Annotated in this window: 812 protein-coding genes, 9 tRNA genes, 7 rRNA genes, 1 other RNA gene, 9 pseudogenes and 1 riboswitch (2 of these 839 cut by a window edge); of the genes and pseudogenes, 438 read left to right on the top strand and 400 right to left on the bottom strand. The window is 63.6% G+C overall.

The window, feature by feature from the left end; translation table 11 throughout:
• The 4 genes from tcyL to AC2CQI_RS21245 all read left to right on the top strand — a co-directional run.
• A protein-coding gene (gene tcyL / locus AC2CQI_RS21260; RefSeq protein ID WP_075805892.1) for a cystine ABC transporter permease crosses the window boundary here: on the top strand, nt 1-494 show its 3' portion. It extends 181 nt beyond the left edge of the window; the window shows 494 of its 675 coding nt (coding positions 182-675); its start codon lies off the left edge, out of view; the stop codon is at nt 492-494.
• Entirely contained in the window at nt 491-1,249 is a 759-nt protein-coding gene (gene tcyN, locus AC2CQI_RS21255; RefSeq protein WP_075805891.1) for an L-cystine ABC transporter ATP-binding protein TcyN, read from the top strand. Before tcyL ends, tcyN begins: the two co-directional genes overlap by 4 nt.
• 72 nt (nt 1,250-1,321) lie before the next feature.
• Nucleotides 1,322-3,181 (top strand): DUF3857 domain-containing transglutaminase family protein, encoded by a 1,860-nt coding sequence (locus tag AC2CQI_RS21250; protein WP_484577789.1) that lies wholly within the window; start codon nt 1,322-1,324, stop codon nt 3,179-3,181.
• A 143-nt stretch (nt 3,182-3,324) separates the two neighbouring features.
• Entirely contained in the window at nt 3,325-3,765 is a 441-nt protein-coding gene (locus tag AC2CQI_RS21245; protein ID WP_484577788.1) for a CBS domain-containing protein, read from the top strand.
• 2 nt (nt 3,766-3,767) lie between these two features.
• Here AC2CQI_RS21245 and AC2CQI_RS21240 read toward each other — a convergent pair whose 3' ends face one another.
• From AC2CQI_RS21240 to AC2CQI_RS21205, 8 genes are all read right to left on the bottom strand, one after another.
• Nucleotides 3,768-4,406: an NADH:ubiquinone oxidoreductase subunit N gene (locus AC2CQI_RS21240; protein ID WP_075805888.1), complete on the bottom strand. Its 639-nt coding sequence runs from the start codon at nt 4,404-4,406 to the stop codon at nt 3,768-3,770.
• A gap of 65 nt (nt 4,407-4,471) precedes the next feature.
• A complete protein-coding gene (locus AC2CQI_RS21235; protein WP_009396560.1) occupies nt 4,472-4,711 on the bottom strand; it encodes a DUF2789 domain-containing protein in 240 nt (79 codons plus the stop codon).
• A gap of 168 nt (nt 4,712-4,879) precedes the next feature.
• Nucleotides 4,880-6,280: an efflux transporter outer membrane subunit gene (locus AC2CQI_RS21230; RefSeq protein WP_484577787.1), complete on the bottom strand. Its 1,401-nt coding sequence runs from the start codon at nt 6,278-6,280 to the stop codon at nt 4,880-4,882.
• On the bottom strand, nt 6,277-7,152 hold the full coding sequence (locus AC2CQI_RS21225) for an efflux RND transporter periplasmic adaptor subunit (RefSeq protein WP_075805886.1): 876 nt from the start codon (nt 7,150-7,152) through the stop codon (nt 6,277-6,279). Before AC2CQI_RS21225 ends, AC2CQI_RS21230 begins: the two co-directional genes overlap by 4 nt.
• Entirely contained in the window at nt 7,149-7,361 is a 213-nt protein-coding gene (locus AC2CQI_RS21220) for a DUF1656 domain-containing protein (protein WP_009396566.1), read from the bottom strand. Before AC2CQI_RS21220 ends, AC2CQI_RS21225 begins: the two co-directional genes overlap by 4 nt.
• Nucleotides 7,358-9,445: an FUSC family protein gene (locus tag AC2CQI_RS21215; RefSeq protein WP_484577786.1), complete on the bottom strand. Its 2,088-nt coding sequence runs from the start codon at nt 9,443-9,445 to the stop codon at nt 7,358-7,360. Before AC2CQI_RS21215 ends, AC2CQI_RS21220 begins: the two co-directional genes overlap by 4 nt.
• Nucleotides 9,442-9,894 (bottom strand): MarR family winged helix-turn-helix transcriptional regulator, encoded by a 453-nt coding sequence (locus AC2CQI_RS21210; RefSeq protein ID WP_075805885.1) that lies wholly within the window; start codon nt 9,892-9,894, stop codon nt 9,442-9,444. The genes AC2CQI_RS21215 and AC2CQI_RS21210 overlap by 4 nt, the downstream gene beginning before the upstream one ends.
• A 221-nt stretch (nt 9,895-10,115) precedes the next feature.
• Complete coding sequence (locus AC2CQI_RS21205) at nt 10,116-10,937, bottom strand: tetratricopeptide repeat protein (RefSeq protein ID WP_484577785.1); 822 nt, start codon at nt 10,935-10,937, stop codon at nt 10,116-10,118.
• A 209-nt stretch (nt 10,938-11,146) separates the two neighbouring features.
• Between AC2CQI_RS21205 and AC2CQI_RS21200 the strand changes: the two genes are divergently transcribed.
• On the top strand, nt 11,147-12,157 hold the full coding sequence (locus tag AC2CQI_RS21200) for a helix-turn-helix transcriptional regulator (protein WP_484577784.1): 1,011 nt from the start codon (nt 11,147-11,149) through the stop codon (nt 12,155-12,157).
• On the opposite strand, the gene AC2CQI_RS21195 is transcribed toward AC2CQI_RS21200, so the two are convergent.
• The 10 genes from AC2CQI_RS21195 to dadA all read right to left on the bottom strand — a co-directional run bounded on the left by AC2CQI_RS21195 (nt 12,158) and on the right by dadA (nt 22,184).
• Nucleotides 12,158-13,024, bottom strand: a complete 867-nt coding sequence (locus AC2CQI_RS21195; protein ID WP_484577783.1) for an ABC transporter permease — start codon at nt 13,022-13,024, stop codon at nt 12,158-12,160.
• A 14-nt stretch (nt 13,025-13,038) separates the two neighbouring features.
• Complete coding sequence (locus AC2CQI_RS21190; protein WP_484577782.1) at nt 13,039-13,902, bottom strand: ABC transporter ATP-binding protein; 864 nt, start codon at nt 13,900-13,902, stop codon at nt 13,039-13,041.
• 4 nt (nt 13,903-13,906) lie between these two features.
• Nucleotides 13,907-14,926 (bottom strand): ABC transporter substrate-binding protein, encoded by a 1,020-nt coding sequence (locus AC2CQI_RS21185; protein WP_484577781.1) that lies wholly within the window; start codon nt 14,924-14,926, stop codon nt 13,907-13,909.
• A gap of 17 nt (nt 14,927-14,943) precedes the next feature.
• On the bottom strand, nt 14,944-15,843 hold the full coding sequence (locus AC2CQI_RS21180) for a TauD/TfdA dioxygenase family protein (protein ID WP_484577780.1): 900 nt from the start codon (nt 15,841-15,843) through the stop codon (nt 14,944-14,946).
• A gap of 290 nt (nt 15,844-16,133) precedes the next feature.
• Nucleotides 16,134-17,990 (bottom strand): acetyl-CoA hydrolase/transferase C-terminal domain-containing protein, encoded by a 1,857-nt coding sequence (locus AC2CQI_RS21175; protein WP_484580648.1) that lies wholly within the window; start codon nt 17,988-17,990, stop codon nt 16,134-16,136.
• A 190-nt stretch (nt 17,991-18,180) separates the two neighbouring features.
• Nucleotides 18,181-18,585, bottom strand: a complete 405-nt coding sequence (locus AC2CQI_RS21170) for a c-type cytochrome (protein ID WP_075806004.1) — start codon at nt 18,583-18,585, stop codon at nt 18,181-18,183.
• A gap of 160 nt (nt 18,586-18,745) precedes the next feature.
• Nucleotides 18,746-19,294 carry a cupin domain-containing protein gene (locus AC2CQI_RS21165; protein ID WP_075805878.1) on the bottom strand — a complete coding sequence of 183 codons (549 nt, stop codon included), beginning with the start codon at nt 19,292-19,294 and terminating at the stop codon, nt 18,746-18,748.
• Nucleotides 19,295-19,396: 102 nt separating this feature from the next.
• Nucleotides 19,397-20,470, bottom strand: a complete 1,074-nt coding sequence (alr, locus tag AC2CQI_RS21160; RefSeq protein WP_484577779.1) for an alanine racemase — start codon at nt 20,468-20,470, stop codon at nt 19,397-19,399.
• Nucleotides 20,471-20,557: 87 nt separating this feature from the next.
• Nucleotides 20,558-20,911, bottom strand: coding sequence for a RidA family protein (locus AC2CQI_RS21155; protein ID WP_484577778.1), 354 nt, complete (start codon nt 20,909-20,911; stop codon nt 20,558-20,560).
• Nucleotides 20,883-22,184 (bottom strand): D-amino acid dehydrogenase, encoded by a 1,302-nt coding sequence (gene dadA / locus AC2CQI_RS21150; RefSeq protein ID WP_484577777.1) that lies wholly within the window; start codon nt 22,182-22,184, stop codon nt 20,883-20,885. Before dadA ends, AC2CQI_RS21155 begins: the two co-directional genes overlap by 29 nt.
• Nucleotides 22,185-22,339: 155 nt before the next feature.
• On the opposite strand from dadA, the gene dadR reads away from it, so the two are divergent.
• Nucleotides 22,340-22,828: a transcriptional regulator DadR gene (gene dadR, locus AC2CQI_RS21145; protein WP_075805874.1), complete on the top strand. Its 489-nt coding sequence runs from the start codon at nt 22,340-22,342 to the stop codon at nt 22,826-22,828.
• Nucleotides 22,829-22,926: 98 nt separating this feature from the next.
• Here dadR and AC2CQI_RS21140 read toward each other — a convergent pair whose 3' ends face one another.
• Nucleotides 22,927-23,280 (bottom strand): YkgJ family cysteine cluster protein, encoded by a 354-nt coding sequence (locus AC2CQI_RS21140; RefSeq protein ID WP_484577776.1) that lies wholly within the window; start codon nt 23,278-23,280, stop codon nt 22,927-22,929.
• Nucleotides 23,281-23,351: 71 nt separating this feature from the next.
• On the opposite strand from AC2CQI_RS21140, the gene AC2CQI_RS21135 reads away from it, so the two are divergent.
• Nucleotides 23,352-24,671: an NAD(P)/FAD-dependent oxidoreductase gene (locus tag AC2CQI_RS21135; protein ID WP_484577775.1), complete on the top strand. Its 1,320-nt coding sequence runs from the start codon at nt 23,352-23,354 to the stop codon at nt 24,669-24,671.
• A 121-nt stretch (nt 24,672-24,792) separates the two neighbouring features.
• Here AC2CQI_RS21135 and AC2CQI_RS21130 read toward each other — a convergent pair whose 3' ends face one another.
• On the bottom strand, nt 24,793-25,023 hold the full coding sequence (locus AC2CQI_RS21130; protein WP_075805871.1) for a DUF1127 domain-containing protein: 231 nt from the start codon (nt 25,021-25,023) through the stop codon (nt 24,793-24,795).
• Nucleotides 25,024-25,203: 180 nt separating this feature from the next.
• Here AC2CQI_RS21130 and AC2CQI_RS21125 point away from each other — a divergent pair, with 180 nt between their 5' ends.
• The gene (locus tag AC2CQI_RS21125) at nt 25,204-26,634 is read left to right on the top strand and encodes an aminotransferase-like domain-containing protein (protein WP_086937271.1); all 1,431 of its coding nucleotides are present in this window, start codon (nt 25,204-25,206) and stop codon (nt 26,632-26,634) included.
• Between the two features lie 58 nt (nt 26,635-26,692).
• Nucleotides 26,693-28,246, top strand: coding sequence for a phospholipase D family protein (locus AC2CQI_RS21120; protein ID WP_484577774.1), 1,554 nt, complete (start codon nt 26,693-26,695; stop codon nt 28,244-28,246).
• Here the strand turns inward: AC2CQI_RS21120 and AC2CQI_RS21115 are convergent.
• Nucleotides 28,243-29,382 carry an MFS transporter gene (locus AC2CQI_RS21115; RefSeq protein WP_484577773.1) on the bottom strand — a complete coding sequence of 380 codons (1,140 nt, stop codon included), beginning with the start codon at nt 29,380-29,382 and terminating at the stop codon, nt 28,243-28,245. The two genes, AC2CQI_RS21120 and AC2CQI_RS21115, sit on opposite strands and share 4 nt — an antisense overlap.
• A 119-nt stretch (nt 29,383-29,501) precedes the next feature.
• The gene (locus tag AC2CQI_RS21110; RefSeq protein ID WP_484577772.1) at nt 29,502-30,995 is read right to left on the bottom strand and encodes an aldehyde dehydrogenase; all 1,494 of its coding nucleotides are present in this window, start codon (nt 30,993-30,995) and stop codon (nt 29,502-29,504) included.
• Nucleotides 30,996-31,191: 196 nt separating this feature from the next.
• On the opposite strand from AC2CQI_RS21110, the gene AC2CQI_RS21105 reads away from it, so the two are divergent.
• The 3 genes from AC2CQI_RS21105 (at nt 31,192) to AC2CQI_RS21095 (ending at nt 32,233) form a co-directional block, all read left to right on the top strand.
• Nucleotides 31,192-31,551, top strand: a complete 360-nt coding sequence (locus AC2CQI_RS21105) for a cupin domain-containing protein (RefSeq protein WP_075805866.1) — start codon at nt 31,192-31,194, stop codon at nt 31,549-31,551.
• 80 nt (nt 31,552-31,631) lie between these two features.
• Nucleotides 31,632-31,835, top strand: coding sequence for an I78 family peptidase inhibitor (locus AC2CQI_RS21100; RefSeq protein WP_075805865.1), 204 nt, complete (start codon nt 31,632-31,634; stop codon nt 31,833-31,835).
• A gap of 176 nt (nt 31,836-32,011) precedes the next feature.
• Complete coding sequence (locus AC2CQI_RS21095; RefSeq protein WP_144443622.1) at nt 32,012-32,233, top strand: hypothetical protein; 222 nt, start codon at nt 32,012-32,014, stop codon at nt 32,231-32,233.
• A 122-nt stretch (nt 32,234-32,355) separates the two neighbouring features.
• On the opposite strand, the gene rpmG is transcribed toward AC2CQI_RS21095, so the two are convergent.
• Nucleotides 32,356-32,511, bottom strand: a complete 156-nt coding sequence (rpmG, locus tag AC2CQI_RS21090) for a 50S ribosomal protein L33 (RefSeq protein WP_003242516.1) — start codon at nt 32,509-32,511, stop codon at nt 32,356-32,358.
• A gap of 11 nt (nt 32,512-32,522) precedes the next feature.
• The gene (gene rpmB, locus AC2CQI_RS21085; RefSeq protein WP_037058999.1) at nt 32,523-32,759 is read right to left on the bottom strand and encodes a 50S ribosomal protein L28; all 237 of its coding nucleotides are present in this window, start codon (nt 32,757-32,759) and stop codon (nt 32,523-32,525) included.
• A 363-nt stretch (nt 32,760-33,122) separates the two neighbouring features.
• On the opposite strand from rpmB, the gene AC2CQI_RS21080 reads away from it, so the two are divergent.
• The gene (locus AC2CQI_RS21080; protein ID WP_484577771.1) at nt 33,123-34,712 is read left to right on the top strand and encodes an ABC transporter substrate-binding protein; all 1,590 of its coding nucleotides are present in this window, start codon (nt 33,123-33,125) and stop codon (nt 34,710-34,712) included.
• A 119-nt stretch (nt 34,713-34,831) separates the two neighbouring features.
• Here the strand turns inward: AC2CQI_RS21080 and radC are convergent, their stop codons facing one another.
• A complete protein-coding gene (gene radC / locus AC2CQI_RS21075) occupies nt 34,832-35,521 on the bottom strand; it encodes a RadC family protein (protein ID WP_075805862.1) in 690 nt (229 codons plus the stop codon).
• Nucleotides 35,522-35,669: 148 nt separating this feature from the next.
• On the opposite strand from radC, the gene coaBC reads away from it, so the two are divergent.
• The 7 genes from coaBC to AC2CQI_RS21040 all read left to right on the top strand — a co-directional run bounded on the left by coaBC (nt 35,670) and on the right by AC2CQI_RS21040 (nt 41,679).
• Nucleotides 35,670-36,878, top strand: coding sequence for a bifunctional phosphopantothenoylcysteine decarboxylase/phosphopantothenate--cysteine ligase CoaBC (gene coaBC, locus AC2CQI_RS21070; protein WP_075805861.1), 1,209 nt, complete (start codon nt 35,670-35,672; stop codon nt 36,876-36,878).
• A 5-nt stretch (nt 36,879-36,883) separates the two neighbouring features.
• Nucleotides 36,884-37,339: a dUTP diphosphatase gene (gene dut, locus AC2CQI_RS21065; RefSeq protein WP_064305046.1), complete on the top strand. Its 456-nt coding sequence runs from the start codon at nt 36,884-36,886 to the stop codon at nt 37,337-37,339.
• A gap of 102 nt (nt 37,340-37,441) precedes the next feature.
• Nucleotides 37,442-38,839, top strand: a complete 1,398-nt coding sequence (locus tag AC2CQI_RS21060) for a phosphomannomutase/phosphoglucomutase (RefSeq protein WP_484577770.1) — start codon at nt 37,442-37,444, stop codon at nt 38,837-38,839.
• Nucleotides 38,840-38,869: 30 nt separating this feature from the next.
• A complete protein-coding gene (gene argB, locus AC2CQI_RS21055) occupies nt 38,870-39,778 on the top strand; it encodes an acetylglutamate kinase (protein ID WP_075805859.1) in 909 nt (302 codons plus the stop codon).
• A 158-nt stretch (nt 39,779-39,936) separates the two neighbouring features.
• Nucleotides 39,937-40,617: a CsgG/HfaB family protein gene (locus AC2CQI_RS21050; protein WP_075805858.1), complete on the top strand. Its 681-nt coding sequence runs from the start codon at nt 39,937-39,939 to the stop codon at nt 40,615-40,617.
• Nucleotides 40,618-40,645: 28 nt separating this feature from the next.
• Nucleotides 40,646-41,017, top strand: coding sequence for a DUF4810 domain-containing protein (locus tag AC2CQI_RS21045; RefSeq protein WP_075805857.1), 372 nt, complete (start codon nt 40,646-40,648; stop codon nt 41,015-41,017).
• Nucleotides 41,014-41,679: a DUF799 domain-containing protein gene (locus AC2CQI_RS21040; RefSeq protein ID WP_484577769.1), complete on the top strand. Its 666-nt coding sequence runs from the start codon at nt 41,014-41,016 to the stop codon at nt 41,677-41,679. Before AC2CQI_RS21045 ends, AC2CQI_RS21040 begins: the two co-directional genes overlap by 4 nt.
• Nucleotides 41,680-41,769: 90 nt before the next feature.
• Here AC2CQI_RS21040 and pyrE read toward each other — a convergent pair whose 3' ends face one another.
• A complete protein-coding gene (pyrE, locus tag AC2CQI_RS21035) occupies nt 41,770-42,411 on the bottom strand; it encodes an orotate phosphoribosyltransferase (RefSeq protein WP_075805855.1) in 642 nt (213 codons plus the stop codon).
• A gap of 80 nt (nt 42,412-42,491) precedes the next feature.
• On the opposite strand from pyrE, the gene AC2CQI_RS21030 reads away from it, so the two are divergent.
• A complete protein-coding gene (locus tag AC2CQI_RS21030) occupies nt 42,492-43,271 on the top strand; it encodes an exodeoxyribonuclease III (RefSeq protein WP_075805854.1) in 780 nt (259 codons plus the stop codon).
• A gap of 150 nt (nt 43,272-43,421) precedes the next feature.
• On the opposite strand, the gene rph is transcribed toward AC2CQI_RS21030, so the two are convergent.
• Nucleotides 43,422-44,144 carry a ribonuclease PH gene (gene rph, locus AC2CQI_RS21025; protein WP_075805853.1) on the bottom strand — a complete coding sequence of 241 codons (723 nt, stop codon included), beginning with the start codon at nt 44,142-44,144 and terminating at the stop codon, nt 43,422-43,424.
• A gap of 328 nt (nt 44,145-44,472) precedes the next feature.
• Between rph and AC2CQI_RS21020 the strand changes: the two genes are divergently transcribed.
• Both AC2CQI_RS21020 and gmk read left to right on the top strand, forming a co-directional pair.
• Complete coding sequence (locus tag AC2CQI_RS21020) at nt 44,473-45,336, top strand: YicC/YloC family endoribonuclease (protein WP_075805852.1); 864 nt, start codon at nt 44,473-44,475, stop codon at nt 45,334-45,336.
• A 13-nt stretch (nt 45,337-45,349) separates the two neighbouring features.
• Nucleotides 45,350-45,970 carry a guanylate kinase gene (gene gmk / locus AC2CQI_RS21015; RefSeq protein WP_075805851.1) on the top strand — a complete coding sequence of 207 codons (621 nt, stop codon included), beginning with the start codon at nt 45,350-45,352 and terminating at the stop codon, nt 45,968-45,970.
• A 21-nt stretch (nt 45,971-45,991) separates the two neighbouring features.
• Here gmk and AC2CQI_RS21010 read toward each other — a convergent pair whose 3' ends face one another.
• From AC2CQI_RS21010 to AC2CQI_RS20995, 4 genes are all read right to left on the bottom strand, one after another.
• Nucleotides 45,992-47,524: an APC family permease gene (locus AC2CQI_RS21010; RefSeq protein WP_484577768.1), complete on the bottom strand. Its 1,533-nt coding sequence runs from the start codon at nt 47,522-47,524 to the stop codon at nt 45,992-45,994.
• Between the two features lie 53 nt (nt 47,525-47,577).
• Nucleotides 47,578-48,342, bottom strand: a complete 765-nt coding sequence (locus AC2CQI_RS21005; RefSeq protein WP_484577767.1) for a gamma-glutamyl-gamma-aminobutyrate hydrolase family protein — start codon at nt 48,340-48,342, stop codon at nt 47,578-47,580.
• A gap of 136 nt (nt 48,343-48,478) precedes the next feature.
• On the bottom strand, nt 48,479-49,972 hold the full coding sequence (locus AC2CQI_RS21000) for an aldehyde dehydrogenase (RefSeq protein WP_484577766.1): 1,494 nt from the start codon (nt 49,970-49,972) through the stop codon (nt 48,479-48,481).
• 16 nt (nt 49,973-49,988) lie between these two features.
• Nucleotides 49,989-51,371 (bottom strand): glutamine synthetase family protein, encoded by a 1,383-nt coding sequence (locus AC2CQI_RS20995; RefSeq protein ID WP_075805847.1) that lies wholly within the window; start codon nt 51,369-51,371, stop codon nt 49,989-49,991.
• Between the two features lie 205 nt (nt 51,372-51,576).
• Between AC2CQI_RS20995 and AC2CQI_RS20990 the strand changes: the two genes are divergently transcribed.
• The 5 genes from AC2CQI_RS20990 (at nt 51,577) to AC2CQI_RS20970 (ending at nt 56,251) form a co-directional block, all read left to right on the top strand.
• The gene (locus tag AC2CQI_RS20990; protein ID WP_484577765.1) at nt 51,577-52,449 is read left to right on the top strand and encodes a LysR family transcriptional regulator; all 873 of its coding nucleotides are present in this window, start codon (nt 51,577-51,579) and stop codon (nt 52,447-52,449) included.
• Between the two features lie 168 nt (nt 52,450-52,617).
• Entirely contained in the window at nt 52,618-52,881 is a 264-nt protein-coding gene (gene rpoZ, locus AC2CQI_RS20985; RefSeq protein WP_075805845.1) for a DNA-directed RNA polymerase subunit omega, read from the top strand.
• A gap of 60 nt (nt 52,882-52,941) precedes the next feature.
• Nucleotides 52,942-55,053, top strand: coding sequence for a bifunctional GTP diphosphokinase/guanosine-3',5'-bis pyrophosphate 3'-pyrophosphohydrolase (spoT, locus tag AC2CQI_RS20980; protein WP_075805844.1), 2,112 nt, complete (start codon nt 52,942-52,944; stop codon nt 55,051-55,053).
• A gap of 23 nt (nt 55,054-55,076) precedes the next feature.
• Entirely contained in the window at nt 55,077-55,457 is a 381-nt protein-coding gene (locus tag AC2CQI_RS20975) for a RidA family protein (RefSeq protein WP_330072809.1), read from the top strand.
• 56 nt (nt 55,458-55,513) lie between these two features.
• Nucleotides 55,514-56,251, top strand: a complete 738-nt coding sequence (locus AC2CQI_RS20970) for a hypothetical protein (protein WP_075805843.1) — start codon at nt 55,514-55,516, stop codon at nt 56,249-56,251.
• Nucleotides 56,252-56,358: 107 nt separating this feature from the next.
• Here AC2CQI_RS20970 and AC2CQI_RS20965 read toward each other — a convergent pair whose 3' ends face one another.
• Complete coding sequence (locus AC2CQI_RS20965; RefSeq protein WP_484577764.1) at nt 56,359-57,219, bottom strand: NAD-dependent epimerase/dehydratase family protein; 861 nt, start codon at nt 57,217-57,219, stop codon at nt 56,359-56,361.
• Between the two features lie 197 nt (nt 57,220-57,416).
• On the opposite strand from AC2CQI_RS20965, the gene exbB reads away from it, so the two are divergent.
• The 6 genes from exbB to AC2CQI_RS20935 all read left to right on the top strand — a co-directional run bounded on the left by exbB (nt 57,417) and on the right by AC2CQI_RS20935 (nt 64,207).
• Complete coding sequence (gene exbB, locus AC2CQI_RS20960) at nt 57,417-58,415, top strand: tonB-system energizer ExbB (RefSeq protein ID WP_484577763.1); 999 nt, start codon at nt 57,417-57,419, stop codon at nt 58,413-58,415.
• Nucleotides 58,416-58,418: 3 nt separating this feature from the next.
• Complete coding sequence (exbD, locus tag AC2CQI_RS20955) at nt 58,419-58,847, top strand: TonB system transport protein ExbD (protein ID WP_075805840.1); 429 nt, start codon at nt 58,419-58,421, stop codon at nt 58,845-58,847.
• Nucleotides 58,844-59,584, top strand: a complete 741-nt coding sequence (locus tag AC2CQI_RS20950) for an energy transducer TonB (protein ID WP_075805839.1) — start codon at nt 58,844-58,846, stop codon at nt 59,582-59,584. The genes exbD and AC2CQI_RS20950 overlap by 4 nt, the downstream gene beginning before the upstream one ends.
• 134 nt (nt 59,585-59,718) lie before the next feature.
• Nucleotides 59,719-60,639 (top strand): hydrogen peroxide-inducible genes activator, encoded by a 921-nt coding sequence (locus AC2CQI_RS20945; RefSeq protein WP_075805838.1) that lies wholly within the window; start codon nt 59,719-59,721, stop codon nt 60,637-60,639.
• A 9-nt stretch (nt 60,640-60,648) separates the two neighbouring features.
• Entirely contained in the window at nt 60,649-62,727 is a 2,079-nt protein-coding gene (gene recG / locus AC2CQI_RS20940) for an ATP-dependent DNA helicase RecG (protein ID WP_484577762.1), read from the top strand.
• A gap of 79 nt (nt 62,728-62,806) precedes the next feature.
• Nucleotides 62,807-64,207 (top strand): HDOD domain-containing protein, encoded by a 1,401-nt coding sequence (locus AC2CQI_RS20935; RefSeq protein ID WP_484577761.1) that lies wholly within the window; start codon nt 62,807-62,809, stop codon nt 64,205-64,207.
• 127 nt (nt 64,208-64,334) lie between these two features.
• On the opposite strand, the gene AC2CQI_RS20930 is transcribed toward AC2CQI_RS20935, so the two are convergent.
• The 4 genes from AC2CQI_RS20930 to AC2CQI_RS20915 form a co-directional block, all read right to left on the bottom strand.
• Nucleotides 64,335-64,706 (bottom strand): helicase, encoded by a 372-nt coding sequence (locus AC2CQI_RS20930; RefSeq protein ID WP_075805835.1) that lies wholly within the window; start codon nt 64,704-64,706, stop codon nt 64,335-64,337.
• Nucleotides 64,707-64,838: 132 nt separating this feature from the next.
• Nucleotides 64,839-65,111, bottom strand: coding sequence for an HU family DNA-binding protein (locus AC2CQI_RS20925; RefSeq protein ID WP_075805834.1), 273 nt, complete (start codon nt 65,109-65,111; stop codon nt 64,839-64,841).
• 187 nt (nt 65,112-65,298) lie between these two features.
• Nucleotides 65,299-66,447, bottom strand: a complete 1,149-nt coding sequence (locus AC2CQI_RS20920) for an NAD(P)/FAD-dependent oxidoreductase (protein ID WP_484577760.1) — start codon at nt 66,445-66,447, stop codon at nt 65,299-65,301.
• A 34-nt stretch (nt 66,448-66,481) separates the two neighbouring features.
• Entirely contained in the window at nt 66,482-66,649 is a 168-nt protein-coding gene (locus AC2CQI_RS20915; protein WP_075805832.1) for a rubredoxin, read from the bottom strand.
• A 118-nt stretch (nt 66,650-66,767) separates the two neighbouring features.
• Here AC2CQI_RS20915 and AC2CQI_RS20910 point away from each other — a divergent pair, with 118 nt between their 5' ends.
• On the top strand, nt 66,768-67,379 hold the full coding sequence (locus AC2CQI_RS20910) for a chorismate--pyruvate lyase family protein (RefSeq protein ID WP_484577759.1): 612 nt from the start codon (nt 66,768-66,770) through the stop codon (nt 67,377-67,379).
• Entirely contained in the window at nt 67,379-68,269 is an 891-nt protein-coding gene (gene ubiA / locus AC2CQI_RS20905; protein WP_484577758.1) for a 4-hydroxybenzoate octaprenyltransferase, read from the top strand. The genes AC2CQI_RS20910 and ubiA overlap by 1 nt, the downstream gene beginning before the upstream one ends.
• Nucleotides 68,270-68,379: 110 nt before the next feature.
• Here ubiA and AC2CQI_RS20900 read toward each other — a convergent pair whose 3' ends face one another.
• Nucleotides 68,380-68,748: a COG4315 family predicted lipoprotein gene (locus AC2CQI_RS20900; RefSeq protein ID WP_484577757.1), complete on the bottom strand. Its 369-nt coding sequence runs from the start codon at nt 68,746-68,748 to the stop codon at nt 68,380-68,382.
• A gap of 151 nt (nt 68,749-68,899) precedes the next feature.
• On the opposite strand from AC2CQI_RS20900, the gene phoB reads away from it, so the two are divergent.
• The 3 genes from phoB to AC2CQI_RS20885 all read left to right on the top strand — a co-directional run bounded on the left by phoB (nt 68,900) and on the right by AC2CQI_RS20885 (nt 72,469).
• Nucleotides 68,900-69,589 carry a phosphate regulon transcriptional regulator PhoB gene (gene phoB, locus AC2CQI_RS20895; protein WP_075805828.1) on the top strand — a complete coding sequence of 230 codons (690 nt, stop codon included), beginning with the start codon at nt 68,900-68,902 and terminating at the stop codon, nt 69,587-69,589.
• 151 nt (nt 69,590-69,740) lie between these two features.
• A complete protein-coding gene (gene phoR, locus AC2CQI_RS20890) occupies nt 69,741-71,015 on the top strand; it encodes a phosphate regulon sensor histidine kinase PhoR (protein ID WP_484580647.1) in 1,275 nt (424 codons plus the stop codon).
• A gap of 113 nt (nt 71,016-71,128) precedes the next feature.
• Nucleotides 71,129-72,469: a hemolysin family protein gene (locus tag AC2CQI_RS20885; protein WP_075805826.1), complete on the top strand. Its 1,341-nt coding sequence runs from the start codon at nt 71,129-71,131 to the stop codon at nt 72,467-72,469.
• Nucleotides 72,470-72,475: 6 nt separating this feature from the next.
• Here AC2CQI_RS20885 and AC2CQI_RS20880 read toward each other — a convergent pair whose 3' ends face one another.
• The 11 genes from AC2CQI_RS20880 to AC2CQI_RS20830 form a co-directional block, all read right to left on the bottom strand.
• Entirely contained in the window at nt 72,476-73,372 is an 897-nt protein-coding gene (locus tag AC2CQI_RS20880; protein ID WP_484577756.1) for a peptidoglycan DD-metalloendopeptidase family protein, read from the bottom strand.
• A 248-nt stretch (nt 73,373-73,620) separates the two neighbouring features.
• Nucleotides 73,621-74,514 carry a response regulator gene (locus AC2CQI_RS20875; protein ID WP_484577755.1) on the bottom strand — a complete coding sequence of 298 codons (894 nt, stop codon included), beginning with the start codon at nt 74,512-74,514 and terminating at the stop codon, nt 73,621-73,623.
• 165 nt (nt 74,515-74,679) lie between these two features.
• A complete protein-coding gene (gene phoU / locus AC2CQI_RS20870) occupies nt 74,680-75,435 on the bottom strand; it encodes a phosphate signaling complex protein PhoU (RefSeq protein WP_009402408.1) in 756 nt (251 codons plus the stop codon).
• A gap of 89 nt (nt 75,436-75,524) precedes the next feature.
• A complete protein-coding gene (gene pstB, locus AC2CQI_RS20865) occupies nt 75,525-76,358 on the bottom strand; it encodes a phosphate ABC transporter ATP-binding protein PstB (RefSeq protein ID WP_075805823.1) in 834 nt (277 codons plus the stop codon).
• A 109-nt stretch (nt 76,359-76,467) separates the two neighbouring features.
• Nucleotides 76,468-78,138, bottom strand: coding sequence for a phosphate ABC transporter permease PstA (gene pstA, locus AC2CQI_RS20860; protein ID WP_075805822.1), 1,671 nt, complete (start codon nt 78,136-78,138; stop codon nt 76,468-76,470).
• An 18-nt stretch (nt 78,139-78,156) separates the two neighbouring features.
• Nucleotides 78,157-80,445: an ABC transporter permease subunit gene (locus AC2CQI_RS20855; protein ID WP_484577754.1), complete on the bottom strand. Its 2,289-nt coding sequence runs from the start codon at nt 80,443-80,445 to the stop codon at nt 78,157-78,159.
• Between the two features lie 141 nt (nt 80,446-80,586).
• The gene (locus tag AC2CQI_RS20850) at nt 80,587-81,585 is read right to left on the bottom strand and encodes a phosphate ABC transporter substrate-binding protein PstS (protein WP_075805820.1); all 999 of its coding nucleotides are present in this window, start codon (nt 81,583-81,585) and stop codon (nt 80,587-80,589) included.
• 136 nt (nt 81,586-81,721) lie between these two features.
• On the bottom strand, nt 81,722-83,227 hold the full coding sequence (locus tag AC2CQI_RS20845; protein ID WP_484577753.1) for an S-type pyocin domain-containing protein: 1,506 nt from the start codon (nt 83,225-83,227) through the stop codon (nt 81,722-81,724).
• A 58-nt stretch (nt 83,228-83,285) separates the two neighbouring features.
• The gene (locus AC2CQI_RS20840) at nt 83,286-83,750 is read right to left on the bottom strand and encodes a DUF6392 family protein (RefSeq protein WP_484577752.1); all 465 of its coding nucleotides are present in this window, start codon (nt 83,748-83,750) and stop codon (nt 83,286-83,288) included.
• A complete protein-coding gene (locus tag AC2CQI_RS20835) occupies nt 83,747-86,350 on the bottom strand; it encodes an S-type pyocin domain-containing protein (protein WP_484577751.1) in 2,604 nt (867 codons plus the stop codon). The genes AC2CQI_RS20840 and AC2CQI_RS20835 overlap by 4 nt, the downstream gene beginning before the upstream one ends.
• Nucleotides 86,351-86,497: 147 nt before the next feature.
• Complete coding sequence (locus AC2CQI_RS20830; RefSeq protein ID WP_484577750.1) at nt 86,498-87,787, bottom strand: MFS transporter; 1,290 nt, start codon at nt 87,785-87,787, stop codon at nt 86,498-86,500.
• A gap of 356 nt (nt 87,788-88,143) precedes the next feature.
• On the opposite strand from AC2CQI_RS20830, the gene AC2CQI_RS20825 reads away from it, so the two are divergent.
• Together AC2CQI_RS20825 and AC2CQI_RS20820 are read left to right on the top strand one after the other, a co-directional pair.
• Nucleotides 88,144-88,545, top strand: a complete 402-nt coding sequence (locus tag AC2CQI_RS20825; protein WP_009402429.1) for an acyl-CoA thioesterase — start codon at nt 88,144-88,146, stop codon at nt 88,543-88,545.
• 72 nt (nt 88,546-88,617) lie between these two features.
• Nucleotides 88,618-89,514, top strand: coding sequence for a D-hexose-6-phosphate mutarotase (locus AC2CQI_RS20820; protein ID WP_484577749.1), 897 nt, complete (start codon nt 88,618-88,620; stop codon nt 89,512-89,514).
• A 99-nt stretch (nt 89,515-89,613) separates the two neighbouring features.
• Here the strand turns inward: AC2CQI_RS20820 and AC2CQI_RS20815 are convergent, their stop codons facing one another.
• The 4 genes from AC2CQI_RS20815 to purE all read right to left on the bottom strand — a co-directional run bounded on the left by AC2CQI_RS20815 (nt 89,614) and on the right by purE (nt 92,112).
• On the bottom strand, nt 89,614-90,147 hold the full coding sequence (locus AC2CQI_RS20815; protein WP_075805817.1) for a DUF3299 domain-containing protein: 534 nt from the start codon (nt 90,145-90,147) through the stop codon (nt 89,614-89,616).
• Nucleotides 90,148-90,196: 49 nt separating this feature from the next.
• On the bottom strand, nt 90,197-90,442 hold the full coding sequence (locus AC2CQI_RS20810) for a GlsB/YeaQ/YmgE family stress response membrane protein (protein WP_075805816.1): 246 nt from the start codon (nt 90,440-90,442) through the stop codon (nt 90,197-90,199).
• 85 nt (nt 90,443-90,527) lie between these two features.
• Nucleotides 90,528-91,610 carry a 5-(carboxyamino)imidazole ribonucleotide synthase gene (locus tag AC2CQI_RS20805; RefSeq protein ID WP_075805815.1) on the bottom strand — a complete coding sequence of 361 codons (1,083 nt, stop codon included), beginning with the start codon at nt 91,608-91,610 and terminating at the stop codon, nt 90,528-90,530.
• Nucleotides 91,611-91,620: 10 nt separating this feature from the next.
• On the bottom strand, nt 91,621-92,112 hold the full coding sequence (gene purE / locus AC2CQI_RS20800) for a 5-(carboxyamino)imidazole ribonucleotide mutase (protein ID WP_009402441.1): 492 nt from the start codon (nt 92,110-92,112) through the stop codon (nt 91,621-91,623).
• Between the two features lie 258 nt (nt 92,113-92,370).
• Here purE and AC2CQI_RS20795 point away from each other — a divergent pair, with 258 nt between their 5' ends.
• Nucleotides 92,371-93,003, top strand: a complete 633-nt coding sequence (locus AC2CQI_RS20795; RefSeq protein WP_484577748.1) for a hypothetical protein — start codon at nt 92,371-92,373, stop codon at nt 93,001-93,003.
• Here the strand turns inward: AC2CQI_RS20795 and AC2CQI_RS20790 are convergent.
• Nucleotides 92,984-93,913: a LysR substrate-binding domain-containing protein gene (locus AC2CQI_RS20790; RefSeq protein ID WP_075805813.1), complete on the bottom strand. Its 930-nt coding sequence runs from the start codon at nt 93,911-93,913 to the stop codon at nt 92,984-92,986. The genes AC2CQI_RS20795 and AC2CQI_RS20790 overlap by 20 nt on opposite strands.
• A gap of 182 nt (nt 93,914-94,095) precedes the next feature.
• On the opposite strand from AC2CQI_RS20790, the gene aspA reads away from it, so the two are divergent.
• The 5 genes from aspA (at nt 94,096) to AC2CQI_RS20765 (ending at nt 100,068) form a co-directional block, all read left to right on the top strand.
• Nucleotides 94,096-95,520 carry an aspartate ammonia-lyase gene (gene aspA, locus AC2CQI_RS20785; protein ID WP_075805812.1) on the top strand — a complete coding sequence of 475 codons (1,425 nt, stop codon included), beginning with the start codon at nt 94,096-94,098 and terminating at the stop codon, nt 95,518-95,520.
• 160 nt (nt 95,521-95,680) lie between these two features.
• Nucleotides 95,681-96,664 carry an asparaginase gene (locus AC2CQI_RS20780; RefSeq protein ID WP_484577747.1) on the top strand — a complete coding sequence of 328 codons (984 nt, stop codon included), beginning with the start codon at nt 95,681-95,683 and terminating at the stop codon, nt 96,662-96,664.
• A 52-nt stretch (nt 96,665-96,716) separates the two neighbouring features.
• Nucleotides 96,717-97,694 carry an AraC family transcriptional regulator gene (locus AC2CQI_RS20775; protein WP_484577746.1) on the top strand — a complete coding sequence of 326 codons (978 nt, stop codon included), beginning with the start codon at nt 96,717-96,719 and terminating at the stop codon, nt 97,692-97,694.
• Nucleotides 97,695-97,921: 227 nt separating this feature from the next.
• The gene (locus AC2CQI_RS20770) at nt 97,922-98,968 is read left to right on the top strand and encodes a histone deacetylase family protein (RefSeq protein WP_484577745.1); all 1,047 of its coding nucleotides are present in this window, start codon (nt 97,922-97,924) and stop codon (nt 98,966-98,968) included.
• On the top strand, nt 98,965-100,068 hold the full coding sequence (locus AC2CQI_RS20765) for a polyamine ABC transporter substrate-binding protein (RefSeq protein WP_484577744.1): 1,104 nt from the start codon (nt 98,965-98,967) through the stop codon (nt 100,066-100,068). Before AC2CQI_RS20770 ends, AC2CQI_RS20765 begins: the two co-directional genes overlap by 4 nt.
• A 105-nt stretch (nt 100,069-100,173) precedes the next feature.
• On the opposite strand, the gene pdxR is transcribed toward AC2CQI_RS20765, so the two are convergent.
• Nucleotides 100,174-101,694, bottom strand: coding sequence for a MocR-like pyridoxine biosynthesis transcription factor PdxR (gene pdxR, locus AC2CQI_RS20760; RefSeq protein WP_484577743.1), 1,521 nt, complete (start codon nt 101,692-101,694; stop codon nt 100,174-100,176).
• A gap of 92 nt (nt 101,695-101,786) precedes the next feature.
• On the opposite strand from pdxR, the gene AC2CQI_RS20755 reads away from it, so the two are divergent.
• Genes AC2CQI_RS20755 through AC2CQI_RS20745 form a run of 3 tightly spaced genes read left to right on the top strand, consistent with a single transcriptional unit; the run spans nt 101,787 to nt 103,568 of the window.
• The gene (locus tag AC2CQI_RS20755) at nt 101,787-102,416 is read left to right on the top strand and encodes an FMN-binding negative transcriptional regulator (RefSeq protein ID WP_484577742.1); all 630 of its coding nucleotides are present in this window, start codon (nt 101,787-101,789) and stop codon (nt 102,414-102,416) included.
• Between the two features lie 13 nt (nt 102,417-102,429).
• On the top strand, nt 102,430-102,879 hold the full coding sequence (locus tag AC2CQI_RS20750) for a GNAT family N-acetyltransferase (protein WP_075805805.1): 450 nt from the start codon (nt 102,430-102,432) through the stop codon (nt 102,877-102,879).
• A 14-nt stretch (nt 102,880-102,893) separates the two neighbouring features.
• Nucleotides 102,894-103,568, top strand: a complete 675-nt coding sequence (locus AC2CQI_RS20745) for a GNAT family N-acetyltransferase (RefSeq protein WP_484577741.1) — start codon at nt 102,894-102,896, stop codon at nt 103,566-103,568.
• Nucleotides 103,569-103,572: 4 nt separating this feature from the next.
• Here AC2CQI_RS20745 and AC2CQI_RS20740 read toward each other — a convergent pair whose 3' ends face one another.
• Nucleotides 103,573-104,472 (bottom strand): homocysteine S-methyltransferase family protein, encoded by a 900-nt coding sequence (locus AC2CQI_RS20740; RefSeq protein WP_484577740.1) that lies wholly within the window; start codon nt 104,470-104,472, stop codon nt 103,573-103,575.
• Between the two features lie 106 nt (nt 104,473-104,578).
• Here AC2CQI_RS20740 and AC2CQI_RS20735 point away from each other — a divergent pair, with 106 nt between their 5' ends.
• Entirely contained in the window at nt 104,579-105,400 is an 822-nt protein-coding gene (locus AC2CQI_RS20735; RefSeq protein WP_484577739.1) for an ABC transporter substrate-binding protein, read from the top strand.
• Nucleotides 105,397-106,218, top strand: a complete 822-nt coding sequence (locus tag AC2CQI_RS20730; protein WP_075805801.1) for an amino acid ABC transporter permease — start codon at nt 105,397-105,399, stop codon at nt 106,216-106,218. The genes AC2CQI_RS20735 and AC2CQI_RS20730 overlap by 4 nt, the downstream gene beginning before the upstream one ends.
• Nucleotides 106,219-106,310: 92 nt before the next feature.
• On the opposite strand, the gene AC2CQI_RS20725 is transcribed toward AC2CQI_RS20730, so the two are convergent.
• The 4 genes from AC2CQI_RS20725 to AC2CQI_RS20710 form a co-directional block, all read right to left on the bottom strand.
• Complete coding sequence (locus AC2CQI_RS20725) at nt 106,311-106,589, bottom strand: helix-turn-helix domain-containing protein (protein ID WP_075805800.1); 279 nt, start codon at nt 106,587-106,589, stop codon at nt 106,311-106,313.
• Complete coding sequence (locus AC2CQI_RS20720) at nt 106,586-107,905, bottom strand: type II toxin-antitoxin system HipA family toxin (RefSeq protein ID WP_484577738.1); 1,320 nt, start codon at nt 107,903-107,905, stop codon at nt 106,586-106,588. The genes AC2CQI_RS20725 and AC2CQI_RS20720 overlap by 4 nt, the downstream gene beginning before the upstream one ends.
• Nucleotides 107,906-108,105: 200 nt before the next feature.
• Nucleotides 108,106-109,914 carry a sodium-extruding oxaloacetate decarboxylase subunit alpha gene (gene oadA, locus AC2CQI_RS20715; protein ID WP_484577737.1) on the bottom strand — a complete coding sequence of 603 codons (1,809 nt, stop codon included), beginning with the start codon at nt 109,912-109,914 and terminating at the stop codon, nt 108,106-108,108.
• Between the two features lie 10 nt (nt 109,915-109,924).
• Entirely contained in the window at nt 109,925-111,340 is a 1,416-nt protein-coding gene (locus AC2CQI_RS20710) for an acetyl-CoA carboxylase biotin carboxylase subunit (protein ID WP_484577736.1), read from the bottom strand.
• Nucleotides 111,341-111,544: 204 nt separating this feature from the next.
• On the opposite strand from AC2CQI_RS20710, the gene AC2CQI_RS20705 reads away from it, so the two are divergent.
• Nucleotides 111,545-112,492, top strand: a complete 948-nt coding sequence (locus AC2CQI_RS20705; RefSeq protein WP_178392063.1) for a LysR family transcriptional regulator — start codon at nt 111,545-111,547, stop codon at nt 112,490-112,492.
• On the opposite strand, the gene AC2CQI_RS20700 is transcribed toward AC2CQI_RS20705, so the two are convergent.
• The gene (locus tag AC2CQI_RS20700; protein ID WP_484577735.1) at nt 112,434-112,652 is read right to left on the bottom strand and encodes a PA3496 family putative envelope integrity protein; all 219 of its coding nucleotides are present in this window, start codon (nt 112,650-112,652) and stop codon (nt 112,434-112,436) included. The genes AC2CQI_RS20705 and AC2CQI_RS20700 overlap by 59 nt on opposite strands.
• 209 nt (nt 112,653-112,861) lie before the next feature.
• Nucleotides 112,862-113,728 carry a transcriptional regulator HexR gene (gene hexR / locus AC2CQI_RS20695; RefSeq protein ID WP_075805795.1) on the bottom strand — a complete coding sequence of 289 codons (867 nt, stop codon included), beginning with the start codon at nt 113,726-113,728 and terminating at the stop codon, nt 112,862-112,864.
• A gap of 103 nt (nt 113,729-113,831) precedes the next feature.
• Here hexR and zwf point away from each other — a divergent pair, with 103 nt between their 5' ends.
• A complete protein-coding gene (gene zwf / locus AC2CQI_RS20690; RefSeq protein ID WP_484577734.1) occupies nt 113,832-115,274 on the top strand; it encodes a glucose-6-phosphate dehydrogenase in 1,443 nt (480 codons plus the stop codon).
• 114 nt (nt 115,275-115,388) lie between these two features.
• On the opposite strand, the gene AC2CQI_RS20685 is transcribed toward zwf, so the two are convergent.
• Nucleotides 115,389-118,259 (bottom strand): putative bifunctional diguanylate cyclase/phosphodiesterase, encoded by a 2,871-nt coding sequence (locus tag AC2CQI_RS20685; RefSeq protein ID WP_484577733.1) that lies wholly within the window; start codon nt 118,257-118,259, stop codon nt 115,389-115,391.
• A 236-nt stretch (nt 118,260-118,495) separates the two neighbouring features.
• Between AC2CQI_RS20685 and uvrD the strand changes: the two genes are divergently transcribed.
• From uvrD to AC2CQI_RS20665, 4 genes are all read left to right on the top strand, one after another.
• Nucleotides 118,496-120,676 (top strand): DNA helicase II, encoded by a 2,181-nt coding sequence (uvrD, locus tag AC2CQI_RS20680; RefSeq protein ID WP_075805792.1) that lies wholly within the window; start codon nt 118,496-118,498, stop codon nt 120,674-120,676.
• A 180-nt stretch (nt 120,677-120,856) separates the two neighbouring features.
• Nucleotides 120,857-121,714, top strand: coding sequence for a Tim44 domain-containing protein (locus AC2CQI_RS20675; RefSeq protein ID WP_484577732.1), 858 nt, complete (start codon nt 120,857-120,859; stop codon nt 121,712-121,714).
• A gap of 119 nt (nt 121,715-121,833) precedes the next feature.
• Complete coding sequence (locus AC2CQI_RS20670; RefSeq protein WP_075805790.1) at nt 121,834-122,241, top strand: SMI1/KNR4 family protein; 408 nt, start codon at nt 121,834-121,836, stop codon at nt 122,239-122,241.
• Between the two features lie 249 nt (nt 122,242-122,490).
• Entirely contained in the window at nt 122,491-123,309 is an 819-nt protein-coding gene (locus AC2CQI_RS20665) for an alpha/beta hydrolase (protein ID WP_484577731.1), read from the top strand.
• Here AC2CQI_RS20665 and AC2CQI_RS20660 read toward each other — a convergent pair.
• Entirely contained in the window at nt 123,300-125,060 is a 1,761-nt protein-coding gene (locus AC2CQI_RS20660; RefSeq protein WP_484577730.1) for a cation:proton antiporter, read from the bottom strand. The two genes, AC2CQI_RS20665 and AC2CQI_RS20660, sit on opposite strands and share 10 nt — an antisense overlap.
• Before the next feature lie 318 nt (nt 125,061-125,378).
• Here AC2CQI_RS20660 and AC2CQI_RS20655 point away from each other — a divergent pair, with 318 nt between their 5' ends.
• Nucleotides 125,379-125,870, top strand: coding sequence for an acyl-CoA thioesterase (locus tag AC2CQI_RS20655; RefSeq protein WP_075805788.1), 492 nt, complete (start codon nt 125,379-125,381; stop codon nt 125,868-125,870).
• A 119-nt stretch (nt 125,871-125,989) separates the two neighbouring features.
• Here AC2CQI_RS20655 and pdxY read toward each other — a convergent pair whose 3' ends face one another.
• Nucleotides 125,990-126,856 (bottom strand): pyridoxal kinase PdxY, encoded by an 867-nt coding sequence (pdxY, locus tag AC2CQI_RS20650; protein WP_075805787.1) that lies wholly within the window; start codon nt 126,854-126,856, stop codon nt 125,990-125,992.
• 116 nt (nt 126,857-126,972) lie between these two features.
• On the opposite strand from pdxY, the gene AC2CQI_RS20645 reads away from it, so the two are divergent.
• Complete coding sequence (locus AC2CQI_RS20645; RefSeq protein WP_075805786.1) at nt 126,973-127,365, top strand: DUF3301 domain-containing protein; 393 nt, start codon at nt 126,973-126,975, stop codon at nt 127,363-127,365.
• On the opposite strand, the gene AC2CQI_RS20640 is transcribed toward AC2CQI_RS20645, so the two are convergent.
• The 3 genes from AC2CQI_RS20640 to zigA are packed head-to-tail and all read right to left on the bottom strand — an operon-like array spanning nt 127,359 to nt 130,227.
• Nucleotides 127,359-128,336 (bottom strand): CobW family GTP-binding protein, encoded by a 978-nt coding sequence (locus tag AC2CQI_RS20640; protein WP_075805785.1) that lies wholly within the window; start codon nt 128,334-128,336, stop codon nt 127,359-127,361. The genes AC2CQI_RS20645 and AC2CQI_RS20640 overlap by 7 nt on opposite strands.
• Nucleotides 128,337-128,380: 44 nt before the next feature.
• A complete protein-coding gene (locus tag AC2CQI_RS20635) occupies nt 128,381-129,016 on the bottom strand; it encodes a DUF1826 domain-containing protein (protein ID WP_484577729.1) in 636 nt (211 codons plus the stop codon).
• A complete protein-coding gene (gene zigA / locus AC2CQI_RS20630) occupies nt 129,016-130,227 on the bottom strand; it encodes a zinc metallochaperone GTPase ZigA (protein ID WP_484577728.1) in 1,212 nt (403 codons plus the stop codon). The genes AC2CQI_RS20635 and zigA overlap by 1 nt, the downstream gene beginning before the upstream one ends.
• A 127-nt stretch (nt 130,228-130,354) precedes the next feature.
• Between zigA and AC2CQI_RS20625 the strand changes: the two genes are divergently transcribed.
• The 3 genes from AC2CQI_RS20625 (at nt 130,355) to AC2CQI_RS20615 (ending at nt 132,279) form a co-directional block, all read left to right on the top strand.
• The gene (locus AC2CQI_RS20625) at nt 130,355-130,735 is read left to right on the top strand and encodes a glutamine synthetase (protein ID WP_075805782.1); all 381 of its coding nucleotides are present in this window, start codon (nt 130,355-130,357) and stop codon (nt 130,733-130,735) included.
• A gap of 76 nt (nt 130,736-130,811) precedes the next feature.
• On the top strand, nt 130,812-131,699 hold the full coding sequence (gene folE2 / locus AC2CQI_RS20620) for a GTP cyclohydrolase FolE2 (RefSeq protein ID WP_075805781.1): 888 nt from the start codon (nt 130,812-130,814) through the stop codon (nt 131,697-131,699).
• Between the two features lie 19 nt (nt 131,700-131,718).
• Nucleotides 131,719-132,279 carry a gamma carbonic anhydrase family protein gene (locus AC2CQI_RS20615; RefSeq protein WP_075805780.1) on the top strand — a complete coding sequence of 187 codons (561 nt, stop codon included), beginning with the start codon at nt 131,719-131,721 and terminating at the stop codon, nt 132,277-132,279.
• On the opposite strand, the gene AC2CQI_RS20610 is transcribed toward AC2CQI_RS20615, so the two are convergent.
• Complete coding sequence (locus AC2CQI_RS20610; RefSeq protein WP_484577727.1) at nt 132,276-132,803, bottom strand: DUF3617 domain-containing protein; 528 nt, start codon at nt 132,801-132,803, stop codon at nt 132,276-132,278. The two genes, AC2CQI_RS20615 and AC2CQI_RS20610, sit on opposite strands and share 4 nt — an antisense overlap.
• Before the next feature lie 130 nt (nt 132,804-132,933).
• Here AC2CQI_RS20610 and cls point away from each other — a divergent pair, with 130 nt between their 5' ends.
• On the top strand, nt 132,934-134,373 hold the full coding sequence (gene cls, locus AC2CQI_RS20605) for a cardiolipin synthase (protein WP_484577726.1): 1,440 nt from the start codon (nt 132,934-132,936) through the stop codon (nt 134,371-134,373).
• On the opposite strand, the gene cfaB is transcribed toward cls, so the two are convergent.
• Nucleotides 134,374-135,555, bottom strand: coding sequence for a C17 cyclopropane fatty acid synthase CfaB (gene cfaB / locus AC2CQI_RS20600; RefSeq protein ID WP_075805777.1), 1,182 nt, complete (start codon nt 135,553-135,555; stop codon nt 134,374-134,376).
• Between the two features lie 196 nt (nt 135,556-135,751).
• On the opposite strand from cfaB, the gene lpdA reads away from it, so the two are divergent.
• Nucleotides 135,752-137,152: a dihydrolipoyl dehydrogenase gene (gene lpdA, locus AC2CQI_RS20595; protein ID WP_484577725.1), complete on the top strand. Its 1,401-nt coding sequence runs from the start codon at nt 135,752-135,754 to the stop codon at nt 137,150-137,152.
• A 120-nt stretch (nt 137,153-137,272) separates the two neighbouring features.
• On the opposite strand, the gene AC2CQI_RS20590 is transcribed toward lpdA, so the two are convergent.
• Nucleotides 137,273-139,213 (bottom strand): methyl-accepting chemotaxis protein, encoded by a 1,941-nt coding sequence (locus tag AC2CQI_RS20590; protein WP_484577724.1) that lies wholly within the window; start codon nt 139,211-139,213, stop codon nt 137,273-137,275.
• 330 nt (nt 139,214-139,543) lie between these two features.
• Here AC2CQI_RS20590 and AC2CQI_RS20585 point away from each other — a divergent pair, with 330 nt between their 5' ends.
• On the top strand, nt 139,544-140,122 hold the full coding sequence (locus AC2CQI_RS20585) for a hypothetical protein (RefSeq protein WP_075805774.1): 579 nt from the start codon (nt 139,544-139,546) through the stop codon (nt 140,120-140,122).
• 61 nt (nt 140,123-140,183) lie between these two features.
• Here AC2CQI_RS20585 and AC2CQI_RS20580 read toward each other — a convergent pair whose 3' ends face one another.
• The 28 genes from AC2CQI_RS20580 to rpmH form a co-directional block, all read right to left on the bottom strand.
• Nucleotides 140,184-140,615, bottom strand: a complete 432-nt coding sequence (locus AC2CQI_RS20580) for a DoxX family protein (protein ID WP_484577723.1) — start codon at nt 140,613-140,615, stop codon at nt 140,184-140,186.
• A gap of 35 nt (nt 140,616-140,650) precedes the next feature.
• The gene (locus AC2CQI_RS20575; RefSeq protein ID WP_484577722.1) at nt 140,651-141,274 is read right to left on the bottom strand and encodes a DedA family protein; all 624 of its coding nucleotides are present in this window, start codon (nt 141,272-141,274) and stop codon (nt 140,651-140,653) included.
• 78 nt (nt 141,275-141,352) lie between these two features.
• Entirely contained in the window at nt 141,353-141,997 is a 645-nt protein-coding gene (locus AC2CQI_RS20570) for a hydrolase (protein ID WP_484577721.1), read from the bottom strand.
• Between the two features lie 263 nt (nt 141,998-142,260).
• Nucleotides 142,261-143,868, bottom strand: a complete 1,608-nt coding sequence (locus AC2CQI_RS20565; protein WP_484577720.1) for an MFS transporter — start codon at nt 143,866-143,868, stop codon at nt 142,261-142,263.
• Nucleotides 143,869-143,947: 79 nt separating this feature from the next.
• Nucleotides 143,948-144,670 carry a pirin family protein gene (locus AC2CQI_RS20560; protein ID WP_484577719.1) on the bottom strand — a complete coding sequence of 241 codons (723 nt, stop codon included), beginning with the start codon at nt 144,668-144,670 and terminating at the stop codon, nt 143,948-143,950.
• A 139-nt stretch (nt 144,671-144,809) separates the two neighbouring features.
• The gene (locus AC2CQI_RS20555) at nt 144,810-145,784 is read right to left on the bottom strand and encodes an alpha/beta hydrolase (RefSeq protein WP_484577718.1); all 975 of its coding nucleotides are present in this window, start codon (nt 145,782-145,784) and stop codon (nt 144,810-144,812) included.
• 141 nt (nt 145,785-145,925) lie between these two features.
• Entirely contained in the window at nt 145,926-147,761 is a 1,836-nt protein-coding gene (glmS, locus tag AC2CQI_RS20550; RefSeq protein ID WP_484577717.1) for a glutamine--fructose-6-phosphate transaminase (isomerizing), read from the bottom strand.
• 2 nt (nt 147,762-147,763) lie between these two features.
• Entirely contained in the window at nt 147,764-148,540 is a 777-nt protein-coding gene (locus tag AC2CQI_RS20545; RefSeq protein WP_484577716.1) for a DeoR/GlpR family DNA-binding transcription regulator, read from the bottom strand.
• A gap of 196 nt (nt 148,541-148,736) precedes the next feature.
• Nucleotides 148,737-150,104 (bottom strand): bifunctional UDP-N-acetylglucosamine diphosphorylase/glucosamine-1-phosphate N-acetyltransferase GlmU, encoded by a 1,368-nt coding sequence (glmU, locus tag AC2CQI_RS20540; protein ID WP_075804299.1) that lies wholly within the window; start codon nt 150,102-150,104, stop codon nt 148,737-148,739.
• Between the two features lie 123 nt (nt 150,105-150,227).
• Nucleotides 150,228-150,647, bottom strand: coding sequence for a F0F1 ATP synthase subunit epsilon (locus AC2CQI_RS20535; protein ID WP_075804300.1), 420 nt, complete (start codon nt 150,645-150,647; stop codon nt 150,228-150,230).
• Between the two features lie 44 nt (nt 150,648-150,691).
• On the bottom strand, nt 150,692-152,068 hold the full coding sequence (gene atpD / locus AC2CQI_RS20530; protein WP_075804301.1) for a F0F1 ATP synthase subunit beta: 1,377 nt from the start codon (nt 152,066-152,068) through the stop codon (nt 150,692-150,694).
• Nucleotides 152,069-152,095: 27 nt separating this feature from the next.
• Entirely contained in the window at nt 152,096-152,956 is an 861-nt protein-coding gene (gene atpG, locus AC2CQI_RS20525) for a F0F1 ATP synthase subunit gamma (protein ID WP_075804302.1), read from the bottom strand.
• Nucleotides 152,957-153,006: 50 nt separating this feature from the next.
• On the bottom strand, nt 153,007-154,551 hold the full coding sequence (gene atpA / locus AC2CQI_RS20520) for a F0F1 ATP synthase subunit alpha (protein WP_484577715.1): 1,545 nt from the start codon (nt 154,549-154,551) through the stop codon (nt 153,007-153,009).
• A 21-nt stretch (nt 154,552-154,572) separates the two neighbouring features.
• Nucleotides 154,573-155,109 (bottom strand): F0F1 ATP synthase subunit delta, encoded by a 537-nt coding sequence (locus AC2CQI_RS20515; RefSeq protein WP_075804304.1) that lies wholly within the window; start codon nt 155,107-155,109, stop codon nt 154,573-154,575.
• 12 nt (nt 155,110-155,121) lie between these two features.
• Nucleotides 155,122-155,592, bottom strand: coding sequence for a F0F1 ATP synthase subunit B (locus AC2CQI_RS20510; protein WP_075804305.1), 471 nt, complete (start codon nt 155,590-155,592; stop codon nt 155,122-155,124).
• Between the two features lie 57 nt (nt 155,593-155,649).
• Nucleotides 155,650-155,907, bottom strand: coding sequence for a F0F1 ATP synthase subunit C (gene atpE, locus AC2CQI_RS20505; RefSeq protein ID WP_003097235.1), 258 nt, complete (start codon nt 155,905-155,907; stop codon nt 155,650-155,652).
• A gap of 145 nt (nt 155,908-156,052) precedes the next feature.
• Nucleotides 156,053-156,922: a F0F1 ATP synthase subunit A gene (gene atpB / locus AC2CQI_RS20500; protein WP_075804306.1), complete on the bottom strand. Its 870-nt coding sequence runs from the start codon at nt 156,920-156,922 to the stop codon at nt 156,053-156,055.
• 16 nt (nt 156,923-156,938) lie between these two features.
• Nucleotides 156,939-157,346, bottom strand: coding sequence for a F0F1 ATP synthase subunit I (locus AC2CQI_RS20495; RefSeq protein WP_009402534.1), 408 nt, complete (start codon nt 157,344-157,346; stop codon nt 156,939-156,941).
• Nucleotides 157,347-157,495: 149 nt separating this feature from the next.
• Nucleotides 157,496-158,368, bottom strand: coding sequence for a ParB/RepB/Spo0J family partition protein (locus AC2CQI_RS20490; protein WP_075804307.1), 873 nt, complete (start codon nt 158,366-158,368; stop codon nt 157,496-157,498).
• Between the two features lie 9 nt (nt 158,369-158,377).
• Nucleotides 158,378-159,169, bottom strand: a complete 792-nt coding sequence (locus AC2CQI_RS20485; RefSeq protein ID WP_075804308.1) for a ParA family protein — start codon at nt 159,167-159,169, stop codon at nt 158,378-158,380.
• 18 nt (nt 159,170-159,187) lie between these two features.
• Entirely contained in the window at nt 159,188-159,832 is a 645-nt protein-coding gene (gene rsmG / locus AC2CQI_RS20480; protein ID WP_075804309.1) for a 16S rRNA (guanine(527)-N(7))-methyltransferase RsmG, read from the bottom strand.
• Entirely contained in the window at nt 159,829-161,721 is a 1,893-nt protein-coding gene (mnmG, locus tag AC2CQI_RS20475) for a tRNA uridine-5-carboxymethylaminomethyl(34) synthesis enzyme MnmG (RefSeq protein WP_075804326.1), read from the bottom strand. The genes rsmG and mnmG overlap by 4 nt, the downstream gene beginning before the upstream one ends.
• Before the next feature lie 566 nt (nt 161,722-162,287).
• Nucleotides 162,288-163,334 carry a virulence RhuM family protein gene (locus tag AC2CQI_RS20470; RefSeq protein ID WP_484577714.1) on the bottom strand — a complete coding sequence of 349 codons (1,047 nt, stop codon included), beginning with the start codon at nt 163,332-163,334 and terminating at the stop codon, nt 162,288-162,290.
• A 54-nt stretch (nt 163,335-163,388) separates the two neighbouring features.
• Nucleotides 163,389-164,759, bottom strand: a complete 1,371-nt coding sequence (mnmE, locus tag AC2CQI_RS20465) for a tRNA uridine-5-carboxymethylaminomethyl(34) synthesis GTPase MnmE (protein WP_484577713.1) — start codon at nt 164,757-164,759, stop codon at nt 163,389-163,391.
• An 82-nt stretch (nt 164,760-164,841) separates the two neighbouring features.
• Complete coding sequence (gene yidC / locus AC2CQI_RS20460; protein WP_075804312.1) at nt 164,842-166,515, bottom strand: membrane protein insertase YidC; 1,674 nt, start codon at nt 166,513-166,515, stop codon at nt 164,842-164,844.
• 2 nt (nt 166,516-166,517) lie between these two features.
• Nucleotides 166,518-166,763 carry a membrane protein insertion efficiency factor YidD gene (gene yidD, locus AC2CQI_RS20455; protein WP_075804313.1) on the bottom strand — a complete coding sequence of 82 codons (246 nt, stop codon included), beginning with the start codon at nt 166,761-166,763 and terminating at the stop codon, nt 166,518-166,520.
• Entirely contained in the window at nt 166,756-167,160 is a 405-nt protein-coding gene (gene rnpA, locus AC2CQI_RS20450) for a ribonuclease P protein component (RefSeq protein ID WP_075804314.1), read from the bottom strand. The genes yidD and rnpA overlap by 8 nt, the downstream gene beginning before the upstream one ends.
• A gap of 13 nt (nt 167,161-167,173) precedes the next feature.
• Nucleotides 167,174-167,308, bottom strand: coding sequence for a 50S ribosomal protein L34 (gene rpmH, locus AC2CQI_RS20445; RefSeq protein ID WP_002551315.1), 135 nt, complete (start codon nt 167,306-167,308; stop codon nt 167,174-167,176).
• 590 nt (nt 167,309-167,898) lie between these two features.
• On the opposite strand from rpmH, the gene dnaA reads away from it, so the two are divergent.
• The 4 genes from dnaA to gyrB are packed head-to-tail and all read left to right on the top strand — an operon-like array spanning nt 167,899 to nt 174,130.
• Nucleotides 167,899-169,446: a chromosomal replication initiator protein DnaA gene (gene dnaA / locus AC2CQI_RS20440; RefSeq protein ID WP_075804315.1), complete on the top strand. Its 1,548-nt coding sequence runs from the start codon at nt 167,899-167,901 to the stop codon at nt 169,444-169,446.
• Between the two features lie 35 nt (nt 169,447-169,481).
• Nucleotides 169,482-170,585 carry a DNA polymerase III subunit beta gene (dnaN, locus tag AC2CQI_RS20435; RefSeq protein ID WP_484577712.1) on the top strand — a complete coding sequence of 368 codons (1,104 nt, stop codon included), beginning with the start codon at nt 169,482-169,484 and terminating at the stop codon, nt 170,583-170,585.
• A gap of 19 nt (nt 170,586-170,604) precedes the next feature.
• On the top strand, nt 170,605-171,708 hold the full coding sequence (gene recF, locus AC2CQI_RS20430; RefSeq protein ID WP_075804317.1) for a DNA replication/repair protein RecF: 1,104 nt from the start codon (nt 170,605-170,607) through the stop codon (nt 171,706-171,708).
• 4 nt (nt 171,709-171,712) lie between these two features.
• Nucleotides 171,713-174,130: a DNA topoisomerase (ATP-hydrolyzing) subunit B gene (gene gyrB, locus AC2CQI_RS20425; protein ID WP_075804318.1), complete on the top strand. Its 2,418-nt coding sequence runs from the start codon at nt 171,713-171,715 to the stop codon at nt 174,128-174,130.
• Between the two features lie 171 nt (nt 174,131-174,301).
• Here gyrB and AC2CQI_RS20420 read toward each other — a convergent pair whose 3' ends face one another.
• Nucleotides 174,302-175,591, bottom strand: a complete 1,290-nt coding sequence (locus AC2CQI_RS20420; RefSeq protein ID WP_075804319.1) for a sigma-54 interaction domain-containing protein — start codon at nt 175,589-175,591, stop codon at nt 174,302-174,304.
• A 239-nt stretch (nt 175,592-175,830) separates the two neighbouring features.
• On the opposite strand from AC2CQI_RS20420, the gene AC2CQI_RS20415 reads away from it, so the two are divergent.
• Genes AC2CQI_RS20415 through AC2CQI_RS20405 form a run of 3 tightly spaced genes read left to right on the top strand, consistent with a single transcriptional unit; the run spans nt 175,831 to nt 178,823 of the window.
• The gene (locus AC2CQI_RS20415; protein ID WP_484577711.1) at nt 175,831-176,715 is read left to right on the top strand and encodes an MBL fold metallo-hydrolase; all 885 of its coding nucleotides are present in this window, start codon (nt 175,831-175,833) and stop codon (nt 176,713-176,715) included.
• Between the two features lie 36 nt (nt 176,716-176,751).
• Nucleotides 176,752-178,005: an NAD(P)/FAD-dependent oxidoreductase gene (locus tag AC2CQI_RS20410; RefSeq protein WP_484577710.1), complete on the top strand. Its 1,254-nt coding sequence runs from the start codon at nt 176,752-176,754 to the stop codon at nt 178,003-178,005.
• Nucleotides 178,002-178,823 carry a sulfite exporter TauE/SafE family protein gene (locus AC2CQI_RS20405; protein ID WP_484577709.1) on the top strand — a complete coding sequence of 274 codons (822 nt, stop codon included), beginning with the start codon at nt 178,002-178,004 and terminating at the stop codon, nt 178,821-178,823. Before AC2CQI_RS20410 ends, AC2CQI_RS20405 begins: the two co-directional genes overlap by 4 nt.
• Here the strand turns inward: AC2CQI_RS20405 and AC2CQI_RS20400 are convergent.
• On the bottom strand, nt 178,809-179,696 hold the full coding sequence (locus tag AC2CQI_RS20400; protein WP_484577708.1) for a LysR family transcriptional regulator: 888 nt from the start codon (nt 179,694-179,696) through the stop codon (nt 178,809-178,811). The two genes, AC2CQI_RS20405 and AC2CQI_RS20400, sit on opposite strands and share 15 nt — an antisense overlap.
• Nucleotides 179,697-179,834: 138 nt before the next feature.
• Here AC2CQI_RS20400 and AC2CQI_RS20395 point away from each other — a divergent pair.
• Nucleotides 179,835-181,483, top strand: a pseudogene (locus tag AC2CQI_RS20395) (GMC family oxidoreductase).
• A 111-nt stretch (nt 181,484-181,594) separates the two neighbouring features.
• Nucleotides 181,595-183,217, top strand: a complete 1,623-nt coding sequence (locus tag AC2CQI_RS20390; RefSeq protein ID WP_484577707.1) for an MFS transporter — start codon at nt 181,595-181,597, stop codon at nt 183,215-183,217.
• A 474-nt stretch (nt 183,218-183,691) separates the two neighbouring features.
• Here the strand turns inward: AC2CQI_RS20390 and AC2CQI_RS20385 are convergent, their stop codons facing one another.
• The 4 genes from AC2CQI_RS20385 to glyQ all read right to left on the bottom strand — a co-directional run bounded on the left by AC2CQI_RS20385 (nt 183,692) and on the right by glyQ (nt 188,065).
• Entirely contained in the window at nt 183,692-184,465 is a 774-nt protein-coding gene (locus tag AC2CQI_RS20385; protein WP_075802059.1) for a lysophospholipid acyltransferase family protein, read from the bottom strand.
• A 64-nt stretch (nt 184,466-184,529) separates the two neighbouring features.
• Nucleotides 184,530-185,063: a D-glycero-beta-D-manno-heptose 1,7-bisphosphate 7-phosphatase gene (gmhB, locus tag AC2CQI_RS20380; protein WP_484577706.1), complete on the bottom strand. Its 534-nt coding sequence runs from the start codon at nt 185,061-185,063 to the stop codon at nt 184,530-184,532.
• Between the two features lie 3 nt (nt 185,064-185,066).
• Nucleotides 185,067-187,121, bottom strand: coding sequence for a glycine--tRNA ligase subunit beta (gene glyS / locus AC2CQI_RS20375; RefSeq protein WP_484577705.1), 2,055 nt, complete (start codon nt 187,119-187,121; stop codon nt 185,067-185,069).
• On the bottom strand, nt 187,118-188,065 hold the full coding sequence (glyQ, locus tag AC2CQI_RS20370; RefSeq protein ID WP_075802064.1) for a glycine--tRNA ligase subunit alpha: 948 nt from the start codon (nt 188,063-188,065) through the stop codon (nt 187,118-187,120). The genes glyS and glyQ overlap by 4 nt, the downstream gene beginning before the upstream one ends.
• Before the next feature lie 82 nt (nt 188,066-188,147).
• Here glyQ and AC2CQI_RS20365 point away from each other — a divergent pair, with 82 nt between their 5' ends.
• Nucleotides 188,148-188,699, top strand: coding sequence for a DNA-3-methyladenine glycosylase I (locus tag AC2CQI_RS20365; protein WP_075802056.1), 552 nt, complete (start codon nt 188,148-188,150; stop codon nt 188,697-188,699).
• A gap of 39 nt (nt 188,700-188,738) precedes the next feature.
• Entirely contained in the window at nt 188,739-189,626 is an 888-nt protein-coding gene (locus AC2CQI_RS20360; protein WP_075802055.1) for a lysophospholipid acyltransferase, read from the top strand.
• A gap of 87 nt (nt 189,627-189,713) precedes the next feature.
• Here AC2CQI_RS20360 and AC2CQI_RS20355 read toward each other — a convergent pair whose 3' ends face one another.
• Genes AC2CQI_RS20355 through def form a run of 5 tightly spaced genes read right to left on the bottom strand, consistent with a single transcriptional unit; the run spans nt 189,714 to nt 194,242 of the window.
• Complete coding sequence (locus AC2CQI_RS20355) at nt 189,714-190,028, bottom strand: tetratricopeptide repeat protein (RefSeq protein WP_484577704.1); 315 nt, start codon at nt 190,026-190,028, stop codon at nt 189,714-189,716.
• A gap of 11 nt (nt 190,029-190,039) precedes the next feature.
• Nucleotides 190,040-191,413 carry a Trk system potassium transporter TrkA gene (gene trkA / locus AC2CQI_RS20350; protein WP_075802053.1) on the bottom strand — a complete coding sequence of 458 codons (1,374 nt, stop codon included), beginning with the start codon at nt 191,411-191,413 and terminating at the stop codon, nt 190,040-190,042.
• A 24-nt stretch (nt 191,414-191,437) separates the two neighbouring features.
• Nucleotides 191,438-192,748 (bottom strand): 16S rRNA (cytosine(967)-C(5))-methyltransferase RsmB, encoded by a 1,311-nt coding sequence (gene rsmB / locus AC2CQI_RS20345; RefSeq protein WP_484577703.1) that lies wholly within the window; start codon nt 192,746-192,748, stop codon nt 191,438-191,440.
• The gene (gene fmt / locus AC2CQI_RS20340; RefSeq protein ID WP_484577702.1) at nt 192,745-193,677 is read right to left on the bottom strand and encodes a methionyl-tRNA formyltransferase; all 933 of its coding nucleotides are present in this window, start codon (nt 193,675-193,677) and stop codon (nt 192,745-192,747) included. Before fmt ends, rsmB begins: the two co-directional genes overlap by 4 nt.
• A gap of 58 nt (nt 193,678-193,735) precedes the next feature.
• Complete coding sequence (gene def, locus AC2CQI_RS20335; RefSeq protein WP_075802050.1) at nt 193,736-194,242, bottom strand: peptide deformylase; 507 nt, start codon at nt 194,240-194,242, stop codon at nt 193,736-193,738.
• 197 nt (nt 194,243-194,439) lie between these two features.
• Here def and dprA point away from each other — a divergent pair, with 197 nt between their 5' ends.
• Nucleotides 194,440-195,537 (top strand): DNA-processing protein DprA, encoded by a 1,098-nt coding sequence (dprA, locus tag AC2CQI_RS20330; protein WP_484577701.1) that lies wholly within the window; start codon nt 194,440-194,442, stop codon nt 195,535-195,537.
• A 37-nt stretch (nt 195,538-195,574) separates the two neighbouring features.
• Entirely contained in the window at nt 195,575-196,132 is a 558-nt protein-coding gene (gene tsaC, locus AC2CQI_RS20325; RefSeq protein WP_075802048.1) for an L-threonylcarbamoyladenylate synthase type 1 TsaC, read from the top strand.
• A 120-nt stretch (nt 196,133-196,252) separates the two neighbouring features.
• On the opposite strand, the gene AC2CQI_RS20320 is transcribed toward tsaC, so the two are convergent.
• Nucleotides 196,253-197,230: an NADPH:quinone reductase gene (locus AC2CQI_RS20320; protein ID WP_484577700.1), complete on the bottom strand. Its 978-nt coding sequence runs from the start codon at nt 197,228-197,230 to the stop codon at nt 196,253-196,255.
• 155 nt (nt 197,231-197,385) lie between these two features.
• Between AC2CQI_RS20320 and hemF the strand changes: the two genes are divergently transcribed.
• Nucleotides 197,386-198,312 (top strand): oxygen-dependent coproporphyrinogen oxidase, encoded by a 927-nt coding sequence (hemF, locus tag AC2CQI_RS20315; protein ID WP_075802046.1) that lies wholly within the window; start codon nt 197,386-197,388, stop codon nt 198,310-198,312.
• A gap of 56 nt (nt 198,313-198,368) precedes the next feature.
• Nucleotides 198,369-199,190, top strand: a complete 822-nt coding sequence (gene aroE, locus AC2CQI_RS20310) for a shikimate dehydrogenase (protein WP_484577699.1) — start codon at nt 198,369-198,371, stop codon at nt 199,188-199,190.
• A gap of 136 nt (nt 199,191-199,326) precedes the next feature.
• Here aroE and AC2CQI_RS20305 read toward each other — a convergent pair whose 3' ends face one another.
• From AC2CQI_RS20305 to betC, 7 genes are all read right to left on the bottom strand, one after another.
• Nucleotides 199,327-199,812, bottom strand: coding sequence for a hypothetical protein (locus AC2CQI_RS20305; RefSeq protein ID WP_484577698.1), 486 nt, complete (start codon nt 199,810-199,812; stop codon nt 199,327-199,329).
• Between the two features lie 326 nt (nt 199,813-200,138).
• Nucleotides 200,139-200,639: a hypothetical protein gene (locus AC2CQI_RS20300; RefSeq protein ID WP_144443541.1), complete on the bottom strand. Its 501-nt coding sequence runs from the start codon at nt 200,637-200,639 to the stop codon at nt 200,139-200,141.
• A 52-nt stretch (nt 200,640-200,691) separates the two neighbouring features.
• Nucleotides 200,692-201,180, bottom strand: coding sequence for a hypothetical protein (locus AC2CQI_RS20295; protein WP_484577697.1), 489 nt, complete (start codon nt 201,178-201,180; stop codon nt 200,692-200,694).
• A 285-nt stretch (nt 201,181-201,465) separates the two neighbouring features.
• Nucleotides 201,466-201,708 carry a hypothetical protein gene (locus tag AC2CQI_RS20290; RefSeq protein ID WP_484577696.1) on the bottom strand — a complete coding sequence of 81 codons (243 nt, stop codon included), beginning with the start codon at nt 201,706-201,708 and terminating at the stop codon, nt 201,466-201,468.
• A gap of 365 nt (nt 201,709-202,073) precedes the next feature.
• The gene (locus AC2CQI_RS20285; protein ID WP_484577695.1) at nt 202,074-202,535 is read right to left on the bottom strand and encodes a hypothetical protein; all 462 of its coding nucleotides are present in this window, start codon (nt 202,533-202,535) and stop codon (nt 202,074-202,076) included.
• Between the two features lie 172 nt (nt 202,536-202,707).
• Nucleotides 202,708-203,631: a choline ABC transporter substrate-binding protein gene (gene choX, locus AC2CQI_RS20280; protein WP_484577694.1), complete on the bottom strand. Its 924-nt coding sequence runs from the start codon at nt 203,629-203,631 to the stop codon at nt 202,708-202,710.
• A gap of 17 nt (nt 203,632-203,648) precedes the next feature.
• Nucleotides 203,649-205,160, bottom strand: a complete 1,512-nt coding sequence (betC, locus tag AC2CQI_RS20275) for a choline-sulfatase (RefSeq protein ID WP_484577693.1) — start codon at nt 205,158-205,160, stop codon at nt 203,649-203,651.
• Nucleotides 205,161-205,274: 114 nt separating this feature from the next.
• Between betC and AC2CQI_RS20270 the strand changes: the two genes are divergently transcribed.
• Both AC2CQI_RS20270 and AC2CQI_RS20265 read left to right on the top strand, forming a co-directional pair.
• Entirely contained in the window at nt 205,275-206,189 is a 915-nt protein-coding gene (locus AC2CQI_RS20270) for a choline sulfate utilization transcriptional regulator (RefSeq protein ID WP_484577692.1), read from the top strand.
• A gap of 36 nt (nt 206,190-206,225) precedes the next feature.
• Nucleotides 206,226-206,555: a DOPA 4,5-dioxygenase family protein gene (locus AC2CQI_RS20265; protein WP_484577691.1), complete on the top strand. Its 330-nt coding sequence runs from the start codon at nt 206,226-206,228 to the stop codon at nt 206,553-206,555.
• A 118-nt stretch (nt 206,556-206,673) separates the two neighbouring features.
• Here the strand turns inward: AC2CQI_RS20265 and trpA are convergent, their stop codons facing one another.
• Complete coding sequence (gene trpA, locus AC2CQI_RS20260) at nt 206,674-207,486, bottom strand: tryptophan synthase subunit alpha (RefSeq protein ID WP_484577690.1); 813 nt, start codon at nt 207,484-207,486, stop codon at nt 206,674-206,676.
• Complete coding sequence (gene trpB, locus AC2CQI_RS20255; protein ID WP_075802037.1) at nt 207,483-208,700, bottom strand: tryptophan synthase subunit beta; 1,218 nt, start codon at nt 208,698-208,700, stop codon at nt 207,483-207,485. Before trpB ends, trpA begins: the two co-directional genes overlap by 4 nt.
• Nucleotides 208,701-208,810: 110 nt before the next feature.
• On the opposite strand from trpB, the gene AC2CQI_RS20250 reads away from it, so the two are divergent.
• Nucleotides 208,811-209,731: a LysR family transcriptional regulator gene (locus AC2CQI_RS20250; RefSeq protein WP_484577689.1), complete on the top strand. Its 921-nt coding sequence runs from the start codon at nt 208,811-208,813 to the stop codon at nt 209,729-209,731.
• Here the strand turns inward: AC2CQI_RS20250 and AC2CQI_RS20245 are convergent.
• Complete coding sequence (locus tag AC2CQI_RS20245) at nt 209,704-210,030, bottom strand: ElaB/YgaM/YqjD family protein (RefSeq protein WP_075802035.1); 327 nt, start codon at nt 210,028-210,030, stop codon at nt 209,704-209,706. The genes AC2CQI_RS20250 and AC2CQI_RS20245 overlap by 28 nt on opposite strands.
• A 155-nt stretch (nt 210,031-210,185) precedes the next feature.
• On the opposite strand from AC2CQI_RS20245, the gene AC2CQI_RS20240 reads away from it, so the two are divergent.
• The gene (locus AC2CQI_RS20240) at nt 210,186-210,401 is read left to right on the top strand and encodes a dodecin (RefSeq protein WP_042121737.1); all 216 of its coding nucleotides are present in this window, start codon (nt 210,186-210,188) and stop codon (nt 210,399-210,401) included.
• Between the two features lie 79 nt (nt 210,402-210,480).
• A complete protein-coding gene (locus AC2CQI_RS20235) occupies nt 210,481-210,702 on the top strand; it encodes a DUF1161 domain-containing protein (protein ID WP_075802034.1) in 222 nt (73 codons plus the stop codon).
• Nucleotides 210,703-210,791: 89 nt separating this feature from the next.
• On the opposite strand, the gene AC2CQI_RS20230 is transcribed toward AC2CQI_RS20235, so the two are convergent.
• Nucleotides 210,792-211,796, bottom strand: a complete 1,005-nt coding sequence (locus AC2CQI_RS20230; protein ID WP_484577688.1) for an LLM class flavin-dependent oxidoreductase — start codon at nt 211,794-211,796, stop codon at nt 210,792-210,794.
• Between the two features lie 171 nt (nt 211,797-211,967).
• Between AC2CQI_RS20230 and AC2CQI_RS20225 the strand changes: the two genes are divergently transcribed.
• Both AC2CQI_RS20225 and AC2CQI_RS20220 read left to right on the top strand, forming a co-directional pair.
• On the top strand, nt 211,968-212,393 hold the full coding sequence (locus AC2CQI_RS20225) for an OsmC family protein (RefSeq protein WP_484577687.1): 426 nt from the start codon (nt 211,968-211,970) through the stop codon (nt 212,391-212,393).
• A 72-nt stretch (nt 212,394-212,465) separates the two neighbouring features.
• A complete protein-coding gene (locus AC2CQI_RS20220; RefSeq protein ID WP_075802031.1) occupies nt 212,466-212,699 on the top strand; it encodes a DUF1161 domain-containing protein in 234 nt (77 codons plus the stop codon).
• A gap of 1 nt (nt 212,700) precedes the next feature.
• Here AC2CQI_RS20220 and AC2CQI_RS20215 read toward each other — a convergent pair whose 3' ends face one another.
• Nucleotides 212,701-213,111 (bottom strand): PA0061/PA0062 family lipoprotein, encoded by a 411-nt coding sequence (locus tag AC2CQI_RS20215; RefSeq protein ID WP_075802030.1) that lies wholly within the window; start codon nt 213,109-213,111, stop codon nt 212,701-212,703.
• Between the two features lie 45 nt (nt 213,112-213,156).
• Entirely contained in the window at nt 213,157-213,570 is a 414-nt protein-coding gene (locus AC2CQI_RS20210; protein ID WP_075802029.1) for a PA0061/PA0062 family lipoprotein, read from the bottom strand.
• Nucleotides 213,571-213,635: 65 nt separating this feature from the next.
• On the opposite strand from AC2CQI_RS20210, the gene AC2CQI_RS20205 reads away from it, so the two are divergent.
• On the top strand, nt 213,636-214,724 hold the full coding sequence (locus AC2CQI_RS20205; RefSeq protein ID WP_484577686.1) for an aminopeptidase: 1,089 nt from the start codon (nt 213,636-213,638) through the stop codon (nt 214,722-214,724).
• A gap of 111 nt (nt 214,725-214,835) precedes the next feature.
• On the opposite strand, the gene AC2CQI_RS20200 is transcribed toward AC2CQI_RS20205, so the two are convergent.
• Nucleotides 214,836-215,489 carry an HAD family hydrolase gene (locus AC2CQI_RS20200; RefSeq protein ID WP_484580646.1) on the bottom strand — a complete coding sequence of 218 codons (654 nt, stop codon included), beginning with the start codon at nt 215,487-215,489 and terminating at the stop codon, nt 214,836-214,838.
• Between the two features lie 26 nt (nt 215,490-215,515).
• Nucleotides 215,516-216,064, bottom strand: coding sequence for a gamma carbonic anhydrase family protein (locus AC2CQI_RS20195; protein ID WP_110969890.1), 549 nt, complete (start codon nt 216,062-216,064; stop codon nt 215,516-215,518).
• 91 nt (nt 216,065-216,155) lie between these two features.
• Between AC2CQI_RS20195 and prlC the strand changes: the two genes are divergently transcribed.
• The 8 genes from prlC (at nt 216,156) to AC2CQI_RS20155 (ending at nt 226,570) form a co-directional block, all read left to right on the top strand.
• Nucleotides 216,156-218,207: an oligopeptidase A gene (gene prlC / locus AC2CQI_RS20190; RefSeq protein ID WP_484577685.1), complete on the top strand. Its 2,052-nt coding sequence runs from the start codon at nt 216,156-216,158 to the stop codon at nt 218,205-218,207.
• Nucleotides 218,204-218,470: a YheV family putative zinc ribbon protein gene (locus AC2CQI_RS20185; protein WP_075802026.1), complete on the top strand. Its 267-nt coding sequence runs from the start codon at nt 218,204-218,206 to the stop codon at nt 218,468-218,470. The genes prlC and AC2CQI_RS20185 overlap by 4 nt, the downstream gene beginning before the upstream one ends.
• 210 nt (nt 218,471-218,680) lie before the next feature.
• Nucleotides 218,681-219,733 carry a PA0069 family radical SAM protein gene (locus AC2CQI_RS20180; RefSeq protein WP_484577684.1) on the top strand — a complete coding sequence of 351 codons (1,053 nt, stop codon included), beginning with the start codon at nt 218,681-218,683 and terminating at the stop codon, nt 219,731-219,733.
• A 247-nt stretch (nt 219,734-219,980) separates the two neighbouring features.
• On the top strand, nt 219,981-220,703 hold the full coding sequence (locus AC2CQI_RS20175; RefSeq protein WP_484577683.1) for a carbonic anhydrase: 723 nt from the start codon (nt 219,981-219,983) through the stop codon (nt 220,701-220,703).
• Nucleotides 220,704-220,907: 204 nt separating this feature from the next.
• Entirely contained in the window at nt 220,908-222,440 is a 1,533-nt protein-coding gene (locus AC2CQI_RS20170; RefSeq protein ID WP_484577682.1) for a SulP family inorganic anion transporter, read from the top strand.
• Between the two features lie 117 nt (nt 222,441-222,557).
• Complete coding sequence (locus tag AC2CQI_RS20165; protein ID WP_484577681.1) at nt 222,558-223,070, top strand: sigma-70 family RNA polymerase sigma factor; 513 nt, start codon at nt 222,558-222,560, stop codon at nt 223,068-223,070.
• Nucleotides 223,071-223,074: 4 nt separating this feature from the next.
• On the top strand, nt 223,075-224,043 hold the full coding sequence (locus AC2CQI_RS20160) for a FecR domain-containing protein (protein WP_484577680.1): 969 nt from the start codon (nt 223,075-223,077) through the stop codon (nt 224,041-224,043).
• A 94-nt stretch (nt 224,044-224,137) separates the two neighbouring features.
• The gene (locus tag AC2CQI_RS20155; RefSeq protein ID WP_075802018.1) at nt 224,138-226,570 is read left to right on the top strand and encodes a TonB-dependent siderophore receptor; all 2,433 of its coding nucleotides are present in this window, start codon (nt 224,138-224,140) and stop codon (nt 226,568-226,570) included.
• A 113-nt stretch (nt 226,571-226,683) separates the two neighbouring features.
• Here the strand turns inward: AC2CQI_RS20155 and AC2CQI_RS20150 are convergent, their stop codons facing one another.
• On the bottom strand, nt 226,684-227,337 hold the full coding sequence (locus tag AC2CQI_RS20150) for a hypothetical protein (protein WP_075802017.1): 654 nt from the start codon (nt 227,335-227,337) through the stop codon (nt 226,684-226,686).
• Between the two features lie 370 nt (nt 227,338-227,707).
• Between AC2CQI_RS20150 and coxB the strand changes: the two genes are divergently transcribed.
• The 4 genes from coxB to AC2CQI_RS20130 are packed head-to-tail and all read left to right on the top strand — an operon-like array spanning nt 227,708 to nt 231,926.
• Nucleotides 227,708-228,835: a cytochrome c oxidase subunit II gene (gene coxB, locus AC2CQI_RS20145; protein WP_075802016.1), complete on the top strand. Its 1,128-nt coding sequence runs from the start codon at nt 227,708-227,710 to the stop codon at nt 228,833-228,835.
• Nucleotides 228,836-228,851: 16 nt separating this feature from the next.
• Entirely contained in the window at nt 228,852-230,444 is a 1,593-nt protein-coding gene (gene ctaD, locus AC2CQI_RS20140) for a cytochrome c oxidase subunit I (protein WP_075802015.1), read from the top strand.
• A gap of 15 nt (nt 230,445-230,459) precedes the next feature.
• Complete coding sequence (locus tag AC2CQI_RS20135) at nt 230,460-231,029, top strand: cytochrome c oxidase assembly protein (RefSeq protein WP_484577679.1); 570 nt, start codon at nt 230,460-230,462, stop codon at nt 231,027-231,029.
• Nucleotides 231,030-231,041: 12 nt separating this feature from the next.
• On the top strand, nt 231,042-231,926 hold the full coding sequence (locus AC2CQI_RS20130; protein WP_075802013.1) for a cytochrome c oxidase subunit 3: 885 nt from the start codon (nt 231,042-231,044) through the stop codon (nt 231,924-231,926).
• 9 nt (nt 231,927-231,935) lie between these two features.
• Here the strand turns inward: AC2CQI_RS20130 and AC2CQI_RS20125 are convergent, their stop codons facing one another.
• Nucleotides 231,936-232,139: a twin transmembrane helix small protein gene (locus AC2CQI_RS20125; RefSeq protein WP_484577678.1), complete on the bottom strand. Its 204-nt coding sequence runs from the start codon at nt 232,137-232,139 to the stop codon at nt 231,936-231,938.
• 60 nt (nt 232,140-232,199) lie between these two features.
• Here AC2CQI_RS20125 and AC2CQI_RS20120 point away from each other — a divergent pair, with 60 nt between their 5' ends.
• The 5 genes from AC2CQI_RS20120 to AC2CQI_RS20100 are packed head-to-tail and all read left to right on the top strand — an operon-like array spanning nt 232,200 to nt 236,113.
• Nucleotides 232,200-232,949 carry an SURF1 family protein gene (locus tag AC2CQI_RS20120; protein WP_484577677.1) on the top strand — a complete coding sequence of 250 codons (750 nt, stop codon included), beginning with the start codon at nt 232,200-232,202 and terminating at the stop codon, nt 232,947-232,949.
• Nucleotides 232,915-233,508, top strand: a complete 594-nt coding sequence (locus AC2CQI_RS20115) for a hypothetical protein (protein ID WP_484577676.1) — start codon at nt 232,915-232,917, stop codon at nt 233,506-233,508. The genes AC2CQI_RS20120 and AC2CQI_RS20115 overlap by 35 nt, the downstream gene beginning before the upstream one ends.
• 9 nt (nt 233,509-233,517) lie before the next feature.
• On the top strand, nt 233,518-234,600 hold the full coding sequence (locus tag AC2CQI_RS20110; protein ID WP_484577675.1) for a COX15/CtaA family protein: 1,083 nt from the start codon (nt 233,518-233,520) through the stop codon (nt 234,598-234,600).
• Nucleotides 234,585-235,484: a heme o synthase gene (cyoE, locus tag AC2CQI_RS20105; protein ID WP_484577674.1), complete on the top strand. Its 900-nt coding sequence runs from the start codon at nt 234,585-234,587 to the stop codon at nt 235,482-235,484. The genes AC2CQI_RS20110 and cyoE overlap by 16 nt, the downstream gene beginning before the upstream one ends.
• The gene (locus tag AC2CQI_RS20100) at nt 235,481-236,113 is read left to right on the top strand and encodes an SCO family protein (protein ID WP_484577673.1); all 633 of its coding nucleotides are present in this window, start codon (nt 235,481-235,483) and stop codon (nt 236,111-236,113) included. Before cyoE ends, AC2CQI_RS20100 begins: the two co-directional genes overlap by 4 nt.
• A gap of 119 nt (nt 236,114-236,232) precedes the next feature.
• On the opposite strand, the gene AC2CQI_RS20095 is transcribed toward AC2CQI_RS20100, so the two are convergent.
• From AC2CQI_RS20095 to AC2CQI_RS20085, 3 genes are read right to left on the bottom strand one after another with little or no spacing between them, the layout of a single operon-like run.
• Complete coding sequence (locus AC2CQI_RS20095) at nt 236,233-237,012, bottom strand: MetQ/NlpA family ABC transporter substrate-binding protein (RefSeq protein ID WP_484577672.1); 780 nt, start codon at nt 237,010-237,012, stop codon at nt 236,233-236,235.
• Nucleotides 237,013-237,069: 57 nt separating this feature from the next.
• The gene (locus tag AC2CQI_RS20090) at nt 237,070-237,741 is read right to left on the bottom strand and encodes a methionine ABC transporter permease (protein ID WP_075802005.1); all 672 of its coding nucleotides are present in this window, start codon (nt 237,739-237,741) and stop codon (nt 237,070-237,072) included.
• Nucleotides 237,741-238,748, bottom strand: a complete 1,008-nt coding sequence (locus AC2CQI_RS20085; RefSeq protein ID WP_075802004.1) for a methionine ABC transporter ATP-binding protein — start codon at nt 238,746-238,748, stop codon at nt 237,741-237,743. Before AC2CQI_RS20085 ends, AC2CQI_RS20090 begins: the two co-directional genes overlap by 1 nt.
• Nucleotides 238,749-238,975: 227 nt before the next feature.
• Between AC2CQI_RS20085 and katE the strand changes: the two genes are divergently transcribed.
• The gene (gene katE / locus AC2CQI_RS20080; RefSeq protein WP_484577671.1) at nt 238,976-241,111 is read left to right on the top strand and encodes a catalase HPII; all 2,136 of its coding nucleotides are present in this window, start codon (nt 238,976-238,978) and stop codon (nt 241,109-241,111) included.
• A gap of 101 nt (nt 241,112-241,212) precedes the next feature.
• Here the strand turns inward: katE and AC2CQI_RS20075 are convergent, their stop codons facing one another.
• The 4 genes from AC2CQI_RS20075 to zur form a co-directional block, all read right to left on the bottom strand.
• Nucleotides 241,213-241,932 (bottom strand): PA5502 family lipoprotein, encoded by a 720-nt coding sequence (locus AC2CQI_RS20075; RefSeq protein WP_484577670.1) that lies wholly within the window; start codon nt 241,930-241,932, stop codon nt 241,213-241,215.
• 134 nt (nt 241,933-242,066) lie between these two features.
• Nucleotides 242,067-242,849 (bottom strand): zinc ABC transporter permease subunit ZnuB, encoded by a 783-nt coding sequence (gene znuB / locus AC2CQI_RS20070; RefSeq protein WP_075802001.1) that lies wholly within the window; start codon nt 242,847-242,849, stop codon nt 242,067-242,069.
• On the bottom strand, nt 242,842-243,609 hold the full coding sequence (gene znuC / locus AC2CQI_RS20065) for a zinc ABC transporter ATP-binding protein ZnuC (RefSeq protein ID WP_484577669.1): 768 nt from the start codon (nt 243,607-243,609) through the stop codon (nt 242,842-242,844). The genes znuB and znuC overlap by 8 nt, the downstream gene beginning before the upstream one ends.
• Nucleotides 243,609-244,091 carry a zinc uptake transcriptional repressor Zur gene (gene zur, locus AC2CQI_RS20060; RefSeq protein WP_075801999.1) on the bottom strand — a complete coding sequence of 161 codons (483 nt, stop codon included), beginning with the start codon at nt 244,089-244,091 and terminating at the stop codon, nt 243,609-243,611. Before zur ends, znuC begins: the two co-directional genes overlap by 1 nt.
• Nucleotides 244,092-244,157: 66 nt before the next feature.
• On the opposite strand from zur, the gene AC2CQI_RS20055 reads away from it, so the two are divergent.
• On the top strand, nt 244,158-245,087 hold the full coding sequence (locus AC2CQI_RS20055; protein ID WP_484577668.1) for a zinc ABC transporter substrate-binding protein: 930 nt from the start codon (nt 244,158-244,160) through the stop codon (nt 245,085-245,087).
• A gap of 82 nt (nt 245,088-245,169) precedes the next feature.
• Here the strand turns inward: AC2CQI_RS20055 and AC2CQI_RS20050 are convergent, their stop codons facing one another.
• Nucleotides 245,170-246,120 (bottom strand): homoserine kinase, encoded by a 951-nt coding sequence (locus AC2CQI_RS20050; protein ID WP_484577667.1) that lies wholly within the window; start codon nt 246,118-246,120, stop codon nt 245,170-245,172.
• Between the two features lie 63 nt (nt 246,121-246,183).
• Nucleotides 246,184-246,471 carry a DUF2782 domain-containing protein gene (locus tag AC2CQI_RS20045; RefSeq protein ID WP_075801996.1) on the bottom strand — a complete coding sequence of 96 codons (288 nt, stop codon included), beginning with the start codon at nt 246,469-246,471 and terminating at the stop codon, nt 246,184-246,186.
• Between the two features lie 74 nt (nt 246,472-246,545).
• Between AC2CQI_RS20045 and polA the strand changes: the two genes are divergently transcribed.
• Entirely contained in the window at nt 246,546-249,359 is a 2,814-nt protein-coding gene (gene polA, locus AC2CQI_RS20040) for a DNA polymerase I (protein ID WP_484577666.1), read from the top strand.
• A gap of 303 nt (nt 249,360-249,662) precedes the next feature.
• Here polA and yihA read toward each other — a convergent pair whose 3' ends face one another.
• On the bottom strand, nt 249,663-250,295 hold the full coding sequence (gene yihA, locus AC2CQI_RS20035) for a ribosome biogenesis GTP-binding protein YihA/YsxC (RefSeq protein ID WP_075801994.1): 633 nt from the start codon (nt 250,293-250,295) through the stop codon (nt 249,663-249,665).
• 192 nt (nt 250,296-250,487) lie between these two features.
• Here yihA and AC2CQI_RS20030 point away from each other — a divergent pair, with 192 nt between their 5' ends.
• From AC2CQI_RS20030 to AC2CQI_RS20000, 7 genes are all read left to right on the top strand, one after another.
• Nucleotides 250,488-250,778: a c-type cytochrome gene (locus tag AC2CQI_RS20030; protein ID WP_075801993.1), complete on the top strand. Its 291-nt coding sequence runs from the start codon at nt 250,488-250,490 to the stop codon at nt 250,776-250,778.
• Between the two features lie 46 nt (nt 250,779-250,824).
• A complete protein-coding gene (locus AC2CQI_RS20025) occupies nt 250,825-251,442 on the top strand; it encodes a c-type cytochrome (protein WP_075801992.1) in 618 nt (205 codons plus the stop codon).
• Nucleotides 251,443-251,617: 175 nt separating this feature from the next.
• A complete protein-coding gene (dsbA, locus tag AC2CQI_RS20020; RefSeq protein WP_075801991.1) occupies nt 251,618-252,247 on the top strand; it encodes a thiol:disulfide interchange protein DsbA in 630 nt (209 codons plus the stop codon).
• 12 nt (nt 252,248-252,259) lie between these two features.
• Nucleotides 252,260-253,114 carry an endonuclease/exonuclease/phosphatase family protein gene (locus AC2CQI_RS20015; RefSeq protein ID WP_075802060.1) on the top strand — a complete coding sequence of 285 codons (855 nt, stop codon included), beginning with the start codon at nt 252,260-252,262 and terminating at the stop codon, nt 253,112-253,114.
• A 24-nt stretch (nt 253,115-253,138) separates the two neighbouring features.
• The gene (locus AC2CQI_RS20010; RefSeq protein WP_484577665.1) at nt 253,139-255,085 is read left to right on the top strand and encodes a GGDEF domain-containing protein; all 1,947 of its coding nucleotides are present in this window, start codon (nt 253,139-253,141) and stop codon (nt 255,083-255,085) included.
• Between the two features lie 64 nt (nt 255,086-255,149).
• Entirely contained in the window at nt 255,150-255,935 is a 786-nt protein-coding gene (locus AC2CQI_RS20005; protein WP_484577664.1) for an N-acetylmuramoyl-L-alanine amidase, read from the top strand.
• Between the two features lie 215 nt (nt 255,936-256,150).
• A complete protein-coding gene (locus AC2CQI_RS20000; RefSeq protein ID WP_484577663.1) occupies nt 256,151-257,773 on the top strand; it encodes an EAL domain-containing protein in 1,623 nt (540 codons plus the stop codon).
• Here the strand turns inward: AC2CQI_RS20000 and AC2CQI_RS19995 are convergent, their stop codons facing one another.
• Together AC2CQI_RS19995 and algB are read right to left on the bottom strand one after the other, a co-directional pair.
• The gene (locus tag AC2CQI_RS19995; RefSeq protein WP_484577662.1) at nt 257,774-259,564 is read right to left on the bottom strand and encodes a KinB sensor domain-containing domain; all 1,791 of its coding nucleotides are present in this window, start codon (nt 259,562-259,564) and stop codon (nt 257,774-257,776) included.
• Nucleotides 259,561-260,907, bottom strand: a complete 1,347-nt coding sequence (gene algB / locus AC2CQI_RS19990) for a sigma-54-dependent response regulator transcription factor AlgB (RefSeq protein WP_075801986.1) — start codon at nt 260,905-260,907, stop codon at nt 259,561-259,563. Before algB ends, AC2CQI_RS19995 begins: the two co-directional genes overlap by 4 nt.
• Before the next feature lie 324 nt (nt 260,908-261,231).
• Between algB and AC2CQI_RS19985 the strand changes: the two genes are divergently transcribed.
• The 5 genes from AC2CQI_RS19985 to AC2CQI_RS19965 all read left to right on the top strand — a co-directional run bounded on the left by AC2CQI_RS19985 (nt 261,232) and on the right by AC2CQI_RS19965 (nt 265,730).
• A complete protein-coding gene (locus AC2CQI_RS19985) occupies nt 261,232-261,510 on the top strand; it encodes a hypothetical protein (protein ID WP_075801985.1) in 279 nt (92 codons plus the stop codon).
• A 45-nt stretch (nt 261,511-261,555) separates the two neighbouring features.
• Entirely contained in the window at nt 261,556-261,720 is a 165-nt protein-coding gene (locus AC2CQI_RS19980; RefSeq protein ID WP_009401691.1) for a DUF1328 domain-containing protein, read from the top strand.
• A 4-nt stretch (nt 261,721-261,724) separates the two neighbouring features.
• On the top strand, nt 261,725-262,195 hold the full coding sequence (locus AC2CQI_RS19975; protein ID WP_075801984.1) for an inhibitor of vertebrate lysozyme family protein: 471 nt from the start codon (nt 261,725-261,727) through the stop codon (nt 262,193-262,195).
• Nucleotides 262,196-262,920: 725 nt separating this feature from the next.
• Nucleotides 262,921-264,252 (top strand): glutamate/aspartate:proton symporter GltP, encoded by a 1,332-nt coding sequence (gene gltP, locus AC2CQI_RS19970; protein WP_484577661.1) that lies wholly within the window; start codon nt 262,921-262,923, stop codon nt 264,250-264,252.
• A 248-nt stretch (nt 264,253-264,500) separates the two neighbouring features.
• Nucleotides 264,501-265,730, top strand: a complete 1,230-nt coding sequence (locus AC2CQI_RS19965; protein WP_075801982.1) for a nucleoside recognition domain-containing protein — start codon at nt 264,501-264,503, stop codon at nt 265,728-265,730.
• Here the strand turns inward: AC2CQI_RS19965 and AC2CQI_RS19960 are convergent.
• The 9 genes from AC2CQI_RS19960 to AC2CQI_RS19920 form a co-directional block, all read right to left on the bottom strand.
• Nucleotides 265,712-266,329, bottom strand: coding sequence for an ABC-type transport auxiliary lipoprotein family protein (locus tag AC2CQI_RS19960; RefSeq protein WP_075801981.1), 618 nt, complete (start codon nt 266,327-266,329; stop codon nt 265,712-265,714). The genes AC2CQI_RS19965 and AC2CQI_RS19960 overlap by 19 nt on opposite strands.
• Nucleotides 266,326-267,264 carry an MlaD family protein gene (locus AC2CQI_RS19955; RefSeq protein ID WP_075801980.1) on the bottom strand — a complete coding sequence of 313 codons (939 nt, stop codon included), beginning with the start codon at nt 267,262-267,264 and terminating at the stop codon, nt 266,326-266,328. Before AC2CQI_RS19955 ends, AC2CQI_RS19960 begins: the two co-directional genes overlap by 4 nt.
• A 1-nt stretch (nt 267,265) precedes the next feature.
• A complete protein-coding gene (locus AC2CQI_RS19950; RefSeq protein ID WP_484580645.1) occupies nt 267,266-268,018 on the bottom strand; it encodes an ABC transporter ATP-binding protein in 753 nt (250 codons plus the stop codon).
• 41 nt (nt 268,019-268,059) lie between these two features.
• On the bottom strand, nt 268,060-269,202 hold the full coding sequence (locus AC2CQI_RS19945; protein WP_075801978.1) for an ABC transporter permease: 1,143 nt from the start codon (nt 269,200-269,202) through the stop codon (nt 268,060-268,062).
• Between the two features lie 43 nt (nt 269,203-269,245).
• A complete protein-coding gene (locus AC2CQI_RS19940) occupies nt 269,246-270,265 on the bottom strand; it encodes a DUF5924 family protein (RefSeq protein ID WP_484577660.1) in 1,020 nt (339 codons plus the stop codon).
• A gap of 148 nt (nt 270,266-270,413) precedes the next feature.
• Nucleotides 270,414-271,787: a M16 family metallopeptidase gene (locus tag AC2CQI_RS19935; RefSeq protein WP_075801976.1), complete on the bottom strand. Its 1,374-nt coding sequence runs from the start codon at nt 271,785-271,787 to the stop codon at nt 270,414-270,416.
• Nucleotides 271,788-271,824: 37 nt separating this feature from the next.
• Nucleotides 271,825-273,483 carry a Na/Pi cotransporter family protein gene (locus AC2CQI_RS19930; RefSeq protein ID WP_075801975.1) on the bottom strand — a complete coding sequence of 553 codons (1,659 nt, stop codon included), beginning with the start codon at nt 273,481-273,483 and terminating at the stop codon, nt 271,825-271,827.
• 195 nt (nt 273,484-273,678) lie between these two features.
• Entirely contained in the window at nt 273,679-274,455 is a 777-nt protein-coding gene (locus AC2CQI_RS19925; protein ID WP_075801974.1) for a TerC family protein, read from the bottom strand.
• Nucleotides 274,456-274,534: 79 nt separating this feature from the next.
• The gene (locus AC2CQI_RS19920; RefSeq protein WP_075801973.1) at nt 274,535-275,842 is read right to left on the bottom strand and encodes a CitMHS family transporter; all 1,308 of its coding nucleotides are present in this window, start codon (nt 275,840-275,842) and stop codon (nt 274,535-274,537) included.
• 371 nt (nt 275,843-276,213) lie between these two features.
• Here AC2CQI_RS19920 and AC2CQI_RS19915 point away from each other — a divergent pair, with 371 nt between their 5' ends.
• On the top strand, nt 276,214-276,615 hold the full coding sequence (locus AC2CQI_RS19915) for a GFA family protein (protein ID WP_075801972.1): 402 nt from the start codon (nt 276,214-276,216) through the stop codon (nt 276,613-276,615).
• A 1-nt stretch (nt 276,616) separates the two neighbouring features.
• Here the strand turns inward: AC2CQI_RS19915 and AC2CQI_RS19910 are convergent, their stop codons facing one another.
• The 10 genes from AC2CQI_RS19910 to AC2CQI_RS19865 all read right to left on the bottom strand — a co-directional run bounded on the left by AC2CQI_RS19910 (nt 276,617) and on the right by AC2CQI_RS19865 (nt 286,350).
• The gene (locus AC2CQI_RS19910) at nt 276,617-278,575 is read right to left on the bottom strand and encodes a DUF7844 domain-containing protein (protein WP_484577659.1); all 1,959 of its coding nucleotides are present in this window, start codon (nt 278,573-278,575) and stop codon (nt 276,617-276,619) included.
• Nucleotides 278,572-278,892, bottom strand: coding sequence for a DUF2388 domain-containing protein (locus AC2CQI_RS19905; RefSeq protein WP_075801970.1), 321 nt, complete (start codon nt 278,890-278,892; stop codon nt 278,572-278,574). Before AC2CQI_RS19905 ends, AC2CQI_RS19910 begins: the two co-directional genes overlap by 4 nt.
• Nucleotides 278,893-278,919: 27 nt before the next feature.
• Nucleotides 278,920-279,210 (bottom strand): DUF2388 domain-containing protein, encoded by a 291-nt coding sequence (locus tag AC2CQI_RS19900; protein ID WP_484577658.1) that lies wholly within the window; start codon nt 279,208-279,210, stop codon nt 278,920-278,922.
• Between the two features lie 113 nt (nt 279,211-279,323).
• Complete coding sequence (locus AC2CQI_RS19895; protein WP_075801968.1) at nt 279,324-279,641, bottom strand: DUF2388 domain-containing protein; 318 nt, start codon at nt 279,639-279,641, stop codon at nt 279,324-279,326.
• A 281-nt stretch (nt 279,642-279,922) separates the two neighbouring features.
• On the bottom strand, nt 279,923-280,138 hold the full coding sequence (locus tag AC2CQI_RS19890) for a DUF1127 domain-containing protein (RefSeq protein WP_009403437.1): 216 nt from the start codon (nt 280,136-280,138) through the stop codon (nt 279,923-279,925).
• Nucleotides 280,139-280,458: 320 nt separating this feature from the next.
• Nucleotides 280,459-281,952, bottom strand: a complete 1,494-nt coding sequence (scpC, locus tag AC2CQI_RS19885; RefSeq protein ID WP_075801967.1) for a succinyl-CoA:acetate CoA-transferase ScpC — start codon at nt 281,950-281,952, stop codon at nt 280,459-280,461.
• 177 nt (nt 281,953-282,129) lie between these two features.
• Nucleotides 282,130-283,566, bottom strand: coding sequence for an NAD(P)(+) transhydrogenase (Re/Si-specific) subunit beta (locus tag AC2CQI_RS19880; protein WP_075801966.1), 1,437 nt, complete (start codon nt 283,564-283,566; stop codon nt 282,130-282,132).
• Nucleotides 283,567-283,568: 2 nt separating this feature from the next.
• Nucleotides 283,569-283,886, bottom strand: coding sequence for an NAD(P) transhydrogenase subunit alpha part 2 (locus tag AC2CQI_RS19875; protein WP_009403440.1), 318 nt, complete (start codon nt 283,884-283,886; stop codon nt 283,569-283,571).
• Between the two features lie 11 nt (nt 283,887-283,897).
• Nucleotides 283,898-285,019 (bottom strand): Re/Si-specific NAD(P)(+) transhydrogenase subunit alpha, encoded by a 1,122-nt coding sequence (locus tag AC2CQI_RS19870; RefSeq protein ID WP_075801964.1) that lies wholly within the window; start codon nt 285,017-285,019, stop codon nt 283,898-283,900.
• 416 nt (nt 285,020-285,435) lie between these two features.
• On the bottom strand, nt 285,436-286,350 hold the full coding sequence (locus AC2CQI_RS19865) for a LysR family transcriptional regulator (protein ID WP_075801963.1): 915 nt from the start codon (nt 286,348-286,350) through the stop codon (nt 285,436-285,438).
• Between the two features lie 164 nt (nt 286,351-286,514).
• On the opposite strand from AC2CQI_RS19865, the gene AC2CQI_RS19860 reads away from it, so the two are divergent.
• The 8 genes from AC2CQI_RS19860 (at nt 286,515) to rrf (AC2CQI_RS19825) (ending at nt 294,870) form a co-directional block, all read left to right on the top strand.
• Nucleotides 286,515-287,696, top strand: a complete 1,182-nt coding sequence (locus AC2CQI_RS19860; RefSeq protein WP_075801962.1) for an acyl-CoA dehydrogenase — start codon at nt 286,515-286,517, stop codon at nt 287,694-287,696.
• Between the two features lie 14 nt (nt 287,697-287,710).
• Nucleotides 287,711-288,931 (top strand): CaiB/BaiF CoA transferase family protein, encoded by a 1,221-nt coding sequence (locus AC2CQI_RS19855; protein WP_484577657.1) that lies wholly within the window; start codon nt 287,711-287,713, stop codon nt 288,929-288,931.
• 548 nt (nt 288,932-289,479) lie between these two features.
• Nucleotides 289,480-291,016 (top strand): 16S ribosomal RNA (locus tag AC2CQI_RS19850).
• Nucleotides 291,017-291,092: 76 nt separating this feature from the next.
• Nucleotides 291,093-291,169 (top strand) — tRNA-Ile (locus tag AC2CQI_RS19845).
• Nucleotides 291,170-291,195: 26 nt separating this feature from the next.
• Nucleotides 291,196-291,271: transfer RNA gene (locus AC2CQI_RS19840), tRNA-Ala, on the top strand.
• Between the two features lie 232 nt (nt 291,272-291,503).
• Nucleotides 291,504-294,394: ribosomal RNA gene (locus AC2CQI_RS19835) — 23S ribosomal RNA — on the top strand.
• Between the two features lie 134 nt (nt 294,395-294,528).
• A 5S ribosomal RNA gene (gene rrf, locus AC2CQI_RS19830) occupies nt 294,529-294,644 on the top strand.
• Between the two features lie 110 nt (nt 294,645-294,754).
• A 5S ribosomal RNA gene (gene rrf / locus AC2CQI_RS19825) occupies nt 294,755-294,870 on the top strand.
• The 16S, 23S and 5S rRNA genes sit together here with 2 tRNA genes alongside, the layout of an rRNA operon.
• 97 nt (nt 294,871-294,967) lie before the next feature.
• On the opposite strand, the gene AC2CQI_RS19820 is transcribed toward rrf (AC2CQI_RS19825), so the two are convergent.
• Complete coding sequence (locus AC2CQI_RS19820) at nt 294,968-295,657, bottom strand: GntR family transcriptional regulator (protein ID WP_075805248.1); 690 nt, start codon at nt 295,655-295,657, stop codon at nt 294,968-294,970.
• 341 nt (nt 295,658-295,998) lie between these two features.
• On the opposite strand from AC2CQI_RS19820, the gene lapG reads away from it, so the two are divergent.
• The gene (lapG, locus tag AC2CQI_RS19815; RefSeq protein ID WP_086937255.1) at nt 295,999-296,661 is read left to right on the top strand and encodes a cysteine protease LapG; all 663 of its coding nucleotides are present in this window, start codon (nt 295,999-296,001) and stop codon (nt 296,659-296,661) included.
• Nucleotides 296,662-296,670: 9 nt separating this feature from the next.
• Complete coding sequence (gene lapD, locus AC2CQI_RS19810; RefSeq protein WP_484577656.1) at nt 296,671-298,602, top strand: cyclic di-GMP receptor LapD; 1,932 nt, start codon at nt 296,671-296,673, stop codon at nt 298,600-298,602.
• A gap of 129 nt (nt 298,603-298,731) precedes the next feature.
• On the opposite strand, the gene AC2CQI_RS19805 is transcribed toward lapD, so the two are convergent.
• The 3 genes and pseudogenes from AC2CQI_RS19805 to AC2CQI_RS19795 form a co-directional block, all read right to left on the bottom strand.
• Entirely contained in the window at nt 298,732-299,073 is a 342-nt protein-coding gene (locus AC2CQI_RS19805) for a tryptophan synthase subunit beta (protein WP_075805241.1), read from the bottom strand.
• A 146-nt stretch (nt 299,074-299,219) separates the two neighbouring features.
• On the bottom strand, nt 299,220-323,870 hold the full coding sequence (locus tag AC2CQI_RS19800; RefSeq protein WP_484580644.1) for an immunoglobulin-like domain-containing protein: 24,651 nt from the start codon (nt 323,868-323,870) through the stop codon (nt 299,220-299,222).
• Between the two features lie 15 nt (nt 323,871-323,885).
• A pseudogene (locus tag AC2CQI_RS19795) lies at nt 323,886-324,995 on the bottom strand (retention module-containing protein); the annotation flags it as partial.
• Between the two features lie 353 nt (nt 324,996-325,348).
• On the opposite strand from AC2CQI_RS19795, the gene AC2CQI_RS19790 reads away from it, so the two are divergent.
• Genes AC2CQI_RS19790 through AC2CQI_RS19780 form a run of 3 tightly spaced genes read left to right on the top strand, consistent with a single transcriptional unit; the run spans nt 325,349 to nt 330,249 of the window.
• On the top strand, nt 325,349-326,695 hold the full coding sequence (locus AC2CQI_RS19790) for a TolC family outer membrane protein (protein ID WP_075805243.1): 1,347 nt from the start codon (nt 325,349-325,351) through the stop codon (nt 326,693-326,695).
• 37 nt (nt 326,696-326,732) lie between these two features.
• The gene (locus AC2CQI_RS19785) at nt 326,733-328,886 is read left to right on the top strand and encodes a type I secretion system permease/ATPase (RefSeq protein ID WP_075805244.1); all 2,154 of its coding nucleotides are present in this window, start codon (nt 326,733-326,735) and stop codon (nt 328,884-328,886) included.
• Nucleotides 328,876-330,249, top strand: coding sequence for an HlyD family type I secretion periplasmic adaptor subunit (locus AC2CQI_RS19780; RefSeq protein ID WP_484577655.1), 1,374 nt, complete (start codon nt 328,876-328,878; stop codon nt 330,247-330,249). The genes AC2CQI_RS19785 and AC2CQI_RS19780 overlap by 11 nt, the downstream gene beginning before the upstream one ends.
• A 178-nt stretch (nt 330,250-330,427) precedes the next feature.
• Here AC2CQI_RS19780 and AC2CQI_RS19775 read toward each other — a convergent pair whose 3' ends face one another.
• Both AC2CQI_RS19775 and rep read right to left on the bottom strand, forming a co-directional pair.
• The gene (locus AC2CQI_RS19775; protein WP_009395836.1) at nt 330,428-330,997 is read right to left on the bottom strand and encodes a xanthine phosphoribosyltransferase; all 570 of its coding nucleotides are present in this window, start codon (nt 330,995-330,997) and stop codon (nt 330,428-330,430) included.
• 66 nt (nt 330,998-331,063) lie between these two features.
• Nucleotides 331,064-333,073 (bottom strand): DNA helicase Rep, encoded by a 2,010-nt coding sequence (rep, locus tag AC2CQI_RS19770; RefSeq protein ID WP_075805246.1) that lies wholly within the window; start codon nt 333,071-333,073, stop codon nt 331,064-331,066.
• A gap of 265 nt (nt 333,074-333,338) precedes the next feature.
• On the opposite strand from rep, the gene AC2CQI_RS19765 reads away from it, so the two are divergent.
• Nucleotides 333,339-335,003: a putative bifunctional diguanylate cyclase/phosphodiesterase gene (locus tag AC2CQI_RS19765; RefSeq protein ID WP_075805247.1), complete on the top strand. Its 1,665-nt coding sequence runs from the start codon at nt 333,339-333,341 to the stop codon at nt 335,001-335,003.
• Between the two features lie 110 nt (nt 335,004-335,113).
• On the opposite strand, the gene AC2CQI_RS19760 is transcribed toward AC2CQI_RS19765, so the two are convergent.
• Nucleotides 335,114-336,496 carry a NorM family multidrug efflux MATE transporter gene (locus AC2CQI_RS19760; protein ID WP_484577654.1) on the bottom strand — a complete coding sequence of 461 codons (1,383 nt, stop codon included), beginning with the start codon at nt 336,494-336,496 and terminating at the stop codon, nt 335,114-335,116.
• Entirely contained in the window at nt 336,474-336,599 is a 126-nt protein-coding gene (locus tag AC2CQI_RS19755) for a hypothetical protein (protein ID WP_256721066.1), read from the bottom strand. The genes AC2CQI_RS19760 and AC2CQI_RS19755 overlap by 23 nt, the downstream gene beginning before the upstream one ends.
• 29 nt (nt 336,600-336,628) lie before the next feature.
• Here AC2CQI_RS19755 and AC2CQI_RS19750 point away from each other — a divergent pair, with 29 nt between their 5' ends.
• From AC2CQI_RS19750 to AC2CQI_RS19740, 3 genes and pseudogenes are all read left to right on the top strand, one after another.
• Complete coding sequence (locus AC2CQI_RS19750) at nt 336,629-337,573, top strand: LysR substrate-binding domain-containing protein (protein ID WP_484577653.1); 945 nt, start codon at nt 336,629-336,631, stop codon at nt 337,571-337,573.
• Between the two features lie 151 nt (nt 337,574-337,724).
• Nucleotides 337,725-338,792: pseudogene (locus tag AC2CQI_RS19745) on the top strand (Cache 3/Cache 2 fusion domain-containing protein); the annotation flags it as partial.
• A 45-nt stretch (nt 338,793-338,837) separates the two neighbouring features.
• A complete protein-coding gene (locus AC2CQI_RS19740; protein ID WP_484580643.1) occupies nt 338,838-339,707 on the top strand; it encodes a methyl-accepting chemotaxis protein in 870 nt (289 codons plus the stop codon).
• Nucleotides 339,708-339,834: 127 nt separating this feature from the next.
• Here AC2CQI_RS19740 and hglS read toward each other — a convergent pair whose 3' ends face one another.
• The gene (gene hglS / locus AC2CQI_RS19735; RefSeq protein ID WP_484577652.1) at nt 339,835-341,208 is read right to left on the bottom strand and encodes a 2-oxoadipate dioxygenase/decarboxylase HglS; all 1,374 of its coding nucleotides are present in this window, start codon (nt 341,206-341,208) and stop codon (nt 339,835-339,837) included.
• A 97-nt stretch (nt 341,209-341,305) separates the two neighbouring features.
• A complete protein-coding gene (locus AC2CQI_RS19730) occupies nt 341,306-342,205 on the bottom strand; it encodes a LysR family transcriptional regulator (RefSeq protein ID WP_484577651.1) in 900 nt (299 codons plus the stop codon).
• A 131-nt stretch (nt 342,206-342,336) separates the two neighbouring features.
• Here AC2CQI_RS19730 and amaB point away from each other — a divergent pair, with 131 nt between their 5' ends.
• The gene (gene amaB, locus AC2CQI_RS19725; RefSeq protein WP_075802792.1) at nt 342,337-343,827 is read left to right on the top strand and encodes an L-piperidine-6-carboxylate dehydrogenase; all 1,491 of its coding nucleotides are present in this window, start codon (nt 342,337-342,339) and stop codon (nt 343,825-343,827) included.
• A 118-nt stretch (nt 343,828-343,945) separates the two neighbouring features.
• Nucleotides 343,946-345,235 carry an L-pipecolate oxidase gene (gene amaA, locus AC2CQI_RS19720; RefSeq protein ID WP_484577650.1) on the top strand — a complete coding sequence of 430 codons (1,290 nt, stop codon included), beginning with the start codon at nt 343,946-343,948 and terminating at the stop codon, nt 345,233-345,235.
• A gap of 157 nt (nt 345,236-345,392) precedes the next feature.
• Here the strand turns inward: amaA and AC2CQI_RS19715 are convergent, their stop codons facing one another.
• Nucleotides 345,393-346,811, bottom strand: coding sequence for a mechanosensitive ion channel domain-containing protein (locus AC2CQI_RS19715; RefSeq protein ID WP_484577649.1), 1,419 nt, complete (start codon nt 346,809-346,811; stop codon nt 345,393-345,395).
• Between the two features lie 455 nt (nt 346,812-347,266).
• On the opposite strand from AC2CQI_RS19715, the gene AC2CQI_RS19710 reads away from it, so the two are divergent.
• The 3 genes from AC2CQI_RS19710 (at nt 347,267) to vapC (ending at nt 348,306) form a co-directional block, all read left to right on the top strand.
• On the top strand, nt 347,267-347,584 hold the full coding sequence (locus tag AC2CQI_RS19710; RefSeq protein WP_075802795.1) for a DUF6124 family protein: 318 nt from the start codon (nt 347,267-347,269) through the stop codon (nt 347,582-347,584).
• Between the two features lie 78 nt (nt 347,585-347,662).
• Nucleotides 347,663-347,893, top strand: coding sequence for a type II toxin-antitoxin system VapB family antitoxin (vapB, locus tag AC2CQI_RS19705; protein ID WP_075802796.1), 231 nt, complete (start codon nt 347,663-347,665; stop codon nt 347,891-347,893).
• Nucleotides 347,893-348,306 carry a type II toxin-antitoxin system tRNA(fMet)-specific endonuclease VapC gene (vapC, locus tag AC2CQI_RS19700; protein WP_075802797.1) on the top strand — a complete coding sequence of 138 codons (414 nt, stop codon included), beginning with the start codon at nt 347,893-347,895 and terminating at the stop codon, nt 348,304-348,306. Before vapB (AC2CQI_RS19705) ends, vapC begins: the two co-directional genes overlap by 1 nt.
• A 9-nt stretch (nt 348,307-348,315) precedes the next feature.
• Here vapC and AC2CQI_RS19695 read toward each other — a convergent pair whose 3' ends face one another.
• A complete protein-coding gene (locus AC2CQI_RS19695) occupies nt 348,316-349,812 on the bottom strand; it encodes a YifB family Mg chelatase-like AAA ATPase (RefSeq protein WP_484577648.1) in 1,497 nt (498 codons plus the stop codon).
• A 224-nt stretch (nt 349,813-350,036) separates the two neighbouring features.
• Between AC2CQI_RS19695 and AC2CQI_RS19690 the strand changes: the two genes are divergently transcribed.
• Nucleotides 350,037-350,306, top strand: a complete 270-nt coding sequence (locus AC2CQI_RS19690; RefSeq protein WP_075802799.1) for a hypothetical protein — start codon at nt 350,037-350,039, stop codon at nt 350,304-350,306.
• Between the two features lie 295 nt (nt 350,307-350,601).
• Here AC2CQI_RS19690 and dmeF read toward each other — a convergent pair whose 3' ends face one another.
• The 3 genes from dmeF to AC2CQI_RS19675 all read right to left on the bottom strand — a co-directional run bounded on the left by dmeF (nt 350,602) and on the right by AC2CQI_RS19675 (nt 352,219).
• On the bottom strand, nt 350,602-351,513 hold the full coding sequence (dmeF, locus tag AC2CQI_RS19685) for a CDF family Co(II)/Ni(II) efflux transporter DmeF (protein ID WP_484577647.1): 912 nt from the start codon (nt 351,511-351,513) through the stop codon (nt 350,602-350,604).
• Nucleotides 351,514-351,522: 9 nt separating this feature from the next.
• Nucleotides 351,523-351,798 carry a metal/formaldehyde-sensitive transcriptional repressor gene (locus AC2CQI_RS19680; RefSeq protein WP_075802801.1) on the bottom strand — a complete coding sequence of 92 codons (276 nt, stop codon included), beginning with the start codon at nt 351,796-351,798 and terminating at the stop codon, nt 351,523-351,525.
• 157 nt (nt 351,799-351,955) lie between these two features.
• Nucleotides 351,956-352,219, bottom strand: a complete 264-nt coding sequence (locus tag AC2CQI_RS19675; RefSeq protein ID WP_484577646.1) for an accessory factor UbiK family protein — start codon at nt 352,217-352,219, stop codon at nt 351,956-351,958.
• 413 nt (nt 352,220-352,632) lie between these two features.
• Here AC2CQI_RS19675 and glnK point away from each other — a divergent pair, with 413 nt between their 5' ends.
• The 3 genes from glnK to sutA all read left to right on the top strand — a co-directional run bounded on the left by glnK (nt 352,633) and on the right by sutA (nt 355,118).
• Nucleotides 352,633-352,971, top strand: coding sequence for a P-II family nitrogen regulator (gene glnK, locus AC2CQI_RS19670; RefSeq protein ID WP_002555808.1), 339 nt, complete (start codon nt 352,633-352,635; stop codon nt 352,969-352,971).
• Nucleotides 352,972-353,011: 40 nt separating this feature from the next.
• Nucleotides 353,012-354,349 (top strand): ammonium transporter, encoded by a 1,338-nt coding sequence (locus tag AC2CQI_RS19665; protein WP_075802803.1) that lies wholly within the window; start codon nt 353,012-353,014, stop codon nt 354,347-354,349.
• A 445-nt stretch (nt 354,350-354,794) separates the two neighbouring features.
• On the top strand, nt 354,795-355,118 hold the full coding sequence (sutA, locus tag AC2CQI_RS19660) for a transcriptional regulator SutA (RefSeq protein WP_075802804.1): 324 nt from the start codon (nt 354,795-354,797) through the stop codon (nt 355,116-355,118).
• Between the two features lie 192 nt (nt 355,119-355,310).
• On the opposite strand, the gene AC2CQI_RS19655 is transcribed toward sutA, so the two are convergent.
• Genes AC2CQI_RS19655 through lptM form a run of 6 tightly spaced genes read right to left on the bottom strand, consistent with a single transcriptional unit; the run spans nt 355,311 to nt 359,883 of the window.
• Complete coding sequence (locus tag AC2CQI_RS19655) at nt 355,311-356,006, bottom strand: HAD family hydrolase (protein WP_484577645.1); 696 nt, start codon at nt 356,004-356,006, stop codon at nt 355,311-355,313.
• The gene (gene xerC, locus AC2CQI_RS19650; RefSeq protein WP_075802806.1) at nt 356,003-356,902 is read right to left on the bottom strand and encodes a tyrosine recombinase XerC; all 900 of its coding nucleotides are present in this window, start codon (nt 356,900-356,902) and stop codon (nt 356,003-356,005) included. The genes AC2CQI_RS19655 and xerC overlap by 4 nt, the downstream gene beginning before the upstream one ends.
• Complete coding sequence (locus AC2CQI_RS19645) at nt 356,903-357,640, bottom strand: DUF484 family protein (protein WP_075802807.1); 738 nt, start codon at nt 357,638-357,640, stop codon at nt 356,903-356,905.
• Between the two features lie 13 nt (nt 357,641-357,653).
• On the bottom strand, nt 357,654-358,484 hold the full coding sequence (gene dapF, locus AC2CQI_RS19640; RefSeq protein ID WP_484577644.1) for a diaminopimelate epimerase: 831 nt from the start codon (nt 358,482-358,484) through the stop codon (nt 357,654-357,656).
• 4 nt (nt 358,485-358,488) lie between these two features.
• Nucleotides 358,489-359,736: a diaminopimelate decarboxylase gene (lysA, locus tag AC2CQI_RS19635; RefSeq protein WP_484577643.1), complete on the bottom strand. Its 1,248-nt coding sequence runs from the start codon at nt 359,734-359,736 to the stop codon at nt 358,489-358,491.
• A gap of 9 nt (nt 359,737-359,745) precedes the next feature.
• Nucleotides 359,746-359,883, bottom strand: a complete 138-nt coding sequence (lptM, locus tag AC2CQI_RS19630) for an LPS translocon maturation chaperone LptM (RefSeq protein WP_009395706.1) — start codon at nt 359,881-359,883, stop codon at nt 359,746-359,748.
• Between the two features lie 185 nt (nt 359,884-360,068).
• On the opposite strand from lptM, the gene cyaY reads away from it, so the two are divergent.
• The 3 genes from cyaY (at nt 360,069) to rnk (ending at nt 361,258) form a co-directional block, all read left to right on the top strand.
• Complete coding sequence (gene cyaY, locus AC2CQI_RS19625; protein ID WP_075802810.1) at nt 360,069-360,401, top strand: iron donor protein CyaY; 333 nt, start codon at nt 360,069-360,071, stop codon at nt 360,399-360,401.
• 1 nt (nt 360,402) lies between these two features.
• A complete protein-coding gene (locus AC2CQI_RS19620; RefSeq protein ID WP_075802811.1) occupies nt 360,403-360,621 on the top strand; it encodes a DUF1289 domain-containing protein in 219 nt (72 codons plus the stop codon).
• 226 nt (nt 360,622-360,847) lie between these two features.
• Complete coding sequence (gene rnk / locus AC2CQI_RS19615) at nt 360,848-361,258, top strand: nucleoside diphosphate kinase regulator (protein WP_075802812.1); 411 nt, start codon at nt 360,848-360,850, stop codon at nt 361,256-361,258.
• Here the strand turns inward: rnk and AC2CQI_RS19610 are convergent, their stop codons facing one another.
• The 3 genes from AC2CQI_RS19610 to AC2CQI_RS19600 form a co-directional block, all read right to left on the bottom strand.
• The gene (locus tag AC2CQI_RS19610; RefSeq protein WP_484577642.1) at nt 361,259-364,111 is read right to left on the bottom strand and encodes a class I adenylate cyclase; all 2,853 of its coding nucleotides are present in this window, start codon (nt 364,109-364,111) and stop codon (nt 361,259-361,261) included.
• A gap of 176 nt (nt 364,112-364,287) precedes the next feature.
• Nucleotides 364,288-364,533, bottom strand: coding sequence for a TIGR02647 family protein (locus AC2CQI_RS19605; protein WP_075802814.1), 246 nt, complete (start codon nt 364,531-364,533; stop codon nt 364,288-364,290).
• Nucleotides 364,534-364,617: 84 nt separating this feature from the next.
• The gene (locus AC2CQI_RS19600; protein WP_075802815.1) at nt 364,618-364,902 is read right to left on the bottom strand and encodes a hypothetical protein; all 285 of its coding nucleotides are present in this window, start codon (nt 364,900-364,902) and stop codon (nt 364,618-364,620) included.
• Nucleotides 364,903-365,049: 147 nt separating this feature from the next.
• On the opposite strand from AC2CQI_RS19600, the gene AC2CQI_RS19595 reads away from it, so the two are divergent.
• Complete coding sequence (locus AC2CQI_RS19595; RefSeq protein ID WP_484577641.1) at nt 365,050-365,718, top strand: glutathione S-transferase family protein; 669 nt, start codon at nt 365,050-365,052, stop codon at nt 365,716-365,718.
• 112 nt (nt 365,719-365,830) lie between these two features.
• On the opposite strand, the gene argH is transcribed toward AC2CQI_RS19595, so the two are convergent.
• Complete coding sequence (gene argH / locus AC2CQI_RS19590; RefSeq protein ID WP_484577640.1) at nt 365,831-367,225, bottom strand: argininosuccinate lyase; 1,395 nt, start codon at nt 367,223-367,225, stop codon at nt 365,831-365,833.
• A gap of 304 nt (nt 367,226-367,529) precedes the next feature.
• Here argH and AC2CQI_RS19585 point away from each other — a divergent pair, with 304 nt between their 5' ends.
• From AC2CQI_RS19585 to rsd, 7 genes are all read left to right on the top strand, one after another.
• Nucleotides 367,530-368,276, top strand: coding sequence for a LytR/AlgR family response regulator transcription factor (locus AC2CQI_RS19585; protein WP_075802818.1), 747 nt, complete (start codon nt 367,530-367,532; stop codon nt 368,274-368,276).
• A gap of 117 nt (nt 368,277-368,393) precedes the next feature.
• Nucleotides 368,394-369,335: a hydroxymethylbilane synthase gene (gene hemC / locus AC2CQI_RS19580; RefSeq protein ID WP_484577639.1), complete on the top strand. Its 942-nt coding sequence runs from the start codon at nt 368,394-368,396 to the stop codon at nt 369,333-369,335.
• Nucleotides 369,332-370,099, top strand: a complete 768-nt coding sequence (locus tag AC2CQI_RS19575; RefSeq protein ID WP_484577638.1) for a uroporphyrinogen-III synthase — start codon at nt 369,332-369,334, stop codon at nt 370,097-370,099. Before hemC ends, AC2CQI_RS19575 begins: the two co-directional genes overlap by 4 nt.
• A 44-nt stretch (nt 370,100-370,143) precedes the next feature.
• Entirely contained in the window at nt 370,144-371,274 is a 1,131-nt protein-coding gene (locus AC2CQI_RS19570; RefSeq protein ID WP_484577637.1) for a uroporphyrinogen-III C-methyltransferase, read from the top strand.
• On the top strand, nt 371,271-372,509 hold the full coding sequence (locus AC2CQI_RS19565) for a heme biosynthesis HemY N-terminal domain-containing protein (RefSeq protein WP_075802822.1): 1,239 nt from the start codon (nt 371,271-371,273) through the stop codon (nt 372,507-372,509). The genes AC2CQI_RS19570 and AC2CQI_RS19565 overlap by 4 nt, the downstream gene beginning before the upstream one ends.
• Before the next feature lie 199 nt (nt 372,510-372,708).
• The gene (locus AC2CQI_RS19560; protein WP_075802823.1) at nt 372,709-373,230 is read left to right on the top strand and encodes a disulfide bond formation protein B; all 522 of its coding nucleotides are present in this window, start codon (nt 372,709-372,711) and stop codon (nt 373,228-373,230) included.
• A 228-nt stretch (nt 373,231-373,458) separates the two neighbouring features.
• Nucleotides 373,459-373,929, top strand: coding sequence for a sigma D regulator (rsd, locus tag AC2CQI_RS19555; protein WP_484577636.1), 471 nt, complete (start codon nt 373,459-373,461; stop codon nt 373,927-373,929).
• Between the two features lie 28 nt (nt 373,930-373,957).
• Here rsd and AC2CQI_RS19550 read toward each other — a convergent pair whose 3' ends face one another.
• Nucleotides 373,958-374,620 carry an FKBP-type peptidyl-prolyl cis-trans isomerase gene (locus AC2CQI_RS19550; RefSeq protein ID WP_075802825.1) on the bottom strand — a complete coding sequence of 221 codons (663 nt, stop codon included), beginning with the start codon at nt 374,618-374,620 and terminating at the stop codon, nt 373,958-373,960.
• A 240-nt stretch (nt 374,621-374,860) separates the two neighbouring features.
• Here AC2CQI_RS19550 and AC2CQI_RS19545 point away from each other — a divergent pair, with 240 nt between their 5' ends.
• Entirely contained in the window at nt 374,861-376,030 is a 1,170-nt protein-coding gene (locus AC2CQI_RS19545) for an AlgP family protein (protein WP_484577635.1), read from the top strand.
• Here AC2CQI_RS19545 and AC2CQI_RS19540 read toward each other — a convergent pair.
• Nucleotides 376,006-376,488 carry a TIGR02444 family protein gene (locus tag AC2CQI_RS19540; protein WP_075802827.1) on the bottom strand — a complete coding sequence of 161 codons (483 nt, stop codon included), beginning with the start codon at nt 376,486-376,488 and terminating at the stop codon, nt 376,006-376,008. The two genes, AC2CQI_RS19545 and AC2CQI_RS19540, sit on opposite strands and share 25 nt — an antisense overlap.
• A gap of 50 nt (nt 376,489-376,538) precedes the next feature.
• Between AC2CQI_RS19540 and AC2CQI_RS19535 the strand changes: the two genes are divergently transcribed.
• From AC2CQI_RS19535 to AC2CQI_RS19525, 3 genes are all read left to right on the top strand, one after another.
• Entirely contained in the window at nt 376,539-378,449 is a 1,911-nt protein-coding gene (locus AC2CQI_RS19535; RefSeq protein WP_484577634.1) for an ATP-binding cassette domain-containing protein, read from the top strand.
• On the top strand, nt 378,449-379,036 hold the full coding sequence (locus AC2CQI_RS19530; RefSeq protein ID WP_075802829.1) for a mechanosensitive ion channel family protein: 588 nt from the start codon (nt 378,449-378,451) through the stop codon (nt 379,034-379,036). The genes AC2CQI_RS19535 and AC2CQI_RS19530 overlap by 1 nt, the downstream gene beginning before the upstream one ends.
• A gap of 85 nt (nt 379,037-379,121) precedes the next feature.
• The gene (locus AC2CQI_RS19525; protein ID WP_075802830.1) at nt 379,122-379,754 is read left to right on the top strand and encodes a LysE family transporter; all 633 of its coding nucleotides are present in this window, start codon (nt 379,122-379,124) and stop codon (nt 379,752-379,754) included.
• A 48-nt stretch (nt 379,755-379,802) separates the two neighbouring features.
• On the opposite strand, the gene AC2CQI_RS19520 is transcribed toward AC2CQI_RS19525, so the two are convergent.
• From AC2CQI_RS19520 to AC2CQI_RS19505, 4 genes are read right to left on the bottom strand one after another with little or no spacing between them, the layout of a single operon-like run.
• On the bottom strand, nt 379,803-380,546 hold the full coding sequence (locus AC2CQI_RS19520) for a penicillin-binding protein activator LpoB (RefSeq protein ID WP_484577633.1): 744 nt from the start codon (nt 380,544-380,546) through the stop codon (nt 379,803-379,805).
• A 3-nt stretch (nt 380,547-380,549) separates the two neighbouring features.
• Nucleotides 380,550-381,140, bottom strand: a complete 591-nt coding sequence (gene lpoB, locus AC2CQI_RS19515; protein ID WP_075802832.1) for a penicillin-binding protein activator LpoB — start codon at nt 381,138-381,140, stop codon at nt 380,550-380,552.
• An 18-nt stretch (nt 381,141-381,158) separates the two neighbouring features.
• Nucleotides 381,159-381,530, bottom strand: coding sequence for a YcfL family putative periplasmic lipoprotein (locus tag AC2CQI_RS19510; RefSeq protein WP_484577632.1), 372 nt, complete (start codon nt 381,528-381,530; stop codon nt 381,159-381,161).
• 14 nt (nt 381,531-381,544) lie between these two features.
• Entirely contained in the window at nt 381,545-382,939 is a 1,395-nt protein-coding gene (locus tag AC2CQI_RS19505) for a COG3014 family protein (protein WP_075802834.1), read from the bottom strand.
• Nucleotides 382,940-383,267: 328 nt separating this feature from the next.
• On the opposite strand from AC2CQI_RS19505, the gene AC2CQI_RS19500 reads away from it, so the two are divergent.
• On the top strand, nt 383,268-385,163 hold the full coding sequence (locus tag AC2CQI_RS19500) for an FTR1 family protein (protein ID WP_484577631.1): 1,896 nt from the start codon (nt 383,268-383,270) through the stop codon (nt 385,161-385,163).
• 63 nt (nt 385,164-385,226) lie between these two features.
• Nucleotides 385,227-385,688 carry a YaiI/YqxD family protein gene (locus AC2CQI_RS19495; protein ID WP_484577630.1) on the top strand — a complete coding sequence of 154 codons (462 nt, stop codon included), beginning with the start codon at nt 385,227-385,229 and terminating at the stop codon, nt 385,686-385,688.
• A 106-nt stretch (nt 385,689-385,794) separates the two neighbouring features.
• Here AC2CQI_RS19495 and elbB read toward each other — a convergent pair whose 3' ends face one another.
• Nucleotides 385,795-386,460 (bottom strand): isoprenoid biosynthesis glyoxalase ElbB, encoded by a 666-nt coding sequence (gene elbB, locus AC2CQI_RS19490; RefSeq protein ID WP_484577629.1) that lies wholly within the window; start codon nt 386,458-386,460, stop codon nt 385,795-385,797.
• A 113-nt stretch (nt 386,461-386,573) separates the two neighbouring features.
• On the opposite strand from elbB, the pseudogene AC2CQI_RS19485 reads away from it, so the two are divergent.
• Nucleotides 386,574-387,152, top strand: a pseudogene (locus tag AC2CQI_RS19485) (sterol desaturase family protein); the annotation flags it as partial.
• A 549-nt stretch (nt 387,153-387,701) separates the two neighbouring features.
• On the opposite strand, the gene AC2CQI_RS19480 reads toward AC2CQI_RS19485, so the two are convergent.
• Complete coding sequence (locus AC2CQI_RS19480; RefSeq protein ID WP_075802839.1) at nt 387,702-388,337, bottom strand: DedA family protein; 636 nt, start codon at nt 388,335-388,337, stop codon at nt 387,702-387,704.
• Nucleotides 388,338-388,545: 208 nt separating this feature from the next.
• On the opposite strand from AC2CQI_RS19480, the gene hemB reads away from it, so the two are divergent.
• Both hemB and ppk1 read left to right on the top strand, forming a co-directional pair.
• Nucleotides 388,546-389,556: a porphobilinogen synthase gene (gene hemB, locus AC2CQI_RS19475; protein WP_484577628.1), complete on the top strand. Its 1,011-nt coding sequence runs from the start codon at nt 388,546-388,548 to the stop codon at nt 389,554-389,556.
• 97 nt (nt 389,557-389,653) lie between these two features.
• Nucleotides 389,654-391,819: a polyphosphate kinase 1 gene (ppk1, locus tag AC2CQI_RS19470; protein WP_372239108.1), complete on the top strand. Its 2,166-nt coding sequence runs from the start codon at nt 389,654-389,656 to the stop codon at nt 391,817-391,819.
• Here ppk1 and ppx read toward each other — a convergent pair.
• Nucleotides 391,806-393,308 carry an exopolyphosphatase gene (gene ppx, locus AC2CQI_RS19465; protein WP_075802842.1) on the bottom strand — a complete coding sequence of 501 codons (1,503 nt, stop codon included), beginning with the start codon at nt 393,306-393,308 and terminating at the stop codon, nt 391,806-391,808. The two genes, ppk1 and ppx, sit on opposite strands and share 14 nt — an antisense overlap.
• A gap of 240 nt (nt 393,309-393,548) precedes the next feature.
• On the opposite strand from ppx, the gene trxA (AC2CQI_RS19460) reads away from it, so the two are divergent.
• From trxA (AC2CQI_RS19460) to AC2CQI_RS19440, 5 genes are all read left to right on the top strand, one after another.
• Nucleotides 393,549-393,875, top strand: coding sequence for a thioredoxin TrxA (gene trxA / locus AC2CQI_RS19460; RefSeq protein WP_075802843.1), 327 nt, complete (start codon nt 393,549-393,551; stop codon nt 393,873-393,875).
• 226 nt (nt 393,876-394,101) lie between these two features.
• Nucleotides 394,102-395,361, top strand: a complete 1,260-nt coding sequence (gene rho, locus AC2CQI_RS19455) for a transcription termination factor Rho (RefSeq protein WP_075802844.1) — start codon at nt 394,102-394,104, stop codon at nt 395,359-395,361.
• Between the two features lie 127 nt (nt 395,362-395,488).
• Nucleotides 395,489-396,955, top strand: a complete 1,467-nt coding sequence (gene ubiD, locus AC2CQI_RS19450; RefSeq protein WP_075802845.1) for a 4-hydroxy-3-polyprenylbenzoate decarboxylase — start codon at nt 395,489-395,491, stop codon at nt 396,953-396,955.
• Nucleotides 396,955-397,923 carry a CDP-6-deoxy-delta-3,4-glucoseen reductase gene (locus AC2CQI_RS19445; protein ID WP_075802846.1) on the top strand — a complete coding sequence of 323 codons (969 nt, stop codon included), beginning with the start codon at nt 396,955-396,957 and terminating at the stop codon, nt 397,921-397,923. Before ubiD ends, AC2CQI_RS19445 begins: the two co-directional genes overlap by 1 nt.
• Before the next feature lie 285 nt (nt 397,924-398,208).
• Nucleotides 398,209-398,853 carry a gamma-glutamylcyclotransferase gene (locus AC2CQI_RS19440; RefSeq protein ID WP_178391982.1) on the top strand — a complete coding sequence of 215 codons (645 nt, stop codon included), beginning with the start codon at nt 398,209-398,211 and terminating at the stop codon, nt 398,851-398,853.
• A gap of 104 nt (nt 398,854-398,957) precedes the next feature.
• On the opposite strand, the gene AC2CQI_RS19435 is transcribed toward AC2CQI_RS19440, so the two are convergent.
• Nucleotides 398,958-399,935: an NADPH:quinone oxidoreductase family protein gene (locus tag AC2CQI_RS19435; protein WP_484577627.1), complete on the bottom strand. Its 978-nt coding sequence runs from the start codon at nt 399,933-399,935 to the stop codon at nt 398,958-398,960.
• A 163-nt stretch (nt 399,936-400,098) separates the two neighbouring features.
• Between AC2CQI_RS19435 and AC2CQI_RS19430 the strand changes: the two genes are divergently transcribed.
• The gene (locus AC2CQI_RS19430) at nt 400,099-400,506 is read left to right on the top strand and encodes a flagellar basal body-associated protein FliL (RefSeq protein WP_075802849.1); all 408 of its coding nucleotides are present in this window, start codon (nt 400,099-400,101) and stop codon (nt 400,504-400,506) included.
• A gap of 8 nt (nt 400,507-400,514) precedes the next feature.
• Here the strand turns inward: AC2CQI_RS19430 and AC2CQI_RS19425 are convergent, their stop codons facing one another.
• Complete coding sequence (locus AC2CQI_RS19425) at nt 400,515-400,964, bottom strand: EVE domain-containing protein (RefSeq protein WP_075802850.1); 450 nt, start codon at nt 400,962-400,964, stop codon at nt 400,515-400,517.
• A gap of 189 nt (nt 400,965-401,153) precedes the next feature.
• Here AC2CQI_RS19425 and AC2CQI_RS19420 point away from each other — a divergent pair, with 189 nt between their 5' ends.
• The gene (locus AC2CQI_RS19420; RefSeq protein WP_178391983.1) at nt 401,154-401,312 is read left to right on the top strand and encodes a hypothetical protein; all 159 of its coding nucleotides are present in this window, start codon (nt 401,154-401,156) and stop codon (nt 401,310-401,312) included.
• 1 nt (nt 401,313) lies between these two features.
• Here AC2CQI_RS19420 and AC2CQI_RS19415 read toward each other — a convergent pair whose 3' ends face one another.
• From AC2CQI_RS19415 to AC2CQI_RS19400, 4 genes are all read right to left on the bottom strand, one after another.
• On the bottom strand, nt 401,314-401,919 hold the full coding sequence (locus tag AC2CQI_RS19415) for a 5-formyltetrahydrofolate cyclo-ligase (RefSeq protein WP_075802851.1): 606 nt from the start codon (nt 401,917-401,919) through the stop codon (nt 401,314-401,316).
• Nucleotides 401,920-401,979: 60 nt separating this feature from the next.
• Nucleotides 401,980-402,157, bottom strand: a non-coding RNA gene (gene ssrS, locus AC2CQI_RS19410) — 6S RNA.
• An 18-nt stretch (nt 402,158-402,175) separates the two neighbouring features.
• On the bottom strand, nt 402,176-402,496 hold the full coding sequence (locus AC2CQI_RS19405) for a cell division protein ZapA (RefSeq protein ID WP_075802852.1): 321 nt from the start codon (nt 402,494-402,496) through the stop codon (nt 402,176-402,178).
• Nucleotides 402,493-402,702 (bottom strand): TIGR02449 family protein, encoded by a 210-nt coding sequence (locus tag AC2CQI_RS19400; protein ID WP_009395629.1) that lies wholly within the window; start codon nt 402,700-402,702, stop codon nt 402,493-402,495. Before AC2CQI_RS19400 ends, AC2CQI_RS19405 begins: the two co-directional genes overlap by 4 nt.
• A gap of 151 nt (nt 402,703-402,853) precedes the next feature.
• On the opposite strand from AC2CQI_RS19400, the gene AC2CQI_RS19395 reads away from it, so the two are divergent.
• The 9 genes from AC2CQI_RS19395 to gcvP all read left to right on the top strand — a co-directional run bounded on the left by AC2CQI_RS19395 (nt 402,854) and on the right by gcvP (nt 414,703).
• On the top strand, nt 402,854-403,408 hold the full coding sequence (locus AC2CQI_RS19395) for a YecA/YgfB family protein (protein ID WP_484577626.1): 555 nt from the start codon (nt 402,854-402,856) through the stop codon (nt 403,406-403,408).
• A 73-nt stretch (nt 403,409-403,481) separates the two neighbouring features.
• Nucleotides 403,482-404,768, top strand: coding sequence for a Xaa-Pro aminopeptidase (pepP, locus tag AC2CQI_RS19390; RefSeq protein WP_484580642.1), 1,287 nt, complete (start codon nt 403,482-403,484; stop codon nt 404,766-404,768).
• On the top strand, nt 404,765-405,964 hold the full coding sequence (ubiH, locus tag AC2CQI_RS19385; protein ID WP_484577625.1) for a 2-octaprenyl-6-methoxyphenyl hydroxylase: 1,200 nt from the start codon (nt 404,765-404,767) through the stop codon (nt 405,962-405,964). Before pepP ends, ubiH begins: the two co-directional genes overlap by 4 nt.
• 41 nt (nt 405,965-406,005) lie before the next feature.
• Nucleotides 406,006-407,223 carry a 2-octaprenyl-3-methyl-6-methoxy-1,4-benzoquinol hydroxylase gene (locus AC2CQI_RS19380; RefSeq protein WP_484580641.1) on the top strand — a complete coding sequence of 406 codons (1,218 nt, stop codon included), beginning with the start codon at nt 406,006-406,008 and terminating at the stop codon, nt 407,221-407,223.
• A 105-nt stretch (nt 407,224-407,328) separates the two neighbouring features.
• On the top strand, nt 407,329-408,330 hold the full coding sequence (locus AC2CQI_RS19375; RefSeq protein ID WP_075802857.1) for an extracellular solute-binding protein: 1,002 nt from the start codon (nt 407,329-407,331) through the stop codon (nt 408,328-408,330).
• 208 nt (nt 408,331-408,538) lie between these two features.
• Nucleotides 408,539-410,101 (top strand): ABC transporter permease, encoded by a 1,563-nt coding sequence (locus AC2CQI_RS19370; protein WP_372239109.1) that lies wholly within the window; start codon nt 408,539-408,541, stop codon nt 410,099-410,101.
• 120 nt (nt 410,102-410,221) lie between these two features.
• On the top strand, nt 410,222-411,304 hold the full coding sequence (gene gcvT, locus AC2CQI_RS19365; RefSeq protein ID WP_484577624.1) for a glycine cleavage system aminomethyltransferase GcvT: 1,083 nt from the start codon (nt 410,222-410,224) through the stop codon (nt 411,302-411,304).
• Nucleotides 411,305-411,349: 45 nt separating this feature from the next.
• Complete coding sequence (gene gcvH / locus AC2CQI_RS19360; protein ID WP_075802860.1) at nt 411,350-411,733, top strand: glycine cleavage system protein GcvH; 384 nt, start codon at nt 411,350-411,352, stop codon at nt 411,731-411,733.
• 96 nt (nt 411,734-411,829) lie between these two features.
• Nucleotides 411,830-414,703 carry an aminomethyl-transferring glycine dehydrogenase gene (gcvP, locus tag AC2CQI_RS19355; RefSeq protein WP_484577623.1) on the top strand — a complete coding sequence of 958 codons (2,874 nt, stop codon included), beginning with the start codon at nt 411,830-411,832 and terminating at the stop codon, nt 414,701-414,703.
• 15 nt (nt 414,704-414,718) lie between these two features.
• On the opposite strand, the gene AC2CQI_RS19350 is transcribed toward gcvP, so the two are convergent.
• Together AC2CQI_RS19350 and AC2CQI_RS19345 are read right to left on the bottom strand one after the other, a co-directional pair.
• Complete coding sequence (locus tag AC2CQI_RS19350) at nt 414,719-416,470, bottom strand: GspE/PulE family protein (RefSeq protein ID WP_484577622.1); 1,752 nt, start codon at nt 416,468-416,470, stop codon at nt 414,719-414,721.
• 60 nt (nt 416,471-416,530) lie between these two features.
• A complete protein-coding gene (locus AC2CQI_RS19345) occupies nt 416,531-416,887 on the bottom strand; it encodes a hypothetical protein (RefSeq protein ID WP_075802863.1) in 357 nt (118 codons plus the stop codon).
• Between the two features lie 125 nt (nt 416,888-417,012).
• Here AC2CQI_RS19345 and AC2CQI_RS19340 point away from each other — a divergent pair, with 125 nt between their 5' ends.
• Nucleotides 417,013-417,483: an Lrp/AsnC family transcriptional regulator gene (locus AC2CQI_RS19340; protein ID WP_484577621.1), complete on the top strand. Its 471-nt coding sequence runs from the start codon at nt 417,013-417,015 to the stop codon at nt 417,481-417,483.
• A 45-nt stretch (nt 417,484-417,528) separates the two neighbouring features.
• Here the strand turns inward: AC2CQI_RS19340 and AC2CQI_RS19335 are convergent, their stop codons facing one another.
• A complete protein-coding gene (locus AC2CQI_RS19335) occupies nt 417,529-418,899 on the bottom strand; it encodes a CYTH domain-containing protein (RefSeq protein WP_075802865.1) in 1,371 nt (456 codons plus the stop codon).
• Nucleotides 418,900-419,025: 126 nt separating this feature from the next.
• Between AC2CQI_RS19335 and argE the strand changes: the two genes are divergently transcribed.
• A complete protein-coding gene (gene argE / locus AC2CQI_RS19330) occupies nt 419,026-420,183 on the top strand; it encodes an acetylornithine deacetylase (protein WP_075802866.1) in 1,158 nt (385 codons plus the stop codon).
• 114 nt (nt 420,184-420,297) lie between these two features.
• A complete protein-coding gene (argA, locus tag AC2CQI_RS19325; protein WP_075802867.1) occupies nt 420,298-421,596 on the top strand; it encodes an amino-acid N-acetyltransferase in 1,299 nt (432 codons plus the stop codon).
• Between the two features lie 126 nt (nt 421,597-421,722).
• Here the strand turns inward: argA and AC2CQI_RS19320 are convergent, their stop codons facing one another.
• Nucleotides 421,723-423,099 carry a glutamine synthetase family protein gene (locus tag AC2CQI_RS19320; protein WP_484577620.1) on the bottom strand — a complete coding sequence of 459 codons (1,377 nt, stop codon included), beginning with the start codon at nt 423,097-423,099 and terminating at the stop codon, nt 421,723-421,725.
• Between the two features lie 602 nt (nt 423,100-423,701).
• Between AC2CQI_RS19320 and AC2CQI_RS19315 the strand changes: the two genes are divergently transcribed.
• The 7 genes from AC2CQI_RS19315 to AC2CQI_RS19285 all read left to right on the top strand — a co-directional run bounded on the left by AC2CQI_RS19315 (nt 423,702) and on the right by AC2CQI_RS19285 (nt 431,986).
• On the top strand, nt 423,702-425,063 hold the full coding sequence (locus AC2CQI_RS19315; protein ID WP_484577619.1) for a glutamine synthetase family protein: 1,362 nt from the start codon (nt 423,702-423,704) through the stop codon (nt 425,061-425,063).
• Between the two features lie 49 nt (nt 425,064-425,112).
• The gene (locus AC2CQI_RS19310) at nt 425,113-426,474 is read left to right on the top strand and encodes an aspartate aminotransferase family protein (protein ID WP_484577618.1); all 1,362 of its coding nucleotides are present in this window, start codon (nt 425,113-425,115) and stop codon (nt 426,472-426,474) included.
• A 158-nt stretch (nt 426,475-426,632) separates the two neighbouring features.
• Nucleotides 426,633-427,727, top strand: coding sequence for a polyamine ABC transporter substrate-binding protein (locus AC2CQI_RS19305; RefSeq protein WP_075802870.1), 1,095 nt, complete (start codon nt 426,633-426,635; stop codon nt 427,725-427,727).
• Nucleotides 427,728-427,893: 166 nt separating this feature from the next.
• The gene (locus AC2CQI_RS19300) at nt 427,894-428,988 is read left to right on the top strand and encodes a polyamine ABC transporter substrate-binding protein (RefSeq protein WP_075802871.1); all 1,095 of its coding nucleotides are present in this window, start codon (nt 427,894-427,896) and stop codon (nt 428,986-428,988) included.
• 60 nt (nt 428,989-429,048) lie between these two features.
• On the top strand, nt 429,049-430,191 hold the full coding sequence (gene potA / locus AC2CQI_RS19295) for a polyamine ABC transporter ATP-binding protein (protein ID WP_075802872.1): 1,143 nt from the start codon (nt 429,049-429,051) through the stop codon (nt 430,189-430,191).
• Nucleotides 430,188-431,108 (top strand): ABC transporter permease subunit, encoded by a 921-nt coding sequence (locus AC2CQI_RS19290; protein WP_330073684.1) that lies wholly within the window; start codon nt 430,188-430,190, stop codon nt 431,106-431,108. Before potA ends, AC2CQI_RS19290 begins: the two co-directional genes overlap by 4 nt.
• Nucleotides 431,105-431,986, top strand: coding sequence for an ABC transporter permease subunit (locus tag AC2CQI_RS19285; RefSeq protein ID WP_484577617.1), 882 nt, complete (start codon nt 431,105-431,107; stop codon nt 431,984-431,986). Before AC2CQI_RS19290 ends, AC2CQI_RS19285 begins: the two co-directional genes overlap by 4 nt.
• A gap of 115 nt (nt 431,987-432,101) precedes the next feature.
• Here the strand turns inward: AC2CQI_RS19285 and AC2CQI_RS19280 are convergent, their stop codons facing one another.
• Nucleotides 432,102-434,483: a penicillin acylase family protein gene (locus AC2CQI_RS19280; RefSeq protein ID WP_484577616.1), complete on the bottom strand. Its 2,382-nt coding sequence runs from the start codon at nt 434,481-434,483 to the stop codon at nt 432,102-432,104.
• A 95-nt stretch (nt 434,484-434,578) separates the two neighbouring features.
• Between AC2CQI_RS19280 and AC2CQI_RS19275 the strand changes: the two genes are divergently transcribed.
• Entirely contained in the window at nt 434,579-435,127 is a 549-nt protein-coding gene (locus tag AC2CQI_RS19275) for a sugar O-acetyltransferase (RefSeq protein ID WP_484577615.1), read from the top strand.
• 102 nt (nt 435,128-435,229) lie between these two features.
• Here the strand turns inward: AC2CQI_RS19275 and AC2CQI_RS19270 are convergent, their stop codons facing one another.
• Complete coding sequence (locus AC2CQI_RS19270; protein WP_484577614.1) at nt 435,230-435,790, bottom strand: DUF6436 domain-containing protein; 561 nt, start codon at nt 435,788-435,790, stop codon at nt 435,230-435,232.
• Between the two features lie 98 nt (nt 435,791-435,888).
• On the opposite strand from AC2CQI_RS19270, the gene bipL reads away from it, so the two are divergent.
• A complete protein-coding gene (bipL, locus tag AC2CQI_RS19265; RefSeq protein ID WP_075802878.1) occupies nt 435,889-436,821 on the top strand; it encodes a phospholipase BipL in 933 nt (310 codons plus the stop codon).
• Here the strand turns inward: bipL and AC2CQI_RS19260 are convergent, their stop codons facing one another.
• Nucleotides 436,822-437,571: a DUF2059 domain-containing protein gene (locus AC2CQI_RS19260; protein ID WP_075802879.1), complete on the bottom strand. Its 750-nt coding sequence runs from the start codon at nt 437,569-437,571 to the stop codon at nt 436,822-436,824. It lies immediately after the preceding gene.
• A gap of 114 nt (nt 437,572-437,685) precedes the next feature.
• On the opposite strand from AC2CQI_RS19260, the gene AC2CQI_RS19255 reads away from it, so the two are divergent.
• Together AC2CQI_RS19255 and AC2CQI_RS19250 are read left to right on the top strand one after the other, a co-directional pair.
• Nucleotides 437,686-438,318, top strand: a complete 633-nt coding sequence (locus AC2CQI_RS19255) for a 2OG-Fe(II) oxygenase (protein ID WP_484577613.1) — start codon at nt 437,686-437,688, stop codon at nt 438,316-438,318.
• Nucleotides 438,299-438,802: a 2-thiouracil desulfurase family protein gene (locus tag AC2CQI_RS19250; RefSeq protein ID WP_484577612.1), complete on the top strand. Its 504-nt coding sequence runs from the start codon at nt 438,299-438,301 to the stop codon at nt 438,800-438,802. The genes AC2CQI_RS19255 and AC2CQI_RS19250 overlap by 20 nt, the downstream gene beginning before the upstream one ends.
• 119 nt (nt 438,803-438,921) lie before the next feature.
• Here AC2CQI_RS19250 and AC2CQI_RS19245 read toward each other — a convergent pair whose 3' ends face one another.
• On the bottom strand, nt 438,922-439,698 hold the full coding sequence (locus tag AC2CQI_RS19245; protein WP_075802882.1) for a transporter substrate-binding domain-containing protein: 777 nt from the start codon (nt 439,696-439,698) through the stop codon (nt 438,922-438,924).
• A gap of 203 nt (nt 439,699-439,901) precedes the next feature.
• Nucleotides 439,902-441,131, bottom strand: a complete 1,230-nt coding sequence (serA, locus tag AC2CQI_RS19240) for a phosphoglycerate dehydrogenase (RefSeq protein ID WP_075802883.1) — start codon at nt 441,129-441,131, stop codon at nt 439,902-439,904.
• 172 nt (nt 441,132-441,303) lie between these two features.
• On the opposite strand from serA, the gene AC2CQI_RS19235 reads away from it, so the two are divergent.
• The 4 genes from AC2CQI_RS19235 to AC2CQI_RS19220 all read left to right on the top strand — a co-directional run bounded on the left by AC2CQI_RS19235 (nt 441,304) and on the right by AC2CQI_RS19220 (nt 445,475).
• Nucleotides 441,304-442,701, top strand: a complete 1,398-nt coding sequence (locus AC2CQI_RS19235) for an FAD-binding oxidoreductase (protein WP_484577611.1) — start codon at nt 441,304-441,306, stop codon at nt 442,699-442,701.
• A 40-nt stretch (nt 442,702-442,741) separates the two neighbouring features.
• Nucleotides 442,742-443,407, top strand: coding sequence for a fumarylacetoacetate hydrolase family protein (locus tag AC2CQI_RS19230; protein WP_075802885.1), 666 nt, complete (start codon nt 442,742-442,744; stop codon nt 443,405-443,407).
• Nucleotides 443,408-443,551: 144 nt separating this feature from the next.
• A complete protein-coding gene (locus AC2CQI_RS19225) occupies nt 443,552-444,481 on the top strand; it encodes an SdiA-regulated domain-containing protein (RefSeq protein WP_484577610.1) in 930 nt (309 codons plus the stop codon).
• 94 nt (nt 444,482-444,575) lie between these two features.
• Nucleotides 444,576-445,475 carry an SdiA-regulated domain-containing protein gene (locus AC2CQI_RS19220; RefSeq protein WP_484577609.1) on the top strand — a complete coding sequence of 300 codons (900 nt, stop codon included), beginning with the start codon at nt 444,576-444,578 and terminating at the stop codon, nt 445,473-445,475.
• A gap of 109 nt (nt 445,476-445,584) precedes the next feature.
• Here the strand turns inward: AC2CQI_RS19220 and rpiA are convergent, their stop codons facing one another.
• On the bottom strand, nt 445,585-446,256 hold the full coding sequence (gene rpiA / locus AC2CQI_RS19215) for a ribose-5-phosphate isomerase RpiA (RefSeq protein WP_075802888.1): 672 nt from the start codon (nt 446,254-446,256) through the stop codon (nt 445,585-445,587).
• 133 nt (nt 446,257-446,389) lie between these two features.
• Between rpiA and ilvA the strand changes: the two genes are divergently transcribed.
• Nucleotides 446,390-447,904 (top strand): threonine ammonia-lyase, biosynthetic, encoded by a 1,515-nt coding sequence (gene ilvA, locus AC2CQI_RS19210; protein WP_075802889.1) that lies wholly within the window; start codon nt 446,390-446,392, stop codon nt 447,902-447,904.
• 40 nt (nt 447,905-447,944) lie between these two features.
• A complete protein-coding gene (locus AC2CQI_RS19205) occupies nt 447,945-448,373 on the top strand; it encodes a DUF2269 family protein (protein ID WP_075802890.1) in 429 nt (142 codons plus the stop codon).
• 9 nt (nt 448,374-448,382) lie between these two features.
• On the opposite strand, the gene AC2CQI_RS19200 is transcribed toward AC2CQI_RS19205, so the two are convergent.
• On the bottom strand, nt 448,383-449,039 hold the full coding sequence (locus AC2CQI_RS19200; RefSeq protein ID WP_075802891.1) for a histidinol-phosphatase: 657 nt from the start codon (nt 449,037-449,039) through the stop codon (nt 448,383-448,385).
• A gap of 143 nt (nt 449,040-449,182) precedes the next feature.
• Between AC2CQI_RS19200 and AC2CQI_RS19195 the strand changes: the two genes are divergently transcribed.
• Nucleotides 449,183-449,662: an RNA pyrophosphohydrolase gene (locus AC2CQI_RS19195; protein ID WP_009396722.1), complete on the top strand. Its 480-nt coding sequence runs from the start codon at nt 449,183-449,185 to the stop codon at nt 449,660-449,662.
• Nucleotides 449,663-449,684: 22 nt separating this feature from the next.
• Nucleotides 449,685-451,949, top strand: a complete 2,265-nt coding sequence (ptsP, locus tag AC2CQI_RS19190; protein ID WP_075802892.1) for a phosphoenolpyruvate--protein phosphotransferase — start codon at nt 449,685-449,687, stop codon at nt 451,947-451,949.
• A 107-nt stretch (nt 451,950-452,056) separates the two neighbouring features.
• Here the strand turns inward: ptsP and AC2CQI_RS19185 are convergent, their stop codons facing one another.
• Nucleotides 452,057-452,800 (bottom strand): NRDE family protein, encoded by a 744-nt coding sequence (locus AC2CQI_RS19185; protein WP_484577608.1) that lies wholly within the window; start codon nt 452,798-452,800, stop codon nt 452,057-452,059.
• Between the two features lie 133 nt (nt 452,801-452,933).
• On the opposite strand from AC2CQI_RS19185, the gene AC2CQI_RS19180 reads away from it, so the two are divergent.
• From AC2CQI_RS19180 to AC2CQI_RS19170, 3 genes are read left to right on the top strand one after another with little or no spacing between them, the layout of a single operon-like run.
• A complete protein-coding gene (locus AC2CQI_RS19180) occupies nt 452,934-453,716 on the top strand; it encodes a sulfite exporter TauE/SafE family protein (protein WP_075802894.1) in 783 nt (260 codons plus the stop codon).
• Between the two features lie 14 nt (nt 453,717-453,730).
• Nucleotides 453,731-454,540, top strand: coding sequence for a prolipoprotein diacylglyceryl transferase (gene lgt, locus AC2CQI_RS19175; protein WP_075802895.1), 810 nt, complete (start codon nt 453,731-453,733; stop codon nt 454,538-454,540).
• 49 nt (nt 454,541-454,589) lie between these two features.
• Complete coding sequence (locus tag AC2CQI_RS19170; protein WP_484577607.1) at nt 454,590-455,561, top strand: thymidylate synthase; 972 nt, start codon at nt 454,590-454,592, stop codon at nt 455,559-455,561.
• Between the two features lie 130 nt (nt 455,562-455,691).
• Here the strand turns inward: AC2CQI_RS19170 and cadR are convergent, their stop codons facing one another.
• Nucleotides 455,692-456,135, bottom strand: coding sequence for a Cd(II)/Pb(II)-responsive transcriptional regulator (gene cadR, locus AC2CQI_RS19165; RefSeq protein WP_075802897.1), 444 nt, complete (start codon nt 456,133-456,135; stop codon nt 455,692-455,694).
• A gap of 83 nt (nt 456,136-456,218) precedes the next feature.
• Between cadR and AC2CQI_RS19160 the strand changes: the two genes are divergently transcribed.
• The 7 genes from AC2CQI_RS19160 to AC2CQI_RS19130 all read left to right on the top strand — a co-directional run bounded on the left by AC2CQI_RS19160 (nt 456,219) and on the right by AC2CQI_RS19130 (nt 465,179).
• On the top strand, nt 456,219-458,459 hold the full coding sequence (locus AC2CQI_RS19160) for a heavy metal translocating P-type ATPase (protein WP_484577606.1): 2,241 nt from the start codon (nt 456,219-456,221) through the stop codon (nt 458,457-458,459).
• An 8-nt stretch (nt 458,460-458,467) separates the two neighbouring features.
• Nucleotides 458,468-459,337 (top strand): LysR family transcriptional regulator, encoded by an 870-nt coding sequence (locus AC2CQI_RS19155; protein WP_075802898.1) that lies wholly within the window; start codon nt 458,468-458,470, stop codon nt 459,335-459,337.
• Between the two features lie 205 nt (nt 459,338-459,542).
• Nucleotides 459,543-460,607, top strand: a complete 1,065-nt coding sequence (locus AC2CQI_RS19150) for a putative 2-aminoethylphosphonate ABC transporter ATP-binding protein (protein ID WP_484577605.1) — start codon at nt 459,543-459,545, stop codon at nt 460,605-460,607.
• A 1-nt stretch (nt 460,608) separates the two neighbouring features.
• Nucleotides 460,609-462,333 carry a putative 2-aminoethylphosphonate ABC transporter permease subunit gene (locus tag AC2CQI_RS19145; protein WP_484577604.1) on the top strand — a complete coding sequence of 575 codons (1,725 nt, stop codon included), beginning with the start codon at nt 460,609-460,611 and terminating at the stop codon, nt 462,331-462,333.
• A gap of 45 nt (nt 462,334-462,378) precedes the next feature.
• Nucleotides 462,379-463,404 carry a putative 2-aminoethylphosphonate ABC transporter substrate-binding protein gene (locus AC2CQI_RS19140; protein WP_484577603.1) on the top strand — a complete coding sequence of 342 codons (1,026 nt, stop codon included), beginning with the start codon at nt 462,379-462,381 and terminating at the stop codon, nt 463,402-463,404.
• A 102-nt stretch (nt 463,405-463,506) separates the two neighbouring features.
• A complete protein-coding gene (locus tag AC2CQI_RS19135; protein ID WP_484577602.1) occupies nt 463,507-464,634 on the top strand; it encodes a TIGR03364 family FAD-dependent oxidoreductase in 1,128 nt (375 codons plus the stop codon).
• Nucleotides 464,631-465,179 carry a phosphonate degradation HD-domain oxygenase gene (locus AC2CQI_RS19130; RefSeq protein WP_484577601.1) on the top strand — a complete coding sequence of 183 codons (549 nt, stop codon included), beginning with the start codon at nt 464,631-464,633 and terminating at the stop codon, nt 465,177-465,179. Before AC2CQI_RS19135 ends, AC2CQI_RS19130 begins: the two co-directional genes overlap by 4 nt.
• Before the next feature lie 176 nt (nt 465,180-465,355).
• Here the strand turns inward: AC2CQI_RS19130 and AC2CQI_RS19125 are convergent, their stop codons facing one another.
• Nucleotides 465,356-466,720 carry a GTPase/DUF3482 domain-containing protein gene (locus tag AC2CQI_RS19125; protein WP_484577600.1) on the bottom strand — a complete coding sequence of 455 codons (1,365 nt, stop codon included), beginning with the start codon at nt 466,718-466,720 and terminating at the stop codon, nt 465,356-465,358.
• Complete coding sequence (locus AC2CQI_RS19120; RefSeq protein ID WP_484577599.1) at nt 466,713-468,092, bottom strand: DUF2868 domain-containing protein; 1,380 nt, start codon at nt 468,090-468,092, stop codon at nt 466,713-466,715. The genes AC2CQI_RS19125 and AC2CQI_RS19120 overlap by 8 nt, the downstream gene beginning before the upstream one ends.
• A 66-nt stretch (nt 468,093-468,158) precedes the next feature.
• On the opposite strand from AC2CQI_RS19120, the gene AC2CQI_RS19115 reads away from it, so the two are divergent.
• Entirely contained in the window at nt 468,159-468,677 is a 519-nt protein-coding gene (locus AC2CQI_RS19115) for a dihydrofolate reductase (RefSeq protein WP_484577598.1), read from the top strand.
• Nucleotides 468,678-468,752: 75 nt separating this feature from the next.
• Here the strand turns inward: AC2CQI_RS19115 and AC2CQI_RS19110 are convergent, their stop codons facing one another.
• Nucleotides 468,753-470,141, bottom strand: a complete 1,389-nt coding sequence (locus AC2CQI_RS19110) for an L-cystine transporter (RefSeq protein WP_484577597.1) — start codon at nt 470,139-470,141, stop codon at nt 468,753-468,755.
• A gap of 244 nt (nt 470,142-470,385) precedes the next feature.
• On the opposite strand from AC2CQI_RS19110, the gene AC2CQI_RS19105 reads away from it, so the two are divergent.
• From AC2CQI_RS19105 to AC2CQI_RS19090, 4 genes are all read left to right on the top strand, one after another.
• Complete coding sequence (locus AC2CQI_RS19105) at nt 470,386-471,441, top strand: haloacid dehalogenase-like hydrolase (protein WP_484577596.1); 1,056 nt, start codon at nt 470,386-470,388, stop codon at nt 471,439-471,441.
• 196 nt (nt 471,442-471,637) lie between these two features.
• Complete coding sequence (locus AC2CQI_RS19100; protein ID WP_075805227.1) at nt 471,638-472,168, top strand: RNA polymerase sigma factor; 531 nt, start codon at nt 471,638-471,640, stop codon at nt 472,166-472,168.
• Complete coding sequence (locus tag AC2CQI_RS19095) at nt 472,165-473,145, top strand: FecR family protein (RefSeq protein ID WP_484577595.1); 981 nt, start codon at nt 472,165-472,167, stop codon at nt 473,143-473,145. Before AC2CQI_RS19100 ends, AC2CQI_RS19095 begins: the two co-directional genes overlap by 4 nt.
• 187 nt (nt 473,146-473,332) lie before the next feature.
• The gene (locus tag AC2CQI_RS19090) at nt 473,333-475,675 is read left to right on the top strand and encodes a TonB-dependent siderophore receptor (RefSeq protein ID WP_484580640.1); all 2,343 of its coding nucleotides are present in this window, start codon (nt 473,333-473,335) and stop codon (nt 475,673-475,675) included.
• A gap of 167 nt (nt 475,676-475,842) precedes the next feature.
• On the opposite strand, the gene ilvD is transcribed toward AC2CQI_RS19090, so the two are convergent.
• A complete protein-coding gene (gene ilvD, locus AC2CQI_RS19085) occupies nt 475,843-477,684 on the bottom strand; it encodes a dihydroxy-acid dehydratase (RefSeq protein WP_484577594.1) in 1,842 nt (613 codons plus the stop codon).
• 321 nt (nt 477,685-478,005) lie between these two features.
• On the opposite strand from ilvD, the gene AC2CQI_RS19080 reads away from it, so the two are divergent.
• Nucleotides 478,006-478,488 (top strand): DUF2867 domain-containing protein, encoded by a 483-nt coding sequence (locus tag AC2CQI_RS19080; protein ID WP_075805224.1) that lies wholly within the window; start codon nt 478,006-478,008, stop codon nt 478,486-478,488.
• Between the two features lie 217 nt (nt 478,489-478,705).
• Nucleotides 478,706-479,107: a type II toxin-antitoxin system HicB family antitoxin gene (locus AC2CQI_RS19075; RefSeq protein ID WP_075805223.1), complete on the top strand. Its 402-nt coding sequence runs from the start codon at nt 478,706-478,708 to the stop codon at nt 479,105-479,107.
• Here AC2CQI_RS19075 and AC2CQI_RS19070 read toward each other — a convergent pair.
• Nucleotides 479,063-480,229, bottom strand: coding sequence for an MFS transporter (locus tag AC2CQI_RS19070; RefSeq protein WP_484577593.1), 1,167 nt, complete (start codon nt 480,227-480,229; stop codon nt 479,063-479,065). The genes AC2CQI_RS19075 and AC2CQI_RS19070 overlap by 45 nt on opposite strands.
• Before the next feature lie 180 nt (nt 480,230-480,409).
• Complete coding sequence (locus AC2CQI_RS19065) at nt 480,410-481,606, bottom strand: class I SAM-dependent rRNA methyltransferase (RefSeq protein WP_484577592.1); 1,197 nt, start codon at nt 481,604-481,606, stop codon at nt 480,410-480,412.
• A 196-nt stretch (nt 481,607-481,802) separates the two neighbouring features.
• On the opposite strand from AC2CQI_RS19065, the gene AC2CQI_RS19060 reads away from it, so the two are divergent.
• Together AC2CQI_RS19060 and mutM are read left to right on the top strand one after the other, a co-directional pair.
• On the top strand, nt 481,803-482,615 hold the full coding sequence (locus tag AC2CQI_RS19060; RefSeq protein ID WP_178392037.1) for an HDOD domain-containing protein: 813 nt from the start codon (nt 481,803-481,805) through the stop codon (nt 482,613-482,615).
• A gap of 3 nt (nt 482,616-482,618) precedes the next feature.
• Nucleotides 482,619-483,431 carry a bifunctional DNA-formamidopyrimidine glycosylase/DNA-(apurinic or apyrimidinic site) lyase gene (gene mutM, locus AC2CQI_RS19055; protein ID WP_484577591.1) on the top strand — a complete coding sequence of 271 codons (813 nt, stop codon included), beginning with the start codon at nt 482,619-482,621 and terminating at the stop codon, nt 483,429-483,431.
• 122 nt (nt 483,432-483,553) lie between these two features.
• Here the strand turns inward: mutM and ggt are convergent, their stop codons facing one another.
• The 6 genes from ggt to AC2CQI_RS19025 form a co-directional block, all read right to left on the bottom strand.
• On the bottom strand, nt 483,554-485,239 hold the full coding sequence (ggt, locus tag AC2CQI_RS19050; RefSeq protein WP_484577590.1) for a gamma-glutamyltransferase: 1,686 nt from the start codon (nt 485,237-485,239) through the stop codon (nt 483,554-483,556).
• Complete coding sequence (locus AC2CQI_RS19045; RefSeq protein WP_011531711.1) at nt 485,239-485,490, bottom strand: YfhL family 4Fe-4S dicluster ferredoxin; 252 nt, start codon at nt 485,488-485,490, stop codon at nt 485,239-485,241. The genes ggt and AC2CQI_RS19045 overlap by 1 nt, the downstream gene beginning before the upstream one ends.
• Before the next feature lie 111 nt (nt 485,491-485,601).
• Nucleotides 485,602-486,081 carry a pantetheine-phosphate adenylyltransferase gene (gene coaD, locus AC2CQI_RS19040; RefSeq protein WP_075805217.1) on the bottom strand — a complete coding sequence of 160 codons (480 nt, stop codon included), beginning with the start codon at nt 486,079-486,081 and terminating at the stop codon, nt 485,602-485,604.
• A gap of 72 nt (nt 486,082-486,153) precedes the next feature.
• Nucleotides 486,154-487,782, bottom strand: a complete 1,629-nt coding sequence (locus AC2CQI_RS19035; protein ID WP_484577589.1) for a GMC family oxidoreductase — start codon at nt 487,780-487,782, stop codon at nt 486,154-486,156.
• Nucleotides 487,783-487,796: 14 nt separating this feature from the next.
• Complete coding sequence (locus AC2CQI_RS19030) at nt 487,797-488,282, bottom strand: twin-arginine translocation pathway signal protein (protein WP_484580639.1); 486 nt, start codon at nt 488,280-488,282, stop codon at nt 487,797-487,799.
• 54 nt (nt 488,283-488,336) lie between these two features.
• Nucleotides 488,337-489,755, bottom strand: coding sequence for a coniferyl aldehyde dehydrogenase (locus tag AC2CQI_RS19025; RefSeq protein ID WP_484580638.1), 1,419 nt, complete (start codon nt 489,753-489,755; stop codon nt 488,337-488,339).
• Between the two features lie 185 nt (nt 489,756-489,940).
• On the opposite strand from AC2CQI_RS19025, the gene AC2CQI_RS19020 reads away from it, so the two are divergent.
• Together AC2CQI_RS19020 and AC2CQI_RS19015 are read left to right on the top strand one after the other, a co-directional pair.
• On the top strand, nt 489,941-490,606 hold the full coding sequence (locus AC2CQI_RS19020) for a TetR/AcrR family transcriptional regulator (RefSeq protein ID WP_484577588.1): 666 nt from the start codon (nt 489,941-489,943) through the stop codon (nt 490,604-490,606).
• 30 nt (nt 490,607-490,636) lie between these two features.
• A complete protein-coding gene (locus AC2CQI_RS19015; RefSeq protein WP_484577587.1) occupies nt 490,637-491,491 on the top strand; it encodes a sulfurtransferase in 855 nt (284 codons plus the stop codon).
• On the opposite strand, the gene AC2CQI_RS19010 is transcribed toward AC2CQI_RS19015, so the two are convergent.
• From AC2CQI_RS19010 to AC2CQI_RS18995, 4 genes are all read right to left on the bottom strand, one after another.
• Nucleotides 491,492-492,478 (bottom strand): hydrolase, encoded by a 987-nt coding sequence (locus AC2CQI_RS19010; protein WP_484577586.1) that lies wholly within the window; start codon nt 492,476-492,478, stop codon nt 491,492-491,494.
• A gap of 89 nt (nt 492,479-492,567) precedes the next feature.
• Complete coding sequence (rsmD, locus tag AC2CQI_RS19005; RefSeq protein ID WP_484577585.1) at nt 492,568-493,149, bottom strand: 16S rRNA (guanine(966)-N(2))-methyltransferase RsmD; 582 nt, start codon at nt 493,147-493,149, stop codon at nt 492,568-492,570.
• Complete coding sequence (locus AC2CQI_RS19000) at nt 493,149-494,597, bottom strand: M16 family metallopeptidase (protein ID WP_484577584.1); 1,449 nt, start codon at nt 494,595-494,597, stop codon at nt 493,149-493,151. The genes rsmD and AC2CQI_RS19000 overlap by 1 nt, the downstream gene beginning before the upstream one ends.
• Nucleotides 494,594-495,946 (bottom strand): M16 family metallopeptidase, encoded by a 1,353-nt coding sequence (locus AC2CQI_RS18995; protein WP_484577583.1) that lies wholly within the window; start codon nt 495,944-495,946, stop codon nt 494,594-494,596. Before AC2CQI_RS18995 ends, AC2CQI_RS19000 begins: the two co-directional genes overlap by 4 nt.
• A 237-nt stretch (nt 495,947-496,183) precedes the next feature.
• Between AC2CQI_RS18995 and ftsY the strand changes: the two genes are divergently transcribed.
• The 4 genes from ftsY to rpoH all read left to right on the top strand — a co-directional run bounded on the left by ftsY (nt 496,184) and on the right by rpoH (nt 500,260).
• The gene (gene ftsY / locus AC2CQI_RS18990; RefSeq protein ID WP_075805209.1) at nt 496,184-497,602 is read left to right on the top strand and encodes a signal recognition particle-docking protein FtsY; all 1,419 of its coding nucleotides are present in this window, start codon (nt 496,184-496,186) and stop codon (nt 497,600-497,602) included.
• Nucleotides 497,599-498,270 carry a cell division ATP-binding protein FtsE gene (gene ftsE / locus AC2CQI_RS18985; RefSeq protein WP_075805208.1) on the top strand — a complete coding sequence of 224 codons (672 nt, stop codon included), beginning with the start codon at nt 497,599-497,601 and terminating at the stop codon, nt 498,268-498,270. The genes ftsY and ftsE overlap by 4 nt, the downstream gene beginning before the upstream one ends.
• Nucleotides 498,267-499,292, top strand: a complete 1,026-nt coding sequence (ftsX, locus tag AC2CQI_RS18980) for a permease-like cell division protein FtsX (protein WP_075805207.1) — start codon at nt 498,267-498,269, stop codon at nt 499,290-499,292. Before ftsE ends, ftsX begins: the two co-directional genes overlap by 4 nt.
• Nucleotides 499,293-499,405: 113 nt before the next feature.
• On the top strand, nt 499,406-500,260 hold the full coding sequence (gene rpoH / locus AC2CQI_RS18975; protein ID WP_075805206.1) for an RNA polymerase sigma factor RpoH: 855 nt from the start codon (nt 499,406-499,408) through the stop codon (nt 500,258-500,260).
• Between the two features lie 196 nt (nt 500,261-500,456).
• Here rpoH and mtgA read toward each other — a convergent pair whose 3' ends face one another.
• Nucleotides 500,457-501,161 (bottom strand): monofunctional biosynthetic peptidoglycan transglycosylase, encoded by a 705-nt coding sequence (gene mtgA, locus AC2CQI_RS18970; RefSeq protein ID WP_484577582.1) that lies wholly within the window; start codon nt 501,159-501,161, stop codon nt 500,457-500,459.
• Between the two features lie 68 nt (nt 501,162-501,229).
• On the opposite strand from mtgA, the gene AC2CQI_RS18965 reads away from it, so the two are divergent.
• From AC2CQI_RS18965 to trmB, 4 genes are all read left to right on the top strand, one after another.
• A complete protein-coding gene (locus AC2CQI_RS18965) occupies nt 501,230-501,601 on the top strand; it encodes a DUF423 domain-containing protein (protein ID WP_484577581.1) in 372 nt (123 codons plus the stop codon).
• A gap of 102 nt (nt 501,602-501,703) precedes the next feature.
• On the top strand, nt 501,704-501,904 hold the full coding sequence (gene thiS, locus AC2CQI_RS18960; RefSeq protein ID WP_075805235.1) for a sulfur carrier protein ThiS: 201 nt from the start codon (nt 501,704-501,706) through the stop codon (nt 501,902-501,904).
• Nucleotides 501,905-501,955: 51 nt separating this feature from the next.
• Nucleotides 501,956-502,750: a thiazole synthase gene (locus AC2CQI_RS18955; RefSeq protein WP_075805203.1), complete on the top strand. Its 795-nt coding sequence runs from the start codon at nt 501,956-501,958 to the stop codon at nt 502,748-502,750.
• A gap of 9 nt (nt 502,751-502,759) precedes the next feature.
• Complete coding sequence (gene trmB, locus AC2CQI_RS18950; RefSeq protein WP_075805202.1) at nt 502,760-503,485, top strand: tRNA (guanosine(46)-N7)-methyltransferase TrmB; 726 nt, start codon at nt 502,760-502,762, stop codon at nt 503,483-503,485.
• Between the two features lie 103 nt (nt 503,486-503,588).
• Here the strand turns inward: trmB and AC2CQI_RS18945 are convergent, their stop codons facing one another.
• From AC2CQI_RS18945 to AC2CQI_RS18900, 10 genes are all read right to left on the bottom strand, one after another.
• A complete protein-coding gene (locus AC2CQI_RS18945) occupies nt 503,589-503,915 on the bottom strand; it encodes a DUF3392 family protein (protein WP_075802167.1) in 327 nt (108 codons plus the stop codon).
• Nucleotides 503,916-503,924: 9 nt separating this feature from the next.
• A complete protein-coding gene (gene hemW / locus AC2CQI_RS18940) occupies nt 503,925-505,139 on the bottom strand; it encodes a radical SAM family heme chaperone HemW (protein ID WP_484577580.1) in 1,215 nt (404 codons plus the stop codon).
• Entirely contained in the window at nt 505,136-505,732 is a 597-nt protein-coding gene (gene rdgB, locus AC2CQI_RS18935) for an RdgB/HAM1 family non-canonical purine NTP pyrophosphatase (protein WP_484577579.1), read from the bottom strand. The genes hemW and rdgB overlap by 4 nt, the downstream gene beginning before the upstream one ends.
• The gene (locus AC2CQI_RS18930) at nt 505,729-506,163 is read right to left on the bottom strand and encodes a DUF4426 domain-containing protein (protein ID WP_075802164.1); all 435 of its coding nucleotides are present in this window, start codon (nt 506,161-506,163) and stop codon (nt 505,729-505,731) included. The genes rdgB and AC2CQI_RS18930 overlap by 4 nt, the downstream gene beginning before the upstream one ends.
• 27 nt (nt 506,164-506,190) lie before the next feature.
• Nucleotides 506,191-506,811 (bottom strand): methionine biosynthesis protein MetW, encoded by a 621-nt coding sequence (metW, locus tag AC2CQI_RS18925; protein ID WP_075802163.1) that lies wholly within the window; start codon nt 506,809-506,811, stop codon nt 506,191-506,193.
• A gap of 7 nt (nt 506,812-506,818) precedes the next feature.
• Complete coding sequence (metX, locus tag AC2CQI_RS18920; RefSeq protein ID WP_075802162.1) at nt 506,819-507,958, bottom strand: homoserine O-succinyltransferase MetX; 1,140 nt, start codon at nt 507,956-507,958, stop codon at nt 506,819-506,821.
• A 197-nt stretch (nt 507,959-508,155) separates the two neighbouring features.
• The gene (locus AC2CQI_RS18915) at nt 508,156-508,746 is read right to left on the bottom strand and encodes a YggT family protein (RefSeq protein ID WP_075802161.1); all 591 of its coding nucleotides are present in this window, start codon (nt 508,744-508,746) and stop codon (nt 508,156-508,158) included.
• Between the two features lie 10 nt (nt 508,747-508,756).
• A complete protein-coding gene (gene proC, locus AC2CQI_RS18910; protein WP_484577578.1) occupies nt 508,757-509,575 on the bottom strand; it encodes a pyrroline-5-carboxylate reductase in 819 nt (272 codons plus the stop codon).
• A gap of 38 nt (nt 509,576-509,613) precedes the next feature.
• A complete protein-coding gene (locus tag AC2CQI_RS18905; protein WP_484577577.1) occupies nt 509,614-510,300 on the bottom strand; it encodes a YggS family pyridoxal phosphate-dependent enzyme in 687 nt (228 codons plus the stop codon).
• A 195-nt stretch (nt 510,301-510,495) separates the two neighbouring features.
• Entirely contained in the window at nt 510,496-511,128 is a 633-nt protein-coding gene (locus AC2CQI_RS18900) for a C40 family peptidase (RefSeq protein WP_484577576.1), read from the bottom strand.
• A gap of 156 nt (nt 511,129-511,284) precedes the next feature.
• Between AC2CQI_RS18900 and AC2CQI_RS18895 the strand changes: the two genes are divergently transcribed.
• Nucleotides 511,285-511,704 (top strand): NINE protein, encoded by a 420-nt coding sequence (locus tag AC2CQI_RS18895; RefSeq protein WP_075802157.1) that lies wholly within the window; start codon nt 511,285-511,287, stop codon nt 511,702-511,704.
• A 48-nt stretch (nt 511,705-511,752) separates the two neighbouring features.
• Here the strand turns inward: AC2CQI_RS18895 and AC2CQI_RS18890 are convergent, their stop codons facing one another.
• The 3 genes from AC2CQI_RS18890 to AC2CQI_RS18880 form a co-directional block, all read right to left on the bottom strand.
• Entirely contained in the window at nt 511,753-512,442 is a 690-nt protein-coding gene (locus AC2CQI_RS18890; protein WP_075802156.1) for an SPOR domain-containing protein, read from the bottom strand.
• 1 nt (nt 512,443) lies between these two features.
• Nucleotides 512,444-514,180 (bottom strand): arginine--tRNA ligase, encoded by a 1,737-nt coding sequence (argS, locus tag AC2CQI_RS18885; protein ID WP_484577575.1) that lies wholly within the window; start codon nt 514,178-514,180, stop codon nt 512,444-512,446.
• Nucleotides 514,181-514,285: 105 nt separating this feature from the next.
• Nucleotides 514,286-516,505 carry a primosomal protein N' gene (locus AC2CQI_RS18880; protein WP_075802154.1) on the bottom strand — a complete coding sequence of 740 codons (2,220 nt, stop codon included), beginning with the start codon at nt 516,503-516,505 and terminating at the stop codon, nt 514,286-514,288.
• Between the two features lie 169 nt (nt 516,506-516,674).
• On the opposite strand from AC2CQI_RS18880, the gene rpmE reads away from it, so the two are divergent.
• Both rpmE and AC2CQI_RS18870 read left to right on the top strand, forming a co-directional pair.
• On the top strand, nt 516,675-516,890 hold the full coding sequence (rpmE, locus tag AC2CQI_RS18875) for a 50S ribosomal protein L31 (RefSeq protein WP_075802153.1): 216 nt from the start codon (nt 516,675-516,677) through the stop codon (nt 516,888-516,890).
• Between the two features lie 391 nt (nt 516,891-517,281).
• Nucleotides 517,282-518,550: a malic enzyme-like NAD(P)-binding protein gene (locus tag AC2CQI_RS18870; RefSeq protein WP_484577574.1), complete on the top strand. Its 1,269-nt coding sequence runs from the start codon at nt 517,282-517,284 to the stop codon at nt 518,548-518,550.
• A gap of 148 nt (nt 518,551-518,698) precedes the next feature.
• Here AC2CQI_RS18870 and AC2CQI_RS18865 read toward each other — a convergent pair whose 3' ends face one another.
• A complete protein-coding gene (locus AC2CQI_RS18865; RefSeq protein WP_484580637.1) occupies nt 518,699-521,128 on the bottom strand; it encodes a penicillin-binding protein 1A in 2,430 nt (809 codons plus the stop codon).
• 189 nt (nt 521,129-521,317) lie between these two features.
• Between AC2CQI_RS18865 and pilM the strand changes: the two genes are divergently transcribed.
• From pilM to hemE, 10 genes are all read left to right on the top strand, one after another.
• Nucleotides 521,318-522,226: a type IV pilus biogenesis protein PilM gene (gene pilM / locus AC2CQI_RS18860; RefSeq protein ID WP_484577573.1), complete on the top strand. Its 909-nt coding sequence runs from the start codon at nt 521,318-521,320 to the stop codon at nt 522,224-522,226.
• Complete coding sequence (locus AC2CQI_RS18855; protein WP_075802149.1) at nt 522,226-522,756, top strand: PilN domain-containing protein; 531 nt, start codon at nt 522,226-522,228, stop codon at nt 522,754-522,756. Before pilM ends, AC2CQI_RS18855 begins: the two co-directional genes overlap by 1 nt.
• Nucleotides 522,753-523,619: a type IV pilus inner membrane component PilO gene (locus tag AC2CQI_RS18850; RefSeq protein ID WP_484577572.1), complete on the top strand. Its 867-nt coding sequence runs from the start codon at nt 522,753-522,755 to the stop codon at nt 523,617-523,619. The genes AC2CQI_RS18855 and AC2CQI_RS18850 overlap by 4 nt, the downstream gene beginning before the upstream one ends.
• A 160-nt stretch (nt 523,620-523,779) precedes the next feature.
• A complete protein-coding gene (locus AC2CQI_RS18845; protein WP_484577571.1) occupies nt 523,780-525,030 on the top strand; it encodes a type IV pilus secretin PilQ in 1,251 nt (416 codons plus the stop codon).
• A gap of 4 nt (nt 525,031-525,034) precedes the next feature.
• Entirely contained in the window at nt 525,035-525,553 is a 519-nt protein-coding gene (gene aroK / locus AC2CQI_RS18840; protein ID WP_075802147.1) for a shikimate kinase AroK, read from the top strand.
• A 100-nt stretch (nt 525,554-525,653) separates the two neighbouring features.
• A complete protein-coding gene (aroB, locus tag AC2CQI_RS18835) occupies nt 525,654-526,751 on the top strand; it encodes a 3-dehydroquinate synthase (RefSeq protein WP_484577570.1) in 1,098 nt (365 codons plus the stop codon).
• Between the two features lie 16 nt (nt 526,752-526,767).
• Nucleotides 526,768-528,408, top strand: a complete 1,641-nt coding sequence (locus AC2CQI_RS18830) for an AAA family ATPase (RefSeq protein ID WP_484577569.1) — start codon at nt 526,768-526,770, stop codon at nt 528,406-528,408.
• 369 nt (nt 528,409-528,777) lie between these two features.
• The gene (gene gltB / locus AC2CQI_RS18825; protein WP_484577568.1) at nt 528,778-533,223 is read left to right on the top strand and encodes a glutamate synthase large subunit; all 4,446 of its coding nucleotides are present in this window, start codon (nt 528,778-528,780) and stop codon (nt 533,221-533,223) included.
• Nucleotides 533,224-533,344: 121 nt separating this feature from the next.
• Nucleotides 533,345-534,763, top strand: coding sequence for an FAD-dependent oxidoreductase (locus AC2CQI_RS18820; protein WP_484577567.1), 1,419 nt, complete (start codon nt 533,345-533,347; stop codon nt 534,761-534,763).
• A gap of 118 nt (nt 534,764-534,881) precedes the next feature.
• On the top strand, nt 534,882-535,946 hold the full coding sequence (hemE, locus tag AC2CQI_RS18815) for a uroporphyrinogen decarboxylase (protein WP_484577566.1): 1,065 nt from the start codon (nt 534,882-534,884) through the stop codon (nt 535,944-535,946).
• Between the two features lie 107 nt (nt 535,947-536,053).
• On the opposite strand, the gene AC2CQI_RS18810 is transcribed toward hemE, so the two are convergent.
• On the bottom strand, nt 536,054-536,863 hold the full coding sequence (locus AC2CQI_RS18810) for a hypothetical protein (RefSeq protein ID WP_484577565.1): 810 nt from the start codon (nt 536,861-536,863) through the stop codon (nt 536,054-536,056).
• A gap of 139 nt (nt 536,864-537,002) precedes the next feature.
• Between AC2CQI_RS18810 and AC2CQI_RS18805 the strand changes: the two genes are divergently transcribed.
• Nucleotides 537,003-537,356 carry a NirD/YgiW/YdeI family stress tolerance protein gene (locus tag AC2CQI_RS18805; RefSeq protein ID WP_075802140.1) on the top strand — a complete coding sequence of 118 codons (354 nt, stop codon included), beginning with the start codon at nt 537,003-537,005 and terminating at the stop codon, nt 537,354-537,356.
• Nucleotides 537,357-537,482: 126 nt separating this feature from the next.
• Here the strand turns inward: AC2CQI_RS18805 and AC2CQI_RS18800 are convergent, their stop codons facing one another.
• On the bottom strand, nt 537,483-538,748 hold the full coding sequence (locus AC2CQI_RS18800; protein WP_484577564.1) for an MFS transporter: 1,266 nt from the start codon (nt 538,746-538,748) through the stop codon (nt 537,483-537,485).
• Nucleotides 538,749-538,869: 121 nt separating this feature from the next.
• Here AC2CQI_RS18800 and AC2CQI_RS18795 point away from each other — a divergent pair, with 121 nt between their 5' ends.
• On the top strand, nt 538,870-539,757 hold the full coding sequence (locus AC2CQI_RS18795; RefSeq protein ID WP_484577563.1) for a LysR family transcriptional regulator: 888 nt from the start codon (nt 538,870-538,872) through the stop codon (nt 539,755-539,757).
• Between the two features lie 6 nt (nt 539,758-539,763).
• Here the strand turns inward: AC2CQI_RS18795 and AC2CQI_RS18790 are convergent, their stop codons facing one another.
• Genes AC2CQI_RS18790 through AC2CQI_RS18685 form a run of 22 tightly spaced genes read right to left on the bottom strand, consistent with a single transcriptional unit; the run spans nt 539,764 to nt 558,593 of the window.
• Nucleotides 539,764-540,210 (bottom strand): excinuclease, encoded by a 447-nt coding sequence (locus AC2CQI_RS18790; protein ID WP_484577562.1) that lies wholly within the window; start codon nt 540,208-540,210, stop codon nt 539,764-539,766.
• Between the two features lie 15 nt (nt 540,211-540,225).
• Nucleotides 540,226-540,666 carry a hypothetical protein gene (locus AC2CQI_RS18785; RefSeq protein ID WP_484577561.1) on the bottom strand — a complete coding sequence of 147 codons (441 nt, stop codon included), beginning with the start codon at nt 540,664-540,666 and terminating at the stop codon, nt 540,226-540,228.
• 19 nt (nt 540,667-540,685) lie between these two features.
• Nucleotides 540,686-541,912, bottom strand: a complete 1,227-nt coding sequence (locus tag AC2CQI_RS18780; protein ID WP_484577560.1) for a beta-ketoacyl-ACP synthase — start codon at nt 541,910-541,912, stop codon at nt 540,686-540,688.
• Nucleotides 541,912-542,640 carry a 3-oxoacyl-ACP reductase FabG gene (gene fabG / locus AC2CQI_RS18775; protein ID WP_484577559.1) on the bottom strand — a complete coding sequence of 243 codons (729 nt, stop codon included), beginning with the start codon at nt 542,638-542,640 and terminating at the stop codon, nt 541,912-541,914. The genes AC2CQI_RS18780 and fabG overlap by 1 nt, the downstream gene beginning before the upstream one ends.
• Nucleotides 542,633-543,103: a hotdog family protein gene (locus AC2CQI_RS18770; RefSeq protein ID WP_484577558.1), complete on the bottom strand. Its 471-nt coding sequence runs from the start codon at nt 543,101-543,103 to the stop codon at nt 542,633-542,635. Before AC2CQI_RS18770 ends, fabG begins: the two co-directional genes overlap by 8 nt.
• Entirely contained in the window at nt 543,100-544,272 is a 1,173-nt protein-coding gene (locus tag AC2CQI_RS18765; RefSeq protein WP_484577557.1) for a beta-ketoacyl-[acyl-carrier-protein] synthase family protein, read from the bottom strand. The genes AC2CQI_RS18770 and AC2CQI_RS18765 overlap by 4 nt, the downstream gene beginning before the upstream one ends.
• Nucleotides 544,269-544,754 (bottom strand): hypothetical protein, encoded by a 486-nt coding sequence (locus AC2CQI_RS18760; RefSeq protein ID WP_075802131.1) that lies wholly within the window; start codon nt 544,752-544,754, stop codon nt 544,269-544,271. The genes AC2CQI_RS18765 and AC2CQI_RS18760 overlap by 4 nt, the downstream gene beginning before the upstream one ends.
• Nucleotides 544,751-545,482, bottom strand: a complete 732-nt coding sequence (locus AC2CQI_RS18755; protein ID WP_075802130.1) for a class I SAM-dependent methyltransferase — start codon at nt 545,480-545,482, stop codon at nt 544,751-544,753. The genes AC2CQI_RS18760 and AC2CQI_RS18755 overlap by 4 nt, the downstream gene beginning before the upstream one ends.
• Complete coding sequence (locus AC2CQI_RS18750; protein ID WP_484577556.1) at nt 545,479-546,726, bottom strand: NAD(P)/FAD-dependent oxidoreductase; 1,248 nt, start codon at nt 546,724-546,726, stop codon at nt 545,479-545,481. The genes AC2CQI_RS18755 and AC2CQI_RS18750 overlap by 4 nt, the downstream gene beginning before the upstream one ends.
• The gene (locus AC2CQI_RS18745; RefSeq protein WP_484577555.1) at nt 546,719-547,873 is read right to left on the bottom strand and encodes a cation:proton antiporter; all 1,155 of its coding nucleotides are present in this window, start codon (nt 547,871-547,873) and stop codon (nt 546,719-546,721) included. The genes AC2CQI_RS18750 and AC2CQI_RS18745 overlap by 8 nt, the downstream gene beginning before the upstream one ends.
• Nucleotides 547,870-550,188 (bottom strand): MMPL family transporter, encoded by a 2,319-nt coding sequence (locus AC2CQI_RS18740; protein WP_484577554.1) that lies wholly within the window; start codon nt 550,186-550,188, stop codon nt 547,870-547,872. The genes AC2CQI_RS18745 and AC2CQI_RS18740 overlap by 4 nt, the downstream gene beginning before the upstream one ends.
• Nucleotides 550,178-550,768, bottom strand: a complete 591-nt coding sequence (locus AC2CQI_RS18735) for an outer membrane lipoprotein carrier protein LolA (protein WP_484577553.1) — start codon at nt 550,766-550,768, stop codon at nt 550,178-550,180. Before AC2CQI_RS18735 ends, AC2CQI_RS18740 begins: the two co-directional genes overlap by 11 nt.
• Nucleotides 550,765-551,190, bottom strand: a complete 426-nt coding sequence (locus AC2CQI_RS18730; RefSeq protein WP_484577552.1) for an acyl-CoA thioesterase — start codon at nt 551,188-551,190, stop codon at nt 550,765-550,767. Before AC2CQI_RS18730 ends, AC2CQI_RS18735 begins: the two co-directional genes overlap by 4 nt.
• Complete coding sequence (locus AC2CQI_RS18725; protein ID WP_484577551.1) at nt 551,183-552,727, bottom strand: HAL/PAL/TAL family ammonia-lyase; 1,545 nt, start codon at nt 552,725-552,727, stop codon at nt 551,183-551,185. Before AC2CQI_RS18725 ends, AC2CQI_RS18730 begins: the two co-directional genes overlap by 8 nt.
• Nucleotides 552,708-553,646: a lysophospholipid acyltransferase family protein gene (locus AC2CQI_RS18720; protein WP_484577550.1), complete on the bottom strand. Its 939-nt coding sequence runs from the start codon at nt 553,644-553,646 to the stop codon at nt 552,708-552,710. Before AC2CQI_RS18720 ends, AC2CQI_RS18725 begins: the two co-directional genes overlap by 20 nt.
• Nucleotides 553,643-554,377, bottom strand: coding sequence for a glycosyltransferase family 2 protein (locus AC2CQI_RS18715; protein WP_484577549.1), 735 nt, complete (start codon nt 554,375-554,377; stop codon nt 553,643-553,645). The genes AC2CQI_RS18720 and AC2CQI_RS18715 overlap by 4 nt, the downstream gene beginning before the upstream one ends.
• Nucleotides 554,374-556,044, bottom strand: a complete 1,671-nt coding sequence (locus tag AC2CQI_RS18710; RefSeq protein ID WP_484577548.1) for an ApeI family dehydratase — start codon at nt 556,042-556,044, stop codon at nt 554,374-554,376. The genes AC2CQI_RS18715 and AC2CQI_RS18710 overlap by 4 nt, the downstream gene beginning before the upstream one ends.
• On the bottom strand, nt 556,041-556,586 hold the full coding sequence (locus AC2CQI_RS18705; RefSeq protein WP_484577547.1) for a COG4648 family protein: 546 nt from the start codon (nt 556,584-556,586) through the stop codon (nt 556,041-556,043). The genes AC2CQI_RS18710 and AC2CQI_RS18705 overlap by 4 nt, the downstream gene beginning before the upstream one ends.
• Nucleotides 556,583-556,837, bottom strand: coding sequence for an acyl carrier protein (locus AC2CQI_RS18700; RefSeq protein ID WP_075802119.1), 255 nt, complete (start codon nt 556,835-556,837; stop codon nt 556,583-556,585). The genes AC2CQI_RS18705 and AC2CQI_RS18700 overlap by 4 nt, the downstream gene beginning before the upstream one ends.
• A gap of 10 nt (nt 556,838-556,847) precedes the next feature.
• Nucleotides 556,848-557,114, bottom strand: coding sequence for a phosphopantetheine-binding protein (locus AC2CQI_RS18695; RefSeq protein ID WP_075802118.1), 267 nt, complete (start codon nt 557,112-557,114; stop codon nt 556,848-556,850).
• Nucleotides 557,089-557,904 carry a lysophospholipid acyltransferase family protein gene (locus AC2CQI_RS18690; protein ID WP_484577546.1) on the bottom strand — a complete coding sequence of 272 codons (816 nt, stop codon included), beginning with the start codon at nt 557,902-557,904 and terminating at the stop codon, nt 557,089-557,091. The genes AC2CQI_RS18695 and AC2CQI_RS18690 overlap by 26 nt, the downstream gene beginning before the upstream one ends.
• Nucleotides 557,880-558,593, bottom strand: a complete 714-nt coding sequence (locus tag AC2CQI_RS18685; RefSeq protein WP_075802116.1) for a beta-ketoacyl synthase chain length factor — start codon at nt 558,591-558,593, stop codon at nt 557,880-557,882. Before AC2CQI_RS18685 ends, AC2CQI_RS18690 begins: the two co-directional genes overlap by 25 nt.
• Nucleotides 558,594-558,905: 312 nt before the next feature.
• Here AC2CQI_RS18685 and AC2CQI_RS18680 point away from each other — a divergent pair, with 312 nt between their 5' ends.
• Entirely contained in the window at nt 558,906-559,679 is a 774-nt protein-coding gene (locus AC2CQI_RS18680) for a ParA family protein (protein WP_484577545.1), read from the top strand.
• Here AC2CQI_RS18680 and trxC read toward each other — a convergent pair.
• The gene (trxC, locus tag AC2CQI_RS18675) at nt 559,676-560,110 is read right to left on the bottom strand and encodes a thioredoxin TrxC (protein WP_484577544.1); all 435 of its coding nucleotides are present in this window, start codon (nt 560,108-560,110) and stop codon (nt 559,676-559,678) included. The genes AC2CQI_RS18680 and trxC overlap by 4 nt on opposite strands.
• 513 nt (nt 560,111-560,623) lie before the next feature.
• Between trxC and AC2CQI_RS18670 the strand changes: the two genes are divergently transcribed.
• A complete protein-coding gene (locus AC2CQI_RS18670; RefSeq protein WP_484577543.1) occupies nt 560,624-560,866 on the top strand; it encodes a hypothetical protein in 243 nt (80 codons plus the stop codon).
• A 202-nt stretch (nt 560,867-561,068) separates the two neighbouring features.
• On the opposite strand, the gene selO is transcribed toward AC2CQI_RS18670, so the two are convergent.
• The 6 genes from selO to betI all read right to left on the bottom strand — a co-directional run bounded on the left by selO (nt 561,069) and on the right by betI (nt 571,923).
• Nucleotides 561,069-562,529 carry a protein adenylyltransferase SelO gene (gene selO, locus AC2CQI_RS18665; protein WP_484577542.1) on the bottom strand — a complete coding sequence of 487 codons (1,461 nt, stop codon included), beginning with the start codon at nt 562,527-562,529 and terminating at the stop codon, nt 561,069-561,071.
• Between the two features lie 10 nt (nt 562,530-562,539).
• Complete coding sequence (gene mscK, locus AC2CQI_RS18660) at nt 562,540-565,854, bottom strand: mechanosensitive channel MscK (RefSeq protein WP_484577541.1); 3,315 nt, start codon at nt 565,852-565,854, stop codon at nt 562,540-562,542.
• 38 nt (nt 565,855-565,892) lie between these two features.
• Nucleotides 565,893-567,635: a potassium/proton antiporter gene (locus AC2CQI_RS18655; protein WP_484577540.1), complete on the bottom strand. Its 1,743-nt coding sequence runs from the start codon at nt 567,633-567,635 to the stop codon at nt 565,893-565,895.
• A gap of 273 nt (nt 567,636-567,908) precedes the next feature.
• The gene (betA, locus tag AC2CQI_RS18650) at nt 567,909-569,600 is read right to left on the bottom strand and encodes a choline dehydrogenase (protein WP_484577539.1); all 1,692 of its coding nucleotides are present in this window, start codon (nt 569,598-569,600) and stop codon (nt 567,909-567,911) included.
• 156 nt (nt 569,601-569,756) lie between these two features.
• Nucleotides 569,757-571,229: a betaine-aldehyde dehydrogenase gene (gene betB, locus AC2CQI_RS18645; RefSeq protein ID WP_484577538.1), complete on the bottom strand. Its 1,473-nt coding sequence runs from the start codon at nt 571,227-571,229 to the stop codon at nt 569,757-569,759.
• Nucleotides 571,230-571,257: 28 nt separating this feature from the next.
• The gene (gene betI / locus AC2CQI_RS18640; RefSeq protein ID WP_075802108.1) at nt 571,258-571,923 is read right to left on the bottom strand and encodes a transcriptional regulator BetI; all 666 of its coding nucleotides are present in this window, start codon (nt 571,921-571,923) and stop codon (nt 571,258-571,260) included.
• Between the two features lie 483 nt (nt 571,924-572,406).
• Here betI and AC2CQI_RS18635 point away from each other — a divergent pair, with 483 nt between their 5' ends.
• Complete coding sequence (locus tag AC2CQI_RS18635) at nt 572,407-574,353, top strand: BCCT family transporter (RefSeq protein WP_484580636.1); 1,947 nt, start codon at nt 572,407-572,409, stop codon at nt 574,351-574,353.
• Nucleotides 574,354-574,500: 147 nt separating this feature from the next.
• Here AC2CQI_RS18635 and AC2CQI_RS18630 read toward each other — a convergent pair whose 3' ends face one another.
• Nucleotides 574,501-575,823: a CapA family protein gene (locus tag AC2CQI_RS18630; RefSeq protein ID WP_484577537.1), complete on the bottom strand. Its 1,323-nt coding sequence runs from the start codon at nt 575,821-575,823 to the stop codon at nt 574,501-574,503.
• 247 nt (nt 575,824-576,070) lie between these two features.
• On the opposite strand from AC2CQI_RS18630, the gene AC2CQI_RS18625 reads away from it, so the two are divergent.
• The 5 genes from AC2CQI_RS18625 to AC2CQI_RS18605 all read left to right on the top strand — a co-directional run bounded on the left by AC2CQI_RS18625 (nt 576,071) and on the right by AC2CQI_RS18605 (nt 582,859).
• On the top strand, nt 576,071-577,933 hold the full coding sequence (locus AC2CQI_RS18625) for a DUF1302 domain-containing protein (RefSeq protein ID WP_484577536.1): 1,863 nt from the start codon (nt 576,071-576,073) through the stop codon (nt 577,931-577,933).
• Nucleotides 577,934-577,957: 24 nt separating this feature from the next.
• Nucleotides 577,958-579,319, top strand: a complete 1,362-nt coding sequence (locus tag AC2CQI_RS18620) for a DUF1329 domain-containing protein (RefSeq protein ID WP_075802104.1) — start codon at nt 577,958-577,960, stop codon at nt 579,317-579,319.
• A gap of 83 nt (nt 579,320-579,402) precedes the next feature.
• Nucleotides 579,403-580,323 carry a LysR substrate-binding domain-containing protein gene (locus AC2CQI_RS18615; RefSeq protein WP_484577535.1) on the top strand — a complete coding sequence of 307 codons (921 nt, stop codon included), beginning with the start codon at nt 579,403-579,405 and terminating at the stop codon, nt 580,321-580,323.
• A gap of 78 nt (nt 580,324-580,401) precedes the next feature.
• Nucleotides 580,402-581,679 (top strand): MFS transporter, encoded by a 1,278-nt coding sequence (locus tag AC2CQI_RS18610; protein ID WP_484577534.1) that lies wholly within the window; start codon nt 580,402-580,404, stop codon nt 581,677-581,679.
• 97 nt (nt 581,680-581,776) lie between these two features.
• Nucleotides 581,777-582,859, top strand: a complete 1,083-nt coding sequence (locus AC2CQI_RS18605) for a M14 family metallopeptidase (protein WP_484577533.1) — start codon at nt 581,777-581,779, stop codon at nt 582,857-582,859.
• Here AC2CQI_RS18605 and AC2CQI_RS18600 read toward each other — a convergent pair.
• The 4 genes from AC2CQI_RS18600 to AC2CQI_RS18585 all read right to left on the bottom strand — a co-directional run bounded on the left by AC2CQI_RS18600 (nt 582,852) and on the right by AC2CQI_RS18585 (nt 587,647).
• A complete protein-coding gene (locus AC2CQI_RS18600) occupies nt 582,852-584,411 on the bottom strand; it encodes a diguanylate cyclase (RefSeq protein ID WP_484577532.1) in 1,560 nt (519 codons plus the stop codon). The genes AC2CQI_RS18605 and AC2CQI_RS18600 overlap by 8 nt on opposite strands.
• 201 nt (nt 584,412-584,612) lie before the next feature.
• The gene (choV, locus tag AC2CQI_RS18595) at nt 584,613-585,788 is read right to left on the bottom strand and encodes a choline ABC transporter ATP-binding protein (protein WP_484577531.1); all 1,176 of its coding nucleotides are present in this window, start codon (nt 585,786-585,788) and stop codon (nt 584,613-584,615) included.
• Nucleotides 585,785-586,633 (bottom strand): choline ABC transporter permease subunit, encoded by an 849-nt coding sequence (gene choW, locus AC2CQI_RS18590; protein WP_484580635.1) that lies wholly within the window; start codon nt 586,631-586,633, stop codon nt 585,785-585,787. Before choW ends, choV begins: the two co-directional genes overlap by 4 nt.
• A gap of 66 nt (nt 586,634-586,699) precedes the next feature.
• Nucleotides 586,700-587,647: a choline ABC transporter substrate-binding protein gene (locus tag AC2CQI_RS18585; RefSeq protein WP_484577530.1), complete on the bottom strand. Its 948-nt coding sequence runs from the start codon at nt 587,645-587,647 to the stop codon at nt 586,700-586,702.
• Between the two features lie 445 nt (nt 587,648-588,092).
• On the opposite strand from AC2CQI_RS18585, the gene AC2CQI_RS18580 reads away from it, so the two are divergent.
• Together AC2CQI_RS18580 and gbdR are read left to right on the top strand one after the other, a co-directional pair.
• Nucleotides 588,093-589,469: an L-serine ammonia-lyase gene (locus AC2CQI_RS18580; protein ID WP_484577529.1), complete on the top strand. Its 1,377-nt coding sequence runs from the start codon at nt 588,093-588,095 to the stop codon at nt 589,467-589,469.
• Between the two features lie 400 nt (nt 589,470-589,869).
• A complete protein-coding gene (gene gbdR / locus AC2CQI_RS18575; RefSeq protein WP_484577528.1) occupies nt 589,870-590,973 on the top strand; it encodes a choline metabolism transcriptional regulator GbdR in 1,104 nt (367 codons plus the stop codon).
• Nucleotides 590,974-591,078: 105 nt separating this feature from the next.
• Here the strand turns inward: gbdR and AC2CQI_RS18570 are convergent, their stop codons facing one another.
• The 5 genes from AC2CQI_RS18570 to choX (AC2CQI_RS18550) form a co-directional block, all read right to left on the bottom strand.
• Nucleotides 591,079-591,339 carry a hypothetical protein gene (locus tag AC2CQI_RS18570; protein ID WP_075802095.1) on the bottom strand — a complete coding sequence of 87 codons (261 nt, stop codon included), beginning with the start codon at nt 591,337-591,339 and terminating at the stop codon, nt 591,079-591,081.
• A 318-nt stretch (nt 591,340-591,657) separates the two neighbouring features.
• Complete coding sequence (locus AC2CQI_RS18565; protein ID WP_484577527.1) at nt 591,658-592,128, bottom strand: thioesterase family protein; 471 nt, start codon at nt 592,126-592,128, stop codon at nt 591,658-591,660.
• A 13-nt stretch (nt 592,129-592,141) separates the two neighbouring features.
• A complete protein-coding gene (locus tag AC2CQI_RS18560; RefSeq protein ID WP_484577526.1) occupies nt 592,142-593,107 on the bottom strand; it encodes an L-carnitine dehydrogenase in 966 nt (321 codons plus the stop codon).
• Between the two features lie 19 nt (nt 593,108-593,126).
• Entirely contained in the window at nt 593,127-594,011 is an 885-nt protein-coding gene (gene cdhC, locus AC2CQI_RS18555; RefSeq protein WP_484577525.1) for a 3-dehydrocarnitine:acetyl-CoA trimethylamine transferase CdhC, read from the bottom strand.
• A gap of 169 nt (nt 594,012-594,180) precedes the next feature.
• Nucleotides 594,181-595,122: a choline ABC transporter substrate-binding protein gene (gene choX, locus AC2CQI_RS18550; protein ID WP_075802091.1), complete on the bottom strand. Its 942-nt coding sequence runs from the start codon at nt 595,120-595,122 to the stop codon at nt 594,181-594,183.
• A gap of 171 nt (nt 595,123-595,293) precedes the next feature.
• Here choX (AC2CQI_RS18550) and AC2CQI_RS18545 point away from each other — a divergent pair, with 171 nt between their 5' ends.
• Nucleotides 595,294-596,238: a GlxA family transcriptional regulator gene (locus AC2CQI_RS18545; protein WP_484577524.1), complete on the top strand. Its 945-nt coding sequence runs from the start codon at nt 595,294-595,296 to the stop codon at nt 596,236-596,238.
• Between the two features lie 2 nt (nt 596,239-596,240).
• Here the strand turns inward: AC2CQI_RS18545 and AC2CQI_RS18540 are convergent, their stop codons facing one another.
• Genes AC2CQI_RS18540 through AC2CQI_RS18530 form a run of 3 tightly spaced genes read right to left on the bottom strand, consistent with a single transcriptional unit; the run spans nt 596,241 to nt 598,353 of the window.
• Complete coding sequence (locus AC2CQI_RS18540; RefSeq protein ID WP_484577523.1) at nt 596,241-597,473, bottom strand: hypothetical protein; 1,233 nt, start codon at nt 597,471-597,473, stop codon at nt 596,241-596,243.
• 48 nt (nt 597,474-597,521) lie between these two features.
• Complete coding sequence (locus tag AC2CQI_RS18535; RefSeq protein WP_484577522.1) at nt 597,522-597,938, bottom strand: DUF3010 family protein; 417 nt, start codon at nt 597,936-597,938, stop codon at nt 597,522-597,524.
• Nucleotides 597,939-597,945: 7 nt separating this feature from the next.
• Nucleotides 597,946-598,353 (bottom strand): lysozyme inhibitor LprI family protein, encoded by a 408-nt coding sequence (locus AC2CQI_RS18530; protein ID WP_075802071.1) that lies wholly within the window; start codon nt 598,351-598,353, stop codon nt 597,946-597,948.
• A 182-nt stretch (nt 598,354-598,535) separates the two neighbouring features.
• On the opposite strand from AC2CQI_RS18530, the gene AC2CQI_RS18525 reads away from it, so the two are divergent.
• The 5 genes from AC2CQI_RS18525 to AC2CQI_RS18505 all read left to right on the top strand — a co-directional run bounded on the left by AC2CQI_RS18525 (nt 598,536) and on the right by AC2CQI_RS18505 (nt 607,693).
• A complete protein-coding gene (locus AC2CQI_RS18525) occupies nt 598,536-599,039 on the top strand; it encodes a sigma-70 family RNA polymerase sigma factor (protein ID WP_484577521.1) in 504 nt (167 codons plus the stop codon).
• Between the two features lie 109 nt (nt 599,040-599,148).
• Entirely contained in the window at nt 599,149-600,114 is a 966-nt protein-coding gene (locus tag AC2CQI_RS18520) for a FecR family protein (RefSeq protein ID WP_484577520.1), read from the top strand.
• Between the two features lie 256 nt (nt 600,115-600,370).
• Nucleotides 600,371-603,199 carry a TonB-dependent receptor plug domain-containing protein gene (locus AC2CQI_RS18515; protein ID WP_484577519.1) on the top strand — a complete coding sequence of 943 codons (2,829 nt, stop codon included), beginning with the start codon at nt 600,371-600,373 and terminating at the stop codon, nt 603,197-603,199.
• A gap of 25 nt (nt 603,200-603,224) precedes the next feature.
• Nucleotides 603,225-606,029 (top strand): M16 family metallopeptidase, encoded by a 2,805-nt coding sequence (locus tag AC2CQI_RS18510; RefSeq protein ID WP_484577518.1) that lies wholly within the window; start codon nt 603,225-603,227, stop codon nt 606,027-606,029.
• Entirely contained in the window at nt 606,026-607,693 is a 1,668-nt protein-coding gene (locus AC2CQI_RS18505) for an ABC transporter ATP-binding protein/permease (protein ID WP_484577517.1), read from the top strand. Before AC2CQI_RS18510 ends, AC2CQI_RS18505 begins: the two co-directional genes overlap by 4 nt.
• A 108-nt stretch (nt 607,694-607,801) precedes the next feature.
• Here the strand turns inward: AC2CQI_RS18505 and AC2CQI_RS18500 are convergent, their stop codons facing one another.
• The gene (locus AC2CQI_RS18500) at nt 607,802-608,557 is read right to left on the bottom strand and encodes a hypothetical protein (RefSeq protein WP_484577516.1); all 756 of its coding nucleotides are present in this window, start codon (nt 608,555-608,557) and stop codon (nt 607,802-607,804) included.
• Nucleotides 608,558-608,785: 228 nt separating this feature from the next.
• Here AC2CQI_RS18500 and AC2CQI_RS18495 point away from each other — a divergent pair, with 228 nt between their 5' ends.
• The 8 genes from AC2CQI_RS18495 to AC2CQI_RS18460 all read left to right on the top strand — a co-directional run bounded on the left by AC2CQI_RS18495 (nt 608,786) and on the right by AC2CQI_RS18460 (nt 618,930).
• A complete protein-coding gene (locus AC2CQI_RS18495; RefSeq protein ID WP_016497618.1) occupies nt 608,786-609,763 on the top strand; it encodes a dipeptidase in 978 nt (325 codons plus the stop codon).
• Nucleotides 609,764-609,838: 75 nt separating this feature from the next.
• Nucleotides 609,839-610,369: a 4-vinyl reductase gene (locus tag AC2CQI_RS18490; RefSeq protein ID WP_003177589.1), complete on the top strand. Its 531-nt coding sequence runs from the start codon at nt 609,839-609,841 to the stop codon at nt 610,367-610,369.
• Nucleotides 610,370-610,386: 17 nt separating this feature from the next.
• The gene (dgcA, locus tag AC2CQI_RS18485; protein WP_075802065.1) at nt 610,387-612,447 is read left to right on the top strand and encodes a dimethylglycine demethylation protein DgcA; all 2,061 of its coding nucleotides are present in this window, start codon (nt 610,387-610,389) and stop codon (nt 612,445-612,447) included.
• Between the two features lie 141 nt (nt 612,448-612,588).
• The gene (gene dgcB, locus AC2CQI_RS18480) at nt 612,589-614,535 is read left to right on the top strand and encodes a dimethylglycine demethylation protein DgcB (protein WP_484577515.1); all 1,947 of its coding nucleotides are present in this window, start codon (nt 612,589-612,591) and stop codon (nt 614,533-614,535) included.
• Complete coding sequence (gene etfA / locus AC2CQI_RS18475; RefSeq protein ID WP_484577514.1) at nt 614,535-615,758, top strand: electron transfer flavoprotein subunit alpha; 1,224 nt, start codon at nt 614,535-614,537, stop codon at nt 615,756-615,758. The genes dgcB and etfA overlap by 1 nt, the downstream gene beginning before the upstream one ends.
• Before the next feature lie 15 nt (nt 615,759-615,773).
• Complete coding sequence (etfB, locus tag AC2CQI_RS18470; protein ID WP_484577513.1) at nt 615,774-616,544, top strand: electron transfer flavoprotein subunit beta; 771 nt, start codon at nt 615,774-615,776, stop codon at nt 616,542-616,544.
• A 698-nt stretch (nt 616,545-617,242) separates the two neighbouring features.
• Nucleotides 617,243-618,127 carry an RHS repeat-associated core domain-containing protein gene (locus tag AC2CQI_RS18465; protein ID WP_075801695.1) on the top strand — a complete coding sequence of 295 codons (885 nt, stop codon included), beginning with the start codon at nt 617,243-617,245 and terminating at the stop codon, nt 618,125-618,127.
• The gene (locus AC2CQI_RS18460) at nt 618,127-618,930 is read left to right on the top strand and encodes an RHS repeat-associated core domain-containing protein (protein WP_075801694.1); all 804 of its coding nucleotides are present in this window, start codon (nt 618,127-618,129) and stop codon (nt 618,928-618,930) included. Before AC2CQI_RS18465 ends, AC2CQI_RS18460 begins: the two co-directional genes overlap by 1 nt.
• Before the next feature lie 215 nt (nt 618,931-619,145).
• On the opposite strand, the gene gbcA is transcribed toward AC2CQI_RS18460, so the two are convergent.
• Complete coding sequence (gene gbcA, locus AC2CQI_RS18455) at nt 619,146-620,432, bottom strand: glycine-betaine demethylase subunit GbcA (protein ID WP_075801693.1); 1,287 nt, start codon at nt 620,430-620,432, stop codon at nt 619,146-619,148.
• 283 nt (nt 620,433-620,715) lie between these two features.
• On the opposite strand from gbcA, the gene gbcB reads away from it, so the two are divergent.
• The gene (gbcB, locus tag AC2CQI_RS18450) at nt 620,716-621,819 is read left to right on the top strand and encodes a glycine-betaine demethylase subunit GbcB (protein WP_484577512.1); all 1,104 of its coding nucleotides are present in this window, start codon (nt 620,716-620,718) and stop codon (nt 621,817-621,819) included.
• A gap of 3 nt (nt 621,820-621,822) precedes the next feature.
• Here gbcB and AC2CQI_RS18445 read toward each other — a convergent pair whose 3' ends face one another.
• The gene (locus AC2CQI_RS18445) at nt 621,823-622,659 is read right to left on the bottom strand and encodes a hypothetical protein (RefSeq protein ID WP_484577511.1); all 837 of its coding nucleotides are present in this window, start codon (nt 622,657-622,659) and stop codon (nt 621,823-621,825) included.
• Nucleotides 622,660-622,990: 331 nt separating this feature from the next.
• On the bottom strand, nt 622,991-624,616 hold the full coding sequence (locus tag AC2CQI_RS18440) for a methyl-accepting chemotaxis protein (protein WP_075801690.1): 1,626 nt from the start codon (nt 624,614-624,616) through the stop codon (nt 622,991-622,993).
• Between the two features lie 271 nt (nt 624,617-624,887).
• Between AC2CQI_RS18440 and AC2CQI_RS18435 the strand changes: the two genes are divergently transcribed.
• From AC2CQI_RS18435 to AC2CQI_RS18420, 4 genes and pseudogenes are all read left to right on the top strand, one after another.
• Nucleotides 624,888-625,115: an MreC domain-containing protein gene (locus AC2CQI_RS18435; RefSeq protein ID WP_075801689.1), complete on the top strand. Its 228-nt coding sequence runs from the start codon at nt 624,888-624,890 to the stop codon at nt 625,113-625,115.
• Complete coding sequence (locus AC2CQI_RS18430) at nt 625,112-625,414, top strand: cell division protein ZapA (protein ID WP_075801688.1); 303 nt, start codon at nt 625,112-625,114, stop codon at nt 625,412-625,414. Before AC2CQI_RS18435 ends, AC2CQI_RS18430 begins: the two co-directional genes overlap by 4 nt.
• A gap of 204 nt (nt 625,415-625,618) precedes the next feature.
• Nucleotides 625,619-626,644: pseudogene (locus AC2CQI_RS18425) on the top strand (PDC sensor domain-containing protein); the annotation flags it as partial.
• A 174-nt stretch (nt 626,645-626,818) separates the two neighbouring features.
• Nucleotides 626,819-627,556, top strand: coding sequence for a methyl-accepting chemotaxis protein (locus tag AC2CQI_RS18420; protein ID WP_372239094.1), 738 nt, complete (start codon nt 626,819-626,821; stop codon nt 627,554-627,556).
• 96 nt (nt 627,557-627,652) lie between these two features.
• Here AC2CQI_RS18420 and AC2CQI_RS18415 read toward each other — a convergent pair whose 3' ends face one another.
• Nucleotides 627,653-628,693, bottom strand: coding sequence for a threonine aldolase family protein (locus tag AC2CQI_RS18415; RefSeq protein ID WP_075801686.1), 1,041 nt, complete (start codon nt 628,691-628,693; stop codon nt 627,653-627,655).
• Between the two features lie 362 nt (nt 628,694-629,055).
• Here AC2CQI_RS18415 and AC2CQI_RS18410 point away from each other — a divergent pair, with 362 nt between their 5' ends.
• From AC2CQI_RS18410 to fdhA, 7 genes are all read left to right on the top strand, one after another.
• A complete protein-coding gene (locus AC2CQI_RS18410) occupies nt 629,056-630,309 on the top strand; it encodes a serine hydroxymethyltransferase (protein ID WP_075801685.1) in 1,254 nt (417 codons plus the stop codon).
• Nucleotides 630,310-630,324: 15 nt separating this feature from the next.
• Entirely contained in the window at nt 630,325-631,575 is a 1,251-nt protein-coding gene (locus tag AC2CQI_RS18405) for a sarcosine oxidase subunit beta family protein (protein WP_484577510.1), read from the top strand.
• 14 nt (nt 631,576-631,589) lie between these two features.
• Entirely contained in the window at nt 631,590-631,919 is a 330-nt protein-coding gene (locus tag AC2CQI_RS18400; RefSeq protein WP_075801683.1) for a sarcosine oxidase subunit delta, read from the top strand.
• A complete protein-coding gene (locus AC2CQI_RS18395) occupies nt 631,916-634,933 on the top strand; it encodes a sarcosine oxidase subunit alpha (RefSeq protein ID WP_484577509.1) in 3,018 nt (1,005 codons plus the stop codon). The genes AC2CQI_RS18400 and AC2CQI_RS18395 overlap by 4 nt, the downstream gene beginning before the upstream one ends.
• Before the next feature lie 153 nt (nt 634,934-635,086).
• Nucleotides 635,087-635,719: a sarcosine oxidase subunit gamma gene (locus AC2CQI_RS18390; RefSeq protein ID WP_075801681.1), complete on the top strand. Its 633-nt coding sequence runs from the start codon at nt 635,087-635,089 to the stop codon at nt 635,717-635,719.
• Nucleotides 635,720-635,733: 14 nt separating this feature from the next.
• Entirely contained in the window at nt 635,734-636,591 is an 858-nt protein-coding gene (gene purU, locus AC2CQI_RS18385; RefSeq protein WP_484577508.1) for a formyltetrahydrofolate deformylase, read from the top strand.
• 266 nt (nt 636,592-636,857) lie between these two features.
• Nucleotides 636,858-638,057 carry a formaldehyde dehydrogenase, glutathione-independent gene (gene fdhA, locus AC2CQI_RS18380; RefSeq protein WP_484577507.1) on the top strand — a complete coding sequence of 400 codons (1,200 nt, stop codon included), beginning with the start codon at nt 636,858-636,860 and terminating at the stop codon, nt 638,055-638,057.
• A 94-nt stretch (nt 638,058-638,151) separates the two neighbouring features.
• Here the strand turns inward: fdhA and AC2CQI_RS18375 are convergent, their stop codons facing one another.
• The 8 genes from AC2CQI_RS18375 to glnE all read right to left on the bottom strand — a co-directional run bounded on the left by AC2CQI_RS18375 (nt 638,152) and on the right by glnE (nt 648,190).
• Nucleotides 638,152-639,591, bottom strand: a complete 1,440-nt coding sequence (locus AC2CQI_RS18375) for a lipopolysaccharide kinase InaA family protein (protein ID WP_484577506.1) — start codon at nt 639,589-639,591, stop codon at nt 638,152-638,154.
• Complete coding sequence (locus AC2CQI_RS18370) at nt 639,591-640,343, bottom strand: lipopolysaccharide kinase InaA family protein (protein WP_484577505.1); 753 nt, start codon at nt 640,341-640,343, stop codon at nt 639,591-639,593. Before AC2CQI_RS18370 ends, AC2CQI_RS18375 begins: the two co-directional genes overlap by 1 nt.
• Nucleotides 640,340-641,074 carry a lipopolysaccharide kinase InaA family protein gene (locus AC2CQI_RS18365; protein ID WP_075801676.1) on the bottom strand — a complete coding sequence of 245 codons (735 nt, stop codon included), beginning with the start codon at nt 641,072-641,074 and terminating at the stop codon, nt 640,340-640,342. The genes AC2CQI_RS18370 and AC2CQI_RS18365 overlap by 4 nt, the downstream gene beginning before the upstream one ends.
• Nucleotides 641,074-641,880 carry a lipopolysaccharide core heptose(I) kinase RfaP gene (rfaP, locus tag AC2CQI_RS18360; protein ID WP_484577504.1) on the bottom strand — a complete coding sequence of 269 codons (807 nt, stop codon included), beginning with the start codon at nt 641,878-641,880 and terminating at the stop codon, nt 641,074-641,076. The genes AC2CQI_RS18365 and rfaP overlap by 1 nt, the downstream gene beginning before the upstream one ends.
• On the bottom strand, nt 641,877-643,001 hold the full coding sequence (locus AC2CQI_RS18355) for a glycosyltransferase family 4 protein (RefSeq protein ID WP_484577503.1): 1,125 nt from the start codon (nt 642,999-643,001) through the stop codon (nt 641,877-641,879). Before AC2CQI_RS18355 ends, rfaP begins: the two co-directional genes overlap by 4 nt.
• Nucleotides 643,001-644,062 carry a lipopolysaccharide heptosyltransferase I gene (waaC, locus tag AC2CQI_RS18350; RefSeq protein WP_075801673.1) on the bottom strand — a complete coding sequence of 354 codons (1,062 nt, stop codon included), beginning with the start codon at nt 644,060-644,062 and terminating at the stop codon, nt 643,001-643,003. The genes AC2CQI_RS18355 and waaC overlap by 1 nt, the downstream gene beginning before the upstream one ends.
• The gene (gene waaF / locus AC2CQI_RS18345; protein ID WP_484577502.1) at nt 644,063-645,112 is read right to left on the bottom strand and encodes a lipopolysaccharide heptosyltransferase II; all 1,050 of its coding nucleotides are present in this window, start codon (nt 645,110-645,112) and stop codon (nt 644,063-644,065) included.
• Between the two features lie 144 nt (nt 645,113-645,256).
• Nucleotides 645,257-648,190, bottom strand: a complete 2,934-nt coding sequence (glnE, locus tag AC2CQI_RS18340) for a bifunctional [glutamate--ammonia ligase]-adenylyl-L-tyrosine phosphorylase/[glutamate--ammonia-ligase] adenylyltransferase (protein ID WP_484577501.1) — start codon at nt 648,188-648,190, stop codon at nt 645,257-645,259.
• Nucleotides 648,191-648,574: 384 nt separating this feature from the next.
• On the opposite strand from glnE, the gene aceE reads away from it, so the two are divergent.
• The 5 genes from aceE (at nt 648,575) to AC2CQI_RS18315 (ending at nt 657,330) form a co-directional block, all read left to right on the top strand.
• The gene (aceE, locus tag AC2CQI_RS18335) at nt 648,575-651,220 is read left to right on the top strand and encodes a pyruvate dehydrogenase (acetyl-transferring), homodimeric type (RefSeq protein WP_075801670.1); all 2,646 of its coding nucleotides are present in this window, start codon (nt 648,575-648,577) and stop codon (nt 651,218-651,220) included.
• Between the two features lie 13 nt (nt 651,221-651,233).
• Nucleotides 651,234-652,877 (top strand): dihydrolipoyllysine-residue acetyltransferase, encoded by a 1,644-nt coding sequence (aceF, locus tag AC2CQI_RS18330; RefSeq protein ID WP_484577500.1) that lies wholly within the window; start codon nt 651,234-651,236, stop codon nt 652,875-652,877.
• A gap of 372 nt (nt 652,878-653,249) precedes the next feature.
• A complete protein-coding gene (locus tag AC2CQI_RS18325) occupies nt 653,250-655,940 on the top strand; it encodes a putative bifunctional diguanylate cyclase/phosphodiesterase (RefSeq protein ID WP_484577499.1) in 2,691 nt (896 codons plus the stop codon).
• Between the two features lie 91 nt (nt 655,941-656,031).
• Entirely contained in the window at nt 656,032-656,700 is a 669-nt protein-coding gene (msrA, locus tag AC2CQI_RS18320) for a peptide-methionine (S)-S-oxide reductase MsrA (protein ID WP_075801667.1), read from the top strand.
• A 9-nt stretch (nt 656,701-656,709) separates the two neighbouring features.
• On the top strand, nt 656,710-657,330 hold the full coding sequence (locus AC2CQI_RS18315) for a glutathione S-transferase (protein ID WP_484577498.1): 621 nt from the start codon (nt 656,710-656,712) through the stop codon (nt 657,328-657,330).
• 181 nt (nt 657,331-657,511) lie between these two features.
• Here AC2CQI_RS18315 and creD read toward each other — a convergent pair whose 3' ends face one another.
• From creD to rloA2, 4 genes are all read right to left on the bottom strand, one after another.
• Nucleotides 657,512-658,843, bottom strand: coding sequence for a cell envelope integrity protein CreD (gene creD / locus AC2CQI_RS18310; protein ID WP_484577497.1), 1,332 nt, complete (start codon nt 658,841-658,843; stop codon nt 657,512-657,514).
• An 87-nt stretch (nt 658,844-658,930) separates the two neighbouring features.
• A complete protein-coding gene (creC, locus tag AC2CQI_RS18305; protein ID WP_484577496.1) occupies nt 658,931-660,364 on the bottom strand; it encodes a two-component system sensor histidine kinase CreC in 1,434 nt (477 codons plus the stop codon).
• Complete coding sequence (gene creB, locus AC2CQI_RS18300) at nt 660,364-661,047, bottom strand: two-component system response regulator CreB (protein ID WP_484577495.1); 684 nt, start codon at nt 661,045-661,047, stop codon at nt 660,364-660,366. Before creB ends, creC begins: the two co-directional genes overlap by 1 nt.
• A 91-nt stretch (nt 661,048-661,138) precedes the next feature.
• Nucleotides 661,139-661,636, bottom strand: a complete 498-nt coding sequence (rloA2, locus tag AC2CQI_RS18295; protein WP_484577494.1) for a retropepsin-like aspartic peptidase RloA2 — start codon at nt 661,634-661,636, stop codon at nt 661,139-661,141.
• A 178-nt stretch (nt 661,637-661,814) separates the two neighbouring features.
• On the opposite strand from rloA2, the gene AC2CQI_RS18290 reads away from it, so the two are divergent.
• Complete coding sequence (locus AC2CQI_RS18290) at nt 661,815-662,705, top strand: acyltransferase (RefSeq protein WP_484577493.1); 891 nt, start codon at nt 661,815-661,817, stop codon at nt 662,703-662,705.
• Here AC2CQI_RS18290 and AC2CQI_RS18285 read toward each other — a convergent pair.
• The 8 genes from AC2CQI_RS18285 to AC2CQI_RS18250 form a co-directional block, all read right to left on the bottom strand.
• Nucleotides 662,694-663,281 carry a DUF2780 domain-containing protein gene (locus AC2CQI_RS18285; RefSeq protein WP_075801660.1) on the bottom strand — a complete coding sequence of 196 codons (588 nt, stop codon included), beginning with the start codon at nt 663,279-663,281 and terminating at the stop codon, nt 662,694-662,696. The genes AC2CQI_RS18290 and AC2CQI_RS18285 overlap by 12 nt on opposite strands.
• Nucleotides 663,282-663,473: 192 nt before the next feature.
• Nucleotides 663,474-663,629, bottom strand: coding sequence for a hypothetical protein (locus tag AC2CQI_RS18280; protein ID WP_178391956.1), 156 nt, complete (start codon nt 663,627-663,629; stop codon nt 663,474-663,476).
• Nucleotides 663,626-664,732 (bottom strand): PepSY-associated TM helix domain-containing protein, encoded by a 1,107-nt coding sequence (locus AC2CQI_RS18275; RefSeq protein ID WP_484577492.1) that lies wholly within the window; start codon nt 664,730-664,732, stop codon nt 663,626-663,628. The genes AC2CQI_RS18280 and AC2CQI_RS18275 overlap by 4 nt, the downstream gene beginning before the upstream one ends.
• Nucleotides 664,733-664,855: 123 nt before the next feature.
• Complete coding sequence (locus tag AC2CQI_RS18270; protein WP_484577491.1) at nt 664,856-667,261, bottom strand: TonB-dependent siderophore receptor; 2,406 nt, start codon at nt 667,259-667,261, stop codon at nt 664,856-664,858.
• A 211-nt stretch (nt 667,262-667,472) separates the two neighbouring features.
• Nucleotides 667,473-668,450: a FecR domain-containing protein gene (locus AC2CQI_RS18265; protein WP_484577490.1), complete on the bottom strand. Its 978-nt coding sequence runs from the start codon at nt 668,448-668,450 to the stop codon at nt 667,473-667,475.
• On the bottom strand, nt 668,447-668,965 hold the full coding sequence (locus AC2CQI_RS18260) for an RNA polymerase sigma factor (RefSeq protein ID WP_075801656.1): 519 nt from the start codon (nt 668,963-668,965) through the stop codon (nt 668,447-668,449). Before AC2CQI_RS18260 ends, AC2CQI_RS18265 begins: the two co-directional genes overlap by 4 nt.
• Nucleotides 668,966-669,084: 119 nt before the next feature.
• A complete protein-coding gene (locus AC2CQI_RS18255; protein ID WP_484577489.1) occupies nt 669,085-669,795 on the bottom strand; it encodes a 3'-5' exonuclease in 711 nt (236 codons plus the stop codon).
• Complete coding sequence (locus tag AC2CQI_RS18250; RefSeq protein WP_075801654.1) at nt 669,792-671,729, bottom strand: DUF294 nucleotidyltransferase-like domain-containing protein; 1,938 nt, start codon at nt 671,727-671,729, stop codon at nt 669,792-669,794. Before AC2CQI_RS18250 ends, AC2CQI_RS18255 begins: the two co-directional genes overlap by 4 nt.
• A 190-nt stretch (nt 671,730-671,919) precedes the next feature.
• Between AC2CQI_RS18250 and AC2CQI_RS18245 the strand changes: the two genes are divergently transcribed.
• Nucleotides 671,920-672,363, top strand: a complete 444-nt coding sequence (locus AC2CQI_RS18245) for a response regulator (RefSeq protein WP_075801653.1) — start codon at nt 671,920-671,922, stop codon at nt 672,361-672,363.
• 140 nt (nt 672,364-672,503) lie between these two features.
• On the opposite strand, the gene AC2CQI_RS18240 is transcribed toward AC2CQI_RS18245, so the two are convergent.
• A complete protein-coding gene (locus AC2CQI_RS18240; RefSeq protein WP_484577488.1) occupies nt 672,504-674,681 on the bottom strand; it encodes a malate synthase G in 2,178 nt (725 codons plus the stop codon).
• A gap of 439 nt (nt 674,682-675,120) precedes the next feature.
• Between AC2CQI_RS18240 and AC2CQI_RS18235 the strand changes: the two genes are divergently transcribed.
• The gene (locus tag AC2CQI_RS18235; protein ID WP_075801651.1) at nt 675,121-675,639 is read left to right on the top strand and encodes a glycine cleavage system transcriptional repressor; all 519 of its coding nucleotides are present in this window, start codon (nt 675,121-675,123) and stop codon (nt 675,637-675,639) included.
• Nucleotides 675,640-675,865: 226 nt separating this feature from the next.
• Here AC2CQI_RS18235 and rarD read toward each other — a convergent pair whose 3' ends face one another.
• From rarD to AC2CQI_RS18210, 5 genes are all read right to left on the bottom strand, one after another.
• Nucleotides 675,866-676,753: an EamA family transporter RarD gene (gene rarD / locus AC2CQI_RS18230; RefSeq protein ID WP_075801650.1), complete on the bottom strand. Its 888-nt coding sequence runs from the start codon at nt 676,751-676,753 to the stop codon at nt 675,866-675,868.
• A gap of 59 nt (nt 676,754-676,812) precedes the next feature.
• On the bottom strand, nt 676,813-677,787 hold the full coding sequence (locus AC2CQI_RS18225; RefSeq protein ID WP_075801649.1) for a serine/threonine protein kinase: 975 nt from the start codon (nt 677,785-677,787) through the stop codon (nt 676,813-676,815).
• A 220-nt stretch (nt 677,788-678,007) separates the two neighbouring features.
• Nucleotides 678,008-679,912, bottom strand: a complete 1,905-nt coding sequence (locus tag AC2CQI_RS18220; RefSeq protein WP_484577487.1) for a PhoX family protein — start codon at nt 679,910-679,912, stop codon at nt 678,008-678,010.
• A gap of 65 nt (nt 679,913-679,977) precedes the next feature.
• On the bottom strand, nt 679,978-680,742 hold the full coding sequence (locus AC2CQI_RS18215; protein WP_484580634.1) for a TOBE-like domain-containing protein: 765 nt from the start codon (nt 680,740-680,742) through the stop codon (nt 679,978-679,980).
• A 59-nt stretch (nt 680,743-680,801) separates the two neighbouring features.
• Complete coding sequence (locus AC2CQI_RS18210) at nt 680,802-681,539, bottom strand: double zinc ribbon domain-containing protein (RefSeq protein WP_484577486.1); 738 nt, start codon at nt 681,537-681,539, stop codon at nt 680,802-680,804.
• 89 nt (nt 681,540-681,628) lie between these two features.
• Between AC2CQI_RS18210 and bioB the strand changes: the two genes are divergently transcribed.
• The 9 genes from bioB to AC2CQI_RS18165 all read left to right on the top strand — a co-directional run bounded on the left by bioB (nt 681,629) and on the right by AC2CQI_RS18165 (nt 692,139).
• Entirely contained in the window at nt 681,629-682,687 is a 1,059-nt protein-coding gene (gene bioB, locus AC2CQI_RS18205; protein WP_484577485.1) for a biotin synthase BioB, read from the top strand.
• Between the two features lie 7 nt (nt 682,688-682,694).
• Nucleotides 682,695-683,867: an 8-amino-7-oxononanoate synthase gene (gene bioF, locus AC2CQI_RS18200; protein WP_484577484.1), complete on the top strand. Its 1,173-nt coding sequence runs from the start codon at nt 682,695-682,697 to the stop codon at nt 683,865-683,867.
• Nucleotides 683,860-684,591, top strand: a complete 732-nt coding sequence (locus AC2CQI_RS18195) for an alpha/beta fold hydrolase (protein WP_484577483.1) — start codon at nt 683,860-683,862, stop codon at nt 684,589-684,591. Before bioF ends, AC2CQI_RS18195 begins: the two co-directional genes overlap by 8 nt.
• Nucleotides 684,584-685,408, top strand: a complete 825-nt coding sequence (gene bioC, locus AC2CQI_RS18190) for a malonyl-ACP O-methyltransferase BioC (RefSeq protein WP_484577482.1) — start codon at nt 684,584-684,586, stop codon at nt 685,406-685,408. The genes AC2CQI_RS18195 and bioC overlap by 8 nt, the downstream gene beginning before the upstream one ends.
• Nucleotide 685,409: 1 nt before the next feature.
• Entirely contained in the window at nt 685,410-686,090 is a 681-nt protein-coding gene (gene bioD / locus AC2CQI_RS18185) for a dethiobiotin synthase (RefSeq protein WP_484577481.1), read from the top strand.
• A 229-nt stretch (nt 686,091-686,319) separates the two neighbouring features.
• Complete coding sequence (locus tag AC2CQI_RS18180) at nt 686,320-686,616, top strand: pyrroloquinoline quinone biosynthesis protein PqqE (protein ID WP_075801641.1); 297 nt, start codon at nt 686,320-686,322, stop codon at nt 686,614-686,616.
• A gap of 264 nt (nt 686,617-686,880) precedes the next feature.
• The gene (locus tag AC2CQI_RS18175; RefSeq protein WP_075801640.1) at nt 686,881-688,686 is read left to right on the top strand and encodes a phenylacyl-CoA dehydrogenase; all 1,806 of its coding nucleotides are present in this window, start codon (nt 686,881-686,883) and stop codon (nt 688,684-688,686) included.
• A gap of 267 nt (nt 688,687-688,953) precedes the next feature.
• Nucleotides 688,954-690,237: a GGDEF domain-containing protein gene (locus tag AC2CQI_RS18170; RefSeq protein WP_075801639.1), complete on the top strand. Its 1,284-nt coding sequence runs from the start codon at nt 688,954-688,956 to the stop codon at nt 690,235-690,237.
• 123 nt (nt 690,238-690,360) lie between these two features.
• On the top strand, nt 690,361-692,139 hold the full coding sequence (locus AC2CQI_RS18165) for an acyl-CoA dehydrogenase C-terminal domain-containing protein (protein WP_484577480.1): 1,779 nt from the start codon (nt 690,361-690,363) through the stop codon (nt 692,137-692,139).
• 234 nt (nt 692,140-692,373) lie between these two features.
• On the opposite strand, the gene AC2CQI_RS18160 is transcribed toward AC2CQI_RS18165, so the two are convergent.
• Nucleotides 692,374-693,294: a LysR family transcriptional regulator gene (locus AC2CQI_RS18160; RefSeq protein ID WP_484577479.1), complete on the bottom strand. Its 921-nt coding sequence runs from the start codon at nt 693,292-693,294 to the stop codon at nt 692,374-692,376.
• 103 nt (nt 693,295-693,397) lie between these two features.
• Between AC2CQI_RS18160 and AC2CQI_RS18155 the strand changes: the two genes are divergently transcribed.
• From AC2CQI_RS18155 to AC2CQI_RS18145, 3 genes are all read left to right on the top strand, one after another.
• Complete coding sequence (locus tag AC2CQI_RS18155; RefSeq protein ID WP_484577478.1) at nt 693,398-694,096, top strand: MOSC domain-containing protein; 699 nt, start codon at nt 693,398-693,400, stop codon at nt 694,094-694,096.
• A complete protein-coding gene (locus AC2CQI_RS18150) occupies nt 694,093-695,355 on the top strand; it encodes an aspartate aminotransferase family protein (RefSeq protein WP_484577477.1) in 1,263 nt (420 codons plus the stop codon). The genes AC2CQI_RS18155 and AC2CQI_RS18150 overlap by 4 nt, the downstream gene beginning before the upstream one ends.
• A 147-nt stretch (nt 695,356-695,502) precedes the next feature.
• Nucleotides 695,503-695,661, top strand: a complete 159-nt coding sequence (locus AC2CQI_RS18145; RefSeq protein WP_042123980.1) for a YqaE/Pmp3 family membrane protein — start codon at nt 695,503-695,505, stop codon at nt 695,659-695,661.
• 75 nt (nt 695,662-695,736) lie between these two features.
• Here the strand turns inward: AC2CQI_RS18145 and AC2CQI_RS18140 are convergent, their stop codons facing one another.
• The 11 genes from AC2CQI_RS18140 to panB form a co-directional block, all read right to left on the bottom strand.
• A complete protein-coding gene (locus tag AC2CQI_RS18140; protein WP_484577476.1) occupies nt 695,737-697,545 on the bottom strand; it encodes a S9 family peptidase in 1,809 nt (602 codons plus the stop codon).
• Nucleotides 697,511-698,671 (bottom strand): pyrroloquinoline quinone biosynthesis protein PqqE, encoded by a 1,161-nt coding sequence (pqqE, locus tag AC2CQI_RS18135; protein ID WP_484577475.1) that lies wholly within the window; start codon nt 698,669-698,671, stop codon nt 697,511-697,513. Before pqqE ends, AC2CQI_RS18140 begins: the two co-directional genes overlap by 35 nt.
• Nucleotides 698,643-698,918 carry a pyrroloquinoline quinone biosynthesis peptide chaperone PqqD gene (gene pqqD / locus AC2CQI_RS18130; RefSeq protein WP_075801632.1) on the bottom strand — a complete coding sequence of 92 codons (276 nt, stop codon included), beginning with the start codon at nt 698,916-698,918 and terminating at the stop codon, nt 698,643-698,645. Before pqqD ends, pqqE begins: the two co-directional genes overlap by 29 nt.
• Entirely contained in the window at nt 698,915-699,664 is a 750-nt protein-coding gene (pqqC, locus tag AC2CQI_RS18125; protein WP_075801631.1) for a pyrroloquinoline-quinone synthase PqqC, read from the bottom strand. Before pqqC ends, pqqD begins: the two co-directional genes overlap by 4 nt.
• 11 nt (nt 699,665-699,675) lie before the next feature.
• Nucleotides 699,676-700,587, bottom strand: coding sequence for a pyrroloquinoline quinone biosynthesis protein PqqB (pqqB, locus tag AC2CQI_RS18120; protein ID WP_484577474.1), 912 nt, complete (start codon nt 700,585-700,587; stop codon nt 699,676-699,678).
• 68 nt (nt 700,588-700,655) lie between these two features.
• Complete coding sequence (gene pqqA, locus AC2CQI_RS18115) at nt 700,656-700,727, bottom strand: pyrroloquinoline quinone precursor peptide PqqA (protein ID WP_003243383.1); 72 nt, start codon at nt 700,725-700,727, stop codon at nt 700,656-700,658.
• 160 nt (nt 700,728-700,887) lie between these two features.
• Complete coding sequence (pqqF, locus tag AC2CQI_RS18110) at nt 700,888-702,999, bottom strand: pyrroloquinoline quinone biosynthesis protein PqqF (protein WP_484577473.1); 2,112 nt, start codon at nt 702,997-702,999, stop codon at nt 700,888-700,890.
• Between the two features lie 41 nt (nt 703,000-703,040).
• Nucleotides 703,041-703,838 carry a carbon-nitrogen hydrolase family protein gene (locus AC2CQI_RS18105; protein ID WP_484577472.1) on the bottom strand — a complete coding sequence of 266 codons (798 nt, stop codon included), beginning with the start codon at nt 703,836-703,838 and terminating at the stop codon, nt 703,041-703,043.
• Between the two features lie 13 nt (nt 703,839-703,851).
• A complete protein-coding gene (locus AC2CQI_RS18100) occupies nt 703,852-705,534 on the bottom strand; it encodes a flavin monoamine oxidase family protein (protein WP_484577471.1) in 1,683 nt (560 codons plus the stop codon).
• A 261-nt stretch (nt 705,535-705,795) separates the two neighbouring features.
• A complete protein-coding gene (locus AC2CQI_RS18095; protein ID WP_075801626.1) occupies nt 705,796-706,257 on the bottom strand; it encodes an Lrp/AsnC family transcriptional regulator in 462 nt (153 codons plus the stop codon).
• Nucleotides 706,258-706,296: 39 nt separating this feature from the next.
• Nucleotides 706,297-707,118, bottom strand: a complete 822-nt coding sequence (gene panB, locus AC2CQI_RS18090) for a 3-methyl-2-oxobutanoate hydroxymethyltransferase (RefSeq protein ID WP_484577470.1) — start codon at nt 707,116-707,118, stop codon at nt 706,297-706,299.
• Between the two features lie 82 nt (nt 707,119-707,200).
• On the opposite strand from panB, the gene AC2CQI_RS18085 reads away from it, so the two are divergent.
• The gene (locus tag AC2CQI_RS18085) at nt 707,201-707,983 is read left to right on the top strand and encodes an AraC family transcriptional regulator (protein ID WP_484577469.1); all 783 of its coding nucleotides are present in this window, start codon (nt 707,201-707,203) and stop codon (nt 707,981-707,983) included.
• Here the strand turns inward: AC2CQI_RS18085 and AC2CQI_RS18080 are convergent.
• The 4 genes and pseudogenes from AC2CQI_RS18080 to AC2CQI_RS18065 all read right to left on the bottom strand — a co-directional run.
• A complete protein-coding gene (locus AC2CQI_RS18080) occupies nt 707,980-708,957 on the bottom strand; it encodes a cyclase family protein (RefSeq protein WP_484577468.1) in 978 nt (325 codons plus the stop codon). The two genes, AC2CQI_RS18085 and AC2CQI_RS18080, sit on opposite strands and share 4 nt — an antisense overlap.
• Before the next feature lie 177 nt (nt 708,958-709,134).
• The gene (locus AC2CQI_RS18075) at nt 709,135-710,016 is read right to left on the bottom strand and encodes a LysR family transcriptional regulator (RefSeq protein WP_484577467.1); all 882 of its coding nucleotides are present in this window, start codon (nt 710,014-710,016) and stop codon (nt 709,135-709,137) included.
• A gap of 34 nt (nt 710,017-710,050) precedes the next feature.
• Nucleotides 710,051-710,647, bottom strand: a pseudogene (locus AC2CQI_RS18070) (methyl-accepting chemotaxis protein); the annotation flags it as partial.
• Nucleotides 710,648-710,956: 309 nt separating this feature from the next.
• Nucleotides 710,957-711,676: pseudogene (locus AC2CQI_RS18065) on the bottom strand (MCP four helix bundle domain-containing protein); the annotation flags it as partial.
• A gap of 264 nt (nt 711,677-711,940) precedes the next feature.
• Here AC2CQI_RS18065 and kdgD point away from each other — a divergent pair.
• The 4 genes from kdgD (at nt 711,941) to AC2CQI_RS18045 (ending at nt 717,649) form a co-directional block, all read left to right on the top strand.
• On the top strand, nt 711,941-712,852 hold the full coding sequence (kdgD, locus tag AC2CQI_RS18060; protein WP_075801620.1) for a 5-dehydro-4-deoxyglucarate dehydratase: 912 nt from the start codon (nt 711,941-711,943) through the stop codon (nt 712,850-712,852).
• 106 nt (nt 712,853-712,958) lie between these two features.
• Nucleotides 712,959-714,326, top strand: coding sequence for an MFS transporter (locus AC2CQI_RS18055; protein WP_484577466.1), 1,368 nt, complete (start codon nt 712,959-712,961; stop codon nt 714,324-714,326).
• An 80-nt stretch (nt 714,327-714,406) separates the two neighbouring features.
• A complete protein-coding gene (garD, locus tag AC2CQI_RS18050; protein ID WP_075801618.1) occupies nt 714,407-715,960 on the top strand; it encodes a galactarate dehydratase in 1,554 nt (517 codons plus the stop codon).
• Between the two features lie 105 nt (nt 715,961-716,065).
• On the top strand, nt 716,066-717,649 hold the full coding sequence (locus AC2CQI_RS18045) for an aldehyde dehydrogenase (NADP(+)) (protein ID WP_075801617.1): 1,584 nt from the start codon (nt 716,066-716,068) through the stop codon (nt 717,647-717,649).
• A 48-nt stretch (nt 717,650-717,697) separates the two neighbouring features.
• On the opposite strand, the gene AC2CQI_RS18040 is transcribed toward AC2CQI_RS18045, so the two are convergent.
• Nucleotides 717,698-718,456, bottom strand: a complete 759-nt coding sequence (locus AC2CQI_RS18040) for a FadR/GntR family transcriptional regulator (protein ID WP_075801616.1) — start codon at nt 718,454-718,456, stop codon at nt 717,698-717,700.
• A gap of 174 nt (nt 718,457-718,630) precedes the next feature.
• Between AC2CQI_RS18040 and vapB (AC2CQI_RS18035) the strand changes: the two genes are divergently transcribed.
• Nucleotides 718,631-718,861 carry a type II toxin-antitoxin system VapB family antitoxin gene (gene vapB, locus AC2CQI_RS18035; protein WP_075801699.1) on the top strand — a complete coding sequence of 77 codons (231 nt, stop codon included), beginning with the start codon at nt 718,631-718,633 and terminating at the stop codon, nt 718,859-718,861.
• The gene (locus tag AC2CQI_RS18030) at nt 718,858-719,268 is read left to right on the top strand and encodes a type II toxin-antitoxin system VapC family toxin (RefSeq protein ID WP_484577465.1); all 411 of its coding nucleotides are present in this window, start codon (nt 718,858-718,860) and stop codon (nt 719,266-719,268) included. Before vapB (AC2CQI_RS18035) ends, AC2CQI_RS18030 begins: the two co-directional genes overlap by 4 nt.
• A 267-nt stretch (nt 719,269-719,535) precedes the next feature.
• On the opposite strand, the gene AC2CQI_RS18025 is transcribed toward AC2CQI_RS18030, so the two are convergent.
• From AC2CQI_RS18025 to rpsU, 5 genes are all read right to left on the bottom strand, one after another.
• Nucleotides 719,536-719,612: transfer RNA gene (locus tag AC2CQI_RS18025), tRNA-Ile, on the bottom strand.
• A gap of 13 nt (nt 719,613-719,625) precedes the next feature.
• A complete protein-coding gene (locus tag AC2CQI_RS18020) occupies nt 719,626-723,369 on the bottom strand; it encodes a bifunctional diguanylate cyclase/phosphodiesterase (RefSeq protein ID WP_075801614.1) in 3,744 nt (1,247 codons plus the stop codon).
• 125 nt (nt 723,370-723,494) lie between these two features.
• Nucleotides 723,495-725,342, bottom strand: coding sequence for an RNA polymerase sigma factor RpoD (rpoD, locus tag AC2CQI_RS18015; RefSeq protein ID WP_075801613.1), 1,848 nt, complete (start codon nt 725,340-725,342; stop codon nt 723,495-723,497).
• A 67-nt stretch (nt 725,343-725,409) separates the two neighbouring features.
• Nucleotides 725,410-727,404: a DNA primase gene (gene dnaG / locus AC2CQI_RS18010; RefSeq protein ID WP_075801612.1), complete on the bottom strand. Its 1,995-nt coding sequence runs from the start codon at nt 727,402-727,404 to the stop codon at nt 725,410-725,412.
• 323 nt (nt 727,405-727,727) lie between these two features.
• Nucleotides 727,728-727,943 carry a 30S ribosomal protein S21 gene (gene rpsU / locus AC2CQI_RS18005; protein WP_002551877.1) on the bottom strand — a complete coding sequence of 72 codons (216 nt, stop codon included), beginning with the start codon at nt 727,941-727,943 and terminating at the stop codon, nt 727,728-727,730.
• A 202-nt stretch (nt 727,944-728,145) separates the two neighbouring features.
• On the opposite strand from rpsU, the gene tsaD reads away from it, so the two are divergent.
• A complete protein-coding gene (gene tsaD, locus AC2CQI_RS18000; protein ID WP_075801611.1) occupies nt 728,146-729,171 on the top strand; it encodes a tRNA (adenosine(37)-N6)-threonylcarbamoyltransferase complex transferase subunit TsaD in 1,026 nt (341 codons plus the stop codon).
• Here tsaD and plsY read toward each other — a convergent pair.
• Complete coding sequence (gene plsY, locus AC2CQI_RS17995; protein WP_075801610.1) at nt 729,168-729,737, bottom strand: glycerol-3-phosphate 1-O-acyltransferase PlsY; 570 nt, start codon at nt 729,735-729,737, stop codon at nt 729,168-729,170. The two genes, tsaD and plsY, sit on opposite strands and share 4 nt — an antisense overlap.
• A gap of 75 nt (nt 729,738-729,812) precedes the next feature.
• Between plsY and folB the strand changes: the two genes are divergently transcribed.
• Both folB and folK read left to right on the top strand, forming a co-directional pair.
• Nucleotides 729,813-730,169 (top strand): dihydroneopterin aldolase, encoded by a 357-nt coding sequence (folB, locus tag AC2CQI_RS17990; protein WP_075801609.1) that lies wholly within the window; start codon nt 729,813-729,815, stop codon nt 730,167-730,169.
• On the top strand, nt 730,160-730,675 hold the full coding sequence (gene folK / locus AC2CQI_RS17985; RefSeq protein ID WP_484577464.1) for a 2-amino-4-hydroxy-6-hydroxymethyldihydropteridine diphosphokinase: 516 nt from the start codon (nt 730,160-730,162) through the stop codon (nt 730,673-730,675). Before folB ends, folK begins: the two co-directional genes overlap by 10 nt.
• Nucleotides 730,676-730,748: 73 nt before the next feature.
• Here folK and AC2CQI_RS17980 read toward each other — a convergent pair whose 3' ends face one another.
• From AC2CQI_RS17980 to AC2CQI_RS17930, 11 genes are all read right to left on the bottom strand, one after another.
• Nucleotides 730,749-731,978: a multifunctional CCA addition/repair protein gene (locus AC2CQI_RS17980; protein ID WP_484577463.1), complete on the bottom strand. Its 1,230-nt coding sequence runs from the start codon at nt 731,976-731,978 to the stop codon at nt 730,749-730,751.
• A gap of 60 nt (nt 731,979-732,038) precedes the next feature.
• Nucleotides 732,039-733,601 (bottom strand): SpoVR family protein, encoded by a 1,563-nt coding sequence (locus tag AC2CQI_RS17975; RefSeq protein ID WP_075801606.1) that lies wholly within the window; start codon nt 733,599-733,601, stop codon nt 732,039-732,041.
• Nucleotides 733,598-734,872 (bottom strand): YeaH/YhbH family protein, encoded by a 1,275-nt coding sequence (locus tag AC2CQI_RS17970; RefSeq protein WP_075801605.1) that lies wholly within the window; start codon nt 734,870-734,872, stop codon nt 733,598-733,600. Before AC2CQI_RS17970 ends, AC2CQI_RS17975 begins: the two co-directional genes overlap by 4 nt.
• 141 nt (nt 734,873-735,013) lie before the next feature.
• The gene (locus AC2CQI_RS17965; RefSeq protein WP_075801604.1) at nt 735,014-736,936 is read right to left on the bottom strand and encodes a PrkA family serine protein kinase; all 1,923 of its coding nucleotides are present in this window, start codon (nt 736,934-736,936) and stop codon (nt 735,014-735,016) included.
• Between the two features lie 281 nt (nt 736,937-737,217).
• Complete coding sequence (gene glpE, locus AC2CQI_RS17960; protein ID WP_075801603.1) at nt 737,218-737,547, bottom strand: thiosulfate sulfurtransferase GlpE; 330 nt, start codon at nt 737,545-737,547, stop codon at nt 737,218-737,220.
• A 32-nt stretch (nt 737,548-737,579) separates the two neighbouring features.
• A complete protein-coding gene (locus AC2CQI_RS17955) occupies nt 737,580-738,440 on the bottom strand; it encodes a symmetrical bis(5'-nucleosyl)-tetraphosphatase (protein WP_484577462.1) in 861 nt (286 codons plus the stop codon).
• Nucleotides 738,440-738,820: a Co2+/Mg2+ efflux protein ApaG gene (gene apaG, locus AC2CQI_RS17950; RefSeq protein ID WP_075801601.1), complete on the bottom strand. Its 381-nt coding sequence runs from the start codon at nt 738,818-738,820 to the stop codon at nt 738,440-738,442. Before apaG ends, AC2CQI_RS17955 begins: the two co-directional genes overlap by 1 nt.
• A 102-nt stretch (nt 738,821-738,922) precedes the next feature.
• Nucleotides 738,923-739,729 carry a 16S rRNA (adenine(1518)-N(6)/adenine(1519)-N(6))-dimethyltransferase RsmA gene (gene rsmA / locus AC2CQI_RS17945; RefSeq protein ID WP_075801600.1) on the bottom strand — a complete coding sequence of 269 codons (807 nt, stop codon included), beginning with the start codon at nt 739,727-739,729 and terminating at the stop codon, nt 738,923-738,925.
• Nucleotides 739,726-740,715 (bottom strand): 4-hydroxythreonine-4-phosphate dehydrogenase PdxA, encoded by a 990-nt coding sequence (gene pdxA, locus AC2CQI_RS17940; RefSeq protein WP_075801599.1) that lies wholly within the window; start codon nt 740,713-740,715, stop codon nt 739,726-739,728. The genes rsmA and pdxA overlap by 4 nt, the downstream gene beginning before the upstream one ends.
• A complete protein-coding gene (surA, locus tag AC2CQI_RS17935) occupies nt 740,712-742,028 on the bottom strand; it encodes a peptidylprolyl isomerase SurA (RefSeq protein WP_075801598.1) in 1,317 nt (438 codons plus the stop codon). Before surA ends, pdxA begins: the two co-directional genes overlap by 4 nt.
• Nucleotides 742,009-744,831, bottom strand: coding sequence for an LPS-assembly protein LptD (locus AC2CQI_RS17930; protein WP_484577461.1), 2,823 nt, complete (start codon nt 744,829-744,831; stop codon nt 742,009-742,011). The genes surA and AC2CQI_RS17930 overlap by 20 nt, the downstream gene beginning before the upstream one ends.
• A 250-nt stretch (nt 744,832-745,081) precedes the next feature.
• Here AC2CQI_RS17930 and AC2CQI_RS17925 point away from each other — a divergent pair, with 250 nt between their 5' ends.
• From AC2CQI_RS17925 to AC2CQI_RS17915, 3 genes are read left to right on the top strand one after another with little or no spacing between them, the layout of a single operon-like run.
• Entirely contained in the window at nt 745,082-746,095 is a 1,014-nt protein-coding gene (locus tag AC2CQI_RS17925; RefSeq protein ID WP_484577460.1) for an aminoglycoside phosphotransferase family protein, read from the top strand.
• Entirely contained in the window at nt 746,092-746,763 is a 672-nt protein-coding gene (gene murU / locus AC2CQI_RS17920) for an N-acetylmuramate alpha-1-phosphate uridylyltransferase MurU (protein ID WP_075801595.1), read from the top strand. The genes AC2CQI_RS17925 and murU overlap by 4 nt, the downstream gene beginning before the upstream one ends.
• 1 nt (nt 746,764) lies before the next feature.
• Nucleotides 746,765-747,526 carry a TerB family tellurite resistance protein gene (locus AC2CQI_RS17915; protein ID WP_075801594.1) on the top strand — a complete coding sequence of 254 codons (762 nt, stop codon included), beginning with the start codon at nt 746,765-746,767 and terminating at the stop codon, nt 747,524-747,526.
• Here AC2CQI_RS17915 and AC2CQI_RS17910 read toward each other — a convergent pair.
• A complete protein-coding gene (locus AC2CQI_RS17910) occupies nt 747,523-748,515 on the bottom strand; it encodes an alpha/beta hydrolase family protein (RefSeq protein WP_484577459.1) in 993 nt (330 codons plus the stop codon). The genes AC2CQI_RS17915 and AC2CQI_RS17910 overlap by 4 nt on opposite strands.
• Nucleotides 748,516-748,610: 95 nt before the next feature.
• Here AC2CQI_RS17910 and AC2CQI_RS17905 point away from each other — a divergent pair, with 95 nt between their 5' ends.
• The 9 genes and pseudogenes from AC2CQI_RS17905 (at nt 748,611) to trpE (ending at nt 759,513) form a co-directional block, all read left to right on the top strand.
• The gene (locus AC2CQI_RS17905; protein ID WP_484577458.1) at nt 748,611-750,995 is read left to right on the top strand and encodes a PAS domain-containing sensor histidine kinase; all 2,385 of its coding nucleotides are present in this window, start codon (nt 748,611-748,613) and stop codon (nt 750,993-750,995) included.
• Nucleotides 750,996-751,010: 15 nt separating this feature from the next.
• On the top strand, nt 751,011-751,640 hold the full coding sequence (locus AC2CQI_RS17900) for a response regulator (RefSeq protein ID WP_075801591.1): 630 nt from the start codon (nt 751,011-751,013) through the stop codon (nt 751,638-751,640).
• Nucleotides 751,641-751,921: 281 nt separating this feature from the next.
• Nucleotides 751,922-753,046 carry an ABC transporter ATP-binding protein gene (locus AC2CQI_RS17895; protein WP_009404264.1) on the top strand — a complete coding sequence of 375 codons (1,125 nt, stop codon included), beginning with the start codon at nt 751,922-751,924 and terminating at the stop codon, nt 753,044-753,046.
• Nucleotides 753,047-753,086: 40 nt separating this feature from the next.
• Nucleotides 753,087-754,121, top strand: a complete 1,035-nt coding sequence (locus AC2CQI_RS17890; protein ID WP_484577457.1) for an ABC transporter substrate-binding protein — start codon at nt 753,087-753,089, stop codon at nt 754,119-754,121.
• Between the two features lie 66 nt (nt 754,122-754,187).
• A complete protein-coding gene (locus AC2CQI_RS17885; RefSeq protein ID WP_484577456.1) occupies nt 754,188-755,435 on the top strand; it encodes an ABC transporter permease in 1,248 nt (415 codons plus the stop codon).
• Between the two features lie 11 nt (nt 755,436-755,446).
• The gene (locus tag AC2CQI_RS17880; protein WP_484577455.1) at nt 755,447-756,274 is read left to right on the top strand and encodes an ABC transporter permease; all 828 of its coding nucleotides are present in this window, start codon (nt 755,447-755,449) and stop codon (nt 756,272-756,274) included.
• Nucleotides 756,275-756,471: 197 nt separating this feature from the next.
• Entirely contained in the window at nt 756,472-757,146 is a 675-nt protein-coding gene (rpe, locus tag AC2CQI_RS17875) for a ribulose-phosphate 3-epimerase (RefSeq protein WP_075801587.1), read from the top strand.
• Nucleotides 757,143-757,959 (top strand): annotated as a pseudogene (locus tag AC2CQI_RS17870) (phosphoglycolate phosphatase). The gene rpe and the pseudogene AC2CQI_RS17870 overlap by 4 nt, the downstream one beginning before the upstream one ends.
• 72 nt (nt 757,960-758,031) lie before the next feature.
• On the top strand, nt 758,032-759,513 hold the full coding sequence (trpE, locus tag AC2CQI_RS17865) for an anthranilate synthase component I (protein WP_484577454.1): 1,482 nt from the start codon (nt 758,032-758,034) through the stop codon (nt 759,511-759,513).
• Between the two features lie 115 nt (nt 759,514-759,628).
• Here trpE and estP read toward each other — a convergent pair whose 3' ends face one another.
• The gene (estP, locus tag AC2CQI_RS17860; protein ID WP_075801585.1) at nt 759,629-761,533 is read right to left on the bottom strand and encodes an esterase EstP; all 1,905 of its coding nucleotides are present in this window, start codon (nt 761,531-761,533) and stop codon (nt 759,629-759,631) included.
• Nucleotides 761,534-761,900: 367 nt separating this feature from the next.
• On the opposite strand from estP, the gene AC2CQI_RS17855 reads away from it, so the two are divergent.
• The 4 genes from AC2CQI_RS17855 (at nt 761,901) to AC2CQI_RS17840 (ending at nt 765,232) form a co-directional block, all read left to right on the top strand.
• Entirely contained in the window at nt 761,901-762,494 is a 594-nt protein-coding gene (locus AC2CQI_RS17855; RefSeq protein WP_484577453.1) for an aminodeoxychorismate/anthranilate synthase component II, read from the top strand.
• Between the two features lie 9 nt (nt 762,495-762,503).
• On the top strand, nt 762,504-763,553 hold the full coding sequence (trpD, locus tag AC2CQI_RS17850) for an anthranilate phosphoribosyltransferase (RefSeq protein ID WP_075801583.1): 1,050 nt from the start codon (nt 762,504-762,506) through the stop codon (nt 763,551-763,553).
• Nucleotides 763,550-764,365 carry an indole-3-glycerol phosphate synthase TrpC gene (trpC, locus tag AC2CQI_RS17845; protein WP_075801582.1) on the top strand — a complete coding sequence of 272 codons (816 nt, stop codon included), beginning with the start codon at nt 763,550-763,552 and terminating at the stop codon, nt 764,363-764,365. Before trpD ends, trpC begins: the two co-directional genes overlap by 4 nt.
• A gap of 162 nt (nt 764,366-764,527) precedes the next feature.
• Nucleotides 764,528-765,232 carry a lipoate--protein ligase family protein gene (locus tag AC2CQI_RS17840; RefSeq protein WP_075801581.1) on the top strand — a complete coding sequence of 235 codons (705 nt, stop codon included), beginning with the start codon at nt 764,528-764,530 and terminating at the stop codon, nt 765,230-765,232.
• On the opposite strand, the gene crp is transcribed toward AC2CQI_RS17840, so the two are convergent.
• Nucleotides 765,229-765,873 (bottom strand): cAMP-activated global transcriptional regulator CRP, encoded by a 645-nt coding sequence (crp, locus tag AC2CQI_RS17835; protein WP_075801580.1) that lies wholly within the window; start codon nt 765,871-765,873, stop codon nt 765,229-765,231. The genes AC2CQI_RS17840 and crp overlap by 4 nt on opposite strands.
• A 191-nt stretch (nt 765,874-766,064) precedes the next feature.
• On the opposite strand from crp, the gene AC2CQI_RS17830 reads away from it, so the two are divergent.
• On the top strand, nt 766,065-766,487 hold the full coding sequence (locus AC2CQI_RS17830) for an OsmC family protein (RefSeq protein WP_075801579.1): 423 nt from the start codon (nt 766,065-766,067) through the stop codon (nt 766,485-766,487).
• A 4-nt stretch (nt 766,488-766,491) separates the two neighbouring features.
• Here the strand turns inward: AC2CQI_RS17830 and AC2CQI_RS17825 are convergent, their stop codons facing one another.
• The 6 genes from AC2CQI_RS17825 to hemJ form a co-directional block, all read right to left on the bottom strand.
• The gene (locus AC2CQI_RS17825; RefSeq protein ID WP_075801578.1) at nt 766,492-767,532 is read right to left on the bottom strand and encodes a DUF2157 domain-containing protein; all 1,041 of its coding nucleotides are present in this window, start codon (nt 767,530-767,532) and stop codon (nt 766,492-766,494) included.
• 6 nt (nt 767,533-767,538) lie between these two features.
• Nucleotides 767,539-768,186 (bottom strand): 2-polyprenyl-3-methyl-6-methoxy-1,4-benzoquinone monooxygenase, encoded by a 648-nt coding sequence (gene coq7, locus AC2CQI_RS17820; protein WP_075801577.1) that lies wholly within the window; start codon nt 768,184-768,186, stop codon nt 767,539-767,541.
• Nucleotides 768,187-768,251: 65 nt separating this feature from the next.
• Nucleotides 768,252-768,590, bottom strand: coding sequence for a histidine triad nucleotide-binding protein (locus AC2CQI_RS17815; RefSeq protein ID WP_075801576.1), 339 nt, complete (start codon nt 768,588-768,590; stop codon nt 768,252-768,254).
• Between the two features lie 73 nt (nt 768,591-768,663).
• Nucleotides 768,664-769,437, bottom strand: a complete 774-nt coding sequence (locus AC2CQI_RS17810) for an SDR family NAD(P)-dependent oxidoreductase (RefSeq protein WP_075801575.1) — start codon at nt 769,435-769,437, stop codon at nt 768,664-768,666.
• 48 nt (nt 769,438-769,485) lie between these two features.
• Complete coding sequence (locus tag AC2CQI_RS17805; RefSeq protein WP_484577452.1) at nt 769,486-770,442, bottom strand: NAD(P)H-dependent flavin oxidoreductase; 957 nt, start codon at nt 770,440-770,442, stop codon at nt 769,486-769,488.
• A gap of 29 nt (nt 770,443-770,471) precedes the next feature.
• Entirely contained in the window at nt 770,472-770,894 is a 423-nt protein-coding gene (gene hemJ / locus AC2CQI_RS17800) for a protoporphyrinogen oxidase HemJ (RefSeq protein WP_484580633.1), read from the bottom strand.
• 141 nt (nt 770,895-771,035) lie between these two features.
• Here hemJ and argC point away from each other — a divergent pair, with 141 nt between their 5' ends.
• Both argC and erpA read left to right on the top strand, forming a co-directional pair.
• The gene (argC, locus tag AC2CQI_RS17795) at nt 771,036-772,070 is read left to right on the top strand and encodes an N-acetyl-gamma-glutamyl-phosphate reductase (RefSeq protein ID WP_075801572.1); all 1,035 of its coding nucleotides are present in this window, start codon (nt 771,036-771,038) and stop codon (nt 772,068-772,070) included.
• Nucleotides 772,071-772,214: 144 nt separating this feature from the next.
• Nucleotides 772,215-772,565: an iron-sulfur cluster insertion protein ErpA gene (gene erpA / locus AC2CQI_RS17790; RefSeq protein ID WP_075801571.1), complete on the top strand. Its 351-nt coding sequence runs from the start codon at nt 772,215-772,217 to the stop codon at nt 772,563-772,565.
• 74 nt (nt 772,566-772,639) lie between these two features.
• On the opposite strand, the gene AC2CQI_RS17785 is transcribed toward erpA, so the two are convergent.
• Together AC2CQI_RS17785 and AC2CQI_RS17780 are read right to left on the bottom strand one after the other, a co-directional pair.
• A complete protein-coding gene (locus AC2CQI_RS17785; RefSeq protein WP_484577451.1) occupies nt 772,640-773,731 on the bottom strand; it encodes an anhydro-N-acetylmuramic acid kinase in 1,092 nt (363 codons plus the stop codon).
• Nucleotides 773,732-773,734: 3 nt separating this feature from the next.
• Nucleotides 773,735-775,162, bottom strand: a complete 1,428-nt coding sequence (locus AC2CQI_RS17780) for a peptidoglycan DD-metalloendopeptidase family protein (RefSeq protein ID WP_075801569.1) — start codon at nt 775,160-775,162, stop codon at nt 773,735-773,737.
• A 210-nt stretch (nt 775,163-775,372) separates the two neighbouring features.
• Between AC2CQI_RS17780 and tyrS the strand changes: the two genes are divergently transcribed.
• The 55 genes from tyrS to bfr all read left to right on the top strand — a co-directional run bounded on the left by tyrS (nt 775,373) and on the right by bfr (nt 817,420).
• Nucleotides 775,373-776,572, top strand: a complete 1,200-nt coding sequence (gene tyrS, locus AC2CQI_RS17775) for a tyrosine--tRNA ligase (protein ID WP_075801568.1) — start codon at nt 775,373-775,375, stop codon at nt 776,570-776,572.
• A gap of 570 nt (nt 776,573-777,142) precedes the next feature.
• Nucleotides 777,143-778,679 (top strand): 16S ribosomal RNA (locus AC2CQI_RS17770).
• Nucleotides 778,680-778,756: 77 nt separating this feature from the next.
• Nucleotides 778,757-778,833: transfer RNA gene (locus tag AC2CQI_RS17765), tRNA-Ile, on the top strand.
• 26 nt (nt 778,834-778,859) lie between these two features.
• Nucleotides 778,860-778,935: transfer RNA gene (locus AC2CQI_RS17760), tRNA-Ala, on the top strand.
• A 232-nt stretch (nt 778,936-779,167) separates the two neighbouring features.
• Nucleotides 779,168-782,058 (top strand): 23S ribosomal RNA (locus tag AC2CQI_RS17755).
• A 134-nt stretch (nt 782,059-782,192) separates the two neighbouring features.
• A 5S ribosomal RNA gene (gene rrf / locus AC2CQI_RS17750) occupies nt 782,193-782,308 on the top strand.
• Between the two features lie 163 nt (nt 782,309-782,471).
• Nucleotides 782,472-783,428: a bifunctional biotin--[acetyl-CoA-carboxylase] ligase/biotin operon repressor BirA gene (birA, locus tag AC2CQI_RS17745; protein ID WP_075805201.1), complete on the top strand. Its 957-nt coding sequence runs from the start codon at nt 782,472-782,474 to the stop codon at nt 783,426-783,428.
• Complete coding sequence (locus AC2CQI_RS17740; protein ID WP_484577450.1) at nt 783,418-784,164, top strand: pantothenate kinase; 747 nt, start codon at nt 783,418-783,420, stop codon at nt 784,162-784,164. Before birA ends, AC2CQI_RS17740 begins: the two co-directional genes overlap by 11 nt.
• Nucleotides 784,165-784,171: 7 nt before the next feature.
• A complete protein-coding gene (locus AC2CQI_RS17735; RefSeq protein ID WP_484577449.1) occupies nt 784,172-784,579 on the top strand; it encodes a hypothetical protein in 408 nt (135 codons plus the stop codon).
• Between the two features lie 146 nt (nt 784,580-784,725).
• Nucleotides 784,726-784,810, top strand: a tRNA-Tyr gene (locus tag AC2CQI_RS17730).
• 23 nt (nt 784,811-784,833) lie between these two features.
• Nucleotides 784,834-784,907: transfer RNA gene (locus tag AC2CQI_RS17725), tRNA-Gly, on the top strand.
• Nucleotides 784,908-784,935: 28 nt separating this feature from the next.
• A tRNA-Thr gene (locus AC2CQI_RS17720) sits at nt 784,936-785,011 on the top strand.
• 84 nt (nt 785,012-785,095) lie between these two features.
• Entirely contained in the window at nt 785,096-786,289 is a 1,194-nt protein-coding gene (tuf, locus tag AC2CQI_RS17715; RefSeq protein ID WP_075805190.1) for an elongation factor Tu, read from the top strand.
• Nucleotides 786,290-786,343: 54 nt separating this feature from the next.
• Nucleotides 786,344-786,419: transfer RNA gene (locus tag AC2CQI_RS17710), tRNA-Trp, on the top strand.
• A 43-nt stretch (nt 786,420-786,462) separates the two neighbouring features.
• The gene (gene secE / locus AC2CQI_RS17705; RefSeq protein ID WP_075805198.1) at nt 786,463-786,831 is read left to right on the top strand and encodes a preprotein translocase subunit SecE; all 369 of its coding nucleotides are present in this window, start codon (nt 786,463-786,465) and stop codon (nt 786,829-786,831) included.
• A gap of 9 nt (nt 786,832-786,840) precedes the next feature.
• On the top strand, nt 786,841-787,374 hold the full coding sequence (gene nusG / locus AC2CQI_RS17700) for a transcription termination/antitermination protein NusG (RefSeq protein ID WP_075805197.1): 534 nt from the start codon (nt 786,841-786,843) through the stop codon (nt 787,372-787,374).
• Nucleotides 787,375-787,492: 118 nt separating this feature from the next.
• The gene (gene rplK / locus AC2CQI_RS17695) at nt 787,493-787,924 is read left to right on the top strand and encodes a 50S ribosomal protein L11 (protein WP_075805196.1); all 432 of its coding nucleotides are present in this window, start codon (nt 787,493-787,495) and stop codon (nt 787,922-787,924) included.
• Entirely contained in the window at nt 787,924-788,619 is a 696-nt protein-coding gene (gene rplA / locus AC2CQI_RS17690; RefSeq protein WP_484577448.1) for a 50S ribosomal protein L1, read from the top strand. The genes rplK and rplA overlap by 1 nt, the downstream gene beginning before the upstream one ends.
• A 199-nt stretch (nt 788,620-788,818) precedes the next feature.
• A complete protein-coding gene (gene rplJ, locus AC2CQI_RS17685; protein WP_023628748.1) occupies nt 788,819-789,319 on the top strand; it encodes a 50S ribosomal protein L10 in 501 nt (166 codons plus the stop codon).
• A 77-nt stretch (nt 789,320-789,396) separates the two neighbouring features.
• Nucleotides 789,397-789,762 (top strand): 50S ribosomal protein L7/L12, encoded by a 366-nt coding sequence (rplL, locus tag AC2CQI_RS17680; RefSeq protein ID WP_075805194.1) that lies wholly within the window; start codon nt 789,397-789,399, stop codon nt 789,760-789,762.
• 218 nt (nt 789,763-789,980) lie between these two features.
• Nucleotides 789,981-794,054: a DNA-directed RNA polymerase subunit beta gene (rpoB, locus tag AC2CQI_RS17675; RefSeq protein WP_075805193.1), complete on the top strand. Its 4,074-nt coding sequence runs from the start codon at nt 789,981-789,983 to the stop codon at nt 794,052-794,054.
• 64 nt (nt 794,055-794,118) lie between these two features.
• A complete protein-coding gene (gene rpoC, locus AC2CQI_RS17670) occupies nt 794,119-798,318 on the top strand; it encodes a DNA-directed RNA polymerase subunit beta' (RefSeq protein WP_484577447.1) in 4,200 nt (1,399 codons plus the stop codon).
• Nucleotides 798,319-798,528: 210 nt separating this feature from the next.
• On the top strand, nt 798,529-798,900 hold the full coding sequence (gene rpsL, locus AC2CQI_RS17665; RefSeq protein WP_003186084.1) for a 30S ribosomal protein S12: 372 nt from the start codon (nt 798,529-798,531) through the stop codon (nt 798,898-798,900).
• A gap of 114 nt (nt 798,901-799,014) precedes the next feature.
• A complete protein-coding gene (gene rpsG, locus AC2CQI_RS17660) occupies nt 799,015-799,485 on the top strand; it encodes a 30S ribosomal protein S7 (RefSeq protein WP_009397350.1) in 471 nt (156 codons plus the stop codon).
• A gap of 30 nt (nt 799,486-799,515) precedes the next feature.
• A complete protein-coding gene (gene fusA / locus AC2CQI_RS17655) occupies nt 799,516-801,648 on the top strand; it encodes an elongation factor G (RefSeq protein WP_075805191.1) in 2,133 nt (710 codons plus the stop codon).
• A 30-nt stretch (nt 801,649-801,678) separates the two neighbouring features.
• Nucleotides 801,679-802,872, top strand: a complete 1,194-nt coding sequence (tuf, locus tag AC2CQI_RS17650) for an elongation factor Tu (protein ID WP_075805190.1) — start codon at nt 801,679-801,681, stop codon at nt 802,870-802,872.
• A gap of 141 nt (nt 802,873-803,013) precedes the next feature.
• Nucleotides 803,014-803,325, top strand: coding sequence for a 30S ribosomal protein S10 (gene rpsJ, locus AC2CQI_RS17645; protein ID WP_003186070.1), 312 nt, complete (start codon nt 803,014-803,016; stop codon nt 803,323-803,325).
• An 81-nt stretch (nt 803,326-803,406) separates the two neighbouring features.
• Entirely contained in the window at nt 803,407-804,042 is a 636-nt protein-coding gene (gene rplC, locus AC2CQI_RS17640; protein ID WP_075805189.1) for a 50S ribosomal protein L3, read from the top strand.
• A 12-nt stretch (nt 804,043-804,054) separates the two neighbouring features.
• Nucleotides 804,055-804,657: a 50S ribosomal protein L4 gene (gene rplD, locus AC2CQI_RS17635; protein WP_009397517.1), complete on the top strand. Its 603-nt coding sequence runs from the start codon at nt 804,055-804,057 to the stop codon at nt 804,655-804,657.
• A complete protein-coding gene (gene rplW, locus AC2CQI_RS17630) occupies nt 804,654-804,953 on the top strand; it encodes a 50S ribosomal protein L23 (protein WP_009397515.1) in 300 nt (99 codons plus the stop codon). Before rplD ends, rplW begins: the two co-directional genes overlap by 4 nt.
• 14 nt (nt 804,954-804,967) lie before the next feature.
• Entirely contained in the window at nt 804,968-805,792 is an 825-nt protein-coding gene (rplB, locus tag AC2CQI_RS17625) for a 50S ribosomal protein L2 (protein ID WP_075805187.1), read from the top strand.
• A gap of 16 nt (nt 805,793-805,808) precedes the next feature.
• Nucleotides 805,809-806,084, top strand: coding sequence for a 30S ribosomal protein S19 (gene rpsS, locus AC2CQI_RS17620; RefSeq protein WP_002555486.1), 276 nt, complete (start codon nt 805,809-805,811; stop codon nt 806,082-806,084).
• Nucleotides 806,085-806,095: 11 nt separating this feature from the next.
• Nucleotides 806,096-806,428 carry a 50S ribosomal protein L22 gene (gene rplV / locus AC2CQI_RS17615; protein ID WP_003103908.1) on the top strand — a complete coding sequence of 111 codons (333 nt, stop codon included), beginning with the start codon at nt 806,096-806,098 and terminating at the stop codon, nt 806,426-806,428.
• Between the two features lie 13 nt (nt 806,429-806,441).
• Nucleotides 806,442-807,128: a 30S ribosomal protein S3 gene (rpsC, locus tag AC2CQI_RS17610; RefSeq protein ID WP_009397510.1), complete on the top strand. Its 687-nt coding sequence runs from the start codon at nt 806,442-806,444 to the stop codon at nt 807,126-807,128.
• Nucleotides 807,129-807,140: 12 nt separating this feature from the next.
• Nucleotides 807,141-807,554, top strand: coding sequence for a 50S ribosomal protein L16 (gene rplP / locus AC2CQI_RS17605; protein WP_009397508.1), 414 nt, complete (start codon nt 807,141-807,143; stop codon nt 807,552-807,554).
• Entirely contained in the window at nt 807,554-807,745 is a 192-nt protein-coding gene (gene rpmC, locus AC2CQI_RS17600) for a 50S ribosomal protein L29 (protein ID WP_042123524.1), read from the top strand. Before rplP ends, rpmC begins: the two co-directional genes overlap by 1 nt.
• Before the next feature lie 2 nt (nt 807,746-807,747).
• A complete protein-coding gene (gene rpsQ, locus AC2CQI_RS17595) occupies nt 807,748-808,014 on the top strand; it encodes a 30S ribosomal protein S17 (RefSeq protein ID WP_003255478.1) in 267 nt (88 codons plus the stop codon).
• A 23-nt stretch (nt 808,015-808,037) separates the two neighbouring features.
• Entirely contained in the window at nt 808,038-808,406 is a 369-nt protein-coding gene (gene rplN / locus AC2CQI_RS17590) for a 50S ribosomal protein L14 (protein ID WP_002555479.1), read from the top strand.
• Nucleotides 808,407-808,417: 11 nt separating this feature from the next.
• A complete protein-coding gene (gene rplX / locus AC2CQI_RS17585) occupies nt 808,418-808,732 on the top strand; it encodes a 50S ribosomal protein L24 (protein ID WP_009397501.1) in 315 nt (104 codons plus the stop codon).
• Between the two features lie 20 nt (nt 808,733-808,752).
• Nucleotides 808,753-809,292 carry a 50S ribosomal protein L5 gene (gene rplE, locus AC2CQI_RS17580; protein WP_009397500.1) on the top strand — a complete coding sequence of 180 codons (540 nt, stop codon included), beginning with the start codon at nt 808,753-808,755 and terminating at the stop codon, nt 809,290-809,292.
• A 13-nt stretch (nt 809,293-809,305) separates the two neighbouring features.
• Nucleotides 809,306-809,611 carry a 30S ribosomal protein S14 gene (rpsN, locus tag AC2CQI_RS17575; protein ID WP_075805186.1) on the top strand — a complete coding sequence of 102 codons (306 nt, stop codon included), beginning with the start codon at nt 809,306-809,308 and terminating at the stop codon, nt 809,609-809,611.
• 208 nt (nt 809,612-809,819) lie between these two features.
• Entirely contained in the window at nt 809,820-810,212 is a 393-nt protein-coding gene (rpsH, locus tag AC2CQI_RS17570; RefSeq protein WP_075805185.1) for a 30S ribosomal protein S8, read from the top strand.
• Between the two features lie 12 nt (nt 810,213-810,224).
• Nucleotides 810,225-810,758 (top strand): 50S ribosomal protein L6, encoded by a 534-nt coding sequence (rplF, locus tag AC2CQI_RS17565; protein ID WP_075805184.1) that lies wholly within the window; start codon nt 810,225-810,227, stop codon nt 810,756-810,758.
• Between the two features lie 10 nt (nt 810,759-810,768).
• The gene (gene rplR, locus AC2CQI_RS17560) at nt 810,769-811,119 is read left to right on the top strand and encodes a 50S ribosomal protein L18 (RefSeq protein ID WP_009397496.1); all 351 of its coding nucleotides are present in this window, start codon (nt 810,769-810,771) and stop codon (nt 811,117-811,119) included.
• A 3-nt stretch (nt 811,120-811,122) separates the two neighbouring features.
• Nucleotides 811,123-811,623 (top strand): 30S ribosomal protein S5, encoded by a 501-nt coding sequence (gene rpsE / locus AC2CQI_RS17555; RefSeq protein ID WP_075805183.1) that lies wholly within the window; start codon nt 811,123-811,125, stop codon nt 811,621-811,623.
• A gap of 2 nt (nt 811,624-811,625) precedes the next feature.
• Nucleotides 811,626-811,802: a 50S ribosomal protein L30 gene (gene rpmD / locus AC2CQI_RS17550; RefSeq protein WP_009397493.1), complete on the top strand. Its 177-nt coding sequence runs from the start codon at nt 811,626-811,628 to the stop codon at nt 811,800-811,802.
• A gap of 3 nt (nt 811,803-811,805) precedes the next feature.
• A complete protein-coding gene (gene rplO / locus AC2CQI_RS17545) occupies nt 811,806-812,240 on the top strand; it encodes a 50S ribosomal protein L15 (protein WP_009397491.1) in 435 nt (144 codons plus the stop codon).
• Entirely contained in the window at nt 812,241-813,572 is a 1,332-nt protein-coding gene (gene secY / locus AC2CQI_RS17540; protein ID WP_075805182.1) for a preprotein translocase subunit SecY, read from the top strand.
• A gap of 26 nt (nt 813,573-813,598) precedes the next feature.
• Nucleotides 813,599-813,715, top strand: a complete 117-nt coding sequence (gene rpmJ, locus AC2CQI_RS17535) for a 50S ribosomal protein L36 (protein ID WP_002555468.1) — start codon at nt 813,599-813,601, stop codon at nt 813,713-813,715.
• A gap of 131 nt (nt 813,716-813,846) precedes the next feature.
• Nucleotides 813,847-814,203: a 30S ribosomal protein S13 gene (rpsM, locus tag AC2CQI_RS17530; RefSeq protein WP_075805181.1), complete on the top strand. Its 357-nt coding sequence runs from the start codon at nt 813,847-813,849 to the stop codon at nt 814,201-814,203.
• A gap of 30 nt (nt 814,204-814,233) precedes the next feature.
• On the top strand, nt 814,234-814,623 hold the full coding sequence (gene rpsK / locus AC2CQI_RS17525) for a 30S ribosomal protein S11 (protein ID WP_002555466.1): 390 nt from the start codon (nt 814,234-814,236) through the stop codon (nt 814,621-814,623).
• A gap of 15 nt (nt 814,624-814,638) precedes the next feature.
• Nucleotides 814,639-815,259: a 30S ribosomal protein S4 gene (gene rpsD, locus AC2CQI_RS17520; protein WP_075805180.1), complete on the top strand. Its 621-nt coding sequence runs from the start codon at nt 814,639-814,641 to the stop codon at nt 815,257-815,259.
• A 22-nt stretch (nt 815,260-815,281) separates the two neighbouring features.
• Nucleotides 815,282-816,283 carry a DNA-directed RNA polymerase subunit alpha gene (locus tag AC2CQI_RS17515; protein ID WP_003186012.1) on the top strand — a complete coding sequence of 334 codons (1,002 nt, stop codon included), beginning with the start codon at nt 815,282-815,284 and terminating at the stop codon, nt 816,281-816,283.
• Nucleotides 816,284-816,325: 42 nt separating this feature from the next.
• Nucleotides 816,326-816,712 (top strand): 50S ribosomal protein L17, encoded by a 387-nt coding sequence (rplQ, locus tag AC2CQI_RS17510; protein WP_009397469.1) that lies wholly within the window; start codon nt 816,326-816,328, stop codon nt 816,710-816,712.
• Nucleotides 816,713-816,955: 243 nt separating this feature from the next.
• Nucleotides 816,956-817,420: a bacterioferritin gene (gene bfr / locus AC2CQI_RS17505; RefSeq protein ID WP_075805179.1), complete on the top strand. Its 465-nt coding sequence runs from the start codon at nt 816,956-816,958 to the stop codon at nt 817,418-817,420.
• A gap of 71 nt (nt 817,421-817,491) precedes the next feature.
• On the opposite strand, the gene uvrA is transcribed toward bfr, so the two are convergent.
• A complete protein-coding gene (uvrA, locus tag AC2CQI_RS17500; RefSeq protein ID WP_484577446.1) occupies nt 817,492-820,326 on the bottom strand; it encodes an excinuclease ABC subunit UvrA in 2,835 nt (944 codons plus the stop codon).
• Nucleotides 820,327-820,455: 129 nt separating this feature from the next.
• Here uvrA and AC2CQI_RS17495 point away from each other — a divergent pair, with 129 nt between their 5' ends.
• Both AC2CQI_RS17495 and AC2CQI_RS17490 read left to right on the top strand, forming a co-directional pair.
• Complete coding sequence (locus AC2CQI_RS17495; RefSeq protein WP_075805177.1) at nt 820,456-821,850, top strand: MFS transporter; 1,395 nt, start codon at nt 820,456-820,458, stop codon at nt 821,848-821,850.
• A 9-nt stretch (nt 821,851-821,859) separates the two neighbouring features.
• Complete coding sequence (locus AC2CQI_RS17490; RefSeq protein ID WP_009397464.1) at nt 821,860-822,375, top strand: single-stranded DNA-binding protein; 516 nt, start codon at nt 821,860-821,862, stop codon at nt 822,373-822,375.
• 189 nt (nt 822,376-822,564) lie between these two features.
• On the opposite strand, the gene AC2CQI_RS17485 is transcribed toward AC2CQI_RS17490, so the two are convergent.
• Nucleotides 822,565-823,554, bottom strand: coding sequence for an asparaginase (locus AC2CQI_RS17485; protein ID WP_075805084.1), 990 nt, complete (start codon nt 823,552-823,554; stop codon nt 822,565-822,567).
• Between the two features lie 93 nt (nt 823,555-823,647).
• Entirely contained in the window at nt 823,648-825,090 is a 1,443-nt protein-coding gene (locus AC2CQI_RS17480; protein ID WP_075805083.1) for an alanine/glycine:cation symporter family protein, read from the bottom strand.
• 178 nt (nt 825,091-825,268) lie between these two features.
• Here AC2CQI_RS17480 and AC2CQI_RS17475 point away from each other — a divergent pair, with 178 nt between their 5' ends.
• Complete coding sequence (locus AC2CQI_RS17475; protein WP_075805082.1) at nt 825,269-826,087, top strand: helix-turn-helix domain-containing protein; 819 nt, start codon at nt 825,269-825,271, stop codon at nt 826,085-826,087.
• 3 nt (nt 826,088-826,090) lie between these two features.
• Here the strand turns inward: AC2CQI_RS17475 and AC2CQI_RS17470 are convergent, their stop codons facing one another.
• Both AC2CQI_RS17470 and AC2CQI_RS17465 read right to left on the bottom strand, forming a co-directional pair.
• The gene (locus tag AC2CQI_RS17470) at nt 826,091-826,888 is read right to left on the bottom strand and encodes a TSUP family transporter (RefSeq protein WP_484577445.1); all 798 of its coding nucleotides are present in this window, start codon (nt 826,886-826,888) and stop codon (nt 826,091-826,093) included.
• A gap of 21 nt (nt 826,889-826,909) precedes the next feature.
• Entirely contained in the window at nt 826,910-827,953 is a 1,044-nt protein-coding gene (locus tag AC2CQI_RS17465; RefSeq protein ID WP_075805080.1) for a TauD/TfdA family dioxygenase, read from the bottom strand.
• Nucleotides 827,954-828,245: 292 nt separating this feature from the next.
• Here AC2CQI_RS17465 and AC2CQI_RS17460 point away from each other — a divergent pair, with 292 nt between their 5' ends.
• Nucleotides 828,246-829,130 (top strand): sugar nucleotide-binding protein, encoded by an 885-nt coding sequence (locus tag AC2CQI_RS17460; RefSeq protein ID WP_075805079.1) that lies wholly within the window; start codon nt 828,246-828,248, stop codon nt 829,128-829,130.
• Nucleotides 829,123-830,052, top strand: coding sequence for an NAD-dependent epimerase/dehydratase family protein (locus AC2CQI_RS17455; protein ID WP_484577444.1), 930 nt, complete (start codon nt 829,123-829,125; stop codon nt 830,050-830,052). The genes AC2CQI_RS17460 and AC2CQI_RS17455 overlap by 8 nt, the downstream gene beginning before the upstream one ends.
• 107 nt (nt 830,053-830,159) lie before the next feature.
• Here the strand turns inward: AC2CQI_RS17455 and AC2CQI_RS17450 are convergent, their stop codons facing one another.
• The 5 genes from AC2CQI_RS17450 to AC2CQI_RS17430 form a co-directional block, all read right to left on the bottom strand.
• Nucleotides 830,160-830,843: an OmpW/AlkL family protein gene (locus AC2CQI_RS17450; RefSeq protein WP_075805077.1), complete on the bottom strand. Its 684-nt coding sequence runs from the start codon at nt 830,841-830,843 to the stop codon at nt 830,160-830,162.
• 108 nt (nt 830,844-830,951) lie between these two features.
• On the bottom strand, nt 830,952-831,473 hold the full coding sequence (locus AC2CQI_RS17445) for a DUF3299 domain-containing protein (protein ID WP_075805076.1): 522 nt from the start codon (nt 831,471-831,473) through the stop codon (nt 830,952-830,954).
• 11 nt (nt 831,474-831,484) lie between these two features.
• Nucleotides 831,485-832,750: an ABC transporter permease gene (locus AC2CQI_RS17440; protein ID WP_075805075.1), complete on the bottom strand. Its 1,266-nt coding sequence runs from the start codon at nt 832,748-832,750 to the stop codon at nt 831,485-831,487.
• Nucleotides 832,750-833,469, bottom strand: a complete 720-nt coding sequence (locus AC2CQI_RS17435) for an ABC transporter ATP-binding protein (RefSeq protein WP_484577443.1) — start codon at nt 833,467-833,469, stop codon at nt 832,750-832,752. The genes AC2CQI_RS17440 and AC2CQI_RS17435 overlap by 1 nt, the downstream gene beginning before the upstream one ends.
• A 45-nt stretch (nt 833,470-833,514) precedes the next feature.
• Complete coding sequence (locus AC2CQI_RS17430) at nt 833,515-834,093, bottom strand: DUF2796 domain-containing protein (protein WP_075805073.1); 579 nt, start codon at nt 834,091-834,093, stop codon at nt 833,515-833,517.
• A gap of 131 nt (nt 834,094-834,224) precedes the next feature.
• Here AC2CQI_RS17430 and AC2CQI_RS17425 point away from each other — a divergent pair, with 131 nt between their 5' ends.
• Nucleotides 834,225-834,563, top strand: coding sequence for a hypothetical protein (locus AC2CQI_RS17425; RefSeq protein ID WP_484577442.1), 339 nt, complete (start codon nt 834,225-834,227; stop codon nt 834,561-834,563).
• A 103-nt stretch (nt 834,564-834,666) separates the two neighbouring features.
• Here the strand turns inward: AC2CQI_RS17425 and trxA (AC2CQI_RS17420) are convergent, their stop codons facing one another.
• From trxA (AC2CQI_RS17420) to AC2CQI_RS17410, 3 genes are read right to left on the bottom strand one after another with little or no spacing between them, the layout of a single operon-like run.
• On the bottom strand, nt 834,667-835,539 hold the full coding sequence (gene trxA, locus AC2CQI_RS17420; protein ID WP_484577441.1) for a thioredoxin: 873 nt from the start codon (nt 835,537-835,539) through the stop codon (nt 834,667-834,669).
• Nucleotides 835,540-835,570: 31 nt separating this feature from the next.
• Complete coding sequence (locus AC2CQI_RS17415; RefSeq protein WP_484577440.1) at nt 835,571-836,230, bottom strand: class I SAM-dependent methyltransferase; 660 nt, start codon at nt 836,228-836,230, stop codon at nt 835,571-835,573.
• Nucleotides 836,231-836,680: a YbaY family lipoprotein gene (locus AC2CQI_RS17410; RefSeq protein WP_484577439.1), complete on the bottom strand. Its 450-nt coding sequence runs from the start codon at nt 836,678-836,680 to the stop codon at nt 836,231-836,233.
• 109 nt (nt 836,681-836,789) lie between these two features.
• On the opposite strand from AC2CQI_RS17410, the gene nrdR reads away from it, so the two are divergent.
• The 12 genes from nrdR to AC2CQI_RS17350 all read left to right on the top strand — a co-directional run bounded on the left by nrdR (nt 836,790) and on the right by AC2CQI_RS17350 (nt 845,462).
• Nucleotides 836,790-837,254 carry a transcriptional regulator NrdR gene (gene nrdR, locus AC2CQI_RS17405; RefSeq protein ID WP_178392036.1) on the top strand — a complete coding sequence of 155 codons (465 nt, stop codon included), beginning with the start codon at nt 836,790-836,792 and terminating at the stop codon, nt 837,252-837,254.
• A gap of 2 nt (nt 837,255-837,256) precedes the next feature.
• Nucleotides 837,257-838,387: a bifunctional diaminohydroxyphosphoribosylaminopyrimidine deaminase/5-amino-6-(5-phosphoribosylamino)uracil reductase RibD gene (ribD, locus tag AC2CQI_RS17400; protein ID WP_484577438.1), complete on the top strand. Its 1,131-nt coding sequence runs from the start codon at nt 837,257-837,259 to the stop codon at nt 838,385-838,387.
• Nucleotides 838,388-838,434: 47 nt separating this feature from the next.
• Nucleotides 838,435-839,100, top strand: coding sequence for a riboflavin synthase (locus tag AC2CQI_RS17395; protein WP_075805066.1), 666 nt, complete (start codon nt 838,435-838,437; stop codon nt 839,098-839,100).
• 19 nt (nt 839,101-839,119) lie between these two features.
• Entirely contained in the window at nt 839,120-840,211 is a 1,092-nt protein-coding gene (ribBA, locus tag AC2CQI_RS17390) for a bifunctional 3,4-dihydroxy-2-butanone-4-phosphate synthase/GTP cyclohydrolase II (RefSeq protein WP_484577437.1), read from the top strand.
• 90 nt (nt 840,212-840,301) lie between these two features.
• The gene (gene ribH, locus AC2CQI_RS17385; protein ID WP_484577436.1) at nt 840,302-840,778 is read left to right on the top strand and encodes a 6,7-dimethyl-8-ribityllumazine synthase; all 477 of its coding nucleotides are present in this window, start codon (nt 840,302-840,304) and stop codon (nt 840,776-840,778) included.
• A complete protein-coding gene (gene nusB / locus AC2CQI_RS17380; RefSeq protein ID WP_075805063.1) occupies nt 840,775-841,275 on the top strand; it encodes a transcription antitermination factor NusB in 501 nt (166 codons plus the stop codon). Before ribH ends, nusB begins: the two co-directional genes overlap by 4 nt.
• Before the next feature lie 18 nt (nt 841,276-841,293).
• Nucleotides 841,294-842,259 (top strand): thiamine-phosphate kinase, encoded by a 966-nt coding sequence (gene thiL / locus AC2CQI_RS17375; RefSeq protein WP_484577435.1) that lies wholly within the window; start codon nt 841,294-841,296, stop codon nt 842,257-842,259.
• The gene (locus AC2CQI_RS17370; protein WP_484577434.1) at nt 842,256-842,759 is read left to right on the top strand and encodes a phosphatidylglycerophosphatase A family protein; all 504 of its coding nucleotides are present in this window, start codon (nt 842,256-842,258) and stop codon (nt 842,757-842,759) included. The genes thiL and AC2CQI_RS17370 overlap by 4 nt, the downstream gene beginning before the upstream one ends.
• A gap of 40 nt (nt 842,760-842,799) precedes the next feature.
• On the top strand, nt 842,800-843,507 hold the full coding sequence (locus tag AC2CQI_RS17365; protein ID WP_484580632.1) for a substrate-binding periplasmic protein: 708 nt from the start codon (nt 842,800-842,802) through the stop codon (nt 843,505-843,507).
• A gap of 115 nt (nt 843,508-843,622) precedes the next feature.
• Nucleotides 843,623-844,240 (top strand): GTP cyclohydrolase II, encoded by a 618-nt coding sequence (gene ribA / locus AC2CQI_RS17360; RefSeq protein ID WP_075805059.1) that lies wholly within the window; start codon nt 843,623-843,625, stop codon nt 844,238-844,240.
• Nucleotides 844,237-844,656 carry an MFS transporter gene (locus tag AC2CQI_RS17355; RefSeq protein ID WP_075805058.1) on the top strand — a complete coding sequence of 140 codons (420 nt, stop codon included), beginning with the start codon at nt 844,237-844,239 and terminating at the stop codon, nt 844,654-844,656. Before ribA ends, AC2CQI_RS17355 begins: the two co-directional genes overlap by 4 nt.
• Nucleotides 844,656-845,462 (top strand): cobalamin-binding protein, encoded by an 807-nt coding sequence (locus AC2CQI_RS17350; RefSeq protein ID WP_484577433.1) that lies wholly within the window; start codon nt 844,656-844,658, stop codon nt 845,460-845,462. Before AC2CQI_RS17355 ends, AC2CQI_RS17350 begins: the two co-directional genes overlap by 1 nt.
• Here the strand turns inward: AC2CQI_RS17350 and AC2CQI_RS17345 are convergent.
• From AC2CQI_RS17345 to AC2CQI_RS17330, 4 genes are all read right to left on the bottom strand, one after another.
• Nucleotides 845,440-847,317 (bottom strand): TonB-dependent receptor domain-containing protein, encoded by a 1,878-nt coding sequence (locus tag AC2CQI_RS17345; protein ID WP_484577432.1) that lies wholly within the window; start codon nt 847,315-847,317, stop codon nt 845,440-845,442. The genes AC2CQI_RS17350 and AC2CQI_RS17345 overlap by 23 nt on opposite strands.
• A gap of 105 nt (nt 847,318-847,422) precedes the next feature.
• Nucleotides 847,423-849,321, bottom strand: a complete 1,899-nt coding sequence (dxs, locus tag AC2CQI_RS17340) for a 1-deoxy-D-xylulose-5-phosphate synthase (protein ID WP_484577431.1) — start codon at nt 849,319-849,321, stop codon at nt 847,423-847,425.
• A gap of 215 nt (nt 849,322-849,536) precedes the next feature.
• Nucleotides 849,537-850,424 (bottom strand): (2E,6E)-farnesyl diphosphate synthase, encoded by an 888-nt coding sequence (gene ispA / locus AC2CQI_RS17335; RefSeq protein ID WP_075805055.1) that lies wholly within the window; start codon nt 850,422-850,424, stop codon nt 849,537-849,539.
• A complete protein-coding gene (locus AC2CQI_RS17330; RefSeq protein WP_064302083.1) occupies nt 850,421-850,663 on the bottom strand; it encodes an exodeoxyribonuclease VII small subunit in 243 nt (80 codons plus the stop codon). Before AC2CQI_RS17330 ends, ispA begins: the two co-directional genes overlap by 4 nt.
• Nucleotides 850,664-850,854: 191 nt before the next feature.
• Between AC2CQI_RS17330 and AC2CQI_RS17325 the strand changes: the two genes are divergently transcribed.
• From AC2CQI_RS17325 to AC2CQI_RS17315, 3 genes are read left to right on the top strand one after another with little or no spacing between them, the layout of a single operon-like run.
• The gene (locus AC2CQI_RS17325; RefSeq protein WP_484577430.1) at nt 850,855-852,234 is read left to right on the top strand and encodes an MBOAT family O-acyltransferase; all 1,380 of its coding nucleotides are present in this window, start codon (nt 850,855-850,857) and stop codon (nt 852,232-852,234) included.
• On the top strand, nt 852,221-853,330 hold the full coding sequence (locus AC2CQI_RS17320; protein ID WP_484577429.1) for an SGNH/GDSL hydrolase family protein: 1,110 nt from the start codon (nt 852,221-852,223) through the stop codon (nt 853,328-853,330). Before AC2CQI_RS17325 ends, AC2CQI_RS17320 begins: the two co-directional genes overlap by 14 nt.
• 1 nt (nt 853,331) lies before the next feature.
• Complete coding sequence (locus AC2CQI_RS17315; RefSeq protein WP_484577428.1) at nt 853,332-854,480, top strand: SGNH/GDSL hydrolase family protein; 1,149 nt, start codon at nt 853,332-853,334, stop codon at nt 854,478-854,480.
• A 124-nt stretch (nt 854,481-854,604) separates the two neighbouring features.
• Here the strand turns inward: AC2CQI_RS17315 and AC2CQI_RS17310 are convergent, their stop codons facing one another.
• The 6 genes from AC2CQI_RS17310 to AC2CQI_RS17285 are packed head-to-tail and all read right to left on the bottom strand — an operon-like array spanning nt 854,605 to nt 860,825.
• Nucleotides 854,605-856,146, bottom strand: a complete 1,542-nt coding sequence (locus AC2CQI_RS17310) for an ABC transporter substrate-binding protein (RefSeq protein ID WP_484577427.1) — start codon at nt 856,144-856,146, stop codon at nt 854,605-854,607.
• A gap of 32 nt (nt 856,147-856,178) precedes the next feature.
• Nucleotides 856,179-857,153 (bottom strand): ABC transporter ATP-binding protein, encoded by a 975-nt coding sequence (locus AC2CQI_RS17305; protein ID WP_484577426.1) that lies wholly within the window; start codon nt 857,151-857,153, stop codon nt 856,179-856,181.
• Entirely contained in the window at nt 857,150-858,136 is a 987-nt protein-coding gene (locus tag AC2CQI_RS17300) for an ABC transporter ATP-binding protein (RefSeq protein WP_484577425.1), read from the bottom strand. The genes AC2CQI_RS17305 and AC2CQI_RS17300 overlap by 4 nt, the downstream gene beginning before the upstream one ends.
• Nucleotides 858,133-858,990, bottom strand: coding sequence for an ABC transporter permease (locus AC2CQI_RS17295; protein WP_484577424.1), 858 nt, complete (start codon nt 858,988-858,990; stop codon nt 858,133-858,135). The genes AC2CQI_RS17300 and AC2CQI_RS17295 overlap by 4 nt, the downstream gene beginning before the upstream one ends.
• Complete coding sequence (locus tag AC2CQI_RS17290) at nt 858,987-859,934, bottom strand: ABC transporter permease (RefSeq protein ID WP_484577423.1); 948 nt, start codon at nt 859,932-859,934, stop codon at nt 858,987-858,989. The genes AC2CQI_RS17295 and AC2CQI_RS17290 overlap by 4 nt, the downstream gene beginning before the upstream one ends.
• A 3-nt stretch (nt 859,935-859,937) precedes the next feature.
• Nucleotides 859,938-860,825 carry a proline iminopeptidase-family hydrolase gene (locus AC2CQI_RS17285; protein ID WP_484577422.1) on the bottom strand — a complete coding sequence of 296 codons (888 nt, stop codon included), beginning with the start codon at nt 860,823-860,825 and terminating at the stop codon, nt 859,938-859,940.
• A gap of 176 nt (nt 860,826-861,001) precedes the next feature.
• On the opposite strand from AC2CQI_RS17285, the gene AC2CQI_RS17280 reads away from it, so the two are divergent.
• The 5 genes from AC2CQI_RS17280 to AC2CQI_RS17260 all read left to right on the top strand — a co-directional run bounded on the left by AC2CQI_RS17280 (nt 861,002) and on the right by AC2CQI_RS17260 (nt 865,655).
• On the top strand, nt 861,002-861,763 hold the full coding sequence (locus AC2CQI_RS17280) for a LuxR family transcriptional regulator (protein ID WP_484577421.1): 762 nt from the start codon (nt 861,002-861,004) through the stop codon (nt 861,761-861,763).
• Nucleotides 861,764-861,860: 97 nt separating this feature from the next.
• The gene (locus tag AC2CQI_RS17275) at nt 861,861-862,760 is read left to right on the top strand and encodes a proline iminopeptidase-family hydrolase (RefSeq protein ID WP_075805044.1); all 900 of its coding nucleotides are present in this window, start codon (nt 861,861-861,863) and stop codon (nt 862,758-862,760) included.
• Between the two features lie 217 nt (nt 862,761-862,977).
• The gene (locus AC2CQI_RS17270; RefSeq protein WP_484577420.1) at nt 862,978-863,994 is read left to right on the top strand and encodes an AbrB family transcriptional regulator; all 1,017 of its coding nucleotides are present in this window, start codon (nt 862,978-862,980) and stop codon (nt 863,992-863,994) included.
• Between the two features lie 55 nt (nt 863,995-864,049).
• A riboswitch (yybP-ykoY riboswitch) is annotated at nt 864,050-864,218 on the top strand.
• 3 nt (nt 864,219-864,221) lie between these two features.
• Nucleotides 864,222-864,788 carry a manganese efflux pump MntP gene (gene mntP, locus AC2CQI_RS17265; RefSeq protein ID WP_484577419.1) on the top strand — a complete coding sequence of 189 codons (567 nt, stop codon included), beginning with the start codon at nt 864,222-864,224 and terminating at the stop codon, nt 864,786-864,788.
• 3 nt (nt 864,789-864,791) lie between these two features.
• A complete protein-coding gene (locus AC2CQI_RS17260; RefSeq protein WP_484577418.1) occupies nt 864,792-865,655 on the top strand; it encodes an SMP-30/gluconolactonase/LRE family protein in 864 nt (287 codons plus the stop codon).
• Nucleotides 865,656-865,691: 36 nt separating this feature from the next.
• On the opposite strand, the pseudogene AC2CQI_RS17255 reads toward AC2CQI_RS17260, so the two are convergent.
• Nucleotides 865,692-865,859, bottom strand: a pseudogene (locus tag AC2CQI_RS17255) (TetR family transcriptional regulator); the annotation flags it as partial.
• Between the two features lie 123 nt (nt 865,860-865,982).
• Here AC2CQI_RS17255 and AC2CQI_RS17250 point away from each other — a divergent pair.
• From AC2CQI_RS17250 to AC2CQI_RS17240, 3 genes are all read left to right on the top strand, one after another.
• Nucleotides 865,983-866,456, top strand: a complete 474-nt coding sequence (locus AC2CQI_RS17250; protein WP_484577417.1) for a DUF6882 domain-containing protein — start codon at nt 865,983-865,985, stop codon at nt 866,454-866,456.
• Nucleotides 866,457-866,558: 102 nt separating this feature from the next.
• Complete coding sequence (locus AC2CQI_RS17245) at nt 866,559-866,837, top strand: type II toxin-antitoxin system RelE/ParE family toxin (protein WP_484577416.1); 279 nt, start codon at nt 866,559-866,561, stop codon at nt 866,835-866,837.
• Nucleotides 866,837-867,124 (top strand): HigA family addiction module antitoxin, encoded by a 288-nt coding sequence (locus AC2CQI_RS17240; RefSeq protein ID WP_075802288.1) that lies wholly within the window; start codon nt 866,837-866,839, stop codon nt 867,122-867,124. Before AC2CQI_RS17245 ends, AC2CQI_RS17240 begins: the two co-directional genes overlap by 1 nt.
• 267 nt (nt 867,125-867,391) lie before the next feature.
• Here the strand turns inward: AC2CQI_RS17240 and AC2CQI_RS17235 are convergent, their stop codons facing one another.
• From AC2CQI_RS17235 to exaC, 9 genes are all read right to left on the bottom strand, one after another.
• Nucleotides 867,392-868,105 (bottom strand): LexA family transcriptional regulator, encoded by a 714-nt coding sequence (locus tag AC2CQI_RS17235; RefSeq protein ID WP_075802270.1) that lies wholly within the window; start codon nt 868,103-868,105, stop codon nt 867,392-867,394.
• Nucleotides 868,106-868,316: 211 nt separating this feature from the next.
• Nucleotides 868,317-868,844, bottom strand: coding sequence for an inorganic diphosphatase (gene ppa / locus AC2CQI_RS17230; protein ID WP_009397414.1), 528 nt, complete (start codon nt 868,842-868,844; stop codon nt 868,317-868,319).
• Nucleotides 868,845-868,935: 91 nt separating this feature from the next.
• Nucleotides 868,936-869,751, bottom strand: coding sequence for a M90 family metallopeptidase (locus AC2CQI_RS17225; protein ID WP_075802269.1), 816 nt, complete (start codon nt 869,749-869,751; stop codon nt 868,936-868,938).
• A gap of 9 nt (nt 869,752-869,760) precedes the next feature.
• Nucleotides 869,761-870,411 (bottom strand): DedA family protein, encoded by a 651-nt coding sequence (locus tag AC2CQI_RS17220; RefSeq protein WP_075802268.1) that lies wholly within the window; start codon nt 870,409-870,411, stop codon nt 869,761-869,763.
• A gap of 304 nt (nt 870,412-870,715) precedes the next feature.
• Complete coding sequence (locus AC2CQI_RS17215; RefSeq protein ID WP_075802267.1) at nt 870,716-871,168, bottom strand: GNAT family N-acetyltransferase; 453 nt, start codon at nt 871,166-871,168, stop codon at nt 870,716-870,718.
• 109 nt (nt 871,169-871,277) lie between these two features.
• On the bottom strand, nt 871,278-872,096 hold the full coding sequence (gene eutC, locus AC2CQI_RS17210) for an ethanolamine ammonia-lyase subunit EutC (protein ID WP_484577415.1): 819 nt from the start codon (nt 872,094-872,096) through the stop codon (nt 871,278-871,280).
• A gap of 11 nt (nt 872,097-872,107) precedes the next feature.
• Nucleotides 872,108-873,502: an ethanolamine ammonia-lyase subunit EutB gene (locus tag AC2CQI_RS17205; RefSeq protein ID WP_075802265.1), complete on the bottom strand. Its 1,395-nt coding sequence runs from the start codon at nt 873,500-873,502 to the stop codon at nt 872,108-872,110.
• A gap of 48 nt (nt 873,503-873,550) precedes the next feature.
• Complete coding sequence (gene eat, locus AC2CQI_RS17200; RefSeq protein ID WP_484577414.1) at nt 873,551-874,999, bottom strand: ethanolamine permease; 1,449 nt, start codon at nt 874,997-874,999, stop codon at nt 873,551-873,553.
• A gap of 177 nt (nt 875,000-875,176) precedes the next feature.
• Nucleotides 875,177-876,697, bottom strand: coding sequence for an acetaldehyde dehydrogenase ExaC (gene exaC / locus AC2CQI_RS17195; RefSeq protein WP_484577413.1), 1,521 nt, complete (start codon nt 876,695-876,697; stop codon nt 875,177-875,179).
• A gap of 267 nt (nt 876,698-876,964) precedes the next feature.
• Between exaC and AC2CQI_RS17190 the strand changes: the two genes are divergently transcribed.
• The 4 genes from AC2CQI_RS17190 to AC2CQI_RS17175 all read left to right on the top strand — a co-directional run bounded on the left by AC2CQI_RS17190 (nt 876,965) and on the right by AC2CQI_RS17175 (nt 881,189).
• On the top strand, nt 876,965-878,860 hold the full coding sequence (locus AC2CQI_RS17190; RefSeq protein WP_484577412.1) for a sigma-54-dependent Fis family transcriptional regulator: 1,896 nt from the start codon (nt 876,965-876,967) through the stop codon (nt 878,858-878,860).
• Nucleotides 878,861-878,926: 66 nt separating this feature from the next.
• Nucleotides 878,927-880,279 (top strand): UDP-N-acetylmuramate:L-alanyl-gamma-D-glutamyl-meso-diaminopimelate ligase, encoded by a 1,353-nt coding sequence (mpl, locus tag AC2CQI_RS17185; protein ID WP_484577411.1) that lies wholly within the window; start codon nt 878,927-878,929, stop codon nt 880,277-880,279.
• A complete protein-coding gene (gene ubiX / locus AC2CQI_RS17180) occupies nt 880,276-880,905 on the top strand; it encodes a flavin prenyltransferase UbiX (RefSeq protein ID WP_075802260.1) in 630 nt (209 codons plus the stop codon). Before mpl ends, ubiX begins: the two co-directional genes overlap by 4 nt.
• Nucleotides 880,906-880,910: 5 nt before the next feature.
• The gene (locus tag AC2CQI_RS17175) at nt 880,911-881,189 is read left to right on the top strand and encodes a YceK/YidQ family lipoprotein (RefSeq protein WP_484580631.1); all 279 of its coding nucleotides are present in this window, start codon (nt 880,911-880,913) and stop codon (nt 881,187-881,189) included.
• An 83-nt stretch (nt 881,190-881,272) separates the two neighbouring features.
• Here the strand turns inward: AC2CQI_RS17175 and AC2CQI_RS17170 are convergent, their stop codons facing one another.
• From AC2CQI_RS17170 to AC2CQI_RS17160, 3 genes are all read right to left on the bottom strand, one after another.
• Nucleotides 881,273-881,914, bottom strand: a complete 642-nt coding sequence (locus AC2CQI_RS17170) for an oxidoreductase (protein WP_075802258.1) — start codon at nt 881,912-881,914, stop codon at nt 881,273-881,275.
• A gap of 28 nt (nt 881,915-881,942) precedes the next feature.
• Nucleotides 881,943-883,664 carry a C13 family peptidase gene (locus AC2CQI_RS17165; RefSeq protein ID WP_484577410.1) on the bottom strand — a complete coding sequence of 574 codons (1,722 nt, stop codon included), beginning with the start codon at nt 883,662-883,664 and terminating at the stop codon, nt 881,943-881,945.
• A gap of 88 nt (nt 883,665-883,752) precedes the next feature.
• Nucleotides 883,753-884,208: a MaoC family dehydratase gene (locus AC2CQI_RS17160; RefSeq protein WP_484577409.1), complete on the bottom strand. Its 456-nt coding sequence runs from the start codon at nt 884,206-884,208 to the stop codon at nt 883,753-883,755.
• Between the two features lie 170 nt (nt 884,209-884,378).
• On the opposite strand from AC2CQI_RS17160, the gene AC2CQI_RS17155 reads away from it, so the two are divergent.
• From AC2CQI_RS17155 to AC2CQI_RS17145, 3 genes are read left to right on the top strand one after another with little or no spacing between them, the layout of a single operon-like run.
• On the top strand, nt 884,379-884,741 hold the full coding sequence (locus tag AC2CQI_RS17155; protein ID WP_484577408.1) for a CidA/LrgA family protein: 363 nt from the start codon (nt 884,379-884,381) through the stop codon (nt 884,739-884,741).
• Complete coding sequence (locus AC2CQI_RS17150) at nt 884,741-885,454, top strand: LrgB family protein (RefSeq protein ID WP_178391968.1); 714 nt, start codon at nt 884,741-884,743, stop codon at nt 885,452-885,454. Before AC2CQI_RS17155 ends, AC2CQI_RS17150 begins: the two co-directional genes overlap by 1 nt.
• A 9-nt stretch (nt 885,455-885,463) precedes the next feature.
• Nucleotides 885,464-886,054 (top strand): LON peptidase substrate-binding domain-containing protein, encoded by a 591-nt coding sequence (locus AC2CQI_RS17145; RefSeq protein ID WP_484577407.1) that lies wholly within the window; start codon nt 885,464-885,466, stop codon nt 886,052-886,054.
• A gap of 3 nt (nt 886,055-886,057) precedes the next feature.
• On the opposite strand, the gene AC2CQI_RS17140 is transcribed toward AC2CQI_RS17145, so the two are convergent.
• Nucleotides 886,058-887,374 (bottom strand): bifunctional DedA family/phosphatase PAP2 family protein, encoded by a 1,317-nt coding sequence (locus tag AC2CQI_RS17140; RefSeq protein WP_484577406.1) that lies wholly within the window; start codon nt 887,372-887,374, stop codon nt 886,058-886,060.
• Nucleotides 887,375-887,378: 4 nt separating this feature from the next.
• A complete protein-coding gene (locus AC2CQI_RS17135) occupies nt 887,379-888,056 on the bottom strand; it encodes a DNA-3-methyladenine glycosylase (protein ID WP_484577405.1) in 678 nt (225 codons plus the stop codon).
• A gap of 309 nt (nt 888,057-888,365) precedes the next feature.
• Here AC2CQI_RS17135 and AC2CQI_RS17130 point away from each other — a divergent pair, with 309 nt between their 5' ends.
• The 12 genes from AC2CQI_RS17130 to lipA form a co-directional block, all read left to right on the top strand.
• Entirely contained in the window at nt 888,366-889,634 is a 1,269-nt protein-coding gene (locus tag AC2CQI_RS17130; RefSeq protein ID WP_075802250.1) for a glutamate-5-semialdehyde dehydrogenase, read from the top strand.
• 4 nt (nt 889,635-889,638) lie between these two features.
• A complete protein-coding gene (nadD, locus tag AC2CQI_RS17125; protein ID WP_075802249.1) occupies nt 889,639-890,292 on the top strand; it encodes a nicotinate-nucleotide adenylyltransferase in 654 nt (217 codons plus the stop codon).
• Between the two features lie 51 nt (nt 890,293-890,343).
• The gene (gene rsfS / locus AC2CQI_RS17120) at nt 890,344-890,766 is read left to right on the top strand and encodes a ribosome silencing factor (protein ID WP_075802248.1); all 423 of its coding nucleotides are present in this window, start codon (nt 890,344-890,346) and stop codon (nt 890,764-890,766) included.
• A gap of 9 nt (nt 890,767-890,775) precedes the next feature.
• On the top strand, nt 890,776-891,243 hold the full coding sequence (gene rlmH, locus AC2CQI_RS17115) for a 23S rRNA (pseudouridine(1915)-N(3))-methyltransferase RlmH (RefSeq protein WP_009397919.1): 468 nt from the start codon (nt 890,776-890,778) through the stop codon (nt 891,241-891,243).
• 16 nt (nt 891,244-891,259) lie between these two features.
• On the top strand, nt 891,260-893,152 hold the full coding sequence (gene mrdA / locus AC2CQI_RS17110) for a penicillin-binding protein 2 (protein ID WP_075802247.1): 1,893 nt from the start codon (nt 891,260-891,262) through the stop codon (nt 893,150-893,152).
• Between the two features lie 38 nt (nt 893,153-893,190).
• Entirely contained in the window at nt 893,191-894,294 is a 1,104-nt protein-coding gene (gene rodA, locus AC2CQI_RS17105) for a rod shape-determining protein RodA (RefSeq protein WP_178391971.1), read from the top strand.
• A gap of 17 nt (nt 894,295-894,311) precedes the next feature.
• The gene (mltB, locus tag AC2CQI_RS17100) at nt 894,312-895,322 is read left to right on the top strand and encodes a lytic murein transglycosylase B (protein ID WP_075802299.1); all 1,011 of its coding nucleotides are present in this window, start codon (nt 894,312-894,314) and stop codon (nt 895,320-895,322) included.
• The gene (locus AC2CQI_RS17095) at nt 895,322-896,320 is read left to right on the top strand and encodes a septal ring lytic transglycosylase RlpA family protein (protein WP_484577404.1); all 999 of its coding nucleotides are present in this window, start codon (nt 895,322-895,324) and stop codon (nt 896,318-896,320) included. Before mltB ends, AC2CQI_RS17095 begins: the two co-directional genes overlap by 1 nt.
• Nucleotides 896,321-896,467: 147 nt before the next feature.
• A complete protein-coding gene (locus AC2CQI_RS17090; protein WP_075802244.1) occupies nt 896,468-897,628 on the top strand; it encodes a D-alanyl-D-alanine carboxypeptidase family protein in 1,161 nt (386 codons plus the stop codon).
• A 74-nt stretch (nt 897,629-897,702) separates the two neighbouring features.
• Nucleotides 897,703-897,978 carry a DUF493 domain-containing protein gene (locus AC2CQI_RS17085; protein ID WP_075802243.1) on the top strand — a complete coding sequence of 92 codons (276 nt, stop codon included), beginning with the start codon at nt 897,703-897,705 and terminating at the stop codon, nt 897,976-897,978.
• Complete coding sequence (gene lipB, locus AC2CQI_RS17080) at nt 897,978-898,625, top strand: lipoyl(octanoyl) transferase LipB (protein ID WP_484577403.1); 648 nt, start codon at nt 897,978-897,980, stop codon at nt 898,623-898,625. Before AC2CQI_RS17085 ends, lipB begins: the two co-directional genes overlap by 1 nt.
• A 2-nt stretch (nt 898,626-898,627) precedes the next feature.
• Nucleotides 898,628-899,044: the 5' end (the start) of a lipoyl synthase gene (gene lipA, locus AC2CQI_RS17075; protein ID WP_075802241.1), read on the top strand. 582 nt of this gene lie beyond the right edge of the window; 417 of the gene's 999 nt are visible here — the first part of the coding sequence; it begins with the start codon at nt 898,628-898,630; its stop codon lies off the right edge, out of view.

The following is an 899,044-nucleotide window of genomic DNA, read 5'->3' as shown; positions in this document are numbered from 1 at the left end:
CGTTCTTCCGCGGTACGCCGCTGCTGGTGCAGCTGTTCGTCATCTACTTCGGCATGCCGCAGATCGGTATCGAGCTCGATCCGATCCCGGCGTCCCTGATCGGCCTGTCGTTGAACATGGCCGCCTATATCTGCGAAATCCTCCGCGCGGCGATCTCTTCCATCGACCGCGGCCAGTGGGAAGCCGCCGCCAGCATCGGCATGACCCGCACCCAGGCGATGCGCCGGGCGATCCTGCCGCAAGCCTTGCGCACGGCCCTGCCGCCACTGGGCAACAGCTTCATCTCGCTGGTCAAGGACACCGCCCTGGCCGCCACCATCCAGGTGCCCGAGCTGTTCCGCCAGGCGCAGCTGATCACGGCGCGGACCTTCGAGGTCTTCACCATGTACCTGGCCGTGGCGGTGATCTACTGGATCCTCTGCAGCATCCTCGCCCACTTCCAGCACCGCATGGAGGCCCGGGTCAACCGGCATGACCAGGAGCCGCAGCGATGATCCGCGTGCAAGGCCTGAACAAGCAGTTCAACGGCAATACCGTGCTCAAGGACATCGACCTGACCGTCGAGCCCGGCGAAGTGATCGCCATCATCGGCCCCAGCGGCTCGGGCAAGACCACCTTCCTGCGCTGCCTCAACCTGCTGGAAACCCCCGACGGCGGGACCATCCAGGTCGGCGACGTGGAGATCGACGCCAGCCGCCCGCTCAAGCAGCAGGGCGGGCTGATCCGCCGTCTGCGCCAGCAGGTCGGTTTCGTCTTCCAGAACTTCAATCTGTTCCCCCACCGCACCGCGCTGGAGAACGTGATCGAAGGCCCGCTGATCGTGAAGAAAACACCCCATGAGCAGGCGGCGGCCTTGGGCCGGGCACTGCTGGCCAAGGTCGGCCTCGCGGGCAAGGAAGACGCCTATCCCCGGCGTCTTTCCGGCGGCCAGCAACAGCGCGTGGCCATCGCCCGGGCACTGGCGATGGAGCCCCAGGTAATCCTCTTCGACGAACCCACCTCGGCCCTCGACCCGGAGCTGGTCGGCGAAGTGCTGGCGACCATCCGCGACCTCGCCAAAGAGCAGCGCACCATGATCATCGTCACCCACGAAATGAACTTCGCCCGCGACGTGGCCAACCGGGTGATCTTCTTCGACAAGGGGGTGATCGTCGAACAGGGCGAGGCCAAGGCATTGTTCGCCAACCCGCAGCAGGAGCGGACACGGCAGTTTCTCGGCAAGATCCTCGGCGCGAACAGCGTCGGCTGAGGCACAATGGGGCAGTATTGATTCGCATTATTGCCGAATCACTCCTGAAACCCGCCTGCAAGAAGGATCTCCATGAAGTGGCTCGTTTCACGCCCGGCACATTGGCTGGGCCTGCTGTTCTGCCTGTTCACCCTCAACCTGGCCCAGGCCGCGGAGGACGGGCGCGACCGCTCCGTCACCGTGGAACAGGACGCCCGCCAGTACCGCGTTGAAGCGGACGGCAGCTACGACCTGCGCCATGAGCTGGTGTTCAGGATCGAGGAAGAACGCGCGATCAAGACCACCGCCCAGCAATCGCTGCCCTACAACCGCACCCTGGAAACCCTCGAGGTAGTCGAGGCGTATACCGAGAAGCCCGACGGCCGCAAGGTCCAGGTCAGCGCCGAGCAGATCAAGGAACAGCAGCAACAGGCCTCGGCCGATGCGCCGATGTTCCTCGACAGCCTGGTCAAGGTGGTGATCTTCCCCGAGGTCGCCGTGGGCGACCGCCTGGTGCTGAGCTACAAGCGCCATCGCAATACCGCGCTGTTCCCCGGCCAGTTCGAGGACACGGTGTTCCCCTATATCTACCCGGTGAAGCAGATGAGCGTGGTCTACGACCTGCCCGCTGCCCTGGCACTGCATGCCGATGCCCATGATTTCAAGGCGTCCAGCCCGCAGGCCGGGACCGGGCGCAAGGTCTGGCGCTGGGACTACCAGCACGATGCGCAACCGCGCATGGAGCTGGGTTCGGTGTCGTACTCGGATTACGGCCAGTACCTGGCGGTCTCGACCTTCGCCAGCTATGAAAGCTTCGCCAAGGCCTACGCCGAGCGTTCGCAATTCGAAGTGACCCCGGCCATCGCCGAGCTGGCCAAATCCCTGACCGCCAAGGTCAGCGATCCTCGCGCCAAGGCCCTGGTGCTGAGCGACTGGGTGCGCAAGAACGTGCGCTTCGTCGCCGTCTATATCGGCGCGGGTGGCGTGGTGCCGCATGCCGCCGAGACCGTGCTGAACAACCGCTACGGCGACTGCAAGGACCATGTCGCGCTGCTCGGCGCCCTGCTTGCCGCCGTGGATATCCACAGCACCCCGGCACTGATCAACCTCGGCAACGCCTACCAGTTGCCCAAGGTGCCGACGCTCGGCGTGATCAACCACGCCATCACCTATATCGCGCAGCTCGATCTCTACCTCGACCCGACCATGAAGGGCATCGCCGCCGGCTTCCTGCCGCTGCCGGACATGGACAAGCCGGTGGTGCTGATCGATTCGGGCACCCTCGCCCGCACGCCGAAAACCCAGCCCAGCTCGGTGAAGAGCCGCACCACCTTCAGCATCGCCGAGAACGGCGAGGCGGACTTCAGCAGTGATTCGGTCATCGAAGGCTGGGGCGCCGAGCTGAACCGCTACGGCCTGCGCAACATGGCGCCGGGCGAGCGCGACATGCTGGTGCAGCGCATCCTCAGCAGCTACGGCCACTCCGGTATCGGCCGGGTCGAGGGCAAGAAGCTCGACAAGCAGGGCCATGGTTTCCAGATGCAGATCAGCGGCCACCTGCGCAACCTGGTCAATCTGCCCGGCCCCATCGGCGTGCCGACCCTGAGCAGCTTTGCCGGCGGTATCGCGCAGAACGCCCAGGGCTTCATCAGCGAAAAAGTGCGCAAGCAGCCGTTCCTGTGCATCTCCAGCGTGAGCGAGGAGCACGCGCGCTTCGACTTCCCGGCCGACGTGCAGATCATCGCCACCCCTAAACCGGTATCGCTGAAAACCGCCAGCCTCGACTACAGCGCCGACTACCGCCGCGAAGGCAACAGCGTGGTGGTGACCCGGCGCATGGACTTCCGCAACGACGGCTCGACCTGCACGCCGGAACAACTGCGCGACTTGATGCCGACGGTGGAGGTGCTGATCAAGGACCTGAACAGCCAGGTGATCGTGCAACAGGGCTGAAAACCCGGGGGCAGGACGGAAAACACGCGGCCATGACGTTTTTCAATAGCGTCGATGCCGCAAACCGCCTTGCCCCTTTGTCCGTCCTGCACGATTCTTGAGGGTATCTGCCTACCAACACCACCCCATGCAGAGGGCCCGCAATGAAAACCGTGGCACAGCTATTGAAGTTGAAGTCGCAGCACAACGACCAGGTCTACACCATCGCGCCGCACCAGACGGTGCTCGAGGCCCTGATGGTGATGGCCGAAAAGAATGTCGGGGCGCTGCCGGTGGTCCAGGATGGCGAGGTGGTGGGCATCGTCAGCGAGCGCGACTATGCGCGCAAGATGGTGCTCAAGGGGCGCTCGTCGGTGCGTACCGAGGTGCGCGATATCATGAGTTCGCCGGTGATCACCGTCGACTCGCACCAGAGCGTCGACACCTGCATGACCATGATGACCAACAGTCACCTGCGCCACCTGCCGGTGGTGGAGGACGGCAAACTGCTCGGCCTGCTGTCGATCGGCGACCTGGTCAAGGAAGCCATCGCCGAGCAGGCCGATCTGATTCGCCAACTGGAAGGTTATATCCGCGGCGAGTGACGCTAGCGGTATTCACCCTCGAGCTCATCGAGCTGATGATCGAAACTGCGCAACCGCGCCGACCAGGTGTACACCAGCACCTCGAGGTCGCGGTTGAGCACGGCTGCGCCGCGGCGTGAGCTCTGCTGCGAATCGCACAGGTCAAGCTGGTAGCGTTCGCGGGCCATGGCCGTGGCCACGCTGGACAGCTCGCGGGCGTTATTCAGCCAGTGGCGGTGACGGTCGTGGGTTTCCTGGTCGAGTTCCTGGCATTGCGTCTTCAGCGCTTCGAGGCTGCGTTCCAGCGGCGTGCCTTCAAGCTCGCCCATGACTTCCTGGAAGGTCCGACCCGGTTGCCAGTAACTGCCCCAGAAATAGCGGTCGAACACGGTTTCGACGCGGCGCAGGGCAACCTTGGTGTTCCAGATCGCCACCAGCGTTCGTCCTTGCTCCAGTTGCCGCCGGCGCGTCTTGAGCAACTGCCAGCGTATCCACGCCAGTGCACTCAACGCGAAGGCGGCGATCAGGCCGGCGGCTCCGTAAAGGAACTGGCGGGCCTGTTCGAGCTGGTGGATGTCCCTGACCCCGTAGAAATAACCGGTAGTCAGCAGGCCCAGGGCTGTCACGGCAGCCCAGAAGCCAACGGCATAGGGGTCTTTCATTGGCGCTGTCCCCTTGTTGTTTTTTTCTGAGCATAGCAACGCCAATGAAGCTCATAGGGTGCCGCTCAGCGTTTATTTCTGAGGGCCACGTTGAGTTGATCGATGGTCATGATCCAGTCGGAATCGGCGATGTATTCCGCCTTGAGGAACGCGCGCTGGGCATCGCTCCAGAATGGCGCGTCGACCAGCTTGATTTCGTTCTTCAGCGGGGAGTGGCTGGTGAGGAATTGCTGGATGCTGGTGGCATCGGAAGGCAGGCCGAGTTGCTCGAACAGGGCGGAGAATTCGTGGTGGGACAGGTCCATGGGGCACTCCTTTGGGCGGGTTGATAAGGGATTGATTGCCTGAAGGAGTGAAAGTTTAGGCCAGGTAATTTGTGGTGTTGTTTAGGGCCTCATCGCTGGCAAGCCAGCTCCCACAGGGTTCGGCAGCGCCGCGGACACTGTGGGAGCTGGCTTGCCAGCGATGGCGGCCTACCAGCCACCACCAAGGGCCAGGAACAACCCGATCTGCCCCATCGCCACCTGGGTATTCGCTGTAGCCAACTGAGCCCGCATATCGGTATAGGTCCGGGTCGCCTCCAGGTCCGCCAGGAACGACGCCCGCCCCGCCTGATAGAAGCGGTGCGTCTGGTCCGCCGCCAGCTTCGCCGAGCGCTCCGCCTCTTCCAGCGCATCGCGCCGGTCCAGCAGTGCGCTGTATTGCGACAGGCTGGTCTGGGTCTCGCGAATGGCGTTCAACACCACCCCGTCGAAGTTCGCCAGCGCCGCCTGGGTGCTGGCCTCGGCCTCACGAATCCGCGCCCGCGAGCCATTGGTCGGCACCGTCCAGGTCAGCAGCGGGCCGAAGCCCCAGCGATTGGTCGCCGGCTTGCCGAGGTTTTCCAGGATACCGATGGTCCCCACCTGCGCGCCGATGCTGATATCCGGATACAGCTGCCCGGTGGCCACGCCAATGGTCGCGGTGGACGCCGCGAGCAGGCGCTCGGCCCGGCGCACATCCGGCCGCCGCTTGAGCAGCGCGGCGCCGTCACCCACCGGCAACAGCTGGGCGATATGCGGCAGCTCGGCGCAGTCGGCGGTGCCGGCCGGCAGTTGATCAACCGGTTTGGCCAGCAGCATCGACAAGGTGTACAAACCCGCATCCCGCGCCGCCTGGTAACGCGGCAGCTCGGCCCGCAGCGATTTGAAACGGGTCTCGGTACGGGTCACCTGGGTCTCGTCGCCACGCCCGGCATCGCGCAGGCGCCGGGTCAGGCTGACGCTCTGGTCCTGCAGGTCCAGCGATTCCCGGGCGATGTGATACTCCTCGTTGGCCGCGCAAACCTGGGTGTAGGCCCGCACCACATCGGCCACCACGGTGATCCGCGCCGTGTCCGCCGCCGCCTGCACCGCGTCGGCATTGGCCTGGGCCGCCTCGACGCCGCGCTTCAGCGTGCCCCACAGGTCGAACTGGTAGGACGCGCTGATGATCGCCTCGCCGATATTCGCCACCGGCACCTTGTCCGCCAGCAGGAAGGCCTCGCCGGACTCCTGCAGGCGCTGCGCACCAAGCTTCACGCCACCATTGAAGCCGCCTTGCGCCTCGGCCTCCTCGACCTGGGCGCGGGCCCGGGCGATGTTCGCCGCCGCCACGCGTAGTTCGCTGTTGGCCGCCAGCGCCTGGTTGACCAGGGTGTCCAGGCGATCATCGCGGTACAGCCGCCACCAGTCCTTGGGCACCGGTGCCGAGACCACGCTGTCGGCATCGGCGCGCAGTTGCCCCTGCAGGTCGCTACGGTTGAACGCAGCCTTCTCCGGCAGGTGGTAATCCGGCCCGACCATCTGGCAGGCCGAGAGCATCAGGCTCAGGCCGAGCAACGACAGCCTTTTCATGGCCGGGCGTCCTCGATGATCGACACGGTGGCGGTGCGTCCGGCGATCAGGCGGAAGTCCGCCGGCACTTCGTCGAAGGCGATGCGCACCGGAATCCGCTGGGCCAGGCGCACCCAGCTGAACGCCGGGTTGACGTTGGGCAGCAGGTTGGCGCCGCTGCTGCGGTCACGGTCCTCGATGCCGGCGACGATGCTTTGCACATGGCCGCGCAGGCGGGTGTTGTCACCCATCACGCGGATATCCACGGCCTGGCCGACATGGATGCCGGACAGCTTGGTTTCCTCGAAATAGCCATCGACGTGGTACGACTCGCTGTCCACCACCGCCAGCACCGGGCGCCCGGCACTGACGAACTCGTGGGCCCGCGGCGCACGGTCGTTGAGGTAGCCGTTGACCGGGCTGCGGATCACCGAGCGGTCGAGGTTCAACTGCGCGGCATCCACCGCCACCTGGGCTTCGTCCAGCGCCGACTGGGCGCGGGCCTGGCGCGACTGGCTCTCTTCCAGTTGCTCGGCAGCGACCAGGTTGCCCAGGCCCTTGTTGCGCCTGGCCTCGCGCTGCGCCTGGGCCAGGGTTTCCTTACGTTCGGCCAGGGTTGCCTGGGCCTGGCGCAGGGCCAGGCGGAAGCGGTCCTGGTCGATGGTGAAGAGCACGTCGCCGCGCTTGATCGGCTGGTTGTCGCGGACCGCGACCTCCTGGATCAGGCCGGAGACGTCGGGGGCGATCTGGATCACGTCGGCGCGGATATGCCCGTCGCGGGTCCAGGGGGCGAACATGTAGTACAGGACCATCTGCCAGACCAGCACGGTCGCCAGGGTCACTACCAGCAGCGTCAGGACCACGCGGCCCAGGGTCAACAAAGGTTTTTTCATGGCAGCATCAGGCTTCGGCAAAAGTGGTCCAGCGTGCCAAGCAGCACGGCGTAGAGCGCAACGTTGAACAACGCCCGGTGCCAGACCAGGCGGTAGAAATGCAGGCGGTTGAGCACCGCGTGGATGCCGAGGAACAGCAGGTAGCTGACCAGCATCATCACCAGCAGCGTGGGCAGGAACACCCCGCTGATATCCAGTTCACCGATCACAGGGGTGCTCCGTCTAGGCCATAGGGCAGTTGCGATTGCGGATCGGGTTCCAGCACCACTTCGACCCCTGGCAGCAGCGCCAGGCGCAGGCCGCTGAGGGCGTGGAGCAGGTGCAGGCGCGCTTCGGCGCAGCCTTCCATGGCGTCGAGGTTGAGGGCGCGGCGGGCCTTTTCCATGCTGCCCAGCAGCGCGGGCGGGGCATGCTGGCGTTCACCGGCGTCGAGGCACGCCTGGAAGTGGCCGCCGACTTCCTCGATGACTTTCTCCAGCGCCGCACGGGGCTCCGGGGTCGCCCGTGGCAGGTAGGCGAGCAGGTCCAGCAGGTTCAGGCCCACGCGCAGGTCACGCAGGGCGGCGCCGCTGTCCTGGCCGGTCTGGCTCAGGCGTGGCAGGTGCTGCATCAGGCGGTCGAGCATCTGCACGCCGAGGCGGCGGTGTTCGGCCAGGGTCGCCGGCTGGGTCATGCCGACGATGTCGCGCCAGCTGAAGCGGGTCAGGCGCCGGGCCGCCAGCTCGACACCGAACGGGCGCATCACCAGGGTCCAGATAAAGGCGAACAGCAGGCCCACGGGGCCGGCGATATTGGCGTTGACGAAGGCGAGGAAGTCCGCGTCGTAGGCACCCTGGATACTGATGAAGGACGCCGTGTTGACGATGGTCAGCAAGGTGCCGAGGTAGAACTGCGGCTGCACGGTCAGGGTGCCGACGCAGATGAACGGCACGGCAAAGGCCAGCACCAGCATCGGGAAGTCGTGCAGGTTGGGCAGAACCAGGAACAGGTAGAGGCTGGCGAACACCACCGACAGGGTGGTCCAGAAGAAGAAGCGGTAGATCTGCGGCGCCGGGTCGTCCATGGCGGCGAAGAAGCTGCACGCCACCGCCGCGAGGATCACCGCGCTGGCACCGTCGGCCCAGCCGAGGGCGATCCACAGGCCGGTGGCCACGGCGATCGCCGAGAAGGTGGAGAACACCGAATAGAGCATCAGGCCGCGGTCGAGGAACGGCGTCAGGCGGCCCAGGCGCCAGTGCCGGTACACCGCACGCCACGGCGACAGGTCTTCGCTGGCGATGGCGTGCTTGAGGCTGCAGCAGTCCTGCCACAGGTCGATCCACTCGCCGAGGCGATAGAGGGCGTTGGACAGCAGCAGGCCGGGACGCTGGTCGAGGTCGGCGACGCTGGGCTGCAGGCGTTCGAGCTTTTCCCGCAGAGCTGCCCAGCGGGCTACCGGGGCCTCTGTCGCGGTGCCTTGCAGCCATTCGCGGGCTTCTTCCAGCAGGTCCTTGAGCTGCGCGGCCTGCTCCGGGGCTCGGCCTTCGAGGGCGAGCAAGGCGTCGTCGAGGGCGTCGATCACCGGCAGCAGGTGGATCATCCGGCCGCGCAGTTCGCGGGCGTTCTTCACCGTCTGCGGCCGTGCACCTTCGTGGGACAGCTGGCCGATCATCATTTCCAGGGTGTTGAAGGTCGCCACCATCGAGCCACGCAGGCTGGCCACGGTGTCGGCGGCGACATTGCGGGCGAGGAAGGTGTCGCAGTAGCTGATGGCGCCACTGAACCAGTTGCCGGTGGCGCCGACGAATACCGGGGTCAGCCGGCGTGGCCAGAACACTGCACCGACCACCGCCGCGCAGACGATGCCGAGGCAGATTTCCTGGGCCCGGGACGAGGCGATATCGAAGACCAGTTGCGGATTGTCCACCACCGGCAGGGCGATCATCGGCAGGGTGTAGCCGGCCAGCATCAGGGTGTAGCTGTTAGCGGTGCGCAGGTGCAGGGAGAGGAACAGCAGGGTCGCGGTCCACAGCGCTACGGCCAGGGTCAGCAGCACCGGCGCCTGTACCAGCAAGGGCACCAGGAACACCGCGCCGGCAGCCCCCAGCAAGGTGCCCACGGCGCGGTACAGGGCCTTGGAGCTGGTCGGGCCGACGAAGGGGCTGGAGACGATATACACGGTTGCCATCGCCCAGTACGGCCGCGGCAGTTGCAGCAGCAGGGCGATATACAGGGCGATCATCGACGCGGCGAAGGTGCGCACGCCGTAGAACCAGTCCCGGGCGGGCGGCATCGAGCTGAAGAAGTGTTTCACAGAGGCAGGCCCGGCGAGCGCTGCGCCGCCTCTTCGAAGGCTTTCACCACGCGCAGGGCGGCTTCGAGGTCGGCGGCGGGGATGTCCTTGAGCACGTCGCGGCGCAGGCGCACCAGTTCGCCTTCGATGGCTTCGGCCAGCTCGCGGCCCTGGTCGGTCAGGGACAGCGCCTTGGCCCGGCGGTCGCCCGGGTCTTCGCAGCGGCAGACGTAGCCGGCGTTGCACAGCTGGTCGAGCAGGCGCACCAGGGACGGGCTTTCCACCCCGACCGCCTGGGCCACCGCGACCTGATGCACACCATCGCCGAGGCGCAGGATCATCAGCAGCGGCACGGCACAGGCCTCGCTGATACCGAAGCGCGCCAGGGTGGTCTGGCAGATGCGCCGCCAACTGCGGCTGGCCATGACCATGCCGCTGCTGGTGTTCAGTTGCAGAGCTTCGAGCTTCATGGGGAATATTCATAGTTTGCTAACTATCAATATTGGTCGAAGGTGCGGGGAGCGTCAATAGCCGTCTGGGAGATGAAAACCCACCAGACAACGGAGAACCCTGTGGGAGCTGGCTTGCCAGCGATTTGGCCAGACCTGACAACATCTTTGTCATTGCCGGCCCTATCGCTGGCAAGCCAGCTCCCACAGGGTTTTGTGCAGGTTTTCAGAAGGGTGTTCCCTCAGGGGCGAAGCTGATCCTCGACCTTCATCGCCAACGCCAGCGGGCTACCCAGCCCGATCGCCTGATCGCGCCAGAACAGATAGCGCAGCTCATTGCCCCCCACCTGGAAATGCAAGGCCAGTTCTTCCGCCGCCTGCACCACCCCGGCCACCGCCGCCAGCTCCAGCCAGTACACCCCGGCGCGACTGTCGGCATTGACCTGAAACCCGTGCAGCAAGCGATACCCCGCCTCGAACCGGCAACGCGCATCACCCCGCTGAGCCCCGCGCAGAAACCACTCATAAGCCCGCCGCGCATCCGTCTGCCATGGATTGGACTCGCCGTCGCTGTCGCAGACCTCTTCCTCGAACAGATCCCCCAGCGCCGCCGCCGCTTCCGCCAGCCCCGCCTCGAAGGCATGCCGGTAATACTCGGCGGCACTGGCATAGGCGATCTCCACGCCCTTGCCGAAGTAATACTGCTGCCCGAGGTTGAACCAGGCCACCGCACTCCCCTGCAACGCTGCCATGCGCAGCAGATGCCCGGCCAGCACCGGATCGGCGCGCCAGTAACGCCCGTTCAGCCAGATCCAGCCGAGGTCGTTGAGCGCCGCCACGCTGCCGTCCAGCGCCTGCCCCCGCAGGTCGGCATAGACCGCCTGCAGGTCCGGCGCTTCATCCAGCAGGCTGACCAGGCTGAAGCTCTCCCCCAGCACCGCACGCTGCGCCGGCATGCCCACGCCGCTGTACAGCCGCCGCATATGCGCACGCCCCGGCGCAGGTACCACCCGCTCCGGCAACAGGCGCCCGAGCATCGAATAGATATTGCTGGCAGCTGACATGTTCATCCTCATGGAACCGCCCTCCTTCTTGGCTTCCTTCTGGGCGTCGAGGCGTGATTCTGCGCAGCGTCACGACAAAACCTGTCGCGAACGCGTTCGTCGGAGCGATTCAACGGATCATCCCTGAATTGGATAAATTAATGGCAAATTGCCATACACTGTGGCGATTACCCCGCTTTCGCCGCAAGCCTAGACAAGGACTCACCGTTTTGCCCTCCGCCACCACACGCGCCACCCTCAGTCGTCAATGGGAACTGCTGCGCCAGCTACCCAGCCGCTCGCCCGGCATTACCAGCGCGGAACTGGTGATGCGCCTCAAGGACGCCGGCTTCAACATCAGCAAGCGCAGTATCGAAAGGGATCTCAACGAGCTGTCGCTGATCTTTCCGCTGGAGCGCAACGACCGCAGCATTCCCTATGGTTGGTATTGGGCAGCGAATGCCTGTGTAGAGTTGCGTGGGCTGAGTGTCAGCGAGGCATTGAGCCTGGCGTTGGTCGAGGAAGCGGTGCGTCCGCTGCTGCCCGGGAGCATGCTCAAGGGCCTGGATGCGCGCTTCGCCCATGCCCGGCAGAAGCTGGAAACCCTGTCGTCGGAAAACAAGGCGGCGCGCTGGCTGGACAAGGTCGCCAGCGTGCGCCCGGAAATGAACATGCGCGCTCCGGAGGTCTCGGACAGCATCCTCGAAACCGTGCAGAAGGCCCTGCTCGACGAGCAGCAGTTGCAGGCCCTGTACTACTCGGCGCACCACGACCGTAGCGTCGAGCTGACCCTCAACCCGCTGGCCCTGATCCAGCGCGGCCAGGTGGCCTACCTGATCGCCACGGCGCAGCCCTACGAGGATATCCGCCAGTTCGCCGTGCACCGCTTCCGCCAGTTGAGCGTGCTCGATACGCCGGCCCTGGGCCTGGACGACTTCGACCTGCAAGCCTACCTGCGCAGCGACGCCCTGCAGTTCGGCAGCGCGGAGAAGATCGAGCTGCATGCCTGGATCAGCGACAACCTGGCCCGCCGGATGCGCGAAACGCCGTTGTCGCCGGACATGCAGTTGATCGACCTGGAAGACGGCCACCGCCTGCAGGCCACGGTCAGCAACAGCTGGAGCCTGCGCTGGTGGCTGCTGAGCCAGGGCGACGAGCTGGTGGTGGAACAGCCGCCGGCCTTGCGCCAGTTGATCTCGCAGACCCTGAGCAGTGCGGCGGCGGCGTATCAGGAAGAGTGACTAGCGTTGCATGCCCCAGCGGCGCACGGTCACCCGCTCCAATGCGTTGAACACCAGGCTCTCCACCAGCAAGCCGATCAGGATCACCACTGCGAGCCCGGCGAACACCTTGTCGGTGTACAGCTCGTTGCGGTTCTGGAAGATGTACCAGCCCAGCCCGCCCTTGCCGCTGGTGGCGCCGAACACCAGCTCGGCGGCGATCAGCGTGCGCCAGGCGAAGGCCCAGCCGATCTTCAGCCCGGAGAGGATCGACGGCAGCGCCGCCGGCACCAGGATATGCAGGACCAGGCGCAGCCCACGCAGGCCGTAGTTGCGCCCGGCCATGCGCAGCGTTTCGTTGACCCCGAGGAAGCCGGCGTAGGTATTCAGCGCCAGCGCCCACAGCACCGAGTGCACCAGCACGAAGATCAGGCTGTTCTCGCCCAGCCCGAACCACAGCAGTGCCAGCGGCAGCAGGGCGATGGCCGGCAACGGGTTGAACATCGAGGTCAGGGTGCCGAGCAGGTCGCGGCCGAACTGGGTCGAGACCGCCAGGCTGGTCAGGCCGAAGGCCAGGATGATGCCCAGCACATAGCCCTTGATCAGCACCACCAGCGACACGCCGACCTTGGCCGGCAGCTCGCCGCTGAGCATGCCGTCCCACAGGGCCTGGGCGGTTTGCAGGAAGGTCGGCAGCAGCAGGTCGTTGCCCTGGTAGCGCGCGGCGGCCTCCCAGAGCACGGCGATCAGCAACAGGATCACGCTCTTGCGCAGCCAGCCGTGCTGCCACAGGCGCTGGATCAGCGGCAGTTCGCGCTCCAGCGCAACACCGTCCCACGGCTGCAGGGCGATTTCATATTCCCGACGCGGGGAGGATTGGATAGTCATGGTGAAGCTCCCGGTCAGTAGGCGATACGGATATCGGTGAAGCCCAGCTCGGTATCGGCGGCCGGGGCCTGGCCGTCCTCGAACAGCAGGCTGTGGATGCGCCGGGCACTGGCCTGGAAATCGGCGCCGCCGAGGCTGTGCAGGTCGTATTGATGGCTGTGGATCTCGGCCCGCACACGCCCCGGATGAGGCGACAGCAGCAGGATGCGGTTACCCACCACCAGGGCTTCCTCGATGGAGTGGGTGACGAACAACAGGGTGAAACGCACCTCCTCCCAGAGCGCCAGCAGTTCTTCCTGCATCTTGCGGCGGGTCAGGGCGTCGAGGGCGGCGAAGGGCTCGTCCATCAGCAGGATCTTCGGCTGCATGGCCAGGGCGCGAGCGATGGACACCCGTGCCTTCATGCCGCCGGACAGGGTGTGCGGGTAGGCGTCGGCGAAAGCGGCCAGGCCGACTTTCTCCAGGTACTCCAGCGCCCGCTGTTCGGCCTCGGCCCGCTTCAGGGTACCGGACACCAGCAGCGGGAACATGACGTTCTGCTTCACCGTCTTCCACGGCGGCAACTGGTCGAACTCCTGGAACACCACGATGCGGTCCGGCCCCGGACCATGCACCGCCTGGCCTTGCAGGCGGATGCTGCCTTCGCTCGGCTCGATGAAGCCGCCGACCGCCTTGAGCAAGGTGGACTTGCCGCAGCCCGAGGGCCCGAGCAGGACGAAGCGATCGCCCTTGTCCACTTCGAAACTGACCTGGTGGGTGGCCCGCACCACGCGCTGGGCGGTGCGGTATTCCAGGCTGAGGTTGTCCACCTGCAACAGCGGTGGGGTGTCTATGCGGCTCAGCTTGCTGGCCGTGTGGCCTTGCAGTTGGGCGGTCATGAAATCAGCTCCCCTGAAGCGGCGTTTCATCCTGGAAGAAGTAGTCCTTCCACGACTCGGGTTTGTGCTTGATGGCGCCGACCCGGTAGAGGAACTCCGCCAGTGGGTAGGTGTTCTTCGGCGTGACGGTGAACTCGTATTTCGGGTTGTCGATGATCTTCAGCAACTCGTCGCGGCTGATCTTCGCCTTGGTCACGCGGATGTAGGTGTCGGCTGCGGCCGCCTTGTCCTTCTGGGCGAAGTCCGCCGCCTCGGCCAGGGCCTCGACGAAGGCCTTGTAGGTCTTCGGGTTGTCCTTGCGGAATTTCTCGGTGGTGAACAGCACGGTCGGCGAGTTGGGGCCGAGCAGTTCGTAGGTGTCGAGAACGACGTGGACGTCCTTGTTGGCCAGCGCCTGCTCCTGGAAGGGCGGGTTGGAGAAGTGCCCGTTGAGCTCGGTGCCGCCGGCGAGCAGCGCGGCGGTGGCGTCCGGGTGCGGAACGGCCAGGGTGTACTTGTCGAGGCGGTTGTATTCCTTGTCGCCCCACTGCTGGGCCGCGGCGTACTGGAGGAAGCGCGACTGCACCGAGACACCTACCGCCGGCAGGGCGATGCGGTCCTTCTCGCTGATGTCGGCAATGGTCTTCACGTTCGGGTTGCTGCTCAGCAGGTAGTACGGGAAGTTGCCGAGCGAGGCCACGGCCTTGACGTTCTGCCGGCCGTAGGTGCGGTCCCAGATGGTCAGCAGCGGGCCGACGCCGGCACCGACGATATCCACCGAGCCGGAAAGCAGCGCGTCGTTGGTCGCGGCGCCACCGGAAAGCTGGGTCCAGTCCACTTTGATATCGATGCCCTGTTCCTTGCCGTGCTTCTCGATCAGGTTTTGGTCACGGACCACGTTGAGCAACAGGTAAACGATGCCGAACTGTTCGGCGATACGGATTTCGCCTTCGGCCTGGGCAGTGGCCGGAGCGACGAGGCTGCCGGCGATCAAGCTGGCGCTCAGGCCGATGCCGGCCGCGAGGCGGCTGAGTGTTTTGCGCATGATGAGTCCTCGGCGGATCAGAACGGGGCGTCGCCCTGGATGGTGGTGCGATAGAGCTTGCGACGCAGGTGCGCCGGGCAGCCGGTGGCGAGGTGGATCAGCGAGCGGTTGTCCCAGAACACCAGGTCATGGGGCTGCCACTGATGGCGATAGATGTTCTGCTCCAGCACGCTGTGGGCGTACAGCTCGGCGAGGATCTGCCGGCTTTCGTCATCGGGCAGGCCGACGATGCGGGTGGTGAAGCCTTCGCTGACGAACAGCGCCTTGCGGCCGTTCTCCGGGTGGGTGCGCACGACGGGGTGGATGACTTCGGCGACCTGGGCCAGTTGCTCGGCGCTCAGGGTCGGGCGCCAGTTGCCTTCGAACTTGGTCTCGCTGTAGCGCGCGGTATAGGAATGCGCCGCCTGGCGGCCTTCGACGGCCTTGCGCAGGGCGTCCGGCAGGCCTTCCCAGGCCTTGTGCATATCGGCGAACAGGGTGTCGCCGCCTTCGCTGGGCAACTCCTGGGCGTGCAGCATCGAGCCCAGGCTCGGCAGTTCCTTGTACGACAGGTCCGAGTGCCAGAACTTGCCGGCATCACCGAGGCCGAGGTTCTGGCCGTTCTCGACGATGTTGGAGACGATGAGGATTTCCGGGTGGTTGGCCAGCAGGAACTGCTTGAGCACATGGATCTGCAGCACGCCGAAGCGGCGGCTGAAGGCGATCTGTTGTTCGGGGGTGATGCGCTGGTCGCGGAAGACCAGGACATGGTGGTCGAGGTGGGCCCGGTGGATTTTGGCGAAGTCTGCGCCGTTCACCGGTTGTGCCAGGTCCAGGCCGATGATCTCGGCGCCGACTGCGCCGTTGAAAGGCCGGATCTCGAAGGGTTGCTGCTGTGCGCTGTCGATGGACGACAAGGCGTTGGAGGCCGCTGACATGTTTAACTCCCGCGCAGAGCGCGCCCAATGGAGCGCGCATCGATCAGAAACTCACGGTTTCGCCGTGTTGGTTCGTGTTCGTGCGGCGCGCCGATTGGTCGGCAGGTACGCAGGGGATTGACTATAAAGGCATAAGAAAAATTATTTAAATACCTTTAAGAAATAAGAATATTCGGGTTTTTGGGGTGCTCTTCAGGGCCTCATCGCTGGCAAGCCAGCTCCCACAGGGACCGTATGCGCCGCCGAACCTGTGGGAGCTGGCTTGCCAGCGATAGGGCCCTGACAGTCACTCAAACAGCCAAGCCATGCGCCGTAGCCTGCAACCCCGCCAACACCAGCCGCTGATACAACTCCTCCTTCAGCCCATCCGGCTTCTCCAGCCCCATCCGTGCCAACTGAGCTGACCATTCTTCAGCCGGTGGCGCCTCCAGCGCTGCCTTGCCCAGCTCCAGCACCTCGCTCAGCTTGAACTTGCTCTTCAGCCAGTTCAGCGCCCGCAACAGGTCGCGCTCCTCGGCCGTGAAGTCACACCCCAGCGGATACTCCGGAAACAGCCGCCCATGCCGCTCACGCAAGGCTTCCAGACGCTCCGAGGTGTTGTTGCAGTAACGCTGGTCCAGCTCGAAATCCTCCGGCAGCTTGCCGGCCTTCTGCGCCTGCTCCTGCAACTGCGCCTGGAAGCGCGAATCACTGATCGCCAGCAACCGGGCAATCACCTCGGCATCGGTCTGCCCGCGCAGGTCGGCAATCCCGTACTCGGTCACCACCACATCGCGCAGGTGCCGGGGAATGGTGCAGTGCCCATATTCCCAGACGATATTCGAACTCACCTCGCCCCCCGCCTCGCGCCACGAACGCAGGAGCAGCACCGAACGCGCGCCCTCCAGCGCATGGCCCTGGACCACGAAGTTGTATTGTCCGCCAACCCCGCTGAGCACCCGCCCGTCCTCCAGTTGGTCAGCCACCCCGGCGCCCATCAGGGTCATGGTGAAGACCGTGTTCATGAAGCGCGCATCGCGGCGTTGCAGGCGCTTGAGCATTTCCTGGCCGTACAGCTCGTTGATGAAGCTGATCGCGCCCATGTCGATGCGCTTGCGACTGGCCAACGGCAGCTCGCGCAGGCGCTGGTAGAACGCCTGCGGCCCGAGGAAGAAGCCGCCATGCACCAGCACTCCGTCGTCGGTGTCCGCCGCACCGCTGTTGGCCGCATGCTGGCGCACCGCATCGGCATACACCGGACGGCGGATGATCCCGGCTTCGAGCAGCGCCAGCAGGCCGTTGACGAACATCTCGCTGCAGCCATAAAGCCCCTTGGCGAAGGGCATCACCCCGCCCTCGCGCTCGATCAGCCCGTGCCAGGGCGCCAGGTGCAGTTCGCCGAGCAGCGCCTGGTATCCCTCGTTATCCGCCTGCCGCGCCAGCAGCGCCGCAGTCAGGGCATCGCCCATGGCACCGATGCCGATCTGCAAGGTGCCGCCATCGCGCACCAGGGTGCTGGCATGCACGCCGATGAAATGGTCCTGGGTGCTGACCGGCATATTCGGCGTGGAAAACAGCCGGGTACGCTCGGGCTCGTCGATCAGCAGGTCGAAGTCCCCGCGCTTGAGCTCCGAGGCACCGGGCATGTAGGGCAACTCGGCATGCACCTGGCCAAGCAGAAGGATGGTTTCGCCGGCCGCGCGACGGCGTTCGATCATCGGCAGCAGGTCGAGGGTGATATCGGGGTTGCAGCTCAGGCTCAGGTAGTCCGGGCGTTCGCCATCCTCGGCGACGATCTGCGCGATCAGGTTCAGGCCCTTGGCATTGATGTCCCGCGCCGCGTGGCTGTAGTTGCTGCTGACGTAGTCCTGCTGCGCCTGCGCGCTGTGCAGCAGGCTGCCGGGCTGCATGAAGAACTGCTCGACGCGGATATTGGCCGGCAGGCGGCTGGCCCGCAGGTCGCGCAGGTAGTCGAGTTCCGGATAGTCGGCGAAGACCCGTTCGACGAAGGGCTCTAGAAAGCGTCGCTGCAGGCCGTCGCCCAGATCGGGGCGGCCCAGGGACAGCGCCGTATAGATCGTCAGGCGCCGCTCCGGCAGCTCGCGCACCCGGGCATACAGGGCGTTGACGAAGCGGTTGGGCTTGCCCAGGCCCAGGGGCAGGCCCATGTGGATATGGGCCGGTAATTGCGCCAGAACCTGGTCTACTGCGGCTTCGATCGAGTAGGTGCGCACGCTGTCGGCTCTCCGTTGGGTCCCTTGAGTACAGCTTGGACCGAAGCGATGTGCGAATTACTGCACGGCCCCCGGAAACGACGAAGCCCGCACAAGGCGGGCTTCGAGGCGTGCAGCGCGAGGCTTACAGGCCGGACATCTTCTTGATGGCGCCTTTCAGGTCGTCATCCGAGCAGTCGGCGCAGGTGCCTTTCGGCGGCATGGCGTTGATGCCGGTGATGGCCTTGGCAAGGATGCCGTCCAGACCACCCTGGTGGTCGGCGCGCTCTTTCCAGGCCGCGGTGTCGCCGATCTTCGGCGCGCCCAGCAAGCCGGTGCTATGGCAGGCGTTGCAATGCTTGGCGATGATTTCGTCCGGGGTCTTGGCACCGCCACCACCTGCGGTAGCAGCCACTTCCATGCCCTTGCATTCCTGCCCCTGGACGCAGACCTGGCCTACGGGTTCGAGACGCTTGGCGATGTCGTCATTGGTCGTAGCCTGGGCACTGACTGCCCAAAGGGCCACTACGGTAGCTGGTATAGCCAGCATTTTCTTGATTGGATTCACACGTACACCCTCATGGTGGCTAGTCACGCCTGCGGCCACGGTTTCGCAGGCGGCGCAAGTATAGCGGGAACCCTGACTCACCGGAACAACCACATTAAATAAAGGGGTTTATCCGCGACAATCAGCCGCGCCACCCTCGCTGTCAGAAGTTCGCCGGGGTGGCCGCGCTGATAAGCCGGGCCGGCTTATCGTAGGGGTTGCGAAAACGGTGTGGCTTGGTGCTTTCGAAATAGTAGCTGTCGCCCGCTTCGAGGATGAAGGTTTCGAAGCCGACCACCAGTTCCAGCTTGCCCTCGAGGAGGATGCCGGTCTCTTCGCCGTCGTGGGTGAGCATCTCTTCGCCGGTATCGGCGCCCGGCGGGTAGATCTCGTTGAGGAAGGCGATGGCCCGGCTCGGATGGCCGTTGCCGACCAGCTTCATGGTCACTTCGCCGTCCGAAATGTCGAGCAGTTCGTGGGCCTTGTAGACGATCTGCGTCGGGTTCTCCGGCAGCAGGTCTTCGGAAAAGAACTCCATCATCGACATCGGAATACCGCTCAGCACCTTGCGCAGCGAGCTGATCGAGGGGCTGACGCTGTTCTTCTCGATCATCGAAATGGTGCTGTTGGTCACGCCCGCACGCTTGGCCAGCTCTCGCTGGGAGAGGCCCTTGACCTTGCGAATGGCTTGTAGTCGTTCACCGACGTCCAATGCTGGAGCCTCCTGACGAATGTGGGGGTCGAAATGTGCGCCATCATCGCAACAGCGTTCAGTATTTACAACACTTCGACCCGCAGTTCGTCAGTGATGGCCTCACTCTCCGGTATAGACCAAAGGCACCCGGCGCAGGTTGCAAAAGATCTGGTAGGGGATGCTGCCGGCCTGGGTCGCGACGTCGCTGGCGAGGATGTTCTTGCCCCACAGCTCGACAGTGCTGCCGAGCCCGGCCTGCGGGACGTCGGTGAGGTCGATGCAGAGCATGTCCATGGAGACGCGACCGATCAGTTGCGCAGGTTTGCCGGCGACCAGGACCGGCGTGCCGGTGGGTGCATGGCGCGGGTAACCGTCGGCATAACCCATGGCGACCACACCGACCCGGGTCGGGCGCGGGCTGACGAAGCGTGCACCATATCCCACAGGCTCGCCGGCCGGCAGCTCGCGCACGCTGATGACTTTCGACTCCAGGGTCATCACCGGTTGCAGGCGGGCGGCCTCGGCCTGTTCGGTTTCGAAAGGCGTCGCACCGTACAGCATGATGCCCGGACGGACCCAGTCGCTCGGCACCTGCGGCCAGCCCAGCACCGCAGGCGAATTGCGCAGGCTGACCTCGGCCTTCAGGCCCTGGCGGGCGGCTTCGAACACCGCGACCTGCTCGTTGCTGGCATTGCTGTCCAGCTCGTCGGCGCGGGCGAAGTGGCTCATCAGGACGATCTTCGACACCTTGCCGCTGGCCTGCAGGCGCTGGTATGCCGTCTGATAGTCGCGCGGATGCAGGCCGACGCGGTGCATGCCGGTGTCCATCTTCAGCCAGACCTGGATCGGCCTGGCCAGAGTGGCCTTCTCGATCGCTTCCAGTTGCCAAAGGGAATGCACCACGCACCAGAAGTCGTGTTTGACGATCAGCTCCAGCTCGCTGGCCTCGAAGAAGCCTTCGAGCAGCAGCACCGGGGCCTTGATCCCCACTTCGCGCAGCGCCAGCGCCTCCTCGATGCAGGCCACGGCAAAGCCGTCGGCCTCGGCTTCAAGGGCCAGGGCGCAGCGCACCGCGCCGTGGCCGTAGGCATCGGCCTTGATCACCGCCAGGGCACGGGCCCCGGTCAGCTGGCGAGCGAAGCGGTAGTTGTGACGCAGGGCTTGGAGGTCGATCAGGGCACGGGCGGGACGCATGACGGCAGCCTTCTGGCAGTCTGGTTGTGAATAACTTGTTCTGAAAAAAGGCCCGGTACCGCAACGGCACCGGGTGAAGAGAGGGTGTTACGAAAGAGCGGCGACTACCGACATCTCAACCAGGATCTCCGGCTCGCAGAGCTTGCTCTGCACCGTGGCCCGGGCCGGGGCGACGCCCTTGGGCAGCCACTTGTCCCAGACCGCGTTCATGCCCTGGAAATCGGCATCGATGTCCTTCAGGTAGATGGTCACCGAGAGCAGGCGGGTCTTGTCGGTGCCGGCCAGGTCCAGCAAGCGCTCGATATTGCCCAGCGTTTCCCGGGTCTGCTGTTCGATCCCGGCGTTCATGTCGTCACCTACCTGGCCCGCGAGATACACGGTGCCGTTGTGGGCGACGATCTGGCTCATGCGGTCATTGGTGAGCTGGCGCTGGATTGCCATGCTTGGCGGTCTCCTGAGTGTGTCCGTAACGGGAAATGTCGAGCCCTTCGGCGCTGATCTGCGGCTTTTTGCGCGCCATCAGGTCGGCCAGCAGGCGGCCCGAGCCGCATGCCATGGTCCAGCCGAGGGTGCCATGACCAGTATTGAGGAACAGGTTGCGGAACGCGGTCGCGCCGACGATCGGCGTACCGTCCGGAGTGGTCGGGCGCAGGCCGGTCCAGAACTCGGCCTCGCGCAGATTGCCGCCCAGAGGATAAAGATCGTTGACGATCATCTCCAGCGTTTCGCGCCGACGCGGGTTCAGCGACAGGTCAAAACCGGCGATCTCGGCCATGCCGCCGACGCGGATGCGGTTGTCGAAGCGGGTGATGGCGACCTTGTAGGTCTCGTCGAGAATGGTCGAGGTCGGGGCCATGTCCGGGTTGGTGATCGGCACGGTCAGCGAGTAGCCCTTGAGCGGGTAGACCGGGGCCTTGATGCCCAGCGGCTTGAGCAGTTGCGGCGAGTAGCTGCCCAGGGCCAGCACGTAGCGGTCGGCAGTTTCCAGCTTGCCGTCGATCCACACGCCATTGATGCGGTCGCCGGCGAAGTCGAGGCGCTGGATGTTCTGGCCGAAGCGGAATTCGACGCCCAGGTTGCGCGCCATCTCCGCCAGGCGGGTGGTGAACAGCTGGCAGTCGCCGGTCTGGTCGTTGGGCAGGCGCAGGGCACCGGCGAGGATATCGGACACATTGGCCAGGGCCGGCTCGACCCGGGCGATGCCTTCGCGGTCCAGCAGCTCATAGGGCACGCCGGCCTGTTCGAGGACGGCGATGTCCTTGGCGGCGTTGTCGAGCTGGGCCTGGGTGCGGAACAGCTGGGTGGTGCCGAGGCTGCGGCCTTCGTAGGCGATGCCGGTTTCGGCGCGCAGTTCGTCGAGGCAGTCGCGGCTGTACTCGGACAGGCGGACCATGCGCTCCTTGTTCACCGCGTAGCGGTTGGCAGTGCAGTTGCGCAGCATCTGCGCCATCCACAGGTACTGGTCGACATCGCCGGTGGCCTTGATCGCCAGCGGAGCGTGGCGCTGCAGCAGCCACTTGATGGCTTTCAGCGGCACGCCCGGGGCGGCCCAGGGCGAGGCATAACCTGGCGACACCTGGCCGGCGTTGGCGAAACTGGTTTCCATGGCCACCGCCGGTTGACGGTCGACCACCACGACTTCGAAACCTTGCCGGGCCAGATAGTAGGCACTGGCGGTCCCGATCACACCGCTACCGAGTACCAGAACGCGCATGTTGTTATCCCTCGAGGCGGCGCACCGCCACAATTTTTGTGAATGGCATGAATGGGCGCAGTGTAAAAAACTCGAGGCAGTGCATTTCACTATATAAAAACCTATATTTGGCGAGAATTCTCGGCAAAGTCGGCTTTTACAAAGGGGCATCCACTATGAGAACCCAGCACCAGAGCAAGCGCGAGCTGGACAAGATCGACCGCAATATCCTCCGGATACTGCAGAGCGACGGGCGTATTTCCTTTACTGAACTGGGGGAGAAGGTCGGCCTGTCGACCACCCCGTGCACCGAGCGGGTCCGCCGCCTGGAGCGCGAAGGCATCATCATGGGCTACAACGCCCGGCTCAATCCGCAGCACCTCAAGGGCAGCTTGCTGGTGTTCGTCGAGATCAGCCTGGACTACAAGTCGGGGGATACCTTCGAGGAGTTCCGCCGGGCGGTGCTCAAGCTGCCGCATGTGCTGGAATGCCATTTGGTCTCGGGGGACTTCGACTATCTGGTGAAGGCACGGATTTCCGAGATGGCGTCGTATCGCAAGTTGCTGGGGGACATCCTGCTCAAGCTGCCGCATGTGCGGGAGTCGAAGAGCTATATCGTGATGGAAGAGGTGAAGGAGAGCCTGAACCTGCCGATTCCGGATTGATCTTGAGGGCCCTATCGCTGGCAAGCCAGCTCCCACAGGTTCGGCGGTGCACGCGATCACTGTGGGAGCTGGCTTGCCAGCGATGAGGCCCTAAGCCTTCACACAAGCACCTGCCGGGTAGTCGCAATAAACTGATGCACCAACCGCTCCGCCCCCGCATCGATCATCTCCTCCGGCCCCCGCCCCCGCGGACACGGCAGGCGCGGCGTAGTCCCGAACAACCGGCAGATCATCGGCCGCTCCTCATACACCGTGCAGCCCTGCGGCCCCAGGTGCACACAGTTCAACTCGGCCAGCGCCGCTTCCTGCTCCTCGGCACTCTTGCGCGGCAGCCGGGCCATTTCCTCGGTCGAGGTGGTCACCGGCCCGCAGCAGTCATGACAGCCCGGCACGCACTCGAAGGACGGAATCTGCTCACGCAGAAAACGGATTTTGTGACTGTTGCAGGCCATGAAACGGAACCGCCAAAGGGAAGAAAGCCGCTATTTTGCCCGACGGTTGCCTGCCCCCGGAAGCACCGCCTATGCTGCCCGCCTTCACCTCTCACTGCCGCAGGACGACGCCCATGCACACCGCCTCCTACTACGCCGCCAGCAGCGTCCCACAGCCGGACTACCCGCGGCTGGACGGCGAGCAGCGTTGCGACGTCTGTGTGATCGGCGGCGGTTACTCCGGCCTGAACACCGCCATCGAACTGGCCGAGCGCGGCTTCAGCGTGATCCTGCTGGAGGCGCGCAAGGTCGGCTGGGGCGCCAGCGGGCGCAATGGCGGGCAGTTGATTCGCGGGGTCGGCCACGGTCTCGAGCAGTTCGAGCCGGTGATCGGTGCCGAAGGCGTGAAACAGATGAAGCTGATGGGCCTGGAAGCGGTGGAAATCGTCCGCCAGCGGGTCGAGCGCTACAACATTGCCTGCGACCTGACCTGGGGCTATTGCGACCTGGCCAACAAACCCCGGGAATACGAAGGTTTCGCCGAAGACGCCGAAGCCCTGCGCGCCCTCGGCTACCGCCATGAACTGCGCCTGGTGCCGCCGGAGCAGATGCACAGCGTGATCGGCTCGGACCAGTACACCGGTGGCCTGATCGACATGGGCTCCGGTCACCTGCATCCACTCAACCTTGCGCTGGGTGAAGCGGCCATCGCCAGTGGCCTGGGCGTGCGGATTTTCGAACAGTCCGCCGTCACCCGCATCGACTACGGACCCGAGGTCAAGGTCCACACCGCCCAGGGCTCGGTCCGCGCCAACACCCTGGTGCTGTGCTGCAACGCCTACCTCAATGACCTGAACCCCGAGCTGGGCGGCAAGGTGCTCCCGGCCGGCAGCTACATCATCGCCACCGAACCGCTGGACGAAGCGCGGGCGCGGCAACTGCTGCCGCAGAACATGGCAGTGTGCGACCAGCGGGTGACCGTGGATTACTTCCGCCTCTCCGCCGACCGCCGTCTGCTGTTCGGCGGTGCCTGTCACTACTCGGGGCGAGACCCGCAGGATATCGGCGCCTACATGCGCCCGAAGATGCTCAAGGTGTTCCCGCAACTGGCGGATGTGCGCATCGACTTCCAGTGGGGCGGGATGATCGGCATCGGCGCCAACCGCCTGCCGCAGATCGGCCGCCTGCGCGAGCAGCCCAATGTGTATTACGCCCAGGCCTACGCCGGGCATGGCCTGAATGCCACGCACCTGGCGGGGCGCTTGCTGGGTGAAGCGATCAGCGGACGGGAGAGTGGGCGTTTCGATCTGTTTGCCCAGGTGCCGCATATCACCTTCCCGGGCGGGAAGCATTTGCGCTCGCCGTTGCTGGCGCTGGGGATGTTGTGGCATCGGCTCAAGGCGCTGGTCTGAGCCCTTCTGTGTTGCTGATGGCCTCATCGCTGGCAAGCCAGCTCCCACAGTGTCTGCGGCGCCGCTGAACCTGTGGGAGCTGGCTTGCCAGCGATGAGGCCATCAAAAACATCACAAGACGTCACTCCCGCCAGAACGGCTTCAACCCCTCCTCCACCGCATCCACCTTGCTCAACCCGATATCCTTCAACTGCGCAGGCGTCAGTTCCAGCAGTGCCTGCCGCGTTTCCCAGCGATGCCGCCACAAGCGCAGGGTGCCCAAAAACCATGGCCCGCGCAGCCGGGCGTCACGCTGCGCCCGCTCCACTTCGCTGCCATACAGTTTCAAGCGCACATCGCTCAGGCCGTTCATCGCGTCTTTCCTCCAGGGTTGGTAAACCGTGTAGAAAGAATGCGCGTGTAGGAAAATTCGTTACAGATTCAACCTGTCAGAATTTTCTTCATACAGATTTCTACGTTTCCTCTCTGAATGCTGTATTTTTCCGAAATCTGTACTGGTTATTTCCCACAGTCTGCCCCCGGAGTACGCAGCATGACCCTGTACGTCAACCTCGCCGAGCTGCTCGGTGCCCGTATCGAACAGGGCCTTTACCGTCCCGGGGACCGCCTGCCATCGGTCCGCGCCCTGAGCCTGGAGCACGGGGTCAGCCTGAGCACGGTGCAACAAGCCTACCGCCTGCTGGAAGACAACGGCCTGGTCGCGCCGCGCCCGAAATCCGGCTATTTCGTCCCGCAAAACCGCACCCTGCCCGCCCTGCCGGCAGTCGGCCGACCGGCACAGCGGCCTGTGGATATCTCCCAATGGGAACACGTGGTGGAGCTGATCCGCAGCGTCCCGCGCAAGGACATCGTCCAGCTCGGTCGGGGCATGCCCGACGTCAACAGCCCGACCCTGAAACCCTTGCTGCGCAGCCTCGCCCAGCTCAGCCGGCGGCAGGACATGCCCGGCCTGTATTACGACACCATCAGCGGTACCCAGGCCCTGCGCGAGCAGGTGGCGCGGCTGATGCTCGACTCCGGCTGCACCATCGACGCCGCCGACCTGGTCATCACCACCGGCTGCCATGAGGCGCTGTCGGCCAGCATTCGCGCGGTGTGCGAGCCGGGGGATATCGTCGCGGTGGACTCGCCAAGCTTCCACGGCGCCATGCAGACCCTCAAGGGCCTGGGCATGAAGGCCATGGAAATCCCCACCGACCCGCTCACCGGCATCAGCCTCGAAGCCCTGGAGCTGGCCCTGGAACAATGGCCGATCAAGCTGATCCAGGTGACGCCGAGCTGCAACAACCCGCTCGGCTACATCATGCCGGAAGCGCGCAAGCGCGCCCTGCTCAGCCTGGCCCAGCGCTTCGACGTGGCGATCCTCGAGGACGACGTGTATGGCGACCTGGCCTACACCTACCCACGCCCGCGCACGATCAAATCCTTCGACGATGACGGACGCGTCCTGCTCTGCAGTTCCTTCTCCAAGACCCTGGCCCCGGGCCTGCGCGTCGGCTGGGTAGCGCCCGGGCGCTACCTGGAGCGGGTGCTACACATGAAGTACATCAGCACCGGCAGCACCGCGACGCAGCCGCAACTGGCGATCGCCGACTTCATCGAGGCCGGCCACTACCAGCCGCACCTGCGGCGCATGCGCAGCCAGTACCAGCGCGGGCGCGACCAGATGATCGACTGGGTGACCCGCTACTTCCCCGAAGGCACCCGGGTCAGCCGGCCCCAGGGCAGCTTCCTGCTCTGGGTCGAGCTGCCGGAGGCCTGCGACACCCTGAAACTGAATCGTCTGTTGCTCGACCAGGGCGTACAGATCGCCATGGGCAGCATCTTTTCCGCCTCGGGCAAGCACCGCAACTGCCTGCGCATGAACTACGCGGCCCAGCCGACCCCGACCATCGAGGCGGCGGTGCGCAAGGTCGGGGAGAACGCCATTCGTCTGCTGGGAGAAGAAGCGAAGCACGGGTAACGTTTCGCTGTCGGACGCGGTCTACAGTTCAACTGCCCCGCGACCACGGAACTCCGACTTGACCAGCCAACGGCTCCTGCCCTTCCTGCTGACCCTGCTGCTGGCCCTGAGTGGCTGCGCCAGCGTCAGCGTGCCCCGTGACGTCAGCCAGGCAATCCCGGCCGAGCAGTCCGCCTTCGGCCGCTCGGTACAGCGCGAGGCCCAGGCCCATGACGGGCTCTCCGGCTTCCGCCTGCTGCCCAACAGCAACGAAGCCTTTCGCGCCCGCGCCGAGCTGATCCGCAATGCGCAAAGCAGCATCGACCTGCAGTACTACATCGTCGCCGACGGCCTCAGCACCCGGGCCCTGGTCCACGAACTGCTGGCTGCGGCCGACCGTGGCGTGCGCGTGCGCATCCTCCTCGATGACACCACCAGCGACGGCCAGGAAGACCTGATCGCCACCCTCGCTGCCCACCCGAACATCCAGATCCGCGTGTTCAACCCGCTGCAACTGGGGCGGGCCACGGGCGTCACCCGGGCCATGGGCCGCCTGTTCAACCTCTCGCGCCAGCACCGGCGCATGCACAACAAGCTGTGGCTGGTGGACAACAGCATGGCCATCGTCGGCGGGCGCAATATCGGCGACGCTTACTTCGATGCCGAGCCCAACCTCAACTTCACCGACATCGACCTGCTCGGCGTCGGCCCGGTTGCCGAACAGTTGGGGCACAGCTTCGACCAGTACTGGAACAGCGCCCTGAGCAAGCCCATCGGCGACTTCCTCTACAGCCTGCCGGACGCCGACGACCTGCGCGCCAGCCGCCAGCGCCTGGAGCGCTACCTCGCCGATGCCCGGACCCAGCGCAAGGCGCTGTATGACCGGCTGATGGCCTATCAGACCCAGCCGCACCTGGATATCTGGCGCAACGAACTGATCTGGGCCCACAGCCAGGCCCTGTGGGATGCGCCGAGCAAGGTCCTGGCCGACGACGAGCCCGACCCGCAACTCCTGATGACCCGGCAACTGGCGCCGGAGCTGAACGGCGTGCGCAAGGAGCTGATCCTGGTTTCTGCCTACTTCGTGCCCCGTGACGAAGGGCTGCTGTACCTGACCAGCCGCGCCGATGCCGGCGTGCGGGTCGATCTCCTGACCAATGCCCTGGAGGCCACCGACGTCCCGGTGGTCCACGGCGGCTATGCGCCCTATCGCCGGGCGCTGCTGGAGCACGGGGTGAAACTCTTCGAACTGCGCCGCCAGCCCGGCGACCCCGGCCAGCCGCGCTACGGCTTCAGCGGCGCCTCGGACTCCAGCCTGCACAGCAAGGCCATCGTCTTCGACCGGCAGAAGACCTTTATCGGCTCGTTCAATTTCGACCCGCGTTCGGTGTTGTGGAACACCGAGGTCGGGGTGCTGGTGGACAGTCCGGAGCTGGCGCAATACACCCGCGACCTGGCGATCCAGGGGATGGCGCCGGCGGTGGCGTATCAGGTGGAGTTGCGCGAAGGGAAGCTGGTGTGGGTGACCGAGGACGATGGCCAGCTGCATGTGCTGACCACCGAGCCTGGGGGGCTGTGGCGAAGGTTCAATGCGTGGATCGCCAAGGCGGTGGGGTTGGAGAAGATGCTTTAGGCTGTGGCCTCCTCGAAGGCTTGCGGACGTCGCGCCAGCAATACGAGTACGAATGCACCGATGGCCATGAACCACGGCAACGCATGCCCGCTGACCCATTGGCTCCCCGCCCCCGCCGCCAGCGGCCCGATCAGGCAACCGATACCCCACAGCTGCGCCACATGGGCATTGGCCCGCACCAGCGCATCATCCCGATAACGCTCGCCGATCAGGATCAGTGACAGGGTGAACAGCCCGCCCGCGCTGGCACCGAACAGCACCCACAGCGGCCAGATCAGTTGCGTCTGCAGGAGCAGCGGAATCATCAGGCTGGACACCGCCAGCGTCGCCGCGCAACCACTGAACAGCGTGCGCCGGGACATGCGGTCGGCCAGCGCGCCGATCGGCAACTGCAGCACCGCATCCCCGACCACCACGGTGCTGACCATGAACAGCGCCACCTCCGCGCTGAAACCCTGCTGCAGGCAGTAGACCGGCAGCAAAGTCAGGATCATCGCTTCAAACGCGGCGAACAGGGCGATGGCCCACGCGATCACCGGCAACCTCCGACAGAAGCCGAACAGGTCGAAGAAGGTCACGCTGGCCGCCTCGGTACTCGGCGCGCCGCCACGCCCAAACAGCAACAGCGGCGAGACGACCAGCAGGCCGACACCGATCCAGAAACCGAGGTCGTCACCCGAACCCACCACGCCCAGCAACAACGGCCCGGCCAGTTGGCTGAGGGCGTAGCTGCTGCCATACAGCGCCACCAGCCGCCCACGCCATTGCTCCACCACCAGCTGGTTGATCCAGCTTTCACCGAGAATGAAGACGATGGTCAGGACCACGCCGATCAGCAAACGCAGCACCAGCCACACCGGATAGCTCGGCAGCAGCGCCAGCGCCCCGATGGACAACGCACCGGCCCACAGGCATAGACGCATCAGCCCCGGTGTGCCAAAGCGCGCCGCGAGGCGGCTGGCCAGGCTGGCACCCAGCAATACGCCGATCGCCGGCATCGCCGCCATCACGCCAATGGCGAAACTGCCGTAGCCCCAGCCTTCCAGGCGCAAGGACACCAGCGGCATGCTGACCCCCAACGCCAGGCCGACACTGAGCACGGCCGCCAAGACGGCGAAATAAGTCCCCCAACGCATCTCACATCCCTCGAAGCATTTCCGTACAGCACAGACGACACAGCCGGACCCGCCTTTCGGCAAGGTCCGGCTGCATGACCGGATCGGGCTGCGGCGGCGTTGTCAGCCGCCCAACAGGCTTACAGCTTGATCCAGGTAGCTTTCAGCTCGGTGTACTTGTCCAGCGCGTGCAGCGACTTGTCGCGGCCGTTGCCCGACTGCTTGAAGCCACCGAACGGTGCGGTCATGTCGCCGCCGTCGTACTGGTTGACCCAGACGCTGCCGGCACGCAGGGCCTTGGCGGTCTGGTGGGCCTTGGTGATGTTCGAAGTCCACACGCCAGCGGCCAGGCCGTACGGGGTGTCGTTGGCGATGGCGATGGCTTCCTCGACGGTGTCGAAGGTGATCACCGACAGCACCGGGCCGAAGATCTCTTCCTTGGCGATGCGCATGGCGTTGGACACGCCGTCGAAGATGGTCGGCTCGACGTAGGTGCCGCCGGTCTCTTCGAGGATGCGCTTGCCGCCAACCAGCAGCTTGGCGCCGTCAGTGTGGGCGGACTCGATGTAGCCCAGCACGGTGTTCAGCTGTTGGGTGTCGACCAGGGCGCCGACAGTGGTCGCCGGGTCCAGCGGGTTGCCCGGTTTCCAGGCTTTCAGGGCTTCCAGAACCATTGGCAGGAACTGGTCCTTGATCGAACGCTCCACCAGCAGGCGCGAGCCGGCGGTGCAGACTTCGCCCTGGTTGAAGGCGATGGCGCTGGCAGCGGCTTCGGCGGCGGCCTTGAGGTCAGGGGCGTCGGCGAAAACGATGTTCGGGCTCTTGCCGCCGGCTTCCAGCCACACGCGTTTCATGTTCGATTCGCCGGCATAGACCATCAGTTGCTTGGCGATCTTGGTCGAACCGGTGAACACCAGGGTGTCGACGTCCATGTGCAGGGCCAGGGCCTTGCCCACGGTGTGGCCGTAGCCTGGCAGGACGTTGAGCACGCCCGCCGGGATGCCGGCCTCCACCGCCAGCTGGGCGATGCGGATGGCGGTCAGCGGAGATTTTTCCGACGGCTTCAGGACCACGGAGTTACCGGTGGCCAGCGCCGGGCCGAGTTTCCAGCAGGCCATCAGCAGCGGGAAGTTCCACGGCACGATCGCGCCGACAACGCCTACGGGTTCGCGGGTAACCAGGCCAAGCTGGTCATGCGGGGTGGCGGCGACTTCGTCGTACACCTTGTCGATGGCTTCGCCGTTCCAGGCCAGGGCGTTGGCCGCGCCCGGGATGTCGATGGTCGAGGAGTCGCCGATCGGCTTGCCCATGTCCAGGGTTTCCAGGAGCGCCAGCTCTTCGACGTTCTGCTTGAGCAGGCCGGCGAAGCGGATCAGGGTGGCCTTGCGCTTGGCCGGGGCCATGCGCGACCAGACACCGGACTCGAAGGTGGCGCGGGCGTTTTCCACGGCGCGCTGGGCGTCGGCCTCGTCACAGCTGGCGATATGCGCCAGCAGGCGACCGTCGACCGGGCTGATGCATTCGAAGGTCTGGCCGGAAACGGCCGCGGTGTATTCGCCATTGATGAAGGCGCGGCCTTCGATCTTCAGTTGCTGGGCACGCTGTTCCCAATCCGCACGCGTCAGGGTGGTCATAGCAAACTCCTCTTGTTGATGTGCAGCGTCGCGCGAGAGGTGGTCGACACTGTCAGGAAATTCCGCCGGAGCTGTCATCGCTCTACAGCATCCGACACCCTAAACTACTGGGGCCCGGATTATCAATATATTTGACATTAAGCTGCCAAAAGCCTAGTCATGTTCATTTTATTTAACAATCAGGTGAAGCCGCGCCATGAATATCCAGCAGATCGTTGATTTTGCTCAGGTCCTGACCGAAGCCGAACGCTACCGTCCCGCCGCCGAAAAGATCCTCAAGGGCGACCCCGAGCAGGCGGTGTACAACCACTATTCCAGCCCGTGCGGGCAGTTTGCGGCGGGGGTATGGGAAGGCGCGCTCGGGCAATGGACGGTCAACTACACCGAGCATGAATACTGCGAGATCGTTCAGGGCGTTTCGGTGCTGCGCGACGAACAGGGCCAGGCCAAGACCCTGCGCGCCGGTGACCGCTTCGTGATCCCGGCCGGGTTCAAGGGCACCTGGGAGGTGCTGGAGCCGTGCCGCAAGATCTACGTGATGTTCGAACAAAAATAGATATGTAGCGCATGGCGGGGCGGGTGCTTCGGGATCATGGCGTGGTCCATCCGGACAACCACCAACAAGGAAGAACAACCATGAACAATGAAGAAGCTAAAGCTGCCCTGGCCAAACTGATCGGCTGCGAATACACCGAAGCCACCAAGGCCGAGATCACCAAGCTGACCGGCCGCGCTCGCGTCGTCGGTCCGACCGATGCCTCCACCATGGAAATCGACGAATCGCGTATCCATGTACTGGCAGGCGGCAATGGCGTGATCACCGGCTTCCGCTTCGGCTGATTCCTCCTCGCCAAAAAACCCGGGGCCAGTGGCTCCGGTTTTTTTTATGTAGGGAAAAACACAGGCGCCGCAACGCAAGCCCACGCTATTCGATAGATATGTAATGCACGAGGTGAGGCGCCGTCGGGGACCATAGCGTCGTCCATCCGGACAACCTCAAACAAGGAAGAAAGATCATGAGCATCGCATTTTCAATGAGCAACGAAGAAGCCAAAGCCGCAGTCAGCAAGCTGATCGGTACCAAATATTCCGAAGCTGCCCGTGCCGAGATCGCCAAGCTGACCGGCCGCGCTTGTGTCGTTGGCCCGGACGAAGCACACAGCATGGTGATCGACGAAACGCGCATCCATGTGGAAGTTGATGACAATGGCGTGATCACCGGCGTCCGCTTCGGCTGATCCTCGCCCCGCAACGAAAAACGCCCGGAGCCCTATGGCACCGGGCGTTTTTGTTTGGATTCGCGCAGGCATAAAAAAAGCCCGTATCCAGGGATACGGGCCTTTCTCGAAAACCAGACCAATTACTTGATCTTGGCTTCCTTGTACATCACGTGCTTACGGACGACCGGATCGTATTTCTTGATCTCGATCTTGTCCGGAGTGGTGCGCTTGTTCTTGTCGGTGGTGTAGAAGTGGCCAGTACCGGCGCTCGACACCAAACGGATCAGTTCACGCATGACGTTCTCCCTTAGACCTTGATGCCGTTACGGCGAATGTCGACCAGAACGGCGTCGATGCCGCGCTTGTCGATGATACGCATGCCCTTGGCGGAAACGCGCAGACGCACGAAACGCTTCTCGGACTCGACCCAGAAGCGATGATGCTGCAGGTTCGGCAGGAAACGACGACGGGTTTTGTTGTTTGCGTGGGAAATGTTGTTCCCGGTTACTGGACCCTTACCAGTAACTTGACAGACTCTCGACATGCCTCAGCCCTCTAAAACCACATGCCCAACCCGGCATGGGTTGGCCGCTTAATCTCTCAGTTTCTGGCGCCAGGCGCCGTGATTCATCGGGGTCTTACCGGCTACACCCGAGGATGCTACACACCGGGCCCCTAGAAAAGAGCGCTGCTTTATACCAGAAAGACCAGAGCACAACAACACAAGATGTGATCCCGGTCATTCAGCGCCAGCCCCGTACGGCGCGGTAAACGGGCTGTGTGGCGATTTACCGCTCGTCGCGCAATTCGTTTAAAAAGGTGTTGGCCATTTGTAATCCGGGGCACTAGGGTAGGACTTTTCCAGACTGCACTGGCAGATGGGTCGTCGTTCAGCCTAGGAGTTCCCATGCGTCCCGCCGTTCTATCCCTGTTGTTCACCGCCCTGCTCGGCCCTGCCGTGGCCCAGGCCGCCGCCCTCGCCGTGTGCACCGAAGCCAGCCCCGAAGGCTTCGACGTGGTCCAGTACAACTCGCTGACCACCACCAACGCCTCGGCCGACGTGCTGATGAACCGCCTGGTGGAGTTCGACGCGACGGCCGGCAAGGTGGTCCCGAGCCTGGCCCAGAGCTGGACGGTGTCCGACGACGGCCTGACCTGGGAATTCAAGTTGCGCCCCGAGGTGAAGTTCCACACCACCCCGTACTTCAAGCCAAGCCGCACGCTGAACGCCGACGACGTGCTGTTCAGCTTCCAGCGCATGCTCTACCCGGCGCACTCCTGGCACAAGATCGCCCAGAGCGGCTTCCCGCACGCGCAGTCGTTGCAACTGCCCGAGCTGATCAAGCAGATCGACGCCCCGGATCCGCTGACGGTGCGCTTCACCCTGAGCCATCCGGATGCCACCTTCCTCGCCACCCTGAGCATGGGTTTCGCCTCGATCTACCCGGCGGAATACGCCGACCAGTTGCTCAAGGCCGGCACCCCGGAGAAGCTCAACAGCCAGCCGATCGGCACCGGCCCGTTCGTCTTCAACCGCTTCCAGAAGGACGCGGTGGTGCGCTACCGGGCCAACCCGGACTACTTCGACGGCAAGCCGGCGGTCGATCCGCTAATCTTCGCCATCACCCCGGACGCCAACGTGCGCCTGCAGAAATTGCGGCGCAACGAGTGCCAGATCGCCCTGTCGCCAAAGCCGCTGGATATCGCCGCAGCGAGCGAGGACGCCAACCTGAAGGTGGAAAAGACCGAGGCCTTCATGACCGCCTTCGTCGCCATCAACAGCCAGCATCCGCCGCTGGATAAACCGGAAGTACGCCAGGCGATCAACCTTGCCTTCGACAAGGACAGCTACCTCAAGGCCGTCTTCGAAGGGACTGCGGTGCCCGCCAACGGCCCGTTCCCGCCCAATACCTGGAGCTACGACAAATCGCTGCCGGGCTACCCGACCAATCAGGACAAGGCCCGCGACCTGCTGAAGAAGGCCGGCCTCGCCGATGGTTTCAGCACCACGATCTGGACCCGCCCGTCCGGCAGCCTGCTCAACCCCAACCCGAGCCTCGGCGCGCAGCTGTTGCAGGCGGACCTGGCCAAGGTCGGGATCAAGGCGGAGATCCGCGTGATCGAATGGGGCGAACTGATCCGCCGGGCCAAGGCGGGCGAGCATGACTTGCTGTTCATGGGCTGGGCCGGCGACAACGGCGACCCGGACAACTTCCTCAGCCCGCAGTTTTCCTGTGCGGCGGTCACATCCGGGACCAACTTCGCGCGCTACTGCGACCCGCGCCTGGACCAGCTGATCAGCGCCGGCAAGACCACCACCGACCAGAGCGTGCGCAGCCGTCTGTACCAGCAGGCGCAGGGGCAGATCCAGCAGCAAGCGCTGTGGTTGCCATTGGCCCATCCGACGGCGGCGGTGCTGCTGCGCAAGGATGTGGAGGGGTATCAGGTGAACCCGTTCGGGCGCCAGGACTTTGCCAGAGTGAAGGTCGAGAAGTAACGGGTGATTTCCTGTGCCTGGTCGGGCCCTATCGCTGGCAAGCCAGCTCCCACAGTGACCGCGTGCGCCGCAAAACCTGTGGGAGCTGGCTTGCCAGCGATGAGGCCCTCAGCAACACCTCAGGCCGGATTGCTGAAGAAACATCCCTGCTCCAGCATCGACAGCGGCTCCCCATCGCCAATGATGAAGTGATCGAGCACCCGCACCTCGATGCACTCCAGCGCATCCACCAGCCGGTGGGTCAGGCGAATGTCGGCCTTGCTCGGCTCGGGATTCCCGGACGGATGGTTGTGACACAGGATCAACGCCGCGGCGTTGTGCGCCAGCGATCGCTTGACCACCTGGCGCGGATACACCGTGGCGCTGTCGATGGAGCCACGAAACAGAATCTCGAACGCCAGCGGCCGGTGCTTGGTATCGAGAAACAGGCAGCCGAACACTTCATTGCGCTCATGCCGCATCTGCGCCTTCAGGTAGGTGCGCACCGCCTCTGGCCGCTCCAGCGCCGGGCCCCGCTGCAAGCTCTCACCCAGGTGCCGCCGGGCCATCTCCATCACCGCCTGCAACTGGGCGAACTTCGCCGGCCCCAGGCCCTGCCCTTGCGCGAAACTGCGCTGATCCGCCTCCAGCAGCCCGCGCAACCCGCCAAAGCGCTGCAGCAGGTCCCTGGCCAGGTCCACCGCACTTTTGCCGCGCACACCAATGCGCAGGAAGATCGCCAGCAATTCGGCGTCCGACAGGTTCGCCGCGCCCCGCTCCAACAGCTTCTCCCGCGGGCGTTCCGCCGCGGGCCAGTCCCTGATACTCATCGCAAATCCCTCTGTCCGTCCGTTACTGCGCCCGGCGCTCTTGCAGGCGGCAGCGCTGTGCTACATTAGCCGCCACTTTTTGCACAGCGATCCGGCCTGGGGAGGCGTCAGCGTTGTGCACAACTTTCCATCAGAAAAAGGCAGGCCTATGCAGCGGCTGTATCGGAAACGCATTGTTCTCGGCGTCGGCGGCGGTATTGCTGCCTACAAGAGCGCCGAGCTGGTTCGCCGACTTCTGGAACACGGCGCCCAGGTGCGCGTGGTCATGACCCGTGGCGGAGCCGAATTCATCACTCCGCTGACCATGCAAGCGCTCTCCGGGCACCCCGTGCACATGGACCTATTGGATCCCGCTGCCGAAGCGGCGATGGGCCATATCGAACTGGCCAAGTGGGCCGACCTGGTGCTGATCGCGCCAGCCACCGCCGACCTGATCGCGCGTCTCGCCCAGGGCGTGGCTGACGATCTGCTGACCACCCTGGTGCTCGCCACCGACGCCACCGTGGCGGTCGCCCCGGCGATGAACCAGGCCATGTGGCGCGATCCGGCCACCCAGGCCAACCTGAACACCCTGCAGCAACGCCAGATCCAGGTCTTCGGCCCGGCCTCGGGCAGCCAGGCCTGCGGCGACGTGGGCCTGGGGCGCATGCTCGAAGCCACCGACCTGGCCTGGTGCGCCGCCGAGTGTTTCAAGCGCGAGTCGCTGACCGGCAAGCACGTACTGATCACCGCCGGCCCGACCCAGGAAAACATCGACCCGGTGCGCTACATCACCAACCACAGCTCCGGAAAAATGGGCTTTGCCCTGGCCGAAGCCGCGGTAGAAGCCGGCGCCCGGGTGACCCTGGTCACCGGCCCGGTGCACTTGCCGACCCCGGACCGGGTCACGCGGATCGACGTGGTCAGCGCCCGCGACATGCTCGCGGCCTGCGAAGCGGCGATTCCCTGCGACCTGTTCATCGCTTCGGCGGCAGTCGCGGATTACCGCCCGGAAGTCGTCGCCCCGCAAAAACTCAAGAAAGACCCTACAACCGGCGACGGTCTGCTGCTGCAGATGGTGCGCAACCCGGACATCCTGGCCACCATCGCCACCCGTCCGGACCGTCCGTTCAGCGTCGGCTTCGCCGCCGAGACCGAACACCTGCTCGATTACGCCGCACGCAAGCTCAAGGACAAGAACCTCGACCTGATCGTCGCCAATGACGTGGCCAACCCCAGCATTGGCTTCAACAGCGAGGAAAACGCCTGCAGCGTGATCGACCGCCAGCTCCACGAAACCCTGTTCGCGCAGACCAGCAAGGGCAAGATCGCCCGCCAGCTGATCGCTTTCATTGCCGAACGCCTCAACCAGGTTTGATTCACATGCACGCTCTCCAAGCCAAGATCCTCGATCCACGCATCGGCGCCGAATTCCCGCTGCCGCAATACGCCACCCCGGGCTCGGCCGGCCTCGACCTGCGCGCCATGCTCAAGGAAGACACCGTCCTCGAGCCAGGCCAGACCCTGCTGATCCCCACCGGCCTGTCGATCTACATCGGCGATCCGGGCCTGGCGGCCATGATCCTGCCGCGCTCGGGCCTGGGTCACAAACACGGCATCGTCCTCGGCAACCTGGTCGGCCTGATCGACTCGGACTACCAGGGCGAGCTGATGGTCTCGTGCTGGAACCGCGGCCAGACCGCCTTCAACATCGCCGTCGGCGAGCGCATCGCGCAACTGGTCCTGGTGCCGGTGGTACAGGCGCATTTCGATATCGTCGAGACCTTCGACGAGACCCAACGCGGCGCCGGCGGCTTCGGTCACTCCGGTAGCCATTGATCCGCTGATCGCCCTCGACGTCCTGTCGAGGGCGAACTCTCCGCCGCAAAGGCCGTCCAAGCGTTCCATACGCCCGAAAGCCTTCGAGACTGGAGTCCCGTGATGAACGATATGGCCCAACTGATCCCTGCACTGCCTGACAGCATCTTCCGCGCCTACGATATCCGTGGTGTGGTCGGAAAGACCCTGCATGCCGAGACGGCTTACTGGATCGGCCGCGCCATCGGCGCCCAGAGCCTCGCCCAGGGCGAGCCGAACGTTTCCGTTGGCCGTGACGGCCGCCTGTCCGGCCCGATGCTGGTGGAACAGCTGATCAAGGGCCTGGCCGACGCCGGTTGCCAGGTCAGCGATGTCGGCCTGGTGCCGACCCCGGCCCTGTACTACGCGGCCAACGTGCTGGCCGGCAAGTCCGGCGTCATGCTCACCGGCAGCCACAACCCGTCGGACTACAACGGCTTCAAGATCGTCATCGCCGGCGACACTCTCGCCAACGAGCAGATCCAGGCCCTGCTGACCCGCATCAAGACCGAAGACCTGCCCCGTGGCACCGGCAAGGTGGAGAAGGTCGATATCCTCCCGCGCTACCACCAGCAGATCGTCGGCGACATCAAGCTCGCCCGCCGCCTCAAGGTGGTCGTGGACTGCGGCAACGGCGCCGCCGGGGTCAACGCCCCGCAACTGCTGGCCGCACTGGATTGCGAGGTCATCCCGCTGTTCTGCGAGGTGGACGGCAACTTCCCCAACCACCACCCGGATCCGGGAAAGCCAGAGAACCTCGTCGATCTGATCGCGAAAGTGAAGGAAACCGGCGCCGATATCGGCCTGGCCTTCGACGGCGACGGTGACCGTGTCGGCGTGGTGACCAACACCGGCAGCATCGTCTACCCCGACCGCCTGCTGATGCTCTTCGCCCAGGACGTGCTGGCCCGCAACCCGGGCGCCGAAATCATCTTCGACGTCAAATGCACCCGCCGCCTGACCCCGCTGATCACCGAACACGGCGGCCATGCGCGGATGTGGAAGACCGGCCACTCGCTGATCAAGAAGAAGATGAAGGAAACCGGCGCCCTGCTCGCCGGCGAGATGAGCGGGCACATCTTCATCAAGGAGCGCTGGTTCGGCTTCGACGACGGCATCTACAGCGCCGCGCGCCTGCTGGAGATCCTCAGCAAGACCGAAATCGACGCCGAAACCCTGTTCGCCGGCTTCCCCAATGATATTTCCACGCCGGAAATCAACATTGATGTGACCGACGAGAGTAAATTCGCCATCATTGATGCACTGCAACGCGACGCCGACTGGGGCCAAGCCGACCTGACCACCATCGACGGTGTGCGGGTCGATTATCCCCACGGCTGGGGCCTGGTCCGCGCGTCCAACACCACCCCGGTGCTGGTCCTGCGCTTCGAGGCCGACAATGACGCCGAACTGCAGCGAATCAAGGCTATATTCCACGCGCAGCTCAAGCGCGTAGCCCCCGACCTGCAACTACCGTTCTGACCGAACCACTTGTTCCAACTGGAGCCCTGCATGACCCTCGATCGCGATGCCGCTACCCATGTCGCCAAGGTACTGTCCGAAGCGCTGCCTTATATCCGACGCTTTGTCGGCAAGACCCTGGTGATCAAGTACGGCGGCAACGCGATGGAGAGCGAGGAGCTGAAAACCGGCTTCGCCCGCGACGTGGTGCTGATGAAGGCAGTCGGCATCAACCCGGTAGTCGTGCACGGCGGCGGCCCGCAGATCGGTGACCTGCTCAACCGCCTGTCGATCGAAAGCCGTTTTGTCGATGGCATGCGCGTCACCGACGCCGCGACCATGGACGTGGTGGAGATGGTCCTCGGCGGCCAGGTCAACAAGGACATCGTCAACCTGATCAACCGTCATGGCGGCAGCGCCATCGGCCTGACCGGTAAAGACGCCGAGCTGATCCGCGCGAAAAAGCTCACCGTCACCCGCCAGACCCCTGAGATGACCACCCCGGAAATCATCGACATCGGCCACGTCGGCGAAGTCGTGAGCGTCAACACCGACCTGCTGAACATGCTGGTGAAGGGCGACTTCATCCCGGTCATCGCGCCGATCGGCGTGGGCCCGAACGGTGAGTCGTACAACATCAACGCCGACCTGGTGGCCGGCAAGGTCGCCGAGGCGCTGAAAGCCGAGAAGCTGATGCTGCTGACCAACATCGCCGGCCTGATGGACAAGCAAGGCACCGTGCTGACCGGCCTGAGCACCGAGCAGGTCGACGGCCTGATCGCCGACGGCACCATCTACGGCGGCATGCTGCCGAAGATCCGCTGCGCGCTGGAAGCGGTCCAGGGTGGCGTGCACAGCTCGCACATCATCGACGGTCGCGTACCGAATGCCGTGCTGCTGGAAATCTTCACCGACAGCGGCGTTGGCACCCTGATTACCAACCGCAAGCCGCGTCAGTAAGCTTCAAACAAAGCGGACACGCCTCACCGGTGTGTCCGTTTTTTTGTGCCCGCATTTCAGATTTGTCCTACATCACTTCAGCAAATTGCTCACAGGCCGATACTACTGGCAGAATGCGAGCAAGTCGCAACTCGATGATTTATCCAGGAGAAACAAGCGTGAAATATGCTCCACAAGGACTCGTGCTGGCTGCCGCCATCGTCGTCGGGTCGCTGACAGGCTGTGCAACCGAAACCTCCAGGGCTGTCGCCGTACAGCAAGTCGAAAGCGTCAACCGCCCCTACAGCGGCGTGCGCGCACCGATCGCCGTGGGCAAGTTCGACAACCGCTCCAGCTACATGCGTGGCATCTTCTCCGACGGTGTCGACCGCCTCGGCGGCCAGGCCAAGACCATCCTCATCACCCACCTGCAGGAAACCAACCGCTTCAGCGTGCTGGATCGCGACAACATGAGCGAAATCCAGCGGGAAGCCGGCATCAAGGGCCAGGCCCAACGCCTGAAAGGTGCGGACTACGTAGTGACCGGCGACGTGACCGAGTTCGGTCGCAAGGAAGTCGGCGACCACCAGTTGTTCGGCATCCTCGGCCGCGGCAAGACCCAGATCGCCTACGCCAAGGTGGCGCTGAACATCGTCAATATCAGCACCTCCGAAGTGGTCTACTCCAGCCAGGGCGCGGGTGAATACGCCCTCTCCAACCGCGAGGTCATCGGCTTCGGCGGTACCGCCAGCTACGACTCGACGCTGAACGGCAAGGTCCTCGACCTGGCCATGCGCGAAGCGGTAAACAAGCTGGTCAACGCCGTGGAAAGCGGCGCCTGGAAACCTGTCACCCCTTAAAAGACCTTACGCACAAGGACGATCCGTAATGAGCACGGCAACCCTGAGCTGGCGCGCTGTCGCCGGCATTGCGCTGGGCAGCATCCTGCTGTCCGGCTGTACCGGCCCGAAAACCCTGTACCAGTGGGAGAGCTATCAGCCACAGGTCTATCAGTACTTCAAGGGCGAATCGAAAGAGGCGCAGGCCGAAGCGCTGGAGCGTGACCTGCAGAAGATCAAGGCGAAGAACGGCGCGGTACCGCCGGGCTATCACGCCCAGTTGGGGCTTCTGTATTCAAGCCTGGGCAAGGATGACCAGATGGCCCAGCAGTTCCAGACCGAGAAGGCCCTGTTTCCCGAGTCCGCCGCCTACATGGACTTCCTGCTGAAGAATGCCCGTCAGGGAGTGGCGACCAAATGATCAATCGTTTCCTCAAGCTGGTCGCCGGCGCCTGTGTCCTGGCCCTGTTCGGTGGCTGCGCCAACCAGCAGAAAACCGTCGACTACTCGGAATACAAGCAGGCCAATCCGCGTTCGATCCTGATCCTGCCGCCGCTGAACGAGTCGCCGGACGTCAAGGCCACCTACAGCATGCTGTCGCACGTGACCTACCCGCTGGCCGAAGCCGGTTACTACGTGCTGCCGGTAGCGCTGGTGGACGAGACCTTCAAGCAGAACGGCATGACCACGCCGGCCGATATCCATCAACTGCCGGCCAGCAAGCTGCATGACATCTTCGGTGCGGACGCGGCGCTCTACGTCACCGTCAGCGACTATGGCACCCGCTACATGGTGATCAGCAGCGCGACCGTGGTCACGGCCAAGGCCAGCCTGGTCGACCTGCGCAGCGGCAAAACCCTGTGGACCGGCGCAGCGACGGCGTCCAGCCAGGAAAACCAGAACAACAGCGGTGGAGGCCTGATCGGCCTGCTGATCACTGCGGCGGTGAACCAGATCATCAGCAGCGTCCAGGACGATGCCGGCTACCCGATCGCCGGGATCACCAGCGCACGCCTGCTGATGCCGTACAAGAACGGCGGGATCCTCTACGGACCGCGCTCGCCGAACTACGGGAAGGATTGAGCTGCAAGCTTCAAGCGGCAAGCCATAAGAAAAAAGCAGCGTCGATGCGAGCTGCTTTTTCTTGTAGCTTGAGGCTTGTCGCTTGGAACTTCAGATCCCGTACTGCGCGCGGTAGGCTTCCACCGCTGGCAGGTGCTGCTTGAGCTGCGGGTCGTCGGCGAGGAACTCGAGGACCTGGGTCAGGGAGACGATGCTGACCACCGGAATGCCGAAGTCGCGCTCCACTTCCTGGATCGCCGACAGCTCGCCATTGCCGCGCTCTTCGCGGTTCAGCGCGATCAGCACGCCAGCGGCGCGGGCTTCCTGGGCCTGGATGATCTGCATGACTTCGCGGATCGCGGTACCGGCGGTGATCACGTCGTCGATGATGAGCACGTCACCGGCCAGCGGGGCACCCACCAAGCTGCCGCCTTCGCCGTGGTCCTTGGCTTCCTTGCGGTTGAAGCACCATGGCACGTCGAGCTGGTGTTGCTCGGCCAGGGCCACCGCAGTGGCTGCCGCCAGGGGAATGCCTTTGTAGGCCGGGCCGAACAGCACGTCGAACGGAATCTTGCTGTCGACGATCGCCGCCGCGTAGCAACGACCCAGTTGTGCCAGGGCCGAGCCGCTGTTGAACAGGCCAGCATTGAAGAAATACGGGCTGGTGCGGCCCGATTTGAGGGTGAACTCACCGAAGCGCAGAACACCGCGATCGATGGCAAAACGAATGAAGTCGCGCTGATACGGCTGCATGAGAAGTCCCGGATACCACGGATTTAGCTAATTGAGTAGAGCTCGGGTATCATACACGCACGTGATTTTTGGGGCCATTTATGCGGATCATCAGTGTGAACGTGAATGGCATTCAGGCTGCGGTCGAGCGTGGGTTGCTCAGCTGGCTGCAAGCTCAGAATGCCGACGTCATCTGTCTTCAGGATACCCGCGCCTCGGCCTTTGAACTCGACGACCCGGCTTTTCAGCTAGATGGCTACTTCCTTTATGCCTGCGACGCAGAAGTACCCGCCCAAGGCGGCGTGGCGCTTTACTCGCGGTTGCAGCCCAAGGCAGTCATCAGCGGCCTGGGCTTCGAGACAGCCGACCGCTACGGGCGTTACCTGCAGGCCGATTTCGACAAACTCAGTATTGCCACCTTGCTCCTGCCATCCGGGCAGAACGGCGACGAAGACCTGAACCAGAAGTTCAAGTTGATGGACGACTTCGCCAAGTACCTGGACAAGCAGCGTCGCAAGCGCCGTGAATACATCTACTGCGGCTCGCTCTACGTGGCGCAGCAGAAGCTCGACATCAAGAACTGGCGCGACAGCCAGCAGTCTCCGGGCTTCCTCGCACCTGAGCGTGCGTGGATGGACGAGATTGTCGGCAACATGGGCTACGTCGATGCCCTGCGCGAAGTCAGCCGTGAAGGCGACCAGTACAGCTGGTGGCCAGACAACGAGCAGGCCGAGATGCTCAACCTGGGCTATCGCTTCGACTACCAGTTGCTGACCCCGGGCCTGCGCCGCTTCGTACGTAGCGCACGCCTGCCACGCCAGCCGCGCTTCTCGCAGCATGCGCCGCTGATCGTGGACTACGACTGGACGCTGACGATCTGATCGCCAGATGCAAAAAAGCCGACCTCATGGGGTCGGCTTTTTTGTGGGCCTTGACTCGGACCCTGTGGGAGCTGGCTTGCCAGCGATAGCGGTAGTGAATTCACCATAGCTATCGCTGGCAAGCCAGCTCCCACAGGGTTATCCGTTGAGTCAGTCGGCCAGTGCAGCCTTTTGCAGCTCGAACAGATCAGCCATGCCTTTCTGCGCGATCGCCAGCATGGCGTTCAGCTCTTCAGGCTGGAACGGCGCGCCTTCGGCGGTGCCCTGGACTTCGATGAAGCCGCCAGCACTGGTCATGACCACGTTCAGGTCGGTCTCGGCGGCGGAGTCTTCCAGGTAATCCAGGTCGAGGACCGCTTCGCCTTTGTACATGCCCACCGATACGGCAGCGATCATGTGCTTGAGCGGATCGCCGCCCTTCAGGCCGCCACGCTTCTTGACCACGCGCAGGGCGTCGACCAGGGCAACCATGGCGCCGGTGATCGATGCGGTACGGGTACCGCCGTCAGCCTGGATCACGTCGCAGTCGACGTACAGGGTGATGTCACCGAGCTTGCTCATGTCCAGCGCGGCGCGCAGCGAACGGCCGATCAGGCGCTGGATCTCAAGAGTACGACCGCCCTGCTTGCCACGGCTGGCTTCGCGCTGGTTACGCTCGCCGGTGGAGCGCGGCAGCATGCCGTATTCGGCGGTCAGCCAGCCCTGGCCCTGGCCTTTGAGGAAGCGTGGAACGCCGTTCTCGACGCTGACCGTGCAGACGACCTTGGTGTCGCCGAACTCGACCAGTACCGACCCTTCGGCGTGCTTGGTGTAGTTGCGGGTGATGCGGATCGAGCGAAGCTGATCGGCGGCGCGACCACTTGGACGTTTCATAAGGGATACCTGTACTGGGGGTTCGAACTGCCGAGCATTATAGAGCGCCAGGGCCGCAGTGGACATGCCTGAAGCTGTATTGGCTGTACCGGCCTCATCGCTGGCAAGCCAGCTCCCACAGGGTCCGGGTGGCTGCAGAACCTGTGGGAGCTGGCTTGCCAGCGATGAGGCCCGGGAGAACAGCCCAAAGCCCCCGGTCGGTATTCACCCTGTCCTTCCACACCGGTTTGTAACATCAGTAGATGGGACCGCGCGGCGCACTGCGTTACAATCCTGCGCCTTTGCAGCCTGTCGGCTTTCCCCTTCATCTATCTGCGAGGTACTTCCCATGGTGCACAGCATGACCGCCTTCGCTCGTGTCGAACGAGCCGGGACCCAGGGCACCCTCATATGGGAATTGCGCTCGGTCAACCATCGCTACCTCGAACCCCACCTGCGCCTGCCGGAAGCCTTCCGCGACCTCGAAGGCGCAGTGCGCGAGGCGCTGCGCCAGGGCATTTCCCGCGGCAAGGTGGAATGCACCCTGCGCTTCACCGAGGAAAACGCCAGCAAGTCCCTGCAGGTGGACCAGGAGCGCGCCCGCCAACTGGTGGAAGCCGCCGAGACCGTCGCCGGCCTGATCAAGAACCCCGCGCCGCTGAACCCGCTGGCCGTGCTGTCCTGGCCCGGCGTGCTGGTGGCTGACGCCGCCGACCCGCAAGCGCTGAACCAGGAGGCCCTGGGCCTGTTCGAGGACGCCCTGGCCGAACTGAAGAACGGCCGCAACCGCGAAGGCGCCGAACTGGCCCGGCTGATCAACGAGCGTCTCGACAGCATGAGCCAGGAAGTTGCCACCCTGCGCACCCAGGTTCCGCAGATGCTCGCCGCGCAGCGGCAGAAGATCCTCGACCGCTTCACCGACATGAAGGCCGAGCTGGATCCGCAGCGCCTGGAGCAGGAAATGGTCCTGCTGGCGCAGAAAAGCGATGTCGCCGAAGAACTCGACCGCCTCGCCACCCACGTCACCGAGGTGCGCCGGGTGCTCAAGTCCGGCGGCGCGGCCGGCCGGCGCCTGGACTTCCTGATGCAGGAACTCAACCGCGAAGCCAATACCCTCGGCTCCAAAGCCTTCGACCCACGCAGCACGCAGTCGGCAGTGAACCTTAAGGTCCTGATCGAACAGATGCGTGAACAAGTACAGAACATCGAGTAAGGCCACCCCCATCATGAAACACAGCAGCGGCACCCTGTTCATCATTTCCGCCCCGTCCGGCGCCGGCAAGACCAGCCTGGTCAAGGCCCTGACCGATGAGCTGAACCACATCCGCGTGTCGGTCTCGCACACCACCCGCGCCATGCGTCCGGGCGAGCACGACGGGGTGAACTACCACTTCGTCGACCGCGCCGAGTTCGATCGCCTGAATGCCCAGGGCGACTTCCTCGAGCAGGCCGAAGTCTTTGGCAACTGCTACGGTACCTCGCGCAGCGCCCTGCAGCAGACCCTGGACCAGGGCCATGACCTGATCCTGGAAATCGACTGGCAAGGTGCCCAGCAGGTGCGCAAGCTGATGCCGGAAACCCGCTCGATCTTCATCCTGCCGCCGAGCCAGCAGGCCCTGCGCCAGCGCCTGACCAACCGTGGCCAGGACAGTGACGAGATCATCGAAGGACGGATGCGCGAAGCGGTCAGCGAGATGGAGCACTACGACGAGTACGAGTACGTCATCATCAACGACGACTTCGCCACCGCCCTGGAAGACCTGAAAGCGGTGTTCCGCGCCAACCGCCTGCAACGGGACGGTCAGCAGCAGCGCCACGGCGAGCTGCTCAAGCAACTGCTGGCTTGAGCCCTCGCCTGCCCCGGCCGCTTAACGGCGGCTGGGGATGGTCGCGTGACGACGCAGCGTCATGCCCAGGAAGAACGCCGGCGCGCGCAGACGCGACAGCAGCATCAGGACGATGCCCAGCAGCAGGATGATCATCGCGATCACGAACACCAGCCCCAACCCGCCCACATGCGAGCCGCTGCCGAATTCCGGCGAAGCGCTGTCGATGGCCGTCTGCACGAAGATCACCGAGAGGATCGCCCCGCCCAGCAGCGGGCACAGGCCGCGCATGAAGAAGTGGCGCAGGCTGTCGAACAGGCTGTGGCGGAAGTACCAGACGCAGGCGAAGGCGGTCAGCGAGTAGTAGAAGCAGATCATCATGCCCAGGGCGGTGATGGTGTCGGCCAGCACGTTTTCGCTGAGGGTGCGCATGGTCACGTAGAACATCCCGGCGGCGACGCCGGCGCAGATGGTGGCGTAGCGCGGGGTCTGCGAACGCGGGCAGATACGCGCGAAACGCTCCGGCACGGCGCCGTAGTAACCCATGGCCAGCAAGGTGCGCGCCGGGGACACGAAGGTCGACTGCAACGAGGCGGCAGTACTCGCCAGCACGGCGATGGACATCAGGATCGCCATCGGCCCCATCACCGGGCCGGCCAGGTGGGCGAAGACGTTTTCCTGGATGCGCGGGTTGTTCAGGCCCAGGCCTTCCTCGCTGATCCCGGCGAATTGCAGGGTGGCGATGGCGGTGACCAGGTACAGGCCGAGGATCAGCAGCACGGTCAGGGTCGCGGCGCGGCCGGGGACTTCATCGCTGCCCACCGACTCCTCGCTCATGGTCAGGCATACGTCCCAGCCCCAGAAGATGAAGATCGACAGCGACAGGCCGGCAGCGAAGGCCGAGAACGATTCGACGCCGAAGGGGTTGAACCAGCTGATATCGAAGTCCATCGGCGGGGTTTCGCTCGACCCGCCGAACGCGGCCAGGGCGAAGCCCACCAGCACCACCAGTTGCAAGGCCACCAGGCCGTACTGCACGGCCATGGTCGTGCCGATCCCACGACAGCAGATCCACACCGCCATGGCGATGAACACGCAGCAGGTCACCACGTTGACCAGCAGGTTGTCGCTGAGCGCAGCCACCTCGTGGCTGCCGGTGAGTTGCCCGAGGAACAGGTAGAAGAAGTCCACCGCCACCCCGGCGAGGTTGGACAGCACGATGGTGGTCGCCGTGACCAGGCCCCAGCCGCCGATCCAGCCGATCATCGGGCCGAAGGCCCGCGCCGACCAGGTGAAGGACGTGCCGCTGTCCGGCTCCGCCGCGTTCAGCTCGCGGTAGCCCAGGGCCACCAGGAGCATCGGCAGGAAGCCGACGATGAACACCGCCGGCAGGTGCTGGCCGACTTCCCGCACCGTCGGCCCAAGGGCGCCGGTCAGGGTGTAGACCGGGGCGATGGTGGAAATGCCCAGCACGATGCTGGCGAGCAGGCCGAGGCGGCCCTTGGCCAACCCCTTGGAGGCCTTGCGAGCCTGTCCCGCCGTGCCCGCGGACAGGCTTGCTTCGAATTCGCTCATGAGTAGATGTCGCCGTTTTTGGAATTGTTTTTCAGGGCATCCGGGGATGCCCGCTACAAGTTGGCCCCACGGTAGCGCTGGCCACCGGCATAAGCCTCACAGGCTGCACGGAACGCCTGGAACAGACGCAACGAAACCGGATTCTCGGCATAACGCCATTCCGGATGCCATTGCACCCCGAGCACGAAGCCGGGTGCGTCCTCCATGGAAACCGCTTCGATCAACCCGTCCGGCGCCAGTGCTTCGACGCGCAGGCCATCGGCAAGGCGATCGATGCCCTGACTGTGCAGCGAGTTGACCATGAAGCTGTGCGGCAGACCCAGTCGCTGGAATTGCCCATCGGGCTCGACCGTGACCGGGTGACGCGGGCTGTATTGCACCTCCAGCGGGGCGTCCTGCGGCTCGCGGTGGTCCAGGTAGCCGGGCAGCTCCTGGACCCGCTGGTGCAGGCTGCCGCCCAGGGCCACGTTGAGCTCCTGGAAACCCCGGCAAACGCAGAACACCGGCACACCGGCGGCGATGGCCGCGCGCAGCAGCGGCAGGGTCAGGCGGTCACGGTAAACATCGTGCCGGGTGCCTTCCGCGCTGGGGGCGCCATTGTAATGATGCGGTTCGACATTAGAAGGCGAACCGGTGAAAAGAATGCCGTCGAGGCGCTCCAGCAGGCGCTGCGGGTCCAGCGCGTCGTTGAGCGCCGGCAGGATCAGCGGCACGCCGGCAAAGGCGGCGGCCTCGACGTACTTGTCGCCCACGGTGTGGGAGGCAGTGTGACCGAGCATCTGGCGGCATGAGGTGACGCCGATCAAAGGGGTTTTCATCGATTCAGCCTCTCTTTAAGAAGTCGGCGCCGCCGACCCTGTGGGAGCTGGCTTGCCAGCGATTGCGGTGGTGAATTCACTACAGCAATCGCTGGCAAGCCAGCTCCCACAGGGTCGGCGGCGTCTCAAAGATGTCCTACAGCTTGATCCAGGTCGCCTTCAGTTCGGTGTACTTGTCGAACGCATGCAGCGACTTGTCGCGGCCATTGCCCGATTGCTTGAAGCCACCGAACGGCGCGGTCATGTCGCCGCCGTCGTACTGGTTGATCCACACGCTGCCGGCACGCAGGGCTCGGGCGCTACGGTGGGCGCGGGAGATATCCGCCGTCCACACCGCCGCCGCCAGGCCGAACGGCGAGTCGTTGGCGATGGCGATGGCTTCCTCGGCCGTGTCGAAGGTGATCACCGACAGCACCGGCCCGAAGATTTCCTCACGGGCAATGCGCATGGCGTTGGTCACGCCATCGAAGATCGCCGGCTGTACATACACGCCACAGGTCTCCTCCAGCACACGCTCGCCACCGGTGACCAGGGTCGCGCCATCGGCCTTGCCGGCCTCGACGTAGCCGAGCACGGTGTCCAGCTGGGTACCGTCCACCAGGGCGCCGACACGGGTCTCGGGATCCAGCGCATGCCCGGGTTTCCAGGCCTTGAGCGCTTCCACCACCAGCGGCAGGAAACGCTCCTTGATCGAACGCTCCACCAGCAGGCGCGAGCCGGCGATGCACACCTCGCCCTGGTTGAAGGCAATGGCCGCCGCAGCGGCTTCAGCCGCGGCATTCAGGTCAGGCGCATCGGCAAAGACGATGTTCGGGCTCTTGCCCCCCGCCTCCAGCCACACGCGCTTCATGTTCGATTCGCCGGCATAGACCATCAACTGCTTGGCGATCCGGGTCGAACCGGTGAACACCAGGGTATCCACGTCCATATGCAGGGCCAGGGCCTTGCCGACGGTGTGGCCGTAGCCAGGCAGCACGTTGAACACCCCCGCCGGAATACCGGCTTGCAGCGCCAGCTGGGCGACACGGATGGCGGTCAGCGGTGATTTTTCCGACGGTTTGAGGATGATCGAGTTGCCGGTCGCCAGGGCCGGTCCGAGCTTCCAGCAGGCCATCATCAGCGGGAAGTTCCACGGCACGATGGCCGCGACCACGCCAATCGGCTCGCGGGTGACCAGGCCAAGCTGGTCGTGCGGGGTCGGCGCGACTTCGTCGTAGACCTTGTCGATGGCCTCGGCCGACCAGCGAATCGAGTTCGCCGCCGCCGGGATATCGATGCTCAGGGAATCGGCAATCGGCTTGCCCATATCCAGGGTTTCCAGCAGCGCCAGTTCCTGGGCATTGGCCAGCAGCAGATCGGCGAAGGCGATCAGCACGCGTTTGCGCTGGGCCGGGGCCTGATGGGCCCAGACGCCGCTGTCGAAGCTGCGACGGGCCGCCGCCACGGCCAGTTCGGCGTCGGCGGCATCGCAGCTGGCAACGGCGGCCAGCACGCGACCATCCACCGGGCTGACACACTCGAAGCGGTCACCGGAGACGCTATCGCGGTAGGCGCCGTCGACGAAGGCACGGCCCTCGATGCGCAGGCTCTGGTAAAGGGATTCCCACTGTTCGCGAGACGGGATTGTCATTGTTGTTCTCCGGGCATCAGACCGTGTGCAGGTACCAGTTGTATTCGAGGTCGGAAATCGACACCTCGAACTCCGCCAGTTCGCTTTCCTTGCAGGCGACGAAAATATCGATGTAGTCGGGGCTGATGTACTGGTTCAGGACTTCGCTGTCGTCCAGCTCGCGCAAGGCATCACGCAGGTTGTTCGGCAGGCTCTGTTCCAGTTGCTCGTAGGAATTGCCTTCGATCGGCGCGCCCGGCTCGATCTTGTTGGTCAGACCGTGGTGAATGCCGGCGAGGATCGCGGCCATCATCAGGTAAGGGTTGGCGTCGGCGCCGGCCACCCGATGCTCGATGCGTACCGCGTCGCTGCTGCCGGTCGGCACGCGGACCGCCACGGTGCGGTTGTCCAGGCCCCAGCTCGGCGCATTCGGCACGTAGAACTGGGCGCCGAAGCGGCGGTAGGAGTTGATGTTCGGGCAAAGGAAGGCCATGGACGCCGGCATGGTTTCCAGCACGCCGCCGATGGCGTGGCGCAGGGTTTCGCTCTGCTCGGGGTCTTCGCTGGTGAAGATGTTCTTGCCGGTGGCCTTGTCCAGCAGCGAGATGTGCACGTGCAGGCCATTGCCGGCCTGGCCCGGATAGGGCTTGGCCATGAAGGTGGAGTCCATTTCATGGTCGTAGGCGATGTTCTTGATCACCCGCTTGAGCAGCAGCGCGTAGTCGCAGGCCTTCATCGGATCGGCAACGTGGTGCAGGTTCACCTCGAACTGTGCCGGGGCGCTTTCCTTGACGATGGCGTCAGCCGGGATGCCCTGCTCCTTGGCGGCTTCGAGCATGTCCTGAAGGCAATCGACGTATTCGTCGAGGTCGTCGATCAGGTACACCTGGGTCGATTGCGGGCGCTTGCCGGAAATCGGCGAACGCGGCGGCTGCGGGCGTCCGTTGAGGTTGTCCTGGTCGATCAGGTAGAACTCCAGCTCGAACGCGGCGCAGATGGTCAGGCCCAGGGCGTCGAACTTCTCCACCACGCCGCGCAGCACTTCCCGCGGGTCGGCGAAGAACGGCGTGCCATCCAGCTCGTGCATGGTCATCAGCAATTGCGCGGTGGGGCGCTTCTGCCAGGGTTCGAAGCTCAGGGTGCCGGGAATCGGGTAGCAGATGCGGTCGGAGTCGCCGATATCCAGGCCCAGGCCGGTGCTTTCCACGGTGGAGCCGTTGATATCCAGGGCGAACAGCGAAGCGGGCAGGTTGATGCCCTTTTCATAGACCTTGACCAGGCTCGCCCGCTCGATGCGCTTGCCACGCACGACCCCGTTCATGTCGGCGATCAGCAGATCGACGAATTGCACCTCGGGGTGGGCCTTGAGGAATTCGCCCATTTCATCAACGGGGATGGCGCACGGGGAGACCGACGTCATGGCTAGGCATCCTTTGGAATTTTTATAGGGGCAGCAATGTAGGGAAGTAACGCGGGTATTCGGGGGCGATGGCTGGTCTTGTTCTCGGGTAGTCCATCGGAAGAAACGGCGGGCGCGACAAACCTTGCTTGACGGCCACGTCCGCACTATAGAATGGCCTCCACGCAAACAGACATTGGCGTTTTGGCAAGCGAAGAGTGCACCGATGCAATATCAGATCAGCCATGCCGACCTCTCCCTGGTTCTCGCCTTGGTCCGCGGTCGCTCCCTGGCAAAGGCGGCGGAACTGCTCAAGGTCGACGTTTCCACGGTGTTCCGCTCGATCCGGCGGATGGAGGCGGCGCTGGGTACGGCGTTGTTCGTGAAGAGCCGCAAGGGCTATATCCCCACCGGCACCGCCCAGGCCCTGGCCGAGCAGGCCGAGCGTGCCGAACAGGCGCTGGACGCGGCGCGGGTGGCCCTGGCCCATGGCGAGCAAGTGGTCAGCGGCACGGTGCGTCTGACCTGCACCGACGCCGTGCTGCACAGCCTGCTGCTGCCGGCCCTGGCCGAATTCATGCCGGCCTATCCGGCGCTGACCCTGGAACTGGCCACCTCCAACACCTTCGCCAACCTCAGCCGGCGGGATGCCGACCTGGCCCTGCGCCTGACCAACGCCCCGCCCGAGCATCTCGTAGGACGCTGCCTGGGCTCGGCGTCATACGTCATCTCCGGCCGTGAGGAGTTTCGCCCGCGCCTGGAGGAAAACCCGGCCAGCGTGCCGTGGATCGCCCCCGACGATTCCATGCAGGACCACCCCACCGTGGTCTGGCGTAGCGAGAAATTTCCAGGCGTACTGCCGCGCTACCGCTGCAGCGGGATCTCCTCGATCGCCCAGATGGTCGGCGCCGGCCTGGGCGTGGCGGCACTCCCGGACTACATGGCCCATACCCTGCCCGGCGTCTCGCAACTGAGCGATGCCCTGCCCGGCTGCGACACCCAGTTGTGGCTGCTGACCCGTCCGGATTGCCGGGCCCTGCGCTCGGTGCAGACCCTGTTCGACGAGCTCACGCCGCGCTTGCGCAATGCATTGATCTGAGCAATAGATGAAGACTATTGAAATAGACGCTTACAAGTAGGTATCGTCAGCCTATTCCGGGCTCGCGGCCGAAAACAGCGCTTCCCTAAAGGCTGGTTATTTTTTAAACTGCCGAGTCCACTCGCCCACCTTTGGGCAGAACACCGCATTCGCTATTCGAGGAACACCATGGCCCGCGTAACCGTTGAAGACTGCCTGGAACACGTTGATAACCGTTTTGAGCTGGTCATGCTGTCCACCAAGCGTGCCCGTCAACTGGCGACCGGCGGCAAAGAGCCACGTGTGGCGTGGGAAAACGACAAGCCTACCGTCGTAGCGCTGCGTGAAATCGCCGAAGGTATCGTCACCCCCGAGTTCATCGCCGCCGAAGATATCGTCACCGAAGACCCGGTCTTCCCGACCTTCGAGGACGAGGCCAACGAGGCCGTCTAAGTCCATGCCTGGTCGACGTTGTACGGCGCGGGTCCCCTATCCTCGGCAGGAGGTCGAATCTTGCCGAGCATAGACGCCCTCGCCGATCGCCTATCGACCTATCTGGGTCCAGACCAGGTCAACCTGGTCCGCCGGGCCTATTTCTACGCCGAGCAGGCCCACGACGGCCAGCGCCGCCGCAGCGGCGAGGCGTACGTCACGCATCCGCTGGCGGTCGCCAGCATCCTCGCCGACATGCACATGGACCATCAGAGCCTGATGGCGGCCATGCTGCACGACGTGATCGAAGACACCGGCATCGCCAAGGAAGCCCTCAGTTCGCAGTTTGGCGAGACCGTCGCCGAGCTCGTCGATGGCGTCAGCAAGCTGACCCAGATGAACTTCGAGACCAAGGCCGAGGCCCAGGCGGAAAACTTCCAGAAGATGGCCATGGCCATGGCCCGGGATATCCGCGTGATCCTGGTCAAGCTGGCCGACCGCCTGCACAACATGCGCACCCTGGAAGTGCTGTCCGGCGAAAAGCGCCGGCGCATCGCCAAGGAAACCCTCGAGATCTACGCCCCGATCGCCAACCGCCTCGGCATGCACAGCGTGCGCATCGAGTTCGAGGACCTGGGCTTCAAGGCGATGTACCCGATGCGCTCGGCGCGCATCTACCAGGCGGTCAAGCGCGCCCGTGGCAACCGCAAGGAAATCGTCAACAAGATCGAGGAGTCGCTGAGCCACTGCCTGGCCGTCGACGGTATCGAAGGCGAGGTCAGCGGCCGGCAGAAGCACATCTATGGCATCTACAAGAAGATGCGCGGCAAGCGCCGCGCCTTCAACGAGATCATGGATGTCTACGCGTTCCGCATCATCGTCGACAAGGTCGACACCTGCTACCGCGTGCTTGGCGCCGTGCACAACCTGTACAAGCCGCTGCCCGGGCGCTTCAAGGACTACATCGCGATCCCCAAGGCCAACGGCTACCAGTCGCTGCATACCACCCTGTTCGGCATGCATGGCGTGCCCATCGAGATCCAGATTCGCACCCGCGAGATGGAAGAGATGGCCAACAACGGCATCGCCGCGCACTGGCTGTACAAGTCCAGCGATGACGAGAAGCCGAAAGGCGGCACCCACGCCCGCGCACGGCAGTGGGTCAAGGGCGTGCTGGAACTGCAGCAACGTGCGGGCAACTCCCTCGAATTCATCGAGAGCGTGAAGATCGACCTGTTCCCGGACGAGGTCTACGTGTTCACGCCCAAGGGCCGCATCATGGAGCTACCCAAAGGTTCCACCGCGGTCGACTTCGCCTACGCGGTGCACACCGACGTCGGCAACAGCTGCATCGCCTGCCGCATCAACCGCCGCCTGGCGCCGCTGTCGGAACCGCTGCAAAGCGGCTCCACCGTCGAGATCGTCAGCGCCCCGGGCGCCCGGCCGAACCCGGCCTGGCTCAACTTCGTGGTCACCGGCAAGGCACGCACGCACATTCGCCACGCGCTCAAGCTGCAGCGCCGTTCCGAGTCGATCAACCTCGGCGAACGCCTGCTGAACAAGGTGCTCAACGGTTTCGACAGCGCCCTCGACAAGATTCCGCAGGAGCGCATCCAGGCGATGCTCGCCGAGTACCGTCTGGAACTGATCGAAGACCTGCTGGAAGACATCGGCCTGGGCAACCGCATGGCCTACGTGGTCGCCCGCCGCCTGCTGTCCACCGAGGGCGAGCAGTTGCCGAACCCGGAAGGTCCGCTGGCGATCCGCGGCACCGAAGGTCTGGTGCTGAGCTACGCCAAGTGCTGCACGCCGATCCCGGGGGACCCGATCGTCGGTCACCTGTCGGCGGGCAAGGGCATGGTGGTGCACCTGGAGAACTGCCGGAACATCAGCGAAATCCGCCACAACCCGGAAAAGTGCATCCAGTTGTCCTGGGCCAAGGACGTCACCGGCGAGTTCAACGTCGAACTGCGCGTCGAGCTGGAACACCAGCGCGGCCTGATTGCCCTGCTGGCCAGCAGCGTCAACGCCGCCGATGGCAACATCGAGAAAATCAGCATGGATGAGCGTGATGGCCGCATCAGCGTCGTCCAGTTGGTGGTCAGCGTGCACGACCGCGTGCACCTGGCCCGCGTGATCAAGAAACTGCGTGCGCTGACGGGGGTCATCCGAATCACCCGCATGCGCGCGTAGCCCTTCCCTTGCAAGGAGTCACCATGACCAAGACCGTCATCAACAGCGACAAGGCACCTGCCGCCATCGGCACCTACTCCCAGGCGATCAAGGCTGGCAACACCGTCTACATGTCGGGCCAGATCCCCCTCGATCCGAAGACCATGGAGCTGGTAGAGGGCTTCGAAGCCCAGACCGTCCAGGTGTTCGAGAACCTCAAGGCGGTGGCCGAAGCGGCTGGCGGTTCCTTCAAGGACATCGTCAAGCTGAACATCTTCCTGACCGACCTAGGCCACTTCGCCAAGGTCAACGAAGTCATGGGCCGCTACTTCGAGCAGCCATACCCTGCCCGTGCGGCCATCGGCGTTGCCGCCCTGCCACGCGGTTCGCAGGTCGAGATGGACGCTATCCTGGTACTCGAGTAATACCCCCTGCGGCGAGCCGTCCGGTTCGCCGCATCTTTATCCTGAAGGACCCCGTCATGCGCCACGCGCTTGCCCTTTCCCTGGTTGCCGCACTGCTGGGCGGCTGCGCCAGCCACAAACCCGAAGACTACAACGGCATCTGGATCAACCAGGCCGCGATCGATGCTGCCTCCAAGGGCACCGGCCTGCGCTACGCGCTGGAGCGCAACGGTCCGAACTTCGAGTGGAAGGTCAATATTGCCGCGGGCCAGGCCAGTTACAGCAACGGTTTCGAGCTGGTCGAGGGCCGTCTGAAGGCCATCGACGAGGACCACTGGCAAGTGCAGTTGGAAGGCGACCAGGTGGAGAACCTCGAGCTGGACGGCAAGGAACTGGTCCAGGCGAGCAGCGAATGGGCGCCGGAGCAGCGTTTCCAGCGCAATACCAACGAAATCGATCCTGATGTTCCGCCGGGCGCGATTTTCGAGAAGGCGCTGTACGGCGCCTACATGAAAGGCGACTGGCGCGTCCTCGACGGCCCGGGCCTGGGCGGCACCGTGCGCTTCCGGGATAACGGCAGCCTCGACGGCCTGCCCAACCTCGATCGCTATGCCCTGTGCCTGGCCGGCGATTGCGCGACCATGACCGGCAAGTACGACAGCATGTGGCTGGAGCGCAATCAGCAAGGCAACCCGTGGATCTTCAAGCGTGACGGCAAGCAGCTGGAGATCTTCCAGGCCGTCAACGAAGCGCGGCCGGATGAGATGCCGGAACTGCGCCCGGGGGCCCGGCGCTGGTTGCTCGAGCGCAAATAACACCCGCGACGCGGACCCTGTGGGAGCTGGCTTGCCAGCGATTACTGTAGTGAATTCACCATAGCTATCGCTGGCAAGCCAGCTCCCACAGGGGGCCGCGTCGTGCTTTAGGGCTTTTGGCTCTCGAGGATCGCGGCGTAGCCCTCGCGGTAGCTCGGATAGGTCGGGGCCCAGCCCAACGCCCGGGCACGGGCATTACTACAGCGTTTACTACCAGTCCGCCGCACCCGCTGCTGCTCCGACCACTCGGTAACCCCCATGTACTCACGCAGCCAGGCCACCACCTCGGCCAACGGCGCCGGCGCATCGTCCACGCCGATATAGCAGGCATCCAGCGCCCGCCCATCGTGATCGGCACGCAGCAGGAAGGCCAACAACCCGGCGGCATCCTCGGCATGGATGCGGTTGCCGTACAGCGGCGGCTCTTCCGTCACCCGATAACCCTGCCGAACCTGGCTCAGCAGCCACTCACGACCCGGTCCGTAGATCCCGGTCAACCGCACGACACTGGCCGGAATCCCGCTGTCCAGCGCCAGACGCTCGGCTTCCAGCATTACCCGCCCGGAATATTCTTGTGGCGTGGTCTCGGCGGTTTCGTCGATCCACTCCCCGTCCTTCTGCGCAAACACGCTGCTGCTGGAGACGAACAGCAGGCGCCGCGGCTTCTGTCCACGCTCGGCGAGCCAAGCCAGCACATTGCGCAGCCCCTCGACATAGGCCGAGCGATAACCCGGCTCGTCGTGTTGGCTCGCCGCAACGCAATAGACCAGGTAATCGGGGGCGATCGTCGGCCAATCTGCCGGAATTTCGCGCTGTTCAAGGTCAGCAGCAATGGCCGTGACGCCCGCCGGCACCGCGCTGGCGTTGCGCCGCAAACCACTCACCGCCCAGCCGCCCGCCAGCAATTGCGTGGCCAGTCGGCCCCCGACATCGCCGCAGCCGACTACCAGAACCGAAGGTGCTGACATGCTGAAACTCCCGTAATCAAAGGCTGAACTATCCCGGCAAAATCGATAGGCGGCTAGCGATCGAAGTAAAAAAAGCTACTTTATTACTTCTGCTAACAAGAATTACTTGCAATAATGGCCGCCCATTTTTCTGTTCTCGGCCTGTTTCGAGGCCCTGAAGAGCATCCACTCATTCTTCTTCATCAGGTCCGGCCAGCATGACACGCATCCAACCTTCCGCTTCGCCAACCACGTCGCGCGCCCTGCGCGCCATCGCAGCGCTGATGTTCAGCCTGCTGCTGGCACCCGCCGCGATGGCTGAAGAGCCAACGGCAGCTCCGGCAGCACCTGCCGCCGCCGCCGCTCCAGCGAACCCGAGCGCAGAAGCTGCCGCTCCAGGTGCAGAACAAGCCGCCGCCGCTCCGGTCGATCCGGCCGCAGCGCCAGTGGAAGGCGCAGCCGAGCCCCTGAATGCGGACGGCGAGCCTCTGGCTGAAGACACCACCCTCGGCATGGGCCACGACCTGTCGCCATGGGGCATGTACCAGAACGCCGACGTGGTGGTCAAAGCGGTGATGATCGGCCTGGCCATCGCCTCGATCATTACCTGGACCATCTGGATCGCCAAAGGCTTCGAGCTGCTGGGTGCCAAACGCCGTCTGCGTGGTGAAATCGCCGCACTGAAGAAGTCCGTTTCGCTCAAGGACGCCGCCGACAAGGCCGACAAGCCGGGCACCCTGGCCCATGTGCTGATCCACGATGCCCTCGAGGAAATGCACCTCTCGGCCAACGCCCGCGAGAAAGAAGGCATCAAGGAGCGCGTCAGCTTCCGCCTGGAGCGCCTGGTAGCCGCCAGCGGCCGCAACATGTCCAGCGGCACCGGCGTCCTCGCCACCATCGGTTCCACTGCACCGTTCGTCGGTCTGTTCGGCACCGTGTGGGGCATCATGAACAGCTTCATCGGCATCGCCAAGACCCAGACCACCAACCTCGCCGTGGTCGCCCCGGGTATCGCCGAAGCCCTGCTGGCCACCGCCCTGGGCCTGGTCGCAGCCATCCCGGCCGTGGTGATCTACAACGTCTTCGCCCGTTCCATCGCCGGCTACAAGGCCCAGGTTTCCGACGCCTCGGCGCAGGTCCTGCTGCTGGTCAGCCGCGATCTGGACCACCAGCCAGGCGAGCGTTCCGCTCAGCCGCACATGGTGAAAGTGGGGTAAGCCATGGGCCTGCATCTTAATGAAGGTGGCGACGATCTCGCCGAGAACCACGAAATCAACGTAACGCCGTTCATCGACGTGATGCTGGTGCTGCTGATCATCTTCATGGTCGCGGCACCGCTGGCGACGGTCGACATCAAGGTCGACCTGCCCGCCTCGACGGCGAAACCCGCGCCCCGGCCGGAAAAACCGGTGTTCCTCAGCGTCAAGGCCGACCAGAAGCTTTACCTCGGTGAAGAACTGGTCCAGCAGCACGACCAACTGGGTCCGATGCTGGATGCCAAGACCAAGGGCGACAAGGAAACCACGATCTTCTTCCAGGCCGACAAGGGCGTGGACTACGGCGATCTGATGGACGTCATGAACATTCTGCGCGCCGCCGGCTACCTCAAGGTCGGCCTGGTCGGGCTTGAGACGGCAGCGAAGAAATGATCGAGACCCGGTACAAGCTGGGGCGTTATGGCGGTAGCCTGTTTCTTGTGCTGGCGGTGCATGCCATCGCCATTGCGCTGACCCTGAACTGGTCCCGGCCAGAGGCTATCGAATTGCCGCCTGCGGCCATGATGATCGCAATGCCACCGATGCCGGAGCCGGCACCGCCACCACCGCCCCAGGTGGTGACGCCGCCACAGCCACCGGCACCGGTGGAAGAACCGCCGCTGCCGAAGCTGGTCGAGGCGCCGAAACCGAAGATCGCGATTCCCAAGCCTGCCAAGCCGAAGGCCAAGCCACAACCGCCCAAGCCTGAGCAGAAGGAAGAGCCGAAGGAGAAACCGGTCGAGCAGGAAGTTGCCGACGCCCCGCCAAGCCCGGCGCCAGCCACCAAATCGGCTGCTCCGGCGCCGAGCGTGCCGAGCAACAGCCAGGCCAAGGCAACCTGGCAGAGCGAGCTGCTGAACCACCTGGCCAAGTTCAAGCGCTATCCGGAAGATGCGCGTCGCCGCGGCCAGACCGGTATCACCCAGCTGCGCTTCGTGGTCGACTCCGAAGGCCGCGTGGTGTCCTACGAGCTGGTCGGCAAGTCCGGCAGTGCCTCGCTGGACCGCGCGACCCTGGAAATGATCCGCAGGGCGCAACCGCTGCCCGCGCCGCCGAAGGATATCCTGACCAACGGCGTCATCGACCTGAAGGCACCGTTCGTCTTCTCTCTCGAGAAGAACCGGCGCTAAGCCAAACTGGGGCCGCAACGCGGCCCCAAAGTTTTTGGCCAATCATCGTTTCTGTCGCACACGCACAAGTCTGATAACGTGCGTCTATCGGTTGCAGCCGCTATGCTGGGGCCGCTACTTCACGGACGCCAGTTATGACCCTCACAGAATTGCGCTACATCGTCACCCTTGCCCAGGAACAGCACTTCGGCCATGCCGCCGAGCGCTGCCATGTCAGCCAGCCGACGCTGTCGGTGGGCGTGAAAAAGCTGGAGGACGAGCTGGGCGTACTGATCTTCGAGCGCAGCAAGAGCGCGGTGCGCCTGACCCCGGTCGGCGAGAGCATCGTCGCCCAGGCGCAGAAGGTCCTCGAGCAGGCCCAGGGCATCCGCGAACTGGCCCAGGCCGGCAAGAACCAGCTGACCGCGCCGCTCAAGGTCGGGGCGATCTATACCGTCGGTCCCTACCTGTTCCCGCACCTGATTCCGCAACTGCACCGGGTCGCCCCGCAGATGCCGTTGTACATCGAGGAAAACTTCACCCACGTGCTGCGCGACAAGCTGCGCAACGGCGAGCTGGACGCAGTGATCATCGCCCTGCCGTTCAACGAAGCCGACGTGCTGACCCTGCCGCTCTACGACGAGCCGTTCTACGTGCTGATGCCCGCCGGGCACCCGTGGACCCAGCAGAAAACCATCGATGCCGGCCTGCTCAACGACAAGAGCCTGCTGCTGCTCGGTGAAGGCCACTGCTTCCGCGACCAGGTCCTGGAAGCCTGCCCGACCCTGGGCAAGGGCAACGACGGCGCCAAGCACACCACGGTGGAGTCCAGCTCGCTGGAAACCATCCGCCATATGGTCGCCTCGGGCCTGGGCGTGTCGATCCTGCCGCTGTCGGCGGTACACAGCCATCATTACGCCCCGGGGGTGATCGACGTGCGTCCGCTGAGCGCGCCCGCGCCGTTCCGCACCGTGGCCATCGCCTGGCGCGCCAGCTTCCCGCGGCCCAAGGCCATCGAGATCCTTGCCGACTCGATCCGCCTCTGCTCCGTGGCCAAGCCGCCCGCGAGCGAGTAGGTCGTTGTCATGACCGAGTTGTCCCATGTGTCGGTCACGGCACTGAAAGGCGTAGGCGAAGCCCTTGCCGAGAAACTGGCCAAGGTCGGCCTGGAAAACCTCCAGGACGTGCTGTTCCACCTGCCCCTGCGCTATCAGGACCGCACCCGCGTAGTGCCCATCGGCGCCTTGCGCCCGGGCCAGGACGCGGTGATCGAGGGTGTGGTCAGCGGCGCCGACGTGGTCATGGGCAAGCGCCGCAGCCTGGTGGTGCGCATGGGTGACGGCAGCGGCGTGCTCAGCCTGCGCTTTTACCACTTCAGCATGGCGCAGAAGGACGCGCTCAAGCGCGGCACCCACGTGCGCTGCTACGGCGAAGCGCGGCCCGGTGCCTCGGGCCTGGAGATCTACCACCCGGAATACCGTGTGCTCAACGGCAACGAACCACCGCCCCCGGTGGACCAGACCCTGACGCCGATCTACCCGACCACCGAGGGCCTGACCCAGCAGCGCCTGCGCCAGCTGAGCCTGCAGACCCTGACCATGCTCGGCCCGCGCAGCCTGCCGGACTGGCTACCGGAAGAGCTGGCCCGGGACTATCAGCTCGGCCCGCTGGACGAAGCCATCCGCTACCTGCACCAGCCACCGGCGGACGCCGATGTCGACGAACTCGCCGAAGGCCAGCACTGGGCCCAGCACCGCCTGGCCTTCGAAGAACTGCTGACCCATCAACTGTCGCAGCAGCGCCTGCGTGAAAGCATGCGTTCGCTGCGTGCACCGGTACTGCCGAAAGCCAGGCACCTGCCCCAGCAATTCCTCGCCAACCTGGGCTTCCCGCCCACTGGCGCGCAGCAGCGCGTCGGCAACGAGATCGCCTACGACCTGAGCCAGCAGGAACCCATGCTGCGCCTGGTGCAGGGCGATGTCGGCGCCGGCAAGACCGTGGTCGCCGCCCTCGCCGCCCTGCAGGCGCTGGAAGCCGGTTACCAGGTGGCGCTGATGGCGCCCACCGAGATTCTCGCCGAGCAGCACTTCATCACCTTCAAGCGCTGGCTGGAGCCGCTGGGCATTGAAGTCGCCTGGCTGGCCGGCAAGCTCAAGGGCAAGGCCCGCGTCGCCGCGCTGGAACAGATCGCCACCGGTACGCCGATGGTGGTCGGTACCCATGCCCTGTTCCAGGAAGAGGTGAAATTCCACAACCTCGCCCTGGCGATCATCGACGAACAGCACCGCTTCGGTGTGCAGCAGCGCCTGGCGCTGCGCCAGAAAGGCGTGGGCGGGCGCTTCTGCCCGCACCAGTTGATCATGACCGCTACGCCGATACCGCGGACCCTGGCGATGAGCGCCTACGCCGACCTCGACACCTCGATCCTCGACGAACTGCCCCCCGGCCGGACCCCGGTGAATACCGTGCTGGTCGCCGACAGCCGGCGCTTCGAAGTGGTCGAGCGGGTCCGCGCCGCCTGTGCCGAAGGGCGCCAGGCCTATTGGGTGTGTACCCTGATCGAAGAGTCCGAGGAACTGACCTGCCAGGCCGCCGAGACCACCTTCGAAGAGCTTTCCAGCGCCTTGGGCGAACTGCGCGTGGGGCTGATCCACGGCCGCATGAAAGCCGCGGAAAAAGCCGCGGTCATGGCTGAATTCAAGGAAGGCCGCCTGCAATTGCTGGTGGCCACGACGGTGATCGAGGTGGGCGTGGACGTGCCCAATTCCAGCCTGATGATCATCGAAAACCCCGAGCGCCTGGGCCTGGCCCAGCTGCACCAGTTGCGCGGCCGGGTCGGACGCGGCAGCGCAGTGAGCCACTGCGTGCTGCTCTACCACCCGCCGCTGTCGCAGATCGGCCGCGAACGCCTGGGGATCATGCGCGAAACCAATGATGGTTTCGTCATCGCCGAGAAGGACCTGGAGCTGCGCGGCCCCGGGGAAATGCTCGGCACCCGCCAGACCGGCCTGCTGCAATTCAAGGTCGCCGACCTGATGCGCGACGCCGACCTGCTGCCCGCCGTGCGCGACGCAGCCCAGGCCCTGCTGGCACGCTGGCCCGACCACGTCAGCCCGCTCCTGGAGCGCTGGCTGCGTCACGGCCAACAATACGGCCAGGTGTGACGAATTCGGCGGAATTGGATCCAGGCCGCCGGTCAAGCTGGTTATAATCTCGCCACTGTGAAGAATTTGGATACAGACCATGATTGAAGTTGCCCTCGATACTGCAACCCCACAGGTTCCGTCTGTTATCCGGCTGCTGCTCGAAAAGCTGGGTATCGCCTACCGCGAAGTCGCCGATCATCCGCAGTTGCCGCCAGAAACCCGCGTTCAGGCCGTCCTGCTCGACGACACGGTCGGCGCGCTGATGGTGCTGTTCCCGCAGAGCCAGCTGCTCGACCTCAGCCGCCTCACCGAGCTGACCGGGCGCAAGCTGGCCGCCGTGCCGCTGGAGCGCCTGCAGAGCATGCTCGACAAGCATGGCCTGAAGATCCTGCCCGGCATCCCGGCGCTGACCAGTTCACCCTGCCTCTACGAAGAAAGCCTGCTCAAGCCAGACGCCCTGCTGGTGCAGTCGGGTGAAGCCGGGTTGCTCCTGGAAATCGAGCGCGACGACTTCCGCAAGATGCTCAGCAAGGCCAGCGCCGGCCAGTTCGGCGAGCTGCTGAGCAAGATCCATCCGAACCTGGACCGTCCGCTGGATGACCGCGACGAGATCACCCAGGCGGTCCAGGCGTTCACCGCGCGGCGCATCCAGCAGCGCCTGGAATCGACCATCGAGATTCCACCGCTGGCCGAGACGGCGCAGAAGATCATCAAGCTGCGGGTCGACCCCAACGCCACCATCGACGACATCACCGGCGTGGTGGAAACCGACCCGGCGCTGGCGGCCCAGGTGGTCAGTTGGGCGGCTTCGCCGTACTACGCTTCGCCCGGCAAGATCCGCTCGGTGGAAGATGCCATCGTCCGCGTGCTCGGTTTCGACCTGGTGATCAACCTCGCACTGGGCCTGGCCCTGGGCAAGACCCTCAGCCTGCCCAAGGACCACCCGCAACACACCACGCCGTACTGGCAGCAATCGATCTACACCGCTGCGGTGATTGAGGGGCTGACTCGGGCCATGCCGCGGGCCGAACGTCCCGAAGCCGGCCTGACCTACCTGGCGGGCCTGCTGCACAACTTCGGCTACCTGCTGCTGGCCCACGTCTTCCCGCCGCACTTCTCGCTGATCTGCCGGCACCTGGAGGTCAACCCGCATGTCTGCCACAGCTATGTCGAGCAGCACCTGCTGGGTATCAGCCGCGAGCAGATCGGCGCCTGGCTGATGCGTTTCTGGGACATGCCGGATGAGCTGGCCACTGCGCTGCGCTTCCAGAACGACCCGCACTACGCCGGCGACCACTCGCCGTTCGCCAACCTGGTATGCCTGTCGGTGCGCCTGCTGCGCGCCCGGGGCATCGGCTCGGGGCCGGATGAGGCGATTCCGGATGAATTGCTCGAGCGCCTGAGCATCAGCCGTGAAAAGGCCGAGGACGTGGTGAACAAGGTGCTGGAAGCGGAAGTGATGCTGCGCGAGCTGGCTTCGCAGTTCAGCCAGCACTGATTGGCTGTGCCGCTGATGGCCTCATCGCTGGCAAGCCAGCTCCCACAGGTTCAGCGGTGCACGCGGTCCCTGTGGGAGCTGGCTTGCCAGCGATGAGGCCATCAGCCACACCCCATACCAGAAAGTCTTACTTCTTCTTCGGTTTCAGGTACTTCATCAACCCCTGGAACCAGATCACCAGCGCCGGATTGCCCTTGATCTGGATGGTCTTGTCCTGAATCCCCTGCATGAACGCCAGCTGCTTGTTCTTCGCCTGCAGCGTCTCGAAACCAAACGCCGCGTCCTTGAACGCAATGGCAAAGGCCGGTGCCGGGTGCGTACCGCCGCTGCTGCGGATACGGCTGTCCTTGACCACGAAGTGACGGGCGACCTTGCCGTCCAGGGTCTGCAACTGGAACACCAGGTCCTTGTCCTTGAGTTGCTGCTGGAACGCCGGGTTCTTGCGACTGGCCCGGGCCATCAACAGCCCCATGGCCCAAAGGAGAAAGCGGAACTTCATGAATGCGCCTCGGTGAAAAAGTGACTGCCGGCGCGCAGTTTATCCTTTTAGTGAACGAAAGCTACTGATCCCGCAAAACAAAACGGGCATCCCCAGGATGCCCGTCTTGACTGCATTCGATGGATCACGCTATCAGTTGACGCTTTCCTTGAGGGCCTTGCCTGGCTTGAACGCCACGGTATTGCTGGCCTTGATTTTCACCGGTTCGCCGGTTTGCGGGTTCTTGCCGGTGCGAGCGCCGCGGTGGCGTTTTTCGAAGGTACCAAAACCCACGAGCGTCACGCTGTCGCCTTTGCTCAGCGCATGGCTGATTTCATCCAGGACGACATTCAGTACGCGACCGGCCTGATCCTTGGTGAGATCGGCCTTCTCGGAAATGGTTGCGGCGATTTCGGATTTACGCATGGTGAAGCCTCTTTGACGGAATTTTTGTTGTTATGCCGTGCTGCCCTTCAAGGCAGCGCCCAAGGCACCGCAGGCTCTAGTCTGCGGCAGACGGAAGTGAGGATGGCACGCCGCCAAGGGCCGCGCCAGTCTCGACGCGGCCATTGGGCGGGCAATAGAAGGGTAAATCCGACAGAACGACCGGTATTTACGCCAGCAGGGCCGGAAGCTGGCGATTGAGCGCTAGTTTCTCCATGACCGCACTCCCGGTCAGGGCATAGCCGAGCAACTGGCCCTGAGCATCGTGGCAGAGCACTTTCAGGTCGCTGCCCTGGCCTTCCACGCTCCATGTGCCTTCGTTGCCAAGGGGCGGCGGCGACACCACCAGTGGACAGACCGGGGTCTTCACCGTGATCGGCATCGGGCCATAGGCGACTGCGGTAGGGTTGCCCGCCAGGGTCTGTGCCAACGCACGCGCACTGGTCATCAGCGGCATGACGTAAAGCAGATTAAGGCCATCGACCTCGGCACAGTCGCCCAAGGCGAAGATATTGGCGTGGGACGTGCGCAGTTGCCGGTCCACCACCACTCCACGGTTGATCCGCAGGCCGGCAGCGCCAGCCAGGTCGGTACGTGGCCGCAGGCCGACCGCCGAAACCACCAGATCGCAGGCAATCACCGAACCGTCCGACAGGTGCGCCTCAAGCCCTTCGCTCGCCCGCAGCAGGCGGGTCAGCACCGGCCCGAGATGGAAACGCACACCCAGGCCTTCGAGGCCGCCCTGGACGGCCGCTGCGGCCGCCGGGTGCAGCAAGGTCGGCATGACCTGCTCGCACGGCGCCACCACGTCCACCTCGAAGCCGCCCAGGCTCATGTCGTTGGCGAATTCGCAGCCGATCAGGCCGGCACCGAGAATCAATACCCGACGCTTGCCGGCAGCAGCGGCACGGAAGCGCGCGTAGTCTTCCAGATCGTTGATCGGGAACACCGCATCGACACCATCGCCTTCCATCGGCACACGCACGGTTTCCGCGCCCCAGGCCAGCACCAGGTCGCGGTAGCGCACCTGCTCCTCGCCGATCCACAGGCGCTTGTGTCCCGGATCGATGCCGCTGATACGCGTGTGGGTGCGGACCTCGGCCTTGAGCTGCTCGGCCATGGCCCCCGGCTCGGCCATGCTCAGGCCGTCGGCGTCCTTGTTCTTGGCGAAGCCGGTGGACAGCATCGGCTTGGAATAGGAGCGGCCGTCATCCGCAGTGATCAGCAGCAACGGCGTCTCGCCATCGAGCTTGCGAAATTCGCGGGCGAGGTTGTAGCCCGCCAGCCCGGTGCCGATTATCACGACGGGATCGGTCATGCCTTGAAAGTCCTTGTCTGGGTTGAAAACGGGATCAGCCGATGGCGATCATTTCGAAGTCGGTCTTGCCCACGCCGCAGTCCGGGCACAGCCAGTCTTCCGGGACATCTTCCCAGCGGGTGCCCGGCGCGATGCCGTCATCCGGCCAGCCTTCGGCTTCGTCATAGATCAGGCCGCACACGATGCATTGCCACTTTTTCATCACTGTTTCTCCTCGGGTTCAGGCCTGGCCCGATCCTGCTTTTATGGAAATGGCGATCGGGCCGTCAGCGGGCTTTGTACTGAGCCCGGCCTGGGGATGCAAGCCGCGTTGGGCAAACATGTTAAGCTTCGCCGCTTCACTGGCCTGTAACCCCTTGACTACCGTGCCAAACGAATCCTCGCAATATTCCGCCGTGCACTGGGCGCCGCATGATGCGCGGCTGGCAGCCCAGACCCCGGCGCTGATCCTCGACTGGCTGTTCGACCAGGGTTCCCTGACCCGCCGCCTGATCCGCCTGTCCACCGACCATTTTTCCGTGACCCCGCTGGCCGAAGGCTGGCAGACCCTGCGTGACGACGAGTGCCTGGCCCTGGGCCTGGCGCCCGGCAGCCAAGGCTGGGTGCGCGAGGTGTACCTGCGCGGCCACGGCGAGCCGTGGGTGTTCGCCCGCAGCGTCGCCGGGCGCCAGGCCCTGCTCGATGACGGGCTGGACCTGGAAGCGCTGGGCAGCCGCTCGCTGGGCGAACTGCTGTTCTGCGACCAGGGCTTCGTGCGCCAGGCCATAGAGGTCTGCCACTACCCGTCCGCCTGGCTGCCCGAGGGGCAGACGGACGAAGGTCTCTGGGGCCGCCGTTCGCGTTTCGACCGCGGCGCCCTGGGCCTGCTGGTGGCCGAAGTGTTCCTGCCCGGCCTGTGGCATGCCACCGAAGCGTTCAAGGAGGTCCGCTGATGTACCTGAACCTGCTCAAGTCGCTCAACCGCCTGCACCCCCGGGCCTGGGACTTCATCCAGCTGAGCCGCATGGACAAGCCGATCGGCATCTACCTGCTGCTCTGGCCGACCTTGTCGGCGGTGTGGATCGCCGGCAATGGCTCGCCGAGCGTGGCCAATGTGCTGATCTTCCTGTTCGGCGTGGTGCTGATGCGCGCGGCCGGTTGCGCGATCAACGACTTCGCCGACCGCAAGGTCGACGGTCATGTGAAACGCACTGCCGAGCGGCCGCTGGCCGCCGGTCGGATCAGCGCTCGCGAAGCCCTGGCGCTGTTCGCCTTGCTGGTGGGCATCAGCTTGCTGCTGGTGCTGTGCACCAACCAGAAGACCGTGCTGCTGTCGTTCGGCGCGGTGGCGCTGGCGGCCTGCTACCCGTTCATGAAGCGCTACACCTATTACCCGCAGGTGGTGCTGGGGGCGGCGTATTCGTGGGGTATTCCCATGGCGTTCACCGCGGCCAACGGCGAGTTGCCGGCGATCGCCTGGCTGCTGTACATCGCCAACCTGTTGTGGACGGTGGGCTATGACACCTACTACGCGATGGTCGACCGCGACGATGACCTGAAGATCGGCGTGAAATCCACCGCGATCCTGTTTGGCGAGGCCGACCGCACCATCATCCTGGCGCTGCAGGGTGCGTCGCTGCTGTGCCTGCTGCTGGCGGGCAACCAGTTCGGCCTGGGTGGCTGGTTCCATCTGGGGCTGCTGGGCGCGGCGCTGTGCTTCGCCTGGGAATACTGGTCGACCCGCGGGCTGGAGCGGGAGGCCTGCTTCAAGGCGTTCCTGCATAACCATTGGGCGGGGTTGATCATCTTTGTCAGCATTGTGGTCGATTACGCGACCCGCTGACTCTTCTGCTGTGGCTGAGGGCCTCATCGCTGGCAAGCCAGCTCCCACAGGGACCGCGTGCACCGCCGGACCTGTGGGAGCTGGCTTGCCAGCGATAGGGCCCTCAAGACTTACGGCTTGGCCGCGTGCCACACATCCTTCATGCCGTCACCAGTCTTGTCCCCGGCCGCCTTGTCCTTGACGAAGGTATACAGCGGCTTGCCGTCATAAGCCCACTGCATGCTGCCGTCGTCGCGCTTGATCTGCGTCCACTTGCCCTCGGCCTTGTCGCCGGCCGTGGCCATCAGCGGTGGCCAGTTCTTGGCACATTCACCCGAACACATCGACTTGCCACCACTGTCCTTGTCGAAGGTGTAAAGCGTCATTCCGGCGTGGTCCACCAGCATGCCGTCCTTCTCCATCGCCGGCGCTGCCAGCGCCAACCCGGGGAGGGCCAACGTTGCACAAAGAGCCATCCAGTTCAGCGTATGTCGTGTCATTGGATTCACCGTTCTCTTCTTGAAATGCGGGATTTAAAGCCTAGCCCAGTAACAGAATGTTGCTGCAAGGTCCCCGGACTTGTCACACAGCTGCAATAATTCCGTTATCTAATGCGGGCCAAGACACCTGAAGCTGGGAAGAGGTTTAAGCATGGTTGGCAGGAATATTCTCATCGTCGACGACGAAGCGCCCATTCGCGAAATGATCGCCGTTGCCTTGGAAATGGCCGGCTATGACTGCCTGGAGGCCGAGAACTCCCAGCAGGCGCACGCCATCATCGTCGACCGCAAGCCGGACCTCATCCTGCTCGACTGGATGCTCCCGGGCACCTCCGGCATCGAACTGGCCCGCCGCCTGAAGCGCGACGAGCTGACCAGCGACGTGCCGATCATCATGCTCACCGCCAAGGGTGAGGAAGACAACAAGATCCAGGGCCTGGAAGTCGGCGCCGACGACTACATCACCAAGCCGTTCTCGCCCCGCGAGCTGGTTGCCCGCCTCAAGGCCGTGCTGCGCCGTGCCGGCCCGACCGACGGCGAAGCGCCGATCGAAGTCGGCGGCCTGCTGCTCGACCCGATCAGCCACCGCGTGACCATCGACGGCAAACCCGCCGAGATGGGCCCGACCGAATACCGCCTGCTGCAATTCTTCATGACCCACCAGGAACGCGCCTACACCCGTGGCCAGTTGCTGGACCAGGTCTGGGGCGGCAACGTCTATGTCGAGGAGCGCACCGTCGACGTGCATATCCGTCGCCTGCGCAAGGCGCTGGGTGATGCCTACGAGAATCTGGTACAAACCGTTCGTGGTACCGGCTACCGCTTCTCGACCAAGAGCTGAAAACAGCCACAAGCCTCAAGCTATAAGCCTCAAGTAAGAGCAAAAGCAAAACGAGATCAGCTTCAACCTTGCCGCTTATGGCTTGCAGCTTGAGGCTGATCCGAAAGGATCCCAATTGAACCAGAACTGGCACGGTACCCTGATTCGCCACATGCTTTTGCTGATCAGCGTCTGCCTGATCGCCGGGCTTGTCAGCGGTTACTACGGCTGGGCCCTGGCCTTGGGCCTGGCGGTCTACCTGGGCTGGACCCTCAAGCAGATGCTGCGCCTGCACCATTGGCTGCAGGCGCACAAACCCGACGAGCCGCCACCGGATGGCTATGGCCTGTGGGGCGAGGTGTTCGACAGCATCTATCACCTGCAGCGCCGCGACCAGCGCGTGCGGGGGCGCCTGCAGGCGGTGATCGACCGCGTCCAGGAGTCCACCGCTGCCCTGAAGGACGCGGTGATCATGCTCGACAGCGAAGGCAACCTGGAGTGGTGGAACCGCGCCGCCGAGACCCTGCTGGGCCTCAAGACCCCACAGGACAGCGGCCAGCAGGTAACCAACCTGGTGCGCCATCCGCGCTTCAAGGAATACTTCGAGGCGGAAAACTACGTCGAGCCCCTGGAAATCCCCTCGCCCACCAGCGACCGCATGCGCATCCAGTTCCACATCACCCGCTACGGCAACAACGAGCACCTGATGCTGGTGCGCGACGTGACCCGCATCCACCAGCTGGAACAGATGCGCAAGGACTTCGTCGCCAACGTCTCCCACGAGCTGCGCACGCCACTGACCGTGATCGCCGGCTACCTGGAGACCCTGCTGGACAACGTCGAGGAGGTGAACCCGCGCTGGGTCCGCGCCCTGCAGCAGATGCACCAACAGGGTGGACGCATGCAGACCCTGCTCAACGACCTGCTGTTGCTGGCCAAGCTGGAAGCCACCGATTACCCCTCGGACAACCACCCGGTCGCCATCGACGGCCTGCTGAGCTCGATCAAGAGCGATGCCCAGGCCCTGTCCGGCCAGCGCAACCAGCGCATCAGCCTGGAAGCAGAACCCGGCCTGCGCCTCAAGGGCAGCGAGGCGGAATTGCGCAGCGCCTTCTCCAACCTGGTGTTCAACGCGGTGAAATACACCCAGGACGAAGGCAATATCCGCATCCGCTGGTGGGCCGACGAACAGGGCGCGCACCTGAGCGTGCAGGATTCCGGCATCGGCATCGACGCCAAGCACCTGCCACGCCTGACCGAACGCTTCTACCGGGTCGACTCCAGCCGCGCCTCCAATACCGGCGGCACCGGCCTGGGCCTGGCGATCGTCAAGCACGTGCTGTTGCGCCACCGCGGACGCCTGGAGATCAGCAGCGTGCCCGGCCATGGCAGCACCTTCACCTGCCACTTCGCTCCCGCCCAGCTGATCGCGCAAAAGGCTCACTGATCCAGCGGACTTTGCATTTGCGCCCCCAGCCGCTACATTGGCGGACCGTGCCAGCACAAGCTGGCACTTATTTCTTTCTATTTCTAGAACACGGAACCCCGTAAAACTCCATCATGGAACCTTCTTCCAGTATCAGCCTCGCCTCTCTTTTCGCCGATTTCGGCATGATTCTTTTCGCTTTGCTCCTGGTCCTGCTCAACGGCTTCTTCGTTGCGGCGGAGTTCGCCATGGTCAAGCTGCGCTCGACCCGGGTCGAGTCGATCGCCGAGCAGCACGGCTGGCGCGGCAGCATCCTGCGCACCGTGCACAGCCAGCTCGACGCCTACCTGTCCGCCTGCCAGCTGGGCATCACCCTGGCCTCGCTGGGCCTGGGCTGGGTCGGCGAGCCGGCCTTCGCCCACCTGCTGGAGCCGCTGCTGGCTGCGGTCGGCGTGGAGTCGCCGGAGATCATCAAGGCGGTTTCGTTCTTCAGCGCCTTCTTCGTGATTTCCTACCTGCACATCGTGGTCGGCGAGCTGGCGCCGAAATCCTGGGCGATCCGCAAGCCGGAACTGCTCTCGCTGTGGACCGCCGTGCCGCTGTACCTGTTCTACTGGCTGATGTACCCGGCCATCTACCTGCTCAACGCCAGCGCCAACGCCATTCTGCGCATCGCCGGCCAGGGTGAGCCGGGCCCGCATCACGAGCATCACTACAGCCGTGAAGAACTGAAGCTGATCCTGCACTCCAGCCGTGGCCAGGACCCGAGCGACCAGGGCATGCGCGTGCTGGCCTCGGCGGTGGAAATGGGCGAGCTGGAAGTGGTCGACTGGGCCAACTCCCGGGAAGACATGATCAGCCTCGACGCCAACGCGCCGCTGAAAGAGATCCTGGCGATGTTCCGCCGCCACAAGTTCAGCCGTTATCCGGTGTACGACGCCGAACGCGGCGAGTTCGTCGGCCTGCTGCACATCAAGGACCTGCTGCTGGAACTGGCGGCCCTGGACCATGTGCCGGAGTCCTTCAACCTGGTCGAGCTGGTGCGTCCGCTGGAGCGGGTGTCCCGGCACATGCCGCTGTCGCAGTTGCTGGAGCAGTTCCGCAAGGGTGGCGCGCACTTCGCCCTGGTCGAGGAAGCCGACGGCAAGGTGATCGGCTACCTGACCATGGAAGACGTGCTGGAAGTGCTGGTCGGCGATATCCAGGACGAACACCGCAAGACCGAGCGCGGCATCCTCGCCTACCAGCCGGGCAAGCTGCTGGTACGGGGCGACACGCCGCTGTTCAAGGTCGAGCGCCTGCTCGGCATCGACCTTGACCATATCGAGGCGGAAACCCTCGCCGGCCTGGTCTACGAGACCCTCAAGCGGGTCCCGGAAGAGGAAGAAGTGCTGGAAGTCGAAGGCCTGCGCATCATCATCAAGAAGATGAAAGGGCCGAAGATCGTCCTGGCCAAGGTGCTCAAGCTCGATTGAGCGGCCTCAGGGGTTGCCGGCGGTAAAGTTCGGCAACCCGCCGATGGGCTGGTTGAACTGGTAGGGAATCGACTCCACCGCCAGCCCGACATTGCGCTGCACCACGAAATGCAGGTGCGGCGCGGTGCTCCTCCCGGTATTCCCCGAACGCGCCAGCGGCGTGCCATAGGCCACCTGCTGGCCTTCGCGCACCAGCACCGAACCGCGCTGCAAATGCAGGTACACGCCCATGGTGCCGTCGTTGTGCAGGATCCTTACGAAGTTGCCGGACGGCTGGGTGCCCCGCCCGCTCTGCCGGTTCTCGATCTTCACCACCACGCCGGCCCGCGCGGCGATGATCGGCGTGCCCTCGGGCATGGCGATATCCATGGCATAGCGGCCTTTCGGGCCGAAGTGGCTGAAGCGGCCGTTGGGGCCCTGGGTCAGGCGGAACGGCCCGCCACGCCAGGGCAGCGGGTAACGATAGGCCTGGGGACGCTGGGCGGGGTCGCCAAGGGCGGTGCGCAGGGTTTCCTTGTAGCTGACCTTCTGCCCCGGCCGGATCGCCGTCAGCGCGGCCACGGCCACCGTGGCCCGTGCAGGGATCACCCGGCGCACCAGACGCGGTCCCGCTTCCCGGGCGTTGCCCAGGCGTTCCAGGCGCAGTTCGACCTCCACCGGGGCGTACAGCTCGTTGTACACGGAGAAATGCACGCCGCCGGGATGGGGCGTGGCTTGCAGATGGACCTGGCGCTCGAGTTTCTCTTCCATGCGGTCGCGGAAGATAAAGGGCTGCGCGCCGGGCATCGGGCGATCGGAATAGGTCACCACGCCAAAGGCATCGCGGTGTTGGTAGATGGTCATGGCCAGCGCCGGCCCGGCGGATAGCAGCAATGCACAGAACAGCAGCAGGCGAGCGGGCATGACGGGAGGCCCTCCGACGACGGGGCTTTCTTGGGGTTGTCGTCGAAGCCTAGCAGCGGGAAATCGGCCGGGAAGCCGTGGAAACGGCTTGAGAGGGTTGCAGGCGATCAGCGGTGGCAATTTGCCGCTAGACGGCCATATTCACCGGCCTCATCGCTGGCAAGCCAGCTCCCACAAGGACCGAGTGCACCGCAAACCCTGTGGGAGCTGGCTTGCCAGCGATGAGGCCATCAGTAGTAACCAAGCAGTCAGGCGCTTGGAATGTACTGCTTCTGCGCCGTCCCGCGGGCGATCAGCCGCGACAGGTAATCCAGCTTCTGCGCATCCTGGTCGACAAAACGGAAGATCAGCTGCAGCCAGTCACTGTCCGGCTTCGGCTCCATGGCCGCGACCGAGTGCAGGTAGCCATTGAGGCGGGCGACCTCCGAGGTCTCGCCCTGCTCCAGGTCGAGCACGGCGCCTTCCAGGACCTGCGGCAGCGCATCGCTGCGGCGTACCACCAGCGAGGCTTCCTTGAGGGTCAGGGCCTTGATGATGCACGGCTGGTTGCCGCTGGACAGACGCAACTGACCCTGGCCACGACCGGTCGGCGATGCCGGCTGGGCCGGGGGCGTCGGCGCATTGATCAGCGGCTTGGCCGCAGGTGCGGCAGCCGTCGGAGTGGCGGCCTTGGGTACATTGCCGGTCAGGGCCGACAGCGAATCGTTGGCAAAACCGGTGGAGGAGCGGGCCGGACCACCCGCCATGGCGGCGTCCAGCTTGCCAACCTTGGCCAGGGACTTCTTCACCTTGGTCAGCAACTGCTCGTTGGTGAACGGCTTGCCGACATAGTCCGAAACGCCGGCATGGATCGCCTGGACCACGTTTTCCTTGTCGCCCCGGCTGGTAACCATGATGAACGGCAACGCCTTGAGGGCATCCTGCTGGCGGCACCAGGTGAGCAACTCGAGGCCGGACATCTCCGGCATCTCCCAGTCGCACAGGACCATGTCGAAGACTTCCTTGGCCATCAGGGCCTGGGCCTTGCGCCCGTTGACCGCATCTTCCGTGATCATCCCCGGAAAATAGTTGCGCAGGCATTTCTTTACCAGGTCACGGATGAACGGCGCATCATCCACAACAAGAACTTTGACTTTACTCATCGCCACTCCTTCCAGATCCCGGCTAGCATAACGTTGACTGATGGCCATTTGCCAAAACTTCGGTCACGCCGGGACAACAACACACTCGTTCGCGGGTGCCTTCTCTTGCGCTGCCGCAAACGAAAACGCCCGGCCAAAAGCCGGGCGTCAGTTCTCGGGGCAGTCTTATTTATCGTCAGATTCAGCCGGAACATTAGCCTTTTCGACGCCCTGGACTTCTTCTTTCATGCGCTTGAGGCCCATGTGCCGCACGTCGGTACCGCGTACCAGGTAGATCACCAGCTCGGAGATATTGCGTGCATGGTCGCCGATCCGCTCCAGCGAGCGCAGGGCCCAGATCACGCTGAGCACCCGGGAGATCGAGCGCGGATCTTCCATCATGTAGGTGACCAGTTCGCGCAGGGCGGTCTTGTATTCGCGGTCGATGGTCTTGTCGTACTGGGCCACGGAGAGCGCCAGGTCGGCGTCGAAGCGGGCGAAGGCATCCAGGGCATCACGCACCATGTTGCGCACCTGGTCGCCGATGTGGCGGACCTCGACGTAGCCCCGCGGCGACTCGCCTTCCTCGCACAGCTGGATGGCGCGGCGGGCGATCTTGGTCGATTCGTCGCCGATGCGCTCCAGGTCGATCACCGACTTGGAGATGCTGATGATCAGGCGCAGGTCGGAAGCGGCCGGCTGGCGGCGGGCGAGGATGCGCACGCATTCCTCGTCGATGTTGCGCTCCATCTGGTTGATCTGCTCGTCGACCTCACGCACCTGCTGGGCCAGGCCGGAGTCGGCCTCGATCAGCGCGGTGACGGCGTCGTTGACCTGCTTCTCGACCAGGCCGCCCATGGCCAGGAGATGGCTGCGCACCTCTTCGAGTTCGGCGTTGAACTGCTGGGAGATGTGATGGGTGAGGCTGTCTTTATCGATCATGCTTTCGCTCCGCAAAGCTGCCGGCTCCAGGCCGCAAGCTTCAAGTCATTCGTGTCTGTCCCGGGCACCGCCTGCGCGCGCGTCCGGACCTAGCCGTAGCGACCGGTGATGTAGTCTTCGGTCTGCTTCTTGGCCGGGTTGGTGAACAGGGTATCGGTGTCGCCGAACTCCACCAGCTTGCCCATGTACATGAACGCGGTGTAGTCGGAGACCCGTGCCGCCTGCTGCATGTTGTGGGTCACGATGACGATGGTGTACTTGGACTTCAGCTCGTAGATCAGCTCTTCGACCTTCAGGGTCGAGATCGGGTCGAGGGCCGAGCAGGGTTCGTCGAGGAGCAGGACTTCCGGCTCGACGGCGATGGTGCGGGCGATGACCAGACGCTGCTGCTGACCACCGGACAGGCCGAGGGCCGAGTCGTGCAGGCGGTCCTTCACTTCGTCCCACAGGGCGGCGCCCTTGAGGGCCCACTCGACGGCTTCGTCGAGCACACGCTTCTTGTTGATGCCCTGGATGCGCAGGCCGTAGACCACGTTTTCATAGATGGTCTTGGGGAACGGGTTGGGCTTCTGGAACACCATGCCGACCCGGCGACGCAGCTCGGCGACGTCTTCGCCCTTGCGGTAGATGTTGTTGCCGTACAGGTTGATGGCGCCTTCCACACGGCAGCCGTCGACCAGGTCGTTCATGCGGTTGAAGGTCCGCAGCAGGGTCGACTTGCCGCAGCCGGACGGGCCGATGAAGGCGGTCACGCGCTGTTTCGGGATGTTCATGCTGACGTCGAACAGGGCTTGCTTGTCGCCGTAGAACAGGCTCAGGCCCGGCACTTCGATGGCCACGGTTTCTTCGGCCAGGCGCAGGCTCTGCTTGTCGCGACCCAGGGCGGACATGTCGATGCCGTGGGAGTGGGATTCATGCTGCATGGTGCTTACTCCATTTGAAGCTGCAAGATTCAAGCTGCAAGCTGCAAGAAAAGGGCAGAAGCGGCACTGCTCCAAGCTTGAGGCTTGCAGCTTGCCGCTTGTGGCTGATTTAGCTGTCCAGCGCCTTGTACTTCTCGCGCAGGTGGTTGCGGATCCATACGGCCGACAGGTTCAGGGTGGCGATCACTAGGACCAGCAGCAGCGCGGTGGCGTACACCAGCGGACGCGCCGCCTCGACGTTCGGGCTCTGGAAGCCGACATCGTAGATGTGGAAGCCCAGGTGCATGATCTTCTGGTCCAGGTGCAGGTACGGGTAGTTGCCATCCACCGGCAGCGACGGCGCCAGCTTCACCACACCCACTAGCATCAGCGGCGCCACTTCGCCGGCGGCACGGGCCACGGCGAGGATCATGCCGGTCATCATCGCCGGGCTGGCCATGGGCAGGACGATCTTCCACAGGGTCTCGGCCTTGGTCGCGCCCAGGGCCAGGGAGCCTTCGCGCACGGTCCGCGGGATCCGCGCCAGGCCTTCCTCGGTGGCCACGATCACCACCGGCACGGCCAGCAGCGCCAGGGTCAGCGAAGCCCAGAGCAGGCCCGGGGTACCCAGGGTCGGCGCCGGCAGCGCTTCGGGGAAGAATAGGCGGTCGAGCGAGCCACCCAGCACATAGACGAAGAAGCCCAGGCCGAACACGCCGTAGACGATCGCCGGTACGCCGGCCAGGTTGTTCACGGCGATGCGGATCAGCCGGGTGACCGGGCCCTGGCGTGCATATTCACGCAGGTAGACCGCCGCCAGCACGCCGAACGGGGTGACGATCACGGCCATGATCAGGGTCATCATCACGGTGCCGAAGATGGCCGGGAAGATACCGCCCTCGGTGTTGGCTTCACGCGGATCGTCGCTGAGGAATTCCCAGACCTTGGCGAAGTACACGCCAAGCTTGGTGAACAGGCCCATGCCGTTGGGCTGGTAGGCGTGGACGATCTTGCTCAGGTTGATCTCGACTTCGCGACCGTTGCCGTCACGGGCGACCATGGAATCACGGGCGAAGTCCTGGTGCAGGCTGCCCAGGCGGTCCTCGATGGCCTTGTAGCGGTTGTTCAGCTCGGCACGCTCGGATTCGATGTCGGCCTGGGCGGCGGCGTCCAGCTTGCCTTCCAGCTCCAGCTTGCGGCTGTGCAGGCGCAGGCGTTCGAGGCCGTGGTTGATGGCACCGATATCTTTCTTTTCCAGGGTCTGCAGGTCGCCGGACAGCTTGTCGGCGCGGGCCAGGCGGCTTTGCAGTTCGGCCCAGGCCGCCGGACCTTCAGCGACCACCTTGCCGTTTTCCTTGACGCTGACCAGGTAGCCGTAGAAGTTGCCCCACTCGCGGCGCTCCAGGGCGATCAGGTCGGCCGGGCGCTGCTCGTCCACCAGCCACTCGCCGACCACCCAGGTGAAGTCGCTGCCGTTGAGGTCGCGGTTACCCACCTTGATCAGTTCGCGGGTCATGAATTCCGGGCCGTCGTCCGGCACCGGCAGGCCGGCGCCCTTCAGACGGGCACGGGGTACTTCTTCCTTCTGTACCACCTCGCCGACCACTACATGCGCGGGCTGGCCCGGCACGTTGTAGCTGGCCTGGACCAGGTCAGCGGGCCAGAAGTGGCCCAGGCCGCGGACGGCGATCACGGCCAGCAGGCCGATGGTCATGATGACCGCGATGGCGACCGAGCCACCACTGATCCAGACACCGGGTGCGCCGCTCTTGAACCAGCTGTTGAGGGAATCCTTTTTCACGGATCTCTACCTTCTCTATCAAAGCGACGAGTATTTCTTGCGCAGACGCTGGCGAATCAGCTCGGCCAAGGTGTTCATGACGAAGGTGAACATCAGCAGCACCAGCGCCGCCAGGAACAGCACGCGGTAATGGCTGCCGCCGACTTCCGACTCCGGCATCTCCACCGCGACGTTGGCCGCCAGGGTGCGCATGCCCTCGAACAGGTTCAGCTCCATCACCGGCGTGTTGCCGGTGGCCATCAGCACGATCATGGTCTCGCCCACGGCGCGGCCCATGCCGATCATCAGTGCCGAGAAGATGCCCGGGCTGGCGGTCAGGATGACCACGCGGGTCAGGGTCTGCCACGGCGTGGCACCCAGCGCCAGCGAGCCCAGGGTCAGGCTGCGCGGCACGCTGAACACGGCGTCCTCGGCGATCGAGTAGATGTTCGGGATAACCGCGAAGCCCATGGCGATACCGACCACCAGGGCGTTGCGCTGGTCGTAGGTGATGCCCAGGTCGTTGGTGATCCACAGGCGCATGTCGCCGCCGAAGAACCAGGTTTCCAGGAACGGGCTCATGTACAGGGCGAACCAGCCGGTGAAGAGGATCACCGGGATCAGGATCGCCGCTTCCCATCCATCCGGAACGCGCAGGCGGATCGATTCCGGCAGGCGGCTCCAGCTGAAGCCGGCGACCAGGATGCCCAGTGGCAACAGCAACAGCAGGCTGAACACGCCCGGCAGGTGGCCTTCGAGGTACGGCGCAAGGAACAGGCCGGCGAAGAAGCCGAGGATCACCGTCGGCATCGCTTCCATCAGTTCGATCACCGGCTTGACCTTGCGGCGCATGCCCGGGGCCATGAAGTAGGCGGTGTAGATGGCGGCGGCGATGGCCAGCGGTGCGGCCAGGATCATCGCGTAGAAGGCCGCCTTGAGGGTACCGAAGGTCAGCGGCGACAGGCTCAGCTTGGGTTCGAAGTCGGTGTTCGAGGCGGTCGACTGCCAGACATATTTAGGCGCGTCGTAGTTCTCGTACCAGACCTTGCTCCACAGGGCACTGAAGGAGACTTCCGGGTGCGGGTTCTTCAGGCTCAGCGGCTGCAGTTTGTTGCCGTCTTCGATCAGCACGCGGTTGGCGCGCGGCGACAGGGCGAGGATGCCCGGGCCGTCAACGGCCTGTTCGATCAGCAGGGTACGGTGCGCGGTGCTGTGGAACACACCGAGCTTGCCGCTGGCGTCCAGGGCGATGAAGCCCTTGCGGCGCTCTTCGGCGTCGATCTGCACGATCGGCGAATCGCTCATCTTGAAGTCGCGGATGCGCTTGAGGTGCTGCTCGCCATCCGGGTCGCGGGCCATGAACCACTGGGTCAGGACGCCCTTGGAGTCACCGACGATCAGCGAAATGCCGCCGACCAGCTGGGCCACCGCGGTGATCTCGACATTGCCGTCCTCGGCCAGCTTGTAGCGACCGTTGAGGCTCTTCTCGCGCAGGTTGAACACGTCGGCCTGGGCGCGACCGTTGATCACGTACAGCCACTGCTGGCGCGGATCGACGAAGATCTGCTTCACCGGCTCGGTCATCTGCGGCAGTTCGATGCGGTTCTGCTCGTTGGTGACTTCGCCGGTCATCATGTTTTCCGAACGGCTCAGTTGCAGCACCTGCAGGTGTGCGCCGGCGGAACCGGTCAGCAGCAGGGTGTCGCCGTTGGCGTTCAGGCTCACGTGTTCCAGCGCGCGGCCCTGCTCGTCCAGGGCGATGGGCTCCTGGCCATAAGGGAAGTCGATGGCGGGGGTGATGGTCTTCTTGTTGTCCGGGTAGGTGATCTTGTAGGTGTGGTGGAACACCACCACCTGACCATTGGACAGGCCCAGCACGATCAGCGGGCTACCCGGCTGGTCGGCACCGATCGAGGTCACCTGGACACCCGGCGGCAGGGGCAGATCGACGCGCTTGAGCTCGGCGCCGGTCTTGGTATCGAAGAACAGGGCCTGGCCCTTGTCGGAAACGCGCATGCCGACCAGGTTCTGCTCTTCCAGGGCGATCATCAGCGGCTTGCCGGCGTCCTGTTGCAACCAGGCGGGCTGCAGGGCCGGCTTGCTGGTCAGGCTCGCGCCCTGGAACAGTGGCACCACCACATAGGCCAGGTAGAAGAAGATCAGGGTAATCGCCGCCAGCACGGCAAGCCCGCCGACCAGTACATACCAGCGGGTCAGGCGGTCCTTCAGCGCGCGGATGCGGCGTTTGCGTTGCAGCTCGGGCGTATTGAAGTCAATCCGCACCGGGGAGGAATTTGGGGTCATTGTGGAATTGGCCAGATCATTCATGCGCACACACCCTAGCGGTCCCGTATGACAGAAACATGACAATGCGGTGACGCAAAAAAGCCCGCCGCACAGGCATCCCTGGCAGCGGACTGGAAATTTGCAGGTGGGGCCTGGCGTCCTCCGGGCCCCACGAGGTCACGCTTAGTTCTTGGCTACACCGGCGGTGTGGCTCAGACCCAGGTCAGCCAGGGCTTTTTCGGCCACTTTGGCTGGCAGCGGAATATAACCGTCTTTCACTACGACCTGCTGACCGGCCTGCGACAGGACCAGCTTCACGAACTCGGCTTCCAGCGGGGCCAGAGGCTTGTTCGGGGCCTTGTTGACGTAGACGTACAGGAAGCGCGACAGCGGGTAGGTGCCGTTCAGGGCGTTGGCTTCGTTGTCTTCAACGAACTCGCCGCCTTCTTTCTTGGCCAGGGCTACGGTCTTGACGCTAGCGGTCTTGTAGCCGATGCCGGAGTAGCCGATGCCGTTCAGCGAGGAGCTGATCGACTGAACAACGGAAGCCGAACCTGGCTGCTCGTTGACGTTAGGCTTGAAGTCGCCTTTGCACAGGGCTTCTTCCTTGAAGTAGCCGTAGGTGCCGGATACCGAGTTGCGGCCGAACAGCTGGACTGGCTTGTTGGCCAGGTCGCCGGTCACGCCCAGGTCGCCCCAGGTTTTCACGTCGGCTTTGCCGCCGCACAGACGGGTCGACGAGAAGATCGCGTCAACCTGGGCCATGGTCAGGCCTTTGATCGGGTTGTCCTTGTGCACGAAGACGGCCAGGGCGTCGACGGCAACCGGGATGGCGGTAGGCTTGTAGCCGTACTTCTGCTCGAAGGCCTGCAGCTCGACGTCCTTCATCTTGCGGCTCATCGGGCCCAGGTTGGCGGTGCCTTCGGTCAGCGCGGGTGGCGCGGTGGAGGAGCCGGCGGCCTGAATCTGAATGTTTACGTTCGGGTACTCTTTCTTGTACGCCTCAGCCCACAGCGTCATCAGGTTGGCCAGGGTATCGGAACCAACGCTGGACAGGTTGCCCGACACACCGGTGGTCTTGGTGTAGGTCGGAATGGCTGGGTCAACAGCGGCGACCGCATTGGCGGTGGCAACGCCAGCGGCGACAAAGGTCAGGGCCGCCATCAAACGCTTCAGTTTCATGCCTTGCTCCTAGCAGGAATTCGGGGGTGAGATGGATCGGGCCCCAGTATCTGTAGGCCGGATGACTAATCTATGACTCGATTATGACAATTAGATGAAAGGCCATCACCTGCCAGCAGTCATCCGGCGCCCGGTGTTATGCCGGTGAACCACGGCCCCGCTTGAACATGAGATACAGCGGCGCCAGGTCGCTGTCTGCCGGGAAGACCAGGACACAATCGTCGAAGCTGACCGGGTCCACGGCTGCCAGCGGCTCCAGCAAAGGCGTCTCGGGCGTATCCACCACACCGCCCACCTGGCGCGGTACAGGCCGTGCCGGAGGGGTCGCGGTATTCCAGCTCAACGCCAGGGGCGGAAAGCCTGGAACAACATGCCTGAACGTCTGGTCCACGGCGACGACCTTGACCTTCGAGGACAACCGGGCACCGCTGGTGGGGGTCAGGGCTATCTGCTGCATCGTCGTGATCTCTTGCAGTCCGACGGAGATCTTCCTGCGCTCGAAAGGAGCGGTCCGGGAAAACAGCCGATAGGGCATTTCCACCTCGGCGCCGGCGCGGGCCAGCCCTTGCCAGTCATGCCCCTCAATGGGCATCAGCTCATCCAGCGGCACACTCACGGCGTACCAGTTGCGCGCTTTCCAGTGCTCGAAGAAAAAGCCGGCAATGCCGCAGAAGGTGCCAGGGTGTTCGTCGTTCAGAGAGGTTGCTTGCCAACTGAACTCGGCCACGGCGGAGCGGATGGCCTTTTTCATGGCCGCAAGGCTGCGAAGGTCGTCGATCGCTATGGCATCAGCGAAGATCAACGCCGGACGCAACTGGCAGGCTCGGGAAGAAAGCGCCACGGTTTTCGGTGTTCTGTCGATCTCGGCACCGGGCACGGACAGGCGACGAACCAGATGCTCCTCCGCTGCCACGAACAACGGAATGCAGCGTTCGTGCAGCTGTCGATGGCGTTGTTCGGCGTCGGCGAGGGAGGCCAGGTAGTGATTGCTGCCACGGGTGATGGTATCGAGCACTACGGCCTGGATACCCGGATCGCGGAAAGGACTGGTGAGGTTTCGTTCAGCCGCGGATTTGGCGAACTGGACCTTCAGCTTCAAGGATTCGAGCGCCTTTATGGACCGGACCATAGTGGTCTGGGCCATTTCGAGGACACTCATTTCCTCGATATGCCCGGCAATGGCGCGGGAGTCGAGGGATTGTGCCTGCCATTGGTCCAGTAGCCGGCCGAGGTGAAGCAGAGCGTCGTCGGCTGACTTCACGGCGATATCTATCTGGGCGACCTGCTGGTTGATCTTGTCCAGGTCCTTGTTCGCCTCGGCGACCTTGCGCTCCTGCGGACTCAGGCGCACAGGCGGTGTTGGCGGGGCCGGCACGGGTTCATCGCGGAAGGCAGCCTTGCCCTGGCGGTGATGCCACTGGCGGACATGAAACACGATGCTGTCGACCGAATGGGCGGTGCCGGTTTCGAGATAGGGCGGGTAGAACAGCAGGTCAGCGCCCAGGGGATCACCGATGATCGTGTCGAAGTGGTCGATCAGTCGGGCGTGGGTGTCGTTGTCCAGGTCGGCGTTCCAGAGGGTCGAGACCAGGGATTTGAATTCGTCGGGGGTGTAGTCGCCTAAAGCTTTCTTGGTTTCCATTTCAACTTTCCCTGTTGAGAGAGGGCGACATGTCCTGAGACGTGACGCCCTTTTCTATTCATATGGTCTTCTTGAAGACCAAGGTTTCAACTTTCATTTCGGCGGAATACTTGAATACCAGCGTAATGTCCGGGAACAAAGAACTGTCGTAGTCATAAGTATCCCAGCCACCGGTCCAGCCCGTTGGCTGAGGAAGCCTCACCGGTCCGTGGGTTTCCTTCGGCACCCCGAACACTTCACGAACCCAGTTCTGGTCCATGTTCTTTTGCAACTTCCCAGGAAGCTCACCTTCGTATTCCAGCGTCGAAGGCGTCGTTTCCTTGAGCAGGATGAACAATTTCATGAACACGTTTTCCTCCGAGGAGAATGTCATCTCGACACCCTCCTCCGGTTCGAAATAGACGTTCTCTGACCCAGGGAATATCTGCAGAAGCGGCTCATCGGGGATAACTCCGCCGGCCAACAGGTCAATGTGCGAGTGCCCAAGAAAACGTATGACTTTCTCGATTTCTTCAGTTTTCATTCGTACCATCCTTGCAGCCTGTGAAGCGCATGTATTTTTTCTCGCGCGGCTTCGATGTCAGATTCCAGGAAACCATGCTCCAGAAGACCCACCTTTATCGCATCAACGTTGCTATTCACTGCGGCTTCGGGATCAAGCGAGTCCTGTAGCTGCTTGGCTTTTGTATTTCTTCCACCATAGGTCTCACTGAACTTTTTGTGAACTTCAGCAGGAATGGCGATGCTTGGAGCATTCAGGATGTAATCCACAATCTGGCTTTGGGGCATATCGGGATCAATTCGCCTGATCAGCATCTCCAGGGCCTTTCTCGAAATGATGTGATCAACATCCAGACCGTCGTTTCTACTGTTCCGATGCACCTCATCAAAGGGCCCGACATCCATCGGCTCCGAAAACACCAACCCCGGCGACGGCAGATCACTCCCCTCTCCGTAACCAGGAAGCCTGGACCCGATCTCACCCTCGTCCAGTCCCGGAAGTGTTTCGATTTGCGGCCGATACGGATCGAGTTCGGCGCCAGGAATGGTCCCCGGCAGCGTCGGCCCTTGGGGAAGATCGGTCGAGCCCAGCAGATTGCTGCCCGGCGGTACCAGCGGCGTCCAGGTACGCCGCCCTCCCGAGGAGTGCGCCAGCGATTTCGCGGCCTCGAGTGAAATCGGTTCGCCCAGCTGCAGCCAGGGCGCAAATGGCTGGGCCTGCGCTCGCACACCGAAGGTGCTGGCCGGGCTGTGCAGGCTGAGACGGTCCAGGTCATACGGCGCGGTGCCCAGTGCCGCGCTCTGCGCGTACCGAACCTCGAACTCGCGACGCTCGCCAACCCAGGTGTTTTTCGGCGCATAGGGCGCGAGTCCATTGGCAATACGCCGCTGGTTGATCTCGCTGAACGCACCGCCGGGCGCGGCTTCTTCTCCAATAGACCGCCACAGCGCCTGCTCGAAACCGGCGAACGAAGCGAACTCCCTGCCGCGCAACGTGCTGGCGGCCTGCGCCGGAATCGCCGCCCCGCTCGCCTGGGCGCTGGCATCCCACCACCCCGGCGCAGCAACCTGGCCACCGCCACCGACAACCCCCGTCCCGGCGGGTGGTACATCGAACGAAAAATAGAGCGGCGCCCTGCCGGGGATACAGACGATGCAGTCGTTGATACGGGTGTCGGCACCAGCGGGAATCGCGAGCGCTTGCGGTTCGGAGGAGAGCAGGCCCGATGCCGCCGACAGCTCCGGTTTTGGCAAGTCCGCCGTGAACACCAGGTCACGGTCCGTCACCGCTTGCCCTTCGGCCCGGTAGGTGTTGGTCAGCGCATCGTAAACCGCGTTTCTCACCGGGACCCGGGACGAGATTTCATCACCGGTGCTGGCAACGATGATGGCAGTGCTGTTGCCGTGGGCTTCGAGCCTGAGCCGATAATCGACCTCCGCCATCCCGCCGCGCTCGGCCAGGGCTTGCAGGTCCTGCCCTGCACGCACGCCCATCCCGTCAGCGGGAATCCCGATGCCTTGGAGGAGGCGGCGTTGCGCTGGCGTTAGCTCACCATCGCCCAGGACCGAGGAATAGGTCGCCGCCGTCACGAACGTCCCCAGCGCCTGGCCGGTGCGAATGGCTGCGACCCGGGCGATCTCCCGGATCGAGTCGGAAACCGCCCGTTCGATCGCCGACACCACGCCTTCCGCTACCCGGACACCCTCCCAGGTGAGCATGCTGCCGCCCGCGGTGGCCGCCATCGGCATCGTCAGCGAATGGGCCTCGCGGATCCGCTTCAGCCGCAGGTTTTCATCTGCCAACTGCTTGAACTGGACCCGCGCCTCGCGCAGTTCCTTGTACTGCCGCTGCTTCTCCCACGCCTCCTCGCGGGCCTTCCACACGACTTTCTGCTCGGCGTGACGAGCCGCCAGTGCAGTGGATCGCTCGGTCAGTTGACGTATGGCTTCGGAGAGCAACTGCGCTTCCTGCGCCGCGATATAGGCGGCTTCCCAGGCCTGGTGGAGTTGCTGGAACGACTGGCTGGCGCTTTGCTGCGCGAGGCGCGCGGCGTAGTCCTGTGACGAACGCTTGAGCGGGTCATGGCCGTCGAACGCCAGGGCCTGCTGGTTCTTGCGCTGCAACTCGGCGGCCTTCGCCGCGATCATCTGCTCGACCACCTGTCTTTCCCGGGTGATCAGATGCAGTTGCCAGCGCTCGCTGCCGTCATTGGCCGGGTACTTGCGCACGGCCTCGAACTCGGCCTTCAGCGCTTGTCCGACGTTTCCGAGACTGGCGGCGTAATGCCGGTCAATGGTCGTGCGTGTGGTTTGCTGGGTTTGTGCGAAGTGCTGCACCCATTGCTGGTGCGCGGCGGCCTGGGCTGCCGCCTGCGCAGCACGTTGCTGCTGTTGCTCCGCTTCGGCTGCGGCTTGTTGCTCGGCGCGACGTTTGGCGATGGCCTCCGCCCTGGCCTTGGCGCGTTTCTTCGCCCGCTTGCGACTCGATCCGCCAAAGCCACCGGAAAATCCATTTCCGCCACCTATGTCGAAAAAACCCGCGTCCCTCGGTCCTTGCGTTTCAACGGTGCCGTCGCGAATGACCACCTCGCCCGTCGTTTTATCGGGAAATAACTTGTCCATACAGAATCTCCTTGTCTGTATGGCGCAGGGTGTCGAGAAGGCGGGAAACGGCTGCGGTAGATCTTTATGGCGCTGAAGAAGCCATATGAATCAGCATGTTGCGGATACGCCGCTGCAGGATTGCCCGGCAGCGGCGGGGAGGCAGTATCAGCGCTTGGTCGCCAGCAGATACAGGCCCACCAGGAAGCCGATGCCGCAGATCCCGGCCACATACAGCGCAGGGGCCATCGGGCTGAACTTGAGCAGCGCGGTGACCGCCATCGGGGTCAGGCCGCCGAAGATGGCGTAGGCCACGTTGTAGGAGAACGACAGGCCGCTGAAGCGCACCACCGGCGGGAACGCGCGGACCATGACGAAGGGCACCGCACCGACAATGCCGACGCACAGGCCGGTCAGTGCGTACATCGGGAACAGTAGATCCTTATGCTCGGCGAGGGTGTGATAGAAGGTCCAGGAGCTGACCAGCAGCGCCAGGCTGCCCGCCACGAACACCCGGCCGGCGCCGAAGCGGTCGACCAGCTTGCCGGCACCGACGCAGCCGAGGGTGAGCAGGACGATGGCCAGGCTGTTGGCCTGCAGGGCCACGCTGGCGCTGAAGCCGTAGACGGTCTGCAGCACGGTCGGGGTCATCAGGATGACCACGATGATGCCGGCCGAGAGCAGCCAGGTCAGCAGCATCGACAGGACGATGGCGCCACGGTGGTCACGCAGCACGGCGCGCAGCGGCACTTCCTCGGCCAGGGCCTTGCGCTGTTGCAGTTCGGCGAATACCGGGGTCTCGTGCAGCCAGCGGCGCAGGTACACCGAGAACAGGCCGAAAACGCCGCCCAGCAGGAAGGGGATCCGCCAGGCGTAATCAGCAACTTCTTCCGGGGTGTAAACGCTGTTGATCAGGGTAGCGACCAGCGAGCCGAGAAGGATGCCCGCCGTCAGCCCGGCGGTCAGGGTGCCGCAAGCGAAGCCGGTATTGCGCGCCGGCACGTGCTCGGAGACGAAGACCCAGGCCCCCGGCACCTCGCCACCGATCGCCGCGCCCTGGATCACCCGCATCAGCAGGAGCAGGATCGGCGCGGCCATGCCGATCTGCGCGTAGGTCGGCAGCAGGCCCATGATCAGGGTCGGCACGGCCATCATGAAGATGCTCAGGGTGAACATCTTCTTGCGGCCCAGCAGGTCGCCGAAGTGGGCCATGACGATGCCGCCCAGTGGCCGCGCCAGGTAGCCCGCGGCGAAGATGCCGAAGGTCTGCATCAGGCGCAGCCATTCCGGCATGTCGGCCGGGAAGAACAGCTTGCCGACCACCGTGGCGAAGAACACGAAGATGATGAAGTCATAGAACTCCAGCGCACCGCCGAGGGCGGACAGCGACAGGGTCTTGTAGTCGTTGCGGGTCAGCGGCCGGGCCGGCTGATCGAGGCTGGAGGGAACCGATGTCATTGAGACTTCTCTTATTGGAAGGTAGAAGCGGGCAGCAAGGCTGGTCGAAGGCCGGATAGACCCTCGAACGATAACAAATTGTCCGAAAGCGACACAGATCTACATAATCCCCGCAGATAATCGTGACTGCATGGTCGTCGCTGTCTGCGAGGCTCTATATACTGGCCCCTCGTCGAAACCGGTTGCGTCCAAGGTGGGATATTGTGCGAAAACGCTGCCAAGTACACTTGGTCGGTTTCGCAGAGTTTCCCTCCGCCGCCTTCGAAGCGAAAACAGTGCAGTGAGTGGGCTGGATCGTTTTTTGCGGCGTTATTGCGTCAACCAATGAAGCGTTACGGGTCAGAGGCACCCCCGGCATGATTGAACTCGAACAAGAAGATCCGATTCCGCAAGGCGACCTGGCCTTGCAGATCACCGCACTTCCCCGCGAAACCAACGGTTTCGGCGATATCTTCGGCGGCTGGCTGGTCGCCCAGATGGACCTCGCGGGCACCGCCATGGCCAGCCGCGTTGCCGGAGGCCGTGTCGCCACCGTGGCGATCGACCGCATGGCCTTCCTGGTCCCGGTCGCAGTCGGTGCGCAACTGTCGTTCTATACCCAGACCCTGGAAATCGGCCGCAGCTCGATCCAGATGATGGTCGAGGTGTGGAGCGACGATCCGCTGTCCAGCGAATGGCGCAAGGTCACCGAAGCGGTGTTCGTCTTCGTCGCCATCGACGGCAGTGGCCGCACCCGCTCCGTCCCGCCTCGTCGCTGACCAGGGCTCGCGCTAAACTCGCGGGTTCTGGCAGGGTCGAAGACCTTACGGCACATCCAACGAGAGCAGCGCATGTCCACACCCAAGGTCGAATCGGAACAACACGGCGAACTCAACTGCTGGCGCATCACCAGCGACCGCGCCGAGCTGCTGGTGGCCCAGCAGGGTGCGCAGGTGCTGAGTTACCAGCGCCTGGGCGAACCGCCGCTTCTCTGGCTGAGTGACCAGGCGCTGTTCAAGCACGGCAAGTCGGTGCGCGCCGGTGTTCCGGTGTGCTGGCCGTGGTTCGGCAACCTGCAGCGCAATCCCCCTTCCGTTCAACAGCAGTTCCAGGGCAGTGAAGCTCCGGCCCACGGGCTGGTGCGCGGGCGTGACTGGCAATTGCTGGGTATCGACAGCAGTGGCGATGAGCTGCAGTTGTCGTTCGGGTTGCCTGAAACCCAGGGCGAACTGCCGGGCTGGCCGCACAAGGTCGAGCTGCTCCTCGAGATCCGCATGGGTGAACACCTGAGCCTGAACCTCACCAGCCGCAACCTGGGCGACGCTTCGGTTACCCTGAGCCAGGCGCTGCACAGCTACTTCGCGGTCAGCGATGTGCGTTCGGTGCAGGTTGAAGGGGTGAAGGGCCGGGACTATATCGAGACCCTGGCGGACTGGGAGCAGCGTACCCAGCAGGCGGACCTGGCGTTCAGCGGCGAGACCGACCGGATTTACCTGGATACGCCTGCCGAATTGAGCATCGTCGATCCAGCGTGGGAGCGGCGTATCCGCATCAGCAGCAGCGGCTCGCGCTCGGCGGTGATCTGGAATCCCTGGATCGAACGCGCCGCGCAGTTGCCGGACATGGCCGACGATGGCTGGCAGCGCATGCTGTGCATCGAGACGGCGAATGTGTGGGATGACATCATCGAGCTGGCGCCGGGGGCGAGTCACACTTTGAGCCTGACCCTATCGAGCGAACACCTCTGAACCTGTGGGAGCTGGCTTGCCAGCGATAGCTATGGTGAATTCACTGCAGCAATCGCTGGCAAGCCAGCTCCCACAGGGGCCAATGTGCTCCCGAAAACACTACAGGTCTGCATCCTCCACGACCCGCACCTTCGCCGCATCCATGGCATAGGCCGCATCCGCCAGGTCATTGCTGACCTTCTCCACCTCCAGCTTGCCACTGACCCACAGCGGCGTGTAGATGTCCGCCAGCTTCACGCCTTTCGGATAGCGCACCAGCACCAGCTGGTTCGGCGGCGGTGGCGGCACGTGGATGCAGGCGCCCGGGTACGGGACGAGGAAGAACAAGGTGCTGTTGCCCTTGGCATCGGCCTCCAGCGGCACCGGGTAGCCACCGAGGCGGATCGACTTGCCGTTCATCGCCGCCACGGTCTTGGTCGAATACATCACCGCCGGCAAGCCCTTGCTCTGCTTCAGGCCGCCCTTGGCAGTGAAGGTGCCCTGGGCTTCCGGGGAGTTGTGGTCGATCTCGGGCATTTCTTCCAGGGCCTTCTGGTCCGACTTGGGCATCAGTTCCAGCCAGTCGGTTTCAGGCAGCTCGGCCCGGGCGAGGGTGCTGCACAGCAGCAGGGGAATAAGGAATAACGCACGCATGAAAAATGCTCGGCAACCGTAGGAAGTTGCCGAGCATTCTATAGTGCCGTCAGCTTTTTTTGATCAAGCCGTAGATCACCAGCAGGACGATCGCGCCCACCACCGCGCCGATGAAGCCGGCAGCCTGACCCGCCTGGTAGATGCCCAGGGCCTGGCCACCGTAGGTCGCCGCGAGCGAGCCGCCGATGCCGAGCAGAATGGTCATGATCCAGCCCATGCTGTCGTCGCCGGGCTTGAGGAAGCGCGCGACGAGTCCGACGATCAGGCCGATGAAGATGGTTCCGATGATTCCCATGGCAATCCCTCTGAGTGAGTGCACCACCAAAAGCCTAGCCAGCGCTTCGGTGTCCTGCCATCAGAGGGTTGCCATCAGCAGAGGTTCAACCCGCGATCAGGGCTTCGACCTGCTGGATCTTGCGCTCCAGCGTGGCCATGTCGGCGCAGCGCAGGGTGGCGTGGCCAACCTTGCGCCCGACCTTGAAGGCCTTGCCGTAGTGGTGCAGATGGCAGTCGTCGATGGCAACGACCTTATCCACAGCCGGCACTTCGCCGATGAAGTTGAGCATGGCGCTTTCGCCGACCTTGGCGGTCGAACCCAGCGGCAGGCCGGCCACGGCGCGCAGGTGGTTCTCGAACTGGCTGCACTCGGCACCTTCGATGGTCCAGTGCCCGGAGTTGTGCACCCGCGGGGCGATCTCGTTGGCCTTCAGGCCGCCATCGACTTCGAAGAACTCGAAGGCCAGCACGCCGACGTAGTCCAGCTTCTCCAGCACGCGACCGGCATAGTCCTCGGCCAGGGCCTGCAGCGGATGCTCGCTGCTGGCGATGGACAGGCGCAGGATGCCGCTCTCGTGGGTGTTGTGCACCAGCGGGTAGAAGCGGGTTTCGCCATCACGGGCACGCACGGCGACCAGCGACACTTCACCGGTGAACGGCACGAAGCCTTCCAGCAGGCAAGGCACGCTGCCCAGCTCGGCGAAGGTGTCGACCACGTCGGCAGCGCTGCGCAGGACCTTCTGGCCCTTGCCGTCGTAACCCAGGGTGCGGGTTTTCAGCACGGCCGGCAGGCCGATGCTGGCCACGGCGGCGTCCAGGTCGGCTTGCGACTGGATATCGGCGAAGGCCGGGGTCGGGATGCCCAGGTCCTTGAACATGCTCTTCTCGAACCAGCGGTCGCGAGCAATGCGCAGGGCTTCGGCACTCGGGTAGACCGGGACGAACTGCGACAGGAAGGCGACGGTCTCGGCCGGCACGCTTTCGAACTCGAAGGTCACCAGGTCGACTTCGTCGGCCAGTTGGCGCAGGTGGTCCTGGTCGCCGTAGTCGGCACGCAGGTGTTCGCCCAGCGGCGCGGCGCAGGCATCCGGCGCCGGGTCGAGGAAGGCGAAGTTCATGCCCAGCGGAGTGCCCGCCAGGGCCAGCATGCGGCCGAGCTGGCCGCCACCGATTACACCGATCTTCATGGCAGCGACCTCAGGCCTGGCGCGGGTCTGGATTGTCCAGAACGCTGTCTGTCTGCTCTGCGCGGAACTGCTTCAGCACAGTGTGGAACTGCGGGTGCTTGGCGCCGAGGATGCTCGCCGAGAGCAGCGCGGCGTTGATCGCACCGGCCTTGCCGATCGCCAGGGTGGCGACGGGAATACCCGCCGGCATCTGCACGATGGACAGCAGCGAGTCGACACCCGAGAGCATCGACGACTGCACCGGCACGCCCAGCACCGGCAGGTGGGTCTTGGCGGCGCACATGCCCGGCAGGTGGGCAGCGCCACCGGCTCCGGCGATGATCACCTCGATACCGCGGCCTTCCGCCTCTTCGGCGTACTGGAACAGCAAGTCCGGGGTGCGGTGGGCGGACACCACCTTCACTTCATAGGGAATGCCGAGTTTTTCCAGCATATCGGCGGTGTGGCTAAGGGTGGACCAATCGGACTTGGAGCCCATGATCACGCCAACCAGTGCACTCATCGTCGAGCCTCTCCTGCAAGCGTCTTGTGACGCGCCAAAAGCAACGAGCCACGCGGGAAGACCGGCGTGGCTCGTCATACGGATTCTGAATCGACCGGGTCGGCCGAAGGCGCGGGATTATAGCGCAGTCGGGGCAAAGGCGCCCAGCCCCGTTGGTAAGGTCGGAAGATGGCCCACTGAGAGGCTTCCAGATGCTTTGGCCCGGGGCTTGGGGACTACTGTCGAGGCGCATTCCAGCCCAACGTCAAGGACGACCTTATGCGCAAACGACTTCGCACCACCCTGCCCCTGGCTTTCGCCGCGCTGTACCACGCCGCCTTCGTCACGGCCGAGAGCAGCCTGACCGTGTGGGTCTTTCCCCACGACGACCTGGCCGACGTGCCCGACCGGCAACTGCAGGCGGATTATCTCGACCCCTGGTTGCAGGAAATGCGCGAGGTGATCGACATGCCCGTGCACCTGCGCTTCCAGCGCAATATCCCTGGCCTGACCGACCTCGATTACCGCAGCAACCTGCCTTCCGCGACCCTCGCCACCTGGTCCGATGCGGTCTGGGCCTGGCGTCGGCAACAGAACGCACCCGGCGGCATCATCGACAACAAGTACCTGCTGCTGACCGGCCGGCACCTGGATCACAGCGAGGACACCCTGGGCATGGCCCACCAGACCGGACACGCAGCGATCGCCTCGATCCAGTCCTACGCCACCGCCGGCCACGAGCTGGGCCACACCCTGAGCGCCACCCACGAGGCGGCGCGCGTCGGCTTCAATGGCTGGTTCTGCGAAACCTACATGTTCCCCGACCGTTTCGACCTGCGTTCGCACTGCTACCGCTATTCCGAGGAAAACCGCGCCAATATCGCCCGCTACCTCAGGCGCTCGGGGAACTGACCGGTGCCGACTCCTGCAGCCCCGACTCCAGCTTGCGCCAGAGCAAGCGCACATTGGCCTTGCGTACCAAGGCGCATCGATAAAGGCGGATCTCCAGTGGCACATGCCATTGGGGACCGCCGCAAATCACCAGTTCGCCCCGCTCCAGCTCGGCCCGCGCCGACAGCCGCGGCACCCAGGCGATCCCCAGGCCTTCCAGGGCCATGCTTTTCAGGCTGTCGGCCATGGCGGTCTCGTAGACCGTGGTGAAGCGCAGGTTGCGCTGGCGCAGCAACAGGTTCACCGAACGCCCGAGGAACGCACCGGCACTGTAGGCCAGCAACGGCACGCTGCCCTCGCCTTCCAGATCGAACAGGGGCTGGCCGTCGGGTCCGGCGGCACATACTGGCAGCATCTCGGTATGCCCCATGTGCAGGGACGGGAAGATCTCCGCATCCATCTGCAAGGCAGCATCCGGGTCATAGAACGCCAGCATCAGGTCGCAGCCACCTTCGCGCAGGGCATGCACGGCATCGCCGACGTTGGTCGCCACCAGGCGCGTGGCGATATTCAGGCCATCGTTACGCAACTGAGCGATCCAGCGCGGGAAGAAACCAAGCGCCAGGGAGTGCGCCGCCGCAACCTGAATAACCTCGCCTTGCCCGCCTTCAAGATGATGCAAATGGCGGAGAACTTCGCTCAACTGGTCGACAACCGTGCGGGCAGTGACCAGGAACAGTTGCCCCGCAGCCGTCAGCTCGATGGGTGTGCGCGAGCGGTTGACCAGGGTCAGGCCGAGTGCCGCCTCCAGGCTGCGAATGCGCCGGCTGAAAGCCGGCTGGGTCACAAAACGACGCTCGGCAGCCTGGGAAAAGCTGCGAGTGGCGGCCAGCGCACTGAAGTCTTCCAGCCATTTGCTCTCAAGGTTCATCGGAAACTCTCCAAAAGCATGCACCAAAATGGAACACGCTCGCTGTCGACAAAACGTCACATGAGACGTTATGCCGTTTGTGCATAGGTTAGCGTGCAACAGCATTGGCCGCCAAATGGGTTCCGCCCCTAGGATTGGCGCCATTCCGGCATGTGCCGGGTTAATTCGAGATGATACTCATCATGTCCGCTGCTGCATCGTTCCGCATTGAAAAAGACCTGCTTGGCACCCTGGAAGTCCCTGCTGACGCCTACTACGGCATCCAGACCCTGCGTGCTGCCAACAACTTCCATCTGTCCGGTGTTCCGCTGTCGCACTACCCGAAGCTGGTCGTGGCCCTGGCCATGGTCAAGCAGGCCGCTGCCGACGCCAACCGTGAGCTGGGTCACCTGAGCGATGCCAAGCATGCCGCCATCAGCGAGGCCTGTGCCCGCCTGATCCGTGGCGACTACCACGAGCAGTTCGTCGTGGACATGATTCAAGGCGGTGCTGGTACTTCTACCAACATGAACGCCAACGAAGTCATCGCCAACATCGCCCTGGAAGCCATGGGCCATGAGAAAGGCGAGTACAAGTACCTGCACCCGAACAACGACGTGAACATGGCGCAGTCGACCAACGACGCCTACCCGACCGCGATCCGCCTGGGTCTTCTGCTCGGTCACGACGCCCTGCTGGCCAGCCTCGACAGCCTGATCCAGGCCTTCGCGGCCAAGGGTGAAGAATTCAGCCACGTCCTGAAGATGGGCCGTACCCAGCTGCAGGACGCGGTCCCGATGACCCTGGGCCAGGAATTCCGCGCCTTCGCCACCACCCTGACCGAAGACCTGAACCGCCTGCGCACCCTGGCACCGGAAGTGCTGACCGAAGTGAACCTGGGTGGTACCGCCATCGGTACCGGCATCAACGCCGACCCGGGCTACCAGGCCCTGGCCGTCCAGCGCCTGGCCACCATCAGCGGCCAGCCGCTGGTGCCGGCTGCCGACCTGATCGAAGCCACCTCGGACATGGGCGCCTTCGTCCTGTTCTCCGGCATGCTCAAGCGTACCGCGGTCAAGCTGTCGAAGATCTGCAACGACCTGCGCCTGCTGTCCAGCGGCCCGCGTACCGGTATCAACGAGATCAACCTGCCAGCGCGTCAGCCAGGCAGCTCGATCATGCCAGGCAAGGTCAACCCGGTTATCCCGGAAGCCGTGAACCAGGTGGCCTTCGCCATCATGGGCAACGACCTGGCCCTGACCATCGCTGCCGAAGGCGGCCAGCTGCAACTGAACGTCATGGAACCGCTGATCGCCTACAAGATCTTCGACTCCATCCGCCTGCTGCAACGCGCCATGGACATGCTGCGCGAGCACTGCATCGTCGGCATCACCGCCAACGAACAGCGCTGCCGTGAACTGGTCGAGCACTCGATCGGCCTGGTCACCGCCCTGAACCCGTACATCGGCTACGAAAACGCCACCCGTATCGCCCGCGTCGCCCTGGAAACCGGCCGCGGCGTGCTGGAACTGGTGCGCGAAGAACAGCTGCTGGACGAAGCGATGCTCAACGACATCCTGCGTCCGGAAAACATGATCGCTCCGCGTCTGGTTCCGCTGAAGGCGTAACCCCACGCAACAACCGTCTCACCAGGTCGAGGGACTAGACACCTCTCACCTTTGAGGGCCCAGGGCTTACACCCCGGGCCCTTTTTTTATGCCTGACAGATCTGTCCCGGATGTCGTAACGTGGCCGGCTACGAACAAGACCGACCATGGAGAATGGCGCATGAACCCGGCGTCCCCCCGCCCCGCCCGCAGCATCATGGTGCTGTACACCGGCGGCACCATCGGCATGCAGGCCGGTGCCAACGGCCTGACCCCCGCTTCCGGCTTCGAGCAGCGCATGCGCGCGGAGTTATCCACAAGGACGGACCTGGCCCCCTGGCGTTTCCGGGAAATGGCGCCGCTGATCGACAGCGCCAACATGACGCCGCAGTACTGGCTGCGCCTGCGCACGGCGATCATCGAGGCGGTGGATGCCGGCTGTGATGCGGTATTGGTCCTGCACGGCACCGATACCCTGGCCTACAGCGCGGCGGCCATGAGCTTCCAGTTGCTCGGGCTGGACGCCCCCGTGCTGTTCACCGGCTCGATGCTGCCCGCCGGAGTGGACGACAGCGATGCCTGGGAAAACCTCACGGGGTCACTGCAAGCACTGACCAATGGCCAGCCGGCCGGCGTACAGCTGTTCTTCCATGGTGAGTTGTTGCCACCGTTGCGCACTGCCAAGGTGCGCAGCTACGGGCGCAATCCCTTCGTGGCGCTCAAGCGCAATGCCCTGTTGAGTAGAACCGCTTCCTTGCCCGCCGCGTTGGACTATCGCCAACCGCGTCAGCCTGCGGATATCGCCGTACTGCCCCTGGTCCCGGGGATTTCCGCAGATCTGCTGCGGGCAGTTATCCACAGCGGTGCCCAGGGCCTGATCCTCGAGTGCTTCGGCAGCGGCACCGGGCCGAGCGACGATCCGGACTTTATCCACGCCCTCGAACAGGCGCATTCCCGCGACCTGGTGGTGGTGGCGATCACCCAGTGCCATGAAGGCGGCGTCGAATTCGATATCTACGAGGCGGGCAGCCGCTTGCGCCAAGCGGGCGTGCTGTCCGGTGGCGGCATGACCCGTGAAGCGGCGTTCGGCAAATTGCAGTGGCTGCTGGGCAGCGGCCTGCCGGTCGAGGACGTGCGCCGCCTGGTGGAACTGGAGCTGGCGTGAAGGCATGCAAATTGCTCGTTTCCCGCACAGTCCATCAGCCCGGTAACCGAGCATGCTGCACTCCCACCTGACTACCCTGCACGCGGTCTCCCTGGTGTTGCAGACCTTCCGCGACGAAGCCCTGCTCCAGGGCAGCGGCATCAGCGCCGCCGACCTGGGCCGCGCCGACTCGCGCATCACCACCCGCCAGGAAATGCTGGTGTGTGCCAACGCCGTGGCCCGGCGCCGGGATATCGGCCTGGAGCTGGGGCGGCGCATGCATGTGTCGTCCTACGGGATGCTCGGCTATGCCCTGCTCTCCAGTGCCACTTTGGGTGACGCTTTGCGCCTGGCGTTGCACTACCCCGCGCTGCTGGGAACACTTTTCCGCCTGCGCCTGATCGAGGACGGCGAGCGGATCTGGTTCAGCGCCAGCGATTACCGGGAAGAGCCGGAGCTGGCGGCGTTCAATGCGGAGTTCTGCCTGGTGTCGCTGAAAGTGATCTGCGATGACCTGCTGGGGCGGCCGCTGCCGCTGCTTGGGGCGCGATTTATCCACAGCGAGCCGGACTACCGCGAGCAGTACGGGGAGACCTTCACCTGCCCGCTGCGCTTCGACGCCGAGGACAACGCCTTCGCCTTCGACCGCGCCTGGCTGGAGCAGCCGTTGCCACTGGCGGACCGGGTGACCCACGGGACCATGAGCGAGCGTTGCCGGCAGTTGAACCTGGAGTTCACCGGGCGCCAGGCCTGGCTGGGGCGGATTCGCCAGTTGCTCGCCGATCAGCTGGTCGCGCCGCCGGGGCTGGAAGGGCTGGCGCGGCAGATGAACTGCTCGTCGCGGACCTTGCGCCGGCACCTGGGCGAAATGGGCAGCAGCTACCAGCAATTGCTGGACGAGCTACGCTTCGAGCGGGCCAAGCAGTTGCTGGGTGAAGGGCAGATGCCGATCTACCGGATTGCGGAAGTGCTGGGGTTCAGTGAGACGGCGAGTTTCAGGCATGCGTTCATGCGTTGGAGTGGGGTAGCCCCCAGTCACTTCAGGGTCTGAACTGGCCTCATCGCTGGCAAGCCAGCTCCCACAGGTTCAGTGGTGTTCTTGAGGGCAGCGCGGTCCTTGTGGGAGCTGGCTTGCCAGCGATTGGGAGCACCACCGAATCAAGCCTGGCCACCAGCCTTGGCCATATCGATCCCCTTTTGGCCACTTCCACCGTTCAGCCGCACCGCTTTGCACCGCACCATCCGGGAAAAAAACGCCAGTGCTCCGGAGAACAACAAATGCTGACGATCTATTCCGATGACCACCGCCTGCACCACGGCCGCTGCGAGCTGATCGACGGGCAACTCAAGCCCTGCTTCGAGATGCCGTCCCGCGCCGACCACGTCCTTGACCGGGTCAAGGCGCGCAATATCGGCCCCATCAGCGGCCCCACCGATTTCGGCCGCGCCCCGCTGCAACGGGTGCACAGTGCCGATTACCTGAAGTTCTTCGAAGGCGCCTGGGCGCGCTGGGCGGAGCTGGAGCGCGACGGCGACCTGCTGCCGTTCACCTGGCCGGCCCGCACCCTGCGCTCGATCAAACCCACCAGCCTGCTGGGCGAACTGGGCTACTACAGCTTCGACGCCGGCGCGCCGATCACTGCCGGCACCTGGCAGGCCGCCTACAGCGCCGCGCAAGTCGCCCTCACCGGCCAGGCGGCGATCCAGGCTGGCGCCCACAGCGCCTTCGCCCTGTGTCGCCCACCGGGACACCATGCCGCCAGCGACGTGATGGGCGGCTACTGCTACCTGAACAACGCCGCCATCGCCGCCCAGGCCTTCCTCGACCAAGGCCATCAGCGCGTGGCCATCCTCGATGTCGACTACCACCACGGCAACGGCACCCAGGAAATCTTCTACGCCCGCAGCGATGTGTTCTTCGCCTCGATCCACGGCGATCCGCAGGCGGAATTCCCGTTCTTCCTCGGCTATGCCGACGAGCACGGCGAAGGCGACGGCGAGGGCTACAACGTCAACTACCCGCTGCCCGCCGGCAGCGACTGGGCCACCTGGAGCGCCGCCCTCGACCAGGCCTGCGCGCGGATCGACGCCTACGCCCCGGACGTGGTGATCGTGTCCCTCGGCGTCGACACCTTCAAGGACGACCCGATCTCCCAGTTCAAGCTCGACAGCCCCGACTACCTGGCCATGGGCGAGCGCATCGCGCGCCTGGGCAAGCCGACCCTGTTCGTGATGGAAGGCGGCTACGCGGTGGAAGAAATCGGCATCAATGCCGTGAACGTTCTCGAAGGTTTCGAACGCAGCCAACAGGAAGCCCAAGCATGACCCGACTCAAGCGCCTGCTCGCCCCCCTGCTGTGTACCACCCTGCTCGCCGGCAGCCTCCAGGCCGTCGCCGAGCAGCGTACCTTGCGGGTCTACAACTGGTTCGACTACATCACCCCGCAGACCCTGGTGGACTTCCAGAAGGATGGCCAGGTCAAGCTGGTCTACGACATCTTCGACACCAACGAGGCCCTGGAAGCCAAGCTGCTGACCGGCAACTCCGGCTATGACGTGGTGGTGCCGTCCAACGTGTTCCTGGCCAAGCAGATCGAGGCCGGGGTGTTCCAGCCGCTGGACCGCAGCAAGCTGCCGAACTGGCAGCACCTGGACCCGGCCCTGATGAAGCTGATCGAAGCCAATGACCCGGGCAACAAGTTCGCCGTGCCGTACATGTATGGCACCGTGCTGATCGGCTTCAACCCGGCCAAGGTCAAGGCCGCCCTGGGCGACAACGCCCCGGTGGACAGCTGGGACCTGATCTTCAAGGAAGAGAACATCGCCAAGCTCAAGCAATGCGGCGTGGCACTGCTCGATTCGCCGTCGGAAATCATGCCGCTGGCCTTGCAGTACCTGGGCCTGTCGCCGAACAGCAGCAAGCCCGAGGACTACAAGAAAGCCGAAGCGCTGATGCTGAAGATCCGTCCGTACATCACCTACTTCCACTCCTCGAAATACATGGCCGACATCGCCAATGGCGATATCTGCGTGGCGGTGGGCTACTCGGGCAGCTTCTCGCAGGCGGCCAACCGGGCGATCGAAGCGAAGAACGGCGTGGTGGTGGATATGCGTTTGCCGAAGGAAGGCGCGCCGATCTGGTTCGACATGCTGGCGATTCCGAAGGGCGCGGCGAACCCCGAGGATGCCCATGCGTTCATCAACTACCTGCTGCAGCCCAAGGTGATTGCGCCGATCAGTGATTTCGTCGGGTATCCGAACCCGAACAAGGATGCGACGGAATTGGTTGCACCGGCGATTCGCAACAACCCGAACCTGTATCCGACGGCGGAGGCGATGACCAAGCTGTATACCTTGCAGCCGTTGGGTCGCGATGCGGAAAGGGCACGGACCCGGGCCTGGACCAAGATCAAGGCCGGGACCTAGATCTCCTGTGTTGCTGATGGCCTCATCGCTGGCAAGCCAGCTCCCACACGGACACTGTGGGAGCTGGCTTGCCAGCGATAGGGCCCTGAAGAACACCACACATTCTTACCCCTTCCACACCTTCCTCAACTTGCCCAAAGCCTCGGCAATCCCGGCCTCCCCCACCGCCGCAAACCCCAGCACCAGCCCCGCCGTCTTATCCACAGTCCCCGGCAACCAGTAATCCCCCAACCCATTCAGCTCCACCCCGGCCTCCAGCGCCTTCTCCACCAGCCAGCTCTCCCGCTCCGGGTTATCCACATCCACCTTCACATGCAGCCCCGCCACCATCTCCGGCAAGCCACCGACCCCGGGAATATCCACAGGCCAGCCCGCCATCAGCGCATTCCTGCGACTCAACGCCGCCCGCCGCATGCGCCGGATATGCCGCTGGAAATGCCCCTGGGCCATGAACTGCGCCATCACCGTCTGCGTGCCCGCCTCCGAATGCCGCACCATCACCGCCCTCGCCCGGGAAAACGGCTGCACCAGCTGCCTGGGCAACACCAGGTACCCCAAACGCAACGCCGGGAACGCCACCTTGCTGAAGGTCCCGACGTACAACACCCGCCCGCTGCGGTCCAGCGCCGCCAAAGGCGCCAGGGGCGCGCCGCTGTAGCGGTACTCGCCGTCGTAGTCGTCCTCGACGATCCAGCCATCATTGCGCTCGGCCCAGGCCAGCAGTTCCAGGCGCCGCGCCAAGCTCATCACCACCCCGGTTGGATACTGGTGCGACGGTGTGACATAGGCCATCCGGCAGCCCTTCAACGCATCCAGCGCTGTGCAGTCCAGGCCCTCGCTGTCCACCGCCACCCCATGCACCTTGGCCCCCGTCACCCCGAAGGCACAACCCGCCGCGCGGTACCCCGGGTTTTCCACAGCCACCCCCACCCCCGGCTCCAACAGCAACTGTGCACAAAGGCTAATCGCCTGCTGCGCTCCGGTGGTGATCACAATTTGCTCAGGCGTACAGGACAGCCCCCGCGAACGACGCAAATAGGCGGCGATGAGTTCCCGCAGCAGCGGTTCCCCCGCCGGATCGCCATAGCCCAGCACCTGCGCAGGCGGATTTCGCCAGAAACCCGCCTGCAGCTTGGCCCAGACCTCGAACGGGAACAGGTCGAACGCCGGTACACCGACGCGAAATGCCCGGGGCGGACCACTGCGCGGTGTAGGCAAATGATGGTTTTCAAGACGAAAAATCGGAGCAGTGTGGATAACTTTACTGGATGAATTGCCAGTATTTTCCGCCGAAAATGTGGATAACCCTGTTGATAAACCCCGGGATAACCCTGTGGATACTTTTGTGGATAGTTTCGGCAGCTGGCTGACGTAAGTCCCGTCGCCGACCCGGCTTTCGATAAAGCCTTCGGCGTACAACTGGTCGTAGGCACGCACCACGCTGTTGCGCGACAGGCCGAGGATCGCCGCCATGTCGCGGCTCGCCGGCAAACGCGTGCCACTGCCGAGGCGCCCGTCCAGCACCCGGGCACGCAAGGCCTGGTAAAGCTGGCGGGTCAGGCCCAGGCGGCGGTCGAGGACGATGCCGGTGGGATCGAAAGGCAGGGAAACGGACGGCTCGATCATGGCGATTGGACCCAGAAAATTGGCCTGTAATGGCTCTTACACTGAACCAATAGCCTGCCTAGGATGAGGCCATTCGCCAAGGAAAATTCTCCATGTATACGCCCCGCGCCCTCAGAGACGACGACCTGCACAGCCTGCACGAACACATCGGCAACACCCGCCTGGCCGTACTGGTCACCCAGGGGGAACAAGGCCTGCAAGCCACCCACGTGCCGCTGCTGCTGGATCCGCAGGTAGGCGCCAAGGGCACGCTCTACGGCCATCTGGCCCGGGGCAACCCGCAATGGCGCGAGCTGGAAAGCGGTGCCGAGGTGCTGGTGGTGTTCCCCGGCGCCGATGCCTATGTCAGCCCCGGCTTCTACCCGAGCAAGGCCGAGGACCCACGCACCGTGCCGACCTGGAACTACGTCGCCGTGCATGCCTGGGGCATTCCGGAGGTGTTCCACAAAGCCGAGCCGCTGCTGGAGATCGTCCGTCGCCTCAGCGACCGCCACGAGCAGGGCCGCGAGCGTCCCTGGTCGGTGGACGACGCGCCCGCCGATTACCTCGACGGCATGCTCAAGGCCATCGTCGGCTTCGCCATCCCCATCGAGCGCCTGCAATGCAACCGCAAGCTGAGCCAGAACCGCTCGGCCATCGATCACGAGGGCGTACGCAGCGGCCTTGCCGCCAGCGCCGACCCGCTGGACAACAACCTCGCTGCCCTGATGCAGCAACCCTGAAGGAATGCGTCACATGCCCAACGTCCAGATTCTCCCGGTTACCGCCGCCAGCCACGACGCGTGGTACCCGCTATGGCAGGCGTACCTGCGCTTCTACCAGACGTCCCTGGCCGACACGGTCAGCGCCGTGACCTGGCAGCGCTTCCTCGATCCGGCGGAACCGACCAACGCCGCCCTGGCCTGGGTCGATGGCGAGGCGGTGGGCATGGTCCACTGGATCTACCATCGTTCCAATTGGTCTGTGGAAAACTCCTGCTACCTTCAGGATCTCTACGTCGACGGCAACCAGCGCGGCCTGGGCATCGGCCGCCAGCTGATCGAGCATGTCTATGCCAAGGCCGCCGAAGCCGGTTGCGTCAAGGTCCACTGGCTGACCCACGAGACCAACGCCACGGCAATTTCCCTGTACGAACAGGTCGCCGAGCGCCCTGGTTTCATCCAGTTCCGCAAACAGATTCCGTAAGCCGAGGTGCATCGATGAGCAACAATCTGAACTGGCATCCGGCCAGGGAGCCGCACGCCGAGCCGTTGACCGGCCGCTTTATCCGCCTGGAAAAGCTCGATCCGCGCCGGCATGGCGACGATCTCTGGGAAGTGCTGCAGGGCCGCGAGTCTGACGGCAAGCTGTGGGACTACCTGCCTTATGGGCCGTTCACCGAGCGCGCGCCGTTCGATCAATGGCTGGAGGGCAATGCCGCCGGGCGTGATCCGCTGTTCTACAGCGTGATCGACCTGGCCAGCGGGCAGGTCCAGGGCATTCTTAGCCTGATGTCCATCGTGCCGGCCCAAGGCCGTATCGAGGTCGGGCATATCGCTTTCGGCGCGGCGATGCAGCGCACGCCCAAGGGCACCGAGGCGGTGTACCTGCTGAGCAAGCTGTCGTTCGAGCTGGGCAATCGCCGGCTGGAGTGGAAGTGCAACAACGCCAACGCCCGCTCCAAGCGCGCGGCGGAGCGTTTCGGCTTCACCTACGAAGGGGTGTTCCGCAAGCATATGGTGGTCAAGGACCAGAACCGCGACACGGCCTGGTATTCGATCACCGACGACGAATGGCCGGCGATCGCCGCCGCCTACGAGCGCTGGTTGAGTGCCGACAACCAGCGTCCCGAGGGTCAGCTCAGGACGCTGGAAGCCTGTCGCACCGAAGCGTAAGGGCTTACTTCAGCTGCCTGGCCAGGAGCTCGATATGCTCCGGGCCGATACCGCAGCAACCACCCAGCAGACTGGCGCCGCGTTGGCGCCAGTTCTGCGTCCACTGCAGGTAGCCCGGCGGGTCGAGGTCTTCGCGCAGTTCATCGAGACCGTCGTTGGCAGTGGCGTCCTTCGGCTGTGGCGGGAAGGCGTTGGCGTAGGCGCCGACGGAGATATCCACAGCCAGGCGCTGGAAGGTCGCCAGGGCCGCATCGATGGCATCGCCGATCACTTCCGGCTGGCTGCAGTTGAACAGCAGGGTCTGCACCCCCAGCGCCGCCACGGCTTCGGCCGCTGCGCTGACCGGCTCGCCGGAACGCAGGCGCGGCACGTTATCCACATCCTCGTCCTGCAAAGTGAAGGAGACCCAGAACGGCTTGCCGTCCTGCGGCAGACCAGCGCGGATCGCCCGGACCTCGGCGATGGCGCTCTGGGTTTCCGCCAACCACAGGTCGACATGCTCGGACAGGCCCTCGACCAACGGGGTCAGCACTTCGGCAACCCGCTCGGGCTGGTACAGGTCCGGACGGTAGGAACCGAACAGCGGCGGCAGCGAACCTGCGACCCGGACTTTCTGCGGCCCGGCATCCGCCGCCGCCCGCGCCAGTTGCCCGGCGGTACTGGCCAGGGCGCGGCCTTCGTTTTTGAAGCGCTCCTCACCAATATGGAAAGGCACCACGGCGTAGCTGTTGCTGGTGATCACCTGCGCGCCGGCATCGATATACGCCCGATGCACCGCCACCACCGCCTCCGGCGCCTCGCTCAATGCGAGCGCCGACCACTCCGGCTGGCGGAACGGCGCCCCACGGCGCGCCAGTTCCCGGCCCATGCCGCCATCGAGAATGACCAACGACTTTTCGCCCATATAACACCTGCTTCTAAGAATAGAAATAAAACTTATTAGTTCTCGTTTACTTATAACTATTTAATACCTGTCACGTTTTTTCTTACAACTTTTTCCGGTGATTCCCATGCAACTTTCCTCCCTGTTGGGCGCGGGCCTGCTGGCCTTGACCGCTGCCACCCAAGCCTTCGCCGGCGCCACCCTGGACCGTGTGGAATCCCGCAAGGAACTGGTCAACGTGCTGATGGAAAGTTATCCACCGTTCTCCTTCCTCAATGAGCAGAACCAGCTGGATGGTTTCGATGTGGATGTGGCCAAGGCCGTGGCCGAGAAGCTCGGCGTCAAGCTGCGCCTGGAAACCCCGTCCTGGGACGTGATCGCCGCCGGCCGCTGGAGCGGGCGCTACGACATCTGCATCTGCTCCATGACCCCGAGCAAGGCGCGCGCCGAGGTCTTCGACTTCCCGGTGGAGTACTACGCCTCGCCGGCGGTGATCGTGGTCAACGCCAAGGACGAGCGCATCCACGCGGCCAAGGACCTGAACGGCCTGAAGGTCGGCCTGACCAGCGCTTCCAGCTACGAGAGCTACCTGAACAAGAACCTGGTGATCGAAGGTGCCGAGGAGCAGAAGATCGACTACCCGTTCGAGGCCGTGCAGATCGCCCCGTACGACACCGACAACGTCGCCTTCCAGGACCTGGGCCTCGGTGCCGGCGTGCGCCTGGATGCCATCCTCACCAACCTGGTCACCGCCCAGCCGCGCCTGAATGAAGACAAGCGCTTCAAGCTGGCCGGTGCGCCGCTGTATGAAGAGCCGAACTCGGTGGCCATCGAGAAAGGCGACGCCGAGTGGGACGCCAAGGTCCGCGAGGTCTTCGCCCAGCTCAAGGCTGACGGCACCCTGGCGAAGCTGTCGAACAAGTGGATCGGCGCCGATATCAGCAAATGAGTGCCCACGAACCCTCGCCCAAGCCCGTCGCCTCGCGCGCGGGCCTGCCGCTACCGGGCTTCCGGACGCGGCTGTACCTGACCTGGCTGGTCCTGCTGCTGGTTTTCGTCGGATTCTTCCTGAGTTTCGATCTGAAGTTTTCGATCATCCTCGAGAAATTTCCCAACCTGGCCGGCTTCAAGCTCGGCCCGAACGGCTTCCTCCAGGGTGCGGCGCTGACCCTGTTCCTCTGCCTGTGCTCGATGGTCTGCTCGGTGGCGCTGGGCTTCGCCGCAGCGCTGGCGCGGTTGTCCAGCAGCGCGGTGCTGCTGGGGGTGGCGAGCTTCTACACCTCGTTCTTCCGCGGTACGCCGCTGCTGATCCAGATCCTGCTGATCTACCTCGGCCTGCCGCAGATCGGCCTGGTGCCTGGGGCGATCAGTGCCGGGATCATCGCCCTGTCGCTTAACTATGGCGCCTACCTCAGCGAGATCTTCCGCGCCGGCATCCTCGGCGTCGCTCCCGGTCAACGCCAGGCGGCGCTGGCACTGGGCATGAAGCCGGCGACCATCTTCTGGCACATCACCCTGCCCCAGGCCATGCGCACCATCATCCCGCCGGGGGCCAACCAGTTCATCTCGATGCTCAAGGACTCGTCGCTGATCTCGGTGATGGGGGTGTGGGAAGTGATGTTCCTGGCCCAGTCGTATGGGCGCTCGAGCTATCGGTACCTGGAGATGCTGACCACGGCGGCGTTGATCTACTGGTTGCTGTCGGTGGCGCTGGAGTTGGTGCAGGCGCGGCTGGAGGGGCATTTCGGCAAAGGCTTCGAGCGGTAACCGCGGCGTCTGCATCGCTGGCAAGCCAGCTCCCACAAGGTCCTGCATGCACCGTACCTGTGGGAGCTGGCTTGCCAGCGATGATCTAAAGATCACCTCAATCTATCAGGCCGCCGCAGAACCCCCATCTGCAACCCGAACGGCCGGAACACTGAATTCAAAGAATTGAGCGTCGGATTTCCCTCCCCCTGCTCGATCTGGATCAGGGTCCGCACGGAAATCCTGCACATCCTTGCAAACTGGGTCTGCTGCAGCTTCGCCACTTCCACCCGCAACTTGCGCACCGCCGGGCCCAGTTCCAGCGAGCCATCGGCAATCCCCTGCAATACGCCTTCGATCAGCAAAGCGCGAATCTCGATCGAAACCGTCATAGCAATCCCCAGCCTTTCATACGTTGTTCAAGGTTCTTCAAAGCGATGGCCGGGTGGTTCATGACCACCTCCGGCAAGCCCACCAGCAAATCCGGCAAGGCCATCAACCCCCGGGCATCCTGGCGCAGACGTTCGAATGCCTGTTGCGGGTCCACAAGCGGCGCCAGCAACTGGCAGGCCGCGCGCCAATCGACCTCGCCGCCTCGCTCCACGGGCGAAGCCCATTTGGTCGTGCGGGTGATGCCTTCCGCATCCATCACCATGGGCGCCAGGTCGTAGATCGGCGCCAGCCGCAGTTGGGCATCGCTGCGGATGATCGCGGTGTTGCGGCCATGGTTGTCGGAATTGCCGAGGATCTTGTTGATCAGGTCGCGGCGCAGGTACTCCGCCACCAGGTCAGGCACCTGGTCCTTCTGCCCGGCTTTTATCCACAGGCCGGCGAGGGCCTGGATAACCTCCAGATGGTCCATCCGGCTACCCGGCTCGGTGACTCCAGCCAGCGAATACACCGACTCCACCGCCAGTCGCTCGACGCCTTCGACACCGATCCGGCGGTCGAAGCGCTTCATCCACAGGCTGGGCCTATGGCCCTCCTTCAGCGCCAGCTCGGGCGTCGCCACCGTGTCGATACCCAAGGCTTGCAGTGCCTTGTAGTACAGGTACTCGGCACGCAGGATGGTCTGGTCATTGTCCAGCGCCTGGTTGCGGGCGAACTTCACGAACCAGTGGCAGGCAGCCCGGTCATCCTTCAGCACCGCGTCCGGATAGAGCTGCCCGTCCCCCGCTTCGGTCAGCAACAGCTTTGGCGCCTCGCCACCCGCGCCCGTCGCACCGCCAATGGCCGCGCCTTGCTCGTAGGCGTATTCGAGAAAGCGCTGATCGCGGCTGACCACATCATCGAAGCTGAAACCCATGGGCGCCGTGGTATCCAGCCCTTCCATCGACTCCTTGATGCGCAGATTGCCGATCGGTGCCGGGGTGCTGCGCGCCAGCAGGAAAAGGTCGTCAGCCAGGCCCTCCGGCTTTTCCCGGCCCATATGCCTGAGTAGAAAACGCTTGGCGGCGCCGGACGGCGCGATGTCATGCAGGAAGGCCGGGGCCTTTTTGCCATGCTGAGGACCGAAATCCACCGGCAACCTGACACTGACCGCCTTGTCGAACGCACTTTCATAGGCATCCAGATTGGCGCCCACGTACGCCGAGGTGTAACCGTACTGGCAGGGGCTGAGAAAGCCTTTCTCAGGCTCGGCAAAATTCAAGGCCATGGCGTCCTGCCATTTACCCTGGGCGTAGAGCTGGAGGGTCAAGGTGTACATGCCGGCCTCTGTCAGCTTTGAATTGACTGATCTGCAATATAGTGCAATTCAACGAGGAAAACACGGTATATATCTGCATTAAAGTGCAGATAAATGAAAAATCTGGCGGTATAACTGCATTTAAATGCAGATCGCCAGAATAAAAAAAGGGGAGCAATTCGCTCCCCAATGAGGTTAACCGTTTACCGCCGAAGGCTGTCTCAGCCTTCGATCTCGATGAGGATTTCGCCCGGATTCACGCGGTCGCCCTTGGCGATGTGGATGGCGGCAACCTTGCCGGCGATCGGCGATTGCACTTCGGTTTCCATCTTCATCGCTTCGGTGATCAGCACAGCCTGACCGGCCTTGACCACATCACCTTCCTTGACCAGCACATCGACGATGTTGCCCGGCATGGAAGTGCTGATATGGCCCGGCTCGCTGGCCTGCTTGCGCTTGCTGCCGCCACCGCCGACGAATTCGTTGAGCGGTTCGAACACCACTTCTTCCGGCATGCCGTCGATGGACAGGTAGAAGTGACGCTTGCCTTCGGCCTTGACGCCAACACCGGTGATGTCGACGCGGTAGGTTTCGCCGTGGACGTCGATGACGAACTCGGTCGGTACGCCTTCGCCACCGGCCGAGGCCACTGCGCCGGCTTCCGGAATCGGCAGCAGCACTTCAGGGGTCAGGGTGCCGGCTTCGCGCTCTTCGAGGAACTTGCGCCCGATGTCCGGGAACATGGCGAAGGTCAGCACGTCTTCTTCCGACTTGGCCAGGCTGCCGATGTCGGCACGCAGCTTGGTCATTTCCGGCTTGAGCAGGTCGGCCGGGCGCACGTCGATGACCTCTTCGCTGCCGATGGCCTGGCGCCGCAGTTGCTCGTTGACCACGCCCGGGGCCTTGCCGTAACCGCCTTGCAGGTACAGCTTCACTTCGTTGGTGATGGTCTTGTAGCGCTCGCCGGCCAGCACGTTGAAGAAAGCCTGGGTGCCGACGATCTGCGAGGTCGGGGTGACCAGCGGCGGGAAGCCGAGGTCTTCACGCACCCGCGGGATTTCCGCCAGCACTTCGTTCATGCGGTTGAGGGCACCCTGCTCCTTGAGCTGGTTGGCCAGGTTGGAAATCATGCCGCCTGGCACCTGGTTGACCTGGACGCGGGTGTCCACAGAGGTGAATTCGCTTTCGAACTGGTGGTACTTCTTGCGCACGGCGTAGAAGTAGAGGCCGATTTCCTGCAGCAGTTCCAGGTCCAGGCCGGTGTCGAACTCGCTGCCCTTGAGCGCGGCGACCATCGATTCGGTACCCGGGTGGCTGGTGCCCCAGGCGAAGCTGGAGATGGCGGTGTCGATATGGTCGGCGCCGTTCTCGACCGCTTTCAGCTGGCACATCGCGGCCAGGCCGGCGGTGTCGTGGGAGTGGATGAACACCGGCAGCGATTGCTCGGCCTTCAGCGCCTTGACCAGCTCGCCGGTGGCGAACGGGGTCAGCAGGCCGGCCATGTCCTTGATCGCCACCGAGTCGCAACCCATGGCTTCCATCTGCTTGGCCTGGGCGACGAAGGCGTCGATGGTGTGCACCGGGCTGGTGGTGTAGGCGATGGTGCCCTGGGCGTGCTTGCCGGCAGCCTTCACCGCTTCGATGGCGACGCGCAGGTTACGCACGTCGTTCATGGCGTCGAAGATGCGGAATACGTCGATGCCGTTGACCGCCGCCTTGGCGACGAAGGCCTTGACCACGTCGTCGCTGTAGTGGCGGTAGCCCAGCAGGTTCTGGCCGCGCAGCAGCATCTGCAGGCGGGTGTTGGGCAGCGCAGAGCGCAGCTTGCGCAGGCGCTCCCACGGGTCTTCCTTGAGGAAGCGCACGCAGGCGTCGAAGGTCGCGCCGCCCCAGACTTCCAGCGACCAGTAGCCGACCTTGTCGAGCTTGTCGCAGATCGGAAGCATGTCTTCGGTGCGCATGCGGGTGGCCAGCAGGGACTGGTGGGCGTCGCGCAGGATCGTGTCGGTTACGAAAATTTTCTTGGACATTATGGGTTCCTCACAGGCCTGCATGCGCGGCGATGGCGGCGGCGATGGCGAGCGCCAGCTCTTCGGGTTTGCGCTTGATCGAGTAGTTGGTCAGTTCCGGATGGCTTTCCACGAAGCTGGTGTTGAACTGGCCACTGCGGAATTCCGGATTGCGCAGGATTTCCTGGTAATAGGCGGCGGTGGTCTTCACCCCTTGCACGCGCATGTCGTCCAGAGCGCGCAGGCCGCGGTCCATGGCTTCTTCCCAGGTCAGCGCCCAGACCACCAGTTTCAGGCACATGGAGTCATAGAACGGCGGAATGGTGTAGCCGGTGTAGATCGCCGTGTCGGTGCGCACGCCGGGGCCGCCGGGGGCGTAGTAACGGGTGATCTTGCCGAAGCTCGGGAGGAAGTTGTTCTTCGGGTCTTCGGCGTTGATGCGGAACTGCAGGGCGAAGCCGCGGTGCTGGATATCTTCCTGCTTGACCGACAGGGGCAGGCCGGAGGCGATGCGGATCTGCTCGCGAACGATGTCGATGCCGGTGATTTCCTCGGTGATGGTGTGTTCCACCTGCACCCGGGTGTTCATTTCCATGAAGTACACCTCGCCCTCGGCGAGCAGGAACTCCACGGTACCGGCGTTTTCATAGCCGACCGCCTTGGCCGCACGCACCGCCAGGTCGCCGATGTAGGCGCGCTGTTCCGGGGTGAGCTGCGGGCTCGGGGCGATCTCGATGAGCTTCTGGTTGCGGCGCTGGATCGAGCAGTCGCGCTCGAACAGGTGCACCACGTTGCCGAAGCTGTCACCAATGATCTGGGCTTCGATGTGCTTGGGGTTGACGATGCATTTTTCCAGGAAGACTTCCGCCGAACCAAAGGCCTTGGTGGCTTCGGAAATCACCCGCGGGAAGGCCTGTTCCAGCTCCTCGCGGCTGTTGCAGCGGCGGATACCGCGGCCGCCACCACCGGAGGTGGCCTTGAGCATCACCGGGTAACCGATGCGGTCGCCTTCCTGCAGGGCTTCGTGGATATCGGCGACGTTGCCTTCGGTACCCGGGGTGACCGGGACGCCGGCCTTGATCATGCTGCGGCGGGCTTCGGTCTTGTCGCCCATGCGACGAATGACTTCGGCGGCCGGGCCGACGAACTTGATCCCACGTTCAGCGCAGATATCCGCCAGTTCGGCGTTTTCCGAGAGGAAACCGTAGCCGGGGTGCAGGGCGTCGCAACCGGTTTCCACAGCCAGGTTCACCAGCTTGCGCGGGTTCAGGTAGCCGGCCAGGGGCTCGGCACCGATGCTGTGGGCCTCGTCGGCGCGTTTGACGTGCAGGGCGTGACGGTCGGCGTCGGAATAGATCGCCACCGAGCGAATCCCCATCTCGGCGCAGGCCCGCACGATCCGGACTGCGATTTCACCCCTGTTGGCGATCAGGATTTTTTTTATCACTGGAGTCTTCCCAAAGCCGCTGGACAATCGACCCGAATTGGCGGGTCGGCGCGTGACCAGAATCACCTGGCCAGTCGTGCAATCACCCTAGCGCCGTGTGTGAATAAACAAAAATCAATAATTATTAGGGGCTCCATTAGCAATTGCTTATAGTGCGGTAACAAGGTTTTTCACAGGGCTGGGGATAACGTGCGTAAGTCATTGATGCGTATGACATTGCGTCAATTGCAGATCTTCAATGAAGTGTGTGATTTGCGTTCGTACAGCCGGGCGGCAGAGGAGATGGCGCTGACGCAACCCGCCGTAAGTCTACAGATCCGTCAGTTGGAAGAACTGGTCGGCCAGCCGCTTTTCGAATACGTCGGCAAGAAGCTCTACCTGACCGAGGCCGCCGAAGCCTTGCAGCGCGCCAGCCGCGACATCTTTGGCCGCCTGGAAAGCCTCGACATGCAGCTGTCCGACATGCAGGGCTCGCTGCAGGGTCAGTTGAAGCTGGCGGTGGAGTCCAGCGCCAAGTACTTCGTGCCGCACCTGTTCGCGGCGTTCAAGAAGCTGCATCCGGAGGTCAACCTGACCCTGACCGTGGTCAACCGGGCCCAGGCGATCCGCCGTCTTTCCGACAACCGCGACGACCTGATCATCATGTCCATGGTCCCGCAGGACATGGGCCTGGAGTTCCTGCCGTTCCTCAACAACCCCATTGTCGCCGTCGCCCCGCCGGATCATCCGCTGTGCAGGCTGGACAGCCTGCGCCTGCAGGACCTGGAGCCGCATACCCTGCTGGTCCGCGAGCAGGGCTCAGGCACGCGCAAGGCCTGCGAGGAGTACTTCAAGGAGAAGCGCGTGCACTTCACCCAGACGCTGGAAGTGGCCTCGGCCGATGCCCAGCGCGAATGCGTCATTGCGGGTTTGGGCATTGCCCTGCTGACCCGTCATGCGCTGAACCTGGAACTGGCCACCGGGGTGTTGCGCGAGCTACCGGTGGAGGAACTGCCGCTGTATCGCAGCTGGTGCGTGGTGCAATCCAAGGCCAAGCGGCAATCGCCGGTGGCCTTGGCCTTTCTTGCGTTCATTCGTAGCGAACGTGCGCAGATCAGCGGGCTTGTTGAGCGCTTCTCCGGGGTTCTGCCGCCGACACCTGCCATACGTTGAAGCTTTGCAGATCGCCGAAATCGGTGATGTCCTGAAGCAGCCGGCGCTGTTCGGACCAGCTTTCGATCGCGCGGCGGTATTCCATGCGACGCTGGTCTTTTTCCTGCTGCTTGCGGGATTTGGCGCTGGGTTGATACGAGCCATCGAAGTCACGAGCCATTTCATATCTCCCTGATCGAGTGCTTACGCTTACGGGAGTTTCAGACTGAATCGCGAAGTTGACGGTTTGACGGCGGGAGGGTGACAGGGGTGTGAAACCGCAGCTTCAAGCCCCAAGCTTCAAGCCATAAGAAAGAGCCCGTCGGCGCTGAGGCCGCTTTTTCTTGCCGCTTATGGCTTGCAGCTTGAAGCTGAAAATTGAAGCTCCGTTTAGTCTTCCATGTTCTTCAAGGACTTCGGCGAAAGCCGCAAGCTGCGCAAACTGCGCTTCACACTCTTCAAGTGGTTGACCAGGCTCGGCCCGCGGGCCATGGCCACGCCCATCGCCAGCACGTCGATCACCACCAGGTGGGCGATCCGCGAGGTCAGCGGGGTGTAGATCTCGGTGTCTTCATGCACGTCGATGGCCAGGTTGACCGTCGACAGCTCGGCCAGCGGGGTCTGGCTCGGGCACAGGGTGATCAGGTTGGCGCCGCTTTCACGGACGATGTTCGCGGTGATCAGCAGGTCCTTGGAACGGCCGGACTGCGAGATGCATACCGCCACATCACCCGGCTTCAACGTCACCGCCGACATCGCCTGCATGTGCGGGTCGGAATAGGCCGCCGCGCTGAGCAGCAGGCGGAAGAACTTGTGCTGGGCATCCGCCGCCACCGCCCCCGACGCACCGAACCCATAGAACTCGACCCGCTGGGCCTGGGCCATGGCGGTCACGGCGCGCTGCAGGGCCTCCGGATCGAGGTGCTCGCGCACTTCCATCAGGGTATGCAGGGTGGTGTCGAAGATCTTCAGGCTGTAGTCGGCGACCGAGTCGTCTTCATGGATCGCGAACTGGCCGAAACTGGCGCCAGCGGCCAGGCTTTGCGCCAGCTTGAGTTTCAGGTCCTGGAAGCCCGAGCAGCCAATGGCCCGGCAGAAACGCACGATGGTCGGTTCGCTGATGCCGACGCTGTGAGCCAGGTCAGCCATGGAGCTATGCATGACCGCCGCAGGGTCAAGCAGGACGTGATCGGCAACCTTGAGTTCCGACTTGCGCAGCAGGTGGCGCGACTGGGCGATGTGTTGCAACAGATTCAATGGCTGGACTCGGTTATGATCGGCTGGCCGGTTGTAGCAATCTTGTAGTTATACTACATGACCGGCGAACCGCCCAGCTAAACGAGACAGGAGTGTGGTGGGTTTGACTATTCCTTGTGACATTCTGGTCTTCGGCGGCACCGGTGATCTGGCCCTGCATAAACTGCTTCCGGCGCTCTACCACCTGTTTCGCGAGGGTCGCCTGCACCCGGCGGTGCGCATTGTCGCCCTGGCCCGCAGCCCGATGCCGCGCAATAGTTTTCAAAAGCTTGCAGAGCGCCGCTGCCGCGCCCAGATCGCCCGCAACGATTTCGACGACGACACCTGGGACCGCTTCTCCACCCGCCTCGACTACTTCTCCATGGACGCCTCGCAGAGCGCCGATTTCGGCCGCCTGTCGCACTTTCTCGGCGAGCCTGGAGGGCTGGCGCGGATCTACTACCTGGCGACGGCGCCCAACCTGTTCGTGCCCATCGTCACCCACCTGAACATCGCCGGGCTGGTGGACGGCGAATCGCGCATCGTCCTGGAAAAACCCATCGGCCACTCCCTGGAGTCCGCCACCGCGATCAACAGCGCCATTGGCGCAGTGTTCGAGGAATCCCAGGTGTTCCGCATCGACCACTACCTGGGCAAGGAAACCGTGCAGAACCTCATGGCCCTGCGCTTCGCCAATGCCCTGCTGGAACCGGTGTGGCGCGCCAGCCAGATCGACCATGTGCAGATCAGCGTGTGCGAGACCCTCGGTGTCGAGAACCGCGGCGCCTACTACGACCGCGCCGGCGCCACCCGCGACATGCTGCAGAACCACCTGCTGCAACTGCTCTGCCTGGTGGCCATGGAGCCGCCGGCGCAGTTCGATGCCGAGGCTGTGCGTGACGAGAAGGTGAAGATCCTCCGCGCCCTCAAGCCGATCACCGACCAGGACGTGCAGGACAAGACCGTGCGCGGCCAGTACAGCGCCGGCAAGATCGGCGGCCAGGAAGTGCCGGCCTACTACTTCGAGAAGGATGTGGACAACGACAGCGACACCGAGACCTTCGTCGCCGTCGAAGCCCATATCAACAACTGGCGCTGGGCCGGCGTGCCGTTCTACCTGCGCACCGGCAAGCGCCTGGCCAAGCGTTCGTCGCAGATCGTCATCCAGTTCAAGCCGGTGCCGCACCGCCTGTTCGAGGGCGACCGGGCCAACCAGTTGCTGATCCAGCTACAGCCCGACGAACGCATCAGCCTGCAGATGATGACCAAGACCCCGGGCAAGGGCATGCGCCTGGAGCCGGTGGAGCTCAACCTCAACCTCGCCCAGGTCTTCGGCCAGACCCGCCGCTGGGACGCCTACGAACGCCTGCTGCTGGATGTGCTGGATGGCGACTCGACGCTGTTCATGCGCCGCGACGAGGTGGAAGCGGCCTGGGCCTGGATCGACCCGATCCTCAATGGCTGGCTGGAACACTTCCAGACCCCGCGGCCCTACCATGCCGGCACCAATGGGCCGGAACAGGCCCATAGCCTGTTGGCCCGGCATGGCAGGGAATGGCACGGTTAGGGTTCTGGGGCTGCTTCGCAGCCCTTCGCGAGCAAGCTCGCTCCCACAAGGGATTGCTCGAAACCTGTGGGAGCGAGCTTGCTCGCGAAGGGCCGCAAAGCGGCCCCAATGGGCCTACCAGACAGTCTGCTGACTTAACAGCCGTGCCAGTGCATCCGCCTGCACCGGCCGGCTGATCAGGTAACCCTGAACTTCATCGCAGTCCTGCTCGCGCAGGAAGCGCAACTGATCCTCGGTCTCCACCCCTTCGGCGACCACCATCAAATCCAGGCTGTGGGCCATGATGATGATCGCGCGGGTAATCGCGGCATCCTCGCTGCCTTCCTTCAGACCGCGGATAAAGGCCTGGTCGATCTTCACGTAGTCCACTGGCAGGCGTTTCAGATAACTGAGCGAGGAATAACCGGTGCCGAAGTCGTCGATCGCCAGCTTCACCCCCAGCTCATGCAGTTGCTTGAAGGTCGCGATGATGCGCTCGACGCTGTCCAGCAACTGGCTTTCGGTCAGTTCCAGCTCCAGCAGGTGCGGCGCCAGCCCGCTTTCCTCCAGGACCTGGCGCACCAGGCTGACCAGCTTGCCCTGGCGTAGCTGGTAGACCGACAGGTTCACCGACACGCGGATCGGCTCCAGCCCCTGGCGCTGCCATTCGCACGCTTGCCAGCAGGCCTGGCGCAGGACGAATTCGCCCATGGGTGCGATCAGCCCGGTCTCTTCCGCCAGCCCGATAAAGTCCCCCGGCGGCACCATGCCCATGGTCGGATGGTTCCAGCGCACCAGCGCCTCGGCAGCATCCATGCGCCCTGTGGCCAGGCACACCTTGGGTTGGTAGTAGACCTCCAGTTGCCCCTCGTCGATGGCCTTGCGTAGCTGGTTTTCCAGTTGCAGGCGATCAAGGGTGCTGGCCTGCAGGCTCTCGGTATAGAACTGGAAGTTGTCGCCGCCCAGGTGCTTGGCGTGCTGCATGGCCATGTTGGCCTGGTTGACCAGCACATTGAGGTCGACACTCAGGTCCGAGAGCAAGGCGATGCCCACCGAAGCGCTGATCACCAGTTCGTGGTTGTCGAAGCGCACCGGCACCCGCAGCTTCTCCAGCAGGCGCGTCGCCACCCGGACCAGGCTGGACAGGTTGCTGTAGCCATCGAAGAGCACCACGAACTCGTCGCCGGACAGCCGCGCCACGGTGTCCGCCTCGGGCATGGCATTGCCGACGCGCATGGCGATCTGCCTGAGCAACTGGTCGGCGACTTCATGGCCGAGGCTGTCGTTGAGCAGCTTGAAGCGGTCGAGGTCGATGTGCATCAGCGCCAGGCTGCGCCCGCTGGTGCGCAGGCGCTGGCCGGCCTCGAGCAGGCGCAGGCGGAACAGGGCGCGGTTGGCCAGGCCGGTCAGTTCGTCGTAATGGGCAAGGTAGCGCAGGCGCTCCTCGGATTCGCGACGCTCCGACAGATCGCTGAAGAAACCCACCACATTGCTGATCTTGCCGCGGGCGTCGAACACGCCGTTGAGCTGCAACCACTGTGGATAAAGTGTCCCGTCCTTGCGCGCCTCGACCAGCTCACCCTGCCAGCGACCGTTCTGCTCCAACGCCTGGTCGATGGCCCCGTAATGCCGCCGCGCATCCAGGCTGCACGGCAATTCAAGGGCATTACGGCCAAGCAACTCGTCGCGGCCGTAGCCGGTCATGCGGCAGAAGGCCTGGTTCAAGGCGAGCAGTTCATAGCCGGGACCGAGAATGGCGATGCCTTCGCTGGCCGCCTCGAACACCGTCGCCGCCAGGCGCTGCTGTTCCTCCTGGGCACGGCGCGCGCTGATATCGCGGCGGGTCCCGATCATCCGCACCACCCGGCCCTGCTCGTCGCGTTCCACGGCGCGGCCGCGGTCCTCGATCCAGCACCAGTGGCCGTTGTTGTGGCGGAAACGGTATTCGATGCGGTAGTCCTCGGTCCGGCCCTTGAGGTGCTCGACCAGGGTGCGCTTGAGCGCCGGGACATCGTCCGGGTGCAGGCGCGGCTTGAGGTGCACGAGCATGGCCTTGACCGCATCCGGGTTGAGGCCGAACAGCTCGCGCAACTGGGTATGGTGGACTTCGTCGGTTTGCAGGTTCCAGTCCCACAGGCCCAGCTCGCTGGCCTCCAGGGCCAGGGCCAGGCGCTGCTCGCTCTTGCTCAGGGCCTGGTTGGCGACATCCAGCTCGACGCTGCGCTGGGCAACCCGGGTTTCCAGCCCGGCCTGGGCTTCGCGCAGCTGTTCCTCGGCGCCACGACGCTGCTCGACCTCTGCGCCCAGCGCCTTGTTCAACTGTTCGCTGCGGGCATGGGCAGCCTGCAGGTGCTCGATCAGCGCCTGGTTCTGGAAGCGCCGCAGCAGGCTGTTCTCGATCAGCCGGTTGACCTGCCAGGCCACCACCAGCAAGGCGCCCAGCAATAGGAGGCCAAGCAGGCCCCAGCCCTGTTGCTGTTCATCACCGCTCCAGAACAGAAAGCCGATCGGCGGCAGCAGGCACGGCAGGACAAAGCTGAGGAAGGCCGGAAGACTCACGGCATAGGCCACGCTGGCAGAGAGCGCGGCGGCACCGAGCAGGCCAAAGACCCAGGCCTGCTGCACGAAGTTATCCACAGGGACCAGGGCAATCGCCGCACTGGCCAGAGTCAGCCCGCTGAACGCCGAGCCCAGCAGGAACATGCGCCGCCAGTGCGGCCTGGCCTGTCGATCGGGCATCGCCGCGTCGAAGGCCGCGACCTGGATCACCCGCAGCGAGACCAACGCCATCAGCCACACCACCCAGACGCTGACCAGCAGATAGCGCTGCGGGCTCCACAGCAGCCAGGCACAGACCAGGCCGTTCAACAGCATGAACAAGGTAGGCAGCAGCGAGCCTTGGTACAACAGGCGGGTACGCTCAACCGCCAGCTGTGTGGCAAATTGCTTGCGAATGCTGCGGCGTGCCTCGATTGGCACTCCGACGGGGCCGGATGCGAGTGTCATGGGCAGTGTTCTTGTAATGGTTAGCCACAAACGTGCACGGAGCATACACAAGCAACGCCCGGTGCCAAACTGCTCTGTGTCATAAATTCGCACCCCCGAATTCTCCTCCCTTGGTACAAGGCGACCGCTCAAGCACGCGGGCCAAGGGCTGCAGCCGATGACCGGGCGGTCGCGCCGGCCGGTCTTTTTTCCGAGCGGGTTTGCCCAGGCATCCGTTGCCCCCATAGAATGGGCGGATGCATGATGACCTCTCTCTCCTTTTGAATTCCCTCAACGATGCCCAGCGCCAGGCGGTAGCCGCGCCGGTCGGGCGTCAGTTGGTCCTGGCCGGTGCCGGCTCCGGCAAGACCCGCGTGCTGGTGCACCGCATCGCCTGGTTGATCCAGGTCGAGCAGGCGTCGCCGCACTCGATCCTGTCGGTGACCTTCACCAACAAGGCCGCCGCCGAGATGCGCCACCGCATCGAGCAACTGCTGGGCATCAGCCCGGCGGGCATGTGGGTGGGCACCTTCCACGGCCTGGCGCACCGCCTGCTGCGTGCGCATTGGCAGGAAGCCGGGCTGAACCAGAACTTCCAGATCCTCGACGGCGACGACCAGGCCCGCCTGGTCAAGCGGGTGATCCGCGACCTCGGGCTCGACGAGCAGCGCTGGCCGGTGCGCCAGGCGCAGTGGTTCATCAACGGGCAGAAGGACGAGGGCCTGCGCCCGCAGCACATCCAGGTCAACGGCGACCTGTTCCTCGGCACCATGCGCAGCATTTATGAAGCCTATGAAGCCGCCTGCCAGCGTGCCGGCGTCATCGACTTCTCCGAACTGCTGCTGCGCGCCCTGGACCTGTGGCGCGACCATCCGGGCCTGCTGCAGCATTATTCGCGGCGTTTCCGCCACCTGCTGGTGGACGAGTTCCAGGACACCAACGCCGTGCAGTACGCCTGGCTGCGCCTGCTGGCGCAGGGTGGCGACAGCCTGATGGTGGTGGGCGACGACGACCAGTCGATCTACGGCTGGCGCGGTGCGCGAATCGAGAACATCCAGCAGTTCTCCAGCGACTTCCCCGACGCCGAAGTGATCCGCCTGGAACAGAACTACCGCTCCACCGCCGGCATCCTCAAGGCCGCCAACGCCCTGATCGCCAACAACAGCGGGCGCCTGGGCAAGGAACTGTGGACCGAAGGCGGCGACGGCGAGCCGCTGAACCTCTACGCCGCCTTCAACGAACACGACGAAGCCCGCTACGTGGTGGAAACCATCGAAAGCGCGCTGAAGACCGGCCTGGCGCGCAGCGATATCGCCATCCTGTATCGCTCCAACGCCCAGTCGCGGGTGCTTGAAGAAGCCCTGCTGCGCGAGCGCATTCCGTACCGCATCTATGGCGGCCAGCGCTTCTTCGAACGCGCCGAGATCAAGAACGCCATGGCCTACCTGCGCCTGCTCGAAGGCCGCGGCAACGACGCGGCGCTGGAGCGGGTGATCAACGTACCGCCGCGTGGCATCGGCGAGAAGACCGTCGAGACCATCCGCGAGCATGCGCGGCATTCCCAGCTGTCGATGTGGGAAGCCCTGCTCCAGTTGCTGGCCAACAAGGCCCTCAAGGGCCGCGCCGCCAGCGCGCTGGGTGCGTTCATCGAGCTGCTCGACAACCTGTCGGCCAAGGTCCTCGACATGCCGCTGCACCTGATGACCCAGACCGTCATCGAGCAGTCCGGGCTGATCGCCTATCACCAGGAAGAGAAAGGCGAAAAGGGCCAGGCACGGGTAGAAAACCTTGAGGAACTGGTCAGCGCCGCACGCAACTTCGAGCCGAGCGAGGAAGACGGCGAGCTGTCCGCGCTGTCGGCCTTCCTCGGCCATGCCTCGCTGGAAGCCGGCGATGCCCAGGCTGACGAGCATGAGGACAGCATCCAGCTGATGACCCTGCACAGCGCCAAGGGCCTGGAATTCCCCTACGTGTTCCTCGTAGGCATGGAAGAGGGCCTGTTCCCGCACAAGATGAGCCTGGAAGAACCCGGCCGTCTCGAAGAGGAACGCCGCCTGGCCTACGTCGGCGTGACCCGGGCCATGCAGCAGTTGGTCATGACCTACGCGGAAACCCGCCGCCTGTACGGCAGCGAGACCTATAACAAGGTGTCGCGCTTCGTTCGCGAAATTCCGGCCGGGCTGGTGCATGAAGTGCGCCTGTCCAACAGCGTCAGCCGGCCCTTCGCCGGGGCCAAGCAGAGCGTCAACAGCCTGTTCGCCGATGCCAACATCCCGCAGACCGCCTTCAACCTGGGGCAGCGGGTCCAGCATGCGGTGTTCGGCGAGGGCGTGATCCTCAACTTCGAAGGCTCCGGCGCCCAGGCCCGGGTCCAGGTGAATTTCTCCGAGGGCAGCAAGTGGCTGATGCTCGGGTACGCCAAGCTCGAAGCCCTCTAAAAGGTCGATTCCGACCATCGGTGCAGGCCTTTCCTTCATCCCCTGAAGGAAAGGCCTACAGCCCGATACATAGGCCGTCAGAAACTTCAGGCAAAAGCTAGAAACATCTTGTCGCTGTCATGGGTTCCAGAACTTGTGCAACATGGCGCGCGTGTAATCCACAAATGGGAATACCCTTCTATGCAACGTTTTCTCAGCATCGCCCTGGCGCTGTGCATCGGTCTCACCATGAGCCTCGACGCCAACGCCAAGCGCTTCGGCGGCGGCAAGAGTTCGGGCGCCGCTCCGACGCACCAGACCCGTCAGGCTACGCCTGCCAACCCTGCCGCCACCCCGACTGCGCCGGGCCGTGCCCCAGCTGCAGCCAGCGGCGCCTCGAAGTGGCTCGGCCCACTGGCCGGCATCGCTGCCGGTGGCCTGCTGGCCTCGATGCTGATGGGTGATGGCTTCGAAGGCATGCAGATCTTCGACATCCTGATCATGGCGCTGATCGCCTTCCTGGCCTTCCGCTTCATCGCCGCCCGCCGTCGCAAGCAGCAGCAGCCGCAAATGGCTGCCGCTGGCCACCCGGCCTACCAGCGTGAAGTGCACGAGCAGCCTGCCCAGCCGTCGATCTTCGGTGGTTCCGCCGCGCCTGCAGCTGCTGCCCGCCCGGTGATCAACGCGCCGGCCTGGTTCAACGAGCAGAGCTTCCTGTCTGCCGCACGCAACCACTTCCAGACGCTGCAGCAGCACTGGGATGCCAACGAAATGGACAAGATCGCCGAGTTCGTGACCCCGCAACTGCTCGAGTTCCTCAAGCGTGAGCGCGCCGATCTGGGTGATGGCTTCCAGTCCACCTACATCGACAACCTCGATGTGCAACTGGAAGGTGTCGACGATCGCCACGACAAGACCATCGCCACCCTGACCTTCAGCGGTGTGTCGAAGACCTCCCGTTTCGACCAGGGCGAAGTGTTCAGCGAAAGCTGGAACATGGAACGCGCCCAGGGCGAGAACCAGCCTTGGCTGGTCGCGGGGATCCGCCAGAACGGCTGATCTTGAGGCGTTTGCAGAAAAAACCCCGGGCTTGCCCGGGGTTTTGCTTTTAGCGCAGCGTCCTACTAGGGTATAACGCGCAACGTTTGCACAAGGCCAGGACAGAGAGGACGCGTACCGTGGAAGAAGTCATTGAACAGCTGCGTGAAGCCAACGAGCCGGTACCGGTACCGCTCGAACTGCCGGACGAGGACACCCTGGTAGAGATCGAAGAGCAGTTGTTCATCAACATCCCGTTCGTCTTCAAGGAATTCCTCCTCACCGTCAGCGACGTGGTCTACGGCAGCCTCGAGCCGGTCACCGTCACCGACCCGCAATCCCACACCTACCTGCCGGAAGTGGCGGCCAATGCCTGGGACGCCGGTGTACCGCGCGACCTGATCCCGCTGTGCCAGGACGGCGATGACTATTACTGCGTCGAGGAAGATGGCACCGTGGTGCTGTGGTCCGGCGAAGAAGAGATCGTCACCGAGGAAAGCTGGGAGTCGGTCTGGCACTGGGCGCGGGATGTCTGGCTGGAAAGCTGAATCATTTCTGTTTGAAAATAATGGCCTAGAGCCATCAATATTCGTAGAATCGCCACGCCTTCCTGTGCGTGGCGGGTCGTAACCGCTCCATCCCCTCGGACATTCGTCCTGCACGCACATGAAGCCTATTTCTGGGACCGCTTCGCGCTCCTTCGCGGGCAAGCCACGCTCCTACACAGGAGTCTGGCGTACACCCGTAGGAGCGTGGCTTGCCCGCGAAGGGCCGCAAAGCGGCCCCAAGAGAGCTTGATGTCACACCGATATCTCCTGCCCCTCGCCCTGCTCCTGCTCTCTGGCTGCCAGTCCCCCATGACCCAGCTCGAGCAACTCAGCAGCCAGAACGCCCACCAGGTCAGCATCCAGCCCACCCGGCCTTTTCCTCTGGCGATAAGCGCACCGTCGGTCAAACCCACCAGCGCCCGCCTGCGCGTCTACCTGGAAGGCGACGGCCACGCCTGGGCCACCGCGTCGCAACCGAGCCTGGACCCAAGCCCGCGCACCCTGCTGATGGCCCGCCTGGCCGTGACCGACCCGCAGCCCAGTGTCTACCTCGCCCGCCCCTGCCAGTTCGTCAGTGCCCCGGCCTGCAACCCACAGGTCTGGACCGACCAGCGCTTCGGCCAGGCCGCACTCGACAGCCTCGACCAGGCGCTGAACCAGATCCGCAAGCAATACGGCAATCGGGATTTCGAACTGATCGGCTATTCCGGTGGCGCCGCCCTGGCCCTGCTGTTGGCCGCGCAGCGCAACGATGTCGCCGTGGTCCAGACCCTGGCCGGCAACCTCAGCCCCCGGCAATGGACGCAGTCGCTGAAACTCACGCCACTGAACGGCTCGCTGGAACCCCTGGACCGCGCCGAGCGCCTGCGCCATGTGGCCCAGCGGCATTTCATCGGTTACGAAGACCGCACCGTACCGCCCATCCTCTACCAGCACTACCGCCGCAGCCTCGGCCCGGCGGATTGCGTGGAGGTGGTCCGGCTACCGGGCGTCGACCACGCCGATGGCTGGATCGAGGCCTGGGCGCAGTGGCGCCACAAGCCCCTGAACTGCACCCCTCAGTGGTGATGTTCCTTCTGGTTCTCCAGGGTTTCCAGCAAGGCGATCTGCATCTTGGTGTGCACCCGGATAAACCAGCGCCATAGCAGCGCCACCACGCCCGCCGCCACCACCGCGATCAGCAACAGCAGCTCGCTGGTAGGCAGGATGCTCGCCGACAGCGCCGAGAGCAGCAGGAAGATCACCAGCAGCGAGATCAGCGGAATCACCTCGGCGATTACCCGGCGGACCCTCTGGGTATGCCGCCCGGCCATCTCCGGCTTGACCCCCATCTCCGCCAGCAGCATCGACAGCGCCTTGAGCTTGCGGTACGCGGCGATCAGGAACGGCAGCGAGAGCAGCAGCGCCACGCCCCAGATCAGCGCCTTCTGCTGGCCGACATCGGCGATCCAGTCACTCAGGTAGGCACCGATCTGCGTGGCGAAGTAACCACCGCTAAAGAAGATCGCCACCACCAGCGCCAGGTTGACCCCGACCTGCAGGAGGATGCGCCGGATCATCGACGCCAGCATCGCGCCCTCACCCTGGGGCTGGATGCTGCGCAGCCACTCACCGTACAGCGACAGCACCCGCGACAGGCGGCTCGGCACCACCTTCGCCAGCTTCAGCGACAGCGGGTCGGCAGCGCGGATCAGGTACGGGGTGAGCAAGGTGGTGATAGCGGAAACAGCCACGGCCACCGGATAGAGGAAGTCGCTGGTGACCTGCAGGGTCATGCCCAGGGCGGCGATGATGAAGGAGAATTCGCCGATCTGCGAAAGGCCCATCCCGACCCGCAGCGAGGTGCGTCCGTCGTTGCCGGCGATAAAGGCACCCATGCCGCAGGAGAGCATCTTGCCCAGCACCACGGCGATGGTGATCACCACGATCGGCCAGATGTACTCCACCAGCACGTTCGGGTCGATCATCAGGCCGATGGCGACGAAGAAGATCGCGCTGAACATGTCCCGCACCGGCTCGATCAACCGCTCGATCTTCATCAACTGGCGCGACTCGGCCATGATCGCACCGATCAGGAAGGCGCCCAGCACCATGCTGTATTCCAGCTTGACCACCAGCAGGCAGAAGCCGAAGCACAGGCCCAGCACGGTGATCAGCAGCATCTCGTTGCTTTCGAATTTGGCGACATAGGCCAGCAAGCGCGGTACCAGGAGGATGCCCACCACCAGCGCAACGATCATGAATAGCGACAGCTTGCCGACCGTTGAGAACACCTCGCCGGAGCTGACCGTGCCGCTGACGGCGATACCCGAGAGCAAGGCGATGATGCCGATACCGAGGATGTCCTCGACGATCAGCACGCCGAAGATCAGTTGGGCGAAGCGCTCGTTCTTCATCTTCAGGTCATTGAGCGCCTTGACGATGATGGTGGTCGAGGAAATCGCCAGGATCGCCCCGAGGAACAGCGAGTCCATGGTGCTCCAGCCGAACCAGCGGCCGATCTCGAAACCGATCCAGATCATCAGGACGATTTCCAGGAACGCCGCGATAAACGCCGTCGCTCCCACCTTGAACAGCTTGCCGAGGCTGAATTCCAGGCCCAGGCAGAACATCAGGAAGATCACCCCGAGTTCGGCGAGGGTCTTGATCGTGTCTTCGTCGTGGATCAGGCCGAATGGCGGGGTGTGCGGGCCGATGATGAAGCCGGCGACGATATAGCCGAGCACCACGGGCTGCTTGAGGCGGTGGAACAGAATGGTGACCACACCGGCAACCAGCATGATCACCGCCAGATCCTGGATAAAGCTGATGGCATGCACGGCGGGACGCTCCTTACTCCACGACGAAGACCAAGGCGCAGCCCGACCGTCAGGTCTGATGAGGCTGCGGAAATTTCTGAGTTAAATGTAGGAAACGGCCTCATTGCAGGGCCGCTTCCGCAGGTTAACATCGACACCCGGCGCAAAATGGCCGTGCAATATGCAGAAACAGATCGGCACTTTCCTTGCCGCGAATGGCATGAATGACGTGACCACCGCCAGGCTGTCAGCGTCCCGTTTCAAGATGGCAATTCCCATGGGGAAGAAGCGCGAGCACCGCGCCGCCCCGCCTCAGCGCAATCTCACCGTGAGCACACTATGGAACCCGGAAACGCCCAGCTGTCGATGACCGTCCTGATGACCCCGGACATGGCCAACTTCTCCGGCAATGTCCACGGCGGCACCTTGCTCAAGTACCTCGATGAAGTGGCTTATGCCTGCGCCAGCCGCTATGCCGGTCGCTATGTGGTGACCCTGTCGGTGGACCAGGTGGTATTCCGCGAGCCGGTGCATGTCGGCGAGCTGGTGACCTTCCTGGCGTCGGTCAACTACACCGGCAATACCTCGATGGAGGTGGGCATCAAGGTGGTGACCGAAAACATCCGCGAGCGCTCGGTGCGCCACAGCAACAGCTGCTTCTTCACCATGGTGGCGGTGGATGACGATCGCAAACCGGTGCCGGTACCGCCGCGCCAGCCGCTGACCAGCGAAGAGAAGCGCCGCTTCCTGCAGGGCAAGCAGCGCCGGTTGATCCGCCAGGAGCTGGAGAAGCGCTACCAGGAACTGAAGACCGAGACCGACACGATCTAACAGCTGAACACGATCCCTGTGGGAGCTGGCTTGCCAGCGATGAGGCCGGCCCTAGCAATGATGTTGTCAGGTCTGGCCAAATCGCTGGCAAGCCAGCTCCCACAAGGGTTGCGTGGGGCCTAGAGTTTGTGTGCTTCGAAGCGCAACCGCGGATGCACGATGCGGTCCTGCGACCGCACCACTTCCAGCTCATAGCTACCGCAGGCCTGGGTTTCCAGCAGCACTTCATGCACCGCCGCCGCGGTGAATTCAAAGGCCGCCACCGGCTCATCCCCGAGCAGCAAGCGCGCCAGGAACAGCCCGGCAGTCAGGTCACCTACGCCAACCGGCTGACGCGGAAACGCCAGCAGTGGCCGCTGCAGGTGCCAACTCCCTTCGGCAGTCACCAGCAGCATCTCGAAGTCCTCGGGATTCTTCCCGGCATAGGCCAGGTGCTTCACCAGCACCATCTTCGGCCCGCGTACCAGCAACTCCCGGGCCATGCCCACGCACTCTTCCAGTGACTGCGCGCGCCGCCCGGCAAAGCTGTCCAGCTCCAGCTGGTTCGGACACAGCAGATCCGCCGCCGCCACCGCTTCTTCCAGCAGGAACTCGCTGACCTCCGCCGGCACGATGCAGCCCTTCTCCGGGTGCCCCATCACCGGGTCGCACAGGTACAGCGCCCGCGGGTTGGCCTGCTTGATCCGCTGCACCACGCTGAGGATCGCCCGACCCTGCTCGGCACTGCCGAGATAGCCAGACAGAACTGCGTCGCAATTGCCCAACTCACCGATATTGCTAATCCCTTCCACCAACGCGGGAATTTGCGCCGGAGCAAGCACTTCGCCACTCCACTGGCCATACTGAGTGTGGTTGGAGAACTGCACGGTATTGAGTGGCCAGACATTCACCCCGACCCGCTGCATCGGGAACACTGCGGCGCTGTTGCCGGCGTGGCCAAACACGACGTGAGACTGGATCGCAAGCAGGTGCGGTGTGCGTTTCATGCGGGACGTCCAAACCAATGAATGACAAACAAGGCGCGCAGTATGGCGCCAAATGCCACCTGTACGACAGACCGGGGTGGCAGTTAAGCTGGCACACCTCGTTGGAGCACGTGTAGATGGTTACCCTCGAAAACATCCTGGTGTTGATGGTCCTGGCCACGGCGGGCGCCTGGCTGTGGCACAACCACGGATTGCGGGAAAAGGCCCTGGACCGGGTCAAGCAGCATTGCGCCAAGCTCGACCTCGAATTGCTCGACGGGGCCGTGGCGCTGAAGAAGATCGCCTTCGTGCGCGACGCCAACGGCCGCAAGCGCCTGGCGCGGATCTACAACTTCGAATTCACCGTGACCGGCGAGCAACGCCACCCGGGCACGGTCACCCAGTTCGGCGCCCACAGCGTGCAGATCGAGCTGGCGCCCTACCCGTTCGAGATCAAGACGCCGGTGCACGGCGACAACGTGATCGAGATGAAGCAATGGCGCCAGGAGCACAACCGCTGGCGTCAGTGATCCACAGGCATGCGGCAGGCCAGAATCCCCTGCTCCAGGGCCGCATGATCCTGGGCGTTGTCGAAAATCAGCTCGATGCGCGAATCCCGCCGCCAGGCACTGTCCTCCCAGGCCAGCGCCTGCCCCGTCACGGCATTGGCCGAGCGCCAGCCTTGTGCGCTGTGGATAACCATCTTGGCCCGGCGCCAGTCCAATCCTTCAAGGAATGCCTGCAACAGCGCGCCGTCGAGGCGTTGCTGTGGATGAAAGCGCCAGCCAATGCTCCAGCCTTCCACCGCCTGTTGATAACTGCACAAGGGCAGTTGCGGATCTGTCCACAGGGCCGAAAGGGGGGCTTTTCCGTCGGGAATCAGGTTATCCACAGGTGGTTTTCCGATGACCATGGGGTCGCCCGTTGGCAATTCAGACAGGGAAATCCGGCCCTGATCGACCCAGCACAGCGGCACGTTCGGCAGTTGCGAGGTTATCCACAGGCGCTTCTCATCATCCACAGTGGAAGCCTTGTTCATAACCAGCAAACCCGCGTCGGGTAGTGCCTGGCGCTGGGCCTCCGGTAGCTCGACGCCCGCCGCCATGGCTTGAGCATCCAGCACCAGCACCGCCGGCTGCACCGCCAACACGCCAATCCACGGTGCCGACTGCAATTGCGCCAGCAACCGGGCCGGATGCCCGAGACCGGAAGGTTCGATAAACAGCCGATCCGGCCGCGCCTTGCGCAGCAAGCGGCCCAGGCCAACCTGAAACGGCGCGCCATTCACACAGCACAGGCAGCCGCCCGCCACCTCGCCCATGCTCACCCCGTCGTCATCGGTACTGAGCAAGGCCGCGTCGAGGCCGATCTGGCCGAATTCATTGATCAGCACGGCCCAGCGCTCGTTGGCTGGACGCTGGGTAAGCAGATGGCGGATCAGGCTGGTCTTGCCGGCCCCGAGCGGGCCGGCAATCAGATGGGTCGGAATGTTCTGCAGCATAGGGCATCGTCTGGCCGGGGAATCGTTGCCACTATGCTCCGGACTCAGACCAGCCAGTCAAGGGTCAGGATCAGGCGACGCTCGCCATTGACCGGCGACGGCGAGCGATGCACCAGACCCGAGCCCTCGTTGCCCAGCCACTTCTCGCCCTTGAGCAAGGCCACGTCACCGCAGGCCAGACGCTGGATATGCTCAGGATCGACCTCCTCCTGCGCCAGCCGGCGGCGATTGATTACGCCTTCCTCCAGCCATTCGCTGGCCGGGCCGGCGTAGGTGGTGATCAAGCGCAGCGGCACATGGTCGACATGGAAGCGCGGGCACATCGCACCTTCCAATACCCGCAGGCGCAAGCCCACGCGGCGCGCATCGAGCAGGCAGGCGTAGGCGCCCACCAGCCAGCTGAGGTCGGCGATAAAGCCTTCGTAGCCGAGCAGATCAGCGTAGGCACTGGCGACCCCGTCCAGCGCGGGTACCTCGCCATCCTTGCCGATCTCCAGGGTGCGGGCGTCGGCCAGCGGTTCGTCGAGCGACAGCAGCAAGCGGGCGAAATCCTCGATATGCGCCGGCAAGCGGCGCTGCCAGACTGCCAGGTTGACCCCGTCCTGCAGGGCTTCGGTCAGCACCTCCGGCGTTTCGCCGAAGGCCTGGCGTACCGGTACCAGCAACTCGGCCAATTGCATCAGGCCACCTCCTCTTCTTCATGCCAGGCCCCGAACGGATCCGGCAAGCGCAGCCAGTTCGCCGCGCCCAGGGCCATTTCTTCATCGTTCAGCAGGCAGGCATCCAGCGCCGCGTGCAGGCGGGGTACATCGATGTGCTGGCCGATAAACACCAGTTCCTGTCGGCAGTCACCGCATTCCGGTTCCCACTGCTTGAGGATCGCCGCGGTGCTCTCGGGGTCCTGCGGCCAGTGCGCCTTGGGCACGAAGCGCCACCAGCGTCCGGCGAAGCCATGGCGCATCATGCCGCCGGCCTGGGACCAACTGCCGGCTTCCTGGTATTTGCTGGCCAGCCAGAAGAAGCCCTTGGAACGCAACAGCCGCCCGTTTTCCCAGGGCCTGTGGATAAAGTCGAAGAAGCGCTGCGGGTGCAGCGGACGGCGGGCCTGCCAGGTGCTGGCGGCGATGCCGTATTCCTCGGTCTCGGGCACATGCTCGCCACGCAGCTCCTGCAGCCAGCCAGGCGCACTGGCGGCGCGGTCGAAATCGAACAGGCCAGTATCGAGGATCTCCTTGAGGTCCACCTGGCCCATCACCATCGGCACGATGCGCGCGTGGGCGTTGAGGCGGCGGAGGATAGCCGAGAGCTCTTCGCGCTCATGGCTGCTGATCAGGTCGATCTTGCTCAGGAGAATGACGTCGGCGAACTCCACCTGGTCGATCAGCAGGTCGCTGATCGAGCGCTCGTCATCTTCGCCGAGGGTTTCACCACGGGAGGCGAGACTTTCCGCGGCTTGATAGTCGCGCAGGAAGTTCAGGCCATCGACCACCGTGACCATGGTGTCGAGGCGGGCCATCTCGGCGAGGCTGCGGCCCTGGTCATCCTGGAAGGTGAAGGTCTCGGCCACCGGCAACGGTTCGGCGATACCGGTGGATTCGATCAGCAGGTAATCGAAGCGACCTTCGGCGGCCAGGCGCCCGACCTCTTCCAGCAGGTCTTCGCGCAGGGTGCAGCAGATGCAGCCGTTGCTCATCTCCACCAGTTTTTCTTCGGTGCGGTTGAGGCTGACATTGCGCTGCACCTCGGTGGCGTCGATATTGATCACGCTCATATCGTTGACGATGACCGCCACCCGCAGGTTGTCGCGGTTGCGCAGCACATGATTGAGCACCGTGCTCTTGCCGGCACCAAGGAAGCCGGACAGCACGGTTACGGGAAGACGATCGGACATGGCGCGGTTCCTCATCAGGGCGGCAAAGTGCATTCGAACGATGCTTTGATCGAATGTTATATTATAACAATGCACTTTAGCCAACCGCCTGTCCGCCATCCATGGGTTCAAGGGTGATGAGATGTTCATGAAGTCATTCAAGCGCGGGCTGTGGATAACCCTGCTGTGCGCCGCTGGCAGCGTCCAGGCCATGCCCCGCGTCGAACTGGCCAACTGCACGCGCAGCGCCAACCTGCTGGCCTGCGCCGATCGACAGGGCAGCCACTACAGCGTACAGACCCAGGGCAGCACCATTTACCTGCGCGGCTACGACGCACCGAGCGACCGACGCTGGGCCCAGACCAACAGCCGCTACGGCCTGCTGAATTTCTATACCGGCATCGCCAGCGACGGCGAAATCTGGGTGGGTTACAGCCGCAAGGTGGGCTGGACCACCCTCAACCGCGTCTCCAGTTCCAGCGGTCAGCGCTTCAGCCTGCGCTGCAACCGCTTGAACGGCTGCCAGTGAGGTGATGGGAAAAAATGCTGGCATTCGAATTGTTATAATGTAACGTATTGCGACTTTCTTACCGATGGTTCGCAACATGACCGCCCTGACCCTCCCCGATATCGCCGCCCAGGCCAGCGGGCAATCCTTGCCGCTGGACTGGGTCGGCATGTGCGGGATCGCCCTGCCGATCCGTCTCGATCAACTCAATCTCCAGGCCATGGCGGATGCCGGTGTCGATCTGGCCGACGGCAGTTCACGTGGCATCCATATGTCGCGACTGTACCTGGCGCTGGCAGCCTTCAAGGACGAAGGGCTGTCGGTGCCATTGATCCGCCGGGTGTTGCGGCAGTTCCTCGACAGCCATGAAGGGCTGTCCACCTGCGCCTACCTGACCCTGCGCTTCGATGTGCAGCTTGAGCGGCCAGCCCTGGTCAGCTCCGAATCCGGGCACAAGCGTTATCCGCTGGTCATCGAAGCGAAGCTCTCCGACGAAATGTTCCACGTGGAACTATCCGCCGACGTGGTCTATTCCTCGACCTGCCCCTGCTCCGCCGCGCTCGCCAGGCAATTGATTCAGCAGCAGTTCCTCACTGACTTCGGCAACCGCAGCCTGAGCCATGAGGACGTGCTGAGCTGGCTCGGCAGCCCGCAAGGCATCGTCGCCACCCCGCACAGCCAGCGCAGCACGGCAAAACTGCGGATACGCTTGAAGAAGGACTGCAACGAGCTACCCGTTCGGGAATTGATCGATCAGGCCGAAGCCGCCTTGGGCACTGCCGTGCAAACGGCAGTAAAGCGCGCCGATGAACAGGCGTTCGCCCTGGCTAACGGGCAGAACCTGATGTTCTGCGAAGACGCCGCGCGGCGCCTGAACCTGGCATTGCGACAACTGCCTGCGGTGGCTGGCTTCCGCCTGCGTGTGGAACACGCCGAAAGCCTGCATGCCCACGACGCTGTCGCCCAAAGCCAGTGGAACTGGTAACCGAACGGAGAGACCTTCGATGATCCGCAAGAACCCGACCGGCGACCTGCCGGTGATTGCCGAGTCCGCCTACATCGATCACACCGCGATCATCTGTGGCAAGGTGGTGATTGGCGAGAACGTGTTCGTCGGCCCCTATGCGGTGATCCGCGCCGACGAGGTGGATGACACCGGCTCGATGCAGCCGATAACCATCGGCTGCAACTCGAATATCCAGGACGGCGTGGTGATCCATTCCAAGTCCGGTGCCGCGGTGACCATCGGCGAATTCAGCTCCATTGCCCACCGCTCCATCGTGCATGGTCCGTGCGTGGTGGGCGACCGGGTGTTCATCGGCTTCAACAGCGTGCTGTTCAACTGCGTGGTCGGCAATGGCAGCGTGGTCCGGCACAACTCGGTGGTGGATGGCCGCGACCTGCCGGAAAACTTCTACGTGCCCTCCACCACCCGTATCGGCCCGCTCACCGACCTGAGCCAGTTCCCGCCGGTGAGCATCAGCGCCTCGGAGTTCTCCGAGGACGTAGCCCATACCAACATCGATCTGGTGAAGGGCTACAAGGCGCTGCAGAACGAGTTTTAGGTGCGCGGCTTGACCGTGCCGCAGTTCGCGCCCAACCAGACCGCCCGGGTGTTCATGCTGCCCTGCTGCTGAACCCCCGAGGCGTTGAAGGTGCCCTGCACCTTGGTGACGAACTCGCGGTCACTGAGGAACTGCGCCTGACCAGTGCCCTGGGCCTTGGGGCAACTGAACTCGAAGTTCCAGGTCTTGCCGTTGCGGTCGGTGATGCGCTGGGTGCAGCCGGACTGGGGGTCCTGCAGTGGGATGTCATCGGTCTTCACCTGTTCCGGGGTCAGGCACGAGCGCACGCCCTTGCCGGCCACGGTGATGCCCTGCTTGGCCAGCACGCCTTCCATCATCGCCCGCTGCTCCGGCGGCAGGTTCTTCAACTGGCCGAGCATGAACTCCATGTCCGGCAGCGGTTTGCCATCGACCTGCATATTGCTGGTGGTCAGTTCCCACAGGCCCGGTTGCAGCATCTGCGCCTGAACCAGGGGACTCGACAGGCCAAGCAGCAGCGCCAGCGCCGATACACGAATGTTCATCCAATAACTCCTGAAAATTTCCGGCCCGATGCCGGACTGTGGATTAGACGTCGAAAAGCCGGTTGGGTTGCAAGACCAGCCCCGAACATGCTCTGTTAGGCGACTGATTGGCGGACGTCACAGGACGTGTATGGATTACCACAGCCCCCAGTTCTTCGCCTACCTGATTGGTGCGACCCACTTCATCGGCGCCATCGCCGCGCTGCATGCGGTGTTCACCGTGCGTACTGCCCAGGGCTCGATCGCCTGGGCGCTGTCGCTGCTGTTCATTCCCTACCTGACCCTGATCCCCTACCTGGTCTTCGGCAGCCGCACCTTCGACGCCTACATCCAGGCGCGGCGCCAGGCCAACCAGGAGATGCACGTGGCCATGGCCGACCTCAACTGGCGGCCCTGGGTCGAGGAGGCCCTGGCCGCCAGCAACTCGCCCGCCTACGCCGGCCTGCGCGCCCTGCCCAAGCTCGGGCGCATGCCCTGCCTGGCGAACAACAGGGTCAGCCTGCTCATCAATGGCAAGGCCACCTTCGACGCGATCTTCCAGGCCATCGAGCAGGCCCGCGATACGGTGCTGGTGCAGTTCTTCATCATCCATGACGACGACCTCGGTCGCCGGCTGCATGCGCTGCTGCTGAAGAAGGCGGCCGAAGGCGTGAAGGTCTATGTACTTTACGATAGCGTTGGCAGCCACGCCCTGCCCGCCCGCTACAGCCAGGGTCTGCGCGACGGCGGCGTGGAGATCCGTGCCTTCGCTACCAAGCGCGGCTGGTTCAACCGCTTCCAGGTCAACTTCCGCAACCATCGCAAGATCGTCGTGGTGGATGGGGTGCAGGGTTTTCTCGGCGGGCATAACGTCGGCGACGAGTACCTGGGCGCCAAGCCACCCCTTTCACCCTGGCGGGATACCCATGTGCAGGTGACCGGCCCGGTGCTGGCCTGTCTGCAGGAGTCCTTCGCGGAAGACTGGTACTGGGCCGCACGCAAACTGCCGCCACTGATCCTCCCGGAAACCTACCCGGATAACGGCGTACTCTGTCAGGCCCTGGCCAGTGGTCCGGCCGACCCGCAGGAAACCTGCTCGCTGTTTTTCGTCGATGCCATCCAGGCGGCACAGCACAGGGTGTGGATCACCAGCCCTTACTTCATCCCCGACGAGGCGGTGTTCGCCTCGCTGCGCCTGGCGGTGATGCGCGGGGTGGACGTCCGCATCCTGATCCCTTCGCGCCCGGACCACCGCATCGTCTATGCCGCCTCCAGCCTGTTCGCCTTCGAGGCCGTGCGCGCCGGGGTACGCATGTTTCGCTACCAGCCCGGCTTCCTGCACCAGAAGGTCATGCTGGTGGACGACGATGTCGCCGCCATCGGCAGCGCCAACCTGGACAACCGCTCGTTCCGCCTCAACTTCGAGATCACCCTGGTCACCATCGACCCAGGCTTCGCCAGCACCGTGGAAAGCATGCTGGTCAGCGACTTCGAGCAGTCCCGCGAAATTACCCCGGAAGACAGCCGCGATACGCATCGCCTGCAACAGCTGGGGATGCGTATCGCGCGGCTGATTTCGCCGATCCTCTGATCAGCGATAGAGGTCTTCGCGGGTCAGCGGCAGGTCATGGCTGCCATCGGCCTTGGGTTTGACGGCGAGGACCTGGTGCAGGTTGATCCAGCCACGGGAGAAGGCATAGGAACAACCGGCAAGGTACAGGCGCCAGATGCGCAGGGCCTTTTCCGGGACCATGGTGGCGGCCTTGTCGAGATTGCCCTCGAGGTTGTCGCTCCAGAATTTCAGGGTCCTGGCGTAGTGCAGGCGTAGGCTTTCCACATCCACCACTTCCAGCCCCGCCTCGCTGAGGAAGCCGCTGATCATCGACAGGTGGGGCAGCTCGCCGTGGGGGAAGACATATTGCTCGATGAAGTTGCCGGCACCACGGCCGACGGGGCGACCATCGGTGTGCTTGGCGGTGATCCCATGGTTCATCACCAGGCCACCCTCGCGCACCGCGCCGAACAGGCGCTGGCTATACAGCTCGAGGTTGGCGTGGCCGACATGCTCGAACATGCCGACGCTGACCACCTTGTCGAAACGACCGTCCTGGGGCAGGTCGCGGTAATCGAGAATCTGCAGATCCACCTGCTTCTCCAGCCCTTCCGCCGCCACCCGCTCCCGGCCCAGCGCCAGCTGTTCCTTGCTCAGGGTGATGCCGAATACCCGGGCGCCGTATTCCCGCGCGGCAAAGCGCGCCAGCCCGCCCCAGCCACAGCCGACATCCAGCAGGTAGTCACCCGGCTGCAGGCGCAGCTTGCGGCACAGGTGGTCGAACTTGTTCTGCTGGGCCTGATCGAGGCTGTCGTCGGGGGTCTTGAAGTAGGCGCAGGAGTACGCCATGTCGCGGTCCAGCCACAGCTGGTAGAACGCGTTGGACAGGTCGTAGTGGTAGGAAATCGCCGCCGCGTCGGTGGCCTTGTCATGCTTGCTGCGTACTGGCAGCACTTCCTCTTCATCCTTGAGCAATGCCTCGCTGAGCTCATCGCACAGGCGGATCACCTCGAGCATGGTGCCTTCCAGTTCCAGCTTTCCTTCGACAAAGGCCGCGCCCAACTCATCCAGGCCCGGGTGGGTCAGCTGAGAAATGAGACTCGGATCCTTGAGCATGATGGTCACCTGGGGTTGCGGGCCCAGATCGAACTCATGGCCGTCCCACAGGCGTAGACGGAGTGGAAGATGCAGGCTTTGCAGAACCGAGAGTTGCGCAAGCATGAAGTAAGCCTCCCCATTTATAAGATGGACGTCATCGGATGAGGGTAGTTCATACGTAGGATCTTTCCGGCTATCGCGACCATAGTCGGGGGCTATCAGGTAGAACCTGAAACAGAAAGGACCTTGAATTGTATACAACCGAAGACCAGAGCCATTAATCTTGGCGCCACTCGATTCACCATCCGGGAGCACAACAATGAAAAGCTACGACGTCATCATCATCGGCGGCGGCCCAGGCGGCTATAACGCTGCCATTCGCGCCGGCCAGCTGGGCCTGAGCGTGGCCTGCATCGAAGGCCGTTCGACCCTCGGCGGCACCTGCCTGAATGTCGGCTGCATGCCCTCAAAGGCGCTGCTGCATGCGTCGGAGCTGTATGAAGCCGCCGCCAGCGGCGAGTTGGGCCACCTCGGCATCGAGGTCAAGCCAAGCCTGAACCTGCAGCAGATGATGAAGCAGAAGGACGAGAGCGTCAGCGGCCTGACCAAGGGCATCGAGTTCCTCTTCCGCAAGAACAAGGTCGACTGGATCAAGGGCTGGGGCAAGCTGGACGGCGTCGGCAAGGTCAAGGTCAGCGACGAGCAGGGCAATGTCAGCGAGTACCAGGCCAAGGACATCGTCATCGCCACCGGCTCCGAGCCCACTCCCCTGCCCGGCGTGACCATCGACAACCAGCGCATCATCGACTCCACCGGCGCCCTGTCGCTGCCGGCAGTGCCCAAGCACCTGGTGGTGATCGGTGCGGGCGTGATCGGCCTGGAACTGGGTTCGGTGTGGCGTCGCCTGGGCGCCGAAGTGACGGTGATCGAGTACCTCGACCGTATCTGCCCGGGTATCGACGAAGAAACCGCCAAGACCCTGCAGCGCTCCCTGGCCAAGCAGGGCATGGCGTTCAAGCTGGGCAGCAAGGTGACCCAGGCCACGCCTTCGGCCGACGGTGTCAGCCTGACCCTGGAGCCTGCCGCCGGTGGTGAAGCGCAGACCCTGCAAGCGGACTACGTGCTGGTTGCCATCGGTCGCCGTCCGTACACCCAGGGCCTGGGTCTGGAAAGCGTCGGGCTGGCAACCGACAAGCGCGGCATGCTGGAAAACAAGGGGCATCGCACCAGCGTGCCGGGTATCTGGGTGATCGGCGACGTGACCTCCGGGCCAATGCTGGCGCACAAGGCCGAGGACGAAGGCATCGCCTGTATCGAGCTGATTCACGGCAAGCCGCACGAAGTGAACTATGGCCTGATTCCCGGGGTGATCTACACCAAGCCGGAGCTGGCCACCGTGGGCAAGACCGAAGAGCAGTTGAAGGCCGAAGGCCGCGCCTACAAGGTCGGCAAGTTCCCGTTCCTGGCCAACAGCCGGGCGAAGATCAACCACGAGACCGAAGGCTTCGCCAAGGTCATCGCCGATGCCAACACCGATGAAGTGCTGGGCGTGCATCTTGTCGGGCCGAGCGTCAGCGAGATGATCGGTGAATACTGCGTGGCGATGGAGTTTTCCGCGTCGGCGGAAGATATCGCGCTGATCTGCCACCCGCACCCGACCCGCTCCGAGGCGTTGCGTCAGGCGGCGATGAATGTGGATGGGATGGCGATGCAGATCTGATAGCTCGGTTGCCTGTACCGGCCTCATCGCTGGCAAGCCAGCTCACACAGTGTCCGCGGCGACACTGAACCTGTGGGAGCTGGCTTGCCAGCGATGAGGCCGGTACTGACAACCGAAAAGTCAGGTCCTGAACCGGGACACCAGGCTCTTGAACTCCTGCGACAACGCCTTCAACTGCCGCGAATCCGCCTGCGCCGACCCGGCCAGTTCCTCGATCAACTGCGCATCCGCCTGGATCTGGATGATGTGCTGGTTGATGTCCTCGGCCACTTGGTGCTGCTCTTCCGCGGCCGTGGCGATCTGATTGCTCTGATCACGGATCGCATCCACCGAGCTGCGGATATCGTCAAAGCTGTCCCGCGCCTCGCGGATCGAGCTGACACTCTGCTGCGACATTTCCAGGCTGCTGTGCATCTGCTGGGTGACATCCTGCGCGCGTCGCGCCAGCCCGCCGAGCAAGCCGTCGATCTCACCGGTGGAGTCGGCCGTGCGCTTGGCCAGCGCCCGTACTTCGTCCGCCACCACCGCGAACCCACGCCCCTGCTCCCCGGCGCGAGCCGCTTCGATGGCAGCGTTCAGCGCCAGCAGATTGGTCTGTTCGGCGATGGAGCGAATGGTGCCGAGGATGGTGTTGATGTCCTGGCTTTCCTTCTCCAGTTCCTGCATCGCCTCGGTGGCTTGCAGCAGGTTCTCGCTCAGGCGCGCCACGCTGGTGGTGGCTTGCTCGATCTGCTGCTGGCCGGCGCTGACATGACGCTGCCCGGCATCCGCGGACGTCGCCGCATGGCTGCAGGACTTGGCCACTTCGTTGGCGGTAGCGACCATCTCGTTGAATGCCGTGGACACCAGCTCGACCGCCTGGCGCTGGCGCCCGGTGGCATCACCCATGTTCGAGGCGACCTGGCTGTTGGTTTCCGACGCACTCTGCAAATCGGTGGACGCATTGCCGATACGCTGCACCAGCGAGCGAATGCGCTCGACGAACTGGTTGAACCAGCCGGCCAGCGCGGCGGTTTCGTCGTTGCCCTTCACTTGCAGCGAGCGGGTCAGGTCACCCTCGCCCTGGGCGATATCTTCCAGGCTGCCGGCAACGCCCTTGATCGGGTTGACGATCAGGTTGGAGAAGGCCGCACCGGCCACCGCGAACAGCAGCGCCAGGACCAGGGCGATGGCGACGATGGTCCAGGTCAGGCTGGTGACACCGGCCATCACTTCGCTCTTCTCGATCAGGCCGATAAAGCGCCAGCCCAGGGTCGGCGAGGTCCAGACGTTGGCCATGTAGCGCTTGCCGCCCAGTTCCACCTCGATCAGGCCCTTGCTGGTGCTGGCCAGTTGAGCGTAATCCCCGCCCAGGTCCTTGAGCTGCTTGAAGGCATTGGCTGGATTGCTCGGGTCTACCAGCACCGCGCCGGTGTCCTCGACCAGCATCAGGTAGCCGCTGTCGCCCAGCTTGGTCTTGCCGATGAAGCCGGCCAGTTGTTCCAGGGACACGTCGGTGCCCATCACCCCGATCACTTCGCCGTTGGCGCCGTGCACCGTGCGTACGGTACAGATCAGCGGTTCATTGCCCCAGAGGTAGGCGCTGGTGCGCATGGTCTTGCCAGGGTTGGCCATCCCCAACTGGTACCAGGGACGCTTGCGCGGTTCGTAGTTCTTCAGCCCTGGCTCATCGGGCCAGGCCACATAGCTGCCGTCGTCATTGCGTGCAAATGACACGAACGCGGTATTCGGATGCGCCTTGGCGTAGCGGGTAAAGTGTTCCAGTACCAGGCGGCTACCCTCGGGCAACGGCGTGTTCGGGGCGTTCTCGCTGCTGTAGACCTTCAGGTCCCTGGCATTGATGATCAGCGGATCGTCGGCCCATTGCGTCACGTTCTGGGCAATGGCGTCGAGGAACACATTGACCGTGTTGTCGATCTGCCGGATTTCCCGGCTCGAAGTATCCACAAAGCCTTCACGGGCCTGTTCATTGAGGTTGTACACGACCAGACAGGCAATCAACGCCACGGGAATCACGGCGATGACGCCGAATGCACACGTCAGCTTCTTTTTTATATTCATTCGATGGCTTCCGATACGACGTGCCATGAGCTCACCGGCTCACGGGGCTTTGGGATCTGCTTGCAACCGCTCTGCTGAGCGTTTCAGCAAGTCGCAGAATGGCAACTTGGGGTTGCCGGTGCAAGACACCGGAAAGGCGTCCGGGCCCCGAATTTACTGGGTTTCGCGGGAAGTTGATCGTATGGACAGGACACATTCTTGTCTGTTTCGACGCCATTTGTGCGGCAGATCGCGTCCCTGGCAGGCAGTTCGCCACGCAATGACTATGCTCATGCCCGGTGTGCAAATCGCACAAAATATTTCCATCAGCCATCACAAGGAAGGCAGGCGATGAAAACCATTCGTTCTCTTGCAAGTGCGGTAGCGTTGGGCTCGATTCTTTGCACTGCGGCGGTCAGCGTTCAGGCGGCCGATATTCCTCTGGGGGCCAAGGCCATTGAAGGCCACATCACGACCAAGGTCCTGGCGGTCGATGCTGCCAACTACCAGGTGACCATCGCTGACGCGGACAACCAGCCCGTTACCCTGCAACTGACGGACAAGGCCAAGGCCCTGCCCAACCTGAAGATTGGCGACACCGTGGATATTGAGGTCGCGCGTTCGGTCGCCTACGTCCTCGATACCGAGGTCGGTGGGGCTCCCAAGGTCACCGACGAAGCCATGAGCATCCGCGCGACCAAGGACAATCCCAACCCGGGTGGCGAGGCGGTGCGGCAGGTGAAGGTCACCTCGAAGATCGTCAAGATCGATCTGGACAAGCACGAAGTGACGCTGCTGCCGCCAGAAGGCAAAAGCACGGTGGTGAAGGTGGAAAACCCGGGTCTTCAGGCGCGGATGAAGAACCTGAAGGTGGGGCAGACGGTGAATGCGATTTATACCGAGGTGTTGAAGGTGTCGACTTCGCGGTAGGAGATAAATGGAACAACAGCGTTCCAAAGGGCTACTCACCTGAGAGGCCCTTTTTTGTTTCTCAGAAACGTTGGAAAAACGCAGGCACCTTGATAGCCCAGGCGCCTGGACCGGTCATCGCAAGTCCCGCATAAAGCACAGTGAACAGCCAGGCGAACTGGGCCTGTTCCAAGGACCATTCCGGATGGACCACCACCAGGGCAACCCCGAGCACTGCGAGCACCGGCAGGCAAGCCAGTCGGGCGAACACCCCCAGGATCAGTAACACCGGACAAATGACTTCAGCGAAAACCGCCATTGCCAGCGTCAAGTTCGCCCCCAGGCCAAATGGATCTTCGATCCGCTGAAGCTCCGTACTCCAGTTGAGCAGCTTAGGAAGGCCGTGGATCTGGAGCAGCAGCACAGCGGCCGACACCCTTAAAAACAGCAAGCCCAATGGCAGTGAAATATCAGCCAGGGTCTTCGGCCTGCCTTGAACCTCAGAAGTAGTCATGTCACGAATCCTTGTTTGCAGAGGGTAAAAAACCGTTACTTGGTGATCGGACGCCGCATCGCCTGCTTCAACGCCGAGAGCGCGGCTCTGAACGCCAGAAGCGTCAACACGGCGATACCGATGAATTCCAGTCCGAGTACCAGGTAATCCTGCAGGGTGTCGAAGGCGTGCAGGATCGGTCCGCCGAAGCCGGCCCCGAGCACGAGCGCACTACTGGACCAGAGCAGCGAGCCCAGAAGGCTGTAGGCCACGAAGTGCGCTTTGGGCATGGCCATTTGTCCGGCCAGCAGCGTGGAGACCGCTCCCGCTCCGGGGATGAACTTGGCGAACACCAGCACCACCGGCCCGTACCGCAGATAGGCCTTGCGGCCCTGCACAAAGGCCGTGCCCGTCCTCGGTGAGACTCGGCAAATCCAGCGTGTCAGGGCCTCACCGAAGCGGGCGCCCATGAGGTACCAAACGCTGTCAGCAAAGAGGCAAACCACCAGCGCCAGCAAGACCACAAGGCCGGGATCAGGTGAGCCATGCTTGCTGGCGAATGCGCCCGCAAGAACAAGCGAAGGGTAGGACGGTATTGGCAGGCCGATCTGATCGCCGAAAACGTTCAGGCCGAGCAGTACCAGCGGGTGATCGACGGCGAAGCTCTCGACCGGACTCATGGCGGCACCTCCTGTGGGCTCGATCGCTAATCAGCCTGAGCACTGACTCGGCTCAGGCTGGCGGTTCACGTCCGGCGGTCAGGACACCTTACGTTGAGGGGCCTTGTGCACCATGGTGTAGGCGTAATCGACGCCCATGCCGTAGGCACCGCTGTGTTCCAGGACCAGATCCATCACGGCCTGGTAGGTGTCCTTGTGAGCCCAGTCGCGCTGGTACTCGAGCAGGACCTGCTGCCAGGTCACCGGGATTGCGCCGGCCTGGATCATGCGCTGCACCGACATGTCATGGGCTTCCTGGGTCGTACCGCCCGAGGCGTCGGTGACGATGTACACCTCGTAGCCGGCTTCCATCGCTTCCAGCGCCGGGAAGGTCAGGCAGACCTCGGTCCACAGGGCCGCCATGATCAGTTTCTTGCGACCGGTGGCTTTCACCGCTTCCACCAACCTGGCGTCTTCCCAACTGTTCATCGAGGTGCGCTCGATCGGCTGGGCGCCCGGGTTGACGGCCAACAGCTCCGGCCAGATGTAGCCGCTGAAACTCTCGGTTTCGACCGAGGTGTAAATGGTCGGTACGTCGAAGATTTTCGCCGCCTTGGCCAGGCCAACGGTGTTGTTCTTCAGGGTCTGGCGGTCGATCGACTGGACGCCGAAAGCCATCTGCGGCTGGTGGTCGATCAGGATCAGGGCGGAGTTGGTCGGGTTCAGCAGTTCACGTTTGGACATGGTCTTGATCTCTTCAGAAGGGTTGAAAGCGTTGGGTTTCAAAGGTGTCCCGCGCTTGGCCGTTGGCGTTGTCTGCGGTATGGAGGCCATTCTGAAGCTGATGATTGATTGAGACAATTAGGCTGAAAGTGGAAAGATTGTCCCTATTTTGGTGACAGTGGAAAGTGCCGCTTCAAACCGTCAGCGACAGGGTCGTCCAGCAAAAAAAGAAGGGGCCGCAATGGCCCCTTCTGGTGTTCGACTGTATCGCGGACTGCCGCAGTTCAATGACTGCCGGGCCGCTGATGCTTGTGTGCTTCAGCCAACAGATGACGGATTTTCACCGGTACACCTTCGGTCTGGAATTTGCGCACCCGCGCTTCGATTTTCAACTCGCCACGGGTAACCCGATGGTGATGACGCAGGTGTTCCAGCCAGGACTCTTCGAAGAAAAACTCCTGCCACAACGTCGGCTCCGAGCTGTCCTGCATCAAGCCCCAGGACAAGGCACCGTTGCGCTTGCGCATGGCTTCCAGGTCGCGAGCAGCCTGGGTGAACGCCTCTGCTCGAGCAGGGTCGACGTGATACTCGACGGTGACCATCACAGGGCCGCGCTCCTGATCCAGCTCATCGCTGATCATCGGTGTTGGCCAGTGCAGCGAAGGAGCAAGCTCTTCGGCTTCGGTTTCAGGCAGCGTCACCTTGCAGGTCACGAGCGTCGCCAAGGCAAGACCGCCCGCCGCCAACAACAGGCTCAGGGTGATCGAGGCATGGCTGGCGACGGTACCCCACAGCAGGCCACCACCCGCCATGGAACCGAAGAAGACCAGGATGTACACCGACAGCGCCCGAGCGCGGACCCACGCCGGCACGGAGGTCTGGGCGGCCACCTGCATATTGGAGAGCACCGCGATCCAGGCGGCGCCGCTGATCAGCATCGCCGGCATCAGCACATGGAAATTGCGAACCGAGGCCAGCACCAGCAGGAACACGGCGTACACCAGGCTGGCGATCATGACCAGACGATCGCGACTGACCCGCTCACGCAGTTTCGGCAACAGCGTTGCGCCACCGACGGCGCCGATACCGATTGCGGCGAGCAGCAACCCGAAGTCGGCTGCGGTCCCCTGCATCTCGCCCTTCACGATCAGTGGCAGCAACGAGGTACCCGCGCTGGCAAACAGGAAGAAGGCCAGTGCACGAACCAGTACAGCCTGGAGCGGTTTGGAACTCCGGGCGAAGCGCATCCCGGTGCGCATGGCACCGATGAAGCGCTCGGCAGGGAGCAGTGGTTCCTTCACCTCCCGCTTCCACATGAACAGCACCACGATCACACCGGCAAACGAAACCGCGTTGAGTGCGAATGTCAGCCACGGGCCGACCAGGCTCACCACGACACCGGCCAAGGCAGGGCCGATCGCGCGGGAAACGTTGATCCCGACACTCGAGATGGCCACCGCATTCGACAGATCCTGCTTGCCAACAAGCTCAGGCGTAAGGGCACTCCAGGCCGGCATCATCAGGGCTGTACCGATGCCCAAGGCCAAGGTCAGCACCAGCAGCAGAGGGACGTTCATCAATCCCAGCAGTGTGAGGCCTGCCAACGTCACCGCAACAGCGGACATCCACAGTTGCACGAGCAGCAGGTAGCGCCGCTTGTCCACGATGTCAGCAGCGGCACCGGCCGGTAGCGCCAGGAAAAACATGGGAAGCGAACCCGCTACCTGAATCAAGGCAACGTGCAGGGGATTGGCGGAAAGCGTGGTCATCAACCAGCCGGCGCCGACCTCGTGCATCCAGGTGCCGATATTGGAAGCGATGGTTGCGATCCACAACATGCGGAAGGTGGTGTTGCGCAAGGGGCTCCAGGCGCCGGATGTTGGTGTGCTCATATGATTGCGGCCTTGAGGTTCAGGTCGATAGCCTTGCCCCTCTTCGAACAGGGGCAGGACAGTGGGCGAGTTGCAGCCATCAAGGCATGCGCGGCAGTTCGTTAGGTCGCAGGTCGAACACCAGCACCTCGGCATCACGGCCGTTGGAGAGCTCGATCACCTGCTCCTTTCTCATCCGCACACCGTCGCCTTCACGCAGCAGTTGGCCGTTCAGCTCGATGCTTCCACGCGCTACGTGTACGTAGGCATGGCGGTTGTCTGGCAGCGTCAGGGTCGCTTGCTCTTCGCCGTCGAAAAGGCCTGCATAAACCCGTGCGTCCTGACGAACCTTCAGCGAGCCCTGCTTGCCATCGGGAGAAATGATCAGCCGCAGCTTGCCGCGCTTTTCATCGTTGCTGAAATGCTGTTGCTGATAACGGGGAGTGGCGCCACGGACATTGGGCACGATCCAGATCTGCAGGAAGTGCACTGGCTGCGCCTTGCTGTGGTTGAACTCACTGTGAGCCACCCCGCTACCTGCGCTCATCAACTGCACATCGCCTGGCTTGATGACCGAACCGGTGCCCAGGGTGTCCTTGTGCTCGAGGGCGCCTTCGAGGACATAGGAGAAAATCTCCATGTCACGATGAGGATGCTGGCCGAAGCCTTTGCCGGCGATCACCCGGTCATCGTTGATGACCAGAAGGTCGGAAAAGCCGCGTTCTTCAGGGTCGTAGTAATCGGCGAATGAGAAGGTGTGAGCAGACTTCAACCAGCCATGATTGGCGCGGCCACGTTCTTCAGCGTTACGGACAGTGATCATGATTCTTCTCCTTGAGGTGTTGGTGCCTCGATGTGATGAATCAACTTTACTGTCAATTTTGAAAGGCAAAAATATGCCTTAAACTGACTTACTGTATCCCCAAAAGTGACAATCAGGATGGCGCAGATTCTGATTTTGCTCAGGCCTTGTAGTAACGACCAAGGAAGTCCTCAAGCAGCGCATTCACTTCCTCTGGTCGCTCGTTTTGAATCCAGTGACCACAGTTCTCCAACACATGCTGTTCCAACCTGGGAACCACTTGGTTCATTCGCTTGAGCGTGTGGCTTTCCAGCTTGCCAACCGGATCTTGATCGCCCAGCAGGAAAAGTGTCGGCGGGACGATTGACTGGCCGGCCAGTGCTTCCGTGCGCTGCCAAGTGCGAGTGAAGTTCCGATACCAGTTCAGCGGGCCGCGAAAACCTCGGGACAGCGTGTTCTGGTAGACACTGAGCTCTTCTTTTGTGCACCAGTCGGGCAAGCCGTGCGGCTCTGGCATTCCGTCGAACAGGCGGGCGTCGGCCGGTTTGTCCTGCAGGAACATTTCCCCTTTCCCGCCGAGCAATAGCTGAAGACTGCGGGCGATGTCTGCGTCCAGCTCCGATTCGGCAACACCGACTTCCTGGAAATAGACGATGTAGTTGAAGCGGTCCGCATACGCCTCGCGCATGATCTCGATAGCGGAGCGCTTGGGGCGCCCTCCGAAAGGCACCGACATGGTCACCAGCGCCTTGATCCGTTGCGGCTCCAGCAGTGCCAGGTACCAGGCCAGCCCCGCTCCCCAGTCATGACTGATCACACCGACCTCGGTGTGACCAAAAGCATCCATGGCCGCCTGGATATCACCGCACAAGGTAATCAGGTCATAGGCTTCAGGTTCGCTCGGGGCGCTGCTCTGGCCGTAACCGCGCATCTCAGGTACGAGCACACGGTAGCCACAGCGCGCCAACGGCTCAATCTGGTGTCGCCATGAATACCAGCATTCGGGAAATCCATGCAGCAGCCAGAGCGGGCGGCCGTCAGCAGGACCAGCGCTGTAGATGCTGAGGGTGATGTCGTTGACCGCGAGCAGTTGGTGTTCGACAGCCAACGCTGCGTCCTTGCCGGTGTGTGTCATGGTGACCTCGTAGTCCTGGAGAGCTGTCACAACGATCAGTAAGAGAGTTATGTACCTTATAAACAAGAAAGCCGCTGCCCTGACATCCTGTCATCGCAGCGGCTTGTGACAACCTAGATCGAACGCTTCAGTTCCTGCCCTTTACTCGACAGTCACCGACTTCGCCAGATTCCGCGGCTGATCCACATCAGTCCCCTTCAACACAGCCACGTAATACGACAGCAACTGCAGCGGAATGGTGTACAGAATCGGCGCCAGCGCATCTGCGATATGCGGCATGGCGATCACGTGAGTGCCTTCGCCATTGCTCATCCCCGCCTGCTCATCAGCGAACACCACCAACTGACCACCACGGGCACGCACTTCCTGTAGGTTGGACTTGAGCTTCTCCAGCAGTTCGTTGTTCGGCGCGACAGTGACCACCGGCATGTCGTCATCTACCAGTGCCAGCGGGCCGTGTTTCAGCTCGCCCGCCGGGTAGGCTTCGGCGTGGATATAGGAGATTTCCTTGAGTTTCAGGGCACCCTCCATCGCCACCGGGAACTGCGCGCCACGGCCGAGGAACAGGGTGTGGTGCTTGTCGGCGAACAGCTCGGAGATCTTCTCGACCGTGGAGTCCATCGCCAGGGCTTCGCCGAGGCGTACCGGCAGGCGACGCAGTTGCTCGACCAGCTCGGCTTCGACGCCGGCACCGAGGGTGCCACGCACTTGACCCAGGGCCAGGGTCAGCAGCATCAGCGAGACCAGCTGGGTGGTGAAGGCCTTGGTCGAGGCGACGCCGATTTCCGGACCGGCCAGGGTCAGCAGGGTCAGGTCGGATTCGCGCACCAGCGAGCTGATGCCGACGTTGCAGATCGCCAGGCTGCCGAGGAAGCCCAGCTCCTTGGCGTTGCGCAGGGCGGCCAGGGTGTCGGCGGTTTCGCCGGACTGGGAGATGGAGACGAACAGGGTGTCCGGCTGCACCACCACCTTGCGGTAGCGGAATTCGCTGGCGACTTCGACCTGGCAAGGAATGCCGGCCAGTTCTTCCAGCCAGTAACGGGCGACCATGCCGGCGTGGTAGCTGGTACCACAGGCGACGATCTGCACGTTGCGCACCTTGGCGAACAGCTCCGCTGCGTTCGGACCGAACGCCTGGACCATCACGTGATCGGCGCCCAGGCGACCTTCCAGGGTGCGCTGGACCACGGTGGGCTGCTCGTGGATTTCCTTGAGCATGAAGTGACGGTACGCGCCCTTGTCAGCCGCTTCCGCGCCTTCGTGGTATTGCACGGTTTCACGCTGGACCGCGACACCGTTGGCGTCCCAGATACGCACCTGCTCACGCTGGATCTCGGCGATATCGCCCTCCTCCAGGTACATGAAGCGGTCGGTGACCTGGCGCAGGGCCAGTTGGTCGGAAGCCAGGAAGTTCTCGCCCAGGCCCAGGCCGATCACCAGCGGGCTGCCGCTGCGGGCGGCGACCAGGCGGTCAGGCTGCTTGGCACTGATCACGGCCAGGCCGAAGGCACCATGCAGTTGCTTGACGACGGCCTTGAGGGCGTCGGCCAGGTCGGGAACGCTCTTCAGGGTGTGGTGCAGCAGGTGCACGATCACTTCGGTGTCGGTTTCCGAACTGAACACGTAGCCCAGGGACTTCAGGTTCTCGCGCAGGACTTCGTGGTTCTCGATGATGCCGTTGTGCACCACCGCCAGTTCGTTGCCGGAGAAGTGCGGGTGGGCGTTGTGCTCGGTCGGCGCGCCGTGAGTGGCCCAGCGGGTGTGGGCGATGCCCAGCTGGCCAGCCAGCGGATCGGCCGCCACGGCCGCCTGCAGTTCGCTGACCTTGCCGATACGGCGGCGGCGCTCGAGGGTCCCCTGCTGGGTGTAGACGGCCAGACCGGCGCTGTCATAGCCGCGGTACTCGAGACGCTTGAGGCCTTCGATCAGAATGGCGGTGATATTGCGCTCGGCGACGGCGCCAACGATTCCACACATAGTCAATGCTCCTGGCTGATAGCGGCACAAATCACGTTGATGCCGCGGGCTTCAATCTGTTCGCGTGCCTCACGGGGCAGGCGTTCATCGGTAATAAGGGTGCTCACGCTGCTCCACGGCAGCTCAAGGTTGGGGATCTTGCGCCCGACCTTGTCGGACTCGACCATCACGATCACTTCCCGCGCCACCTCCGCCATGACCCGGCTCAGGCCGAGCAGTTCGTTGAAGGTGGTGGTGCCGCGAACCAGATCGATGCCGTCGGCACCGATGAACAACTGGTCGAAGTCGTAGGACCGCAGCACCTGCTCGGCAACCTGGCCCTGGAAGGACTCGGAGTGCGGGTCCCAGGTGCCGCCGGTCATCAGCAGCACCGGTTCGTGTTCCAGTTCGCTGAGGGCGCGGGCAACATTCAGGGAATTGGTCATCACCACCAGGCCAGGCTGCAAGCCGAGCTCGGGGATCATCGCGGCAGTGGTACTGCCACTGTCGATAATGATCCGCGCATGTTCGCGAATCCGCGCAACGGCGGCGCGAGCGATGGCTTGCTTGTATAGGGAAACCGGCTGGGCCTGGTCGGCGATCAGTTCCTGGGGCATGGTGACCGCGCCGCCATAACGGCGCAGCAGCAGGCCATTGCTTTCCAGGGCAGCGAGATCCTTTCGAATGGTCACTTCGGAAGTTTCGAAACGCTTGGCCAGCTCATCCACGCTCACTTCGCCCTGTTCATTGAGCAGAGCAAGAATGTTGTGGCGTCTTTGAGGTGTGTTTCGTTTCGACATTTGCGCTTAAGTTTCGGTTCGAAAGTTAATGACGGCAATCAAAACCTGAATCTTTCGTTGGGTCAAGCGCCAATTGGACAAAAGGCGATGTGGATAACATTCTTTGCACGGGTTGGCTTATCCACAGCACCGACATAAATGCAAAAGGCCGACTTATGCACAATGCAGGTCGGCCTTTTGTCACGCTGTGGACAACTCAGCTTTTCTTGATCTTCTCCGGCCGTTTCCAGCCGTCGATATTGCGCTGACGGGCACGACCCACGGCCAGTTGGGCGGCGTCGACATTCTGCACGATGGTCGAACCTGCTGCGGTGGTGGCGCCGGAAGCGATATCCACAGGGGCAACCAGCGAGTTGTTCGAACCGATGAACACGTCCTCGCCCATAGTGGTCTTGAACTTGTTCGCACCGTCGTAGTTGCAGGTGATGGTGCCGGCACCGATGTTGGTGCGGGCGCCGATTTCGGCATCGCCCAGGTAGGTCAGGTGACCGGCCTTGGCGCCTTCGCCGAGGTGAGCGTTCTTCAGTTCGACGAAGTTACCCACATGGGCACGGGCGTCCAGCACGCTGCCCGGACGCAGGCGGGCGAACGGGCCGGCATCGCTGCCCTCTCCCATCACCGCACCTTCCAGGTGGCTGTTGGCCTTGACCACCGCGCCCTTGCGCAGGGTGGTATTCCTGATCACGCAGTTCGGACCAATCTGCACGTCATCCTCGATGATCACCCGGCCTTCGAGGATCACGTTGATGTCGATCAGCACGTCGCGGCCGACGGTGACTTCGCCACGCACATCAAAACGCGCCGGGTCACGCAGGGTCACGCCGAGGGCCATCAGGCGGCGGGCTTCACGGAACTGGTAATGACGCTCCAGCTCGGCCAGTTGCCGGCGGTCGTTGGCGCCCTGCACTTCCATCGGGTCCAGCGGTTGCTCGGTGGCGACCACCAGGCCGTCGGCCACGGCCATGGCGATAACGTCGGTCAGGTAGTACTCGCCCTGGGCGTTGTCGTTGGACAGGCGGCCCAGCCAATCGGCAAGACGCTTGCCCGGGACGGCGAGAATGCCGGTGTTGCCTTCGCGGATGGCTTTCTGCGCATCGCTGGCGTCCTTGTGCTCGACGATGGCGGTGACCTTGCCAGCGGCGTCGCGGACGATACGGCCATAGCCGGTCGGGTCGTCGAGGGTCACGGTGAGCAGGCCGAGTTGCTGGTCGTTGACCTTGGCCAGCAGGCGCTGCAGGGTCTCGACCTCGATCAGCGGCACATCGCCGTAGAGGATCAGCACAGTGTCGGCACTCAGCGCCGGCAGGGCCTGGGCGACAGCGTGGCCGGTACCCAGTTGTTTGTCCTGGAGTACGAAATTCAGATCATCCGCGGCCAGACGTTCACGCACGAGTTCGGCACCGTGGCCAATCACCACGTGAATACCTTGGGGCTGGAGCTGGCGGGCGCTGTGGATAACATGGCCGAGCATGGAATCACCGGCAACCGGGTGAAGCACCTTGGGCAAGGCGGAACGCATGCGCGTGCCCTGGCCCGCAGCGAGAATAACGATATCGAGAGACATTGACTGGCTACCAATCCTGGGTGGTCAGCGCTGTGACCGGGAGAAAAAACACGGAAAAAGAAAAAGGGTAGCCGAGGCTACCCTTTTACTCAATCGCTTCAGAAATGACCGGCTGAATGCCGATTACTTCTGACGACGCATTTGCTGGACGGTACGCAGCTGGGCTGCGGCCTCGGCCAGACGAGCAGCAGCGGCCGAATAATCGAAATCCGCGCCTTTGCTGTTCAGGGCATTTTCAGCAGCTTTCACTGCTTCCAGCGCCTGGGCTTCGTCCAGGTCACCTGCACGTTGCACGGTGTCGGCGAGAACCTTGACCATGCTCGGCTGGACCTCAAGGAAACCACCGGAGATGTAGTACACCTCCTGCGCGCCACCCTGCTTGGTCAGCGTGATCGGACCCGGCTTGAGGTTGGTGATCAGCGGCGCGTGGCCTGGAGCGATACCAAGATCACCCAGGTTGCCGTGAGCTACCAACATCTCGACCAGACCGGAGAAGATTTCCCCTTCCGCGCTGACGATGTCGCAATGGACTGTCATAGCCATTTGCTTGCCTCGACCTGATTAGCGCCCCTTTCGGGGCGCCGGGATTACAGTTTCTTGGCTTTCTCGATCGCTTCGTCGATGCTGCCGACCATGTAGAACGCTTGTTCTGGCAGGTGGTCGTAGTCACCTTTGAGGATGCCGCTGAAGCCAGCGATGGTGTCTTTCAGGGAAACGTATTTGCCTGGAGAACCGGTGAAGACTTCTGCCACGAAGAACGGCTGGGACAGGAAGCGCTGGATCTTACGAGCACGAGCAACGAGTTGCTTGTCGGTCTCGGACAGCTCGTCCATACCCAGGATCGCGATGATGTCCTTCAGCTCTTTGTAGCGCTGCAGAACATACTGAACGCCGCGAGCGGTCTCGTAGTGCTCGTTGCCGATCACCAGCGGGTCCAGCTGACGGGAAGTCGAGTCCAGTGGGTCTACCGCTGGGTAGATACCCAGGGAAGCGATGTCACGGGACAGAACGACGGTGGCGTCCAAGTGGGCGAAGGTGGTCGCTGGCGACGGGTCGGTCAGGTCGTCCGCAGGTACGTATACGGCCTGGATCGAGGTGATCGAACCTTCCTTGGTCGAAGTGATGCGCTCTTGCAGCACGCCCATCTCTTCAGCCAGGGTCGGCTGGTAACCTACTGCCGAAGGCATACGGCCCAGCAGTGCGGATACTTCGGTACCGGCCAGGGTGTAACGATAGATGTTGTCGACGAACAGCAGAACGTCGTTACCTTCGTCACGGAACTTCTCGGCCATGGTCAGGCCGGTCAGCGCTACGCGCAGACGGTTTCCTGGTGGCTCGTTCATCTGACCGTAGACCAGCGCTACCTTGTCGAGAACGTTGGAGTCCTTCATCTCGTGGTAGAAGTCGTTACCCTCACGGGTACGCTCGCCCACACCAGCGAACACGGAGTAACCGCTGTGTTCCATGGCGATGTTACGGATCAGTTCCATCATGTTTACGGTTTTGCCTACACCGGCACCACCGAACAGACCGACTTTACCACCCTTGGCGAACGGGCAAACCAGGTCGATAACCTTGATGCCGGTTTCCAGCAGGTCGTTGCCGCCTGCCTGGTCAGCGAACGAAGGCGCTGGCTGGTGGATACCGCGACGCTCTTCTTCGCCGATCGGGCCGGCTTCGTCGATCGGGTTGCCGAGGACGTCCATGATACGGCCCAGGGTCGCTTTACCGACCGGTACCGAGATGGCTGCGCCGCTGTCGACAACGTCCAGGCCGCGTTTCAGGCCTTCGGTCGAGCCCATCGCAATGGTACGAACCACGCCGTCGCCCAGCTGCTGCTGAACTTCGAGGGTGGTTGCCGCGCCTTGTACCTGCAGCGCGTTGTAAACGCTCGGAACCGCATCACGTGGGAATTCCACGTCAATTACGGCGCCGATGATTTGAACGATACGTCCGCTACTCATAGCAGTATCCTCTGAATATTTGAACCGTTAAACCGCGGCAGCGCCGCCGACGATTTCCGAGATCTCTTGGGTGATCGCAGCCTGACGCGCCTTGTTGTAGATCAATTGCAGCTCTTTGATCAGGTCGCCGGCGTTGTCGGTGGCGTTCTTCATGGCGATCATCCGGGCAGCTTGTTCAGCCGCGTTGTTCTCGACCACCGCCTGGTAGACCTGCGACTCCACGTAACGCACCATCAAGCCGTCCAGCAGCTCTTTGGCGTCAGGTTCGTAGAGGTAGTCCCAGTGGTGCTTGAGCTCTTGATCCGGGGTTGCAACCAACGGAACCAACTGCTCGACCGTTGGCGTTTGCGTCATGGTGTTGACGAACTTGTTCGATACCACGGACAGGCGGTCGATACGACCGTCCAGGTACGCGTCCAGCATGACCTTGACGGAACCGATCAGATCATTGATCGATGGTTCTTCGCCCAGGTGGCTGATCGCTGCAACGACGTTGCCGCCGAAGCTGCGGAAGAACGCCGCGCCCTTGCTGCCGATCACGCACAGGTCGATCTCGACGCCTTGCTCGCGGTTTGCCGCCATGTCCTTGACCAGGGCCTTGAACAGGTTGGTGTTCAAGCCACCGCACAGACCACGGTCACTGCTCACCACGACATAACCAGCGCGCTTCACAGGGCGCTCGATCATGAATGGGTGGCGGTATTCCGGGTTGGCGTTGGCCAGATGACCGATCACCTGGCGGATGCGCTCCGCGTAAGGACGGCTAGCAGCCATGCGCGTTTGAGCCTTGCGCATCTTGCTGACCGCCACTTTTTCCATGGCGCTGGTAATTTTTTGCGTGCTTTTGATGCTCGCAATCTTACTGCGAATCTCTTTTGCGCCTGCCATGTAACACCTATCAGGTTAGCAAGCGGGGGCTGCAAAGCCCCCGCTGCGGCTTACCAGGTTTGGGTGGCCTTGAACTTCTCGATACCGGCCTTGATGCCAGCGTCGATTTCGTCGTTGAAGTCACCCTTCACGTTGATCTTCGCCATCAGGTCGGCGTGATCACGGTTGAAGTAAGCGATCAGGGCTTGTTCGAAGCTGCCGATCTTGGCGATTTCAACGTCGGTCAGGAACCCACGCTCAGCGGCATACAGCGACAGCGCCATGTCAGCGATCGACATAGGAGCGTATTGCTTCTGCTTCATCAGCTCGGTAACACGTTGACCGTGCTCGAGTTGCTTGCGGGTAGCTTCGTCCAGGTCAGAAGCGAACTGGGCGAATGCCGCCAGTTCACGGTACTGAGCCAGAGCGGTACGGATGCCACCGGACAGCTTCTTGATGATCTTGGTCTGAGCGGCACCACCCACACGGGATACCGAAACACCGGCGTTCACTGCAGGGCGGATGCCCGAGTTGAACATGGCCGATTCCAGGAAGATCTGACCGTCGGTGATCGAGATCACGTTGGTCGGAACGAACGCGGAAACGTCGCCAGCCTGGGTTTCGATGATCGGCAGTGCGGTCAGGGAACCGGTCTTGCCAGTTACAGCGCCGTTGGTGAACTTCTCGACGTACTCTTCGGAAACGCGCGATGCACGCTCCAGCAGACGGGAGTGGAGATAGAACACGTCACCTGGGTACGCTTCGCGTCCTGGTGGACGGCGCAGCAGCAGGGAGATCTGACGGTAGGCAACGGCCTGCTTGGACAGGTCATCGTAAACGATCAGTGCGTCTTCACCGCGGTCACGGAAGAACTCGCCCATGGTGCAACCGGCGTATGGCGCCAGGAATTGCAGTGCGGCGGATTCCGAAGCACTGGCAACCACCACGATGGTGTTGGCCAGGGCGCCGTTTTCTTCCAGCTTGCGAACGATGTTGGCAACGGTGGAACGCTTTTGGCCGACAGCGACATAAACGCAGAAAATACCGGAGTCTTTCTGGTTGATGATGGCGTCGATGGCCATGGCGGTCTTGCCGATCTGACGGTCACCGATGATCAGCTCGCGCTGGCCACGGCCGACAGGGATCATGGCGTCAACGGACTTGTAGCCAGTCTGTACAGGCTGGTCTACCGACTTACGCCAGATCACGCCTGGAGCAACTTTCTCGACCGCGTCGGTCTCGGTGTTGCCCAGTGGGCCTTTGCCGTCGATCGGGTTGCCCAGTGCGTCGACAACGCGACCCAGCAGTTCCTTACCAACCGGAACTTCCAGGATGCGGCCAGTGCACTTGGCGCTCATGCCTTCGGCGAGGGTGTCGTAGGCGCCCAGTACTACCGCACCAACGGAGTCTTGCTCCAGGTTGAGGGCCATACCGTAGACGCCGCCTGGAAACTCGATCATTTCGCCGTACATAGCGTCGGCCAGACCGTGAATCCGCACGATGCCGTCAGAAACGCTGACGACAGTACCTTCGTTGCGGGCTTGGGAGGCTACATCGAGATTCTCGATGCGGCCCTTGATGATTTCACTAATTTCGGAAGGATTGAGTTGCTGCATTGCTCTGCTGCCCCTTCAAACTCAAGATTTCAATGCTTCGGCCAGTTTCGCGAGCTTGCCGCGAACCGAGCCATCGATAACCAGGTCGCCTGCGCGGATCACGACGCCACCGATGAGGGCGGAGTCTTCCGTCGCATGCAGGCGCACTTCCCGGTTGAGTCGTGCACTGAGAACCTTGGCGAGTTTGTCTTGCTGTTCTTGGTTCAACGCAAAAGCACTGGTGACTTCCACGTCTACGGATTTTTCCAGTTCGGCCTTGTACAGCTCGAACTGCGCCGAGATCTCCGGCAGAAGCAGGAGACGGTCGTTTTCCGCAGCAATGTGGATGAAATTACGTGCTTGCGCATCGAACTTGTCACCGCACACGTCGATAAACGTGGCGGCCTTTTGTGCGCTCGTCAGTCGCGGGGCCTTGAGCAGGCGCTGCATGGTGTCGTCTTGCGACACCGCAGCAGCCAGGCCGAGCATGGCTGACCAATTGGCCAGTTGCTGCTGGGCCTGGGCATGCTCAAAGGCAGCCTTAGCGTAAGGTCGGGCCAACGTGGTCAGTTCTGCCATGATCGCCCTCGCTTAAATTTCAGCGGCCAGTTTGTTAACCAGCTCCGCATGCGCGTTTTGATCGATTGTGGCGCCAAGGATCTTTTCAGCACCGCCAACGGCCAGGCTACCCACTTGGGCGCGCAGCGCGTCTTTGACGCTGTTAATTTCCTGTTCGATCTCGGCCTGAGCCTGAGCCTTCACACGGTCAGCTTCGACGCGGGCCTGATCACGGGCCTCTTCGACGATCTGCGCACCGCGCTTCTTGGCTTGCTCGATGATTTCAGCTGCCTGAGCCTTAGCTTCGCGCAGTTGCTGACCCACTTTATCTTGGGCCAGCTCCAGGTCGCGAGCTGCTCGGTTGGCAGCGTCCAGTCCGTCCGCGATCTTCTTCTGGCGCTCTTGCAAAGCCGCGATGACCGGAGGCCACACGAACTTCATGCAGAACAGCACAAAGATGAAGAAGGCAACGGACTGGCCAATCAGGGTTGCATTAATGTTCACGCCAACACCTCGCTCGGTCTTTGTCCATCACATCCAATCACTCGAGAAACCGAGTGATTAGCCAGCGATTTGACCAACGAAGGGGTTCGCGAAGGTGAAGAACAGAGCGATACCAACACCGATCATGGTTACGGCGTCGAGCAGACCGGCAACGATGAACATTTTAACTTGCAGCATTGGAACCATCTCTGGCTGGCGAGCAGCGCCTTCCAGGAACTTGCCGCCCAGCAGGCCGAAACCAATGGCGGTACCCAGAGCACCCAGGCCGATCAGCAGAGCAACAGCGATAGCGGTAAGACCAACTACAGTTTCCATCTTTCCTCCCGACTTTTACGTCGTATTGGTTAGGTTTTTTAGTTTGAAGCGGTAAAACAAAATCGTTTTGTACAACGATGCCCTTGCGGACGTTTTCGACCCTCTCTCACACCGACAAGAGGGTCATCAGACACGCCAGGCGGTCTTAATGGTTATCTTCGTGAGCCATCGACAGGTAGACGATGGTAAGCATCATGAAGATGAAAGCTTGCAGCGTGATGATCAGGATGTGGAACACAGCCCACGCCCACTGCAGGACGACACCCAGGCCGCTCAGCCACAGCAGGCCGGCGCCGAACATCACCGCGATCAGGATGAACACCAGCTCGCCGGCATACATGTTGCCGAACAGACGCAGTGCCAGCGAGATCGGCTTGGCGATCAGGGTGACGAACTCGAGCAGGAAGTTGACCGGGATCAGCAGGGCCTGAACGAAGATGTTCTTGCTGCCGAACGGATGCAGGGTCAGCTCGCCGATGAAACCGCCCAGACCCTTGACCTTGATGCTGTAGAAGATGATCAGGGCGAACACGCAGAAGGCCATGGCCAGGGTGGCGTTCGGGTCGGTGGTGGAAACGGCGCGGAACGGAATGTGCGGATCACCCGAGATCGCCATGGCCAGCTGAGGAATCCAGTCGACCGGTACCAGGTCGATGGCGTTCATCAGGAACACCCAGACGAAAATGGTCAGGGCCAGCGGGGCGATGACCGCGCTACGGCCGTGGAAGGAGTCCTTCACGCTGCCGTGGACGAACTCGACCAGCACTTCGACGAAGTTCTGCAGGCCGCCAGGCTGGCCGGCAGTTGCTTTCTTCGCCGCGGCGCGGAAGAGAAGGATGAAGATCAGGCCCAGCCCGAACGACCAACCCAGGGTGTCCACGTGGAACGCCCAGAAGCCCATTGCCTTGGCTTCTGCTGCGGTGTGGGCAAAGCCCCAGCCGCCGTCTGGAAGTTGACCGAAGGTCAGGTTCTGCAAGTGGTGCTGGATATAGCCCGAAGCCGTTGTTTCTGCCATGTTTGCCTCAAACGCCCTAAGGTCTCGAAAGTCTTGTTTTCATCAGCAGGGGCGCGAACCAGCTGACCAGTTGGGTCAGCAAGAAGACGCCGAATACTGCTAATGGCGCCAATGGCTTCACTCCTGCGAACGTCAGTGCGAACAGCACCGCCGTCAAAATCAATTTGCCCGCCTCGCCTGCGTAGAACGACTTGACGATGGCTTGCGCTGCCCTGGCCCCGGTGAACCTGAAGGCCTTCCAGGCGAAATACACGTTCGGTAGCCAGGCGATCAGCCCTCCGCAGAGGCCTGAATATCCGCTGACTGTCCCGCGCCACTGCCACAAAGCCAAAGCTGCCAACAGAAACACGACACATTGGGCCAGCAGTACCGGGAAAACCGCCCAGCGATGGAAAGGCAGGCGGTTTGGCGTGCGGGTTTCCATCAAAACTGCTCCCCCGAAGTCGGCCAACCAGTCAACTATGACTTGGCATAATTTGTGCCGACAAAATGCGCGCAGAGTATAGGGGCGGATTAACCCCTATTCAACTGCCGGGTAGTGATTTCCGACTGCGCGCTACAAAGGGAATTGTTTCAGCGGATGTGAGCAAGAACGCCCTGCAACTCATCTAGCGAGTTGTAGCGGATAACCAATTGGCCCTTGCCCTTATTACCGTGGCGGATCTGTACAGACGAGCCCAAACGCTCGGCCAGACGCTGTTCCAGGCGGGTGATATCCGGATCAGGTTTGGCCGTTTCGACCGGTTCAGGCTTGCCACTCAACCACTGGCGAACCAGGGCTTCGGTCTGACGAACGGTCAAACCGCGTGCGACAACGTGTCGCGCACCTTCGACCTGCTGTTCTTCAGGCAATCCGAGCAGAGCACGGGCATGGCCCATCTCCAGATCGCCATGGGACAGCATGGTCTTGATCACTTCCGGCAGGGAGATCAGGCGCAGCAGGTTGGCCACGGTCACCCGCGACTTGCCGACCGCATCGGCGACCTGTTGCTGGGTCAGGTGGAATTCGGTCTGCAGGCGCTGCAGGGCAATGGCTTCCTCGACCGGGTTGAGGTCCTCGCGCTGGATGTTCTCGATCAGCGCCATGGCGATCGCCGCTTCGTCCGGCACATCGCGGACCATGGCCGGGATGGTGTCCAGGCCGGCCAGCTGGGTGGCGCGCCAGCGGCGTTCACCGGCGATGATCTCGTAGCGGTCACCCGGGATCGGGCGCACCACGATCGGCTGCATGACGCCCTGGCCCTTGATCGACTGGGCCAGTTCTTCCAGTGCCTGCTGGTCCATGTCCCGACGCGGCTGGTATTTGCCGCGCTGGATCAGCTCCACGGGCAGGTGTTGCAGTTCTTTCTTGTCGACCTTTACAGCCTGCTCTTCGAGCGCGCTGACGGTCGGACCACTCAACAGTGCATCCAACCCACGTCCGAGACCCCGTTTCTTGACGGCCATGCGGATTCCTTAAGTTGTTTGTGCAGTGCGAGATTGACGGCGCTGGCGGCGATGAAGTTCGCCGGCCAGGGCCAGGTAAGCCAGGGCGCCACGGGATTGCTTGTCGTAGGCCAGTGCCGGCATGCCGAAGCTCGGCGCCTCGGCCAGGCGGATGTTGCGCGGGATCACGGTGTCGTAGAGCTGCTCGCCGAAGTGCTCCTTGAGCTGCACCGAGACATCGTTGTTCAGGCTCAGGCGCGGGTCGTACATGGTCCGCAGCAGGCCTTCGATCTTCAGCTCCGGGTTCAGCCGGGCGGCGATGCGCTTGATGTTATCCACAAGGTCGCTGAGACCTTCCAGTGCGTAGTACTCGCACTGCATGGGGATAATCACGCCATCGGAGGCGACCAGCGCGTTGAGCGTCAGCATCGACAGCGACGGCGGGCAGTCGATGAGGATGTAGTCGTAACTCTCGCGGATCGGCGCCAGCGCGTTGCGCAGACGGCTTTCCTTCATCTGCATTTCCAGCAGGACCACTTCGGCGGCGGTCAGGTCACGGTTGGCCGGCAGCAGTTGATAACCGCCGTGCTCGGAGATGTGCATGGCCTGGGCCAGGTCGCACTCGCCGATCAGCAGATCGTAGACCGAATGTTCCAGGACGTGTTTATCCACACCACTGCCCATGGTGGCGTTGCCCTGTGGATCGAGGTCGATCAACAGCACGCGGCGCTTGGTCGCTACCAGCGACGCCGCGAGATTGATACAGGTCGTGGTTTTACCCACACCCCCCTTCTGGTTCGCGATCGCGAATACCTTAGCCATTCTTGCTTGTGTTCCCAGTCATGCCGTGCGGCGCAGTATCAGCAGATGGCGCTGGCCTTGGCAACCGGGTACGGTCAAGGCCTGCTCGCTATCCACTTTGAAGTCTGCCGGCAATGCTACCAGCTCATCGGCCGGATGCAGTCCTTTCATTGCCAGCCACTGTGTCTGGGAATCCCCCAGGTGCCGCGTCCAGCTAGTGAAGTTTTCCATGCTGCTGAAAGCACGGGAAATGATCCCGGTGAAGGGCTGCGCGGGCTGGAACTCTTCGACCCGCTTGTGGATAACCGTCAGGTTGTCCAGTTTCAGCTCCAGTTTCACCTGGGTCAGGAAACGGGTCTTCTTGCCGTTGCTGTCGAGCACCGTGACCTGCTTGTCCGGATGCAGGATAGACAATGGAATGCCGGGCATGCCACCGCCGCTGCCGACGTCCAGCCAGTTCGCGCTGTGGATAAAACCCATCACGCTGAGGCTGTCCAGCAGATGGCGCGAGACCATCTCGTCCGGATCACGCACGGCGGTGAGGTTGTAGGCCTTGTTCCATTTGATCAACAGGGCCAGGTAGGCCAGCAGTTGCTGCTGCTGGAACTCGCTCAGTTCGAGACCGAGCTGGCGCGCGCCTGTGGACAACTCTTCGGCATGTTTTGCGGTGACCATAGAACTCAAGCGCTTTGCTCCAGACCGCGGCCAGCGCCGCGTTTCTTCAGGTGAATCAACAACAGGGAAATCGCCGCCGGGGTCACACCGGGAATACGCGACGCCTGGCCCAGGGTCTCGGGCCGGGTCTGGCCGAGCTTGCCCTGGATCTCCTTGGACAGACCGGAAATCGAGCTGTACTCGATGTCGTCTGGCAGGCGGGTATCTTCGCTGGCGCGCAGGCGAGCGATTTCTTCCTGTTGCCGGTCGATGTAACCGGCGTATTTGGTCTTGATCTCGACCTGCTCGGCGACCTGCTCGCTCGCGTCACTGCCGCCGGTCGCTGCCACCAGGCCGGCATAGTCGATTTCCGGCCTGCTCAGCAGGTTGAGCAGGTTGTATTCGTGGCTCAACGGCGTACCGAAACGCTCGACGATGGCCTGGCCCTGTTCGGTGTCCGGGCGTACCCAGGTGGATTTGAGCCGTTGCTCTTCACGCTCGATGCCTTCGCGCTTGGCGCAGAAGGCGGCCCAGCGGTCGTCATCCACCAGGCCCAGTTCGCGGCCCTTTTCGGTCAGGCGCAGGTCGGCGTTGTCTTCGCGCAGGATCAGCCGGTATTCGGCGCGCGAGGTGAACATGCGGTACGGCTCCTGGGTACCGAGGGTGATCAGGTCGTCGACCAGCACCCCGATGTACGCCTCGTCGCGACGCGGGCACCAGCTTTCGCGGCCCTGCGCGCGCAGCGCGGCGTTGGTCCCGGCCAGCAGGCCTTGCGCACCGGCTTCTTCGTAACCGGTGGTGCCGTTGATCTGGCCCGCGAAGAACAGACCGCCGATCACCTTGGTTTCCAGGCTGTACTTCAGGTCACGCGGATCGAAGTAGTCGTACTCGATGGCGTAGCCCGGGCGAACGATGTGGGCGTTCTCCATGCCGCGGATCGAACGTACGATTTGCAACTGCACATCGAACGGCAGGGAAGTCGAGATCCCGTTCGGGTACAGCTCGTGGGTGTTCAGGCCTTCCGGCTCGATGAAGACCTGGTGGCTTTCCTTGTCGGCAAAGCGATGGATCTTGTCTTCGATCGACGGGCAATAACGCGGGCCGATGCCCTCGATCACCCCGGAGTACATCGGCGAGCGGTCCAGGTTGGAGGCGATGATCTCGTGGGTCCGCGCGTTGGTGTGGGTAATCCAGCAGCTGACCTGACGCGGGTGCATCTCTTTCGAGCCCATGAACGACATCACCGGAATCGGCGTATCGCCCGGCTGTTCGGACATCACCGAGAAATCCACGGAACGGCCGTCGATACGCGGCGGGGTCCCGGTTTTCAGACGGCCGACGCGTAAAGGCAGCTCACGCAGACGATGGGCCAGGGCAATCGCGGGCGGATCGCCGGCACGGCCACCGGAATAGTTCTGCAGACCGATGTGGATAAGTCCGGCGAGGAAGGTGCCGGTGGTCAGCACCACGGAATCAGCAAAGAAACGCAGACCCATCTGGGTGACCACACCGCGCACCTGGTCCTGCTCGACGATCAGGTCATCGCAGGACTGCTGGAATATCCACAGGTTCGGCTGGTTTTCCAGGATCTCGCGCACCACCGCCTTGTAGATAGCGCGGTCGGCCTGGGCACGGGTTGCCCGTACGGCCGGGCCCTTGCGGTTGTTCAGCACGCGGAACTGGATGCCGCTCTTGTCGGTGGCCAGCGCCATCGCGCCGCCGAGAGCATCGATTTCCTTGACCAGGTGGCTCTTGCCGATGCCACCGATGGCCGGGTTGCAGCTCATGTGCCCGAGGGTTTCCACGTTATGGGTCAACAGCAGGGTTTTCACGCCCATGCGTGCTGATGCAAGCGCAGCCTCGGTACCGGCATGGCCGCCGCCGATGACGATCACTTCAAAACGGGAAGGGAAATCCACCACGCACCTCGTGCCTGTTTCGGGAATGTAAAAGGGATAGCTGCCAAGTATAGGGACTTACCCCCTCCTAAAGGAACCTTTTGCACAAAATTTAACCAGCCTGTGGATGAATGGCCGGCAATAGAAATAACGAAAGGAAGATTTATAAAAGCTTTGTTTTTATGTTTATTCTTAGGGGCGTACCTATCTGTGGATAAGGTTATACAGGCCTTTATTTACGTGCTGTACAGAGATTCATAACCCTGTGCTTCAGTGGTCATGAGGGGTATGGATAAGCGCCTTGAACCTGTGGATGAAATGGGTGTTTACCCACAGGTGGATTTATCTTCAGGCTAGAGGGGTAGTTATCAACGGAGCTGAAGGGGAGTTTTCCACAGGGCTTATTTGGGCATTGTGGATGAGCGGGCAGGCGAAAGCGCCGGAAGCGCGCCGGGGTTTTCGACTGTGGAAAAGGGGAGTTAGTACTGAAGGAGATTGACGGCCCATGCAGGTCGCGTCAGGACTGTGGATAAGAGCATCTGATTGAGGTCGCTACAGAAGGTCGTTCTGCTTGAGCGTGACCGGCCTCAATTTGCCTCGCCAGTGTTCCGCTTACCGGTCACCAGCTTCTTCAACGTTCTGTCGAAATCGCTCTCGAACAGACGGTCCTGAACGATTCTGTACTTCTCAAATTCACTCTCTGCATGCATCTGGGCAAGCTTCGCGGCGACCTTGCCACTGTCTTGAAGCACTTCGCGGTCATCAAACTCCAGGAATGCGTCCAATCGCTTGGACCAATCCTCCATGCTCATGGGTATTTGACGGCGAGCACGGTCTTCAGCCAGTTCCAGGTAGGCATTGACCACACGCCCCAACGATGCGAGCTCTTCCTGACTTAGGTAGTTCTTGGCCACAGCAACGTCGGTTTTAAGGACCTTTCCGTCAGGGGCACTCGCCCAAGACGTCAGACCCATTTGCGGCTTGCTGCTATCGGCCCGCTTGCAGATCAGTTCTGCTGCCGTGTGCCCATGGATCGCATAGTGGAGTTTGTTCTGTACCTTGGCGAAAAAGGTCTTGGTAGTCGGTGCGTCCTTGTTGTAGTCCACGCTGGTGGAGTAGATATCGGTGATTTTCTGGTAGAACCGTCTCTCGCTGAGGCGGATCTCACGGATCTCCGCCAACAGTCGCTCAAAGTAGTCCTCGCCCAGGAAACCACCGTTTTCCATGCGCTTACGATCGAGCACATAACCCGTCATCGCGAACTCGCGCAGTACACCCGTTGCCCACTGGCGGAACTGCGTGGCACGTATGGAGTTGACTCGGTAGCCAACGGAAATAATGGCGTCCAGGTTGTAGAACTCCACCATGCGGGACACGTCTCTCTGACCTTCTTGCTGAACTATCCGGAATTTCCGGATGGTTGCTTCCGGGGCAAGCTCATCACTGCCAAAGATATTCTTCAGGTGTTCACTGATGGTACGCACATCCACCCCGAACAATTCCGCCATGAGCTTTTGTGACAACCAGAGGGTTTCGTCCTCATAGCGAGCCTCAATGCTCTGTTCTGCCGTTTGACCGGTAAAGATCAGAAACTCGACGGTGCTGTTGCGAATGAAGGTGGGTTTACTACTCACAAGGCATTTCCTCTCGTGCTCATCATCCCCTGCTGGATGACAACGAACCCTATCTCACTTCCCAATGCAGAAGCTGGAGAAAATCCGCCCCAGCAGATCATCGGAGCTGAACGCCCCAGTGATCTCACCCAGCGCCTGCTGCGCCTGACGCAGATCCTCAGCCAACAATTCACCAGCGCCCGCAAACGTCAGCTGCTCACGCCCGTGTTCGAGGCTGGCGCTGGCCTGGCGCAAGGCATCCAGATGCCGCCGGCGAGCGCTAAAGCCACTTTCCGCCGTCTGTTCATAACCCATGCAGGCCTTCAGGTGATCGCGCAGCAGATCCAGCCCCATGTCCGGCGCCTTTGCGCTCAGGGTGATGGTGACGTGGCCATCCTCGCTTTCTTCCAGACCAATGGCCTCGCCACTCAGGTCGGCCTTGTTGCGGATCAGGGTGACCTTGTCCGGCCGCGGGCGCTGATCGAGGAACTCAGGCCACAGGGCGAATGGATCGCTGGCCTCAGGCGCACTGGCATCCACCACCAGAAGCACCCGGTCCGCCTCGCCAATCGCCTTCAGGGCGCGTTCCACGCCGATCTTTTCCACATGGTCCTCGGTATCGCGCAGACCAGCAGTATCCACAACGTGCAGCGGCATGCCGTCGATGTGGATATGTTCGCGAAGGATGTCCCGGGTGGTGCCGGCGATATCGGTGACGATGGCCGCCTCGCGACCCGCCAGCATATTCAGCAGGCTGGATTTGCCAGCGTTCGGACGACCGGCGATCACCACCGTCATACCGTCACGCAGCAAGGCGCCCTGCCCGGCTTCGCGCATGACCGAGGCAAGATCGCCACGCACCTGGTCAAGCATGCCCAGCACATGGCCATCGGCGAGGAAGTCGATTTCCTCTTCCGGGAAGTCGATCGCCGCTTCCACATAGATCCGCAGGCTGATCAAACGCTCGGTCAAGTTATCCACACGGCGGGAGAACTCGCCCTGCAGCGAGCGCAAGGCATTGCGCGCAGCCTGTGCAGAACTCGCCTCGATCAGGTCGGCGATGGCCTCAGCCTGGGCCAGGTCGAGTTTATCGTTGAGGAACGCGCGCTCGCTGAATTCCCCCGGCCGCGCCAGGCGGCAGCCAAGTTGTACACAGCGCTGCAGCAGCATATCCAGCACCACCGGGCCGCCATGGCCCTGCAGTTCCAGGACATCTTCGCCTGTGAATGAATTTGGCCCCGGGAAGAACAGCGCAATGCCCTCGTCGAGGACCAGGCCGTCGTCACTGCGGAACGGACCGTAGTGAGCGTGCCGCGGCGTCAGCTCGCGACCGGTGATCGCCTGCCCGGCCTGGCGCGCCAGCGGTCCGGAAATACGCACAATACCCACCCCGCCGCGGCCCTGGGCGGTAGCGATGGCGGTGATGGTTTCGCGACGGGAAGTCATGTCATGGCCTCGGAACAAAAACGTCAGATAGCAAAACGCCCCACGAGTGGGGCGTTTATCCACAGATTAGCTGGCTAATCCGTCAGGCTGCGGCCTTCTTGGTCGCTTTCTCGATGCTGTTGGTGATGTACCACTGCTGTGCGATGGACAGGCAGTTGTTCACAACCCAGTACAGAACCAGACCAGCAGGGAACCACAGGAAGAAGAAGGTGAAGATGATCGGCATCATTTTCATCACCTTGGCCTGCATCGGATCCGGTGGAGTCGGGTTCAGCTGCTGCTGGATGAACATGGTCGCGCCCATGATGATCGGCAGGATGAAGAACGGATCCTTGATCGACAGGTCGGTGATCCAGAACATCCATGGGGCCTGACGCATCTCGACGCTTTCCAGGAGTACCCAGTACAGCGACAGGAAGACCGGCATCTGCACCAGGATCGGCAAGCAGCCACCCAGCGGATTGATCTTCTCTTTCTTGTACAGCTCCATCATCGCCTGGGACATCTTCTGGCGATCGTCACCGAACTGCTCTTTCAGCTGGGCCAGGCGCGGCGCAACGGCACGCATGCGCGCCATCGAACGGTAGCTGGCGGCGGACAGCGGGAAGAACAGGCCCTTGATCAGCATGGTCAGGACGATGATCGACCAGCCCCAGTTGCCGAGCAGGCTGTGGATATGTTGCAGCAGCCAGAAGATCGGCTGGGCAATGAACCACAGGATGCCGTAGTCGACGGTCAGTTCCAGGCCTGGGGACAACTCTTTCAGCTTGCTCTGGATCTTCGGACCGGCATACAGGGTGCTGCTGGTTTCGGCCTTGGCACCCGCGGCGACGTTCAGCGCAGGGCCGTTGTAACCGATGATGTAGTTGCCTTGGCTGTCCTTGCGGGTCTGAACGAAGTTGTTATCCGAGCTTTCCGGGATCCAGGCCGTCACGAAGTAGTGCTGCAGCCAGGCGACCCAGCCGCCGTTCACATTTTCTTTCAAATTGCCCTTGTCCATGTCCTTCATGGACACTTTCTTGTAGGGCTCGGAACTTGTCCACAGGGCAGCACCCAGGTAGGTGGCGGTACCAGTGGCGGTCGACGACGAAGGATCGGAGCTGGCGTCACGCTTCAGCTGGCCGAACATGTTGCCGGTCCAGGCCTGGCCGCTCTGGTTGTCGATCAGGTAGCTGACCTTCAGGTCGTACTCGCCGCGGTTCAGGGTGAAGCGCTTGATGTAGTTGACACCGCCTTCGCTGAACTTCAGGTCGACGACCAGTTGGTCCTGGCCGTCAGCCAGTTGATAACTTTTCTGCTCGGCGGCGTACAGCGGGCGACCAGCGGCACGTGCGTCCGGGCCGTTGGCGCCGATCAGGCCGCTCTGGGCCAGATAAACGCGCTCACTACCGTTGTCGAACAGCTGGAATGGAATTTCCGGGTGATCCTGGCGACGCGGGTACTTCGGCAGGGTCAGCTGGACGATGTCACCACCGGTTGGGTCGATAGCCAGATCGAGGACATCGGTCTTGACCCGGATCAGGTCCTTGCTGACAGCGACCGGCGCCAGTTCGGCCGGGGTTTCGGCGTTGACGCTCGGAATATCGGCGTTGGAAGTGCCGGCATTCGGGCTGTCCGGCAGGGACGGCGCGATGGTGCTGGAGGCAGCAGTCTGATTCGGCAAGGCAGCCTGGCCGTAGTCCTGGTTCCACTTGAGGACCATGACATAGGACACGATTGCCAGGGCGGCGATCAGGATCGTGCGTTTAATATCCATGATTACTCGGCTATCGAAGAAGTACGGGAAGGAGGAATGGGCGGAACCGGATCAAAACCGCCTGCATTCCAGGGATGACAACGACCCAGCCGACGAACGGTCAGCCACCCGCCACGCAAGAGACCATGAGTTTCAATGGCTTCGTACGCATAGCAGGAGCAACTTGGGTAGAAACGGCAATGACTGGCCATCAACGGGCTGATGGCGTAACGGTAAAACTGGATCGGAACGAGGGCCAGTTTACGCATCTGGACGGTCCACCCCTACGGATTCGGTCTTGACCTCTGGAGAGGGCCGAGTACGAGCGAGGCGCTTCCAGATCTTGCCAAAATGCTGGTGCAATTCCGGGTTTTCTACGTCGCCAAGGCCTTTGCGCGCGACGATGACTATGTCCCAGCCGACCAGGATGTCCTGGTGCAGACGGAACGAATCGCGCATCAAACGCTTCAGGCGATTGCGCTGAACGGAAAGCTTCACGGCTTTTTTGCCGATCACCAGGCCCAGGCGGGGGTGATCCAGTCCGTTCTCGCGGGCAAGGAGCAAGAGACTCTTGCCGGGCACCTTGCCTGATGGAGAGTCAAAGACCGCTTTGAAGTGTCGGGGTGTCAGTAGACGTTTATCCCGACTGAAGTCCTGACTCACCACCTATGCCGAAAAATCAAACTGCCAGGCGCTTACGGCCTTTGGCACGACGGCGGGACAGAACAGCACGGCCGTTCTTGGTGGCCATACGTGCACGGAAACCGTGAGTGCGAGCGCGCTTGATGGTGCTTGGTTGGAAAGTACGTTTCATGGCGTGTTACCTGGTTCGTGACTACGGGCCGGAATGGCCCCCGTTTTAAGAGACCGGCGATTCTAGAGAAAGCAAGCCCGTAGGTCAATTTCCAACCAGCTTTTCCTTATAGGGAGATGAACCGGCCACGGATTCGATCCGGGCAGGTTCGTCAGGGTCATCGCGGTTAAACATAGAAAAAAAGAGGAGAGGTATTTAAAGCTTTTCTGAAGAACTTATGAATCTTAGCTCGAGAATTTCTGTGGATAGATCGCTACAGGCCACATTTTACGTACTGTACAGAGATTCATAACCCTGTCGGGAAACGGTGCTTTGCCTGTGCCGCACAGGCGCAAAAGCAGTGGATAAAAAAGGTAGTTATCAACAGGCGAGTTTTCCACAGGGTTGGACCCCGACTTGTGCATAGCCCTCGTGGACGGTTATCCACAGAGCTTATTCACACCACCTGGAGTGCATTTTGGTCGGCAAATGACTGATTTAGCATGGCTCTTGAGTCGCCTGCGTGTGGATAAGTACGCGGGTGCCCGGTACAATGGCGGCTTGTTTTTGCCTCACCGGCCTTTGCAGGCTTTCAAATTCAGGGGATATCCGTGTCAGTGGAACTTTGGCAGCAGTGCGTGGAGCTTCTGCGCGATGAGCTGCCTACCCAGCAATTCAATACCTGGATCCGTCCACTACAAGTCGAAGCCGAAGGCGACGAGTTGCGCGTCTACGCGCCTAACCGCTTTGTGCTCGACTGGGTGAATGAAAAGTATCTGGGTCGTTTGCTCGAACTGCTCGGCGAACACGGCAACGGTTCGGTGCCTGCGCTCTCCTTATTAATAGGCAGCCGTCGCAGCTCGGCACCGCGTGCCGCGCCGAATGCACCGCTGGCAGCTGCCGTGGCCGCTTCCCAGGCGCAAGCCGCTGCAGCCCAGGCCGCTCAGGTCCCGGCGCCAGCAGTCAGCGAGCCGGTCAACCACAAACCGGCGGCACCTGTTGCCGAGCCGGTGGTGGAAGACGCACCGTCCCGGGACAGCTTCGACGCCATGGGCGGCGATGCTCCGGCCGCAGCACCTGTCGCCGCCAACGGCCGTTCGGAACAACGCACCGTCCAGGTCGAAGGTGCGCTCAAGCACACCAGCTACCTGAACCGGACCTTCACCTTCGAGAACTTCGTCGAAGGTAAATCCAACCAGCTGGCCCGCGCTGCGGCCTGGCAGGTGGCAGACAACCCCAAGCACGGCTACAACCCGCTCTTCCTTTATGGGGGCGTGGGTCTGGGTAAGACCCACTTGATGCACGCTGTGGGTAACCACCTGCTCAAGAAGAATCCCAACGCCAAGGTTGTCTACCTGCACTCCGAACGCTTTGTCGCTGACATGGTCAAGGCACTGCAGCTGAATGCGATCAACGAGTTCAAGCGTTTCTACCGTTCGGTGGACGCCCTGCTCATCGACGACATCCAGTTCTTCGCCCGCAAGGAGCGTTCCCAGGAAGAGTTTTTCCACACCTTCAACGCCCTTCTTGAAGGCGGCCAGCAGGTGATCCTCACCAGCGACCGTTATCCGAAGGAAATCGAAGGCCTGGAAGAGCGTCTGAAATCCCGCTTTGGCTGGGGCCTGACCGTTGCGGTCGAGCCGCCTGAGCTGGAAACCCGGGTGGCGATCCTGATGAAGAAGGCCGACCAGGCCAAGGTCGATCTGCCGCACGACGCCGCGTTCTTCATTGCCCAGCGCATCCGTTCCAACGTTCGTGAACTGGAAGGCGCCCTGAAGCGAGTGATCGCTCACTCCCACTTCATGGGCCGCGACATCACCATCGAGCTGATTCGCGAATCGCTGAAGGATCTGCTGGCGCTGCAGGACAAACTGGTCAGTGTGGATAACATCCAGCGCACCGTCGCCGAGTACTACAAGATCAAGATCTCCGATCTGCTCTCCAAGCGTCGTTCGCGTTCGGTGGCCCGGCCTCGTCAGGTGGCCATGGCCCTGTCCAAGGAACTGACCAACCACAGTCTGCCGGAGATCGGCGACGTATTCGGCGGGCGCGACCACACCACCGTGTTGCACGCCTGCCGCAAGATCAACGAACTCAAGGAATCCGACGCGGATATCCGCGAGGATTACAAGAACCTGCTGCGGACCCTGACGACCTGATGTCAGCGCAGCTTTTCAAGGCAAGGGACTAGACCATGCATTTCACCATTCAACGCGAAGCCCTGTTGAAACCCCTGCAACTGGTCGCAGGCGTCGTCGAGCGCCGCCAGACCTTGCCGGTACTGTCCAACGTACTGCTGGTGGTCCAGGGTCAGCAGCTGTCGCTGACCGGTACCGACCTGGAAGTGGAACTGGTTGGCCGTGTTCAACTGGAAGAGCCAGCCGAGCCAGGCGAGATCACTGTACCTGCGCGCAAGCTGATGGATATCTGCAAAAGCCTGCCCAACGATGCGCTGATCGACATCAAGGTCGACGAGCAGAAGTTGCTGGTCAAGGCCGGTCGTAGCCGCTTCACCCTGTCGACCCTGCCTGCCAATGACTTCCCGACCGTGGAAGAAGGTCCGGGCTCGCTGACCTGCACCCTGGAGCAAAGCCGCCTGCGTCGCCTGATCGAACGCACCAGCTTCGCCATGGCCCAGCAGGACGTGCGCTACTACCTGAACGGCATGCTGCTGGAAGTATCCACAGGCACCCTGCGTGCAGTCGCCACTGACGGTCACCGTCTGGCCATGTGCTCGATGAGCGCCGACATCGGCCAGGCCGATCGTCACCAGGTCATCGTGCCACGCAAAGGTATCCTCGAGCTGGCGCGCCTGCTCACCGAGCCGGATGGCACGGTCGGCATCGTCCTGGGTCAGCACCATATCCGTGCTACCACCGGCGAATTCACCTTCACCTCGAAACTGGTGGACGGCAAGTTCCCTGACTACGAGCGCGTCCTGCCGAAAGGCGGCGACAAGCTGGTGCTGGGCGATCGTCAGGCACTGCGTGAAGCCTTCAGCCGTACCGCGATCCTGTCCAACGAGAAGTACCGTGGTATCCGTCTGCAACTGGCTGCCGGCCAGCTGAAGATCCAGGCGAACAACCCGGAGCAGGAAGAAGCGGAAGAAGAAATCAGCGTCGACTACAACGGTGCATCCCTGGAAATCGGCTTCAACGTCAGCTATCTGCTCGACGTGCTGGGCGTAATGACTACCGAGCAGGTTCGTCTGATTCTGTCCGACTCCAACAGCAGTGCCCTGCTGCAGGAAGCGGACAACGACGATTCCTCCTATGTCGTCATGCCGATGCGTCTGTAATCTTTCCAGACAATTCCAGATGTCCCTAAGTCGTGTCTCTGTCACCGCGGTGCGCAACCTGCACCCGGTGACCTTCTCCCCCTCCCCGCGTATCAATATCCTCTACGGCGCCAACGGCAGTGGCAAAACCAGCGTGCTGGAAGCCATTCATCTGTTGGGGCTGGCGCGATCTTTCCGCAGCACTCGCCTGAATCCGGTCATTCAATATGAAGAAGCCGTGTGTACGGTGTTTGGCCAAGTCGCGCTGGAGGATGGTGCATCGAGCAACCTGGGGGTTTCCCGGGAACGCCAGGGAGATTTCACCATTCGTATCGACGGGCAAAACGCCCGTGGTACCGCACAGCTGGCGGAAATCCTGCCGCTTCAGCTGATCAATCCGGACAGTTTCCGCCTGCTTGAAGGCGCGCCGAAGATCCGCCGACAGTTTCTCGATTGGGGAGTGTTCCACGTGGAACCCCGCTTTATGGGAACCTGGCAGCGCTTGCAGAAGGCGCTGCGGCAGCGAAACTCATGGCTTCGGCATGGTACACTTGACGCCGTTTCGCAAGCGGCCTGGGACCGTGAATTGTCCTTGGCCAGCGCTGAAATCGACGAATATCGCCGTAACTACATCAAAGCGTTGAAGCCTGTCTTCGAACAGATCCTTGGCGAACTGCTGGATCTCGAAGGCCTGACCCTCAGTTATTACCGTGGGTGGGACAAGGACCGGGAGCTGACTGATGTGCTCGCGGCCTCTCTTCAACGTGACCAGCAGATGGGGCATACCCAGGCTGGTCCGCAACGCGCAGATTTGCGCCTCCGACTGGGCGCCAACAATGCCGCGGATATCTTGTCCCGCGGTCAGCAGAAGCTGGTGGTCTGTGCGCTGCGTATCGCCCAAGGACACCTGGTCAGCCAGGCGCGCCGCGGTCAGTGTATTTACCTGGTGGATGACTTGCCGTCCGAACTGGACGAGCAACACCGTCGTGCACTGTGCCGCTTGCTGGAAGACTTACGCTGCCAGGTATTTATCACCTGTGTAGACCACGAATTACTGAGGGAAGGCTGGCAAACGGATACGCCGGTTGCTTTGTTCCACGTGGAACAGGGCCGTATCACCCAGACCCACGACCATCGGGAGTGAAGGCATGAGCGAAAATCAAACGTACGACTCCTCCAGCATCAAGGTGCTGAAAGGGCTTGATGCCGTACGCAAACGTCCCGGTATGTACATCGGCGACACCGATGATGGTAGCGGCCTGCACCACATGGTGTTCGAGGTGGTCGACAACTCGATCGACGAAGCCCTCGCCGGCCATTGCGACGACATCACCGTAATCATTCACCCTGACGAATCCATCACCGTACGCGACAACGGTCGCGGTATCCCGGTCGATGTGCATAAAGAGGAAGGGGTTTCCGCGGCTGAGGTCATCATGACCGTTCTCCACGCCGGCGGTAAATTCGACGACAACTCCTACAAGGTTTCCGGCGGTCTGCACGGTGTAGGTGTTTCGGTAGTGAACGCCCTCTCCGAAGAGCTGACCCTGACCGTTCGCCGTAGCGGCAAGATCTGGGAGCAGGTCTACGTTCACGGTGTTCCACAAGCGCCGATGAAAATCGTTGGCGAAAGTGAAACCACCGGTACCCAGATTCACTTCAAGCCTTCGGCTGAAACCTTCAAGAATATCCACTTCAGCTGGGACATCCTGGCCAAGCGGATTCGTGAACTCTCCTTCCTGAACTCCGGCGTCGGCATCCAGCTGAAGGACGAGCGTGCCGGCAAGGAAGAGTTCTTCCGTTACGAAGGTGGTCTGCGCGCATTCGTTGAATACCTGAACACCAACAAGACGGCGGTGAACCAGGTCTTCCACTTCAGCGTCCAGCGTGATGATGGCGTAGGCGTCGAGATCGCCCTGCAGTGGAACGACAGCTTCAACGAAAACCTGCTGTGCTTCACCAACAACATTCCACAGCGCGACGGTGGTACCCACCTGGTGGGCTTCCGCTCCGCGCTGACCCGTAACCTGAACAACTACATCGAGCAGGAAGGTCTGGCCAAGAAGAACAAGGTCGCGACTACCGGTGACGATGCCCGTGAAGGTCTGACCGCGATCATCTCGGTCAAGGTACCGGATCCGAAGTTTAGTTCGCAGACCAAGGACAAGCTGGTTTCCTCGGAAGTGAAAACTGCCGTGGAACAGGAGATGGGCAAGTACTTCTCCGATTTCCTCCTGGAAAACCCGAACGAAGCCAAGGCCGTTGTCGGCAAGATGATCGACGCTGCCCGTGCCCGTGAAGCGGCGCGTAAAGCCCGTGAAATGACTCGCCGCAAAGGTGCACTGGATATCGCAGGCCTGCCGGGCAAACTGGCGGACTGCCAGGAGAAGGACCCTGCCCTCTCCGAACTCTACCTGGTGGAGGGTGACTCCGCGGGTGGCTCGGCCAAGCAAGGTCGTAACCGCAAGACCCAGGCCATCCTGCCGTTGAAGGGCAAGATCCTCAACGTCGAGAAAGCCCGTTTCGACAAGATGATCTCCTCGCAGGAAGTCGGCACCCTGATCACCGCGCTGGGCTGCGGTATCGGTCGCGAAGAGTACAACATCGACAAACTGCGCTATCACAACATCATCATCATGACCGATGCTGACGTCGACGGTTCGCACATCCGTACCCTGCTGCTGACCTTCTTCTTCCGTCAGTTGCCAGAGCTGATCGAGCGTGGCTACATCTACATCGCCCAGCCGCCGCTGTACAAGGTCAAGAAGGGTAAGCAGGAGCAGTACATCAAGGACGACGAGGCCATGGAAGAGTACATGACCCAGTCGGCCCTGGAAGACGCTGCCCTGTACCTGAACGAGTCGGCCCCGGCAATTTCCGGCCCTGCGCTGGAAACCCTGGTCAACGAATTCCGCGGTGTGATGAAAACCCTCAAGCGTCTGTCGCGCCTGTATCCACAGGAGCTGACCGAGCACTTCCTGTACCTGCCTGCGGTTTCCGTTGAGCAACTGGCCGACCAGGCCAAGATGCAGGAATGGCTGGGCAAGTTCCAGGAGCGTCTGAACGGCGTCGAGAAGTCGGGCCTGCTGTACAAGGCCAGCCTGCGTGAAGACCGCGAGCGCAATATCTGGCTGCCGGAAGTGGAAATCACCTCCCACGGCCTGGCCAGCTATGTCACCTTCAACCGTGACTTCTTCGGCAGCAACGACTACCGCACTGTCACCGCGCTCGGTGCACAGCTCGCCTCGTTGCTGGAAGACGGCGCCTACGTTCAGCGTGGTGAGCGCAAGAAAGCCATCAACGAGTTCAAGGAAGGTCTGGACTGGCTGATGACTGAAAGCACCAAGCGCCACACCATCCAGCGATACAAAGGTCTTGGCGAGATGAACCCGGACCAGCTGTGGGAAACCACCATGGACCCGACCGTGCGTCGCATGCTCAAGGTCACCATCGAAGACGCGATCGCTGCCGATCAGATCTTCAACACCCTGATGGGGGATGCGGTGGAACCTCGTCGGGAGTTCATTGAAAGCAATGCGCTGTCGGTGGCTAACCTGGACTTCTGATTGGTCGCAGGTTGCTTGCTGAAAAGGCCAACCCTTCGGGGTTGGCCTTTTTTATAGGCGAAGGGAAAGTGGCGTTTTCGAGTGGCGCGGCTGGAGTTCTTCGTGTGTGGCGAAGTGGCGCGAATGGTCAATATGGGGATACGGTTTTGAAGTGTTCCACGTGAAACATTACTAGACCCCGAGTTCTTTCAAGCGCCGATAGAGGGTTCGCTCACTCACCCCCAGATGCTTCGCCAGCTCACTTCGCGGCCCATCGAAGCTCTCCAATGCATGTGCCAACCGCCTTCGCTCATCTGGAGCAATGCGACGTCCAGCAACACCCAACCCAGCTCCACTGATCTCCTCAGGCAAATGCTCCCCCCGAATCACCCCATCATCCGCAAACAACCTCGCCCGCTCCAGAACATTCCGTAGCTCCCGGATATTCCCGGGAAAGCTATAGGCCTGAAGCAAACGCAAAGCCTGCTTGTCGACCTGCGGCGCCGCAGCGCCAGCGATGCGCTGCAACAAGGTCTCGATCAACAGCGGCAGATCCTCTCCCCGCTCTCTCAACGACGGCAGGCGAATCGGGAAGCCGCTGATGCGGTAATAGAGGTCTTCACGGAAAGTCCCGGCGGCCGCCATTTCCCGCAGTGGCTTGTGAGTGGCGCAGACCAGACGAAAATCCGCGTGCACCGTACGCAGGCTCCCCACCGGCCGGAAACTGCCCGACTCGATCAGCCGCAGCAACTTGACCTGCATCGCCAACGGCACCTCGCCAATCTCATCGAGGAACAGCGTCCCGCCGTGGGCCGCTTCCGCCAACCCGGTCTTGCGTTGCAGCGCCCCGGTGAAGGCGCCTTTCTCGTAGCCGAACAGTTCGCTTTCGAACAGGGACTCGGTGAGCCCGGTGCAGTCCACCACCACCAACGGACCTTCAGCCCGCGAACTGCCCAGGTGCAACGCCCGGGCAAACAGCTCTTTCCCTGTCCCCGACTCACCCTGCAGCAACACCGGAATCTGTGCCGGCGCTGCCCTTTTCAGTCCTTCCAAAGCCGTCTTGAAAGCTGCCGAGCGTCCGACCAGTCCATGCTGCTGCGGCTGGGCCGACGCCAGGGTGATCCGGTTCATGCGCTCGACAAACGCGATAACCAGACCATGCTCATCAAGGATCGGTCGCAACTCCACATCCACATGCTCGGGGCCGCGAGGGGTGTGATGCACGTGCAGCATACGTTCGGCGACACGGCTCTCCCGCGCCTTGCGCATCGGGCAGACCTCTCCCGCCTGGTCACAGGGCACGGCGTAGTGATGCGAGACGCGATGACACTTGGCGCCCACCGCTCCCCCGCCGAACTGGCGCTGATACGCCGCGTTGGCGGCAAGGATGTTGTAGTCGGTATCGAGCACGATCGACGGCTGCGGATCGTGCTCGAGATAGGACACCAGCGCCTGGATGGCGGGGTGGGAGATAACGGTCATGGCGACACCTGGCAGAACTCGCAGCGAGCTTAACCGAAGACCCCGGCACTGCCAAAGACTGCCAAGGTCTGCCACTCACCTGCCATCTGCCGCGGCAGTCACTGTCAGCCGCCTGGTCCAGACTCAATGAATCCGGGGCCAAAAGGTCGTCGAAGCCATGGCACATATCTTGAAAATGCCCACGGCAACGATTGGCAAGCCTGCGTGCTGGCGTCAGCCAACCTGTCTGGAGAATGACAATGATCATCGGCGGCAATCTTTATGTGGAAGCACTGTTCGACCCTGCGACCTGGACCATCAGCTATCTGGTGATGGACAACCAGACCCGGCACTGCGCCCTGGTCGACAGCGTCCTCGACTACGACCCCAAGTCCGGGCGCACCGATACCCACAGCGCCGATCGCCTGATCGCCCGGGTTGGTGAACTGGGCGCCAGCGTGCAGTGGATCCTGGAAACCCACGTGCACGCGGACCACCTCTCCGCAGCGGCCTATTTGAAGCAGGCGCTGGGCGGACAGTTGGCGATCGGCAGCCATATCACCCAGGTGCAGAAGACCTTTGGCGCCCTGTTCAACGCCGGCTCCGGTTTCGCCCGGGATGGTAGCCAGTTCGATGTGCTGTTCGACGATGACAGCACATTCAGCATCGGCGGCCTGAAGGCGCGCGCGCTGCACACCCCGGGACATACGCCGGCCTGCATGACCTACCTGGTTGAAGCCGGGGAAGAGACCATCGCCTTCGTCGGCGACACCCTGTTCATGCCTGATTACGGTACCGCCCGTTGCGACTTCCCCGGTGCCGATGCGCGCATCCTGTTCCGCTCGATCCAGCGCATCCTCGCCCTGCCCGGCCAGACCCGGCTGTTCATGTGCCACGACTACCTGCCCGGTGGCCGCGAGCTGCGCTACATGACCACGGTGGCCGAGCAACGCGCCAGCAATATCCACATCCGCGAAGGCATCAGCGAGGACGACTTCGCCGCCATGCGCCAGGCCCGCGACGCCACCCTGGAGATGCCCGTGCTGATGCTGCCGTCGGTGCAGATCAACATGCGCAGCGGCCAGTTTCCCGAGCCCGAGGACAACGGCGTGAGCTACCTGAAGATCCCGCTCAACGCGCTGTAAACCCGCTTCGAACCCATTATTAGAAAGGATGTACCCATGCCTGCTGCCACCCAACACACGGTACTGATCGTCGGTGCCGGTGCCGCCGGGATCGCTGTCGCCTCCAGTTTGCTGGCGCGTGATCGTTCCCTGGATATCGCCCTGATCGATCCCGCCGACGTCCACTACTACCAACCCGGCTGGACCATGGTCGGTGGAGGAATCTTCAAGGCCGCCAGCACGGCGCGCACGATGACCTCGACCATTCCTTCCGGGGTGAGGTGGATCAAGGCGGCCGTCAGCCGCTTCGAGCCCGAAGCAAGAAAAGTGATCCTGAGTGATGGCCACGAAATCGGCTACCGCCAGCTGATCATCTGCCCCGGCCTCAAGCTCGACTGGCAAGCCATCGAAGGCCTGGAGGAAACCCTTGGCCGCAACGGCGTCACCTCCAACTACCGTTACGACCTCGCGCCCTACACCTGGGAGCTGGTGCAGAGCCTGCGTGAGGGCCGCGCCCTCTTCACCCAGCCACCGATGCCGATCAAGTGCGCCGGGGCGCCGCAGAAAGCCATGTACCTGTCCTGCGATCACTGGCTGCGCAAGCAGCGCCTCGGTCCTATCCGCGCGCAGTTCTTCAATGCCGGTGCCGTGCTGTTCGGTGTTGCCGACTATGTGCCGGCGCTGATGGAGTATGTCGAGCGCTATGGCATCGATCTCAACTACAGCCATCGGCTGGTCGCCGTGGACGGACCGAATCAGCGCGCCACGTTCATTCGCACGTTGCCCGATGGCAGCAGCGAAACCCTGACCGAGGCCTTCGACATGCTGCATGTGGTGCCGCCACAGGTCGCTCCCGAATTCATCCGCAACAGCTCGCTGGCTGATGCGGGAGGCTGGCTGGATGTCGATCCGGCGACCTTGCGTCATCGCACCTTCGGCGATATCCACGGCCTCGGCGACGTCCTCAACTCCACCAACGCCAAGACCGCAGCGGCCGCCCGCAAGCAGGCGCCGGTGGTGGCCAACAATGTGATGGTGGCCCTTGGTCGCCTGTCGAAGGTCATGGCCTACGACGGCTACGGTTCCTGCCCGTTGACCGTGGCTCGGGGCAAGATCGTCCTGGCCGAGTTCACCTATGGCGGCAAGCTGGCGCCGAGCTTCCCGCGCTGGTTGCTGGATGGTCGCAAGCCAACCCGGCTGGCCTGGTGGCTGAAGGAACGGGTGCTGCCGCCACTCTATTGGTGGGGCATGCTCAAGGGCCGCGAGTGGCTGGCCAAACCCACGCAGACGGCACAAGAGGCACGCTCGTGACGGAACACGATCTGCTTGGCGGTGGGCTGGGTGCCATCGTCGGCTTGATCCTCGCCCTGACCGGTGCGGGTGGCGGGATTCTCGCGGTCCCGCTGCTGGTCTTCGGTCTTGGTCTCACCATGGTCGAGGCTGGGCCTGTCGGTCTGCTGGCGGTAGGTCTGGCCGCGTCTGTAGGCGCGATCCTCGGCTGGCGTCAGGGGCTGGTGCGGTATCGGGCGGCGTTCTTTATTGCTGCCTTGGGATTGCTCACGGCTCCCCTTGGCCTGGGGCTCGCCCATCGGCTACCCAACGCGCCGCTGGCATTGGGATTTTCCGCAGTCCTGGTCTACGCCTGCTCGCGGATGTTCCTCAAGGCAAGGCGGGAACTGAGGGGGGAATCCCCCTGCGCCAATCGCCAGATGCAACCCTGCGTGCTCAATCCACTCCAGGGCCGTCTGCGCTGGACCCTGCCGTGCGCCAGGGCCCTGGCCTTCACCGGGATGCTCAGCGGCCTGCTGTCGGGCCTGCTCGGTGTCGGAGGAGGCTTCGTGATCATTCCTGCCCTCGGCCGCTACACCAACCTCGATATGAAGAGCATGGTGGCGACCTCACTGGCGGTCATCGCCCTGGTCTCCACCGGCAGCGTACTGACCGCCAGCCTCAGCGGGGTGATGCACTGGGCCGTGGGTGCGCCGTTCGCCGTGGGTGCCTTGCTCGGGTTGCTGGGGGGGCGCCAGGTGGCTCATCACCTGGCCGGCCCACGCCTGCAACAGGCCTTCGCCCTCGTCGGAATCGGCGCCGCCGTGCTGCTGGCGGGTAACACCCTACTCGGCCAGTAGCTCATCCTGCTCCTCGGCACACAGCGCCAGCAGGTAGTCCCAGACCACCCGCAGGCGCACCGACTTGTGCAGCTCGCGGCGGGTGCTGATCCAGTAGCTGCGCTGGATGGTTTCGCTGGGCAGGATACGCACCAGCCCGGGATCGCGACGGGCCATGTAGTTGGGTAGCACCGCAATCCCCAGCCCAGCGCGGGCAGCATGTTGTTGGGCAATCACGCTGGTGCTGCGGAACACCACGTTTGGCGCCCGGCAGAAGCTGTGCAGGAACAGCAGCTCCTGGCTGAACAGCAGGTCATCGACATAGCCGATCCAGCTGTGCCGGGCGAGGTCCTCGCGGCTGTTCAGGGCGGGCGCCCGGGCCAGGTACTCGCGGCTGGCGTAGAGCGCCAGGCGGTAGTCGGTGAGCTTGCGGGTGATCAGCAGGTCGGCGTTGGGCCGCTCCAGGTGAATGCTGATTTCCGCCTCGCGGTTGATGATGCTGACGAAGCGCGGTACCGCCACCAGCTCCACTTCCAGCCCCGGATAACGCTCGAACAGCCCGCTCATGCGCGGCGTGAAGAAGACGATGCCGATGCCTTCGGTGACCCCCAGGCGGATCTTGCCCAGCGGCGTGATGGCCTGGGTGATCTCCTCCTGCGCCAGCAGTGCGACATTCTCCATCGCCTCTGCGTGCTTGAGCAGCGCCTGCCCGGACGGGGTCAGTTCATAGCCCTGGGCATGCTGGACAAACAACGCGGTACCCAGGCTCTGCTCGATATTCTCGATATGCCGGGCCACCGTGCTGTGGGTGGTGTTGAGGCGCTTGGCGGCGGTGAGCAGGCGGCCGCTGCGCTGGAGTTCGAGAAAAAACCGCAGATCATTCCAGTCGAACATGCTGTTCCCGTTAATCCCTGGTCGCGCCGGCGTTGCGCTAAAACGCACAGCGGTTGAGTGAAATCTCTCGTTTTCATCTCGAAAGTAATCAACAACACTGACCAAAGACAAGAATAAAAATCAGGCGCGAGGTTTGAAATGCCATCAGCCGATCTGTCCTACGACTACGTCATCGTCGGTGCCGGCCCTGCCGGTTGCCTGCTGGCCAACCGGCTGTCTGCCGACCCTGGATGCCGCGTCGCCCTGCTCGAAGCCGGTGGCCGCGACAACTACCCCTGGATTCATATTCCGGTGGGCTACCTCTACTGCATTGGCAATCCGCGCACCGACTGGTGCTTCAAGACCGAGAACCAGCCCGGCCTGAATGGCCGCAGCCTGGGTTACCACGGGGCAAGGTGCTCGGTGGCTGCTCCTCCATCAACGGCATGATCTACATGCGCGGCCAGGCCGGTGACTACGATCGCTGGGCTGACGAAGGCAATGCCGGCTGGGCCTGGAAGGACGTACTGCCGCTGTTCAAGGCCAGCGAACGGCACTACGCCGGCAGTGCGGAACTGCACGGTGGCGACGGCGAATGGCGGGTGGAACAGCAGCGCTATTCCTGGGCGATCCTCGATGCCTTCCGTGAGGCGGCAGCACAGCAAGGCATCGTCAGCGTCGATGACTTCAACGGTGGTGACAACCAAGGCTGTGGATATTTTCAGGTCAACCAGAAAGCCGGGGTGCGCTGGAACGCTTCCAAGGCCTTCCTGCGGCCGATCGCCGACCGTCCCAACCTCGATGTGCTGACCCGTGTCGAAGTCGACCGGGTGATCCTCGAGAACGGCCGTGCCGCAGCAGTGCGGGGACGCCGGGAAGGCCAGTGGCAGCACTTCAAGGCCCGTCGCGAGATCCTCCTGTGCGCCGGCTCCGTGGGTTCGCCGGGCATCCTGCAGCGCTCCGGCATCGGCCCGCGGCCTTTGCTGGAGCGCCTGGGCATTGGCGTGCAGCACGAGCTGCCAGGTGTCGGTGGCAACCTCCAGGATCACCTGCAACTGCGCCTGATCTACCAGGTGGATAACGTCCGTACCCTCAACCAGGTCGCCAACAGCCTGTTCGGCAAGATGGGCATGGGCCTGCGCTATCTCTACGACCGCAGCGGCCCGCTGGCGATGGCGCCGAGCCAGCTGGGTGCCTTCGTGCGCAGTGGCCCGGAACAGAGCTCGGCCAATCTCCAGTACCATGTCCAGCCGCTGTCGCTGGACCGCTTCGGCGAGCCGCTGCACCGCTTCGCCGCGTTCACCGCCTCGGTGTGTAACCTGCGCCCGGTCAGCCGCGGGCGTGTGGATATCCGCTCCGCCGATCCGTCCGTGGCGCCGCTGATCGATCCCAACTACCTCAGCGAAGCCGAAGACCTCAAGGTCGCCGCCCAAGCCATCCGGCTGACCCGCGCCATCGTCGGCTCCCCTGCCCTCGCGCCCTTCTCGCCCCGGGAGTACCTGCCCGGCGCAGCGGCCCATACCGAGGAAGAACTGCAAAAGGCCGCCGGCCAGATCGGCACCACCATCTTCCACCCGGCCGGCACCTGTCGCATGGGCTCGGGTCCGCTGGATGTGGTGGACGCCCAGCTGCGTGTGCACGGTATCCCCGGCCTGCGGGTCGCCGATGCCTCGATCATGCCGAACATCGTGTCCGGCAACACCTGTTCCCCCACCCTGATGATCGCGGAGAAGGCCGCGCAACTCATCCGCCAGGGCCATGAGGCCAGCGGCAACCGCAGTGACCGAGCAACGATAACGACGCCCTGAGCCTTGCCCGGGCGGCGCGCAAGAGTGACACCGGCAGCAGTCGACCGGTGTCGACAGTGGACAACAACAATAATCACTGTGCCTCTCCACGGAGGGGCCGAGGACAGCACGATGTCGGACACCCTCCAGCAACAGGGCGCAACCGCGACGGCCAGCAGCCGTCGCGAAGAGCGCAAGATCATTTTCGCGTCATCCCTCGGGACGGTTTTCGAGTGGTATGACTTTTTTCTCTACGGGGCCCTGGCCGCGGTCATCAGCAAGCAGTTCTTCGCCGGGGTCAACGACACCACGGCGTTCATCTTCGCGCTGATGGCCTTTGCCGCGGGCTTCCTGGTCAGGCCCTTCGGCGCGCTGGTGTTCGGCCGCCTGGGCGACATGATCGGACGCAAGTACACCTTCCTGGTGACCATCATCCTCATGGGCCTGTCGACCTTCGCCGTCGGCCTGCTGCCCACCTACGCCAGCATCGGCATCGCCGCCCCGATCATCCTGGTGGTGCTGCGCATGCTCCAGGGTCTGGCACTGGGCGGTGAGTACGGTGGCGCGGCGACCTATGTGGCGGAACACGCGCCGCCTGGCAAGCGCGGCTTCCACACCGGCTTCATCCAGTCCACCGCGACCCTCGGCCTGCTGCTATCGCTGCTGGTGGTGCTGGGCAGCCGCTATATCAGCGGCGACCAGTTCGAGACCTGGGGCTGGCGCCTGCCGTTCCTGTTGTCCATCGTCCTGCTGGCGATCTCCACCTGGATCCGCATGAGCATGCACGAGTCGCCGGCCTTCGTGAAAATGAAGGCCCAGGGCAAGGTCAGCAAGTCGCCGATCCGTGAGTCGTTCACCTCCTGGCCCAACCTCAAGGTGGTGCTGACCGCGTTGTTCAGCATCAACGCCGGGCAGGCGGTGACCTTCTACACCGCGCAGTTCTATGTGCTGTTCTTCATGACCCAGATGCTCAAGATGGACCCGGCCCAGGCCAACACCCTGCTGATCATCAGCGTAGTGATCGGTGCGCCGTTCTTCGTGTTCTTCGGCTGGCTGTCCGATCGCATCGGGCGCAAGCCGATCCTGATGGTTGGCCTGCTGCTGGCGACCGTCCTGTACTTCCCGTTGTTCAAGGCGCTCAGCCATTACGCCAACCCGCAGATCGACGCTGCCAGCCGCCAGGCGCCCATCGTGGTGCTGGCTGACCCGGCCGGCTGTACCTTCCAGTTCGACCCTGTGGGTAAAGCGCGTTTCGACAGCCCGTGCGACAAGGTCAAGACCTTCCTGGTCAAGCAGGGCCTGCCGTACAGCTCGCAAGCGCTGCCTGCCGGCAGTCCGGTGGCTGTGACCGTGGGTGAGCAACGTATCGAAGGCTTCGACGAAGCGGCCATGCGCGCTGCCATCGACAAGGCTGGCTACCCGGCCAAGGCTGACGCTGCCAACGTCAACCAGCCGATGGTGGTCCTGCTGATCGTGGTGATGATCCTGATCGCCACCATGACCTACGGCCCGCTGGCGGCGGTGATGGTCGAGCTGTTCCCCACCCGCATCCGCTACACCTCGATGTCCCTGCCCTACCACATCGGCAACGGCTGGTTCGGCGGCTTCCTGCCAACCGTGTCCTTCGCCCTGGTGGTGTACACCGGGGATATCTTCTACGGGCTCTGGTATCCGGTGCTGATCACCGGGGTCAGCCTGGTGGTCGGGCTGTTCTGCCTGAAGGAAACCCGGGATGTGGATATCGACAAGGTCTGAGGCTATCGCAGCATAGGTATCTACACATCTCACGTTCGGGCTCAGATTCCGGGCTCGCGCTGGAATTGTAGGAGCGTGGCTTGCCCGCGAAGGGCCGCAAAGCGGCCCCAAAACCATCCAGCACGAGCTAGCCGGGGAGCGCCTTTCTGGATTCAGCGCCTGCTGGACTTCAATTCCCCAGATGCTCGGCGTGGCAGGTTTTGGGGCCGCTTTGCGGCCCTTCGCGGGCAAGCCACGCTCCTACCTGAACCGCGTCGGCCGAAGGTCTGCGCGTCGACGCGAGATGTGTAGATACTCATGGCAATCGCAGGCACAAAAAAACCGGCTTAAAAGCCGGTTTTTTAATTCCGCGAAAAAACTTATGCACGATTTACATGAAACGGTCATACACAGAAATATGTATGTGGATCAGCAAGTTGCAGTCGTTTTTCGCGGTTCATCCAAATATTGTCAACAAGTTATCCACAGAATGCCTCAGGCGACCGAGGCGGTCTCGCTGGCGGCCTGTTGCGGTGGCAGCGAACCCAGGTCGCGCTGGGTCTTTTCGTTCCAGGCGGCAGCGCGGTCGTTGAGCTCGGCGATGGCCCGTGGCCCGCTGCCTTCAGCCCACATCGGCTCGCCAATCACCACCTCGATGGTGCCGGCGCGCTTGCCCCAGCCTTCCTTCGGCCAGTACTTGCCGGCGTTGTGGGCAATCGGCAAAACCGGCAGGTTGGCGTTCACCGCCAGCGCCGCACCACTGCGGGAGAACTTGCCGATCTGGCCGAACGGCACGCGGGTGCCTTCCGGGAAGATCAGCACCCAGACCTTCTGCTTGAGCAGTTCATCGCCCTTGGCCGCCACCTGTTTCAGGGCGACTTTCGGGTTGTCGCGGTCGATGGCGATGGGCCGCAGCATGGCCATGGCCCAGCCGAAGAACGGCACGAACAGCAATTCGCGCTTGAGCACCTGGCTCAAGGGCTGGAAATAGGCGGAAAGGAAGAACGTCTCCCAGGTGCTCTGGTGATTGGACACGATCACGCAGGGCCGCTCGGGAATGTGCTCGGCGCCGGTCACCTTGACCTTGATGCCGAGGAATACGCGCACCAGCACCAGCGCGAAGCGGCACCAATAGACGTTGATAAAGCGGTAGCGCACCGGGAACGACAGGAAGGGCGCGACAAAGAAACTCAGCGAGCACCAGAGCAGTGAACTGGTCCCCAGCAGCACATAGAACAGGAAGATTCTGATCGCCTGCAGGATCGACATAGCAGCGTGTACCGTTGCGGGGCCTGCCCGCCTGAAGTAGAACGCGCCCGCCAGGGCGGACGCGTCAGGTGTGGATAAGTGCTCTGGCGACAGCAGCCAGGTCGTCGAAAACCAGTGTATCCGGTGGTACGCCTTTGGCGAGGGTCTTCTCGCCTTTGCCGGTACGCACCAGGACCGGTTGTGCATCGACGGCCAGCGCGGCCTCCAGGTCACCCTTGCTGTCGCCGACGAACCACACGCCAGCCAGCCCGACCCCGTAATGCCCGGCGATCTGCATCAGCATTCCAGGCTTGGGCTTACGGCAATCGCAGCCATCGTCCGGCCCGTGCGGGCAGTGGACGATCAGGCCGACCTCGCCACCCAGGCCGGCCACCAGCTCGCGCAGGCGGGCGTGCATGGCGTCGAGGGTCGACAGCGGGTAGTAGCCGCGAGCGATACCGGACTGGTTGGTGGCGACCGCCACCGTCCAGCCGGCCTGGCTCAACTGCGCGATGGCCTCGATCGAGCCGGGAATCGGAATCCACTCCTCCAGCGACTTGATGTAGGCGTCGGAGTCCTGGTTGATCACCCCGTCACGATCGAGAATCAGCAGTTTCAAGGCTTACCCCAGCAGCGAGATGTCGGCCACGCCCAGGAACAGACCGCGCAGGCGGCTGAGCAGGGCATAACGGTTGGCACGCACGCTGGCGTCCTCGGCATTGACCATCACCGCTTCGAAGAACGCGTCCACAGGCTCGCGCAGGGCGGCCAGGCGTGCCAGCGATTCGGTGTACTGGCGCGAGGCGGCCATCGGCTGCACGGCCTGGTCGGCCTGCTGGATCGCCGAGTACAGCGAGAACTCGTTGGCGTTGTCGAAGTACTTTGGCTCGACGCTGCTGGCGATGCTGCCTTCGAACTTGCTCAGCAGGTTCGACACGCGCTTGTTCACCGCGGCCAGGGCCTCGGCTTCCGGCAGCTTGCGGAACGCCTGCACGGCCTGCACGCGCTGGTCGAAGTCCAGGGCGGAGCCCGGCTTCAGGGCACGTACCGACAGGTAGGTGGCGACGTCGATGCCTTCGTCTTCGTAACGCGCACGCAGGCGGTCGAAGATGAACTCCAGCACCTGCTCGGCCAGGCCGGCAGCCTTGACCTTGGCACCGAACTGCTCGACGGCGAAGTTCACCGCGCCGGTCAGGTCCAGGTCCAGTTGCTTCTCGATCAGGATGCGCAGCACGCCCAGGGCCGCGCGACGCAGGGCGTAGGGGTCTTTGGAGCCGGTCGGCAGCATGCCGATACCGAAGATGCCGACCAGGGTGTCGAGCTTGTCGGCGATGGCCACGGCCGCACCGGTCAGGGTCGATGGCAGTTCGGCACCGGCACCGCGCGGCATGTACTGCTCGTTCAGGGCCAGGGCGACGTCTTCCGGCTCGCCGTCGTTCAGCGCGTAGTAGTAACCGGCAACGCCCTGCATTTCAGGGAATTCGCCGACCATCTCGGTGGCCAGGTCGCACTTCGACAGCAGGCCGGCACGGGCCGCACGCTGCGGGTCGCCGCCGATCTTGCCGGCGATGAAGGCGGCCAGCTTGCCAACGCGCTCGGCCTTGTCGTAGACGCTGCCCAGCTGGGCCTGGAAGACCACGTTCTGCAGGCGATCATTGAAGCTGGCCAGCGGCTGCTTCTTGTCCTGCTTGAAGAAGAACTCGGCGTCGGTCAGGCGCGGACGCACGACCTTCTCGTTGCCTTCGATGATCTGCTTCGGATCGCGGCTCTCGATGTTGGCCACGGTGATGAAGCGCGGCAGCAGCTTGCCGTCGACGTCCAGCAGGCAGAAATACTTCTGATTGTCCTGCATGGTGGTGATCAGGGCTTCCTGCGGCACTTCGAGGAAACGCTCCTCGAACGAGCACACCAGCGGCACTGGCCACTCGACCAGCGCGGTCACTTCGTCCAGCAGCGCCGGCGGCACGATGGCGGTGCCTTCCTGCTGCATGGCCAGCTCGGCGGTGCGCTTGCTGATCAGCTCGCGGCGCTCGTTGAAATCAGCCAGGACGTAGGCCTTGCGCAGGTCTTCCTGGTAGTTGGCCGGGGCCGAGATGCGCACGTTTTCCGGGTGGTGGAAGCGGTGGCCACGGGACTCGCGACCGGAGGTCTGGGCGAGGATGGTGCAGTCGATGACCTCGTCACCGAGCAGCATCACCAGCCACTGGGTCGGACGCACGAACTCTTCCTTGCGGGCACCCCAGCGCATGCGCTTGGGAATCGGCAGGTCGTTCAGCGAGTCTTCGACGATGGTCGGCAGCAGGCTGGCGGTGGCCTTGCCCGGGATGTGCTGGGAGAAGCGCAGCTTGGCGCCGCTCTGGTCGATCTCGGAGAGGTCGACACCGCACTTCTTGGCGAAGCCCAGGGCGGCCTGGGTCGGGTTGCCGTCGGCGTCGAAGGCGGCCTGGCGCGGCGGGCCGTCAACGTTGATGCTGCGGTCCGGCTGCTGGGTGTCCAGGTCGCGGATCAGCACGGCCAGGCGGCGTGGTGCGGCGTAGACGTGCTTGGCGCTGTAGTTCAGGCCGGCGGCCTGCAGGCCTTTCTCGATGCCGGCGAGGAACGCGTCGCCCAGGCTCGACAGGGCTTTCGGTGGCAGTTCTTCGGTGCCCAGTTCAACCAGGAAATCTTGAGCACTCATTCCGCAGCCTCCAGCTTGGCCAACACTTCGTCACGCAATTCGGGGGTCGCCATCGGGAAGCCGAGACGGGCACGGGCTTGCAGGTAGCTCTGGGCAACGGCCCGGGCCAGGGTGCGCACGCGCAGGATGTAGCGCTGGCGCTCGGTCACCGAGATGGCCCGGCGGGCGTCCAGCAGGTTGAAGGTGTGCGAGGCCTTGAGGACCATTTCGTAGGTCGGCAGCGGCAGTTCCAGCTCGATCAGGCGGTTCGCTTCGCTTTCGTAGAAGTCGAACAGTTCGAACAGCTTCTCGACGTTGGCGTGCTCGAAGTTGTAGGTCGACTGCTCCACTTCGTTCTGGTGGAACACGTCGCCGTAGGTGACCTTGCCGAACGGACCGTCGGTCCAGACCAGGTCATAGACCGAGTCGACGCCCTGCAGGTACATGGCCAGGCGCTCGAGACCGTAGGTGATCTCGCCGGTGACCGGCAGGCACTCGATGCCGCCGACCTGCTGGAAGTAGGTGAACTGGGTGACTTCCATGCCGTTGAGCCAGATTTCCCAACCCAGACCCCAGGCGCCGAGGGTCGGCGATTCCCAGTTGTCTTCGACGAAACGCACGTCGTGCACAAGCGGGTCGAGGCCGATGGCCTTCAGCGAGCCCAGGTACAGCTCCTGGAAGTTCGCCGGGTTCGGCTTCAGGACCACCTGGAACTGGTAGTAGTGCTGCAGGCGGTTGGGGTTTTCGCCGTAGCGACCATCGCCCGGGCGACGGCTTGGCTGGACATAGGCGGCGTTCCAGGTTTCAGGGCCTACGGCGCGCAGAAACGTGGCGGTATGAAAAGTGCCGGCGCCCACTTCCATATCGTAGGGCTGAAGCACCACACAACCTTGCTCGGCCCAGTACTGCTGGAGCGCGAGGATCAAGTCTTGGAAGGTACGCACGGCTGGCGTAGGCTGGCTCACGAAATTCACCTGTTTCTAGGGCTGCGAATATAAAGAGCGGGAGTATAACCCGATTCGCCCCGGCCTCTACCCATGGTGCTTTATGCCACGATGCTTTTGGTGTACCGACGATCCGCTGTACCAGGCTTATCACGACCACGAGTGGGGCACGCCGCAGCGCGACGCGGGGCAGCTATTCGAGATGCTTTTGCTCGAAGGGTTCCAGGCCGGCCTTTCGTGGATCACCGTCTTGAAGAAACGCCAGCGTTACCGGGAGGTGCTGTTCGGCTTCGATCCGCACCGGCTGGCCGAGATGACCGACGAGGAAATCGAGGAGCGCATGCTCGACCCGGGCATCATCCGCAACCGCCTCAAGCTCAATGCCGCCCGGCGCAATGCCCGGGCCTGGCTGGCGTTGGAAGACCCGGCGGCGCTGCTCTGGTCCTTCGTCGGCGGGCAGCCGAAGGTCAATCATTTCGCCGGTCGTGGCGAGGTGCCGGCGGTCACCGATGAGGCCAAGGCCATGAGCAAGGCCCTGCAGAAAGCCGGCTTCACTTTCGTTGGCCCGACCATCTGTTATGCCTTCATGCAGGCCACCGGCATGGTCATGGACCACACCACAGATTGCGATCGATACGCCGCCCTGCTGCGCTGACGGTTACAATGCCCGGCTTGTGTATGGAGGAACCTGCCTGTGGATAAATTCAAGGGCGCCTTGATGGTCGGGGCGTTGCGACTGTTTGCCAAGCTGCCGTGGGGCGCGGTGCAGCGCGTCGGCGCGGCCATCGGCTGGATCATGTGGAAAGTCCCGAACAGCTCCCGCGAGGTGGTACGCATCAACCTGGCCAAGTGCTTCCCGGAGATGGACCCGGTCGAGCGCGAGAAGCTGGTGGGCCGCGCGCTGATGGATATCGGCAAGTCCTTTACCGAAAGCGCCTGTGCCTGGATCTGGCCGGCGCAGAAGTCGATCGACCTGGTGCGTGAAGTCGAGGGCCTGGAAGTGCTGCACGAAGCCCTGGCCTCGGGCAAGGGCGTGGTGGGCATCACCAGCCACCTGGGCAACTGGGAAGTGCTCAACCATTTCTATTGCAGCCAGTGCAAACCGATCATTTTCTACCGGCCGCCGAAGTTGAAGGCTGTGGATGACTTGCTGCGCGAGCAGCGGGTGCAGTTGGGCAACCGCGTCGCGCCTTCGACCAAGGAAGGCATCCTGAGCATCATCAAGGAAGTGCGCAAAGGCGGTCAGGTGGGGATTCCGGCGGATCCGGAGCCGGCCGAGTCGGCGGGGATCTTCGTGCCGTTCCTCGGGACCAGGGCGCTGACCAGCAAATTCGTGCCGAACATGCTGGCCGGGGGCAAGGCGGTGGGGGTGTTCCTGCATGCCCTGCGGCTGCCGGATGGCAGTGGTTTCAAGGTGATTCTCGAAGCGGCGCCTGATGCGATGTACAGCACCGATACCGAGACCTCGGCAGCGGCGATGAGCCAGGTTGTGGAAAAGTATGTGCGGGCCTATCCAAGCCAGTACATGTGGAGCATGAAGCGCTTCAAGAAGCGGCCGGCGGGAGAGGCTCGCTGGTACTGAGGGCCTCATCGCTGGCAAGCCAGCTCCCACAGGTATTGCGTGCGCCGCAGACCCTGTGGGAGCTGGCTTGCCAGCGATGAATTCAACTCAATTGCCGGCTTTGTCCAGCTTCTTCAAAAACACCACCATCTCCTTCTCGGCCTGCTTGTCCCCATGAGCCTGCGCCGCCGCGATCCCCCGCTCCCAGGCCTCCCGCGCCGCCGAGTTATCCCCAGCCGCCACCCAGGCCTTGCCCAGCAGCTTCCACGCCGCCGAATACTTCGGGTCCAGCTCCACACACCGCGCCAGATGCACCGCCGCTTCCGCGCCATTGCCCTCATCCAGCCACGACTTGCCCAGGCCAAAGCGCAGCAGGGCGTTATCCACACCCTTGGCCAGCATCTTTTCCAGCGATTCGCGCACGGTGTCGCTCCTTAGAAGAACGTCAGGCCGACGTGGAACAGCTTTTCCACATCGCGGATGTACTTCTTGTCCACAACGAACAGGATCACATGGTCACCCGTGCGGATCACCGTATCGTCGTGGGCGATCAGCACTTCCTCGTCGCGGATGATCGCGCCGATGGTGGTGCCCGGCGGTAGGTTGATGTCTTCAATGGCCTTGCCCACCACCTTGCTCGACTTCGAATCGCCATGGGCAATCGCCTCGATCGCCTCCGCCGCACCCCGGCGCAGCGAGTGCACGCTGACGATATCGCCACGCCGGACGTGGGTCAGCAGGGTGCCGATGGTCGCCAACTGCGGGCTGATGGCGATATCGATCTCGCCGCCTTGCACCAGGTCGACATAGGCCGGGTTGTTGATGATGGTCATCACCTTGCGCGCACCCAGGCGCTTGGCCAGCAGCGAGGACATGATGTTGGCCTCGTCGTCGTTGGTCAGGGCCAGGAAGATGTCGGCGTCGGCGATGTTCTCTTCCAGCAGCAGGTCGCGGTCCGAGGCGCTGCCCTGGAGGACCACGGTGCTGTCGAGGGTGTCCGAGAGGTAGCGGCAACGCGCCGGGCTCATCTCGATGATCTTCACCTGGTAGCGGCTTTCGATGGCCTCGGCCAGGCGCTCGCCGATCTGCCCGCCACCGGCGATGACCACGCGCTTGTTGCCCTCGTCGATCCGTCGCAGCTCACCCATCACCGCGCGGATATCGGCCTTGGCGGCGATGAAGAACACTTCGTCGTCCGCCTCGATCACTGTATCGCCCTGCGGCAGGATCGGCCGGTCACGGCGGAAGATCGCCGCCACCCGGGTATCCACGTTGGGCATGTGCGCGCGGATCTGGCGCAGTTGCTGGCCCACCAGCGGCCCGCCGTAGTACGCCTTGACCGCCACCAACTGGGCCTTGCCCTCGGCGAAGTCGATCACCTGCAGGGCGCCGGGGTGTTCGATCAGGCGCTTGATGTAGTGGGTGACCACCTGTTCCGGGCTGATCAGCACGTCCACCGGAATGGCTTCGTTGTCGAACAGGCCGGCGCGGGTCAGGTAGGCCGACTCGCGCACCCGGGCGATCTTGGTCGGCGTATGGAACAACGTATAGGCGACCTGGCAGGCGACCATGTTGGTCTCGTCGCTGTTGGTCACCGCTACCAGCATGTCGGCGTCGTCGGCGCCCGCCTGGCGCAGGATGGTCGGGAACGAGCCGCGGCCCTGGACGGTGCGGATATCCAGGCGGTCGCCCAGGTCACGCAGGCGGTCGCCATCGGTATCGACCACGGTGATGTCGTTGGCTTCGCTGGCCAGGTGTTCGGCCAGCGTGCCGCCGACCTGCCCCGCGCCGAGGATGATGATCTTCATCCGCTGTCCCCTTCCCTATTCCTGTTAACCGCGCGCGGCGGCGATCTTGATCAGCTTGGCGTAGTAGAAACCGTCATGCCCGCCTTCCTGGGCGAGCAACTGGCGACCGTGGGGCTGGCGGATGCCGGCGTCGGTGGCCAGGTCCAGCTCGCGGGCGCCGGGGGTGCGGTCGAGGAAGGCCGCGATCACCTCGGTGTTTTCCGTGGGCAGGGTCGAGCAGGTGGCGTAGAGCAGCATGCCGCCGACTTCGAGGGTCGGCCACAGGGCGTCGAGCAATTCGCCCTGGAGGCTGGCGAGGGCGGCGATATCGTCGGCCTGGCGGGTCAGCTTGATGTCCGGGTGACGGCGGATCACGCCGGTGGCCGAGCACGGTGCATCCAGCAGGATGCGCTGGAAGCCCTTGCCGTCCCACCAGCTGGCAGTATCGCGCGCGTCGCAGGCGATCAGCTGGGCGTCGAGGCCGAGACGGTCGAGGTTCTCGCGCACACGGGTCAGGCGCTTGGCTTCGAGGTCGATGGCGACCACGCCGGCCAGCTTGTCTTCGGCTTCGAGCAGGTGGCAGGTCTTGCCGCCGGGAGCGCAGCAGGCGTCCAGCACCCGTTGGCCGGGGGCCAGTTCCAGCAGGTCGGCGGCCAGTTGCGCGGCTTCGTCCTGCACGCTGATCCAGCCCTGGTCGAAACCGGGCAGGTTGCGCACGTCGCAGGCTTCGGCAAGGACGATACCGTCGCGGCTGAACTGGCACGGCGCGGCGTCTATGCCGGCTTCACCCAGCAGGCCGAGGTAGGCGTCGCGGCTGTGGTGGCGGCGGTTGACCCGCAGGATCATCGGCGGGTGGGCGTTGTTGGCGGCGCAGATGGCTTCCCACTGTTCCGGCCAGAAGGCCTTGAGCGACTTCTGCAACCAGCGCGGGTGGGCGGTGCGCACCACCGGGTCACGTTCCAGCTCGGCGAAGAGCTCCTGCCCTTCCCGTTGCGCACGACGCAGCACGGCGTTGAGCAGACCCTTGGCCCACGGCTTCTTCAGCTTGTCGGCACAGCCCACGGTCTCGCCGATGGCGGCGTGCTCCGGGACGCGGGTGTAGAACAGTTGGTACAGGCCAACCAGCATCAGCGCATTCACATCGGCGTCGGCGCTCTTGAACGGCTTCTGCAACAGGCGCTCGGCCAGGGCCGACAGGCGTGGCTGCCAGCGAGCGGTACCGAAGGCGAGGTCCTGGGTCAGGCCGCGGTCACGGGCCTCGACCTTGTCCAGTTGCGCGGGCAGGGAACTGTTCAGCGAAGCCTTGCCGCTGAGCACGGCGGCAAGGGCGCGGGCGGCAGCCAGACGTGGGTTCATTGGCCGAGCACCGTGCCGCTGGCGAACTTCTCGCGACGGCTGTTGAACAGGTCGCTGAAGTTCAGGGCCTTGCCGCCGGGCAGTTGCAGGCGGGTCAGGCACAGGGCGCCTTCGCCGCAGGCGACGATCAGGCCGTCCTTGCTCGCGGAGAGGATTTCACCCGGCGTGCCCTTGCCGTCGGCAGGCTTGGCGGCTAGCACCTTGAGGGCTTCGCCGTCGAGGGTGCTGTGGCAGATCGGCCATGGGTTGAAGGCACGCACCAGGCGCTCCAGCTCGTCGGCCGGGCGGCTCCAGTCGATGCGCGCTTCGTCCTTGTTCAGCTTGTGTGCATAAGTCGCCAGGGCATCGTCCTGCACTTCGCCGGGCAGGGTGCCAGCGTCGAGGCCGGCGATGGCTTCCAGCACGGCGGGCGGGCCGAGTTCGGCAAGGCGGTCATGCAGGGTGCCGCCGGTGTCTTCGGCGCTGATCGGGGTGCTGACCTTGAGCAGCATCGGCCCGGTATCCAGCCCGGCTTCCATGCGCATCACGGTCACGCCGCTCTCGGCGTCGCCCGCCTGCACGGCGCGCTGGATCGGCGCCGCACCGCGCCAGCGTGGCAGCAGCGAGGCGTGGCTGTTGATGCAGCCGAGTTTCGGAATATCCAGCACCACTTGCGGGAGGATCAGGCCGTAGGCCACCACCACCATCAGGTCCGGCTGCAGCGCGGCCAGTTCGGCCTGGGCCTCGGCATTGCGCAGGGTCGGCGGTTGCAGCACCGGGATGCCGTTATCCACAGCCAGTTGCTTGACCGGGCTCGGCATCAGTTTCTGTCCGCGACCGGCCGGACGGTCCGGCTGGGTGTAGACGGCGATGATTTCGTGCTGGCTGGCCAGCAGGGCCTTGAGGTGTTCGGCGGCGAACTCGGGGGTGCCCGCGAAGACGATGCGCATGCAGTTCTCGCTTAAAAGAAAAAGGCTTGCCGGAGCAAGCCTTCAGGAGTGAGGAGGATCAAGCTTGCTGGCGGTGCTGCTTTTCCAGCTTCTTCTTGATGCGGTCGCGTTTGAGCGTGGACAGGTAGTCGACGAACAGCTTGCCGTTGAGGTGGTCGCACTCGTGCTGGATGCACACGGCCAGCAGGCCTTCGGCGATCAGCTCGTAGGGCTTGCCGTCGCGGTCCAGGGCCTTGACCCGGACTTGCAGCGGACGGTCGACGTTCTCGTAGAAGCCCGGCACCGACAGGCAGCCTTCCTGGTACTGGCCCATGTCGTGGGTCAGTTCTTCCAGCTCGGGGTTGATGAACACCCGCGGCTCGCTGCGATCTTCGCTGAGGTCCATGACCACCACGCGCTTGTGCACGTTGACCTGGGTGGCGGCGAGGCCGATGCCCGGCGCGTCGTACATGGTTTCAAACATGTCATCCACCAACTGGCGGATGGCGTCGTCCACTTCCGTCACCGGTTTGGCGAGGGTGCGAAGGCGCGGGTCCGGGAATTCGAGGATGTTCAGAATGGCCATAGGCGTATGAGCTGCACTGTGCGATGGGTGACAAACATGAACGCACATAATAAAGGGATTCCACGGATTCGGCACCTGTGAAAAGGTTGGCCGGGGTTGAAAACCCGGCTTTCGCCGCGAGTTGTCAAAGCATTATCAACAGAGTTATCCACAGGTTGTGAAGTGTGGATGGCCGCCGAAAGATCAAGGATGGTCTGATGTCTTGTGCTGAATTTCCCACCTGTCCGCCCGCCGAGCTGGAAGCGCGTTTGCGCTTGCAGCGCTTGCCTGGAGTCGGCGCGCAACGTTTTTTCAAATTGATACAGGCCTTCGGCAGTGCCTCGGCGGCGCTCAGTGCGCCGGCTTCTGCGTGGCTGGCGCTGGGCCTTCCACAAGAGGCCCATGAGGCGCGGCGCTGTGTCGAAGTACGAGACGGCGCTGGCGCTGCAATGCGCTGGCTAGAGCAGCCGGGCCAGCATTTGCTGATGTGGGACGATCCGGCCTACCCCGGCTTGCTTGCAGAAATCCCGGACCCGCCGCCCCTGCTGTTCGTCGCCGGCAATCCCGTGCTTGTGGATAAACCGCAACTGGCGATCATCGGCAGTCGCCGTGCTACGCCCCCGGCGTTGGGTACCGCCGCGGCCTTTTCGCGGAGCCTGGCCCAGGCCGGTTTCGTCATCACCAGCGGGCTGGCGCTGGGCATCGACGGCGCCGCGCACCAGGCTGCCGTGGATGCCGGTGGTGCGACCATCGGCGTGCTCGGCACCGGGTTGGAAAAACTTTATCCACAGCGTCATCGCACCTTGGCACGGCGCATGCTCGACAGCGGCAGTGCGCTGGTCTCGGAGTTTCCGCTGGATGCCGGTCCGCAGCCGGCCAACTTCCCCCGGCGCAATCGCATCATCAGCGGTTTGTCCCTGGGTGTGCTGGTGGTGGAGGCCAGCCTCGCCAGCGGCTCATTGATCACGGCGCGGCTGGCGGCGGAACAGGGGCGCGAGGTGTTCGCCATTCCCGGCTCGATCCACCATCCCGGCGCCAAGGGCTGTCACCAGCTGATCCGCGACGGCGCGTTGCTGGTGGAGAGCATCGAGCAGATCCTCGAAAGCCTGCGCGGCTGGCAGAACCTCTCGCCGGCGCCTGTGGATAAACCCGCCCATCCGTTGCTGGCGCTGTTGATCGCAGCGCCGCAGACCAGCGAAGCCCTGGCCCGAAGCAGCGGCCAGCCATTGGCCAAGGTGCTGGCTATGCTCACAGAACTGGAACTGGACGGCCGGGTGTGCAATGAAGCCGGACGTTGGTTTGCCCGTCCCGGCTAAGTACACTGCGCCCCAGCCTTGAAGCGGAGTGACAGAAATGGTGAACAGTTGGCGTGCGCTACAAGCCGCGCGGGAAATCCGGGCCGGAGCGGTGATTGCCTATCCGACCGAAGCGGTCTGGGGCCTGGGCTGTGACCCATGGAACGAAGAGGCGGTGGATCGCCTGCTGGCGCTGAAATCGCGCTCGGTGAACAAGGGGCTGATCCTGATCGCCGACAATATCCGTCAGTTCGACTTCCTGTTCGAAGACTTCCCGGATGTGTGGATCGACCGCATGAGTGCCACCTGGCCGGGGCCGAATACCTGGCTGGTGCCGCATCAGGGGTTGTTGCCGGAGTGGATCACCGGGGTGCATGACACGGTGGCCTTGCGGGTCAGTGATCACCCGCTGGTGCGCGACCTGTGCTCGTTGGTGGGGCCGCTGGTGTCCACCTCGGCCAACCCGGCCGGGCGTCCGGCGGCGAAGAGCCGGTTGCGGGTGGAGCAGTATTTCCATGGCCAACTGGACCTGGTGCTCGGTGGGGCGCTGGGGGGCAGGAAGAATCCGAGTGTGATTCGGGATCTGGCCAGTGGTGAGGTGGTTCGGGCCGGGTGATTTTTGGTGGGGCTGATGGCCCTATCGCTGGCAAGCCAGCTCCCACAGGGTAAGCGGTGTACGCAATACCTGTGGGAGCTGGCTTGCCAGCGATGAGGCCATCAGCCACACCACAAAAAATCAGGGAATCAGAACAGTCGACCCCACGGTCTTCCTCGCCGACAACTCGCTCTGCGCCTTCGCCGCCTCCGCCAGCGGATAGCGCTGCTGGATATCCACCTTCACCTTGCCACTGGCGATCATCCCGAACAGCTCGTTGGCCATCGCCTGGGTGTTCTCGGCGTTGTTGGCATAGCTCGCCAGGGTCGGCCGGGTCACGTACAGCGAGCCCTTCTGCGCCAGGATCCCCAGGTTCACCCCGCTCACCGCACCCGAGGCGTTGCCGAAGCTGACCATCAGGCCACGCGGCGCCAGGCAATCCAGCGAGGTCAGCCAGGTGTCCTGCCCGACGCCGTCGTACACCACCTTGCACTTCTTGCCGTCGGTCAGTTCCAGCACACGCTTGGCCACGTCTTCGTGGCTGTAGTCGATGGTCGCCCAGGCACCCAGGGCCTTGGCCCGCTCGGCCTTATCCGCCGAACTCACGGTACCGATCAGCTTCGCGCCAATCGCCTTCGCCCACTGGCAGGCCAGCGACCCGACGCCGCCCGCCGCGGCGTGGAACAGAATGATCTCGCCAGGTTGCACATCGTAGGTCTGGCGCAGCAGGTACTGCACGGTCAGGCCCTTGAGCATCACCGCCGCCGCGTCTTCGAAGCTGACGCTTTGCGGCAGCGACACCAGGTTGGCCGCCGGCAGTTCATGCAGCTCGCTGTACGCACCCAGCGGGCCGCCGGCGTAGGCCACGCGATCACCGACCTTGAAGCGGCTCACACCCTCGCCCACGGCCTCGACCACACCGGCCGCCTCGGTACCCAGGCCCGACGGCAGGCTCGGTGGCGCATACAGGCCGCTGCGGAAATAGGTATCGATGAAATTCAGACCGATGGCGTGGTTACGCACAAGGACATTGCCCGGCGCAGGCGCCTTGGGCTCGAAATCCACGAGGGTCAAAACCTCGGGGCCGCCATGCTCGTTGAACTGGATACGCTTGGCCATCTGCTCTCTCCTGAGACGTCGGGAAAGGGCCTATCGGACGCCTTTTGCTTGACCGCCGTCAACTACGGAGGGCACATGCACGGTGGTATGCTACGCGGCAAATTTTTCCGCCGGATCCCGCCCGGGCCGGCCCAAGCCCGCTTCAAGGTGACCTGATGACTAGCCGCACCGAGGCCGTGAAAGCCTACCTGCTCGACCTGCAAGACCGGATTTGCGCCGCCCTGGAAAACGAAGACGGCGGCGCCCGCTTCGTCGAGGACGCCTGGACCCGCGAGGCTGGCGGCGGCGGTCGGACCCGGGTGATCGGCGACGGCAAGGTCATCGAGAAAGGCGGCGTCAACTTCTCCCACGTCTTTGGCAGCGGCCTGCCGCCGTCGGCCAGCGCCCACCGCCCGGAACTGGCCGGCCGTGGCTTCGAAGCCCTCGGCGTGTCGCTGGTGATCCACCCGCACAACCCCCACGTGCCGACTTCCCACGCCAATGTGCGCTTCTTCATCGCCGAGAAGGAAGGCGAGGAAGCGGTCTGGTGGTTCGGCGGCGGCTTCGACCTGACCCCGTACTACGGCAACGAAGAAGACTGCGTGCACTGGCACCGCGTCGCCGAACAGGCCTGCGCGCCGTTCGGGGCCGACGTCTATCCGCGCTACAAGGCCTGGTGCGACCGCTACTTCCACCTCAAGCACCGTGGCGAGCCGCGGGGCATCGGCGGCCTGTTCTTCGATGACCTGAACGAGTGGGACTTCGACACCTGCTTCGCCTTTATCCGCGCCATCGGTGACGCCTATGTCGAGGCCTATCTGCCGATCATCCAGCGCCGCAAGAACGACGCCTGGACCGCTGAACAGCGGGAATTCCAGGAGTACCGTCGTGGTCGCTACGTCGAGTTCAACCTGGTCTACGACCGCGGCACCCTGTTCGGCCTGCAGTCCGGCGGGCGTACCGAGTCCATCCTCATGTCGCTGCCGCCGCAAGTGCGCTGGGGCTACGACTGGAAGGCGCAGCCGGGCAGTGCCGAAGCGCGCCTGACCGAGTATTTCCTCACCGATCGCGACTGGCTGGGTCTGGACAACACCGGGCACTGAGCCCATTGTGCACACCCGTTTGCCCGGTCGCCGGGCCTGATTCAGGAAGCGCGTGAATGGACCAGTACGTTGTATTCGGCAATCCCATCGGCCACAGCAAGTCGCCGCTGATTCATCGGCTGTTTGCCGCCCAGACCGGCGAGGAACTGGAATACGACACCCTGCTGGCGCCATTGGATGACTTCACCGCCTGCGCCCAGGGCTTCTTCAAGCAAGGCCTGGGCGCCAATGTCACCGTGCCGTTCAAGGAGGAAGCCTTCCGCATGGTTGACAGCCTGACTCCGCGGGCCAAGCGCGCTGGCGCGGTGAATACCCTGAGCCGTCTGGCTGACGGCAGCCTGCAGGGCGACAACACCGACGGTGCCGGGCTGGTGCGTGACCTGACGGTGAATGCCGGGGTCGAGCTGGCGGGCAAGCGCATCCTCTTGCTGGGTGCGGGTGGTGCTGTGCGGGGTGTGCTCGAACCGCTGCTGGCGCACAAGCCGGCGTCCCTGGTGATCGCCAACCGTACCGTGGAAAAGGCCGAGCAACTGGCCCGCGAATTCGCCGACCTCGGCCCCGTTGCGGCCAGTGGTTTCAGTTGGCTGAAAGAGCCGGTGGACCTGATCATCAACGCCACCTCGGCGAGCCTGGCCGGCGAACTGCCGCCGATTGACCCGGGGCTGATCCTGCCGGGCCAGACCGTCTGCTACGACATGATGTATGGCAAGGAGCCGACGCCGTTCTGCGTCTGGGCCAGCGAGCATGGCGCGGTGCAGGTGCTGGATGGGTTGGGAATGCTGGCCGAGCAGGCGGCGGAAGCGTTCTTTATCTGGCGCGGGGTGCGTCCGGAGACGGCGCCGGTGCTGGCGGAACTGCGGCGGCAACTGGCGCGTTGACTCGCAGGCGCCAGCCGACGTGATGGCCTGGGAAAATACGGCCAGGCTGAGGGTGTAGGGGGCTTCCAACTGTTCATTGTCCGGACCGTTAAAGTGATCTGAACAGAGCGCAGGTCAGACACCCTTGATCGCGGAATTATTGGCTTGTCATCCTTATCTGGGTCGAAGCAGAAAGATCACAAACGGTGTCGTACACCGCCAGCCGCACGTTACTGTAGGTTCCTGGGGAACCGGCAGGCGTGGAGAACTCACTGGCTGTTGAGCTCGGACTATATTGCGACCCCCAGGCGAATGCCATTTGCCCGCTGGGCGTTGTCGAGCCGCTGGCATCAGCATACAGCGTGTTGCCTGTCTGGCGCTGCTTGACGTTTATGCTGATGGCTTTCTTCTGGATGATTGCTCGTTCGGCACTTTCACGCAGGGCTAATATTTCTAACGGACTAAGCTTTCTAAACTCCTCTTCTGAGCGACCCAGTCTATCGTCGTCATAACCGTATTTTAGATAATTATCGTAATCCTGCTTTGATTGGAAGCAAGATTCCGGCATTGCGGCATGGGTATAAGCCGAGGTGCCGGAGAGGACGACGAGAAAGGCGAATTTGGTGAATTTCTGAATAGCCATTTTTAAACGCTCACTTAGTTTAATTGAAGCTAACGAAAACGAACCTGTTCGTGGTGCTTATGGTGAAATCGGACTGGATAGTTTACAACTGACATAAATATCGGTTGCAGAGGGCCGGGAGCTAAACTAACACCTTGTTCAGCTTCAGGCCGGGTTGAAGCGTGGGCTGATGACCTGAGCGCCATGCGGGTTTGTCCAATACCTTGAACCGGCCTGCTCATCGTCGGGCGGCTCACGGATACCAGTAGCAACCTTATTGCCATCGTATTTCCGTGAGCGTTAGTGTCTGGAGTGCTGTTGTGTCTCATGGCTACTAGTGGTATCGATCAATTATAGGTCGTGGTGACCTTTTTACTTTCGGTGTGTCCACATACCGGATCCTTGACGATCAACAGGATGCCAGCAGTGCCGCTCGATCCTGAAACCTCAGTGGAGACTTTGCTATCTCCGGCTCTGAAGTGAGTAGGGTCATTTCCCCAGGCGAACTCGATCTGGCCGCTTGGGGTCGTGGAACTGCTGGCATCGATGGTGACCAGGTTGTCCGTTCGGCTGCTTGTGGTTTTTATGACTATTTCCTTTCGCTTGGCGGGTCCATGTTCGTAATCTTTCAAGGCTTTCGCGTGGGCGGTAGGGCCCATGTAGATCATGCCGGTAGTTGCGGAAGGTACAGGCTTTGACGGCGCCTCGTCGCCATACTCTTGATATATCTCATAGTCTTTTTGGGTTTGGAAGCAACTCGCTGGCGCTGTGTTAGCGGCATAAGTTTCGGCGCAGTACGAAACAGTAAGTGCACACATCGAGGCGATTGGAATCATTCTGGATTTCATTTTTCAGACGCTCCTGAATACTCGTAAAAAAACGTAGCTGATCGACGGCTTTTTACTTGTTAGTCATCCTGACTTGCGTGGATGCTGATACCTCGCACACCGGGTCCGTGACAGTGAGTTGAATGTTGCTATACGTTCCAGAGGCTCCGCCTTTAATAGAGTATTCGGCAGTCGTGGAAACGATGTCAGAGCTGCCCCATGAAAATGCTTTCTTGCCACTGGGTGTAGTTGAGTTGCTGGCATTGGCGATTATCTTCTCACCGGGGGATGCTTGTGTCTGAGTGACGCGAATCGAGACGCTCGCCTTTTTTCCTCGCCCGTATTGATACTCGTCGATCTGAGCATCATGTTTGTCCCACTCTTCTTCGGTTGGGTCAGCGGAAAGACGATCAGGCTCTGGAGGGCCTTCTTCTCCGTACTTTAACCAGAGTTGATAATCTTTCTCAGATTGAAAGCACGCCTGTGGATAAGCGGCATGAGCACTCATTGACATAAACAGGCAGAAAAAAACTGACGGTATCAAGGCTTTGGTGATGTCCATGGCTAAACGCTCCCTCGTATCAAAAGGCGAACGAAAGCGAATCTGTCCGTGATACCCACGCTAATCTCGCGAGCCTCCGCACGCAACTGACAGAAGTATCAGTTGCAGAGGGTCGGAAACTGAACTAACGACTTGTTCTGCTTGAAGAGTGTCCAGATAACCTGAGCGACATGCGGGCTTGAATTGACCGCGTACCCTGTGGGAGCGGGTTTACCCGCGATGACGGCTGTGAATCCACCGCCGTCATCGCTGGCAAGCCAACTCCCACAGGGTTTTTGCGATGCCTTAAACCGGCACGCTCACCGTCGAGCGGCTCACGGCGACCACGAGCAACGCCTTGGCGATCCTCATGTCCAGCCGGGCGTTGGTCAGCATGGTTCGATGCCGCTCTTCAGGCGGCTCAGGCACGCCGGCGGCGGCTTCGATGGATTTCTTCAGGTGCTCAATGGCCTTGGTGACCGCTTCGTCGTGGGTCAGGCCGGGGTTGATGCAGAGGGAGAGCGGTGGATCGGGTACGCATTTCGTCATGACAATCTCCAAGGGTAAGGACGGGAGCTGCCATCACCGCTGTCAAACGGGAGGGTGGCAGCTGTGCATGGGTTGACAGACCAAGGACCCCTGGAGCCTCGGCGCACCCTGAGGTGCCCACACGCACAGCTGCCATAAGCAGCTGCGGCTACAGGGGGATTCAGGGCGGTCTGTCAAAACCGGTCGCTGAGTTGGCAGCGACCGGCCAAGACTAGGCACGGTTTCCCCCGTACGCAACAACTGAAAGGCCGCCGGAGTATGCTTGGGAAATTGCCTACAAGAAAGTCGGAAATCGGAGTGTTTTCGTGGCTTTTTGCGACAGCGTTGGAGCTGGGGTATTTGCTCAGCTCCAGCGATGAGAGGGACTACTTGCTGGTAACGGTGATTCGCGTCGAGTCCTGCATATCACAGCGTTTGTCTCTGACCGTTAAAACTATATTGCTGTAGCTACCAGGGGTTCCGCCTGGCATTGTCTTTGTCGCGCTATCTGAGAAAGCTTCATACGAGCCCCACTGGTACTCTGCTTCATTGCTCGGTACGGTGGAACCACTTGCATCAAAGGTTATCGGGCTACCAGAGGACTGCTGGGTCTGTTTTACATTAATTTTTATTGGTGGAATCATCAGCAGGGCCTCGCGAAGCTCAGCGCCTCGGGTGTCCGGACTTTCCAAGTAGCTGTCTCGGAGATATAAATAATTTTGATAATGATAGGAAGAAGGAAAGCAGTTAACCGGCATATTGGTGGGGTCGTAGGCATATGAGTCGGTATTGATGCCAAGTGACATTATGAAAAAAGCCGCAAAAGATGATCCTCTCATCATGTTCATTATGTCTCTCCTGAATCTTCTAGCTTATTGCCTCTGCCTGCTTGGGCACTCTGATAAAGAAGAGCGAACTCAAAATAACCGCCCTGTAACCTCAACGCTAATCTCATGCGCGACCATGCACAACTGACAGAAATATCAGTTGTGCACAGTTGATAACTGAACTAGCAAGCGTTCAAAGCTTCGCCTGCACCGCCGCCAGCGCATCCCCACCCTCACGGGTCTTCACCCCCTGCAACCATCCCTCAAGCACGGCAGGATTGGCCCGGATCCACGCCTTCGCCGCCTCTTCATTGCTGACCTTGTTATCCACGACATTGGCCATGATGGTGTTCTCCATCTCCAGGCTGAAGGTCAGGTTCGCCAGCAGCTTTGCCGGATTGGGGCAGGCCTGTGCATAACCTTTGCGGGTCAGGGTGTAGACGCTGCCGCTGCTGCCGAACCATTTCTCGCCGCCGGTGAGGTAGCGCATCTTCAACTGCACGTTCATCGGGTGCGGCGTCCAGCCGAGGAAGACGATCGGCTTCTCGCGCTTCACCGCCCGCTGCACCTGGGCCAGCATCGCCTGCTCGCTGGATTCCACCAGCTTCCAGCCGCCAAGGTTGAATTCGTTCTTGTCGATGATCGATTGCAGCGAGAGGTTGGCCGGGGCGCCGGAGCCGATGCCGTAGAGCTTTTTGTCGAACTCGCCGGCACGCTTCTGCAGGTCGGCGAAGTCCTTGACCCCGGATTGCCAGACGTACTCCGGTACGGCCAGGGTGAACTCGGTGCCTTCGAGGTTGCGCGCCAGCTGGGTGACCTCGCCGCTGGCGACGAACTTGTCGTGGAAGCCCTGCTGCGCCGGCATCCAGTTGCCGAGGAAGGCGTCCACCAGGCCGTCCTTGAGGCCGCCGTAGATGATCGGTACCGCCAGGGCGTCGACCTTGACCTGGTAGCCCGCGCCTTCCAGCAGCACGCGGGCCACCGCATTGGTGGCGGCGATATCGCTCCAGCCCGGGTCGGCCATCTTCACCGTGTCGCACTTGCTGTCGTCGGCCTGCACGGCACCGACAGTGAGGGTACAGACAACCGCGATAACGCTTGTGGATAACCCTTTCATGCTCCGTCCTCGCATAATTAATGGCCTGGTTGTGGATAACGTGCCTTGCGTTCGAGATCGTCGAGATCGATGTGGTTGCGCATGTACTGCTGGCTGGCATCGACCATGGGCTGGTGGTCCCAGCTCTTCAGGGTGCCGGTGGACAGCGCGCCGGCGACGAAGCGCCGCCGCCGCTGGCTGGCCAGGACTTGCTCGCGCAATTGCGGGATGTTCCAGCGCTGGCGGGCTTCCTTGAGGAAGTCCACGACCCGTTCGGCATGCTGCGGATGGGCGGCCAGGTTGTCGAGCTCGCGCGGGTCGCTGTCGAGGTTGTAGAGCAGGCAGGGGTCGTCCTCGCTGTAGATGAATTTCCACGGTCCGCGGCGGATCATCATCAGCGGGCTGATGGTGCCCTCGGCCATGTACTCGCCAATCACTTCGTCGTGACCGCCCTCGCCTTTCAGGTGACCGAGCAGCGAGCGGCCATCCAGCGGCAGGTCGCCTTCCACCCGGCCTCCGGCCAGCTCGACCAGCGTAGGCAACAGATCGCAGGTGGACACGCTGGCCTCGACCCGGCCCGGCGCGAACTGCCCCGGCGCATGCACCAGCAGCGGCACCCGGGCGGACATCTCGAACCAGTGCATTTTGTACCAGAGCCCGCGCTCGCCAAGCATGTCGCCGTGGTCGCCGGAGAAGACGATCAGGGTGTCTTGCGCCAGGCCGGTTTCCTCGAGGGTCGCCAGCAGCTTGCCGATATTGGCGTCGATGTAGCTGCAGGCACCGAAATAGGCGCGGCGGGCGTCGCGGATCTTGTCCACGGGCAGCGGCTTGTCCCACAGGTCGTAGACCTTGAGCAGACGCTGCGAGTGCGGGTCCAGCTCGTCCTGGCTGAACGGCACGTGGGGCATGGGGATGGCGTCATCGCTGTAGAGGTCCCAGAACGCCTTGGGAATGGTGTACGGGTCGTGCGGGTGGGTCATGGACACGGTGAGGCAGAACGGCCGCTCACCGCCCTCACGGACGTGGTCGTACAGGTACTGCTGCGCCTTGAACACCACCTCTTCGTCGAAATCCAGCTGGTTGGTGCGCACGCAGGGCCCGGCCTGCAGCACCGAGGACATGTTGTGGTACCAGCTCGGGCGCTCGTCCGGGGCGTCCCAGTTCACCGCCCAGCCGTAGTCCGCGGGGTAGATGTCGCTGGTCAGGCGCTCCTCGTAGCCGTGCAGCTGGTCCGGACCGCAGAAATGCATCTTGCCCGACAGCGCCGTGCGGTAGCCGAGGCGGCGCAGGTAGTGGGCGTAGGTAGGGATATCAGCGGGGAAATCGGCGGCGTTGTCGTAGGCGCCGATCTTGCTCGGCAACTGGCCACTGACCAGGGTGAAGCGCGACGGCGCGCACAGCGGGCTGTTGCAGTAGGCCGAGTCGAAGACCACGCCCTCGGCGGCCAGGCGGCTGAGGTTCGGCATCTTGATCGGCGATGGCGCGTAGATCGGCAGCAGTGGCGCGGCCATCTGGTCGGCCATGATGAAAAGAATGTTCTTGGCGTTCATAAGGTCACGGCATTCCATCGTCAGGCGTTATGGGAAGCAGCTGGAATCCAGAGTGAAGCTGTGCATAACTTGGGTAAAGCCCATGCCGGGCAATGACTAGGATTAGCTGAGCTTATGTTTGAAGGCCTGGGCGGGATGTCGCTGGATGTATTGCGGGTGTTCGAGGTGGCAGCGCGGTTGCGCAGCTTCACGGCGGCGGCCGTCGAACTGGGGACCACCCAGCCGGCGGTGAGCCAGCAGATCAAGCGCCTGGAAGAACAGTTGGGCGCCCGCCTGTTCGACCGGATCTACCGCGGAATAGAGCTGACCGAGGCCGGTGTACTGCTGTACGAGCAAGTACACATGGGCATGCTCACTATCGATGAAGGTGTGGCCCAGGTGGTGGGCCGTGACCAGCATGAAGTGCTGCGGGTGGCCACCGACTTCGCCTTTGCCGCGTACTGGCTGATGCCCCGTTTGCAGCGTTTCCACCAGGCCAACCCGCACGTTGACGTGAGCCTGGTCACCAGCGAGCGCAGCCACGCCATGCTGCGCCCGGATATCGATGTGGCGGTGCTGTTCGGTGACGGGCGCTTTCGCCAGGGCGAGAGCACCTGGCTGTTCGACGAGGAGGTTTTTCCGGTCTGCAGCCCGCGTTTGCTGGACGGAAAGGCCCTGCCGCTGGCGCCCGACGCGCTGCTGAAACTGCCTTTGCTGCACCTGCGCGGCGAGTCGGCGAGCCGCTGGTTCGACTGGAATGGGGTGTTCCGCGAGCTGGAATTGCCCGGCCCGCCCAACCCCGGGCACCTGCGTTTCGACAACTACACCCTGCTGATCCAGGCCGCGATCGGCGGCCAGGGCGTGGCGATCGGCTGGCGCTACCTGGTCGATGCCCTGCTCGATCAGGGTTTGCTGCGCCGTCCGCTGGATGCGTCGATTCGTTCTGAAAACGGATACTACGTAGTACGTCCTTTGCGTAAAAGGCGTAGTACGCTGGTCGAGCGATTCGTCGAATGGCTGGGTGAAGAACAATCGCGGCTACCGGTATAGTCCGGGTCGGTCGATTTGCGTGATTCAGGAGTGAGTGTGGAAAGGATCAAGGGCTATCACGCCCATGTTTATTACGACGCCAGCACCTTCGAGCAGGCGCGGGAACTGTGCGAGGAGACGGCGCAGCTGTTTCCGGTGACCATGGGCCGCATGCACCGGCAGCCGGTGGGGCCGCATCCGGACTGGAGCTGCCAGTTGGCGTTCGCGCCGGAGTTGATCGGGGTGGTGTTGCCGTGGCTGGCGCTGTATCGGAAGGGGTTGGTGGTGTTCCTGCATCCGCTGACCGGGGATGAGCTGGCGGACCACCGGGATCATGCGATCTGGATGGGGGGGATCAGGCCGCTGGATCTGTCGATCTTCGAGTGACCTTCATTCTTCGGGCCTGTGCATAACCCTGTGGGAGCTGGCTTGCCAGCGATTGCGATGGTGAATTCACCAACGTCATCGCTGGCAAGCCAGCTCCCACAGGTTCAGCGGAAAGGCCTTAAGATTTGCGCGCGCCGCGCACGCCTTCAGCCAGGGCCGAACACAGCGCCAGGACGTTATCCACAGCCTGCTCCGGGCTGGCAGCGGTAGCTATCTTGTCCACCAGCGCCGAACCCACTACCACACCATCTGCCAGCCGGGCGATCGCCGCAGCCTGCTCCGGGGTACGAATCCCGAAACCAACACTGATCGGCAGATCGGTATGCCGACGCAGCCGCGCCACCGCCTCGGTCACATGCTCGGTGGTCGCCGAACCGGCACCGGTCACGCCGGCAACCGACACGTAGTAGACGAACCCGGAACTGCGCTCCAGTACCCGCGGCAGACGCGCATCGTCAGTAGTCGGGGTGGTCAGGCGAATGAAGTCGATACCCGCGGCCTGGGCCGGAGTCGCCAGCTCGGCGTCGTGCTCCGGCGGCAGGTCGACGATGATCAGGCCATCGACACCGGCTTCATTGGCCTGGGCCACGAACTCGGCGACGCCAAAGCGGTGGATCGGGTTGTAGTAGCCCATCAGCACGATCGGCGTGGTCTGGTTGTCGACCCGGAATTCTCGAACCATCTGCAGGGTCTTGGCCAGGGTCTGGCCGGCGTCCAGGGCGCGCAGGGTCGCCAGCTGGATGGCCACGCCATCGGCCATCGGGTCGGTGAACGGCATGCCCAGTTCGATCACGTCGGCACCCGCCGCCGGCAGGCCCTTGAGGATCTTCAGCGAAGCGTCGTAACCCGGGTCGCCAGCGGTGACGAAGGTCACCAGGGCCGCACGGCCTTCCTGCTTCAGCTCGGAAAAACGTTGTTCGAGACGGCTCATGCCTGCTTCTCCTGCGCGGCCATATGGCTCATTACGGTTTGCATGTCTTTGTCGCCACGGCCGGACAGGCAGATCACCATCAGGTGGTCCTTGGGCAGGGTCGGCGCGCGCTTGATGGCTTCGGCCAGGGCGTGCGAGCTCTCCAGTGCGGGGATGATGCCTTCCAGGCGGCAGCAGGCGTGGAACGCGTCGAGGGCTTCGTCGTCGGTGATGCTGACGTAGTCAACGCGCTTGATCTCATGCAACCACGAGTGCTCTGGGCCGATGCCCGGGTAGTCGAGGCCGGCGGAAATCGAGTGGGCGTCGGTGATCTGGCCGTCGGCGTCCTGCAGCAGGTAGGTGCGGTTGCCGTGCAGCACGCCCGGTACGCCGCCGTTGAGGCTGGCCGCGTGCTTGTCGGTATCGACGCCGTGACCGCCGGCTTCGACGCCGATGATCTGCACGCTGGCATCATCGAGGAAGTCGTGGAACAGGCCCATGGCGTTGGAGCCGCCGCCGACGCAGGCGATCAGGCTGTCCGGCAGGCGACCTTCCTTCTCGTGCAGCTGGGCGCGGGTTTCCTTGCCGATGATCGACTGGAAGTCACGGACCATCGCCGGGTACGGGTGCGGACCGGCCACGGTGCCGATCAGGTAGAAGGTGTCGTCGACGTTGGTCACCCAGTCGCGCAGGGCTTCGTTCATCGCGTCCTTCAGGGTGCCGGTGCCGGCGGTGACCGGGACGATCTCGGCGCCCAGCAGCTTCATGCGGAACACGTTGGCCTGCTGGCGCTCGATGTCGGTGGCGCCCATGTAGATCACGCACGGCAGGCCGAAACGTGCGGCGACGGTGGCGGTGGCCACGCCGTGCATGCCGGCGCCGGTTTCGGCGATCAGGCGCTTCTTGCCCATGCGCTTGGCCAGCAGGACCTGGCCGATGCAGTTGTTCACCTTGTGCGCGCCGGTGTGGTTCAGCTCTTCACGCTTGAAGAAGATCTTCGCGCCGCCGAGGTGCTCGGTCAGGCGTTCGGCGAAGTACAGCGGGTTCGGGCGGCCGATGTAGTCGCGCTGGAAGTAGGCCAGTTGCTCGAGGAATTCCGGGTCGGCCTTGGCCGCTTCGTATTCGCGGGCCAGGTCGAGGACCAGCGGCATCAGGGTTTCCGCCACGTAGCGGCCGCCGAAGGCGCCGAACAGGCCGTTGGCGTCGGGGCCGCTGCGAAGGTTGGTCTGGGTCATGGGTCGCTCCGTAGGGAAGGATTTGGCTGACAATGGTCCTACTCTAACCACGACAGGCGCCGCTGAAAACCGATAAGATCGCCGCAACCTGTCAGGAAAACTCACACGTCATGTCCAGGGAACTGCCACCACTGAATGCCCTCAGGGCGTTCGAAGTCACCGCCCGTCTCGGCAGCGTCAGCCAGGCGGCGGAGCAACTGCATGTGACCCACGGGGCTGTCAGTCGTCAGTTGAAGGCGCTGGAGAGCCATCTCGGGGTGAGCCTGTTCGTCAAGGACGGGCGCGGCATCAAACTCACAGATGCCGGGTTACGGCTTCGCGAGGTCAGCGGCGAGGCATTCGAGCGGCTGCGGGTGGTCTGCGCCGAGCTGAGCCAGAGCGGGGCCGATGCGCCGTTCGTCCTGGGTTGTTCGGGGAGTCTGCTGGCGCGCTGGTTCATTCCCCGCCTCGGGCGTTTGAAGGCTGATCTGCCGGACCTGCGCTTGCACCTGTCGGCCGGCGAAGGCGATCTCGACCCGCGTCGGCCGGGCCTGGACGCGCTGCTGGTGTTCGCCGAACCGCCGTGGCCGGCGGATATGCAGGTCTACGAGCTGGCGCGAGAGTCCGTCGGTCCGGTGCTCAGCCCGCATTTCCCGGGCTTCGAACGCCTGCGCCAGGCGCCGGCCGACGCCCTGCGCGAAGAAACCCTGTTGCACACCACCTCACGTCCGCAGGCCTGGCCGGACTGGGCGCGCCAGCACGACCTGGACCCCGGCGCATTGCGCTACGGTCAGGGGTTCGAGCATCTGTATTACTTGCTGGAGGCGGCGATGGCGGGCTTGGGTGTGGCGATCGCGCCGCAACCGCTGGTCGCCGACGACCTGCGCGCCGGGCGCCTGGCTGCCCCGTGGGGGTTCAGCCAGACCCAGGCGTCACTGGTGCTGTGGGTGCCGCGACGCGCCGCGGACGGGCGCGCTGAGCAACTGGCAGGCTGGTTGCGCGCAGAACTGGCGCAACAGGGCGATCAATCGCCGCGCTTGCACAGCAGGTAGGCGGCCAGCAGGCCCAGGGCGCCGACGGCCACACCGGCGGTGGTCCAGGGGTGTTCCTGGGCGTAGTCGCGGGTGGCGATGCCGGTCTCGCGGGTCTTGGTCTTCACCTCTTCATAAGCGTCGCCAAGCAGGCTGCGGGAATGACGCAGGGCGTTCTCGGCGTTGCTGCGCAGGGCTTTGAGGGTCTTGCGCGACTCGTCCGACGCATCGTCTTTCAGGCTTTCCAGAGATTTGAGCAGGCTTTCGATTTCCGCTTCCATGCTTTGCAGCGCGGCTTTGCGTAGCGAGCTATTGGCCATGGTGTGTCTCCTTCAGGGTTGAGTGAGGTGTGTAGGTTCCGACTGCACCGGCTCTGGAAAGTGCGATCGAACGTTTCGCTGTGGCGTCGGCTCAGAGGTAAAACGGCCCGGCGCTGCTAGGCTCTATCCCCGCACCTTCCGAAGGAGAACAGCGAATGTCCGATCATCACACCTACAAGAAGATCGAGCTTGTCGGCTCGTCCCCCACCAGCATCGAGGATGCGATCAACAATGCCCTGGCCGAAGCCGGCAAGAGCATCAAGCATCTGGAATGGTTCGAAGTGGTGGACACCCGCGGGCATATCCGCGACAACAAGGCGGCGCATTTCCAGGTAACCCTGAAAGTCGGGTTCCGCATCGCCAACAGTTGAAATGAAGAGCAGGTTTGATAGGCAGGGCTCCGGGGGGACCGGGGCCTTTGTCGTTTTGGTCCAACAAGGAGAGCGATCAATGAAGAAGATGATGCTGGCAGTAGCGTTGATGGGGTTGGCCGGTACGGCGATGGCGGCGGGCAAGCCGTGTGAAGAGCTGAAGAGCGAGATCGCGGCGAAGCTGGATGCCAAGGGGGTTCAGCATTATTCGCTCGAGGTGGTGGCGAAGGGCGCCGGGGGCGGTCATGTGGTTGGGTCCTGTGAGGCCGGGACCAAGGAAATCGTCTACAAGCGCGGGTGATTTTCAGGGCCTAATCGCTGGCAAGCCAGCTCCCACAGTGTCCGCGGCGCCGCTGAACCTGTGGGAGCTGGCTTGCCAGCGATTGGTGCCTAACTGCCGAGCACAGTCTGGGCCATCAACTCATACGAGCGCACCCGGTCCGCATGTTCATACAGGTCCGAGGTAAAGATCAGCTCATCCGCCCCGGTCTGCTCCAGCAGCACCTCCAGCTTGGCCTTCACCTTCTGCGGACTGCCGATCATCGCCAGGCCGAGGAAATCCCCCACCGCATCCCGCTCATGAGGCAGCCACAGGCCGTTCATGGTCGGCACCGGCGGTTTCTGCATCAGGCTCTGGCCGCGCATCAGGGCGAGGATGCGCTGGTACACCGAGGTCGCCAGGTAGTCGGCCTGCTCGTCGGTATCCGCCACCACCATCGGCACACCGAGCATCACGTAAGGCTCATCGAGCACCGCCGACGGCTGGAAGTGATTGCGGTAGACGCGAATCGCTTCATGCATGTAGCGCGGCGCGAAGTGCGAGGCGAAGGCGTAGGGCAAGCCCAGCTGGCCGGCCAGTTGGGCACTGAACAGGCTGGAGCCGAGCAGCCAGATCGGCACGTTGGTGTCGTGCCCCGGCACGGCGATCACTTTTTGATCAGGGGTGCGCGGGCCGAGGTAGCGCATCAGTTCCAGCACATCGTCCGGAAAATCATCGGCGCTGCCGGAGCGCTCGCGGCGCAGGGCGCGGGCGGTCATCTGGTCGGAGCCGGGGGCGCGGCCCAGGCCCAGCTCGATCCGGCCCGGATACAGGCTGGCGAGGGTGCCGAACTGCTCGGCGATCACCAGCGGCGCATGGTTGGGCAGCATCACCCCGCCGGAGCCGAGGCGGATGCTCGAGGTACCGCCGGCCAGGTAGCCGAGCAGCACGGACGTCGCCGAACTGGCGATGCCATCCATGTTGTGGTGCTCGGCCACCCAGAAGCGGTGATAGCCAAAGCGTTCAACGTGTTGCGCCAGGTCCAGGGAGTTGCGCAGGGCCTGCGCCGGGCCGCCGTCCTGGCGCACCGGCACCAGGTCGAGGGTGGAAATCTTGATATCCGCGAGTCGCTTCATGGGGTCTCCAGGGCAAACGGAAGCCGCCGGAACAGACGGCCTTTGTTGCTTCTGTGGGGGCACTTGCCGGGGAATCAATCCCCGAGTGGCCAAACGGGCTGAACTTGCCCGGGGGCCAGGCCTCTGAATTCAGGAACGGCGCCGACCGCGCCGACAACCCCAGGAGGCATCATGAAAAAGACGGCATCGGCTCACTGGCAAGGTGGCCTGAAGGATGGCAAGGGCACCATTTCCACCGAAAGCGGCGCGCTCAAGCAGATCCCCTACGGTTTCAATACGCGGTTCGAAGGCACGCCGGGGAGCAACCCGGAAGAGCTGATCGGCGCCGCCCACGCCGGCTGCTTCTCCATGGCCCTGTCGATGATCCTCGGCGAGGCCGGCCTGAAGCCCGACAACATCGATACCACCGCCGAAGTGACCCTGGACAAGCAACCTGATGGCTTTGCCATCACTGCCGTGCACCTGATCCTCAAGGCCAAGGTCCCCGGCGCCAGCAATGAGCAGTTCCAGGAGCTGGCGAACAAGGCCAAGGCCGGTTGCCCGGTGTCCAAGGTGCTCAACGCGAAGATCAGCCTGGATGCGACCTTGCAGTCCTGATAGCAGAACCGTGGCATGCTGCGCCGGTCCAACAGGAGTTGGCTGACGTTTTTTGCCACGAGGAAACTGCTCATGATCCGTATTGCAATCGCTGTACTGGCGTCGCTGCTGGCCGCCAATGCTTCCGCCGCGGTCAAGCCGTGCGAGGAACTGAAAGCGGAAATCGAGGCCAAGATCCAGGCGCGGGGCGTGACCTCCTACACCCTGGAGATCGTGCCCAACAGCGAAGTCCACGACCAGAACATGGTCGTGGGCAGCTGCGAAAACGGCACCAGGAAGATCGTCTACCAGCGCAACGGCAACTGATTCACGGTACGCAGTGGATCAACCGTTCCTCTGCCAGCACCTGGCGCTCGGCGTTGTACAGCCGGGCGTTGGGCTGCATGGCCACGGCGCGGGCCTCCAGGCGATAGCGCTGGCCGGCCTGGAACCCGTCGTATTCGACGGTCAGGTAGCAGGTGCGTTCGGTCGGGTCGGTGGTGAAGACCCCGGTGTTGATCTCGTAGTCGAAGCGCACCACCAGCTCGTGCTTGCCCGGCGTGACCTGGAAGAAGCGGCCGTCGGTGAGCCGCTTGCCATCCAGGCGTTCAGCCATGACCAGCTTGCCGGGCGTGATGGTGTAGAAATCGACCCAGGCCTGGTTCTGGTCGACCGGCGGCATGGGCGTGGCGCAGGCGCCGAGGGTGCTGAAGGCGAGCAACATCGCTGGCTGTCGCATGATGGTCTCCGCAGGCGAGCGATATAAAGCACAAGCATAGCGCCCTCAGGTGCGCTGACAACCCGCCGGCAGGCCGCGTCCGACCACCTTGCTCTGTTCGTCATACAGCTTGGCCCAAGGCCGGAAGCCGATGGTGCCGGTCTCCAGGCGATAACGCTGGCCGGCGCTGAAGTCGTTGAATTTCAGGTTGAGCTGGCAATCGCGCCACAGCGGTTCGCTGACCGGGCCGATATTGGTCGGAGCCACGGCGAACAGATAACGCACAGTGAGCTGGTGATTGCCCGGGGAGACCTGGAAATAGCGTTTGTCATCCCAGGCACGGTCGTCCACTTCGACAGCGTGCAGGGTCTGGTCGTGACCGGGAGCAAGATCGACCCAGGCCTGGGACGGGTCCGGATCGGGCAGGCCGGCACAACCGGCGAGCGCCAGCAGGGTGCTGGCGGCGAGCATCGTACGCATGGCAAAACTCCGGGCGGGCAGGATAGTCTTGAAGCGATACGGACTTGAGCGAGACCACCCCACGCATGATTCGAATTCTTCTTCTGCTGCGCTCAAGCTCCGGGGCACTCGACCGCGTTTTTCGGGTATTTGTTCCCGTCCTGGCGCTTGGCCTGCTGAACGGTTGCAGCAGCCTCGGCTATTACAGCCAGCTCGCCAGCGGGCAATGGCAACTGTTGCGGGCCCGGGAGCCGGTGCCTGAAGTCATTGCCAATCCCGCCACCGATCCTGCGTTGCGCCAGCATTTGCAGCGTTCGCAGCAGGCCCGGGTGTTTGCCAGCGAGCACCTGAAATTGCCGGACAACCGCAGTTACCGGGTGTATGCCGATATCGGCCGGCCCTACGTGGTGTGGAATGTGTTCGCCACGCCGGAGTTTTCCCTCGAGCCTGTTACCCACTGCTTCCCCGTCGCCGGCTGCGTGGCCTATCGCGGCTATTACAGCCAGTCGGGCGCGCGCGGTGCGGCGGCGTTGCAGAAACTCGACGGGCAGGATGTGTATATCGGCGGGGTCGAGGCCTATTCGACCCTGGGCTGGTTCGATGACCCGATCCTCAATTCCATGGTCAGTTGGGGCGACGAGCGTCTGGCCACGGTGATTTTCCATGAGCTGGCGCACCAGCGTTTCTATGTGAAGGACGACACCGCGTTCAACGAATCCTTCGCCACCTTCGTCGAGCAGGAAGGCACCCGGCAATGGCGGGCGGCGCGGGGGCTGCCGGCGCCGGTGGTGGACGGCGGCAAGCAGCGCGACCAATTCGTGGCGCTGGTGCTGGCGTGTCGTGAGCGGCTCAGGAAACTGTATGCGCAGTCGCTGGAGGCGACGGCGATGCGCGCGGCGAAGCAGGCGGAGTTCGAGCGCTTGCGCGTGGAGTATCGGCAGTTGCGGGACGGCGAATGGGGCAGGGTCGGGCGTTTCGATGGGTGGATCAATGGGCCGATGAATAACGCCAAGCTGCTGCCGTTCGGGCTGTATGACCAGTGGGTGCCGGCGTTTGCCGGGTTGTTTGCCGAGGTGGGTGGGGATTGGGAGCAGTTTTATCGGCGGGTGGAGGAGGCGGGGTCGTTGCCGTTTGCTGACCGACAAAAAATCCTCAAATCAGCGCTATCCCGGTAGGAGCGTGGCTTGCCCGCGAAGGACCGCGGCAGCGGTCCCAGATTTGTGGCGACAACACAATTTTTGGGACCGCTGCGCGGTCCTTCGCGGGCAAGCCACGCTCCTACAGGTTCAGCGGCTGGCCGTGAATGCTGTGTGCATCTGCGCCAGCGTCTTGAAGTGATACGCCGGCTGCTCCGCCACCAACTCTTCCCGGCTACCAAACCCATACCCCACCGCAACTGCTTCCAGCCCGTTGCTGCGCGCGCCGATCAGGTCATGCTTGCGATCACCGATCATCAGGGTCTGCGCCGGATCCAGTCCCTCTTCCGCCAGCAGGTGCCCGATCAGCTCGACCTTGTTGGTCCGCGTCCCATCCAGCTCGCTGCCGTAGATCACCTTGAAGTGCTTGGCAAAGTCGAAATGCCGGGCGATCTCCCGGGCAAACACCCAGGGTTTGGAGGTGGCGATATACAGGGTGCGGCCCTGCCCTTGCAGTTCGCCCAGCAGTTCGCCAACGCCGTCGAACACGCGGTTCTCGTACAGCCCGGTGACCTTGAAACGTTCACGGTAGAAATTCACCGCCTCCCAGGCTTTCGCCTCGTCGAAGCTGTAGAACTGCATGAACGCCTGCAGCAGCGGCGGGCCGATGAAGTGCTCGAGGCGGGTCAGGTCGGGCTCGTCGATGCCGAGCTTGGCCAGGGCGAACTGGATGGAACGGGTGATGCCTTCGCGCGGGTCGGTCAGGGTGCCGTCGAGGTCGAAGAGGATGTTCTGCTGGTGCATGTCGGTCTCGCTGGAAATGGGGGACGTCACTCGGGCTGGTCGTAGCCTTCGGCGAGGTGCTGGTCCTTGAGGCGCACGTAGTTGGCGGCGCTGTAGGGGAAGAACGCGCGTTCCTTGTCGGTCAGCGGCCGCGCCTGCTTCACCGGGCTGCCGACGTAGAGGAAACCGCTTTCCAGGCGCTTGCCCGGCGGCACCAGGCTGCCGGCACCGATGATCACTTCGTCCTCGACGATGGCGCCATCCATGATGGTGCTGCCCATGCCCACCAGGATGCGGTTGCCGAGGGTGCAGCCGTGGAGCATGACCTTGTGGCCGATGGTCACGTCGTCGCCGATCAGCAGCGGGAAGCCGTCGGGGTTGAACGGCCCGGCGTGGGTGATGTGCAGCACGCTGGCGTCCTGCACGCTGGTGCGCGCGCCGATGCGGATGCGGTGCATGTCGCCGCGGATCACCGTCAGCGGCCAGACCGAGCTGTCGTCGCCGATCTCGACATCGCCGATGACCACCGCGCTGCGGTCGACGAAGGCGCGTTCACCGAGCCGGGGCGTGTGCTGCTGGTAGGTGCGAATAGCCATGAATAGGAAACCTCTCTAGCCCTAATTAGCTGCGGGCGACGGCGATTGTAATTAAGATGGCCCGGTGTTTCTTCTGCCAAGGTGTCTAACCGTGAGTGCGAACAACCCGCTTCTGCAGTCCTATGACCTGCCGCCCTTCTCGGCGATCCGTGCCGAGCACGTGCTGCCGGCGATTGAACAGATCCTGGCCGACAACCGCAATGCCATTGCCGAGATTCTCAAGACCCAGGCCAGCAACCCGACCTGGGCCGGCCTGGTGCTGGCGATGGACGAGCTCAACGACCGCCTCGGCGCGGCCTGGAGCCCCGTCAGCCACCTCAACGCCGTGTGCAACAGCGCCGAACTGCGCGAAGCCTACGAGGCCTGCCTGCCGGCCCTGAGCGCCTATTCCACCGAACTGGGGCAGAACCGCGAGCTGTTCCAGGCCTACGAGGCGCTGGCCGCCAGCCCTGAAGCCGCCGGCTTCGACGTAGCGCAGAAAACCATCCTCGAACACGCCCTGCGTGACTTCCGCCTGTCGGGTATCGACCTGCCGCCGGAGCAGCAGAAGCGCTACGCCGAGGTGCAGAGCAAGCTGTCCGAGCTGGGCAGCCGCTTCTCCAACCAGTTGCTCGACGCCACCCAGGCCTGGACCAAGCACGTCACCGATGAAGCCGCCCTCGCCGGCCTGACCGACTCGGCCAAGGCACAAATGGCCGCCGCCGCCCAGGCCAAGGGCCTCGACGGCTGGCTGATCAGCCTGGAATTCCCCAGCTACTACGCGGTGATGACCTACGCCACCGACCGCGCCCTGCGCGAAGAGGTCTACGCCGCGTACTGCACCCGTGCCTCCGACCAGGGCCCGAATGCCGGCCAGTTCGACAACGGCCCAGTGATGCACGACATCCTCGACCTGCGTCAGGAACTGGCCGGGCTGCTCGGCTTCGCCAACTTCGCCGAGCTGAGCCTGGCGACCAAGATGGCCGAATCCAGCGACCAGGTGCTGGGCTTCCTGCGCAACCTGGCGCAGCGCAGCAAACCCTACGCCGCCCAGGACCTGGCCCAGCTCAAGGCCTACGCCGCCGAGCAAGGCTGCGCCGACCTGCAAAGCTGGGACAGCGGTTTCTACGGCGAGAAGCTGCGCGAACAGCGCTACAGCGTCTCCCAGGAAATCCTCCGCGCCTACTTCCCGATCGACAAGGTGCTGTCCGGCCTGTTCGCCATCGTCCAGCGCCTGTACGGCATCGAGATCGCCGAGCAGAAGGGCTTCGACACCTGGCACCCGGACGTGCGTCTGTTCGAGATCAAGGAAAACGGCCAGCATGTCGGGCGCTTCTTCTTCGACCTCTATGCCCGCGCCAACAAGCGTGGCGGTGCCTGGATGGATGGCGCCCGCGACCGTCGCCGCACCGCCGAGGGCGAGCTGCAGAGCCCGGTGGCCAACCTGGTGTGCAACTTCACCCCGGCCGCACCCGGCAAGCCGGCGCTGCTGACCCACGATGAAGTGACCACCCTGTTCCACGAATTCGGTCATGGCCTGCACCACCTGCTGACCCGCATCGAGCATGCGGGCGTGTCCGGCATCAACGGCGTGGCCTGGGATGCGGTCGAGCTGCCGAGTCAGTTCATGGAGAACTGGTGCTGGGAGCCGGAAGGCCTGGCGCTGATCTCCGGTCACTACGAAAGCGGCGAACCGCTGCCCCAGGACCTGCTGGAGAAAATGCTGGCGGCGAAGAACTTCCAGTCCGGCCTGATGATGGTCCGCCAACTGGAGTTCTCGCTGTTCGACTTCGAACTGCATGCCCGCCACGGCGACGGCCGCAGCGTGCTGGAAGTGCTCGAAGGCGTGCGTGACGAGGTATCGGTCATGCGTCCGCCGGCGTACAACCGCTTCCCCAACAGCTTTGCGCATATCTTCGCCGGTGGTTACGCGGCCGGTTACTACAGCTACAAGTGGGCTGAAGTGCTGTCCGCCGACGCCTTCTCGCGCTTCGAGGAAGAAGGTGTACTCAACGCCGAGACCGGCCGGGCCTTCCGTGAAGCGATCCTGGCCCGTGGTGGTTCGCAGGAACCGATGCTGCTGTTCGTCGACTTCCGTGGTCGCGAGCCGTCCATCGACGCCCTGCTGCGCCACAGCGGCCTGAGCGAGGACTTGGCGGCATGACCACGACCAAGAAACGCTTTATCGCCGGGGCGGTCTGCCCGGCGTGTAGCGAGCCGGACAAGTTGAAGATGTGGAGCGTGGATGGCACGCCGCATCGCGAGTGCGTGGCCTGCGGCTTCACTGACACCCTCAACGAGCAGGGCTTGTCGGTGCCGAAGGAGCTGGGCACGCGGGTCAACCAGGATGCACTGAAAGCGCCGAAGCCTGCGGTGCAGACGGTGCAGTTCTTCCCGAATCCGAAGTTGAAGAAGCCTTCGGAGTAGTCGCACGGTCTTCCACAGGGCTGTGCCTTTGCACAAATCCTGTGGGAGCTGGCTTGCCAGCGATTTGGCCGGAACAGACAACATCCTTGTTCATGCCGGCCTCATCGCTGGCAAGCCAGCTCCCACAGGGTTCCGCGTCGCGATAGAAGGCGTGGACGCCAGACTAAAACCTCGATACTGTATAAAAACACAGTATCGAGGTTTTTCGTCATGGTCTCTCCGGTCCGCGGTCGCGGTACTGCCCACAACCCGCACAATCGCTTCGCCCCCAACCGCTCCGTGGTCGAGGACGACGGCTGGTACCAGGAAGTGCCCATGACTCAGGGCACCGAGATCCGCATCGAAACCGCGAAAACCATCATCACCCGCAACACCTCGCCGGACCTGCCCTTCGACCGCTCCATCAATCCCTACCGCGGCTGCGAGCACGGCTGCATCTACTGCTATGCGCGACCGAGCCACGCCTACTGGGACCTGTCTCCCGGCCTGGATTTCGAAACCCGGCTGATCGCCAAGACCAACGCTGCCGCCGTGCTGGAGCAGCAACTGTCCAAGCCCGGCTACGTGTGTGCGCCTATCAACCTGGGCTCCAACACCGATCCCTACCAGCCGATCGAACGCGAGCAGCAACTGACCCGGCGCCTGCTGGAGGTGCTGCTGCGCTACCGCCATCCAGTGACCATCGTCACCAAGGGCTCGCTGATCCTGCGCGACCTCGACCTGCTCAGCGAGCTGGCGAAGCAGCGCCTGGTGTCGGTGATGATCAGCCTGACCACCCTCGACGACGAACTGAAACGCACCCTCGAACCGCGCGCCGCCGCACCCAAGGCCCGCTTGCGGGCGATCCGGGTGATGCGCGAGGCGGGGATTCCGGTGGGGGTGCTGTGCTCGCCGATGATCCCGGCCATCAACGACAGCGAGATGGAACGCTTGCTCGAAGCGGCCAGCGAAGCCGGCGCCTTGAGCGCGGCCTATATGCTGCTGCGCCTGCCGCTGGAAGTGGCGCCGCTGTTCGAGCAGTGGCTGCAGGATCATTATCCGCAACGCGCCGCCCATGTGCTCAGCCTGGTCCGTCAGAGCCGCGGTGGTGAGCTCTACGACAGCCGTTTCGGCACGCGCATGCGCGGTGAAGGCGTATTTGCCGACTTGCTGGCGCAACGGTTCGACAAGGCCATTCGCCGCTTCGGACTGAACCGCAGGAGTGGTTATTCGCTGGATTGCTCGGCCTTCTGTCCGCCGGGCGGTCAGCTGTCTTTGTTGTAAAAACAATAATGGCCATTGGCGATTGATGTTTTTTTGATACTATGGAAAACCCGCCAAAAGCTTCTGGAACGCCCGTTCTAGAGCCTTCCGAATTCAGTTTGAGTTAAGTTTCGCCACGTAGCGTAAGAATTCAGACGGCCAGAAATGTGATTTGTTGACTACATCTGTAATCCAAGTGACGTAAGCCTGTCTGATCTTTAAACCGGTAAAATGGACTTACCTACGAACCCGTCAAAGAGGATGCATCATGTCGAACAAGGAACCCTCTCCGACCGGCCCGGCTACTCCTGAAGCCGAGACTGCCGATGGCGCCCTGAAACATATCGTCGATGGCTTTCTGCGTTTCCATCACGAAGTCTTCCCTGAACAGGAAGAGCTGTTCAAGAAGCTCGCTACCGCGCAGAAGCCGCGGGCCATGTTCATTACCTGCGCCGATTCGCGGATCGTTCCCGAACTGATTACCCAGAGCTCGCCCGGCGACCTTTTCGTGACCCGCAACGTGGGCAACGTGGTGCCGCCCTACGGGCAGATGAACGGTGGCGTGTCGACGGCGATCGAGTACGCGGTCATGGCCCTGGGCGTGCACCACATCATCATCTGCGGTCACTCCGATTGCGGCGCGATGCGTGCGGTACTCAACCCGCAGTCGCTGGAGAAGATGCCGACGGTCAAGGCCTGGTTGCGCCACGCCGAAGTGGCGCGCACCGTGGTCGAGGACAACTGCCAGTGCGGCACCGAGCACGAGAGCATGCAGGTCCTGACCCGCGAGAACGTGATCGCCCAGCTCCATCACCTGCGCACCCACCCGTCGGTGGCCTCGCGCCTGGCGGCTGGCCAGTTGTATATCCATGGCTGGATCTACAACATCGAAACCAGCGAAATCTCCGCCTACGACGCCGAAAGCGACGCCTTCCTGCCGCTGACCCGCGGCGAGCCGATTCCAAGCGCTACCCCGAAAGGCCGTTACTGAGCCTGTCCGCAACACCTGACAATCGCTGACGCAACCCACCACAGCCCGCTGCCCGCGGCGCTGTGGACGGGCGTCGGCTGCCTTTGAAAACGTTTTGATGCCTTGCCGCAGCGTCGGCGGTTTCCGGCTGCCCGCGATTCGGGCGGCGCCCCGACGCCTGCGTAAAAGAGTGGCCAGAGGAATGGCCTGAAAAAGGAGAACAGGATGAACATGACGCACTTCAAAGCGGCCCTGCCGCGGGACTTGCTGGCTTCGGTGGTGGTGTTCCTGGTGGCCCTGCCACTGTGCATGGGGATCGCCATCGCCTCCGGCATGCCGCCGGCCAAGGGCCTGATCACCGGGATCGTCGGCGGTCTGCTGGTGGGCTGGCTGGCCGGTTCGCCGTTGCAGGTCAGCGGCCCGGCGGCGGGCCTGGCGGTATTGGTCTTCGAACTGGTGCGCACCCATGGCATGGCCATGCTCGGGCCGATCCTGCTGCTGGCGGGCTTGCTGCAATTGCTCGCCGGACGCTTTCGCCTCGGCTGCTGGTTCCGGGTCACGGCGCCGGCGGTGGTATACGGGATGCTTGCCGGTATCGGCGTGCTGATCGTGCTGTCCCAGGTGCATGTGATGTTCGACAGCGCGCCGTTGCCCTCGGGGCTGGAGAACCTGATCGGCTTCCCGGCCGTGGTCGGCGAGGCACTGCCGATCGAGTCGGCCGGCAACGGTTGGCAGGCCGGTGCGCTCGGGCTTGGGACCATCGCGGTGATGTGGGGCTGGGAACGCGTCAAGCCGAAAACCCTGCGCTTCGTGCCCGGTGCCTTGCTCGGTGTCAGTGCGATGACCTTGCTGAGTATTGGCCTCGATCTGTCGGTAAACCGCGTCGAAGTACCGGCCAACCTGACGGAAGCCATCGACTGGCTGCGCCCCGCTGACCTGATGGCCCTGGCCGATCCGGCCCTGCTGGTTGCCGCTTTCGCCCTGGCCTTTATCGCCAGTGCCGAAACCTTGCTGTCGGCGGCCGCAGTGGACCGCATGCACAGCGGCCAGCGCTCGGACTTCGACCGCGAACTCTCGGCGCAGGGCGTGGGCAACATGATCTGCGGCGTGCTCGGCGCCTTGCCGATGACCGGAGTGATCGTGCGCAGTTCGGCCAACGTCCAGGCCGGTGCGATCACGCGGATGTCGGCGATCTTCCACGGTGCCTGGCTGCTGGCCTTCGTGGTCCTGCTGGGCAGCTTGCTGCAGCAGATTCCGGTGGCGAGCCTGGCGGGTGTGCTCGTGTTCACCGGGGTCAAGCTGGTGGACCTGAAGGCCTTCCGCGGGTTGGGTCGCTATGGCCGCATGCCGATGTTCGTCTACGCAGCGACGGCGCTGGCCATCGTCTTCACCGACCTGCTGACCGGTGTGTTGCTGGGCTTCGCCCTGACCCTGGTGAAGCTGGCGCTGAAGGCCGCACGGCTGAAGATCAGCGTCAGCAGCCTGGAGCGCAAGGGCCATATGGAACTGCGCCTGAGCGGCGCGGCGACCTTCCTCAAGGTTCCGGCCCTGACCCAGGCGCTGGACGGCATTCCAGCGGGCACCACCCTGCATGTGCCGCTGGCCAACCTGAGCTATATCGACCATGCCTGCCTTGAGCTGCTGGAAGACTGGGGCCGGGCCAATGCGGGTAATGGATCGCGGCTGGTGATCGAGTCGCGCCGCCTGAAACGCCGGGTCGAAGGCCGCGTGCGGACTACCGCAGGGCTGGGAACCTGACCCCGTTCTGACGACCAATGGCACCGCCCTGCTCTTCACGCGCATTGCAGGCGGTGCCATCACTCACCTATTATCAAGAATCAATACCATTTGCATCGTCTCCTGCGCGGACCTTTCATGCCTTCCCCTGCCCAGACTCTCTACGTTCGACACTCCCCGTGGCTGCTGACGTTCCTGCGTCGCCGCCTGGGCAATGGCTGGGATGCCGCGGACCTTCTGCATGACACCTTCCTGCGCGTGCTACGCCGGCCGGTGGCGTTCGACAGCCAGACCGGCGAGCGCTCGTACCTTGCGACCATCGCCAAGGGCCTGTGCATCGATCATTGGCGCCATACCCGGCTGGAAAAGGCCTGGCGCGAAAGCCTGGCGTTGCAGCCCGAGGCGTTGCAGCCATCGGCCGAGCACACCGCCCTGGTGATCGAAACCCTGGTCGAGGTGGACGCCATGCTCATGCGCCTGCCGGCCAAGGTCCGCGAGGCGTTTCTCCTGGCCCAGGTCGAGGGCATCACCTACGGGGTGATCGCCGAGCGGCTGGAAGTCAGCGAGCGCATGGTCAAGAAATACATGGCCCAGGCCTTCCTCCATTGCGCCGTGCTCGAAGCCGAGCTCGACGGCGTGCTGGTGGAGTAAGGCGATGCGCGCAGCCCAGGAAAAACTCAGCCACGCCAGCCTTGAACACGCCGCCCAGTGGTACGTGCGGTTGCTGGAAGAAGGCGACCAGAACGGCGTTCGCGAACAATGGCAGAGCTGGTTCGATCAGCACGCCGAACACCAGGCCGCCTGGCGCTACATGGAACGGGTCGGCGAGCGCTTCGCGCCGCTGCGCAGCGAAGGCGAGCGGGCGGGCCGGGTACTGCGCGAGCGCGGCCCGGCGCGCGTGGGCCGGCGGCAGACGGTGAAATCCATGCTGGTCCTGGCGCTGGGCTCGACGGCCGGTTTCGGCGGCTGGCAGGCCGCGTCGCGCAATGGCTGGACCGCCGACCTGCACACCGGCACCGGCGAGAACCGCAAGGTTGCCCTGGCCGACGGCAGCACCCTTTGGCTGGGGGCGCAGACGGCCCTGGATACCCGCTTCGATGCCCGCCAGCGCCTGCTCGACCTGCGCTTCGGCGAGGTGCTGCTGCACTCGACGGTGCAGGACCGCCGCCCCTTGCTCCTGGAAACCGGCGCCGGCCTGTTGCAGATGGCGGCGACGCCGGTGCGCGTGGCCCTGCGCTATGCCGAAGGCCATGCCTGGATGAACGTCTACCAGGGCCAGGTCGAGCTTTTCACCCGCACCGGCGCCCGCGCGTTGATCGAGGCGGGCCAGCGGATCGACTTCACGGCCTTGGCTGTTTCGCCTGCGGCGCCCGCCCAGGTGGCAGGCGAGTCGTGGATCCGCAACCGGCTGACTGCCGAAGCCATGCCCCTGGCCGACCTGATCGATGCACTGGGTCGCTACCGCCCGGGTCATCTCGGTGTACATCCGGAACTGGCCAGCCTCGCGGTGATGGGCACCTTCCCCCTCGATGACACCGACCACGCCCTGCGCTTGCTGGAGGCGGCGCTGCCGATCCGGGTCAAGCGTATGACCGACTGGTGGGTGACGGTCGAGCCCGCCTGAAACTATTTTTCGGTGGGCGGTTCCCCTTTTTGCGCGTCATCCGGTTCAACCGCAGAACCCTCTCATTGACCCCATGAACACAACAGGGACTGCCATGTCGTCGCCCCGCTCCTGCGTGTTGGCCCTCGTGCCGATGACCTTCCTCACCTTCGCTCCACTGGCCCTGCTGCCCGCCGCCGTCCAGGCTGCCCAGGCCAGCACCCGGGTGCAGACCTTCCATGTCGCGGCCGGCAGCCTGAGCGCCGTGCTCAACGATTTCAGCAGCCAGGCCGGGATCTATCTGGCCGGCAGCGACAGCCTGGCGGCCGGCAAGCGCAGCGCCGGGCTGGACGGTGACTACAGCGTCGAGCAGGCGCTGCTGCTGTTGCTCGGCGGCTCGGGGCTGGTGGCCGTGCCGCAGGGGGCCGGTGGCTACGTGCTGCAGCCGGCGCCGCAAGGTGGCTCGGTGCAACTGGACGCCACCTCGATCAACGCCCAGGGCCTGGCCGACAGCTACGGCCAGGACGACAAGGGCTACCGCGCCACCCACTCGGCGACGGCGAGCAAGACCAGCACTGCGCTGGCCGACACCCCGCGCTCGGTCTCGGTGGTCACCCGCCAGCGCATGGAGGACCAGCAATCCCAGAGCCTGACCGAAGTCCTCGGCTACGTGCCGGGCATCTTCGCGCCGCCGTTCGCGGCGGGTGACGGCGGTGCGGGCGACCTGTTCTTCATCCGTGGTTTCAACGCCACCGACTACGGCTACGGCCTGTTGCGCGACGGCCTGCGGGTGCAGGGCAACCGCTATGACACCACCAGCGAGCCCTACGGCCTGGAACGCATCGAAGTGTTCCGCGGCCCGACCTCGATCCTCTACGGCGAGAACGCCCCGGGTGGCGTGGTCAACATGGTCAGCAAGCGGCCGACGGCCGAGTCCCGTGGCGAGGTGCAGCTGAGCTACGGCTCCAACGAGCGGCGCCAGTTGGGCATCGACGTATCCGGGCCGCTGACGGACAACGGCAATGTGCTGGGCCGCCTGGTAATGCTCGGACGCAAGTCGGGGACCCAGGTCGATCATCAGCCGGATGACCGGATCTACATCGCACCGTCCCTGACCCTGAACTTCGACGAGCAGAACGACCTGACCCTGCTCGCCACCTACCAGCGTGACCGCACCTTGATGGAGCTGGGCTACCCGGCTGCCGGCACCCTGCTGCACAACCCCAACGGCAAGATCAGCAAGCACGCGCTGCTGGGCAATCCGGACTGGGACAACTTCGAGCGTGAGGTCTGGACCCTCGGCTATGAATTCCACCACCAGTTCAACGACGACTGGCAGTACCGGCAGAACTCGCGCTACATGCAGTCGCGCATCGACCGCCAGGAAATCTGGCCGGGCAGCCTGAACAACGGCGGCTTCGGCACCACGGTGAACAACACCGCCTATGACCGCTACAACAAGTCCATCGCCTACTCGCTGGACAACCAGGTCGAAGGGCACTTCAACGTTGGCGCGCTGGAAAACACCCTGCTGGTCGGCGCCAGCCTCGACCGCACCTCGTTCAACCAGGACTGGAATGCCGGCTTCGGCGGCACGGTGAACGTGTTCAACCCGGTGTACACCGGTGATCCGGTGACCTCGACGCGGGTTCAGGATGCGTTGCTGGAGCAGACCATGTATGGCGTCTACAGCCAGATCCAGACCCGTCTGGACAACTGGGTGATGCTGCTGGGCGGGCGCTATGACCGGGTCAACAGCTCGTTCCGCAACCGTCGCGGCACGCTCAATGCCGCAGCGGACCTGGACTACTGGGATGGCCAGTTCACCTGGCAGACCGGCCTGATGTACCAGTTCGACAACGGCGTTTCGCCTTACGTCAGCTACTCCACCGCGTACAACCCGACCCAACAGGTGTCGAGCGCATCCGGCCCTCTGGACCCGACCCTCAGCGAGCAGTACGAAGTCGGTGTGAAGTACGAGCCGAAGGGCTGGAACACCCTGATCAGCGCCTCGGTCTACGACCTGCGCAAGAAGGATGATTCGCTTTACGACAGCGCCACCGGCGACTACCGCAATATCGGGCGCAGCCGGGCCAAGGGTGTCGAGCTGGAGCTGAACAGCGATGTCACCGAGAACATCAACGTGACGGCGGCCTACACCTACACGGATTCGCGGGTGACCAAGGACGTGGCCGGGTCGTTGCTGGAAGACCATCAGGTGACCGGCGTGCCGCGCAACCAGGCGTCGGTGTGGGGCACCTATCGCTTCCTGGATGGACAGTTGAAAGGGCTGAAGCTGGGCGCAGGTGTGCGTCACTTCGACAGCACCTTCGCGTACACCAGCCCGTCGCTGTACGGCAAGCTGGATACCGGGGACGTGACCCTGGTGGATGCAACCGTTGGCTATCAACTGAACGCGCATTGGTCGGCGGAAGTGAACGCACGCAACCTGTTCGACCAGGAGTATGTGGCCGGTTGCAACAATGCCGGGCGTTGCTACTGGGGTGAAGAGCGGACGGTATTGGGAACGGTCAGTTACAACTGGTAAGGCCTTGCTGGCCCTATCGCTGGCAAGCCAGCTCCCACAGGTTCGGCGGTGCACGCGATCCCTGTGGGAGCTGGCTTGCCAGCGATGAGGCCATCAGCCTCGACAAAGAAATATCAGGCGGGTTGTTGTTGACCCAGCTCCAACCCCACCCCCAACTGCCGGGACAGGCAAGGCCAGCGTTTCCACGCCGCGCCTGTTTCAGGGCTGCTCAGTTTCTCGCGATAGGCTTCCACCGATTCCAGGGCGAAGCTCTCGTCGTCGAGCATGTTGTCCAGCGAGTGATGCACCACTTCATCCAGCTGGTTGGCGAATGCCTCGCCGATGAGTTGATGGGCAATCAGGTTGGCAACCGTGGTGTCCACGGGGATCAGCGGTTGCTGGAAATGCTTGATGTACAGGTCGTTGACTTCTTCCACCAGGCGATGCGCCAGGTAGGCTTCATCCAGCAGGCTGTCCAGGCCGACATGGCCAGTCATGATCTGCGGCGGGGCGATGAAATACGCTTCGGCGATTTTCAGCACCGGTTTGATCTGCGATTCGATTCCGGCTTCGCGGGCAACGGTATTGGCGGCTTCCAGCAGCTCGGGTACCTGGTCGATGTAAGCGTTGACGAAACGGTTCAACGCACCCTGGGCGTCCTGCTCGGGCAGTTGGATCAGCGGGTGAAGGTGGGGCAATTGCACTGCAAGTTGATTTTTGAGTTGGCCGGTTTGGGCCTCGTGTTCTTGTGCTTGGGTGATCTGCTCGCGCAATGCGGCAATGTTCATGACAACTCCAGGGACAGCCAGTGACAAAACGGAAACCACTAAATTAGTCCTATTTTGTTATCGGTTAAGACCTATTTCTCATAACGCTTATGCCGTTTTGCCTGCTTGCGTTATATCACTGTGCCATCACCCTTATAAGTCAATGTCTTACAGCGTTTCGCGCTGATCGCCCAAGGCTCAACAGCCCTTTTCCGCCGCGTCGTTGCGCGCTTTCGACCCCTGTCTATACTCCGGTTTGAGTGAAATCTGGCTGATGAGGCCCCGCCTGCAGTGCAGCGGGGGGCCGCCGTCGAAGTCCGCAGTCTTGACGCCGTGCCCCCTGCCGTAGGCCCCGCCTCCGGGATAACAAGAACGATAAGGGGAACCCGCAATGAAGCGACATCCACATGTCTGGATGGGGCTGCTGCTGTGGTCGTTGTTCGCTCCGGCGCACGCCGCCTGGACCGTGAACATGGCCCCGGGGGCAACCGAAGTCAGCAACGCCGTGTTCGACCTGCACATGACCATCTTCTGGATCTGCGTGGTGATCGGCCTCGTGGTATTCGGCGCGATGTTCTGGTCGATGATCATCCACCGTCGCTCCACCGGGCAGCAGCCCGCGCATTTCCACGAGCACACCTGGGTGGAAATCATGTGGACCGTGGTGCCCTTCCTGATCCTGGTGGCCATGGCCATTCCGGCGACCAAGACCCTGATCGACATCTACGACGCCAGCGAGTCGGACGTGGATATCCAGGTCACCGGCTACCAGTGGAAATGGCACTACAAGTACCTGGGCCAGGACGTCGAGTTCTTCAGCAACCTGGCAACGCCCGCCGAGCAGATCCACGGCAAGGCACCCAAGGACGAACACTATCTCCTCGAAGTCGACCAGCCGCTGGTGTTGCCGGTGGGCGCCAAGGTGCGCTTCCTGGTTACCGCCGCCGACGTCATCCACTCCTGGTGGGTGCCGGCCTTCGCGGTCAAGCGCGACGCCATTCCCGGCTTCGTCAACGAGGCCTGGACCCGGGTCGAGAAGCCCGGCATCTACCGCGGCCAGTGCACCGAGCTGTGCGGCAAGGACCACGGCTTCATGCCGGTGGTGGTCGAGGTCAAGTCCAAGGAGGACTACGAGGCCTGGCTCGGCGAGCGCAAGGCCGAGGCGGCCAAGCTGAAAGAGCTGACCAGCAAGGAATGGACCCTGCAGGAACTGGTCGAGCGCGGTGACAAGGTCTACCACACCACCTGCGTCGCCTGTCACCAGGCCGAAGGCCAGGGCCTGCCGCCGATGTTCCCGGCGCTCAAGGGCTCGAAGATCGCCACCGGCCCCAAGGAAGATCACTTGAACCTGGTGTTCCACGGCAAGCCCGGCACCGCCATGGCGGCGTTCGGCAAGCAACTCTCGGAAGTCGATCTGGCCGCCGTCGTCACCTACGAACGCAACGCCTGGGGCAACAACAAGGGCGACATGGTCACGCCGAAAGACGTGCTGGCGATCAAACAGGCGGAAAGCAAATGAGCCGAGGAGACAGGACATGAGCACAGTGATCGACGACCACGGTCATGCCGGGCATGACCACGCCCACGGCCCGGCCAAGGGCCTGATGCGCTGGGTGCTGACGACCAACCACAAGGACATCGGCTCGATGTACCTGTGGTTCGCCTTCTGCGCCTTCCTGCTGGGCGGCTCCTTCGCCATGGTGATCCGCGCCGAGCTGTTCCAGCCCGGCCTGCAGATCGTCGAGCCGGCATTCTTCAACCAGATGACCACCATGCACGGCCTGGTGATGGTCTTCGGCGCGGTGATGCCGGCCTTCGTCGGCCTGGCCAACTGGATGATCCCGCTGATGATCGGCGCGCCGGACATGGCCCTGCCGCGGATGAACAACTTCAGCTTCTGGCTGCTGCCGGCGGCCTTCGGCCTGCTGGTCTCGACCCTGTTCATGCCCGGCGGCGGGCCGAACTTCGGCTGGACCTTCTACGCGCCGCTCTCCACCACCTACGCGCCGGAAAGCGTGACCTTCTTCATCTTCGCCATCCACCTGATGGGTATCAGCTCGATCATGGGGGCGATCAACGTGATCGCCACCATCCTCAACCTGCGCGCCCCCGGCATGACCCTGATGAAGATGCCGCTGTTCGTCTGGACCTGGCTGATCACCGCGTTCCTGCTGATCGCGGTGATGCCGGTGCTGGCCGGGGTGGTGACCATGATGCTGATGGATATCCACTTCGGCACCAGTTTCTTCAGCGCCGCCGGTGGCGGTGACCCGGTGCTGTTCCAGCATGTGTTCTGGTTCTTCGGGCACCCCGAGGTGTACATCATGATCCTGCCGGCCTTCGGCGCGGTCAGCTCGATCATCCCGGCGTTCTCGCGCAAGCCGCTGTTCGGCTACACCTCGATGGTCTACGCCACCGGGGCGATCGCCTTCCTGTCGTTCATCGTCTGGGCCCACCACATGTTCGTGGTCGGCATCCCGGTGGTGGGCGAGCTGTTCTTCATGTACGCCACCATGCTGATCGCCGTGCCCACCGGGGTGAAGGTGTTCAACTGGGTGAGCACCATGTGGGAAGGCTCGCTGACCTTCGAGACACCGATGCTGTTCGCGATCGCCTTCGTCATCCTGTTCACCATCGGCGGCTTCTCCGGGCTGATGCTGGCCATCGCCCCGGCGGACTTCCAGTACCACGACACCTACTTCGTGGTCGCCCACTTCCACTACGTGCTGGTGCCCGGGGCGATCTTCGGTATCTTCGCCTCGGCCTACTACTGGCTGCCCAAGTGGACCGGGCACATGTACGACGAAACCCTCGGCAAGCTGCATTTCTGGCTGTCGTTCGTCGGCATGAACCTGGCCTTCTTCCCGATGCACTTCGTCGGCCTGGCCGGCATGCCGCGGCGGATTCCCGACTACAACCTGCAGTTCGCCGACTTCAACATGATCAGCTCGGTCGGCGCCTTCATGTTTGGCACCACCCAACTGCTGTTCCTGTTCATCGTCATCAAGTGCATCCGTGGCGGCGAGCCGGCGCCGGCCAAGCCGTGGGATGGCGCCGATGGCCTGGAGTGGACGATTCCGTCGCCGGCGCCCTACCACACCTTCCAGACACCACCGGAAGTGAAATAAAGGAGGGCCGCGGTCATGAGCGAGGGCATCTCGATCAAGCGCCTGGTCACCCGCCTGCTGATGCTGGCGGTGGTGATGTTCGCCTTCGGCTTCGCCCTGGTGCCGATCTACGACGTGATGTGCCGGGCGTTCGGCATCAACGGCAAGACCGGCGGCCAGTACGAGGGCAGCCAGGTGGTGGATCCGGGGCGTTCGGTGAAGGTGCAGTTCCTCTCCACCAATGCCATCGACATGGTCTGGGACTTCTACTCCACCGCCGACCAGATCGACGTCAACCCGGGGGCGGTGAACCAGATGATCTTCGTCGCCCACAACCCCACCGACAAACCCATGACCGCCCAGGCCATCCCGAGCATTTCCCCGGCCGAGGCGGCGGCGTATTTCCACAAGACCGAATGCTTCTGCTTCAGCCAGCAGGTGCTGCAGCCGGGTGAGCGCATCGAAATGCCGGTGCGTTTCATCGTCGACCGCGACCTGCCCAAGGATGTGAAACACCTGACCCTTGCCTACACGCTGTTCGATATCACCGCTCGCCAGCCGCCGGTCGCCCAGGTGACCCACCCGAACCCGCAGAGCGCCCGATAAGGAGAACAATTCATGGCCTCTCACGATCACTACTACGTCCCGGCGCAAAGCAAGTGGCCGATCATTGCCACCATCGGCATGTTCATCACGGTGTTCGGCCTCGCCACCTGGTTCAACGACATGAAAGCCGGGCGCGATACCCATGGGCCGCTGATCTTCTTCGTCGGCGCGCTGTTCCTCGCCTACATGCTGTTCGGCTGGTTCGGCGCGGTGATCAAGGAAAGCCATGCCGGCCTGTACAGCCCGCAGATGGACCGCTCGTTCCGCTGGGGCATGTCGTGGTTCATCTTCTCCGAGGTGATGTTCTTCATCGCCTTCTTCGGTGCGCTGTTCTATGTGCGCCACCTGGCCGGACCCTGGCTCGGTGGTGAAGGGGCGAAAGGCGTGGCCCACATGCTCTGGCCCAACTTCGAATTCACCTGGCCGCTGCTGCACACGCCGGATCCGAAGCTGTTCCCGCCGCCCAAGGAAGTGATCGATCCGTGGCACCTGCCGCTGATCAATACCATCCTCCTGGTCAGCTCCAGCGTGACCATCACCATCGCCCACCATGCGCTGCGCAAGGACCATCGTGGCCCGCTGAAATTCTGGCTGGCGCTGACCGTGGTCCTGGGCATCGCCTTCCTCATCCTGCAGGCCTACGAGTACCACGAGGCCTACACCCAGCTCGGCCTGACCCTCGGCTCGGGGATCTACGGCGCGACCTTCTTCATGCTCACGGGCTTCCACGGTGCCCACGTGACCATGGGCACCCTGATTCTCTTCGTGATGCTGATGCGGGTCCTGAAGGGCCACTTCAACTCGGAGAAACACTTCGGCTTCGAGGCGGCCAGCTGGTACTGGCACTTCGTCGATGTGGTCTGGGTGGGGCTGTTCATCTTCGTCTACGTGCTGTGACGGGAGGGCTTACCAGGGCGCGTGCGACACCAGCTGGCCGCTGACGAAACCCCAGGTGATCAGGCCCAGGGTCACGGCGGCCAGGCAGACACGAACGGTCAGGGCCTTGAGCAGGCGGGTGGAGTGCTCATCGTCCTTGACCAGGAACACCAGGCCGCTGAACAGACTGGCGACGGTAGCCAGCAACATCACAACGATCGCGGCTTTGAGCATGGCGACATCTCCGGGGGACGTGATGCATTCGAGTATAGCGACAGCCCTCGCGGGGGCCCGATGAGACCTTTCCGCCCCGGCCTGGTGCCGACCCTGGTGGTGCTGGCGCTGCTGCCGGTGCTGGTCGGCCTGGGCTTCTGGCAGCTCGGTCGCGCCGACCAGAAGCGCGCGCTGCTGAATGTGTATGCCGAGCGCGAGATCGAGGCGCCGCTGCCGGCCGGACAACTGCTGGATGACCCGGCTGATCCAGCCTACCGCCGCGTGCACCTGCACGGCCATTTCGACGACCAGCACAGCATCCTCCTCGACAGCCGCATGCGCGACGGCCAGGCCGGCGTCGAGCTGCTGCAACCCTTCCTCGACGAGGCCAGCGGGCACTGGTGGCTGGTCAATCGCGGCTGGCTGCCGTGGCCGGACCGGCGCGTGCCGGCGAGCTTCGACACCCCGGCCCAGCCCCTCGACCTGACGGCCTGGGTCTATATCGCCCCGGGGGCCAGCTTCCTGTTGCGCGCCGACGCGCCGTCCGGCGACTTCCCGCGCCTGCTCAACACCGCCGAGCCCGGGCACCTGTGGGAACAACTGGCCCGCGACGGCTACGCCCACGAACTGCGCCTGGAGCCGGGCCCGGCCAGCTACCGTGTGGACTGGCCGCTGGTGCCCCTGGGCCCGGAAAAACACCTGGGCTACGCCGTGCAGTGGTTTGCCCTGGCCACGGCCCTGATCGCGCTTTACCTCTACTTCGGTTGGCATCGACACAATAAAAAGGAGAAACCTCATGGGCGTCGCCACGGGTCCACTCGACATGTCTGAAGGCAAGCCACCCAGGAGTCGCGCCAAGGGCCGCCTGCAACTGATCCTGATCCTGCTGGTGGTGATCGGGCCGATGCTGCTGGCCACCGGCATGTACAAGTTGCAGTTCTGGGTGCCGGAGGGCCGCAGTTACCACGGCGAGATGCTCGGCAACGGCGTGGGCCTGGCCGACCTTGGCGTGCAGGCGCCGGCCGAGCGCTGGCAATTGCTGGTCAGTGCGCCGAAGGATTGCACTGTCGACTGCCAGCAACTGGTCTACCTGGCCCGGCAGATCAATATCGGCCTGGGTCGTGATGCCAGTCGCGCCAGTCACGCCCTGGCCAGTGTCGAGCCGGTGAGTGGTGACTACCTGGCGAAACTCGAAAGCGAATACCCGCAGCTCCAGCGCTACCCACTGGACGCCACCCGCTATGGCGCGGTGGCGCCGAACCGCAGCGAGGCGCAGCTGTGGATCGTCGACCCCCACGGCAATCTGGTGCTGCGCTATGACGCCAAGGTCAAGGGCAAGGATGTGCTCAACGACCTGCGCCATCTGCTCAAACTCTCCAATATCGGCTAGGAGCCCGCCATGACCCGTCCCGGATATCGCCTCGCCGTCTTCGCCACCGGCCTGGCGCTGCTGGTGGTGCTGCTCGGTGCCTATACCCGCCTGACCCACGCCGGCCTCGGCTGCCCCGACTGGCCCGGTTGCTACGGCTTTATCAGCGTGCCCAAGACGGAGGCGCAGCTGGCCCATGCCGAGCTGCATTTCCCCGATTCGCCGGTCGAAGCGCACAAGGGTCGCAACGAGATGGTCCACCGCTACTTCGCCGGGACCCTGGGCCTGGTGATCGCCATGCTCGCGGTGCAGGCGCTGCGTCGGCATGGACGGGAGGGCCAGCCGTATCGCTTGCCGTTGATCGTGCTCGGCGTGGTGTTCGTGCAGGCGGCCTTCGGCATGTGGACGGTGACCTTGCAGCTCTGGCCGCAGGTGGTCACGGCCCATCTGTTGGGCGGGTTCGCCACCTTGAGCCTGCTGTTCCTGCTCAGCCTGCGCTTATCCCGGGCCTATATGCCGCTGCCCGGCCTGCCGCGCAGGGTGCGTCGGCTGGCGGCGGTGGCGCTGATGCTGGTGATCGGGCAGATCGCCCTCGGCGGCTGGGTCAGCGCCAACTACGCGGCGGTGGCCTGCATCGACCTGCCCACCTGCCACGGTGAATGGTGGCCGCAGGCGGACTTCGCCAACGGCTTCCACCTGACCCAGCATATCGGCCCCAACTACCTCGGCGGCCAGCTCGACAGCGAGGCGCGCACCGCCATCCATATCACCCACCGCCTCGGCGCGCTGCTGGTGACCTGCGTGCTGCTGGCCCTGGCCTGGCAACTGCACCGGGTCGGGTTGCGGCGGCTGGCGAAACTGGTGGTTGCGGCGCTGCTGCTGCAAGTCGGGCTGGGCATCAGCAACGTGCTGTTCCATCTGCCGCTGGCCGTGGCCGTGGCACACAACGCCGGCGGTGCCGGGTTGCTGCTGACCATGGTCCTGGTCAACTACCGCACCCGCCTGGCCATGCAGCCGCGGGCGCGCCGGGTCAGCCCCGGCTGGCGCCTTACGCCGATGCGCCTGGCCGGTGACTTCCACTATCTCGGAGACAATCCATGGCAGCGCTTCTGAGCGAAAGCCAGGCCCGCGCCGGCTGGCGCGATTACCTGGAACTGACCAAGCCCAAGGTGGTGGTGCTGATGCTGATCACCTCGCTGGTCGGCATGTTCCTCGCTACCCGGGCGGGCGTGCCGTGGACGGTGCTGCTGTTCGGCAACCTCGGCATCGGCCTGTGTGCCGGGGCGGCGGCGGCGGTCAACCATGTGGTGGACCGGCGCATCGATGCATTGATGGCCCGCACCCACAAGCGGCCGCTGGCCGAGGGCCGGGTCGCACCGGTGCCGGCGCTGCTGTTCGCGCTGTTGCTGGCGGTGCTCGGCATGGTGCTGCTGCTGACCTTCACCAACCCCCTGACCGCCTGGCTGACCCTGGCCTCGCTGCTGGGCTATGCGGTGGTCTACACCGGTTTTCTCAAGCGGGCGACGCCGCAGAACATCGTGATCGGTGGTCTTGCCGGTGCAGCGCCGCCCCTGCTCGGCTGGGTGGCGGTCAGCGGGCACCTGAGCGCCGAACCACTGTTGCTGGTGCTGATCATCTTCGCCTGGACCCCGCCGCATTTCTGGGCCTTGGCCATCCACCGCAAGGCCGAGTACGCCAAGGCGGATATCCCCATGCTGCCGGTGACCCACGGCGAGCACTACACCAAGGTGCATATCCTGCTCTACACCTGCGTGCTGCTGGCGGTGAGCCTGCTGCCGTTCGCCATTCATATGAGTGGGCCGCTCTACCTCGCCTGTGCGCTGCTCCTGGGGCTGCGCTTCCTGCAGTGGGCCTGGGTGTTGTACCGTGGCGTTCGGCCGCACGCTGCGATCAAGACCTTCAAGTACTCTGTCTGGTACCTGTTCCTGCTCTTTATCGCGCTGCTTGTAGACCATTACCTGTTGTTGAATCTATGACTCGAACCCAGAAAACCGTCTTTATCCTCGTCGCCCTGGTCGCATTGATTCTCGGGCTTACCATCAACAAGGTGCTCCAGGGCCGCAGCCAGGGCAACCCGGCCGAGCTGATCGATGCCGGGATCATCCTCCTGCCGTCGAGCCGTACGGTGCCCGACCTGGAAATGAACGACGAGAACGGCCAGCCGGTGCGGGTCGATCAGTTGAAGGGCAAGTGGTCGCTGGTGTTCTTCGGCTACACCTTCTGCCCGGACATCTGCCCGACGACCCTGGCGCAGTTGCGCCAGGTGAAGAGCGAGCTGCCGAAAGAGGCGGTGGAGCGCCTGCAGGTGGTGCTGGTCAGCGTCGACCCGAACCGCGACACGCCGGCCCAGCTCAAGCAGTACCTGGGTTATTTCGACAAGGATTTCCGCGGCCTGACCGGCTCGCTGGAAGCGACGCAGAAGCTCGCCAATGCTTTGAGCATTCCGTTCATTCCGGCGGATACCAGCAAGCCGGGGTACACCGTGGATCACAGCGGCAACCTGGCCCTGATCGGACCGGACGGGGCTCAGCGGGGGTTCATTCGGGCGCCGTTCAACAACCAGAAGCTGGTGGCGCAATTGCCGGGGTTGGTGAAGCGGGATTGAGGCGGGGGATTTGAGGGCCCTATCGCTGGCAAGCCAGCTCCCACAGGTCCAGCGGTGCACGCGATACCTGTGGGAGCTGGCTTGCCAGCGATGAGGCCCTCAAGAGCGATAGAGAACTATCAGAACGCCGGAATCACCGCGCCCTTGTACTTCTCGAGGATGAACTGCTTTACCTCAGGCGAGTGCAGGGCACCGACCAGCTTCTTGATGGCCTCGGCGTCCTTGTTGTTCGGACGGGCCACCAGGATGTTCACGTAAGGCGAGTCGCTGCCTTCGATGACCAGGGCGTCTTTCTCCAGGTTCAGCTTGGCTTCCAGCGCGTAGTTGGTGTTGATCAGCGCCAGGTCGACCTGGGTCAGCACGCGCGGCAGGGTGGCGGCTTCCAGTTCGCGGATTTTCAGGTTTTTCGGGTTCTCGGCGATGTCCTTCGGCGTCGACAGGATGTTCGCGGCGTCCTTCAGCTTGATCAGGCCAGCCTTCTGCAGCAGCAGCAAGGCACGACCGCCGTTGGTGGCGTCGTTCGGGATCACCACGTTGGCGCCCGGCGGGATCTCGTCCAGCTTCTTGTACTTGCTGGAGTACGCACCCAGCGGCTCCAGGTGCACGCCGGCAACGCTGACCAGGTTGGTGCCCTTGCCCTTGTTGAACTCATCCAGGTACGGCTGGTGCTGGAAGAAGTTGGCGTCCAGGCGGCCTTCCGCGACCTGTACGTTCGGCTGGATGTAGTCGGTGAAGACCTTCACTTTCAGGTCCACGCCTTCCTTGGCCAGGGTCGGCTTGACGAATTCGAGGATCTCCGCGTGCGGCACCGCAGTGGCGGCGACGCTGAGGGTTTCCGACGCGTTGGCGGCGGTGGAGAGGGCCGCGAAGGCGGCGACGGCAGCGAACAGCTTTTTCATTGCATCACTCCTTGAGGGAGCCGGCTCGGCCCCCGGTGTGTCGGTCACGCCGACCCTTTATTTACGGGAAAAATGTACGACCAGTTTGTCGCCAACGCTCTGCAGAACTTGAACCAGGATCAGCAGCAGGACCACGGTGACGATCATCACGTCGGTCTGGAAACGCTGGTAGCCGAAGCGGATCGCCAGGTCGCCGAGCCCGCCCGCGCCGACCACGCCGGCCATGGCGGTGTAGGACACCAGGGTGATGGCGGTGACGGTGATGGCGGCGAAGATGCCCGGCCGCGCTTCCGGCAGCAGGGCGTTCATGATGATCTGGCGGGTGCTGGCGCCCATGGACTGGGTCGCTTCGATGATGCCGCGGTCCACTTCACGCAGGGCGGTTTCCACCAGGCGTGCGAAGAACGGCGTGGCCCCGACCACCAGCGGCGGGATGGCGCCTTCGACACCCAGCGAGGTGCCGGTGATCAGCACGGTGATCGGGATCATCACGATCAGCAGGATGATGAACGGCAGCGAGCGCAGGATGTTGACGATCAGCGACAGCAGGGCATAGACGCCCTTCTGCTCGAACATCTGCCGCGGGCCGAAGAGGAACAGGAACACACCCAGGGGCAGGCCCAGCAGCACGGTGAAGAACAGCGAGCCGAAGAGCATGATGAAGGTGTCGCCGGTGGCCAGCCAGATCTCGGACCAGTCCACGTTGGCGAAGAAATTCAGGGCGTCCATCAGCGCAATACCTCCATATGAACGTCAGCTGCGGTGAAGCGGGCGAAAGCCGCTTCCATGTCGCCGCCGGTGACGGCCAGGGTCAATTGCCCGTATGGGGTGTCCTTGATGCGGTCGATGCGGCCGGCCAGGATGCTGTAGTCCACGCCCGTCTCGCGGGCCACGGTGCCCAGCAGCGGTGCGTAGGTGGCGTCGCCCTGGAAGGTCAGGCGGATGATCCGGCCCGGCACATGGGCGAAGTCGTCGCGCTGTCCGGCTTCGTCGATCTGCTCGTCTTCCTGGACGAAGCGCTTGGTGGTCGGGTGCTGCGGGTGCAGGAACACCTCGGCCACCGGGCCCTGCTCGACGATCTGCCCGGCGTCCATCACCGCCACGCGGTCGCAGACCCGGCGGATCACGTCCATTTCATGGGTGATGAGCACGATGGTCAGCTTTAGCTCGCGGTTGATCTCCGCCAGCAGTTGCAGGACCGAGGCGGTGGTCTGCGGGTCGAGGGCGCTGGTGGCCTCGTCGCACAGCAGGATCTTCGGCCGGGTCGACAGGGCGCGGGCGATGCCGACGCGCTGCTTCTGGCCGCCGGAGAGCTGTGCCGGGTACTTCTTCGCATGCTCGGCCAGGCCGACGCGCTGCAGCAGCTCGGCGACGCGGGCGTCGATTTCCTTGCGCGACAACTGGCCGGCCAGGGTCAGCGGCAGGCCGACGTTGTCGGCGACGGTCTTGGAGGCGAGCAGGTTGAAGTGCTGGAAGATCATCCCGACCTGCTGGCGGAAGCCGCGCAGCTGGTTGGCATCGAAGGCGGTGACGTCTTCGCCGTCGACGATGATCTTGCCGCCGCTCGGGGCTTCCAGGCGGTTGATCAGGCGCAGCAGGGTGCTTTTGCCGGCACCGGAGTGGCCGATCAGGCCGAACACCTGGCCGTTTTCGATGCTCAGGCTCGTGGGGTGCAGCGCGGGAATGTCCCTACCGGCGACGCGGTAGGTCTTGTGGACTTGTTGGAACTCGATCACGTAGCGAACCTTGTGGGGCGCATGGGAAGGGGGTCAGCGGTTAGCCGGTCGCGCATTTTAGCCTGTTCGTTTAGAGGTTCTTAGCATTTATTTCGTAACCGTCCAGTCTTGCAGGCATAACGCGATCAGTGGTCAATCCGATGGAACGTCGGCCAAGCCCGTCCAGTCACTAGCAAAACAGCCCGCCAAGGGCGTCACTGCGATGCAACTGATGAGGACCGCCAGCCATGCCTAGCAAGAAAGAAGCGCCACGGGAAAGCCAGCTTGCCGGAACCGACACCCCGGATCGCGCCAACACCAATGCCAAGCTGCAAAGCCTGGAAACCGTGCGCAGCGACGCCACCGGGCAGGCGCTGCGAACCAATCAGGGCGTGAAGATCGCCGATAACCAGAACAGCCTGAAAGCCGGCCCGCGCGGCCCGTCGCTGCTGGAAGACTTCATCATGCGTGAGAAGATCACGCATTTTGACCATGAGCGGATCCCGGAGCGCATCGTGCATGCCCGGGGGACCGGGGCCCACGGCTACTTCCAGTCCTACGGCAAGCATGCCGAGCTGACCAAGGCCGGGTTCCTCCAGGACCCGGAGAAGATCACCCCGGTGTTCGTGCGTTTCTCCACCGTGCAGGGCCCCCGTGGTTCCGGCGATACGGTGCGCGACGTGCGCGGTTTTGCCGTGAAGTTCTTCACCGACGAGGGCAACTTCGACCTGGTCGGCAACAACATGCCGGTGTTCTTCATCCAGGATGCGATCAAGTTCCCCGACTTCGTGCATGCGGTGAAACCGGAGCCGCATAACGAAATACCCACCGGCGGCAGTGCCCACGATACCTTCTGGGACTTCGTCTCGCTGGTACCGGAGTCGGCGCACATGGTGATCTGGGCCATGTCGGACCGGGCCATCCCGAAAAGCCTGCGGACCATGGAAGGCTTCGGCGTGCACACCTTCCGCCTGATCAATGCCGAGGGCGTGGCCAGCTTCGTCAAGTTCCACTGGAAGCCGAAACAGGGCGTGCTTTCGCTGCTTTGGGACGAAGCGCAGAAGCTCGCCGGCAAGGACACCGACTATCACCGTCGTGATCTCTGGGAGGCCATCGAGACCGGCAACTACCCGGAATGGGAGCTGGGCGTGCAGATCGTCCCAGAGGCCGACGAGCACAAGTTCGACTTCGACCTGCTCGACCCGACCAAGATCATCCCCGAGGAACTGGTGCCGGTGACGCCGCTGGGCAAGATGGTGCTCAACCGCAACCCGGACAACTTCTTCGCCGAGACCGAGCAGGTGGCCTTCTGTCCGGGGCATATCGTGCCGGGTATCGACTTCACCAATGACCCGCTGTTGCAGGGGCGCTTGTTCTCGTACACCGATACGCAGATCAGCCGTCTTGGCGGGCCGAACTTCCACGAGATCCCGATCAACCGCCCGCTGGCGCCGAACCACAACGGTCAGCGTGACGCCATGCACCGGGTCACCATCGACAAGGGCCGCGCGGCCTATGAACCCAACTCCATCGATGGCGGCTGGCCGAAAGAGACGCCGCCGGCTGCGCAGGATGGCGGTTTCGAGTCGTACCAGGAGCGCATCGACGCGCACAAGATCCGCCAGCGCAGCGAGTCCTTCGGCGATCACTTCTCCCAGGCCCGGCTGTTCTTCCACAGCATGAGCCCGAGCGAGCAGGAGCATATCGTCAACGCCTACAGCTTCGAGCTGGGCAAGGTCGAGCGCGAGCACATCCGGGCGCGGCAGGTGAACGAGATCCTCGCCAATATCGACCTGGAACTGGCGGCGAAAGTGGCTGCGAAGCTGGGGCTGCCGGCGCCGAAGGCCGGGACGGTGGACGTGCCGAAGCTGTCGTTGAAGGCTTCGCCGGCGTTGAGCCAGATGAATCACCTCGGTGAGAGCATCAAGGGGCGCAAGGTGGCGCTGCTGGTGGCCGATGGTGTGGATGGGGCGCTGGCGGACAAGCTGGTCAAGGCGCTGGAAGCGGAGAGCGTGCAGATCAAGGTGCTGGGGCCGACGTCGGCGCCGGTGAAGACGGCGGATGGCAAGACCCTGGCGGTGGATGCGTCGATGGAGGGGCTGCCGTCGGTGGCGTTCGATGCGGTGTGGGTGGCGGGAGGCAAGGGTGTCGAGGCGCTGAAGGGCGATGGCGTAGCGGTGCACTTTATCCTGGAAGCCTACAAGCATCTCAAGCCGGTGGCCGGGCATGCCGAGGCGAAAGCCTGGTTCGACAGCCTGAACCTCAAGGCGGACAGCGGGTTGCTGGTGGGGAATGATGCCAAGGTGATCAAGGCGTTTACCCAGGCCATTGGCAAGCATCGGGTGTGGGAGCGGGAGGCTGCCGCTAAAGCTGTTCCAGCCTGATATGGCCTCATCGCTGGCAAGCCAGCTCCCACAGGGACCGCGTGCGCCGCGAAACCTGTGGGAGCTGGCTTGCGAGCGATAGGGCCATCAGCAACACCACATCAGCTATCAGTGCGCTTCGGTGTCAGTACCACCTGGGCCGGCTGGCTACGGTGAATCTCACTACGCTGCTGCAGGTCGAACGCCGGATCACGCTTGCCAACCCGCTTGCCCAGCAAGGTCGACAGCCACGGATAGTCGGCCTTGCGCGGCACCTGGAACACCACATCACACTGGTAATTGACGACATCGTCGGCGATATCGTCGAGCTGACGACGCAACTTGCCGATATCACCAATCTCCAGGGCAATCACCGTGCTCGGCGCCGTCGGGTCGATGACCTTGGCCTTCGGCTTGGCTTCTGCCGCTTTCAGCGCCGCTTCGGCACGGTCCAGCTCGGCCTTGCGGGCCTGGGCAATCGCACCATTCACACCGCCGGTCAACGCCGGTGCCTTGGGCATCAGCGCCCGGGCGCGGGCCAGGGCGGTGGCCGCAGCGTTCACATCACCCTTCTGCAGGACGATCTGGCTGCGTTGTAGATAGGCCTCGGCCAGTTGCCGCTGGTACTGCTCGAGGCGGCTGTCGTCCGGCGCTTGCGCCTGCAACGTGGCCAGCTGGTCCTCGGCGGTGGCCAGCTCATTGCTGGCGATGTTCTGCTGCAATTGCTGCCAGGCATCCGCTTCGGCGGGCACGGCAGTGCTCTCGACCGGCTTGCTGGCGCAGGCGGTCAGAATCAGGGAAAACGCGGCAAGGAGCAGATAACGGGAGGCGAACGGCTTCATTCCTACGACTCTCTATTTGCGCGAAAAACGAGCAAGTCTACACCCAGTCCGTGGGCGGGAACATCATTCCTTCGCTGGCGCTCGCGGGGTCTCGAGGGTGGACGCCGCCGCGCAGGCGGCGCCCGCTATGCCGGTCAGCGCCGGGGCAGGGCCAGACTCAACAAGAATAGCACCGCGGCACAGACCACGATCGAGGGGCCCGCAGGGGTGTCCTTGAACCAGGACATGGCCAGGCCGCCACAGACCGCGACGACCCCGATAAGACTGGCGCCGAGGGCCATTTGTTCCGGAGAGCGCGCATGTCTTTGCGCGGCCGCAGCGGGGATGATCAGCAGCGAGGTGATCAGCAGCACGCCGACGATCTTCATGGCCACGGCAATGACGATGGCGATCAGCAGCATCAGCGCCAGGCGCAGGCCAGCGACGGGCAGACCTTCGACCCGGGCCAGCTCCTCGTGCACGGTCACCGCCAGCAACGGCCGCCACAGCACGACCATCAGCACCAGCACCGCCGCGCTGCCGCCGAGGATCCAGGCCAGGTCGCCGGGGCTGATCGCCAGCAGGTCGCCGAACAGGTAGCTCATCAGGTCGATGCGCACGTCGTGCATGAAGCTCAGCGCCACCAGGCCGAGGGACAGGGTGCTGGGGGCGAGGATGCCGAGCAGGGTGTCCGAGGCCAGCGGCTGGCGCTGTTGCAGGGTGACCAGGAGCAGCGCCAGCAACAGGCAGCCGACGGTCACCGCCAGCGCCGGGCTGATATCGAGCATGAAGCCCATGGCCACGCCGAGCAGGGCGGCGTGGGACAGGGTGTCGCCGAAATAGGCCATGCGCCGCCAGACCACGAAGGAGCCGAGAGGGCCGGCGACCACGGCCAGGGCCAGGCCTGCGAGCAGGGCGTAAAGCAGGAAATCAGCCATGCTTGCAGTTTTCTCCGTGCACATGCGGGGCGACCACCGAGCCATGCAGGTCGTGGCTGTGGTCGTGATGGTGGTGGTAGATCGCCAGGCTCGGCGCGTTGTTGCCGAACAGCTCGACGAAGGCCGGGTCGCCGCTGACCTGCTCCGGGTGCCCGGAACAGCAGACGTGACGGTTGAGGCAGACCACCTGGTCGGTGGTGCTCATGACCAGGTGCAGGTCGTGGGAGACCATCAGCACGCCGCACTGGTGGCGGTCGCGCAGGCGGGTGATCAGGCTGTACAGCTCGGCCTGGCCGGCGACGTCGACGCCCTGCACCGGTTCATCCAGCACCAGCAGCTCGGGCTCGCGCAGCAGGGCGCGAGCCAGTAGCACGCGCTGCATTTCGCCGCCGGAGATGGTCTGGATCGGGCTGTCGATCACCTGTTCGGCGCCGACTTCTTCCAGGGCCGACAGGGCAGCGGCGCGGTCAACACCGGGGACCAGGCGCAGGAAGCGCAGCACCGACAGCGGCAGGGTCGCGTCCACCTGGAGCTTCTGCGGCATGTAGCCGATACGCAGCTTCGGCTTGCGCCAGACGCTGCCGCTGCCCGGCTTGAGCAGGCCGAGAACGGCGCGTACCAGGGTGGTCTTGCCGGCGCCGTTGGGGCCGATCAGGGTGACGATCTGGCCCGGTTCGACGGTCAGGTCGATGCTGTCGAGGATGCTCTGCCCGCCGATGGTCACTCCCACCTGTTGCAGGCGGATCAAGGCGTTGCTCATCAGGCGCTCCGGCAACTGGCGCAGATGCCGACCACTTCGACGGTCTGCGATTCGACGCTGAACCCGACATCCTTGGCGCTGGCGACGATGGCGTTGCTGATCGCCGGCTGTTCCAGCTCGATCGCCACATGACACTCGCGGCAGATCAGGAACTGGCCCTGGTGCGCGTGTTCCGGGTGGTTGCAGCCGATGAAGGCGTTGAGCGAGGCGATGCGGTGCACCAGGCTGTTTTCCAGGAGGAAATCCAGCGCCCGATAGACGGTTGGCGGCGCGGCACGACGGCCGTCCTGCTCGCTGAGCACGCCGAGGATGTCGTAGGCACCCAGCGGCTTGTGGCTCTGCCAGACCAGCTCCAGCACGCGTCGGCGCAGGGCGGTCAGACGCAGCCCCTGACGGGCACACAGGGCATCGGCCTCGGCCAGGGCGGTGTGGACGCAATGGGAGTGATCGTGTGGGCGGTTGGCCAGCGGAGTATTGGGCATGGGCGGCGACGGTTTTGGTGAGAGACGTTATTATGTTACCTGTCTTTGCATCAATGAGCGCTCATCGTGTCCCGATTATTTGCCCTTTTTGTCGCTTTTGCCTCAACGCTCGTCGTGCTGGCCCCAGCCCAGGCCGAGGTCCGCGTGCTGACCAGCATCCAGCCGCTGCAACTCATCGCCGCGGCCGTCCAGGACGGCGTCGGCAAGCCGGAAGTGCTGCTGCCGCCGGGCGCTTCGCCGCACCATTACGCGCTGCGTCCGTCGGATGTGCGGCGGGTGGCGGAGGTCGATCTGCTGTATTGGATCGGGCCGGACATGGAAGGCTTCCTGCCCCGCGTGCTGAATAGCCGCAGCAAACCGACCGTGGCGGTGCAAGGGCTGCCGGGCATGAGCCTGCGTCACTTCGGCGAGGACAGTCACTCCCACGAAGAACACGCGGATGACCCGGACGAGCACGATCATGATCACCGTCCCGGCACCCTCGATGCCCACCTGTGGCTGTCGACGGTCAATGCCCGGGTGATCGCCGCGCGCATGGCGGCGGACCTGAGTGCAGCGGACCCGGCCAATGCGGCGCGCTACCAGAGCAACCTGAAGGGCTTTGAGCAGCGCCTGGACGGGCTGGATCAACGCCTGAAGCAGCGCCTGGCGGGCGTGGGGGACAAGCCGTTCTTCGTGTTCCACGAGGCGTTCGACTACTTCGAGTCGGCTTATGGCGTGAAGCATACCGGCGTGTTCAGCGTCGCCCAGGAAGTGCAGCCGGGCGCGCAGCATGTGGCGGCGATGCGCAAGCGTCTGCAGGAAGTGGGCAAGACTTGTGTGTTCAGTGAGCCGCCGTTGCGGCCGCGTCTGGCGGAGACGTTGACGGCAGGGCTGCCGGTGAAGCTGGCGGAGCTGGATGCGCTCGGTGGGACGCTGGCGGTGGATGCCAAAGGGTATGAGACGTTGCTGACCAACCTGGGGAATGGGTTGGCGGGGTGTCTGGAAAGCCTGTAGCGCCTTCATCGCTGGCAAGCCAGCTCCCACAGGTTTCGCGGCGCACGCGGTCCCTGTGGGAGCTGGCTTGCCAGCGATGCTCTTAAAGGGCAAACGGCAATGCCAGGCTCACATCCTGCCGCGCCTTCAAGCGCACCTCGAACTCCGCCGGATCGTGAATCATCACATCCATCCCCGCGAACGACTCCGCCGCGATCAACCGCGACAGCCAGAACCGCACGCACGCCACCCGCAGCATCACCGGCCAGACCTCGGCCTCCGCCGCCGTGAACGGCCGCAGCGCCGCATAGGCGCCGAGGAATGCCCGCGCCCGCGGCAGGTCGATCGCCCCCGCCTCGTCACAGCACCAGTCGTTCAGGCTGATCGCCAGGTCATACAGCATCGGCCCCGAACAGGCGTTGTAGAAGTCGATCACGCCGGTCAGGTGCGTGCCTTCGAACATCGCGTTGTCGCGGAACAGGTCGGCATGCACGTTGGCCCGTGGCAGCGCCATGATCCGTGCATGATGGGCGCCGATCTCGTCCAGGCTGCCCTTGAGCAGTGCCTGCTGTCCGGCATTCAGGCGCGGCATCAGCTCGTTGCCCGCCTCCAGCATCCAGTCCAGGCCACGGTCGGTCTTGCGTTCCAGCGTGTGTTCGCGGGTCGCCAGGTGCAGGTGGGCCATGAACTCGGCGACCTGTACGCAATGCTGGGCATTCGGCGCCTTGATGTGCTTGCCGGCCAGGCGCGGCTGCAGCAGCGCCGGCTTGCCAGCCAGCTCGCGCAGGGCCACGCCGTCGGTGGCCGGCAGGGCGTAGGGCACCGGCAGGTCGGCCTGGTGCAGGACTTCGAGCAGTTCGACGAAGAACGGCAGGTCCTGGATCGGGCCGCGTTCCACCAGCGTCAGCACGAACTCCCCCTGTTCGAGGCTGATGAAGAAGTTGCTGTTCTCGGTACCGGCGGCGATGCCCTGGAAGTCCAGCAGGCGGCCCAGTCCATAGGGGGCCAGGAAGGTTTCCAGCTGCGGCCGGGTCAGGGGGGTGAAGACAGACATGGTCAAAAACTGCTCAGTCAGGCACGCCGTCGCGACGTGCCGGGTGGATGTTAAGGGTCCGCGTTACCACTCGAAGATTTTCCAGGAGGGAATCAGCATGTCGGGCTGGTCGGACCGGATGAAGTTGGCGTCGCTACCGTCGGCACGCACCAGGAAGTACGGCTTGCCGCCCTTCGGTGTGACCTTGATCGCGTACAGGAAGCCGTTCTGACGGTATTCCTGAATGGTTTTGTCACCTTCCGTGCGAATGGTTACTTCCGGCTCGGCCGAGGGCGCTTCGTCTGCGGCCAAGGCCGCGACCGGTGTGCCGACCAGAAGACCGAGCAACAACAGGCGATTGAATGTACCCATGATAACCTTGTCCCTTTGTCGTCAATGTTCCGGACATTCTAGCGCCGGGCCCGTCGAAAAGGTTGATTCCGCTCATGAGCCAAACCCCCCTCGTCCTGGTGGACGGTTCTTCGTACCTCTACCGTGCCTTCCACGCGCTGCCGCCGCTGACCACCTCCAAGGGCATGCCGTCCGGTGCGGTCAAGGGTGTGCTGAACATGCTCAGGAGCCTGCGCAAGCAGTACCCGGAAAGCCCCTTCGCGGTGGTCTTCGACGCCAAGGGCGGCACTTTCCGCGACGAAATGTTCGCCGACTACAAGGCCAACCGCCCGAGCATGCCCGACGACATGCGCGTGCAGATCGAGCCGCTGCACGCCGCCGTGCGCGCCCTGGGCTTCCCGCTGCTGTGCGTCGACGGGGTCGAGGCTGACGACGTGATCGGCACCCTGGCCCGCAGTAGCGCGGCAGCGGCCCGTCCCGTGGTGGTGTCCACCGGGGACAAGGACATGGCGCAACTGGTGGACGAGCACGTTACGCTGGTCAACACCATGACCGGAACCGTGCTGGATATCGAAGGCGTAAAAGGGAAATTCGGTGTCGCTCCGGAACAGATCATTGACCTGCTGGCGCTGATGGGCGATACCGCCGACAACATCCCCGGCGTCAAAGGCGTTGGTGAGAAAACCGCCGTCGGCCTGCTGATCGGCGTGAATGGCGGCCTCAAGGAGCTGTACGAGAACCTCGACCTGGTCCCGACCTTCCCCATCCGCGGCGCCAAGACCCTGCCGGCCAAGCTGCTGGAGAGCAAGGAAATGGCCTTCCTCTCCTACCAGTTGGCGACCATCAAGTGCGATGTCGAACTGGACGTGGGCCTGGACGACCTGCACCTGCGCGAGCCGGACCGCGACAAGCTGATGGAGATCTACACCCTGCTGGAGTTCAAGGGCTGGATCGACGAGCTGGAGCGCGAGGCCCGTCGTGCCACTCAGCCGGCCCCGGTCGCCAAGGTGGACGTGGCTGTAGCGGTGGTCAGCGAGGACGCCGTGGCGGTTGCCGAGGTGGAAGTAGAGGTCGAACCGCAGTACGAGACCATCCTCGAACAGGCCGACTTCGACCGCTGGCTGCAGAAGCTCAAGGATGCCCCGCTGTTCGCCTTCGATACCGAAACCACCGGCATCGACGCGCAGCAGGCGCAATTGGTGGGCGTGTCCTTCGCGGTGAAGGCCCATGAAGGCGCCTATGTCCCGCTGACCCACAGCTACCCGGACGCACCGGCTCAGCTCGACCGCAACGCGGTACTGCGGGCGCTCAAGCCGCTGCTGGAAGACCCGGCCAAGCTCAAGGTCGGCCAGCACGCCAAGTTCGACATGAACATCCTGGCCAACTGCGCCATCGACGGCGACCCGGCCAACGGCATCACCGTGCGCGGCATCGCCTTCGACACCATGCTCGAATCCTACGTGCTCAACTCCACGGCGACCCGCCACGACATGGACAGCCTGGCGAAGCTGTACCTGGACTACAGCACCGTGAAGTTCGAGGACATCGCCGGCAAGGGCGCCAAGCAGGTGACCTTCGACAAGATCCACCTGGACAAGGCCGGCCCCTATGCCGCCGAAGACGCCGACGTGACCCTGCGCCTGCACCAGGCGCTGTTCGCGCAACTCCAGGCGATCCCGACCCTGGCCAGCGTGCTGACCGATATCGAGATGCCGCTGGTCCCGGTGCTGGCGCGGATCGAGCGCCAGGGCGCGCTGGTCGACCCGGAGCTGCTCAAGCTGCAGAGCCAGGAACTGGGCGACAAGATGGCGAAGCTGGAGCAAGAGGCCATCGAGCTGGCGGGCGAGCCGTTCAACCTGGGTTCGCCGCGTCAGTTGGGCGCGATCCTCTACGACAAGTTCGGCCTGCCGGTCCTGAAAAAGACCGCCAAGGGCCAGCCGTCCACCGCCGAGGAAGTGCTGGATGAACTGGCCGAAGAAGGCTATCCGCTGCCGCGGGTATTGATGCAGTACCGCTCCCTGAGCAAGCTGAAGAGCACCTACACCGACCGTCTGCCGGAGCAGATCAATCCGCGCACCCAGCGTATCCATACCTCGTATGGCCAGGCGATCGCGGCCACCGGGCGCCTTTCCTCCAGTGACCCGAACCTGCAGAACATTCCGGCCCGTACCGCCGAAGGCCGGCGCATTCGCCAGGCGTTCATCGCACCGCCCGGCTACAAGCTGCTGGCGGCGGACTACTCGCAGATCGAACTGCGCATCATGGCCCACCTGTCCGGTGACGAAGGCCTGATGAATGCCTTCCGCAATGGCCTCGACGTGCACACCGCCACCGCCGCCGAAGTGTTCAACGTGGCCCTCGATCAGGTGACATCCGACCAGCGGCGCAGCGCCAAGGCGATCAACTTCGGTCTGATCTATGGCATGGGTGCGAAGAAACTCGGCAAGGATATCGGCGTCGAGACCAAGCAGGCCAAGGCCTATATCGATGCCTACTTCGCCCGCTACCCGGGTGTGCGCCAGTACATGGAAAGCACCCGCAAGCTGGCGGCCGAGCAAGGCTTCGTGGAAACCCTGTTCGGTCGCCGTCTGTACCTGCCGGCAATCAACTCCAGCCGCCCGATGGAACGTGCCGGTGCCGAGCGTACGGCGATCAACGCGCCGATGCAGGGCACTGCGGCCGACATCATCAAGCGCGCCATGGTGGCGGTGGACAACTGGCTGGAAAGCTCCGGGCTCGATGCCCGGGTGATTCTCCAGGTACACGACGAACTGGTGCTGGAGGTTCGCGAGGACCTGATCGACCAGGTCCGCGAAGAAATTCGCCCGCACATGAGCAACGCCGCGCAACTGGAGGTTCCCCTGGTGGTGGACGTGGGAGTTGGCGCGAACTGGGACGAAGCGCACTGAACATGAGGGGAACGTCCGCGACATAAGGTCGCGGACAATGCCCGACTGTTTAGGTCGGGTATTAAGACATTTCCTGTTTATCGCAAATAGTTTCTACACGCCCGGAACTAATCCGGTGAACCGACACTCAGAGTTACTGAATGGCTGGTGAAGCCCTTCAATGCTCCTATGTTGTGTTAAGTGTTGGCAGATATCCGGACCCCGCCCTAGCGGTTCGGAACTTGAACCCCGAACTTCCCCCTCCCCATACGAAGTCCGGGGTTTTTTTTGCCCGGAATTTGCCGGGCAGGCCCTCCCGGGGCCTTATTCCGCAGGCTTGTCAGCCAGTTCCAGCCAGCGCGCGAGCACCGCGTAGGCTTCTTCCAGGCCCTGGCGCTTGGGCGCCGAGAACAGCTGGATGGTGATGCTGTCGCCCCAACCCTTGCGGATCTCCGATTGCACCTTGAGCAGGGTGTTCTTCGCTGCGCCGAAGGTCAGCTTGTCGGCCTTGGTCAGCAAGATGTGCATCGGCATGCCGCTGGCCTTGGACCAGTCGAGCATCATCTTGTCGAAGTCGGTCATCGGATGGCGCACGTCCATCATCAGGATCAAACCCTTCAAGGCCTCGCGGCTGCCCAGGTAGGCCTCCAGGTGTCGCTGCCAGTGCTGCTTGAGCGGAATCGGCACCTTTGCATATCCGTAGCCCGGCAGGTCGACCAAACGCCGATCGTCATCCAGACTGAAGAAGTTCAACAACTGGGTGCGGCCCGGGGTTTTCGAGGTACGCGCCAGGCTGGCGTGGGTCAGGGTATTGAGGGCGCTGGACTTGCCGGCGTTGGAACGCCCGGCGAAGGCGACTTCGTAGCCCGCGTCAGGCGGACACTGTTCGACCTTGGCGGCGCTGATGGCGAATTTTGCCGTCTGGCAAAGTCCGAGGATGGGGTTTTTGACTTGCATGGGATGTCCGAAGTGAGCGTTGCCCGGGGTGGGTGCGGCAGGGTGTGTCGTTTCCGTTTCGGCAACGGGAGTATATAATGCCCTATATTTTGTGTGCGCATTATCCCAGCGTAGGAGGATGTGCACGGGGGCTCAGACTTTAAAGGTTGCGCACTAGAACGCAATGAGTCCCCAGCCCTGAAGGGTCGTTTAATGACGAAATGGCTGCTTGCAATCGGTGTATTGATACCGTTTACCAGCGCTCAGGCTACACAGGATCCCGAGGCGTTGTACAACCGCACGTGTGCGGCCTGTCACGCCGGGCAGCTGCCACAGGCCCCGAAAAAGGGTGACCGTGCAGCCTGGGAGCCAAGGCTGGCGCAGGGGATGGAGATATTGACCGGGCATGTAACCCAGGGTTTCAAGGCTATGCCACCGCGTGGATTGTGCATGGACTGCAGTGCCGAGGACTACCAGGCAATCATCGAGTGGATGAGCCAGTAGGCCCGATACATAACTCTTTCACCCTTAGCCGTAGTTGGATTAGCTGATGAACAAACTGATCGTGAGTCTGCTGTTGACCCTTGGCGTTACAGGCGGCGCCAATGCCGCTGGCCCTATCGTTGGCGATGCTGCTGCCGGTCAGGCAAAAGCCGCTGTTTGCGGGGCGTGTCACAGCCCGGATGGCAACAGCGTCGCACCGAACTTCCCGAAACTTGCCGGCCAGGGTGAGCGATACCTGACCAAGCAGCTCCACGACATCAAGGACGGCAAGCGCACGGTCCTGGAAATGACCGGCCTGCTGACCAATCTCGGCGACCAGGACCTGGCCGATATCGCCGCGTACTTCGCCAGCCAGAAAGGCAGCGTCGGCGCCGCCGATCCGAAACTGGTCGAACAGGGCCGCGCCCTGTTCAACGGCGGTAACCTGGAAAAAGGCCTGCCCGCCTGCACCGGTTGCCACTCGCCGAATGGCGCTGGCCTTGCCGCCGCCGGCTTCCCGCACCTGGGCGGCCAGCACGCCCAGTACATCACCAAGCAGCTGACCGACTTCCGCGAAGGCGACCGTACCAATGACGGCGACGCTACCACCATGCGTACCATCGCCTCCAAACTCAGCAACCACGAGATCCAGGCGCTGGCCAGCTACATCCAGGGCCTGCACTGATCCGCACGGCACAACGTTAACGCTGCGTTAATGGCGCGTGCCGAACATGAAAAGGGTGGCTTCGGCCACCCTTTTTTCATTCTTCTGCCGTTACACTTACGAACTCGGACCCGCCTTGGCCTGTCAGAAAGACACGTCGTTGCAAGGCGACTCAAAGACTGCACAGGAGCAAAGCATGCGTAATCTGATTCTCAGCGCCGCGCTGGTGGCTGCCAGCGTTTTCGGTATGACTGCCCAGGCCGCGGAGCCGGTCGCCGGCAAGGAATACATCGAGCTGAGCAACCCGGTACCGGTGTCCGTACCGGGCAAGGTCGAAGTCGTCGAGCTGTTCTGGTACGGCTGCCCGCACTGCTACCACTTCGAACCGACCATCAACCCGTGGATCGACAAGCTGCCGGCCGACGTCAACTTCAAGCGCGTCCCGGCCATGTTCGGCGGCCCATGGGATGCCCACGGCCAGATGTTCCTGACCCTCGAAGCCATGGGCGTCGAGCACAAGGTCCACGCCGCGGTCTTCGATGCCATCCAGAACCAGAAGAAGCGCCTGACCGACCCGCAGGACATGGCTGACTTCCTGGCCACCCAGGGCGTCGACAAGGACAAGTTCCTCGCCACCTTCAACTCCTTCGCGATCAAGGGCCAGGTCAACCAGGCCAAGGAACTGGCGAAGAAGTACGAGATCACCGGCGTACCGAGCATGGTGGTCAACGGCAAGTACCGCTTCGACCTGGGCAGCGCCGGTGGTCCGGAAGGCGTGCTGAACGTGGCCGACCAACTGATCGCCAAGGAGCGCGCCGCGAAGTAAGCGGCGATGATCATGGCGCGCTGGAGAAGCGAGCGGGTTGTCGGCCTCTGTGATCCTCGGGTCAACGAGGTGCATGTGGACGACAACAACCTCCCCCGGGACGGTCGTCTGCGCCTGCTCAGCTTCAACATCCAGGTCGGTATCAGCACCGAGCGCTACCGTCACTACGTGACCCGCAGCTGGCAGCACCTGCTGCCGCATGTGGGGCGTGCCGGCAACCTGCAGAAGATCGGCGCGCTGCTCAACGATTTCGACCTGGTCGCCCTGCAGGAGGCCGATGGCGGCAGCCTGCGCTCGGGCTACGTCAACCAGGTCGAGCATCTCGCCCACCTCGGTGCCTTTCCCTACTGGTACCAGCAGCTCAACCGCAACCTCGGGCGTTTCGCCCAGCACAGCAACGGTGTGCTCAGCCGGCTAAAGCCGCAACTGCTCGAAGATCATCCGCTGCCCGGTCCGGCCGGGCGCGGGGCGATCCTGGTGCGTTTCGGCGATGGCGAAGACGCCCTGGTGGTGGTGATGATGCACCTGGCCCTGGGTTCCAAGACCCGCGCCCGCCAGCTCGCCTATATCCGCGAGCTGATCGGCGGCTATCGCCATCAGGTGCTGATGGGTGACATGAACACCCATGCCACCGACCTCCTGCAACACTCCCCCCTGCGTGACCTCGGCCTGATCGCGCCGCAGGTCGAAGCCACCTTCCCCAGCTGGCGTCCGCAACGCTGCCTTGATCACATTCTGCTCAGCCCGAGCCTGACCCTGGAAAAGGTCGAAGTGCTTTCCCAGCCGATTTCCGATCATTTGCCCGTCGCGGTTGAGATTCGTTTGCCTGACGCCCTGACTGTGGATACGCTCCCCGCTTTGCGTTAGTCCCCCTGATCGTGGACCCCGGGCATGAGCGACGAAGCGGAACGCTGGAAAGAGAAGTACCTCAAGAGCATCGAGCAGCAGGAAAAGCTGGAGCGCCGCTGGGACGCCCGTCTCGACCTTCTGCGTCGCGGTCTCGTGCGCAGTACCCTGGCGGCCGAAGGCAGCGATCGGGTGGTGGACGAGTGCATGAAGGAAATGCGCGACGTCATCCGCAGCGACAACATGGACGCCGGGCTCGCCGGCCTGATCCCGCGCCTGGAAAAAGCCGTGCTCGACTCCGAGCAGCGCCGCGCCACGCGCGTGACCCAGGTGACCACGGCACTCACGTCGCTGGTCAACCAGTTGCAGGCGTTGTCCCTGCCGAGTGATGTCCGTCGCCCGCTGAAGAAGCTTGGCAAGCAGGTCGAGGCCCGCGCCGGGCAGTCGCGGGAAGTGCCATTGCTGCTGAGCGAGCTGAGCAAGCTGCAGGGCGAGGCGCTGGGCGCCTTGACCCATCCCGAGGAGCACAACAAGCCCGGCTTGCTGCAGCGCCTGTTCGGCGGTCGGGACGCGCCGGCCGAAACCAACGACGCCACGGTCCAGGCGGTCGAAGCGCCCACCGCAGCAAGGGTCGAAGTCGCGCCGATTGCCGATATCGACGAACTGCGGCCGTCTTCGCCCACGCCTGCAATCATCGCGGCCAAGTCAGAAGCGCCCGTGCAGGAGGTCGAAACTGCACCTGAGCCGCAAGTGTCGCTGCCGCCGGCAACCGAGTCGCAAGCCGTCGAGCCTGTGGAGACCGAAACTGCGGAGCCGGCCCTCGCGCCAGAGCCGGTCATGGTCGAACCCGAACCCGAACCCGAACCCGAACCTCAGGTAGAAGAGCCTGTGGTCGAACTGACCGCCGAACAGATGCTCTACGCCCTCCCCGACGGCACCGAGCCCACCTACAGTTCGGTGGCCACCCATATCGAGCACACCCTGCTTGGCCTGCTCAACGACCTGGCCCTGCCGGAGCGACACCGTCCCCAGGCCGAGTCGATGCGCGAACGCCTGGAACACGGGCTGAACTGGTACGAGCTGCTGCCCATACTCGATGATCTTGCCGTGCTGATGCTGGCGATCACCGACAGTGGGCAGCACGAGTTCGAAGCCTACCTGCAACAGCTCAACGAGCGCCTGGAATCGTTCCAGAGCCATCTGCATGAGGCCAGCGAAGGGCACGCCGACAATCAGTCTGCCGAGCGCGACCTGAACAGCCAGTTGCGCGAGCAGGTCGACGGCCTGCACAGCAGCGTGCAGGGCGCGGCCGACCTGGACAGCCTCAAGCATGTGCTGGAAGGCCGTCTCGAAGGCCTGCTCGGCACCATGGACGAGCACCAGCAGCAGCGCGACAAGCGTGAAGAGGAAATGGCCAGCCGCCTCAAGGGCCTGTCCGAGCGGGTCGCGCATATGGAGCAGGAAGCCCAGGGCTACCGCGAACACCTGGAGGTCCAGCGCCAGAAAGCCTTGGTCGATCCGCTCACCGGCCTGCCCAACCGTGCCGCCTGGTCCGAGCGTCTGGACCTGGAAGTCGCCGACTGGCAGGAAAAGGGCGGCCACCTGCTGATGGCGATTCTCGATCTCGATCACTTCAAGCGTATCAATGACAACTATGGCCACCTGGCCGGCGACAAGGTTCTGAAGATCGTCGCCAACGAACTGCGCAAGCGCCTGCGCGCCCGGGACTTCATCGCCCGCTTCGGTGGCGAGGAATTTGTGCTGCTGGTGCCGCAGACGCCGATGGCGGGTGGTCTACAGTTGGCGGAGAGCCTGCGCGCGGCGGTGGAAGCCTGTCCGTTCCACTTCAAGGGCGAGCGGGTCACCATCACCCTGTCGGTGGGCATCACCGCGTTTCGCGACGGCGAACGCAGCGATACCGTGCTCAAGCGCGCCGACGAAGCCCTGTACCGGGCCAAGCACCTCGGACGCAATTGCTTGCAAGTGGGGTGAGTGGCCCTTCCTGAGGTACGTTATGCTATTGCATTACAGACTTCCCAGGCGTCGCCCCTTTTTCATGAAAACGTTTTTCTCCGCCCTGCTGCTGGCTGTACTCGCCGGTTGTACCAGTGGTCCGCAACTGCGTATCGACCACAGTCATGTCTCGGCGAACCAGGACAGCCGCGTCCAGTTCGTCATCCTGCACTACACCAATGCTTCGCTGGAGCGCTCGCTGGCCTTGCTGACCCATGGCGAGGTCAGCAGCCATTACCTGATCGGCGATGACCGCGACGGCACCGTCTACCAATTGGTCGACGAGAGCCGCCGCGCCTGGCATGCCGGTGAAAGCCAGTGGGAAGGCCGGACCTGGCTCAACTCCACGTCGATCGGCATCGAAATCGTCAATCCGGGCTTCACCGATACCCCGACAGGACGAGTCTGGCACCCGTACAGCGAGGCGCAGGTGCAGTCGCTGATCCTGTTGCTCAAGGACATCGCCAAGCGCAACAACATCCAGCCGCGGCACATCATCGGGCACAGCGACATCGCGCCGCTGCGCAAGCTGGATCCGGGGCCGTTGTTCCCGTGGAAGCGCCTGGCCGACGAAGGCCTTGGAATCTGGCCGAATGCCCAGGCGGTGGCGCAGCAGCAGGCGCGCTTCGCGGTGAATCCGCCGAGCATCACCTGGTACCAGCAGCAGCTGGCGCGGTTTGGCTATGCGATCGAGCAGACGGGCGTGTATGACGTTGCCACCCGTCACGTCATCGCCGCCTTCCAGATGCGCTTCCGCCCGCAGCGCTTCGACGGCCAGCCGGATGCGCAGACGGCGGCGATGCTGCAGGTCCTCAATAACCAGCGCTAGCCCGATCACCACAACCCCCTGTGGGAGCTGGCTTGCCAGCGATGAGGCCGGCAATGACAGCGATGTTGCCCGGACTGACGCAATCGCTGGCAAGCCAGCTCCCACAGGGGGCGGTGTCGCCTACTGGGGTACGCGTCGCGTCAAAACCCCGCCAAACGGCCAGGCCGATCTCCCGTGGAATTGCTATACCTCTGGTATGCAACGGGATATTCCAGATGGCGCCTGCCCTCCAGCTGTTACGCGGCCTGTTATATCGACCCTGGCTCCTGGCCTCGCTGGCAGCCTCGGCAAGCGCCTTTTTGCTTTTATTGGGCAGCCTGGGCCTGGCCATGCACCAGGTGCAGGTCAACGAAAGCGAACAGATGAACGCCCGCGGTGAGCGCTTCCTGGAGCGCCTGGAGCAGATCTTCGGCCAGCTCCGACAAAGCGTCGACCAGCTCCAGTTGCAGCCCGTCCGTGGCTGCAGTTTCGAAATGTATTCCGCCCTGCAACAAGTCGCCTTCAACAACCGCTTCGTCTTCGAGGCGGCCTATATCGACGATCAGCAGATCTGCTCCAGCCGCCTCGGCGATCGTACCTTCGAGTCCCTGCCACCCCCGGATATCCGCGGCCCCACCTACAGCTACTGGCTGAACACCAGCACCGAGCCCGACGATAACCGCGCTGCCCTGATCCTCGGCCGCGGGCCTTTCCGGGTCTCTACCTCCCGTGGACACCTGACCGATGTGGTCGACCTGCCCGCCGGTGGCAGCCTGCTGGTGGTGCTCGACCAGGGCTCCCGTGCGGTCCCGGTGCTGGGGCCGGTGCAGCACTGGCCACCGGCCAGCCGCCATTGGCCACCCGAGTCGAAAAAGGCTCTGGTCGAACTGCCCGACCGCCTGATCTACCGCATGCCGACCAAATCCCCGGACTACCAGCTCGTCCTGATCGCCCCGCGTACCAGCCAGCAACTGAAGATGAGCGGCGCGTTGTGGCTGCTGTTCCCCGGCAGCCTGCTGCTGGCCTGGTGCATCGGTTGGGCGGTACTGCAACTGGTGCAGCAAAGCCGCTCGATGAGCTCGGAACTGCAGGGCGCGCTGCGCCGTAACGAATTGCAGGTGCTCTACCAGCCGATCTTCGAACTGGCCAGCCGTCGCTGTGTCGGCGCCGAAGCCCTGGTGCGCTGGCGCCGCCCGGACGGCACCCTGACCAGCCCGGAGCTGTTCATCCCGTTGGCGGAAAACACCGGGCAGATCCGCCAGATCACCGATTTCGTCCTGCAACGGGTGTTCGAGCAGCTCGGCCAGTTGTTGCGGGCCAATCCGCAGCTGTACATCTCGGTCAACCTGGCGGCTTGCGATGTGATGGTGCCGCGCATTGGCCGGGTCGCGGCGCGCCTGCTGGCGATCCACCATGTGGCGGCCAGCCAGATCGCCTTCGAGGTGACCGAGCGCGGACTGATCGACGTGGTAGTGGCCCGGGACAATCTCCAGGCGCTGCGGGCAGTGGGCCATCAGGTGCTGATCGACGATTTCGGCACCGGCTATTGCAGCCTCGCCTATCTGCAGACCCTGCCGGTGGACTGCCTGAAGATCGACAAGGCCTTTATCGATGCCCTTGGCCATGACGCCGCCAGCAGCGGCGTGGCCCCGCATATCATCCGCATGGCCCACGCCCTGCAACTGCGGGTGATCGCCGAGGGCATCGAATACGAGGACCAGGCCCAGTTGCTCAATAGCGAAGGGGTCAATTACGGCCAGGGCTGGCTGTTCGCCCACCCGCTGAATGCGCGGCAGTTCGCCGAGCTGATCACCCGTGGCCGGCGTCTCGGGCCACGGCGGATCGACGACGAAGCCTGATCAGACCGGCAACGCCATATAGAACTGGGTGCCGTGCTCCGGCCGTGAATACACGCCCATGCGCCCGCCGTGCAGTTGCACGATCTCCTTGCACAGGGCCAGGCCGAGGCCGGCGCCGCCCTTTTTGCGTCCGACCTGGACGAACGGCTCGAAGATCCTTCCCTGCTGGCTGTAGGCGATGCCCTCGCCGCTGTCTTCGACGCTGACGATCACCCGCTCACCGTGGCGACGGGCCTGAAGGCGGATGTTTCCGCCCTTGGGGGTATGGCGAATGGCGTTGTCCAGCAGGTTGTCCATGACCCGATCGAGCTGGCTGATATCCGCCTGAATCCGCGGCAAGGGCGAGTCCAGTTCCAGTTGCAGCTCGATCTGCTTGGCGCCGGCGGCCTGGGCATGGCGGTCACGGGCACGTTCCAGCAGGTCATCGAGGGCGCAGACACTGCGTTCAAGCTTCTGCTGGCCGCTCTGGTACCGGGAGAAGTTCAGCAGGTCGTTGATCAGTTGGGTGAGGCGCTGCATTTCCTCGCCGATGGTCTCGAACAGGTCACCTTCGCGGCTGTCCTCCGGGAACTTGAGCCGCTCCTTGAGCAGGCCGAAGGCCATGTGCATGCCGGTGACCGGCGTGCGCAGCTCGTGGGAGGCGCGCAGGACGAACTCGCTGCGGACCCGCTCGAAGGCCCGTTGCTCGGTGACGTCGTGGAGCACCATGACCGCGCCTAGGATCTGCCCGTCCGCGCGGACCACCGGGGTCAGGCTGTAGGTCAGGACGCGGTTTTCCTTGTCGATCTCCAGGTGCAGGTCTTCCGGCACCCGCTCCAGGCTGCCGCCGCGCAGGATCAGGTGCAGTTGCTGGTCCAGCTCGGGGCGCTGCAAGGCCTCGCCCAGGCGGCTGCCGACGCGGGAGTCGTCCCAGCCCAACTGGCGCTGGGCTACCGGGTTGAGGTGTTCCAGGTGGCCCTGGCGGTCGATGATCAGCAGGCCGTCGTCGATACTGTCGAGCACCGCCTGCAAGCGCTGCTGACCGGCCAGCAGTTCGTCGACGTTGGTTGCCTGGTGCTCGCGCAGGGCCTCGGCCATCAGGCCGAAGCGCTTGGTCAACTGGTTGATTTCCAGGGCCGAGGTCACCGGCAGGGTCACGTCGAAATTGCCCAGCCCGACCTGGTCGGCGGCACTGGCCAGCGCTTCGATGGGCTGGCCGAAGCGCCGGGCGATGCCATGGGCGGTGAGAAAGCCGAGGGCGAGTACCGCCAGGGCGACCAGGCCGAGCACGCCAGACATCAATACCGCGCGGTCCCGGGAGATCTTCTCGGCATCGCGGATCTGCTCCACCGCCTGCTTGTGGTACTCGATCAGGGTCGTGCGCAGCACGCTGAAGGCCTGGCCCAGCGGCTCGTCGACGCTCAGGCTGCGGGACGGCGAGGCGGCGGCCTTGAGTTGCTGGAGGAAGTTCTGGTACTCGGCATTGGCCTTGGCGAAGTCCTGTTCGGTTTCGTCGAATGCCTTCTCGTGCTGCATGCCGTCATCGAGCAACTGCTGAAACTGCGCCTGCAGCTCCTCCAGCACCCGCGGGTCGTTGCTGTCATCGAGGATCTGGGTCAACTGCTCGCTGAGGTTTTGCCGCAGGCGCAGGCCCATGTCGAGGACGAAGGTGTTGTTGCGGATCATCGCCTGCTGCGAGCTGGCCATCTGCTGAACGCTGACCAGGCTCAGCAGCAGGCCCAGCAGGGCCACGGTGATCAGCGCGGAGATGCTGAGAAACAGCCGTGTCCGCAGCTTCATCGCCCATCTCATAGGTTGTACTGCTTGCGCTTGCGGTACAGGGTCGAGGCATCGATGCCGAGGGTCTTGGCGGCCTGGTCGAGGGTGTCGCTGGTGGCCAGCACCGCGCCGATATGCGCCCGTTCCAGCTCGTCCAGGCTCAGCGCCGCGCCGATCCGCGGAGCGTTGCTGGCCGGTTGCTCGGCCATGCCCAGGTGGCTGATCTCGACCTTCTCCTGGGCGCAGATGATGCTGGCCCGTTCGATCACGTTGCGCAGCTCGCGGATGTTGCCCGGCCAGCGGTAGTTGAGCAGGGCCGCACGGGCCTCGTCGCTGAAGGCCCGGGCCGGGCGCGAGTATTCCTTGACGAAGCGTGCGAGGAAACGCTCGGCCAGGGTCAGGATGTCCTCGCTGCGTTCGCGCAGCGGCGGCAGGTGCAGGGTGATGACGTTGAGGCGATAGAGCAGGTCTTCACGGAAGCGGCCTTCGCGGACCATGTCCTCGAGGTTGAGGTTGGTGGCGGCGAGGATGCGCACGTCGGCGCGGCGCGTCACCGGGTCGCCGACCCGCTCGTATTCCTTGTCCTGGATAAAGCGCAGCAGCTTGGGTTGCAGGGTCAGCGGGAAGTCGCCGATCTCGTCGAGGAACAGCGTGCCGCCGTCGGCCTGGTTGACCCGGCCCAGGGTGCTTTCGCTGGCCCCGGTGAAGGCGCCGCGGCTGTGGCCGAAGAGCTCGCTTTCCATCAGTTCGGCGGTCAGCGACGGGCAGTTGATGGTCACGCAGGCCTTGCGTGCACGCTTGCTCCAGCCGTGGATGGCCCGGGCCAGTTCGCCTTTACCGGTACCGGACTCGCCGAGGATAAGAATGTTGGCGTCGGTGGTCGCCACCTGCCGTGCGGTTTCCAGCACCACCATCATGGCCGGGCTGTGGGAATCCAGACCGTCCTTGGGCTTGCGCACTTCGCCTTCGAGGGCTTCCAGGCGTGCCGAGAGCTGGCGCACTTCCAGCTGCTTGGCGGTGGCCAGGCGCAACTGGTCCGGGCTGCACGGCTTGACCAGGTAATCGGCGGCGCCGGCCTGGATCGCGTCCACCGCAGTATCGACGGCCGAGTGGGCGGTGACGATCACTACGCGCATCCACGGCGCGAGGATGCGCATCTGCGCGAGCACGTCGAGGCCGTTGTCCTCGCCCAGGCGCAGGTCGAGGAAGCACAGGTCGAAGACCTGGCGCTGCAACAGGGTCTCGGCCTGGGCCGCGCTATTGGCGGTGGCCACGGTATAGCCCTCGTCCTCCAGGCAATAACGGAAGGTACGCAAGATGGCGGACTCGTCGTCCACCAGCAGAATGCGGCCTTGAGGCTCGGGGGCTGACTCCATTTCCTACGCTCCTTGGGAATTATCTTGGTTAGTGTCGGAAAAATCGTGCAAGTTGCATGGATTATTCTGATTCATCCCTACCTCTGATGCTAGCTCGCGGTTTTCGACCGCCTGTCGGGCTTTTTGACGCTGAAAAACCGTCACTCGTTCATGCAAAACGCACGACTGTCGCAGGGGGCGTCGTGCAGGATGCTCTCCCGGTGCGTTTCAGGATAATCGTAAGCTATTGATTTAAAAGGAAAAATTCAATCTCAAAAAGCTGGCATGCAGGCTGCAATATCTCTCCCAGGTCATAACAACATTGCAGCAAGAGGAGCCCGGCACATGAAACGCACTTCCGCCGCCCTGGTGCTTATATCGCCACATCATTTGCGTCAGGCGCTGTTTCTTGTGCTGGCGTTGCTGCTGACCCTGGTTGCCGGTCAGGTCTATCACGCCTGGCAGGCCAGCAAGGTCGAACGCCAACTCGCTGTGCAGGTGGTGCGCATCCATGAAAGCCGCGCCGCCCCGTTGCAAACCGCTCCGATCATGCGCTCGCAAGTGCTGCCGGCCGCCAGTGTCGATGATTCGACCCAGGCGCCGACCCAGCGCTGGGTGTTCTGACCGCAGGCGTAGCGTGAACGTTTCCAAAACAGAAGGAGAATCACCATGTTGAGTTGGGCCATTACCTTCCTGATCATCGCCATTGTCGCTGCCGTGCTGGGCTTCGGTGGTATCGCCGGCGCCGCTACCGGTATCGCGAAGATTCTCTTCATAGTCTTCCTGGTGCTGTTCGTGGCTTCCTTCTTCTTTGGTCGTCGCGGTCGAGGCTGAGGCAATGAAAGGCGTGATACGCAACGCCCTGGTCGCCGGCCTGTTGTTGGCCGGCGGTTCGGCGGCAATGGCGGCCAATGACGGCCAGGTCCGGGTCACCGATGTACTCGGCTCGGACCCCGAGTATCGGGAAACCTGGCAGGACGTGGTCGAAAAGCAGGAGCGACTGCCCGAGTGGGTGCTCAACCTGAGCGGGGTGTCCGAGCAGCAGATGTCCGCCGTCGAGGAAGACGGTGACAAGTACCTGGTCGGTCCGCTCTGCGAGAGTGCTGGCAAGTGCCTGAACAAGCGGCTGATCGTGGCTTTCCGTTGGGACAAGGAAAAAGCCTACGCAATGCTGGTCGAGGTGCCCGAAGGACTGCCGGGCGACAAGTCACCGACCCGCCACGCCGATTACCGCTGGCTTGGTGACCCGGATGAAGGCATGCAGGCCATGCTCAAGGAACAGCTCAAGCGTGATCCGAATTGGTACTGAGGCGCCGCCGGGCGCATCGGTACTCTGACAGAAGCTGAACCTTTCTCCCGTTCAGGCTTCTATGTTGCGCCCACCCGAGGAGGGTAGGTGCATGACCAGGGGGCCGGGCAGCTCTGATCGATGCAGTATCGGAGCCGCCTAGGGGTACAAGGAGTACCTCCGCACAGGGCCGGGTCAGGAAAGCAATTGCCGGGAGCGGGTCTGTCGGGGTGTCCTGGAAACGGGGCACCCTGGCCGGACTGTCCCGGCAGCACCCTTCCCCCGTTTCTTTCCGATAGATGACAAATCTGCCACCCGCTCGTCTGTCCACCAAAATATTTTCGTCAATTTTCCTACACCATCCGGGTGCTTTTCTGCCCATTCGGATTGTCGAACACCGATAGCTTCTGTGGATTAAACATCCTGTGAATCTGCCGAAATATGGCGGATCGGTCGTATTCGGGATTCCGAACACCCTGCGCAAAAGCCCTTCCGACGCCCGTTTTTCGCGCAAAAACTCATGCCGATTCGGCATAGGGTACTCGTTTCCGGCATTAGACCTGGCCCCCTCCCGCCTGAATAGTTGCGCCTTTTTTCGCCAGCCAGAGACCGTTCGCGTTCACTGGCGACGACCTTCTGCGGTGCCCTTGACTGTTGCCGAAGAAGTTTCCTGGGAGGCTATCAGCCGCTCTGGAATGCCGGTTACAGCGCAATGCCCGTGTCCACTTGAAGAAAAAGGTAATGACATGAAGAAGGCAAAACTAAGCCTCGCCTGGCAGATCCTCATCGGTCTTGTCCTGGGTATCGCCATCGGCGCCTTGCTGAATCACTTCAGTGCAGAAAAGGCATGGTGGATCAGCAACGTGCTGCAGCCTGCCGGTGACATCTTCATTCGCCTGATCAAGATGATCGTCATCCCGATCGTGATTTCGTCGCTGATCGTGGGTATCGCCGGGGTTGGCGACGCGAAGAAACTTGGCAGTATCGGCCTCAAGACGATCATCTACTTCGAGGTGGTGACCACCATCGCCATCGTCGTCGGCCTGGTCCTGGCCAACCTGTTCCACCCGGGCGCCGGCATCGACATGAGCACCCTGGGCACCGTGGACATCTCCAAGTACCAGGCCACCGCGGCCGAGGTGCAGCATGAGCACGCGTTCATCGAGACCATCCTCAACCTGATCCCGTCGAACATCTTCGCGGCGCTGATGCGCGGTGAAATGCTGCCGATCATCTTCTTCTCGGTGCTGTTCGGCCTGGGCCTGTCGAGCCTCAACGCCGAGATTCGCGACCCGCTGGTGAAGACCTTCCAGGGCGTTTCCGAAGCCATGTTCAAGGTCACCCACATGATCATGAACTACGCCCCGATCGGCGTATTCGCCCTGATCGCCGTGACCGTCGCCAACTTCGGCTTCGCCTCGCTGCTGCCGCTGGCCAAGCTGGTGCTACTGGTGTACTTCGCCATCGCCTTCTTCGCCTTCATGGTCCTGGGCCTGGTGGCGCGCCTGTTCGGCTTCTCGATCATCAAGCTGATGCGCATCTTCAAGGACGAACTGGTCCTGGCCTACTCCACCGCCAGCTCCGAGACCGTGCTGCCGCGGGTGATCGAGAAGATGGAAGCCTATGGTGCGCCGAAGGCCATCTGCAGCTTCGTGGTCCCGACCGGCTACTCGTTCAACCTCGACGGTTCGACCCTGTACCAGAGCATCGCGGCGATCTTCATTGCCCAGCTGTACGGCATCGACCTGTCGATCAGCCAGCAACTGCTGCTGGTGCTGACCCTGATGGTTACTTCGAAAGGTATCGCCGGTGTGCCGGGCGTGTCGTTCGTGGTGCTGCTGGCGACCCTGGGCAGCGTGGGTATTCCGCTGGAAGGCCTGGCATTTATCGCCGGTGTCGACCGCATCATGGACATGGCGCGTACTGCCCTGAACGTGATCGGCAACGCCCTGGCGGTCCTGGTCATCGCCCGTTGGGAAGGCATGTACGACGCTGAGAAAGGCCAGAAATACTGGAACTCCCTGCCGCACTGGCGCAGCAAGGAAGCGGCGGTGGCGGGCAAGGCCCTCAATTCCTGAGGCCTGTACCGCGCTGAATGAAGAAGCCCCGCATCGTCGGGGCTTTTTCACATCCAGCCGCCGCAACGCCTGTAGGAGCGTGGCTTGCCCGCGAAGGAGCGCGCAAGCGGTCCCAAAATCTCACTGTCAGCACCACTTTTGGGAGCGCTTCGCACTCCTTCGCGGGCAAGCCACGCTCCTACCTTGTCGTGCCAGGGCCTTCCTGCTTCCGCTATCATTCAGCCCATCTTTGACGGGAGTTCGTTCGGATGCTCAACGGCCTTTGGCTTGGTTTCTTCGTGGTGGCGGCCATCTCGGCGCTGGGGCAATGGCTGATAGGCGGTAATGCCGGGATCTTCGCGGCAATGGTCGAAAGCATCTTTGCCATGGCCAAGCTTTCGGTAGAAGTGATGGTCCTGCTGTTCGGCACCCTGACCCTGTGGCTGGGCTTCCTGAAGATCGCCGAGCAGGCCGGGATCGTCGAATGGCTGGCCAAGGTCCTGGGCCCGCTGTTCCGTCGCCTGATGCCGGAAGTCCCGCCTGGCCACCCGGCCCTCGGCCTGATCACCCTGAACTTCGCCGCCAACGGCCTGGGCCTGGACAACGCTGCCACCCCGATCGGCCTCAAGGCCATGCGCGCCTTGCAGGAACTGAACCCGAGCCCGACAACGGCGAGCAACGCGCAGATCCTCTTCCTGGTGCTCAACGCCTCGTCCCTGACCCTGCTGCCAGTCACCATCTTCATGTATCGCGCCCAGCAAGGGGCGATGGACCCGACCCTGGTGTTCCTGCCGATCCTGCTGGCCACCAGTTGCTCGACCCTGGTCGGCCTGTTCTCGGTGGCCATCGTCCAGCGCCTGCGCCTGTGGGACCCGGTGGTACTTGCCTACCTGATTCCCGGTGCGCTGCTGCTCGGCGGTTTCATGGCGATTCTTGCCGGGCTGTCGGCCACCGCCCTGGCCAGCCTGTCGTCGATCCTCGGCAACCTGACCCTGTTCGGCCTGATCATCCTGTTCCTGCTGATCGGTGCGCTGAGGAAGGTAAAGGTGTACGAAACCTTCGTCGAGGGGGCGAAGGAAGGCTTCGATGTGGCGAAGAACCTGCTGCCGTACCTGGTCGCCATGCTCTGCGCGGTCGGCGTGCTGCGTGCCTCCGGAGCCCTGGAATTCGGCCTGGAAGGCATCCGCCATACAGTGGAGTGGCTGGGCTGGGACACCCGCTTCGTCGATGCCTTGCCCACCGCCATGGTCAAGCCGTTCTCCGGCAGCGCGGCGCGGGCCATGCTCATCGAGACCATGCAGACCCACGGCGTGGACAGCTTCCCGGCACTGGTCGCGGCCACCGTGCAGGGCAGCACGGAAACCACCTTCTACGTGCTGGCGGTGTACTTTGGCGCCGTCGGCATCCAGCGCACCCGGCATGCCGTGGGCTGCGCCCTGCTCGCCGAACTGGCCGGGGTGCTGGGCGCCATCGCGGTGTGCTACTGGTTCTTCGGCTGATGCTGGCTGGCCTGGGCCACGGTCCAGTCCAGCAGTTGCGCCATGGCCTTGTCCGTCACCTGGCCAAGGCCGGCGACCACCGTCGGCACGTTCTTGTCCCCTAGCACCTGACGCACCTCGAAGCGCCGGCTGACCAGGATGCGCTGGGTGCGCCCGTCCACCAGCCGCGCATCCAGGCGAATCAATGCCTCGACACCCTGCGCCGTGTATTCGCTCTGGAACGCCTGCAACTCGCCCACCAGCTCGAAATCCGATTGCAGGTTGCTGTCGTCGGCGCTCAGGCGCGGCACCCGGCCGTCGCGCTGGAAGGCGTCGAGGATGCGGTTGCGCAGCAGCGCCGGGGCCGGGTCGGTCCAGCGTGCACCCTTGTAGGTGCTGATCATGTCACCCTGGGGCACCACGGCGATGCGTGGCATGTCCAGGGCATCGCTGGTGATCGGCTTGTTCACCCGCAGCGACCAGCTCACCGGCGCCGCACTGGACGCGGCGGTATGCGCCGGCAGGCGATAGACCTCGGCGTTCTCCGCCTTGGGCAGGATCGAGCAGGCGCCGCTCAGGCTGATCAGCAGGGCCAGGGACAGACGGCTGGCGAGTCTCATGGCTCGAACTCCTTGCTTTGGTCACGGCCAAGCAGGTAGCCGCTGGGGTTGGCTTCAAGGCGGCGGGAAATGGCCTTGAGGGAATTGAGGGTGTCACGCAGCTCGCGGATCGCCGGGGACAGGTCACGGAAGCCCTGGGCACCGCTGTCGATGGCGTCGCGGTTGCTTTCCAGCAGGGCGTTGAGGGTCGCGGTGCTTTGCGCCAGGGACTGCATGGCCTGGTCGGCGCTTTTCGCGATGTCGGGGCCGCGGCTGCCAAGCAGCTGGTTGGCGTTGCGCATCAGTTCGCCGGTCTGTTCCAAAGCGGTACCGGCCTGCTGGCCGAGGCTGGACAGCTGCTTGATCGCCTGGCTGATGTCTTCGCGCTGGGCGGCCACGGCGCCGGTGGTCTGCTCCAGGTTCTGCAGGGTCGCGCCCAGGCGGTTGACGTTGTCTTCGGAGAACAGCCGGTTGGCGTTGTGCAGCAGCAGGTTGATGTTGGTCACCAGGTCGCTGCTGTTGTTCAGCAGACGGGCGATGGGCGATGGCGAGGCGATGATCACTGGCAGCTTGCCGCCCTTGCCCACCAGCGGCGGGCTGCCCGGGGTGCCGCCGCTGAGCTGGATCAGCGAGGTGCCGGTGACGCCGGTCAGGGTCAGCTTGGCCTGGGTGTCCTGCTTGATCGGCGTATCGGCGTTGAGGCGGATATGCGCCAGTACGCGGCGCGGGTCTTCGGGGTCGAGGCGCAGGCTCATCACATCGCCCACCTTGATCCCGCTGTACTGAACGGCGCTGCCCTTGGACAGGCCGGTGACCGCCTCGTTGAAGACCACCTCGTAGTCCTTGAAGGTCGCATCGACGCTGGCCTTGGCCAGCCACAGGCCGAACAGCATGGCGGCGACCACCACCAGCACGGTGACCATACCGATCATTACATGGTGCGCACGGGGCTCCATCTCACTTCTCCTTCAGCGCTGCAGCGGCATCGAGCGCCGCACGGCCACGCGGGCCATGGAAATATTCGTGAATCCACGGCTCGTCGTACTCGGCCACTTCATCGATGGGGGCGGCCACCAGGACCTTCTTCTGCGCCAGCACCGCAACCCGGTCGCTGATGGTGTAGAGGGTGTCGAGGTCGTGGGTGATCAGGAACACGCTCAGGCCCAGGGCGTCGCGCAGGGTCAGGATCAGCTGGTCGAAGGCGGCGGCGCCGATGGGGTCGAGGCCGGCGGTGGGTTCGTCGAGGAACAGGATGTCCGGGTCCAGGGCCAGGGCGCGGGCCAGGGCGGCGCGCTTGATCATGCCGCCGGACAGCGAGGCCGGGTACTTGTCGGCTGCGGTCTGCGGCAGGCCGGCCAGCGCCAGCTTGACGCCTGCCAGATGCTCGGCGTCGTCGCGGCTCAGGCCGGCATGCTCGATCAGCGGCAGGGCGACGTTCTCGGTCACGGTCAGCGAAGAAAACAGTGCGCCCTTCTGGAACAGTACGCCGAAGCGTCGTTCGATCAGCGAGCGTTCGGTGGGGTTGGCGTCGAGCAGGTCCTCGCCGAAGACCTTCACCGTGCCCTCGTTGGGCCGGCGCAGGCCGATGATGCTGCGCAGCAGCACCGACTTGCCGCTGCCCGAGCCGCCGACCACCGAAAGGATCTCGCCGCGGTACAGGTCGAGGTCGAGTTGTTCGTGCACGCTCTGCGGGCCGAAACGGTTGCACATCCCGCGCACCTGGATGACCGCCTCACGGTCGTCTGTCCGGCTCACCAGCCCATCTCCATGAAGAACAGTGCGGCCACGGCGTCGAGCATGATCACCACGAAGATCGACTGGACCACCGCCGAGGTAGTGTGGGCGCCCACCGATTCGGCGCTACCGCTGACCTTGAAGCCCTCCAGGCAGCCGATGGCGGCGATCAGGAAGGCGAAGAACGGGGCTTTTGCCAGGCCGACGAGGAAGTGCTGCACGCCGATATCGTCTTCCAGCAGGGACAGGAACATCGCCGGCGAGATATCCAGCGACAGCGCGCAGACCACGCCGCCGCCGAGGATGCCGCAGATCATCGCGAGGAAGGTCAGCAGCGGCAAGGAAATCAGCAGGGCCAGGACCCGCGGGATCACCAGCAGCTCCACCGGATCGAGGCCGAGGGTGCGGATCGCGTCTACCTCTTCATTGGCCTTCATCGAGCCGATCTGTGCGGTAAAGGCACTGGCGGTGCGGCCGGCCATGAGGATGGCGGTCAGCAGCACGCCGAATTCACGGAGGAAGGAGAAGGCCACCAGGTCGACGGTAAAGATGCTCGCGCCGAAGCTCGCCAGCACCGTGGCGCCGAGGAACGCCACCACCGCGCCGACCAGGAAGGTCAGCAGGGCGACGATGGGCGCGGCGTCGAGGCCGGTCTGTTCGATATGTGCGACCACCGAGGTCATGCGCCAGCGCCGGGGCTGGAAGGCGCGGCGGGCCAGGGTGGCAACGATCAGGCCGATAAAGCCGAGGAGCTGGCGCGAGTCCTGCCAGAGGGTGTCCACGGCGCAGCCGATGCGCGCCATCAACTGGGTCAGCACCGGGACTTGCGGAACCCGCGGCGGAATGCAGAACTCGGTCAGCGAGGCCTGCACGCTGCGCAGCAGATGGCGGCTGGCTTCGGGCAGGGCGTTGCACTGGTCCAGCTGGGCCACCCGGGCCGGGCCCAGCAGCTCCACCAGCAGCGAGGCACCGGCGGTATCGAGCTTGCCGAGCTGGTCCATCTCGATGCGGGTGGTCTGGTCGTACTGGCCGTTGAGCGCGGTGATGGCGTGCTTGAGAGTGGCGTAGTGGGCCAGGGTCCAATCGCCGCTCAGGCGCAGGCAGGCCGGACTCTGGCCGGTGTCGAGGATGGCGCTGGCGGGGCTTGGAAGGCTGGTCATGGGCTCCGGTCTATCCCTAGGTGCGCCGGACAGCATAGCGCCACTATGTGGCGGGTGCTTGACTGTCGTCCACAACCCGGAACCGCAGCACACCAATCACCTGGCCATCCTCGGTCAGCACCCTTACCTGCCAGCGCCCCACCGGATTGGCCGGGAACACCTGCTTGTGGGTCCAGGCGCGGTAGCCTTCCTTGCGCCCGCCATTGATATTCAGGGCGATGCGGTCGACCTCTTTGCCGTTGAGCTGCCAGACGTGATAGATCCGCTCGTTCAGCCCGCGCGGCGCCTTGATCGCGGTGTAGGCGTAGAGCCCGGTGCTGCGGATCTGGCTGGCCTTCACTTCCTTGAGGCTTTCGCTCGGGGTGCGGTCGCGCACGTCGGCGCTGATCGCCACTTCGGTCATCCACAGGGTCGCCGGCGGCACCCAGGAGCGCAGCATCCAGCCGGCGCCGCCGATGGCCAGGGTCACCAGCACCAGGGCGATGGCGCGGTTGGCGTTGTTGACCGGGAAGCTGCTGGCCAGGCTCGGGAACGACAGCAGCATGGCTACGCCCAGGGCCAGCTTGAAGCTCTCGGCGGTGGTCAGATGGAGGATGATCGGCAGCGCCGTGAGCATCGCCGCGAACAGGGTCAGGGTATGCAGGGCGAGGAACAGCCAGCGCCGCGGGGCGACCCACTTGTAGTAGAGCGGGTCGATGATCGAGACCAGGCCGGCGGCGCCGAGCAGGCCGGTGAAGATCAGTTGGCCGCTGTTCCAGGTGGTGGTGACGAAGAAGAATGGCAGGACGAAGAACAGGCTTTCCTGGTGGATCATCTGCGTCGCGTAGCGCAGCAGCGGCTGGGGGATCTCGCGCTTGAAGGTGCGGGCGAAGAGTTCGGTGAAGGTGTTTTCCAGCATCAGCCAGACCCAGCTCACCAGCATCAGGATGGCAACCCAGCTGGCCAGGCTTTCCTGGCGGTCGACCAGGATGAAACTGCCGATACCGGAAATGAAACCACCGAGTGCGATGACCCCGGGATAGCGCTTGATCAGCTCGATGAGGCGCTGGATGTAGATTGGCATTTTGGGGGTGTTCGCTGAGACTGAAAAATACGGTTACAAGGATACCTTGGTTTTCGTCTGTTCGGGCCTCATCGCTGGCAAGCCAGCTCCCACAGGGACCGCGTGCACCGCCGGACCTGTGGGAGCTGGCTTGCCAGCGATAGGGCCCTCAAGACCGCCGCCGATACCAGATCCCTGCCCCAACCACGACCAACACAACCCCCAACACCCCCATCCAGAACAATTCGTCATAGCCAAGCAACGGCTTCTCCACCCTCACCCACCCGGCTTCCTTGAACACCTCGCGCATCGCCTGGTTCGTCTCCTCCAGGCTCACCCCCCGCAAGCGCCCGGCCGGGTCGACGAACTTGCCATCGGCATAGCCGTTCAACGCTCCCCAGTAATAATCCGCCAGCGCGCTATTGCCCTGGGTCGTCCAGGCTTCCCGGGCAATCGCCGCCGCCTTGACCCGCTCGAAGGTCGCCGGGTCCAGCCCGTCCTTGCGCAGGCGCTTGAGCATGTCGGCGATCACTTCCTCGGCCTCTTCCACCTGATCCCGTTCCAGATCGGCATTCAGGCTGAGCAGGCCGCTGTCGCCGAAGCTCTCGCGCTGGCTCCACGGCCCGTAGGACAGCCCGTGCTTGAGCCGCAGCTCTTCGTACAGCGCCCAGTCCAGGTAGCGTTGCAGCAGTTCCAGGGTTTCGTCGTGCTCGTCGCCCAGCACCGGCTCGAGAAACAGCCAGCTCAGCCGCGCGCTGTTGCCCAGCAGCCCGTGGGTCAGAGTGCGGTTGGCCTCGGCCTGGCGGGTGACGCCGTCCAGTGCCCGGCGCTCCGCCGGCTCCACCGGCTCCAATTCGCCCCAGGCCCGTTCCAGGTAGGCCGGCAGCACCCGGTCGAGTCCGCCGACGATGATCAGGCTCATGTTGTTCGGCACGTACCAGCCTTTGCGGACCTCCTCCACCTGCTTCAGGGTCATGCTGTCGAGATCCGAACGCTCGGCGCATTTCAGCCCCAGCTCCACCGCCAGCTGGCTACTGGCGCGCTGGCCGATGTCCTGGCGGTCGAGGAAGCGTTGCAGGCGCGAATAATGCCCACCGTCCTCGCGTTCGATGATGCGCCTGGACTGGGCCAGGTCGTCCTCGTCGAGCTGGGTACGCTGGAGGATCGCCAGCAGCAGGTCGAGAACCTTGCGCTGGTTGCGCGCCGGGGCCTCGATGACGAAGGTGGTGTCGGTGTTGCTGGTGTAGGCGTTCCATTCGCCGCCAAGGGCCTGCATGCGCTTTTCCAGGCCGCCCTCGCCGCTGTCGTCGATGCCGCTGAACAGCAGGTGCTCGAGCAGGTGCGGCAGTTCTTTCTGCTCGCAGGGGAAGTCATCCAGGCCGATGCCCACCACCAGGCGGATCGACACATGATCCCGCTCGTAGCCGGACTTGAGCAGCACCTGCAGCCCGTTGGGCAGCAGGTAGCCCTCGACCTGGTTGCGATCGAGGGCAAAGCCGGGGGCACAGCCCAGCAACAGGCAGACGAGTATCAGGCAACGCATGCAGAACTTCCTTGAACCGGGTCAATGCGGTTTGGGGTCAGGACGATGGGCTTTCGTCCGTCACGCTGTCGATCATCAGACCGCCAGTATCGTTCCCCCCGAGTACCACATAGGCACTGCTACAGAACAATGAATTCAATCTTTTCATATCGGCGATCAGCTCCAGGTGCAGGGCGCTGGTCTCGATGCTTTGTACCACCTTGCGTTGCAGGCGGCTGACATGGGCATGGGCCAGGCGTCGCTCCTGGGCGCGGAAGCGGCGTTTCTCGCGCAGCAACTGGCGCGCGCTTTCCGGGTCGGCGCTGAGGAATACCGAAAGGCCCAGGCGCAGGTTGGCCAGGAGCTGGGCGTGCAGGCCGGTCAGTTCCTCCAGGCCGACCTCGGAGAACTCGCGGCGTTGCGAGGTCTTCTGCTGCTGGATCTTGCGCAGCATGCGTTCGATCAGGTCGCTGGCCATCTTCAGGTTCAGCGCCAGCTCGATGATCTCCGCCCAGCGCTGGCTGTCCTGCTCGCTGAGGTCTTCCCGGGGCATCTGCGCCAGGTACAGCTTGATCGCGTTGTACAGGGCATCGATATCGTCGCTGAGGCTGCGCATCTCCTGGGAGACCGTGGTCCTGGTGCCGCGCAGCACGCCGTTCATCGCTTCCAGCATGCTGTCGACCAGGTCGCCGAGCCGCAGGGTTTCGCGCACGGCGTTGGCCAGGGCCAGGCTCGGGGTGGCCAGGGCGGCCGGGTCGAGGTGGCGCTGGGTGACGTGGCCGTTGGCTTGCGGGCGGTCCGGCATCAGCCAGGTGCAGACCTTGGCCATCACGGTGACCGTAGGCAGCAGGGTCAGGCAGCGCAGGCTGTTGTAGAGCAGGTGGAAGCCGATCACCAGTTCCTGCGGGCGGAAGTTCAGGCTGTCCATCCAGTCGACCAGGGGATGCAGCAGCGGAATGGTGATCAGCAGGCCGATCAGCTTGTACAGCAGGCTGCCCAGGGCCACCTGGCGCCCGGCGGTGTTCTGCATGCTGGTGCTGATGAAGGCCAGCAGGCCGCTGCCGATGTTGGCACCGATCACCAGGCCGATCGCCACCGGCAGGCCGATCACCCCGGCGCCGGCCAGGGTTGCGGTGAGCAGTACGGCGGCCAGGCTGGAGTAGGAGACCATGGCGAACAGCGCGCCGATCAGCGCATCGAGGAGGATATCGCCGGTCAGCGAGGCGAACAGCACCTTCACGCCCTGGGCCGTGGTGATCGGCGTGGCGGCTTCGACGATCAGTTGCAGGGCGAGGATGATCAGGCCCAGGCCGATCCCCACGCGGCCGAGCTGGCCGGCGCGGGTCTGCTTGCGCGAGAGGAAGAAGATCACCCCGAGGAAGATCAGCAGCGGCGACAGCCACGACAGGTCGAAGGTCAGCACCCGGGCCATCAGCGCGGTACCGACGTCGGCGCCGAGCATGATCGCCAGAGCGGGGGTCAGGGCCATCAGGCCCTGGCCGACGAACGAGGTCACCAGCATCGCCGTGGCGTTGCTGCTCTGCACCATGGCCGTGACCAGGATCCCGGCGATGAACGCCAGCGGTCGTCGTGCCATGTTCTGGCTGATGACCCGGCGCAGGTTGGAGCCGTAGACCCGCAGGATCCCGGTCCGGACGATATGTGTGCCCCAGATCAGCAGGGCGACGGCTGACAACAGATTGAGCAGGGTCAGCATGCTGGGCCCCCTGTTTTGCGGTGCCCCATGGGGGCGAATGAATGACGCTCGGAGCCTGGCCGTGAAAGACGGCGGTTGTTTCCAGTGCTCCCTTTAAGCTTTAGCCCGCTGATAGCCATGGCGCCAGCGGTTTTTCCCACGGCCTTGAATGAAAAAAGGCCCCGAAAGGGGCCTTGATTCAGCGACTGGCCAGTATTACTGACCCGGGATGTCCTTGCGAAGTTTCACCGGCTCGCCCGGTTCCTCGTTGCGCTTCTTCGCCATGGCGGTGCGCATGCGGATGTTGATCGCTTCCACGGCCAGGGAGAAGGCCATGGCGAAGTACACGTAGCCCTTCGGCACATGCACGTCGAAGGCTTCGGCGATCAGCACGGTACCGACCACGATCAGGAACGACAGGGCGAGCATCTTCAGCGACGGGTGCTTGTCGATGAAGTCGCTGATGGCCTTGGCGCAGAGCATCATCACCAGCACGGCGACGATGATCGCGGCGATCATCACCGGTACATGGGAGACCATGCCGACCGCGGTGATCACCGAGTCCAGGGAGAACACGATGTCGATGATGGCGATCTGGATGATGGTGAAGAGGAACTTGCCGCCCTTGCCGGAAGCCGGCTCGTCGGCACTTTCGTCCTCGCCTTCGAGGCCGTGGTAGATCTCCTGGGAGCTTTTCCACAGCAGGAACAGGCCGCCGAAGAACAGGATCAGGTCGCGCCCGGAAATGTCCTGGCCGAACACCTCGAACAGGGTGTCGGTCAGGCGCATGACCCAGGTGATGGAGAGCAGCAGCAAGATCCGCGTGACCATGGCCAGGGCCAGGCCGAAGATCCGGGTACGTTGCTGCATGTGCTTGGGCATGCGGCTGACCAGGATCGAGATCATGATGATGTTGTCGATCCCGAGCACGATTTCGAGTGCGGTCAGGGTGAAAAAGGCAACCCAGATTTCCGGGCTGGTCAGCCATTCCATGTTTGTTCCTTCGAGCGTAAGACGCTGCGCGCCCCGTTTTGTCGTCGGGGCGCGCAGCGGGTTGGTTGAATCCGTTTACTTAGAGGCTACTGAACAGCGGGAAAATTCCCATCAGCAGCGCGGCGAACATTATGCACAGGCAGACTAGCACCGCCCACTTCAGCGTGAAGCGCTGGTGATCGCCGAATTCGATACCGGCCAGGGCCACCAGCAGGTAGGTGGACGGCACCAGCGGGCTGAGCAGGTGCACCGGCTGCCCGACGATCGAGGCGCGGGCCATTTCCACCGGCGAGATGCCGTAATGGCTGGCGGCTTCCGACAGCACGGGCAGTACGCCGTAGTAGAAGGCGTCGTTGGACATGAAGAAGGTGAACGGCATGCTCACGATCGCGGTGATCACCGCCAGGTACGGGCCCAGGGCATCCGGGATCACTGCCAGCAGGCTTTTCGACATGGCTTCGACCATGCCGGTGCCCGACAGGATGCCGGTGAAGATACCGGCGGCGAAGATCAGGCCGGTGACCGCCAGGACGCTGCCGGCGTGGGCGGCGATACGGTCCTTCTGCTGTTGCAGGCACGGGTAGTTGACGATCATCGCGATACTGAAGGCGATCATGAACAGCACCGGCAGCGGCAGCAGGCCGGCGATCAGCGCGACCATCAGGACGGCGGTCAGGGCGCCGTTGAACCACAGCAGTTTCGGACGACGGGCATCCGGGAACTGGGACACGGTGATTTCGCTGTGGTCGATTTCGTCACCCGGCAGGTGCAGTTCGCCGAGACGGGCGCGTTCGCGCTTGCCGTACATGTAGGCGATGGCGAGGATGGCCACAACGCCGGCGAGCATGGCCGGGATCATCGGCACGAAGATATCCGACGGGTCGACGTGCAGGGCACTGGCGGCGCGGGCGGTCGGGCCGCCCCAGGGCGTCATGTTCATCACCCCGCCGGCGAGGATGATCAGGCCGGCCATGATCCGCGGGCTCATGCCCAGGCGGCTGTACAGCGGCAGCATGGCGGCGCAGCAGATCATGTAGGTGGTGGCGCCGTCGCCGTCGAGGGAGACGACCAGGGCCAGCACGGCGGTGCCGACCGAGACTTTCAGCGGGTCGCCCTTGACCAGCTTGAGGATCTTGCGCACGGCCGGGTCGAACAGGCCGGAGTCGATCATCAGGGCGAAGTACAGGATGGCGAACATCAGCATCACGCCGGTTGGCGCCAGCTTGCTGATGCCTTCCAGCATCATTGGGCCGATCTTGCTGGAAAAACCGCCGAACAGGGCGAACAGGATCGGTACCAGGATCAGCGCGATCAAGGCCGACAGGCGCTTGGTCATGATCAGGTACATGAAGGTGATGACCATGGCGAAGCCGAGGAAGGTCAGCATGGGGAGTACTCCAGGCGTAGGTGCGTCGGGACGGGACGAGACGGACGGATCAGCGGGTTGGGCGCTGGGGCTGGAGTAGCGGGGGGAATTGCGGGCGCAGGACGGTACGGAAAGACATCGGAATCACCATTGTTCTTGTTGAGTAGGCCGGGCTCCTTTTCTAAATTCGGATGCCCTGGCGCGCCGGTCGCTTTGCCGGTGGTGAGGCGATGCTAAGGGCCTAAGCTTTCAGCCAGCTTTCGATGCTGAAAGCTTCATTTTCACCTCAGGGCCGCGTGCACCGCGAAACCTGTGGGAGCTGGCTTGCCAGCGATGAGGCCATCAGAGACACGACAAAAATCACTGAATCCCGCGAAGGAGTGCCCACCGAGATGAGCCAACACCAAGAAGGCGGCTGCCATTGCGGCGCCCTGCGCTACCGGGTCGACAGCCCGCTGACCGACATCGCCCACTGCCATTGCTCGATCTGCCGCAAGGTCTCGGGCGGGCTGCTGATCACCTGGGCCACGGTGCCCTGCTCCGCCTTCCAGTGGCTGACCGGCACCCCGCAGCGCTACGACTCATCCGCCAGTTGTGTGCGTTATTTCTGCAGTCGCTGTGGCGCCCATCTGGCGTTGACCACTGATCTGAGCCCGGAAACCATCGATATCACCATCACCACCCTCGATGACCCGGCTGCGGTGCGCCCCGACCGTCATATCTGGACGGTCAGCCGCCTGCCCTGGCTGCACCTGGACGAACAATTGCCCGGTGAAGAACACGAGTCGATCTGACTCAGGGCAGCTCAAGCCCCCCTGAGGCCTTGTGCAGGGCACGCAGGTGGTCGCCGATCAGCCGGGTGTTGGCTTCCACGGCGCGGATTTCCTTGTCGCGCTCGGGGCCGAGCAGCGCCCGGGCTTCCTTGTCGAGGTCGACGCTCAGGGTCTGCAGCTGCGCCTGGCGCTCGCGGCTGCTCTCCAGCAACTGCTCGCGCTCCTGCGCCTGGGGCAAGCCGTAGCCGCCCTGCCCCAGCAATTCCGCCGGTTTGCTGAGGAAGCCGCTGTTGGCGAGGATCTGCTGCAAGGTCTGGTTGGCCTTGTCGACCCGCTGGTCATTTGTCGAGCGCCCGCTCAGGTAACGCTGCTTGACCTCGTCCTGGGCCAGCAGCAACTGCCGGCGCAGGGCCGCCTGTTCGAGTAGGAGCATGGCGGCGCTGGTGCGCAGGTCGGCACGCTCGAACCAGGTACGGCGCTGTTCGGCGTCCTGCTCCAGCCAGGCTTCGACGGTGGTCTGGGGGATCGGCAACTGCTGCTTGAGGATCTTGAACATCGCATCGAAGCGGTCGCGGTAGGAGTCGAAGCGATAACCCAGGCGCAGCGCCTCGCGGGGATCATCGAGCACGCTGGTATCGGCCAGGCCACGGCCCTGCAGCACTTCCAGCAGGCCGTTGGGCATGATGTTGTCGAGGCTGGTCAGCTGCGGGTTGGCGGTACCGCTGCGCAGCACCTTGAGGGTCTCCACCGCGCAGTTGTTGGACAGGAAGTAGTAGTTGCCGTCATAGCTCCAGTGCATCTCCAGGGCTTGGCGCACCAGGTTTTCCAGCTCCTCGCGGGACAGCTTGAGCGGCACCGAGGACAGGCTGCGCAGCTCGGTCTTGGTGTACTCGTCGATGACCTGGCCCAGGGGCAGGACGAACAGCCGTGACGGATAGGAGCCGACCAGCCCGCCCCAACTGGACAGCTGCACATCGTTGACGAAGGCGCGATAGGACAGCACCAGGTGCTGGTCCAGGTCCAGCCGGCAATCCGGCCCACGCGGCCGGCCCGGGGCGCAGATCACCAGGCGCAGCATGCTGTGGCCCCAACGGCTGACCCAGTTCTGGTTGGCTTCGGCCAGCAGGTAATCCACCGAGTAGACGCGCTCCGGGTCGATATAGCCCAGGGGCTGCTTGGCGAAGTCGTTTCCGGCGTTGAGGTAGGGCAATTCCGGCGAGCAGGGCGGATGCGCCGGTGCCCAGCCGAAGTGCTTGCTCAGGTAGGCGTGCAGCGCCGGGCGGCGGCAGGCGTAGCTCGGGTCGAGGAGGAAGTACTCCATGTTGACCGCGATGAATTCCTTGGGGCTGCTCAGCTCGTAGCTGTCCGGGGAGCGTACGTCCTGATGGTTCTGCTGTTCGCGTTCGCCGCGCCGGCCGACGTACTGCGGCCAGCCGGCCAGGTCGAGCAGGCGTGGATCATCGCTGAGGGTGAAGCGCCTTTCCGGCTGGCCACGGCATTCGTCACGCAGGCCGACCTTGCCCTGGCTGTCGAGCTGGCGCCGACACTGGACGATCAGCCGACGCTGGTCCGCTGCCCACAGGCGGGCGCGGTCGTAGATATGGGTCAGTTCATGCAGGACGGTGGCCAGCAGCTCCTCGCGCACCGTGCCGTGGGGGCGACCGGTCTGCGTGGTGGCGGCGCTGCCGTCGGTGAGGCTCGGCAGCAGGTGCCGGTTCAGGGCCAGGGTCGAGACCAGCGAAGCCTGGCCGTAGGCATCTTCCGGCATGCGTGCGTCCCAACTGACGGTGACCGTGCGGTCCAGTCGGGTCTTGAAGCTGGGGGGAAGCTTTTGCAGGGCTCCGTCGAGCAGTGCCTGGGTCGCCTGGTGCTGGGCCGCGCTCAGGCCGTCGTCTTGCAACCGCAGTTGCAGGTCGGCCAGGGCGGGGCTGCCGAGCAGCGCCAGTGCGCCGCCCAACAGCCAGGCACGGAGGGATTTCACAGCGCGAGGATGGCTTCGGCCAGAACCTGGTCGCTGGCGTCACGCGCTTCGGGGACGCGCTGGCGCAGGGTGTCGAAGGCGGCTTCCAGTTGCGCGCCACGGATATCGCCGTTGCTGGCGACGAAGCTGGCGGCGTCGTCACGGGCTTCGCGTACCACCTTGGAGTCGCGGATCGAAGTGGTGGTGTCCGAGGTGAAATCGATCGAACGGCCAAAGGCGCGGACGATGATATTGCTGGTAGCCACCAGGGTGTGGGCCTGGGCCACATCGGCCAGCAGGAGGAAGCCGAGGGTGGCGGCGATCAGCGGGTTACGCATGGAACTTCTCCGGGGAAACAGGGGTGTTCATTGGACGAGAATTGCCTGCGCCAGTTCAAGGTCGCCGGCATGAAGTTCGGGGTGTTCCTGGCGCAGCCGGCGAATGACCGATTCCAGCTGCGCACCGCGAACCTGGCCATCGCTGGCGACATAGGCTGCGGCATCATCGCGGGCGACCTGCACCCATTTGCGATCGAAGGGTGCGCTGGTCACCTGGCTGGTGGCGTAGCCGCCGATGACGCTGGCGGCGGTGGTCATGTCGAAGGCCTGGGCGGTGACGGGCCCGAACAGTGCAATCAGCAAAAACAGATAACGCATGGGAAAGAAATGCCCCTTGGAAACACAAGGTGTCCAAGGCTATCCCATGCCAACAGCCCGGACCAGAGCGGTTGGCCCGGCTGTTTTGCAGGGTGTTGCCTGGTGTGTCCGGCTTACAGCGCGAGGATCGCCTGGGCCAGTTGCGCGTCGCTGGCCTGCAGGGTCGGCGCTTGCTGGCGGATATGGGCAAAGGCGCTTTCCAGTTTCACGCCACGGATATCACCGTTGCTGGCGACGAAGCTGGCGGCGTCGTCACGGGCGGCGCGCACCACCTTGTCGTCGCGGAACGACGAGGTCACGTCGGAGGTGGCGTCGGAAGTGGCCTTCAAGGCGCCGACCAGGGAATCGGTGGTCACGACAAAGCTGGTGGCGTGGGCAGTAGAAGCCAGGGCCAGGAACAGGGCGGCGCCCAGCAGACGGGTACGGATCATGGTCGATCTCCTGAAGTAGGACTTGGGTCTATCAAAGTGTCAGACGCGCGCTCGGTTGCCTGCGCTACGCCTTGCGTCGACGCGTGTGAAAAAAAGCGTAACACGTAACAGGCGAAACGGCGTTTAGTTCAACTGTTAAGGTCGATTTAGATTTTTCAGAAACTGTACCGGTGTGCACGGAAGCGCTCTATTCCGCGGATTTCAGAATGAAAAAAACCCGTCGCAGTCACCTGCGACGGGTTTTCGGAATTCGGTGCCGGCCATGGCCGGCGGGCCTTGCATCAACGCCAGAAAGGCTTGCTCAGCTCTTCGTAACGCTGTGCTTCGCTGATACCGGCGTCAGCCAGCAGGCGAGCGTCCAGGCGAGCCAGTTGATGGCGGCTGGAGATGCGACGTTGCCAGAGGACCAGGTTGGCCAGCAGGCGCAGTGGCAGGGCAGCTTTGGATTGTTGGGCGTTGCTTTCGAAAACCAGACCGGAACTGAGGGTACGTTCCATGATGTGCTTCCTTCCGCTTATGGCGGGATTAGATAGTGATTTAACTGATGCCAATGATCCTCCTCTGTCGTCCATAACAGTAGATACAGTTCGCCTGCATTGTGATGGTCCAGTTAACTGTTTATAGGCACTGTTGCACTCGAAATGCACGCAACTGTACCGGTGTGCGCACTAATGGTGCATTTTTACTGTTTTGGGGGAGTGGGTGGCGAGAAAACAGGGGATTTTGAGCGGTACAGTAGTACAGTTTTTGCAAGTCAGTTCAACGAACTGCTCAGTCGACAGGCATTGCACCTTGTCGACTGAACAGTTTTCGCGGGTTAAACGGCCAGCATGCGCCCGGTTTCTTCCAGGTTTTCATGCCAGACGAGGGCTTCTCGCAGGATATGCGGGGTGTGACCACCACGTTCGCAGGCGCGGGTGAAGTAGTCATTCAGCGCGTCGCGGTAGCTCGGGTGCACACAGTTGTCGATGATCGCCCGGGCCCGCTCGCGCGGTGCCAGGCCGCGCAGGTCGGCCAGGCCCTGCTCGGTGACGAGGATGTCCACATCGTGCTCGGTGTGGTCGACGTGGCTGACCATCGGCACCACGCTGGAAATCGCGCCGCCCTTGGCGATCGACTTGGTGACGAAGATGGCCAGGTGCGCGTTGCGAGCGAAGTCGCCCGAGCCGCCGATGCCGTTCATCATCCGCGTGCCGCAGACGTGGGTGGAGTTGACGTTGCCGTACAGGTCGAACTCCAGCGCGGTGTTGATGCCGATGATGCCCAGGCGGCGCACCACTTCAGGGTGGTTGGAGATTTCCTGCGGGCGCAGCACCAGCTTGTCCTTGTAGCGCTCGAGGTTGCCGAACACGTCGGCATTGCGCCGGCTCGACAGGGTGATCGAGCTGCCCGAGGCGAAGCTCAGCTTGCCGGCGTCGATCAGGTCGAAGGTCGAGTCCTGCAGCACTTCGGAGTACATGGTCAGCTCTTCGAACGGCGACTCGATCAGGCCGCACATCACTGCGTTGGCGATGTTGCCGATGCCGGCCTGCAGCGGGCCGAGCTTGTTGGTCATGCGCCCTGCCGCCACTTCCTCTTTAAGGAAGTTGATCAGGTGGTTGGCGATGCCCTGGGTTTCTTCGTCCGGCGGCGTCACGGTGGACGGCGAGTCGGCCTGCTCGGTGATGACGATGCCGACGATTTTCGCCGGGTCGATCGGGATTGCGGTGCTGCCGATGCGGTCGTCGACCTTCACCAGCGGGATCGGCGTACGGGTCGGACGGTAGGTCGGGATATAGATGTCGTGCAGGCCTTCGAGGTTGGCGTTGTGCGCCATGTTGATCTCGATGATCACCTGCTTGGCGAAGATGGCGAAGCTCGCCGAGTTGCCGACCGAGGTGGTCGGCACGATATGGCCTTGTTCAGTGATCGCCACCGCCTCGATGACCGCGATGTCCGGCAGCTTGAGCTGCTGGTTGCGCAGTTGCTCGACGGTTTCCGACAGGTGCTGGTCGATGAACATCACCTTGCCGTCGTTGATCGCCTTGCGCAGGGTGCTGTCCACCTGGAACGGCATGCGCCGCGCCAGGACGCCGGCTTCGGTCAGTTCCTTGTCGAGGTCGTTGCCCAGGCTGGCGCCGGTCATCAGGCTGATCTTCAGCGGCGACTGTTTGGCGCGCTCGGCCAGTGCGTGGGGAACGGCCTTGGCTTCACCGGCACGGGTGAAACCGCTCATGCCGACGGTCATGCCGTCCTCGATCAGGCCGGCGGCATCGGCGGCGCTCATGACTTTACTGTGCAGCGAGGACAAGCGAATACGATCACGGTACATGGATTGTTATCTCGGGTATTGAAACCAGGAGCGCAGTCTATTGCTTTCCCAAAGACTCGTCCCACGACCAAGGTCGTAGGTGAAGCCCTGAAATAGAGCCTTCCGTCGGCAGGCCGGGCATGAAAAAGCCCCGGTCGTTGCCGAACCGGGGCTTTTTGTCACAGCGGGAAAAGGTGGTTATTCGACGGCCTTGACCATGTCCTCGATGACCTTCTTGGCATCGCCGAAGACCATCATGGTCTTGTCGAGGTAGAACAGTTCGTTGTCCAGGCCGGCATAGCCGCTGGCCATCGAGCGCTTGTTGACGATGATGGTCTTGGCCTTGAAGGCCTCGAGGATCGGCATGCCGGCGATCGGCGACTTCGGATCGTTCTTCGCCGCCGGGTTGACCACGTCGTTGGCGCCCAGCACCAGGACCACGTCGGCCTGGCCGAACTCGGAGTTGATGTCCTCCATCTCGAACACCTGGTCATACGGCACTTCGGCTTCCGCCAGGAGTACGTTCATATGTCCGGGCATGCGACCGGCCACCGGGTGGATCGCGTACTTCACGGTCACGCCAGCGTGGGTCAGCTTCTCGGTCAGTTCCTTCAGCGCGTGCTGGGCACGGGCCACCGCCAGGCCGTAGCCGGGCACGATGATCACGGTGTCGGCGTTGCTCAGCAGGAAGGTGGCGTCGTCGGCGGAGCCGGACTTCACCGGGCGCGCTTCCTGTGCTCCCGCCGGGCCGCCGGCATCCGCCGCACCGCCGAATCCGCCGAGGATTACATTGAAGAAGGAACGGTTCATCGCCTTGCACATGATGTACGAGAGGATGGCACCGGACGAGCCCACCAGCGAGCCGGCGATGATCAGCATCGAGTTGTTCAGCGAGAAGCCGATACCGGCCGCCGCCCAGCCCGAGTAACTGTTGAGCATCGACACCACCACCGGCATGTCGGCGCCGCCGATCGGGATGATGATCAGCACGCCCATGACGAAGGCCAGGGCCAGCATCACGGCGAAGGCGGTGTAGTTGCCGGTGAAGGTGAACACCAGGCCGAGGCCGATGGTGGCCAGGCCCAGCACCAGGTTCAGCTTGTGCTGCCCGGCGAACTGTACCGGTGCGCCCTGGAACAGGCGGAACTTGTACTTGCCGGAGAGCTTGCCGAAGGCGATCACCGAACCGGAGAAGGTGACCGCACCGATGGCTGCGCCGAGGAACAGCTCCAGGCGGTTGCCGGTCGGGATCGGGTCGCTGATGGCGCTGACGATACCCAGGGACTGCGGTTCGACCACGGCGGCAATGGCGATGAACACCGCAGCCAGGCCGATCATGCTGTGCATGAACGCCACCAGCTCCGGCATCTTGGTCATTTCCACGCGCTTGGCCATGATCGCCCCGGCGCTACCACCGACCAGCAGGCCGACCAGCACATAGGCGATGCCATCAGTGGCCAGCTCGGCGCCCAGCTTGTAGATCAGGCCGACGGTGGTGAACACCGCCAGGGCCATGCCGAGCATGCCGAACAGGTTGCCGCGACGGGAGGTGGTCGGGTGCGACAGGCCTTTCAGGGCCTGGATGAAGCAGACCGACGCCACCAGGTAGAGAAGTGTTACCAGGTTCATGCTCATCTTTACTTCTGCCCCTCAGCCTTCGCGGCCTTCTTCTTGAACATCTCCAGCATGCGCCGGGTGACGAGGAATCCACCGAACACGTTGACCGCCGCCAGGGCCACCGCGAGGGTGCCCATGACCTTGCCCAGCGGGGTGACGGTCAGGGCGGCGGCGAGCATGGCGCCGACGATGACGATCGCGGAAATGGCGTTGGTCACCGCCATCAGCGGGGTGTGCAGCGCAGGCGTGACGTTCCAGACCACGTGGTAGCCGACATAGATCGCCAGCACGAAGATGATCAGGTTATAGACGCCGTGGGAAATCAGCATGTCTTCCATTGCCCTGCTCCTTATCCGTTCTTGCGGATGACCTGGCCGTCGCGGCACATCAGGCACGCGGCGACGATGTCGTCTTCGAGGTTGATCGTCAGCGCGCCGTCCTTGTCGAACAGCAGCTTCATGAAGTCCAGCAGGTTGCGGGCGTACAGCGCCGAGGCGTCCGCGCCGACCTGGGCCGGCAGGTTGGTCGGGCCGACGATGGTCACGCCGTTCTCGATGACGACCTGGTCGGCGACGGTCAGTGGGCAGTTGCCGCCCTGGGCCGCGGCGAGGTCGATGACCACCGAGCCGGGCTTCATCTGCGCCACGGTCTCCGCGCTGAGCAGGGTCGGTGCCTTGCGGCCCGGGATCAGCGCGGTGGTGATGACGATATCGGCCTGTTTGGCGCGCTCATGCACGGCCTGGGCCTGGCGTTGCATCCAGCTGGCCGGCATGGGCCGGGCATAACCGCCGACGCCCACGGCGCAGTCGCGCTCCTCGTCGGTCTCGTACGGCACATCGATGAACTTGGCACCGAGGGACTCGATCTGCTCCTTCACCGCCGGGCGCACGTCCGATGCCTCGATCACCGCACCCAGGCGCTTGGCCGTGGCGATGGCCTGCAGGCCGGCCACACCGGCACCGAGAATCAGCACGCGGGCGGCTTTCACCGTACCGGCGGCAGTCATCAGCATCGGCATGAAGCGTGGATAGTGGTGAGCAGCCAGCAACACCGCCTTGTAACCGGCAATGTTGGCCTGCGAGGACAGCACGTCCAGGCTCTGGGCCCGGGAAGTGCGCGGCGCGGCTTCGAGGGCGAAGGCGGTGATGCCGCGTTCGGCCATCTTGGCGATGAGCTCGTTGTTGAACGGATTGAGCATGCCGGCAAGCACCGCACCGCTCTTGATCTGGCCCAGTTCGCTGTCGTTGGGCGCTACGACCTTGAGGACCAGTTGCGCGCCAAACGCATCGGCGGCGCTTCCAAGTACGGCCCCGACTGCCTCGTAGGCACTGTCCGGAATGCTGGCATTGACGCCGGCTCCGCGCTCGACAGTGACCTGATGACCCTGGCCCACCAGTTTCTTGATGGTTTCGGGAGTGGCAGCGACCCGTGTTTCGCCCGTCTGCGTTTCGAGAGGAACACCAATGTGCACGTCATTTCTCCTGCGTGATCTTTGTTGTTGAACCAGCGCACTACGGATGGTGCGTCTGGGGCGGCCGATCAGCACGATCCCGCCTGAAAGAGGCGGGGCGCGGCATTTTGCAAGCGATCCCGGATCGCTTCAATGGGTTCTGAATGGAAACTTTATCGAAACTACAAGTCACCCTGTGACCACATGTCGCAACGGACAGGCTCAAGCCCGCCAAGCACGGGCTTTAGCGACATTAGGAGAATTTTTAAAAATTTTCTGACAATTTTCGTGGAGAGGACGAAATAGGTCGTTTTTGAGGGTTAAAGCCCCGTAAACACTGGGGTTGTAGGGCTTTTTTCGAGCGACCAAAACAGTTGTCGCAACTGCGACATTTCCTTATATCTGTAGGTGTTCAATTTAATTGACTACCGGGTCAGCTAGTCCCTTTGGTCCTTGTGCGCCGCGGCATAGCGCTGTGCCTCGGTCACCAGCCAATCGCGGAAAGCGCGCAGGGAGGCCGATTCGACCTTTCTTTCCGGGATCATCAGGTAATACGCCTTGATGCTGGACAGCCCGTGGGAGTTGGCGATTACCAGCCTGCCCTCCTCCAGTTCGCGCTGGATCAGGAACGGCGGGATCAGTGCGACGCCCATGTCGTGCATAGCCGCCTGGGCCAACATCGAGAATAGTTCATAGCGCGGGCCTGTCATGTCCCTGGCGACGTTCATCTCCAGGCTGTTGAACCACTGGCGCCAGGCATAGGGCCGAGTGGTCTGTTGCAGCAGGGGGAGCTGGGCAATGATCTGCGGGTCGAGCTTGCCGTGCTTGCCCAAAAGCGACGGACTGCACACCGGGACCGGATTTTCCCCCATCAACCTGTGGGATTGCGTGCCGGACCAGTCAGCGTCCCCGAAGTAGATGGCGGCATCGAAGCTGGTGTCGGCGAACAGGAAGGGACGGGTGCGGTTGGTCAGGTTGACCGTGACCTCCGGGTGGCGTTGCTGGAAATCCTTCAGGCGCGGCAGCAGCCACTGGGTGCCGAAGGTGGGCACCACCGCCAGTTCGATCACATTGGCGCCCTGCTGGCCCATGACCGACAGGGTGTCGCGTTCCACGGCATCGAGCTGGGTCGCCACCCGGCGGCTGTAGGACAGGCCGGCTTCGGTGAGCTTCACCCCGCGGCGCGAGCGGCGGAACAGCTCGACATTGAGAAACTCCTCCAGCCCGCCGATCTGCCGACAGACGGCGCCCTGGGTCAGCGACAGTTCCTGCGCCGCCTTGGTAAAGCTCTCGTGGCGCGCTGCGGCCTCGAAGCAGACCAGGGCCGTGGTGCTGGGGATCTTGCGCCGCATATACGTCAACCTCACTAATCAGGCTATGAAATGGCCTTCGACACCATTACGAAGTGAGAAATTAGCACAAGAGGTTGCGGAATCCTCGTTTGTCGCCCTGCCCGTTCGGGCCTAGGATCAATGCACGACAAAAATCATTCCTTTCCTACTTCGAGGACTCCCACATGGCCGGCAAAGCAAGCTTCAACTGGATCGACCCGCTGCTCCTGGATCAGCAGCTCACCGAAGAGGAGCGCATGGTGCGTGACAGCGCCTACAGCTTCGCCCAGGACAAGCTGGCACCCCGTGTGCTGGAAGCCTTCCGTCATGAACAGACCGATCCTGCGATCTTCCGCGAAATGGGTGAAGTCGGCCTGCTGGGCGCGACCATCCCCGAGCAGTACGGCGGCAGCGGTCTGAACTACGTGTGCTACGGCCTGATCGCCCGTGAAGTGGAGCGTATCGACTCCGGCTACCGCTCGATGATGAGCGTGCAGTCCTCGCTGGTGATGGTGCCGATCAATGAATTCGGTACCGAGGCACAGAAACAGAAGTACCTGCCGAAGCTGGCCAGCGGCGAGTGGATCGGCTGCTTCGGTCTGACCGAGCCTAACCATGGTTCCGACCCGGGCTCGATGATCACCCGTGCGAAGAAAGTGGATGGCGGCTACCGCCTGAGCGGCGCCAAGATGTGGATCACCAACAGCCCGATCGCCGATGTCTTCGTGGTCTGGGCCAAGGACGATGCCGGCGATATCCGCGGCTTCGTGCTGGAGAAAGGCTGGCAGGGCCTGAGCGCTCCGGCGATCCACGGCAAGGTCGGCCTGCGGGCGTCGATCACCGGCGAGATCGTCATGGACAACGTCTTCGTGCCGGAAGAGAACATCTTCCCGGATGTGCGTGGCCTGAAAGGTCCGTTCACCTGCCTGAACTCGGCGCGCTATGGCATCTCCTGGGGGGCCCTGGGCGCCGCCGAAGCCTGCTGGCACACCGCACGCCAATACACCCTGGACCGTCAGCAATTCGGTCGCCCGCTGGCGGCGAACCAGCTGATCCAGAAGAAGCTGGCCGACATGCAGACCGAGATCACCCTGGGCCTGCAGGGCTGCCTGCGCCTGGGGCGGATGAAGGACGAAGGCACGGCAGCGGTGGAGATCACTTCGATCATGAAACGCAACTCTTGCGGCAAGGCCCTGGACATCGCGCGCCTGGCCCGGGACATGCTGGGTGGCAACGGCATCTCCGACGAGTTCGGCGTAGCCCGTCACCTGGTCAACCTCGAGGTGGTCAACACCTACGAAGGCACCCACGACGTGCATGCGCTGATCCTCGGTCGTGCGCAGACCGGCATCCAGGCCTTCTATTAATAAGGAGACAGTCCATGGGCGCGCTTTCTCATCTGCGGGTCCTGGATCTGTCGCGGGTACTGGCCGGGCCCTGGTCCGGTCAGATCCTTGCGGATCTGGGGGCTGAGGTCATCAAGGTCGAGCGGCCAGGCAGCGGGGACGATACCCGCGCCTGGGGGCCGCCCTTCCTTAAAGACAGCAGCGGCGAGAACACCAGCGAGGCGGCTTACTACCTGTCGGCCAACCGCAACAAGCGGTCGGTGACCATCGACTTCACCCAGGCCGAGGGTCAGAAGCTGGTGCGTGAGCTGGCGGCGAAGTCCGATGTGGTCATCGAGAACTTCAAGGTGGGTGGCCTGGCTGCCTATGGGCTGGACTACGAAAGCCTCCGTCAGATCAATCCGAACCTGATCTATTGCTCCATTACCGGTTTCGGTCAGACCGGTCCTTATGCCAAGCGCGCCGGGTATGACTTCATGATCCAGGGGCTGGGCGGTCTGATGAGCCTGACCGGGCGCCCTGAAGGTGAGGACGGTGCCGGGCCGGTGAAGGTCGGGGTGGCGCTGACGGATATCCTGACCGGGCTGTATTCGACGGTGGCGATCCTCGCCGCCCTCGCCCATAGCGAGCAGCAGGGCGGCGGGCAGCATATCGACATGGCCTTGCTGGATGTGCAGGTGGCGTGCCTGGCCAACCAGGCGATGAACTACCTCACCACCGGTACACCGCCGCGTCGGCTGGGGAATGCGCATCCGAACATCGTGCCTTATCAGGACTTTCCTACTGCGGATGGAGATTTCATCCTGACCGTGGGTAACGATGGGCAATTCCGCAAGTTTGCCGAGGTGGCCGGTCAGCCGCAGTGGGCAGACGATCCGCGGTTCGCCACCAACAAGCTGCGGGTGGCCAACCGGGCCGAGCTGATTCCGCTGATTCGCCAGGCCACGGTGTTCAAGACCACGGCCGAGTGGGTCAGTCAGCTGGAGCTGGCGGGCGTGCCTTGTGGGCCGATCAATGATCTGGCGCAGATGTTTGCCGATCCGCAGGTGCAGGCCCGCGGGCTGGCTATCGATATACCCCATCCGCTGGCCGGGACCGTTCCGCAGGTGGCCAGTCCGATCCGGCTTTCGCAAACGCCGGTGGAGTACCGCAATGCGCCGCCGCTGCTGGGCGAGCATACCGAGCAGATCCTGGCTGGGGTCCTGGGCCTTGAGGCCGAGGCTATCCAGCAACTGCGTGAGGCTGGTGTGCTTTGAGCGCCGGCCTCTATATATAGAGGCAAAAGGGGGCGTCAGGACTGATTTGAATCAATTTCAAATTAATGCTTGACGCCCCATTTGGTTTCTCTATAATTCGCCCCACTTCCGGCGCAGTCGGAACGGAAAACTCCTTGAGATTCAACGAGTTAGATGTTCTGGAGAGTGTAGGAAGTGTTTCGGTCTTCTCCGAAAGCGGTTGAAAAAGGTGGTTGACAGCAGGTTGTAACGCTGTAGAATTCGCCTCCCGCTAACGAGAGATCGCAGCGAGTCAAGTGGTTGAAGTTCAAAGAGAAATTCTGAAAGACTTCAAAATAAACGCTTGACAGACTCTGAGGAAAGCGTAGAATGCGCGCCTCGGTTGAGGCGAAAGACTTCAACCACCGCTCTTTAACAACTGAATCAAGCAATTCGTGTGGGTGCTTGTGATAATGGACTGATAGTCAGAAAGATTATCAGCATCACAAGTGACTATACGAGAAATCGAAATAGTTCATTTTGAGATTGCTGAGCCAAGTTTAGGGTTTTCTCAAAACCCAAGCAGTATTGAACTGAAGAGTTTGATCATGGCTCAGATTGAACGCTGGCGGCAGGCCTAACACATGCAAGTCGAGCGGATGAGAAGAGCTTGCTCTTCGAGTTAGCGGCGGACGGGTGAGTAATGCCTAGGAATCTGCCTGGTAGTGGGGGACAACGTTTCGAAAGGAACGCTAATACCGCATACGTCCTACGGGAGAAAGCAGGGGACCTTCGGGCCTTGCGCTATCAGATGAGCCTAGGTCGGATTAGCTAGTTGGTGAGGTAATGGCTCACCAAGGCGACGATCCGTAACTGGTCTGAGAGGATGATCAGTCACACTGGAACTGAGACACGGTCCAGACTCCTACGGGAGGCAGCAGTGGGGAATATTGGACAATGGGCGAAAGCCTGATCCAGCCATGCCGCGTGTGTGAAGAAGGTCTTCGGATTGTAAAGCACTTTAAGTTGGGAGGAAGGGCAGTAAGCGAATACCTTGCTGTTTTGACGTTACCGACAGAATAAGCACCGGCTAACTCTGTGCCAGCAGCCGCGGTAATACAGAGGGTGCAAGCGTTAATCGGAATTACTGGGCGTAAAGCGCGCGTAGGTGGTTCGTTAAGTTGAATGTGAAAGCCCCGGGCTCAACCTGGGAACTGCATCCAAAACTGGCGAGCTAGAGTAGGGCAGAGGGTGGTGGAATTTCCTGTGTAGCGGTGAAATGCGTAGATATAGGAAGGAACACCAGTGGCGAAGGCGACCACCTGGGCTCATACTGACACTGAGGTGCGAAAGCGTGGGGAGCAAACAGGATTAGATACCCTGGTAGTCCACGCCGTAAACGATGTCAACTAGCCGTTGGAATCCTTGAGATTTTAGTGGCGCAGCTAACGCATTAAGTTGACCGCCTGGGGAGTACGGCCGCAAGGTTAAAACTCAAATGAATTGACGGGGGCCCGCACAAGCGGTGGAGCATGTGGTTTAATTCGAAGCAACGCGAAGAACCTTACCAGGCCTTGACATGCAGAGAACTTTCCAGAGATGGATTGGTGCCTTCGGGAACTCTGACACAGGTGCTGCATGGCTGTCGTCAGCTCGTGTCGTGAGATGTTGGGTTAAGTCCCGTAACGAGCGCAACCCTTGTCCTTAGTTACCAGCACGTTATGGTGGGCACTCTAAGGAGACTGCCGGTGACAAACCGGAGGAAGGTGGGGATGACGTCAAGTCATCATGGCCCTTACGGCCTGGGCTACACACGTGCTACAATGGTCGGTACAGAGGGTTGCCAAGCCGCGAGGTGGAGCTAATCTCACAAAACCGATCGTAGTCCGGATCGCAGTCTGCAACTCGACTGCGTGAAGTCGGAATCGCTAGTAATCGCGAATCAGAATGTCGCGGTGAATACGTTCCCGGGCCTTGTACACACCGCCCGTCACACCATGGGAGTGGGTTGCACCAGAAGTAGCTAGTCTAACCTTCGGGAGGACGGTTACCACGGTGTGATTCATGACTGGGGTGAAGTCGTAACAAGGTAGCCGTAGGGGAACCTGCGGCTGGATCACCTCCTTAATCGACGACATCAGCCGTATCATGAGCTCCCACACGAATTGCTTGATTCATTGAAGAAGACGGAAAGCAGCTTATTGGGTCTGTAGCTCAGTTGGTTAGAGCGCACCCCTGATAAGGGTGAGGTCGGCAGTTCGAATCTGCCCAGACCCACCAATTAAGTTACACGTTAGCCTCAGTCTGGGGCCATAGCTCAGCTGGGAGAGCGCCTGCCTTGCACGCAGGAGGTCAGCGGTTCGATCCCGCTTGGCTCCACCATAATCTGCTTGAAACTCCTGATTAAAGCTTAGAAATGAGCATTCGCATCGAATGTTGATTTCTAGTCTTTGTTGACTGGTCCGTTCTTTAAAAATTTGGGTATGTGATAGAAATAGACTGAACGACACTTTCACTGGTGTTGATTCAGGCTAAGGTAAAATTTGTGAGTTTTTGTCATGAATTTTCGGCGAATGTCGTCTTCACAGTATAACCAGATTGCTTGGGGTTATATGGTCAAGTGAAGAAGCGCATACGGTGGATGCCTTGGCAGTCAGAGGCGATGAAAGACGTGGTAGCCTGCGATAAGCTTTGGGGAGTCGGCAAACAGACTGTGATCCAGAGATCTCTGAATGGGGGAACCCACTCAGCACAAGCTGAGTATCTTGCACTGAATACATAGGTGCAAGAGGCGAACCAGGGGAACTGAAACATCTAAGTACCCTGAGGAAAAGAAATCAACCGAGATTCCCTTAGTAGTGGCGAGCGAACGGGGACTAGCCCTTAAGTTGATTTGAGATTAGTGGAAGGCTCTGGAAAGTGCCGCCATAGTGGGTGATAGCCCCGTACACGAAAATCTCTTGTCAATGAAATCGAGTAGGACGGAGCACGAGAAACTTTGTCTGAATATGGGGGGACCATCCTCCAAGGCTAAATACTACTGACTGACCGATAGTGAACCAGTACCGTGAGGGAAAGGCGAAAAGAACCCCGGAGAGGGGAGTGAAATAGAACCTGAAACCGTATGCGTACAAGCAGTGGGAGCCTACTTTGTTAGGTGACTGCGTACCTTTTGTATAATGGGTCAGCGACTTATATTCAGTGGCGAGCTTAACCGAATAGGGGAGGCGTAGCGAAAGCGAGTCTTAATAGGGCGTTTAGTCGCTGGGTATAGACCCGAAACCGGGCGATCTATCCATGGGCAGGTTGAAGGTTAGGTAACACTGACTGGAGGACCGAACCGACTACCGTTGAAAAGTTAGCGGATGACCTGTGGATCGGAGTGAAAGGCTAATCAAGCTCGGAGATAGCTGGTTCTCCTCGAAAGCTATTTAGGTAGCGCCTCATGTATCACTCCAGGGGGTAGAGCACTGTTTCGGCTAGGGGGTCATCCCGACTTACCAAACCGATGCAAACTCCGAATACCTGGAAGTGCCGAGCATGGGAGACACACGGCGGGTGCTAACGTCCGTCGTGAAAAGGGAAACAACCCAGACCGTCAGCTAAGGTCCCAAAGTCATGGTTAAGTGGGAAACGATGTGGGAAGGCTTAGACAGCTAGGAGGTTGGCTTAGAAGCAGCCACCCTTTAAAGAAAGCGTAATAGCTCACTAGTCGAGTCGGCCTGCGCGGAAGATGTAACGGGGCTCAAACCATGCACCGAAGCTACGGGTATCACTTAGGTGATGCGGTAGAGGAGCGTTCTGTAAGCCTGTGAAGGTGAGTTGAGAAGCTTGCTGGAGGTATCAGAAGTGCGAATGCTGACATGAGTAACGACAATGGGAGTGAAAAACTCCCACGCCGAAAGACCAAGGTTTCCTGCGCAACGTTAATCGACGCAGGGTTAGTCGGTCCCTAAGGCGAGGCTGAAAAGCGTAGTCGATGGAAAACAGGTTAATATTCCTGTACTTCCGGTTATTGCGATGGAGGGACGGAGAAGGCTAGGCCAGCTTGGCGTTGGTTGTCCAAGTTTAAGGTGGTAGGCTGGGATCTTAGGTAAATCCGGGATTTCAAGGCCGAGAGCTGATGACGAGTTGCCTTTAGGCGACGAAGTGGTTGATGCCATGCTTCCAAGAAAAGCTTCTAAGCTTCAGATAACCGGGAACCGTACCCCAAACCGACACAGGTGGTTGGGTAGAGAATACCAAGGCGCTTGAGAGAACTCGGGTGAAGGAACTAGGCAAAATGGCACCGTAACTTCGGGAGAAGGTGCGCCGGCGAGGGTGAAGGACTTGCTCCGTAAGCCCATGCCGGTCGAAGATACCAGGCCGCTGCGACTGTTTATTAAAAACACAGCACTCTGCAAACACGAAAGTGGACGTATAGGGTGTGACGCCTGCCCGGTGCCGGAAGGTTAATTGATGGGGTTAGCTAACGCGAAGCTCTTGATCGAAGCCCCGGTAAACGGCGGCCGTAACTATAACGGTCCTAAGGTAGCGAAATTCCTTGTCGGGTAAGTTCCGACCTGCACGAATGGCGTAACGATGGCGGCGCTGTCTCCACCCGAGACTCAGTGAAATTGAAATCGCTGTGAAGATGCAGTGTATCCGCGGCTAGACGGAAAGACCCCGTGAACCTTTACTATAGCTTTGCACTGGACTTTGAATTTGCTTGTGTAGGATAGGTGGGAGGCTTTGAAGCGTGGACGCCAGTTCGCGTGGAGCCATCCTTGAAATACCACCCTGGCAACTTTGAGGTTCTAACTCAGGTCCGTTATCCGGATCGAGGACAGTGTATGGTGGGTAGTTTGACTGGGGCGGTCTCCTCCTAAAGAGTAACGGAGGAGTACGAAGGTGCGCTCAGACCGGTCGGAAATCGGTCGTAGAGTATAAAGGCAAAAGCGCGCTTGACTGCGAGACAGACACGTCGAGCAGGTACGAAAGTAGGTCTTAGTGATCCGGTGGTTCTGTATGGAAGGGCCATCGCTCAACGGATAAAAGGTACTCCGGGGATAACAGGCTGATACCGCCCAAGAGTTCATATCGACGGCGGTGTTTGGCACCTCGATGTCGGCTCATCACATCCTGGGGCTGAAGCCGGTCCCAAGGGTATGGCTGTTCGCCATTTAAAGTGGTACGCGAGCTGGGTTTAGAACGTCGTGAGACAGTTCGGTCCCTATCTGCCGTGGACGTTTGAGATTTGAGAGGGGCTGCTCCTAGTACGAGAGGACCGGAGTGGACGAACCTCTGGTGTTCCGGTTGTCACGCCAGTGGCATTGCCGGGTAGCTATGTTCGGAAGAGATAACCGCTGAAAGCATCTAAGCGGGAAACTTGCCTCAAGATGAGATCTCACTGGAACCTTGAGTTCCCTGAAGGGCCGTCGAAGACTACGACGTTGATAGGTTGGGTGTGTAAGCGCTGTGAGGCGTTGAGCTAACCAATACTAATTGCCCGTGAGGCTTGACCATATAACACCCAAGCAATTTGCGCGTAAGCCGAATTGTGGTGGTGAAGACGCAATGAACCGAAAGTTCGTGCAAACCACAAATATCACATACCCGATTTGCTGAAGCGTCGAAAGACGATTTGGCACACAGAATTTCTTGACGACCATAGAGCATTGGAACCACCTGATCCCATCCCGAACTCAGCAGTGAAACGATGCATCGCCGATGGTAGTGTGGAGCTTCTCCATGTGAGAGTAGGTCATCGTCAAGATTCAATTCCGAAACCCCTATCTGCGAATGCAGGTAGGGGTTTTGTCTTTTAGTAGAAGTACCAAGATTTCGCTGAGCTGTCGCCTGACGACGGATCGGCACACAGAATTTCTTGACGAACATAGAGCGTTGGAACCACCTGATCCCATCCCGAACTCAGCAGTGAAACGATGCATCGCCGATGGTAGTGTGGAGCTTCTCCATGTGAGAGTAGGTCATCGTCAAGATTCATTCCGAAACCCCTGTCTGCCTTGCAGACAGGGGTTTTGTCTTTTCAGGGCCTGGGCAAAACCGGGCTCGGGAGGGGAAAGGAAGCGGGGGCAGTTACTTGCCGGTCTTGTCCAGGTAGTCACGGATGGTCCGCATGCCCTTGTCGAGATGACGATGCAGTACCGCCACTGCCTCGTCGATCGCCTTGTCACTGGCGGCATCGACCAGCCCGTTGTGATCGTCCTGGGTCAGCTTGCCCAGGCCCATGGACGACAGGTGGAAACGCAGGAAGCGTTCCTCCTGCAGCAACTCGTTGTCGATCAGGCGCAGCAGCTTCTTGTTGTGCGCCTTGCTGTACAGGCTCATGTGGAACAGCCGGTTCAGGCGGCCGATCTCGGCATGCCGGGTTTCGTTTTCCAGTTGCGCGATATAGCCGCGGGCCTGGGCGATGTCCTCGGCGTCGAGCAAGGGGATCGACTGGCGCAGGGCCTCGGTTTCCAGCAGCGTGCGCAGCTCGTAGGTATCCACCGCGTCCTCGCCGATCAATGGCGCAACTACAGCGCCCTTGTGCGCGACAACGCTCAGCAGCCCTTGCGCCTCCAACTGGCGCAGCGCCTCCCGGACCGGCATGCGGCTGACCCCGAACAGCGTTGCCAGCTCCTGTTGGCGGATGGCCATCCCGGGCGCCAGGCGACCATCGAGGATGGCGCTGCGCAAACGCTCTTCGATCACGCTGCGGGCCAGGTGCGCGGGCACCTGTTCGTCACCCAGGATGCTGCTCAGGAGTTTGGTTTTTCCGGCCACGCTGGTGTTGTCCTGCATTTGGAGCGAGATTGGATCCAATCACGCTAGTGAGGGGTACGTTTGTTGTCAAACCGGGAGGGCCCAAGGCGCTGGCAGAAGCGGTTCGCTTCACGTGGGCAAAGGCCTGCGGCTGAATCGGGGGCTAATCCTGAATGAACTTTAGAGTGATTGAAAGTGTCTCGCCGGTCCGGGCGTCAACCGATTGTCGGACGCCGGAAAGAGTGATGGCGCCATGATTGTCCTGCGCCATTGTTTTTTCCCTGATCTGGCGGCACCATCGCCGTTTCCAGGGATTTCGCGGACAGTCTGCCTTGGCGATACGTTGGGCCATTTATCTGACCATGCGCCGGGCGGGGCTCGCCCTGCTGCTTGGCCTGGCGCTGCTGGGCGGGCTTCGCGCGGACTGGGATTTCTCCCAGATCAGCCGCAAGGCCGCGGCCCTCTATGGCCCGCTCGGCGCCGGCCAGCAGCGTATCGACGCCTGGCAGCAACTGCTGGCGACGCAGAAGCAGCTCGGCGAGGCCGAGAAGCTGCAGGTGGTCAACCAGTTCTTCAACCGTCAGTTGCGCTATGAGGAAGACATCGACCTGTGGCACGAAGTCGATTACTGGGCGACGCCGATCCAGTCGCTGCTCAAGGGCGCCGGTGACTGCGAGGACTACGCCATCGCCAAGTACTTCAGCCTGCGTCGACTCGGCGTTCCTGCCGACAAATTGCGCATCACCTACGTCAAGGCCCTGCGCCAGAACCGCGCGCACATGGTCCTGACCTACTATTCCAGCCCTGACGCCATGCCTTTGGTCCTCGACAGCCTGATGGATGCCATCAAGCCGGCCAGCCAGCGTCCCGACCTGCTGCCGGTCTACGCCTTCAACGGCGAGGGCCTGTGGCTGACCGGCGCGGCGGGCAACAAGAAAGTCGGCGATACCAAGCGCCTGTCGCGTTGGCAGGATCTGTTGAAAAAGATGCAGGCGGAGGGATTCCCTGCCGAGCCGGTCTACTGAGGAGCTCCGATGTCACTGTTCAAACAATTGCTGCTCGCCATCTGCCTGTTCCTGGTGATCGCCTTCAGTGGCAGCTTCATGGTCAGCCTGGAAAGCTCGCGCAGTCAGTACGTCAACCAGCTGCGCTCCCACGCCCAGGACGCCGCCACGGCGCTGGCGCTGTCGCTGACGCCGAACCTGGATGACCCGGCGATGGTCGAGCTGATGGTCAGCTCGATCTTCGACAGTGGCTATTACGCGAGCATCCGCGTGGTCGACCTCGGCTCCAATGCGGTGCTGGTGGAGCGCCATGCCGACCCCGATCCGATGGGCGTGCCGCAGTGGTTCATCCAACTGATCGGCCTGGAGGCGGCGGGCGGTGACGCCATCGTCATGCGCGGCTGGCAGCAGGCGGCGCGGGTCGAGGTGGTCAGCCACCCGATGTTCGCCCTCGCCAAGCTGTGGCAGAGCGCCCTTGGCAGCCTCGGCTGGCTGCTGCTGTGCGGTGCCCTCAGTGCGATCGCCGGGGCGCTGTTGCTGCGCCGCCAGTTGCGGCCGCTGGACTACATGGTCGAGCAGTCCCACGCCATCGCTCGTCGTGAATTCCTTAGCCTGCCGGACCTGCCGCGCACTCCGGAGCTGCGCCGGGTGGTGCAGGCCATGAACCAGATGGTCGAGAAGCTCAAGGCGCTGTACCAGGAGCAGGCCGAGCGCAGCGAGAAGCTGCGGGTCGAGTCGTACCAGGACAGCCTCACCGGCCTGGCCAACCGGCGTTACTTCGAGATGCAGCTGAATGCCCGGGTCAGCAATCTGGAAGAAGCCCGTGACGGCTATCTGCTGCTGTTGCGAGTGCAGGACCTGGCTGGCCTCAACCAGCGCCTCGGCGGCCAGCGTACCGACCAGCTGTTGCAGGCGGTCGGCCAGCAGTTGAAGGGCATCTGTGCCGGCTTCCCGGAAACCAACAATCTGATCACCCGTAGCCGCGGTGGCGAATTCGCTGTGCTCGCGCCGGGGCTGAGCCACGACGATGCGATTCGCCTGGCAGAGACCCTGGACGCTGGTTTGCGCGGTATTTCCGATGTCACCCCGTCTGCCTGCATTGGCCTGGCGCCGTTCAGCCCGGGTGATGAGCCCAAGGCCCTGCTGCAACTGGCCGACGAGGCCCTGGCCCGGGCCCAGAGCCAGCCCGAGCCGTCCTGGGTGTGCCTGGAGCAGGGTTCTGCGACCCAGGCCAGCGACACCCACCGACAATGGCATACGCTGCTGGACGAAGCGCTTGCCCAGGGCCGTTTCGAGCTGTTCTTCCAGCCGGTGGTGGACAGCAACCACCTCGACCGCGTGCTGCACTACAAGGTGCTCTCGCGCCTGATCGACGAGCGTGGCGAAGCCATTGCCGCCGGGCGCTTCCTGCCGGCGCTGGAGCGTTTCGGCTGGGCCACCCGCCTTGACCTGGTGATGCTGGAGAAGGTGCTCAAGCAGATGCACGGGCATGACCAATCGCTGGCGCTGAACCTCTCGGCGACCACCGTGGCCAATCCGGCCAGCCTGCAGAAGGTCTTCGACCTGCTGGGCCAGCATGCCAGCCTCGGGCCGCGCCTGACGCTGGAAATCGCCGAAGAGCAGTTGCCGGAACAGGCGGTGCTGGAACAGCTGACCCGACGCCTGCGCGGCTTGGGGTTCAGCCTCAGCCTGCAGCACTTTGGTGGGCGCTTCAGCATGATCGGCAACCTGGCGCACCTGGGCCTGGCCTACCTGAAAATCGACGGCAGCTACATCCGTGCCATCGACGAGGAGCAGCACAAGCGCATCTTCATCGAGGCCGTGCAGCGTGCAGCCCACAGCATCGACCTGCCGCTGATCGCCGAGCGCGTGGAAACCGAAGGGGAATTGCAGGTACTGCGGGAGATGGAGATCCAGGGCGTGCAGGGCCGCCTGGTGGGCGAACCGGCGCCTTGGCGCTGAACACAAATCTTATGGTCGGCTCGGAACCTGTGGGAGCTGGCTTGCCAGCGATGAGGCCGGCAATGACAGCGATGTTGTCCGGACTGACGCAATCGCTGGCAAGCCAGCTCCCACAGGGATCGCGTTGAGTCAGATCAACCCGCCATGCTCGTCTTCGTCGATCAGGTTGTTCAACCCGCCAAGCGCCGCCCGTGCCGTATTGCGGTTGAGCAGCTTGGCCTGGGCGCCCGGCGGCAGGTCGGTGATGCTGATCACGCCCTTGGTGGTCAGCACATCGATCAGGTCCTCCAGCACCCGGATCATGTCCAGGTCGCTCTGCTTGAGCTGCTTGAGGCTGTTCTCCACCACATCGTCAGCGAACCACTCCTGGACCTCGGCGTGATCGGCCGGGAGCATTTCCGTGGCCTCGGCAAAGGCAGCCGCTTCGACCCGAAGTAACTGGCCAGCCGCATCGCGTTGCACGTAGAACATGGTTTTACCTCGTGTCTTTGAATCCATCGTCAGCAGCTTAGGTCAATAAGGAAGGAAAGCGACGCACGAGTATGCGGCGCCGTGACCGATCAGGCAAAAACAGCTGTTGGCACCAACCCCCGCAAGGGTTGGCACCGATCAGCGCATCAGCTGTTGTTGTGGTCGATCTTGATGGTCGGGTCCGCACCGCTGATCAACGAGTTGATCGAGGTATTGGACCAGTTCACCCCTTCCAGCTTGATCGTCACGTCGGCATTGGCGATACCGCCGGTAGCGTTGAGCTTGCCTTCGCTACTGACCTGCAGGGTCGACTCGCCGTTCACCGTGGTGATCTTCAGGTAGTTGTCGATGGTGGTGCCCTTCTCGCCCTGGAGCAGGTCGCTCAGGTCGAGACGGTCACCTTCGGCCGGCTTGAAGTCCTTGATGATGTCGTTGCCGGTATCGCCCGCACGCCAGATGAAGGTGTCGGCACCCGCGCCCCCGGTCATGGTGTCGTTGCCCTTGCCGCCGAACAGCAGGTCGTTGCCTTCGCCACCCAGCAGGGTGTCGTTGCCGGTACCGCCGAGCAGGATGTCATTGCCCTTGCCGCCATCGAGGTAATCGTTACCGCCCTGGCCGAAGAGAATGTCATTGCCGTCGCCACCATAGAGCTTGTCGTCACCGTCGCTGGTACGGGAGATGTCGAACTCGCTGATGTGCTCGGTGACGTACTGGTGCATGGCCTTGCTGTCGATCGCGCTGGCATCCAGGCCGGTCTGCTTGGCGACGTAGCTTTGCAGCGCCTCCACTCCGTTGCCCGCCACGGACGGGAACATGATCAGGTCGCCGAACACGATGTCATTGCCGTCGCCGGCGTTGACCGTGTCGTTGCCCGGCAGGGTCGCCTCGGTATGGCCGAGGATGGCATCGGCCAGGTTGCTGGCGTCGATGTTGGTCTGCGGCTTGCCGTCGGAGTCGTAGGGCTTCAGGTCGTTGGTATTGATATCACCACCGATGCCGATGGCCTCGATATTCGGGGACAGAGCCTTGAGCACCGCAAACGCGCTCTTGGAGTTACTGGTGGTGTCCGAATCGGCATAGCTTCCTTGGCCCGCCAGGCTAGACAGCTCATAAGTCCCGTCGCCTTGGGCATGCAGCGTACCGCTGAGCGACGAGTAATAGCTGCCGTACTTGTACAGGTTCAGGTTGCCGCTGCTGTCGATAGTCAGGCGGTTGCTGCTGTCCAGGTTGACGTTGACCACCTGGCCCAGTTTGTAATTGATCGACGTCAGATAGCTATCCATCGTCAGGTTCGGCTTGCTGCCCACGTAGGTGATCAGCGTCGGGTTGGTGCGTTCGCCAGTTTGGTAGTAGGTCGGTTGGCCGTCAGTGATGAAGAAGGTCTGGTTGTCACCGGTAACCCCGGCGTCCTTCAGGTTCTGGAACCAGTTGGCCGTGGTCTTGAACGCGTCCTCGTAGTTGGTACCGCCGTTGGCCGTCATCGCGGTCAGGGCGTTTTTCAGGGTCTGCAGGGCGCCGCTGTCGGCCAGGTTGACCGCCACGGTGGATTTCACCTGGGTGGCGAAGTCCACCAGGAGAATGTTCACCGTACCCGAGCTGGCGCCCTGGACGCTGTTGGACAGGGTGGTGAAGACCGATTGCAGGGCCTTCTGCGCCGCGTCCACCGAGTCTTTCATACTGCCCGAGGTGTCGACGATGAACGCCAGGTTGTAGTTCTGCCCGGCGACCACGTGCAGGCCGTTGATGTCGGCGGCGATGATGTCGTTGCCGTCGGTACCGGTCCAGGTGTCGCTGTCGGCAGTGGCGTTGGTCGCCACGGCATAGGTGTCGCCGTACACGGTGACCTTGATGCTGCCCGGGGTGGTGGCGGTGCTGCCGTTGATGCTCTCGGTGGAGATCGAGCTGACCGACACGTTGAAGGTCCCGGAGTAGTACGCCGGTGGCTTGATGGTCAGCGAGTTCAGGGTCCAGCCGGTGACGTCCACCAGGCCGGCGCCGACGGTGACGCTGTGACCGGCGCCATCGCTGATCACCGAGCCCGCCGGGATGCCGCCCAGCTTGACCGCCAGGGTTTCCGAGCCGTCGGTATCGGTCAGCGCGGTAGTGATCGCGGCCAGCTTGACCGTGCCGTTCTCGCCGCCTTCGTTGAGCTTGTAGCCGTCGTAGTAGCCCTTGCCGTTGGTGCCGTGCAGGTCGGACACGGTCACGCCGGCTGCCGCCAGGGCCGCCACGGTCGGGTACAGCGCGGTGCCGACCTGGCTGACGTCGATGGTGGCGCCGCCGTTGACCGAGACGTTGACGTCGTAGCTGCCCGGGCCCGCCTGGTTGTAGTGGTAGATCTCGACGGTGTAGTAGCCGCTCTTGACCGGGGTGAAGGTGCCGTTGAGCTGGCCACCGGCGCCCCAGGTGGTGCTGGCCACGTCCTTGCCGCCTACGACCACCGCCAGGCTGTCGTCGCCGACTCCGGTGAATTTGTAGGTGCTGCCGGCTTCCATGTACATCAGGCCGGAGGTCTTCGAGGCAGTGCCTGCGGCGACATCGCCGGTCGAGGCCACGTTGGTGGCGATGGCGGTGGAGTTCGCCCTGCCGGCCGCAGCGTCGATGACCGACTTGAGGGTCGCGGCATTGGCGCCGTTACCGTCGGTGCCCAGGCCCGACAGGCCGGTCCAGATTTCCTTGGTCAGGCCGATGGAAGCCACGGCGTTGCTGGCGATGCTCAGCGTCGGCTTGTCGGCGACCGGAGTGATATCGACCTTCAGCGTGGCTTCGTTGCCCATGTCCTTGCCGTCGTACGGCTTGAACTTGATCTGCGCGTAGTCCGCCTGCTGGTTGCCCACGCCGGTGCCGCCGTTGGCGCTGATGCCCGACTGGTTGGCCAGCGGCACGAACTTCAGGTTGCCCGCATCGATATCGGCCTTGCTGAAGACCTTGCCGACATCGGCGGCGGTCAGGGTCTTCCAGGTGCTGCCGTCCTTGTACTGCAGGCTGCCCAGGGTCGGTAGCTGGGTGATGGTGATACCCAGTGCGCTCGGCAGGTTGTCCAGGTCGCTGATGTTGAGGCTGGCCCAGGTCAGGGCCAGGTCGGTGTCCTCGGTCCCGGTGATCTCGCCACCGGCGGCGGTCGGCGCATCGTTCACCGGCACCACGTTGACCGTGGTGGTGGCGACGTTCGAGGTGTTGACCCCGTCGGTGACCGTCACGGTGATGATCCGCGGCGTGCTGCTCGGGTCATCGCTGGTGTTGATGAAGGTGATGTTCTTCAGGCGTGCGACGTAGTCGGCGATGGTGCCGGGGCCGGACAGGGTCAGGACGATCTTGTCGTTGGTGTTCACCGCATTGATGGTGATGCCGCCGACGCTGTTGCCCAGGTTCAGGGCGTCACCGGCCATGCGGTTGGTCAGGGTCACGGTGGCACCGGTCATCAGGGTGCTGTCGTAGTCGGTGATGCTCAGGTCCACGTCGCCGATGGACACGCCGGTGCCCGGCTGGCCTTCGGTGAAGGTCACCTGGTAGTCCGCGCCGGTCGCGCCGCTGGAGTTGTTGGCGTCCAGGTCCAGCACCGGTGCCGGCTCGAAGATCGAGGTGGTCACGCTGCCCAGGGTCGGGCTGACCACCACGCTCTCGAAGTTGCCACCGGTGGCCGAGTCGATCTTGACGGTGAACTGCTCGGTGCCCTCGGTGACCAGGTCCTTGATGGTCGGGATGGTGAAGTCGACCTTGCTCGCCCCGGACGGGATGGTCACGGTGGTCACGCCGGTGTAGTCCGAACCGTTGGTGGCGGTGCCGGAGTAGCTCAGCTTGACGGTGACCGCCGACTGCGACGGGTTGCTCAGGTTGAGGGTGTAGGTGCCGGTCGCGCCTTCGGCCACCAGGGTGCTGCCGGTGATGCTGATGGTGGTCGGCGTATTGGTGTCGGTGACCTGGGTAACCGCTGGGGTGGTGCTGTAGGCCAGGTTCTCGAAGCCGCCGCCAGTGGCACCGGTGATCTTCGCGCTGATGTTGGTGGCATCGATGTACGGGGTGTCCGCCGGCGCTGGCACGGTGATGCTGTTGGACAGCTGGTCCTTGCCGATGGTGATGGTCGCACCGTTGGACAGGGTCACGGTCACCGCCGATGCGGCCGGGTTGGTCAGGGTCGCGGTATAGGTGATCTGCCCGCCTTCCTGCACCGAGCTGGTGGCGCTCAGGCTGACGGTGGTGGTGTCGATCGGGCCGTCGGTAACCGTGGTGCTGGTGGTGCCGGAGGTTTCCAGTTTCTCGAAGTTGCCGCCGCTGACCCCGGTGATGCTGTTGGTCAGCGCCGGGTTGGCGGTGTAGACGTTGTTCGGCGCGGTGTAGTTGACCGAGCCGCTGGTGGCGTTGACGGCGATGGTGATCTGCTGGCCGTTGGCCAGGCTGATGACCAGCGGCGCCAGGGTCACTGGCGAGCTGACGGTCGCGGTGTAGGTCACCACGCCGCCTTCGACCACGCTTGGCGTGGCGGTCAGGGTCACGGTCGAAGTGTCGATGGTGTCGGTGACCGAGGTCACGGCCGCGGCCGAGCTGACGTTGACCTTCTCGAAATCGCCGCCGGTGGTGGCGGTGATGGTCGCGCTGACGTTGGTGGCATCGACGTACACGCTGTTTTTCGGCGCATCGATGGTCACCGAGCCTTCGCTCAGGCCCTTGGCGATATTGATGGTCGAACCGTTGCTCAGGGTCACGGTCATCGCGGTGCCGGCCGGGTTGGACAGCTTCGCGGTGTAGGTGATCTGGCCGCCTTCCTGCACGGTGTTGGTCGCGGTCAGGGTGACGTTGGTGGTGTCCAGGTTCGACGGGTTGTCGTTGACCACGGTGGTGGTGTTGCCGGTGCTCACCAGTTTCTCGTAGTTGCCGCCGGTCATGCCGGTGATGCTGTTGGTCAGCGGCGTGTTGGTGCTGTACACGTTGTTCGGCGCGACATAGGTCACGGTGCCGCTGGTGGCATTGACCGCGATGGTGATCTGTTGGCCGTTGGCCAGGCTGATGACCAGCGGGGCAACGGTGACCGGCGAGGTCACGGTGGCGGTGTAGGTCACCACGCCGCCTTCGATCACGCTTGGGGTCGCGGTCAGGGTCACGGTCGACGTATCGATGGTGTCGGTCACCGCCGTTACCGCAGGCGTTGAGCTGATCGCCAGCTTCTCGAAGTCACCGCCAGTGGTGCCGGTGATGGTCGCGCTGACGTTGGTGGCATCGACGTAGACGCTGTTCTTCGGCGCATCGACGGTCACCGAGCCTTCGCTCAGGCCCTTGGCGATGTTGATGGTCGAGCCGTTGGACAGGGTTACGGTCATCGCGCTGCCGGCCGGGTTGGTCAGCTTGGCGACGTAGGTGATCTGTCCGCCTTCCTGGACGGTGCCGGTCGCGGTGAGGCTGACGCCGGTGGTGTCGAGGTTGTTCGGGTTGTCGTTGACCACGGTGGTGGTCGTGCCCGCCGTCACCAGCTTCTCGTAGTTGCCGCCGGTCACGCCGGTGATGCTGTTGGTCAGAGCCGGGTTGCTGGCGTACACGTTGTTCGGTGCGGTGAAGTTCACCGAGCCGCTGGTGGCGTTGACCGCGATGGTGATCGACTGGCCGTTGGCCAGGCTGATGACCAGCGGTGCAACGGTGACCGGCGAAGTCACGGTGGCGGTGTAGGTGACCACGCCGCCTTCGGTCACGCTCGGGGTCGCGGTCAGGGTCACGGTCGAGGTGTCGATGGTGTCGGTGATCGAGGTGATCGCCGGGGTGGTGCTGATGTTGACCTTCTCGAAATCGCCGCCGGTGGTGCCGGTGATGCTGGCGCTGACGCTGGTGGCATCGACGTAGACGCTGTTCTTCGGCGCGTCGACGCTGACGGTGCCTTCGCTCAGGCCCTTGGCGATGGTGATGGTCGAGCCGTTGCTCAGGCTCACGGTCATGGTGCTGCCAGCCTGATTGCTGAGTTTCGCGGTGTAGACGATCTGGCCGCCTTCATCCACCGAGTTGGTGGCGGTGAGGGTGACGTTGGTGGTGTCCAGGCTCGACGGGTTGTCGTTGACCACGGTGGTCGTGGTGCCGGTGGACACCAGCTTCTCGTAGTTGCCGCCGCTCATGCCGGTGATGCTGTTGGTCAGCGGCGCGTTGGTGGCGTAGACGTTGTTCGGCGCGGTGAAGTCCACCGAACCGCTGGTGGCATTGACCGCGATGGTGATCTGCTGACCGTTGGCCAGGCTGATGACCAATGGCGCTACGGTGACCGGCGAGGTGACGGTCGCGGTGTAGGTCACCACGCCGCCTTCGATCACGCTTGGGGTCGCGGTCAGGGTGACGGTCGAGGTGTCGATGGTGTCGGTCACGGCGGTGATCGCCGGGGTCGAACTGATCGCCAGCTTCTCGAAGTCGCCGCCGGTGGTGCCGGTGATGCTGGCAGTGACGTTGGTGGCGTCGACGTAGACGCTGTTCTTCGGTGCGTCGACGGTGACGAAGCCTTCGCTCTGACCCTTGGCGATGGTGATGGTCGAACCGTTGCTCAGGCTCACGGTCATCGCGGTACCGGCCGGGTTGGTCAGTTTCGCGGTGTAGGTGATCTGGCCGCCTTCCTGGACGGTGCCGGTGGCGGTCAGGCTGACCCCGGTGGTGTCGAGGTTGTTCGGGTTGTCGTTGATGACCGTGGACGGATTGCCGGCGGTGACCAGCTTCTCGTAGTTGCCGCCCGTCACACCGGTGATGCTGTTGGTCAGCGCCGAGTTGGTGTTGTAGACGTTGTTCGGTGCGGTGAAGTTGACCGAACCGCTGGTGGCGTTCACCGCGATGGTGATCGACTGGCCGTTGGCCAGGCTGATGACCAGTGGCGCTACGGTAACCGGCGAGGTCACGGTCGCGGTGTAGGTCACCACACCCCCTTCCACGGCGCTTGGCGAAGCGGTCAGGGTCACGGTCGAGGTATCGACCGTGTCGGTGATCGCAGTCACGGCAGGCGTCGCATTGACGTTGACCTTCTCGAAGCCGCCGCCGGTAGTGCCGGTGATGCTGGCGCTGACGTTGGTCGCGTCTACGTACACGCTGTTTCTCGGCGCATCGACGGTGACGAAGCCTTCGCTCTGGCCCTTGGCGATGGTGATGCTCGAACCGTTGCTCAGGTTCACCGTCATCGCGGTATCGGTCGGGTTGCTGACCTTCGCGGTGTAGGTGATCTGACCGCCTTCGTCCACCGAGCTGGTCGCGGTGAGGGTGACGTTGGTGGTGTCGAGGTTCGACGGGTTGTCGTTGACGACCGTGGTGGTGTTGCCCACGGCAACGATCTTCTCGAAGTTGCCGCCGCTTACGTCGGTGATGCTGTTGGTCAGCGACGGGTTGCTGGAGTAGACGTTGTTCGGCGCGGTGTAGTTGACCGAGCCGCTGGTGGCATTCACAGCGATGGTGATCTGTTGGCCGTTGGCCAGGCTGATGACCAGTGGCGCAACAGTGACCGGCGAGCTGACGGTGGCGGTGTAGGTCACTACGCCGCCTTCGGTCACGCTCGGGGTCGCCGTCAGGGTTACGGTCGAAGTGTCGATGGTGTCGGTCACGGCGGTGATCGCCGGGGTCGAACTGATCGCCAGTTTCTCGAAGTCGCCGCCAGTGGTGCCAGTAATGGTCGCACTGACGTTGGTGGCATCGACGTAGACGCTGTTCTTCGGCGCATCGACGGTGACGAAGCCTTCGCTCTGGCCCTTGGCAATGGTGATGCTCGACCCGTTGCTCAGGTTGATGGTCATTGCGCTGCCAGCCGGGTTGGTCAGCTTGGCGGTGTAGGTGATCTGCCCGCCTTCCTGGACGGTGCCGGTCGCGGTGAGCGAAACGCCGGTGGTATCCAGGTTGTTCGGGTTGTCATTGACCACGGTGGTCGGAGCACCCGCAGTGACCAGCTTCTCGTAGTTGCCACCGGTCACACCGGTGATGCTGTTGGTCAGCGCCGAGTTGGTGTTGTAGACGTTGTTCGGTGCAGTGAAGTCCACCGAACCGCTGGTAGCGTTGACCGCGATGGTGATGCTCTGGCCGTTGGCCAGGCTGATCACCAGCGGCGCGACAGTCACTGGCGAAGTGACAGTCGCGGTGTAGGTCACCACACCACCTTCCACAGCGCTCGGAGTCGCGGTCAGGGTCACGGTCGAGGTATCGATCGTGTCGGTGATCGCGGTGACCGCCGGGGTCGCGTTGACATTCACCTTCTCGAAGCCGCCGCCGGTGGTGCCGGTGATGCTGGCGCTGATGTTGGTCGCGTCCACGTACACGCTGTTTTTCGGTGCGTCGACGGTGACGAAGCCTTCGCTCTGGCCCTTGGCGATGGTGATGCTCGAACCGTTGCTCAGGTTCACCGTCATCGCGGTATCGGTCGGGTTGCTGACCTTCGCGGTGTAGGTGATCTGACCGCCTTCGTCCACCGAGCTGGTCGCGGTGAGGGTGACGTTGGTGGTGTCCAGGTTCGACGGGTTGTCGTTGACGGCGGTGGTGGTATTACCCACGGCAACGATCTTCTCGAAGTTGCCGCCGCTCACGTCGGTGATGCTATTGGTCAGCGGCGCATTGCTGGAGTAGACGTTGTTCGGCGCGGTGTAGTCGACCGAGCCGCTGGTGGCGTTCACGGCGATGGTGATCTGCTGGCCGTTGGCCAGGCTGATGACCAGCGGCGCGACGGTCACTGGCGAGCTGACGGTAGCGGTGTAGGTCACCACGCCGCCTTCGGTCACGCTCGGGGTGGCGGTCAGGGTCACGGTCGAGGTGTCGACGGTGTCGGTGACTGCAGTCACCGCCGGGGTCGGGCTGACCGCCACTTTCTCGAAATCACCACCGGTAGTGCCGGTGATGGTCGCGCTGACGTTGGTCGCATCCACGTACACGCTGTTTTTCGGCGCGTCGACGGTGACGAAGCCTTCGCTCAGGCCCTTGGCAATGGTGATGCTCGACCCGTTGCTCAGGTTGATGGTCATTTCGCTGCCCGCCGGATTGGTCAGCTTGGCGGTGTAGGTGATCTGCCCGCCTTCCTGGACAGTGCCGGTCGCGGTGAGCGATACGCCGGTGGTGTCGAGGTTGTTCGGGTTGTCATTGACCACGGTGGTCGGAGCACCGGCGGTGACCAGCTTCTCGTAGTTGCCACCGGTGACGCCGGTGATGCTGTTGGTCAGCGCCGAGTTGGTGTTGTAGACGTTGTTCGGCGCGGTGAAGTCCACCGAACCGCTGGTTGCGTTGACCGCGATGGTGATCGATTGGCCGTTGGCCAGGCTGATGACCAGCGGAGCGACGGTCACTGGCGAGGTTACGGTGGCGGTGTAGGTGACGACGCCGCCTTCCACTGCACTCGGGGTCGCCGTCAGGGTCACGGTCGAGGTGTCGAGGGTATCGGTGATCGCCGTGACCGCCGGGGTCGCGTTGACATTCACCTTCTCGAAATCACCGCCGTTGACGCCGGTAATGCTGGCGCTGACGTTGGTCGCGTCGACGTACACGCTGTTCTTCGGCGCATCGACGGTGACGGTGCCTTCGCTCAGGCCTTTGGCGATGGTGATGGTCGAGCCGTTGCTCAGGCTGATCGTCATCTCGCTGCCGGTCGGGTTGCTGACCTTGGCGGTGTAGGTGATCTGGCCACCTTCGTCCACCGAGTTGGTGGCGGTCAGGGTGACGTTGGTGGTGTCCAGGTTCGACGGGTTGTCGTTGACCGCAGTGGTCGTGTTGCCGATAGCAACGATCTTCTCGAAGTTGCCGCCGCTCACGTCGGTGATGCTGTTGGTCAGCGGCACGTTGGTGGCATAGACGTTGTTCGGCGCGGTGTAGTTGACCGAGCCGCTGGTGGCGTTGACCTCGATGGTGATGCTCTGGCCGTTGGCCAGGGTCACGACCAGTGGAGCCACGGTGACCGGCGAGCTGACGGTGGCGGTGTAGGTCACTACGCCGCCTTCGGTCACGCTCGGGGTCGCGGTCAGGGTCACGGTCGAGGTGTCGACGGTGTCGGTGACTGCGGTGACCGCCGGAGTCGGACTGACCGCCAGCTTCTCGAAGTCACCACCGGTGGTGCCGGTGATGGTCGCGCTGACGTTGGTGGCATCCACGTAGACGCTGTTTTTCGGCGCGTCGACGGTGACGAAGCCTTCGCTCAAGCCCTTGCCGATGGTGATGCTCGACCCGTTGCTCAGGTTGATGGTCATCTCGCTGCCGGCCGGGTTGGTCAGCTTGGCGGTATAGGTGATCTGCCCGCCTTCCTGCACGGTGCCGGTGGCGATAAGGCTGACGCCGGTGGTGTCGAGGTTGGCCGGGTTGTCGTTGATGACGGTCGATGGCGTGCCATCGGTGACCAGCTTCTCGAAGTTGCCGCCGGTCACACCGGTGATGCTGTTGGTCAGCGCCGGGTTGGTGCCGTAGACGTTGTTTGGTGCGGTGAAGTCCACCGAACCGCTGGAAGCGTTGACCGGGATGGTGATCGACTGGCCGTTGGCCAGGGTGATGACCAGCGCAGTGCCGGTCACTGGCGAGGTGACGGACGCGGTGTAGGTCACCACGCCGCCTTCCAGGGCACTGCCGGATGCGGTCAGGGTCACGGTCGAGGTGTCGAGCGAGTCGGTGACGGCAGTCACGGCTGCAGTCGGGCTGACCTCGAGGTGCTCGAAGTCGCCGCCGGTGGTGCCGGTGATGGTCACGCTGACGTTACCGGCGTCGACATACACGGTGTTCGCCGGGGCCGGGAAGGTCACGCTGCCTTCGGACAGGCCCTTGCCGATTGTGATCACTTCCCCGTTGCTCAGGGTGATCTTCATCTCGGTGCCGGCCGGGTTGGTCAGGCGCGCGGTGTAGATGATGTCGCCGCCTTCCTGGACGGTGCCGGTGGCGCTGAGGGTCAGGCCGGTGGTGTCCAGGCGGGCTGGGTCGTCGGTGACCACGGTGGTCGGAGCACCCGCGGTATCCAGTTTTTCGTAGTTGCCGCCGGTTACGCCGGTGATGCTGTTGGTCAGCGGGGTGTTGGTGTTCAGCACGTTGTTAGGCGCGATGAAGTCCACGGAACCGCTGGAGCTGTTGACCGGGATGGTGATCGACTGGCCGTTGGCCAGGCTGATGACCAGCGCAGTGCCGGTGACCGGAGCGGTGACGGACGCGGTGTAGGTGACGATGCCACCTTCGACAGCGCTTGCGGTCGCCGTCAGGGTGACGGTCGAGGTATCGACGCTGTCGGTGATGGCGGTTACGGCTGCAGTCGGGCTGACTTCCAGGTGCTCGAAGTCGCCGCCGGTGGTGCCGGTGATGGTGACGCTGACGTTGCCAGCATCCACATAAACGGTGTTCGCCGGAGCTGCGAAGGTCACGCTGCCTTCACTCAGACCCTTACCGATAGTGATGACCTCGCCGTTGCTCAGCGTGATCTTCATCTCGGTGCCGGCCGGGTTGGTCAGGCGAGCGGTGTAGATGATGTCGCCGCCTTCCTGAACGGTGCCCGTCGCGGACAGGGTCAGGCCAGTGGTGTCCAGGCGAGCCGGGTCGTCGTTCACGACAGTGGTCGGCGTGCCGGCGGTGTCCAGTTTTTCGTAGTTGCCACCCGTGACGCCGGTGATGCTATTGGTCAGCGGCGTATTGGTATTCAGCACGTTGTTCGGGGCGATGAAGTCCACCGAACCACTGGAGCTGTTGACCGGGATGGTGATGCTTTGACCGTTGGCCAGGCTGATTACCAGCGGGGTGCCGGTGACCGGAGCGGTGACGGACGCGGTGTAGGTGACGATGCCACCTTCGACAGCGCTTGCGGTCGCCGTCAGGGTGACGGTCGAGGTATCGACGCTGTCGGTGATGGCGGTAACCGCAGCAGTCGGGCTGACTTCGAGGTGCTCGAAGTCGCCGCCAGTGGTGCCGGTGATGGTGACGCTGACATTGCCAGCATCTACATACACGGTGTTCGCTGGGGCGGCGAAGGTCACGGAGCCTTCAGACAGACCCTTACCGATGGTGATGACCTCGCCGTTGCTCAGCGTGATCTTCATTTCGGTGCCAGCCGGGTTGGTCAGGCGGGCGGTGTAGATGATGTCGCCGCCTTCCTGAACGGTGCCCGTCGCGGACAGGGTCAGGCCAGTGGTGTCCAGGCGAGCCGGGTCGTCGTTCACGACGGTGGTCGGGGTGCCAGCAGTGTCGAGTTTTTCGTAATTGCCGCCGGTTACGCCGGTGATGCTGTTGGTCAGCGGCGTGTTGGTGTTGAGCACGTTGTTCGGGGCAATGAAGTCCACCGAGCCGCTGGAGCTATTGACCGGAATGGTGATCGACTGGCCGTTGGCCAGGCTGATGACCAACGGAGTACCGGTAACCGGGGAGGTTACGGACGCGGTGTAGGTGACGATGCCACCTTCAACAGCACTGGCCGTCGCGGTCAGGGTCACGGTGCTGGTGTCGACCGAATCGGTGATCGCAGTCACAGCTGCAGTCGGGCTGACTTCGAGGTGTTCGAAGTCACCACCGGTGGTGCCGGTGATGGTGACGCTGACGTTGCCGGCATCGACGTAAACAGTGTTGGCCGGGGCCGCGAAGGTCACGGAGCCTTCGGAAAGGCCTTTGCCGATAGTGATGACCTCGCCGTTGCTCAGCGTGATCTTCATTTCGGTGCCAGCCGGGTTGGTCAGGCGTGCGGTGTAGACGATATCGCCGCCTTCCTGGACGGTGCCGGTCGCGGACAGGGTCAGGCCAGTGGTGTCCAGGCGAGCCGGGTCGTCGTTCACGACGGTGGTCGGGGTGCCGGCGGTGTCCAGTTTTTCGTAGTTGCCACCCGTGACGCCGGTGATGCTGTTGGTCAGCGGGGCGTTGGTGTTGAGGGCGTTGTTCGGAGCGATGAAGTCGACCGAGCCGCTCGAAGAGTTGACCGGAATGGTGATCGACTGACCGTTGGCCAGGCTGATGACCAATGGCGTACCGGTAACCGGAGAGGTCACGGAAGCGGTGTAGGTGACAACACCACCTTCAACGGCACTGGCGGTCGCCGTCAGCGTGACAGTCGAGGTGTCGATGCTGTCGGTGATTGCAGTCACTGCCGCAGTCGGGCTGACTTCAAGATGCTCGAAATCACCACCGGTATTGCCGGTGATGGTGACGCTGACATTACCGGCATCGACGTAGACGGTGTTGGCCGGTGCCGCAAAGGTCACGGAGCCTTCAGACAGACCTTTCCCGATAGTGATCACTTCCCCGTTGCTCAGGGTGATCTTCATTTCGGTGCCGGCCGGGTTGGTCAGGCGGGCGGTGTAGATAATGTCGCCGCCTTCCTGAACGGTGCCTGTCGCGGACAGGGTCAGGCCAGTAGTGTCCAAGCGAGCCGGATCATCGTTCACGACGGTGGTCGGAGTACCGGCGGTGTCCAGTTTTTCGTAGTTGCCGCCAGTCACACCGGTGATGCTGTTGGTCAGCGGTGTGTTGGTATTCAGCACGTTGTTCGGGGCGATGAAATCGACCGAGCCGCTCGAAGAATTGACCGGAATGGTGATCGACTGACCATTCGCCAGGCTGATGACCAGTGGGGTGCCGGTGACCGGAGCGGTGACGGACGCGGTGTAGGTCACCACGCCGCCTTCGACAGCGCTTGCGGTCGCCGTCAGCGTGACAGTCGAGGTATCGACACTGTCAGTGATGGCGGTTACGGCCGCAGTCGGGCTGACCTCCAGGTGTTCGAAGTCACCACCGGTAGTGCCGGTGATGGTCACGCTGATATTGCCGGCATCCACATAAACGGTGTCGGCAGGCGCCGCGAAGGTCACGGAACCTTCGGACAGACCTTTGCCGATGGTGATCACTTCCCCGTTACTGAGGGTGATCTTCATCTCGGTGCCGGCCGGATTGGTCAGGCGGGCGGTGTAGACGATGTCGCCGCCCTCCTGAACGGTACCGGTGGCCGACAGGGTGAGACCAGTGGTGTCCAGGCGGGCTGGATCATCGTTCACGACGGTGGTCGGAGTACCGGCGGTGTCCAGTTTTTCGTAGTTGCCGCCAGTCACACCGGTGATGCTGTTGGTCAGCGGTGTGTTGATATTCAGCATGTTGTTAGGGGCGATGAAGTCCACCGAACCGCTGGAGCTGTTGACCGGGATGGTGATCGACTGACCGTTGGCCAGGCTGATGACCAGCGGGGTGCCGGTTACAGGTGCAGTCACGGACGCGGTGTAGGTGACAATGCCACCTTCAACAGCACTGGCCGTAGCGGTCAGGGTCACGGTGCTGGTGTCGACCGAGTCGGTGATCGCAGTCACAGCTGCAGTCGGGCTGACTTCCAGGTGTTCGAAGTCACCACCGGTAGTACCGGTGATAGTGACGCTGACATTCCCCGCATCCACGTAAACGGTGTTGGCAGGCGCTGCGAAGGTCACGCTACCTTCGGACAGACCTTTGCCGATAGTGATCACTTCCCCGTTGCTCAGGGTGATCTTCATCTCGGTGCCGGCTGGATTGGTCAGGCGAGCGGTGTAGATGATGTCGCCGCCTTCCTGGACGGTGCCGGTGGCGCTGAGGGTCAGGCCAGTGGTGTCCAGACGTGCTGGATCATCGGTCACGACGGTAGTCGGAGCACCGGCGGTATCCAGTTTCTCGTAGTTGCCACCGGTAACCCCGGTAATGCTGTTGGTCAGCGGCGTGTTGGTGTTCAGCACGTTGTTAGGCGCGATGAAGTCCACCGAACCGCTGGAGCTGTTGACCGGGATGGTGATCGACTGACCATTGGCCAGACTGATGACCAGAGGAGTGCCAGTGACCGGCGAGGTCACGGACGCGGTGTAAGTCACCACGCCGCCTTCGACAGCGCTGGCGGTCGCAGTCAGGGTCACGGTCGAGGTATCGACACTGTCGGTGATGGCGGTAACCGCAGCAGTCGGGCTGACTTCGAGGTGCTCGAAGTCGCCGCCAGTGGTGCCGGTGATGGTCACGCTGACGTTGCCGGCATCCACATAGACGGTGTTCGCCGGGGCGGCGAAGGTCACGCTGCCTTCACTCAGGCCTTTACCGATAGTGATGACCTCGCCGTTGCTCAGCGTGATCTTCATTTCGGTGCCAGCCGGGTTGGTCAGGCGGGCGGTGTAGACGATATCGCCGCCTTCCTGGACGGTGCCAGTGGCGGACAGGGTCAGGCCAGTGGTGTCCAGGCGAGCCGGATCGTCGTTCACGACGGTGGTCGGGGTGCCAGCGGTGTCGAGTTTTTCGTAGTTGCCGCCGGTTACGCCGGTGATGCTGTTGGTCAGCGGCGTGTTGGTGTTCAACACGTTGTTCGGGGCAATGAAGTCCACCGAACCGCTGGAACTGTTGACCGGGATAGTGATGCTTTGGCCGTTGGCGAGGCTGATCACCAGCGGGGTACCGGTCACAGGCGAAGTGACGGACGCGGTGTAAGTGACGACGCCACCTTCTACAGCGCTGGCAGTCGCGGTCAGGGTCACGGTGCTGGTGTCGATCGAGTCGGTGATCGCAGTCACGGCGGCAGTCGGACTGACTTCGAGGTGCTCGAAATCACCACCGGTAGTGCCGGTGATGGTGACGCTGACATTACCGGCATCGACGTAGACGGTGTTGGCCGGTGCCGCAAAGGTCACGGAGCCTTCAGACAGACCTTTTCCGATAGTGATCACTTCCCCGTTGCTCAGGGTGATCTTCATTTCGGTGCCGGCCGGGTTGGTCAGGCGGGCGGTATAGATGATGTCGCCGCCTTCCTGGACGGTACCGGTCGCGGACAAGGTCAGGCCGGTGGTGTCCAGGCGAGCCGGGTCGTCGTTCACGACGGTAGTCGGAGCACCAGCGGTGTCGAGTTTTTCGTAGTTGCCACCCGTGACGCCGGTGATGCTGTTGGTCAGTGGCGTGTTGGTGTTCAACACGTTGTTCGGCGCGATGAAATCGACCGAGCCGCTCGAAGAATTGACCGGAATAGTGATCGACTGGCCGTTGGCCAAGCTGATGACCAGCGGGGTGCCCGTGACCGGCGAGGTGACCGAAGCGGTGTAAGTGACGATGCCACCTTCAACAGCACTGGCCGTCGCGGTCAGCGTGACAGTCGAGGTGTCGATGCTGTCGGTGATGGCGGTTACGGCTGCGGTCGGGCTGACTTCGAGGTGCTCGAAGTCGCCGCCAATGGTGCCAGTGATGGTCACGCTGACGTTGCCCGCGTCGACATACACAGTGTTCGCTGGGGCGGCAAAGGTCACGGAGCCTTCGGACAGACCTTTGCCGATAGTGATGACCTCGCCGTTGCTCAGCGTGATCTTCATCTCGGTGCCAGCCGGGTTGGTCAGGCGGGCGGTGTACACGATGTCGCCGCCTTCCTGGACGGTGCCAGTGGCGCTGAGGGTCAGGCCGGTAGTGTCCAGGCGCGCTGGATCATCGGTCACGACGGTAGTCGGAGCACCGGCGGTATCCAGTTTTTCGTAGTTGCCACCGGTTACACCCGTAATGCTGTTGGTCAACGGGGTGTTGGTATTCAGCACGTTGTTAGGCGCGATGAAGTCCACCGAACCGCTGGAGCTGTTGACCGGGATGGTGATCGACTGACCGTTGGCCAGGCTGATGACCAGCGGGGTGCCGGTTACAGGTGCAGTCACGGACGCCGTGTAAGTCACTACGCCGCCTTCGACAGCGCTGGCGGTCGCCGTCAGCGTGACGGTCGAGGTATCGACCGAATCGGTAATGGCGGTAACCGCCGCAGTCGGGCTGACTTCCAGGTGCTCGAAATCGCCACCAGTGGTGCCGGTGATGGTGACGCTGACGTTTCCAGCATCCACATACACGGTGTTGGCAGGCGCTGCGAAGGTCACGGAACCTTCAGACAGACCTTTCCCGATGGTGATGACTTCCCCGTTGCTCAGGGTGATCTTCATCTCGGTGCCGGCAGGGTTGGTCAGACGCGCGGTATAGACGATATCGCCGCCTTCCTGGACGGTGCCAGTGGCGGACAGGGTCAGGCCGGTGGTGTCCAGGCGAGCCGGATCATCGTTCACGACGGTGGTCGGCGTGCCCGCGGTATCCAGCTTCTCGTAGTTGCCACCGGTGACACCGGTAATGCTGTTAGTCAGCGGCGTGTTGGTGTTCAACACGTTGTTCGGGGCGATGAAGTCCACCGAACCGCTCGAAGAATTGACCGGAATGGTGATCGACTGGCCGTTGGCCAGGCTGATGACCAATGGAGTACCGGTAACCGGAGAGGTCACGGAGGCCGTGTAGGTGACCACACCGCCTTCGATAGCGCTGGCAGTCGCGGTCAGCGTTACGGTGCTGGTATCGATCGAATCGGTGATCGCAGTGACGGCCGCAGTCGGGCTGACCTCCAGGTGCTCGAAATCACCGCCGGTGGTGCCGGTGATGGTCACACTGACATTGCCCGCATCGACGTAGACGGTGTTGGCCGGTGCCGCGAAGGTCACAGAACCTTCAGACAGACCTTTCCCGATAGTGATCACTTCCCCATTGCTCAGGGTGATCTTCATCTCGGTGCCGGTCGGGTTGGTCAGGCGAGCGGTGTAGATGATGTCGCCGCCTTCCTGGACGGTGCCGGTGGCGCTGAGGGTCAGGCCGGTGGTGTCCAGGCGGGCTGGGTCATCGGTGACCACGGTGGTCGGAGCACCCGCGGTATCCAGCTTCTCGTAGTTGCCGCCGGTGACGCCGGTGATGCTGTTGGTCAGCGGCGTGTTGGTGTTCAACACGTTGTTAGGCGCGATGAAGTCCACCGAGCCGCTCGAGCTGTTGACCGGAATGGTGATGCTTTGGCCGTTGGCCAGGCTGATCACCAATGGGGTGCCGGTAACCGGGGAGGTCACGGACGCGGTGTACGTCACCACGCCACCTTCTACAGCGCTGGCAGTCGCGGTCAGCGTTACGGTGCTGGTATCGATCGAGTCGGTGATCGCCGTAACGGCCGCAGTCGGGCTGACTTCCAGGTGCTCGAAATCACCGCCAGTGGTACCGGTGATGGTCACACTGATATTGCCTGCATCGACGTAGACGGTGTTGGCCGGCGCCGCGAAAGTCACGCTGCCTTCCGAAAGACCTTTGCCGATGGTGATCACTTCGCCGTTGCTCAGCGTGATCTTCATCTCGGTGCCGGCCGGGTTGGTCAGGCGGGCGGTGTAGATGATGTCGCCGCCTTCCTGGACGGTGCCAGTGGCCGACAGGGTCAGACCGGTGGTGTCGAGGCGCGCTGGATCGTCGTTCACAACGGTAGTTGGCGTGCCGGCGGTATCCAGTTTTTCGTAGTTGCCGCCGGTGACCCCGGTGATGCTGTTGGTCAGCGGCGTGTTGGTGTTCAGCACGTTGTTCGGGGCGATGAAATCGACCGAACCGCTGGAGCTGTTGACCGGGATGGTGATGCTTTGGCCGTTGGCCAGGCTGATCACCAATGGAGTACCGGTAACCGGAGAGGTCACGGAAGCGGTGTAGGTCACCACGCCGCCTTCAACCGCGCTGGCCGTAGCGGTCAGGGTCACGGTACTGGTGTCGATCGAATCGGTGATCGCCGTCACGGCGGCAGTCGGGCTGACTTCGAGGTGTTCGAAATCACCACCGGTAGTACCAGTGATAGTGACGCTGACGTTGCCAGCATCCACATAGACAGTGTTCGCAGGCGCCGCGAAGGTCACGGATCCTTCGGACAGGCCTTTCCCGATAGTGATGACCTCACCGTTGCTGAGGGTGACCTTCATCTCGGTGCCAGCCGGGTTGGTCAGGCGAGCGGTGTAGATGATGTCGCCGCCTTCCTGAACGGTGCCCGTCGCGGACAGGGTCAGGCCAGTGGTGTCCAGGCGAGCCGGATCGTCGTTCACGACGGTGGTCGGCGTGCCCGCAGTATCCAGTTTCTCGTAGTTGCCGCCGGTGACGCCGGTAATGCTGTTGGTCAGCGGCGTGTTGGTGTTCAGCACGTTGTTAGGCGCGATGAAATCGACCGAACCGCTCGAGCTGTTGACCGGAATGGTGATCGACTGGCCGTTTGCAAGGCTGATAACCAGCGGAGTGCCGGTGACTGGCGAGGTGACCGAAGCGGTGTAGGTGACGATGCCACCTTCAACAGCGCTGGCGGTCGCGGTCAGCGTGACGGTCGACGTATCGACCGAGTCGGTTACCGCAGTCACGGCAGCCGTCGGGCTGACTTCGAGGTGTTCGAAGTCACCGCCAGTGGTGCCGGTAATGGTCACGCTGACATTGCCAGCATCGACATAGACGGTGTTTGCAGGTGCCGCGAAGGTAACCGAGCCTTCAGACAGACCTTTGCCGATAGTGATCACTTCCCCGTTGCTGAGGGTGATCTTCATCTCGGTGCCGGCCGGGTTGGTCAGGCGCGCGGTGTAGATGATGTCGCCGCCTTCCTGGACGGTGCCGGTCGCGCTCAACGTCAAGCCAGTCGTATCGAGGCGAGCCGGATCATCGGTCACGACGGTGGTCGGAGCACCAGCGGTGTCCAGTTTTTCGTAATTGCCGCCAGTCACGCCGGTGATGCTGTTGGTCAGCGGGGTATTGGTGTTCAACACGTTGTTCGGTGCGATGAAGTCCACCGAGCCGCTGGAGCTATTGACCGGAATGGTGATCGACTGGCCGTTGGCCAGGCTGATGACCAGAGGAGTGCCAGTCACAGGCGCAGTGACCGAAGCGGTGTAGGTGACGACGCCACCTTCAACAGCGCTGGCCGTAGCGGTCAGGGTCACGGTACTGGTGTCGAGCGAATCGGTTACAGCCGTGACGGCCGCAGTCGGGCTGACTTCGAGGTGTTCGAAGTCACCACCGGTCGTGCCGGTGATGGTCACGCTGACATTGCCCGCGTCGACATACACGGTGTTCGCTGGGGCTGCGAAGGTCACGGATCCTTCGGAAAGGCCCTTGCCGATAGTGATGACCTCGCCGTTGCTCAGCGTGATCTTCATCTCGGTGCCGGCCGGGTTGGTCAGGCGTGCGGTGTAGACGATATCGCCGCCTTCCTGGACGGTGCCGGTCGCCGACAGGGTCAGGCCGGTGGTGTCCAGGCGGGCTGGATCATCGTTCACGACGGTAGTTGGAGTGCCGGCGGTATCCAGCTTCTCGTAGTTGCCGCCAGTCACACCGGTGATGCTGTTGGTCAGCGGGGTGTTGGTGTTCAGTACGTTGTTCGGCGCGATGAAGTCGACCGAACCGCTCGAGCTGTTGACCGGAATGGTGATCGACTGGCCGTTTGCGAGGCTGATGACCAGCGGAGTGCCGGTGACCGGCGAGGTCACGGACGCGGTGTAGGTGACGACGCCACCTTCGACAGCGCTGGCCGTCGCGGTCAGTGTGACAGTCGAAGTATCGACGCTGTCAGTGATGAGGGTCACAGCCGCACTCGGGCTGACTTCAAGGTGCTCGAAGTCACCACCGGTAGTGCCGGTGACGGTAACGCTGACACTGCCAGCGTCTACATAGACGGTGTTGGCAGGCGCCGCGAAGGTCACGGAGCCTAAGGACAGACCTTTGCCGATGGTGATCACTTCCCCGTTGCTGAGGGTGATCTTCATCTCGGTACCAGCCGGATTGGTCAGTTGGGCGGTGTAGATGATGTTGCCGCCTTCCTGGACGGTACCGGTGGCGGACAGGGTCAGGCCGGTAGTGTCCAGACGTGCAGGATCGTCGGTCACAACGGTGGTTGGAGCACCCGCGGTGTCCAGTTTCTCGTAGTTACCGCCGGTCACACCGGTGATGCTGTTGGTCAACGGCGTGTTGGTGTTGAGCACGTTGTTCGGGGCAATGAAGTCCACCGAGCCGCTGGAGCTGTTGACCGGAATGGTGATCGACTGACCGTTGGCCAGGCTGATGACCAGCGGGGTGCCGGTTACAGGGGCAGTCACGGACGCGGTGTAGGTGACAATGCCACCTTCAACAGCACTGGCCGTAGCGGTCAGGGTCACGGTGCTGGTGTCGACCGAGTCGGTGATCGCAGTCACAGCTGCAGTCGGGCTGACTTCGAGGTGCTCGAAGTCGCCGCCAGTGGTGCCGGTGATGGTCACGCTGACGTTGCCGGCATCCACATAGACGGTGTTCGCCGGGGCGGCGAAGGTCACGCTGCCTTCACTCAGGCCTTTACCGATAGTGATGACCTCGCCGTTGCTCAGCGTGATCTTCATCTCGGTGCCGGCCGGGTTGGTCAGGCGGGCGGTGTAGACGATATCGCCGCCTTCCTGGACGGTGCCAGTGGCGGACAGGGTCAGGCCGGTAGTGTCCAGGCGAGCCGGATCATCGTTCACGACGGTGGTCGGCGTGCCCGCGGTATCCAGCTTCTCGTAGTTGCCACCGGTCACCCCGGTGATGCTGTTGGTCAGCGGGGTGTTGGTGTTCAGCACGTTGTTCGGCGCGATGAAATCGACCGAACCGCTCGAAGAATTGACCGGAATGGTGATCGACTGACCATTGGCCAGACTGATGACCAGAGGAGTGCCAGTGACAGGCGCAGTGACCGAAGCGGTGTAGGTAACGACGCCGCCTTCGACGGCACTGGCGGTGGCCGTCAGCGTGACAGTCGAAGTGTCGAGGCTGTCGGTCACAGCGGTAACTGCAGCAGTCGGGCTGACTTCGAGGTGTTCGAAATCACCACCGGTAGTACCGGTAATAGTGACGCTGACGTTGCCAGCGTCCACATAGACAGTGTTGGCAGGCGCTGCGAAGGTCACGCTGCCTTCGGACAGACCTTTCCCGATAGTGATCACTTCCCCGTTGCTCAGGGTGATCTTCATCTCGGTGCCGGCCGGGTTGGTCAGGCGGGCGGTGTAGATGATGTCGCCGCCTTCCTGGACGGTACCGGTCGCCGACAGGGTCAGGCCAGTGGTGTCCAGGCGAGCCGGATCATCGGTCACGACAGTGGTCGGAGCACCGGCGGTATCCAGTTTCTCGTAGTTGCCACCGGTCACCCCGGTGATGCTGTTGGTCAGCGGGGTGTTGGTGTTCAGCACGTTGTTCGGCGCGATGAAATCGACCGAACCGCTCGAAGAGTTGACCGGAATGGTGATTGACTGGCCGTTTGCCAGGCTGATGACCAACGGAGTGCCGGTGACCGGCGAGGTCACGGACGCGGTGTAAGTCACCACGCCGCCTTCGACAGCGCTGGCGGTCGCAGTCAGGGTCACGGTCGAGGTATCGACCGAATCAGTGACGGCAGTAACCGCAGCAGTCGGGCTGACTTCCAGATGCTCGAAATCACCACCGGTGGTGCCGGTGATGGTTACGCTGACGTTGCCGGCATCCACATACACGGTGTTGGCCGGGGCTGCGAAGGTCACGCTACCTTCGGACAGACCTTTCCCGATAGTGATCACTTCCCCGTTGCTCAGGGTGATCTTCATCTCGGTACCGGTCGGATTGCTCAGGCGCGCGGTATAGACGATGTTGCCGCCTTCCTGAACGGTGCCGGTGGCCGACAGGGTCAGGCCGGTGGTATCCAGGCGAGCCGGATCGTCATTGACCGCCGTGGTCGGCGCGCCGGCAGTGTCCAGCTTCTCGTAGTTGCCGCCCGTGACGCCGGTGATGCTGTTGGTCAACGGTGCGTTGGTATTCAGCACGTTGTTCGGCGCGATGAAGTCCACCGAACCGCTGGAGCTGTTGACCGGAATGGTGATCGACTGACCATTGGCCAGGCTGATGACCAGCGGAGTACCGGTAACCGGCGAAGTGACCGTCGCGGTGTAGGTCACCACGCCACCTTCGGTCACGCTCGGGGTGGCAGTCAGGGTGACAGTCGAGGTATCGATGCTGTCGGTGATCGCGGTCACCGCCGCGGCCGGATTGACCGCCAGCTTCTCGAAATCGCCGCCGGTGGTGCCGGTCACGGTGACGCTGACATTGCCCGCATCGACATAAACGGTGTTCGCCGGAGCGGCGAAGGTCACGGTGCCCTGGGTCTGGCCCTGGGCAATGGTGATGGTTTCACCATTGCTCAGGCTGATCTTCATCTCGGTGCCGGCCGGATTGCTCAGGGTGGCGGTGTAGACGATCTGCCCGCCTTCGGTGACGGAGCCGGTGGCGCTCAGGGTCAGGTTGGTGGTGTCCAGGCGCGCAGGGTCATCGGTGACCGTGGTGGTGGTCGTGCCGGTGCCGGCGACCAGACTTTCGTAGTTGCCGCCGCTGACGCTGGTGATGCTGTTGCTCAGTGGCGCGTTGGTGGCGAGCACGTTGTCCGGGGCGGTGAAGTTGACCGAGCCGGAGCTCTGGCCGACCGCAATGGTGATGCTCTGGCCGTTGGCCAGGTTGACGATCACCGGGGCGCCGGTCACCGGGGCACCGACGGAGGCGGTGTAGGTCACCACGCCGCCTTCGAGCACGCTCGGGGTGGCGCTCAGGGTCACGGTGGTGGTGTCGACGCTGTCAGTGACGGTGGTCACGGCCGCGGCCGGGTTGGCCACCAGGCTCTCGAAGTTGCCGCCGCTCACGTTGGTGATGGTGGTGCTGACCGGCGTGGCGCCGTTGTAGACATCGTTCGGCGCGGTGAACTGCACGCTGCCGCTGGTGCTGCCGACCGGGATGGTAATGGTCTGGCCAGTGGACAGGGTGACCACCACCGGGGTGCCGGTCACCGGCGAGGTGACGCTGGCGGTGTAGGTGATCACGCCGTTCTCGGCGACGCTCGCCGTCGCGCCGAGGCTGACGGTGGTGGTGTCGGTGGTGTCGGTGACGGTGGTCACGGCCGGTGCCGGGCTGGCCACCAGGTTCTCGAAGTTGCCGCCGCCCACGCCTGCGATGGTGGTGCTGATCGGCGCTGCGCCGTTGTACACGTCGTTCGGTGCAGTGAACTGCACGGTACCGCTGGTGCCGCCGACCGGGATGGTGATGGTCTGGCCATTGGACAGGCTGACGATGACCGGCGCGCCGGTGACCGGCGAGGTGACGCTGGCGGTGTAGGTAATTACACCGTTCTCGGCAACGCTTGGGCTGGCGCCGAGGGTGACGGTGGTGGTGTCGATGGAGTCGGTGACGGTGGTCACGGCCGGGGTCGGGTTGGCCACCAGGCTTTCGAAGTTGCCGCCGCTCACGTTGGTGATGGTGGTGCTGACCGGGTTGGCGCCGTTATAGACGTCGTTCGGCGCAGTGAACTGCACGGTGCCGCTGGTGCTGCCGACCGGAATGGTGATGCTCTGCCCGGTGGACAGAGTGACCACAACCGGCGCGCCGGTGACCGGCGAGGTGACGCTGGCGGTGTAGGTGATCACGCCACTCTCGGCCACGCTGGTGCTGGCGCCGAGGCTGACGGTGGTGGTGTCGACGGAGTCGGTGACCGTGGTCAGAACTGGCGATGGGGTGGGTAGAAGCTCTTCGAAGTTGCCGCCGGAAACAGCGGTGATCATTTCGACGATAGGCGTAGCACCCTTGTAGACGTCATTGGGTGCGGTGAATTGGACTGTTCCGCTGGTACTTCCGACCGGAATGATGATGGTCTGTCCGTTGGACAGTGTGACCACGACCGGAGCGACGGTGACCGGGGAGGAGACGCTTGCGGTGTATGTGATCACGCCGTTCTCGGCGACGCTGGCGTCTGCGGCAAGCTCGACGATAGTGGCATCTTGGGAAGTGTCGATGACGACTGTTGTGGCGACGGTTTTATCTGCCACAAGATTTTCGAAATTACCCCCTGTTGCGGAGGTAATAGCTACATTGATAGATGTGTTGCTATATACATCATTCGGGATGTTGAGCAGGATGGTATTGCTGGTGCTTCCAACAGGAATGGTAATGACTTCCCCGTTGGACAGCGTGACGATCACAGGTGTGCCGGTTACCGGTGAAGTGACGGTAGCAGTATAGCTAACAATACCGTTTTCAAATCCGCTTGGAGATGCCTGCAGAGTAACGGGAGTGGTGTCGATACTATCTACTACCGTTGTTTTTACTGTGTTGGTAGTAAACCCGAAGCGCTCAAAGTTGCCGCCGGTGAAGGACGTAACACTGACAGTGAGGCTCTGGGTACCTTTGTAAACATCATTCACGGTAGAGGTAATCGATGCGCTGCCAGTGGACTGTCCCGCCGCGATATTGATCACTAACCCATTGCTTAATGTGACACTCATCGGCGTTTGTGTCGGATTGGTTAGTGTTACGGTATAGGTGGCGGGAGTGCCCTCTATAATGGTACTGTCAGCGCTCAAAATACCCGATGTTTGATCAATTCGGTCGGCAATAGTTACTACATGGGGAGCGGTATTGAATGTGAGGTTTGTGAAGTTGCCACCACTCACGCCTATAATGGATGTGCTGATGCTTCCAATATAAAATGGACCATAAACATCCTTTATGAATTCTGCTGGGACGGGAACCTCTATTTCTGCATAGGAACTTCCGACTGGAATCGTGATACTTAAACCGTTGGAGAGCGAGACAACAAGCGGTGAACCTTGTACCGGATAGGTCACGTCGATCGAGTACTTGAACGTTTCACCTGCATAGGCAGCGCCGTCGCCACTGAGAGAAAAGTAGACTCGCTGGTTGTTGGTTTCAGCAAGAGCCGTAGTATTCGTCGCGCCCGTAAACTGACTATCCAGAGTCGCCCCGAAGTTCAGCCCTTCCGTCTGATACCCAATCACCGGCGCCACCACCCCGGCCACTTCCTCAAGCATCACCACGCTATGCCCGCCACCTGGCGCACCGCTGCCTTCGGACTGCGGGCCCGCAGCGGTCGCTTCGAGGTCCTTGGTCGGGTCGGCACCGGCGGCGATGGCTTGTTGCAGCTCTTCTACAGAAGGCGCGGCCTGAGCGGTGGCCTCTTCCAGGTCGGTACTGGACGCAGGAGCGTCGGCGCTCCACTGCGTCTCGCGACCCAGGTCGATGGTACGACCGTCGGTCAGTTCGAGGGTCACGGCACCCGCCTGCCCCGTCAAAACCTGGTCGCCAGCAAACAGGCGATCGCCTTCGATCAGGACACGTTGGACCCCTTCCTGGGAAACAGCGACCACTTGGCCAATAACACGCTTGACGATGGCGACAACACTGCTCATGAGACTCTCCGAACTAACCGTTCAATGTGGCTTCCATACGCGATCGGGCTGGTGTTTGCCGCTATCTGCTTGGAATGTTTCGCAAGACGCTGGTAAAAATGTTTATGTCAATTTAATGGCTTGTGCGAGAAGTTTTATTTCTTTGAGTCAAACTATTGACCCTCGCGTCGCCATCCTAAACAATCGGCCCATTAATGTCACATTGATATTTCACCAGGTGAAGAGCCCTTGATCTGTGACGGGGTTCTCACTCGGAAATTTCCGACACGCGGCATCCGTTATAGCCAGTTTTTGGCGCTTTGCCATGTTTTGCTCTGATGTGGGACACGCTGTCCCTAGGGAAGAAAAACGAAATGCGTCGCACCGTATTCACTGCCTTGCCCCTCGCTTTGTTCGCCTCCTTCAGCACTGCACAAACCTTGCCGCACGCCATGCAACAGGCGCTTGAAGCGCACCCGGAAGTCCAGGCGGGGATCAACGGTCGTCTGGCCGCCGACAAGCAGGTTCGGATCGCTCAAGGCGGCTACCTGCCCAAGGTCGATGTACTGGCCGGCTACGGCCGGGAAAACACCGACAGCCCGAGTACCCGCGTCGGCGGGGGCAACTCGCAAACCCTGAACCGTGGCGAATCCAGCCTGCGCTTGCGACAGATGGTGTTCGACGGTTTTGCGACGCCAAACGAAGTGGGGCGTCAACAAGCCACCGCCAATGCCCGGGCGTATGCCCTGCTTAACACGTCCGAGCGCACCGCCCTGGAAACCGCCAGGGTCTACATCGAAGTGTTGACGCGTCGCGACATGGTGCGCCTGGCCGAGGACAACCTGCGCAGCCACGAGCGCATCTTCGACCAGATCCAGCTACGCACCTCCCGCGGTGTCGGGCGCATGGCCGACATGGACCAGGCCGAAGCCCGTCTGGCCTCGGCGAAAAACAACCTGCTGACGGAACAAACCAACCTCGCCGACGCACAAACCAATTACCTGAGTGTCGTTGGTCAACTGCCCGATGAACTGAGCGCCCCCGCCCCTTTCATCGATCTGCTGCCCGCGACCCTGAATGAAGCCCGCCAGCAAATGGTCGAAAGCAACCCGGCCCTGCGCTCGGCGGAATCCGACATCGCCGCAGCGGACAAGCAGTACGACACGGCGAAATCACGGTTCTACCCGCGCTTCGACGCCGAGCTGGAACGCAGTGCGAACAACGACGTCGACGGCGTCAACGGGCACAACAACGAGTGGCAGGCCATGGTGCGCATGACCTTCAACCTGTACGACGGCGGCAGCGACAAGGCCGACCTGGAGTCCAAGGCCTATCAGGCCAGCCAGGCCCTGGATATTCGCAACAATGCCTTGCGTCAGCTCAACGAGGAGTTAGGCTTGGCGTGGAATGCTATGCAGAACGCCGATGCGCAGGTACCGATCGCCCAGCAATATGTCGATCACAGCACCAAGGTACGCTCGGCCTACCAGAGCCAGTTCAGCCTGGGCGAGCGCTCGCTGCTCGACCTGCTCGACAGCGAGAACGAACTGTTCACCGCGCAGCGGCGCCTGGCCGAAGTGAAGAGCGTGCAGCTGTTTACTCAGTACCGGATCAAGGCGACCATTGGTCAACTGCTCAAGAGCCAGGGTGTCGTGGCACCGATGGCCACGGTCGTACAGAACGAGCTCAAGCCGAGGGTGAACCTGCCCGGGCTGAACTGATAGCCAAATAGTCCTTCAAGCCAGCAAGGAAGTCCGCGTGGATTCATTTGTCAGCAGAAACCTCACCCATGACCCGCGAAGCCTGCACGATGACCCGCTGCTGGACAGCCTGCTGTCGCTTTGCGTGTTGCACCAGAAGCCGGCCAGCCGCGCCATGCTCACCACCGGCCTGCCACTGCCGGCCCAGCGCCTGAGCCCCGAGCTGCTGTCACGGGCGGCGGCGCGGGCCGGGCTGCAAGGGCGTCTCTTGCAGCGCAAGCTGGAGCACATCCCCTCGATCGCCATGCCCACCATGCTCCTGCTCAAGGGTGGGCGCAGCACGGTGCTGCTGGGTTGGGAGAATGACAACACTGCGCGCTTGCTGCTCAGCGAGAGCGATGGCGGCGAGGTGCATGTCAGCCGCGAGGCGCTGGAAGCGGACTACACCGGGCGGGTGTTCTTCGCCCAGCCGCAGCACAAGTTCGACGTCAACCACGGTAACCTGATCCCGCGTGCCCGTTCCTGGTTCCGCGATACCCTCAAGCGTTCGCGCTGGCTGTATGCCGACGCCATCGCCGCCAGCCTGATCATCAACGTTATCGCCATGGCCGCGCCGCTGTTCGTGATGAACGTCTACGACCGCGTGGTGCCGAACCAGGCCACTTCGACCCTGTGGGTGCTGGCCATTGGCATCACCGGGGCCTATGTCTTCGACCTGATCCTCAAGGGCTTGCGCAGCCTTTGCCTCGATCTGGCGGGGAAAAAGACCGACCTGATCATTTCCGCCACGCTGTTCGAGCGCATCGTCGGCATGTCGATGAAGTACCGCCCGGCGCGGGTCGGCAGCTTTGCCCAGAACATCCATGAGTTCCAGGGGCTGCGTGATTTCCTTGCCTCGCTGACCCTGGCCAGCCTGATCGACCTGCCGTTCACCCTGCTGATCCTGATGGTGATCGGTATCATCGGCGGGCACCTGGTGTGGATTCCGGTGGTGGCCTTCCCGCTGGCCCTGGGTATCGGCTATGCCTTGCAGAAACCGCTGACCGCGACCCTCGAACGGACCATGGCCCTGGCCTCCGAGCGCCAGTCGAGCCTGATCGAAACCCTCGCCGGCCTCGACGCGGTCAAGGTCAACAACGCCGAAAGCGAACGCCAGTACATGTGGGAGCAGACCATCGGCACCCTCAGCCGCCTGGAACTGCGGGTCAAGGTGCTTTCCGGCCTGGCGATGAACATCACCCTGCTGATCCAGCAGATGGCCGGCGTTACCCTGATCTGCTTCGGCGTGTACCAGATCATGGCCGGCAACCTCAGCATGGGCGGCCTGATCGCCTGCTACATGCTCAGCGGCCGCGCCCTCGCGCCACTGGGCCAGCTGGCCGGCCTGCTGACCCGCTACCAGCAGGCCAAGGTGACCATGGTCTCCACCGACCAGATGATGGAGCTGCCGCAGGAGCGCAACTTCGAGGAGCGTCCGCTGAGCCGCCGCGTGTTGCAGGGCGCCGTGGAATTCCGTGGTGTCGACTTCACCTACCCGAACCAGCAGAACCCGGCATTGAAGAACATCAGCCTGGCCATCCGTCCCGGCGAGAAGGTCGGCATCATCGGCCGCAGCGGCTCGGGCAAGAGCTCCCTGGCCAAGCTGATCGTGGGCCTGTACGAGGCCGACGCCGGTTCGCTGCTGATCGATGGCGTGGACATTCGCCAGATCGACGTCAGCGAACTGCGCCACAACCTCGGCTATGTGCCCCAGGATATCCAGCTGCTGGCCGGCACTCTGCGTGACAACCTGGTCAGCGGCGCCCGTTACGTCGAGGACGAAATGGTCCTGCAGGCCGCCGAGCTGGCGGGTGTCCACGAATTTGCCCGCCTGCACCCGCAAGGTTATGAACTGCAGGTCGGCGAACGTGGCCAGAACCTGTCCGGCGGCCAGCGGCAGAACGTCGCCCTGGCCCGCGCGCTGTTGCTCAACCCGCAGATTCTCCTGCTCGACGAGCCTACCGCGGCCATGGACAACACCGGTGAAGAGCGCCTCAAGCAGCGCTTGCAGGCGGTGATCGAGAACAAGACCGTGTTGCTGGTGACCCACCGTGCCTCGTTGCTGACCCTGGTCGACCGCCTGATAGTGGTCGATCGCGGCCAGATCGTTGCCGATGGCCCTAAAGCTGCTGTCATGGATGCACTGAAGAAGGGGCAGATCAGTGTTGCTTAAGTCTGGAGTGGGATGCTTCAAGGACACCCTGCGCGGCTATTTCAAGGGTTCGCAATCCTTCGGCGGCGAGCCGCTGCCGGAGGTCAACAAGGCGCTGGTGGAAGACGCCCCGCGCATCGTGCGGCTGACCATCTGGGGCATCATCTGCTTCTTCCTGTTCCTGGTGCTCTGGGCCAACTTCGCGGTACTCGACGAAGTTACCCGGGGCGACGGCAAGGCGATTCCGTCGTCCAAGCTGCAGAAGATCCAGAACCTGGAGGGCGGTATCGTCTCCGAGATCTTCGCCCGTGAAGGTGAAGTGGTCGAAGCCGGCGCGCCGCTGCTGCGCCTGGATGCCACCCGCTTCGTCTCCAACGTTGGCGAAACCGAGGCCGACCGCGTGGGCCTGGCCCTGCGGGTCGAACGCCTGAGTGCCGAGGTCGAGGACCGGCCGCTGAACATCGACGCCGAGTTGCGCAAGGCGGCACCGAGCCAGGCGGCCAACGAAGAATCCCTGTACAACAGCCGTCGTCAGCAGTTGCAGGATGAAATCGGCGGTCTCCAGGAGCAACTGGTACAGCGGCAGCAGGAACTGCGCGAGTTCGGCTCCAAGCAAGCCCAGTACCGCAACAGCCTGAACCTGCTGCGTCAGGAAATCGGCATGTCGGAGCCGCTGGTAGCACAGGGTGCGGTGTCCCCGGTGGAAGTGCTGCGCCTCAAGCGTGCCGAAGTGGAAAACCGTGGCCAGCTCGACGCCACCACCCTGGCGATCCCGCGGGCGGAGTCGGCGGTCAAGGAAGTCGAGCGCAAGATCGACGAGACTCGCGGCAAGTTCCGCAGCGATGCCCTGACCCAGCTCAACGAAGCCCGTACCGACCTGAACAAGACCGAAGCCACAGGCAAGGCCTTGGAAGACCGGGTCAGCCGGACCCTGGTCACCTCGCCGGTGCGGGGGATCGTCAAGCAGGTGCTGGTCAACACCATTGGTGGCGTGATCCAGCCGGGCAGCGACCTGGTGGAGATCGTCCCACTGGACGACACCTTGCTGGTGGAAGCGCGGATCCGGCCGCAGGACATTGCCTTCCTGCACCCGGGCCAGGAAGCCATGGTCAAGTTCACGGCGTATGACTTCACCATCTATGGCGGGCTCAAGGCCAAGCTGGAGCAGATCGGTGCGGACACCATCACCGATGAAGAGGGCAACACCTTCTACCTGATCAAGCTGCGTACCGAGCGCAGTCACCTGGGGACTGACGAGAAACCGCTGCTGATCATCCCGGGGATGGTGGCGTCGGTGGATATCATCACCGGCAAGAAGAGTGTGTTGAGCTACCTGCTCAAGCCGATCATCCGCGCCCGGGCCGAGGCCTTGCGCGAACGTTGAGGGCCTCATCGCTGGCAAGCCAGCTCCCACAGGTCCAGCGGCGCACCCGGTCCCTGTGGGAGCTGGCTTGCCTGCGATAGGGCCCTCACAGGCACCACAAAACTTGCAGACATGAAAAAGCCCGCCGCCACAGTGATGTGGCGGCGGGCTTTTCACATCCGGGCCGGAGCCGGCTCGGTCAGAGGAAGGTGACCTGGCCGCCTTCCAGCGATTTCACCCGGGCCAGCGATTCAACGCGATAACCCTGGCTGTCCAGCTCGGCACGGCCGCCCTGGAACGACTTCTCGATGACGATACCCAAACCGGCAACGGTGGCACCGGCCTGCTTGATGATCGAGATCAGCGCCTGGGACGCCTTGCCGTTGGCCAGGAAGTCGTCGATCACCAGCACGCGGTCGCTGCTGTTCAGGTGACGCGGCGAGATGGCCACGGTGTTCTCGGTCTGCTTGGTGAAGGAATACACCGACGCGGTCAGCAGGTTTTCCGTCAGGGTCAGGGACTGGTGCTTGCGCGCGAAAATCACCGGAACGCCCAGCTTCAGGCCGGTCATCACCGCCGGGGCGATGCCCGAGGCTTCGATGGTGACGATCTTGGTCACGCCGGAATCGGCGAACAGACGGGCGAATTCGTCGCCGATCAGGGCCATCAGCGCCGGGTCGATCTGGTGGTTGAGAAACGCATCGACTTTCAGGACCTGATCGGAAAGCACGATGCCTTCTTCGCGAATCTTCTGGTGCAGTGCTTCCACGGGTGTTTCCTCGGATGTAAGCAAAAGGCCCCGGCATGGGCCAGGGCGATTGAAGGGGTTGATTATCTACCGTTTGAGCATGGCGCGGATATCGGCAAGTGCCGTATTGCCGCGTGCCGCCTTGACCTCTACCGGTGCGTCGTCCAGGCCTTCCCAGGCCAGATCGTCGTCGGGCAGCTCATCCAGGAAGCGGCTCGGCGAACAATCGATGATCTCGCCGTACTGCTTGCGCTTGGCGGCGAAGGTGAAGGCCAGGGTCTGGCGCGCACGGGTAATGCCGACGTACGCCAGGCGGCGCTCTTCCTCGATGGTGTCGGCTTCGATGCTGGAGCGGTGCGGAAGGATCTCCTCCTCCATGCCCATGATGAACACGTAGGGGAATTCCAGGCCCTTGGAGGCATGCAGGGTCATCATCTGCACGCCCTCGGCGCCGTCTTCCTCTTCCTGCTGGCGCTCCAGCATATCGCGCAGCACCAGCTTGCCGATGGCGTCCTCGATGGTCATGTCGCCGTCCTCGTCCTTCTCCAGCGTGCTTTTCAGCGCGTCGATGAGGAACCAGACGTTGCCCATGCGGAAGTCCGCGGCCTTGTCGCTGGAGCTGTTGCTGCGAATCCAGTTTTCGTAATCGATGTCCATCACCATGCTGCGCAGCGCGGCGATCGGATCTTCCAGGGCCACCTGCTCGCGAACCTTGTCCATCCAGGTCTTGAAGCGGTGCAGGCGGTCGGTGAAGCGGCTGTCCAGATGCTCGCGCAGGCCCAGCTCCTCGCTGGCGGCGTACATCGAGATCTTGCGCTCGGTGGCGTAGTTGCCGAGCTTTTCCAGGGTGGTCGAGCCGATTTCCCGACGCGGTACGTTGATCACCCGCAGGTAGGCGTTGTCGTCGTCCGGGTTCACCAGCAGGCGGAAGTAGGCCATCAGGTCCTTCACTTCCTGGCGGCCGAAGAAGCTGTTGCCGCCGGACAGGCGATACGGCACCTGGTGGTGCTGCAATTTCAGCTCGATCAGCTTGGCCTGGTAGTTGCCGCGATAGAGGATGGCGAAATCGCTGTAGGGCCGGTCGGTGCGCAGGTGCAGGCTGAGGATCTCCATGGCCACCCGCTCGGCCTCGGCTTCCTCGTTCTTGCAGCGGATCACGCGGATCTCGTCGCCGTGGCCCATTTCGCTCCACAACTGCTTCTCGAAGGCGTGGGGGTTGTTCGAGATCAGCACGTTGGCGCAGCGCAGGATGCGGCTGGTGGAGCGGTAGTTCTGCTCCAGCATCACCACCTTCAACGACGGGTAGTCGTCTTTGAGCAGCATCAGGTTTTCCGGACGCGCGCCGCGCCAGGCGTAGATCGACTGGTCATCGTCGCCGACCACGGTGAACTGGTTGCGCGTGCCGATCAGCATCTTCACCAGCAGGTACTGGCTGGCGTTGGTGTCCTGGTATTCGTCCACCAGCAGGTAGCGCACGCGGTTCTGCCACTTTTCCAGGATGTCCGGGTTGTCCTCGAACAACTTCACCGGCAGCAGGATCAGGTCGTCGAAGTCCACCGCGTTGAACGCCTTGAGCGTGCGCTGGTAGTGGGAATAGACGATGGCCGCGGTCTGCTCCTTGGGGTTGCGCGCCTTTTCCAGGGCCTCGGGGGGCAGGATCAGGTCGTTCTTCCAGGCGCCGATCATGTTCTTGATCTCGTCTACGCCGTCGTCCCCGGAGTATTCCTTCTGCATGATGTCGGTCATCAGCGCCTTCACGTCGGTCTCGTCGAAGATCGAGAAGCCGGGCTTGTAGCCCAGGCGCACGTGTTCCTTGCGGATGATGTTGAGACCGAGGTTGTGGAAGGTGGACACCGTCAGGCCGCGCCCCTCGCCCTTGCGCAGCAGGGTGCCGACCCGCTCCTTCATCTCCCGCGCGGCCTTGTTGGTAAAGGTCATGGCCACGATGTACTGGGCGCGGATCCCGCAGTTCTGGATCAGGTGGGCGATCTTGCGGGTGATCACGCTGGTCTTGCCGGAGCCTGCGCCGGCGAGTACCAGGAGCGGGCCGCCGACGTAGTTCACGGCTTCTTGCTGCCGGGGATTGAGTCGGGACATGACGGAAACCGGGGGTGGCTGAAAAATAGCCGCGCAGTTTAACAGGGCTTCGCCGTCATGGCGCGACCGTCTGACAGTGTGACGCAGCACAATATCTAAATTTGCCGGCTCTGCTACTTTCCATCAGGATGCACCCCCGTCTGGATGGATTTCCCCGGGGCAGGGCGGTTGATAAAAGTGAAAATCATTTACATTGACGTCGTTGTCGCCAATGATTCGCCCGTTACCCTGTCTGCGTCCGCGTACTGCTAACTAAGGAGAGAGCTTGTCTACGCCTGCCGAACCGTTGCGTTTGCTCCTGCTGGCTGAAGAGTCCGAGTGGGCGGTTGCCCTCGGCGAGTCTCTGTTGCCGCTGGCGGGCACTGCGGTATTGCTGACGGCGCCGACCTGGGAGTCGGTGGACAGCCTGTTCGCCCGCGACCGTAACGCGGTGGTCCTGACCACACCGGGCCGCCAGCCGGCGCCGGGGCGTTGCGACCTGCCCATGGTGCTGCTGCTCGACGCCGAGCCGGCCAAGGCGCCGCCGGGGGTCAGTGACTGGCTGGTGCGTGGCCAACTGGGCAGCGACACCCTGCGCCGCTGCCTGCGCCACGTGCGCGAGCGCGGTGTGCTGGAAGCCACCCTGCAGCGCCTGGCCGAGGAAGATCCGCTCACCGGCATCGCCAACCGCCAGGGCTTCCAGACCCTGCTGACCGCGCGCCTGGCCGAGAACGAAGGCCGCGGCGTTGCCCTCGGCCACCTCGACCTCGACAACTTCCGCCATGCCAACGACGCCCTTGGTCACCAGGGTGGCGACCGCTTGATCCTGCAAGTGGTCGGCCGGCTCAAGAGCCAGCTGGAAGCCGGTGACCGCGTGGCCCGCCTGGGCAGCGACGAGTTCGCCCTGCTGATCGACACCCGCCGCGAACCGCAGCGCGCCGAGCGCGTGGCCGAGCGGATCGTCGAAGCCCTGGCCGAACCCTACTGGATCGACGGCGAAAGCCTGCTGGTCGGGTGCAGCCTGGGTGTCGCCCATGCCCGTGCCCAGGCCGGTGCCGACCCGCTGATGTGGCACGCGCATATCGCCATGCAGCAGGCCAAGGGCGTGCACGGCTGCACCTATCACATCTTCGATGAGCGGATTAACCGCAACGCCCGCAGCCTGGCCGACCTCGAAGGCGAGCTGCGCCGCGCCCTGCGCCGCGACGAACTGGAACTGCACTACCAGCCGCGCCTGGACCTGGAGGAGGGCCGTATCGTCGGCCTCGAAGCCCTGGTGCGCTGGCGCCATGCCGAACGCGGCCTGCTGCCGCCCAGCGAGTTCGTGCCGCTGGCCGAGCAGAGCGGGCTGATCGTGCCCCTGGGTTACTGGGTGATCTCCCGGGCCTTGCGCGACATGCAGATTCTCCGGGAGCGCGGCCTGGCGCCGTTGCACATGGCGGTAAACCTGTCGTTCCGCCAGTTCCAGGACAGCCAGTTACTGGCGACCCTCAGCCGCTTGATCGTCCAGCATGGTGTCGATGCCCGCTGGCTGGAGTTCGAACTGACCGAAACGGCGGTGATGCGCCGCAACGACCTGGTCAAGCAGACCATGGACGCCCTCGGGCGCCTGGGCGTGCGTTTCTCGCTGGATGACTTTGGTACCGGCTTCTCGTCCTTCGTCCACCTCAACAGCCTGCCGATCACCTTGCTCAAGGTCGACCGCAGCTTTGTCGGCGGCATGGAAACGCGGGAAGAGAACCGCAAGCTGGTGCACGCGATGATCAACCTGGCGCACAACCTTCATCTGGAAGTGGTGGCGGAAGGGGTGGAGACCGAGGAGCAACTGGACCTGTTGCGCAGCTTTGGCTGTGACCAGATCCAGGGCTTCCTTATCAGCAAGCCGCTGGCGATCGAGCCGCTGGTGGAGTTCCTGCTGCTGAATGCCTCGCAAAGGCCGGTTGCTTTGTAAACCTCCCGGGCCTCATCGCTGGCAAGCCAGCTCCCACAGGGACCGGGTGCACCGCTGGACCTGTGGGAGCTGGCTTGCCAGCGATAGGGCCCTAAAGAACAAAGCACATCTCAGGACCGAACCGGCACCCCCAGTCCAACCCCACCAATCATCCGCTTCATCCGCCACTCGAACGCCAGCGTCAGCCCCACCGCCGCAAACGCCAGCCCCAACGCCAGCCCCCACCACACGCCGACCGCCCCCATCCCCAGCGGAAACGCCATCACCCACGCCGCCGGCGCCCCGATCAGCCAGTAACAGCACAGCCCCACCAGGAAGGTGGTCTTGGCATCCTTCAGCCCGCGAATCGAGCCCATGGCCACCGTCTGGATTCCGTCGAACAGCTCGAACCACGCCGCCACCATCAACAGGCTCACCGCCAGCTTCACCACCCCGGCAAACGCCGGATCCTCCAGGTCGAGGAACAACCCCACCAGCGCCTCCGGCTTCAGCCAGAACAACACCGAGAACCCGAGCATCACCGCCGCGCCAAAGCCGATCCCGACCCGCCCGGCATGCCGCGCCGCCAGCAGCCGGTCGGCGCCGTAGTGCAGGCCGACGCGCATGGTCACCGCATAGGACAACCCCGCCGGGATCATGAACGCCGTCGAGACGATCTGCAGGGCGATCTGGTGCGCGCCCAGTTCGGTACTGCCCATGGTCCCCATGCACAGCGCGGCGAAGGCGAACAGGCCGACTTCCACGGTGTAGGTCCCGCCAATCGGCAGGCCCAGGCGCCACAACTCGCGCAGCGCCGGCATCGATGGCCGCGACAGGTTCCTGCGGATCGGGTAGGGCGCATAGGCCGGGTGCTGGCGGATATACAAGGCCAGGGCCACCGCCATGCAGTTGGCGACGACCGCCGTCACCAGGCCGATACCCACCAGCCCCAGCTTCGGCAGGCCGAACATGCCCTCGATCAGCGCGTAATTGAGCAGGAAGTTGACCACCGTCCCCACCAGGCTGATGACCATCACCGGCGACGAGCGCCCCAGCGCACTGGTAAAACCGCGCAGGGCCATGAAGGTCAGGTAGCCGGGCAGGGCGAAGGGCAGCAACAGCAGGAAGTGCCCGGCGTTCTCGACGTTGCCGGGTGTCTGCCCGAGCAGCAGCAATACCGGCCCGAGGTTCCACAGCACCAGCGCCGCCACCACCGCCATCACCCAGCCCAGCCACAGCCCGGCCTGGGTCAGGCGGGTGGCGCCTTCGGTGTCGCCGGCGCCATGACGGATGGCGACCAGGGTACCGACCGCGGCGATCACCCCGAGGCAGAAGATGGACACGAACGAATAGCTCGCCGCACCCAGGCCGCCGCCGGCCAGGGCCTCGGGGCTGATCCTGGCCATCATCAGGGTGTCGGTGAGCAGCATCAGCATATGCGCCAACTGCGAGGCAATCAGCGGCCCCGCCAGCCGCAACAGTGCCTTGAGTTCATGGGTTGGCGCCGCCTGCATGGTCGGATTCCTCGAAAAATGAAGTGACAAGCCGCCAATTCTCGACCTTTGCGCGGTTGCGCACAAAAGGATAAAAGCGATCATTGGCATGATTAAAACTCATGCGAAGATGCGTCCTTACGGAGGTCCTTCATGTCCAGTCGTCTTCCCCCGCTGTACGCCCTGCGCGCCTTCGAGGCTGCGGCGCGGCACAGCTCGTTCACCCGTGCCGCGGATGAGTTGAACATCACCCAGAGCGCGGTGAGCCGGCATATCCGCACCCTCGAGGAGCATTTCGCCTGCCGCCTGTTCATCCGCAACGGTCGCAGCCTGCAACTGAGCGAGGCGGCGCGCCTGCTGCTGCCCGGCGTACGCGAAGGCTTCGGCGCCCTGGAGCGGGCCTGCAGCACCCTGCGCAGCGAAGAGGGCGTGCTGCGCATGAAGGCGCCTTCGACCCTGACCATGCGCTGGCTGCTGGCCCGGCTCAGCCGCTTTCGCCATCTGCAGCCGGGCAACGAGGTGCAACTGACCAGCGCCTGGATGGACGTGGACCATGTCGACTTCAACCAGGAACCCTTCGACTGCGCCGTACTGCTGGGCGACGGGCACTTCCCGCCGGACTGGGAGGTGAGCTGCCTGTTCTCCGAATGGCTGGTGCCGGTGGGCGCGCCGGAGTTGCTCAAGGACGGTCCCTGGGATGTGGAAAAACTTGCCGCGTGCGAATTGCTCCACCCGACCCCGGACAAGCGCGACTGGCGCACCTGGCTGGCACGCATGGGCCTCACCGAAGCCGTTTCGCTCAAGGGCGGCCAGGTGTTCGACACCCTGGAGCTGGGCATGATCGCTGCCGCCCGCGGCTATGGCGTGTCCATGGGCGATTTGCTGATGGTCGCCGAGGATGTCGCCCAGGGCCGGCTGAGTCTGCCCTGGCCGGCGGCGGTGGCCAGCGGGCTGGACTACTATCTGGTCTGGCCACGCACCCGTCCCGGTGGCGAGCGCCTGCGTCGGCTCAGCGACTTCCTGCAAGGTGAGGCACGGGCGATGCAGCTGCCAGATGTGGAAATGCTGCGGGCAAATGCTACCAACAGCGGCGAATGAACGTTTGCGCGTGAAATAACCGCGCCCTGCGCTCAAGTAATCCCGCGCCAAGCCGAATTAGCAGGCAAGGGCCCGGAATGAGGCCCGTCCGACCCGCCCATCGTGCCCCCGCGATCAGGATGATCCCGGCCTTACTTCGCCAGGAGTTTTCATGTCTCGACCCCGCGCCCGGATTGCCTCGCAGCTTGGCCTTGCGCTTGCCGCCGTGCTGGCTGTTGTCATCACCGGCAGTACCCTGTTCGCCCTGCGCTCCCTCGACCACGCCAACCTGATCACCCGCCAGGAGCACCTGACCAGTGAAGCCCGGCTGCTGGCTGACCAGCTCGGGACTTTCCACGACTCCCTGAAGGACAGTACCCAGCGCCTCGCCGGGTTGTTCGAAAAGCGCTTCAGCGGTTTGACCGTGCAGGCGGGAACGTCCATTCCCGTGGCCGGCATCGCTGCTCCCGGGTTGTTCCTCGACGGCCAGGCGCTGAACAACGATTTCAGCGAAGTCGATGAATTCCGTCAGATGACCGCCGGCGTCGCCACGATCTTCGTGCGCAGCGGCGACGACTTCGTGCGCATCAGCACCTCGCTGACCAAGCAGGATGGCAGCCGCGCCATCGGCACCTTGCTCGACCGGCAGAGCCCGGCCTACGGGCGGATCATGAGCGGCCAGTCCTACGTCGGGCGCGCCTTGCTGTTCGACCGCTTCTACATGACCCAGTACACCCCGGTGCGTGATGCTGGCGGGCAGGTCATCGCCATTCTCTTCGTCGGCTTCGACTACACCGACGCGCAGAAGAACCAGTTCGACAACCTCAAGCGCTTCCGCATCGGCCAGACCGGCTCCCTGGCCCTGCTCGACGAGCAAGGCCGCTGGCTGGTGCCGCCGGCGGGCGTGACCGACCTGGCAAAGGCCGCCAGCGAGGCGGCCGGCTTCGTCGGCAAGCCGGGTGAAGGGCGCTTCTGGAATGACGGCGTGGAAGATCTCTACAGCGTCGCCATGCCGTTCGCCGGCGGCCCTTGGACCGTGCTGGCGAGCATGCCGGAAGCAGAAATCCGCGCGGTGACCTGGAGCGTCGGTACCCGCCTGGCGATTGGCAGCCTGCTGGCGATGCTGCTCGCGGTGGGCGCCACGCTCTGGCTGTTGCGGCGCAAGCTGCGGCCGCTGAGCGACCTGGTGCATCAGGCCGAAGCGCTGGGCGCGGGTGACCTGGATGTGCGTCTGCAGGTCACCAGCCAGGACGAGATCGGCCAGTTGGCCGCCAGCTTCAACCATATGGGCGAAGCGCTGGCGAACATGGTTGTGCGTATCCGCGAGGCGTCGCAGCAAGTCGGCCAGCGTGCCCATGCCCTGGCCGATCTCTCGGCGGGTGCCTGCGATGGCATGGACCGGCAATCCGGTGAGATCACCAGCATGGCCGGCGCGGTGGAAGAGTTCAGCGCCACCTCGGCGAATATCGCCGACAGCATGGGCAGCACCGAGCGCATGGCCCGGGACAATGCCCAGCAGACGCGGATCGGGCGGGCGTCGATGGACGAAGCCTCGACCTCGCTGCAGCAGATTGCCGAAGCCTTGGGCGACACCGCCAAGGTCATCGACATTCTGGGTGCCCGCTCCCAGGACATCGGCGGCATCGTCGGCACCATCACCTCGATTGCCGAGCAGACCAACCTGCTGGCGCTCAATGCCGCCATCGAAGCGGCGCGGGCCGGGGAGCAGGGGCGTGGGTTTGCCGTGGTCGCCGACGAGGTTCGGCACCTGGCGGCGCGTACCCGCCAGGCCACTGATGAAATCTCCTCGATGATCGACAGCGTGCAGCAGCAGACCGGGCATGCCATCAGCACCATGGAGCAAGGTAACCGCCTGATGCGCGAGGGGCTGGAGCGCAACGCCCGGGTCGCCGAGGCGCTGGCGCGCATCGACGAGCAGAGCCGCAGTGCCGGGGAGCAGTTCGCGGTGATCACCACCGCGACCCAGGAGCAGAGTGCGACGGCGACGGTGCTGAGCAGCAACCTGCAGAGCATTGCCACGACCAACCATGATCAGCGGGAAGTGGCGAACGATCTGGCGACCACGGCGCGTCAACTGGAAGGGTTGGCGGGGCAGTTGCGGCAGGAGGTGGACCGCTTCCGCGTTCGCCACTAAGTTTCTTTGTTCATGCTGGCCTCATCGCTGGCAAGCCAGCTCCCACAGGTTCTCTGCAAGGCTCAGGCCTGAGGTGATCCCTGTGGGAGCTGGCTTGCCAGCGATTAGGCCAGACCTGACAACCTCATTACTCAAGCCGTTTCAGGGCTTTGATGCAGGCCTCGATAGAGCGCTTTTCACTCTCGGCATACAACGCCAACTCATCCTGCACCACCATCCCCAACGCCTGCTCGAACGCCTCCCTATTGGCATTGCTGCCATACTCCGCCTGACCGTCATCCCCCAGGTTGGACTGGAAAATCCCCGCCGCACTGACCGGCAGAAAATCCTCGTACACCAGCGCCTCGAAGTGGACATGCCCCGCTTCGATCAGCCCTTCCAGCGTCTCGGGCTGCTCTTTCGCCGCCAGCCCCTTCTCCGTCGGGAAGTACCGGAAGTACGCCAGCCCCTGCTCGCGCATCTGCCGCAGATCATCCGGAAACGCCCGGAACGTCTCGGCCAGCAGGCTCATGTAGCGGTCGGCGTTACTCTCCGCAGGCACCCCGCCCAGCGCATCACGGGTGGCATCGAGCAGTTGGTCATAAAGCAGCCGCCCCTTCGGCGTCAGCGCCGCCCCACGCTGTTCGATCTCGCCAAAGCGCGCCGTATGGCTGCCCTGCGCATCACGGAAGGCAATCGACTCCTGCAACGCCTTGAAGCTGGTCTGGCGCAACAGGATCGGATGGCGCCGCGTCGGCGGCCCCTCGATCACTGCCTTTGGCGGAATCCCGTGGGCCGGCATCCCTAGCTGGATCGCATCGATATCCAGGGTGCGCGGGGTCAGGTGGTTGATATGCGGGCCCTTGAACGCCACCACATCGGCGATCAGACGATGCTGGTCGTGCAGTTGCTGGTACTCCTGCGCCGTCACCGTGGCTTCATGGTGCCAACGGAAGGTGTGCAGCGCTTCGTCGACGAACGCCTGGGCATCGGCGTCGTTCAGGCCGCCCTCCTGCTCGCTTTGTTCGATCAACTGCAAGGCACGCGGCGTGAAGATCTGACGCTTGTCCAGGATCGACCGGGCCAGCTCGCGCAGGTCCGGATCATCGATCAGCTCCAGGCGCAGCAACGAGGTGAAGACCCGGAACGGGCTGATATGCAGCGCCTGCTCATGCACCGGACGAAACGCCGTGGAATGCACCGGCACCCCGGCGGAGCTCAGGTCGTAGTAGCCCACCGGCTGCATGCCCATCACCGCGAACAGTCGACCGATGGTCGCCAGCTCCGCCGCCGTGCCGACGCGGATGGCGCCGTGGCGTTCCTGGTCCAGGCGTTCCACCTCACCGGTCCAGCGCAGCGCCTCGGCCACCTCCGGGCGCATCGCCATCACCTGCCGGTTGACCTCGCTCACCAGCGCCAGCAGCGTGCCGTAGAGCGGGACTTCCTGCTTGTACATCAACGACATGGCGGCGGAAAACCGCGCGCGGATAAGGTCCGGGCTGACGAAATCTTCTGCGGGCATCGCGGGCTTCCTGGTGAGTGGTCGGGCACGCATACATGAAAGCGAGGAATGCTGACTGACTTCAAGCGAAAAAAAGTCGAGCAGTCATTCCGTAAATTCAGGACTTTTCCGCGGCGACCTGTTCGGCGATCCAGTCCACCAGGCAGCGCACCTTGGGCACCTCGGCGGCATGTTCGGAGAACGCCAGGAAATGCGCGCCGTTGCTGCGCATGCGGTGCGCCCAGGGCACCACCAGCTTGCCCTCGGCAATATCGGCCTCGGCCAGGTAACCCGGCACCAGCGCCACGCCGCAACCGGCCTGGGCCGCACTCAGGCACATATGGAAGGTGTCGAAGCGCGGGCCGTGATAGCTGTTGGGCGAGTGCAGGCCCTGTTCGAGGAACCATTCGTGCCAGGCTTCCGGACGCGTCGTGCTTTGCAGCAGGACGAAGTCGGACAATTCGCTGGCGTCGGTCAGGCTGCGCCCTTGCAGCAGGTCAGGCGCACACACTGGCAATACCTCTTCGCCGAACAGCTCGATGCAGGTCGCCCCGGGCCATGTGCCCTGGCCATAGAAGAACACCACATCGGCCTTGGCCTGCAGCAGGGAGAACGGCTCCATCTCGTTGCGGATATCCAGGTGGATATTCGGATAACGCTTGCCGAAGCCCTTCAGGTGCGGGATCAGCCAGCGCACGCCGAAGCTGGGCTGGGTGGCGACCTTGAGCACTTCGGTCTGCTCGCCGTAGGACATGATGTAGCGGCTGGACATGTCCACCTGGGTGAGGATCTTGTTCACCTCGGCCAGGTACAGCGCGCCGGCGGGGGTGAGTTGCAGACGCCGGCGGATGCGCAGGAACAGGTGATGGCGGAGCATCTCCTCCAGTTGCGCCACCTGCTTGCTCACTGCGCTCTGGGTCAGGTGCAGTTCCTCGGCGGCGCGGGTGAAGCTCAGGTGCCGGGCGGCGGCTTCGAAACATTGCAGGGCGGCCATCGACGGCACCAGGCGTTTGGACATTGCGGAGCTCCAGGATCATTACCTGACGGAATGATGTGCGGAATAAAGGTCGTTTGTTGCGCCAGAGTGATCGGATTAATACTGATCCCCACCAACGATTACAACCTTTCACCGCCTTGCAGGAGAACAAAATGGTTGATGGACTGCTTGACCGCCTGGGTGTCCCGGCCAGTGCCTACACCAAGGGCAACCATCCCGTTCACACCCCAATCGACGGCAGCGTGATCGCTTCGGTGCAGCTGGAGCCGGCCGCAGCCGTGGGCGCGAAGATCGCCCAGGCGCAGCAGGCCTTCGAAGCCTGGCGCAACGTGCCGGCGCCGCGTCGCGGCGAGCTGGTGCGCCTGTTCGGTGAAGTGCTGCGTGAATACAAGGCGGAGCTGGGTGAGCTGGTCTCGGTGGAAGCCGGCAAGATCACCCAGGAAGGCCTGGGTGAAGTGCAGGAAATGATCGATATCTGCGACTTCGCCGTTGGCCTGTCGCGTCAACTCTACGGCCTGACCATCGCTTCCGAACGCCCTGGCCACCATATGCGCGAAAGCTGGCATCCGCTGGGCGTGGTCGGCGTGATCAGCGCTTTCAACTTCCCGGTCGCGGTGTGGGCGTGGAACACCACGCTGGCGCTGGTCTGCGGCAATGCCGTGGTGTGGAAACCTTCCGAAAAGACGCCGCTGACGGCCCTGGCCTGCCAGGCGCTGTTCGAAAAGGCCCTGGCGAAATTCGGCGAGGCGCCTGCGGGCTTGAGCCAGGTGATCATCGGCGATCGTGATGCCGGCCAGGCGCTGGTGGATGATCCGCGCGTGCCGCTGGTCAGCGCTACCGGCAGCACCCGCATGGGCCGTGAAGTCGGGCCGCGTGTGGCGGCGCGCTTCGGTCGCAGCATCCTCGAACTGGGCGGCAACAACGCCATGATCCTCGCCCCGAGTGCCGATCTCGACCTCGCCGTGCGTGCCGTGCTGTTCAGCGCCGTCGGTACGGCCGGGCAGCGTTGCACCACGTTGCGTCGGGTGATCGTGCATCGCTCGGTGAAGGATGAAGTAGTGGCGCGGGTCAAATCCGCCTACGGCAAGGTGCGCATTGGTGATCCGCGCGAGGGCAACCTGGTCGGTCCGCTGATCGACAAGGCGTCGTTCCTGTCAATGCAGGACGCGCTGGCCCGTGCCCGTGACGAGGGTGGCCAGGTGTTCGGTGGCGAGCGTCAGTTGGCTGACCAGTATCCGGATGCCTACTACGTTGCTCCGGCCATCGTCGAAATGCCTGGCCAGACCGAGGTGGTGCGCCACGAGACCTTCGCGCCGATCCTCTATGTGATGGCCTACGATGATTTCGACGAAGCGCTGCGCCTGAACAACGAAGTGCCGCAAGGCCTGTCCTCGTGCATCTTCACCACCGACCTGCGCGAGGCCGAGCGTTTCCAGAGTGCGGCGGGCAGTGACTGCGGGATCGCCAACGTCAATATCGGCACCAGTGGCGCGGAGATTGGCGGGGCCTTTGGGGGCGAGAAGGAAACGGGTGGCGGGCGTGAGTCCGGGTCGGATAGCTGGAAGGCGTATATGCGCCGGCAGACCAATACCGTGAACTACTCGCGGGAGTTGCCGCTGGCCCAGGGCATCGTGTTCGACTGATTCGCAAGCAAGCACACTCCTGCTGGGCCGCCACGGTCCCTGTGGGAGCTGGCTTGCCAGCGATGCTTTTTCAGGTTCAGAAATAACAAGATCAATACCTGCTCCGGGGAGCCCACCTATGGTCGACCTGCGTCAACAATGCTTGTGGGAACACATCACCCCGCCCCCGGCCCCCGCCTCGGCGCTCACCACTGACGCCGTCGCCGATGTCTGCATCATCGGCGGCGGCATCACCGGTCTTTCCGCCGCCCTGCACCTGCTCGAACAGGGCAAATCGGTGGTCCTCCTCGAAGCTCGTGACATCGGCCACGGCGGCTCCGGCCGCAACGTCGGGCTGGTCAATGCCGGCACCTGGATCCGCCCCGACGATGTCGAGGCCACCCTCGGCCAGCAGCAGGGCAGCCGCCTGAACAAGGTCCTGGGCGAGGCCCCGGCGGAAGTCTTCGCGCTGATCCAGCGCCTTGGCATCGACTGCCAGGCGCGCAACGAAGGCACCCTGCACATGGCGCACAACGCCACCGGGGTCGCTGACCTCGAGGCCCGCCACGAACAATGGACCCGCCGCGGCGCCGACGTCGAACTGCTCACCGGCGCCCGTTGCGAAGACTACTGCGGCACCCGCCAGATCTCCGCCGCGCTGCTCGACCGCCGCGCCGGCACCCTCAACCCCATGGCCTACACCCGTGGCCTGGCCGAGGCCGTCGAACGCCTTGGCGGACGCATCCACCCGCGCTCCCCGGTGCAGGGCCTGGAGCGCAACGGCAACAAGGGCTGGCAGGTGAAGACCGCGCAGGCCGTGGTCGAGGCCGAAAAGGTGGTCATCTCCACCGGCGCCTACACCGAAGGCGACTGGACCGACCTGCAAAAGCACTTCTTCCGCGGCTACTACTACCAGGTCGCCTCGGTACCGCTGCACGGCACCGCCGCCGACAATGTGCTCAAGCACGGCCAGGGTTCCTGGGACACCCGCACCGTTCTCAGCAGCATCCGCCGCGACGACCAGGGCCGCCTGTTGCTGGGCAGCCTCGGCCGGGTCGACAACAAGCCCTCATGGTTCATCCGCAGCTGGGCCGACCGCATCGCGGGGCACTACTTCCCGGCGCTGGGCAAGGTCGAATGGGAAATGCACTGGACCGGCTGCATCGACTTCACCCCGGACCACCTCATGCGCCTGTTCGAGCCGGCGCCGGGCATTGTCGCTGTCACCGGCTACAACGGCCGTGGCAACACCACCGGCACGGTGATCGGCAAGGCGTTTGCCCGGTTCCTGATGCAGGACGACCCGGCGACGCTGCCGATACCGTTCTCGCCGATGAAACCGGTGGCGGTGCCCGGGTTGCGCACCGGTTTCTATGAAACCGGGTTCTCGCTGTATCACGCCGGCCAGTGCCTGCGGGTGGTGCTTTAAAGGCTGGCGCGGTTCAGGTAGGAGCGTGGCTTGCCCGCGAAGGAGTGCGAAGCGCTCCCAGAAATGGTGGCAACAATGAGAATTTGGGACCGCTGCGCGGTCCTTCGCGGGCAAGCCACGCTCCTACGAGCACGGCGTCGTTCAGATATCGATGCCTTTAAGGTTTACGCTGCAGCCAGTGCAGGAAGCCGCCTTTCTTGATCGCGGCGGGTTTCTGCAGCAGCAGCGACTGGCTGTTCTGCTGGCGGACGCTCTGGAGCTTGCCCAGGGCATCCTTCACTTCATGGCGCTGTTCCAGGCACTGCTTCACCTCGGCCTTGTCGATGCGATAGAGCAGGCAACTGGTCAGGGTGCGGAATTCCGCGGCTGACATGGCGTCGTCCAGCAAACCCTCGACGCCGAGCACCTCACCCGGCCCCATGCGCCCGGCCTCCAGCAGTTTCTCGCCATCGTGGACCGCCGCCGACACCACGCCGGTGCCGATCACCAATACATGATCGGAGGCCTCGTCGACCCCGAGGATCACCTGGTCGGCCGGGTACTCCACGGCGATCATGCGCTGGCTCAGGCTGTCCTTCTCCTCGCTGCTCAGGGCGCGGAAGATGCGCACGTCCTCCAGCAGGCTGCGCTGGCGGCTCCAGGGGCGGGTATCGTTTTCCGGGTTCCAGATCACCCCGGCGGCGACCAGGTGACGGTGGGCCAGGTCGAACATCTGGTTGCGCACGCTGGTCTTCTGGTCCATCGCCGCGACGAAGCCGCTGGCCTCGTACTCCACCGACTCCAGGGTCGAGGTCTTGATCGTCGCCTTGGGCTTGGGCACGGCGAGCAGGGCGCTGCTGCCTTGCAGGGTCTTCTCCAGTGCATCGAGCACCTTGCGCGGGCGCACGCTGGCCGGCACCACCACGCTGATGGACACCCCATGCACATCGTTGGGCCGGCTGAAATTGAGCAGCTTGGCCTTGGCCGCCACCGAATTGGGGATCACCGCCATGCTGCCGTTGCCGGTCAGCAGGCGGGTGGCGCGCCAGTCGATATCGATCACCTTGCCCTCGGTGCCGTCGATGCTGATCCAGTCATCGATCTGGTAGGGGCGGGTGGTGTTCAGGACGATACCGGAGAACACATCGCTCAAGGTGCTCTGCAAGGCCAGGCCGATCACGATGGCCATCACCCCGGAGGTCGCCAGCAGACCTTTGACCGGAAGCTGCATCACGTAGGCGGCTGCGGCGACGATGGCGACCAGGAAGATCACGGCGCCCAGCACGTCCTGGAGCAAGCGGCCGGTGTGGCCGCTGCGGGCGATCAGGAGCAGGCCGATGACCACGGTCAGCGTGCGCGCGGCGAACAGCCACCAGGTGATTTCCAGCACCGTGGCGACCAGGTTGCGGGCCAGGTCCTCGGGCCAGGGCGGGGGTTGCAGCGGGCTGATGCCGGCGCTCAGGAGCACCCCGGTGAACAGCAGGAAGGCCACGACCCGGGCGGCGGTGCGCCAGTTGCGGCGTTCCACGGGGATTGAGCGCCAGAGGAGCAGGTCGAGAAGCAGGAGGAAGGCGCCGAGCAGGAGGGGGTAGGGCATGGGGTTCTCGGGAGTTGGGCCTTGGATGGGTATGGTGTGGCTGATGGCCTCATCGCTGGCAAGCCAGCTCCCACAGGTACGGTGCATGCAGTCCCTGTGGGAGCTGGCTTGCCAGCGATGCGATCTCAAATGTCATTCGAAACAACAGATTTCACAATGGTTTGTGGCCGTTTTCTGTCAGACGCTTCTGAATCATACTGCGCGGCCTGTTGCTCTGTTGCGAACCCAGGCTCAGACCTTCATGTTGCAGTGATCGGGTGTCGCAGCTCGAAGCAATAGACGCAGCTTGTCATCAGTTTCGCCCTCTTTTGAGAGGCGTCTCTTCAATGGCGGCTGTGCGTGGGGCACCTTCGGGTGCGCCGGTTCCTATTGCCCGGTCTGCGAACCCACGTACAGCTGCCACCCTCCGTTTCGCAGCGTATCGGTGTCAGCTCAACTGCAATAGGAGTTGCGCTATGAAGAAGCCCGTCCCCGATCCACCGCCCTTCGACTTTTCCCGTTTCAAAACCCGCGGCATATCTTTTGGCCCCCACGATTTCAATGGCAAGTGCATGTTCAACGTCAGTGAGGAACTCTGTGCTGAAGATGCGCTGGTCCACGCCTGTCTGTTGCTCAATTGCTTGCGCGCGTCTGCTTGCGATGCCGCTTCGCACCTCACTGCCAACGATCATGCCCTGGTGATTGGTATCGCCCAGCAAGCGGAAATGGCCAAGGCGTTGGTGGACTCGGTGTTGGCGGGGCTTGTTTGCAGTGGCAGAGGCGGTGGGGAGTAGTGGTGACATATCCCGTTGACATATCCCAAATGGCGTCTACTATGGGATATACGCTTTATATATCCCTTGAGGTGATCTATGGAACAAGGTGCAGTTTTTCAGAGTAATCGCAGCCAAGCCATAAGGCTGCCCAAGGCTGTCGCTCTTCCAGAGGATGTGAAGCGCGTCGATGTTGTAGCCCTCGGACGTACCAGGATCATCACGCCGGCTGGCGAATCCTGGGATAGTTGGTTTGAGAGCGAGGGCGTCACCGCAGATTTCATGGCAGAACGTGAGCAACCCGAAGACCAGGAGCGGGAGGCGTTTTGATGCTCAAGTTCATGCTCGATACCAACATCTGCATCTTCACTATCAAGAACCGTCCCTCTGAGGTTCGGGAAATCTTCAAGCGCCATCATGGACAGATGTGCATAAGCACCGTGACCTTGATGGAGTTGGTATATGGAGCCGAGAAGTCCGCGAATCCCGAGCGCAATCTTGCTGACGTCGAAGGATTTGCGGCTCGTCTGGAGGTGCTCAAATACGACCATGAAGCAGCTGCCCACACTGGGCAGTTGCGCGCAGAGCTTGCTCGGCTTGGCAATCCGATTGGCCCTTATGATCAGATGATTGCCGGACATGCCCGCTCCCAAGGTCTGATCGTCGTATCCAACAATCGCCGCGAATTCGACCGCGTGCCGGGCTTGAGGGTTGAGGACTGGGTTCCGCCTTCCACGGTCTGATTGCTCTGCTTACTCTTGCCCCGCCGGCCGATACTGCAACGCCTCCGCCAGATGCTCCCGCCGGATATCCTCGACCTCTTCCAGATCCGCCAACGTCCGCGCCACCTTGAGCAAGCGATGCGCCGCCCGCAGCGACAGGGTCAGGCGCTCGCAGGCATGTTCCAGCCATTTCTCGTCCTCTGTGGATAACCTGCAATGTCGGCGCAAACCGGGCAGGTCGAGGAAGGCATTGGCACAGCCTTGGCGCTGCTGCTGGCGCTCACGGGTGATGGCGACCTGGCGGGCGACGGTGGCGCTGTCGGGGCCGTCTTCGCTGGTGGGGGAGAGTGCCGTGGCTTCACGGGCGACGGTGAGATGCAGGTCGATCCGGTCCAGTAACGGGCCGGATAGCTTGTTGCGATAGCGCTGCACCAGTTCGCTGCTGCAGCGGCAGCGGCCGGTGGGGTCGCCGAGATATCCACAGGGGCAGGGGTTCATTGCTGCAACGAGCTGGAAGCGTGCTGGAAACCGCACTCGGTCCTTGGCCCGGGCGACCACAATTTCTCCTGATTCCAGTGGTTCGCGGAGCACCTCCAGCACGCGACGTTCGAACTCGGGTAGTTCATCGAGAAACAGGACGCCGTGGTGGGCCAAGGTGATTTCGCCGGGTGTCGGACGTGACCCGCCACCGACCAAGGCAGGTCCGGAGGCCGAATGATGGGGATGTCTGAACGGTCTTTGCGGCCAGCAATCCAGCGGCTTCGGGCTCGCTACCGACTGGATCGCCGCAACTTCCAGTGCCTCGCGTTCATCCAGCGGCGGCAACAAGCCGGGCAGGCGACTGGCGAGCAAAGTTTTTCCAGTCCCCGGCGGCCCGCTGAACAACAGGTTATGCGCCCCCGCCGCAGCCACCAGCAGCGCCCGCTTCGCCGCCAACTGCCCCTGCACCTCGCTCAGATCCGGATAAGGCCGGGGATTGAGCAACAACCCATTGGGCTGATACGGCATCAACGGCTGCTGCCCGCTGAAATGCCCGACCAGCTCCAGCAGATTGTCCGCCGCATACACCTCCAGCCCCGAGGCCATACAGGCCTCCTCGGCATTCGCCTTCGGCACCACCAACGCCCGCCCCGCATCCCTGGCGGCGAGCGCGGCGGGCAGCACACCTTGCACCGGCCGCACCGCCCCGGACAACGCCAGCTCGCCGAGACACTCCACCTTGTCCAGCGCTGCCTGGGTGAACTGCCCATTGGCTGCCAACAAACCCAGCGCAATCGCCAGATCGAAACGCCCGCCGTCCTTAGGCAGATCCGCAGGCGCGAGGTTGAGGGTGATCCGCCGCTGGGGAAACTCCAGCCGCGAATTGACGATCGCACTGCGCACCCGGTCCTTGCTTTCCTTGACCGTGGCCTCGGGCAACCCGACCAGGGTCAGGGTCGGCAGACCGTTGGCGAGATGGGCTTCGATAAGAACGGGCGGCGCCAGCACCCCCACCTGGGCGCGGCTGTGGACGATGGCGAGGGACATGAACACTCCATGATCGATGCGGGGCCGCGTCGTGCGGTTTTGCAAGGATAGTGGTGGGTTCGGAGGGTGAATTAAGGAGAGTGCTTCGGCTTGTTACGGGGGAAATAGAGACCAGCGAGAAGGGGCTTTCAGGAAATGGTTTGAAATCTTGATGAGTAGAACGCTGACTCGGTTTTACTAGGATCTCATCAGCCCTCCCTCATCTGTCGATCAAGGTGCTGTCCATGCCTGATGAAGAAAACCATTGCCTGCTGCTTCGTATGCCACAGCAAGATACGCCTTCAACATTGGATGTTGCGACTTTCGAGAGGTTGATGGCGATAACCGGGATGAGCCGCGATGAGCTGGTGCATCGGGCTTTACGGGAGCTTGCGAATCGTTGGCTGCCGAAGTACGAGCCAGACGACGGCCCGTTAACCAGGGCCCAGTACGAGGCTATTCGGAGGGCATCCTCAAGCACCTCCGGCGATGCTTTCAGTCTCAGGTTGTTCTGAGCACGGGGTCGAGACTTACTCAGGTCCTGTGGGGCCCCAGCCTTTCCGGCTGCGGTATCGCGTAAAGAACAGTTCTAAAGCACGACTTGAACCCTGTGGGAGCGGGTTCATCGGAGCGCCGAACCGCCGCGATTGCGGTAGTGAATTCACCATCGCAATCGCGGGTAAACCCGCTCCCACAGGGTTCGCGCTACATCAATGGATGTTGTGCAGCCTGAAAATGCATCGTATAGGAGTCATTTCCCGGCCTTTGCCGCAAAATGCCTTCTATACGATGCAATTCCCGACACCGCCCTCACCCCACCTGCACCTCAACCGTCAAATGCCGCACCTCATGCACCGGCACCAACCGCTGCCGAATACTCGCCAGATCCACCCCAGCCTTCCCCACCACACTGACAATCGCCGCATGCGCCTCCGGCCCCACCCGCCAGACATGCAGATCAGTAATCCGCGCATCCCCGGGCTTCTCCACCAGCTCGCGAATCTCCTCGGCGACATGCTCGTCCGTCTGATCCAGCAGCACCCCCGCCGTGACCTTCATCAAGCTCCACGACCAGCGCGCAATCACCAGCGCACCGACAATCCCCATCACCGGATCCAGCCACACCCAGCCCAGGAACCGCCCGGCCAGCAAGGCAGCAATCGCCAGCACTGAGGTCAGCGCATCGGCAATCACATGCAGGTACGCCGAACGCAGGTTGTTGTCGTGGTGATGATGATGCTCGTGCCCATGCTCATCATGATGATGGTGGTCATGACCGTGCCCATGCCCCAGCAGCAGCGCACTGACGATATTCACCACCAACCCGATCACGGCAATGAAGATCGCCATGTCGAACTGCACGTCACCCGGCTGGAACAGCCGAATCGTCGACTCGACACCCACACTCAAGGCAACGATGCCGAGGATCAGCGCCGAAGCGAACCCACCCAGGTCCCCCACCTTGCCCGTGCCGAAGCTGTACCGCGAACTCCCCGCATGCCGCCGCGCATAGGCATAGGCCGCCGCCGCGATACCCAGTGCACCGGCATGGGTCGCCATATGGAAACCATCGGCCAGCAAGGCCATGGATCCGGTGATATAACCGGCGGCGATCTCGGCCACCATCATCACCAGCGTGAGAATCACCACCCATAAGGTACGGCGGGCGTTCTGGTCATGGGCGGAGCCGAGGAACTGATGATCGTGCGCGTGCTGGTTCATGGTGATCCCTCACTTGGAGTAGCGCCGGATGGCTTCGAGTAGTTCTTCCATGCCCTGTGCCCGCTCTTCATCGCTCAACTCGGGATTGGCGACGTGCTCGCGGGCATGGTCCTCGATGATCTCTTCCAGTAACCCGTTCATGGCGCCGCGGGTGGCGGCCACCAGGTGCAGGGTCTTGCCGCAGTCGGCGCCTTCTTCCAGGGCCTTTTCCACCGCCTGCAATTGACCGGCGATGCGCTTCACGCGCTTGAGCAGCGCGTCCTTTTTCACATGGGTGTGCGACACGGGTATACCCCCCCTACCTATCGAATGGGCCGGAGAATGGCATACCCCTACCCCCTATGCAAGCGACAGGCGAGCGAAGGCCGGGGACGGGATCAGGAAGGGGAGAGGAGTTGGCCGCAGGACCAGCGCAGGCGCGCTGGTCGGCAACCGGGAGGCATCACTCGCTGGCGATGGGGTTCAGGCGGGTTTCGAGTTCTTCGACCTTGGCTTCCAGCGCTTCAAGACGAGCGCGGGTGCGGGCCAGGACGACCATCTGGCTGTCGAATTCTTCACGGCTGACCAGGTCGAGCTTGCTGAAGCCACTTTGCAGCAGCGCCTTGAACTGGCTTTCCAGCTCGCTGCGCGGTTGTCCGGGGTCGTTGCTGAACAGGCGCGAGGCCTGGTCGCTCAGGGCATCGAGAAAGGCTTTGGGCGCAAGCATGGGGGCGCTCCTGTTTCGGAAAGAGGGCCGGCAGTGTAGCACGGGCCTTTCACCGCCTTCCGTTGCACACTTTTTGAACATCCCGCGACACAGGTGCGCACCGTTCTAGTGCGCCGTTTTGCCTACTGGCGACTGGCCAAGACGGCGTATTGCGCGCAAGTCGTTGTAAATCGGCGCTTTCCCGGACATGGCATTGTTTCTGCTAAGACCATCGTGACCCATGCACTGATGCAGTCCCAGGACGAGGCAGTGCTCAGGCGGAGCGAAGACACGAAGTTTTGTCTGGTGCTGGTTTCGCCAGTCAGCCTCACGGATTAAAGGCTGAGGAAACGTTACAAAGCCCAGGCACTGCGCTTAGACTTGAGTCGGGTTTGTTTTCCTGGGGCAAGTCCACCTATTCGGGAGAGAGTTTCATGAAGCTAGTCACTGCCATCATCAAGCCGTTCAAACTGGACGATGTGCGCGAGTCGCTGTCCGAAATCGGCGTGCAGGGCATCACTGTCACTGAAGTCAAAGGCTTCGGTCGGCAGAAGGGTCACACCGAGCTGTATCGCGGCGCGGAGTACGTGGTCGACTTCCTGCCCAAGGTCAAGATCGACGTCGCCATCGACGACAAGGATCTGGATCGGGTCATCGAGGCCATCACCAAGGCCGCCAACACCGGCAAGATCGGTGACGGCAAGATTTTCGTGGTGAATCTGGAACAGGCTATCCGCATCCGTACCGGCGAAACCGATACCGACGCGATCTAACAAAAGCCGCCCCAAACCCAACGCCCCAGGAGAATACAACATGACTCTGCGTAAATTCGCAGGGCTAGGAGCCCTATTGTCCCTCGTAATGCCAGCCGTCGCGCTGGCCGAGGAATCCGCTGCGGCCACTGCGGCTCCCGCGCTCAATTCCGGCGACACCGCCTGGATGCTGACTGCCACTGCCCTTGTTCTGTTCATGACCATCCCCGGCCTTGCCCTGTTCTACGGCGGCATGGTGCGTTCGAAGAACGTGCTGTCGGTGATGATGCAGTGCTTTGCCATCACCGGCCTGATCAGCGTGCTGTGGGTCATCTTCGGTTACAGCCTGGCCTTCGATACCACCGGTATGGAGCAGGGCGTCACCAACTTCAATTCCTTCGTTGGCGGCCTGTCCAAGGCATTCCTCGCCGGCGTGACTCCGGAAAGCCTGACGGCGGCCTTCCCTGAAGCGGTCTTCGTGGTCTTCCAGATGACCTTCGCCATCATCACCCCGGCGCTGATCGTCGGTGCCTTCGCCGAGCGCATGAAGTTCTCCGCGATGCTGGTGTTCATGGCCATCTGGTTCACCCTGGTCTATGCACCGATCGCGCACATGGTCTGGTCCGGCAACGGCGGCCTGATGTGGGACTGGGGCGTGCTCGACTTCGCTGGCGGCACCGTGGTGCACATCAACGCCGGTATCGCCGGCCTGGTAGCCTGCATCGTGCTCGGCAAGCGTAAAGGCTTCCCGACCACTCCGATGGCGCCGCACAACCTTGGCTACACCCTGATGGGCGCCGCCATGCTGTGGATCGGCTGGTTCGGCTTCAACGCAGGCTCCGCCGCTGCCGCCAACGGCACCGCCGGCATGGCCATGCTGGTGACCCAGGTCGCCACTGCCGCCGCCGCGCTGGGCTGGATGTTCGCCGAGTGGATCACCCACGGCAAACCAAGCGCCCTGGGCATCGCTTCGGGTGTGGTTGCCGGTCTGGTTGCCATCACTCCGGCTGCCGGCACCGCTGGCCCTATGGGCGGCCTGGTGATCGGCCTGGTGTCCGGCGTGGTCTGCTTCTTCTGCGCCACCAGCCTGAAACGCAAACTGGGTTATGACGACTCCCTGGACGCCTTCGGCGTGCACGGTGTCGGCGGTATCGTCGGCGCGATCCTCACCGGTGTGTTCGCTGCACCGGCCCTGGGTGGCTTCGGCACCGTGACCGACATCGCCGCGCAAGTCTGGATCCAGGCCAAGGGCGTCGGCTTCACCGTGATCTACACCGGCATCGTCACCTACGTGATCCTGAAAGTGCTGGATGTGGTGATGGGCCTGCGTGTCAACGAAGAAGAAGAGTCGGTCGGCCTCGACCTGGCTCAACACAACGAGCGCGGCTACAACCTGTAACCCGCCGCGAAAAAAACTTGCCCGGCTTGCCGGGCATTTTTTCGCCTCGAATTTGCCTCGGTGGCGGCGCGCAAACGGTTTTTCGCGGCAGGTTCATTCCTGATGGAATGACGCTCGGATTGTCGGCGGAAAACTTACAGTCCCTGGCGCGTTTTAGGCACTTTGCTTTTTCATCCGGCACGCTAGAATGCGCGCCGTGGAGTGATGATGGCCTGTTCACACACTTCATGGCCCTTTGCTAGGCTTGCTGGTGAGCGAGCCGCTCGGCGGGGACGAAACCGGGGCTTTGAACCGGCAGCTCTTTATTTGGTCAGGCTCTGAAGGGCCTGCACGGCGTTCGCCAGCGAGAGCGGCGGGCGCTGTTCGTATCTTTCTCCAGCAGTCGTAAACCTCTACGGCAACTGGTCTATAACTAATCTGCTTTTCGCAAGTCATGAGGTAGAACATGAGCGACGATGATCTGGAAAATGACGACCTCGAAGTAGGCGACGAAGACGAGGGCGATGAAGGCCTCGAAGCGGCGGCGGACGACGGTGCCGAAGACGCTGGCGACGACAGCCCGGCCCCTGCGGCCAAGGGCAAATCCAAGGCAGCGGTCTCGGTAGACGAGATGCCGAGCATGGAAGCCAAGCAGAAGGAGCGCGATGCGCTCGCCAAGGCCATGGAAGATTTCCTGGCCCGTGGTGGCAAGGTGCAGGAAGTGGAAGCCAACGTGGTTGCCGATCCGCCCAAGAAGCCCGACAACAAATACGGCAGCCGTCCTATCTGAGGCCGTCGTAACGAAAAGCCCGCCATCAATCAGCGGGCTTTTTTGTGCCTGGCCTAATGGAGCGGACAACACCGTCCCTGTGGGAGCTGGCTTGTCGGACCGCCGAACCGCAGCGATTGCTGTAGTGAATTCACCATAGCTATCGCTGGCAAGCCAGCTCCCACAGGGTTTGTGCAAAGGCTGATGGAGAGGTCAGCGCCAGCGGGCGAGGACGTCTGGCAGTTGCGACAGCCGCTGGATCTCCGCATCCGGCCGGCCATCCGCCTCCCATGCCTTGCCCTGCGGGTTGAACCACACCGCGCGCAAGCCCGCACGCTGGGCGCCAGCGATATCGTCGCCCGGATGATCACCGATATGCACCGCAGCCCCCGCTTCGACCTCACCCTGGCGCAGAGCCTCGAGGAACGGCGCCGGGTCCGGCTTGCCAATCCCCAGGTCCTCGGCACAGAGCGCGAATCTGAAGTAATCCGCCAGCCCCAGCCGCCGCACATCGGCATTGCCATTGGTGACCACGCCCAGGGTGTAGTGCCGGCGCAGCAGCTCCAGCACTGGCTGCACCTCGGGGAAGATCTCGATCTGGTGGCGGGCATGCAGGAACACTTCAAACCCTTCGTTGGCCAGCTCACGGGCCTTCTGCTCGCTGTAACCCACCTCTTCCAGCGCATGGAACAGCACGCGGCGGCGCAGAGCGCTGATGCGGTGCTTGAGGCCAGGCTCGGCCTGCACCACACGCTCGCGAATGGCGTACAGGTGCTCCACCGGCACCCCGCCAAGGCTTGGCGCATTGGCCGCCAGCCAGTCGCGCAGGACGGCCTCGGCACTGACAATCACCGGGGCGGTGTCCCACAGGGTGTCGTCGAGGTCGAAGGTGATCAGCTGAATACTCATGAGTCGTCGCCTTTACTGCGTTTGGCCCGAGGATGCGCGCTGTCGTAGACCGCGGCAAGGTGCTGGAAATCGAGGTGGGTGTAGATCTGGGTGGTCTTGATATCGGCGTGGCCGAGCATCTCCTGCACGGCACGCAGGTCCTGCGACGACTCCAGCAGATGGCTGGCGAAAGAGTGCCGGAGCATGTGCGGGTGCAGGTTCTGGCCAAGCTCGCGCTCGCCAGCGGCCTTCACCCGCAGCTGAATGGCGCGCGGCCCCAGGCGCCGGCCCTGCTGGCTGACGAACACGGCGCCGTCCTGCGGGTTGCTCAGCGCGCGCAGGGCCAGCCACTGTTCCAGTGCCTCACGGGCCTTGCGTCCGACGGGCAGGACGCGGGTCTTGCTGCCCTTGCCATGGACCTGCACCAGCCCGGCGGGCAGGTCGAGCTGTTCCAGGTCGAGGCTGGTCAGCTCGGAGAGGCGCAGGCCTGAGGAATAGAACAGTTCGAGAATCGCCTGGTCGCGGTGGGCGAGAAAGTCGTCTTCGACGCCGCCTTCGAGCAGTTGCAGGGCGCGGTCGGTGTCCAGCGTTCGCGGCAGGCGTCGCTCGCCCTTGGGCGCGGCAAGGCCGTTGGCCGGATCGTGATCGCAAATGCCTTCGCGGTTGAGGTAGCGATAGAAGCCCCGCACCGCCGAGAGCAGGCGGGCCAGGCTGCGCGAGGATTGCCCCTGATGGTGGCGGCGGGCGATGAACTGGCGCAGATGCTGGATCTGCAGAGCTTTCCAGTCGGTGATCCCCACCGTCCCGCAAAAGGCCAGGACGCTGTCGAGATCGCGCCGGTAGGCCAACTGGGTGTGCTCCGACATCTGCCGCTCGCTGCGCAGATGGGTGCAGAACGCCTCCAGCTGGCGTTCCATTCAGCGCACCGGGCGCAGGGTCTGGGTCAGGCGCGGCACGACGCGGCCGAGTACTTCGGCGATATAGCCGAGGAACAGGGTGCCGACGGTGCTCTTGTAGTGATGCGGGTCGCGGCTGCCGATTGCCAGCACGCCATGCAGTCCCTGGTTTTCCAGGGCCGCCACGGCGCTGGAACCGACTTCCTTGCGCTGTGCCTCGCCGAACAGGAAGTCCAGCTCATGCTCGCGCAGGTTGCCGCTGACGGTCTTGCCGCCGCACAGCAGCCCGCCGATGGCCTGCTGCGCTTCGCTGGTGGGCACCCAGCGGCCGACCGGCGCGGCGTTCTCGCCAAACAGGATGAGGCTGACGAAGGGCACCTGGAAGTCCTGGCGCAGACGGTCTTCCACGGCCATGACCACGGTTTCCAGGTTGTCGGCGTCGAGCAGGTCGAGGATCAGGCGGCGGGTCTTCTCGAACAGCCGGTCGTTGTCGCGGGCGACATCCATCAGGTGGGAGAGGCGGTGGCGCATTTCGATGTTGCGGTCGCGCAGCAGCTTCAACTGGCGCTCCACCAGCGACACGCTGTCGCCACGCTGGTGGGGAATCAGTTGCTCGAGCAGGAGGTCATCATGCTCGGCAAAGAAGGTGGGATGGGCGCGCAGGTAAGCGGCCACGGCCTCGGCCCCGACGTCGGGCGTGGAGCCCTCCGCGAGGATTTCGCTGGGTTCCGCGGCTGGCGCCTGGGGCTGATCGGTCATGGCTGGCACTCACTCATAGACGAACCTGTCCTTCGTAGACCCGGACGGCCGGGCCGGTCATCATCACCGGCTTGCCCGGGCCGCCCCACTCGATGGACAGGCGTCCGCCGGGCAGGTCGATAAGCAGCGGCGAATCCATCCAGCCCTGGCTGATGGCGGCCACCGCAGCGGCGCAGGCACCGGTACCGCAGGCCTGGGTTTCCCCGGCGCCGCGTTCCCAGACGCGCAACTGGGCGCGATGACGGTCGATGACCTGGAGGAAACCGACGTTGACCCGCTGCGGGAAGCGCGGGTGGTGTTCGATCTGCGGGCCGAGGTCATGCACCGGGGCATTGTTGACGTCGTCCACCCGCAGCACGGCGTGGGGGTTGCCCATGGACACGGCGGCCAGCTCGACGGTCTGCCCGCCGACTTCCAGCGGATAGCTCAGGGCCTGGGCCGGTGCCTGGAACGGGATTTCCGCCGGGACCAGGCGTGGCGGGCCCATGTCGACGCTGATCTGCCCGTCGTTGCGCACGTCGAGCTCGATGATCCCGCCCTTGGTTTCCACGCGGATGCGCTTCTTCGCGGTCAGGCGTTTGTCGAGGACGAAGCGGGCGAAGCAGCGTGCACCGTTGCCGCACTGTTCCACTTCGGAGCCGTCGGCATTGAAGATGCGGTAGCGGAAGTCCACTTCCGGATTGCTCGGTGCCTCGACGATCAGCAGCTGGTCGAAGCCCACGCCGGTGTGGCGGTCGCCCCACTGCTTGGCGTGCTTGGGCAGGATGTGCGCGTGCTGGCTGACCAGGTCGAGGACCATGAAGTCGTTGCCCAGGCCGTGCATCTTGGTAAAGCGCAAAAGCATCGTGTCACTCCGGCAGCAGGCTTTCGCCGGCGAACAGCTCGGCTACGGTCTCGCGGCGGCGCACTTCGAAGGCCTGGTCGCCATCGACCAGCACTTCGGCGCAGCGGCCACGGGTGTTGTAGTTGGAGCTCATGACGAAACCATAGGCGCCCGCAGAGCGAACGGCCAGCAGGTCGCCTTCGGCCAGGTTCAGGGTGCGGTCCTTGGCGAGGAAGTCGCCGGTCTCGCAGATCGGCCCGACCACGTCGTAGTTGCGCAGCTCGCCTTCGCGTGGCTGTACCGCGCTGACGTCCATCCAGGCCTGGTACAGGGCCGGGCGGATCAGGTCGTTCATCGCCGCGTCGACGATGGCGAAATCCTTGTGCTCGGTGTGCTTGAGGTATTCCACGCGGGTCAGCAGCACGCCGGCGTTGGCCACGATGTGCCGGCCCGGTTCGAAGACCAGGGCCAGATCGCGGTCGCCCAGGCGCTCGCGCACGGCCTTGATGTAGTCGCCGGCCAGGGGCGGGACTTCATCGCGGTAGCGCACGCCGAGGCCGCCGCCCAGATCCAGGTGATTGAGCAGGATGCCGCAATCGCCGAGACGGTCGACCAGCATCAGGATGCGGTCGAGGGCGTCGAGGAAGGGCTCCAGCGAGGTCAGTTGCGAACCGATATGGCAGTCGACCCCGACGATCTCCAGGTTCGGTAGCTGTGCGGCGCGAACGTAGACCTCTTCGGCATCGGCGATGGCGATGCCGAACTTGTTCTCTTTCAGGCCGGTGGAGATGTACGGGTGGGTGCCGGCATCGACGTCCGGGTTGACCCGCAGCGACACCGGAGCGCGCACGCCCATTTCCGCGGCCACTTGCTGCAGGCGTTCCAGCTCTTCGCTGGACTCGACGTTGAAGCAGTGCACGCCGACTTCCAGGGCGCGGCGCATGTCGGCGCGGGTCTTGCCGACGCCGGAGAAGACCACGCGATCGGCACGGCCACCGGCGGCCAGCACGCGTTCCAGCTCGCCGCCGGAAACGATGTCGAAGCCCGCGCCGAGACGCGCCAGGACGTTGAGCACGCCCAGGTTGGAGTTGGCCTTGACCGCGAAGCAGACCAGGTGCGAGGTGCCTTGCAGGGCATCGGTGTAGCTACGGTACTGGGCCTCGATATGGGCGCGGGAGTACACGTAGGTCGGGGTGCCGAAACGTTCGGCGAGCGCCGACAGGCCTACACCTTCCGCGAACAGCTCACCGTCGCGGTAGTTGAAAGCGTCCATCGGAATCCCTTACTGGTGCTGGTGCGATTGCGACTTCTTGCCGTCCTTGCTGTCATCAGGAAGGTACAACGGGCCTTTCTGGCCGCAGGCGGAGACAAGGCAGGCAACCGCGACGAGCGCCGCGAGGGAGGAAATCAGGCGCTTCATGGCGAAATCCTTTGATTTAAGCAGTATTGCGCCGGAGTATACCGAGCGTCCGGCGCCTTGCCTATGTAGCCGGCCAGCCGTCGGGCGGCACGGGCGGGACGCGGCGTTTGTCTTTGCATTCGCGGCGCGGCGCTCGTATCTTGCCCGGCTTGCGTGTTGAGCAGACATTTTTCGAGGTTCCTGCAATGAGTTTGAGCGAAGCGCGTTTTCACGATCTGGTAGACGCGACCCAACAGGCACTGGAAGACCTGTTCGATGAGAGCGACCTGGACCTGGACATGGAAAACTCGGCCGGTGTGCTGACCATCAAGTTCGACAACGGCGCCCAGTTGATCTTCAGCCGCCAGGAGCCGCTGCGCCAGCTGTGGCTGGCCGACCGTTCCGGTGGTTTCCACTTCGACTACGACGAAGAAAGCGGCAAGTGGACCTGCGAGAAGACCGAGGAGCTGCTGGGCGAGATGCTCGAGCGCATCGTCTGGGAGCGGGCTGGCGAAAAGCTCGATTTCGAAGAGATCTGAGATGAGCGAGGTTCGACCGGCCAAGCCGCTGTACAGCAATGTCAGCCCGGCGGTGAAGTCGCCGTGCATCAGCACCTGTCGCCTGGATGAGGCGCGGGTATGCATCGGCTGTTTCCGTCATGTGGAGCATATTCGCGAGTGGCGCTCGGCGGATGACCAGCGGCGGCGGGAGATTTGTGCCGAGGCCGGTGTGCGGCGGCTGGCTGCGACCGGCTCCTGAGGTTTTTGCTGCTCCTGCTGGCCTCATCGCCGGCAACGCCGGCTCCCACAAGGACCGCGGTGCATGCAATCCCTGTGGGAGCTGGCTTGCCAGCGATGGGGCCTTGAGAAATTACCCGGCTGTGGTAGTGTCAGCCTCACAACGGCCATCTGCCGAACATTCGAAAACCCCGCCCTTGGGCGGGGTTTTGCTTTATGCGATCTGCCAAAAGGAGTCTGAACGGATCATGAGCACCAAACCTTCCCTGACCCTCACTCGCCTGGACGTACAGCGTCTGGAACGCCTGCTCGACAGCCTCGACGAGAGCACGCCGGGCGTGCTGGCCCTGCAGGGCGAGCTGGACCGTGCCGCGCAGGTGGTGGGGCACGAGGAAGTCCCTGCCGGGGTGGTGACCATGAATTCCCGCGTGCATTGCCGCGAGGAAGCCAGCGGCAAGGACTATCACCTGACCCTGGTCTACCCGCAGGACGCCGGCAAGGAAGGCAATGTGTCGATCCTCGCGCCGATCGGCTGCGCGCTGCTCGGCCTGTCGGTGGGCGAGCAGATCGACTGGCCGGCGCCCGGCGGCAAGACCCTGAAGCTCAAGCTGCTGGAAGTCGAATACCAGCCCGAAGCGGCAGGCGACTTCGACCTCTGATCAGACCGCCGCCAGGGCCTGGTTGAGCAGGCGCTCCAGCTCCTGCTTGTAGCGCAGGTAGAGAATGCTCGAGCCCTGGCCGTCGGCGAGCAGGTCGGACAGGTCCAGGTCGGTGATGTAGCAGCGATAGCGCTGGGCATCCCGGCGCTGCTCGATGATTTCGCGGGCGACCACGGCATACAGCTGGTCGCCGTGATCCAGCTCGGAAAACTCCTTCTGGTTGCAGTACAGCGTGACATGCATGGCGCTGTCCGCTGCCGCCTGGATGATCGCCTGGACCTCGTAGTAAGGCAGGTCGAAGGCCAGCTCCGGCGCCTGCCAGGGCTCGACCTGGCGGGCGCGACCGCTGCCCGATGGGAGAATCCGGTAATACAGGGTGTCCAGCGGATGGGCCTGCTGCTCGTCCATCGGCAGCCGCGCATTGCGGCGGAACACCACCGATTGCAGGAAACGCTGCAACGGCAGGAGCAGGCTGCTTTCGTCATGGTAGGGCAGGCGCTGTTGCCAGAGCGCGTTGTACTCATCGAGCACGTAGACATCCGCCCAGTTGTCCTGCACCCGGTAGAACACCTGCACGCACTGTGGCTGCCCCTGTGGCAGGACCAGCGCCAGGTCGTGGTCTTCCAGCACGTTGCCATCCAGCGCCAGCGGGCTGTAGCTGCTGCGCTCTTGGCCCAGGTACGCCAGCAGCGCCGCCTGGTTGTCCACCGACACCAGATTGACCCCGTCGCTGAACAGCTCCAGCACATGGGTGTGCTGCTGCACCTGGATCAAATAGCGGTAGTTCAGGCCCTGGTCGAACAGGGCCTGTGCGGTGATGAACACCTCCTCGACCCGTTGCGCGATGGCCAGGGCGCGGTTGTGGCAGAAGCTGCGCACGCGCAGTTTCGGCCGGTGCGGCGCGTCGCTGGCGTGGTCGAGGCTGTTGAGGAAGTCGCGCAGGCAACGCAGCAGGGCGTGTTCGCCGTCGTAGCGCAGCACCTGCACTTCGTTCCAGCTGTTGAGGGTGACCTGGTCGAGGGTCAGCACCAGATTTTCGCGGACCCCGGCATAACTCAGCGAGTCGGTGCGCTCGGTGGTCATCAGGATGTTCAGGTCGCGGTGATGGCGCAGCGGGTCAACGCCAACGTTGACCAGCAACAGCACCTCGTCGGCTACGCTCGGGCGCAGCAGGCGCGCGTCGCTGACGGTGTTCAGCGGCAGCATCACGCTCTGCTGCAGGCTGCCGATCAGGTTGAACAGCTCGTACTCGCTCAGGTCGCTGCCGCCCGGGTGCAGGGCCAGGCGCGTGGCGCTGTCGATCACCCCGTTGCGATGCGCCCAGGCCAGCAGGTCGAGCAGGTCGCGGCTGCGCTTGATCGGGGTGAAGTGCTCCCACTCGTGCACGCCCAGGTTGCCGTTGTACAAGCCCCAGTGGGTCTGGCCCGGCTCCTTGCGGTCCGGCGAGTTGACCAGGGTCAGGGTGTCTTCGGCGAGGTCCGGGGCCACCCCCGGGTTGACGAATTCGACCTTGCCGGCGCGGCGCTCGAAGGCGGCGTAGAGGCGGCGGCCAAGGATATTCAGGTCGCGCTGGTCGATCCGCGCGGTGGCGCCGAGATTGCGCGCGAACTGGTCGAGGAAGCGATAACTGTGGTTCAGCTCGGCCACCAGCACCCGGCGCTCGGCCGCCACCTGGCGGACCTTCCATTGGCTGCGGCTGTCGAGCAGGGCCAACTGGCGCTCGTCCCAGCCCCATTCGTGGGCCAGGCGCTCCAGCAATTCGCTTTGCCAGTTGGGTTTCTGCCGGGCCAACTGGCTGATCTTGCGGTTGACCTTGAGGTACAGGCTGCGTCGTACCAGCTCCAGGCGCTGGGTCTCGTTGCGCCGTTGCAGGTACTGCTCGATCCGCCGGTAGACCATCATGTACGGGTCCAGCTCGTCGATATCGAGGACGTTGGCGAACACCGCCTGCTTGAAGTGCAGGCTCAGGCAGCGCACGTCCGGGTGCTCGCTGGCGTAGACCTCGGTCAGCAGCAGCTTGAGCACCGACTTGTAGGGCGACTCGATGCCCTTGAACAGCTGCCAGAGCCCGGCGCCGACGAATTCCCCGGGCGGGATATGCGACAGGTTGCCCAGGTCCAGCACCTCGTCGGCACGCACGAAGCGCTTGGACACCAGGGTCTCGGCGTACCGCGTGTAGTTGCCTTCCTCGTACACCGGCACCAGCCACCACAGCGGGGTGCGCCCCGCCAGCCAGATCGCGGTGCGGTAGAACTCGTCGAGCAGCAGGTAGTGCTGGGTGGTGCCGCAGTCGTCGGAGCTGAGGCGGCTGTCGCGCTCGCCGCGGACGAACTGGCCCGGTTCGATCAGGAAGAAATGCGCTTCGGCGCCCTGGCTGGCGGCCCAGGCCTCCAGCAACTGGCATTTGCGGCGCAGCTCGGCCACCGCCGCTTCGCCCAGGTCGGCGGCATGACAGACCCAGATATCCATGTCGCTCTGTTCCGCCTGGGCCAGGGTGCCCAGGCTGCCCATCAGGAACAAACCGTGGATCGGCTGCACCTGCTCGCCGCGCTTGGCCTTGTAGGAGAACGACCGGGTCAGGCGCTGGGCTTCGGCCAGGGCCAGCGGGCTTGGCTCGTAGGCGGAGACGCCCGCCGGAGTAGTGCCGGAGACATAGCCGGGCAGCAGCGGATGATTGACGTGGAAAAACAGCGGCAACAGGGTCAGCACCTGTTGCTGGCGGCTGGACAGCCCTTCCATGGCCCGGGCCATGCGGCCATGGTTGAGATCCAGGAAGCGCTTGCGCAGCTGGCCGAGGACCTTGCGGTCGATGCCCTGGTCGAGATCAGGGCGGATTTCGTGAGGAAGATTCATCGCAAGCTCAAACCAGCCGTCGTAAGGGCACGGGCGAGTTTAGCCGCAGTCGCAGCGAAGCGATAAGCGCAATTTGATTTTTGACGCCAAATTTACAGCACCGCCTGTCGGCGCCGCCGAATCTGTCGTGGCAAGTCCGCAGCGCAGGGCTGCGAACTTGCAGGTTTGCAGCGGAATCAGGCGGGTTCGGCGACGTTCAGGATGGTCAGCAGTTGCTGGGCCGCTTCGGCGGCGTCATGGCCGAGCTGGGTCAGGTAGCCGCCATCGGGCTGGTCGATCAGTTTCTTTTCATAGAGGCGTTTTGCCGCGGCAATGGTCTGTGGTGCGGCGGTGGCATGGACTTTGAGTCCTTCCTGAGTGCTGTCCAGATTGAACAGCGCGAGAATTTCCAGTTCGGCAACCAACTCGGGGGTGAACGACATAGATACTCCGACTTCAAGAAAAGGAGAGGTGGCACCTCTGCGGATGCCTGGTCTTGCAGTGTAGTCGCCTCGCCTTGGTTTGCCTTATTCCTTCTCGGGGGGCAATTCGGGCAGGGCGCGCAACGCGGTTTCGTACCATTCGGTGTCGAAGGCACGGTCTTCGTCGAGCATGGCGTCGATCTCGACCGCCAGCACGTGGGCCATCAGGTTGAGGATATCTTCGCGCTCGTAGCCCACCAGGGTCAGCTTGTTGAAGGCCGCCTTGGCCGCTGGCGGCTCGCCGCTTTCGATCTGGTTCTCGATGGCCTGGGTCAGGGTCGATTCGGCGAAGGCTTCTTCGTCGTCGTGGTCGATATCGTGGTCGCTCATGGCGCGCTCCTTGGGACAATGCCGCCAGTGTGCCACGGCCTTGTCGGCAATGCCGGGCTATCTGTCGCCCGCATGATGCTGGTCAGTCGCCGGGCATTGCGGCTATAACAGCCCGGCCAACCCCTTTCGGCCTGGAGGCTGTTCCACATGCTCAAGCTTCATGGATTCGCGGTCAGCAACTACTACAACATGGTCAAACTGGCGCTGCTGGAAAAAGGCCTGCCGTTCGAGGAAGTGCTGTTCTTCGGTGGCCAGGTCCCGGATTCGCTGAAGATCAGCCCGCGGGGCAAGGTGCCGGTGCTGGAAACCGAGCACGGCTACCTCAGCGAGACCGACATCATCCTCGACTACATCGAGCAGACCCAGGGCGGCAAGCCGCTGCTGCCGGCCGATCCGTTCGCCCGGGCCAAGGTCTGGGAGCTGGTCAAGGAAATCGAGCTGTACATCGAGCTGACTGCCCGGGTGTTCTACCCGCAGTCGTTCTTTGGCGCGGAAGTGCCAGAACAGCTCAAGGCCAAGGCCTGGCCGGAGTTGCTGGCGGGTCTGGCGACCCTGAAGCGCAATGGCGTGTTCGCCCCTTACGTGGCGGGTGACAGCTTTACCGTGGCGGACCTGTATTTCTTCTTCAGCGTCGATCTGGCCCGGGCCGTGGGCAAGAAGGTGCAGGGCGTGGACGTGCTGGAAGACTTCCCGCAGGCCGTGGCGCTGCTGGAGCTGATCGGGCAGAACCCGCATGTGGTGGCGATCAATGAGGCGAAGGCCGCGCAGTTCCCGACCTTCCTGGAGAAAGTGGTGAAGGCGCGTAGTCAGCAGTAAGGAAAGTCGAAGGCCTGACACAGAACCTGTGGGAGCTGGCTTGCCAGCGATTGCTGTAGTGAATTCACCATTGCTATCGCTGGCAAGCCAGCTCCCACAGGGGCCAGTGTGCTTAGCGGCTGGCCAGCAGGGTCTTGCCGCGAGCTACCGCAGCACGCACCTGCGCCGGCGCGGTACCACCAATGTGGTTACGCGCATTCACCGAACCTTCCAGGGTCAGCACGGCAAACACGTCCTGCTCGATCTGGTCGCTGAACTGACGCAGTTCTTCCAGGCTCATCTCGGCCAGGTCCTTGCCGGTGTCCACGCCATATTTCACGGCATGGCCAACGATCTCGTGGCAATCACGGAACGGCAGGCCACGACGTACCAGGTAGTCGGCCAGGTCGGTCGCGGTGGAGAAACCGCGCAGCGCCGCTTCACGCATGATTGCATGACGTGGCTTGATCGCCGGGATCATGTCGGCAAAGGCACGCAGCGAGTCGCGCAGGGTGTCGGCGGCGTCGAACAGCGGTTCCTTGTCTTCCTGGTTGTCCTTGTTGTAGGCCAGCGGCTGGCCTTTCATCAGGGTCAGCAGGCCGGTCAGGGCGCCGAACACGCGGCCGGTCTTGCCACGCACCAGCTCCGGGACGTCCGGGTTCTTCTTCTGCGGCATGATCGAGCTGCCGGTGCAGAACCGGTCAGGCAGGTCGATGAACTGGAACTGCGCGCTGGTCCACAGCACCAGCTCTTCGGAGAAGCGCGACAGGTGCATCATCGCGACGCTGGCGGCAGCGCAGAATTCGATGGCGAAGTCACGGTCGGAAACGCCGTCCAGCGAGTTGCCGGCCACGGCTTCGAAGCCCAGCAGCTGGCAAGTCAGTTCGCGGTCGATCGGGTAGGTGGTGCCGGCCAGCGCCGCGCTGCCCAGTGGCATGCGATTGGTGCGCTTGCGGCAGTCGACCAGGCGCTCGTAGTCGCGGCTGAGCATTTCGAACCAGGCCAGCAGGTGGTGGCCGAAGGTTACTGGCTGGGCGGTCTGCAGGTGGGTGAAGCCGGGCATGACGGTTTCCGCCTCGCGCTCGGCCTGTTCCAGCAGGCCCTTCTGCAGGCGGGTGATCTCGGCGAGGATCAGGTCGATCTCGTCACGCAGCCACAGGCGGATGTCGGTGGCGACCTGGTCGTTGCGGCTGCGCCCGGTGTGCAGCTTCTTGCCGGTGATGCCGATGCGGTCGGTCAGGCGTGCCTCGATGTTCATGTGCACGTCTTCGAGGTCGACACGCCAGTCGAAGTTGCCGGCCTCGATCTCGCCCTGGATGGTCTTCAGGCCGTCGATGATGCTGTCGCGCTCGGCGTCGGTGAGCACGCCGACCTTCGCCAGCATGGTGGCGTGGGCGATCGAACCCATGATGTCGTGGCGGTACAGGCGCTGGTCGAAGGTGACGGAGGCGGTGAAGCGGGCGACGAAGGCGTCGACGGGCTCACTGAAGCGGCCGCCCCAGGACTGGTTGGTCTTGTCAGTGCTCATGGATTCGCTCGTTGAAGGCGTGAACGGGAAAAAAGTGTGCGGATGATAACAGGGTTGCCAGGCCCGACGGGGCTCGGCGGTCGGCACAAATGCGGGTTTATGTCGCGCTTGCAGGGGATATTTAGCGATTGAACGGCAGTGTTGCGGCAACCGTCTACAGTTGGACAGAGGATCGGCATTGTTTGCTGTCGACCAGTGAATCTTTAGCCATCGTGCGAGTCTGAGCGTGGGTCGCCGTGACGGCCTGTCACCGTGATTGTCCACGTTTGCCTTGTGCGAGACTCACGCAGGAATCCAGCGCAATATGAATGTCCTGATCGTTGATGACGAACCCCAAGCCCGCGAACGCCTGAGCCGCCTGCTCGGCGATCTGGAGGGCTATACCGTGCTGGAGCCCAGCGCCACCAACGGCGAAGAGGCTCTGGCGCTGATCGAAAGCCACAAACCCGACATTGTCCTGCTCGATATCCGCATGCCCGGCATGGACGGCCTGCAGGTCGCTGCCCGCCTGTGCGAGCGCGAAGCCCCGCCTGCGGTGGTGTTCTGCACCAGCGAAGACGAATTCACCCTCGATGCGTTCAAGGACAGCACCCTGGGCTACGTACTCAAGCCGGTGCAGGGCGAAGACCTGCACGCCGCCCTGCGCAAGGCCGAGCGCCCCAACCGCACGCAACTGGCGGCCCTGACCCGTCCGGGTGCGGAAAGCGGCAGCGCCCCGCGCAGCCATATCAGTGCGCGCACCCGCAAGGGCATCGAGCTGATCCCCCTGGACCAGGTGATCTACTTCATCGCCGACCACAAGTACGTGACCCTGCGCCACGAGCATGGCGAAGTCCTCCTGGACGAGCCGCTCAAGGCCCTGGAAGACGAGTTCGGCGAGCGTTTCGTGCGCATCCACCGCAATGCCCTGGTGGCCCGCGAGCGCATCGAGCGCCTGCAACGTACGCCCCTCGGGCACTTCCAGCTGTTCCTCAAGGGTTTGAACGGCGACGCGTTGATCGTCAGCCGCCGGCATGTGGCCGGCGTACGCAAAATGATGCAGCAGCTTTAGGGCGGGGATGGACGGGATCGCGACCAGGGATGGTCTTTTCTTTAGCTGACATGGATCTGCAAGAGACTTTGATCTAGCTGTTATCATCCGGCGAATCACTCTCGTACGGATCGTTCCATGTCCACTCGCGAAATCCGCATTGCCACCCGCAAAAGCGCCCTTGCCCTGTGGCAGGCCGAATATGTCAAAGCCCGTCTGGAACAGGCCCACCCGGGCCTGATCGTGACCCTGGTGCCGATGGTCAGCCGCGGCGACAAGCTGCTCGATTCGCCGCTGTCGAAGATCGGTGGCAAGGGTCTGTTCGTCAAGGAGCTGGAAACCGCGCTGCTCGAGCAGGAAGCCGATATCGCGGTGCACTCCATGAAGGACGTGCCGATGGACTTCCCCGAAGGCCTGGGCCTGTTCTGCATCTGCGAACGTGAAGACCCGCGCGACGCCTTCGTCTCCAATACCTATTCCAGCCTCGATGCCCTGCCGGCCGGCAGCATCGTCGGCACCTCCAGCCTGCGCCGCCAGGCCCAGTTGCTGGCCCGCCGTCCGGACCTGCAGATCCGCTTCCTGCGCGGCAACGTCAACACCCGCCTGGCCAAGCTGGATGCCGGCGAGTACGACGCCATCATCCTCGCCGCCGCCGGCCTGATCCGCCTCGGCTTCGAAGACCGCATCACCGACACCATCAGCGTCGACGACAGCCTGCCGGCTGGCGGCCAGGGTGCGGTGGGCATCGAATGCCGCAGTGCCGACAGCGAAATCCACGCGCTGCTGGCGCCTCTGCACCATGTCGATACCGCCGACCGCGTCAGCGCCGAACGTGCACTGAACAAACACCTCAACGGTGGCTGTCAGGTGCCGATTGCCTGCTACGCCGTGCTCGAAGGCGACCAGCTGTGGCTGCGTGGCCTGGTCGGTGAACCGGCCGGTGGCGCGTTGCTCAATGCCGAAGCCCGCGCTCCGCGTGGCGCTGCCGAAACCCTCGGTGTGCAGGTGGCCGAAGCGCTGCTGGCCCAGGGCGCCGGCGAAATCCTCAAGGCGGTCTATGGCGAGGCCGGTCACCCGTGACCGCCTGGCGGCTGCTGCTGACCCGGCCGGCCGAGGACTGCGCGGCCCTCGCCGCCGCCCTCGGTGACGCCGGTGTGTACGGCAGTTGCATGCCTTTGCTGGAGATCGAGCCACTGGCGGTTTCGGAGATGCAATGGGCGCTGGTGCGCAATCTCGATCGCTACCGGGCGGTTATCGTGGTCAGCAAGCCGGCGGCCCGGCTGGGCCTGGAGCTCTGTGCCGAACACTGGCCCGCGCTACCGTCGCTGGCCTGGTTCACCGTGGGCGCGGCGACCGCCGCCGTGCTCCAGGAGCAGGGCCTGACCGTGCATTTTCCGGAGAGCGGCGACGACAGCGAAGCACTGCTGCGCCTCCCTGAATTGCAGGCGGCCCTGACCTCGGAGGTACCGAGGGTGCTGATCATGCGCGGCGAGGAGGGGCGCGAGCTGCTGGCGGACCAGTTGACGGCACTCGGTGCGCGTGTCGACTATCTGCCGCTGTACCGTCGCAGCCTCCCCGACTACCCTGCCCAGGCCCTGGTGCAACGCATCGAAGCGGAACGCCTGAACGGCCTGGTGGTCAGCAGTGGGCAGGGCTTCGAACACTTGCGCACCCTGGCTGCGCAGGATTGGCCGCGCGTGGCGCGGCTGCCCTTGTTCGTGCCGAGCCCGCGGGTGGCGCAGATCGCCCGCGAGGCCGGCGCGCAGAATGTGGTGGATTGTCGTGGCGCGAGTGCCACGGCTTTGCTGGCGGCGTTGCAGGAAACCCCTGCGCCCGCTTCCTGAGGCGCTAAGCTGAGGCGACGCGCCTGAAAACAAAGGATGGATACGTGAGCGAAACAGCCTTGCCTAACGAAGAACAGCAAACGACGTCCGAGGCTCCGGCGACTCCCGCACCCGCGTCTTCCGGGCGTTCCGGTAACGGTCTGGCGATCCTCGCCCTGCTGCTTGGCGCCGCCGGTGTCGCGGCGGGTGGCTGGGGGCTGTGGCAGGTGCGGCACCTGCAGCAGGTCAACCAGGACCAGGTCGAGCAGGTCCGCCAACTCAACCAGCAGAGCGAAGCCTTGCAGGCCCGCGAGCAGCAGCTCTCGGCCCAGCTGGGCAGCCTGCCGCCGGCCAGCGAGCTGGAAGACCGCCGCCGTCTGGTAGCGCAGTTGCAGGGCGATCAGCAACGGCTGAGCCAGCGTCTGGAAACCGTCCTCGGCGCCAGCCGCAAGGACTGGCGCCTCGCCGAGGCCGAGCACCTGTTGCGTCTGGCCAGCCTGCGTCTCTCCGCGTTGCAGGACATCGCCAGCGCCCGCGCCCTGGTCGAAGGCGCCGACCAGATCCTGCGCGAGCAGAGCGATCCGGCGTCTTTCGCCGCCCGGGAGCAACTGGCCCGCAGCCTTGCCGCGCTGAACAGCGTGCAGCAGCCTGACCGCACCGGTCTGTTCCTCAAGCTCGCCGCGCTGCGCGAGCAGGTGGTGCAGCTCAATGTGCTGGCGCCGGAATTCAAGAACGATGGCGAGGTCCTGTTCGGCCTGACCTCGGACGGCGACGGTGCCAGTCGCTGGTCGCAGTGGTGGGCGGAGATCTCGCGCTACTTCCGCATCAACTTCAATGCCGATGAAAACATTCGTCCGCTGCTTGCCGGCCAGGCCCTGGCGCAGGTGCGCCTGGCTCTGAGCCTGGCGCTGGAGCAGGCGCAGTGGGCGGCGCTCAACGGTGAAGCCAAGGTCTACGGCCAGGCGCTGGACGAAGCCCGCAGCGTGCTACTGGGCAACTTCAACAAGGACAACGAGCAGAGCCGCCTGATGCTGGAGCAACTCAATGCCCTGGTGAAGGAGCCGGTGACCGTGGTCACTCCGGACCTGGCCGAAAGCCTGACCGCCGTGCAGGCCTATCTTGAGCGCCGGCACTTGCCTGCCGAGGAAGCCATCCTGCGCCAGCCAGGTGAGAAAGCCGGGGAGGCGACGCCATGAAACGCGCCTATATCCTCGCGGTCGTGGCGATCATCGTCGCCACCCTGCTGGGTATCGCCGTGGCCAAACACAGTGGCTACGTGCTGATCGCCTATGACAGCTTCCGCTACGAATCGAGCCTGTGGGCAACCCTGGCCTTGATCGTTGCAGTGGTTCTGGTCCTGTGGCTGCTCAAGCTGCTGATCGGCCTGGTGCTGACCTCCACCGGCGTGGTCAACCCCTGGTCGCGGCGCAACCGCAGCCGGCGCACCCGCCTGGCCATCGAGCAGGGCCAGCTGGACCTGGCCGAAGGGCGCTGGGCCAGTGCCCAGCGCCATCTGCATCGCGCCGCCGAGGCCGAGCGTCAGCCGCTGCTGTACTACCTCGGTGCTGCACGTGCGGCTAACGAGCTGGGCCGCACCGAAGACAGCGACAACCTGCTGGAGCGCGCCCTGGAGCGGCAGCCCCAGGCCGAGCTGGCGATCGCCCTGACCCACGCGCAGTTGCAGGTGGATCGCGGCGACACGGATGCCGCGCTGGAAACCCTGCAAGCCATGCACGAACGCCATCCGCACAATGCCCAGGTGCTGCGTCAACTGCAGCGCCTGTATCAGCAACGTGGCGACTGGTCGGCGCTGATCCGCCTGATGCCGGAGCTGCGCAAGGACAAGGTGCTCTCGGGCAAGGAGCTGGCCGAGCTGGAGCGTCGTGCCTGGGGGCAGAACCTGTCCCTGGCGGTGCAGCGCGAAGACGACGGCCAGGCCGCGCGCCAGTCGCTGGAGCGTGCCTGGCAGCAGTTGACCAACGCCCAGCGCCAGGAGCCGCAACTGGTCCTGGCCTATGCCGAGCAGCTGCGTCAACTGGGTGCGGAAAACGAAGCGGAGGAAATTCTTCGCACTGCCCTCAAGCGTGAATACGAGAGTCATCTCGCGCGCCTCTACGGACTGGTGCGCGGCAGCGATCCGGCGAAGCAGCTGCAGACCGCCGAAGGCTGGCTCAAGACCCACGCCGACGACCCGAGCCTGCTCCTGACCCTGGGCCGTCTGAGCCTGCAGAATCGGCTCTGGGGCAAGGCCCGCGATTATCTCGAAAGCAGCTTGCGCCTGCAGCGCAACCCCGAAGCCTGCGCCGAGCTGGCTCGCCTGCTGGCCGGCCTTGGCGAGAACGAGCGCAGCAACGCGCTGTTCCAGGAGGGCCTTGGCCTGCTCGACGAGCGCCTGCTGGCCCTGCCGTTGCCGGACCCGGTTCGCGCCTGACCCGGCATCAGGGGCTGACCGCAAGGGTCAGCCCCTGAAGGGCTCTAGTAGAGGGTTCCTGGTTGATTTGTGGATTTTTCCTACCAAGTTAGGCGAATTTTCCAATAAAAATCAGAGACTTGTCCGGTTGGTTGCTTCTTGAAACAACCAAGCGCTTTCCTCTACCGTTGCCAAATGTCTTTTCTGCCCTGGTCCTGCCATGCCTTTGGCCTGTCTGCGCTCCTTTTTCTTCCCGGCTTTCCTGGCGTCCTTCCTGGTGCTGTCCGGCTCGTTCTACCTCGAGTTCGGCCTGGGCCTGGCGGCGTGCCCGTTGTGCCAGGGGCAACGTTTCCTGCTGGCGGCATTCTCGCTGACCTGCCTGGGCGCGATGCTGCACATGCCCGGGCCCACTGCGGCACGGCGCTGGCTGTGCCTGTGCCTGGGGCTGTCGCTGCTCGGCAGCGCGCTGGCGGCGCGGCATGTCTGGCTCCAAGGGCTGTTTCCTGTTCCCGAGATACCCTGCGAGCAAAACCTGGCCTACCTGCTCGAGCACGGCACCGTGCTTGAATGGCTTCATGGGCTGGTGCTGGGCTCGGCCGAGTGCGTGCCGATCACCTGGAGCTTCTTCAGTCTCAGCGTCCCGGAATGGAGCCTGCTGGCCTTTGTCGCACTAGCACTGGCAGTGCTGCTGCGCCTGCTTCCCAAACACCGGCTGAACCTGGCCGACTCGCCGGGGTCATGAAAGGGCTGGTCGCCGTTTCAAACGACCGGCGGCGATGGGTCGCAGGATTAAACACTTGTATGAAACTAGTCGCCTGCGTACCTTGAAGCCAAGGGCGTGCGGGAATAATCTCCCCTGCACGCATACCGAAAACACTGCTGCTCAATGCCGTTCTGCCGTTGTTCCTTTTCTATCGCGACTTGCGATACCGGGGCGCAGGGGGCACGACCCTTAAGGGATGAGACCGCCATGTTAGATAGTTGTCAGAATGCTCAGGAACGCTGGGGTGGGGTTCACAAGCTCATTGACCGCTGGCTGCTGGAGCGAGAGGAGCTGGTTACTGCGTTCCGCGAATTGCGCGATGCCAAACCGGCATTTGCCGACAAGTCACTCAATGGCCGCTTCTGCGAAATTCTCGTCGATTACGTATCGGCCTGGCATTTCGAAATCTGCGAACAACTGATCAGCGAAGCCAAGGCGTTCGGTGACAACCGGGGCCTGGAACTGGCGGAGCAGATCAACCCGCGTATCGATGTCAGTACCGAGATTGCCCTGTCGTTCAACGACAAGTGCAGCGAGGGCAAGTGCAACGACAACGGCCACTTTGCCGAGTCATTGCAAAAGCTGGGTGGCCAGCTGCGCGAGCGTTTCGAGCTGGAAGACTGCCTTATCGAAGTGCTGCATACCGCCCATAAGGAAGAAGCGCCAGCGACCGTCTGACTTCCTGTGCTGAAACGTTGCCGATTGCTCAGTCGGCAACGTCGAGCAGTTCGATCTCGAATACCAGGGGCGTGTAGGGCGCGATCAGGTCACCCGCGCCATCGGCGCCATAGGCCTGCTCCGACGGGATCACCAGGCGGTACTTCGAACCCGCCGCCATCTCCGGCAGTGCTGCCTGCCAACCCGCGATCACGCTGTCCAGGTTGAACCACTGGGGCTGGTCGTTCTGGTCGAACACCGTGCCGTCCGGCAATCTTCCGACATATTTCACCTTCACCTTGCCGCCCGCTTTAGGCCTGGCGCCCGTGCCTTGCTGGAGGGCTGTCATCAGCACGCCATCGCTCAACTCACGCACGCCTGCGCGGCCTCGCTCGTTGGCGATGAAACGGCGCTCGGCGGCCAGGGCCTGTTCGACATGGGACTGCGCGGCAGCGTCATTGGCCTGCTGGTCATGCTGGGCGAGGACCGCGTCGATGCGCTCCTGGGACAGGGCGAGCGGCTTGTTCTGGTAGGCCTGTTGCAGCCCTTCGAGCAAGGCCTGGAGTTGCAGCCCCGGAACCTCTGCACGCAGGCGTTCGCCCAGGCTGGCACCGAGGCTGTAGGCGAGGTCGTGATCCGAGGGCGATGCGCTTTGTTCCGCATGGGCCGGGGGCAGCAGGAAGAATAATGACAGCAGCAAATAGCGCGGCACGGCCTGGCTCCGAAGATGACAAAGAAGAGTTGCAGCGGTGTTGATTATGCCCGTTCGCGGAGGCAAGTTAGTTAATTGTCTGCAATCTGTAACACAGCATCTACACTTGCCCGGAGCGGCAGCTTCAACAACTTTGCCCAGGCATGCAACGCGGCGACTTCTTTACTGTCAACATGCCCTAGCGGCGATAGCAGCACAGGTCTAGTATGAGCCGCAATTTCGTCAGCCAGGAGGAAAGCCATGTCGGCCAACAAGAAGCCAGTCAACACGCCGTTGCACCTGCTGCAACAACTCTCGGGCAGCCTGCTCGAGCATTTGGAAAATGCCTGCTCGCAAGCGCTGGCCGATGCGGAAAAACTGCTCGCCAAGTTGGAGAAACAACGTGGCAAGGCTCAGGAAAAACTGCACAAGTCCCGTCTGAAACTTCAGGACGTTGCGGCCACTGGTAAAGCCAAGGCACAGGACAAGGCAAAAGGCGCAGTTGGCGAACTGGAAGCACTGCTCGATTCGCTGAAAGAGCGTCAGACCCAGACCCGTACTTATATTGCGCAACTGAAAAAAGATGCCCAGGAAAGCCTGAAGATTGCCCAGGGTGTCGGCAAGGTTCGTGAAGCTGCAGCCAAGGCCCTGTCTTCTCGTACTCCGGCTAAACCTGCTGCTGCCAAGGCAGCCGCTAAACCGGCCGCCAAGCCTGCTGCCGCCAAGGCGCCGGCCAAGCCAGCTGCCAAGGTTGCTGCTGCCAAGGCGCCAGCCAAGGCCGCTGCGAAACCTGCTGCTGCCAAGCCAGCGGCCAAAGCCGCTGCCGCCAAACCGGCCGCAAAAACCGCGGCTGCCAAGGCTCCAGCCAAGCCAGCCGCCAAGCCGGTAGCTGCCAAGCCTGCTGCTAAAGCGGCTGCCGCCAAACCCGCCGCGAAAACCGCTGCTGCCAAGGCTCCAGCCAAACCCGCTGCCAAGCCAGTAGCTGCTAAACCCGCCGCCGCCAAACCAGCAGCCAAACCAGCTGCGGCCAAGCCGACCAGCGCCGCTGCCGCTGCGAAAGCGCCAGCCAAAGCTGCTGCGAAACCCGCTGCTGCCAAGCCCGTAGCTGCGAAACCGGCCGCCAAGCCTGCTGCTGCGAAACCAGCTGCCAAGCCTGCCGCCGCCAAACCAGCCGCCAAGCCAGTTGCCGCCAAACCAGCAGCCAAGCCTGCTGCGGCCAAGGCACCAGCCAAACCAGCCGCTGCGAAACCTGCCGCCAAACCTGCAGCAGCCAAGCCAGCGGCCAAACCAGCCGCCGCCAAGCCCGCTGCGGCCAAGCCAGCCACCCCGGCTGCGCCTGCTACAGCGGCACCGGCGCCTGCTGCTTCGCCAGCGCCAGCGGCAACCCCTGCCGCTACCCCAAACACTCAGACGCCGTCTTCGGCTTCCTGAGTCGTTCCCGTCGCGACGCGCAGCACCTGCAGCGCGTCGTGATCGCGGGAGGCTGCCGGCGCCAGCCGGGTCAGCCAGCTTTCCGGCGGGGCTTCGGCTCCGCTCGGCCAGCCAGCACAAGCGTCTTGCAAGCGTTGCAGTTGCACGCGTTCCGCATCCAGTTCAAGTGCTTTCAAGCGCTCACGCAAGGCCGCCAGTTGCGGATCCTTCAGCGCGTCCCCACGCCATTGCTGTCGTAGTGCGCGCAAGGGTTGAACCACATCGATTTGCCAAGGCCCGGCCAATTGCCGCAGCCGCTCGACACGCTCGTCGCTGATCTCCACGTGCCGCTGCTCCAGCCAGGCGCCGCACAACATCAGGCAGACGTCGGCACCCAGTGCCTGCAATTCCAGGCAGGCTGTTTCCACGCCGGGACGGGCATAGAGCCCGATGGCGAAATCCCACAGGTCGGTGTGCATATTCCTGCTCGCGCCAGTTGCCAGCGAAGCTGGTAGACTCCGCCGCCATTATGATCAGACTTTCGAACCTCACTTTACAGCGTGGTCCGCAACGCCTGCTAGACGGCGCGGAACTGACCCTGCACGCCGGCCAGAAAGCCGGCCTGATCGGTGCCAATGGCGCCGGCAAATCCAGCCTGTTCGCCTTGCTGCGCGGCGAGCTCACCCCGGATTCGGGTGACTGCCAGCTGCCTGGCGACTGGCGTATCGCCCATATGCGCCAGGAGGTCGACACCCTCGATCGCCTGGCGGTGGACTATGTGCTCGACGGTGATATCCGCCTGCGCAAGGTCCAGGACGAGCTTGCCGCCGCCGAAGCCGCCCACGACAACGCGGCGCTGGCGCGTCTGCATGTCGAGCTCGACAGCGCCGACGGCTACACCGCCGACGCCCGTGCGCGCAAATTGCTGGCCGGCCTTGGCTTCACCAATGAGCAGATGGACCGCCGTGTCGGCGACTTCTCCGGGGGCTGGCGGATGCGCCTGAACCTGGCCCAGGCCCTGATGTGCCCGTCCGACCTGCTGCTGCTCGACGAACCGACCAACCACCTCGATCTCGACGCGATCCTCTGGCTGGAAGACTGGCTCAAGGGCTACCCGGGCACGCTGCTGCTGATTTCCCACGACCGTGACTTCCTCGATGCCGTGGTCGATCACGTCGCCCATGTCGAACAGTGCAAGCTGACCCTCTACCGCGGCGGCTACACCGCCTTCGAGCGGGCCCGGGCCGAGCGCCTGGCGCAGCAGCAACAGGCCTACGAGAAGCAACAGGCCCAGCGCGCGCACATGGAAAAGTACATCGCCCGTTTCAAGGCCCAGGCCACCAAGGCCCGTCAGGCGCAGAGCCGGATCAAGGCCCTGGAACGCATGGAAGAGCTGACCGCCGCCCATGTCGATTCGCCGTTCGACTTCGTCTTCCGCGAATCGCAGAAGATCTCCAGCCCGTTGCTCGACCTGTCCGAAGCCCGCCTGGGCTATGGCGAGAAAACCGTGCTGGAGAAGGTCAAGCTGCAATTGGTGCCGGGTGCCCGGATCGGCCTGCTCGGCCCCAATGGCGCGGGTAAATCGACCCTGATCAAGAACCTCTCCGGCGAGCTGCAACCGCTGGCCGGGCGTCTGGTCCGTGGCGAGAACACCTCGGTCGGCTACTTTGCCCAGCACCAGCTCGATTCGCTGGACAGCAAGGCCAGCCCGCTCCTGCACCTGCAACGCCTGGCGCCGAGCGAGCGCGAGCAGACCTTGCGCGACTTCCTCGGCGGCTTCGACTTCCGTGGCGACCGTTGCGACGAGCCGGTGCTGAATTTCTCTGGCGGCGAGAAAGCCCGCCTGGCCCTGGCGCTGATCGCCTGGGAGCGGCCGAACCTGCTGCTGCTCGACGAACCGACCAACCACCTGGACCTGGAAATGCGCCTGGCGCTGACCATGGCCCTGCAGGAATTCAGCGGCGCCGTGGTGGTGGTGTCCCACGATCGTCACCTGCTCAAGAGCACCACCGACGAATTCCTCCTGGTCGCCGACGGCAAGGTCAGCGAGTTCGATGGCGACCTCGACGACTACGCCCGCTGGCTGGTCGACTATCGCCAGCGCAATGCGCCGGTGAGCAACGCCCCGGTCAACCCGGACAAGACCGACAAGAAGGCCCAGCGCCAGGCCGCCGCCGCGCTGCGTCAGCAACTGGCGCCACACAAGCGCCAGGCCGACAAGCTGGAAGCCGAGTTGAGCAAGCTGCACGGTGACCTCGCCAAGGTCGAGGCCAGCCTCGGCGACAGCGGTGTCTACGAAGCGGCGCGCAAGGATGAACTGCGCGACCTGCTGGCCCGTCAGGCCCAGCTGAAAACCCGCGAAGCCGAACTGGAAGAAGCCTGGATGGAAGCGCTGGAAGTGCTGGAGACCATGCAGGCGGAGCTGGAGGCACTGTCCTGATGGAAGCGTTGCGGCAGATGATTCCGGTGGAATGGCTCGGGCCGTTCTGGATGGGCCTGCAGATCCTGCTGATCCTGGTGGTGGCGTTCGTTCTGCAGCGTCTGGTGGCGCGCAGCCTCAAGACCCTGGGCGAGCGCTACCCGCTGCCGCCACAACTGATGATGCCGCTGCGCGGTGGCCTGCGCTGGCTGATCATGGGCAGCGCGCTGATCTTCGTGCTGGAGCGCCTGGGGGTTTCCGCTACCGTGCTGTGGACGGCCTTGTCAGGCTTCGTCGCCGTGGCTGCCGTGGCGTTCTTCGCCATCTGGAGCGTGCTGTCCAACCTGCTCTGTGCGGTGCTGATCTTCACCGTCGGCCCTTTCCGCATCGGTGATGTGGTGGAACTGGTCGATACCACCGACAAACCCGGTATCAAGGGCCGGGTCACGGCCATCAACCTGCTGTTCACCACCCTGGTGGAAATGCCCGAGACTGGCGGTGCGCTGGTGCAGGTGCCGAACAGCCAGTTCTTCCAGAAGTCCGTACGCCGCTGGCGGGGTAGCGATGGGCTGCCACTGGTGGGCGAGGACAAGTCCCTCGGCAAGTGATCGGCCACTGAAAACTTTTGTGGTGATTTTCTTGCAGGCGGATTAGCGTTGAGCCCTTGAACCGATTTTGTGGCCGAGGTGTGAGATGTCGCTGGAAACGTGGTTGGCCTTTTTTGCCGCCTGTTGGGTAATCAGTCTGTCGCCGGGCGCCGGGGCCATCGCCTCGATGTCCTGCGGTTTGCAATATGGCTTCTGGCGTGGCTACTGGAATGCCCTGGGCCTGCAACTGGGCCTGATCCTGCAGATCGCCATTATTGCGGCTGGTGTGGGTGCGGTGCTGGCGGCTTCGGCGACGGCGTTCCAGGTGATCAAGTGGTTTGGCGTGGCTTACCTGATCTACCTCGCGGTCAAGCAATGGCGGGCGCTGCCGGCGGACCTCTCAGACGAGTCGGCGGTACGGCCGATCGGCAAGCCGTTGAGCCTGGTGTTCCGCGGGTTCCTGGTCAACGTCAGCAACCCCAAGGCGCTGGTGTTCATGCTCGCGGTGCTGCCGCAGTTCATCAACCCGCATGAGGCGCTGTTGCCGCAGTACGTGATGATCACCGTGACCATGATCAGCGTGGACCTGCTGGTGATGGCGGGTTACACCGGGCTGGCGTCGAAGGTGCTGCGCCTGCTGCGTACGCCGAAACAGCAGCGGCGGATGAACCGGACCTTTGCCGGGTTGTTCCTGGGGGCGGCGACCTTGCTGGCCACCATTCGCCGGGCGCCGGTCTGAGGTAGTACCGGCCCTATCGCTGGCAAGCCAGCGATGAGGCCAGTGAATTCAACGCAGGATCTTCGCCGGCTCATCCGGCGGCAGATTATTGCGCTGCACCGGGCGACCTTCCATCCCCGGCACCCGCCCACCCAGCTGCTCCGCCATCTGCCGGGCCACATCCTCGCCCAGCGCCTTCGACACTTCCCGCACCACTCTCGGCCGGTTCAGGCTGACCTTGATATCCCGCGAACCCACCAGCTTGGTGTCCTGTCCTTCACCCAGGGCGGTGAACGCCGAGGTGATCTCGTAGGTGCGGGTGTTGATCAGGCTGAAGTCAGCCACCAGGCTCAGGCCCAGCACCGCCGAGTAGCTGTTGGTGTGGTCCAGGGCGTTGATGTCGCGCTGGAAGTCGACATCCGACAAGGTGCCGAACAGCACATAGTCGGCGCCCTTGAAGTCGCCGGCCTTGATGCGCTTGATGATGTCGTAGACGTCGGTCTTGCTGCCGGTGATGTACGGCGTGCCCTGGACCAGCTGGAACATCCCGGACTTGAGGATCTCGCCCTTGATGTCACCGCTGAACTTGCGCAGTTCGGTCTGCTCGATGTAGCTCTCGCTGCTCTCGAACTCGTTGTAGTTGGACGAGCTGTTGGCGTGATACAGGCTCGCCGACGAACTGTTCTGCGCCGAAACGATGTGGATGTACTGCTCCACCCGCTCCTGGTAGGCCAGATCGGTCACCGCCACCTTCGGCGCTGCCTGCACGCCGAAGGCGCAGGCCAGGCCGAGAATTCCCATCCATGCACGCATTGCTTATCGCTCCGTGGTCTTGCGGATTTCTTTTTCGTCCATCCATTCGGCCAGGCCGCTTTCGACGTCGACCAGTTGCAGGCTGAATTTGTAGAAGACGTCCTTGTAGTCGCTGCTGCGCTTGACGATGGAGCTGATCGAGCCTTCCAGGCGGTACTTGGCGGCAATCATGTTGCCGGTCCTGGCGATGGTGCTCTTCTTGTACAGGCCGCTCTGGTTCTGCAGCTTGAGCTGGTCGACCTGGCTGTCCATCTGGTTGTTGTCGCTGGCGAAGCGGGCGCTGCCGGACTTCATCAGCTGGGTCTTGATCGAGGTGGTGATCTCGCGGGTATCGATGTACTCGCTGGTCTTGTTCTTCACGTCATACACCTGCACCACCGGGCGGCCCTGCAGCACGCCGGACTGGGCCAGGGAGCGGGTCATGCTTTCGGCGATCATCTGCAGGTCGGTGGAACCGAACTCGTTGGTTACCAGTTCGACGGCCTTGGTATCGCCGTAGCTGATGTTCTTGCTGCCCAGCACCGGGGACGGTGTGGAGCAGCCGCTGGCGAGGGCAACGACGGCGGCGAGCAGGGAAACCTGGACGAACTTCATGGAAAACTCCTGGGAAAATTACTGGGACTGGACTTCGAGGCGGAAATCGGTGGCTTGCGGCACCGGGGCAATGGCCGGCAGTACGGTGGATTGCGCGCCGTACAGGGTCACGGTTTTCCAGCTCTCTTCATCCGCGACCGGGAAACCGTCGTTGCCCAGCCAGGCGAAGCGGTAGAACAGGGTCTTGTTGCTGCCGCTGGTGTTGTTCAGCGCCACCTTGACGGTGAGGAAGCCGTTCTCGCGGGCGACCCGCATCGGGCCGGTCTCGATGTTCTTCAGCTTGCCCATGACCGCGACCTTGCTGGCAGCGCTACCGGGTGCAGGTGGCGGTGGTGTGGCACAGCCGGCCAGCAAGGCGGCGGCGAGGGCGACGGAAAGCTTGAAACGCATGGCGAATCCTTCGGTTACTTGAGGCTGGCGACGGCCGCTGCCGACGCAGGAGGAATGACGGGGTGCACGGCCTGGCCGGCGCTGAACAGCTGGTTGCCGATCACGCGCAGGGCGACGACCTGATACGGCCGGTCGATGGTGACCGCGACTTTGCCGCTGCCCAGGCTCAGGCGGTGCTCGCCCTGGCTCAGGCGTACACGGGTGACCAGGGTTTCGTTGGGCAGGGTGCGCCAGGTGCGGGTGTCGGCGCCTTCGGTGATGGCGGCCGCAAGACCGAGCACCAGGCCGGCCATGGGGTTGGTCTCGTTGAGCTTTTTCTGCGCCACGACTCGGGTGGCTGCCCGTACCGTGCTGCGCAGGATGATGCCCGGCATGTCGTCGCGCAGGGCGCGGCGCGACATGGCGGAGGTGCTGTTGAGGGCGGTAAGGCCCAGGGGCTTGTCGTCCAGGCTGACCTGGCCGACCGGCGCGGTGGAGGTGTCTTCGCGAATCACCGGGAACGACAGCGGGGTCAGCACCAGGTTGCCCTGGACGATCAGCGGCAGGGCGAAGCTCATCGAGTCGCGGGCCGGCGCCAGGCCGCTTTGCACCACGATCAGGACGTCGCTGTCCTTGTGCTGGTCATCGCTCTTGCCGGGGGCCTTGTCGAGGTCGAGCAGCGCCTGTTCGAGCAGCGGCGTGTTCGGCAGCAGCTCGGCGGCCTTGCGATAGCCCGGCGCGGCCAGGCCCTGTTCGCCCAGGGCCTCGTAGACATAGCCGGAGAGGTAGTGGCTGAAGGCGCTCTGGTAGCTGTTCTTCAGGCTGATGACCTCGGGGGCGTCTAGGCTGGCGACCGGGTAGCCCTTGAGATCCTTGTACGCGGTCCTGATCCCTTGCTGTTCGGCCTGCTCTTCGCGCTTGAGGTATTCCTTGTCGCGCAGCTCGGCGATCAGCGCCTCGCGCTCGTGGGTCTTCTTGATCTCGGTGCGGGCGCCGTCGAAGTCATTCCGGGCCAGCAGGTTAAGGGCCATCTGCGTGGTCAGCATGACCTTTTCGTAGTCGTAGCCCTCGTAACGGCGGACCTTGTCGTTGACCAGGTAGCTGCCGAACTGGCTCAGGTACTTGTCGGTGTCGAGTTTGACCGACTCCTCCCACTTGAACACCATGCCGTCGGCTTCGTGCCAGGCGTTCTGGCTGCCGGCCAGGTCGCCCTTGGAGCGCAGCAGTTCGCCTTTCTCGAACCAGTAGAGCAGGTCCTTGTCCTCGCTCTTGTTGTTCTTTTCCAGCACGGCGAGGGCGGCGTCGACATTGCCGGCCGTCAGGTGCTGGTTGGTTTCCTTGAGTTCGCTGTCGTAGCTGCGAAACACGGCGCAGCCGGTCAACTGGGTGGCCACGAAGAGCGTGGCAAGCGTCAGAGCGCGGGACTTCATTACATTTTCCCTGAGTAATTGGCAGAGTCGTTTTTCGGATCATTAAGTCCGAAATGTTCTTATGTGCTTCGCGTTGATTTCGAATGGCTATATTGAAAGGCGCGGCGTATTAGGCGCCATTTCCCTGGGAGACAGGGGCGCTGTTTGTTACAGCGGGTAAGTGCCACTATCCGTGCCATTATCCCCCAAGTACCGGACGAACGGTAACTGCCGGGGGGATGAAAGTGGCAATTGATGAAATTGTTGCTAATTTTTACGATTCGCCTTGAGCCTGCCAGGACGCCGGTGAACAATATTCGCTCCGTCGTTGACCTCCGAGACTGGCCCCATGATTTCCCGCTCCCGCTTGATTGCCTGGCTGCTTTGGCCGGTGCTGGCCCTTGGCAGTGCCATGGCACTGGCCGAACCTGTCGAGGGGGCGGCGAAAGCCCTGCACCTGCTGGATTACATCGGCGCCGACTACCCGCCGACCGTCGAGGCTGGCAAGGTCATCGACGAATCCGAGTACCGTGAGCAACTGGAATTCGTCGGCACCCTGCAAGGGCTGCTGGCCGATCTGCCGGAGCGCCCGCAGCGCAAGGCGCTGGAAGAGGGCGTAACCGCGCTGCGCCAGGCCATCAGCGAGCGTCAGGACGGTCCGGGTGTTGCCCGTCAGGCCCGGCAACTGGGTGCCGAACTGGCGCTGGCCTATGAGGTGGCGCTGGCGCCGCTGATCACCCCCGACCCGAGCCGTGGTGCACCGCTGTATGCCCAGCATTGCTCGGTCTGCCACGGCGACACCGGTGCCGGCGACGGCCCGGCGGGTGTCGGTCTGGAGCCGGCCCCGGCGAACCTGCGCGATACCGCGCGGCTCGATCATCTGAGCCTTTACGACATCTACAACACCCTCGGCCTGGGCATCGAAGGCACCGATATGCCGTCCTTCGCCGACCAGTTGGACGAGCGCCAGCGTTGGGACCTGGCGACCTATATCGCCAGCTTCACCGCTGATCCGGCCAAGGCGGCCAGCGACAAGCCGTTCAGCCTCGGCGACCTGGCCCGCCAGACCCCGGCCGAAGTCCAGGCTGCCCAAGGCCCCGATGCCGTACAGACCTTCCGTGCCCAGCGCGCCCAGCCGCCGCAGGTCAAGCGCGGGCCGGGGCAACTGCTCGACTACACCGCCAACACCCTCGACCAGAGCCTTGCGGCCTACCAGAGCGGCGACCACGAACAGGCCTACGACCTGTCGGTAGCCGCCTACCTGGAAGGTTTCGAGCTGGTGGAAAGCTCGCTGGACAACGTCGACAGCAACCTGCGCAAGGACACCGAGAAAGCCCTGATGGCCTACCGGCAGTCGCTGCAGGACGGCCTGCCGCTGGAGCAGGTCAAGGCCAGGCTGGAGATCGCCAAGGCCAAGCTCAAGGACTGCGCAGGGCTGCTTGGTGGCGATGGCCTGAGCTGGTCGCTGAGCTTCATTTCCGGCCTGCTGATCCTGCTGCGCGAAGGCCTGGAGGCGATCCTGGTACTGGCGGCGATCCTCGCCTTCCTGCGCAACACCGGGCAACAGGCGGCGGTGCGTAGCGTCAATATCGGCTGGAGCCTGGCGCTGGTCGCCGGATTTGCTACCTGGGCGGTGGCGGCCTATGTGATCGATGTCGGCGGTGCCCAGCGCGAATTGCTGGAAGGCAGTACGGCGTTGTTCGCCAGCGTCATGGTGCTGTGGCTCGGGGTCTGGATGCACGACCGCCGGCATGCTGCCGCCTGGCAGGACTACATCAAGAGCAGCCTGGTGGGCGGTGGCGGTCGTTTCGGCTTTGCCGTGCTGGCGTTCTTCTCGGTGTATCGCGAGCTGTTCGAAGTGATCCTGTTCTACGAAACCCTGTGGCTCCAGGCTGGCCCGGCGGGTCACCAGGCGGTGCTGGCCGGTGGCGCCACGGCGCTGGTGCTGCTGGTGGGCCTGGCCTGGGTGATCCTGCGCGGTTCGGCCAAGCTGCCGCTGGCGCTGTTCTTCAGCATCAACGCCGCGCTGCTCTGCGCGCTGTCGGTGGTGTTCGCCGGTCACGGGGTCAAGGCGTTGCAGGAGGCCGGGGTCTTCGGTACCCATCCGGTACCGTTCTTCGATTTCGAATGGCTGGGCATCCATGCCGACCTGTATTCGCTGTCGGCCCAGGCCGTTGCCTTGCTCGCTGTCATTGTCCTGTACGGGCGCAGCTGGCTGGCCTCGCGTCGGGTGGCGGCGTCCTGATTTGAAGCGGGGCGGGCGAGCGGCGATACTGCCCGCCCGTTTCAAGTTGTGGATAACTTCCTCATGCGTGTCTGGATCGATGCCGATGCCTGTCCGAAGCTGGCCAGGGATCAGGTAGTCAAGTTCGCCCTCAAGCGTCAGTTCGAAGTGGTGATGGTGGCCGGCGGGCCCCAGGCCAAGCCGCCGTTCGCCCTGGTGAAGCTGATCGTGGTGCCCAGTGGGCCGGATGCTGCCGATGATTATCTGGTGGAGCATGCGGTGCCGGGTGAGCTGGTGATCTGCAGCGATGTGCCGTTGGCCGACCGCCTGGTGAAGAACGGCGTGGCGGCGCTGGATCCGCGCGGACGCGAGTTCGATGAGCGCAACATGGGCGAGCGGCTGGCGGTGCGCAACCTGTTTACCGATCTGCGCGAGCAGGGGCAGGTCGGGGGAGGACAGGCGCCTTATGGGGAGAAGGAGAAGCAGGCGTTCGCCAATTCGCTGGACCGGATTCTGACCCGGCTGGTGAGGCAGTTCCCCGGTTGATGGGTTGGTCTTGAGGGCCCTATCGCTGGCAAGCCAGCTCCCACAGGTTCAGCGGTGCACGCGGTCACTGTGGGAGCTGGCTTGCCAGCGATGAGGCCCTGGAGGCTTACTCGCCTTCGTGGGTCAACTCGAGCACCCGGTCAACCAGCTTGTAGATCCCGCTCGCCGCATCACTGATCGACTGCGCCAGCATGTACGCCGGGGTGCTGACCAGCTTGCGCTGGGTATCTTCGACGATGTCATGCACATCGCATTCTTCATGGGTGCCGCCCATCTTGACGATGGCCGCGCTGGTGTCGGCATCGTTGCCGATGGTGCAGACCACGCCCGGTCCGTAGATCTTCGCCGCCAGCGCCGGGGAAATGCATATCAGCCCGACCGGCTTGCCCGCCTCGGCAAAGGCTTCGGCCAACGCCAGCACGTCGGGCTGCACGCTGCAGCCCGGGCCGTCGACGGCGAAGCTGGAGAGGTTTTTCGCCGCGCCAAAGCCGCCAGGCACGATCAGCGCGTCGAAGTCGTCGACATCCGCTTCACCCAGGTCCTTGACATTGCCGCGGGCAATCCGCGCCGACTCGACCAGCACGTTGCGCGTCTCGGGCATTTCTTCGCTGGTCAGGTGGTTGATCACATGCATCTGCGCGATGTTCGGCGCGAAGCATTGCACCTGGGCGCCACGCTGGTCGAGGCGCAGCAGGGTGATCACGCTTTCGTGGATTTCCGCGCCGTCGTAGACGCCGCAGCCCGACAGAATCACAGCAACTTTTTTGGTCATGCTTCCTACTCCCGTTTCAAGGCGCTAAATGTCGTCTAATTTGGCAGTTGTCGCCATAGGGATTACTGGATCGTAGGCCTAATCTTGATCCATCGCCTGAAAATGGACCTGCCATGGACTTCATCCTGCTCGCCGTGCCGTTTTTCTTCGTATTGATCGCGGTGGAACTGCTGGCCGATCGCTGGCGCGGGCAGCGTAATTACCGACTGGCCGACACCGTGAACAGCCTGAGTGCGGGGGTGTTGTCCACCACCTTCGGTTTGCTCACCAAGGGCGTGGGGCTGGTGACCTATGCCGTAGCCATGGAACACCTGGCGCTGTTCCGCTTGCCGGCCGAGGCCTGGTGGGTGTGGGTGCTGGCCTTCGTCGCCTATGACTTTTGCTACTACTGGCTGCACCGCTTCGGGCACGAGCGCAACATCCTCTGGGCCGCCCATTCGGTGCATCACCAGAGCGAGGACTACAACCTGTCCACCGCCCTGCGCCAGACCAGCACCGGCTTCCTGCTGTCGTGGATCTTCTACCTGCCGCTGGCCGTGCTCGGTGTGCCGCTGCTGGTGTTCGTCAGCGTCGGCGCGCTGAACCTGCTGTACCAGTTCTGGGTGCACACCCGGCACATCCCGAAGCTGGGCTGGTACGAATGGATCTTCGTCACGCCATCCAATCATCGCGTCCACCATGCGCAGAATCCTTTGTATTTGGATCGCAACTATGGCGGTGTGTTCATTCTCTGGGACCGCCTGTTCGGCACCTTCCAGCCCGAAGACGACGCCGAGCCGGTGATCTTCGGGGTGACCACGCCGCTGGCGAGCTGGAATCCGCTGTGGGCCAACCTGCAGTTCTATGCCCAGCTGTGGAGCGATGCGCGGCGCGCTTCACGCTGGCAGGACAAGCTGCGGATCTGGTTCATGCCTACTGGCTGGCGCCCGGAGGATGTGGCGCAACGTTATCCACAGGCCAGGCAGGATCTGGCGAACTTCCAGAAATTCGAAGTGCCCCTCGCCATGCCACGGCAGGTGTATGTGCTGCTGCAGTTCACCGTGTACGTGGCGCTGGGCAGCTACCTGATGAACGCCGGGCCGCATTTGCCGCTGTCGGCCTTGCTGCTGGGCGCGCTGGTGATGGGGTTCGGGCTGTTCGTGCTGGGGGCGGCGCTGGAGAACCGGCCCTGGGCGCTGAAACTGGAACTGTGGCGGCTGGCGCTGAATGTGCCAGCCTTCGCCTTGGCGGGGTGGGCCGGCTTAGGGCCGGTCACTGTCCTGGGAGGTGTCGCTCTGCTTGGCTACAGCCTGCTCAGCCTGATGGGCCTGCGCTTCCTGTTTGGCGATGCGCGCGGCCTTGAAACGCCGGCGCAGCCACAGCAGGGCGCCGAGCACCAGCAGACCGCCGAGCACCCATAGCTCGTACTTCTTCACGTTGCCCAGCAGGCCTTCGAGGATGGCGCCGAAGTGGTAGGCGGCAGCGCCCAGGGCCAGGGCCCAGATCGCCGCGCCTATGCCGTTGAGCAGCAGATAACGGCGCGGTGGGTAGCCGGACAGGCCGATGGCCACCGGCATCACGGTGCGCAGGCCATAGACGAAGCGGAAACTCAGGACCCAGATGTCCGGATGGCGGCGCACATGCTCCAGTGCGCGGTCGCCCATCAGTTGCCAGCGCGGCTTGCGCGCGAGCAATTTGCGCCCGTGACGACGCCCCATGAAGTACCAGAGCTGGTCGCCGGCGTAGCTGCCGAAGAAGGCCACCAGCACCACCAGGTTGATATCCATGTATCCGCGGAACGCCAGGAATCCGGCAAGCACCAGGATGGTCTCGCCTTCAAAGAACGTACCTAGAAAAAGGGCAAAGTAGCCAAAATCTTGCAGGAATTGTTGGAGCATTTTCTGGATGCTGGCGAAATGAACGCGCAGCCTACCCCTTCATGGCCTTTCGGGAAAGTGTCCAAATGTGTCTCGACGTGAACAATTCCTACAGGGGACAATGACTGCGTCTGTAGGTCGCAGTCTTACACCAGCCTGTCACACAAGCGTCATAATGGCCGCTTATAACTGTCGCGCCCGCCTGTTCGTGCGGGCTCAGGAGTCTGCCGTGAGCTTTACCCCTGCCAATCGCCTGTTCCCTGGTACCCGCCTGCGTCGCAACCGCCGCGACGATTTTTCCCGTCGCCTGGTTCGCGAGAATGTCCTGACGGTCGACGACCTGATTCTTCCGGTATTCGTCCTCGAGGGTGAAAACCGTCGCGAGGAAGTCGCGTCCATGCCGGGCGTCGAGCGCCTGAGCATCGATCTGCTGCTGGAAGCGGCGGCAGGCTGGGTCGAGCTGGGTATTCCGGCCCTGGCCCTGTTCCCGGTCACCCCGACCGAGAAGAAATCCCTCGATGGCGCCGAAGCCTGGAACCCGGAAGGCATTGCCCAGCGCGCTACCCGCGCCCTGCGTGCGCGCTTCCCGGAGCTGGGGGTGATCACCGACGTCGCCCTCGACCCTTTCACCACCCACGGTCAGGACGGCATCCTCGATGAAGAGGGCTACGTCCAGAACGACATCACCGTCGACGCCCTGGTCCGCCAGGCCCTGTCCCACGCCGAGGCCGGCGCCCAGGTGGTCGCACCGTCCGACATGATGGACGGCCGTATCCAGGCGATCCGCGAGGCCCTGGAACTGGCCGGTCATGTGAATGTCCGCATCATGGCCTACTCGGCCAAGTACGCCAGCGCCTATTATGGTCCGTTCCGCGATGCGGTCGGTTCGGCGCTCAATCTGGGCAAGGCCAACAAGGCCTCCTACCAGATGGATCCGGCCAATACCAACGAGGCGCTGCATGAAGTGGCGGCCGACCTCTCCGAAGGCGCCGATATGGTCATGGTCAAGCCAGGCATGCCGTATCTGGATATCCTTCAGCGGGTCAAGGACGAGTTCAAGGTGCCGACCTTCGTTTACCAGGTCAGCGGCGAATACGCGATGCACATGGCGGCGATCCAGAATGGCTGGCTCTCCGAAGGTGTCATTCTCGAATCGCTCACCGCTTTCAAGCGGGCGGGTGCCGACGGCATTCTCACGTATTTCGCTGTGCGCGCCGCACAATTGATGAGAGGGCAGTAACGCCCTTCAGGAACGCAATATGAATAACGAAGCACTGATCGAAGCTGCGGTTAAGGACATCAAGGACGTGAACGAAGAGGCGGCCGTACCCGAGCCGATGCTGGAAACCCCGGCGGAGCCCGCTGCGGTTCCGGTGGTCACTGCGGAAACGCCGGCCGTCGCGCCGACGCCGGCCGTGGCGATCCCGGGCCTGGATGACACCAGCCTCTACATCCACCGCGAGCTGTCCCAGCTGCAATTCAACATCCGCGTACTGGAACAGGCGCTGGATGAGTCCTACCCCTTGCTGGAGCGGCTGAAATTCCTGCTGATCTTCTCCAGCAACCTGGACGAGTTCTTCGAAATTCGTGTTGCGGGCCTGAAAAAGCAAATCACCTTCGCCCGTGAACAGGCCGGCGCCGACGGCCTGCAGCCGCACCAGGCGCTGGCCCGCATCAGCGACCTGGTGCACGGCGAAGTGCAGCGCCAGTACGCGATCCTCAACGACGTGCTGCTGCCGGAGCTGGAAAAACACCAGATCCGCTTCATCCGCCGCCGTCACTGGACCACCAAGCTGAAGACCTGGGTGCGTCGCTTCTTCCGCGACGAGATCGCGCCGATCATCACCCCGATCGGTCTCGACCCGACCCACCCGTTCCCGCTGCTGGTGAACAAAAGCCTGAACTTCATCGTCGAGCTGGAGGGTATCGATGCCTTCGGTCGCGATTCCGGCCTGGCGATCATCCCGGCGCCACGCCTGCTGCCGCGGATCATCCGCGTGCCGGAAGAAGTCGGTGGCCCTGGCGACAACTATGTATTCCTCTCGTCGATGATCCATGCGCACGCCGACGACCTGTTCCAGGGCATGAAGGTCAAGGGCTGCTACCAGTTCCGCCTGACCCGCAACGCCGACCTGGCACTGGACTCCGAAGACGTGGAAGACCTGGCCCGCGCCCTGCGCGGCGAGCTGTTCTCCCGTCGCTACGGTGACGCGGTGCGCCTGGAAGTCGCCGACACCTGCCCGAAACACCTGTCCGACTACCTGCTCAAGCAGTTCAGCCTGAGCGAAAGCGAGCTGTACCAGGTCAATGGTCCGGTCAACCTGACCCGCCTGTTCAGCATCACCGGCCTGGACAGCCACCCGGAACTGCAATACACGCCGTTCACGCCAGCGATTCCCAAGCTGCTGCAGAACAGCGACAACATCTTCAGCGTGGTGGGCAAGCAGGACATCCTGCTGATGCACCCGTTCGAGTCCTTCACCCCGGTGGTGGACATGCTGCGCCAGGCCGCCAAGGACCCGCATGTCCTGGCCGTACGCCAGACCCTGTACCGCAGCGGCGCCAACTCGGAAATCGTCGATGCGCTGGTGGATGCCGCGCGTAACGGCAAGGAAGTGACTGCGGTCATCGAACTGCGGGCGCGTTTCGACGAAGAGTCCAACCTGCAGATGGCCAGCCGCCTGCAGGCTGCCGGCGCCGTGGTGATCTACGGTGTGGTCGGCTTCAAGACCCACGCCAAGATGATGCTGATCCTGCGGCGCGAAGCCGGCGAGATCGTGCGCTACGCGCACCTGGGTACCGGCAACTACCACGCCGGCAACGCCCGCCTGTACACCGACTACAGCCTGCTGACCTCCGACGACGCCCTGTGCGAGGACGTCGGCAAGCTGTTCAGCCAGTTGATCGGCATGGGCAAGACCCTGCGCATGAAGAAGCTGCTGCACGCGCCTTTCACCCTGAAGAAAGGCATGCTCGACATGATCGCCCGGGAAACCCAGTTCGCCGTGGAAGGCAAGCCGGCGCACATCATTGCCAAATTCAACTCGCTGACCGATCCGAAGATCATCCGCGCGCTGTACAAGGCCAGCCAGTCCGGCGTGCGCATCGATCTGGTGGTGCGTGGCATGTGCTGCCTGCGTCCGGGCATCGCCGGGGTCTCGCACAACATCCACGTGCGCTCGATCATCGGCCGCTTCCTCGAGCACACCCGGGTGTTCTACTTCCTCAATGGCGGTGACGAGCAGATCTTCCTGTCCAGTGCCGACTGGATGGAGCGCAACCTCGACAAGCGCGTCGAGACCTGCTTCCCGGTGGAAGGCAAGAAATTGCTGCTGCGGGTGAAGAAGGAGCTGGAAGGGTATCTGACCGACAATACCCATTCGTGGATCCTGCAATCGGACGGCCGCTACGTGCGCAGCTCGCCGACCGGCAACCAGAACCCGCGCAGTGCCCAGGCAACCCTGCTGGAGCGCCTGAGCAACCCGATCCTCAGCGTACGCTGAGGACGAAACCGACCCGGGCCAGCCACTCGGCTTCCTGGTCGAAGTCGGCCTGGGTCAGCTGGTTCTCCTGCAGCCAGCCATCGGGGAAGGCCACGTTCAAGCTGTCGTCACTGGCGTGCAGCTTGACCGTTGGCATCTGCTGGGTACCACGGATGTGGTGGAACAGGATGGCGAAGCGCAGCAGCACGCACAGGCGGATCAGCTTGGTGCCTTCGTCGCCGAACTCGGCGAACTTGTCCTTGGGAATGTTGCGGCGGTGGCCACGCACCAGCAGGGCCAGCATTTGCTGGTCTTCGCGGGAGAAGCCGGCCAGGTCGGAGTGTTCGATCAGGTAGGCGCCGTGCTTGTGGTAGTGATAGTGGGCGATGTCCAGCCCCACTTCATGCACCTTGGCCGCCCAGCCCAGCAGTTCGCGCCAGATTCCTTCTTCAAGATCCCATGCCTTGGCCACCTGGTCGAAGGCATGCAACGCCTTGCGCTCGACCCGCGCGGCCTGGCCCTGGTCGACGTGATAGCGCTCCATCAGCGAGGTGAGGGTGCGTTCGCGCACATCCTCGTGGTGATGGCGGCCGAGCAGGTCGTAGAGCACGCCTTCGCGCAGGGCGCCGTCGCAGTGGTCCATGCGTTGCAGTTCGAGGGCGTCGAAAATCGCTTCGAGAATCGCCAGGCCGGCCGGGAAGATCGTCCGGCGGTCCGGCTTGACCCCGTCGAAGTCGATCTTGTCGGTTTCGCCCAGCTTGAACAGCTTGCGCTTGAGCCAGGCCAGGCCCTCGGCGTTGACCTCGCCGCTGCCCAGGCCGGCGGCCTTGATCGCCGAGCCGATGGCGCGGATGGTGCCGGAGGAGCCGATGGCTTCGTCCCAGCCCAGGCGGTGCAGGGCGCTCTCGATGCTCATCAGTTCCAGGCGCGCGGCGGTGTAGGCCTGGGCATAGCGCGCCGGGGTGATCTTGCCGTCGCGGAAATAGCGCTGGGTGAAGCTCACACAGCCCATCTGCAGGCTTTCGCGCAGCAGCGGCTCGAAGCGCTGGCCGATGATGAATTCGGTACTGCCGCCGCCGATGTCGGCGACCAGGCGCTTGCCCGGGGTGTCGGCGAGGGTATGGGAAACCCCCAGGTAAATGAGGCGGGCTTCCTCACGGCCGGAGATCACTTCCACCGGGTGGCCGAGGATTTCTTCGGCGCGGCGGATGAATTCGCCGCGGTTGCGCGCTTCGCGCAGGGCGTTGGTGCCGACGATGCGCACCGAGCCCGGAGGCATGCCGTTGATCAGTTGGGAGAAACGCTTCAGGCAGTCGAGGCCGCGCTGCATGGACTCTTCGCTGAGCTGGCGTTCTTCGTTGATGCCGGCCGCCAGTTGGACCTTCTCTCCGTTGCGCTCGAGGATGCGGATCTCGCTGTGATGGGCCTTGGCTACAACCATATGGAAACTGTTGGAGCCCAGGTCGATGGCGGCGATCAGGGAAAGGTTCTTGGCGGAGGAATGGGGCATGGTAATGGCTTCTCGGTCGTTAACCTGGCAATCCTGCCACGATAGTCGTCTTACGCCAACGCGCGGCAAGCCAGGGCTTGATGTGGCGCAGTTTCGCGTAGGAAATGTGTCTTTTGTGTGACAGCTGATTCGGTAATTCATCAACTATCATAGTTAGACTCAATCGGTTTCGGCTTCCTGTGGACAGACCGTGCCGCTATGATGGGCGACGTTTTTTAGCTTCCGAACCTGGAGATTTCCATGAGCGACCTGATCAAATACGTCACCGACGCCACTTTCGAGGCCGAAGTGCTGCAGGCCCAAGGCCCTGTACTGGTGGACTACTGGGCTGAATGGTGTGGTCCTTGCAAAATGATCGCTCCAGTGCTGGACGACATCGCTTCGACCTACGAAGGCAAGCTGACCGTCGCCAAGCTGAACATCGACGAAAACCCCGACACCCCGTCCAAGCACGGCGTTCGTGGTATCCCGACCCTGATGCTGTTCAAGAACGGCAACGTCGAGGCGACCAAGGTCGGCGCACTGTCCAAGTCCCAGCTGGCAGCCTTCCTCGACGCTCATATCTGAGCCTCGAAAAAGCCCCGCATTTGTCGGGGCTTTTCTCTTTCTGGTGACTAGACGCCAGAAAAAGCAGGTGTTACATTCGGCCTCGCACTGATTCTCCAGTGCCCCCTGCACGCCCGTCGCCGCATTCCAATTCGAATCAGTACGCGATCATTCGCCTCCCGCGGCGCGGCTTCATTAAGCCAGATGCTTAATCTCTCCCTTCCTACATGATTACTCCATTCCCCTTATGAACCTGACTGAACTCAAGCAAAAGCCGATTACCGATCTGCTCGAAATGGCCGAACAGATGGGCATAGAAAATATGGCCCGTTCGCGCAAGCAGGATGTGATTTTCTCCCTGCTGAAGAAGCACGCGAAAAGCGGCGAGGAAATCTCCGGTGACGGCGTGCTGGAGATTCTCCAGGACGGTTTCGGCTTCCTGCGTTCGGCGGACTCCTCCTACCTGGCCGGCCCTGACGACATCTACGTCTCGCCCAGCCAGATCCGTCGTTTCAACCTGCGCACCGGCGACACCATCGTCGGCAAGATCCGGCCGCCGAAAGAGGGCGAGCGTTACTTCGCACTGCTGAAGGTCGACACCATCAACTTCGACCGTCCGGAAAACGCGAAGAACAAGATCCTGTTCGAAAACCTGACGCCGCTGTTCCCCAACGTGCGCCTGAAGATGGAAGCCGGCAACGGTTCCACCGAAGACCTCACCGGTCGCGTGATCGACCTGTGCGCTCCGATCGGCAAGGGCCAGCGCGGCCTGATCGTCGCCCCGCCGAAAGCGGGCAAGACCATCATGCTGCAGAACATCGCGGCGAACATCACCCGTAACAACCCCGAGTGCCACCTGATCGTCCTGCTGATCGACGAGCGCCCGGAAGAAGTGACCGAGATGCAGCGCACCGTGCGCGGCGAAGTGGTCGCCTCGACCTTCGACGAGCCGCCGACCCGTCACGTGCAAGTGGCCGAGATGGTCATCGAGAAGGCCAAGCGCCTGGTCGAGCACAAGAAGGACGTGGTCATCCTGCTCGACTCCATCACCCGCCTGGCCCGCGCCTACAACACCGTGATCCCGAGCTCCGGCAAGGTCCTGACCGGTGGTGTCGACGCCCACGCCCTGGAGAAGCCGAAGCGCTTCTTCGGTGCCGCGCGTAACATCGAGGAAGGCGGTTCGCTGACCATCATCGCCACCGCGCTGGTCGAAACCGGCTCGAAGATGGACGAAGTGATCTACGAAGAGTTCAAGGGTACCGGCAACATGGAACTGCCCCTGGACCGTCGCATCGCCGAGAAGCGTGTGTTCCCGGCCATCAACATCAACCGTTCGGGTACCCGTCGCGAAGAGCTGCTGACCGCCGACGACGAGCTGCAGCGCATGTGGATCCTGCGCAAGCTGCTGCACCCGATGGACGAGATCGCCGCCATCGAGTTCCTGGTCGACAAGCTCAAGCAGACCAAGACCAACGACGAGTTCTTCCTGTCGATGAAGCGCAAGTAAGCACTCGCTGTACGCAAGAGCCGGGGAAACCCGGCTTTTTGCTATCTGTCATAAACACTATTCTGACCGGCCCGGATCGACGTTACACTGCCCACCCCGACCGATACGGCCAATACGAGGCTCACGCATGCAGTATCGCGATTTGCGCGACTTTATCCGTGGCCTGGAGCAGCGCTCTGAACTCAAGCGCATCCAGGTCCCCATTTCGCCGGTCCTGGAAATGACTGAAGTCTGCGACCGCACGCTGCGGGCCAAGGGGCCGGCACTGTTGTTCGAGCGTCCCACCGGCTACGACATCCCGGTGCTGGGCAACCTGTTCGGCACCCCGGAGCGGGTGGCCATGGGCATGGGCGCCGAATCGGTCAGCGAATTGCGCGAGATCGGCAAGCTGCTGGCGTTCCTCAAGGAGCCGGAGCCGCCGAAGGGCCTGAAGGACGCCTGGTCGAAACTGCCGATCTTCAAGAAGGTCGTGTCCATGGCGCCGAAGGTGGTCAAGGACGCGCCTTGCCATGAAGTGGTCATCGAAGGCGACGACGTCGACCTGGGCATGCTGCCGATCCAGCACTGCTGGCCGGGCGACGTCGCGCCGCTGATCACCTGGGGCCTGACGGTTACCCGCGGGCCGAACAAGGAGCGCCAGAACCTCGGCATCTACCGCCAGCAGGTGATCGGCCGCAACAAGGTGATCATGCGCTGGCTGAGCCACCGCGGCGGCGCCCTCGACTACCGCGAATGGTGCGAGAAGAACCCGGGCAAGCCGTTCCCGGTGGCCGTGGCCCTGGGTGCCGACCCGGCTACCATCCTCGGTGCCGTGACCCCGGTCCCCGATACCCTTTCCGAATACGCCTTCGCCGGCCTGCTGCGGGGCAACCGCACCGAGCTGGTGAAGTGCCGCGGCAGCGACCTGCAGGTCCCGGCCACTGCCGAGATCATCCTCGAAGGCGTGATCCATCCGGGCGAAACCGCGCCGGAAGGCCCGTATGGCGACCACACCGGCTACTACAACGAAGTCGACAGCTTCCCGGTGTTCACCATCGAGCGCATCACCCATCGCACCAAGCCGATCTATCACAGCACCTACACCGGCCGGCCGCCGGATGAGCCGGCAATCCTCGGCGTGGCGCTGAACGAAGTGTTCGTGCCGATCCTGCAGAAGCAGTTCCCCGAGATCACCGACTTCTACCTGCCGCCGGAAGGCTGCTCGTACCGCATGGCGGTGGTGACCATGAAGAAGCAGTACCCGGGCCACGCCAAGCGCGTAATGCTGGGGGTCTGGTCGTTCCTGCGACAGTTCATGTACACCAAGTTCGTTATCGTCACCGACGACGATGTCAACGCGCGGGACTGGAACGACGTGATCTGGGCCATCACCACGCGCATGGACCCCAAGCGCGACACGGTGATGATCGAGAACACGCCGATCGACTACCTCGACTTCGCCTCGCCGGTCTCGGGCCTCGGCTCGAAGATGGGCCTGGACGCCACCAACAAGTGGCCGGGGGAAACCACCCGCGAGTGGGGCCGTGTCATCGTCAAGGACGAAGCCGTGACCAAGCGGATCGATGAGTTGTGGAACCAGTTGGGAATAGATTGATGCAGGTAACCTTGCAGCCGTCCGGGGCCGTGATGACCCTCAACCCCGGCGAGAGGATTCTGGAAGCGGCGCAACGCCTGGGTTATGACTGCCCGCAGAGCTGCCGCAACGGCAACTGCCACGTCTGCGCCGCCTTGCTGGTGGAAGGCAGCGTGCGCCAGAACGGTGAAGTGCGTGATCACGGTGAGCTGTTCACCTGTATCGCCGAGCCGCTGGAAGACTGCGTGCTGCTCTGGGACGGCGTCTTGGCCCTCGGCGAGCTGCCGGTGCGCAAGCTGGCCTGCCAGCTGAGCGATTGCAGCCCGGTGGGCGGCGATGTCTGGCGCGTGCGCCTGCGCGCCCCGGCCGGCAAGGCGCCGCGCTATCACGCCGGGCAATACGTGCTGATCGAGCGTGAGGGCGGCGACAAGGCTGCCTTCTCCCTGGCCTCGGCGCCCCATCGTGGCCGCGACCTGGAGCTGCATGTACTGGCTCGCGAGAAAAGCGCGCTGGACCTGATCGCCCAGTTGCAGCGCAATGGCATGGCCCGGCTCGAGATGCCGTTCGGCGATACCCACCTGGCCGAGCTGCCGGATGGCCCGCTGGTGCTGATCGCCGCCGGCACCGGCATGGCGCAGATGCACAGCCTGATCGAACACTGCCGGGTGCGTGGTTTCCAGCATCCGGTGCACCTGTACTGGGGTGTGCGTCGGCCCGAGGATTTCTACGAGATCGAGGAATGGGCGCAGTGGCAGCAGTTGCCCAACCTGTTCCTGCACCAGGTGGTCAGCGACCAGTGCGGCTGGGCCGGGCGCTGCGGCCTGCTGCACGAGGCGGTCTGCGAGGATATCGAGGACCTGTCGCCGGTCCACGTCTACGCCAGCGGTTCGCCGAACATGGTCTATGCCACCCTTGATGCCCTGGTCGAAGCGGGCATGGATGCGCACCAGATGCGTGCGGATGTATTCGCTTATGCCCCACGGGGGTAACTTCGGTAATAAGGCGCGTTGCAATGACGCGCCCGATTCAAATAACCAACTGTGCAAGTAAAGTTTATAAGGGGCGTCTGCCCTTGATTGTTGCACACGCCATGAAAAAGTATCGCTACACTTGCAGAAATACAGTCGAATATTCCGAAATGCCCGGATTCACGGGCTTTGAGCGCAACGGGGCTTGTTAACGCACCGCGATCTGCCGTACGGTAAGTGTTCAACGAGAGTGTTGGCTTTATAGTGAGGTACTTCGGTATTTCACGAGGATTTTTGGCGGCGGCTATGTCGGTACCTGCACCTTTTCCATTGGCTTATCCCCCGGTAGTTGATTTCGGACAGCAATTGTCTCGGGAGCAACTTGTTGAATCGGTCGAAAGAACCATGGCCCTGCATCATGGCGGGCCGGTCTGGCTGTTTGCCTACGGCTCGCTGATCTGGCGACCGGAGTGCCAGTCGACCGAGCGCCGGCGTGGCCGGGTGCATGGCTATCACCGTGGTTTGTATCTCTGGTCCCATGAGCATCGCGGCACGCCGGAATGTCCGGGGCTGGTGTTCGGGCTGGACCGGGGTGGTTCGTGCAGCGGCTTTGCCTACAAGCTGCCGGAAGAAAAGCTGCAGGACTCGTTGCTGGCGTTGTGGCAGCGGGAGATGCCGTATCCGGCCTACCGGCCGCACTGGCTGAATTGCCGGCTGGAGGATGGCAGCAAGGTCCAGGCCCTGGGTTTCGTGCTGGAGCGGCATCTGCCGTGCTATGCGGGGAACCTGCCGGACAACCTGCTGACCCATATCCTCGCCAGCGCCAAGGGGCGTTATGGCACCACCCGGGAGTATGTGGAGCAGACCTTGGAGGCGTTGCGCAGCCATGCGATGCCGGACCGGAACCTGGAGGCGCGGTATCGGCGCTGTCATTCCCAGCAGGGGAATTGATGGTGTTGTCGAGGGCCCTATCGCTGGCAAGCCAGCTCCCACAGGTTCCGCGGTGCACGCGGTCACTGTGGGAGCTGGCTTGCCAGCGATGAGGCCCTTGAGGCTTACCTCACTTTCACCACCAACTTGCCCACCGCCTTCCGGCTAGCCAACTGCTCGATCGCTTCCCCAGCCTCCGCCAGTGGATAAGTCCTCGACACCAACGGCTTCAGTTTCCCCTCGGCAAACCAGGCAAACAGCTGCTTGAAGTTCGCCGCATTGTCCGCCGGCTGGCGCTGGGCGAACGAACCCCAGAACACCCCTAGCACCGCGCCGCCCTTGAGCAGCACCAGGTTCACCGGCAGCTCGGGAATCCGCCCGCTGGCAAAGCCCACCACCAGCAACCGCCCGTTCCACGCCAGCCCGCGCACGGCCTGGTCGAACAGGTCGCCGCCCACCGGGTCGTAGATCACATCGACGCCCTTGCCGCCGGTCAGGCGCTTGATCTCGTCCTTCAAACTGGACTGGCTGTAGTCGATCAGCTCGTCCGCGCCGGCCGCCCTGGCCGTTTCCAGCTTCTGCGCACTGCTGGCCGCCGCGATCACCCGCGCGCCCATGGCCTTGCCGATCTCCACCGCCGCCAGCCCGACACCACCCGAGGCGCCCAGCACCAGCAAGGTTTCCCCCGGCTGCAACTGGCCACGCTGGCGCAGCGCATGCATCGAGGTGCCGTAGGTCATGCCGAAGGCCGAGGCGGTCTCGAAGTCCATGCCCTCGGGGATCGGCATCACGTTGTAGGCCGGCACCGCCACCTGTTCGGCAAAGCTGCCCCAGCCGGTCAGGGCCATCACCCGGTCGCCGGCCTTGAAGGCCCCGGCGCTCTCACCGGCTACGCTGACCACGCCCGCTGCCTCGCCACCCGGCGAAAACGGCAGCGGTGGCTGGAACTGGTACTTGCCTTCGATGATCAGGGTGTCGGGGAAGTTGACGCTGGCCGCATGCACGTCCAGGAGGATCTCGTTCTTCTTCGGCGCAGGACTTGCGACCTCTTCCAGCACCAGATCGCGGGCCGGACCATGGGCTTTGCACAACAAGGCTTTCATCGGGGCTATTCCTTTGCGAGGGGTGGCCGATAAGTGTAGGTAGGCGAGGGGCGGGGTCAACGAGCATGGCCCGGCCTGAATAGGCCGATATAAACGAGCACGGACTTGGGTTTGCACGGCGCGCTGGGTATGCTGGCGACCAATTGTTTCGAGGAGCGAATTCGTGAAAGCGTGGATCCTGGTGGTACTGGCACTGATGCTGCCGGCAGCGGCGATGGCCGAGGAAGAGAAGGAAGGCGCGGCACCCAAGGTGTCCTACATCAGCCTGACCCCGCCCTTCGTCGGCAACTACGCCCTCGACAGCGGCCCCCGCCTGCGGGTGTACAAGGCCGACGTGGCCCTGAAGGTCACCGGCGACGCCGATGCCGCCGCGGTCAAGCACCACGAGCCGCTGATCCGCAACCAGCTGGTGGCGCTGTTCACCCAGCAGACCCTGGAGGCCATGAGCAACGTCGACGCCAAGGAAAAGCTGCGCCAGGAAGCCCTCAAGCAGGTCCAGCAGGTGCTGGAAAACGAAGAAGGCCGCCCGGTCGTCGAAGACCTGCTGTTCAACAACCTGATCGTCCAGTGATCACGGCGTCAACGCAGTTGCAGGATCGCCGCCCACTGCTCGGCGGTGACCGGCATCACCGATAGCCGGCTGCCTTTTTGCACCAGCGGCATCTCGTCCAGCGCGGCCTGCTGCTTCAGGTAGCCAAGGCCGAGGACCTTGCGGAAGGTTTCCACATGGGCCACGTCCACCGCGCTCCAGGGGTTCTTCTCGGCGCTGGCCTTGGGGTCGTGGTAATGGCTTTGCGGGTCCAGGGCGGTGGGGTCCGGGTAGGCGGCGGCGCTGATCCGGGCGATGCCGGCGATCCCCGGTTCCGGGCAACTGGAGTGATAGAAGAAGAACTGGTCGCCGACCGCCATCGACCGCATGAAATTGCGTGCCTGGTAATTGCGCACGCCATCCCAGCGCGCCTCGCCGAGGCGGGCAAGATCCTCGATGGAAAGCTCGTCGGGTTCGGATTTCATCAGCCAGTAGGCCATGGGTTCAGCTCCTTGTTGCTCTGAAACAACCTGTTGCATCAAACCGACGACTGGTTGACGTCAAGGTTTGCTTGCAGACCAATGTTGTCGGAAAATGCGCCAAATTTTTTTCCAGCTTGACGCTGCTGCACGGCCTATAACAAGAACCGCTGCGGACATCGTGATGAGTTTGCCTGAGGGGGGCAATCGATGAATCGCAAACCGGATCTGTTCTGGGTACTTGTTTTCGTGTTCGGTCTTGGCGTGGTCACCACCGGTTATGCCCAGAGTCTCTGGGAGCGCAAGGCTGAAGCGGCGTACCAGATGCCGGTCGTTCCCGCGCAAGCCCAGGCCCAGTTGCAGCGCTGATTCAGCGCGCCAGATACCAGCTTTTGTCCGACACCGTTCCCTGCAGCGGAACGTCCCAACTGGCCTGTGCCAGGCGCTCCACCTTCTGGCATTCGTGCGCCAGCCCCAGCAGCAAGGGTTTTTTCCACGCCTTGCGCCGGCCCTGATAGGCCAGGCTGCGATCATAGAAGCCACCGCCCATCCCGAGGCGACCGCCCAATTCATCGAACCCCACCAGTGGCAGCAGGATCAGGTCCAGCGCCCAGATCTTCCGTTGCCGCGCCAGGCTGATGCTCGGCTCGGGAATGCGGAAGCGGTTGGGCCGCAGCTTTTCCCCGTGCTCGAAACGCTGGAAGGCCATCTTGGTCCGCGGCCAGGCATGCAGCACCGGCAGGTAGGTGAACTTGCCGCGACGCTGGGCTTCGCGCAGCAGCAGGCGCGGGTCGATCTCGCTGTCGTTGGGCAGGTACAGGGCGATATGCCGGGCCCGGCGGAACAGCGGATGCTGGGCCAGTTGCCGGTACAGGCCGCGCGCGGCACGACGTTGCTCGGCCGGCGTCAGGGCGCGGCGGGCATTGCGAAGCAGGCGGCGGAGTTGGGGGCGGGTCAGCGACGCGGTGTCGGTCATGGCACGGGCGATCCCAAGGTATGCCTGCGCGGGGGAAAAAGATGCGCAGGCAAAGAAAGCAGGCTCCCCGACGAACCGCTGTCGGTGTAGCCCTTGAACCCGAAAGTTCAAGGTGGAGATTGCAGGAGGCGTTAAGGCTTTCCGTCAAGCGGACATGCACACCGGCCCCACGTGCAACCCCCGTGGTTGTGCGTATCGGCTCAGGGACATGACCGACTGGCAAGCACTCCAGGGAGTGGGCGGAGTATACAGAAACTTAGTTGCTTTTTGTATCCGCGTCGTCGGCCAGGGCTTGATCCACGCGGTCCAGCAGGTCGCGCACCTGCTCGCGGGTGGCGCCGCCGTTCTGCGCGTCGGGGCGTTCGTCCTGTTTGTGCAGCAGGTCGTGAGTGATGTTCAAGGCGGCCATCACGGCGATGCGGTCGGCGCCGATGACCTTGCCGCTGCTGCGGATCTCGCGCATCTTGCCGTCGAGGTAGCGGGCGGCGCTGATCAGGTTGGTGCGCTCTTCCTGCGGGCAGATGATCGAATACTCTTTGTCGAGGATCTGCACGGTGACGTTGTTCGGTGAACTCATGAGTCTTGCTCCAGGGCCTTGAGCCGCGAAATCATCGATTCGACTTTCTGCCGCGCGATTTCGTTTTTTTCGATGAGGTGGGCGCGCTCCTCGCGCCAGGACTTCTCCTGCACGGATAGGAGTGCGTTTTGCCGTTTTAGTTGCTCGACCCGCTCAATCAGCAGTTCGAGGCGGCTCTTCAGCGTTTGCAGCTCGTCTTCTTGCATTGCTCGCCACTCGATTCGTCGTACCGTGACTGCTCCGTATCCCGCGTCCGCCACCGGCCGAATTGCCCGCCCAGATGGTCTTGGCGCGCCTGCCGGTGCTAGGATACAAGGCCTTCATTCTAGTCATTGCGCCGTCTGGCGCCTAGTTGCCATGTCCAATACCCAATCGCCGTACACCGCTTTCGCTACCCTGCTCAACAGCAATGGCCACCCTGTTTCCCCTGCTGAACTGCATGGCTTGCTGCTCGGGCGCAGCTGTGCCGGCGCCGGTTTCGATGCCGACAGCTGGCTGGCCGACGCGGCCCACCTGCTGGAAAGCGAACCGGTAGACAACGTTCGCAACGCTTTGATCGGTCTCCAGGAGATGGTCAAGGGCGAACTGACCGGCGAAGACATCACCATCGTCCTGCTCCTGCCCGGTGACGAGCAGCCGCTGAGCGAGCGCGCAGGCGCCCTGGGCCAGTGGTGCCAGGGCTTCCTCGCCGGTTTCGGCCTGAATGCCGGCGGCAAGGACCTGAGCGACGAAGCCAAGGAGGTTCTGCAGGACCTCACCGCTATTTCGCAAGTCCAGGACGCCCTGGAAGAATCCGAAGACGGCGAAAGCGACTATATGGAAGTGATGGAATATCTGCGCGTGGCGCCGCTGCTGCTCTACACGGAGCTGGCCAAGCCGGTCGCCGCCGCTGCCAAACCTTCCTTGCACTGAGGCCGAACAGGGGTTCCCCGTGGCAGTCACCCATATCCCGAAAGCGGAATACGCCCGGCGCCGCAAGGCGCTGATGGCGCAGATGGAACCCAACAGCATCGCCATCCTGCCGGCGGCCGCGGTTGCCATTCGCAACCGTGACGTCGAGTACCTCTATCGCCAGGACAGCGACTTCCAGTACCTCAGCGGCTTCCCCGAGCCCGAGGCGGTGATCGCCCTGATCCCCGGCCGCGAGCATGGCGAATACGTGCTGTTCTGCCGCGAGCGCAACCCCGAGCGCGAGCAATGGGACGGCCTGCGCGCCGGCCAGGAAGGCGCGATCCGCGACTTCGGTGCCGACGACGCCTTCCCCATCAGCGATATCGACGACATCCTCCCTGGCCTGATCGAAGGCCGCGACCGGGTCTACTCGGCCATGGGCAGCAATGCCGAGTTCGACCGCCGGCTGATGGAGTGGATCAACGTGATCCGTTCCAAGGCCCGCCTGGGCGCGCAACCGCCGAACGAATTCGTTGCCCTGGATCATCTGCTGCACGACATGCGCCTGTATAAATCGGCGGCGGAAGTGAAGGTGATGCGCGAGGCCGCGGCGATTTCCGCCCGGGCCCACGTGCGGGCCATGCAGGCCAGCCGCGCCGGCCTTTACGAATACAGCCTGGAAGCCGAGCTGGACTACGAGTTCCGCAAGGGCGGGGCGAAGATGCCGGCCTACGGCTCCATCGTCGCCGCCGGGCGCAATGGTTGCATCCTGCACTACCAGGAGAACGACGCGCCGCTGAAGGACGGCGACCTGGTGCTGATCGACGCTGGCTGCGAGATCGACTGCTACGCCAGCGACATCACCCGCACCTTCCCGGTCAACGGCGTGTTCTCGGCGGAGCAGAAGGCGATCTACGAGCTGGTGCTCGCCTCCCAGGAAGCGGCCTTCGCCGAGATCGCCCCCGGCAAGCACTGGAACCAGGCCCACGAGGCTACGGTCCGGGTGATCACCGAGGGCCTGGTGACGCTGGGCCTGCTCAAGGGCGCGGTCGATGAACTGATCGAAACCGAGGCCTACCGGGCCTTCTACATGCACCGCGCCGGACACTGGCTGGGCATGGATGTGCATGATGTCGGCGAGTACAAGGTCGGCGGTCAATGGCGCGTGCTCGAGCCGGGCATGGCCCTGACGGTTGAGCCGGGTATCTACATTGCCGCAGACAACCAGAACGTCGCGAAGAAATGGCGCGGCATTGGTGTACGGATCGAGGATGACGTAGTGGTAACCAAGAGCGGCTGTGAAATCCTGACCACTGGCGTACCGAAGACGGTCGCTGAAATCGAAGCCCTGATGGCTGCCGCAAGAAGCCAGGTCGCATGAGCCGGGTCAATCTCGCCATCATCGGCGGCGGTCTGGTTGGCGCCAGTCTTGCCCTGGCCCTGCAGGCCGGCGCCCGGGCCCGGGGCTGGAAGATCCTGCTGATCGAGCCCTTCGCTCCCGGCGACAGTTTCCAGCCCAGCTACGATGCACGATCCTCGGCGCTGTCCTTCGGTACCCGGCAGATCTACGAGCGCCTGGGCCTGTGGCAGGGCATCAGCCGGCGTGCCGAACCAATCCGGCAGATCCAGGTGTCCGATCGCGGGCGCTTCGGCGCGACCCGTCTCGATGCCATCGAGGAAGGCGTGCCGGCCCTGGGCTATGTGGTAGAGAACGCCTGGCTCGGGCAATGCCTGTGGCAAGGGCTCGACGCCGAAGTGGTGAGCTGGCGCTGCCCGGCGGAAGTCACCGCGATGCAGCCCCTCGGTGACGGTTATCGCCTGACCCTGAACGATGAAACCCAGGTCGAATGTGATCTGGCCGTACTGGCCGATGGCGGTCGCTCCGGCCTGCGTGAGCAATTGGGTATCCATGTCAATCAGCGCCCGTATCACCAGAGCGCGCTGATCGCCAATATCACCCCGGGCGAGGCCCATTGTGGCCAGGCTTTCGAACGCTTCACCGATGACGGCCCGATGGCCCTGCTGCCGCTGCCGGAAAACCGCTGCGCGCTGGTCTGGACCCGTGCCGGAATGGACGCGAAACGTCTGGCCGAGCTGGACGAGCGCAGCTTCCTCGACGAATTGCAGGGTGTCTTTGGCTACCGCCTCGGTGCCTTGCGCCAGGTCGGTGCGCGGCATCTGTATCCGCTGTCGCTGGTGGAAGCCCAGGAGCAGGTGCGCCCGCACCTGGTGGTGCTCGGCAACGCCGCCCACAGCCTGCACCCGATTGCCGGGCAGGGCTTCAACCTGTCGCTGCGCGATGTGCAGTCGCTGGCCGACGGCTTGCTCGCCGGCCCGGACACCCCGGGCGATTTCGCCACCCTGGATGCCTACCGCGAACGCCAGCGCCTGGACCAGGAACTGACCGTCGGCTTCTCCGACAAGGTCACCCGGCTGTTCGGCACTGCCCAGCCGCTGGTCGCCACCGGCCGCAACCTCGGCCTGCTCGGTCTCGACCTGCTGCCGCCGGCCAAGCGCTGGTTCGCCCGCCAGGCCATGGGCCTGGGCACCCGCCCTGATCTCCAGGGCAAGGCATGACCCCTTCTTTCTTCTACGTGGAACAGGCTTGAAGCATGGACATGCGCGCGGATCTGTTGATTGTCGGTGCCGGTATGGTCGGCAGCGCCCTGGCCCTGGCCTTGCAGCACAGTGGCCTGGAAATCCTCCTGATCGATGGCAGCCCGCTGTCGGTGCAGCGCTTCGATGACGAAGCACCGTTCGAGCCGCGGGTCAGCGCCCTGTCGGCGGCCAGCCAGCGGATTCTCGAGCGCCTCGGGGCCTGGCAGGGCATCGCCGAACGACGCCTGAGCCCGTATTCCGATATGCATGTGTGGGACGGCAGCGGCACCGGGCAGATCCACTTCTCGGCGGCCAGCGTGCATGCCGAGGTGCTCGGGCATATCGTCGAGAACCGGGTGGTCCAGGATGGTCTGCTGGAGCGCCTGCACGACAGCGAGATCGGCCTGCTGCCCAACGCCCGCCTGGAGCGCATGCGTCGTTCCGGCGACGAATGGCTGCTGACCCTTTCCGACGGCCGCAACCTGCGTGCGCCACTGGTGATCGCCGCCGATGGTGCCAACTCCGCCGTGCGCCGCCTGACCGGCTGCGAAACCCGCGAATGGGATTACCTGCACCACGCCATCGTCACCAGCGTGCAATGCGCCAAACCGCACCAGATGACGGCCTGGCAGCGCTTCACCGACGAGGGTCCGCTGGCCTTCCTGCCGCTGGCCCGTGACGGCAAGCAGGACTGGTGTTCGATCGTCTGGTCGACCACCCCGGAACAGTCCGAACGCCTGATGGCCCTGCCGGACGGCGAGTTCTGCTCCGAGCTGGAGCGCGCCTTCGAAGGCCGCCTGGGTTCGGTGCTGCATGCCGACCCACGCCTGTGCGTGCCGCTGCGCCAGCGTCATGCCAAGCGCTATGTCGCCGAAGGCCTGGCGCTGATCGGCGACGCTGCCCACACCATCCACCCGCTGGCCGGGCAGGGGGTCAACCTGGGCTTCCTCGATGCCGCGGTGCTGGCTGAAGTGTTGCAAAGCGCGTATGAGCGCGGCGAGCGCCTGGCCGATGTGCGCGTGCTGAGCCGTTTCGAGCGCCGGCGCATGCCGCACAACCTGGCGCTGATGGCGGCCATGGAAGGCTTCGAGCGCCTGTTCCAGGCTGATCCGCTGCCGCTGCGCTGGCTGCGCAACAGCGGCCTGAAATGGGTCGAGCAGATGCCTGAAGCCAAGGCCCTGTTCGTCCGTCAGGCCCTGGGTCTGAGCGGCGATCTGCCGGAGCTGGCGAAAGCCTGAGGTCGCCGCAACATCTGGTAACTCCTCGGTGTCGCGTTCGGTTTGTGATGGCAAATGACATTAACTACCATTTGCGCCTCATTCCGATACCGAGGAGCGTTACCGATGTCGTCACGCAAGCACCTGCTGGCCGCCCTGACCCTCACCCTGTTTGGCGGGGCTGCCCATGCGGCGGATGAAGTGGTGGTGTATTCCTCGCGTATCGACGAGCTGATCAAGCCGGTCTTCGACGCCTACACCGCCAAGACCGGGGTGAAGATCAAGTTCATCACCGACAAGGAGGCCCCGCTGATGCAGCGGATCAAGGCCGAAGGCGAGAACGGCGTGGCCGACCTGCTGCTCACCGTCGATGCCGGCAACCTCTGGCAGGCTGAACAGATGGGCATCCTGCAGCCGATCAAGTCGCCGGTGATCGATGCCAACATTCCGCAAAAATACCGTGCGTCCTCCCATGACTGGACCGGCCTGAGCCTGCGTGCGCGGACCATCGTCTACTCCACCGAGCGGGTCAAGCCGGGCGAACTGACCACCTACGAGGCGCTGGCCGACAAGCAATGGGAAGGCCGCCTGTGCCTGCGCACGGCGAAGAAGGTCTATAACCAGTCGCTGACCGCCACCATGATCGAGACCCATGGCGAGGCCAAGACCGAAGAGCTGGTCAAGGGCTGGGTCAACAACCTGTCCACCGATGTGTTCTCCGATGACAACGCGGTGATCAACGCCATCGCTGCCGGGCAGTGCGACGTCGGCATCGTGAATACCTACTACTACGGTCGCCTGCACCAGGCCGACCCGAAACTGCCGGTCAAGCTGTTCTGGCCCAACCAGGGTGACCGTGGCGTGCACGTCAACCTGTCCGGTATTGGCCTGACCAAGCATGCACCGCACCCGGAAGCGGCCAAGGCGCTGGTGGAGTGGATGACCGGCGAGGAAGCGCAGAAGATGTTCGCCGGCATCAACCAGGAATTCCCGGCCAACCCGAAAGTCGCTCCGTCCGAGGAAGTGGCGGCCTGGGGCAGCTTCAAGGCTGACGACCTGCCGGTGGAAGTGGCGGGCAAGCGCCAGGCTGAAGCGATTCGCTTGATGGACCGGGCTGGCTGGAACTGAGGTTCAGCCCTTATTCTTGCTGGGTCCTTGAGGGCCTCATCGCTGGCAAGCCAGCTCCCACAGGTTTCGCGGTGCACGCGGTCCCTGTGGGAGCTGGCTTGCCAGCGATGAGGCCCTGAAAAACACCACATCCCTGAGATCCCGCCCCTTGTCCCGCCCCACCCAACGCCGCTGGTACCCCCTGGTCTTCGCCATCGCTGCGCTGGTGATGCTGCCCCTGAGCGTGCTCGTGCTGTCCTGGCAGAGCATCGACCTGCAGATCTGGTCGCACCTGCTCGATACCCAGATGAGCCGCCTGCTGGGCAACACCCTGACCCTGGTGGTGGGCGTCGGCATTGGCGTCACCGTGCTGGGCGTCAGCCTCGCCTGGCTCACCAGCCTCTGCGAATTCCCCGGGCGCCGCTGGCTGGACTGGGCATTGATGCTGCCCTTCGCCATTCCCGCCTATGTGCTGGCCTTCGTCTTCGTCGGCCTGCTGGACTTCTCCGGCCCGGTACAGACCCTGCTGCGCGAATGGTTCGGGCCGATGCGCCTGCCGCGGGTGCGCTCCACCGGCGGGGTGATCATCGTCCTGGTGCTGGTGTTCTACCCCTACGTCTACCTGCTGGCGCGCAATGCCTTCCTGGCCCAGGGCAAGGGCCTGATGGAGGCGGCGCGGGTCCTCGGGCAATCGCCGTTGCAGGCGTTCTGGCGGGTCGGCCTGCCCATGGCGCGACCGGCGATCCTCGCCGGCCTGGCCCTGGCGCTGATGGAAACCCTGGCGGACTTCGGTGCCGTCTCGGTCTTTAACTTCGATACCTTCACTACCGCCATCTACAAAACCTGGTACGGCTTCTTCAGCCTTTCCAGCGCCGCGCAACTGGCCAGCCTGCTGCTGCTGGCGGTGATGCTGGTGCTCTACGGCGAGCGCCGGGCCCGGGGTGCGGTGCGCAGCAGCAACGAGCGGCCGCGGGGCAAGGCGCTGTACCACCTGCGCGGGATCAAGGCCGCCGCTGCCAGTGGCTGGTGCCTGCTGGTGTTCGCCTGCGCCTTTGTCGTACCGATGCTGCAACTGCTGGCGTGGTTCTGGCTGCGTGGCCGCTTCGATCTCGACGAGCGCTATACCGCGCTGATCCTGCACACCCTCTACCTCGGCGCCGCAGCGGCGCTGATCACCGTCTGCGTCGCCCTGGCGCTGGCCTTTGCCCGCCGTCAGTCCTCGGCCCCGGCGATCCGTGCCGGGGTCAGCCTGGCCAACCTTGGCTACGCGCTGCCCGGCTCGGTGCTGGCCGTGGCGATCATGCTCGCCTTCAGCTACCTCGACCGTGAACTGGTGATCCCGCTCTCCGGCTGGCTCGGCGGGGCTGGCAAGCCATTGCTGCTGGGCAGCCTCTCGGCCCTGCTGCTGGCCTACCTGGTGCGCTTCATCGCGGTGGCCTACGGGCCGCTGGAAAACAGCCTGGGGCGCATTCGTCCTTCGCTGCCGGAAGCGGCACGCAGTATGGGTGTCAGTGGGCCGGGATTGTTTTTCAAGGTGTATCTCCCCTTGCTGGTGCCCGGTGCCCTGAGCGCCGCGTTGCTGGTGTTCGTCGATGTGCTCAAGGAAATGCCGGCGACCCTGCTGATGCGTCCGTTCGGCTGGGACACGCTGGCGGTGCGGGTGTTCGAGATGACCAGTGAAGGCGAGTGGGCGCGGGCCTCGCTGCCGGCCCTGACCCTGGTGCTGGTCGGCCTGCTGCCGGTCATCGGTTTGATACGGCGCTCGGCTCGTCATCCGGGTCAGAGTCACTGACGGATGCCACCCGGCCTCCTTGCGGATACAATGCGCGGCATTCGCTGCGGCCGGTCCACGACCGGGTAGCCGGAACGCTGCCCTCAGCCGTAGCTTCGCCACGCCCGGAAGGAGAAACCCATGGGACAGCGTACGCCTCTGTATGACCTGCACCTGGCGCTTGGCGCCAAGATGGTCGATTTTGGCGGTTGGGATATGCCCCTGCATTACGGCTCGCAAGTCGAGGAGCACCATCAGGTGCGCCGCGACTGCGGAGTGTTCGACGTGTCGCACATGACCGTGATCGACATCGCCGGTACCGATGCCGGCGACTGGCTGCGCCATCTGCTGGCCAACGACGTCGCGCGCCTCGATGCGCCCGGCAAGGCCCTCTACAGCCCCCTGCTCAACGATGACGGTGGGGTGATCGACGACCTGATCGTCTATCGCCTCGATGACGGCTATCGCCTGGTGGTCAACGCCGCCACCCGCGACAAGGACCTGGCCTGGCTCGAAGCCCGCCGCAGCGGTTTCGAAGTGCAGTTCCGCGAGCGTCCGGAGCTGGCGATCCTCGCCATCCAGGGCCCGCAGGCGCGGGAGAAGGTCGCCGAGCTGCTCAGCGCCTCCCGTGCCGCGCTGATCCGTGATCTCAAGCCATTCGAAGGTCACTTCGAAGGCGACTGGTTCATCGCCCGCACCGGCTACACCGGTGAAGACGGCCTGGAAATCATCCTGCCTGCCTTGCAGGCCCCGGCGTTCTTCAACGATCTGGTCGGTGCCGGCATTGCCCCGAGTGGTCTCGGCGCCCGCGATACCCTGCGTCTCGAAGCCGGCATGAACCTGTACGGCAACGATATGGACGAAAGTCACTCGCCGCTGACCTCCAACCTGGCCTGGAGCGTTGCCTGGGAGCCCGCCGAACGCGACTTTATCGGGCGCGCCGCGCTGGAAGCCGAGAAAGCCCGGGGCGTTTCCCTGAAACTCGTCGGACTGGTCCTGGAGGAGCGTGGGGTACTACGCGCGCACCAGGTGGTTCGCGTTGCGGAAATTGGCGAAGGGGAGATCACCAGTGGTAGTTTCTCGCCTACGCTGAGCAAGGCAATCGCTCTGGCACGCCTCCCGATAGCGACCGCCGACCGGGCTGAAGTGGAAATCCGTGGCAAATGGTATCCGGTGAGGGTGGTCAAGCCGACCTTCGTTCGCCATGGCCGAATCCTGATCTAAATTAATTCCGGCGGGCCGACCGCTGAACCTGTTGAGGAACAACTTATGAGCCAAATCCCTGCCGACCTGCGTTACGCCGAAAGCCACGAGTGGGCCCGTCTGGAAGCCGATGGCACCGTGACCGTCGGTATCAGTGACCATGCCCAGCAAGCCCTGGGTGACGTGGTCTTCGTCGAACTGCCTGAAGTCGGCACCGTCTTCGGCGCAGGCGATGCGTCCGGCGTGGTCGAGTCGGTCAAGGCGGCCTCGGATATCTACTCGCCGGTCGGCGGCGAAGTCATTGCCGTCAATGACGACGTGCGCGACAGCCCCGAGCTGGTCAACGAAGAAGTCTACGAGTCCTGGTTCTTCAAGCTGAAGCCATCGAACACGGCCGACCTGGACAAGCTGATGAGCGCCGAGGAATACGCCAAGGCCATCGGCGAGTAAGCCACCCGCAGTTTTTCCCGCACGATCGGCAATCCCTTCCTAGACTCTAATGGCCCCGACACCCATCGGGGCTTGGTCTAGGAAGAGAGAGCTGCCATGTCCTTGTTGCCGTCCCTGAGCCAACTGCACGACCCCAATCCGTTCCTGCGCCGCCACCTCGGCCCCGATGCCGCCGAGCAGCAAGCCATGCTCGAGGTGCTTGGCGTCGCCAGCCGTACCGAGCTGATCGAACAGACCGTGCCGCCCGGCATCCGCTTCAACCGCCCTCTGGACCTGCCCTCAGCCCTGGATGAACAGGCTGCGCTGGAGCGCCTGCGGGGTTATGCCGAGCAGAACCAGCGCTGGACCAGCCTGATCGGCATGGGCTACCACGCGACCCTCACGCCGACGGTCATCCTGCGTAATGTCCTGGAAAATCCTGGCTGGTACACCGCCTACACGCCTTATCAGCCGGAAATCGCCCAAGGCCGGCTGGAGGCGCTGCTGAACTACCAGCAGATGATCATCGACCTGACGGGCCTGGACCTGGCCAACGCCTCGCTGCTCGACGAAGCCACCGCTGCCGGCGAAGCCATGGCCCTGGCCAAGCGGGTGAGCAAGTCGCGCAGCAACCGCTTCTTCGCCGACGAGCACTGCCATCCGCAGACCCTGTCGGTGCTGCAGACCCGTGCCGAAGGCTTCGGCTTCGAGCTGGTGATCGACGCGCTGACCAACCTCGACCAGCACGAGGTGTTCGGTGCGCTGCTGCACTACCCCAATACCCACGGCGGCGTGCATGACCTGCGCCCCGCCATCCAGCACCTGCACAGCCAGCAGGCCATCGCCTGTGTCGCCGCCGACCTCCTGAGCCTGGTGCTGCTGACCCCGCCGGGCGAGCAGGGCGCCGATGTGGTGCTGGGCTCGTCGCAGCGTTTTGGCGTACCCATGGGCTACGGCGGACCGCACGCGGCGTATTTCGCCTGCCGCGACGAGTTCAAGCGGGCCATGCCCGGACGCATCATCGGCGTATCCAAGGACGCCCGTGGCAGCCTGGCGCTGCGTATGGCCCTGCAGACCCGCGAGCAGCATATCCGCCGCGAGAAGGCCAACTCGAACATCTGCACCGCCCAGGTCCTGCTCGCCAATATCGCCGGCTTCTATGCGGTCTATCACGGCCCGGACGGGTTGCGCCGCATTGCCCAGCGGGTGCACCGGCTGACCACCATCCTTGCCGCCGGACTGGAGCGCAACGGCGTCAAACGCCTCAACCAGCACTTCTTCGACACCCTGACCCTGGAGGTCGGTGGCAGCCAGACGGCAATCATCCAGAGCGCCGAGGCCGCGCGGATCAACCTGCGCATCCTCGGTCGCGGCCATCTGGGCGTTGCGCTCGACGAAACCTGCGATGAAAGCACCGTGCTGCGCCTGTTCGATATCTTCCTCGGCGTCGATCATGGGCTGAAAATCGCCGAACTGGACGCCGAAGACCTGCCCGCCGGCATCCCCGATGAACTGCTGCGCCGCTCGGCGTACCTGACCCACCCGGTGTTCAACCTGCACCACAGCGAAACCGAGATGCTGCGCTACCTCAAGCAACTGGAAAACAAGGACCTGGCCCTCAACCAGTCGATGATCCCGCTGGGCTCCTGCACCATGAAGCTCAACGCCAGCAGCGAGATGATCCCCATCACCTGGCCCGGTTTCGCCGAACTGCACCCCTTCGTGCCGGTGGAGCAGGCGACCGGCTACAAGGCCATGATCGACGAGCTGGAACGCTGGCTGTGCGCGATCACCGGCTTCGATGCCATCTGCATGCAGCCCAACTCCGGCGCCCAGGGCGAATACGCCGGGCTGCTGGCGATCAGCAAGTACCACCGCAGCCGCAAGCAGGGGCAGCGGGATATCTGCCTGATCCCGGCTTCGGCCCACGGCACCAACCCGGCGTCGGCGCAGATGGCCGGGATGCAGGTGGTGATCGTGGCCTGCGACAACGCCGGCAACGTCGACCTGGAAGACCTCAAGCTCAAGGCGCAGGAGGCAGGTGAGCGGCTGTCGTGCCTGATGGCGACCTATCCGTCGACCCACGGCGTGTACGAGGAGGGCATCAGCGAGATCTGCGAGGTTATCCACAGGCATGGCGGCCAGGTCTACATGGATGGCGCCAACCTCAATGCCCAGGTCGGGCTGGCGCGGCCGGCGGATATCGGCGCCGATGTCTCGCACATGAACCTGCACAAGACCTTCTGCATTCCCCATGGCGGCGGCGGGCCGGGCATGGGGCCGATCGGTGTGCGTGCGCACCTGGCGCCATTCGTGGCCAGTCACCCGGTGATCTCGGTGCCGGGGCCGGATCCGCAGAACACTGCGGTCAGCGCCGCGCCCTGGGGCAGTGCGAGCATCCTGCCGATCAGCTGGATGTACATCGCCATGATGGGGCCGCAACTGGCAGATGCCAGCGAGGTGGCGATCCTGTCTGCCAACTACCTGGCCGAGCGCCTGGGCGGGGCGTTTCCGGTGCTGTATCGCGGACGTAACGAACGGGTGGCCCACGAATGCATCCTCGACCTGCGGCCGCTCAAGGCGCAGACCGGGATCAGCGAGGAGGACGTGGCCAAGCGCCTGATGGACTATGGCTTCCATGCCCCGACCATGTCGTTCCCGGTGCCGGGGACCTTGATGGTCGAGCCGACCGAAAGCGAGCCAAAGGCCGAGCTGGATCGCTTCGTCGAGGCGATGTTGAGCATTCGTGCGGAAATTGGCGAGGTGCAGAATGGCCACTGGCCGGCGGAGGACAACCCGCTCAAGCGCGCGCCGCATACCCTGGCGGATGTGCTCGGCGTCTGGGACAGGCCCTACAGCCTGGAGCAGGCGGTGGCGCCGAGCGCCCATGCCCGGGCGCACAAGTACTGGCCGGCGGTGAACCGGGTGGACAATGTGTATGGGGACAGGAATCTGTTCTGTGCCTGTGTGCCGGTCGAGGATTACCGCTGAGAGTGTTGTTGTTCTTCAGGGCCTCATCGCTGGCAAGCCAGCTCCCACGAGGACCGGGTGCACCTCAGGACCTGTGGGAGCTGGCTTGCCAGCGATGAGGCCATCAGCAGCACTACATGAGATCAGATTGATCTCCTCTTGAGTCGTCACCCCCGCCGCAATCTTCCTCAATCCATTCTCCCGCAGCCCGTCCATCCCCTCGCTGCGCGCCAGCTTCCTCAATGCCTGTACATCGCACTCCGGTCCGATCAACCTGCCAAGCCGCTCGTTCAGCTCCAGCACCTCGTACACCCCGGTCCGCCCGTGATAACCGGTCTGCCGGCATTCCCGGCAGCCGACGGCCCCTGCCGAGGTCTTGCAGGCCACGCATAAAGTTCGCACCAAGCGCTGCGCCAGCACCCCCACCAGCGTCGCCTTGATCAAATAATGCGCAACCCCCAATTCCAGCAAGCGTCCGATTGCCGAACAGGCATCGTTGGTATGCAGCGTGGACAGCACCAGATGCCCGGTCAGCGCCGCCTGGATCGCCACCTGCGCCGTCTCCAGGTCGCGGATCTCGCCGACCATGATGATGTCCGGGTCCTGGCGCAGCAGCGCACGCACGCCGCTGGCGAAGTCCAGGCCGATGCCCGGCTGCACCTGGGTCTGGTTGAACGCGGGCTCGACCATTTCGATCGGGTCCTCGAGGGTGCAGACGTTGACCTCGGAGGTCGCCAGTTGCTTCAGCGCGCTGTACAGGGTGCTGGTCTTGCCCGAGCCGGTCGGCCCGGTGACCAGAATGATGCCATTGGGCCGGCGCAGCAGGCGTTGCCAGCGTTCCTGTTCGGCGCCGTCGAAGCCCAGGGCCTGGCTGCCCTGACGCAGCAACTGCGGGTCGAAGATGCGCATGACGAGCTTTTCGCCAAAGGTGGTCGGCAGGGTCGACAGGCGCAGTTCGACTTCATCGCCGGCCGGTGAGCGGGTCTTGATCCGCCCGTCCTGCGGGCGACGTTTTTCCGCGACATTCATCCGCCCGAGGTTTTTCAGGCGGCTGGTGATGGCCAGGGTCACCGCCGGTGGAAACGGATAGGCATCGTGCAGCACGCCGTCGATGCGCAGGCGCAACCGGCCCTGCTCACGGCGCGGTTCCAGGTGGATATCGCTGGCGCGCTGCTCGAAGGCGTATTGCAGCAGCCAGTCGACGATGCTGACGATATGCGCGTCATCCGCATCCGGCTGGTCGTCGCCCAGCTCCAGTAGCTGCTCCAGGTTGCCACTGGCCGGGGCCGTGGCTTCAAGCTGGCTGGCATCACTGACCGAGCGGGCGAGGCGGAAGAAGTCCTGGCTGATCTGGCGAATCCGCAACGGGCTGGCGACAACGCGCACCACCCGGCGCTTGAGTGCCCGGGTCAGGTCGGCTTCCCAGGAACAGACCCACGGTTCGGCACTGGCGACGGTGACGCTGTCGGCGCTGTGCGCCACGGCCAGGATGCCGTGACGGCGGGCGAATGCGGCGGACATCAGCCCGGTCATGCCGGGCAGGTCGATGCCCAGCGGATCGAGGCGCAGGAAGGCTTGGCCGGCCTGCTGTGCCAGCCACTGGCACAGGCTGTCGAGGTCAAGGCGTCGACCGGGGTGGCGCAGGTCTTCAAGATGCTGGTTGGCGATGCTCTCGAGCGGGTGTTCGCCCGGCGTCTCATGTTTGAAGCGCTGGCGGCAGTCAGCAGGGACAAGGCGCTGGGCGATCAGGCGGTCCAGCAGCGGGATAAGCTCGAGAGGGCGGTCCATTGGCGACGTCCTTTGCAATGGAAATTGCCAAGGCTAGCCGCGCTCCGCCCGCCCGCAGGGTCAGAAGCGTTGCTGGATCTTTCCCCGGTCGTCGCCATTGAGCAGCGCGGTACGCAGCACCACCTCGCAGACACAGATCAGGTTGCGCATCTTTTCCGCGATCAGTTGGGCGCGATGCCAGCTCAAACCATCGATGGCGATGTCCACCCGCAGCAGGTCGGCTTGCTGCTGCATCTGCACGCCCTGAGGCAGCAGACATTGCAGGGCGAACAGGTTGAGGATGCGGCAGAGGCTGTCGGATTCCGGCTCGACCTGCAGTTCATAGTGATAGCGCACCTTGTTGCTTTCGCCGCCGATGAGGTCGGCATCGTGCAAGCGCACAGCGGCGAAGTGGTCAGGGCGTTCGAGAGCGGTCATGGGAATCCTCCAAAAGCAGTGAAGGAATCTTTGCACGGCGAAGCGGAGATTTTTTACCTATCATTGGCCGCTACAGCTTTTTTTCGAATTGTTTAAGTCGCGAATCGGCGATTGGAGAAATAATCATGCCTAGCGAGCTGGACGCCTATGATCGCCGCATTCTGGCCCTGCTGCAGGAGGATGCTTCGCTGTCCAGCGCGCAGATCGCCGAGAAGGTGGGACTGTCGCAATCGCCGTGCTGGCGCAGGATCCAGCGGCTGAAGGACGAAGGGGTGATTCGCGGCCAGGTGACCCTGCTGGACCGCAAGAAGATCGGCCTCAACACGCAGATCTTCGCCGAGGTGAAGCTCAACGCCCACGGGCGTTCCAACTTCGCCGAGTTCACCGAGGCGATCCGCGGTTTTCCGGAAGTGCTGGAGTGCTATGTGCTGATGGGGGCGGTGGACTTCCTGCTGCGCATCGTCACCCCGGATATCGAGGCCTACGAGCGCTTCTTCTTCGAGAAGCTGTCGATGGTGCCGGGGATCCAGGAGGTCAACTCGACCGTGGCGCTGTCGGAGATCAAGTCCACGACCAGCCTGCCGGTGTTGCGCTGAGGAGGGAGGCGGACGGGCCGTGACGCCCGTCCGCAGTGGCACGGCTTACTTGCGCGCCAGGTGTTTCCAGCCACGGCTCTGGGCCACGGCAAAGGCTTGCTGGACGCGGGCGTCGAGGACTTCGTCGCTGATCGGCTGGTTGGCCAGTTGTTGCAGCTTGATCAGTTCGCCGTACAGACGGTCCAGCTCCGGCGCTTCCAGCAGCACGCTGCGACCGTAGTGCAGCCAGCCCAGCAGGCGCTCGATACGCGGCAGCTGTTCAGCGAGGTCTTCCGGCTGCTGCTGGTACAGCGGCAGTTGCAGGGCCTTGGCTTCATCGCCCAGCTCCACGGTCAGCCAGTTGGCCAGTGCGGCCGCGCCCTGGCGTTCACCGCGCTTGTTGCGTTCGGCGGTCCAGCCACGGGCGAGCAACCAGCGCGAGGTGTCCAGGGAGAACTGGCCCCAGCGCGGGTCCAGCAGTTCTTCGGCGAACTGCTCGGGGGCGGCGCGGCGGATGTCTTCGTCGTCGTTGCCGGCCAGCACCAGGGTGCGCCAGTCTTCCAGCAGGGCGTCGAGGCGAGCGCGCAGCTCACGGGTGGTGGCCCGTGGTGCGGCCTGGCCGAGGCTGCTGGCCAGGGCACGCAGTTCGCCCAGGCATTGCACCCAGTCCTGCAGCAGGCGCCAGTGGCCGGTGTGCTGGTATTGCTCGGCCAGGCGCTGGCTGCTGGCCAGCAGGTGCCAGGCGATCGCCGAGAAGGCGTCGTCCAGCGACATTTCCGGGTCCAGCTCGGGGGCCGGCAGGTTGACGTGGTAGCTGCTCGGGTCGAGCAGGCGGTAGCCGCGCTCGGCCTTGCTGATGTCGCAAGGGAACAGCGGCAGGCTTGCGGCCAGCTCGGCGGCCAGTTCCAGCAGGGCTTCCGGCTCGCCTTCGCGCAGCTCAAGCTCCAGCTCGCAGATTTCTTCCTTCTGCTTGCCGGCGCTGACGGTGCCGAGGTCCAGGGCGGCTTCGATAACCACCTTGGACTTGCCGCGGCCCCAGGCGATATCGGCGAACTCGCGCACGAAATCGGTGGTGAACAGCGGCTTGATGGTCTTCTTGTCCAGCTCGGCCAGGGCCTCGGGCCAGCAGGTGTCGTCGAGCTTCTTCAGGTCCAGCTTGGCCTTGGGCAGCTCCCACTGGAACTCGTTGCGCTCGGACAGACCGGCGACGCTGTTGCCGCGGGTCTTCAGGGTCTGGATCACCACGTCGCCGTCACGGCGCAGGCGCAGGGCGACCTTGGCGGCGGACAGATCGCGTTCCGGGGTGTCGAAGTACTGGTTGAGCAGTTCGCGCTGCTGCCAGCCGGACTTGTTGCGCTTTTTCAGCAGCGGATGCTCGCGCAAGGCGGCGAGGGTCTCGCGGCTGATCCGCAGTTTGATTTCGGTTTCTTTATTCATTGCCGGGTAACCAGGCTGGAAGGGCGGGGTACGTCTTGGCCGTGCAGTGTACAGGACTCGGCAGTCCACGGTTTATTCATGCAGCCCGATGGCCCTATGATGGGGCTCGTTTCCAGGAGAACGCGCATGCCGTTGCCATCGCTCAAGGACCAGTTCGCCGCGTTGATCGCCGCGCCTTCGGTCAGTTGTACCCAGCCGGACCTGGACCAGTCCAACCGCGCGGTGATCGACCAGCTCGCCAGCTGGCTCGGCGACCTGGGTTTCTCCTGCGAGATCCAGGAAATCACCCCGGGCAAGTTCAACCTGCTCGCCAGCTTCGGCAGCGGCCCCGGCGGCCTGGTGCTGGCCGGGCACAGCGACACCGTGCCGTATGACCCGCAACTGTGGAAAACCGACCCGCTGAAGCTCAGCGAGGTCGGCGACCGTTGGGTCGGCCTGGGCGTGTGCGACATGAAGGGCTTCTTCCCGTTGATCATCGAGGCGGTGCGGCCGTTGCTCGACCAGCCGTTCAAGCAGCCGCTGCTGATCCTGGCGACCTGCGACGAGGAGAGCTCGATGTCCGGGGCTCGCGCCCTGGCCGAGGCCGGCAGGCCGCTGGGCCGCGCCGCGGTGATCGGCGAGCCTACCGGGCTGAAGCCGATCCGCATGCACAAGGGCGTGATGATGGAGCGCGTCGACATTCTCGGGCGCAGCGGCCATTCGTCGGACCCGTCCCTGGGACATAGCGCGATGGACGCCATGCACGAGGTGATGGGCGCGCTGATGGACCTGCGCAAGCAATGGCAGCGCGAGTACAACAATGCCCAGTTCAGCGTGCCGCAGCCGACCATGAACTTCGGCTGCATCCACGGTGGCGACAACCCCAACCGGATCTGCGGCCAGTGCGCCCTGGAGTTCGACCTGCGGCCGCTGCCGGGCATGGACCCGCAGGTGCTGCGCGCGGCGATCCGCAGCAAGCTGGCGCCGCTGGCCGAGCAGCACCAGGTGAAGATCGACTATGCACCGCTGTTCCCCGAGGTGCCGCCGTTCGAGCAACGCGCCGATGCGGAACTGGTGCAACTGGCCGAACGTCTTACCGGTCATGTGGCCGAAGCGGTAGCCTTCGGCACCGAAGCGCCTTATCTTCAGCGCCTGGGCTGCGAGACCCTGGTCCTTGGCCCCGGCGATATCGCCTGCGCCCACCAGCCCGGCGAGTACCTTGAACTGTCACGCCTGGAGCCTACAGTGCGTCTGTTGCGTGAACTGATCCAGCATTACTGCCTCGACTCGGCGATTGTCCGTTGAGTCCAACCCCTTCATTCCAGAGGAGAACGCGTGTGACGTCTTGCCTGCTGCGACGATAAAGCTCGAGCGCTGTGTGCCGTTCCGTTCTTGATTCACTTTCTACAGGCTCAGGTCATGCCCGAATACGTCAACTGGCTGCGTCATGCTTCTCCCTATATCAATGCCCACCGGGACTGCACCTTCGTGGTCATGCTCCCGGGAGACGGGGTCGAACACCCCAACTTCGGCAATATCGTCCACGATCTGGTGCTGCTGCACAGCCTCGGGGTGCGCCTCGTGCTGGTGCATGGTTCCCGTCCACAGATCGAAAGCCGCCTGACCGCTCGCGGTCTGAGCGCCCATTATCACCATGGCTTGCGCATCACCGATGCGGCGACCCTGGAGTGCGTGATCGATGCCGTCGGGCAATTGCGCATCGCCATCGAGGCGCGCTTGTCGATGGATATGGCCGCCTCGCCGATGCAGGGCGCTCGCCTGCGGGTGGCCTCGGGCAACCTCGTCACTGCACGGCCGATCGGCGTTGTTGAAGGCGTCGACTATCACCACACCGGTGAAGTGCGTCGGGTCGACCGCAAGGGTATCGGGCGCCTGCTGGACGAGCGTTCGATCGTCCTGCTGTCGCCGCTGGGTTATTCGCCGACCGGCGAGATCTTCAACCTTGCTTGCGAAGACGTCGCTACCCGCGCGGCCATTGAACTGGGCGCGGACAAGCTGCTGCTGTTCGGCGCCGAGCCGGGCTTGCTGGATGCTTCGGGCAAGCTGGTGAAGGAGATTCGTCCGCAACAGGTGGCGCCGCACCTGGAGCGCCTCGGTAGCGATTACCAGGGCGAGTTGCTGGATGCCGCGGCAGAGGCCTGCCGGGGCGGCGTGGCGCGTAGTCATATCGTCAGTTATGTGGAAAACGGCGCACTGCTCAACGAACTGTTCACCCGGGGCGGTGGCGGTACGCTGGTCGCCCAGGAGCAGTTCGAGGTGGTGCGCGAGGCGGCGATCGAGGATGTCGGTGGCTTGCTGGAGCTGATCAGCCCGCTGGAAGAGCAGGGCATCCTGGTACGTCGCTCCCGCGAGGTACTGGAGCGCGAGATCGAGCAGTTCAGCGTGGTGGAGCGCGAGAGCAATATCATCGCCTGTGCGGCGCTGTATCCGATTGCCGATTCCGATGCGGGTGAGCTGGCGTGTCTGGCGGTGAATCCGGAGTACCGCCATGGCGGGCGCGGGGATGATTTGCTGGAACGGATCGAGGAGCGGGCGCGGGCGTTGGGCTTGAAGACGCTGTTCGTGCTGACGACCCGGACGGCGCATTGGTTCAGGGAGCGGGGATTTGTGCCGAGCGGCGTAGAGAGGCTGCCGGCGGCAAGGGCTTCGCTGTACAACTACCAGCGTAACTCGAAGATCTTCGAAAAAGCGTTGTAAGGCTTTAGGGCCTCATCGCTGGCAAGCCAGCTCCCACAGGTTCAGCGGCGCCGCGGACACTGTGGGAGCTGGCTTGCCAGCGATGAGGCCATAAGAAACGCCGCCTATATCAGGCGGCGTTTTCAGTTACACGGTATGCAGATACCAGTTGTACTCAAGGTCCGAGATCGAGTGCTCGAACTCCTCCAGTTCACTCTCCTTGCACGCGACGAAGATGTCGATGTACTTCGGATCGATGTACTTGTTGAGGATCTCGCTGTCGTCCAGCTCGCGCAGGGCATCGCGCAGGTTGTTCGGCAGGCTTTGCTCGACCTGTTCGTAGGCGTTGCCTTCGACCGGGGTGCTCGGCTCGATCTTGTTGGTGAGGCCATGGTGCACGCCCGCCAGTACCGCAGCCATCAGCAGGTACGGGTTGGCGTCGGCACCGGCCACGCGGTGCTCGATGCGCACGGCATCGGCGCTGCCGGTCGGCACGCGCAGGGCCACGGTGCGGTTGTCCAGGCCCCAGCTCGGCGCATTCGGCACATAGAACTGCGCACCGAAACGACGGTACGAGTTGACGTTCGGGCAGAGGAACGCCATGGACGCGGGCAGGGTCTCGAGCACACCGCCGATCGCGTGACGCAGCGCGGCGTTCTGCTCGGGATCCTCACTGGTGAAGATGTTCTTGCCATCCTTGTCCAGCACCGAGATATGGACGTGCAGACCATTACCCGCCTGGCCTGGGTACGGCTTGGCCATGAAGGTGGTGTCCATCTCATGGTCGTAGGCGATGTTCTTGATCAGGCGTTTCAGGAGCACCGCGTAGTCACAGGCCTTCAGCGGGTCGGCGACATGGTGCAGGTTGACCTCGAACTGCGCCGGGGCGCTTTCCTTGACGATGGCGTCGGCCGGAATGCCTTGTTCCTTCGCACCCTCGAGGATGTCCTGGAGGCAGTCGACGTATTCGTCGAGGTCGTCGATCAGGTAGACCTGGGTCGATTGCGGGCGTTTGCCGGAGATCGGCGAGCGTGGAGGCTGCGGACGGCCGTTCACGTTCTCCTGGTCGATCAGGTAGAACTCCAGTTCGAATGCGGCGCAGATGGTCAGGCCGAGGTCGTCGAACTTGCTCACCACCTGGCGCAGGACTTCCCGCGGGTCGGCGAAGAAGGGCTCGCCTTCGAGTTCGTGCATGGTCATCAGCAGTTGCGCGGTCGGGCGCTTCTGCCAGGGTTCGTTGGACAGGGTGCCAGGGATTGGATAGCAGATCCGGTCGGCGTCGCCGATGTCCAGGCCCAGGCCGGTGCTCTCGACGGTGGAGCCGTTGATATCCAATGCGAAGAGGGAGGCAGGCAGGTTGATGCCCTTCTCGTAAACCTTGTGGAGGCTGGTGCGCTCGATGCGCTTGCCGCGCACCACACCATTCATATCTGCAATCAGAAGGTCAACGTAGAGAACCTCAGGATGTTCCTTAAGGAACGCGTTCGCTTCGTTAAGCTGAACGGCACGCGGGGGTACCGACATGATGCAACACCTTTGTTGTTAAAAATATCAATCAATTGGGGCTTGCAACCCCAGTCAATCGGAAAGCCGGAGTGAAGTCAAGCAAGCGCCATGATGCCCTAAAAGGGCGCCTTTGCGGCATTTTTGCTGCAATTGGGGGCGTCCACAAGGCCTGCTTTGGTCGCCCAATGACAGAAACGTGAAAGCCGTGTTTTATTTTTTACGGGGGTGTTGTGTAAAAAAATGAACAAGGCTAAGCTCGGTCGCAACCCATAACATCAATAATACCGGGGGTTACATGTTACGCCTGCCGATCATCGGCGATAGCGGCTGCCCAGCGTGGGCAGGCCTGTCCGCCCTTTCCGCGAGCTGCGAGCACTCCATGACGGAGGCGCTGGCGCCGGCCAAAATAGTTGACGGCCAAGGCGACGTGTTCCCGAAAGATTCACCCTCTCGTACTGCCATTCATGACTATAGTCGCCTCCCCCGCATCCCGATGGATGCCGGCGATGCATTCTCCCTGCGCGCCTTTTGCTTTGGGCCAGCGGGGCATCCAGAATGCTTGAAACGGCCTGCCAAAGGCGTTTCGACCACAGTCCAGGCATTTACCTCCCGAGGTATGTATGAGTAGCAGCAATCTCGACCAGCTCACCGATTGGCTGAAAGAGCACAAGATCACCGAAGTCGAATGTCTGATCAGCGACCTGACCGGTATCACCCGGGGCAAGATCTCGCCGACCAACAAGTTCATCGCGGAAAAGGGCATGCGCCTGCCCGAAAGCGTTTTGTTGCAGACCGTGACCGGCGACTACGTCGATGACGACATCTATTACCAGCTGCTCGACCCGGCCGACATCGACATGATCTGCCGCCCCGACGAGAACGCCGTGTTCCTCGTGCCATGGGCCATAGAGCCGACCGCCCAGGTCATCCACGACACCTACGACAAGAAGGGCAACCCGGTCGAGCTGTCGCCGCGCAACGTGCTGAAGAAAGTCCTGAAACTCTATGCCGACAAGGGCTGGCAGCCGATCGTGGCGCCGGAAATGGAGTTCTACCTGACCAAGCGTTGCGAAGACCCGGACTTCCCCCTGCAACCGCCGATCGGCCGCTCCGGCCGCCCGGAAACCGGCCGCCAGTCCTTCTCCATCGAAGCTGCCAACGAATTCGACCCGCTGTTCGAAGACGTCTACGACTGGTGCGAACTGCAGAACCTCGACCTCGACACGCTGATCCACGAGGACGGCACCGCCCAGATGGAGATCAACTTCCGTCACGGCAACGCCCTGTCCCTGGCCGACCAGATCCTGGTGTTCAAGCGCACCATGCGCGAGGCCGCGCTCAAGCACAACGTCGCCGCCACCTTCATGGCCAAGCCCATGACCGGTGAGCCGGGCAGCGCCATGCACCTGCACCAGAGCATCATCGACGTGAACACCGGGAAGAACATCTTCTCCAACGAAGACGGCAGCATGAGCGAGCTGTTCCTCTATCACATCGGTGGCCTGCAGAAATTCATCCCCGAAGTGCTGCCGCTGTTCGCCCCCAACGTCAACTCGTTCCGCCGCTTCCTGCCCGACACCTCGGCGCCGGTCAACGTGGAATGGGGCGAGGAAAACCGCACCGTCGGCCTGCGCGTCCCGGATGCCGGCCCGCAGAACCGTCGCGTGGAAAACCGCCTGCCCGGCGCCGATGCCAACCCTTACCTGGCCATCGCCGCCAGCCTGCTGTGCGGCTACATCGGCATGGTCGAAGGGGTGAACGCCAGTGCGCCGGTCCAGGGCCGTGGCTACGAGCGGCGCAACCTGCGCCTGCCGCTGACCATCGAGGACGCCCTGGAGCGCATGGAAAACTGCCGGGCGCTGGAAGCCTACCTGGGCAAGAAATTCATCGCCGGCTACGTCGCGACCAAACGCGCCGAGCATGAAAACTACAAGCGCGTGATCAGCTCCTGGGAACGCGAGTTCCTGCTGTTCGCGGTCTGATTAACCCCCGGGGCCGCAGGAGCGCGGCCGCCAGAAATCGGAGAAGCACATGAGCGTCAAGAACCCGCAAACCCGCGAGTGGCAGGACCTGAGTCGTGATCATCACCTGGCGCCGTTCAGCGACTATAAACAGTTGCAGGAAAAGGGCCCGCGGATCATCACCAAGGCCCAGGGCGTGCACCTGTGGGACAGCGAGGGCAACAAGATCCTCGATGGCATGGCCGGGCTGTGGTGCGTAGCGGTCGGCTACGGGCGCGAAGAACTGGCCGAGGCGGCCAGCAAGCAGATGCGCGAGCTGCCGTACTACAACCTGTTCTTCCAGACCGCTCACCCGCCGGCGCTGGAGCTGGCCAAGGCCATCTCCGAGGTGGCCCCGGCCGGCATGAGCCATGTGTTCTTCACCGGTTCCGGCTCCGAAGGCAACGACACCGTGCTGCGCCTGGTGCGTCATTACTGGGCGCTGAAAGGCAAGCCGCAGAAGAAGGTGATCATCGGTCGCGTCAACGGCTACCACGGCTCCACCGTGGCCGGTGCCAGCCTGGGCGGCATGTCCGGCATGCACGAGCAGGGCGACCTGCCGATCCCGGGCATCGTCCATATCCCGCAGCCGTACTGGTTCGGCGAGGGCGGTGACAAGTCTCCGGAAGAATTCGGCATCTGGGCCGCCGAGCAACTGGAGAAGAAGATTCTCGAGCTGGGCGTCGACAATGTCGCGGCTTTCATCGCCGAGCCGATCCAGGGCGCCGGCGGCGTGATCATCCCGCCGGACAGCTACTGGCCGAAGATCAAGGAAATCCTTGCCCGCTACGACATCCTCTTCGTCGCCGACGAAGTGATCTGTGGCTTCGGCCGTACCGGCGAGTGGTTCGGCTCCGACTACTACGACCTCAAGCCCGACCTGATGACCATCGCCAAGGGTCTGACCTCCGGCTACATCCCCATGGGCGGCGTGATCGTCCGTGACGAAGTGGCCAAGGTGGTCAGCGAAGGCGGCGACTTCAACCACGGCTTCACCTACTCCGGGCACCCGGTGGCCGCGGCGGTGGGCCTGGAAAACCTGCGGATCCTGCGCGACGAGAAGATCGTCGAGCGTGTTCACGGGGAAACGGCACCCTATTTGCAGAAACGTCTGCGCGAGCTGAACGACCACCCGCTGGTGGGCGAAGTGCGCGGCCTGGGCATGCTCGGCGCGATCGAGCTGGTCAAGGACAAGGCGACCCGCAGCCGTTACGAAGGCAAGGCCGTCGGCATGATCTGCCGGCAGTTCTGCTTCGACAACGGCCTGATCATGCGCGCCGTGGGCGACACCATGATCATTGCCCCGCCGCTGGTGATCAGCCGTGACGAGATCGACGAACTGATTGAAAAAGCCCGCAAATGTCTGGATTTGACCCTGGAAGCACTGGGCTGACGAGCTGCTAGGCTGGCATGGTGGCTTTGCGGCATGCCAAGGCGTTGAAAGGACGCCTTGGATCTTGCCAGACTAGCGCCTGTTTCCAGTCGCTCCCTGGCGCCGACAGGGCAGGCCGCGGAACAGATGGCTTTATAAAAATTCTGGAGCATTAACGCATGAATAAAATGGGCAAGACGCTGTTGGCCGTGTCCCTCGGGATGCTGGTCGGTACCGTGCAGGCGGATGACAAGGTCCTCCACGTCTACAACTGGTCCGACTACATCGCCCCGGATACCGTGGCCAAATTCGAAAAGCAGACCGGCATCAAGGTCGTCTACGACGTATTCGACAGCAACGAGACCCTCGAAGCCAAGCTGCTGGCCGGCAAATCCGGTTACGACGTGGTGGTCCCGTCGAACAACTTCCTGGCCAAGCAGATCAAGGCCGGCGTTTACCAGGAGCTGGACAAGTCCAAGCTGACCAACTGGAAAAACCTCGACGAAGACCTGCTCAAGGCCGTCGGCGACGCCAGCGACCCGGGCAACAAATACGCCTTCCCCTACATGTGGGGCAGCATCGGCATCGGCTACAACCCGGAGAAGGTCAAGGCCGCGCTGGGTATCGACAAGATCGATTCGTGGGACGTGGTGTTCAAGCCGGAAAACATCGCCAAGCTCAAGAGCTGCGGCGTGAGCTTCCTCGATGCGCCGACCGAAATGATCCCGGCCGCGCTGCACTACCTGGGCAAGCCGACCGCAAGCAAGGACAAGAAGGACCTGCAGGCCGCCGAACAGCTGTTCCTGAGCATTCGTCCGTCGGTCACCTACTTCCACTCCTCCAAGTACATCTCGGACCTGGCCAACGGCAACATCTGCGTGGCCGTGGGCTACTCGGGTGATCTGGAGCAGTCCAAGGCCCGCGCCCATGAAGCCGGCGACAAGGTCAAGCTGGACTACGTGATTCCGAAGGAAGGCGCCGGCACCTTCTACGACATGGTCGCCATTCCGAAGGATGCCGAGAACGTCGAAGCCGCCTACCAGTGGATGAACTTCCTGCAACAGCCGGAAATCATGGCCGAGATCACCAACGCCGTACGCTTCCCGAACGGCAACAAGGCGGCCACCCCGCTGGTGGACAAGGATATCACCAGTGACCCGAGCATCTACCCGTCGGACGCGGTGAAGAAGCAGCTGTACGCCATCAGCGACCAGGATCCTCAGACCCTGCGTCTGATCACCCGCAGCTGGACCAAGATCAAGTCGGGCAAATAAGCCGACCTGAGCCCGGGGGCGCGGCGCAAGCCGCGTCCTTGACGGCTGTAACAGAAATTTTTTTTGCTGGATGGGTGTATCGCAGGTAAGTTGCGCGCCGGTTCGGTGATCCGGCAATCACGTTTGCCGCTCGCCACACGGGCACTAAATGTAGAGGACCTCCCACTTGTCTATTTCCGTATTTCGCCAGGCCGTCATGGCCGGAGCGGGTCTGACGCTGGCATGCAGCGTCCAAGCGGCGCCCACGGTGCACATCTATAACTGGTCGGACTACATCGGCCAGACCACCCTCGCGGACTTCGAAGCGAAAACCGGCATCAAGCCGAAGTACGACGTCTTCGACTCCAACGAAACCCTGGAAGGCAAGCTCCTGGCCGGTCGCACCGGCTATGACGTGGTGGTGCCGTCCAACCATTTCCTCGGCAAGCAGATCAAGGCGGGCGCGTTCCAGAAGCTCGACCGTGCCCAGTTGCCGAACTGGAACAACCTCGACCCGGCCCTGCTCAAGCGCCTCGAGCGCAACGACCCGGGCAACCAGTACGCCGTGCCGTACCTCTGGGGCACCAACGGCATCGGCTACAACGTCGAGAAGGTCAAGGCCGCGCTCGGCACCGACAAGATCGATTCCTGGGCCACCCTGTTCGAGCCCGAGAACCTCAAGAAGCTGTCCAGCTGCGGGGTCGCCTTCCTCGACTCGGCGGACGAAATGCTCCCGGCGATGCTCAACTACCTGGGCCTCGATCCCAACAGCCAGGACCCCAAGGACTACAAGAAGGCCGAGGAAAAGCTCCTCGCCATTCGCCCCTACGTGACCTACTTCCACTCCTCCAAGTACATCTCCGACCTGGCCAACGGCGACATCTGCGTGGCCGCCGGCTTCTCCGGCGATGTCTTCCAGGCCAAGGCCCGTGCCGAAGAGGCGGGCAAGGGTGTGGACGTGGCGTATGTGATTCCCAAGGAAGGCGGCAACCTCTGGTTCGACATGCTGGCGATCCCCAAGGATTCCCAGAACGTCAAAGAGGCCCATGCCTTCATCAACTATCTGCTTGAACCCGAGGTGATCGCCCAGGTCAGCGATTACGTTGGTTACGCCAACCCGAACCCCAAGGCTGGCGAGCTGATGGACCAGGATGTCCGGAAAGATCCAGCGGTCTACCCACCGCAGGAAGTGGTCGACAAGCTTTACGTCAATTCCGAGTTGCCGCCCAAAGTGCAGCGTTTGATGACCCGTATCTGGACCAAGGTCAAGACGGGCAAATAATAAATCCGGACCCGCCACGGCAGGGGCGGGTGCAGAACATTCTGTTGGGAGTTTCACAAAATGGCAGTTGCCTCCGGCGCCTATAAGAAAGCCCTCGAAGGCGATCAGCAACCCAAGCAGGTGCTGGTCAAGATCGATCGGGTCACGAAGAAGTTCGACGAAACCGTCGCGGTGGACGATGTCTCCCTCGAAATCAAGAAGGGCGAGATCTTCGCCCTGCTCGGCGGCTCCGGCTCGGGTAAATCGACCCTGCTGCGCATGCTGGCCGGTTTCGAACGTCCCACCGAAGGACGCATTTTCCTCGATGGCGTCGACATCACCGACATGCCGCCCTACGAGCGGCCGATCAACATGATGTTCCAGTCCTACGCGCTGTTCCCGCACATGACCGTGGCGCAGAACATCGCCTTCGGCCTGCAGCAGGACAAGATGCCCAAGGCTGAGATCGACGCCCGCGTGGCCGAGATGCTCAAGCTGGTGCACATGACCCAGTACGCCAAGCGCAAGCCGCACCAGCTCTCCGGCGGTCAGCGCCAGCGCGTGGCCCTGGCCCGCTCGCTGGCCAAGCGGCCGAAGCTGCTGCTGCTCGACGAGCCGATGGGTGCGCTGGACAAGAAACTGCGTTCGCAGATGCAGCTGGAACTGGTGGAAATCATCGAGCGGGTCGGTGTGACCTGCGTGATGGTGACCCACGACCAGGAAGAGGCCATGACCATGGCCCAGCGCATCGCCATCATGCACCTCGGCTGGATCGCCCAGATCGGCAGCCCGATCGACATCTACGAGACCCCGACCAGCCGCCTGGTCTGCGAGTTCATCGGCAACGTCAACCTGTTCGACGGCCAGGTCGTCGATGACGCCGAAGGCCACGCGCTGATCGCAAGCCCGGAGCTTGAGCGCAACATCTACGTTGGCCACGGCGTGACCACCTCGGTGGAAGACAAGTCGATCACCTACGCGCTGCGTCCGGAAAAACTCCTGATCACCACCCAGCAGCCGGCCTTCGAGTACAACTGGTCGCGCGGCAAGGTCCACGACATCGCCTACCTGGGCGGCCATTCGGTGTTCTACGTCGAGCTGCCGAGCGGCAAGATCGTCCAGTCCTTCGTCGCCAACGCCGAACGCCAGGGCTCGCGTCCGACCTGGGGCGATGAAGTTTACGTCTGGTGGGAAGACGACAGCGGCGTGGTACTGCGCTCATGAACATGCGCAAGCTCAAGCGAGCGCTCAACCGCGTAACGCCCGAGGGACGCCACGTCGTCATCGGGATCCCGTTCCTGTGGCTGTTCCTGTTCTTCATGCTGCCGTTCTTCATCGTCCTGAAGATCAGCTTTGCTGAAGCGGACGTGGCGATCCCGCCGTACACCGAGATCTACAGCTACGTCGAGGACAAGATCCAGGTCGTGCTCAACCTGGCCAACTACGGCCTGTTGACCGAGGACGAGCTGTATATCTCGGCCTATCTGGGCTCGTTGAAGATGGCCTTCTTCAGCACCCTGCTGTGCCTGCTGATCGGCTACCCGATGGCCTATGCCATCGCCAACGCACGCAAGGACATCCAGACCGTCCTGCTGCTGCTGATCATGATGCCGACCTGGACCGCGATCCTGATCCGCGTCTATGCCTGGATGGGCATCCTCAGCAACAACGGCCTGCTCAACGCCTTCCTGCAATGGCTGGGCGTGATCGACCAGCCGCTGCAGATCCTCAACACCAACCTGGCGGTGTATATCGGCGTGGTCTATTCGTACCTGCCGTTCATGATCCTGCCGCTGTTCGCCAACCTGGTAAAACACGACCAGAGCCTGCTGGAAGCCGCGTCCGACCTGGGTTCGAGCCGCTTCAACAGCTTCTGGAAAATCACCGTGCCGCTGTCGAAGAACGGCATCATCGCCGGCTGCATGCTGGTGTTCATCCCGGTGGTGGGCGAGTTCGTGATTCCTGAGCTGCTGGGCGGTCCCGAGACCCTGATGATCGGCAAGGTCCTCTGGCAGGAATTCTTCAACAACCGTGACTGGCCGGTGGCCTCGGCCCTGGCGGTAGTGATGCTGGCGATCCTGATCGTGCCGATCCTGCTGTTCAACCGCAGCCAGGCGAAAGAGATGGAGGGCCGGGCATGAAGCGCGTCGGATTTTCCAATGTAATGCTGGTAGTCGGCCTGCTGTTCATCTACCTGCCGATGCTGATCCTGGTGATCTACTCGTTCAACGCCTCCAAGCTGGTGACGGTCTGGGGCGGCTGGTCGATCAAGTGGTACACGGGCCTGCTCGACAACACCCAGCTGATGGGTTCGGTGATGCGTTCGCTGGAGATCGCCTGCTACACCGCGATCGCCGCCGTGGCGCTGGGTACCCTGGCAGCGTTCGTGCTGACCCGGGTCACCCGCTTCAAGGGCCGTACCCTGTTCGGTGGCCTGGTCACCGCACCGCTGGTTATGCCCGAGGTGATCACCGGTCTGTCGCTGTTGCTGCTGTTCGTGGCCATGGCGCAGATGATCGGCTGGCCGCAGGAGCGTGGCATCGTCACCATCTGGATCGCCCACACCACCTTCTGTGCTGCGTATGTGGCGGTAGTGGTGTCGGCCCGTCTGCGCGAGCTGGACCTGTCCATCGAAGAGGCGGCCATGGACCTGGGTGCACGGCCGTGGAAGGTGTTCTTCCTGATCACCATCCCGATGATCGCGCCGTCGCTGGCAGCGGGCGGCATGATGTCCTTCGCCCTGTCGCTGGACGACCTGGTGCTGGCGAGCTTCGTGTCGGGTCCGGGTTCAACCACCTTGCCGATGGAAGTGTTCTCTGCGGTGCGTCTCGGCGTGAAGCCGGAGATCAACGCCGTGGCCAGCCTGATCCTGCTGGCGGTCTCGCTGGCGACCTTCTTCGTCTGGTACTTCAGCCGCCGTGCGGAAGAGCGCCGCAAGCGCGCTATCCAGCAGGCGATCGAGGAAGCGGCGGTGGATGGCTGGAAGCAGCCTGAAGCGCGGCGTCCGGCTCAGGCCTGATCTGAGGCCTTGAGGGCCTCATCGCTGGCAAGCCAGCTCCCACAAGGACCGCGTGCACCGCGAACCCTGTGGGAGCTGGCTTGCCAGCGATAGGGTCCTCAAACCCAAAGCAAATCTATTTGCCTGGCACCAGTCTCAAAGTCCCCTCGGTCTCCCCCGCCAACCCCAACCAGGCCCTCTGGTACTGCCCTTCAATGTAGGGCTTCGCCTGATCCCCATAATGCCGATCGAACAACACCCCGCTCTGCCCGACCGGGTTGATGCTCAGTGCCGTCCCGGCATCGGCGAAATCGATCAGGCGCCGGGTCGACGGCCCATAGGTCACCGGCCAGGGCGCCGGCCCGATCTTCGCCGACAGGTTGTTCGGCACCTCATGGGTCCCCGGCGCCGCGAACGGCCCGACATTGAACAGCCTGTCCAACGGCTTCTGCATGCCCAGCGGATGCCCGTGGGTCAGGGTATGCGCCTTGCCCCACTGCCAGCCTGCCGGATCCTTGCCGAAGGTTTCGCCCAGATGTGCGAGGGTCTTGTCCCATGCCTGCTTGACCACCGCCGTGCGGCTGCCGCGCTCGCTGCTGCCCTGGGTGTCCCACCAGGGTGAATCAGCATCGGCAGCCAGGCGCGGCAGGGCATCGTCGATCACCCGGGTCGAGATCATTGCCTGGAACCAGGCATCGCCCAGTTCGTCATGCATCGCTGCGTAGGCCAGTTCGTAGAGGAACTGGTTGAACAGGGTGGCACTGACCGAATCCAGCGGATAATCGCCGCGCCATGCGGCCAGTTGTTCCACCAACTCGCGGCCCTGGGCGTCCTGCACCACCTGGCGCAGCACCGGCAACAGCGGGCCAAGGGTCCGCGGGCCGTAGTCGGTGCTGGTGCCCAGTTGCAGCGCCTGGCTGTTCTGCAGGTCCCATTTGACCTGGTCGTTCGCCAGTTGCCGGTCCAGCTCGCGGCCGCGGTCCGGCAGGTTGTAGTAGCCGGGGATCGGCACGCCGGTGGGCGATAGCGGCTGGAAGTTGGCCGAGACGATGTAGCCGCTGGCCGGGTTCTCCGACTGCGGGTTGACGCTGAACGGGTAGAACCCGGACTTGTCCGCGTCGCCGCTGCTGCCGTCGAGGATAAAGGCCGGGTTGACCCCGTCCGGACGGATCGGCAAGGCCGCCGCCGCCCACCAGCCGATATCGCCACGGGCATTGGCCCAGACGAAGTTCAGCCCCGGTGCCTGGACCTTCTGCACGGCGCTGCGCATGGCCTCCAGGGTGCTGGCGCGGTTGATCTCGTAGAAACCGTCGAGGATCGGGTTGGCGCTTTCGAGGAAGGCCCACCACATGGCCACCGGTGTCGGCCCGGCGTCTTCGCCGAGGACCTTGTTGACGATCGGGCCATGGGGCGAGCGCAGCAGGGTGATGGTCTGGGTCGGCTCGCCCTTGACCTTGATCTGCTGCTCGCTGCGGACCAGGTCCTGCCACTGGCCGTGGACCATCACCTGCCCGGCGTTGTCTGGATTGACCTTCTCGGCGATCAGGTCGACATCGTCGTTCTGGAACATGGTCAGGCTCCAGCCGAACTCGCGGTTGTGCCCGAGGGAGGCGAAGGGGTTGAGCGCCTGGTGATAGCCATACAGATGGAAGCCCGGCGCCGACAGCTCGGCCTCGTACCACACGGCCGGGACCGAGAAACGGATATGCGGGTCGCCGGCCAGCAACGGCTTGCCGCTACGGGTGCGGCTGCCGCTGACCGCCCAGGCGTTGCTGCCCTCGAACTGCGGCAGGCCGGCCTCGGCGAAGGCTTGCTGGCTGACCTGGGCCAGTTGGCCGAGGGACTTCCAGTCGGCATCAGCCAGGGCGGTGGGGTGTTGCAGGACGCCGTCGGGGTGCCAGTCCAGGTCGAAGGCCTTCAGGTACTGGCTGCCGAGATGGTCGCGGACGAAGGTCAGCAGCGGTTCGGTGCGGAACGCGGCGGCAAAGCTGTAGGCCATGAAGCCGGCGATGCTCAGGGTGTCCTGGGCCGTGAACGGGCGCGGGGTGATGCCCAGCACGTCGAACTCCATGGGGCGCGGATGTGTGTCCTGCCAGGCATTCACGCCTTCGAGGTAGGCTTGCAGGGCTTTCCAGGCGGGTGATTGCTTGTCCTGCCGGTCGACCATCACCTGCGCCTGTTCGCCGATGCGCAGGCTGCGGAACAGGGTGTCGGTAGCGACCATCTTCGACCCCAGCACCTCGGCCAGTTCGCCCTTGGCCAGGCGCCGGGTGATCTCCATCTGGAACAGACGGTCCTGGGCCTGCACGTAGCCGAGGGCGCGGTACAGGTCGCTCTCGTTCTGCGCCTGGATATGCGGCACGCCGCGCTCGTCGTAGCGCACGCTGACCGGTGCCTGGAGCTTCGCCAGGGCGATCTCGCCGTCGCGTTGCGGCTGCTTGCCTTGCACATACAGATAGCCGGCACCGGCTGCCGCGACGGCAATGGCAACGGCGAGAAGGGTAAGGCGGCGTTTCATCGAAGCTCCTTGGGGATCTTTCAGCCAGCGAGTCGGTCATGATCGGACAGAGGATAGACTTTGCCAGCCGAGAGATCAGCCAGGAGTGAGGGCCAATGGACATCAGTGAAAAACACAAGATGCTGAGCGGACAGCTGTATCGCGCCACCTGCCCCGAGTTGCAGGCCGAACAGATCGCCAACAAGCACTGGATGCAGCGCTACAACGACTCGGCCGACCTGCTCAACGAGCAGCGGCATGGGATGTTGGTGGAGCATTTCGCCAGGGTCGGGGCCGGCACGGTCATCCGGCCGCCGTTCTATTGCGACTACGGCTACAACATCGAGATTGGCGCCAATGTGTTCATCAACTTCAACTGCGTGATTCTCGACATTTGCAGCGTGAGCATCGGCGACGACTGCCAGATCGGGCCGGCGGTGCAGATCTACGGGGCGGATCATCCGCGGGACCCGGTGGTCAGGCGCAGTGGGCTGGAGAGCGGGAAGCCGGTGAAGATCGGCAGGAATGTGTGGATTGGTGGTGGGGCGATCATCCTGCCGGGGGTAGCGGTGGGGGATGACGCGATCATTGGTGCCGGTAGCGTGGTGACCCGGGATGTGCCGGCGGGGGCGACGGTGATGGGCAATCCTGCTCGAGCGCAGTAGAAGGGGGGACGCGTACCCTGTGGGAGCTGGCTTGCCAGCGATTACGATAGTGAGTTCTCCACCGCAATCGCTGGCAAGCCAGCTCCCACAAGGTCCGCGTTGTTAATCAGTCCAGGGGCAGTAACAGCCCACCGCCATCGTCTGTGTCACTTTCACCGGCCGGCCCTCGGTCAGCGCCTGCAGGATCGGCTCGATAAAGCTGTTGCCGGCATTGCAGGTGGCCCCTTCGCTGTACGGCCCGAAGTACGCCAGGTTGCCGTCCTGGTCCCAGATCGCCACGGCCGGGCTGGCCGGCAGGTGCTCGGCGCCGGGCAGGTTGGTGATGGGCTTCAGTGCGCCCAGGTTGGCGGGAAGCTGCCCGTGGGTGCCCGGCTTCTGCACCACATGGAAGGCCACGCCCTGCGGCCCGTAGTGCTCGATCAGCTCGCCCAGGTGCTGCTGGTTGCCGACATTGCACGGGCAGGCCGGGTCCCAGAAATGCACCAGGCGGATCGGGCCGGGGCCTGCGAGTTCGGGCGGCAGGCGCAGATGGTCGCCGGCGAACAGCGCGGTCTGGTTGTCGAACGGGCGCAGGTAGCGGCTCTGGAAGTTGTCGTAGGCCAGCCACAGTCCGGCGGCACAAAGGACGAGGGCGAGGGCGGCGAGCAGTGTTTTCCCCGACATGGGCAATACCGGCAAATTAAAGGGGGCCAGCTTGCCATGCCCCCGCCGACAGATGAATATCGCAGATCAATCCTTTCTCGCCTTTCCGGAAGCCTTACATGTCCGCCTCGTTCCAAGCCGATTCCCTGCGTGCCAGCCTGCCTCCCCTGGCAGCGCGTCAGCCGTTGTCGGTCGAAGGCCAGGCCTACCAGCGTTTCTATGGCCTGGACCGGGTGCCTTGCGCGACGAGCTGGCTGGGACGCTTCTCCTGCGCCGGGTTCGAAGTGGTCAGCCAGGCCTGGCTACCCGAGCAGCCGGTGGCGACCCTGGTGCTGCTGCATGGCTTCTACGATCACATGGGCCTGTACCGCCATGTGATCGATTGGGCCCTGCAACAGCAGTTTGCGGTGATCTCCTGCGACCTGCCGGGCCATGGCCTGTCCAGCGGCGAGCGGGCCAGCATCGATGATTTCGCCGTGTACCAGCAGGTGCTGGATGAGTTGTTCCGTCAGGCCGCCGCTCTCCAGCTACCGCAGCCCTGGCATCTCTGTGGACAGAGCACCGGTGGCGCCATCGCCGTCGATCACCTGCTGCACAAGGGCGAAAACAGCCCGGTCAGCGGTGAGGTGATCCTGCTCTCGCCGCTGGTCCGGCCACGGGCCTGGGGCTGGTCGAAGCTCAGCTATTTCTTGCTGAAACCCTTCGTCAACGGCATCGCCCGGCGCTTCAGCGAGAACAGCAACGACCCGACGTTCCTGCCGTTCCTCCTCGCCGACCCCTTGCAGCCGCGTCGGCTGCCCACCGCCTGGGTCGGTGCATTGCTCGAATGGGTACGGCGCATCGAGGCGGCGCCGGGCAGTGCGCGCCGGCCGCTGATCGTGCAGGGGGAGGAGGACATGACGGTGGACTGGCGCTACAACCTCGAAGTGCTCAAGGACAAGTTCGATGCGCCGAGCATCCTGATGCTGCCCGAAGCCCGGCACCACCTGGCCAACGAACTGCCGGAGATTCGCCGGCGCTACTTCGAGTTCATCGAGCAGCGCCTGGGCTGATCACTTCAGGTCGGAGGTGTTCTGCCCGACGGCGAGGCCGGCGCGGATCGCGGCCACGGCGGCCTTGTAGTAGGCCTGCCCTTCGGTGGACTCGGCGAAGGTGGCGAACTCGTCCAGCTCGGCATCGGACAGGTCGCGGTAGACGTAGAGCAGGGTGTTGTTCAGGTCTTCGCCGATCTGCTGCATCAGGCGCTGGCGCTGCCCGTCCAGCATGCCCTGGGCCTGACCGCCGCCGAACAGGCCGGGAATCATCTGGCTGAGGCTGTCGGCGGCGACGCCGGCGATCGCCAGGCTGACTTCGGCACCGGCCTCGCGGGCCGGCAGGGCCTGGGCCAGGTGGCCGATGATCAGCAGGCGGCTGTCGCTGGCCTGCATCTTCGGCAGGCCCTTGGCGTTCTTGGCCAACTGGTCGCGGCGGGTGGCGAGCAGTTCGGCGGCCACCACCTTGCGCCCCAGCGGAGACTGGAAGAAGGTCAGTGCGGGATTGGGGTCTTTCAGGTTGGCGCGCAGCTGGGCTTCGGCGCGGCGGTCCACGGCCTTGGCCTCGAAACGCTGGTTGCTGTTGTCCACCAATGCCTGGAACACCGCGGGCGGCAGGCTTTTCTGGTAGCGCTGCTGGGCGGCGGCGATGGCATCGGAGAAGTGGGCGCGCTGATCAGGCCAGCCGGCGACCTTGTACAGCTGATCGAGGGAGTCTGCCCAGACAGGCGTGGTGCAGATCATCAACAGCAGAAAAAACAAACGGCGCATTCAGGACTCCTGTCGGCAGGCCGCTATTGTCCGTGGCCTTGCGGGGCTTTGTCGAGACGCCCGTGAATCGATGCGACCAAGTGGCGCTGTCGGTTTGCCCAACGGCCCGTTACCATGCGCGCCATGCACATATCCTCCGAACATCCGCAGATTCTCAGTATTGTCGACGACCTCGCCAGCCAGGGCTGGTCGCGCCAGGACATCTTCCTACCCGACACCCTGACCCGGGCCCTGGCGGCCGAGTGCCGGCAGCGCGCCGCACAAGGCGAGCTGGCGCCGGCGGCGGTGGGGCGGGGTCAGGGCCAGGAAGTCCGCGAAGGCATTCGTGGCGACCATATCCTCTGGCTCGAACCGGGTCAGTCCGAGGCCTGTGACCAGTACCTGGCGCTGATGGACGTCCTGCGTGAAGCGCTGAACCGCGACTTCTACCTCGGGCTGGAGGACTTCGAGTGCCATTTCGCCCAGTACCCGGCGGGCACTTTCTATCGCAAGCACCTCGACCGCTTCCGGGATGATGACCGGCGCACTGTGTCGGCGATCATCTATCTCAATGAGGAATGGGGCTCGCAGGATGGCGGCGAGCTGCGCATCTATCTGGCCGACGGCAGCGAGCGGGATATCCCGCCGGTGGGCGGCAGCCTGATCGTGTTCATGTCCGCCGACCTGCCCCATGAAGTGTTGATGGCGCATCGCGAGCGTCTTTCCGTCACTGGCTGGTTCCGCCGTCGTGGCAACGACCCCTTCTGACCTGCCGCGGGTGCTGGTGAGCGCCTGCCTGCTGGGCCAGCCGGTGCGTTACGACGGGCGTGCCAGCGGGCATCCCGATCTGCTGCAGACCTGGCAGAAGCAGGGGCGAGTGGTGCCGTTGTGTCCGGAGGTGGCGGGCGGGCTGCCGACGCCAAGGCCGCCGGCGGAGATCCCCGGTGGGCAGGGCGGGGCGGTGCTGGACGGCGAAGCGCAGGTGGTGACGGTACTCGGGGAGGATGTCAGCGCCGAGTTTCTCGCCGGGGCGCGGCTGGCGCTGGAATTGGTGCGGCGGAATGGGATCCGGGTGGCGGTGTTGAAGGCGGGGAGTCCGTCGTGTGGCAACCGGCTGGTGTATGACGGGACCTTCAGTGGCAACAAGATTGCCGGTGAGGGAGTGACCAGTGCCTTGCTGCGGCGGGAGGGGGTGCTGGTGTTCAGTGAGCTGGAGCTGGAAGAAGCCGCTCGGGCCTTGGATCTGCTGTGACTTTCAGGGCCTCATCGCTGGCAAGCCAGCTCCCACAGGTACTGCACAAGTCTCAAGGCCTGTGCTGACCCTGTGGGAGCTGGCTTGCCAGCGATGAGGCCATCAGCAGCGCTGAAGATCTACTGCTTGGGCGGCTCGCTGGCATCCACCCCGAACCACTTCTTCGACAACGCACTCAACCGGCCATCATCCTTGACCCGCTGCAGCGCATTGTCCAGCGCACTCTGGAACGCCGGGTTGCCCTTCTGGAACGGAATCGCCAGCTTCAGCACCGGCCCCACCGTCGCCCCCTCGGTCACCGGCAGGTTGCTCTCCTTGATCGCATAGGGAATCAGCAGCCGGTCACTCACCGCACCATCGATCTGCTCATCGGCCACTTCCTTGATCGGCTGGATCGCATCCTGGTAGCTGTGCAGGTCCACGCCCTCGACATTCTGCGCCTGGGCGGCGAACGAACTGCCCTGGACCACGCCAAGGCTGTGTCCCTTGAAGGATTCGAGGTTGTGCAGGGGGCGCTTTTCTTCCTGGCGCACGATCAACTGGGCGACGGTGTAACTGTAGGGATTGCTGAAATCCAGGTGTTCTTTCAACTCTGCGGTAGTGGCAATCTGATTAATCGCCACATCGTATTTGCCACTTTCCACGCCCGGCAGAAGTTCGCTGGAGTCCACCACGATAAAGTCGGCATTGACGTCCAGCTCTTTGGCGAGCAGTTGCCCCAATTCCACTTCGAATCCGCTCAGTTGCCCGGCAGTATCACGAAAGTTGAAAGGTGGCGTTTTGGCTTCAATGGCAATTCGCAATTCATTGCGGTCGACGATATCGTCGAAAATGTCCGCGTGTGCCCACGGGCTGAGCAGGCTGGTGGCTAATAGTGCCCCGGTAATGAAACGCATCTGAGCCCCTTTTCTTCTCATTGGCAATTAAACACGCCGTGGCTTCTGGCATGGCCCCGGTCAAGAGCCCCTTGTGACCGCATCCTTCCCCGGATGTTTAACCCTAGTTGAAATATTTCCGTGGGAATAATGCAACCTCATGTTTTCAACGGCAAATAAAAAGGGAGGCCACCAGGGCCTCCCTTTTCAACAGCAGGAAGAGATCAGAACAGGACGCGGGAACGGATGGTGCCCTTGACCTGTTGCAGTTTCTCTTGCGCCAGGTCCGAGTACTCGGCGTCGACGTCGATCACCACGTAACCGACTTTCTCGTTGGTCTGCAGGAACTGACCGGAGATGTTGATGCCGTTCTCGGCGAAGACCTTGTTGATCTCGCTGAGCACGCCCGGGATGTTTTCGTGGATGTGCAGCAGGCGGTGCTTGCCAGGGTGGGCCGGCAGGGCCACTTCCGGGAAGTTGACCGACGACACCGAAGTACCGTTGTCGCTGTACTTGACCAGCTTCTCGGCCACTTCCAGGCCGATGTTGGCCTGGGCTTCGGCGGTGGAACCACCGATGTGCGGGGTCAGGATCACGTTGTCCAGGCCACGCAGCGGGCTTTCGAACTCTTCGTCGTTGGACCGCGGCTCGACCGGGAACACGTCGATGGCCGCGCCGATCAGGTGCTTGTCACGGATCGCGGCAGCCAGGTGATCCAGCTCGACCACGGTACCGCGGGCGGCGTTGATCAGGATCGAGCCCTTCTTCATCGCGCGGATTTCCTTCTCGCCGATCATCCACTGGGTGGATGGCAGCTCAGGCACGTGCAGCGAGACGATGTCGGCCAGGCCCAGCAGTTCGTGCAGGCTGGTGACCTGGGTGGCGTTGCCCAGCGGCAGCTTGGTCAACGGGTCGAAGAAGAACACCTGCATGCCCAGGCTTTCGGCCAGGACCGACAGTTGGGTGCCGATCGAGCCGTAGCCAACGATGCCCAGCTTCTTGCCGCGGATCTCGAAGGAGTTGGCCGCGCTCTTGATCCAGCCACCACGGTGACAGGACGCATTTTTCTCCGGGATGCCGCGCAGCAGCAGGATGGCCTCGGCCAGCACCAGCTCGGCAACGGAGCGGGTGTTGGAGTACGGCGCGTTGAACACGGCGATGCCGCGCTCGCGGGCCGCGTCCAGGTCAACCTGGTTGGTACCGATGCAGAAGCAGCCGACAGCGACCAGTTTCTTGGCGCAATCGAAGATTTCTTCAGTCAGTTGGGTGCGGGAGCGAATACCGATGAAGTGGGCATCGGCGATCTTTTCCTTCAGCTCGGCTTCCGGCAGGGAACCGGTGAGGTACTCGATGTTGGTGTACCCGGCGGCCTTGAGGACGTCCACGGCGTTCTGGTGGACCCCTTCGAGAAGAAGGAACTTGATCTTGCTCTTATCGAGAGAAGTCTTGCTCATCTGCGTAAACCTGTGTCCCGGAGAAAAATGGCAGGGAAGTGAAGCCGTCGCAGAATCGGCGGGGAGCACGATCAGCGGGGGGCGTATGCTAGCATACCGGCGCCGCGCTCAGACCATCCCCGGCACGTGAAGTGTGCTCAGGGTGACCATGAATAGTTCGAGAGTTCCCCCGATGATCGATCCCGTTCTGCTTGCTGAACTGATGACCCTTGTCGAGCCCGGCAAGGTCCTGACCGATGCCCCTTCCCTTGAAGCGTATGGCAAGGACTGGACCAGGCACTTCCCGCCCGCGCCGTCGGCCATCGTCTTCCCCAAGAGCATCGAGCAGGTCCAGGCCATCGTCCTCTGGGCCAACCGGCACAAGGTCGCCCTGGTGCCCTCGGGCGGCCGCACCGGTCTGTCCGCCGCCGCCGTCGCGGCCCATGGCGAGGTGGTGGTGTCCTTCGACTATATGAACCGCATCCTCGATTTCAGCCCCTTCGACCGTACCGTGGTCTGCCAGCCGGGGGTGATTACCGCGCAACTGCAGGCGTTCGCCGAAGAGCAGGGCCTGTATTACCCGGTGGACTTCGCTTCGTCCGGTTCCAGCCAGATCGGCGGCAATATCGGCACCAATGCCGGCGGTATCAAGGTCATTCGCTACGGCATGACCCGCAACTGGGTGGCCGGCCTCAAGGTGGTCACCGGCAAGGGCGAGCTGCTTGAGCTGAACAAGGACCTGATCAAGAACGCCACTGGCTACGACCTGCGCCAGCTGTTCATCGGCGCCGAAGGCACCCTGGGCTTTGTCGTCGAAGCCACCATGCGCCTCGATCGTGCCCCGAAGAACCTCACCGCGATGGTGCTCGGCACCCCCGATTTCGACTCGATCATGCCGGTGCTGCACGCCTTCCAGAGCAAGCTGGACCTGACCGCCTTCGAGTTCTTCTCCGACAAGGGCTTGGCCAAGATCCTCGACCGCGGCGACGTGCCGGCGCCGTTCGCCACGGACTGCCCGTTCTACGCCCTGCTGGAATTCGAAGCCACCACCGAGGACGTCGCCAACGACGCGCTGGCGCTGTTCGAGCATTGCGTGGAGCAGGGCTGGGTGCTGGACGGGGTGATGAGCCAGAGCGAGCAGCAGTTGCGCAACCTGTGGAAATTGCGCGAATACCTGTCGGAAACCATTTCCCACTGGACCCCGTACAAGAACGATATCTCCGTGACCGTGGCCAGGGTCCCGGACTTCCTGCGCGATATCGACGTGATCGTCAGCAACAGCTACCCGGATTTCATCGTGGTCTGGTACGGCCACATCGGTGATGGCAACCTGCACCTGAACATCCTCAAGCCGGATGACATGGGCAAGGACGAGTTCTTCGCCAAGTGCGCCGTGGTCAACAAGCAGGTGTTCGAGGTGGTCGAGAAGTACAACGGTTCGATTTCCGCCGAACACGGGGTGGGCATGACCAAGCGCGATTACCTTGAATACAGCCGCTCCCCGGCGGAAATTCTCTATATGAAAGCAGTCAAGGCGGTGTTCGACCCCAACGGGATCATGAACCCGGGCAAGATCTTCGCCCCCGAGTGACCCACCGCCACGGATTCAACCAGTGCTCCAGGAGTCGGCCATGAGCTATCAGCACCAATACGTAGACGGAACGCGCATCCACTTCCCGCTGGGCAAAGTGGTGTGCATCGGGCGCAACTACGCCGAACACGCCAAGGAACTGGACAACCCGATCCCCACCGAGCCCCTGCTGTTCATCAAGCCGGGCAGTTGCGTGGTGCCACTGGAAGGCGGTTTCGCCATCCCCGCCGAGCGTGGCTCGGTGCACTACGAGGCGGAAATTGCCGTGCTGCTGGGCAAGTCCCTGTCGCCGAAGCCGTCCGAGGAAGAAGTACTGGACGCCATTTCCGGTTTCGCTCCGGCCCTGGACCTGACCCTGCGTGACCTGCAGTCCCAGCTCAAGGACAAGGGTCTGCCGTGGGAACGCGCCAAGTGCTTCGACGGCGCCTGCGTCCTGCCGCCGTTCGTGGTCGGCAGCACCTTCGAAGACCTGGCCGACATCGGCATTCGCCTGACCATCAATGGTGAAGTGCGCCAGGACGGCAGCAGTGCGCTGATGCTCAACCCGATCGTGCCGATGATCCAGCACATGGCCTCGCAGTTCTCCCTGCAGGCGGGCGATGTGATCCTGACCGGCACGCCGGTGGGTGTCGGCCCGCTGAACCCGGGCGATGAGCTGGTGCTGGAACTGCCGGGCGCGAGCCGCTTCGAGGGCAAGGTGCTCTGACCCAAAAAGGGGCAGCCGCAATGGCTGCCCCTTTGTCGACGCCCTTCGTCGACTTTTACCGTTTTTTTCACAAATCATCTGGATAATTCCCATCCGGTCTTGCTGCGGTGATCGTCAGCGGCACACAACAACAGGAATTCCCCGATGGCCACCCTGACTTCTGGCGACCCCTTGTCGCCTGCGCGCAAACGCCCCCTCGCCCTGCGCTGGTCCACCTGGTTGGTGACGGCCGCCGTGATCGGCTACGGCGTGGCCATCGCCATGCATTGGGATGACCGCGGCCTGCTGTGGCTGCAGGAGCGTTTCGAGAGCCAGGTGGCGCAGAAGGCCAGCGTCTGGTTGCCGGACTACCAGGTCGATATCGATGCCAAGGTGCTGCCTGGCATGGAGGACGATGAAGCCTCCGACCTGTCCTACGACCCGCAGCGTAAAACCCTGTTCGCGGTGATGGGCAAGAATCCCTTCCTGGTCGAGCTGAACCTCGACGGCGACGTGCTGCGCAAGATGCCGCTGCATGGCTGGGCCAACCCGGAGGGCGTCGCGGTGCTGGCGGATGGCCGCCTGGCGATTACCGACGAGCGTCAGCACAGCCTGACCCTGGTCAGCCTCGATGCCGCCACGACCGAGCTGAATATCAAGGACTTCCCGCAATACGACCTCGGTCCTTCGGATAACCAGAACAAGGGTTTCGAAGGGATTGCCTGGGACCCTGCGCAGCAGCGCCTGATCCTCGGTGAAGAGCGTCCGCCGAAGCTGTTCACCTGGCGTACCGACGGTCGTTCGGCGCTGACCGGGACCAAGCAGGAGCTGGCCAACGACGACCTCGACCTGCGCAACCTGTCCGGCCTTGGCGTCGACCCGCGTACCGGGCATCTGCTGGTGCTGTCGGCGGACTCCAACATGCTTCTGGAGCTGGACGGGAAGGGCGAGCAGGTCAGCTTCATGACCCTGCTCGGCGGCTTCAATGGCCTGGAGAAACGCATCCCTCGCGCCGAAGGCGTGGCCATGGATGAAGCGGGCACCCTGTACATGGTCAGCGAGCCGGACCTGTTCTATCGCTTTCGCAAGGAATGACCGGAAGATTTTTTTCCGATAGTGGCATTAAGCTTCATTTCAGCTGGCTATGGTGAGATTCAGGCCGTTCCGTTTCCTGCCTGAGTCCTTGCCGATGCGCCTGCGTTTCTTCCTGCTTTTCCTGCTTGCTGCCTTGCTGGCCGTCCTGGCCTATGCCGGGCAGCATTACCGCCTGTACGAGCGCGGCTGGTTCAACCTGAAAACCTGGATGCAACCGGCCGAGCAGAGCATCGGGCTGGATCGCTATCGCGTGGTGATCGAGGCCAGGGTCATCGATGGCCTGACCGACGACCTGTCGGCCCTGACCTACGACCCTGACCGCAACAGCCTGTTTACCGTGACCAACCAGAATCCGGAGCTGATCGAGCTGTCGCTGGACGGCCGCATCCTGCGTCGCGTGCCGCTGACCGGGTTCGGCGACCCTGAGGCGGTGGAGTATGTCGGGCGCGACAGTTATGTGATCACCGATGAGCGTCAGCAGCGTCTGATCCGGGTGCGGCTGACGGCGGACACGCCGTTTCTCGATGCCAAGGATGCCGAGCAACTGACCCTGGGTATCGGGCTCAACGGTAACAAGGGCTTCGAGGGGCTGGCCTGGGACCAGCAGGGCAAGCGCCTGTTCGTGGCCAAGGAACGTGATCCGATGCTGATCTACGAGGTGCATGGTTTCCCCCATGACAACCCGCAGCAGCCGTTCGCGGTGCATGTGGTGCAGGATCAGAAGCGTGATTCGCGGTTGTTCGTGCGGGATCTGTCGAGCTTGCAGTTCGACGAGCGCAGCGGGCATCTGCTGGCCTTGTCGGACGAGTCGAAGCTGGTGCTGGAGCTGGATGTGCAGGGGCGGCCGGTGGGTAGCCTGTCACTGCGCAAGGGGTTCCAGGGCTTGAAGCAGAGCGTGCCGCAGGCGGAGGGGATCGCCATGGACGGGGACGGGACACTGTATCTGGTGAGTGAGCCGAACCTGTTCTATGTATTCAGGAAGGTTGTTGATTAAGCCACGGGCCTCATCGCTGGCAAGCCAGCTCCCACAGGGTTCGCGGTGCATGCGGTCCCTGTGGGAGCTGACTTGCCAGCGATGAGGCCAGCAGCTACAGCGAAGATCTTCAGGCCTTGAGGGTCTTCACGCCTTCACTGGTCCCCAGCAGCAGCAAATCCGCCGGACGCGCCGCGAACAGGCCATTGGTGACCACGCCGACGATCGCATTGATCTGCGCTTCCAGCTCCACCGGGTTGGTGATCTGCAGGTTGTGCACGTCGATGATGATGTTGCCGTTATCGGTCACCACACCCTCGCGGTACACCGGATCGCCACCCAGCTTTACCAGTTGGCGTGCCACATGGCTGCGGGCCATCGGGATCACTTCCACCGGCAGCGGGAACGCGCCCAGTACCGGCACCAGCTTGCTGGCGTCGGCGATGCAGATGAAAGTCTTGGCTACTGCCGCGACGATCTTCTCGCGGGTCAGGGCCGCGCCGCCGCCCTTGATCAGGTTCAGGTGCTCGTCGCTCTCGTCGGCGCCGTCGACATAGAACTCCAGCTCGCTGACGGTGTTCAGCTCATAGACCGGGATGCCATGGCCCTTGAGGCGCGCGGCAGTGGCTTCGGAGCTGGCCACGGCGCCGTCGAAGGCGGTCTTGTGCTGGGCCAGGGCGTCGATGAAGCAGTTGGCGGTCGAGCCGGTGCCGACGCCGATGATGCTCTTGGCATCCAGGCTCGGCAGGATGAAATCGACAGCGGCCTGGGCGACGGCCTGTTTGAGTTGGTCCTGGGTCATGCGGGCTCCGAAGCGGGGGAGTATCGTGAAGCCGGGCATTATAGCGGCTAAAACCCCTGACTTGCTGTGGTCGCCCGACAAGGCGCTGCGGTAGACTCCGATCCCCCGTCCAGCCGCCCGTGATGCCCTCCCGATGCTCGAACAGTACGTCAAGAAGATCCTCACCTCGCGCGTTTATGACGTCGCCGTGGAAACCCCCCTGCAAGCCGCCAACCAGCTGAGCAAGCGCCTGGGCAACCAGATCCTGCTCAAGCGCGAGGACCTGCAGCCGGTGTTCTCCTTCAAGATCCGCGGCGCCTACAACAAGCTGGCGCAGTTGAGCGAGGAAGAACGTGCACGTGGCGTGGTCACCGCGTCGGCCGGCAACCATGCCCAGGGCCTGGCCCTGGCGGCGCGGGAAATGGGCGTGAAGGCAACCATCGTGATGCCGCGCACCACCCCGGAGATCAAGGTCGAGGGCGTGCGTTCCCGGGGCGGCAAGGTGGTCCTGCACGGTGACTCCTTCCCGGAAGCGCTGGCCTACTCGCTGAAACTGGTCGAGGAAAAGGGCTTCGTCTATGTCCACCCCTATGACGACCCGCACACCATCGCCGGCCAGGGCACCGTGGCCATGGAGATCCTGCGCCAGCACCCGGGCCGCCTGGACGCGATCTTCGTGCCGGTCGGCGGCGGCGGGCTGATCGCCGGCATCGCGGCCTACGTCAAATACCTGCGCCCCGAGATCAGGATCATCGGCGTCGAGCCTGACGACTCCAACTGCCTGCAGGCCGCCATGGCCGCCGGCGAGCGGGTGATCCTGCCGCAGGTCGGGCTGTTCGCCGACGGCGTGGCCGTGGCGCAGATCGGCCAGCACACCTTCGATATCTGCAAGGTCCACGTCGATGAGGTGATCACCGTCAGCACCGACGAGATCTGCGCGGCGATCAAGGACATCTACGACGATACCCGTTCGATCACCGAACCAGCCGGCGCCCTGGGCGTCGCCGGGATCAAGAAATACGTGGAACAGCACGGCCTGAGCGGGCAGACCCTGGTGGCCATCGACTCCGGCGCCAACGTCAACTTCGACCGCCTGCGCCATGTCGCCGAGCGCGCCGAGCTGGGCGAGGGCCGCGAAGCCATCATCGCGGTGACCATTCCCGAGCAGCCGGGCAGCTTCAAGGCGTTCTGCGAGGCCATCGGCAAGCGCCAGATCACCGAATTCAACTACCGCTACCACAGCGGCAGCGAAGCGCACATCTTCGTCGGCGTGCAGACCCACCCGGACAACGACCCGCGCAGTGCGCTGATCGAGCAACTGACGGAAAAGGGCTTCCCGGTCACCGACCTGACCGATAACGAACTGGCCAAGCTGCATATCCGCCATATGGTCGGCGGCCATGCGGCGGGGGTCAGCGACGAACTGGTCCTGCGCTTCGAGTTCCCGGAGCGGCCGGGGGCGCTGTTCAACTTCCTCAACAAGCTGGGCGGGCGCTGGAACATCTCGATGTTCCACTACCGCAACCATGGCGCGGCGGATGGTCGCGTGGTGGCCGGCCTGCAGGTGCCGGAAGACGAGCGCCACCTGGTGCCCGGGGCCTTGGCGAAGATCGGCTATCCATACTGGGACGAGACCGATAACCCGGCGTACCGGCTGTTCCTCGGCTGAGGGGCTACGCTTTGAGCAACGCCCCGAGGAAATCGCCGCCATGGAACCACTGACCGCCCTGAAAACCGCCCATGTGCTGGCCACCGTGCTGCTGCTCGGCAGTGCGCTGGGCCTGGCGGTCTGGACCTGGAGGGCCCGGCATGCGGGCGATGCGGCGGTCTACGGGCGACTGCTGGCGCGTCCGCAGGGCTTTCTCTGGCTATTGATGGGGATCTGCCTGGTGAGCATGCCGTTCACCGGCTGGTGGCTGGTCCACCTGGTGGGCTGGCCGCTGGGGCAGACCTGGGTGCTGGGCTCGAGCCTGCTGTATACCGTCGGCGCGCTGGCCTGGTTCTGGTTGCTGGCCCGGGTCAACCGCCTGCGAACCGCGCCGGGCGCGGGCAAACTGCAGTTCACCCTGGCCCTGGCGCTGTTCAGCGGCCTGTGTTTCATCGCCATCGCCGGCCTGATGGGCGCCAAGCCGGTCTGACGCTTCGTCTCAATCGCGCAGGCTGATCACCGGCCAGCCGCGCTTCTCGGCTTCGGCGCGCAGGTTCGGGTCGGGATCGACCGCCACCGGGTTGTCCACCTGCTCCAGCAGCGGCAGATCGTTCATCGAGTCGCTGTAGAAGTAGCTGCCTTCAAGATTCAGCTTGTTCTCTTCCAGCCAGCGGTTCAGGCGGGTCACCTTGCCTTCGCGGAAGCACGGCACGTCGATGCTGCGCCCGGTGTAGCGGCCGTCGACCAGCTCGCACTCGGTGGCCAGCAGGGTTTCAACCTCCAGGCGTTTGGCGATCGGCCCGGTGATGAAGCGGTTGGTGGCGGTGATGATCACCAGCTTGTCGCCAGCATCGCGGTGCTTCTTCAGCAGGGCCAGGGCCTTGGGCAGGATGATCGGTTCGACGCAGTCACGCATGAAGTCGCCATGCCATTCGTCGAGCTGGGCCATCTCGGTGGTGGCCAGGATCTCCAGGCTGAAGTTCAGGTAGGCCTGCAGGTCCAGCTTGCCGGCCAGGTAGTCCTGGTAGAAGGCGTCGTTGCGGTTCTGGTACTCCACCGGGTCGAGAATGCCGCGGGCGCACAGGTAATCGCCCCACGCGTGGTCGCTGTCGCCGCCGAGGAGGGTGTTGTCCAGATCGAATAAAGCCAGGCGCATTAAAGAGTCACTCGCATAACATCTGAAAAGTCCCACAGAATACGGACTTTTCACAACGCTGCACATAAGGTATGGCGGGCGCGTTGCTGGCCTTGCAGGCTTTGTGGAACAATGCGGCGACATGCGTTTGCGAGGTTGCTGCCGTGATCGACCCCGATGGTTTTCGCCCCAATGTCGGGATCATTCTGACGAATGATCTTGGGCAGGTGCTATGGGCCCGGCGAATCAACCAGGATGCCTGGCAGTTTCCACAAGGGGGAATCAACCCCGATGAAACACCGGAAGATGCTCTGTACCGCGAGTTGAATGAAGAAGTAGGCCTTGAGCGTCAGGACGTGGAAATACTTGCCTGCACCCGTGGCTGGTTGCGTTATCGTTTACCCCAACGTCTGGTCCGTACCCACAGCCAACCGCTGTGCATCGGCCAGAAACAGAAGTGGTTCCTGCTGCGGCTGGTTTCCAACGAGCAGCGGGTGCGGATGGATCTCACCGGCAAACCGGAGTTCGATGGCTGGCGCTGGGTCAGCTATTGGTATCCGCTGGGCCAGGTGGTGACATTCAAGCGCGAAGTGTACCGCCGCGCGCTCAAAGAGCTTGCCCCGCGCCTGCTGGCGCGCGACTGACGACGGAGTTCGACCCCGAGCCATGCTCAATACGCTGCGCAAGATCGTCCAGGAAGTTAACTCCGCCAAGGATCTCAAGACGGCGTTGGGGATCATTGTCTTGCGCGTCAAAGAGGCCATGGGCAGCCAGGTCTGCTCGGTCTACCTGCTCGACCCGGAAACCAACCGTTTCGTCCTGATGGCCACCGAAGGCCTGAACAAGCGCTCCATCGGCAAGGTCAGCATGGCGCCGAACGAGGGCCTGGTGGGCCTGGTCGGCACGCGGGAAGAACCGCTTAACCTGGAAAACGCCGCCGACCACCCGCGCTACCGCTACTTTGCCGAGACCGGCGAGGAGCGTTTCGCCTCCTTCCTCGGTGCGCCGATCATCCACCACCGTCGCGTGGTCGGGGTCCTGGTCATCCAGCAAAAGGAGCGGCGCCAGTTCGACGAGGGCGAGGAAGCCTTCCTGGTCACCATGAGCGCGCAGCTCGCCGGGGTTATCGCCCACGCCGAGGCCACCGGCTCGATCCGCGGCCTGGGCCGCCAGGGCAAGGGTATCCAGGAAGCCAAGTTCGTTGGTGTGCCGGGTTCGCCGGGCGCTGCCGTGGGTACCGCGGTGGTCATGCTGCCGCCGGCCGATCTCGATGTGGTGCCGGACAAGACCGTCACCGACATCGACGCTGAACTCAAACTCTTCAACAACGCCCTCGAGGGCGTGCGCAGCGACATGCGCACCCTGTCGGCCAAGCTGGCGACCCAGCTGCGGCCGGAGGAACGGGCGTTGTTCGACGTCTACCTGATGATGCTCGACGACGCGGCCCTGGGCGGCGAAGTGGTCGAGGTCATCAAGACCGGCCAGTGGGCCCAGGGTGCCCTGCGCCAGGTGGTCGGCGAGCACGTCAACCGCTTCGAGCTGATGGACGACGCCTACCTGCGCGAACGGGCTTCGGACGTGAAGGACCTCGGCCGGCGCCTGCTGGCCTACCTCCAGGAAGCCCGCCAGCTTTCGTTGGTCTACCCGGACAACACCATCCTCGTCAGTGAAGAACTGACCCCGGCGATGCTCGGCGAAGTGCCGGAAGGCAAGCTGGCGGGCCTGATCTCGGTACTGGGTTCGGGCAACTCCCACGTGGCGATCCTCGCCCGGGCCATGGGCATTCCCACGGTGATGGGCCTGGTCGACCTGCCGTATTCCAAGGTCGACGGCATCCAGATGATCGTCGACGGCTACAAGGGCGACGTCTACACCAACCCCAGCGAGGTGCTGCGCAAGCAATACGCCGATGTGGTCGAGGAGGAGCGCCAGCTGGCCCAGGGCCTCGATGCCCTGCGCGAACTGCCGTGCGAAACCACCGACGGCCACCGCATGCCGCTGTGGGTCAACACCGGCCTGCTCGCCGACGTGGCGCGGGCGCAGCAGCGTGGCGCCGAGGGCGTTGGCCTGTACCGCACCGAAGTGCCGTTCATGATCAACCAGCGCTTCCCCAGCGAGAAGGAACAGCTGGCGATCTACCGCGAACAGCTGGCGGCCTTCCATCCGCTGCCGGTGACCATGCGCAGCCTGGATATCGGTGGCGACAAGGCGCTCTCGTACTTCCCGATCAAGGAAGACAACCCGTTCCTCGGCTGGCGCGGCATCCGCGTCACCCTCGACCACCCGGAAATCTTCCTGGTACAGACCCGCGCCATGCTCAAGGCCAGCGAAGGCCTGAACAACCTGCGCATCCTGCTGCCGATGATCTCCGGGATTCACGAGCTGGAAGAGGCTTTGCACCTGATCCACCGTGCCTGGGGCGAAGTGCGTGACGAAGGCACCGACGTGCCGATGCCGCCGGTGGGGGTGATGGTGGAGATTCCTGCCGCCGTGTACCAGACCAAGGAATTGGCGCGCCAGGTGGACTTCCTCTCGGTCGGTTCCAACGACCTGACCCAGTACCTGCTGGCGGTGGACCGCAACAACCCGCGGGTCGCCGACCTCTACGACTACCTGCACCCGGCGGTGCTCCAGGCCTTGCAGCACGTCGTGACGGCGGCCCATGCCGAAGGCAAGCCGGTGAGTATCTGCGGCGAAATGGCCGGCGACCCGGCGGCGGCGGTGCTGTTGATGGCCATGGGCTTCGACAGCCTGTCGATGAACGCCACCAACCTGCCGAAGGTCAAGTGGATGCTGCGCCAGATCAGCATGGGCAAATCCAAGGAGATGCTGGCGCAGGTGATGGAGATCGATAACCCGCAGGTTATCCACAGCACCTTGCACCTGGCCCTGAAGAACCTGGGGCTGTCGCGGATGATCAATCCGCACTGATTTCTGTCGCTCTCCAGGGCCTCATCGCTGGCAAGCCAGCTCCCACAAGGACCGCGTGCACCGCTGAACCTGTGGGAGCTGGCTTGCCAGCGATGAGGCCCTCAGCTTCACAGCATCAATTCGACTTCGCCCAGATGCCCCCCAAACGGCCCAAAACTCCTTTCCACCAGCCTGCGCCGCCCATCTGCCTCAACCACCAGCACCGTACTCGCCCGAGTCCCATAATTCTGGCTGGCAATGAACACACTGGAGAGCAACCGCTCGGTCGCCAACCCGACCCCGGTACTGGGCAGCTCCCCATCCGCCGCCTGCCGGCCATCCCCCAGCAGTTCGAACAGGTCTTCCAGTTGCGGATCATCCAGCCGCTCCCGCAACCCTTCCCGCGCCTTCACCAGCTTCGGCCATGGCGTATCCAGCGCCGCATTCGATAGCCCATACACCCCGGCCTCCAGCATCCTCGGCGCACCACCCGCATGCAGATACCCCAACTGCGCGGCATCCCCGACCAGCAGGTTGAACCCCGAATAAAGCCCCGCCTCGCCAGCCACCTTCTGCAGATAGGCCTCGACCGACAGCTCCCCGCGCAGATACCCCGCCACCAGCTCGCCCCGCGACCTGGCGCCCAGCGCCTGCCCCGGATCGCGAATATTGGTCAGCGCCGCGAACCGCCCCTGCGGCCCCACGCCCAGCCAGGTACCGCCGGCTTCCAGGTCGCGCCCGGCATGCACACCAGGCACCTCGTCCCAAGCGGCCAGGGCCTGGGTCGGTCGGGCATAGAACTCGTCACGGTTGGCCGCGACGATCAGCGGCCGGGCATGCCCCGGCTGCCAGGCGAAAACGATCAGGCACATCGTGTGTCCCATTCTCTTGTCGGTGGTGCCTCACTCTACCTCAGACGGTCCTGACAAGGTCTTCATCCGCCTTTAGTGGAGGCAAGTGCCCGGCTTCCGTTACCATGCCGGACTGAATTTTCCGGGGGCGACAATGGAATTCGTGCTCTACCTGCTACTGGGCGCCTGCGCGGGCGTGCTGGCCGGGCTGTTCGGCGTCGGTGGCGGGATCATCATCGTGCCGGTGCTGGTGTTCAGCTTCACCCTGCAGGGCTTCGACGCTTCCGTGCTGACCCACCTGGCCGTCGGCACCTCGCTGGCGACCATCGTCTTCACCTCGATCAACGCCATCAGCGAGCACCATCGCAAGGGCGCGGTGCAGTGGCCGATCTTCGCCTGGATGACCCTGGGTATCCTGATCGGCGCCGTCATCGGCTCCAAGACCGCCTCGCTGATCCAGGGTCCGTTGCTGCAGAAGATCATCGGCGTGTTCGCCCTGCTGGTCGCCGTGCAGATGACCCTGGACCTCAAGCCCAAGGCCAGCCGCGGCGTGCCCGGCAAGGTCGGCCTGACCCTGGCGGGCAGCGTGGTAGGCTGGGCTTCGGCGATCTTCGGCATCGGTGGCGGCTCGCTGACCGTGCCGTTCCTGACCTGGCGCAGCCTGCCGATGCAGCAGGCGGTGGCGACCTCGTCGGCCTGCGGCCTGCCGATCGCTTTGGTCAGCGCCTTGAGTTTCATGCTGCTGGGCTGGCACGAAGAGCACCTGCCGCCCCATAGTCTCGGCTTCGTCTACCTGCCGGCACTGATCGGCATTGCTGTCACCAGCATGTTTTTTGCCCGTTTCGGCGCACGCCTGGCGCACAAATTGTCGCCGCGCCTGCTCAAACGCCTGTTCGCCGCGCTGCTGTTCTGTGTCGGCCTGAGCTTTTTGCTTTAACGAGAGGAGTCACCATGCTGCCTTACCCGCAGATCGATCCCGTGGCACTGGCCATCGGGCCGCTGAAAATCCATTGGTATGGCCTGATGTACCTGGTCGGTATCGGTGGCGCCTGGCTGCTGGCGTCGAGCCGGCTCAACCGCTTCGATCCGACATGGACCAAGGAAAAGCTCTCGGACCTGGTGTTCTGGCTGTCCATGGGTGTGATCGTCGGCGGACGGCTCGGCTACGTGCTGTTCTATGACCTCAGCGCCTACCTGGCCCAGCCGACCCTGATCTTCGAAGTGTGGAAGGGCGGCATGTCGTTCCATGGCGGCTTCATCGGCGTGATGCTCGCCGCGCTGTGGTTTGGCAAGCGCAACAACAAGACCTTCTTCGAGCTGATGGACTTCGTCGCGCCGATGGTACCGATCGGCCTGGGGGCCGGGCGGATCGGCAACTTCATCAACGCCGAACTGTGGGGCAAGGCAACCGACGTGCCATGGGCCATGGTCTTCCCGCCGTTCAGCGACCCGGCGCAACTGCCGCGTCACCCGTCGCAGCTGTACCAGTTCGCCCTGGAAGGCGTCGCGCTGTTCCTGATCCTCTGGCTGTACTCGCGCAAGCCGCGGCCGACCATGGCGGTGTCTGGCATGTTCGCGCTGTTCTACGGGATCTTCCGCTTCATCGTCGAATTCGTTCGCGTGCCGGACGCCCAGTTGGGCTACCTGGCCTGGGGCTGGCTGACCATGGGTCAGATTCTCTGCGTCCCGATGATCGTCGGCGGTCTCGCCTTGATCTGGTGGGCCTATAATCGCAAGCCGACGGTCAAACCCGCGGTCTGATTTTCCACGGCAGGGGCGATCCCCCTGCCGTCTTCGTTACAGGAACGCTATGAAACAGTATCTGGACCTGGTCCGCGACGTTATCGAGAACGGCACCCTTCAGGAAAACCGCACCGGCGTGCGCACCATCGCCCTGCCGGGCGCCATGCTGCGTTTCGACCTGCAGAAGGGCTTCCCGGCCATCACCACGCGCAAGCTGGCGTTCAAATCGGCCATCGGCGAGATGGTCGGCTTCCTCCGTGGCGTGAAGAACGCCGGCGAATTCCGCGAGCTGGGCTGCAAGGTCTGGGACCAGAACGCCAACGAAAACGCCCAATGGCTGGCCAACCCGTTCCGCCAGGGGCATGACGACCTCGGCGAGATCTATGGCGTGCAATGGCGCCAATGGCCTGCCTACAAGCGCATCCCGCTGAGCAACCCGGCGGCCATCGAGTTGGCGCAGAACAGTGGTTTCGTGAAGATCGCCGAGTCCGAAGAAGACGGTGAAGCCTTTGTCGTGCTGTACAAGGCCATCGACCAGATCCGCCAGTGTGTCGACACCATCATCAACGACCCCAACAGCCGGCGCATCCTGTTCCACGGCTGGAACTGCGCGCAGCTGGACGAAATGGCCCTGCCGCCGTGCCACCTGCTGTACCAGTTCCACCCGAACACCCAGACCAAAGAGATCTCCCTGACGCTCTACATCCGCTCCAACGACCTGGGCCTGGGCACACCGTTCAACCTCACCGAAGGCGCTGCGCTGCTGTCGCTGATCGGTCGCCTGACCGGCTACACGCCGCGCTGGTTCACCTACTTCATCGGCGATGCCCATGTGTATGAAAACCACCTGGACATGCTCAACGAGCAGCTCAAGCGCGAACCGCTGGAAGCGCCGAAGCTGGTGATTTCGGACCGGGTGCCGGAGTTTGCCAAGACCGGCAAGTACGAGCCGGAGTGGCTGGAGAAGATCGAGCCGAGTGACTTCAGCCTGGAAGGGTATGAGCACCATGCGCCGATGACGGCGCCGATGGCGGTTTAAACCGGCTCTAGCAGTACACACAATCCCTGTGGGAGCTGGCTTGCCAGCGATTTGGCCAGATCAGACAACATCATTGCTCATGATGGCCTCATCGCTGGCAAGCCAGCTCCCACAGGGTTAGCGGCGAGTCTTAATGGCCGTGACTTCTACCGACATGGGAGTGTTCTCCCTCCGGCACCGAAACCGCCCCATTCACTTCCAGTCTCTCCAGAATCGCGCAATGCTCGCCCTCGGCGCGGCATCTTCTGCGCAACTCCACCAATTGCTCCTGCAGCGCCACCAGCCCGTCGATCCGCGCCTGTACGTGCTCGATATGTTCGTCGACCAGCGCATTGACGCTTTCACACTGGTCCTGCGGGCTGTCCCTTAGCCGTAGCAGGCTGCGAATCTCCTCCAGCGTCATGTCCAGCGTTCGGCAGTTGCGGATGAAGGTCAGCCGCTCGACATGGGCCTGGGTGTAGACCCGGTAATTGCCCTCGCTGCGCGCCGGTTCCGGCAGCAGGTTTTCCCGCTCGTAGTAACGGATGGTCTCCACCGCGCAATCGGTGGCCTTGGCCAGTTCGCCGATCTTCATCTGCAAATACCTCGACAGGTTGCTTGACCCTATAGTGGCTACAGGGTGTTCACTTGGCAACAGGACATTTAGGGATGAACCCCATGAACCAGCCTGTCACCCACGATCACGAACATAAGCACCACGATCACGACCATAAGTCGCATGATCATGCGCATGCCCATAGTTGCTGTTCCGCCGCCGAAGCCCCGGCGCTGGTGCAACTGAGCGAAAAGGCCAGCGCCGACGCCCGCCTCAGCCGCTTCCGCATCGAGGCCATGGACTGCCCGACCGAGCAGACCCTGATCCAGAACAAACTGGGCAAGCTGGACGGCGTCGAGCAACTGGAATTCAACCTGATCAACCGCATCCTCGGCGTGCGCCACACCCATGGCGATACCCAGGGCATCGAGCAGGCCATCGCTTCGCTGGGCATGAAGGCCGAGCCGCTGACCGACGAGGCTGCCGAAGCCAAGCCGGCCCCGGTGAAGAAGTCCTGGTGGCCACTGGCGTTGTCCGGCGTGGCTGCACTGGCGGCGGAAATCGTACATTTCACCGCTGCTGCGCCGGAGTGGATGGTGGCGGCCCTGGCCCTGGCGGCGATCCTCGGCTGCGGCCTGGGCACCTACAAGAAGGGCTGGATCGCTCTGAAGAACCGCAACCTCAACATCAACGCGCTGATGAGCATCGCCGTGACCGGCGCCGTGCTGATCGGCCAGTGGCCGGAAGCGGCCATGGTGATGGTGCTGTTCACCCTCGCCGAGGTGATCGAGGCCCGGTCCCTGGACCGTGCGCGCAACGCCATCGGCGGGCTGATGCAGTTGAGCCCCGACATGGCCACGGTGCAGCAGGCCGACGGCCAGTGGCTGGAGATGGAAGTCGCCAAGGTGCCGCTTGGCTCTTTGGTGCGGCTGCGTCCCGGCGAGCGAGTCGGGCTGGATGGCGAGGTGGTCAGCGGCCAGTCGAGCATCGACCAGGCGCCCATCACCGGCGAAAGCCTGCCTGTGGAAAAAGGCCCGGGTGACAAGGTCTTCGCTGGCACCATCAACCAGTCCGGCGCCCTGGAGTTCCGGGTGACTGCCGCTGCCGGCGAGTCGACCCTGGCGCGTATCATCCGCGCCGTCGAAGAGGCCCAGGGTGCGAGGGCGCCGACCCAGCGCTTCGTCGATCAATTCTCGAAAATCTACACCCCGGCAGTCTTCGCCTTCGCCCTCGCCGTGGCCGTGATTCCGCCGCTGTTCATGGCCGGGGCCTGGTTCGACTGGATCTACCGCGCCCTGGTCCTGCTGGTAGTGGCCTGCCCCTGCGCCCTGGTGATTTCCACCCCGGTGACCATCGTCAGCGGCCTCGCCGCCGCCGCACGCAAGGGCATCCTGATCAAGGGCGGCGTGTACCTGGAAGGCGGGCGCAAGCTGGACTTCATCGCCCTCGACAAGACCGGCACCCTGACCCACGGCAAGCCGGTGCAGACCGACGTCCAGGTCCTCGACCCACTATTCGCCGAGCGTGCCCAGCGTATTGCCGCCAGCCTTGGTGGCCGCTCCGACCACCCGGTATCCATGGCCATTGCCCGTAAAGGTGAGGAAGACGGCCTGGCCCGAGAAGAGGTAGGCAACTTCCAGGCCCTGATGGGTCGTGGTGTCAGCGGTGAAGTGGACGGTGTGCTCTACCACCTCGGCAACCACCGCCTGGTGGAAGAACTGGGCCTGTGCTCGACGGAGCTGGAAGCCAGGCTGGACGTGCTGGAGCGCCAGGGCAAGACCGTGGTCCTGCTCCTCGACGGCTCCGGCCCGCTGGCCCTGTTCGCCGTGGCCGACACGGTCAAGCAGACCAGCCGCGAAGCCATTGCCGAGCTGCACCAACTGGGTATCCGTACCGTCATGCTCACCGGCGACAACCCGCACACCGCCGATGCCATCGCTGCCCAGGTGGGTATCGACGAAGCCCGCGGCAACCTGCTCCCAGCTGACAAGCTGGCGGCCATCGAGGACCTGTATGCCAAGGGCCACCGGGTCGGCATGGTCGGCGACGGCATCAACGACGCCCCGGCCCTGGCCCGCGCCGAGATCGGTTTCGCCATGGCCGCCGCCGGCACCGACACCGCCATCGAGACCGCCGACGTCGCCCTGATGGACGACGACTTGCGGAAAATCCCGGCCTTCGTCAGGCTCTCGCGGCAAAGCGCGGCGATACTGGTGCAGAACATCGTTCTTGCCCTGGGTATCAAGGCGATCTTCCTGGCGATCACTTTTGCCGGCATGGCGACCATGTGGATGGCGGTGTTCGCCGATATGGGCGTCAGCCTGCTGGTGGTCTTCAACGGCCTGCGCCTGCTGAGAAAGTAAGAGGATTTATGCTGAGTTCCGAGCTGAAGGCGTTCTACCGGGTGGCCCGCCTGGGCAGCATCACCCTTGCGGCAAAGAAGCTCGGGCTCAGCCAGCCCACCGTCACCACGCAGATCCGCAACCTGGAAAGCCATTACGGCGTCGAGCTGTTCTACCGCGGTGGCCGGCGTCTGGCCCTGAGCGAGGAGGGCGCACGGCTGCTGCCGATGGTGCGCGACCTGCTGCAGAAGGAAGCCGATATCGAGTTCTTCCTGCGCAACAGCGGCCAGCAACAGGGCACGCTGCGGGTGGCGGCGACTGCGCCGTACTACATCCTCGATCTGGTGAAGATCTTCCGTGAGCGCCTGCCGCAGGTGGAGGTCTCGGTGGAGATCGGCAACTCGCAGCAGGTCCTGGAGTTGCTGGAGGAATACCGGGTGGATGTGGCGGCGTCGTCGCAGTTGCTGGAAGACAATCGGCTGATACGGCGGATATTGGGTACCGATCCACTGGTGGTGGCGGTGCATCGCAGCCATCCATTGGCCTCGCGGGAGTCGGTGCCGCTGGCGGCGCTGGCCGGGCATTGCCTGCTGATGCGCGAGCAGGGCTCGACGACCCGCAAGCTGACCGAGCAGATGCTTGAAGAGGCCGGGGTGAAGGTCGGGGCGCTGCTGGAGATCGGCAGTCGCGAGTCGATTCGCGAGGCGGTGCTGAGGAATATCGGGATCAGCATCATTGCCCGGCATGAAGTGCCGCATAACCCGGAACTGCGGGTGCTCAGCCTGGAGGGGGCACCGGTGATGCATGAGTATCTGTATTGCCTGAAGGAAAGGCGTCAGGCGCGGTTGCCGGCTGCTTTTTTGGGGTTGGCCCAGGAAATGTCGGCCATTGATTCCTGACTCGAGGGCCCTATCGCTGGCAAGCCAGCTCCCACAGTGTCCGCGGCGCCGCTGAACCTGTGGGAGCTGGCTTGCCAGCGATGAGGCCCTCAAGAGCACCAACAAAAATCTGCCAATACCACTATCGGCAGCTTTTGCCCCAACGCCACGGAACCTTCGCAAAGCGTACCTAGCATGACCCTCATTCGTTCGGTGAGGTCCTGTCATGAACAACACGCTTGCACAACCCGGCGCCCAGTTGCGCGTTCGCGGCATCAACAAACGCTTCGGGGCCTTCACCGCCCTGCAGGATGTATCCCTCGACGTCGCCGCCGGCGAGCTGGTCTGCCTGCTCGGCCCGTCCGGCTGCGGCAAGACCACCTTGCTGCGCTGCATCGCCGGCCTCGAACGCCAGGACTGCGGCGAGCTGATGATCGGCGGCCGAGATATCTCCACCCTGCCGCCGCAAGCCCGTGACTACGGGATCCTGTTCCAGTCCTACGCGCTGTTCCCCAACCTCACCGTCGAAGCCAATATCGCCTACGGCCTGGCCGGCAGCGGCCGCAACGAGGTGCGCCAGCGCGTCGGGCAGATGCTGGAACTGGTCGGCCTGACCGGCAGCGAAAAGAAATACCCCGGCCAGCTCTCCGGCGGCCAGCAGCAACGCGTCGCCCTGGCCCGCGCCCTGGCCCCGGCGCCGTCCCTGCTGCTGCTCGACGAACCCATGTCGGCCCTCGACGCCCGGGTCCGTGACCATCTGTGCACCGAGCTGCGCCAGCTCCAGCGCCAACTGGGCATCACCACCCTGATGGTTACCCACAATCAGGACGAAGCCATGCTGATGGCCGACCGCATCGCCGTGATGAACAACGGCCAGGTCGAGCAGTACGCCACCGCCCAGGAAATCTACGACCGCCCGGCCACGCCGTTCGTCGCCGAGTTCATCGGCCAGGGCAACTGGCTGCCGTTCCAGCGTTGCAGCGACAGTCATGCCCAGGTCGGCGACCTCAACCTGCGCCTGGCCCCGGGCGCCAAGGCCAGCGGCAGTGGCCGGCTGTTCTGCCGTCCCGAGGCGATCACCATCAACCCGATCGTCCACGAGGAAAACCTGTTCCCGGCGCGTCTGCGGGAAATCACCTTCCTCGGCAACCGCTGCCGCATGAGCTTCGAACTGCATCAACTGCCGGGCCACGCCCTGCTCGCCGAAGTCGCCCCGGAAGCCATGCCGCGCCTGGGTTCGCAGGACATCTGGGTGGCCCTGCCGCCGCGCAGCCTGCAGGTCTTTGCCTGAAATGGGCGCTCCCCTCACCCTGCCGATCGCCCAGGCGAAGGCAAAACCGCGGTCCGGCGTTGCCCTGGGTGACCGCTTGTTCGTGGTCGGCGGCAAATGGCTGCTGCTGATGTTCCTTGTGGTCTCGGTACTGCTGCCGTTGCTGGCCATCTTCTGGCGCGGCTTCAGCAGCGAAGCCGGGCAGGGTGGTGGCCTGGTCGCGGCCCGTGAACTGTTCGCCAGCGCCAACTTCCACTGGCTGCTGGGCAACAGCCTCAAGGTCTCGCTCAGCGTCGCCGCCATCGTCGTGCCCTTGGCCTACCTGTTCGCCTACGCCCTACAGCGCACGCTGATCCCCGGCAAGCGCCTCTGGCGCGGGATTTCCCTGCTGCCGCTGCTGGCGCCGTCGATGCTGCCGGCCATTGCCCTGGTCTATCTGTTCGGCAACCAGGGGCTGCTGCGCGGGCTGCTCAGCGACAACATCTATGGCTTCTGGGGCATCGTCCTGGGCGAGGCGATCTACACCTTCCCCCATGCCCTGATGATCCTGCTGTCCGCCTTGTCCCTGGCCGATGCCCGGCTGTTCGACGCCGCGTCAAGCATGGGCGCGGGCCCCTGGCGCGCCTTCCACAGCATCACCTGGCCGGCCACCCGCCAGGCCGTGTTCGCCGCCTTCTGCCTGGTGTTCACCCTGACCATCACCGACTTCGGCGTGCCGGTGGTGGTGGGCGGCGACTACCAGGTGCTGGCGCTGGAAGCCTACAAGGCGGTGGTCGGCCAGCAGCAGTTCGGTCGCGGTGCGCTGATCGGCATGGTCCTGCTGCTCCCGGCGCTGCTCAGCTTCGGCGTCGATGCCTGGCTGCGCCGGCGCCAGGGCGAGGCCATGAGCGGGCGGGCCCAGGTCTTTGAACCGGCAGTTTCGCGGCAGCGTGATGCCTGGTTCCTCGCCGTGGTTGTGCTGGTCTGCGCCATCCTCCTGCTGGTGGTGGGCATGGCGGTGTACTCGTCGCTGGTGAAATTCTGGCCATACAACCTGTCGCTGTCGCTCAAGCACTACCAGTTCGACGAAACCGCCGGCGGCGGCTGGCTGGCCTACCGCAACAGCCTGACCATGGCCTTGGGCACCGCGCTGATCGGCAGCGTGGCGATCTTCAGCGGCGCCTACCTGATGGAAAAGACCCGCAGCCAGCGCAGCCTCAACCTGGTCCTGCGTCTGCTCAGCTTCGTGCCGATGGCGGTACCGGGGCTGGTGCTGGGCCTGGGCTACGTCTTCTTCTTCAACCTGCCGGGCAACCCGCTGCACGTGTTCTACGGGAGCATGGCGCTGCTGGTGATCTGCACCATCGCCCACTACCTGACCACCGCGCAGATGACCGCGACCACCGCCCTGCGCCAGCTCGACGGCGAGTTCGAGGCGGCCGCGCTGTCGCTCAAGGCGCCGCTGTACCGGCACTTCCTGCGGGTCACCGTGCCGATCTGCCTGCCGGCGCTGCTGGACATCATCCGCTACCTGTTCGTCTCGGCGATGACCACGGTGTCGGCGGCGATCTTCCTCTACAGCCCCGACACCATCCTCGCCGCCGTCGCCGTGCTGAACATGGACGACGCCGGCAATGTTGGCGGCGCCGCGGCCATGTCGACCCTGATCCTGTTCACCAGTGCCGGCGTCTCGCTGCTGCTGGCCTGGGCCTCCAACGGCCTGCTGAAACGCTCCCAGGCCTGGCGCCAACGCGCGCTTAGGCCTTGATCGCGCCACCCAACCTGACCAACGTCCCTTCAAAGGAACCGCATCATGTTCAAGCCACTCGCCCTTGCCGCTGCCGTCCTCTCTGCGTTCAGCCTGCAGGCCAGCGCCGCGCAGACCTCGCTGACGGTCTACACCGCACTGGAAGCCGAACAGCTCAAGAGCTACAAGCAGGCGTTCGAAAAGGCCAACCCGGACATCGAGATCAAGTGGGTGCGTGACTCCACCGGGATCATCACCGCCAAGCTGCTGGCCGAGAAGGACCGCCCGCAGGCCGACGCGGTCTGGGGCCTGGCGGCTTCCAGCCTGGCGATCCTCGACCAGCAGGGCATGCTGCAGACCTACGCGCCGAAGGACCTGGGCAAGATCGGCGCGAACTACCGCGACGCCGCCAACCCGCCTGCCTGGGTCGGCATGGACGTGTGGGCCGCGACCATCTGCTTCAACACTGTCGAAGCCGAGAAGCAGGGCCTGACCAAGCCGGTGAGCTGGCAGGACCTGACCAAGCCTGAATACAAGGGCAAGATCGTCATGCCGAACCCGGCCTCGTCCGGCACCGGCTTCCTCGATGTCAGCGCCTGGCTGCAGACCTTTGGCGAGCCGCAGGGCTGGGCCTACATGGATGCCCTGCACCAGAACATCGGCCAGTACGTCCACTCCGGTTCCAAGCCGTGCAAGCTGGCGGCGGCGGGGGAATTCCCGATTGGTATCTCCTTCGAATACCCGGCCGTGCAGCTCAAGCGCCAGGGCGCGCCGCTGGACATCGTCCTGCCGAAGGAAGGCCTGGGCTGGGAGATCGAGGCCACTGCGGTGATGAAGGGCACCCAGCATGAAGAGGCGGCCAAGCGCCTGGCCGACTTCTCCGCCAGCCCGGCGGCGATGGAGCTGTACAAGGAAAACTTCGCCGTGCTGGCCCAGCCGGGGATCGCCAAGCCGCAGACCGAGCTGCCGGCGGATTACGAGCAGCGCCTGATCAAGAACGACTTTGCCTGGGCCTCGAAGAATCGCGACGAGATCCTCAGCGAGTGGCGCAAGCGGTATGACGGCAAGTCCGAGAAAGTCGCGCAGCAGTAGATCTTCATTGGCTTCATCGCTGGCAAGCCAGCTCCCGCTCGGACCCTGTGGGAGCTGGCTTGCCAGCGATGCTCTTTGAACCTGCATACACCAGGACCAGAAATGACCGATTTCCTGATTGTCGGCGCCGGCATCCTCGGCCTCTCCCACGCCTATGCCGCTGCCCGCCGTGGCCTGCGGGTCAAGGTCTTCGAACGCAGTGCCACGCCGCTGGGCGCCTCGGTGCGCAACTTCGGCCAGGCCCTGATCAGCGGCCAGCCGCCGGGCATCATGCTCGACCTCGCCCGCGCCAGTCGCCCGCTATGGGCGCACTGGGCCGAAACCGCCGGCTTCTCCATCAAGCGCAACGGCTCGCTGCTGCTGGCCCGCAACGACCTGGAGCGCGACCTGCTGGAAGCCTTCTGCACTTCCCGCGCGGTGGAGCACGGCTACCCCGCGCGCCTGCTCGAAGGCGATGAACTGCGCGCCCTCTACAACGGCCGTTTCAGCCATCACCGCGCCGCCCTGCATGGCCTCGACGACCAGCAGGTGTTCTCCCGCGAAGCCCTGCCCAGCCTGATCACCTGGCTGCGCGAGCAAATGGGCGTGGAGTTCCACTTCTCCACCCTGGTGCGCGGCATCGAACCGGGTCGCCTCGACACCACGGCTGGCAGTTTCAGCGGCAAGCAGATCGTGGTCTGCTCCGGCCACGACTACCAGACCCTGCTCGCCGAGCCGATCGCCGCGTTGCAGCCCCAGGTCTGCCGCCTGCAAATGCTTCGCGCCCGTCCGCGCTTCGAACTGGGCCTGCAACACTCCCTGCTCACCGGCTTGAGTTGCCTGCACTACGGCGCCTACGCCGACCTGCCGGAAGCTGTGCCGCTGCGCGAACGGGTCGAAGCCAGCAGCCCGCATCTGCTGGAGCACGGCATTCACCTGCTGATCAGCCCGACGCCTCATGGCGAACTGATCATCGGCGACTCCCACAGCTATGGCAGCGATGCCTCGCCGTTCAATGCCGAGCAAGTGGACAATTGGATGATCGAACTGGCCGAGCACACCCTTGGCGGGCGTATCGAGGTGGTCGAGCGCTGGCAGGGCGTGTATGGCTCCGGTGGGCCGGGACCGTTCTCGTTGCTGCCGGTGACGGACGGGATCAGCGCTGCGCTGATGCACACCGGCGTCGGCATGAGCGTCGGGCCGGCACTGGCCGAGCGGCATGTGGCGCGATTGCTGGGTGAAGCCCTGTGAGCACGCCGGAGCAGGTGGTGGACGGGCTGTTCGCCCTCTATGAGCGGCATGGCGACGAGGATTACATCGGTGAGCCGGTGTCCCAGTTGGAGCACATGTCCCAGGCGGCCGGGCTGGCCTTGGCCGAGGGCTACGACGATGAAGTGGTGCTGGCGGCGTTCTTCCACGATATCGGGCACCTGTGCGAGGGGGCGGATATGGGCGGGTATGGCGTGGTCAGTCACGAGCGCGTCGGCGCCGAATGCCTGCGCCGCTGCGGATTTGGCGAGCGCATGGCGAAGCTGGTGGAGTACCACGTCGAGGCCAAGCGTTATCTGGTGCTGCGCCAGCCGGGGTATCTGCAGCGGTTGAGCGAGGCGAGCCGGCGGACCCTGGCGTATCAGGGCGGGATGATGAGCGAGGAGGAAGCCGATGCCTTTGAACGGGACCCGTTGTGTGCGGTGAGTTTGCGCATGCGGGTGTGGGATGAGGAAGCGAAGCTGGAGTGGGTGCCGGTGATGGATCTTGGGGTGCTCAGGGCCAAGGCTTTGGCGTTACTGACCTGAGCTGTTCGGTGAGCTTCCGGGCCTCATCGCTGGCAAGCCAGCTCCCACAGGTATCGCGTGCACCGCTGGATCTTGACAGTTGCATTTCTTGGGTGGACTTGAGTGCTACAGGTCTCGCGTGCACCGCTGGACCCTGTGGGAGCTGGCTTGCCAGCGATGAGGCCCGAAAGAACAACCTAGATCTCCAGCACCAGCCCCTCGATCTGCTCCAGCCTTTCGGCCTGGCTCAACCTGGCCCCCGGATTCAGCGAAGACCACTGCGGATGCGCCCGCGCCTTGCTCAAGGCCGCCGGCAGCTTGCCTTCCCGCCAGGCCTGATCCGGCGGCATGTCCAGCCTGATCCGGTTCACCGCCGCATGCCCCCGGCTATCCAGCGCCTGCAACAACTGCCGCTGCCGCATTGCCAGCAACCGCAGCACCGCATCATCCACCGTCAGTTCCTGCTGCCCCTTCAACTTGCCGAGCAAGCGCGAGCCATAGCTGCGCGCCGTCCCCAGCGCACCACCGGCAATCGCCCCGGCCAGTGCGGCGACACCGAGGGTCAGCCCGCCCACTGCCAGATCGATCCCGGCACCCGCCGCCGCCCCGGCCATGGCCCCGCCACCCAGGCGAATGCCCAGCAGCTTGAGGGTTTCCGGATTGAACAGGTCATCGCCCCAGCGCCCGTCGAGCAACGGCAGGTCCCCGGCATTGGCATCCTCACGGCGAAACGCATAGAGCTTGAGCAGCGCCTCGACACAACGCTGCTCCCGCTGGCGGATGGCATCGCGCAGTTCGGCGATGGCGGCCGCTTCTGCCTCCGGCTTCGCCACCACGCTGCGCCGTGCCGCCGCGCAATCCACCAGCAGTTCGGCGATCAGGCGCTTGCCGCTGTGCTGGCGAACCTGCCGCTGCGCCTGCTGGTCATCGATCAGCCGCTGCAACGCCGGGCGGGCGTTTTCCAGCATCAGGGCGAGGCTTTCATACAGCCGCCGCTCGCCATCTTCCGGCGGCGCCACGCTGTCGAAACGTACCAGCGCATGCAGGCCGAGGCGGGCCAGGGCTTCGCGCCAGTCCGGCTCGCGGTGGCCGCTGCTGGCGACGAAGTTGAGCACCGGCAACAGCGGCTTGCCGCAACCGGCAAGGACTTCCAGCTCGTCGCGGTACTTGGCCAGCACCGGCTCGCGGGCATCGATCACATACAGCCCGGCATCGCTGGCCATCAACTGGCGCAGCACTTTGGCTTCCTGTTCGAAGCGCTGGCGTGCCTCGGCACTCTGCAGAAAACGCTCCAGCCGTGCCGGTCCATCGAGCCGCTCGCCCGGCCGCTCCAGGCGTTCGAGGTAGTCGAGCAGGGCGATGGCATCTTCCAGTCCGGGAGTGTCGTACAGCTCCAGCAGCGGCTGACCGTCCACCGACAACCGCGCGCCCTCGACATGCCGGGTGGTGCTCGGACGATGGGACACCTCGCCGAAACCCACATCCCGGGTCAGGGTGCGCAGCAGCGAAGTCTTGCCGACATTGGTATGGCCGACCACGGCGAGTTTCAGGGCATCAGTCATGTCCATGCTCCAGCCAGTTCAGCGGTGAGGTGTCGGCGTGAGGCAGGCCCAGTTGGTCCAGCGCCTGGTGCCAGTCGCCAAGGCGTTCGGCGTCCAGGGCCTGGCCCTGAGGTGGTTGCATCAGCCAGATCCGCGTGGCAGCAGCGCTGCGGGCCAGTTCGGCGAGCAGCGCGAGGCTGCCACGATCCGGCGAGCGGCGCGGGTCGCAGGCAATCGCCAGGCGGGCTGGCGGGAAATGGCTGAGCTGGTCGAGCAGACGGCGGCGGGATTCGCGGCTGTCGAGCACACCGGCATCGGTGACCGAGGCCGGCAGGGCGGGCGGCCAGGGACGCTGATCGTCCAGCTCCAGGCCGACCAGCAGCGCGCCTTCGTGCTGCACATCGTCCTGGCTGCGCTGGATCTGCGGCAGGTGCTCGGGGGCGGCATCGTTGACGCCGAGGCGTTCGCTGCTCGGCATCAGCGCTTCGCGCAGGCTGCTGTAGCCGGGCAGCTTGAGGTCCAGCGCCAGCCGCGCACAGCCCTGGCGCCAGCGCCATTGGCACAGGGCGGCGAGGATCAGGCGCGGGAGGATGCCGTAGACCACCAGCACACCCAACAGCCAGCCGGCCCAGGCCTGGCGGCTGAGGTCCAGGGCCGGCAGGCTGTCGCCGCTGGCGCGGATCATCGCCACGTCCGGTGTGCTGAAACCGAGCAGTGCCGGCAGGGCGCCGAGGGCCTGGGTCAGGCTGACGAAGGTGTCGGGTTGAAGCAGGGTGGTTTCCCAGACGAAGCCGTAGCGCCTGGTTGAAAGCAGCATCAGCATCAGTACCAGCGCGCTGCCCAGCGCCAGCAACCACAAACCATGCACCAGCGCACCGAGCAGCCAGCGGGTCAGGCGCTGGCGTTGCAGCAGGACCAGCAAGGCAGGGGCGAGGTGGGCGGCCTTGGCATCGCGGGCAAGCTTTTCGCTGAGCCACAGCCATAGGCGTCCGAGGCTCGCACCTTGCTCGCCGGCCAGGAAAAACCCGGCAGCCCAGCCCAGCAGCAACAGCAGGTTGAGCCCGAGCAGGCTGCCCAGGGCCCAGAACACATTGACCGGGCGCTGCCCGTCGCCGAGGGCGGCGAAGGCCAGCCCGCTGCCGCTGACCACGGCCAGCACCAGCAGCGCCAGCAAGGCCAGGCGCGCGCCGCGCTTGTAGTGCTCCAGCGCCTGGCGCAGGCCATCGCGTTCAGCCAGCCACAGGGCGCGGGTCTCGATGCGCTGGGCCAGGTCGCCGCCTGCCTGGCGGGCGCGGCGGTTGGCTTCCTGGTCGTCGAGGGGGCCGGTATGTTCTTCGCGCAGGCGTACCGCTTCGGTCAGCCAGCGTTTGTCCAGATCGGTCAGTCCAGTCACGTACAGCTTCCTTGAACCATTCACCGGGGAAGCATAACCCAGGCGTCCTTTGCTATCCTCGCCGGCATGAATACATCACTCCCCCTCAGCCTGATCGTGGCTCTCGCCGAGAACCGCGTCATCGGCCTCGACAACCGCATGCCCTGGCACCTGCCGGGGGACTTCAAGTACTTCAAGGCCACCACCCTGGGCAAGCCGATCATCATGGGGCGCAAGACCTGGGATTCCCTGGGGCGGCCGCTGCCGGGGCGGTTGAACCTGGTGGTCAGTCGCCAGCCGGGGTTGCAACTGGAAGGCGCCGAGGTGTTTGCTTCGCTGGAAGAGGCGATTGTCCGCGCCGATGCGTGGGCGCGGGAGCAGGGCGTCGACGAGCTGATGCTGATCGGCGGCGCGCAGTTGTATGCGCAGGGGCTGGAGAAGGGGCTGGTGGATCGGTTGTATCTGACCCGGGTGGAGATGAGCCCGGAAGGGGATGCGTGGTTCCCCGAGGTGGACGAGGGCGTCTGGAAGAAGGTGTCGAGCCAGCAGGGGCCGGTGGAGGAAGGGAAGCCGGTTTACCACTTTGAGGTTTGGGAACCGGTCTAGGGCCCTATCGCTGGCAAGCCAGCTCCCACACGGACCCTGTGGGAGCTGGCTTGCCAGCGATGAGGCCCTCGAGGCCTACGAATGACTCAGCTGAACCTGCTCATCCCCAGCTAAAACAGCCTTGTCGGTCTGCCCCAGCATCTGGCTGGTAATGGTCCCCGCCGTCATCGCCCCACTGACATTCAGCGCCGTGCGGCCCATATCGATCAGCGGCTCCACCGAGATCAGCAGCGCCACCAGTTCCACCGGCAAGCCCATGGCCGGCAGCACGATCAGCGCCGCGAAGGTCGCTCCGCCACCCACTCCGGCCACCCCGGCCGAACTCAGGGTCACCACCGCCACCAGCGTGGCGATCCACAGCGGATCCAGCGGGTCGATCCCCACCGCCGGCGCAACCATCACCGCCAGCATCGCCGGATACAGCCCGGCACAGCCGTTCTGCCCGATGGTCGCACCGAACGACGCGGCAAAGCTGGCGATCGCCTGCGGTACACCCAGACGCCGGGTCTGCGCCTCGATGCTCAGCGGAATGCTCGCCGCACTGGAGCGGCTGGTGAAGGCGAAGGTCAGCACCGGCCAGACCTTGCGTGCGAAGCGCAGCGGGTTGACCCCGGCCAGCCCCAGCAGCACGCCATGCACGCCGAACATCAGCGCCAGGCCGATATAGGACACCACCACGAAACTGCCCAGCTTGATGATGTCGTCGAGGTTGGAACTGGCGACCACCTTGGTCATCAGCGCCAGTACGCCATACGGCGTGAGCTTCATCACCAGGCGCACCAGGCGGGTGACCCAGGCTTGCAGGGTGTCGATGGCCGCGAGGGCGCGGTTGCCCTTCTCGGCATCGTCCTTGAGCAGTTGCAGGGCGGCGACGCCAAGGAAGGCGGCGAAGATCACCACGCTGATGATCGAGGTCGGCTTGGCCCGGGCCAGGTCGCCCACCGGGTTGCTCGGCAGGAACGAGAGCAGCAGTTGCGGGATGTTCAGGTCGGCGACCTTGCCGGCGTAGTCGCTCTGGATCGTCGCCAGCCGCGCGGTTTCCTGGGTACCGGCGACCAGGCCTTCGGCGCTGAGGCCGAACAGGTTGGTCAGGACGATGCCGATCAGCGCGGCGATGGCCGTGGTGAACAGCAGGGTGCCGATGGTCAGCACGCTGATCCGCCCCAGCGACGAGGCATTGTGCAGGCGCGCCACGGCGGAAAGGATCGAGACGAAGATCAGCGGCATGACGATCATCTGCAACAGCTGCACATAGCCGATGCCGACCAGGTCCAGCCAGCCGATGGTGGCTTTCAGGATCGGGGTGCCGGCGCCGTAGATCGTGTGCAGGGCCAGGCCGAACAGCACGCCGAGGACCAGGCCGACCAGCACCTTCTTCGCCAGGCTCCAGCCCGAGTTGAGTTTGGCCAGGCCCAGCAGCAACGCCAGGAACACCAGCAGGTTAAGAAACAGCGGCAGGTTCATTGAAGCTCCAGAAGAAAACGACGCACACCGCCTCTGCGGGCGGTTGCTGAAACGAAAATGCTAACAGTCTGAAAACAAACGACTTTATATCGTTATGGAATTAGCCATGTCGTTTCTGGAATAAACGCGGGTCGCTTTCAGGTATGTGGTTGCCGTTTGCAGGGCTTGTCGGCGTCGCTGTCAGAGCCGAGCGGCCGGGGCCGAGTGCTTAGGGTGGGACGTTCATCTTCCAGGAGAACCGCCCATGACGTTCGCCCCGAAATGCCTCGCTGCCGGACTCGCCCTGCTGTTGAGCTGGCAAGCCCAGGCCGTGGAACTCAAGCACTGGCCCGCCGAGGCCGCGAAGCAGCTCGACACGATGATCGCCGCCAATGCCCACAAGGGTAACTACGCGGTATTCGACATGGACAACACCAGCTACCGCTTCGACCTCGAGGAATCCCTGCTGCCCTTCCTGGAGAACAAGGGCGTGCTGACCCGCGACAAGCTCGACCCGTCGCTCAAGCTGATGCCGTTCAAGGACACCGCCGAGCACAAGGAAAGCCTGTTCAGCTACTACTATCGCCTCTGCGAAGTCGACGACATGGTCTGCTACCCGTGGGTGGCGCAGGTGTTTTCCGGCTTCACCCTCAAGGAACTGAAGGGCTACGTCGACGAGTTGATGGCCTCGGGCAAACCGGTGCCGAGCACCTATTTCGAGGGGGACCAGGTCAAGACCATTGAGGTCAACCCGCCCAGGGTCTTCACCGGGCAGACCGAGCTGTACAACAAGCTGATGGAGAACGGCATCGAGGTCTATGTGATGACCGCCGCCTCGGAAGAGCTGGTGCGCATGGTCGCCTCCGATCCGAAGTACGGCTACAACGTCAAGCCGCAGAACGTCATTGGCGTCAGCCTGCTGCTCAAGGACCGCAGCAGCGGCGCCCTGACTACCGCGCGCAAGCAGATCAGCGCCGGGCATTATGACCCGGCGGCCAACCTGGGCCTGGAACTGACCCCGTACCTGTGGACCCCGGCGACCTGGATGGCCGGCAAGCAGGCGGCGATCCTCACTTATATCGATGAATGGAAGAAACCGGTGCTGGTGGGCGGGGATACGCCGGACAGTGATGGCTACATGCTGTTCCACGGTGTCGACGTGTCCAAGGGCGGGATCCACCTGTGGATAAACCGCAAGGCCAAGTACATGGACAAGCTCAACGGGATGATTGCCAAGAACGCGGCGGCCCAGGCCAAGGAAGGGTTGCCGGTGACGGCGGACAAGAATTGGGTGGTGGTGACGCCGGAAGAAATCCAGTAGTTCTCAGGGGCCTCATCGCTGGCAAGCCAGCTCCCACAGGGACCGGGTGCACCGCGAAACCTGTGGGAGCTGCGGTTCGGCGCCCCGACTTGCCAGCGATGAGGCCCTCAAGGGCAACAAAAAACAATACCAATTGCGAATAACTCTTATCTTCTGCTAGCGTGCGCACCTCTTGAGACCCCGCCAGGAAGTGCCCGTGTCTTCGTGGAATACGCAGATCGCCCGCTTGTTCGCCGAGCAGAAGAAAGCACTGGAAGCCTTTGTCGCGCGGCGCACCGGCAATAGCCAGGTGGCTGCGGACCTGACCCAGGAATCCTTCCTGCGTCTGGCGCGGCTGCCCGCCGACAAGAAGATCGACAACCTGCCGGCCTTTCTCTTCACCATCGCCAGCAACCTGGTCCGCGATCACCAGCGCCAGGTGATCCGCCGCGAACGCCTGGACGCCGGCGAGCCCAGCGAAGACCTGCCGTGCAGCGCCCCCGGCGCCGAGGAACAACTCGCCAACCAGCAGGAACAACGCTTGATGCAGGCCGCCATCGAAGCCCTGCCCGAGGCGACCCGGCACATCTTCCTGCTCTATCATGTCGACGAATTGTCCTACCGGGAGATCGGCGAACGCCTGCAGATCACTCCGCGCAGCGTCGAGTACCAACTGCGCCGCGCCCTGGTGGACTGCCGGGCCTACATCAAGGCCCGCCTGCTCAACGACACGCCGGAGGCCCGATGATCGAGCCTGCCGTCGCCATGGATACCCGCATGACCCACCCCGACATCCCCGATGCCGATACGCTGTTCGACGAGGCCAGTGGCTGGTACTACCGCCTGCAGGCCGAGGACGTGACGGCCCGGGAGCGCGAGGATTTCACCGCCTGGCTGGCGCTTGGCCCGGCCCAGGCGCAGGCCTGGGATGAAGTGCTGGCGCTGCTCGGCGCCCTGCGCGAGCCGGCCCGGCAAGTGCGTGAGGCCGATCGCGCGCGCTGGCGCAGGCCGAAGCTGCGGGTCTGGGCCAGTGCGGCGGCGGTGCTGCTGGCGGTGGGACTGTTCACCTTCGCTACACCCTGGCCGGATCGCTGGCGCGCCGATTACGCCACTGCGACCGGCGAGGCGCGTAGCCTGGACCTGGCCGATGGTTCGAAGGTCGAGCTGAATACCGATACCGCCATCAGTCTCGATCTCGGCCCGAACGAGCGCCGCGTGCAACTGCTGCGCGGCGAAGCCTGGTTCGAGGTCAGCGCCGATGCGGCGCGGCCCTTCGTGATCCGCTCCGGTGACGGCTGGGTCAAGGTGGTCGGCACCCGTTTCAGTGTCTCCCGCCAAGGCGACCTGACCCGGGTGCGGGTGGCCCAAGGCAGGGTCCAGGTCAGTGCTGGCGGTGACGCGAGCGTGCTGCTGGAGCCGGGGCGCGGCGTCGATTACCGCGACGACCGGCTGGGCGCGGTCAGCCCCTTCGACGGCGCCGCCGAGTTCGCCTGGCGCCAGCGCCAGCTGGTGTTCCGCCAGCAGCCGCTGGCCGAGGTGGTGGACGAACTGAACCGCTACTGGCCGGGCCAGACCCTGGTCCTCGGCGAAGCCCTGCGTCAGCGCAAGGTCTCCGGCGTGTTCGAAATCGACAAGCCCGACGCCGTGCTCAAGGCCCTCAAGCACACCCTCGGCCTCAGCGCCGAGCAGTACACCCCCTATCTGCGGGTGCTGCGCGAAGGCTGAAGAGAATTTTCAAAAAGTTTCAGGGTTTCCCCAAATCCCGTCGTCCTTGAACTCGTAGGCGCGAATAGCAAGCACTCTCAGATAGTGCGGCGCCGCTCAACGACTTCGACGATTTGGGGGAGCTTCACCGATGCCACACACCACCACCCGGCGCCACCTGCCGACCCTGCTCGGCCTGGCCATCGCCATGGGCTGCGGGACCTTCACCCTGCCGGCCCTGGCCGCCAGCGAAGCCCGGGCCGAGGTTTATCGCTTCGATATCCCGGCGCAATCCCTCGATGGTGCGCTGGCGGCCTTCAGCGCGGTGACCCGGGTGCAGGTGCTGGTCACCTCGGAAGTCACCCAGGGTCTGCGCTCGCCGGGCCTGAGTGGCAGTTATCCACAGGGCGAGGCACTCGGCCGGCTGCTGGCGGGCACCGGGCTGTCCGCCAGCTATATCGATGGCGACAGCGTGACCCTGGAAAAGCGCGTCAGCGGTGACGAAGCCCTGCAACTCGGTGCCACCCGGATCAACTCCGACCTGCTCGGCGCCACCACCGAGAACAGCCATTCCTACACCACCGGCGCGGTGACCATCGGCAAGGGCGAGCAGAAGCTCAAGGACATCCCGCAATCGGTCTCGGTGGTCACCCGCCAGCGCATGAACGACCAGAACATGAACAACCTGCAGGACGCCATGCGCCAGGTGACCGGGGTCACCATCAAGTCCTACAACTCCGGTTCCAGCCTGAACGACGTGTACATGCGCGGCTTCCTGGTCGATCAGGTGCAGGTCGACGGTGTTTCGCAAGCCACCGGCCAGGGCGACCTGGCCACCAGCTTCGACCTGGCGATCTACGACCGCGTCGAAGTGCTGCGCGGCCCGAGCGGCCTGTACCAGGGCTCCGGCGAACCCGGCGGGACCATCAACGTGGTGCGCAAGCGGGCCCTCGGCACCTTCGGCCTGAATGGCGAGTTCTCGGTGGGCTCGTGGGACAACTATCACTCCAGCATCGACGTCACCGGTCCGCTGAATGCCGACGGCAGCCTGCGCGGGCGTTTCGTCACCGCCTATGAAGACAACCAGTCCTGGGTCGATTACGCGCAGAACGAGCGGCCGACGATCTATGGCCGCCTGGAATACGACATCACCCCGTCCACCACCCTGTCCCTGGGCGGCACCTACCAGAAGAACCGTTCGACCCCGGCGTTCGGCCTGCCGGCCTATGCCGACGGCAAGCTGCTCGACGTCAGCCGCTCGACCTTCGTCGACGCCAAGTGGAACGAGCTGGACGAGCGTGTCTGGGAAGGTTTCGCCGAGGTTGACCATGCCCTGGACAACGGTGGCCAGTTCAAGACCTCGCTGACCTACCGCGATGCGGAGACGCCGACGCGCAACTTCACCTGGTCCGACGATGCGGTGGACCCGGCTACCGGCGACAGCTGGGCGGTGGCGTATTCCTACTACACCCATATCAAGAGCCTGGGCCTGGACAGCTTCGTCACCCTGCCGGTGGAAGCCTTCGGGCGCACCCACGAATTCACCGCGGGCGCCGAGTACCAGCACCTGAACAAGGACTTCACCTACGGCGGTGGCGAGTACTTCCCGATCAATGTGTTCGATCCGGGCAGCATCGACATTCCCAAGCGCGAGTTCGCCATGGACAACGGCACCTGGTCCACTTCCCGGCAGTACGGCATCTATGGGCGGGCGAAGATCGCCGCCACTGACGAACTGGACGTGATCCTCGGCAGCCGGGTGACCTGGTTCGAAAGCGAGGGCAAGAACGCCAACGCCTATTTCAACCAGTTCGGCGAAACCGAGACCGATATCAACCGCAAGTTCATCCCTTATGGCGCGCTGGTCTACAAGCTGACCCCGGAGCTGTCGGCCTATGCCAGCTACACCAAGGTGTTCAAGCCGCAGACCGATATCGACGCCAGCGGCAGCGTCATTGCCCCGCGTGAGGGCGAGCAGTACGAACTGGGCCTGAAGCGTGAATTCCTCGACGGGCGCCTGAACGGCAGCCTGGCGATGTTCCGCATCTACGATGAAAACCGTGCTGAACTGGTGTCTGGCGGGCAGTACTACCGGGCCCAGGGCAAGGTGCGCAGCCAGGGCTGGGAAACCGAGCTGAGCGGCAACCTGACCGACAACTGGAGCGTGGTGACCGGTTATGCCTACACCATGACCCGCTCGCTGAACGGCGCGGAGGATGGCAGCACCTACAGCACCATCACGCCGAAGCACAACTTCAACCTGTGGACCGACTACCAGTTCAGCGATGGACCACTGCAGGACTTCAGTGTTGGCGGCGGTGTGCGGGCGGTGAGTGCCACTTATTACCGTCGCAACGTCGACTTCGAGCAGGGCGGCTATGCGACGACGTCGGCGCAGATCGGCTACAAGGTGAACAAGAACGTCTCGCTGAAGCTGACCGGCAACAACCTGTTCGACCGCAAGTACTACGAGCGCGTGGATAGCCCGTGGGGCTCGAACTTCTATGGCGAGCCGCGCAATTTCACCTTCACCGTGCGGGCCAGTTACTGAGTGATTTTGGGCCTGCTGCGCAGGCCTTCGCGGGCAAGCCACGCTCCTACGGGGTACTCGGTCTTCTGTAGGAGCGTGGCTTGCCCGCGAAGGACCGCAAAGCGGTCCCAATGGCCCATAAAAAAACCGGCGCTCAAGGCGCCGGTTTTTCATTGCTCATCTACCACTCACAGCCCGTCAAGCAGCGCCTTGTTACGCACGGCACCCTTGTCGGCACTGGTCGCCAGCAGGGCATAGGCCTTCAGCGCGGTGGTCACCTTGCGCGGACGCTGTTCCACCGGTTTCCAGCCCTTCTGGTCCTGCACGATGCGACGTGCCGCCAGTTCTTCATCGCTGACCAGCAGGTTGATCGCCCGGTTCGGGATGTCGATCAGCACCTTGTCGCCGTCCTGCACCAGGCCGATGGCACCGCCGGCAGCGGCTTCCGGCGAAGCGTGGCCGATGGACAGGCCCGAGGTGCCGCCGGAGAAGCGGCCGTCGGTCAGCAGGGCACAGGCTTTACCCAGGCCCTTGGACTTCAGGTACGAGGTCGGGTACAGCATTTCCTGCATGCCCGGGCCGCCTTTCGGACCTTCGTAGCGAATGATGACGATATCGCCTTCCTTCACTTCGTCGGCGAGGATGCCGCGCACGGCGCTGTCCTGCGACTCGAAGATCTTCGCGTTGCCTTCGAACACATGGATCGACTCGTCGACACCGGCGGTCTTCACCACGCAGCCGTCGAGGGCGATGTTGCCGTACAGCACGGCCAGGCCGCCCTCTTGCGAGTAAGCGTGCTCGACACTGCGGATGCAGCCGTTTTCACGGTCGTCGTCCAGGGTGTCCCAGCGGGTCGACTGGCTGAAGGCGGTCTGGGTCGGGATACCGGCCGGGCCTGCCTTGAAGAAGTGGTGCACCGCTTCGTCGTCGGTCTGGGTGATGTCCCACTTGGCGATGGCTTCTTCCAGGCTCGCCGAGTGCACGGTCGGCACGTCGGTGTGCAGCAGGCCGCCACGGGCCAGCGAACCGAGGATGCTGATGATGCCGCCGGCACGGTGGACGTCTTCCATGTGGTACTTCTGGATGTTCGGCGCCACCTTGCACAGCTGCGGCACCTTGCGCGACAGGCGATCGATGTCGCGCAGGTCGAAGGCCAGCTCGGCTTCCTGGGCGGCGGCCAGCAGGTGCAGGATGGTGTTGGTCGAACCGCCCATGGCGATGTCCAGGGTCATGGCGTTCTCGAACGCCTTGAAGCTGGCGATGCTGCGCGGCAGCACGCTGTCGTCGTTCTCGCCGTAGTAGCGCTTGCACAGCTCGACGATGGTACGGCCGGCGGTGAGGAACAACTGCTCGCGGTCGGAGTGGGTCGCCAGGGTCGAACCGTTGCCCGGCAGGGAAAGGCCCAGGGCTTCGGTCAGGCAGTTCATCGAGTTGGCGGTGAACATGCCGGAGCAGGAACCGCAGGTCGGGCAGGCGCTGCGCTCGTACTCGGCGACTTTCTCGTCGCTGGCGGTGGAGTCGGCGGCGATGACCATGGCGTCGACCAGGTCCAGGCCGTGGCTGGCCAGCTTGGTCTTGCCGGCTTCCATCGGGCCGCCGGACACGAAGATCACCGGGATGTTCAGGCGCAGGGCGGCCATCAGCATGCCGGGGGTGATCTTGTCGCAGTTGGAGATGCAGACGATGGCGTCGGCGCAGTGGGCGTTGACCATGTACTCGACGGAGTCGGCGATGATCTCGCGGCTTGGCAGCGAATAGAGCATGCCGTCGTGACCCATGGCGATGCCGTCATCCACCGCGATGGTGTTGAACTCCTTGGCCACGCCGCCGGCGCGTTCGACTTCGCGGGCGACCAGCTGGCCCAGGTCCTTCAGGTGCACGTGGCCCGGGACGAACTGGGTGAAGGAGTTGGCGATGGCGATGATCGGCTTCTTGAAATCCTCGTCCTTCATACCGGTGGCGCGCCACAGCGCGCGGGCACCGGCCATGTTGCGGCCGTGGGTGGACGTTTTGGAACGATAATCAGGCATGAAGCACTCCTGGCGGCTCATCAGGTAACAGAAAGGGGAGTGAGCTTCTCTTGTCCTTGGTACCGGAAGGCAGGTGGCCGCTGGTACGGATGAGGCCAAAGACGTCGCGGGATCGCCGCACGCTTGGCCAGAGCTCATAAACCCGCCGGGGGATGACTGGCGATGAATAGGCCGATTCTACACCGCTGGCGAGCGGAAGGAACGGCGCAATGGACAGTTGGTTCGCGTGCTCACGATTTTGCCGACGGGCTCGCTTTCCGCGAGCTAGAGCGCTACCGTGGGCGCCTTCGTCATCCTGACGACCTTTTTCACGGAGGAAATATGGTCCACCCAGCCGATGTGCCCGCCAGCAGCGTGCTGCGCATGCTCTCTACCACGGCCTGGTTCTTCGACTGTTTCGCCCGCCGCGTCACCCCGGAACAGAGCCTCACCGCCCTCGATGCCTACCAGCGCATGAGTCGCGCGGTGCCGGGCTGGATCAACCGTGCCTTGCGGATTCGCGACCTGATGGTGCGCCCGTTCGGGCTCAAGCCGGTGGCTGGTTTCAACCTGCGCGAGCAGAAGACCCCGCGGGTGGGGGAGCAGCTGGATTTCTTCCAGATTGCCGCGGTGACGGACCGGGAGCTGGTGTTGTCGCTGAAGGACAGTCACCTGGATGTGCTGATCTCGGTGCATCTCGACCCGAACAACCAGCTCAGCCTGACCTCCATCGTCGAGCCGCATAATTTGCTGGGGCGGGTGTATATGCGCCTGATCCTGCCGCTGCATCGGCGGGTGGTGAAATCGATGCTGGGTGGTCTGTAACGCGTCTGTTCAGATGTACACCGACCCTGTGGGAGCTGGCTTGCCAGCGATGACTGTGGTGAATTCACTATCGCAATCGCTGGCAAGCCAGCTCCCACAGGGTCCGCGACGTCCTTTCGCTCGGTGTGTGGATAACTCCAGACACATCTTTCTCAAGGCTCTCCCGAGGAGCCGGGGATAAGGTCAACTCCCTCGCGCCAAAAGCCAGGAGCCGACCATGCACTACCCAATCTGCATCGAATGGGGCTACGACAACACCGCCACCGGAATCCAGATCCCCGACATCCCCGGAGCAGTCACCGCTGGCGACAACTTCGAGGAAGCCTACGCTGCCGCAATCGAAGTCGCTCACATCATGCTCGAAGAGATCGCTGGCAACGGTGAGCCCATCCCCATGCCCACCAGAACTGCCGTTCACCGGAGCAATCCTGACTTCGCCGGAATGGGTTGGGGAATGCTGGAAATCGATATCACTCCTTATCTGGGTAAGACCGAGAAGGTCAATGTCACCTTGCCGGGTTTTGTGATCCAACGGATTGACCGCTATGTCCGCGATCACAATGTGAAGAGCCGTTCATCCTTCCTTGCCGATGCGGCGATGGAGAAATTGGGGCGCTAGGAGGAGTGCTCCGGCAGCGGCGAGAATCAGGAAGCCAGCGCCCAGACTTCGGGGTAATTGCTCGCTGAACAAGGTAATTGCGGCACTGGCAAGCGCCCCCGCCGCAAACACCAGCGTACTGAGCAGCGCCGCTGCCGCCCCAGCCCGGTCTGGATGCAACGCCAGCGCACAGCTGGTCGCCGCCGGACGAACCAGCGTCGTACCTGTTGTTCCCACAATCACCGGAACCAGAAACCGCAAGGGCGTCAGTTCCTGCCATTGGAAAACCAGCATCGCTCCCGCCAGCGCTATCAACACAAGCCCCAGCCCAATCTGCTGCAACGGCCTCAGGTACTTGTCCAGCCTTTGCGCCAACAGCCCGGCGGCCAGGTAAGCCAGACCGAAAAGCAGAAAGAACTCCCCGAAACGCTCCGGCGACAACCCAAGCCGCTCCATGAACATCAGTGGCGAAATCACGATGAATGCGAAATGGCAGGAAAAGGCCACGGAGGCGAGTGCGCCCAGGCGGAGAAACGAACGGTCGCGGAGCAACGGACCGTAGGCCTCGATCAGACCTGTTCGAATGCCCATTGGTCGGTGGTCCTTGGGCAGCATCGACAGGCACATCACCCAGACCATCCCCGCCAGCACCCCGAAGGTGACAAAGCTGGCCTGCCAACCGAAGCTGCTCTGCAACCCGCTCCCCAGCAGCGGCGATATCGAGATGAACAGCCCGCTGGCTGTGGTGAGCAGAATCCTCAAGCCATTCCTCTGCCGGGCACTGAACAGGTCCTGAATCAGCGCTTGCGACAGCACGAAGCAGCCACATCCCAGTGCTTGCAGCATGCGGAACGCCAGGAAACTCGGGTAATCCGCGGTCAGCGTGCAGCCGATCGCGCCAGCGATGGACAGCGCCAATCCCGCCAACAACAGGCGACGGCGCCCCACCTGGTCTGAAAGTGGCCCGACGATCAGTTGCGCTATCGCGACCATGAGGGCGAACAGACTGACCGACAAGGCGACCTGGGCGGTATCCACGGCCATATGGGCACTGATCGCGGGAAAAGAAGGAAGGATGACATCCAGAGGAAAGGCGCCAAGGAGCGTCAGCAGAAGCAGGAATGCGATGACAGCATGATGCATGGAGACTCCGGAAACAGGTCATTGGGGCAACCTTTCCACGCTAGTCGGCAGTCTTCCCACGAATCGCTGGATATCGGACAGGACATTTCCGGCACAGTTGTCAGTCGATTACCGGCATCAAGGCCCAGCCCCAAACAAAAAATCCCGGCACCAGGCCGGGATTTTTCATTCAAGCGCTTATCAGCTGTTAGGCAACAACCGGCAAGTAATGCTCTTGATATAGCGAGTCTCCGGAATCGCCGGATGCACCGGATGGTCCGGCCCCTGACCGCCACGCTCGAGGAACTGGATATTCCGGTCCAGGTGACGGGCACTGGTCAGCAGGATGTTCTGCAGATCATCTTCCGGCAGGTGCATCGAGCACGACGCGCTGACCAGGATGCCATCCTTGCTGAGCATGCGCATGGCCTGCTCGTTCAGGCGGCGGTAGGCGGCCTCGCCGTTCTTCAGGTCCTTCTTGCGTTTGATGAACGCGGGCGGGTCGGCAATGATCACGTCGAAACGCTCTTCCGCAGCCTTGAGTTCACGCAGGGCGGCGAAGACGTCGCCTTCCACGCAGGTGACCTTTTCCGCGAAACCGTTCAGCGCAGCGTTGCGCTCGACGCCATCCAGGGCGAAGCCCGAGGCATCGACGCAGAACACTTCGCTGGCGCCAAAGGCACCGGCCTGCACGCCCCAGCCACCGATGTAGCTGAACAGGTCGAGCACACGCTTGCCCTTGACGTACGGCGCCAGGCGCGCGCGGTTCATGCGGTGGTCATAGAACCAGCCAGTCTTCTGGCCTTCCATCACCGGGGCTTCGAACCTGACGCCGTTCTCTTCCAGCGCAACCCACTCCGGCACTTCGCCGTAGACGGTCTCGACATAACGCTCCAGGCCTTCGGCATCACGGGCCGAGGAGTCGTTCTTGAACAGGATGCCGCTCGGCTTGAGCACCTGGATCAGCGCAGCCAGGACGTCGTCGCGCTGACGCTCCATGGTCGGCGAGGCCAGCTGGACCACAAGGATGTCGCCGAAACGGTCGACCACCAGGCCCGGCAGCAGGTCGGAATCACCGTAGACCAGGCGGTAGAACGGCTTGTCGAACAGACGCTCGCGCAGCGACAGGGCGACGTTGAGGCGGTGCACCAGCAGGGATTTGTCCAGCGACAGCTTGATGTCGCGGGACAGCAGGCGGGCGCAGATCAGGTTGTTCGGGCTCAGGCCGACGATGCCCAAGGGTTTGCCCCCCGCGGTTTCCAGCAGCGCCTGGTCGCCGGCCTTGAAGCCGTGCAGCGGGGTGGCGGCGACGTCGATCTCGTTGCTGTAGACCCACAGGTGGCCGGCGCGCAAACGGCGGTCGGCATTGGCTTTGAGACGAAGGCTGGGCAGGGACATGACGTCGCTCCGGAAAAAAGAGCGGGAGTATACCGCGCCGGCCCGGCCTGGCGCCCGTCGCCGCGACAAATTGCATGGCGAGTGGCCGTCACTTGGCCGAGTGATCAGGTTAGAATCGCCCCTCAGCCCCGAGTGCGAACTTATGATCCAGGAACTCACCGCCGAACAGATCCAGCACGCCCTGCAAGGCATCAGCGTGCCGCCCCAGCCGCAGATCATGGTGGATCTGCAGATGGAGCAGTACATGCCCGATCCAGACCTGGAGGTGATCGCCAAGCTGATCTCCCAGGACCCGGGGCTGTCCGGTGCGTTGCTGAAGATCGTCAATTCGCCGCATTACGGCCTGAGCAACAAGATCGCCTCGATCCAGCGCGCAGTGAACCTGCTGGGCAGCCGTTCGATCATCAACCTGATCAACGCGCAGTCGATCAAGGGCGAGATGAGCGACGAAACCATCGTCACCCTCAACCGCTTCTGGGACACCGCCCAGGACGTGGCCATGACCTGCCTGACCCTGGCCAAGCGCATCGGCTCCCAGGCGGTGGACGAGGCCTACGCCCTGGGGCTGTTCCACGATTGCGGCGTACCGCTGATGCTCAAGCGCTTCCCTGACTACATGAGCGTGCTGGAAGACGCCTACGCCAGTGCCGGCGACCGCCAGCGCGTGGTCGACACCGAGAACCAGGTGTTCAACACCAACCATGCGGTGGTCGGCTACTACACCGCCAGGTCATGGCGCCTGCCCGAGCATGTGAGCAACGCCATCGCCAACCACCACAACGCCCTGGCGGTGTTCAGCGATGAGTCGCCACGCAGCGTGCCGCTGAAGAACCTGCTGGCGATCCTGAAGATGGCCGAGCACATCTGCGCCTCGTACCGGGTGCTGGGCAACCAGAACGTCGACCACGAATGGAACAGCGTCGGGCACCTGGTGCTGGACTATATCGGCCTGTCGGAATACGACTTCGACAACCTCAAGCAAACCATCCAGGAATTGGGTAGCCACTGATCCATGCCGGAATTACCTGAAGTCGAAACCACCCGTCGCGGTATCGCGCCCTATCTCGAAGGCCAGCGCGTCAGCCGCGTGATCGTCCGCGACCGGCGCCTGCGCTGGCCGATCCCGGAGGATCTCGATGTGCGCCTGTCCGGGCAGCGCTTCGTCTCCGTGGAGCGGCGGGCCAAGTACCTGTTGCTGAATGCCGAGGTGGGGACGCTGATCAGCCACCTGGGCATGTCCGGCAACCTGCGCCTGGTGGAAGTCGGGTTGCCGGCGGCCAGGCACGAGCATGTGGATATCGAGCTGGAGTCCGGCCTGGCGCTGCGCTACACCGATCCGCGACGCTTCGGCGCGATGCTCTGGAGCCATGCGCCGCTGGAGCATGAGTTGCTGGTGAAACTCGGGCCGGAGCCGTTGACCGACCTGTTCGAAGGTGAGCGGCTGTTCCAGATGTCCCGCGGGCGGGCGATGGCGGTCAAGCCGTTCATCATGGATAACGCGGTGGTGGTGGGCGTGGGCAATATCTATGCGACCGAAGCGCTGTTCGCGGCGGGGATCGATCCGCGCCGGGAGGCGGGGAGCATTTCCAGGGCGCGGTATCTGCGGCTGACCATCGAGATCAAGCGGATCCTCGCGGCGGCGATCGAGCGTGGCGGGACCACCTTGCGCGACTTTATCGGCGGCGACGGGCAGCCGGGGTATTTCCAGCAGGAGTTGTTCGTTTATGGACGGGCGGGGGAGCCGTGCAAAGTCTGTGCTTCGACGTTGCGGGAAGTGAAGCTGGGGCAGCGGGCCAGTGTGTTTTGTCCGCGGTGCCAGAAATAGGGTTTTGTGCTGGATTTGATGGCCTCATCGCTGGCAAGCCAGCTCCCACAGGTCCAGCGGTGCACGCGATCCCTGTGGGAGCTGGCTTGCCAGCGATAGGGCCAGTAAGAACACCCCAAAAATCAGGGCTTCAGCACCTCTGAACTACCAACACCTCGGGGATCACTGGCCGACTCCAGCCGCCCACCCTGCTTGTCCCAGAACAGCACCTGCTGGTTCCCGTAACTGCGCCCCACATCTTTCAGGTTATACCCCCGGGCCCGCAGCGCTTCCATCTCGGCCGCACTGAACGCCCCCGGCTCATGCTCCACCACATCCGGCAGATACTGGTGGTGATACCGCGGCACCGCCGGCCAGCTACTCACCGGCCGCCCATCCAGATACTCCAGCATCGACAGCAGCACCATGCTCGGAATCCGGCTGCCCCCCGGCGTACCAAAGGCCGCGAACTCCGCCGGACTCTCGATAAAGCTCGGACTCATGCTCGACAACGGCCGCTTGCCCGCGGCCACCGCATTGGCCTGGCTGCCCGCCAGCCCATAGCTGTTGCTGCCCTGGGGATCGGCGGCGAAATCGTCCATCTCGTTGTTCAGCACCACCCCGGTCCCGACCGGGGTAAAGGCCGCGCCAAATGGCAGGTTGACCGACAAGGTCGCCGCCACCGCATTGCCCTCGGCATCGATCACCGCGAAATGGGTGGTGTGGTCGCCTTCGCGCCAGGGTGGCGAAGGCGGCAGGCTCGAACTGGGTGTGGCGTCATGCACATCGATGCTGTTCGCCAGGGCGGTCAGGTGCTGGCGCGAGAGCAGTTGCGGGATGGGGTTATCCACATGGTCCGGATCGCCCAGCAGCCCGCGATCACGGTAGGCCCGGCGCAGCACTTCCAGCACATAGTGGGCGCGCTGGACCTTGTCCGCGCTCTGCCACGGCAGGCGTTGCAGCATCGCCAGGCTCTGGGCGATGGCGACACCACCGGCGGACGGCGGCGGGGCGCTGATCAGCTCGCGCTGGCCGGCCAGGCGATAACGCAGTGGTTCGCGTTCGACGACGTGGTAATCGGCCAGATCCTTCTGGCTCCAGATCCCGCCCGAGGCATTCACTTCCTGGACCAGCTTCGCCGCCACCGGCCCTCGATAGAAGCCATCGCGGCCATGCTCGGCCAACTGTTGCAGGGTCACCGCCAGTTCCGGCTGACGAATCAGCGTTCCCGGCTCAGGCACTTTCCCGTTGTCGAGAAACAGTCGGGCGGTTTCCGCATCGTCGCGCATGGCGCCCTGGCGCATTTGCGCCCGGTCGCGATAGATACGGTCAACGGCAAAGCCCTGGTTGGCCAGGCGAATCGCCGGGGCCAGGGTGTTCTTCAGCGGCAGTTTGCCGTAGCGCGCCGCCAGCTCATCCAGCGCCGCCGGCAAGCCGGGAATGGCAGCCGCCAGCGGACTATTGATCGACAGGCCCGGCTGCTCCTTGCCGTCTTTCAGATACATGTCTGCCGTAGCCCTGCCGGGCGCACGTTCGCGGGCATCGATAAAGCGATAGGCGGTCGGGCTGCCGGGCTGGCGCAGCAGGAAGAAACCACCGCCGCCAAGCCCCGAACCATAAGGCTCGACCACGGCCAGCGCAGCGCTCACGGCAATCGCCGCGTCGAAGGCATTACCGCCTTGCTCGAGGATTTCCCGCGCCGCAGCGGTCGCTGCAGGATGAGGTGTCGCCAGCGCCGCACGCCCCGGGCCATCGGCCAGGGCCGTGAGGCTGCACAGCGCCAGGCCGGCGCCAAGGAGCAGGGAGCGAAGCGCGGCGACGCCGGTCATCAGGCCTTGCCGGTGATACGGCGGTACTTGGCCATCAGCTCGTCTTCGGTTTCCGGATGGGCTTCATCCAGGGGGATGCAGTCGACCGGGCAGACCTGCTGGCACTGCGGTTCGTCGTAGTGGCCGACGCACTGGGTGCACAGGTTCGGGTCGATCACGTAGATCTCTTCGCCTTGGGAGATGGCGGCGTTCGGGCACTCGGGTTCGCAGACGTCGCAGTTGATGCAATCGTCGGTGATGATCAGGGACATGGGGACTCCGGCCAGGGTTTCAGGCCCGGGCAATTGAAAACCAATGGGCGCAATTGTGCCGTATTAGCGCCCATGTTGCACGCGGGCGCCGGTTTTCCTGGCCAGATGAGATTACTTCTTGAAACGCTCGGTCAGCGCGTCGGCCACCGCCGGGTGGACGAACTTGGTGATATCGCCGCCCAGTGCCGCGATCTCGCGGACCAGGGTCGAGGAGATGAACGAATAACGTTCCGACGGGGTGAGGAACAGGCTCTCGACGTCGGGCGCCAGTTGCCGGTTCATGTTCGCCAGCTGGAACTCGTACTCGAAGTCCGACACCGCGCGCAGGCCGCGCAGGAACACATTGGCCTGCTGCTCCTTGGCGAAGTGCGCCAGCAACGAGGAGAAGCCGAGGACTTCGACGTTGGGCAGGTGCTTGGTCACTTCACGCGCCAGTTCGACCCGTTGTTCCAGGGGGAACAGCGGATTCTTCTTGGGGCTGGCGGCGACCGCGATGATCACGTGGTCGAACAGACGCGAGGCGCGTTCGACCAGATCGCCATGGCCCTTGGTAATAGGGTCGAAAGTACCCGGGTACAACACTCGGTTCATCGCGTCGTCCTGGCAGGAGTGCGTTAGGGACTCGGATGGTAGCGCAGCCGATACGCCCGGGCCAAGTCGCCATCACCGGCCAAAGGCACTATGGACAAGGCCGCCCGAGGCGTTTCCAAGGCGTTCGCCCAGCAACTGGCTGAGCCGCGCGGTGATGGCATAGACCGACAATTGCGGGTTGGCGCCGATGCTGGTGGGGAACAGCGAACCGTCGTGGATCGACAGGTTTTCCAGCTGGTGGTGCCGGCCCAGGCTGTCGCAGACGCTCTGCTCCGGGGCTTTGCCCATGGCGCAGCCGCCCATGACGTGGGCGCTGCCGAGGCGGGTGAGGAAGAGTTCCAGGTTCAAGCCGTCGATCATTGCCTTGGCTTCGGCGAGGTTGCCTGCGGGCCGACTGGCGGTATGCAGCGGCAGCACGGTTTGAGCACCTGCGGCGAACTGGATCTGCGCCATGCTGTGGAAGGCCCGGCGCACCCCGTCCCAGGCGTAAGGCGACACCGGGTAATCCAGCACCGGCGAGCCATCGCCGCGCAATTCCACGCTGCCGCCCACGCTCTGCGGGTGAAAACCGTCGCGCAGCAGGGCCAGCATCACATGGGTGTGCGGCAGGTCGGCCATGCGCAGGGCGTTGTCCTCACCGAAGCCGCCGAGCAGGGTGGAAGCCAGGGCCGGGTGCAGCGGCGGGACTTCCAGCTTGTAGCCCATGGGCCCGTCGACGCCGTTGCGCCACTGGAAATGGTCGCTGTAGATCGACTGCGGCGCACCGTAGAACGGGTTTACCGGCTCGGCGAAGCGCGCTGCGCTGAAGTTGACCAGATGCAGGAAGGTACGTTTGCCCAGATGGCGGTGCGGGTCCGGTGCCTTGGAACGCAGGAGCAGCGCCGGGCTGTTGATGCCGCCGCCAGCGAGCACGTAGTGCCTGGCGCGGACGCGTATGCGACGGCCGGTGGTCGCCACGCAGTGCTTGTCCATCGCCACGCATTCCAGCGCGGTGATTCGTTCTCCGTCATGTTCCAGGCGTTCGGCCCGGGTCAGGTAGAGCAGTTCCCCACCGTGCTCCAGCGCCGCCGGGATGCTGGTCACCAGCATCGACTGCTTGGCATTCACCGGGCAACCCATGCCGCAGTAGCCGAGGTTCCAGCAGCCGCGGACATTGCGCGGGATCACCTTCCAGTCCAGCCCCAGCGCCGAGCAGCCCCGGCGCAGCACGTCGTTGTTGGCGTTGGGCGGCATCTGCCAGGGCGTGATGCCGAGGCGCTGTTCCATGCGTTCGAACCAGGGCGCGAGATCATCCACGCCATGGCCTTCGACCCCGTGTTCACGGGCCCAGTGGCGCAGGGTCGGCTCCGGGGTGCGGAAGCTGGAGGTCCAGTTGATCAGGGTGGTGCCACCGACGGCGCGGCCCTGGAGGATGGTGATCGCGCCGTCCTTGCTCAGGCGGCCGATGCCTTCCTGGTAGAGGCTGGCGTAGGCTTCGTTCTCCAGCATCCTGAAGTCGCTGCTGGTCTTCAGCGGGCCTTCCTCGATCAGCAGCACGCGATAGCCGGCGGCGCTGAGGATTTCCGCGCTGGTGGCGCCGCCGGCGCCGCTGCCGATGATGGCGATATCGGTTTCCAGGTTCAGGTCCTGGTCCAGGGTCGAGGCGTCACGGGCTTTCCAGCCACGGGCGAGGCCGTCGCGAAACAGATCGGGTACAGGCATGGTCGGGCTCTTGTTCAGATCTTCGGTGGGCCGGGATAACCGCAGGCGCCCCAGGACTCGGGCAGGCTGTACCAGGCCATCAGCAACAGTTGCAGCAGCGAGCTGTAGCCCTGGCGCAGCAGGTTCAGCGAGCTGTCCTGCCAGCGCAGGAGGAAGGCTTCGATGCGCTGCGGCGACGCTTGCTGCCATGAGCCCCAGACCCCGGTCAGCGGACCGCGGGTAAAGGGCAGGGCGAGCACGTCGAACAGTTGCCGGGTCAGCTTGAGCATTTCCGGGGAGAGGCTGGCCAGGGCTTCGTCGAGACGGGCGAGGACCTTGTCGAGCGGCGCCTGGGTGCCTTGCAGCACCACAGGCGTCACCGCCCGCAGCATGGGCAGGTCGTCGTTGCGCAGGATGCGAAAGCCGTTGGCCGGGGTTTCGGCGGCGCAACCGACCAGGCTGGCGCCGCCGAGAAACAGCGTGGCGCCAAGACTGAACTTGAGCAGGCCGCGACGGTTCAGCGCGGCGACTTCGGGCAGGCGTATTGTCATTGTTCTTGGCCTGTTATGCAGCGATCAGCGGATGAAGAAGCGGTACACCAGTTGTTGCAGGCGCTTGCCGTAGGGCGGGTAGATCAGCCGCGCCAGGTTCAGACGCTGCTTGGCCAGCACGCCCTTGGCCTGGCTGAAGGTCTGGAAGCCCTCGAACCCGTGGTAATGCCCCATGCCGGACGGGCCGACGCCGCCGAAGGGCAGGTCGTCCTGGGCCACATGCAGCAGGGTGTCATTGAGGCAGGCGCCGCCGGAATGGGTGTGGTCCAGCACCAGGCGTTGCTCGCCGCGTTCGTAGCCGAAGTAGTACAGGGCCAGCGGACGCGGACGCTGGTTGACGTAGGCAATGGCCTCGTCGATCTGGTCGTAGGGCACTACCGGCAGCAGCGGGCCGAAGATCTCGTCCTGCATCACCTGCATGGCGTCGCTGACGTTTTCCAGGACCAGCGGCGGCAGGCGGCGGTCCGGCGGGGTTTCGTCCGGGTACAGGCTGGTGACCCGCGCGCCCTGGCGGCGGGCGTCCTCGAGGTAGCCGTTGAGCCGGGCCAGATGGCGCGGGCTGATGATCGCGGTGTAGTCCGGGTTGCCGGTGACCTGTGGATAAAAGCGCCGCACGGCGTCGCGGTAGGCGTCGATAAAGCCGGGGATGCGCTCGCGGGGGACCAGCACGTAGTCGGGGGCGACGCAGGTCTGCCCGGCATTGAGGGTCTTGCCGAAGGCGATGCGTTCGGCAGCGTCGGCCAGGGGCACGGTTTTCGAGACGATGGCCGGGGACTTGCCGCCCAGTTCCAGGGTGACCGGGGTGAGATTGTCGGCGGCGGCGCTCATCACCTTGCGCCCGATGCTGGTGGCACCGGTGAACAGCAGGTGGTCGAAGGGCAGGTGGGAGAAAGCCTCGCCCACGTCGGCCTCACCGAGGACCACGCAGACCATGTCCGTGGGGAACACCGATTCCAGCAGCGACTTGAGCACCAGGCCGGTGGCCGGGGTGGCTTCGCTGAGCTTGAGCATCACCCGGTTGCCGGCGGCGAGGGCACCGGTCAGCGGGCCGATGGCGAGGAACAGCGGGTAGTTCCACGGCACGATGACCCCGACCACGCCCAGCGGCTGGTACTGGACCCGGGCGCTGGCGGGCTGGAAGGCCAGGCCGACGGCGCGGCGCCTGGGTTTCATCCAGCGGGCGAGGTGTTTTTCCGCGTGGGCCAGGCCGAGGACGCTGGGCATCAGTTCGGCGAGGCGGGTTTCGTCGGCGCTGCGGCCGTTGAAATCCTGGTCGATGGCGGCGATCAGTTCGTCCTGGCGGGCGATCAGGGCCTGGCGCAGGGCCTTGAGCCATTGCCGGCGCTGGGCCAGGGGCGGCATGGGCAGGCGGGCGAAGGCGGTGCGTTGGTCGGCGAACAGGGTGTCGAGCCAGTCCAGTTGGGACATCGGGACCTCCGTGATTTGTTGTTTGGGCTAGAGCATATACTCTAATCCTGATTTTGTATGGGGCTTGAGGGCCTCATCGCTGGCAAGCCAGCTCCCACAGGGTTCGCGGTGAATTCCCCACAGATCCCATGGATGCAACCCACCGACCGACACCGTAAGATCAACCAATCATTTCAAGCTCATGAATCCGGAACCGACTCATGGCCCCGCGTATCAAGACCCGCGAGCGCATCGTGCAAAACAGCCTGGAGCTGTTCAACCAGCAGGGCGAGCGCAGCGTCAGCACCAACCATATCGCTGCGCACATGGAGATTTCGCCGGGCAACCTGTACTACCACTTCGCCAATAAGCAGGAAATCATCGCCGAGCTGTTCAGCCAGTACGAGGAACAGGTCGAAAGCTTCCTGCACCCGCCCAAGGGCCGCCTGGCCACGGTCGAGGACAAGCGCTTCTACCTGAAGGCGATCCTCGCGGCGATGTGGAACTACCGCTTCCTGCACCGCGACCTGGAACACCTGCTCGACAGCGACAAGGACCTCGCCGACCGCTACCGGCGCTTCTCCCAGCGCTGCCTGTTGCAGGGCCAAGCCATCTACGAGGGCTTCGTTGCCGCCGATATCCTCGAGATGAATGCCGTGCAGCTCGAGTCGCTGACCCTCAACACCTGGATCATCCTGACCTCCTGGGTGCGCTTTCTCTGCACCACCCGGGAAAATTCCGCCCACCTGAGTGAAGAAGCCATCAAGCGTGGTGTCTACCAGGTACTGGTGCTGGAACTCGGCTACGTCACCCCGGCGGCACGCGCCGCGGTGGACGCGCTCTGCAAAGAATTCTACGTACCGCTGCAGCAGGCGCTGGAGCAGTAACGTGCCCTTTCAATCGATATGGAGACTGTCATGCCCCTCGCGCAACTGATTGCACCCCGGCAACTGGCGGAACGCCTCGGCGATCCGAAGCTGGTGATTCTCGATTGTCGTTTCGCCCTGGAGGACGTTGACTACGGTCAGCGCAGCTACGCCGAGGGGCATATTGCCGGGGCGCACTTCGCCGATCTGGAGCGCGACCTCAGCGGGCCGGTGGTCAAGGGCGTGACCGGGCGCCATCCGCTGCCGCAGCCGGGGCGGCTGATCGAACGCTTCCAGCAGTGGGGCATCAACAATGACAGCGACGTGGTGCTGTACGACGACGGCCCCGGTGCCTTTGCCGCCCGTGCCTGGTGGTTGCTGGCCTGGCTCGGCAAGCGCAGCGGCGTGTCGATCCTCGATGGCGGCCTCAAGGCCTGGCATGCGGCGGGCCTGCCGCTGAGCCTGGACCCGGCGGAGCGCCGCGAAGGCAACTTCACGGGCAAGCCGGACCCGAAACTGCTGGTCAGCGCCCAGCAACTGCGCGAGCGCCTGGGCGACCCGGCCCTGACCCTGCTCGACGCCCGCGCCTTGCCGCGCTTCCGTGGCGAAGTGGAACCGATCGATCCGGTGGCCGGGCATATCCCCGGTGCGCAGTGCGCGGCTTTCACGGAAAACCTCGGGGCCGACGGGCATTTCCTTCCGGCGGACAAGCTCAAGGCACGTTTCGCCGCCCTGCTGGGTGAGCGCAAGCCGGAAGAACTGGTGGCCTACTGCGGCTCCGGCGTCACTGCCTGTCACAATCTGTTCGCCCTGAGCCTCGCCGGCTACCCGCTGGCGCCGCTGTACGCCGGCTCCTGGAGCGAATGGATCACCGACCCGCAGCGCCAGGTCGCCACCGGCGACTGATCACCCCTGCCGCGCCAGCCACTCGGGAATCCGCCGTTCCAGGTAGTACCCCGGCTGGCGCAGGCTGCCTTCGATGAACCCGACATGACCACCGTGGGCGTGCAGCTCCAGGGTGGTCGTGCTCGCCAGTTCGCCGGCTTCGGGCAGGCTGTGGCGGAACACGAAGGGGTCGTCGCTGGACTGGATGATCAGGGTCGGGGTGCGGTTCTCGCCCAGGTAATAGCGGCTGGACGAGCGCTTGTAATAGTCGTGGGCATCGTCGAAGCCGTTGAGCGGCGCGGTGATGCGGCCGTCGAAGTCCCAGAAGGTGCGCATATTGGTCAGCGGCCCGAGGCGGGCCAGGGTTTCCAGGCCTTCGTGATGGCCGCGATGGAGGAAGTCGCGCTCCTTGGTCTTCACGTAGCTGATCATTTCGCGGATGAAATGCCGCTGGTAGACCCGGGAAAAGCCGAGGCCGATACGGTCGGCGCACTGGTCCAGGCGAAACGGCACCGACACCGCCACGGCGCCCTGCAACTGGCTGGCCGAGCCGGCTTCGCCCAGGTGCTTGAGCAGTACGTTGCCGCCCAGCGAGTAACCCACGGCGTACAGCGGCGCGGACGGGCGCTGGGCGCGCAGATGGGCGATCACTTCCGCCAGATCCTCGCTGGCACCGGAGTGGTAGCTGCGCGGCAAAAGGTTCGGCTCGCCGGAGCAGCCGCGCCAGTTCACCGCCACACTGGCCCAGCCCCGGGCCTGCAGGGTGTGCTGCAAACCGAGGACGTAATGGGACGACGACGAGCCGGTCAGCCCGTGCAGCACCAGGACCAGCGGCGCATCAGCGCGATGCGGGCCGCCCCAGTCCAGGTCGAGAAAATCACCGTCAGACAGCCACAGGCGTTCGCGCTGGTGATCCAGCGGTACCGATTTGCGCCAAAGGGGGCCCCAGAGGGTTTGCAGGTGTGGATTGCGCAGGCCCGTTGCGGGCTTGAAGGCTGTGGACATCATGGCTTCACTCGGAAAAACGCGGCAGCTCTGTCAACCAGTGTACGTGCTGGTTGCAGCCGCTGCCGCGCCGTATGACGGACAGATGACGATCAGCCGCGTTCCCACAGTGCGTAATGCACCTGGCCGGCTTTCTTTTCCCGGTGCAGGCGCCAGCTACCCGGCAGGTTCAGCGACGACGGGGCCGTCTCGCTTTCGATGTAGATCCACGCGTGATCGGCCAGCCAGCCACCGTTTTCCAGGAGCTCGCAGGCTTGCGGAACCAGGTCCTGATGGAAGGGTGGGTCGAGAAAGACCACGTCGAATTGCTGCTTGGCTTCACCTTGCAGGTAACGCAGCACGTCACTCTGCACCACCTTGCCACGCGGGCAGCGCAGCACTTCGAGGTTGTTGCGCAGGCTGGAGATGGCCACGGCGTTGCTGTCCACGGCCACCGAATCGCCGGCCCCGCGGGACAGGGCTTCCAGGTACAGCGCGCCGCTGCCGGTGAAGGCATCCAGCACCTTGGCCCCTTCGATGTACGGGGCGATCCAGTTGAACAGGGTTTCCCGCACCCGGTCCGGCGTCGGGCGCAGGCCGGGGGCGTGGGGGAAGCTCAGGCGACGGCTGCGCCATTCGCCGGCGATGATGCGCAACTGGCCTTGGCCCGTTTGCGGCTTGGATGGACTGGCCATTAATGCTCCGGTACGCCGAGCGGCTGCTCGGCGGGTTTGGCGAGGGGCGGTGGCAGCGGCTGCTGCGGCACGTTCGGCCCTGCGGTAACGATCACCATCTTGTCCGCGGACAGGTGGCGATTCAGCGCATCCCGGACCTGCTCGACGGTCAGTTCCTGGGATTGGCGCATGTAGTCTTCAAGGTAGGTCAGCGGCAGATTATAGAAGCCGATGGCCCCCAGTTGCCCGACGATACTTGCGTTGCTGGCATTGGACAGCGGGAAGCTGCCGGCCAGCTCGCGCTTGGCGTCGTCCAGCTCTTGCTGGGTCGGACCGGTCTTCAGGTAGTCGCGCAGCAGGTCCTGGACCAGCTTCAGGGTGCCTTCGCTCAGCTCGGCACGGGTCTGCAGGTTGATCATGAACGGCCCGCGCGCCTGCATCGGCACGAAGGTGGAGTAGACACCGTAGGTCAGGCCGCGTTTCTCGCGGACTTCGCTCATCAGCCGGGTGCCAAACGCACCGCCGCCGAGGATCTGGTTGCCCAGGGACAGTGCGGCGTAGTCAGGATCGTTGCGGTCGATGCCCAGTTGCGCCAGCAGCAGGTGGGTCTGCTTGGACGGGAAGTCGATATGGCTTGGACCGGCCTTCGGCTCCACAGGCTGCTCGACCTTGGCCAGCGCCGGGCCTTTCGGCAGGGCGGCGGAGACCTGGGCGGCGATGGCTTCGGCGTCCTTGCGGCTGAGGTCGCCGACCAGGGCGATCACCGTGTTGCCGGCGGCGTAGGCCTTGGCGTGGAAGGCGCGCAACTGGTCGATGGTGATCGGCGGGATGCTCTCGGCAGTGCCGTCAGCCGGGTGACCGTACGGGTGCTTGCCGTACAGACGCTCGAACAGTTGCAGGCTGGCCAGCTTGCCGGGGTTCTGCTTCTGGTACTCGAAGCCGGCGAGAATCTGGTTCTTGATCCGCGCCAGGGCGTCGGCAGGGAAGGTCGGCTTGCCCACGACTTCGGCGAACAGCTTCAGGGCCGGCTCGCGCTTGTCGGCCACGCTCAGGCTGCGCAGCGAGGCCACCGCCATGTCGCGATAGGCACCGTTGCCGAAGTCCGCACCCAGGCCTTCGAAGCCCTGGGCGATGGCGTTGACGTCCTTGCCGGCCACGCCTTCGTTGAGCATGGCGTTGGTCAGTGCGGCCACGCCCGGCAGGTTGTCGTCATGGCTGCTGCCGGCGGCGAAGGTCAGGCGCAGGTCGAACATCGGCAGCTCGTGGGCCTCGACGAAGAGCACGCGGGCGCCTTCGGCGGTGTTCCAGGTCTGGATGTTCAGGGTGCGGTGGGTCGGCGGCGCCTTGCCTTCCAGCTCCGCCACGGATTGCAGGGTGTTGGCGGGCTTGGTGTCGGCGGCGTGCACCGGGCCGATCAAGGCGAAAGCCAGGGCGGTGGCGGCGAACAAGCGGGTGGTCGGCTGGATCATTTCGCCGGCTCCTCGGGCAGTACATGGGCAACGCTGAGGCGTTCACGGGTGAAGTAGGTGCGGGCGGCGGCCTGGATATCCGCCGGGGTCACGCTCTTCAGCTCGTCCAGTTCGTTGTCGATCAGCTTCCACGACAGGCCGACGGTCTCCAGCTGGCCGATGGTGGTGGCCTGGCTGCTGATGGAGTCGCGGTCGTAGACCAGGCCGGCGATGACCTGGGCGCGCACGCGTTCCAGTTCCTCGGCGCTTGGCGGGGTGGTCTTCAGTTCATCCAGAAGTTTCCAGATACCGGCTTCCACGTCGGCCAGGGTCTTTTTCTTCTGGGTGTTCGGCGTGGCCGAAAGAACGAACAGGCTGTCGCCGCGGGCGAACGGGTCGTAGCGGCTGGACGCACCGGCCACCAGTTCCTCGCCGCGCTCCAGGCGGCTGGCCATGCGGGCGCTGTAGCCACCGTCGAGCAGGGCCGAGATCAGGCGCAGGGCGTGCACTTCACGGGGGTTCCTGGCGGTGGCCAGGCCCGGCACGTTGAAGCCGAAGATCAGGCTCGGCAACTGGGTACGGACATGCACGGTGAGCTGGCGCAGGCCGGGCTCGGCCAGTTCCAGCGGCAGCTTGCTCGGCGGCAGGCTGCGTTTCGGGATCTTGGCGAACCAGCGCTCGGCCAGCTTGCGCACCTCATCCACGGTCACGTCGCCGACCACCACCAGGGTGGCGTTGTTCGGCGCGTACCAGGATTCGTACCAGTGGCGCAGTTCCTCGACCTTCATGCGCTGCAGGTCGGCCATCCAGCCGATGGTCGGGGTGTGGTAGCCGCTGGCCGGGTAGGCCATGGCCTTGAACAGCTCGAAGGCCTTGGCCCCGGGATTGTCGTCGGTGCGCAGGCGGCGTTCTTCCTTGATCACCTCGATCTCGCGGCTGAACTCGTCGGCCGGCAGGCGCAGGCTGGCCATGCGGTCGGCTTCCAGTTCCAGGGCGACGTTCAGGCGATCCCGGGCCAGCACCTGGTAATAGGCGGTGTAGTCATCGCTGGTGAAGGCGTTTTCCTCGGCGCCGAGGTCGCGCAGGATGCGCGAGGCTTCGCCGGGGCCAAGCTTCTCGCTGCCCTTGAACATCATGTGCTCGAGGGCGTGGGACAGGCCGGTCTGGCCCGGGGTTTCGTAGCTGGAGCCAACCTTGTACCAGACCTGGGAAACCACCACCGGGGCGCGATGGTCTTCGCGCACGACCACCTTGAGGCCGTTGTCGAGGATGAATTCATGGGTGGGTTGCGGGTCGGCGGCGAAGGCCGCGAGGGGCATGCAGATCGTGCCGAGCAGCAGGCCGGCGGCACGGCGGGCTAGAGCATTCATCAATGATTCAACCTGTTGGGCTGCCCGCTTGGCCTTAGCGTCGGCGGGCTAGGAGGTGCTAGGATACTGATCCGGTTGCCTGGCGACCATGCCTGTCGAGGATGTCGCCGCAAAGGCTCCCCCGACAAAATAGACGACGCGCACGAACAAGCCGGCTTGAAAGGAGTCTGTTCTGCGTTACAAAAGAATTCTGAGGCGCCGCACTGGCGCATCGCCACCCTGAGATAGCCGTCTTCCATGTTTGGTTCCAACGACGACAAAAAAACGCCGGGCGCCCCCGGTGAAAAGAAAGGCCTGTTCGGCTGGCTGCGCAAGAAGCCCCAGCAACCTGTTGTGGAACAGCCTGAAACCCCAGTCCCAGACGCTCCCGAAGCTGCTCCGGCAGTGATCGCGGAGGCGCCGGTGGTTGCTGCGCCGGTGGTCGCTCCCGAGCCTGTAGCGCCGGTGGTGGTCGAGACGCCCGTTGCACCGCCGCCTGTGCCGGAATCCAGCCTGGTCCTGCCGGTGCCGGAAGAGCCCGTGGCCCTGGTGCCGGACCTGGAGCCGACACCTCCGCCGCCGATTCCTGAACTGCCCGCTGCAGTTGCCCAGCCAGAGCCGGAACCGGCTCCTGTCGTGACTCCGCCACCTGCAGCCGTGGTTGCCCCGGTGGTCGTGGCCGAGCCCGAGCCGGTCATCGCGGCGCCTGTTCCAGCACCTGCCCCTGCGCCGGTTGAAGAAGCCAAGACCGGCTTCTTCGCCCGCCTCAAGCAAGGCCTGTCGAAGACCAGCGCGAGCATCGGCGAGGGCATGGCCAGCCTGTTCCTCGGCAAGAAGGCCATCGACGACGACCTGCTCGACGAAATCGAAACCCGCCTGCTGACCGCCGACGTCGGTGTCGAAGCCACCACCCTGATCGTGCAGAACCTGACCCAGAAGGTCGCGCGCAAGCAATTGGCCGATGCCGACGCCCTGTACAAATCGCTGCAGGCCGAGCTGGCTGCGGTGCTCAAGCCGGTCGAACAGCCGCTGCGCATCGAATCGCAGAACAAACCCTTCGTGATCCTCGTGGTCGGCGTCAACGGCGCGGGCAAGACCACCACCATCGGCAAGCTGGCCAAGAAGCTCCAGCTCGAAGGCAAGAAGGTCATGCTGGCGGCCGGCGACACCTTCCGCGCTGCGGCGGTGGAGCAGTTGCAGGTGTGGGGCGAGCGCAACCATATCCCGGTCATCGCCCAGCACACCGGTGCCGACTCGGCCTCGGTGATCTTCGACGCGGTGCAGGCTGCCAAGGCCCGTAACGTCGACGTGCTGATCGCCGACACCGCCGGTCGCCTGCACACCAAGGACAACCTGATGGAAGAGCTGAAGAAGGTCCGTCGGGTCATCGGCAAGCTCGATGCCGACGCGCCGCACGAGGTCCTGCTGGTCCTCGACGCCGGTACCGGCCAGAACGCCATCAACCAGGCCAAGCACTTCAACCAGAGCGTCGAGCTCACCGGCCTGGCCCTGACCAAGCTGGACGGCACCGCCAAGGGCGGGGTGATCTTCGCCCTGGCCAAGCAGTTCGGCCTGCCCATTCGCTATATTGGCGTAGGGGAAGGGATCGACGATCTGCGTCCGTTCGAGGCAGAACCCTTCGTTAAAGCGCTGTTTGCCGAGCAGGAGCATCCATGATTCGATTCGAACAGGTCGCCAAGCGCTATCCGAATGGTCACGTTGGCCTGCATGAGTTGAGTTTTCGGGTACGGCGGGGCGAGTTTCTGTTCGTGACCGGTCACTCCGGCGCCGGCAAGAGCACCCTGTTGCGCCTGCTGCTGGCGATGGAGCGTCCGACCAGCGGCAAGCTGCTGCTGGCCGGGCAGGACCTGGGCCAGATCAGCAATGCGCAGATTCCCTTCCTGCGCCGGCAGATCGGCGTGGTGTTCCAGAACCACCAGTTGCTGTTCGACCGCACCGTGTTCAACAACGTCGCCCTGCCGCTGCAGATCCTCGGCCTGTCCAAGGTCGAGATCGCCAAGCGGGTCGATTCGGCGCTGGAGCGCGTGGCCCTGTCGGACAAGGCCGAGCTGTTCCCCGGCGACCTGTCCACCGGCCAGCAGCAGCGCGTCGGCATCGCCCGCGCCATCGTTCACCGTCCGGCCCTGCTGCTGGCGGATGAACCCACCGGTAACCTCGACCCGCGCCTGGCCGCGGAGATCATGGGTGTTTTCGAAGATATCAACCGCCTGGGTACCAGCGTGCTGATCGCCAGCCACGACCTGGCCCTGATCGCGCGCATGCGTCACCGCATGCTGACGCTGCAGCGCGGCCGCCTGATCGGCGATGGGGAGGCCGGGCAATGAGTGCGACACGCAGTCCGAAAGTATCCGAACGGGTGGCGCCGAAGCCGGCCGATCCACAACCGAAGAAAAAGAAGGAACGGGACGAGGACGACGGTCCGGACTTCCGTACCCTGCTGCACGCCTGGCTGGAAAGCCATCGTTCCAGCCTGATGGACAGCCTGCGCCGCCTCGGCAAGCAGCCGATCGGCAGCTTCTTCACCTGCCTGGTGATGGCGGTGGCGTTGAGCCTGCCCATGGGGCTGTCGCTGATCCTGAGCAACGTCGAGCGTCTTGGCGGTTCGTGGCAGCGGGCGGCGCAGATTTCCCTGTACCTCAAGCTGGATTCCAGCGTGCGCGAGGGTGAAGCCCTGCGCGACCAGATCAAGGGTCTGCCGGGTGTGGCCGACGCCGAGTACGTCAGCCGTGAACAGGCCTTGACCGAGTTCCAGAAACAGTCCGGCCTCGGCGACGCCCTGCGCGAACTGCCGGAAAACCCGCTGCCGGGCGTGGTGGTGGTAACCCCGGACGAGGTCGACAAGCCGGCCCTGGACGCCCTGCGCCAGCGCCTGGCGGAACTGCCGCATGTCGAACTGGCCCAGCTCGACCTGGTCTGGGTCGAGCGCCTGGCGGCGATTCTCAAGCTGGGTGACCGGTTCGTCTTCGGCCTGACCGTGCTGCTGGTCTCGGCGCTGCTGCTGGTGATCGGCAATACCATCCGTTTGCATATCGAGAACCGGCGCACGGAAATCGAAGTGATCAAGCTGGTCGGTGGTACCGACAGCTATGTGCGCCGCCCCTTCCTTTATATGGGGGCGCTGTACGGTCTGGGGGCGGGGATCCTGTCCTGGGGCGTGCTGGCATTCGGGCTGAACTGGCTGAATGACGCGGTTGTCGACCTGTCGGGACTGTATGGCAGCGATTTCGCCCTGGCCGGGGTGCCCTCTGCCGATGGTCTGTCGCTCTTGCTTGGGGCAGTGTTGTTAGGGTATATCGGTGCATGGATCGCGGTGGCCCGTCACCTGAGTGAGCTGGCGCCACGATAGTGTCTTTTTGCTGGTATTGACTATTAGGGTATTTAGGGAACTTGTCTCGCGGTTCCCGGTCAATGTTGGCAGTGCCTACGGGCACGAGTTCAGTGAGTCGGAGGTTTTTTCGTATGACCACTTCGTTGCAACCTGCTTACGCCCTGGTCCCTGGTGCAAACCTCGAGGCCTACGTGCACACGGTGAACAGCATTCCATTGCTGACCGCCGAGCAGGAGCGTGAACTGGCCGAGAGTCTCTACTATGAGCAGAACCTTGAGTCCGCTCGGCAGATGGTGCTCGCGCACCTGCGTTTCGTCGTACATATCGCTCGTAGCTACGCCGGCTACGGGCTGGCCCAGGCCGACCTGATCCAGGAAGGCAACGTTGGCCTGATGAAGGCGGTCAAGCGCTTCAACCCGGAAATGGGCGTGCGCCTGGTGTCCTTCGCGGTGCACTGGATCAAGGCCGAGATCCACGAGTTCATCCTGCGCAACTGGCGCATCGTCAAGGTTGCGACCACCAAGGCCCAGCGCAAGCTGTTCTTCAACCTGCGCAGCCAGAAGAAACGTCTGGCCTGGCTGAACAACGACGAAGTGCATCGCGTCGCTGAAAGCCTGGGTGTGGAGCCGCGGGAAGTCCGCGAGATGGAAAGTCGCCTGACCGGCCAGGACATGGCCTTCGACCCGGCCTCCGAGGCGGACGACGACAGTGCCTTCCAGTCGCCGGCCAACTACCTGGAAGACCATCGCTACGACCCGGCTCGCCAACTGGAAGATGCCGATTGGAGCGACAGTTCGTCGAACAACCTGCACGTTGCCTTGCAGGGCCTGGACGAGCGCAGCCGCGACATCCTCTACCAGCGCTGGCTGGCCGAGGAAAAGGCCACCCTGCATGACCTGGCGGCCAAGTACAGCGTTTCGGCGGAGCGTATCCGCCAGCTGGAGAAGAATGCGATGAACAAGGTGAAGGCCCTGATCGCTGCTTGAGGCTCCGGTAGATAATAAAAACCCGACTCGCAAGGTCGGGTTTTTTGTTGCCTGCAATTTCCGCTATCCCTGTAGGAGCGTGGCTTGCCCGCGAAGGACTGCGCAGCAGTCCCAAATTCTCGGTGTCACCACTATTTTTGGGACCGCTGTGCGGTCCTTCGCGGGCAAGCCACGCTCCTACAGGGCACGAGTTGGTTCATCTTGAAGTGTTGAGCTGCTCCAGATAACTATCCCCACCCAACTGGCTCATCTGCTGCCGAATCCACCCGGCCCGCCGCGCTACATAGCTGCTCGGCCGACTGGCACTCCAGTTCCTCGGATTGGGCAACACCGCCGCCAGCAGACTCGCCTGCTGCCGGGTCAGCTGACTGGCATTCACCCCAAAGTGATGCCGCGCCGCCGCCTGTGCGCCAAACACCCCTTCATCCCACTCGGCACTGTTCAGATACACCTCGAGAATCCGCTCCTTCGACCAGAGCAGCTCGATCAGCCCGGTAAACCACACCTCCAGCCCCTTGCGCAGCCAACTGCGGCCGGACCAGAGAAACTGGTTCTTCGCCACCTGCTGGCTCAGGGTGCTGGCGCCACGGATGGTCCCGCCGCGCTCGTTATGCGCCAGCGCAGCCTGGATGGCGGTGAAGTCGAAACCATAGTGGCTGGCGAACTTCTGGTCCTCGCCGGCGATCACCGCCACCTTGAGATCATCGGAGATCTTCTCCCACGGCTCCCAGTCCCGTTGCAGGTCGATAGGCTCGCCATCGATCCACGACTCGATCTTGCGCTCGACCATCAACGCCGTGCCCGGCGGCGGCACGAAACGGAAGATCAGCACCAGCACGACGCTGCCAGCGGCGAACCAGAGCGCGGCACGATAAAGGCGGCGGAGAACGAGTGACAGCATGATGATGGCTTGGCCGCGGCGGATGAGCGGGCCATTATACAGACCCGTGTCTCCTTGGAGTTCTTCGCATGCTTCGCAGCTTCCTCTTGCTCGCGGCCTTCTTCGGCTTCACCGGTGTCGCCCTCGGTGCCTTCGCCGCGCATGGCCTGAAAGCCCGCCTCAGCGCCGAATACCTGGCGATCTTCCACACCGGCGTCACCTACCAGCTGATCCACGCCCTGGCCCTGTTCGGCGTGGCCATCCTCAGCGTGCACCTGCCGGGCCGCCTGACCACCTGGGCCGGGAGCCTGTTCATTCTCGGCATCCTGCTGTTCTCCGGCAGCCTGTACATCCTCACCCTGAGCGGCATCGGCAAGCTCGGCATCATCACCCCGATCGGCGGCCTGGCCTTCCTCGGCGGCTGGCTGTGCCTGGGCCTGACGGCCTGGCGGCTGAGCTGACTCGCGGGTCGAAAATCGTGACGAATGGTGTCGACCGCCCTTGGGTTCAAGCGCGGATCGGCGCTAGAATGCGGGCCCCTGAAAACAATGGCGGCCGTGCGCATGCGCATTCAACTGAACGGTGAACCTTACGAATTGCCCGACGGCGAAAGCGTCGCGGCCCTGCTCGGTCGGCTCGACCTGACCGGGCGCCGGGTGGCGGTCGAACTGAACCTGGACATCGTGCCGCGCAGCCAGCACGACAGCACCGCCCTCAACGAGGGCGACCAGGTCGAGGTGGTCCACGCCATCGGCGGCGGCTAGTCACCAGCCCGCGACCACCGGCAAGTCCCTCCCCCTACAAGAGGATCAACGATGAGCAACGTTCGTAGCGACAAGCCCTTCACCCTGGCCGGTCGTACCTTCCAGTCGCGCCTGCTGGTCGGTACCGGCAAGTACCGCGACATGGAAGAAACCCGCCTGGCCATCGAGGCCTCGGGCGCCGAGATCGTCACCGTCGCCGTGCGCCGGACCAATATCGGCCAGAACCCGGGCGAGCCGAACCTGCTCGACGTACTGCCGCCAGACCGCTACACCATCCTGCCGAACACCGCCGGCTGCTATGACGCCGTCGAAGCCGTGCGCACCTGCCGCCTGGCCCGCGAGCTGCTGGATGGCCACAACCTGGTCAAGCTGGAAGTGCTGGCCGACCAGAAGACCCTGTTCCCCAACGTGATCGAAACCCTCAAGGCCGCCGAAGTGCTGGTCAAGGACGGTTTCGACGTGATGGTCTACACCAGCGATGACCCGATCATCGCCCGCCAGCTGGCCGAAGCCGGCTGCATCGCGGTCATGCCGCTGGCCGGCCTGATCGGCACCGGCCTGGGGATCTGCAACCCGTACAACCTGCAGATCATCCTCGAGGAAGCCAAGGTCCCGGTGCTGGTGGATGCCGGTGTCGGTACCGCGTCCGACGCCACCATCGCCATGGAGCTGGGTTGCGAAGCGGTGCTGATGAACTCGGCCATCGCCCACGCCCAGCAGCCGATCATGATGGCTGAGGCCATGAAGCACGCGATCATCGCCGGTCGCATGGCCTACCTCGCCGGCCGCATGCCGAAAAAACTCTATGCCAGCGCCTCGTCGCCGCTGGATGGCCTGATCAAGTAAGAGTCCCAGATGACCGAATCGCAAGAAACGCCTGTCACCGAAGAAGGCGAAGAGCGCCAGCACCGCCGCATCAAGAGTTTCGTGATGCGCGCCGGGCGCATGACCGAAGGCCAGCAACGCGGCCTGGACCAGGGTGGCCCGCTGTTCATCCTGAAGCTGGCCGACAGCCCGGTGGACTACGACCAGGTGTTCGGTCGTTCGGCGCCGCGCACCCTGGAAATCGGCTTCGGCATGGGCCACTCCCTGCTGGAGATGGCGGCGGCTGCGCCGGAGCAGGACTTCATCGGTGTCGAAGTGCACCGTCCGGGTGTCGGTGCGCTGCTTAACGGCGTGCTGACCCAGGGCCTGAAGAACCTGCGGGTGTATGACTGCGATGCCATCGAAGTGCTGAACCGCTGTGTCGCGGACAACAGCCTCGATCGCCTGATGCTGTTCTTCCCGGATCCATGGCACAAGAGCCGTCACCACAAGCGCCGTATCGTCCAGCCGGAGTTCGCCGAGCTGGTGCGGCGCAAGCTGAAGGTTGGCGGTGTGTTCCATATGGCTACCGATTGGGAGCCTTATGCCGAGTACATGCTGGAAGTGATGGCGGTGGCGCCGGGTTATCGCAACCAGGCGGCGGACGGGGCCTATGTGCCGCGGCCGCAAGAGCGGCCGATCACCAAGTTCGAGCGCCGGGGTGAGCGCTTGGGGCATGGGGTGTGGGATTTGAAGTTCGAGAAGCTGGCTGATTGATGCAGCGCTTCTGAGGGCCTCATCGCTGGCAAGCCAGCTCCCACAGGTACGGTGTATGCAGTACCTGTGGGAGCTGGCTTGCCAGCGATGAGGCCCTCAACTATTACCCCCGCCGATCGGCCACTACACCGATCAACACCAGCACCACCAGCAACACCGGAGCCAGCGCATAGTTGTTGAACTGGCTCAATCCCTTCACCACCCACGGGGTGGCATAGATCAGCGCAGCGCCGCTGCCGATCAGCACCAGCAGTGCCATGAACGGCACGCGCAATGCGCCAGCCAAGTTGCCCAGGCGGCCTTCGACCCAGGCCTTGATGTCGGTGCCGAACAGCACCAGCAGGCAGCCCACCAATGCCAGGGAAATCTCCGACAGGTTGCTGCGGCTCCAGCGGGAGACGGTCGAGAGCAGGTCGAGTACCAGGTCCATGCGCTTTCCTTAGGTCAAGAAGTACTGCAACAGGTCATTGAGGAACAGCTGGCCACGTGGCGTGGCGACCAGCCGCGTCGGTTCGACTTGCAAAAGGCCCTTTTGTTCGGCCTCGCGACGGGCTTCCTTCAACTGTTCCATCGGCAGCCCGGTACGTTCGCTGAAGAGCGTAGCTTCCACGCCCTCGGTCAGGCGCAACGCATTCATCAGGAATTCGAACGGCAGCTCGTCCAGCGGCAGCAGCTTTTCCCCCGCCTTGAAGGCCTTCGCCGGGTTCAGGTAGTCCTTCGGCAGGCGAGTCTTCCAGGTGCGCAGGATGCGTCCGTCCGGGTGGCTGAGCTTGCCGTGGGCACCGGCGCCGATACCGATGAAATCGCCGAAACTCCAGTAATTCAAATTATGTCGCGCAGCCTTGCCCGGCTGAGCGTAGGCGGAAATCTCGTACTGGCGATAGCCGTGGCGGGCCATCAGTGCCTGGCCGGCTTCCTGGATATCCCAGAGGATGTCGTCCTCCGGCAGTTCCGGCGGCTGGTTCCAGAACACCGTGTTCGGTTCCAGGGTCAGCTGGTACCAGGACAGGTGCGTCGGCTTCAGGTCGATGGCCTGTTGCAGGTCGGCCAGAGCCTCTTCCAGGCTCTGGTCCGGCAGGCCATGCATCAGGTCTAGGTTGAAGTTGTCGAACCCGGCATTGCGCGCCATGTCCGCCGCGCGAATCGCTTCGTCACCGTTGTGGATACGACCGAGGGCCTCCAGCTTGCTCTGCTGGAAGCTCTGGATGCCGATGGACAGGCGGTTGATCCCCAGCTGGCGGTAGGCCTTGAACTTCTCCTGTTCGAAGGTCCCGGGGTTGGCTTCCAGGGTGATCTCGATATCGCTGGCGAACGGAATCCGCTGCTCGACCCCGGCCAGCAGCCGGCCCAGGGCCTTGGCGCTGAACAGGCTCGGCGTACCGCCACCGAAGAAGATGCTGCTGATCGGCCGGCCGTAGACGGCTGGCAGCTCCTGGTCCAGATCGGCCAGCAGCGCGTCGACGTAGTCCTCTTCAGGCAGGTTGGCGCTGGCGGTGTGGGAGTTGAAGTCGCAGTACGGGCATTTGCGCACGCACCACGGGATATGGATGTACAGCGCCAGGGGCGGTAGCTGCGGCAGTGCCGCCCGTGGTGCTTGAGTGGTGAAACCTGCCTCGTCCGCGTGCAGTGGCTGGGCTGGCGATTTTTCGGTCATGCCAGGCCCAGACGTTTACGCAGCAGGCTCATTGCACGGGCGCGGTGACTCAATTGGTTCTTGTCGGCAGGTGCCAGGTCGGCGCTGGAGCAGTTGGTTTCCGGCACCCAGAACAGCGGGTCGTAGCCAAAGCCGTGCTCGCCGCTGGCGGCGGTGAGGATGCGCCCGTGCCACAGGCCTTCGCAGAGGATCGGCAGCGGGTCATCGGCGTGCCGCACCAGGGCCAGGACGCAGACGAACTGCGCACCGCGCTCGGCTTCCGGCACGTCCTTCAGCGCGTCGAGCAGCTTGGCGTTGTTCGCCGCGTCGCCCTTGCCGTCGGCATAGCGCGCGGAATAGATGCCCGGCGCACCGCCGAGGAAATCCACGGCCAGGCCCGAGTCGTCGGCCAGTGCCGGCAGGCCGGAAATGCGCGCGGCATTGCGCGCCTTGAGGATGGCGTTCTCGACGAACGACAGGCCGGTCTCTTCCGGCTCGACGCTGCTGAATTCACCGATGGAACGCAGTTGCACGGTGTCACCGAGCATGGCCTGCAGTTCTTTGAGTTTGCCGGCGTTGTGGCTGGCCAATACGAGTTGCTGGATTTTCATCATTCGCCCGGGAATACGGTTTGAGTGAAGCTGAAGTCGTTGCTGGTGTCACCGGAGCCGACCTTGATCGCGAAGGTGCGGCTTTCTTCCTGTTCGATCGGGAACTGCGCCAGGTAGTAGATGGCGCCCTGGTCGGTGACCTGCTTGAAGGTCAGGGCGCTCTTGCGGCTGGTCAGGTCGCTGACGCTGCCGCTGACGTTGGCCACCGCAGGCTTGCCGCCCTTGAGCACGGTGACGTTGATCACGCCCTGGTTCTTGCTGCGGATCAGCCCGGCGGCCTGGGCCGTGGCGGGCTGCACAAAGGTGGAGTTGAACACGCTGTAATGCACGGTCACGTCACCGAAGACTTCCTTGCGCTCCGGTTTCGCGGCATCGGCCGCCAGTGCCGGCACGGCCAGGCACAGGCTGATCAACAACAGGGCTAGACGACGCATGATCCTATCCTCCGATTTCAACGACGGTTATACCGCGACCTTGTGCTCCTGCAGGCCGGGGCTGCTGACACGATAGATACCGATCTCACCTAGAAGATTAGGCCACAGGCGACCACCCCAGCCGTTGCGGTGACGATTGTCCACCGCCAGGCGGTTCAGCACCTGGGCGCGGCGTTCGCTGCACAGGGCCTCGAAGTCCTCGAAGGTGCAGAAGTGGATGTTCGGCGTGTTGTACCAGGTATACGGCATGAAGTCCGACACCGGCATGCGACCCTTGGTCGCCAGGTACCAGCGGCAGCGCCAGTGACCGAAGTTGGGGAAGGTGATGATGCACTGGCGACCGACCCGCAGCATCTCGTCGAGAATGCGGTCCGGGTACTCCACGGCCTGCAGGGCCTGGGTCATGACCACCACGTCGAAGCTGTTGCTGGCGAAGTTGCCCAGGCCCTTGTCGAGGTCCTGCTCGATGACGTTGACGCCCTTGGCCACGCACTCGGCGATGTTGTCGGCGTCGATCTCCAGGCCATAGCCGGTGACCTGCTTGGTATCGCGCAGCGACGCCAGCAGCTCGCCGTTACCGCACCCCAGGTCGAGGACGCGGCTGCCGGCGGGGATCCAGTCCTGGATGATTTCCAAATCGGCTCTCATGGGGTCCTCAGCAGGCAATGCGTTTCATGTAGTTGGTGAAGCCCTGGATGTAGCGCTGGGTCGGGATCAGGAAGGCGTCGTGGCCGTACGGCGAGTCGATCTCCAGGTAGCAGACGTTCTTGCGTGCGGCGATCAGCGCATCGACGATTTCCCGCGAGCGGGCCGGGGAGAAGCGCCAGTCGGTGGTGAAGGACATCACGCAGTAGTCGGCGGTCACGTGGGCCAGGCTCGCCGCCAGGTCGCCGCCGTGGCGGGCAGCCGGGTCGAAGTAGTCCAGCGCCTTGGTCATCAGAAGGTAGGTATTGGCGTCGAAACGCCCGGAAAACTCCTCGCCCTGGTAGCGCAGGTAGCTTTCCACCTGGAACTCGACGCTGTGGAAGTCGTAGTTGAGTTTGTCGCTCTTCAGCTCGCGGCCGAATTTCTCGCCCATGGAGTCGTCGGACAGGTAGGTGATGTGCCCGACCATGCGCGCCAGCATCAGCCCGCGCTTGGGGATCACGCCCTGGTCCTGGAACGAGCCGCCATGGAACTCCGGGTCGGTGAGGATGGCCTGGCGGGCGACTTCGTTGAAGGCGATGTTCTGCGCCGACAGGCGGGGTGCCGAGGCGATGTCCACGCAGTGGCGCACGCGATCCGGGTAGGTGATGGTCCATTGCAGGGCCTGCATGCCGCCGAGGCTGCCGCCGACGATGGCGGCCCATTGCTGGATGCCCAGGCGATCGGCCAGGCGCGCCTGGCTGTGCACCCAGTCTTCCACGGTCAGTACCGGGAAATCCGCGCCGTAGGGCTTGCCGGTGGCTGGGTTGACGCTGCTCGGGCCGGTGCTGCCGTTGCAGCCGCCGAGGTTGTTCAGGCTGACCACGAAGAAGCGGTTGGTATCGATCGGCTTGCCCGGGCCGATGCAGCTGTCCCACCAGCCCGGCTTGCGGTCTTCGGCCTTGTGGTAGCCGGCGGCGTGATGATGGCCGGACAGCGCGTGGCAGATGAGCACGGCGTTGCTGGCAGTGCTGTTGAGCGTGCCGTAGGTTTCGTAGATCAGCTCGTAGGTGGCCAGCGAACGGCCACAGGCGAGGGCCAGCGGTTCATCGAACCGGGCAATTTGCGGTGTAACCAGACCGACGGAATCTTCGGGAAGGACAGTGGACATCGACCCTGCTCACGCGTGAATGACGCGTCAGTCTAAAGACCACCGGGGGGAGCGGCAAGCAATGTGCCAAGGTGAATCGTGGTGAGCCCATCGCTGCGGTGCGGCGATCCGACAAGCCAGCTCCCACAGGTTCGGTGCATGCAGTACCTGTGGGAGCTGGCTTGCCAGCGATGAGGCCATCAGCAACAGCGATGAAATCAGATCAGACGACGCAGCACTTCCGGCATCCCGGTCATCAGCGCCAGGTTGTTGATCACCAGCATGTCGATCAGCTTCAGCGCCATGAACGCGAGGATCGGCGAGATATCCAGGCCGCCCAGGTTCGGCAGGATACGGCGGAACGGCGCGAGGAACGGGTCGCAGATCTGGTTGATCAGCTGGGCACCCGGGTTATGGCTGCCCGGCGCGACCCAGGAGAGGATCACGCTGATGATCAGCGCATAGAAGAAGATGTTTAGGAACAGCGCAGCCAGGCCGATCAGCGACCAGATCAGCAGGCTCAGCGGGTTGCCGGCGGTGCCGTAGAGCAGCACCAGGATCACGCCCATCAGCAGCATCTGCACGATGATTGCCAGCACCAGCGAAGACATGTCCAGGCCGAACACGCTGGGGATGATCCGGCGCATCGGCTTGAGCAGCGGCTGGGTGGCGCGCACGGCGAACTGGCTCAGCGGGTTGTAGAAGTCGGCACGGACCAGCTGCAGGATGAAGCGCAGCATGATCACCAGCAGGTACAGGCTGCCCAGGGTCTGCAGGATGAAGACGGCGGCAGAACTCAATCCGATCATGTAAGGCTCCTTATTTGCCCAGTTGTTCGGCCATTTCGGCCGAGCGGTGCGCGGCGGCGCCCAGTGCTTTTTCGACCAGGGCCTCGAAACCGTCAGCCTGGAAGGATTTGATCGCCGCCTCGGTGGTACCGTTCGGCGAGGTCACGCGGCGGCGCAGCTCGGCAGCGTCGACATCGCTGGATACGGCCATATGGGCGGCGCCGAGGGCGGTTTGCAGGGTCAGCTTCGAGGCGACCTCGCGGGACAGGCCCAGCTTCTCGCCGGCCGCAGTCATGGCCTCGATCAGCAGGAAGAAGTAGGCCGGACCGCTGCCGGAGACGGCGGTGACGGCGTCCAGCTGGGCTTCGCTGTCGAGCCACAGGGCGATGCCCACGGCCGACAGCAGTTGCTCGGCCTGCTGGCGCTGTTCGGCGCTGACTTCGGCGGTGGCGTACAGGCCGCTGACGCCCTGGCGCAACAGGGACGGGGTGTTGGGCATGCAGCGCACGATCGGCTGGGCGCCGAGCCAGGCGTTCATGCTGGCGCAGGTGATGCCGGCGGCGATGGACACCACCAGTTGCCCGGGCTTGAGGTTCGGCTTGAGGGCTTCGCATACGGCTTTCATCGCCTGCGGCTTGACCGACAGCACCACCACGTCGGCGCCTTCGATGGCCTCGGCGTTGCTTTCGAACAGGTCGATGCCGTGTTCGGCATGGATCTTCGCCCGTTGCTCGGCGCCCGGGTCGCTGGCGCGGATCTGCGCGGCTTCCAGGCCCTGGGCGCGCAGGCCGCCGATCAGGCTGGCGGCCATGTTGCCGGCGCCGATAAAGGCAATACGAGTCTTGCTCATGTCAGGTCCTTGAGAGGGTGTAAGGGAAAAAGCATGGGTCAGGCCTGGCCGTAGTCGCGGGCGCCGAACAGCGCGGTGCCGATGCGGACCCAGGTCGCGCCCTGGGCGATGGCGCTTTCCAGGTCGTGGCTCATGCCCATGGAGAGGGTGTCGAGGCCGAGGCCCAGGCTGTCCTGCAGCTCGCGAACGCGAGCGAAGGCGGCATCCTGGGCGGCGCGATCGTCGGTGGGCTCGGGGATCGCCATCAGGCCGCGCAGGCGCACCTTCGGCAGGGCGGCGATGGCCTGGGCCAGGGCTGGCAGCTCTTCCGGGGTGCAGCCGGACTTGCTGGCCTCGCCGCTGACGTTGACCTGCAGGCACAGGTTCAGCGGCGCCAGATGGTCCGGGCGCTGTTCGGAAAGGCGTTGTGCGATTTTCAGTCGATCCACCGAATGTACCCAGTCGAAGTGCTCGGCAATGGCGCGAGTCTTGTTCGACTGAATGGGGCCGATGAAGTGCCAGGTCAAGGGCAGGTCGGTCAATTCCGTCTGTTTGCCCAGGGCTTCCTGGAGATAGTTCTCGCCGACATCGCGCACGCCGGCGGCGAAGGCTTCGCGTACGGCGCTGGCGGGCTTGGTCTTGCTCACGGCCAGCAGCTGGATGTCCGCCGGATTGCGCCCGGCAGCCGTGGCGGCGGCCTGGATGCGGGCGGCGAGGGTGGAGAGGTTGTCTGCGAGGGTGGACATGGGTTCGATGCCGGCAGCTTCTGGGTCCGGGGCATTCTACCCGCTTGTCGCGGCTTTATGGCACTAGGCCGGGTGGCGGGGTGCTGCTGATGGCCCTATCGCCGGCAAGCCAGCTATCACAGGTACTGCATGCACCGAACCTGTGGGAGCTGGCTTGCCAGCGATAGGGCCATCAGCCTCAATAAAAATTCTGGATCAGCGCTTGGCCAGGCGAAGCTGCTGTTGCTGCTGCGGCAACACGCGCTTGGCGACCACGTAATGCTTCTTCCAGTACGGCTTGTTCAGCGTATCGATGGTCACATTCTTGCCGGTACGCGGGGCATGAATGAAGCGGTCGTTACCGAGGTAGATCGCCACATGGTTGACCCGGCGGCTACGGATATTGAAGAACAGCAGGTCGCCGGGCTTGAGGTCCTTGCGATCCACTTTCACCCCGTGGTCGCCACTGGCCATGGCACTGGAGGTGCGCGGCAGGTCGACTTCATCGATATCGTTGAAGGCGTATTTCACCAGCCCGCTGCAGTCAAAACCCTTGCCCGGCGTGCTGCCGCCCCAGCGATAGGGTGTGCCCAGCTGGTTGACGGCGCGGCTGAGCACATCGCTGCTCTGGCTGGCGGGCATCTGTGCGACCACCTGCTTGGCGGCGGCGTTGCTGATGCGATGGTTGGAACGGGACTTGTTGATACTGCTCTTGTTCGAGCGAACCGCCGTGGAACTCGCGGTGTAACCGACAAAGCCGTTGGGAAGACGTTGCTCACGGTTGGTGGCGTGGGCGGCCAGGGGCAATAATAGGCAAATAGTCAGCCATGTCTTGAAAAATAGACGCATTAGGCAAGGCTCTTGTGTGTGTTGGCGGGCAACTTTATAACAGCTTTTTGGTCAATTTCTGATCCGCTGGTCGTCTCGGAACTGTCACACGTCGGTAAGTTCCAAAAAAGTCACACGATTTTTAGATATTTTTTTCCTAACCCGCAGAGGCTATGAATGAACGGTTATCAAAACGCAGGACGCCCCGATACCCACAGCAAGGTCATCGGTTACCTGTTATGGATCTTCGGATTTCTGGGGGCGCATCGCTTTTATTACGGCAAGCCGGTCACCGGCACCATCTGGTTCTTCACCCTGGGCCTGCTGGGCATCGGCTGGATCATCGACCTGTTCCTGATCCCGGCGATGGACCGCGAAGCCGACCTGCGCTTCCACGCCGGCCCGGTCAACTACAGCGTCACCTGGCTGCTGCTGACCTTCCTCGGCGTGTTCGGGGTGCACCGGATGTTCATGGGCAAGTGGATCACCGGGGTGATCTACCTGTTCACTGGCGGTCTGTTCCTGATCGGCGTGCTGTACGACTTCTGGACGCTGAACACGCAGATCTCGATGAAGAACGCGCAAGAGCGCTACTAAGCAAAAAGGCCCTGATTCGCATCAGGGCCTTTTCGTTTGCGGCGGGAGTTACTGGCGGGTCTGGCGTTGCTGCAACAGCAGGTTGTTGAAGCCGCTGCCGGCCAGTTGCTTCTGTGCCACGGTCAGCTGTTCGCGGTTGCTGAACGGGCCGACCAGCACGCGGTACCAGGTTTCTTCCTTCACCGTGCCGGATTCCACCTGCACCGACTGCCCGAGCAGGATGATCTGCGCCCGGACCTTGTCCGCGTCCGCCTGTTTGCGGAACGAACCCGCCTGCAGATAGAACTGCGTGGTGGCTGCCGGTTTGATCACCGGCGGCGCGGGCGGCGGCACCTCGCCGTTGAGCGCGGCCTGGGCGCGGGCCGTGTCGATCTTCGCCGCTTCCGCCGGGGTCACCGGAGGCTGCGCGGGGACCGGCGGGGTTTTCTCCGGCACGGCTTCCGGTGGCACGATGACTTCCGATTCCGGCAGCAGGGTGTAGAAGTCGTACTTCGGCTTCACGGGGGCCTGCGGGCTGGGCGGGGTCTTGTTGGCTTCGGCGATCTTCTCGGCCTTCTGCTGCTCCGGCTTCTCGCGCTTCACATCATCCCGACCCGGTTCCAGCTTCATCAGGAAGACGATGAAGGCGCCGATGGTCAGGCCGGCGGCCAGCCACATCCAGCCTGGGATCGGCGCCTTGGCCGCAGGCTGGTTGCGGCTGGCGCCGCGCTTGGGAGCAGGTTTTTTCTTGGCAGCCAACTTACATGCGCTCCAGGGTTTCCAGGCCCAGCAGTTCCAGGCCCTGTTTCAGGGTGCGGCCGGTCAGGGCAGCCAGCCGCAGGCGGCTTTGCTGCTGTTCCGGGGTCTCCGCGGCGAGGATCGGGCAGTTCTCGTAGAAGCTGGAGAACAGGCCGGCAACGTCGTACAGGTAGCTGCACAGGATGTGCGGGGTGCCTTTCTCGGCGACGTTGTTGAGGATCTCGGCGAACTGCGCCAGGCGCGCGGCCAGGTCCTGTTCCTGCTGGGCCTGCAGCACGATGTGGCCGTCGACTTCGCTGAAGTCCTTGCCCAGCTTGCGGAACACGCCGGCGACGCGGGTGTAGGCGTAGAGCAGGTAAGGCGCGGTGTTGCCTTCGAAGTTCAGCATCAGGTCGAAATTGAAGCTGTAGTCGCTGGTGCGGTGCTTGGACAGGTCGGCGTATTTCACCGCGTCGATGCCGACCACTTTGGCGATGGCGCGCAGTTCATCTTCCGGCAGTTCCGGGTTCTTTTCCTTGACCAGGGTGTAGGCGCGTTCCTTGGCTTCGTTGAGCAGGTCGATCAGCTTCACGGTGCCGCCGTCACGGGTCTTGAACGGACGGCCGTCGGCGCCGTTCATGGTGCCGAAGCCCATGTGCTCGGTCTGCATCGGGTGGCTGATGAAGCCGGCGCGGCGGGCCACCTCGAACACCTGCTGGAAGTGCAGGGCCTGGCGCTGGTCGACGAAGTACAGGGCGCGGTCGGCGTGCAGCACGTTGCTGCGGTAGCGCACGGCGGCCAGGTCGGTGGTGGCGTACAGGTAGCCGCCGTCGGCCTTCTGCACGATCACCGGCAGCGGCTCGCCCTCGGCGTTCTTGAATTCCTCGAGGAACACACACTGGGCGCCGTTGCTCTCGACCAGCAGGCCCTTGGCCTTGAGGTCGCTGACCACGTTGGCCAGGTCGTCGTTGTAGGCGCTCTCGCCCATGACGTCGGCCATGGTCAGCTTGACGTTGAGCAGTTCGTAGGTCTTCTGGCAGTGGGACAGGGAGATGTCCTTGAAGCGGGTCCACAGCGCCAGGCACTCGGCGTCGCCGGCCTGCAGCTTGACCACCAGGCCACGGGCGCGGTCGGCGAACTCTTCGGACTCGTCGAAGCGCTTCTTCGCGGCACGGTAGAAGTTTTCCAGGTCCGACAGCTCGTCGCTGGTGATGGGGTTTTCCTGCAGGTAGGCCATCAGCATGCCGAACTGGGTGCCCCAGTCGCCGACGTGGTTCTGGCGGATCACGTCGTCGCCGAGGAATTCCAGGACTCGCGCCACGGCGTCACCGATGATGGTCGAGCGCAGGTGGCCGACGTGCATTTCCTTGGCCAGGTTCGGCGCGGACAGGTCGACCACTACCTTCTGCGCGGCGCCAGCCTTGTGCACGCCGAGCTTGGCGTCGGCCAGGGCGGCGTCCAGGCGCGAGGCCAGGGCCTGGGTGTTCTGGAAGAAGTTGAGGAAGCCGGGGCCGGCGATCTCGACCTTGCTCACCTGCGGGTCGGCCGGCAGCGCGGCAATGATCTTCTCGGCCAGGTCACGGGGCTTCAGGCCGGCCGGCTTGGCCAGCATCATGGCGATGTTGCTGGCGAAATCACCGTGGGTCTTGTCCCGGGCGTTCTCCACCTGGATCGCCGGCGCCAGCCCTTCAGGCAGCACACCGTCGGCGGTGAGTTGGGTCAGGGCTTGCTGGATGAGCTGGCGAATGGTGTCTTTCATGGGATTCTCTTTCGACCGCAAGCGCGGTGGCGCTTCGAGGCGCAGGTGGAAAAACTGGGCATTATCCGTTGCCGGACACGGGTTGCCAACCTTTTGGGGCCGGGGTCAGTACAGGTCCACGGGGTCCACGTCGATCGACCAGCGCACCTGGCGACCGCTCGGCAGGCTCTCCAACACTAGCAGCCAGGCGGCGATCAACCGGTGCAACGGCGCCCGGGCGTTGGCCTGCAAGAGTAGCTGGGCACGGAAGCGGCCGGCACGGCGTTCCATCGGCGCCGGCACCGGACCGAGCAATTCGATGCCATGCAGACCCTGCTCGGCGAGCAATCGTTCGGCGGCGGAACAGGCTTCGTCGAGAAAACTTTCCGCCTGCCCCGGCTTGTGCGCTTCGGCGCGCAGCAGGGCGAGGTGGGCGAAGGGCGGCAGGCCGGCGGCGCGGCGCTCGCTCAAGGCCTGTTCGGCGAAGGCGAAATAGCCCTGCTCGGTGAGCTGGACCAATAAAGGATGGTCGGCCAGGTGGGTCTGGATGATCACCTTGCCCGGCTCCTCGGCCCGTCCGGCGCGGCCGGCGACCTGGACGATCAACTGCGCCATGCGCTCGCTGGCGCGGAAGTCGCCGGAGAACAGCCCGCCATCGGCGTCGAGGATGGACACCAGGGTCACCCGCGGGAAGTGATGCCCCTTGGCGAGCATCTGCGTGCCCACCAGGATGCACGGCTGGCCGCGCTGGATGGTGGCGAACAGCTGGTTCATCGCGTCCTTGCGCGAGGTGCTGTCGCGATCGACCCGCAGCACCGGATAGTCCGGGAAGAGGATGCTCAGGCGTTCCTCGGCGCGCTCGGTACCGGCGCCGACCGGGCGCAGGTCGACATGGTTGCACTGCGGGCACTGGCGCGGCACGCGCTCGTCATAACCGCAATGGTGGCAGCGCAGCTCGCCGGAGCGCTGGTGCACGGTCATCCGCGCATCGCAGCGCGGGCACTCGGACAGCCAGCCGCAATCGTGGCACAGCAGGGTCGGGGCGAAGCCGCGGCGGTTGAGGAACACCAGCACCTGCTGGCCGGCGGCGAGGGTCTGGCCGATGGCCTGCTGCATCGGGCCGCTGATGCCGCTGTCCAGAGGCCGGCTCTTCACGTCCAGGCGCAGGAAGCGCGGGGCCTGGGCGCCGCCGGCGCGGTGGTTCAGGCGCAGCAGGCCGTAGCGGCCGGAATGGGCGTTGTGCAGGCTTTCCAGGGACGGCGTGGCCGAGCCCAGCAGGATCGGGATGTTCTCTTGCCGTGCCCGCACCAGGGCCAGGTCGCGGGCGTGGTAACGCAGGCCTTCCTGCTGTTTATAGGAGCCGTCGTGCTCCTCGTCGATGATGATCAGGCCCGGGTTTTTCATCGGCGTGAACAGCGCCGAGCGGGTGCCGATGATGATATCGGCCTCGCCATCACGGGCGGCGAGCCAGGCGTCGAGGCGTTCGCGATCATTGACGGCGGAGTGCAGCAGGGCGATGCGCGCGTTGAAGCGCTGTTCGAAGCGCGCCAGGGTCTGCGGGCCGAGGTTGATCTCGGGGATCAGGATCAGCGCCTGCTTGCCGGCTTCGAGGGTCTCGCGGATCAGTTGCAGGTAGACCTCGGTCTTGCCGCTGCCGGTCACGCCGGCCAGCAGGAAGGCGTGGAAGGCCCCGAAACCGGCGCGCACGGCATGGAAGGCGGCGCGCTGTTCGTCGTTCAGCGGCAGTTCCGGCTGGGCCAGCCAGTGTTCGTGGCGTGCCTGCGGGGCATGGCGGCGGACTTCCACCTGGACCAGCTCCTTGGCCAGCAGCAGGTCGAGGCTGTCCTTGCTCAGGCCGAGCTTGCTCAGCAGGCCATGGGCGACACCGTGGGGATGTTGCGCCAGGGTGTGCAGGGCTTCGCGCTGGCGTGGCGCGCGGGCGATGCGCGGATCGTCGGCGCGCGCGTTCGGCGCCACCTGCCAGAAGCGCTCCTGCCGCGCCTCGGCCGGCTCGCCCTGGCGCAGCAGCACCGGCAGCGCCCAGCTCAGGGTGTCGCCGAGGCTGTGCTGGTAATACTGGGCAGTCCACAGGCACAGCTTGAACAGCGCCGGGGGCAGCGGCGACACCGGGTCGAGCAGGGCGATCGCCGGTTTCAGCTTGTCGGCGGGCACCTCGCTGTGTTCGGCGACTTCCACGAGGATGCCGATCATCTCCCGGCGCCCGAACGGCACGCGCACGCGCATGCCCGGGGTCAGCGCCTGGCGGGCCATGCTCGCCGTGGCCCTGTAGTCGAACAGCCTGCGCAGGGGCGAAGGCAGGGCAAGGCGAAGGATGACGTCGGACACGCGCAGTTTTCTCTGTAGGGAAGGTTCCAGGTGCCGGCGAGCCTAGCAGACGACAGTCGGTGCGAGCGACATCTTGCACTGACGGCAGCCTCTGGTATTATTCGCCGCCTAATTACGTGCGGTATTCAACAATGGTGTTGGGTGGCGGCACGCAGTCGAGGAAAGCACCATGAAAGCAGATATTCATCCGACTTACGAAGTGGTTGCAGTGACTTGCAGCTGCGGCAACAAATTCGAAACCCGTTCGACTCTGGCCAAGCCACTGCCGATCGACGTTTGCTCTGAGTGCCACCCGTTCTACACCGGCAAGCAGAAAGTCCTGGACACCGGCGGCCGCGTACAGAAGTTCGCAGACCGCTTCGGCATGTTCGGCGCCAAGAAGTAAGACTGCGCGTGGGGTTACCCACGTTGCTGAAGAAAGCGCCCCTTCGTGGGCGCTTTTTTTATGGGCGCGATTTGCCGGCTACCGCTCGTCGGCGTCCGCCGGCCGTGGCCCGGTGCTGGATCGTTCCCGCAGATCCGCCCCAAAACCAGGCGACCAACGCTGGTTGCCGGTCCTGATCGACGCGAGCATGCTGGAGAAGGTCAATCGCTGAGAAATTGTGAACATTTTTTCATGCCGATTGTACACACTGAAAGCCTTGAACTACGCGGGTCTTGGCTGAAAGTCGTAGGTTAAAGGCCTTGACACAAGTGACCGGCCAGTCTTGTCGGCCCATTGCTCTTTGCGTATCCTCGGCGGTCCGTCAGAACAGTAAACAAGCGGAATGCCCACCATGTCAGATCTGAAAACTGCCGCTCTCGAATATCATGCTCAGCCTCGTCCGGGGAAACTGAGCGTCGAGCTCACCAAACCGACCGCAACCGCACGCGACCTGGCGCTGGCCTACAGCCCTGGCGTCGCCGAACCCGTGCGTGAAATCGGCCGCGATCCTGAGCTGGCATACCAATACACCGGCAAGGGCAACCTGGTCGCGGTGATCTCCGACGGTACCGCCATTCTTGGCCTGGGTAACCTCGGCCCACTGGCTTCGAAGCCGGTCATGGAAGGCAAGGGTGTTCTGTTCAAGCGTTTCGCCGGCATCGACGTGTTCGACATCGAAGTCGACTCGGAAAGCCCGCAAGCCTTCATCGACACCGTCAAGCGCATCTCCATCACCTTCGGTGGCATCAACCTGGAAGACATCAAGGCACCTGAGTGCTTCGAGATCGAGCGCGCCCTGATCGAACAGTGCGACATCCCGGTATTCCACGATGACCAGCACGGCACCGCGATCGTGACCGCTGCCGGCATGATCAACGCCCTGGAAATCGCTGGCAAAACCCTCGGCGACGCCAAGATCGTCTGCCTGGGCGCCGGCGCCGCCGCCATCTCCTGCATGAAACTGCTGGTGAGCATGGGTGCCAAGGTTGAAAACATCTTCATGATCGACCGTACCGGCGTGATCCACGCTGGCCGTGACGACCTGAACCAGTACAAGGCGGTCTTCGCCCACGCGACCGACAAGCGCACCCTGGCCGATGCCCTGGAAGGCGCTGACGTGTTCGTCGGTCTGTCCGGCCCGAACCTGCTGAGCCCTGAAGGCCTGAAGTCGATGGCGGCCAACCCGATCGTCTTCGCCTGCTCCAACCCGGATCCGGAAATCTCCCCGGAACTGGCGCACGCTACCCGCGACGACGTGATCATGGCTACCGGTCGTTCCGACTACCCGAACCAGGTCAACAACGTTCTGGGCTTCCCGTTCATCTTCCGTGGTGCCCTGGACGTTCGCGCCAAGCGCATCAACGAAGAGATGAAGATCGCTGCCGCCAACGCCCTGAAGGACCTGGCCAAGCTGCCAGTGCCGAAGGAAGTCTGCGACGCGTACAACGTCCAGGCCCTGGAATTCGGCCGTGGCTACATCATTCCGAAGCCACTGGACCCACGCCTGCTGAACGTCGTTTCCGATGCCGTGGCCAAGGCCGCCATCGAATCCGGCGTAGCGACCCTGCCGTATCCGAAGCACTACCCGCTGAACAGCGTGGACGAAGTGTTCAACGGTTGATCCGCTGAAGTAACAACAAAAAGCCCCGGCTCTTGCGAGCCGGGGCTTTTTTTTAGCTGCAAGCTTTAAGCTTCAAGCTGTAAGAGAAAGGCAGCGGACGCGTACTGCTTTTTCTTGCCGCTTGAGGCTTACAGCTTGTGGCTCAAGATCAGAAAAGATCCATCGGCGCCGCCTCATCCGCCGGCAGCGGACTGCCAGGCGCGGCACCATTGCCCATCTCGTTCACCGACGGCGGCGTGTCTTCGGCCTTGAACAGCTCGAAGTAGGCATTCGGCGTGCTCGGCGTCGCCGCGCGGCCACTGACCGGGTCGACGCGCAGGCTGAGGATGCCTTCCGGCTCGGGCAGGCGGTGCTCCGGCTTGTCCTTCAGGGCCTGGCCCATGAAGTTCATCCAGGTCGGCAGCGACACGGTACCGCCGTACTCACGGCGGCCCAGGGTCTCCGGCTGGTCGAAGCCGGTCCAGACGGTGGTCACGTAGTCGGCGTTGTAGCCGGAGAACCAGGCGTCCTTGGACTCGTTGGTGGTGCCGGTCTTGCCTGCCAGGTCGTTGCGGCCCAGGGCCATGGCCCGGCGCCCGGTACCGCGCTTGATCACGTCCTCCAGCATGCTGGTGAGGATGTAGCTGGTGCGGCCGTCGATGATCTGCTCGGCAATCACCGGCGCCTGTGGCATGGCCGGGGCCGTCTGCTGGGTATCGGTAGTGATCGGCTGCACCTGCGGCGCGGCGATCCCGCCCTGGTCCTCGTGACCCGACGGCGTACGCGCCGGGTTGGCGGTGAACAGGGTCTCGCCGTTACGGCTCTCGATACGCTCGATCAGGTACGGGCTGATCTTGTAGCCGCCGTTGGCAAAGGCGCTCCAGCCGGTGGCGATCTCCATCGGCGTCAGGGTCGCGGTGCCCAGGGCCAGGGACAGGTTGCGCGGCAGGTCCTGCTTGTTGAAGCCAAACCTGGCGATGTAGTCGATGGTGCTGTCCACGCCCATGCTCTGCAGCAGGCGGATCGACACCAGGTTGCGCGACTTGTACAGCGCCTCGCGCATGCGGATCGGGCCGAGGAAGGTGTTGGTGTCGTTCTTCGGCCGCCAGACCTTGTCCAGGTACTCGTCGACGAACACGATCGGTGCATCGTTGACCAGGCTGGCGGCGGTGTAGCCGTTATCCAGCGCCGCGCTGTAGACGAACGGCTTGAAGCTCGAGCCCGGCTGGCGCTTGGCCTGGGTGGCGCGGTTGTAGTTGCTCTGCTCGAAGGAGAAGCCACCGACCAGGGCCCGGATCGCGCCGTTGCTCGGGTCCAGGGTGACCAGTGCGCTTTGGGCGCCCGGTACCTGGCTGAAGGCCAGGCTGCCGTCATCCTTGCGACGAACGCGGATCAGGTCGCCGACCTGGGCCACATCACCGGCCTGTTGCGGCGCGCGGCCCTGGCTGTTGGTGTTGAGGAACGGACGCGCCCACTTCATGGTGTCCCAGGCCACGGTGGCCTCTTCACCGTTGCGGGTCAGCACGCGCAGGCCGGTTTTCTCGACCTGGGTGACGATCGCCGGCTCGAGGCCGCCGAGGGTGCGCTGCTTGGCCAGTTCCTGCACCCAGGCGGCGCGGGTCTTGCCCGGCAGGCGCGATTCAGGGCCGCGGTAGCCGTGGCGCTGGTCGTATTCGGTAAGGCCGTCGAGGACGGCCTTGTTGGCCATTTCCTGCAGGTTGCTCGGCACCGTCGTGGTCACGCGGAAGCCTTCGGTGTAGGCATCGCTGCCATAGCGGCCGACCATCTCGGCGCGGGCCATCTCGGCGATGTACGGCGCATTCACTTCCGGCGTCGGCACGTGGTAGCTGGCGTTCAGCGGCTCGGCGAGGGCGGCCTGGTAGCTGGTCTCGTCGATCTTGCCCAGCTTGTACATGCGCCCGAGGATCCAGTCGCGACGCTCCTTGGCCCGGGCCGGGTTGGCCAGCGGGTTGAAGCGCGACGGCGCCTTGGGCAGGCCGGCGATCATGGCCATCTGCGCCAGGCTGATGTCGCGGATCGACTTGCCGTAGTACACCTGCGCCGCCGCTTCGATGCCGTAGGCGCGGTTACCCAGGTAGATCTTGTTGACGTACAGCTCGAGGATCTCGTCCTTGGTCAGTTCGCGCTCGATCTGCAAGGCGAGGAGGATCTCGTTGGTCTTGCGCGAGAAGCTGCGCTCGCTGGTCAGGAAGAAGTTCTTCGCCACCTGCATGGTGATGGTGCTGCCGCCGGTCTGGATATGCCCGGACTTGAGCAGTTGCGTGGCCGCGCGCATCAGGCTGCTCGGGTCGACGCCGTAGTGATTGAGGAAATTGTCGTCCTCGGCTGACAGCAATGCCTGAATGAAGTGTGGGGGAATATCCGCAAAACGGATTGGAGACCGCCGCATTTCGCCGAACTCGGCGATCAGCTTGCCGTCACTGCTGTAGACCCTCAGGGGTATCTGCAACTGGATGCTTCGCAGCGACTCCACCGACGGGAGGCTGGGACTAAGATACAGAAACGCGCCGCTCAGACCGAGAACGGCTGCGCAGATGACCGCGACGAAAGACCACCAGAAGAACTTCAGCAGGCGTATCAAGGCTTTGGGGTGTCCAGTTGGAGTTTTGGGTTGAGCGCAGGGCCCGGCGGGCCGGAAAACGCTGCGCATTATAAGCAATTTTCACTTCCACGCGTGATTTGCACCGGGTGTCAAGGTGGCGCTGTTGCCGCCCTCGCCAGGACGGCGGCTTGCTGCCTTTTTTCAAGGCTGAACGAGGAAAACAGGATGTTTGGACGCACAGATCGGGATAGCGGTTCACTGCTGGGGCTGGAAATTGCCTCTGGCGCCGTCAGGTTGCTGCAACTGGAGCGCCGCCCACGCGGGCTGGCCTTGCGCGGCTGGGGGATCGAGCCGCTGCCGCCGGGTGCCCTGGCGGACGGCCGGGTGGTGGCCCACGAGGTGGTGGCCGAGGCGATCGGCCGGGCCCGGCAACGCAGCGGCACCAGCGTCCGCGAGGCGGTGCTGGCAGTGCCTTCTGCGGCGGTCATCCAGCATGCGGTGGCCATGCCATCGGGGCTGGACGACGAGGAAATCGACGAGCGGTTGCGCGACGAGGCCGAACAGTTCATTCCCTTCTCGGTGGAGGAGGCGGCGCTGGATTACCGGGTGGTGCCCGGCACGCCAGGGATGCTCAACGTGGCCTTCACCGCCTGTCGCCAGGAATGGCTGGACAGCCTGGAGCGGGTCATGGACCTGGCGGGGCTGCGGGCACGGATCGTCGATATCGACAGCCATGCCTGGCAGCGGGTGCTGGCTCGCCAGGCGCCGGGGGTGTCGGCGGTGCTGCTGCTGGAAGCGGATGCCTGGGTGTTTCATGGTTTCCGCGTGGATGGCGGGCTGCTGTTCAGTGAGCGTCGTGTGCCGATGGAGCCGCGCCTGGAAAGCCTGGTGGAGTTCGTCGACCTGTGCCTGTTGCGCGAGCCCGGCGCGATGCCGGACCGGCTCTGGCTGGCGGGTGCGCAAGCGGGTTGGGAAGGGCTTGCCGAACAGTTGCAGTGGCATCTGGGGATTACCACCCGGACCTTCGATCCATTGGCGGGGCTGCTGTTGCCGCAGCGTGATGACGATGTGCTGGAGCAGGCCGCACCGTTGCTGGGGGTCGCCTATGGCCTGGCCCTGCGGGGCTACAACTGATGGCCGGAATCAACCTGCTGCCGTGGCGGGAATGGCGTCGGCAGCGGGCGATCCGCCGCTGGCAGGGGCTGCTGCTCGCCAGTCTGCTGGCGGGGACACTGCTGTCGCTGCTGGGGGTTGCATTGGTCAGTCAGCGCCTGGAGCGCCAGCTGGAGGCCAATGCCCGGCTGAGTGAGCGCATTGCCGGGCTGAGCGAGGGGCTTGCGCAGGTTGCGCTGCTTCGTGAGCGGGGCGAGGTCCTGCAGGCGCAATGGACGGAGCTGCAGGGGATGGTGCGGCAGCAAGGCGTTGGTGGTGACCTGCTTTTTCGCTTAATGGACATCGTCCCGCCGGGCGCTCGCCTGAGCGAGCTGCAACTGAGCGAAGGAGAGTTGCGCTTGTCCGGTCTGGCTCGCAGCGGCAGTGATGTCGCACAGTTGCTGCGCAACCTCGGGCAGTCACCTGGCCTGGGGGCGGCGGATCTGCAGGAGCTGGTTTCTTCTCCGACGGGCGAGCGCTTTCGGCTTCTGGTCAGCCTGGAGTCGTCATGAGCCTTGCGCTGCTCGATCCGGCCCTGGACTGGCGTGCGCTGCTGCGCTGGCCCTGGTGGGCGAAGGTCATGCTGCTGGGCGCGTGCTTTTTGCTGGTGCCGGGGCTGGTCTTCGGCTTGCACTGTCGCGAGGTGCTTGGCTCGATCGCCGTGGAGGAGGGCCGGCATGACGAACTGCAACGGCAATGGCAGGAGCGTTCGGCCCAGGTGGATTCGCAGGCGGTTCACCAGGCGCATCTCGCACGGCTGGAGGCCGATCTGCTGCGCCGGCAGGGCGAGCTGTTCGACGAGGATGGACTGGCGAGCCTGTTGCAGAGTCTTGGTCAGTTGGGGGCGGGATTGTCGTTCGAGCAGGTCTCGGTGCTGGAGCCTGAATCGCGGCAGCATCATGTGGAGCTGCCGATCAAGGTGCAGGTGGCGGGTGAGTACCGGGCCTTGAAGCGCTTTCTCGCGGGGCTGGGTGGCTTGGAGAAGCTGGTGACGTTGCATGAGTTGCACCTGGTCGCGACGGACGAGGCCTCGCCCGGGGTATTGCGCCTGGGGTTGCGGCTGCAGGCTTACCGGGCGCTTCAGTCGGGTGCGGTTGCGGTAACGGCCGTGGCGCCCTCTTCGCAGGTGCACAACCCGTTCGAGCCGTTTGCCTCGACCGTGGCTGAAGTGTCCCTGGATCAGGCGCGGATGGTGGGTTATCTGCGGGACCCGAAGGGGCAGGCGGCGCTGGTTCGTCTTGGGGCGGAGGTGCATTTGCTGCGAGAAGGCGACCGCATCGGCTCGGGCCAGGTGGTAGCAATAGAGGAGGGGCGGGTGGAGCTTCAGGGCGTCGCGACAGGGATAGCGCGGGTGCTGATGCTCTCCAAAAGCTGATGGCGCTTGGCTCTGTAGGAGCGTGGCTTGCCCGCGAAGGAGTGCGAAGCGCTCCCAAAAATGGTGCTGACTGCGAGAATTTGGGACCGCTGTGCGGTCCTTCGCGGGCAAGCCACGCTCCTACAGGGGGGGCGTCAGGGTGTTTGATTGGAGGAAGAATATGAACAGGACGTTCAGATCATGGCTGTTGTACCTGATGCTGCTATCACCCGTGGCCCTGGCCGATCCCGGCAAGCCACTGTCGCTGAACTTCCAGGATGTCGAAGTCCGCGCCGTGCTGCAGGTGCTGGCGGACTTCGTCGGGGTCAACCTGGTGGTCAGCGACGAGGTGCGCGGCAATATCACCCTGCGCTTGCACGAGGTTCCTTGGGAGCAGGCGCTGGATACGGTATTGCGCAGCAAGGGGCTGGGCAAACGCCTGGAGGGTAATGTCCTGCTGGTGGCGCCGCTCGGGGAACTGGAGAACAGCGGGCGCCCGGCCTACGGGCCCAGGGAGCAGGCACTGCTGCAGGTCAGCCATGCCCGGGCTGCGGACCTTGCCAGCCTGCTCGTGCCCCTGCTCGACGCTGGTCCGGAGGAGGACCCCTGGGGCCCGATCAGCGTCGATGAACGCACCAATACCCTGATCACCAGCCAGCAACCACAGCGTCTCGACACCTTGCGCCGCTTGCTCGGGCAACTGGACGTGCCGGTACGCCAGGTGCTGATCGAGGCGCGGATCGTCGAGGCCAATGTCGATTACGAGCGCGGCCTGGGTGTGCGCTGGGGCGGTTCTGCGGGTGGCCGCGTCATTCCGGGGATTGGCGAGGCGGGCTCATCGACCTTCGTCGACCTGGGGATCGAGCGTGCAACGTCAGGAATCGGTTTCGGCCTGATCGGCGACAGCGGCCTGCTCGACCTGGAACTGAGTGCCATGGAGAAGTCCGGCAACGGCGAGATCATCTCCCAGCCCAAGGTGCTCACCGCCGACAAGGAAACCGCGCGGATCCTCAAGGGCTCCGAGGTGCCGTACCAGGAATCGGGGGCCAATGGCACGACATCCATCACCTTCCGCGAGGCCTCGCTGTCGCTGGAGGTCACTCCGCAGATCATGCCCGGTGGCGAGGTGAGCATGCAGGTCAAGGTGACCAAGGACGAACCGGACTACCTCAATCTCCAGGGCACCGTACCGCCGATCCGCAAGAACGAGGTCAACGCCCGGGTACGCGTGGGCGACGGCCAGACCATCGTGATTGGCGGCGTTTACTCCACCAGCAAAAACAATGTGGTGGATAAGGTGCCATTTTTCGGCGATGTGCCGTATGTTGGGCGGCTGTTTCGTCGCTCCACCGTCCAAGAAAGAAAATCCGAGCTGTTGGTCTTCCTGACTCCGCGTATCATGAATGACCAGGCGATTGCTGTGAGTCATTGATTCTGTGCGAAATTTGATACTTGTTGGGCCGATGGGTGCTGGCAAAAGCACCATCGGCCGCCTGCTTGCCAAAGAACTGCGCCTGCCTTTCAAGGATTCCGACAAGGAAATTGAATTGCGCACGGGCGCCAATATCCCGTGGATCTTCGACAAGGAAGGCGAGCCGGGCTTTCGCGATCGCGAGCAGGCCATGATCGCCGAGCTGTGCGCGGCCGACGGGGTGGTCCTGGCCACCGGTGGCGGCGCGGTAATGCGCGATGCCAACCGCAAGGCGCTGCATGATGGCGGCCGCGTCATCTACCTGCATGCTTCGGTGGAGCAGCAGGTCGGGCGTACCGCCCGTGACCGCAATCGCCCCTTGCTGCGTACCGCCAATCCCGAGGAAACCCTGCGCAACCTGCTGGCGCTGCGTGATCCGCTGTACCGGGAGATCGCCGACCTGGTGGTGGAAACCGACGAACGGCCACCGCGCATGGTGGTGCTGGATATTCTCGAGCGCTTGCAGAAGTTGCCGCCCCGCTGACGCATGATTATCCTCGGCGACCAGTCATGCTCTGACAGGGCACTTTGTTATCACGCGGACCGGGACTTCCAGTCCGCGTCTTCGTTCTTTGTGGGGATACATGCAGACACTTAAGGTCGACCTGGGCGAACGCAGCTACCCGATCTACATCGGTGAAGGGCTGCTGGACCAACCTGAACTGCTGGCGCCGCATATTGCCGGCCGGCAGGTCGCCATCGTTTCCAACGAGACCGTCGCGCCGCTGTATCTGGAGCGCCTCAGCCAGACCCTGGGTGCCTACAAGGTGCTGCCGGTGGTCCTGCCGGACGGCGAGTCCTACAAGAACTGGGAAACCCTGCAACTGATCTTCGATGCCCTGCTCACTGCACGGCATGATCGCCGCACCACGGTCGTCGCCCTCGGCGGCGGGGTGATCGGCGATATGGCCGGCTTCGCCGCCGCTTGCTACCAGCGCGGCGTCGACTTCATCCAGGTGCCGACCACCCTGTTGTCCCAGGTCGATTCCTCGGTGGGCGGCAAGACCGGCATCAACCACCCGCTGGGCAAGAACATGGTCGGCGCCTTCTATCAGCCCAACGCGGTGCTGATCGATACTGCCAGCCTGCGCACCCTGCCGCCGCGCGAGCTGTCTGCCGGCCTGGCCGAAGTGATCAAGTACGGCCTGATCTGCGACGAGCCGTTCCTCGGCTGGCTGGAAGACAACGTCGATGCCCTGCGCAACCTCGATGGCGCAGCGCTGACCGAAGCCATCCGTCGCTCCTGCGCGGCCAAGGCTGCCGTGGTCGGCGCTGACGAACGCGAGTCCGGGGTGCGCGCTACGCTGAACCTTGGCCACACCTTCGGCCACGCGATCGAAACCCAGATGGGCTATGGTGTGTGGCTTCACGGCGAAGCGGTGGCGGCCGGTACGGTCATGGCCCTGGAAATGTCCATGCGCCTGGGCTGGATCAGCCAGCAGGACCGCGACCGTGGCATTCGCCTGATGCAGCGTGCCGGCCTGCCGGTGGTGCCGCCACAGGACATGACCCCGGCGCAGTTCATGCAGCACATGTCGGTGGACAAGAAAGTACTCGATGGTCGTCTGCGCCTGGTCCTGCTGAGCAAGCTGGGCGAGGCCGTGGTCACGGATGACTACCCGCAAGAGATTCTTCAGGCCACGCTGGCAGCGGACTACCCTGCCATCGTGGCCCAGCTTTGAGGTCGATGAGAGCCCGATGACTAGTTTGCATGCCGACGAGGCCTTTCTCGGCCACTACCAGCTGAACCACGACCCCTTCGCCGCGCGCGTTCCGGGGTTCAAGTTCTTCCCCGCCCAGCGCAAGCCGGTCCTGGGGCAACTGCACCACCTCGCCCGCTACAGCCAGCTGTTGCTGGTGGTGACCGGCCCGCAAGGCAGCGGCAAGACCCTGCTGCGCCAGGCCCTGGTCGCCAGCACCAACAAGCAGTCGGTGCAGAGCGTGGTGATTTCCGCCCGTGGCGCCAGCGACGCGGCGAGCGTGCTGGCCCAGGTGGCGCAGTCGCTGAACGTGGCCAAGGCCGAGGTCCAGCCGATCCTGTCCCAGGTCGTGCAGCTCGGCCTGACCGGCCAGGAAGTCTACTTGCTGGTGGACGATGCGGAACAACTTGGCGAATCGGCGCTCCAAGCGTTGCTGGAACTGGCGGCGGGCACCGCTGAGGGTCGTCCCCATGTGTTCCTGTTCGGCGAGCCTTCGCTAATCACCAGCCTGGATGCGCTGGAGATCGAAGACGAGCGCTTCCATGTCATCGAGTTGCAGCCCTACAGCGAAGACGAGACCCGGGAATACCTGGAGCAGCGTCTGGAAGGCGCAGGTCGCGGTATCGAGGTGTTCACGGCCGAGCAGATCGCCGATATCCAGCAAAACTCCGAAGGCTGGCCTGGCAATATCAACCAGGTCGCCCGCGATACCTTGATCGAAGCCATGATCGCCAGCCGCTCGACGGCGAAGCGACCATCAGTGGGGTTCACTATGCCGAAGAAACATGTGCTGGCACTGTCTGCCGTGGTACTCGTCGCCGTCGGCGCTGCCGTGCTGATGCCGAAGAAAGGCGACCAGCCCAAGACCAGCGCACCTGCCGAGCAGGCGCAACTGCCGCTGGGCCAGGGTCAGCCAAGCAACGCCCAACCGAACAACAATGGCGGCCCGGCGATCGAATTCGCCGGCTCGTCGCAGCCGATGCCGCTGCCGCTGGTGGGTCAGTCCCAGCCGGTGATGCGCGGTCCGCTGGCGGAATCCACCGGCATGAACGAAGGTGAGGAAGGTGGTCCGGCCGGCAATACCGCGCTGCAACCGCCAACCGTGACCACCACCGCGCCGCCTGATGGCGCCGTGGCCGGCCCGGCACCGACGCCGGCGCAGCCGATCCAGCCGTCCCAGACCATCGCCTCGGCACAACCGGTTGCACCGGTTCACCAGCCTGCCGCCAGCAAGCCGGTTGCACCTGCACCGAAGCCCGCTGAAGTAGCCGTGGCCAAGCCTGCCGCGCCTGCTGCTCCTGCCGCCAAGCCAGCGGAAAAACCAGCAGCCAAACCGGCAGCCGGCGGCGCTGGCAGCGGCTGGTACGGCTCCCAGGCCCCGGGCAACTACGTAGTGCAGATCCTCGGCACCAGCTCGGAAGCCACCGCCCAGGCCTACGTGAAAGCCCAGGGTGGCGACTATCGCTACTTCAAGAAAAACCTGCAGGGCAAGCCGCTGTATGTCATCACCTACGGCAGCTTCTCCAGCCGTGATGCAGCACTGAATGCCATCAAAGCCTTGCCAGCCAAGGTCCAGGCTGGTAAACCTTGGCCTCGCACTGTCGCAAGCGTCCAACAAGAGCTCGCTGCGACGCGCTAATTAATAGCCTGATCCGGGCGGCACCTACCCCGCCGCCTGATCAACCTCTGATTCCACAGGCAGCCTGCTGTGCATATGCACGGCAGGCTTTTCTGTCCCAGACTGCCGGCCACAAGCCCTTCTTGCAGTCCAGGCTGAAACGCTTCAGACTCAAGCCAAGCCGTTACCACGGCGCTCGCTTAAAAACATTCAAAAATGCGACATGGATTTTCGATGATTCGTCATCAAATTTGTGGGATTCACTGTCGCCGTGCAACAATGGCACCCGTATTGCCCCCCGCAAAGCTGACGTCCGTTCGGCGTGGATGGTAAGTGGTTGAATTAAAAAGATTTGCCTTTGTGAGAGGCGAACCTGGTGAGAAAGTGTCTATGAAAACAGGTCTGTACCATCCCGAAGAATTCAAGGACAACTGTGGATTCGGTCTGATCGCCCACATGACGGGCGAACCCAGCCACCACCTTTTGCAAACGGCTATCGAAGCCCTGACCTGCATGACCCACCGTGGTGGGATCAACGCCGACGGCAAGACCGGTGACGGTTGCGGCCTGCTGATGCAGAAGCCCGACCAGTTCCTGCGCGCCATCGCCCAGGAGACCTTCGGCACTGAATTGCCCAAGCAGTACGCCGTGGGCATGGTGTTCTTCAACCAGAACGCCGCCAAGGCCGAAGCCGCTCGCGAAAACATGAATCGCGAAATCCTCGCCGCCGGCCTGCAACTGGTCGGCTGGCGCCAGGTGCCGATCGACACCAGCGTCCTCGGCCGCCTGGCCCTGGAGCGCCTGCCGCAGATCGAGCAGGTGTTCATCGGCGGTGAAGGCCTGAGCGATCAGGAATTCGCCATCAAGCTGTTCAGCGCCCGTCGTCGCTCCTCGGTGGCCAACGCCGAAGACAGCGACCACTACATCTGCAGCTTCTCGCACAAGACCATCATCTATAAGGGCCTGATGATGCCGGCGGACCTCGCCGCCTTCTATCCGGACCTCGGTGACGAGCGCCTGCAGACCGCGATCTGCGTGTTCCACCAGCGCTTCTCCACCAACACCCTGCCGAAATGGCCGCTGGCGCAGCCGTTCCGCTTCCTCGCCCACAACGGCGAGATCAACACCATCACCGGTAACCGCAACTGGGCCCAGGCCCGTCGCACCAAGTTCGCCAACGAACTGATTCCGGACCTGGAAGAGCTCGGCCCGCTGGTCAACCGCGTGGGTTCCGACTCGTCCTCGATGGATAACATGCTCGAACTCATGGTCACCGGTGGCATCGACCTGTTCCGCGGCGTGCGGATGATCATCCCGCCAGCGTGGCAGAACGTCGAGACCATGGACGCGGACCTGCGCGCCTTCTACGAATACAACTCCATGCACATGGAGCCGTGGGACGGCCCGGCCGGCGTGGTGATGACCGAAGGTCGCCACGCGGTCTGCCTGCTCGACCGCAACGGCCTGCGCCCGGCGCGCTGGGTCACCACCAAGAATGGCTACATCACCCTGGCCTCGGAAATCGGCGTGTGGAACTACAAGCCGGAAGACGTGATCGCCAAGGGCCGTGTCGGTCCTGGCCAGATCTTCGCGGTCGACACCGAGACCGGCCAGATCCTCGATACCAATGCCATCGACGATCGCCTGAAGTCGCGCCACCCGTACAAGCGCTGGCTGCGCCAGAATGCCCTGCGCATCCAGGCCGACCTTAGCGACGACCAGGGCGTGGCCAGCTACGACGCCGACCAGCTCAAGCAGTACATGAAGATGTTCCAGGTCACCTTCGAAGAGCGTGACCAAGTGCTGCGTCCGCTCGGCGAGCAGGGCCAGGAAGCGGTCGGCTCGATGGGCGACGACACGCCGATGGCGATCCTGTCGCAGCGCGTGCGTTCGACCTACGACTACTTCCGCCAGCAGTTCGCCCAGGTGACCAACCCGCCGATCGACCCGCTGCGCGAAGCCATCGTCATGTCGCTGGAGATCTGCCTCGGTGCCGAGCGCAACATCTTCCAGGAATCCCCGGAGCACGCTTCCCGGGTGATCCTCAGCTCGCCGGTGATCTCGCCAGCCAAGTGGCGTTCGCTGATGAACCTCGAGCGCGAAGGCTTCGAGCGTCACGTGATCGACCTCAACTACGACGAAAGCCTGGGCCTGGAAGCCGCGGTGCTGAGCATCGCCGACCAGGCCGAGGAAGCCGTGCGCGCGGGCAAGACCCAGCTGGTGCTGAGCGACCGTCATATCGCTCCGGGCAAGCTGCCGGCCCACGCCTCCCTGGCCGTCGGCGCGGTACACCACCGCCTGACCGAAAAGGGCCTGCGCTGCGACAGCAACATCCTCGTGGAAACCGCGACCGCCCGTGACCCGCATCACTTCGCCGTGCTGCTCGGTTTCGGTGCGTCCGCCGTCTACCCGTACCTGGCCTATGAAGTGCTGGCCGACCTGATCCGCACCGGCGAAGTGCTGGGCGACCTGGACGAAGTCTTCAAGTACTACCGCAAGGGCATCTCCAAGGGCCTGCTGAAGATCCTGTCGAAGATGGGCATCTCCACCATTGGCTCGTACCGCGGCGCGCAACTGTTCGAAGCGGTCGGCCTGTCCGAGGAAGTGGTCAACCTGAGCTTCCGTGGCGTTCCGAGCCGTCTGAAAGGTGCACGCTTCGTCGACATCGAGAACGAGCAGAAACTGCTCGCTGCCGAAGCCTGGAGCGCGCGCAAGCCGATCCAGCAGGGCGGCCTGCTGAAGTTCGTCCACGGTGGCGAATACCACGCTTACAACCCTGACGTGGTCAACACCCTGCAAGCTGCCGTGCAGCAGGGCGACTACGCCAAGTTCAAGGAATACACCGCGCTGGTGGACAACCGTCCGGTGTCGATGATCCGCGACCTGCTCAAGGTCAAGACCGCCGACCAGGCCCTGGACCTCAGCGAGATCGAACCGCTGGAAGCCATCCTGCAGCGCTTCGACTCCGCCGGTATCTCCCTCGGCGCACTGTCGCCGGAAGCCCACGAAGCCCTGGCCGAGGCGATGAACCGCCTGGGCGCGCGCTCCAACTCCGGTGAGGGCGGCGAAGATCCATCGCGCTACGGCACTATCCGCAGTTCGAAAATCAAGCAGGTCGCCACCGGTCGTTTCGGTGTCACCCCCGAGTACCTGGTCAACGCCGAAGTGCTGCAGATCAAGGTGGCCCAGGGTGCCAAGCCGGGCGAAGGCGGCCAGCTGCCAGGCGGCAAGGTCAACGGCCTGATCGCCAAGCTGCGCTATGCCGTGCCGGGCGTGACCCTGATCTCGCCTCCGCCGCACCACGACATCTACTCGATCGAAGACCTCTCGCAACTGATCTTCGACCTCAAGCAGGTCAACCCGCAGGCGCTGGTTTCGGTCAAGCTGGTGGCGGAAGCCGGTGTCGGCACCATCGCCGCCGGTGTGGCCAAGGCCTATGCCGACCTCATCACCATCTCCGGTTATGACGGCGGTACCGGTGCTTCGCCGCTGACCTCGATCAAGTACGCCGGCGCCCCGTGGGAACTGGGCCTGGCCGAGACCCACCAGACCCTGCGCGGCAACGACCTGCGCGGCAAGGTCCGGGTACAGACCGACGGCGGCCTGAAAACCGGCCTCGACGTGATCAAGGCGGCCATCCTCGGCGCCGAAAGCTTCGGCTTCGGCACCGCGCCGATGATCGCCCTGGGCTGCAAATACCTGCGCATCTGCCACCTGAACAACTGCGCCACCGGCGTAGCCACCCAGAACGACAAGCTGCGCAAGGACCACTACATCGGTACCGTCGACATGGTGGTGAACTTCTTCACCTACATCGCCGAGGAAACCCGTGAATGGCTGGCCAGGCTGGGCGTGCGCAGCCTCGGTGAGCTGATCGGGCGTACCGACCTGCTGGAAATGCTCCCGGGTGAAACCGAGAAGCAGAAACACCTCGACCTCAGCCCGCTGCTGGGCAGCGCCCACGTGCCGGCCGACAAACCGCAGTTCTGCGAGGTCGACCGCAACCCGCCCTTCGACAAGGGCACCCTGGCCGAGAAGATGGTCGAGATGGCGCTGCCAGCCATTCGCGACCAGAGCGGCGGCGAGTTCGAGCTGGATATCTGCAACTGCGACCGTTCCATCGGCGCACGGATCTCCGGGGAAATCGCCCGCCTGCACGGCAACCAGGGCATGGCCAAGGCGCCGATCACCTTCCGCTTCAAGGGCACTGCTGGCCAGAGCTTCGGCGTGTGGAACGCCGGTGGTCTGAACATGCACCTGGAAGGCGACGCCAACGACTACGTCGGCAAGGGCATGACCGGTGGCAAGCTGACCATCGTGCCGCCAGCCGGCAGCCCGTTTGCCACCCAGGACAGCGCCATTGTCGGTAACACCTGCCTGTACGGCGCCACTGGCGGCAAGCTGTTCGCCGCCGGTACCGCGGGCGAGCGTTTCGCGGTGCGCAACTCCGGTGCCCACGCCATCGTCGAAGGCACTGGCGATCACTGCTGCGAATACATGACCGGTGGTTTTGTCTGCGTCCTGGGCAAGACCGGCTACAACTTCGGCTCTGGCATGACCGGCGGTTTCGCCTACGTGCTGGACATGGACAACAGCTTTGTCGACAAGCTGAACCATGAACTGGTGGAAATCCAGCGGATCACCGGCGAGGCGATGGAGGCTTACCGCAGCCATCTGCACCGCGTGCTGACCGAGTACGTCGAAGAAACCGGTAGTGCATGGGGCCGCGAGCTCTGGGAAAACCTGGACGACTACGTCCGTCGTTTCTGGCTGGTCAAGCCGAAGGCGGCGAACCTGAAGAACCTGCTCTCCAGCACCCGGGCCAACCCGCAATAAAGCAGCTGCAAGTGGCAAGCCTCAAGCTGCAAGTGAAGCAGTACGAGGTTTGCCGGGCATTAGTGATCGACTTGCGGCTTGCAGCTTATAGCTTGCAGCTGCTGTATAGAGGTTTTGAAAAATGGCTGAACGTCTGAGTAATGACTTCCAGTTCATCGAAGTCGGGCGCAAGGATCCGAAGAAGAAGCTGCTGCGCCAGCGCAAGAAAGAGTTCGTGGAAATCTACGAGCCCTTCAAGCCCCAGCAGTCGGCCGAGCAGGCCCACCGTTGCCTGGGTTGCGGCAACCCGTACTGCGAATGGAAGTGCCCGGTCCACAACTTCATCCCCAACTGGCTGAAGCTGGTCTCCGAAGGCAACATCCTCGCGGCAGCAGAGCTGTCGCACCAGACCAACACCCTGCCGGAAGTCTGCGGCCGCGTGTGCCCGCAGGACCGCCTCTGCGAGGGCGCCTGCACCTTGAACGACGGCTTCGGCGCCGTGACCATCGGTTCGGTGGAGAAGTACATCACCGACACCGCCTTCGCCATGGGCTGGCGTCCGGACATGTCCAAGGTCAAGCCGACCGGCAAGCGCGTCGCCATCATCGGCGCCGGCCCTGCCGGCCTTGGCTGTGCCGACGTCCTGGTGCGCGGTGGCGTGACCCCGGTGGTGTTCGACAAGAACCCGGAAATCGGTGGCCTGCTGACCTTCGGCATCCCCGAGTTCAAGCTGGAAAAGACCGTGCTGAGCAATCGTCGCGAAGTCTTCAGCGGCATGGGCATCGAGTTCCGCCTCAACACCGAGGTGGGCAAGGACGTGACCATGGAACAACTGCTCGCCGAATACGATGCCGTATTCATGGGCATGGGCACCTACACCTACATGAAGGGCGGCTTCCCCGGTGAAGACCTGCCGGGCGTGCACGACGCCCTGGACTTCCTGATCGCCAACGTCAACCGCAACCTGGGCTTCGAAAAGTCGCCGGAAGACTTCGTCGACATGAAGGGCAAGAAGGTCGTGGTGCTCGGCGGTGGCGACACCGCGATGGACTGCAACCGCACCTCGATCCGCCAGGGCGCCAAGGCCGTGACCTGCGCCTACCGTCGTGACGAGGCGAACATGCCGGGCTCGCGCAAAGAGGTGAAGAACGCCAAGGAAGAGGGCGTGAAGTTCCTCTACAACCGCCAGCCGATCGCCATCATCGGTGAAGACAAGGTCGAAGGCGTGAAGGTGGTCGAGACCCGTCTCGGCGAACCGGATGCCCGTGGCCGTCGCAGCCCCGAGCCGATCCCGGGCTCCGAAGAGATCATCCCGGCCGATGCCGTGGTCATCGCCTTCGGTTTCCGTCCGAGCCCGGCGCCATGGTTCGAGCAGTTCGATATCCAGACGGACAGCCAGGGCCGCGTCGTCGCCCCGGAGCAAGGCACGTTCAAGCACCAGACCAGCAACCCGAAGATCTTCGCCGGTGGCGACATGGTCCGCGGTTCCGACCTGGTGGTGACCGCGATCTTCGAAGGCCGCAACGCGGCGGAAGGGATCCTGGACTACCTGGGCGTCTGATTTCTCAACAGAGAAAACTATTGACCCACGGCACCCGATAGAGAAAAGGCACGGTTAGTACCGTGCCTTTTCTTTGCCCGTCTGAGAAAATGCCCGCACTTTTTTTCCGGATGCCGACATGACTGCCTTGAAGAATGATCGTTTCCTCCGTGCGCTGCTCAAGCAACCTGTAGACGTCACCCCGGTGTGGATGATGCGCCAGGCCGGCCGTTATCTCCCTGAGTACCGCGCCAGCCGTGCCAAGGCCGGGGATTTCATGAGCCTGTGCATGAACCCGCAATTTGCCTGCGAAGTGACCCTGCAGCCGCTGGACCGCTACCCGCTGGACGCCGCGATCCTCTTCTCCGACATCCTCACCATCCCCGACGCCATGGGCCAGGGCCTGTACTTCGAGACCGGCGAAGGCCCGCGCTTCAAGAAAGTGGTCAGCACCCTGGCCGACATCGAGGCACTGCCGATCCCTGATCCGCAGAAGGACCTCGGTTACGTCATGGACGCGGTCAGCACCATCCGTCGCGAACTGAATGGCCGTGTACCGCTGATCGGCTTCTCCGGCAGCCCCTGGACCCTGGCCACCTACATGGTCGAAGGCGGCTCGTCGAAAGACTTCCGCAAGACCAAGGCCATGCTCTACGACAACCCGCAGGCCATGCACCTGTTGCTGGACAAGCTGGCGCAGTCGGTTACCAGCTACCTCAACGGGCAGATCCTCGCTGGCGCGCAAGCCGTGCAGATCTTCGACACCTGGGGCGGCAACCTCTCGGCGGCGGCGTACCAGGAGTTCTCCCTGGCCTACATGCGCAAGATCGTCAGCGGCCTGATCCGCGAGCACGAAGGGCGCAAGGTGCCGGTGATCCTCTTCACCAAGAACGGCGGCCTGTGGCTGGAAAGCATCGCCGAAGCCGGCGCCGATGCGCTGGGCCTGGACTGGACCTGCGAAATCAGCGACGCCCGCCGTCGTGTCGGTGACAAGGTCGCGCTGCAGGGCAACATGGACCCGACCGTGCTGTACGCCAAGCCGGAAGCCATCCGTGCCGAGGTGGCGCGCATTCTCGCCAGCTACGGCAAGGGCAGCGGCCATGTATTCAACCTGGGTCATGGCATCACCCCTGAGGTGGATCCGGAGCATGCAGGCGTGTTCATCAACGCGGTGCATGAGCTTTCAGCCCAGTATCACGGCTGACAGGGCAACCCGGTCCACTGTGGGAGCTGGCTTGCCAGCGATTGTGGTAGTGAGCCCACCATCGTAATCGCTGGCAAGCCAGCTCCCACAGGTTTAGGCGTCGCCAGTTAGTTTGGCTGCACCCTTTGATCCTTCGGCTCGTAATAGAACACCGGCGTCCTGGTCAGATCGATCCTGACGATGGGAATGAATTTCCCGGTCGCGGCCATGAAGCTGTCCTGCATCTGCCTTGCCCTTTCCAGGCCTTCGCCGCTGTAATACAGCGCCTCCAAAGGCAGTTTGTCGGGGATGTTCTCCGGCCACGGTGCAATCACCACCTCATTCCACAGGGTACGATGCACTGGATGCGGGAAGTGCTGGCGCACGTCGATACTGAACTGGAACCACCGCGCCGTGGGCTCGAAGTAGCAGGCTTTGGTTCCTGTGTACTCGGCAAAGTGCGCCTGCCAGCTCGGAATATCCACTACCCCACTGAGATGGCAAGGCAGCGGAAACTGCTCCGTGCCACAACTTTCGATACGACTGTCAGTCGCCGCATTCAGCGGAAATACGCACCTCACCGTGAGCGGCTGCCCGCTCGGTTCCCCCAGCGGGGCCATGATCAACCCGGCATCGCCCGCCAGTCGTTCATTGCCCACATCCTTACGGATATAGGAAAAGGACACGCCCTTGCGCTCGACATTCTCCGGACTGGGGTTCCAGAACGCCGGGTTGGACGAATCACGGATGGCGCGGATGATGACGCCGTTGCAGTTGATCGCCGCGCTGCCATCGGCGCACTCCGGCCGGGTATCGTCGAAGCGCTGCTGCAGGCGCAGGACCACGCTGCGCCCTGGGTCATCAGGGCTGATGGTGCAGGAGATAAGCAGGAACAGCGCGACCAGCACGCAGAAATAGCGCAGGGCGTGTGTGAGCATGTCGATGTCCTCGTGAAGGAGAAATCATCAAGCCATGCGCTTCGATTCAGGCACAACTGACAGAAATACCAGGTTTAAGCTTCAATTCAGCCTGCCCCGGTACTCTGATTCCATCAAAACCTGCCAAGGAATCAGCACCATGAAAACCCGCTATCTCGCCCTTATCCTCGCCCCTCTGTTCAGCACCGCCGCCCTGGCGGCCGGCACCGGCTACACCGGCCCGGGCGCGCAGAGCGTCACTACCGTGGCCGCAGCCAACGATGCCGCTGACGACACCCCGGTAGTGCTGACCGGCTACGTGATCAAGAAGGTCAACAACGACGACAAGTACGAGTTCAAGGACAACACCGGCACCATCACCGTCGAGATCGACAACGAAGACCTGCCGCCGGTGGCGTTCAACGACAAGACCAGGGTCAAACTGACCGGTGAGGTGGAGAAGCACCTGATGTCGCGGGAAGTGGATGTGGATATCGTCGAGATCGTGAACTGATCCCCACCCTCAAGGCTTGCACACCACCTGTGGGAGCTGGCTTGCCAGCGATGAGGTCGGCAATGACAAAGAGGTTGTCAGGCCGGGCCAAATCGCTGGCAAGCCAGCTCCCACAGGGTTCTGTGTCTACGCCACTTTTGGTGGCAGTTTGCTGAGGTACAACGCAACCCCCAACGCCACCACCAGCAAACTCCCGATAAACACCCCGATCCCGTTCCACCCCGCGTAATGCCACGCCACCCCGCCCGCGGTCCCCGCCACGCTCGATCCCGCGTAGTAACTGAACAGGTACAGCGAAGAAGCCTGCCCCTTGGCCTTCAACGCCCGGCGCCCGATCCAGCTGCTGGCCACCGAGTGCGCGCCGAAGAAGCCGAAGGTGAACACCAGCATGCCGACGATGATCAGCGGTACCGCACTGAACAACGTCAGCAACATGCCGCTGAACATCAGCAGGATGGTGCCCCAGAACACCTGGCGCCGGCCCAGCTTGTCGGCCAGCGCGCCGATTTGCGCCGAGCTGTAGATGCCCGACAGATAAACGATCGACAGCAGCCCGACCAGCGCCTGGCTCATGTGATACGGCTCGGCCAGCAAGCGGTAGCCGATGTAGTTGAACAGGGTGACGAACGCGCCCATCAGCAGGAAGGCTTCAAGGAACAGCCACGGCAGCCCGGCATCACGGAAGTGCAGGACAAAACCGTCCAGCAGGCTGCGCGGGTTCATCGAGCGCGCACGGAAGTTGCGCGACTCCGGCAGCACCTTCCAGAACAGCGCCGCGGCGAGCAGGGCCAGGCCACCGATCACCAGCATCGCCGTGTGCCAGCTGACGAAGTCGATCAACACCCCGGCAATCAGCCGCCCGCTCATCCCGCCAATGGCATTGCCACCGATATACAGCCCCATCGCCAGGCCGATGTGCTGTGGATGAATCTCTTCACTCAGATACGTCATGGCTACCGCGGCCAGCCCGCTAAGCGACAGGCCCACCAGCGCGCGCATCGCCAGCACGCCTTCCCAGGTCGGCATCAGGGCACTGGCGAGGGTGCTCAAGGCCGCGCAGAACAAGGCGAAAACCATCACCGGCTTGCGCCCGATGCGGTCGGAGATCGGTCCGGTGATCAGCAAGCCAAATGCCAACAGGCCAGTGGATACCGAAAGCACCAGGCTGCTCTGCGCCGCATTGATGGAAAAGTCCCGGGACAGCAGCGGCATCATCGGCTGCACGCAGTAGAGCAGGGCGAAAGTGGCGAAACCACCGCAGAACAGGGCCAGCACCGTGCGCATGAAGGCCGGGGTGCCTTTTTCGATCCAGGTTTCAGTCAGGGCGGCGGCGACGTCGGCCACCGGTTCAGGGGGAAGGTCGTGGGCGTGGGGCGCTACAGCAGTTTTCACGGGGAGCCTCGGCGGGGTGCGGCCTGTAGGGGCGACTGAAAAAAGCATATAGCTGGCTAATGATCATTTCCAATATATTGTTCGACCTGTTTAAGAGGTTTTGCGACCTATTGGAGCGTCCATGGAATTGCGCCACCTGCGGTACTTCATCGCTGTCGCCGAAGAGCTGCATTTCGGCCGGGCCGCGCAGGCCCTGGGCATCTCCCAGCCGCCGCTGAGCCAGCAGATCCAGGCCCTGGAGCAGGAGCTGGGCGCGCGCCTGTTCGAGCGGACCAACCGACGGGTGGCACTCAGCGAAGCGGGACGCCTGTTTCTCGAAGAGGCGCGCCAGGTCCTGGCCCAGGTCGACAAGGCCGCCGATGTCGCCCGCCGCGCACAACTGGGCGAACTGGGCGAGATGAAGATCGGCTTCACCTCCTCGGCGCCGTTCAACTCGAGCATTCCCAAGGCCATCTACAGTTTCCGCCAGCGCTTCCCGGCGGTGCACCTGAACCTCAAGGAAATGAGCAGCCGTGACGTGGCCGATGCATTGCTGGATGAAAGCATCGAGGTCGGCCTGATGCGGCCGCTGGCGTTACCGGAATCGCTGGTGGCCACCGAGCTGTTCCGCGAGCCGCTGGTGGCGGTGCTGAACGCCGATCACCCGCTGGTCGAGGGGTCGGAAAAGGGCCTGGAACTCAAGGCCCTGGCCAACGAGCCCTTCGTGTTTTTCCCGCGCAGCTACGGCAGCGGCCTGCATGCGCAGTTGCTGAGCCTGGCGCGGCAAGCCGGGTTCACCCCGCATTTCGCCCAGGAGGCGGCGGAGGTGATGACCATCATCGGCCTGGTGTCGGCGGGATTGGGGGTGTCGGTGCTGCCGGCGTCGTTCCAGCGCATGCGTATCGATGGCGTGGTCTACCGCACCCTGTTGGATGCCGATGCGGTCACCGCGGTGTGGCTGGTGCAGCGGCGCGAGCAACGCTCGGCGATGGCCAGGGCCTTCGTCGAGCTGCTCACGCGTACCCGCTGAACGGGATCAGTCGACCTTGGACAGGTCGCCCTTCAGCGCCACACCGGCAATCACGGCGCCGGCGTGGCACTCGTAGGTGCTGGCGTCCTTGCGCTCGTTCTTCTTGTAGTAGCTGGCGATATTGGTCACGGCGTTGGCGCCGACCTTCTTCGCCGCGTCCTGCATGGTCAGCAGGGCCGATTGCAGGGCCCATTCGCATGCCACTTCGTCGGTCTTGTTGAAGGCGTTGGTCTTCTTGTTGGTGGTCGCATTCGGGCTGATCACCTTGACCTTGCCGCGCGGCTGCACACCCGCCAGGTAGAACTTCACCGAGCCGTCGAGCTTCTTCTCCGCAGTCATCTGATCCACGACCTTGTTGAACGGCAGGTACAGCGCGGTATCCCGCGCCTGGCTGATGCCAGGCAGGGCGCACAGCAGCAGGGCGGTGGTGGCGGTCCAGGTTTTCAAGCGCATGGTGTCTTTCCTTGATTAGTAACTGTTGGAGCGATGTTCGTTGAGGGCACGCTGCACCATCCGATCGGATTCGGTGCGTTTGAGTTCCCGCATGATGCTTTTGTCGAGGTTGTAGACCCAGCGGTTGTAGTTGCGGTGGATCTTGCCGTCGTTGTAGTCGAGGTTGCGGCTGTCGCGGTAATCGATGCGGAAGTTGCTCAGGCTGTAGTGGATGTCCACTGCCGCGAAGAAGGTATTGCGCACCGTGATGTCGGCCTGGACCAGGCCCGGGGTGACGCGGCGCACGGTCCAGCCGCGCTGGGCGGCGGCCTTGACGATCGCCTCCTGGATCTCCACGTCGGAGTAGGAGTGGCCGACCACCAGCAACTCCTTGGGCACCATCACCGGCTTCGAGGTACAGCCGGCGACGAAGGCCAGCACCAGGCCCAGCAGGGCCGCGCGAATCATTGAAGACATTCCTTTCTCTCCAGTCTGTTCAGTTCCAGCGGCGGAAGATCAACGACGTGTTGACCCCGCCGAAGGCGAAGTTGTTGCTCATGACGTATTGGTTGCTGAGGCTGCGGAACTCACCGCAAAGGTAGTCCAGTTCGCCACAGCGCGGGTCGATGTTGTCCAGGTTGAGGGTGTGCACGTAGCGGTCGCTGTTCATCATTTCAATGCTGAACCACGCCTCCAGCGCGCCGCAAGCGCCCAGGGTATGACCGAGGAAGCTTTTCTGTGAGCTGATTGGCATCCGCGCGCCGAACAGGGCGCTGGTGGCCAGGGTCTCGGCGATGTCGCCCTGCTCGGTGGCGGTGCCGTGGCCGTTGACGTAGCCGATGGCGTCCGGCGCCAGGCTGGCGTCTTCCAGGGCCAGCTCCATCGCCCGGCGCATGGTCGCCTGCTCGGGACGGGTGGTGTGCTGGCCGTCGGCGTTGCTGCCGAAACCGACGATCTCGGCATGGATACGGGCGCCGCGGGCCAGGGCGTGTTCCAGTTCTTCGAGCACCAGCATGCCGGCGCCTTCGCCGATCACCAGGCCGTCGCGGCCGCTGTCATACGGGCTCGGGGTCTGCTGCGGGGTGTCGTTCTTCAGGCTGGTGGCGTACAGCGCGTCGAACACCATGGCCTCGGTCGGGCACAGTTCCTCGGCGCCACCGGCGAGCATCATCGGCAGGCGACCGAACTTGATCGCTTCGTAGGCGTAGCCGATGCCCTGGCTGCCGCTGGTGCAGGCGCTGGAGGTGGGGATCAGGCGCCCGGTCAGGCCGAAGAAGATGCTGATATTGGCGGCCGTGGTGTGCGGCATCATGCGCACGTAGGAGTTGGCGTTGAGCCCTTCGGCCACCGAGTTCAGCAGCATGTTGCCGAAGGCCTTGATCTCGTCGGTGCTGCCGGTGGACGAGCCGCAGGCCACGCCCATGCGCCCGTCGCGGATCGACGGGTCGTCGAGCAGCCCGGCATCGAGCAAGGCGTTCTGCGACGCGGCCACGGCCAGCCGCGACACCCGGCCCATGCTGCGCAACTGCTTGCGGGTCCAGCTCGACGGCACGGCGAAATCATCCACGGGGCCGGCCAGGCGGGTGTTCAGCTCCTCGAAGCGGTTCCACTCGTCCATGTAGCGGATCCCGCTGCGGTTGGCGGCGAAGTTGGCGGAGATGGTTGCCCAGTCGCTGCCCAGTGACGTGATACCGGCCATGCCGGTGACGACCACACGCTTCATCAGCACAGGCCTCCGTTGACGGCCAGGACCTGGCGGGTGATGTAGGAGGCCTCGGCGGACATCAGGAAGTTCACCGCGCCGGCGACTTCTTCCGGGGTGCCCATGCGCTGGGCCGGGATCATTTTCAGCAGTTCTTCCACCGGCACGTGCTCGTCGAGCATGGCGGTGTCGATCAGCCCGGGAGCCACGCAGTTGACCGTGATCTTGCGTTTGCCCAACTCGATGGCCAGGGCCTTGGCGGCGCCGATCACCCCGGCCTTGGAGGCGCTGTAGTTGACCTGGCCGCGATTGCCGATCAGCCCCGAGACCGAGGTGATGCAAACGATGCGCCCCGGCGCGCGGCGGCGGATCATCGGCATCATCACCGGGTGCAGGACATTGTAGAAGCCGTCGAGGTTGGTGCGCAGCACCTGGTCCCAGTCGTCCTCGGTCAGGGCCGGGAAGGCGCCGTCGCGGGTCAGACCGGCGTTGCACACCACGCCGTAGTAGGCGCCGTGGGTTTCCACGTCGTCAGTCAGGATCGCCGCGCAGGCGGCGCGGTCGGCCACGTCGAACTGCAGGACCCGAACCTGCCGGCCCAGGCCACGTACTTCCTCGGCGACCGCATCGGCTTCGGCGCGGCCGCTGCGGCAATGCAGCACCAGGTCGAAACCGGCGCGGGCCAGGCGCAGGGCGATGGCCCGGCCGATGCCACGGCTGGAACCGGTGACCAGGATGGTCTCACTCATGTCGGGACTCCTCGTCGCCCGCTTCGGCCAGGTACTGGGCGGCCTGCGGCGGACGGAAAACATTCAGGCGGGCCGTGGCGTACAGCCCCGGACCGTGCAGGTGGCACTCGAACACTCCCATGCCGTTCTCGTCTTCCAGCGAGCGCAGGGCATGGATGCGCAGTTGCGCGCCTGCGGGGAAATGCTCGACATCGCATTCGAACTTGCGGGTGCCGAGCAGGAAACCCAGCTCCACTGGCTTGCCCTGCTGGCGCGCACGGCAGCCGGCATAGGCGGCCACGGTCTGGGCCATCAGCTCGATGCCGACCCAGGCCGGCAGGCTGCCGTCCTCGCGGTTGAACAGGCCGCCGGGGCGCACGGTCAGGTGGGCGTGGATCTGCTCCTCGTCGAACGACTCGATCCCGTCGATCAGGATCATGTCGCCCGCGTGGGGCAGGAGTTCGGCCAGTGGCCAGGCAATCATGGGGTGTCTCCGAGAATCAGGCTGATGTTGTTGCCACCGAAGGCGAACGAATTGCTCATCAGATGGTGCGGGCCGTCGGCGCCCAGGCGCTGGCCGGGGCCGATCAGGTTCAAAGGGGCGAGTTCGGGGTCCTGCTGGCCGTCCCACAGGTGCGGGGGCAGTTGGCCGTGGGCCAGGCTCAGCCAGCAGAACGCTGCTTCCAGGGCTCCGGCGGCACCTAGCGTGTGGCCGGTCATTGCCTTGCTCGACGAACAGGCCAGGCCGGCGCCGAACAGGGCGTTGACCGCCAGGCTCTCCATGGCGTCGTTGTGCCGGGTGGCGGTGCCGTGGAGGTTCAGGTAATCGATCTGCGCAGGCTGCAGGCCGGCGCTGTCCAGGGCCTTCTGCATGGCCGCCAGGGCGCCCTTGCCGCCGGGCTCCGGGGCGGAAATATGGTGGGCGTCGGAACTGGCGCCGGCGCCGAGCAGGGCAATGCTGCGGCCCTCGGCATTGGCTTCGCGGGTCATCAGGAACAGTGCCGCGCCCTCGCCGATATTGATCCCGCTGCGGTTGACCGAGAACGGATTGCAGCGCTCGTCGCTCATGGCTTCGAGGGCGGTGAAGCCGTTGAGGGTCAGCTTGCACAGGCTGTCCACGCCGCCGCAGATCACCGCATCGCACAGGCCAAGGTCGAGCAGGCGCCGGGCGCTCAATAGTGCACGGGCGCCGGAGGTGCAGGCGGTGGAAATCACATAGGCCGGGCCACTGAGTTGCAGCCAGTTGGCCAGGTAGACCGCCGGGGCGCTGAGTTCCTGCTGGGCGTATTCGTAAGACGGCGGGAACCGGCCCTCGCGCAGGTATTCGGCGATGCCCTGGCTGGCTTCCTCGATGCCCGAGGTGCTGGTGCCGAGGACCACGCCGACCCGCTGCGGGCCAAAGCGCTCGATGGCAGCACGCAGCGGCGTCTCGATCTGCAGCGCGGCCTCATGCAGCAACTGGTTGTTGCGACTCTCGCCCGGCAGCGGGCTCAGTTCGCCGGCCACGGCTCCGACCACTACGCGCTTGGCCGGCACCCAGCCGTCGGCCTCGACCATGCCGGAGCAGTCGCCGGCAAACAGGCCGCGGGCGACTTCGGCCTGATCGCGTCCAAGGGCGCAGACCAGGCCCAGGGCGTTGAGATAAGCGGTCATGGAGCGTTCTCGCCGGGCAGGGGGGTGACTAGATAACGCAGGCCTTGCTGCAGATTCAAGGTGAAGTCGTCGGGCTGTCGGTAGCTGACATGCCAGCGCTCGCCCAGCCAGCGCTGATTATCCTGCTGCCGCGCCGCCGGATACAGCGCCGCAAGGCGCTCGGCCGGGGTCAGGGCGAAGAGCAGGGCGGCGAACAGTTCACGGGCCGCCGGGTTGGGCGGTAGCAGGCCGTCGGCCTGCCATTCGCCGTTATCCAGCAACTGGCGGGCCTGGGGAATGCCCAGCAGGTCCATCATCGACCAACGCAGGCGCTGGTCCTCGCGCTGGATCACCAGCAGCCAGTCCTGGCGCTGCTCGGCCTGTTCGCGCTGCACATGCAGGGTCATCGGCAGCTTTAGCGGCGGCAGTTGCTCCGGCAGCGGCGGACGCGCCGCGCAGGCAGCGAGGATCAGGCAGGTGACCAGCAACAACAGGCGTTTCATGCGGCGTCCAGGGGCTTGCGCGCCACCACGTTGACCAGGGTTTCCTCACGCTGGCCCGGCGGTGGCGGCTTGCGCAGGCCGAAGCGTTCGAGCAGGCCGAAGTCGCTGGAACGGCTCCACCACAGGTACGGGTAGGAGACGTTCTGCTCGCCGAACTCGAAGCCCTGCTCGCGGAGCATTTGCAGATAGCCTTCCGCACTCTTCTGCACATGCATCGGATGACGGAACAGCCAGCGGATCACCCAGGTGTCGATATAGGCTTCGGTGGACTCGGCGAACAGCAGGTAGCCGCCCGGCTTGAGCACCCGCCAGAACTCGGCCAGGGCCTGTTCCTGTTCTACCAGGTGGTGGAAGGTCTGGTGACAGAACAGCATATCGATGCTGGCGTCGGGGAATTGCAGGTTGGCGCAGTCGCTGCCCTTCAGTTCCACCTTCAGGCCCAGGTTCACCGCCTCGGCGCCGCTCAGCTCGAGGCTGTGCGGGTCGGCGTCGGTGCCGAGCAGCCTGCCCGGCTTGAACACCTGCTGCAGGTGCTTGAACGAACGCCCCTGGCCGCAACCGACATCCAGCACCACCGGCGCCTGCGGCGGCTCGCCGTCGAACAGGCGGCGCAGGTCGTTGATCGCCACACGCAATACGTGGTGCTGCCAGGTATGGCTGCGCAGGAACCAGAAGCCGAACTTCGTCTCCTCGACATAGGTGTCGCTGAAGAAGCGCTGTTCACTCATGCCTCTGCCCTCGCGCAGATCTCGGCGAGCATGCGCAGGCGCCGCTTGGGCTCGCTGACGAAAGGATTGCGCTCGTCCCAGGCGTAGCCGGCGAGGATCGAGCTGATCATGGCGCGGATCTCGTCGGAAGCATCGGGGTGATAGATCACGTCCTGGAAGCTGCCGTTGTACCAGCCCTCGACATAGGCGCGGAAGGTGTCGACGCCGCGTTTGAGCGGGGTGGCGAACTCGCTTTCCCAGTCCACGCTTTCACCCTTGAGCTGGCGGTCCAGCACGGCGGCGGCCATGCTCGACGAACGCATGGCGATGGTCACGCCCGAGGAGAACACCGGGTCGAGGAATTCCGCTGCGTTGCCCAGCAGGGCGAAGCCCGGGCCGTGCAGGGTTTTCACGTTGGCCGAGTAGCCGCCGATGGTCCGCGCCGGGGTATCCCAGAGCGCATTGGCCAGCACCTTGGACAGGCTCGGGGTCTGCTCGACGAAGCTTTTCAGGCAGGCATCCAGGTCCTGTGGAGCGTCGGCATAGTGTTCGGCAGCGGCGACCACGCCCAGGGAGCAACGGCCATCGCTGAACGGGATGGTCCAGAACCAGATATCCCGGTGCTCCGGGTGGGTGGTGATGAGGATCTTGTTGCGGTCGAAGTCCGGATGGTCGATGCGGTCCTCGATATGGGTGAACACCGCCTGGCGCACCGGGAAGCTCGAGGGCGCTTCCAGGTCCAGCAGGCGCGGCAGCACGCGACCGTAGCCGCTGGCATCGAGGACGAATTGCGCCTCCACCTGGTACTCGCTGCCGTCCTTGCGTCGTACGCTCAGCTGCGGGCGCTCGCGCTCGAAGTCGGCGGCGAAGATTTCTTCTTCATAGCGGATTTCCACGCCCTGGGCGGCGGCCTCATCGGCCAGCAGCTTGTCGAAGCGCGCACGCTGGACCTGGAAGGTGCTTGGGCGACCGTTGCTGAAGGTCTTGCCGAAGTCGAAGGCGCTGTATTCCTCGCCCCAGGCGAAGGCCGCGCCGTTCTTGTACTGGAAGCCCGTCGCTTCGAGGGCGGGCAGCATGCCGGCTTCCTCGACGAAGTCGATGCAGTGCGACAGCAGGCTCTCGCCGATGGAGAAGCGCGGGAAAAGCTGGCGCTCGATGATCAGCACATCGTGGCCCTTGCGCTTGAGCAGGGCGGCGGCGATGGCGCCGGACGGGCCGGCACCGATGATCAGGACCTGGCGGTGTTGCACTTCGGTATCAGGCATGGGGCCTCCTTGCCGTTGAAACGTTGAGAACTGGAAGACGGTGCAGCCCGGCGATGGCGGGCATCAGGGTGGCAATCAGGCTCATCAGCATCAGGGCGAAGTACAGCGCCGGGCTGATCAGGTGCTGTTGCAGCAGCAGGTTGAGGAAGACGATTTCGCTCAGGCCGCGAATGTTCAGCAGCAGGTTTTCCCGCCAGCGGCTGGCGCCGGGGAAGGACAGCGTGGCCCAGCGCAGGCCCAGCCAGTTGCCAGCCATCTTGCTAAGGATCGGCAGCACGATCAGCGCGCCCAGTTGCAGCCCATCGAGGTTCTGCAGCAGATGGCCGAAATCGATCTGGACGATGCCGAAGGTGATGATCAGCGGGATCGCCACGCCGTGTTGCAGGCGCTTGATCCAGGCGGCCGAGAGCGGCAGGCGCAGTGGCAGCTTGAGCCAGGCCAGGCAGGCCATGTAGCCGATGCCGAAGATCAGCGCATTGAGCTTGTAGTGCTCGGCGACGAACAGCAAGGCGAGGAAGGTCAGGCCGAATATCCACGGCCGGCGCAGGCCCAGCAGGTACATCGGCAGCGGCGCGCAGGCGGCCAGCAGCGGCCAGGCCAGGCTCATCGGCTCGAGGCTGCCCTTGCCCAGGCCGAACAGCAGCCAGCACAGCAGGTCGATGCCGATCGCCACCTGCATCAGCCGGCGGGTCGCGGCGGGCGGGTAGTTGATATTGCGCAGGTACAGGTAGAGCACCGGCACGGCGGTGATGGCGAACACCAGGCCCAGCGCCAGGGCCGTCAGACACGGCTGGTCCGGCAGCAACAGGAAACCGCAGGCCAGCCCGCAGGCGAAGGGCACGAGGAAGCTGGGCAGGGCAATCTTCAGGCTCTGGCGGTCGAGCTTGAGGTCCACCACATCGGAGAGGATATGCCCCAGCAACAGGGCGAAGCTCAGGCCGTACAGGGTCTTCAGCCAGGACGGCGCGATCAGCGCGGCGCCGCTGAGTTGCCAGTGCGGCTCGACCCAGAACAGCATCAGCAGCGGCAGGCCGAGGGTCGCCAGCAGCAGGTGGCTGACGATACTGATCAGGCCCAGGCGCCGGCCGATCTCGCCGGCAATCAGGAACAACGACAGGGCCAGGCCCCAGAACAGCACGACACTCATGCCGACTTCTCCGTGTGGCGGGGTGCGGCCCAGGGGGCCAGGGCAAAGCTGAAGGCCAGGCCGAGGCTGACGGCGAGGCCGAAGTTGCTGACGGCCGGGGTGCTCGAAGCGGCCAGCAGGCCGAACGACAGCCAGGTGGTGGTCGCCGCCAGCAAGGTGCCGAGCAGGCTCACCGCCGCGCCGCCGATCTGCTCGTGCATCAGGATCGCGTAGTCGACGCTGATCGCCGTCACCAGCAGCAGGCCGAACAGGCTGAACAGGGTCAGCGGTTGCCCCAGCCAGCCCAGGCTCGCCAGGCTGCACAGCGCTGCCAGCAGGGGCAGGGCGACGATGCGCGCGGCGGCGCCGAAACCGAAGGGGAGTACCAGCAGGACCACGATCAGCACGCAGGACAGCAGCTTCAATTCCGCCGCACTGACCTGGGTCGCGGCGAACAGCCGGTTCAGCTCACCGAGGCGGTCCACCAGTTGTACACCGTCCAGTCCTTCACTTTGTTGACGCAGCACAGCGGGATCGCTCGCGCCCTGCAGGCTGACCACGGCGGCCACGCCGTCGCCGTCCTTGCCCAGCCATAGCGCGCGCCAGGCTTCGCCCAGCGGACCGGCCAGGACCTGGTCGATATCGAGGGTCGGCAGGGCGCGCAGGCGGGTCAGTTCGGCTTGTAGCGTTTCTTCCGGTACGCCGGTCGCCAGCAGCGGCTGCCAGTGTTGCGGCAAGGCGTCCAGCGCTGCGCGCAGGCGGGCCTGATCGGCACTGCTGGCGAGCAACTGGTTCAGCGCCATATAGCCCTTGAGATGGCCGTTGGCGACCTGGGCATCAAGCCGTTGCCCGAGGCTGGCGAGACGCTCCAGCAGTTGGGTCTCATCAGTCGCCCGCACCAGGTAGAACTGGCTGGTGGGCTGGTAACCGGTGATCCGCGCGACTGCCTTCGCTTCATCCAGCAGCACCGGCGAGCTGCCGACCCACTGGCGGATATCGTTGCGGTTTTCCAGGTGCCACAGACCGCCGGCACAGAAGGCCAGGAGCAGCACGGTCAGCACCGGCGTCGGCACCCGGCGCAGCAAGCGCAGGCGCAGCTCGACCAGGGTTTCGGCGATGCGCAGCGGCCAGTGCGCCGGTTGCAGGTCGATGTTCTTCAGCAGCGCCGGCAGCAGGCACACCGAACTCAGGTAGGCACCGATCAGCCCGGCGGCGGAGAACGCGGCGATCTGGGTCAGGGCCGGGAATGGCGTGAAGCCCAGGGCCAGGTAGCCGATGCAACTGGTGGCCAGGCTCAGGCTCAGGCCGGGCAGGGTCTTGCGCACCGCCTGCCAGGTGTTCCACGGGCGCAGGCTCCAGCTTTTCGAGAGGAAGTGCAGCGGGTAGTCCACCGCCACGCCGATCAGGCTGGAGCCCAGCACCAGGGTCATCACATGCATCTGGCCGAACAGGGCGATGCAGGCGGTGGCGCCGAACAGCATGCCCACCAGCACCGGCACGAAAGCCAGCAGCACGCGGAACTTGCGGAAGGCGAGGAACAGCAGGAGCAGGATGCCGAGGGTCGCGCCGCCACCGATCCAGGTCATTTCCCGGGTCGCCTGGCGCTGGCCGTCGGCGGCGTAGAGCAGGCCGCTGGCGGCGAGCAGTTGCCCGCCCTGCGGCGCGGCTTCGGCACGGGACTGCTGCAACAGCTCGGCGACCCGCACCGGCAGCTTCATATCGAAGGCATTGCCCTCGGTGCGGGCGCGCAGCAGCACCCAGTATTGATCGTCGGCTTTGGCGAACAGCGCGCCGCTGGCGGTATCCAGCTCCACGGCGGCCGGGCGTGGCTGGCTGTTCTGGATGCGCCCGGTCAGGCCCAGCCAGTCGTCCTGGCTGGACACCAGGCTGAAGCCGGCGAACGGATCGAACAGGCTTTGCAGGCGCTGCTGGATAAAGGCGTCGGGGTGGTCGATCAGGCTGTCGCGGTCGGCTTTCGCCAACATCGCCAGGCGGCCTTGCAGCAATTGTTCGCGCACCGCCTGGAGGTCGGTTTGCAGGCTCCACTGGACCTTTTCGAACAGCCCGCTGGCCTGCCATTCCTTGCCCAGTTGCCCGGCCAGGGCGATGGCCTTATCGCGCTCGGCATGCCCGACCAGCACCAGCATTTCCCGGTTCAGCGGTTCCTGCATGCGCTGCTCGGCGCGCTTGACCAGCGGGTCCTCGGTGGCGCCGGGGACCAGGGTCATCAGGTCCGCCGACAGCGCCGAGCCGCGCGTCCACTGCCAGCCGGCCAGGGCCATGACCCCGACCAGCAACAGCAGGAACAGACGCGGCAGCAGGCGCTCAGTCGACAAGATCGTGGCGCTCCGCGTCGGTCATTTTCGTGCTCACGCTCGACGGCATGCGCAGCACGGTGCTGTCGCCCTGGGTCTCCAGCAGCTCGATGCGGTCGACGAACTGGCCGCCATGGATATTGATGCCGGTGAAGATCTGCTTGAGCACCAGCGAACGCGGGGTCAGGCGCAGTTGCCAGTCCTCGGCGTCGCCTTGCAGGGCCAGCTCGAAGTCACGCTCCAGGCCGCTGCTGTCGCCTTGCAGCACGGCGAAGAACAGCTTGTTCTGCTCGGTGCCGGCGGTGCGGGTCGGGATCACCTGCCAGCCGGAGGCGTCACGGCGGGCGATGCCCGTGGCATTGAGGCGGTAGTCCTGCTTCAGCGGGGTTTGCAGCAGCCACAGCAGGCCGTGGTCGCGAGCCAGGACGAACTGGCCGTTGCTGACCAGCGGCTGGGGCAGGGCGCGCAGGTGCTTTTCCTGGATGAACGGGCCCTTGATCACCTCCGGCTCGCTCAGTTGCTTGCGCAGGTCTTCGAGGCCGAAGGCATGGGCCAGGCCGCAGCACAGCAGCAGGCCGAGGGACAGCAGCAAGCGGCTCATGCCAGCACCTTCTGTACCGCGTCGAGCATCACCTGTGGCGAGGCCAGCTGCATCTCGCGGCTGGCGATATGCACCGCCACCTGCACCGAGCTGCCGCGGGTCATGCGCTCGCCGGTGACCGCGTCGCTGATCAGGTAGTTGATCTTCAGGCGGTTCTCCCACTCCACCAGGCTGGCCCGCACGATCAGGCGCTGGCCGAAGGTGGCGCCGCGCATGTAGCGCAGTTGCAGGTCGATCACCGGCCAGGCGTAGCCGGACTCCTGCATCTGCACGTAGTTGTGGCCGAGGTGGTCGAGCAGGGCGCAGCGCGCCACTTCAAGGTATTTCACGTAGTGCCCGTGCCAGACCACCAGCATGCTGTCGACGTCGAAGAACGGCACCAGCACTTCGGTATCGACGTGGAGAACGCCCTGACTACGCATGGAGCCTCCAGTGTTGCTGGGCGATGCGGTGCAGGCAGTGGCGCAGGTCGCTTTCCAGGGCGCGGTCTTCGATGACCGGGGCGAAGTCGTCGAGCAGGGCGCGGTGCATCTGGTCCAGTGCCGGTGGCAGCGGACGGGCATCGGCCTCGCGGCTGCGCAGCCAGACGCCCTGGTTGGCGGCCAGCAGGGTGGCGGCGGCGACCTGTTCGGTCAGTTCCAGCACGCGCAGGGCATCGCGGGCGGCGATGGTGCCCATGCTCACCTTGTCCTGGTTGTGGCACTCGGTGGAACGCGAGAACACGCTCGCTGGCATGGTGTTTTTCAGGGCCTCGGCGGTCCAGGCGCTGGCGCCGATCTGCACGGCCTTGAAGCCGTGGTTGATCATCGCGCGGTCGGCCGGGGCGCCGGACAGGTTGCTCGGCAGGCCGTGGTTGTAGCGCACGTCCACCAGCAGGGCGAGCTGGCGGTCGAGCAGGTCGGCGACGTTGGCCACCAGGTTCTTCAGGCTGTCCATGGCGAAGGCGATATGCCCGCCATAGAAGTGCCCGCCATGCAGGACGCGCTCGGCGTCGCCGTCGATGATCGGGTTGTCGTTGGCGCTGTTCAGCTCGGTCTCGATAAAGCCGCGCAGCCAGCCCAGGCTGTCGGCCAGCACGCCCAGCACATGCGGCGCGCAGCGCAGCGAGTAGCGGTCCTGCAGGCGGTGCAGGGGCGCGGTCGGGGCGTCGATCGCCAGGTCCTGGCGCAGCCACGCGGCGACCTGGGTCTGGCCCGGGTGCGGCTTGGCGGCGAACAGGCGTTCGTCGAAGTGTTCCGGGTTGCCTTGCAGGGCGACCACGTTGAGCGCGGTGATACGGGTGGCGAGCTTGAGCAGGTAGTCGGCGCGGGTCCAGGCCAGGCAGGCCAGGCCGGTCATCACCGCGGTGCCGTTCATCAGTGCCAGGGCTTCCTTCGGCCGCAGCACCAGCGGTTCCCAGCCCAGCTCGCGGTGCACGTCGGCGGACAGGCGGCGTTCGCCGCGATAGACCACTTCGCGCTCGCCGGACAGGGTTGCGGCTACGTAGGACAGCGGCGTCAGGTCACCGCTGGCGCCCACCGAGCCTTCTTCCGGGACCACCGGCAGGATGTCGTGGGTGATGAAGGCGTGCAGGCGCTCCAGCAGCTCGACCCGTACCCCGGACACCCCGTGGCACAGCGACTGCAAGCGCGCCGCCAGCAGGGCGCGGGTGGACGGCGCATCGAAGGTCCGGCCGAGGCCGCAGCCGTGGAAGGTGAACAGGTGCCTGGGCAGCGCTTCCACATGCTCCAGCGGTACCGCCACCACGCAGGAATCGCCGTAGCCGGTGGTCACCCCGTAGATCACCCCTTCCTTGTCCAGCAGGGTGTCGAGGAACTGCGCGCCGCGGGCGATGCGCGCGCGGTACCCGGCATCGTCCTGCAGACGGCTTTCAGCCTGGCCGTGGGCCAGGGCGTGGATGGCTTCGATCGAAAGCGGCGACTCGCCAAAGGTTACGGACTCACGCGGTTGCATCGTCATCGGTCTTCCAGAAAGGGTAGAAGTTGAACCATTGCTGCGGGGCTTGCAGGCAGTAATGGCCGAGGCGTTCGGCATAGCGCGCGGCATGCTCGGCGATCACCTGGTCGCGCTGGCTGCGGCGCCATTCCACGGCGGCGGCGAAGGGTTCGAGGGTGATGTGGTAGCGGCCCTGCTGCTTGAGGCAGAACAGCAGGTTGACCGGGCACTTGAGCAGGCCGGCCAGCAGCCACGGGCCCTGGGGAAACTTTGCCGGGTGGCCGAGGAAGTCCACGGTCACGGTGCGCCCGCCGTGCAGCGGCACGCGGTCGCCGGCGATCGCCAGCCACTCGCCGCGCTCCAGGCGCTGGCTGAGCTGGAGCATGGTCGCCGGGTCCAGCTCGCTGACCTGGATCAGGCGCAGATTCGTTGCACCGGCCTCGCCCAGCAGGCGGTTGAAACGCTCGGCGTGGCGGGTGTGGACCAGCACGTTCATGGTCACCTGCTGGCCCATCTCGGCCAGGGCCCGGCACACCTCGAGGTTGCCCAGGTGCGCGCCCACCAGCATCTGCCCGCGTTCGGCGCGCAGTTGGCTATGCAACTGGCCGGGGTCGTTGATCTCGATCTGCTCCAGGCCGAGCCGGCCGTTCCACACGTCGAGCTTGTCCAGCAGGGCATCGGCGAAGGCCATGAACTGGCCGAACACCCGGCCGGTGGTGGGGCGCAGCGCGGGCTGGCCGCTCCACTCGGCGAGGTTGTGCTGGTAGGTGCGAGCCGCTTCGCGGGCACGGCGGCCGAAGAGGAAGAAGTACAGGACGATGCCGTACAGCACCGGGCTCAGCAGCCGGCGCCCGAGCAGCCTGACGCCGAAGGCGGTGAGCTTCATCAGCAGGAAGCTGCCGCGCTCCTCGTGGGCGGCCCAGTGTTGTTCCCGGTCGCTCATGCCGTCAGCCGCCGCCAGAGGATCGCCGGGGCACGCAGCAACATGCCGAAGAACAGCTTGGTGTGCATCTTCGAGATCAGCGCGTTGTCGTGGAACAGGCGGAAATGCGAAAGGCCGTCCTGCGGGTAGTGCACCCTGGTCGGCAGCCAGCGCATCGGCTGGTTGCGCCACGACAGGCGCACCAGCACCTCGGGGTCGAAGTCCATGCGCTTGCCGAGGGCCACGCTGTTGATCAGGGCCAGCACCGGCGGCAGCGGATAGACGCGGAAGCCGCACATGGAATCGGGAATCTTCAGCGACAGGCTGTTGATCCACACCCACACGTGGGTCAGGTAGCGCGCATAGAGGCGGCCCTTGGGCACGCTGGCGTCGTACTGTGGATAACCGCAGATCAGCGCCTCGGGGTGGGCGCGGGACAGCTCGAGGAAGCGGCTGACATCGGCCAGGTCATGCTGGCCGTCGGCGTCCACCTGCAGGGCGTGACTGAAGCCCAATCGCGCGGCTTCGCGCAGGCCGGCCATGACCGCGCCGCCCTTGCCCTGGTTGACCGGGAGCTGCACCAGATAGGTATCCGGCTGCTCCGCCAACTGGCGCAGCACTGCCGCGCAGGCCGGGCTGCTGGCGTCGTCCACCAGCACGCAGGGCAGGCCGGCGGCGCGCAGGTCGGCGACCACCGCAGGCACCGCCAGTTCGTGGTTGTACACCGGGATCACCGCGCAAGGCCTGTTCATTGCGCGACCTCCAGGAGGATGCGGCCGCTGGAGCAGGGCACGCCGTCGCAGCTGTAGGCGAAGTACAGCTTGCCGCGCTCGACGTCGAAACGCAGGGTCAGCAGCAACGGGTCACCGGGGCGCACCAGTTGCTGGAACTTCAGCACTTCCATGCCGGCGAAGCGCCGTGGCTGGTCGAGCAGCGGCTGGCCAAGGGCGATGGCCCAGTCCACCTGGACCACGCCGGGCAATACCGGGGTCTTGGGGAAGTGGCCATTGAAGTAGGCGAGGTCGGCGGAAATGGCGATGTTCACCTTAAGCTCGCCGTCCACCTGTTCCTCGCCGAGCACGTCCGGGCCTTGCGGGCGTGGCGCCATCAGCAGGGTATCCACCAGCGATTGCGGCAGCTTGCCTTGCGCGGTGTACGGCAGTTGCCGCAGCAGGCGCCAGCGGCGGGGCAGGGCCAGGGCTTCGCAGTGTCCGGCAAGGTGGCTGCGCAGGGTTTCGGTCACGGCGCGGCGGCCCTGGTTGCGCAGGGCGTGCAGGCCCTTGCCGCTGAGTTGCAGCAGGGCACCGATGGAGGCGCGGTTGCCGTGGATCACCCCGAGGCGGGCGTCCTCGACCCAGGAGTGTTGCAGCAGCGCTTGCTCCAGCATCGGCAGGGCGATGCGCTTTTCTTCCAGCTTGACGATGCGGTCGAGGCGCCCGAGCAGGCGGAAGTGCCCGTTGGCATCGAAGCTCACCGCGTCGGCGCTTTCCTCGATATGCCCGGCAGGCAGGTACGGCGACTCGATGCACAGGGCACCGTCGTCGTTCTGGCTCAGGCGGATCCCGGCGAAGGGCTGCCACAGGTTTTCCCCTTGGCGCCAGGCGATGCCGCCGGTTTCCGAGCTGCCGAGGATCTCCGTCGGCCACTGGCCGAGGCGCTGGTGCAACTCGCGGGCAGCCTCGGCGGGCAGTTCGCCGCCGGAGGAAAACACCCGGCTGACCTGGCTCAGGGCCGGCCAGTCGAGGTTGTCGCCCATGCGCTTGAGCAGCGCCGGGCTGGCGACCCAGGCGAAGGCCGGATGCTCGCGGCTGGCGCGCTGCAGGTCCTCGGGGAACGGCAACTGGCGGCGGACGAAGCTGCGCCCGGCGCACAGCGGCCAGAGCACGCGGAACAGCAGGCCGTAGATATGCTGGGTGGCGACGCTGCCGATGATGCAGGCTTCGCCCAGCGCTTCACCCCACAGGGCTTCGAGGTTGCTGACCTCGTTGGCCAGCTGGCGCAGGCACTTGTCGATGCGCTTGGGCGCGCCGGTGGAGCCGGAGGTGCACAGGCTCAGGCGGCAGGCGTCGAGGTCCAGGTCGGCCGGGGCCAGGGCTGCGGCGAACAGCTCGGCGGGGCGCTGGTCCTGCTCGCTCAGCCACAGGTCGACTTCGGCGTCCCAGCGCTGGCGGGTCTGGGCTTGCAGGTCGGCGGGCAGCAGCACCTCGACCCCGGCACGCCAGGCGCCGAGCAGGGCCACGGCCAGTTCGGCGGCGTCTTCGAGGTAGATCGCCAGGCGCTGCACGCCCCGCGCCTGCAAGCCGGCTGCCAGTTGCAGGGCTTGCTCGCCAAGCTGCCGATGATCCAGCGCCGGGGCGTGGCTGACCCGGCGTGCGCCTTCGGTCGGCCACAGCATCTGCTCAAGGTTGATCCATTTCATGAGCGTCCTCGTACGCGTTGTCTAACCAGCCATTCGATGGCGAACAGCAGGCCCATCACGCCGTAGGCGATCAGGCCGTTGTAAAGGGTCCACCAGGCCAGTGGCGCCCACAGGGTCAGGGCGGCGGCGATCAGGCCGTTGACCAGGAAGAAGCCGCACCACACCTGGGTCACCCGCCGCGTATAGCGCACGGCTTTCTCTGGCAGATCCGGATCGCTCAGCCGCGCCAGGCGCTCGGCCACCGGCATGCCGAATTTCAGGCTGGCGCCGAACAGGGCCAGCATGAAGGCGCTGATCAGCACCGGGTACCAGCGCAGCAGGGCCGGGTCGTCGACCAGGGCCAGCAGGGCGCAGAAGGCGAGGGCCACCAGGGCCATCCAGCGTCCGCCGGGGTTGTGCGGTTGGGTCAGGGCACGGGCCAGCCACAGGCCGCCCAGCAGCAAGCCGAACTGCCAGGGGGCGAAGTGGGCCATGCCGAAGTGCACCGCGAACGGGTAACCCAGGCCGGCTACCACCAGCCCGAGCCCGATCAGGCGTTTCATGCCGCGGTGTTGACCAGGCGGAAGACCGCTTCGACCACATCATTGACGGTGCGCACGGCCTTGAATTCATCGGCAGCGATTTTCTTGCCGGTCTGGCGCTTGATGTGGTCGATCAGGTCGACGGCGTCGATGCTGTCGATTTCCAGGTCTTCATAGAGGTTGGCGTCGAGGGTGACGCGCTCGGCGTCCAGTTCGAACAGCTCGACCAGGGCATCGCGCAGGGTGTTGAAGATGTCTTCACGGGTTTGCATGGTACGTGTCTCAGGCGGCCTGTTTGGCAGTGACGAAGGCGGCGAGGCTCGCCACGTTGGAGAAGTGCGAGCGGGTGTCCTTGGCGTCGGCGTCGATCTTGATGCCGTAGCGCTTCTGGATCGCCAGGCCGAGTTCGAGGGCGTCCACCGAGTCGAGGCCCAGGCCTTCGCCGAACAGGGTCTGCTCGTCGCCGATATCGTCCGCGCTGATGTCTTCCAGGCCCAGGGCCTCGATGATCAGGTCCTTGATGTCATGGTTGAGTTGGGGATTGCTCATCTGCTGCGAGCTCCTTGATGAAGTACTGGTGCAAGTGATCGTTGAGTTTGCGCGAGGCCTGCGGGGCAGGGCCCTGGCTGGCGAACGCCTGGGGGTCGATGTCGTTGCCGACCCGCAAGGTGAAGTGCACGCGGCGGTCGGGGATGCGGTACCAGGGTTCGCATTTGGTCAGGGTGGTCGGGTTGACCGTGATGGTCACTGGGGTGATCACCCGTGCGCCGCGCAGGGCGATGGCCGCTGCGCCGCGGTGGAAAGAGGGGGCCTTGCCCGGGGCGGTGCGGGTGCCTTCGGGGAAGATCACCAGGGTCTGGCCGCTTCGCAGGCTGTCCACGGCGGCGTCGAGCATGTCCATGCTGCCGTCGTTGCTGATGTACTGCGCCGAACTCACCGGGCCGCGGGTGAAGGGGTTGGCGAACAGGCTCTGCTTGACCACGCAGTTGCTCTGGCGCACCAGGCCGATCAGGAACACCACGTCGATGAGCGACGGGTGGTTGGCGATGATCATCTGCCCCGGGCGGCCCAGGCGCTCGGCGCCTTCCACTTCATAGGTGAGCACGCCGCAGGCGGCCATGAAGCGGATGAAGCGCCAGAACAGCCAGCTGATGGTGTGCCGCGCCCGTTGCCGGTGGCGCAGGCTGTCGCCCGGCAGGCAGGCCAGCAGGGGGAAGAACAGCAGGCGCAGGAGCAGGCCACCGAGCCCGAACAGCAGGAAGCTCAGGGCGGTGGCCAGCAGACGCCAGGGCCAGGCGTCGCGGCGCGAGCGGCTCAGGCCTTGCGTTGCCAGTTCCATGTGCGGTCCTTCAGGGTGTGGGTACAGGTCGACCGTTCGTCGAGCAGGCTGCGCAGCCAGCTCAGGGCGTGGGGTTCGCCGGCGGGCGCTTGCCTGTCGCCATCCAGGGACAGGCTCCATTGATCGCCGGGGGTCAGCAGCAGGCCGAGGGCGTAGTCGCAGGGGACGTCGGTGATCCACGGGCTGTAGGCGGCGGGCGGGCGCTCCTCGGCAACGATGAGCAGCACCGCCGGGGCACCGTCGTGGAGCAGGCCGGCGGCTTCCACCACGGCCTGCTCGAAGCCGTCGCCTTCGCCGGCGATCGCCGTCATTTCCGCCGTTTCGCCACGCAGGATCGACCACAGGCCGATCACCGCGTTATGCACGGACAGGCTGAACTGGGTCGGGGACAGGGGCTGGGCAGCGGCGAGGTCGCTGAGAATTTCGAAGGTGCGCGGGGTTTCGCCATGCCGCGAGACGAACACCAGCGGCAGGTGCTCAAGACCTTCGGCCAGCGGCCAGCCCACGGCAAAGGCCATGCGCGCCAGGCGGCTGAGGCGGCGGCGTTGCATGGCGGGCAGGAACGAGACATCCGGCGAGTCTTCGCCTGCATCGATCGAGCGCTCGCCGAGACTCCACGCGCGCCATTGCGCAGCCGACTGGAGGCCGGGCGCCCAAGCGCGCCACTGACGGATATTGAATGTGATCAAGATGTATCTCGCCCTGAGGGACTTCCATTCCGAGGGGACTCGGAGCTACGGCCTGCGGGCGAAATCGCCGAGTAACGGGCATTATCCCGGTGCAGGGGGGGCGTCGTAAACAAAGTATTGCCATTGATTACGGAACCGAGCGCCAGTAACTGACCTCGAATGGCCCCGCGCATTTCGCCGGGCCGGGATTTCCCGACAAACGGCCTGCACCTGTTGTCGGTCGCCTTTGCCGGATCTTGAGCCTTTCAGTGCTGGTCAATCCGGCGGGCTGAACACATACTCGGTCATTCTTTGATACACGGAGGTCTTTCCATGCGGCGCGTGGTGTTCAATCAGAAAGGGGGCGTCGGCAAGTCCAGCATCGCCTGCAATCTCGCGGCGGTGAGTGCCAATGAAGGCTATCGGACCCTGTTGATCGACCTGGATGCCCAGGGCAACTCCACCCACTACCTCACCGGCCTGACCGGCGAGGAGATCCCCATGGGGATTGCCGACTTCTTCAAGCAGAGCCTGTCGTCGGGGCCGTTCGCCAAGAAGAACAAGGTGGATATCTACGAAACGCCGTTCGACAACCTGCATGTGGTCACCGCCACGGCGGAGCTGGCCGACCTGCAGCCGAAGCTGGAGGCCAAGCACAAGATCAACAAGTTGCGGAAGTTGCTCGATGAATTGAGCGAGGACTACGAGCGGATCTACCTGGATACGCCGCCTGCGCTGAACTTCTATGCGGTATCGGCGTTGATCGCGGCGGATCGCGTGTTGATTCCCTTCGACTGCGACAGCTTCTCGCGTCAGGCGCTGTATGGCCTGCTCACGGAAATCGAAGACCTCAAGGAAGACCACAACGAGGACCTGCAGGTCGAAGGCATCGTGGTCAACCAGTTCCAGCCCCGGGCCAGCCTGCCGCAGCAGATGCTCGACGAGCTGGTGGCCGAGGGCTTGCCGGTGTTGCCGGTATACCTCAACAGCTCGGTGAAGATGCGTGAATCACACCAGGCGTGCCTGCCGCTGATTCACCTGGAACCGAAGCACAAGCTGACCCAGCAGTTCGTCGATTTGCACTCGTTGCTCGAAGAGAACGCCTAGATCCCTTGGGTCCGCAGCCACTCCAGCAACTGCTGGAGTGGAAATGCGCCGCTCTGGCGTGCGACTTCCCGGCCGTTCCTGAACAGGATCAGGCTGGGGATGGAGCGGATATTCAATTGGCCAGCCAGTTCGCGGTTGGCTTCACTGTCCAGTTTCGCCAGCCGGCAGCGCCCGGCCAGTTGCCGTGCGGCCTGCTCGAAGGTCGGCGCGAAGGACTTGCACGGCCCGCACCAGTCGGCCCACACGTCGATCAGCAGGGGCAGGTCGCCCTTGATCTGGCTGGCGTAGTTGGCTTGCTTCAGCTCGAAGGGTTGGTCCAGCAGGACGGGTTGCTTGCAGCGGCCGCATTTCGGCGTGTCGCCGAGGCGCTCGGCGGGGAGGCGGTTGAGGCCGTTGCAGTGGGGGCAGGGGATCAGGAGTGGGTCGGTCATGGGGATTGGGTCCGGGGGCGGGTGTTGCTGGGTATGTGGCGGTGGGATCCGGCGTTTTCAATGGTCTTGCGGCCTCATCGCTGGCAAGCCAGCTCCCACAGGTACTGCGCCGCCCTTGAAGATTGTGCTGACCCTGTGGGAGCTGGCTTGCCAGCGATGGGGCCAGAAAGAGCACTGATTGACCCAAAGTCCTGCACAAAAATGTCAAATACAATCAGCTAACTTCCTCGATTTCCGACTTTCTTGTAGGCAACTTCCCAACCATACTTCCAGGCCCTTTGAGCTGTTGCACCGAAGGAAGCCGCTCCCCTAGTCTTCGGCAGTCGTTGACCTCAACGACCGGCTTTGACAGGCCGGACAGATACGGTGCACAGCTGGTTTTCGGCAGCTGTGCGCGTGGGCACCTATTGGTGCGCCGGGTTCTCCGTATCCCTGGTCTGTCAACCCGCGTACAGCTGCCACCCTTTTGTTTGACAGCAGAACCGTGGCGGCTCCACCTGATACGGAGTAACCATGAAAAAGCGCGTTCCTGATCCGCCGCCAGTCCTCTGCGTCGGCCCCGGCCTTTCCCATGAGGAATCGGTCCGCCGAGCCGCAGAACATCTGAGCAAGGCGATTACCGCCGCATCCTCCATACCTGATCCATTCGAAGCCCGATATCAGGCAAATCTCAGCCATGCTCTGCTGGAGATGAAAATCTCCAAAGCTTTGCTGACGGTTGCCATGTCGGAGTCACCGGTGACTGTGCCGGTCTAGAGTAGAGCCGCAGGGCCCAAGGCTGGCGAGGAACCCTGTGGGAGCTGGCTTGCCAGCGATGAGGCCCAGCAGGGCACTGCATCAGTCAGGTCAGAAAGAAGATCTCAAGCCCCACTGAGTACCAGTGATTGTGTGGTGTTCTTTCTGGCCTCATCGCTGGCAAGCCAGCTCCCACAGGGTCCGTGTGCACCGCCAAACCGTCTCAGGAAGAACAACTGATCTCCAGATGCTTCCCCCACTCCGGCGGCCGCTCGGCATAACCTTCCATCCCCGCCTGCTCTTCGAACGGCCGGGTCAGCACTTCATGCAGGCGCCGCACCTCGGAGAAGTCCCCGCCCTGCGCCGCTTCGATGGCCCGCTGCGCCAGGTAGTTGCGCAGCACGTACAGCGGGTTCACCCCGTGCATCCGCTCCCGCCGCCCGTCCGCATTGCCCGGCTCACGCCGGCCCCGCGCCAGATAGTCTTCCGACCATGTGTCGAACCCGGCCAGGTCGACGAAATCATCCCTTACCACCCGCAACGCCTGCTCCACCGCCTGGTCGCCCAGCCTGCGGAAGAACAGGTTGTAATCCACCGCCCCCGGCTGCATCAGGCTGAGCAGGCGCTGGATCAGCACCTTGTCGCCGCCCTCCGCCGTGGTCAGGCCCAGCCGGCGGCGCATCAGGTCGAGGTAGTGCGCCTCGTACAATGGCAGGAACAACCCCAGCGCTTCCTGCAACGCCTCGACACTGATGAACGGCGTCAACGCCTGGGCCAGCGCACTCAGGTTCCAGTGCGCGATCGGCACCTGGTTGCTGTAGCTGTAGCGCCCCTGGTCATCGGAGTGGTTGCAGATGAACCCGGCATCGAAGTCATCGAGGAAGGCAAACGGCCCGAAGTCGAAGGTGATGCCGAGGATCGACATGTTGTCGGTGTTCATCACCCCATGGCAGAAGCCATAGGCCTGCCATTTGCCAATCAGCTCGGCATTGCGCTCGACGATGGTGCGGAACATCGCCAGGTACGGCTCGTCCGCCGCCTTGCATTCCGGGTAGTGCAGGTCCAGCACATGCTCGGCCAGCGCGCGCTGCTGCTCCGGCTGGCGGGTGTAGTAGAAGTACTCGAAATGCCCGAAGCGGATATGGCTCGGCGCCAGGCGCAGGACCATGGCCGCGCTTTCCTTGGTTTCGCGCCAGACCGGCGTGCTCGAGCCGATCACGCACAGCGCCCGGCTACTGGGGATGCCCAGGGCATGCAGGGCTTCGGAAGCAAGGAACTCGCGGATCGACGAGCGTAGAACGGCACGACCATCACCCATCCGCGAGTAAGGCGTCTGGCCGGCACCCTTGAGGTGCAGGTCCCAATGCTCGCCGGCATCGTTCTGCACTTCGCCCAGCAGCAGCCCGCGACCATCGCCAAGCCGCGGGTTGTATGAACCGAACTGGTGTCCGGAATAGACCATCGCCCGTGGGTCGGCTTCCTCCCACAGCTTGTGCCCGCCAAACAGCTCGGCGAACACCGGCGATTGCGCTTCGGTCGGCTCCAGGTCGAGCAGGGCCATGGCTGCCTCGCTGACCACCACCAGCTGCGGATCATCGATCGGCTCCGGCAGCACCTGGGTGGAGAATGCATCGCCCAGGCGGGCGAAGCGGTTGTCGAAGGTCAGTTCGTCGAGGCCTTTCACGGGCGACTCCTTACGGCTTGGTCGTGTCGTCGGGTTTGGGCTGAACGGCGTCTTCCATCGGGATCAGCTGCTGCTTGGTGCCCGAAGTATCCATCAGGAACACCTCGACCTGACGCACGGAAATCTTGATGTTGTGCTTCTTGAACTCGCGGTTGATGAAGCGGTTCAACTCATCCAGCGTCGGGTTGCGGTCGCCGAGGTCGCGCACGTGCATGCGCAGCTCGTGGTCCAGCGAGCTTTCGCCGAAGTTGAGGAAGTACACGATCGGCTCCGGGTCCTTGAGCACCCGTGGATTTTCCCGGGCGCCCTGGAGCAGCAGGTCGCGTACCAGGTCCAGGTCCGAGCCGTAGTCGATGCCGAGCTTCAGGGTGACCCGGGTGACCGTGTCGGTCAGCGACCAGTTGATCAACTGGCCGGTGATGAAGGTCTTGTTCGGGACGATGATGTCCTTGCGGTCGAAGTCGGTGATGGTGGTGGCACGGATGCGGATCTTGCTCACCGTGCCCGACAGGTTGCCGATGGTGATGGTGTCGCCGATCCGTACCGGGCGCTCGAACAGGATCATGATCCCGGAGATGAAGTTGGCGAAGATCTCCTGCATGCCGAAACCGAGGCCGACCGACAGCGCTGCCACCAGCCATTGCAGCTTGTCCCAGCTGACCCCAAGGGTGGACAGGGTGGAGACGAAGCCGACGCCGACGATCACATAGGACAGCAACGTGGTGGTGGCATAGGCGCTGCCCTGGGCCAGGTCCAGCTTCGACAGCACCAGCACTTCCAGCAGGCCCGGCAGGTTGCGCGCCAGGGCCAGGGTGATGCCGACGATGACCAGCGCGCCGAGCAGGTCGCCGAGGCTGATCGGCACCATGCTCGCGGTGGCGCCGGTGCCGCTGGTGTACTCGTACAGGGTGAAGTTGTTCAGGTAGGAGAACACGCTGATCAGGTCCGACCAGACCCAGTACAGAGCGACCAGAAAACCGCCGAGCAAGGCCAGGCGGATCAGGCGCAGGGACTGCTGGTTGACCTGTTCGATGTCCAGGGTCGGCTCTTCCACCGGCACTTCGCCGTCCAGGCCTTCCTTGGTCGCCTGGCGCTTGGCCAGGGCGCGCTGGTAGGCCAGGCGCCGGGCGGCCACGGACAGGCCGCGGACGAAGGTGGCCTCGATCACCAGCCAGAACATCAGCAGGTACAGGGTGTCGATCAGCCGGTCGGTGAGTTTCAGCGCCGTGTAGTAGTAGCCGAAGCACACCGCGACGAACAGGGCGATGGGCAGGGCGGTGAAGGCCACGCCGACCACCTTGCGGAACAGCGAGGTATTGCGGTGGGTCGGGCTGCTCAATAGCAGGCGACTGAGCAGCCAGGCCATCAGGGCATAGCAGGTCAGGACCACGCCGATGCCGAGCACGTCATCGGCCAGCGCCGACGGCTGCAGTTCGGCCACCGCAACCACGCCGACCAGGGCCAGGACCACCGCGCCAAGACGGCGGATCCAGCGCCGGAGGAACTCGACCTGCGGTTTCTGCCAGCGGAAATGCAACTCGGCCACACCGCCGGGTGCCAGGACCCGATAAGCGGTGTAGAACACCAGCCAGGCCTGGGCAATCTGCCAGAGCGCGGCGCCGAGGTTGGCGTTCTGTCCGCGGGCGTCGATCTGCAGGGCGTAGCTGCACAGGGCCAGAAGCAAGGCCAGGGGCAGGGCAAGGAGGATATTGATCAGGATCGCCTGGGGCGTGTGCCACTGGCTGTCGCGCTTGAAGTGGCCGACATCGCCATGCACCTTGCGCAACTGTTCATACAGGGCGTTCCGCCGCCACAGCAGGCCGCCGATCATCAGCAGCAGCGGCAGGAACAGCAGCGGTCGCTCCAGCAGGCCGTCGGCCAGTTCGGCGATGCCCGAGCCCCAGGGCAGGCTGGTGACCTGCTTCTGGAAACGTTCGGGCAGGGTACGCAGCCATTCAACGTCCAGCGGCTTGTTGCTGGGGATCCAGAACATCTGCTCGTCGAGGGTTGCACGCAGGTTCAGGGCGGTGCTGACCAGTTGCTTCTGGTTCAGTTGCAGGGTGATGGATTCGTTGAGCACCGCGCTGAGCTCGCGGTTCAGGCGCTCCAGCAGGTCGACCCGGGTGATCGCCACTTCCAGCAGGGCCTTGCGCAGTTCCGGGGTGTTCTGGTCGGCGCTCTGGTTTTCCAGGAGCTTGTCGACGTACTGGCTCGGGCTGCTGATCTGCTCGCGCTGCTGATTGACCTCGAACTGGTACAGGCGGATATCGGCGATCTGGTCGGCCAGGTCGCGGTCCAGCTTCAGGTGCGGCAGGGCCTGTTTCTGCTTGTAGAGGATCTTCGACAGCAGCAGGCTGCCCTTGAGCACGTTGATCTGCTCGTCCAGGGCCTGGTCGGCCTGGGTCAGGCTGTCCAGTTGCTGCTTGGCCTTGAGGTTTTGCTGGGTGACTTCGTTGAGGCGGTCGGTGCTGCGCAGCAGGTAGTCGGAGAGCTTGAGGTTGGCCGCGCTTTCGGTGGCGAGCAGGGTGCTGCCGCCGGCCTTCTGGGCTTCGAGGGACTGTTCGGTAACGGTCTTTTGCGACTGGGCCAGGCGCTTTTCGTTGATCAGGGTCTGCAGGTCCTGGATTTCCTGTTCCAGGCGTGCGGCGCGCTCCATCAGCAGGTCGTGCTGGGCGTTGCCGAGGTCCTGCAGCAGGCTGTTGCCGGCCAGTTCCTGGCGGCGCAGCAGGGTCAGGGCGTTGAGCGAGGCCAGTTCGGCGTTGAGCTGGTTGCGCTGGTCGGCGGACAGGCTCTTGCTGCCGTCCTTGCCGAGCTTGAGGGTGGTGTTGATCTGCTGGCTGCGGGTCTGGTTGAGGCTGATCTCGGACTGGGCGCGCTCGGGCCGGGTCTGCGAGTTGATGATCAGGCTATTGGCTTCGGACAGGGATTTCTGCAACTCGCCCTGCTCGGTGGTGCGTTCGGAGAGCAAGGTTTCCAGCTGCGGCACTGTCTGGCTGGCATAGCGCTGGGCCACCGGCACCGGCTTGGTGGCGGACAGGCGGGCCAGTTCACGCTGGCTCTCGGCGGTCAGCCGGGGCGCGTCGGTGAGCTGCTGCTTGAGCGCGGCCAGGCGCTTGCTGTAGTCGTCGCGGCTGTCGAGGAACCCGAGGGTCTGCTCCAGCACCTGTTGCAGGGCCTTCTGGTCGGCTTCCGGCAATTTGCGGTCGGCGATCTTGTCCAGGCTTTGCTGGACGCTCTCGGTACTGGGCGGCTCCGCGGCGAAGGCGGAGGTGAACGACAGGCACAGCCCGAGCAGGGCCGCGCCGATAACAGTGCGCAGGGACATAGGCAGAAAATTCGTACAACCAGACTGGAAATTGGAGTTTAGAGGAACAGACCCGGGCCGGGGCGGCTTCCTTCGGGGAATTTGATCCCCACTTTCTGGATCTTGTTCCCGTCCATCAGCGCAACGGTCCAGGTGGTGTTGTTCCACTCGATCTGGTCGCCGACCACCGGCGCACCGCCCACCTTCTGCTGGATGAAGCGCGCCAGCGGCATATGCGGGTCCTGGCCGTCGAGCTGCAGGCCGTACAACGCGGCTACGGCCCCCAGTTCTGCGTCACCTTCGAGGACGAAGTCGCCGAAGAAGCGCAGGTCCAGGCCGCGTTGCGGGGCCTGGCTGAACAGCTTGCCGAGGGCCGAGAGGTTGTGTTCGTGGCCGATCACGCAGAGCAGATCGCCCACTTCCAGCACCGTACTACCCGACGGATGGAGCAGTTGCTGGCCACGGAACAGGGCGGCGATACGGGTGCCCTCGGGCATTTTCAGCTCGCGCAGGGCGGCGCCGATGCACCATTTCTCGGCGCCGAGGCGATAGACGAACAGCTCCCACTCGCTGGTGACATGCACTTCCAGGGCGGAACGGGAGATCGGCGCCGGGTCCGGCGGTACCGTCACTTTCAGCAGCCGGGCGACCCACGGCAGGCTGGTGCCCTGCACCAGCAGCGAGACCAGCACGATGAAGAACGCCAGGTTGAAGTACAGCTGGGCCTGGGGCAGGCCGGCCATCAGCGGGAACACGGCGAGAATGATCGGTACCGCACCGCGCAGGCCGACCCAGGAGATAAAGGCTTTTTCCCGGCCGTGGAAGGCCTTGAACGGCAGCAGACCGACCAGCACCGACAGCGGCCGGGCGAAGAGGATCATCCACAGCGCCAGGGCCAGGGCCGGCAGGGCGATCGGCAGCAGGTCGTGCGGGGTGACCAGCAGGCCGAGGACCAGGAACATGCCGATCTGCGCCAGCCAGGCCATGCCGTCGAGCATGTGCAGGATACCGTGGCGGCTGCGGATCGGGCGGTTGCCCAGGACCAGGCCGAACAGGTACACGGCGAGGAAGCCGCTGCCGTGCAGGGCGTTGGTCAGGGCGAAGGTGACCAGGCCGCCGGCGATCACCAGGATCGGGTACAGACCGCCGGCCAGGTTCATGCGGTTGACCAGTTGCAGCATCAGCCAGCCGCCACCCAGGCCAAGCAGGCCGCCGATGCCGAACTCGCGCACCAGGTGCAGGAGCAGGCTCCAGTGCAGGCCGGTCTGGCCGCTGGCGATCATGTCGATCAGGGTCACGGTGAGGAATACGGCCATCGGGTCGTTGCTGCCGGATTCGATTTCCAGGCTGGCGGTGACCCGCTCGTTCAGGCCTTTGCCGCCGAGCAGGGAGAAGACTGCGGCGGCGTCGGTGGAGCCGACGATGGCGCCGATCAGCAGGCCCTGCATCAGGTTCAGGTCGAACAGCCAGGCGGCGGCCATGCCGGTCAGGCCCGTGGTGATCAGTACGCCCACGGTTGCCAGCGACAGCGCCGGCCACAGCGCCACGCGGAAGCTCGCGACCCGCGTGCGCAGACCGCCGTCGAGGAGGATCACGGCGAGGGCGAGGTTGCCGACCAGGTAGGCGACGGGATAGTTGTTGAAGATGATGCCGCCCCCATCGACCCCGGCGACCATGCCGACGGCGAGGATGATGACGAGAATCGGGATGCCCAGACGCGAAGACAGCGAGCTGACCAGGATACTTGCCCCTACCAGCAATGCGCCGATGAGGAACAGGCTGTTGATGGTGCTCGCATCCAAAGGCAGTACTCCGGGGGACATCGCGGGAAAAAGAGGACCGTGCTTGCTCTTGCATAAGCAGGTCGCGTGCCAACCGATTCTAACCTGATGAATTGGCGGGCTGTAAAGCGTTTCCGCAGATGTAGAAAAGGCACCTGGGTCAGGTGCCTTTTCATGTGTTGCCTGTGCTGGCCCTATCGCTGGCAAGCCAGCTCCCACAGGGTCAGCGGTGCACGCAATACCTGTGGGAGCTGGCTTGCCAGCGATGAGGCCGGTGCAGACCCCATCAATGCATCAGGCCTGCTTCACTTCGCGCATGGCCTTGCCTTTGACCGGCGCCCCATCCGCCACATAGTACTTGGCAGTACTGCGCGGCAACGGCTGGCGATTACGGATCTTGTCCGCGATTTTCTCGGCGATCATGATCGTCGTGGCATTCAGGTTGCCGGTGATGATGATCGGCATGATCGAGGCATCGACCACCCGCAGGCCTTCCATCCCGTGCACACGGCCCTGGCCGTCGACCACCGCCATGTCGTCTTCACCCATCTTGCACGAGCAGGACGGGTGGAATGCGGTTTCGGCGTGCTCACGGATGAACTTGTCCAGCTCTTCGTCCGTCTGCACATGCTCGCCCGGGCTGATCTCGCGGCCGCGGTAGGCGTCCAGTGCCGGCTGGGCCATGATTTCGCGGGTCAGGCGAATGCCGTCGCGGAATTCCTGCCAGTCCTGCTCGGTGGCCATGTAGTTGAACAGGATGCTCGGGTGCTGGCGCGGGTCGCGGGATTTCGCGTGAACGCGACCGCGGCTCGGCGAACGCATCGAACCCATGTGCGCCTGGAAGCCATGCTCCTTCACGCCATTGGAGCCGTTGTAGTTAATCGCTACCGGCAGGAAGTGGTACTGGATGTTCGGCCATTCGAATTCCGGACGGGTGCGGATGAAACCACCGGCCTCGAACTGGTTGCTGGCGCCGATGCCGGTGCCGTTGAACAGCCATTCGGCACCGATCGCCGGCTGGTTCCACCACAGCAGCGACGGGTACAGCGACACTGGCTGGGTGCAGGCGTATTGCAGGTACAGCTCGAGGTGGTCCTGCAGGTTTTCGCCGACGCCCGGCAGTTCGTGCACCACCGGAATGTTCAGGCTGTCCAGCAACTCGCGGGAGCCGACGCCGGAACGTTGTAGCAGCTGCGGCGAGGCGATGGCGCCGCTGCAGACGATGACTTCCTTGCGCGCACGGGCTTCCACGCGCTCTTCGCCGGAGCCGACCAGGTAGGTCACGCCGACGGCGCGCTTGCCTTCGAACAGCACGCGGTCAGTCAGGGCGTGGGTGACGATGGTCAGGGTCGGGCGCTTCTTGGCGGTGTCCAGGTAGCCGCGGGCGGTGCTGGAGCGACGGCCGTTCTTGGTCACGCTGCGGTCCATCGGACCGAAGCCTTCCTGCTGGTAGCCGTTGAGGTCTTCGGTGCGCGGGTAACCGGCCTGCACGCCGGCTTCGACCATGGCGTGGAACAGTGGGTTGTTGCCGGCTTTGGGCGTGGCCACGCTGACCGGACCGTCGCCGCCGTGGTAGTCGTTGGGGCCGATGTCACGGGTTTCCGCCTTGCGGAAATACGGCAGGCAGTCGAGGTAGGTCCAGTCTTCCAGGCCGGGCAGCTTGGCCCAGCCGTCGAAGTCCAGGGCGTTGCCGCGGATGTAGCACATGCCGTTGATCAGCGAGGAGCCACCGAGGCCCTTGCCGCGACCGCATTCCATGCGGCGGCCGTCCATGTGCGGCTCCGGATCGGTCTCGTAGGCCCAGTTGTAGCGGCGACCCTGCAGCGGGAAGGCCAGGGCGGCGGGCATCTGGGTGCGGAAGTCGGCGCGGTAGTCCGGGCCGCCGGCTTCCAGCAGCAGGACGGTGACGCCTTCGTCTTCGGTCAGGCGGGTGGCCAGGGTGTTACCGGCCGAGCCGGCACCGACGATGATGTAATCGAATTCCATGGGGGATCTCCCATTGAGCGGCAAGCTTCAAGCTACAAGCTGCAAGAAAAGCAGTTGAGCGGCGCTTGCGTGATTGGAGGTGTCCTGCAAGGGCCGGTGGCGTTACGCCGACCGGCTCTTTCTTGCAGCTTGAAGCTTGATGCTTGGAGCTGTCGGTCAGAAGACCGACGTGTAGTTGCCCAGCTCGACCTGGACCGACTTGATGCGGGTGTACTGGGCCAGCGAGCTGACGCCGTTCTCGCGGCCGACGCCGGACTGCTTGTAGCCACCGACCGGCATTTCCGCCGGCGACTCGCCCCAGGCGTTGATCCAGCAGATGCCGGCTTCCAGCTGGTGGATGATGCGGTGCGCGCGGCTGATGTCGTTGGTGCAGACACCGGCGGCCAGGCCGTACTCGGTGTCGTTGGCGCGACGGATCACTTCTTCTTCGGTTTCGTAGCTGAGGATGCTCATCACCGGGCCGAAGATCTCTTCCTTGACGATGGTCATGTCGTCGCGGCAGTCGGTGAACACGGTCGGCGCAACGAAGGCGCCCTTGGCGAATTCACCCTCGGTCAGGCGCTCGCCGCCACACAGGACGCGGGCACCTTCTTCCTTGCCCTTGGCGATGTACGACAGGACGCTTTCCATGTGCGGGAAGCTGACCAGCGGGCCGAAGTTGGTGTTTTCGTCTTCCGGATTGCCGACGCGGATCCGCGCGACACGTTCGACGATCTTGGCTTCGAAAGCCGCCTTCATCGACGCAGGAACGAACACGCGGGTGCCGTTGGTGCAGACCTGGCCGGAGCTGTAGAAGTTGGCCATCATCGCGATGTCGGCGGCGCGATCGAGGTCGGCGTCTTCGCAGATGATCAGCGGCGACTTGCCGCCCAGTTCCATGGTCACTTCCTTCAGCGAGGAGCTGGAGGCGCTGGCCATGACCTTCTTGCCGGTGGTGGTGCCGCCGGTGAAGGAAACTTTCTCGATGCGCGGGTGCTCGGTCAGCCAGGTGCCGACTTCACGGCCGCTGCCGGTCAGGACGTTGAACACGCCGTCCGGCAGGCCGGCTTCGGTGTAGATCTCGGCCAGTTTCAGGGTGGTCAGCGAGGTGACTTCGCTCGGCTTGAAGATCATCGCGTTGCCGGCGGCCAGGGCCGGGGCGGATTTCCACAGGGCGATCTGGATCGGGTAGTTCCACGCGCCGATGCCGACGGTGACGCCCAGCGGCTCGCGGCGGGTGTAGACGAAGGAGGAATCGCGCAGGGGGATCTGCTCGCCTTCGATGGCCGGGACCAGGCCGGCATAGTATTCCAGCACGTCGGCGCCGGTGACGACGTCGACGTAGCGGGTTTCCGAGTAGGACTTGCCGGTGTCCAGGGTTTCCAGGGCGGCCAGCTCGTCGTTGCGCTCGCGCAGGATGTCGACGGCGCGACGCAGGATGCGCGAACGCTGCATGGCGGTCATCGCAGCCCAGACTTTCTGGCCGCGCTCGGCGCTTTCCACGGCGCGTTCGACGTCGGCCTGGGTAGCACGTTGCACGTGGGCGAGGACTTCGCCGTTGGCCGGGTTGATGGCTTCGAAGGTGGCATCGCTGCCAGCGTCGACATAACCACCATCAATGTAGAGTTTTTGCGTTTCGAAACGGGCCATAGTGTCCTCGCAAGTGCAATGTGATTGGCTAGCCGGCGGTTGCTCCCGAAGGTGTGCGGGAGGCTTTGCGCGGGGTTTCAGAGGCCTGGGTCTGGGTGTCCGGGCTCGTCTGTTTCGCCAGTTGTAGATCCATGTATTCGTAAGCGATCTGCTGCGCCTGTTGGGTGTCGAAGCTGTCTCCCGACAGCGCCCCGCGCAGCCACAAACCGTCGATCAACGCTGCCAGGCCACGGGCTGCGCTGCGTGCTTCAGGCAGCGGCAGCACCCGGCGGAACTGGCAGCACAGGTTGGAATACAGGCGGTGATCGTTGATCCGCTGCAACCTGTGCAAGGACGGCTGGTGCATGCTGGTGGCCCAGAAGGCCAGCCAGGTTTTCATTGCCGGGCCGTTGACCTGGCTGGCGTCGAAGTTGCCTTCGATGATCACCTGCAGGTGGGCGCGCGGGCTGTTGTCCGTGAGTGCCTGGCGACGGGCGGCGACGCCCTCGCTCAATACCGTCATCAAGTGCTGCATGGTCGCTGCGATCAGGCCGTTCTTGTCCCGAAAGTAGTGACTGATGATGCCATTCGACACACCGGCCAAACGGGCGATCAGCGCAATGCTGGCATCACCCATGCCGACCTGGTCGATAGCCGTCAACGTGGCTTCGATCAACTGCTGGCGGCGAATGGGTTGCATACCGACCTTGGGCATCTGGCAAATCTCCTCAGGCCTGCGAGCAGACGACAAGCGGCTGACTCGGCGAAGGCCAGTCTATTTTGTTTTGATTGAACGTTCAATCAACAAAGAATAAGCTCTGCGACAATTCGTACCATTGACAGGGTTTCGGGCCGGTCAGAAGTCACGAATTGGCACCCCCGAAAAGACGTGTACCCCCGCAAAACAAGGTGTTTCACGCGCACAGACGCACCGTTGGACCGCTGTGCCCCAGGCCGTGCAAGCCAGGAGGCGCAACCCTCGAGCCGGGGTTTTGCAGCAGGTTTTCAGCGCATTCGTATTGGGATCACGGTTTTTCAAGGTGCTTTTATATCACCTGAGGCGATGGGGCTATTGCACCAATTGCCCGGGTGACGGGTCGTTGTCCCTTTTTCCTACGCACCGCCTTGGAGCATCCGTGCAATGAGTTCTGCCTCCCTGATCAAGACCCCCGCCGAGAGGGTCCGGGTCAACAGCGTGGTGTTTTTCACCTCGACGCTGCTGATCCTCTGCTTGACCGCCTTGCTGATCGCTGCCCCTGAAACCGCTGGTCATGTGCTGAGCCAGGCCCAGGCCTGGTTATCGCGCAGCTTCGGCTGGTACTACATGCTGGTGATCGGCGGCTACCTGCTGTTCGTCATCGCCATCGCCTTCTCCCGCTACGGCAAGCTCAAGCTCGGCGGCAAGGACGACAAGCCGGACTTCAGCTACGGCGCCTGGGCCGGCATGCTGTTTTCCTCGGGCATCGGTATCTCGCTGCTGTACTTCGGCGCCTCCGAGCCGCTGGACCATTACTTCAACCCGCCTGAAGGCGCGCCGGCCAGCCTGCAATCGGCCCGCGAAGGCCTGCAACTGACCTTCCTCCACTGGGGCCTGCACGGCTGGGCGATCTACGCCCTGGTCGGGCTCGCCGTGGCCTACTTCGCCTACCGCCACAACCAGCCGCTGGCCCTGCGCTCGGCGCTGTACCCGCTGCTGGGCGAGCGCTGGGTCAAGGGTGCCGCCGGTCATACGGTGGACATCTTCGGCATGTTCGTGACCCTGCTGGGCCTGGTGACCAACCTCGGCATCGGCTCGATGCAGGTCTCGTCCGGCCTGGAATACCTGTTCGGCATGGAGCACAACAACACCAACCTGCTGATCGTGATCCTGGTGATGAGCACCGTGGCCACCATCGCGGCGGTATCGGGTGTGGAAAACGGCATCCGCCGCCTGTCCAACCTGAACATCATCCTGTTCAGCGGCCTGCTGCTGTTCGTCCTGCTCAACGGCCCGACCCTGCACCTGCTCAACGGCTTCGTGCAGAACATCGGTGATTACCTGAACGGCGCGGTACTGAAGACCTTCGACCTCTACGTCTACGAAGGCGACGGCGCCAAGTCCGAGCGCTGGCTGGGCCTGTGGACCCTGTTCTACTGGGCCTGGTGGATCTCCTGGGGCCCGTTCGTCGGCATGTTCATCGCACGGATCTCCCGTGGCCGCACCGTCAGCGAACTGGTTGCCGGCGTGCTGCTGATCCCGCTGGGCTTCACCCTGGCCTGGCTGTCGATCTTCGGCAACACCGCCCTGGACCTGGTGATGAACCACGGCGCCGTGGAACTGGGCCGCACCGCGCTGGAACAGCCGTCGATGTCGATCTACCAACTGCTGGAGCACTTCCCGGCGGCGAAGATCGTGGTCGGCGTGGCGATCTTCGTCGGCTTCGTGCTGTTCCTCACCCCGGCCGACTCCGGCGCGGTGATGATGGCCAACCTCTCGTGCAAGGGCGGCAGCGTCGATGAAGACGCGCCGCACTGGCTGCGTATCCTCTGGTCCGCGATCATCACCCTGGTCACCGTCGGCTTGCTCTTCGCCGGGAACTTCGAGGCGATGCAGACCATGGTGGTGCTGGCCGGCCTGCCGTTCTCGGTGGTGCTGGTGGTGTTCATGTTCGGGCTGTACAAGGCCATGAAGCAGGACAGCCAGGTCGAGCAGGAGCAGGCTGAACTGGCCGCCCGTGGCCGTCGTGGTTTCAGCGAGCGCCTGAGCCAGCTGGACCTGCAGCCGACCCAGTCGATCGTCCAGCGGTTCATGGACAAGCAGGTCAGCCCGGCGCTGAAGGAAGCGGCGGCGCAGTTGCAGGCCATGGGCCTGGAAGTGCAGACCCGTCTCGGCCAGTCGCGCTCGGCGATGGGCCTGCGCATCGAGATGGAAGAGGGTAATCCGTTCGTCTATGAAGTCAGCCTGGATGGCTACCTGGCTGCGCCGAGCGAGGCGCCGGTGGAGGGTGAAAGCGAGGTTCGCCAGCGCTTCTACCGTGCCGAGGTGTACCTGCACAACGGTAGCCAGGAGTACGACCTGATGGGCTTCACCCCGGACCAGATCACCCGGGATGTGCTGGATCAGTTCGAGAGCCACCGGCAGTTGTTGGGTCGGGTTTACAGCTGATGTGAAGAAAGGGCCTGTTCAGGCCCTTTCTTTTTGGGTTGTTGCTGCTGGCCCTATCGCTGGCAAGCCAGCTCCCACAGGGACCGCGTGCACCGCAAATCCTGTGGGAGCTTGCCAGCGATAGGGCCAGTGAATCCAGAAAATCTTTCAGAGCCGTACGCGTGCTATGCCTCCCTGAATCTCCAGGCGGGTTTCATAGCCACGGGACAACGCCGCAAACCGCTCCAGAATCCCCGTCGCCTGCTCCCCCTCCGCCAACCGCGGCCGCCCCCGGCGATGAATCGCTTCCCCCAGCCCCAGGCTCACCGGATGCAACTCGATCCCGGTCAGCGTCCGCCCCTCGAACGTACACACCGGCACCACCGTCTCCCAGAACCGCGCATCCGCCGGAAAACTCCGGCTGCCATTCCCCGTCCTCTGCAGGAACACCTTCGACGGCGTCTGCTGCCGATCCACCCGGAACTGGTCATAACTGTCCACCGGCAAGCGCTCCACCAGCTCGTTCTGCCCGATGAAATTGCCCAGGCTGTAGAAGATCGGCTTGCCCTGGTACAGCTCCATCCCGCGCAGCAGGTGCGGGCCATGCCCGACCACGATATCCACCCCGGCATCGATCAGCCGGCGCGCCACCGGCTGGATGAACTCGGCCGGCGCTTCCAGATCCCATTCGCCCTGCTCGTTGTAGCCCAGCTCGTGGGCATGCAGGCTGACCATGACGATATCCGAGGTCAGCCGCGCTTCCTCGACCCAGCGCAGGATCCCGTCCACATCCTTCTTCCGCGCCAGCGTCCGCAGGCGGGTGCGCGCGCCTTCGCGGAACAGCAGCGGGGTGAAGGGCCCGAATACCTGCAGCGACGGGTCGGGCAGGGGATGGGCAAAGCCCAGGTCCACGGCGCCCTGATACAGCTTGTCCAGGCCCAGGTCGGCGATCAGCCGGCGTACCTGCTCCATCTGCTCGGTGTTCACCTCGTGCAGGGTATCGTAGCCCAGCGGGTTGAGCCCCGGCCGCCCGGGCATGTCGCGGCTCTGGTCGCTGGCTTCCTGGCCCTTGCCGTAGGTGGAGCTGCAGGCCAGCAAGGCCACGGTCCCGGCAGGCTTGGTGCAGTACACCGGGCGCCGCGCCTCTTCCAGGTTGCGCCCGGTCCCGGCGAACAGCAGCTCGCGTTGGCGCAGCTGCTCATGGGCCGCCTGCAGACCGCTGATGCCGTAGTCGAGGCTGTGGTTGTTGGCGGTGGAAAACAGGTCGAAACCACCGTCCACCAGCTCGTCCAGCACCCAGGCCGGCGCGCCGAAATGCGAGCCGCCGCTTTCCAGCGCCGGGTCGCCGGCGAAGTCGTTGGGCAGCACTTCCAGGTTGGTGAAGCTGACATCTGCGGCGCGGATCAGGTCGAACAGCGGGCACAGGGTCTGGTCGGCGCGGCTGTGCAGGCGGCGCTGCAGGATGCTGTCGCCGGTCAGGGCAATCTTCATGGGCGGATCTCGGTGGTTTTTCGCCGACTCTAGGCCAAGCCCGGCCGCGTCCCGTACTGAATCCGCTGCATCCCCATAGCCGGTGGTTATCGGCCCGGCGTCACCTGCGCATTTGGCTATGGGCATCACTTTTTTTCAGAGGCCGGGGCTGTGACTCGCTGCTTACCATGCATCCCGCCCGGCGCCCGGCAACGCGGCGTTCGAGGGATGGCTTTCACATGAACAGCAGTTCAAGGCGCAGAGCACCATGAAAAGAACAACAAACACCATCGCCGTCTTGCGGCCTCGTGCAGTGCCCTTGGCCGTGAGCCTGGCACTCGGCGCCGCAAGCGCCCAGGCCGCCACGTTCAACCTCGGGGAAATCGAGGGTCGCTTCGATTCGACCCTGTCCATCGGCGCCAGCTGGGCCATGGCCAGCCCGGACCGCGCCTTCATCGGCAGTCGCAACGGCGGCACCGCCTCCACCCAGACCTCCGACGACGGCCGCCTGAACTTCAAGAAGGGCGAGACCTTCTCGAAGATCTTCAAGGGCATCCACGACCTGGAGCTGAAGTACGGCGACAGCGGCGTGTTCCTGCGCGGCAAGTACTGGTACGACTTCGAGCTCAAGGACGAACACCGCCCGCTCTACGATATCGACGACAGCCACACCGACAACGCCGCTAAATCCTCGGGTGTGCAACTGCTGGACGCCTTCGTCTACCACAACTACAGCATCAGCGACCTGCCCGGCACCGTGCGCGCCGGGCGCCAGGTGGTGAGCTGGGGGGAAAGCAGCTTTATCCAGAACGGCATCAACAGCATCAACCCGGTGGACGTCTCGGCCCTGCGCCGGCCCGGCTCCGAGGTCAAGGAAGCGCTGATCCCGGTGAGCATGCTGTATTTCAACCAGGGCCTGACCGACAACGTTTCAGTCGAGGCCTTCTACCAGCTGAAATGGGAGAAGAGCGTCGCCGACAACTGCGGCACCTTCTTCAGCAGCGATGTGGCGGCCAAGGGCTGCGATATCAACATGGCGATCAATGGCAGCGACTTCGACCGTGACATCGACGGCACCGGCAAGCTCGGCGGCTATGGCTACGTGCCGCGCCTGTCCGACAAGGACGCACGCAACAGCGGCCAGTTCGGCGTGGCCCTGCGCTGGATGGTGCCGGAGCTGAACGACACCGAGTTCGGCTTCTATGCCATGAACTACCACAGCCGGACCCCGACCAGCACCTGGACGGTGGGGCGCGGGGCGCTGGTCGATCCGGTCGGTGGCCTGGCCGGGCGTGGCGGGGTCAGCAGCGCCCGTTACTACCTGGAATACCCGGAAGATATTCGCCTCTACGGCCTGAGCTTCAGCACCACGATGGGCGCCACGGCGGTGGCCGGGGAAATCAGCTACCGGCCGAACATGCCGATGTCGCTCAATGCCAGCGACGTGTCGGCGGCTGCGACCCTCGGCGCCGCGGCGACCAACCCGCTGGTCAACGCCGGCCTGCCGATCTTCGACAGCGGCTTCGCCAGCTCGGTCTACGGCTCGCAGATCAACGGCTACGTGCGCAAGCCGTTCACCCAGGCCCAGGTCACCTTCACCCGCACCATCGACCAGTTGACCTTCATCGGCGCCGACCGCCTGACCCTGGTCGGCGAAGTCGGCTTCAGCCATATCGCCGACCTCGGCCCCACCGACGGCTCCGGCCTGCGCTTCGGTCGCAGCAGCGTCTATGGCAATGGCGAGCTGGCCAATGCCGGCACCGCGCCGCTGCTCGGCGGGATCTCCGGCAACGCCCTGTGCACCCGGACCGCCAACTCGGCCAACCCCGACCAATGCACCAGCAAGGGCTTCTACACCGCCAACTCCTGGGGCTACCGCCTGCGCGCCGGGCTGGAATATGCCGACCTGATCGGCGGCGTGGTACTGCGCCCGAACCTGTCCTTCGCCCATGACGTCGAGGGCTACGGCCCGACCTTCAACGAAGGCGACAAGTCGGTGAGCGTCGGTCTCGATGCCGAGTACCTGAGCCGCTACAACCTGAGCGTCAGCTACACCGACTACTTCGGCGGCGACTTCAACACCAACACCGACCGCGACTTCCTCGCCGTCAGCCTCGGCGTGAGCTTCTGACGCCCCCTGTTTCTGGAGCAGAGCATGATTCGCAACGCATTGATCCGCAGTAGCTGCCTGGCCCTGGGCCTGCTGGCCAGCCAGGTGATGGCGGCGGTGTCCGAGCAGGACGCCGCCCGCCTGGGCAAGGACCTGACCCCCATCGGTGCCGAGAAAGCCGGCAATGCCGACGGCAGCATCCCGGCCTGGAGCGGCGGCCTGCCCGCCAGCACCGGCGCGGTGGATGCCGGTGGTTTTATCCCCAACCCCTATGCCAATGAAAAACCGCTGTTCGTCATCACCGCGCAGAACGTCGCGCAGTACCAGGCGCGCCTGACCCCGGGGCAGTTGGCGATGTTCAAGCGCTTCCCCGAGACCTACCGCATCCCGGTGTACACCACGCACCGCAGCGTGACCCTGCCGCCGAAGGTGTTCGAGGCGGTGCGCGACAACGCTACTCGTACCACCTTGGCCGAGGGCGGCAACGGGTTGAAGGATTTCAACATGGCCATCCCGTTCCCGATCCCGCAGAGCGGCCTGGAGGTGATCTGGAACCACATAACCCGCTACCGCGGCGTGTCGATCCTGCGCAACACCGCGCAGATGAACCCGCAGGACAACGGCGCCTACACCGTCAGCATGATGAAGGAGCAGTTCGCCTTCCCCTTCGGCCTGAAGGACTACGATGCGCAGAAGATGCAGAACATCCTGTTCTACTTCCGCCAGGAGATCCTTTCGCCGCCGCGCCGGGCGGGCAGCGTGATGCTGGTCCTGGAAACCCTCGACCAGGTCGCCGAGCCGCGCATGGCCTGGATGTACAACGCCGGCCAGCGCCGCGTGCGGCGGGCGCCGCAGGTGGGCTACGACAGCCCCGGCGCCGAAGGCATGCGCACCTACGACGACTTCGACATGTTCAACGGCGCGCCGGACCGCTACGACTGGCAACTGGTGGGCAAGAAGGAGCTCTACATCCCCTACAACAGCTACGCCCTGGATTCGCCGACGCTCAAGTACGACGACATCATCCGCCCGGGCCACCTCAACCCCGACCACACCCGCTACGAACTGCACCGGGTCTGGCATGTGGTCGCCACCCTGAAGCCCGGCAGCCGGCATATCTACAGCAAGCGCGACCTGTATATCGACGAGGACAGCTGGCAGATCGCCGAGGCTGACGCCTATGACGGGCGCGGCAACCTGTGGCGGGTCTCCGAGGGCCATGCGCGGTTCTTCTACGACCAGCAGTTCCCCTGGCTGACCGCCGAGACCCACTACGACGTGCTCAGCGGGCGCTACACCGTGTCGGGGCTGCGTAACGAGGAGAAGAAGGACAGCTACGACTTCTCGCAGAACGCCTCGAGCAAGGACTTCACCCCGAACGCCTTGCGCGCGACCGGGATCCGCTAGGACGACCGGTGATCGCGGCGGGACTGGCTTTCCGCCGCGATCCTTGGTCTATTGCGGCCCTTTTCCGTTGTTGGTGAATGCCTATGAAGTTGCATCAACTGCGTGCCATCGTCGCCATTTGCGAAAGTGGCAGCATCCAGGAGGCCTCGCGCCTGCTGCATATTTCCCAGCCGGCCCTGTCGAAAAGCATCAAGGAACTGGAGTCGGAACTCGGGGTGCCACTGCTGGTGCGTTCCAACCGCGGCATCACCGCCACCTCCTACGGCGAGCACCTGGTACGCCGGGCCCGCCTGGTGGTGGAGGAAGTGCGCCGCGCCCGGGACGAGATCGAAACCCTCAAGGGCACCATGGATGGCCGGGTAACCATCGGCGTGTCGCCGGTCACCCCCAGCCAGCAGTTCGCCGCCTGCATCCTCAGTTACCGCAAGCGCTACCCCAAGGTGCAGTTGCAGATCCACGAACTGCGCCCGGCCAAGCTGCTCGAAGGCTTGCGCGAGGGCCTGCTGGACCTGGCCCTGACCTCGCACCCGCCGTCACGCAGTGTCGAAGGCTTCGAGTGGCACGAACTGTATGCCCAGCCCACCACCCTGGCTGTGCGCAAGGGCCATCCGCTGTCGAAAGCCAAATCCCTGGCCGAATTGCTCGACCTCGAATGGCTGCTGCCCGACACCCTGGAAAGCTCCCTGGCCGGGCGCATGTTCGAGGAATGCGGGGTGACGCCGCCCCGGCGCGTGCTGGTATGCGCCTCGGTGGTGCTCTACGCGGAACTGGCGGCCACCACCGATGCGGTGAGTTCCTGGTCGCGGCGGGTGTTCGACCTGCCGGTGGTCTCCGGCAACCTCGACATGCTGTCGATCGCCGAACGGGTGCCGGGCACCGATATCTCCCTGGTCTGCCGCCCGCCGGAGCTGATGACCCGGGAAACCCAGATCATGGTCGACGACATCCTCTACGCCTTCAAACACCCGAGCACCCTGCGCTCGCCCCTCGATAACCAACCCTGATAAGCATGCCGATAGATGATTATCCACCGCCCGGCGCCTGCGGCATCCTGCCCGCCTGACCAATGGAGGAACCCGTGCATGCTGTTCTCCCGACGTAACCTGGTGCTGGTGCTGCTGATGAGCGTGATGGTCATCAGCGTGCTGGACAAGAGCATCTTCGCCTTCGCCGGCGCGCAGATCATCGACGAGCTGAAACTGACCCCGGCCGAGTTCGGCTTTATCGGCAGTGCGTTCTTCTTTCTCTATTCGATTTCCGGGGTTGCCGTGGGCTTCCTCGCCAACCGCTTCCCGAGCCGCTGGATCCTGGTCGGCATGTCGCTGGTGTGGATGGTTTCGCAGCTGCTGGTCGCGGTCAGCAGCAGCTTCATGGCCCTGGTCGCCAGCCGCCTGATGCTCGGTGCCGGCACCGGGCCGGGCACGGCAGTGACCCAGCATGCCTGCTTCAAGTGGTTCGGCCCGACCGAGCGGGTGATGCCAGCCTCGCTGATCCAGGTGTCGATCATGCTTGGGGCGATCTTCGCGGCGGTCAGCCTGCCGTTCCTGATTGCCCAGGTCGGCTGGCGCCTGGCCTATGCCGGGCTGGCGGCGCTGGGCCTGGTGTGGATGCTGCTGTGGCTGGCGTTCGGGCGCGAGGGCAGCCATGTCGATGCGGCGCAGAACACCGTGAGCGGGCCGCTGCCGGGTTACCGGCGCCTGCTGCTGAACCGCACTTTCCTCGGTATTACCCTGATCGGCTTCGTCGGCTACCTGCCCAATGCGCTGATCTACAGTTGGGTGCCGCTGTACCTGCAAAAGGGCCTGGGCATGACGCCGATGCAGTCGGGCTACACGGTGATGTCGGTGACCCTGGCGGTGATCCTCTGCAACCTGCTGGTCTCGGCCCTGTCCCAGCGCGCGCTGGCCCGGGGCGCTTCGGTGCAGCGGGCGATGGTGGCCTTGCCGCTGGCCTGCTGCCTGGGTGCCGGGCTGGCCTTCGTCGCCTTGGCCCAGGCCCACGGTCATCTGCTCGCCACCCTGGCGCTGTACGCCAGCGGCGCGGTGTTGATCAATGTGCTGCCGACCTTCGCCAACACCATCGTCGCCTTTATCGCCCCGGATGCCAGGCGCGGCTCGATGCTGTCGATCCATATTGGCGGCCTGACCAGCGCCGGCATGCTCGCGCCCTGGCTGGTGGGGCAGATGGTGGCGGGGCAGGGCGATGACATCGCCCGCGGCTTCGAGCTGTCCCTGGCCTTGATCGGTGCGGCGATTCTCGTCTCCACCCTGCTGGCCTTCTGGCTGGTGAAGCCGCAGCGCACCCGCGAGCAATTGCAGGTGGTCGAACCCCAGGTGCAGACGCTGCTCCAGCCGAACTGATCCCGACCTTTCCCTGAACCCTTTCCCGCTTGCGGGCCGGCCTTCGTGCGCCGGCCTGCGGGCCAGACTCATCCCGCGAAAAGCCCCAGGAGCCGCGATGACCTCCGCTGACTGTTTCTCCCAGAGCTACGCCCAGGCCCGACAGAAATTCCTCGAGGCCTGCGCCGGTCTCGACCTTGCCGTCGAGTCCTACCTGCACCCGCTACCCGGTAGCGAGGGCGAGCAACTGGCCATCGACGTAGCCCGCAGCGGCCCGGCCGACGCCAGGCATGTGCTGCTGATCACCAGCGGCTGCCACGGCGTCGAGGGCTTTTGCGGGTCTGGCGTGCAGATCGACCTGCTGCAGGACCAGGACTTCCAGCGCCAGGCCCGTGAATCCGGTTGCGCCGTGGTCTACCTGCACGCGGCCAACCCGTACGGTTTCTCCTGGCTGCGCCGCTGGACCCACGAAAACGTCGACCTGAACCGCAACTTCCGCGATTTCGACCAGCCTCGCGAGCCCAACCCCGACTACGCCGACCTGCACCCGGTGATGATCCCCAAGCGCTGGCCGCCGTCGCTGGGCAACCGCCTGCGCCTGGTGTCCGGATTGGTCAGGCGCGGTCGCAAGCACCTGCAAAAGGCCATTTCCGGCGGGCAGTTCAGCCACCCGGACGGGCTGTTCTACACGGGCACCGCGCCGACCTGGAGCAACTGCACGGTGCGGGAAATCCTCCGCCGGCATGGCAGTGCCTGCGAGCATCTGGTGTGGCTGGATATTCACACCGGGCTGGGGCCCAAGGGCCACGGCGAGCGGATCTACTCGGGGCCTGGCGACTCGCCGATGCTGGCGCGGGCGCGGCGCTGGTGGGGCGAGGTGGTGCGTTCGTCGCAGGATGGCCAGTCGGTGTCGGTGCCGCTGACCGGGCTGATGGTCTACAGCGCCATCGAGGAATGTGCCCCGGCGGAATTCACCGGCCTGACCCTGGAATACGGCACCCTGCCCGGTGAGCAGGTGCTCGATGCCCTGCGCGCCGAGCAGTGGCTGCACAACAATCCCCAGGCCGGTGCGGCGCAGCGGCGCAAGATCAAGCAGCAACTGCGCGATGCGTTCTACGTCGATGAGCCGCAGTGGAAGGAGGATGTACTGCGCCAGGGCCGCGAGGTGGCACGGCAAGCCCTGGCGGGGCTGGCTAGCTGACCACCCGGTTACGCCCGCTTTCCTTGGCTCGGTAGAGGTTGTCGTCGGCGTGCTTGAGCACATCGGAGGCATTGTCCCGTTGCGCGCTGCGACAGGCGACGCCAATCGACAGGGTGATAGACCCGACACCAGGCACGACGCTGGCTTCCAGTTGCGCCCGAATACGCTCGGCGATGATCCCCGCCTCGGCAAGGCTGGTATCCGGCAGCAACAGCACGAACTCCTCACCGCCCGCACGACAGGCCAAATCGCCGGAACGCGACTGTCCTGCAATGATCGCCGCCACCTGCTTCAGCGCTACATCGCCGGCATCATGGCCGTAGGTGTCGTTGACCCGCTTGAAGAAATCGATATCCAGGGCCAGTGCCGAATACGGTCGCTGGGTCTGGTCGAGCAGTTCCAGGGCCGCGGTCATCGCCCGGCGGTTGGCCAGGCCGGTCATCGGGTCGCTCTGGGCTTCCTCGCTGAGCCGGCCGATCTTGCGGTGCAGCAACTGCACGCTGGCGATCAGCGCCTGGCGAATGGCCGCCGGCTCCTTGTACCAGGCCTTGATCCGCCCCAGCTCATCGATGGTCTGTGGTTGCGACAGATGGGTGGCGTTGTCCGCCAGTTGCTGCAGCGGCCGGGTGATCCAGCGCGCGCCGATCCACAGGAGCAGCAAGCCGACGATGCTGGCGGGCAGCAGGTCGAGGAACATCGACTGCATCAGCTTGCCCAGGGTGGCCAGGGCGATGGCCCGGGGCTGCTGGGCGACAACGGCCCAATCGGCGTTTTCCACCGGGGCATAGCCGGCCAGCATCGGTACGCCCTTGTAGTTGTCCACCGCCATGCTGCCGGTTTCGCCGCGCAGGGCGGCGTCCACCGTGGCGCTGGTCTTGAGCACTTCACCGATACGTGCGTTGTCGGGGTGGTGGAGCAGGCGGCGGTTCCTGTCGGCGACGAAGGCAAAGGTGCCGTCGTGGTGGAAGTGATTCGAGACCACCGTGCTCAGGGCGCTGTCCTTGCGGATATACACGGCGCCGCCGACCACCCCCAGAAAGCTGCCGTCGGCGGCGAATACCGGTTGCGAGACGAATACCATCAGGTTGCCGGTGGCGGAGGTGTAGGCGTGGCTGATCAGCGGGCGGCGCTGCTCCACGGCGCGCTGCATTTCTTCGGAGTCAAGGTTGCTGCCGAGGGTCAGCAGGTCGTCCGGATGGCTATGCAGGACCTTGCCGCCGGCATCGGTGATGACCACGGTGTTGAAGTCTTCGTCCTGGGCTTGCAGGCGCTTGGCCTCGGTGTGGAGCAGGCGCGGGTTGTCGAAGTCTTCGGCCAGTTGCAGGGCGCTGTAGCCGAGGTGAGCATGGGCCGACTTGATAAAGGCGCCGATGCTGGAGGCGACCTTGGCCGCGTAGGCGTGGTTGGCTTCCAGGGTGGCGTGGATCAGGGCATCCCGTTGCACGCCGTAGGCCACCGCCAGGCTGTTGGCCAGGGTGGCGAGCGCGGAGAAGATGGCGAAGGCCAGCATCAGGAAGCGCAGGTCGAGGCGCCGGGAGGTGGGTGTGTTCATCGCGTGCGGGTTGTCCTGGGTGGGGGCACGCGATTGAGGATAGATGGATTAATGAATCACACCGCCCGTCTGTAGGAGCGTGGCTTGCCCGCGAAGGAGTGCGAAGCGCTCCCAAAATAGGTGCAGCCATCGAGATTTTGGGACCGCTTGCGCGGTCCTTCGCGGGCAAGCCACGCTCCTACTAAGAGCGTGATCGCCTGTTTAGCCGTGATTTTTGCCCAGCAGCGCGTGGTACAGCTCGCTGTCCCCAAGAATCCCGACCACCTTGTTGTCATCCTGCAGCACCAGCTTGTTGCCGGTCTGGTAACGGATCTGCAACGCCTCGCGCATGCCGATATTGGCATGCACCAGGGTCGGCTTGCGTCCCAGGGCATCCACCGAATCCCCCGGCGCCCAGTTCTGCAGGTCGAGGCCATTGGCGCCCTGGCGCGCGCCCTTGATCACGCCGTCGTTCAGGTCGAGCCAGGAGTCGCCGCCCGGGTCGATGCACACCGAGCCGTTGACCCGCTTGCACTGGTCCAGGGTGCGCATCAGGCTGCGACCACAGAGGACATTGAGCGGGTTGGTGTGGGCCACGAAGGTCCGCACATAGTCGTCCGCCGGGTTGAGCACGATCTCTTCCGGCTTGCTGTACTGGATGATCTTGCCGTCCTTCATGATGGCGATGCGGCTACCCAGCTTCAGCGCTTCATCGAGGTCGTGGCTGACGAAGACGATGGTCTTGCTCAGCTTGCGTTGCAGTTCCAGCAACTCGTCCTGCAGGCCCTGGCGAATCAGCGGGTCGAGGGCCGAGAAAGGTTCGTCCATCAGCAGGATATCGGCGTCCATGGCCAGGGCGCGGGCCAGGCCGACGCGCTGCTGCATGCCGCCGGAGAGTTCGTCCGGCTTCTTGTTGCGCCACTGGGTCAGGCCCACCAGCTCCAGCTTCTCGTCGACCAGCTTGCGCCGTTCCTTTTCCGGACGACCTTGCATTTCCAGGCCGAAGCTGATGTTCTCGCGCACCGTCAGCCAGGGCATCAGGGCGAATTTCTGGAACACCATGGCGATGCGCTGGGTGCGCATCATCTTCAGTTCCGCCGGGGTGCAGTGGGCGATATCGATATGCGCGCCTTCATGCTCGACGAACAGCTTGCCGCGGCTCACGGTGTTGAGGCCGTTGATGCAGCGCAGCAGGCTCGACTTGCCCGAGCCGGACAGGCCCATCAGCACGCAGATCTCGCCCTTGTTGATATCCAGGTTGGCCTTTTCCACGCCGACCACCAGCCCGGTTTTCTTCAGGATCTGCTCCCGCGAAAGGCCCTGGTCAAGCAGGCTGAGGGCCTCACGCGGTCGATTGGAGAAGATGACGTCTACGTCTTCGAAGCGAATGATGCTCATGCCTCACCCCTTACCTTTACATCGGGTTGTTTGCAGATACGGTCGAGCATGATTGCCAGGAGGACGATCGCCAGCCCGGCTTCGAAGCCCAGGGCGATATCGGCAGTGTTCAGTGCGTTGACCACGGGTTTGCCCAGGCCATCGGCACCCACCAGTGCGGCGATCACCACCATCGACAACGACAGCATGATGCACTGGGTGACACCGGCCGCGATGCTTGGCATCGCATGGGGCAGTTCGATACGGGACAGCAGTTGCCGGCGCGAGCAGCCAAAGGCCTTGCCGGCGTCGAGCAGTTCCTGGGGTACGTCGCAGATGCCCAGGTAGGTGAGGCGGATCGGCGCGGCGATGGCGAACACCACCGTGGAGATCAGCCCGGGGACCACGCCCAGCCCGAACAGGGTCAGGGTCGGGATCAGGTAGACGAAGGTGGGGACCGTCTGCATCAGGTCGAGGACCGGGCGCATGGCGGTGTAGAACATCGGCTTGTGCGCGGCGACGATGCCCAGCGGCACGCCGATGGCCACGCAGACCAGGGTGGCGAACAGCACCTGGGCCAGGGTTTCCATGGTTTCCTGCCAGTACCCCAGGTTGAGGATCAGCAGGAACGAGGCCACGCAGAAGGCGGTCAGCGCCCACTTGCGCTGGATCAGGTGCGCGCCTACCGCGATCAGCCCGATGAGGACGAAGGGGTTGAACCAGGTCAGGGCCCCGGTCACACCGTGGATCATCCATTCCAGCGCTGCGGCAAAGGCATCGAAGTAATTGGCCCCGTGTTGCGTCAGCCATTCAACGAAGGCCGCGATGTGCTGGCCCAAGGGTATTTTTTGATCGATCAGCATGATAGCGAGCGTCCACCTGCAAGGATTCGGAAACTCCCCGCGACGGTCATGGCCGTCGCGGGGACGTGCTTACTGCGTGAGTTTGGCCTTGGCGGCTTCCAGGCCGGGCTTGCCGTCCACGGTGGTGACACCGGCCAGCCAGGTGTCGAGCACCTGCGGGTTGTTCTTCAGCCAGGCTTTCGCCGCGGCGTCGGGTTTCATCTTGTCGTCGAGCACGTTGCCCATCAGGCTGCTTTCCATGTCCAGGGTGAAGGACAGGTTTTTCAGCAGTTGGCCAACGTTGGCGCATTCCTGCACATACCCCTTGCGGGTATTGGTCAGTACGGTGGCCTTGCCGTAATCGGGGCCGAAGAAGTCGTCGCCGCCGCTCAGGTACTTCATCTTGAAGCGCTTGTTCATCGGATGCGGTTCCCAGCCCAGGAACACCACATCGGTGCCGCGCCGCGCCGCGCGGTCGACCTGCGACAGCATGCCGGCCTCGCTCGACTCGACCACCTTGAAGCCGGCGTCCTTCAGGCCGAAGGCGTTCTTGTCGATCATGCTCTGGATGGTGCGGTTGCCGTCGTTGCCGGGCTCGATACCGTAGATCTTGCCGTCAAGCTCCTTCTTGAATTTGGCGATATCGGCGAAGTCCTTCAGGCCCTTGTCATACAGGGCTTCGGGGACGGCGAGGGTGTACTTGGCGTTTTCCAGGTTGGCGCGCACGGTTTCCACGGTGCCGGCATCGCGGTACTGCTTGATGTCGTTCTCCATGGTCGGCATCCAGTTGCCGAGGAACACGTCCATGTTCTTGCCGTCGGCCAGCGACTTGTAGGTCACCGGGACGGAGATCATGGTGGTGCGGGTCTTGTAGCCGAGGGATTCGAGGACTGCGCTGGTCACCGCGGTGGTGACGGTGATGTCGGTCCAGCCGACATCGGAAAAGTTGACCGTGTGACATTGTTCAGGCTCTGCGGCCTGGGCCAGCGCCGGAATGCTCAGTAACGCGGCCAATAACAGCGAGGGTGAACCTTTCATTTACGGACTCCTGAGTGTTTTTGTCGGGTGTCCCACGGGACCGCCGTGCTTTATTAGTGCATCGGTCGGGCCGGCTGCCTGGCGACAGCGGACGAGTGCCGTGCAATCGAGTCGATAACGATCATCTACCAGCAAAAAACAAACGCCTACAGGGTGGGTCGTAACCAGTACAGGCAGGGTCGCATCCAGTGCGAGTGAGGTCGTTTATGGATTATTCGGCCCGGTGAAACCTCCGTTCAGCCCCGCCGCGACGTGAAAAACGGCGCTTTTCGGCCGCCGCCCAGGGGCGGCGTTGCTGGACAAGAGTGGGTCGGTTGCAGACGTCAGGGGCACAGCCAAAAGCCGGATGATGCGCGGAATCGGCGGATTGCCGCCCAGTCAGCGTAGCAGCTGTGGCTCCCGTAACCGGGGGGCGCGCACCTGCCCAACCAGGAGGTTCGTGGCCATGGCCATCAGTGTGTTCGACCTGTTCAAGATCGGCGTCGGCCCGTCCAGTTCCCATACCGTCGGGCCCATGCGCGCCGCGGCCTTGTTCGTCCAGGGCCTGCGTGATCGCGGCGAGCTGGAGCGGGTGAAACGCGTCGAAGTGCGCCTGTATGGCTCGCTGTCCGCCACCGGCGTTGGCCACGGTAGCGACAACGCCGTGATCATGGGCCTGATGGGCGAATGGCCGGATTCGATCGACCCGTCCACCATCGGCCAGCGCATCGCTGAACTGCGCGAAACAGACACCTTGAAGCTGGATAACAAGCTGCCCATCGAGTTCGTCTGGAGCCGCGACATGCGCCTGTTGGACGAGAACCTGCCCTACCATCCCAACGCCATGACCCTGGTCGCCGAGCATGCCGAAGGCGAGCTGCACAGCGACACCTATTACTCGGTCGGTGGCGGCTTTGTTGTCGATGCGGCCCAGGCCGCCAGCGGTGTGCTGGACAGCGACAAGACCGTGTTGCCCTACGATTTCAACAGCGCCGCCGAACTGCTGGAGCTGTGCAAACAAAACGACATGCGCGTGTCGCAATTGATGCTGGCGAACGAGAAGGTCTGGCGCAGTGAAGCCGAGATTCGCGCCGGCCTGATGAAGCTCTGGCGGGCCATGCAGGATTGCGTGGAGAACGGCCTGAAATACGAAGGCACGCTGCCCGGCGGGCTCAATGTGAAGCGCCGGGCGGCCAAGTTGCACCGCAGCCTGCAGGAGCTGGGCAAGCCCAATGTGATCGGCTCGACCCTGAGCGCCATGGAGTGGGTCAACCTCTACGCCCTGGCGGTCAACGAGGAAAACGCCGCCGGCGGGCGCATGGTTACTGCGCCCACCAACGGCGCGGCGGGGATCATCCCGGCGGTGCTGCACTACTACATGCGCTTCAGCGACGAGGTCAGCGAAGCCTGCGTGGTCGACTTCTTCCTCGGCGCGGCGGCGGTGGGCATCCTGTGCAAGAAGAACGCGTCCATCTCCGGCGCCGAGGTGGGCTGCCAGGGCGAGGTCGGATCGGCCTGCGCCATGGCGGCGGCAGGGCTGGCGGAAGTGCTCGGGGCCACGCCGGAACAACTGGAGAACGCCGCGGAAATCGGCCTGGAGCACAACCTCGGGCTGACTTGCGACCCCGTTGGCGGCCTGGTCCAGGTGCCGTGCATCGAGCGCAACGCCATCGCTGCGGTCAAGGCGATCAACGCCGCGCAGATGGCCCTGCGCGGTGACGGCGAGCACTTCATCTCCCTGGACCGGGTGATCCGCACCATGCGCGATACCGGGGCCGACATGCACGACAAGTACAAGGAAACCTCCCGCGGCGGCCTGGCCGTCAGCGCCATCGAGTGCTGACTGCGCTGCGCCTTTTTCGCTCATCTTCTCGAGCCCACGCCGCCTTTTGGCGCGTGGGTTCAGACGCTTCTTACGACCCCTGTCACCATTTCCCACACAACTAGGGGTGACACTCTGGGGTGTCGTTTCTGGGCATCCCGTAACCGGGTGCTACCGAACTGCCCACGAAACATTCCGACATGCTTTGGCCCGCGCCTTTGCGCGCAGATTTCATGTCAATAAAAGCCGCTTTTTAGACATGTCGCGAGGTCGCTTTCAGGATTTATTGAATAGCCATTCAATTTCAGGCACGGCATTTGCGAGAGGAACAGCCATGCCCTGCAATCGAGTCGACAGGGACCATAACAACAACGAGCCCACCGCCTGGGGCGCAACCTGCTTTGTGTGAGGAGAGATCGCGATGACGTCGTACAACTCCGGGACCCAGTCCCAGACCCGCACACCTCAAACCATCGGCTTCCTGCTGCTGGACAACTTTACCCTTATCTCCCTCGCCTCTGCGGTAGAACCCCTGCGCATGGCCAACCAGCTGTCCGGCCGCGAGCTGTACCGCTGGCACACCCTCAGCGTGGATGGCGGGCAGGTCTGGGCCAGTGACGGGTTGCAGATCACCCCGGATGCGGCGATGCACAAGGCGCCACCGATGGACACCGTGATCGTCTGCGGTGGCGTCGGTATCCAGCGCACCGTGACCCGTGAACATGTGACCTGGCTGCAGAGCCAGGCCCGTCAATCGCGCCGCCTTGGCGCGGTGTGCACCGGCAGTTGGGCGCTGGCTTGCGCCGGGCTGCTCGACGGCTTCGATTGCAGCGTCCACTGGGAATGCCTGGCGGCCATGCAGGAAGCCTTCCCGGGGGTGAGCATGAGCACCCGCCTGTTCACCCTCGACCGTAACCGCTTCACCAGCTCCGGTGGCACTGCGCCGCTGGACATGATGCTGCACCTGATCAGCCGTGATCATGGCCGCGAGCTGTCGGCGGCGATCTCGGAAATGTTCGTCTACGAGCGTATCCGCAACGAGCAGGATCACCAGCGCGTGCCGCTCAAGCACATGCTCGGCACCAACCAGCCGAAGCTGCAGGAAATCGTCGCGCTGATGGAAGCCAACCTGGAAGAGCCGATCGACCTGGACGAGCTGGCGGTGTATGTCTCGGTGTCGCGTCGACAGCTGGAGCGGCTGTTTCAGAAGTACCTGCATTGTTCGCCGTCGCGCTATTACCTGAAGCTGCGCCTGATCCGGGCGCGGCAGTTGCTCAAGCAGACGCCGATGTCGATCATCGAAGTGGCGTCGGTGTGTGGTTTCGTCTCCACGCCGCACTTCTCCAAGTGCTACCGCGAGTACTTCGGCATTCCGCCGCGGGATGAGCGTGTGGGTTCGAATACCGCGCAGCAGGTGGCGATGATGCCGATTCCGCAGGCGCTGGTGCTGTCGCCGATGGCGGGGCCGATGACGGCGTTGAGCCAGGCGCGGAACGAGTCGACGTTTGCCAGTGTGAGGCTGTGATCACAGCCTTGTAGTGAATGTGAGGGCCTCATCGCTGGCAAGCCAGCTCCCACAGGCACCGCGTAACCTGTGGGAGCTGGCTTGCCAGCGATAGGGCCCTTGAGGTCACTGATGAGTGGCTTTGAACTCGGCCAGTGCCGGCAACAACTGCTTCTCGATCGCCTGCCGCACCGCCGGCAGGATGGTCGCTCGCCCGGTATACATCTGCTCCACCATGCCCTTCAGCGCCTTCGCCTGCGGCGCGCTCAAGCCGCGTACCGCATGCTCGCAGGCCTGCTCCGCGCTGACCCCCGAGGGCGTCTCGAAGCCCAGGGCGCGCAGGTGGCCTACCAGGTCTTCCTGATCAATCAAGTCCGCATGCATCATGGCTGTAGTCCTTGTGGCATTTAGAAGTCGTGGTCCGATTCTGGAAGCGCCCGGCAGAGCGGGCAAGGACAGATTGTCGCGATGGCCGCTTTACCTATGAACAGGTCGTTTTCGGCAAAATCGAGCGGGACGGGAGTGTGCACACTGGGCCCATGCACAGGTCGAGGGCGGTTTGGTCACCACCCTTCTGGCGCAGGTAGGTTGCTCGCTCTTTGCCCCGGCTGCTTCACGGCTTGCCGGGGCAGTTTTTGTCCATCGAAAAAGCGACGCATAACCCTGTGGGAGCTGGCTTGCCAGCGATGAGGCCCGCAAAAGCAACTATTTCGGCAAGCCGATCACCCGTCCGACAAATTCCGGCATCGGTGAATCCTCCTGCTCCGCCACGATCCCCTGCAACCGCTCCAGCACCTGCCCCTCGAACGGCGCCGACTTCGGCCCCGCCAGGTCCACATGCAACAGCATTTGCTCACTCGCCGCCAGGGCCTCGCCGAATCCCTCCCGATACAGGCTGTGATACAGGTGCACGCGCTTGCGGTCATGCCCGATCACCTGGGTGTGTACCGTAACCTCGGTCCCCAGCTTCACCTCATGCAGGTAGTTCAGATGACACTCCAGGGTAAACAGCGAATGCCCGGTGGCCTCGCGGTTGTCGCCGTCCAGCCCGATGCATTCCATGAACGCGTCGGTGGCGTAGCTGAAGATCAGCAGGTAGAAGGCATCGCGCAGATGCCCGTTGTAGTCGACCCAGTCCGGCAGCACCGGGGTCCGGTAGGTGGTCAGCGCAGGCATCGCGATTCTCCGTTCAGTCGCTGAAGTTCAGGCCATGGCGGGCCTTGGTGGTTTTCACCGCGTCCAGCACCGCCAGCAGGCAGTCATCACGATAGCGCTCCAGCGAGGCGATGCTGCGTTCGCCACGCTGTTCGCTGGTGCCGTCGACCACCGCGTCGATCAGTTCCTCGGTCAGCTCCGGTGCCGGCAGGTAGGTCCAGGGCAGTTGCAGGGCCGGGCCGAACTGGGCCATGAAGTGGCGCATGCCGGCATCGCCACCGGCCAGGGTGTAGGTCAGGAAGGTGCCCATGAACGACCAGCGCAGACCAGCGCCAAAGCGGATCGCGTCGTCGATCTCGCCCGTGGTCGCCACGCCGTCATTGACCAGGTGCAGGGCCTCGCGCCACAGCGCTTCGAGCAGGCGGTCGGCGATGAATCCGGGGACTTCCTTGCGCACATGCAGCGGCTGCATGCCCAGGGACGAGTAGACCTGTTTCGCCGCCTCGATGGCCTCCGGCGCGGTGTTGCGCCCGCCGACGATTTCCACCAGCGGCAGCAGGTACACCGGGTTGAATGGGTGGCCGACGATGCAGCGCTCCGGATGCTTCGACGACTCGTAGAACTCGCTCGGCAACAGCCCCGAAGTACTCGAGCCGATCAGCGCATTCGGCTTGGCTGCCGCACTGATCTTGCCGTGCAGATCAAGCTTCAGCTCCAGCCGCTCCGGCGCGCTCTCCTGGATGAAATCGGCCTCCCGTACGCATTCCTCGATGGTGGCGACGAAGCGCAGGCGCGATTGCGACGCGCCGGGCTTGAGGCCCTGTTTCTCCAGGGCCGACCAGGCATTGGCGATGCGCTTGCGCAGGGCTTCCTCGGCGCCGGGCGCCGGGTCCCAGGCCACCACGTCGAGGCCGTTGGCCAGGGCGCGGGCGACCCAGCCGCTGCCGATCACGCCGCTGCCCAGGGCGGCGAAGGTCTTGATATCGGTAATGAAGCTCATGAAGGACTCCTGGAAAAGATCAGCGACGGGTCAGGTTCATTTTTGCGCGGCCTTCGGCAGGGCTCAGGACCCGGGCGCCAAGGCGATGGAGGATTTCGGCGGCGCGTTCCACCAGTTGGCCATTGCTCGCCAGCACGCCTTTCTCCAGCCACAGGTTGTCTTCCAGGCCGACCCGCACGTTGCCGCCGAGCAGCACCGCTTGCGCCGCCATCGGCATCTGCATGCGACCGATGCCGAAGCCGGCCCAGGTCACGTTGGCCGGCAGGTTGTCGACCATGGCCTTCATGGTCGCGGTGTCCGCCGGGGCGCCCCACGGGATGCCCAGGCACAGCTGGAACAGCGGGTCGTCGAGCAGGCCTTCCTTGATCATCTGCTTGGCGAACCACAGGTGGCCGGTGTCGAAGATCTCCAGCTCGGCCTTCACCCCCAGCTCGGTGATGCGCTTGGCGCCGGCGCGCAACTGGGTCGGGGTGGAGACGTAAATGCTGTTGCCGTCGCCGAAGTTGAGGGTGCCGCAGTCCAGGGTGCAGATTTCCGGGAGCAGGGCCTCGACATGGACCAGGCGTTCCAGCGGGCCGATCAGGTCGGTGCCGGCGCCGAATTCCATGGGCATCTCGCCCGGGCCGATCTCCAGGTCGCCGCCCATGCCGGCGGTGAGGTTGACGATCACGTCGGTGTCGGATTCGCGGATGCGCTCCATCACTTCGCGGTACAGGTTGACGTCGCGGCTGAAACGGCCGGTTTCCGGGTCACGGACATGGCAGTGGACCACGGTGGCGCCGGCCTTGGCCGCTTCCACGGCGGCGGCGGCGATCTGCTTGGGGGTGACCGGGACGAAGTGGCTCTTGCTGGCGGTGTCGCCGGCGCCGGTGAGGGCGCAGGTGATGATGACGTCGTGGTTCATTGCGGTTTCCTTCAGGCGTGTCGGGGCTGCGCGGCACGGGGTGTCCGCGAGTTCTTTGGTTGTCTGGGAGGGCCTCATCGCTGGCAAGCCAGCTCCCACAGGTCCGGTGCACACAGTCCCCTGTGGGAGCTGGCTTGTCGGATCGCCGCACCGCAGCGATAGCGGTGGATCAGTTGGCGGTGAGCTTGAGGTTGTCCGCTGCCGGCTTGCCATCGAAGGTGGTCACGCCTTCGAGCCAGCGCGCCTTGTCCTCGGGATGGTCCTTGAGCCACTGGCGCGCCGATTCCGCCGCGTCCTTGTGATCCAGCAGCGGTTGCATCATGCGGCTCTCGTCCTCGGCGCTGAAGGTCAGGTTGGTCAGCAGCCGGCTGACGTTCGGGCAACGGCTGGCGTAGTCCGGCGCGGTCACCGTCCATACCGTGGCACGGCCTTCGTCCGGGCCGAGGGCGTCCTCGCTGCCGCTGAGGTATTCCATATCGACATTGACGTTCATCGGGTGCGGCGCCCAGCCGAAGAACACCACCGCTTCCTTGCGCCGTACGGCGCGATCGACGGCGGCAAGCATGCCGGCCTCGCTGGACTCCACCAGCTGGAACTTGCCCAGGCCGAACTGGTTCTTGGCGATCATCGCCTTGATCTGGGTATTGGCCCCGGAGCCCGGCTCGATGCCGTAGATCTTGCCGCCCAGTTCCTTCTCGAACTTGTGGATATCGGCGAAGGTCTTCAGGCCCTTGTCAGCCAGGTACTTGGGCACGGCGAGGGTCGCACGGGCGTCGTTCAGGCTCGGGGCGTCGAGGACCTTGACCTGGCCGGCATCGACGAAGGGGGTGATGGTCTGGGTCATGATCGGGTTCCAGTAGCCGAGGAACATGTCCAGGCGCTGGTCACGGATGCCGGCGAAGATGATCTGCTGCGAGGCGCTGGTCTGTTTGGTCTGGTAGCCGAGGCCGTCGAGCAGGACCTGGGTCATGGCGCTGGTGGCCATCACATCGGTCCAGTTGACGACGCCCAGGCGCACGTTCTTGCAGGCGGCCGGTTCGGCGGCCATCACGTTGGTGCTGAGGATTGCGGTACCGACAAGCATCAAGAGCGAACGACTGATCGATTGCATGGTGGCTCCTCCAACGGCAGTTCTAATTGTTATAGGGGGGCGGCTTCTGCGAGCCGTGGTGCTCAAGTTACGCGGGGATGGTCCGGTGAAATCGCACTCTGGCGACCAGCTCTTGCACAGTGGCGACCTGCGGAGTATTAACCCTGATTCCCCGTTCAGCGAGACGGCGCCATGCCCCAGGAATTCCACTTTCTGCTGTTGCCCGGTTTCTCCGCCCTCGGCTTCATCTCGGCGCTGGAACCCCTGCGGGTGGCCAACCGCTTTCGCCCCGGGCTGTACCGCTGGCGGGTGCTGAGCCTGGATGGCGGGGCGGTGCTGGCGAGCAACGGCATGTCGGTCAACGCCGATGGCCCGCTGGAGCCGCTGGGCAAGGGCGCGACGTTGCTGGTGGTGGCAGGGTTCGAGCCGCTGCACAGTTACAGCCAAGGGCTGGCGCACTGGCTGCGCAAGCTGGATCACGAAGGGGTGGTATTGGGCGGGATCGATACCGGCACGCTGCTGCTGGCTGAAGCGGGATTGCTCGAGGGGCACCGGGTGACTTTGCACTGGGAGGCGCTGGAGGCATTCAAGGAGCGCTATCCGCGGCTGGATGCCACCCAGGAACTGTTCGAAGTGGACCGCCGCCGCATCACCTCGGCGGGCGGTACCGCATCCATCGACCTGATGCTCGACCTGATCGGCCAGGCCCATGGTCCCGAGCTGGCGATCCAGGTTTCCGAGCAGTTCGTGCTCGGCCGTATCCGCCCGCGCCAGGACCACCAGCGCATGCAGATCGCCTCGCGCTACGGCATCAGCAACGGCAAGCTGGTGCAGGTGATCGGCGCCATGGAGCGTAATACGGAAACGCCGCTGAACACCCTCGATCTGGCTGAGTCGGTGCAGGTCAGCCGGCGGCAGTTGGAGCGGCTGTTCCGGCTGTACCTTAACGACACTCCCAGCGGCTTCTACCTGCGCCTGCGCCTGGACAAGGCGCGGCAACTGCTGCGCCAGACCGAGATGAGTGTGCTGGAGGTGAGCATCGCCTGTGGCTTTGACTCACCTTCGTATTTCACCCGGAGTTATCGGGCGCGGTTTCAGCGGTGTCCGCGGGAGGATCGCAAAGTTAAGGTTGGTTAGGTCTAGTGGTTAAAGAGTTTGTAGTAAGGATTTTTCCACTTTTTCAGCTCTTCGATCATGTTGGATTCGTAAGTGATGCGTATGAAGTTATCAGGATTGAGATTTCTGTATGATGTAACTATTTCTTCTGGAGTGCGTGGCTGTGTGCCTGTCTCAAGTATGTGCCATCTCAATACTGAATCCTGAAAGCTTTTGGCCAGGTTGTGCGCTCTGTTTCTCCATTTTCGCGAGCTCACCGTCCGAGTAATAGCAGGTGGTTGCGTGGTCAGTCGCACAAGCTCATAGGGGTTCACTGACCTAGGGTCGGGTTGTAGGAAAAATTCGCCACCCAGACGACTCCAATCTGTAGAGGCCATATTCTTTTCTGGGTAGAGCCATTCAAGCCTCGTGGAAGCAATAAATTTTTTTGATTGTTTCTTTAGTATGTAATTTATAGCTATAACTTCATTTTCGCTGATTTGGCGGCCATATATTATGTTTCCGAGGTTGAACGTGGTGTTTTTGTAATAATTATTGTGGTCCTCCATTCGTAGTGGATCGCCTTTCGGTTTCATTATCATCTCTGCTGGCGTAATTATCAGGCACTTATCAAGCCCGAGAGGAAATAAGGTTCTAGTGCCAACTCTACCAATTACTGCCTGTCCCGCAACTGCGGACTCTTTGCTCGCCGGGTAAACTTTTCGATTGTAAGTTGTGACTGGTGCATCCGACAGAATGAACTTTGTATCGGTTCTTTCGCAGGAGATTATTTCCCAGATGCTGGAGGTCCAGTTGTAAAGAAATAGCTCTCGAGCCATAAGCATCGCGCTAAGATTAAAATTTCTATTGGATGTTTTTGAGAAGATTTCCAGCATTTTTGGTGTTCGAAAGAGCTGGGCGCATAAATATCTTGAGAAGTCTAGGAAGTGGTCTGCTGTTTTGCGGGAATGTGATAGGTTGCTGAATAATGGTAGTGCTATCTCGCCTTTTTTATCTATGTTTCCGAAGAACACTTTTTCTATTAGGTCAGATGCTTCGCTTCCTAAGTATGTGGTGTAAAGGTGGTCTTGTTTGAATGATCTGCCTGTGCCGTAGCTGTGTAATTCTTTTCGTGGGCTACTATAGTTTTTGTTGTGGATTATTATTCCGGGGTCAAGGTCCAAGTAATTGAATGTTGTCTGGTCTTTACTTTCGAAAAATCGCCTTTGATACCACTGAGGCACGTAGTGATTACGCGTAGTGAAGTTGTCTTTCATTTAGCATCCTTGCAAACGCTGATGTTTTTCAGTGTCACATTGCCATGGTTAGATTTTAAGCATCCCCGCACAAGCACTCTTCCAAGCCTCATGCTGATACTTGTTCAACCCCGCCGGCGGCGTGAAGTCATGCTTCTTCCCCTGCGCCGTAATCGTTTGCGGCGACACCAGCAGCACCTCACACCCTTGCAGCAACTGCAGCAGCCCTTCCAGCTTGAACGTCACCGGCCCACCGGCGAAGTCGCCTTTCTTGCTGCGCTTCTTGATCGCCACCTGCGTGACGCCTTGCTCGCTGACAAACGCCTGAACCCGAGCCAAAAACTCGCGGACCTGCCCGGCATCCTCATCATCCTCGATGCCGATCTTCTTGATCGCCGTCGCCACATGCACCGGTTGCCCGGCGTCCAGGCTGGCCAGGGCCAGCAGGGCTTCGCTGCCCTTGAGTTCGATACCGCACGTAATCATGAAAGTCTCAGTCGGAAGTCGGCAGGCCGAGGGATTGCAGGTATTCGGAGCGGTCGTCGTTGCGCTGGGCGATGCAGGTGTTCTGCGCGGCATCGAAGGCCTTGCCCGCCGGGATGTCGTAGGTCTCGACCTTGCAGTCGGCGTCACGCAGCTGTTTCCACACCGCTTCGGCTTCGTTGAGGCGCTTGCTCAGTTCGGCGATTTTCGCAGCCTTGCCGGCGTATTGCTCCTTGATGCGGTCCTGCAGGTCGGCGAAGGCGGCGTCCAGCTCGCGCTCGGACGCGGTGCGGCTGTAACGGGCGCATTCGTAGTTCTGCTGGTCGGTTTCCACGTTGTCGCACGGGGTGCTTTCTTCTTCGGCGGCATGGGCGCCAACCGCCAGGGTCGCCAGCATCAGCAAGACCATCGATTTCATCAAAGTCGTCTCCCAAGGAAACAGTGGACGGGGATATGGGCTGGGATTCTCGCTCTTTGCCAAGGCAAAGAACAGGGAGCATAGATGAAGGTTTTGATGGTTGTTATTGATAATGATTATCGACTGCCGGTAACATCGCCCGCCCATGCCTCCGGGCGACTTCTTCGACAGGCAGCCGAATCGTGGCGGACGACAAGCTGGAGCTCTACCTCGCTCATCGCGCGGCGCTGCTGGATTATGCGGCGCCCATCGTCGGCTGCCGGGCGCGGGCCGAGGATGTGGTGCAGGAGGCCTGGCTGCGCTTCAGCCGCCAGGATGAGGGCGCGGCGATCCGCCATCCGGCCAGCTACCTGTACCGCATCGTGCGCAACCTGGCCCTCGACCTGACCCGCCGCCACGCCACGGAAAAGGCCCAGCCCGGGGGCGACGAGATGCTCGCCGAGCTGCCGTCCAGCAGCGCTTCGCCGGAACGCGAGGTCAGTAGCCAGAACGAGTTGGCGGCAATCAGCCGGGCGCTTGAAGAACTGCCCGAACGCACGCGCCTGGCCTTCGAGATGCACCGGCTTGGCGGCTTTACCCTGCAGCAGGTGGCGAGCCACCTGGATATCTCCACCAGCCTGGTCCACCAACTGGTGCACGACGCCCTGCGTCATTGCCTGGAACGCCTGGAGCCGGACGATGACTGAGCGCCGTGACGATGAGCTGGAAAAATCGCTGTCTGCCGCGTCTTTTGCGGTAGACGGGACGCTTGTGCGACCCTTGCCGACCTTTTCTGCCTTTGGAGATATGCCGGACATGACGTCAGCGGACAGCGCCACCCGGCGCCGCGACCAGGCCCTGGACTGGTTCCTGCGCCTGCAGGCGGCCCCCGGCGATGCGCAACTGCGCGCCGGGATGGAGCAATGGTGCGCCGCCGACGAGGCCAATGCCAAGGCCTATCGCAAGGCCGAGCGGGTCTGGCAACTGAGTGCGCACCTGGCGCCGAGCACCCAGGCGCAATGGCCGGTGGAGCCGGTGCTGGCGCCTGTGGTGAGCCTGCCGGTACGGCCGAAGCGGCGGCGGTATTGGGTCGGCGGGGCAATTGCTGCCTGCCTGATGATCGCCCTGGCGCCGTCTCTCAGCCTGCGCATGCAGGCGGACTACCGCACCGGCAGCGGCGAAACCCGCGACGTCACCCTGGCCGATGGCAGCCTGGTGCAGATGGACAGCGATACGGCGATCGCCGTGGAGTACGCCGGGGATCGCCGCGATGTGAAGCTGCTGCGCGGGCAGGCGTTCTTCAAGGTCACGCCGGACAAGAGCAAGCCGTTCCATGTGCGGGCCGAGGCGCTGGAGGTCACGGTGACCGGGACGGCCTTCAACGTCGATGTCGGCGCGGGGCAGATGCGCGTGGCGGTGCAGGAAGGTTCGGTGAAGGTCGATGACTGGCGCGCGGCGAAGGCGCTGGCGGCGCGGTTGAAGCCTGGGGACCGGCTGGACTATCACGAGGGGCAGGCCCGGGTGGATACCTTCTCTCCGGAGCAGACCGCGGCCTGGCGCAAGGGCCAGGTGATCGCCGATGACATGCCGGTCAGCGAGGTGGTAGCCCAGTTGAGTCGCTACACGCCCGGGCTGGTGGTGCTGCGCAACGACGAACTGGGGCGCAAGCGGGTGACCGGCGTGTATGACCTGCGCAAGCCGCAGGCGGCGTTGCGTGCGGTGCTGCAGCCTCATGGCGGCAAGGTCGAGGCTTATGGGCCTTGGGTGATCGTGCTGCGCTGAAACTTCTTCATTCCCTCTTTCGGGCCTCATCGCTGGCAAGCCAGCTCCCACAGGTTTAGTGGTGCACGCGATCCCTGTGGGAGCTGGCTTGCCAGCGATGAGGCCATCAGCAACACCACAAAAACTCCCTCCCAAAAAACTTTTTCAACTTTTTTCTGAAAATCCCCCGCGCTACCCCGTCTTTTGCTCCGCGCGCAGCAATGAGATCGATTCGTATTAATTTTTTCCGGGGATTTCCCGGGTCGGGGAGCGGTGTATGTCTCAGGTGTTTTGCCCGGTGCCGCAAGGCCGGGGCGCTTGGTTGTCGTTGAAACGCGCTGCGTGCGGTGGCTTGTTGGGCCTGGCTTGCCTGGGGGCGCAGGTGCCCTTGGCGCAGGCCGATGAGGTGGCGACCAAGTTGCCGAACCAGGTCCACCGTTTCGATATCCCAGCCCAGCGCCTGTCCAGCGCACTGGTCGCCTTCGGCCAGCAGAGCGGCCTGCAGGTGACGGTGGATGCGCAGTGGCTGCGCGATCATCAGTCCAACCCGGTGCAGGGCCAGATGGACAGCCTCGGCGCGCTGTCGATGCTGCTGGCCGGCAGCGGCATCACCTGGGACTACAACGATGGGGTGCTGAGCTTCCGCCTGCTGGCCGAAGCCGCCAATGGCCAGCTGGAACTGCATGAAACCCTGGTCCTCGGCAACACCGAGGAAAACAGCTACCAGGGCGCCGCGGTGATCAACCACAAGGCCGTGCAGAACTTCCCCGGCGCCAACGGCGATATCACCAAGCTGTTGCAGATGCACCCCGCCGTGCAGTTCAGCGGTTCGCAGCAAAGCTCGAACAACCCGGGTGAAATCGACCCGGCGGATATCAGCATCAACGGCGCCAAGTTCTGGCAGAACAACTTCATGATCGACGGGATCTCGATCAACAACGACCTTGATCCCGGTGCTCACGGCTACGGCGAGGCGCGCCTGTTCGACGCGGCGCCGAGCCGCTCCTACGGCATCGCCCTGGACGCCGACCTGCTGGAAGAAGTGAAGGTCTACGACAGCAACGTGCCGGCCGAATATGGCGGCTTCAACGGTGGCGTGATCGACTCCATCACCCGCCGGCCGACCCAGGACTTCCACGGCAAGATTTCCTACGGCATCAGCCGCTCGGAGTGGACCAAATACCACATCACCAGCGGCGACCAGGACAGCTTCGACAACGCCAGCAACGAGCAGTACACCCCCGAGTTCGAGAAAACCACGCTGCGCGGCACCCTCGAAGGGCACCTGAACGAGGACTTCGGCGCGATCTTCAGTTTCTCCCAACGCCGCTCGACCATGCCCATGAACCTGTACAAGGACGGCTACGTCAGCCCGAACAACGACAGCCAGGAAGACCAGACCCGGCAGCTCGACAACTACATGCTCAAGACCTACTGGACGGTCAACGACCGTCTCAGCCTGGACTTCACCCTGCTCAGTGCCCCGCAGGAAAACCGCCTGTTCCGCGAGAACTACCTGAATTCCGGCTTCACCAATATCAACGGCGGCAAGCAGGGTGCGATCAAGGCGACCTGGGAGGGCGACAGCGCGCGCTGGACCCACACCCTGGCCTACAACGACCTGTACAGCTCGCGCACCGGCAATGCCAGCGACACCATCGCCTGGTATTACTCGGAGGCGAAGAACTGGGGCAAGCTGGAAAACGCCAACTCGCGCAGCGGCGAGGGCTCCTTCGGCAACCTCGACCAGACCCAGAAAACCATGGACTACGACCTCAAGGTCGACTGGCTGGCATTCCCCTTCGCCGGGGCCATGCACGCTGTAACCACCGGCCTCGAGCTGCGTCGTACCGATGCCACGTGGGAGCGTGAGAGCACCGGCCAGGGCGTGAGCGGCTTCAAGAGGGACACGGTCGCGACCTGCGCCAACAACGACCCCTGGTGCTCCGTCAGCCCGCTCTTCGACGGCAACACCCGGCAATGGGCGTACCAGCGCACCGAGTACGGTGCCGGCAAGCTCGAGGTCAACGAAACCGCCTGGGCCGTGTTCGCCCAGGATGCCATGCAGATCGACAAGCTCGGCCTGCGCCCCGGCGTGCGCTTCGAAGGCGACGACTACATGGACAAGAAAACCGTGTCGCCACGCTTCGCCGGCGACTACGACCTCTTCGGCGACCGCAGCACCGTGCTGGTCTTCGGCGCCAACCGCTACTACGGGCGCAACCTGTTCAAGTACCGCCTCAACGATGGCCGCCAGGCCTTCAACACCTTCTACAGCCGCACTACCCAGACCGGCGAATGGAAGGGCTCGACCAACAAGATCTCTACCCGCTTCGCCGGCCTCGATATCCCCTACGACGACGAATGGACAGTGGGGCTCGACCAACGCTGGCTGAACACCGATTTCAGCCTCAAGTACGTGCACCGTGACGGGCACGACAAGATCGTCAAGGCCAACCGCCGGGTCCTGGCGCAGGATCCGCTGGACGGCTACGAGTCGCTGTACACCCAATACACCAACGAGGGGTCGAGCAAGAGCGACAACGTCAGCCTGACCGTCACGCCGCTTGAGCCGATCCGCTTCCTCAACAGCTACACCAGCCTGCAACTGGTGCTGGACTGGTCCCACTCAGAGGACGCCTACGGCACCTACGAAAGTTCGATCAGCCTCGAAGAGCTGAACGACGCCGACGTGATCTACGACGGCAAGCGGGTGAACTTCACCGAGCTGCCACCCAACGATTACAACCGGCCCTGGACCGTGCGCCTGAGCACCATCACCGAGATTCCCGAGTGGAACCTCACGGTCAGCAACTTCTTCCGCCTGCGTGGCGCCTACGAGCAGATCATCGATACCGGCAGGACCGAGGAGGTCGATGGCGAGTCGCTGGATGTCTACGACACGGCCAGGGTCGATGGCGCGCCGACCTGGGACATGCGGGTGAAATGGGAGATTCCTACCGCGAAAGACCAGGCCCTGTTCGTCGCCGTGGACGTGACCAACCTCACCGACGAGGTCAACGAAATCGTCTCCAGCGGTTCCACCGCCAAGACCACCTACGAGATCGGCCGCCAGTACTGGCTCGAGGTCGGCTACCGCTTCTGACTTTCCTCACCGTGGAATGAACCTGATGAACAAGATCCTTGCGGGCCTGCTCGGTCCGTTGCTGCTCGGCGCCTGCGCCACGACCCAGGCGCCCGACACGGCGCTGCCCTGGGATGCCGCTGTGGTGCGTGGCACCTTGCCCAACGGCCTGGAATACCGCCTGGTGCGCGACGCCAGCCAGGCCAACCGCCTCGACCTGCGCCTGACGGTGCAGGCCGGGTCGGTGGACGAGGAGGCCGATCAGGTCGGCGTCGCCCACCTGGTGGAGCACCTGACCTTCTACAGCCACGGCGGCGATAGCGCCGACCTGCGCCAGCGCATGACCGGGCTGGGCTGGGTCCAGGGCCGGCATTTCAACGCGGTGACCAGCTACGACCGCACCCAGTACCTGCTCAGCCCGCCGTCCGGGGTGAAGCAGGCGCCGCAAGCGCTGGAGGCCTTGTCTGACCTGGTGTTCGCCATGGACTACGACGCTGCCGACCTGGAGCGCGAGCGCCCGGTGGTGATCGAGGAGTGGCGCGGCGGCCTCGGCGTGGCCCAGCGCATGAACGAGCAGCGCATCGCCTCCCAGCGTGCTGGTTCGAACTACCCGGCGCACCGCACCATCGGCAACGAAGGCGCGATCCGCAAGGCCAGTGTCGAGGCACTCAAGCGCTACCAGCAGCGCTGGTATGTGCCGAACAACATGGTCCTGTCGGTGGTGGGCGATTTCGAACCGGCCGCCCTGGCGAAGCAGATCGACCAGGCATTCTCGAAAGTGCCGGCAGCCACCGTGCCGAGCCGTGAACAGCGCGAGCTGCCGCTGGATGACAGGCTGAAAGTCTTCCGCCTGCAGGACGCCCAGTCCGGCAGCAACCAGGTGGCGCTGCTGTTCCGCCTGCACGAGCCGGACAGCCGCGGCACCACCCGCGCCGCCATGCGCGAGCGGCTGATCGACCGCATGGCCCTGTCCGCCCTGACCAGCAGCCTGCGTCGGCAACTGCCGGTGGAGGGCGTACGCAGCCTGACCGCGCAGAAAACCCTGATCGGCGAGCATTCCACGGTGCTTGGCATCGCCGCCGGGGTCGAGGGGCAGCAACATCGCAAGGCGCTGCAGCAGTTGCTCAGCGAGATCGAGCGTCTGCGCCAGCACGGCTTCACCGAGGCCGAACTGCTGCACGAGCGCGGAGTGATCCAGGACCTGGGCGAGAAGACCCTGGCCAAGGACGGTTCGCGGGACTTCCAGCAATGGGTCGAGCAACTGAACAACGCCGCCGTGCAGGACAAGCCGGTGGTGGCCAGGCATGCGGCGGCGCAGCGCTATCTGGAAGTGCTCGGCAGTATCGGGCGGGATGACCTGAACCAGCGGCTGTGGCGCTGGCTGGGCAGCGGCGACCGGGTGTTGCAGGTCAGCGCACCGGGTGTGACGCCGCTGGAGCTGCCGACGGTGGCCGAGGTGGAGCAGTTGCAGGGCTCCATCGCCCATTCGTCGCTGGCTGCACCGAAGCAGAAAGCCGAGGCAACCACGAGCAAGCCGGTGGCCGAGCTGGTCATGCCGGCACTGCCTGCTCCGGGCAGCATCGTCAGGCGCCAGACCTTCGCCAAGGAAAAGGTCGAGCACTGGATGCTGGGCAATGGCGACCGTCTGGTCTGGCTGCGCGCCAATGCCGAGGGCGGGCGCTGGTCGCTGCAGGCCGATTCGACGGCCGGCTATAACCTGGCCGATCGTCCGCTGTGGCGAACCCAGATGGCGACGCAACTGGCCACCCAGAGTCCGCCGGTGGGTGTTTCCGCCGAGGCGCTCGAAGCCTGGCGCAAGGCGCAGAAAGTCACGTTGGGCGTCGACCAGAAACCCCAGCGTCTGCAACTGAACCTGAGCGTCACGCCGGGGGAGGGCGCCCTCGCCGACCTGCTGCAAAGCTACCGCCTGAGCCAGACCGATACCCGTATCGACCCGGCCGCCTTCAGCGAAACGCAGGACGACCTGCTCAAGCGCCTGCAAAGCCGTCCGGATGATGTACGCGAGCGGGAAACCTCGACGATGCGCCGGCTGATGTACGGCAGCGACAGTTGGCAGACGCCGGATGCCAAGGCCTTGCAGGCGCTCGATGCGACGGCGCTGGATGCCGACTGGCAGCGTTTGTCTGCTGCGCCCGTGACCTATTACCTGATGGCCGACATCGAGCCGAAGGTCCTTGAGGAAGCGGTGCTCGCCCGGCTGGCGAACATCCCTCGGGGCGAGGCCCTGAAGAACAACGCTGCTTTGCAGCAACCGGGTCAACGCAGCGAATCCCTGGCCATCGCCCTGGAGCCCCGCGCGGTGTTCCAGGCCACCAGTTTCAGCGAACAACCCTGGAGCCCGCAGGCGGCAGCGCGGGTCGCGGCCTTGCGTGACCTCGCCAGCCTGCAGCTCAAGCAGCGCCTGCGTGGCGAAGCGGCGGGTGTCTATCGACTGAAGTTCGACAGCGAACTGAACCCCGACACCGGCCGTATCGAAAGCCGCCTGAGCTTCACCTGCGACCCGGCCCGGGTCGATGAACTCTGGGCGCTGGCCCAGGACACCTTGAGCCAGTTGCCGGGTGCGGTCAGTGCCGAGTGGGTCAAGGGCGAGCGGGCGGAGCTGGCGCGCCAGGAAAGCAAACGCCGGGAAGATCCGGCGACCCAGCAGCGCCGCCTGGTTCTGAGCGAGCGGCACTGGGGCGACCCGCGCTACCTGAGCAGCCAGGCGCAACTGCCTGAAGGCCTGAATGCCGGTGCATTGAAAGCCATGGCCGGGCAATTGTTCCCCCGCGCCAACCAGGTCCAGCTGCGCCTGCTGCCGACCCCGGCCGCCCGGGACCAGGCCCTGTGAACGCCCTGCGTGCCTTCTGGCGCCTGTCCCGGCCGTTCTGGGCCAGCCGCCGGCAGTGGCTGGCCTGGGTCATGCTCGGCGGGGTGATCGGCATGGGCTTGCTGGTGGTGCAGATCAACGTGTGGATCAACGCCTGGAGCAAGACCTTCTACGACACCCTCGGCGCCTTCGACACCGATGCGCTGTATGCGCTGATGGGCCAGTACTCGCTGTATATCGGCGCCTACGTGCTGATCTACGTCTACCTCGACTGGCTGCGCAAGGGCCTGGTGATGCGCTGGCGCCAGTCGATGACCGAGCGCCTGACTGCCGACTGGCTCGGCGACCAGGCCTTCTATCGCCTGGGCCTGGGCGACGAGCCGGACAACCCGGACCAGCGCATCGCCCAGGACGTGGACATGATGGTCGACCTGAGCATCGAACTGGTGGCGTCGTTCGTGATCAACCTGGCCCAGGTCGGCGCCTTCGTGGTGATCCTCTGGGAGCTGTCCGGGACCCAGACCTTCACTGTGTTCGGCACGACGTTCAGCATCGACGGTTACCTGGTCTGGCTGGTGCTGGTCTACACCTTGCTGGGTAGCCTGATTACCCACTGGGTCGGCAAGCCGCTGCACGACCTCAACTACGAGCGCGAGCACCGCGAGGCGGACTTCCGCGCCAGCCTGCTGCGCAAGCGCGACCATGCCGAGCAGATCGCCCTGTACCGCGGCGAGGCGGTGGAGCGGCGGCAGTTGTCCGAGCGTTTCCAGGCGATTGCCGACAACTGGCGGCAACTGATGGGCCGCGAGCGCAACCTGAGCCTGTTTACCGTGGCCTTCGAGCGGGTCAGCCTGATCATCCCGGTGTTCGCCGCCTTGCCGCTGTTCCTGGCGAAGACCATCACCCTCGGTGGGCTGATGCAGATCCGCAGTGCGTTCACGGCGGTACAGGGCTCGTTGAGCTGGTTTATCAAGCTGTATCCCAAGCTGGTGCGCTGGAGCGCGGCGTTGCAGCGCCTGGAGCAGTTCGAGCGGGCGATTGCCGCCAGTCGCCAGCAGGTCCGCGAGGCGCCGGCGGGGCCGTGCCTGTGCACCGAGGGTCTGGCGGTGTGCCGGCCGGATGGCAGCGTGCTGCTGGACGGGCTGGATGTGCGGGTGTTGCCGGGGCAGTGGGTGCGCCTCGACGGGCGCAGCGGGCTGGGCAAGTCGACCTTGCTGCGGACCTTGCAGGGCTTGTGGCCATACTGCAGCGGGCAGTGGCAGTTGCCGCCGGGGCGCAGCCTGTTGTTGCCGCAGCAGCCGTACCTGGCGCGGATGTCGTTGCGGGAATTGCTGGCGTATCCGGACACCGGGCTGCCGAACGATGCGCGGCTGGTAGGCGCGCTGGACAAGGTCGGGCTGGCCGCGCTGGCCGGGCGGCTGGACGAAAGCTGCGAATGGCAGCGGGCCCTGAGTGGCGGTGAACAGCAGCGCATCAGCCTGGCCCGGGCCTTGTTGTACCGGCCGCAGACGCTGTACCTGGACGAGGCGACCAATCAGCTGGATGACGAGAGTGCGCGGGGTTTGTTGAAGATGCTCAAGCGGGAGTTGCCGGGGTGCACGGTGGTGGCGGTGACGCACCAGGGGGTGTTGGCGGGGTTGTTCGAGCGGACGGTGATGCTGGAAGGGGAGGCAGTACCCGCATAGTGGTTGCTGCTCATGGCCTCATCGCTGGCAAGCCAGCTCCCACAGGGACCGCGTGCACCGCAGAACCTGTGGGAGCTGGCTTGCCAGCGATAGGGCCCTGGAGGACAGTCAGAGATTCAGGTTGGCCACGAACTGGCTGGCATTCCTCCCCAGCTTCTCGATCACCGCATTCCTCACCTGCCCATACGCCTGCACATTCAGCACTGCCGTCTGCGATGAGCGGAAGATGCGCACATCGTTGTTCTGGAAGTTGATGAACAGGAAGCTGTTGCTGCTGACATTGCGGATCAGTTGCACGCAATTCATCAGCATGGTCACGTCACCCGCGCCATTCTGCGAGCAGGGCAGGATCTGGAACGTGCCTACATTCCCGCTGTTGCTGTGGTTCATGAACAGCTCCAGGGCATGCGGCTGCTTGCGCAGCGATTCCAGGGTGCGCCGGGCGATCGGGCTGAACGTGCTGCCACCGGCCACCCCTTCGATGATGTCGATGATCACGTCGTTCATGCTGAAGGACTGCTGGCTGGGGTGAAAACGCAGCAGTTCGTTATGCGACAGGGTCCAGCCCAGCTTGCCCAGGCCGTCTCCGTAGAAGTTGAACCACTCCTCGCGCTGGATCGCCTTGTCGAAGCGCTTGTTCGCCGCCAGTTGCATCAGCAGCGTGCTGTTGAGCACATCCTCACGGGCCTGGCGGCTCAGGCCGGCGACGAAGGACAGCAGGCTGTCGCCGGCGACCACCGCGCTGTCGGCCGACGGGCCGGGATTATCAGGCTGGTCGGGCGGGTTTTGCCGCAGCAGGCGGGGCGCAGTGTCGGGGATTTCCAGGGCGGCAATGAATTCCAGCCGATCGGTCAGGTTGTTCATCGGGTGACTCCTTTCGTTGAGGAACCGCCGAAGCTAGCGAAATGCCCGATCCATGGCAGGCGGAGGGCCTTCCCCGACGGTTCCCGTCACCCTTTGTCGCCCTTTGACGCTTTCGGCAATTCCCCTGTCGTTTTTGCATCGGGACGACAATCACCCGAGGCATATGCTGACCCCCAATAGCGCCGGCAGACGATTCGGCGCGGGATTGCCAATAAAGGGGACAGCCTGATGAGCCCAGCCGAACTTCACGCCGACAGCATCGTTATCGACGGTCTGATCATCGCCAAGTGGAACCGCGAACTGTTCGAGGACATGCGCAAGGGCGGCCTGACCGCGGCCAACTGCACGGTGTCGGTCTGGGAGGGCTTCAAGGCCACGGTGGACCAGATCGCCGCCAGCCAGAAGCTGATCCGCGACAACAGCGACCTGGTCATGCCGGTACGCACCACCGCCGATATCCGCAAGGCCAAGGAACTGGGCAAGACCGGCATCCTCTTCGGCTTCCAGAACGCCCATGCCTTCGAAGACCAGATCGCCTATGTCGACGTGTTCAAGCAGCTCGGCGTGGGCATCGTGCAGATGTGCTACAACACCCAGAACCTGGTGGGTACCGGCTGCTACGAGCGTGATGGCGGGCTGTCGGGCTTCGGTCGCGAGATCGTCGCCGAGATGAACCGCGTCGGCATCATGTGCGACCTGTCCCACGTCGGCTCCAAGACCAGCGAGGAAGTCATCCTCGAATCGAAGAAGCCGGTCTGCTACTCCCACTGCCTGCCGTCCGGCCTCAAGGAACACCCGCGCAACAAGTCCGACGAGGAACTGAAGTTCATCGCCGACCACGGCGGTTTCGTCGGCGTGACCATGTTCGCGCCGTTCCTGGCCAAGGGCATCGACTCGACCATCGACGACTACGCCGAGGCCATCGAGTACACCATGAACATCGTCGGTGAAGACGCCATCGGCATCGGCACCGACTTCACCCAAGGCCACGGCCAGGACTTCTTCGAGTACCTGACCCACGACAAGGGTTACGCCCGTCGCCTGACCAACTTCGGCAAGATCATCAACCCGCTGGGCATCCGCACCGTGGGCGAGTTCCCCAACCTCACCGAAACCCTGCTCAAGCGCGGCCATTCCGAGCGCGTGGTCAGGAAGATCATGGGTGAGAACTGGGTCAACGTTCTCAAGGATGTCTGGGGCGAATAAGCCTCCGAAGCCTCTCTATCCAACCCCCGCATCAGGCGGGGGCAGCCAAACAAAAATTTCTGGAGTTGAGTTTCCATGGCCAAGATCGCCCCGCAATTGCCAATCGAAGTCGACAGCGAGACCGGTGTCTGGACCAGCGACGCCCTGCCGATGCTGTACGTACCGCGGCATTTCTTCGTCAACAACCACATGGGCATCGAGGAAGTGCTGGGCGCCGACGCCTATGCCGAGATCCTCTACAAGGCCGGCTACAAGTCCGCCTGGCACTGGTGCGAGAAGGAAGCCGAATGCCACGGCCTGGAAGGCGTGGCGGTGTTCGAGCACTACATGAAGCGTCTGTCCCAGCGCGGCTGGGGCCTGTTCAAGATCCAGGACATCGACCTGGATAAAGGCACCGCCAGCGTCAAGCTCGAGCATTCCGCGTTCGTCTACGTCTACGGCAAGGTCGGGCGCAAGGTCGACTACATGTTCACCGGCTGGTTCGCCGGGGCCATGGACCAGATCCTCGCCGCCCGCGGCAGCAAGATCCGTACGGTCGCCGAGCAGGTCTACGGCGGTTCCGAAGAAGGCCACGACGACGGCCTGTTCATCGTCAAGCCGCTGTAAGTCGAGGAGCCCGCGCCATGGCGTTCGAAGCTATGTTCCAGCCGATCCAGATCGGCAAACTGACCATCCGCAACCGCGTGCTGAGTACCGCGCACGCCGAGGTCTATGCCACCGACGGCGGCATGACCACCGAGCGCTATGTGAAGTACTACGAAGAGAAGGCCAAGGGCGGCATCGGCCTGGCCATCTGCGGTGGTTCTTCCGTGGTCGCCATCGACAGCCCGCAGGAGTGGTGGTCGTCGGTCAACCTGTCCACCGACCGCATCATTCCGCACTTCCAGAATCTGGCCGACGCCATGCACAAGCACGGCGCCAAGATCATGATCCAGATTACCCACATGGGCCGGCGTTCGCGCTGGGACGGCTTCAACTGGCCGACCCTGATGTCGCCGTCCGGCATCCGTGAACCGGTGCACCGCGCTACCTGCAAGACCATCGAGCCGGAAGAGATCTGGCGGGTGATCGGCAACTATGCCCAGGCGGCACGCCGGGCGAAGGAAGGCGGCCTGGACGGCGTCGAACTGTCGGCCGTGCACCAGCACATGATCGACCAGTTCTGGAGCCCGCGGGTCAACAAGCGTACCGACGAATGGGGCGGCAGCTTCGAAGGCCGCATGAAGTTCGGCCTGGAAGTGCTCAAGGCGGTGCGTGCCGAGGTCGGCCCGGACTTCTGCGTCGGCATGCGCATCTGCGGTGACGAATTCCACCCCGATGGCCTCAGCCACGAGGACATGAAGGAAATCGCCAAGTACTACGATGCCACCGGCATGGTCGACTTCTTCGGCGTGATCGGCTCGGGTTGCGACACCCACAACACCCTGGCCAACGTGATCCCCAACATGAGCTACCCGCCGGAGCCGTTCCTGCACCTGGCGGCGGGCATCAAGGAAGTGGTCAAGGCCCCGGTCCTGCACGCGCAGAACATCAAGGACCCGAACCAGGCCACGCGCATCCTCGAAGGCGGCTATGTCGACATGGTCGGCATGACCCGCGCGCACATCGCCGACCCGCACCTGATCGCCAAGATCAAGATGGGCCAGATCGACCAGATCAAGCAGTGCGTCGGTGCCAACTACTGCATCGACCGCCAGTACCAGGGCCTGGATGTGCTGTGCATCCAGAACGCCGCGACCTCCCGTGAATACATGGGCGTGCCGCACATCATCGAGAAGTCCACCGGGGCGAAACGCAAGGTGGTGATCGTCGGTGCCGGCCCGGCCGGCATGGAAGCGGCACGTGTCGCTGCCGAGCGCGGTCACGATGTCACCCTGTTCGAGAAGAAGGAGCAGATCGGCGGGCAGATCACCATCGCCGCCAAGGCCCCGCAACGCGACCAGATCGCCGGTATCACCCGCTGGTACCAACTGGAACTGGCGCGCCTGAAGGTCGACCTGCGCCTGGGCACTGCGGCGGATGCCGACACCATCATGGACCTGCGTCCGGACATCGTCGTGCTGGCGGTGGGCGGTCACCCGTTCATGGAGCAGAACGAACACTGGGGCGCTGCCGAAGGGCTGGTGGTCAGCAGTTGGGACGTGCTCGACGGCAAGGTTGCGCCGGGCAAGAACGTGCTGGTCTACGACACCATCTGCGAATTCACCGGCATGTCGGTGGCCGACTTCATCGCCGACAAGGGCAGCCAGGTGGAGATCGTCACCGACGACATCAAGCCGGGCGTCGCGATCGGCGGGACCTCGTTCCCCACCTACTACCGCAGCATGTACCCCAAGGAAGTGATCATGACCGGCGACCTGATGCTGGAAAAGGTCTACCGCGAGGGCGACAAGCTGGTGGCGGTGCTGGAGAACGAATACACCGGGGCCAAGGAAGAACGGGTGGTCGACCAGGTGGTGATCGAGAACGGCGTGCGGCCTGACGAGGCGCTGTACTACGCGCTCAAGGACGGCTCGCGCAACAAGGGCCAGATCGATGTGGAGGCGCTGTTCGCCATCCAGCCGCAGCCGATCCTCGGCCAGGCCGGCGACGGTTACCTGCTGTACCGCATCGGCGACTGCGTGGCGCAGCGCAATACCCATGCGGCGATCTACGACGCCTTGCGCCTGTGCAAGGACTTCTGATCGGACCTTGATCGAGAGAGCGGCACGGACCCTGTGGGAGCTGGCTTGCCAGCGATAGCGGTAGTGAATTCACCATTGCAATCGCTGGCAAGCCAGCTCCCACAGGGTCCGTGCCAACTCCAACCCGAGTGGGAGCTTCCCATGCTGAACGTTATCCTCCCCGTCCTGCTGTTCGCTGCCCTCGGCCTGGCCGTGCTCGGCGCCGTGCGGCGCGTGCGGATGTGGCGCCAGGGCCGGCCTTCGCCGGTCAACCTGCTGGCCGGCCTGCTGGCCATGCCGCGGCGCTACCTGGTCGATCTCCACCATGTGGTGGAACGCGACAAGTACATGTCGAAAACCCACGTGGCCACCGCCGGCGGCTTCGTGCTCTCCGCCGTCCTGGCCATCGTCGTCCACGGCTTCGGGCTGCACAGCAAGATCCTTGGCTACGCCCTGCTGGCCGCCACGGTCCTGATGTTCTGCGGCGCCCTGTTCGTCTTCAAGCGCCGCCTCGACCCGCCGTCGCGCCTGTCGAAAGGCCCGTGGATGCGCCTGCCGAAAAGCCTGCTGGTGTTCTCCACCACGTTCTTCATCGCCACCCTGCCAGTGGCCGGCATCCTCCCCGAAGGCTTCGGCGGCTGGTTGCTGGTCGGCCTGCTGGGGTTGGGCGTGCTGTGGGGCGTGTCCGAGCTGTTCCTCGGCATGACCTGGGGCGGCCCGATGAAACACGCCTTCGCCGGTGCCCTGCACCTGGCCTGGCACCGCCGCGCCGAACGCTTCGGCGGCGGCCGTTCCACCGGCCTCAAGCCGCTGGACCTGGAAGACCGCAGCGCGCCCCTGGGCGTGGAAAAACCCAAGGATTTCACCTGGAACCAGTTGCTCGGCTTCGATGCCTGCGTGCAGTGCGGCAAGTGCGAGGCCATGTGCCCGGCCTTCGCCGCCGGCCAGCCGCTGAACCCGAAGAAGCTGATCCAGGACATGGTCATCGGCCTGGCCGGTGGCACCGACGCGCAGTTTGCCGGTAGCCCGTACCCGGGGAAGCCGATCGGCGAGCACGGCGGCCATCCGCACCAGCCGATCGTCAACGGCCTGGTGGACGCCGAGACCCTGTGGTCCTGCACCACCTGCCGGGCTTGCGTCGAGGAGTGCCCGATGATGATCGAGCACGTCGATGCCATCGTCGACATGCGCCGCCACCTGACCCTGGAAAAGGGCGCCACGCCGAACAAGGGCGCGGAAGTCCTGGACAACCTGATCGCCACCGACAACCCGGGCGGCTTCAATCCCGGCGGGCGGATGAACTGGGCGGCAGACCTGAACCTCAGCCTGCTCTCGGAGGTGAAGTCCACCGAAGTGCTGTTCTGGGTCGGCGACGGTGCCTTCGACATGCGCAACCAGCGCACCCTGCGCGCCTTCGTCAAGGTGCTGAAGGCCTCGGGCGTGGACTTCGCCGTGCTCGGCCTGGAAGAACGCGACAGCGGCGACGTGGCCCGGCGCCTGGGTGACGAAGCCACCTTCCAGACCCTGGCCAGGCGCAATATCCAGACCCTCGCGAAGTACCGCTTCCAGCGCATCGTCACCTGCGACCCGCACAGCTTCCATGTGCTGAAGAACGAATACGGCGCCTTCGGCGGCGAGTACCTGGTGCAGCACCACAGCACCTACATCGCCGAACTGCTGGACGCCGGCAAGCTGAGCCTCGATGCCCACAAGGGCGGCAGCGTGACCTATCACGATCCCTGCTACCTGGGCCGCTACAACGGCGAATACGAGGCACCGCGCCAGGTGCTGCGTGCCCTCGGCATCGAGGTCAAGGAGATGGAACGCTCCGGCTTCCGCTCCCGTTGCTGCGGTGGTGGCGGCGGTGCGCCGATCACCGACATCCCGGGCAAGCAGCGGATTCCCGACATGCGCATGGAAGACATCCGCGAGACCGGCGCCGAGGTGGTGGCGGTAGGTTGTCCACAGTGCACGGCGATGCTCGAAGGCGTGGTCGAACCCCGTCCGCTGATCAAGGACCTTGCCGAACTGGTGGCCGACGCCTTGGTGGAAAGTGCCGCGCCGAGCAAACCGGCGGTGAGCAAACGTGAACCTGCGGAGGTGCACTGATGAGCGAAATTATCCGCCGCGACCCGCGTGCCGAATGGATCGCGCGCAACCGCCTGCACCCGCTGCACGCGGCCATGCAGGTCAAGCAGGACAGCTGGATGGGGCCCAATGGCGTCATCCGCAAGAATCCCCATGCGGTCGGCTTTATCGGCCCCAATGGCGTCAAGCGCATCGACCGCAGCGGCGCCCAGCAGGGCGGCGGCAGCGGCAAGCGCAGCGCGGCGGCCGAGGTGCAGCTGCCGCTGCATCAGGTCACGGCGCCGGCGTTCTATATCGCGGTGGCCCCGGACATGGTCGGCGGCCGCCTGAGCAGCCACGATCGTGACCTGCTCGGCCTGGCCCACAGCCTGGCCGGCAGCGACGGTGCGGTACTCGCCGTGGTGTTCGGCGAGCACAAGGAAAGCAACTTCACCGGCAACGGCGTCGACCGCTTGCTGGTCATCGACGGCGAGCAGTTCCAGGGTTATGCACCGGAGCAACGGGTACAGGGCCTGCGGGCTGTGGATAACCAGTTTTCTCCCCGGCATTGGTTGCTGCCGGACAGTCGCACCGGTGGTGGCGAACTGGGCCGGCGCTTTGCCGCAGCCCTGGGCGAACGCCCGGCGACGCGGGTCTGGCAGGTCAAGGACGGGCTCTCCAGCGGCCGTGCCGGCGCCGGCCAGCAGGACCTGGTACGCAATCTGCCACGGCTGATCCTGGCGGCTGCCGAATGCGCCGACCCGGTCAGCGAAACCCGTCACGAAGCCTTGCCGGTGGAGTTGTCCACAGGCGTGGCGCGCAGCCTGTCGCGCATCGAGGACCTTGGCCCGGTGGCCGTGGACCCGGCGGCCATTGCCATGGCCGAAGCCGAGTTCATTGTCTCCGGCGGCAACGGGGTCAAGGACTGGGCGCTGTTCCACCGCGCCACCGTGGCCCTCGGCGCTACCGAAGGCGCCTCGCGGGTGGCTGTGGACGACGGCTTCATGCCGCGCAACCGCCAGGTCGGTGCGACGGGTACCTGGGTTACCGCACGGGTCTACGTGGCCGTGGGTATCTCCGGGGCGATCCAGCACCTGCAAGGCATCGGCGCCTGCGACAAGGTGGTGGCGATCAACATGGATCCGGGCTGCGACATGATCAAGCGTGCCGATCTCTCGGTGATCGGCGACAGCGCGGCGATCCTCCAGGCCTTGATCGAGGCTGTGGACAACTTCCGCAACGGCGCCCGGCGCGACGCGGCATAAGGGCAGGGCAACCTCATGAACACGAAGATCATCAGCCTGGTATCGGTCGGCGCCCACCCCACCTCGGGACGCAGCCGCCGCGCCGAACAGGACGCCCGCGCCGTCGAGCTGGGCCTGCAACTGGCCGGCGACAGCCTGCAGGTGCTGCACGCCGGCGACCCTCACGAAGAAGCCCTGCGCGCCTACCTGGGCATGGGCCTGGCAAAGCTGGAGGTGCTGGAACAACCGACGGGGGCCGATGTGCTCGGCCCGCTGGGGGATTATCTGCGCGATGCCGGAGCGCAACTGGTGCTGACCGGCAGCCAGGCGGAAACCGGTGAAGGTTCGGGGATGCTCCCGTACCTGCTGGCCGAACGCTTGGGCTGGCCGTTGGTGGTAGGGCTGGCCGAGGTGGAATCCATCGACAATGGCACTGCGCAGGTGCTGCAAGCCTTGCCACGCGGGCAGCGCAGGCGGCTGAAGGTGCGCCTGCCGTTTCTCGCCTCTGTGGATAACGCCGCGCCGAAGCCTCGCCAGAGCGCTTTCGGTCCGGCCCGGCGTGGTGTGCTGGCGCCTCACGAGGTGGAAATCGTCGACGACGAACTGTTCGACAGCGCCGAGCTGCTACCGGCCAAGCCTCGGCCCAAGCGGCTCAAGGTGATCAAGGCGAAGAGCGGCGCCGACCGTATGAAGGCGGCTACGGCCAAGGCCAGTGGTGGCGGTGGCCAGGTGTTCAAGGATGTCAGTCCACAGGCGGGCGCAGAGGCGATTCTCAAACTGCTGGTGGAAGAAGGTGTGCTGCGCTGAGCGTTGTGCACAAAGTCTGTTGGCGGTTCTGTGGATAAAATGTTGGTCACCCTCTGGAAGCCTTGCTCTGCAAGGCTTTCGTGCTTCTGGTCATAAATCGTACAGCTCAATTCCGATTGTGCGCGCTGTAGATCGGGCTTGAGCGAAAGGAGTTGCTCACAATCCTTGTTGGCTGCTCTGTGGATAAACTGTTTGGTTTAAAAATAAACTCATTAAAATCAACTAGTTATCTTTTCTGATCAAAAAATATCCAATTTACCCGAAAACTACGATCGGTTGTCCTATAATCCAGAAAAATCGAAGGTTTGCGAGCTTATCCACAGCGCAAGCCGCAACCTGAAAAGTTTCACACAAAGTCTGTTGGCCCATTTGTGGATAAGGTGTTCGCTGACCGCTGGAGGTCAGGTTTTCAAAGGCCTATAGCGAAGTGACCAAAAAATGATCAGTTTATTTCTGTGCAGCCGGCGTGCAGCCATGGCGCGTTACTGCAGGGGTTGCCCACAATAGCTGTGGGTCGAGCTGTGGATAAAATGTTTGCCAAGCTGGTTTTGCTTCGCAACTGCGGGGGCTCGTCGGGTTTGTTCAAAAAACGCACAGCTGTAACGGGCGCCCCGGCTACCTGATAGAACTGCCAGTAGTGCTCGTGCCGGATCAAGGCGTAAGGTTGGCCCGAGGGGACTACCTGCTTGAGGTTCAGCATGCCGACTTTGCCCACCGTCCGGACTGATCGAACAGCGCCTGGTGTCACCCGCGTCGCCTTTAACGGCCAGGCTCTCGAGCCTTGGGGGTGCTATCTGCCAGGCAATGGTTATCGCGCCTACAACCCGGCCCTGTTGCGTTTCCACAGCCCGGACCGCTGGAGTCCCTTCGAGCGTGGCGGGCTCAATCCCTATGCCTACTGCTCCGGTGACCCGGTGAACGCCGTGGATCCGACCGGACGCTGGGAAGAAAAGATCACTCCCCTGCTGTCGCTGGGGCTGAACATGATGCTGTTCAGCCTAGCGGCCTTCGCACTGCGCAGCACGGCGCCAGCCATGCAAAAACGCGCACCGCTGACGGCTACCTATATCAGCTTCAGTGGTTCCCTGATCGGCATGTATGGTTCCGTCGAGCAACTGCTGGGCAATCCCGAGGGCAGGTACCTCAACTGGCTAGGCACCTCATTGTCGACCATCTCGGCCGCGACGCGCGTCTGGCTCGCGCGGAGGGTGGACCGGCAGGATCGCTTCAACGAACGCATTCAGGCGATGCGTGACAAGATGTACAGGGAGTCGAACGTCACGTATGTGCCGCCGGTTTCCCCACCCCCGACACCCGTTCCGCTCCGCTCGGTCACGCCGCCCGCGAGCACGCCTCCCGCCAACCCGGTTCAGCGGTCACCGACGCCGCCGCTGCGTGAGCAGTCGGCTTCTCCGATTTCCAGCATTCCTTCGCATGTGTCGGGTCCGCCACGCTCGGGATCGATAGTCAGCGTTGCGTCGACCAGCAGTCGAGGTTCGGTAATTGGAGAGTTACCGAACATCAACCGCAATATTCGTGGGCAGCGCAAGCATAGCTCGCGCTTCTTCGCGACCGAGTATTGATGAACAGGCCTTTCTCAAGACCTGGCTTCAACAGCCACCACCTGGAAGCCGAGGGGTGGTATCACCTGGGCAATGGCCACCGTGTCTATAGCCCGTTGCTGAAGCGCTTTCACTGCCCGGACCGGTTGAGCCCGTTCGGCGCGGGAGGCTTGAACCCCTACGCCTATTGCCGGGGCGACCCGGTCAACCAGCTGGATCCGACTGGGCAAAAAGCAGAGGCTATCCACAAGGCGAGCCTGTCGATCGTTGGTTTATCCATCGCCTATGGCCTCCTGGCCTTCATCCTTCCTCCGTTGGCCCGCCGGGCTCCCCTTGGCTCCCGGCTGGATCGGTGGGCGTCGATGGCGCCAGCGCTCAGCGGGCCCCTGGGCGGGCTGGATGGCGCTTCCGTCGTGGTCGGAATGCTGGGAACGGCCATCGGAGGCGCCGTCACCGTGCTGAGTATCAACGACCCGCAGGCATCCGCAGTGAAGGACCTTGCGGAAATCAGCATGTACACCACGATCGCTTCGCTGGTCGGGGGCAAACTGATGGTGGGCCTCGCGCCATCGAAAAACTTCACTTCCCCCCACTGGCGCACCCTGGGCCAGTTCGTCCATGGACGAAAAAAAATCCAGATGGCCGAACAGCGCAGGCCGAGCTGGCTGCCGATGACCGATCGGGAAATCCGCGCGCAGCAATTCCCGCGGCAAGCCCCTGATGCGCCGCGGGATATGCAGCTGGCGCGATACAGGAATAATCGCTTTGACGCGATTGCCCGGCAACCTTTGCCACGCCGGCGCAGATTGAGGCTTGATGCGTAGTCTGGATGCAGCGCACCGCTGACCTGGCATTTCTGTCAGTTTCGCTGTGCCGACGACTGGATTAGCGTGGTGGCTACACATTCACCTACAGGGACATCCAGCAATGCAACACCTCGGTATGGATGCTGAGCATGGACACGGCAGTCGCGGTCCTCGATTCGGCAGTAGCCGAGCCGGGCCCGCTTGGGCCCGGCGCTTGCCGCGGAGCGACCTGGTTACACCGAAACATCCTTCAGATAAGGCGCCGGCTCCGCCCCCAGGTTGTTCAGCACGCGCTGGCTGTACCAGTCGATGAAGTTGACCACGCCGAACTCGTAGGTTTTCGAGTACGGGCCTGGCTGGTACGCGGTGGAGTTGATGCCACGCTGGTTTTCCTCGGCCAGGCGACGGTCCTGGTCGTTGGTGGCGTCCCACACTTCGCGCATGCGCTGCGGGTCGTAGTCCACGCCTTCGACGGCATCCTTGTGCACCAGCCATTTGGTGGTGACCTTGGTTTCCTGGGCACTGATCGGCCACACGGTGAAGACGATCATGTGATCGCCCATGCAGTGGTTCCACGAGTGCGGCAGATGGAGGATGCGCATCGAGCCGAGGTCGGGGTTCTGGATCCGCCCCATCAGCTTGTTGCAGGCCTGCTTGCCGTCCATGGTCATGGACACGGTGCCCTTGAGCAGTGGCATGCGCACGATGCGGTTACGCAGGCCGTGGCTCTTGTGCAGGTACGGGATCTTCTCGGCTTCCCAGGCGGCGGCGGAGGCGGCGACGTGGTCCTTGAACGACTGGGTCGCGCGCGGGTCGTTGGTGTCGTCCCACTCCAGCAGGGTGTTGAGCAGCTCCGGGTGCGAACCGCTGCAGTGGTAGCACTCGCGGTTGTTTTCCAGGACCAGCTTCCAGTTGGCCTTCTCCATCAGGGTGGTCTGCACGGCCACCTTGGTGTTCTCCATGTCGTACGGTTCCATGTAGTGCGCCAGGGTGGCGAGGAACTCGTCGATGGCCGGCGGGTTCTGCGCCAGGCTGATGAAGATGTAGCCGCCGGCGACCTTGCAGTGCACCGGTTTCAGCCCGTATTGCTTCATGTCGAAGTCGGCACCCATCTCGGTGCCGGCGAACAGCAGGCGACCGTCCAGCTCGTAGGTCCACTGGTGGTACGGGCAGACCAGCTTGGCCACCTTGCCCTTGTCGCTGGTGCACAGGCGCGAGCCGCGGTGGCGGCAGACGTTGTGGAAGGCATGCACCTGGCCCTCGGCCCCGCGCACCACCATGATCGGGTTCTTGCCGATTTCCAGGGTGAGGAAGTTGCCCTTGGCCGGGATCTCGCAGGTCATGCCGGCGATCAGCCATTCCTTATGGAAGATCTCCTGCATGTCGATCTGGAACAGACGCTCGTCGGTGTAGAAGGGTTGCGGCAGCGAATAGGTGCGCTCGCGGGTCTGCAGCATTTCGGCGGTGGCCTTGCGTGCTGGTTCCAGCGGATCGTCCAGGCTCAGGGTGGTGACGTCCATCGTGCGTGTCCTCATGGCCTCAAGGGGCCGGCGAAAGTGGCTAATCGTTGTTATGCGTCGCAAGGCATTTGTGCAGGGATCATTTGCGACGGAGTGTGCGATTGCCGGCGACACGAACCGTATCCATGGGCGACATGATCGAATCCGTTTCCGACCTCCCAGCCCTTGCCGTCAGGGGCTGGTCGCGATAAGCACGCCGATGTCGTGAATGGGTAAGTGAGGCGGTCGTTCCCCGAGCATTATCGTGTCCATCAAGCCGCCGTTGGCCGTGGAGCGAATAACAATGTCCAATACCTTTCTGAATCCGGTAACCACCCAGACCTGGGCCAACGGTCGCCATGTCGTGCGCTGCGTGAAAGTCATCCAGGAAACCTGGGACGTGCGCACCTTCTGCTTCATGGCCGACCAGCCGATCATGTTCTTCTTCAAGCCGGGCCAGTTCGTCACCCTGGAGCTGGAAATCGAAGGCCAGCCGGTGATGCGCTCGTACACCATCTCCAGTTCGCCATCGGTGCCCTACAGCTTCTCCGTGACCATCAAGCGCGTGCCGGGCGGCAAGGTCTCCAACTACCTGCACGACACCCTGCACGAAGGCCAGGAACTGGCGGTGCACGGGCCGGTGGGGCTGTTCAACGCCATCGACTTCCCCAGCCCGAAGGCGCTGTACCTGAGCGGCGGCGTCGGCATCACCCCGGTGATGTCCATGGCCCGCTGGTTCTACGACACCAACGGCAATGTCGACATGGTCTTCGTGCACAGTGCGCGCTCGCCGAAGGACATCATCTACCACCGCGAGCTGGAGCACATGGCTTCGCGGATCCCCAATTTCAGCCTGCACATCATTTGCGAAAAGCATGGCCTCGGCGAGCCCTGGGCCGGCTATCGCGGCTACCTGAACCACAAGCTGCTGGAGCTGATGGCGCCGGACTTCATGGAGCGCGAGATCTTCTGCTGCGGCCCGACCCCGTACATGACCGCGGTCAAGCGCCTGCTCGAAGGCGCCGGCTACGACATGAGCCGCTACCACGAGGAATCCTTCGGCGCGACCCCGCCAGAGGCCAAGGCCGATGCGGTGGAGCACGCCGAGCAGGCAGCGGAAGCGGCGGAAGAGATCACCGTCGGCGACATGCACCTGGTGGAATTCACTGCTACCGGCAAGAGCAGCCGCATCGCACCCGGCGAGACGGTTCATGCCGCCGCCGCGAAAGTCGGCCTGATGATTCCCAAGGCCTGCGGCATGGGCATCTGCGGCACCTGCAAGGTGCTCAAGCTGGGCGGTGAGGTGGAGATGGAGCACAACGGCGGGATCACCGACGAGGATGTCGCCGAGGGTTACATCCTGTCCTGCTGCAGCGTGCCGAAAGGGGATGTGCGCATCGAATACTGAGGATCAGTACATCGGGACCCAGGTCACCAGCAGCGACATCACGAAGCCCGCGAGCAGCAGCACGCGGGCTTTGGTCTTTCTGGGCCGGGTGGCGAGGGCGGTGAACAGTGCACGGCCCTGGGTCGCCATCGAACCGAGCATGGCCAGCGCCAGCAATGCCAGGGTGAGGTTGCCCAGCCCCGGGATGAAGCGCTCGCCCAGCAGGCGCAGGCTGAGCACGGTGTCCACCGCCGGAATGGCCGAAGCCATCAGCGCGCCGAGGCTCATCAGGCCGAGGGCCGGCAGGCTCAGGCCCAGGTAGTGCGCCGGCCCCTGGCTGACCAGGGCGGGCAGGAGGCTTTGCCAGAGTGCGGCGAGCAGCGCCAGGGCGACGAAGGCCGACCAGGAGAAGTCCGCCTGACGCGGCGCGGTATCGGCCTCCAGCAACAGCGGCGCGGCGAAACCCAGCAGGCCCAGGACCAGCGCCAGCAGTGGTGCCAGCAGCACTTGGGCGCGATGCAGCAAGGGCGGGCCGAGCAGCGCCAGCACCGCGCTCAGCAGCAACGCCAGCGCCAGCCAGTGACCGGGCGACCCGGGCAGCAGGTGGAGGGCCATGCGCGTGAGGATTTGCAGATGCAGCGTGTGCAGGATCAGGGCCAGGGGCAGCAACAGGGCTGTGCCGAGGAACGCGGGCTGGCGCCGGGCGACCAGGCTGCCGAGCAAGACGCCGGGGATGATCGCCAGCAGTGATAGCCAGAAGCCTAGGCCTTGCAACGGACCGACGAAGCCGATGGCAAGCGGACCGGGCAGGAAATTGCTGGTGAACCAGAACGCGGCGCTCTGGCGGGGCGGGGCGGACATGGCGGCCTCAAGGGAGTTTCGAGGGCGCGAGGGTAGGGGAAGCCGGGGAGGTTTACCGGAGGGAAATGATTCAAAACGTGCAGGGGAAAAGGCGGGGGATTACCGGGGAATCAGGGGTTTCCTGGGGATTTTCCGAGGATTTGTAGGAATTGGTTTTGTGGGGGTGTAGGTGGGGCTTCAGGGATGCCGGATGGTGTGGTGAATTCCTGATATCACTGTCGATATTTATGGCCCTATCGCTGGCAAGCCAGCTCCCACAGTGACCGCGTGCACCGCTGGACCTGTGGGAGCTGGCTTGCCAGCGATAGGGCCCTGACAGACGAAGCAGGTCTCAGACCCTGAACCGCCCCACCAGGTTATTCAGGTCCACCGCCAGCCGCGACAGCTCGGCACTGGCCGCACTGGTCTGATGAGCACCGGTCGCCGACTGCACCGACAGGTCATTGATATTCACCAGGTTGCGGTCCACTTCCCGCGCGACCTGGGCCTGCTCTTCGGCGGCGCTGGCGATCACCAGGTTGCGTTCGTTGATCTGCGCCACCGCCCCGGTGATGGTATCCAGCGCACTGCCGGCACCCCGGGCGATATTCAGGGTCGATTCGGCGCGCTCGGTGCTATTGCGCATCGAACTGACCGCCTGTTCCGTGCCGCCCTGGATGCTGCTGACCATGCGCTCGATTTCCTGGGTGGACTGCTGGGTGCGGTGCGCCAGGGCCCGCACTTCATCCGCCACCACGGCGAAACCACGCCCGGCCTCGCCGGCCCGCGCCGCTTCGATCGCCGCGTTGAGGGCCAGCAGGTTGGTCTGGTCGGCCAGACCACGGATTACGTCCAGCACCTTGCCGATATCCCGCGACTGCTCGGCCAGGTTGCCGACCAGCACGGACGTGCTCTGCACATCGGTGCTCATGCGTTCGATGGCGCTGACGGTCTCCAGCACCAGGTCGCGGCCGTCAGTGGCCGAGCGGGTGGCTTCGGCGGAGGCTTCGGAGGTGCTGACCGCGTTGCGCGCGACTTCTTCCACCGCGCTGGTCATCTCGGTGACCGCCGTGGCCGCCTGCTGGATTTCGTTGTTCTGCTGCTGCAGGCCACGGGCACTTTCGTCAGTGACGCTGTTCAGTTCCTCGGCAGCCGAAGCCAGCTGGGTGGCGGAGCCGGAGATCTGCTGCAGGGTGTCGCGCAGTTGCTCCTGCATGGTGGCGATGGCCTGTTGCAGGCGGGTGGCTTCGTCGTTGCCTTCCGGGCGGATGCTGTGGGTCAGGTTGCCGCTGGCGATCTGCTCGGCCACACCGAGCACCTCGTTCATCGGCTTGACGATGCTGCGGGTCAGGACGATGGCGCAGAGGAAGGTCAGCACCGTGGCCGCCACCAGCAGGATGATGACCAGGGTAAAGGCGGTGGAGTACTGGTCGGCGGCGGCCAGGTTGATGTCGCGGGTCTGCTCGGTGTTGATCTTGACCAGTTTGTCCATGGCGCTGGTGATCTGGTCCATGGTCTGCAGCAGGTCACGGTTGATCATCTCGCGGATCGCCGGCAGGTCATTGGCCTGGGACAGCTGGACCAGGCGCGCCTCCTGCTGGCGGTACTGGCCGAGGACCTGGACGAACTGGTTGTACAGTGCCCGTTCTTCATCGGCGGCGATCAGCGGTTCGTAGACCTTGCGCGCCACATCGATCTGCGCGTTACGCTCGTTCAACTGGGTGTAGCTGTTCTGCACCACGTCCGGCTCGCGATTGATCATCAGGCGGTAGGACAGGGTACGCAGGCGCAGGGTCAGCAGGTTGATCTGGTCGAGGGCCTTGATGCTTGGCACCGTGACCTGCTCGATGGACTCGCCGGCATCACGGATCTTGCTCATCTGGGTCAGGGCGAAGACGCCCAGGGCCAGCATCAGCGCACCGATCAAGGCGAACCCCAGCAGTGCACGCGGGGCGATATTCATATTGCGTAGGGACATGGGTCGTATCCGGCTCAGAAAGGAACGCGATCCATGCGCAAGTTATTAGTGCTGCATTGCCTATCGGTCATAGGCAGGCGGACTTGAGTGTTTGTCGGACAAAATCCTGGGCCGTTGATCGACTTTTCTCCGACCGAAGGGCGGAACTGAGTGACCCATGTCAGGTCAATGTGCACCAGCGCGGGGCTCTGGCCCCGATATTTCTGGCGGGTCGGGCACGTTTTCTTTATCGTGTGCGCCCCCGATTTACCCCTCCCTGGAGATGGTCACCATGCTGGACAACACCCTGAGTCAACTGGAACAACTGGTCGGCGAACTGCTGCAGAAGAATCAGCAACTGGCCGAGCGCAATGCGCAACTGGACAACGAACTGGCCCAGGCCAAGGACGAGAACGAAAGCCTGCAACTGAGCCTGATGGAACAGGAAGAGAAATACGGTGCCACCAACGCCCGTATCCAGGCCCTGATCGAGCGTGCCAGCGGTACCGTTAGCGCATGAACGAGACCGGGCAGTCGATCAATGTCGTCTCGATCATGGGCAACGACTATTCGATCAAGGCCCCGGAGGGTCAGGAGAAGGTGCTGGCTGAAGCGGTGCGGATGCTCAAGGCGTCCCTGGCCGACACCAAGCGCAGCTACCCTTCGCTGATCGGCGACAAATTGCTGGTTCTCGCGGCCCTGAACCTGTGTTCGCAGCAGATCGCGCTGCAGCAGGCGCACCAGCAGACCCTCGACCGTTATCAAGAGCAAGTCAGCGCCACGGTCGAAGCAATTTCCCAGGCGATCGAAAACGCCTGATTTCCCACTGCTTGTGGGGGCTGTACCGGCCTCATCGCTGGCAAGCCAGCTCCCACAGGTTCTGAGTGATCCCCGACTTTTTCTCACCGACCCTACTTTTTGTCAGGGATATTGGGGTGCCCGTCTGGAAATATCGTATACCTATGTTGTATACAATTGGCCTGTCATTTGCAGTACAGGTTTTTATTTCCTCGAGGGACACCCATGCACTTCTGGCGGCGCAGTATCCAATGGCAATTGATTGCAAGCATGGGCGCAGCCCTGCTGGTGAGCATTCTGATCGTGGTCGGGGTCTATTCCGTGGCGGTCAATCGCCTGACCGAGCGTTACCTGGTGGACACGGCGCTGCCGGCCAGCATTGAGGCGATTCGTAACGACATCGACCGCATGCTCACGCGGCCGCTGGTGGCCGCTGCCGATATCGCCTACAACCCCATGCTGCGCGACTGGCTGGCCGCCGGCGAAGACCCGGCCCAGGCTCCGGCGGTGGTCGAGTACCTGGAGACCATGCGCAGGAACAACAAGGCCTTCACCTCGGTGTACGCCTCGACCCTGAGCAACCACTACTACAACGAGAAGGGTCTGGATCGTACCCTCAGCCGCAGCAATCCTGTGGACAAGTGGTTCTACGGCTTCGTCGACAGCGGCGACCCGCGCATGCTCAACATCGATACCGACACCAGCACCGGCGAGCTGGCGCTGTTCATCGACTACCGGGTGGAGAAGGACGGCAAGCTGGTGGGTGTCGGCGGGCTGGGCCTGCGCATGACCGAGATGTCCGAACTGATCCACAACTTCAGCTTCGGCGAGCGCGGGCGGGTGATGCTGGTGCGCAACGATGGGCTGATCCAGGTCCATCCGCAGACTGAACACGGCGGCAAGCGGCAACTGGCCGAGCAGATCGGCGAGGCGGCGGCGCAGACCATCCTGCTCAACCACGAGGGCTTCGAGAATGTGCGCTTCGAGCGTGATGGCGAAACCTGGCTGGCCCTGAGCCTGCCGCTGCGCGACGTCAACTGGCGGCTGGTGGCGGAAGTGCCGGAAGCGCAGATCTATGCGCAGGTGAAGGAAACCGTGTGGCTGACCAGCCTGACCGGCGCCGCCGTGGCCCTGCTCTCGTTGCTGCTGGTGGTGCTGCTGGCGCGGGGCATCGTGCGTCCGCTGCGCCAGGTCACTGCGGCCTTGAGTGCTATCGGTGACGGCGGCGGCGACCTCAGCCACCGCCTCGATGAAGGCCGCCGCGACGAACTGGGCGACCTGGCCCGGGGCTTCAACCGCTTCCTCGACAGCCAGCGCAACCTGATCGGCGAAGTGCTGCGCACCAGCGAGCAACTGCGCAAGGCGGTGGGGCAGGTCATCCATGTGGTGGTCAGCACCGCTGATCGCTCATCGCAGCAGCAGGAAATGACCGAGATGGTCGCTACCGCCGTGCACCAGATGGGGCTGACCGTGCAGGAGATTGCCCAGAATGCGGGCGAAGCCGCGCATGCTTCGCAGACCGCGCGCAACGAAGCCTTGCAGGCGCGTAACGTGGTGCAGCGCTCGATTGCCCATATCGAAGGCATGTCCGGCGAGATCGGCACGGCAGCCGAGGCGGTCAGCCAACTGGCCGAGGAAGTGGCCTCGATCGACAAGGTGCTGGCGGTGATCCGCAGCATTTCCGAGCAGACCAACCTGCTGGCGCTGAACGCCGCGATCGAAGCGGCGCGGGCCGGGGAGATGGGCCGCGGCTTTGCCGTGGTCGCGGATGAAGTACGGACCCTGGCGCAGCGCACGCAGATTTCCACCGGTGAGATCCAGCAGATGATCCAGCGCCTGAAGCAGGGCACGGGTACGGCGGTGGATTCGATGCATGCCGGACAGGCGGCGACGGGGACGGGGGTGGAGTCCAGTCAGTTGACCGGCGAATCACTGACCACCATTACCGGGCAGGTCGAGCGCATCAGCGACATGAACCTGCAGGTGGCTACGGCGACCGAGGAGCAGTCGGCGGTGACCGAGGAGATCAACCGCAATGTGCAGGGGATTTCCGAGCTGGCTCGGCAGAATGCGGCGGAGGTGCAGGCGTGTCGGCAGGATTGCGAGGCGTTGCAGCGGTTGGCGGATGATCTGGCCAGGCAGATGGGAGGTTTCCGGCTCTAGATCTGCGCTGGACCCATCGCCGGCAACGCCGGCTCCCACAGGTATCGCGTACACCGCCGAACCTTGTGGGAGCTGGCGTTGCCAGCGATGAGGCCCTCAGGCCCCCATCACAGCGCGGATATCCGCCGCCAGCTCCCTGACCCGAGCCTCCTCGGTATCCCAGGAACACATGAACCGCGCCCCGCCACTGCCAATGAAGGTATAGAACCGCCAGCCTTTATTACGCAACTGTTCCAGCGCCGCTTCCGGCATCTGCAGGAACACCCCGTTGGCCTCCACCGGGAACATCAGCTCGACCCCCGGCACATCCGCCACCAGCCCGCTCAGCAACTGCGCGCAATGGTTGGCATGCTGCCCATGACGCAGCCACGCGCCGTTCTCCAGCAGCCCGACCCACGGCGCCGACAGGAAGCGCATCTTCGACGCCAGTTGCCCGGCCTGCTTGCAGCGGTAGTCGAAGTCTTCCGCCAGCTTGCGGTTGAAGAACAGGATCGCTTCACCCACCGCCATGCCGTTCTTGGTCCCGCCGAAGCACAGCACGTCGATCCCGGCTTTCCAGGTCAGCTCCGCCGGCGTGCAGCCGAGGAAGGCGCAGGCGTTGCTGAAGCGGGCGCCGTCCATGTGCAGGTTAAGGCCCAGTTCCTTGCAGGTCTGGCTGATCGCCTTGAGTTCTTCCGGGCGATAGACGCTGCCGACTTCGGTGGCCTGGGTGATGGTTACCACCCGCGGCTTGGGGTAGTGGATGTCCTGGCGCTTGAGCGCCACTTCGCGGATCGAGGCCGGGGTCAGCTTGCCGTTCTCGCTGCGCGCAGTCAGCAGCTTGGAGCCGTTGGAGAAGAATTCCGGCGCGCCGCATTCGTCGGTCTCGACGTGGGCGGTCTCGGAGCAGATCACGCTGTGGTAGCTCTGGCACAGGGACGACAGGGCCAGGGAGTTGGCCGCAGTGCCGTTGAAGGCGAAGAACACTTCGCAGTCGGTCTCGAACAGCTGGCGGAAATGGTCGGCGGCGCGGGCCGTCCACTGGTCGTCGCCATAGGCGCGTTCGTGACCCTGGTTGGCCTTTTCCATGGCGGCCCAGGCTTCCGGGCAGATACCGGAGTAGTTGTCGCTGGCGAATTGCTGGCTTTGTTCTGTCATGGCTCGGGTCCTGTTAGCAAGGCAGGGGAGCACTCTAAAGCATGGCCTGTGAGGTTGCCTATACAACCTGGATTTGATGTCGTTTTCAGGGGCCTCATCGCTGGCAAGCCAGCTCCCACAGGGTTTTGTGCTGGCCACAGAACCTGGGCATGACAAAGCACCTGTGGGAGCTGGCTTGCCAGCGATGAGGCCCGAAAGAGCGACTATCGCAAACAAGACAAAACAATGTCGTAAACGCACCTTTGCGTGGCGTGCGCAGGCATCTGGCAGGGCCGTCCCGGCCATACCATCGCTGCAAAGGACACCCGTCAATGACACGGGTTCCACTTAATAAGAGCCCCACCGCTGCCGGGAGAAATGCGATGTTCAGCAAGCAAGACCAGATCCAGGGTTACGACGATGCACTGCTGGCGGCCATGAACGCCGAAGAACAACGTCAGGAAGATCACATCGAACTGATCGCCTCGGAGAACTACACCAGCAAGCGCGTGATGCAGGCCCAGGGCAGCGGCCTGACCAACAAGTACGCCGAAGGCTATCCGGGCAAGCGCTACTACGGTGGCTGCGAGCATGTGGACAAAGTCGAGGCCCTGGCCATCGAGCGCGCCAAGCAGCTGTTCGGCGCCGACTACGCCAACGTCCAGCCACACTCCGGTTCGTCCGCCAACGGCGCGGTCTACCTGGCCCTGCTGCAAGCCGGCGACACCATCCTGGGCATGAGCCTGGCCCACGGCGGTCACCTGACCCACGGCGCCAAGGTGTCTTCCTCCGGCAAGCTGTACAACGCCGTCCAATATGGCATCAACACCGACACCGGCCTGATCGACTACGACGAAGTCGAGCGCCTGGCCGTCGAGCACAAGCCGAAGATGATCGTCGCCGGCTTCTCCGCCTACTCCAAGACCCTCGACTTCCCGCGCTTCCGCCAGATCGCCGACAAGGTCGGTGCCCTGCTGTTCGTCGACATGGCCCACGTCGCCGGCCTGGTCGCCGCCGGCCTGTACCCGAACCCGCTGCCCTACGCCGACGTGGTCACCACCACCACCCACAAGACCCTGCGCGGTCCGCGTGGCGGCCTGATCCTGGCCAAGGCCAACGAAGAAATCGAGAAGAAGCTCAACGCCGCGGTCTTCCCCGGCGCCCAAGGCGGCCCGCTGATGCACGTGATCGCGGCCAAGGCCGTGTGCTTCAAGGAAGCCCTGGAGCCTGGCTTCAAGGCCTACCAGCAACAAGTCATCGAGAACGCCCAGGCCATGGCTGGCGTGTTCATCGATCGTGGCTACGATGTAGTGTCCGGCGGCACCGACAACCACCTGTTCCTGGTCAGCCTGATCCGTCAGGGCCTGACCGGTAAGGATGCCGACGCCGCCCTGGGCCGTGCCCACATCACCGTCAACAAGAACGCCGTGCCGAACGACCCGCAGTCGCCTTTCGTGACCTCGGGCCTGCGCATCGGCACCCCGGCCGTCACCACCCGCGGCTTCAAGGTCGCCCAGTGCGTGGCCCTGGCCGGCTGGATCTGCGACATCCTCGACAACCTCGGCGACGCCGATGTGGAAGCCGATGTGGCGCGCAACGTGTCGGCACTGTGTGCGGACTTCCCGGTTTACCGCTGAGTGGAGCAACAGACTATGCAACGCTATTCGGGCTTCGGCCTCTTCAAGCACTCCCTCAGCCACCACGAGAACTGGCAGCGCATGTGGCGCACGCCAATGCCGAAGAAGGTCTACGACGTGGTCATCGTCGGCGGTGGCGGCCACGGCCTGGCCACGGCCTACTACCTGGCCAAGGAACACGGCATCACCAACGTCGCGGTGATCGAGAAGGGCTGGCTGGGCGGCGGCAACACCGCGCGCAACACCACCATCGTGCGTTCCAACTACCTGTGGGACGAATCGGCGCACCTGTACGAACACGCCATGAAGCTGTGGGAAGGCCTGTCCCAGGACATCAACTACAACGTGATGTTCTCCCAGCGCGGCGTCTACAACCTGTGCCACACCCTGCAGGACATGCGTGACTCCGAGCGCCGGGTCAACGCCAACCGCCTCAACGGCGTGGACGGCGAACTGCTCAACGCCAAACAGGTGGCGGACGAAATCCCGTACCTGGACTGCTCGAAGAACACCCGCTACCCGATCATCGGCGCCACCGTGCAGCGTCGCGGCGGCGTGGCCCGTCACGATGCCGTGGCCTGGGGCTTCGCCCGTGCCGCCGACGCCCTGGGCGTCGACCTGATCCAGCAGACCGAGGTGATCGGCTTCCGCAAGGAAAACAACACCGTGATCGGCGTCGAAACCAACAAGGGCTTCATCGGCGCCAAGCGCGTCGGCGTGGTCACCGCCGGTAACTCCGGGCACATGGCGCGCCTCGCCGGCTTCCGCCTGCCGCTGGAATCCCACCCGCTGCAGGCACTGGTGTCCGAGCCGATCAAACCGATCATCGACAGCGTGATCATGTCCAACGCCGTGCACGGCTACATCAGCCAGTCCGACAAGGGCGACCTGGTGATCGGCGCCGGTATCGACGGCTGGGTCGGCTACGGCCAGCGCGGGTCGTACCCGGTGATCGAGCACACCCTGCAGGCCATCGTGGAAATGTTCCCGATCCTCTCCCGCGTGCGCATGAACCGCCAGTGGGGCGGCATCGTCGACACCAGCCCGGACGCCTGCCCGATCATCTCCAAGACCCCGGTGAAGAACATGTTCTTCAACTGCGGCTGGGGTACCGGCGGCTTCAAGGCCACCCCGGGCTCGGGCAACGTCTTCGCCGCCAGCCTGGCGAAGGGCGAGATGCACCCGCTGGCCAAACCGTTTTCCATCGACCGTTTCCACAACGGCGCCCTGATCGACGAACACGGCGCAGCCGCCGTCGCCCACTAACAGGAGAAACCATCATGCTGCACATCTTCTGTCCACACTGCGGCGAACTGCGGTCCGAGGAAGAGTTCCACTCGTCCGGCCAGGCGCACATTCCGCGTCCGCTGGACCCGAACACCTGCACCGACGAGCAGTGGGGCGACTACATGTTCTTCCGCGACAACCCGCGCGGCCTGCACCACGAACTGTGGATCCACGCCGCCGGTTGCCGCCAGTACTTCAACGCCACCCGCGACACCGTGACCTACGAGATCCTGGAAACCTACAAGATCGGCGCCAAGCCGCAGGTCACAGGCAAGAGCAGCGCCCCGCAGTTGGTCGCCAACGGCCAGGGAGAAAAGGTATGAGCCAGGTTTATCGTCTTTCCAGCGGTGGTCGCATCGACCGCAGCAAGGTCCTGAACTTCACCTTCAACGGCCAGACCTACCAGGGCTACGCCGGTGACACCCTGGCCGCCGCGCTGCTGGCCAACGGCGTCGATATCGTCGGGCGCAGCTTCAAGTACTCGCGCCCACGCGGCATCATCGCCGCCGGTGCCGAGGAACCGAACGCCATCCTGCAGATCGGCGCCAGCGAAGCCACGCAGATCCCCAACGTGCGCGCCACCCAGCAGGCGCTGTACGCCGGCCTGGTTGCCACCAGCACCAACGGCTGGCCGAGCGTCAACAACGACGTCATGGGCATCATCGGCAAGGTCGGCGGCAAGATGATGCCGCCGGGCTTCTACTACAAGACGTTCATGTACCCGCAGTCGTTCTGGATGACCTACGAGAAGTACATCCGTAAGGCCGCCGGGCTTGGCCGTGCGCCGCTGCAGAACGACCCTGACACCTACGACTACATGAACCACCACTGCGACGTGCTGGTGGTCGGCGCCGGCCCTGCCGGTATCGCCGCCGCCCTGGCCGCCGGCCGCAGCGGTGCGCGGGTGATCCTCGCCGACGAACAGGAAGAGTTCGGTGGCAGCCTGCTCGACAGCCGCGAAAGCCTCGATGGCAAGCCGGCCGCCGAGTGGGTTTCCGCCGCGATCAACGAACTCAAGGGCCTGCCGGAAGTCATCCTGCTGTCGCGTTCCACGGTCAACGGCTACCACGACCACAACTTCCTGACCATTCACGAGCGCCTGACCGACCACCTCGGTGACCGCGCGCCGATCGGCCAGGTCCGCCAGCGCATGCACCGCGTCCGCGCCAAGCGCGTGGTGCTGGCCACCGGCGCCCACGAGCGTCCGCTGGTCTACGCCAACAACGACGTGCCGGGCAACATGCTGGCCGGTGCCCTCTCCGTGTACATCCGCCGCTACGGCGTGGCCCCGGGCCGCAAGCTGGTGCTGTCGACCAACAACGACCACGCCTATCGCGTGGCCCTCGACTGGCACGACGCCGGCCTGCAAGTGGTCGCCATCGCCGACGCCCGCCACAACCCGCGCGGTTCGCTGGTGGAAGAAGCGCGTGCCAAGGGCATCCGCATCCTCACCTCCAGTTCCGTGGTCGAGTCCCGTGGCAGCAAGCGCGTGACCGGTGCCCGGGTCGCTGCCATTGACGTGAAAGCACACAAGGTCACCAGCCCCGGCGAGTGGCTGGACTGCGACCTGATCGGCAGCTCCGGCGGCTACAGCCCGGTGGTCCACCTGGCCTCGCACCTGGGCGGCAAGCCGGTCTGGCGTGAAGACATCCTCGGCTTCGTGCCGGGCGATGCGCCGCAGAAACGCGTGTGCGTCGGTGGTATCAACGGCGTCTTTGCCCTCGGCGACACCCTCGCCGACGGCTTTGCTGGTGGCGCATTGGCAGCCAGCGAAGCCGGCTTCAAGGCCCCGGCCGTGACCGTGCCGAAAACCCTGGCACGTCATGAAGAAGCTACCGTCGCGCTGTTCCAGGTCCCTCACGACAAGAACACCGCCCGGGCGCCGAAGCAGTTCGTCGACCAGCAGAACGACGTCACCGCCGCCGCCATCGAACTGGCGACCCGCGAAGGGTTCGAGTCGGTCGAGCACGTCAAGCGCTACACCGCGCTGGGCTTCGGCACCGACCAGGGCAAGCTCGGCAACATCAACGGCCTGGCGATCGCTGCCCGTTCCATGGGCATCACCATTCCGGAAATGGGCACCACCATGTTCCGCCCGAACTACACGCCGATCACCTTCGGCGCGGTTGCCGGGCGTCACTGCGGCCACCTGTTCGAGCCGGTGCGCTTCACTGCCCTGCATGCCTGGCATGTGAAGAACGGCGCCGAGTTCGAAGATGTCGGCCAGTGGAAACGTCCGTGGTACTTCCCGCGCGGTGGTGAAGACATCCACGCAGCCGTGGCCCGTGAATGCAAGGCCGTGCGCGACAGCGTGGGCCTGCTGGATGCCTCGACCCTGGGCAAGATCGACATCCAGGGTCCGGATGCCCGGGAGTTCCTCAACCGCATCTACACCAACGCCTGGACCAAGCTCGACGTGGGCAAGGCCCGCTACGGCCTGATGTGCAAGGAAGACGGCATGGTCTTCGACGACGGCGTGACCGCCTGCGTCGGCGACAACCACTTCATCATGACCACCACCACCGGCGGCGCGGCCCGCGTCCTGCAGTGGCTGGAGATCTACCAGCAGACCGAATGGCCGGACCTGAAGGTGTACTTCACCTCGGTCACCGACCACTGGGCGACCCTGACCCTGTCCGGCCCGAACAGCCGCAAGCTGCTCGCCGAGGTCAGCGACATCGACCTGGACAAGGACGCCTTCCCGTTCATGAGCTGGAAGGAAGGCCTGGTCGGCGGCGTGCCGGCGCGGGTGTTCCGCATCTCGTTCACCGGCGAGCTGTCGTACGAAGTGAACATCCAGGCCAACTACGCCATGGGCGTGCTGGAGAAGATCGTCGAGGCTGGCAAGAAGTACAACCTGACCCCGTATGGCACCGAGACCATGCACGTTCTGCGGGCGGAGAAGGGCTTCATCATCGTCGGCCAGGACACCGACGGCTCGATGACCCCGGACGACCTCAACATGAGCTGGTGCGTTGGCCGCAACAAGCCGTTCTCGTGGATCGGCCTGCGTGGCATGAACCGCGAGGACTGCGTGCGTGACAACCGCAAGCAACTGGTGGGCCTGAAGCCGGTCGACCCGAACAAGTGGCTGCCGGAAGGTGCGCAACTGGTGTTCGATCCGAAGCAGCCGATCCCGATGGACATGGTTGGCCACGTCACCTCCAGCTACGCCGCCAACTCCCTGGGCTATTCCTTCGCCATGGGTGTGGTCAAGGGCGGCCTCAAGCGCATGGGCGAGCGTGTCTACTCGCCGCAGGCGGATGGCAGCGTGATCGAGGCGGAGATCTGCTCTTCGGTGTTCTTCGATCCGAAGGGTGAGCGGCAGAACGTTTGACGGAGTTCCTGTGGGGGCTGTGATGGCCTCATCGCTGGCAAGCCAGCTCCCACAGGGTCCGGTGCATGCAGTACCTGTGGGAGCTGGCTTGCCAGCGATGAGGCCCTCGAAAGCGACACAGGTCCAACAGAATTCAAGGCAGGTATAAAAAAGATGAGCGCCATCAACGTCTACGAACAACGCCCTGGCTCCGACGCCAAGGCCGAATCGCCGCTGCACCACGCCGACCTGTCCAGCCTGGTCGGCAAGGGCCGCAAGAACCCGGGTGTGACGCTGCGCGAAAAGAAATTCCTCGGTCACCTGACCATTCGCGGTGACGGCCACGACCCGGCCTTCGCCAGCGGCGTGTTCAAGGCCATCGGTCTGGAACTGCCCGTGGCCCTGACCGTGGTCGCCAACGGCGACATGTCCCTGCAATGGCTCGGCCCGGACGAGTGGCTGCTGATCGTGCCTGGCGGCCAGGAAGTCGCAGTGGAGAACGCCCTGCGCGACGCCCTGCAAGGCCAGCACATCCAGGTGGTCAACGTCAGCGGCGGGCAGACCCTGCTGGTGCTGGACGGTCCGAACGTGCGTGACGTGCTGATGAAATCCACCAGCTACGACGTGCACCCGAACAACTTCCCGGTCGGCAAGGCCGTCGGCACCGTGTTCGCCAAGTCGCAACTGGTGATCCGCCGCACAGGCGAGGAAACCTGGGAACTGCTGATCCGCCGCAGCTTCTCCGACTACTGGTGGCTGTGGCTGCAGGACGCCTCGGCCGAATACGGCCTGGCCATCGAAGCCTGAGCAGGAGTATCAGCATGAGCCGTGCCCCGGACACCTGGATCCTCACCGCCGACTGCCCAAGCCTGCTCGGTACCGTGGACGCGGTCACCCGCTTCCTCTACGAGCAGCGTTGCTATGTCACCGAGCACCACTCGTTCGATGACCGGCTGTCCGGGCGCTTCTTCATCCGCGTCGAGTTCCGTCAGCCAGAGGACTTCGATGAACATGCCTTCCGCGGCGGTCTCGCCGAGCGCGGCGAGGCTTTCGGCATGAACTTCGAGCTGACCGCGCCGAACCACCGGCCGAAGGTGGTGATCATGGTCTCCAAGGCTGATCACTGCCTCAACGACCTGCTTTATCGCCAGCGCATCGGCCAGTTGGGCATGGATGTGGTGGCGGTGGTCTCCAACCACCCGGACCTCAAGCCGTTGGCCGAGTGGCACCATATTCCGTATTACCACTTCCCGCTGGACCCCCACGACAAGCCCGGGCAGGAGCGTAAGGTCCTGCAGGTGATCGAGGAGTCCGGTGCCGAGCTGGTGATCCTTGCCCGCTACATGCAGGTGCTGTCGCCCGAGCTGTGCCGCCGGCTGGACGGCTGGGCGATCAATATCCATCACTCGCTGCTGCCCGGCTTCAAGGGCGCCAAGCCGTATCACCAGGCCTACAACAAGGGCGTGAAGATGGTCGGCGCCACGGCGCACTACATCAACAACGACCTCGACGAAGGCCCGATCATCGCCCAGGGGGTGGAGGTGGTGGACCACAGCCACTATCCCGAGGATCTGATCGCCAAGGGACGGGATATCGAGTGCCTGACCCTGGCGCGGGCGGTTGGGTATCACATTGAGCGCCGGGTGTTTCTTAACGCCAATCGCACTGTAGTGCTCTGACTGGCCTCATCGCTGGCAAGCCAGCTCCCACAGGTTCACCGTTGCCCTCAAGGACGGTGGGGTACCTGTGGGAGCTGGCTTGCCAGCGATTTGCATTTCTGAAACCGACAAAAAACCTGCCGCCGGTAGATAACTGGCTGTCGCATCTGGTCACTGCAATCACGGCAGGCAGGCCCACAATTCCCCCATTCCAGTAACACATGCCGCCCATGGACGGTGGCGCTGCAACCAACGCTGCATAACTACAAATCAAGCGAGGTAAAAGCATGTCTGGCAATCGTGGAGTGGTGTATCTCGGCTCCGGAAAGGTCGAAGTACAGAAGATCGATTATCCGAAGATGCAGGACCCGCGCGGTCGCAAGATCGAGCACGGGGTAATCCTCAAGGTGGTCTCCACCAACATCTGCGGCTCCGACCAGCACATGGTGCGCGGTCGTACCACCGCCCAGGTCGGCCTGGTCCTGGGTCATGAAATCACCGGCCAGGTGGTCGAGAAGGGCAGTGACGTCGAGCACCTGAAGATCGGCGACCTGGTCTCCGTACCCTTCAACGTCGCCTGCGGCCGCTGCCGCTCCTGCAAGGAAATGCACACCGGCGTCTGCCTGACCGTCAACCCGGCCCGTGCCGGTGGCGCCTACGGCTATGTCGACATGGGCGACTGGACCGGTGGCCAGGCCGAATACGTGCTGGTGCCGTACGCCGACTTCAACCTGCTGAAACTGCCGGACCGCGACAAGGCCATGGAGAAGATCCGCGACCTGACCTGCCTGTCCGACATCCTGCCGACCGGTTACCACGGCGCCGTGACAGCTGGCGTTGGCCCGGGCAGCACCGTGTATGTGGCCGGTGCCGGCCCTGTCGGTCTGGCCGCCGCTGCCTCGGCGCGCCTGCTGGGTGCGGCCTGCGTCATCGTCGGTGACCTCAACCCGGCGCGCCTGGCCCATGCCAAGGCCCAGGGCTTTGAAGTGGTCGACCTGTCCAAGGACACGCCGCTGCACGAGCAGATCATCGACATCCTCGGTGAGCCGGAAGTGGATTGCGCGGTCGACGCCGTTGGCTTCGAGGCCCGTGGCCACGGCCACGAAGGTGCCAAGCACGAGGCGCCGGCCACCGTGCTCAACTCGCTGATGCAGGTCACCCGCGTGGCCGGCAAGATCGGTATCCCGGGCCTGTACGTGACCGAGGACCCGGGTGCGGTGGATGCCGCGGCGAAGATCGGTGCCCTGAGCATCCGCTTCGGCCTGGGCTGGGCCAAGTCCCACAGCTTCCACACCGGCCAGACCCCGGTGATGAAGTACAACCGCGCGCTGATGCAGGCGATCATGTGGGACCGCATCAACATTGCCGAAGTGGTCGGTGTGCAGGTGATCAGCCTGGACCAGGCGCCGGAAGGCTACGGCGAGTTCGATGCCGGTGTGCCGAAGAAATTCGTGATCGATCCGCACAAGATGTTCAGTGCGGCCTGACGGCAGCTTCAAGCTCTAAGCTTCAAGCGGCAAGAAAAAGCAGCCAGCCTCACCGCTGCTTTTCTCTTGCCGCTTGTAGCTTAAGGCTTAGAGCTCAATCAACCTTTGGCAGGCACTCGTCCAGCCGCTTGTACAACGCACTCTCCACCGGCCAGTTCCTCAGCAACCGCGCCCGGTCCTTGGCAAAGGCCGGCGCAAAGCTCATCTGGGTCGCATGCTGGCTCATGGCATCCAGATCGATCAGCGCCCATTGCCCGTCCTGCCAGAACAGGTTGTAGGCCTTCAGGTCACCATGACTGATGCGCTCGTGGATCAGCTGGGCCAGCAGGTGCTGCAACGCCGCCAGTTGTTCTTCCGGCACGTCACCGCTTTCGACATAAGGCGCAAAGGCCGCCATCAGGTCCGGCCCTTCCAGCAACTCGGTTACCAGGTACGCCTTGCCCCGCAGCCCCAGGGTTCGGGTTTCCAGCACCGCCAGCGGTTTGGGCGTGGCAAAACCGAGAAACGCCAGGCGATGCCCTTCGATCCACGAATGCCAGGCCCGGCTCGGGCGCCAGAAGCGCTTGAACCAGTGGGCGGTGTTCTTGATGTTGTAGCGCTTGATCACCAGCGGCCGGCCCTGGCACTCGACCCGCGCCACACTGGCGGCGCCGCCGGTCTTGTACAGGTGACCCTGGTCGATCAGCGCATCGGCCTGCTCCAGCACCGGCAGCATCGCCGCCACTTCCGTGCGCGGGATGGCGCGCAGGCCGGATGCACCGCGCTCCACGGCAAACAGCGTGCAGTCGCGGCCGGCCTTGTCCAGGTAGTCCTTCAGGCGCCAGTGACGCACCTTGTCGATCTGCTTCTGCAAGGCTTCCAGCGGCAGGGCATGCTCGCTGTTGGCCAGCAGGTAGTGCACCAGCAGTTCCTCGATAAAGGGCTCCAGGCGCTTGGGCAACTGGGCGAAGAGCACGCCGAGGTTCTGCAGCACCTGCTGGCGCGACAGCGGCTGACCCGGGGTTTCGGCCTTGATCCCGCCACCGTCGATGACGAACAGTTGGCCGTTGTGGCGCAGCAGGTTGTCCAGGTGCAGGTCGTCCTGCCACAGGCCCTTGGCGTGCAATCCGGCCACGGCGGCCAGGGCTTCGCCGAGAATCAGGCTCTGCTCGTCGCTGAGCGGCGCCTGGCCTTCGACCTCGGCCCAGGCAGCACCCAGGCTGCATGAGCCTTCGAGGAACTCGAACAGCAGCCAGCCGCCTTCGCCTTCCTTCAGGCCGTCGGCCAGCAGCAGCGGGGTGGTCACGCCGTTGTCCGCCAGCAGGCGCACCCCGGCCAGTTCGCGCTGGAAGTGCCGGGCGGCGTTGCCACCGACCAGCAGCTTGGCCAGCACCGGCTTGCCGCGCCAGACACCGGCACCGACATAGCGCTGCCCCGGCAGCACCCGCAGCAGGCTGAGCAGTTGCAGCTCGGCACTGCCAGCGGCATCGGCCAGGGTGATGCTCAGGGGCAGTTGCGGGGTACGGCCGGCATCCTTGAGTTCAGACAAGCGCATCAGCGGGATCCTTTGTGGCGACGACGACGCACCAGGCGTTCCAGCCAGGTGTTGACCAGCGCGCTGTCCGCCGGTTGTTCCAGGTAGGCCGCCAGCAGCAGGCGCACATCGGCCTCCTGCCAGACCGGGGCGCGGCGCAGCAGCGGCTCCAGGTCCTTGAGGCGGTCACGCTGGCCGAACAGCAGCGGCCGGGTCTTTTCCAGGTCGATCAGTTGCGCGTGCCAGCCGTCGCCGCGCTCGCGCAGGAAAATGTGCTTGGGATAGAAGCAGCCATGCACCTGACCGGACGTGTGCAGGGTCCGGGCCAACTGGCCGCAGGCACGGAGGATGCCGTGGCGCTGGCCATCGTCAAGCTCCGGCCACTGGCCGAGCAGCAGGTCGAGGTCGCTCCACTCGTCCAGGGCACGGGTCATGAGGATCGCGCGGCGCTGGCCCTCGACCTTGCGCTCGCCGTAGTACACCGCCTGCAAGGCCGGGATTTGCAGCTTCTGGTAGCGGCTGATATTGCGGAACTCGCGGGCGAAGGTCGGCTCGCCGAAGGGGGCGTGCAGGGTGTGGGTCAGGTAGTCGCTTTGGCGCTTGAGGTAGAAACCCTTGCCCTCCAGCTCCAGGCGGAACACGCTGCTCCAGCCACCGCGCCCGGTGTTGGGCTCGTCCACCGCGTCCAGTTGCAGTGCCCAGAGCTGGTCGAAGCCGTTCAAACCATGGCGTTCGAGCAGCGCCACATCGGCACTGGCGACAAAATCACTCATTCACGTCCCTCGAAAAACTTCACGATATGGCGGATGCGCTTCTTGTCCGACGCGTTAAGGCGTTCGCGCTGGCGGTATTGCAGGTAGAAGCGCAGGCGCTGGGTGGCCGACAGGTGATACTTGGCCACTTTGTCCAGGCACGCCAGGTCCTTGGTGATGCGGTAACGCAACATGAAGCCCCACCAAAAGTCGCCGGTCGGGCAATCGATGAAGAATAGCGTGCCTGCGTCGTCCACCAGGAGATTGCGCCACTTCAGGTCGTTATGGGTGAAGTGGTGGTCATGCATGACCCGGGTGTGCCGGGCCAGTTGGCGGCTGACGCTGTCGACCCACTGGCGGTCCTGGAGGCGCGGGTCGTTGCGCTCGGCCATGACGTTGAGGTCTTCGGTGCGCGGCAGCTCGCGGGTGATCATCGCACCGCGGCCGAAGCTCAGGCCGTTGCGCTCCAGGCCGCAGGCGACCACTTCGGCGGTGGGGATCTGCCATTTGGCGAACTGCTTGAGGTTCTGCCATTCGGCCTTGATCCGCGGGCGCCCGAGGTAGCGGCGCAGGTGCTTGCCGGCGCCGGTGTAGCGTTTGACGTAGTAATTGACGCCGTCACGCTCGACGCGCACCACTTCGCTCAGCGGATCACGGGTCAGGCGTTCGCCCTCGAGGGCGAAGACCGCGTCGATACTGCCGAAATCCTCTGCCAGGGCCGCGTATTTCGGCTCCAGTGTCCAACCCGCCATCAGAGCGCGTCCCCATACCGTTGCTTGCGCTCGTAGAGCTTTTGCGCCTTGCCGTCGAGCCAGCGCAGCAGGCTGGCGTGTTCGGCGAGGATCTGCCGCAGTGGCTGCTGGAAGTAGCCGCGCAGGAAGCGCAGCTTGTCGCGCCGGGTCAGGCCGATGTCCAGCGCCGAGAAATACAGGGCGGCCAGGTCCTTGTCGCGCCAGCGCCGGGAAATCTTGTCACGGGTCTGGGCGCGGTGCAGGTCGATCACCGACAGGCGGAAATCGTCCGCCGACACCGGACGGTCGGTGTGCAGCAGGAAGTGGCAGATATAGCAGTCGCGGTGGTTGACCCCGGCGCGGTGCATGCCGCCGGTCATCTTCGCCACTTCGGCGATCAGCGCGCGCTTGAGGCGTGGCTCGGGCGGCTGCTTGACCCAGTCGAGGCTGAAGTCTTCCAGGCTGATGGTCGGCGCCAGCTCCTCGGTGACGATGAACGAGTGCTGGGTCGCCGGGTTGCTGCCACGCTCGCCGAAGGCCACGGCGGTCATGGTCGGCACGCCGACTTCATGCAGGCGCTGGATGGCGGTCCATTCCTGGCCGGCACCGAGCACCGGCAGCTTGGCGCTGAACAGGTTCTTGAAGATCTCGCCCCAGCCGATGCCACGGTGGATCTTGACGAAGAAGCCTTCGCCGGCGACTTCGGTGCGCAGTGTGCGACGGCCTTCCAGCTCGCGGTAGACCTCGCCCTGCAGGGCCTCGACGCCTTCGAAAGGGTCGCGTCCGGCCCAGAGCCGCTTGAACGGCTCCTTGAGTATCAGTTTCATGGGCGCTCCTGACCGAGGATCACGTCGGCGGCATGCTCCGGCATGCTGTACAGATCGGCGGTTTCGGCGAAGGCCAGGCCGTTCTGGCCCCAGCTGGCGCGGGCGGCGGGATCTTCGAGCATGCGTTGCAGGTAGCGGTTGAGCTGTTCCTGCTCGAAGGGCTCGTCCAGCACCAGGCCGCTGTCGGCCTCGGCGATGTAGTGGGCGTAGCCGCACACCGCGGTGACCAGTACCGGCAGGCCAGCGACCAGCGCCTCCAGCAGCACGGTACCGGTGTTTTCGTTGTAGGCCGGGTGGATCAGCAGGTCGGCACCCAGCAGGAAGCGCGGGATATCGCTGCGCCCCTTGAGGAACTGCACCTGGTCACCCAGGCCGAGGGTGGTGGCCTGCAACTGGAAGACCTTGGGATCGTCCTGGCCGATGACCATCAGCCGGGTGCGCTTGCGCAGGGCCGAGGGCAGGGCGGCGAGGGCCTTGAGGCTGCGGTCGGTGCCCTTGGTCTTGAACCCGGAGCCGATCTGTACCAGCAGCAGGTCGTCGTCGCCCAGCTTGAATTCGCGGCGGAACCCGGCGCGGATCTCGGCAGCGTTGGCCGGGGCGCGGCGGTCCTGGGAGATGCCCGGTGGCAGCAGGTGGAAGCGTTCTTCCTGGGTGCCGTAGTGCTTGATGAACAGCGGCTGTTGCACTTCGGAGATCATCAGGATCTCGGTCTTCGCCTCGCGGTCGAACACCGCGCGCTCGTACTCGGCGAAGTGCCGGTAGCGGCCCCAGCGACGGTACAGGCCGCCGCGCAGGGTCTGGGCCTTGTCTTCGAAGCAGCCGTCGGCGGCGTAGTAGACGTCCAGACCCGGCATCTTGTTGAAGCCGATCAGGCGGTCCACCGGGCGCTTGGCCAGGTCCGCTTCCATCCAGGCGCTGAGTTTTTCATTGCGGCGATGGTTGAACAGCGCCTTGACCGGCGCCACCAGCACCTCGAAGCCGGGCGGCACGTCGCCTTCCCAGATCAGGGTGTAGACACGGATCTGGTGCCCGCGGCGCTGGCACTCCAGGGCGATGCGCATGAAGTCACGCTGCAGGCCACCGAAGGGGAAATACTTGTAGAGCACGAAAGCCAGTTGCATCAACGAACATCCTCGGCCCGCAGCAGCTCGCCCAACTGGCGCGCTACCCGTTCGGGATTCAGGCGAGTGAAGCACAGTGGCCACTCACGTTTGAGATCGAACCGGCGCAGTTCCTCGACGCTCGGTTTGTAATTGCACTTCTTGCGCAGGCAGGGCGCGCAAGGGAAGTCGCTGGCGATGTGCACCTGGACCGCGCCATAGGCCCCGGTCAGGCCCGGGTTGGTCGGGCCGAACAGGGAGAGGGTGGGTACGTCCAGCGCTGCCGCCAGGTGGCCGAGCCCGGTATCCACCGCGACGCAGGCCTTGGCCGAAGCCAGTACCCTGGCCACGCCGGCCAGGTTGAGTTTGGGTAGCACCCGGGCGTTCTTCAGCCCCTGGGCAATGCGCTCGGCACGGGCCTTTTCCGTCGGGTTGCCCCACGGCAGGCACACATGCAGGCCGGCGCGGCCGAGGCGTTCGGCCAGCTGGCGCCAGTACAGCTCGGGCCAGTGCTTGGTGTCCCAGGTGGTGCCATGCAGGAACACTACATAAGGGGCCACGCCGACTTCTTCAAGGCGGCTGCGGTCCAGGCCGTAGTGGCCGATGCCCTCGGGAATGTCGTAGCCCAGGGCCAGGGCGAACAGCTGGCGGATGCGTTCCACCGCGTGCTGGCCCTTGGCGACCGACAGGCGGCGGTCATAGAAACGGCTGGAGAAGCCTTCGCGGGCCGAGTAGCGGTCGAGGCCGGCCACCGGGGTCTTCTTCACGTAGCGGGTCAGCCAGGCGCTCTTGACCAGGCCCTGGGCGTCGATCACCAGGTCGTACTTGCGCTCGCGTACGCGCTTCTTGAACTGGCGCCATTCGCCGTTCTTGAAGGTCTGCCAGAGATTCTTGCGCCAGCGGCGGATGGCCACCGGGATCACCTGGTCCACCGCCGGGTGCCAGGTGGGAATCTCGGCGAAGCCTTCTTCCACCACCCAGTCGAACTTGATCCCGGGGATGGCGTGGGCCGCGTCGGTCAGGGCCGGCAGGGCGTGGATCACGTCGCCCAGGGACGTGGTCTTGATCAGCAGAACCCGCACTTAGTCGACCTCTGGGCTGATATCGACCAGCGTCGGCCCGTTCAGCCGTTGCAGGGCGTCGTTGACCGCGCCCGGTTCGAGCTGGCGCAGGCAGTTGTAGTGGCCGTAGCGGCAGGTGCGGTCGAAGCACGGGCTGCATTCCAGGCCCAGGCGCACCACTTCGACCTGGTCGGCCAGCGGCGGGGTGAAGCCCGGCGAAGTGGAGCCGTAGACCGCCACCAGCGGACGGTTCAGGGCGGCGGCCACATGCATCAGTCCGGAGTCGTTGGAGACCACGGCATCGGCGCAGGACAGCAGGTCGATGGCCTCGGCCAGCGAGGTTTCGCCGGCGAGGTTGAAGGATTCTTCACGGAAACCCGGGATCAGGCGGTCGCGGATCTGTTCGCCGACCGGGTGGTCGTTCTTCGAGCCGAACAGCCAGACCTGCCAGCCTTCGCGGATCTTCGCCTCGGCGACCTTGGCGTAGTGCTCGGCCGGCCATTTCTTTGCCTCGCCGAACTCGGCGCCGGGGCACAGGGCCAGGACCGGGCGGTCCAGCTCCAGGCCGAATTTGGCCAGGGCGGCCTCGCGGCTGGCGGCTTCGATCTGCAGGTTCGGGCGTGGATAAGGCTGCGGCAGGTCGCTGCCGGCGGGATAGGCGAGGGCCATGAAGCGCTCGATCATCAGCGGGTAGCGCTCTTTATCCAGGCGGCGCACGTCGTTGAGCAGGCCGTAGCGGAATTCGCCGCGCCAGCCGGTGCGCTTGGGGATTTTCGCGAAGAACGGCACCAGGGCCGACTTCAGCGAGTTGGGCAGGAGGATCGCCTGGTCGTACTGGCCGACCAGGGATTTGCCGATGCGCCGCCGCGTGGCCAGGTCGAGCACGCCGTGGCCGAGCGGGAAGCTCAAGGCCTGGCGGACCTCCGGCATGCGTTCGAGGATCGGCCGGCTCCATTCGGGGGCCAGCACGTCGATCACGCAATCGGCGTGACGCTGCTTCAGGACCTGGAACAGCGTCTGCGCCATTACCATGTCGCCCACCCAGCTGGGCCCGATTATCAAAATTCTCATGCTTTATCCAGAAACGATCAGGGAGGCTGCAGCCTGTCTTGCAACAGCACTGGCCTCCCTTCTTTATATTCAGGCTCGGTGACAACCAGCAGTCCACGACGCTCAGTGTAGGCGGGCTTCCTGCCGCCGGGTCCCGATCACGTTTCAGCTCAGTCCCAGTTCGCTCCAGATCCGCCGCACTTCCTGGCGTTCGCTGACGAACTGCCCGGCATCGATCACCCCGGCCTGCTTTTGCAGGGCCTGGCGGTGAGCGGCGGAGCGGAACGCCTTGTACACCTCGCGCAGCAGCACCGCATCACTGGCCGGAACCAGCCCGGCTTCCTCGAGACCTTCGAGGATGCGGATGTTGTCGGTGTAGCGCAGCAGCGCCGGATGGCTGTGGGACCAGGCGAGCGCGGCGTATTGCACCATAAATTCAATATCGACGATACCACCGGCATCCTGCTTGATATCGAAGGGAACGCCGCTGTCGTAGGCGTTGGCGGCGGTGCCGGCGGCGGTGGATTTGGTGCCGAGGTTGTCGCGCATCTTGGCGCGCATCTCGCTGACTTCGGTGCGCAGCACGGCCAGGTCGCGCTGCTTGCCCAGGACCCGGGCACGCACGTCCTCGAAGGCCGCGCCGACCTGCGGGCAGCCCACCAGCACCCGGGCGCGGACCAGGGCCTGATGTTCCCAGGTCCAGGCTTCGTTTTGCTGGTAGCGCTCGAAGGCGCCGACCGAACTGACCAGCAGCCCGGAAGCGCCGGAAGGTCGCAGGCGCATGTCCACGTCGTAGAGCTGGCCGGAAGCGGTCTGGGTGGTCAGCAGGTGGATGATGCGCTGGCCCAGGCGGGTGAAGAACTGCGCGCTGTCGATCGGCTTGGCACCGTCGGTTTCGGCCTGGGGATCGCCGTCGTGGATGAACACCAGGTCAAGGTCCGAGCCGTGGCCCAGCTCCAGGCCGCCCATCTTGCCGTAGCCGACGATGATGAAGCCCGGGTCGCACGGGCTGCCGTCGCTGCGCTGCGGCCGGCCATGGCGGGCGACGGTCTGGCGCCAGGCCAGGGCCAGTACCTGGTTGAGGATGGCTTCGGCCAGCCAGGTCAGGTAGTCGCTGACTTTCATCAGCGGCAGGTGCCCGGCGATTTCCGAGGCGGCGACCCGCAGGCTGTGGGCCAGCTTGAAGTGCCGCAGGGCCTCCATCTGTTGTTCGAGGTCATCCTCGGGGATGCGGGTCAGGCGCTCGCGCAGTTCGGCGGCCAGTTCCGGCGCCTTGGGCGGGCTGAACAGGCGGCCTTCGTTGAGCAGTTCGTCGAGCAGCAGCGGGAAGCGGGCGATCTGCTCGGCGATCCACGGGCTGGCGGCGCACAGGGTCAGCAGGCGGCGCAGGGCGCCGGGGTTTTCCGTGAGCAGCACCAGGTAGGCCGAGCGGCGGGCCACGGCTTCTACTAAAGGCAGCACCCGTTCCAGGACCAGGTCCGGGTCGTCGTGCTCGACGGCCTGGGCCAGCAGGCGCGGGATGAAGGAGTCCAGGCGTTCGCGGCTGAGGCGTTGCATGGAACGCAGGTTGGGGCTGGAACGCAGCCCGGCGAGCAACTTCAGGGCCCGGGCGGCGTCGCGGAAACCGGCGTCGTCGAGCTGGCGACAGGCAGCTTCCTCGTCCTGGGCTTCTTCCCAGAGTGGCAGCCATTCGCCGCCGACCACCACTTCGCCTTCGCCGTCTTCATCGTCCGGGTCGGAGATGACCTGGCGGAAGTGCCAGTCGATCCGCCCGCGCCAGTGCATCAGCTGGGCGTGGAATGCCGCCCAGTCGGGGAAGCCGAGCATGAAGGCGATGCGCGCACGGTCGAGGTCGCCGTCCGGGAGCATCTGGGTCTGGCGGTCTGCGATGGCCTGGATGGCGTGTTCGGTGTAGCGCAGGAACAGATAGCCTTCGCGCAGTTCCTCGACCACCGCAGCGGGCAGGTAGCCCTGGCCTTCGAGGGTCGCCAGCACCTTGAGCAGCGGGCGTTGTTGCAGGCTCAGGTCACGGCCGCCATGGATCAACTGGAAGGCCTGGGCGATGAACTCCACCTCGCGGATGCCGCCGGCACCGAGCTTGATGTTCTCCGACATGCCTTTGCGCCGGACTTCCTGCTGGATCAGCTGCTTCATGGTGCGCAGCGCTTCGATCGCCGAGAAGTCCAGGTAGCGGCGGTAGACGAAGGGCCGGAGCATTTCCTGCAACTGGCTGCCGGCCGCCTGGTCGCCGGCGACCACCCGGGCCTTGATCATGGCGTAGCGTTCCCAGTCGCGGCCCTGGTCCTGGTAGTACTGCTCCAGAGCGTTGAAGCTCAGGGTCAGGGCGCCGGACGAGCCGTAGGGGCGCAGGCGCATGTCGACGCGGAACACGAAGCCGTCGACGGTGATCGGGTCCAGGGCCTTGATCAGGCGCTGGCCGAGGCGGGTGAAGAACTCCTGGTTGTCCAGCGAGCGCTTCACGCCTTCGGTCTCGCCGCCTTCGGGAAAGGCGAAGATCAGGTCGATATCCGACGAAAGGTTCAGTTCCACCGCGCCGAGCTTGCCCATGCCCAGCACCACCATCTGTTGTGGCAGGCCGCTGCGGTTGCCGATCGGCGTGCCGAACTGCTGGCAATGGCGCGGGTACAGCCATTGGTAGGCCTGGTCTATGGCAGCGTCGGCCATGTCGGAAAGGTCGCGGCAGGTTTCCACCAGGTCGGCCTGGCGGGTTAGGTCGCGCCAGATGATCCGTACCTGATGGCGGGTGCGCTGGCGGCGCAGGTTGCGCGCCAGTTCGTCTTCGGTGGTCGCGGCCTGGGCGGCGGCGGCCAGTTGCGCACACAGCTCGCCGGGGGCGTAGCGGCGGTCCAGCTCGCCGCTGTCGACCAGGCCGAGGAGCATGGCCGGATCGCGCACGCTCTGTTCGAGGACGAATTCACTCGCAGCGGCAACCCGGGCGAACCCGGCCCAGCGTTCGGCGGTCCAACTGTCCAGGCTCAGCCCGTCATGGGTGGCCACGGCGCTGCGCAGCGACTGTTCGTTGCTGCTGGTCAGGTGTTGGAGAGTATCTGGCAGTGCGACCAGCGAAGGCAGGCTCATGGTCTATCCTTGATCGGCGGGAAAAAGCAGGCGGTGGCTACAGCGCCAAGGCGCGGCCCGGGTTGGACTGTCGTACAAAAGTTGAAAATAGCGGCAATTGCGTCTTTCTTGGCAGAAAACATCACGGCAAGCCTTTTCTCAACCGGTTTTTAATCACCGGTATCGTTTTATCCCACAAGCCGATAGCACGGCTGCGATGGGTCTGATGTAGTTTTACTACTGCTTTTTTCAGTCGAAGGCGTGTAAAGGCGGATCGATTTGTAGTAAAACTACACGCCGCCGAGACCACCCTCGGTAATCCAAGAATTCATGTCGTCTGCCCAAAAGGCCAGTCGCAAACTTCAGGCAACCGATTCTGGAAGCCTTTCCGCCCTGGAGCAAGCCATGCAAGACCTCGATCCCGTCGAAACCCAGGAATGGCTGGACGCCCTGGAGTCGGTCCTCGACAAAGAAGGCGAAGACCGCGCTCACTACCTGATGACCCGTATGGGCGAGCTGGCCACCCGTAGTGGTTCGCAGCTGCCGTACGCAATCACCACGCCGTACCGCAACACCATTCCGGTAACCCACGAAGCACGCATGCCTGGCGACCTGTTCATGGAACGCCGCATTCGCTCGCTGGTTCGCTGGAACGCCCTGGCGATGGTCATGCGCACCAACCTGAAGGATTCGGACCTGGGTGGCCACATCTCCTCGTTCGCTTCCAGCGCCACCCTGTACGACATCGGCTTCAACTACTTCTTCCAAGCTCCTACCGACGAGCATGGCGGCGACCTGATCTTCTTCCAGGGCCACGCTTCTCCAGGCGTCTACGCCCGCGCCTTCATGGAAGGCCGCATCAGCGAAGACCAGATGAACAACTTCCGCCAGGAAGTCGATGGCAACGGTCTGTCGTCCTACCCGCACCCATGGCTGATGCCTGATTTCTGGCAGTTCCCGACCGTTTCCATGGGTCTGGGTCCGATCCAGGCGATCTACCAGGCGCGCTTCATGAAGTACCTGGAAGCCCGCGGCTACATCCCTGCCGGCAAGCAGAAAGTCTGGTGCTTCATGGGCGACGGTGAGTGCGACGAGCCGGAATCCCTGGGCGCGATCGCCCTGGCCGGCCGCGAGAAGCTGGACAACCTGATCTTCGTCATCAACTGCAACCTGCAGCGCCTCGACGGCCCGGTTCGCGGCAACGGCAAGATCATCCAGGAACTCGAAGGCGTGTTCCGTGGCGGTGGCTGGAACGTCAACAAGGTCGTCTGGGGCCGCTTCTGGGACCCACTGCTGGCCAAGGACACCGACGGTATCCTGCAGCGCCGCATGGACGAAGTCATCGACGGCGAGTACCAGAACTACAAGGCCAAGGACGGCGCGTTCGTCCGTGAGCACTTCTTCAACACTCCAGAACTCAAGGCCATGGTCGCCGACCTGTCCGACGACGAGATCTGGAAGCTCAACCGTGGCGGCCACGACCCGTACAAGGTCTATGCGGCCTACCACCAGGCGGTCAACCACAAAGAGCAGCCGACCGTCATCCTGGCCAAGACCATCAAGGGCTACGGCACCGGTGCTGGCGAAGCCAAGAACACCGCGCACAACACCAAGAAGGTCGACGTCGACAGCCTGCGTCACTTCCGTGACCGCTTCGACATCCCGGTCAAGGACGAAGAGCTGGAAAACCTGCCGTTCTTCAAACCTGAAGAAGGCAGCGCCGAAGCCCGTTACCTGGCCGAGCGTCGCGCCGCACTGGGCGGTTTCGTACCGCAGCGTCGCGTCAAGTCGATCAGCATCCCGACTCCGCCACTGGAAACCCTGAAGGCGATCCTGGACGGCTCGGGCGACCGCGAAATCTCCACCACCATGGCCTTCGTGCGGATCCTCGCGCAACTGGTCAAGGACAAGGAAATCGGCCAGCGCATCGTGCCGATCATCCCGGACGAAGCCCGTACCTTCGGTATGGAAGGCATGTTCCGCCAGCTGGGCATCTACTCGTCCGTGGGCCAGCTCTACGAGCCGGTCGACAAGGACCAGGTGATGTTCTACCGCGAGGACAAGAAAGGTCAGATCCTCGAGGAAGGCATCAACGAAGCCGGCGCCATGTCGTCGTTCATCGCGGCCGGTACTTCGTACTCGAACCACAACCAGCCGATGCTGCCGTTCTACATCTTCTACTCGATGTTCGGTTTCCAGCGTATCGGCGACCTGGCCTGGGCGGCCGGCGACAGCCGTACCCGCGGCTTCCTGATCGGCGGTACCGCCGGCCGTACCACCCTGAACGGTGAAGGCCTGCAGCACGAAGACGGTCACAGCCACATGCTGGCGGCGACCATCCCGAACTGCCGCACCTATGATCCGACCTACGGCTACGAGCTGGCGGTGATCATCCAGGACGGCATGAAGAAGATGACCGAAGAGCAACAGGACGTCTTCTACTACATCACCGTGATGAACGAAGCCTACACCCAGCCAGCCATCCCGGCCGGCGCCGAGGAAGGCATCATCAAGGGCATGTACCTGCTCGAAGAAGACACCCGCGACGCGGCGCATCACGTACAACTGCTGGGCTCGGGCACCATCCTGCGCGAAGTCCGCGAAGCGGCGAAGATCCTGCGCGACGAGTACAACGTCGGCGCCGACGTCTGGTCCGTCACCAGCTTCAACGAACTGCGTCGCGACGGCCTGGCCGTAGAGCGCAGCAACCGCCTGAAGCCGGGTCAGAAACCTCAGGTCACCTACGTCGAAGAGTGCCTGGCTGGCCGTAAGGGCCCGGTCATCGCCTCCACCGACTACATGAAGCTGTTCGCCGAGCAGATTCGCCAGTGGGTACCGAGCAAAGAGTTCAAGGTCCTGGGTACCGATGGCTTCGGTCGCAGCGACAGCCGCAAGAAGCTGCGTCACTTCTTCGAAGTCGACCGTCACTTCGTGGTGCTGGCTGCCCTGGAAGCCCTGGCTGACCGTGGCGAGATCGAACCGAAGGTGGTGGCTGACGCCATCGTCAAGTTCGGCATCGACCCGGACAAGCGCAACCCACTGGACTGCTGAGGAGTATTTTTAAGTGAGCGAACTCATTCGCGTACCTGACATCGGCAGCGGTGAAGGTGAAATCATCGAGCTGTTCGTCAAGGTCGGTGACCGTATCGAAGCAGACCAGAGCCTGCTGACCCTGGAGTCCGACAAGGCCTCCATGGAGATCCCGGCTCCCAAGGCCGGCGTGATCAAGTCGCTGAAGGTCAAGCTGGGCGACCGCCTGAAAGAAGGCGACGAACTGCTGGAACTGGAAGTCGAGGGTGCCGCTGCCGCGGCGCCCGAGGCACCTGCCGCCGCTCCTGCCGCTGCCGCGCCTGCCGCCGCACCGGCTGCCGCTGCGCCAGCTCCGGCGGCAGCACCTGCTGCCCCGGCCGCTGCTGCCGTGCAAGACATCCACGTGCCGGATATCGGTTCGTCGGGCAAGGCCAAGATCATCGAAGTGCTGGTCAAGGTCGGCGACACCGTCGAAGCCGACCAGTCGCTGATCACCCTGGAGTCCGACAAGGCTTCCATGGAGATCCCGTCGCCTGCTGCTGGCGTGGTCGAAGCCGTGATCGCGAAACTGGACGACGAAGTCGGCACCGGTGACCTGATCCTGAAACTGAAAGTCGCAGGCAGCGCGCCTGCTGCTGCTCCAGCGCCTGCCGCTGCTGCACCGGCTCCGGCTGCCGCACCTGCTGCTGCCCCGGCACCAGCCGCTGCTGCTCCGGCTCCAGCTGCTGCCGCTCCGGCCGCTGCGCCTGCACCAAGCGGTGCCAAGGTTCACGCCGGCCCGGCCGTGCGTCAGCTGGCCCGCGAATTCGGCGTCGAGCTGAGCGCGGTGTCGCCGACCGGCCCGCACGGTCGTGTGCTGAAGGAAGACGTGCAGGTCTACGTCAAGGCCATGATGCAGAAGGCCAAGGAAGCACCTGCCGCTGGCGGCGCTACCGGTGGCGCGGGCATCCCGCCGATCCCGGCCGTCGACTTCAGCAAGTTCGGTGAAGTGGAAGAAGTGGCCCTGACCCGCCTGATGCAGGTCGGTGCTGCCAACCTGCACCGCAGCTGGCTGAACGTGCCGCACGTGACTCAATTCGACTCGGCGGACATCACCGAGCTGGAAGCCTTCCGCGTCTCGCAGAAAGCCGTCGCCGAGAAAGCCGGCGTCAAGCTGACCGTGCTGCCGCTGCTGCTGAAAGCCTGTGCCCACCTGCTCAAGGAACTGCCGGACTTCAACAGTTCGCTGGCCCCGAGCGGCAAGGCGATCATCCGCAAGAAATACGTCAACGTCGGTTTCGCCGTGGACACCCCGGATGGTCTGCTGGTCCCGGTGATCAAGAACGTCGATCAGAAGAGCCTGCTGCAACTCGCTGCCGAAGCCGCGGCCCTGGCTGAAAAAGCCCGGACCAAGAAGCTCTCGGCCGACGAGATGCAGGGTGCCTGCTTCACCATCTCCAGCCTCGGTCACATTGGCGGCACCGGCTTCACGCCGATCGTCAACGCGCCGGAAGTGGCGATCCTCGGTGTTTCCAAGGCCACCATCCAGCCAGTCTGGGACGGTAAAGCCTTCCAGCCGAAGCTGATGCTGCCGCTGTCGCTGTCCTACGATCACCGCGTGATCAACGGCGCCGCCGCTGCCCGCTTCACCAAGCGTCTGGGCGACGTGCTGGGCGACATCCGCACCTTGCTGCTGTAACTGCTGTCCAGCCTGTGTCCCTCTGTCGGGGGACACAGGCTTGCACCCTTTTCGAGCTGCCACGCTCGTACCTCAACCCCGTCGTTTGGCGGGGCTTTTTTTTGCCTTTTAAAAGCCGACACCGTCCCCTGTGGGAGCTGGCTTGCCAGCGATTGCTGTAGTGAATTCACCATAGCTATCGCTGGCAAGCCAGCTCCCACAGGGGACGTATTGCACCTCCAGAACTGAAGAAATCCCCCGCCAGGCCGACATAGATCAAACACGCGCCAACCTTGGTGCTTGTCAGCCTCCAACGCATGATGCAACCTTGCCCGAACGTGCATAGCAAAGTGCCAACGCCCGTGCCATCAGTCTTATTCGAGCGAGCTTTCCATGAAGAGCCAAACCGATGCCGCCAGCCGTCCGGCGGCCGAGGTAGTGACGCAGTTGCCGGTGCCTTCGCGGCTCGGCATGTTGCGCTTCGAGCGGCTGAACGAAGCGAGCTGGGCCATGCTCTATCTCGATCCGGGCTGCGAACGTCAATTCGGCTTGCCGGCGGTAGAACTCTGCGCCCTGGTCGGCTCGCCCTATGCGAGCCTGATGGAGCCCGAGGCCCGCTACAAGCTGCATGACAGCATCCAGGCGCAACTGGCCCATAGCAGCCATTACGTCAGCCGCTACACCCTGCACACCGGCCACGGCCCCATGTACCTGCTGGAGCTGGGCGAGGCCTACAAGCAGCACAACCGCCAGTTGCTGCGCGGCTACCTGCTGGTCCTCGACGACCAGGAAGGCGTCAGCCCCGAGCTCAGCGCCGACGACCTGGAAACCCGCAACAATCGCCTGCAGATTGCCCTCAAGCTGAACCAGCAGGCGCAGCAGGAACAACTCGAACACCTGGAGCGGGTCCGCGCCCAGCAGGAGCTGATCCTGCACCTGGCGCGGCATCGCTACAGCGCCGGCAATTCCCTGCAGGAAGCCGCCGAACTGATCACCCGCAGTGCCTGCGATATCTACAAGATCGAGTGCGCGAGCCTCTGGTACCTGGAAGGCCAGCGCCTGGAGCCGATCTCTGCGTTCTATCGCGAAACCCGCGAGTACCGCACACCCAAGCCGATCGACGCCGGCCTGTTCCCGGATTACCTTGAAGCCCTGCACACCAGCCGGGCCATCGACGCGCACAACGCCAGCCATGACCCGCGCACCCGCGACATCACCGAGAGCCTGCGCCCGCGTGATGTGATCGCCATGCTCGATGCCAGTATCCGTATCGACGGCCAGGTGGTCGGCGTACTTTGCCTGGAACACGGCGGCAGCCCGCGGGCCTGGCAGAGCGACGAGATCGCCTTTGCCGGTGAGCTGGCCGACCAGTTCGCCCAGGTTATCAACAACCACAACCGCCGCGCCGCGACCAGTGCCCTGCACCTGTTCCAGCGGGCGGTGGAGCAGAGCGCCAACGCCTTCCTGCTGGTCAATTGCGACGGCGTGGTGGAATACGTCAACCCGAGCTTCACCGAGATCACCCAGTACAGCTCGGAAGAGGTCCAGGGCCATCGGCTATCGGAGCTGTCGGCCCTGGAAAACCTCAGCGAACTGCTGTTCGACGAGTCCAGCCTGGCCATGGGCAACAGCTGGCAGGGTGAATTCAAGAGCCGGCGCAAGAACCTCGAGCCCTACTGGGGCCAGCTGTCGATTTCCAAGGTGTACGGCGACAACCGCGAGCTGACTCACTACATCGGCATCTACGAGGACATCACCCAGAGCAAGCTGGCCCAGCAGCGTATCGAGCGCCTGGCCTACACCGACAACCTGACCGGCCTGGGCAATCGCCCGGCGTTCATCCGCAACCTCGACGAGCGCTTCGCCCGCGACAGCGATACGCCGATCTGCCTGCTGCTGGTGGATATCGACAACTTCAAGCGGATCAACGACAGCCTCGGCCACCAGACCGGCGACAAGCTGCTGGTCAGCCTGGCCCGGCGCCTGCGCAACAGCCTCAGCCCGGGCGGTAGCCTGGCGCGCTTCGCCAGTAACGAATTCGCCGTGCTGCTGGACAACACCGATATGGAAAGCGGCCAGCAGACCGCCCAGCAGTTGCTCAACACCCTCGACAAACCGATGTTCGTCGACAACCAGTTGATCAACGTCACCGGCTCCGTGGGCCTGGCCTGCGCGCCGCTGCATGGCAGCGACCCGCAGACCCTGATGAAGAACGCCGGCCTCGCCCTGCACAAGGCCAAGGCCAGCGGCAAGCATCAGGTCCAGGTGTTCACCGAGGTGCTGAACGCCGAGGCCAGCTACAAGCTGTTCGTCGAGAACAACCTGCGCCGCGCCCTGGCGCAAAACGAGCTGCAGGTGTTCTACCAGCCCAAGCTGTGCCTGCGCACCGGGCGCCTGCTCGGCCTGGAAGCGCTGCTGCGCTGGAACCATCCGGAAAAGGGCATGATCCGCCCGGACCAGTTCATCAGCGTCGCCGAGGAAACCGGCCTGATCATCCCCATCGGCAAATGGGTGGCGCGCCAGGCCTGCCGCATGAGCCAGGAACTGGCGGCCGAAGGCATGGGCAACCTGCAGGTGGCGATCAACCTGTCGCCCAAGCAGTTCTCCGACCCGGACCTGGTCGCCTCCATCGCCAATATCCTCCAGGAAGAGGCGCTGCCGCCGCACCTGCTGGAACTGGAACTGACCGAGGGCCTGCTGCTGGAAGCCACCGAAGACACCCGGCGCCAGCTCGACCAGCTCAAGCAGCTCGGCCTGACCCTGGCCATGGACGACTTCGGCACCGGCTACTCGTCGTTGAGCTACCTGAAGAAATTCCCGATCGACATCATCAAGATCGACCGCAGCTTCATCAACGACATCCCCGACAGCCAGGACGACATGGAGATCACCTCGGCGGTGGTGGCCATGGCCCACAACCTCAAGCTCAAGGTGGTCGCAGAGGGCATCGAGACGGCGGAGCAACTGGCGTTCCTGCGCCGGCACCGCTGCGACGTGGGGCAGGGCTACCTGTTCGACAAGCCGATCCCGGGTGACGAACTGGTCGACAAGCTGCGCCGTTATCCCCGTGGACCAACGGCCTGACAGCCGCGCAACACTCGGGCACACTACCGGTCTATCCCAGTGAGGGCAGCGCTGCGGCGCTGCCCGCCTACCTGACAAGAGGAATGGGTTCATGGTCTTGCGTTCGGAAATCCTCGTGAATAAAAACGTCCTGCCTACCGCGGAACAGGCCCTGCCGGGCCGTGAAACGCCGATGGCCCTGCCGGAAAAACACTTCGTCTTCACTGAAACCCCGCTGCTCGGCCCGTTCTTCGAAAGCGCCGTGGACTTCGCCATCTTCGGCCTGGGCTGCTTCTGGGGCGCCGAGCGGCGCTTCTGGCAGCGTGAAGGCGTGGTCAGCACCGTGGTCGGCTATGCCGGTGGCTTCACCCCGAACCCGACCTACGAAGAAGTCTGCTCCGGCCTGACCGGCCACACCGAAGTGGTACTGGTGGTGTTCGACAAGGACAAGGTCAGCTACCGCGAACTGCTGTCGATGTTCTGGGAACTGCACAACCCGACCCAGGGCATGCGCCAGGGCAACGACATCGGCACCCAGTACCGCTCGGTGATCTACTGCACCTCGCCACAGCAACTGGAAGAAGCTGAAGCCAGCCGTGCGCAATACCAGGATGAGCTGACCAAGGCCGGCTACGGCGAGATCACTACCGAGATCGAACAGGCGCCGACCGTGTACTTCGCCGAGGCCTATCACCAGCAGTACCTGGCGAAGAATCCGGATGGCTATTGCGGCATCGGCGGTACCGGTGTCTGCCTGCCACCGAGCCTGCAAGGCAACTGAGGAGCTGCCATGTCGAACATGACGCTGTTCCATTCGCCGCTGTCGCCGTTCGTGCGCAAGGTGATGGTGGTGCTGCACGAGACCGGCCAGGTGGATCGGGTCAAGGTGCAGCCGGTCAATATCACCCCGGTCAGCCCGGACGCCGACCTCAACCAGGGCAATCCGTCGGGCAAGATCCCGGCCCTGCGCCTGGAAGACGGCAGCGTGTTGCATGACAGCCGGGTCATCGTCGACTACCTCGACCAGCAGCATGTCGGCAACCCGCTGATCCCTCGCGAGGGTTCGGCGCGCTGGCGGCGGCTGACCCTGGCGTCGCTGGCGGACGCGATCATGGATGCGGCGGTGCTGACCCGCTACGAGACCTTCCTGCGGCCGGAAGACAAGCGCTGGGACCAGTGGGTCGAGGCACAGTCGGAGAAGATCCGCCGGGGGCTGGCGGACCTGGAGGACAACCACTACGCCGAGATTGCCTCGGCGTTCGATGTGGCTTCGATCGGTGTGGCCTGTGCGCTGGGCTATATCGACCTGCGCATGCCGGACTTCGGCTGGCGCGAGCGGCAGCCGAAGCTGGCGGGGTGGTATGCCGAGGCCAGTCAGCGGGCCTCGATGAAGGCTACCGTCCCGGCCTGACTTGAGGGCCCTATCGCTGGCAAGCCAGCTCCCACAGGGTTCTGCGGTGTACTCGGGACCTGTGGGAGCTGGCTTGCCAGCGATGACTGACTATCAGCCCCCACAAGAACCTCTGCTCTCCACAACACTCTGATCCCCTTCATCAATCCCTCCCCAAACTCCCGGTCTTCCCTGAGCCCGCTCATACCCGCACCTGCCCGGCCCGGTACCAGTCCAGCCGCCGCGTCAGCATCATGAACACCCCAAGCAGCGCGAACAGCAGCAAGGCCCCCATCAGCAGCGCGTAATCCTCGGCACTCAACAGCCCGTAGAGCAGCGCATACAGCACTGCCAAACCAGCGGCAAAACCAAACCCGCGCACACTGCTGTGCAGCACATTGCACAGGTAGAACCCGATCAACAGCACGCAACCGCCCGCCGACAACAGATACGCCAGCCCAAACCCGATGTGCTCCGACAACGACAGCAACAACAGGTAGAACAGCGCCAGGGCCGCGCCCACCAGGGCGTACTGGATCGGGTGCACGCTGAGGTTGCGCAGCACCTCGAAGAGGAAGAATCCGGCAAAGGTCAGGGCAATGAACAGCAGCGCATATTTGATCGCCCGTTCGCTCTTCAGGTACTGGTCCACCGGATCGACGAAGCTCACGCCAAACGCCCGGCTTTCGAAGCCCTTGCAGTTCTGCAGGCTGACGCAGCGGTTCAGCGCCTCTTCCAGGTTGGTGGAGAAGAACGAGGTCTGCCATTTCGCCTTGAAGCCCGTCGCATCGATCTCGCGGCTGTTGGGCAGGTAGTTGCCGATAAAGCTCGGGTGCGGCCAGTTGGCGGCCAGGGTCACGCTGCTGCTGCGGCCCACCGGCAGCACATGCAGTTGCCCGGTGCCTTGCAGGTTGAGGTCGAAGGCATAGTCCAGGCGCATCTCGGCCTTGCTGTCGAGGTTGTCGATCAGTGCATGCACGCCACCGCCCAGCCAGTCGAGCTTGCTGCCGGCGGCGAAGTCCAGGGTACGGTCGTCGATCTGCAGTTGCAGGCCGTTCTGGATGCCGCGGATATCGCTGATGCCCACGGCGATGAACGGGGTGTCGAAGCGGTAGTCGTCGAGGTCGCTGGTGATGCCCCAGTTGGCCGGCACCTTGAACTGCCCGCTGATCCGGCTCTGGGCGTGGAACAGCCGCGCCTCGTAGATGCCCCGGGAGCGCAGTTCGGTGCTGGCGGTGCCGTCGAGGACGAAGCTGTCCGGCAGGAACGCCAGGTAGCTTTTGACGATCTGGGTTTCCTGGAAGCTCTTGCCGTCCTGGACCTTCCACACCCGCTCGTACTTGCTGTACGGCACCACCAGCAGCGGCCCGCTGATCTGTTGGGCGTGGCTGGAGCTCTGGGCGATGTCCTCGACCACGCTGTCGCGCAGGGATTGGCGTTCATCGATCAGGCCGCTGATCATCAGCAGCGGGATCAGCAGCACCACCACCAGCAAGGCGATGGTGCCGAGTTTCAGGCTCAGTGACTTGTTCATGCAAAGGGCTCCGCTTGAGAAGGAGCCCAGTCTGAGGGTGCTGTGTGGAGGCTTTCGGGAGCGTATATGGAGCTTGTGTGGAGAGATTCAGCCAAGACGGCTGGCGGGCAGCCACAGCCGCACGCGCACGCCATCCTCGACGTTGGCGATTTCCAGCGAACCACCATGCAGGTGCAGCACTTCCTCGACGAAGTTCAGGCCCAGGCCGGTGCTCTTGCGCCCTGTAGCCGGGCGCGGCAGGGAGTAGAAGCGCTCGCTGAGGCGGGGCAGGGCATAGTCGGGGATCGCTTCGCCCTGGTTGTACAGGCTCAGGGCCACGCGCTCCGCGTCCTGCTCCAGCTCGAACACCAGCAGGCCCCCGGGCGGGGTGAAGTCGAGGGCGTTTTCCAGCAGGTTGCCGATGGCCTGGCGGATCAGGAACGGCTCGCAATAGAGCCGCGCCACGGCCGGGATACGCTGGCGCACCTGCAAACCAGCGCTCTCGATACGGGCGCCGCGGGCCATCAGCAGCTCATCGACCATCGCCGCTATGGCGACCTGCTGCTGGTCTTCCAGGCCCTGGCGCTGCTCGACCTGGGCCAGGCCCAGCAGGCGCTCGATCAATTGCTGCATGCGCGCGCTTTCGCTTTCGATATTGCCCGCGAAGCGTTGCCGCTGCTCTTCGCTCATCGGCCCTTGCAACAGCTCGCTGGCGCCACGGATCGCCGCCAGCGGGCTTTTCAGTTCATGGGTCAGGGTGTGCACGTAGCGTTCGACGTAGTCCTTGCCTTCCAGTTGGGTGCGCATGCGTTCCACTGCGCCGGCCAGCATCGCCAGCTCGCCGCCGCGATAGTGCGGCAGAGCGACCCGTTCGCCCTCGCTGACCGCCTGGGCGTAATGGGTCAGGCGGCGCAGCGAGCGCGCCAGCCACCACGACAGCGCTGCACCCACCAGCAGGCCGAGCACGATCAGGCCGATGCCCAGGGTGATCAGGCGCTTTTCCGAGCGGTCGATATAGGGCTTGAGCGACAGGTTGGGCTTGGCCACGGTGACCACGCCGATCAGCGTCTCGCCATCGCGGATCGGCGCCGCTACGTGCATCACCGAGGAGTCGGGGTCGTTGGGGTCGCTACGGGTCGAGCGTGCGCCGTACTGGCCGCGCAGGGTCAGGTAGACGTCGTTCCAGCGCGAATAGTCCTGGCCCACCGCCTCGCCGGTCGAGTCGAGCAGGACGATGCCTTTCGCGTCGGTGACATAAATACGGTGATTGACCTCGGTCTTGGGCAAGCCCCAGATATCCGCATTGGGTCGGCGCTGGCCGTAGGCCTTGAGCAGCTCCGGTAACTCGCTCTGGCCGAGGGTCCCGGCCTTGACCTGGTCGCGGAGGATCTCTGCCAGCAGGTTGGCGGTGTCCACCAGGGTTTCCTCGGTGGACTGGCGCACTGCCGGGCGGACCTGCTCGCGCACGGTATTGAGGACGAAATACGCGGTCAGCCCGACGAACAGGAAGTACACCAGGAAGATGCGGATACCCAGGCGCATCAGGCGTGTGCCGGGTTGTAGCTGTAGCCCAGGCCACGGTGGGTCTGGATCGGCTCGGCGTCGGCGGCGACCCCGCGCAGCTTGGCGCGCAGGCTCTTGATATGGCTGTCGATGGTCCGCTCGTAGCCGACGTCGGCGGCCACGCCTACCGCGTCCAGCAACTGCTCGCGGCTGAACACCCGCTCCGGTTGCTCCAGCAGGCATTGCAGCAGGCGGAATTCATGGCGGGTCAGGTTGAGCAACTGCTCGCGGTAATGGATCTGCATGCGCAGGGTGTCGAGATTGAACGGTGTATTGGCCGGGGCCGGTGCACTGGCCTGTGGCGCCATGCGCTTGAGGATGGCGCGCACCCGGGCGCTGACTTCACGCGGGCTGAACGGCTTGACCACGTAGTCGTCGGCACCGATCTCCAGGCCCACCACCCGGTCGATCTCGCCGTCGCGGGCGCTGAGGAACATCACCGGCACCTCGCTGAAGCGCCGCAGCTGCCGGCAGGTCTCGAAACCGCTGATATCCGGCAGGCCGATATCCAGGATCACCAGGTCCGCCGGCTGCTGGCGCTGGCGTTCCAGGGCGAGCAGGCCAAGGCTCACCCACTCGGTGGTGTGGCCGTCGCCTTGCAGGGCGAAGACCAGGGTGTCGGCGATGGCGGCTTCGTCTTCAACGATGAGGATATGGGGCATTGGGCAGCTGCAAGCGGCAAGTGGAAAGCTGCAAGTGTAAAGCGATCTGCCTTTGCTTGCCGCTTATCGCTTGAAGCTTGCAGCTTCCGGGTCAGCAGCCGGGCTTGCCGGCAGTGAAGCGGCGAGCCGGATTCACGGCGGCATTGAACTCGCGCAGGGCCTTGGCGCCGATCAGCAGCGGGTAGTTGAAGCTGCTGCGGTCGGTGAGGTTGACCTCGACGGTACGCTTGACGTCGCCCAGGCACAGTTCCAGGTCGATGACCGGGCGGTGGGCGAGGTCGGCGCCTTCCTCGTCCTCTTCGTCGGCGCGGTTCTTGATCTTGCTCATGCGCGCAAGCTTGTGTTCGTAGACCTTGTTGTCGGCGTCCTTGGTGGCCAGGCGGAAGCGCACCCAGTCCTCGCCGTCACGGGTGAACTGCTCGATGTTCTTCGCCGACAGCGAGGCAGTGAGGGCGCCGGTGTCCATCTTGGCCTTGAAGGTCTGGCCGATATCGGCGACGCCGATGTACTCGTAGCGGCCATAAAGATCGGGCTCGGCAGCCATCACGGGCAGGGACAGCAGGCCGAGCAGGGCAAGTAGTGGTTTCAATGGAAAGCTTCCTGGAGTCGGGACAGTGCTTAGACTGCCGTTGGGCTTCTGGTTCGGCAACAGACAGTAAACAACACAATGTGAAACATTTGTCTGTGACCGTATGCCCGTGAGGTTTGGTGTTCCTCGGCCGGCTGCTTAAAATGGCCGACTGTTTTCCCACAATAAGAGTGGACTTATGCGTCGCCTGCTCACCGGCAGTTTCGTCACCCTGTTGCTGTTGCTCAACACCCTGTTCTTCATCGGGCCGCTGATGGTCTTCGCCTTGCTCAAGCTGGTCTTGTCCGGGCGTAACCGCGATCGCGCCTCGTGGATGGTCATGTGGTTCGCCGAGACCTGGGCCGAGGTCGACAAGCTGATCTTCTCCCTGTGCATTCCCACGGTCTGGGAAGTGCGCGGCAATGCCAACCTGCGTCTCGACACCTCTTATCTGGCGGTCAGCAACCACCAGACCTGGGTGGATATCCCGGCGCTGATCCAGGTGCTCAACCGCAAGATCCCGTTCTTCAAGTTCTTCCTCAAGAAGGAGCTGATCTGGGTGCCGTTGCTGGGCCTGGCCTGGTGGGCGCTGGATTACCCGTTCATGAAGCGCTACAGCAAGGCCTTCCTCGACAAGAACCCGCACCTCAAGGGCCAGGACCTGGAAATCACCAAGGCCGCCTGCGAGCTGTTCAAGCGCCAGTCGGTGACCGTGGTCAACTACCTGGAAGGCACCCGCTTCACCGAAGCCAAGCGCGCGGCGCAGCAGTCGCCGTACAAGCACCTGCTCAAGCCCAAGGCCGGTGGTGTGGCGTTCGTACTGGCGGCGCTGGGTGAACAGCTGGATGCGCTGCTGGACGTGACCATCGTCTACCCGGGCGACAAGGCCCCGGGCTTCTGGGACCTGGTCAGTGGTTCGATTCCGCGGGTGATCGTCGATATCGAAGTGCGCGAGCTGGACCCGGCGCTGTGGGCCGGTGACTACGAAACCGACCCGGCAACGCGCCAGGCCGTGCAGGCCTGGGTCAACCAGCTGTGGCACGACAAGGACGCGCGCATCGAGCGCCTGCGGGCCGAATTAAACCGATGAATGCGCTTTAGGGGCCAGCGGTGCTGCCGTGCCGCTGCCCCAGATGCCGGACAGGCTCTGCAACAACGACCCGGCCACGCCCTGCTGGCCGAGGTACTGAAGGATCAGCGGGGCGAACTGGCCGATCATCCCGGTATCCATGCCCAGGGCGCTGAAGGCGTTGTTCAGGTCGGTGCCGTTCTTCACATTGCCGCCCAGGGCATTGCTCAGGGCAGAGCTCTCGCCGCTCTTGCCGAGCAGATCACCCAATCCCGCCAGCCCGCCGAGGGCGTTGTCGCCGGAGAGCATGTCCAGGCCCGGGACGGCCTTGGTCAATTGTTCGTAGTCGCTGCCGCTCAGTTGGTTGCGCGCCAGGCCCATGAGGGCGCCGGTGCCGCCGATGGCTTGTTCGGGGGTGATTTTCAATTCGCTGCCCAGGGTGTTGAGCAGGTTGGCCGAGCCTTCGGGAGCCTGGACCGGGGCCTTGTTCTGCTGGCCTTGCATGGTGGAGATGGCGTTCGCTGCATCGTTCAGGTTGAAGGCGAATACCGGGGTGGTGGCCAGGGCCAGGAGGGAGACCAGGGCGAAGCGTTTCATGGGGAGGGACCTCGTCAGCCGGGAAAGGCAGGGAAAACGAGGGTTGGATCGGGATTTTGGGGGAATGTTCCCGGGGGGCGGACTGTTGGTGTTCTTTAGGGCCTCATCGCTGGCAAGCCAGCTCCCACAGGGATCGCATGCACCGCGGACCCTGTGGGAGCTGGCTTGCCAGCGATTGGGGTCACCACCGATCTACCTGAAGAAACCCCTGAACCCGTACCACGCCGGCAACCCCAGCCCGACCCAGGACAGCGCATCCCACCAGCCATCCCCAAGCAGCGCGGCAAACAGCCCCGCCGCCCCGAGCACACCGATCAGCAGCGGCATGCCGAACACTTTCCAGTTCATCGGCCCGCCTCCGTCCGTCTGCGTACCCACCACAGATACAACCCGCTACCCAGCACGACGATGGTCAGCACATCCAGCGCCGCCCAGAGGATCTGCATCGGCCGGCCACCGTAGTCGCCGAAATGCAGCGGTCCCGAGAGACCCATGGCATCCATGTACCAAGGGCGCTCACCGACGGCAGTGACCTTCAGGTTGCTGGCGTCGATCAGCACCGGCGTCAGCAGGTGCGAGGTCAGGTGCGTGCTGCCTTTCATGAACACCGCATAGTGGTGCTCGCTGGAGAAGCGCGTCCCAGGGAAGGCGATGAAGTCCGGCTCCATCCCCGGCGCCGCCTCGGCCGCGATATCCAGCACCCGGCTGACCGGGGCCAGCTGGGTCAGCGGCGGGGCATCGCGATACGGTGCGACCATCGCCGTCAGGCTGTCATTGCGCCAGGCGGCGATGACCAGATCGGACAGCGCGCTGATCACCCCGGTCACCCCCACCACCAGCGCCCAGGTCAGGGTGACGATGCCGATCAGGTTGTGCAGGTCGAGCCAGCGCGTGCGCCGGGATTTCCCGTGGCGCACCGTGGCGAAGTCCAGGCGGCGCATGAACGGCGCATAGAGCACCACGCCGGAAATGATCGCCACCACGAACAGCACGCCCATGAATGCCAGCAGCAGCTTGCCCGGCAACCCGGCGAACATGTCCACGTGCAGGCGCAGCATGAGCATCATGAAGCCGCCGTTGGCCGACGGCATCTCCACCGCCTCGCCGGTACGGGCGTCGAGCATGAAGGTGTGCGACGAGTTCGGCTCGGTGCCGGCGGTCGCGGCCATGATCGCCACCACGCCGTTGCTGTCGTCCTCGTCCCAGCCGAAGTACTGCATGACTTCGCCCGGGCGGTGGGCCTCGGCCTTCAGGACAAGCTGCTGGAGGTCCAGCTTCGGTGTGTCGGCAGGCATCACCTGCAGCTCGGGCGCATCGCCCAGCAGGTGGTCGATCTCGTGGTGGAAGATCAGGGGCAGCCCTGTTACTGCCAGGAGCAGCAGGAACAGGGTGCTGATGAGGCTGGTCCAGGTGTGGATCGCGGACCAGCGACGAATGGTCTTGGCTTGCATGGTTTGGCTAACCGTCAGGTGATGGGCCGGACAGGTCTGATGCCTGTTTTACGGCCAGCCCGCTCTCTGGTGTGGGAGCGAGCTTGCTCGCGAAGGGCCGCAAGGCGGCCCCAATGGGCTTGCTTAGAACTCCAGCTGCGCCGAGAACTGCACGGTCCGTGGATCGCCCAGGTAGAAGCTGTTCAGCCAGTATTCCTTGTTCGCCAGGTTGGCAACGTTGACGCGGAAGGTCACGTCGTTGTCCGACACATGCATCTTGTAGCGCGCACCGGCATCGAAGGTGGTGAACGACGGCAGGCTTTCGTGGTTGGCTTCATCGGCGTACTGCTTGCCGGTGTAGTAGGCGCCACCGGTCAGGGCAAAGCCCGGGATCGCGTCCACGTCGTACTCGGCATAGACCTTGGCCAGTTGCTTGGCGACGTTGGTCGGCGCATTGCCTTCGTTGGCGGTGATCGCGGTTTTCTTGACCTTCGGATCGAGCAGGGTGATACCGCCGACCACGGTCAGCTCAGGCACGACCTTGCCGGTCACGCTGAACTCCATGCCGTTGTTTTCCTGGCGGCCATCCTGGGTATAGAGACCTGCGCTGTTCTTGTAGTTGTTCGGTTTGTCGATATTGAAGAACGCCAGGGTGAACAGGGTCTCGCCCACGGTCGCCTTGGCACCGATCTCGTACTGCTCGCTGATCTGCGGTGCCAATGCCTGGCCGGCGTTGATCGCGTCGCTCGGTGCCACGCCGCCGGCCTGCAGGCCTTCGATATAGGTGGCGTAGGTGGTCAGCCAGGGGACTGGCTTGTAGATCAGCGAGATGTTTGGCGAAGTCTTGCTCTTGTTGTACTTGGTCTCGGTCTCCGGGGTGCCGAAGGCCTTGGCGTAGACGAACTCGTTGGTGTAGCTCTTGATCTGGGTATGGGTCACACCAAGGATGGTCGACCATTGTTCGTTGAAGGTGATGACGTCGCCGATCAGGAAGTTGTTGGTTTCCGCACTGTTGGCCAGGCGCTGGTCACCGTGACCGATGGACCAGGAAGGCTTGTCGACCTGTGGCCGCTGGTCCAGTGGCAGGGTGCCCACCGGGGAGGTGTATTGCGGGCCCGGATACGGAATATGGTCTTCGTATTGTTTCACCCGGGTGGTGTTGCCCTGGTAGCCCAGGGTCAGCTTATGCCCCAGCGGACCGGTCGCGAAGACCGAGTCGAGGAACAGCGAGCCGGACTTCTCTTCGCTTTCGATCGGTGCGAAGGCATAGATCGGCTGGCTGTAGAAGCCCGTGCTGTTGATGGTCGGGCCGGTGTAGGTGAACTCATCGGTGTACTGCTGGGCAGCGAAGGCCGCGCGCAGGGTGAAGGTGTCGTTCAGGCGCCAGTTGGCGCGCACGCCGGCCTTGTCGGTCTCGTTGTCGGAGAAGGACCACTTCTGGCTGTACATCTTGTCGTTCTTCAGCGAGGAGGCGTCAGGCCGCTCGGCGCCCGGGAACACGTACCAGTAGCTACTCAGGCCGCGTACCTGGTTCTTGCGGTGGGAGGCATCGAACTGGATTTGCAGGTCGTCGTTGACGTTCCAGTCCAGCGCCGCGCTGATCATCTGGCGACGGTGCTTTTGCAGGTCGATCGCGGTCTCGCCGTCCTGGGTCAGGACGTTGAGGCGATAGGCGAAGACACCGGCGTCGTCGATCTTGCCGCCGAAGTCGCCGTGCAGGTAGTAGTTCTCGCCGCCGGCATTACCCAGGGTGACGCTGTTGTAGCGCTCGTAGGTCGGGCGCTTGAGCACGTAGTTGACCAAGCCGCCCGGCGTACCCGGACCGTAGAGAAAGCCGGTGAGGCCGGTGATGATTTCCAGCTGCTCGGTGTCTTCGATGAAGTTGCCGGCATCGGCGCCGTTGCTGAAGCGCAGGCCGTCATTGGCGATGTTCATGTTGCCCGAGCCGCTGAAACCGCGGATCGCCACGGCGCTGGCGTAACCGGCGGCACGCGGGCCGTACAACTGGGTGGCGGGGTTGCGCTTGAAGACGTCGTCGAGGCTGGTGGTTTGGGTGTTCTTGAGGAACTCCTGGGACACCACGCTCATGGAATAGGGGGTGTCCTGCAGTTTCATGCCGCCGAGCGCGCCGACGTTCTTCACGTTTTCGGTGCGATAGCCGGCAGCAGCACTGCCGTCGACGCTGGCGACAGTAGCATTGATATCGGTGCTGGGCAGGGCCAGGACGCCTTCTTCGACCGCCGACAGGGTGTAGGTTCCTTCGCTGCTCTGTTGCAGTTGCAGGCCGGTGCCACGCAGGGCCTGCTGCAACGCGCTCACGCCGCTGTACTCGCCTTTCACTGGTGCCGAGGTCTTGCCACTGGCCAACGCCGGATCCAGCGCCAGGGCGATACCCGCCTGGCTGGCGATCTGGTTCAGGGTGCTGGCCAGCGGGGCTGCTGGCAGGTTGTAGGTGCGCGAAGTCTGCTCGGCGGCGACCAGCGGGGTCGCGATGGCGATGGCCACGGCCAGCAGGCTGGGGCGCAGGAGGCTTTTGATTGAGCGGGTCATGCGGGTCCTCGACGGGAATTTTTGTGCTAAGTAGCCTCCATGCCGAACGAGATTCCGAAAGTGATAGGGGTTAGTGAAAATATTTTCGATTTAGATTCCGGTGGTGCTTTTGAGGGCCCTATCGCTGGCAAGCCAGCTCCCACAGGGTCCGAGTCGCTGCAGGACCCTGTGGGAGCTGGCTTGCCAGCGATGAGGCCAGTAGGGCCAATACTTATTTCTCTGCGCGAGCCACCACGGTCACCCACCACTGGGTGCGCTGCTGCACCTGCACTGGCAAGGTCGGCAGCAGCGACTTCAACGCCAGGTCGGTGTCATGCAACGGGAAGCTCCCGGTAATCCGCAGGTCCGCCACTTCCGGCGCAACCCCCAGGTAGCCCGGGCGATAGCGGCCCAGTTCCGCGACCAGCTCCGCCAGCCGCACGTTGTCCACCACCAGCATGCCGCGGGTCCAGGCATCGGCGCCGACCCCGAGCTTGTCGATCCGGCCCAGGCGGTCGTGGCTCATCAACACCTGCTGGCCTTCCTGCAGCACCTGCTCGTCACCGCTGTCCTGCGGCTTGGCCGCCACCGCCGACTGCAGCACGCTCAGGCGCGTGCCCTGGTCTTCCAGGCGCACCAGGAAGCGCGTGCCCAGCGCACGCATGCGGCCGTCGTCGGTGACCACCACGAATGGTCGCTGGTCGTTGTCCTTGTGCCCGGTCTCGATGGAGATCTCGCCGTCATGCAGGACGATCAGGCGTTCCTTGGCACTGAAGCGGATATCCACTGCGGAATGGGTGTTGAGGCTGATCAGGGTGCCGTCGTCCAGGCGCAGGCTGCGGGTTTCCCCAGTGCCGGTGCGCTGGTCGGCGAGCCAGTAGCCCAGCGGCTGGTGCACATTGACCCAACTGAGCAGGCCACCCAGCACCACGATGCTGGCCAGCCCGCCGCCGAGCTTGCGCACACGCTGGCGCAGACTGACGCGGGATTGTTGCAGGGCCTTGCGTGCTGGCCCGGCGGCTGCGGCAAAGCGCTGGTCGAGCATGCCCAGTTGCCGCCAGGCACGGGCGTGTTCTTCGCTCGCGGCGTGCCAGCGCTCGAACTCGGCGCGTTCCTGGGCGTTGCCACTGCCCGTGTCGAAGCACAATTGCCAGTTGATCGCGGCATCGAGCACCCCGGCCGAGACGGGGGCGTTGTTCATCCGCGTCATGTCGGCTCGCCGTACAGGGCGATGTAGCACTGGCGCAGGCCCTGGGCCAGGTACTGGCGCACCCGCGGTACCGACACACCGAGTTTGTCGGCGATCTCGGCGTGGCTCATGCCGTCCAGGCGGTTGTGCAGGAAGGCCGCGCGGGCCTTGCTCGACAGTTTGCCGAGCAGGCGATCAATGGCCTTGAGGTCTTCGAGGATCAGGTGCAGGGCTTCCGGCGAGGGATGCTCGGCCTCCGGAATCAGCAGCAGTTCTTCCAGGTAGGCCTGTTCCAGCGCGGTGCGGCGGAAGTGGTCGAACAGCAGGCCCTTGGCCACGGCCAGGAGGAACGCCCGCGGCTGACGCGGTGCCGGCAGCTCGTCGCGGCCGAGCAGGCGCACGAAGGTGTCCTGGCTCAGGTCTTCGGCGCGTTCGCTGCTGGCGAGGTTGCGGCGCAGCCAGGCAAGCAGCCAGCTGCGATGGTCGCGGTACAGTGCGCCAACCAGCTCGCTGTGAGGGCTAGGTACGGACGACAAGGCGTTCCCCGGAAAAAGAAAGTGTTAACTAACGAGAATTATTCGCGATTGTGTCAGAGCCTGTGGCACTGTGCAATTAACGCTCATCGGATTGCTCGTTCGTTAGTCCGGGAAAGATATTACAAGCCGTGATGCTGCTGGCGCTTGCGTCGCCAGCCTTTCAGGCGTTGTTCAAGCTGCGCCGGGCTGTCGAGTAGCTGGCGCCGGGCCTGGCTGAACAGGATCAGGGCGATCTCGGCCGTGACCTGGGCATCGGCGCTGGCGTTGTGGCGCTCCTCGACCTGCAGGCCGAAATGGGCGACCCAGTCGTCGAGCCCGGCATCGCGCATCACCACGTCGGGGTTGAGCAGCGGCGCCAGTTCGGCGACGTCCATGAACGGGTGCTGAAGCTTGTAGCCGAGGCTGTCCTTGAGCGCGCGGCCGAGCATGCGCTGGTCGAAACCGGCGTGGAAGGCCAGCAGCGGGCTGTCGCCGATAAAGTCCATGAGGTCCAGCAGCGCTTCCACCGGATCACAGCCAGCGGCGATGGCGCTGGGGGCCAGGCCGTGGATCAGCACACTGGGGGCGAGCTTGTGATCGTGGCGGTGCAGGGTGCGTTCGAACTGCTGGCTAAAGTCGATGGCGCCGTCCTCGATCACCACGGCACCGATCGACAGCACCTGGTCGCGGTTGACGTTGAGGCCGCTGGTTTCCAGGTCCAGCACCACCCAGCGCTGCTGGCGCAGACTCAGGTCGCCGAGTGCCGGGGCGGCGGCCAGTCGCTCCAGGCGCTGGCGCTGCTCGTCTTCAAGGGTGGGTTGGCTGGGACGCAGCCAGGCAAACAGACTCATAGTTGATACCGCAGGGCCAGGCTGCTTTGCAGGCGCTGGGCCTGACGCAGGGATTCACGCAGGATGCGCCGGTCGAGGTCGTTGAGGTCGTCCGGGTCGACGCGGTTGGAGTAGGGCAGGTTCTGCCGGGTCTGGATCTGGTGCTGCTGCATGCGGGTCTGCTGGATGAAATGGTAGGCCTCCTCGAAGGCGCCGCCGTCCAGCGCGTCGATCACCTCCTTCTCCACCAACTGGCGCAGGCGCTCCAGGGTGTTGTTGGCGCTGATGCCGTTGGCCAGGGCCAGCAGGCGCGCGCCATCGACGAAGGGCGTCAGGCCCTGGACCTTGAGGTCGAGAGTGGCGGCCTTGTCGTTGCCGGCGCGGGTCAGGACGAACTCGCGGAAGCGCCCCACCGGTGGTTTCTGGCGCAGTGCGTTGTCGGCCATCATGCGCTGGAACAGGCGGTTGTCGGCGACCTGTTCGAGGATGCCGTGGCGCAGTTGCTCGCAGCCGCGGTCATCGCCCCAGACCACCCGCAGGTCGAAGTAGATGCTGGAGGCCAGCAGGTTTTCCGGGGTCGCCTCGCGGATAAAGGCCGAGAAGCGCCGCGCCCATTCGCTGCGCGACAGGCACAGCTCCGGGTTGCCGGCCATGATATTGCCCTTGCACAGGCTGAAGCCGCATTGCGCCAGGTTCTGGTTGATGTACTGGGCGAGGGGCAGCAGGCGGCCGCGGATCTCGGCGGCCTCCACCGCATCCTTGGCCTCGAAGAGGATGCCGTTGTCCTGGTCGGTGTGCAGGGTCTGCTCGCGGCGGCCTTCGCTGCCGAAGCACAGCCAGGTAAACGGCACGCCCGGGTCGCCCTTTTCTTCCAGGGCCAGTTCGATCACCCGGCACACGGTGTGGTCGTTGAGCAGGGTGATGATATGGGTGATCTGGGTCGAGGACGCGCCGTGGGCGAGCATGCGTTCCACCAGTTGGCCGATCTCGCCGCGCAGGCCCACCAGGCTTTCCAGGCGCGGTGCGCTGCGGATGGTGCGGGCCAGGTGGACCAGGTCGACCCGTTGCAGGGAAAACAGGTCGCGCTCGGAGACCACGCCACACAGGCGCCGGTCCTCCACCAGGCAGACGTGAGCGATATGTCGCTCGGTCATGGCGATGGCCGCATCGAAGGCGCTGGCCTGGGGCGTGAGGTAGAAGGGCGAGGCGGTCATATGGCCGGAGACTGCCGAGTCGAAGTCGGTCTCGGCGCGGGCCACCACCTGGCGCAGGTCGCGCAGGGTGAAGATGCCCACCGGGAAACGCTGCTCGTCGACGATCACGATGCTGCCGACCTGGGTCTCGTCCATCATCCGCACCGCTTCGCGCAGGCTGGTGGCCGGGGTGCAGACCACCGGATGGCGCATGGCCAGTTCGCCGAGGCGGGTATTGAGCGAATACTGGTTGCCGAGGGTCTCCACGGCGCGGCGCTGGACCTGCTGGTTGACCTGGTCGAGCAGGCTGCTCACCCCACGTAGGGAAAAATCTCGAAACACGTCGGAAATGGCGAACAGACGGATGAATGCCGCTTTGTTCAACTGCAGGCAGAAGGTGTCTTCGCCGGCGATATGTTCGGTGCGGGTGGCGCGTTCGCCCAGCAGGGCGGCCAACGGGAAGCATTCGCCGCGGGTGATTTCGAAGGTGGTTTCGGTACCGCCCTTGACCACATGGGTGCGCTCGCCGACCACGCGGCCCTGCTTGACGATGTAGAAGTGCTCGACGGGGCCGTCGGCAGGTTTGATGATGCTCTCGCCGGCGGCATGGAAGCGCAGCTGGCATTGTTCCACCAGGTACGCCAGGTGGGCGTTCTCCATCTGGTTGAACGGCGGGAAACGTTGCAGGAACTGCATGGTCCCCTGGATGTTCTGCATGACAGCGGTTTTACCGGCCTGGTCGAACGCGTCCATTTTGCTCATCAGCGGCACCGTCTCGGGGTCTCGTGTAGCGAAACCGAATTGTTGTTATTGCTTCCATGGTCGGCTGACCGCCAGCAGGTGCCCATTGGACGTAAGTCTAGGGCGCCGACGAAATGCAGGTTGCAAGCGCTTTGATTGCGGTCTGAACTTGATTACAGAGCCTTTGCGTGCTCGAAACAATGAGATGCCCATGCCTGACCACGACGATTTATTGAGCGATGCCGAGCGCGAGGCGCTTGCGGAATTGACCGCACCGCCCGCGCGACCGCAGAAAGTGCTGGTGGTCGATGACGATGAGGACGCCAGCGACCTGCTGGCGCAGTACCTCGAGGCCGAGGGGATCGAGAGTTTTGCCCTGACCGATGCGCGCGAGGCCTTGCAGAGGATCCTGCACGACCGGAGTATCGGGTTGTTGATCACGGATTTGCGGATGGGGCCGTTCGATGGCCTGGAGCTGATTGGCAAGGTGCGCGAGTCGGAGCGGGCGGAGCTGCCGATCATCATCATTTCCGGCGATGCCGGCGTGCAGGATGCGATTACCGCCATGCACCTGAGTGTGGTGGATTTCCTGCTGAAGCCGATCGAGGTGGGGAAATTGATGGAGTTGGTGCGGCGGGAGTTGGGGATCAGCTGATAGAAGTGTGTTGCTGTTGAGGGCCCTATCGCTGGCAAGCCAGCTCCCACAGGGATCGCGAACACCGCTAAACCTGTGGGAGCTGGCTTGCCAGCGATGAGGCCAGACCAGACACCATCGATGTCTGGCCGGCCCATCATTTACAGGCCGTTACGCGCCTTGTACTCGCGACGACGACGGTGCAGCACCGGCTCGGTATACCCGTTCGGTTGCTTGGCACCTTCGACCACCAGTTCGACCGCCGCCTGGAAGGCGATGTTGCTGTCGAAGTCCGGCGCCATCGGGCGATACAGCGCGTCGTTGGCGTTCTGCTTGTCCACCACCGGCGCCATGCGCTTCAGGCTTTCCAGGATCTGTGCCTCGCTCACCACGCCATGACGCAGCCAGTTGGCCAGCAGCTGGGCGGAGATACGCAGGGTGGCACGGTCTTCCATCAGGCCGACATCGTTGATGTCCGGCACCTTCGAGCAACCCACGCCCTGGTCGATCCAGCGCACCACGTAGCCAAGGATGCCCTGGGCATTGTTGTCCAGCTCGTTGCGGATCTCGTCGGCGGACCAGTTGGTGTCCGGCGCCAGCGGGATGGTCAGGATGTCGTCCACCGAAGCCGGGGCGCGCTTGGCCAGTTCGGCCTGGCGCTCCTTCACGTTGACCTTGTGGTAGTGCAGCACGTGCAGGGCCGCGGCGGTCGGCGACGGGACCCACGCAGTGTTGGCACCGGCCAGCGGATGGGCGATCTTCTGTTCCAGCATGTCGGCCATCAGGTCCGGCATGGCCCACATGCCTTTACCGATCTGGGCGCGGCCTTGCAGACCGGTCGCCAGGCCGATATCGACGTTGGAATTCTCGTAGGCACCGATCCATTTCTGCGCCTTCATGGCACCCTTGCGCACCATCGCGCCGGCTTCCATGGAGGTGTGGATCTCGTCGCCGGTACGGTCGAGGAAGCCGGTGTTGATGAACACCACGCGCTCGCTGGCCGCCTTGATGCACGCCTTGAGGTTGACCGTGGTACGGCGCTCCTCGTCCATGATCCCGACTTTCAGGGTGTTGTGCGGCAGGCCGAGCATGTCTTCGATACGGCCGAACAGCTCGTTGGTGAACGCCGCTTCTTCCGGACCGTGCATCTTCGGCTTGACGATGTACACCGAACCCTTGCGGGTGTTCTTGCGGGTGGTGTTGCCGTTGAGGTTGTGCATCGCCGCCAGGTTGGTGACCAGGCCGTCGAGGATGCCTTCAGGGACTTCGTTGCCGTCCTTGTCGAGGATCGCGTCGATGGTCATCAGGTGACCGACGTTGCGCACGAACAGCAGCGAACGACCGTGCAGGGTGACGCTGCCACCGGCCGGCGTGGTGTACTCGCGGTCCGGGTTCATGGTGCGGGTGAAGGTCTGGCCGTTCTTGCTCACGCTTTCCGCCAGGTCGCCCTTCATCAGGCCCAGCCAGTTGCGGTAGACGATGACCTTGTCGTCGGCGTCCACGGCAGCGACCGAGTCTTCGCAGTCCATGATGGTAGTCAGGGCAGCTTCGACCAGGATGTCCTTCACGCCGGCGGCGTCGGTCTGGCCGACCGGAGTGGTCGGGTCGATCTGGATTTCGAAGTGCAGGTCGTTGTGCTTGAGCAGGATGCCGGTCGGCTCGGAAGCCTGGCCCTGGAAGCCGATCAGTTGCGCGTCGTCACGCAGGCCGCTGTTGCTGCCGCCCTTGAGGGCAACCACCAGCTTGCCGCCGTCGATGCTGTAGCGGGTGGCGTCGACGTGGGAACCGGCAGCCAGTGGTGCGGATTCGTCGAGGAAGGCGCGGGCGAAGGCGATGACCTTGTCGCCGCGGACCTTGTTGTAGCCCTTGCCCTTCTCGGCGCCGCCTTCCTCGCTGATGGCATCGGTGCCGTACAGCGCGTCGTACAGCGAGCCCCAGCGGGCGTTGGAGGCGTTCAGGGCAAAGCGGGCGTTCATGACCGGAACGACCAGCTGCGGGCCGGCCATCACGGCGATTTCTTCATCGACGTTCTGGGTGGACACCTGGAAATCCGCGGCTTCTGGCAGCAGGTAACCAATTTCCTGGAGGAAAGTCTTGTAGGCCGCGGCGTCATGGGCCTGGCCTTTGCGCGCCTGGTGCCAGGCATCGATCTGCGCTTGCAGGGTGTCGCGTTTGCTCAGCAGGGCTTTGTTCTTTGGAGCGAGGTCGTTGATGATCTTTTCCGCGCCTGCCCAGAACTTCTCGGCGCTGACGCCGGTACCGGGAATGGCTTCGTTGTTCACGAAGTCGAACAGGACTTTGGCGACCTGAAGGCCACCGACTTGAACGTGTTCAGTCATTGCTTGCCTCACTCTGCTCAGCTATATCGCTTTCTATTTATGCCTTGCGCGCTTCTCTAAACACGGCACCACAAGCGGCCCTTGCGGACGACTGGATGCGGCCCGCCAGACAAGCCGGTGGGCGGTTGCGCATTTTCACAGGCGCTTGGCAGACATCGATCGGAACGTTTTGTAGTCCACGCTGCGGCATACTACATGATGCGCTGCGCATGTGAAAATCAGACTAAATACGTCGTTCTGCGACCGTTTGGTCGCATAGGGTCACGCTGGGAGGGCATATGTTCGCAAAAAACGAGTGGATTGTTCCAGATAAATCTTAAAACAGTACACGATTCGTTTTTCCGTTGACCTGCGGCAGGTTGCCGCGCCTTGCCTATACTTTCCCGACGTCCTGCTGCCACGGGCGTTTCCACGGGTATTCCAGCAGAGGGTCGTCCGCGTGAACCATCTTGTCCTCACCGTCATTGCCGCCGACAAGGCAGGCCAGGTCGAGCGTATCGCCCAAACCATCGCCGAGCATAACGGCAACTGGCTGGAGAGCCGCATGTCGCGGATGGCCGGGCAGTTCGCCGGGATCCTGCGTATCGCGGTGCCGGCCGAGTCCCATGATGAACTGGTCGAGGCCCTGCAGGCCTTGGGCGAGCGCGGCATCCGCGTACTGATCGCGGAAAGCGGGATCGAACCGTCCTGCTCGTGGAAGCCGATTGCCATGAGCCTGGTGGGCAATGATAGACCGGGAATCGTCCGCGACATCACTCGACTATTGGCGGAGCAGGGGGTCAATGTCGAGCGTTTGAGCACCGATGTGCGCCCGGCCCCGATGAGCAGCGAGCCGCTGTTCCATGCCGATGCCTTGCTCGCGGTGCCGCTGACCCTGTCGCTGGACAACCTGCAAGCCCGTCTCGAAGAGCTGGCCGACGACCTGATGGTCGATCTGGAACTGCGTCCTGAAGAGTAGTTATCCCCAATCCACTTATCCCGGTTTCACGGGGATCGCCCTGTGGATAAGCTGGGGGCTCAGCCGTGCAGGCCGTGTGGATCAAGACTCCCCGGAGATTGAGCAAAAAATCGCCAGAAATCAGGGTCTTGTGCACAAAGCACGGGGATGAGGGTGTGGATAACCTTGGGAGAGGTTGCTACAGGCCACGGATTACGTGGCCTGTAGCGGTTTGATCATTTTATGATCAGGCGCGTTTGCGCAGGGTCAGCCAGGCATCGACGCTGTACAGGGCCAGGCCGGCCCAGATGAACATGAACGCTACCAGGGTGCTGCTCGACAGATGCTCACCGAACAACAGCACTGCCTGCAGCAGCACCAAGGTCGGCGCCAGGTACTGCAGGAAGCCCAGGGTGGTGTAGGGCAGGTGGCGCGCGGCGGCGTTGAAGCTGACCAGCGGCACCAGGGTCACCGGGCCTGCCGCCATCAGCCACAGGGCCTGGCTGGTGCTGTAGAACTCGGGTTGAGCGCTGTTGGCCATGGGGTTGAGCAGCAGCCAGCCGATGGCGATCGGCACCAGCATCCAGGTTTCCACTACAAGACCGGGCAGGGCCGCTACAGGCGCCTGTTTGCGGATCAGCCCGTAGAAGCCGAAGCTCAGCGCCAGGGCCAGCGACACCCACGGCAGGCTGCCGACTTGCCAGACCTGCTGGGCCACGCCCAGTGCCGCCATCCCCACCGCGATCCATTGCAGGCGGCGCAGGCGCTCGCCGAGCAGGAGCATGCCCAGCAGCACGTTGATCAGCGGGTTGATGTAGTAGCCGAGGCTGGCTTCGAGCATGCGCCCGTTGTTCACCGCCCAGACGTAGGTCAGCCAGTTGAAGGCGATCAGCGAGCCGCTCAGGGCGAGGATTGCCAGGCGCCGCGGGTTGTCACGCAGTTCACGCCACCAGCCGGGGTGTTTCCACACCAGCAGCAACGCTGCGCCGAACAGCGCCGACCAGAGCACCCGGTGGACGATGATCTCCACCGCCGGGACGCTTTGCAGCAGCTTGAAGTAGATGGGGAACAGGCCCCAGATAATGTAGGCGGTCAGGCCGAGAATGTACCCGCGGCGCGGGTTGGCGGCAGTCATGATGATCCTTGCTTAGCTAGCTAAATGCGCGGCTATTGTAGACAGACGTCGTGCCGCTTTTAGAACAATTTGAGGGGTTCTTCGTCCAGCGCCGCGCATTGTTCGCGCAGTGCGAGGATCTGGTCGCCCCAATAGCGCTCCTGGCCGAACCAAGGGAAGCTGCGCGGGAAGGCCGGGTCGTCCCAGCGCCGTGCCAGCCAGGCGCTGTAGTGCAGCAGGCGCAGGCCGCGCAGGGGCTCGATCAGGGCCAGTTCACGCGGGTCGAAATCGTGGAACTCGTTGTAGCCGTCCATCAGTTCGGCGAGCTGGCCGAGGCGTTCCTCGCGGCTGCCGGCGAGCATCATCCACAGATCCTGGACGGCGGGGCCCATGCGGCAGTCGTCGAGGTCGACGATATGGAACACCTCGTCGCGGCACATCAGGTTGCCGGGGTGGCAATCGCCGTGCAGGCGGATCTGTTTGTGCGGGGTGCGGGCGTAGATCGCCTCGATGCGCTTGAGCAGGTCGCGGGCCACGGATTCGAAGGCGGGCAGCAGGCTTTTCGGGACGTAGTCACCTTCCAGCAGGGTGGCCAGGGAAGCGTGGCCGAAGTTATCCACAGCGAGGCTCTCGCGCTCGGCGAACGGGCGGCTGGCGCCGACGGCGTGCAGGCGGCCGAGCAGTTGGCCGAGGCGGTAGAGCTGGTCGAGGTTGCCGGGCTCCGGTGCTCGACCGCCACGCCGGGGGAACAGGGCGAAGCGGAAGCCGGCGTGTTCGAACAGGGTCTTGCCGTTGTGCAGCAGCGGGGCGACCACCGGCACTTCGCAGTCGGCCAGTTCGGCGGTGAAGGCGTGTTCCTCGAGGATCGCGGCATCGCTCCAGCGGTCGGGGCGGTAGAACTTGGCGATCACCGGTTCGGCGTCTTCGATGCCGACCTGGTAGACGCGGTTCTCGTAGCTGTTCAGCGCCAGGACCCGGGCATCGCTGAGCAGGTCCTGGCTTTCGATGGCGTCCAGGACCAGATCGGGGGTGAGGGTATCGAAGGGGTGGGACATGCGCGACTCCGGCTGTGCGGCGTAAAGAGGCCGCATCGATTCCGGCATGGTAACTCAGGGGGTGTTTCCTGGAGAGGTCCAATTCTGAAGGCTTTCACAGAACCTTGTGGGAGCTGGCTTGCCAGCGATTTGGCCAGATCGGGCAACCTCATCGCTCATGCCGGCCTCATCGCTGGCAAGCCAGCTCCCACAGGGTTTTGTGTTAACCGGTACTTTTGTGTCAGGCGCCGATAATGCCGCCATCCTCGCGGGTAATCGCCATCACCGACGACCGCGGCTTGCCATTCGGCAAATGCTCGGGGAAGGTCGAACCGCCGGTTTCACCCGGGTGCTGGATCCCCACGAACAAGGTCTTCTGGTCCGGCGCAAAGGCAATCCCGGTCACTTCGCAGGCCACCGGACCGACCATGAAGCGGCGGATTTCCCCGGTCGCCGGGTCGGCACACAACATCTGGTTATTGCCCATGCCAGCGAAGTCCCCGGCATTGCTGTAGTCGCCGTCCGTGAGGATCCACAGCCGGCCATCCGGGTCGAAGCCCAGACCATCGGGGCTGTTGAACATGTTCTGCGCGGTGACATTGTCCGAGCCGCCTTTCGCTGCACCCGGGTGCACCTCGGGATTGCCGGCGACGACGAACAGGTCCCAGTCGAATTCCATCGAACCATGATCATCACCCGTCTCGCGCCAGCGCAGGATCTGCCCGTAGACGTTCTTCTCCCGGGGGTTCGGCCCACCGACCGGCTGGCCTTCCTCACCACGCTTGACGTTGTTGGTCAGGGTGCAATAGATCTGCCCGTCCTTCGGGCTCACCACGATCCATTCCGGCCGGTCCATGCGCGTGGCCTTCAGCAGGCTCGCAGCGAGACGTGCGTGGATCAGCACCTGGGCCTGGTTGGCGAAGCCGGCCGCCGCATTCAGGCCGTTCTTGCCATGGGTCAGTTCCAGCCACTGGCCCTTGCCTTTCGGATGGTTCGGGTTGCCGTCGCCATCGTCGAAGCGCGCCACGTACAGGGTGCCGTGGTCCAGCAGGTTGCGGTTGGCGGTAGGGTTCTTGTGGTCGATGCGCTCGCGGCTGATGAACTTATAGATGAACTCGCCACGCTCGTCGTCGCCCATGTACACCACGGCGCGGCCGTCACGGGTCTCGCCGAGGGCGGCGTTCTCGTGCTTGAAGCGGCCGAGGGCGGTGCGCTTGACCGGGGTGGACTTCGGATCGAACGGGTCGATCTCCACCACCCAGCCATGGCGGTTCAGTTCGTTGGGGTTCTTCGCCAGGTCAAAACGCGGATCGTGCAGGTGCCAGCCGACTTCCTTGCCCGCCACCGAAGCACCGTAGCGCTTCTGCCCGGCGTCGAAGGCCTGCTGCGGATCGCTGCTGCCGAAGCAGTCGGTGAAGTTCTCTTCGCAGGTCAGGTAGGTGCCCCACGGGGTCTTGCCGTTGGCGCAGTTCTGGAAGGTGCCGAGGACCTTGGTCGCGCTGTTGTCGGCCGCAGTACGCAGCCAGGCATCACCCGCCGCCGGGCCGCTCAGGCGGATCGGCGTGTTGCCGTGGATGCGGCGGTTGTATTTGGAGCCCTGGACGAACTGCCACTGGCCGTTCTTGCGCTGCACTTCGATCACCGACACGCCTTCCGAGGCCTGGGCCTTGTGCACGTCTTCGGCATTGGCCGGCTGGCCGCCGTGGTCGAACAGGTAGCGGTAGTTGGTGTATTCGTTGTTGATCGCCATGAGTGCGCGGTTTTCGTCACCCGGGAAGGGGAACAGGCTCATGCCGTCGTTGTTGTCGCCGAACTGCACTTCCTGGGCCTTGGCCGTGCCCTTGCCGGACGGGTCGAAGGCCGGCGAGTCGGCATGCAGGGGCTGGCCCCAGCTGATCAGCACCGAGGCCTTGTAGCCCGGCGGCAGGCTGATGCCATCGGCGGTGGACGAGGGAATTGCGCTGAAACCGAGCAACGGGCTGCCGGAAGCGGCACTCACGCTATCGGCCAGCACGCTGCGGCTCAGCAGGTTGCCACCGAGAAACAGCGCCGCTCCACACAAGGCGCCGGCACCGATGAAACGGCGACGGCTCAGGCCGATAATCTGCTCGAGATCGGTCGGCTGGTTTTCTTCTAATAGGTTCATGACAGGCTTCCTGCGGTTTGTGGCAGTCACCTTAATCAGGCCCTATGACAGTTTTGTGGCCGATTTCAGACGGGTGTTCCGAGAAGAACGTAGGTCGGAAGGAATCGAACCTGTACGACACTTCCGACGGCAAGGTCATGGCTACGCAGCCATTCCGGCTCGGCGAAGGCGCACAGGATCTGCCCGCTGCCCAGGCTCAAGCGCAGCTCGCTGGAGCCCTGGGGATCGTCCTGCAATTCATCGATCGTCGCTTCCAGGCTGTTGGTCCCCGGTGGTACCGGGGCATCGCGGGTCGCCAGCTCCAGCCAGCCGGCCTTGATCAAGGCGACCACGGCAGTGCCGGGCTCCAGCTCCAGGCGGTGGGTGCTGTCGTGGGTGATCTGCGCTTCGATGCGCAGGTCGCCGGCCAGGGTCAGTTCGATGGTGTCGTTGCGCCCCTGCGGGTGGATCGCGCTGACCCGCCCGTGCAGCTGATTGCGCGCGCTGGTGCGCAGCATCAGGCGGCCGAGCAGGTCGAGGTCGCTGCTGTCCTCGGCTTCTTCGAGGATCTGCGCCTGAAGGATCTGCAGGCGCTGGTAAAGGCGCAGCACCCGGCGGCCTTCATCCGACAGACGGGCGCCGCCACCGCCACGCCCGCCGGTGCTTCGTTCCACCAGCGGCCGCGCGGCGAGGTTGTTGAGTTCGTCGATCGCATCCCAGGCGGCCTTGTAGCTCATGCCCGCGGCTTTCGCGGCACGGGTGATGGAGCCTTGCTCATCAATGTGCTGCAACAGGGCGATGCGTTGCGGACGACGGACGATGTGCTGGGACAGGGGCGTAGGCAAGGGCATGGGGTCGGTACGAAAGCTGACGATGATCGGCAGGAAATTGCCCGCCCCACCGCGCCAAGTCAAGCACTGCCGGGTCGCGGGGTGCGCGCCAGGCAGTAGACATCCACCCGCGCCGCGCCGGCATCGCGCAGCAACCGGGCCAGGGCCTGGGCGGTGGCACCGGTGGTCAGCACGTCGTCCACCAGCGCCACATGCACGCCCTCGATGGCCTCGGGACGGGTGAGGGCGAAGGCATTCCGGAGGTTGCGCTTACGTGCGCGGGCGTCGAGTTCCTGTTGCGCGGTGGTGTCGAGGGGGCGCGTCAGCAGCTCGGTGTCGCAGGGGATCGCCAGTTGCGCGGCGATCCATCCAGCGAGCATCGCCGCCTGGTTGTAGCCGCGCTGGCGCAAGCGCCGGCTGGCCATGGGCACGGGCAGCAGCAGCGCCGGGCGCGGCAGCCCGTCGGCGAACCGGTGCGCCAGCCAGTTACCGAGCATCTGCGCCATCAGCCGGCCCAGTGGCCACTGGCGCTGGTGCTTGAAGCGGGTGATCAGGGCGTCCAGCGGAAAACCGTAGTGCCACGGCGCCTCGACCCGACGAAAGGCGGGGCGCTGCCGCGCGCACTGGCCACAGAGCAGGTCGTCGAGCGGCAAGGGCAGGGCGCAGATCCGGCAACGTTCATCCAGCCAGGGCAATTCGTTTTCACAGGACGAGCAGATCGGATGGACCTGTTCGGCGGGCTCATCGCACAACAAACAGGCATGGTTATTATTTGTACAGATGTAAACCTGTGTTTTCTTGCAAGGTTGACAGCGCATTGGCCTTCCTTAACTATGCGGGCTATCCGTGATGCGCTGGCGGGCGATCCGACCCCCGCGCCAGTACAAGCCTAAACAAGGAAACGCCCATGAGCGCCAGCACAACTGCAACGCTTCGTCACGACTGGTCCCTGGCCGAAGTCAAAGCCCTGTTCCAGCAGCCGTTCAACGACCTGCTGTTCCAGGCGCAGACTGTGCACCGTGCGCATTTCGACCCCAACCGCGTCCAGGTCTCGACCCTGCTGTCGATCAAGACCGGCGCCTGCCCGGAAGATTGCAAATATTGTCCGCAGTCCGGTCACTACAACACCGGCCTGGACAAGCAGAAACTGATGGAAGTGCAGAAGGTCCTGGAGGAAGCCGCCCGGGCCAAGGCCATCGGCTCCACCCGTTTCTGCATGGGCGCGGCGTGGAAGCACCCGTCGGCCAAGGACATGCCCTACGTGCTGGAGATGGTCAAAGGGGTCAAGGCCATGGGCCTGGAAACCTGCATGACCCTCGGCCGCCTCGACCAGGAGCAGACCCAGGCCCTGGCCGAAGCCGGCCTGGACTACTACAACCACAACCTCGACACCTCGCCGGAGTTCTACGGCAGCATCATCACCACCCGCACCTACAGCGAGCGCCTGCAGACCCTGGCCTATGTGCGTGACGCGGGGATGAAGATCTGCTCCGGCGGCATCCTCGGCATGGGCGAGTCGCTGGACGACCGCGCCGGCCTGCTGATCCAGCTGGCCAACCTGCCCGAGCACCCGGAGTCGGTACCGATCAACATGCTGGTGAAGGTTGCCGGCACGCCGCTGGAAAACGCCGAGGACGTCGATCCGTTCGACTTCATCCGCATGCTGGCGGTGGCGCGGATCCTCATGCCGCAGTCCCATGTGCGCCTGTCCGCCGGGCGCGAGCAGATGAACGAGCAGATGCAGGCGCTGGCCTTCATGGCCGGGGCCAACTCGATCTTCTACGGCGAGAAACTGCTGACCACCGCCAACCCCCAGGCCGACAAGGACATGCAGTTGTTCGCCCGCCTCGGCATCAAGCCCGAAGCCCGCGAAGAGCATGCCGACGAAGTGCACCAGGCGGCCATCGAGCAGGCACTGATCGAGCAGAAGAGCAGCGAGCTGTTCTACGACGCCGCGTCCGCCTGAGGTTGCCATGAGCTTCGATCTTCGTGCGCGCCTCGAGCAGAGGCGTGCCGCTGACCTGTACCGCCAGCGCCCGCTGCTGCAGAGCCCGCAAGGCCCGCAGGTGGTGGTGGACGGGCAGCCGCTGCTGGCCTTCTGCAGCAACGATTACCTGGGCCTGGCCAATCATCCCGAGGTGATCGCCGCCTGGCGTGCCGGCGCCGAGCGCTGGGGCGTGGGCGGTGGCGCGTCGCATCTGGTGGTGGGTCACAGCACCCCGCATCACGAACTGGAAGAAGCCCTGGCCGAGTTCACTGGGCGCCCGCGTGCGCTGCTGTTCACCACCGGCTACATGGCCAACCTCGGCGTGGTTACCGCGCTGGTGGGGCAGGGTGATACCGTCCTGCAGGACCGCCTCAACCATGCCTCGCTGCTGGATGCCGGCCTGCTCAGCGGCGCGCGGTTCAACCGTTACCTGCACAACGACGCCGACAGCCTCGACAAGCGCCTGGACAAGGCCGAGGGCAACACCCTGGTAGTCACCGACGGCGTGTTCAGCATGGACGGCGATATCGCCGAGCTGCCGGCACTGGTCAATCGTGCCCGGGCCAAGGGCGCCTGGCTGATGGTCGACGATGCCCATGGCTTCGGCACCCTTGGCCGGCATGGCGGGGGTGTGGCCGAGCACTTCGGCCTGGGTCTTGAAGAACTGCCGGTGCTGGTCGGCACCCTCGGCAAGGCCTTCGGCACCGCCGGTGCCTTCGTCGCCGGCAGCGAGGACCTGATCGAAAGCCTGGTGCAGTTCGCCCGTCCTTATATCTACACCACCAGCCAGCCCCCGGCGCTGGCCTGCGCGACCCTGAAAAGCCTGACCCTGCTGCGCGACGAGCACTGGCGCCGCGAGCACCTGGCCGCGCTGATCGCCCAGTTCCGTGGCGGCGCCGAGGCGCTGGGCCTGGAACTGATGGACAGCTTCACGCCGATCCAGCCGATCCTGATCGGCGATGCCGGACGGGCGATGCAGCTGTCGCGGATGTTGCGCGAACGCGGGCTGCTGGTGACCGCCATCCGTCCGCCCACCGTGCCCGCCGGCAGCGCCCGCCTGCGGGTGACCCTGACCGCCGCCCACAGCGCCGCGCAGGTCCAGCTATTGTTGAATGCATTGGCCGAGTGTTATCCGCTGTTGGAGCCTGTCGATGCGTAATCATCTGATTCTTCTGCCGGGCTGGGGCCTGGGCAGCGCCGCGCTGGAACCGCTGGCGGCAAGTTTGAGGGCACAGGATGCCGGACTCCGGGTCGAGCTGGCGGCCCTGCCAAACCTGGTCAGCGACGACCCGCAGGCCTGGCTCGACGAGCTGGACCGGCGCCTGCCGAAGGACACCTGGCTGGGGGGCTGGTCGCTGGGCGGCATGCTCGCTGCCGAGCTGGCGGCGCGGCGTGGCGATCACTGTTGCGGGCTGCTGACCTTCGCCAGCAACCTCAGCTTCGTCGCCCGTCCGGACTGGCCGGACGGCATGCCACCGGACACCTTCGAAACCTTCGTCGATGGCTGCCGCAGCCATACCGCCGTTACCCTCAAGCGCTTCAAGTCGCTGTGCAGCGAAGGCGCGCAGGAGCCGCGCAGCCTGCTGCGGCAACTGGGCGTCGGCGTGCCGGATACCGACCCGGTGCTGCTGGTGAAGGGCCTGGAAGTGCTCGGCCGCCTGGATACCCGGGCGGCGTTGCAGGCTTATGGCGGGCCGCAACTGCACCTGTTCGCCGGCTCCGACGAACTGGTCCCGGCCGAGGCCGCCCGGGCCCTCAGCGAATGGCTGCCGGATGTCGAGGTGGGCCTGGTCGAGGGCGCTTCCCACGCGTTCATCCTCGAATACCCGCAAGAGCTGGCGGCCAATATCAAGACCTTCCTGCATGAGAGTGGCGATGACTGATCTATCCCGACCCGGCCTGCCCGGCGCCTTGCCCGACAAGCGCCAGGTGGCCGCGTCCTTTTCCCGTGCCGCCGCCAGCTATGACAGCGTTGCCGAATTGCAGCGGGCGGTGGGTGGTCATCTGCTGGAGCAGCTGCCGCCGGGGCTGGCGCCGCATTGCTGGGTCGATCTCGGCAGCGGCACCGGGCATTTCAGCCGGGCCCTGCAAGGGCGTTATGCGGACGGGCTGGGCGTGGCGGTGGATATCGCCGAGGGCATGCTGCGCCATGCCCGCGCTGCCGGTGGTGCGGATTACCACGTTGCCGGTGATGCCGAACGCCTGCCCCTGCGCGAGGCCTGCGCCGGGCTGATGTTTTCCAGCCTCGCCGTGCAATGGTGCGCGAATTTCCGTGAGGTACTCGCCGAGGCGCGGCGGGTGCTGCAGCCCGGTGGCGTGCTGGCCTTCTCCAGCCTGTGCGTCGGCACCCTGCATGAGTTGCGGGCGAGCTGGGAGGCGGTGGATGGCATGGTGCATGTGAACCGCTTCCGGCGTTTCGAGGACTACCAGCGGTTGTGTGCAGAAAGCGGTCTGGATGTACTCGACCTGCATGCACAACCCCATGTGTTGCACTACCCTGATGTGCGCAGTCTGACCCATGAGCTCAAGGCCCTGGGCGCGCACAACCTCAATCCCGGCCGTCCCGCCGGGCTCACCGGACGGGCGCGGATGCAAGGATTGCTGCAGGCTTACGAGCAGTTTCGCCAGCCGCAGGGCCTGCCGGCCACCTACCAGGTGGTCTATGGGGTCTTGCGCAAGCCGCTGACAGAAGGGGAGTGAGATGAGCGCGGCCTATTTCATCGCCGGCACCGACACCGACGTGGGCAAGACCACCATCGCCGCCGGCCTGCTGCAGGCGGCGCAACTGGCCGGATTGAGCACCCTGGGTGCCAAGCCGGTGGCTTCGGGATGCGAAGTCACGCCCAAGGGGCTGCGCAACAGTGACGCCCTGGCGTTGATGGCGCAGAGCACGCTGAAGCTGCCTTATGAGCGGATCAACCCTTTTGCCTTCGAGCCGGCCATCGCTCCCCATCTGGCGGCGCGGGAGGCTGGTGTCGAGCTGAGCGTGCCGGGCCTGCTCGGGCCGATGCGCGAAGTATTGGCGCAGGGCGCGGATTTCACCTTGATCGAAGGCGCCGGGGGCTGGCGGGTGCCGTTGTCCCATGTTGCCAACCTGTCGGACCTGGCGATGGCGCTGAAACTGCCGGTGATCCTGGTGGTGGGCGTGCGGCTGGGGTGCATCAACCATGCGTTGCTCAGCGCCGAAGCGATTGCCCGGGATGGTTTGCAACTGGCGGGGTGGGTGGCGAATATCATCGATCCGCGCACGTCGCGGCTCGAGGAGAATCTGGCCAGCCTGGCCGAGCGCTTGCCGGCGCCGTGCCTGGGGCGGGTGCCGAAGCTGAAGATCGCCTCGGCGGAGGCGGTGGCGGAGCATCTGCAGATCGATCTCCTGGACTGACAACGGACCCTGTGGGAGCTGGCTTGCCAGCGATTGGGCCAGGCCTGACAGCATCATTGCTCAAGCCGGCCTCATCGCTGGCAAGCCAGCTCCCACAGGGTTTTGTGTCAGTCTGCTAGTTCCTCTCTATCGCAACCCCCAACCCCATTAGTGTTTTTCAACGGCAATCTCTGCCCATCTCTGCTTCAATAGGCCACTGTATTGCCACTCTCTTTACTGGAGTTTTGAAATGGAAATCTCGGGCAGTTCCGCATTCTATGCCGGCCTGGGCGCCATTCAGGCCGGGCAGCAGCGGGTCGACCAGGCCGCCAGCCAAATCGCCAACAACACCGTAGAGCGCGCCGCCACCAGTCAATCCAGCGACTTCCAGGCCGAGCGCCTGCGTTCCGTCGATCGCAGCCAGCAGATGGACATGGCCACCGCCACCGTCGAACAGGCCTTGGGCAAGCACCAGGTCGAACTCGGTGTCAAAGTGGCCAAAGCATCGGACGAAATGCTCGGCACGCTGATCGACACCTACGCCTGAGGCACAACGCCTCAGGCTTCATCTTTTCCCGCTAGCCTTTATTCATCAGCGCCTTGGCCGTTGTGCCGGGCGTTCGGCTGCGCGTCTCTCGGAGTTTTCCTACGCTTGTAGTTCGTCTGGACGATGGCAAAAGTGCCGTTGGCGGGGTGTTGACAAGATATAGGCGTAAACGTATGTTTCAAACAATCGTTTGACCGAAAGCCGCCTAGAGCTGGTCGGTGTGGTCTCTCTCCTAACAAGGTTCATCAGCAGAGGTTCATCGCTATGCCTGAATACAAAGCCCCCTTGCGTGATATTCGTTTCGTCCGTGATGAACTGCTCGGCTATGAAGCGCACTATCAAAGCCTGCCGGGTTGCCAGGACGCCACGCCGGACATGGTCGACGCCATTCTTGAAGAAGGCGCGAAGTTCTGTGAACAGGTACTGGCCCCGCTGAACCGCGTTGGTGACCTGGAAGGCTGCACCTGGAGCGAATCCGGCGTGAAGACCCCGACCGGCTTCAAGGAAGCCTACAAGCAGTTCGTCGAAGGCGGCTGGCCGAGCCTGGCCCATGACGTCGAGCACGGTGGCCAGGGTCTGCCTGAGTCGCTGGGCCTGGCGATCAGCGAAATGGTCGGCGAGTCCAACTGGTCCTGGGGCATGTACCCGGGCCTGTCCCATGGCGCGATGAACACCCTGTCCGCCCACGGTACCGCCGAGCAGCAGCACACCTACCTGAGCAAGCTGGTCACCGGCGAATGGACCGGCACCATGTGCCTGACCGAGCCACACTGCGGTACCGACCTGGGCATGCTGCGCACCAAGGCCGAGCCTCAGGCCGACGGTTCCTACAAAGTCACCGGCACCAAGATCTTCATCTCGGCCGGTGAACACGACATGGCCGACAACATCGTCCATATCGTCCTGGCCCGCCTGCCGGACGCACCGGCTGGCACCAAGGGCATTTCCCTGTTCATCGTGCCGAAGTTCCTGCCCAACGCCGAAGGCGGCGTGGGCGAGCGCAACGCCGTGACCTGTGGTTCCCTGGAACACAAGATGGGCATCCACGGTAACGCCACTTGCGTGATGAACTTCGACGCCGCCACCGGCTTCCTGATCGGCCCGGCCAACAAAGGCCTGAACTGCATGTTCACCTTCATGAACACCGCTCGCCTGGGGACCGCGCTGCAAGGCCTGGCCCACGCCGAAGTCGGTTTCCAGGGGGGGCTGAAATACGCCCGCGACCGCCTGCAAATGCGCTCCCTGACCGGCCCGAAAGCACCGGACAAGGCAGCCGACCCGATCATCGTCCACCCGGACGTGCGCCGCATGCTGCTGACCATGAAGGCCTTCGCCGAGGGTAACCGCGCGATGGTCTACTTCACCGCCAAGCAGGTGGACATCGTCAAGTACAGCCAGGACGAAGAAGAGAAGAAGAAGGCCGACGCACTGCTGGCCTTCATGACCCCGATCGCCAAGGCGTTCATGACCGAAGTCGGCTTCGAATCGGCCAACCACGGCGTGCAGATCTACGGTGGCCACGGCTTCATCGCCGAGTGGGGCATGGAGCAGAACGTGCGCGATAGCCGCATCTCCATGCTGTACGAAGGCACCACCGGCATCCAGGCCCTCGACCTGCTGGGTCGCAAGGTCCTGATGACCCAGGGCGAGGCGCTGAAGGGCTTCACCAAGATCGTGCACAAGTTCTGCCAGGCCCAGGAAGGCAACGACGCCGTCAAGGAATTCGTCGAGCCACTGGCTGCGCTGAACAAGGAGTGGGGCGAACTGACCATGAAGGTCGGTATGGCCGCCATGAAGGACCGCGAGGAAGTGGGTGCTGCTTCGGTGGACTACCTGATGTACTCCGGCTATGCCTGCCTGGCGTACTTCTGGGCCGACATCGCCCGCCTGGCCGCCGAGAAGCTGGCTGCCGGCACCACCGAGGAAGCCTTCTACACCGCCAAGTTGCAGACTGCGCGCTTCTACTTCCAGCGCATCCTGCCGCGTACCCGTACCCATGTCGCGACCATGCTGTCGGGTGCGAACAACCTGATGGCGATGGACGAAGAGCATTTCGGCCTGTCGTACTGATCTACTCGCTTCAAGAAAAACGCCTGCCCTCACCGGCAGGCGTTTTTTTTGGCCTTGTGAAAACCTTTCGGGCCTCATCGCTGGCTTGCCAGCGATGAGGCCAGTACAGACAACACACCTCTGCAAATTGATCCAGCAAATGAGCTTCAAGCTCCAGCCCCTTGCTGCCGTTAAATAAATTGACGCCAAATATTTATCTATTCATGTGCATTGCCGATAAAGTGAAGGCACAATGACATTATCGATCTGCTGGATCGGAGAGTTCTCTTGTTTCGTTTGTCCGCTGTACGCCTGAGTCATTTCCTCCCCGGGGCCTTCCTGCTGCTGTCCGGGCTTGCGGCCGCCTATGTCCGCGACCTGTCGGTGTTCTTCACTTCGCTGTTCAACGTCCTGCCGACCCTGGTCCTGCTGCTGGGCGGCGCCTACTGTGCGGTGTATCGGCGCCAGCGCGAGCTGTTCCTGATGATAACCGTGTACATCGCCTACTACCTGCTGGACACCCAGACCGACTTCTACCGCGACCACGGCCGCGTGCGCGAGGATGCGGCGGTGGTGTTCCACCTGGTGTGCCTGCTGCTGCCGATGCTGTTCGCCCTGTTCGGTGCCTGGCAGGAACGCACCCACCTGTTCCAGGACATGGTTGCGCGCTTCGCCGTGCTGCTCGCCGTCGGCAGTGTCGCCCTGGGCCTGGAGCAGAGCTACCCGCAGGCCCTGCTGAGCTGGCTGGCGGAGATCCGCTGGCCGTCGCTGCATGGCCAGTGGATGAGCCTGATCCAGATGTCCTACCCGGTGTTCTTCCTGGCCTTCGTGGTGCTGGTGGTGCAGTACCTGCGCGAGCCGCGGCCGCTGCATGCGGCGCAGGTCATCGGCTTGATCGGCATCTTCTGGATGCTGCCGCAGACCTTCATCCTGCCCTTCACCCTGAACATCATGTGCAGCCAGGTGATGCTGATGATCGCCGCGTCGGTCTCCCACGAGGCCTACCAGATGGCCTTCCGCGACGAGCTCACCGGCCTGCCGGGCCGCCGCGCGCTGAACGAGCGCATGCAGCGCCTGGGGCGCAACTACGTGCTGGCGATGACCGACGTCGACCACTTCAAGAAATTCAACGATACCCATGGCCACGACGTCGGCGACCAGGTCCTGCGCCTGGTGGCGAGCAAGCTGTCCAAGGTCACCGGCGGCGGCCGCGCCTACCGCTACGGCGGCGAGGAGTTCTGCCTGGTGTTCGCCGGCAAGACCCTGGAAGAGTGCATTCCGCACCTCGAGGCGGTGCGCGAGATGATTGCCAACTACGCTATTCAGCTGCGCAACCAGGAGAACCGCCCGCAGGACGACCAGCAAGGTCGCCAGCGTCGCGGAACGGCGGGGGGCGGAAGCGTGTCGGTGACCGTGAGTATCGGTGTCTGCGAACGCCAGCCCGAACACCGCACCCCCGAGGAAGTGCTCAAGGCCGCGGACCAGGCGCTGTACGCGGCCAAGGGAGCGGGGCGTAACTGCGTGATGGCCCATGGGCAGAAGGAGCGGCGAGGCGCATTGCGCGTGGCGTGACCGAAACTGACTTGCCGGTCTCTAGATGACCCTATGTGTCGCAAAAGTTGTTCAGTTACACTCCGAAACCTTAGTACCGGTTCCTTGCGGGACTGTCCACGACTCAAGGTGTGAGAGGTTGCCATGGCTGACTACAAAGCGCCGCTGCGCGATATGCGCTTCGTTCTCAACGAAGTGTTCGAAGTCTCGAAACTGTGGGCAGCCCTGCCCGGACTGGCCGACGCGGTAGACGAAGAGACCGCCCTGGCCGTGCTGGAAGAGGCCGGCAAGGTCACCAGCAAGACCATCGCCCCGCTCAGCCGCGCCGCCGATGAAGAAGGCTGCCACTGGGACAACGGCAACGTGCGCACCCCGGCCGGTTTCATCGATGCCTACCGCACCTACGCCGAAGGCGGCTGGGTCGGCGTCGGTGGCGACCCGGTGTACGGCGGCATGGGCATGCCCAAGGTGATCTCGGCCCAGGTCGAGGAAATGGTCAACTCGTCGAGCCTGGCCTTCGGCCTGTACCCGATGCTGACCGCCGGCGCCTGCCTGTCGATCAATGCCCACGCCAGCGAAGAGCTCAAGGAAAAGTACCTGCCGAACATGTACGCCGGAGTCTGGGCCGGCTCCATGTGCCTGACCGAGCCCCATGCCGGCACCGACCTGGGCATCATCCGCACCCGCGCCGAGCCGCAGGCGGACGGCAGCTACAAGGTCAGCGGGACCAAGATCTTCATCACCGGCGGTGAACACGACCTCACCGAGAACATCATCCACCTGGTGCTGGCCAAGCTGCCGGACGCGCCGGCCGGGCCGAAGGGCATTTCCCTGTTCCTGGTGCCGAAGTTCCTGGTCAACGCCGACGGCAGCCTGGGCGAACGCAACCCGGCCACCTGCGGCTCGATCGAGCACAAGATGGGCATCCAGGCCTCGGCCACCTGCGTGATGAACTTCGACGAAGCCGTGGGCTATATCGTCGGCGAGCCGAACAAGGGCCTGGCGGCGATGTTCACCATGATGAACTACGAGCGCCTGGGCGTCGGTATCCAGGGCTTGGCCTCGGCCGAGCGTTCCTACCAGAACGCCATCGAATACGCCCGTGACCGCCTGCAGAGCCGTTCCCCGACCGGCCCGCAAGCCAAGGACAAGGTCGCCGACCCGATCATCGTCCACCCGGACGTGCGTCGCATGCTGCTGACCATGAAGGCCCTCAACGAGGGCGGTCGCGCCTTCTCCACCTACGTTGCCATGCAGCTGGACACCGCCAAGTACAGCGAAGACGCCACCACCCGCAAGCGCGGGGAAGACCTGGTCGCCCTGCTGACCCCGGTGGCCAAGGCCTTTCTCACCGACCTCGGGCTGGAGACGGCGGTGCATGGCCAGCAGGTCTTCGGCGGCCACGGCTATATCCGCGAGTGGGGCCAGGAGCAGTTGGTGCGTGATGTGCGCATCACCCAGATCTACGAAGGCACCAACGGCATCCAGGCCCTGGACCTGATGGGGCGCAAGATCGTCGGTAGTGGCGGCGCCTTCTACAAGCTGTTCGCCGACGAGATCCGCCATTTCACTGGCACCGCCGGCAGCGAGCTGGGCGAGTTCGTCAAACCGCTGAATACTGCGCTGGACGACCTGGATTCCCTGACCGCCTGGGTCCTGGACCGGGCCAAGGGCAACCCGAACGAGATCGGCGCGGCGTCGGTCGAGTACCTGCACGCCTTTGGCTATGTGGCCTACGCCTACATGTGGGCGCTGATGGCGCGCACGGCGCTGGCCAAGCAGGGCGAGGAAGACTTCTACGCCAGCAAGCTGGGCACCGCGCGTTTCTATTTCGCGCGCCTGCTGCCGCGTCTGCAGTCGCTGTGCGCCTCGGTCAAGGCTGGCAGCGAGTCGCTGTACCTGCTGGAGGCCGAGCAGTTCTGAGGTAATTGCGTCATGTAAGCATTTGCTTACATGACGTGGTGACGTTTGGCGTCTTCTCTCATATTGGATCCGAAGTTAATCTTCTTTCCATGGACGAAGCGCAGGACGCGCACAGTACATCACAAGGACGGAACGAAGGAAGCCTGCCCGGGACGGTGGGAAGAAAGGGAAGTCAAAGGGAAACAGTCTGGGAAAACCTCGCTTCGGCGGGGTTTTCTTTTGCCTGCGATTTCTCTACCCGAGCACATCCAGCGGCGACACGCCCATCTGCCGCGGGTCGATCTCTTCCTCCAGCAGGGTCCGCAGCAACTCCACCGACGCCTGCTGGCGCTGCGCATCGCGGAACACCAAGCCGACCTTGAGCGGCACCCGCGGCTCGCTCAGCGGCTTCCACAGCAACTCCTGGTCTTCGGAAGCTTCCTGCGCCCGGCCTGGCAGCACCGTGGCCAGCGAGGTCTGCGGCAGGCTGTCGAGAATCCCGCCCATATTGTTCATCTCGGCCTGTACCTGCGGGCGCCGCCCGAGGTTGGCCAACTGGCCCTGCCAGATTTGCCGCACCTGGAATTCCTCGCCGAGGAGGATCATCGGCAATTCCGCCGCCTGTTTCAGCGAGACCTTCTTGAATTCGCGCAGCGGGTGGGTTTTCGGGATCACCACCTGCAGCTCGTCCTCGTACAGCAGCAGCCCGTGCAGCCCCGGCTGGCGGGGCGGCAGGTAGCTGATGCCGATGTCCAGGCTGCCGTTGAGCAGGCGCCGTTCGATCTCCAGCCCCGACAGTTCATAGATCTGCACCACCAGGTGCGGCTGCGCCTTGCGCACCCGGTCGAGCAACTGGGGCACCAGGCTCGGCCGCACCGTTTGCAGCACGCCGATGGCCAGGGTGCGCAGGGCCTGGCCGCGGAAGTTGCGCAGGGCGTCGCGGGCGCGCTGCATGCCGTCGAGCAGGGGCAGGGCGTGGTTGTACAGGGTGTGCGCGGCCAGGGTCGGCAGCAGGCGCTTGTTGCCCCGTTCGAACAGGCTGACATCGAGGCTGTGCTCGAGCTGGCGGATCTGCTGCGACAGCGCCGGCTGGGACAGCGACAGGCGTTCGGCGGCGCGGCCGACATGGCCTTCTTCATACACCGCGACGAAATATCGCAGTTGGCGGAAATCCATAAGGTTTACTTATCGAAAATGCTCGAAAAACGAAATGGCCGCAAGGCCGGCGGAAGCCTACTCTACGCCCGTATTCACAAGGTTTACAGGCCCAGAGGGCGCAATGAACAGCGTACATGTGGATGGCGTTTACATAGGCAAGGCTAAAAATCTCGGTTATGGACTCATGACCGATATCGACAAGGAAGAGGTTGCAAGGCGGCTCTGGTTATGGCCGCAGGGGCTGGGAAGCGATGAACACGGCGACCCACGTTTCCATACCGGCCCCGAGCGGGCCCTGCACCACTATCCGGCCGAGCACTACGCCTGGTGGCGGAAACGTTACCCACAGATCGCCTGGCAGGCGCCGGCGTTCGGCGAAAACCTCTCGACCCATGGCCTCGATGAGCACGACGTGTGCCTCGGCGACCTGTTCCGCTGGGGTGGTGCGCTGTTGCAGATCAGCCAGCCGCGCTCGCCGTGCTATCGCCTGAGCCATCGCTGGGGGCTGCCGGACCTGCCGCAGGAAGCCCAGGACAGCGGGCGTTGCGGCTGGTTCTACCGGGTCCTGAAACCTGGCTTCGTCTGTGCCGACGAGCCTTTCGAACTGATACAGCGCAGCTACCCGGGGCTAACCGTCGACTGGGCGCTGCACGCTTTTTACCGTGAACCCCTGGAGCATGCAGGCTTGAAGAAACTGGTGGATTGTCCGGCCCTGTCGTCACGCTGGCGCGATATCGCGATCAAGCGCTTGCGCACCGGTCGTGTCGAAGACTGGAGCGCCCGCCTGCTCGGCCTGCCACTGGAAGGGTTGCGTGCATGAACCTGTTCAATCTGCGCCGCCAGACCGCCCCGGTGGTCGAGGTGGCGCCACTGCCGAGCGAGGCCGTCGATCCGCTGTCGCGGGAGTGCCTGATGCCGAGCAAGCAACTGGCCGAGCAGGTCTTCGTGCGGGGCCAGGGTTCCTGGCTGTGGGACAGCGACGGCCGCGCGTACCTCGACTTCACCCAGGGCAATGCGGTCAACAGCCTCGGGCACAGTCCGAAGGCGCTGGTCCAGGCGCTGAGTGGGCAAGCTCTGGCGCTGATCAACTCCGGGGCCGGGTTTCACAATAGCGGTCACCTGAAGCTGGTCAACCTGCTCTGCCAGAGCACCGGCAGCGACCAGGCCTATCTGCTCAACAGCGGCGCGGAAGCCTGTGAAGGCGCGATCAAGCTGGCGCGCAAGTGGGGCCAACTGCATCGCAATGGCGCCTACCACATCATCACCGCCAGCCAGGGCAGCCACGGGCGCAGCCTTGGCACCCTGGCGGCATCCGACCCGCTGCCGTGCAACCGCTGTGAACCGGGGCTGCCGGGCTTCAGCAAGGTGCCGTTCAACGACCTTGCCGCGCTGCATGCGGCGGTGGACTCGCGCACCGTGGCGATCATGCTCGAGCCGATCCAGGGCGAAGCCGGGGTGATCCCGGCGACCCGGCATTACCTCAAAGGTGTCGAGCGCCTGTGTCGCGAGCTGGGCATCCTGCTGATCCTCGACGAGGTGCAGACCGGCATGGGCCGCTGCGGCGCGCTGCTGGCCGAGGAAACCTACGGTGTGCGCGCCGATATCCTCACCCTCGGCAAGGGCCTGGGCGGTGGAGTGCCGGTGGCGGCGTTGCTGGCCCGTGGTACGGCGTGCTGTGCCGAGGCCGGCGAGCTGGAAGGCAGCCATCACGGCAATGCCTTGATGAGCGCTGCCGGGCTGGCGGTGCTGGAAACCGTGCTGGAACACGGTTTCCTCGATCAGGTCGGTGCGGCCGGGCGTCATCTGCGCGATGGCCTGAGCCGGCTGGCTGGGCGTTATGGCCTGGGCGAAGTGCGCGGGCAGGGGCTGCTCTGGGGGCTGGAGCTGCAGGAGCCGCTGGCGGCGGAAGTGGTCAGGGCGGCGCGCCAGGAAGGGCTGTTGCTCAATGCGCCGCAAGCCAACGTGCTGCGCTTCTCGCCGGCGCTGACCGTCAGCCACGGCAATATCGACGAAATGCTCCTGCGCCTGGCCCGCGCCTTTGCCCGGGTGAATACCGCGCAGCTCAGCCGCCGCTCGTAAACGAATTCAAAGAACCGTCTCGCGTTCCTGCGCGTCGCCCTGGGCCTGTTGTTTTTGGTCCGGGGCGTTTTTTTGTGCGTGGGAAACAAGCGGAACGTCGGAGTTGTGCTGGAGTCAGAATGAGGACACTACTTAGGGAGCCTTTCCATGGACCTGATTCGTATCATCTTCGCCATTCTCCTGCCTCCGCTGGGGGTGTTCCTGCAGGTCGGCTTTGGCGGGGCGTTCTGGCTGAATATCCTGCTGACCCTGCTGGGGTATATCCCGGGGATCGTGCATGCGGTGTATATCATCGCCAAGCGGTGATCTTCAGGGCCTCATCGCTGGCAAGCCAGCTCCCACACGGACCCTGTGGGAGCTGGCTTGCCAGCGATAGGGCCCTCAAGGCTGGTCGAGAATCCTGCTGTAGAACTTCCATTCCTCCTCCAGCGCATGCGCCAGGTTCGCCGCCGTCCTGAACCCATGCCGCTCGGTCGGATAGAAATGCCCTTCTGCCTCGATCCCCTTGTCCTTCAACGCCTTCAGCATCGAGCGCGTCTGCTCCGGCACCACCACCGCATCCAGCTCGCCCTGGAAGAAGATCACCGGCACGCGGATATTCCCGGCATGCAGTAGCGGCGTGCGCTCGCGATAACGCTCGATATCCCGCTGCGGATCGCCGATCAGCCAGTCCAGATAATCCCCTTCGAACTTGTGCGTGGTCCGGGTCAGGGCCAGCGGGTCGCTGACGCCGTACAGGCTGGCGCCACCACGGAACACATCCTCGAAGGCCAGCGCGCAGAGCGTGGTATAGCCGCCGGCACTGCCGCCACGGATAAACGCCTGGTATGGATCGATCAGCCCTTCACCTGCCAGGTACAACACCGCCGCGCAGGCATCCTCCACATCCACTTCGCCCCAGCGCAGGTGCAGCGCCTGGCGATAGGCCCGGCCATAGCCGCTGCTGCCGCGATAGTTGAGGTCAGCCACGGCAAAGCCGCGCTGGGCCCAGTACTGGATGCGCGGGTCGAGCACCGGGTAACAGGCCGAGGTCGGCCCGCCATGGACGAACACCACCAGCGGCGCAGGCTTCTTGCCGTTCATCGCCGGATAGAAGAAGCCATGAGCTTCGCCATCGCCACTGGGGTAGGTGAAACCGCGCGGCTTGCTGACCCGCTCAGCCGGCAGGGGCTGCACGCCACCGGCCAGCACCTGCACTGAATGATCGCGACGGTCGATGGCGATCACCGCTGCCGGGTGCACCGGCGAGGCAGCGACGGCGTAGATGAAGTCGTTATCCAGATCAAGGCAACGCAAGCGGCTGTATTCGCTGTCGATCGCGGTCAGCGCGCCGTCGCGCTGGCGCAGACCGAGGCGCGAGAAACCCTGTTCGAACCAGGTGGCGAGGTAGCCGCCGTCCAGCGGCAGCCAGGTGCTGGCGCCCAGTTGCCACGGCGCGGCAGCGTGATCGGCAGCGCAGCTCGGCAGCGCCTGCCAGCCTTGCGCGGATTCGCCCCAGGGCTGCCAGAAACCGTTGAGGTCGGAGAGGCAATACAGCCGGCCTTCACGGTCGAAACGCGGCTGTTGCAGGGATTGCGCCGGGCCTTGGTCTCCGGCGACGCAACGGGTTTCACCGTCGCCTTCGCGCAGATACAGGCGCGTCGCAGTCCACGGCTGATCGGGCCGGCTCCATTCGATCCAGGCCAGGCGCCGGCCATCGTCGCTCAGGGTCGGCGAGGCATAGAAGTCTGCGCCTTCGGCGAGTATCTCGCGCCCGCTGTCGCTGATCGCCACCAGCCGGTGTTCCGTGCCGCTTTCCTCGACGGCCAGCACCCGGCCGTCGGCCCAGAGCAGATCGCCATAGCGCCGCTCACCCTGGGTCATGGCGACCGGCTGCCCGCCGTCCAGCGCCTGGCGATACAGTTGCTGGTCCGCCTCGTTGACGAAGATCACGTCATCGTCGCCCAGGCAGAACGAACGCCCGCCGTATTCATAGACCCGGCTGCGCGCACTGAAGCCGTCCGGCGTCAGGCAGCGGGCCTGGCCCTCGCGCCAGTGCCAGATCCGGCAGGCGCCGTCACGGGGGCGGAATTCGTTCCAGAACAGGCCATGACGGCCGGCCTTCAGTTCGGCGAAGTCGGTGCCGGCCGCGACGGCCTGGTCGGCGCTGAAGCGCTCAGCCGCGGGCGATAAGTCGTGAGGTGCGCTCATTGCGGAAAGTCATCTCCTTGATGGTCAGGGTGGCGGTCTCGGCCTCCTCCCTGGCGGCGAGGATGAGGCCGTGGTCCGCCGATTTGGCACAGACCGGATCGGCTTTGCTGGCATCGCCGGTGAGCATGAACGCCTGGCAGCGGCAGCCGCCGAAATCCCGCTCCTTTTCGTCGCAGGAGCGGCAGGGTTCGGGCATCCAGTCGTACCCCCGGAAGCGGTTGAAGCCGAAGGAGTCGTACCAGATGTGCTGCATGCTGTGTTCGCGCACGTTGGGGAACTGCACCGGCAACTGCCGCGCGCCGTGGCAGGGCAGGGCGGTGCCGTCCGGGGTGACCGTGAGGAACACGCTGCCCCAGCCGTTCATGCAGGCCTTGGGCCGTTCTTCATAGTAGTCCGGGGTGACGAAGATGAGCTTGCACGGGTTGCCTTCGGCCTTGAGCCGTTCGCGGTATTCGTTGGTGATGCGCTCGGCGCGCTCCAGTTGGGCCCGGGTCGGCAGCAAGCCGAGGCGGTTGAGGTGCGCCCAGCCGTAGAACTGGCAGGTGGCGAGCTCGACGAAGTCGGCTTCGAGGGCGATGCATAGCTCGATGATTCGGTCGATGCGGTCGATGTTGTGCCGGTGGGTGACGAAGTTGAGCACCATCGGGTAACCGTGGGCCTTCACCGCCCTGGCCATCTCCAGCTTCTGCGCGAAGGCCTTCTTCGAGCCGGCCAGCAGGTTGTTCACCTGCTCGTCGCTGGCCTGGAAGCTGATCTGTATATGGTCCAGTCCGGCCTTTTTGAACGTGGCGATCTTTTCCTCGGTGAGGCCGATGCCGGAGGTGATCAGGTTGGTGTAGTAGCCCAGGCGCCGGCCTTCGCCGATCAGCTCGGCGAGGTCCTGGCGCACCAGCGGCTCGCCGCCGGAAAAGCCCAGTTGCGCCGCGCCCATTTCCCGCGCTTCGGCCATCACCTTGAACCACTGCTCGGTCGTCAGTTCCTTGCCCTGCTCGGCGAAGTCCAGCGGGTTGGAGCAGTACGGGCATTGCAGCGGGCAGCGGTAGGTCAGCTCGGCCAGCAGCCACAGCGGCAGGCCGACTTCGGGCTTGCCGGGTTGCTCACTCAAGGATGATCCAGTGTTCGGCACGGGCCACCTCCATGAATTGCTCGATGTCTTCGGGAAGCTCGGGCACGCCAGGGAATTTTTCGTCGAGCAGGGCGATGATCGCCGCCACGTCGCGCTCGCCGTCGATCAGTTCGCCGATCAACGCCGCGCTCTCGTTGAGCTTGATCATGCCCTCGGGGTAGAGCAGGACATGGGCCTTCTGCGCCGGTTCGTACTGGAAGCGGTAGCCGGGGCGCCAGCGCGGGGTCAGGTGACGGTCGAAGCTCATAGCGCGATCCCCTTGTGCCAGACCCGCTCGCTGGTGACGCTGTGGTAGGGCGGGCGATCGAGTTCGTAGGCCATGCTCATGGCATCGAGCATGCTCCACAGGATGTCCAGCTTGAACTGCAGGATTTCCAGCATACGCTGCTGGCCTTCCGCAGTGGTGTAGTGCTGCAGGGTGATGCTCAGGCCGTGCTCGACATCGCGCCGCGCCTGGCTCAGGCGGGTGCGGAAGTAGGTGTAGCCGGCCGGGTCGATCCACGGGTAGTGCTGCGGCCAGGTGTCCAGGCGCGACTGGTGGATCTGCGGGGCGAACAGCTCGGTCAGCGAGCTGCTGGCCGCTTCCTGCCAGCAGGCGCGGCGGGCGAAGTTGACGTAGGCGTCCACGGCGAAGCGCACGCCGGGCAGCACCAGTTCCTGGCTGCGCAACTGGTCCGGGTCCAGGCCGACCGCCTGGCCGAGGCGCAGCCAGGCCTCGATGCCGCCGTCCTCGCCAGGGGCGCCGTCGTGGTCGAGCAGGCGCTGGATCCACTCGCGGCGCACCTCCCGGTCCGGGCAGTTGGCGAGGATCGCCGCGTCCTTCATCGGGATGTTGACCTGGTAATAGAACCGGTTGGCGACCCAGCCCTGGATCTGCTCGCGGGTCGCGCGGCCTTCATACATCGCCACGTGGTAGGGGTGGTGGATGTGGTAGTAGGCGCCCTTGGCGCGCAGCGCCTGTTCGAACTCGGCGGGGGACAGCGGTTGGCTCATGGCGGCAGTTCCTAGAGGGTGAGGCTCATGCCGTCGAAGGCGACTTCCACGCCACGGCGGTCCAGCTCGGCACGTTCGGCCGAGTCCTCGTCGAGAATCGGGTTGGTGTTGTTGATGTGGATAAGCACCTTGCGCTGTGCGGGGAAGGCTTCGAGCACTTCGAGCATGCCGCCGGGGCCGTTCTGTGGCAGGTGGCCCATCTCCGTGCCTGTACGGGTGCCGACGCCGCGGCGCTGCATTTCATCGTCGTCCCACAGGGTGCCGTCGACCAGCAGCACATCGGCGTCGTGCATGCGTTGCAGCAGGCTGGCGTCGACCTTGCCCAGGCCGGGGGCGTAGAACAGTTTGCCGCCGGTGCGCAGGTCCTCGACCATCAGCCCGAGGTTGTCGCCCGGGTGCGGGTCGAAGCGGTGCGAGGAGTAGGGCGGCGCGGCGCTGCGCAGCGGGAAGGGGCTGAAGCGCAGGTTGGGGCAGGCGTCGATGGTGAAGCTGGTGTCCAGTTCGATGCGGTTCCAGATCAGGCCGCCGTTCCAGTGTTCGAGCATGTTGAACAGGGGGAAGCCGGTGGTCAGGTCCTGGTGGACCATGTCGGTGCACCAGACCTGGTGCGGGCAGCCTTCGCGCAGGCTGAGCAGGCCGGTGGTGTGGTCGATCTGGCTGTCGAGCAGGATGATCGCGTCGATGCCGGTATCGCGCAGGGCCCGGGCCGGTTGCATCGGGGCGAAGCCTTGCAGTTGGGCGCGGATGTCCGGCGAGGCGTTGCACAGGATCCAGTGTTCGCCGTCGTCGGACAGGGCGATGGACGACTGGGTGCGGGCCGTGGCGCGCAGGCTGCCGTCGCGGTAGCCCTTGCAGTTGGCGCAGTTGCAGTTCCACTGCGGGAATCCGCCGCCGGCGGCGGATCCTAGAATCTGGATGTACATGGCTGGCTCCCGCCCCGTCCGAAAATGAAAACGCCCCGGCTGGCCGAGGCGTCGTACTGCGAAAGGACTCAGCGATTCGCGAAGTACATGGTCACTTCAAAGCCGATACGCAGGTCAGTGTATGCAGGTTTGGTCCACATGGGATTACTCCTTCCGGATAGGTCAGGTGAGGGACAGCTACTCATTTAGTCCATGCCCGGGAATGAAGGTTTCAGCTCGCCGGGATGGGAGAATCCTACAAGATATTTTGTACTGGATGGTTAATTAAGCGTGAAAGGTGTTTTACCTGGACGGTAAGAATCAGCGCGGATCGGGACCGTTGGCGAGGATCAGCCAGTGGTTTTCGCTGGCCAGATCGGCCCGGACGCGGTCGATATCGGGCTGCTGGAGTTGCTGGATTGTCGCTGCGAGTGCTTGCGGATCGGCGTGGTCATTGCCGGCCAGATGCGCTTGCCAGAGCCACTCGGTGAGGTCCGCATTGGGCATGACCGGCTCGTGGAACTGGGCGGCGAGGGCGTCGCGGGTCGCTTCGACAAGCACGACGGGACGGGCGAGGAAGTCGCGCAGATGACCGAGGATTTCCCCATGGCTGGCGCCAGGCGATTGCACGCCGAACATCAGGCCGCTATGGCCGTGAATCTGACGGAAGGTGCTGAACACCGCGTAGCCCAGTTGCAGTTCGCTGCGCAGGCGCTGGTAGAACGGGCCCTGGATCAGGTGGGCGAGCAGGCGACCCGAGGCTTCGTCGGCGACCGGGGCGAACAGGAGCAGGGCGTGTTCGTCGCCGGGTTCGCCGAACGGTTGCCATTGTGCAGGCAAGGGGTGGGGAGGCATGGGTTTTTGCGGCGTATCCTGGAGACGGCCGAGCAGGTGGTTCAGGGCATTCTGCGACCGGGCGTCAAAGCCTGTCGCCAGTGCGCTCCACCCAGGTTGGCCGTCGGCGGCGAGGACATGCGGCAGTCGTTGCATCAGTTGGCGGATCGGGATCAACGGCGGCTCGTGACTGCGGCTGGCCGGCGGCGGGTTTTCCAGGATCGCCAGGGCCTGCTCGATCACCGCGAGCACCGGCGCCGGGGCTCCGGCGCAGCGCAGTTGCCAATGGGTTCCGCTGAGTTCCACACCCGCCCGGTTGGCGCGTTCGATCAGGGGCTTGAGCGCATCGCCCGTCGGCCAGCGCAGATACAGCGTCGCGTAATTGCGCGATGCGGGAAGGACAGGGCTGACGATCAAGCCGGTCGGCACGGCTGTCGTTTCGAGATCGGGCACTCCTGCGGCAAGCAGAGGCTCGGCTTCCGGCAGTTTCCATGAGTGGCGGCTGACGCCTGGATATTCGGGGATCAGCGGCACGCCATCTTCCCGCCTTGCCAGTTCCAGCGCTCCAAGTGAGCGACAGGCTTGCAGACGATCGTATTCCAGCAGCAGGTCGCGGTGATCGGCATTGCCGAAGAACACCAGCCAGTCGCGGACCAGGCGTTCTGCTTCGCTCCTGTCCGCCGTTTCAGTCAGCTTCGCGTTCACCTGCAGCAGCGCTTGCCCGGCGAACTGATAAAGCGGCGTGAACCTGAAGTCCTCCAGCCAGCCACGCTCGCGCAGCTCATGCACCAGACCGCCGGGACGGCTGTCGGCGATCCAGGTGGCGAGGTAATCGAAAGAGGCGTTGTCGGGCAGATCTTCGTGGGCGAGCAACAGGTCCAGCTGACCTTCGATCTGCTGGGGTTGCAGCGGCCCGTCGAGCAGTGGCGGCGCAGCGGCCTGCCGTACCTTCGAACCCGCCGCGAACAACGCGCCGAACTGGCGCGCCAGCACTTCCAGCGGCTGCGGTCCGCTCAGGGTCAGGATCATCTGCCCGGCGTGATAAAAGCCCTGATGGAAGCCTGCCAGCGCTTGCTGGAAGGCTTCGTCATGTACCGGCAACGACGCCCGGTTCCCTGCATGAAACCCGGCCAGCGGATGGTGCGCGGACACGCTGCGCAACAGTGCGTACTGCCGCTGCGCCTCGGCATTGCCCGACCAGGCCACCCACTCGGCCTGGATCACCTCGCGCTCGGCCTCCTGGCGTTCCAGCGTCAGCACGGGCTGCGCGAGCATCTCGCACAGCCGCTCCAGCGCACCGGCCATGGCCGTCAGCGGTACTTCGAAAAAGAAATCGGTATGCCGCTCGCGGGTGCTCGCATTGAGCTGCCCGCCCTGGCCCTGGACGAAGCGCATCAACCCGTCTTCCACGGGGAAACGTTCGGTGCCGAGAAACAACAGGTGCTCAAGAAAGTGCGCCAGCCCGGGATAAGCCAGCGGCGCGTCATGGCTCCCGGCCTCGACCCGCAGCAGCGCCGCGCCGCGTTTCAGGTGCGGCGCATGCCGCAGCCTGACCCGCAGGCCGTTGCTCAGGACAAGGTGCTGGAGAGTGCTGGACATGACGGCTCCGAAACGCGCAAGCCGTCATGCTAGCGGATAAATCAGTCCCGTGGCGCGCTGTGCAGCTCGGCGCGCAGGTCCTGCAGATACGGGGTGCTGGCGCGACCGTCCGCGACCTTCTGCAGGTCGATATCCGCCAGGAGCAGGACCTTGTCGCGTCCACCCATGGCCAGGATGCTGCCGTCCGGGCCGATGATGCTGCTGTGCCCGCAATACTCGATCTCGCCTTCGGCACCGCAGTAGTTGGCATAGACCAGGTAGCACTGGTTCTCGTGGGCACGGCTGCGCACCGTGACCTGGCAGATGAAGTCGAACGGCTCCATGTTCGCCGTCGGCACCAGGATCAGCTCGGCGCCGTCGCAGGCCAGGCGCCGGGCGTTTTCCGGGAACTCGATGTCGTAGCAGATCAGCATGCCGACCTTCCAGCCATTCAGTTCCACTACCGGGAAGTGGTTGCCGCCGGGGCTGAACATGGCCCGGTCGAGTTCGCCGAACAGGTGGGTCTTGCGGTAGTTGGCGAGGCGCTTACCGCGGGCGTCGATCAACTGCACGCTGTTGTAGATCCGCTCGTCCTCGCCGCGCTCCGGGTAGCCGTAGACGATGGCGATGCCATTGCCCCGGGCGATGCTGGCCACGGCGCGGGCCGCCGGCCCGTCCGCAGGCTCGGCCAGGCGCACGACTTCCTCGCGGCCAATGTTGTAGCCGCTAAGGTACATCTCCGGGCAGACCAGCAATCCGGCGCCCTGGACGGCGGCGAACTGCGCCTGCTCTTCCAGGCGTTCCAGGTTGCCGCGGATATCCAGCGGCTGCGGCGAGCCCTGGTAGAGGGCGATACGCATGGGCAATCTCCTGTCAGTCGGCGAGGGCGATCGGGCCGATCTGGTCGAACACATCGCCCGGGCCGGGGTTGTCGGCGTGGGTATGACCGCCAAAGTGGTTCATGATGCCCCAAACCGCGTTCAGCGAGGTCTGTACCGCGCCTTCGACCCAGGCCGGGGTCCACGACACATCGTCGCCGGCGATGAACATGCCGCGCTGTTCAGCGGGCATGTCCTGCTGCATGAAGTGCGCGTACATGCGCTGGTTGTAGCGGTAGTGGCCGGGCAGGGCGCCCTTGAAGGCGCCGAGGAAATACGGGTCGGCTTCCCAGGACACGGTGATCGGATCGCCGATGATATGCCCGGCGATATCCACCTTCGGGTAGATCTTCTTCAGCGCGTCGAGGGCCAGCTTGACGCGCTTTTCCACCGGGTGCGGGAGCATCTTCAGGGCGTCGCTCATCCACGAATAGGACAGGCAGATCACCCCCGGCTTGTCGTCGCCGTTGTCGAACAGGTAGGTGCCGCGGGTCAGGCGGTCGGTGAGGGTCATGCTCATCAGGTCGCGGCCGGTTTCCGGGTCCTTGTCCTTCCAGAACGGCCGGTCGACCATGACGAAGGTCTTCGACGACTGCATGTAGCGGGTGCGGTCCAGGGCCATCCACATCTTCTGCGAGAACAGCGATTCCTCGCACTCGATCTGGGTGGTCAGCAGCCAGCTCTGGCAGGTGGTCAGCACGGCGGCGTAGTGGCGCGTGTCGCCCCAGTTGTCGGTGACCGCCAGGCTGCCGTCTTCGTTGCGGGCGATGCGCTTGACCCCGGGGCGCGGCGCGCCACGGTGCAGCGAGGCCAGGCTGGTGCCGGCCGGCCAGTGGGCGCAGCGCTGCGGTATGTGTTTCCAGATGCCCAGCGGTACCTGCTCGACACCGCCGACGATCAGATGCTGGTGGTCGTCGCAGTTGGTCATCACCACGCGGAAGATTTCCAGCATCGAGTTGGGGAAGTCCGAGTCCCAGCCACCGGTGCCGAAGCCGACCTGGCCGAACACTTCGCGGTGCAGGAAGCTGAGTTTGGCGAAGGCTTTCGAGGTGGCGACGAAGTCGTAGAAGGTGCGGTCGTCCCACAGCGGCACCAGGGTGTTCCACAGTTCTTTCAGACGCGGCACATCGCGGTCGCGGATGGCCTGCTGGATATCACCGAAGCGTGCCCCGTCCTCGAGGGCATCGGCCCAGGCATCGGCGACTTCCTGGAACAGGGCGGGCAGGTCGGCGAGTTTTTCCGCGTAATGGGTCTGGCCTTCGAGGTCGATCACCGTGCTGCCGGACGCCGGGGTCAGCGGGTTGGGGAAGGGCCTGGTCTCCAGGCCGAGCTTGTCGACGTAGTGGTAGAAGGCGGTGGAGGACACCGGGAAGCGCATGCCGCCCAGCTCGGCGACGATGCCCTCGGTGCCGGCGAAGGCTTGCGAGCGCAGGCGTCCGCCCATCTTCGAGGCCTCGTAGACGACCGGCTTGAGGCCCAGCTTCATCAGCTCGTAGGCCGCCACCAGGCCGGCGATCCCGGCACCGACGATCGCCACTTCCTCGCCATGGCGGGCGGCGGGAATGCTGCCCAGGCCGGCGGGGTGCTCGATCCAGTCATCGAAGGCGAAGGGGAAGTCGGGGCCGAAGATGGTGACGGGCTTCTTGCCGTCGGCGGGGTGGCGGTTGTTCTTGTTCATGGAGGTGACCTGCCAGGGGGGCTGGGGAGCCTGAGTATAGGAAATGCCTGGGGGTCAATTTTAGGGAGGTGGGTGTTCGTTATTAAGATGCAGAGTGTTGTCGTTTTGTGGGTTTATTGGTTGATATGACGATCGTGGTTTTCATAGTGACAACTATGGTGATTCTTATGGCCTCATCGCTGGCAAGCCAGCTCCCACAGGTTCAGCGGTGCACGCGGTCCCTGTGGGAGCTGGCTTGCCAGCGATTGAGGACACCACCGATCAAACAGGCTGGCCGCGATCGACCTTGCTGCTGAGAATGATGGAAGTGGTGGTCTTCTCCACCCCCTCCAGGCTGCCGATCTGGTCCAGCAACTGATCCAGTTGCTCCGGCGAATCACTTCTCAGCCAGGCCACATAGTCGAATTCCCCGCTCACTGCACACAGCTGCTGCACCTGCCCCATTGCACTCAGTCGCCGCACGATCTCGCGCCCGGCCCGGGGCTGCACGGTAATACCCACATAGGCCTGCAACCCGCCATCGATCACCCGCTGCCCGAGCCGCACGCCATAACCACTGATGACCTTGCTCTTCTCCAGCCGGGCAATCCGCGAGGTCACCGTGGTACGGGCGATGCCCAGTTGTCGGGCGAGGGTGGCGACGCTTTCGCGGGCGTTGATCTGCAGGGCGGCGATCAACTGGCGGTCGATTTCGTCGAGGGCGAGGGTGCGGCTGTCGGACATGGGCTTCTCAAGGGCAAGGCGAAGACCGCCCCAGTGTACTCAACCCGCCGCCTTGAAGCAGTGCTCCAGCCCGGGGAACTGCCCGCCACGCACCTCCCGGGCATACTCGCCCAGCGCCTGGTCGATCACCCTGCCCAGCTCGGCGTAACGCTTGACGAAGCGCGGCTGGTATTCGCCGAACAGCCCCAGCAAGTCCTCGGTCACCAGCACCTGGCCGTCACAAGCCGGTGAAGCACCGATACCAATGGTGGGAATCTCCAGCTCCTCGCTCAGTGCCCGGGCCAGCGGCTCGGCAATGCCTTCGAGGACGATGGAGAACGCCCCCGCCGCCTGCATCGCCAGGGCATCACGGCGAACCCGCGCCGCGCTTTGCTCATCCCGCCCCTGGGCCTTGAACCCGCCCAGCGCATTGACCTGCTGCGGCATCAGCCCGACATGGGCCATCACCGGAATCCCGCGCTTGACCAGATAGGCCACGGTCCCGGCCATCTCCTCGCCGCCTTCCAGCTTGACGCCCTGGGCGCCCGTCTCGCGCAGCACCTTCGCGGCATTCATGAAGGCCTGCTCCAGCGAGGCCTGGTAGGTCCCGAACGGCAGGTCCACCACCACGCAGGCGCGCTGTGCGCCGCGCATCACCGCCTGGCCGTGGGCAATCATCATCTCGAGGGTGACGCCCAGGGTACTGGGCATGCCGTACAGCACCATGCCCACCGAGTCGCCGACGATGATCACGTCGGCATGGGCATCGACCCAGCGTGCCATCGGCAGGCTGTAGGCGGTCAGCGCCACCAGGCTGCCGGCGCCCTTGCGCTGGCGGATGACGGGGATGCTCAGGCGGCCTTGCTGGATCTGCGTGCTCATTGATGAAACTCCTGTTGTTCAACCAGACGCGGCGCAGGCTAACATCGGCATCAGTGGCTCACTTGAGCAAAGGGGACGATCAATGCAGCAGATGGGACAAGACTTCGTGCCGCCCGTGCCGGAGCAACTGGAGCGGCCGGTGCACGGGCGCATGTTCGATATCCCGGCGGGGTACCGGATCGACATGCACAGCCATGACTGGGTGCAGTTCACCTACGCGGGCGCCGGGAGCATGCAGGTGCTGACCGAGCAGCACAATTTCCTCCTGCCGCCGCAATGCGGCATGTGGATTCCCGCCGGCCTGCGCCACACGGTGTACAGCGAGCGCACCCTGGCTTTTCGCAGCCTGTACCTGAGCGATGCGGTGCTCAACGGTTACCGGCGTGAGTGCTGCGTGGTGCAGGTGACGCCGCTGGTGCGCGAGCTGATCGGCAAGGCCAGCGGCTTCGGCAACGACTATCCGGAGCACAGCCCGCAGGCGCGGCTGCTGCAGGTGCTGGTGGACGAGATCCGCGAGTTGCCGGAGGCGCCCTTCAGCCTGCCGCTGCCCAGCGACCCGCGCCTGCGGCGGATCACCGATGCCTTGCAGATGACCCCTGAAGACAACCGCAGCATCGAGGACTGGGCGCAACTGGTCGGTGCCTCGCGCCGGACCCTGGCGCGGCTGTTCCAGGCGCAGACGCAGATGCCCTTCCAGACCTGGCGCCAACGCCTGCGCCTGCTGGCGGCGCTGCCGATGCTGGAGCAGGGTGGCAGCGTCACCGCGGTGGCCAACGAGCTGGGCTATGACTCGGTGTCGGCGTTCATTGCCTTGTTTCAGCGTCAGTACGGCACCACGCCAGGTGCCTGGGCCGCCCGTCTCTAGCGCAGTGGCATGGCCAGTGGACGCAGCGGCGCCGAGTCGCCGCCCCGGATTTTCAGCGGACCGCCGATAAAGGCGAACTCGTAGACCTTGTCCCGGGCCAGGTCGTCCAGCGCCACCAGTTCCATGATCGGCACGCCTTTCTGCGCCAGCAGGTAGGTGTGCAGCGGTACATAATCATCGGCGACCTCCGAAGGGAAAGCCTCGAAGCTGAGATTGTCGGCGCCGAGGATCATCGCCTTGCCTTCCTCCACCAGGTAGCGCGCGGCGTCCAGGCCCATGCCCGGTGACTGGCGCATATAGGCCTGAGGCTGATCGTAGAGCTTCATCCGGCCGGTACGGATGAGCACGATATCGCCGCGCTGCAGCTCGGTGCCCTGGCGCTTGAGGGCGTCCTGCAGATCGCTGCGGGTGATGCGGTAATCGTCCGGCAGCATGTCCACGCCCCTGGCAGCCGCGACATCGATCAGCACGCCACGGGCGACCAATGGCGGGAATTTTTCCACGCCGGTCTTTTTCCAGCCGCGGTCGCCGAGGTGCTCGTCGGCGCTGAAGTTGTTCCAGATCTTGCCGTCGATGCCGAAGTGGTTGAGCGCGTCGATGTGCGTGCCGGTGTGGCCGTACATGGAGAACGCAGTGCCGGTGTAGCTGCGCAGGGCGTTCATTTCGTGACCGACGCCGAGCGGGTCGTCGACCACGGTGCCGCGCGGGGTGTGGGTCATCCAGAACTGGTAGTGGGGATCGCCTGCGGCTTGCCAGCTGGGCATGCCGATGTAGTACTCGGTGGCGAGGTCGTAGACCTTCGTTGCGTCGACCCGCGCCATTACCGCCGTGCGGGATTTGTCGGTGATCAGGTTGAGCCGGCCGATCTCGTCGTCCGGGCCCCAGGGGCTGGTGCCGACTTTCGGCGCCTCATTTGCATGGACGGCACTGGTCAGGGCCAGGGCCAGCAGGGTGGCAAGCAGTGGGGTGTTCATGAGCGTCGTTCCTGTTTCGCCAGTGCCCCGACGCGACGGTTCCCTGGCACGCCAGCGGCGGCCACGGCAACAGGGCGGGGCGGAAGGGTTGAGGCTGCGTCGGGCCCGACGAAGTGCAGCCAGTCTAGGGGCGATGCCCGGCCGGATTAAGGTGCCGGCGGTGCAGGGATATTTCGCTCAGGGTTGATAATCGCTACCCATGGCGGCGGGCAGGTGCTCGGCCAGGTAGTCGACGAAGGCTCGCACCCGTGGCAGCAAATGGCGGCTGCTGGGGTAGACGGCGTAGACCTGGCGGGCGCTGTCCTGCTGCTCGGGGAACACCCGCAGCAGGCGCCCGTCGGCCAATGGGCCATCGGCCAGGAAGGAGGGCAGCCAGCCGATGCCCAGTCCGGCGATCAGCAGCTCGCGCAGCATCAGGCTGTTGTTGACCGTCACCCTTGGGGCCTGCTCCGGCGCAGCGCCGGCTTGCTGGCTGAGGCTGTAGTGCAGTTGCGCATGCCCGCTCAGATCGTCGGGGCCGGCAGGCTGCCCGTGCCGTTGCAGATAGCCGGGAGCGGCGCACAGAACCTGGCGCAGCGAGCCCAGGCGTTTGGCGACCAGCGAAGAATCGGCCAGCCCCGGTGCGAGACGGATCGAAACATCGAAGCCCTGGCTGACCGCCTCGACCAGGCGATCCTCCATCACCAGGTCCAGCTCCACTCCGGGATGTGCTTCGAGAAACCCGGCCAGCACCGGCGCCAGGGTGCTCAAGGCGAAGGACAGCGGCGCATTGACCCGCAGCTTGCCGCTGATGCGCTGCGCTGCCTGGTGCACCGAGCGCTCCAGCTGGTCGAGCTGGTCGAGCAGCTCGCAGCAGCGTTCGTAATAGGCCTGACCGCTGGCGGTCAGGCTCTGGCGGCGGGTGGTGCGTTGCAGCAGCACGGTGCCGAGGTGGTCTTCCAGCGTGCGCAGTTGCTTGCTCAGGCCGGCGGCGGAAAGATCGAGGTCTTCCGCCGCCTTGCCCAGGCCGCCCAGTTCGACGATGCGCCGAAAGGAGCGCATCAGGGTGAAGGTGTCCATGCTCGCCGTCCCTGGTGTAAGGACGGCTATTTGATCAGATCCGGAAGCGCGCGACGACCTGGTTGAGGTCTTCGGCCAGCCGCGACAGCTCGTTGCTCGACGCGCTGATCTGGTTGGCGCCCTGGGTCGACTCGCTGGACAGGTCGCGGATATTGACGATGTTGCGGTCCACCTCGCGGGCCACCTGGGCCTGCTCTTCGGCGGCGCTGGCGATCACCAGGTTGCGGTCGGAAATCTGGCTGACCGAGTCGGTGATCTGCACCAGCGAGTCGCCGGCACCACGGGCCATTTCCAGGGTGGACTCGGCGCGCTCGCAACTGCCCAGCATCGACTCCAGGGCCTTGGACGAACCGCTGCGGATCGCGGTGACCATGCCGTCGATTTCCAGGGTGGATTGCTGGGTGCGGTGGGCGAGGGCGCGGACCTCGTCGGCGACCACGGCGAAACCGCGCCCGGACTCGCCGGCGCGGGCGGCCTCGATGGCGGCGTTGAGGGCCAGCAGGTTGGTCTGCTCGGCGATGGCGCGGATCACGTCGAGGACCTTGCCGATGTCCTGGGACTGGTCCACCAGGTTGCGCACCAGGCCGGCAGTGCCTTGCACATCGTGGGTCAGGGTCTGGATCGATTGCACGGTTTCCATGACCCGGGTCTGCCCGGCGCGGGCGGAGTCGCTGGTCTGGGTGGAGGCGTCGCAGGTGGAGGCGGCGTTGCGCGCCACTTCTTCCACCGCCGAAGTCATCTCGTTGACGGCAGTGGCGGCCTGTTCGATCTCGGCATTCTGCTGGTGCAGGCCGCGGTAGCTGTCTTCGGTGACCGAGTTCAGCTCGGTGGCGGCGGAGGCCAGCTGGGTGGCGGAGTCGCTGATATGGCGCATGGCCGAGCGCAGGTTGCTTTGCATCTGTTGCAGGGCACGTTGCAGGCGGGTCACTTCGTCATTGCCCTCCACGTGGATCTGCTGGGTCAGGTCACCCTCGGCGACATGCTCGGCGGTACGCACGGCGCGCTCCAGCGGACGGACGATGCCGCGGGTCAGCCACAGGGCCAGGGCGATGGTGGCCAGTGCGGCGATCACCACGAAGATGATGATGATCTGCAACGAGCGGTCGTACTGGGCTTCGGCGGCCTTGCCTTCGGCATCGATCTGCTTGGCGTACAGATCGCTGAAGTCGGCCAGGGCCTTGCCCGAGTTGTCCACCACCTGCTTCATGTCCACCAGCAACAGCTTGTTCAGGCCGGCGAGGTCTTTCTGCCGGGCCAGTTCGAAGGAGCGGTCGAGGCCGTTGCGGTATTCCGCCAGGCTGCTGCGGAAGGCCTGCGCCAGGGTCTTTTCCTCAGGGGTGTCGATAAAGGCGTCGAGCACCGCCAGCTTGCTGTCCAGGTCCTTCAGGCGCACGTCCATCTGGCCCTGGTAGGTGGCGGTGTTGGCCGGGTCCGGGTCGAGGGCCATGCGCAGGGAGATGGTGCGGATGCGCAGCATGATCTCGCGGGTATCGCTGATCACCCGCAGGCTCGGCACCCAGTTGGTCTCGACCGCCACTTCGCTTTGGCGGATGGCCTGCATCTGCACCACGGCGAAGCCGCCAAGCAGGGCGACCAGCAGGGAAATAAGGGTGAAGCCCAGGCCGGCACGGCGGGCGATGGTCAGGTGGCGCAGGTTCATGGGCAGCGGTCCTTTTAAGGGCAGTTCTTATAGTTGTACGATAACGATGCCCGTCTATCGGCAAAGCCGCGGCCTTCTTGAGTGCGGCGGGGGTTGGAGAGGGCATTTTTTGCCCGGAAAAGGGGATGAACGGTCGATTGTGATCGGACGACTGGCTGATTTACCCCGATCAAGGGGCTAGTCATCGTACAACTTGTACGATAACCTACATCCACTTCGAAGCATTTACCTTCATCACCCAAGCGCCACAGGATGCCTACAACAATGACTCCACAAGAACTGCGCACCGTCCTCTCCCATGGCTTGCTGTCTTTCCCTGTCACCGACTTCAATGCCCAGGGCGACTTCCATCAGGCCGGTTACATCAAACGCCTGGAATGGCTCGCCCCGTACGGCGCCACCGCCCTGTTCGCTGCTGGCGGCACCGGTGAATTCTTCTCGCTGGCTGCCAGCGAATACAGCCAGGTGATCAAGACTGCGGTCGACACCTGCGAACGTACCGTGCCGATTCTCGCTGGTGTTGGTGGCTCGACCCGCCAGGCCATCGAATACGCACAGGAAGCCGAGCGCCTGGGCGCCAAGGGCCTGCTGCTGCTGCCGCACTACCTGACCGAAGCCAGCCAGGACGGCGTTGCCGCCCACGTCGAAGCCGTGTGCAAATCGGTGAAGATCGGTGTGGTGGTCTACAACCGCAACGTCTGCCGCCTGAACGCCGTGCAGCTGGAGCGTCTGGCCGAGCGTTGCCCGAACCTGATCGGTTACAAGGACGGCCTGGGCGACATCGAACTGATGGTGTCCATCCGTCGCCGCCTGGGCGATCGCTTCAGCTACCTGGGCGGTCTGCCGACCGCCGAGGTTTATGCTGCTGCCTACAAGGCCCTGGGCGTGCCGGTCTACTCGTCCGCCGTGTTCAACTTCGTGCCGAAGACCGCGATGGACTTCTACAACGCCATCGCCCGTGACGACCACGCCACCGTTGGCAAGCTGATCGACGATTTCTTCCTGCCGTACCTGGAACTGCGCAACCGCAAGGCCGGCTACGCCGTCAGCATCGTCAAGGCCGGCGCCAAGATCGCTGGCTATGACGCAGGCCCGGTGCGTACCCCGCTGACCGACCTGACCCCTGAAGAAGTCGAGATGCTCGCTGCACTGATGGACAAGATGGGTCCGCAATAAGCCTGACCCCGCGGCCTGCCAAAAGCCGCACACCGGAGCGGGAACACCCCGCTCCGGCTTACAATTCAAGAGCCCGCACAAGAATAATTAGTGGGAGTAACTTCCGATGCATGCGACTAAAAAGACGCGCGTCCGCTACCTGATCCTGTTCATGCTGTTCCTGGTGACCACGATCAACTACGCCGACCGTGCAACCATCTCCATTGCTGGCTCGAGCCTGCAGAAGGACCTCGGCATCGATGCTGTCACCCTCGGTTATATCTTCTCGGCGTTCGGCTGGGCCTATGTGCTCGGACAGATTCCTGGCGGTTGGCTGCTCGACCGTTTCGGCTCCAAGAAGGTCTACGCCTTCAGTATCTTCACCTGGTCGCTGTTCACCGTGCTGCAAGGCTTCGTCGGCTACATGCCGGTAGCCAACGCGATCATCGCCCTGTTCATGCTGCGCTTCCTGGTGGGCTTCGCCGAAGCTCCGTCGTTCCCGGGTAACGCACGTATCGTCGCCGCCTGGTTCCCGACCGCCGAACGCGGTACCGCCTCGGCGATCTTCAACTCCGCGCAATACTTCGCCACCGTGCTGTTCGCTCCGCTGATGGGCTGGATCGTCCACGCCTGGGGCTGGGAGCACGTGTTCATCGTCATGGGTGCCATGGGTATCGTCTTCGCCGGGATCTGGCTGAAGGTCGTCTACAACCCCAAGGAACACCCGATGATCGGTGCCCAGGAACTGGAGCACATCGAGAAGAACGGTGGCCTGGTCGACATGGACAAGCCCAAGGCGGCTGGCGCCAGCGGTCCGAAGTGGGGCTACATCAAGCAGTTGCTGTCCAGCCGCATGATGCTCGGCGTCTACCTCGGCCAGTACTGCATCAACGCCATCACCTACTTCTTCCTCACCTGGTTCCCGGTGTACCTGGTGCAGGAGCGCGGCATGTCGATCCTCAAGGCGGGCATCATCGCCTCCTTGCCGGCCATCTGCGGCTTCGTCGGTGGCGTGCTGGGCGGGGTGATCTCCGATCATCTGCTGCGTCGCGGCAACTCCCTGACCTTCGCCCGCAAGGCGCCGATCGTCATCGGCCTGCTGCTCTCGACCTCCATGGTCATCTGCAACTACGTGGATGCCGAGTGGATGGTGGTCGGTATCATGGCCCTGGCGTTCTTCGGCAAAGGCCTCGGCGCGCTGGGCTGGGCGGTGGTCTCGGACACCTCGCCGAAGCAGATCGCCGGCCTGTCGGGCGGTATGTTCAACACCTTCGGCAACATCGCTTCGATCACCACGCCGATCATCATCGGCTACATCATCAGCGCCACCGGCTCGTTCAAATGGGCCCTGGTGTACGTGGGCGCCAACGCCCTGGTGGCGGTGTTCAGCTACCTGGTGATCGTCGGCCCGATCAAGCGTATCGAGCTGCGCGATGTCCCGAAGGATGAAGCAGCAACGACGCCATCGGGCAAACTGGCCGAGTCGTCGAACTAAGAAAGTCACGCAGCGCCCGGCCTTATGGCCGGGCGTTCGCGGATGAACAAAGCCTGGGAAATAACAAGAAGGGCACCATCATGCAGTTGATCGAAACTTCCGACTCGCCTCGCTATGTACGCCTGCACGACGACGATAACGTCGTGGTGGTGGTCAATGACGGCGGTCTGGGCGAGGGTGCCCGCTTCGCCGATGGCCTGACCCTGGTCGAAGGCGTACCGCAGAGCCACAAAGTGGCGGTAGTGACCATCGCCAAGGGCGAGCCCGTGCGCCGCTATGGACAGATCATCGGCTACGCCCTGGAAGACCTGGTCCAGGGCAGTTGGGTCAAGGAAACCCAGCTGGCCATGCCGGCCGCGCCGGAGCTGGACAGCCTGCCACGCTGCGATGCGGTGCCGGAGGCCCTGCCGCCGCTGGACGGCTTCACCTTCGAGGGTTATCGCAACGCCGACGGCACCGTCGGTACGCGCAATATCCTCGGCATCACTACCACCGTGCAGTGCGTGACCGGCGTGCTCGATCATGCGGTCAAGCGCATTCGCGACGAACTGCTGCCCAAGTATCCCAACGTCGACGACGTGGTTGCCCTGACCCACAGCTATGGCTGCGGCGTGGCGATCAACGCCCGTGACGCCTATATCCCGATCCGCACCGTGCGCAACCTGGCGCGCAACCCCAACCTCGGCGGTGAAGCGCTGGTGATCAGCCTGGGTTGCGAGAAGCTCCAGGCCGGCCAGGTGATGCACGACAACGACCCGTCGGTGGACCTCAGCGAGCCTTGGCTGTACCGCCTGCAGGACGCCAGCCTCGGTTTCGTGGAAATGATCGAGCAGATCATGGCCCTGGCCGAAGCGCGCCTGATCAAGCTGAACCAGCGCCAGCGCGAAACGGTGCCGGCCAGCGAGCTGATCCTCGGCATGCAGTGCGGCGGTAGCGATGCCTTCTCCGGCATCACCGCCAACCCGGCCCTGGGCTATGCCGCCGACCTGCTGGTGCGTGCCGGGGCCACCGTGCTGTTCTCGGAAGTCACCGAGGTGCGCGATGCCATCTACATGCTCACTTCCCGCGCCGAAACCCCGGAAGTCGCCGACGCGCTGGTGCGCGAGATGGACTGGTACGACCGCTACCTGCAAAGCGGCGAAGCCGACCGCAGTGCCAACACCACGCCGGGCAACAAGAAGGGCGGGCTGTCGAACATCGTCGAGAAGTCCCTCGGTTCCATCGTCAAGTCCGGCAGCGGCGCCATCCAGGGCGTGGTCGGGCCTGGCGAGCGGGTCAACCGCAAGGGCCTGATCTTCTGCGCCACGCCGGCCAGCGACTTCGTCTGCGGCACCCTGCAACTGGCGGCCGGGATGAACCTGCACGTGTTCACCACCGGTCGCGGCACGCCGTATGGCCTGGCCATGGCCCCGGTGGTCAAGGTCTGCACCCGTACCGAACTGGCCCAGCGCTGGCCCGACCTGATCGATATCGACGCCGGGCGCATCGCTACCGGCCGTTCGAGCATCGAAGAGCTGGGCTGGGAGCTGTTCCACTACTACCTGGATGTCGCCAGCGGCCGCAAGCAGACCTGGGCCGAGCAGCACAAGCTGCACAACGACATCACCCTGTTCAACCCAGCCCCGATCACCTGACTCAAGAGCACCTCAAGTCCCTGTGGGAGCTGGCTTGCCAGCGATTGCCATGTTCCAGGCAATACAGCTCCCACTGACTCACCCTTTGTCCACAGGAGCCCCGAAATGCCAGAGATCCTCGGCCACAACTTCATCGCCGGCCAGCGCAGCGCCGCCGGCTCGCAACGTCTGCAAAGCCTCGACGCCACTACCGGCGAAGCCCTGCCTTACAGCTTTGCCCAGGCCACCGAAAGCGAAGTCGACCAGGCTGCCCAGGCTGCCGCAGCCGCCTTCGCCGAATTCCGCCAACTGTCCCCGGCCCGTCGTGCCGAATTCCTCGAGGCCATCGCCGCCGAGCTGGATGAACTGGACGACGCCTTCGTCGCCATCGTCTGCCGCGAAACCGCATTGCCGGCTGCCCGTATCCAGGGTGAGCGCGGTCGTACCAGCGGGCAGATGCGCCTGTTCGCCCAGGTCCTGCGTCGTGGTGACTTCCTCGGTGCGCGCATCGACCTGGCCCTGCCAGAGCGTCAACCGCTGCCGCGCGTGGACATCCGCCAAATGCGCATCGGCGTCGGTCCGGTCGCAGTATTCGGCGCAAGCAACTTCCCGCTGGCCTTCTCCACCGCCGGTGGCGATACCGCTGCGGCCCTGGCTGCCGGCTGCCCGGTCGTGTTCAAGGCCCACAGCGGCCACATGGCCACCGCCGACCTGGTTGGCTGCGCCATCCAGCGTGCCGCCGAGCGCACCGGTATGCCGAAGGGCGTGTTCAACATGGTCTTCGGTGGCGGCGTCGGCGAGTGGCTGGTCAAGCACCCGGCGATCCAGGCGGTCGGCTTCACCGGCTCGCTGAAAGGTGGCGACGCCCTGTGCCGCATGGCCGCAGAGCGTCCGCAGCCAATCCCGGTGTTCGCCGAGATGTCGAGCATCAACCCGGTGATCATCCTGCCGGGCGCGCTGGCCAAGCGTGGCGAAGCCATTGCCCGTGAACTGGCGGGTTCGGTGGTCATGGGCTGCGGTCAGTTCTGCACCAACCCGGGCCTGGTGATCGGCCTGCAATCGCCTGAATTCAGCAAACTGCTCAGCGAACTGGGCGGGCACCTGGACCAGCAGGCCGGGCAGACCATGCTCAATGCCGGCGGCCTGCGCAGCTATGTCGGCGGCCTGGAGCATCTGCAGGCGCATGCGGGCATCAAGCATCTCGCCGGCCAGCCGCAGGAAGGCAGCCAGGCGCGTGCCCAACTGTTCAAGGCCGACGCCAGCCTGCTGGTGGAATCCGATCCGCTGCTGCAGGAAGAAGTCTTCGGTCCGACCACCGTTGCTGTCGAAGTGGCCGGCAACGAGCAACTGCGCAGCGCGCTGCTGGGCCTGCGCGGCCAACTGACCGCCACCCTGATCGGCGAGGCGGAAGATTTCGAAGCCTACGCCTGGCTGGTGCCACTGCTGGAAGAGAAGGTCGGTCGTATCCTGATCAACGGCTACCCGACCGGCGTGGAAGTCTGCGACGCCATGGTTCACGGCGGTCCGTACCCGGCGACCTCCGATGCCCGTGGTACTTCAGTGGGCACCTTGGCCATCGACCGCTTCCTGCGTCCGGTGTGCTACCAGAACTACCCGCAGTCACTGCTGCCGGAAGCCCTGCGTGATGGCAACCCGCTGGGGCTGCGTCGCCTGGTCAATGGCCAGTGGAATGACGGCGTGATCGCCTGATCATCCCGCTGCAATGAAAAGGCCCCGCGATTGCGGGGCCTTTTAATTTCAGGCGCTCTGGTTCTGCTGCTGTTCGGCATCTTCATGGGCCTGGCGCAGCCGCTCGCGGCTATTGCTCAGGTGCATGCGCATGGCCATTTTCGCGCCTTCGCTGTCGCGGCGGGCGATGGCCTCGTAGATCGCCTCATGCTCGTGGCTGAGCCGACTCATGTAGTGAGGCTGGTCATCATGGGCCAGGCGCGCCGAGTTCAGCCGCGTGCGCGGGATGATGCTGGTGCCCAGGTGATTGATGATGTCGGCGAAGTAGTGATTGCCGCTGGCCTGGGCGATCTGCAGATGGAACTGGAAATCCGCGGACACGGCATCGGAGGCATGGGACACGCCTTCATTCAGCTCGTCCAGGGCCGCGCGCATCCCGGTGAGGGCCTCGTCACTGCGCCGTTGCGCGGCCAGGCCGGCCGACTCGACTTCCAGGGCGATACGCAGCTCCAGCACCGACAGCACCTCGCGCAGGGTCACGATGGTGGCCGGATCGATGCGGAAGCTGCCGCCGGCGGGCTGGTCGAGCACGAACGTGCCGATGCCGTGGCGGGTTTCCACCTGGCCGGAGGCCTGCAAGCGGGAGATGGCTTCTCGTACCACCGTCCGGCTCACGCCTTCCTCGGCCATGATCTGCGACTCGGTGGGAAGCTTGTCGCCGCGCTTCAATTGCCCGCTGCGAATCCGCTCGGTCAGCACCGCGACCAGTTCCTGGGCCAGGCTACGCGGCTTGCGCCGGCCTCGCACCTGTACCTGCTGCTCTGTCATGCCTATGTCATTCATGTTGAAAAATAACCGTCATCATAGCTGATGGAGTTGTACGATCACATGGGCGGAGTGGGGAAAAGGGTAAAGAAAAAGGATGGGATGAGGGAGGCTTGAATGCATCAATAGAGAAGCCTATATTTTGCCTATGCTTAACATATGCTGGAGGTGCCACCCATGCGCACGGTCTCTATTTTTAAAAACGGCAAGAACCAGGCCGTTCGATTGCCTGCCGACATGGCTTACGAGGGCGTCGGAGAGCTCGAGATTTCACGCGAAGGTGATGTAATCACACTGCGTCCTGTCCGGCCATCCTGGGGTTCTTTTTCCGAGTTGCCGAAAGCTGACGAGGACTTTCTGCAAGAGCGTGTCTCAGTGGTCGGTGATGAAGGCAGGTTCAACCAGTGACCACCTACATGCTCGACACCTGCATCTGCTCATTCATCATGCGCGAGCATCCGGAAGCGGTGATCAAGCGTCTGGTTGCAGAGGTCATACGGGGAAACCGTATTGTTGTATCCGCCATCACATATGCAGAAATGCGCTATGGGCAGATCGGCAAGAAGGCCTCGCCCAAGCACAAGATGCTGGTCGACGAATTTATAAAGCGGCTGGATGCGGTGCTGCCGTGGGATCAGCGGGCGGTCGATGCGACCGTTCAAGTGATGGAGACCTTGACTCGCGCAGGGACGCCTATTGGCCCTAATGACACCGCCATTGCGGGGCATGCAATCGCCATCGGCTGCACCCTTGTGACAAACAATGTGCGCGAATTTGGCCGTGTGCATAACCTTGTCTACGAGGAATGGGTTTGAGACCTCGCCATTGGGCTTCCGCAGTACTTGGGGTCGGTAGTCGCCTTCATACGCAAACCACGCATGAACACGGTCGAAAAGATGTCTTGATCTTTGTGTTTACCGGCCTTGCCGCTCTTCGTTGCTTTCAGTTTGCTCATTTCTAGATCACATCTGAATTGAGCAGGTCATGCACCCGACACTACTGCATCTGATTGGTCGGTAGGATTGGTCTGGCTTTTCTTATACGCATAAAAAAGCCGCGCATTCGCGCGGCTTCGTCGTATCTGGTGGGCCCACACGGACTCGAACCGTGGACCAAAGGATTATGAGTCCTCTGCTCTAACCAACTGAGCTATAGGCCCCAGTGGTCGCGGATTATATCGAGGGATTCCAGGCAGTGCCATCCGAAAGATCGGAAAGTACTATGCGCAGGAACGACTCGGCGAAGGCGTTGGCCGGCAACGGCAGGCTGACGATGTAGCCCTGGATCTGTTCGCAGCCCTCCCGGGTGAGGAATTGCTGCTGCGCCTGGGTTTCCACGCCCTCGGCAATCACCGTGAGCTGCAGGCTGCGGCCGAGGGCGATGATGGCGCGGGCGATGGCGGCGTCGTTGGGGTCGTCAGGCAGGCCGCGGATGAAGGATTGGTCGATCTTGAGGATGTCCAGCGGCAGGCGCTTGAGGTAACTCAGGGACGAGTAGCCGGTGCCGAAGTCGTCGATCGCCAGTTGCACACCCAGACGCTTGAGCTGATGCAGGATGGCCAGGCCTTCCTCGGCCTGGCTCATGATGAAGTTTTCGGTAATTTCCAGTTGCAACTCGCCTGCCTTGAGCTGGTAGCTCTTGAGCAGTTGTTCGATGCGCCGTACCAGTCCCGGCTGGCGCAACTGGGCGCCGGCGAGGTTGACCGAGAGCGGGCCGAAGGCCTGGTACTGGCGCTTCCAGGCCTGCATCTGCCGACAGGCGTGCTCCAGCACCCAGTCACCGAGTTGCAGGATCATGCCGTTCTCTTCCGCCAGCGGAATGAAGCGCTCGGGCGGGACGTCGCCAAAGGTCGGGTTGGTCCAGCGGATCAGCGCTTCGGCACCGACCAGACGCTGGGTCTTGAGGCTCAGCTTGGGCTGGAAGTACAGGCTCAGTTCGTTGCGCTCGATGGCCCGGCGCAGTTCGTGTTCGAGGGCGATGCGTTCGCTGGCCTGGGCCGTGAGGTCGCGGGTGTAGGCTTCGACCCGGTTGCGTCCCTTGGCCTTGGAGCGGTACATGGCCGCGTCGGCGTTGCGGATCAGCGAGGCGACGTCGGTGCCGTCCTGCGGATAGAGGCTGATGCCGATGCTGGCACTGGAAAAGAACTCGTGGTCGCCAGCCTGGAACGGTGCGTTGAAGCAGGCCAGCACCTTTTGCGCGATATGCTCGGCGTCGCTGGCCTGGTGCAGGCCGGGTAGGAGGATGATGAATTCGTCGCCACCCAGGCGGGCCACGGTGTCGATATCGCGGACCTGTTCCTTCAGGCGGTGGGCGATGGCCTTGAGCAGCAGGTCGCCGACCGGATGGCCGAGACTGTCGTTGATGTGCTTGAAGCGGTCCAGGTCGAGGAACAGCACCGCACCCTGGCGGCTCGATGCCTGTGGACAACTCAGCGCGGCCAGCAGGCGGTTTTCGAACAGGGTGCGATTGGGCAGGCCGGTGAGCGGGTCATGGTGGGCCTGATAGTCGAGCTTGGCCTGGGCGTGCTTGAGGCTGGAGATATCGGCGAACACCGCGACGAAATGGGTGGTGCCCAGCTCGGGATTGCGCACGGCGCTGATGGTCAGCCAGGCAGGGTAGAGCTCCCCGTTCTTGCGCCGGTTGAGAATCTCTCCTTGCCAATGGCCATCTGCGCTGAGCTGGTGCCACATGGCCGCATAGAACGCGCTGTCATGCTGGCCGGAGGCGAGCAGGCGCGGTGTGCGACCGAGGGTTTCACCTTCGCTGTAGCCGGTGATTTCGCTGAAGGCGCGGTTGACCGCGCTGATGCGCTGGTCGGTATCGGTGATCAGCACGCCTTCGGCGGTGTTTTCGAAGACAGTCGCGGCCAGTTGCAGCTTTTCCTGCATCTGGTGGCGGTCGGTGATGTCGCGGGCGATGGTCAGCATGCAATCGGTGCCGCCGATAGGCAGGGGGCGGGACGACAGTTCGCAGAGCCGGACCTCGCCATCGGAACGGCGCAGGTTGCAGCTGTAGTCACGCACGAAACCGTCCTTTTTCAGCAGCTCGAGCATCTCCCGGCGTTCGTTGAGGTCGACCCAGATGCCCAGGTCGATAGCCGTGCGGTCGAGGGATGTCTGCATGTCGAACCCGGTCAGGCGGCAGAAGCCTTCATTCACCTCCAGCAGCATGCCGTCGCTCTGCCGCGACAGCAACATGCCGTCTGGAGAGGCGTGGAAGGCCTTGGCGAATTTCTCTTCGGAAATCTGCAACTGTTCCTGGGTTTCCTTGAGCTGGCTGATATCGCGTACCGCCACCACCAGTGCCGGCGTGCTCTCCAGGTCGAAGGATTCCGCCGAGATCAGCCCGGTGAACAACTGGCCATTGCTGCGCCGGAAGGTCATTTCCAGATTGCGCACGCTACCCCGTTGCAGGCGCTGCAGCAGGCTCGGGCCGATGCCCTCGACGCCCCAGATATTCAGTTCGGTAGCGGTGCGGCCGACGACCTGGGCAGGGGTGAGGCCGATCTGCTCCTCGAAGGTTTCGTTGATTTCCAGCAGGCAGCCGTCGCTGAGGCGGGCGATCACCAGGATGTCCGGGCATTGATGGAACACCGAGGCGAACTTCTGTTCCGACAGGCGCAGGGCCTGCTCGGTGTGCTTGGCTTCGCTGATATCGATCATCAGGCCGCGCATCACCGGTTTGTGGCCATGTTCGATAAGACTGACGATGTCGCGGATCCACAGGGTCCGGCCGTCTGCACGGATCACCCGGTAATCCAGGCTGTGATCGCGGCCGGCGGCGCTTTCTGCGTCGCAGTAGGCCTGGGCCCACAGCGCGTCCTCGGGGTGCAGGATCGAGCGCCAGAAGCCGGGGGTGAGCCAGTCGCTCAGCGGATAGCCGAGCAGGTCCTCGGCGTGGGGCGAGACGTAGTTGTAGGTGAAGTCGTTGGCATCGGCTTCCCAGGCAATCGCCGACAGGCTCTCGACCAGCCCGCGATAGTGGTACTCGCTGCTGCGCAGTTCCTGCTCGAGGGCGATGCGTCGGGAAATTTCCGAGCTGAGGCGGCGATTGACGCGAATCACCGCCGCCAGGATCGCGACCAGGAACAGCACTCCCGGCAGACCGTAGAGCAGCAGGTCACGCCACAGCGGACGTTGCTCGAGCACTTTGCCGACCCAGCGCTCCTGGATGCCGGCAACTTCTTCGGGCGTCATGTCTGCCAGCACCTTGTCGAGGATGCCGACCAGGATCTTGTTCTCCCGCGGCGTGCCCATGGCCAGTTGATAGCGATAAGGCGTTTCGCCGCTGACGTAGAGGCCTTCCAGCTTGAGTTCGCGCAGGGCCCAGACGCTGGAGGCAAGGTCGCCGACCACCGCATCGACCTCATCGGTGGCCAGCGCTTGCAAGGCTGAACTGACATTGGGCATGGCCACCAGATTGAGATCCGGGTAGTGGGCGCGCAGCAGTTCATGGGGTGCGTAGTTTTCCACCACGGCGATCTTCAGGCCGTACAGGTCCTTGAGTGCGTTGGGGTGCGGCCCGCCTTCGTGGGCAAGGATGACGATGGGGAAATCCAGGTAGGGGCGGGTGAACGACAGGTAATCCTGGCGTTCGGGCGTCGACATGATCCCGGGCATCAGGTCGATCTGTCCGTTGCGGGACTGTTCGAGGACCTGAGTCCAGTTCGCCGGCGCGCCCAGGGTGAAGTTGATCCCCAGGCGCTCGCGGATCACGGCGATGTAGTCGGCGGCCAGTCCCTGGTAGCGGCCTTCCTGGTCCCGGTATTCGAAGGGTAGCCACGAAGCGTCAATGCCGAGGCGCAGGCTGGGATGGGCATCGAGCCAGGCCTGCTCTTCATCGGTCAGGGTCAAGGCGCCGGCCGCAGTGCTCCAGAGGGCCAGGAGCGACAGCAGAAGGGCCGGCAATCTCGGCATAGCGGCCTCGTCGAACGAATGGATAGATTCGAGTGTAGACGGGCATTTTGCCTTCAGTACGCGGACGACGGACCGCTGTTCGTCGCCCAAAAGAAAAACCCCGGCGGTGGCCGGGGTTCGTCTTGTTACTCGTCGAGGAAGGAGCGCAGATGCTCGCTTCGCGTCGGGTGACGCAGCTTGCGCAGCGCCTTGGCTTCGATCTGACGGATCCGCTCGCGGGTCACGTCGAACTGCTTGCCGACTTCTTCGAGGGTGTGATCGGTGTTCATGTCGATACCGAAACGCATGCGCAGCACCTTGGCTTCGCGTGCGGTCAGGCCCGAGAGCACGTCACGGGTGGCTTCCTTGAGGCTTTCGACAGTGGCCACATCGATTGGCGACTGCATGGTCGAGTCCTCGATGAAGTCGCCCAGATGCGAGTCTTCATCGTCACCGATCGGGGTTTCCATGGAGATCGGCTCTTTGGCGATCTTCAGTACCTTGCGGATCTTGTCCTCAGGCATTTCCATGCGCTCACCCAGCTCTTCCGGGGTCGGTTCGCGACCCATTTCCTGGAGCATCTGCCGGGAAATACGGTTGAGCTTGTTGATCGTCTCGATCATGTGCACCGGGATACGGATGGTGCGTGCCTGGTCGGCGATCGAACGGGTGATCGCCTGGCGAATCCACCAGGTGGCGTAGGTCGAGAACTTGTAGCCGCGACGGTATTCGAACTTGTCCACCGCCTTCATCAGGCCGATGTTGCCTTCCTGGATCAGGTCGAGGAATTGCAGGCCGCGGTTGGTGTACTTCTTGGCGATCGAGATCACCAGACGCAGGTTGGCCTCGACCATTTCCTTCTTGGCACGACGAGCCTTGGCTTCACCGATCGACATGCGACGGTTGATGTCCTTGATCTCGGCGATGGTCAGGCCGGTCTCGGCCTCGAGGTCGACCAGCTTCTGCTGGCAACGCACGATGTCGGCGTCCAGGCGGCCCAGGGCTTCGGCCCATTTGGTGCTGCGCTTGGAGAGGTCGCCGCTCCAGGTCATGTCGACTTCGTTGCTCGGGAACAGACGCAGGAAGTCGGCACGCGGCATGCGGGCGTCACGGACGCACAGCTGCATGATCGCGCGTTCCTGGGCACGCAGGCGGTCCAGGGCACCACGAACGCGCTCGACCAGCACTTCGAATTGCTTCGGTACCAGCTTGATCGGCATGAACAGCTCGGCCAGGGCCAGCAGCTCGGCAACGCCTTGCTTGCTGCCGCGACCATGCTTCTTGAGGATCTTGACGGTGGCTTCCAGCTGCTCGGCAACGGCGCCGAAACGCTGGCGGGCGACTTCAGGATCGGGACCGCTCTCGGTCTCTTCCTCTTCGTCGCTGTTCTCGTCCTTTTCCTCGTCCTCGTCGTCGCTCTCTTCGGCCGCAGCGGCCTTGTCGACGGGAGGTGGCATCTCGGACGGCGCCGCGATGCTGTCGTCAGGATCGATATAGCCGCTGAGGACGTCCGACAGACGGCCGCCTTCCGCGGTGACGCGATCGTATTCGCCGAGGATGTATTCGACGGTGCCGGGGAAGTGGGCGATAGCGCTCATCACTTCACGGATACCTTCCTCGATCCGCTTGGCGATTTCGATTTCGCCTTCACGGGTCAGGAGTTCGACGGTACCCATTTCGCGCATGTACATGCGCACCGGGTCGGTGGTGCGACCGATGTCGGTTTCCACAGCCGCCAGCGCAGCAGCGGCTTCTTCGGCCGCGGCTTCGTCGGTGTCGGCTTCGGCCAACAAAAGGGCATCCGCATCCGGAGCACTCTCGAATACGTTGATCCCCATGTCGTTGATCATGCGGATGATGTCTTCCACCTGTTCCGGATCTGAAATATCCTCCGGCAGGTGGTCGTTGACCTCCGCGTAAGTCAGGTAGCCCTGCTCACGACCGCGGGTGATCAACTCTTTGATGCGAGACTGCTGTTGCGCTTTTCCGGACATAACACCCTATCCACTGAAGGTCTTGGCGGGCAAAAAACAAGCCGAGGATTATACCCGAGCATGGACCTCACGCGCCAGTTGAGGTCGGGGTTTGTGCGGGAACATTGCGACTCAGGAGGTCGCGCAGCTGATTTTTTTCCTCTGCGCTCAATTCGCTTTGACGTGCTTTCCGGAGCAGATGTTCCAGGCTGCGCTCGCGTTGGCGAGCGGACAAGCTAGTTATAGTGTCGAAAAACTGTTGTTCAAGGTTGTCGGCATCGATCAACCATTCCTTTTCCGCCAGTGCCCGCAGCAGGCGCCCTTGTTCGGTGCCGTGCCAGCGCGCGATCAGCTGTAGTGAGCGTAGCTCAGGATTCTTTTGCAGCGCTTCCAGCAGTGCCACCAGCAACTGCGCGTAGACGTGTTCTTCGTCGGCAATGTGGCTGGCGTCCTCGACCTTGCGCGCCAGCGCCGGGTGGTGGAGCAGGGTGCGCAGGGCGCTGAGCGTCGGCGGCTCGACCGAGGTCGGCGTGCGCGGCGGATGATTCTGTTGCTGGCCGTTGCGGTCCCAGGGCTTGCCCTTCCCGCCCTTCTTGTCCCACGGCTTGCCGTCCCATTTCTTCTTCTGCCCGCCGCCCTGGTTGGGTGTCCACTGTTGTTGTGGCTGCGCCTGGAAATGCTCGGCGTGGTGGAAGTCGCTGTAGTCCGGGCTGTAGTCGGGGATAGCATCGTAGTCGATGCCCGGGTCATAGGCCGGCGGCGGGGTTTCCCGCGGCGCGCTCTGCGCAAGCTGCTCGACCTGCTGGTTGTCCAGGCCGGTGATTTCCTTCAGGCGATTGCGCATCAGCGCACGCAAATTGGCGCCTGGTACCTTGTCGATCAGCGGCGCGGCAAGGGTGGCCATATGGGCCTTGCCCTCGAGCGAGCGCGGGTCGGCTTCCTCGGTCAGCTGCTGGAAGAAATAATCGGCCAGCGGCTGCGCATGCTGGTTGATCCGGGCGCGGAAGGCGTCGGTGCCTTCGGCGCGGACCAGGGTGTCCGGGTCTTCACCTTCGGGCAGGAACAGGAAGCGCGCCTTGCGCCCGTCCTGCAGGCTCGACAGCGTGGCTTCCAGCGCGCGCCAGGCGGCGTTGCGGCCGGCCTGGTCGCCGTCGAAGCAGAACAGCACGCTGGGCACTACGCGGAACAGGCGCTTGAGGTGCTCCTCGCTGGTCGCCGTGCCCAGGGTCGCCACCGCGTTGCGCAGGCCTTGCTGGGCCAGGGCGATGACGTCCATGTAGCCTTCGACGACGATGATTTCGTCGAGGTTGCGGTTGAACTTGCGCGCCTCGTACAGCCCGTACAGCTCCTGGCCCTTGTGGAACACCGGGGTTTCCGGGGAGTTGAGGTACTTGGGCTTGTCGTCGCCCAGTACCCGCCCACCAAAGGCGATGACCCGGCCGCGGCTGTCGCGGATCGGGAACATCACCCGGTCGCGGAAGCGGTCGTAGCGTTTGCCGCTCTCGGCGTTCTCGATCAGCAGGCCGGCGTCGATCATGGCTTTCTGCTGCAGGTTGTCGCTGCTCAGGTGCTTGAACAGGTTGTCCCAGCCCGGCGGGGCGAAGCCGAGGCCGAAGTCGCGGGCGATCTCGCCGGACAGGCCGCGGCCCTTGAGATATTCCACCGCAGCCTTGCGGGTCGGGTGGCTCTTCAGGGCCTGGCGATAGAACTCGGCAGCGGCGGTGAGCAGCGGGTAGAGCGGTGAATCCACCGGCTGGCGTGGCTTGTGTCCGCGCCCGCTTTCTTCCCGGGGGATTTCCATGCCGGCGGCTTTCGCCAGTTCCTCGACCGCCTGGGGAAAGTCCAGGTTGTCGTGGTCCATGATGAAGCCGAGGGCGTTGCCGCCAGCGCCGCAACCGAAGCAGTAGTAGAACTGCTTGTCCGGGCTGACGCTGAACGACGGGGTCTTTTCCTTGTGGAACGGGCAGCAGGCGGTGAGGTTCTTGCCGGCCTTTTTCAGTTGCACGCGCGAACTCACCACGTCGACGATGTCGGTGCGGTTGAGAAGGTCGTCAATGAAACTCTGGGGAATCAGCCCGGCCATGGCTCTCTCGTCATCAGGCGATAATCAAGTCTATCGCTAATGCTGCGGGAACGACGGTGCATTCGAAACCAGGTCGAATGGCAGACGCAAGAAAACGGAAAAGAAGATGTGCTCGTCGATAACCCGTGAGGGCCCGTCAGTGTGACGTGCACGGCTGGCGATAAAGCCAGTTCTGACGATTGGGGCAGGCTGCCCGGCCTGGGAACCAGTCTGGGCGTCTCCGGCGATACGACAGGTGTCGTGGCTGGAGTGAACAGCTCAATCAACTGCCGGCAGCCCGGCTTTGGGCCGGGCGAGGCAGAAGCTTGCGACGAACGTCTGTATTAGTACAGACGAACGGCGCGGCGCTGTTCGCGCTGAACTTTCTTGGCGTGACGCTTAACAGCAGCAGCTGCTTTGCGCTTACGCTCGGAAGTCGGCTTCTCGTAAAATTCGCGGCTACGAACTTCAGCCAGTACACCGGCTTTTTCGCAGGAGCGCTTGAAACGACGCAGAGCTACGTCGAAGGGTTCGTTCTCTTTAACTTTGACGGCTGGCATCCAGAGCTACCTTCATTCATTACCGGGGTCAACGAACTCGTGGCAGAAAATGTGCACTGGAGTACGTCGGTTTTTAAGGGTTGCGGATGTTAACCCTTACCCAGCCGGAATGCAAAGCCTCTGATCGAAAACCGCTGGTCGGCATGGGGAGCGAGGACTATCATGCGCGCCTTCGAATTCAGCCTCAACAAGGCAAGAACCCATGCTAGTACTGGGATTGGAAACATCCTGCGATGAAACCGGCGTCGCCCTCTACGACAGCGAGCGCGGCCTGCTGGCCGACGCGCTGTTCAGCCAGATCGACCTGCACCGCGTCTACGGCGGCGTAGTGCCGGAGCTCGCCTCCCGCGATCACGTCAAGCGCATGCTGCCGCTGATCCGCCAGGTCCTGACCGAGGCCGACTGCGTCGCCACCGATATCGATGCCATCGCCTACACCGCCGGTCCCGGCCTGGTCGGGGCGCTGCTGGTCGGGGCGTCCTGCGCCCAGGCCCTGGCCTTTGCCTGGGGCATCCCGGCGCTGGGCGTGCATCATATGGAAGGTCACCTGCTGGCGCCAATGCTCGAGGAGCAGCCACCGGAGTTTCCGTTCGTCGCCTTGCTGGTTTCCGGTGGTCACACGCAACTGGTTCGCGTCGATGGCATCGGGCGCTACGAGCTGCTCGGCGAGTCGCTGGACGACGCCGCCGGCGAAGCCTTCGACAAGACCGCCAAGCTGATCGGCCTGAATTACCCCGGCGGTCCGGAAATTGCCCGCCTGGCCACCCAGGGTGTGCCGGGCCGCTTCGTCTTCCCGCGGCCGATGACCGATCGCCCGGGCCTGGATTTCAGCTTCAGCGGCCTGAAAACCTTCGCCCTGAACACCTGGCAGCAGTGCCAAAGGGCTGGGGACGACGGCGAACAGACTCGTTGCGACATCTCGCTGGCCTTCCAGCAGGCAGTCGTGGAGACTCTCACCATCAAGTGCCGCCGTGCCCTCAAGCAGACCGGTCTGAACCGTCTGGTGATCGCCGGTGGCGTGAGTGCGAACAAGGCGTTACGGGTTTCGCTGGAGGAAATGACCGCCGGGCTCAAGGGCAATGTCTTCTACGCCCGTCCGCAATTCTGCACCGACAACGGCGCGATGATCGCCTACGCCGGTTGCCAGCGGCTTGCCGCCGGCCAGCAGGAAACCCTGGCGATCAGCGTGCAGGCACGCTGGCCGATGGAAACCTTGCAGGCGATCTAGAAATGTCGCTCGCGTCCGGCGAACAGATCGCGCAGGTTGCCGCGGTGACGCCAGACGATGAGCAGGGTCAGCAGGGCCATGGGCACCAGGGCTTCCGGCTCGCGCCAGGCCAGCAATGGCAGGGTCAGGGGCGTGGCGATCAGTGCCGCCAGCGAGCTGGTGCGGGTGAGGTAGAAGGTCAGCAGCCAACTGATGACGGCGAGCAGAGCGGCCGGCGGATACAGGCCGAGCAGCACGCCGGCGGCAGTGGCGACGCCCTTGCCGCCGCGGAAGCGGAAGTACAGCGGAAACAGATGGCCGAGTACCGCGCACAGGCCGATCCAAGCCTGTTGTTGCTGGTCCAGACCAGCCAGTTGGGCGAGCAGTACCGGCATCAGGCCCTTGCACAGGTCGCCGAGCAGGGTCAGGATCGCCAGTTTCCGCCCCGCCAGGCGCAGCATATTGGTGGCGCCGGCATTGCCCGAGCCGCTCATGCGCGGGTCTGGGCTGCCGTTCAGGCGGCTGAGGACGATGGCGAAGGACAGAGAGCCGAGCAGGTAGGCGAACATCGCCAGTAACCAAAACATGCTAACTATTCCGGGCAAGGACGCCCCTGATTCTAACGGCGCAAGGCGCCCTTGTCGTGCTGTGGAGAGAAGTGCTTGGACAGAGTGTTCATCGAAGGGCTGGAAGTCGACACCGTGATCGGCGCCTACGACTGGGAGCGTGGCATTCGCCAGTGCCTGCGTCTGGACCTGCGGTTTGCCTGGGACAATCGCCCGGCAGCGGCGGGTGACGACCTGACCCTGGCGCTGGACTATGCCAGCGTGTCCGCGCGTATCCAGGCCTTTGCCGAGCAGGCGCAGTTCCAGTTGGTGGAAACCTTCGCCGAACGCCTGGCGCAGGTGCTGATGGAGGAATTCAATATTCCCTGGCTGAGCCTGAAGCTGACCAAGCCTGGCGCGGTGCCTGCGGCTACCGGTGGCGTCGGCGTGGAGATCGAGCGCGGATGCCTCTGACACGGGTTTACCTGGGCCTCGGCAGCAATGTCGAGCGTGAGCGGCACCTGACTGCCGGCCTCGATGCGCTGGCCGGCTTCCTCCAGCAGATGGAGTGCTCGCCGGTCTTCGAGAGCCAGGCGGTGGGGATCAAGAGCGGTCCGTTCTTCAATCTGGTGGTTACCGGCCTGACCGACCTGCCGCTGATCGAACTGGATCGCCGACTGAAGTTCATCGAAGCCGACAACGGCCGCTATGCCCCGGAGCGCAAGGGGTTGCCGCTGGATATCGACGTGCTGATGTACGGCGACCTGCATGGCAACTTCGACGGGCTGGTCCTGCCTCGCGCCGAAATCCTCAAGAATGCCTTCGTGCTCTGGCCGCTGTCGTTGATCGCGCCGCAGTTGCTGCATCCGGGCGCGGGCAAGACCATGGCGCAGTTGTGGGATGAGGCGCAGATCGATCAGGTGCTGGCTGCAGTGCCTTTTCTCTGGCATGAGCGGCAACTGACAAATTCCAATACCTGAGGCCTCATCGCAGGCGCCGCGGACCCTGTGGGAGCTGGCTTGCCAGCGATGAGGCCGTCAAGGCCAGCACAAGTCAGCCTGCAGCGCTTTCCTTGTAGGCCTTCAGCGCATTCAGGCGAGCCTTTTTCAGCGCCTCGCCCAGCGCCTGCCCGGTGTAGCCCTGTTCAACCAGCGGCTGCACCGCCACCTTCCTCGCCGCCTCCGCCGCGCCGCGCAGGTAATCCGCCTGCGGATACTGGCGATCTTCCAGCCCCAGCCGCCCCCGGGCATCCATCTCGCACGCCACGATGAATTCCTCGAAGCGCTGCGGCCGTCGGTACACGTCGAAGCGTTGCAGCAGCTCCAGCAGGGTCGAGGGCTTCAATTCCAGCGCCCGGTGTCCATGGGTGTGGTATTCGCCCACCAGCAACGCCAGCTCCTGGCATTCACGCGGGACCTTGAAGCGTTTGTTGACCTTGTCGATCAGCTTCAGCCCGCGATGCTCATGGGCGATGTGCCGTGGCCACTCGGCTTCAGGCGTGGTGCCCTTGCCCAGGTCATGCAGCAGGCAGGCCCAGCGCACCGTCAGCGGCTGCGCATGCTTCGCCGACTGTTCCAGGACGGCCAGCGTATGGGCGCCGGTATCGATTTCCGGATGATGGGCCGGTGGCTGCGGAACCCCGAACAGGGCGTCCACTTCCGGCATCAGCTGTTGCAGCGCGCCACAATCGCGCAGGACCTGGATGAACACCTGCGGGTGATCTTCCATCAGCGCCCGGGAAATTTCCTTCCAGCTACGCTCCGGCGTCAGGGCCTGAAGTTCGCCTGAATCGCTGAGCTGGCGCATCAGTTCGAGGGTTTCAGGGGCGACGCTGAAGCCCAACCCGGCAAAGCGCGCGGCAAAGCGGGCGACCCGCAGCACGCGCAGGGGATCTTCGGCGAATGCCGGGGAAACGTGGCGCAACAGGCGGTTATCCAGGTCCTGTTTGCCATGATAAGGATCGGTCAGATTGCCATGATCGTCCTCGGCCATGGCATTGATGGTCAGGTCCCGGCGGATCAGGTCCTCTTCGAGGGTGACCTCGGGGCTGGCGTGGAAGGTGAAGCCGCCGTAGCCGACGCCGCTTTTGCGTTCGGTGCGGGCCAGGGCGTACTCCTCGCCGCTGTCCGGGTGCAGGAATACCGGGAAATCCGTGCCTACCGGGCGATACCCCAGGGCCAGCATCTGCTGCGCAGTGGCACCGACCACCACCCAGTCGTTATCGGTGACCGGCCTGCCGAGCAGGCGGTCGCGCACGGCGCCGCCGACTTTGTAGATCTGCATTAAAAACCTCCGTAGATGCCCCACAGGATAACCCGTGTGACATCCCGGAGGCGGTCGGTGTTACAGGTGCACCACGGCGAGGTCGAGACGGCCATGATCGCCGTCGCCGTGTTCACCCTTTGGGGGGACGTGGTGGGTCTTCATGATCTGGTCGCCCTGCAGGGTTTCCAGATGGATATCGAAGCCCCACAGGCGGTGCAGGTGCTTGAGCACTTCCTCGGTGGAGTCGCCCAGCGGCTTGCGGTCATGCTGCTGGTGGCGAAGGGTGAGGGAGCGGTCGCCGCGCCGGTCGATGCTCCAAATCTGTACGTTGGGCTCGCGGTTGCCGAGGTTGTACTGCGCCGCGAGGGTTTCGCGGATCACCCGGTAGCCGCTTTCGTCGTGGATGGCCGGGACCAGCAGGTCGTCGCGCTGGTCATCGTCCATGATGCTGAACAGCTTCAGGTCGCGGATCACCTTGGGTGACAGGTACTGCAGGATGAAGCTCTCATCCTTGAAGCTGCTCATGGCGAACTTCACGGCGGACAGCCAGTCGCTGCCGGCGATTTCCGGGAACCAGCGGCGATCTTCCTCCGTGGGGTGCTCGCACATGCGGCGGATGTCGGTGTACATGGCGAACCCCAGGGCATAGGGGTTGATGCCGCTGTAGTAAGGGCTGTCGAAGCCCGGCTGGAACACCACGCTGGTGTGGGACTGGAGAAACTCCAGGATGAAACCGTCGGTGACCAGACCTTCGTCGTACAGGTCGTTCATCAGGGTGTAGTGCCAGAAGGTGGCCCAGCCTTCGTTCATCACCTGGGTCTGGCGCTGAGGATAGAAGTACTGGGCGATCTTGCGCACGATGCGCACGATCTCGCGCTGCCAGGGCTCCAGCAGCGGGGCATGCTTCTCGATGAAGTAGAGGATGTTTTCCTGTGGCTCGGCAGGGAAGCGCGCGGTGTCCTTTTCGCTGGCCTTGTCCGCGCTTTTCGGGATGGTTCGCCACAGATCGTTGATCTGCTTCTGCAGGTGCTCTTCCCGGTCCTTCTGCCGCCGGCGCTCTTCCTCGGCGGAGATGGGGTAGGGCCGTTTGTAGCGATCGACACCGTAGTTCATCAGGGCATGGCAGGAGTCGAGCAGGTCCTCCACAGCGTCGATGCCGTGGCGTTCCTCGCACTGGGTGATGTACTGCTTGGCGAACACCAGGTAATCGATGATAGAACTGGCATCGGTCCAGGTGCGGAACAGGTAGTTGCCCTTGAAGAAGCTGTTGTGCCCGTAGCAGGCGTGAGCCACCACCAGCGCCTGCATGCAGATGGTGTTCTCTTCCATCAGGTAGGCGATGCACGGGTCGGAGTTGATCACGATCTCGTAGGCCAGGCCCATCTGACCGCGGCTGTAGGACTTTTCGGTGCTGAGGAAGTGCTTGCCGTAGGACCAGTGGTGATAGCCCAGCGGCATGCCCACCGAGGCGTAGGCGTCCATCATCTGCTCGGCGGTGATCACTTCGATCTGGTTGGGATAGGTATCCAGGGCGTAGCGCTCGGCCAGGCGGCTGATCTCGCGGTCATAGGCCTGGATGAGCTCGAACGTCCACTCGGACCCGGTGGAAAGGGGTTGGCGTTTCTGCTCTCTGGCGGTCATGTCACTAACCTGCGCTGGAAGAGTTCACGGAAGACCGGGTAGATATCGCCGGCCGACACCAGCTGCTGCTGGGCGAACGTATCGGGGAAGGCTTCGCCGATGCGTTCGTATTCGAACCACAATGCCTGATGTTCGCGGGGGGTGATCTCGACGTAAGTGTAGTACTGGACGAACGGCATGATCTGCTTGCTGAGGATCTCGCGGCAGATCGGCGAGTCGTCGTTCCAGTTGTCGCCGTCCGAGGCCTGGGCGGCATAGATGTTCCACTCGTTGGCGGGATAGCGCTCGGCCATGACCTCCTGCATCAGTTTCAGGGCGCTGGAGACGATGGTGCCGCCGGTTTCCCGGGAGTAGAAGAACTCTTCCTCGTCCACTTCGCGGGCGCTGGTGTGGTGGCGGATGAAGACCACTTCGATGCGTTCGTAATTCCGCTTGAGGAACAGGTACAGGAGGATGAAGAAGCGCTTGGCGATGTCCTTGGTAGCCTGGGTCATGGAGCCGGAGACGTCCATCAGGCAGAACATCACCGCCTTGGAGCTGGGATTGGGATGCTTGACCAGCAGGTTGTACTTGAGGTCGAAGGTATCGAGGAACGGGATGCGGTGAATGCGTGCGCTCAGGCGCTCGATTTCCGCCTCGATTTCCTGGATATCGCCGAAGTTGTCCGGTTCTTCCCGTTTCAGCCGCGCCAGTTCCTCTTTTGCCTCGCGCAGTTTGGCGCGGCTGCTGCCGGACAGGGCGATACGCCGCGCATGGGCCGAGCGCAGGGTGCGGATGATGTTGATCCGGGACGGGTTGCCCTCGTTGCTGATACCCGCGCGGACGGTCTTGAAGGTGTCGGTGCCGGTCAGGTGGCGCTTGACCAGGTTGGGCAGTTCGAGGTCCTCGAACATGAACTCGAGGAATTCTTCCTGGGTGATCTGGAAGACGAACTCGTCCATGCCTTCGCCGGAGTTGCCCGCCTTGCCGCGGCCTGCGCCGCCCCCGCTGCCGCCTTGCGGCCGGGCGATATGTTCGCCGGCGGTGAATTCCTTGTTGCCCGGGTGGACGACGGTCTGCTTGCCGCCACGGCCATGGTGCAGCACGGGTTCGTCGATATCGCGGCCGGGGATGCTGATCTGTTCGCCGTGCTCCATGTCGGTGATGGAGCGGCGACTCACGGCTTCCTCGACGGCTTTCTTGATGTGGTCACGGTAACGCCGCAGGAAGCGCTGGCGGTTGACCGTGCTCTTGTTCTTGCCGTTCAGGCGTCGGTCGATGACGTAGCTCATGGGCCCTCCGGTAGCTGGGAAACAGCTGCAAGCTTCAAGCTACAAGCTGCAAGAAAGAGCATTCGCCACAGCCGTTGGCCGTGCGGTGTGTCTGTACACACCGCGGATGGCTTACGGCTTGTGGCTTACAGCTTGCAGCTGCTACTGGGACTTTCTGACCCGCAGGTACCATTCCGAAAGCAGGCGAACCTGTTTGTCGGTGTAGCCGCGTTCCACCATGCGCGTAACGAAGTCGTTGTGCTTCTGTTGGTCTTCCTTGCTGGCCTTGGCGTTGAAGCTGATGACCGGCAGCAGGTCCTCGGTGTTGGAGAACATTTTCTTCTCGATGACCACCCGCAGCTTCTCGTAGCTGAGCCAGGTGGGATTCTTGCCGTTGTTGTTGGCCCGGGCGCGCAGAACGAAGTTGACGATCTCGTTGCGGAAATCCTTCGGATTGCTGATACCGGCCGGTTTCTCGATCTTCTCCAGTTCTTCGTTGAGGGCGATGCGGTTGAGGATCTCGCCGGTTTCCGGGTCGCGGTATTCCTGGTCCTGGATCCAGAAGTCGGCGTACAGCACGTAGCGGTCGAAGATGTTCTGGCCGTATTCGCTGTAGGACTCGAGGTAGGCAGTCTGGATTTCCTTGCCGATGAACTCGATATAGCGTGGTGCCAGGTATTCCTTCAGGTAGCGCAGGTAGCGCTCGCGCACCTCGGCCGGGAACTGTTCCTGCTCGATCTGCTGTTCCAGCACATAGAGCAGGTGGACCGGGTTGGCCGCCACTTCATGCGGGTCGAAGTTGAAGACCTTGGACAGGATCTTGAACGCGAAGCGGGTGGACAGGCCGTTCATGCCCTCGTCGACGCCGGCGGAATCGCGGTATTCCTGGATCGACTTGGCCTTCGGATCGGTGTCCTTGAGGTTCTCTCCGTCGTACACGCGCATCTTCGAGTAGATGTTGGAGTTCTCCGGCTCTTTCAGGCGCGAGAGCACGGTGAACTGGGCCAGCATCTTCAGGGTGTCAGGTGCGCAATGGGCCTTGGCCAGGGAGCTGTTGAACAGCAGCTTGTCGTAGATCTTGATCTCGTCGCTGACGCGCAGGCAGTACGGCACCTTGACGATGTAGATCCGGTCGATGAAGGCCTCGTTGTTCTTGTTGTTGCGGAAGCTGTGCCATTCCGATTCGTTGGAGTGGGCCAGCAGGATGCCGGAGTAGGGGATCGCGCCCAGGCCTTCGGTACTGTTGTAGTTGCCTTCCTGGGTGGCGGTGAGCAACGGGTGCAGGACCTTGATCGGCGCCTTGAACATCTCGACGAACTCCATCAGGCCCTGGTTGGCCCGGCACAGCGCGCCCGAGTAGCTGTAGGCGTCCGCGTCGTTCTGCGGGAATTCCTCCAGCTTGCGGATATCCACCTTGCCGACGAGGGCCGAGATGTCCTGGTTGTTCTCGTCGCCCGGTTCGGTCTTGGCCACGGCGATCTGGTTGAGGATCGACGGGTACAGCTTGACCACCTTGAACTGGCTGATGTCGCCGCCGAACTCGGCCAGGCGCTTGGTCGCCCAGGGCGACATGATGGTGTTCAGGTAGCGCCGTGGAATGCCGAAGTCTTCCTCGAGGATGGCGCCGTCTTCGGCGGCGTTGAACAGCCCCAGGGGCGACTCGAACACCGGCGAGCCCTTGATCGCGTAGAAGGGCACTTTTTCCATCAGCTGCTTCAGTTTTTCCGCCAGGGACGACTTACCGCCACCCACCGGGCCGAGCAGATAGAGGATCTGTTTCTTCTCTTCCAGGCCTTGGGCGGCATGGCGGAAGTAGGAGACGATCTGGTCGATGCACTCTTCCATGCCATGGAAGTCGGCAAAGGCCGGATAGCGGCGGATCACCTTGTTGGAGAAGATTCGCGACAGCCTGGAGTTGCTGGAGGTGTCGACCAGTTCCGGCTCGCCGATTGCCATGAGCAGGCGCTCGGCCGCCGAAGCATAGGCGCTGCGGTCGTTCTTGCAGAGCTCCAGGTACTCCTGTAGCGAGAGCTCCTCCTGGCGGGTGGACTCGAAGCGTTGTTGGAAGTGGCTAAAAATACTCATGACGTCACCTCGCTCGATACGTGAGGCCGACGCCGGATCAGTCAGCTGATGCTGGCATGCAATCGCGTTGAACGACTGCTGTATACCCCCCAGAACACCCGAAATCGCTACCGATGACCCGCACGCCGGTGTACCGGCTCTCCCCTTTTTTGGATGGCCTGGGCTTAAGGATAGTTGGTTCTCGGGGAGGTCAAGGGCGGAGGGCGGATAAGTTCGCCATGACCGTTCGTCCGGTCAGGCGCTAGCCCGCGCGGGACGCGGGCTGCGGGGCTGGAAAAAAATTATTCGGGGTTTCCCTGGGCGGTTTCCGCCGGGAAGGTGCCGCGCCACAGCTCGAAGCCGCCGTCGAGGCTATACACGTCGGAGAAGCCTTGGCTGACCAGGTAGGCCGCCGCGCTCTGGCTGGAATTGCCGTGATAGCAGACCACCACGGTAGGGGCGTCGAGGTCGGCATTGCGGATGAAGTCGGCCACCGAATGGTTGTCCAGATGGCTGGAGCCGGCGATGTGACCGTTTGCATAGCTCTGCGGGTCGCGAATATCGACCACGACCGCACCTTGTTCGCGCAGGGCCTGGGCCTGTTCCGGAGGGATGCGTTTGAATTCGCTCATGGGGCGGTTTCCTTCAACGATGACGGGCCATTCTAGCCGTTTGTAGCCGATGGGGAGGGCAGGGACGGGTCGTCGTCCTTGGCCTTGCACTCGCAGCGGTGCAGCTCGCCGCTGTCGACGTTCATCAGGGTCATGGCACCACCCCAGACGCAGCCGGTGTCGAGGGCGAATACGCCGGGTGCGCTACAGCGGCCCTCGAGGGCGGCCCAGTGACCGAAGATGATCTTCACGTGCCGCGAGCGCCGCTCTTTGTGCGCAAACCAGGGCTTGTAGCCGGGCGGCGCGGTGTCGGCGCCTTCCTTGCCCTTGAGGTCGAGCTTGCCCTCGGCGGTGCAGAAGCGCATGCGCGTGAAATAGTTGGTGATCACCCGCAGGCGGGGGACGCCGGTGAGGTCCTTGTTCCATTTGCCCGGGTCATTGCCGTACATGCCGTCGAGGTACTGCTTGATGCGCAGATCGTCGCGCAGCGCGTCCTCGACCTCCGACGCCAGCTCCAGGGCCTTGCCCAGGGTCCATTGCGGCGGGATGCCGGCGTGGACCAGCACGGTGCCGCGGGTCTCGTCGAAATGCAGCAGCTTCTGCCGCCGCAGCCAGTCGAGCAGGTCCGCCGCGTCCGGCGCCTCGACGATCTCGCGCAGGGTGTCGCTTTTCTTCAGGCGCTCGATGTTGTGCCAGACCGCCAGCAGGTGCAGGTCGTGGTTGCCCAGCACGCAGACCAGCGAGTCGCGCATGGCGTAGAGGTAACGCAGGGTTTCTAGAGACTGCGGCCCGCGGTTGACCAGGTCTCCGACCAGCCACAGGCGGTCGATGGCCGGATCGAACCTGACCCGCTCAAGCAGGCACTTGAGCGGTTCGAGGCAGCCCTGGAGGTCGCCGACGGCATAGGTTGCCATCAGTGCAGGGCCCCGGGCATGGCGAGGCGGAACGGCGCGATCACGGCGTCGAAGCGTTTACCGTCCTGGGCAAACATCTGGTAACTGCCTTGCATGGTGCCAACCTTGGTGGCGATCACTGCGCCGCTGCTGTAGGTATGGCTTTGACCCGGTGCAATCAGTGGTTGTTCACCGACGACGCCGTCGCCTCGGACTTCTTCGACCTTGCCATTGCCGTCGGTGATCAGCCAGTGACGGGACATCAGCTTGGCGGCGACGCTGCCGTTGTTGCTCACGGTGATGGTGTAGGCAAAGGCGAAGCGGTTCGCTTCGGGTTGCGACTGTTCCGGGAGGAAGCGGGTGACGACGCTGACGTCGACCTGGTACAGGGGATCGGACATGCGGGGAGCCTTCAAGACGAACGGATGCGGCGATGGAGGGTCAGTCTAGGCCATGGGCGTGGCAACCGGCCAGCCTCGCGACGAGGCCGGCCGGGCGGTGAATCACTTGGCGGCGGACTGTTCGGCCAGCTTGTCCGCGAGGCGGACGAAGGCGGCCAGGTCGAGTTGCTCGGGGCGCAGGCTGCCGTCCACACCGGCAGCCTCGATGGCGTCGCTGCTGAGCAGGGCCTTCAGGGTGTTGCGCAGGGTCTTGCGGCGCTGGTTGAACGCTTCGCGGACGATGCGCTCGAGCAGGCGATGATCCTTGGCCGGGAACGGCAGGGTTTCATGAGGCACCAGGCGCACGATGGCCGAATCCACCTTCGGTGGCGGGTTGAACGCGCCGGGGCCGACGTTGAACAGGTGTTCCACGCGGCAGTGATACTGGACCATGATCGACAGGCGGCCCCAATCACCACCGCCAGGGCCTGCGGCCAGGCGCTCGACCACTTCCTTCTGCAGCATGAAGTGCATGTCGCGGATCAGTTGGGCGTTGTCCAGCAGGTGGAAAATCAGCGGCGTGGAGATGTTGTACGGCAGGTTGCCCACCACCCGCAGCGAGCGCGGGGCGGCACCCAGGGTGGTGAAGTCGAACTTCAGCGCATCGCCCTGGTGCAGGCGGAAATTATCACGGCTGGCGAACTGCTGGTTGAGGATCGGTACCAGGTCCTTGTCCAGCTCGACCACATCCAGTTGCGCGCCGCTGCCCAGTACACCTTCGGTCAGGGCGCCCTGGCCCGGGCCGATTTCGAGGATGTGCTCGCCGGCCTTGGCGTTGATGGCCCGCAGGATGCGGTCGATCACGCCAGCGTCGTGCAGGAAGTTCTGGCCGAAGCGCTTGCGCGCCCGGTGTTGGTATTGCTCGGTCATAGTCGGGTCTCGGCCATCTGGTAGGCGGTTTCCAGGGCGACCTGCAGGCTGCCGGTGTCGACCTTGCCGGTGCCGGCCAGGTCCAGGGCGGTGCCGTGATCCACCGAGGTGCGGATGATCGGCAGGCCGAGGGTGACATTGAGCGCCGCGCCAAAGCCCTTGAACTTGAGCACGGGCAGGCCCTGGTCGTGGTACATCGCCAGCACTGCGTCGCAGTGCTCCAGATATTTGGGGGTAAACAGGGTGTCGGCCGGCAGCGGGCCACGCAGGTCCATGCCTTCGGTGCGCAGACGTTCCAGCGTCGGCTCGATGATGTCGATTTCCTCGCGGCCCAGGTGACCACCTTCACCGGCGTGCGGGTTCAGGCCGCAGACCAGGATGCGCGGCCGGGCGATGCCGAATTTCTGTTGCAGGTCGGCATGCAGGATCCGCGTGACCCGCTCCAGGCGTTCGACGGTGATGGCATCGGCCACGTCGCGCAGGGGCAGGTGGGTGGTGACCAGGGCCACGCGCAGGCCGCGGGTGGCGAGCATCATCACCACCTGGGCGGTGTGGGTCAGCTCGGCGAGGAATTCGGTGTGTCCGGAGAACGGAATGCCGCTCTCGTTGATCACGCCCTTGTGTACCGGGGCGGTGATCATGCCGGCAAAGTGCCCGTCGAGGCAGCCTTGTCCGGCGCGGGTCAGGGTTTCCAGGACGAAGGCGGCATTGGCCTTGTCCAGGGTGCCCGCCACTGCCGGATTGGCCAGCGGTGTGTCCCAGACATACAGGCTGCCGGCCTTGGCCGGCTGGTCGGGGAGGGCATCGGGGCTGACGGGGAGCAGCTCGACGGCCACGCCCAGCTGCGTGGCCCGCTCGGCGAGCAGGTCACGGCTGGTAATGGCGATCAGGGGATGAGGCTGGGCTTGCGAGGCGAGCAGCAGGCACAGGTCGGGACCTATGCCTGCGGGTTCGCCGGGGGTGAGGGCGAAGCGCTGCGGTTTCACTGGGCGGCCTGTTCGGCGCCAGGAAGCTTGATTTCAACGTAGGCTTCGTCGCGGATCTGACGCAGCCAGGTTTGCAGTTCTTCATCGTACTTGCGGTTGCGCAGTACGGTCATCGCTTGTTGCTCGCGAGCCTGGGCGGTGCTGTCGGTGGCGCGGCGGCCAAGGACTTCCAGGACGTGCCAGCCGTATTGGGTCTGGAAGGGCTTGGACACCTGGCCTTGTGGAGCGTTGGCCATGACTTCGCGGAATTCCGGAACCAGGTTGTTCGGGTCGACCCAGTTCAGGTCGCCGCCGTTGAGGGCGGAACCCGGGTCTTCCGAGAAGCTCTTCGCCAGTTCGGCGAAGTCTTCGCCGGCCTGGATGCGGTCGTACAGGCGTTGCGCGAGGATCTTGGTCTCGGCCTCGCTGCGGATCTCGCTTGGCTTGATCAGGATATGGCGAACATGCACTTCGTCACGCAGTTGGGTCTGGCCGCCGCGTTTCTCCTGCAGCTTGAGGATGATGAAGCCGCCCGGGGTACGTACCGGCTCGGTGACATCGCCCACCGCCATGGTGCTCAGCATGCGGTCAAACGGAGGTGGCAACTGGGCCGCCTTGCGCCAGCCCATCTCGCCGCCTTCCAGTGCGGTTTCGCTGGCGGAGCGGGCGATGGCCAACTGGGCGAAGTCGGCGCCTTGCTTGAGCTGCTGGTAGACCTGGCCAGCCTGCTGAGCCGCGGCCTGGATAGCCGTGGAGCTGGCGCTTTCCGGGGTCGGGATCAGGATGTTGGCCAGGCGGAACTCTTCCGACAGCTGCATCTTGCCCAGGTCGGAAGCGAGGAAGTTTTTCACTTCCTGCTCGGAAACCTGAATGCGCTCGGCAACACGACGCTGACGCACGCGGCTGATGATCATCTCGCGACGAACCTGCTCGCGAGCGTCATTGAAGGACAGGCCGTCATGGGCCAGGGCAGCACGGAACTGCTCCAGGCTCATGTTGTTGCGCTGGGCGATGGTGCCGATGGCCTGGTTCAGTTCTTCGTCGGTGATGCGGATGCCGGAGCGTTCGCCGATCTGCAGTTGCAGGTTTTCGACGATCAGGCGTTCCAGTACCTGCTGGTCCAGAACGCTGGCCGGTGGCACTGCGCCGCCACGCTTGGCGATGGTCTGCTGCACCTCATGGACACGCTGGTCCAGCTGGCTCTGCATGACCACGTCGTTGTCGACGATGGCGACGATCTTGTCCAGGGTCTGCACCGCCGCGTGGGCGGTGCTGCTCAGCAATACAGCGCCCAGCATCAGCGGGCGCAGACAATCAATAAGCTTGGTCTTCACGTGCACGGTAACCTTGAATGCCTTTGTCGAGGAACGTCTCGACCTTGTTGCCAACCACGCCACCGAGGCCTTTCAGCACGATCTGCAGGAAGACACCGTGGTCGCCTTTTTCGTTTTCCGGAGCGGCCTGGCTGTATTCGTCGTAATCAACCCAATAGCGGTTGACCAGGCGCAGCTTCCAGCAGCAGTTGTCATATTCGAAACCGCCCATCGCTTCGAGGGTACGGTTGCGGTTGTAGTCGTGCTGCCAGCGGGCAATCGCGGTCCATTGTGGGACGATCGGCCACATGACCGAGAAGTCATGTTGCTGGATCTTGTAGTAGTCCTTTACGTAGCCCGGCTGGCCAGGGGTTCCGTAGTCGCCACCACCGACCGACCATTTGCCGGTGATGTTGTCGTAGCGAACCATATCGTTGCGGTAGCGATAGCCAAGGTTGACGATCTTGTTGACATTGTCTTCCGGTTGGAAGTGGAACATTGCGCTACCCGAGCGGGTACTGCGGCTGTCCGGATCCCAGTTGAAGTCGGAATTGAAGCGCCAGTCGCGGTTGAAGCGGTACTCGTACTCCAGCGCATATGGCGAAACATCGGCCTGAGCGTCGTCGCGGTCTTTCCAGTCGATGCCTGGCAACTGAACCTTGCGGTCTTTGAAGTAAAGGGCCTGGCCAATGCTGAAGCGCTGGCGTTCGAAGCCGTTTTCCTCGATCCAGCGGTTGGTCACGCCCAGCGAGAGCTTGTTCTCGTCGCCGATGCGGTCGCCGCCGACGAAGCGGTTGTCGCGGAACAGCGAGGCGTAGTTGAACGAGGTCTCGCCTGAGTCGAAGATCGGGATATCCGCCTGATCCTTGTACGGTACATAGAGGTAGTACAGGCGTGGTTCGAGGGTCTGGCGGTAGTTCTTGCCGAACCACTGGGTATCGCGGTCGAAGTACAGGCCGCTGTCGACGCTGACAACCGGGATGTTGCGGTTCTGGCTGCTCTTGTAGTCGCCATTGACCCGCAACTGATCGGCGGTGTAGCCGGCGATGTCGCTTTTGCCCTTGCCGTCCAGATCAAGATCGTACTGGGTGGTAACGTACTTGAGGGATGGGGTCAGATAGCCGTAGGTATTGGACAGCGGCAGGCTGATCTTCGGTGCCGCGTTCAGACGGGTACCGTTTGCTCGGGCAATGCCGAGAACGTTGTCATCGAGGCGTCTGCCGCCGGTGGCTGGATCCGGAACGCCGTCTTTGTCCAGCACCACACCGTCTTGCAGATCTCGCTCAAAGCGGGTCGCGTCGGCTTCATAGCTGAACTCAAGGCCGCCTGGATGATAAGGCAGCATGCCGGTGAGGATCAGCTGTGGCAGCCTGTCGTAAGGCGTGATATTGGAAATCGAAGCCATTTCATAGGCGTGGACAGCCAGTTGCGCGGTGTAGCTGTCGCCACGATAGGTCATGGCGGCGCGCTGGTTCAGGTAATCGCGATTTTCGACACCGATCTGGTCGGTTTCCAGGTCCTGGAAGTAGAACGGGTCGCTGATGTCGGTGTAGTCGATCTCGGTCATCAGGCGCGAATCAAGACCGCCCTTGTGCTGCCAGTTGACCATCCAGCGCTTGTCGGTGTAGTCGGTCTGCTTCTTGCGATCGTCGTCTTCGTCATTCAACCAGGCACCACCGAACTGCCCTTCGCTGCTCGGCGTCAGGTAACGGAACTCGCCTTCCATCAACAGGCCGCGCTTGGCCATGTAGCGTGGATACAGCGTGGCGTCGTAGTTCGGCGCGAGGTTGAAGTAGTACGGCGTGACCAGCATGAAGCCGGTATCGCTGCTGGTGCTGAAAGACGGCGGCAGGAAGCCGGACTGGCGACGGTCGTCGATCGGGAAGTAGATATACGGTGTGTAGAGCACCGGAATATCCTTGACCCGCAGGGTGACGTTGGTCGCGGTACCGAAACCGGTGGCCGGGTTCAGGGTGATGTTGTTGCCCTTGAGCTGCCAGGCGTTGCTGTTCGGCTCACAGGTGGTGTAGGTACCATCCTTCAGGCGGATGATGGCGTTCTCGGAACGCTTGGCGTACAGGGCGTTACCGCGAATGCGCGACTTGTGCATCACGTATTCGGCGTTGTCGACCTGGGCTTCGCCGGTATCCAGCTGGATCTCGGCACGGTCGCCGACGACCAGCGAGCCGTTGTCGCGGATCTTCACGTTGCCGGTCAGCTCGCCGCGGTTCTCGGCCTGGTAGAGGTTGGCTTCGTCGGCCTCGGCCTGCATGCTGCCCTGGCGCATGACCACGTCACCGGCGAGGGTGGCGATCTGCTGTTCCTGCTGGTAGCGGGAAACCTTGGCACCGAGGAAGGTCGGCGACTCGTCCTTCGGCGTGCTGTCGTTCATGCCCGGGCGAATCGGCTCGATGTAGGCACCGGAGCAGTACGGGCCGGTCTCGGCCAGTTGGGCGGCAGTCAGTTTCTCGCGCGGTACCCAGTCCAGGTGGCTGTAGTCGGCGCTGCGGGATTTCAGACCACGGCCCTTGGATTCGGTGACCAGAACAGGCTTGGGACCGCGGTCCTCGACGGCGCCGTCATCAGCGGACTGTCCCGGGCCAGCATTGGCCGAACTGACCGCAGCACCGTCATGCACAGGGCGAGGCGGCAACTGGGCGGCGCTGGTCTTGGGCTTGCAGTCCCATCCGCCGGAAGCGGAAACCTGGCAGTCGAACTGCTCGGCCGCGACGACATAAGAGGTCGCCAGAGGCTGCAATGCCAGCAGGCTGCCGGTAACCAGCAGCGGGAATTTTTTACGAAACGCGGGGGATTTCAATGCCATCTTATTAGTCCGGGCTTCCTGCGTGCCATCTGCCCGCGTGTGGGGCCGCACGCCTCTCGATGGTCTGAAAAAGATGCTGGATGATAAAGCATGCCCCGCTTGACGGCTAGGCTCTGTAAGAAATGCATCCCGCTTGCACATGCCGCATCGAAAACGGGCTCGGAATGCGCATTTACAACCAGTAAACTCCGCATCCTTGCCCGTTCTCGCCGCGCCTGGCCAGTACCCGGGGCCCTCGGAGACCCTTGCAATGCCCGATCACGATGTACGCCTGCAACACCTGACCGTCTGGCTCGATGAGCAACTGGCGAACCTGTTTCGAGTCCAGGGCTGGGGAGCGGTTCCCGCAGGCAGCCTGACCGCCGCGAGCAGCGATGCCAGTTTCCGCCGCTACTTCCGCTGGCAGGCCGATGGCCGCAGCTTCATCATCATGGATGCGCCGCCACCCCAGGAAAACTGCCGGCCCTTCGTCGATATGGCGCGCCTGCTGGCCAGCGCCGGGGTCAATGTGCCGGTGATCCACGCCGAGGATCTCGAGCGCGGTTTCCTGCTGCTGAGTGACCTGGGCAACCAGACCTACCTCGATGTGATCGACGCCGATAACGCCGACGCCCTGTTCAACGATGCCATCGATGCCTTGCTGGCCTTCCAGCGCCTGCCGATGGACGCGCCCCTGCCGAGCTATGACGTGGCCCTGCTGCGTCGCGAGGTCGAGCTGTTCCCCGAGTGGTACGTCGGTCGTGAACTGGGCAAGACCTTCGATGAACACCAGGCCGCCCTCTGGCAACGGGCCAGCACCCTGCTGATCGATAGCGCCCTGGCCCAGCCCACGTTGCTGGTGCACCGCGACTACATGCCGCGCAACCTGATGCGCAGCGTGCCGAATCCGGGCGTGCTGGATTTCCAGGACGCGGTGTATGGCCCGGTCACCTACGACATTACCTGCCTGTTCAAGGACGCGTTCCTCAGCTGGCCGCAGGCGCGGGTCGCCGGCTGGCTGCGGGATTACTGGGAGCGCGCGCGTGCCGCGGGTATCCCGGTGCAGCCTGACTTCGAGGACTTCCACCGCGCCAGTGACCTGATGGGGGTGCAGCGTCACCTCAAGGTCATTGGTATCTTCGCCCGTATCTGCCACCGCGACGGCAAGCCTCGCTACCTGGCGGACGTGCCGCGTTTCTTTGCCTATATAGATGAAGTGATTTCCCGTCGGCCGGAACTGGCCGAACTGGGCGAGCTGATCGCCAGCCTGGGAGTGCGTCCATGAAGGCGATGATCCTCGCCGCCGGCAAGGGCGAGCGCATGCGCCCGCTGACCCTGCATACACCGAAGCCGCTGGTGCCGGTCGCCGGCGTGCCGCTGATCGAGTACCACCTGCGGGCCCTGGCCGCGGCTGGCTTCACGGAGGTCGTGATCAATCACGCCTGGCTCGGCCAGCAGATCGAGGATCATCTCGGTGACGGCTCGCGCTTCGGCCTGGGCATCCGTTTCTCCGCCGAAGGCGAGCCGCTGGAAACCGGCGGCGGGATCTTCAAGGCGCTACCGCTGCTGGGGGACGAACCGTTCCTGCTGGTCAATGGCGATATCTGGACCGACTACGACTTCGCCGGCCTGCGCCAGCCGTTGCAAGGGCTGGCCCATCTGGTGCTGGTGGATAACCCCGGCCATCACGGTGCTGGCGACTTCCGCCTGGCCGGAGGGCTGGTCGAGGATGGTGGCGGCGCCGACGATACCCTGACCTTCAGCGGCATCTCCGTGCTGGATCCGGCATTGTTCGACGGCTGCCAGGCCGGTGCCTTCAAGCTGGCGCCGCTGCTGCGCGCTGCTATGGCCCAAGGTCGGGTCAGTGGCGAGCATTTCCGCGGCCACTGGGTGGACGTGGGCACCCTGGAGCGTCTTGCCGAAGTCGAGCGCCTGCTCGCCGAGCACCGCTGACATGTTGTGGCCGAGCACAGTGATAGGCGCCGGAGCCGGCTTCGCCGTCGCCAGCATTCCTGGCGCGCTGTTGGGAGCCCTGCTCGGGCAGGCGATGGACCGCCGTTTGCAGTTGCACAGTTGGGCGCACCTGCGGGAAAGGCTCGGTGGTCGTCCGGTCCTGCGCGATGACGAGGTGCTGTTCGTCCTGCTCGGGCGCATGGCCAAGAGCGATGGCCGGGTGGTGGAAGGTCATATCCAGCAGGCCCGTCAGGAAATGCAGCGCCTGGAAATGGACGATGATGCGCGCAAGCGGGCGATTGCCGCGTTCAACCTGGGCAAGGTCGGACGGGAGAAGGTCGAGGGGCACCTGCAACGGCTGAAGGCGCAGCCCAATGCCGCCGAAGGTGTACTGCGAGCATGCTGCCGAATGGCCTGGGCCGATGGCCGCGCCGGGCGTGACGAGCGCGAGTTGTTGTTGCAATGGGGTCGGCAATTGGGCTGGTCAGCAGCCAAGGTCCAGGCCCTGGCCGGTGACTACGAGCCGCGCAAGCCGGCACTGGATGGAACGGGCAGCTATGCCGAAGCCTTGCGCCTGCTGGGTGTCGGCCCCGATACCGAACAGGGCGAGATCAAGCAGGCCTATCGTCGCCTGGTCAGCCGTCATCATCCGGACAAACTGCAGGGCAGCGGCGCCAGTCCGGCCAGGGTACGCGAGGCGACCGAACGCACCCGGGAACTGCATCAGGCCTACGCGATCATTCGCAAGCGCCGCGACTTCTAATCAACCTCGCTCGGACTCAGCCAGCCGCGAATCCGCCTGAACAACTGCTCCTGCTCCGCAGAGCGGTTGCCGGGCATCGCGGTCAGGGCGACCTGCCGGTAGTTGCTGTCCTTCAGGCGCTTGCTGGCTTGCAGACGTTGCTGCGCTGCCTGTCGGGCCGCGCCCTGATCGTTGTAGTAGAAGTCGGCGGTCGGCACTTTCAGGGTCGGGGTCAGGCTGTCCAGGCTGTGCTCGGCCTTGATCGGCGTCTGCGCCGAGACCATCACCAGTTTCTGCACCTGCGCCGGCTGACGTTCGCTCATGTAGCGTGCAGCCCAATAGGCACCGGTACCGCTGCCGAGGACGACCACGCTGCGCGCATTCTGCTGCTGGGCATAGGCCACGGCGGCATCGAGGCGGGCGAAGATACGCTCGGCGTCGGTGTTGTCGCTGCTCGCGTCGGCCGGTGCGCTTTCGCTGGTTTCGGTGTCAGTCTCCGGCGCCGTGGCCTGGGCGATATTGGCGTTGGCGTCGGCTGGGGTGTCCTTGGCCGGCGCCGCCTTGCTGGTGTCTTCGGCCTTGGGCGCCGGGGCCGGGCTTTCGCTGCGCGCCACCGGGCTGTCGGTCAGCAGGTCGGGCAGGGCCAGGCTCAGGGTGCCCCAGTCCGCATCCGGGAACTTGCGCCGCAGCGGGCCGACGGTCTTCGGCCAGTCGGCGGTTTCCCCGGCACCGGCAAGGATAACCAGCACGCCCTGGGGTGTCGGGTTGTTGGCCGGCTTCCACAAGGCGAGGAAGCCGTCGCTGCCGGCTTGCAGGTTCTGTTGTTCTTCCTTGGGCACCTGACGCTCCAGGGCCAGGGCGTCCTCCTGAGTGCGCTCGACCAGGGCAGGGCGTTGTACCGCGGCGTCCGCTTTGCTTTCTGGCGTTTTGCCATCCTCGGCATGGACGCTGCAAGGTAGTATCAAGGTCAGGCATAACGCAGGAAGCGTCGTGCGATAAAGTGAGAACATTGATCGATCCTGGCCAGAAATATACCGGCAGCCTAAAGGTATTTGTCCGGGACGGCCACGCCGGGTGGCCATCCTTCTATATGACGAGATTCAAGATGATTGGTTTGCGCCGTCTGTGGGTTATCGGCTGTTTGTTCCTGCCCTTGATCGCCTGGGCCGCTCCGGCGCCTTCCCCGGTGCAACTCGACCCGGCGCAACGGGAGTGGCTGGAGCAGCATCGCAGCCTGCGTGTCGGCATGGTCCTGCAGGCGCCGTTCGCCCAGTTCGACCGGCGCCTGCAGCAGTTGTCCGGGGTCAACGTCGAGCTGATGAACCTGCTGGCACGCAACCTTGGCCTGGACCTGACCTGGCGCAACTTCGCCGACCAGGGCGAACTCGAGCATGCCCTGGCCGGTGGCGAGATCGATCTGGCCCCGGGCCTGACCCAGACTCCCGCCGGCCTGCGTCTGTGGCTGTTCAGCGACCCCTACATGCGCGTCCCGCAGCTGATCGTCGGCCAGCGCAACGGCGCAGTGGCGGTGGACGTGGAGAAAATCGGCGAGCTCGAGCGTGTCGCCGTGCGCATGCCCAGTTCCGTGGCCGATCACCTGCGCGCAACCTATTCCAACCTCAATCTGCAAGGCGTTCCCGGCGACCGCCAGGCCCTGCAACTGGTGGTCAGCGACCAGGCGCGCTATGCGGTGGTGGACGAGGCGCAGCTCAGCCGTTTATCCCGCGAGAGCGAGTTCAGTGAGTTGGCGGTGGTGGGTGATATCGGTTTCCCGCAACTGCTACGGGTGGCGTCGCGGCGCGACTGGCCGCTGCTCGCCGATGTCCTCGAGCGCGGCCTGCAGGCGATCCCGGCACGGGACCTGGAGGAATTGCACAACCGCTGGTTGCAACCGAAGTATCCGCGCCTGAGCGAATCCCCCGGGTTCTGGCAGAACCTCGCGCTGCTGTTTGCCGCGCTGTTCTTCAGCGGCGTGGCGATCATTATATGGCAGCGCCGTCAGCAGAGCTTCCTCGAACACAACCTGCTGGCGGCGCGGGAAGACCTTGCCGAGCGCCTCGGGCGCGAAGAAGCGCTGCGCCTCAGTCAGTTTTCCCTCGACCAGAGCACCGTGGGCATCCTCTGGGTGCACTGGGACAGCCATGTGCGCTACGCCAACCACGCTGCCGAAGCCATGCTGGGCTACGAGCCGGGTGCGGTGGTGGAGCGGCCGCTGATCGACTTCGAGCCGCAGTTGCATATGGATCGCTGGCTCGACCTGTGGAAGCGTGCGCGGGCCAGCGACGAGTCGGCGCAGCGCTTCGAGACCCAATGGCTGCGGGCTGATGGCGCGTTCCTGCCGGTGGATGTGTCCCTGAGTTTCCTGCGCTTTCGCGATGCCGAGTACTTGGTGGTCTACCTCACCGACGTCAGCGAGCGCCGTCGCGCCCAGGCCGCCCAGCGGGAGAGCGAAGCGCGGCTCAAGGGGATTGCCGCCAACGTCCCCGGCCTGGTATTCCGCCTGGAGCGCGACCCGGGGATCGACGAACTGGAGTTCCCCTATATCAGCGAAGGCAGCGAGGCTTTGGTCGGCTACGCGCCGACGGAAATCCAGCACCCGCAAATGGGCCTGCGCAACCTGGTGCATGCCGATGACCGCGCCGACTATCACCGGGTCCAGGACCAGGCCCTGGCCACGGACAGCGACTGGTCGTGGCAGGGGCGCATCCTCACCCGTCAAGGCGAGCAGCGCTGGGCCGATATCAAGGCCAGCGCACGTACCCTGAGCAATGGTCGGGTGGTGTGGGACGGCATCGTCTGGGACATCACCCAGAGCAAGCAGGTCGAGCTGGAACTGGAAAGCTCCCGCGAGCATCTGCGCGACCTTGCAGCCCATCTGGAAAGCGTGCGGGAAGAGGAAAAGGCGCGGATTGCCCGGGAAGTGCACGACGAACTGGGTCAGATGTTGACCGTGCTGAAGCTGGAAACTTCCATGTGCGAACTGGCCTACGCCGATCTCGACCCGGGGCTGAATGAGCGTCTGGCCAGCATGAAACGCCTGATCGCCCAGCTCTTCCAACTGGTGCGCGATGTGGCCACGGCGCTGCGGCCGCCGATTCTCGATGCCGGCATTGCCTCGGCGATCGAATGGCAGGCCCGGCGTTTCGAAGCGCGGACGCAGATCCCTTGCCTGGTGCAGGTGCCCGAGCATCTGCCGCCGTTGAGCGATGCCAAGGCCACCGGGCTGTTCCGGGTGTTGCAGGAGGTGTTGACCAACGTCATGCGCCATGCCCACGCGCATACGGTGGAGATCAACCTGACGCTGGAGGGACCTATGCTGTGTCTTTCGGTCAGCGATGACGGCGTGGGATTCGTCGTAGGTGACAGTCGGCCAAGTTCCTTTGGGCTGGTCGGCATGCGGGAACGGGTGCTGATGCTGGGCGGCGAGATGCATCTGGAAAGTGAAGCGGGCGAGGGCACCAGCCTGAGCGTGCGTATTCCTCTGGACTGAAACAGGAGCGGGGCAGTGATTCGAGTATTGGTGGCCGAAGACCACACCATCGTGCGCGAGGGCATCAAGCAGTTGATCGGCCTGGCCAAGGACATGCAGGTGGTGGGCGAGGCGGGCAACGGCGAGCAGTTGCTCGAAGCGCTGCGGCATACACCATGCGAGGTGGTGTTGCTGGATATCTCCATGCCCGGGGTCAATGGCCTGGAGGCGATTCCGCGGATCCGCGCGCTGAATGCGCCGCCGGCGATCCTGGTGCTGTCGATGCACGACGAGGCGCAGATGGCGGCCCGGGCCCTGAAGGTCGGGGCTGCGGGTTATGCGACCAAGGACAGTGATCCGGCATTGCTGCTGACGGCGATTCGCCGGGTAGCCGGGGGCGGGCGCTATATCGATCCGGAGTTGGCCGACCGCATGGTCTTCGAGGTGGGGCTGACCGATACCCGGCCGCTGCATTCGCTGCTGTCGGAGCGCGAGTTCTCGGTGTTCGAGCGCCTGGCCCAGGGCGCCAACGTCAACGACATCGCCCAGCAACTGGCGCTGAGCAACAAGACCATCAGTACCCACAAGGCGCGGCTGATGCAGAAGCTGAATGTCACGTCGCTGGCGGAACTGGTGAAGTATGCGATGGAGCACAAGCTGCTCTGAGTGTTCTGAAAGCGACCTCTGAAAGAGTGATGTCGTTTGTGCCGGCCTCATCGCTGGCAAGCCAGCTCCCACAAGGTTCGGCGGCGCCGCGGACACTGTGGGAGCTGGCTTGCCAGCGATGAGGTCCTCAAGGCATATCTAAACCCGTCATCTTTGTAGGGCAATCCCTACAACCACCCTTCCACCCGGCTGATATCAATCTCTCAGCACCCCCGATTTGCGCCGCCCCGACCTTTCCCTACGCTTGGATCACAGCAGTCATCCAACAAAAAGGTGCAGGTATGAGTGAGGTCAGTTCGAACGCTGCGTCCGGCGAGATCCTGGTCAGCTTCCGTGGTGTGCAGAAGAGCTACGACGGCGAGTCGCTGATCGTCAAAGACCTCAACCTGGACATCCGCAAGGGCGAGTTTCTTACCCTGCTCGGCCCTTCCGGCTCGGGCAAGACCACCAGCCTGATGATGCTGGCCGGCTTCGAGACGCCGACCGCCGGCGAGATCAAGCTGGCCGGTCGTTCGATCAACAACGTGCCGCCGCACAAGCGCGACATCGGCATGGTGTTCCAGAACTACGCGCTGTTCCCGCACATGACCGTGGCCGAGAACCTGGCCTTCCCCCTCAGCGTGCGCAACCTGAGCAAGACCGACATCAGCGAGCGGGTCAAGCGCGTGCTGAACATGGTCCAGCTGGATGCCTTCGCCCAGCGTTACCCCGGCCAGCTCTCCGGCGGCCAGCAGCAGCGTGTGGCCCTGGCCCGGGCGCTGGTGTTCGAGCCGCAACTGGTCCTGATGGACGAACCCCTCGGCGCCCTCGACAAGCAACTGCGCGAACACATGCAGATGGAGATCAAGCACCTGCACCAGCGCCTGGGCGTCACCGTGGTCTACGTGACCCACGACCAGGGCGAAGCGCTGACCATGTCCGACCGCGTGGCGGTGTTCCACCAGGGCGAGATCCAGCAGATCGCCGATCCGCGCACCCTCTACGAAGAGCCGAAGAACACCTTCGTCGCCAACTTCATCGGCGAGAACAACCGCATCAACGGCCGCCTGCTCAGCAGCGACGGCGAGCGCTGCCTGGTGGCCCTGGCCCGTGGCGAGAAGGTCGAGGCCCTGGCGGTCAACGTCGGCCAGCCGGGCGAGCCGGTGACCCTGTCGGTGCGTCCGGAGCGCGTGCGCCTGAACGGCCACAGCGAAAGTTGCGTCAACCGCTTCTCCGGCCGCGTGGCCGAATTCATCTATCTGGGCGACCACGTGCGGGTCCGTCTGGAGGTCTGCGGCAAGGCCGACTTCTTCGTGAAGCAGCCGATCGCCGAACTCGACCCGGCCCTGGCCGTGGGCGACGTGGTACCGCTGGGCTGGGAGGTCGAGCACGCACGCGCCCTCGATCCTATCCTGGAAGCCCACTGAGGTTTGCTAACCAACACCCTGCACTGTGGAGAGAATAAGAATGCTCAAACACTTGAAGTTGACCGCGCTGGCATTGGGTCTGTGCACTGCGACCCACGCAATGGCGGCAAGCGATCTCACCGTGATTTCCTTCGGCGGCGCCAACAAGGCGGCGCAGGTCAAGGCGTTCTACGAGCCATGGGAAAAGGCGGGCAAGGGCAAGATCGTCGCGGGCGAATACAACGGTGAAATGGCCAAGGTCAAAGCCATGGTCGACACCAAGAGCGTGTCCTGGAACCTGGTAGAGGTCGAGTCGCCGGAGCTGGCGCGCGGCTGCGACGAAGGCATGTTCGAAGAGCTGGATCCTGCACTGTTCGGCAACGAGTCCGACTACGTTCCGGGCGCCATCCAGCCCTGCGGCGTAGGCTTCTTCGTATGGTCCACGGTTATGGCCTACAACGCCGACAAGCTGAAGACCGCGCCGACCAGTTGGAAAGACTTCTGGGACACCAAGAACTTCCCGGGCAAGCGCGGCCTGCGCAAAGGTGCCAAGTACACCCTGGAGTTCGCCCTGATGGCTGACGGCGTTGCGCCGAAAGACGTCTACAAGGTGCTCGCCACCAAGGACGGCCAGGACCGCGCCTTCAAGAAGCTCGACGAGCTGAAGCCGAACATCCAGTGGTGGGAAGCCGGCGCCCAGCCGCCGCAGTACCTCGCTTCCGGTGACGTGGTGATGAGCTCGGCCTACAACGGCCGGATCGCCGCGGTGCAGAAAGAAAGCAACCTGAAAGTAGTGTGGAACGGCGGCATCTACGACTTCGACGCCTGGGCCATTCCGAAGGGCGCGAAGAATACCGAAGAGGCCAAGAAGTTCATCGCCTACTCGGTACAGCCTGAGCAGCAGAAGATCTACTCGGAAAACATCGCCTACGGCCCGGCCAACTCCAAGGCGGTCGCGCTGCTGTCCGACGAGATCAAGAAAGACATGCCGACCACCCCGGAAAACATCGCCAACCAGGTGCAGATCGACGTGGCCTTCTGGGCTGACAACAGCGAACAGCTGGAACAACGTTTCAACGCCTGGGCGGCCAAGTAAGTCGTCCCGATGGAGCGCCGGTGGCAAGCCGGCGCTCCCCGTTTTCCAAGATTTCCGGAGTTCGCTATGGCCATCGCAGTGCCCCTCAAAGAAGGCGCAGGTCCAACCCTCAAGCAGCGCCTGGCGCGTGCCGAGCGGGTCAACCGCTTCAAGGCGCAGGCGTTGATCGCGCCGCTGGCGCTGTTCCTGCTGCTGGTGTTTCTCGTGCCGATCGCCGCGCTGCTGTACAAGAGCGTGGGCAACCCCGAGGTGGTCAGCGGCCTGCCGCGCACCGTGGTCGCCGTGGCCGAGTGGGATGGCAAGAGCCTGCCGGGCGAGCCCGTTTACAAGGCGCTGAGCGAAGACCTCGCCGAATCGCGCAAGAACCAGACCCTGGGCGACCTGTCCAAGCGTCTCAACATGGAACTGGCCGGCTACCGCAGCCTGCTGGCGAAAACCGCCCGGGCCCTGCCGTTCAAGACCGAGCCGGCGTCCTATAAAGAAGCGCTGCAGGAACTGGACGAGCGCTGGGGCGACCCGGCCTACTGGCAGGCAATCCGCCGCAACACCAGCAGCGTGACCCCGTTCTACCTGCTGGCGGCCCTGGACCACCGTATCGACGATCTGGGTGAAGTCGCCCAGGCCACCCCGGACCAGGCCATCTACCTGGATATCTTCACCCGTACCCTGTGGATGGGCTTCGTCATCACCGCCATCTGCCTGGCGCTGGCCTACCCGCTGGCGTACCTGCTGGCCAACCTGCCGACCCGGCAGAGCAACCTGCTGATGATCCTCGTGCTGCTGCCGTTCTGGACCTCGATCCTGGTGCGGGTGGCGGCGTGGATCGTGCTCCTGCAGTCCGGCGGCCTGATCAACAGCGCGCTGATGGCCATCGGCATCATCGACAAGCCGCTGGAGCTGGTGTTCAACCGCACCGGCGTGTACATCTCCATGGTCCACATTCTGCTGCCGTTCATGATCCTGCCGATCTACAGCGTGATGAAGGGCATCTCGCCGACCTACATGCGGGCGGCGATCTCCCTGGGCTGCCATCCGTTCACCAGCTTCTGGCGCGTGTACTTCCCGCAGACCTACGCCGGCGTGGGCGCCGGGTGCCTGCTGGTGTTCATCATGGCCATCGGTTACTACATCACCCCGGCGCTGCTCGGCAGCCCGAACGACCAGATGGTCAGCTACTTCGTGGCCTTCTACACCAACACCAGCATCAACTGGGGCATGGCGACCGCGCTCGGCGGCCTGCTGCTGCTGGCCACCGTGCTGCTGTACCTGATCTATAGCTGGCTGGTCGGCTCCAGCCGCCTGCGTCTGAGCTGAGGAGCGAAGTCATGCTGAGTCCGTACATGTCGCCCGTCGAGCGGGTCTGGTTCTACAGCTTGCGCATTCTCTGCGGGCTGATCCTGCTGTTCCTGGTGTTGCCGGTGCTGGTGATCATCCCGCTGTCGTTCAACTCCGGCAGCTTCCTGGTCTACCCGCTGCAGGGCTTCTCGCTGCAGTGGTACCACAACTTCTTCGCCTCCGATGAGTGGATGCGCGCCCTGAAGAACAGCATCATCGTCGCCCCGGCGGCCACGGTACTGGCGATGGTCTTCGGCACCCTGGCCTCGATCGGCCTGACCCGCGGGGACTTCCCCGGCAAGTCGCTGGTCATGGCCCTGGTGATTTCGCCGATGGTGGTGCCGGTGGTGATCATCGGTGTGGCCAGCTACCTGTTCTTCGCCCCGCTGGGGCTGGGCAACAGCTTCATCTCGCTGATCCTGGTGCATGCGGTGCTGGGCGTGCCATTCGTGATCATCACGGTGTCGGCGACCTTGCAGGGCTTCAACCACAACCTGGTGCGGGCAGCGGCGAGCCTGGGCGCTTCGCCGATTACCACCTTCCGCCGGGTGACCCTGCCGCTGATTGCGCCGGGGGTGATTTCGGGAGCGCTGTTCGCCTTTGCGACCTCGTTCGACGAGGTGGTGGTGACGCTGTTCCTTGCTGGCCCCGAGCAAGCGACCCTGCCACGGCAGATGTTCAGCGGGATTCGCGAGAACCTCAGCCCGACCATTGCGGCGGCCGCGACCTTGCTGATCGCCTTTTCGGTGGTGTTGTTGCTGACCCTGGAATGGCTGCGCGGGCGCAGCGAAAAACTGCGGACTCAGCAGCCTTCTTGAGCTTGACTGGCCCCTGTGGGAGCTGGCTTGCCAGCGATTTGGCCCGACCTGACAACATCTTTGTCATTGCCGGCCCAATCGCTGGCAAGCCAGCTCCCACAGGGTTTTGCAGTGCTCAGGAGATCTCCATTCATCCATCATCTGCTTTTCCCTGATGTACAATGCGCGCCACCGTGAATTCGCCCAAAAGGTGCGCCATGCAGCCCTTCGCTATTGCCCCCTCGATCCTTTCCGCCGATTTCGCCCGCCTGGGCCCGGACGTGGATGCCGTGCTCGCCGCTGGCGCCGATATCGTCCACTTCGACGTGATGGACAACCATTACGTGCCCAACCTGACCATCGGCCCGATGGTCTGCTCGGCCCTGCGCAAGTACGGCGTGACCGCGCCGATCGACGTGCACCTGATGGTCAGCCCGGTCGACCGCATCATCGGCGACTTCATCGAAGCCGGCGCAACCTACATCACCTTCCACCCGGAAGCCTCCCAGCACATCGACCGCTCCCTGCAACTGATCCGCGACGGCGGCTGCAAGGCCGGCCTGGTGTTCAACCCGGCCACCAGCCTGGACGCTCTGAAGTACGTGATGGACAAGGTCGACATGGTCCTGCTGATGAGCGTCAACCCGGGCTTCGGCGGGCAGAAGTTCATCCCCGGCACCCTCGACAAGCTGCGTGAGGCCCGCGCCCTGATCGATGCCAGCGGTCGTGATATCCGCCTGGAAATCGACGGCGGCGTGAACGTGCAGAACATCCGCGAGATCGCCGCCGCTGGCGCCGACACCTTCGTAGCCGGCTCGGCGATCTTCAACGCCCCGGACTACAAGGCCGTCATCGACCAGATGCGCGCCGAACTGGCCCTGGCCCGCCCATGAGCGGTTTCGAGCAGCTTTTCCCGCAGCGTCTGCCCCGGTTGGTGATGTTCGACCTGGACGGCACCCTGATCGATTCGGTCCCGGACCTGGCGGCGGCAGTGGACCGCATGCTGCTCGAAATGGATCGCCCGCCCGCGGGTGTCGCCGCGGTGCGCCAGTGGGTCGGCAACGGTGCCCCGGTGCTGGTGCGCCGGGCCCTGGCCGGTGGCATCGAGCATTCGGCGGTGGACGACCGGGAAGCCGAGCACGGCCTGGACATCTTCATGCGCGCCTATGCCGAGAGTCACGACCTGACCGTGATCTACCCGGGCGTGCGTGACACTCTGCGCTGGCTGCAGGAGCAGGACGTGGAAATGGCCCTGATCACCAACAAGCCGGAGCGTTTCGTCGGCCCGTTGCTGGACCAGATGCAGATCGGCCCGTATTTCCGCTGGATCATCGGTGGCGACACCCTGCCGCAGAAGAAACCGGATCCGGCGGCGCTGCTGCATGTGATGCAGATGGCCGGCGTGCAGCCGGACGAAGCACTGTTCGTCGGCGACTCCCGCAGCGATGTGCAGGCGGCGAAGGCGGCGGGGGTGAAGTGCGTGGGCCTGACCTACGGCTACAACCACGGCCGGCCGATCAGCGAGGAATCCCCGGCGCTGGTGATCGACGACCTGCGCGCCTTGCTCCCGGTTGCTTCGGTGCAGCCACTGAGCTAACGTTGAGCCCTTCAACCTTCCCCCCGGTAGAGATTCCATCGTGGTAGCACCTGGCAAACTCTGGATGAAAGTCATCAAGGCCCTGGCCCGTTGGCGTTGGCGCGCCTGACTTCTCTCCGGCCGGCTCCGATCCGGCACGTTTGCCATTTGTTCTTTCTTGCCCTACTGCCACGAGGCAATCATGACCCGCGAAGAATTCCTGCGCCTGGCCGCTGAAGGCTACAACCGCATTCCCCTGGCCTGCGAAACCCTGGCCGACTTCGACACGCCGCTGTCGATCTACCTGAAACTGGCCGACCAGCCCAACTCCTACCTGCTCGAGTCCGTGCAGGGCGGCGAGAAGTGGGGGCGTTACTCGATCATCGGCCTGCCATGCCGCACCGTGCTGCGGGTGCATGATCATCAGGTACGGATCACCGTCGACGGCGTCGAGACCGAGTGCCATGACGTGGAAGACCCGCTGGCCTTCGTCGAGACCTTCAAGGAGCGCTACAAGGTGCCGACCATCGCCGGTCTGCCGCGCTTCAACGGTGGCCTGGTCGGTTACTTCGGCTACGACTGCGTGCGCTACGTCGAGAAGCGCCTCGGCAAGTGCCCGAACCCGGATCCGCTGGGCGTGCCGGATATCCTGCTGATGGTGTCCGACGCCGTGGTGGTGTTCGACAACCTGGCCGGCAAGATGCACGCCATCGTTCTCGCCGACCCGGCGCAGGACAATGCCTACGAGCAAGGCCAGGCCCGCCTGCAGGACCTGCTGGAGCAACTGCGCCAGCCGATCACCCCGCGCCGCGGTCTCGACTTCACCGGCCTGCAGGCCGCCGAGCCGGCGTTCCGCTCCAGTTTCACCCAGGCGGACTACGAGCGCGCGGTCGACACCATCAAGGAGTACATCCTTGCTGGTGACTGCATGCAGGTGGTCCCGTCGCAGCGCATGTCCATCGACTTCAAGGCGGCGCCGATCGACCTGTACCGTGCCCTGCGCTGCTTCAATCCGACGCCGTACATGTACTTCTTCAACTTCGGTGACTTCCACGTGGTGGGCAGTTCGCCGGAAGTGCTGGTGCGGGTCGAGGACAACCTGGTCACCGTAAGGCCGATCGCCGGTACCCGGCCGCGTGGTGCTACCGAGGAAGCCGACCGGGCGCTGGAAGAAGACCTGCTGTCGGACGAGAAAGAGATCGCCGAGCACCTGATGCTGATCGACCTGGGCCGCAACGACACCGGTCGGGTCTCGGAAGTGGGCTCGGTGAAGCTCACCGAGAAGATGGTGATCGAGCGTTATTCCAACGTCATGCACATCGTTTCCAACGTCACCGGGCAACTGAAGAGCGGCCTGACCGCGATGGACGCCCTGCGCGCCATCCTGCCGGCGGGCACCCTGTCGGGTGCGCCGAAGATTCGCGCGATGGAGATCATCGACGAGCTCGAGCCGGTCAAGCGTGGGGTCTACGGTGGGGCGGTGGGTTACTTCGCCTGGAACGGCAACATGGACACCGCGATTGCCATCCGTACCGCGGTGATCAAGGACGGCGAGCTGCATGTGCAGGCCGGTGGCGGCATTGTCGCCGACTCGGTGCCGGCGCTGGAGTGGGAAGAAACCATCAACAAGCGCCGGGCCATGTTCCGGGCAGTGGCGCTGGCTGAGCAGACCCCACAGAAATAAGTGTTGGCCCTGATCGCTGGCAAGCCAGCTCCCACAGTGTTCGCGACGCCGCTGAACCCTGTGGGAGCTGGCTTGCCAGCGATGAGGCCATCAGCTACAACATGGCCTCTTCAGCCTAGAACTCCAGGCTCAAGGCCAGATTGACCCCCTGCTGGGTCAGCTCGTCACTGGTGACCCGGTTGTAGCTCCCGCGCAATGCCAGTCCCGGCGCCAGCTCATGGCTGACCCCCACACTCATCCGTGTCAGGCTGCTATGCGGCGTATACCCGGTCAGGGTGAACTCATTCCCCGGCAGGCTGTTGAGATGCAGGGTCAGGTCCTGCCGGTCATCCTCGAACTCGTGCTCCTTGGCCACCTCGCCGAACGCAAGCGTCGCTGGCGTCACCTGGAATTTCCCCTGCAGACCCAGGCCCAGTCGCCGCGAATCACGCGTCTGGTCATCGAAGGTCAGCGCCGTGGCGCGTGAGCCTTCCTCGCTGTAGCCATCCACCCTGATCCGTGCGTAATCGGCGCTGACAAATGGCGACAGATGCCACGGGCTGCCCGGTTCCGCCAGGTCGAAGCCAAGACGCGCGGATACGGCGACCAGGTCGCCATCGGTGTCGCCTTTCTCGCTGCGGTCGTTCGGCCCGAGGGCGAAGGTGCGCTGCAGGTCGTCATAGTCGAGCTTGCCGCCAGTCAGCGCGGCGTCGGCCCACCAGCGGCCGTGGTTGAACTGGGCGAAGAGGGTGGCGAGGTAGCTGTTCAGGCGGTAGTCGGAGTCCTGCAGGCCGGCTTCCAGCTTCTGCCGGTAGAAGCCGCCGGCGATACCGACACGCCAGTTCTCGTCAAGACGATAGCTGCCGCCCACCGTCAGGCTGTAGCCGTGGCCGTCGGCGCTGGCCGAGCCGCTCTGGCTGTCGAAATCCAGATTCTGGCCGCTGGCCGCGACAATCGCCTGCCATTGCCCGACGGCTTGCCAGTCGGCCTGCCACTGGTTGCGCAGTTCGCTTTGGTGGGCGTTCAGGGTGCCGTAGGCCATTTCCGGCAACAGGGTCAGTTCCCACGGTGCGGAGAGGATGGAATAGCCGTAGTCGGCGATCATCCGCTGGCCGGCGATGGTCGGGTGCACCGAGTCGTTGAACAGCAGCTTGCTGGCGTCCGGGTTGGTGCCGTTGGCGCCATACACCGGGTTTTGCGTGCAGCCGTTGCCGCTGTAGCAGGTCTGCAGCAGGTTCTGGTCGGCGGCCAGGCCGAACTGGGTCGGCGCTGCCAGCGCTTCGTTGAACAGCAGGGGAATGTTCAGCGGAATGATTTCGGCATCGATCTGCGCCAGCTGGCTGACCAGGGTCTGGTTGAAGACCGCGCTGAGCTGCGAGCTCGGACCTTGCAGCGGCGTGCCATTGAGCGCCGGGGTCAGGCCGAGGTCGGGCAGCAGCCAGACCATGATGTAGCGCGCACCGGCCTGTTGCAGGGCCTGGGCGCTGGCGGCCAGCTGGGTGGCCGAGGTTGCGGCGGCGGCAGGTGAGGTCACCAGTCCCTGGAGAAAATCGTTGCCGCCCCCGGTGAGGTAGTAGAGCGCGTTCGGGTCGGCCATGCGCCCGCCGGCCAGGTAACCCGGGCGCTTGCGCAGCACGGTGCCAGCACCGGGATTGCCGGGTGGGATCACCACCAGAGACTCACCGGTGATGGATTCGAAGACCTGGTCGGTCCGGTAGCCCCCGGTCGCCCAGTTGTTGCCATCAGGGATTCCGAGCGCGGCATTCACTGCCGAAGTGGAGGCGTTCAACTGGTCCGCGGGAACGCCCAGGTAGCCACCGAGAATCATCGAGGACACCGGGGCGAAGCTGCCATCCGCGTTGCGGTTGGTGTAGCGCTGGCTTGATCCGGGGGTGGTCGGGTCGGGGAACTGCCCGGCGTCAGCGAGGCTGTCGCCGAAGACGATCATGGTGGAGTAGGGCGAGGGAGCAGCCATGGCACTGGAGCAGGCGATAGCCAGCAGGCACGCGGCCGATTGACGTAGATAACGGCGTTTTCTCATCGCAAGAGTCCTTCTTGTCGTTGTTTTTGGGCATTGCGCCGATTGAAGGTAGCAAATCCATCGCTTACTGACCTGCCCATATTGCAGTGATTGTTTCCGTAAGCTACTGTGCCGAAACGTATGAACGAGACCTACCCCGTGTTGATCGTCAGCAAACTCTTGATGCGCGTTATCAAGGCCCACGCCCGTTGGCGTTGGCGCGCCTGACTTTATCTCCTGCCGGTTTTCCGGCCCGTTGTTTTTTGCCTTTCTGAAACGTTTCCACATACCTCTGCAACAGTTCGAAACGACTGGCGGGGGGTGGAACTGCCTGTCAGCAGTCGGGAAGGCGACCATTCAAAGTCAGTATTCAAGAGGTTGAGCCCAGATGTTACTGATGATCGACAACTACGATTCCTTCACCTACAACGTCGTCCAGTACTTCGGCGAGCTGGGTGCAGAGGTCAAGGTCATTCGCAACGACGAACTGACCATCGAACAGATCGAAGCCCTGCAGCCGGAGCGCATTGTCGTCTCCCCGGGCCCGTGCACCCCGACCGAAGCCGGCGTGTCCATCGCTGCCATTCACCATTTCGCCGGCAAGCTGCCGATCCTCGGCGTGTGCCTGGGCCACCAGTCCATTGGCCAGGCCTTCGGCGGTGACGTCGTGCGTGCCCGCCAGGTGATGCACGGCAAGACCAGCCCGGTCGTCCACGAAGACAAGGGCGTGTTCGCCGGCCTCAACAATCCGCTGACCGTGACCCGCTACCACTCCCTGGTGGTCAAGCGCGAAACCCTGCCGGATTGCCTGGAAATGACCGCCTGGACCGCCTTCGAGGACGGTTCCGTCGACGAAATCATGGGCCTGCGTCACAAGACCCTGAACATCGAAGGTGTACAGTTCCACCCCGAGTCGATCCTCACCGAGCAGGGCCACGCGCTGTTCGCCAACTTCCTCAAGCAGACCGGCGGCCGCCGTTAAGGACTGAGCATGGATATCAAGACTGCCCTGGGCCGGATCGTCGGCCACCTGGACCTGTCCACCGAGGAAATGCGCGACGTGATGCGCGAGATCATGACCGGTCAGTGCACGGAGGCGCAGATCGGCGCCTTCCTGATGGGCATGCGCATGAAGAGCGAGAGCATCGACGAGATCACCGGTGCGGTGTCGGTCATGCGTGAGCTGGCGGACAAGGTCGAACTCAATACCCTCGACGGCGTGGTCGACATCGTCGGCACCGGCGGCGACGGCGCCAATATCTTCAACGTCTCCACTGGCTCGGCCTTCGTCGTCGCGGCGGCTGGCTGCACCGTGGCCAAGCATGGCAACCGCGCGGTATCCGGCAAGAGTGGCAGTGCCGACCTTTTGGAAGCGGCCGGCATCTACCTGAACCTGACGCCGGTCCAGGTTGCCCGCTGCATCGACAGCGTGGGCATCGGCTTCATGTTCGCCCAGACCCACCACCGCGCCATGAAATACGCTGCCGGCCCGCGCCGCGACCTGGGTCTGCGGACCCTGTTCAACATGCTCGGCCCGCTTACGAATCCGGCTGGTGTAAAGCACCAGGTCGTCGGCGTGTTCACCCAGGCCCTGTGCCGTCCGTTGGCGGAAGTGCTGCAGCGCCTGGGCAGCAAGCATGTGCTGGTGGTGCATTCGAAGGATGGCCTGGACGAATTCAGTCTCGCCGCGCCGACCTTCGTTGCCGAACTGAAGAACGGCGAGATCACCGAGTACTGGGTCGAGCCGGAAGACCTCGGCATGAAGAGCCAGAGCCTGCATGGCCTGGCAGTCAACGGTCCGGAGGAATCGCTGGCGCTGATCCGCGATGCCATCGGCCGGCGCAAGACCGAGAACGGGCAGAAGGCGGCCGAGATGATCGTCCTCAATGCGGGTGCTGCGCTCTACGCGGCGGACCTGGCCATGAGCCTCAAGCAAGGTGTCGAGCTGGCCCATGACGCGTTGCACACCGGCCTTGCTCGGGAAAAGATGGAAGAGCTGGGCGCCTTTACTGCGGTATTCAAGCTGGAGAATGAAGGATGAGTGTTCCGACGGTTCTGGAAAAGATCCTTGCCCGCAAGGTCGAGGAAGTCGCCGAGCGCAGCGCCCGGGTCAGCCTTGCCGAGCTGGAGCGCCTGGCGGCTGCCGCCGATGCGCCGCGTGGCTTTGCCAATGCGCTGATCGAGCAGGCCAGGCGCAAGCAGCCGGCGGTGATTGCCGAGATCAAGAAGGCGTCGCCGAGCAAGGGCGTGATCCGCGAGAACTTCGTGCCGGCGGAAATTGCCGTCAGCTACGAAAAGGGCGGGGCGACCTGCCTGTCTGTGCTGACCGACGTCGATTACTTCCAGGGCGCGGATGCCTACCTGCAACAGGCCCGCGCGGCGGTGAAACTGCCGGTGATCCGCAAGGACTTCATGATCGATCCGTACCAGATCGTCGAAGCCCGTGCCCTGGGCGCCGACTGCGTGCTGCTGATCGTCTCCGCCCTGGACGACGTGAAGATGGCCGAGCTGGCGGCCACTGCCAAGAGCGTCGGTCTCGACGTATTGGTGGAAGTGCATGACGGCGACGAGCTGGAGCGTGCGCTGAAGACCCTTGATACGCCGCTGGTCGGGGTCAACAACCGCAACCTGCACACCTTCGAAGTCAGCCTGGAGACCACCCTCGATCTGCTGCCACGCATTCCTCGCGATCGCCTGGCAATCACCGAGAGCGGCATCCTCAATCGGGCGGATGTCGAGCTGATGGAGATCAACGAGGTCTATTCTTTCCTCGTTGGCGAAGCGTTCATGCGTGCCGAGGAGCCGGGTGTGGAGCTGCAGCGCCTGTTCTTCCCCGGGGGCGTGCCCGACTGATCGATTCGAAGCCGGCGTTTGCCGGCTTTTTTATTTCAGGCTGGACAATGATGTTGTCTGTTCCGGCCTCATCGCTGGCAAGCCAGCTCCCACAGGTACTGCATGCACCGTACCTGTGGGAGCTGGCTTGCCAGCGATGAGGCCATCAGAAAGGGAAACCACATGAGCGAACAACCCGTAGCCGTCACCGTCGAAGCCGGCCTGCATGCCGAGCAGGATCTGCTGGCGGCCGTGTGCAAGGGCGAACAGGAACATGGCCTGCTGTTCTGGCGCCCCACCGACCGGGCGTTGGTAATGCCCCGCCGCATGAGTCGCCTGGAAGGCTTCGAAGCCGCCTGTGGCGAACTGGCGATCGGCGGCTGGCCAATCCTGTTGCGCGAAACCGGCGGCGAGCCCGTCCCGCAATCCCCGGCAGTGATCAACATCGCTCTGGTCTACGTCGCCCCTCGCAGCGAAGGCGACCACAGCCGTATCGAAAACGCCTACGAGCGCCTGTGCCTGCCCTTGTGCGATGTACTGAAGGAATGGGGTGGAATGGCCTCGGTAGGCGAAATCGAAGGCGCCTTCTGCGACGGCCGCTACAACGTCAATCTCAATGGACGCAAACTGGTCGGCACCGCCCAGCGCTGGCGCCAAGGCCTGGGTGGCAAGCGTCCGGTGGTATTGGTGCATGGCGCGCTGCTGCTGGATAACGAGCGCGAGTCGATGGTCGCGGCAGTCAACCGTTTCAATGAATGCTGCGAACTGGAGCAGCGCTGCCTGGCCGACAGCCATATCGCGCTGCACGAGGTGGTGCCCGAGGCACCGCTGCTGGAGCGTCTGGCCCAGGCCTACGCCCGGACCATCGAGGCCATTCCGAAGGATTAACGGGTGCCGAAGACCACCATGGTCTTGCCCTTTACGTGCACCAGGTTGCGTTCTTCGAGGTCCTTGAGAACGCGACCGACCATCTCCCGCGAACAACCGACGATACGCCCGATTTCCTGACGGGTGATCTTGATCTGCATGCCGTCCGGGTGGGTCATGGCGTCCGGCTGCTTGCACAGCTCCAGCAGGCAGCGGGCCACCCGGCCAGTCACGTCGAAGAAGGCTAGGTCGCCGACCTTGCGTGTGGTGTTGCGCAGGCGCTGGGCCATCTGGCTGCCGAGGGCATAGAGAATGTCCTGGTCCTGGCGTGCCAGTTCGCGGAATTTCTCGTAGCTGATTTCCGCCACTTCACATTCGCTCTTCGCCCGCACCCAGGCGCTGCGCTGCTGTTCCTTGCCGGCAGGCTCAAAGAGTCCGAGTTCACCGAAGAAATCGCCGCTGTTGAGGTAGGCGATGATCATTTCCCGACCATCGTCGCCTTCGATCAGGATGGTCACCGAGCCCTTGACGATGAACGACAGGGTTTCGGCGGTATCGCCGGCACTGAGAATGTTGCTCTTGGCCGGGAAGCGGCGGCGCTGGCAATGCGCGAGCAGCTTGTCGACGTTCTTGATCTTGGCTGGAAGTGTTGCGGCAACCATGGTTAAGCCCCGAAATACGCGGTCCGTGAGTATTTATAGTTTTGGGATGGGTGCAAAACGCCATCAAATTGGCGTCAGTTTATCAGACGATGCAGGGTTATCGGCATATTTACTCAAGCGCTTAAGCCTTTTCGCTTTCGCCCGTAGGGACTAAGCTGGCAGCCATTTTTTCTAGCGAGGGGAAACCGGTTATGAAGGCGCGTATTCAGTGGGCCGGCGAGGCGATGTTCCTGGGTGAGTCGGGTAGCGGCCACGTCGTGGTGATGGACGGCCCGCCCGAGGCCGGTGGCCGCAACCTGGGTGTTCGCCCGATGGAAATGCTCTTGCTGGGCCTGGGTGGCTGCAGCAACTTCGACGTGGTCAGCATCCTGCGCAAATCCCGTCAGGCCGTTGAAAGCTGCGAGGCCTTCCTTGAAGCCGAGCGCGCCAACGAAGATCCGAAGGTGTTCACCAAGATCCACCTGCACTTCGTGGTCAAGGGTCGTGGCCTGAAGGAAGCCCAGGTCAAGCGGGCGGTCGAACTGTCGGCGGAGAAGTACTGCTCGGCCTCGATCATGCTGGGCCGTGCCGGTGTGGAAATCACCCACGACTACGAGATCGTCGAGCTCGGCTGATCCCTCAGCGCCGTAGTGCCGGCAGCCAGTCCGTCAGGCTGGCCGGCAGTGCGGCGCGCAGTCGGTCGCTGAGGTGTTCACGGTGTTTCTGGTAGAGCAGGCCGAGGCCGATCACCGCCAGGCCGATCAGGCTCAGAACCACCGGGAACAGCAGCGACTCGGCGAACACCTCGTATGACAGGTAGCCGAGATAGGCCGCCACACCCAGCGCACCGAAGACCATGAACATCGGTCGGCGCAGCAACACCGCCACCAGCATCAGGCCGACGTTGATCAGGCAGTACAGGGCCTTGCCCAGTTCGCTGTCGCTGTTCATCGAGGTCAGCCCGCCCCAGAACGCCAGCAGTCCGGCCAGATAACCCCAGAACGCATAGTCCTCGCGGGTACGGCCGTCGATCAGCAGGACCACCAGCAACAGCCCCAGCCCGAACCACAACGAGACCTCCTGGCGTTGCTCCCAGGTGAAGGTGTCGCCGTGGAACCACTCGCTCAGGTCCATGGACATGAACCACAGCGCCACGGCGATCGGCATGACGATGAACGGGAAGGGAATCAGGCGCAGCATCAGCAGGCCGGCGCAGACCGTCGCCACTTCCATCAACAACCAGCCGCCCTGCACGTAGCGGTAATAGTCGTGGTAGTCGCCCTGGCTGTCGTCCAGCGGCCAGAGGCCGGTCAGGCGCTCGAGGGCGAACACCGCCAATGGCACGATGCTCACCGCCACTGCGGCGAGCACGCCGCCCGGAATCAGCTGGCCACGGCGCTGCATGGCCAGGCCGGCGAAGGTCAGCAGGGTGATGTAAGCGAGGGCGACCACCAGCAACGCGGTGTCGCCGATCCGCATCCAGGCTTCGCTGAGCAGCCAGCCCATGGCGCCCATGATCAGCAAGGCGCCGAGGTAGAAAGCGACATGGGCAAGCTGGAAGCTCGGGCGCTGTGCCGGTTGCTCGCGCAAAAACTGAAGGAGCGCCTGTTCCTGCTCGGCAGTCAGCAGGCCCGCGTCAACTGCGCGGGCCAGGTCCCTGGCTTCGAAGCGCCCGGTCATGGCAGGTCAGATGCGGTAGGTACTTTTGGTCATGACCTTCGCCATCAGGCTCATGCCGAACTTGACCGGCGCCGGGAAGCGGAAGCCGCCAGCCTCCAGGGCCATGTCGGCGTGATGCTCTTCGTCGATGCGCATCTGCTCGAGGATCGCCCGGGATTTTTCGTCCTCTGGCGGGATCTGCTCCAGGTGTTCGTCCAAGTGCTTGCACACCTGATGCTCGGTGGCGGCGACGAAGCCCAGGCTGACCTTGTCGCTGATCAGCCCAGCCACCGCGCCGATCCCGAAGGACATGCCGTAGAACAGCGGATTCAGCACGCTTGGCGAACTGCCCAGCTGGCGGATGCGCTGTTCGCACCAGACCAGATGGTCGATCTCTTCATCGGCGGCCTGTTCCATCGCCTTGCGCACTTCCGGCAGCTTGGCGGTCAGGGCCTGACCTTGATAGAGCGCCTGGGCGCAGACTTCACCGGTGTGGTTGATACGCATCAGGCCGGCGATATGGCGGGTCTGCTTGTCGTCGAGCTCGGCTTCGGGCTGGATGATCGCAGGGGAAGGACGGGTAGGCTGGCCACTGAAGGGCAGCAAGGTGCGCATGGCGGTGTCGGCCTGCAGCAACAAGCGGTCGAGCGGCGAGTATTGACGTTCGGTAGCCATCGGGCACCTCCGCAAGAATGTGCCCGACAGTTTAACTCAAACCCCGTGACAGGGCTTGCGCTGGATCAGCCCGGTGGCCAGTTCATCTGACGCTGCCCGAGCACGTGCATATGGATGTGGTACACGGTCTGGCCGCCCAGCTCGTTGCAGTTCATCACGACGCGGAAGCCGTCCTCGCAACCCAGTTCCTTGGCCAGGCGCTGGGCGGTGAACAGGATATGTCCGGCCAGGCCCTTGTCTTCCTCGGCGAGGTCGTTGAGGGTGCGGATCGGTTTTTTCGGGATGACCAGGAAATGTACCGGTGCCTGGGGGGCGATATCGTGGAACGCCAGAACCTGGTCGTCTTCGTAGATGATCTTCGCCGGGATTTCCCGGTTGATGATCTTGGTGAAAATAGTCTCCACAACGCTTGCTCCATGGTGGTGGTCGGGCCTGAGTGTACTCAGCCGGCACGCCGCCGCCCAGTGGCGATTCGATTCAGCGCGGGCAGTAGGCGCGGTTGATGGCGCCGGCCAGCTTGCGGCTGATCCAGCGGGTCAGCAGGCGCGGCGCGCGGGCCAGCCAGCGGTTGCGCCGGCCGGGGATGATGATCGCCCTGTTGCGGTCCAGGGCGCGGACCGTATAGAGCGCGACTTCTTCCGGGCTCAGGCAGCGCTTGCCCTTTTCCAGGCGCGGGATGCGCCGGTTGGCCGAGCGCACCGGGCCAGGGCAGAGTACCGAGACCTTGATGCCGGTCTGCTTGAGTTCTTCGCGCAGGCCTTCGGAGAAATGCAGGACGTAGGCCTTGCTCGCGGCATAGCTGCTCATCCACGGGCCCGGTGCGAAGGCGGCCAGCGAGGCGACATTGAGGATCTGCCCGCCGCCCTGCACCGCCATGGCATTGCCCAGAGCATGGCAGAGCCGGGTGAGGGCGAGGATGTTGACTTCGATAAGGTCCTGCTCGTCGCCCCACTCCTGGGCGAGGAAGTGTCCGTAGGAGCGGATCCCTGCGCAGTTCACCAGCAGGTCGATCTGCCGCTCGCCTTCTTCCAGTTCCAGCAGGAAGCCCGACAGGCGCAGCGGCTCGCCGAGGTCACAGGCGCGGAACAGGACTTCCACGCCGAAGCGCTGGGTCAGTTCGATGGCGACCGGCTCCAGCATTTCGCGCTGGCGTGCCACCAGGATCAGGTTGCGCCCCCGCCGTGCCAATGCTTCGGCCAGTGCCAGGCCCAGACCGCTGGAGGCACCGGTGATCATGGCGTAACGGGTCATGCGCGTCTCCAATGGCGGGGGCGTTCGAAAGGGCGCCTAGTCTACTGGTTAGCGGGGCCAGTGGCTGCCCAGTTGGCCGGCTTTTTTCAGGGCCTCGCGGTATTCCGCGTCGAGGCGTGCGATCAGTTGCTCCACCGGCAATTGCTGGTCGATGGCGCCCACGCCCTGGCCGGCCGACCACACGGTTTTCCAGGCCTTGGCTTCCTCGTGGATCGGCTTGAGCTGGATCTCGCCGCCCTTCGCCAGGCTGGCCAGGTCGTAGCCGGCCTTTTCCAGACTCTGGCGCATGAAGCTGGCGGGAACGCCGGAGACTACCGGGGTATGGACGATATCGGCTGCCTTGGCCTCCAGCAGCATGGTCTTGTATTCGGGGGCAGCCTGGCTTTCCAGGCTGGCGATGAAATGGGTGCCGAGATAGGCGAGGTCGGCGCCGAGCAGTTGCGCGGCGACAATCTCATGGCCGCGGTTGAGGCAGCCGGCGAGGAGTAGGGTCTTGTCGAAGAACTGGCGGATCTCGGCGACCAGGGCGAACGGGCTCCAGGTCCCGGCGTGGCCGCCGGCGCCGGCTGCTACCGCGATCAGACCATCGACCCCGGCCTGGGCAGCTTTCTCGGCATGCCGGCGGGTGGTGACATCATGGAACACCAGGCCACCGTAGCTGTGCACGGCGTCCACCACTTCCTTCACCGCGCCGAGGCTGGTGATCACCACCGGTACCTTGTGCTCGATGCAGACCGCCAGGTCGGCCTGGAGGCGTGGATTGCTCTGGTGAACGATCAGGTTCACCGCATAGGGCGCAGGATTGGCCAGATCGGCCAGGCCTGCCTCGATTTCCTCCAGCCAGGCCTTGAAGCCTGCGGTGTCACGCTGGTTCAGCGCGGGGAAACTGCCCATCACGCCATTGCGGCAACAGGCCAGGACCAGTTGCGGGTTCGAGATCAGGAACATCGGCGCTGCCACCACGGGCAGGCGCAAGCGTCGTTCAAGCAGTTCGGGCAATGACATGACGGATTCTCGCGTTGACGGGTTTACGATCAGAACGGTTTGACCACCACCAGAATTACGATGAGCAGCAGGAACAGCACCGGCACTTCGTTGAACCAGCGGAAGTAGGTATGGCTGCGGTTGTTCTCGCCGCGGGCGAAGCGTTTCACGTTGGCGCCGCACATGTGATGGTAGCCGGTGAGCAGGAAGACCAGGGTCAGCTTGGCGTGCAGCCAGCCCTGGCTCAGCCAGCCGGGGGTCAGGTAGAGCATCCAGATACCGAAGACGAACGCGGCGATCATCGCCGGGCCCATGATGAAGCGGTACAGCTTGCGCTCCATGATCACGAAGCGGTCGCGGCTGATCTGGTCCTCGCTGGCGGCGTGATAGACGAACAGGCGCGGGAGGTAGAAGAGGCCGGCAAACCAGCAGACAACGCTGACGATATGCAGGGCTTTGATCCAGAGATACAGCATGTTTTTAGTCCTTGGCGGTTCACGGTCGTCAGATAGTAGTGGTTAGGCGCCGCCACCGTCATCTCAACGGTTGTAGCTGTAACCACAGGCCCCTATCATCACTGGTTTTCCAGTCGGTTCGTTGATAGGGGGCAGTTAATGGTCAAGGTCGGTATCGTTGGCGGCACGGGTTACACCGGTGTCGAGTTGCTGCGTCTGCTGGCACAGCATCCTCAGGCTGAAGTCGCAGTCATCACTTCGCGCTCGGAAGCGGGCCTGCCTGTAGCCGACATGTACCCGAACCTGCGAGGCCACTACGACAACCTCGCCTTCAGCGTGCCGGACACCAAGACCCTGGCCGCCTGCGACGTGGTGTTCTTCGCCACCCCGCACGGCGTTGCCCACGCCCTGGCCGGCGAGTTGCTGGCTGCCGGCACCAAGGTCATCGACCTGTCCGCCGACTTCCGCCTGCAGGACGCCGATGAGTGGGCCAAGTGGTACGGCCAGCCGCACGGCGCTCCCGAGCTGCTGAAGGACGCGGTCTACGGCCTGCCGGAAGTCAATCGCGAGCAGATCCGCCAGGCGCGCCTGATCGCCGTGCCGGGTTGCTACCCGACTGCCACCCAGCTGGGCTTCCTGCCGCTGCTGGAAGCGGGTATCGCCGATAACTCGCGCCTGATCGCCGACTGCAAGTCCGGCGTCAGCGGTGCCGGCCGTGGTGCCAGCGTCGGTTCGCTGTTCTGCGAAGCGGGCGAGAGCATGAAGGCCTATGCCGTCAAAGGTCACCGTCACCTGCCGGAAATCCGCCAGGGCCTGCGCCGCGCCGCCGGTGGCGACGTCGGCCTGACCTTCGTGCCGCACCTGACCCCGATGATCCGTGGCATCCACTCGACGCTGTACGCGACCGTCGCCGACACCTCGGTCGACCTGCAGGCGCTGTTCGAGAAGCGCTATGCCAACGAGCCGTTCGTGGACGTTATGCCGGCTGGTAGTCACCCGGAAACCCGCAGCGTGCGTGGTGCCAACGTCTGCCGTATCGCCGTGCACCGTCCACAGGGCGGTGATCTGGTGGTGGTGCTGTCGGTTATCGACAACCTGGTGAAGGGCGCGTCCGGCCAGGCGGTACAGAACCTCAACATCCTCTTCGGCCTGGACGAGCGCCTGGGCCTGTCCCACGCCGGCCTGCTGCCGTAAGCACCGGCCTGTCAGGCTGCAAGCGGGACTTATACTTTCCGCTTGTAGCCTGATACCGCTTCTATAGTTGACCGATTTTCTCGGGGAAGCGGATAATGCGCGCCATCACGCACGATGGCGGTATAGCGCCGGGAGATATTCAGCATGAGCGTCGAATCCTTCACCCCTTCGGCCCTGCAGTTCACGCACAACGCCGCGCACAAGGTGAAGACCCTGGTTGACGAAGAGGGCAATGATCGCCTGAAGTTGCGGGTTTTCGTGACGGGCGGTGGCTGCTCGGGCTTCCAGTACGGCTTCACCTTCGATGAAGACATCGCGGAAGACGACACCATCGTCGAACGCGAAGGCGTCGCCCTGGTGGTCGATCCGATGAGCTACCAGTACCTGGCAGGAGCCGAAGTGGATTACCAGGAAGGCCTGGAAGGTTCGCGTTTCGTGATCAAGAACCCGAATGCCACGACCACTTGTGGTTGCGGTTCCTCGTTCTCGATCTGATTCGTCACACCTTTCTCGAGAAAGGGCTTTAAACAAAACGCCGCGCTTATGCGCGGCGTTCTGCTTTCTGCGGTTTATGCCGGGTAGATGGCGCCCAGCACCCGCAGGCCGCGGGCGCCGGTGACGCTGGGGCGATTGCCGGCGATGCCTTCGAGGCAGCAGTGTGCCAACCAGGCGAAGGCCATGGCTTCGACCCAGTCCGGATCGACGCCAAGCGCCATGGTGCTGCTGACCCGTGCGCCGGGCAGCAGGCTGGCCAGTCGCGCCATCAACGTGCCGTTGTGGGCGCCACCGCCGCAGACCAGCAGAACCTGTGTGTCTTCCTGGGCCTTCTTCAGCGAGTCGACGATACTCAGGGCGGTCAGTTCCAGCAGGGTGGCCTGGACATCCTCGTCGGCGCAGGCCGGCTGGGTGCTCAGGTGATGCTGCAGCCAGGGCAGGTTGAACAGTTCGCGCCCGGTGCTCTTGGGGCCGGTGCCGGCGAAGAACGGATCGCTGAGCAGACTGCCCAGCAGCGTCGGCAGCACCTTGCCGCTGGCGGCCCAGGCGCCATTGGCATCGTAGCCGCGGCCCTGCTTCTCATTGATCCATGCATCCAGCAGCACGTTGCCCGGGCCGCAGTCGAAGCCGGCGACCGGCTTGTCCTGCTCGATCAGGCTGAGATTGCTGAATCCGCCGACGTTAAGCACGGCGAGGCGCTCGCCCTCGGCGTTGAACAGCGCGTCATGGAAGGCCGGCACCAGCGGTGCGCCCTGGCCACCCGCAGCGACATCGCGACGGCGGAAATCACCGACCACGGTAATGCCCGTCAGCTCGGCAAGCAGGGCCGGGTTGCCAATCTGCACGGTGAAGCCGCGAGTGGGTTCGTGGCGGATGGTCTGGCCGTGGCTGCCGATGGCGCGGATGTGTTCAGGGCGAAGGCCCTGGGTGTCGAGCAACTGCTGGATACCCTGCGCCGCGAGGCGAACCCATTCGGCTTCCGCCAGGGCGGCCCGGGCGATCTCGTCCGGACCGCTGGCGCACAGGCCGAGCATGGCCAGGCGCAGCGCTTCGGGCATGGGAATGTAGTGGGAAGCGAGTAGAGAGACTCGCGGCTCGTTGTCGATCAAGGCGATGTCCAGCCCATCGAGGCTGGTACCGGACATCACACCCAGGTAAAGGGCCATGGGTCAGCGCTTGTTCGAGGCCAGCATGGTGGCCTTTTCCTGGTCCATGCGCGCAACCAGTGGCTGGCTGAGCTGCATGAAGCGCTGGCGTTCGGCCTTGGCGATCGGATCGGCCATTGGCAGTTTCTGGCCCAGCGGGTCGACGTGCACACCGTTGACCTGGAACTCGTAGTGCAGGTGCGGGCCGGTGGACAGGCCGGTGGTACCGATATAGCCGATGACCTGGCCTTGCTTGACGGTGCTGCCGGTCTTCACGCCCTTGGCGAAGCCCTGCATGTGCCCGTAGAGGGTCTGGTAGGTGCTGCCGTGCTGGATGATCACGGTGTTGCCGTAGCCACCGCGACGTCCGGCGAGCAGGACCTTGCCGTCACCGGCGGCCTTGATCGGCGTACCGCGTGGTGCCGCGTAGTCCACGCCCTTGTGTGCGCGGATCTTGTTCAGGATCGGGTGCTTGCGGCCGGCGGAGAAGCGCGAGCTGATGCGGGCGAAGTCCACCGGGGTACGGATGAACGCCTTGCGCATGCTGTTGCCGTCGGCGGTGTAGTAGCTGGTGCTGCCGGCCTTGTTGGTGTAGCGCACCGCGCTGTAGGTCTTGCCGCGGTTGGTGAAGCGTGCCGAGAGGATATTGCCGGTGCCGACCACCTTGCCGTCGACCATCTTCTGCTCGTAGATCACGTCGAATTCGTCACCCTGGCGGATGTCCTGGGCGAAGTCGATGTCGTAGCCGAAGATATTGGCCATGTCCATGGTCATGCTGTGGGACATGCCGGCGCGCTGGGCCGAGGCCGACAGCGAACTCTTGATCACGCCGTGCACGTAGGCGGAGCGGGTGACTGGCTTGGTCACTTCGCGGTTGAAGGCGTAGCCGCTGGCGGCCTTGGTCAGGCGGATGGTCTCCAGGTCGCTGACCTTGCTGTGCAGGCTGGCCAGTTGGCCGTCCTTGTCCAGTTCGATCTGCAGTACCTGGCCGTTCTTCAACTGGCTGAACTGTTTGGCCTGCTTGTTACTGGCCAGTACTTCGTGCACGGCACTGGCGGGCAGGCCGAGCTTGGCGAAGAGGGTGGACAGGGTATCGCCCTTGGCAACTACCACTTCGCGATGACCGGGCTGCTTGGCCGGCTCGGCTTCGGCGACTTCGGCTGCCTTCTCGGCAGGTTCGGTCTTGGCAGTGCCCTCGGACTGAGGTTCGGCGTTGTCGATCTGGGCGAATGGCGAAGCAGTGTTTTCTTCTGCTGCCAGTGGCTGTTCCGGTTCGGCCTTGAGCTGCTCGGCCGGGGTTTCCAGTTCGAGGTTGAGGGTGGTTCGTTTGGCTTCTACTTCGCTGGAAGGGAATACCAGCAAGGCCAGGCTGAGGAGGGCGGCAATGCCGCTCGCGGCCAACAGGTGGCTCTTCGGATAAAGCGGAGGCGCTTTAGTCGGTTCGTTGGTCATGGATGAAATAACTTTGAAAAGGATGAAAAGGAAAAGATGAATGACATGATGAAGATGAAATAACTGTATAAAATATAACCAAATCCCCTTCAAAGCAAGCGCGCAGACGTCATCAACCCGGTCATGGGTCACATCCGGCCCCGGATCTTGTAATTGATGGCTGATCTTGTATGGTTGGGGCCCTTTGAATCTGAGCCTGCGGGTCTGTGTATGAAGTCGGTTGAAGAGCAGCTAGCGCTGATCAAGCGTGGTGCGGAAGAGGTACTGGTCGAGTCCGAACTGGTCGAGAAACTCAAGCGTGGCCAGCCGCTGCGCATCAAGGCGGGTTTCGATCCGACCGCGCCTGACCTGCACCTGGGGCACACGGTGCTGATCAACAAGCTGCGTCAGTTCCAGGATCTGGGGCACCAGGTGATCTTCCTGATCGGTGACTTCACCGGCATGATCGGCGACCCGAGCGGCAAGAGCGCGACTCGTCCGCCGCTGACCCGCGAGCAGGTGCTGGATAACGCCGAGACCTATAAACAGCAGGTCTTCAAGATTCTCGACCCGGCCAAGACCGAGGTCGCTTTCAACTCCACCTGGATGGACAAGCTGACCCCGGCCGACTTCATTCGCCTGGCGTCGCAGTACACCGTGGCGCGCATGCTCGAGCGTGATGACTTCGACAAGCGCTACACCACCAACCAGCCGATCGCCATCCACGAGTTCCTCTACCCGCTGGTGCAGGGCTACGACTCGGTGGCGCTGAAGGCGGATGTCGAGCTGGGCGGTACCGACCAGAAGTTCAACCTGCTGATGGGGCGCGAGCTGCAGCGCAGCTATGGCCAGGAAGCGCAGAACATCGTGACCATGCCGCTGCTGGAAGGCCTGGATGGCGTGAAGAAGATGTCCAAGTCCCTGGGCAACTACGTCGGCATCCAAGAAGCACCGGGTGTGATGTACAGCAAGCTGGTGTCGATTCCTGACACGCTGATGTGGCGTTACTTCGAGCTGCTCAGCTTCCGCTCCATGGAAGAGATCGATGGCTTCCGCGCCGAGGTGGCTGCCGGTGCCAACCCCCGCGACATCAAGATCAAGCTGGCCGAGGAGATCGTTGCTCGCTTCCATGGTGAAGACGCAGCGGCCAATGCGCACCGTGCGGCCGGTAACCGTATGAAGGAAGGCGAGCTGCCGGAAGACCTGCCAGAGGTCGAGGTGGTTGCCGCGGAAGACATGCCGATCTCGGCGGTGCTGAACAAGGCGGGCCTGGTGAAGAACTCCGCAGCGGCGCGTGACCTGCTGGCGTCCGGTGGTGTTCGCGTCGACGGCGAAGTTGTCGATCGTGGCTTCGTCTTCGCTATTGGCAAGACTCACGTCTGCCAGGCAGGCAAGAAGGCCTTTGCGCGGATCACCCTGAAGGCTGAATAAGGAAGCCTTTTCCTTATATAGGTGTCAGTGCTGTTTCAGGCGTGTTTCAGGGCTGTTTTGAAAAAGTTTCAAATCAGCCCTTGACGCCCCGTTTTATCTCTCTATAATTCGCCCCACTTCCGGCGCAGTCGGAACGGAAAACTCCTTGAGATTCAATGAGTTAGATGTTCTGGAGAGTGTAGGAAGTGTTTCGGTCTTCTCCGAAAGCGGTTGAAAAAGGTGGTTGACAGCAGGTTGTAACGCTGTAGAATTCGCCTCCCGCTAACGAGAGATAGCAGCGAGTCAAGTGGTTGAAGTTGAAAGGCTTTTTTACAAGAGCATCTGAAAAACTTCAAAATAAACGCTTGACAGACTCTGAGGAAAGCGTAGAATGCGCGCCTCGGTTGAAGCGAAAGACTTCAACCACCGCTCTTTAACAACTGAATCAAGCAATTCGTGTGGGTGCTTGTGATAATGGACTGATAGTCAGAAAGATTATCAGCATCACAAGTGACTATGCGAGAAATCGAAATAGTTCATTTTGAGATTGCTGAGCCAAGTTTAGGGTTTTCTCAAAACCCAAGCAGTATTGAACTGAAGAGTTTGATCATGGCTCAGATTGAACGCTGGCGGCAGGCCTAACACATGCAAGTCGAGCGGATGAGAAGAGCTTGCTCTTCGAGTTAGCGGCGGACGGGTGAGTAATGCCTAGGAATCTGCCTGGTAGTGGGGGACAACGTTTCGAAAGGAACGCTAATACCGCATACGTCCTACGGGAGAAAGCAGGGGACCTTCGGGCCTTGCGCTATCAGATGAGCCTAGGTCGGATTAGCTAGTTGGTGAGGTAATGGCTCACCAAGGCTACGATCCGTAACTGGTCTGAGAGGATGATCAGTCACACTGGAACTGAGACACGGTCCAGACTCCTACGGGAGGCAGCAGTGGGGAATATTGGACAATGGGCGAAAGCCTGATCCAGCCATGCCGCGTGTGTGAAGAAGGTCTTCGGATTGTAAAGCACTTTAAGTTGGGAGGAAGGGCAGTAAGCGAATACCTTGCTGTTTTGACGTTACCGACAGAATAAGCACCGGCTAACTCTGTGCCAGCAGCCGCGGTAATACAGAGGGTGCAAGCGTTAATCGGAATTACTGGGCGTAAAGCGCGCGTAGGTGGTTCGTTAAGTTGAATGTGAAAGCCCCGGGCTCAACCTGGGAACTGCATCCAAAACTGGCGAGCTAGAGTAGGGCAGAGGGTGGTGGAATTTCCTGTGTAGCGGTGAAATGCGTAGATATAGGAAGGAACACCAGTGGCGAAGGCGACCACCTGGGCTCATACTGACACTGAGGTGCGAAAGCGTGGGGAGCAAACAGGATTAGATACCCTGGTAGTCCACGCCGTAAACGATGTCAACTAGCCGTTGGAATCCTTGAGATTTTAGTGGCGCAGCTAACGCATTAAGTTGACCGCCTGGGGAGTACGGCCGCAAGGTTAAAACTCAAATGAATTGACGGGGGCCCGCACAAGCGGTGGAGCATGTGGTTTAATTCGAAGCAACGCGAAGAACCTTACCAGGCCTTGACATGCAGAGAACTTTCCAGAGATGGATTGGTGCCTTCGGGAACTCTGACACAGGTGCTGCATGGCTGTCGTCAGCTCGTGTCGTGAGATGTTGGGTTAAGTCCCGTAACGAGCGCAACCCTTGTCCTTAGTTACCAGCACGTTATGGTGGGCACTCTAAGGAGACTGCCGGTGACAAACCGGAGGAAGGTGGGGATGACGTCAAGTCATCATGGCCCTTACGGCCTGGGCTACACACGTGCTACAATGGTCGGTACAGAGGGTTGCCAAGCCGCGAGGTGGAGCTAATCTCACAAAACCGATCGTAGTCCGGATCGCAGTCTGCAACTCGACTGCGTGAAGTCGGAATCGCTAGTAATCGCGAATCAGAATGTCGCGGTGAATACGTTCCCGGGCCTTGTACACACCGCCCGTCACACCATGGGAGTGGGTTGCACCAGAAGTAGCTAGTCTAACCTTCGGGAGGACGGTTACCACGGTGTGATTCATGACTGGGGTGAAGTCGTAACAAGGTAGCCGTAGGGGAACCTGCGGCTGGATCACCTCCTTAATCGACGACATCAGCCGTATCATGAGCTCCCACACGAATTGCTTGATTCATTGAAGAAGACGGAAAAGCAGCTTATTGGGTCTGTAGCTCAGTTGGTTAGAGCGCACCCCTGATAAGGGTGAGGTCGGCAGTTCGAATCTGCCCAGACCCACCAATTAAGTTACACGTTAGCCTCAGTCTGGGGCCATAGCTCAGCTGGGAGAGCGCCTGCCTTGCACGCAGGAGGTCAGCGGTTCGATCCCGCTTGGCTCCACCATAATCTGCTTGAAACGCCTGATTAAAGCTTAGAAATGAGCATTCGCATCGAATGTTGATTTCTAGTCTTTGTTGACTGGTCCGTTCTTTAAAAATTTGGGTATGTGATAGAAATAGACTGAACGACACTTTCACTGGTGTTGATTCAGGCTAAGGTAAAATTTGTGAGTTTTTGTCATGAATTTTCGGCGAATGTCGTCTTCACAGTATAACCAGATTGCTTGGGGTTATATGGTCAAGTGAAGAAGCGCATACGGTGGATGCCTTGGCAGTCAGAGGCGATGAAAGACGTGGTAGCCTGCGATAAGCTTTGGGGAGTCGGCAAACAGACTGTGATCCAGAGATCTCTGAATGGGGGAACCCACTCAGCACAAGCTGAGTATCTTGCACTGAATACATAGGTGCAAGAGGCGAACCAGGGGAACTGAAACATCTAAGTACCCTGAGGAAAAGAAATCAACCGAGATTCCCTTAGTAGTGGCGAGCGAACGGGGACTAGCCCTTAAGTTGATTTGAGATTAGTGGAAGGCTCTGGAAAGTGCCGCCATAGTGGGTGATAGCCCCGTACACGAAAATCTCTTGTCAATGAAATCGAGTAGGACGGAGCACGAGAAACTTTGTCTGAATATGGGGGGACCATCCTCCAAGGCTAAATACTACTGACTGACCGATAGTGAACCAGTACCGTGAGGGAAAGGCGAAAAGAACCCCGGAGAGGGGAGTGAAATAGAACCTGAAACCGTATGCGTACAAGCAGTGGGAGCCTACTTTGTTAGGTGACTGCGTACCTTTTGTATAATGGGTCAGCGACTTATATTCAGTGGCGAGCTTAACCGAATAGGGGAGGCGTAGCGAAAGCGAGTCTTAATAGGGCGTTTAGTCGCTGGGTATAGACCCGAAACCGGGCGATCTATCCATGGGCAGGTTGAAGGTTAGGTAACACTGACTGGAGGACCGAACCGACTACCGTTGAAAAGTTAGCGGATGACCTGTGGATCGGAGTGAAAGGCTAATCAAGCTCGGAGATAGCTGGTTCTCCTCGAAAGCTATTTAGGTAGCGCCTCATGTATCACTCCAGGGGGTAGAGCACTGTTTCGGCTAGGGGGTCATCCCGACTTACCAAACCGATGCAAACTCCGAATACCTGGAAGTGCCGAGCATGGGAGACACACGGCGGGTGCTAACGTCCGTCGTGAAAAGGGAAACAACCCAGACCGTCAGCTAAGGTCCCAAAGTCATGGTTAAGTGGGAAACGATGTGGGAAGGCTTAGACAGCTAGGAGGTTGGCTTAGAAGCAGCCACCCTTTAAAGAAAGCGTAATAGCTCACTAGTCGAGTCGGCCTGCGCGGAAGATGTAACGGGGCTCAAACCATGCACCGAAGCTACGGGTATCACTTAGGTGATGCGGTAGAGGAGCGTTCTGTAAGCCTGTGAAGGTGAGTTGAGAAGCTTGCTGGAGGTATCAGAAGTGCGAATGCTGACATGAGTAACGACAATGGGAGTGAAAAACTCCCACGCCGAAAGACCAAGGTTTCCTGCGCAACGTTAATCGACGCAGGGTTAGTCGGTCCCTAAGGCGAGGCTGAAAAGCGTAGTCGATGGAAAACAGGTTAATATTCCTGTACTTCCGGTTATTGCGATGGAGGGACGGAGAAGGCTAGGCCAGCTTGGCGTTGGTTGTCCAAGTTTAAGGTGGTAGGCTGGGATCTTAGGTAAATCCGGGATTTCAAGGCCGAGAGCTGATGACGAGTTGCCTTTAGGCGACGAAGTGGTTGATGCCATGCTTCCAAGAAAAGCTTCTAAGCTTCAGATAACCGGGAACCGTACCCCAAACCGACACAGGTGGTTGGGTAGAGAATACCAAGGCGCTTGAGAGAACTCGGGTGAAGGAACTAGGCAAAATGGCACCGTAACTTCGGGAGAAGGTGCGCCGGCGAGGGTGAAGGACTTGCTCCGTAAGCCCATGCCGGTCGAAGATACCAGGCCGCTGCGACTGTTTATTAAAAACACAGCACTCTGCAAACACGAAAGTGGACGTATAGGGTGTGACGCCTGCCCGGTGCCGGAAGGTTAATTGATGGGGTTAGCTAACGCGAAGCTCTTGATCGAAGCCCCGGTAAACGGCGGCCGTAACTATAACGGTCCTAAGGTAGCGAAATTCCTTGTCGGGTAAGTTCCGACCTGCACGAATGGCGTAACGATGGCGGCGCTGTCTCCACCCGAGACTCAGTGAAATTGAAATCGCTGTGAAGATGCAGTGTATCCGCGGCTAGACGGAAAGACCCCGTGAACCTTTACTATAGCTTTGCACTGGACTTTGAATTTGCTTGTGTAGGATAGGTGGGAGGCTTTGAAGCGTGGACGCCAGTTCGCGTGGAGCCATCCTTGAAATACCACCCTGGCAACTTTGAGGTTCTAACTCAGGTCCGTTATCCGGATCGAGGACAGTGTATGGTGGGTAGTTTGACTGGGGCGGTCTCCTCCTAAAGAGTAACGGAGGAGTACGAAGGTGCGCTCAGACCGGTCGGAAATCGGTCGTAGAGTATAAAGGCAAAAGCGCGCTTGACTGCGAGACAGACACGTCGAGCAGGTACGAAAGTAGGTCTTAGTGATCCGGTGGTTCTGTATGGAAGGGCCATCGCTCAACGGATAAAAGGTACTCCGGGGATAACAGGCTGATACCGCCCAAGAGTTCATATCGACGGCGGTGTTTGGCACCTCGATGTCGGCTCATCACATCCTGGGGCTGAAGCCGGTCCCAAGGGTATGGCTGTTCGCCATTTAAAGTGGTACGCGAGCTGGGTTTAGAACGTCGTGAGACAGTTCGGTCCCTATCTGCCGTGGACGTTTGAGATTTGAGAGGGGCTGCTCCTAGTACGAGAGGACCGGAGTGGACGAACCTCTGGTGTTCCGGTTGTCACGCCAGTGGCATTGCCGGGTAGCTATGTTCGGAAGAGATAACCGCTGAAAGCATCTAAGCGGGAAACTTGCCTCAAGATGAGATCTCACTGGAACCTTGAGTTCCCTGAAGGGCCGTCGAAGACTACGACGTTGATAGGTTGGGTGTGTAAGCGCTGTGAGGCGTTGAGCTAACCAATACTAATTGCCCGTGAGGCTTGACCATATAACACCCAAGCAATTTGTGCGTAAGCCGAATTGTGGTGGTGAAGACGCAATGAACCGAAAGTTCGTGCAAACCACAAATGTCACATACCCGATTTGCTGAAGCGTCGAAAGACGATTTGGCACACAGAATTTCTTGACGACCATAGAGCATTGGAACCACCTGATCCCATCCCGAACTCAGCAGTGAAACGATGCATCGCCGATGGTAGTGTGGAGCTTCTCCATGTGAGAGTAGGTCATCGTCAAGATTCAATTCCGAAACCCCTATCTGCGAATGCAGGTAGGGGTTTTGTCTTTTCGGTCGAAAATATGTTCGATCTTCGGCAAATCTCCAGCGTTCAGCCCTCTGTTTTCTATGCAATCACCACGGGCGTGGCTATCATGCCTGCCTCATTGTGTATCGAGATTGGCATGCTGAAGTTGTTAACGCTCCTCAAGGATGGTCGATTTCATTCTGGCGAGGCTCTGGGTGCAGTGCTTGGGGTAAGTCGCAGCGCGGTCTGGAAGCAATTGCAGCTCCTTGAGTCAGAGTTGAATCTGGCCGTGTACAAGGTGCGTGGCCGGGGCTACCGGCTGGCCGAGCCTTTGCTGCTGCTCGATGCGGAACAGATCGCTTCCCTGGCCGGGAAAGAACCATGGCCGGCGCTGGTTTACGATGAAATCGACTCGACTAATGCCGAGGCTCTGCGCCTTGTCGCTGCTGGCCAGGCTGCGCCATTCGTGGTGATGGCCGAGCGGCAGAGCGCTGGCCGTGGCCGTCGGGGTCGGGCCTGGTCGAGCCCGTTTGCACAGAATCTGTATTACAGCCTGCTTTTGCGGGTGGAAGGCGGGATGCGCCAGCTTGAGGGGCTTAGCCTGGTCGTTGGCCTCGCGGTGCGGCAGGCTCTGCGTTCTCTAGGCGTTGCTTCGGCTGGCCTCAAGTGGCCAAACGATGTGCTTGTGGATAACCGCAAGGTGGCAGGGATTCTACTGGAGCTGGTGGGGGATCCTGCGGATGTCTGTCATGTCGTTCTCGGTATTGGTATCAACGTGAATATGCAGAGCGCTGACATTGATCAGGCGTGGACCTCGCTGCGTCTTGAGAATGGCCAGATGGTCGATCGGAATCATCTGGCCGCGCTCTTGGGTGACAACCTGCGGACATACCTGGCTCGGCATCATCAGGGCGGTTTCTCTGCCCTGCAGGCCGAGTGGGAAGAAGCCCACCTCTGGCAAGGGCGTCGCGTGTCCCTTATAGCCGGTTCCAGCAGTATCGATGGGGTGGTATTGGGGGTTGATCGCCAGGGGGCGTTGCGTCTTGATGTGGGTGGCACTGAAAAGAGCTTCAGCGGTGGTGAGCTCAGCTTGAGGTTGCGTGATGATTCTTGAGCTCGATTGCGGAAACAGTTTTATCAAGTGGCGCATCATCCGGCGTTCGGACAAAGTCGTCATGGCCGGCGGTGTGGTCGACTCGGACAAGGCGTTGCTTTCGGCCGTTGAACGGGAAGGCTTGGCTCCCCGATTCTGCCGGCTGGTAAGCGTACGTACCGAGGACGAAACCAGCGCCCTGGTAGTGGCGCTGCAGAGCGCTTTCGCTCTTGAGGTAAAGAAGGCCGGGCCCGCGCAGGAGCTGGCCGGCGTTCGCAATGGCTACGAAAGTTACGAGCGCCTGGGTCTGGATCGCTGGCTGGCATTGCTGGGTGGGTATCACCTGGTGAAATCGGCCTGCGTGGTCATTGATCTCGGCACAGCGGTGACATCCGACTTCGTAAGTGCGAGCGGAGAGCACCTGGGCGGCTTCATCTGTCCGGGAATGCCGCTGATGCGCAACCAGCTTCGTACGCACACACGGAGAATTCGCTACGATGACCTGTCTGCCGAGCAAGCTCTGTCGAGTCTCGCACCCGGGCGTGCGACTGTAGAGGCGGTGGAACGGGGTTGCACGCTGATGTTGCAGGGTTTTGTGCTGACCCAGGTCGAACAGGCGCGAGCGCTTTGGGGTGAGGACTTCACCTTGTTCATTACCGGGGGCGACGCAGCCTTGGTGAGCCAGGTGGTGCCATCGGCTCGTGCCGTTCCCGATCTGGTATTCGTTGGGCTTGCCATCGCTTGTCCATTGGACTGAGGTGAATATGCGTTGGTTGTTTCTTCTGCTGCTGGTGCTGAATGTCTTCTATTACGTCTGGCATCAACAGGAGGCACCGCTCAAGGCCAAGGAGGTCGTTTCGCTGTCGTCGTACAAAGGCAGCCAGCAGGATATCCAGTTGCTGAGTGAGGCGCAGTCGGAGAAGGGCTGTCTTTATCTCGGCGGCCTTGCAACCCCCGAGGTGCTTGAATCATTGCGTCAGCGCCTGGTGACCCTGGATGTGTCTTCCAGGAAGGTGGTCGGCAAGCTGATGGATAGTCCTGGCTGGTGGCTGCAGGTCCGCCCGGAAAGCCGGCATTTGCTGGACGAAACCCTGGTCGAGAGTCTTTCCCGTGATTTCAATGACTTAAAGAGTAAAATAATGCAGTGCGAGGGTATTGCAACCGTCGAATAGTTTGCATAGAATGGCGCCCGCTTCACAGGGATAACCACTCGGTGGTGGAACTGCGAAGTGACTGTCAAAGTAGCTAACCTCAAGATTTTAAAGAGAAAAAGCTTGACAGTCGGACGGCAAGGATACAAAATGCCGACCACAGCTCAGGAGGGGTTCCCGAGCGGCCAAAGGGATCAGACTGTAAATCTGACGTCTACGACTTCGAAGGTTCGAATCCTTCCCCCTCCACCAGTTTAGCGAGAGCAGCTAGCTCCGCGGGTATAGTTTAGTGGTAGAACCTCAGCCTTCCAAGCTGATGATGCGGGTTCGATTCCCGCTACCCGCTCCAAGTTTGCTGCTGTTGCAAAATGTGTTTCGCTCTTGTAGCTCAGTTGGTAGAGCACACCCTTGGTAAGGGTGAGGTCAGCGGTTCAAATCCGCTCAAGAGCTCCATCTAACAAGGCGGATATGAAAATATCCGCCTTTGTTTTAATGGTTGGTATCGCAGCTTAATTCTTCTGTTGGAGGATAGTATCGATGGCTAAGGAAAAGTTTGAACGTAACAAGCCGCACGTTAACGTCGGCACCATTGGTCACGTGGACCATGGCAAAACTACGTTGACTGCAGCGCTGACTCGCGTCTGCTCCGAGGTTTTCGGTTCTGCAAAGGTCGACTTCGACAAGATCGACTCGGCTCCAGAAGAGAAGGCTCGTGGTATCACCATCAACACTGCTCACGTAGAGTACGACTCGCTGATTCGTCACTACGCGCACGTTGACTGCCCAGGCCACGCCGACTACGTCAAGAACATGATCACCGGTGCTGCCCAGATGGACGGCGCGATCCTGGTTTGCTCGGCCGCCGATGGTCCGATGCCACAAACCCGTGAGCACATCCTGCTGTCCCGTCAGGTTGGTGTACCGTACATCGTTGTCTTCCTGAACAAGGCTGACATGGTTGACGACGCTGAGCTGCTGGAACTGGTCGAGATGGAAGTTCGCGACCTGCTGAGCACCTACGACTTCCCAGGTGATGACACTCCAATCATCATCGGTTCGGCTCTGATGGCTCTGAACGGCCAGGACGACAACGAAATGGGCACCAGCGCTGTCAAGAAGCTGGTTGAAACTCTGGACAGCTACATCCCAGAGCCAGAGCGTGCTATCGACAAGCCGTTCCTGATGCCAATCGAAGACGTGTTCTCGATCTCCGGCCGCGGTACCGTTGTTACCGGTCGTGTAGAGCGTGGCATCGTTCGCATCCAGGAAGAAGTCGAGATCGTTGGTCTGCGCGACACCGTCAAGACCACCTGCACTGGCGTTGAAATGTTCCGCAAGCTGCTGGACGAAGGCCGTGCTGGCGAGAACTGCGGCGTTCTGCTGCGTGGCACCAAGCGTGACGACGTTGAGCGTGGTCAGGTTCTGGCCAAGCCAGGTTCGGTCAAGCCGCACACCAAGTTCATCGCAGAAGTCTACGTTCTGAGCAAGGAAGAAGGCGGTCGTCACACTCCGTTCTTCAAAGGCTACCGTCCACAGTTCTACTTCCGTACCACTGACGTGACCGGTAACTGCGAACTGCCGGAAGGCGTAGAAATGGTAATGCCAGGTGACAACATCCAGATGACTGTCACTCTGATCAAGACCATCGCTATGGAAGACGGTCTGCGTTTCGCCATCCGTGAAGGCGGTCGTACCGTCGGCGCCGGCGTCGTAGCCAAAGTCATCGAATAAGTAGTTGATTTATCTCTATCGGGCCGCTATAGTGGGCGGCCTGATTAAGCTTTTAGGTCAGTAGCTCAATTGGCAGAGCGACGGTCTCCAAAACCGTAGGTTGGGGGTTCGATTCCCTCCTGACCTGCCAGATTCTCTCGTGTATCTGGCTTTCTTTTCACAGGACCCACCATATGACTTCCAAGTCTGAAGCCCAAGACTCTCGCTTCGATCTGCTCAAGTGGCTTGCTGTTGTTGCCTTGGTTGTTGTCGGGGTTGTCGGTAACCAGTACTACTCTGCGTCGCCGATCCTGTACCGCGTAATCGCCTTGCTCGTTCTTGCTGCTGCCGCTGCGTTCATCGCGCTGCAGACAGTAAAGGGCAAGTCGTTCTTTGCGCTGGCTAAGGAAGCTCGCACCGAGATCCGTAAGGTCGTGTGGCCAACCCGCCAGGAGACTACCCAGACCACGTTGATCGTTGTGGTTGTGGTGCTGGTCATGGCGCTGCTGTTGTGGGGTCTTGATTCCCTGCTCGGCTGGTTGATTTCCTTGATTGTTGGCTAAGGGTGTCCTGTGGCTAAGCGTTGGTATGTTGTACATGCGTACTCGGGTTACGAGAAGCATGTAATGCGCTCGCTGATCGAGCGCGTGAAGCTGGCAGGCATGGAAGACGGCTTCGGCGAAATTCTGGTTCCCACTGAAGAAGTGGTTGAAATGCGTAATGGCCAGAAGCGCAAAAGCGAACGCAAGTTCTTCCCAGGCTATGTGCTGGTTCAGATGGACATGAACGAAGGGACTTGGCACTTGGTCAAGGATACCCCTCGTGTAATGGGCTTCATTGGCGGTACTGCTGACAAGCCGGCCCCGATCACCGACAAAGAGGCTGAAGCCATTCTGCGTCGTGTGGCGGACGGCAGCGACAAGCCTAAGCCGAAGACCCTGTTCGAGCCAGGTGAAGTGGTTCGTGTTATCGATGGTCCGTTCGCTGATTTCAACGGTTCCGTCGAAGAGGTCAACTACGAGAAGAGCCGCCTGCAGGTTGCAGTGCTCATTTTCGGTCGCTCTACTCCGGTAGAGCTCGAGTTCAGCCAGGTCGAAAAGGTCTAGTTGAGCGAAGCATCCCATACCCCGCAGCCCTGCGCTGCGGGGTTTTTTCGTCACCGGGATAAAACGCAAGCAAACCGGGGAGCCTTTCTGGCGTTCGTACCCGATATTGGAGTAGCTCATGGCTAAGAAGATTCAGGCTTACATCAAGCTGCAAGTAAAGGCCGGCCAGGCCAACCCAAGCCCACCCGTTGGTCCAGCACTGGGTCAACACGGTGTGAACATCATGGAATTCTGCAAGGCCTTCAACGCCCGTACCCAGGGTCAAGAGCCAGGTCTGCCGACTCCTGTGATCATCACTGTCTACAGTGACCGCAGCTTCACCTTTGAGACCAAAAGCACCCCTGCTTCGGTTCTGCTGAAGAAGGCCGCCGGCCTGACCAGCGGTTCGGCCCGTCCGAACACCGTTAAAGTCGGTACTGTGACCCGTGCTCAGCTGGAAGAGATCGCCAAGACCAAGACTGCCGATCTGACCGCTGCTGACCTGGATGCAGCCGTGCGTACCATCGCCGGTTCTGCTCGCAGCATGGGCCTCAACGTGGAGGGTGTGTAATGGCTAAGCTGACCAAGCGCCAAAAGGCCATCGCTTCTAAAGTAGAAGCTGGCAAAGTCTACAACTTCGAAGACGCAGCTGCCCTGCTGGCTGAACTGTCCGCCGTGAAGTTCACCGAGTCCTTCGACGTTGCCGTCAACCTCGGCGTTGACCCACGTAAATCCGACCAGGTCGTTCGTAGCGCTACCGTGCTGCCACACGGCACTGGCAAGACCGTACGTGTTGCCGTCTTCACCCAGGGTCCAGCTGCTGAAGCCGCTCTGGCTGCCGGCGCTGACCGCGTAGGTATGGACGATCTGGCTGCCGAAATGAAAGGCGGCGACCTGAACTATGACGTCGTCATCGCTTCCCCGGATGCCATGCGCGTTGTAGGTCAACTGGGTCAGGTTCTGGGTCCTCGCGGCCTGATGCCTAACCCGAAAGTCGGTACCGTAACTCCAGACGTAGCCACTGCCGTGAAGAACGCCAAGGCTGGTCAGGTTCGTTATCGCACCGACAAAAACGGTATCATTCACACTTCCGTTGGCAAGGTTGGCTTCGAAGCCGGCAAGCTGAAGGAAAACGTTGAAGCCCTGATCGCTGACCTGAAGCGTATCAAGCCAGCTTCCTCGAAAGGTATCTACGTCAAGCGCGTTACCCTGAGCACCACCATGGGCCCAGGTCTGGTCATCGACCAGAGCTCGCTGAACGCTTAAGAAAACGCTGGGTCGAGCGATCGGCCCGACGTTGAAAAATTGGGGTCCCTGCCTGGCGGGGGCTATCCAAGACCGTAGGCGGCGCAAGCCTTAAACCTTAAAGCCTACGCAGATGGTGCTCCCGATTCGTTATCGAATCAGACACCAAAACGACATCCGGCTTCGGCCAGATGAAACGGTAGAAACCAGGAGTAAACCCGTGGCAATTAAACTCGAAGACAAGAAGGCCATCGTCGCTGAAGTCAACGAGGCTGCCAAAGTCGCTCTGTCCGCTGTCGTGGCTGATGCCCGTGGTGTGACTGTAGGCGCAATGACCGGACTCCGTAAAGAGGCTCGTGAAGCTGGCGTTTACGTACGTGTCGTACGTAACACCCTGCTCAAGCGCGCTGTTGCTGACACTGAATTCAGTGTCCTCAACGACGCCTTCACCGGCCCGACCCTGATCGCTTTCTCCAACGAGCACCCGGGCGCTGCTGCCCGTCTGTTCAAAGAGTTCGCCAAGGGTCAGGACAAGTTCGAGATCAAGGCAGCTGCGTTTGACGGCAAGTTCATTGCAGCGAACCAGATCGACGTGTTGGCTACCCTGCCGACCCGCGACGAGGCCATCGCGAAGCTGATGAGCGTTATCCAAGGCGCCACCAGCAAGCTGGCTCGCACCCTGGCAGCCATTCGCGACCAGAAAGAAGCTACCGCTGCCTAAGGCGCGAGAACCTCTTTCCACTCATATGTTTAATTTGATGGCTGCGTAGGCTGTCACCCCAATACAGGATTTAAGTCATGTCTCTGACTAACGAGCAAATCATCGAAGCAATCGGCCAGAAAACCGTTCTGGAAATTGTTGAGCTGATCAAAGCAATGGAAGAAACCTTCGGCGTTACCGCTGCTGTTGCCGCTGCTGGCCCAGCTGCTGCCGCTGCCGTTGTTGAAGAACAAACCGAGTTCAACGTTGTTCTGACCGCCGCTGGCGACAAGAAAGTCAACGTGATCAAGGCTGTTCGTGAAATGACCGGTCTGGGTCTGAAAGAAGCCAAAGAGAAAGTCGACGGCGCTCCTCAAACCCTGCTGGAAGGCGTTTCGAAAGAAGCCGCTGAAGACGCGAAGAAGAAGCTGGAAGAAGCAGGCGCACAAGTCGAAGTCAAGTAATTTCGACCTTGCGACTCCAGCCCGAGCGTTAAGCAAAAGGCTGAGGCTGGTGGCTATTGCCACCGGCCTTTTTCCGTTATTGGCAGTCAACCGGGTTGGCGCCGATAACGGGCATCACCCACCACGAACGGTGGCGCAAACCATGGGGTTTGCACGATTTTCTGGTTGCTCCCGCCGGGAGGAGCCAAACAAGCAGGTGACCAAGCTGGGGAACGCTGATGGCTTACTCATACACTGAGAAAAAACGTATCCGCAAGGACTTTAGCAAGTTGCCGGACGTCATGGATGTGCCTTACCTCCTGGCCATCCAGCTGGATTCTTATCGTGAATTCCTGCAAGCGGGAGCGACCAAGGATCAGTTCCGCGACGTCGGCCTGCATGCGGCCTTCAAGTCGGTTTTCCCGATCATCAGCTACTCCGGCAATGCTGCCCTGGAGTACGTTGGCTATCGTCTGGGCGAGCCGGCGTTCGATGTCAAAGAATGTGTACTGCGTGGCGTGACCTTTGCCGTTCCGCTGCGGGTGAAAGTGCGCCTGATCATTTTCGACAAAGAATCGTCGAATAAAGCGATCAAGGACATCAAAGAGCAAGAAGTCTACATGGGTGAAATTCCCCTGATGACTGAGAACGGTACCTTCGTAATCAACGGTACCGAGCGTGTGATCGTTTCCCAGTTGCACCGCTCGCCGGGTGTGTTCTTCGACCACGACCGTGGCAAGACCCACAGCTCCGGCAAACTGCTGTACTCGGCACGTATCATTCCTTACCGTGGTTCCTGGCTGGACTTCGAGTTCGACCCGAAGGACTGCGTCTTCGTGCGTATCGACCGTCGCCGCAAACTGCCGGCCTCGGTACTGCTGCGCGCGCTGGGCTACAGCACCGAAGAAGTGCTCAACACCTTCTACACCACCAACGTATTCCACGTTTCCGGCGAGAAGCTGAGCCTGGAGCTGGTGCCTCAGCGCCTGCGTGGTGAAGTGGCCGTGATGGACATCCAGGACGAGACCGGCAAGGTCATCGTCGAGCAGGGTCGTCGTATCACTGCGCGTCACATCAACCAGATCGAGAAAGCTGGCGTCAAGCAACTGGACGTTCCAATGGAATACGTCCTGGGCCGCACCACCGCGAAAGCGATCGTGCACCCGGCTACCGGCGAAATCCTGGCTGAATGCAACACCGAGCTGACCACCGAGCTGCTGATCAAGATCGCCAAGGCTCAGGTCGTCCGCATCGAGACCCTGTACACCAACGACATCGATTGCGGTCCGTTCATCTCGGATACTCTGAAGATCGACTCCACCAGCAACCAACTGGAAGCGCTGGTCGAGATCTATCGCATGATGCGTCCTGGCGAGCCGCCAACCAAGGATGCTGCCGAGACCCTGTTCAACAACCTGTTCTTCAGTGCCGAGCGCTACGACCTGTCCGCCGTTGGCCGCATGAAGTTCAACCGTCGTATCGGTCGTACCGAGATCGAAGGTTCGGGCGTGCTGAGCAAGGAAGATATCGTCGAGGTTCTCAAGACCCTGGTCGACATCCGTAACGGCAAAGGCATCGTCGACGACATCGACCACCTGGGTAACCGTCGCGTCCGTTGCGTCGGCGAGATGGCCGAGAACCAGTTCCGCGTTGGCCTGGTGCGTGTAGAGCGCGCGGTCAAGGAACGTCTGTCGATGGCCGAAAGCGAAGGCCTGATGCCGCAGGACCTGATCAACGCCAAGCCGGTCGCGGCGGCGGTGAAGGAGTTCTTTGGTTCCAGCCAGCTCTCGCAGTTCATGGACCAGAACAACCCGCTCTCCGAGATCACCCACAAGCGTCGTGTCTCCGCACTCGGCCCAGGTGGTCTGACCCGTGAGCGCGCCGGCTTCGAAGTCCGTGACGTACACCCGACCCACTACGGTCGCGTCTGCCCGATCGAGACCCCTGAAGGTCCGAACATCGGTCTGATCAACTCCCTGGCGGCCTACGCCCGCACCAACCAGTACGGCTTCCTGGAAAGCCCGTACCGCGTGGTGAAAGAGGGTGTGGTCACCGACGACATCGTGTTCCTGTCGGCGATCGAAGAAGCGGATCACGTCATTGCACAGGCTTCGGCCGCAATGAACGAGAAGAAGCAACTGATCGACGAGCTGGTAGCTGTTCGTCACCTGAACGAATTCACCGTCAAGGCACCTGAAGACGTGACCCTGATGGACGTTTCGCCGAAGCAGGTTGTTTCGGTTGCAGCGTCGCTGATTCCGTTCCTCGAGCACGACGACGCCAACCGTGCGTTGATGGGTTCCAACATGCAGCGTCAGGCTGTACCGACCCTGCGCGCCGACAAGCCGCTGGTAGGTACCGGCATGGAGCGCAACGTTGCCCGCGACTCCGGTGTCTGCGTGGTTGCTCGCCGCGGTGGTGTGATCGACTCCGTCGATGCCAGCCGTATCGTCGTTCGCGTAGCCGATGACGAAGTCGAAACCGGCGAAGCCGGTGTCGACATCTACAACCTGACCAAATACACCCGCTCGAACCAGAACACCTGCATCAACCAGCGTCCGCTGGTGAACAAGGGTGACATGGTCCAGCGTGGCGACATCATGGCCGACGGCCCGTCCACCGACATGGGTGAGCTGGCTCTGGGTCAGAACATGCGCATCGCGTTCATGGCGTGGAACGGCTTCAACTTCGAAGACTCCATCTGCCTGTCCGAGCGTGTGGTCCAGGAAGATCGCTTCACCACGATCCACATCCAGGAACTGACCTGTGTGGCCCGTGATACCAAGCTCGGCCCAGAAGAAATCACCGCGGACATCCCTAACGTGGGTGAGGCTGCGCTGAACAAGCTGGACGAAGCCGGTATCGTCTACGTGGGTGCCGAAGTCGGCGCCGGCGACATCCTGGTCGGCAAGGTCACGCCAAAAGGCGAAACCCAGCTGACTCCGGAAGAAAAACTGCTGCGCGCGATCTTCGGCGAGAAGGCCAGCGACGTTAAGGACACCTCCCTGCGTGTGCCGACCGGCACCAAGGGTACCGTCATCGACGTACAGGTCTTCACCCGTGATGGCGTCGAGCGCGACAGCCGCGCGCTGTCCATCGAGAAGATGCAGCTGGACGAGATCCGCAAGGACCTCAACGAAGAGTTCCGCATCGTCGAAGGCGCGACCTTCGAGCGTCTGCGTTCCGCTCTGAACGGCCAGGTTGTCGATGGCGGCGCGGGCCTGAAGAAAGGCACCGTGATCAGCGACGAAGTCCTGGACGGCCTGGAGCACGGCCAGTGGTTCAAACTGCGCATGGCCGAAGATGCACTGAACGAGCAGCTGGAAAAGGCTCAGCAGTACATCGTCGACCGCCGCCGTCTGCTGGACGACAAGTTCGAAGACAAGAAGCGCAAGCTGCAGCAAGGCGATGACCTGGCTCCAGGCGTACTGAAGATCGTCAAGGTCTACCTGGCGATCCGCCGTCGCATCCAGCCGGGTGACAAGATGGCCGGTCGTCACGGTAACAAGGGTGTGGTCTCGGTGATCATGCCTGTGGAAGACATGCCGCACGACGCCAACGGTACTCCGGTCGACGTGGTCCTCAACCCGTTGGGCGTACCTTCGCGTATGAACGTCGGTCAGATCCTCGAAACCCACCTGGGCCTCGCGGCCAAGGGCCTGGGCGAGAAGATCAACCGCATGCTCGAAGAGCAGCGCAAGGCCGCTGAGCTGCGCAAGTTCCTGACCGAGGTCTACAACGAGATCGGTGGCGTTCAGGAAGATCTCGAGTCGTTCACCGACGAAGAGATCCTGACCCTGTCGCACAACCTGAAGAAGGGCGTGCCTATGGCTACCCCGGTCTTCGACGGTGCCAAGGAACGTGAAATCAAGGCCATGCTGAAACTGGCCGACATGCCAGAGAGCGGCCAGATGGTGCTGTTCGACGGCCGCACCGGCAACAAGTTCGAGCGTCCTGTGACCGTTGGTTACATGTACATGCTCAAGCTGAACCACTTGGTGGACGACAAGATGCACGCCCGTTCCACTGGTTCCTACAGCCTGGTTACCCAGCAGCCGCTGGGTGGTAAGGCGCAGTTCGGTGGTCAGCGTTTCGGGGAGATGGAAGTGTGGGCGCTGGAAGCATACGGCGCGGCATACACCCTGCAGGAAATGCTCACAGTGAAGTCGGACGACGTGAACGGTCGGACCAAGATGTACAAGAACATCGTGGACGGCGATCACCGTATGGAGCCGGGCATGCCCGAGTCCTTCAACGTGTTGATCAAAGAGATCCGTTCGCTCGGTATCGATATCGATCTGGAAACCGAATAACACGTGACGCGAATCGGGAGCGCGGCCTAACGGCGCGCTCCCTGCTCCGCCAGGAGGAAAGGCCTTGAAAGACCTACTGAATTTGCTGAAAAACCAGGGTCAAGTCGAAGAGTTCGACGCCATCCGTATCGGACTGGCCTCGCCTGAGATGATCCGTTCGTGGTCGTTCGGTGAAGTTAAAAAGCCGGAAACCATCAACTACCGTACGTTCAAGCCTGAGCGTGACGGCCTGTTCTGCGCCAAGATCTTTGGCCCAGTCAAGGACTACGAGTGCCTGTGCGGCAAGTACAAGCGCCTGAAGCACCGTGGCGTGATCTGCGAGAAGTGCGGCGTTGAAGTCGCCCTGGCCAAGGTTCGTCGTGAGCGCATGGCGCACATCGAGCTGGCTTCGCCGGTTGCCCACATCTGGTTCCTGAAGTCCCTGCCGTCCCGTATCGGCCTGCTGATGGACATGACCCTGCGTGATATCGAGCGCGTTCTCTACTTCGAGAGCTACGTCGTTATCGACCCGGGCATGACCACCCTGGAAAAAGGCCAGCTGCTGAACGACGAGCAGTACTTCGAAGCGCTGGAAGAGTTCGGTGACGACTTCGACGCCCGCATGGGTGCCGAGGCTGTCCGCGAGCTGCTGCACGCTATCGACCTGGAGCACGAGATTGGCCGCCTGCGCGAGGAAATCCCGCAGACCAACTCGGAAACCAAGATCAAGAAGCTGTCCAAGCGTCTGAAACTGATGGAGGCCTTCCAGGGCTCGGGCAACCTGCCTGAGTGGATGGTCCTGACCGTTCTGCCGGTTCTGCCGCCAGACCTGCGTCCTCTGGTTCCGCTGGATGGCGGTCGCTTCGCGACTTCCGACCTGAACGACCTGTATCGTCGGGTGATCAACCGTAACAACCGTCTGAAGCGCCTGCTCGACCTGTCCGCGCCGGACATCATCGTGCGCAACGAAAAGCGCATGCTGCAGGAAGCGGTCGACGCCCTGCTCGACAACGGTCGCCGCGGTCGTGCAATCACCGGTTCGAACAAGCGTCCTCTGAAATCCCTGGCCGACATGATCAAGGGTAAACAGGGTCGTTTCCGTCAGAACCTTCTCGGTAAGCGTGTTGACTACTCCGGCCGTTCGGTAATTACCGTAGGTCCGACCCTGCGTCTGCACCAGTGCGGTCTGCCGAAGAAAATGGCTCTCGAGCTGTTCAAGCCGTTCATTTTCGGCAAGCTGGAAATGCGTGGTCTGGCGACCACCATCAAGGCCGCCAAGAAGATGGTCGAGCGCGAGCTGCCAGAGGTCTGGGACGTTCTCGCCGAAGTGATTCGCGAACACCCCGTACTGCTCAACCGTGCACCGACCCTTCACCGTCTGGGTATCCAGGCCTTTGAACCGGTTCTGATCGAAGGTAAGGCTATCCAGCTGCACCCGCTGGTCTGCGCCGCGTACAACGCCGACTTCGACGGTGACCAGATGGCCGTGCACGTGCCGCTGACGCTGGAAGCCCAGCTCGAAGCGCGCGCGCTGATGATGTCGACCAACAACATCCTGTCGCCAGCCAACGGTGAGCCGATCATCGTTCCGTCGCAGGACGTGGTACTGGGTCTGTACTACATGACCCGTGAGGCCATCAACGCCAAGGGCGAAGGTCGCGTGTTCGCCGACCTGCAGGAAGTCGACCGCGTATTCCGCGCCGGCGAAGCTGCCCTGCACGCGAAGATCAAGGTTCGTATCAACGAAACCGTGAACGACCGTGATGGCGGCAGCGTCAAGAACACCCGTATCGTCGACACCACTGTCGGCCGTGCGCTGCTGTTCCAGGTTGTACCGCCAGGTCTGTCGTACGACGTGGTCAACCAGCCGATGAAGAAGAAGGCGATCTCCAAGCTGATCAACCAGTGCTACCGCGTGGTTGGCCTGAAAGAGACCGTTATCTTCGCTGACCAGCTGATGTACACCGGTTTTGCCTACTCGACCATTTCCGGCGTTTCGATCGGCGTTAACGACTTCGTTATCCCGGACGAGAAAGCCCGCATCATCGGTACCGCTACCGACGAAGTGAAGGAAATCGAGAGCCAGTACGCCTCCGGCCTGGTAACCCAGGGCGAGAAGTACAACAAGGTCATCGACTTGTGGTCGAAGGCGAACGACGAAGTCTCCAAGGCGATGATGGCCAACCTCTCGAAAGAGAAGGTCATCGACCGCGAAGGCAACGAAGTCGAGCAAGAGTCCTTCAACTCGATGTACATGATGGCTGACTCCGGTGCCCGGGGTTCGGCTGCCCAGATTCGTCAGCTGGCCGGTATGCGTGGTCTGATGGCGAAGCCGGACGGCTCCATCATCGAGACGCCGATCACCGCGAACTTCCGTGAAGGTCTGAGCGTACTCCAGTACTTCATCTCGACTCACGGTGCTCGTAAAGGTCTGGCGGATACCGCGCTGAAAACCGCGAACTCCGGTTACCTGACCCGTCGTCTGGTAGACGTTGCACAAGACCTGGTCGTGACCGAGATCGACTGCGGTACCGAGCAAGGCCTGCTGATGACCCCGCACATCGAAGGCGGCGACGTTGTAGAGCCACTGGGTGAGCGTGTTCTGGGTCGTGTAATCGCCCGTGACGTGTTCAAGCCTGGCACCGACGACGTCATCGTTCCGGCCGGTACCCTGGTCGACGAGAAGTGGGTCGAGTTCATCGAGCTGAACAGCATCGACGAAGTGATCGTGCGTTCGCCGATCAGCTGCGAAACCCGCTACGGCATCTGTGCCAAGTGCTACGGTCGTGACCTGGCGCGCGGTCATCAGGTCAACATCGGTGAAGCGGTCGGCGTTATCGCTGCCCAGTCCATCGGTGAGCCTGGTACCCAGCTGACCATGCGTACGTTCCACATCGGTGGTGCTGCAAGCCGGACCTCGGCTGCCGACAGCGTCCAGGTGAAGAACGGCGGTATGGTGCGTCTGCATAACCTCAAGCAGGTAGAGCGTGCCGACGGCAACCTGGTCGCGGTATCGCGTTCCGGCGAGCTGGCCATTGCCGACGAATTCGGTCGTGAGCGCGAGCGCTACAAGCTGCCTTACGGTGCGGTCATTTCCGTGAAGGAAGGTGAGAAGGTCGAAGCTGGCGCGATCGTCGCCAAGTGGGACCCGCACACCCACCCGATCGTTACCGAAATGAAAGGTACCGTGACCTTCGTGGGCATGGAAGAAGGCATCACCATCAAGCGCCAGACCGACGAACTGACCGGTCTGACCAACATCGAAGTACTGGACGTCAAAGACCGTCCGGCTGCAGGCAAGGAAATCCGTCCTGCAATCAAGATGGTCGACGCCAATGGCAAGGATCTGCTGCTGCCAGGTACCGACGTACCGGCCCAGTACTTCCTGCCGGCGAACGCCCTGGTCGGTGTTGCCGACGGTGCGCAGATCGGTGTCGGTGACGTTATCGCGCGTATCCCGCAAGAAACGTCGAAGACCCGTGACATCACCGGTGGTCTGCCACGCGTTGCCGACCTGTTCGAAGCACGTCGTCCGAAAGAAGCGTCGATCCTGGCGGAAGTCAGCGGCACCATCGCCTTCGGTAAAGAGACCAAGGGCAAGCGTCGTCTGGTCATCACCCCGAACGACGGTACCGATCCGTACGAGGAGCTGATTCCGAAGTGGCGTCACCTGAACGTCTTCGAAGGCGAGCAAGTGAACCGCGGCGAAGTTATCTCCGACGGTCCGAGCGATCCGCACGACATTCTGCGCCTGCTGGGTGTCAGCGCCCTGGCCAAGTACATCGTCAACGAGATCCAGGACGTTTACCGTCTGCAAGGCGTGAAGATCAACGACAAGCACATCGAGACCATCCTGCGTCAGATGCTGCGTAAAGTTGAGATCACCGAGTCCGGCGACTCCAGCTTCATCAAGGGCGACCAGATGGAACTGACCCAGGTGCTGGTCGAAAACGAGCGTCTGGCGACCGAAGACAAGTTCGTGTCGAAGTTCTCGCGCGTTCTGCTTGGTATCACCAAGGCCTCGCTGTCCACCGAGTCGTTCATCTCGGCGGCCTCCTTCCAGGAGACCACCCGTGTTCTGACCGAAGCGGCGGTAACCGGCAAGCGCGACTACCTGCGCGGCCTGAAGGAAAACGTGGTCGTGGGTCGTCTGATCCCGGCTGGTACCGGTCTGGCCTACCACAGCGAGCGCAAGCGTCGCCGTGATGCCGACAAGCCGCTGCGCGTAAGTGCCAGTGAGGTGGAAGCCGCACTGACCGAAGCGCTGAACTCCAGCGGTAACTGAAGAAAGGGTGGGGCCCCGGCAAGTCTTCTCTGAAACTCGGCGACATGATTTGTCGCCGATGACCGGAGGGGGCGAGCCGGGGCCTCGTCTTGACTGTGGGCAAGATCCTCTTTAGACTCTTGTACCCCTAAATTCGGTAGGGCTCCGTCCTGCCGATTTTTGCTTTTCTTGCAAGACAATAGCGTCGCAAGACAACAGTGGAGCTAGTAGATGGCAACTATCAACCAGCTGGTACGTCAGCCGCGTAAGCGTATCGTCGAGAAATCCGACGTTCCTGCGCTGCAGAACTGCCCGCAACGTCGTGGCGTGTGCACCCGCGTGTACACCACTACGCCGAAAAAACCTAACTCGGCACTGCGTAAAGTATGCCGTGTGCGTCTGACCAACGGTTTCGAGGTTTCCTCGTACATCGGCGGTGAAGGCCACAACCTGCAAGAGCACAGCGTCGTCCTGATTCGTGGCGGCCGTGTAAAAGACTTGCCAGGTGTTCGTTACCACACCGTTCGCGGCTCCCTGGATACCTCCGGCGTCAAAGGTCGTAACCAAGGTCGTTCGAAGTACGGTACCAAGCGTCCGAAGTAATCGGCCGTTTGCAGTAGTTCATTCATTTTATTGAGTCGATAAGAGTAAGGTCGGGCGCGAACTCCCTGAGTTGGATGTCCCGGGCTAACCTGAAGACCGTTTGAGGGCTTATCAATGCCAAGACGTCGTGTAGCAGCCAAGCGTGAGATCCTGGACGATCCGAAGTACGGAAGCCAGATCCTCGCCAAGTTCATGAACCACGTGATGGAAAGCGGCAAGAAAGCAGTAGCCGAGCGTATCGTCTACGGCGCTCTGGATACCGTTAAAGCACGCAAGAACAGCGATCCCCTGGAAATCTTCGAGAAAGCTCTCGACGCCATCGCTCCGCTGGTCGAAGTAAAGTCGCGCCGTGTTGGCGGTGCTACTTACCAGGTTCCTGTTGAAGTGCGTCCATCCCGTCGTAACGCGCTGGCAATGCGCTGGCTGGTAGACTTCGCCCGCAAGCGCGGCGAGAAGTCCATGGCGCTGCGCCTGGCTGGCGAACTGCTGGATGCCGCTGAAGGCAAAGGTGCTGCAGTCAAGAAGCGTGAAGACGTGCACCGTATGGCCGAGGCCAACAAGGCTTTCTCGCACTACCGCTTCTAATTCAAGCATCAACATTCTTGCGAGGGCTTTATGGCTCGTACTACAGCAATTAACCGCTACCGTAACATTGGTATCTGTGCCCACGTTGACGCGGGCAAGACCACCACTACCGAGCGGATCCTGTTCTACACAGGTCTGAGCCACAAGATGGGCGAGGTGCACGACGGCGCCGCGACCACCGACTGGATGGTGCAGGAGCAAGAGCGCGGTATCACCATTACCTCCGCTGCTGTGACTACCTTCTGGAAAGGTTCCCGTGGTCAGTACGACAACTACCGCGTAAACGTCATCGATACCCCCGGCCACGTTGACTTCACCATTGAAGTAGAGCGTTCGCTGCGTGTACTCGACGGCGCGGTCGTTGTGTTCTGCGGTACCTCCGGTGTCGAGCCTCAGTCCGAAACCGTATGGCGTCAGGCCAACAAATACGGCGTTCCACGTGTTGTCTACGTGAACAAGATGGACCGTGCCGGTGCCAACTTCCTGCGCGTTGTCGGTCAGATCAAGAACCGCCTGGGTCACACCCCGGTTCCTGTTCAGCTGGCAATCGGCTCGGAAGAGAACTTCCAGGGTCAGGTCGACCTCATCAAGATGAAGGCGATCTACTGGAACGACGACGACAAGGGCACCACCTATCGCGAGGAAGAAATTCCTGCCGATATGCTCGAGCTGGCTGAAGAATGGCGCGCCAACATGGTTGAAGCCGCTGCCGAAGCCACCGAAGAGCTGATGAACAAGTACCTTGAAGAAGGTGAGCTGACCGTCGAAGAAATCAAGGCTGGCCTGCGCGCGCGCACCCTGGCCAGCGAGATCGTTCCGGCTGTCTGCGGCTCGTCCTTCAAGAACAAGGGTGTTCCTCTGGTTCTCGACGCCGTTATCGACTTCCTGCCTGCTCCGACCGAGATCCCTGCAATCCAGGGTATCCACCCGGACAACGTCGAAGACGAAAACGCTCCGAAAATCGAGCGTCACGCCAGCGACGACGAGCCGTTCTCGGCTCTGGCGTTCAAGATTGCCACCGACCCGTTCGTTGGTACTCTGACTTTCGTGCGCGTCTACTCGGGCTTCCTGAGCTCGGGCGACTCCGTGATCAACTCGGTCAAGGGCAAGAAAGAGCGCGTTGGTCGTATGGTGCAGATGCACGCCAACCAGCGTGAAGAGATCAAAGAAGTTCGCGCAGGCGACATCGCTGCTCTGATCGGCATGAAGGACGTCACCACCGGTGACACCCTGTGTGACGCAGACAAGCCGGTCATCCTCGAGCGCATGGACTTCCCTGAGCCTGTAATTTCGGTTGCCGTTGAGCCGAAAACCAAGCAGGACCAGGAAAAGATGGGTATCGCACTGGGCAAGCTGGCTCAGGAAGACCCGTCGTTCCGCGTCAAGACCGATGAAGAAACCGGTCAGACCATCATCTCCGGTATGGGTGAGCTGCACCTGGACATCCTCGTTGACCGCATGAAGCGCGAGTTCAACGTCGAGGCCAACATCGGCAAGCCACAGGTTTCCTACCGTGAGAAGATCACCAAGGACAACGTCGAGATCGAAGGCAAGTTCGTTCGTCAGTCCGGTGGTCGTGGTCAGTTCGGTCACTGCTGGATCCGCTTCTCGCAGCCTGCTGTGGACGAGAAGGGCAACATCACTGAAGGCCTGGAGTTCGTCAACGAGGTTGTAGGTGGTGTGGTTCCTAAGGAATACATCCCGGCGATCCAGAAAGGTATCGAAGAGCAGATGAAGAACGGCGTTGTCGCCGGCTATCCGCTGATCGGCCTGAAGGCAACCGTGTTTGATGGTTCCTACCACGACGTCGACTCCAACGAGATGGCGTTCAAGGTAGCGGCCTCCATGGCGACCAAGCAGCTGGCCCAGAAGGGCGGCGGTGTTGTGCTTGAGCCGATCATGAAGGTTGAAGTGGTAACCCCAGAAGACTACATGGGTGACGTGATGGGTGACCTGAACCGTCGTCGTGGTCTGATCCAGGGTATGGAAGACTCGGTTTCCGGCAAGGTTATCCGTGCTGAAGTTCCGCTGGGAGAGATGTTCGGTTATGCAACCGACGTTCGTTCCATGTCTCAGGGTCGCGCTAGCTACTCCATGGAATTCTCCAAGTACTCCGAAGCTCCGTCGAACATCGTCGAAGCACTCGTTAAAAAACAAGGCTAATCCAGCCCTTTAGGCAAGAGGTTCACTGTCGTGGCTAAAGAAAAATTCGAACGTAACAAACCGCACGTCAACGTTGGCACCATCGGTCACGTTGACCACGGTAAAACCACTCTGACCGCAGCTCTGACCCGCGTCTGCTCCGAAGTTTTCGGTTCGGCTAAAGTCGACTTCGACAAGATCGACTCGGCTCCAGAAGAGAAGGCTCGTGGTATCACCATCAACACTGCTCACGTAGAGTACGACTCGCTGATTCGTCACTACGCGCACGTTGACTGCCCAGGCCACGCCGACTACGTCAAGAACATGATCACCGGTGCTGCCCAGATGGACGGCGCGATCCTGGTTTGCTCGGCCGCCGATGGTCCGATGCCACAAACCCGTGAGCACATCCTGCTGTCCCGTCAGGTTGGCGTACCGTACATCGTTGTCTTCCTGAACAAGGCTGACATGGTTGACGACGCTGAGCTGCTGGAACTGGTCGAGATGGAAGTTCGCGACCTGCTGAGCACCTACGACTTCCCAGGTGATGACACTCCAATCATCATCGGTTCGGCTCTGATGGCTCTGAACGGCCAGGACGACAACGAAATGGGCACCAGCGCTGTCAAGAAGCTGGTTGAAACTCTGGACAGCTACATCCCAGAGCCAGAGCGTGCTATCGACAAGCCGTTCCTGATGCCAATCGAAGACGTGTTCTCGATCTCCGGCCGCGGTACCGTTGTTACCGGTCGTGTAGAGCGTGGCATCGTTCGCATCCAGGAAGAAGTCGAGATCGTTGGTCTGCGCGACACCGTCAAGACCACCTGCACCGGCGTTGAAATGTTCCGCAAGCTGCTGGACGAAGGCCGTGCTGGCGAGAACTGCGGCGTTCTGCTGCGTGGCACCAAGCGTGACGACGTTGAGCGTGGTCAGGTTCTGGCCAAGCCAGGTTCGGTCAAGCCGCACACCAAGTTCATCGCAGAAGTCTACGTTCTGAGCAAGGAAGAAGGCGGTCGTCACACTCCGTTCTTCAAAGGCTACCGTCCACAGTTCTACTTCCGTACCACTGACGTGACCGGTAACTGCGAACTGCCGGAAGGCGTAGAAATGGTAATGCCAGGTGACAATATCCAGATGACTGTCACTCTGATCAAGACCATCGCTATGGAAGACGGTCTGCGTTTCGCCATCCGTGAAGGCGGTCGTACCGTCGGCGCCGGCGTCGTAGCCAAAGTCATCGAGTAATATCGATCGCTTGAAGAAGCCCCCGCTCAGCGGGGGCTTTTTTATTGGGTTGACACCCAATATGGGCGTCTATAGAATCACGCCTCCTTTTAACGGGCGTAGTGCGCCCGGTGGGAATAGCAGCCTGGAGTCTGAAATCCAATGCAAAATCAGCAAATCCGTATCAGGTTGAAGGCATTCGACCATCGCCTGATCGACCAATCTACCCAGGAAATCGTGGAAACCGCGAAACGTACTGGTGCTCAGGTGCGTGGTCCAATTCCACTGCCTACCCGTAAAGAGCGGTTCACCGTTCTGGTCTCCCCGCACGTCAACAAAGACGCGCGTGACCAGTACGAGATCCGTACTCATAAGCGCGTTCTGGACATCGTCCAGCCAACGGATAAAACCGTTGATGCTCTTATGAAGCTTGATCTTGCGGCAGGTGTGGAAGTGCAGATCAGCCTCGGCTAAGACTCGGGTCTTAGTCGTGTAACGCTCTGAAATGGGCGGCCATAGCGGGTGAAAGCCCCGTACACTCATGAGGTTTACAACATGACTATTGGTGTAATCGGTCGTAAGTGCGGTATGACCCGCATTTTCACCGAAGAAGGTGTCTCCATTCCGGTCACGGTCATCGAGATCGAACCGAATCGTGTCACCCAGTTCAAAACTGAAGAAACCGATGGCTACCGTGCAGTGCAAGTCACTGTTGGTGAGCGTCGTGCTTCGCGCGTGACTGCCGCTCAGGCAGGTCATTTCGCTAAAGCGAACGTTGCCGCTGGTCGCGGTGTCTGGGAATTCCGTCTTGAAGAAGGCGAGTTCCAGGCTGGCGACTCGATCAATGCTGAACTCTTCGCTGCGGGCCAACTGGTAGACGTTACCGGTCAGTCCAAAGGTAAAGGCTTTGCCGGTACCATCAAGCGCTGGAACTTCCGCGGTCAAGACAATACCCACGGTAACTCCGTTTCCCACCGCGTCCCGGGCTCTATCGGCCAGTGCCAGACTCCTGGTCGTGTATTCAAGGGCAAGAAAATGTCCGGTCACATGGGCGCCGAGCGCGTGACCGTTCAGTCCCTGGAAGTAGTGCGCGTCGACGCTGAACGCAATCTGTTGCTGGTCAAGGGTGCCGTTCCTGGCGCTACTGGCGGTGATGTTGTTGTGCGTCCGGCTGTCAAGGCTCGCGGGTAAGGGGAAACTGACATGCAACTTAATGTAAATGACGCTCAGGCGATCGAAGTTTCCGAACTGACCTTCGGTGGCGAATTCAACGAGACTCTGGTTCACCAGGCAGTCGTAGCCTACATGGCTGGCGGTCGTCAGGGCACCAAGCAGCAAAAGACCCGTTCCGACGTGGCTGGTGGCGGTAAGCGCCCATGGCGTCAGAAGGGTACTGGCCGTGCTCGTGCTGGTACCACTCGTGGTCCGATCTGGCGTGGCGGTGGTGTAACCTTCGCAGCTCGTCCTCAAGATCACTCGCAGAAGCTCAACAAGAAGATGTATCGCGCAGCACTGCGTTCGATCCTCTCCGAGCTGGTGCGTAGCGACCGTCTGGTCGTGGTTCAGGACTTCGCTGTCGAAGCGCCAAAAACCAAAGATCTGCTGAACAAGCTGAACGGCATGGGTCTGAACGACGTTCTGATCGTTTCGGACGCTGTTGACCAGAACCTGTACCTGGCCGCTCGCAACCTGCCGCACGTCGACGTACGTGACGTCCAGGGTTCCGACCCAGTCAGCCTGATCGCCTACGAAAAAGTGTTGATCACTGTTTCGGCAGTGAAGAAATTCGAGGAGCTGCTGGGATGAACCAGGAACGCGTATTCAAAGTTCTACTTGGCCCGCACGTTTCCGAGAAGGCTACGGTTCTGGCTGACAAGAAAGGCCAGTTCGTTTTCAAGGTTGCTACCGATGCAACCAAGCTGGAAATCAAGAAGGCCGTTGAAAGCCTGTTCAGCGTCAAAGTGGAAAGCGTTACTACCCTGAATGTTCTGGGTAAGACCAAACGCACCGCTCGTGGCCTGGGCAAGCGCAATGACTGGAAGAAGGCGATCATCTCCCTTCAGCCAGGCCAAGATCTCGATTTCAGCAGCAGTGCTGAGTAAGGAAGGGGTGCATCATGGCAATCGTTAAATGCAAACCGACTTCCCCTGGCCGCCGTTTTGTGGTCAAGGTGGTCAACCAGGAGCTGCACAAAGGCGCTCCTCACGCACCGCTGATCGAGAAAAAATCGAAGTCTGGTGGTCGTAACAACAATGGTCGTATCACTACCCGTCACGTGGGTGGTGGTCACAAGCAGCACTACCGTTTGGTCGACTTCCGTCGCAACGACAAGGACGGCATCGCCGCCACTGTCGAGCGTATCGAATACGACCCGAACCGTACTGCTCACATTGCCCTGCTGTGCTACGCAGACGGCGAGCGTCGCTACATCATCGCGCCTAAAGGCGTGAGCGCTGGCGACCAGCTGATCGCAGGTGCTCTGGCTCCAATCAAGCCAGGCAACTCCCTGCAGCTGCGCAACATCCCAGTAGGTAGCACCATTCACGGCATCGAACTGAAGCCGGGCAAAGGTGCACAGATCGCTCGTTCCGCTGGTGCTTCGGCTCAGCTGATCGCTCGCGAAGGTGTCTACGTGACCCTGCGTCTGCGCTCTGGTGAAATGCGTAAAGTACTGGCTGAGTGCCGTGCGACCCTGGGCGAAGTCTCGAACTCCGAGCACAGCCTGCGTTCGCTGGGTAAAGCTGGTGCCAAACGCTGGCGTGGCGTTCGCCCAACCGTTCGTGGTGTTGCCATGAACCCGGTTGACCACCCGCATGGTGGTGGTGAAGGTCGTACCTCCGGTGGTCGTCATCCGGTATCGCCATGGGGCTTCCCAACCAAGGGTGCGAAGACTCGTGGTAATAAGCGTACCGACAATATGATCGTCCGTCGTCGCAAGTAAATAGAGGGATACGACAGTGCCACGTTCTCTGAAAAAAGGTCCTTTTATTGATCTTCACCTACTGAAGAAGATCGAAGTGGCGGCGGAAAAGAACGATCGCAAACCAGTTAAGACCTGGTCGCGCCGTTCGATGATCCTGCCACAAATGGTCGGTCTGACCATCGCGGTACACAACGGTCGTCAACACGTCCCAGTTCTCGTGAACGAAGACATGGTCGGCCATAAACTGGGCGAGTTCGCCGGTACCCGCACCTACCGCGGGCACGTGGCTGACAAGAAAGCCAAGCGTTAAGGGGTAAGGAAATGGAAGTAGCCGCTAAGTTGTCGGGCGCTCGCATCTCCGCCCAGAAAGCCCGCTTGGTCGCCGACCAGATCCGCGGGAAGAAGGTGGGCGAAGCGCTCAACCTGTTGGCTTTCAGCAGCAAAAAAGCTGCTGAAATCATGAAGAAAGTCCTCGAGTCGGCCGTAGCCAACGCCGAGCATAACGAAGGCGCAGACGTTGATGACCTGAAGGTCTCCACCGTTTTCGTCAACGAAGGGCGTTCGCTGAAGCGCATCATGCCGCGTGCCAAAGGCCGCGCTGATCGCATCGTCAAGCGGTCTTGCCATATCACTGTCAAGGTTGCGGACAAGTAACGGAGTCGATCAGATGGGTCAGAAAGTACATCCCACTGGCATTCGCCTGGGAATCGTCAAGGAGCACACCTCCGTCTGGTATGCAGACGGTGCTACTTACGCAGATTACCTGTTGAAGGATCTGAAAACGCGTGAGTACCTCCAAGACAAACTAAAAAGCGCGTCCGTTAGCCGTATCGATATCCATCGTCCGGCTCAAACTGCACGCATCACCATCCACACCGCTCGTCCAGGTATCGTTATCGGGAAGAAAGGTGAAGATGTTGAGAAACTGCGTCAGGACCTGACCAAGCAAATGGGTGTGCCTGTGCACATCAATATCGAAGAGATCCGCAAGCCGGAGCTCGACGGTATGCTGGTTGCTCAGAGCGTAGCTCAGCAGCTGGAGCGTCGTGTGATGTTCCGTCGCGCCATGAAGCGCGCCGTACAGAACGCCATGCGCATTGGTGCCAAAGGCATCAAGATCCAAGTGAGCGGTCGTCTCGGCGGTGCTGAAATCGCACGTACTGAATGGTATCGCGAAGGTCGTGTGCCGCTGCACACCCTGCGTGCCGATATCGACTATGCCACCTACGAAGCTCACACCACCTACGGTGTGATCGGTGTCAAGGTTTGGATCTTCAAAGGCGAAGTAATTGGTGGTCGCCAAGAAGAACTGAAACCACAAGCACCAGCGCCTCGTAAAAAAGCTGCTAAGTAAGGGGTACGCCAAATGTTGCAACCAAAGCGTACAAAATTCCGCAAGCAGATGACTGGCCACAACCGTGGTCTGGCACTGCGCGGTAGCAAGGTCAGCTTCGGCGAATTCGCCCTGAAAGCTGTTGCCCGCGGTCGTCTCACCGCCCGTCAGATTGAGTCCGCGCGTCGTGCGCTGACCCGTCACGTAAAACGTGGCGGCAAAATCTGGATCCGTGTGTTCCCGGACAAGCCGGTTACCAAGAAGCCTCTCGAAGTGCGGATGGGTAAAGGTAAAGGTTCCGTGGAGTACTGGGTTGCCCAGATCCAGCCAGGCAAAGTCCTGTACGAGATCGAGGGTGTTTCTGAAGAGCTGGCGCGTGAGGCTTTTGCCCTGGCTGCTGCAAAGCTGCCTCTCGCCACCTCCTTTGTTAAGCGGACGGTGATGTGATGAAAGCGAATGAACTTCGTGAACAATCAGCACAGCAACTGAACGAGCAACTGCTCGGCTTGCTGCGCGACCAGTTCAATCTGCGTATGCAGAAAGCAACTGGCCAGTTGGGGCAGTCGCACCTGCTCTCGCAAGTTAAGCGTGACATCGCTCGCGTGAAAACTGTGCTCAACCAGCAGGCAGGTAAGTGATCATGGCTGAAGCTGAAAAAACCGTCCGTACGCTGACTGGCCGTGTCGTCAGCGACAAGATGGACAAGACCATCACCGTACTGATCGAGCGTCGCGTAAAGCACCCGATCTACGGTAAATACGTTAAGCGTTCGACTAAGCTGCACGCGCACGACGAAGCCAACCAATGCAAAATCGGCGACAAGGTTTCCATCCGTGAAACCCGTCCGCTGGCCAAGACCAAGTCCTGGGCACTGGTTGAAGTTCTCGAACGCGCTGTTGAAGTCTAAGGGCTAGGGGTCGGAGATATTTTATGATTCAGACTCAATCCATGCTCGATGTGGCCGATAACAGCGGCGCTCGTCGCGTCATGTGCATCAAGGTTCTCGGCGGTTCGCACCGTCGTTACGCCGGTATCGGTGACATCATCAAAGTAACCGTCAAGGAAGCAATTCCGCGCGGTAAAGTGAAGAAAGGCCAGGTAATGACCGCTGTTGTGGTCCGTACTCGCCATGGCGTCCGTCGTGCTGACGGCTCCATCATCCGCTTTGATGGCAACGCTGCTGTTCTGCTGAACAACAAGCAAGAGCCGATCGGCACCCGTATCTTTGGGCCAGTGACCCGTGAACTTCGTACCGAGAAGTTCATGAAGATCGTCTCGCTCGCCCCAGAAGTGCTGTAAGGAGATCCGACATGCAAAAGATTCGTCGTGACGACGAGATCATCGTGATCGCCGGCAAAGACAAAGGTAAGCGCGGTAAGGTGCTGAAGGTGCTCGCTGACGACCGTCTGGTCGTTGGTGGGATCAACCTGGTGAAGCGTCATACCAAGCCTAACCCGATGTCGGGCGTACAAGGCGGTATCGTCGAGAAAGAAGCGCCACTGCACGCTTCCAACGTCGCCATTTTCAACGGCGAAACCAACAAGGCTGACCGCGTTGGTTTCAAAGTAGAAGACGGCAAAAAAATTCGTGTCTTCAAGTCGACCCAAAAAGCGGTTGATGCTTGAACACTGCTAGGTAGAAGACCATGGCACGACTGAAAGAGATTTATCGGAAGGAAATCGCTCCCAAGCTTAAGGAAGAACTTAAGCTGGCGAACGTGATGGAAGTTCCGCGCGTTACCAAGATCACCCTGAACATGGGTCTGGGCGAAGCGATCGGCGACAAAAAAGTCATCGAGCACGCTGTTGCCGACCTGGAAAAGATCACCGGCCAGAAAGCTGTTGTGACCTTCGCCCGGAAATCCATCGCTGGCTTCAAAGTCCGCGAAGGCTGGCCGATCGGCGTCAAAGTCACCCTGCGCCGTGACCGTATGTACGAGTTCCTGGACCGCCTGCTGGCGATCTCCCTGCCTCGGGTTCGCGACTTCCGCGGCCTGAATGCCAAGTCCTTCGATGGCCGTGGCAACTACAGCATGGGCGTGAAAGAGCAGATCATCTTCCCGGAAATCGACTACGACAAGATCGATGCTCTCCGCGGTCTGGACATTACCCTGACCACCACTGCTCGTACGGATGACGAAGGTCGCGCCCTGCTGCGTGCTTTCAAATTCCCGTTCCGCAACTGATTGGAGTAGGAAAATGGCCAAGAAGAGCATGAAAAACCGCGAGCTGAAGCGTCAGCTCACGGTCGCTAAATACGCCAAGAAGCGTGCTGAGCTGAAAGCAACCATCGTTGATCTGAACGCAAGTCCAGAAGAGCGTTTTGCTGCTGTCGTAGCTCTGCAGAAGCAACCACGTGACGCCAGCGCCTCGCGCCTGCGTAACCGTTGCCGCCTCACCGGTCGTCCACACGGCGTTTACCGCAAGTTCGGCCTCGGCCGTAACAAGCTGCGTGAAGCAGCAATGCGCGGTGACGTTCCAGGTCTGGTCAAGGCCAGCTGGTAAGACGTACCGGCAGCGTCCTGGTGGCGGGGGAGCGATCTTCCGACCACCGGTGATCTTGCATCGAAACAAGCCCCTTATGGGGCTTGTTTCGTTTCAGGGATGTGTCTAGAATGACCGGCTCACCTGAGCCCGGGTTTTGCCCGTGCAGATTCAGGTGACAGTAGTAGCCGAGAGGCTAATTAATTTGTGTATCAGGAGCGTCTAGCCCATGAGTATGCAGGACCCGTTAGCGGACATGCTAACTCGCATCCGTAATGCCCAGATGGCTGAAAAGTCCGTCGTAAGCATGCCTTCTTCGACTCTGAAGGTTGCGGTCGCCAAAGTTCTGAAGGACGAAGGTTACATCGCTGGTTACGCTGTAACCGCCGATGCCAAGCCATCGCTCTCCATCGAGCTGAAATACTTCGAAGGCCGTCCGGTCATCGAGGAAGTCAAGCGCGTAAGCCGTCCTGGTCTGCGCCAGTACAAGTCCGTCGAAGATCTGCCGAAAGTACGTGGCGGTCTGGGCGTGTCTATCGTCTCCACCAACAAAGGTGTGATGACTGATCGTGCTGCGCGTGCTGCCGGTGTTGGCGGCGAAGTTCTCTGCACAGTGTTCTAAGGGGGGATAAGCATGTCTCGCGTCGCTAAGAACCCCGTTAAGCTGCCATCCGGTGTCGAAGTAAAATTCGCCGGCCAGCAGCTTTCGGTGAAGGGTGCCAAGGGCACTCTCGAACTGAATGTTCACTCGTCCGTAGAAGTGATCGAAGAAGCTGGTGAGCTGCGTTTCGCTGCTCGCAACGGCGATCAACAAACCCGCGCTATGGCCGGTACCACCCGTGCCCTGGTAAACAACATGGTCCAGGGCGTAAGCCAAGGCTTCGAGCGCAAGCTCCAGCTGGTCGGTGTTGGTTACAAAGCACAAGCCAAAGGCAACGTGCTGAACCTGGCGCTCGGCTTCTCGCATCCAGTGGATTACGAACTGCCAGCCGGTATCACCGCTGAAACTCCTAGCCAGACCGACATCCTGATCAAGGGTATCGACAAGCAGCTGGTAGGTCAGGTGGCCGCTGAAATCCGCGACTTCCGTCCACCAGAGCCGTACAAAGGCAAGGGTGTGCGTTACGCGGACGAAGTAGTCCGTCGTAAAGAAGCCAAGAAGAAGTAGGGCATAGCAAATGACCGACAAAAAAGTTACTCGTCTGCGTCGCGCTCGCAAAGCACGCCTGAAAATGCACGAACTCGAAGTCGTGCGTCTGTGCGTGTTCCGCTCCTCGCAGCACATCTACGCCCAGGTCATCTCGGCCGACGGCAGCAAAGTCCTGGCCAGCGCCTCGACTTTGGACAAAGAACTGCGTGATGGCGCCACCGGCAACATCGACGCGGCCACTAAGGTTGGCAAGCTGGTAGCTGAGCGTGCGAAAGCCGCCGGTGTATCTCAAGTTGCCTTTGACCGTTCCGGCTTCAAGTACCATGGCCGCGTGAAAGCGCTGGCTGATGCTGCTCGTGAAGGCGGGCTGGAGTTCTAAGTTATGGCAAATAACGATCAAAAGCGCGACGAAGGCTACATCGAGAAGCTGGTTCAAGTTAACCGCGTTGCCAAGACCGTAAAAGGCGGCCGTATCTTCACCTTCACCGCGCTGACCGTGGTAGGTGATGGCAAGGGTCGTGTTGGCTTTGGCCGTGGCAAATCGCGCGAAGTACCAGCTGCGATCCAGAAAGCCATGGAAGCCGCTCGCCGCAACATGATTCAGGTTGACTTGAACGGCACTACTCTGCAGTACGCCACCAAGTCCGCCCATGGCGCGTCGAAGGTCTACATGCAGCCTGCTTCGGAAGGTACCGGTATCATCGCCGGTGGCGCAATGCGTGCCGTCCTGGAAGTTGCTGGCGTTCAGAACGTCCTGGCCAAGTGCTACGGCTCGACCAACCCTGTCAACGTGGTTCACGCCACCTTCAAGGGTCTGAAGGCTATGCAATCTCCTGAGTCCATTGCTGCCAAACGCGGCAAGAGCGTTGAGGAGATCCTCTGATCATGGCTACCGTTAAAGTAACGCTGATCAAAAGCACCGCCGGCCGCCTGCCTAACCACAAACTGTGCGTTAAAGGTCTGGGTCTGCGTCGCATCGGTCACACTGTAGAAGTCCAGGATACTCCCGAGAACCGCGGGATGATCAACAAGGCTTACTACATGCTGCGCGTCGAGGGTTAATCGATGAAACTCAATGATCTGAGTCCAGCGCCGGGTTCCCGTCGCGAGAAGCATCGTCCGGGTCGTGGTATCGGTAGTGGTTTGGGCAAGACCGGTGGCCGCGGCCACAAAGGTCAGACCTCCCGCTCCGGTGGCACCATCGCTCCTGGCTTTGAAGGCGGTCAACAGCCGCTGCACCGTCGTCTGCCGAAGTTCGGCTTCGTTTCCCTGAAAGCCATGGACCGCGCAGAAGTGCGTCTGTCCGAACTGGCCAAGGTGGAAGGCGACGTGATCACCGTTCAGTCCCTGAAGGACGCCAACGTGATTAACCAAAACGTACAGCGTGTGAAAATCATGCTGTCCGGCGAAGTTACTCGCGCGGTCACCATCAAGGGCATCGCAGCCACCAAGGGTGCGCGTGCGGCTATCGAAGCAGCTGGCGGCAAGTTCGAGGAATAAATGGCTAAGCAAGGTGCTCTCTCTTCGCTCGGCAAAGGCGGGATGTCTGAACTTTGGGCTCGTCTGCGTTTTCTTTTCCTGGCGATCATCGTCTATCGGATTGGTGCGCATATCCCAGTTCCAGGTGTTAACCCGGACCGGCTGGCGGAACTGTTTCGACAGAATGAGGGGACCATTCTTAGCTTGTTCAACATGTTTTCCGGCGGTGCGCTGGAGCGCATGAGCGTATTTGCACTGGGGATCATGCCGTACATTTCGGCGTCGATCATCATGCAGCTCATGACCGCGGTCAGCCCACAGCTGGAGCAGTTGAAGAAGGAAGGTGAATCTGGCCGTCGCAAGATCAGCCAGTACACCCGCTACCTCACCGTTATCCTGGCGTTGGTCCAGGCCACTGGCATGTCCATTGGTCTGGCCGGTCAGGGCGTGGCGTTCTCTGCAGGCTTCGGCTTCCATTTCGTTGCGGTGTCCACCTTCGTGGCCGGCGCAATGTTCATGATGTGGCTGGGTGAGCAGATTACGGAGCGCGGTGTGGGCAACGGTATCTCGATGCTTATCTTCGCAGGTATCGTTGCCGGTCTTCCGAGAGCAATCGGGCAGTCTTTCGAGTCTGCACGCACAGGCGATATCAACATTTTCGCCCTGGTCGCTATCGGTCTGCTCGCAGTAGCGATTATCGGTTTCGTGGTGTTCATCGAGCGTGGTCAGCGTCGTATTGCTGTTCACTACGCCAAGCGTCAGCAGGGCCGCAAGGTCTTCGCTGCGCAGACGAGCCACTTGCCGCTTAAAGTGAACATGGCTGGCGTCATTCCAGCCATTTTCGCAAGCAGCATTCTGCTGTTTCCGGCTTCGCTGGGTTCCTGGTTCGGCCAGTCCGAAGGTTTGGGCTGGTTGCAGGATGTCGCGCAGTCGATCGCTCCTGGTCAGCCGTTGAACATTTTGCTGTTTAGTGCAGGGATCGTTTTCTTCTGCTTCTTCTACACAGCTCTGATGTTCAATCCGAAGGACGTAGCGGAAAACCTTAAGAAGTCCGGTGCCTTTATTCCGGGTATCCGTCCTGGTGAGCAGTCGGCGCGCTACATTGATGGCGTTCTGACTCGTCTGACCATGTTCGGTGCTCTTTATATGACGGCCGTCTGCCTGCTGCCCCAGTTCCTGGTCGTGGCTGCAAACGTTCCGTTCTACCTTGGCGGGACCTCGTTGCTGATTGTGGTAGTGGTTGTGATGGACTTCATGTCCCAAGTACAATCGCACCTCGTTTCGCACCAGTACGAATCCCTGATGAAGAAAGCCAACCTGAAAGGCTACGGTGGCAGCAGTCTGCTGCGCTGAAACCCCTAAGGTTCGAGGAGTTGGTGATGAAAGTTCGTGCATCGGTTAAAAAACTGTGCCGTAACTGCAAGATTATTCGCCGCGAAGGTGTCGTTCGAGTAATTTGCAGCGCGGAACCGCGTCACAAGCAGCGCCAAGGCTGAGTGTGATCTGTGCTTCAAACCCAGCAGCTAGTGTGCTGCTGGGTTGATTAATTGTTTCTACAGCGATATTATCTCGCGCCCTATTTCTTGGCTTCCGGGGCGTAGGTAGCTGTCAATTGGAGTCCCACTGAATGGCCCGTATTGCAGGCGTTAACATTCCAGATAACAAGCATACTGTTATCTCGCTGACCTACATCTATGGTGTCGGTCGCACTACTGCACAGAAAATCTGTGCGGATGCTGGTGTAAACCCAGCCGCTAAGATCAAGGATCTGAGCGACGAGCAGATTGAACAGCTGCGTGGCGAAGTCGCGAAGGTCACCACCGAAGGTGACCTGCGTCGTGACATCAACATGAAAATCAAGCGTTTGATGGACCTGGGCTGCTACCGCGGTCTGCGCCATCGTCGGGGTCTGCCAGTACGCGGTCAGCGTACCAAGACCAATGCACGTACCCGTAAGGGTCCGCGTAAGCCGATCCGCAAGTAATCGCACCAGCGAATCGACAGGAATTTAGACATGGCAAAACCTGCTGCTCGTCCTCGTAAGAAAGTCAAAAAGACAGTGGTTGATGGCATCGCCCACATCCATGCGTCTTTCAACAACACCATCGTGACCATCACCGATCGTCAAGGTAACGCTCTGTCCTGGGCTACCTCCGGCGGTTCGGGTTTCCGTGGTTCCCGCAAATCGACCCCGTTCGCTGCTCAGGTAGCTGCTGAACGTGCTGGTCAAGCTGCGCTGGAATACGGCCTGAAAAACCTCGACGTCAACGTCAAGGGTCCAGGTCCAGGTCGTGAGTCCGCTGTTCGTGCACTGAACGGCTGCGGCTACAAGATCGCCAGCATCACCGACGTGACGCCAATCCCGCATAACGGGTGCCGTCCGCCGAAGAAGCGTCGCGTGTAATCAGGAGACAGATAAATGGCACGTTACATTGGTCCAAAATGCAAACTGTCTCGTCGTGAAGGCACCGATCTGTTCCTGAAGAGCGGCGTTCGCGCTCTGGAATCGAAGTGCAACATCGAAGCAGCCCCAGGTATCCACGGCCAGCGCCGTGGCCGTCAGTCCGACTACGGCACCCAGCTGCGCGAGAAGCAAAAAGTACGTCGTATCTACGGTGTTCTCGAGCGTCAATTCAGCGGTTACTACAAGCAAGCGGCGGCCAAGAAAGGCGCTACTGGCGAGAACCTGCTGCAACTGCTCGAATGCCGTCTGGATAACGTTGTTTATCGTATGGGCTTCGGTGCTACCCGCGCTGAATCCCGTCAGCTGGTTTCGCACAAAGCGATCAGCATCAACGGCAAGACTGTAAACGTTCCGTCCTACCAAGTTCGTCCGGGTGACGTGGTCGCAGTTCGCGAGAAATCGCTGAACCAGCTGCGCATTGTTCAAGCCCTTGAACTGTGTGCTCAGCGTGGCCGCGTTGAGTGGGTTGACGTGGACGCTGCCAAGAAGTCGGGCGTTTTCAAGAACGTTCCTGCTCGCAGCGACCTGTCTGCCGACATCAACGAAAACCTGATTGTCGAGCTCTACTCCAAGTAAGGGCTAGAAAATAGGTGCATCCATGCAGATTTCGGTAAATGAGTTCCTGACGCCCCGCCACATCGATGTGCAGGTCGTCAGTCCAACCCGCGCTAAAATCACGCTCGAGCCTCTCGAGCGTGGTTTCGGCCATACCCTGGGCAACGCGCTGCGCCGCATCCTGTTGTCCTCCATGCCTGGCTGTGCAGTAGTCGAGGCCGAGATCGATGGCGTACTCCATGAGTACTCCGCGATCGAAGGTGTACAGGAAGACGTCATTGAAATCCTGTTGAACCTGAAAGGCCTGGCTATCAAACTGCACGGTCGTGACGAAGTTACGCTGACCTTGTCGAAGAAGGGTTCGGGGGTGGTTACCGCTGCCGATATTCAGCTGGATCATGATGTCGAGATCGTTAATCCCGATCACGTAATCGCTAACCTGGCGTCGAATGGCGCCCTGAACATGAAGCTCACCGTAGCTCGTGGTCGTGGTTATGAACCGGCCGATTCGCGTCAGAGCGATGAAGACGAAAGCCGCAGCATCGGTCGCTTGCAGCTCGACTCTTCGTTCAGCCCGGTTCGCCGTATCGCATACGTGGTGGAAAACGCCCGTGTCGAACAGCGTACCAACCTGGACAAGCTGGTTATCGATCTGGAAACCAACGGTACCCTGGATCCTGAAGAGGCCATCCGTCGTGCTGCAACCATCCTGCAACAGCAGCTGGCTGCATTCGTCGACCTCAAAGGTGACAGCGAGCCCGTGGTAGTGGAGCAGGAAGACGAGATCGATCCGATCCTGCTTCGCCCAGTTGACGATCTGGAACTGACCGTACGTTCGGCCAACTGCCTGAAGGCGGAGAACATCTACTACATCGGCGATCTGATTCAGCGCACCGAAGTAGAGCTGTTGAAAACTCCAAACCTCGGCAAGAAGTCCCTGACTGAAATCAAGGACGTTCTGGCTTCCCGTGGTCTGTCCCTCGGCATGCGCCTCGACAACTGGCCGCCTGCAAGTCTTAAGAAAGACGACAAGGCGACTGCCTGATCGTCGTAATCACCGAACGTAGTGTTTGGTAAGGAATGAATCATGCGTCATCGTAAAAGTGGACGTCACCTGAGCCGTACCAGCTCTCACCGCAAAGCCATGTTCCAAAACATGGCGGTGTCGCTGATCGAGCACGAGCTGATCAAGACCACCCTGCCAAAAGCCAAGGAACTGCGTCGCGTTGCCGAGCCGCTGATCACCCTGGCTAAAGAAGACAGCGTTGCAAACCGTCGTCTGGCTTTCGACCGTACCCGTTCGAAAGAAGCCGTTGGTAAGCTGTTCAACGATCTGGGCAAGCGCTATGCCACCCGTCAGGGCGGCTACCTGCGTATCCTCAAGTGCGGCTTCCGCGCTGGCGATAACGCACCTATGGCGTACGTCGAGCTGGTTGATCGTCCAGTCGGTGGCTCGGTAGAAGCCGCTGAGTAAGACGAGCAGTCTTCTACAAGAAACCGGGCCTAGTGCCCGGTTTTTTGTTTCTGGCGTTTCGAGAATGAAAAACACTCTTGCGCCAGAGTCGAAATGATAAGAAGAACTCACCTCATTTGGGGGGTTTTTCAATGAAAATCACTACTGTTCACCGGCTTTTTTGCGCTTTTCTGCGCAAAACCCAGTGACCTCCCGGTCATCCTGGTTCAAACTATGGACTTTCAAACAGGGAGATGCGGGACGATGCAAGGTCACCCGGACGTAATCGACTACCTCAACACGTTGCTGACGGGCGAACTGGCGGCACGTGATCAGTATTTCATCCACTCGCGCATGTACGAGGACTGGGGCTTCAGCAAGCTCTACGAGCGTATCAACCACGAGATGGAAGAAGAGGCGCAACACGCCGATGCCCTGATGCGCCGCATCCTCATGCTCGAAGGCACTCCACGCATGCGCCCGGACGACCTCGACGTCGGCACCAGCGTGCCGGACATGATCGCCGCTGACCTGCGCCTGGAATACAAGGTCCGTGCTGCGCTGTGCAAAGGCATCGAGCTGTGCGAGCTGCACAAGGACTACATCAGCCGCGACATCCTGCGTGTGCAGTTGGCTGACACCGAGGAAGATCACACCTACTGGCTGGAAAAGCAGCAAGGCCTGATCAAATCCCTCGGCCTGGAAAACTACCTGCAATCGCAGATGTAATTTCCCGCCGCCAGGCAAAAGAAAAGCCCCTGTCGCTCAACACGACAGGGGCTTTTTCATGGGCGCTGATCTCAGGCGCGGTCGCGTTCCAGCAACGGCTTGAGGTAATGCCCGGTGTGGGACTGCTCCATCTTCGCCAGTTCTTCAGGCGTGCCACAGGCGATGATCTGGCCGCCCTTGGAGCCACCCTCGGGTCCCAGGTCGACCAGCCAGTCGGCGGTCTTGATCACGTCCAGGTTGTGCTCGATCACCACCACGGTATTGCCGTGGTCGCGCAGGCGGTGCAGCACGTCCAGCAGTTGCTGGATATCCGCGAAGTGCAGGCCGGTAGTCGGCTCGTCGAGGATATACAGGGTCTTGCCGGTATCGCGCTTGGACAGCTCGCGGGACAGCTTGACCCGCTGCGCCTCGCCACCGGACAGGGTGGTCGCCGACTGCCCCAGCTTGATATAGGACAGCCCGACGTCCATCAGCGTCTGCAGCTTGCGCGCCAGTGCCGGCACCGCGTCGAAGAACGCCCGGGCATCCTCGATGGTCATTTCCAGGACCTCGTGGATGTTCTTGCCCTTGTACTTGATCTCCAGGGTTTCGCGGTTGTAGCGCTTGCTCTTGCACACGTCGCAGGGCACGTAGATGTCCGGCAGGAAGTGCATCTCCACCTTGATCAGGCCGTCGCCCTGGCACGCCTCGCAGCGGCCGCCCTTGACGTTGAAGGAGAAGCGCCCCGGACCATAGCCGCGAGAACGGGACTCGGGGACACCGGAGAACAGCTCGCGGATCGGCGTGAACAGCCCGGTGTAGGTCGCCGGGTTGGAGCGCGGCGTACGCCCGATCGGGCTCTGGTCGATGTCCACCACCTTGTCCAGGTGCTGCAGGCCGTCACAGCTGTCGTGAGCGGCGGCCTCGAGGGTCGAGGCACCGTTCAGCGCGGTGGCCGCCAGCGGGAACAGGGTGTTGTTGATCAGGGTCGATTTGCCCGATCCGGAAACCCCGGTCACGCAAGTCAGCAGGCCGATCGGGATCTCCAGATTGACGTTCTGCAGGTTGTTGCCCCGCGCGCCCTTGAGCTTGATCGACAGCTTCTTGTTGCGTGGCGTGCGCTTGGCCGGCACGACGATCTTCTTGCGCCCGGACAGGTACATGCCGGTCACCGAGTCAGGATGGGCCATGACCTCGTCCGGAGTCCCTTCAGCGACGATCTGCCCGCCATGCACACCGGCGCCCGGGCCGATATCCACCACATAGTCGGCCAGGCGGATGGCGTCCTCGTCATGCTCCACCACGATCACCGTGTTGCCGATATCGCGCAGGTGGTTGAGGGTCGCCAGCAGACGGTCGTTGTCACGCTGGTGCAGGCCGATGGAGGGTTCGTCGAGGATGTACATCACCCCGACCAGACCGGCGCCGATCTGGCTGGCCAGGCGGATGCGCTGGGCTTCGCCACCGGACAGGGTATCGGCGCTACGGTCGAGGGTCAGGTAGTCGAGGCCGACGTTCACCAGGAACTGAAGACGCTCGCAGATTTCCTTGAGAATCTTGTCGGCGATTTCCCCGCGGCGCCCGGTCAGTTTCAGCCCGCCGAAGTAGTCGCTGGCTTCGCCGATCGGCAGGCCGGTGACGGCCGGCAGGGTCTTCTCGCCCACCCATACATGCCGCGCTTCGCGACGCAGGCGTGTACCACGGCAGTCCGGGCATGGCTGGGTGCTGAGGAACTTGGTCAGCTCTTCGCGCACAGTGGCGGACTCGGTCTCGCGATAGCGCCGCTCCAGGTTCGGCACGATGCCCTCGAACGGGTGCGAGCGCTTGACGATATCGCCGCGGTCATTGAGGTACTTGAAGTCGACGTTCTGGTTGCCGCTGCCATGCAGGATGGTCTTCTGCTGGTCTGCCGGCAGTTCGCCGAACGGCATCTCCAGGCTGAAGCCGAAATGCGCGGCCAGCGAGCCGAGCATCTGGAAGTAATAGACGTTGCGCCGGTCCCAGCCGCGGATCGCGCCCTCGGCCAGGGTCAACTCGCCGTTGACCAGGCGTTTGACGTCGAAGAACTGCTTCACCCCCAGGCCATCGCAGGTCGGACAGGCGCCGGCCGGGTTGTTGAAGGAAAACAGCTTGGGCTCCAGCTCGCTGATCGCATGGCCGCAGATCGGGCAGGCGAAGCGTGCGGAGAAGATCATCTCCTCGCCGCTTTCGTCATCCATCGGCGCGACCAGGGCGATACCGTCAGCCAGGTTCAGCGCGGTCTCGAAGGACTCGGCCAGACGCTGCTGCAGATCGGCGCGGACCTTGAAACGGTCCACCACCACATCGATGCTGTGTTTCTTCTGCTTGTCGAGCTTGGGCAGCTCGTCCAGCTCGAACAGCTTGCCGTTGACCCGGGCCCGCACGAAGCCCTGGGCACGCAGTTCCTCGAAGATCGCCAGGTGTTCGCCCTTGCGCTCGCGCACCACCGGTGCCAACAGCATCAACTTGCTGCCTTCGGGCTGGGCCAGGACCAGGTCGACCATCTGGCTGACGGTCTGCGCCTCCAGCGGGATGTCGTGATCCGGGCAGCGCGGCGTACCCACGCGAGCGTAGAGCAGGCGCAGGTAGTCGTAGATCTCGGTGATGGTGCCGACGGTGGAGCGCGGGTTGTGCGAGGTGGATTTCTGTTCGATGGAAATCGCCGGCGACAGACCCTCGATGGTGTCGACGTCGGGCTTTTCCATCATCGACAGGAACTGCCGGGCATAGGCCGACAGCGATTCCACGTAACGGCGCTGACCCTCGGCATACAGGGTGTCGAACGCCAGGGAGGACTTGCCGGAACCGGACAGGCCGGTGATCACGATCAGCTTGTCGCGTGGCAGGGTCAGGTCGATGTTCTTCAGGTTGTGGGTACGGGCCCCACGAATCAGGATCTTGTCCACTACGGCCTCGCTTGGCGGGCATAAACGCAGAAGTATACGGGGCAGGGCCAGTACGCGGCAAAGCGTCGCGTAGATGCCGTTAACCGATGGGACTGGTAGAATCGCCGCCGGTTCACACGAGGTATATCCATGCACGATCCCCACAGCGAACGCATGAGCGGCAGCGAAACCCGCGCCGCAGGCGGCCTGGCCCTGGTGTTCGCCTTCCGTATGCTGGGCATGTTCATGGTCCTGCCGGTCCTGGCGACCTATGGCATGGACCTGGCCGGTGCCACGCCGGCGCTGATCGGCCTGGCCATTGGTGCCTATGGCCTGACCCAGGCGGTGTTGCAGATTCCGTTCGGGATCATCTCCGACCGTATCGGCCGCCGACCGGTCATCTATCTGGGCCTGGTGATCTTCGCGCTGGGGAGCGTGCTGGCGGCGCAGGCCGACTCGATCTGGGGCGTGATCGCCGGACGCATCCTGCAGGGTGCCGGGGCTATTTCCGCGGCCGTAATGGCGCTGTTGTCGGACCTGACCCGCGAGCAGCACCGGACCAAGGCCATGGCGATGATCGGCATGAGTATTGGCCTGTCGTTCGCCGTGGCGATGGTGGTGGGGCCATTGCTGACCCGGACCTTCGGTCTTTCGGGGCTGTTCCTGGCAACGGCGGGCATGGCTTTGGTGGGCATCGCGCTGATCGTTTTCGTGGTGCCGGCTTCCAACACCCAGTTCCATCATCGCGAGTCCGGCGTGGCCAAGCAGGCCCTGGGGCCGACCTTGCGCCATCCGGACCTGCTTCGCCTGGACGTGGGCATCTTCGTCCTCCACGCCATCCTCATGGCCAGCTTCGTCGCCCTGCCACTGGCGTTCGTCGAACGGGGCGGGCTGCCCAAGGAAGAGCACTGGTGGGTGTACCTGACGGCGCTGCTGATTTCATTCTTCGCAATGATTCCGTTCATTATCTATGGTGAAAAAAAGCGCAAGATGAAACGTGTCCTTCTGGGCGCGGTCAGTGTCCTGCTGCTCACGGAGCTGTTCTTCTGGGAGCTGGGGAACAGCCTGTCGGCACTGGTGATTGGTACCGTCATCTTCTTCACCGCCTTCAACCTGCTGGAAGCGTCGTTGCCGTCGTTGATCAGCAAGGTGTCGCCCGCCGGCGGCAAGGGCACGGCGATGGGGGTGTATTCCACCAGCCAGTTCCTCGGGGCGGCGCTGGGCGGGATTCTCGGTGGCTGGATGTTCCAGCATGGTGGCCTGACCACGGTGTTCCTCGGATGCGCTGCTTTGTGCGCGATCTGGCTCGTGGTTGCTGTTACCATGAACGAACCACCTTATGTCACAAGCCTGCGCATGCCGTTGTCGCCCGAGGCGCTGCGCGAAGCGGGCTTGTCCGAACGCCTGAAGGCCGTGCCGGGTGTGACCGACGCAGTGGTGGTAGCGGATGAAGCTGCCATCTACATCAAACTTGATACACAAATTTTGGATCGCTCGACCCTTGAACGCCTGGTCAATCCGGCGTCGGCGGCGAGTGAAGCCTAGGAGAACGTTATGGCCCGTGGGGTTAACAAAGTCATTTTGGTCGGCACCTGTGGCCAGGATCCTGAAGTTCGCTACCTGCCGAACGGCAACGCTGTCACCAACCTGAGCCTGGCCACCAGCGAGCAGTGGACCGACAAGCAGACCGGCCAGAAGGTCGAGCGCACCGAATGGCACCGCGTCTCGATGTTCGGCAAGGTTGCCGAGATCGCTGGCGAGTACCTGCGCAAGGGTTCCCAGGTCTATATCGAGGGCAAGCTGCAGACCCGCGAGTGGGAAAAGGACGGCATCAAGCGCTACACCACCGAAATCATCGTCGACATGCAGGGCACCATGCAGCTGCTCGGCGGCCGTCCACAGAACCAGGATGGCGGCGCACCGCGTGACAACTACAACCAGGCGCCACAGCAGGCACCCCGCCAGCAGGCCCAGCGTCCGCAACAGGCTCCACAGCGTCCGGCGCCTCAGCAGCCAGCGCCGCAGCCGGCTCCGGACTTCGACAGCTTCGATGACGATATTCCGTTCTGATTTGCTACTGCCGAGCCAGTAAATGGAAAGGCCCAGTCTCCTGAGGAGACTGGGCCTTCTTCATTCCAGCCTGGAAACTGCTTTGTCTTTCAGGGCCTCATCGCTGGCAAGCCAGCTCCCACAGGGTCCGTGTGCACCGCTGGACCTGTGGGAGCTGGCTTGCCAGCGATGAGGCCCTCAAGCCAGGCGCTACGCCCGCTCCCCACACATATCCAGCCCGAACCAATGCCGCGCCGTCGCCAGGTCCAGTCCGGCCCCCAGCAACCCGAACATTTTGCCCAGCGCCGCTTCTCGAGTCATCCCGCCGCCGGACACCAGCCCGGTATCCCGCAGCCGGCTTCCCGCCTCATAGATATCGAACACCACGCTACCTTCCGCACACTGGCTGATCGCCGCCACCAGCACACCACGCTGTCCTGCATCACGCAGCACGTCCAGCAGCGCATCGTCATCCGAAGGCCCGGTCCCGCTGCCATAGCACTCCAGCAGCAGCCCCTTCACCCCGGTCTCCAACAGCGCCCGTACATGAGCGGCTTGTATCCCCGGATACACCGGCAGCACCGCCAGGTTTACCGGCGTACGCGGTTGGCAGTAGCTCAACACTGCCGGCAGTTCGGCCGCGTGTTCGCCTTCACGATGACGAGGCAGGGCAGCAAACGCATCGAACGCCTCGCTACGCAGCTTGCTGGCGCGAACCCCGGACATCAGCTTGCCGGCGAAGAACAGTTGCACGCCATCCTCAACGCCTTGACTGAACACCGCCAGGGCGCCAGCCAGGTTGTCCCAGGCATCGCTGTCCGGCGCGCCGGCCGGCAACATCGAGCCGGTCAGCACCACCGGCACGTCCAGCCCGAGCAGCAGGAACGACAATGCCGCCGCGCTGTAGGCCAGGGTGTCGGTGCCATGCAGCAGCAATACGCCGTCATGCCCATCCTGCTTCACCGCCTCGACGATCGCATCGCGCATCGCCAGCCAGTTGGCCTGCTGCATATTGGCGCTGTCGAGCAACGGCGCCATCTCCTGCAGCCGCCAGTCAGGGCGCGGCGCTTCGGGGTGAGCGTCCAGCCAGGCACGCATGCGCGCGTCGAAGCCGCCCGCCGGGGCCAGGCCCTGGGACGTTTGCAGCATGCCGATGGTGCCGCCGGTATAGAGGACGAGGAGATTCTTGACTGCGCGCATTAGGGTATTTCCAAAGCAAAAACAGAAAAAACGGGCAAAAAAAAGCCGCCCGCGAAGGGGCGGCTCTCTTTCTGGAGCGAAGCGCGGGAGAACTTAGCGCTGGGTTTGCGCGGCGCCCGCTACGGTAGCGTCGGCGGCTTCAGCCTTGGCACCTTCCGGCCAGGCGGCACGGTCCAGGTCCAGGTCGGAGAACTTGGCCGAGTCGAACACTGGCTGCGAGATGCCAGCCTTGCGTTGCTCGTCGTAGTCGCGCATCACCCGCAGGCCGATCTTGAACAGCATGGCCAGGGCGATCAGGTTGACGAAGGCCAGGCAGGTCATGGTGATGTCGGCGAAGGCGAACACGGTACCCAGGTTCTGTACCGAACCCCAGACGATCAGGGCCAGCACCAGCGCGCGGTAGCCCATCAGCACCATGCGGTTGCGGGTCAGGAACTGCAGGCTGTTTTCGCCCAGGTAGTAGTTGTAGAGGATGCAGGTGAAGACGAACAGCGACAGGGCGACGCTGACGAAGATCCGGCCCCAGTCACCGACGACCGCCGCCAGGGAGTTCTGGGTCAGGACGATGCCGTCACCTTCGAAGCCCGGGGTGTAGAAGCCCGACAGCAGGATCAGCAGTGCGGTGCAGGTGCAGATGACGAAGGTGTCGAGGAACACGCTGAACGCCTGGACCACGCCCTGAGCGCCCGGGTGCTTCACGGCGGCGACGGCGGCGACGTTAGGCGCACTGCCCAGGCCGGCTTCGTTGGCGAACACGCCGCGCTTCACGCCCATCACGATGGCGCTGCCCAGCAGGCCGGCGAAGGCCGGATCCAGGCCGAAGGCGCTCTTGAAGATGGTTTCCAGCATGGCCGGCACGTGTTCGATCTGGGTGCCGATCACGTACAGGGTGACGCCGATGTAGGCCAGGGTCTTGACCGGAACCAGCAGGTCGGACACCGCGGCGATACGCTTGATGCCGCCGACGAAGACGATCGCCAGCAGGACCGCCAGGGCGATACCGGTGTGGTTCGGGGCGAAGCCGAAGGCGTTCTGCAGCGAGTGGGTCACGGTGTACGACTGCAGGCCGTTGAAGGCGAAGCCGTAGGTGACCAGCAGCAGCAGGGAGAACACCACTGCCATGCCCTTGAGCTTCAGGCCGTGCTGGATGTAGTAGGCCGGACCACCACGGTACAGGCCATCGCCATCGGCGCGCTTGTAGACCTGGGCCAGGGTACATTCGAAGAAGCTGCTGGACATGCCGACCAGCGCGGTGACCCACATCCAGAACACGGCACCCGGACCACCCAGGGTCACGGCGATACCGACACCGGCGATGTTACCCGCACCGACACGACCGGCCAGGCTCAGCATCAGCGCCTGGAAAGAGCTCAGCTGGCCAGCCTGGCCGCGCAACGATTCCTTGAATACACCGAACATGTGGCCGAAATGGCGGAACTGGACGAAACGGGAGCGGATGGTGAAATAGCTACCCAGTCCGACGATGAGCACGATGAGGAGTTTCCCCGAAAGGAAATCGTTGAGCGCTTCAAGCATGGAAGTGACCTCGGATTCTTATTCTTTGCATGAAAGACAGATAGGCTGGCGCGCAAGCACCAGGTCCATGGCGCGCATGTTTGAACATGACAACTGTGGTTACAATTTCGCCAGTTGCTCTGTTTTGGTGCGACCTGATGCTAAACTGGCGCCTGTCGCATCAACCGGATCTGTCCCCATGAGTGAAAACCTCGGCATCAACCTCAAGTTGGCCTGCAGCCACTACCGCTCTATCTCCGAGGTTTGCCGCCAGCTCTCGATCAACCGGGCGCAGTTCAACAAGTATTTGAGCGGGCAGAGCCAGCCGACGGCCTACAACCTCAAGCGCATCGGTGATTTCTTCGGGGTCGAGGATTATGAGCTGGGCCTGCCGCCGGAACAGTTCGCCCGGCTGATCGGCGCACGGGGCAATGCGGTCGCCAGCCCGGTGCAGAACGATCCGCTGCTGGAGCTGTTGCGCCCTCTGCGCGAGCACGCCGGCAACCTGTCGCGCTACTGCGGCTACTACTTCGAATATTCCAACTGCATGTCGGTACCGGGCAGCATCCTGCTGTCGCTGGTGCACCTCTACGAAGACAACGGCAACTACCTGTTCGAGCGCCAGGAGCGTCAGGAACGTTCCAGCAGCACCGACGTGCAGGCGGAGGACTGGGTGCGTTGCCGCTACCTGGGTGCGGCGTTCCAGTTGCAGGACCGGGTGTTCCTCATGGACTACGAGTCGCTGACCGTCAACGAGATGAGCCAGACCGTGCTGATCCCCAGTTTCAAAAGCCGCATCACCCGGCTCAACGGGCTCAAGACCGGGGTTTCCAGTGGCGACCGGCGTACCCCGGCGTGCACCCGGGTGGTCTGGGAATACCTCGGCCCGGAGATCAACCGCATCAATGCCTATCGCCAGGTGAAGCTGTATCGGCCGGACGATCCGCGCATCGACGACGATGTTCGCGAGCGCCTGACGGCGGGGCCAATACGCAACGGGCTGTTCGAGATCGAATAAGCCTCAGGGCCATTCGTCGGCCACCCATTCCACCAGCGGGTTGCTGGCATCCAGCAGCAGCTTGGTGGCCATCACCGTGCACACGCAGACCACCAGTGGCCGTACCAGCCGCGGCCCGAAATGCACCGCGCAGCGCGCGCCGAGTTGTGCGCCGAGTATGGCGCTCACGGCCATGACCAGGGCCAGCGACCACAGCAGCTTGCCGCTGGCGGCGAAGACCAGCAGCGCGCCCAGGTTGCAGGCGGCATTGAGCAGCTTGCTGTTGCCGACTGCCCGGAGCATGCCGTGGCCGAGCAGCAGCATGAAGGCCAGCATCAGGAACGAGCCTACGCCCGGCCCGAACACGCCGTCGTAGAAACCCAGCAATGGCGCCACGAGCAGGCAGAACAGGGCCGGGGATATGCGCGGCTGGCGCAGTGTGCTGTCGTCCATCCGCGGGCTGAAGGCGAAGTAGCCGGCCACCAGCACCAGCAGCACCGGCACCCCGGCCTGCAGCAGGTCGTGAGGCACCAGGCTGACCGACAGCGCCCCGAGGGCGCCGCCGACGAAGGCCATCACGGCCATGGGCAGGCCGCTGCTCCAGTCCAGCATGCCGCGCCGGGCAAAGGCCCAGGTTGCCGAGGCCGTGGCGCTGGCGGCCTGGAACTTGTTGGTGGCCAGTGCCGCCAGCGGATCGAGCCCGGCGATGAACAGCACCGGCAGGGTGATCAGGCCGCCGCCGCCGGCGATGGCATCGAAGAACCCGGCCAGCAGCGCAACGGCGGCAAGGACGAGCAACAGGGGTAAATCGACTTCCAGCATTGAATCATTACTCCAGGGCTATCAACCGCGCACCAGCAGCGGGTCTTCCGTGAGGATCAGCGGACGGGCGAAACGCGAATAGCCGAACAGCCGGATCAGCAGGCGACGGTTGTCACTCAGCAGTTCGCGGCCATGCAGGGCGCGGGTATTATTGACCAGCAGCACGGTGTCCGGCTGTAGTACGAAATCCACCGGGCGGGTCTGCGCCAGGCGCTCCTGGAAGGCGTCGAAGGCGCGGGCGGCGGCGTCGCTGGCGTGGTCGTTGAGGGAAAAGCGATAGGCGTTGTAGCGCACGCTGAAGCCGCCCTGTTCATCGAAATCGATGATCGAGGTCGCCGTGCCGCCTGCGCCGCGCCCATCGACGAAGCATTCGCTGCGGGTGAAATCGAACGAGCGCGAGCTCAGGGCCAGCACATCGAGGCTGCCGAGGCCTTCGATCACGCTGCGCAGCGGGACGATGCGGGTCGGTTCGTCCGCCGGGTTCCAGCGCGCGCTGAGGACCAGGGCCGAAGGCGCCGGGGAATGGCCGTCATGGGCGACCACCGAGCAGTGGTAGGGCGCCTCGGTATGCGGGCCAAGGCGCAGGCCGGCGTGGGAGCTGAGCTCTACCGGGGCTCGGCGGTTTTCATCATGGCGTGGCTGGCGCCCGCCCCCTTTGAAGTTACCGACCAGGCGCAGGTGCTTGCCGTCGTTGTCGATATCGAACGCGAAGGCGCAATGGCGCACCAGTTCCAGCAGCACCTGGTTGCGCGAGCCCAGGTACAGGCAGGTGAAGTCCCGCTCCAGGCGCGCCAGGTCCGGCAGTCGTTCCGGTAGCGGATCATCCTTGGGTGCGCGCAGGCGAGAGAACAGCAGGGCGGCAAGCTTGCCATCGGCGAACAGGTTCACGGTGGCTTGTTGCGCCGGTCGCAGGCTGGTCTCCAGCAGGCGTGCCCACAAGCGCGCCTTGAGTGCGGCGCCAGGCAGTTGCGGGCCGCCATGGCGGGCGAGATCAAGGCTGGCCTTGTGCAGTTGATCGAGCTGGTCGTTATCGAGGGTCAGGGTGGCGACGTCGCGGTCCTTCATGGGCAACCTTCCTTAGCAAGTGGGGGGATCGGGGCCTCCTTGCCCCGCAATGGCACCTGACGGCACAACAGGTAGCCGGCATGTAGATATTGAAGGTGGTTTTTTCGGTTGCCGAAGTCAGTTGGTTCTTTTGCCGATGTAAGCTGATTCCTATTTGAGAGTGTGGGAAACACCCTCGCTTGACCTGAGTCTTTAAACATCCTGTGGATCGGGGTGGGTTGGACTTCCCCGGGCGGAAACCGCAAACTACGTGCTTGCCTTTTCAATCAACCTGAGCGGACCTGCTGAACCTATGCGAATGCGCCTGATGCTGTTGGGTGGTGGAAATGCCCTTGGGCAAGCGCTGATTCGTCTCGGTGCGGAGGAGGACATCGGTTTTCTTGCGCCGCGTCCGCCCGAGCAGGGCTGGGACGCCGCGAGCCTGACCCAGTTGCTCGACGACACCCGTCCGGATGCCTTGGTCAACCTGGCCTACTACTTCGACTGGTTCCAGGCCGAGTCGGTCAGCGAACAGCGCCTGGCCTCCCAGGAACGCTCGGTGGAGCGTCTTGCCGAGTTATGCCAGCACCACAACATCATCCTCGTCCAGCCATCCAGCTACCGCGTGTTCGACGGCTCGCGGGCCACGGCCTACAGCGAGAAGGACGAACCGGTGCCTCTGGGCCTGCGTGGCCAGGCGCTGTGGCGCATCGAACAGAGCGTGCGCGCCACCTGCCCGCAGCATGTGCTGCTGCGCTTCGGCTGGGTCCTCGACGACAGCCTCGACGGTGTTCTCGGGCGTTTCCTGACCCGCGCCGAAACCGCCCAGGAACTGCTGCTGGCCGATGACCGCCGGGGCAATCCGACCCCGGTGGACGATGCCGCCCGGGTGATCCTCTCGGTGCTCAAGCAACTGGACTGCGCCGCGCCGCTCTGGGGCACCTACCACTACGCCGGCAACGAGGCGACCACGCCGCTGGCGCTGGGCCAGGCGATCCTCGGCGAGGCCTCGCAGTTGCGCCAGCTGGCGGTCGAGGCACCCACCGCCCAGGCTCACGCCGCGCGCCCGGATGCTTTCGAGGAGCCGCAGCACGCGGTGCTGGCCTGCAAAAAGATCCTTCACACCTTCGGCATCAAGCCGCGCGCCTGGCGCTCCGGCCTGCCGACCCTACTGGACCGTTTCTATCGTCATGGCTGATGCCCCCATTCTGATCACCGGTGGCGCTGGTTTCATCGGTTCCCATCTGTGTGACGCCCTGCTGGAAAAAGGCTACGCCGTGCGCGTGCTCGACGACCTGTCGACCGGCAAGCCGGCCAACCTGCAACTGGACCACCCGAAGCTGCAACTGATCGAAGGTGATGTCGCCGATGCCGCCCTCGTCGCCCGCGCCGTCGAGGGTTGCAGCGCCGTAGTGCACCTGGCCGCAGTCGCTTCGGTACAGGCTTCGGTGGACGATCCGGTGAAGACTCACCAGAGCAATTTCATCGGCACCTTGAATGTCTGCGAGGCCATGCGCCTGGCGGGGATCAAACGCGTGCTGTTCGCGTCCAGCGCGGCCGTGTATGGCAACAACGGGGAAGGTGAGTCGATCAGCGAAGACACCACCAAGGCGCCGCTGACCCCCTACGCCTCGGACAAGCTGGCCAGCGAGCAGTACCTGGATTTCTACCGCCGCCAGCATGGTCTGGAGCCGGTGGTGTTCCGCTTCTTCAACATCTTCGGCCCACGCCAGGATCCATCCTCGCCGTACTCCGGGGTGATCAGCATCTTCTGCGAGCGTGCGCTGAACGGTACGCCGATCAAGGTGTTCGGCGACGGCGAGCAGACCCGGGACTTTCTCTATGTCGCTGACCTGGTCGCGGTGATGCGGCAGGCGCTGGAAATGCCGCAGGTCGAGGAAGGCGCGGTGAATATCGGGCTGAACCAGGCGACTTCGCTGAACCAGTTGCTGGAAGCGCTGCGCGGTGTGCTGGGGAGCTTGCCGGAGGTGAGCTACGGGGCGGCGCGCAGTGGTGATATTCGTCACTCGCGGGCGGACAACGGGCGGTTGCTGGCGCGTTTTGGGCTGCCTGAGGTCACGCCATTGGCGGTGGGTCTGAGCCGACTGCTGGGCCGCTGAGGGCCTCATCGCTGGCAAGCCAGCTCCCACAGGGATCGCGTGCACCGCAGTGATGAGTCCCTGAAGGACACCACAAAAAAGGGCCGCTTGTGCGGCCCTTTTTGTCTTTAGAACTTGTAACCGATACCCACCATGTAGACCCAAGGATCGACATCCACATCCACCTTGGTCTTGCCCACGCCCAGGGCGCTCGGGCCGTCGATGCTGGCTTCGGTGTCGATATCGGCATACCAGACCGCGGCGTTGAACAGCAGGTTGTCGGTGAGCATGTAGTCCAGCCCCACCTGGCCGGCCAGGCCGACGGAGTTCTTCAGCTTCATGTCGCTGAAGCCCTGGGCCTTGCGCTCGCTGCTCAGGTCTTCATCGAAGAACAGGGTGTAGTTGATACCGATACCGACGTAAGGCTGGAATTTCGAGCCGGCGTCCATCGGGTAGTACTGGACCGACAGGGTTGGTGGCAGGTGCTTGATATCGGCCAGCTTGCCATCGAGGCCTGCGCCCAGGCCTTTCACGGCGACCTCGTGCTGGAACGGCGTGGCCGCCAGCAGTTCGATACCGACATGGTCGGTGACCATGTAGGCGAAGGCCAGGCCCAGTTGGGTGTCGCTGTCCAGGGTCGCCTTGGTGCCGCCGACCTTGACGCCGTCGAGTTTCAGGTTGCCGCTGTCTTCGTTCGGGGAAGCGGTGGCTGCGCCGGCACGGACGATGAAATCACCGGCCTGGTGGGCGTGGACGGCAGGCGCTGCGAGCGCGAGGGCAATCAGCGAGGCGCCGAGCAAAGACTTGTTCATGGAAGCTCCCAGGGGACATTTGGATTCGATGGTTCCAATGTTAAGGAGCTGCCACGGGGCGGACTTTGATTCAGCTCAATGAAAGCGAAGGCGTCCCGGCGCGGCCATTCATTGTAGTTCGTAGGCGTAGATTTTCTCGGCTTCCATCTGGTAACCGGCGTCGGCCAGCTCGCTGGACGACGACTGGACACGCATCGGCCCCTCGATCCAGTACGGCTGGTACAGCTCCTCGACCTTGATGCCGATTTCGCTGACCACATGCACGATCTGGTTCGACGGCGGTGGCGGCACATGGATGCAGGCGCCGTAGTAGGGCACCAGGAGAAACTCCGTGGTGCGTCCGTCCTCGCCCACTTCCAGCGGCACGATATAGCCCGGCAGCTTGACCTGCTGGCCGTCCAGCTCCTTGACCACCGGTGCGTCCGGCACCTGCTGGTGCGCCGCCGGCGCCGCTTCGGCAGCCAGGGCGTCAGCCAGGTTGGAAAGCTGCGAGAGGTTGTGCAGCGGTGTCATCTGCGGCTCGATCACCGGCGCACCGGCGGGAATCAGTTGCGGCCATTCCAGGGTCCGCGGCTCGCCTGCCCAGGCGGGCAGGACCAGGAAACACAGCAACAGCAGGGCACGGCGCATTGCACGGATACTCACAGATGAATGGACAGGCCATCGGCCAGCGACTGTCGATAGGCCCGCCAGGCGGGAATGCTGCCCATCAGCAGCGCAGCGCCGAGGATGATCCCCAGCAGCGTCCATTCATGCGCGCTCGGCAAGGCCAGCGGCAGGTATAACCCATAGTTGGCTTGCACGTAACCCTGGGCTGCGGCGATGCCAACGTAAAGCAGGCCCAGCCCCGCGCCGATCCCGACCAAGGCCAGGGTGAAGGCCTCCAGCACCAGCAATCCGCCGACATGCCACGGGCGTGCCCCCACCGAACGCAGGATGGCCATCTCGCGGCGGCGCTCGTTGAGGCTGGTGAGGATCGCCGTGAGCATGCCGATCAGGCCGGTCAGTACCACGAACAGCGAGACCACGAACAGCGCCTGTTCCGCCGTGCCCATCAGGCTCCACAGTTCCTGCAGGGCGACCCCGGGCAGGATGGCGAGCAGCGGTTCGTTGCGGAATTCGTTGATCTCCCGTTGCAGGGAGAAGGTCGCGATCTTGTTGTTGAGGCCGAGCATGAAGGCGGTGATCGCCGTCGGCGTCAGGTCCATGTTGCGCGCTTCGTCGGCGCTGATGCGGCCGTTGCCCCGGGCCGGCACGCCGTTGTGCCAGTCGATGTGGATGGCTTCCATGCCGCCGAGGCTGATGTGCAGGGTGCGGTCCACCGGGGTGCCAGTGCGCTTGAGCACGCCAACCACGGTGAACGGCTTGTCGTCATGCTTGACCAGGCTGATGGCGGCGACACCGTGTGCCAGTACCAGCTTGTCGCCGAGCTTGTAGTGCAGCGCCTCGGCGACCTCGGCCCCCAGCACCACCTCGAACGGATCGGTGGCGAAGGCACGGCCCTGGCTCAGTTCCAGGTTCTGCCGGCGACCGTACTGGTAGTGCTCGAAATACGCGGCCGTGGTGCCCATCACCCGGTAGCCGCGGTGGGAGTCGCCGAGGGAAATCGGGATCGCCCATTTCACCCGGCGGTCGTTGGCGTAGTGCTCGAAGCTGTCCCAGCGGATGTTGTTGGTGGCGTTGCCGATGCGGAACACCGAATACAGCAGCAGGTTCACCGAGCCGGAGCGGGCGCCGACGATCAGGTCGGTACCGCTGATGGTGCTGGCGAAGCTGGCGCGGGCTTCGGTCCGCACCCGCTCCACGGCCAGCAGCAGGCACACCGACAGGGCGATGGCGAAGGCGGTGAGGAACGCAGTGAAACGGCGGTTGGCCAGGCTGGCCAGGGCAAGGCGGAGCAGGTACATCAGACCTCCGTTTCGCTGGCAGGACGGGCCGCGCGGTTGAGTTCGGCAAGGGACAGCTGACGATCGAACAGAGGCGCCAGGCTCTGGTCATGGCTGACGAACAGCAGGCTGGAGCCGGCGTCGCGGCATTCGGCGAACAGCAGGCGGATAAAGGCTTCGCGGGTGTCGGCGTCGAGGGCCGAGGTAGGTTCGTCGGCGATCACCAGTTCCGGCTGGCCTATCAGCGCGCGGGCGGCGGCGACCCGTTGTTGCTGGCCGATGGACAGGCTGTCGGCGCGGCGGGCGAGCAGGTCCGGGTCTTTCAGGCCGAGGTGCGCGAGCAGCACGGTCGCGGCTTCGCTGACGCTGCCATGGCGCTGCGCGGCGCGTTCGGCGCGGGCCTTGGAGAAGTGGCAGGGCAGCTCGACGTTTTCCCGTACCGAGAGAAACGGCAGCAGGTTGAACTGCTGGAAGATGTAGCCGGTGTGGTCAACGCGGAAACGGTCGCGGGCGCTCTGGCTCAGCTCGCCAAGGTCCTGGCCGAGCAGGCGGATGCTGCCGCGGTCGGCCTTCTGCACGCCGCCGAGCAGGCCCAGCAGGGTGGTCTTGCCGCTGCCGCTGGGGCCCTTGAGAAACAGCGATTCGCCGGCTTCGAGGCGCAGCGCGGGGATGTCCAGCAGGGGCGGATGTCCCGGCCAGGCGAAGCCCAGGTCGGTCAGTTCAATCAGTGCCTGGCTCATAAATCAACGCCCGGGTTGCCCCGGGCGCTTCACTGGAAAGGTGGCTTAGAAGTTGATCGTAGCGTTTGCCGGGGCGGCTTCGACACCTTTCTGGCCATTCGGGCCGATCAACTGGACCTGGATCTTCTGGGTCGAAGGGTAGGTCTTGAACAGCGGGGCCAGGTCCAGGGCCTTCAGCGCATCCGGCTTGGCGCATTCGAAGCGGTAGTGGGCGTGGATATCGCTGTGGCCATGCTCGTGCTCATCAGCATCGCCGTCGTCATCCTTGCTCGGGGCATCGCCGAACAGCGGGCTTTCCAGCTCCTGATCGCTGTCCTTGCAGCCGGCGGCGGCGGTCAGGCCGAACAGCTTCAGCGGCTGTTCCAGCTGGGCGCGCACGGCCGCGACCTTGGCCTTGTCGGCATCGCTCTGGGCGGCGTGCTCGAAGCCCACCAGGTTCATCGCCGGGCTTTCCAGTTCCAGCTCCAGGGTATTGCCATCGAGCACGGCGTTCAGGTGGGCGACACCGTGTTCGTGAGCGCCGAGTGCACCGTGGGCGTGATCATGATCGTGGTCGTCATGCGCGTGGGCGGTGAGGGCCAGGGGCAGCAGAGCGAAAGGCAAGGCAAGCAGCAGGCGACGCATGGGCGGAACTCCGGGGAGGGCGTTGGAAAGGTTTTGAAATGTTATAACGAAATTCAGGTGGCGTGCCAGTGTCCCTTGGCGATCGCCGACCGGCGTGGGAGCATGGTCGGTCTGACAGTGGAGGGTGCAAGGTGCGAATTCGAGGACATATCGGCGAATGGCCGGTGGATTTGACCATCGAGCTGGGGCCGGAAGAGTGGGCCGGTCTGGCGCGGGTGGGTGAGGCTGCGACGCCGGTCAGCAGTGTCGCGCCGACGGTACAGGCACGGCCGGATGACACCCTGTGGCTGGCGGCGAAGGAGTTGCTGCGCAAGGCGGGGGAGATGGAAGGGCCGGCGTTGCTGGAGTTGCTCGAAGGGCTGGCCGGGAGCACGGCGGCGGGCAAGCGGCTGCTGGTGCGGCTGCGGCACAGTGCCGAGGTGAAGGTGGAAAGCGGGGCGGATGCGCCGGTGTACCACTGGATCGGCTAGGTGTTCTTGCGGGCCTCATCGCTGGCAAGCCAGCTCCCACAGGTTCGGCGGTGCACGCGATCCCTGTGGGAGCTGGCTTGCCAGCGATAGGGTCGGAACTGACTCAGTAGAGAGCAGCGAACAACTTGCGCCGGTAGGTCCCCACCAACGGGTGGTCGTTACCCAGCAACTCGAACACCTGCAGCAAGGTCTTGTGTGGCAACCCGCCTTCATACCCGCGATTGCGCTTGAACAGCTTCAGCAAGCCTTCCAGCGCCGCCTCGTACTGCTGGCGCGACAACTGCTGGATGGTCAACTGGTAAGCCGCTTCATCATCCTCGGCATTCTGCGCCAGACGGGTTTTCAGATCGGCCACTTCCGGCAGGTCCTTGGCCTGGCGCAGGAAGGTCAGCTGGGCTTTCGCCCCCGCCAGCGCCGCCTTGTGCTCATCACTCTTCACCGCATCCAGCACGGTCTGCGCTTCCACCAGCTCGCCACGCTCGGCCAGGCAGCGGGCGTAGAGAATCAGCGCTCCTGCGTTGGTATTGTCTTCCGACAGCAACTGCTTGAGCGTGGCTTCCGCCTCGCTGTAGCGCCCGTCATTGAACAGTGCCTGGGCCAGTTCCAGCGGATCGGCCGCGGCTGGCGCCGGCATCTGCACATGGGGTTCGAGCATGGCGCGCACCGCCGATTCCGGCTGCGCCCCGGCAAACCCGTCCACCGGCTGGCCATCCTTGAACAGCACCACGGTCGGCAGGCTGCGGATACCGAAGCGGGCGACGATGTCCTGCTCGACATCGCAGTTGACCTTGGCCAGCAGCAGCTCGCCCTGGTACTCCTCGGTGATCTTCGCCAGCATCGGCATCAGCGCCTTGCACGGCGCGCACCAGTCGGCCCAGAAGTCCACCAGCACCGGCTTGTGGTGGGAGTTGGCGACCACCACCTGATCGAAGTTGGCAACGGTGGTATCGAAAATGTACGGCGATTCCTGACTCATCTCGACTCTCGCGAACGCATGTATGGCGCCACTATAAGGCCCCGCGACTGGCGTGGTACAGGCTCACCTGGCGAAACTCGTGGGGCTCGGCCAGGTCCGGCAGGGTCAGGGCGTGCAGGGTGTCGAGCTGGCGGTAGAGCGGGTGACGGAAGTCGCGCACCCGCGAGTCGGCCACCAGGGCCTGTTGTCCCCGGCTGAGGAACTGGTCGAGCAGCGGCAGGTTGGCGCGGTCGTAGAGCACGTCGGCGACCAGGATCAGGTCGAAACGGTCGTCCTCGGCGAAGAAGTCGCAGGAGTAGTTGAGCTCCACGCCATTGAGCGCGGCATTCGCCCGGCAGGACTCGAGTGCCAGTGGATCGAGATCGCAGGCCACCACTTCCAGCGCCCCGGCTTTCGCCGCGGCAATGCCGGCGATCCCGGAGCCGGCGCCGAAATCCAGGACCCGCTTGCCCGCCACCCATTCCGGTCGCTCCGCCAGATAGCGGGCCATGGCCAGGCCGCTGGCCCAGCAGAAGCTCCAGTAGGGCGGTTCTTCAAGGATCCGCCGGGTCTCCTCGGGGCTGAAGGCGCGGTCCATGTTGTCGGCGTCGATCAGCCAGAGTTTCAGCGGGCAGTCCGGCAGCTCGCTGGCGACCAGTCGCGCATCCCCCAGCAGCTCGCTCAAGGCCGCCTGCAGTTGCACTGGCGCCATTTATGGCGCCTTTTCCAGTTGCAGCGGGCCGATGGCCTGGGTTTCAGCGCGGGAAACGCTGACCGGCCTGAGGTGCAGGATCAGTTGCCCGGACTGGCTGGCGCGGGCGCGCAGTTCCACGCGGCCACCGGCCGGGAACACTTCCGGGTTGAAGCGCAGCTGGAACGGCAGGGCCTGGCCGGTGCCATCGTAGGTGTCGCTGGCCAGCAGGCGCTGCGGGCGGCCGCGTTCGTCGATCACCAGCAGGGCGACCTCGACCTCGGCACCGCGGGGAATATTGGTGAAGCTGCCGCTCAATTCACGCTGGTAGGCGGGCAGTGGCGCGGGTACGTGAACATGCTTGGCGACCGGCTGGGCCGGGGCCTGGGGTGGAACGGGCTTGGGGGTTTCGCTGCTGCAGGCGGCCAGCAGGGTGGCGAAACCGAGCACGGCGAGCGCTCGAAACGACATGGATGAATTCCTTAGGGGGCGTATTTCCTCACTGGATGGTAACCCCTTTGGCTTGTCTTGCCAGTCGGATGCGCTACCATGGCCCTCCCTTTTTTTGTTGCCTGCCACCATGCACTGTCCCTTCTGCGGTGCCAACGACACCAAAGTCATCGACTCGCGACTGGTCGCCGAGGGCGAGCAAGTGCGCCGTCGCCGCGAATGCGTGGCCTGCGGCGAGCGTTTCACCACCTTCGAGACCGCCGAACTGGTCCTGCCGCGCCTGATCAAGCAGGACGGCACCCGCCAACCCTTCGACGAAGAGAAACTGCGTGCCGGCATGCAGCGCGCGCTGGAAAAGCGCCCGGTCAGCGTCGAGCGCCTGGAAGCGGCCCTGGCCCATATCAAGCACAAGCTGCGGGCCAAGGGCGAGCGCGAGGTCAAGTCGCTGGTGGTCGGCGAGCTGGTGATGAACGAGCTGCGCAAGCTCGATGAAGTCGCCTATATCCGTTTTGCCTCCGTGTACCGGCGCTTCCAGGACCTCGACGAGTTCCGCGAAGAGATCGACCGCCTGGCCCGCGAGCCTTCCGAAGAGTGAACATGTCCACAGAACGCGCCGTGCTCGACGCTCACTACATGGCCCGTGCGCTGGAGCTGGCGCGCAAGGGCGTGTATTCCACTCATCCGAACCCGCGGGTGGGCTGCGTCATCGTTCGTGACGGGCGCATCGTCGGCGAAGGCTGGCATGTGCGCGCTGGCGAGCCCCACGCCGAAGTCCACGCCCTGCGCGAGGCCGGTGAGCTGGCCCGTGGCGCTTGCGCCTACGTCACCCTCGAACCCTGTAGCCACCACGGGCGCACGCCGCCCTGCGCCGAAGCGCTGGTCAAGGCCGGGGTCGGGCGTGTGGTCGCGGCGATGCAGGATCCCAATCCGCAAGTCGCCGGCAATGGCCTCAAGCGCTTGGCTGACGCCGGGATCGAAGTCGCCAGCGGTGTCCTCGAAGGCGAGGCCCGGGCGCTCAATCCCGGTTTCCTCAAGCGTATGGAGCTCGGCCTGCCGTTTATCCGGGTCAAGCTGGCGATGAGCCTGGACGGGCGCACCGCCATGGCCAGCGGCGAAAGCCAGTGGATCACCGGCCCTGCCGCACGCTCCGCCGTGCAGCGCCTGCGTGCCCGCTCCAGCGTGGTGCTGACCAGCGCCGCCAGCGTGATCGCCGACCAGGCACGGATGACCGTGCGCGGCGAGGAGCTGGGCCTGGATGCAGAAACCACCGCCCTGGCCCTGGGTCGCCCACCGCTGCGCGTGCTGATCGACGGCCGCCTGCGCCTGCCGCTGGACGCGCCGTTCTTCCAGGCCGGCCCGGCCCTGGTGGTCAGCGCTGGCGCAGACGATCCACGCTACGCCGCTGCCGGCCATGAACTGCTGCGCGTCCCTGGCGAAAACGGCCAGGTCGATCTGCGCCAGTTGCTGGTAGAGCTGGCCCGTCGCGGTACCAACGACGTGCTGGTGGAAGCCGGCCCCGGTCTCGCCGGCGCTTTCGCCCGGCTCGGCCTGGTCGACGAATACCAACTTTTCATTGCCGGCAAGTTCCTCGGCTCCGAGGCGCGCCCGCTGCTCGACTGGCCGCTGGCCCGCATGAGCGAGGCACCGGCCCTGAAAATCATTGAAATGCGCGCCGTTGGCGATGACTGGCGAGTCATTGCCATCCCCGCGCCCGCCCCAGGCGTATAATTCGCGGCTTGCGCCCGACGCGGCCCCAGGTCTCCGAGGAGGACCCCATGTTCACCGGCATCATCGAATCCATCGGCAGCATCCGTAACATCACGCCCAAGGGCGGCGACGTGCGGGTCTATGTCGAAACCGCCAAGCTCGACCTGAGCGACGTGAAGCTCGGCGACAGCATTGCGGTCAACGGCGTCTGCCTGACCGCGGTGGAACTGCCAGGCGACGGCTTCTGGGCCGACGTCAGCCGGGAAACCCTGGACTGCACCGCCTTCTCCGACCTCAAGGCCGGCAGCCGGGTCAACCTGGAAAAGGCCCTGACCCCGAGCAGCCGTCTTGGCGGTCACCTGGTCAGCGGCCACGTCGACGGTGTCGGCGAGATCGTCTCCCGCGCCGATAACGCCCGCGCCATCCAGTTCCGCGTGCGCGCACCGAAGGAACTGGCCAAGTACATCGCCCACAAGGGCTCGATCACCGTCGACGGCACCAGCCTGACGGTCAATGACGTCGATGGCGCGGAATTCGAGCTGACCATCGTCCCGCACACCCTGGCCGAAACCATCATGGCCGACTACCGCCCGGGTCGTCGGATCAACCTCGAGGTCGACCTGCTGGCCCGTTACCTGGAGCGCCTGCTCCTGGGTGACAAAGCCGCCGAGCCGAGCAAAGGCAGCGGTATTACCGAAAGCTTCCTGGCCGCCAACGGCTACCTGAAATCCTGAATTGAGAAGGGGGTGCCGCGTGGCGCTCAACACCATCGAAGAACTGGTCGAAGACATCCGCCAGGGCAAAATGGTCATCCTGATGGATGACGAAGACCGCGAGAACGAAGGCGACATCATCATGGCAGCCGAGTGCTGCCTGCCGGAACACATCAACTTCATGGCCAAGCACGCCCGCGGCCTGATCTGCATGCCGATGACCCGCGAGCGCTGCGAAACCCTGAAGCTGCCGCTGATGGCGCCGCGCAACGGTTCCGGCTTCGGCACCAAGTTCACCGTGTCGATCGAGGCCGCCGAAGGCGTGACCACCGGCATCTCCGCCGCCGACCGCGCCCGTACCGTGCAGGCTGCTGCAGCGAAGGACGCCAAGGCCGAGGACATCGTCAGCCCCGGCCACATCTTCCCGCTGATGGCCCAGCCGGGTGGCACCCTGGCCCGCGCCGGCCACACCGAAGCCGCCTGCGACCTGGCGCGCATGGCCGGTTTCGAGCCAAGCGGGGTGATCTGCGAAGTGATGAACGACGACGGCACCATGTCCCGTCGCCCTGAACTGGAAGTCTTCGCCGCCGAACACGGCATCAAGATCGGCACTATCGCCGACCTGATCCACTACCGCATGATCCACGAGCGCACCATCCAGCGGATTTCCGAGCAGCCAATCGAGAGCGAGCTGGGCGAATTCAACCTGGTCACCTACCGTGACGCGGTGGAAGGCGACGTGCACATGGCCCTGACCCTGGGCAAGATCTGCGCCGAAGAGCCGACCCTGGTGCGTGTGCACAACATGGATCCGCTGCGCGACCTGCTGCTGGTCAAGCAGCCGGGCCGCTGGAGCCTGCGTGCGGCCATGGCCGCCGTGGCCGAGGCCGGCAGTGGCGTGGTGCTGCTGCTCGGTCACCCGCTGGACGGCGACGTGCTGCTGGCGCATATCCGCGAAAGCGCGGGCGATGCGCCGACCAAGGCACCGACCACCTACAGCACCGTCGGTGCCGGTTCGCAGATCCTGCGTGACCTCGGAGTGCGCAAGATGCGCCTGATGAGTTCGCCGATGAAGTTCAATGCGATATCCGGATTCGATCTGGAAGTTGTAGAATACGTGCCCTCCGAATGACCCGACGGTGTTTGACCGTTGCCCGTTCGTGACCAAAACTCCCACAGGCCGCGTTGTTGCGGCCTGGCTCTTTAAGATGAGAATCCCGCAATGTCCCTGAAGACCATCGAAGGTACCTTCATTGCCCCCAAAGGTCGCTACGCTTTGGTGGTTGGCCGCTTCAACAGCTTCGTCGTCGAAAGCCTGGTGAGCGGTGCCGTTGACGCCCTGGTTCGTCATGGCGTGAACGAAAGCGACATCACCATCATCCGTGCCCCTGGCGCCTTCGAAATTCCGCTGGTTGCACAGAAAGTCGCCCAACAGGGTGAATACGCCGCGATCATCGCCCTGGGCGCGGTGATCCGTGGTGGTACCCCACACTTCGAATACGTTGCGGGCGAATGCACCAAGGGCCTGGCCCAGGTGTCCATGGAGTTCGGTCTGCCGGTCTCCTTCGGTGTCCTGACCGTCGATTCCATCGAACAGGCCATCGAGCGTTCCGGCACCAAGGCCGGCAACAAGGGCGCCGAAGCTGCCCTGTCCGCCCTGGAAATGGTCAGTCTGCTGGCGCAGCTGGAGGCCAAGTGATTAGCGACGAAAGCGATCGTTTCAACCCGCGCGATCCGAAACCCGCCGATGCGGGCAAGCCCTCGAAAAGCGCCAAGCGTCGCGAAGCCCGCAAGCTCGCGACCCAGGCGCTGTACCAGTGGCACATGGCTCAGCATTCGCTGAACGAGATCGAAGCGCAGTTCCGGGTCGACAACGATTTCAGCGATGTCGATGGCGCCTACTTCCGCGAGATCCTCCACGGGGTCCCGGCGAAGAAGGGCGAAATCGACAAGGCCCTCGTACCTTGCCTGGACATGGCCCTGGAAGAACTCGACCCGGTCGAGCTGTCCGTGCTGCGTCTGTCGGCCTGGGAGCTGCTGGCGCGTCAGGACGTGCCGTACCGCGTGGTGATCAACGAGGGTATCGAGCTGGCCAAGGTCTTCGGTTCCACCGATGGCCACAAGTTCGTCAACGGTGTGCTCGACAAGCTGGCACCCGTGCTTCGCGAAGCCGAAGTGAAGGCGTTCAAGCGCTGATCCCGGCGCTGCCTGTCCATGGGTGAGTTCGAGCTGATCCGCCAGTACTTCGCCGCCGCGCCTTGTGCGCAGGGCGGCGAAGGCATTGCCCTGGGCATCGGTGACGATTGCGCACTGCTGGCGCCGGCGCCCGGCGAACAGCTGGCGATCTCCACCGATACGCTGGTGGCCGGGGTGCATTTCCCCGCCGTCAGCGATCCTTTCCTGCTCGGCCAGCGCTCGCTGGCGGTAGCGGCCAGCGACCTGGCTGCCATGGGCGCCACGCCCCTGGCCTTCACCCTCGCCCTGACCCTTGCCGAGACCGATCCGGACTGGCTGCGCGACTATGCCCGCGGCCTGAGCCAGATGGCCCGGCAATGCGGCCTGACCCTGGTCGGCGGCGACACCACCCGCGGCCCCCTGAGCCTGACCATGACCGTGTTCGGTCGCGTGCCCGCCGGACAGGCGCTGACCCGCGGCGGTGCGCAGGTCGGTGACCTGGTCTGTGTCGGTGGCGAGCTGGGCAATGCCGCTGGCGCCTTGCCGCTGGTGCTGGGCGAACGTCAGGCCGATGCAACCCTGAGCGAGCCGCTGCTGTCCCACTATTGGTCGCCCTCGCCACAGATCGCCCTCGGTCAGGCCCTGCGCGGCAAGGCCACGGCGGCCCTGGATATCTCCGATGGCCTGCTGGCCGACTGCGGGCATATCGCCCTGGCGTCTGCCGTCGCCTTGCGCCTGGAGCTGGAGCGCCTGCCGCTGAGTGCCGCGCTGACCGGCTTCCTCGGTGTGGACGGCGCGCGCCAGGCGGCGCTGACCGGTGGCGACGACTACGTGATCGCCTTTACCCTGCCGCCTGCCGAGCTGGACGGCTTGCTGGCCGACGGCTGGCCGGTGCATGTGGTGGGGCGGGTCGAGGCCGGCAGCGGCGTTCGCCTGCAGGATGCCGAAGGCCGCGATATCACCCCCGCCGTGCGCGGCTATCAACACTTTAGGGAGACACCGTGACCGACCACCCCAACCAGGTGCCAGCGGAAAACGTTCCGCCTTCGGTCTGGCGCAACCCCTGGCATTTCCTCGCCTTCGGCTTCGGCTCCGGCACCTTGCCCAAGGCCCCGGGTACCTGGGGTTCGCTGGTGGCGCTGCCGTTCGTGCCGCTGTGGCAGATGCTGCCCGACTGGGGCTACTGGCTGATGCTCGGCCTGACCATGCTGTTCGGCTTCTGGCTGTGCGGCAAGGTCGCCGACGACCTCAAGGTGCACGACCACGAAGGCATCGTCTGGGACGAGATGGTCGGCATGTGGATCACCCTCTGGCTGGTGCCGGAGGGCTGGATGTGGCTGCTGGCCGGGTTCCTGATGTTCCGCTTCTTCGACATCCTCAAGCCGTGGCCGATCCGCTGGGTCGACCGGCATGTGCATGGCGGCGTGGGCATCATGCTCGACGATGTGCTGGCCGGCGTGTTCGCCTGGCTGGCCATGCAAGTGCTGGTATGGAGTCTGATTTAAAGGGAGTTGGGTGATGCGCAAGTGGCTGTTGCTGGTAGCCATGCTGGCCGGGATGCTGGGTGTCGTGCGGGCTGATGACCTGCCGGCCGAGGTGCGCCTGGCCAGCGAGGCCTGGCAGGACTACACCAATGCCGACGGCACGGGTGTCGGTTGGGATGTACTGCGCATGGTCTTCGAGCCGGCGGGGGTCAAGGTACGGCCGCTGACGGCGCCGTACACCCGCGCCATCGGCCTGGTCAAACGGGGTGAGGCGGATGCCTGGGTCGGTTCCTATCACGAAGAGCATTCCGACAACCTCTACCCGCGCTGGAATTTCGACTCCGACCATATCTATGCCCTGGGGCTGGTCAGCAAGCCGCTGCCGACCAAGGACACTATCGGCCAGTACCGCCTGTCCTGGGTACGTGGCTACGACTACCAGAACTACCTGCCGAACGTCGGCTACTACCGCGAAGTGCAGCGCCGCGACGGCATTTTGCCGATGCTCGAGCGCGAGCGGGTCGATTTCTATATCGATGCCGAGACCGAAGTGAACTACGTCCGGGCCCAGGCCCAGCATCCGGAGAAATTCCGCAGCACCCATGTGGCGGAACTGCCTTTGTATCTGGCATTTGGCAACACGCCGGAGGGCAAGGCGCTGCGCGACCTGTTCGACAAACGTATGGACGTGCTGGTGCCCAGTGGCGCGCTGAAGCCGATTTTCGAGCGCTGGAAGCAGCCTTATCCGTTCGGTAAGCCCTTTAAATAGGCCGGTCAGCATCGAACTTTTCGATCTTTTGCCCCAGTAATTCAGCATAAGCAGGTGCGGCAAGCTGCTGTTACAATCGGCCCACGTCAATTTTCATGCATATCAGGAGCACAAGGTGCCCGTCGTTTTCGTTGCCGCTTCCAAGCTGCCTACTCCTTTCGCGACTTTCACCATGCACGGTTTTCTCGACGAAGCCACCGGCCGCGAGCACGTCGTGCTCAGCCTCGGTGATGTCGCCGACGGCCAGCCGGTGCTGGGTCGCCTGCATTCCGAGTGCCTGACGGGCGATGCCCTGTTCAGCCAGCGGTGCGATTGCGGTTCGCAGCTCGAAGCAGCCCTGCAAGCCATTGCCCGGGAAGGGCGTGGCGTACTCCTCTATCTGCGCCAGGAAGGCCGTGGCATTGGCCTGCTGAACAAGATCCGCGCATACGAGCTGCAGGATGGCGGTGCCGACACGGTCGAGGCCAACGAGCGCCTGGGCTTCGCCGCCGACCAGCGTGACTACGCCATGTGCCGGCCGATGCTGGAGCATCTTGGCGTGACCGCGCTGCGCCTGATGACCAACAACCCGCGCAAGGTCAAGGCCCTGACCGACATGGGCATCGTCGTCGCCGAGCGCGTGCCGCTGCACACCGGGCACAACCCGCACAACAAGCACTACCTGGCCACCAAGGCCGGCAAGCTCGGCCACATGATGGGCAACGAGCACCAGGGCGAGGCCGGTCGCGCGTGACCCGCAGCCAGGTACGGACCCGCCTGACCCTGGCCTGGTGGCAATACCTGGCCGTGGCGCTGGCGCCGCTGATCGTGTTCGCCTGGGCCTTCGGCGGCATGGAGCCGATCATCCCGATCCTGGCCATGCCGATGTTCATCGGTGGCGTCGCCTCGATGTTCCTCACCCTGCCGCGTTTCGGTCCGTACAAGCACGCGTTGATCGCCACCGGCAAGGCCCTCGACAGCGAGGCCGAGCCGGCTGCCTGGATCGAGCTGGCGCGGGTGCGTCGCCTGGGCATGCTGTTAGCCTGCCTGCCGGCCTGGGTCGCCGCGCTGTCGGTGTTCGTCGGGCTGGAGGCGGTGCCGCAGATCCTCCTGGCGATCTCCAGCGTGGTCATCCTCTACCTCTACCGTCTTCCCCGTCAGTTGGCCTGATGCGCCGTTGGCTCCTGCTGGGGCTGCTGGCCTGCGCCGGCTCGCTGGCGGCCGCGCCACGGGTGGTCAGCCTGGCGCCTTCGCTGTCGGAAATCGTCGTTGAACTGCAGGCCAGCGACCTGCTGGTGGGCGTACTCGATGGCGGCGAGCGCCCGCTTGAACTGGCGCAACTGCCGTCCGTGGGGCGCTATGGCCAGCTCGACCTGGAGCGCCTGCTCAGCCTCAAGCCCGACCTGATCCTGCTCTGGCCCGCCAGCGTGCCCCCTGCCCAGCGTGCGCAGCTTGAGCACTTGGGGATTGCACTGGTCAGTGCCGAACCCCGTGACCTCGACAGCCTGATCACCCAGATTGCCTCTATCGGCGAGCGCCTTGGGCGTGCCGAGGCCGGAGCGCGCTATGCGGATCAACTGCGTGCGCGGCTCGCCGAGCTGCGCACGCGTTATCACCGCGAGCAGCCGTTGCGGGTGTTCTATCAGGTCTGGGACAAGCCGCTGTACACCGTCGGTGGTGGGCAGATCATCAGTGATGCGTTGAAGGTCTGTGGGGCACGCAACCTGTTCGAGGACCTGGAATTGCCGGCGCCTCAGGTGAGCATCGAAAGCGTCCTGCAGCGGGATCCGCAGGTGATCGTGGCAGGCGATCAGGCGCAGCTGGATGCCTGGAAGCCCTGGCGGCAGGTCAGTGCAGTGCGTGACGGTCGGTTGCTGCGGGTGCCGGACAAGGGCCTCGAACGCCCCAGCGGGCAGATGCTCGAGGCCACTGCGAAACTCTGCGAGGCCCTGGCTAAAGGTCCGGCGTCCAACTGATCGCCAGCAGCCAGGTACGGCCTTCCTCGCGATAGCCGTAGAAGTTGCCGGCGTAGTTGTACTGGCTGCGGGCGTAGTTCTTGTCCAGCAGGTTCTCGGCTTTCAGGTCCAGGCGCACGTCCGGGGTCAGCGTCCAGCTGGCGCGGGCGCCGAGCAGGCCGTAGCCGCCGAGGGAGCGCTGGTTGGCCGCATCGGCGTAGCTGCTGCTGACTGCCTGCCACGAGGCACCCATTCCAAACCGGTCGAATTGCCGGTCCAGGTCCAGGCTCAGGGTCCGCCGGGCCCGGCGCTCAAGGGTATGGCCGTTGTCCAGGTCACGCGGGTCCATCAGCGCCACGCCCAATTGGCTCTGCCAGCCCCACCAGTCCTGGGTCAGGGTCGTTTCGAAACCGATGATCCGTGCCTTGCTGACGTTGTACGGCGCCGTGTCGCGGAAGACGATGGCGTCGCGCAGGTCGGTGCGGTACAGCGAGGTTTCCAGGCGGCTGTCGGTACTCAGTTGGCTGCGCCATTGCAGCTCGTAGCTTTTCGAATGCTCGGGCTTGAGGTCCGGGTTGGCGGCGAAGGGGTAATACAAGTCGTTGAAGGTCGGTGCGCGGAAGCCTTCGCTGTAGGACAGCAGCAGGTCGTTGTCCGCGTTCAACGGCAAGGTCAGGCTGCCGCTCCAGGTGTTCTGCCCGCCAAACTGCTGGTTGCGGTCGCGGCGCAGGCCCAGTTCGGTGGAGAAGTGCTCGCCCTGGTAACGATGCTGGACGAACACCGCGCGGTTCCAGCGCCTGTCCTCGCTGAAATCGGTTCTGGCGCGCAGGCGGTCTATCCAGGCATCGCCGCCGAGCAGCAGGCTGTGCTGCTCGTCGAGATCGACGTCGTTCTGCCAGCTCAGCGAATCGCGGTAGGTGTTGTAGACATCCTCGGCGTCGCTCAGCTTGTCGCGGCTGCGGTCGCGGTTTTCGCTGTGGCCCAGTTCCAGGCGTGAGTGCCATTGCTCAGTGAGTTGCGCGGCGATGTGGGTGCTGACGCTGCTCACCGCGAAGTCGGTGTAGGGCGCCTGGGGCAGGAGTTGTCCGGTCTCTTCGACGTACAGCCCGTAGGGGTTGTCGAATTCGCGGCGGCCGCGGCTGTCCAGCAGGCTGGCGCCGATTTCCAGGTCATCGCTCAGCTGGTGCGACAGGTTCAGGCTCAGCGAGCGGTTGCGCGAGGCGTCGTGGTCCTGGTCGCTGGGGTACGACTGGCGTGTGTCGTCGATGCCGGCACTTTCATCCAGGCTGGCGCCGAGGCTGAAGCGGGTGCGGCCGTCGCCGCCGGACAGGCCGAGGCTGCGTTCGAAGGTTTTGTGGTTGCCGGCAGCCAGGCGCAGTCGGGCCTGCAGGCCTTGCTCGACACCGCGTCGGGTGAAGATCTGGATCACTCCGCCCATGGCATCGCTGCCGTAGATCGCCGAGCGCGAGCCGCGCAGCACTTCCACCCGTTCGATCTGCTCGATGTTCAGGTATTGCAGGCCGCTGTCGCCGGACGAGGTATTGGCGATGCGCTGGCCGTCCACCAGTACCAGGCTCTGGGCCGATTTGGTGCCGCGGATGAAGATGCCCGGCAGGCTGCCGCGACCACCTGTGCGGGCAACTTGCACCCCGGGGACGCGGATCAGCAGGTCGCTGACGCTGCTGGCTTGCAGGCGCTCGATATCGTCGCGGGTGAAGACCGTGGTGGCGGCGCTGGACTGGCTGCGGTCTTCGACCTGGCGGTTGGCGCTGATGACTACGTCGGGGAGCTTCAGGGCGCTGTCGCGGTCGATGGGGGCGGCCAACAAGGGGGTCGGAAGAAAGAGAAAGATAGAGGTCAGGCGGAGGAGTTTCATTGATAGGTCCATTGCAATCGCTGGCAAGCCAGCTCCCACAGGTTCTGCACAAGTCTTGAGGTATGTGCTGAACCTGTGGGAGCTGGCTTGCCAGCGATGAGGCCCTTAGAGGCCCAGGAGATCCATGCGCTTGCGCACCGAAGCCTCGATCCCCGCAGCATCCAGCCCGCACTCGGCCAGCATCTGCGCCGGCTTGGCGTGCTCGACATAAACGTCCGGCAACCCCAGGTGCAGCAAGGGCTTGAGCACGGCTTCGCGAGCCAGGAACTCACCCACCGCCGCACCGGCGCCGCCCATGATGGCGTTCTCTTCGAGGGTCACCAGCAGCTCGTGGCTGCCCGCCAGCTCCAGCACCAGCGCCTCGTCCAGCGGCTTGACGAAGCGCATGTCGACCACGGTCGCGTCCAGCGTCCCGGCCACTTTCAGCGCTTCGGCCAGTTGCACGCCGAACACCAGCAGGGCGACCTTGCTGCCCTGGCGGCGAACAACACCTTTACCGATTTCCAGCGGTTCCAGGCTGTCCTCGATGGGCGCGTTCGGGCCGCTGCCCCGCGGGTAGCGCACGGCGGCCGGGCCGTCGTACAGATGGCCGGTGCTGAGCATGCGGCGCAGTTCGTTCTCGTCGCTCGGGGTCATCACCAGCATGCCGGGGATGCAGCGCAGGTACGACAGGTCGAAGCTGCCGGCGTGGGTCGGGCCGTCTTCGCCCACCAGGCCGGCGCGGTCGATGGCGAACAGCACGTCGAGGTTCTGCACCGCGACGTCATGGATCAACTGGTCGTAGGCGCGCTGGAGGAAGGTCGAGTAGATCGCCACCACCGGCTTGGAGCCTTCGCAGGCCATGCCCGCCGCCAGGGTCACCGCATGCTGTTCGGCGATCGCCACGTCGAAGTAGCGCTGTGGATAACGTTCGCTGAAGGCCACCAGGTCGGAGCCTTCCTTCATCGCCGGGGTGATGCCCACCAGGCGCTCGTCGGCGGCGGCCATGTCGCACAGCCACTGGCCGAACACCGCGGAGTACTTCGGTCCGCCGGCTTTCTTGGGGGCGGCGGCCGGGGCGTCGAGCGGTTCCAGCTTGGTGATCGCGTGGTAGCCGATCGGGTCGACTTCGGCCGGGGCGAAGCCCTTGCCCTTCTTGGTCACCACATGCAGGAACTGCGGGCCCTTGAGGTCGCGCATGTTGCGCAGGGTGGCGATCAGGGTCGGCAGGTCGTGGCCGTCGATCGGGCCGATGTAGTTCCAGCCCAGCTCTTCGAACAGGGTGCCGGGGACCAGCATGCCCTTGGCGTATTCCTCGGTGCGGCGGGCGATTTCCCAGGCGCCGGGCAGGCGCGAGAGGACCTTCTTGCTGCCCTCGCGCATGCTCGCGTAAGTGCGGCTGGAGAGGATCTTGGCCAGGTAGTTGGACAGCCCGCCGACGTTGCGCGAGATCGACATGTCGTTGTCGTTGAGGATCACCAGCATGTCGGCGTTGACTTCCTGGGCGTGGTTCAACGCCTCGAAGGCCATGCCGGCGGTCAGGGCGCCGTCGCCGATTACCGCGATGGACTTGCGCGCCTCGTTGCGCAGGCGGGCGGCGATGGCCATGCCCAGGGCGGCGCTGATCGAGGTGCTGGAGTGGCCGACGCCGAAGGTGTCGTACTCGCTCTCGCTGCGCCGCGGGAAGGCGGCCAGGCCGTCTTTCTGGCGCAGGGTGTTCATGCGCTCGCGGCGACCGGTGAGGATCTTGTGCGGATAGGCCTGGTGCCCGACGTCCCACACCAGACGGTCGTCGGGGGTGTCGAAGACGTAGTGCAGGGCGATGGTCAGCTCGATGACGCCCAGGCCGGCACCGAAGTGGCCGCCGGTCTGGCCGACGCTGTAGAGCAGTTCCTGGCGCAGTTCGTCAGCCAGGTTCTCCAGGTCGGCTTCGGCCAGACGCCGCAGGCCGGCGGGCGTGGCGGCACGGTCCAGGAGCGGCGTGACCGGGCGTTCGCGGGGGATCTCTTGAAACGTCGTGGGCATCAGGCGAGTCGTTATAGGTTTGAAGACGCGGCAGTTTACCCCATTGGGGAGAGACTGCACATTCGATGGGAATCGGCGCCGTTCACTGTAGGAGCGTGGCTTGCCCGCGAAGGACCGCATAGCGGTCCCAGGATCTTAGTGACCACACCATTTTGGGACCGCTGCGCGGTCCATCGCGGGCAAGCCACGCTCCTACAAGAGCGGGTATGGGGCTTTTAGTTGCGGCGTTCGACGATGTAGCGAGCCAGCGCCCGCAGCGGTTCGGCGGCTGCGTCAAACGGCCGCACGGCCTCGATCGCCTGGTCGCGCAACTCAAGGGCATAGGCCTTGGCCGCTTCCAGGCCGAGCAGCGCCGGGTAGGTCGGCTTGTCGCGGGCAATATCGGCGCCCTGGCGCTTGCCCAGGGTCTCGGTATCGCTTTCCACGTCGAGGATGTCGTCCTGCACCTGGAACGCCAGGCCGATGGCCTGGGCGTACTGTTGCAGGGCCTTGAGTTCGGCTTCGCCAGCGCGTTCGCTGGCCAGGGCGCCAAGGCGCACGCTGGCTTCGATCAGCGCGCCGGTCTTGTGCCGGTGCATGAATTCAAGGGCGGTCTGGTCCAGCTTGAGGCCCACCGAACCCAGGTCGATGGCCTGGCCGCCGACCATGCCGGCGGGGCCAGCAGCCTTGGCCAGGGTCTGCACCATGGCCAGGCGGGTGGCGTCGCTCTGCCGGCTCAGGGACGGGTCGAGCAGGGCGCTGAAGGCCAGGCTCTGCAAGCCGTCGCCGGCGAGGATCGCGCAGGCTTCGTCGAAGGCCTTGTGGGTGGTCGGCTGGCCGCGACGCAGGTCGTCGTCGTCCATCGCCGGCAGGTCGTCATGCACCAGGGAATAGGCGTGGATCAGCTCCACCGCGCAGGCCGCGCCATTGGCCTGTTCGGCCGCGCCGCCGAGGGCTTCGCAGGCGGCATAGGCGAGCAGCGGACGGACGCGCTTGCCGCCGTTCATCACGCTGTAGCGCATGGCCTCGTAAAGCCGGGTGAGTTCCACCGAGGGGGCCTGGAACAGCGGCTCCAGGGCGGCGTCGACCCGGGCCTGGCAAGCGGTCTGGTAGGCGCGGATCATTCGGCCTGTTCCGCGTCGAAGGGCTCGGCGGCCAGTTCGCCGTCGCGCTCCAGGAGGATCTGCACCTTCTGCTCGGCCTGGGTCAGGGCGCCCTGGCAGTCGCGGGTCAGGCGGATACCTTGCTCGAAGGCGGTCAGCGAGTCTTCCAGCGACAGCTCGCCGTTCTCCAGGCGCTCGACCAGGGCTTGCAGGTCAGCGAGGGATTGCTCGAAATCGATGGCGGCTTTTTTTCGGGCCATGGCGTCTGTCTCGGTGGCGGTTCGGAACGGCGCGACACTAGCAGAGCAGGGCACCCGGGGCAAATCAGCGGCAGTTTCTTCGGTCGCATTCCCGTGCCCGCGTTGTGAGCAGTTATGGCGCTCTGCCATAATCTCGCCCGCTCAGCGTCCGGGGGCATTCCTTTCCTCACGTCTCATCCATGGACCCGGTTGTGAGCCTTCTTTCCATCGAATCCGGCCTGTGCTTCATCCTCTTCTTCGTCCTGTACTGGAGCCTGTGCTGGAGCACCCGGCTGCAGAACACCCTGTTGCTGGCAGGCAGCTACGGGCTGGTGGCGAGCTTCAGCCCCTTCGCCCTGTACGTGCTGTTCGGCTACACCCTGCTGGTGTACCTGCTCGGCCTGCTGGCGGCACGCTGGCCAGGGCGCTGGTTCGCCAACCTGGCCCTGCTGGCGCTGGTGCTGGGCGGTTTCTACCTGTTCAAGTACCAGGAACTGTTCGTCGCCGCTGCCCAGGCGGCGCTGGCGGGGCTCGGGCTGAAGCTGTCGTTGCCGGTCCTGCAACTGCTGGTGCCGATCGGTTTTTCCTTCTACGCCTTCCACTCGGTCAGCTACGTGGTGTCGATCAACCGCCGCGAGCTGGACCCGGTACCGCCGCTGGACCTGGCCCTGTACCTGGCGTTCTTCCCCAGCCTGGTCGCCGGGCCGGTCAATCGCGCCGGGGAGATGCTGCCGCAGATCCGCACCACGCGCCTGCGCCAGGTGCTGGAACCGCAGCGGGCGCTGGGCCTGATCGGGCTGGCGCTGGTCAAGGTGTTCCTGCTCAGCGGCTGGCTGGGCGGCGCCTGGGTCGATCCGGTGTTCGAGACGCCGGGCAACTTCAGCCCGGCGCAGATCCTTCTCGCGGTCTACGGCTACAGCCTGCAGATCTATTTCAACTTCAGCGGCTACACCCACCTGGTCACCGGCATCGCCCTGCTGCTGGGCTTTCGCCTGCCGCCGAACTTCGATGTGCCCTATGTCGCGCGCAACCTGCGCGAGTTCTGGAGCCGCTGGCATATCAGCCTGTCCACCTTCATCCGCGACTACGTGTATATCCCGCTGGGTGGTAACCGTCATGGCGCCTGGCTGGCGACGCTGTCCATGTTCGTGGCGATGCTGGTCTCCGGGCTGTGGCACGGGGCGAGCGTGAACTTCCTGATCTGGGGCGCGCTGCACGGGCTCGGACTGGCGCTGTACAAGCTGTATGCGCGGCTGGGCTGGTCGGGCAGTGCGTGGCTGGGCCGGGTGCTGACCTTCCATTACGTGGCCTTCGCCTGGATCTTCTTCCGCAGCACCAGCCTGGAGGGCGCGCTGGACATGCTGGGCGGGCTGTCAGCCGCCGATCTGTTCGGCGACAGTGGTGTGCTGTTGCTGGCGTGCGTCGTTGCGCTGGGGATTTATCCACAGAGCGTGGCGCTGTTGCGCGGGGGCTTCGCGGCGACCACCCGCTTGCCGTGGCAGTTCTACCCGCTGCCGTTCGCGCTGTTCCTGGCGGTGGTGATCTTTGCCGCGCCGTCCGGTGTGCCGGGGTTCATCTATGCCGGTTTCTGACAATCGCCAGTTGCTGCGCACGCAACTCGGAGCATTGCGGGTGCTTTACGCGCTGCTGTTCTGCGCGGTGTTGCTGGGCTGGCTCAACCAGCAATCCCTGAGCCTGTACTGCCAGCAGCGCTATCACCAGACGTGCGAATTGCCGTTGCTGGGCGAAAGTCCCGGGTGGCGCCTGGGTGGACACCTCAATCAGGCCCTGGTGGATGCCCGTGAGCGCTTCTTCGACAGCCTCGACGGGCAGCCGCTCGTGGCCGCTGCCGAGCCTGAGCCTGCGCCGCCCCCTGCGGTGGTGGAGCTGCCGCCGAATATCCCGGTGGTGACGGTGACACTCGATGCTGCGCCGGCCAAACCTGCACCCGCCAGGCAGCCACCGGCGCCCGCGGCGGTTGCGGTGGCCAGGCCGGCGCCGGTGCTGCCGGCCATCCCGGTGTCGCCGCGGGTCACCCTGAACAGCGGCGACGAAGTCTTCCTGGTCGGCGATTCGATGATGCAGGGCGTGGCGCCGCACCTGTCCAATACCCTGCTCAAGCGCTACGGCATTCGCAGCATCAACCTCAGCCGGCAGAGCACCGGGCTGGCCTACCCGGGCTTTTTCAACTGGCCGCAGACGGTGGCGAAGACCCTGGGCGAGCGTCCGCGCATTCGCCTGATGGTGGTCTTCCTCGGCCCCAACGACCCGTGGGATATGCCCCAGGGCAAGGGCAAGCCGTTCCTGCGTTTCCGCACCCCGGCCTGGGAGCTGAGCTATCGCCAGCGCATCGATGCGATTCTCGACCAGGCCCATGCCCGCGGCGTGCAAGTGATCTGGGTCGGGCCGCCGAACATGCAGCAGGCGCGGTTGTCCACCGCCATGGCCTATCTCAGCGGGCTGTACCGCGAGCAGGCGCAGCGGCATGGCCAGCATTACGTGTCGGCCAACGTTGTGCTCGGTTACAAGGGCGACGAATTTTCCACTACCGTTCACAACGGCCAGGGCGGGCAACTGCGCACCCGGGCCGACGATGGCATCCATTTCACCATTCCCGGGCAGAAGCTGATCGCCAACCAGGTGCTGGCGCTGATCGCCTTCCCCGGCCCTACCGTGACGGGGCATTGAGATGCGTCGAGTGCTTTTTTTCGTATTGCTGGGCGGTCTGCTCGCCAGCGGCCCGGCCGCAGCCCTGAGCCGCGATGGCAACCTGGGCCTGCTCGCAAGCAAGCTGCGCGTGGCGGCGCGGGCGCCGGTGAACATCGTCCAGTTCGGTGATTCGCATACTGCCGCCGACCTGTTCAGCGGTGAGTTGCGCCGTTTGTTCCAGAAGGATTACGGCGACGGTGGCATCGGTCTGGTCTCGGCCATGCCGGTGCCAGGCACGCGTTACGAGCAGGTCGTGCTCAAGGCGGCCGAGTCGCAGTGGAAACTGGTCTCGGCGCGCAACCAGCAGAGCGAGCAGTTCCCGTTGGGGGGCTACCTGGCCTTGCCGCAGGTAGACAAGGCCAGTGTGCGCATCGACGCGCGTCAGCCGGATGAGCAGCGCTACCGGGTCTCGGCGCTGTACCAGGCGCAGCAGCACAGTGGCCTGCATGCCCGTGACGAACAGAACCCGGATCGCCGGGTGATGCTGGCGGCGACGGGCGGCGAGTGGCGTTTCAGCCCGCTGTTGAACAATGCCCGGCTGCCGTTGGAGCTGTCGGTGGAAGCACCGGCCGGGCTGGCACTGGGCGGCTGGTGGGTCCAGGGGCAGAAGAATGCCGGGGTGACCTTGTCCGCGCTGGGGATCAACGGCGCGCAACTGGCGGTGATGAACAAGTGGCAGGCGGGCTGGCAGGACAGCCTGAAGGGCTTGCGTCCGGACATGGTGCTGCTGGCCTACGGCACCAATGAAGCCTTCGATCCGCGCTTCGACCCGGCGCAGTATCGCGAGCAACTGGCGCAGACCCTGGGCGAGCTGCGCCGGCAGTTGCCACGGGCGGTGATCGTGCTGGTCGGGCCGCCGGACTCGATTCGCCAGCGCGGCGCGCAGGGCTGTGCGGCGCGGGTACCGCAGGCGTTGGCGGGGATCGTCGCCAGTCAGCGGGAAGAGGCGAAGAAGGTCGGGGCGCTGTTCTGGGATTGGCAGGGCTTCATGGGGGGCGAGTGCTCGATCGAGCGCTGGCAGGCGCAAGGGCTGGCGCGGGGGGATCTGATTCACCTGACGGCGGAGGGGTATCGCAAGAGTGCGACGGGGTTGTATGGGTTTTTGCGGGGGCAGATGGGGTTGAGGTAAGTCTTCAGGACGGTGGTGGCCTCAATCGCTGGCAAGCCAGCTCCCACAGGGTCCGTGTGCACCGCCGGACCTGTGGGAGCTGGCTTGCCAGCGATTGGGCCGCAAAGCGGTCCCCGAAGGCGACTCAGTTCTGCGCGGTCTTGACCCCATCCGCCAGCTTCACCGTCTCTTCCAGCGTGAAGCGCCCCAGCGGGTTCTGCAGGAAGTTCTGGATATTGCTGCGCGAGATGTTGATGTACGGGCTGTAATACAGGTCGATCCAGTTCACATCGTGCTTGGCCAGTTTCTGCAACTCCTGGTACATCTGCCCACGCTTGACCGGGTCGGTCTCGATCCGCGCCGCAGCCACCAGTTGCTTGACCTCGTCGTTCTGGTAGCGGGTCATGTAGTTCTGGTTGGCGTCATGGCCGAGGACGAAGGTGGTCTTCTGGTCCGGGTCGAGCACGTCGTTGGTCCAGTACATCACCGACAGGTCGTAGTCGCCGTCCACCAGCATCTGCCAGCTCTGGGTCGGGTCGACCTTCTGCAGGTTGGCGGTGATGCCGACGTCCGCCAGCTGCTTCTGCACCAGCACGGCGATCTGTTCGTCGGCCTCGTTGCCGGCGTTGACCACGTAGTTGACCTTGAGCCCTTCGGCACCGGCCTTCTTCAGCAGTTCGCGAGCCTTGGCCGGGTCATACGGGCGTTGCAGGTTGTCGGCGTTGTGGTACAGCGCGCCCTTGGGAATGTACGAGTAGGCGACTTCGCCATGGCCGAAGGTGACGGTGCTGACCAGGGCCTTCTTGTCGATCGCCAGGTCGATGGCCTCGCGCACTTCCTGTTTGCCCAGCAGGCCCTTGGAGTGGTTGATCAGCAGATGGTCTTCGCGGGTCGACGGGTCGATATGGATGGTGACCTGCTTGTCCTTCTGCAACTCGTCCACCTGGGTGAACGGCACGAAGATCGCCGAGTCCAGCTCGCCGGCCTGGACCTTCATCATGCGCGTGCGGTCATCCGGGATGGAGATCCACTCGACGCCATCCAGGCTGACCTTGTCGGCCTGCCAGAACGCCGGGTTTTTCTCCAGGATCACGCGGTCGCCACGCAGCCATTCCTTGACCTTGAAGGCCCCGGACACCACCGGGTTCTGCGCATATTCTTCCTCGCCGAGTTTTTCCATCGCCTGCTTCGACAGGATCGAGATATTGGCGGTGCCGAGCAGGGCGAGGAACGGCACCGACTTGCTGTGCAGGGTCACGACCAGGGTGTGGGCGTCGGCCGCCTTGGCGGTGTCGATGATCTTGTAGGAGTCGGCCCACAGCGAACCGGGGTTGTCGCGGATGCGCAGCAGCGAGAAGGCGGCATCCTCGGCGGTGATCGGCGAGCCGTCGGAGAACTTGGCATTGCGCATCTTGAAGGTGTAGGTCAGGCCGTCGTCGGACACCTTCCAGCTTTCCGCCAGGCCCGGGACCAGCTGGGTGCCGCTGTTGTCCACGCGGACCAGCACGTCGTAGACGTTGGCGAAGACCCAGCTGTCGCGGTTCTGGGCACTCTTGATCGGGTCGAAGGTGGTGGTTTCCTCACGGCAGCCGATGGTCAGTACCCCGGCGGCGTGGGCGATGCCGCTGGTCAGGGCGCTGGCGGCCAGCAGGGCGGCGGTGAGTAACTTCAATGCTCCGGGTTTCATGCTCAAGCTCCATTTGATGAATTGTCGTTATGTCAGAACAACGGCTCCGTATGGACGCAGGCGTATTGCCGTGCGCCCAGGGAATGAGTCGGTGGTGCGCTGTCCCGGCAAGCCGGCAGCGCATGGCGGCAACGGGGGTGAAAGGCGCAGCCGGCCGGCAGGTGCAGCGGGCTCGGTGGCTCGCCCGGCAGCGGCTGCTCGGGCAGGCGGCGGGCCGGGTCGATATCGGCGATGGACTGGATCAGCGCGGCGGTGTAGGGATGGCGCGGCGAATCGAAGACCTCCTGCACGGGGCCTTCCTCGACGATCCGCCCGAGGTACATCACCGCCACCCGGTCGCACAGGCGGCGCACCACGGTCAGGTCGTGGGTGATGAACAGCAGGGCGAGGTTCATGCGCTCGCGCAGTTCCAGCAGCAGGTTGATGATCTGGCCCTGGATCGACACATCGAGGGCGGCGACGCATTCGTCGGCGATGATCAGCCGCGGTTCCACGGCCAGGGCGCGGGCGATGCCGACCCGCTGGCACTGGCCGCCACTCAGGGAGCGCGGCTTGCGCTCGGCCAGTTCCGGGCGCAGGCCGACCAGGGTCAGCAACTCGGCGACCCGCGCCGGCACCTGTGCCTCGGGCACCTTGCGCTGCACCCGCAGCACCTCGGCGATGATGTCGCCGATGGGCTGGCGCGGGTTCAGTGCGGTGTACGGGTCCTGGAAGATCATCGCGGTTTCGTGGCGCAGGCGGGCGATATCGGCCTGGCTGCCCTGGGCCATGTCGATGCCGTCGAAGAGGATCTGCCCGCCGGCCACCGGGTTCAGGTGCAGGATGGCCCGGGCCAGGGTGCTCTTGCCGCAGCCGGATTCGCCCACCAGGCCGAGGGTTTCCCCGGCGGCCAGTTGCAGCGAAGCGCCATTCACCGCGCTGACCTTGCGCGAACGCAGGCTGAACAGGCCGCTGCCGGCGGCGGGGAATTGCACCTGCAGGTCCTTGACCTGCAACAGCGTGGTCATGAGGCGACTCCGGCCAGCAGCGGCGTATGGCAGGCCAGGCGATGGCCAGGTGAGGTTTCCCGCAGTTCCGGCAGGTGCTCGCGGCACACCGGCGAGGCCTGGGTGCAGCGCGGGCCGAAGCGGCAGCCGGTGGGCATGTCGCCGAGCAGTGGAGGTTGTCCGCCGATGGTGTTCATCAGGCGCTGGCCGCTGTGCGCCGCCGGGTGGCAGGCGAGCAGGCCGGCGCTGTAGGGGTGCTGCGGGCGCGACAGGATCCCGGTCTTGCTGCCGTGTTCGCACAGGCGCCCGGCGTACATCACCGCGATGCTGTCGCAGGTCTGGGCGACCACGCCGAGGTCGTGGCTGATCAGGATCATCGACAGCCCGCGACGGTCGCGCAGGTCCAGGAGCAGGCGGAGGATCTGTGCCTGCACCGTGACGTCCAGCGCGGTGGTCGGCTCGTCGGCGATCAGCACTTTCGGGTTGCAGCCCAGGGCCACGGCGATCATCGCCCGCTGGCGCATGCCGCCGGAGAATTCGTGGGGGTAGTTGTCCACCCGGGACTGCGGGTCGGGAATACCGACCTGGCGCAGCACCTCGATGGCTTCGGCCCGCGCTTCCCGGCGCGAGGCGCCCTGGTGCAGGCGGATGCCCTCGGCGATCTGCTCGCCGATGCGCATCAGCGGGTCGAGGTGGCTGCTGGGGTTCTGGAAGATCATGCCCAACTGGCGGCCACGCATGCGGCGCATGCCGGCATCGTCCAGCGTCAACAGGTCGGTGCCGCCCAGGCGCACCGCGGTGCCTTCGAGGCGCAGTTTCGGCGAGGGCAACAGGCGCATGAGGGCGCGGCAGGCCATGGTCTTGCCCGAGCCGGATTCGCCGACCAAACCGAGGATCTCGCCTTCGCCAAGGCTGAACGACAGGCGATCGACCACGGCGATATCGCGCTGCTCTATGCGGGCGATCACGCTGAGGTCCTCGACCTGCAACAGCGGCGTGTTCATGAACGGTCTCCCAGGCGTTCGGCGACACCGTCGGCAAGCAGGCTGAAGCCCATCGCCAGGGTCACCACGGCGAGGCCCGGGAAGGTGCAGATCCACCAGGCGCTGGTAATGAAGCTCTGGCCTTCTGCAACCATCGTGCCCCACTCGGCGGTGGGTGGCTGCACGCCGAGGCCCAGGTAGCTGACCGCCGCGCCGTTGAGCAGCACCAGCACCGCGTCGGACATGCAGAACACCACCGAACTGAACAGCGCATTGGGCATCAGGTGCCCGAAAAGGATGCGCCGGTGGCTGAAACCGAGGCTCTTCGCCGCCAGGGCGAAGTCGCTTTCCTTGAGGATGAGGATCTGCGAGCGGATCAGCCGCGCATAGGAGACCCAGCCGACGAGGGCCATGGCGATATAGAAACTGCCCAGCCCCGGGCCGAGGATGGCCATGATCGCCAGCATCAGGACCAGGAAGGGAAAGGCCAGGACGATATCGATCAGGCGCATGCACACCGCGTCCAGGCGCCCGCCGATATAGCCGGAGATCGCGCCGATGCAGGTGCCGAGGAGGAACGGGAAAATCACCCCGACCAGGGCCATCTGCAGGTCGATGCGTGCGCCCCAGATCACCCGCGAGAGGATGTCGCGGCCGAAGTTGTCGGTGCCGAAGGGGTGCGCCAGGCTCGGTGCGGCCAGGCGCAGGTCGCCGTTCTGCAGCAGCGGGTCATAGGGCGCGACCCATGGGGCGAGAAGGGCGAGCAGGCCCCAGCCGAGGACGATGGCCAGGCCGACATACAGGGTCAGCCGGCCATCACCCAGGTTCCAGCGCAGGCGCCAGCGGGTCGGCACAACGACGGCGGGGCTGCTCATTGGATCTTCACTCGCGGGTCGATGGCCGTGGTGACGATATCGGCGATGAAATTCACCGCCACCGTGGCGCAGGCCATGACCATGGCCACGCCCTGCACCACCATGTAGTCGCGGGTGAAGATCCCGCGGACCAGCAACTGGCCGATGCCGGGCAGGGAGAACAGGCTCTCGATGACCACGGTGCCGCTGATCAGCCAGCCGATGTTCACGGCCAGCAGGTTGACCGTCGGCACCATCGAGTTGGGCAGCACATGGCGGCGGAACACCGCGTTTTCCGAGAGGCCGCGGGCGCGGGCGGCGGTGACCTGGTCGGACTGCATCTCCACCAGCATGCTCGCCCGCAGGTTGCGCACCAGCACCGCCGACAGCGCCAGGGCGATGGTCAGGCAGGGCAGCACCAGATGGTGCAGCTTGTCCGGCCATTCGCGGCCGTAGCCGGACACCGGGAACAGGCCCCAGTGCACGCTGAACAGCAGGATCAGCATCAGCCCCAGCCAGAACGCCGGCAGGCCGAGGCCGGCGGTGGTGAAGAGGCGGATCAGGTTATCGGCCCAGCCGCCCTTGCTGCGTGCGGCGATCGTCGCCAGCGGCACGGCGATCAGCAGGGCCAGGAGCACGCTGCCGAACACCAGCATCAGGGTCGGCTCGATCCGCGTGGCGATGAGTTTCAACGCATCGACCCGGTACAGCAGGGACTGGCCGAGGTCGCCGTTGAGCAGGTTCTTCAGGAAATACAGGTACTGCACCCAGATCGGCTCGTCGAGGCCGAACTGGGCGCGGATCTTCTGGATCGCATCCGGCGTGCTGCGCGCGCCCAGCAGCACCCGCGCCGGGTCGCCGGGGATCGAGCGCACCAGCACGAAGGTGATGAGGCTGATGCCCAGCAATACCGGCAGCAATTGCAGCGGGCGGGTGAGGACGAAGCGGTAGCGCGCCAGGTTCATCGGTCAGCCCCGGTGACGCTGGAGAAAGTCCAGCAGCACCGCGGAGTAGGCCTCGGGCTCTTCGTAGAACGGCATATGACTGCTGTTGGGGAACACATGCAGCTCGGCCTCCTTGAGGGCCAGCTTCATGCGCATGGCGCAGGCCGGGGTAAGTTCGTCGTGCTGGCCGGTGGTGATCAGCACCGGCATGCGGAAGTCGCCCATTTCCTTGAGGCGGTTCCAGTCCTTGAGGTTGCCGATGTAGAGGAACTCGTTGGGCCCCTGCATCGCGGTGTACGGGCCCATGTTCCAGTCGCCGAGGGAACGCTGCACCGGCGCCGGCCATTCGTCGAGGCGGCACACATGGCGGTAGTTGAGCAGGGTGATCGCGGCCTGGTATTGCGGGTGGTCGAGCTGCCCCATGGCTTCGAAGCGCTGCATCATCGCCACGGTCTCGCTGCCGAGGGCGCCGCGCAGGCGTTCCAGTTCGCTGGACAGGTGCGGGATGTCGCCGACGGTGTTTTCCAGGATCAGGCTCTTGAGTGCCTCGGGATGATGGACGGCGTATTCGATCGCCAGCCAGCCACCCCAGGAATGGCCGAGCAGGTGGACCTGGCCGAGGTCGAGGGCCTGGCGCACGCTTTCCACTTCGGCGACGTAGCGGGTGATGTTCCACAGCGTCGGGTCATCGGGGCGGGCGGACTGGCCGGTACCCAGCTGGTCGAAGGTGACCACGCGCAAACCCTTGTCCTTGAGCCACGAATGGGCTTCACGCAGGTAGTCGCAGGGCAGCCCTGGGCCGCCGTTGAGGAGCAGCAGCACCTCGTCGCCTTCGCCGTAGCTGTACACCACGAGATCGTGGCCATCGACCGTCACGCCGAACTGCTGGTCAGGTTGCATCTCACGCCACATCGCTACTCTCCTGGTTGGCAATGGCTGGAGCTATACCCTGCGCAGGAGACGACGGCGCCCACAAGCTAGTATTTCCTATAGGTTTGTGGTGGCAGTCCCGCGCCAGGCCGTGGCATTCTACTTGCCGGACTTCAAGATGGAAATCCAACAGGGGTATACACGCAGGAGTGCAAGGAATGCAGGCCAAACTGGCTGATCTCGATCATCGTCTGTTGTCTGGCAGGAGCCTGGACGAGCAGATGGACAGCGTCGCCGACGTCGCGGCGGACCTGGGCTTCGAAGCCCTGGTGTACGACTACAGCCCCGTCCCGCTCGACCATGTCGGCGAGCTCATCACCCCGGCGATCCTGCGGGTGCGCAACACCCCCGAAGACTGGAAAGACCTGTGGTGCGCCGAAGGCTACTACCAGATCGACCCGGTGCAGCATCTCGCGGTGACCTCCATTTCCCCGTTCGTCTGGTCCTACCAGCCCAAGGGCGACACCATCCTCCAGCGCTTCATCGACAGCCGCCATGCGCCGGTGGTTGGTTACCTGCAGGATGTCCAACTGGCGTGCGGTGTGACCGTCCCGATCCATCTGCCGCGCGGCGGTTTCGCCACCCTTACCGGCTTGCGCCCGCAGGCCAGCAGGAGCGACCTCGAGGACGCCCGCGAGCACCTCGCCGACTTCAGCCTGATCGCCCATGCCCTGCAGGAAGCCGCCTATCCGCTGCTCGACAAGGAATGTTCGCCCAAGGTCATCCGCCTCACCCGACGCGAGCGCGAATGCCTGTGCTGGGCGGCCGAGGGCCTCACCGCTGCGCAGATCGCCGAACAACTGAACCGCTCCCTGGCGACCATTTCCCTGCACCTGACCTCGGCCATGCACAAGCTGGGTGCGAAAAATCGCGTGCAAGCGGTAGCCCGTGCCGTGCATTACCGGCTTTTGGACGACTGATACCGGACATTTCGCGAAAACCTAGAGAATTCTCTAGTTATGCCTGAACGCCGGGGCGGCTATGGTGTGTCCTACGATTCGCACGGAGCCGGATGAAATGGAACTCATCAAATCGCGTGAAGGCTTTGCCCCTTTCGGTAGTCATCAAACCTGGTACCGCATCACCGGAGACCTGGAGTGCGGGCGCACCCCGCTGGTCATCCTGCATGGCGGCCCGGGTTGTACCCATGACTACGTCGATGCCTACAAGGACGTTGCGGCCGGTGGCTATCCGGTCATCCACTATGACCAGTTGGGCAATGGGCGCTCGACCCATTTGCCGGACATGCCGCCGTCGTTCTGGACGGTGAACCTGTTCCTCGAAGAGCTGGACAACCTGCTCGACCATCTGGGCATCCGCGAGCGCTACGCGCTGCTGGGCCAGTCCTGGGGTGGCATGCTCGCCAGCGAGCATGCGGTGCGGCGTCCGGCCGGGCTGCGTTGCCTGGTGATCGCCAACTCGCCGGCGGACATGCGCACCTGGGTCAAGGAAGCCAACCGCCTGCGCGAGGAACTGCCGCAGGAGGTGCAGGACACCCTGCTGCGCCATGAAGCAGCAGGCGATTTCACCGCCGCCGACTATATCGCCGCGACCCGGGTCTTCTACGACCGTCACGTCTGCCGTCTCAACCCGTGGCCGGACGAAGTGGCGCGGACCTTCGCCCAGGTCGATGCCGACCCGACCGTGTATCACGCCATGACCGGGCCGAACGAATTCCATGTAATCGGCAACACCAAGGACTGGACCATCGTCGACCGCCTGCCGCGGATCAATGTGCCAAGCCTGTTGATTTCCGGGCGTTATGACGAGGCCACGCCGCTGGTGGTCAAGCCGTACCTGGACCTGATCCCGGGGATTCGCTGGGCGCTGTTCGAGAACTCCAGCCATATGCCGCATGTGGAAGAGCGGGTGGCGTGCATGGGGACTGTGGTGACGTTCCTCGATCAGAACCTCTGATGTTTTCTTGAGGGCCCTATCGCTGGCAAGCCAGCTCCCACAGGTACAGCGCAGGTCTCAGGCCTGAGGTGATCTCTGTGGGAGCTGGCTTGCCAGCGATAGGGCCAGTACAGGCAGCAGAGTTCTCCAACCAAGAACCCAGCCTTGCCCATCCACCAGTTCTAACTCAGTCCAAATCCCTCTACCCTGCGGTTCTTGTCCTTCCGAGACCCGCCCCGTGCTCTACCTCGCCACCCTGCTGATCGGCTGCGTGGGCGGCCTGCTGGCCACCTGGGTTCACTGGCCCTTGCCCTGGATGGTCGGCGCCCTGGTCGCCGTCGCGTTCGTCCGCTGCACCTTCCACTGGCATGTCCCCGCTGTCCCGGGCGGGCGCAAGAGCGGCCAGTGGATCGTCGGCATTGGCATCGGTTTCCACTTCAACGCCTACGTCATCGAGCAGATCGCCGCCAACTTCGTGGTGATCCTCGCCGGTGCCCTGGTCACCACCGCTGCCGGCGCCATCGCCGTCTGGTGGATGCGCCACGGCGGTGAGGACAACGCCACCGCCTTCTTCTCCTCGATGCCCGGTGGCTCGGCGGAAATGGTCAACCTCGGCCTGCGCAACGGCGCAGTGCTGCATCGGGTCGCGGCGGCGCAGACCCTGCGGGTGATCCTGGTGGTACTCACGGTGCCGGCACTGTTCAAGTTCCTGATGGGCAGCCCCAGCCACGCCGGCCACAACGCCGGGGCCGTGGACTGGCAATGGCTGGCGCTGATCGCCGCGCTCGGCGGTGCCGCCGCCTGGGCCTTGCAACGCCTGCGCAAGCCCAACCCCTGGCTGTTCGGTCCGCTGTTCGTCAGTGCCGGCTTCTGCTCGGTGCTCGACCTGCACCTCGGCCTGCCCGACGGCGCCAGCCAGGTCGCCCAGTTGCTGATCGGCAGCAGCCTCGGCTGCTACTTCGACCGCTCTTTCTTCAAGGGCGCCCCGCGCTTTATTGCCCGCAGCCTGATGGCAACCCTGCTGATGGGCGCGGTGGCCTTCCTCTGCGCCCTGGGCCTGGGCGCCCTGACCGGCATCGACTTCCAGTCCCTGACCCTCGGCATGATGCTCGGCGGCATCGCCGAAATGAGCCTGACCGCCGAAACCCTCAAGCTCGCCGTGCCCCTGGTCACCGCCATGCAGACCCTGCGCCTGCTGGTGGTGATCCTGATGGCCGAACCTGTTTTCCGTTGGCTGAACAGACGCGAGGCGTAGGAAAAGCCTTTTTCGGTTGATGTTTTTTTCACATCCGGGCCACTATATTGGCCACCCTTGTTGGGGAGTAGCCTGTTCCTGACCCTCGGTCAGGAGCGTTCGCGTCAACATTCTCGGCAGCAGCCGTGGCGTGAACACCTTCTGGTTGGCGAGACCAACGATGCATCCATGCCTGAAGTCGGGCGTGTGGTTGCGTCGTTGACTCATAGCCCGACTGGATAGAAACCGTGAACCCGATTTCCCTTTTCTTCCTCGCCATGGCGATGTCCACCGATGCCTTCGCAGCCGCTATCGGCAAAGGTTCGAGCCTGCATAAACCGCGTTTCAGCGAAGCCCTGCGCACCGGCCTGATCTTCGGCGTGATCGAAGCCATGACCCCCATCGTCGGCTGGGGCATCGGCCAGGTCGCGGTGCAGTACGTGGAAAACTGGGACCACTGGATCGCCTTCGGTCTATTGCTGGCACTTGGCCTGCATATGATTTACAACGGTCTGAAGCACGAAGACGAAACCGAAGAAAAAGCCAGCCAGCACTCCTTCTTCATCCTCGCCGTGACCGCGTTCGCCACCAGCATCGATGCCATGGCGGTGGGCGTGGGGCTGGCCTTCGTCAACGTGAATATCCTGGTCGCGGCGGCGGCCATCGGCATGGCCACCTGCGTGATGGTCACCCTTGGCGTGATGCTCGGTCGTGTGCTTGGCGCCGTGGTCGGCAAGCGTGCCGAGATCGTCGGTGGCGTGGTGCTGATGCTGGTGGGCGCGACCATTCTCTATGAACACCTGACGGCGGTTTGATCCATGACTCGAAGCTTCTCGTTAGTGCGTCAGCTCCTGCTGGCCTTGGCCGCATTGATCCTCGCTGCGCTGGGCTTCTTTGCTTGGCAGAGCTTTTATCCGGTGCAGGCGGCCGGCGACTGGAGCTACCAGGTGGCCTACCGCGCCGTGCCCAAGGCGGCGTCCCTGGCGCCCTTGCCCGATGGCTCGCTGATGGTCAGCCAGGAGCTGCGCGGCAGCAGCGGCAGCATCGTGCGGATCCAGCCTGACGGCCAGCGGGAAACCCTGGTCGGCAACCTGTCCAAGCCTGATGGCATGACCGCCGCGCAAGGCGGCTGGGTGTTCAGCCAGGAGGAGGGCGAGGCTCCGGTCAGCCTGCTCAAGGATGGCCAGGTCACGCCGTTGTTCACCGGCATCAACGTCCAGGGCCTGTGGAACGATGGCGAGGATCTGTATGCCATCGAGGACCGCAAGGGCGATGGCCGGCTGATGCGCTACCGCTGGAGCGACGCTTCGCTGACCGTGCTGCGTGATGGCCTGACGGAAACCGAGTCGATCACCCGCTGCAGCGACGGTCGTCTGCTCTACAGCGAAAAGGAAGCCGGCGTGGTCCGCCAGTTGACCGAAGACCACAGCGATCCGGTGATTCTCAGCGGCCTCAACCAGCCGACCTACCTGATGTGCGACCACCGCGGCCTGTGGATAAGTGAAGACTCGACCCACCGTGCCCGCCTGTTGCTGGTGGATCCACAGGGCCGGCAGAGTACCGTGCTGTCGTTCCTCAAGGCACCGCAGTCCATCGTGCCGACCGACCGTGGCACCTACCTGGTGGCCGAAGGCGGTCGCGACCGCGTGCTGGAACTGCTGCCATCATCCGCGCGGGACTGAGGGCATCAGGCCGCGCAGCATCAGGTGCGCGGCATTGTTCTCCTTGGACTTGAAGTAGTAGTGCACGTTGGATCTGGGCAGTCCGGCCATCCCGGCGATGGTGGCGATCTTGGTTGCGGCGTAGCCCTTTTCGGCGAAGGCCTGGCTGGCGGCGTCGAGGATGGTCCGGCGCACGGCGTACGCGGCGAAACCTGAAGTCGAAATATATAAAACTATATAGCGATGACGTAAGTGGTCATGACGCAGAAGTTGTCCGACCAGCGGCCAGCCATTTGCGTCTAGTCTTGATCGTTCTGGCCACGCCAACCGTAGCGTTCAGGACTTCTCATGACTAACGACAACTTCGACTGCTTCCTGCGGTCCGCAGTGGATGAACTGAAGGAAAAACAAAGTCTGCTTCAAGCCGAACATCGATTCGGCAGTTACACCCGATGGTCGTTCGACCAGACGATCGGGCTTCTGGAAATGTACGACGCCGACGATCGCAAGGTGTGCGAGGCGGACGTGATCTTCATCGGCAGCCATGCCGGCAATGCCAATACCTGGCGCTGGGCCTGGAGCAACGAAACGCTGCTGCCGGGGCACCGGGAAAAATCCGCACCGCTCAAGGCCCTGGGGGATCTCACCGGGCTGGACCTGTTCGTCTCGGAACAGGCCTTCGTCATCGATGACGAGCCAATGGCCTGGGAACTGGCGGCGATCAGTGTGAAATACCTGAATGCGCTGGGGGTGTACCGGGCGCCGCATGGCCAGTTGAATTCGTTCCTGGCGCTGACGGGGGTGAGGCGGGTGGCGGCATGAGAGGTCTGGACTCCAGAGGCCTTGGGCGCATGGTCCGCTTGCATTGGATTACCAGATATGTCATTTATTGTTGCGTGTTGCGCAACATGCTACGTTTGCGTAATGATCAAATCATTTCGGCACAAAGGGCTGCGCAAGCTCTACGAGACGGGAAGCACCGCTGGCGTCCAGCCTGCTCATGCCAGGCGCTTGAGGTTGCAATTGGCTGCCCTTGATACTGCGAGGGCGATAGACGATATGGATATTCCAGGCTTTCGCCTGCATTCCCTCAAAGGGGAAATGCGAGGGCGCTGGTCGATCATGGTGAACGGCAACTGGCGGCTGACGTTCGAGTTTCGTGACGGAAACGCTTATGTTCTGGACTATGAGGACTACCACTGATGAACATGCATAACCCTCCCCATCCAGGTGAATTCATCACCGATATCTATCTGGAGCCGAACGGTATCAGCGGTCGTGAGCTGGCGGAGAAGCTGGGCGTCGCGCCCTCGACCCTGAGCCGCGTCTTGAAGGGCACCAGCCGTGTTACCCCTGAAATGGCGCTGAGGCTGTCGGTAGCGCTCGGTCGTTCGCCGGAAAGCTGGTTGGCCCTGCAGGACGCGTATGACCTGTGGGTTGCGCGCCAGCATGTGGATTTGCAGAGAGTAGGCAAGCTCGCGATCGCATGACCGGCGGCTGAAGGACAGGGGGCTGACAAAGCTGGAGGGCATTAAAAAGCCGGCTTGTGGCCGGCTTCTCGGGGACAGTCTTGGCTGGCTTTTGGCAAGCCGCAACCGCCTTCAAATCGTTGGACGACACAGCGGGTGTGTCGTATGGGCGGGGACTGTGTGAGGCTCCGCCCGGTCCGTGACGTGCAAACGGCACTCAGGACCAAGGTGGCGCACAGCATACTGGGAACGACTCGCAATGCCCAGCAAAAAATGCACCAGATCGCTTCAGTCCGGCCGTTCGCTGCGGTACTGGGCCCACCAGAACACCCAGCCCAGCACTTCCAGCTGATGACCGCGGGATTGCCCGAGCCGGTAGTTCTCGCAGGGAAACGCCTCGCTGTCGTGGCTGTGCAGGCGCAGCGCGCCGTTGCTGCGTTTGCTCAGGCTGTTGATGCGCAATTGACCATCGTGGAGCACGGCGTACAGCTCGCCGTCGACCACCCGGGTCAGGCCGCGGTCGACGGCCAGCGGGGCACCATAGGGGATCAGCGGCGTCATGTTGTAGTCGGGCATGCTCAGGGCGATGGCCTGGGACGGGTCGACGCCGAGGCGGTCAAGGGCGTGGCGCGGTAGATGCAGGCAGCGTTGCGGGATGGCTTCGAGCTGGCGCGCACGCAGGGTATGGAAGGGCAGCCGCACGTCGTGTTCATCGTGGCAACTGAGGGCACTGTGATCGGGCGGCTCGCTGCGCACCTGGCCGCCACGGCTGCGGTTGACCCGCGGCAGTGGCGAGATGTGCTTGGGGCCTTCACCCGTGCGCAGCCATTTGACCCGCACACACAGGAGCTCGGCAATTTCCTCGAGACGGGCCTGGGGCACGCCACGGTGAAACCAGTTGTTTATATGCTGGGGCGTTATCTTGCGTTGCGCGGCAAAATCCGAAGCACTCAGGTTGCACTCGCTCAGCAGGACCTTCAGTCGATCACCGGATGTATTCATGGGCGTGAATACTAGAGGTCCGGGACCGTCCTTCCTATAAACATTAAGTTGAGAGACGTCGGTAGGTCGTTGGCAAGGTGATTACAGCATTTGCCGACATTTTTGTAGGAAGTTTCTGTATTTTCTCTGAACTGCATGTGTTTGGATGGATTCGAACCGTGCGCCCATAAAAAAGCCCCGCGAATGCGGGGCTTTTTCACAGCGGTCGGGCTCAGCCTTTATAGGCAGCGACCGACTTGCTGATTTCGGCGCGGGCTGCGTCAGCGTTGCCCCAGCCATCGATCTTGACCCATTTGCCTTTCTCGAGATCCTTGTAGTTCTCGAAGAAGTGCTTGATCTGCTCCAGCAGCAGGGCTGGCAGGTCGGTGTATTCCTTCACGTCGACGTACAGCTGCGACAGCTTGTCGTGCGGTACGGCGATGATCTTGGCGTCGCCGCCGCCGTCGTCGGTCATGTTCAGCACGCCGACCGGACGGGCGCGGATCACCGAGCCTGGAGCGACCGGGTACGGGGTAACGACCAGCACGTCCAGGGGATCGCCGTCGTCAGCCAGGGTGTTCGGGATGAAGCCGTAGTTGGCCGGGTAGAACATCGGGGTGGCCATGAAACGGTCGACGAACAGGCAGTCGCTGTCCTTGTCGATCTCGTATTTGATCGGCGCGTGGTTGGCCGGGATCTCGATGGCGACGTAGATGTCGTTCGGCAGGTCTTTGCCCGCCGGGATCTTGCTGTAGCTCATTGGGCGTTGCCCCCGTGTTTGACCAAAAATTGGCCGCGATTATAGGCACATTCGAAAGCCCTTGCCACGCCCGCCCCGATGCTTGACCGATTCACTCCGTGGCTTCTTTGTATCCAGGATGCGTGGCCTGCAGCTGTTCCAGGCGGGCCAGGGGATCCTGGCGGTAGAAGCTGCGCAACTGCGCGTAGACCTCGGGGTAGGCCTGCACCAGGAGGTCGGGGGCGCTGAAGAAGTATTCACTGGTGACGGCGAAGAATTCCGCCGGGTTTTCCGCCGCGTAGGGGTCGATGGCGGTCTCGGCGTCGGGGTTGCGGTCGAGCTGGGCGTTGAGGTCGTCGTAGGCCTGCTGCATGGCCGTGGCCCAGTCGCTGACGCGCATGTCGTTGTGCAGCGGCGGCAGGCCGTTGGCGTCGCCGTTGAGCATGTCGAGCTTGTGCGCCAGTTCGTGGATCACCAGGTTGTAGCCTTCCCAGCCGCCACTGCCCTGCACGCCGGGCCAGGCGAGGATCACCGGGCCCTGTTGCCAGGCTTCGCCGCTATGCTCGGCGTCCCACTCGTGCTCGATGCCGCTGCTGTCGCGGTGGCGCTGCGGGCTGACGAAGTCGTCGGGGTAGAGGATCAGTTCGTGGAAGCCCTGGTACCAGTTCAGCGCGCCCAGGTGCAGCAAGGGCAGTTGCGCCTGGGCGGCGAGGAACAGGCGCTCGCCGTCATCCAGCTCGACCCCGGGCAGGCAGGTCAGGTGCTTGTCGCTGAGAAACAGGATGCAGGCGTCGCGCAGCCAGCGGTCTTCGGCGTCGCTGATGCCGTCGAGGATCGGCAGGCGCTCGCGCACCTGCTGCCACAACTGTGGATCGACCGGATGGCGTTCGAGGGTTCGACGCCGACGCCAGGCGCTGAAGCTCCACATGATCGCCGGTCAGTGCGCCTTGGCCTCGCCGCGGCCCATGCGGCCACGGACCACGCCGATGATCACCGGGACCAGCGACAGGAAGATGATCGCCACGATCATCAGCGACAGGTTTTGCTTGATGAACGGCACGTTGCCGAAGAAGTAGCCGAGGGTCACCAGGCCACCGACCCAGAGGATGGTGCCGGCCACGCTGAAGCCGAAGAAGCGCGGGTAGGACATTTTGGCGATACCGGCGACGAACGGCGCGAAGGTCCGCAGGATCGGCAGGAAGCGCGCCAGGGTCACGGTCTTGCCGCCATGGCGCTCGTAGAAGGTGTGGGTCTGTTCCAGGTAGTCGCGGCGGAAGATCTTCGAGTTGGGATTGCGGAACAGGCGTTCGCCGGCCGTTCGTCCGATCACGTAGTTGGTACTGTCGCCGAGGATCGCCGCGAGCATCAGCAGGCCGCCGAGCAGCAGCGGGTCCATGCCGCCGCCCGCCGCCACGGCGCCGGCGATGAACAGCAGGGAATCGCCCGGCAGGAAGGGCATCACCACCAGGCCGGTTTCACAGAAGATCACCATGAACAGGATCGCGTAGATCCAGGGACCGTAGTTGTTGACCAGCATGTCGAGGTACATGTCGAGATGCAGAATGAGGTCCAGCGGGTTGAAATCCATGTACAGCACCTTGTTCAGAACCCGGATTCACGGGCGTGCGATGGCTGGCAGTGTGGGGCGTGAGGGTTTACCCACAGTCTTGGGTAAAGATTCACACAGGCTGAGGGAAGGCATTATACGGCCATGGAGGGATTCTGCTTACGCAGTTTGTAGCTGAATGTGCGGAGATGGCCGGCTTGCACAGATCCCTGTGGGAGCTGGCTTGCCAGCGATGAGGCCCGATCTGACAACCTCATTGCCCTTGCCGGCCCTATCGCTGGCAAGCCAGCTCCCACAGGGTTTTGTGTTGTTCTCTAGCCAGCGTTCAGTTGATCGGCAACACGTAGTTCTTGAACTCGGTGTCCTCGCGGAAGCCGATGGACTCGTAGGTGCGCATCGCCACCTCGTTGTCGCTGCTGGTCGACACCCGCATGCGCACCGCGTTGGTGTCCTTGGCCATGCGCTTGGCTTCGCGCATCAGGTGGTCGGCCACCAGCATGCGCCGGGAATCCTCGGCGACGTAGATGTCGTTGAGGATCCACACCCGCTTCAACGACAGCGAGGAAAAGCTCGGGTACAACTGGCAGAACCCCATCAGCTTGCTGTCGTCATCGTCCGGCATGGCCAGGTAGATGATCGATTCACCACGTTCCAGGCGCTTTTGCAGGAAGGCGCGGGAGGTATCCGGGTAAGGCAGTTCGCCGTAGAACTCGCGGTATTTGACGAACAGCGGGGCGAGCAGGTCCAGGTGCTCAAGGGTTGCTTTGATGATTCGCATAAGCAGGCCTCGTGTTTCGTAGGGAATGGCGGCGAATCTCGGGCAGCCGTCGCCCCAGATGCTGCCTAAAGCGGAAAAAAAGCGCAATCGACGACAAAGTAGCCGTCATTCAGGACTTTCCAAGTAGGAAGTTTCCGTTTTGTTGCGTATTGGTTTCCGTTTCCAGTGTCTGGACCTGGGCTTCGTCCTTCAGGTTCACCCCGGACAACTGCCGCCGGCAGGCTTCGCGCATCAGGTACACCAGGCGGTGCGCGGCCATGCCGTAGCTCAGGCCTTCGAGGCGGACGTTGGAGATGCAGTTGCGGTAGGCGTCGGTCAGGCCGACTTTCGGGTTCCAGGTGAAATACAGGCCGAGGCTGTCCGGTGAACTGAGGCCGGGGCGTTCGCCGATCAGGATCACGGTCATCCGTGCGCCGAGCAGTTCGCCGATCTCGTCCGCGACCGCGACCCGGCCTTGCTCCACCAGCATGACCGGCGCGGTGGACCAGCCGTCGGCGGCGATCTGTTCTTCCAGTCGGGTGAGAAACGGCAGGGTGTGGCGATGCACGGCCAGCGCCGACAGGCCGTCGGCGACCACGATGGCCAGGTCGACACCGCCCGGGTTGCTCCGCGCATGTTCGCGCAGCTGTTCGGCGGAGTCCTCGTGCAGGCGCCGGCCCAGGTCGGGGCGTTGCAGATAGTGATGACGATCCTGCGCCGCGCTGCGCAGCAGCAGGCTGTCGCGCCCGCGTTCCTGCAGTTGCTGGCGCAAATTCGCGTGGTCGAACGGCAGGTGCACCGCGTCGCGGGCCTGGGCGTGGGCAAACTGGAAATCCAGCTGGGCCTGGGTCGGCAGGCTGGTGCCGGTGCGCCCCAGGGCGATCCGCGCCGGGGTCAGGCGGCGCAGTTCCAGCCAGGGGTTATCGGTGGGCGTCGCTTGCTTGTCCATGAATCCCTCGCTTATCCCAGTTGTGCCAACGCCTGGCGGAAGGCCGGCGGCAGGTTGTCGCCGAAGCGCACGCGGCCGTCGGCCTGGGTGAAGATGCCGGTACGCGCCAGCCACGCCTCGAACTCCGGCCCCGGCTTCAGGCCCAGGGTCTGGCGGGCATAGAGGGCGTCGTGGAAGGAGGTGGTCTGGTAGTTGAGCATGATGTCGTCGGAGCCGGGGATGCCCATGATGAAGTTGATCCCGGCCACCCCGAGCAGGGTCAGCAGGGTGTCCATGTCGTCCTGGTCGGCTTCGGCGTGGTTGGTGTAGCAGATGTCGCAACCCATGGGCACGCCGAGCAGCTTGCCGCAGAAGTGGTCCTCAAGGCCGGCGCGGATGATCTGCTTGCCGTTGTACAGATACTCCGGGCCGATGAAGCCGACCACGGTGTTCACCAGGAACGGCTTGAAATGCCGGGCCACGGCATAGGCGCGGGTTTCGCAGGTCTGCTGGTCGACGCCGAAGTTGGCGTTGGCCGACAGGGCGCTGCCCTGGCCGGTCTCGAAATACATCAGGTTCTGGCCGAGGGTGCCGCGGTTGAGGCTGAGCCCGGCGTCATACCCTTCCTTCAGCACATTCAGATTGATCCCGAAACTGGCGTTGGCCGCCTCGGTCCCGGCGATGGACTGGAACACCAGGTCCAGCGGCACGCCGCGGTTGATCGCCTCGATGGAGGTGGTGACGTGGGTCAGCACGCAGGCCTGGGTGGGGATGTCGTAGCGCTGGATGATGGCATCGAGCATTTCCAGGAGCGCGCAGATCGAGGCGATGCTGTCGGTGGCCGGGTTGATGCCGATCATGGCGTCGCCGTTGCCGTAGAGCAGGCCGTCGAGGATGCTCGCGGCGATCCCGGCGGGTTCGTCGGTGGGGTGATTAGGCTGCAGGCGGGTCGACAGGCGCCCGCGCAGGCCCATGGTCCCGCGAAAACGCGTGACCACGCGGATCTTCTGCGCCACCAGGACCAGGTCCTGCACGCGCATGATCTTCGACACCGCCGCGGCCATTTCCGGGGTCAGGCCCGGCGCGAGGGCGCGCAGGCTGGTTTCGTCGGCATGATCGCTGAGCAGCCAGTCGCGCAGGCCGCCGACGGTCAGGTGGCTGACCGGGGCGAAGGCCTGCTTGTCGTGGGTGTCGATGATCAGCCGGGTGACTTCGTCGTCTTCGTAGGGAATCAGCGCTTCGTTGAGGAAATGGCTGAGGGGGATATCGGCCAGGGCCATCTGTGCCGCGACCCGTTCACCGTCGTTGCTCGCGGCGACCCCGGCGAGAAAGTCGCCGGAGCGGGCCGGGCTGGCCTTGGCCATCACTTCCTTGAGGCTGTCGAAACGGAAGGTCTGCTGGCCGACCGTGTGTACGAAACTTGCCATGTGCAATCTCCAGAGCGCCGCCGTGCGACCGGCGGCGCGGTATTTCGGTCAGTGCAAGGCTTCTTCGGCCTTCTGGATCGCGGCGAACTCTTCTTCCGGCGTACCGGCGACCAGGTGGTGGCGGCTGTACAGGGCGAAGTAAGCAATCAGGACGCCATAAATGATCGCGGCGCCGATCACCACCCGCGGATCCACCAGGAAGCCCGCCACCACGGCGATGCACGCCAGCACCAGGGCCACGCCCGAAGTCAGGATGCCGCCCGGGGTGCGATACGGACGCTCCATTTTGGGGCGTTTGATGCGCAGGGTGATGTGCGCGGCCATCATCAGCACATAGGACAGCGTAGCGCCGAACACTGCCACCAGGATCAGCAGGTCACCCTGGCCGGTCAGCGACAGGGCGAAACCGATGATCCCGGGGATGATCAGGGCCAGCACCGGCGCCTTGCTCTTGTTGGTCTGCGACAGGGCGCGGGGCAGGTAGCCAGCGCGGGACAAGGCGAAGATCTGCCGGGAATAGGCGTAGATGATCGAGAAGAAGCTGGCGATCAGGCCGGCCAGGCCGACCAGGTTGACGAAGCCGCCCATCCAGGTGGAACCGCCGTAGGCTTTGGACAGGGCTTCCACCAGCGGGTTGCCGGAGCTTTTCAGGGCTTCGGCGCCGGCACCGCCGGGGCCGATCACCAGGATCAGCAGGGCGAAGCTGAGCAGCACCAGCATGGCGCCGATCAGGCCGCGGGGCAGGTCGCGCTTGGGGTTCTTGGTTTCCTCGGCGGCCAGCGGCACGCCTTCGACGGCGAGGAAGAACCAGATCGCATAGGGAATCGCCGCCCACACGCCGACATAACCGAACGGCAGGAAGCTGCTGGCGCCCGCTGCCTGGGTAGGGGCGATATCAAAGAGGTTCTTGGCATCGAAGTGCGGCACCATCGCCAGCAGGAACACGGCCAGGGCGATGGCGGCGACGGCGGTGATGATGAACATCAGCTTCAGCGCCTCACCGACCCCGAAGATATGGATGCCGATGAAGATGATGTAGAAGGCCAAGTAGATCATCCAGCCGCCGATGCCGAACAGCGACTCGCAATAGGCGCCGATGAACACCGCGATGGCGGCCGGGGCGATGGCGTATTCGATCAGGATCGCCGTGCCGGTGAGGAAGCCGCCCCAGGGCCCGAAGGCGCTGCGGGCGAAGCCGTAGCCGCCGCCGGCAGTGGGGATCATCGAGGACAGTTCGGCCAGGGAGAAGCACATGCACAGGTACATGGTGGCCATCAGCAGGGTGGCGAGGAACATCCCGCCCCAGCCGCCCTGGGCCAGGCCGAAGTTCCAGCCGGCGTAGTCGCCGGAAATCACGTAGGCGACGCCGAGGCCGACCAGCAGGACCCAGCCGGCGGCGCCTTTTTTCAATTCACGTTGCTGGAAATAGTCGGAACCGACCTTTTCGAAATCTACGGAAGAACCTGCCGGGGATCCGGCGGAATGATCGCTTGGCATGGGGAGTCACCTGTTGTCTTTTTTTGAGTGGTGAGCGTGCTGCAGGAAGCGGGCCAGAGCGGTTGGCCCTGGATTTTGTCTGTGGGACCGCGTTGTATTCATCGCTGGCAAGCCAGCTCCCACAGGGTTCGCGGTGTACGCGGTCCTTGTGGGAGCTGGCTTGCCAGCGATTGGGGTTTAGAAGAACCCGAGCGGATTGATGTCGTAGCTCACCAGCAGGTTCTTGGTCTGCTGGTAGTGGTCGAGCATCATCTTGTGCGTCTCACGCCCGACACCGGACTTCTTGTAGCCACCGAACGCGGCATGGGCCGGGTACAGGTGGTAGCAGTTGGTCCACACGCGACCGGCCTTGATCCCGCGGCCCATGCGATAGGCGCGGTTGATATCCCGGGTCCACACGCCGGCACCCAGGCCGAACTCGGTGTCGTTGGCGATCGCCAGGGCTTCGGATTCGTCCTTGAAGGTGGTGACGCTGACCACCGGGCCGAAGATTTCTTCCTGGAATACACGCATGCGGTTGTTGCCCTTGAGCAGGGTCGGCTGGATGTAATAGCCGGTGGCCAGGCTGCCTTCGAGTTTTTCCACCTTGCCGCCGGTCAGCAGTTGGGCGCCTTCCTTCTCGGCGATCTCCAGGTAGGACAGGATTTTGTCGAACTGCTGCTGCGAAGCCTGGGCGCCGACCATGGTGTCGGTGTCCAGCGGGTCGCCGCGCTTGATCTTCTTGACCTTCTCCATCACCACTTCCATGAACTGCGGATAGATGGACTCCTGCACCAGCGCGCGGGACGGGCAGGTGCACACCTCGCCCTGGTTGAAGAAGGCCAGGACCAGGCCCTCGGCGGCTTTCTCGATGAACGACGGTTCAGCCTGCATCACGTCTTCGAAGTAGATGTTCGGCGACTTGCCGCCCAGCTCCACGGTGGACGGGATGATGTTCTCGGCCGCGCATTTCATGATGTGCGAGCCCACCGGGGTCGAGCCGGTGAAGGCGATCTTGGCGATGCGCTTGCTGGTGGCCAGGGCTTCACCGGCTTCGCGGCCATAGCCTTGCACGATGTTCAGCACGCCCGGCGGCAGCAGGTCACCGATCAGTTCCACCAGCACGGTGATGCCCAGCGGGGTCTGCTCGGCGGGTTTGAGGACCACGCAGTTGCCGGCGGCCAGGGCCGGGGCGAGTTTCCACGCGGCCATGAGGATCGGGAAGTTCCACGGGATGATTTGCCCGACCACGCCCAGCGGCTCATGGATGTGATAGGCCACGGTGCCTTCGTTGATCTCGGCGGCGCCGCCTTCCTGGGCGCGGATGCAGCCGGCGAAGTAGCGGAAGTGATCCACCGCCAGCGGGATGTCGGCGTTGAGGGTTTCGCGGATGGCCTTGCCGTTGTCCCAGGTTTCGGTGATCGCCAGGATCTCGAGGTTCTGCTCGATGCGGTCGGCGATCTTCAGCAGCACGTTGGAGCGGTCCTGGACGGAAGTCCGGCCCCAAGCGTCGGCAGCGGCATGGGCGGCATCCAGGGCTTTGTCGATGTCTTCGGCAGTGGAACGGGGGAATTCGGCGATCGGCTGGCCGTTCACCGGCGAGGTGTTGGTGAAGTACTCGCCTTTGACCGGAGCCACGAACTCGCCATTGATGAAGTTACCGTAGCGACTCTTGAACGAAATCTTTGCGCCTTCGGTACCCGGATGTGCGTAACGCATGGTGTCTCTCCTGGCTTATGTGTTTTGTTGGGGAGGATATGGAGCGTAGAGCAAAGGTCGGGCCAGCGCCTCGCGAGGGCGCTGGATCAATGATTTGGCGCAGTTTTCCCGGAGGTTGAGCGACGCTTTGTGAGGGAAGCGGTACAGCCTGGGTGACACTTTGTATCGCTGGCGGTACAGCCCGTGACCCGACGGTCAAGCCGGCATTGCAATGCGTTGGCGCCTGGAGGATGCTGGTTTTCTCTCACCCGCGGAGAACAATAAAAAGTGCAGGGTAATCATCTCAGCCGGCATGCCCGGCAAGTGCTGACGGTGACGCAGGGCAAGGGTGGTGTGCAGGGCCCTGGCAGCGACCCGTCGATCGCCCGCTCCTGGCTGCGCTGCCTGGAGGACTACCACCTCGACCCGGCCCTGGCGGTGGCGCCGACGGTGCTCGAGCACGAGCGCGTCCTGGAAAGCCGCGACCGCCTGCACCAGGTGCTGCAGATCGCCGATGGCGAGATGAACAGCCTGCACCAGCAACTCTCCGGCGCCGGTCATGCGGTGCTGCTGACCGATGCCCGCGGGGTCATCCTCAATTGCGTCACCGCGCCCAGCGAGCGGCGCATCTTCGAGCGCGCCGGGCTGTGGCTGGGCGCTGACTGGAGCGAGGCGCGGGAAGGCACCAACGGCATCGGCACCTGCCTGGTCGAGCGCCAGGCCCTGACCATCCACCAGGACGAGCACTTCCGTGGCCGCCATACCGGGCTGACCTGCTCGGCGAGTCCGGTGTTCGATCCCCATGGCGACCTGCTGGCGGTGCTCGACGTGTCGTCGGCGCGGGCCGATGCTTCGCGGCAGAGCCAGTTCCACACCATGGCGCTGGTCAACCTCTCGGCGAAGATGATCGAGAGCTGCTATTTCCTGCGTTGTTTCGAGAACCACTGGTTACTGCGTTTCCACCTGCAGGCCGAGTCGGTCGGGCTGTTCAGCGAAGGGTTGCTGGCGTTCGACGGGGAAGGGCGGATCTGCGCGGTGAACCAGAGCGCCCTGAACCTGCTGGGCAATCTGCGTGGCGGGTTGCTGGGACAGCCGGTGGACATGTTCTTCGATTGTCGCCTGGATGAGCTGCTCGGTCGCGCCACGGCGCTGGCCAGTGCCAGCTGGCCGCTGCGTACCCGCGACGGTCGCCAGCTGTTCGCCAGCGTGCGCGGGCAGCAGGCGCGGGCGTTGCCCCAGCCGGTGGTCGCCCCGGCGAGGCCGGCGCAGATCTGCCTGCTCGATCCGGCCCTGCAAAACGATTTCCGCCGCGCCCTGCGGGTGTTCGAGCGGGATGTGCCGTTGCTGCTCAATGGCGAGACCGGCTCCGGCAAGGAGGCTTTCGCCAAGGCCGTGCACCAGGCCAGCCAACGGGCGAGCAAGCCCTTTGTCGCGCTCAACTGTGCGTCGATTCCGGAAAGCCTGATCGAAAGCGAACTGTTCGGTTATCGCGGCGGCAGTTTTACCGGCGCGCGCAAGGAAGGCATGCGCGGCAAGCTGCAGCAGGCGGATGGTGGCACCTTGTTGCTGGACGAAATCGGCGATATGCCGCTGGCGTTGCAGACCCGTTTGCTGCGGGTGCTGGAAGAGCGCCAGGTGGTGCCGATCGGTGGCGAAGCGCAGGACGTCGATGTGCGGGTCATCAGTGCCACGCACCGCAACCTCCTGGAGCGGGTGGCGGACGGCAGCTTCCGCGAAGATCTCTATTATCGGCTCAATGGCCTGGAAGTCGCCCTGCCGGCGTTGCGCGAGCGCAGTGACAAGGCGCAGTTGCTCGACTTCATTCTGGCCGAGGAGGCGGGGCGGCAGGTGGTGCAGCTCGACCCGGCTGCTCGTCGCCTGTTGTTGGACTTCGCCTGGCCGGGCAACGTGCGGCAATTGCGCAATGTGCTGCGGACCTTGGTAGCGCTGTGCGAGGACGGCTGGATCGGCGTGCAGGATCTGCCAGCGCTGGTGCGCAATGCGCCTGTGGCTACGGTTCAGCCAGCAGCCGAGCACCCCTTGGACGACGCGGAGCGTCAGACACTTCTGGCGGTCCTGGAGGAGAAACGCTGGCACATGACCCAGGTCGCGGCGCAGCTCGGCATAAGTCGTAACACCCTGTATCGGAAACTGCGCAAGCATGGCTTGTCCAAGGGAGCCTGATGCAAACACCGGGTGAGATTTTTCCCCCTCTGGGCTACCCTGCCTGCACGTTTTCCGAGGTTGACCATGCACATTCATATTCTTGGTATCTGTGGCACTTTCATGGGCTCGCTGGCGGTACTGGCCAAGGAGCTCGGCCACCATGTCACCGGCTCCGATGCCAACGTCTATCCACCGATGAGCACCCAGCTCGAAGCCCAGGGCATCGCCCTGACCCAAGGCTATGACCCGGCGCAACTGGACCCGGCTCCCGACCTGGTGGTGATCGGCAACGCCCTGTCGCGAGGCAACCCGGCGGTGGAACATGTGCTGAACAAGGGCCTGCCCTACGTCTCCGGCCCACAGTGGCTGGCCGACCATGTGCTGCAGGGGCGCTGGGTCCTGGCGGTCGCCGGCACCCATGGCAAGACCACCACCAGCAGCATGCTGGCCTGGGTCCTGGAGCACGCCGGGATGAGCCCGGGCTTCCTGATCGGCGGCGTACCGCAGAACTTCTCGGTCTCGGCACGTATTGGAGGAACGCCGTTCTTCGTGGTCGAGGCCGACGAATACGACAGCGCCTTCTTCGACAAGCGCTCGAAATTCGTACACTACCGCCCGCGTACCGCGATCCTGAATAACCTCGAGTTCGATCACGCGGATATCTTCCCGGACCTGGCGGCGATCGAGCGACAGTTCCACCATCTGGTGCGGACCATCCCGAGCGAAGGCCTGGTCATTCACCCGACCACCGAGCCGGCGATCAAGCGCGTGATCGACATGGGCTGCTGGACCCCGGTGCAGACCACCGGTGCCGGCGGTCAATGGCAGGTGCGCCTGCTCAGCGATGATGGCTCGCGCTTCGAAGTCAGTTTCGACGGCGAAGTGCAGGGCGTGGTCGAGTGGGAACTGACCGGCCAGCACAACGTCGCCAACGCCCTGGCCACCCTGGCGGCGGCACGGCATGTCGGTGTCGTCCCGTCCATGGGTATCGATGCGCTGAGCGCGTTCAAGAGCGTCAAGCGGCGCATGGAGAAGGTCGCCGAAGTCAACGGCATCACCATCTATGACGACTTCGCCCACCACCCGACCGCCATCGCCACCACCCTCGACGGCCTGCGCAAGCGGGTTGGCGATGCCCCGGTGATTGCGGTGATCGAACCCCGCTCCAACTCCATGAAGCTCGGCGCCCACCGCGACGGCCTGCCGGAAAGCGTCAAGGATGCCGACCAGGTGATCTGGTACGCGCCGCCGAACCTCGGCTGGGACCTGGCGGGCACTGCCGCGCAGTGCGCGGTGCCAGCCGTGGTGGCGGACAGCCTTGAGGCCATCATCGAGCGGGTCAAGGGCCAGGCCCGGGCCGGCACCCAGGTGGTGATCATGAGCAACGGTGGCTTCGGCGGCCTGCATGGCAAGCTGGCCGAGGCGCTGCGCGGATGAGCGGGCCGGAACGCATCACCCTGGCCATGACCGGCGCCTCCGGGGCGCAGTACGGCCTGCGCCTGCTGGATTGCCTGGTGCGCGAGGACCGTGAGGTGCACTTCCTGATCTCCAAGGCGGCGCAACTGGTGATGTCCACCGAAACCGACGTGATCCTGCCGGCCAAGCCCCAGGCCATGCAGGCCTTCCTCACCGAGTACACCGGCGCGGCTGCCGGGCAGATCCGGGTGTATGGCAAGGAAGACTGGATGTCGCCGGTGGCCTCGGGCTCCGGCGCCCCGGCGGCGATGGTGGTGGTGCCTTGTTCCACCGGCACGCTGTCGGCGATTGCCACCGGCGCCTGCAACAACCTGATCGAGCGGGCGGCAGACGTTACCCTCAAGGAGCGTCGCCAGTTGATCCTGGTGCCGCGTGAGGCGCCGTTCTCCACCATTCACCTGGAGAACATGCTCAAGCTGTCGCAGATGGGCGCGGTGATCCTGCCGGCGGCGCCGGGCTTCTATCACCAGCCACAGACCATCGATGACCTGGTGGACTTCGTCGTGGCGCGGATCCTCAACCTGCTGAACATCCCCCAGGACATGCTGCCGCGCTGGGGTGAGCATCACTTCGGTGGCGAGGAGTGAAGTCGCTGGTGTTCGCGCTGCTGGTGGTGCTCTGCGCTACCGGCTGCGCCACGGTGCGCACACTGGATGCCGCCATGCCCGGCGCGCCGGTGGTGTATTCCGGGACACGGCTGGACCTGTATGCGATGCAGGGCGGGTGTTGTGCGGCGGATCGCTTTGGGGCAGAAGCGCCGAAGTATCCGGGGCTGGACCTGCCGGGGAGCATGGTGCTGGATACGGTGTTGTTGCCGTTGTCGGTGTTGACGGTGCTGGGTGTGGGATTCCAGGCTTCGGGTGGACTCTAGGGCCTCATCGCTGGCAAGCCAGCTCATTCTGCGGCGCACGCGGTCCCTGTGGGAGCTGGCTTGCCAGCGATGAGGCCATTGGATCATTTCCCCAATTTGCGGAGTTCATCGGACTCCACCACCCTAATCCCATCCTGCTCTTCCAGCGCCAGCCGCCACAGCGCCCTGGCCAGTTGGCAAGCCTCGATCCCGTGGTACTTGCCCGGAATCAAGCGTGACAACCCGCCGGCCACCTTCTCCGCCAACCGCGGCTCGCTACGTTCCCCCAGCAGCAACGACGGCCGGGCGATGGTCAGTTGCGGCCAGTCCTGGGCCTTCAAGGCTTCTTCCATCTCGCCCTTGACCCGGTTGTAGAAGATCGACGATTTCGCGTCGGCGCCAATCGCACTCACCACCAGCAAATGCCGCGCCCCCATCTCCCGGGCACGTTTGCTGAAGGCCACCACCATGTCCAGGTCCACCGCCCGGAAGGCATTTTCCGAGCCGGCCTGCTTGATCGTGGTGCCCAGGCAGCAGAAGGCGATATCTACCCGGCCGCTCAGTTGCGGCAGGAACACCGCCGGATCCCCCACCGGGTTCTCCAGATGCGGATGCTCGGCCAGCGGCCGGCGAGTGGGCGCGAGCACACGGCTGATGGTCGGCTCGCTGAGCAGGCGATCCAGCAGGTGTTCACCGGTAAGGCCGGTAGCTCCGGCAAGCAGGATATGCTGCGGCGTCAGGTACATGATGTTTCTCCCTTGGTACAACTCCAGCTTAGTGGCTGGCGGGGCTTTTTTCCTCAGCCGTCGCAGTACTTTGCAGGGCCTTGCGGGCTTGTTGCTGGCGCAATTTTTGCCAATGTGCCAGTACGCCTTTCGGGGCCCAGATCTGCGGTTCGGATGCCTCGAAATCCTCGGCCTGTTCCCGTTGGGCCACATGGGCCTTGGCAAGTTCGAAGGCTTGCAGCAGATCGTCGGTCTGGTTCAGCGCCTGGGCGAACAGGGCGTCGCCGAAATAGGTGAAGTCCGCCTCTTCCGAGCAGCCGAACGAGACCCGGTCGGCCCGCGAGGCGGTCATGATCAGGGTGCGCTCGTCCTTGAGCGGTTCGATATAGCCACCGGAATAGCACGCGGAGATGACAATCACCTTGTCGCGTTCCTTGAGCGGTGCGAGGGCGGCAGCCAGTTCGTCGGCCGGCAGGTCGGCCAGTTGCAGGCGCGGTTGGTCCAGCACCAGTTCGTGTTCGTGGCTGCCGTGGGTAGTCAGGTAGATGAACACCAGGTCGTCCGGGCCGCTGCGCTCGGCCAGGCGCCGGGCCGAGCGGGCGAGGTTCTCGCGGGTGGCCATGACGCGGTCGGCCAGGTGGTCGCGGTGGTTGACCAAGGTGATCTGGCCGACCGCCCCGAACCGGGTCTTGAGCATGTCGCTGACATAGTCGGCTTCGCGCATGAACACGCTCTGGTTGCCGTCGCCGGCCAGGGTCAGGCTGTACAGGTCGATGGATCCGCTGGAGGCAGGAACCTTGGCCAGTTCCCGCTCCAGCAGCGCGCCCTGGTTCAGCAGCGCCTGCTCCAGCGGGTCGGGCAGCAGGTGTCCCTTCTCGTCTCGGACCCGCAGGCCGTTGATCCAGTGCCCACCCTCGACCTTGCCGTCCGGCAGGACCAGGCGCCCGGTGCCCTGGTACGCATCGTTCTCGAACCCGCCGGTATAGACGCTGCCATCTGCCAGTTGCAGGCGACCCTTGCCGGCGAAGCGCCAGTCACGGAAGCCACCCTTGTAATGGCTGCCATCCACGCCGAACAGCTCGCCAGGCCCGCTCAGCGAGCCATCCTTGAATTCGCCGATCCACACATCGCCGTCGACGTTCTCGTAACGGCCGCGACCTTCCAGGTGATTGGCCTTGAACTCGCCGATGTACTGATCGCCCTCGGCGCTGCTGAAGGTTCCGGTGCCGTTCAGCTCGCCCTCGACGAAGCGCCCGCTGAACTGGTTGCCGCTGGTGTCGCTGCGTACGCCTTCGCCATGGGGCTTGCCCTTGGCGAACTGGCCTTGGTACTGGCTGCCATCGGCGAGTACCAGCTTGCCGGCGCCGTTGTACTGGTCGTCCTTGAACTGCCCGCTGTAGCGTTGGGCGCCGTCATGCAAGGTGCCTTCGCCATCGCGCCGACCCAGCTTGAAGCCGCCGGTGTAGCTGCTGGTGGCGGTGGTCAGCTTGCCCTGGCCCTGGAACAGCCCCTGCTGGAACTGCCCGATATAGACCTCTCCATTGCTGCCGTGCCATTCACCCTGGCCGTCCCACTGGCCATTGCTGAAATGCCCGGCGTACCAACTGCCATTGGGGTAGTCGATGCGCCCTTCGCCCTGCAGCAGGCCGTCCACCACCTCGCCCCGGTAGCGGCCGCCGTCGGGCAGGCGGGCATCGGGTGGCGACAGCGATTCCCCGTCACCGCAGGCAGCGAGCAGGAGCATCAAGGCAAATGGAACGATAGGGCGCATGGCGGGGTCCGGACGGTTCAGGCCCCGAGTATGCCGCAGAAGCCGGGTGAGGGTGAAACGGCCCGTGGGCCGTTTCGGCAGGCGGGGTTCAGACGAAGGCGAGGGAGAGCGGTTCGGCGATGTACGCCGGTTTTTCTTCGCCTTCGATTTCCAGGGCGACGGTCGCCTTGAGCAGCCACTGGCCGGGTTTCTTCTCGGTGACGTCGGTCAGGCTGACCGCCAGGCGCACCCGCGAATCCACTTTCACCGGCTGGATGAAACGCACGCTGTCCAGGCCATAGTTCACCACCATCTTCAGCCCTTCAGGCAGGACCAGGATGTCTTCCATCAGCTTGGGAATCAGCGACAGGCTGAGAAAACCATGGGCGATGGTGCTGCCAAATGGCGTTTTTGCCGCCTTGGCCGGGTCCACATGGATGAACTGGAAGTCCCCGGTGGCCTCGGCGAACAGGTTGATCCGCTCTTGATCGATCTTCAGCCATTCGGAACGTCCCAGTTCCTTACCAACGTACTGCGACAGCTCTGCAACGGGTACATAGGGCATCGCGACTCTCCTGACTGTCCTTGAATGATTTGTGACCGACAACGATTCGAACGCCTAAGATCAGCACGCGATGATGGCCGGGTCAAGTGCCCATGCCCCGGGCGAATGTCGAGTTATAGGCGGGTCGATAGCGTGCTTATAATGGCCGCCAGGTTCGAGGGAGGTATGCGATGTTGTTGCGCGGTTTGACGTGGCTCGTGCTGTTCCAGTTGCTGGGGACGGCGATCAATCACCTGCTGGTGCCCATTTTGCCGGGGCCGATCATTGGCCTGGTGCTGTTGCTGATATTCCTCATGGTGCGCGGTGAGGTCGGGGCGCCGCTGAGCGAGGCGTCGTCCAGCCTGCTGCGCTACCTGCCGTTGCTGTTGGTGCCGCCGGCCGTGGGAGTGATGGTCTATGCCGCGGATATCGTCGCCGATTTCTGGGCAATCGCCGGCGCGCTGGTACTGTCGCTGATCCTGGCCATGGCCTTCTGCGGCGTGCTGATGCAGAAGATGATCAACCGCAGCAAGCATTCCGGGGGACGTTCGTGATGCTCGACTGGCATGGCGCGACCCAGGCGGTGATCCATCATCCGCTGTTCGGCATCGGCATTACCCTGGCGGCGTACCAGATCGTCATCGCCGCCTACGAGAAAACCCGCTGGATCTTCCTCCAGCCGGTGCTGGTTTCCATGCTGGTGGTGGTCGGCGTGCTGCTGAGTTGCGGCCTGACCTACGCCGAGTACCGCAAGAGCACGGAGATCATGAACATTCTCCTCGGCCCGGCCACGGTGGCCCTGGCGGTCCCGCTCTACCTCAACCTGCGGCGTATTCGCCAACTGTTCTGGCCGACCTTTACTACGCTGGTAGTCGGAGGCGTGTTCGCCACCGGCATCTGCCTGCTGCTGGGCTGGTGGTTCGGTGCCGAGCACATGATCCTGATGACCCTGGCGCCGAAATCGGTGACCTCGCCCATCGCCATGCTGGTGGCCGAGCAGATCGGCGGCGTGGCGGCCCTGGCGGCGGTGTTCGTGCTGATCACCGGGGTGATCGGGGCGATCTTCGGCCCGGCGCTGCTGACCCGCCTTGGCGTGCGCAGCCCCGAGGCCCGGGGCATGGCCCTGGGCCTGACCGCCCACGCGGTGGGGACGTCGGTGGCCTTGCAGGAAAGTGAAGAGTGCGGGGCTTTCGCAGCCCTGGCCATGAGCCTGATGGGCGTGGCCACCGCGGTGTTCCTGCCGCTGGCGGTCAGCCTGGTTGCCTGAGGAGCTGCAATGAGTTTGCCCCTGTTTACCCTGAATACCGTGCTGTTCCCCGGCTGTAACCTGGATTTGCAGATTTTCGAGGCGCGTTACCTGGACATGATCGGTCGCTGCATGAAGCAGGGCGGCGGCTTTGGCGTGGTGTGCATCCTTGAAGGCGAGCAGGTCGGCCGGGCGCCGGAGTCCTTCGCCGGGATCGGCTGCCAGGCGCTGATCGAGGATTTCCAGCAGCAGGACAACGGCCTGCTGGGGATTCGGGTGAAGGGCGAGCGGCGCTTCATGGTCGACGACTTCGAAGTGCGCAAGGACAACCTGCTGGTGGCCGAGGTGCGCTGGCTCGACGAGCAGACCGACCAGCCGCTCGATGAAGAAGACGATGACCTGCTGGCGCTGCTGCTGGCCCTGGCCGAACACCCGATGGTCTCGGGCCTGGACATGGCCAGCCAGGTCACCGGCAAGCAGGCCCTGGCCAATCAGTTGGCCTATCTGCTGCCCTTCGATGACCAGGACAAGCTCAAGCTGCTGGCCATCGACTCCCCCACCCAGAAACTGGTAGCGATCCAGTCGCTGCTGGACCGCATTCAGGGCGAGCTCTTTGCCTGATCCTCAGTACGAGTAGCGCTGCAAGGCATTCGGCAAGGCGTGCAGGGCAAAGAATGCCAGCACGCCGACGCAGGCCGGCAGGATCAGCCACCACACCCGCAGCGACAGGGCATTCAGCGGCTCGCGATACTGGATCACGGTCAGGCTCAAGGCGCATACGCAGCAGGCCAGCAGGCCACCGGCGAGGATATCGGTCGGCCAGTGCACGCCGAGATAGACCCGCGACATCGCGATCGACAGCGCCGGCAGGCAGCCCAGCAGGAGCCAGGTCAGGCGCATGCGCGGCGGTTGGCTGCGCCCGGCCAGTACCGCGAGGGTCAGGAAGAAGGCGAAGGAGGCCGAGCTGTGGCCGCTGGGCATGCTGTAGCTGGTCAGCGGGTCGCTCAGCACTTCCGGGCGGGCGCGGGCGAAGAACCATTTAAGGCCGGCGTTGCAGATTGCCGTGCCGCCCAGGGTCGCGGCGGCGAAGAACGCCGGGCGCCATTGCCGGGTCAGCAGGAGCAGGGCAACCAGCACGGCGGCGACGGTGAACTGGGTGTGGAAATCGCCGAGGCGGGTGATCAGCACCATGATGCTGTTCAGGTAATCGCTGCGATGTTCCTGGACCAGCGTCATCAGGCCCTGATCGAGGTGGGTCAGGTAGGGCCAGCCGAAGAAGATCGTCGCCAGCATCACCAGGCTGACCGCCGCGATCAGGCGGGTGCCGCGGGGCTGGGCGCGCAGTGAACTGTTGATGCTTACCCCGACCAGGATGGCCAGGCCAGCAGCAACCACCCCGGCCTGCGGCCAGAAACCTTCCGGCAGCGGCAGGCGCATGGCCGCGCCGGTGGCCCAGCCGGGCAGCAGGTAGGCCAGCGACCAACCGGCAGCGGCAATCAGGCTGACCGCGATAAAGCGCGGCAGCGGCATATCGAACATCCCCGCGACCATTGGCAGCATCGGCCGCAGCGGCCCGATGAAGCGGCCGACCAGCAGGCTGGCGATGCCATAGCGCTGGAAATAGGTTTCCGCGCTGCCGATCCACTCCGGATGATGGCGCAACAGGGGCAGGCGCCGGATGTTCTGGTGGAAGCGTCGGCCCAGGGTGTAGGACACCGCATCCCCCAGCAGTCCGCCGAAATAACCCAGCAGCAGGGTTTCATGCAGCGACAGGGCGCCGCTGCCGGCCAGCACGGCTACGGCGAACAGCAAGACGGTGCCGGGCACGATGATCCCGGCGATCGCCAGGCACTCCACGAAGGCCACCAGGAATATCGCCAGACCCAGCCATTGCGGGTTCATCGTCAGCCAGCCGGTGAGGCTGTCGAGCCATGGGCCCATCGTTTCAGTTTCCTTGTGTCAGAAAGAAGAAGTCGCGGCCTTCGACTTGGCCGCGACGCAGCGGGTTCCGTGTGCAGTACCGAGCGTATTCGGCATCGACGAAACGCAGCGGCAGATGTTCGTCGCGGCCTTGGGGAATGCCCAGCCGGCTGGTCTGGATTATGTGTTGCGGGATGATTCCGCAGTCTTCGACGAACAGTTGCTCCGGATCGAAGCGCTTGGCGTCCCAGTTCGGCACTTTCAGCCCCATGGCCTTGCACAGCAGGGTCTGGCCGGCGCACAGGCGCTCGGGCGGGCGGAGGCCGCCGCTGGCGTCGGGGTTGTTGAGCTGCATTTGTGCCAAGGCATTGCTGTCGGAGACCGCATCCACCCAGGGGAAGCCGGACTTGATCAGCACTGCGTTACCCGCGCCCTGGGCGCTGAAGTTCAGCGAATCGCCGCCGCGGGCGTAGTACATGTAGATATGCCCGCCATCCAGGAACAGCGCCTTGCGTTTCTCGGTGTAGCCGAGGGAGGCGTGGCTGCCTTTTTCGTCGAGGTAATAGGCCTCGGTCTCGATGATCCGCGCGGAAAGCCAGTACGGGCCCTGGCGATGGCGGATGATCTTGCCCAGCAGGGCCTTGGCCAGGACCTGGGCGTCGCGGTCGAAGAAGCTGTCGGGCAGGGGGGCGGGGTGCGGCATCGTGGCTCTGGAATGGGGAACGGAAGCCGGGATGATAGCAATTTCTTCCTTTACTCAAGCTGAACGAAGAACGCGTTATCCCAGGCGACGGAGAACCCTGTGGGAGCTGGCTTGCCAGCGATTTGGCCAGATCGGGCAACATCATTGCTCATGTCGGCCTCATTGCTGGCAAGCCAGCTCCCACAGGGGATGGTTGTGGGGGCGGAAATCTGTGACTCGCCCCCTACCATCCGACTGTCACCGCTGGGCGTACAACCCCATGACAGTTATACTCGTCCGATTTTCCCCTCCGCCAAGACACTGAGCCCCATGACTGAGTCCGTTCTTGACTACATGACCCGCCTGGGTCGCGCCGCCCGCGAGGCGTCCCGCGTCATCGGCCGTGCCAGCACCGCGCAGAAGAACCGCGCGCTGCACGCTGCCGCCAACGCCCTGGACGCCGCTCGCGCCGAACTGTCCGCAGCCAACGAGCTGGATCTGGCCGCCGGCCGGGCCAACGGCCTCGAGCCGGCCATGCTCGATCGCCTGGCCCTGACCCCGGCACGCATCGACGGCATGATCGTCGGTCTGCGCCAGGTCGCCAGCCTGCCGGACCCGGTGGGTGCGATCCGCGACATGAGTTATCGGCCGTCGGGCATCCAGGTCGGCAAGATGCGCGTGCCGCTTGGCGTGATCGGGATCATCTACGAGTCGCGGCCGAACGTGACCATCGACGCCGCGAGCCTGTGCCTCAAGTCGGGCAACGCCACCATCCTGCGTGGCGGCTCCGAGGCCATCCATTCCAATCGCGCCATCGCCGCCTGCATCCAGCGCGGCCTGGCCGAGGCCGGCCTGCCGGCGGCAGTGGTCCAGGTGGTGGAAGTCACCGACCGCGAAGCCGTGGGTGCGCTGATCACTATGCCGGAATTCGTCGACGTCATCGTTCCGCGCGGCGGCAAGGGCCTGATCGAGCGCATCAGCCGTGATGCCCGGGTTCCGGTGATCAAGCACCTGGACGGCATCTGCCACGTCTACGTCGGCGAGCACGCCGAGCTGGACAAGGCCCGGCGCATCGCCTTCAACGCCAAGACCTACCGCTACGGCATCTGCGGCGCCATGGAAACCCTGCTGGTGGATTCGAGCGTCGCTGCCGAGTTCCTGCCGGAAATGGCCCGTGAATTCCGGGAAAAAGGCGTCGAACTGCGCGGCTGCGAACGCACCCGCATGGTCATCGAAGCCAACCCGGCCACCGAGGAAGACTGGCACACCGAGTACCTGGCGGCGATCCTGTCGATCCGCATCGTCGACGGCGTCGACGCGGCAATCGAGCACATCAACCACTACGGTTCGCACCACACCGACTCCATCGTCACCGAACACCAGGGCCTGGCCCGGCGTTTCGTTGCCGAAGTGGACTCGGCCTCGGTGATGATCAACACCCCGACCTGCTTCGCCGATGGCTTCGAGTACGGTCTGGGCGCGGAAATCGGCATTTCCACCGACAAGCTGCATGCCCGCGGCCCGGTCGGCCTGGAAGGCCTGACCTGCGAGAAATACGTGGTCGTCGGCGACGGCCAGCTGCGCGGCCAGGAGTCCTGATCCGTTGAGCAAGGCCCCGGCGATCCGGCGGATCGGCATCCTTGGCGGCACGTTCGACCCGGTGCACATCGGCCACTTGCGCAGCGCGCTGGAAGTAGCCGAGTTCATGGAGCTGGACGAGCTGCGTCTGCTGCCCAACGCCCGCCCGCCACACCGCGATACCCCGCAGGTGGCGGCGCAGGATCGCCTGGCGATGGTGCGTTGTGCGGTAGCGGGCGTCGAGCGGCTGAGCGTGGATGACCGCGAGCTGTCGCGAAACAAGCCGTCGTACACCATCGACACCCTGGAGTCGCTGCGCGCCGAACTGGGCGCCAGCGACCAGCTTTTCCTGCTGATGGGCTGGGATGCCTTTTGCGGCCTGCCTGGCTGGCATCGCTGGGAAGAGCTGTTGAAACACTGTCACATCCTGGTCCTGCAACGCCCGGATGCCGACGTAGAACCCCCAGACGAGCTGCGCAACCTGCTGGCTGCGCGCTCCGAGAGCGATCCCACCGCCATGTCCGGCCCGGCGGGGAACATTTCGTTCGTCTGGCAGACACCGCTTTCGGTGTCCGCCACGCAGATCCGACAGCAGCTGGCCAGCGGCAAGTCGGTGAGGTTCCTGGTGCCGGACGCAGTACTGGCCTATATCGAGACGCACGGGCTTTACCGTGCGTAGAACGGCAGGCGCCCACGGGCGCCGCTTTCAATGAGTTGAAACGAGTTTTATATGACCAAGCAGAAAATCACCGGCGAAGAGCTGGTCCAGCTGGCCAAACTGGCCCTGGAAGAAGTCAAGGCCCAGGACATCCAGGTTATCGACGTGCGCGCCAAGCACAGCCTGACCGACTACATGATCATCGCCACCGGTACCTCCAACCGGCAGATCAACGCGATGGCCGAGAAGGTCCGCGAGATCGTCAAGCAGAAGGGCGTGATGCCCCTGGGCGAAGAAGGCAAGGGCGACAGCGACTGGGTCCTGCTCGACCTGAACGACGTCATCGTGCACATGATGACCGCCGCTGCCCGCCAGTTCTACGACCTGGAGCGCCTGTGGCTGGGTGCCGAGCAGAGCCGTGCCGCCGATGGCAAGCACCACAGCCCGGAAAACACCCATGAGCACTTCACCAAGCTCAACAAAGACCAGGACTGAGGTAGCGTCGTGCGTCTGCGATTGATCGCGGTCGGCTCGCGCATGCCCAAGTGGGTCGAGGAAGGCTGGCATGAATATGCCAAGCGCCTGCCGTCGGAGCTGTCCCTGGAACTGGTGGAAATCCCGCTCAACACCCGGGGCAAGAACGCCGACGTCGCCCGCCTGATCCGTCAGGAGGGCGAGGCCATGCTGGCCAAGGTCCAGCCCGGGGAACGGATCGTTACCCTCGAGGTCCATGGCAAGCCGTGGAGTACCGAGCAACTGGCGGTCGAACTGGACCGCTGGCGCCTCGACTCGCGCACCGTCAACCTCATGGTCGGCGGCCCGGAAGGGCTGGCGCCGGAGGTCTGTGCGCGCAGCGAGCAGCGCTGGTCGCTGTCGCCGCTGACCCTGCCGCACCCCCTGGTACGGATTCTGATCGGCGAACAGATTTATCGCGCCTGGACGGTTCTGTCCGGGCACCCTTATCACAAATAAGCCGTAAGCCTCTTCAATGTCGCAGCCGATCCGCCTCAAGGACCACGAGAAAGACGCCCGTCTGGTGCGTAGCCGCGTCGTGGTCGGTGCGGTGGCGATCCTGCTGCTGGTTTGTGTGCTGATCGCCCGCCTGTACTACCTGCAGGTAATCCAGTACGACTATCACTCCACGCTGTCGGAGAACAATCGGGTGCACGTGCAGCCGATCCCGCCGACCCGCGGGCTGATCTTCGACCGCAATGGCGTGATCATCGCCGACAACCGGCCGAGCTTCAGCCTGAGCATGACCCGCGAGCGCTCCGGCGACTGGCAGCAGGTGCTCGATGTGATCGTCGAGGTGCTGGAACTGACCCCGGATGATCGCGCGCTGTTCGAAAAGCGTATGAAGCAGGGGCGCCGGCCGTTCGAGCCGGTGCCGATCCTGTTCGAGCTGAACGAAGAGCAGATCGCCCGGATCGCCGTTAACCAGTTCCGCCTGCCCGGCGTGGAAGTGGTGGCGCAACTGGTACGGCATTATCCACAGGGCGCGCATTTCGCTCACTCGGTCGGCTATGTCGGACGGATCAACGAGAAAGAGCTGAAGACCCTCGACCCGGTCAACTACAGCGGCACCCACCATATCGGCAAGACCGGCATCGAGCGTTTCTACGAGCCCGAGCTGCACGGCCAGGTGGGCTACGAGGAAGTCGAGACCAACGCCCGCGGCCGGGTGCTGCGGGTGCTCAAGCGCACCGACCCGATTCCCGGCAAGGACATTGTCCTGAGCCTCGACATCAAGCTGCAGGAAGCGGCCGAGCAGGCCCTGGGTGGTCGTCGTGGCGCCATCGTCGCCCTCGATCCGCGTACCGGCGAGGTCCTGGCGATGGTCAGCCAGCCGAGCTTCGACCCGAACCTGTTCGTCACCGGCATCAGCTTCAAGGCCTATGCCGAACTGCGCGATTCCATCGACCGGCCGCTGTTCAACCGCGTGCTGCGCGGCCTGTACCCGCCGGGTTCGACCATCAAGCCGGCGGTGGCCATCGCCGGCCTGGATTCCGGGGCCGTGACCCCGTCCACCCGGGTGTTCGACCCGGGCTACTACCAGTTGCCCAACTACGATCACAAGTACCGCAACTGGAACCGCACCGGTGACGGCTGGGTCGACCTCGACACGGCGATCATGCGTTCCAACGACACCTATTTCTACGATCTTGCGCACAAGATGGGCATCGACAAGCTGTCCAGCTACATGAACCGCTTCGGCATCGGGCAGAAGGTCGCCCTCGACATGTTCGAGGAATCGCCGGGGCTGATGCCGTCCCGCGAGTGGAAGCGCGCCACCCGGCGCCAGGCCTGGTTCCCCGGCGAGACCCTGATCCTCGGGATCGGCCAGGGCTACATGCAGGCCACCCCGCTGCAACTGGCCCAGGCCACGGCGCTGATCGCCAGCAAGGGCAAGTGGAACCGTCCGCACCTGGCCAAGAGCATCGAGGGCCAGCCGCCGGTGGACCCGAACCCGATGGAAGACATCGTCCTGCGCGACAAGGCCGACTGGAACCGCGTCACCCATGGCATGGAGCAGGTGATGCACGGCGCCCGGGGGACCGCGCGCAAGGCCGCCATCGGCGCGCAATACCGCATCGCCGGCAAGAGTGGTACGGCCCAGGTCGTGGCCATCAAGCAGGGCGAGAAGTACGACCGCAGCAAGGTCCAGGAGCGCCATCGCGACCACGCCCTGTTCGTCGGCTTCGCCCCGGCCGAGGATCCGAAGATCGTGATTTCGGTAATGGTCGAGAACGGCGAGTCCGGCTCCGGCGTCGCCGCCCCGGTCCTGCGCCAGGTGATGGACGCCTGGCTGCTGAATGAAAGCGGCCAGCTCAAACCCGAATACGCCCCTAGCGGCTCCGTTGCCCAGGAATCGGCCCTGTGAAGAGTAATTTCGACCGCATGCTCTCCAGCGAGGACGTGATGCGCCGCCGCGCCAGCTTCCTGCAGCGCATCCACATCGACGGGCCGTTGCTGGTCCTGCTGCTGACCCTCGCGGCCGGCAGCCTGTTCGTCCTGTACTCGGCCAGTGGCAAGAACTGGGACCTGCTGCTCAAGCAGGCTTCGTCCTTCGGCATCGGCCTGGTCTCGATGTTCATCATTGCCCAGCTGGAGCCGCGCTTCATGGCGCGCTGGGTACCGCTGGCCTACGTGGTCGGGGTGCTGCTGCTGGTGGTGGTGGACGTCATGGGCCACAACGCCATGGGCGCCACGCGCTGGATCAACATTCCCGGGGTAATCCGCTTCCAGCCCTCGGAATTCCTCAAGATCATCATGCCGGCGACCATCGCCTGGTACCTGTCCAAGCGCACCCTGCCGCCGCACCTGAAGCATGTGTTGATCAGCCTGATCCTGATCGGCATCCCCTTCATCCTCATCGTCCGCCAGCCGGACCTGGGCACGGCCTTGCTGATCCTCGCTTCCGGCGCCTTCGTGCTGTTCATGGGCGGCCTGCGCTGGCGCTGGATCATCAGCGTGGTCACGGCGGCGGTACCGGTGGCCGTGGCCATGTGGTTCTTCGTCATGCACGACTACCAGAAGCAGCGCGTGCTGACCTTCCTCGACCCGGAAAGCGATCCGCTGGGCACCGGCTGGAACATCATCCAGTCCAAGGCCGCGATCGGTTCCGGCGGGGTGTTCGGCAAGGGCTGGCTACTGGGCACCCAGTCGCACCTGGACTTCCTCCCGGAAAGCCACACCGACTTCATCATCGCGGTCATGGGCGAGGAGTTCGGCCTGGTGGGCATCTGCGCGCTGTTGCTGATCTACCTGCTGTTGATCGGTCGCGGGCTAGTGATTACCGCCCAGGCCCAGACCCTGTTCGGCAAGCTGCTGGCTGGCAGCCTGACCATGACCTTCTTCGTCTACGTCTTCGTCAATATCGGTATGGTCAGCGGTTTGCTGCCCGTGGTGGGGGTTCCGCTGCCCTTCATTAGCTATGGCGGAACTTCGCTGGTGACGCTGCTGTCAGCGTTTGGCGTTCTTATGTCGATCCACACCCACCGCAAATGGATCGCGCAGGTTTGAACAAGGTGAATTTCTCGATGCAAGCAGTACGGGGCTGGATGGCCCGTTACGTTCCCCTGGCGGGATTCCTGGGTCTGTTCGGCGGGGCCCAGCAGGCCAGTGCCGGCGACTACGACGGCTCGCCGCAGGTGGCCGAATTCGTCGGGGAGATGACCCGCGACTACGGCTTTGCCGGCGAACAGCTCATGGGCGTGTTCCGCGAGGCGCAGCGCAAGCAGGCGATCCTCGACGCCATCTCGCGCCCGGCGGAGCGGGTCAAGCCGTGGAAGGAATATCGCCCGATGTTCCTCACCGACGCCCGGGTCGCCCGTGGCGTGGACTTCTGGCGCCAGCACGAGGCCGTCCTGGCCCGTGCCGAGCAGGAATACGGGGTGCCGGCCCAGGTGATCGTGTCGATCATCGGTGTCGAGACCTTCTTTGGCCGCAATACCGGCAACTACCGGGTGATCGACGCGCTGTCGACCCTGGCCTTCGATTACCCGCCGCGGGCGCCGTTCTTCCGCAAGGAGCTGCGCGAATACCTGCTGCTGTCCCGCGAGGAGCAGGTCGATCCGCTGACCCTGAAAGGCTCCTACGCCGGCGCCATGGGCCTGCCGCAGTTCATGCCGAGCAGCTTCCGCGCCTATGCCGTGGACTTTGACGGCGACGGCCATATCAATATCTGGAACAACCCGGACGATGCCATCGGCAGCGTCGCCAGCTACTTCAAGCGCCACGGCTGGGTCGCCGGCGAGCCGGTGGTAAGCCGCGCCATGGTGCGTGGCGAGCGGGTCGATGAGGGCCTCAGCCCGGGCATCGAGCCGGTCAAGACCGTGGGGGAGTTGCGGGCACTGGGCTGGTCGAGTCATGATGCGCTGCGCGATGATCTGCCGGTCACCGCTTTCCGGCTCGAAGGCGATAATGGCCCCGAATACTGGCTCGGCCTGAAGAACTTCTACGCGATCACTCGCTATAACCGCAGCGTGATGTACGCCATGGCGGTACATCAACTTTCAGACCTGCTGGTTCAGGCAAGGGGCGCCCGGTAATGCGCGAACTGTTCTCCGCAACATCCCTCAAGCTGCTGGGCTGCATCGCCGTTGGTGCGCTGCTGGTCAGCTGCACGTCCAGTCGTCCGACGCAAAGCAACAGCGGCAACACCATCCGCTCCCAGCCCGGCCTGGACATCAACCGGGCGCACAAGGATGGCGCGCCGTGGTGGGACGTCGACGTGTCGAAGATCCCCGACGCCACCCCGACCGTGCACACCGGCAACTACAAGGCCAACCCGTACACGGTGCTGGGCAAGACCTACTACCCGATCCCGGACTCGCGCAACTACGTGGCCGAGGGCACCGCGTCCTGGTACGGCACCAAGTTCCACGGGCAGAACACCGCCAACGGCGAGGTCTATGACCTCTACGGCATGAGCGCGGCGCACAAGACCCTGCCGCTGCCGGCCTACGTCAAGGTGACCAACCTGGACAACCGGCGCAGCGTGATCCTGCGGGTCAACGACCGTGGTCCATTCTATTCCGACCGCATCATCGACCTGTCCTACGCCGCGGCGAAGAAGCTCGGTTATGCCGAAACCGGCACCGCCCGGGTCCGCGTCGAGGGTATCGACCCGCAGCAGTGGTGGGCCCAGCGTGGTCGCCAGGCGCCGATGGTGCTGGCTGAACCGCAGGTCGCCCAGACCACCTCGATCCCGGCCAACACCGGCGCTGTCGAGCAATGGACGCCACCGCCGCAGCAGCACGCTGCCGCCGTGGTTCCGGTGCAGGTGGCCAGCAACAGCCTCCCGGCCAATGGTGGTACCTACCTGCAGGTCGGTGCATTCGCCAACCCGGACGCCGCCGAGTTGCTACGCTCCAAGTTGAGCGGCATGGTCAGCGCGCCGGTGTTCATCAGTTCCATCGTGCGCAACCAGCAGACCCTGCACCGCGTGCGTCTGGGCCCGATCCGCAGCCAGGGCGAGGTCCAGCAGACCCAGGACAGCGTAAGACTGGCCAATCTTGGACAGGCCAAGGTAGTGACGGCGGACTGACCCGGGGGACTGGTCGGTTTGTCATGTAGCGGGGGCGAACAGCCATGTACAATGGCGGTTTTGCTCCAGGGCGCGACCCTTTGCCGCAGCCCTTTTTAACGTTTTGCCCCTTTGGGGCATGAGCCCATTAGCGATTTCGAGAGACGGATGAACATCACCACCTTTGCTAAACGCCTTTGCCTGCTTGTTCCGCTGCTGATCGCCCCGGCCGCCTTCGCCGCCGAGCAGATGATGCCGTCGCCGCCGCAACTGGCAGCCAAGTCCTACGTGCTCATGGAAGCCTCCAGCGGCAACATCCTGGTCGAGAACAATGGCGACCAGCGCCTGCCTCCGGCGAGCCTGACCAAGCTGATGACCGCCTACATCGCCACCCTGGAGATCCGTCGCGGCCAGATCGGCGAGAACGACCCGGTGACCGTCAGTGAAAACGCCTGGCGTACCGGCGGTTCGCGGATGTTCATCAAGGTCGGCACCCAGGTCAGCGTCAGCGACCTGCTGCACGGCATCATCATCCAGTCCGGCAACGACGCCAGCGTGGCGATCTCCGAGCACATCGCCGGCAGCGAAGACGCCTTCGCCGACATGATGAACAAGACTGCCACCGACCTGGGCATGAGCAACAGCCACTTCATGAACCCGACCGGCCTGCCGAACCCCGAGCACTACTCCTCGGCGCACGACATGGCCCTGCTGGCCCGCGCGATCATCCACGAAGACCCGGCGCACTACGCGATCTACTCGCAGAAGGAGTTCTTCTGGAACAACATCAAGCAGCCGAACCGCAACCTGCTGCTGTGGCGCGACAAGACCGTCGACGGTCTGAAAACCGGCCACACCGAGGAAGCCGGCTACTGCATGGTGTCCTCCGCCGTACGTGACGGCATGCGCCTGATCGCCGTGGTCTTCGGTACCAACAGCGAGCAGTCCCGCGCTGCCGAGACCCAGAAGCTGCTGACCTACGGCTTCCGCTTCTTCGAAACCCAGACCTTCTACCAGAAGGGCACCGAACTGGCCCAGGCGCCGGTCTGGAAAGGCACCACCAGCCAGGTCAAGGCCGGTCTGGCCGAAGACCTGACCATGACTTTGCCTAAAGGCCAATTGAAGAAACTGGCTGCCAGCATGACCATGAACCCGCAACTGATGGCGCCGATCGCCAAAGGTGACGTGATCGGTAAAGTGGAAGTCAAACTGGATGACAGCGTGGTTCACAGCGCCGATCTGATCGCGCTGGACGCGGTCGAGGAAGGTGGTTTCTTCCGTCGGGTGTGGGATAGCATCCGCCTGTTCTTCTACGGTTTGTTCAACTGATATCGTGACCTGCCACGCCCCTGCCATCCCGCAGGGGCGTTGTTGCTGCCACGGCTTACGAGGCCGTTACTGCCATGAGCGAAGCTGACGTCAAGTCGCCAAAAATCGAGTTTCCCTGCCCGGACTACGCCATCAAGGTGATCGGCGATACCGTGGTCAATTTCAAGGACACCGTGATCGAGATCCTGAGCAAGCATGCCAAGGTCGATCTGAAGACCCTGGCCGAGCGCCAGAGCAGCACCGGCAAGTACACCACGGTGCAACTGCATATCGAAGCCACCAGCGAAGACCAATTGCGCGATATCAACAGCGCCCTGCGCGCGACCGGTTTCGTGCACATGGTGCTGTGATGTCCTCGAGCATCGGCTTTCGCGAGCTCGGGCTGCTGCCGTACGAACCGGTCCTGGAAGCCATGCGTCGCTTCACTGCCGAGCGCAAGCCCGGCCACGGCGACGAGATCTGGCTGGTGGAGCACCCTCCGGTATTCACCCAGGGCCAGGCCGGCAAGGCCGAGCACCTGCTGGTGCCGGGGGACATCCCGGTGGTGCAGACCGACCGCGGCGGCCAGGTGACCTATCATGGCCCCGGCCAGTTGGTCGCCTACCTGCTGCTGGATGTGCGCCGTCTCGGTTTCGGCGTGCGCGACCTGGTCACGCGCATGGAGCATTGCCTGATCGAGCTGCTCGCCAGTTATGGTGTGCAAGCGGCAGCCAAGCCCGATGCGCCGGGCGTTTACGTCGACGGGGCGAAGATCGCTTCCCTCGGCCTGCGGATTCGCAACGGCTGTTCCTTTCATGGCCTGGCCCTGAACGTGGACATGGACCTTGCGCCTTTTCTCCGAATCAACCCCTGCGGGTATGCGGGGCTGGCCATGACCCAGCTGCGCGACCAGGCCGGGCCTATCGAACTCCCCGAGGTAAGGGCAAGGCTGCGCGGACAGCTGGTCAAGCACCTCGATTATGCTGAGCAGACGACCCTTGCGGGCGGAATCGACTGAATATGACTATTGTGCAAGAGCCGGTGCAAAGCACCGCCACCCCGGCCCCCCGGCCGAAGGTTGAAGCCGGTGTGAAGCTGCGTGGCGCCGAAAAGGTTGCGCGCATCCCGGTGAAGATCATTCCTACCGAAGAACTGCCGAAGAAGCCTGACTGGATCCGCGTGCGCATCCCGGTTTCCCCGGAAGTCGACCGGATCAAGCAACTGCTGCGCAAGCACAAGCTGCACAGCGTCTGCGAAGAGGCCTCCTGCCCGAACCTGGGCGAGTGCTTCTCCGGCGGTACCGCGACCTTCATGATCATGGGCGACATCTGCACCCGTCGCTGCCCGTTCTGCGACGTCGGCCACGGGCGTCCGAAGCCCCTGGACGTCGACGAGCCGAAGAACCTGGCGGTCGCCATCGCCGACCTGCGCCTGAAG

The sequence above is a fragment of the Pseudomonas sp. P2S-1 genome (genome assembly GCF_057197725.1).
Note: the sequence above shows the minus strand (reverse complement) of the source record. Positions and strands in the feature narration are given on the sequence as shown.

Excerpts from the sequence above, each read along its gene's own strand:
- glyS (WP_484577705.1), bottom strand. The coding sequence starts at position 187,121 with ATGAGTGCTCAAGATTTCCTGGTTGAACTGGGCACCGAAGAACTGCCA.
- rpsQ (WP_003255478.1), top strand. The coding sequence starts at position 807,748 with ATGGCTGAAGCTGAAAAAACCGTCCGTACGCTGACTGGCCGTGTCGTC.
- AC2CQI_RS18155 (WP_484577478.1), top strand. The coding sequence starts at position 693,398 with ATGAACAGCGTACATGTGGATGGCGTTTACATAGGCAAGGCTAAAAAT.
- AC2CQI_RS19205 (WP_075802890.1), top strand. The coding sequence starts at position 447,945 with ATGGAACCACTGACCGCCCTGAAAACCGCCCATGTGCTGGCCACCGTG.
- argB (WP_075805859.1), top strand. The coding sequence starts at position 38,870 with ATGACCCTCGATCGCGATGCCGCTACCCATGTCGCCAAGGTACTGTCC.
- AC2CQI_RS19035 (WP_484577589.1), bottom strand. The coding sequence starts at position 487,782 with ATGCCTGTACCCGATCTGTTTCGCGACGGCCTCGCCCGTGGCTGGAAA.
- AC2CQI_RS17915 (WP_075801594.1), top strand. The coding sequence starts at position 746,765 with ATGTTGTGGCCGAGCACAGTGATAGGCGCCGGAGCCGGCTTCGCCGTC.
- betI (WP_075802108.1), bottom strand. The coding sequence starts at position 571,923 with ATGCCCAAGGTCGGTATGCAACCCATTCGCCGCCAGCAGTTGATCGAA.
- AC2CQI_RS18850 (WP_484577572.1), top strand. The coding sequence starts at position 522,753 with ATGAGCCTTGCGCTGCTCGATCCGGCCCTGGACTGGCGTGCGCTGCTG.
- recF (WP_075804317.1), top strand. The coding sequence starts at position 170,605 with ATGTCCCTAAGTCGTGTCTCTGTCACCGCGGTGCGCAACCTGCACCCG.
- rpoH (WP_075805206.1), top strand. The coding sequence starts at position 499,406 with ATGACCACTTCGTTGCAACCTGCTTACGCCCTGGTCCCTGGTGCAAAC.
- AC2CQI_RS19095 (WP_484577595.1), top strand. The coding sequence starts at position 472,165 with ATGATCGAGCCTGCCGTCGCCATGGATACCCGCATGACCCACCCCGAC.
- argA (WP_075802867.1), top strand. The coding sequence starts at position 420,298 with ATGCCCGAATACGTCAACTGGCTGCGTCATGCTTCTCCCTATATCAAT.
- etfB (WP_484577513.1), top strand. The coding sequence starts at position 615,774 with ATGAACACGAAGATCATCAGCCTGGTATCGGTCGGCGCCCACCCCACC.
- birA (WP_075805201.1), top strand. The coding sequence starts at position 782,472 with ATGCTGAAGTTGTTAACGCTCCTCAAGGATGGTCGATTTCATTCTGGC.
- rsmD (WP_484577585.1), bottom strand. The coding sequence starts at position 493,149 with ATGGCCAGTCCATCCAAGCCGCAAACGGGCCAAGGCCAGTTGCGCATC.
- AC2CQI_RS20185 (WP_075802026.1), top strand. The coding sequence starts at position 218,204 with ATGACCACGACCAAGAAACGCTTTATCGCCGGGGCGGTCTGCCCGGCG.
- AC2CQI_RS17250 (WP_484577417.1), top strand. The coding sequence starts at position 865,983 with ATGACTAACGACAACTTCGACTGCTTCCTGCGGTCCGCAGTGGATGAA.
- AC2CQI_RS18765 (WP_484577557.1), bottom strand. The coding sequence starts at position 544,272 with ATGACCGCTTATCTCAACGCCCTGGGCCTGGTCTGCGCCCTTGGACGC.
- AC2CQI_RS17740 (WP_484577450.1), top strand. The coding sequence starts at position 783,418 with ATGATTCTTGAGCTCGATTGCGGAAACAGTTTTATCAAGTGGCGCATC.
- AC2CQI_RS19160 (WP_484577606.1), top strand. The coding sequence starts at position 456,219 with ATGAACCAGCCTGTCACCCACGATCACGAACATAAGCACCACGATCAC.
- AC2CQI_RS19245 (WP_075802882.1), bottom strand. The coding sequence starts at position 439,698 with ATGCGTTTCATTACCGGGGCACTATTAGCCACCAGCCTGCTCAGCCCG.
- AC2CQI_RS17465 (WP_075805080.1), bottom strand. The coding sequence starts at position 827,953 with ATGAAGGACCGCGACGTCGCCACCCTGACCCTCGATAACGACCAGCTC.
- betC (WP_484577693.1), bottom strand. The coding sequence starts at position 205,160 with ATGAACGCCAAGAACATTCTTTTCATCATGGCCGACCAGATGGCCGCG.
- AC2CQI_RS17155 (WP_484577408.1), top strand. The coding sequence starts at position 884,379 with ATGTTGTTGCGCGGTTTGACGTGGCTCGTGCTGTTCCAGTTGCTGGGG.
- AC2CQI_RS20835 (WP_484577751.1), bottom strand. The coding sequence starts at position 86,350 with ATGGACAAGTTATTTCCCGATAAAACGACGGGCGAGGTGGTCATTCGC.
- AC2CQI_RS17220 (WP_075802268.1), bottom strand. The coding sequence starts at position 870,411 with ATGGATTTCAACCCGCTGGACCTCATTCTGCATCTCGACATGTACCTC.
- rpsU (WP_002551877.1), bottom strand. The coding sequence starts at position 727,943 with ATGCCAGCCGTCAAAGTTAAAGAGAACGAACCCTTCGACGTAGCTCTG.
- AC2CQI_RS19665 (WP_075802803.1), top strand. The coding sequence starts at position 353,012 with ATGACTCTGCGTAAATTCGCAGGGCTAGGAGCCCTATTGTCCCTCGTA.
- katE (WP_484577671.1), top strand. The coding sequence starts at position 238,976 with ATGCCTAGCAAGAAAGAAGCGCCACGGGAAAGCCAGCTTGCCGGAACC.
- AC2CQI_RS18180 (WP_075801641.1), top strand. The coding sequence starts at position 686,320 with ATGGAAATCTCGGGCAGTTCCGCATTCTATGCCGGCCTGGGCGCCATT.
- lpdA (WP_484577725.1), top strand. The coding sequence starts at position 135,752 with ATGAAAAGCTACGACGTCATCATCATCGGCGGCGGCCCAGGCGGCTAT.
- AC2CQI_RS19445 (WP_075802846.1), top strand. The coding sequence starts at position 396,955 with ATGCAGGTAACCTTGCAGCCGTCCGGGGCCGTGATGACCCTCAACCCC.
- AC2CQI_RS18930 (WP_075802164.1), bottom strand. The coding sequence starts at position 506,163 with ATGCGTCGTCTAGCCCTGTTGTTGATCAGCCTGTGCCTGGCCGTGCCG.
- AC2CQI_RS18690 (WP_484577546.1), bottom strand. The coding sequence starts at position 557,904 with ATGGAACTGGCAACGCAAGGCCTGAGCCGCTCGCGCCGCGACGCCTGG.
- argH (WP_484577640.1), bottom strand. The coding sequence starts at position 367,225 with ATGAGCACTGACAAGACCAACCAGTCCTGGGGCGGCCGCTTCAGTGAG.
- AC2CQI_RS18435 (WP_075801689.1), top strand. The coding sequence starts at position 624,888 with ATGCTGGACAACACCCTGAGTCAACTGGAACAACTGGTCGGCGAACTG.
- rpsH (WP_075805185.1), top strand. The coding sequence starts at position 809,820 with ATGAGTATGCAGGACCCGTTAGCGGACATGCTAACTCGCATCCGTAAT.
- rplE (WP_009397500.1), top strand. The coding sequence starts at position 808,753 with ATGGCACGACTGAAAGAGATTTATCGGAAGGAAATCGCTCCCAAGCTT.
- glmU (WP_075804299.1), bottom strand. The coding sequence starts at position 150,104 with ATGTCTCTCGATATCGTTATTCTCGCTGCGGGCCAGGGCACGCGCATG.
- AC2CQI_RS19585 (WP_075802818.1), top strand. The coding sequence starts at position 367,530 with ATGAATGTCCTGATCGTTGATGACGAACCCCAAGCCCGCGAACGCCTG.
- AC2CQI_RS18520 (WP_484577520.1), top strand. The coding sequence starts at position 599,149 with ATGACGTCAGCGGACAGCGCCACCCGGCGCCGCGACCAGGCCCTGGAC.
- AC2CQI_RS20240 (WP_042121737.1), top strand. The coding sequence starts at position 210,186 with ATGTCCGATCATCACACCTACAAGAAGATCGAGCTTGTCGGCTCGTCC.
- AC2CQI_RS18805 (WP_075802140.1), top strand. The coding sequence starts at position 537,003 with ATGAAAACCCGCTATCTCGCCCTTATCCTCGCCCCTCTGTTCAGCACC.
- AC2CQI_RS17495 (WP_075805177.1), top strand. The coding sequence starts at position 820,456 with ATGCACGATCCCCACAGCGAACGCATGAGCGGCAGCGAAACCCGCGCC.
- AC2CQI_RS18285 (WP_075801660.1), bottom strand. The coding sequence starts at position 663,281 with ATGAAACGCTTCGCCCTGGTCTCCCTCCTGGCCCTGGCCACCACCCCG.
- AC2CQI_RS20820 (WP_484577749.1), top strand. The coding sequence starts at position 88,618 with ATGTCCACACCCAAGGTCGAATCGGAACAACACGGCGAACTCAACTGC.
- AC2CQI_RS17315 (WP_484577428.1), top strand. The coding sequence starts at position 853,332 with ATGCGTCGAGTGCTTTTTTTCGTATTGCTGGGCGGTCTGCTCGCCAGC.
- AC2CQI_RS20030 (WP_075801993.1), top strand. The coding sequence starts at position 250,488 with ATGACGAAATGGCTGCTTGCAATCGGTGTATTGATACCGTTTACCAGC.
- glpE (WP_075801603.1), bottom strand. The coding sequence starts at position 737,547 with ATGAGCGAATTCAAACGCATCCCTCCGGAACAGGCCCAGGCCCTGCGC.
- AC2CQI_RS20495 (WP_009402534.1), bottom strand. The coding sequence starts at position 157,346 with ATGGAAACCCGCACGCCAAACCGCCTGCCTTTCCATCGCTGGGCGGTT.
- AC2CQI_RS19310 (WP_484577618.1), top strand. The coding sequence starts at position 425,113 with ATGAGCGTCAAGAACCCGCAAACCCGCGAGTGGCAGGACCTGAGTCGT.
- AC2CQI_RS20305 (WP_484577698.1), bottom strand. The coding sequence starts at position 199,812 with ATGGCTATTCAGAAATTCACCAAATTCGCCTTTCTCGTCGTCCTCTCC.
- AC2CQI_RS18680 (WP_484577545.1), top strand. The coding sequence starts at position 558,906 with ATGCGGCGCGTGGTGTTCAATCAGAAAGGGGGCGTCGGCAAGTCCAGC.
- AC2CQI_RS19855 (WP_484577657.1), top strand. The coding sequence starts at position 287,711 with ATGGGCGCGCTTTCTCATCTGCGGGTCCTGGATCTGTCGCGGGTACTG.
- AC2CQI_RS17345 (WP_484577432.1), bottom strand. The coding sequence starts at position 847,317 with ATGAAACTCCTCCGCCTGACCTCTATCTTTCTCTTTCTTCCGACCCCC.
- AC2CQI_RS20780 (WP_484577747.1), top strand. The coding sequence starts at position 95,681 with ATGAACCCGGCGTCCCCCCGCCCCGCCCGCAGCATCATGGTGCTGTAC.
- recG (WP_484577762.1), top strand. The coding sequence starts at position 60,649 with ATGACCGAGTTGTCCCATGTGTCGGTCACGGCACTGAAAGGCGTAGGC.
- AC2CQI_RS17780 (WP_075801569.1), bottom strand. The coding sequence starts at position 775,162 with ATGACCAACGAACCGACTAAAGCGCCTCCGCTTTATCCGAAGAGCCAC.
- bipL (WP_075802878.1), top strand. The coding sequence starts at position 435,889 with ATGTCCGCCTCGTTCCAAGCCGATTCCCTGCGTGCCAGCCTGCCTCCC.
- fdhA (WP_484577507.1), top strand. The coding sequence starts at position 636,858 with ATGTCTGGCAATCGTGGAGTGGTGTATCTCGGCTCCGGAAAGGTCGAA.
- tsaC (WP_075802048.1), top strand. The coding sequence starts at position 195,575 with ATGGTGAACAGTTGGCGTGCGCTACAAGCCGCGCGGGAAATCCGGGCC.
- crp (WP_075801580.1), bottom strand. The coding sequence starts at position 765,873 with ATGGTTGCCGCAACACTTCCAGCCAAGATCAAGAACGTCGACAAGCTG.
- rep (WP_075805246.1), bottom strand. The coding sequence starts at position 333,073 with ATGTCCCGACTCAATCCCCGGCAGCAAGAAGCCGTGAACTACGTCGGC.
- AC2CQI_RS20655 (WP_075805788.1), top strand. The coding sequence starts at position 125,379 with ATGGAACCCGGAAACGCCCAGCTGTCGATGACCGTCCTGATGACCCCG.
- AC2CQI_RS19110 (WP_484577597.1), bottom strand. The coding sequence starts at position 470,141 with ATGAACCTGCCGCTGTTTCTTAACCTGCTGGTGTTCCTGGCGTTGCTG.
- ribD (WP_484577438.1), top strand. The coding sequence starts at position 837,257 with ATGTCCACAGAACGCGCCGTGCTCGACGCTCACTACATGGCCCGTGCG.
- dapF (WP_484577644.1), bottom strand. The coding sequence starts at position 358,484 with ATGCTTTTGCGCTTTACCAAGATGCACGGCCTGGGCAACGACTTCATG.
- AC2CQI_RS19275 (WP_484577615.1), top strand. The coding sequence starts at position 434,579 with ATGGACATCAGTGAAAAACACAAGATGCTGAGCGGACAGCTGTATCGC.
- bioC (WP_484577482.1), top strand. The coding sequence starts at position 684,584 with ATGACTGATCTATCCCGACCCGGCCTGCCCGGCGCCTTGCCCGACAAG.
- dadR (WP_075805874.1), top strand. The coding sequence starts at position 22,340 with ATGAGAACCCAGCACCAGAGCAAGCGCGAGCTGGACAAGATCGACCGC.
- AC2CQI_RS19920 (WP_075801973.1), bottom strand. The coding sequence starts at position 275,842 with ATGCTGACCTTCCTCGGCTTCGCCATGGTCATCACCTTCATGTACCTG.
- AC2CQI_RS20235 (WP_075802034.1), top strand. The coding sequence starts at position 210,481 with ATGAAGAAGATGATGCTGGCAGTAGCGTTGATGGGGTTGGCCGGTACG.
- AC2CQI_RS18510 (WP_484577518.1), top strand. The coding sequence starts at position 603,225 with ATGAACAAGATCCTTGCGGGCCTGCTCGGTCCGTTGCTGCTCGGCGCC.
- AC2CQI_RS18795 (WP_484577563.1), top strand. The coding sequence starts at position 538,870 with ATGGAATTGCGCCACCTGCGGTACTTCATCGCTGTCGCCGAAGAGCTG.
- AC2CQI_RS18080 (WP_484577468.1), bottom strand. The coding sequence starts at position 708,957 with ATGAACACCCCACTGCTTGCCACCCTGCTGGCCCTGGCCCTGACCAGT.
- AC2CQI_RS21110 (WP_484577772.1), bottom strand. The coding sequence starts at position 30,995 with ATGACCACCCTGACGCGTGCGGATTGGGAACAGCGTGCCCAGCAACTG.
- AC2CQI_RS19690 (WP_075802799.1), top strand. The coding sequence starts at position 350,037 with ATGCCTGATGAAGAAAACCATTGCCTGCTGCTTCGTATGCCACAGCAA.
- AC2CQI_RS18695 (WP_075802118.1), bottom strand. The coding sequence starts at position 557,114 with ATGAGCAATCCCCAACTCAACCATGACATCAAGGACCTGATCATCGAG.
- AC2CQI_RS20945 (WP_075805838.1), top strand. The coding sequence starts at position 59,719 with ATGACCCTCACAGAATTGCGCTACATCGTCACCCTTGCCCAGGAACAG.
- AC2CQI_RS18585 (WP_484577530.1), bottom strand. The coding sequence starts at position 587,647 with ATGAAAGGTTCACCCTCGCTGTTATTGGCCGCGTTACTGAGCATTCCG.
- hemW (WP_484577580.1), bottom strand. The coding sequence starts at position 505,139 with ATGACCGAAAAATCGCCAGCCCAGCCACTGCACGCGGACGAGGCAGGT.
- AC2CQI_RS21210 (WP_075805885.1), bottom strand. The coding sequence starts at position 9,894 with ATGAAGCTCGAAGCTCTGCAACTGAACACCAGCAGCGGCATGGTCATG.
- AC2CQI_RS20565 (WP_484577720.1), bottom strand. The coding sequence starts at position 143,868 with ATGAGCACACCAACATCCGGCGCCTGGAGCCCCTTGCGCAACACCACC.
- AC2CQI_RS21250 (WP_484577789.1), top strand. The coding sequence starts at position 1,322 with ATGAAGTGGCTCGTTTCACGCCCGGCACATTGGCTGGGCCTGCTGTTC.
- AC2CQI_RS18395 (WP_484577509.1), top strand. The coding sequence starts at position 631,916 with ATGAGCCAGGTTTATCGTCTTTCCAGCGGTGGTCGCATCGACCGCAGC.
- znuC (WP_484577669.1), bottom strand. The coding sequence starts at position 243,609 with ATGAGCAACGCCTTGATCCGCCTGCAACAGGTGGGAGTGACCATCGGC.
- AC2CQI_RS20775 (WP_484577746.1), top strand. The coding sequence starts at position 96,717 with ATGCTGCACTCCCACCTGACTACCCTGCACGCGGTCTCCCTGGTGTTG.
- AC2CQI_RS19500 (WP_484577631.1), top strand. The coding sequence starts at position 383,268 with ATGATTTCCCGCTCCCGCTTGATTGCCTGGCTGCTTTGGCCGGTGCTG.
- AC2CQI_RS20410 (WP_484577710.1), top strand. The coding sequence starts at position 176,752 with ATGCCTGCTGCCACCCAACACACGGTACTGATCGTCGGTGCCGGTGCC.
- lapG (WP_086937255.1), top strand. The coding sequence starts at position 295,999 with ATGCGCCGGGCGGGGCTCGCCCTGCTGCTTGGCCTGGCGCTGCTGGGC.
- AC2CQI_RS18415 (WP_075801686.1), bottom strand. The coding sequence starts at position 628,693 with ATGACAGAACAAAGCCAGCAATTCGCCAGCGACAACTACTCCGGTATC.
- AC2CQI_RS19380 (WP_484580641.1), top strand. The coding sequence starts at position 406,006 with ATGCGCGCGGATCTGTTGATTGTCGGTGCCGGTATGGTCGGCAGCGCC.
- trpE (WP_484577454.1), top strand. The coding sequence starts at position 758,032 with ATGACCCGCGAAGAATTCCTGCGCCTGGCCGCTGAAGGCTACAACCGC.
- AC2CQI_RS20580 (WP_484577723.1), bottom strand. The coding sequence starts at position 140,615 with ATGACTACTTCTGAGGTTCAAGGCAGGCCGAAGACCCTGGCTGATATT.
- rplV (WP_003103908.1), top strand. The coding sequence starts at position 806,096 with ATGGAAGTAGCCGCTAAGTTGTCGGGCGCTCGCATCTCCGCCCAGAAA.
- AC2CQI_RS17925 (WP_484577460.1), top strand. The coding sequence starts at position 745,082 with ATGCCCGATCACGATGTACGCCTGCAACACCTGACCGTCTGGCTCGAT.
- AC2CQI_RS21240 (WP_075805888.1), bottom strand. The coding sequence starts at position 4,406 with ATGAAAGACCCCTATGCCGTTGGCTTCTGGGCTGCCGTGACAGCCCTG.
- AC2CQI_RS18240 (WP_484577488.1), bottom strand. The coding sequence starts at position 674,681 with ATGACTGAACACGTTCAAGTCGGTGGCCTTCAGGTCGCCAAAGTCCTG.
- AC2CQI_RS20795 (WP_484577748.1), top strand. The coding sequence starts at position 92,371 with ATGCGCAAACGACTTCGCACCACCCTGCCCCTGGCTTTCGCCGCGCTG.
- AC2CQI_RS17235 (WP_075802270.1), bottom strand. The coding sequence starts at position 868,105 with ATGAATACATCCGGTGATCGACTGAAGGTCCTGCTGAGCGAGTGCAAC.
- AC2CQI_RS18460 (WP_075801694.1), top strand. The coding sequence starts at position 618,127 with ATGAACAGGCCTTTCTCAAGACCTGGCTTCAACAGCCACCACCTGGAA.
- AC2CQI_RS21045 (WP_075805857.1), top strand. The coding sequence starts at position 40,646 with ATGAGCACGGCAACCCTGAGCTGGCGCGCTGTCGCCGGCATTGCGCTG.
- argS (WP_484577575.1), bottom strand. The coding sequence starts at position 514,180 with ATGAAAGACACCATTCGCCAGCTCATCCAGCAAGCCCTGACCCAACTC.
- rpsJ (WP_003186070.1), top strand. The coding sequence starts at position 803,014 with ATGCAAAATCAGCAAATCCGTATCAGGTTGAAGGCATTCGACCATCGC.
- AC2CQI_RS19285 (WP_484577617.1), top strand. The coding sequence starts at position 431,105 with ATGAAGCGCGTCGGATTTTCCAATGTAATGCTGGTAGTCGGCCTGCTG.
- rplN (WP_002555479.1), top strand. The coding sequence starts at position 808,038 with ATGATTCAGACTCAATCCATGCTCGATGTGGCCGATAACAGCGGCGCT.
- AC2CQI_RS19695 (WP_484577648.1), bottom strand. The coding sequence starts at position 349,812 with ATGTCCCTCGCCATCGTCCACAGCCGCGCCCAGGTGGGGGTGCTGGCG.
- AC2CQI_RS17090 (WP_075802244.1), top strand. The coding sequence starts at position 896,468 with ATGAACATCACCACCTTTGCTAAACGCCTTTGCCTGCTTGTTCCGCTG.
- AC2CQI_RS18245 (WP_075801653.1), top strand. The coding sequence starts at position 671,920 with ATGCCTGACCACGACGATTTATTGAGCGATGCCGAGCGCGAGGCGCTT.
- AC2CQI_RS20245 (WP_075802035.1), bottom strand. The coding sequence starts at position 210,030 with ATGGCCAATAGCTCGCTACGCAAAGCCGCGCTGCAAAGCATGGAAGCG.
- kdgD (WP_075801620.1), top strand. The coding sequence starts at position 711,941 with ATGACTCCACAAGAACTGCGCACCGTCCTCTCCCATGGCTTGCTGTCT.
- AC2CQI_RS19415 (WP_075802851.1), bottom strand. The coding sequence starts at position 401,919 with ATGACCGACACCGCGTCGCTGACCCGCCCCCAACTCCGCCGCCTGCTT.
- tcyN (WP_075805891.1), top strand. The coding sequence starts at position 491 with ATGATCCGCGTGCAAGGCCTGAACAAGCAGTTCAACGGCAATACCGTG.
- rpsD (WP_075805180.1), top strand. The coding sequence starts at position 814,639 with ATGGCACGTTACATTGGTCCAAAATGCAAACTGTCTCGTCGTGAAGGC.
- AC2CQI_RS21180 (WP_484577780.1), bottom strand. The coding sequence starts at position 15,843 with ATGTCAGCGGCCTCCAACGCCTTGTCGTCCATCGACAGCGCACAGCAG.
- AC2CQI_RS20230 (WP_484577688.1), bottom strand. The coding sequence starts at position 211,796 with ATGAAGCGACTCGCGGATATCAAGATTTCCACCCTCGACCTGGTGCCG.
- AC2CQI_RS19200 (WP_075802891.1), bottom strand. The coding sequence starts at position 449,039 with ATGCGCCTGGCTTTATTCGATCTGGACAACACCCTCCTCGGCGGCGAC.
- AC2CQI_RS20625 (WP_075805782.1), top strand. The coding sequence starts at position 130,355 with ATGAAGTCATTCAAGCGCGGGCTGTGGATAACCCTGCTGTGCGCCGCT.
- ubiH (WP_484577625.1), top strand. The coding sequence starts at position 404,765 with ATGAGCCGGGTCAATCTCGCCATCATCGGCGGCGGTCTGGTTGGCGCC.
- rpsL (WP_003186084.1), top strand. The coding sequence starts at position 798,529 with ATGGCAACTATCAACCAGCTGGTACGTCAGCCGCGTAAGCGTATCGTC.
- AC2CQI_RS17830 (WP_075801579.1), top strand. The coding sequence starts at position 766,065 with ATGAAGGCGCGTATTCAGTGGGCCGGCGAGGCGATGTTCCTGGGTGAG.
- AC2CQI_RS19995 (WP_484577662.1), bottom strand. The coding sequence starts at position 259,564 with ATGAGATGGGCGATGAAGCTGCGGACACGGCTGTTTCTCAGCATCTCC.
- AC2CQI_RS19595 (WP_484577641.1), top strand. The coding sequence starts at position 365,050 with ATGCTCAAGCTTCATGGATTCGCGGTCAGCAACTACTACAACATGGTC.
- uvrD (WP_075805792.1), top strand. The coding sequence starts at position 118,496 with ATGCATGATGACCTCTCTCTCCTTTTGAATTCCCTCAACGATGCCCAG.
- AC2CQI_RS19930 (WP_075801975.1), bottom strand. The coding sequence starts at position 273,483 with ATGCTGACCCTGCTCAATCTGTTGTCAGCCGTCGCCCTGCTGATCTGG.
- AC2CQI_RS17895 (WP_009404264.1), top strand. The coding sequence starts at position 751,922 with ATGAGTGAGGTCAGTTCGAACGCTGCGTCCGGCGAGATCCTGGTCAGC.
- glmS (WP_484577717.1), bottom strand. The coding sequence starts at position 147,761 with ATGTGTGGAATCGTTGGCGCCGTCGCCGAGCGCAATATCACCGCCATT.
- AC2CQI_RS19150 (WP_484577605.1), top strand. The coding sequence starts at position 459,543 with ATGAACAACACGCTTGCACAACCCGGCGCCCAGTTGCGCGTTCGCGGC.
- AC2CQI_RS20750 (WP_075805805.1), top strand. The coding sequence starts at position 102,430 with ATGCCCAACGTCCAGATTCTCCCGGTTACCGCCGCCAGCCACGACGCG.
- rpmH (WP_002551315.1), bottom strand. The coding sequence starts at position 167,308 with ATGAAACGTACTTTCCAACCAAGCACCATCAAGCGCGCTCGCACTCAC.
- AC2CQI_RS17130 (WP_075802250.1), top strand. The coding sequence starts at position 888,366 with ATGACTGAGTCCGTTCTTGACTACATGACCCGCCTGGGTCGCGCCGCC.
- AC2CQI_RS20925 (WP_075805834.1), bottom strand. The coding sequence starts at position 65,111 with ATGCGTAAATCCGAAATCGCCGCAACCATTTCCGAGAAGGCCGATCTC.
- AC2CQI_RS18625 (WP_484577536.1), top strand. The coding sequence starts at position 576,071 with ATGAAAAGAACAACAAACACCATCGCCGTCTTGCGGCCTCGTGCAGTG.
- AC2CQI_RS20400 (WP_484577708.1), bottom strand. The coding sequence starts at position 179,696 with ATGTTCGACTGGAATGATCTGCGGTTTTTTCTCGAACTCCAGCGCAGC.
- AC2CQI_RS20575 (WP_484577722.1), bottom strand. The coding sequence starts at position 141,274 with ATGAGTCCGGTCGAGAGCTTCGCCGTCGATCACCCGCTGGTACTGCTC.
- AC2CQI_RS19940 (WP_484577660.1), bottom strand. The coding sequence starts at position 270,265 with ATGCCAATCTACATCCAGCGCCTCATCGAGCTGATCAAGCGCTATCCC.
- estP (WP_075801585.1), bottom strand. The coding sequence starts at position 761,533 with ATGAGAAAACGCCGTTATCTACGTCAATCGGCCGCGTGCCTGCTGGCT.
- AC2CQI_RS20810 (WP_075805816.1), bottom strand. The coding sequence starts at position 90,442 with ATGGGAATCATCGGAACCATCTTCATCGGCCTGATCGTCGGACTCGTC.
- AC2CQI_RS20220 (WP_075802031.1), top strand. The coding sequence starts at position 212,466 with ATGATCCGTATTGCAATCGCTGTACTGGCGTCGCTGCTGGCCGCCAAT.
- AC2CQI_RS20205 (WP_484577686.1), top strand. The coding sequence starts at position 213,636 with ATGATTCGAATTCTTCTTCTGCTGCGCTCAAGCTCCGGGGCACTCGAC.
- dut (WP_064305046.1), top strand. The coding sequence starts at position 36,884 with ATGCACGCTCTCCAAGCCAAGATCCTCGATCCACGCATCGGCGCCGAA.
- AC2CQI_RS18160 (WP_484577479.1), bottom strand. The coding sequence starts at position 693,294 with ATGGATTTCCGCCAACTGCGATATTTCGTCGCGGTGTATGAAGAAGGC.
- AC2CQI_RS21005 (WP_484577767.1), bottom strand. The coding sequence starts at position 48,342 with ATGAAAACCCCTTTGATCGGCGTCACCTCATGCCGCCAGATGCTCGGT.
- AC2CQI_RS17330 (WP_064302083.1), bottom strand. The coding sequence starts at position 850,663 with ATGGCCCGAAAAAAAGCCGCCATCGATTTCGAGCAATCCCTCGCTGAC.
- AC2CQI_RS17890 (WP_484577457.1), top strand. The coding sequence starts at position 753,087 with ATGCTCAAACACTTGAAGTTGACCGCGCTGGCATTGGGTCTGTGCACT.
- AC2CQI_RS19730 (WP_484577651.1), bottom strand. The coding sequence starts at position 342,205 with ATGTCCAAACGCCTGGTGCCGTCGATGGCCGCCCTGCAATGTTTCGAA.
- AC2CQI_RS19000 (WP_484577584.1), bottom strand. The coding sequence starts at position 494,597 with ATGATCCAGCCGACCACCCGCTTGTTCGCCGCCACCGCCCTGGCTTTC.
- AC2CQI_RS17165 (WP_484577410.1), bottom strand. The coding sequence starts at position 883,664 with ATGCGCCCTATCGTTCCATTTGCCTTGATGCTCCTGCTCGCTGCCTGC.
- rplB (WP_075805187.1), top strand. The coding sequence starts at position 804,968 with ATGGCAATCGTTAAATGCAAACCGACTTCCCCTGGCCGCCGTTTTGTG.
- alr (WP_484577779.1), bottom strand. The coding sequence starts at position 20,470 with ATGCGTCCCGCCCGTGCCCTGATCGACCTCCAAGCCCTGCGTCACAAC.
- AC2CQI_RS17445 (WP_075805076.1), bottom strand. The coding sequence starts at position 831,473 with ATGCGCCGTGCCCTGCTGTTGCTGTGTTTCCTGGTCCTGCCCGCCTGG.
- rplX (WP_009397501.1), top strand. The coding sequence starts at position 808,418 with ATGCAAAAGATTCGTCGTGACGACGAGATCATCGTGATCGCCGGCAAA.
- def (WP_075802050.1), bottom strand. The coding sequence starts at position 194,242 with ATGGCCATTCTGAACATCCTCGAATTCCCGGACCCGCGCCTTCGCACC.
- coaBC (WP_075805861.1), top strand. The coding sequence starts at position 35,670 with ATGCAGCGGCTGTATCGGAAACGCATTGTTCTCGGCGTCGGCGGCGGT.
- xerC (WP_075802806.1), bottom strand. The coding sequence starts at position 356,902 with ATGGAACGCCAGCTGGAGGCGTTCTGCACCCATCTGCGCAGCGAGCGG.
- AC2CQI_RS19140 (WP_484577603.1), top strand. The coding sequence starts at position 462,379 with ATGTTCAAGCCACTCGCCCTTGCCGCTGCCGTCCTCTCTGCGTTCAGC.
- AC2CQI_RS20120 (WP_484577677.1), top strand. The coding sequence starts at position 232,200 with ATGAGACCTTTCCGCCCCGGCCTGGTGCCGACCCTGGTGGTGCTGGCG.
- AC2CQI_RS20815 (WP_075805817.1), bottom strand. The coding sequence starts at position 90,147 with ATGCGTGCGTTATTCCTTATTCCCCTGCTGCTGTGCAGCACCCTCGCC.
- AC2CQI_RS19225 (WP_484577610.1), top strand. The coding sequence starts at position 443,552 with ATGGCCACCCTGACTTCTGGCGACCCCTTGTCGCCTGCGCGCAAACGC.
- AC2CQI_RS17365 (WP_484580632.1), top strand. The coding sequence starts at position 842,800 with ATGCTGGCCGGGATGCTGGGTGTCGTGCGGGCTGATGACCTGCCGGCC.
- eutC (WP_484577415.1), bottom strand. The coding sequence starts at position 872,096 with ATGGACAAGCAAGCGACGCCCACCGATAACCCCTGGCTGGAACTGCGC.
- rpmD (WP_009397493.1), top strand. The coding sequence starts at position 811,626 with ATGGCTACCGTTAAAGTAACGCTGATCAAAAGCACCGCCGGCCGCCTG.
- zigA (WP_484577728.1), bottom strand. The coding sequence starts at position 130,227 with ATGTCCGATCGTCTTCCCGTAACCGTGCTGTCCGGCTTCCTTGGTGCC.
- AC2CQI_RS20915 (WP_075805832.1), bottom strand. The coding sequence starts at position 66,649 with ATGAAAAAGTGGCAATGCATCGTGTGCGGCCTGATCTATGACGAAGCC.
- AC2CQI_RS18630 (WP_484577537.1), bottom strand. The coding sequence starts at position 575,823 with ATGAAGATTGCCCTGACCGGCGACAGCATCCTGCAGCGCCGCCTGCAC.
- panB (WP_484577470.1), bottom strand. The coding sequence starts at position 707,118 with ATGAGCACGCAGATCCAGCAAGGCCGCCTGAGCATCCCCGTCATCCGC.
- AC2CQI_RS20560 (WP_484577719.1), bottom strand. The coding sequence starts at position 144,670 with ATGATCACTGTCCGTAACGCTGAAGAACGTGGCCGCGCCAATCATGGC.
- rplD (WP_009397517.1), top strand. The coding sequence starts at position 804,055 with ATGCAACTTAATGTAAATGACGCTCAGGCGATCGAAGTTTCCGAACTG.
- elbB (WP_484577629.1), bottom strand. The coding sequence starts at position 386,460 with ATGACCAAAAAAGTTGCTGTGATTCTGTCGGGCTGCGGCGTCTACGAC.
- AC2CQI_RS19375 (WP_075802857.1), top strand. The coding sequence starts at position 407,329 with ATGTCGTCACGCAAGCACCTGCTGGCCGCCCTGACCCTCACCCTGTTT.
- AC2CQI_RS17205 (WP_075802265.1), bottom strand. The coding sequence starts at position 873,502 with ATGGCAAGTTTCGTACACACGGTCGGCCAGCAGACCTTCCGTTTCGAC.
- dadA (WP_484577777.1), bottom strand. The coding sequence starts at position 22,184 with ATGCGCGTTCTGGTACTCGGTAGCGGTGTGATCGGGACCGCCAGTGCC.
- AC2CQI_RS19075 (WP_075805223.1), top strand. The coding sequence starts at position 478,706 with ATGCACTACCCAATCTGCATCGAATGGGGCTACGACAACACCGCCACC.
- potA (WP_075802872.1), top strand. The coding sequence starts at position 429,049 with ATGGCAGTTGCCTCCGGCGCCTATAAGAAAGCCCTCGAAGGCGATCAG.
- rplP (WP_009397508.1), top strand. The coding sequence starts at position 807,141 with ATGTTGCAACCAAAGCGTACAAAATTCCGCAAGCAGATGACTGGCCAC.
- rpmC (WP_042123524.1), top strand. The coding sequence starts at position 807,554 with ATGAAAGCGAATGAACTTCGTGAACAATCAGCACAGCAACTGAACGAG.
- AC2CQI_RS17460 (WP_075805079.1), top strand. The coding sequence starts at position 828,246 with ATGCGAATGCGCCTGATGCTGTTGGGTGGTGGAAATGCCCTTGGGCAA.
- AC2CQI_RS20250 (WP_484577689.1), top strand. The coding sequence starts at position 208,811 with ATGTCCAGGGAACTGCCACCACTGAATGCCCTCAGGGCGTTCGAAGTC.
- AC2CQI_RS20200 (WP_484580646.1), bottom strand. The coding sequence starts at position 215,489 with ATGCACCAGCAGAACATCCTCTTCGACCTCGACGGCACCCTGACCGAC.
- cfaB (WP_075805777.1), bottom strand. The coding sequence starts at position 135,555 with ATGCTTGCGCAACTCTCGGTTCTGCAAAGCCTGCATCTTCCACTCCGT.
- AC2CQI_RS18045 (WP_075801617.1), top strand. The coding sequence starts at position 716,066 with ATGCCAGAGATCCTCGGCCACAACTTCATCGCCGGCCAGCGCAGCGCC.
- atpB (WP_075804306.1), bottom strand. The coding sequence starts at position 156,922 with ATGGCAGAAACAACGGCTTCGGGCTATATCCAGCACCACTTGCAGAAC.
- gcvP (WP_484577623.1), top strand. The coding sequence starts at position 411,830 with ATGTCCTTGTTGCCGTCCCTGAGCCAACTGCACGACCCCAATCCGTTC.
- vapC (WP_075802797.1), top strand. The coding sequence starts at position 347,893 with ATGCTCAAGTTCATGCTCGATACCAACATCTGCATCTTCACTATCAAG.
- pqqF (WP_484577473.1), bottom strand. The coding sequence starts at position 702,999 with ATGTCCAGCACTCTCCAGCACCTTGTCCTGAGCAACGGCCTGCGGGTC.
- AC2CQI_RS17320 (WP_484577429.1), top strand. The coding sequence starts at position 852,221 with ATGCCGGTTTCTGACAATCGCCAGTTGCTGCGCACGCAACTCGGAGCA.
- ubiX (WP_075802260.1), top strand. The coding sequence starts at position 880,276 with ATGAGCGGGCCGGAACGCATCACCCTGGCCATGACCGGCGCCTCCGGG.
- AC2CQI_RS20640 (WP_075805785.1), bottom strand. The coding sequence starts at position 128,336 with ATGCTGCAGAACATTCCGACCCATCTGATTGCCGGCCCGCTCGGGGCC.
- AC2CQI_RS18780 (WP_484577560.1), bottom strand. The coding sequence starts at position 541,912 with ATGAAGCGTGTGGTCGTCACCGGCATGGCCGGTATCACGTCACTGGGC.
- AC2CQI_RS19880 (WP_075801966.1), bottom strand. The coding sequence starts at position 283,566 with ATGAGCATGAACCTGGTAACACTTCTCTACCTGGTGGCGTCGGTCTGC.
- AC2CQI_RS17840 (WP_075801581.1), top strand. The coding sequence starts at position 764,528 with ATGAGCGAACAACCCGTAGCCGTCACCGTCGAAGCCGGCCTGCATGCC.
- AC2CQI_RS20950 (WP_075805839.1), top strand. The coding sequence starts at position 58,844 with ATGATCGAGACCCGGTACAAGCTGGGGCGTTATGGCGGTAGCCTGTTT.
- AC2CQI_RS20045 (WP_075801996.1), bottom strand. The coding sequence starts at position 246,471 with ATGGGTACATTCAATCGCCTGTTGTTGCTCGGTCTTCTGGTCGGCACA.
- fabG (WP_484577559.1), bottom strand. The coding sequence starts at position 542,640 with ATGAGTGAGACCATCCTGGTCACCGGTTCCAGCCGTGGCATCGGCCGG.
- creB (WP_484577495.1), bottom strand. The coding sequence starts at position 661,047 with ATGCCCCATATCCTCATCGTTGAAGACGAAGCCGCCATCGCCGACACC.
- bioB (WP_484577485.1), top strand. The coding sequence starts at position 681,629 with ATGAGCGCCAGCACAACTGCAACGCTTCGTCACGACTGGTCCCTGGCC.
- AC2CQI_RS17415 (WP_484577440.1), bottom strand. The coding sequence starts at position 836,230 with ATGGCGCCAGTGCAACTGCAGGCGGCCTTGAGCGAGCTGCTGGGGGAT.
- aspA (WP_075805812.1), top strand. The coding sequence starts at position 94,096 with ATGTCCGCTGCTGCATCGTTCCGCATTGAAAAAGACCTGCTTGGCACC.
- AC2CQI_RS20805 (WP_075805815.1), bottom strand. The coding sequence starts at position 91,610 with ATGAAGATCGGTGTAATCGGTGGCGGCCAGCTCGGCCGCATGCTGGCC.
- AC2CQI_RS19015 (WP_484577587.1), top strand. The coding sequence starts at position 490,637 with ATGCCCCTCGCGCAACTGATTGCACCCCGGCAACTGGCGGAACGCCTC.
- AC2CQI_RS19955 (WP_075801980.1), bottom strand. The coding sequence starts at position 267,264 with ATGGAGCCCCGTGCGCACCATGTAATGATCGGTATGGTCACCGTGCTG.
- AC2CQI_RS21245 (WP_484577788.1), top strand. The coding sequence starts at position 3,325 with ATGAAAACCGTGGCACAGCTATTGAAGTTGAAGTCGCAGCACAACGAC.
- AC2CQI_RS18705 (WP_484577547.1), bottom strand. The coding sequence starts at position 556,586 with ATGAAACGCCTGATCGGGCTCGGGCTGGTGGTAGCCGGCCTGGGTTAC.
- rsd (WP_484577636.1), top strand. The coding sequence starts at position 373,459 with ATGTTAGATAGTTGTCAGAATGCTCAGGAACGCTGGGGTGGGGTTCAC.
- rarD (WP_075801650.1), bottom strand. The coding sequence starts at position 676,753 with ATGACTGCCGCCAACCCGCGCCGCGGGTACATTCTCGGCCTGACCGCC.
- AC2CQI_RS20160 (WP_484577680.1), top strand. The coding sequence starts at position 223,075 with ATGCGCGCAGCCCAGGAAAAACTCAGCCACGCCAGCCTTGAACACGCC.
- ubiD (WP_075802845.1), top strand. The coding sequence starts at position 395,489 with ATGCAGTATCGCGATTTGCGCGACTTTATCCGTGGCCTGGAGCAGCGC.
- pdxY (WP_075805787.1), bottom strand. The coding sequence starts at position 126,856 with ATGAAACGCACACCGCACCTGCTTGCGATCCAGTCTCACGTCGTGTTT.
- lpoB (WP_075802832.1), bottom strand. The coding sequence starts at position 381,140 with ATGAAGTTCGTCCAGGTTTCCCTGCTCGCCGCCGTCGTTGCCCTCGCC.
- AC2CQI_RS18545 (WP_484577524.1), top strand. The coding sequence starts at position 595,294 with ATGCCCCAGGAATTCCACTTTCTGCTGTTGCCCGGTTTCTCCGCCCTC.
- AC2CQI_RS17470 (WP_484577445.1), bottom strand. The coding sequence starts at position 826,888 with ATGCTGGAAGTCGATTTACCCCTGTTGCTCGTCCTTGCCGCCGTTGCG.
- AC2CQI_RS20840 (WP_484577752.1), bottom strand. The coding sequence starts at position 83,750 with ATGAAAACTGAAGAAATCGAGAAAGTCATACGTTTTCTTGGGCACTCG.
- AC2CQI_RS20935 (WP_484577761.1), top strand. The coding sequence starts at position 62,807 with ATGATTGAAGTTGCCCTCGATACTGCAACCCCACAGGTTCCGTCTGTT.
- atpA (WP_484577715.1), bottom strand. The coding sequence starts at position 154,551 with ATGCAGCAACTCAATCCTTCCGAAATTAGTGAAATCATCAAGGGCCGC.
- AC2CQI_RS17245 (WP_484577416.1), top strand. The coding sequence starts at position 866,559 with ATGATCAAATCATTTCGGCACAAAGGGCTGCGCAAGCTCTACGAGACG.
- AC2CQI_RS17260 (WP_484577418.1), top strand. The coding sequence starts at position 864,792 with ATGACTCGAAGCTTCTCGTTAGTGCGTCAGCTCCTGCTGGCCTTGGCC.
- AC2CQI_RS18255 (WP_484577489.1), bottom strand. The coding sequence starts at position 669,795 with ATGAGTCTGTTTGCCTGGCTGCGTCCCAGCCAACCCACCCTTGAAGAC.
- cls (WP_484577726.1), top strand. The coding sequence starts at position 132,934 with ATGGATTACCACAGCCCCCAGTTCTTCGCCTACCTGATTGGTGCGACC.
- AC2CQI_RS20705 (WP_178392063.1), top strand. The coding sequence starts at position 111,545 with ATGCGTATGACATTGCGTCAATTGCAGATCTTCAATGAAGTGTGTGAT.
- AC2CQI_RS20270 (WP_484577692.1), top strand. The coding sequence starts at position 205,275 with ATGTTTGAAGGCCTGGGCGGGATGTCGCTGGATGTATTGCGGGTGTTC.
- AC2CQI_RS18720 (WP_484577550.1), bottom strand. The coding sequence starts at position 553,646 with ATGAGCGACCGGGAACAACACTGGGCCGCCCACGAGGAGCGCGGCAGC.
- AC2CQI_RS20010 (WP_484577665.1), top strand. The coding sequence starts at position 253,139 with ATGAGCGACGAAGCGGAACGCTGGAAAGAGAAGTACCTCAAGAGCATC.
- AC2CQI_RS18325 (WP_484577499.1), top strand. The coding sequence starts at position 653,250 with ATGAAGAGCCAAACCGATGCCGCCAGCCGTCCGGCGGCCGAGGTAGTG.
- AC2CQI_RS19605 (WP_075802814.1), bottom strand. The coding sequence starts at position 364,533 with ATGTCGTTCACCCCCGAGTTGGTTGCCGAACTGGAAATTCTCGCGCTG.
- AC2CQI_RS17880 (WP_484577455.1), top strand. The coding sequence starts at position 755,447 with ATGCTGAGTCCGTACATGTCGCCCGTCGAGCGGGTCTGGTTCTACAGC.
- ilvD (WP_484577594.1), bottom strand. The coding sequence starts at position 477,684 with ATGCCTGATTATCGTTCCAAAACGTCCACCCACGGCCGCAACATGGCC.
- AC2CQI_RS18560 (WP_484577526.1), bottom strand. The coding sequence starts at position 593,107 with ATGAGCTTCATTACCGATATCAAGACCTTCGCCGCCCTGGGCAGCGGC.
- AC2CQI_RS19235 (WP_484577611.1), top strand. The coding sequence starts at position 441,304 with ATGATCGATCCCGTTCTGCTTGCTGAACTGATGACCCTTGTCGAGCCC.
- AC2CQI_RS18265 (WP_484577490.1), bottom strand. The coding sequence starts at position 668,450 with ATGACGCGGATGAACAACGCCCCCGTCTCGGCCGGGGTGCTCGATGCC.
- AC2CQI_RS21190 (WP_484577782.1), bottom strand. The coding sequence starts at position 13,902 with ATGACCGCCCAACTGCAAGGCCACACGGCCAGCAAGCTGAGCCGCATA.
- phoU (WP_009402408.1), bottom strand. The coding sequence starts at position 75,435 with ATGATCGATAAAGACAGCCTCACCCATCACATCTCCCAGCAGTTCAAC.
- AC2CQI_RS17975 (WP_075801606.1), bottom strand. The coding sequence starts at position 733,601 with ATGACCGCCAGAGAGCAGAAACGCCAACCCCTTTCCACCGGGTCCGAG.
- rho (WP_075802844.1), top strand. The coding sequence starts at position 394,102 with ATGAACCTGACTGAACTCAAGCAAAAGCCGATTACCGATCTGCTCGAA.
- AC2CQI_RS19980 (WP_009401691.1), top strand. The coding sequence starts at position 261,556 with ATGTTGAGTTGGGCCATTACCTTCCTGATCATCGCCATTGTCGCTGCC.
- ppx (WP_075802842.1), bottom strand. The coding sequence starts at position 393,308 with ATGCCCCATTCCTCCGCCAAGAACCTTTCCCTGATCGCCGCCATCGAC.
- choX (WP_484577694.1), bottom strand. The coding sequence starts at position 203,631 with ATGAAAGGGTTATCCACAAGCGTTATCGCGGTTGTCTGTACCCTCACT.
- oadA (WP_484577737.1), bottom strand. The coding sequence starts at position 109,914 with ATGTCCAAGAAAATTTTCGTAACCGACACGATCCTGCGCGACGCCCAC.
- rplR (WP_009397496.1), top strand. The coding sequence starts at position 810,769 with ATGACCGACAAAAAAGTTACTCGTCTGCGTCGCGCTCGCAAAGCACGC.
- AC2CQI_RS18100 (WP_484577471.1), bottom strand. The coding sequence starts at position 705,534 with ATGAACAAGAACAACCGCCACCCCGCCGACGGCAAGAAGCCCGTCACC.
- murU (WP_075801595.1), top strand. The coding sequence starts at position 746,092 with ATGAAGGCGATGATCCTCGCCGCCGGCAAGGGCGAGCGCATGCGCCCG.
- AC2CQI_RS19560 (WP_075802823.1), top strand. The coding sequence starts at position 372,709 with ATGCCTTTGGCCTGTCTGCGCTCCTTTTTCTTCCCGGCTTTCCTGGCG.
- rsmA (WP_075801600.1), bottom strand. The coding sequence starts at position 739,729 with ATGACCGAGCAATACCAACACCGGGCGCGCAAGCGCTTCGGCCAGAAC.
- gltB (WP_484577568.1), top strand. The coding sequence starts at position 528,778 with ATGAAAACAGGTCTGTACCATCCCGAAGAATTCAAGGACAACTGTGGA.
- trxC (WP_484577544.1), bottom strand. The coding sequence starts at position 560,110 with ATGACCGACCCACTCCTGATCCCCTGCCCCCACTGCAACGGCCTCAAC.
- AC2CQI_RS18040 (WP_075801616.1), bottom strand. The coding sequence starts at position 718,456 with ATGACAGAGCAGCAGGTACAGGTGCGAGGCCGGCGCAAGCCGCGTAGC.
- AC2CQI_RS17805 (WP_484577452.1), bottom strand. The coding sequence starts at position 770,442 with ATGTCATTGCCCGAACTGCTTGAACGACGCTTGCGCCTGCCCGTGGTG.
- trpC (WP_075801582.1), top strand. The coding sequence starts at position 763,550 with ATGAGTGTTCCGACGGTTCTGGAAAAGATCCTTGCCCGCAAGGTCGAG.
- AC2CQI_RS20570 (WP_484577721.1), bottom strand. The coding sequence starts at position 141,997 with ATGTCCAAACGTGAACTGCTGAACCCGACCAACTCCGCCCTGATCCTG.
- AC2CQI_RS18275 (WP_484577492.1), bottom strand. The coding sequence starts at position 664,732 with ATGCAAGCCAAGACCATTCGTCGCTGGTCCGCGATCCACACCTGGACC.
- rplK (WP_075805196.1), top strand. The coding sequence starts at position 787,493 with ATGGCTAAGAAGATTCAGGCTTACATCAAGCTGCAAGTAAAGGCCGGC.
- AC2CQI_RS20135 (WP_484577679.1), top strand. The coding sequence starts at position 230,460 with ATGAGCGAGGGCATCTCGATCAAGCGCCTGGTCACCCGCCTGCTGATG.
- AC2CQI_RS18410 (WP_075801685.1), top strand. The coding sequence starts at position 629,056 with ATGTTCAGCAAGCAAGACCAGATCCAGGGTTACGACGATGCACTGCTG.
- yidD (WP_075804313.1), bottom strand. The coding sequence starts at position 166,763 with ATGCGTAAACTGGCCCTCGTTCCGATCCAGTTTTACCGTTACGCCATC.
- AC2CQI_RS18620 (WP_075802104.1), top strand. The coding sequence starts at position 577,958 with ATGATTCGCAACGCATTGATCCGCAGTAGCTGCCTGGCCCTGGGCCTG.
- AC2CQI_RS20390 (WP_484577707.1), top strand. The coding sequence starts at position 181,595 with ATGTCGGACACCCTCCAGCAACAGGGCGCAACCGCGACGGCCAGCAGC.
- AC2CQI_RS20735 (WP_484577739.1), top strand. The coding sequence starts at position 104,579 with ATGCAACTTTCCTCCCTGTTGGGCGCGGGCCTGCTGGCCTTGACCGCT.
- AC2CQI_RS20770 (WP_484577745.1), top strand. The coding sequence starts at position 97,922 with ATGCTGACGATCTATTCCGATGACCACCGCCTGCACCACGGCCGCTGC.
- pqqC (WP_075801631.1), bottom strand. The coding sequence starts at position 699,664 with ATGAGCCAACCGCTGTCCCCCGCCGAGTTCGAACAGGCGCTGCGCGCC.
- pqqD (WP_075801632.1), bottom strand. The coding sequence starts at position 698,918 with ATGAGCTTCGACCGTCACCTGACCCCGCGCTGGCGCCCCGGCTACCGC.
- lipB (WP_484577403.1), top strand. The coding sequence starts at position 897,978 with ATGTCCTCGAGCATCGGCTTTCGCGAGCTCGGGCTGCTGCCGTACGAA.
- AC2CQI_RS19600 (WP_075802815.1), bottom strand. The coding sequence starts at position 364,902 with ATGAGCGACCACGATATCGACCACGACGACGAAGAAGCCTTCGCCGAA.
- AC2CQI_RS19675 (WP_484577646.1), bottom strand. The coding sequence starts at position 352,219 with ATGCTTGCGCCCAAAGCCTTTCTCGATGCCCTGAGCGACCAGGCCTCG.
- AC2CQI_RS21185 (WP_484577781.1), bottom strand. The coding sequence starts at position 14,926 with ATGCGCAAAACACTCAGCCGCCTCGCGGCCGGCATCGGCCTGAGCGCC.
- AC2CQI_RS18515 (WP_484577519.1), top strand. The coding sequence starts at position 600,371 with ATGTCTCAGGTGTTTTGCCCGGTGCCGCAAGGCCGGGGCGCTTGGTTG.
- AC2CQI_RS17440 (WP_075805075.1), bottom strand. The coding sequence starts at position 832,750 with ATGTACCTGCTCCGCCTTGCCCTGGCCAGCCTGGCCAACCGCCGTTTC.
- argE (WP_075802866.1), top strand. The coding sequence starts at position 419,026 with ATGCCGTTGCCATCGCTCAAGGACCAGTTCGCCGCGTTGATCGCCGCG.
- AC2CQI_RS19945 (WP_075801978.1), bottom strand. The coding sequence starts at position 269,202 with ATGACCAGCCTTCCAAGCCCCGCCAGCGCCATCCTCGACACCGGCCAG.
- AC2CQI_RS18790 (WP_484577562.1), bottom strand. The coding sequence starts at position 540,210 with ATGCGCTTGAAAACCTGGACCGCCACCACCGCCCTGCTGCTGTGCGCC.
- AC2CQI_RS18495 (WP_016497618.1), top strand. The coding sequence starts at position 608,786 with ATGAGCCCAGCCGAACTTCACGCCGACAGCATCGTTATCGACGGTCTG.
- AC2CQI_RS20880 (WP_484577756.1), bottom strand. The coding sequence starts at position 73,372 with ATGCCCGCTCGCCTGCTGCTGTTCTGTGCATTGCTGCTATCCGCCGGG.
- AC2CQI_RS19645 (WP_075802807.1), bottom strand. The coding sequence starts at position 357,640 with ATGACCGATCAGCCCCAGGCGCCAGCCGCGGAACCCAGCGAAATCCTC.
- AC2CQI_RS17275 (WP_075805044.1), top strand. The coding sequence starts at position 861,861 with ATGGAACTCATCAAATCGCGTGAAGGCTTTGCCCCTTTCGGTAGTCAT.
- rpsC (WP_009397510.1), top strand. The coding sequence starts at position 806,442 with ATGGGTCAGAAAGTACATCCCACTGGCATTCGCCTGGGAATCGTCAAG.
- AC2CQI_RS21080 (WP_484577771.1), top strand. The coding sequence starts at position 33,123 with ATGCGTCCCGCCGTTCTATCCCTGTTGTTCACCGCCCTGCTCGGCCCT.
- AC2CQI_RS18945 (WP_075802167.1), bottom strand. The coding sequence starts at position 503,915 with ATGGACCTGGTACTCGACCTGCTCTCGACCGTCTCCCGCTGGAGCCGC.
- AC2CQI_RS18995 (WP_484577583.1), bottom strand. The coding sequence starts at position 495,946 with ATGAATGCTCTAGCCCGCCGTGCCGCCGGCCTGCTGCTCGGCACGATC.
- cdhC (WP_484577525.1), bottom strand. The coding sequence starts at position 594,011 with ATGAACCACGACGTCATCATCACCTGCGCCCTCACCGGCGCCGGCGAC.
- atpG (WP_075804302.1), bottom strand. The coding sequence starts at position 152,956 with ATGGCAGGCGCAAAAGAGATTCGCAGTAAGATTGCGAGCATCAAAAGC.
- AC2CQI_RS18615 (WP_484577535.1), top strand. The coding sequence starts at position 579,403 with ATGAAGTTGCATCAACTGCGTGCCATCGTCGCCATTTGCGAAAGTGGC.
- AC2CQI_RS18500 (WP_484577516.1), bottom strand. The coding sequence starts at position 608,557 with ATGAACAACCTGACCGATCGGCTGGAATTCATTGCCGCCCTGGAAATC.
- folK (WP_484577464.1), top strand. The coding sequence starts at position 730,160 with ATGCCTCTGACACGGGTTTACCTGGGCCTCGGCAGCAATGTCGAGCGT.
- AC2CQI_RS18280 (WP_178391956.1), bottom strand. The coding sequence starts at position 663,629 with ATGAACTGGAAAGTGTTCGGCATGCCGCTGCTGATCGGTGTGCTCGGG.
- AC2CQI_RS19545 (WP_484577635.1), top strand. The coding sequence starts at position 374,861 with ATGTCGGCCAACAAGAAGCCAGTCAACACGCCGTTGCACCTGCTGCAA.
- AC2CQI_RS21195 (WP_484577783.1), bottom strand. The coding sequence starts at position 13,024 with ATGACTATCCAATCCTCCCCGCGTCGGGAATATGAAATCGCCCTGCAG.
- AC2CQI_RS19895 (WP_075801968.1), bottom strand. The coding sequence starts at position 279,641 with ATGATCCGTACCCGTCTGCTGGGCGCCGCCCTGTTCCTGGCCCTGGCT.
- AC2CQI_RS20685 (WP_484577733.1), bottom strand. The coding sequence starts at position 118,259 with ATGACACTCGCATCCGGCCCCGTCGGAGTGCCAATCGAGGCACGCCGC.
- AC2CQI_RS20000 (WP_484577663.1), top strand. The coding sequence starts at position 256,151 with ATGGCGCCTGCCCTCCAGCTGTTACGCGGCCTGTTATATCGACCCTGG.
- AC2CQI_RS20125 (WP_484577678.1), bottom strand. The coding sequence starts at position 232,139 with ATGCTCAAAGCCGCGATCGTTGTGATGTTGCTGGCTACCGTCGCCAGT.
- vapB (WP_075802796.1), top strand. The coding sequence starts at position 347,663 with ATGGAACAAGGTGCAGTTTTTCAGAGTAATCGCAGCCAAGCCATAAGG.
- AC2CQI_RS17150 (WP_178391968.1), top strand. The coding sequence starts at position 884,741 with ATGCTCGACTGGCATGGCGCGACCCAGGCGGTGATCCATCATCCGCTG.
- cyoE (WP_484577674.1), top strand. The coding sequence starts at position 234,585 with ATGGCAGCGCTTCTGAGCGAAAGCCAGGCCCGCGCCGGCTGGCGCGAT.
- AC2CQI_RS17310 (WP_484577427.1), bottom strand. The coding sequence starts at position 856,146 with ATGAAACCCGGAGCATTGAAGTTACTCACCGCCGCCCTGCTGGCCGCC.
- AC2CQI_RS20075 (WP_484577670.1), bottom strand. The coding sequence starts at position 241,932 with ATGAAGCCGTTCGCCTCCCGTTATCTGCTCCTTGCCGCGTTTTCCCTG.
- AC2CQI_RS19125 (WP_484577600.1), bottom strand. The coding sequence starts at position 466,720 with ATGACTGATGCCCTGAAACTCGCCGTGGTCGGCCATACCAATGTCGGC.
- lgt (WP_075802895.1), top strand. The coding sequence starts at position 453,731 with ATGCTGCCTTACCCGCAGATCGATCCCGTGGCACTGGCCATCGGGCCG.
- AC2CQI_RS20155 (WP_075802018.1), top strand. The coding sequence starts at position 224,138 with ATGTCGTCGCCCCGCTCCTGCGTGTTGGCCCTCGTGCCGATGACCTTC.
- rpmJ (WP_002555468.1), top strand. The coding sequence starts at position 813,599 with ATGAAAGTTCGTGCATCGGTTAAAAAACTGTGCCGTAACTGCAAGATT.
- AC2CQI_RS19305 (WP_075802870.1), top strand. The coding sequence starts at position 426,633 with ATGAATAAAATGGGCAAGACGCTGTTGGCCGTGTCCCTCGGGATGCTG.
- AC2CQI_RS17395 (WP_075805066.1), top strand. The coding sequence starts at position 838,435 with ATGTTCACCGGCATCATCGAATCCATCGGCAGCATCCGTAACATCACG.
- AC2CQI_RS19540 (WP_075802827.1), bottom strand. The coding sequence starts at position 376,488 with ATGCACACCGACCTGTGGGATTTCGCCATCGGGCTCTATGCCCGTCCC.
- secY (WP_075805182.1), top strand. The coding sequence starts at position 812,241 with ATGGCTAAGCAAGGTGCTCTCTCTTCGCTCGGCAAAGGCGGGATGTCT.
- fusA (WP_075805191.1), top strand. The coding sequence starts at position 799,516 with ATGGCTCGTACTACAGCAATTAACCGCTACCGTAACATTGGTATCTGT.
- rfaP (WP_484577504.1), bottom strand. The coding sequence starts at position 641,880 with ATGAAACTGATACTCAAGGAGCCGTTCAAGCGGCTCTGGGCCGGACGC.
- AC2CQI_RS19020 (WP_484577588.1), top strand. The coding sequence starts at position 489,941 with ATGGCCCCGCGTATCAAGACCCGCGAGCGCATCGTGCAAAACAGCCTG.
- AC2CQI_RS20745 (WP_484577741.1), top strand. The coding sequence starts at position 102,894 with ATGAGCAACAATCTGAACTGGCATCCGGCCAGGGAGCCGCACGCCGAG.
- AC2CQI_RS20755 (WP_484577742.1), top strand. The coding sequence starts at position 101,787 with ATGTATACGCCCCGCGCCCTCAGAGACGACGACCTGCACAGCCTGCAC.
- AC2CQI_RS20295 (WP_484577697.1), bottom strand. The coding sequence starts at position 201,180 with ATGGACATCACCAAAGCCTTGATACCGTCAGTTTTTTTCTGCCTGTTT.
- AC2CQI_RS18225 (WP_075801649.1), bottom strand. The coding sequence starts at position 677,787 with ATGTCCCACCCCTTCGATACCCTCACCCCCGATCTGGTCCTGGACGCC.
- dsbA (WP_075801991.1), top strand. The coding sequence starts at position 251,618 with ATGCGTAATCTGATTCTCAGCGCCGCGCTGGTGGCTGCCAGCGTTTTC.
- AC2CQI_RS20845 (WP_484577753.1), bottom strand. The coding sequence starts at position 83,227 with ATGGAAACCAAGAAAGCTTTAGGCGACTACACCCCCGACGAATTCAAA.
- AC2CQI_RS17140 (WP_484577406.1), bottom strand. The coding sequence starts at position 887,374 with ATGGGCCCATGGCTCGACAGCCTCACCGGCTGGCTGACGATGAACCCG.
- AC2CQI_RS18365 (WP_075801676.1), bottom strand. The coding sequence starts at position 641,074 with ATGGCGGGTTGGACACTGGAGCCGAAATACGCGGCCCTGGCAGAGGAT.
- AC2CQI_RS19420 (WP_178391983.1), top strand. The coding sequence starts at position 401,154 with ATGAATCGCAAACCGGATCTGTTCTGGGTACTTGTTTTCGTGTTCGGT.
- rsmB (WP_484577703.1), bottom strand. The coding sequence starts at position 192,748 with ATGAACCCACGTCTGGCTGCCGCCCGCGCCCTTGCCGCCGTGCTCAGC.
- pilM (WP_484577573.1), top strand. The coding sequence starts at position 521,318 with ATGTTTGGACGCACAGATCGGGATAGCGGTTCACTGCTGGGGCTGGAA.
- ftsY (WP_075805209.1), top strand. The coding sequence starts at position 496,184 with ATGTTTGGTTCCAACGACGACAAAAAAACGCCGGGCGCCCCCGGTGAA.
- phoB (WP_075805828.1), top strand. The coding sequence starts at position 68,900 with ATGGTTGGCAGGAATATTCTCATCGTCGACGACGAAGCGCCCATTCGC.
- proC (WP_484577578.1), bottom strand. The coding sequence starts at position 509,575 with ATGAGCAAGACTCGTATTGCCTTTATCGGCGCCGGCAACATGGCCGCC.
- AC2CQI_RS20225 (WP_484577687.1), top strand. The coding sequence starts at position 211,968 with ATGAAAAAGACGGCATCGGCTCACTGGCAAGGTGGCCTGAAGGATGGC.
- AC2CQI_RS18750 (WP_484577556.1), bottom strand. The coding sequence starts at position 546,726 with ATGCCTGATACCGAAGTGCAACACCGCCAGGTCCTGATCATCGGTGCC.
- rpoB (WP_075805193.1), top strand. The coding sequence starts at position 789,981 with ATGGCTTACTCATACACTGAGAAAAAACGTATCCGCAAGGACTTTAGC.
- dgcA (WP_075802065.1), top strand. The coding sequence starts at position 610,387 with ATGGCGTTCGAAGCTATGTTCCAGCCGATCCAGATCGGCAAACTGACC.
- AC2CQI_RS19805 (WP_075805241.1), bottom strand. The coding sequence starts at position 299,073 with ATGTTCTACGTGCAACGCGATGCGGCTGGCCAGTTACTTCGGGTCGAA.
- AC2CQI_RS19925 (WP_075801974.1), bottom strand. The coding sequence starts at position 274,455 with ATGGAATGGCTGACCAGCCCGGAAATCTGGGTTGCCTTTTTCACCCTG.
- AC2CQI_RS20100 (WP_484577673.1), top strand. The coding sequence starts at position 235,481 with ATGACTCGAACCCAGAAAACCGTCTTTATCCTCGTCGCCCTGGTCGCA.
- AC2CQI_RS19260 (WP_075802879.1), bottom strand. The coding sequence starts at position 437,571 with ATGCGCCGTTTGTTTTTTCTGCTGTTGATGATCTGCACCACGCCTGTC.
- AC2CQI_RS21130 (WP_075805871.1), bottom strand. The coding sequence starts at position 25,023 with ATGAACGGCCTGAGCGATGTGCGCTTGAAACTGTATGGCAGCGAAGTG.
- AC2CQI_RS17970 (WP_075801605.1), bottom strand. The coding sequence starts at position 734,872 with ATGAGCTACGTCATCGACCGACGCCTGAACGGCAAGAACAAGAGCACG.
- AC2CQI_RS19315 (WP_484577619.1), top strand. The coding sequence starts at position 423,702 with ATGAGTAGCAGCAATCTCGACCAGCTCACCGATTGGCTGAAAGAGCAC.
- pdxR (WP_484577743.1), bottom strand. The coding sequence starts at position 101,694 with ATGATCGAGCCGTCCGTTTCCCTGCCTTTCGATCCCACCGGCATCGTC.
- rplL (WP_075805194.1), top strand. The coding sequence starts at position 789,397 with ATGTCTCTGACTAACGAGCAAATCATCGAAGCAATCGGCCAGAAAACC.
- yihA (WP_075801994.1), bottom strand. The coding sequence starts at position 250,295 with ATGCAAGTCAAAAACCCCATCCTCGGACTTTGCCAGACGGCAAAATTC.
- AC2CQI_RS17215 (WP_075802267.1), bottom strand. The coding sequence starts at position 871,168 with ATGCGAATCATCAAAGCAACCCTTGAGCACCTGGACCTGCTCGCCCCG.
- AC2CQI_RS19620 (WP_075802811.1), top strand. The coding sequence starts at position 360,403 with ATGAGCGAGGTTCGACCGGCCAAGCCGCTGTACAGCAATGTCAGCCCG.
- AC2CQI_RS17225 (WP_075802269.1), bottom strand. The coding sequence starts at position 869,751 with ATGTGGAGCTTCAGCGCCTGGCGTCGGCGTCGAACCCTCGAACGCCAT.
- AC2CQI_RS20635 (WP_484577729.1), bottom strand. The coding sequence starts at position 129,016 with ATGCAATTGGCCGAGTTGCTGGTACCGGTACGCCAGGCCTTCGGCGAA.
- AC2CQI_RS20215 (WP_075802030.1), bottom strand. The coding sequence starts at position 213,111 with ATGCGACAGCCAGCGATGTTGCTCGCCTTCAGCACCCTCGGCGCCTGC.
- serA (WP_075802883.1), bottom strand. The coding sequence starts at position 441,131 with ATGAGCAAGACTTCTCTCGATAAGAGCAAGATCAAGTTCCTTCTTCTC.
- yidC (WP_075804312.1), bottom strand. The coding sequence starts at position 166,515 with ATGGATATTAAACGCACGATCCTGATCGCCGCCCTGGCAATCGTGTCC.
- rdgB (WP_484577579.1), bottom strand. The coding sequence starts at position 505,732 with ATGATGAAAATCCAGCAACTCGTATTGGCCAGCCACAACGCCGGCAAA.
- mutM (WP_484577591.1), top strand. The coding sequence starts at position 482,619 with ATGCCGGAATTACCTGAAGTCGAAACCACCCGTCGCGGTATCGCGCCC.
- purU (WP_484577508.1), top strand. The coding sequence starts at position 635,734 with ATGAGCCGTGCCCCGGACACCTGGATCCTCACCGCCGACTGCCCAAGC.
- gbdR (WP_484577528.1), top strand. The coding sequence starts at position 589,870 with ATGACGTCGTACAACTCCGGGACCCAGTCCCAGACCCGCACACCTCAA.
- AC2CQI_RS18290 (WP_484577493.1), top strand. The coding sequence starts at position 661,815 with ATGCGTCGCCTGCTCACCGGCAGTTTCGTCACCCTGTTGCTGTTGCTC.
- cyaY (WP_075802810.1), top strand. The coding sequence starts at position 360,069 with ATGAGTTTGAGCGAAGCGCGTTTTCACGATCTGGTAGACGCGACCCAA.
- AC2CQI_RS21060 (WP_484577770.1), top strand. The coding sequence starts at position 37,442 with ATGAACGATATGGCCCAACTGATCCCTGCACTGCCTGACAGCATCTTC.
- AC2CQI_RS17095 (WP_484577404.1), top strand. The coding sequence starts at position 895,322 with ATGCGCGAACTGTTCTCCGCAACATCCCTCAAGCTGCTGGGCTGCATC.
- pstB (WP_075805823.1), bottom strand. The coding sequence starts at position 76,358 with ATGCAGCATGAATCCCACTCCCACGGCATCGACATGTCCGCCCTGGGT.
- AC2CQI_RS18445 (WP_484577511.1), bottom strand. The coding sequence starts at position 622,659 with ATGTCCGCCCCGCCCCGCCAGAGCGCCGCGTTCTGGTTCACCAGCAAT.
- AC2CQI_RS18390 (WP_075801681.1), top strand. The coding sequence starts at position 635,087 with ATGAGCGCCATCAACGTCTACGAACAACGCCCTGGCTCCGACGCCAAG.
- AC2CQI_RS18440 (WP_075801690.1), bottom strand. The coding sequence starts at position 624,616 with ATGTCCCTACGCAATATGAATATCGCCCCGCGTGCACTGCTGGGGTTC.
- gyrB (WP_075804318.1), top strand. The coding sequence starts at position 171,713 with ATGAGCGAAAATCAAACGTACGACTCCTCCAGCATCAAGGTGCTGAAA.
- coxB (WP_075802016.1), top strand. The coding sequence starts at position 227,708 with ATGAAGCGACATCCACATGTCTGGATGGGGCTGCTGCTGTGGTCGTTG.
- AC2CQI_RS21175 (WP_484580648.1), bottom strand. The coding sequence starts at position 17,990 with ATGGGCCTGCCCCTGGGCCTGGGCAAGCCCAACCGCTTCGTCAACGCC.
- AC2CQI_RS18145 (WP_042123980.1), top strand. The coding sequence starts at position 695,503 with ATGGACCTGATTCGTATCATCTTCGCCATTCTCCTGCCTCCGCTGGGG.
- rodA (WP_178391971.1), top strand. The coding sequence starts at position 893,191 with ATGCGCCGCCGCGCCAGCTTCCTGCAGCGCATCCACATCGACGGGCCG.
- AC2CQI_RS17490 (WP_009397464.1), top strand. The coding sequence starts at position 821,860 with ATGGCCCGTGGGGTTAACAAAGTCATTTTGGTCGGCACCTGTGGCCAG.
- AC2CQI_RS19935 (WP_075801976.1), bottom strand. The coding sequence starts at position 271,787 with ATGCGTTGCCTGATACTCGTCTGCCTGTTGCTGGGCTGTGCCCCCGGC.
- ppa (WP_009397414.1), bottom strand. The coding sequence starts at position 868,844 with ATGAGCTACAGCAAGATCCCGGCGGGCAAAGACCTGCCGAACGACATC.
- AC2CQI_RS19530 (WP_075802829.1), top strand. The coding sequence starts at position 378,449 with ATGGAAGCGTTGCGGCAGATGATTCCGGTGGAATGGCTCGGGCCGTTC.
- rplQ (WP_009397469.1), top strand. The coding sequence starts at position 816,326 with ATGCGTCATCGTAAAAGTGGACGTCACCTGAGCCGTACCAGCTCTCAC.
- AC2CQI_RS17285 (WP_484577422.1), bottom strand. The coding sequence starts at position 860,825 with ATGTGGCGTGAGATGCAACCTGACCAGCAGTTCGGCGTGACGGTCGAT.
- gmk (WP_075805851.1), top strand. The coding sequence starts at position 45,350 with ATGAAACACAGCAGCGGCACCCTGTTCATCATTTCCGCCCCGTCCGGC.
- AC2CQI_RS17955 (WP_484577462.1), bottom strand. The coding sequence starts at position 738,440 with ATGGCAACCTATGCCGTCGGCGACCTCCAGGGCTGCCTCGAACCGCTC.
- AC2CQI_RS21105 (WP_075805866.1), top strand. The coding sequence starts at position 31,192 with ATGAATATCCAGCAGATCGTTGATTTTGCTCAGGTCCTGACCGAAGCC.
- AC2CQI_RS17410 (WP_484577439.1), bottom strand. The coding sequence starts at position 836,680 with ATGTCGTTTCGAGCGCTCGCCGTGCTCGGTTTCGCCACCCTGCTGGCC.
- AC2CQI_RS21020 (WP_075805852.1), top strand. The coding sequence starts at position 44,473 with ATGGTGCACAGCATGACCGCCTTCGCTCGTGTCGAACGAGCCGGGACC.
- AC2CQI_RS20195 (WP_110969890.1), bottom strand. The coding sequence starts at position 216,064 with ATGGCTATTCGCACCTACCAGCAGCACACGCCCCGGCTCGGTGAACGC.
- AC2CQI_RS21205 (WP_484577785.1), bottom strand. The coding sequence starts at position 10,937 with ATGTCAGCTGCCAGCAATATCTATTCGATGCTCGGGCGCCTGTTGCCG.
- rpoD (WP_075801613.1), bottom strand. The coding sequence starts at position 725,342 with ATGTCCGGAAAAGCGCAACAGCAGTCTCGCATCAAAGAGTTGATCACC.
- AC2CQI_RS18845 (WP_484577571.1), top strand. The coding sequence starts at position 523,780 with ATGAACAGGACGTTCAGATCATGGCTGTTGTACCTGATGCTGCTATCA.
- AC2CQI_RS20995 (WP_075805847.1), bottom strand. The coding sequence starts at position 51,371 with ATGACGTCGGTCTCCCCGTGCGCCATCCCCGTTGATGAAATGGGCGAA.
- AC2CQI_RS20130 (WP_075802013.1), top strand. The coding sequence starts at position 231,042 with ATGGCCTCTCACGATCACTACTACGTCCCGGCGCAAAGCAAGTGGCCG.
- AC2CQI_RS20170 (WP_484577682.1), top strand. The coding sequence starts at position 220,908 with ATGAACATGACGCACTTCAAAGCGGCCCTGCCGCGGGACTTGCTGGCT.
- rpsN (WP_075805186.1), top strand. The coding sequence starts at position 809,306 with ATGGCCAAGAAGAGCATGAAAAACCGCGAGCTGAAGCGTCAGCTCACG.
- AC2CQI_RS19405 (WP_075802852.1), bottom strand. The coding sequence starts at position 402,496 with ATGAGTTCACCGAACAACGTCACCGTGCAGATCCTCGACAAAGAGTAT.
- AC2CQI_RS20180 (WP_484577684.1), top strand. The coding sequence starts at position 218,681 with ATGGTCTCTCCGGTCCGCGGTCGCGGTACTGCCCACAACCCGCACAAT.
- AC2CQI_RS18605 (WP_484577533.1), top strand. The coding sequence starts at position 581,777 with ATGACCTCCGCTGACTGTTTCTCCCAGAGCTACGCCCAGGCCCGACAG.
- AC2CQI_RS18420 (WP_372239094.1), top strand. The coding sequence starts at position 626,819 with ATGACCGAGATGGTCGCTACCGCCGTGCACCAGATGGGGCTGACCGTG.
- AC2CQI_RS20930 (WP_075805835.1), bottom strand. The coding sequence starts at position 64,706 with ATGAAGTTCCGCTTTCTCCTTTGGGCCATGGGGCTGTTGATGGCCCGG.
- AC2CQI_RS19180 (WP_075802894.1), top strand. The coding sequence starts at position 452,934 with ATGGAATTCGTGCTCTACCTGCTACTGGGCGCCTGCGCGGGCGTGCTG.
- gbcB (WP_484577512.1), top strand. The coding sequence starts at position 620,716 with ATGTCCAATACCTTTCTGAATCCGGTAACCACCCAGACCTGGGCCAAC.
- exaC (WP_484577413.1), bottom strand. The coding sequence starts at position 876,697 with ATGCGTTACGCACATCCGGGTACCGAAGGCGCAAAGATTTCGTTCAAG.
- glnK (WP_002555808.1), top strand. The coding sequence starts at position 352,633 with ATGAAGCTAGTCACTGCCATCATCAAGCCGTTCAAACTGGACGATGTG.
- AC2CQI_RS19155 (WP_075802898.1), top strand. The coding sequence starts at position 458,468 with ATGCTGAGTTCCGAGCTGAAGGCGTTCTACCGGGTGGCCCGCCTGGGC.
- ubiA (WP_484577758.1), top strand. The coding sequence starts at position 67,379 with ATGTACCTGAACCTGCTCAAGTCGCTCAACCGCCTGCACCCCCGGGCC.
- AC2CQI_RS18535 (WP_484577522.1), bottom strand. The coding sequence starts at position 597,938 with ATGATTACGTGCGGTATCGAACTCAAGGGCAGCGAAGCCCTGCTGGCC.
- AC2CQI_RS17280 (WP_484577421.1), top strand. The coding sequence starts at position 861,002 with ATGCAGGCCAAACTGGCTGATCTCGATCATCGTCTGTTGTCTGGCAGG.
- plsY (WP_075801610.1), bottom strand. The coding sequence starts at position 729,737 with ATGTTTTGGTTACTGGCGATGTTCGCCTACCTGCTCGGCTCTCTGTCC.
- bioF (WP_484577484.1), top strand. The coding sequence starts at position 682,695 with ATGAGCTTCGATCTTCGTGCGCGCCTCGAGCAGAGGCGTGCCGCTGAC.
- AC2CQI_RS18715 (WP_484577549.1), bottom strand. The coding sequence starts at position 554,377 with ATGAACAGGCCTTGCGCGGTGATCCCGGTGTACAACCACGAACTGGCG.
- AC2CQI_RS18785 (WP_484577561.1), bottom strand. The coding sequence starts at position 540,666 with ATGTCTTCAATGATTCGCGCGGCCCTGCTGGGCCTGGTGCTGGCCTTC.
- AC2CQI_RS19750 (WP_484577653.1), top strand. The coding sequence starts at position 336,629 with ATGTCCAGTCGTCTTCCCCCGCTGTACGCCCTGCGCGCCTTCGAGGCT.
- AC2CQI_RS21235 (WP_009396560.1), bottom strand. The coding sequence starts at position 4,711 with ATGGACCTGTCCCACCACGAATTCTCCGCCCTGTTCGAGCAACTCGGC.
- AC2CQI_RS21135 (WP_484577775.1), top strand. The coding sequence starts at position 23,352 with ATGCTGCCCGCCTTCACCTCTCACTGCCGCAGGACGACGCCCATGCAC.
- AC2CQI_RS18370 (WP_484577505.1), bottom strand. The coding sequence starts at position 640,343 with ATGAGTGATTTTGTCGCCAGTGCCGATGTGGCGCTGCTCGAACGCCAT.
- AC2CQI_RS19875 (WP_009403440.1), bottom strand. The coding sequence starts at position 283,886 with ATGGAAGACATGCTGATTTCCCACGGCGTCTATAACCTGATCATCTTC.
- AC2CQI_RS18600 (WP_484577532.1), bottom strand. The coding sequence starts at position 584,411 with ATGAACACACCCACCTCCCGGCGCCTCGACCTGCGCTTCCTGATGCTG.
- AC2CQI_RS18565 (WP_484577527.1), bottom strand. The coding sequence starts at position 592,128 with ATGCCTGCGCTGACCACCTACCGGACCCCGGTGCTGCCGGACTGGGTC.
- AC2CQI_RS18540 (WP_484577523.1), bottom strand. The coding sequence starts at position 597,473 with ATGAAAGACAACTTCACTACGCGTAATCACTACGTGCCTCAGTGGTAT.
- AC2CQI_RS17350 (WP_484577433.1), top strand. The coding sequence starts at position 844,656 with ATGCGCCGTTGGCTCCTGCTGGGGCTGCTGGCCTGCGCCGGCTCGCTG.
- dnaG (WP_075801612.1), bottom strand. The coding sequence starts at position 727,404 with ATGGCCGGGCTGATTCCCCAGAGTTTCATTGACGACCTTCTCAACCGC.
- AC2CQI_RS18055 (WP_484577466.1), top strand. The coding sequence starts at position 712,959 with ATGCATGCGACTAAAAAGACGCGCGTCCGCTACCTGATCCTGTTCATG.
- AC2CQI_RS20730 (WP_075805801.1), top strand. The coding sequence starts at position 105,397 with ATGAGTGCCCACGAACCCTCGCCCAAGCCCGTCGCCTCGCGCGCGGGC.
- rplO (WP_009397491.1), top strand. The coding sequence starts at position 811,806 with ATGAAACTCAATGATCTGAGTCCAGCGCCGGGTTCCCGTCGCGAGAAG.
- AC2CQI_RS20725 (WP_075805800.1), bottom strand. The coding sequence starts at position 106,589 with ATGACGGTTTCGATCGAGATTCGCGCTTTGCTGATCGAAGGCGTATTG.
- AC2CQI_RS18895 (WP_075802157.1), top strand. The coding sequence starts at position 511,285 with ATGAACGGTTATCAAAACGCAGGACGCCCCGATACCCACAGCAAGGTC.
- mscK (WP_484577541.1), bottom strand. The coding sequence starts at position 565,854 with ATGTCCCTGCGCACTGTTATCGGCGCGGCCCTGCTCGGGCTGTGCCTG.
- dgcB (WP_484577515.1), top strand. The coding sequence starts at position 612,589 with ATGCTGAACGTTATCCTCCCCGTCCTGCTGTTCGCTGCCCTCGGCCTG.
- znuB (WP_075802001.1), bottom strand. The coding sequence starts at position 242,849 with ATGGCTGATTTCCTGCTTTACGCCCTGCTCGCAGGCCTGGCCCTGGCC.
- bioD (WP_484577481.1), top strand. The coding sequence starts at position 685,410 with ATGAGCGCGGCCTATTTCATCGCCGGCACCGACACCGACGTGGGCAAG.
- gbcA (WP_075801693.1), bottom strand. The coding sequence starts at position 620,432 with ATGGACGTCACCACCCTGAGCCTGGACGATCCGCTGGAACCAGCACGC.
- AC2CQI_RS20110 (WP_484577675.1), top strand. The coding sequence starts at position 233,518 with ATGACCCGTCCCGGATATCGCCTCGCCGTCTTCGCCACCGGCCTGGCG.
- AC2CQI_RS17475 (WP_075805082.1), top strand. The coding sequence starts at position 825,269 with ATGAGTGAAAACCTCGGCATCAACCTCAAGTTGGCCTGCAGCCACTAC.
- vapB (WP_075801699.1), top strand. The coding sequence starts at position 718,631 with ATGCGCACGGTCTCTATTTTTAAAAACGGCAAGAACCAGGCCGTTCGA.
- AC2CQI_RS19425 (WP_075802850.1), bottom strand. The coding sequence starts at position 400,964 with ATGGCCTACTGGCTGATGAAATCCGAACCCGACGAGCTTTCCATCGAG.
- AC2CQI_RS19065 (WP_484577592.1), bottom strand. The coding sequence starts at position 481,606 with ATGTCCCTGCCCAGCCTTCGTCTCAAAGCCAATGCCGACCGCCGTTTG.
- AC2CQI_RS17085 (WP_075802243.1), top strand. The coding sequence starts at position 897,703 with ATGAGCGAAGCTGACGTCAAGTCGCCAAAAATCGAGTTTCCCTGCCCG.
- AC2CQI_RS19395 (WP_484577626.1), top strand. The coding sequence starts at position 402,854 with ATGTCCAATACCCAATCGCCGTACACCGCTTTCGCTACCCTGCTCAAC.
- AC2CQI_RS21095 (WP_144443622.1), top strand. The coding sequence starts at position 32,012 with ATGAGCATCGCATTTTCAATGAGCAACGAAGAAGCCAAAGCCGCAGTC.
- AC2CQI_RS19345 (WP_075802863.1), bottom strand. The coding sequence starts at position 416,887 with ATGACCGCTCTCGAACGCCCTGACCACTTCGCCGCTGTGCGCTTGCAC.
- AC2CQI_RS18955 (WP_075805203.1), top strand. The coding sequence starts at position 501,956 with ATGAGCAACGTTCGTAGCGACAAGCCCTTCACCCTGGCCGGTCGTACC.
- AC2CQI_RS19505 (WP_075802834.1), bottom strand. The coding sequence starts at position 382,939 with ATGAAGTCCCGCGCTCTGACGCTTGCCACGCTCTTCGTGGCCACCCAG.
- ctaD (WP_075802015.1), top strand. The coding sequence starts at position 228,852 with ATGAGCACAGTGATCGACGACCACGGTCATGCCGGGCATGACCACGCC.
- mtgA (WP_484577582.1), bottom strand. The coding sequence starts at position 501,161 with ATGCTGTCACTCGTTCTCCGCCGCCTTTATCGTGCCGCGCTCTGGTTC.
- rpiA (WP_075802888.1), bottom strand. The coding sequence starts at position 446,256 with ATGACCCAGGACCAACTCAAACAGGCCGTCGCCCAGGCCGCTGTCGAT.
- AC2CQI_RS17290 (WP_484577423.1), bottom strand. The coding sequence starts at position 859,934 with ATGAACCTGGCGCGCTACCGCTTCGTCCTCACCCGCCCGCTGCAATTG.
- msrA (WP_075801667.1), top strand. The coding sequence starts at position 656,032 with ATGGTCTTGCGTTCGGAAATCCTCGTGAATAAAAACGTCCTGCCTACC.
- metX (WP_075802162.1), bottom strand. The coding sequence starts at position 507,958 with ATGTCCACTGTCCTTCCCGAAGATTCCGTCGGTCTGGTTACACCGCAA.
- AC2CQI_RS19790 (WP_075805243.1), top strand. The coding sequence starts at position 325,349 with ATGCGTCGCACCGTATTCACTGCCTTGCCCCTCGCTTTGTTCGCCTCC.
- AC2CQI_RS18725 (WP_484577551.1), bottom strand. The coding sequence starts at position 552,727 with ATGACGATGCAACCGCGTGAGTCCGTAACCTTTGGCGAGTCGCCGCTT.
- AC2CQI_RS19520 (WP_484577633.1), bottom strand. The coding sequence starts at position 380,546 with ATGCGTGCATGGATGGGAATTCTCGGCCTGGCCTGCGCCTTCGGCGTG.
- AC2CQI_RS18150 (WP_484577477.1), top strand. The coding sequence starts at position 694,093 with ATGAACCTGTTCAATCTGCGCCGCCAGACCGCCCCGGTGGTCGAGGTG.
- mrdA (WP_075802247.1), top strand. The coding sequence starts at position 891,260 with ATGTCGCAGCCGATCCGCCTCAAGGACCACGAGAAAGACGCCCGTCTG.
- AC2CQI_RS20165 (WP_484577681.1), top strand. The coding sequence starts at position 222,558 with ATGCCTTCCCCTGCCCAGACTCTCTACGTTCGACACTCCCCGTGGCTG.
- AC2CQI_RS18095 (WP_075801626.1), bottom strand. The coding sequence starts at position 706,257 with ATGTCCGACAGCCGCACCCTCGCCCTCGACGAAATCGACCGCCAGTTG.
- gcvT (WP_484577624.1), top strand. The coding sequence starts at position 410,222 with ATGGGACAGCGTACGCCTCTGTATGACCTGCACCTGGCGCTTGGCGCC.
- AC2CQI_RS20875 (WP_484577755.1), bottom strand. The coding sequence starts at position 74,514 with ATGAGTAAAGTCAAAGTTCTTGTTGTGGATGATGCGCCGTTCATCCGT.
- dnaN (WP_484577712.1), top strand. The coding sequence starts at position 169,482 with ATGCATTTCACCATTCAACGCGAAGCCCTGTTGAAACCCCTGCAACTG.
- AC2CQI_RS18900 (WP_484577576.1), bottom strand. The coding sequence starts at position 511,128 with ATGCGTCTATTTTTCAAGACATGGCTGACTATTTGCCTATTATTGCCC.
- dprA (WP_484577701.1), top strand. The coding sequence starts at position 194,440 with ATGTCTTGTGCTGAATTTCCCACCTGTCCGCCCGCCGAGCTGGAAGCG.
- AC2CQI_RS18175 (WP_075801640.1), top strand. The coding sequence starts at position 686,881 with ATGCCTGAATACAAAGCCCCCTTGCGTGATATTCGTTTCGTCCGTGAT.
- folE2 (WP_075805781.1), top strand. The coding sequence starts at position 130,812 with ATGACCGCCCTGACCCTCCCCGATATCGCCGCCCAGGCCAGCGGGCAA.
- AC2CQI_RS18580 (WP_484577529.1), top strand. The coding sequence starts at position 588,093 with ATGGCCATCAGTGTGTTCGACCTGTTCAAGATCGGCGTCGGCCCGTCC.
- tyrS (WP_075801568.1), top strand. The coding sequence starts at position 775,373 with ATGAAGTCGGTTGAAGAGCAGCTAGCGCTGATCAAGCGTGGTGCGGAA.
- AC2CQI_RS20920 (WP_484577760.1), bottom strand. The coding sequence starts at position 66,447 with ATGACCGATCCCGTCGTGATAATCGGCACCGGGCTGGCGGGCTACAAC.
- AC2CQI_RS19965 (WP_075801982.1), top strand. The coding sequence starts at position 264,501 with ATGCTCAACGGCCTTTGGCTTGGTTTCTTCGTGGTGGCGGCCATCTCG.
- AC2CQI_RS20555 (WP_484577718.1), bottom strand. The coding sequence starts at position 145,784 with ATGACACACACCGGCAAGGACGCAGCGTTGGCTGTCGAACACCAACTG.
- AC2CQI_RS20765 (WP_484577744.1), top strand. The coding sequence starts at position 98,965 with ATGACCCGACTCAAGCGCCTGCTCGCCCCCCTGCTGTGTACCACCCTG.
- AC2CQI_RS19435 (WP_484577627.1), bottom strand. The coding sequence starts at position 399,935 with ATGAAAGCCTTGTTGTGCAAAGCCCATGGTCCGGCCCGCGATCTGGTG.
- AC2CQI_RS19760 (WP_484577654.1), bottom strand. The coding sequence starts at position 336,496 with ATGCAGGCGGCGCCAACCCATGAACTCAAGGCACTGTTGCGGCTGGCG.
- trkA (WP_075802053.1), bottom strand. The coding sequence starts at position 191,413 with ATGAAGATCATCATCCTCGGCGCGGGGCAGGTCGGCGGCACGCTGGCC.
- AC2CQI_RS17825 (WP_075801578.1), bottom strand. The coding sequence starts at position 767,532 with ATGACCGGGCGCTTCGAAGCCAGGGACCTGGCCCGCGCAGTTGACGCG.
- AC2CQI_RS19440 (WP_178391982.1), top strand. The coding sequence starts at position 398,209 with ATGTCGGTACCTGCACCTTTTCCATTGGCTTATCCCCCGGTAGTTGAT.
- coaD (WP_075805217.1), bottom strand. The coding sequence starts at position 486,081 with ATGAACCGAGTGTTGTACCCGGGTACTTTCGACCCTATTACCAAGGGC.
- AC2CQI_RS20210 (WP_075802029.1), bottom strand. The coding sequence starts at position 213,570 with ATGCGTACGATGCTCGCCGCCAGCACCCTGCTGGCGCTCGCCGGTTGT.
- AC2CQI_RS20290 (WP_484577696.1), bottom strand. The coding sequence starts at position 201,708 with ATGACGAAATGCGTACCCGATCCACCGCTCTCCCTCTGCATCAACCCC.
- AC2CQI_RS20900 (WP_484577757.1), bottom strand. The coding sequence starts at position 68,748 with ATGACACGACATACGCTGAACTGGATGGCTCTTTGTGCAACGTTGGCC.
- etfA (WP_484577514.1), top strand. The coding sequence starts at position 614,535 with ATGAGCGAAATTATCCGCCGCGACCCGCGTGCCGAATGGATCGCGCGC.
- creD (WP_484577497.1), bottom strand. The coding sequence starts at position 658,843 with ATGAACAAGTCACTGAGCCTGAAACTCGGCACCATCGCCTTGCTGGTG.
- AC2CQI_RS21100 (WP_075805865.1), top strand. The coding sequence starts at position 31,632 with ATGAACAATGAAGAAGCTAAAGCTGCCCTGGCCAAACTGATCGGCTGC.
- AC2CQI_RS21040 (WP_484577769.1), top strand. The coding sequence starts at position 41,014 with ATGATCAATCGTTTCCTCAAGCTGGTCGCCGGCGCCTGTGTCCTGGCC.
- AC2CQI_RS17430 (WP_075805073.1), bottom strand. The coding sequence starts at position 834,093 with ATGCGTCGCCTGCTGCTTGCCTTGCCTTTCGCTCTGCTGCCCCTGGCC.
- AC2CQI_RS18085 (WP_484577469.1), top strand. The coding sequence starts at position 707,201 with ATGCAGCAGATGGGACAAGACTTCGTGCCGCCCGTGCCGGAGCAACTG.
- pqqB (WP_484577474.1), bottom strand. The coding sequence starts at position 700,587 with ATGTACATCCAGATTCTAGGATCCGCCGCCGGCGGCGGATTCCCGCAG.
- rpmG (WP_003242516.1), bottom strand. The coding sequence starts at position 32,511 with ATGCGTGAACTGATCCGTTTGGTGTCGAGCGCCGGTACTGGCCACTTC.
- AC2CQI_RS17170 (WP_075802258.1), bottom strand. The coding sequence starts at position 881,914 with ATGTACCTGACGCCGCAGCATATCCTGCTTGCCGGAGCTACCGGCCTT.
- AC2CQI_RS20740 (WP_484577740.1), bottom strand. The coding sequence starts at position 104,472 with ATGGGCGAAAAGTCGTTGGTCATTCTCGATGGCGGCATGGGCCGGGAA.
- AC2CQI_RS17135 (WP_484577405.1), bottom strand. The coding sequence starts at position 888,056 with ATGCCGCACCCCGCCCCCCTGCCCGACAGCTTCTTCGACCGCGACGCC.
- AC2CQI_RS18195 (WP_484577483.1), top strand. The coding sequence starts at position 683,860 with ATGCGTAATCATCTGATTCTTCTGCCGGGCTGGGGCCTGGGCAGCGCC.
- AC2CQI_RS18965 (WP_484577581.1), top strand. The coding sequence starts at position 501,230 with ATGCTTCGCAGCTTCCTCTTGCTCGCGGCCTTCTTCGGCTTCACCGGT.
- trxA (WP_484577441.1), bottom strand. The coding sequence starts at position 835,539 with ATGAGTCAGGAATCGCCGTACATTTTCGATACCACCGTTGCCAACTTC.
- AC2CQI_RS20910 (WP_484577759.1), top strand. The coding sequence starts at position 66,768 with ATGTTAAGCTTCGCCGCTTCACTGGCCTGTAACCCCTTGACTACCGTG.
- AC2CQI_RS18465 (WP_075801695.1), top strand. The coding sequence starts at position 617,243 with ATGCCGACTTTGCCCACCGTCCGGACTGATCGAACAGCGCCTGGTGTC.
- atpD (WP_075804301.1), bottom strand. The coding sequence starts at position 152,068 with ATGAGTAGCGGACGTATCGTTCAAATCATCGGCGCCGTAATTGACGTG.
- polA (WP_484577666.1), top strand. The coding sequence starts at position 246,546 with ATGAGCCAAACCCCCCTCGTCCTGGTGGACGGTTCTTCGTACCTCTAC.
- AC2CQI_RS21225 (WP_075805886.1), bottom strand. The coding sequence starts at position 7,152 with ATGAAAAAACCTTTGTTGACCCTGGGCCGCGTGGTCCTGACGCTGCTG.
- AC2CQI_RS18570 (WP_075802095.1), bottom strand. The coding sequence starts at position 591,339 with ATGATGCATGCGGACTTGATTGATCAGGAAGACCTGGTAGGCCACCTG.
- AC2CQI_RS20665 (WP_484577731.1), top strand. The coding sequence starts at position 122,491 with ATGTCACACCGATATCTCCTGCCCCTCGCCCTGCTCCTGCTCTCTGGC.
- trxA (WP_075802843.1), top strand. The coding sequence starts at position 393,549 with ATGAGCGACCTGATCAAATACGTCACCGACGCCACTTTCGAGGCCGAA.
- AC2CQI_RS19145 (WP_484577604.1), top strand. The coding sequence starts at position 460,609 with ATGGGCGCTCCCCTCACCCTGCCGATCGCCCAGGCGAAGGCAAAACCG.
- AC2CQI_RS21010 (WP_484577768.1), bottom strand. The coding sequence starts at position 47,524 with ATGAGCGAATTCGAAGCAAGCCTGTCCGCGGGCACGGCGGGACAGGCT.
- phoR (WP_484580647.1), top strand. The coding sequence starts at position 69,741 with ATGCTTTTGCTGATCAGCGTCTGCCTGATCGCCGGGCTTGTCAGCGGT.
- scpC (WP_075801967.1), bottom strand. The coding sequence starts at position 281,952 with ATGTACCGTGATCGTATTCGCTTGTCCTCGCTGCACAGTAAAGTCATG.
- AC2CQI_RS20090 (WP_075802005.1), bottom strand. The coding sequence starts at position 237,741 with ATGGACGCCCTGAATTTCTTCGCCAACGTGGACTGGTCCGAGATCTGG.
- AC2CQI_RS18745 (WP_484577555.1), bottom strand. The coding sequence starts at position 547,873 with ATGAGTGTCGTGCTGTTCTGGGGCCTGGCCCTGTCGTTGTTCCTGATT.
- AC2CQI_RS17160 (WP_484577409.1), bottom strand. The coding sequence starts at position 884,208 with ATGCCCTATGTACCCGTTGCAGAGCTGTCGCAGTACGTTGGTAAGGAA.
- AC2CQI_RS20095 (WP_484577672.1), bottom strand. The coding sequence starts at position 237,012 with ATGAAAAAGCTGTTCGCTGCCGTCGCCGCCTTCGCGGCCCTCTCCACC.
- rpsK (WP_002555466.1), top strand. The coding sequence starts at position 814,234 with ATGGCAAAACCTGCTGCTCGTCCTCGTAAGAAAGTCAAAAAGACAGTG.
- AC2CQI_RS19400 (WP_009395629.1), bottom strand. The coding sequence starts at position 402,702 with ATGCAAGAAGACGAGCTGCAAACGCTGAAGAGCCGCCTCGAACTGCTG.
- eat (WP_484577414.1), bottom strand. The coding sequence starts at position 874,999 with ATGCCAAGCGATCATTCCGCCGGATCCCCGGCAGGTTCTTCCGTAGAT.
- AC2CQI_RS20175 (WP_484577683.1), top strand. The coding sequence starts at position 219,981 with ATGTCGAACAAGGAACCCTCTCCGACCGGCCCGGCTACTCCTGAAGCC.
- AC2CQI_RS19865 (WP_075801963.1), bottom strand. The coding sequence starts at position 286,350 with ATGCGGCGCAAGATCCCCAGCACCACGGCCCTGGTCTGCTTCGAGGCC.
- AC2CQI_RS18165 (WP_484577480.1), top strand. The coding sequence starts at position 690,361 with ATGGCTGACTACAAAGCGCCGCTGCGCGATATGCGCTTCGTTCTCAAC.
- AC2CQI_RS19115 (WP_484577598.1), top strand. The coding sequence starts at position 468,159 with ATGAATACATCACTCCCCCTCAGCCTGATCGTGGCTCTCGCCGAGAAC.
- radC (WP_075805862.1), bottom strand. The coding sequence starts at position 35,521 with ATGAGTATCAGGGACTGGCCCGCGGCGGAACGCCCGCGGGAGAAGCTG.
- AC2CQI_RS20415 (WP_484577711.1), top strand. The coding sequence starts at position 175,831 with ATGATCATCGGCGGCAATCTTTATGTGGAAGCACTGTTCGACCCTGCG.
- AC2CQI_RS18915 (WP_075802161.1), bottom strand. The coding sequence starts at position 508,746 with ATGATCGGATTGAGTTCTGCCGCCGTCTTCATCCTGCAGACCCTGGGC.
- garD (WP_075801618.1), top strand. The coding sequence starts at position 714,407 with ATGCAGTTGATCGAAACTTCCGACTCGCCTCGCTATGTACGCCTGCAC.
- AC2CQI_RS21170 (WP_075806004.1), bottom strand. The coding sequence starts at position 18,585 with ATGCTGGCTATACCAGCTACCGTAGTGGCCCTTTGGGCAGTCAGTGCC.
- AC2CQI_RS18710 (WP_484577548.1), bottom strand. The coding sequence starts at position 556,044 with ATGAAATGGATCAACCTTGAGCAGATGCTGTGGCCGACCGAAGGCGCA.
- AC2CQI_RS18020 (WP_075801614.1), bottom strand. The coding sequence starts at position 723,369 with ATGCCGAGATTGCCGGCCCTTCTGCTGTCGCTCCTGGCCCTCTGGAGC.
- AC2CQI_RS17435 (WP_484577443.1), bottom strand. The coding sequence starts at position 833,469 with ATGAGCCAGGCACTGATTGAACTGACCGACCTGGGCTTCGCCTGGCCG.
- gcvH (WP_075802860.1), top strand. The coding sequence starts at position 411,350 with ATGAGCCAAATCCCTGCCGACCTGCGTTACGCCGAAAGCCACGAGTGG.
- AC2CQI_RS17910 (WP_484577459.1), bottom strand. The coding sequence starts at position 748,515 with ATGTTCTCACTTTATCGCACGACGCTTCCTGCGTTATGCCTGACCTTG.
- AC2CQI_RS20485 (WP_075804308.1), bottom strand. The coding sequence starts at position 159,169 with ATGGCTAAGGTATTCGCGATCGCGAACCAGAAGGGGGGTGTGGGTAAA.
- AC2CQI_RS20320 (WP_484577700.1), bottom strand. The coding sequence starts at position 197,230 with ATGGCCAAGCGTATCCAGTTCAACGAGCATGGCGGCCCCGAGGTTTTG.
- apaG (WP_075801601.1), bottom strand. The coding sequence starts at position 738,820 with ATGTCCGATCCCCTGTACCAGGTCGACGTCAGCGTCGTCACCCGCTTC.
- secE (WP_075805198.1), top strand. The coding sequence starts at position 786,463 with ATGACTTCCAAGTCTGAAGCCCAAGACTCTCGCTTCGATCTGCTCAAG.
- AC2CQI_RS20615 (WP_075805780.1), top strand. The coding sequence starts at position 131,719 with ATGATCCGCAAGAACCCGACCGGCGACCTGCCGGTGATTGCCGAGTCC.
- exbB (WP_484577763.1), top strand. The coding sequence starts at position 57,417 with ATGACACGCATCCAACCTTCCGCTTCGCCAACCACGTCGCGCGCCCTG.
- zur (WP_075801999.1), bottom strand. The coding sequence starts at position 244,091 with ATGCCCAATACTCCGCTGGCCAACCGCCCACACGATCACTCCCATTGC.
- AC2CQI_RS19370 (WP_372239109.1), top strand. The coding sequence starts at position 408,539 with ATGCTGCCCCTGAGCGTGCTCGTGCTGTCCTGGCAGAGCATCGACCTG.
- glnE (WP_484577501.1), bottom strand. The coding sequence starts at position 648,190 with ATGAGCCTGCCTTCGCTGGTCGCACTGCCAGATACTCTCCAACACCTG.
- AC2CQI_RS20790 (WP_075805813.1), bottom strand. The coding sequence starts at position 93,913 with ATGAACCTTGAGAGCAAATGGCTGGAAGACTTCAGTGCGCTGGCCGCC.
- rplF (WP_075805184.1), top strand. The coding sequence starts at position 810,225 with ATGTCTCGCGTCGCTAAGAACCCCGTTAAGCTGCCATCCGGTGTCGAA.
- AC2CQI_RS18270 (WP_484577491.1), bottom strand. The coding sequence starts at position 667,261 with ATGACCCGCTCAATCAAAAGCCTCCTGCGCCCCAGCCTGCTGGCCGTG.
- AC2CQI_RS18105 (WP_484577472.1), bottom strand. The coding sequence starts at position 703,838 with ATGCGTATCGCCCTCTACCAGGGCTCGCCGCAGCCGCTGGATATCCGC.
- AC2CQI_RS19320 (WP_484577620.1), bottom strand. The coding sequence starts at position 423,099 with ATGTCGGTACCCCCGCGTGCCGTTCAGCTTAACGAAGCGAACGCGTTC.
- AC2CQI_RS20365 (WP_075802056.1), top strand. The coding sequence starts at position 188,148 with ATGCCACGATGCTTTTGGTGTACCGACGATCCGCTGTACCAGGCTTAT.
- AC2CQI_RS18905 (WP_484577577.1), bottom strand. The coding sequence starts at position 510,300 with ATGTCCACCCTCGCAGACAACCTCTCCACCCTCGCCGCCCGCATCCAG.
- AC2CQI_RS19185 (WP_484577608.1), bottom strand. The coding sequence starts at position 452,800 with ATGTGCCTGATCGTTTTCGCCTGGCAGCCGGGGCATGCCCGGCCGCTG.
- AC2CQI_RS20970 (WP_075805843.1), top strand. The coding sequence starts at position 55,514 with ATGCGCCACGCGCTTGCCCTTTCCCTGGTTGCCGCACTGCTGGGCGGC.
- AC2CQI_RS19890 (WP_009403437.1), bottom strand. The coding sequence starts at position 280,138 with ATGGAACGTACCCTCAGTTCCGGTCTGGTTTTCGAAAGCAACGCCCAA.
- AC2CQI_RS20855 (WP_484577754.1), bottom strand. The coding sequence starts at position 80,445 with ATGAATGATCTGGCCAATTCCACAATGACCCCAAATTCCTCCCCGGTG.
- AC2CQI_RS19335 (WP_075802865.1), bottom strand. The coding sequence starts at position 418,899 with ATGAATAAAGAAACCGAAATCAAACTGCGGATCAGCCGCGAGACCCTC.
- AC2CQI_RS18250 (WP_075801654.1), bottom strand. The coding sequence starts at position 671,729 with ATGAGCAAAATGGACGCGTTCGACCAGGCCGGTAAAACCGCTGTCATG.
- exbD (WP_075805840.1), top strand. The coding sequence starts at position 58,419 with ATGGGCCTGCATCTTAATGAAGGTGGCGACGATCTCGCCGAGAACCAC.
- mltB (WP_075802299.1), top strand. The coding sequence starts at position 894,312 with ATGCAAGCAGTACGGGGCTGGATGGCCCGTTACGTTCCCCTGGCGGGA.
- hemE (WP_484577566.1), top strand. The coding sequence starts at position 534,882 with ATGACTGCCTTGAAGAATGATCGTTTCCTCCGTGCGCTGCTCAAGCAA.
- AC2CQI_RS20025 (WP_075801992.1), top strand. The coding sequence starts at position 250,825 with ATGAACAAACTGATCGTGAGTCTGCTGTTGACCCTTGGCGTTACAGGC.
- ftsE (WP_075805208.1), top strand. The coding sequence starts at position 497,599 with ATGATTCGATTCGAACAGGTCGCCAAGCGCTATCCGAATGGTCACGTT.
- AC2CQI_RS18400 (WP_075801683.1), top strand. The coding sequence starts at position 631,590 with ATGCTGCACATCTTCTGTCCACACTGCGGCGAACTGCGGTCCGAGGAA.
- amaB (WP_075802792.1), top strand. The coding sequence starts at position 342,337 with ATGGTTGATGGACTGCTTGACCGCCTGGGTGTCCCGGCCAGTGCCTAC.
- AC2CQI_RS19950 (WP_484580645.1), bottom strand. The coding sequence starts at position 268,018 with ATGTGCAACCGTTTCGGCCCGCAGAGCGTGCACGAACAACTCGACCTC.
- rpe (WP_075801587.1), top strand. The coding sequence starts at position 756,472 with ATGCAGCCCTTCGCTATTGCCCCCTCGATCCTTTCCGCCGATTTCGCC.
- betB (WP_484577538.1), bottom strand. The coding sequence starts at position 571,229 with ATGGCCCGTTTCGAAACGCAAAAACTCTACATTGATGGTGGTTATGTC.
- AC2CQI_RS20545 (WP_484577716.1), bottom strand. The coding sequence starts at position 148,540 with ATGTCGAAACGAAACACACCTCAAAGACGCCACAACATTCTTGCTCTG.
- AC2CQI_RS19960 (WP_075801981.1), bottom strand. The coding sequence starts at position 266,329 with ATGAGACTCGCCAGCCGTCTGTCCCTGGCCCTGCTGATCAGCCTGAGC.
- pyrE (WP_075805855.1), bottom strand. The coding sequence starts at position 42,411 with ATGCAGCCGTATCAGCGCGACTTCATTCGTTTTGCCATCGATCGCGGT.
- rnk (WP_075802812.1), top strand. The coding sequence starts at position 360,848 with ATGAGCACCAAACCTTCCCTGACCCTCACTCGCCTGGACGTACAGCGT.
- AC2CQI_RS18700 (WP_075802119.1), bottom strand. The coding sequence starts at position 556,837 with ATGCAAACCCGTGAAGACATCTTCAACACCCTGCGCGATGCCCTGGTC.
- algB (WP_075801986.1), bottom strand. The coding sequence starts at position 260,907 with ATGGAGTCAGCCCCCGAGCCTCAAGGCCGCATTCTGCTGGTGGACGAC.
- AC2CQI_RS20150 (WP_075802017.1), bottom strand. The coding sequence starts at position 227,337 with ATGAACATTGCCGCATTGCGCGAGCAGATCACCCAAGCACAAGAACAC.
- AC2CQI_RS19525 (WP_075802830.1), top strand. The coding sequence starts at position 379,122 with ATGTCGCTGGAAACGTGGTTGGCCTTTTTTGCCGCCTGTTGGGTAATC.
- hemF (WP_075802046.1), top strand. The coding sequence starts at position 197,386 with ATGACTAGCCGCACCGAGGCCGTGAAAGCCTACCTGCTCGACCTGCAA.
- AC2CQI_RS19070 (WP_484577593.1), bottom strand. The coding sequence starts at position 480,229 with ATGCATCATGCTGTCATCGCATTCCTGCTTCTGCTGACGCTCCTTGGC.
- aroB (WP_484577570.1), top strand. The coding sequence starts at position 525,654 with ATGCAGACACTTAAGGTCGACCTGGGCGAACGCAGCTACCCGATCTAC.
- trpB (WP_075802037.1), bottom strand. The coding sequence starts at position 208,700 with ATGACCCAGACCAACCTTCGCAGCGGCCCCGACGCCAACGGCCTGTTC.
- tsaD (WP_075801611.1), top strand. The coding sequence starts at position 728,146 with ATGCTAGTACTGGGATTGGAAACATCCTGCGATGAAACCGGCGTCGCC.
- rpoZ (WP_075805845.1), top strand. The coding sequence starts at position 52,618 with ATGGCCCGCGTAACCGTTGAAGACTGCCTGGAACACGTTGATAACCGT.
- AC2CQI_RS17735 (WP_484577449.1), top strand. The coding sequence starts at position 784,172 with ATGCGTTGGTTGTTTCTTCTGCTGCTGGTGCTGAATGTCTTCTATTAC.
- AC2CQI_RS20115 (WP_484577676.1), top strand. The coding sequence starts at position 232,915 with ATGGGCGTCGCCACGGGTCCACTCGACATGTCTGAAGGCAAGCCACCC.
- AC2CQI_RS20515 (WP_075804304.1), bottom strand. The coding sequence starts at position 155,109 with ATGGCAGAACTGACCACGTTGGCCCGACCTTACGCTAAGGCTGCCTTT.
- AC2CQI_RS21155 (WP_484577778.1), bottom strand. The coding sequence starts at position 20,911 with ATGGCAATCCAGCGCCAGCTCACCAATGACCGCATGAGCCAGATCGTC.
- AC2CQI_RS18610 (WP_484577534.1), top strand. The coding sequence starts at position 580,402 with ATGCTGTTCTCCCGACGTAACCTGGTGCTGGTGCTGCTGATGAGCGTG.
- rpsG (WP_009397350.1), top strand. The coding sequence starts at position 799,015 with ATGCCAAGACGTCGTGTAGCAGCCAAGCGTGAGATCCTGGACGATCCG.
- ilvA (WP_075802889.1), top strand. The coding sequence starts at position 446,390 with ATGCTCGAACAGTACGTCAAGAAGATCCTCACCTCGCGCGTTTATGAC.
- metW (WP_075802163.1), bottom strand. The coding sequence starts at position 506,811 with ATGAGAGCCGATTTGGAAATCATCCAGGACTGGATCCCCGCCGGCAGC.
- AC2CQI_RS20300 (WP_144443541.1), bottom strand. The coding sequence starts at position 200,639 with ATGAAATCCAGAATGATTCCAATCGCCTCGATGTGTGCACTTACTGTT.
- AC2CQI_RS20015 (WP_075802060.1), top strand. The coding sequence starts at position 252,260 with ATGGCGCGCTGGAGAAGCGAGCGGGTTGTCGGCCTCTGTGATCCTCGG.
- choX (WP_075802091.1), bottom strand. The coding sequence starts at position 595,122 with ATGCAATCGATCAGTCGTTCGCTCTTGATGCTTGTCGGTACCGCAATC.
- ppk1 (WP_372239108.1), top strand. The coding sequence starts at position 389,654 with ATGCTGGAAACCCCGGCGGAGCCCGCTGCGGTTCCGGTGGTCACTGCG.
- lapD (WP_484577656.1), top strand. The coding sequence starts at position 296,671 with ATGTCACTGTTCAAACAATTGCTGCTCGCCATCTGCCTGTTCCTGGTG.
- aroE (WP_484577699.1), top strand. The coding sequence starts at position 198,369 with ATGGACCAGTACGTTGTATTCGGCAATCCCATCGGCCACAGCAAGTCG.
- dmeF (WP_484577647.1), bottom strand. The coding sequence starts at position 351,513 with ATGAACCAGCACGCGCACGATCATCAGTTCCTCGGCTCCGCCCATGAC.
- AC2CQI_RS19280 (WP_484577616.1), bottom strand. The coding sequence starts at position 434,483 with ATGAAACGCCGCCTTACCCTTCTCGCCGTTGCCATTGCCGTCGCGGCA.
- AC2CQI_RS21030 (WP_075805854.1), top strand. The coding sequence starts at position 42,492 with ATGCGGATCATCAGTGTGAACGTGAATGGCATTCAGGCTGCGGTCGAG.
- AC2CQI_RS18315 (WP_484577498.1), top strand. The coding sequence starts at position 656,710 with ATGTCGAACATGACGCTGTTCCATTCGCCGCTGTCGCCGTTCGTGCGC.
- AC2CQI_RS18215 (WP_484580634.1), bottom strand. The coding sequence starts at position 680,742 with ATGCCCTTGCCTACGCCCCTGTCCCAGCACATCGTCCGTCGTCCGCAA.
- AC2CQI_RS19170 (WP_484577607.1), top strand. The coding sequence starts at position 454,590 with ATGAAACAGTATCTGGACCTGGTCCGCGACGTTATCGAGAACGGCACC.
- thiS (WP_075805235.1), top strand. The coding sequence starts at position 501,704 with ATGCGCATTCAACTGAACGGTGAACCTTACGAATTGCCCGACGGCGAA.
- mnmE (WP_484577713.1), bottom strand. The coding sequence starts at position 164,759 with ATGACTTCCCGTCGCGAAACCATCACCGCCATCGCTACCGCCCAGGGC.
- AC2CQI_RS19510 (WP_484577632.1), bottom strand. The coding sequence starts at position 381,530 with ATGCGTTTCAAGCTTTCCGTCGCCCTCGCCGCCGCCTTGCTGGCCGGC.
- AC2CQI_RS17930 (WP_484577461.1), bottom strand. The coding sequence starts at position 744,831 with ATGGCATTGAAATCCCCCGCGTTTCGTAAAAAATTCCCGCTGCTGGTT.
- AC2CQI_RS18855 (WP_075802149.1), top strand. The coding sequence starts at position 522,226 with ATGGCCGGAATCAACCTGCTGCCGTGGCGGGAATGGCGTCGGCAGCGG.
- AC2CQI_RS20975 (WP_330072809.1), top strand. The coding sequence starts at position 55,077 with ATGACCAAGACCGTCATCAACAGCGACAAGGCACCTGCCGCCATCGGC.
- AC2CQI_RS17480 (WP_075805083.1), bottom strand. The coding sequence starts at position 825,090 with ATGCTTGAAGCGCTCAACGATTTCCTTTCGGGGAAACTCCTCATCGTG.
- AC2CQI_RS20825 (WP_009402429.1), top strand. The coding sequence starts at position 88,144 with ATGATTGAACTCGAACAAGAAGATCCGATTCCGCAAGGCGACCTGGCC.
- AC2CQI_RS20830 (WP_484577750.1), bottom strand. The coding sequence starts at position 87,787 with ATGACATCGGTTCCCTCCAGCCTCGATCAGCCGGCCCGGCCGCTGACC.
- hemC (WP_484577639.1), top strand. The coding sequence starts at position 368,394 with ATGTCCACTCGCGAAATCCGCATTGCCACCCGCAAAAGCGCCCTTGCC.
- atpE (WP_003097235.1), bottom strand. The coding sequence starts at position 155,907 with ATGGAAACTGTAGTTGGTCTTACCGCTATCGCTGTTGCTCTGCTGATC.
- AC2CQI_RS17305 (WP_484577426.1), bottom strand. The coding sequence starts at position 857,153 with ATGACCACGCTGTTGCAGGTCAAGGACCTGCAGGTGCAATTCCCCGCC.
- AC2CQI_RS19985 (WP_075801985.1), top strand. The coding sequence starts at position 261,232 with ATGAAACGCACTTCCGCCGCCCTGGTGCTTATATCGCCACATCATTTG.
- purE (WP_009402441.1), bottom strand. The coding sequence starts at position 92,112 with ATGAGTGCACTGGTTGGCGTGATCATGGGCTCCAAGTCCGATTGGTCC.
- AC2CQI_RS18210 (WP_484577486.1), bottom strand. The coding sequence starts at position 681,539 with ATGCGCTGTCAACCTTGCAAGAAAACACAGGTTTACATCTGTACAAAT.
- AC2CQI_RS20720 (WP_484577738.1), bottom strand. The coding sequence starts at position 107,905 with ATGTACACCTTGACCCTCCAGCTCTACGCCCAGGGTAAATGGCAGGAC.
- AC2CQI_RS20535 (WP_075804300.1), bottom strand. The coding sequence starts at position 150,647 with ATGGCTATGACAGTCCATTGCGACATCGTCAGCGCGGAAGGGGAAATC.
- fmt (WP_484577702.1), bottom strand. The coding sequence starts at position 193,677 with ATGCGCATCGTCTTCGCGGGCACCCCCGAGTTCGCCGCCGAACACCTC.
- AC2CQI_RS20850 (WP_075805820.1), bottom strand. The coding sequence starts at position 81,585 with ATGAAACTGAAGCGTTTGATGGCGGCCCTGACCTTTGTCGCCGCTGGC.
- AC2CQI_RS18820 (WP_484577567.1), top strand. The coding sequence starts at position 533,345 with ATGGCTGAACGTCTGAGTAATGACTTCCAGTTCATCGAAGTCGGGCGC.
- AC2CQI_RS17145 (WP_484577407.1), top strand. The coding sequence starts at position 885,464 with ATGAGTTTGCCCCTGTTTACCCTGAATACCGTGCTGTTCCCCGGCTGT.
- AC2CQI_RS21140 (WP_484577776.1), bottom strand. The coding sequence starts at position 23,280 with ATGGCCTGCAACAGTCACAAAATCCGTTTTCTGCGTGAGCAGATTCCG.
- AC2CQI_RS19860 (WP_075801962.1), top strand. The coding sequence starts at position 286,515 with ATGGCCGGCAAAGCAAGCTTCAACTGGATCGACCCGCTGCTCCTGGAT.
- AC2CQI_RS20675 (WP_484577732.1), top strand. The coding sequence starts at position 120,857 with ATGCAACGTTTTCTCAGCATCGCCCTGGCGCTGTGCATCGGTCTCACC.
- AC2CQI_RS20585 (WP_075805774.1), top strand. The coding sequence starts at position 139,544 with ATGAAAACCATTCGTTCTCTTGCAAGTGCGGTAGCGTTGGGCTCGATT.
- AC2CQI_RS21000 (WP_484577766.1), bottom strand. The coding sequence starts at position 49,972 with ATGACAATCCCGTCTCGCGAACAGTGGGAATCCCTTTACCAGAGCCTG.
- AC2CQI_RS19220 (WP_484577609.1), top strand. The coding sequence starts at position 444,576 with ATGCGCCTGCGTTTCTTCCTGCTTTTCCTGCTTGCTGCCTTGCTGGCC.
- AC2CQI_RS19975 (WP_075801984.1), top strand. The coding sequence starts at position 261,725 with ATGAAAGGCGTGATACGCAACGCCCTGGTCGCCGGCCTGTTGTTGGCC.
- AC2CQI_RS19915 (WP_075801972.1), top strand. The coding sequence starts at position 276,214 with ATGAGCCAACACCAAGAAGGCGGCTGCCATTGCGGCGCCCTGCGCTAC.
- amaA (WP_484577650.1), top strand. The coding sequence starts at position 343,946 with ATGGTCGACCTGCGTCAACAATGCTTGTGGGAACACATCACCCCGCCC.
- AC2CQI_RS19270 (WP_484577614.1), bottom strand. The coding sequence starts at position 435,790 with ATGTCGGGGAAAACACTGCTCGCCGCCCTCGCCCTCGTCCTTTGTGCC.
- AC2CQI_RS17450 (WP_075805077.1), bottom strand. The coding sequence starts at position 830,843 with ATGAACAAGTCTTTGCTCGGCGCCTCGCTGATTGCCCTCGCGCTCGCA.
- lptM (WP_009395706.1), bottom strand. The coding sequence starts at position 359,883 with ATGAAGCGCCTGATTTCCTCCCTCGCGGCGCTCGTCGCGGTTGCCTGC.
- AC2CQI_RS19045 (WP_011531711.1), bottom strand. The coding sequence starts at position 485,490 with ATGTCCCTGATCATCACCGACGATTGCATCAACTGCGACGTCTGCGAA.
- AC2CQI_RS19900 (WP_484577658.1), bottom strand. The coding sequence starts at position 279,210 with ATGCGTTATCTGTTTTTGCTGATTGCACTGTTCGGGCCCGTCACCGCC.
- AC2CQI_RS20610 (WP_484577727.1), bottom strand. The coding sequence starts at position 132,803 with ATGAACATTCGTGTATCGGCGCTGGCGCTGCTGCTTGGCCTGTCGAGT.
- AC2CQI_RS19710 (WP_075802795.1), top strand. The coding sequence starts at position 347,267 with ATGAAGAAGCCCGTCCCCGATCCACCGCCCTTCGACTTTTCCCGTTTC.
- AC2CQI_RS18670 (WP_484577543.1), top strand. The coding sequence starts at position 560,624 with ATGAAAAAGCGCGTTCCTGATCCGCCGCCAGTCCTCTGCGTCGGCCCC.
- waaF (WP_484577502.1), bottom strand. The coding sequence starts at position 645,112 with ATGAGAATTTTGATAATCGGGCCCAGCTGGGTGGGCGACATGGTAATG.
- AC2CQI_RS19090 (WP_484580640.1), top strand. The coding sequence starts at position 473,333 with ATGGGCTGCGGGACCTTCACCCTGCCGGCCCTGGCCGCCAGCGAAGCC.
- AC2CQI_RS17885 (WP_484577456.1), top strand. The coding sequence starts at position 754,188 with ATGGCCATCGCAGTGCCCCTCAAAGAAGGCGCAGGTCCAACCCTCAAG.
- AC2CQI_RS18870 (WP_484577574.1), top strand. The coding sequence starts at position 517,282 with ATGTCAGATCTGAAAACTGCCGCTCTCGAATATCATGCTCAGCCTCGT.
- bfr (WP_075805179.1), top strand. The coding sequence starts at position 816,956 with ATGCAAGGTCACCCGGACGTAATCGACTACCTCAACACGTTGCTGACG.
- AC2CQI_RS17980 (WP_484577463.1), bottom strand. The coding sequence starts at position 731,978 with ATGCAGATCTACAAAGTCGGCGGCGCCGTGCGCGACCGCCTGCTCGGC.
- AC2CQI_RS19480 (WP_075802839.1), bottom strand. The coding sequence starts at position 388,337 with ATGCTCCAACAATTCCTGCAAGATTTTGGCTACTTTGCCCTTTTTCTA.
- coq7 (WP_075801577.1), bottom strand. The coding sequence starts at position 768,186 with ATGGCTACCGAACGTCAATACTCGCCGCTCGACCGCTTGTTGCTGCAG.
- rsfS (WP_075802248.1), top strand. The coding sequence starts at position 890,344 with ATGACCAAGCAGAAAATCACCGGCGAAGAGCTGGTCCAGCTGGCCAAA.
- mpl (WP_484577411.1), top strand. The coding sequence starts at position 878,927 with ATGCACATTCATATTCTTGGTATCTGTGGCACTTTCATGGGCTCGCTG.
- AC2CQI_RS17295 (WP_484577424.1), bottom strand. The coding sequence starts at position 858,990 with ATGAGCAGCCCCGCCGTCGTTGTGCCGACCCGCTGGCGCCTGCGCTGG.
- ribH (WP_484577436.1), top strand. The coding sequence starts at position 840,302 with ATGTCCCTGAAGACCATCGAAGGTACCTTCATTGCCCCCAAAGGTCGC.
- AC2CQI_RS21125 (WP_086937271.1), top strand. The coding sequence starts at position 25,204 with ATGACCCTGTACGTCAACCTCGCCGAGCTGCTCGGTGCCCGTATCGAA.
- rpsM (WP_075805181.1), top strand. The coding sequence starts at position 813,847 with ATGGCCCGTATTGCAGGCGTTAACATTCCAGATAACAAGCATACTGTT.
- ggt (WP_484577590.1), bottom strand. The coding sequence starts at position 485,239 with ATGACCGGCGTCGCCGCGCTTCGCTCCCTGCTCCTTGGCGCCGGCCTG.
- AC2CQI_RS19715 (WP_484577649.1), bottom strand. The coding sequence starts at position 346,811 with ATGCCCTACCCCCTCCTGCTCGGCGCCTTCCTCCTGCTTCTCGACCTG.
- AC2CQI_RS17855 (WP_484577453.1), top strand. The coding sequence starts at position 761,901 with ATGTTACTGATGATCGACAACTACGATTCCTTCACCTACAACGTCGTC.
- rplW (WP_009397515.1), top strand. The coding sequence starts at position 804,654 with ATGAACCAGGAACGCGTATTCAAAGTTCTACTTGGCCCGCACGTTTCC.
- AC2CQI_RS19740 (WP_484580643.1), top strand. The coding sequence starts at position 338,838 with ATGGGCGAAGCGCTGGCGAACATGGTTGTGCGTATCCGCGAGGCGTCG.
- AC2CQI_RS20050 (WP_484577667.1), bottom strand. The coding sequence starts at position 246,120 with ATGTCTGTCTTCACCCCCCTGACCCGGCCGCAGCTGGAAACCTTCCTG.
- AC2CQI_RS17810 (WP_075801575.1), bottom strand. The coding sequence starts at position 769,437 with ATGACCCGTTACGCCATGATCACCGGTGCCTCCAGCGGTCTGGGCCTG.
- AC2CQI_RS18530 (WP_075802071.1), bottom strand. The coding sequence starts at position 598,353 with ATGAAATCGATGGTCTTGCTGATGCTGGCGACCCTGGCGGTTGGCGCC.
- AC2CQI_RS19290 (WP_330073684.1), top strand. The coding sequence starts at position 430,188 with ATGAACATGCGCAAGCTCAAGCGAGCGCTCAACCGCGTAACGCCCGAG.
- AC2CQI_RS19905 (WP_075801970.1), bottom strand. The coding sequence starts at position 278,892 with ATGCGTAACCCGCTGATCGCCGCCACCCTCGGCTTCCTCCTGCTGGCC.
- AC2CQI_RS20590 (WP_484577724.1), bottom strand. The coding sequence starts at position 139,213 with ATGAATATAAAAAAGAAGCTGACGTGTGCATTCGGCGTCATCGCCGTG.
- AC2CQI_RS19350 (WP_484577622.1), bottom strand. The coding sequence starts at position 416,470 with ATGGACCGCCCTCTCGAGCTTATCCCGCTGCTGGACCGCCTGATCGCC.
- rpmB (WP_037058999.1), bottom strand. The coding sequence starts at position 32,759 with ATGTCGAGAGTCTGTCAAGTTACTGGTAAGGGTCCAGTAACCGGGAAC.
- AC2CQI_RS20700 (WP_484577735.1), bottom strand. The coding sequence starts at position 112,652 with ATGGCTCGTGACTTCGATGGCTCGTATCAACCCAGCGCCAAATCCCGC.
- aceE (WP_075801670.1), top strand. The coding sequence starts at position 648,575 with ATGCAAGACCTCGATCCCGTCGAAACCCAGGAATGGCTGGACGCCCTG.
- nrdR (WP_178392036.1), top strand. The coding sequence starts at position 836,790 with ATGCACTGTCCCTTCTGCGGTGCCAACGACACCAAAGTCATCGACTCG.
- AC2CQI_RS19495 (WP_484577630.1), top strand. The coding sequence starts at position 385,227 with ATGCGTGTCTGGATCGATGCCGATGCCTGTCCGAAGCTGGCCAGGGAT.
- AC2CQI_RS18355 (WP_484577503.1), bottom strand. The coding sequence starts at position 643,001 with ATGCAACTGGCTTTCGTGCTCTACAAGTATTTCCCCTTCGGTGGCCTG.
- AC2CQI_RS19230 (WP_075802885.1), top strand. The coding sequence starts at position 442,742 with ATGAGCTATCAGCACCAATACGTAGACGGAACGCGCATCCACTTCCCG.
- AC2CQI_RS18810 (WP_484577565.1), bottom strand. The coding sequence starts at position 536,863 with ATGCTCACACACGCCCTGCGCTATTTCTGCGTGCTGGTCGCGCTGTTC.
- AC2CQI_RS19135 (WP_484577602.1), top strand. The coding sequence starts at position 463,507 with ATGACCGATTTCCTGATTGTCGGCGCCGGCATCCTCGGCCTCTCCCAC.
- AC2CQI_RS19655 (WP_484577645.1), bottom strand. The coding sequence starts at position 356,006 with ATGAGTATTCAGCTGATCACCTTCGACCTCGACGACACCCTGTGGGAC.
- AC2CQI_RS20490 (WP_075804307.1), bottom strand. The coding sequence starts at position 158,368 with ATGGCCGTCAAGAAACGGGGTCTCGGACGTGGGTTGGATGCACTGTTG.
- sutA (WP_075802804.1), top strand. The coding sequence starts at position 354,795 with ATGAGCGACGATGATCTGGAAAATGACGACCTCGAAGTAGGCGACGAA.
- gltP (WP_484577661.1), top strand. The coding sequence starts at position 262,921 with ATGAAGAAGGCAAAACTAAGCCTCGCCTGGCAGATCCTCATCGGTCTT.
- AC2CQI_RS17455 (WP_484577444.1), top strand. The coding sequence starts at position 829,123 with ATGGCTGATGCCCCCATTCTGATCACCGGTGGCGCTGGTTTCATCGGT.
- pepP (WP_484580642.1), top strand. The coding sequence starts at position 403,482 with ATGGCGCAGATGGAACCCAACAGCATCGCCATCCTGCCGGCGGCCGCG.
- rph (WP_075805853.1), bottom strand. The coding sequence starts at position 44,144 with ATGAAACGTCCAAGTGGTCGCGCCGCCGATCAGCTTCGCTCGATCCGC.
- AC2CQI_RS18830 (WP_484577569.1), top strand. The coding sequence starts at position 526,768 with ATGACTAGTTTGCATGCCGACGAGGCCTTTCTCGGCCACTACCAGCTG.
- rplA (WP_484577448.1), top strand. The coding sequence starts at position 787,924 with ATGGCTAAGCTGACCAAGCGCCAAAAGGCCATCGCTTCTAAAGTAGAA.
- rplC (WP_075805189.1), top strand. The coding sequence starts at position 803,407 with ATGACTATTGGTGTAATCGGTCGTAAGTGCGGTATGACCCGCATTTTC.
- cadR (WP_075802897.1), bottom strand. The coding sequence starts at position 456,135 with ATGAAGATCGGCGAACTGGCCAAGGCCACCGATTGCGCGGTGGAGACC.
- AC2CQI_RS19535 (WP_484577634.1), top strand. The coding sequence starts at position 376,539 with ATGATCAGACTTTCGAACCTCACTTTACAGCGTGGTCCGCAACGCCTG.
- erpA (WP_075801571.1), top strand. The coding sequence starts at position 772,215 with ATGAGCGTCGAATCCTTCACCCCTTCGGCCCTGCAGTTCACGCACAAC.
- AC2CQI_RS20285 (WP_484577695.1), bottom strand. The coding sequence starts at position 202,535 with ATGAACATGATGAGAGGATCATCTTTTGCGGCTTTTTTCATAATGTCA.
- AC2CQI_RS18375 (WP_484577506.1), bottom strand. The coding sequence starts at position 639,591 with ATGCGCTTGTCTGAACTCAAGGATGCCGGCCGTACCCCGCAACTGCCC.
- AC2CQI_RS19565 (WP_075802822.1), top strand. The coding sequence starts at position 371,271 with ATGAAACGCGCCTATATCCTCGCGGTCGTGGCGATCATCGTCGCCACC.
- AC2CQI_RS20420 (WP_075804319.1), bottom strand. The coding sequence starts at position 175,591 with ATGACCGTTATCTCCCACCCCGCCATCCAGGCGCTGGTGTCCTATCTC.
- AC2CQI_RS19255 (WP_484577613.1), top strand. The coding sequence starts at position 437,686 with ATGCGCGCCATGCACATATCCTCCGAACATCCGCAGATTCTCAGTATT.
- rpsE (WP_075805183.1), top strand. The coding sequence starts at position 811,123 with ATGGCAAATAACGATCAAAAGCGCGACGAAGGCTACATCGAGAAGCTG.
- AC2CQI_RS18140 (WP_484577476.1), bottom strand. The coding sequence starts at position 697,545 with ATGAGCGCACCTCACGACTTATCGCCCGCGGCTGAGCGCTTCAGCGCC.
- ftsX (WP_075805207.1), top strand. The coding sequence starts at position 498,267 with ATGAGTGCGACACGCAGTCCGAAAGTATCCGAACGGGTGGCGCCGAAG.
- AC2CQI_RS18730 (WP_484577552.1), bottom strand. The coding sequence starts at position 551,190 with ATGCGTAGTCAGGGCGTTCTCCACGTCGATACCGAAGTGCTGGTGCCG.
- ispA (WP_075805055.1), bottom strand. The coding sequence starts at position 850,424 with ATGATCCGCGCCTACCAGACCGCTTGCCAGGCCCGGGTCGACGCCGCC.
- AC2CQI_RS17515 (WP_003186012.1), top strand. The coding sequence starts at position 815,282 with ATGCAGATTTCGGTAAATGAGTTCCTGACGCCCCGCCACATCGATGTG.
- AC2CQI_RS19610 (WP_484577642.1), bottom strand. The coding sequence starts at position 364,111 with ATGAATCTTCCTCACGAAATCCGCCCTGATCTCGACCAGGGCATCGAC.
- trpA (WP_484577690.1), bottom strand. The coding sequence starts at position 207,486 with ATGAGCCGTCTCGAACAACGTTTTTCCGAGCTGAAGCAGGAAGGCCGT.
- tuf (WP_075805190.1), top strand. The coding sequence starts at position 785,096 with ATGGCTAAGGAAAAGTTTGAACGTAACAAGCCGCACGTTAACGTCGGC.
- choV (WP_484577531.1), bottom strand. The coding sequence starts at position 585,788 with ATGAGCATCATTCGCTTCGAAGACGTAGACGTCATCTTCTCCAATCGA.
- AC2CQI_RS20965 (WP_484577764.1), bottom strand. The coding sequence starts at position 57,219 with ATGTCAGCACCTTCGGTTCTGGTAGTCGGCTGCGGCGATGTCGGGGGC.
- AC2CQI_RS18430 (WP_075801688.1), top strand. The coding sequence starts at position 625,112 with ATGAACGAGACCGGGCAGTCGATCAATGTCGTCTCGATCATGGGCAAC.
- AC2CQI_RS19080 (WP_075805224.1), top strand. The coding sequence starts at position 478,006 with ATGGTCCACCCAGCCGATGTGCCCGCCAGCAGCGTGCTGCGCATGCTC.
- AC2CQI_RS17905 (WP_484577458.1), top strand. The coding sequence starts at position 748,611 with ATGATTGGTTTGCGCCGTCTGTGGGTTATCGGCTGTTTGTTCCTGCCC.
- AC2CQI_RS20990 (WP_484577765.1), top strand. The coding sequence starts at position 51,577 with ATGCAATATCAGATCAGCCATGCCGACCTCTCCCTGGTTCTCGCCTTG.
- AC2CQI_RS20005 (WP_484577664.1), top strand. The coding sequence starts at position 255,150 with ATGAAAACGTTTTTCTCCGCCCTGCTGCTGGCTGTACTCGCCGGTTGT.
- AC2CQI_RS19010 (WP_484577586.1), bottom strand. The coding sequence starts at position 492,478 with ATGATGTCCACAGCCTTCAAGCCCGCAACGGGCCTGCGCAATCCACAC.
- AC2CQI_RS17300 (WP_484577425.1), bottom strand. The coding sequence starts at position 858,136 with ATGAACACGCCGCTGTTGCAGGTCGAGGACCTCAGCGTGATCGCCCGC.
- lysA (WP_484577643.1), bottom strand. The coding sequence starts at position 359,736 with ATGGACGCTTTCAACTACCGCGACGGTGAGCTGTTCGCGGAAGGTGTA.
- AC2CQI_RS20385 (WP_075802059.1), bottom strand. The coding sequence starts at position 184,465 with ATGTCGATCCTGCAGGCGATCAGAATCTTCCTGTTCTATGTGCTGCTG.
- AC2CQI_RS19755 (WP_256721066.1), bottom strand. The coding sequence starts at position 336,599 with ATGAGTTTTAATCATGCCAATGATCGCTTTTATCCTTTTGTGCGCAAC.
- AC2CQI_RS18770 (WP_484577558.1), bottom strand. The coding sequence starts at position 543,103 with ATGATTGCCTGGCCACTGGCCGAACTCCTGCCCCACGCGGGCGACATG.
- AC2CQI_RS17965 (WP_075801604.1), bottom strand. The coding sequence starts at position 736,936 with ATGAGTATTTTTAGCCACTTCCAACAACGCTTCGAGTCCACCCGCCAG.
- AC2CQI_RS18735 (WP_484577553.1), bottom strand. The coding sequence starts at position 550,768 with ATGAGCCGCTTGCTGCTGTCCCTCGGCCTGCTGCTGTGCTGCGGCCTG.
- trpD (WP_075801583.1), top strand. The coding sequence starts at position 762,504 with ATGGATATCAAGACTGCCCTGGGCCGGATCGTCGGCCACCTGGACCTG.
- AC2CQI_RS18755 (WP_075802130.1), bottom strand. The coding sequence starts at position 545,482 with ATGAGTGAACAGCGCTTCTTCAGCGACACCTATGTCGAGGAGACGAAG.
- argC (WP_075801572.1), top strand. The coding sequence starts at position 771,036 with ATGGTCAAGGTCGGTATCGTTGGCGGCACGGGTTACACCGGTGTCGAG.
- thiL (WP_484577435.1), top strand. The coding sequence starts at position 841,294 with ATGGGTGAGTTCGAGCTGATCCGCCAGTACTTCGCCGCCGCGCCTTGT.
- creC (WP_484577496.1), bottom strand. The coding sequence starts at position 660,364 with ATGCGCCTGGGTATCCGCATCTTCCTGGTGTACTTCCTGTTCGTCGGG.
- AC2CQI_RS17485 (WP_075805084.1), bottom strand. The coding sequence starts at position 823,554 with ATGCGCGCAGTCAAGAATCTCCTCGTCCTCTATACCGGCGGCACCATC.
- rpmE (WP_075802153.1), top strand. The coding sequence starts at position 516,675 with ATGAAAGCAGATATTCATCCGACTTACGAAGTGGTTGCAGTGACTTGC.
- AC2CQI_RS18220 (WP_484577487.1), bottom strand. The coding sequence starts at position 679,912 with ATGAACCTATTAGAAGAAAACCAGCCGACCGATCTCGAGCAGATTATC.
- betA (WP_484577539.1), bottom strand. The coding sequence starts at position 569,600 with ATGGAATTCGATTACATCATCGTCGGTGCCGGCTCGGCCGGTAACACC.
- AC2CQI_RS17240 (WP_075802288.1), top strand. The coding sequence starts at position 866,837 with ATGAACATGCATAACCCTCCCCATCCAGGTGAATTCATCACCGATATC.
- AC2CQI_RS21230 (WP_484577787.1), bottom strand. The coding sequence starts at position 6,280 with ATGAAAAGGCTGTCGTTGCTCGGCCTGAGCCTGATGCTCTCGGCCTGC.
- AC2CQI_RS21115 (WP_484577773.1), bottom strand. The coding sequence starts at position 29,382 with ATGCGTTGGGGGACTTATTTCGCCGTCTTGGCGGCCGTGCTCAGTGTC.
- AC2CQI_RS19340 (WP_484577621.1), top strand. The coding sequence starts at position 417,013 with ATGCCTAGCGAGCTGGACGCCTATGATCGCCGCATTCTGGCCCTGCTG.
- AC2CQI_RS18075 (WP_484577467.1), bottom strand. The coding sequence starts at position 710,016 with ATGGACACCTTCACCCTGATGCGCTCCTTTCGGCGCATCGTCGAACTG.
- hglS (WP_484577652.1), bottom strand. The coding sequence starts at position 341,208 with ATGCCCGCAGAAGATTTCGTCAGCCCGGACCTTATCCGCGCGCGGTTT.
- AC2CQI_RS18760 (WP_075802131.1), bottom strand. The coding sequence starts at position 544,754 with ATGAAACGCCTGTTGTTGCTGGTCACCTGCCTGATCCTCGCTGCCTGC.
- AC2CQI_RS20645 (WP_075805786.1), top strand. The coding sequence starts at position 126,973 with ATGGTTACCCTCGAAAACATCCTGGTGTTGATGGTCCTGGCCACGGCG.
- AC2CQI_RS19105 (WP_484577596.1), top strand. The coding sequence starts at position 470,386 with ATGACGTTCGCCCCGAAATGCCTCGCTGCCGGACTCGCCCTGCTGTTG.
- AC2CQI_RS18490 (WP_003177589.1), top strand. The coding sequence starts at position 609,839 with ATGGCCAAGATCGCCCCGCAATTGCCAATCGAAGTCGACAGCGAGACC.
- trmB (WP_075805202.1), top strand. The coding sequence starts at position 502,760 with ATGACCGAATCGCAAGAAACGCCTGTCACCGAAGAAGGCGAAGAGCGC.
- dxs (WP_484577431.1), bottom strand. The coding sequence starts at position 849,321 with ATGCCCACGACGTTTCAAGAGATCCCCCGCGAACGCCCGGTCACGCCG.
- AC2CQI_RS20885 (WP_075805826.1), top strand. The coding sequence starts at position 71,129 with ATGGAACCTTCTTCCAGTATCAGCCTCGCCTCTCTTTTCGCCGATTTC.
- AC2CQI_RS18405 (WP_484577510.1), top strand. The coding sequence starts at position 630,325 with ATGCAACGCTATTCGGGCTTCGGCCTCTTCAAGCACTCCCTCAGCCAC.
- AC2CQI_RS17785 (WP_484577451.1), bottom strand. The coding sequence starts at position 773,731 with ATGGCCCTTTACCTGGGTGTGATGTCCGGTACCAGCCTCGATGGGCTG.
- ptsP (WP_075802892.1), top strand. The coding sequence starts at position 449,685 with ATGCTCAATACGCTGCGCAAGATCGTCCAGGAAGTTAACTCCGCCAAG.